805 protein-coding genes, 26 pseudogenes and 1 riboswitch (2 of these 832 running past the window's edge) are annotated in these 912066 nt (G+C 71.4%); of the genes and pseudogenes, 421 read left to right on the top strand and 410 right to left on the bottom strand.

Annotated features, from left to right (window positions below):
- Together SNOUR_RS39815 and SNOUR_RS39810 are read left to right on the top strand one after the other, a co-directional pair.
- Positions 1 to 4340 carry the 3' portion of a type I polyketide synthase gene (locus tag SNOUR_RS39815; protein ID WP_067357086.1) on the top strand. 910 nt of this gene lie to the left of the window's left edge, so only the last 4340 of its 5250 coding nucleotides appear in the window; its start codon lies off the left edge, out of view; the stop codon is at positions 4338 to 4340.
- Between the two features lie 178 nt (positions 4341 to 4518).
- A complete protein-coding gene (locus tag SNOUR_RS39810) occupies positions 4519 to 5643 on the top strand; it encodes a tyrosine-protein phosphatase (RefSeq protein ID WP_067357083.1) in 1125 nt (374 codons plus the stop codon).
- A gap of 108 nt (positions 5644 to 5751) precedes the next feature.
- Here SNOUR_RS39810 and SNOUR_RS39805 read toward each other — a convergent pair whose 3' ends face one another.
- From SNOUR_RS39805 to SNOUR_RS39765, 9 genes are all read right to left on the bottom strand, one after another.
- On the bottom strand, positions 5752 to 26157 hold the full coding sequence (locus SNOUR_RS39805; protein WP_067357081.1) for a type I polyketide synthase: 20406 nt from the start codon (positions 26155 to 26157) through the stop codon (positions 5752 to 5754).
- 208 nt (positions 26158 to 26365) lie between these two features.
- Positions 26366 to 38584: a type I polyketide synthase gene (locus SNOUR_RS47630; protein ID WP_067357078.1), complete on the bottom strand. Its 12219-nt coding sequence runs from the start codon at positions 38582 to 38584 to the stop codon at positions 26366 to 26368.
- A gap of 37 nt (positions 38585 to 38621) precedes the next feature.
- On the bottom strand, positions 38622 to 45038 hold the full coding sequence (locus SNOUR_RS39795; RefSeq protein ID WP_446677944.1) for an SDR family NAD(P)-dependent oxidoreductase: 6417 nt from the start codon (positions 45036 to 45038) through the stop codon (positions 38622 to 38624).
- Complete coding sequence (locus SNOUR_RS39790; RefSeq protein ID WP_067359169.1) at positions 45035 to 73495, bottom strand: type I polyketide synthase; 28461 nt, start codon at positions 73493 to 73495, stop codon at positions 45035 to 45037. The genes SNOUR_RS39795 and SNOUR_RS39790 overlap by 4 nt, the downstream gene beginning before the upstream one ends.
- Before the next feature lie 354 nt (positions 73496 to 73849).
- Positions 73850 to 74566 carry a LuxR C-terminal-related transcriptional regulator gene (locus SNOUR_RS39785; RefSeq protein WP_376738567.1) on the bottom strand — a complete coding sequence of 239 codons (717 nt, stop codon included), beginning with the start codon at positions 74564 to 74566 and terminating at the stop codon, positions 73850 to 73852.
- Positions 74567 to 74892: 326 nt separating this feature from the next.
- Positions 74893 to 77685 carry an ATP-binding protein gene (locus SNOUR_RS39780; protein WP_067357069.1) on the bottom strand — a complete coding sequence of 931 codons (2793 nt, stop codon included), beginning with the start codon at positions 77683 to 77685 and terminating at the stop codon, positions 74893 to 74895.
- 3 nt (positions 77686 to 77688) lie between these two features.
- Positions 77689 to 80580: an AAA family ATPase gene (locus SNOUR_RS39775; protein WP_312635526.1), complete on the bottom strand. Its 2892-nt coding sequence runs from the start codon at positions 80578 to 80580 to the stop codon at positions 77689 to 77691.
- A gap of 25 nt (positions 80581 to 80605) precedes the next feature.
- Positions 80606 to 83503: a helix-turn-helix transcriptional regulator gene (locus SNOUR_RS39770; RefSeq protein WP_067357066.1), complete on the bottom strand. Its 2898-nt coding sequence runs from the start codon at positions 83501 to 83503 to the stop codon at positions 80606 to 80608.
- 397 nt (positions 83504 to 83900) lie between these two features.
- A complete protein-coding gene (locus SNOUR_RS39765) occupies positions 83901 to 84932 on the bottom strand; it encodes a GDP-mannose 4,6-dehydratase (protein ID WP_067357063.1) in 1032 nt (343 codons plus the stop codon).
- A 387-nt stretch (positions 84933 to 85319) separates the two neighbouring features.
- Here SNOUR_RS39765 and SNOUR_RS39760 point away from each other — a divergent pair, with 387 nt between their 5' ends.
- From SNOUR_RS39760 to ccrA, 3 genes are all read left to right on the top strand, one after another.
- Entirely contained in the window at positions 85320 to 87128 is a 1809-nt protein-coding gene (locus SNOUR_RS39760; RefSeq protein ID WP_067357060.1) for an ABC transporter ATP-binding protein, read from the top strand.
- Positions 87106 to 88914, top strand: coding sequence for an ABC transporter ATP-binding protein (locus SNOUR_RS39755; protein WP_067357059.1), 1809 nt, complete (start codon positions 87106 to 87108; stop codon positions 88912 to 88914). Before SNOUR_RS39760 ends, SNOUR_RS39755 begins: the two co-directional genes overlap by 23 nt.
- Positions 88915 to 89047: 133 nt before the next feature.
- Complete coding sequence (ccrA, locus tag SNOUR_RS39750; RefSeq protein WP_067357056.1) at positions 89048 to 90397, top strand: crotonyl-CoA carboxylase/reductase; 1350 nt, start codon at positions 89048 to 89050, stop codon at positions 90395 to 90397.
- Positions 90398 to 90487: 90 nt separating this feature from the next.
- Here the strand turns inward: ccrA and SNOUR_RS46715 are convergent, their stop codons facing one another.
- The 8 genes from SNOUR_RS46715 to SNOUR_RS39710 form a co-directional block, all read right to left on the bottom strand.
- Positions 90488 to 91633, bottom strand: a complete 1146-nt coding sequence (locus SNOUR_RS46715) for an MFS transporter (protein ID WP_067357053.1) — start codon at positions 91631 to 91633, stop codon at positions 90488 to 90490.
- Positions 91634 to 91758: 125 nt separating this feature from the next.
- The gene (locus SNOUR_RS46710) at positions 91759 to 92193 is read right to left on the bottom strand and encodes a hypothetical protein (RefSeq protein WP_067357050.1); all 435 of its coding nucleotides are present in this window, start codon (positions 92191 to 92193) and stop codon (positions 91759 to 91761) included.
- A gap of 123 nt (positions 92194 to 92316) precedes the next feature.
- The gene (locus SNOUR_RS46705) at positions 92317 to 92499 is read right to left on the bottom strand and encodes a hypothetical protein (protein WP_067357048.1); all 183 of its coding nucleotides are present in this window, start codon (positions 92497 to 92499) and stop codon (positions 92317 to 92319) included.
- A gap of 482 nt (positions 92500 to 92981) precedes the next feature.
- Positions 92982 to 94202 carry an ATP-binding protein gene (locus SNOUR_RS39730; protein ID WP_067357046.1) on the bottom strand — a complete coding sequence of 407 codons (1221 nt, stop codon included), beginning with the start codon at positions 94200 to 94202 and terminating at the stop codon, positions 92982 to 92984.
- 5 nt (positions 94203 to 94207) lie between these two features.
- A complete protein-coding gene (gene cseB / locus SNOUR_RS39725) occupies positions 94208 to 94909 on the bottom strand; it encodes a two-component system response regulator CseB (protein ID WP_067357043.1) in 702 nt (233 codons plus the stop codon).
- A gap of 17 nt (positions 94910 to 94926) precedes the next feature.
- Complete coding sequence (locus SNOUR_RS39720) at positions 94927 to 95382, bottom strand: hypothetical protein (RefSeq protein ID WP_067357040.1); 456 nt, start codon at positions 95380 to 95382, stop codon at positions 94927 to 94929.
- Between the two features lie 37 nt (positions 95383 to 95419).
- On the bottom strand, positions 95420 to 95911 hold the full coding sequence (locus tag SNOUR_RS39715; protein WP_067357037.1) for a hypothetical protein: 492 nt from the start codon (positions 95909 to 95911) through the stop codon (positions 95420 to 95422).
- Positions 95912 to 96507: 596 nt separating this feature from the next.
- Entirely contained in the window at positions 96508 to 98145 is a 1638-nt protein-coding gene (locus tag SNOUR_RS39710; protein ID WP_067357035.1) for an APC family permease, read from the bottom strand.
- 423 nt (positions 98146 to 98568) lie between these two features.
- On the opposite strand from SNOUR_RS39710, the gene SNOUR_RS39705 reads away from it, so the two are divergent.
- The 5 genes from SNOUR_RS39705 to SNOUR_RS39685 all read left to right on the top strand — a co-directional run bounded on the left by SNOUR_RS39705 (position 98569) and on the right by SNOUR_RS39685 (position 106487).
- The gene (locus SNOUR_RS39705) at positions 98569 to 99537 is read left to right on the top strand and encodes a cyclase family protein (RefSeq protein WP_067357032.1); all 969 of its coding nucleotides are present in this window, start codon (positions 98569 to 98571) and stop codon (positions 99535 to 99537) included.
- 137 nt (positions 99538 to 99674) lie between these two features.
- Positions 99675 to 102515: a SpoIIE family protein phosphatase gene (locus SNOUR_RS39700; protein ID WP_067357029.1), complete on the top strand. Its 2841-nt coding sequence runs from the start codon at positions 99675 to 99677 to the stop codon at positions 102513 to 102515.
- Between the two features lie 185 nt (positions 102516 to 102700).
- On the top strand, positions 102701 to 104236 hold the full coding sequence (locus SNOUR_RS39695; RefSeq protein WP_067357026.1) for a sugar ABC transporter ATP-binding protein: 1536 nt from the start codon (positions 102701 to 102703) through the stop codon (positions 104234 to 104236).
- The gene (locus SNOUR_RS39690; protein ID WP_067357023.1) at positions 104233 to 105273 is read left to right on the top strand and encodes an ABC transporter permease; all 1041 of its coding nucleotides are present in this window, start codon (positions 104233 to 104235) and stop codon (positions 105271 to 105273) included. The genes SNOUR_RS39695 and SNOUR_RS39690 overlap by 4 nt, the downstream gene beginning before the upstream one ends.
- A 92-nt stretch (positions 105274 to 105365) precedes the next feature.
- Positions 105366 to 106487: a substrate-binding domain-containing protein gene (locus SNOUR_RS39685; RefSeq protein ID WP_067359167.1), complete on the top strand. Its 1122-nt coding sequence runs from the start codon at positions 105366 to 105368 to the stop codon at positions 106485 to 106487.
- A 60-nt stretch (positions 106488 to 106547) separates the two neighbouring features.
- Here SNOUR_RS39685 and SNOUR_RS39680 read toward each other — a convergent pair whose 3' ends face one another.
- From SNOUR_RS39680 to SNOUR_RS39650, 8 genes and pseudogenes are all read right to left on the bottom strand, one after another.
- Positions 106548 to 106781 (bottom strand): hypothetical protein, encoded by a 234-nt coding sequence (locus SNOUR_RS39680; protein ID WP_067357020.1) that lies wholly within the window; start codon positions 106779 to 106781, stop codon positions 106548 to 106550.
- Positions 106778 to 107212 carry a hypothetical protein gene (locus SNOUR_RS39675; protein ID WP_079143201.1) on the bottom strand — a complete coding sequence of 145 codons (435 nt, stop codon included), beginning with the start codon at positions 107210 to 107212 and terminating at the stop codon, positions 106778 to 106780. Before SNOUR_RS39675 ends, SNOUR_RS39680 begins: the two co-directional genes overlap by 4 nt.
- A 109-nt stretch (positions 107213 to 107321) precedes the next feature.
- Positions 107322 to 107534: a hypothetical protein gene (locus SNOUR_RS39670; protein WP_067357016.1), complete on the bottom strand. Its 213-nt coding sequence runs from the start codon at positions 107532 to 107534 to the stop codon at positions 107322 to 107324.
- A gap of 47 nt (positions 107535 to 107581) precedes the next feature.
- Positions 107582 to 109069 carry a sensor histidine kinase gene (locus tag SNOUR_RS39665; RefSeq protein ID WP_067357013.1) on the bottom strand — a complete coding sequence of 496 codons (1488 nt, stop codon included), beginning with the start codon at positions 109067 to 109069 and terminating at the stop codon, positions 107582 to 107584.
- Positions 109066 to 109785, bottom strand: coding sequence for a response regulator transcription factor (locus SNOUR_RS39660; RefSeq protein WP_067357011.1), 720 nt, complete (start codon positions 109783 to 109785; stop codon positions 109066 to 109068). The genes SNOUR_RS39665 and SNOUR_RS39660 overlap by 4 nt, the downstream gene beginning before the upstream one ends.
- A gap of 143 nt (positions 109786 to 109928) precedes the next feature.
- Positions 109929 to 110570 carry a hypothetical protein gene (locus SNOUR_RS39655; RefSeq protein ID WP_159426028.1) on the bottom strand — a complete coding sequence of 214 codons (642 nt, stop codon included), beginning with the start codon at positions 110568 to 110570 and terminating at the stop codon, positions 109929 to 109931.
- Positions 110571 to 110818: 248 nt separating this feature from the next.
- A pseudogene (locus SNOUR_RS44945) lies at positions 110819 to 110935 on the bottom strand (DNA-binding response regulator); the annotation flags it as partial.
- 63 nt (positions 110936 to 110998) lie between these two features.
- A complete protein-coding gene (locus SNOUR_RS39650) occupies positions 110999 to 112333 on the bottom strand; it encodes an alpha/beta fold hydrolase (RefSeq protein WP_067357007.1) in 1335 nt (444 codons plus the stop codon).
- Positions 112334 to 112405: 72 nt separating this feature from the next.
- Here SNOUR_RS39650 and SNOUR_RS39645 point away from each other — a divergent pair, with 72 nt between their 5' ends.
- Positions 112406 to 113023 (top strand): TetR/AcrR family transcriptional regulator, encoded by a 618-nt coding sequence (locus SNOUR_RS39645; RefSeq protein WP_067357004.1) that lies wholly within the window; start codon positions 112406 to 112408, stop codon positions 113021 to 113023.
- Between the two features lie 181 nt (positions 113024 to 113204).
- On the opposite strand, the gene SNOUR_RS39640 is transcribed toward SNOUR_RS39645, so the two are convergent.
- Positions 113205 to 115196, bottom strand: coding sequence for a heavy metal translocating P-type ATPase (locus tag SNOUR_RS39640; protein ID WP_079143200.1), 1992 nt, complete (start codon positions 115194 to 115196; stop codon positions 113205 to 113207).
- Between the two features lie 1519 nt (positions 115197 to 116715).
- On the opposite strand from SNOUR_RS39640, the gene SNOUR_RS39630 reads away from it, so the two are divergent.
- On the top strand, positions 116716 to 120543 hold the full coding sequence (locus tag SNOUR_RS39630; protein ID WP_067357000.1) for a non-ribosomal peptide synthetase family protein: 3828 nt from the start codon (positions 116716 to 116718) through the stop codon (positions 120541 to 120543).
- Positions 120544 to 120579: 36 nt separating this feature from the next.
- On the opposite strand, the gene SNOUR_RS39625 is transcribed toward SNOUR_RS39630, so the two are convergent.
- The gene (locus SNOUR_RS39625; RefSeq protein ID WP_099055761.1) at positions 120580 to 121830 is read right to left on the bottom strand and encodes an aspartate aminotransferase family protein; all 1251 of its coding nucleotides are present in this window, start codon (positions 121828 to 121830) and stop codon (positions 120580 to 120582) included.
- Positions 121827 to 122873, bottom strand: a complete 1047-nt coding sequence (locus SNOUR_RS39620) for an SDR family oxidoreductase (RefSeq protein WP_067356994.1) — start codon at positions 122871 to 122873, stop codon at positions 121827 to 121829. Before SNOUR_RS39620 ends, SNOUR_RS39625 begins: the two co-directional genes overlap by 4 nt.
- A 551-nt stretch (positions 122874 to 123424) precedes the next feature.
- Between SNOUR_RS39620 and SNOUR_RS39615 the strand changes: the two genes are divergently transcribed.
- Positions 123425 to 123919 (top strand): type II toxin-antitoxin system RatA family toxin, encoded by a 495-nt coding sequence (locus SNOUR_RS39615; RefSeq protein ID WP_079143199.1) that lies wholly within the window; start codon positions 123425 to 123427, stop codon positions 123917 to 123919.
- Positions 123906 to 125054 (top strand): GNAT family N-acetyltransferase, encoded by a 1149-nt coding sequence (locus SNOUR_RS39610; RefSeq protein WP_067356989.1) that lies wholly within the window; start codon positions 123906 to 123908, stop codon positions 125052 to 125054. Before SNOUR_RS39615 ends, SNOUR_RS39610 begins: the two co-directional genes overlap by 14 nt.
- Before the next feature lie 78 nt (positions 125055 to 125132).
- Here SNOUR_RS39610 and SNOUR_RS39605 read toward each other — a convergent pair whose 3' ends face one another.
- On the bottom strand, positions 125133 to 125957 hold the full coding sequence (locus SNOUR_RS39605; RefSeq protein ID WP_067356986.1) for a ZIP family metal transporter: 825 nt from the start codon (positions 125955 to 125957) through the stop codon (positions 125133 to 125135).
- A 182-nt stretch (positions 125958 to 126139) separates the two neighbouring features.
- Between SNOUR_RS39605 and SNOUR_RS46700 the strand changes: the two genes are divergently transcribed.
- On the top strand, positions 126140 to 126310 hold the full coding sequence (locus SNOUR_RS46700; protein ID WP_159426027.1) for a hypothetical protein: 171 nt from the start codon (positions 126140 to 126142) through the stop codon (positions 126308 to 126310).
- 93 nt (positions 126311 to 126403) lie between these two features.
- Here the strand turns inward: SNOUR_RS46700 and tatA (SNOUR_RS39600) are convergent, their stop codons facing one another.
- A complete protein-coding gene (gene tatA, locus SNOUR_RS39600; RefSeq protein WP_067356984.1) occupies positions 126404 to 126733 on the bottom strand; it encodes a Sec-independent protein translocase subunit TatA in 330 nt (109 codons plus the stop codon).
- 141 nt (positions 126734 to 126874) lie between these two features.
- Here tatA (SNOUR_RS39600) and SNOUR_RS39595 point away from each other — a divergent pair, with 141 nt between their 5' ends.
- Both SNOUR_RS39595 and SNOUR_RS39590 read left to right on the top strand, forming a co-directional pair.
- Entirely contained in the window at positions 126875 to 128440 is a 1566-nt protein-coding gene (locus SNOUR_RS39595; protein WP_079143198.1) for an LCP family protein, read from the top strand.
- Between the two features lie 157 nt (positions 128441 to 128597).
- Positions 128598 to 130541 carry a CASTOR/POLLUX-related putative ion channel gene (locus tag SNOUR_RS39590; RefSeq protein ID WP_312635494.1) on the top strand — a complete coding sequence of 648 codons (1944 nt, stop codon included), beginning with the start codon at positions 128598 to 128600 and terminating at the stop codon, positions 130539 to 130541.
- A gap of 139 nt (positions 130542 to 130680) precedes the next feature.
- On the opposite strand, the gene SNOUR_RS39585 is transcribed toward SNOUR_RS39590, so the two are convergent.
- From SNOUR_RS39585 to SNOUR_RS39575, 3 genes are all read right to left on the bottom strand, one after another.
- Positions 130681 to 131358, bottom strand: a complete 678-nt coding sequence (locus SNOUR_RS39585; RefSeq protein WP_067356979.1) for a winged helix-turn-helix domain-containing protein — start codon at positions 131356 to 131358, stop codon at positions 130681 to 130683.
- A gap of 41 nt (positions 131359 to 131399) precedes the next feature.
- Entirely contained in the window at positions 131400 to 131666 is a 267-nt protein-coding gene (locus SNOUR_RS39580) for a hypothetical protein (protein WP_067356976.1), read from the bottom strand.
- Positions 131667 to 131817: 151 nt separating this feature from the next.
- Positions 131818 to 133476 carry an NRAMP family divalent metal transporter gene (locus tag SNOUR_RS39575; RefSeq protein ID WP_067356974.1) on the bottom strand — a complete coding sequence of 553 codons (1659 nt, stop codon included), beginning with the start codon at positions 133474 to 133476 and terminating at the stop codon, positions 131818 to 131820.
- Positions 133477 to 133778: 302 nt separating this feature from the next.
- Positions 133779 to 133952, bottom strand: a riboswitch (M-box (ykoK) riboswitch).
- A gap of 620 nt (positions 133953 to 134572) precedes the next feature.
- Here SNOUR_RS39575 and SNOUR_RS39570 point away from each other — a divergent pair.
- Together SNOUR_RS39570 and SNOUR_RS39565 are read left to right on the top strand one after the other, a co-directional pair.
- A complete protein-coding gene (locus SNOUR_RS39570; RefSeq protein WP_067356972.1) occupies positions 134573 to 136330 on the top strand; it encodes an ABC transporter permease in 1758 nt (585 codons plus the stop codon).
- Positions 136331 to 136375: 45 nt separating this feature from the next.
- Positions 136376 to 137755: an ABC transporter ATP-binding protein gene (locus SNOUR_RS39565; protein WP_067356970.1), complete on the top strand. Its 1380-nt coding sequence runs from the start codon at positions 136376 to 136378 to the stop codon at positions 137753 to 137755.
- Positions 137756 to 137953: 198 nt separating this feature from the next.
- Here SNOUR_RS39565 and SNOUR_RS39560 read toward each other — a convergent pair whose 3' ends face one another.
- Complete coding sequence (locus SNOUR_RS39560; RefSeq protein WP_067356968.1) at positions 137954 to 138370, bottom strand: ArsR/SmtB family transcription factor; 417 nt, start codon at positions 138368 to 138370, stop codon at positions 137954 to 137956.
- A gap of 262 nt (positions 138371 to 138632) precedes the next feature.
- Here SNOUR_RS39560 and SNOUR_RS39555 point away from each other — a divergent pair, with 262 nt between their 5' ends.
- Positions 138633 to 138896: a hypothetical protein gene (locus tag SNOUR_RS39555; protein WP_312635483.1), complete on the top strand. Its 264-nt coding sequence runs from the start codon at positions 138633 to 138635 to the stop codon at positions 138894 to 138896.
- A gap of 193 nt (positions 138897 to 139089) precedes the next feature.
- Here the strand turns inward: SNOUR_RS39555 and SNOUR_RS39550 are convergent, their stop codons facing one another.
- The 5 genes from SNOUR_RS39550 to SNOUR_RS39535 all read right to left on the bottom strand — a co-directional run bounded on the left by SNOUR_RS39550 (position 139090) and on the right by SNOUR_RS39535 (position 142267).
- Entirely contained in the window at positions 139090 to 139881 is a 792-nt protein-coding gene (locus tag SNOUR_RS39550) for an ABC transporter permease (protein ID WP_067356963.1), read from the bottom strand.
- Positions 139878 to 140558 (bottom strand): ABC transporter ATP-binding protein, encoded by a 681-nt coding sequence (locus SNOUR_RS39545; protein ID WP_067356961.1) that lies wholly within the window; start codon positions 140556 to 140558, stop codon positions 139878 to 139880. The genes SNOUR_RS39550 and SNOUR_RS39545 overlap by 4 nt, the downstream gene beginning before the upstream one ends.
- 166 nt (positions 140559 to 140724) lie before the next feature.
- The gene (locus tag SNOUR_RS39540; protein WP_312636242.1) at positions 140725 to 141135 is read right to left on the bottom strand and encodes an SDR family oxidoreductase; all 411 of its coding nucleotides are present in this window, start codon (positions 141133 to 141135) and stop codon (positions 140725 to 140727) included.
- Entirely contained in the window at positions 141036 to 141509 is a 474-nt protein-coding gene (locus SNOUR_RS48785) for an FAD-dependent oxidoreductase (protein ID WP_312635481.1), read from the bottom strand. Before SNOUR_RS48785 ends, SNOUR_RS39540 begins: the two co-directional genes overlap by 100 nt.
- Positions 141510 to 141691: 182 nt before the next feature.
- Complete coding sequence (locus SNOUR_RS39535) at positions 141692 to 142267, bottom strand: TetR/AcrR family transcriptional regulator (protein WP_067356958.1); 576 nt, start codon at positions 142265 to 142267, stop codon at positions 141692 to 141694.
- A gap of 135 nt (positions 142268 to 142402) precedes the next feature.
- On the opposite strand from SNOUR_RS39535, the gene SNOUR_RS39530 reads away from it, so the two are divergent.
- Positions 142403 to 143248: an SDR family oxidoreductase gene (locus SNOUR_RS39530; protein ID WP_067356955.1), complete on the top strand. Its 846-nt coding sequence runs from the start codon at positions 142403 to 142405 to the stop codon at positions 143246 to 143248.
- A gap of 184 nt (positions 143249 to 143432) precedes the next feature.
- Here the strand turns inward: SNOUR_RS39530 and SNOUR_RS39525 are convergent, their stop codons facing one another.
- Entirely contained in the window at positions 143433 to 144077 is a 645-nt protein-coding gene (locus SNOUR_RS39525; RefSeq protein ID WP_067356952.1) for a TetR/AcrR family transcriptional regulator, read from the bottom strand.
- 156 nt (positions 144078 to 144233) lie between these two features.
- On the opposite strand from SNOUR_RS39525, the gene abc-f reads away from it, so the two are divergent.
- The 3 genes from abc-f (at position 144234) to SNOUR_RS39510 (ending at position 147957) form a co-directional block, all read left to right on the top strand.
- Complete coding sequence (gene abc-f / locus SNOUR_RS39520; RefSeq protein ID WP_067356950.1) at positions 144234 to 145853, top strand: ribosomal protection-like ABC-F family protein; 1620 nt, start codon at positions 144234 to 144236, stop codon at positions 145851 to 145853.
- A 48-nt stretch (positions 145854 to 145901) separates the two neighbouring features.
- Positions 145902 to 146573, top strand: a complete 672-nt coding sequence (locus tag SNOUR_RS39515) for a CatB-related O-acetyltransferase (RefSeq protein ID WP_067356947.1) — start codon at positions 145902 to 145904, stop codon at positions 146571 to 146573.
- A gap of 76 nt (positions 146574 to 146649) precedes the next feature.
- Positions 146650 to 147957, top strand: a complete 1308-nt coding sequence (locus SNOUR_RS39510; protein WP_067356944.1) for an erythromycin esterase family protein — start codon at positions 146650 to 146652, stop codon at positions 147955 to 147957.
- A 64-nt stretch (positions 147958 to 148021) separates the two neighbouring features.
- Here the strand turns inward: SNOUR_RS39510 and SNOUR_RS39505 are convergent, their stop codons facing one another.
- The gene (locus SNOUR_RS39505; RefSeq protein WP_079143196.1) at positions 148022 to 149344 is read right to left on the bottom strand and encodes an MFS transporter; all 1323 of its coding nucleotides are present in this window, start codon (positions 149342 to 149344) and stop codon (positions 148022 to 148024) included.
- Between the two features lie 144 nt (positions 149345 to 149488).
- On the opposite strand from SNOUR_RS39505, the gene SNOUR_RS39500 reads away from it, so the two are divergent.
- The 4 genes from SNOUR_RS39500 to SNOUR_RS39485 all read left to right on the top strand — a co-directional run bounded on the left by SNOUR_RS39500 (position 149489) and on the right by SNOUR_RS39485 (position 153857).
- Complete coding sequence (locus SNOUR_RS39500; protein ID WP_312635473.1) at positions 149489 to 150289, top strand: DeoR/GlpR family DNA-binding transcription regulator; 801 nt, start codon at positions 149489 to 149491, stop codon at positions 150287 to 150289.
- A gap of 74 nt (positions 150290 to 150363) precedes the next feature.
- Complete coding sequence (locus SNOUR_RS39495) at positions 150364 to 151362, top strand: zinc-dependent alcohol dehydrogenase family protein (protein WP_067356941.1); 999 nt, start codon at positions 150364 to 150366, stop codon at positions 151360 to 151362.
- Positions 151363 to 151402: 40 nt separating this feature from the next.
- The gene (gene xylB / locus SNOUR_RS39490; RefSeq protein ID WP_067356938.1) at positions 151403 to 152806 is read left to right on the top strand and encodes a xylulokinase; all 1404 of its coding nucleotides are present in this window, start codon (positions 151403 to 151405) and stop codon (positions 152804 to 152806) included.
- 184 nt (positions 152807 to 152990) lie between these two features.
- Entirely contained in the window at positions 152991 to 153857 is an 867-nt protein-coding gene (locus tag SNOUR_RS39485; RefSeq protein WP_067356935.1) for a dioxygenase family protein, read from the top strand.
- Between the two features lie 32 nt (positions 153858 to 153889).
- Here SNOUR_RS39485 and SNOUR_RS39480 read toward each other — a convergent pair whose 3' ends face one another.
- The 6 genes from SNOUR_RS39480 to SNOUR_RS39460 all read right to left on the bottom strand — a co-directional run bounded on the left by SNOUR_RS39480 (position 153890) and on the right by SNOUR_RS39460 (position 161538).
- Positions 153890 to 155959 carry a prolyl oligopeptidase family serine peptidase gene (locus SNOUR_RS39480; protein ID WP_067356932.1) on the bottom strand — a complete coding sequence of 690 codons (2070 nt, stop codon included), beginning with the start codon at positions 155957 to 155959 and terminating at the stop codon, positions 153890 to 153892.
- 253 nt (positions 155960 to 156212) lie between these two features.
- A complete protein-coding gene (norA, locus tag SNOUR_RS49610) occupies positions 156213 to 156317 on the bottom strand; it encodes a noursin family copper-binding tricyclic lanthipeptide (RefSeq protein WP_434060590.1) in 105 nt (34 codons plus the stop codon).
- Between the two features lie 6 nt (positions 156318 to 156323).
- Positions 156324 to 158957: a class III lanthionine synthetase LanKC gene (lanKC, locus tag SNOUR_RS39475; RefSeq protein WP_067356929.1), complete on the bottom strand. Its 2634-nt coding sequence runs from the start codon at positions 158955 to 158957 to the stop codon at positions 156324 to 156326.
- A 265-nt stretch (positions 158958 to 159222) separates the two neighbouring features.
- The gene (locus SNOUR_RS46695) at positions 159223 to 159741 is read right to left on the bottom strand and encodes a helix-turn-helix transcriptional regulator (protein ID WP_159426026.1); all 519 of its coding nucleotides are present in this window, start codon (positions 159739 to 159741) and stop codon (positions 159223 to 159225) included.
- 545 nt (positions 159742 to 160286) lie between these two features.
- Entirely contained in the window at positions 160287 to 160496 is a 210-nt protein-coding gene (locus tag SNOUR_RS39465) for a cold-shock protein (RefSeq protein WP_067356923.1), read from the bottom strand.
- 286 nt (positions 160497 to 160782) lie between these two features.
- Positions 160783 to 161538: an alpha/beta fold hydrolase gene (locus SNOUR_RS39460; protein ID WP_067356921.1), complete on the bottom strand. Its 756-nt coding sequence runs from the start codon at positions 161536 to 161538 to the stop codon at positions 160783 to 160785.
- A gap of 332 nt (positions 161539 to 161870) precedes the next feature.
- Between SNOUR_RS39460 and SNOUR_RS39455 the strand changes: the two genes are divergently transcribed.
- Positions 161871 to 163064: an FAD-dependent oxidoreductase gene (locus tag SNOUR_RS39455; RefSeq protein ID WP_159426025.1), complete on the top strand. Its 1194-nt coding sequence runs from the start codon at positions 161871 to 161873 to the stop codon at positions 163062 to 163064.
- A 201-nt stretch (positions 163065 to 163265) separates the two neighbouring features.
- On the opposite strand, the gene SNOUR_RS39450 is transcribed toward SNOUR_RS39455, so the two are convergent.
- Positions 163266 to 163787, bottom strand: a complete 522-nt coding sequence (locus SNOUR_RS39450; protein ID WP_099055760.1) for a hypothetical protein — start codon at positions 163785 to 163787, stop codon at positions 163266 to 163268.
- A 277-nt stretch (positions 163788 to 164064) separates the two neighbouring features.
- Here SNOUR_RS39450 and SNOUR_RS39445 point away from each other — a divergent pair, with 277 nt between their 5' ends.
- The 15 genes from SNOUR_RS39445 to SNOUR_RS39375 all read left to right on the top strand — a co-directional run bounded on the left by SNOUR_RS39445 (position 164065) and on the right by SNOUR_RS39375 (position 184874).
- The gene (locus SNOUR_RS39445; RefSeq protein WP_067356917.1) at positions 164065 to 164904 is read left to right on the top strand and encodes a patatin-like phospholipase family protein; all 840 of its coding nucleotides are present in this window, start codon (positions 164065 to 164067) and stop codon (positions 164902 to 164904) included.
- Between the two features lie 577 nt (positions 164905 to 165481).
- Complete coding sequence (locus tag SNOUR_RS39440; RefSeq protein ID WP_312635457.1) at positions 165482 to 166201, top strand: thioesterase II family protein; 720 nt, start codon at positions 165482 to 165484, stop codon at positions 166199 to 166201.
- A gap of 303 nt (positions 166202 to 166504) precedes the next feature.
- A complete protein-coding gene (locus tag SNOUR_RS39435; protein WP_067356914.1) occupies positions 166505 to 167392 on the top strand; it encodes a beta-ketoacyl-[acyl-carrier-protein] synthase family protein in 888 nt (295 codons plus the stop codon).
- Positions 167393 to 167427: 35 nt separating this feature from the next.
- Positions 167428 to 169599 carry an iron-containing redox enzyme family protein gene (locus SNOUR_RS39430; RefSeq protein ID WP_067356912.1) on the top strand — a complete coding sequence of 724 codons (2172 nt, stop codon included), beginning with the start codon at positions 167428 to 167430 and terminating at the stop codon, positions 169597 to 169599.
- Positions 169599 to 170783, top strand: a complete 1185-nt coding sequence (locus SNOUR_RS39425; RefSeq protein ID WP_067356909.1) for an acyl-CoA dehydrogenase family protein — start codon at positions 169599 to 169601, stop codon at positions 170781 to 170783. The genes SNOUR_RS39430 and SNOUR_RS39425 overlap by 1 nt, the downstream gene beginning before the upstream one ends.
- Positions 170780 to 171886, top strand: coding sequence for a cytochrome P450 (locus SNOUR_RS44940; RefSeq protein WP_067356907.1), 1107 nt, complete (start codon positions 170780 to 170782; stop codon positions 171884 to 171886). Before SNOUR_RS39425 ends, SNOUR_RS44940 begins: the two co-directional genes overlap by 4 nt.
- A 184-nt stretch (positions 171887 to 172070) precedes the next feature.
- Positions 172071 to 173375, top strand: a complete 1305-nt coding sequence (locus SNOUR_RS39415; protein WP_067356904.1) for a lysine N(6)-hydroxylase/L-ornithine N(5)-oxygenase family protein — start codon at positions 172071 to 172073, stop codon at positions 173373 to 173375.
- A gap of 1 nt (position 173376) precedes the next feature.
- Positions 173377 to 174444: an NAD(P)/FAD-dependent oxidoreductase gene (locus SNOUR_RS39410; RefSeq protein ID WP_067356901.1), complete on the top strand. Its 1068-nt coding sequence runs from the start codon at positions 173377 to 173379 to the stop codon at positions 174442 to 174444.
- Positions 174441 to 176675 carry a class I tRNA ligase family protein gene (locus SNOUR_RS39405; protein ID WP_067356899.1) on the top strand — a complete coding sequence of 745 codons (2235 nt, stop codon included), beginning with the start codon at positions 174441 to 174443 and terminating at the stop codon, positions 176673 to 176675. Before SNOUR_RS39410 ends, SNOUR_RS39405 begins: the two co-directional genes overlap by 4 nt.
- Positions 176672 to 179974 carry a non-ribosomal peptide synthetase gene (locus tag SNOUR_RS39400; protein ID WP_067356897.1) on the top strand — a complete coding sequence of 1101 codons (3303 nt, stop codon included), beginning with the start codon at positions 176672 to 176674 and terminating at the stop codon, positions 179972 to 179974. Before SNOUR_RS39405 ends, SNOUR_RS39400 begins: the two co-directional genes overlap by 4 nt.
- Positions 179971 to 181470 carry an AMP-binding protein gene (locus tag SNOUR_RS39395; RefSeq protein ID WP_067356894.1) on the top strand — a complete coding sequence of 500 codons (1500 nt, stop codon included), beginning with the start codon at positions 179971 to 179973 and terminating at the stop codon, positions 181468 to 181470. Before SNOUR_RS39400 ends, SNOUR_RS39395 begins: the two co-directional genes overlap by 4 nt.
- Entirely contained in the window at positions 181463 to 181720 is a 258-nt protein-coding gene (locus tag SNOUR_RS39390) for an acyl carrier protein (RefSeq protein WP_039639508.1), read from the top strand. The genes SNOUR_RS39395 and SNOUR_RS39390 overlap by 8 nt, the downstream gene beginning before the upstream one ends.
- 241 nt (positions 181721 to 181961) lie before the next feature.
- Positions 181962 to 182558, top strand: coding sequence for a GNAT family N-acetyltransferase (locus SNOUR_RS39385; protein WP_067356892.1), 597 nt, complete (start codon positions 181962 to 181964; stop codon positions 182556 to 182558).
- A complete protein-coding gene (locus SNOUR_RS39380) occupies positions 182555 to 183583 on the top strand; it encodes a C45 family autoproteolytic acyltransferase/hydrolase (protein WP_312635447.1) in 1029 nt (342 codons plus the stop codon). The genes SNOUR_RS39385 and SNOUR_RS39380 overlap by 4 nt, the downstream gene beginning before the upstream one ends.
- 34 nt (positions 183584 to 183617) lie before the next feature.
- Positions 183618 to 184874 carry a cytochrome P450 gene (locus SNOUR_RS39375; RefSeq protein ID WP_067356890.1) on the top strand — a complete coding sequence of 419 codons (1257 nt, stop codon included), beginning with the start codon at positions 183618 to 183620 and terminating at the stop codon, positions 184872 to 184874.
- 55 nt (positions 184875 to 184929) lie between these two features.
- On the opposite strand, the gene SNOUR_RS46690 is transcribed toward SNOUR_RS39375, so the two are convergent.
- Entirely contained in the window at positions 184930 to 185100 is a 171-nt protein-coding gene (locus SNOUR_RS46690; protein ID WP_159426024.1) for a hypothetical protein, read from the bottom strand.
- Between the two features lie 38 nt (positions 185101 to 185138).
- On the bottom strand, positions 185139 to 185900 hold the full coding sequence (locus tag SNOUR_RS39370) for a sulfite exporter TauE/SafE family protein (protein ID WP_099055894.1): 762 nt from the start codon (positions 185898 to 185900) through the stop codon (positions 185139 to 185141).
- A gap of 84 nt (positions 185901 to 185984) precedes the next feature.
- On the opposite strand from SNOUR_RS39370, the gene SNOUR_RS39365 reads away from it, so the two are divergent.
- Entirely contained in the window at positions 185985 to 186935 is a 951-nt protein-coding gene (locus SNOUR_RS39365; RefSeq protein ID WP_067356885.1) for a LysR family transcriptional regulator, read from the top strand.
- 377 nt (positions 186936 to 187312) lie between these two features.
- Here SNOUR_RS39365 and SNOUR_RS39360 read toward each other — a convergent pair whose 3' ends face one another.
- Positions 187313 to 187726, bottom strand: coding sequence for a DUF4345 domain-containing protein (locus SNOUR_RS39360; RefSeq protein ID WP_067356884.1), 414 nt, complete (start codon positions 187724 to 187726; stop codon positions 187313 to 187315).
- A 92-nt stretch (positions 187727 to 187818) separates the two neighbouring features.
- Between SNOUR_RS39360 and SNOUR_RS39355 the strand changes: the two genes are divergently transcribed.
- The 3 genes from SNOUR_RS39355 (at position 187819) to SNOUR_RS39345 (ending at position 190127) form a co-directional block, all read left to right on the top strand.
- The gene (locus SNOUR_RS39355; RefSeq protein WP_067356881.1) at positions 187819 to 188448 is read left to right on the top strand and encodes a TetR/AcrR family transcriptional regulator; all 630 of its coding nucleotides are present in this window, start codon (positions 187819 to 187821) and stop codon (positions 188446 to 188448) included.
- A gap of 159 nt (positions 188449 to 188607) precedes the next feature.
- Positions 188608 to 189564, top strand: coding sequence for a serine hydrolase domain-containing protein (locus SNOUR_RS39350; RefSeq protein WP_159426023.1), 957 nt, complete (start codon positions 188608 to 188610; stop codon positions 189562 to 189564).
- A 206-nt stretch (positions 189565 to 189770) separates the two neighbouring features.
- Positions 189771 to 190127 (top strand): hypothetical protein, encoded by a 357-nt coding sequence (locus SNOUR_RS39345; protein ID WP_067356877.1) that lies wholly within the window; start codon positions 189771 to 189773, stop codon positions 190125 to 190127.
- Positions 190128 to 190170: 43 nt separating this feature from the next.
- On the opposite strand, the gene SNOUR_RS39340 is transcribed toward SNOUR_RS39345, so the two are convergent.
- Genes SNOUR_RS39340 through SNOUR_RS39320 form a run of 5 tightly spaced genes read right to left on the bottom strand, consistent with a single transcriptional unit; the run spans position 190171 to position 195097 of the window.
- Positions 190171 to 191613, bottom strand: a complete 1443-nt coding sequence (locus SNOUR_RS39340) for an MFS transporter (protein WP_067356874.1) — start codon at positions 191611 to 191613, stop codon at positions 190171 to 190173.
- Positions 191610 to 192905, bottom strand: coding sequence for a hypothetical protein (locus SNOUR_RS39335; protein WP_067356871.1), 1296 nt, complete (start codon positions 192903 to 192905; stop codon positions 191610 to 191612). The genes SNOUR_RS39340 and SNOUR_RS39335 overlap by 4 nt, the downstream gene beginning before the upstream one ends.
- Complete coding sequence (locus SNOUR_RS39330; RefSeq protein WP_067356869.1) at positions 192902 to 193684, bottom strand: creatininase family protein; 783 nt, start codon at positions 193682 to 193684, stop codon at positions 192902 to 192904. The genes SNOUR_RS39335 and SNOUR_RS39330 overlap by 4 nt, the downstream gene beginning before the upstream one ends.
- On the bottom strand, positions 193681 to 194580 hold the full coding sequence (locus SNOUR_RS39325) for a beta/alpha barrel domain-containing protein (RefSeq protein WP_067356867.1): 900 nt from the start codon (positions 194578 to 194580) through the stop codon (positions 193681 to 193683). The genes SNOUR_RS39330 and SNOUR_RS39325 overlap by 4 nt, the downstream gene beginning before the upstream one ends.
- Before the next feature lies 1 nt (position 194581).
- Positions 194582 to 195097, bottom strand: coding sequence for a TIR domain-containing protein (locus SNOUR_RS39320; RefSeq protein WP_067356865.1), 516 nt, complete (start codon positions 195095 to 195097; stop codon positions 194582 to 194584).
- Positions 195098 to 195788: 691 nt separating this feature from the next.
- On the opposite strand from SNOUR_RS39320, the gene amcB reads away from it, so the two are divergent.
- The 11 genes from amcB (at position 195789) to SNOUR_RS39270 (ending at position 203765) form a co-directional block, all read left to right on the top strand.
- Positions 195789 to 196058, top strand: a complete 270-nt coding sequence (amcB, locus tag SNOUR_RS39315; RefSeq protein ID WP_039639489.1) for a cispentacin biosynthesis acyl carrier protein AmcB — start codon at positions 195789 to 195791, stop codon at positions 196056 to 196058.
- Complete coding sequence (amcC, locus tag SNOUR_RS39310; protein ID WP_067356862.1) at positions 196055 to 197440, top strand: amipurimycin biosynthesis protein AmcC; 1386 nt, start codon at positions 196055 to 196057, stop codon at positions 197438 to 197440. Before amcB ends, amcC begins: the two co-directional genes overlap by 4 nt.
- The gene (locus SNOUR_RS43865) at positions 197437 to 197985 is read left to right on the top strand and encodes an acyl-CoA thioesterase (RefSeq protein ID WP_079143190.1); all 549 of its coding nucleotides are present in this window, start codon (positions 197437 to 197439) and stop codon (positions 197983 to 197985) included. The genes amcC and SNOUR_RS43865 overlap by 4 nt, the downstream gene beginning before the upstream one ends.
- Positions 197888 to 198376 carry a cispentacin biosynthesis cyclizing decarboxylase AmcE gene (gene amcE, locus SNOUR_RS39305; RefSeq protein ID WP_512700986.1) on the top strand — a complete coding sequence of 163 codons (489 nt, stop codon included), beginning with the start codon at positions 197888 to 197890 and terminating at the stop codon, positions 198374 to 198376. Before SNOUR_RS43865 ends, amcE begins: the two co-directional genes overlap by 98 nt.
- Positions 198370 to 199479, top strand: a complete 1110-nt coding sequence (gene amcF / locus SNOUR_RS39300) for a cispentacin biosynthesis acyltransferase subunit AmcF (protein ID WP_067356857.1) — start codon at positions 198370 to 198372, stop codon at positions 199477 to 199479. Before amcE ends, amcF begins: the two co-directional genes overlap by 7 nt.
- Positions 199476 to 199994, top strand: coding sequence for a cispentacin moiety biosynthesis protein AmcG (amcG, locus tag SNOUR_RS39295; RefSeq protein ID WP_067356854.1), 519 nt, complete (start codon positions 199476 to 199478; stop codon positions 199992 to 199994). Before amcF ends, amcG begins: the two co-directional genes overlap by 4 nt.
- Positions 199991 to 201349 carry an adenylate-forming 2-oxoglutaryl-ACP ligase AmcH gene (gene amcH, locus SNOUR_RS39290; RefSeq protein ID WP_067356851.1) on the top strand — a complete coding sequence of 453 codons (1359 nt, stop codon included), beginning with the start codon at positions 199991 to 199993 and terminating at the stop codon, positions 201347 to 201349. The genes amcG and amcH overlap by 4 nt, the downstream gene beginning before the upstream one ends.
- Positions 201346 to 202158 (top strand): TIGR03619 family F420-dependent LLM class oxidoreductase, encoded by an 813-nt coding sequence (locus tag SNOUR_RS39285; protein WP_067356847.1) that lies wholly within the window; start codon positions 201346 to 201348, stop codon positions 202156 to 202158. Before amcH ends, SNOUR_RS39285 begins: the two co-directional genes overlap by 4 nt.
- Positions 202159 to 202269: 111 nt before the next feature.
- Positions 202270 to 203013, top strand: a complete 744-nt coding sequence (locus tag SNOUR_RS39280) for an SAM-dependent methyltransferase (protein WP_067356845.1) — start codon at positions 202270 to 202272, stop codon at positions 203011 to 203013.
- Between the two features lie 62 nt (positions 203014 to 203075).
- Positions 203076 to 203552: an alkyl sulfatase C-terminal domain-containing protein gene (locus SNOUR_RS39275; RefSeq protein WP_067356842.1), complete on the top strand. Its 477-nt coding sequence runs from the start codon at positions 203076 to 203078 to the stop codon at positions 203550 to 203552.
- A gap of 48 nt (positions 203553 to 203600) precedes the next feature.
- Positions 203601 to 203765 carry a hypothetical protein gene (locus SNOUR_RS39270; protein ID WP_159426022.1) on the top strand — a complete coding sequence of 55 codons (165 nt, stop codon included), beginning with the start codon at positions 203601 to 203603 and terminating at the stop codon, positions 203763 to 203765.
- 135 nt (positions 203766 to 203900) lie between these two features.
- On the opposite strand, the gene SNOUR_RS39265 is transcribed toward SNOUR_RS39270, so the two are convergent.
- Positions 203901 to 205406 (bottom strand): carboxylesterase/lipase family protein, encoded by a 1506-nt coding sequence (locus SNOUR_RS39265; protein WP_067356836.1) that lies wholly within the window; start codon positions 205404 to 205406, stop codon positions 203901 to 203903.
- A gap of 210 nt (positions 205407 to 205616) precedes the next feature.
- Here SNOUR_RS39265 and SNOUR_RS39260 point away from each other — a divergent pair, with 210 nt between their 5' ends.
- On the top strand, positions 205617 to 206177 hold the full coding sequence (locus SNOUR_RS39260) for a DinB family protein (RefSeq protein ID WP_079143188.1): 561 nt from the start codon (positions 205617 to 205619) through the stop codon (positions 206175 to 206177).
- 78 nt (positions 206178 to 206255) lie between these two features.
- On the opposite strand, the gene SNOUR_RS39255 is transcribed toward SNOUR_RS39260, so the two are convergent.
- Positions 206256 to 206630 carry an SCO4402 family protein gene (locus SNOUR_RS39255; protein ID WP_159426021.1) on the bottom strand — a complete coding sequence of 125 codons (375 nt, stop codon included), beginning with the start codon at positions 206628 to 206630 and terminating at the stop codon, positions 206256 to 206258.
- Between the two features lie 751 nt (positions 206631 to 207381).
- Between SNOUR_RS39255 and SNOUR_RS39250 the strand changes: the two genes are divergently transcribed.
- Positions 207382 to 207759 carry a contact-dependent growth inhibition system immunity protein gene (locus tag SNOUR_RS39250; protein ID WP_312635420.1) on the top strand — a complete coding sequence of 126 codons (378 nt, stop codon included), beginning with the start codon at positions 207382 to 207384 and terminating at the stop codon, positions 207757 to 207759.
- Positions 207760 to 207808: 49 nt separating this feature from the next.
- Here SNOUR_RS39250 and SNOUR_RS39245 read toward each other — a convergent pair whose 3' ends face one another.
- The gene (locus tag SNOUR_RS39245) at positions 207809 to 207991 is read right to left on the bottom strand and encodes a hypothetical protein (RefSeq protein WP_067356825.1); all 183 of its coding nucleotides are present in this window, start codon (positions 207989 to 207991) and stop codon (positions 207809 to 207811) included.
- 82 nt (positions 207992 to 208073) lie between these two features.
- Here SNOUR_RS39245 and SNOUR_RS39240 point away from each other — a divergent pair, with 82 nt between their 5' ends.
- Together SNOUR_RS39240 and SNOUR_RS39235 are read left to right on the top strand one after the other, a co-directional pair.
- Entirely contained in the window at positions 208074 to 208427 is a 354-nt protein-coding gene (locus SNOUR_RS39240) for a YciI family protein (protein WP_067356824.1), read from the top strand.
- On the top strand, positions 208424 to 209677 hold the full coding sequence (locus SNOUR_RS39235; RefSeq protein WP_067356822.1) for an RNA polymerase sigma factor: 1254 nt from the start codon (positions 208424 to 208426) through the stop codon (positions 209675 to 209677). Before SNOUR_RS39240 ends, SNOUR_RS39235 begins: the two co-directional genes overlap by 4 nt.
- 53 nt (positions 209678 to 209730) lie before the next feature.
- Here SNOUR_RS39235 and SNOUR_RS39230 read toward each other — a convergent pair whose 3' ends face one another.
- Both SNOUR_RS39230 and SNOUR_RS39225 read right to left on the bottom strand, forming a co-directional pair.
- The gene (locus SNOUR_RS39230) at positions 209731 to 210420 is read right to left on the bottom strand and encodes an SDR family NAD(P)-dependent oxidoreductase (RefSeq protein WP_067356821.1); all 690 of its coding nucleotides are present in this window, start codon (positions 210418 to 210420) and stop codon (positions 209731 to 209733) included.
- Positions 210417 to 211313, bottom strand: coding sequence for an NAD(P)H-binding protein (locus tag SNOUR_RS39225; RefSeq protein WP_067356820.1), 897 nt, complete (start codon positions 211311 to 211313; stop codon positions 210417 to 210419). The genes SNOUR_RS39230 and SNOUR_RS39225 overlap by 4 nt, the downstream gene beginning before the upstream one ends.
- A 67-nt stretch (positions 211314 to 211380) precedes the next feature.
- Here SNOUR_RS39225 and SNOUR_RS39220 point away from each other — a divergent pair, with 67 nt between their 5' ends.
- The 5 genes from SNOUR_RS39220 (at position 211381) to SNOUR_RS39200 (ending at position 216659) form a co-directional block, all read left to right on the top strand.
- The gene (locus tag SNOUR_RS39220) at positions 211381 to 212190 is read left to right on the top strand and encodes a LysR family transcriptional regulator (RefSeq protein WP_067356818.1); all 810 of its coding nucleotides are present in this window, start codon (positions 211381 to 211383) and stop codon (positions 212188 to 212190) included.
- A gap of 177 nt (positions 212191 to 212367) precedes the next feature.
- On the top strand, positions 212368 to 213144 hold the full coding sequence (locus SNOUR_RS39215) for a glycosyltransferase family 2 protein (RefSeq protein ID WP_067356815.1): 777 nt from the start codon (positions 212368 to 212370) through the stop codon (positions 213142 to 213144).
- Between the two features lie 331 nt (positions 213145 to 213475).
- A complete protein-coding gene (locus SNOUR_RS39210) occupies positions 213476 to 214513 on the top strand; it encodes an iron-siderophore ABC transporter substrate-binding protein (RefSeq protein ID WP_067356812.1) in 1038 nt (345 codons plus the stop codon).
- Between the two features lie 20 nt (positions 214514 to 214533).
- Entirely contained in the window at positions 214534 to 215568 is a 1035-nt protein-coding gene (locus tag SNOUR_RS39205) for a FecCD family ABC transporter permease (protein ID WP_067356809.1), read from the top strand.
- Between the two features lie 119 nt (positions 215569 to 215687).
- On the top strand, positions 215688 to 216659 hold the full coding sequence (locus SNOUR_RS39200; RefSeq protein WP_312636240.1) for a FecCD family ABC transporter permease: 972 nt from the start codon (positions 215688 to 215690) through the stop codon (positions 216657 to 216659).
- A 268-nt stretch (positions 216660 to 216927) separates the two neighbouring features.
- On the opposite strand, the gene SNOUR_RS39195 is transcribed toward SNOUR_RS39200, so the two are convergent.
- Positions 216928 to 217293: a hypothetical protein gene (locus SNOUR_RS39195; protein ID WP_312635412.1), complete on the bottom strand. Its 366-nt coding sequence runs from the start codon at positions 217291 to 217293 to the stop codon at positions 216928 to 216930.
- Between SNOUR_RS39195 and SNOUR_RS39190 the strand changes: the two genes are divergently transcribed.
- Positions 217292 to 217681 carry a VOC family protein gene (locus SNOUR_RS39190; protein WP_067356807.1) on the top strand — a complete coding sequence of 130 codons (390 nt, stop codon included), beginning with the start codon at positions 217292 to 217294 and terminating at the stop codon, positions 217679 to 217681. The genes SNOUR_RS39195 and SNOUR_RS39190 overlap by 2 nt on opposite strands.
- 158 nt (positions 217682 to 217839) lie before the next feature.
- On the opposite strand, the gene SNOUR_RS46685 is transcribed toward SNOUR_RS39190, so the two are convergent.
- Positions 217840 to 218016: a hypothetical protein gene (locus tag SNOUR_RS46685; RefSeq protein WP_159426020.1), complete on the bottom strand. Its 177-nt coding sequence runs from the start codon at positions 218014 to 218016 to the stop codon at positions 217840 to 217842.
- Positions 218017 to 218162: 146 nt separating this feature from the next.
- Positions 218163 to 218462, bottom strand: a complete 300-nt coding sequence (locus SNOUR_RS46680) for a hypothetical protein (protein ID WP_159426019.1) — start codon at positions 218460 to 218462, stop codon at positions 218163 to 218165.
- Between the two features lie 90 nt (positions 218463 to 218552).
- Between SNOUR_RS46680 and SNOUR_RS39185 the strand changes: the two genes are divergently transcribed.
- Positions 218553 to 219455 carry a GNAT family N-acetyltransferase gene (locus SNOUR_RS39185; RefSeq protein WP_079143185.1) on the top strand — a complete coding sequence of 301 codons (903 nt, stop codon included), beginning with the start codon at positions 218553 to 218555 and terminating at the stop codon, positions 219453 to 219455.
- On the top strand, positions 219452 to 219673 hold the full coding sequence (gene infA, locus SNOUR_RS39180; RefSeq protein WP_067356805.1) for a translation initiation factor IF-1: 222 nt from the start codon (positions 219452 to 219454) through the stop codon (positions 219671 to 219673). The genes SNOUR_RS39185 and infA overlap by 4 nt, the downstream gene beginning before the upstream one ends.
- Here infA and SNOUR_RS48780 read toward each other — a convergent pair.
- Positions 219658 to 220008 (bottom strand): hypothetical protein, encoded by a 351-nt coding sequence (locus SNOUR_RS48780; protein ID WP_312635404.1) that lies wholly within the window; start codon positions 220006 to 220008, stop codon positions 219658 to 219660. The genes infA and SNOUR_RS48780 overlap by 16 nt on opposite strands.
- A 220-nt stretch (positions 220009 to 220228) precedes the next feature.
- Between SNOUR_RS48780 and SNOUR_RS39170 the strand changes: the two genes are divergently transcribed.
- Positions 220229 to 220693, top strand: coding sequence for an SRPBCC family protein (locus SNOUR_RS39170; protein WP_067356802.1), 465 nt, complete (start codon positions 220229 to 220231; stop codon positions 220691 to 220693).
- 162 nt (positions 220694 to 220855) lie between these two features.
- Positions 220856 to 222760, top strand: a complete 1905-nt coding sequence (locus SNOUR_RS48775; RefSeq protein ID WP_312635400.1) for an NACHT domain-containing protein — start codon at positions 220856 to 220858, stop codon at positions 222758 to 222760.
- A 14-nt stretch (positions 222761 to 222774) separates the two neighbouring features.
- On the opposite strand, the gene SNOUR_RS39160 is transcribed toward SNOUR_RS48775, so the two are convergent.
- A complete protein-coding gene (locus SNOUR_RS39160) occupies positions 222775 to 223887 on the bottom strand; it encodes an ABC transporter substrate-binding protein (RefSeq protein ID WP_067356799.1) in 1113 nt (370 codons plus the stop codon).
- Positions 223888 to 224477: 590 nt separating this feature from the next.
- Between SNOUR_RS39160 and SNOUR_RS39155 the strand changes: the two genes are divergently transcribed.
- The 6 genes from SNOUR_RS39155 (at position 224478) to SNOUR_RS43860 (ending at position 231888) form a co-directional block, all read left to right on the top strand.
- Positions 224478 to 225797 (top strand): MFS transporter, encoded by a 1320-nt coding sequence (locus SNOUR_RS39155; protein WP_159426018.1) that lies wholly within the window; start codon positions 224478 to 224480, stop codon positions 225795 to 225797.
- Positions 225798 to 226052: 255 nt separating this feature from the next.
- Positions 226053 to 226376, top strand: coding sequence for a 2Fe-2S iron-sulfur cluster-binding protein (locus SNOUR_RS39150; protein WP_067356796.1), 324 nt, complete (start codon positions 226053 to 226055; stop codon positions 226374 to 226376).
- A gap of 26 nt (positions 226377 to 226402) precedes the next feature.
- A complete protein-coding gene (locus SNOUR_RS39145; RefSeq protein WP_067356793.1) occupies positions 226403 to 227191 on the top strand; it encodes a 2OG-Fe dioxygenase family protein in 789 nt (262 codons plus the stop codon).
- A complete protein-coding gene (locus SNOUR_RS39140; protein ID WP_067356792.1) occupies positions 227184 to 228077 on the top strand; it encodes a sugar phosphate isomerase/epimerase family protein in 894 nt (297 codons plus the stop codon). Before SNOUR_RS39145 ends, SNOUR_RS39140 begins: the two co-directional genes overlap by 8 nt.
- A complete protein-coding gene (locus SNOUR_RS39135; RefSeq protein WP_067356791.1) occupies positions 228077 to 229408 on the top strand; it encodes a PLP-dependent aminotransferase family protein in 1332 nt (443 codons plus the stop codon). Before SNOUR_RS39140 ends, SNOUR_RS39135 begins: the two co-directional genes overlap by 1 nt.
- Complete coding sequence (locus tag SNOUR_RS43860) at positions 229408 to 231888, top strand: ATP-grasp domain-containing protein (RefSeq protein ID WP_079143184.1); 2481 nt, start codon at positions 229408 to 229410, stop codon at positions 231886 to 231888. The genes SNOUR_RS39135 and SNOUR_RS43860 overlap by 1 nt, the downstream gene beginning before the upstream one ends.
- Before the next feature lie 148 nt (positions 231889 to 232036).
- On the opposite strand, the gene SNOUR_RS39125 is transcribed toward SNOUR_RS43860, so the two are convergent.
- Both SNOUR_RS39125 and SNOUR_RS39120 read right to left on the bottom strand, forming a co-directional pair.
- Positions 232037 to 232468, bottom strand: a complete 432-nt coding sequence (locus SNOUR_RS39125) for a GNAT family N-acetyltransferase (protein WP_067356790.1) — start codon at positions 232466 to 232468, stop codon at positions 232037 to 232039.
- Positions 232469 to 232556: 88 nt separating this feature from the next.
- Entirely contained in the window at positions 232557 to 233117 is a 561-nt protein-coding gene (locus SNOUR_RS39120) for a TetR/AcrR family transcriptional regulator (RefSeq protein ID WP_067356787.1), read from the bottom strand.
- A gap of 102 nt (positions 233118 to 233219) precedes the next feature.
- Here SNOUR_RS39120 and SNOUR_RS39115 point away from each other — a divergent pair, with 102 nt between their 5' ends.
- On the top strand, positions 233220 to 233822 hold the full coding sequence (locus SNOUR_RS39115) for a DUF2867 domain-containing protein (RefSeq protein ID WP_067356784.1): 603 nt from the start codon (positions 233220 to 233222) through the stop codon (positions 233820 to 233822).
- A gap of 163 nt (positions 233823 to 233985) precedes the next feature.
- Here the strand turns inward: SNOUR_RS39115 and SNOUR_RS46675 are convergent, their stop codons facing one another.
- The 3 genes from SNOUR_RS46675 to SNOUR_RS39105 all read right to left on the bottom strand — a co-directional run bounded on the left by SNOUR_RS46675 (position 233986) and on the right by SNOUR_RS39105 (position 237970).
- The gene (locus tag SNOUR_RS46675; RefSeq protein WP_159426017.1) at positions 233986 to 234159 is read right to left on the bottom strand and encodes a hypothetical protein; all 174 of its coding nucleotides are present in this window, start codon (positions 234157 to 234159) and stop codon (positions 233986 to 233988) included.
- 422 nt (positions 234160 to 234581) lie between these two features.
- The gene (locus SNOUR_RS39110) at positions 234582 to 235709 is read right to left on the bottom strand and encodes an NADH:flavin oxidoreductase (RefSeq protein WP_067356780.1); all 1128 of its coding nucleotides are present in this window, start codon (positions 235707 to 235709) and stop codon (positions 234582 to 234584) included.
- Between the two features lie 161 nt (positions 235710 to 235870).
- A complete protein-coding gene (locus tag SNOUR_RS39105; protein ID WP_079143183.1) occupies positions 235871 to 237970 on the bottom strand; it encodes an MFS transporter in 2100 nt (699 codons plus the stop codon).
- Between the two features lie 137 nt (positions 237971 to 238107).
- Here SNOUR_RS39105 and SNOUR_RS39100 point away from each other — a divergent pair, with 137 nt between their 5' ends.
- Positions 238108 to 238545 carry a MarR family winged helix-turn-helix transcriptional regulator gene (locus SNOUR_RS39100; protein ID WP_039639424.1) on the top strand — a complete coding sequence of 146 codons (438 nt, stop codon included), beginning with the start codon at positions 238108 to 238110 and terminating at the stop codon, positions 238543 to 238545.
- Between the two features lie 100 nt (positions 238546 to 238645).
- Here the strand turns inward: SNOUR_RS39100 and SNOUR_RS39095 are convergent, their stop codons facing one another.
- Both SNOUR_RS39095 and SNOUR_RS46670 read right to left on the bottom strand, forming a co-directional pair.
- Positions 238646 to 240397, bottom strand: a complete 1752-nt coding sequence (locus tag SNOUR_RS39095; protein WP_067356777.1) for a serine/threonine-protein kinase — start codon at positions 240395 to 240397, stop codon at positions 238646 to 238648.
- Positions 240398 to 240988: 591 nt separating this feature from the next.
- Entirely contained in the window at positions 240989 to 241150 is a 162-nt protein-coding gene (locus tag SNOUR_RS46670; protein ID WP_159426016.1) for a hypothetical protein, read from the bottom strand.
- Between the two features lie 327 nt (positions 241151 to 241477).
- Here SNOUR_RS46670 and SNOUR_RS49345 point away from each other — a divergent pair.
- From SNOUR_RS49345 to SNOUR_RS39075, 5 genes and pseudogenes are all read left to right on the top strand, one after another.
- Positions 241478 to 242245: pseudogene (locus SNOUR_RS49345) on the top strand (LamG domain-containing protein); the annotation flags it as partial.
- 67 nt (positions 242246 to 242312) lie between these two features.
- The gene (locus SNOUR_RS48765) at positions 242313 to 243140 is read left to right on the top strand and encodes an RICIN domain-containing protein (RefSeq protein ID WP_067356774.1); all 828 of its coding nucleotides are present in this window, start codon (positions 242313 to 242315) and stop codon (positions 243138 to 243140) included.
- Positions 243085 to 243624, top strand: a complete 540-nt coding sequence (locus SNOUR_RS39085; RefSeq protein WP_067356771.1) for a hypothetical protein — start codon at positions 243085 to 243087, stop codon at positions 243622 to 243624. The genes SNOUR_RS48765 and SNOUR_RS39085 overlap by 56 nt, the downstream gene beginning before the upstream one ends.
- A gap of 447 nt (positions 243625 to 244071) precedes the next feature.
- Positions 244072 to 245058, top strand: coding sequence for an MsnO8 family LLM class oxidoreductase (locus tag SNOUR_RS39080; RefSeq protein ID WP_067356768.1), 987 nt, complete (start codon positions 244072 to 244074; stop codon positions 245056 to 245058).
- Between the two features lie 99 nt (positions 245059 to 245157).
- A pseudogene (locus SNOUR_RS39075) lies at positions 245158 to 246288 on the top strand (alpha-hydroxy acid oxidase).
- Positions 246289 to 246453: 165 nt separating this feature from the next.
- On the opposite strand, the gene SNOUR_RS39070 reads toward SNOUR_RS39075, so the two are convergent.
- Positions 246454 to 248673, bottom strand: coding sequence for an HAD-IIB family hydrolase (locus SNOUR_RS39070; protein WP_067356765.1), 2220 nt, complete (start codon positions 248671 to 248673; stop codon positions 246454 to 246456).
- Positions 248674 to 249331: 658 nt separating this feature from the next.
- Between SNOUR_RS39070 and SNOUR_RS39065 the strand changes: the two genes are divergently transcribed.
- The 5 genes from SNOUR_RS39065 (at position 249332) to SNOUR_RS39050 (ending at position 255169) form a co-directional block, all read left to right on the top strand.
- Complete coding sequence (locus SNOUR_RS39065; RefSeq protein ID WP_067356763.1) at positions 249332 to 250321, top strand: terpene synthase family protein; 990 nt, start codon at positions 249332 to 249334, stop codon at positions 250319 to 250321.
- A gap of 2 nt (positions 250322 to 250323) precedes the next feature.
- Positions 250324 to 251055, top strand: coding sequence for an FAD-dependent oxidoreductase (locus SNOUR_RS46665; RefSeq protein ID WP_159426015.1), 732 nt, complete (start codon positions 250324 to 250326; stop codon positions 251053 to 251055).
- A gap of 441 nt (positions 251056 to 251496) precedes the next feature.
- Complete coding sequence (locus SNOUR_RS39060; protein WP_079143180.1) at positions 251497 to 252420, top strand: hypothetical protein; 924 nt, start codon at positions 251497 to 251499, stop codon at positions 252418 to 252420.
- Positions 252421 to 252848: 428 nt separating this feature from the next.
- The gene (locus SNOUR_RS39055) at positions 252849 to 253400 is read left to right on the top strand and encodes a CHAP domain-containing protein (protein WP_159426014.1); all 552 of its coding nucleotides are present in this window, start codon (positions 252849 to 252851) and stop codon (positions 253398 to 253400) included.
- Between the two features lie 542 nt (positions 253401 to 253942).
- Positions 253943 to 255169, top strand: a complete 1227-nt coding sequence (locus tag SNOUR_RS39050) for a L,D-transpeptidase (protein WP_067356758.1) — start codon at positions 253943 to 253945, stop codon at positions 255167 to 255169.
- A gap of 34 nt (positions 255170 to 255203) precedes the next feature.
- Here SNOUR_RS39050 and SNOUR_RS39045 read toward each other — a convergent pair whose 3' ends face one another.
- From SNOUR_RS39045 to SNOUR_RS39020, 5 genes are all read right to left on the bottom strand, one after another.
- A complete protein-coding gene (locus tag SNOUR_RS39045; protein WP_067356755.1) occupies positions 255204 to 255530 on the bottom strand; it encodes a DUF1048 domain-containing protein in 327 nt (108 codons plus the stop codon).
- A gap of 1 nt (position 255531) precedes the next feature.
- Positions 255532 to 255888, bottom strand: coding sequence for a DUF1048 domain-containing protein (locus SNOUR_RS39040; protein WP_067356753.1), 357 nt, complete (start codon positions 255886 to 255888; stop codon positions 255532 to 255534).
- Positions 255885 to 256211: a PadR family transcriptional regulator gene (locus SNOUR_RS39035; RefSeq protein ID WP_067356751.1), complete on the bottom strand. Its 327-nt coding sequence runs from the start codon at positions 256209 to 256211 to the stop codon at positions 255885 to 255887. The genes SNOUR_RS39040 and SNOUR_RS39035 overlap by 4 nt, the downstream gene beginning before the upstream one ends.
- A gap of 847 nt (positions 256212 to 257058) precedes the next feature.
- Entirely contained in the window at positions 257059 to 257844 is a 786-nt protein-coding gene (locus SNOUR_RS39025) for a hypothetical protein (RefSeq protein WP_067356745.1), read from the bottom strand.
- Between the two features lie 198 nt (positions 257845 to 258042).
- Positions 258043 to 258714 carry a TetR/AcrR family transcriptional regulator gene (locus SNOUR_RS39020; RefSeq protein ID WP_067356742.1) on the bottom strand — a complete coding sequence of 224 codons (672 nt, stop codon included), beginning with the start codon at positions 258712 to 258714 and terminating at the stop codon, positions 258043 to 258045.
- Between the two features lie 94 nt (positions 258715 to 258808).
- On the opposite strand from SNOUR_RS39020, the gene SNOUR_RS39015 reads away from it, so the two are divergent.
- The gene (locus SNOUR_RS39015; protein ID WP_067356739.1) at positions 258809 to 260233 is read left to right on the top strand and encodes an amidase; all 1425 of its coding nucleotides are present in this window, start codon (positions 258809 to 258811) and stop codon (positions 260231 to 260233) included.
- A 273-nt stretch (positions 260234 to 260506) separates the two neighbouring features.
- Positions 260507 to 261253: an SOS response-associated peptidase gene (locus tag SNOUR_RS39010; RefSeq protein WP_067359156.1), complete on the top strand. Its 747-nt coding sequence runs from the start codon at positions 260507 to 260509 to the stop codon at positions 261251 to 261253.
- A gap of 386 nt (positions 261254 to 261639) precedes the next feature.
- On the opposite strand, the gene SNOUR_RS46660 is transcribed toward SNOUR_RS39010, so the two are convergent.
- Together SNOUR_RS46660 and SNOUR_RS39005 are read right to left on the bottom strand one after the other, a co-directional pair.
- The gene (locus SNOUR_RS46660) at positions 261640 to 261984 is read right to left on the bottom strand and encodes a hypothetical protein (RefSeq protein WP_159426013.1); all 345 of its coding nucleotides are present in this window, start codon (positions 261982 to 261984) and stop codon (positions 261640 to 261642) included.
- A 67-nt stretch (positions 261985 to 262051) separates the two neighbouring features.
- A complete protein-coding gene (locus SNOUR_RS39005) occupies positions 262052 to 262690 on the bottom strand; it encodes a TetR/AcrR family transcriptional regulator (RefSeq protein ID WP_067356736.1) in 639 nt (212 codons plus the stop codon).
- A 36-nt stretch (positions 262691 to 262726) separates the two neighbouring features.
- Here SNOUR_RS39005 and SNOUR_RS39000 point away from each other — a divergent pair, with 36 nt between their 5' ends.
- Together SNOUR_RS39000 and SNOUR_RS38995 are read left to right on the top strand one after the other, a co-directional pair.
- A complete protein-coding gene (locus SNOUR_RS39000; protein ID WP_067356733.1) occupies positions 262727 to 263527 on the top strand; it encodes an alpha/beta fold hydrolase in 801 nt (266 codons plus the stop codon).
- A gap of 210 nt (positions 263528 to 263737) precedes the next feature.
- A complete protein-coding gene (locus SNOUR_RS38995; RefSeq protein ID WP_067356731.1) occupies positions 263738 to 264145 on the top strand; it encodes a nuclear transport factor 2 family protein in 408 nt (135 codons plus the stop codon).
- A 135-nt stretch (positions 264146 to 264280) separates the two neighbouring features.
- Here SNOUR_RS38995 and SNOUR_RS38990 read toward each other — a convergent pair whose 3' ends face one another.
- Complete coding sequence (locus SNOUR_RS38990; RefSeq protein WP_067356728.1) at positions 264281 to 265195, bottom strand: RNA polymerase sigma-70 factor; 915 nt, start codon at positions 265193 to 265195, stop codon at positions 264281 to 264283.
- Between the two features lie 320 nt (positions 265196 to 265515).
- On the opposite strand from SNOUR_RS38990, the gene SNOUR_RS44935 reads away from it, so the two are divergent.
- The 5 genes from SNOUR_RS44935 to SNOUR_RS38975 all read left to right on the top strand — a co-directional run bounded on the left by SNOUR_RS44935 (position 265516) and on the right by SNOUR_RS38975 (position 270248).
- Complete coding sequence (locus SNOUR_RS44935; RefSeq protein ID WP_312635357.1) at positions 265516 to 265680, top strand: hypothetical protein; 165 nt, start codon at positions 265516 to 265518, stop codon at positions 265678 to 265680.
- 440 nt (positions 265681 to 266120) lie between these two features.
- A complete protein-coding gene (locus tag SNOUR_RS48760) occupies positions 266121 to 266654 on the top strand; it encodes a 1-deoxy-D-xylulose-5-phosphate synthase N-terminal domain-containing protein (protein WP_312635356.1) in 534 nt (177 codons plus the stop codon).
- Positions 266651 to 267970, top strand: coding sequence for a transketolase C-terminal domain-containing protein (locus SNOUR_RS38985; RefSeq protein ID WP_312635355.1), 1320 nt, complete (start codon positions 266651 to 266653; stop codon positions 267968 to 267970). Before SNOUR_RS48760 ends, SNOUR_RS38985 begins: the two co-directional genes overlap by 4 nt.
- On the top strand, positions 267967 to 269154 hold the full coding sequence (gene ispG, locus SNOUR_RS38980) for a flavodoxin-dependent (E)-4-hydroxy-3-methylbut-2-enyl-diphosphate synthase (protein ID WP_067356727.1): 1188 nt from the start codon (positions 267967 to 267969) through the stop codon (positions 269152 to 269154). The genes SNOUR_RS38985 and ispG overlap by 4 nt, the downstream gene beginning before the upstream one ends.
- On the top strand, positions 269151 to 270248 hold the full coding sequence (locus tag SNOUR_RS38975) for a polyprenyl synthetase family protein (protein ID WP_067356725.1): 1098 nt from the start codon (positions 269151 to 269153) through the stop codon (positions 270246 to 270248). Before ispG ends, SNOUR_RS38975 begins: the two co-directional genes overlap by 4 nt.
- Positions 270249 to 270484: 236 nt before the next feature.
- Here the strand turns inward: SNOUR_RS38975 and SNOUR_RS38970 are convergent, their stop codons facing one another.
- The gene (locus tag SNOUR_RS38970) at positions 270485 to 271201 is read right to left on the bottom strand and encodes an SDR family oxidoreductase (protein WP_067356722.1); all 717 of its coding nucleotides are present in this window, start codon (positions 271199 to 271201) and stop codon (positions 270485 to 270487) included.
- Positions 271202 to 271272: 71 nt separating this feature from the next.
- On the opposite strand from SNOUR_RS38970, the gene SNOUR_RS38965 reads away from it, so the two are divergent.
- Positions 271273 to 272085 carry a helix-turn-helix transcriptional regulator gene (locus SNOUR_RS38965; RefSeq protein WP_067356719.1) on the top strand — a complete coding sequence of 271 codons (813 nt, stop codon included), beginning with the start codon at positions 271273 to 271275 and terminating at the stop codon, positions 272083 to 272085.
- A 41-nt stretch (positions 272086 to 272126) separates the two neighbouring features.
- On the opposite strand, the gene SNOUR_RS38960 is transcribed toward SNOUR_RS38965, so the two are convergent.
- Both SNOUR_RS38960 and SNOUR_RS38955 read right to left on the bottom strand, forming a co-directional pair.
- Entirely contained in the window at positions 272127 to 272966 is an 840-nt protein-coding gene (locus SNOUR_RS38960) for an NAD(P)H-binding protein (RefSeq protein ID WP_067356716.1), read from the bottom strand.
- Positions 272967 to 273008: 42 nt separating this feature from the next.
- Positions 273009 to 273776 (bottom strand): MFS transporter, encoded by a 768-nt coding sequence (locus SNOUR_RS38955; RefSeq protein WP_067356709.1) that lies wholly within the window; start codon positions 273774 to 273776, stop codon positions 273009 to 273011.
- 103 nt (positions 273777 to 273879) lie between these two features.
- Between SNOUR_RS38955 and SNOUR_RS38950 the strand changes: the two genes are divergently transcribed.
- The 3 genes from SNOUR_RS38950 to SNOUR_RS38940 all read left to right on the top strand — a co-directional run bounded on the left by SNOUR_RS38950 (position 273880) and on the right by SNOUR_RS38940 (position 278505).
- Complete coding sequence (locus SNOUR_RS38950; RefSeq protein WP_067356706.1) at positions 273880 to 274545, top strand: TetR/AcrR family transcriptional regulator; 666 nt, start codon at positions 273880 to 273882, stop codon at positions 274543 to 274545.
- 582 nt (positions 274546 to 275127) lie between these two features.
- Positions 275128 to 276150, top strand: a complete 1023-nt coding sequence (locus tag SNOUR_RS38945; RefSeq protein ID WP_312635350.1) for a type III polyketide synthase — start codon at positions 275128 to 275130, stop codon at positions 276148 to 276150.
- A 45-nt stretch (positions 276151 to 276195) separates the two neighbouring features.
- Positions 276196 to 278505 carry an MMPL family transporter gene (locus SNOUR_RS38940; RefSeq protein WP_067356703.1) on the top strand — a complete coding sequence of 770 codons (2310 nt, stop codon included), beginning with the start codon at positions 276196 to 276198 and terminating at the stop codon, positions 278503 to 278505.
- Positions 278506 to 278588: 83 nt separating this feature from the next.
- On the opposite strand, the gene SNOUR_RS38935 is transcribed toward SNOUR_RS38940, so the two are convergent.
- The 25 genes from SNOUR_RS38935 to SNOUR_RS38815 form a co-directional block, all read right to left on the bottom strand.
- A complete protein-coding gene (locus tag SNOUR_RS38935; RefSeq protein ID WP_159426012.1) occupies positions 278589 to 278816 on the bottom strand; it encodes a cupin domain-containing protein in 228 nt (75 codons plus the stop codon).
- Entirely contained in the window at positions 278813 to 280294 is a 1482-nt protein-coding gene (locus tag SNOUR_RS38930; protein ID WP_312635347.1) for an NADH-ubiquinone oxidoreductase-F iron-sulfur binding region domain-containing protein, read from the bottom strand. The genes SNOUR_RS38935 and SNOUR_RS38930 overlap by 4 nt, the downstream gene beginning before the upstream one ends.
- Positions 280291 to 281136, bottom strand: coding sequence for a dermokine domain-containing protein (locus tag SNOUR_RS48755; RefSeq protein ID WP_067356698.1), 846 nt, complete (start codon positions 281134 to 281136; stop codon positions 280291 to 280293). The genes SNOUR_RS38930 and SNOUR_RS48755 overlap by 4 nt, the downstream gene beginning before the upstream one ends.
- A 342-nt stretch (positions 281137 to 281478) precedes the next feature.
- On the bottom strand, positions 281479 to 282006 hold the full coding sequence (locus SNOUR_RS38920; protein ID WP_159426011.1) for a group III truncated hemoglobin: 528 nt from the start codon (positions 282004 to 282006) through the stop codon (positions 281479 to 281481).
- Between the two features lie 227 nt (positions 282007 to 282233).
- Positions 282234 to 283319, bottom strand: a complete 1086-nt coding sequence (locus SNOUR_RS38915; protein WP_312635344.1) for a PP2C family protein-serine/threonine phosphatase — start codon at positions 283317 to 283319, stop codon at positions 282234 to 282236.
- Between the two features lie 260 nt (positions 283320 to 283579).
- Positions 283580 to 284542, bottom strand: a complete 963-nt coding sequence (locus tag SNOUR_RS38910) for a GNAT family N-acetyltransferase (RefSeq protein ID WP_067356692.1) — start codon at positions 284540 to 284542, stop codon at positions 283580 to 283582.
- A 65-nt stretch (positions 284543 to 284607) separates the two neighbouring features.
- A complete protein-coding gene (locus SNOUR_RS38905) occupies positions 284608 to 286584 on the bottom strand; it encodes a CocE/NonD family hydrolase (RefSeq protein WP_067356689.1) in 1977 nt (658 codons plus the stop codon).
- Positions 286581 to 287780, bottom strand: coding sequence for a lactate 2-monooxygenase (locus SNOUR_RS38900; protein ID WP_067356686.1), 1200 nt, complete (start codon positions 287778 to 287780; stop codon positions 286581 to 286583). The genes SNOUR_RS38905 and SNOUR_RS38900 overlap by 4 nt, the downstream gene beginning before the upstream one ends.
- 20 nt (positions 287781 to 287800) lie before the next feature.
- On the bottom strand, positions 287801 to 288121 hold the full coding sequence (locus SNOUR_RS38895; RefSeq protein ID WP_067356683.1) for a chorismate mutase family protein: 321 nt from the start codon (positions 288119 to 288121) through the stop codon (positions 287801 to 287803).
- Positions 288118 to 291222 (bottom strand): non-ribosomal peptide synthetase, encoded by a 3105-nt coding sequence (locus tag SNOUR_RS38890; RefSeq protein WP_067356681.1) that lies wholly within the window; start codon positions 291220 to 291222, stop codon positions 288118 to 288120. The genes SNOUR_RS38895 and SNOUR_RS38890 overlap by 4 nt, the downstream gene beginning before the upstream one ends.
- Positions 291219 to 292541: an MFS transporter gene (locus SNOUR_RS38885; protein WP_079143175.1), complete on the bottom strand. Its 1323-nt coding sequence runs from the start codon at positions 292539 to 292541 to the stop codon at positions 291219 to 291221. The genes SNOUR_RS38890 and SNOUR_RS38885 overlap by 4 nt, the downstream gene beginning before the upstream one ends.
- Positions 292538 to 292792: a phosphopantetheine-binding protein gene (locus SNOUR_RS38880; RefSeq protein WP_067356678.1), complete on the bottom strand. Its 255-nt coding sequence runs from the start codon at positions 292790 to 292792 to the stop codon at positions 292538 to 292540. The genes SNOUR_RS38885 and SNOUR_RS38880 overlap by 4 nt, the downstream gene beginning before the upstream one ends.
- A 7-nt stretch (positions 292793 to 292799) precedes the next feature.
- On the bottom strand, positions 292800 to 293660 hold the full coding sequence (locus tag SNOUR_RS38875) for an acyl carrier protein (protein WP_099055758.1): 861 nt from the start codon (positions 293658 to 293660) through the stop codon (positions 292800 to 292802).
- 53 nt (positions 293661 to 293713) lie between these two features.
- Positions 293714 to 294688 (bottom strand): beta-ketoacyl-[acyl-carrier-protein] synthase family protein, encoded by a 975-nt coding sequence (locus SNOUR_RS38870; protein ID WP_067356673.1) that lies wholly within the window; start codon positions 294686 to 294688, stop codon positions 293714 to 293716.
- Positions 294685 to 296046, bottom strand: coding sequence for a condensation domain-containing protein (locus tag SNOUR_RS38865; protein ID WP_067356670.1), 1362 nt, complete (start codon positions 296044 to 296046; stop codon positions 294685 to 294687). Before SNOUR_RS38865 ends, SNOUR_RS38870 begins: the two co-directional genes overlap by 4 nt.
- Entirely contained in the window at positions 296043 to 297074 is a 1032-nt protein-coding gene (locus SNOUR_RS38860; RefSeq protein WP_067356668.1) for a MupA/Atu3671 family FMN-dependent luciferase-like monooxygenase, read from the bottom strand. Before SNOUR_RS38860 ends, SNOUR_RS38865 begins: the two co-directional genes overlap by 4 nt.
- A gap of 2 nt (positions 297075 to 297076) precedes the next feature.
- Positions 297077 to 301921: a type I polyketide synthase gene (locus SNOUR_RS38855; RefSeq protein WP_067356665.1), complete on the bottom strand. Its 4845-nt coding sequence runs from the start codon at positions 301919 to 301921 to the stop codon at positions 297077 to 297079.
- The gene (locus SNOUR_RS38850) at positions 301914 to 303881 is read right to left on the bottom strand and encodes a non-ribosomal peptide synthetase (RefSeq protein ID WP_067356664.1); all 1968 of its coding nucleotides are present in this window, start codon (positions 303879 to 303881) and stop codon (positions 301914 to 301916) included. Before SNOUR_RS38850 ends, SNOUR_RS38855 begins: the two co-directional genes overlap by 8 nt.
- Positions 303878 to 304993, bottom strand: a complete 1116-nt coding sequence (locus SNOUR_RS45610; protein WP_067356661.1) for a 3-hydroxyacyl-CoA dehydrogenase NAD-binding domain-containing protein — start codon at positions 304991 to 304993, stop codon at positions 303878 to 303880. Before SNOUR_RS45610 ends, SNOUR_RS38850 begins: the two co-directional genes overlap by 4 nt.
- A complete protein-coding gene (locus tag SNOUR_RS38840; RefSeq protein WP_079143173.1) occupies positions 304990 to 306207 on the bottom strand; it encodes a Coenzyme F420 hydrogenase/dehydrogenase, beta subunit C-terminal domain in 1218 nt (405 codons plus the stop codon). Before SNOUR_RS38840 ends, SNOUR_RS45610 begins: the two co-directional genes overlap by 4 nt.
- Positions 306204 to 307520 carry an aspartate aminotransferase family protein gene (locus tag SNOUR_RS38835; RefSeq protein ID WP_067356659.1) on the bottom strand — a complete coding sequence of 439 codons (1317 nt, stop codon included), beginning with the start codon at positions 307518 to 307520 and terminating at the stop codon, positions 306204 to 306206. The genes SNOUR_RS38840 and SNOUR_RS38835 overlap by 4 nt, the downstream gene beginning before the upstream one ends.
- Positions 307517 to 308986: a 3-phosphoshikimate 1-carboxyvinyltransferase gene (locus SNOUR_RS38830; RefSeq protein WP_079143172.1), complete on the bottom strand. Its 1470-nt coding sequence runs from the start codon at positions 308984 to 308986 to the stop codon at positions 307517 to 307519. Before SNOUR_RS38830 ends, SNOUR_RS38835 begins: the two co-directional genes overlap by 4 nt.
- 488 nt (positions 308987 to 309474) lie before the next feature.
- Positions 309475 to 310110 carry a response regulator transcription factor gene (locus tag SNOUR_RS38825; protein WP_312636235.1) on the bottom strand — a complete coding sequence of 212 codons (636 nt, stop codon included), beginning with the start codon at positions 310108 to 310110 and terminating at the stop codon, positions 309475 to 309477.
- Positions 310110 to 311195: a sensor histidine kinase gene (locus SNOUR_RS38820; protein ID WP_067356654.1), complete on the bottom strand. Its 1086-nt coding sequence runs from the start codon at positions 311193 to 311195 to the stop codon at positions 310110 to 310112. Before SNOUR_RS38820 ends, SNOUR_RS38825 begins: the two co-directional genes overlap by 1 nt.
- Positions 311192 to 311863, bottom strand: coding sequence for a DedA family protein (locus SNOUR_RS38815; RefSeq protein WP_067356650.1), 672 nt, complete (start codon positions 311861 to 311863; stop codon positions 311192 to 311194). Before SNOUR_RS38815 ends, SNOUR_RS38820 begins: the two co-directional genes overlap by 4 nt.
- 195 nt (positions 311864 to 312058) lie before the next feature.
- On the opposite strand from SNOUR_RS38815, the gene SNOUR_RS38810 reads away from it, so the two are divergent.
- Entirely contained in the window at positions 312059 to 312958 is a 900-nt protein-coding gene (locus SNOUR_RS38810) for a GNAT family N-acetyltransferase (protein ID WP_067356647.1), read from the top strand.
- A gap of 789 nt (positions 312959 to 313747) precedes the next feature.
- On the opposite strand, the gene SNOUR_RS38805 is transcribed toward SNOUR_RS38810, so the two are convergent.
- From SNOUR_RS38805 to SNOUR_RS38795, 3 genes are all read right to left on the bottom strand, one after another.
- Entirely contained in the window at positions 313748 to 314443 is a 696-nt protein-coding gene (locus SNOUR_RS38805; protein ID WP_067356644.1) for an HAD family hydrolase, read from the bottom strand.
- An 83-nt stretch (positions 314444 to 314526) separates the two neighbouring features.
- Positions 314527 to 315210 carry a LysE family translocator gene (locus tag SNOUR_RS38800; RefSeq protein ID WP_067356642.1) on the bottom strand — a complete coding sequence of 228 codons (684 nt, stop codon included), beginning with the start codon at positions 315208 to 315210 and terminating at the stop codon, positions 314527 to 314529.
- Between the two features lie 202 nt (positions 315211 to 315412).
- Positions 315413 to 316813, bottom strand: a complete 1401-nt coding sequence (locus tag SNOUR_RS38795; RefSeq protein WP_312635328.1) for an MFS transporter — start codon at positions 316811 to 316813, stop codon at positions 315413 to 315415.
- A 342-nt stretch (positions 316814 to 317155) separates the two neighbouring features.
- On the opposite strand from SNOUR_RS38795, the gene SNOUR_RS38790 reads away from it, so the two are divergent.
- Complete coding sequence (locus SNOUR_RS38790) at positions 317156 to 317626, top strand: DIP1984 family protein (protein ID WP_067356637.1); 471 nt, start codon at positions 317156 to 317158, stop codon at positions 317624 to 317626.
- Between the two features lie 292 nt (positions 317627 to 317918).
- Here SNOUR_RS38790 and SNOUR_RS38785 read toward each other — a convergent pair whose 3' ends face one another.
- The 3 genes from SNOUR_RS38785 to SNOUR_RS38775 all read right to left on the bottom strand — a co-directional run bounded on the left by SNOUR_RS38785 (position 317919) and on the right by SNOUR_RS38775 (position 320478).
- Positions 317919 to 318665, bottom strand: coding sequence for a type 1 glutamine amidotransferase (locus SNOUR_RS38785; protein ID WP_067356635.1), 747 nt, complete (start codon positions 318663 to 318665; stop codon positions 317919 to 317921).
- 170 nt (positions 318666 to 318835) lie between these two features.
- Positions 318836 to 319378: a YcxB family protein gene (locus SNOUR_RS38780; protein WP_079143171.1), complete on the bottom strand. Its 543-nt coding sequence runs from the start codon at positions 319376 to 319378 to the stop codon at positions 318836 to 318838.
- Between the two features lie 239 nt (positions 319379 to 319617).
- The gene (locus tag SNOUR_RS38775; RefSeq protein WP_079143170.1) at positions 319618 to 320478 is read right to left on the bottom strand and encodes a helix-turn-helix transcriptional regulator; all 861 of its coding nucleotides are present in this window, start codon (positions 320476 to 320478) and stop codon (positions 319618 to 319620) included.
- Positions 320479 to 320532: 54 nt separating this feature from the next.
- On the opposite strand from SNOUR_RS38775, the gene SNOUR_RS38770 reads away from it, so the two are divergent.
- From SNOUR_RS38770 to cpt, 3 genes are all read left to right on the top strand, one after another.
- Positions 320533 to 321591 carry a zinc-binding dehydrogenase gene (locus tag SNOUR_RS38770; protein WP_312635319.1) on the top strand — a complete coding sequence of 353 codons (1059 nt, stop codon included), beginning with the start codon at positions 320533 to 320535 and terminating at the stop codon, positions 321589 to 321591.
- A 112-nt stretch (positions 321592 to 321703) separates the two neighbouring features.
- Positions 321704 to 322096: a nuclear transport factor 2 family protein gene (locus SNOUR_RS38765; protein ID WP_067356627.1), complete on the top strand. Its 393-nt coding sequence runs from the start codon at positions 321704 to 321706 to the stop codon at positions 322094 to 322096.
- A 142-nt stretch (positions 322097 to 322238) separates the two neighbouring features.
- Positions 322239 to 322769 carry a chloramphenicol phosphotransferase CPT gene (gene cpt / locus SNOUR_RS38760; protein WP_067359149.1) on the top strand — a complete coding sequence of 177 codons (531 nt, stop codon included), beginning with the start codon at positions 322239 to 322241 and terminating at the stop codon, positions 322767 to 322769.
- A gap of 102 nt (positions 322770 to 322871) precedes the next feature.
- Here the strand turns inward: cpt and SNOUR_RS38755 are convergent, their stop codons facing one another.
- From SNOUR_RS38755 to SNOUR_RS38740, 4 genes are all read right to left on the bottom strand, one after another.
- Positions 322872 to 323792 (bottom strand): RNA polymerase sigma-70 factor, encoded by a 921-nt coding sequence (locus SNOUR_RS38755; protein ID WP_067356624.1) that lies wholly within the window; start codon positions 323790 to 323792, stop codon positions 322872 to 322874.
- Positions 323789 to 324994: an NAD(P)/FAD-dependent oxidoreductase gene (locus tag SNOUR_RS38750; protein ID WP_067356622.1), complete on the bottom strand. Its 1206-nt coding sequence runs from the start codon at positions 324992 to 324994 to the stop codon at positions 323789 to 323791. The genes SNOUR_RS38755 and SNOUR_RS38750 overlap by 4 nt, the downstream gene beginning before the upstream one ends.
- Positions 324995 to 325145: 151 nt before the next feature.
- A complete protein-coding gene (locus SNOUR_RS38745; protein ID WP_067356619.1) occupies positions 325146 to 325619 on the bottom strand; it encodes a flavodoxin family protein in 474 nt (157 codons plus the stop codon).
- Positions 325620 to 325705: 86 nt separating this feature from the next.
- On the bottom strand, positions 325706 to 326857 hold the full coding sequence (locus SNOUR_RS38740; RefSeq protein WP_312635315.1) for an NAD(P)/FAD-dependent oxidoreductase: 1152 nt from the start codon (positions 326855 to 326857) through the stop codon (positions 325706 to 325708).
- Positions 326858 to 327516: 659 nt separating this feature from the next.
- Here SNOUR_RS38740 and helR point away from each other — a divergent pair.
- Complete coding sequence (helR, locus tag SNOUR_RS38735; RefSeq protein ID WP_067356617.1) at positions 327517 to 329667, top strand: RNA polymerase recycling motor ATPase HelR; 2151 nt, start codon at positions 327517 to 327519, stop codon at positions 329665 to 329667.
- Between the two features lie 689 nt (positions 329668 to 330356).
- Positions 330357 to 331058 (top strand): helix-turn-helix domain-containing protein, encoded by a 702-nt coding sequence (locus tag SNOUR_RS38730; RefSeq protein ID WP_067356614.1) that lies wholly within the window; start codon positions 330357 to 330359, stop codon positions 331056 to 331058.
- A gap of 48 nt (positions 331059 to 331106) precedes the next feature.
- On the opposite strand, the gene SNOUR_RS38725 is transcribed toward SNOUR_RS38730, so the two are convergent.
- From SNOUR_RS38725 to SNOUR_RS38695, 7 genes are read right to left on the bottom strand one after another with little or no spacing between them, the layout of a single operon-like run.
- On the bottom strand, positions 331107 to 331373 hold the full coding sequence (locus SNOUR_RS38725) for a MoaD/ThiS family protein (RefSeq protein WP_067356612.1): 267 nt from the start codon (positions 331371 to 331373) through the stop codon (positions 331107 to 331109).
- Entirely contained in the window at positions 331370 to 332536 is a 1167-nt protein-coding gene (locus SNOUR_RS38720; protein ID WP_067356610.1) for an acyl-CoA dehydrogenase family protein, read from the bottom strand. Before SNOUR_RS38720 ends, SNOUR_RS38725 begins: the two co-directional genes overlap by 4 nt.
- On the bottom strand, positions 332517 to 332840 hold the full coding sequence (locus SNOUR_RS38715; RefSeq protein ID WP_079143673.1) for an acyl carrier protein: 324 nt from the start codon (positions 332838 to 332840) through the stop codon (positions 332517 to 332519). Before SNOUR_RS38715 ends, SNOUR_RS38720 begins: the two co-directional genes overlap by 20 nt.
- Positions 332800 to 334524, bottom strand: a complete 1725-nt coding sequence (locus SNOUR_RS38710) for an acyl-CoA dehydrogenase family protein (RefSeq protein WP_067356604.1) — start codon at positions 334522 to 334524, stop codon at positions 332800 to 332802. The genes SNOUR_RS38715 and SNOUR_RS38710 overlap by 41 nt, the downstream gene beginning before the upstream one ends.
- A complete protein-coding gene (locus tag SNOUR_RS38705) occupies positions 334518 to 335351 on the bottom strand; it encodes an acyl-CoA thioesterase family protein (protein ID WP_067356602.1) in 834 nt (277 codons plus the stop codon). The genes SNOUR_RS38710 and SNOUR_RS38705 overlap by 7 nt, the downstream gene beginning before the upstream one ends.
- A 5-nt stretch (positions 335352 to 335356) precedes the next feature.
- Complete coding sequence (locus tag SNOUR_RS38700) at positions 335357 to 337015, bottom strand: AMP-binding protein (protein ID WP_067356599.1); 1659 nt, start codon at positions 337013 to 337015, stop codon at positions 335357 to 335359.
- On the bottom strand, positions 337006 to 338727 hold the full coding sequence (locus tag SNOUR_RS38695) for a class I adenylate-forming enzyme family protein (protein WP_079143167.1): 1722 nt from the start codon (positions 338725 to 338727) through the stop codon (positions 337006 to 337008). Before SNOUR_RS38695 ends, SNOUR_RS38700 begins: the two co-directional genes overlap by 10 nt.
- A gap of 140 nt (positions 338728 to 338867) precedes the next feature.
- Here SNOUR_RS38695 and SNOUR_RS38690 point away from each other — a divergent pair, with 140 nt between their 5' ends.
- The 5 genes from SNOUR_RS38690 (at position 338868) to SNOUR_RS38670 (ending at position 342526) form a co-directional block, all read left to right on the top strand.
- Complete coding sequence (locus SNOUR_RS38690) at positions 338868 to 339878, top strand: SDR family NAD(P)-dependent oxidoreductase (protein WP_312635303.1); 1011 nt, start codon at positions 338868 to 338870, stop codon at positions 339876 to 339878.
- 75 nt (positions 339879 to 339953) lie between these two features.
- Positions 339954 to 340244, top strand: coding sequence for a hypothetical protein (locus SNOUR_RS38685; protein ID WP_067356594.1), 291 nt, complete (start codon positions 339954 to 339956; stop codon positions 340242 to 340244).
- Positions 340245 to 340284: 40 nt separating this feature from the next.
- Positions 340285 to 340950: a molybdopterin-dependent oxidoreductase gene (locus tag SNOUR_RS38680; protein WP_099055756.1), complete on the top strand. Its 666-nt coding sequence runs from the start codon at positions 340285 to 340287 to the stop codon at positions 340948 to 340950.
- Positions 340934 to 341560 (top strand): cytochrome b/b6 domain-containing protein, encoded by a 627-nt coding sequence (locus tag SNOUR_RS38675; RefSeq protein WP_067356590.1) that lies wholly within the window; start codon positions 340934 to 340936, stop codon positions 341558 to 341560. Before SNOUR_RS38680 ends, SNOUR_RS38675 begins: the two co-directional genes overlap by 17 nt.
- A gap of 177 nt (positions 341561 to 341737) precedes the next feature.
- Entirely contained in the window at positions 341738 to 342526 is a 789-nt protein-coding gene (locus SNOUR_RS38670; protein WP_067356587.1) for a hypothetical protein, read from the top strand.
- Between the two features lie 242 nt (positions 342527 to 342768).
- Here SNOUR_RS38670 and SNOUR_RS38665 read toward each other — a convergent pair whose 3' ends face one another.
- Entirely contained in the window at positions 342769 to 343566 is a 798-nt protein-coding gene (locus SNOUR_RS38665) for a methyltransferase domain-containing protein (RefSeq protein ID WP_067359146.1), read from the bottom strand.
- Between the two features lie 230 nt (positions 343567 to 343796).
- Between SNOUR_RS38665 and SNOUR_RS38660 the strand changes: the two genes are divergently transcribed.
- Entirely contained in the window at positions 343797 to 344534 is a 738-nt protein-coding gene (locus SNOUR_RS38660) for a response regulator transcription factor (protein WP_067356585.1), read from the top strand.
- On the top strand, positions 344524 to 345636 hold the full coding sequence (locus SNOUR_RS38655; RefSeq protein WP_067356582.1) for a sensor histidine kinase: 1113 nt from the start codon (positions 344524 to 344526) through the stop codon (positions 345634 to 345636). Before SNOUR_RS38660 ends, SNOUR_RS38655 begins: the two co-directional genes overlap by 11 nt.
- A gap of 70 nt (positions 345637 to 345706) precedes the next feature.
- Here the strand turns inward: SNOUR_RS38655 and SNOUR_RS38650 are convergent, their stop codons facing one another.
- Positions 345707 to 346633: a phosphotransferase gene (locus SNOUR_RS38650; RefSeq protein WP_067356580.1), complete on the bottom strand. Its 927-nt coding sequence runs from the start codon at positions 346631 to 346633 to the stop codon at positions 345707 to 345709.
- Positions 346634 to 346717: 84 nt separating this feature from the next.
- Complete coding sequence (locus SNOUR_RS38645; protein WP_174717937.1) at positions 346718 to 347383, bottom strand: P-loop NTPase family protein; 666 nt, start codon at positions 347381 to 347383, stop codon at positions 346718 to 346720.
- A gap of 275 nt (positions 347384 to 347658) precedes the next feature.
- Here SNOUR_RS38645 and SNOUR_RS38640 point away from each other — a divergent pair, with 275 nt between their 5' ends.
- The 4 genes from SNOUR_RS38640 to SNOUR_RS38625 all read left to right on the top strand — a co-directional run bounded on the left by SNOUR_RS38640 (position 347659) and on the right by SNOUR_RS38625 (position 351370).
- The gene (locus tag SNOUR_RS38640; protein WP_174717936.1) at positions 347659 to 348393 is read left to right on the top strand and encodes a carbonic anhydrase; all 735 of its coding nucleotides are present in this window, start codon (positions 347659 to 347661) and stop codon (positions 348391 to 348393) included.
- Positions 348394 to 348807: 414 nt separating this feature from the next.
- Positions 348808 to 349524 (top strand): DUF4190 domain-containing protein, encoded by a 717-nt coding sequence (locus SNOUR_RS38635; protein ID WP_312635292.1) that lies wholly within the window; start codon positions 348808 to 348810, stop codon positions 349522 to 349524.
- A 226-nt stretch (positions 349525 to 349750) separates the two neighbouring features.
- On the top strand, positions 349751 to 350323 hold the full coding sequence (locus SNOUR_RS38630; protein WP_067356575.1) for a MarR family winged helix-turn-helix transcriptional regulator: 573 nt from the start codon (positions 349751 to 349753) through the stop codon (positions 350321 to 350323).
- 243 nt (positions 350324 to 350566) lie between these two features.
- A complete protein-coding gene (locus tag SNOUR_RS38625; RefSeq protein ID WP_079143165.1) occupies positions 350567 to 351370 on the top strand; it encodes an MBL fold metallo-hydrolase in 804 nt (267 codons plus the stop codon).
- A 47-nt stretch (positions 351371 to 351417) separates the two neighbouring features.
- Here the strand turns inward: SNOUR_RS38625 and SNOUR_RS38620 are convergent, their stop codons facing one another.
- The gene (locus SNOUR_RS38620) at positions 351418 to 352392 is read right to left on the bottom strand and encodes an amidohydrolase family protein (RefSeq protein WP_067356572.1); all 975 of its coding nucleotides are present in this window, start codon (positions 352390 to 352392) and stop codon (positions 351418 to 351420) included.
- A 58-nt stretch (positions 352393 to 352450) separates the two neighbouring features.
- Between SNOUR_RS38620 and SNOUR_RS38615 the strand changes: the two genes are divergently transcribed.
- Complete coding sequence (locus tag SNOUR_RS38615; protein WP_067356570.1) at positions 352451 to 352963, top strand: MarR family winged helix-turn-helix transcriptional regulator; 513 nt, start codon at positions 352451 to 352453, stop codon at positions 352961 to 352963.
- A gap of 323 nt (positions 352964 to 353286) precedes the next feature.
- Here the strand turns inward: SNOUR_RS38615 and SNOUR_RS38610 are convergent, their stop codons facing one another.
- The gene (locus tag SNOUR_RS38610; protein ID WP_067356568.1) at positions 353287 to 353853 is read right to left on the bottom strand and encodes a TetR family transcriptional regulator; all 567 of its coding nucleotides are present in this window, start codon (positions 353851 to 353853) and stop codon (positions 353287 to 353289) included.
- 122 nt (positions 353854 to 353975) lie between these two features.
- Here SNOUR_RS38610 and SNOUR_RS38605 point away from each other — a divergent pair, with 122 nt between their 5' ends.
- Positions 353976 to 354872: an SDR family oxidoreductase gene (locus SNOUR_RS38605; protein WP_067356565.1), complete on the top strand. Its 897-nt coding sequence runs from the start codon at positions 353976 to 353978 to the stop codon at positions 354870 to 354872.
- A 297-nt stretch (positions 354873 to 355169) separates the two neighbouring features.
- Here the strand turns inward: SNOUR_RS38605 and SNOUR_RS38600 are convergent, their stop codons facing one another.
- From SNOUR_RS38600 to SNOUR_RS38590, 3 genes are all read right to left on the bottom strand, one after another.
- On the bottom strand, positions 355170 to 355802 hold the full coding sequence (locus tag SNOUR_RS38600; RefSeq protein ID WP_067356563.1) for a GmrSD restriction endonuclease domain-containing protein: 633 nt from the start codon (positions 355800 to 355802) through the stop codon (positions 355170 to 355172).
- Between the two features lie 360 nt (positions 355803 to 356162).
- The gene (locus tag SNOUR_RS38595; protein ID WP_067356561.1) at positions 356163 to 356555 is read right to left on the bottom strand and encodes a RidA family protein; all 393 of its coding nucleotides are present in this window, start codon (positions 356553 to 356555) and stop codon (positions 356163 to 356165) included.
- Positions 356556 to 356622: 67 nt separating this feature from the next.
- Positions 356623 to 357432, bottom strand: a complete 810-nt coding sequence (locus SNOUR_RS38590; protein WP_067356558.1) for an SDR family oxidoreductase — start codon at positions 357430 to 357432, stop codon at positions 356623 to 356625.
- 128 nt (positions 357433 to 357560) lie between these two features.
- Between SNOUR_RS38590 and SNOUR_RS38585 the strand changes: the two genes are divergently transcribed.
- A complete protein-coding gene (locus tag SNOUR_RS38585; RefSeq protein WP_067356555.1) occupies positions 357561 to 358388 on the top strand; it encodes a helix-turn-helix transcriptional regulator in 828 nt (275 codons plus the stop codon).
- A gap of 65 nt (positions 358389 to 358453) precedes the next feature.
- Here SNOUR_RS38585 and SNOUR_RS38580 read toward each other — a convergent pair whose 3' ends face one another.
- The 4 genes from SNOUR_RS38580 to SNOUR_RS38565 form a co-directional block, all read right to left on the bottom strand.
- Positions 358454 to 359332, bottom strand: a complete 879-nt coding sequence (locus SNOUR_RS38580) for an MOSC domain-containing protein (RefSeq protein ID WP_067356553.1) — start codon at positions 359330 to 359332, stop codon at positions 358454 to 358456.
- A 146-nt stretch (positions 359333 to 359478) separates the two neighbouring features.
- Entirely contained in the window at positions 359479 to 360336 is an 858-nt protein-coding gene (locus SNOUR_RS38575) for a class I SAM-dependent methyltransferase (RefSeq protein WP_067356551.1), read from the bottom strand.
- Positions 360337 to 360362: 26 nt separating this feature from the next.
- Entirely contained in the window at positions 360363 to 360707 is a 345-nt protein-coding gene (locus SNOUR_RS38570) for a VOC family protein (RefSeq protein ID WP_067356548.1), read from the bottom strand.
- A 1-nt stretch (position 360708) separates the two neighbouring features.
- On the bottom strand, positions 360709 to 360891 hold the full coding sequence (locus SNOUR_RS38565) for a ribbon-helix-helix protein, CopG family (RefSeq protein ID WP_067356545.1): 183 nt from the start codon (positions 360889 to 360891) through the stop codon (positions 360709 to 360711).
- A 223-nt stretch (positions 360892 to 361114) separates the two neighbouring features.
- Between SNOUR_RS38565 and SNOUR_RS38560 the strand changes: the two genes are divergently transcribed.
- The gene (locus SNOUR_RS38560) at positions 361115 to 362695 is read left to right on the top strand and encodes an alpha/beta hydrolase (protein WP_067356543.1); all 1581 of its coding nucleotides are present in this window, start codon (positions 361115 to 361117) and stop codon (positions 362693 to 362695) included.
- A 380-nt stretch (positions 362696 to 363075) separates the two neighbouring features.
- On the opposite strand, the pseudogene SNOUR_RS38555 reads toward SNOUR_RS38560, so the two are convergent.
- Together SNOUR_RS38555 and SNOUR_RS38550 are read right to left on the bottom strand one after the other, a co-directional pair.
- Positions 363076 to 364672: pseudogene (locus SNOUR_RS38555) on the bottom strand (hypothetical protein); the annotation flags it as partial.
- Positions 364669 to 365115: pseudogene (locus SNOUR_RS38550) on the bottom strand (AAA family ATPase); the annotation flags it as partial. The pseudogenes SNOUR_RS38555 and SNOUR_RS38550, both read right to left, overlap by 4 nt.
- A gap of 68 nt (positions 365116 to 365183) precedes the next feature.
- Between SNOUR_RS38550 and SNOUR_RS38545 the strand changes: the two are divergent.
- Together SNOUR_RS38545 and SNOUR_RS38540 are read left to right on the top strand one after the other, a co-directional pair.
- Positions 365184 to 366269 carry a GMC family oxidoreductase N-terminal domain-containing protein gene (locus SNOUR_RS38545; protein WP_067356538.1) on the top strand — a complete coding sequence of 362 codons (1086 nt, stop codon included), beginning with the start codon at positions 365184 to 365186 and terminating at the stop codon, positions 366267 to 366269.
- A gap of 110 nt (positions 366270 to 366379) precedes the next feature.
- Entirely contained in the window at positions 366380 to 367546 is a 1167-nt protein-coding gene (locus tag SNOUR_RS38540) for an MFS transporter (RefSeq protein ID WP_067359142.1), read from the top strand.
- 54 nt (positions 367547 to 367600) lie between these two features.
- On the opposite strand, the gene SNOUR_RS38535 is transcribed toward SNOUR_RS38540, so the two are convergent.
- The 3 genes from SNOUR_RS38535 to SNOUR_RS38525 form a co-directional block, all read right to left on the bottom strand.
- Positions 367601 to 368032, bottom strand: a complete 432-nt coding sequence (locus SNOUR_RS38535) for a TIGR03668 family PPOX class F420-dependent oxidoreductase (RefSeq protein ID WP_067356536.1) — start codon at positions 368030 to 368032, stop codon at positions 367601 to 367603.
- Positions 368033 to 368048: 16 nt separating this feature from the next.
- Complete coding sequence (locus SNOUR_RS38530) at positions 368049 to 368873, bottom strand: LLM class F420-dependent oxidoreductase (protein WP_067356534.1); 825 nt, start codon at positions 368871 to 368873, stop codon at positions 368049 to 368051.
- A 179-nt stretch (positions 368874 to 369052) separates the two neighbouring features.
- Positions 369053 to 370051, bottom strand: coding sequence for a zinc-dependent alcohol dehydrogenase family protein (locus SNOUR_RS38525; protein WP_067356531.1), 999 nt, complete (start codon positions 370049 to 370051; stop codon positions 369053 to 369055).
- 162 nt (positions 370052 to 370213) lie between these two features.
- Here SNOUR_RS38525 and SNOUR_RS38520 point away from each other — a divergent pair, with 162 nt between their 5' ends.
- The 6 genes from SNOUR_RS38520 to SNOUR_RS38495 all read left to right on the top strand — a co-directional run bounded on the left by SNOUR_RS38520 (position 370214) and on the right by SNOUR_RS38495 (position 375110).
- Positions 370214 to 370600, top strand: coding sequence for an ArsR/SmtB family transcription factor (locus SNOUR_RS38520; RefSeq protein ID WP_067356529.1), 387 nt, complete (start codon positions 370214 to 370216; stop codon positions 370598 to 370600).
- Positions 370601 to 371137: 537 nt separating this feature from the next.
- On the top strand, positions 371138 to 371746 hold the full coding sequence (locus SNOUR_RS38515) for a 3-hydroxyacyl-CoA dehydrogenase family protein (RefSeq protein WP_312635273.1): 609 nt from the start codon (positions 371138 to 371140) through the stop codon (positions 371744 to 371746).
- A gap of 46 nt (positions 371747 to 371792) precedes the next feature.
- Positions 371793 to 372482 (top strand): TetR/AcrR family transcriptional regulator, encoded by a 690-nt coding sequence (locus SNOUR_RS38510; protein WP_067356527.1) that lies wholly within the window; start codon positions 371793 to 371795, stop codon positions 372480 to 372482.
- Between the two features lie 941 nt (positions 372483 to 373423).
- Complete coding sequence (locus SNOUR_RS38505; RefSeq protein ID WP_067356525.1) at positions 373424 to 373792, top strand: VOC family protein; 369 nt, start codon at positions 373424 to 373426, stop codon at positions 373790 to 373792.
- Positions 373793 to 373832: 40 nt separating this feature from the next.
- Complete coding sequence (locus tag SNOUR_RS38500) at positions 373833 to 374333, top strand: NUDIX domain-containing protein (protein ID WP_067356523.1); 501 nt, start codon at positions 373833 to 373835, stop codon at positions 374331 to 374333.
- A 93-nt stretch (positions 374334 to 374426) separates the two neighbouring features.
- Positions 374427 to 375110 (top strand): TetR/AcrR family transcriptional regulator, encoded by a 684-nt coding sequence (locus tag SNOUR_RS38495; RefSeq protein ID WP_079143163.1) that lies wholly within the window; start codon positions 374427 to 374429, stop codon positions 375108 to 375110.
- A 58-nt stretch (positions 375111 to 375168) separates the two neighbouring features.
- Here SNOUR_RS38495 and SNOUR_RS38490 read toward each other — a convergent pair whose 3' ends face one another.
- A complete protein-coding gene (locus SNOUR_RS38490) occupies positions 375169 to 376398 on the bottom strand; it encodes an FAD-dependent oxidoreductase (RefSeq protein WP_067356519.1) in 1230 nt (409 codons plus the stop codon).
- A 354-nt stretch (positions 376399 to 376752) separates the two neighbouring features.
- Here SNOUR_RS38490 and SNOUR_RS38485 point away from each other — a divergent pair, with 354 nt between their 5' ends.
- Together SNOUR_RS38485 and SNOUR_RS38480 are read left to right on the top strand one after the other, a co-directional pair.
- Positions 376753 to 378147, top strand: a complete 1395-nt coding sequence (locus tag SNOUR_RS38485; RefSeq protein WP_312635271.1) for an MFS transporter — start codon at positions 376753 to 376755, stop codon at positions 378145 to 378147.
- A gap of 101 nt (positions 378148 to 378248) precedes the next feature.
- Positions 378249 to 378833, top strand: a complete 585-nt coding sequence (locus SNOUR_RS38480) for a hydrolase (RefSeq protein WP_067356517.1) — start codon at positions 378249 to 378251, stop codon at positions 378831 to 378833.
- A 68-nt stretch (positions 378834 to 378901) separates the two neighbouring features.
- On the opposite strand, the gene SNOUR_RS38475 is transcribed toward SNOUR_RS38480, so the two are convergent.
- From SNOUR_RS38475 to SNOUR_RS38465, 3 genes are read right to left on the bottom strand one after another with little or no spacing between them, the layout of a single operon-like run.
- Positions 378902 to 379465, bottom strand: coding sequence for a TetR/AcrR family transcriptional regulator (locus SNOUR_RS38475; RefSeq protein WP_067356515.1), 564 nt, complete (start codon positions 379463 to 379465; stop codon positions 378902 to 378904).
- Between the two features lie 60 nt (positions 379466 to 379525).
- On the bottom strand, positions 379526 to 380917 hold the full coding sequence (locus SNOUR_RS38470; RefSeq protein ID WP_067356512.1) for an Asp-tRNA(Asn)/Glu-tRNA(Gln) amidotransferase GatCAB subunit A: 1392 nt from the start codon (positions 380915 to 380917) through the stop codon (positions 379526 to 379528).
- Complete coding sequence (locus SNOUR_RS38465) at positions 380904 to 381119, bottom strand: hypothetical protein (RefSeq protein ID WP_067356509.1); 216 nt, start codon at positions 381117 to 381119, stop codon at positions 380904 to 380906. The genes SNOUR_RS38470 and SNOUR_RS38465 overlap by 14 nt, the downstream gene beginning before the upstream one ends.
- 286 nt (positions 381120 to 381405) lie before the next feature.
- Between SNOUR_RS38465 and SNOUR_RS38460 the strand changes: the two genes are divergently transcribed.
- Positions 381406 to 382338, top strand: coding sequence for an MBL fold metallo-hydrolase (locus SNOUR_RS38460; protein WP_067356506.1), 933 nt, complete (start codon positions 381406 to 381408; stop codon positions 382336 to 382338).
- A 123-nt stretch (positions 382339 to 382461) separates the two neighbouring features.
- Here SNOUR_RS38460 and SNOUR_RS43840 read toward each other — a convergent pair.
- A pseudogene (locus tag SNOUR_RS43840) lies at positions 382462 to 382641 on the bottom strand (helix-turn-helix domain-containing protein); the annotation flags it as partial.
- A gap of 35 nt (positions 382642 to 382676) precedes the next feature.
- Here SNOUR_RS43840 and SNOUR_RS38455 point away from each other — a divergent pair.
- The 12 genes and pseudogenes from SNOUR_RS38455 to SNOUR_RS38400 all read left to right on the top strand — a co-directional run bounded on the left by SNOUR_RS38455 (position 382677) and on the right by SNOUR_RS38400 (position 398616).
- Positions 382677 to 383738 carry a PLP-dependent cysteine synthase family protein gene (locus tag SNOUR_RS38455; protein WP_067356505.1) on the top strand — a complete coding sequence of 354 codons (1062 nt, stop codon included), beginning with the start codon at positions 382677 to 382679 and terminating at the stop codon, positions 383736 to 383738.
- Positions 383735 to 384951: pseudogene (locus SNOUR_RS38450) on the top strand (MFS transporter). Before SNOUR_RS38455 ends, SNOUR_RS38450 begins: the two are co-directional and overlap by 4 nt.
- Positions 384952 to 385094: 143 nt before the next feature.
- Entirely contained in the window at positions 385095 to 387608 is a 2514-nt protein-coding gene (locus tag SNOUR_RS38445; RefSeq protein ID WP_067356502.1) for a DUF4118 domain-containing protein, read from the top strand.
- 162 nt (positions 387609 to 387770) lie between these two features.
- Positions 387771 to 387860 (top strand): K(+)-transporting ATPase subunit F, encoded by a 90-nt coding sequence (gene kdpF / locus SNOUR_RS38440; protein WP_067356501.1) that lies wholly within the window; start codon positions 387771 to 387773, stop codon positions 387858 to 387860.
- 11 nt (positions 387861 to 387871) lie between these two features.
- Positions 387872 to 389536, top strand: a complete 1665-nt coding sequence (gene kdpA / locus SNOUR_RS38435) for a potassium-transporting ATPase subunit KdpA (protein WP_067356498.1) — start codon at positions 387872 to 387874, stop codon at positions 389534 to 389536.
- The gene (gene kdpB, locus SNOUR_RS38430) at positions 389536 to 391665 is read left to right on the top strand and encodes a potassium-transporting ATPase subunit KdpB (protein WP_067356497.1); all 2130 of its coding nucleotides are present in this window, start codon (positions 389536 to 389538) and stop codon (positions 391663 to 391665) included. Before kdpA ends, kdpB (SNOUR_RS38430) begins: the two co-directional genes overlap by 1 nt.
- A gap of 29 nt (positions 391666 to 391694) precedes the next feature.
- Positions 391695 to 392363 (top strand): potassium-transporting ATPase subunit KdpC, encoded by a 669-nt coding sequence (kdpC, locus tag SNOUR_RS38425; RefSeq protein WP_067356494.1) that lies wholly within the window; start codon positions 391695 to 391697, stop codon positions 392361 to 392363.
- A 233-nt stretch (positions 392364 to 392596) separates the two neighbouring features.
- On the top strand, positions 392597 to 393400 hold the full coding sequence (locus SNOUR_RS38420) for a COG4280 domain-containing protein (protein WP_067356492.1): 804 nt from the start codon (positions 392597 to 392599) through the stop codon (positions 393398 to 393400).
- A complete protein-coding gene (locus SNOUR_RS38415) occupies positions 393397 to 393627 on the top strand; it encodes a hypothetical protein (RefSeq protein ID WP_067356490.1) in 231 nt (76 codons plus the stop codon). Before SNOUR_RS38420 ends, SNOUR_RS38415 begins: the two co-directional genes overlap by 4 nt.
- Positions 393628 to 393826: 199 nt before the next feature.
- Positions 393827 to 396403 carry a sensor histidine kinase gene (locus SNOUR_RS38410; protein ID WP_312635261.1) on the top strand — a complete coding sequence of 859 codons (2577 nt, stop codon included), beginning with the start codon at positions 393827 to 393829 and terminating at the stop codon, positions 396401 to 396403.
- Between the two features lie 34 nt (positions 396404 to 396437).
- Positions 396438 to 396863, top strand: coding sequence for a DUF3592 domain-containing protein (locus tag SNOUR_RS38405; RefSeq protein ID WP_067356485.1), 426 nt, complete (start codon positions 396438 to 396440; stop codon positions 396861 to 396863).
- A gap of 184 nt (positions 396864 to 397047) precedes the next feature.
- Positions 397048 to 398616 carry a Na+/H+ antiporter gene (locus tag SNOUR_RS38400; RefSeq protein WP_067356482.1) on the top strand — a complete coding sequence of 523 codons (1569 nt, stop codon included), beginning with the start codon at positions 397048 to 397050 and terminating at the stop codon, positions 398614 to 398616.
- 5 nt (positions 398617 to 398621) lie between these two features.
- Here the strand turns inward: SNOUR_RS38400 and SNOUR_RS38395 are convergent, their stop codons facing one another.
- Entirely contained in the window at positions 398622 to 398711 is a 90-nt protein-coding gene (locus SNOUR_RS38395; protein WP_067356479.1) for a K+-transporting ATPase subunit F, read from the bottom strand.
- A 353-nt stretch (positions 398712 to 399064) separates the two neighbouring features.
- A complete protein-coding gene (locus tag SNOUR_RS38390) occupies positions 399065 to 399445 on the bottom strand; it encodes a VOC family protein (RefSeq protein ID WP_067356476.1) in 381 nt (126 codons plus the stop codon).
- Positions 399446 to 399686: 241 nt separating this feature from the next.
- Here SNOUR_RS38390 and SNOUR_RS38385 point away from each other — a divergent pair, with 241 nt between their 5' ends.
- Positions 399687 to 401690 carry a S8 family serine peptidase gene (locus SNOUR_RS38385; protein WP_312635256.1) on the top strand — a complete coding sequence of 668 codons (2004 nt, stop codon included), beginning with the start codon at positions 399687 to 399689 and terminating at the stop codon, positions 401688 to 401690.
- Positions 401691 to 401827: 137 nt separating this feature from the next.
- On the opposite strand, the gene SNOUR_RS38380 is transcribed toward SNOUR_RS38385, so the two are convergent.
- The 3 genes from SNOUR_RS38380 to SNOUR_RS38370 all read right to left on the bottom strand — a co-directional run bounded on the left by SNOUR_RS38380 (position 401828) and on the right by SNOUR_RS38370 (position 403120).
- Positions 401828 to 402148 carry a hypothetical protein gene (locus SNOUR_RS38380; protein ID WP_067356470.1) on the bottom strand — a complete coding sequence of 107 codons (321 nt, stop codon included), beginning with the start codon at positions 402146 to 402148 and terminating at the stop codon, positions 401828 to 401830.
- Entirely contained in the window at positions 402115 to 402339 is a 225-nt protein-coding gene (locus SNOUR_RS38375; protein WP_067356467.1) for a hypothetical protein, read from the bottom strand. Before SNOUR_RS38375 ends, SNOUR_RS38380 begins: the two co-directional genes overlap by 34 nt.
- A 172-nt stretch (positions 402340 to 402511) precedes the next feature.
- Complete coding sequence (locus SNOUR_RS38370) at positions 402512 to 403120, bottom strand: TetR/AcrR family transcriptional regulator (protein ID WP_067356466.1); 609 nt, start codon at positions 403118 to 403120, stop codon at positions 402512 to 402514.
- Between the two features lie 109 nt (positions 403121 to 403229).
- Here SNOUR_RS38370 and SNOUR_RS38365 point away from each other — a divergent pair, with 109 nt between their 5' ends.
- Entirely contained in the window at positions 403230 to 403808 is a 579-nt protein-coding gene (locus SNOUR_RS38365) for a dihydrofolate reductase family protein (RefSeq protein WP_067356462.1), read from the top strand.
- Between the two features lie 302 nt (positions 403809 to 404110).
- Here SNOUR_RS38365 and SNOUR_RS38360 read toward each other — a convergent pair whose 3' ends face one another.
- From SNOUR_RS38360 to SNOUR_RS38340, 5 genes are all read right to left on the bottom strand, one after another.
- Positions 404111 to 404599, bottom strand: coding sequence for a GNAT family N-acetyltransferase (locus SNOUR_RS38360; protein WP_067356460.1), 489 nt, complete (start codon positions 404597 to 404599; stop codon positions 404111 to 404113).
- A gap of 148 nt (positions 404600 to 404747) precedes the next feature.
- Positions 404748 to 405107: a hypothetical protein gene (locus SNOUR_RS38355; RefSeq protein WP_067356457.1), complete on the bottom strand. Its 360-nt coding sequence runs from the start codon at positions 405105 to 405107 to the stop codon at positions 404748 to 404750.
- 111 nt (positions 405108 to 405218) lie between these two features.
- On the bottom strand, positions 405219 to 405683 hold the full coding sequence (locus tag SNOUR_RS38350; RefSeq protein WP_067356456.1) for a hypothetical protein: 465 nt from the start codon (positions 405681 to 405683) through the stop codon (positions 405219 to 405221).
- Between the two features lie 226 nt (positions 405684 to 405909).
- Complete coding sequence (locus SNOUR_RS38345; RefSeq protein WP_312635252.1) at positions 405910 to 406821, bottom strand: hypothetical protein; 912 nt, start codon at positions 406819 to 406821, stop codon at positions 405910 to 405912.
- A 277-nt stretch (positions 406822 to 407098) separates the two neighbouring features.
- On the bottom strand, positions 407099 to 409285 hold the full coding sequence (locus tag SNOUR_RS38340; RefSeq protein WP_067356451.1) for a DUF2264 domain-containing protein: 2187 nt from the start codon (positions 409283 to 409285) through the stop codon (positions 407099 to 407101).
- 250 nt (positions 409286 to 409535) lie between these two features.
- On the opposite strand from SNOUR_RS38340, the gene SNOUR_RS38335 reads away from it, so the two are divergent.
- The 3 genes from SNOUR_RS38335 to SNOUR_RS38325 all read left to right on the top strand — a co-directional run bounded on the left by SNOUR_RS38335 (position 409536) and on the right by SNOUR_RS38325 (position 412893).
- On the top strand, positions 409536 to 410729 hold the full coding sequence (locus SNOUR_RS38335) for a Gfo/Idh/MocA family protein (RefSeq protein WP_312635249.1): 1194 nt from the start codon (positions 409536 to 409538) through the stop codon (positions 410727 to 410729).
- A gap of 253 nt (positions 410730 to 410982) precedes the next feature.
- Positions 410983 to 411564: an HAD family acid phosphatase gene (locus tag SNOUR_RS38330; protein ID WP_067356448.1), complete on the top strand. Its 582-nt coding sequence runs from the start codon at positions 410983 to 410985 to the stop codon at positions 411562 to 411564.
- A 345-nt stretch (positions 411565 to 411909) separates the two neighbouring features.
- Positions 411910 to 412893 carry a helix-turn-helix domain-containing protein gene (locus SNOUR_RS38325; protein WP_067356445.1) on the top strand — a complete coding sequence of 328 codons (984 nt, stop codon included), beginning with the start codon at positions 411910 to 411912 and terminating at the stop codon, positions 412891 to 412893.
- Between the two features lie 107 nt (positions 412894 to 413000).
- Here the strand turns inward: SNOUR_RS38325 and SNOUR_RS38320 are convergent, their stop codons facing one another.
- Complete coding sequence (locus SNOUR_RS38320; RefSeq protein ID WP_067359140.1) at positions 413001 to 413201, bottom strand: ferredoxin; 201 nt, start codon at positions 413199 to 413201, stop codon at positions 413001 to 413003.
- Between the two features lie 28 nt (positions 413202 to 413229).
- A complete protein-coding gene (locus tag SNOUR_RS38315) occupies positions 413230 to 414450 on the bottom strand; it encodes a cytochrome P450 (protein ID WP_067356444.1) in 1221 nt (406 codons plus the stop codon).
- 211 nt (positions 414451 to 414661) lie between these two features.
- On the opposite strand from SNOUR_RS38315, the gene SNOUR_RS38310 reads away from it, so the two are divergent.
- The gene (locus SNOUR_RS38310; RefSeq protein WP_079143160.1) at positions 414662 to 415213 is read left to right on the top strand and encodes a TetR/AcrR family transcriptional regulator; all 552 of its coding nucleotides are present in this window, start codon (positions 414662 to 414664) and stop codon (positions 415211 to 415213) included.
- A gap of 185 nt (positions 415214 to 415398) precedes the next feature.
- Here SNOUR_RS38310 and SNOUR_RS38305 read toward each other — a convergent pair.
- Positions 415399 to 415893: pseudogene (locus SNOUR_RS38305) on the bottom strand (IS701 family transposase); the annotation flags it as partial.
- A gap of 57 nt (positions 415894 to 415950) precedes the next feature.
- Complete coding sequence (locus SNOUR_RS38300) at positions 415951 to 416421, bottom strand: hypothetical protein (RefSeq protein WP_079143159.1); 471 nt, start codon at positions 416419 to 416421, stop codon at positions 415951 to 415953.
- Between the two features lie 234 nt (positions 416422 to 416655).
- Between SNOUR_RS38300 and SNOUR_RS48750 the strand changes: the two are divergent.
- A pseudogene (locus SNOUR_RS48750) lies at positions 416656 to 416979 on the top strand (3-hydroxyacyl-CoA dehydrogenase NAD-binding domain-containing protein); the annotation flags it as partial.
- A gap of 70 nt (positions 416980 to 417049) precedes the next feature.
- Here the strand turns inward: SNOUR_RS48750 and SNOUR_RS38290 are convergent.
- The 3 genes from SNOUR_RS38290 to uppS (SNOUR_RS38280) are packed head-to-tail and all read right to left on the bottom strand — an operon-like array spanning position 417050 to position 421037.
- Positions 417050 to 419239, bottom strand: coding sequence for an MMPL family transporter (locus tag SNOUR_RS38290; protein WP_159426010.1), 2190 nt, complete (start codon positions 419237 to 419239; stop codon positions 417050 to 417052).
- Positions 419230 to 420198: a phytoene/squalene synthase family protein gene (locus tag SNOUR_RS38285; RefSeq protein WP_067356434.1), complete on the bottom strand. Its 969-nt coding sequence runs from the start codon at positions 420196 to 420198 to the stop codon at positions 419230 to 419232. The genes SNOUR_RS38290 and SNOUR_RS38285 overlap by 10 nt, the downstream gene beginning before the upstream one ends.
- Complete coding sequence (gene uppS / locus SNOUR_RS38280) at positions 420174 to 421037, bottom strand: polyprenyl diphosphate synthase (protein ID WP_079143156.1); 864 nt, start codon at positions 421035 to 421037, stop codon at positions 420174 to 420176. Before uppS (SNOUR_RS38280) ends, SNOUR_RS38285 begins: the two co-directional genes overlap by 25 nt.
- Before the next feature lie 272 nt (positions 421038 to 421309).
- On the opposite strand from uppS (SNOUR_RS38280), the gene SNOUR_RS46655 reads away from it, so the two are divergent.
- Entirely contained in the window at positions 421310 to 421693 is a 384-nt protein-coding gene (locus SNOUR_RS46655) for a hypothetical protein (protein ID WP_159426009.1), read from the top strand.
- A gap of 699 nt (positions 421694 to 422392) precedes the next feature.
- On the opposite strand, the gene SNOUR_RS38270 is transcribed toward SNOUR_RS46655, so the two are convergent.
- Genes SNOUR_RS38270 through SNOUR_RS38260 form a run of 4 tightly spaced genes read right to left on the bottom strand, consistent with a single transcriptional unit; the run spans position 422393 to position 425642 of the window.
- Positions 422393 to 422893 carry a nitroreductase family deazaflavin-dependent oxidoreductase gene (locus tag SNOUR_RS38270; protein ID WP_067356425.1) on the bottom strand — a complete coding sequence of 167 codons (501 nt, stop codon included), beginning with the start codon at positions 422891 to 422893 and terminating at the stop codon, positions 422393 to 422395.
- On the bottom strand, positions 422842 to 423552 hold the full coding sequence (locus SNOUR_RS43835; RefSeq protein WP_099055755.1) for a GMC oxidoreductase: 711 nt from the start codon (positions 423550 to 423552) through the stop codon (positions 422842 to 422844). The genes SNOUR_RS38270 and SNOUR_RS43835 overlap by 52 nt, the downstream gene beginning before the upstream one ends.
- The gene (locus tag SNOUR_RS44930) at positions 423521 to 424456 is read right to left on the bottom strand and encodes a GMC family oxidoreductase N-terminal domain-containing protein (RefSeq protein WP_159426008.1); all 936 of its coding nucleotides are present in this window, start codon (positions 424454 to 424456) and stop codon (positions 423521 to 423523) included. Before SNOUR_RS44930 ends, SNOUR_RS43835 begins: the two co-directional genes overlap by 32 nt.
- Before the next feature lie 52 nt (positions 424457 to 424508).
- Positions 424509 to 425642 carry an oxygenase MpaB family protein gene (locus SNOUR_RS38260; protein ID WP_067359138.1) on the bottom strand — a complete coding sequence of 378 codons (1134 nt, stop codon included), beginning with the start codon at positions 425640 to 425642 and terminating at the stop codon, positions 424509 to 424511.
- Positions 425643 to 425869: 227 nt separating this feature from the next.
- On the opposite strand from SNOUR_RS38260, the gene SNOUR_RS38255 reads away from it, so the two are divergent.
- Complete coding sequence (locus SNOUR_RS38255) at positions 425870 to 426694, top strand: lipase family protein (protein WP_174717935.1); 825 nt, start codon at positions 425870 to 425872, stop codon at positions 426692 to 426694.
- 82 nt (positions 426695 to 426776) lie between these two features.
- On the opposite strand, the gene SNOUR_RS38250 is transcribed toward SNOUR_RS38255, so the two are convergent.
- From SNOUR_RS38250 to SNOUR_RS38230, 5 genes are all read right to left on the bottom strand, one after another.
- A complete protein-coding gene (locus tag SNOUR_RS38250) occupies positions 426777 to 427502 on the bottom strand; it encodes a hypothetical protein (RefSeq protein ID WP_067356424.1) in 726 nt (241 codons plus the stop codon).
- Positions 427499 to 428644: an NAD(P)/FAD-dependent oxidoreductase gene (locus tag SNOUR_RS38245; protein WP_067356421.1), complete on the bottom strand. Its 1146-nt coding sequence runs from the start codon at positions 428642 to 428644 to the stop codon at positions 427499 to 427501. The genes SNOUR_RS38250 and SNOUR_RS38245 overlap by 4 nt, the downstream gene beginning before the upstream one ends.
- Positions 428645 to 428670: 26 nt before the next feature.
- Positions 428671 to 430530, bottom strand: a complete 1860-nt coding sequence (locus SNOUR_RS38240) for a LodA/GoxA family CTQ-dependent oxidase (RefSeq protein WP_067356418.1) — start codon at positions 430528 to 430530, stop codon at positions 428671 to 428673.
- 236 nt (positions 430531 to 430766) lie between these two features.
- Entirely contained in the window at positions 430767 to 431414 is a 648-nt protein-coding gene (locus SNOUR_RS38235; RefSeq protein WP_067356416.1) for a TetR/AcrR family transcriptional regulator, read from the bottom strand.
- Positions 431408 to 431839, bottom strand: a complete 432-nt coding sequence (locus tag SNOUR_RS38230) for a hypothetical protein (protein WP_067356413.1) — start codon at positions 431837 to 431839, stop codon at positions 431408 to 431410. Before SNOUR_RS38230 ends, SNOUR_RS38235 begins: the two co-directional genes overlap by 7 nt.
- A 163-nt stretch (positions 431840 to 432002) precedes the next feature.
- On the opposite strand from SNOUR_RS38230, the gene SNOUR_RS38225 reads away from it, so the two are divergent.
- Positions 432003 to 432266 (top strand): hypothetical protein, encoded by a 264-nt coding sequence (locus SNOUR_RS38225; RefSeq protein ID WP_067356410.1) that lies wholly within the window; start codon positions 432003 to 432005, stop codon positions 432264 to 432266.
- Positions 432253 to 432603 carry a hypothetical protein gene (locus tag SNOUR_RS38220; RefSeq protein WP_143179587.1) on the top strand — a complete coding sequence of 117 codons (351 nt, stop codon included), beginning with the start codon at positions 432253 to 432255 and terminating at the stop codon, positions 432601 to 432603. The genes SNOUR_RS38225 and SNOUR_RS38220 overlap by 14 nt, the downstream gene beginning before the upstream one ends.
- 7 nt (positions 432604 to 432610) lie before the next feature.
- Here the strand turns inward: SNOUR_RS38220 and SNOUR_RS38215 are convergent, their stop codons facing one another.
- Together SNOUR_RS38215 and SNOUR_RS38210 are read right to left on the bottom strand one after the other, a co-directional pair.
- Positions 432611 to 434023: an alpha/beta hydrolase gene (locus SNOUR_RS38215; RefSeq protein WP_067356407.1), complete on the bottom strand. Its 1413-nt coding sequence runs from the start codon at positions 434021 to 434023 to the stop codon at positions 432611 to 432613.
- Between the two features lie 80 nt (positions 434024 to 434103).
- Positions 434104 to 434544: a MarR family winged helix-turn-helix transcriptional regulator gene (locus tag SNOUR_RS38210; protein ID WP_067356404.1), complete on the bottom strand. Its 441-nt coding sequence runs from the start codon at positions 434542 to 434544 to the stop codon at positions 434104 to 434106.
- A gap of 261 nt (positions 434545 to 434805) precedes the next feature.
- On the opposite strand from SNOUR_RS38210, the gene SNOUR_RS38205 reads away from it, so the two are divergent.
- From SNOUR_RS38205 to SNOUR_RS38190, 4 genes are read left to right on the top strand one after another with little or no spacing between them, the layout of a single operon-like run.
- On the top strand, positions 434806 to 435735 hold the full coding sequence (locus tag SNOUR_RS38205; protein ID WP_067356402.1) for an SDR family NAD(P)-dependent oxidoreductase: 930 nt from the start codon (positions 434806 to 434808) through the stop codon (positions 435733 to 435735).
- Positions 435732 to 436619 carry an amidohydrolase family protein gene (locus SNOUR_RS38200; RefSeq protein WP_067356399.1) on the top strand — a complete coding sequence of 296 codons (888 nt, stop codon included), beginning with the start codon at positions 435732 to 435734 and terminating at the stop codon, positions 436617 to 436619. The genes SNOUR_RS38205 and SNOUR_RS38200 overlap by 4 nt, the downstream gene beginning before the upstream one ends.
- Before the next feature lie 11 nt (positions 436620 to 436630).
- Positions 436631 to 438136, top strand: coding sequence for an acyl-CoA synthetase (locus SNOUR_RS38195; RefSeq protein WP_067356396.1), 1506 nt, complete (start codon positions 436631 to 436633; stop codon positions 438134 to 438136).
- 31 nt (positions 438137 to 438167) lie between these two features.
- Positions 438168 to 438623 carry a MaoC family dehydratase gene (locus tag SNOUR_RS38190; protein WP_067356393.1) on the top strand — a complete coding sequence of 152 codons (456 nt, stop codon included), beginning with the start codon at positions 438168 to 438170 and terminating at the stop codon, positions 438621 to 438623.
- 30 nt (positions 438624 to 438653) lie between these two features.
- Here the strand turns inward: SNOUR_RS38190 and SNOUR_RS38185 are convergent, their stop codons facing one another.
- From SNOUR_RS38185 to SNOUR_RS38165, 5 genes are all read right to left on the bottom strand, one after another.
- Positions 438654 to 439121 (bottom strand): LysE family translocator, encoded by a 468-nt coding sequence (locus SNOUR_RS38185; protein WP_067356389.1) that lies wholly within the window; start codon positions 439119 to 439121, stop codon positions 438654 to 438656.
- A 61-nt stretch (positions 439122 to 439182) separates the two neighbouring features.
- Positions 439183 to 440607: a 3-carboxy-cis,cis-muconate cycloisomerase gene (gene pcaB / locus SNOUR_RS38180; protein WP_079143153.1), complete on the bottom strand. Its 1425-nt coding sequence runs from the start codon at positions 440605 to 440607 to the stop codon at positions 439183 to 439185.
- A 48-nt stretch (positions 440608 to 440655) separates the two neighbouring features.
- Positions 440656 to 441441, bottom strand: a complete 786-nt coding sequence (pcaH, locus tag SNOUR_RS38175) for a protocatechuate 3,4-dioxygenase subunit beta (protein WP_067356386.1) — start codon at positions 441439 to 441441, stop codon at positions 440656 to 440658.
- A gap of 106 nt (positions 441442 to 441547) precedes the next feature.
- Entirely contained in the window at positions 441548 to 442228 is a 681-nt protein-coding gene (locus SNOUR_RS38170; protein WP_067356384.1) for a CoA transferase subunit B, read from the bottom strand.
- The gene (locus SNOUR_RS38165; protein ID WP_067356382.1) at positions 442228 to 443010 is read right to left on the bottom strand and encodes a CoA transferase subunit A; all 783 of its coding nucleotides are present in this window, start codon (positions 443008 to 443010) and stop codon (positions 442228 to 442230) included. Before SNOUR_RS38165 ends, SNOUR_RS38170 begins: the two co-directional genes overlap by 1 nt.
- A 130-nt stretch (positions 443011 to 443140) precedes the next feature.
- Here SNOUR_RS38165 and SNOUR_RS38160 point away from each other — a divergent pair, with 130 nt between their 5' ends.
- A complete protein-coding gene (locus tag SNOUR_RS38160) occupies positions 443141 to 443611 on the top strand; it encodes a MarR family winged helix-turn-helix transcriptional regulator (protein ID WP_067356379.1) in 471 nt (156 codons plus the stop codon).
- Between the two features lie 123 nt (positions 443612 to 443734).
- On the opposite strand, the gene SNOUR_RS38155 is transcribed toward SNOUR_RS38160, so the two are convergent.
- From SNOUR_RS38155 to SNOUR_RS38135, 5 genes are all read right to left on the bottom strand, one after another.
- A complete protein-coding gene (locus SNOUR_RS38155; protein WP_067356377.1) occupies positions 443735 to 444013 on the bottom strand; it encodes a chaplin in 279 nt (92 codons plus the stop codon).
- Between the two features lie 165 nt (positions 444014 to 444178).
- A complete protein-coding gene (locus SNOUR_RS38150; RefSeq protein WP_079143152.1) occupies positions 444179 to 444718 on the bottom strand; it encodes a DUF488 domain-containing protein in 540 nt (179 codons plus the stop codon).
- 84 nt (positions 444719 to 444802) lie between these two features.
- On the bottom strand, positions 444803 to 445033 hold the full coding sequence (locus tag SNOUR_RS38145; RefSeq protein ID WP_067356375.1) for a hypothetical protein: 231 nt from the start codon (positions 445031 to 445033) through the stop codon (positions 444803 to 444805).
- 220 nt (positions 445034 to 445253) lie between these two features.
- Positions 445254 to 446048, bottom strand: coding sequence for a HipA family kinase (locus tag SNOUR_RS38140; RefSeq protein ID WP_067356372.1), 795 nt, complete (start codon positions 446046 to 446048; stop codon positions 445254 to 445256).
- Between the two features lie 192 nt (positions 446049 to 446240).
- Entirely contained in the window at positions 446241 to 447209 is a 969-nt protein-coding gene (locus tag SNOUR_RS38135) for an MBL fold metallo-hydrolase (RefSeq protein WP_099055753.1), read from the bottom strand.
- Positions 447210 to 447234: 25 nt separating this feature from the next.
- On the opposite strand from SNOUR_RS38135, the gene SNOUR_RS38130 reads away from it, so the two are divergent.
- On the top strand, positions 447235 to 447636 hold the full coding sequence (locus tag SNOUR_RS38130; protein WP_079143151.1) for a MerR family transcriptional regulator: 402 nt from the start codon (positions 447235 to 447237) through the stop codon (positions 447634 to 447636).
- A gap of 219 nt (positions 447637 to 447855) precedes the next feature.
- Here SNOUR_RS38130 and SNOUR_RS38125 read toward each other — a convergent pair whose 3' ends face one another.
- The 4 genes from SNOUR_RS38125 to SNOUR_RS38110 form a co-directional block, all read right to left on the bottom strand.
- Complete coding sequence (locus SNOUR_RS38125) at positions 447856 to 448503, bottom strand: DUF4328 domain-containing protein (protein ID WP_067356367.1); 648 nt, start codon at positions 448501 to 448503, stop codon at positions 447856 to 447858.
- A 139-nt stretch (positions 448504 to 448642) separates the two neighbouring features.
- Positions 448643 to 449251 carry a hypothetical protein gene (locus tag SNOUR_RS38120; protein ID WP_067356364.1) on the bottom strand — a complete coding sequence of 203 codons (609 nt, stop codon included), beginning with the start codon at positions 449249 to 449251 and terminating at the stop codon, positions 448643 to 448645.
- Between the two features lie 49 nt (positions 449252 to 449300).
- A complete protein-coding gene (locus SNOUR_RS38115; RefSeq protein ID WP_067356361.1) occupies positions 449301 to 449993 on the bottom strand; it encodes a haloacid dehalogenase type II in 693 nt (230 codons plus the stop codon).
- A 157-nt stretch (positions 449994 to 450150) separates the two neighbouring features.
- Positions 450151 to 450573: a WD40 repeat domain-containing protein gene (locus SNOUR_RS38110; RefSeq protein WP_067356358.1), complete on the bottom strand. Its 423-nt coding sequence runs from the start codon at positions 450571 to 450573 to the stop codon at positions 450151 to 450153.
- Positions 450574 to 451009: 436 nt separating this feature from the next.
- Here SNOUR_RS38110 and SNOUR_RS38105 point away from each other — a divergent pair, with 436 nt between their 5' ends.
- On the top strand, positions 451010 to 451477 hold the full coding sequence (locus SNOUR_RS38105) for an RICIN domain-containing protein (protein WP_067356355.1): 468 nt from the start codon (positions 451010 to 451012) through the stop codon (positions 451475 to 451477).
- 319 nt (positions 451478 to 451796) lie between these two features.
- On the top strand, positions 451797 to 452468 hold the full coding sequence (locus SNOUR_RS38100) for a TetR/AcrR family transcriptional regulator (RefSeq protein WP_067356353.1): 672 nt from the start codon (positions 451797 to 451799) through the stop codon (positions 452466 to 452468).
- Here the strand turns inward: SNOUR_RS38100 and SNOUR_RS38095 are convergent.
- Complete coding sequence (locus tag SNOUR_RS38095) at positions 452454 to 453197, bottom strand: SDR family NAD(P)-dependent oxidoreductase (protein ID WP_067356350.1); 744 nt, start codon at positions 453195 to 453197, stop codon at positions 452454 to 452456. The genes SNOUR_RS38100 and SNOUR_RS38095 overlap by 15 nt on opposite strands.
- A gap of 216 nt (positions 453198 to 453413) precedes the next feature.
- Positions 453414 to 453974, bottom strand: coding sequence for a GlcG/HbpS family heme-binding protein (locus SNOUR_RS38090; protein WP_067356348.1), 561 nt, complete (start codon positions 453972 to 453974; stop codon positions 453414 to 453416).
- 193 nt (positions 453975 to 454167) lie between these two features.
- Between SNOUR_RS38090 and SNOUR_RS38085 the strand changes: the two genes are divergently transcribed.
- Positions 454168 to 455481 (top strand): sensor histidine kinase, encoded by a 1314-nt coding sequence (locus SNOUR_RS38085; RefSeq protein ID WP_079143149.1) that lies wholly within the window; start codon positions 454168 to 454170, stop codon positions 455479 to 455481.
- Positions 455478 to 456149 (top strand): response regulator, encoded by a 672-nt coding sequence (locus SNOUR_RS38080; RefSeq protein ID WP_067356343.1) that lies wholly within the window; start codon positions 455478 to 455480, stop codon positions 456147 to 456149. Before SNOUR_RS38085 ends, SNOUR_RS38080 begins: the two co-directional genes overlap by 4 nt.
- Positions 456150 to 456189: 40 nt before the next feature.
- Here SNOUR_RS38080 and SNOUR_RS38075 read toward each other — a convergent pair whose 3' ends face one another.
- Positions 456190 to 457317: a DUF6183 family protein gene (locus SNOUR_RS38075; RefSeq protein ID WP_079143148.1), complete on the bottom strand. Its 1128-nt coding sequence runs from the start codon at positions 457315 to 457317 to the stop codon at positions 456190 to 456192.
- Between the two features lie 158 nt (positions 457318 to 457475).
- Here SNOUR_RS38075 and SNOUR_RS38070 point away from each other — a divergent pair, with 158 nt between their 5' ends.
- Together SNOUR_RS38070 and SNOUR_RS38065 are read left to right on the top strand one after the other, a co-directional pair.
- The gene (locus SNOUR_RS38070; RefSeq protein ID WP_312635209.1) at positions 457476 to 458972 is read left to right on the top strand and encodes a carboxylesterase/lipase family protein; all 1497 of its coding nucleotides are present in this window, start codon (positions 457476 to 457478) and stop codon (positions 458970 to 458972) included.
- A 74-nt stretch (positions 458973 to 459046) separates the two neighbouring features.
- Positions 459047 to 459454, top strand: a complete 408-nt coding sequence (locus tag SNOUR_RS38065; protein WP_067356339.1) for a tautomerase family protein — start codon at positions 459047 to 459049, stop codon at positions 459452 to 459454.
- Between the two features lie 17 nt (positions 459455 to 459471).
- On the opposite strand, the gene argF is transcribed toward SNOUR_RS38065, so the two are convergent.
- The gene (argF, locus tag SNOUR_RS38060; protein WP_312635204.1) at positions 459472 to 460488 is read right to left on the bottom strand and encodes an ornithine carbamoyltransferase; all 1017 of its coding nucleotides are present in this window, start codon (positions 460486 to 460488) and stop codon (positions 459472 to 459474) included.
- 274 nt (positions 460489 to 460762) lie between these two features.
- On the opposite strand from argF, the gene SNOUR_RS47560 reads away from it, so the two are divergent.
- Positions 460763 to 460972 carry a hypothetical protein gene (locus SNOUR_RS47560; protein WP_067356337.1) on the top strand — a complete coding sequence of 70 codons (210 nt, stop codon included), beginning with the start codon at positions 460763 to 460765 and terminating at the stop codon, positions 460970 to 460972.
- A 71-nt stretch (positions 460973 to 461043) separates the two neighbouring features.
- Here the strand turns inward: SNOUR_RS47560 and SNOUR_RS38050 are convergent, their stop codons facing one another.
- Positions 461044 to 462360 (bottom strand): alpha/beta hydrolase family protein, encoded by a 1317-nt coding sequence (locus SNOUR_RS38050; protein ID WP_067356334.1) that lies wholly within the window; start codon positions 462358 to 462360, stop codon positions 461044 to 461046.
- A gap of 62 nt (positions 462361 to 462422) precedes the next feature.
- On the opposite strand from SNOUR_RS38050, the gene SNOUR_RS38045 reads away from it, so the two are divergent.
- Both SNOUR_RS38045 and SNOUR_RS38040 read left to right on the top strand, forming a co-directional pair.
- Entirely contained in the window at positions 462423 to 462968 is a 546-nt protein-coding gene (locus SNOUR_RS38045; RefSeq protein ID WP_067356331.1) for a helix-turn-helix domain-containing protein, read from the top strand.
- Between the two features lie 112 nt (positions 462969 to 463080).
- Positions 463081 to 463536 (top strand): GNAT family N-acetyltransferase, encoded by a 456-nt coding sequence (locus SNOUR_RS38040; RefSeq protein WP_067356329.1) that lies wholly within the window; start codon positions 463081 to 463083, stop codon positions 463534 to 463536.
- Positions 463537 to 463585: 49 nt separating this feature from the next.
- Here the strand turns inward: SNOUR_RS38040 and SNOUR_RS38035 are convergent, their stop codons facing one another.
- Positions 463586 to 464671 carry an enoyl-CoA hydratase/isomerase family protein gene (locus SNOUR_RS38035; protein ID WP_067356327.1) on the bottom strand — a complete coding sequence of 362 codons (1086 nt, stop codon included), beginning with the start codon at positions 464669 to 464671 and terminating at the stop codon, positions 463586 to 463588.
- Positions 464672 to 464831: 160 nt separating this feature from the next.
- Here SNOUR_RS38035 and SNOUR_RS38030 point away from each other — a divergent pair, with 160 nt between their 5' ends.
- Positions 464832 to 465278 carry an SRPBCC family protein gene (locus SNOUR_RS38030; RefSeq protein WP_067356325.1) on the top strand — a complete coding sequence of 149 codons (447 nt, stop codon included), beginning with the start codon at positions 464832 to 464834 and terminating at the stop codon, positions 465276 to 465278.
- A gap of 63 nt (positions 465279 to 465341) precedes the next feature.
- Here the strand turns inward: SNOUR_RS38030 and SNOUR_RS38025 are convergent, their stop codons facing one another.
- Positions 465342 to 466154, bottom strand: a complete 813-nt coding sequence (locus SNOUR_RS38025; RefSeq protein ID WP_067356322.1) for an alpha/beta fold hydrolase — start codon at positions 466152 to 466154, stop codon at positions 465342 to 465344.
- A 123-nt stretch (positions 466155 to 466277) separates the two neighbouring features.
- Between SNOUR_RS38025 and SNOUR_RS38020 the strand changes: the two genes are divergently transcribed.
- The gene (locus SNOUR_RS38020) at positions 466278 to 467069 is read left to right on the top strand and encodes a GNAT family N-acetyltransferase (RefSeq protein WP_067356319.1); all 792 of its coding nucleotides are present in this window, start codon (positions 466278 to 466280) and stop codon (positions 467067 to 467069) included.
- Here the strand turns inward: SNOUR_RS38020 and SNOUR_RS38015 are convergent.
- Entirely contained in the window at positions 467042 to 468022 is a 981-nt protein-coding gene (locus SNOUR_RS38015) for a GlxA family transcriptional regulator (protein WP_067359131.1), read from the bottom strand. The genes SNOUR_RS38020 and SNOUR_RS38015 overlap by 28 nt on opposite strands.
- 190 nt (positions 468023 to 468212) lie before the next feature.
- Between SNOUR_RS38015 and SNOUR_RS38010 the strand changes: the two genes are divergently transcribed.
- The 3 genes and pseudogenes from SNOUR_RS38010 (at position 468213) to SNOUR_RS38000 (ending at position 470690) form a co-directional block, all read left to right on the top strand.
- The gene (locus SNOUR_RS38010; RefSeq protein WP_067356317.1) at positions 468213 to 468884 is read left to right on the top strand and encodes a DJ-1/PfpI family protein; all 672 of its coding nucleotides are present in this window, start codon (positions 468213 to 468215) and stop codon (positions 468882 to 468884) included.
- Positions 468885 to 468896: 12 nt separating this feature from the next.
- Positions 468897 to 469376, top strand: a pseudogene (locus SNOUR_RS38005) (hypothetical protein); the annotation flags it as partial.
- A gap of 516 nt (positions 469377 to 469892) precedes the next feature.
- Positions 469893 to 470690: a DsbA family protein gene (locus SNOUR_RS38000; RefSeq protein WP_067356315.1), complete on the top strand. Its 798-nt coding sequence runs from the start codon at positions 469893 to 469895 to the stop codon at positions 470688 to 470690.
- Between the two features lie 102 nt (positions 470691 to 470792).
- Here SNOUR_RS38000 and SNOUR_RS37995 read toward each other — a convergent pair whose 3' ends face one another.
- Both SNOUR_RS37995 and SNOUR_RS37990 read right to left on the bottom strand, forming a co-directional pair.
- The gene (locus SNOUR_RS37995; RefSeq protein WP_167739080.1) at positions 470793 to 472397 is read right to left on the bottom strand and encodes an ABC-F family ATP-binding cassette domain-containing protein; all 1605 of its coding nucleotides are present in this window, start codon (positions 472395 to 472397) and stop codon (positions 470793 to 470795) included.
- Between the two features lie 144 nt (positions 472398 to 472541).
- Positions 472542 to 473465, bottom strand: a complete 924-nt coding sequence (locus SNOUR_RS37990; RefSeq protein WP_067356313.1) for an LLM class F420-dependent oxidoreductase — start codon at positions 473463 to 473465, stop codon at positions 472542 to 472544.
- 280 nt (positions 473466 to 473745) lie between these two features.
- Between SNOUR_RS37990 and SNOUR_RS37985 the strand changes: the two genes are divergently transcribed.
- Positions 473746 to 474303, top strand: coding sequence for a DinB family protein (locus tag SNOUR_RS37985; RefSeq protein WP_067356311.1), 558 nt, complete (start codon positions 473746 to 473748; stop codon positions 474301 to 474303).
- Between the two features lie 77 nt (positions 474304 to 474380).
- On the opposite strand, the gene htpG is transcribed toward SNOUR_RS37985, so the two are convergent.
- Entirely contained in the window at positions 474381 to 476282 is a 1902-nt protein-coding gene (htpG, locus tag SNOUR_RS37980) for a molecular chaperone HtpG (protein WP_067356308.1), read from the bottom strand.
- Positions 476283 to 476493: 211 nt separating this feature from the next.
- On the opposite strand from htpG, the gene SNOUR_RS37975 reads away from it, so the two are divergent.
- Positions 476494 to 477498, top strand: a complete 1005-nt coding sequence (locus SNOUR_RS37975) for a YdcF family protein (protein WP_067356306.1) — start codon at positions 476494 to 476496, stop codon at positions 477496 to 477498.
- 362 nt (positions 477499 to 477860) lie between these two features.
- Complete coding sequence (locus SNOUR_RS37970) at positions 477861 to 478982, top strand: glycosyltransferase (protein ID WP_067359129.1); 1122 nt, start codon at positions 477861 to 477863, stop codon at positions 478980 to 478982.
- 41 nt (positions 478983 to 479023) lie between these two features.
- Here SNOUR_RS37970 and SNOUR_RS37965 read toward each other — a convergent pair whose 3' ends face one another.
- The 3 genes from SNOUR_RS37965 to SNOUR_RS37955 form a co-directional block, all read right to left on the bottom strand.
- On the bottom strand, positions 479024 to 479935 hold the full coding sequence (locus SNOUR_RS37965) for a Sco1979 family transcriptional regulator (RefSeq protein WP_067356303.1): 912 nt from the start codon (positions 479933 to 479935) through the stop codon (positions 479024 to 479026).
- 143 nt (positions 479936 to 480078) lie between these two features.
- Positions 480079 to 480315 carry a DUF397 domain-containing protein gene (locus tag SNOUR_RS37960; protein ID WP_039639206.1) on the bottom strand — a complete coding sequence of 79 codons (237 nt, stop codon included), beginning with the start codon at positions 480313 to 480315 and terminating at the stop codon, positions 480079 to 480081.
- A 364-nt stretch (positions 480316 to 480679) separates the two neighbouring features.
- Entirely contained in the window at positions 480680 to 481522 is an 843-nt protein-coding gene (locus SNOUR_RS37955) for an SAM-dependent methyltransferase (protein WP_067356301.1), read from the bottom strand.
- Between the two features lie 621 nt (positions 481523 to 482143).
- Here SNOUR_RS37955 and secD point away from each other — a divergent pair.
- Positions 482144 to 484450 (top strand): protein translocase subunit SecD, encoded by a 2307-nt coding sequence (secD, locus tag SNOUR_RS37950; protein ID WP_167739079.1) that lies wholly within the window; start codon positions 482144 to 482146, stop codon positions 484448 to 484450.
- Positions 484451 to 484496: 46 nt separating this feature from the next.
- Here secD and SNOUR_RS46650 read toward each other — a convergent pair whose 3' ends face one another.
- The 9 genes and pseudogenes from SNOUR_RS46650 to dhaM form a co-directional block, all read right to left on the bottom strand.
- Positions 484497 to 485381 carry an SAM-dependent methyltransferase gene (locus SNOUR_RS46650; protein ID WP_067356296.1) on the bottom strand — a complete coding sequence of 295 codons (885 nt, stop codon included), beginning with the start codon at positions 485379 to 485381 and terminating at the stop codon, positions 484497 to 484499.
- A 197-nt stretch (positions 485382 to 485578) separates the two neighbouring features.
- Positions 485579 to 485917 (bottom strand): hypothetical protein, encoded by a 339-nt coding sequence (locus SNOUR_RS46645; RefSeq protein ID WP_067356294.1) that lies wholly within the window; start codon positions 485915 to 485917, stop codon positions 485579 to 485581.
- Positions 485918 to 486012: 95 nt separating this feature from the next.
- Positions 486013 to 486942: an LLM class flavin-dependent oxidoreductase gene (locus SNOUR_RS37935; RefSeq protein WP_067356292.1), complete on the bottom strand. Its 930-nt coding sequence runs from the start codon at positions 486940 to 486942 to the stop codon at positions 486013 to 486015.
- A gap of 202 nt (positions 486943 to 487144) precedes the next feature.
- Positions 487145 to 488368, bottom strand: coding sequence for a cytochrome P450 (locus SNOUR_RS37930; protein WP_067356289.1), 1224 nt, complete (start codon positions 488366 to 488368; stop codon positions 487145 to 487147).
- A gap of 154 nt (positions 488369 to 488522) precedes the next feature.
- Complete coding sequence (locus SNOUR_RS37925) at positions 488523 to 489005, bottom strand: hypothetical protein (RefSeq protein WP_067356287.1); 483 nt, start codon at positions 489003 to 489005, stop codon at positions 488523 to 488525.
- Between the two features lie 65 nt (positions 489006 to 489070).
- Positions 489071 to 489967 carry an alpha/beta fold hydrolase gene (locus SNOUR_RS37920; protein WP_067356284.1) on the bottom strand — a complete coding sequence of 299 codons (897 nt, stop codon included), beginning with the start codon at positions 489965 to 489967 and terminating at the stop codon, positions 489071 to 489073.
- 80 nt (positions 489968 to 490047) lie between these two features.
- The gene (locus SNOUR_RS37915) at positions 490048 to 490479 is read right to left on the bottom strand and encodes a helix-turn-helix domain-containing protein (RefSeq protein WP_067356282.1); all 432 of its coding nucleotides are present in this window, start codon (positions 490477 to 490479) and stop codon (positions 490048 to 490050) included.
- A 92-nt stretch (positions 490480 to 490571) separates the two neighbouring features.
- Positions 490572 to 491267 (bottom strand): annotated as a pseudogene (locus SNOUR_RS37910) (amidohydrolase family protein); the annotation flags it as partial.
- 84 nt (positions 491268 to 491351) lie between these two features.
- Positions 491352 to 491744 carry a dihydroxyacetone kinase phosphoryl donor subunit DhaM gene (dhaM, locus tag SNOUR_RS37905; RefSeq protein ID WP_067356278.1) on the bottom strand — a complete coding sequence of 131 codons (393 nt, stop codon included), beginning with the start codon at positions 491742 to 491744 and terminating at the stop codon, positions 491352 to 491354.
- A 57-nt stretch (positions 491745 to 491801) separates the two neighbouring features.
- Here dhaM and SNOUR_RS37900 point away from each other — a divergent pair, with 57 nt between their 5' ends.
- The 11 genes from SNOUR_RS37900 (at position 491802) to SNOUR_RS37850 (ending at position 501843) form a co-directional block, all read left to right on the top strand.
- Positions 491802 to 492578 (top strand): IclR family transcriptional regulator, encoded by a 777-nt coding sequence (locus SNOUR_RS37900; protein ID WP_067356276.1) that lies wholly within the window; start codon positions 491802 to 491804, stop codon positions 492576 to 492578.
- Positions 492579 to 492914: 336 nt separating this feature from the next.
- Complete coding sequence (gene dhaL / locus SNOUR_RS37895) at positions 492915 to 493631, top strand: dihydroxyacetone kinase subunit DhaL (protein ID WP_079143145.1); 717 nt, start codon at positions 492915 to 492917, stop codon at positions 493629 to 493631.
- Between the two features lie 83 nt (positions 493632 to 493714).
- Entirely contained in the window at positions 493715 to 494812 is a 1098-nt protein-coding gene (hppD, locus tag SNOUR_RS37890) for a 4-hydroxyphenylpyruvate dioxygenase (protein WP_067356273.1), read from the top strand.
- Positions 494809 to 495969, top strand: coding sequence for an alpha-hydroxy acid oxidase (locus SNOUR_RS37885; protein WP_067356270.1), 1161 nt, complete (start codon positions 494809 to 494811; stop codon positions 495967 to 495969). The genes hppD and SNOUR_RS37885 overlap by 4 nt, the downstream gene beginning before the upstream one ends.
- On the top strand, positions 495966 to 496892 hold the full coding sequence (locus tag SNOUR_RS37880) for a phytanoyl-CoA dioxygenase family protein (RefSeq protein ID WP_067356268.1): 927 nt from the start codon (positions 495966 to 495968) through the stop codon (positions 496890 to 496892). The genes SNOUR_RS37885 and SNOUR_RS37880 overlap by 4 nt, the downstream gene beginning before the upstream one ends.
- A complete protein-coding gene (locus SNOUR_RS37875) occupies positions 496889 to 498208 on the top strand; it encodes an aminotransferase-like domain-containing protein (protein ID WP_067356266.1) in 1320 nt (439 codons plus the stop codon). Before SNOUR_RS37880 ends, SNOUR_RS37875 begins: the two co-directional genes overlap by 4 nt.
- On the top strand, positions 498205 to 499143 hold the full coding sequence (locus tag SNOUR_RS37870) for a DMT family transporter (RefSeq protein ID WP_067356263.1): 939 nt from the start codon (positions 498205 to 498207) through the stop codon (positions 499141 to 499143). Before SNOUR_RS37875 ends, SNOUR_RS37870 begins: the two co-directional genes overlap by 4 nt.
- Before the next feature lie 112 nt (positions 499144 to 499255).
- The gene (locus SNOUR_RS37865) at positions 499256 to 500368 is read left to right on the top strand and encodes a prephenate dehydrogenase (protein ID WP_067356261.1); all 1113 of its coding nucleotides are present in this window, start codon (positions 499256 to 499258) and stop codon (positions 500366 to 500368) included.
- A gap of 61 nt (positions 500369 to 500429) precedes the next feature.
- Positions 500430 to 500807 (top strand): 5-carboxymethyl-2-hydroxymuconate Delta-isomerase, encoded by a 378-nt coding sequence (locus SNOUR_RS37860; RefSeq protein ID WP_067356258.1) that lies wholly within the window; start codon positions 500430 to 500432, stop codon positions 500805 to 500807.
- 150 nt (positions 500808 to 500957) lie between these two features.
- Positions 500958 to 501239 carry an acylphosphatase gene (locus SNOUR_RS37855; RefSeq protein WP_174717934.1) on the top strand — a complete coding sequence of 94 codons (282 nt, stop codon included), beginning with the start codon at positions 500958 to 500960 and terminating at the stop codon, positions 501237 to 501239.
- Positions 501240 to 501516: 277 nt separating this feature from the next.
- Positions 501517 to 501843, top strand: coding sequence for a hypothetical protein (locus tag SNOUR_RS37850; protein WP_039639178.1), 327 nt, complete (start codon positions 501517 to 501519; stop codon positions 501841 to 501843).
- A gap of 59 nt (positions 501844 to 501902) precedes the next feature.
- On the opposite strand, the gene SNOUR_RS37845 is transcribed toward SNOUR_RS37850, so the two are convergent.
- Positions 501903 to 502241 (bottom strand): DUF3040 domain-containing protein, encoded by a 339-nt coding sequence (locus tag SNOUR_RS37845; RefSeq protein WP_067356256.1) that lies wholly within the window; start codon positions 502239 to 502241, stop codon positions 501903 to 501905.
- Positions 502242 to 502605: 364 nt separating this feature from the next.
- Positions 502606 to 503103, bottom strand: coding sequence for a ribonuclease FAU-1 family protein (locus tag SNOUR_RS37840; RefSeq protein ID WP_079143144.1), 498 nt, complete (start codon positions 503101 to 503103; stop codon positions 502606 to 502608).
- Between the two features lie 252 nt (positions 503104 to 503355).
- Between SNOUR_RS37840 and SNOUR_RS37835 the strand changes: the two genes are divergently transcribed.
- The 4 genes from SNOUR_RS37835 (at position 503356) to SNOUR_RS37820 (ending at position 505796) form a co-directional block, all read left to right on the top strand.
- Entirely contained in the window at positions 503356 to 504093 is a 738-nt protein-coding gene (locus tag SNOUR_RS37835; protein ID WP_067356253.1) for a Type 1 glutamine amidotransferase-like domain-containing protein, read from the top strand.
- A 137-nt stretch (positions 504094 to 504230) separates the two neighbouring features.
- Entirely contained in the window at positions 504231 to 504428 is a 198-nt protein-coding gene (locus SNOUR_RS37830) for a DUF6126 family protein (protein ID WP_039639173.1), read from the top strand.
- A gap of 137 nt (positions 504429 to 504565) precedes the next feature.
- Complete coding sequence (locus tag SNOUR_RS37825) at positions 504566 to 505162, top strand: SixA phosphatase family protein (protein ID WP_067356250.1); 597 nt, start codon at positions 504566 to 504568, stop codon at positions 505160 to 505162.
- Between the two features lie 97 nt (positions 505163 to 505259).
- The gene (locus tag SNOUR_RS37820; protein ID WP_067359125.1) at positions 505260 to 505796 is read left to right on the top strand and encodes a hypothetical protein; all 537 of its coding nucleotides are present in this window, start codon (positions 505260 to 505262) and stop codon (positions 505794 to 505796) included.
- Positions 505797 to 505885: 89 nt separating this feature from the next.
- Here the strand turns inward: SNOUR_RS37820 and SNOUR_RS37815 are convergent, their stop codons facing one another.
- Together SNOUR_RS37815 and SNOUR_RS49340 are read right to left on the bottom strand one after the other, a co-directional pair.
- Positions 505886 to 506221, bottom strand: coding sequence for an SHOCT domain-containing protein (locus SNOUR_RS37815; protein WP_174717933.1), 336 nt, complete (start codon positions 506219 to 506221; stop codon positions 505886 to 505888).
- Positions 506134 to 506796, bottom strand: a complete 663-nt coding sequence (locus SNOUR_RS49340) for a transposase (protein ID WP_376738566.1) — start codon at positions 506794 to 506796, stop codon at positions 506134 to 506136. The genes SNOUR_RS37815 and SNOUR_RS49340 overlap by 88 nt, the downstream gene beginning before the upstream one ends.
- Between SNOUR_RS49340 and SNOUR_RS37810 the strand changes: the two genes are divergently transcribed.
- Both SNOUR_RS37810 and SNOUR_RS37805 read left to right on the top strand, forming a co-directional pair.
- Positions 506705 to 507502, top strand: coding sequence for a thymidylate synthase (locus SNOUR_RS37810; protein WP_067356248.1), 798 nt, complete (start codon positions 506705 to 506707; stop codon positions 507500 to 507502). The two genes, SNOUR_RS49340 and SNOUR_RS37810, sit on opposite strands and share 92 nt — an antisense overlap.
- Complete coding sequence (locus tag SNOUR_RS37805) at positions 507499 to 508002, top strand: dihydrofolate reductase (protein WP_067356246.1); 504 nt, start codon at positions 507499 to 507501, stop codon at positions 508000 to 508002. Before SNOUR_RS37810 ends, SNOUR_RS37805 begins: the two co-directional genes overlap by 4 nt.
- Before the next feature lie 108 nt (positions 508003 to 508110).
- Here SNOUR_RS37805 and SNOUR_RS37800 read toward each other — a convergent pair whose 3' ends face one another.
- Both SNOUR_RS37800 and SNOUR_RS37795 read right to left on the bottom strand, forming a co-directional pair.
- Entirely contained in the window at positions 508111 to 508551 is a 441-nt protein-coding gene (locus SNOUR_RS37800) for a phage tail protein (RefSeq protein ID WP_067356243.1), read from the bottom strand.
- A 233-nt stretch (positions 508552 to 508784) separates the two neighbouring features.
- Positions 508785 to 509159, bottom strand: a complete 375-nt coding sequence (locus SNOUR_RS37795) for a winged helix-turn-helix transcriptional regulator (RefSeq protein WP_067359123.1) — start codon at positions 509157 to 509159, stop codon at positions 508785 to 508787.
- Between the two features lie 74 nt (positions 509160 to 509233).
- Between SNOUR_RS37795 and SNOUR_RS37790 the strand changes: the two genes are divergently transcribed.
- From SNOUR_RS37790 to SNOUR_RS37770, 5 genes are all read left to right on the top strand, one after another.
- A complete protein-coding gene (locus tag SNOUR_RS37790; protein WP_067356240.1) occupies positions 509234 to 509917 on the top strand; it encodes an NADPH-dependent F420 reductase in 684 nt (227 codons plus the stop codon).
- Positions 509918 to 510209: 292 nt separating this feature from the next.
- Positions 510210 to 510947, top strand: coding sequence for a helix-turn-helix domain-containing protein (locus SNOUR_RS37785; RefSeq protein WP_067359122.1), 738 nt, complete (start codon positions 510210 to 510212; stop codon positions 510945 to 510947).
- A 69-nt stretch (positions 510948 to 511016) separates the two neighbouring features.
- Positions 511017 to 512456 carry a CoA transferase gene (locus tag SNOUR_RS37780; protein ID WP_067356237.1) on the top strand — a complete coding sequence of 480 codons (1440 nt, stop codon included), beginning with the start codon at positions 511017 to 511019 and terminating at the stop codon, positions 512454 to 512456.
- Between the two features lie 240 nt (positions 512457 to 512696).
- Positions 512697 to 513086, top strand: coding sequence for an MFS transporter (locus tag SNOUR_RS37775; RefSeq protein WP_067356235.1), 390 nt, complete (start codon positions 512697 to 512699; stop codon positions 513084 to 513086).
- 109 nt (positions 513087 to 513195) lie between these two features.
- Positions 513196 to 514074, top strand: a complete 879-nt coding sequence (locus tag SNOUR_RS37770) for an NADP-dependent oxidoreductase (protein WP_067356232.1) — start codon at positions 513196 to 513198, stop codon at positions 514072 to 514074.
- Between the two features lie 124 nt (positions 514075 to 514198).
- Here SNOUR_RS37770 and SNOUR_RS37765 read toward each other — a convergent pair whose 3' ends face one another.
- The gene (locus tag SNOUR_RS37765) at positions 514199 to 515221 is read right to left on the bottom strand and encodes a glycoside hydrolase family 113 protein (RefSeq protein ID WP_067356229.1); all 1023 of its coding nucleotides are present in this window, start codon (positions 515219 to 515221) and stop codon (positions 514199 to 514201) included.
- A gap of 272 nt (positions 515222 to 515493) precedes the next feature.
- Between SNOUR_RS37765 and SNOUR_RS43820 the strand changes: the two are divergent.
- A pseudogene (locus SNOUR_RS43820) lies at positions 515494 to 515652 on the top strand (helix-turn-helix domain-containing protein); the annotation flags it as partial.
- Between the two features lie 277 nt (positions 515653 to 515929).
- On the opposite strand, the gene ftsH reads toward SNOUR_RS43820, so the two are convergent.
- On the bottom strand, positions 515930 to 517882 hold the full coding sequence (gene ftsH / locus SNOUR_RS37760) for an ATP-dependent zinc metalloprotease FtsH (RefSeq protein ID WP_067356227.1): 1953 nt from the start codon (positions 517880 to 517882) through the stop codon (positions 515930 to 515932).
- A gap of 153 nt (positions 517883 to 518035) precedes the next feature.
- Between ftsH and SNOUR_RS37755 the strand changes: the two genes are divergently transcribed.
- Entirely contained in the window at positions 518036 to 518611 is a 576-nt protein-coding gene (locus SNOUR_RS37755; protein ID WP_067356225.1) for an Rv1733c family protein, read from the top strand.
- Positions 518612 to 518915: 304 nt separating this feature from the next.
- Positions 518916 to 519389 (top strand): DUF7144 family membrane protein, encoded by a 474-nt coding sequence (locus SNOUR_RS37750; RefSeq protein WP_159426007.1) that lies wholly within the window; start codon positions 518916 to 518918, stop codon positions 519387 to 519389.
- A 108-nt stretch (positions 519390 to 519497) separates the two neighbouring features.
- Here SNOUR_RS37750 and SNOUR_RS37745 read toward each other — a convergent pair whose 3' ends face one another.
- On the bottom strand, positions 519498 to 520136 hold the full coding sequence (locus SNOUR_RS37745) for a TetR/AcrR family transcriptional regulator (protein ID WP_067356220.1): 639 nt from the start codon (positions 520134 to 520136) through the stop codon (positions 519498 to 519500).
- 130 nt (positions 520137 to 520266) lie between these two features.
- Here SNOUR_RS37745 and SNOUR_RS37740 point away from each other — a divergent pair, with 130 nt between their 5' ends.
- Entirely contained in the window at positions 520267 to 521196 is a 930-nt protein-coding gene (locus SNOUR_RS37740; RefSeq protein ID WP_067356218.1) for an alpha/beta fold hydrolase, read from the top strand.
- Between the two features lie 90 nt (positions 521197 to 521286).
- The gene (locus SNOUR_RS37735) at positions 521287 to 522234 is read left to right on the top strand and encodes an alpha/beta fold hydrolase (RefSeq protein ID WP_067359121.1); all 948 of its coding nucleotides are present in this window, start codon (positions 521287 to 521289) and stop codon (positions 522232 to 522234) included.
- Positions 522235 to 522433: 199 nt separating this feature from the next.
- Here the strand turns inward: SNOUR_RS37735 and SNOUR_RS48740 are convergent.
- From SNOUR_RS48740 to SNOUR_RS37720, 4 genes and pseudogenes are all read right to left on the bottom strand, one after another.
- Positions 522434 to 522583, bottom strand: a pseudogene (locus SNOUR_RS48740) (dehydrogenase); the annotation flags it as partial.
- A pseudogene (locus SNOUR_RS37730) lies at positions 522537 to 523654 on the bottom strand (molybdopterin-dependent oxidoreductase); the annotation flags it as partial. The pseudogenes SNOUR_RS37730 and SNOUR_RS48740, both read right to left, overlap by 47 nt.
- 432 nt (positions 523655 to 524086) lie before the next feature.
- Complete coding sequence (locus SNOUR_RS37725; RefSeq protein ID WP_039639162.1) at positions 524087 to 524842, bottom strand: SDR family oxidoreductase; 756 nt, start codon at positions 524840 to 524842, stop codon at positions 524087 to 524089.
- Between the two features lie 225 nt (positions 524843 to 525067).
- Positions 525068 to 525433, bottom strand: a complete 366-nt coding sequence (locus SNOUR_RS37720; protein ID WP_067356215.1) for a MerR family transcriptional regulator — start codon at positions 525431 to 525433, stop codon at positions 525068 to 525070.
- 104 nt (positions 525434 to 525537) lie between these two features.
- Between SNOUR_RS37720 and SNOUR_RS37715 the strand changes: the two genes are divergently transcribed.
- Positions 525538 to 526353: an aminotransferase class IV family protein gene (locus SNOUR_RS37715; RefSeq protein ID WP_067356212.1), complete on the top strand. Its 816-nt coding sequence runs from the start codon at positions 525538 to 525540 to the stop codon at positions 526351 to 526353.
- Positions 526354 to 526500: 147 nt separating this feature from the next.
- Here the strand turns inward: SNOUR_RS37715 and SNOUR_RS37710 are convergent.
- Both SNOUR_RS37710 and SNOUR_RS37705 read right to left on the bottom strand, forming a co-directional pair.
- Positions 526501 to 526979 (bottom strand): annotated as a pseudogene (locus tag SNOUR_RS37710) (NUDIX hydrolase).
- On the bottom strand, positions 526976 to 528433 hold the full coding sequence (locus tag SNOUR_RS37705; RefSeq protein ID WP_312635150.1) for an MFS transporter: 1458 nt from the start codon (positions 528431 to 528433) through the stop codon (positions 526976 to 526978). The pseudogene SNOUR_RS37710 and the gene SNOUR_RS37705 overlap by 4 nt, the downstream one beginning before the upstream one ends.
- A gap of 316 nt (positions 528434 to 528749) precedes the next feature.
- Here SNOUR_RS37705 and SNOUR_RS37700 point away from each other — a divergent pair, with 316 nt between their 5' ends.
- Positions 528750 to 529196, top strand: coding sequence for a nuclear transport factor 2 family protein (locus SNOUR_RS37700; RefSeq protein WP_067356210.1), 447 nt, complete (start codon positions 528750 to 528752; stop codon positions 529194 to 529196).
- A gap of 111 nt (positions 529197 to 529307) precedes the next feature.
- Here the strand turns inward: SNOUR_RS37700 and SNOUR_RS37695 are convergent, their stop codons facing one another.
- The gene (locus tag SNOUR_RS37695; RefSeq protein WP_067356207.1) at positions 529308 to 529736 is read right to left on the bottom strand and encodes an ECF-type sigma factor; all 429 of its coding nucleotides are present in this window, start codon (positions 529734 to 529736) and stop codon (positions 529308 to 529310) included.
- A 129-nt stretch (positions 529737 to 529865) separates the two neighbouring features.
- Here SNOUR_RS37695 and SNOUR_RS47025 point away from each other — a divergent pair, with 129 nt between their 5' ends.
- Positions 529866 to 530003, top strand: a complete 138-nt coding sequence (locus tag SNOUR_RS47025; protein WP_162494991.1) for a hypothetical protein — start codon at positions 529866 to 529868, stop codon at positions 530001 to 530003.
- Positions 530004 to 530072: 69 nt separating this feature from the next.
- Here the strand turns inward: SNOUR_RS47025 and SNOUR_RS37690 are convergent, their stop codons facing one another.
- Complete coding sequence (locus SNOUR_RS37690; protein WP_067356204.1) at positions 530073 to 530423, bottom strand: DoxX family protein; 351 nt, start codon at positions 530421 to 530423, stop codon at positions 530073 to 530075.
- Between the two features lie 150 nt (positions 530424 to 530573).
- Between SNOUR_RS37690 and SNOUR_RS37685 the strand changes: the two genes are divergently transcribed.
- The 3 genes from SNOUR_RS37685 to SNOUR_RS37675 all read left to right on the top strand — a co-directional run bounded on the left by SNOUR_RS37685 (position 530574) and on the right by SNOUR_RS37675 (position 533139).
- Positions 530574 to 531500: a LysR family transcriptional regulator gene (locus SNOUR_RS37685; RefSeq protein WP_067356202.1), complete on the top strand. Its 927-nt coding sequence runs from the start codon at positions 530574 to 530576 to the stop codon at positions 531498 to 531500.
- Between the two features lie 8 nt (positions 531501 to 531508).
- Complete coding sequence (locus SNOUR_RS37680) at positions 531509 to 532246, top strand: maltokinase N-terminal cap-like domain-containing protein (RefSeq protein WP_067356199.1); 738 nt, start codon at positions 531509 to 531511, stop codon at positions 532244 to 532246.
- Positions 532247 to 532449: 203 nt separating this feature from the next.
- Positions 532450 to 533139 (top strand): ATP-grasp domain-containing protein, encoded by a 690-nt coding sequence (locus SNOUR_RS37675; protein ID WP_067356197.1) that lies wholly within the window; start codon positions 532450 to 532452, stop codon positions 533137 to 533139.
- Between the two features lie 341 nt (positions 533140 to 533480).
- On the opposite strand, the gene SNOUR_RS37670 is transcribed toward SNOUR_RS37675, so the two are convergent.
- Complete coding sequence (locus tag SNOUR_RS37670; protein ID WP_067356195.1) at positions 533481 to 534830, bottom strand: NsdA family TPR-like regulatory protein; 1350 nt, start codon at positions 534828 to 534830, stop codon at positions 533481 to 533483.
- 426 nt (positions 534831 to 535256) lie between these two features.
- Between SNOUR_RS37670 and SNOUR_RS37665 the strand changes: the two genes are divergently transcribed.
- The 8 genes from SNOUR_RS37665 (at position 535257) to SNOUR_RS37630 (ending at position 544344) form a co-directional block, all read left to right on the top strand.
- On the top strand, positions 535257 to 536621 hold the full coding sequence (locus tag SNOUR_RS37665) for an NsdA family TPR-like regulatory protein (RefSeq protein ID WP_159426006.1): 1365 nt from the start codon (positions 535257 to 535259) through the stop codon (positions 536619 to 536621).
- A 267-nt stretch (positions 536622 to 536888) separates the two neighbouring features.
- Positions 536889 to 537824, top strand: a complete 936-nt coding sequence (locus tag SNOUR_RS37660) for an acyltransferase domain-containing protein (protein WP_067356190.1) — start codon at positions 536889 to 536891, stop codon at positions 537822 to 537824.
- Positions 537796 to 539634 (top strand): acyl-CoA dehydrogenase family protein, encoded by a 1839-nt coding sequence (locus SNOUR_RS37655; protein WP_067356188.1) that lies wholly within the window; start codon positions 537796 to 537798, stop codon positions 539632 to 539634. The genes SNOUR_RS37660 and SNOUR_RS37655 overlap by 29 nt, the downstream gene beginning before the upstream one ends.
- 147 nt (positions 539635 to 539781) lie before the next feature.
- Positions 539782 to 540888 (top strand): 3-oxoacyl-ACP synthase III family protein, encoded by a 1107-nt coding sequence (locus SNOUR_RS37650; RefSeq protein WP_067356185.1) that lies wholly within the window; start codon positions 539782 to 539784, stop codon positions 540886 to 540888.
- Positions 540885 to 541730, top strand: coding sequence for an SDR family NAD(P)-dependent oxidoreductase (locus SNOUR_RS37645; protein ID WP_067356183.1), 846 nt, complete (start codon positions 540885 to 540887; stop codon positions 541728 to 541730). Before SNOUR_RS37650 ends, SNOUR_RS37645 begins: the two co-directional genes overlap by 4 nt.
- A gap of 24 nt (positions 541731 to 541754) precedes the next feature.
- Entirely contained in the window at positions 541755 to 542858 is a 1104-nt protein-coding gene (locus SNOUR_RS37640) for a beta-ketoacyl-ACP synthase III (protein ID WP_067356180.1), read from the top strand.
- Complete coding sequence (locus SNOUR_RS37635) at positions 542831 to 543103, top strand: acyl carrier protein (RefSeq protein ID WP_067356177.1); 273 nt, start codon at positions 542831 to 542833, stop codon at positions 543101 to 543103. Before SNOUR_RS37640 ends, SNOUR_RS37635 begins: the two co-directional genes overlap by 28 nt.
- The gene (locus SNOUR_RS37630; RefSeq protein ID WP_067356175.1) at positions 543100 to 544344 is read left to right on the top strand and encodes a beta-ketoacyl-[acyl-carrier-protein] synthase family protein; all 1245 of its coding nucleotides are present in this window, start codon (positions 543100 to 543102) and stop codon (positions 544342 to 544344) included. Before SNOUR_RS37635 ends, SNOUR_RS37630 begins: the two co-directional genes overlap by 4 nt.
- A gap of 47 nt (positions 544345 to 544391) precedes the next feature.
- Here the strand turns inward: SNOUR_RS37630 and SNOUR_RS37625 are convergent, their stop codons facing one another.
- The 5 genes from SNOUR_RS37625 to SNOUR_RS37605 all read right to left on the bottom strand — a co-directional run bounded on the left by SNOUR_RS37625 (position 544392) and on the right by SNOUR_RS37605 (position 548999).
- Positions 544392 to 545525, bottom strand: coding sequence for a caspase, EACC1-associated type (locus tag SNOUR_RS37625; protein WP_067356172.1), 1134 nt, complete (start codon positions 545523 to 545525; stop codon positions 544392 to 544394).
- The gene (locus SNOUR_RS37620; RefSeq protein WP_052287199.1) at positions 545515 to 545895 is read right to left on the bottom strand and encodes an effector-associated constant component EACC1; all 381 of its coding nucleotides are present in this window, start codon (positions 545893 to 545895) and stop codon (positions 545515 to 545517) included. Before SNOUR_RS37620 ends, SNOUR_RS37625 begins: the two co-directional genes overlap by 11 nt.
- Before the next feature lie 34 nt (positions 545896 to 545929).
- Positions 545930 to 547006 (bottom strand): hypothetical protein, encoded by a 1077-nt coding sequence (locus tag SNOUR_RS37615; RefSeq protein WP_159426005.1) that lies wholly within the window; start codon positions 547004 to 547006, stop codon positions 545930 to 545932.
- A gap of 71 nt (positions 547007 to 547077) precedes the next feature.
- Positions 547078 to 547989, bottom strand: coding sequence for a hypothetical protein (locus tag SNOUR_RS37610; protein WP_067356167.1), 912 nt, complete (start codon positions 547987 to 547989; stop codon positions 547078 to 547080).
- A gap of 194 nt (positions 547990 to 548183) precedes the next feature.
- Positions 548184 to 548999 carry an isocitrate lyase/PEP mutase family protein gene (locus SNOUR_RS37605; protein WP_067356164.1) on the bottom strand — a complete coding sequence of 272 codons (816 nt, stop codon included), beginning with the start codon at positions 548997 to 548999 and terminating at the stop codon, positions 548184 to 548186.
- A 154-nt stretch (positions 549000 to 549153) separates the two neighbouring features.
- On the opposite strand from SNOUR_RS37605, the gene SNOUR_RS37600 reads away from it, so the two are divergent.
- Both SNOUR_RS37600 and SNOUR_RS37595 read left to right on the top strand, forming a co-directional pair.
- On the top strand, positions 549154 to 549621 hold the full coding sequence (locus SNOUR_RS37600; RefSeq protein ID WP_067356162.1) for a DUF4334 domain-containing protein: 468 nt from the start codon (positions 549154 to 549156) through the stop codon (positions 549619 to 549621).
- A gap of 76 nt (positions 549622 to 549697) precedes the next feature.
- On the top strand, positions 549698 to 550801 hold the full coding sequence (locus tag SNOUR_RS37595; RefSeq protein ID WP_174717932.1) for an NAD(P)-dependent alcohol dehydrogenase: 1104 nt from the start codon (positions 549698 to 549700) through the stop codon (positions 550799 to 550801).
- Between the two features lie 59 nt (positions 550802 to 550860).
- On the opposite strand, the gene SNOUR_RS37590 is transcribed toward SNOUR_RS37595, so the two are convergent.
- Together SNOUR_RS37590 and SNOUR_RS37585 are read right to left on the bottom strand one after the other, a co-directional pair.
- Positions 550861 to 551532, bottom strand: a complete 672-nt coding sequence (locus SNOUR_RS37590; protein WP_067356156.1) for a hypothetical protein — start codon at positions 551530 to 551532, stop codon at positions 550861 to 550863.
- Between the two features lie 115 nt (positions 551533 to 551647).
- A complete protein-coding gene (locus tag SNOUR_RS37585) occupies positions 551648 to 552310 on the bottom strand; it encodes a TetR/AcrR family transcriptional regulator (protein ID WP_067356155.1) in 663 nt (220 codons plus the stop codon).
- Between the two features lie 172 nt (positions 552311 to 552482).
- Here SNOUR_RS37585 and SNOUR_RS37580 point away from each other — a divergent pair, with 172 nt between their 5' ends.
- Genes SNOUR_RS37580 through SNOUR_RS37570 form a run of 3 tightly spaced genes read left to right on the top strand, consistent with a single transcriptional unit; the run spans position 552483 to position 555332 of the window.
- Positions 552483 to 552737: a ferredoxin gene (locus tag SNOUR_RS37580; RefSeq protein WP_067356152.1), complete on the top strand. Its 255-nt coding sequence runs from the start codon at positions 552483 to 552485 to the stop codon at positions 552735 to 552737.
- The gene (locus tag SNOUR_RS37575; RefSeq protein ID WP_067356151.1) at positions 552734 to 554092 is read left to right on the top strand and encodes an NAD(P)/FAD-dependent oxidoreductase; all 1359 of its coding nucleotides are present in this window, start codon (positions 552734 to 552736) and stop codon (positions 554090 to 554092) included. Before SNOUR_RS37580 ends, SNOUR_RS37575 begins: the two co-directional genes overlap by 4 nt.
- A gap of 13 nt (positions 554093 to 554105) precedes the next feature.
- Positions 554106 to 555332: a cytochrome P450 gene (locus SNOUR_RS37570; protein ID WP_067356148.1), complete on the top strand. Its 1227-nt coding sequence runs from the start codon at positions 554106 to 554108 to the stop codon at positions 555330 to 555332.
- A gap of 50 nt (positions 555333 to 555382) precedes the next feature.
- Here the strand turns inward: SNOUR_RS37570 and SNOUR_RS37565 are convergent, their stop codons facing one another.
- Both SNOUR_RS37565 and SNOUR_RS37560 read right to left on the bottom strand, forming a co-directional pair.
- Entirely contained in the window at positions 555383 to 557656 is a 2274-nt protein-coding gene (locus SNOUR_RS37565) for a M56 family metallopeptidase (protein ID WP_067356146.1), read from the bottom strand.
- On the bottom strand, positions 557653 to 558216 hold the full coding sequence (locus tag SNOUR_RS37560; protein WP_159426004.1) for a hypothetical protein: 564 nt from the start codon (positions 558214 to 558216) through the stop codon (positions 557653 to 557655). The genes SNOUR_RS37565 and SNOUR_RS37560 overlap by 4 nt, the downstream gene beginning before the upstream one ends.
- A gap of 171 nt (positions 558217 to 558387) precedes the next feature.
- Between SNOUR_RS37560 and SNOUR_RS37555 the strand changes: the two genes are divergently transcribed.
- Positions 558388 to 558660, top strand: coding sequence for a hypothetical protein (locus SNOUR_RS37555; RefSeq protein WP_067356139.1), 273 nt, complete (start codon positions 558388 to 558390; stop codon positions 558658 to 558660).
- Positions 558661 to 558765: 105 nt separating this feature from the next.
- Here the strand turns inward: SNOUR_RS37555 and SNOUR_RS37550 are convergent, their stop codons facing one another.
- Together SNOUR_RS37550 and SNOUR_RS37545 are read right to left on the bottom strand one after the other, a co-directional pair.
- Complete coding sequence (locus tag SNOUR_RS37550; protein WP_067356136.1) at positions 558766 to 559527, bottom strand: SDR family oxidoreductase; 762 nt, start codon at positions 559525 to 559527, stop codon at positions 558766 to 558768.
- Positions 559528 to 559619: 92 nt separating this feature from the next.
- Positions 559620 to 561356 (bottom strand): right-handed parallel beta-helix repeat-containing protein, encoded by a 1737-nt coding sequence (locus SNOUR_RS37545; RefSeq protein WP_167739033.1) that lies wholly within the window; start codon positions 561354 to 561356, stop codon positions 559620 to 559622.
- Positions 561357 to 561389: 33 nt separating this feature from the next.
- Here SNOUR_RS37545 and SNOUR_RS37540 point away from each other — a divergent pair, with 33 nt between their 5' ends.
- Positions 561390 to 561809: a TetR/AcrR family transcriptional regulator C-terminal domain-containing protein gene (locus SNOUR_RS37540; protein ID WP_376738565.1), complete on the top strand. Its 420-nt coding sequence runs from the start codon at positions 561390 to 561392 to the stop codon at positions 561807 to 561809.
- A gap of 295 nt (positions 561810 to 562104) precedes the next feature.
- Here the strand turns inward: SNOUR_RS37540 and SNOUR_RS37535 are convergent, their stop codons facing one another.
- A complete protein-coding gene (locus tag SNOUR_RS37535) occupies positions 562105 to 562431 on the bottom strand; it encodes a hypothetical protein (protein ID WP_159426003.1) in 327 nt (108 codons plus the stop codon).
- Between the two features lie 307 nt (positions 562432 to 562738).
- On the opposite strand from SNOUR_RS37535, the gene SNOUR_RS37530 reads away from it, so the two are divergent.
- The 4 genes from SNOUR_RS37530 (at position 562739) to SNOUR_RS37515 (ending at position 565765) form a co-directional block, all read left to right on the top strand.
- Entirely contained in the window at positions 562739 to 563212 is a 474-nt protein-coding gene (locus SNOUR_RS37530) for a carboxymuconolactone decarboxylase family protein (RefSeq protein WP_067356128.1), read from the top strand.
- Positions 563213 to 563249: 37 nt separating this feature from the next.
- Complete coding sequence (locus SNOUR_RS37525; RefSeq protein WP_067356125.1) at positions 563250 to 563633, top strand: DoxX family protein; 384 nt, start codon at positions 563250 to 563252, stop codon at positions 563631 to 563633.
- A 238-nt stretch (positions 563634 to 563871) separates the two neighbouring features.
- Positions 563872 to 564795 (top strand): RNA polymerase sigma-70 factor, encoded by a 924-nt coding sequence (locus SNOUR_RS37520; RefSeq protein ID WP_067356121.1) that lies wholly within the window; start codon positions 563872 to 563874, stop codon positions 564793 to 564795.
- A 79-nt stretch (positions 564796 to 564874) separates the two neighbouring features.
- A complete protein-coding gene (locus SNOUR_RS37515) occupies positions 564875 to 565765 on the top strand; it encodes a hypothetical protein (protein WP_159426002.1) in 891 nt (296 codons plus the stop codon).
- Positions 565766 to 565820: 55 nt separating this feature from the next.
- On the opposite strand, the gene SNOUR_RS37510 is transcribed toward SNOUR_RS37515, so the two are convergent.
- On the bottom strand, positions 565821 to 566813 hold the full coding sequence (locus tag SNOUR_RS37510) for an EamA family transporter (RefSeq protein ID WP_312635117.1): 993 nt from the start codon (positions 566811 to 566813) through the stop codon (positions 565821 to 565823).
- 84 nt (positions 566814 to 566897) lie between these two features.
- Here SNOUR_RS37510 and SNOUR_RS37505 point away from each other — a divergent pair, with 84 nt between their 5' ends.
- Positions 566898 to 567839 (top strand): LysR family transcriptional regulator, encoded by a 942-nt coding sequence (locus SNOUR_RS37505; RefSeq protein ID WP_067356116.1) that lies wholly within the window; start codon positions 566898 to 566900, stop codon positions 567837 to 567839.
- A gap of 97 nt (positions 567840 to 567936) precedes the next feature.
- Here the strand turns inward: SNOUR_RS37505 and SNOUR_RS37500 are convergent, their stop codons facing one another.
- Both SNOUR_RS37500 and SNOUR_RS37495 read right to left on the bottom strand, forming a co-directional pair.
- The gene (locus SNOUR_RS37500) at positions 567937 to 568554 is read right to left on the bottom strand and encodes an HAD family hydrolase (RefSeq protein WP_067356114.1); all 618 of its coding nucleotides are present in this window, start codon (positions 568552 to 568554) and stop codon (positions 567937 to 567939) included.
- A 3-nt stretch (positions 568555 to 568557) separates the two neighbouring features.
- On the bottom strand, positions 568558 to 569313 hold the full coding sequence (locus tag SNOUR_RS37495; protein ID WP_067356111.1) for a DeoR/GlpR family DNA-binding transcription regulator: 756 nt from the start codon (positions 569311 to 569313) through the stop codon (positions 568558 to 568560).
- A 237-nt stretch (positions 569314 to 569550) separates the two neighbouring features.
- On the opposite strand from SNOUR_RS37495, the gene SNOUR_RS37490 reads away from it, so the two are divergent.
- A complete protein-coding gene (locus SNOUR_RS37490; RefSeq protein ID WP_067356108.1) occupies positions 569551 to 570738 on the top strand; it encodes an MFS transporter in 1188 nt (395 codons plus the stop codon).
- Positions 570739 to 570980: 242 nt separating this feature from the next.
- Positions 570981 to 571772: an alpha/beta fold hydrolase gene (locus SNOUR_RS37485; protein ID WP_067356105.1), complete on the top strand. Its 792-nt coding sequence runs from the start codon at positions 570981 to 570983 to the stop codon at positions 571770 to 571772.
- A gap of 22 nt (positions 571773 to 571794) precedes the next feature.
- Here the strand turns inward: SNOUR_RS37485 and SNOUR_RS47355 are convergent, their stop codons facing one another.
- Both SNOUR_RS47355 and SNOUR_RS37480 read right to left on the bottom strand, forming a co-directional pair.
- Complete coding sequence (locus tag SNOUR_RS47355) at positions 571795 to 571953, bottom strand: hypothetical protein (protein ID WP_167739078.1); 159 nt, start codon at positions 571951 to 571953, stop codon at positions 571795 to 571797.
- A complete protein-coding gene (locus SNOUR_RS37480; protein WP_067356103.1) occupies positions 571950 to 572189 on the bottom strand; it encodes a hypothetical protein in 240 nt (79 codons plus the stop codon). Before SNOUR_RS37480 ends, SNOUR_RS47355 begins: the two co-directional genes overlap by 4 nt.
- A gap of 81 nt (positions 572190 to 572270) precedes the next feature.
- Between SNOUR_RS37480 and SNOUR_RS37475 the strand changes: the two genes are divergently transcribed.
- Positions 572271 to 572915: a TetR/AcrR family transcriptional regulator gene (locus SNOUR_RS37475; RefSeq protein WP_067356100.1), complete on the top strand. Its 645-nt coding sequence runs from the start codon at positions 572271 to 572273 to the stop codon at positions 572913 to 572915.
- A gap of 274 nt (positions 572916 to 573189) precedes the next feature.
- Positions 573190 to 573585, top strand: a complete 396-nt coding sequence (locus tag SNOUR_RS37470) for a RidA family protein (RefSeq protein WP_376738564.1) — start codon at positions 573190 to 573192, stop codon at positions 573583 to 573585.
- Positions 573586 to 573810: 225 nt separating this feature from the next.
- Here the strand turns inward: SNOUR_RS37470 and SNOUR_RS37465 are convergent, their stop codons facing one another.
- Positions 573811 to 574599: a phosphotransferase gene (locus tag SNOUR_RS37465; protein ID WP_067359117.1), complete on the bottom strand. Its 789-nt coding sequence runs from the start codon at positions 574597 to 574599 to the stop codon at positions 573811 to 573813.
- A 299-nt stretch (positions 574600 to 574898) separates the two neighbouring features.
- Here SNOUR_RS37465 and SNOUR_RS37460 point away from each other — a divergent pair, with 299 nt between their 5' ends.
- Positions 574899 to 575855, top strand: coding sequence for a CPBP family glutamic-type intramembrane protease (locus SNOUR_RS37460; RefSeq protein ID WP_079143137.1), 957 nt, complete (start codon positions 574899 to 574901; stop codon positions 575853 to 575855).
- Between the two features lie 103 nt (positions 575856 to 575958).
- Here the strand turns inward: SNOUR_RS37460 and SNOUR_RS37455 are convergent, their stop codons facing one another.
- The 4 genes from SNOUR_RS37455 to SNOUR_RS37440 all read right to left on the bottom strand — a co-directional run bounded on the left by SNOUR_RS37455 (position 575959) and on the right by SNOUR_RS37440 (position 579330).
- Complete coding sequence (locus tag SNOUR_RS37455) at positions 575959 to 576867, bottom strand: NmrA family NAD(P)-binding protein (protein WP_312635107.1); 909 nt, start codon at positions 576865 to 576867, stop codon at positions 575959 to 575961.
- Positions 576868 to 577033: 166 nt separating this feature from the next.
- Positions 577034 to 577378 carry an ArsR/SmtB family transcription factor gene (locus SNOUR_RS37450; RefSeq protein ID WP_067356093.1) on the bottom strand — a complete coding sequence of 115 codons (345 nt, stop codon included), beginning with the start codon at positions 577376 to 577378 and terminating at the stop codon, positions 577034 to 577036.
- Between the two features lie 59 nt (positions 577379 to 577437).
- Positions 577438 to 578331, bottom strand: a complete 894-nt coding sequence (locus SNOUR_RS37445) for a TIGR03620 family F420-dependent LLM class oxidoreductase (protein ID WP_067356091.1) — start codon at positions 578329 to 578331, stop codon at positions 577438 to 577440.
- Positions 578332 to 578523: 192 nt separating this feature from the next.
- Positions 578524 to 579330, bottom strand: a complete 807-nt coding sequence (locus tag SNOUR_RS37440) for an AraC family transcriptional regulator (protein WP_067356089.1) — start codon at positions 579328 to 579330, stop codon at positions 578524 to 578526.
- Positions 579331 to 579498: 168 nt separating this feature from the next.
- Between SNOUR_RS37440 and SNOUR_RS37435 the strand changes: the two genes are divergently transcribed.
- Positions 579499 to 580827, top strand: coding sequence for an MFS transporter (locus tag SNOUR_RS37435; RefSeq protein WP_312635103.1), 1329 nt, complete (start codon positions 579499 to 579501; stop codon positions 580825 to 580827).
- Positions 580828 to 581184: 357 nt separating this feature from the next.
- Here the strand turns inward: SNOUR_RS37435 and SNOUR_RS37430 are convergent, their stop codons facing one another.
- Entirely contained in the window at positions 581185 to 582108 is a 924-nt protein-coding gene (locus tag SNOUR_RS37430) for an alpha/beta hydrolase (protein WP_179954863.1), read from the bottom strand.
- Between the two features lie 131 nt (positions 582109 to 582239).
- Between SNOUR_RS37430 and SNOUR_RS37425 the strand changes: the two genes are divergently transcribed.
- Positions 582240 to 582605 (top strand): MerR family transcriptional regulator, encoded by a 366-nt coding sequence (locus SNOUR_RS37425; RefSeq protein WP_067356086.1) that lies wholly within the window; start codon positions 582240 to 582242, stop codon positions 582603 to 582605.
- Between the two features lie 260 nt (positions 582606 to 582865).
- On the opposite strand, the gene SNOUR_RS37420 is transcribed toward SNOUR_RS37425, so the two are convergent.
- Positions 582866 to 583450, bottom strand: a complete 585-nt coding sequence (locus SNOUR_RS37420; RefSeq protein ID WP_067359114.1) for a short chain dehydrogenase — start codon at positions 583448 to 583450, stop codon at positions 582866 to 582868.
- 420 nt (positions 583451 to 583870) lie between these two features.
- Between SNOUR_RS37420 and SNOUR_RS37415 the strand changes: the two genes are divergently transcribed.
- Both SNOUR_RS37415 and SNOUR_RS44920 read left to right on the top strand, forming a co-directional pair.
- Positions 583871 to 584341 carry a hypothetical protein gene (locus SNOUR_RS37415; protein WP_159426001.1) on the top strand — a complete coding sequence of 157 codons (471 nt, stop codon included), beginning with the start codon at positions 583871 to 583873 and terminating at the stop codon, positions 584339 to 584341.
- Positions 584305 to 584622 (top strand): annotated as a pseudogene (locus SNOUR_RS44920) (DUF3224 domain-containing protein); the annotation flags it as partial. The gene SNOUR_RS37415 and the pseudogene SNOUR_RS44920, both read left to right, overlap by 37 nt.
- A gap of 9 nt (positions 584623 to 584631) precedes the next feature.
- On the opposite strand, the gene SNOUR_RS44915 reads toward SNOUR_RS44920, so the two are convergent.
- On the bottom strand, positions 584632 to 585978 hold the full coding sequence (locus SNOUR_RS44915) for a (2,3-dihydroxybenzoyl)adenylate synthase (protein ID WP_067356082.1): 1347 nt from the start codon (positions 585976 to 585978) through the stop codon (positions 584632 to 584634).
- Positions 585979 to 586245: 267 nt separating this feature from the next.
- Positions 586246 to 587139 carry a cupin domain-containing protein gene (locus SNOUR_RS43800; protein ID WP_079143133.1) on the bottom strand — a complete coding sequence of 298 codons (894 nt, stop codon included), beginning with the start codon at positions 587137 to 587139 and terminating at the stop codon, positions 586246 to 586248.
- A 408-nt stretch (positions 587140 to 587547) separates the two neighbouring features.
- On the opposite strand from SNOUR_RS43800, the gene SNOUR_RS37400 reads away from it, so the two are divergent.
- Positions 587548 to 588168 (top strand): cytochrome P450, encoded by a 621-nt coding sequence (locus tag SNOUR_RS37400; RefSeq protein WP_067356079.1) that lies wholly within the window; start codon positions 587548 to 587550, stop codon positions 588166 to 588168.
- A 100-nt stretch (positions 588169 to 588268) separates the two neighbouring features.
- On the opposite strand, the gene SNOUR_RS37395 is transcribed toward SNOUR_RS37400, so the two are convergent.
- Positions 588269 to 588925 carry a response regulator transcription factor gene (locus SNOUR_RS37395; protein WP_067356076.1) on the bottom strand — a complete coding sequence of 219 codons (657 nt, stop codon included), beginning with the start codon at positions 588923 to 588925 and terminating at the stop codon, positions 588269 to 588271.
- Complete coding sequence (locus tag SNOUR_RS37390) at positions 588918 to 590075, bottom strand: sensor histidine kinase (protein ID WP_067356074.1); 1158 nt, start codon at positions 590073 to 590075, stop codon at positions 588918 to 588920. The genes SNOUR_RS37395 and SNOUR_RS37390 overlap by 8 nt, the downstream gene beginning before the upstream one ends.
- 170 nt (positions 590076 to 590245) lie before the next feature.
- Between SNOUR_RS37390 and SNOUR_RS37385 the strand changes: the two genes are divergently transcribed.
- The 3 genes from SNOUR_RS37385 (at position 590246) to SNOUR_RS37375 (ending at position 592339) form a co-directional block, all read left to right on the top strand.
- Positions 590246 to 590707, top strand: coding sequence for a DUF1453 family protein (locus tag SNOUR_RS37385; protein ID WP_067356072.1), 462 nt, complete (start codon positions 590246 to 590248; stop codon positions 590705 to 590707).
- Between the two features lie 252 nt (positions 590708 to 590959).
- A complete protein-coding gene (locus SNOUR_RS37380; RefSeq protein WP_067356070.1) occupies positions 590960 to 591331 on the top strand; it encodes an ATP-binding protein in 372 nt (123 codons plus the stop codon).
- A 117-nt stretch (positions 591332 to 591448) separates the two neighbouring features.
- Complete coding sequence (locus SNOUR_RS37375; protein WP_067356067.1) at positions 591449 to 592339, top strand: RNA polymerase sigma factor SigF; 891 nt, start codon at positions 591449 to 591451, stop codon at positions 592337 to 592339.
- Positions 592340 to 592388: 49 nt separating this feature from the next.
- Here the strand turns inward: SNOUR_RS37375 and SNOUR_RS37370 are convergent, their stop codons facing one another.
- Both SNOUR_RS37370 and SNOUR_RS37365 read right to left on the bottom strand, forming a co-directional pair.
- Positions 592389 to 593558: a macrolide family glycosyltransferase gene (locus SNOUR_RS37370; RefSeq protein WP_067356065.1), complete on the bottom strand. Its 1170-nt coding sequence runs from the start codon at positions 593556 to 593558 to the stop codon at positions 592389 to 592391.
- 136 nt (positions 593559 to 593694) lie between these two features.
- Positions 593695 to 593889 carry a hypothetical protein gene (locus tag SNOUR_RS37365; RefSeq protein ID WP_067356062.1) on the bottom strand — a complete coding sequence of 65 codons (195 nt, stop codon included), beginning with the start codon at positions 593887 to 593889 and terminating at the stop codon, positions 593695 to 593697.
- A 248-nt stretch (positions 593890 to 594137) separates the two neighbouring features.
- Here SNOUR_RS37365 and SNOUR_RS37360 point away from each other — a divergent pair, with 248 nt between their 5' ends.
- The 5 genes from SNOUR_RS37360 (at position 594138) to SNOUR_RS37340 (ending at position 599600) form a co-directional block, all read left to right on the top strand.
- The gene (locus SNOUR_RS37360; protein ID WP_067356059.1) at positions 594138 to 595577 is read left to right on the top strand and encodes an oxygenase MpaB family protein; all 1440 of its coding nucleotides are present in this window, start codon (positions 594138 to 594140) and stop codon (positions 595575 to 595577) included.
- Positions 595578 to 595975: 398 nt separating this feature from the next.
- Complete coding sequence (locus tag SNOUR_RS37355) at positions 595976 to 597709, top strand: AbeC-like domain-containing protein (protein WP_312635084.1); 1734 nt, start codon at positions 595976 to 595978, stop codon at positions 597707 to 597709.
- The gene (locus tag SNOUR_RS37350; RefSeq protein ID WP_159426000.1) at positions 597706 to 598377 is read left to right on the top strand and encodes a hypothetical protein; all 672 of its coding nucleotides are present in this window, start codon (positions 597706 to 597708) and stop codon (positions 598375 to 598377) included. Before SNOUR_RS37355 ends, SNOUR_RS37350 begins: the two co-directional genes overlap by 4 nt.
- A gap of 95 nt (positions 598378 to 598472) precedes the next feature.
- Positions 598473 to 599042, top strand: coding sequence for a DUF3558 family protein (locus SNOUR_RS37345; protein ID WP_312635080.1), 570 nt, complete (start codon positions 598473 to 598475; stop codon positions 599040 to 599042).
- A 180-nt stretch (positions 599043 to 599222) separates the two neighbouring features.
- Positions 599223 to 599600, top strand: coding sequence for an SH3 domain-containing protein (locus tag SNOUR_RS37340; protein WP_067356051.1), 378 nt, complete (start codon positions 599223 to 599225; stop codon positions 599598 to 599600).
- Between the two features lie 69 nt (positions 599601 to 599669).
- Here SNOUR_RS37340 and SNOUR_RS37335 read toward each other — a convergent pair whose 3' ends face one another.
- Positions 599670 to 600488, bottom strand: a complete 819-nt coding sequence (locus SNOUR_RS37335) for a class I SAM-dependent methyltransferase (protein ID WP_067356048.1) — start codon at positions 600486 to 600488, stop codon at positions 599670 to 599672.
- An 87-nt stretch (positions 600489 to 600575) separates the two neighbouring features.
- Here SNOUR_RS37335 and SNOUR_RS37330 point away from each other — a divergent pair, with 87 nt between their 5' ends.
- Positions 600576 to 601169: a TetR/AcrR family transcriptional regulator gene (locus tag SNOUR_RS37330; RefSeq protein WP_067356046.1), complete on the top strand. Its 594-nt coding sequence runs from the start codon at positions 600576 to 600578 to the stop codon at positions 601167 to 601169.
- 90 nt (positions 601170 to 601259) lie between these two features.
- Here the strand turns inward: SNOUR_RS37330 and SNOUR_RS37325 are convergent, their stop codons facing one another.
- Complete coding sequence (locus SNOUR_RS37325) at positions 601260 to 602114, bottom strand: DUF4344 domain-containing metallopeptidase (protein ID WP_067356044.1); 855 nt, start codon at positions 602112 to 602114, stop codon at positions 601260 to 601262.
- A gap of 102 nt (positions 602115 to 602216) precedes the next feature.
- Positions 602217 to 602798, bottom strand: a complete 582-nt coding sequence (locus tag SNOUR_RS37320) for a GNAT family N-acetyltransferase (protein ID WP_067356041.1) — start codon at positions 602796 to 602798, stop codon at positions 602217 to 602219.
- A gap of 192 nt (positions 602799 to 602990) precedes the next feature.
- On the opposite strand from SNOUR_RS37320, the gene SNOUR_RS37315 reads away from it, so the two are divergent.
- The 3 genes from SNOUR_RS37315 to SNOUR_RS37305 all read left to right on the top strand — a co-directional run bounded on the left by SNOUR_RS37315 (position 602991) and on the right by SNOUR_RS37305 (position 606452).
- On the top strand, positions 602991 to 604169 hold the full coding sequence (locus SNOUR_RS37315) for a permease (RefSeq protein ID WP_067356039.1): 1179 nt from the start codon (positions 602991 to 602993) through the stop codon (positions 604167 to 604169).
- A gap of 116 nt (positions 604170 to 604285) precedes the next feature.
- Positions 604286 to 604963, top strand: a complete 678-nt coding sequence (locus tag SNOUR_RS37310) for a response regulator (RefSeq protein ID WP_067356037.1) — start codon at positions 604286 to 604288, stop codon at positions 604961 to 604963.
- Positions 604956 to 606452: a sensor histidine kinase gene (locus SNOUR_RS37305; protein ID WP_067359112.1), complete on the top strand. Its 1497-nt coding sequence runs from the start codon at positions 604956 to 604958 to the stop codon at positions 606450 to 606452. The genes SNOUR_RS37310 and SNOUR_RS37305 overlap by 8 nt, the downstream gene beginning before the upstream one ends.
- A gap of 5 nt (positions 606453 to 606457) precedes the next feature.
- Here the strand turns inward: SNOUR_RS37305 and SNOUR_RS37300 are convergent, their stop codons facing one another.
- Positions 606458 to 606922: a cupin domain-containing protein gene (locus tag SNOUR_RS37300; protein WP_312635072.1), complete on the bottom strand. Its 465-nt coding sequence runs from the start codon at positions 606920 to 606922 to the stop codon at positions 606458 to 606460.
- A gap of 190 nt (positions 606923 to 607112) precedes the next feature.
- On the opposite strand from SNOUR_RS37300, the gene SNOUR_RS37295 reads away from it, so the two are divergent.
- From SNOUR_RS37295 to SNOUR_RS37280, 4 genes are all read left to right on the top strand, one after another.
- Complete coding sequence (locus tag SNOUR_RS37295; RefSeq protein ID WP_067356035.1) at positions 607113 to 607556, top strand: RrF2 family transcriptional regulator; 444 nt, start codon at positions 607113 to 607115, stop codon at positions 607554 to 607556.
- A 120-nt stretch (positions 607557 to 607676) separates the two neighbouring features.
- Positions 607677 to 608900, top strand: a complete 1224-nt coding sequence (locus SNOUR_RS37290; RefSeq protein WP_067356032.1) for a globin domain-containing protein — start codon at positions 607677 to 607679, stop codon at positions 608898 to 608900.
- An 82-nt stretch (positions 608901 to 608982) separates the two neighbouring features.
- The gene (locus SNOUR_RS37285) at positions 608983 to 609417 is read left to right on the top strand and encodes a hypothetical protein (protein ID WP_067359110.1); all 435 of its coding nucleotides are present in this window, start codon (positions 608983 to 608985) and stop codon (positions 609415 to 609417) included.
- Positions 609418 to 609563: 146 nt separating this feature from the next.
- Positions 609564 to 610022, top strand: a complete 459-nt coding sequence (locus SNOUR_RS37280; RefSeq protein ID WP_067356029.1) for a winged helix DNA-binding protein — start codon at positions 609564 to 609566, stop codon at positions 610020 to 610022.
- A 49-nt stretch (positions 610023 to 610071) separates the two neighbouring features.
- Here the strand turns inward: SNOUR_RS37280 and SNOUR_RS37275 are convergent, their stop codons facing one another.
- Positions 610072 to 610290 (bottom strand): hypothetical protein, encoded by a 219-nt coding sequence (locus SNOUR_RS37275; protein ID WP_067356027.1) that lies wholly within the window; start codon positions 610288 to 610290, stop codon positions 610072 to 610074.
- Between the two features lie 13 nt (positions 610291 to 610303).
- Complete coding sequence (ctaD, locus tag SNOUR_RS37270) at positions 610304 to 611959, bottom strand: aa3-type cytochrome oxidase subunit I (protein WP_067356024.1); 1656 nt, start codon at positions 611957 to 611959, stop codon at positions 610304 to 610306.
- Between the two features lie 416 nt (positions 611960 to 612375).
- Here ctaD and SNOUR_RS37265 point away from each other — a divergent pair, with 416 nt between their 5' ends.
- A complete protein-coding gene (locus SNOUR_RS37265; protein WP_312636223.1) occupies positions 612376 to 614211 on the top strand; it encodes a sensor histidine kinase in 1836 nt (611 codons plus the stop codon).
- Here the strand turns inward: SNOUR_RS37265 and SNOUR_RS37260 are convergent.
- Positions 614114 to 614848, bottom strand: coding sequence for a response regulator transcription factor (locus SNOUR_RS37260; RefSeq protein WP_067356021.1), 735 nt, complete (start codon positions 614846 to 614848; stop codon positions 614114 to 614116). The two genes, SNOUR_RS37265 and SNOUR_RS37260, sit on opposite strands and share 98 nt — an antisense overlap.
- A 170-nt stretch (positions 614849 to 615018) precedes the next feature.
- Here SNOUR_RS37260 and SNOUR_RS37255 point away from each other — a divergent pair, with 170 nt between their 5' ends.
- From SNOUR_RS37255 to SNOUR_RS37220, 9 genes are all read left to right on the top strand, one after another.
- Complete coding sequence (locus tag SNOUR_RS37255) at positions 615019 to 616419, top strand: globin domain-containing protein (RefSeq protein ID WP_067356019.1); 1401 nt, start codon at positions 615019 to 615021, stop codon at positions 616417 to 616419.
- 149 nt (positions 616420 to 616568) lie between these two features.
- Complete coding sequence (locus SNOUR_RS37250) at positions 616569 to 617054, top strand: pyridoxamine 5'-phosphate oxidase family protein (protein WP_067356016.1); 486 nt, start codon at positions 616569 to 616571, stop codon at positions 617052 to 617054.
- Positions 617055 to 617167: 113 nt separating this feature from the next.
- Complete coding sequence (locus tag SNOUR_RS37245) at positions 617168 to 617500, top strand: hypothetical protein (RefSeq protein ID WP_067356015.1); 333 nt, start codon at positions 617168 to 617170, stop codon at positions 617498 to 617500.
- 106 nt (positions 617501 to 617606) lie between these two features.
- Positions 617607 to 617969, top strand: a complete 363-nt coding sequence (locus tag SNOUR_RS48735) for a hypothetical protein (protein WP_312635060.1) — start codon at positions 617607 to 617609, stop codon at positions 617967 to 617969.
- Positions 617888 to 618775: an amidase gene (locus tag SNOUR_RS37235; RefSeq protein ID WP_312635058.1), complete on the top strand. Its 888-nt coding sequence runs from the start codon at positions 617888 to 617890 to the stop codon at positions 618773 to 618775. Before SNOUR_RS48735 ends, SNOUR_RS37235 begins: the two co-directional genes overlap by 82 nt.
- 292 nt (positions 618776 to 619067) lie before the next feature.
- Entirely contained in the window at positions 619068 to 620024 is a 957-nt protein-coding gene (locus SNOUR_RS37230) for an SDR family NAD(P)-dependent oxidoreductase (protein ID WP_067356008.1), read from the top strand.
- A gap of 122 nt (positions 620025 to 620146) precedes the next feature.
- A complete protein-coding gene (locus SNOUR_RS37225; protein ID WP_067356002.1) occupies positions 620147 to 620632 on the top strand; it encodes a hypothetical protein in 486 nt (161 codons plus the stop codon).
- A 338-nt stretch (positions 620633 to 620970) separates the two neighbouring features.
- Positions 620971 to 621261 carry a hypothetical protein gene (locus SNOUR_RS46635; RefSeq protein WP_159425999.1) on the top strand — a complete coding sequence of 97 codons (291 nt, stop codon included), beginning with the start codon at positions 620971 to 620973 and terminating at the stop codon, positions 621259 to 621261.
- A 330-nt stretch (positions 621262 to 621591) separates the two neighbouring features.
- Positions 621592 to 622158 carry a TIGR03086 family metal-binding protein gene (locus SNOUR_RS37220; RefSeq protein WP_067355999.1) on the top strand — a complete coding sequence of 189 codons (567 nt, stop codon included), beginning with the start codon at positions 621592 to 621594 and terminating at the stop codon, positions 622156 to 622158.
- A gap of 54 nt (positions 622159 to 622212) precedes the next feature.
- Here the strand turns inward: SNOUR_RS37220 and SNOUR_RS37215 are convergent, their stop codons facing one another.
- Positions 622213 to 622674 (bottom strand): MarR family winged helix-turn-helix transcriptional regulator, encoded by a 462-nt coding sequence (locus tag SNOUR_RS37215; RefSeq protein WP_067355997.1) that lies wholly within the window; start codon positions 622672 to 622674, stop codon positions 622213 to 622215.
- A gap of 81 nt (positions 622675 to 622755) precedes the next feature.
- On the opposite strand from SNOUR_RS37215, the gene SNOUR_RS37210 reads away from it, so the two are divergent.
- Both SNOUR_RS37210 and SNOUR_RS37205 read left to right on the top strand, forming a co-directional pair.
- The gene (locus SNOUR_RS37210) at positions 622756 to 623127 is read left to right on the top strand and encodes a VOC family protein (RefSeq protein ID WP_067355994.1); all 372 of its coding nucleotides are present in this window, start codon (positions 622756 to 622758) and stop codon (positions 623125 to 623127) included.
- 342 nt (positions 623128 to 623469) lie between these two features.
- Positions 623470 to 623778 (top strand): methyltransferase domain-containing protein, encoded by a 309-nt coding sequence (locus SNOUR_RS37205; protein ID WP_067355991.1) that lies wholly within the window; start codon positions 623470 to 623472, stop codon positions 623776 to 623778.
- 435 nt (positions 623779 to 624213) lie between these two features.
- Here the strand turns inward: SNOUR_RS37205 and SNOUR_RS37200 are convergent, their stop codons facing one another.
- Positions 624214 to 624513 (bottom strand): hypothetical protein, encoded by a 300-nt coding sequence (locus SNOUR_RS37200; RefSeq protein WP_067355988.1) that lies wholly within the window; start codon positions 624511 to 624513, stop codon positions 624214 to 624216.
- A gap of 400 nt (positions 624514 to 624913) precedes the next feature.
- Between SNOUR_RS37200 and SNOUR_RS37195 the strand changes: the two genes are divergently transcribed.
- The 5 genes from SNOUR_RS37195 to SNOUR_RS37175 all read left to right on the top strand — a co-directional run bounded on the left by SNOUR_RS37195 (position 624914) and on the right by SNOUR_RS37175 (position 628110).
- On the top strand, positions 624914 to 625183 hold the full coding sequence (locus SNOUR_RS37195; RefSeq protein WP_067355986.1) for a hypothetical protein: 270 nt from the start codon (positions 624914 to 624916) through the stop codon (positions 625181 to 625183).
- 6 nt (positions 625184 to 625189) lie between these two features.
- Positions 625190 to 626236 (top strand): CobW family GTP-binding protein, encoded by a 1047-nt coding sequence (locus tag SNOUR_RS37190; protein WP_067355984.1) that lies wholly within the window; start codon positions 625190 to 625192, stop codon positions 626234 to 626236.
- Positions 626233 to 627264, top strand: coding sequence for a WD40 repeat domain-containing protein (locus tag SNOUR_RS37185; RefSeq protein ID WP_067355982.1), 1032 nt, complete (start codon positions 626233 to 626235; stop codon positions 627262 to 627264). The genes SNOUR_RS37190 and SNOUR_RS37185 overlap by 4 nt, the downstream gene beginning before the upstream one ends.
- Entirely contained in the window at positions 627261 to 627689 is a 429-nt protein-coding gene (locus SNOUR_RS37180) for a (2Fe-2S) ferredoxin domain-containing protein (RefSeq protein ID WP_067355979.1), read from the top strand. The genes SNOUR_RS37185 and SNOUR_RS37180 overlap by 4 nt, the downstream gene beginning before the upstream one ends.
- 109 nt (positions 627690 to 627798) lie before the next feature.
- Positions 627799 to 628110 (top strand): ArsR/SmtB family transcription factor, encoded by a 312-nt coding sequence (locus SNOUR_RS37175; protein ID WP_067355977.1) that lies wholly within the window; start codon positions 627799 to 627801, stop codon positions 628108 to 628110.
- 222 nt (positions 628111 to 628332) lie between these two features.
- Here the strand turns inward: SNOUR_RS37175 and SNOUR_RS37170 are convergent, their stop codons facing one another.
- The 5 genes from SNOUR_RS37170 to SNOUR_RS37150 are packed head-to-tail and all read right to left on the bottom strand — an operon-like array spanning position 628333 to position 632486.
- Positions 628333 to 628785, bottom strand: a complete 453-nt coding sequence (locus SNOUR_RS37170) for a Fur family transcriptional regulator (protein ID WP_067355975.1) — start codon at positions 628783 to 628785, stop codon at positions 628333 to 628335.
- 14 nt (positions 628786 to 628799) lie between these two features.
- Complete coding sequence (locus tag SNOUR_RS37165; RefSeq protein ID WP_067355973.1) at positions 628800 to 629663, bottom strand: metal ABC transporter permease; 864 nt, start codon at positions 629661 to 629663, stop codon at positions 628800 to 628802.
- Positions 629660 to 630571 carry a metal ABC transporter permease gene (locus tag SNOUR_RS37160; protein ID WP_067355971.1) on the bottom strand — a complete coding sequence of 304 codons (912 nt, stop codon included), beginning with the start codon at positions 630569 to 630571 and terminating at the stop codon, positions 629660 to 629662. The genes SNOUR_RS37165 and SNOUR_RS37160 overlap by 4 nt, the downstream gene beginning before the upstream one ends.
- Positions 630558 to 631499, bottom strand: coding sequence for a metal ABC transporter ATP-binding protein (locus SNOUR_RS37155; RefSeq protein ID WP_067355969.1), 942 nt, complete (start codon positions 631497 to 631499; stop codon positions 630558 to 630560). Before SNOUR_RS37155 ends, SNOUR_RS37160 begins: the two co-directional genes overlap by 14 nt.
- A 9-nt stretch (positions 631500 to 631508) precedes the next feature.
- On the bottom strand, positions 631509 to 632486 hold the full coding sequence (locus SNOUR_RS37150) for a metal ABC transporter solute-binding protein, Zn/Mn family (protein ID WP_067355966.1): 978 nt from the start codon (positions 632484 to 632486) through the stop codon (positions 631509 to 631511).
- A 272-nt stretch (positions 632487 to 632758) separates the two neighbouring features.
- Here SNOUR_RS37150 and SNOUR_RS37145 point away from each other — a divergent pair, with 272 nt between their 5' ends.
- Together SNOUR_RS37145 and SNOUR_RS37140 are read left to right on the top strand one after the other, a co-directional pair.
- On the top strand, positions 632759 to 633094 hold the full coding sequence (locus tag SNOUR_RS37145; protein WP_067359109.1) for an ArsR/SmtB family transcription factor: 336 nt from the start codon (positions 632759 to 632761) through the stop codon (positions 633092 to 633094).
- Positions 633094 to 633810 carry a cation efflux transmembrane domain-containing protein gene (locus SNOUR_RS37140; protein WP_067355964.1) on the top strand — a complete coding sequence of 239 codons (717 nt, stop codon included), beginning with the start codon at positions 633094 to 633096 and terminating at the stop codon, positions 633808 to 633810. Before SNOUR_RS37145 ends, SNOUR_RS37140 begins: the two co-directional genes overlap by 1 nt.
- 464 nt (positions 633811 to 634274) lie before the next feature.
- On the opposite strand, the gene SNOUR_RS37135 is transcribed toward SNOUR_RS37140, so the two are convergent.
- The 9 genes from SNOUR_RS37135 to SNOUR_RS37095 all read right to left on the bottom strand — a co-directional run bounded on the left by SNOUR_RS37135 (position 634275) and on the right by SNOUR_RS37095 (position 646003).
- Positions 634275 to 634892: a sigma-70 family RNA polymerase sigma factor gene (locus SNOUR_RS37135; RefSeq protein WP_067355961.1), complete on the bottom strand. Its 618-nt coding sequence runs from the start codon at positions 634890 to 634892 to the stop codon at positions 634275 to 634277.
- Between the two features lie 375 nt (positions 634893 to 635267).
- On the bottom strand, positions 635268 to 636011 hold the full coding sequence (locus SNOUR_RS37130) for a PE-PGRS family protein (protein ID WP_312635037.1): 744 nt from the start codon (positions 636009 to 636011) through the stop codon (positions 635268 to 635270).
- A gap of 289 nt (positions 636012 to 636300) precedes the next feature.
- On the bottom strand, positions 636301 to 637020 hold the full coding sequence (locus SNOUR_RS37125; protein WP_067359108.1) for a YcnI family copper-binding membrane protein: 720 nt from the start codon (positions 637018 to 637020) through the stop codon (positions 636301 to 636303).
- An 806-nt stretch (positions 637021 to 637826) separates the two neighbouring features.
- Entirely contained in the window at positions 637827 to 639308 is a 1482-nt protein-coding gene (locus SNOUR_RS37120) for a PepSY-associated TM helix domain-containing protein (protein ID WP_159425998.1), read from the bottom strand.
- A gap of 224 nt (positions 639309 to 639532) precedes the next feature.
- Positions 639533 to 640309, bottom strand: a complete 777-nt coding sequence (locus tag SNOUR_RS37115) for a hypothetical protein (protein WP_067355956.1) — start codon at positions 640307 to 640309, stop codon at positions 639533 to 639535.
- Between the two features lie 76 nt (positions 640310 to 640385).
- Entirely contained in the window at positions 640386 to 641318 is a 933-nt protein-coding gene (locus tag SNOUR_RS37110; RefSeq protein ID WP_067355953.1) for an L-tyrosine/L-tryptophan isonitrile synthase family protein, read from the bottom strand.
- Between the two features lie 143 nt (positions 641319 to 641461).
- Entirely contained in the window at positions 641462 to 642739 is a 1278-nt protein-coding gene (locus SNOUR_RS37105) for a cytochrome P450 family protein (RefSeq protein ID WP_067355951.1), read from the bottom strand.
- 11 nt (positions 642740 to 642750) lie between these two features.
- Positions 642751 to 644577 carry an asparagine synthase (glutamine-hydrolyzing) gene (gene asnB, locus SNOUR_RS37100; protein WP_067355948.1) on the bottom strand — a complete coding sequence of 609 codons (1827 nt, stop codon included), beginning with the start codon at positions 644575 to 644577 and terminating at the stop codon, positions 642751 to 642753.
- 16 nt (positions 644578 to 644593) lie between these two features.
- Positions 644594 to 646003, bottom strand: coding sequence for an MFS transporter (locus SNOUR_RS37095; RefSeq protein ID WP_067355946.1), 1410 nt, complete (start codon positions 646001 to 646003; stop codon positions 644594 to 644596).
- A gap of 318 nt (positions 646004 to 646321) precedes the next feature.
- Between SNOUR_RS37095 and SNOUR_RS37090 the strand changes: the two genes are divergently transcribed.
- Positions 646322 to 646540, top strand: a complete 219-nt coding sequence (locus tag SNOUR_RS37090; RefSeq protein WP_067355944.1) for a heavy-metal-associated domain-containing protein — start codon at positions 646322 to 646324, stop codon at positions 646538 to 646540.
- 71 nt (positions 646541 to 646611) lie between these two features.
- On the opposite strand, the gene SNOUR_RS37085 is transcribed toward SNOUR_RS37090, so the two are convergent.
- From SNOUR_RS37085 to SNOUR_RS37075, 3 genes are all read right to left on the bottom strand, one after another.
- Complete coding sequence (locus tag SNOUR_RS37085; protein WP_067355942.1) at positions 646612 to 647427, bottom strand: ABC transporter ATP-binding protein; 816 nt, start codon at positions 647425 to 647427, stop codon at positions 646612 to 646614.
- Positions 647424 to 648443: a FecCD family ABC transporter permease gene (locus tag SNOUR_RS37080; protein WP_067359106.1), complete on the bottom strand. Its 1020-nt coding sequence runs from the start codon at positions 648441 to 648443 to the stop codon at positions 647424 to 647426. Before SNOUR_RS37080 ends, SNOUR_RS37085 begins: the two co-directional genes overlap by 4 nt.
- 110 nt (positions 648444 to 648553) lie before the next feature.
- Positions 648554 to 649633, bottom strand: a complete 1080-nt coding sequence (locus SNOUR_RS37075) for an ABC transporter substrate-binding protein (RefSeq protein WP_067355939.1) — start codon at positions 649631 to 649633, stop codon at positions 648554 to 648556.
- 172 nt (positions 649634 to 649805) lie between these two features.
- Between SNOUR_RS37075 and SNOUR_RS37070 the strand changes: the two genes are divergently transcribed.
- A complete protein-coding gene (locus tag SNOUR_RS37070; protein WP_312635028.1) occupies positions 649806 to 650135 on the top strand; it encodes a transposase in 330 nt (109 codons plus the stop codon).
- 64 nt (positions 650136 to 650199) lie between these two features.
- On the opposite strand, the gene SNOUR_RS37065 is transcribed toward SNOUR_RS37070, so the two are convergent.
- Positions 650200 to 651483, bottom strand: coding sequence for a Dyp-type peroxidase (locus SNOUR_RS37065; RefSeq protein ID WP_067355937.1), 1284 nt, complete (start codon positions 651481 to 651483; stop codon positions 650200 to 650202).
- Positions 651484 to 652000: 517 nt separating this feature from the next.
- Here SNOUR_RS37065 and SNOUR_RS37060 point away from each other — a divergent pair.
- Together SNOUR_RS37060 and SNOUR_RS37055 are read left to right on the top strand one after the other, a co-directional pair.
- A complete protein-coding gene (locus SNOUR_RS37060; protein WP_079143123.1) occupies positions 652001 to 652654 on the top strand; it encodes a hypothetical protein in 654 nt (217 codons plus the stop codon).
- A 417-nt stretch (positions 652655 to 653071) separates the two neighbouring features.
- Complete coding sequence (locus tag SNOUR_RS37055) at positions 653072 to 653419, top strand: hypothetical protein (RefSeq protein WP_312635023.1); 348 nt, start codon at positions 653072 to 653074, stop codon at positions 653417 to 653419.
- Positions 653420 to 654715: 1296 nt separating this feature from the next.
- Here the strand turns inward: SNOUR_RS37055 and SNOUR_RS48730 are convergent.
- Positions 654716 to 655147: a hypothetical protein gene (locus SNOUR_RS48730; RefSeq protein WP_312635021.1), complete on the bottom strand. Its 432-nt coding sequence runs from the start codon at positions 655145 to 655147 to the stop codon at positions 654716 to 654718.
- Positions 655148 to 655260: 113 nt separating this feature from the next.
- Here SNOUR_RS48730 and SNOUR_RS37045 point away from each other — a divergent pair, with 113 nt between their 5' ends.
- The 5 genes from SNOUR_RS37045 to SNOUR_RS37025 all read left to right on the top strand — a co-directional run bounded on the left by SNOUR_RS37045 (position 655261) and on the right by SNOUR_RS37025 (position 659050).
- On the top strand, positions 655261 to 655614 hold the full coding sequence (locus SNOUR_RS37045; protein ID WP_067355933.1) for a PadR family transcriptional regulator: 354 nt from the start codon (positions 655261 to 655263) through the stop codon (positions 655612 to 655614).
- Between the two features lie 20 nt (positions 655615 to 655634).
- Positions 655635 to 655823: a hypothetical protein gene (locus tag SNOUR_RS37040; protein WP_067355930.1), complete on the top strand. Its 189-nt coding sequence runs from the start codon at positions 655635 to 655637 to the stop codon at positions 655821 to 655823.
- Positions 655824 to 656011: 188 nt separating this feature from the next.
- Positions 656012 to 656266: a PLD nuclease N-terminal domain-containing protein gene (locus SNOUR_RS37035; protein ID WP_067355929.1), complete on the top strand. Its 255-nt coding sequence runs from the start codon at positions 656012 to 656014 to the stop codon at positions 656264 to 656266.
- A 467-nt stretch (positions 656267 to 656733) separates the two neighbouring features.
- Positions 656734 to 657000: a hypothetical protein gene (locus SNOUR_RS37030; RefSeq protein ID WP_067359103.1), complete on the top strand. Its 267-nt coding sequence runs from the start codon at positions 656734 to 656736 to the stop codon at positions 656998 to 657000.
- 610 nt (positions 657001 to 657610) lie between these two features.
- Positions 657611 to 659050, top strand: a complete 1440-nt coding sequence (locus SNOUR_RS37025) for an FAD-dependent monooxygenase (protein ID WP_067355926.1) — start codon at positions 657611 to 657613, stop codon at positions 659048 to 659050.
- 261 nt (positions 659051 to 659311) lie between these two features.
- Here the strand turns inward: SNOUR_RS37025 and SNOUR_RS37020 are convergent, their stop codons facing one another.
- On the bottom strand, positions 659312 to 660547 hold the full coding sequence (locus SNOUR_RS37020; protein WP_079143122.1) for an acyl-CoA dehydrogenase family protein: 1236 nt from the start codon (positions 660545 to 660547) through the stop codon (positions 659312 to 659314).
- A 770-nt stretch (positions 660548 to 661317) separates the two neighbouring features.
- Between SNOUR_RS37020 and SNOUR_RS37015 the strand changes: the two genes are divergently transcribed.
- The 3 genes from SNOUR_RS37015 to SNOUR_RS37005 all read left to right on the top strand — a co-directional run bounded on the left by SNOUR_RS37015 (position 661318) and on the right by SNOUR_RS37005 (position 664647).
- Positions 661318 to 661875 (top strand): PadR family transcriptional regulator, encoded by a 558-nt coding sequence (locus tag SNOUR_RS37015; protein WP_067355923.1) that lies wholly within the window; start codon positions 661318 to 661320, stop codon positions 661873 to 661875.
- A gap of 64 nt (positions 661876 to 661939) precedes the next feature.
- The gene (locus SNOUR_RS37010) at positions 661940 to 663661 is read left to right on the top strand and encodes an acyl-CoA dehydrogenase family protein (RefSeq protein ID WP_067355920.1); all 1722 of its coding nucleotides are present in this window, start codon (positions 661940 to 661942) and stop codon (positions 663659 to 663661) included.
- Between the two features lie 464 nt (positions 663662 to 664125).
- Positions 664126 to 664647, top strand: a complete 522-nt coding sequence (locus SNOUR_RS37005; protein WP_067355917.1) for a DM13 domain-containing protein — start codon at positions 664126 to 664128, stop codon at positions 664645 to 664647.
- Positions 664648 to 665277: 630 nt separating this feature from the next.
- Here the strand turns inward: SNOUR_RS37005 and SNOUR_RS37000 are convergent.
- Positions 665278 to 665541 (bottom strand): hypothetical protein, encoded by a 264-nt coding sequence (locus SNOUR_RS37000; protein WP_067355915.1) that lies wholly within the window; start codon positions 665539 to 665541, stop codon positions 665278 to 665280.
- 110 nt (positions 665542 to 665651) lie between these two features.
- Between SNOUR_RS37000 and SNOUR_RS36995 the strand changes: the two are divergent.
- Positions 665652 to 665921 (top strand): annotated as a pseudogene (locus SNOUR_RS36995) (helix-turn-helix domain-containing protein); the annotation flags it as partial.
- Positions 665922 to 665953: 32 nt separating this feature from the next.
- On the top strand, positions 665954 to 666082 hold the full coding sequence (locus SNOUR_RS48725) for a hypothetical protein (protein ID WP_312635001.1): 129 nt from the start codon (positions 665954 to 665956) through the stop codon (positions 666080 to 666082).
- Here the strand turns inward: SNOUR_RS48725 and SNOUR_RS36990 are convergent.
- Positions 666072 to 666317: a GNAT family N-acetyltransferase gene (locus SNOUR_RS36990; RefSeq protein ID WP_067355909.1), complete on the bottom strand. Its 246-nt coding sequence runs from the start codon at positions 666315 to 666317 to the stop codon at positions 666072 to 666074. The two genes, SNOUR_RS48725 and SNOUR_RS36990, sit on opposite strands and share 11 nt — an antisense overlap.
- 223 nt (positions 666318 to 666540) lie before the next feature.
- On the opposite strand from SNOUR_RS36990, the gene SNOUR_RS36985 reads away from it, so the two are divergent.
- Complete coding sequence (locus tag SNOUR_RS36985; protein ID WP_067355906.1) at positions 666541 to 667107, top strand: GNAT family N-acetyltransferase; 567 nt, start codon at positions 666541 to 666543, stop codon at positions 667105 to 667107.
- Between the two features lie 91 nt (positions 667108 to 667198).
- On the opposite strand, the gene SNOUR_RS36980 is transcribed toward SNOUR_RS36985, so the two are convergent.
- The 4 genes from SNOUR_RS36980 to SNOUR_RS36965 form a co-directional block, all read right to left on the bottom strand.
- Positions 667199 to 667933, bottom strand: a complete 735-nt coding sequence (locus SNOUR_RS36980; RefSeq protein WP_159425997.1) for a hypothetical protein — start codon at positions 667931 to 667933, stop codon at positions 667199 to 667201.
- A 175-nt stretch (positions 667934 to 668108) separates the two neighbouring features.
- On the bottom strand, positions 668109 to 668822 hold the full coding sequence (locus SNOUR_RS36975; RefSeq protein WP_067355901.1) for an eCIS core domain-containing protein: 714 nt from the start codon (positions 668820 to 668822) through the stop codon (positions 668109 to 668111).
- 1013 nt (positions 668823 to 669835) lie between these two features.
- Positions 669836 to 670699 carry an ROK family protein gene (locus SNOUR_RS36970; protein ID WP_067355899.1) on the bottom strand — a complete coding sequence of 288 codons (864 nt, stop codon included), beginning with the start codon at positions 670697 to 670699 and terminating at the stop codon, positions 669836 to 669838.
- A 265-nt stretch (positions 670700 to 670964) separates the two neighbouring features.
- Entirely contained in the window at positions 670965 to 671543 is a 579-nt protein-coding gene (locus tag SNOUR_RS36965) for a TetR/AcrR family transcriptional regulator (protein ID WP_067355897.1), read from the bottom strand.
- A 415-nt stretch (positions 671544 to 671958) separates the two neighbouring features.
- Here SNOUR_RS36965 and SNOUR_RS36960 point away from each other — a divergent pair, with 415 nt between their 5' ends.
- Genes SNOUR_RS36960 through SNOUR_RS36950 form a run of 3 tightly spaced genes read left to right on the top strand, consistent with a single transcriptional unit; the run spans position 671959 to position 675700 of the window.
- Positions 671959 to 672537 carry a (2Fe-2S)-binding protein gene (locus SNOUR_RS36960; protein ID WP_067355894.1) on the top strand — a complete coding sequence of 193 codons (579 nt, stop codon included), beginning with the start codon at positions 671959 to 671961 and terminating at the stop codon, positions 672535 to 672537.
- Complete coding sequence (locus tag SNOUR_RS36955) at positions 672534 to 673544, top strand: FAD binding domain-containing protein (RefSeq protein WP_067355891.1); 1011 nt, start codon at positions 672534 to 672536, stop codon at positions 673542 to 673544. Before SNOUR_RS36960 ends, SNOUR_RS36955 begins: the two co-directional genes overlap by 4 nt.
- Complete coding sequence (locus SNOUR_RS36950; RefSeq protein ID WP_067355889.1) at positions 673541 to 675700, top strand: xanthine dehydrogenase family protein molybdopterin-binding subunit; 2160 nt, start codon at positions 673541 to 673543, stop codon at positions 675698 to 675700. Before SNOUR_RS36955 ends, SNOUR_RS36950 begins: the two co-directional genes overlap by 4 nt.
- Positions 675701 to 675771: 71 nt before the next feature.
- On the opposite strand, the gene SNOUR_RS47625 is transcribed toward SNOUR_RS36950, so the two are convergent.
- Together SNOUR_RS47625 and SNOUR_RS36940 are read right to left on the bottom strand one after the other, a co-directional pair.
- Positions 675772 to 677751 (bottom strand): serine/threonine-protein kinase, encoded by a 1980-nt coding sequence (locus tag SNOUR_RS47625; RefSeq protein WP_067355885.1) that lies wholly within the window; start codon positions 677749 to 677751, stop codon positions 675772 to 675774.
- Positions 677752 to 678163: 412 nt separating this feature from the next.
- A complete protein-coding gene (locus SNOUR_RS36940; protein WP_067355882.1) occupies positions 678164 to 678625 on the bottom strand; it encodes a hypothetical protein in 462 nt (153 codons plus the stop codon).
- 231 nt (positions 678626 to 678856) lie between these two features.
- On the opposite strand from SNOUR_RS36940, the gene SNOUR_RS36935 reads away from it, so the two are divergent.
- A complete protein-coding gene (locus tag SNOUR_RS36935) occupies positions 678857 to 680089 on the top strand; it encodes an FAD-dependent oxidoreductase (RefSeq protein ID WP_067359101.1) in 1233 nt (410 codons plus the stop codon).
- A gap of 57 nt (positions 680090 to 680146) precedes the next feature.
- Here SNOUR_RS36935 and SNOUR_RS36930 read toward each other — a convergent pair whose 3' ends face one another.
- Together SNOUR_RS36930 and SNOUR_RS36925 are read right to left on the bottom strand one after the other, a co-directional pair.
- Positions 680147 to 680362 (bottom strand): hypothetical protein, encoded by a 216-nt coding sequence (locus SNOUR_RS36930; protein WP_312634989.1) that lies wholly within the window; start codon positions 680360 to 680362, stop codon positions 680147 to 680149.
- Positions 680363 to 680487: 125 nt separating this feature from the next.
- Positions 680488 to 681693, bottom strand: coding sequence for an acyltransferase family protein (locus tag SNOUR_RS36925; protein ID WP_312634987.1), 1206 nt, complete (start codon positions 681691 to 681693; stop codon positions 680488 to 680490).
- A gap of 551 nt (positions 681694 to 682244) precedes the next feature.
- Between SNOUR_RS36925 and SNOUR_RS36920 the strand changes: the two genes are divergently transcribed.
- From SNOUR_RS36920 to SNOUR_RS36910, 3 genes are read left to right on the top strand one after another with little or no spacing between them, the layout of a single operon-like run.
- Positions 682245 to 682478 (top strand): ferredoxin, encoded by a 234-nt coding sequence (locus SNOUR_RS36920; protein ID WP_067355878.1) that lies wholly within the window; start codon positions 682245 to 682247, stop codon positions 682476 to 682478.
- Positions 682468 to 683835: an NAD(P)/FAD-dependent oxidoreductase gene (locus SNOUR_RS36915; RefSeq protein WP_067359099.1), complete on the top strand. Its 1368-nt coding sequence runs from the start codon at positions 682468 to 682470 to the stop codon at positions 683833 to 683835. Before SNOUR_RS36920 ends, SNOUR_RS36915 begins: the two co-directional genes overlap by 11 nt.
- A 52-nt stretch (positions 683836 to 683887) precedes the next feature.
- Positions 683888 to 685114, top strand: a complete 1227-nt coding sequence (locus SNOUR_RS36910; RefSeq protein ID WP_067355875.1) for a cytochrome P450 — start codon at positions 683888 to 683890, stop codon at positions 685112 to 685114.
- Positions 685115 to 685121: 7 nt separating this feature from the next.
- On the opposite strand, the gene SNOUR_RS36905 is transcribed toward SNOUR_RS36910, so the two are convergent.
- Entirely contained in the window at positions 685122 to 687611 is a 2490-nt protein-coding gene (locus SNOUR_RS36905; protein WP_067355873.1) for an ATP-dependent Clp protease ATP-binding subunit, read from the bottom strand.
- A gap of 199 nt (positions 687612 to 687810) precedes the next feature.
- Between SNOUR_RS36905 and SNOUR_RS36900 the strand changes: the two genes are divergently transcribed.
- The 4 genes from SNOUR_RS36900 (at position 687811) to SNOUR_RS36885 (ending at position 690891) form a co-directional block, all read left to right on the top strand.
- On the top strand, positions 687811 to 688443 hold the full coding sequence (locus tag SNOUR_RS36900) for a GNAT family N-acetyltransferase (RefSeq protein ID WP_067355871.1): 633 nt from the start codon (positions 687811 to 687813) through the stop codon (positions 688441 to 688443).
- A 148-nt stretch (positions 688444 to 688591) separates the two neighbouring features.
- Positions 688592 to 689632, top strand: a complete 1041-nt coding sequence (locus SNOUR_RS36895) for a beta-ketoacyl-ACP synthase III (RefSeq protein WP_067355868.1) — start codon at positions 688592 to 688594, stop codon at positions 689630 to 689632.
- 65 nt (positions 689633 to 689697) lie between these two features.
- Positions 689698 to 689946, top strand: coding sequence for an acyl carrier protein (locus SNOUR_RS36890; RefSeq protein WP_067355866.1), 249 nt, complete (start codon positions 689698 to 689700; stop codon positions 689944 to 689946).
- A gap of 27 nt (positions 689947 to 689973) precedes the next feature.
- Positions 689974 to 690891: an alpha/beta fold hydrolase gene (locus SNOUR_RS36885; RefSeq protein WP_312636216.1), complete on the top strand. Its 918-nt coding sequence runs from the start codon at positions 689974 to 689976 to the stop codon at positions 690889 to 690891.
- A 113-nt stretch (positions 690892 to 691004) separates the two neighbouring features.
- Here the strand turns inward: SNOUR_RS36885 and SNOUR_RS36880 are convergent, their stop codons facing one another.
- On the bottom strand, positions 691005 to 691766 hold the full coding sequence (locus tag SNOUR_RS36880; protein ID WP_067355862.1) for a TetR/AcrR family transcriptional regulator: 762 nt from the start codon (positions 691764 to 691766) through the stop codon (positions 691005 to 691007).
- Between the two features lie 112 nt (positions 691767 to 691878).
- Between SNOUR_RS36880 and SNOUR_RS36875 the strand changes: the two genes are divergently transcribed.
- Together SNOUR_RS36875 and SNOUR_RS36870 are read left to right on the top strand one after the other, a co-directional pair.
- Entirely contained in the window at positions 691879 to 692790 is a 912-nt protein-coding gene (locus SNOUR_RS36875) for an alpha/beta fold hydrolase (protein WP_067355859.1), read from the top strand.
- Between the two features lie 268 nt (positions 692791 to 693058).
- A complete protein-coding gene (locus SNOUR_RS36870; RefSeq protein WP_079143118.1) occupies positions 693059 to 693796 on the top strand; it encodes a hypothetical protein in 738 nt (245 codons plus the stop codon).
- A gap of 28 nt (positions 693797 to 693824) precedes the next feature.
- On the opposite strand, the gene SNOUR_RS36865 is transcribed toward SNOUR_RS36870, so the two are convergent.
- Entirely contained in the window at positions 693825 to 695687 is a 1863-nt protein-coding gene (locus SNOUR_RS36865) for a glycoside hydrolase family 15 protein (RefSeq protein ID WP_067355857.1), read from the bottom strand.
- A gap of 387 nt (positions 695688 to 696074) precedes the next feature.
- On the opposite strand from SNOUR_RS36865, the gene kdpB (SNOUR_RS36860) reads away from it, so the two are divergent.
- Positions 696075 to 698264 (top strand): potassium-transporting ATPase subunit KdpB, encoded by a 2190-nt coding sequence (gene kdpB / locus SNOUR_RS36860; RefSeq protein WP_312634978.1) that lies wholly within the window; start codon positions 696075 to 696077, stop codon positions 698262 to 698264.
- A gap of 18 nt (positions 698265 to 698282) precedes the next feature.
- Here the strand turns inward: kdpB (SNOUR_RS36860) and SNOUR_RS36855 are convergent, their stop codons facing one another.
- Positions 698283 to 700244 (bottom strand): APC family permease, encoded by a 1962-nt coding sequence (locus SNOUR_RS36855; RefSeq protein ID WP_067355855.1) that lies wholly within the window; start codon positions 700242 to 700244, stop codon positions 698283 to 698285.
- 310 nt (positions 700245 to 700554) lie between these two features.
- Here SNOUR_RS36855 and SNOUR_RS36850 point away from each other — a divergent pair, with 310 nt between their 5' ends.
- The 4 genes from SNOUR_RS36850 (at position 700555) to SNOUR_RS36835 (ending at position 703517) form a co-directional block, all read left to right on the top strand.
- Complete coding sequence (locus SNOUR_RS36850; protein WP_067355853.1) at positions 700555 to 701346, top strand: serine protease; 792 nt, start codon at positions 700555 to 700557, stop codon at positions 701344 to 701346.
- A gap of 28 nt (positions 701347 to 701374) precedes the next feature.
- A complete protein-coding gene (locus SNOUR_RS36845) occupies positions 701375 to 702121 on the top strand; it encodes a class I SAM-dependent methyltransferase (RefSeq protein ID WP_067355850.1) in 747 nt (248 codons plus the stop codon).
- 227 nt (positions 702122 to 702348) lie between these two features.
- Positions 702349 to 702840: a hypothetical protein gene (locus tag SNOUR_RS36840; protein ID WP_312634975.1), complete on the top strand. Its 492-nt coding sequence runs from the start codon at positions 702349 to 702351 to the stop codon at positions 702838 to 702840.
- Between the two features lie 167 nt (positions 702841 to 703007).
- Positions 703008 to 703517, top strand: coding sequence for a mycothiol transferase (locus SNOUR_RS36835; protein ID WP_067355847.1), 510 nt, complete (start codon positions 703008 to 703010; stop codon positions 703515 to 703517).
- A 32-nt stretch (positions 703518 to 703549) separates the two neighbouring features.
- On the opposite strand, the gene SNOUR_RS36830 is transcribed toward SNOUR_RS36835, so the two are convergent.
- Positions 703550 to 704053 (bottom strand): metallophosphoesterase family protein, encoded by a 504-nt coding sequence (locus tag SNOUR_RS36830; RefSeq protein ID WP_067359095.1) that lies wholly within the window; start codon positions 704051 to 704053, stop codon positions 703550 to 703552.
- A 9-nt stretch (positions 704054 to 704062) separates the two neighbouring features.
- Entirely contained in the window at positions 704063 to 704887 is an 825-nt protein-coding gene (locus tag SNOUR_RS36825; protein WP_079143116.1) for an SDR family oxidoreductase, read from the bottom strand.
- Positions 704888 to 705105: 218 nt separating this feature from the next.
- Between SNOUR_RS36825 and SNOUR_RS36820 the strand changes: the two genes are divergently transcribed.
- Positions 705106 to 705609, top strand: coding sequence for a C40 family peptidase (locus tag SNOUR_RS36820; protein ID WP_067355844.1), 504 nt, complete (start codon positions 705106 to 705108; stop codon positions 705607 to 705609).
- Positions 705610 to 705680: 71 nt separating this feature from the next.
- On the opposite strand, the gene SNOUR_RS36815 is transcribed toward SNOUR_RS36820, so the two are convergent.
- On the bottom strand, positions 705681 to 706418 hold the full coding sequence (locus SNOUR_RS36815) for a L,D-transpeptidase family protein (protein ID WP_067355841.1): 738 nt from the start codon (positions 706416 to 706418) through the stop codon (positions 705681 to 705683).
- A 154-nt stretch (positions 706419 to 706572) separates the two neighbouring features.
- Here SNOUR_RS36815 and SNOUR_RS36810 point away from each other — a divergent pair, with 154 nt between their 5' ends.
- The 4 genes from SNOUR_RS36810 to SNOUR_RS36795 all read left to right on the top strand — a co-directional run bounded on the left by SNOUR_RS36810 (position 706573) and on the right by SNOUR_RS36795 (position 708637).
- Positions 706573 to 707109 (top strand): LbetaH domain-containing protein, encoded by a 537-nt coding sequence (locus SNOUR_RS36810; protein ID WP_067355839.1) that lies wholly within the window; start codon positions 706573 to 706575, stop codon positions 707107 to 707109.
- Between the two features lie 83 nt (positions 707110 to 707192).
- Positions 707193 to 707939, top strand: a complete 747-nt coding sequence (locus SNOUR_RS36805; RefSeq protein WP_312634969.1) for a maleylpyruvate isomerase family mycothiol-dependent enzyme — start codon at positions 707193 to 707195, stop codon at positions 707937 to 707939.
- Positions 707940 to 708092: 153 nt separating this feature from the next.
- Positions 708093 to 708401, top strand: coding sequence for a hypothetical protein (locus tag SNOUR_RS36800; RefSeq protein WP_067355834.1), 309 nt, complete (start codon positions 708093 to 708095; stop codon positions 708399 to 708401).
- Positions 708398 to 708637 carry a hypothetical protein gene (locus tag SNOUR_RS36795; RefSeq protein ID WP_067355831.1) on the top strand — a complete coding sequence of 80 codons (240 nt, stop codon included), beginning with the start codon at positions 708398 to 708400 and terminating at the stop codon, positions 708635 to 708637. Before SNOUR_RS36800 ends, SNOUR_RS36795 begins: the two co-directional genes overlap by 4 nt.
- 329 nt (positions 708638 to 708966) lie before the next feature.
- Here SNOUR_RS36795 and SNOUR_RS36790 read toward each other — a convergent pair whose 3' ends face one another.
- Both SNOUR_RS36790 and SNOUR_RS36785 read right to left on the bottom strand, forming a co-directional pair.
- Complete coding sequence (locus tag SNOUR_RS36790; protein WP_067355830.1) at positions 708967 to 709170, bottom strand: hypothetical protein; 204 nt, start codon at positions 709168 to 709170, stop codon at positions 708967 to 708969.
- Positions 709171 to 709317: 147 nt separating this feature from the next.
- Positions 709318 to 710457 (bottom strand): GDSL-type esterase/lipase family protein, encoded by a 1140-nt coding sequence (locus SNOUR_RS36785; RefSeq protein ID WP_067359093.1) that lies wholly within the window; start codon positions 710455 to 710457, stop codon positions 709318 to 709320.
- A gap of 296 nt (positions 710458 to 710753) precedes the next feature.
- Between SNOUR_RS36785 and SNOUR_RS36780 the strand changes: the two genes are divergently transcribed.
- Both SNOUR_RS36780 and tatA (SNOUR_RS36775) read left to right on the top strand, forming a co-directional pair.
- Positions 710754 to 711074 (top strand): hypothetical protein, encoded by a 321-nt coding sequence (locus SNOUR_RS36780; protein WP_067355827.1) that lies wholly within the window; start codon positions 710754 to 710756, stop codon positions 711072 to 711074.
- Positions 711075 to 711410: 336 nt separating this feature from the next.
- Positions 711411 to 711656, top strand: a complete 246-nt coding sequence (tatA, locus tag SNOUR_RS36775) for a Sec-independent protein translocase subunit TatA (protein WP_376738563.1) — start codon at positions 711411 to 711413, stop codon at positions 711654 to 711656.
- 192 nt (positions 711657 to 711848) lie between these two features.
- Here the strand turns inward: tatA (SNOUR_RS36775) and SNOUR_RS36770 are convergent, their stop codons facing one another.
- From SNOUR_RS36770 to SNOUR_RS36760, 3 genes are read right to left on the bottom strand one after another with little or no spacing between them, the layout of a single operon-like run.
- Positions 711849 to 713048: a cytochrome P450 gene (locus tag SNOUR_RS36770; RefSeq protein ID WP_067355823.1), complete on the bottom strand. Its 1200-nt coding sequence runs from the start codon at positions 713046 to 713048 to the stop codon at positions 711849 to 711851.
- 31 nt (positions 713049 to 713079) lie between these two features.
- Positions 713080 to 714453: an NAD(P)/FAD-dependent oxidoreductase gene (locus SNOUR_RS36765; RefSeq protein WP_067355821.1), complete on the bottom strand. Its 1374-nt coding sequence runs from the start codon at positions 714451 to 714453 to the stop codon at positions 713080 to 713082.
- A complete protein-coding gene (locus SNOUR_RS36760; RefSeq protein WP_067359091.1) occupies positions 714443 to 714652 on the bottom strand; it encodes a ferredoxin in 210 nt (69 codons plus the stop codon). Before SNOUR_RS36760 ends, SNOUR_RS36765 begins: the two co-directional genes overlap by 11 nt.
- Positions 714653 to 715536: 884 nt before the next feature.
- On the opposite strand from SNOUR_RS36760, the gene SNOUR_RS47020 reads away from it, so the two are divergent.
- Together SNOUR_RS47020 and SNOUR_RS36750 are read left to right on the top strand one after the other, a co-directional pair.
- A complete protein-coding gene (locus SNOUR_RS47020) occupies positions 715537 to 715965 on the top strand; it encodes a hypothetical protein (RefSeq protein ID WP_067355818.1) in 429 nt (142 codons plus the stop codon).
- A gap of 615 nt (positions 715966 to 716580) precedes the next feature.
- On the top strand, positions 716581 to 718197 hold the full coding sequence (locus tag SNOUR_RS36750) for a multicopper oxidase family protein (protein WP_067355817.1): 1617 nt from the start codon (positions 716581 to 716583) through the stop codon (positions 718195 to 718197).
- A 351-nt stretch (positions 718198 to 718548) separates the two neighbouring features.
- Here SNOUR_RS36750 and SNOUR_RS36745 read toward each other — a convergent pair whose 3' ends face one another.
- The 4 genes from SNOUR_RS36745 to SNOUR_RS36735 all read right to left on the bottom strand — a co-directional run bounded on the left by SNOUR_RS36745 (position 718549) and on the right by SNOUR_RS36735 (position 720579).
- Positions 718549 to 719478 (bottom strand): hypothetical protein, encoded by a 930-nt coding sequence (locus SNOUR_RS36745; RefSeq protein ID WP_067355814.1) that lies wholly within the window; start codon positions 719476 to 719478, stop codon positions 718549 to 718551.
- Positions 719479 to 719585: 107 nt separating this feature from the next.
- Positions 719586 to 719762, bottom strand: coding sequence for a DUF6126 family protein (locus tag SNOUR_RS46630; RefSeq protein ID WP_159425995.1), 177 nt, complete (start codon positions 719760 to 719762; stop codon positions 719586 to 719588).
- Between the two features lie 48 nt (positions 719763 to 719810).
- Complete coding sequence (locus SNOUR_RS36740) at positions 719811 to 720317, bottom strand: ATP-binding protein (RefSeq protein WP_312634959.1); 507 nt, start codon at positions 720315 to 720317, stop codon at positions 719811 to 719813.
- A 64-nt stretch (positions 720318 to 720381) separates the two neighbouring features.
- Positions 720382 to 720579 carry a hypothetical protein gene (locus SNOUR_RS36735; protein ID WP_067355811.1) on the bottom strand — a complete coding sequence of 66 codons (198 nt, stop codon included), beginning with the start codon at positions 720577 to 720579 and terminating at the stop codon, positions 720382 to 720384.
- Between the two features lie 230 nt (positions 720580 to 720809).
- Between SNOUR_RS36735 and SNOUR_RS36730 the strand changes: the two genes are divergently transcribed.
- The 8 genes from SNOUR_RS36730 to SNOUR_RS36695 all read left to right on the top strand — a co-directional run bounded on the left by SNOUR_RS36730 (position 720810) and on the right by SNOUR_RS36695 (position 725000).
- A complete protein-coding gene (locus SNOUR_RS36730; RefSeq protein WP_067355809.1) occupies positions 720810 to 721169 on the top strand; it encodes a zinc ribbon domain-containing protein YjdM in 360 nt (119 codons plus the stop codon).
- A gap of 158 nt (positions 721170 to 721327) precedes the next feature.
- Positions 721328 to 721669 (top strand): ArsR/SmtB family transcription factor, encoded by a 342-nt coding sequence (locus SNOUR_RS36725; protein WP_067355807.1) that lies wholly within the window; start codon positions 721328 to 721330, stop codon positions 721667 to 721669.
- A 152-nt stretch (positions 721670 to 721821) separates the two neighbouring features.
- Positions 721822 to 722229 (top strand): pyridoxamine 5'-phosphate oxidase family protein, encoded by a 408-nt coding sequence (locus SNOUR_RS36720; protein WP_067355805.1) that lies wholly within the window; start codon positions 721822 to 721824, stop codon positions 722227 to 722229.
- Entirely contained in the window at positions 722229 to 722651 is a 423-nt protein-coding gene (locus SNOUR_RS36715; protein ID WP_067355803.1) for an ATP-binding protein, read from the top strand. The genes SNOUR_RS36720 and SNOUR_RS36715 overlap by 1 nt, the downstream gene beginning before the upstream one ends.
- 31 nt (positions 722652 to 722682) lie before the next feature.
- On the top strand, positions 722683 to 723099 hold the full coding sequence (locus tag SNOUR_RS36710; protein WP_067355801.1) for an STAS domain-containing protein: 417 nt from the start codon (positions 722683 to 722685) through the stop codon (positions 723097 to 723099).
- A 229-nt stretch (positions 723100 to 723328) separates the two neighbouring features.
- The gene (locus tag SNOUR_RS36705) at positions 723329 to 723673 is read left to right on the top strand and encodes an ArsR/SmtB family transcription factor (RefSeq protein WP_067355800.1); all 345 of its coding nucleotides are present in this window, start codon (positions 723329 to 723331) and stop codon (positions 723671 to 723673) included.
- A gap of 167 nt (positions 723674 to 723840) precedes the next feature.
- Positions 723841 to 724143, top strand: coding sequence for a hypothetical protein (locus tag SNOUR_RS36700; RefSeq protein WP_312634952.1), 303 nt, complete (start codon positions 723841 to 723843; stop codon positions 724141 to 724143).
- 416 nt (positions 724144 to 724559) lie between these two features.
- Positions 724560 to 725000 carry a GNAT family N-acetyltransferase gene (locus SNOUR_RS36695; protein ID WP_067355797.1) on the top strand — a complete coding sequence of 147 codons (441 nt, stop codon included), beginning with the start codon at positions 724560 to 724562 and terminating at the stop codon, positions 724998 to 725000.
- Between the two features lie 159 nt (positions 725001 to 725159).
- On the opposite strand, the gene SNOUR_RS36690 is transcribed toward SNOUR_RS36695, so the two are convergent.
- From SNOUR_RS36690 to SNOUR_RS36680, 3 genes are all read right to left on the bottom strand, one after another.
- Positions 725160 to 725588 carry an RNHCP domain-containing protein gene (locus SNOUR_RS36690; RefSeq protein ID WP_067355794.1) on the bottom strand — a complete coding sequence of 143 codons (429 nt, stop codon included), beginning with the start codon at positions 725586 to 725588 and terminating at the stop codon, positions 725160 to 725162.
- Positions 725589 to 725613: 25 nt separating this feature from the next.
- Positions 725614 to 726000 carry an RNHCP domain-containing protein gene (locus SNOUR_RS36685; RefSeq protein WP_067355793.1) on the bottom strand — a complete coding sequence of 129 codons (387 nt, stop codon included), beginning with the start codon at positions 725998 to 726000 and terminating at the stop codon, positions 725614 to 725616.
- A gap of 345 nt (positions 726001 to 726345) precedes the next feature.
- Positions 726346 to 726723, bottom strand: coding sequence for a hypothetical protein (locus SNOUR_RS36680; protein WP_067355790.1), 378 nt, complete (start codon positions 726721 to 726723; stop codon positions 726346 to 726348).
- 953 nt (positions 726724 to 727676) lie between these two features.
- Between SNOUR_RS36680 and SNOUR_RS36675 the strand changes: the two genes are divergently transcribed.
- Positions 727677 to 728330 (top strand): hypothetical protein, encoded by a 654-nt coding sequence (locus tag SNOUR_RS36675; RefSeq protein WP_079143113.1) that lies wholly within the window; start codon positions 727677 to 727679, stop codon positions 728328 to 728330.
- Between the two features lie 248 nt (positions 728331 to 728578).
- Here the strand turns inward: SNOUR_RS36675 and SNOUR_RS36670 are convergent, their stop codons facing one another.
- The 5 genes from SNOUR_RS36670 to SNOUR_RS36650 form a co-directional block, all read right to left on the bottom strand.
- Positions 728579 to 729148: a hypothetical protein gene (locus SNOUR_RS36670; RefSeq protein WP_067355788.1), complete on the bottom strand. Its 570-nt coding sequence runs from the start codon at positions 729146 to 729148 to the stop codon at positions 728579 to 728581.
- 480 nt (positions 729149 to 729628) lie between these two features.
- On the bottom strand, positions 729629 to 730558 hold the full coding sequence (locus SNOUR_RS36665; protein WP_159425994.1) for a hypothetical protein: 930 nt from the start codon (positions 730556 to 730558) through the stop codon (positions 729629 to 729631).
- Positions 730559 to 731215: 657 nt separating this feature from the next.
- Positions 731216 to 731968 (bottom strand): phosphotransferase family protein, encoded by a 753-nt coding sequence (locus SNOUR_RS36660; protein ID WP_067359088.1) that lies wholly within the window; start codon positions 731966 to 731968, stop codon positions 731216 to 731218.
- Between the two features lie 228 nt (positions 731969 to 732196).
- On the bottom strand, positions 732197 to 732943 hold the full coding sequence (locus SNOUR_RS36655) for an SDR family NAD(P)-dependent oxidoreductase (protein WP_067355784.1): 747 nt from the start codon (positions 732941 to 732943) through the stop codon (positions 732197 to 732199).
- Between the two features lie 33 nt (positions 732944 to 732976).
- Positions 732977 to 733384: a hypothetical protein gene (locus tag SNOUR_RS36650; RefSeq protein WP_079143112.1), complete on the bottom strand. Its 408-nt coding sequence runs from the start codon at positions 733382 to 733384 to the stop codon at positions 732977 to 732979.
- A 132-nt stretch (positions 733385 to 733516) separates the two neighbouring features.
- On the opposite strand from SNOUR_RS36650, the gene SNOUR_RS36645 reads away from it, so the two are divergent.
- The 3 genes from SNOUR_RS36645 to SNOUR_RS36635 all read left to right on the top strand — a co-directional run bounded on the left by SNOUR_RS36645 (position 733517) and on the right by SNOUR_RS36635 (position 734697).
- Positions 733517 to 733942, top strand: a complete 426-nt coding sequence (locus SNOUR_RS36645) for an ArsR/SmtB family transcription factor (protein ID WP_079143111.1) — start codon at positions 733517 to 733519, stop codon at positions 733940 to 733942.
- A 169-nt stretch (positions 733943 to 734111) separates the two neighbouring features.
- The gene (locus SNOUR_RS36640; RefSeq protein WP_067355781.1) at positions 734112 to 734321 is read left to right on the top strand and encodes a helix-turn-helix transcriptional regulator; all 210 of its coding nucleotides are present in this window, start codon (positions 734112 to 734114) and stop codon (positions 734319 to 734321) included.
- On the top strand, positions 734311 to 734697 hold the full coding sequence (locus tag SNOUR_RS36635) for a hypothetical protein (protein ID WP_067355778.1): 387 nt from the start codon (positions 734311 to 734313) through the stop codon (positions 734695 to 734697). Before SNOUR_RS36640 ends, SNOUR_RS36635 begins: the two co-directional genes overlap by 11 nt.
- Before the next feature lie 96 nt (positions 734698 to 734793).
- Here the strand turns inward: SNOUR_RS36635 and SNOUR_RS36630 are convergent, their stop codons facing one another.
- From SNOUR_RS36630 to SNOUR_RS36620, 3 genes are all read right to left on the bottom strand, one after another.
- Positions 734794 to 735567 carry an NAD(P)-binding domain-containing protein gene (locus SNOUR_RS36630; protein WP_312634939.1) on the bottom strand — a complete coding sequence of 258 codons (774 nt, stop codon included), beginning with the start codon at positions 735565 to 735567 and terminating at the stop codon, positions 734794 to 734796.
- 252 nt (positions 735568 to 735819) lie between these two features.
- Positions 735820 to 736800: an aldo/keto reductase gene (locus SNOUR_RS36625; protein ID WP_067355773.1), complete on the bottom strand. Its 981-nt coding sequence runs from the start codon at positions 736798 to 736800 to the stop codon at positions 735820 to 735822.
- An 11-nt stretch (positions 736801 to 736811) separates the two neighbouring features.
- Entirely contained in the window at positions 736812 to 737771 is a 960-nt protein-coding gene (locus SNOUR_RS36620; RefSeq protein ID WP_067355770.1) for an alpha/beta hydrolase, read from the bottom strand.
- A 120-nt stretch (positions 737772 to 737891) separates the two neighbouring features.
- On the opposite strand from SNOUR_RS36620, the gene SNOUR_RS36615 reads away from it, so the two are divergent.
- From SNOUR_RS36615 to SNOUR_RS48720, 3 genes and pseudogenes are all read left to right on the top strand, one after another.
- The gene (locus SNOUR_RS36615; RefSeq protein WP_067355768.1) at positions 737892 to 738551 is read left to right on the top strand and encodes a TetR/AcrR family transcriptional regulator; all 660 of its coding nucleotides are present in this window, start codon (positions 737892 to 737894) and stop codon (positions 738549 to 738551) included.
- A gap of 786 nt (positions 738552 to 739337) precedes the next feature.
- On the top strand, positions 739338 to 740432 hold the full coding sequence (locus tag SNOUR_RS36610) for a PP2C family protein-serine/threonine phosphatase (protein WP_079143655.1): 1095 nt from the start codon (positions 739338 to 739340) through the stop codon (positions 740430 to 740432).
- A pseudogene (locus SNOUR_RS48720) lies at positions 740422 to 740628 on the top strand (aldo/keto reductase); the annotation flags it as partial. The gene SNOUR_RS36610 and the pseudogene SNOUR_RS48720, both read left to right, overlap by 11 nt.
- An 8-nt stretch (positions 740629 to 740636) precedes the next feature.
- Here SNOUR_RS48720 and SNOUR_RS46625 read toward each other — a convergent pair.
- Both SNOUR_RS46625 and SNOUR_RS36605 read right to left on the bottom strand, forming a co-directional pair.
- On the bottom strand, positions 740637 to 740894 hold the full coding sequence (locus SNOUR_RS46625) for a hypothetical protein (protein WP_159425993.1): 258 nt from the start codon (positions 740892 to 740894) through the stop codon (positions 740637 to 740639).
- A gap of 379 nt (positions 740895 to 741273) precedes the next feature.
- Positions 741274 to 741852 (bottom strand): TetR/AcrR family transcriptional regulator, encoded by a 579-nt coding sequence (locus SNOUR_RS36605; protein ID WP_067355766.1) that lies wholly within the window; start codon positions 741850 to 741852, stop codon positions 741274 to 741276.
- 91 nt (positions 741853 to 741943) lie between these two features.
- On the opposite strand from SNOUR_RS36605, the gene SNOUR_RS36600 reads away from it, so the two are divergent.
- From SNOUR_RS36600 to SNOUR_RS36590, 4 genes are all read left to right on the top strand, one after another.
- Positions 741944 to 742390 carry an anthrone oxygenase family protein gene (locus SNOUR_RS36600; RefSeq protein WP_067355764.1) on the top strand — a complete coding sequence of 149 codons (447 nt, stop codon included), beginning with the start codon at positions 741944 to 741946 and terminating at the stop codon, positions 742388 to 742390.
- Positions 742391 to 742571: 181 nt separating this feature from the next.
- On the top strand, positions 742572 to 742922 hold the full coding sequence (locus tag SNOUR_RS36595; RefSeq protein ID WP_067355762.1) for an antibiotic biosynthesis monooxygenase family protein: 351 nt from the start codon (positions 742572 to 742574) through the stop codon (positions 742920 to 742922).
- 74 nt (positions 742923 to 742996) lie between these two features.
- Complete coding sequence (locus tag SNOUR_RS48715) at positions 742997 to 743329, top strand: hypothetical protein (protein WP_312636295.1); 333 nt, start codon at positions 742997 to 742999, stop codon at positions 743327 to 743329.
- Positions 743233 to 743547, top strand: coding sequence for a DUF4267 domain-containing protein (locus SNOUR_RS36590; RefSeq protein ID WP_312636210.1), 315 nt, complete (start codon positions 743233 to 743235; stop codon positions 743545 to 743547). The genes SNOUR_RS48715 and SNOUR_RS36590 overlap by 97 nt, the downstream gene beginning before the upstream one ends.
- A gap of 403 nt (positions 743548 to 743950) precedes the next feature.
- Here SNOUR_RS36590 and SNOUR_RS36585 read toward each other — a convergent pair whose 3' ends face one another.
- The 5 genes from SNOUR_RS36585 to SNOUR_RS36565 form a co-directional block, all read right to left on the bottom strand.
- The gene (locus tag SNOUR_RS36585; RefSeq protein WP_067355760.1) at positions 743951 to 745060 is read right to left on the bottom strand and encodes an alpha/beta hydrolase; all 1110 of its coding nucleotides are present in this window, start codon (positions 745058 to 745060) and stop codon (positions 743951 to 743953) included.
- A gap of 77 nt (positions 745061 to 745137) precedes the next feature.
- Positions 745138 to 746652: a flavin-containing monooxygenase gene (locus SNOUR_RS36580; protein WP_067355757.1), complete on the bottom strand. Its 1515-nt coding sequence runs from the start codon at positions 746650 to 746652 to the stop codon at positions 745138 to 745140.
- Between the two features lie 143 nt (positions 746653 to 746795).
- Positions 746796 to 748034, bottom strand: coding sequence for a PucR family transcriptional regulator (locus SNOUR_RS36575; RefSeq protein WP_067355755.1), 1239 nt, complete (start codon positions 748032 to 748034; stop codon positions 746796 to 746798).
- A gap of 104 nt (positions 748035 to 748138) precedes the next feature.
- On the bottom strand, positions 748139 to 749008 hold the full coding sequence (locus tag SNOUR_RS36570) for a phytanoyl-CoA dioxygenase family protein (RefSeq protein ID WP_067355753.1): 870 nt from the start codon (positions 749006 to 749008) through the stop codon (positions 748139 to 748141).
- 515 nt (positions 749009 to 749523) lie between these two features.
- A complete protein-coding gene (locus tag SNOUR_RS36565) occupies positions 749524 to 750363 on the bottom strand; it encodes a helix-turn-helix domain-containing protein (protein WP_067355750.1) in 840 nt (279 codons plus the stop codon).
- Between the two features lie 112 nt (positions 750364 to 750475).
- On the opposite strand from SNOUR_RS36565, the gene SNOUR_RS36560 reads away from it, so the two are divergent.
- The 3 genes from SNOUR_RS36560 to SNOUR_RS36550 all read left to right on the top strand — a co-directional run bounded on the left by SNOUR_RS36560 (position 750476) and on the right by SNOUR_RS36550 (position 753048).
- Entirely contained in the window at positions 750476 to 751078 is a 603-nt protein-coding gene (locus SNOUR_RS36560) for an NADPH-dependent FMN reductase (protein ID WP_067355748.1), read from the top strand.
- Between the two features lie 12 nt (positions 751079 to 751090).
- On the top strand, positions 751091 to 752059 hold the full coding sequence (locus SNOUR_RS36555) for an aldo/keto reductase (RefSeq protein ID WP_067355746.1): 969 nt from the start codon (positions 751091 to 751093) through the stop codon (positions 752057 to 752059).
- Between the two features lie 284 nt (positions 752060 to 752343).
- Positions 752344 to 753048, top strand: a complete 705-nt coding sequence (locus SNOUR_RS36550) for a metal-dependent hydrolase (RefSeq protein WP_067355743.1) — start codon at positions 752344 to 752346, stop codon at positions 753046 to 753048.
- Between the two features lie 287 nt (positions 753049 to 753335).
- On the opposite strand, the gene lpdA is transcribed toward SNOUR_RS36550, so the two are convergent.
- The 3 genes from lpdA to SNOUR_RS36535 all read right to left on the bottom strand — a co-directional run bounded on the left by lpdA (position 753336) and on the right by SNOUR_RS36535 (position 758221).
- Positions 753336 to 754736 (bottom strand): dihydrolipoyl dehydrogenase, encoded by a 1401-nt coding sequence (lpdA, locus tag SNOUR_RS36545; RefSeq protein ID WP_067355741.1) that lies wholly within the window; start codon positions 754734 to 754736, stop codon positions 753336 to 753338.
- Between the two features lie 354 nt (positions 754737 to 755090).
- Positions 755091 to 757670, bottom strand: a complete 2580-nt coding sequence (locus SNOUR_RS36540; RefSeq protein WP_067355738.1) for an MFS transporter — start codon at positions 757668 to 757670, stop codon at positions 755091 to 755093.
- A complete protein-coding gene (locus tag SNOUR_RS36535) occupies positions 757667 to 758221 on the bottom strand; it encodes a MarR family winged helix-turn-helix transcriptional regulator (RefSeq protein WP_067355735.1) in 555 nt (184 codons plus the stop codon). Before SNOUR_RS36535 ends, SNOUR_RS36540 begins: the two co-directional genes overlap by 4 nt.
- Here SNOUR_RS36535 and SNOUR_RS49685 point away from each other — a divergent pair.
- Entirely contained in the window at positions 758201 to 758566 is a 366-nt protein-coding gene (locus SNOUR_RS49685; protein WP_470710447.1) for a hypothetical protein, read from the top strand. The two genes, SNOUR_RS36535 and SNOUR_RS49685, sit on opposite strands and share 21 nt — an antisense overlap.
- Positions 758567 to 758626: 60 nt before the next feature.
- Here the strand turns inward: SNOUR_RS49685 and SNOUR_RS36530 are convergent, their stop codons facing one another.
- Complete coding sequence (locus tag SNOUR_RS36530; RefSeq protein WP_067355734.1) at positions 758627 to 759100, bottom strand: carboxymuconolactone decarboxylase family protein; 474 nt, start codon at positions 759098 to 759100, stop codon at positions 758627 to 758629.
- Positions 759101 to 759556: 456 nt separating this feature from the next.
- Positions 759557 to 760492 (bottom strand): hydroxymethylbilane synthase, encoded by a 936-nt coding sequence (gene hemC, locus SNOUR_RS36525; RefSeq protein WP_067355731.1) that lies wholly within the window; start codon positions 760490 to 760492, stop codon positions 759557 to 759559.
- Positions 760493 to 760648: 156 nt separating this feature from the next.
- Between hemC and SNOUR_RS36520 the strand changes: the two genes are divergently transcribed.
- Positions 760649 to 761371, top strand: coding sequence for a hypothetical protein (locus SNOUR_RS36520; protein WP_312634922.1), 723 nt, complete (start codon positions 760649 to 760651; stop codon positions 761369 to 761371).
- A 153-nt stretch (positions 761372 to 761524) separates the two neighbouring features.
- On the opposite strand, the gene SNOUR_RS36515 is transcribed toward SNOUR_RS36520, so the two are convergent.
- Both SNOUR_RS36515 and SNOUR_RS47555 read right to left on the bottom strand, forming a co-directional pair.
- The gene (locus SNOUR_RS36515) at positions 761525 to 762223 is read right to left on the bottom strand and encodes a class F sortase (RefSeq protein ID WP_079143107.1); all 699 of its coding nucleotides are present in this window, start codon (positions 762221 to 762223) and stop codon (positions 761525 to 761527) included.
- A gap of 178 nt (positions 762224 to 762401) precedes the next feature.
- Positions 762402 to 763190: a hypothetical protein gene (locus SNOUR_RS47555; RefSeq protein WP_067355729.1), complete on the bottom strand. Its 789-nt coding sequence runs from the start codon at positions 763188 to 763190 to the stop codon at positions 762402 to 762404.
- Between the two features lie 583 nt (positions 763191 to 763773).
- Here SNOUR_RS47555 and SNOUR_RS46615 point away from each other — a divergent pair.
- Positions 763774 to 763938: a hypothetical protein gene (locus SNOUR_RS46615; RefSeq protein ID WP_159425992.1), complete on the top strand. Its 165-nt coding sequence runs from the start codon at positions 763774 to 763776 to the stop codon at positions 763936 to 763938.
- Between the two features lie 189 nt (positions 763939 to 764127).
- On the opposite strand, the gene SNOUR_RS36500 is transcribed toward SNOUR_RS46615, so the two are convergent.
- The gene (locus SNOUR_RS36500; RefSeq protein WP_067359082.1) at positions 764128 to 764853 is read right to left on the bottom strand and encodes a Mut7-C RNAse domain-containing protein; all 726 of its coding nucleotides are present in this window, start codon (positions 764851 to 764853) and stop codon (positions 764128 to 764130) included.
- Between the two features lie 304 nt (positions 764854 to 765157).
- On the opposite strand from SNOUR_RS36500, the pseudogene SNOUR_RS36495 reads away from it, so the two are divergent.
- The 4 genes and pseudogenes from SNOUR_RS36495 to SNOUR_RS36480 form a co-directional block, all read left to right on the top strand.
- A pseudogene (locus tag SNOUR_RS36495) lies at positions 765158 to 765925 on the top strand (ATP-binding protein); the annotation flags it as partial.
- A 260-nt stretch (positions 765926 to 766185) separates the two neighbouring features.
- A complete protein-coding gene (locus tag SNOUR_RS36490) occupies positions 766186 to 767529 on the top strand; it encodes a cytochrome P450 family protein (protein ID WP_079143104.1) in 1344 nt (447 codons plus the stop codon).
- A 52-nt stretch (positions 767530 to 767581) separates the two neighbouring features.
- Positions 767582 to 768277, top strand: a complete 696-nt coding sequence (locus SNOUR_RS36485; protein WP_067355724.1) for an aspartate/glutamate racemase family protein — start codon at positions 767582 to 767584, stop codon at positions 768275 to 768277.
- A gap of 146 nt (positions 768278 to 768423) precedes the next feature.
- The gene (locus SNOUR_RS36480) at positions 768424 to 768684 is read left to right on the top strand and encodes a hypothetical protein (protein ID WP_159425991.1); all 261 of its coding nucleotides are present in this window, start codon (positions 768424 to 768426) and stop codon (positions 768682 to 768684) included.
- Positions 768685 to 768744: 60 nt separating this feature from the next.
- Here the strand turns inward: SNOUR_RS36480 and SNOUR_RS36475 are convergent, their stop codons facing one another.
- Positions 768745 to 768975 (bottom strand): DUF6296 family protein, encoded by a 231-nt coding sequence (locus tag SNOUR_RS36475; protein ID WP_067359080.1) that lies wholly within the window; start codon positions 768973 to 768975, stop codon positions 768745 to 768747.
- A 389-nt stretch (positions 768976 to 769364) separates the two neighbouring features.
- On the opposite strand from SNOUR_RS36475, the gene SNOUR_RS36470 reads away from it, so the two are divergent.
- The 7 genes from SNOUR_RS36470 to SNOUR_RS36445 all read left to right on the top strand — a co-directional run bounded on the left by SNOUR_RS36470 (position 769365) and on the right by SNOUR_RS36445 (position 775338).
- The gene (locus SNOUR_RS36470) at positions 769365 to 770747 is read left to right on the top strand and encodes a serine hydrolase domain-containing protein (RefSeq protein WP_079143103.1); all 1383 of its coding nucleotides are present in this window, start codon (positions 769365 to 769367) and stop codon (positions 770745 to 770747) included.
- An 84-nt stretch (positions 770748 to 770831) separates the two neighbouring features.
- On the top strand, positions 770832 to 771308 hold the full coding sequence (locus tag SNOUR_RS36465; RefSeq protein WP_067355720.1) for a nuclear transport factor 2 family protein: 477 nt from the start codon (positions 770832 to 770834) through the stop codon (positions 771306 to 771308).
- Positions 771309 to 772221: 913 nt separating this feature from the next.
- Positions 772222 to 772416: a hypothetical protein gene (locus SNOUR_RS46610; protein WP_143179712.1), complete on the top strand. Its 195-nt coding sequence runs from the start codon at positions 772222 to 772224 to the stop codon at positions 772414 to 772416.
- A 261-nt stretch (positions 772417 to 772677) separates the two neighbouring features.
- Positions 772678 to 773259, top strand: a complete 582-nt coding sequence (locus SNOUR_RS36460) for a methylated-DNA--[protein]-cysteine S-methyltransferase (RefSeq protein WP_079143102.1) — start codon at positions 772678 to 772680, stop codon at positions 773257 to 773259.
- A gap of 5 nt (positions 773260 to 773264) precedes the next feature.
- Positions 773265 to 773972 (top strand): hypothetical protein, encoded by a 708-nt coding sequence (locus tag SNOUR_RS36455; protein WP_312634894.1) that lies wholly within the window; start codon positions 773265 to 773267, stop codon positions 773970 to 773972.
- 346 nt (positions 773973 to 774318) lie between these two features.
- Positions 774319 to 775071 (top strand): alpha-ketoglutarate-dependent dioxygenase AlkB family protein, encoded by a 753-nt coding sequence (locus tag SNOUR_RS36450; protein ID WP_312634892.1) that lies wholly within the window; start codon positions 774319 to 774321, stop codon positions 775069 to 775071.
- Between the two features lie 39 nt (positions 775072 to 775110).
- Positions 775111 to 775338, top strand: a complete 228-nt coding sequence (locus SNOUR_RS36445; protein ID WP_067355717.1) for a DUF2277 domain-containing protein — start codon at positions 775111 to 775113, stop codon at positions 775336 to 775338.
- A 72-nt stretch (positions 775339 to 775410) separates the two neighbouring features.
- Here the strand turns inward: SNOUR_RS36445 and SNOUR_RS36440 are convergent, their stop codons facing one another.
- Both SNOUR_RS36440 and SNOUR_RS36435 read right to left on the bottom strand, forming a co-directional pair.
- Positions 775411 to 776352 (bottom strand): endonuclease/exonuclease/phosphatase family protein, encoded by a 942-nt coding sequence (locus tag SNOUR_RS36440; protein ID WP_067355715.1) that lies wholly within the window; start codon positions 776350 to 776352, stop codon positions 775411 to 775413.
- 427 nt (positions 776353 to 776779) lie between these two features.
- Positions 776780 to 777397, bottom strand: a complete 618-nt coding sequence (locus SNOUR_RS36435; protein ID WP_067355713.1) for a flavin reductase family protein — start codon at positions 777395 to 777397, stop codon at positions 776780 to 776782.
- Positions 777398 to 777517: 120 nt separating this feature from the next.
- On the opposite strand from SNOUR_RS36435, the gene SNOUR_RS48710 reads away from it, so the two are divergent.
- Positions 777518 to 778174, top strand: coding sequence for a helix-turn-helix domain-containing protein (locus tag SNOUR_RS48710; RefSeq protein WP_312634890.1), 657 nt, complete (start codon positions 777518 to 777520; stop codon positions 778172 to 778174).
- 111 nt (positions 778175 to 778285) lie between these two features.
- Here SNOUR_RS48710 and SNOUR_RS43755 read toward each other — a convergent pair whose 3' ends face one another.
- Positions 778286 to 778915, bottom strand: coding sequence for a transposase (locus tag SNOUR_RS43755; protein ID WP_159425990.1), 630 nt, complete (start codon positions 778913 to 778915; stop codon positions 778286 to 778288).
- A gap of 555 nt (positions 778916 to 779470) precedes the next feature.
- Here SNOUR_RS43755 and SNOUR_RS36420 point away from each other — a divergent pair.
- The 10 genes from SNOUR_RS36420 (at position 779471) to SNOUR_RS46605 (ending at position 790562) form a co-directional block, all read left to right on the top strand.
- Positions 779471 to 779737 carry an acyl carrier protein gene (locus tag SNOUR_RS36420; protein ID WP_067355710.1) on the top strand — a complete coding sequence of 89 codons (267 nt, stop codon included), beginning with the start codon at positions 779471 to 779473 and terminating at the stop codon, positions 779735 to 779737.
- Complete coding sequence (locus tag SNOUR_RS36415) at positions 779734 to 780720, top strand: ketoacyl-ACP synthase III (RefSeq protein WP_067355708.1); 987 nt, start codon at positions 779734 to 779736, stop codon at positions 780718 to 780720. Before SNOUR_RS36420 ends, SNOUR_RS36415 begins: the two co-directional genes overlap by 4 nt.
- Positions 780721 to 780780: 60 nt before the next feature.
- Positions 780781 to 782124 (top strand): cytochrome P450, encoded by a 1344-nt coding sequence (locus tag SNOUR_RS36410; RefSeq protein ID WP_067355706.1) that lies wholly within the window; start codon positions 780781 to 780783, stop codon positions 782122 to 782124.
- 242 nt (positions 782125 to 782366) lie between these two features.
- Entirely contained in the window at positions 782367 to 783410 is a 1044-nt protein-coding gene (locus SNOUR_RS36405; RefSeq protein ID WP_067355704.1) for a 3-oxoacyl-[acyl-carrier-protein] synthase III C-terminal domain-containing protein, read from the top strand.
- 17 nt (positions 783411 to 783427) lie between these two features.
- A complete protein-coding gene (locus SNOUR_RS36400) occupies positions 783428 to 786052 on the top strand; it encodes an aminotransferase class III-fold pyridoxal phosphate-dependent enzyme (RefSeq protein WP_067355701.1) in 2625 nt (874 codons plus the stop codon).
- Positions 786053 to 786077: 25 nt separating this feature from the next.
- Entirely contained in the window at positions 786078 to 787004 is a 927-nt protein-coding gene (locus tag SNOUR_RS36395) for an NAD(P)-dependent oxidoreductase (RefSeq protein WP_067355698.1), read from the top strand.
- Positions 787005 to 787495: 491 nt separating this feature from the next.
- Positions 787496 to 787630, top strand: a complete 135-nt coding sequence (locus SNOUR_RS48705; RefSeq protein WP_376738562.1) for a hypothetical protein — start codon at positions 787496 to 787498, stop codon at positions 787628 to 787630.
- Positions 787631 to 787738: 108 nt separating this feature from the next.
- On the top strand, positions 787739 to 788032 hold the full coding sequence (locus tag SNOUR_RS36390; protein ID WP_312634884.1) for a DUF1648 domain-containing protein: 294 nt from the start codon (positions 787739 to 787741) through the stop codon (positions 788030 to 788032).
- A gap of 67 nt (positions 788033 to 788099) precedes the next feature.
- The gene (locus tag SNOUR_RS36385; RefSeq protein WP_107407312.1) at positions 788100 to 789755 is read left to right on the top strand and encodes an IS4 family transposase; all 1656 of its coding nucleotides are present in this window, start codon (positions 788100 to 788102) and stop codon (positions 789753 to 789755) included.
- A 585-nt stretch (positions 789756 to 790340) separates the two neighbouring features.
- Complete coding sequence (locus tag SNOUR_RS46605) at positions 790341 to 790562, top strand: hypothetical protein (protein ID WP_159425989.1); 222 nt, start codon at positions 790341 to 790343, stop codon at positions 790560 to 790562.
- 61 nt (positions 790563 to 790623) lie between these two features.
- Here the strand turns inward: SNOUR_RS46605 and SNOUR_RS36375 are convergent, their stop codons facing one another.
- The 4 genes from SNOUR_RS36375 to SNOUR_RS36360 form a co-directional block, all read right to left on the bottom strand.
- Positions 790624 to 791049, bottom strand: coding sequence for an MmcQ/YjbR family DNA-binding protein (locus SNOUR_RS36375; RefSeq protein ID WP_067355694.1), 426 nt, complete (start codon positions 791047 to 791049; stop codon positions 790624 to 790626).
- Positions 791050 to 791304: 255 nt separating this feature from the next.
- Positions 791305 to 791679: a nuclear transport factor 2 family protein gene (locus SNOUR_RS36370; protein WP_067355691.1), complete on the bottom strand. Its 375-nt coding sequence runs from the start codon at positions 791677 to 791679 to the stop codon at positions 791305 to 791307.
- Between the two features lie 39 nt (positions 791680 to 791718).
- Complete coding sequence (locus SNOUR_RS36365; RefSeq protein ID WP_067355690.1) at positions 791719 to 792126, bottom strand: VOC family protein; 408 nt, start codon at positions 792124 to 792126, stop codon at positions 791719 to 791721.
- A 154-nt stretch (positions 792127 to 792280) separates the two neighbouring features.
- Positions 792281 to 792682, bottom strand: coding sequence for a VOC family protein (locus tag SNOUR_RS36360; RefSeq protein ID WP_067355687.1), 402 nt, complete (start codon positions 792680 to 792682; stop codon positions 792281 to 792283).
- A gap of 148 nt (positions 792683 to 792830) precedes the next feature.
- Here SNOUR_RS36360 and SNOUR_RS36355 point away from each other — a divergent pair, with 148 nt between their 5' ends.
- The 6 genes from SNOUR_RS36355 to SNOUR_RS43745 all read left to right on the top strand — a co-directional run bounded on the left by SNOUR_RS36355 (position 792831) and on the right by SNOUR_RS43745 (position 797005).
- Positions 792831 to 793157 carry a TfoX/Sxy family protein gene (locus SNOUR_RS36355; protein WP_067355685.1) on the top strand — a complete coding sequence of 109 codons (327 nt, stop codon included), beginning with the start codon at positions 792831 to 792833 and terminating at the stop codon, positions 793155 to 793157.
- 295 nt (positions 793158 to 793452) lie between these two features.
- Entirely contained in the window at positions 793453 to 793656 is a 204-nt protein-coding gene (locus SNOUR_RS45595) for a hypothetical protein (RefSeq protein ID WP_107407311.1), read from the top strand.
- Between the two features lie 482 nt (positions 793657 to 794138).
- Positions 794139 to 794636, top strand: a complete 498-nt coding sequence (locus SNOUR_RS36350) for a SigE family RNA polymerase sigma factor (RefSeq protein ID WP_067359072.1) — start codon at positions 794139 to 794141, stop codon at positions 794634 to 794636.
- On the top strand, positions 794629 to 795039 hold the full coding sequence (locus SNOUR_RS43750; RefSeq protein WP_174717930.1) for a hypothetical protein: 411 nt from the start codon (positions 794629 to 794631) through the stop codon (positions 795037 to 795039). The genes SNOUR_RS36350 and SNOUR_RS43750 overlap by 8 nt, the downstream gene beginning before the upstream one ends.
- A 74-nt stretch (positions 795040 to 795113) precedes the next feature.
- On the top strand, positions 795114 to 796403 hold the full coding sequence (locus SNOUR_RS36340; RefSeq protein WP_067355680.1) for a mannosyltransferase family protein: 1290 nt from the start codon (positions 795114 to 795116) through the stop codon (positions 796401 to 796403).
- Positions 796298 to 797005: a dihydrofolate reductase family protein gene (locus tag SNOUR_RS43745; protein WP_079143100.1), complete on the top strand. Its 708-nt coding sequence runs from the start codon at positions 796298 to 796300 to the stop codon at positions 797003 to 797005. The genes SNOUR_RS36340 and SNOUR_RS43745 overlap by 106 nt, the downstream gene beginning before the upstream one ends.
- Positions 797006 to 797141: 136 nt before the next feature.
- On the opposite strand, the gene SNOUR_RS36330 is transcribed toward SNOUR_RS43745, so the two are convergent.
- Both SNOUR_RS36330 and SNOUR_RS43740 read right to left on the bottom strand, forming a co-directional pair.
- Positions 797142 to 798734: a Na+/H+ antiporter gene (locus SNOUR_RS36330; protein WP_067355676.1), complete on the bottom strand. Its 1593-nt coding sequence runs from the start codon at positions 798732 to 798734 to the stop codon at positions 797142 to 797144.
- A 195-nt stretch (positions 798735 to 798929) separates the two neighbouring features.
- Complete coding sequence (locus SNOUR_RS43740; protein WP_079143099.1) at positions 798930 to 799199, bottom strand: hypothetical protein; 270 nt, start codon at positions 799197 to 799199, stop codon at positions 798930 to 798932.
- 656 nt (positions 799200 to 799855) lie between these two features.
- On the opposite strand from SNOUR_RS43740, the gene SNOUR_RS36325 reads away from it, so the two are divergent.
- Entirely contained in the window at positions 799856 to 801502 is a 1647-nt protein-coding gene (locus tag SNOUR_RS36325; RefSeq protein ID WP_312634873.1) for a SulP family inorganic anion transporter, read from the top strand.
- Positions 801503 to 801568: 66 nt separating this feature from the next.
- On the opposite strand, the gene SNOUR_RS36320 is transcribed toward SNOUR_RS36325, so the two are convergent.
- The 3 genes from SNOUR_RS36320 to SNOUR_RS36310 are packed head-to-tail and all read right to left on the bottom strand — an operon-like array spanning position 801569 to position 805299.
- Positions 801569 to 802330: a class I SAM-dependent methyltransferase gene (locus tag SNOUR_RS36320; protein ID WP_067355671.1), complete on the bottom strand. Its 762-nt coding sequence runs from the start codon at positions 802328 to 802330 to the stop codon at positions 801569 to 801571.
- Positions 802331 to 802375: 45 nt separating this feature from the next.
- The gene (locus tag SNOUR_RS36315) at positions 802376 to 803539 is read right to left on the bottom strand and encodes an FAD-dependent monooxygenase (protein WP_067355669.1); all 1164 of its coding nucleotides are present in this window, start codon (positions 803537 to 803539) and stop codon (positions 802376 to 802378) included.
- Positions 803540 to 803595: 56 nt separating this feature from the next.
- Positions 803596 to 805299 carry a chloride channel protein gene (locus SNOUR_RS36310; RefSeq protein WP_067359071.1) on the bottom strand — a complete coding sequence of 568 codons (1704 nt, stop codon included), beginning with the start codon at positions 805297 to 805299 and terminating at the stop codon, positions 803596 to 803598.
- Positions 805300 to 805514: 215 nt separating this feature from the next.
- Here SNOUR_RS36310 and SNOUR_RS36305 point away from each other — a divergent pair, with 215 nt between their 5' ends.
- The gene (locus SNOUR_RS36305; protein ID WP_099055750.1) at positions 805515 to 806006 is read left to right on the top strand and encodes a MarR family winged helix-turn-helix transcriptional regulator; all 492 of its coding nucleotides are present in this window, start codon (positions 805515 to 805517) and stop codon (positions 806004 to 806006) included.
- 213 nt (positions 806007 to 806219) lie between these two features.
- On the opposite strand, the gene SNOUR_RS46600 is transcribed toward SNOUR_RS36305, so the two are convergent.
- On the bottom strand, positions 806220 to 806633 hold the full coding sequence (locus SNOUR_RS46600; RefSeq protein WP_159425988.1) for a hypothetical protein: 414 nt from the start codon (positions 806631 to 806633) through the stop codon (positions 806220 to 806222).
- Positions 806634 to 806640: 7 nt separating this feature from the next.
- On the opposite strand from SNOUR_RS46600, the gene SNOUR_RS36300 reads away from it, so the two are divergent.
- The gene (locus SNOUR_RS36300; protein WP_067355664.1) at positions 806641 to 807807 is read left to right on the top strand and encodes an FAD-dependent monooxygenase; all 1167 of its coding nucleotides are present in this window, start codon (positions 806641 to 806643) and stop codon (positions 807805 to 807807) included.
- Positions 807808 to 807963: 156 nt separating this feature from the next.
- Here SNOUR_RS36300 and SNOUR_RS36295 read toward each other — a convergent pair whose 3' ends face one another.
- The 7 genes from SNOUR_RS36295 to SNOUR_RS36260 form a co-directional block, all read right to left on the bottom strand.
- Positions 807964 to 808521, bottom strand: a complete 558-nt coding sequence (locus SNOUR_RS36295; protein ID WP_067355662.1) for a cysteine hydrolase family protein — start codon at positions 808519 to 808521, stop codon at positions 807964 to 807966.
- Positions 808497 to 808901 (bottom strand): MFS transporter, encoded by a 405-nt coding sequence (locus SNOUR_RS36290; RefSeq protein WP_067355659.1) that lies wholly within the window; start codon positions 808899 to 808901, stop codon positions 808497 to 808499. The genes SNOUR_RS36295 and SNOUR_RS36290 overlap by 25 nt, the downstream gene beginning before the upstream one ends.
- Positions 808902 to 808998: 97 nt before the next feature.
- On the bottom strand, positions 808999 to 810483 hold the full coding sequence (locus SNOUR_RS36285; protein ID WP_079143096.1) for an FAD-dependent monooxygenase: 1485 nt from the start codon (positions 810481 to 810483) through the stop codon (positions 808999 to 809001).
- 706 nt (positions 810484 to 811189) lie between these two features.
- Positions 811190 to 812395 carry an NAD(P)/FAD-dependent oxidoreductase gene (locus SNOUR_RS36275; protein ID WP_312634853.1) on the bottom strand — a complete coding sequence of 402 codons (1206 nt, stop codon included), beginning with the start codon at positions 812393 to 812395 and terminating at the stop codon, positions 811190 to 811192.
- On the bottom strand, positions 812392 to 812601 hold the full coding sequence (locus SNOUR_RS36270) for a ferredoxin (RefSeq protein ID WP_067355652.1): 210 nt from the start codon (positions 812599 to 812601) through the stop codon (positions 812392 to 812394). The genes SNOUR_RS36275 and SNOUR_RS36270 overlap by 4 nt, the downstream gene beginning before the upstream one ends.
- A 35-nt stretch (positions 812602 to 812636) precedes the next feature.
- Positions 812637 to 813875 (bottom strand): cytochrome P450, encoded by a 1239-nt coding sequence (locus SNOUR_RS36265; protein WP_312634851.1) that lies wholly within the window; start codon positions 813873 to 813875, stop codon positions 812637 to 812639.
- 132 nt (positions 813876 to 814007) lie between these two features.
- A complete protein-coding gene (locus SNOUR_RS36260) occupies positions 814008 to 814490 on the bottom strand; it encodes a MarR family winged helix-turn-helix transcriptional regulator (RefSeq protein ID WP_079143647.1) in 483 nt (160 codons plus the stop codon).
- A gap of 146 nt (positions 814491 to 814636) precedes the next feature.
- Between SNOUR_RS36260 and SNOUR_RS36255 the strand changes: the two genes are divergently transcribed.
- Positions 814637 to 815092 (top strand): ATP-binding protein, encoded by a 456-nt coding sequence (locus SNOUR_RS36255; protein ID WP_079143095.1) that lies wholly within the window; start codon positions 814637 to 814639, stop codon positions 815090 to 815092.
- Between the two features lie 605 nt (positions 815093 to 815697).
- Here SNOUR_RS36255 and SNOUR_RS36250 read toward each other — a convergent pair.
- Positions 815698 to 816147 carry a nitroreductase family deazaflavin-dependent oxidoreductase gene (locus SNOUR_RS36250; protein WP_067355647.1) on the bottom strand — a complete coding sequence of 150 codons (450 nt, stop codon included), beginning with the start codon at positions 816145 to 816147 and terminating at the stop codon, positions 815698 to 815700.
- Between the two features lie 411 nt (positions 816148 to 816558).
- Positions 816559 to 817770 carry a Gfo/Idh/MocA family oxidoreductase gene (locus SNOUR_RS36245; protein ID WP_099055749.1) on the bottom strand — a complete coding sequence of 404 codons (1212 nt, stop codon included), beginning with the start codon at positions 817768 to 817770 and terminating at the stop codon, positions 816559 to 816561.
- Between the two features lie 95 nt (positions 817771 to 817865).
- Here SNOUR_RS36245 and SNOUR_RS36240 point away from each other — a divergent pair, with 95 nt between their 5' ends.
- Positions 817866 to 818063: a transposase gene (locus SNOUR_RS36240; protein WP_067355645.1), complete on the top strand. Its 198-nt coding sequence runs from the start codon at positions 817866 to 817868 to the stop codon at positions 818061 to 818063.
- On the opposite strand, the gene SNOUR_RS48700 is transcribed toward SNOUR_RS36240, so the two are convergent.
- Genes SNOUR_RS48700 through SNOUR_RS48690 form a run of 3 tightly spaced genes read right to left on the bottom strand, consistent with a single transcriptional unit; the run spans position 818064 to position 819048 of the window.
- Positions 818064 to 818186, bottom strand: coding sequence for a hypothetical protein (locus tag SNOUR_RS48700; RefSeq protein WP_312634842.1), 123 nt, complete (start codon positions 818184 to 818186; stop codon positions 818064 to 818066).
- Between the two features lie 35 nt (positions 818187 to 818221).
- On the bottom strand, positions 818222 to 818713 hold the full coding sequence (locus SNOUR_RS48695; protein WP_312636205.1) for a methyltransferase domain-containing protein: 492 nt from the start codon (positions 818711 to 818713) through the stop codon (positions 818222 to 818224).
- Positions 818644 to 819048, bottom strand: coding sequence for a MarR family winged helix-turn-helix transcriptional regulator (locus SNOUR_RS48690; RefSeq protein WP_312634841.1), 405 nt, complete (start codon positions 819046 to 819048; stop codon positions 818644 to 818646). Before SNOUR_RS48690 ends, SNOUR_RS48695 begins: the two co-directional genes overlap by 70 nt.
- Between SNOUR_RS48690 and uppS (SNOUR_RS36230) the strand changes: the two genes are divergently transcribed.
- Positions 819038 to 819814, top strand: coding sequence for a polyprenyl diphosphate synthase (uppS, locus tag SNOUR_RS36230; protein ID WP_312636203.1), 777 nt, complete (start codon positions 819038 to 819040; stop codon positions 819812 to 819814). The two genes, SNOUR_RS48690 and uppS (SNOUR_RS36230), sit on opposite strands and share 11 nt — an antisense overlap.
- A 111-nt stretch (positions 819815 to 819925) precedes the next feature.
- On the opposite strand, the gene SNOUR_RS36225 is transcribed toward uppS (SNOUR_RS36230), so the two are convergent.
- The 5 genes and pseudogenes from SNOUR_RS36225 to SNOUR_RS36210 form a co-directional block, all read right to left on the bottom strand.
- Positions 819926 to 820333, bottom strand: a complete 408-nt coding sequence (locus tag SNOUR_RS36225; RefSeq protein ID WP_067355642.1) for a VOC family protein — start codon at positions 820331 to 820333, stop codon at positions 819926 to 819928.
- 13 nt (positions 820334 to 820346) lie between these two features.
- A pseudogene (locus SNOUR_RS36220) lies at positions 820347 to 820712 on the bottom strand (VOC family protein); the annotation flags it as partial.
- 67 nt (positions 820713 to 820779) lie between these two features.
- A pseudogene (locus tag SNOUR_RS49330) lies at positions 820780 to 821142 on the bottom strand (MmcQ/YjbR family DNA-binding protein); the annotation flags it as partial.
- Between the two features lie 138 nt (positions 821143 to 821280).
- Complete coding sequence (locus SNOUR_RS36215; RefSeq protein WP_067355637.1) at positions 821281 to 822228, bottom strand: SDR family oxidoreductase; 948 nt, start codon at positions 822226 to 822228, stop codon at positions 821281 to 821283.
- 243 nt (positions 822229 to 822471) lie between these two features.
- Positions 822472 to 823254 (bottom strand): VOC family protein, encoded by a 783-nt coding sequence (locus tag SNOUR_RS36210; RefSeq protein WP_067355635.1) that lies wholly within the window; start codon positions 823252 to 823254, stop codon positions 822472 to 822474.
- Between the two features lie 123 nt (positions 823255 to 823377).
- On the opposite strand from SNOUR_RS36210, the gene SNOUR_RS36205 reads away from it, so the two are divergent.
- On the top strand, positions 823378 to 824412 hold the full coding sequence (locus SNOUR_RS36205; RefSeq protein WP_067355632.1) for a helix-turn-helix transcriptional regulator: 1035 nt from the start codon (positions 823378 to 823380) through the stop codon (positions 824410 to 824412).
- Between the two features lie 86 nt (positions 824413 to 824498).
- Here the strand turns inward: SNOUR_RS36205 and SNOUR_RS36200 are convergent, their stop codons facing one another.
- A complete protein-coding gene (locus SNOUR_RS36200; protein WP_067355629.1) occupies positions 824499 to 824810 on the bottom strand; it encodes a TfoX/Sxy family protein in 312 nt (103 codons plus the stop codon).
- Between the two features lie 363 nt (positions 824811 to 825173).
- Positions 825174 to 825650: a hypothetical protein gene (locus SNOUR_RS36195; protein ID WP_067355627.1), complete on the bottom strand. Its 477-nt coding sequence runs from the start codon at positions 825648 to 825650 to the stop codon at positions 825174 to 825176.
- A gap of 80 nt (positions 825651 to 825730) precedes the next feature.
- Between SNOUR_RS36195 and SNOUR_RS49605 the strand changes: the two are divergent.
- Positions 825731 to 825931 (top strand): annotated as a pseudogene (locus SNOUR_RS49605) (IS630 family transposase); the annotation flags it as partial.
- Between the two features lie 224 nt (positions 825932 to 826155).
- Here SNOUR_RS49605 and SNOUR_RS36190 read toward each other — a convergent pair.
- The 5 genes from SNOUR_RS36190 to SNOUR_RS36170 all read right to left on the bottom strand — a co-directional run bounded on the left by SNOUR_RS36190 (position 826156) and on the right by SNOUR_RS36170 (position 832711).
- A complete protein-coding gene (locus SNOUR_RS36190; RefSeq protein ID WP_312634838.1) occupies positions 826156 to 827139 on the bottom strand; it encodes a hypothetical protein in 984 nt (327 codons plus the stop codon).
- Positions 827140 to 827321: 182 nt separating this feature from the next.
- Positions 827322 to 828398 carry a hypothetical protein gene (locus SNOUR_RS36185; protein ID WP_079143092.1) on the bottom strand — a complete coding sequence of 359 codons (1077 nt, stop codon included), beginning with the start codon at positions 828396 to 828398 and terminating at the stop codon, positions 827322 to 827324.
- A 226-nt stretch (positions 828399 to 828624) separates the two neighbouring features.
- Positions 828625 to 830580 carry an acetate--CoA ligase gene (gene acs, locus SNOUR_RS36180; RefSeq protein ID WP_067355625.1) on the bottom strand — a complete coding sequence of 652 codons (1956 nt, stop codon included), beginning with the start codon at positions 830578 to 830580 and terminating at the stop codon, positions 828625 to 828627.
- A gap of 80 nt (positions 830581 to 830660) precedes the next feature.
- Positions 830661 to 832289, bottom strand: a complete 1629-nt coding sequence (locus SNOUR_RS36175; RefSeq protein WP_067355622.1) for a monocarboxylic acid transporter — start codon at positions 832287 to 832289, stop codon at positions 830661 to 830663.
- On the bottom strand, positions 832286 to 832711 hold the full coding sequence (locus SNOUR_RS36170) for a DUF485 domain-containing protein (protein ID WP_067355620.1): 426 nt from the start codon (positions 832709 to 832711) through the stop codon (positions 832286 to 832288). The genes SNOUR_RS36175 and SNOUR_RS36170 overlap by 4 nt, the downstream gene beginning before the upstream one ends.
- Before the next feature lie 573 nt (positions 832712 to 833284).
- Here SNOUR_RS36170 and SNOUR_RS36165 point away from each other — a divergent pair.
- Together SNOUR_RS36165 and SNOUR_RS36160 are read left to right on the top strand one after the other, a co-directional pair.
- A complete protein-coding gene (locus SNOUR_RS36165) occupies positions 833285 to 836122 on the top strand; it encodes an AAA family ATPase (protein WP_067355617.1) in 2838 nt (945 codons plus the stop codon).
- 133 nt (positions 836123 to 836255) lie between these two features.
- Positions 836256 to 836699 (top strand): hypothetical protein, encoded by a 444-nt coding sequence (locus SNOUR_RS36160; RefSeq protein WP_159425987.1) that lies wholly within the window; start codon positions 836256 to 836258, stop codon positions 836697 to 836699.
- A 269-nt stretch (positions 836700 to 836968) separates the two neighbouring features.
- Here SNOUR_RS36160 and SNOUR_RS36155 read toward each other — a convergent pair whose 3' ends face one another.
- Entirely contained in the window at positions 836969 to 839905 is a 2937-nt protein-coding gene (locus SNOUR_RS36155; protein WP_067355613.1) for an AfsR/SARP family transcriptional regulator, read from the bottom strand.
- Positions 839906 to 840164: 259 nt separating this feature from the next.
- Positions 840165 to 841214: a polyprenyl synthetase family protein gene (locus SNOUR_RS36150; RefSeq protein WP_067355610.1), complete on the bottom strand. Its 1050-nt coding sequence runs from the start codon at positions 841212 to 841214 to the stop codon at positions 840165 to 840167.
- 749 nt (positions 841215 to 841963) lie between these two features.
- On the opposite strand from SNOUR_RS36150, the gene SNOUR_RS36145 reads away from it, so the two are divergent.
- Entirely contained in the window at positions 841964 to 842818 is an 855-nt protein-coding gene (locus tag SNOUR_RS36145; RefSeq protein ID WP_079143091.1) for an alpha/beta fold hydrolase, read from the top strand.
- Between the two features lie 82 nt (positions 842819 to 842900).
- Here SNOUR_RS36145 and SNOUR_RS46595 read toward each other — a convergent pair whose 3' ends face one another.
- Entirely contained in the window at positions 842901 to 843071 is a 171-nt protein-coding gene (locus tag SNOUR_RS46595) for a hypothetical protein (protein ID WP_159425986.1), read from the bottom strand.
- A 335-nt stretch (positions 843072 to 843406) separates the two neighbouring features.
- The gene (locus SNOUR_RS36140; protein ID WP_067355606.1) at positions 843407 to 844444 is read right to left on the bottom strand and encodes a polysaccharide deacetylase family protein; all 1038 of its coding nucleotides are present in this window, start codon (positions 844442 to 844444) and stop codon (positions 843407 to 843409) included.
- Positions 844445 to 844623: 179 nt separating this feature from the next.
- Between SNOUR_RS36140 and SNOUR_RS36135 the strand changes: the two genes are divergently transcribed.
- Positions 844624 to 846216: a putative glycoside hydrolase gene (locus tag SNOUR_RS36135; RefSeq protein ID WP_067359064.1), complete on the top strand. Its 1593-nt coding sequence runs from the start codon at positions 844624 to 844626 to the stop codon at positions 846214 to 846216.
- Positions 846217 to 846265: 49 nt separating this feature from the next.
- Here SNOUR_RS36135 and SNOUR_RS36130 read toward each other — a convergent pair whose 3' ends face one another.
- On the bottom strand, positions 846266 to 846511 hold the full coding sequence (locus SNOUR_RS36130) for a LysR substrate-binding domain-containing protein (protein WP_067355603.1): 246 nt from the start codon (positions 846509 to 846511) through the stop codon (positions 846266 to 846268).
- On the opposite strand from SNOUR_RS36130, the gene SNOUR_RS36125 reads away from it, so the two are divergent.
- Entirely contained in the window at positions 846510 to 847277 is a 768-nt protein-coding gene (locus SNOUR_RS36125; protein ID WP_312634822.1) for a CoA transferase, read from the top strand. The two genes, SNOUR_RS36130 and SNOUR_RS36125, sit on opposite strands and share 2 nt — an antisense overlap.
- A 175-nt stretch (positions 847278 to 847452) precedes the next feature.
- On the opposite strand, the gene SNOUR_RS36120 is transcribed toward SNOUR_RS36125, so the two are convergent.
- Complete coding sequence (locus tag SNOUR_RS36120; protein WP_067355600.1) at positions 847453 to 848355, bottom strand: RNA repair domain-containing protein; 903 nt, start codon at positions 848353 to 848355, stop codon at positions 847453 to 847455.
- A 19-nt stretch (positions 848356 to 848374) separates the two neighbouring features.
- Positions 848375 to 848599, bottom strand: a pseudogene (locus SNOUR_RS49325) (phosphopantetheine-binding protein); the annotation flags it as partial.
- A gap of 59 nt (positions 848600 to 848658) precedes the next feature.
- On the opposite strand from SNOUR_RS49325, the gene SNOUR_RS36110 reads away from it, so the two are divergent.
- From SNOUR_RS36110 to SNOUR_RS36095, 4 genes are all read left to right on the top strand, one after another.
- Complete coding sequence (locus SNOUR_RS36110) at positions 848659 to 849318, top strand: MSMEG_1061 family FMN-dependent PPOX-type flavoprotein (RefSeq protein ID WP_067355595.1); 660 nt, start codon at positions 848659 to 848661, stop codon at positions 849316 to 849318.
- A gap of 417 nt (positions 849319 to 849735) precedes the next feature.
- The gene (locus SNOUR_RS36105; RefSeq protein WP_079143088.1) at positions 849736 to 850797 is read left to right on the top strand and encodes a threonine aldolase family protein; all 1062 of its coding nucleotides are present in this window, start codon (positions 849736 to 849738) and stop codon (positions 850795 to 850797) included.
- The gene (locus SNOUR_RS36100; RefSeq protein WP_067355592.1) at positions 850794 to 851612 is read left to right on the top strand and encodes a TSUP family transporter; all 819 of its coding nucleotides are present in this window, start codon (positions 850794 to 850796) and stop codon (positions 851610 to 851612) included. Before SNOUR_RS36105 ends, SNOUR_RS36100 begins: the two co-directional genes overlap by 4 nt.
- A gap of 144 nt (positions 851613 to 851756) precedes the next feature.
- The gene (locus tag SNOUR_RS36095; protein ID WP_067355590.1) at positions 851757 to 852530 is read left to right on the top strand and encodes a class I SAM-dependent methyltransferase; all 774 of its coding nucleotides are present in this window, start codon (positions 851757 to 851759) and stop codon (positions 852528 to 852530) included.
- Between the two features lie 334 nt (positions 852531 to 852864).
- Here the strand turns inward: SNOUR_RS36095 and SNOUR_RS36090 are convergent, their stop codons facing one another.
- Positions 852865 to 853800, bottom strand: coding sequence for a nitroreductase/quinone reductase family protein (locus SNOUR_RS36090; RefSeq protein ID WP_079143087.1), 936 nt, complete (start codon positions 853798 to 853800; stop codon positions 852865 to 852867).
- Between the two features lie 517 nt (positions 853801 to 854317).
- On the opposite strand from SNOUR_RS36090, the gene SNOUR_RS36085 reads away from it, so the two are divergent.
- The gene (locus tag SNOUR_RS36085) at positions 854318 to 855415 is read left to right on the top strand and encodes an LPXTG cell wall anchor domain-containing protein (protein ID WP_067355587.1); all 1098 of its coding nucleotides are present in this window, start codon (positions 854318 to 854320) and stop codon (positions 855413 to 855415) included.
- A 110-nt stretch (positions 855416 to 855525) separates the two neighbouring features.
- The gene (locus SNOUR_RS36080; protein ID WP_312634816.1) at positions 855526 to 856248 is read left to right on the top strand and encodes a hypothetical protein; all 723 of its coding nucleotides are present in this window, start codon (positions 855526 to 855528) and stop codon (positions 856246 to 856248) included.
- Here the strand turns inward: SNOUR_RS36080 and SNOUR_RS36075 are convergent.
- On the bottom strand, positions 856197 to 857198 hold the full coding sequence (locus SNOUR_RS36075) for a metallophosphoesterase family protein (RefSeq protein ID WP_067355585.1): 1002 nt from the start codon (positions 857196 to 857198) through the stop codon (positions 856197 to 856199). The genes SNOUR_RS36080 and SNOUR_RS36075 overlap by 52 nt on opposite strands.
- Positions 857198 to 857749 (bottom strand): cupredoxin domain-containing protein, encoded by a 552-nt coding sequence (locus SNOUR_RS48685; RefSeq protein WP_312634812.1) that lies wholly within the window; start codon positions 857747 to 857749, stop codon positions 857198 to 857200. Before SNOUR_RS48685 ends, SNOUR_RS36075 begins: the two co-directional genes overlap by 1 nt.
- 408 nt (positions 857750 to 858157) lie before the next feature.
- Between SNOUR_RS48685 and SNOUR_RS36065 the strand changes: the two genes are divergently transcribed.
- The 8 genes from SNOUR_RS36065 (at position 858158) to SNOUR_RS36035 (ending at position 864694) form a co-directional block, all read left to right on the top strand.
- Positions 858158 to 858760 (top strand): sigma-70 family RNA polymerase sigma factor, encoded by a 603-nt coding sequence (locus SNOUR_RS36065; protein WP_079143086.1) that lies wholly within the window; start codon positions 858158 to 858160, stop codon positions 858758 to 858760.
- Between the two features lie 25 nt (positions 858761 to 858785).
- Positions 858786 to 859574, top strand: coding sequence for a zf-HC2 domain-containing protein (locus SNOUR_RS36060; RefSeq protein ID WP_067355580.1), 789 nt, complete (start codon positions 858786 to 858788; stop codon positions 859572 to 859574).
- Positions 859575 to 860100: 526 nt separating this feature from the next.
- Positions 860101 to 860529: an ATP-binding protein gene (locus SNOUR_RS36055; protein WP_312634805.1), complete on the top strand. Its 429-nt coding sequence runs from the start codon at positions 860101 to 860103 to the stop codon at positions 860527 to 860529.
- A gap of 289 nt (positions 860530 to 860818) precedes the next feature.
- Positions 860819 to 861235, top strand: coding sequence for a hypothetical protein (locus tag SNOUR_RS36050; protein ID WP_067359060.1), 417 nt, complete (start codon positions 860819 to 860821; stop codon positions 861233 to 861235).
- Positions 861236 to 861826: 591 nt separating this feature from the next.
- The gene (gene tatA, locus SNOUR_RS36045; RefSeq protein ID WP_067355577.1) at positions 861827 to 862156 is read left to right on the top strand and encodes a Sec-independent protein translocase subunit TatA; all 330 of its coding nucleotides are present in this window, start codon (positions 861827 to 861829) and stop codon (positions 862154 to 862156) included.
- Positions 862157 to 862308: 152 nt separating this feature from the next.
- The gene (gene tatC, locus SNOUR_RS36040) at positions 862309 to 863304 is read left to right on the top strand and encodes a twin-arginine translocase subunit TatC (RefSeq protein ID WP_079143084.1); all 996 of its coding nucleotides are present in this window, start codon (positions 862309 to 862311) and stop codon (positions 863302 to 863304) included.
- A gap of 488 nt (positions 863305 to 863792) precedes the next feature.
- Entirely contained in the window at positions 863793 to 863996 is a 204-nt protein-coding gene (locus SNOUR_RS46590) for a hypothetical protein (protein WP_159425985.1), read from the top strand.
- Positions 863997 to 864115: 119 nt separating this feature from the next.
- Positions 864116 to 864694, top strand: coding sequence for a GNAT family N-acetyltransferase (locus tag SNOUR_RS36035; protein WP_312634799.1), 579 nt, complete (start codon positions 864116 to 864118; stop codon positions 864692 to 864694).
- Between the two features lie 147 nt (positions 864695 to 864841).
- Here the strand turns inward: SNOUR_RS36035 and SNOUR_RS36030 are convergent, their stop codons facing one another.
- On the bottom strand, positions 864842 to 866257 hold the full coding sequence (locus tag SNOUR_RS36030; RefSeq protein WP_067355574.1) for a DEAD/DEAH box helicase: 1416 nt from the start codon (positions 866255 to 866257) through the stop codon (positions 864842 to 864844).
- A gap of 139 nt (positions 866258 to 866396) precedes the next feature.
- Here SNOUR_RS36030 and SNOUR_RS48680 point away from each other — a divergent pair.
- A pseudogene (locus SNOUR_RS48680) lies at positions 866397 to 866608 on the top strand (hypothetical protein); the annotation flags it as partial.
- A gap of 31 nt (positions 866609 to 866639) precedes the next feature.
- Here SNOUR_RS48680 and SNOUR_RS36025 read toward each other — a convergent pair.
- Positions 866640 to 867422: a class I SAM-dependent methyltransferase gene (locus tag SNOUR_RS36025; protein WP_067355572.1), complete on the bottom strand. Its 783-nt coding sequence runs from the start codon at positions 867420 to 867422 to the stop codon at positions 866640 to 866642.
- A gap of 276 nt (positions 867423 to 867698) precedes the next feature.
- The gene (locus SNOUR_RS36020; protein ID WP_067355570.1) at positions 867699 to 868457 is read right to left on the bottom strand and encodes a DUF4232 domain-containing protein; all 759 of its coding nucleotides are present in this window, start codon (positions 868455 to 868457) and stop codon (positions 867699 to 867701) included.
- 646 nt (positions 868458 to 869103) lie between these two features.
- On the opposite strand from SNOUR_RS36020, the gene SNOUR_RS36015 reads away from it, so the two are divergent.
- Complete coding sequence (locus SNOUR_RS36015) at positions 869104 to 871062, top strand: glycoside hydrolase family 5 protein (protein WP_067355568.1); 1959 nt, start codon at positions 869104 to 869106, stop codon at positions 871060 to 871062.
- Between the two features lie 97 nt (positions 871063 to 871159).
- On the opposite strand, the gene SNOUR_RS36010 is transcribed toward SNOUR_RS36015, so the two are convergent.
- Positions 871160 to 871870 (bottom strand): lytic transglycosylase domain-containing protein, encoded by a 711-nt coding sequence (locus SNOUR_RS36010; protein ID WP_312634793.1) that lies wholly within the window; start codon positions 871868 to 871870, stop codon positions 871160 to 871162.
- Positions 871871 to 872545: 675 nt separating this feature from the next.
- On the opposite strand from SNOUR_RS36010, the gene SNOUR_RS48675 reads away from it, so the two are divergent.
- Positions 872546 to 873121 (top strand): hypothetical protein, encoded by a 576-nt coding sequence (locus tag SNOUR_RS48675; RefSeq protein WP_312634791.1) that lies wholly within the window; start codon positions 872546 to 872548, stop codon positions 873119 to 873121.
- 482 nt (positions 873122 to 873603) lie between these two features.
- On the opposite strand, the gene SNOUR_RS36000 is transcribed toward SNOUR_RS48675, so the two are convergent.
- Positions 873604 to 874359: a hypothetical protein gene (locus SNOUR_RS36000; protein WP_067355563.1), complete on the bottom strand. Its 756-nt coding sequence runs from the start codon at positions 874357 to 874359 to the stop codon at positions 873604 to 873606.
- 219 nt (positions 874360 to 874578) lie between these two features.
- On the opposite strand from SNOUR_RS36000, the gene SNOUR_RS35995 reads away from it, so the two are divergent.
- The 6 genes from SNOUR_RS35995 to SNOUR_RS35970 all read left to right on the top strand — a co-directional run bounded on the left by SNOUR_RS35995 (position 874579) and on the right by SNOUR_RS35970 (position 890265).
- Positions 874579 to 879255: a DUF6603 domain-containing protein gene (locus SNOUR_RS35995; RefSeq protein WP_067355560.1), complete on the top strand. Its 4677-nt coding sequence runs from the start codon at positions 874579 to 874581 to the stop codon at positions 879253 to 879255.
- Entirely contained in the window at positions 879252 to 881597 is a 2346-nt protein-coding gene (locus tag SNOUR_RS35990; protein ID WP_067355559.1) for a hypothetical protein, read from the top strand. The genes SNOUR_RS35995 and SNOUR_RS35990 overlap by 4 nt, the downstream gene beginning before the upstream one ends.
- A 35-nt stretch (positions 881598 to 881632) precedes the next feature.
- Positions 881633 to 885475, top strand: a complete 3843-nt coding sequence (locus SNOUR_RS46585) for a hypothetical protein (protein WP_067355556.1) — start codon at positions 881633 to 881635, stop codon at positions 885473 to 885475.
- A 65-nt stretch (positions 885476 to 885540) separates the two neighbouring features.
- Positions 885541 to 886821 carry a hypothetical protein gene (locus SNOUR_RS35980; protein ID WP_159425984.1) on the top strand — a complete coding sequence of 427 codons (1281 nt, stop codon included), beginning with the start codon at positions 885541 to 885543 and terminating at the stop codon, positions 886819 to 886821.
- Between the two features lie 213 nt (positions 886822 to 887034).
- Positions 887035 to 887775 carry an SDR family NAD(P)-dependent oxidoreductase gene (locus SNOUR_RS35975; RefSeq protein WP_067355553.1) on the top strand — a complete coding sequence of 247 codons (741 nt, stop codon included), beginning with the start codon at positions 887035 to 887037 and terminating at the stop codon, positions 887773 to 887775.
- Positions 887776 to 888033: 258 nt separating this feature from the next.
- Entirely contained in the window at positions 888034 to 890265 is a 2232-nt protein-coding gene (locus SNOUR_RS35970; RefSeq protein ID WP_067355550.1) for a glycosyltransferase family 39 protein, read from the top strand.
- A 205-nt stretch (positions 890266 to 890470) separates the two neighbouring features.
- Here SNOUR_RS35970 and SNOUR_RS35965 read toward each other — a convergent pair whose 3' ends face one another.
- A complete protein-coding gene (locus SNOUR_RS35965) occupies positions 890471 to 891124 on the bottom strand; it encodes a sigma-70 family RNA polymerase sigma factor (protein WP_067355546.1) in 654 nt (217 codons plus the stop codon).
- Positions 891125 to 891386: 262 nt separating this feature from the next.
- A complete protein-coding gene (locus SNOUR_RS35960) occupies positions 891387 to 892217 on the bottom strand; it encodes a hypothetical protein (protein WP_159425983.1) in 831 nt (276 codons plus the stop codon).
- Positions 892218 to 892446: 229 nt separating this feature from the next.
- Between SNOUR_RS35960 and SNOUR_RS35955 the strand changes: the two genes are divergently transcribed.
- Both SNOUR_RS35955 and SNOUR_RS35950 read left to right on the top strand, forming a co-directional pair.
- Complete coding sequence (locus tag SNOUR_RS35955; protein ID WP_079143082.1) at positions 892447 to 893691, top strand: MFS transporter; 1245 nt, start codon at positions 892447 to 892449, stop codon at positions 893689 to 893691.
- Entirely contained in the window at positions 893688 to 894782 is a 1095-nt protein-coding gene (locus SNOUR_RS35950; RefSeq protein ID WP_079143081.1) for a sugar ABC transporter permease, read from the top strand. Before SNOUR_RS35955 ends, SNOUR_RS35950 begins: the two co-directional genes overlap by 4 nt.
- On the opposite strand, the gene SNOUR_RS35945 is transcribed toward SNOUR_RS35950, so the two are convergent.
- A complete protein-coding gene (locus SNOUR_RS35945) occupies positions 894751 to 896004 on the bottom strand; it encodes an acyl-CoA dehydrogenase family protein (protein ID WP_312634782.1) in 1254 nt (417 codons plus the stop codon). The genes SNOUR_RS35950 and SNOUR_RS35945 overlap by 32 nt on opposite strands.
- 125 nt (positions 896005 to 896129) lie before the next feature.
- On the opposite strand from SNOUR_RS35945, the gene SNOUR_RS35940 reads away from it, so the two are divergent.
- Positions 896130 to 897920 (top strand): CoA transferase, encoded by a 1791-nt coding sequence (locus tag SNOUR_RS35940; protein WP_067355536.1) that lies wholly within the window; start codon positions 896130 to 896132, stop codon positions 897918 to 897920.
- The gene (locus SNOUR_RS35935) at positions 897917 to 899638 is read left to right on the top strand and encodes a class I adenylate-forming enzyme family protein (protein WP_067355533.1); all 1722 of its coding nucleotides are present in this window, start codon (positions 897917 to 897919) and stop codon (positions 899636 to 899638) included. Before SNOUR_RS35940 ends, SNOUR_RS35935 begins: the two co-directional genes overlap by 4 nt.
- A 176-nt stretch (positions 899639 to 899814) precedes the next feature.
- Here SNOUR_RS35935 and SNOUR_RS35930 read toward each other — a convergent pair whose 3' ends face one another.
- From SNOUR_RS35930 to SNOUR_RS35920, 3 genes are read right to left on the bottom strand one after another with little or no spacing between them, the layout of a single operon-like run.
- Positions 899815 to 900594 carry a metal ABC transporter substrate-binding protein gene (locus SNOUR_RS35930; RefSeq protein ID WP_067359057.1) on the bottom strand — a complete coding sequence of 260 codons (780 nt, stop codon included), beginning with the start codon at positions 900592 to 900594 and terminating at the stop codon, positions 899815 to 899817.
- Positions 900582 to 901505 carry a metal ABC transporter permease gene (locus tag SNOUR_RS35925; protein ID WP_067355530.1) on the bottom strand — a complete coding sequence of 308 codons (924 nt, stop codon included), beginning with the start codon at positions 901503 to 901505 and terminating at the stop codon, positions 900582 to 900584. Before SNOUR_RS35925 ends, SNOUR_RS35930 begins: the two co-directional genes overlap by 13 nt.
- A complete protein-coding gene (locus SNOUR_RS35920; RefSeq protein ID WP_067355529.1) occupies positions 901502 to 902158 on the bottom strand; it encodes an ABC transporter ATP-binding protein in 657 nt (218 codons plus the stop codon). The genes SNOUR_RS35925 and SNOUR_RS35920 overlap by 4 nt, the downstream gene beginning before the upstream one ends.
- A 322-nt stretch (positions 902159 to 902480) precedes the next feature.
- On the opposite strand from SNOUR_RS35920, the gene SNOUR_RS35915 reads away from it, so the two are divergent.
- Positions 902481 to 902804, top strand: a complete 324-nt coding sequence (locus SNOUR_RS35915; RefSeq protein ID WP_067355526.1) for a hypothetical protein — start codon at positions 902481 to 902483, stop codon at positions 902802 to 902804.
- A 460-nt stretch (positions 902805 to 903264) separates the two neighbouring features.
- Here SNOUR_RS35915 and SNOUR_RS35910 read toward each other — a convergent pair whose 3' ends face one another.
- The 4 genes and pseudogenes from SNOUR_RS35910 to SNOUR_RS35900 all read right to left on the bottom strand — a co-directional run bounded on the left by SNOUR_RS35910 (position 903265) and on the right by SNOUR_RS35900 (position 906175).
- A complete protein-coding gene (locus SNOUR_RS35910) occupies positions 903265 to 904029 on the bottom strand; it encodes an alpha/beta hydrolase family protein (protein WP_067359056.1) in 765 nt (254 codons plus the stop codon).
- A 381-nt stretch (positions 904030 to 904410) separates the two neighbouring features.
- Positions 904411 to 904752 carry a GOLPH3/VPS74 family protein gene (locus SNOUR_RS48670; RefSeq protein WP_312634770.1) on the bottom strand — a complete coding sequence of 114 codons (342 nt, stop codon included), beginning with the start codon at positions 904750 to 904752 and terminating at the stop codon, positions 904411 to 904413.
- 82 nt (positions 904753 to 904834) lie between these two features.
- A pseudogene (locus SNOUR_RS48665) lies at positions 904835 to 905611 on the bottom strand (GPP34 family phosphoprotein); the annotation flags it as partial.
- Between the two features lie 240 nt (positions 905612 to 905851).
- On the bottom strand, positions 905852 to 906175 hold the full coding sequence (locus SNOUR_RS35900; protein ID WP_067355525.1) for a hypothetical protein: 324 nt from the start codon (positions 906173 to 906175) through the stop codon (positions 905852 to 905854).
- A gap of 250 nt (positions 906176 to 906425) precedes the next feature.
- Here SNOUR_RS35900 and SNOUR_RS35895 point away from each other — a divergent pair, with 250 nt between their 5' ends.
- Positions 906426 to 907286, top strand: a complete 861-nt coding sequence (locus tag SNOUR_RS35895; protein WP_067355522.1) for a haloalkane dehalogenase — start codon at positions 906426 to 906428, stop codon at positions 907284 to 907286.
- Positions 907287 to 907600: 314 nt separating this feature from the next.
- Here SNOUR_RS35895 and SNOUR_RS43710 read toward each other — a convergent pair whose 3' ends face one another.
- On the bottom strand, positions 907601 to 908110 hold the full coding sequence (locus SNOUR_RS43710; protein ID WP_067355520.1) for an FAD-dependent monooxygenase: 510 nt from the start codon (positions 908108 to 908110) through the stop codon (positions 907601 to 907603).
- An 11-nt stretch (positions 908111 to 908121) separates the two neighbouring features.
- Positions 908122 to 908388: pseudogene (locus SNOUR_RS48660) on the bottom strand (AraC family ligand binding domain-containing protein); the annotation flags it as partial.
- Positions 908389 to 908483: 95 nt separating this feature from the next.
- On the opposite strand from SNOUR_RS48660, the gene SNOUR_RS35885 reads away from it, so the two are divergent.
- Entirely contained in the window at positions 908484 to 909350 is an 867-nt protein-coding gene (locus SNOUR_RS35885) for a TIGR03620 family F420-dependent LLM class oxidoreductase (RefSeq protein WP_067355517.1), read from the top strand.
- A 97-nt stretch (positions 909351 to 909447) separates the two neighbouring features.
- Here SNOUR_RS35885 and SNOUR_RS35880 read toward each other — a convergent pair whose 3' ends face one another.
- Both SNOUR_RS35880 and mobA read right to left on the bottom strand, forming a co-directional pair.
- Complete coding sequence (locus SNOUR_RS35880; protein WP_312634767.1) at positions 909448 to 910761, bottom strand: bifunctional folylpolyglutamate synthase/dihydrofolate synthase; 1314 nt, start codon at positions 910759 to 910761, stop codon at positions 909448 to 909450.
- A gap of 56 nt (positions 910762 to 910817) precedes the next feature.
- Complete coding sequence (mobA, locus tag SNOUR_RS35875; protein ID WP_067355515.1) at positions 910818 to 911429, bottom strand: molybdenum cofactor guanylyltransferase; 612 nt, start codon at positions 911427 to 911429, stop codon at positions 910818 to 910820.
- Between the two features lie 423 nt (positions 911430 to 911852).
- Between mobA and SNOUR_RS35870 the strand changes: the two genes are divergently transcribed.
- Positions 911853 to 912066, top strand: partial view of a hypothetical protein gene (locus SNOUR_RS35870; RefSeq protein ID WP_067355513.1) — the beginning only. Its footprint extends 287 nt past the window's final position; only the first 214 of its 501 coding nucleotides appear in the window; it begins with the start codon at positions 911853 to 911855; its stop codon lies beyond the right edge, outside the window.

Here is a 912066-nt window from a genome sequence, read left to right as displayed (position 1 = left end):
TCGCGCCGCACCAGGTGCGTACCGCGGGGGCCGCTCTCGCGCCGGCGCTCGCCGCAAGGGTGCGCGCGGTCCTCGACTGCGAACTGGTCGTGGTGTGGGGCATGTCCGAGATCGGCACCGGCTCCCGCACCCGGCCCCAGGACCCCGACGGCAGCGTGGGCCGGCCGGTCCCCGGAGTGGACGTCCGGGTCGTCGACGAGCACGGCGAGGTGTGCGCGGCGGGCGAGACGGGTGAACTCCACTACCGGGGGCCCGGATTGTTCCGCGGCTATCTCCGTGAACCGGAGCTGACCCGCTCGGCCCTCACCGAGGACGGCTGGCTGCGCACCGGCGACCTCGCGGCCGTCGACGCGGACGGCGTGGTGGTCCTGCACGGCCGGGCGACCGAACTGATCAACACGGGCGGTCGGAAGTTCAGCGCCGCCGAAGTCGAGGGGCTGCTCGCGGGCCTGGCGGGCCTGGGCCCGCTGGCGGTGGCCGGCGCACCGGACGACCGGCTCGGGGAGTACCCGTGCCTGGTCGTGACCGACCACGCGGACCGCACGATCGGCCTGAGCGAAGTGACCGCGTTCCTGCACCGGCTGGGCCTCGCCGACCACAAGATCCCCCTCGAACTGGTCTCCGTGCCCGACCTTCCCCGCTCCCCCGCCGGGAAGCTCGACCGTCGGGCGCTCACGCGGCTGCTCACCGGCCTCGGGACGGTGTCCGTCCCGGCCCGGCTCGGCGCGCTCCCGCCGTACACGGTCGAGGAGGCGCTGGAGGTCGTGCGCGACTGCGTCGGCCGGTTGGTCGGGAGGGACGGCGACGCCGTCCCCTTCTCCCCCCACGCCGACTTCCGCCAGCTCGGCCTCGACTCGATCCTCGCGGTGCGGCTGCGGAATCTGCTGCGGGAGGAGACCGGGCTGCTGCTCCCGACCACGCTGGCCTTCGACTGCCCCACCCCGTGGGCCGTCGCGCACCGGCTGGCCGAGCACGAGGACACGTCCCAGCCGGCACCGTCCCGGGACGAGCCGCGGCGGGCCTCCGCGGACGGCGCCGACCCGGTGGCCGTCATCGGCATGGCCTGCCGGCTGCCGGGCGGGGTCGGCTCCCCCGAGGCCCTGTGGGAGCTGCTCACCGACGGGACCGACGCCATGTCCCCGTTCCCCGAGGACCGCGGCTGGGACCTGGACCGGCTCTTCGACGACGACCCCGACCGCCCGGGCACCTCCTACGCACGCGAGGGCGGCTTCCTGCCCGACGCGGGCGACTTCGACGCGGGCTTCTTCGGCCTCTCCGACCAGGAGGCGACGGCGATCGACCCGCAGCAGCGGCTGCTCCTGGAGGCGGCCTGGGAGACCGTCGAGCGGGCGGGCATCGCCCCGGAGTCCCTGCGGGGAACCCGTACCGGCGTCTTCGCGGGCGCGATGGACCGCGGCTACGGTGCCAACGCGTCCGCCGTGCCCAGCACGTGGGAGAGCATGCTCACCACCGGGGCCGCCGGTAGCGCGGTCTCGGGGCGCATCGCCTACACCTACGGGCTCGAAGGCCCCGCGATGACGGTCGACACCGCCTCCTCGTCCTCCCTCGTCGCCCTGCACCTGGCTTGCCGGTCCCTGCGATCGGGCGAGACCGACCTGGCGCTGGCCGGCGGCGTCACCGTCATGGCGACCCCCACGCCCTTCACGCACTTCTCCCGGCTGCGCGCGCTCTCCCCCGACGCCCGTGCGAGGGCCTACGCCGACTCCGCCAACGGCTCCGCGTGGTCGGAGGGGGCGGGACTGCTCCTCCTGGAGCGGCTGAGCGACGCCCGACGCAACGGACACCGTGTCCTGGCGCTCGTACGGGGCTCCGCCGTGAACCAGGACGGCGCCTCCAACGGGCTCACCGCGCCGAGCGGGCCGGCACAGCAGCGCGTGATCCGCGAGGCCCTGGCCGACGCCGGGGTGGCGCCGCAGGACGTGGACGCCCTGGAGGGGCACGGCACCGGCACTCCGCTCGGCGACCCCATCGAGGCCCAGGCCCTGCTGGCCACGTACGGCCAACAGCGGCCCGAGGGACGGCCGTTGTGGCTGGGGTCGGTGAAGTCGAACATCGGGCACACGCAGGCCGCCGCCGGGGTCGTCGGGGTCATCAAGACGGTGCTCGCGCTGCAGCACGGTGTCCTGCCGCGGACGCTGCACGCGGACACCCCGTCGGCCAAGGTGGACTGGTCCGCCGGTTCGGTGCGGCTGCTGACCGAGGCCCGGACGTGGCCGCGGGAGAGCGGACGCACGCGCCGGGCGGGGGTGTCCTCGTTCGGGCTCACCGGGACCAACGCCCACGTGATCCTGGAGGAGGCGCCGGGCGAGGTCCCGCAAGGGACACCGGTGACGTCCGGGCCGGTTCGGGACCCGGAGCCGGCCGACGAACCGGCCGCGCCCTGGGTGCTGTCCGCCCGGAGCCGGGCGGCGCTGCGCACCCAGGCTCGGCGCCTGGCCGAGCACCTGGCGGCCCACCCCGACCTGCGTGCTCGGGACGTCGCCCACGCCCTGACCACCACCCGCAGTCTGCACCGCCACCGCGCCGTCGTCACCGGCTCCGACCGGGCACAACTACTCGCCGCGGCCGCGGAGTTCGGGCGTGCCGAACGCGCCGCCGGTGTCGTCCCGCACGATGCCGCGCCGGGCGGGCTGGCCTTCGTCTTCCCCGGGCAGGGAAGCCAGCGCAACGGCATGGGACGGGCGGCGGCCGAGGCGTTCCCGGTCTTCGAGCAGGCGCTGCGCGAGGTGTGCGCGGCGCTGGATCCCCTGCTGGCACGGCCGCTGACCTCGGTGATGTGGGCGGCTCCCGACTCCGACGACGCGGCCCTCCTCGACGACACCACCTACACGCAACCCGCGCTGTTCGCCGTCCAGGTGGCCCTGTACCGGCTGTTCGAGTCCTGGGGCGTGCGCCCCGGTTTTCTGGCGGGGCACTCGGTCGGCGAGATCTCCGCCGCCCACGTCGCCGGTGTGCTCTCCCTCCGGGACGCGTGCGCCCTGGTGGCGGCCCGCAGCCGGCTCATGGGCGCGCTGCCGCCCGGTGGTGCGACGGTGGCGGTCCGCATCACCGAGGACGAAGTGCTCCCATGGTTGGCGGAGTTGCGGGACCGCGTGTCGATCGCCGCCGTGAACGGGCCTCACTCCGTCGTGCTCTCGGGCGCCGAGGCCCCGCTCATGGCGCTCGCCGACCGGCTCCGCGCGGCCGGTCACAAGACCCGGCGGCTCGCGGTGAGCATCGCGGTCCATTCCCCGTTGATGGATCCCGTGCTGGAGGAGTTCCGCGCGGTCGCCCACGGGCTGTCCTACGCCGCGCCCGCCGGCCCGCTCGTCTCCACCGTCACCGGTCGCCTCCTGACCGACGAGGAGGCGCGCGACCCGGACCACTGGGTGCGGAACGTGCGGCAGTCCGTGCGCTTCAAGGATGCGATCGACCGGCTCCGGGACGAGCGCGTCACCGGGTTCCTGGAGCTGGGTGCCGAGCCGGTGCTCACACCGATGATCGACGAGTGCGTGGAGTCGGCGGACCCGGAGCCCGGGGTCGCCGTGATGCCGACGTTGCGCACCGGCGCGCCGGAACGGGACGCCCTGCTCACCGCGGTCGCCCGGGTGCACGCCCATGGCGTTCCCGTCGCCTGGGACGCGGTGCTGCCCGGGGCCCGACCCGTGCCGCTGCCGACGTACGCGTTCCAGCGGCGGCGGTTCTGGCTGGCGTCGGCTCCCGCGGGGGCGACGGGCGCGGCTGCCGACTGGCGCGTCGCGGATGCCACGGGCGTCGGAGGTGCCTCGACCGGCGCGGCCGGGGCGCCGACCGGTGATGAACCGTCAGGACTGGACGCCCGTCTGTCCGGTCTCGACGACGCCGCGCGGGACGCACTCGTACTGGCCCTGGTCCTCGACGAGACGTCGGCGGTGCTCGGCGGCCAGGAGATGGGCGGCGAGGAGGGCCACCGCACGTTCAAGGAGCTGGGCATCAACTCGTTGAACGCGGTCGAACTGCGCAACCGCCTCATCGCGGCCACGGACACCCGGCTTCCCGCCACGCTCGTGTACGACTTCCCCACCCCGAACGCGGTGGTCCGACTCGTATGTGAGCGCAGCGCGGCGCGGTCCGCCGCCCCCGTGCGCGATGTGGCGTCGGTGGTGGCCGAGTTGGAGGCCCTGCTCGCCATCGGCGCGGAAGTCTCGGAGGAGACCGCGGCGCGGTTGAAGGCCGTGACGGCCACGACGGCCACGACCGCGGGGGCCGGCGGTGGTGCGGGGACCGGCCCCGATGGGGCACTGGACCTGACAGCGGCCAGCGACGATGACCTCTTCCGGCTGATGGACGCGGGGAGTTGAGGGTCGTCGGGGGGTGACGGCTGCTGGGTCGGGTGGGTGCGGGACCTCTCCGGAGCTCCCGCACCCACTCGTCGGTCGACGTCGGAATCCGCGGCGCGCGGCCCGCTCTCCAACGGCACCAGGCATACCGCGCCAAAACTAGAAAATTCCACACCATTCCGGACCGTAGGGTCCGGTCATGAACTCCCATTCCACGGCGGCTGTGCTGGCCGCCCGCCAGATCGCCGTATCGTTCGTGGCCGCCGTCTCGGCCGTGGGGCTCGCCACCCCCCTCGCCTCGGCCGAGCCCCTCGCCACGCCCCCCGAAGCAGCCGCCCCGCACGCGCCGCGGGCATCCCTCGCCGCGCACGACATTCCCTTCACCGACGCCGAGGTCACCCAGCGGGCCGACGGCTCGTTCGCCGTGTCCTGGAAGGCGCCCACGGTCGGTTCGGTCACCGTCTACGTCGGCGACCGACTCGTGGCCCACGGCGGGGCCGAGGCCGACGTCATCGTCCGCGGGCTCCCCGCCGCCGACCGGCAGTGGTTCCGCCTCGTACCCGACCAGGGCGACCCGCTCACCCTCGCCGACCGCTCGCTGCACCTTGCGGGCGCGCCCAACTTCCGCGACGTGGGCGGCTACCGCACCGGCGACGGCCGGTGGGTCAAGATGGGCGTGCTGTACCGCACCGGCGATCTGCACGCCCTCTCCGACGCCGACCTGGCCAAGCTTGAGCGCCTGGGCATCCGCACGGACCTGGACCTGCGCATGCCGTACGAGCGCGCTGAGGCCCCGGACCGCATACCCGCGGGCGCACGCTACATCTCCGCCAACGTGCTGGGCCAGGACGTCAAAGGCGACCTGCCCGCCACGGCCGCGGCGTCCAGGCGGATGATGGCCGACTCCTACCAGTGGCTCGTCTCCAAACCCTCCGCGCTCAACGGCTATCGCTCGCTGTTCCAGCTCGCCGACGCCCCCGGCTCCTCCCCGCTGGCCTTCCACTGCCAGGGCGGCAAGGACCGTACGGGCTGGGGCAGTGCCGCCCTCCTCGCGGCCCTGGGTGTGGACCGCGCCACCGTCATGCGGGACTACCTGGCCACCAACGACTACCTCGCGGCGCAGAACGCCGCCACGCTCGCCCGGCAGACCCCCGAGATGGCCGCCCGTCTGAAGCCGATCCTGGAAGCCAAGGCCATGTACCTGAACACAGCCTTCGACGAGGTCAAGGCCCGCTTCGGCACCTTCGACCGCTATCTGCGAGACGGGCTGGGCCTGACCGAGCAGGACCTGGCACGACTGCGCGAGGCACTGCTCGTCGGCTGATCGGCGACCGGTCGACCGGCCCCCGGTCCGACAGCCGCTCACGGACCGCACGCGCGAACGCCCCTTCCGGCCGCGGCCGGAAGGGGCGTTCGCGCGTGGTTCCTACGGTCAGCTCAGGCCGAACTCGTTGTCGAGGAGGTCGAAGACCTCCTCGTCGGAGGCGGACTCGAAGTCGAAGTCCTGGTCGGACCGGGAGTCGCCCGGCCCGGCTGCCGCGGGGGTGTCGCGGAGGGCGTCCCACTTCGCCCTGAGAACCTCCAGCCGGCCGGCTATCTGCTCGTGGACCTCCTCCGTGACGTCGAGCCCGCCGAAGGTCTTCTCCAGCCGTTCGAGCTCGCCCAGGAGTGCCTCCGGGCCGGCGGCCGGCTCGGGTGCGAGCCGGGCGTGGAGGTGGTCGACCAACTCCGCCGGCGTCGGGTAGTCGAACAGCAGGGTCGCCGGCAGGCGGATTCCGGTGAGGGCGCTCAGGCCGTTGCGGAGTTCGACCGCGGTCAGGGAGTCGAAGCCGATGTCCAGGAAGGCGCGGTCCGGGTCGAGCTCCGTGCCCTTGGAGTGTCCGAGAACGGTCGCGACCTGGCCGCCCACGGCGTCGAGGACGAGCTCACGCCCCTCGGCCGCCGACAGGCCGGTCAGCCGCCGTGCGAAGGCGGCCGCCGCGGCCGGGGCCGCGGCGGTGCGACGGCCCGGGGTGCGGATCAGGCCGCGGAACAGTGGTTGGGGTTCGCCCTGTGCGCGGAGCGCCGCGAGGTCCAGGCGGACCGGCAACGGCGCGGCCTCGGCCGACGCGAGCGCGGCGTCGAAGAGGGCCAACCCCTCCTCGACCGACAACGGCGGCATGCCCTGACGGACCATGCGCTCCACGTCGGCGTCGGTGAGGGCACCGGTCATGCCGCTGTCCTGCGACCACGGACCCCACGCCAACGACGCTCCGGGCAGCCCCAGACCTCGGCGGTGGTGGGCCAACGCGTCCAAGAAGGCGTTGCCCGCCGCGTAGTTGCCTTGACCGGGGCTGCCGACCGTGCCGGCCACGGACGAGAACACCACGAACGCGTCCAGGTCCAGGTGCCTGGTCGCCGCGTGCAGGTGCCACGCCGCATCCACCTTCGGACGCAACACCGCGGCCAACCGCTGCGCGGTCAACGACTCCACCACACCGTCGTCCAACACACCGGCCGTGTGCACCACGGCCGACGGCACATGACGCTCCACCAGATCCGCCACGGACACGGCGTCCGCCGCGTCACACGCCTCGACCACGGCCTCCGCACCGAGCCGGGCGAGTTCGTCGACGAACTCGCCGGCGCCGTCGGCGGCCGGACCGCGCCGGCTCACCAGCAACACGTTCCGCACCCCGTGCTCGGTGACCAGGTGTCGGGCGACGGCCCGCCCCAAACCACCGGTACCACCCGTGATCAGCACCGGGCCGGACCCGTTCCACTCGACGCCGGCCGCGGGGGAATCCGGCCGTGCCATGCGGGCCAGCCGCGCGGCGCCGACCTGCTCGCCGCGCACCAGCAGTTGTGGCTCGTCCGACGCCAACGCCTGTGGTACGAGCGCCACTTCGGCAGCGTCACCGAGGTCCACCAGGCCGAAGCGGCCCGGGTGCTCCGACTGCGCCGACCGCACCAGACCCCACACCGCGGCGCCCGCGAGATCCGCACCGGACACCGCCCCCCGCGTCACGAACACCAGACGCGAGGACGCGAACCGCTCCTCCGCCAGCCACGCCTGCACCAACTCCAGCGCCTCCGCCGCCGCGGCGTGGACCGACTCCACCGTGCCGGCGGGGCCGGTCGTCGTCGGGACCAGCACCGTGTCGGGCGCGCCGACGGCCGCGATCTCACCGAGGTCCGCGTGGGACCGGAGCGAGAGGGCGTCGAGCAGGCCGTCGGCGTCCTTGCCGAGCAGGGCGAGGGTGCCCGCCGGCTCGCCGGCGAGGGGTACGCCGGTCCAGTCGACCGCGTAGAGGGAATCGCCGCCGTGCAGCTGACCGACGGTGAGCGGACGGGCGATCAGGGTGCGCACCGAGGCCACCGGGGCACCGGTCGGGTCCGCGAGCGCAATCGACGTGCCGCTGTCGGTGGCACGGATGCGGACCCGCACCCGGGAGGCACCGGACGCGTGCAGGGACACCCCGCTCCACGAGAAGGGGACCCCCTTCTCGTCGGCGCCTTCGCCATCCAGGAGCGCCGCGTGCAGCGCCGCGTCGAAGAGCGCCGGGTGCAGACCGTAGGCGGCACCGTCGGTGCCCTCCGGGAGTCCGACCTCCGCATAGACGTCATCGCCCGCCCGCCAGGCCGCCCGCAGGCCCTGGAACACCGGTCCGTACCCGAACCCGGCGTCCGCGAACCGCTCGTAGCAGTCCGTCACGTCGAGCGGCTCGGCGCCCTCCGGGGGCCAGGCCGCGGCGTCGAACGACGGCGGCTCGGCTGCCGGCGCCAGGGCGCCGCTGGCGTGCAGCGTCCACGGCTCCGCTCCGGAACGAGCGTGCACCGACACCGGTCGGTGTCCCCCGTTCTCGGGCTCGCCCACCCGCACCTGCACCTGGACCGCGCCGTCCGCCGAGGGCAGCACCAGCGGGGCGGCGAGCGTCAGCTCCTCCACCGCACCGCAGTCCACCTCGTCGGCCGCCCGCAGCACCAGTTCCACCAGCGCGGTGCCGGGCACCAGCACCGCCCCCTGCACCACGTGGTCGGCCAGCCACGGATGCGTGGCCACCGAGAGCCGACCGGTGAACAACAGGCCGTCCGAGCCGGCCAGTTCGACCGCCGCACCGAGCAGCGGATGCTCCGCGGACTCCAGGCCGGCGAACCGCACGTCACCCGAGCGCACCACTCTGGTCGACGGCCAGAACCGCTCGCGCTGGAACGCGTACGTCGGCAGGTCCACCCACCGCGCACCCGTACCGGCGAAGACGGCGGACCAGTCGACGGGGACGCCGCGGGCGTGCAGCCGCGCCACCGCCGTGAGGAGCGCCGGTGCCTCCGGCCGGTCCTTGCGCAGAACCGGAGTCAGCACCGCGTCGTCCCCGGTGGACTCCGTGGCGAGCGCGGCGAGGGCGCCGTCCGGGCCGAGCTCCACGCACACCGAGACGCCCTGCGCTTCCAGCGCGCCGACCCCGTCCGCGAAGCGCACCGCCTCGCGGACGTGCCGGACCCAGTACTCCGCGGAGCACAGTTGCTCGGCGGTGGCGGGCTCGCCGGTGACGTTCGAGACCACGGGCAGCTGCGGCGCGTGGTACGTCATGCGGTCGGCGACGGCGCGGAAGTCGTCCAGCATCGGTTCCATGAGCGGTGAGTGGAAGGCGTGCGAGACCCGCAGCCTGCTGGTCTTGCGCCCCTCGGCCTCGAAGTGCGCCGCGATGGCGAGCACGGCGTCCTCGGCTCCGGAGACCACCACCGACGCGGGGCCGTTGACCGCCGCGATCGACGCCTTCTCCGACAGGTGCGGCAGGACCTCCTGCTCGGTCGCCCTGATGGCCACCATCGCCCCGCCGGCCGGCAGCGCCTGCATCAGCCGGCCCCGGGCCGCCACCAACGCGCCCGCGTCCGGCAGGGAGAGGACACCCGCGACGTGCGCCACGGCGAGCTCCCCTACGGAGTGCCCCAGCAGCTGGTCGGGGCGCACGCCCCACGACTCCAGCAGGCGGTACAGCGCCACCTCGATCGCGAACAGCCCGGCCTGGGCGTACGCGGTCTGGTTCAGCGCCTCCGCGTCCTCGCCCCACACCACGTCCCGCACAGGGCGCTCCAGGTGCTCGTCCAAGGCGGCGCAGACCGCGTCGAACGCCGCCGCGAAGACCGGATAGCGACCGTACAACTCCCGCCCCATACCCAGGCGTTGAGAGCCCTGACCCGAGAAAAAGAAGGCGAGCTTGCCCGTGCGGGCCCGGTCCTGCACCACGACGGCTGCCTCACTGCGGCCCTCTGCCAGGGCGGACAAGGCCCGCAGCAGGCCCTTCCGGTCCGCGGCCAGTATCACCGCGCGGTGTGGGAACGCCGAGCGGCCCGTCGCCAGTGAGTAGGCGACGTCGGTGACCCGCTGCCCCGGACCGCTGTCCAGTCGGGACAGCAGGCGCGCCGCCTGGGCCCGCAGCGCCGGCTCGGTCCGGCCCGACAGCGGCACCGGCACCGGCACCGGTGTCCCGGCCTCGGCCGTCTCGTCCTCGGCGCCCTCCGGTCCGGCTTCGGTGCCGGCGGGGGTGTCGGTGGGGACGGGTTCGGGCTGTTCCAGGATCACGTGCGCGTTCGTGCCGCTGATGCCGAAGGACGACACGCCCGCCCGTCGCGGCCCGTCCCCCTGCTCCCACGCGACCGGGGACGTCAGCAGCTCGACCGCACCGGCGTTCCAGTCCACGTGCGTCGACGGATCGTCCACGTGCAACGTCCGCGGGAGCACGCCGTGGCGCATGGCCAGCACCATCTTGATGACACCGGCGACACCCGCAGCCGCCTGCGCATGACCGATGTTGGACTTCACCGATCCCAACCGCAACGGACGGTCCTCCGGCCGGCCCTGGCCGTACGTGGCCAGCAACGCCTGGGCCTCGATCGGATCGCCCAGCGTCGTGCCCGTACCGTGCGCCTCGACGGCGTCCACGTCCGACGCGGACAGTCCCGCACTCGCCAGTGCCTGCCGGATCACCCGCTGCTGCGACGGGCCGTTCGGCGCCGTCAGACCGTTGGACGCGCCGTCCTGGTTCACGGCGCTGCCCCGCACCGTCGCCAGGATCCGGTGCCCGTTGCGACGCGCGTCCGACAGGCGCTCCAGCACCAGGATTCCGGCGCCTTCGGCCCAGCCGACACCGTCGGCCGCGTCCGCGAACGCCTTGCACCGCCCGTCGGCGGAGAGCCCGCCCTGACGCGAGAACTCCACGAACGTCGCCGGCGTCGACATCACCGTCACGCCACCCGCCAACGCCAACGAGCACTCGCCCAGTCGCAACGACTGCGCCGCGAGGTGCAGGGCCACCAGCGACGACGAGCAGGCCGTGTCGACGGTGACCGCCGGGCCCTCGAAGCCGAAGGTGTAGGAGACGCGGCCCGAGGCGACGCTGCCCGCGCTGCCGCTGCCCTGGTAGCCCTCGAACTCGCGCCCGGACAGCAGCGTCGAGTAGTCGTGGTACATCACGCCGGCGAAGACGCCGGTACGGCTGCCGCGGAGGGTCGCCGGGTCCATACCGGCGCGTTCCAGCGCCTCCCAGGTCGTCTCCAGCAGCAGCCGCTGCTGGGCGTCGGTGGTCAGGGCCTCCCGGGGGCTCATCCCGAAGAACTCGGGGTCGAACTCGGCCGCGTCGTGGAGGAATCCACCGGAGCGGGTGGCGATGGCGCCTTCTCGGTCGGGGTCGTAGGTGTCGTCGATCTCCCAGCCGCGGTCGGTGGGGAAGTCCGAGACGGCGTCCACGCCTTCCGACACCAGCCGCCACAGGTCCTCGGGCGAGGTGACGCCGCCGGGGAAGCGGCAGCTCATCCCGACGATCACCACCGGGTCGTCGGTCAGGGGCGGGAGAGCGGACACCGGGATCGGGGTCTCGGTCTCGGTCTCGGTGCCGAACAGTTCGCCCAGGAGGTGGTTCGCCAGGGCGCCGGCCGTCGGGTAGTCGAACACGGCGGTCGCCGGGAGCCGCAGTCCGGTGGCCTTGCCCAGCAGGTTGCGGAGTTCGATGGCGGTCAGGGAGTCGAGGCCGAGGTCCTGGAAGGCCCGCTCCGGGTCGACCGTCGCCGGGCTCGCGTGCCCCAGGACCGCCGCGATCTGGGCCCGTACGACATCGAGCAGCGCCTCGTGCCGCTCCGCCGTGGACAGCCCGGCCAGGCGCCGCACGATGCCGGATGCCGCGGCGGAGCCGGATCGGCGATTCCGCGTGCGGATCAGGCCGCGGAACAGTGGTTGGGGTTCGCCCTGCGCGCGGAGCGCCGCGAGGTCCAGGCGGACCGGCAACGGCGCGGCCTCGGCCGACGCGAGCGCGGCGTCGAAGAGGGCCAACCCCTCCTCGACCGACAACGGCGGCATGCCCTGACGGGCCATCCGCTGGAAGTCGGCCTCGGTGAGGGCACCGGTCATGCCGCTGTCCTGCGACCACGGACCCCACGCCAGCGAGACGGCAGGCAGACCCGCCGCACGCCGGTGACGCACCAACGCGTCCAAGAAGGCATTGCCCGCCGCGTAGTTCCCCTGACCAGGGCTACCGATGGTGCCCGCCACCGAGGAGAACACCACGAACGCGTCCAGGTCCAAGCCCTTGGTCGCCTCGTGCAGGTGCCACGCCGCATCCACCTTCGGACGCAACACCGCGGCCAACCGCTGCGCGGTCAACGACTCCACCACACCGTCGTCCAACACACCGGCCGTGTGCACCACGGCCGACGGCACATGACGCTCCACCAGATCCGCCACGGACACGGCGTCCGCCACGTCACACGCCTCGACCACGGCCTCCGCACCGAGCCGGGCGAGTTCGTCGACGAACTCGCCGGCGCCGTCGGCGGCCGGACCGCGCCGGCTGACCAGCAGCACGTTCCGCACCCCGTGCTCGGTGACCAGGTGTCGGGCGACGGCCCGCCCCAGGCCACCGGTACCACCCGTGATCAGCACCGGGCCGGACGGATTCCACCTGCGGTCCTGTTGCGCCTCGGCACGGGCCAGCCGTGGGGCCAGCACCTCGTCGCCGCGCAGCAGGAGTTCGGGCTCGTCGGTCGCGAGTGCGCGCGTCAGGGCGGTGACGTCGGCGCCGTCGTCCAGGTCCACCAGGCCGAAGCGGCCCGGGTGCTCCGACTGCGCCGACCGCACCAGACCCCACACCGCGGCGCCCGCGAGATCCGCACCGGACACCGCCCCCCGCGTCACGAACACCAGACGCGAGGACGCGAACCGCTCCTCCGCCAGCCAGGACTGCACCGTTTCCAACGCCCAGGCGGCCGTGCGGTGGACGGACTCCACGAGTCCGGTGGTGTCGGTGGAGGGGGCGACCAGGACCGTTCCCGGCGCGGTCGGGCCCGACAGGGCCGGCAGGTCGGCAGGGATCTGCGACGGCTCCACCACCGGGTCGGTGCCGAGTTCGACGCGCTCCTCCGTGAGCGGGACGGGGACCCAGTCGACCGTGAAGAGGGCGTCACGGTCGGCCGCCTGCAACCGCCCGGTCGGGAGCGGACGCACCACCAGCGACTCGACGGAGGCGACCGGCGCGCCGGAGGTGTCGGCCATCACGACCGACATGCCGTTGGCCGTGCCCCGGATGCGGACGCGGAGGTGGCCGGCTCCGGAGGCGTGCAGGGCGACTCCGGTCCAGGAGAAGGGGACTGCGCCCGCTTCCACACCGCCCGATGCCGCCGCCGCGTGCAGGGCGGCGTCGAAGAGCGCGGGGTGGAGTCCGTAGGCGCGGCCGTCCGTGCCCTCCGGAAGGCTCACCTCGGCGTAGACGTCGTGGTCGAGCTTCCAGGCCGCGCGCAGGCCCCGGAACACCGGGCCGTAGGTGAGTCCCGCGTCGGCCAGTGCGTCGTAGCAGTCCGCCACGTCCAGCTGCTCCGCGCCCCGCGGGGGCCATTCCACGACGTCGAAGGGGACCGCTTCGGCGCCCGAGGTCACCGCTCCGCCGGCGTGCAGTGTCCAGGGCCCGTCGGCCTCGCGTGCATGCACCGAGGCCGAGCGACGGCCCGTGCCGTCGGGCTGTCCCAGCCACACCTGCACCTGCACTCCGCTGCCCGAAGCGGGCAGCACCAGCGGGGCGGCGAGCGTCAGCTCCTCCACCGCACCGCAGCCCACCTCGTCGGCCGCCCGCAGCACCAGTTCCACCAGCGCCGTACCAGGCACCACCACGGACCCCGACACCACATGATCCGCCAACCACGGATGCGACGGCACCGACAGCCGACCGGTGAACAACAGCCCGCCGGACCCGGCCAGTTCGACCGCCGCACCGAGCAACGGATGCTCCGCGGAGTCCAGACCCGCGAACCGCACGTCACCCGAGCGCACCACTCTGGTCGACGGCCAGAACCGCTCGCGCTGGAACGCGTACGTCGGCAGGTCCACCCACCGCGCACCCTTACCGGCGTACAGCGACGCCCAGTCCACATCTCCGCCCCGGACGTACAGCTGTGCCAGGGCACCGAGCAGCGTCGTCTCCTCGGGCCGGTTCTTGCGCAGTACGGGAGCGAGCACGGCCTCGTCCGGCAGCGACTCCCGGGCCATGGCCGACAGGACGCCGTCCGGGCCGAGTTCGAGGAACCGCGTCACCCCTGCGGCGTGCAGCGTCTCGACGCCGTCCGCGAAGCGCACTGCTTCGCGGACGTGCCGGACCCAGTAGTCGGCCCGGCAGAGGTGTTCGGGCTCGGCGAGCCGGCCCGTCAGGTTCGAGACGACGGGGATCGTCGGCGTGCCGAGGGACAGTCGTGCCACCACCGCGCGGAAGTCGTCCAGCATCGGTTCCATCAGCGGCGAGTGGAAGGCGTGCGAGACCCGGAGTCGCGTGGTCTTGCGGCCCTCCGCTTCGAAGTGCGCCGCAACGGCCAGCACCGCGTCCTGCGCACCGGAGACCACCACCGACGACGGGCCGTTGACCGCCGCGATCGACACCTCGCCGGTCAGGTGCGGCAGGACCTCCTCCTCCGTCGCCCTGAGCGCCACCATCGTCCCGCCGGCCGGCAGCGCCTGCATCAGCCGGCCCCGGGCCGCCACCAACGCACCCGCGTCCGGGAGCGACAAGACACCCGCCACATGCGCCGCGGCGACCTCACCGATCGAATGGCCCGTCACGAAGTCGGCGCGTACGCCCCACGATTCCGCCAGCCGGTACAGCGCCACCTCGATCGCGAACAGCCCGGCCTGGGCGTACGCGGTCTGGTTCAGCGCCTCCGCGTCCTCGCCCCACACCACGTCCCGCACAGGGCGCTCCAGGTGCTCGTCCAAGGCGGCGCAGACCGCGTCGAACGCCGCCGCGAAGACCGGATAGCGACCGTACAACTCCCGCCCCATGCCCAGGCGTTGAGAGCCCTGACCCGAGAACAGGAAGGCGGTCTTCCCGGCGTCGGAGGTGCCCTCCGCCAGACCGGTGTAGGTCTCGCCCACCGCGAGTGCGGACAGGGCGAGCACCAGGGCGTCGCGGTCCTGGCCCCACACCACCGCGCGGTGGGGGAAGCGCGTCCGTCCGGTCACCAGTGAGTGGCCGATGTCCCGCGCGGACCGCGCGTCGCGGCCGGCGACGAGGGGCAGGAGGCGGGCCGCCTGGCCGCGCAGGGCGGACTCGCTCCGGCCGGAGAGCACCCACGCCAGCGCGCCGGGCTCGTCCTCGACCGCGTCCGGTACGGCGTCGTCCGCGATCGGTTCGGGCTGCTCCAGGATGACGTGCGCGTTCGTCCCGCTGACTCCGAAGGAGGAGACGCCCGCGCGGCGCGGACCCGTGCCCTGCGGCCACTCCGTCTCGGACGTCAGCAGTTCCACGGCGCCGGCGCTCCAGTCCACGTGCGTCGACGGCTCGTCGACGTGCAGCGTCCGGGGCAGGACGCCGTGGCGCATCGCCAGCACCATCTTGATGACACCGGCGACACCCGAGGCCGCCTGCGCGTGCCCGATGTTGGACTTGACGGTGCCCAGCAGCAGCGGCCGGTCGTCCGGCCGTTCCCGGCCGTAGGTGGCCAGCAGTGCCTGGGCCTCGATCGGGTCGCCCAGCGTCGTGCCGGTACCGTGCGCCTCGACCGCGTCCACGTCCGCCGCGGACACTCCCGCACTGGCCAACGCCTGGCGGATCACCCGCTGCTGCGACGGGCCGTTCGGCGCCGTCAGACCGTTCGACGCGCCGTCCTGGTTCACCGCCGAGCCACGCACCACGGCCAGCACCCGGTGCCCGAGGCGGCGCGCATCCGACAGGCGCTCCAGCACGAGCATGCCCACGCCCTCGCCCCACCCGACACCGTCGGCCGCGTCGGAGAACGCCTTGCAGCGCCCGTCCGCCGCCAGTCCGCGCTGGCGTGAGAACTCCACGAACGTCGTCGGGGTGGACATCACCGTCACGCCACCGGCGAGCGCCAGCGAGCACTCCCCCGCCCGCAGTGCCTGCGCCGCCAGGTGCAGTGCCACCAGCGACGACGAGCACGCCGTGTCGACCGTGACCGCCGGACCCTCGAAACCGAAGGTGTAGGAGACGCGGCCGGAGGCGATGCTGGCCGCGCTGCCGTTGCTGCGGAAGCCCTCGAACTGGTCACCGCCGAGGAGGTCTTCGTAGTCGGTGTACATCACGCCGGCGAAGACACCGGTCCGGCTGCCCCGCAGCGACGTCGGGTCGATGCCCGTCCGCTCGATGGCCTCCCAGGTCGTTTCCAGCAGCAGCCGCTGCTGCGAGTCCGTCGCCAGTGCTTCCCGGGGGCTCATGCCGAAGAACTCGGGGTCGAACTCCGGGGCCTCGTGGAGGAAGCCCCCGGAGCGGGTGTACGAGGTGCCGAACGCCTCGGGGTCCGGGTTGTGGAGGGCCTCCAGGTCCCAGCCACGGTCGGTGGGGAAGTCGGACACCGCGTCCGCGCCGTCGGACACCAGTCGCCACAGGTCCTCGGGGGAGGCCACGCCGCCCGGGTAGCGGCAGCTCATGCCGACGATCACCACCGGGTCGTCCGCCGCCCCCGTCGGTGACGGCACCGTCGGCGCGTGGGCCTCCTCCGGGGAGTCGAACAACTCGTCCAGCAGGAAGCCGACGAGCGTGCCGGCGGTGGGGTAGTCGAAGACGGCGGTGGACGAGAGGAGCATGCCGGTGGCGTCGTTGAGCCGGTTGCGCAGCTCGACGCCGGTCAGCGAGTCGAAGCCGAGGTCGTTGAAGGCCCGGTCCGGGTCGATGGTCTCGGGGTTCGCGTGGCCCAGGACCACGGCGATCTGGGCGCGTACCAGGTCCAGCAGCGCCTCGCGCCGCTCCGCCGCGCCCAGTGCGGACAGGCGCCCCACCAGGCCGGCGACCGCGGCGGAGCCGGCCACCACCGAGCGCCGGGTGCGGGTCCTGATCAGGCCGCGCAGGAGTGGCGGCACCGCGCCCTGCTCACGCAGGCCCGCGAGGTCGAAGCGGACGGGCAGCATGTGGGCGTCCCCGGCCGCCAGTGCGGCGTCGAAGAGGGCCACGCCCTGCTCGACGGAGAGCGGCGGCATGCCCTGGCGGGCGATGCGCTGCAGGTCGGCGTCGGTGAGGGTGCCGGTCATACCGCTGTCCTGGGACCAGGGCCCCCACGCCATCGACACCGCGGGCAGACCCGCCGCACGACGGTGGTGCGCCAGGCCGTCCAGGAAGGAGTTGCCCGCGGCGTAGTTGGCCTGGCCGGGGCTGCCGATCGCACCCGCCACGGACGAGAACACCACGAAGGCGTCCAGGTCCAGGTCCTTGGTCGCCTCGTGCAGGTGCCACGCCGCGTCCACCTTCGGACGCAGCACCGCGGCCAACCGCTCCGGCGTCAACGTCCCCACCACGCCGTCGTCCAGCACACCGGCCGTATGCACCACGACCGAAGGAACATGACGGCTGATCAGGTCCTGCACGGCGGCCGCGTCGGTGACGTCACATGCCTCCACGACGACCTGTGCACCGTGCTCCGCCAGTTCGGCGACCAGTTCCCCGGCCCCTTCCGCGGCCCGGCCACGACGGCTCACCAACAACAGGCTCCGCACCCCGTGCTCGACCACCAGGTGCCGCGCCACCGTACGTCCCAGACCACCCGTACCACCGGTGATCAGCACCGTGCCGGCGGTGTCCCAGACATGCTTCCGCTGCGCCTGGGCACGGGCCAGTCGCGGGACCAGCACCTCGCCGCCCCGCAGCGACAACTGCGGCTCGTCCGAGGCCAACGCCATGGGGAGCAGGTCCGTTTCGGCGTCGGTGTCCAGATCCACCAGACCGAAGCGGCCCGGGTTCTCCGACTGCGCCGACCGCACCAGACCCCACACCGCGGCGCCCGCGAGATCCGCACCGGACACCGCGCCCCGCGTGACGAACACCAGACGCGAGGACGCGAACCGGTCGTCCGCCAACCACGACTGCATCGCCGCCAGCGTCCGCGCGGTCGCGGCGTGGACCGCCTCGACCGTGCCGGGTCCGTCGAGGTCGGTCGTCACCGGCGTGAGCACCGCACCGGGAGCTCGGCCGGCTGCGGCAAGGGCGTCCAGGTCGGCGTAGTGCTCGATCAGCTCGGTCGACCATCCGGCGGCCGGGTCGGTGGCGAGACCGACCGCCGCGACGGTCTCCACGGCGTCGACCGGGGGCAGGCGCACGGGGTCCCACCGGAGGCGGAACAGCGCGTCGCGGCCGATCGGAGCCGTGCCGCTGTGCCACTGGTCGGCGGAGACCGTCCGCAGGACGAGGGCACCGATGGTGGCGACGGGCTCGCCCGTGGTGTCGGCGACGTCCACGGACACCGTGTCGTTGCCGTGCCGGGTGACCCGGACCCGTACCGCCGCGGCGCCGGAGGCGTGCAGCGAGACGTTTTCCCAGGCGAACGGGACGACGTCCTGCTCGATGCCGTTGAAGGTCACGATGTGCAGGGCCGCGTCCAGCAGTGCCGGGTGCAGGCCGTAGGCCGGTGCTTCGCCCTCGGCCGCGACGGGCAGGGCGACATCGGCGAAGACCTCGTCGCCACGGCGCCATGCGGCGCGCAGGCCCTGGAAGTGCGGGCCGTAGTCGAATCCGCGGTCGGCCAGGCGGGGATAGAAGTCGGTCAGCTCGACGGGCTCGGCGTCGGCGGGCGGCCAGGGCATCGCGGCGAGGTCGACGTCGGTGGCGGCCGGCTGCGGGTCGACGGCGAGTACACCGGTGGCGTGCTGCACCCACGGGTGGTCGCCGTCGCCCTCGGCCCTGGAACGCGCGCTGAACGTGCGGCGGCCCGCTTCGTCGGCGGGACCCACATGCAGTTGGAGGTGTACGCCGCCGTGCTCGGGAAGGATCAGCGGGGCGGCCAGCGTCAGTTCCTCGACGCGTTCGCAGCCGGCCTCGTCGGCGGCGCGGACCGCGAGTTCGACGAATGCCGTGCCCGGCAGCAGGACCGAGCCCATGATGGCGTGCCCGGCCAGCCACGGGTGGGTGGCGAGCGACAGGCGCGTGGTGAACAGCACACCGTCGCCGTCGGGCAGTTCCACGGCGGCGCTCAGCAGGGGGTGCCCGGCCGCTTCGAGGCCGACGGCGCCGATGTCCCCGGTGCGGGTGTGGTCGGGGGTCGGCCAGAACCGCTGGTGCTGGAAGGCGTACGTCGGCAGGTCGACGGGGCGCGCGTCCCGGGCGGCGGGGAACGATGTCCAGTCGATCTCGGCCCCGCTCACGTGCAGCTGCGTCAGGGCAGCGAGCAGGGTCGCCTCTTCGGGGCGGTCCCGGCGCAGGGCGGGGGCGAGAACGCCCTCGTCGGGGGCGCTGCGGTCGGTGGCGCCGTCGTCCGGCAGCGACTCGCGGGCCATGGCCGTGAGGGTGCCGTCGGGGCCCAGCTCCAGGAAGCGCGTCACGCCCTGCGCGTGCAGGGTGCGGATGCCGTCGGCGAAGCGCACCGCGGCGCGCACGTGGGTCACCCAGTACTCGGGGGTGCGCAGTCGGTCCTCGGTGGCGAGTTCGCCGGTCACGTTCGAGACGACGGACCGTTCCGGCTCGCCGTAGGACAGGCCCTCGGCGACCGCGCGGAAGTCGTCCAGCATCGGTTCCATCAGCGGCGAGTGGAAGGCGTGCGAGACCCGCAGCCGGGTGGTCTTGCGGCCCTCGGCCTCGAAGTGCGCGGCGAGCGCGAGCACCGCGGCCTCGGTGCCGGAGACCACGGTGGCCCGGGGGCCGTTCACGGCGGCGAGCGCGACGTCGTCGGTCAGGTGCGGCAGCACCTCCTCCTCGGTGGCCTGCAGCGCCACCATCGCGCCGCCGGCGGGCAGCGCCTGCATCAGCCTTCCGCGCGCCGCCACCAGCGCGCAGGCATCGGCCAGGGAGAACACCCCGGCGACGTGCGCGGCGGCGATCTCGCCGACGGAGTGTCCGGCCACGTACTGCGGGCTGACGCCCCAGGACTCCACGAGCCGGAACAGGGCCACCTCGAGGGCGAACAGCCCGGCCTGGGCGTAGACCGTCCGGTTCAACTCATCCGCGTCCTCGCCCCACACCACGTCCCGCAGGGGGCGGTCCAGGTGCTCGTCCAGGGCGGCGCAGACCGCGTCGAACGCCGCCGCGAAGACCGGATGTCCGGCGTACAACTCGCGTCCCATGCCCAGGCGTTGGGACCCCTGACCCGAGAAGAGGACGGCGTCCCGGCCGGTGTGGGCCGTGCCGGTGTCCAGGGCGGGGTCGGCCTCGCCGGCGGCGAGTGCGGTCAGGGCCCGCAGCGCGGTGGCGTGGTCGTCGGCGCGGACGGTCGCGCGGTGGGCGAAGGCCGTGCGGCGAGTGATCAGCGCGTGCGCGACGTCGGCGAGCCGCAGCGCGGGCTCGCGGTCGAGGTGGGAGTGGAGTCGGGCCGCCTGGGCGCGCAAGGCGCTCCCGCTCTTGGCGGAGAGCAGCAGCGGTACCGTCCCGACCGGGGTGGCGGGCGCTTCGGGTTCGGTGGCCGCGGGCAGTTCCAGGACCACGTGGGCGTTGGTACCGCTGATGCCGAACGCGGAGACGGCGGCGCGGCGCGGGTGGCCGGTGTCGGGCCAGTCGGTGTTCTCGGTGAGCAGTTCGACCGCGCCGGCGGTCCAGTCGACGTGCCCGGTGGGTTCGTCGACGTGCAGGGTGCGCGGCAACATTCCGTGCCGCATCGCCAGCACCATCTTCATCACGCCCGCCACACCGGCGGCGGCCTGGGTGTGTCCGAGGTTGGACTTCACCGCGCCCAGCAGCAACGGCTGCTCCGGCGGGTGCTCCTGGCCGTAGGTGGCCAGCAGTGCCTGGGCCTCGATCGGGTCGCCGAGCGTCGTGCCGGTGCCGTGCGCCTCCACTGCGTCGACTTCGGAGGCGGCCAGCTGGGCGTTGGCCAGGGCCTGTCGGATCACCCGCTGCTGGGAGGGGCCGCTGGGTGCGCTCAGGCCGTTGGAGGCGCCGTCCTGGTTGACGGCCGAGCCGCGGACGACGGCGAGGACCTGGTGGCCGTTGCGGCGGGCGTCGGACAGCCGCTCCACCAGCAGCAGACCGACGCCCTCGCTCCAGCCGGTGCCGTCGGCGGCCGACGCGAACGGCTTGCAGCGACCGTCGGGGGCCAGGCCGCGCTGCCGGGCGAACTCCACGAAGGAGGACGGTGTGGACATCACCGTCACGCCGCCGGCGACCGCCAGGGAGCACTCGCCCTGGCGCAGCGCCTGCGCCGCCATGTGCAGGGCCACCAGCGAGGAGGAGCACGCGGTGTCCACCGTCACGGCCGGCCCTTCGAAACCGAAGGTGTAGGAGACGCGGCCGGAGACGACGCTCAGGGCGTTGCCGGTGAGCCGGTGCCCGCCCGCTTCGTCCTGTGCGGTGTCCAACACGGCGCCGTAGTCCTGGGTGTTGGTGCCCGCGAAGACCCCGGTGCTGCTGCCACGGAGGGACTCCGGGTCGATGCCCGCCTGTTCGAGCACCTCCCAGGTGGTTTCCAGCAGCAGCCGCTGCTGCGGGTCCATCGCGAGGGCCTCGCGCGGCGAGATGCCGAAGAAGTCGGCGTCGAAGCCGGCCACACCGTCCAGGAAGCCGCCGCCGCGGGCGTAGGTGGTGCCCTGGTGGTCGGGGTCGGAGTGGTAGAGGCGGTCCAGGTCCCAGCCCCGGTCGGTGGGCATGGGGGTGATCGCGTCGCCGCCCTCGGCCAGGAGCCGCCACAGGGCCGCGGGTGAGTCCACGCCGCCGGGGAAGCGGCAGGCCATGCCGACGATCGCCACCGGCTCGTCGAGGGCGGCGGCCGACGCCTGCACGACCGTGGCGGGACCTGCGGCACCGAGGACCTCGGCGCGCAGGTATGCGGCGACCGCGACGGAAGAGGGATGGTCGAACAGCAGGGTGGTGGGCAGCCGCAGGCCCGTCGCGGCGGAGAGCCGGTTGCGCAGGTCGACTGCCATCAGGGAGTCGAATCCCTGCTCGCGGAAGGCGCGTTGGACGTCGACGGTGTCCGGTGAGGGGTGGCCGAGGACCTTGGCGGCCTCCTCCCTGACCATCGCCAGGAACGCCTGTTCCTGTTCGGCGGGCGGCAGTGCGCCGATCCGCTCGCGCAGCGGGGAGGCTCCCCGGCGCGGGCCGTCCGCGGGGCGGATGGCGCGGCGCGCCTCGGGCAGGTCTGCGATGAGGGGGCTGGGGCGGACGGCGGTCAGGGCGGGGGCGTAGGCGCTCCAGTCGATGTCCGCCACGGTCACGTGTGTCATGCCCTGGGCGAGGGCCTGGCGCAGGGCGGCGAGCGCGGGGGCCGCGGGCAGGGGCAGCAGTCCGTCGCGGCTCATCCGGTCGGCGGCGTCGCTGTCGGTGGCCATGCCGTCGCCCGCCCAGGGGCCCCAGGAGACGGAGGTGGCCGGGAGGCCCTGCCGGTGGCGTTGTTCGGCGAGGGCGTCCAAGTAGGCGTTGGCGGCGGCGTAGTTGGCCTGGCCGGGGTTGCCCAGGACACCGACGATCGAGGAGAACAGCACGAAGTGGTCCAAGTCCAGGTCCTGGGTGAGTTCGTGCAGGTTCCGCGCCGCCTGCGCCTTGGGGCGCAGCACGGTCTCGAAGCGCTCGGGGGTGAGCGCGTCGAGCACGCCGTCGTCCAGCACGCCCGCGGCGTGGACGACGCCGGTGAGCGGCAGGTGGGCCGGGATGTCGGCGAGGACGGCCGCCAGGGCGTCGCGGTCGGCGGCGTCGCAGGCGGCGAGGGTGACCTCGACGCCGCGGTCGGTGAGTGCGGCCGCGAGTTCCGGTGCGCCGGGAGCCTGTGGGCCGCGGCGGCTGGTGAGCACCAGGTGTTGGGCGCCGGCGCCGGCCAGCCAGTGGGCGAGGTGGGTGCCGAGGGCACCGGTGCCGCCGGTGACCAGAACGGTGCCGTGGGCGTGCCACGGGGCGTCGGTGTCCCCGGGGGCGACCCGTTCCAGGCGGCGGGTGAAGACCCCGGTCGGGCGGATCGCGACCTGGTCCTCCTCCCCCGCGAGGGTGCGCAGCAGCGCGGCGACGGCCCGCCCGTCCGGGTTTTCGGGGAGGTCGACGAGCCCGCCCCAGGTCTGCGGGGACTCCAGCGCGGCCACCCGGCCCAGGCCCCAGGTCTGGGCCTGTACGGGGCTGGTGAGGGCCTCGTGCCGGTCGACTGCGACGGCGCCGCGGGTCAGGCACCACAACGGTGCCTGGATGCCCGCGGTCTCCAGGGCGCGCAGCAGGCCGGCCGTGGCGGCCACGCCCCGGGGTAGGGCGGGCAGGTGCGGGTGGGCCCGTTCGTCGAGGGCCAGCAGGGAGAGCACGCCGTCGAAGGGGGTGTCGGTCCGGGCGAGGGCGTCACCGGGTTCGTCGGTGTCGGGGAGTTCCCTGACGTCGGTGTGCAGGCCCTGGTCGCGCAGGGCGTCCAGCAGGCGGACGGTCCACGGGTCGTCGGCGCGGCCGTGGGGCAGGACGACGAGCCAGTGTCCCGCGGCGGCAGGGTTGTCGGTGACGGTGCGCGGGGCCCAGTGGGTGTGGTAGCCGAGGCGGTCCGCGGTGGCCTGGATGCGGCGCCGTCGGTGCCAGGAGGACAGGGTGGGCAGGAGGTTGCCGAGGGAGTCCGCGTCGCTGCCGTCGATGGCGAGGACGGCCGACAGCTCCTGGAGGTCCTCGCGTTCGACGGCGGCCCAGAATCCGGCCTCGCCCGCCACGGCGGTGGCTGCTTCCGCCGGCTCGGGGTCGGCCGGGTCCAGCCAGTACCACTGCCGCTGGAAGGCGTAGGTGGGCAGTGCGACGTGGGGTGCGTTGCGGGTGCCCAGGCAGCCGGCCCAGTCGACGTGCGCGCCGTGTGCGAAGGCGGTGGCGATGCCCGTGGTGAGGGTGAAGTCCTCCGGGCGGCCGGCGCGCAGGAGGGGGACGAGGACAGGGGGGACCGGCCCGTCGAGGGTGGTCAGGCAGTCCTGGACCATGGGGGTGAGGACGCCGTCCGGGCCGATCTCCACGAAGGTGGTGACGCCCTCGGCTTCGAGGGTGCGCACGGCGGCGCAGAAGCGGACCGCTTCGCGGACCTGCCGGACCCAGTAGTCGGGCGAGCGCAGTTCGTCCTCGGTGGCGAGCTCGCCGGTGACCGTGGACACCACGGGGATGCGGGGGGCGTGGAAGGTCAGGTCGCGGGCGACGGACCGGAAGTCCTCCAGCATGGCGTCCATGTGCGGGGAGTGGAAGGCGTGGCTGACCCGCAGGCGTTTGGTGCGGCGGCCGTGGTCCGCCCAGTGGGCCGCGATCTCGGTCACGGCCTGTTCGTCGCCCGAGATGACGGTGGAGTCGGGCCCGTTGGCGGCGGCGAGGGAGACGTGCGCCTCGTGGCCCGCGAGGCTGTCCCGGATCTCCTCCTCGGTGGCCTGGATCGCCACCATGGCACCACCTTCGGGCAGTGCCTGCATCAGGGTGCCCCGCGCGGCGACCAGCCGCGCGGCGTCTTCGAGGGTCAGCACGCCGCTGACGTGGGCGGCGGCGAGCTCGCCGATGGAGTGGCCGGCGACGAACCGGGGCGCCACGCCCCAGGATTCGACGAGCCGGAACAGGGCGGTTTCCAGTGCGAAGAGGGCGGCCTGGGTGTAGGCGGTCCGGTCGAGGAGGGCCGCGTCGGCGCTGCCTTCGTCGGCGAAGACCACGTCGCGCAGCGGCCGATCCAGGTGCGGGTCGAGCTCGGCGCACACCGCGTCGAAGGCCGACGCGAACTCGGGGTGCGCGGCGTGCAGTTCGCGGCCCATGCCCAGGCGCTGGGAGCCCTGTCCGGCGAAGAGGAACGCAGTGGTGGTCTTGGCGGCGACGCCGCTGACCAGGCCGGTCGCACCGCGGCCGGCCGCCAGCGCGTCCAGACCCTCGACGAGCGCGTCGCGGTCGTCGGCGACGACGACCGCCCTGTGCTCCATGAGGGCCCGGGTGTCCACGAGGGCGTGGGCCACGGCGGTTGGTTCGAGGCCGGCGCGGTCGCGCACGTGGCGGCTGAGGCGTTCGGCCTGGGCGCGCAGGGCCGCTTCGGTGCGGGCGGACAGGATCCAGGGCAGCGCGCCGGATCGGGCGGCCTGCTCGGCAGCGGGTTCGGCCGCGTGGGCGGGTGCCTGTTCCAGGATCACATGGGCGTTGGTGCCGCTGATGCCGAACGAGGAGACGGCGGCGCGGCGGGGCCGATCGGTGCTCGGCCACGGCTCGGGCTCGGCGAGGAGCCTGGCGGTGCCCTCGCTCCAGTCGACGTGTCCGGTGGGCGCGTCCAGGTGGAGGGTCCTGGGCAGTTGCCCGTGCCGCATCGCCAGGACCATCTTCATCACGCCGGCGATACCGGCGGCGGCCTGGGTGTGCCCGATGTTGGACTTCATGGAGCCGATCAACACGGGCCGGTCCGCGGGGCGCTGCTGCCCGTAGGTGGCCAGCAGGGCGTGCGCCTCGACGGGGTCGCCGAGGGTGGTGCCGGTGCCGTGCGCCTCCACCGCGTCGATGTCCGAGGCGGCCAGGCCCGCGCCGGCCAGTGCCTGGCGTATGACGCGTTGTTGGGAGGGGCCGTTGGGGGCGGTCAGGCCGTTGGAGGCGCCGTCCTGGTTGACGGCCGAGCCCTTCAGCACGGCGAGCACGGGATGACCGTTGCGCACGGCGTCGCTGAGCCGCTCCACCACCAGCAGCCCGACACCCTCGCTCCAGCCCGTGCCGTCGGCGGCGGCCGCGAACGGCTTGCAGCGGCCGTCGGGGGCCAGGCCGCGCTGGCGGGAGAACTCCACGAACATCTGCGGTGTGGACATCACGGTCGCGCCGCCCACCAGGGCCATGGCGCACTCGCCGCGTCGCAGCGCGTGCATGGCCAGGTGCAGGGCGACCAGCGACGATGAGCAGGCCGTGTCCACGGTCAGTGCAGGGCCTTCGAGGCCCAGGACGTAGGAGATCCGGCCGGAGGCGATACTGATGTGGTTGCCGGTCAGCAGGTGTCCGCCGACCTCGTCGGCGCGTCGGCCCCCTTCGGCGTCGTACCCGCCGTGGCCGGTGCCGACGAAGACGCCGGTCTGGCTGCCCGCGAGGGACTGCGGGTCGATGCCGGCGTGTTCGACGGCCTCCCAGGCGGTTTCCAGCAGCAGTCGCTGCTGGGGGTCCATGGCGAGCGCCTCGCGCGGGGAGATCCCGAAGAAGGCGGGGTCGAACTCGCCCGCCTCGTGGAGGAATCCGCCCTCGCGCGCGTAGGCGGTGCCCTGGTGGGCCGGGTCGGGGTGGAAGAGCGCTTCCAGGTCCCAGCCGCGGTTGCGGGGGAAGGAGGAGATCGCGTCGACCCCGTCGCGCAGCAGCGCCCAGAGCTCTTCCGGCGCGCGGACGCCTCCGGGGAAGCGGCAGGCCATCGAGACGATCGCGATCGGCTCGCGCTGCTTCGCCTCGGTCTCGTCCAATTGCTGACGAGTCTCGTGAAGGTCTGCGATCGCGCGCTTGAGGTACTCGCGCAGCTTCTCCTCGTTCGACATCAGGACGCCAATCGTTCGGTGGAATGCCGGACTTGGAAAACAGAGCGTCGACACGCACGTCCGACCGGATCCCCACCATCTTCCAGAAGGTGGACTGCGGGTTTCCGTAGTTGAGTGCGCGGATGTGCGGCGGGGCGATGGGTGCGGGAACGCGCCGCGGCGGGCGGCCTGGTGGCCGCCCGCCGGGGCACCGCGTACTACGGCCGGGTCACTCCGCGTCGAGCGAGGCCAGCCATTCCTTGACGATCCGGGCGGTCTCCGGGGCGTCGTCGCGCATCATGGAGAAGTGGTCGGCCGGCACGCGGCGCAGTTCGGCCGTCGGGAACGCCTTGCTCTGCGTCTCCTCGGCCGCGGCCGCCGCGACGGCCTCCAGGCCGACGGACTCCTCGGTGGCGCGGACGACCAGGACGGGCGCGGTGGTGTGCGACACCTCGAGTTGGCCGAGCAGGTTCATCCACCGTCCCATGCCGGACAGCCTGGAGTTCGTCATCCGCACCGGTGACTCCTCGTCGACCACGAAGTTGCGGTGCATCAACCGGTCGTAGTCGATCTCCTCCTTGTCGTCGTGCCGGATGCTGACCGAGTCCAGCAGCACCACCGCTTCCGGCCTGATGCCCCAGGTGGCCTCCAGCAGCCCGGCGGCGGCGTAGGCGTACGTACCGCCGGAGGAGTGCCCGACCAGGACGAAGGGGTTGCCGTCGCTCGCGCGCAGGGCGCTCTCCGCGATGGTCCGGACCGCGGTCGTCACTGTGGACGGCAGTCGTTCCCCGGCGGCGAAGCCGACCAGCGGCACCGCGCTGACGTGCCGTTCGCCCCGGAAGGGTGCGGCGAACCTGGCGTACTCGTGGACACCGCCGTTGGCGGTCGGCGTGCTGACGCAGATCATCCGCGGTTCGGCGGGGCCTTCGGCGAGCGTGGTCGGCAGCGGCAGGTCCTCCAGTTCGGCCGTGTTCTCGAAGGTCTGGCGCAGGCCGGTCAGGGCCCGCAGCATGAGCCTGGCCTCCGGGAACTTGCCGTTGTCCATGGCGTCGAGGAACATCCGCTCCAGCGAGTCGGGCTCCGGTCCGGCCAGCAGCAGGCTCCCCGCGGACTCGGAGCCGGCGAGTCCGGGCTGTGCGGCGAATTCGCTGCGCAGCCGTGCTCCGAGGTCTGCGGAGGTCTTGGTGTCGAAGGCCAGGGTCGCCGGCAGTTGCAGGCCGGTGGCCGTGGCGAGCCGGTTGCGCAGCTCGATCGAGGTCAGCGAGTCGAGACCGAGTTCGTAGAAGTCCCGGCCGGGCTCGATCTCCGCCGGGGACGCGTAGCCGAGGATGAGGGCGGCCTCGCCGCGGACGAGGTCGACGAGGTGGCCGACGCGCTCCCCTTCCGGCAGCGCCAGCAGTTGCTGGGCGAAGGTGGCCGGAGTGCCGGACGTGCTCGTGGCACTGGAGGCGGTCCGCCTGCTGTGGCGGACCAGGCCGCGGAACATCGGGGGGATCTCCCCCTGCGGCACACGGGCGCCGGGGATCAGGCCCACCGCCATCACCACGGGCTCGGTGAAGTCCCGGGCGCGGTCGAACAGTGCCATGCCCTCCTCGATGGAGACCGGCGCCATGCCGTTGAGCCGCATGCGCGCCACGGTGGCCTGGTTCAGCGATTCGGCCATGCCGCCGCCGTCCCAGTGGCCCCATACCAGTGACTGGCCCGGCAGGCCCAGGGCGGCGCGGTGCCGGACCAGGCCGTCGAGGAAGGCGTTCGCGGAAGCGTAGTTGGCCACGCCCGGGGCGCCCAGTACGCCGGAGACGGAGGAGAACATGATGAACCCGGCCAAGCCGAGGTCCTTGGTGGCCTCGTGCAGATGCCAGGCGGCGTCCACCTTCGGGCGCAGGACCGGTGTCAGGCGCTCCGGGGTCAGCGCGGTCACCACGCCGTCGTCGAGGACACCGGCGAGGTGGACGACCGCGGTCAGCGGGTGCTCCGCCGGGACGGCGGCCAGGAGTGCGGCGAGCGCGTCCGGGTCCGCCGTGTCACAGGCCGCGATGGTCGGCAGCGCGCCCAACCCCCGCAGTTCCGCGATGAGTTCGTCCGCTCCCGCGGCCTTCGGTCCGCTGCGGCTGACCAGCAGCAGGTGCCGGGTGCCGTTCGCGGCGAGCCACCGGGCCAGTTCGATGCCCAGGCCGCCGGTGCCGCCGGTGATCAGTACGGTCCCCTCGGGGTCCCACTGCGACGGCCGTGTCACGGCATCGTCGGGCAGCCACGCCAGCCGCCCCATGAGCACCGCCCTGTCGCGCACGACGAACTGGGTCTCGCCGGTGGGCAGCAGGCCGGGCAGTGCCTCGGTGAGCACCGTCAGGTCGCCGCCGGCACCGTTCTCGTCCAGTTCCTCGACGTCGGCCAGGACGAAGCGGCCGGGGTGTTCCGCGATCGTCGAGCGCACCAAGCCCCACAGGGCGGCCCCGGCCGGGTCGCCGCCGTCCACCGCACCACGCGTCAGGAACACCAGCTGTGAGGTGCTGAAGCGCTTGTCGGCGATCCACTCCTGCACCAGCAGCAGCGCCTGGACCGTCAGCTCGTGCACCGCCGCCGGGAAGCCGTCCTGCGCGCGGGGAACGGGAACCATGACCAGGTCCGGGGTGCCCGTGATGTCGGCGAGCGACGCGGTCCCCAGCGGCGCCAGGACGGTGCTCCGGAGAGCGGGCGCGTCCTCCGTGCACGGTGCGGGAATCCACTCCAGGCGCAGCAGCCGGTCCCGCTGGCTGCGGACGGCCCGCTTGGGGGCTTCCGCCATGGGGCGCAGCGTGACGTGACGCGCCGACAGCACGGGGTCCCCGGAGGCGTCGACCGCCGTGACGCTGACGGAGTCCGTACCGGTCTTCGTGATCCGGGCCCGTACCGCCGCGGCGCCGGCGGCGTGCAGCGACACGTCCTCCCAGGAGGCTGCGGAGGAAAGGTGCTCCTCGTCGCCCGCGCCGCTGAAGGCGGTGGCGTGCAGGGCCGCTTCGAACAGTGCGGGGTGCAGGCCGAAGGACGCGGCGTCCGAGGCGAGGCCCTCCGGGAGTTCGGCTTCGACGAACGTGTCGTCGCCACGGACCCAGGCCGCCTGAAGTCCGCGGAAGGCGGCGCCGTACTCCGTCCCGTCGTAGTGGCCGTCCACGTCGACTTCGGAGGCGTCGCGGGGCGGCCAGACGGACGTGTCGAAGTCCGCGGTGTGCTCGCCGCTGGTGAGGGTGCCGGTGGCGTGCCGGGTCCACGGTGCGTCCGGTGTGGCCTGGGGCCGTGAGAAGAACCGGATCTGCCGGTCGCCCGCCTCGTCGGGAGCGCCCAGCCATACCTGGAGCACCAAGGCCGCGCCGTCGGCGAGCACCAGCGGTACGTCGAGGGCGAGTTCGGCGACGCGGTCGCAGTCGCACTCGTCGCCGGCCCGGACGGCGAGTTCGACGAAGCCGGCGGCCGGGAAGACGGCCGTGCCGCCCACCACGTGGTCCTTGAGCCAGGGGTGGGTCTCCATCGACAGACGGCTGGTGAACAGGATGCCGCTGCCGTCCGCCAGTGGCACCGCGGCGCCGAGCAGCGGGTGCTCGGTGGACACCAGGCCCGCGGAGGTCACGTCGCCCCCCAGTGCCCTCGGCTTCGGCCAGTAGCGGTGGCTGCGGAACGGGTAGGTGGGCAGGTCGACCCGTCGCGCACCGGTGCCGTCGAAGATCCTGGCCCAGTCCGCGTCGACTCCGGCGACGTGCAGCTGCGCCAGGGTGGTGAGCAGGGCCGTCTCCTCGGGGCGGTCCTTGCGCAGGGCGCTGACGGCGACGACGGTGCCGTCCACGTTGTGCGGGACCATCCCGGTCAGTGTCCCGTCGAGGCCCAGCTCCAGGAAGGCCGTGACGTCCTCGGCGGCCAGGGTGCGTACCGCGTCGGCGAAGCGGACGGGTTCACGGACGTTGCGGACCCAGTAGTCGGCGCAGCGCATCAGGTCGTCCGAGGCGCGCTCGCCGGTCACGGTCGACACCAGGGGAATGCGCGGCTCCTGGTAGGTGAGGCCCTCGGCCACCTGGCGGAAGTCGTCCAGGATCGGGTCCATCAGCGGGCAGTGGCCGGCGACCTGCACCGCCACCTGCCGTGTCTTGCGGCCCTCGGCGGCGAATGCCTCGGTGATGCGCTGCGTGGCGGGTCCGTTGCCGGCGATGACGACGGACTCCGGTCCGTTGACCGCCGCGATCGAGACACCGTCGACGAGCCGCGCGGTCGCCTCCGTCTCGCTCGCCTGGATCGCCACCATGATGGCGCCCTGGCCCTCGAGGGTGTTCATCAGCCGCCCGCGGGTGGCCACCAGGGTGCAGGCGTCCGCCAGCGAGAGGACCCCGGAAACGTGCGCCGCGGCGATCTCACCGAACGAGTGCCCGCCGACGAAGTCGGGTCGGACGCCCCAGGATTCGACGAGCCGGAACAGCGCGACCTGGATGGCGAACATGGCCGGCTGGGTGAACTCGGTCTGGTCCAGTCGTTCGGCGTCGGTGAGCATCACCTCCCGCACCCGGTCGTCGAAGTGGGCCAGTACGGCGTCCAGGGCCTCGGCGAACACCGGGAAGCGGGCGGCGAGCTCGCGCCCCATCCCGACCCGCTGGCCACCCTGGCCCGGGAACATCATCGCCAGCGTGCGGTCCTCGGCCGTGCCGCGCGCCACCTCGTCCCCGGCGAGCAGCACCGCGCGGTGCGCGAAGACCGGCCGCCCGGTGGCCAGTGAGAAGCCCACGTCGAGCGGTGCGAGTTCCGGCCGCTCGCCGACCCAGTCCCGGAGCTGCGCGATCCCGTCGGCCAGCGCCTCGGGGACCTTGCCCGAAACGAGCCACGGTACCGCCTGCGGCTCGACGGCCGGGGTGTCCCGCTCGGTCCGGTCGGCACCGGCCGGTGCCTGTTCGAGGATGGCGTGGGCGTTGGTGCCGCTCATGCCGAACGAGGAGACGGCGCCGCGGCGCGGGCGGCCGGTGTCGGGCCAGTCCTTCTGCTCCGTGAGGAGTTCGACGTCCCCCGCCGTCCAGTCGACGTGCGAGGAGGGCGTGCCGATGTGGAGGGAGCGCGGCAACACGCCGTTCCGCAGCGCCATGACCATCTTGATGACGCCGGAGACACCGGCTGCCGCCATGGTGTGGCCGATGTTCGACTTGAGCGAGCCCAGCAGCAGCGGCCGCCCCTCGGGCCGGTCCTGGCCGTAGGTGGCGAGCAGCGCCTGGGCCTCGATCGGGTCACCGAGCGAGGTACCGGTGCCGTGCGCCTCGACGGCGTCCACGTCCGAGGGCGCGAGCCCGGCGTGCGTCAGGGCCTGGCGGATGACCTGCTGCTGGGACGGTCCGTTGGGAGCCGTCAGGCCGTTGGAGGCGCCGTCCTGGTTCATGGCCGAGCCACGCACGACGGCGAGGACCTCGTGGCCGTTGCGGCGGGCGTCGGACAACCGCTCCAGGACGACCACGCCCACGCCCTCGGCCCAGCTGGTGCCGTCGGCGTCGTCGGAGAATGCCTTGCAGTGGCCGTCCGACGCCAGCGCGCCCTGCCGGCTGAATCCGGCGATGCTCATCGGTGTGGACAGCAGCGTCACACCACCGGCGAGGGCGAGCGAGCACTCGCCGTTGCGCAGGGCGTGGGCCGCGAGGTGCAGCGAGACGAGCGAGGAGGAGCACGCGGTGTCGACGGTGAGGGCCGGGCCCTCCAGGCCGAACGTGTAGGAGATCCGGCCGGACAGGACGCTGCTGGCGAGCCCGGTGCTGGCGTGCGCCTCGACGTCCTCGCTGGAGTTCATCAGGATGCTGCCGTAGTCGGCGCCGCTGGTGCCGACGAAGACGCCGGTCTCGGTGCCCCGCAGCGACACCGGGTCGATGCCGGCCCGCTCGACGGCCTCCCAGGAGGACTCCAGCATGAGCCGCTGCTGCGGGTCCATCGCCATGGCCTCGCGGGGGGAGATGCCGAAGAAGGGGGCGTCGAAGTCGGCGAGGCCGTCCAGGAAGCCGCCCCTGGACGCGGAACTGCGACCCTGGTCGCCCTCCGCGCCGCCCAGCAGGGTCTCCAGGTCCCAGCCGCGGTCCGTCGGATAGGCGGAGATGCCGTCGCGCCCGTCGACGACGAGGCGCCACAGGTCCTCCGGGGACCGCACGCCGCCGGGCAGCCGGCAGGCCATGCCGACGATGACGACCGGATCGTCGGCGGACACCGTGCGGATCGCGGCCGGGGCGTGGGCCGCACCGTGCTCGTCGAGGAGTTCGGCGATGAGGTGGCCGGCGAGTGCGGTGGGGTTGGGGTAGTCGAAGACGAGGGTGGCGGGCAGACGCAGGCCGGTGGCCGTGGACAGCCGGTTGCGGAGTTCGACGGCGGTCAGCGAGTCGAAGCCCAGGTCGTGGAAGTCCCGCCGGACGTCGATCGCCTTGGCCGAGGTGTGCCCGAGCACGGCGGCGGCCTCGGTCCGTACGAGATCGAGGGTGAAGGCGCTCCGCTCGTCCGCGGTCAGCTCCGTCAGCCGCCGGGTCAGTCGCGCGGCCGCCTCGGTGCCGCCGGCGGAGATCGCCGCCGTACGGCGGCCGCCCTTGATCAGACCCCGCAGCACCGGAGGCACGGCGCCTCGGCCACGGGCGCCGGTGGCCAGGGTGCCGAGCGGGACGAGGTGCGCCTCGTCGGTCGCGGTGGCGGCGTCGAACAGCGCCAGTCCCCGCTCGACCGACAGCGGCGGCACGCCCAGGGACGCGATCCGCTCCGGTGCCGTGGCGGAGGACGCCCGGGTGATCCCGTCCTGCCGTGCCCAGGCGCCCCAGGCGAGGGACTGGGCGGGCAGGCCCTGCGCCGTGCGGTGCCGGGCCAGCGCGTCGAGGAAGGCATTGCCCGCGGCGTAGCCGCCGTGGCCGGTGCTCCCTACGACGCCCGAGACGGACGAGTACAGCACGAACGCGGCGAGGTCGAGGTGCTCGGTGGCCTCGTGCAGGTGCCAGGCCGCGTCCACCTTCGGCCGCAGGACGACCGACAGCCGCTCGGGCGTCGACGACGCCAGCTCGTCACCGTCGAGGATGCCGGCGGTGTGGATCACGGCGGTCAGCGGGTGCGCGGCGGGCACCGCGCCCACCGCCGCTGCCACGGCCTCCCGGTCGGCCACGTCACATGCCAGGAAGGTCACCTCGGCACCGTGCCCGGCAAGTTCCGTCCGCAGCACGTCCGCACCAGGTGCCTCCGGGCCACCGCGGCTGGCCAGCAGCAGATGCCGTACACCGCGCTCGGCCACCAGGTGCCGGGCCAGCTCACCGCCCAACGCACCCGTGCCACCGGTGATCAGCACGGTCCCGTCCGGGTCCCAGGACCGCGGCATCGTCAGCACGATCTTCCCGATGTGCTGCGCCCGGCTCATGAACCGGAACGCCTCCGGCGCCCGCCGCACGTCCCACGTCGTCACCGGCAGCGTCCGCAACGCCCCCTGCCCGAACAACTCCGTCAAGGCGTCGAGCATTTCCCGGGTGCGCTCCGGGCCCGCTTCCGCGAGGTCGAAGGCGCGGTAGTGCGCTCCGGTGGCGGACCGGGGGTCACGGATGTCGGTCTGGCCCATCTCCAGGAAGTGGCCGCCCGGGGCGGTCAACCGCAGGGAGGCGTCGACGAACTCGCCCGCCAGCGCGTTGAGGACGACGTCCACACCGCGGCCACCGGTGACCGCCCGGAACCGCTCCTCGAAGTCCGTCGTACGGGACGAGGCGATGTGGTCGTCCGCGACGCCCAGCTCGCGCAGGGTGTCCCACTTGCCCTCGCTGGCCGTGGCGAACACCTCGGCCCCCAGATGCCGGGCAAGCTGGATCGCCGCCATGCCCACACCACCGGCACCGGCGTGCACGAGGATCGACTGCCCCGGCCGCAGATCCGCCAGATCCTTCAAGGCGTAGTACGCGGTCAGGAAGACCAGCGGTACGGAGGCGGCCCGGGCGGCCGACCAGTCCTCGGGGACGCGGGTCAGCAGCCGCTCGTCGGCGACGGCCTCCGGGCCGAAGCCGCCGAAGACCATGCCCATCACGCGGTCGCCCGGGTGCAGCCCGCGCACGCCGGGCCCGGTCTCGGTCACCACACCGGCGGCCTCGGCACCCAACGGCCCGGCCTCGCCCGGATACATGCCCAGGGCGTCCAGGACATCACGGAAGTTGACGCCGGCGGCCTGGACCCGGATGCGGACCTGGCCCGCGCCGAGAGGCTCCAGGACCTCCGGGCAGGGCGCGAGGACCAGCTTGTCGAGGCTGCCCTTGGCCGTGCTGTCCAGCCGCCAGGCAACCTCCGCGGGCGGCAACAGCCCGGCACCACCGCCGAGCTGAGCCAGCCGCGCCACCCGGACGACACCGTCACGCACCACGAACTGGGCGTCCTCGGTGGCCAACAGCCCCGGCAGGGCCGCAAGCACCCCGGCGACGTCCCCACCCTGGCCGTCCTCGCCGTCCCGGCCGTCTTCGAGATCCAACAGCACGATCCGGCCCGGGTTCTCCGACTGCGCCGAGCGCACCAGACCCCACACCGCACCCGCGGCCACATCCCGTACGGACTCGCCCTCGACGGCGGAGACCGCGCCCCGCGTGACGAACACCAGCCGCGCGGCAGCCGACTCCTCGCGCTCCGCCCACTCCTGGAGCAGGCCCAGGACCCGGGACGTGAGCGCGTGTGCCACGGCGGGCACGTCATCGGCACCGTCAACGTCCGTACCACCGAGCACGGGGACCAGCACGAGGTCCTCGTCACCGGTCAGATCGGCCAGGGACGCGACCGAGGCGCCCACACCCAACGCGTCGGCGCCCAGGGACACACACCGGACGTCGGCGGGCCGCACCTCGGGCGCCGCCACCCAGTCCAGCGACAGCAACGCGTCGAATTCCGCACGGCGTTGTGCCGTCAACGGGGCCGCCGCGTCGGCCAGTTGGCCGCGGAGGACGAGTGCCTCGGCGGACAGTACGGGCGCGCCCTCGACATCGACGGCCGCGATGGACACCGAATCGTCCCCGGTCCTCACCACCCGGGCCCGCAGCACCGCCGCTCCCCCGGCGTGCAGCGACACACCCCGCCAGGCGAACGGCAGGAGGAGGTCCCGCTCGCTGCCGACCCCGGCCATCTGGCGGGACTGGAGCACCGCGTCCAGCAGCGCCGGGTGGATGCCGAAGGAACCGGCCTCCTCGGCCACCTGGGCCGGCAGCGCGGCCTCGACGAAGAGCTCGTCGCCGCGGCGCCAGGCCGCGCGCAGTCCCTGGAAGGCCGGGCCGTACCCGGTCCCGTCATAGAAACCCGCCAGATCCACGACAACGGCGTCCTGCGGCGGCCAGACCGCGGAACCGAACTCCGCGATCCGCTCACCGCCGGTCAGGGTGCCGTGGGCATGCTGGACCCACGGCTGCTCGGCGGGCCCTTCGGCGGGTGCGTCAACGCGCGAGTGCACCGAGATCGTCCGGGCACCCGCCTCGTCGGGGGCGCCCACCAGCACCTGGACCTGCGCGGCGCCGTCCTCCGTGAGCGTCAGGGGTGCGAGCAGGACGAACTCCTCGACCCGGTCGCAGCCGACCTGGTCACCGGCGCGCATGGCCAGCTCCAGGAAGCCGGTGGCCGGGAAGAGGACCCGGCCGCCCATCTCGTGGTCGGCCAGCCACGGGTACGTCTGCAGCGACAGCCGGCCGGTGAAGACCACCTCGCCGGAGTCGGCGAGAGTGAGGGTCACGCCCAGCAGCGGGTGTTCGGCCGGGAGGAGCCCGGCGCCGCTGACGTCCCCGGAGAGCGCGGCGGGCCGGGGCCAGTACCGCTCGTGCTGGAAGGGGTAGGTCGGCAGCTCCACACGGCGGGCGCCCGTGCCCGCGAACCACGCCGCCCAGTCCACCCCCACACCCGCGACGTGCAACCGCGCCAACGCCGTCACCAGCGCCGACTCCTCCGGACGGTCCTTGCGCAACGCGCTGACGAACACCGCGGCCTCGTCCGCACCATGCTGCGCCATCGCCGTCAGCACACCGTCGGGACCCAACTCCAGGAAAACCGAGGCACCTTCGGCCTCGAGCGCACGGACCCCGTCCGCGAAGCGCACCGTCTCCCGCACATGCCGCACCCAGTAACCAGGCGAACACACCAGCTCCTGGGAGGCGAGCTCCCCGGTCACGTTGGACACCAGGGGAATCTCCGGTGCCTTGAACGACAGCCCCTCGACGACCTGCCGGAAGTCCTCCAGCATCGGTTCCATCAACGCCGAGTGGAAGGCATGGCTCACCGACAGGCGCTGCGTCTTGCGTCCCTGGGCCGCCAGCTCCCCGGCCACCCGGAGCACCGGGGCCTCTTCGCCGGCGAGCACCACCGACTCGGGGCCGTTGACCGCCGCGATCGACACCCCGTCGGCCAGCCGCGGACGCACCTCGTCCGCGGCGGCCTGGACAGCCACCATCGCACCGCCCGCAGGCAGCGCCTGCATCAACCGCGCCCGCGCCGCCACCAGCACGCACGCGTCGTCCAGCGACAACACCCCGGACACGTGCGCCGCCGCGATCTCACCGATCGAATGCCCCGCCACGAAGTCCGGACGGATCCCCCAGGACTCCACCAACCGGAACAACGCCACCTCGACGGCGAACAACGCCGGCTGCGTGAACCCCGTCTCGTCCAGACCCTCCGCGTCACCGAACATCACCGCACGCAGTTCCCGCAGTTCACCGTCGAACTGCGCCAGCACCGCGTCCAGTGCCTCGGCGAAGGCCGGGAACCGGCCGTACAGCTCCCGGCCCATCCCCACCCGCTGCGCACCCTGCCCCGAGAACAGCACCGCCGTCTTCCCGGCCGTGTCCTGGGCGAAGCCGCGTGCCACCTCCACGGTCTCGTCGCCCTCGGACAGCAGTACCGCCCGGTGCTCCAAGTGCGCCCGGGTGGTCGCCAGCGAGAATCCCAGGTCGATCGGGGACGGGCCGGTCAGCGCGGCGATCTGCGCGCGCTGCGCGGCCAGTGCTTCCTCGGACCTGCCCGACACCAGCCACGGCACGACCGTCGGCGCAAGCTCCGCAGCGGTGTGCAAAGCGCCCTGGGCGTCGTTCTCGGCCGGCTCCCCGGGTTCCTCGGCGCGCGGTGCCTGCTCCAGGATGACGTGGGCGTTGGTGCCGCTGATGCCGAACGACGACACGCCCGCCCGCCACGGCCGGTCGGCCGCGGGCCACGCACGGGACTCCGTCAGCAGCTCCACCGCCCCGGACTCCCAGTCCACGTGCGACGACGGCACGTCGGCGTACAGCGTCTTCGGCAGGACGCCGTGCCGCAGCGCGAGGACCATCTTGATGAGTCCCGCCGCGCCGGCCGCGGCCTGGGTGTGGCCGAGGTTGGACTTCACCGAGCCGAGGTACAGCGGGCGTTCGGGGTCGCGGTCCTGGCCGTAGGCGGCGAGCAGTGCCTGGGCCTCGATCGGGTCGCCCAAGGTGGTGCCGGTGCCGTGCGCCTCGACGGCGTCCACGTCCGAGGGCGCGAGCCCGGCGTTCGTCAGGGCCTGCTGGATCACCCGCTGCTGGGACGGGCCGTTGGGTGCCATCAGGCCGTTGGAGGCGCCGTCCTGGTTGACGGCAGAGCCGCGGACGACGGCGAGGATCTGGTGTCCGTTGCGGCGGGCGTCGGAGAGGCGCTCCACGACGACGATGCCGACGCCCTCGGACCAGCCGGTGCCGTCGGCGTCGTCGGAGAACGCCTTGCACCGGCCGTTCGACGCCAGCCCGCCCTGCCGGGTGAATCCGGCGAAGCTCATCGGGGTCGACATCACCGTCACGCCACCGGCCAGGGCGAGCGTGCACTCACCGCTGCGCAGGGCGTGGGCCGCCAGATGGAGCGAGACGAGCGAGGAGGAGCACGCGGTGTCGACGGTGAGGGCCGGGCCCTCCAGGCCGAAGCTGTACGAGAGCCGTCCCGACAGGATGCTGCCCGCGAGCCCGGTGCTGCCGTGGCCCTCGATGTCCTCGCGGGAGTTCAGCACGGCGTTGATGTAGTCGACGCCGCTGGTGCCCACGAAGACGCCGGTCCGGCTGCCCCGCAGGGACACCGGATCGATGCCGGCACGTTCCAGCGCTTCCCAGGAGGTCTCCAGCAGCAGCCGCTGCTGCGGGTCCATCGCCACGGCTTCACGGGGTGAGATGCCGAAGAAGCCCGCGTCGAACGAGGCGGCGTCGACGAAGCCACCTTCGGCGGTGGCGCTGCTGCCGCCGCCCTCACCGCTGAGGATGTCGAGGTTCCAACCACGGTCCGTGGGGAATGCCGAGATGCCGTCGCGACCGTCGTCCAGCAACTGCCAGAGCTCTTCCGGCGACCGCACTCCGCCCGGCAGCCGGCAGGACATGCCGACGATGGCTATCGGCTCCTGCTTGGCGGACTCGGCCTCCCGCAGTCGTTGGCGCGTCTGGTGCAAGTCGTTCGTGACCCACTTGAGGTAGTCGACGAGCTTCTTGTCGTTCGGCATGACGTGGAACCTTCCGTGTAAATGCAGTGGGTCTGACTCAGAGTTCGTTCTGCCGGCCGAGCTCGTTGTCGATGAAGGCGAAGATCTCGTCGGTGCTGGCGGATTCGATCCGTTCGGATACCTGCGCGTCGTCCTCCTCCGCCGTGGTCCCGCGCCAGTCGTCCAGGATCTGCGCCAGGCGGCCTGCGACGGCGGCCCTGGTACGGGCGTCGGGCTCGCTGGAGGTGAGCGTGGCGTCGAGGCGTTCCAGCGCGGCGAGGAGGTCCGGGCCCGCGGCGGAGTCGTCCACGAGCTGCGCGACGAGGTGTTCGGCGAGTGCGGCGGGGTTGGGGTAGTCGAAGACGAGGGTGGCGGAGAGCCGCAGGCCGGTGGCGGTCGAGAGCCGGTTGCGCAGTTCGACGGAGGTCAGCGAGTCGAAGCCCAGGTCGTTGAACTCCCGCCGGGTGTCGATCGCCTTGGCCGAGGCGTGCCCCAGCACGGCGGCGGCCTCGGTCCGCACGAGGTCGGTCATGATGCGCGGACGTTCTTCCGCCCGTGCCTCGCGCAGTCGTTGGCCGAGCGTCGCGGCCGCCTCGGCTCCGCCCGCGGAACTCGCCGCCGTCCGGCGGGCGCCCTTGACCAGGCCCCGCAGCACCGGCGGCACGGTGCCGCGGTCCCGGGCGCCGGTGCCGACCGGCCCGAGGGGGACGAGGTGGGCCCCGTCGGTCGTGCCGGCGGCGTCGAGCAGCGCCAGTCCCTGTTCGACGGTCAGGGGCGTGGCTCCGGCGGAGGCGATCCGCTGCACGTCGATGTCCGACAGGGTGGCGGTCATGCCGCCGCTCGGGGCCCAGGCCCCCCAGGAGAGGGACTGGCCGGGCAGGCCCTGCGCCGTGCGGTGCCGGGCCAGCGCGTCGAGGAAGACGTTGCCCGCGGCGTAGTTGCCCTGTCCCGCGGTGCCGAGCACGCCCGAAACGGACGAGTACAGCACGAACGCGGCGAGGTCGAGGTGCTCGGTGGCCTCGTGCAGGTGCCAGGCCGCGTCCACCTTCGGGCGCAGCACGGCCGACAGCCGCTCGGGCGTCAACGACGCCACCACGCCGTCGTCCAGGACACCCGCGGTGTGGATCACCGCGGTCAGGGGGTGGGCGGCGGGCACCGCTTCCACCGCCGCGGTCACCGCCGCGCGGTCGGCCACGTCGCACGCGCGCAGGGTCACCTCGGCGCCGAGGGCGGCGAGTTCCGCCCGCAGTTCGCCCGCGCCGGGCGCGTCCGGACCGCTGCGGCTGACCAGCAGCAGGTGCCGGACGCCCCGCTCGGTCACCAGGTGTCGGGCCAGTTCGCCGCCGAGCGCACCGGTGCCGCCGGTGATCAGCACGGTGCCGTCCGGGTCCCAGGCGCGCGGCAGGGTCAGCACGATCTTCCCGATGTGCTGCGCCCGGCTCATGAACCGGAACGCCTCCGGCGCCCGCCGCACGTCCCAGGTCGCCACCGGCAGTGTCCGCAGGGCGTCCTGGGCGAACAGCTCCAGCAGCGCGGTGAGCATCTCCCGGACCCGGTCGGGGCCCGCGTCGGCGAGGTCGAACGCCTTGTAGTGCACCGGGGCGGTGGCCTCGGGCTCGCGGATGTCGGTCTTGCCCATCTCCAGGAAGTGGCCGCCCGGGGCGGTCAACCGCAGGGAGGCGTCGACGAACTCGCCCGCCAGCGCGTTGAGGACGACGTCCACACCGCGGCCACCGGTGACCGCCCGGAACCGCTCCTCGAAGTCCGTCGTACGGGACGAGGCGATGTGGTCGTCGGCGACGCCCAGCTCGCGCAGGGTGTCCCACTTGCCCTCGCTGGCCGTGGCGAACACCTCGGCCCCCAGATGCCGGGCAAGCTGGATCGCCGCCATGCCCACACCACCGGCACCGGCGTGCACGAGGATCGACTGCCCCGGCCGCAGATCCGCCAGATCCTTCAAGGCGTAGTACGCGGTCAGGAAGACCAGCGGCATCGAAGCCGCCTGCTCCGCCGTCCAGTTCTCGGGGACGGGCGCCAACAGTCGCTGGTCGGTCACCGCGACCGGGCCGTAGCCGCCGAAGACCATGCCCGTGACGCGGTCGCCCGGGCGCAGTCCGTGCACGCCGGGCCCGGTCTCGGTGACCACGCCGGCGGCCTCGGCGCCCAACAGGCCCGCCTCGCCCGGGTACATGCCCAGGGCGTTCAGGACGTCGCGGAAGTTGACGCCGGCGGCCTGCACCTGGAGGCGGACCTGGCCCTCGGTGAGGGGCTCCAGGATCTCCGGGCAGGGGGCGAGGACCAGGTTGTCCAGGCTGCCCTTGGCCGCGCTGTCCAGCCGCCACGGCACGTCGGCCGGCGGCAACAGCCCCGCGTTGCCGCCGAGCGGGGCCAGGCGCGCCACCCGGACCACGCCGTCGCGGACCACGAACTGGGCGTCGTCGGTGGCCAGCAGACCCGGCAGGTCCGCAAGCACCTCGGCGACCGCCCCGTCCCGCCCGGCTTCGAGGTCCAGCAGCACGATCCGCCCGGGGTTCTCCGACTGCGCCGAGCGCACCAGACCCCACACCGCAGCCGCGGCCACGTCCGCTACGGCCTCCCCCTCCTCGGCGGAGACCGCACCGCGGGTGACGAACACCAGGCGGGACGAGGTGGATTCGTCCCGGTCGAGCCAGTCCTGAAGCACTCCCAGGGCCCGGGCCGCCAGCGCGTGCGCCGCGGCGGGCACGTCGCCGGCCGCCGTACCGGACACGGGGACCAGCACGAAGTCCTCGTCGCCGGTCAGGTCCGCCAGGGACGTGGCCGAGGCACCGGCGCCCAACTCGTCGGCGCCCAAGGACACGCACCGGACCTCGGTGGGTTCCCTCTCGGGCGCCGCCGTCCAGTCCAGCGACAGCAGCAGGCCGTCCTCCGCGCCGCGCTGTCCGGCACGACCGCCGCCGGGGGCCTGGTAGGCGCGGATCACCATCGCCTCGGCGGACAGCACGGGGGCGCCTTCGACGTCGACGGCCGCGATGGACACCGAGTCGTCGCCGGTCTTCACCACCCGGGCCCGCAGCGCCGCGGCTCCCCCGGCGTGCAGCGACACGCCCCGCCAGGCGAACGGCAGGGAATCCTCCTGCTCGCTGCCGACGCCGGCCAACCGGTGGGACTGGAGCACCGCGTCCAGCAGCGCCGGATGGATCCCGAAGGAACCGGCCTGCTCGGCGGCCTCGGCCGGCAGCGCCACCTCGACGTAGGCCCCGTCCGCGCACTGCCGCACCGAGCGCAGGCCCTGGAAGGCCGGGCCGTAGCCGGTCCCGTCGTAGAAGCCGGCCAGGTCCACGGCCGCGGCGTCCTGCGGCGGCCAGACCGTAGAGCCGAAGTCCACGATCCGTTCACCGCTGGTCAGGGTGCCCTGAGCGTGCTGGACCCACGGCTGGTCGACCGGACCGTCGGCGCGCGAGTGCACCGAGATCGTCCGGGCCCCCGCTTCGTCCGGGGCGCCGACCACCACCTGGACCTGCGCGGCGCTCTCGTCGGTGAGCACCAGGGGCGTCAGCAGGAGGAACTCCTCGACCCGGTCGCAGCCGACCTGGTCACCGGCGCGCATGGCCAGCTCCAGGAAACCGGTGGCCGGGAAGAGGACGCTGCCGCCCATCCGGTGGTCGGCCAACCACGGGTACGCCTGCAACGACAGCCGGCCGGTGCACACCACCTCGCCGGAGTCCGCGAGGGTCAGCGTGGCGCCCAGCAGCGGATGTTCGGCGGGCTGGAGGCCCACCGCGGTCACATCGCCGGCGAGCGCGGCGGGCCGGGGCCAGTACTTTGCGTGCTCGAAGGGGTAGGTCGGCAGGTCCACGCGACGGGCGCCGGTGCCCGCGAACCACGCGGCCCAGTCCACCGCCACCCCCGTGACGTGCAGCCGCGCCAACGCCGTCGCCAGCGCCGGTTCCTCGGACCGGTCCTTGCGCAGCGCACTGACGAACACCGCGGCCGGGTCCGCCCCGTCCTGCGCCATCGCCGACAGCACACCGTCGGGCCCCAACTCCAGGAAGACCGAGACGCCTTCGGCCTCGAGCGCCCGCACGCCGTCGGCGAAGCGCACCGTCTCCCGCACGTGCCGCACCCAGTAGCCGGGCGCACGCACCACCTCCTCGGAGGCGAGCTCACCCGTCACGTTGGAGACGATCGGGATCTGCGGTGCGTGGTACGTCAGGCCCTCGGCGACCCGTTGGAAGTCCGCCAGCATCGGCTCCATCAACGCCGAGTGGAAGGCGTGGCTGACCGGCAGCCGCCGGGTCTTGTGCCCCGCGGCCGCCAACTCCTCCGCGATCCGCAGGACCTGGGACTCCGTCCCGGAGAGGACCACTGCCTCGGGACCGTTGACCGCCGCGATCGACACCCCGTCGACCAACCGGGCCGCCACCACCTCCTCCGCCGCCTGCACGGCCACCATCGCCCCGCCCACCGGCAGCGCCTGCATCAACCGCGCCCGCGCCGCCACCAGCACGCACGCGTCGTCCAGCGACAACACCCCGGACACGTGCGCCGCCGCGATCTCACCGATCGAATGCCCCGCCACGAAGTCCGGACGGATCCCCCAGGACTCCACCAACCGGAACAACGCCACCTCGACGGCGAACAACGCCGGCTGCGTGAACCCCGTGTCGTCCAAACCGTCCGCGTCACCGAACATCACGTCCCGCAGCCCGGCGTCGAAACGTTCCAACACCGCGTCCAGCGCCTCGGCGAACACCGGGAACCGGCCGTACAGCTCCCGGCCCATCCCCGCCCGCTGCGCACCCTGCCCCGAGAACAGCACCGCGAGGGAGCGGTCCGCCTCGGCACGGCCCCGGGCCGCCTCGGACAGTTCGCCGTCGGGGCCCTGTGCCAGGAGCACCGCGCGGTGCTCGAAGAGCGACCGATCCGCGGCGAGCGAACGGCCGACGTCCACCGGTGACAGCGCGCCGCCGTGCGTCGAGATCCGCTCGATCTGGGCCGCCAGAGCCGGTGCGGACTTGGCGGACAGCAGCCACGGCACGACCGTCGGCGCCCACTGCGGTTCCGCCGCGGGCTCTTCGGCCGGCTCCGCCTGTTCGATGACGACGTGGGCGTTGGTGCCGCTGATGCCGAACGACGACACGCCCGCCCGCCACGGCCGGTCGGCCGCGGGCCACGCACGGGACTCCGTCAGCAGTTCCACCGCCCCGGACGCCCAGTCCACGTGCGGCGACGGCGCGTTCACGTGCAGCGTCTGCGGCAGCACACCGTGCCGCAGGGCGAGCACCATCTTGATGATCCCCGCGACCCCCGCTGCGGCCTGGGTGTGGCCGAGGTTGGACTTCACCGAACCGAGGTACAGCGGGCGCTCGGGGTCGCGGTCCTGGCCGTAGGCGGCGAGCAGTGCCTGGGCCTCGATCGGGTCGCCCAGCGGCGTGCCCGTACCGTGCGCCTCGACCACGTCCACGTCCGAGGGCGCGAGCCCGGCGGCGGCCAGCGCCTGCCGGATCACCCGCTGCTGGGACGGTCCGCTGGGGGCGGTGAAGCCGTTCGAGGCGCCGTCCTGGTTGACCGCCGAGCCCCGGACCACGGCGAGCACGGGGTGCCCGTTGCGGCGCGCGTCGGACAGTCGCTCCACTACGAGGACGCCGACGCCCTCGGACCAGCCGGTGCCGTCGGCCGCTTCGGCGAACGCCTTGCACCGGCCGTTGGCCGCCAGGCCGCCCTGCCGGCTGAACTCCATCAGGGATCCGGGGGACGCCATCACGTTCACACCGCCGACCAGGGCCAGCGAGCACTCGCCGGCCCGCAGGGCGTGGGTCGCCGTGTGCAGGGCGACGAGCGAGGAGGAGCAGGCCGTGTCGACGGTCACCGCCGGGCCCTCCAGGCCCAGCGTGTAGGACAGCCGGCCGGACGTGGCGCTGGCGGCGATGCCGGTGCCGATGTCGCCGGTGGCGTCGGCCAGCGAGCGCACCAGCAGGTAGGCGTAGTCCTGGCCGTTGGTGCCGACGAAGACGCCGGTGCGGCTGCCGCGCAGGGTGGTCGGGTCGATTCCGGCGCGCTCGACGGCCTCCCAGGAGGTCTCCAGCAGCAGCCGCTGCTGCGGGTCCATGGTGATGGCCTCGCGCGGGGAGATGCCGAAGAAGCCGGCGTCGAAGTCCGCCACGCCGTCGAGGAAGCCCCCCTCCTGGCTGACGGCGTTGCCGCGCGCGTCGACCCCGGCGTCCCGCAGGGCGTCCAGGTCCCAGCCGCGGTCCGTGGGGAACGCGCCGATGGCGTCCTTGCCCGCGGCCAGGAGCTCCCACAGGTCCTCGGGCGACTGCACGCCGCCCGGGTACCGGCAGGCCATCCCGACGATCGCGATCGGTTCCGTGGCCGCGGCGACGAGCTTGTGGTTCTGTCGGCGCAGGTGCTCGGCTTCCTTCAACGAGGCGCGGAGGGCTGCGACGACGGTTTCACTGGAAGTGGTCATGGTCCGCTCTTTCCGCTCTGTCAACGCTCTTGGGAGGAGTTGCGCTCGAGTGCCGCCTGCACCAGGTCGGCGACGTCCATCGCGTCGATCGACTCGTCGTAGGCGTCCGCCGTCGTCGCGGGAGCGGCCTCGCCGCCCGCCGCCGCGGTCCGCTCCGCGGCCAGCTTCATCAGGGGTTCGAGCACGCCGATCTCCCGCAGTTGGTTCAGGGAGACGGAGGCGAGCAGGGCTCGGATGCCCGCGGCGTCCGGGTCGTCGTCGCCGGAGTCCGGCCCCGGTTCCGTGCCGGGCACGAGCCGGCTCAGGACGTGCTCCGCCAGTTCGGTGGGGTTGGGGTGGTCGAAGACGAGCGTGGCGGCCAGGGTCAGTCCGGTCGCGGCGCCGAGTTGGTTGCGCAGTTCGACGGCGCTGAGCGAGTCGAATCCGAGGTCGCGGAACGCCCGGTCGGCGCCCACGGCGTCGACCGTGGGGTGTCCGAGGACCGCCGCGGCGCGGCGGCGGACCAGGTCGAGGACGACCCGGGCGCGCTTGGCGGGCGACAGGTCGGCCAGTTGCGCGCGCAGCGCGTCGCCGGTGGCGCCGTCGTCGCCGTCCTCCGCCGTCCGGTGCTCGGTGACGGTCGGCTCGCCGAGCAGCGGGCTGGGCCGTACCGCGGTGAAGGAGCGCAGGAACCGGTCGCGGTCGAGGTCGGCGACGACCTCGGTGGGACGTCCGTCCATGACGGCCCGGCGCAGCGCCATGACGGCGAGGTCCGGGTCCAGGGGACGGATGCCGGTGCGCTGGGCCACGTCGGCGGCCCGGTGATCGGTCGCCATGCCCCCGCCGCCCCACACGCCCCAGGCGAGCGAGGTCGCGGCCAGGCCCTGGGCCCGGCGGTGTTCGGCGAGCGCGTCCAGGTAGGCGTTGGCGGCCGCGTAGTTGGCCTGGCCGGCGTTGCCGACCGCGCCCGAGGACGAGGAGAACAGGGCGAACACGGCCAGGTCCAGGTCCCGGGTGAGGTCGTGCAGGGCCAGGGCCGAGGCGGCCTTGGCGCGGAACACGGCCTCGTAGCGGTCCGGGGTGAGGCTGTCGAGGACGCCGTCGTCCAGGACGCCCGCGGTGTGGATCACACCGGTCAGCGGGGCCTCGTCGGGGATCGCGGCGAGAACCTCGGCGAGCGCGTCGCGGTCGGCGACGTCGCAGGCGGTGAGGGTCACCTCCGCGCCCAGTGCGTTCAGTTCGGCGCACAGTCCGTCCGCGCCGGGCGCGGCGGCGCCCCGGCGGCTGAGCAGCAGCAGGTGCCGGGCGCCGGCCGCGGCGAGCCGGTGGGCCACCTGGGCGCCCAGGGCTCCGGTTCCGCCGGTGATCAGGACGGTTCCGGTGGGGTCCCACTCCCGCGCGTCGCGTCCGGCCGGTACGGGCACCAGCCGGCGGCCGAGGGAGGCGGAGGGCCGGATCGCGATCTGGTCCTCCGTGCCCGGTGCCGCGAGGAACTCCGCGAAGCGGGCCGCGGACCGGCCGTCGAGGGCGTCGGGCAGGTCGATCAGACCGCCCCAGCGCTGCGGGTACTCCAGGGCGGCGACCCGCCCCAGGCCCCAGACCGCGGCCTGGGCGAGCCCGGGCACCGGTTCGGCGGGGGTGGCGGCGACCGCGCCGCGGGTGACGCACCACAGGGGTGCGGTGAGGTCCGCGTCGCCGAGCGCCTGGATCAGGGCGGTGGTCAGGGCCAGTCCCTCGGGGGCGTCCGCACCGTGTCCGGGTGCGTCGGCGAGCGCGAGCAGGGACACCACTCCGGTGAACTCGTGTCCCTCGTCGGCCAGTCGGCGCAGGTGCGCGGCGAGTGCCACGCGGTCGGGGCCGGGCGCCTCCAGGCGCACGGTGTCCGGGCCCAGGGCGGCGACGGCATCGGCGACCCAGGGGTCGTCGGCGTGGCCGGCCGGGAGGACGGCGAGCCAGGTGCCGGCCGCGGTGGGGGCGGGCTGCGGGGTCAGCGGCTGCCAGGTGATCTGCTGCCGCCAGCCGTCGACGGTGTGTTCCTCGTCCCGCCGGCGGCGCCAGTCCGCAAGCGCGGGCAGCACCTTGGCCAGGGCGTCCCCGTCGACGTTCAGCGTCGTCTCCAGCGCGGCGAAGTCGGCCTCGCGCACCGCCGACCAGAAGCCGTCGTCCGCGGCGGACGGTGCGGCCAGGTCGGTGGCCGGCTGGGTGGCCGGCCAGTACCGCTGGTGCTGGAAGGGGTAGGTGGGCAGGTCGGTGCGGCGGGGCGCGGCCGGGCCGAGCAGGGCGGCCCAGTCGGGGGCGGTTCCCCCGACGTACAGCCGAGCCACGGCGCCGACCACGGACTCCTGCTCACCGCGGTCCCGGCGCAGCGCCGGGACGGTGACCGGCTGCCCGGGCAGGGCTTCCAGGGTTTCCTGGGCCATGGCGCAGAGCGTGCCGTCGGGGCCGAGTTCCAGGAAGGCGGTCACGCCGCGTTCGGCCAGGGTGCGCACCCCGTCGCCGAAGCGGACCGCCTCGCGGACGTGGCGGACCCAGTAGTCGGGGTCGCACACCTGCTGCTCGGTGGCCGCCTGACCGGTGACGTTGGACACGAGCGGGATCGCCGGGGCGTGGTACGTGAGGCTTCCGGCGACCCGTCGGAAGTCCTGGAGCATGGCATCCATGTGCACGGAGTGAAACGCATGGCTGACCCGCAAACGCGTAGTCTTCCGGCCGTCGACGGTGAACTTCTCCGCGATGCCCAGCACCGCGGCCTCGTCGCCGGAGAGCACCACCGACCACGGTCCGTTGACCGCGGCGACGGACACGCCGTCGGCCAGGTGCGACCGGACCTCCTCCTCGGTGGCCTGCACGGCGACCATGGCGCCGCCGGCGGGCAGGGCGTTCATCAGCCGTGCCCGGGCGGCCACCAGTCGGCAGGCGTCGTCCAGGGAGAGCACCCCGGCGACGTGGGCTGCGGTGATCTCGCCGATGGAGTGGCCGGCGGCGAAGTCCGGGCGGATGCCCCACGACTCGACCAGTCGGAACAGCGCCACCTCGACGGCGAACAGGGCGGGCTGGGTGAAGCGCGTCTCGTTCAGCCGCTCCGCGTCCCCGAACATCACGTCCCGCAGCGGCAGGTCCAGCTCTCCGTCCAGGCGGGCCGTCACGGCGTCCAGGGCCTCGGCGAACACCGGGTAGCGGGCGTGGAGTTCGCGCCCCATGCCCACGCGCTGCGCGCCCTGGCCGGAGAACAGCACCGCGAGCTTGCCCCGGCGCTCCGCCACCTGGCCGCGCAGGACCTGGGGCGTGTCGAGGCCGTCGGCGAGCGCGGCCAGGCCGGTGAGCAGCCCCTCGCGGTCCTCGGCGAGGACGGCGGCCCGGTGGGTGAAGGCCGACCGGGTGGTGGCCGTGGACAGCGCGAGCTCGGCGACGGTGAGGTCGGGCCGGGCGGTCGCGTAGGCGTGCAGCCGTCGGGCCTGGGCGCGCAGTGCGTCCGGCACGGCACCGGTCACCGGGACCGGCAGCGGGCCGCCGGTCTCCTCGGGGCGCGCGGGTGCGTCCGCCGCGGCCTCAGCGGGCTGCTCGATGATCACGTGGGAGTTGGTGCCGCTGGCGCCGAACGCCGAGATGCCGGCCCGGCGCGGACGCCCGGTGTGCGGCCATTCGGCGGCCTGGTCCAGCAGTTCGACGGCTCCGGCGGTCCAGTCGACGTGCGCCGAGGGCTCGTCGATGTGCAGGGACCGGGGCAGCACGCCGTGCTGCATCGCCAGCACCATCTTGATCACACCGGCGACGCCGGCGGCCGCCTGGGTGTGGCCGATGTTGGACTTCAACGAGCCCAGTCGGAGTGGCAGTTCGGCGTCCCGGCCCTGCCCGTAGGTAGCGAGGAGGGCCTGTGCCTCGATGGGGTCGCCCAGGGTGGTGCCGGTGCCGTGCGCCTCCACGGCGTCCACGTCGGCCGGCGCCAGACCCGCGTTGGCCAGCGCGCGCTGGATGACCCGGCGCTGCGAGGGGCCGTTGGGCGCGGTGATGCCGTTGCTGGCGCCGTCCTGGTTGACGGCCGAGCCGCGCAGCACCGCGAGGACCTGGTGGCCGTTGCGGCGGGCGTCGGAGAGCCGTTCCAGGACGAGGACGCCCACGCCCTCGGACCAGCCGGTGCCGCCCGCCGTGGAGGCGAAGGGCCGGCAGCGGCCGTCGGGCGCGAGAGCCCCCATCTCCCCGAACTCGACGAAGTTCACCGGGCTGGACATCACCGTCACGCCGCCGGTCAGCGCGAGGGAGCACTCCCCCGCCCGCAGGGCCTGGGCGGCCAGGTGGAGCGCCACCAGGGACGACGAACAGGCCGTGTCGACGCTGACGGAGGGGCCTTCGAGGCCGAAGTGGTAGGCCACTCGGCCGGAGAGCAGGCTGGCCGACTGCGCGGTCTGCGCGTGGCCCAACTGGCCGGCCTCGGGCCGGTAGTCGCCGGAGCCGCCGCCGACGAACACCCCGGTGTCGCCGCCGCGCAGTCCGGCGGGGTCGACGCCGGCGCGCTCCAGGGCCTCCCAGGTGGCTTCCAGGAGGATGCGCTGCTGCGGGTCCATCACCATGGCCTCGCGCGGTGAGATCCCGAAGAACCCGGGGTCGAAGTCCGCCACGTCGTAGAGGAAGCCGCCCTCGCCGGTGACGGTCCGGCCGCGGCCGTCCCGGTCGCCGTGCAGCAGCCGTTCCAGGTCCCAGCCGCGGTCCGTCGGGAAGCCCCCGATGGCGTCGACCTCGTCCGTGACCAGCTTCCACAGGTCCTCGGGCGAGCTGACCCCGCCCGGGTAGCGGCAGCTCATGCCGACGATGACGATCGGGTCGTCGGTCGTGGCGGCGGACCCCACCCGCAGCGCCGCGCCGTGCTGCGCCGTTTCCTCGCCGAGGAGTTCGGCCCGCAGGTGGTCGGCGAGCGCCTCGGTCGTGGGGTAGTCGAAGACGAGGGTCGCGGGCAGTGCCAGACCGGTGGCGGTGGCGAGCTGGTTGCGCAGGTCCACGCCGGTCAGCGAGTCGAAGCCGAGGTCCCGGAACGGCTGTCCGGTGGGTACGGCGTCGGCGTCCGCGAACCCGAGCACCGCGGCGACCCGGGCCCGGACGAGGGCCAGCAGGACCTCGGTCCGTTCCGCGTCCGGGCGGGCGGCGAGTTCGGCCCGCAGGCCGGTCGCGGTGCCCGCCGGGCCCGCCTCGGCGGCGTCCGGCTGCGCCAGCGCGGCCCGGGCCTCCGGCAGCTGCGCGAAGAGGGCGCTGCGCCGGTTGCGGGTGAAGGCGGGCACGAACCGGTCCCACTGGACGTCGGCGATCGTCACCGCGGAGGTGTCGGTGCCGAGCGAGCGGGCGAGCGCGGTCAGGGCCCGTGCGGAGTCCATCGGGGGCAGCCCGTTGACCCGCAGGTGGGCGGCCAGGCTGTCGGACGCGACGTCGGCCCAGCCGCTCCACGCCACCGTCACGGCGGGCAGCCCCTGCCGCCGCAACTCCCGTGCGATTTCGTTGAGTTGGGTTCCGGCCGCGGCCTCGGTGGCCCGGCCGCCGGCGCCCCAGGTCGCGGCGATCGAGGAGAAGAGGACGAACGCGTCCAGGGGACGGTCACCCCCCGCCGCCTCGGCCACCTGCGCCAGGCTCGCCACGTCGGCGCGCAGCGCGGCCAGGGCCGCGTCGGGCTCTTCGGCGTCGGACGGCCCGTCGGTGTGCACGACGGCGGTCAGCGGCGCCTCGGCCGGCAGCGCGGCGAGTGCGGTCAGCACGGCCTCGCCGCCGGACGGGCCGCAGTCGAGCACCGTCACCGGTACGCCCAGGGCGTCGAGTGCGGCACGCGCCGGGGCGCCGTCCGGGGCGTCGGGGTCGAGCAGCAGCAGGTGCCGGGCGCCCTGTTCGGCGAGCCAGCGGGCGCAGTGGCCGCCGGCGCCGGCCGCCGGGCCGACGATCAGGACCGTGCCGGTCGGCTGCCACGGGGCCGTCGGGGCGTCGGGGGCGACGCGCACCAGCCGGCGCCCGAAGAGGCCGGCGGGCCGCAGCGCCACCTGGTCCTCGTCGCCGATGCCGGCGAGGGCGGTGCGGAGCCGTTCGATCGCGCGCCGGTCGAGCACCCGCGGCACGTCGACCAGGCCGCCCCAGCGGTCCGGGTGGTCCACGGCGGCGATCCGGCCGATTCCCCACACCGTCGCCTGGGCGGCACTGACCTCGGTCTCCGCACGGCCCACCGTGACCGCGTCGCGGGTGACGCACCACAGCGGGGCGTCGATCCCGGCGTCCGCCAGGGCCGCCACCGCCTCGGTCGGCCAGGCGGGTCCGGTGGGCAGGGCGTCGACGTACGGGGTCGCCAGCAGCGAGACCACGCCCGCGAACTCAAGGTCCTGGGCGGCGAGTTCGGCCAGCGGTCCGGCGAGTGCCGTTCGGTCGTTCGGGTCGGCCTCGACGACGACGGCCGTCTCGCCGAGGGCGGCGACGACGGCGGCGGTCCACACGTCGTCGGTGCCGCCGGTCGGCACGAGCGCCAGCCACCGCCCGGTGAGGGTGCCGGGCGCGGTGCCTGCCAGCGGGGTGAAGGTGACCCGGTAGCGCCAGCCGTCGACGGTCGAGCGTTCGACGCGCTTGCGGCGCCACGCGGACAGCGCGGGCACCAGCGTCGACAGGGCGTCGTCGTCCAGTTCGAGGTCGTCGGCGAGCGTCGGGAGGTCCGCACGCTCGACCGCGTCCCAGAACTCGGCGTCCGCGGAGTCCTGCGGGCCGTTCTGCCGGTCCTCGGTGGTCGCGACCTCCGGCCAGAACCACTCCTGCTGGAAGGGGTAGGTCGGCAGGTCCGCCCGGCGGGCGCCGGTACCGGCGAAGATCCCGGACCAGTCGACGCCGACGCCCACGACGTACAGCTGGGCGAGCGCGGTGAGCAGCGCGGTCTCCTCCGGCCGGTCCTTGCGCAGCGCCGGCACGACGGTCGCGTCCCCGTCCAGGGTGTGCTGGGCCATCGCGGCCAGCACGCCGTCGGGGCCCAACTCCAGGAAGACCGAGGCGCCTTCGGCTTCGAGTGCGCGCACGCCGTCGGCGAAGCGCACCGTCTCACGCACGTGCCGCACCCAGTAGTCGGGCGAGCACAGCAGCTCCGTGGTGGCCACCTCGCCCGTCACGTTGGAGACGACGGGGATCTGCGGGGCCTCGTACGACAGCCCCTCGGCCACCCGGCGGAAGTCCGCCAGCATCGGCTCCATCAGCGCCGAGTGGAAGGCGTGGCTCACCGCGAGGCGCTGCGTCTTGCGTCCTTCGTCCGCCAACTCGGCGGCGATGCGCAGGACGTCGGCCTCGTCGCCTGCGAGAACGACCGCCTCGGGGCCGTTGACCGCCGCGATCGACACGCCGTCGACCAGCCGCGGACCGACCTCGCTCTCGGTCGCCCGGACGGCCACCATCGCGCCGCCCGCGGGCAGCGCCTGCATCAGCCGTGCCCGGGCCGCGACCAGCGCGGACGCGTCGTCCAGGGACAGCACCCCGGCGACGTGCGCCGCCGCGAGCTCACCGATCGAATGCCCGGCGACGAAGTCCGGCCGCACGCCGAGCGACTCCGCCAGGCGGAACAGCGCCACCTCGACGGCGAACAGCGCCGGCTGGGTGAAGCCCGTCTCGTCCAGGCCGTCCGCCGCGCCGAACATCACCTCCCGCAGCGCGTCGTCGAAGTGCGCCAGCACCTCGTCCAACGCCGCCGCGAACACCGGGAACCGGTCGTACAGTTCCCGTCCCATGCCGACGCGTTGTGCGCCCTGGCCGGAGAACAGCACCGCCAACTTCCCGTCGCTCCCGTGGGAGACACCTCGGGCGAGTTCCCGCACCTCCGCCCCGTCGGTCGCGAGGACCGCGCGGTGCGCGAAGGCCGAACGGCCGGTGGCCAGGGAGTGGCCGACGTCGAGCGGTGCGGCGTCGGTCAGTGCCGAGACCCGCTCGATCTGGGCGGCCAGGGCGGCCGCGGACTTGCCCGACACCGGCCAGGGCACCAGGCCCGGCGCCGTGGTGGGCTCCGTCGGCACCGGCACGTCGGTGACCGGTGCCTGTTCGAGGATGACGTGGGCGTTGGTGCCGCTGACGCCGAAGGCGGAGACGCCGGCCCGTCGGACGTGCCCGGTCTCGGGCCAGTCCTGCTGCTCGGTGACGAGCGCGACCGTGCCGTCGGTCCAGTCGACGTGCGAGGACGGGGCGTCGACGTGCAGGGTCTTGGGCAGCACGCCGTGGCGCATCGCCAGGAGCATCTTGATGGTGCCGGCGACGCCGGCGGCCGCCTGGGTGTGGCCCAGGTTCGACTTCACGGCACCGACCAGCAGCGGCTGCGGCCGGTCGGGACCGTAGGTGGCGATCAGGGCGCCCGCCTCGATGGGGTCGCCGAGGGTGGTGCCGGTGCCGTGGGCCTCGACGACGTCGATGTCGGCGGGGGCGAGGCGGGCGTCGGCGAGGGCCTGGCGGATGGCGCGCTGCTGGGCCCGTCCGTTGGGCGCGGTCAGCCCGTTGGAGGCGCCGTCCTGGTTGACGGCGGTGCCGCGCACGATGCCCCAGACGTCGTGGCCGTTGCGGCGGGCGTCGGAGAGCCGTTCCAGGACGAGGACGCCCACGCCCTCGGACCAGCTGGTGCCGTCGGCCGCGTCGGCGAAGGGCTTGCACCGTCCGTCGGGGGCCAGTCCGCCCTGCATCGTGAACTCGGTGAAGGCGCCGGGGCTGGACATCACCGAGACGCCGCCGGCCAGGGCCAGCGTGCACTCGCCGTTGCGCAGCGCGTTGGCGGCCAGGTGCAGGGCGACCAGTGCGGAGGAGCAGGCGGTGTCGACGGTGACGGCCGGGCCCTCCAGTCCGAAGGTGTAGGAGAGGCGGCCGGACATGACGCTGGCGGTGTTGCCGGTGGCGACGTGGCCGCGCAGGCCGGCGGTGCCGTCGGCCTGGCGCAGGAGGGTGGTGTAGTCCTGGCCGTTGGTGCCGACGAACACGCCGGTGCGGCTGCCGCGCAGCGCGGTCGCGTCGATGCCGGCCCGCTCGAACGCCTCCCACGAGGTTTCCAGCAGCAGCCGCTGCTGCGGGTCCATGGCCAGCGCCTCGCGGGGCGAGATGCCGAAGAAGCCGGCGTCGAAGAGGCCGACGCCGTCCAGGAACCCGCCTTCGAGGGTGGCGGAGGCGCCCTGGGCGAGCGCGTCGAGGTCCCAGCCGCGGTCCGCGGGAAACCCGCCGATCGCGTCCTCGCCGCGGCTCAGCAGCCGCCAGAGGTCTTCCGGCGACCGGACGCCGCCGGGGAAGCGGCAGTTCATGCCGACGACGACGATGGGGTCGTCGTCCGCGGCGCGGCCGGCCGGCGCGGGGGCGTCGGCGTCCGAAGCGGGCAGCGTGCCGAGGAGTTCGGCGAGCAGGAACTCGGCGAGTGCGGTCGGGGTCGGGTGGTCGTAGACGAGGGTGGCGGGCAGTTTCAGGCCGGTGCTGGCCGTGAGGGTGTTGCGCAGTTCGACGGTGGTCAGCGAGTCGAAGCCGAGGTCGCTGAAGGCGCGGTCGGCGCCGATGTCCGAGGTGCCGGTGTGTCCGAGGACCGCCGCGACCCGGGAGCGCACCAGGTCCAGGACGAAGCTCGGGCGCGCGGCCGGGGAGAGTCCGGCGAGCCGCTGCCGCAGGGCCGGTTGCTGCAGGGTGGCCTGCGGTGTCCCGGCGGTCGGCGTGGCCCGCCGCAGTGCGGGCAGGTCGCCGACGAGGGGGCTGGGCCGCAGTGCGGTGAACACCTCCGCGTAGCGCGACCAGTCGATGTCCGCGACGGTCAGCGTGGTGGTGCCGTGCTCGATCGCCCGCCGCAGGGCGGTGAGGGCGAGGTGCGGCGGCAGGGGGGTGAAGCCGCCGCGGCGGATCCGCTCCTGGACGTCGGTGCCGTCGGCCGCCATGCCGGTCTCGGCCCAGGGGCCCCAGGCCACCGAGGTGGCGGGCAGGCCGTGGGCGCGGCGCCGTTCGGCGAAGGCGTCGAGGTAGGCGTTGGCGGCGGCGTAGTTGCCCTGGCCGGGTGCGCCGAGGGTGCCGGCGACGGAGGAGAAGAGCACGAACGCGCTCAACTCCCGGTCGCGGGTGGCCTCGTGGAGGTGGTGGGTGGCGGTGACCTTGGCGCGCAGGACGGCGGCGAACTGCTCGGGGGTGAGCGTGTCCAGGGTGCCGTCTTCGACGGTGCCGGCGGTGTGGAACACCGCGGTCAGCGGCTGGTCCTCGGGGACCGCGGCCAGTACGGCGGCGAGCGCGTCGCGGTCGGCGGTGTCGCACGCCGCGAGGGTGACCCGGGCGCCGAGTTCCTCGACCTCCGCGGCCAGTTCCGCGGCGCCGGGGGCGTCCGCGCCGCGACGGCTGACCAGCAGCAGGTGCGGGGCGCCCGCCGAGGCCAGCCAGCGGGCGACGTGGCCGCCCAGGGCGCCGGTGCCACCGGTGACCAGCACGGTGCCGGTGGGGCTGAAGGTGCCCGCCTCGGGCGCCGGTTCGGCCCGGTGGTGGGCCAGGCGACGGCCGAAGGCCGCGGTGGTGCGCAGCGCGAGCTGGTCCTCGCCGCCGCTGTCGGCGAGGACGCCGGCCAGGCGGCGCAGGGTGCCGGCGTCGAGCGCGTCGGGCAGGTCGATCAGACCGCCCCAGCGCTGCGGGTGCTCCAGTGCGGCGACCCGGCCCAGGCCCCAGACGGCGGCCTGGGCGGGGCGGGCCGGGTGCTCGGCCCGGTCCACGGCCACGGCGGTGCGGGTCACGCACCACAGCGGGGCCTCGATGCCGGCGTCGCCCAGGGCCTGGACGGCGGTCGTCGTCAGCAGCAGGCCGGCGGTCGTGGCGTCGGCGGCGTCCCCGTCGTCGTCGCCGGCCGCGGCCAGCAGCGACAGCACACCGGTGAACCGGCCGTGCTCCGCGCCGAGTTCGGCGAGCCGCTCGGCCAGGTCCCGGCGGTCCGGGGCGGTGACGACGAGGCGTACGGCGCCGGTGCCGAGGACGTCGGCGACCGGGTCGAGCCAGGCCGACTCGCCGTCGGCCGGTGCGAGCACCAGCCAGGTCCCGGTGGGCCGTGCGGGCGCCGCCGGGCCGGTCAGCCGCTTCCAGGTGGTGCGGTAGCGCCAGCCGTCGACGGTGGAACGCTCCCGGCTGCGGCGCCGCCAGGAGGAGAGGGCGGGCACGACGGTGGTGAGGGTGTCGTCGTCCAGGTCCAGTGCGGACCCCAGGGACGCGAGGTCCGCGCGCTCCACCGCCGACCAGAACTCGGTGTCCGCCGCGTCGGCGGGGTGCGCCGGTGCGGTGGCCCCGGTGCGCGGCTCGGGCCAGTACCGCTCGCGCTGGAACGGGTAGGTGGGCAGGTCGACCCGGCGGGCCCCGCGGCCCGCGAAGAAGGCGTCCCAGTCGACCCGTACCCCGTGCAGGTGCAGTTGGGCCACTGCCGCGGCCAGGGTCGGGGCCTCGGGCCGGTCCCGGCGCAGGGCCGGCACGGCGGTGGCGCGGGTCTCCTCGTCGGTGCCCTCGCGGACCGCGCCGCTGAGCACGGCGTCCGGGCCGAGCTCGAAGAAGGTCGTCACGCCGTGGTCGGTGAGGTGCCGCACGGCGTCGGCGAAGCGGACGGTGCCGCGGACCTGCCCGGTCCAGTACTCCGGCACGGCGAGCTCGTCGAGTGTGAGGACGGTGCCGGTGACGGTGGACACCAGCGGCACGGTCGGTGCGTGGCAGGTGACGCCGCGGACCGCGCGGGCGAAGTCCGCCAGCATCGGGTCCATGTGCGGCGAGTGGAAGGCGTGGCTGACGCGCAGCCGCTTGGTGCGCCGGCCCTGCTCCTCGAAGTGCGCCGCGACGGCGTGCACCGCGTCCTCGTCGCCCGAGACGACCAGGGAGGTCGGGGTGTTGACGGCGGCGATCGCGGCCCGGCCCTCGTAGGGGGCGAGCGCGGCGGTCACCTCGTCCTCGGTGGCTTCGACGGAGGCCATGGCGCCGCCGGCGGGCAGTTCGGCCATCAGCCGGCCGCGGGCCGCGACGAGGGTGCAGGCGTCCTCCAGGGAGAGGACTCCGGCGGCGTGCGCGGCGGCGAACTCGCCGATGGAGTGGCCGGCGACGTAGTCGGGGCGCAGGCCCCAGGACTCGGCGAGGCGGAACAGCGCCACTTCGAGGGCGAAGAGCGCGGGCTGGGTGTAGCGGGTGTCGTCCAGCAGCGCGGCCTCGGGGGTGTCCGGGGCGGCGAAGAGGATCTCCCGGAGCGGACGGTCGAGTTCGAGGTCGAAGCGGGCCAGGACGGCGTCCAGCGCCTCGGCGTAGACCGGGTGCCGGTCGTAGAGCTCGCGGCCCGTTCCCGGGCGTTGGCTGCCCTGGCCGGTGAAGAGGAAGGCCAGCCGGCCGTGGTCGGGGCGGCCGGTGAGCAGCCCGCCGTCGATGGTCGCGTCGCGCAGCGCGGTCAGCGCCCGGACGAGGGCGTCGGGGTCGTCGGTGACGACGGCCGCGCGGTGCTCCAGCGCCGACCGGGAGGTGGCGAGGGAGAGGGCGAGGTCGGTGAGCGGCAGCTCCGGGTGGGCGGCGAGGTGCGACAGCAGTCGGCCGGCCTGGGCGCGCACGGCCGCCTCGGTGTGTCCGGACAGGACCAGCGGAACGGCGGTGGCGTCGAGGGGACGGGCCGGCGCGGTGTCGGTGGTCTCCTCGGGCCGCTCCTCGGGGGCCTGTTCGAGGATGGTGTGGACGTTGGTGCCGCTCAGGCCGAAGGAGGAGACGCCCGCGCGGCGCGGGTGCCCGGTGGTCGGCCAGGGCAGCTGCTCGGTGAGCAGGTGCAGGGCGCCGGAGCTCCAGTCGACGTGCGAGGAGGGCCGGTCGATGTGCAGGCTGCGCGGCACGGTGCCGTGGCGCATGGCCATGACCATCTTGATGACGCTGGCGACGCCGGACGCCATCTGGGTGTGGCCGATGTTGGACTTCACCGAGCCCAGCAGCAGCGGGTGTTCGGGGTCGCGGCCCTGGCCGTAGGTGGCGAGCAGGGCCTGCGCCTCGATGGGGTCGCCGAGGGCGGTGCCGGTGCCGTGGCCGTCGACGACGTCGATGCCGTCGGGGTCCACCTTGGCGTTGGCCAGGGCCTGGCCGATGACGCGCTGCTGGGACGGGCCGTTGGGCGCGGTCAGGCCGTTGGAGGCACCGTCCTGGTTGACGGCGGAGCCGCGGATGACGGCCAGGACCCGGTGCCCGTTGCGGCGGGCGTCGGAGAGCCGTTCGACGAGGACCAGCCCGACGCCTTCGGCCAGGCTCATGCCGTCGGCCTGGTCGGAGTACGCCTTGCAGCGGCCGTCGGGCGCCATCGCGCGCTGGCGGCTGAAGCCGACGAACGCGGCGGGCGTGGACATGATGCTGACGCCGCCGGCCAGCGCCAGGGAGCTCTCGCCGTTGCGCAGCGACTGGCAGGCCAGGTGCAGGGCGACGAGGGAGGACGAGCAGGCGGTGTCGAGGGAGACGGCCGGGCCCTCGAAGCCGTAGGTGTAGGAGAGCCGGCCGGACAGGACGCTGGAGATGGTGCCGGTGATCAGGTGCCCCTCGGCGCCCTCCGGGCTCGCGCCGGAGGCCCCGTAGTCCTGGTAGCTGGCGCCGATGAAGGTGCCGGTGTTGCTGCCGCGCAGGGTGGCGGGGTCGATGCCGGCGGCCTCCATGGCCTCCCAGGACGTCTCCAGCAGCAGGCGCTGCTGGGGGTCCATGGCGAGGGCCTCGCGGGGCGAGATGCCGAAGAAGGACGCGTCGAACTCGGTGGCGTCGTGCAGGAAGCCGCCCCGGGTCGAGTAGGTGTGGCCGGCCCGGTCGGGGTCGGGATCGTAGAGTCCGTCGGCGTCCCAGCCGCGGTCCGTGGGGAACTCGCCGGTGGCGTCGCCGCCCTCGACGACCAGCCGCCACAGGTCCTCCGGCGATCCGACGCCGCCGGGGTAGCGGCAGCTCATGCCGATGATGGCCAGGGGCTCGTCGTCGACGGTGGCGGTGTACGCGGTCGGGGCGCCGGTGCCGGTCGCGGACCCGGCGAGGGACTCGCGCAGGAAGGCGACGAGGGCGCGCGGGTTGGGGTGGTCGAAGACCATGGTGCTCGGCAGGGCGAGACCGGTGACGGTGGCGATCCGGTTGCGCAGGTCGACGGCGGTCAGCGAGTCGAAGCCGACGTCGCGGAAGGCGCGTTGCTCGGAGAGCACGTCGGGCGAGGCGTGGCCGAGCGCGGTGGCGGCCTCGCCGCGGACCAGGTCCAGCAGGAGCCGCTCCTGCTCGACGGCGGCCAGCCCGCGCAGCCGGTCGACGAACTCGCTGCCGGATGCGGCGGCCTGGTCGGTGTTCTCCACGAGCCGCCGGACCTCCGGCAGATCGTCGAAGAGCCGGGTGGGGCGCGCGGAGGTGTAGACGGGGTAGTAGCGCTCCCAGTCCACGTCGGCGACGGCCAGGTGCGTCTCGTCGTCGTCGAGGGCCTGCCGCAGGCCGGTCAGGGCCATCTCGGGGTCCATGAAGACCAGTCCGCTGCGGCGGATCTGGCCGGGGTCGACGCGGCCCAGCTTCAGGTCGTCGGCCCAGATGCCCCAGGAGACGGCGGTGGCCCGGGCGCCGCGGGCGCGGCGGTGCTCGGCCAGGGCGTTGAGGTGGGCGTTGCCGGCCACGTAGGCGGCGTGGGCGCCACTGCCCCACAGGCCGGCGGTGGACGAGTACAGGACGAAGGCGTCGAGGTCGTCGCCGAGGAGTTCGTCCAGGTGCCGGGCGCCGTTGACCTTGGCGTCCATGACCTTCGCGAAGTCGTCGAGGGTGGTCTCCTCCAGGGTGGCCAGTTCGATGGTGACGGCGGTGTGCACGACGGTGCGCACGGTGCGGCCCTCGGCGGCGAGCGCCTCCAGCATCCCGGCGACCGCGTCGCGGTCGGTCAGGTCGCAGGCGACGACGCTGGCCTGGCAGCCCAACTCGGCCAGTTCGCGGACGAGTTCGTCGGATCCGGGGGCCGCCGGGCCGCGGCGGCTGGTGAGCACGACGTGCTCGGCGCCCTGCCGGGCGAGCCAGCGGGCCAGGTGCGGGGCGAGGGTGCCGGTGCCGCCGGTGACGAGGGTGGTGCCCCGCGCCGTCCAGGGACGGGCCGGAGTGGAATCCGCGGGGGTGGCGCGCACGACGCGGCGGGCGAGGACGCCCGAGGCGCGGACGGCGAGTTGGTCCTCGCCGGTGCGGCCGGTCAGGACGGCGGCCAGCCGCTCGGCGGCCCGCCGGTCCAGTGTGTCGGGCAGGTCGACCACGCCGCCCCAGCGCTGCGGGTGTTCCAGGGCGACGGTCCAGCCGAGGCCGTGGATCTGGGCCTGGTCGGGGCGGGTGAGGCGGTCGGCGCGGCCGGTGGAGACGGCGCCCCGGGTCAGGCACCACAGGGGCGCGTCGAGGCCGGCGTCACCGAGCGCCTGGACCAGCGTGACGGACAGGGCCGTCGCGCGGCTGAGCGCCGGTTGGTGCGGGCTGGCGCCGTCGGCGGCGGCCAGCAGGGACACCACGCCGGCGAGGTCGGCGGCGCCGTCGAGGGCGGCCAGGCGCGCGGTCAGCGTGGCGCGGTCCAGGCAGGCGTCGTCCAGGACGAGGGTGCGGGTCTCGGCACCGTGCGCGGTGAGGACGTCGGTGACGTCGTCGCCGGCGGTGTCCTCGGTGGTGACGACGAGCCAGGTGCCGGTCAGGGCCGCCGTGGGGAGGGCGGTCAGCGGCTGCCACGTGGCGCGGTAGCGCCAGGAGTCGACGGCCGCCAGGTCGCGGCGGCGCCGGCGCCAGTCGGACAGGGCCGGCAGGACGGGCTCCAGGGCGGCGCGGTCCAGGCGCAGGCGGGACGCGAGGGAGTCGACGTCCGCCTCCTCCACCGCGGTCCAGAACTCCGCGTCCGCGGGGTCCGCCTCGACCCGGTTCGAGGACCGGTCGGGAACGGCCCACATCTGCTCGCGCTGGAAGGCGTAGGTGGGCAGCGGCACCCGGCGGGCGCCGGTGCCGGCGAAGACCGTGGACCAGTCGGCGTCCGCGCCCCGGACGAAGGCTTCGGCCAGGGACGTCAGGAAGCGGTCGGTGCCGCCGGCGTCGCGCCGGAGGGTGCCGAGCACCGCGGCCGTGCCGCCGGCCTCCTCGACGGTGGCCTGGACGCCCATGGTGAGGACGGGGTGCGAGCTGACCTCGATGAAGAAGCCGTGGCCCTGGCCGAGGAGTTCGCCGATCGCGGGCTGGAAGCGGACGGTCTGGCGCAGGTTGGTGTACCAGTAGTCACCGTCCATGGTGGTGGTGTCCAGCCAGTCACCGGTGACGGTGGAGAAGAACGGCACCTCGGCCGGGCGCGGGCGGACCGGGGCCAGGACGGTGTGCAGTTCCTCCCGTATCTGCTCGACCTGCGCGGAGTGCGAGGCGTAGTCCACGGCGATGCGCTTGGCGCGGACGTCCTCGGCGACCAGTTGGGCCTGCAGGGCGTCCAGCGGTGCGGTGGCACCCGAGACGACGGTGGAGCGGGGGCCGTTGACCGCGGCGATCGACAGGTCCCCGTAGGCGGTCAGGCGCGCTTCGACGTCGTCGGCGGGCAGCGGCACGGACAGCATGCCGCCAGTGCCGGCCAGTCCGCGGGCGATGGCCTGGCTGCGCAGCGCGACGACGCGGGCCGCGTCCGCCAGGGACAGCGCCCCGGAGACGGCCGCCGCGGCGATCTCGCCCTGCGAGTGGCCGACCACGGCGTCCGGTTCGATGCCGTGGGAGCGCCACAGTGCGGCAAGCGAGACCATCACGGCGAACGAGGCCGGCTGGACGACGTCGACGCGGTCCAGCGTCGGTGCGCCCGGTGCCTGTCGCAGGACGTCCAGCAGCGACCAGTCGGTGAACTCCGAGAGGGCCGCGGCGCATTCGGTCAGGCGCTCGGCGAAGACCGGGGACTCGTCGAGCAGCCGCGCGCCCATGCCGACCCACTGGGAGCCCTGGCCGGGGAAGACGAAGACGGTCCTGCCGTCGATGTCCGCCGTGCCCTGGACGACGCCGGGCGCGGAGCCGCCGGTGGCGAGGGCGTCGAGGGCCGCGCGCCGGGTCAGGTCGTCGGTGCCGACGACCACGGCGCGGTGGTCGAAGAGGGTGCGCGCGCTGACCAGGGAGTGGCCGACGTCGAGGGCGTCGGGGGTCGGCTCGTCGTCGAGGTGGGCGGCGAGGTTGGTCGCCTGGGCGCGCAGCGCGCCCGGGGTGCGGGCGGAGAGCATCCAGGGGACGGCGTCGCCGGCCGGGGGCACCGCCGGCGCGGGGGTCGCTCCCTGCGGGCGGGGGGCCTCTTCGAGGATGGTGTGGGCGTTGGTCCCGCTGATGCCGAAGGAGGAGACCGCGCAGCGGCGCGGGCGTTCGCCCTCGGGCCAGTCGGCGGCCTGGTGCAGCAGCGCGACGGTGCCCGGGGTCCAGTCGATGTGGCTGGAGGGGGTGTCCGCGTGCAGGGTCCGCGGCAGCGCGCCCCGGCGCATGGCCAGGACCATCTTGATGACACCGGCGACACCGGCCGCCGACTGGGTGTGGCCGATGTTGGACTTCACGGAGCCCAGCAGCAGCGGGTGCTGCGGGTCGCGGTCCCGGCCGTAGGTGGCGAACAGGGCCTGGGCCTCGATGGGGTCGCCGAGCGCGGTGCCGGTACCGTGCGCCTCGACCGCGTCGATGTCCTTCGGGGCCAGTCCCGAGTTGGCCAGGGCCTGGCGGATGACGCGCTGCTGGGAGGGGCCGTTGGGGGCGGACAGGCCGTTGGAGGCGCCGTCCTGGTTGATGGCCGAGCCGCGGACGACGGCGAGGATCTCGTGTCCGTTGCGCTGGGCGTCGGAGAGGCGTTCCAGGACGAGCACGCCGACGCCTTCGGCGAGGGTCATGCCGTCGGCGCCGTCGGAGAACGCCTTGCAGCGGCCGTCGCCGGCCAGGGCCCGCTGCCGGCTGAAGGCGACGAACGGGTTGGGGTTGGTCATGACGGTCGCGCCGCCGGCCAGGGCCAGGGAGCTCTCGCCGTTGCGCAGCGACTGGCAGGCCAGGTGCAGGGCGACCAGGGAGGACGAGCAGGCGGTGTCGACGGTGACGGCCGGGCCTTCGAGGCCGAAGAGGTAGGCCAGGCGGCCGGAGAGCACGCTGGGGCTGGTGCCGGTCACCAGGTGGCCGGCGGAGCCGTCCTCGACGCCGAGTCCGTACTCCTGGTAGGTGGAGCCGATGAAGGTCCCGGTCGGGGTTCCGTGGACGGTGGTGGGGTCGATGCCGGCGTGCTCGAACGCCTCCCAGGTGGTTTCCAGCAGCAGCCGCTGCTGGGGGTCCATCGACAGCGCCTCGCGCGGCGAGATGCCGAAGAAGGTGGCGTCGAACTCCCCCGCGTCGTGGAGGAAGCCGCCCTGGGTGGAGTAGGTCGTGCCGGGGTTGTCCGGGTCGGGGTGGAAGAGGTCGGTGTTCCAGCCGCGGTTGACGGGGAAGTCGGAGATGGCGTCCACGCCTTCGCTGACCAGGTCCCACAGGTGCCGCGGGGAACGGACGCCGCCGGGGAAGCGGCAGCTCATGCCGACGATGGCGATGGGCTCGTCGAAGGCCCCCGATGCGGCGACCGCGGTCGCGGCCGCGTGGCCGCCGGTGCCGAGGAGTTCCTCGCGCAGGTGACGGGCGAGGACGGCGGGGGTCGGGTAGTCGAAGACGAGGGTGGCGGGCAGGGCCAGGCCCGTGAGGGCGGCCAGCCGCTTGCGCAGTTCCACGGCGGTCAGTGAGTCGAAGCCGGCGTCGCGGAAGGCCCGCCGCTCCGGGATGGCTTCCGCGGAGTCGTGGCCGAGGGCGATGGCCGCCTCGGCGCGCACCAGGTCGGCCAGCAGCCGGGTCTGCTCGTCCTCGTCGAGGCCCCGCAGGCGCGCGGCGAATTCGGGCGCGGCGCTCGTGTCCTCGGCGCGTGCGAGGGCCTGGACGTCGGCCAGTTCGTCGAAGAGGGCGCTCGGGCGGGTGGCGGTGAAGACGGGCTGGTAGCGCTCCCAGTCGATGTCGGCGACCGTGACCGTGACGTCCTTGTGGACGACGGCGCGCCGCAGTTCGGTGAGGGCGTTCGCGGGGGCCAGGAAGCGCAGTCCGCGCTTGTGCAGTTCGTCGGTGATGGCCTCGTGGGTGGCCATTCCGGCCTCGGCCCAGGGGCCCCAGGCCACGGAGGTGGCGGGCAGGCCGCGGGCCGCGCGGTGCTCGGCCAGGGCGTCGAGGTAGGCATTGGCGGCGGCGTAGGCGCTCTGTCCGGCGCTGCCCCACACTCCGGCGATCGAGGAGACCAGGATGAAGAAGTCCAGGTCGTGGCCGTCCAGGAGGCTGTCGAGGTGCGCGGCGCCGAGCATCTTGGCGGCCATCGCCTCCGCGGCGGCCTCCAGGGGGGTTTCGGTGAGGGCGGCGTTCTGGCCGACGCCGGCCGCGTGCACGACGCCGGTCAGCGGGTGCTCCGCGGGGACGGCGGCCAGGAGTGCGGCCAGCGCGCCGCGGTCGGCGGTGTCGCAGGCCGCGATGGTGACCTTTGCCCCCAACTCCTCGATCTCCGCGGCGAGTTCGGCGGCTCCGGGGGCGTCGGGGCCGCGGCGGCTGGTGAGCAGGAGGTGGTCGGCGCCGCTGCGGGCCAGCCAGCGGGCCACCTCGGCGCCGAGCGCTCCGGTGCCGCCGGTGACGAGCACGGTGCCGTGCGGCGCGGTGAAGGCGTCGGCGGGCGGCAGTTCGGCCTGCGGGTGGCGCACCAGGCGCCGGCCGAGCGCTCCGGTGGACCGGATGGCGATCTGGTCCTCGCCGCCCCGCGCGGCCAGCGCGCTGACCAGGTGCTGGGTCGTGGGTGCGTCAAGAGCGGCCGGCAGGTCGATCAGGCCGCTCCACAGTTGTGGGTGCTCCAGGGCGGCGACCCGGCCCAGTCCCCAGACCGCCGCCTGGAGGGGGTTGGTGAGCGGGTCGTCGGAGCCGGTGGCGACGGCGCCGCGGGTCAGGGTCCACAGGGGGGCGTCGAGGTCGGCGTCGGCCAGTGCCTGGGTGAGGACGAGGCTCAGTGCGAGCCCGGTGGGCAGTGCGGCGCCGACCTCGGTGCCAGGACGGTCGGCGAGCGGCAGCAGGGACAGGGTGCCGGCGAAGGCGCGGTCCTCGGTCCGCAGGGCGTCGAGCCGGGCGGCGAGTTCGGCGCGGTCGCGGCAGGCGTCGTCCAGGACGAGGGTCTCGAACTGGGCGCCGTGGCCGCGCAGCGCGTGCAGGATCTCGTCGCCGTCGATGCCGTCGGCGGTGACGAGCAGCCAGCTGCCGTCGAGTACGGGCGCGGCGGCGGCCGTCACGGGGCGCCAGCCGACCTGGTAGCGGGTGGAGTCCAGCAGCGCCTTCTCGTGCCGGTGCTGGCGCCAGGAGGACAGCGCGGGCAGCAGCGCGTACAGGGAGGCGTGCTGTTCGTCGCGCAGCCCGAGGAGGGCGGCCAGTTCGGCCGCGTCGCCGCGTTCGACGGCGCCCCACAGCTCGGCGTCCGCGGGGTCGGCGGCGGCCTGCGCGAGGCGGGCCGGGGCCGGCTCGGGCCAGTAGCGCTCGTGCTGGAAAGCGTAGGTGGGCAGATCGACGGTGCGTGCTCCGGTGCCGGCGAGGTACGCGGACCAGTCGACGGTGGTGCCGCGCACGTGCAGGCGGGCCAGTGCGGTGGCCGCGCAGCGCTCCTCGTCGCGCCCGGCGCGCAGCAGCGGGAAGAAGTCCGCCGTGGTGTCGTCGCCCAGGGTGTCGTGGGCGGGGGCCGACAGCGCGCTGTCGGGGCCGAGTTCGAGGAAGGTGCCGGATCCGCAGGCGTGTGCGGCGCGCACCGTGTCGGCGAAGCGGACGGTGCCGCGGGCGTGCGCGACCCAGTAGTCGGCGGAGCGTAGTTCCTCTTCGGTGGCGACCCGGCCGGTGAGGCCGGAGATGACGGTCACCTCCGGCGCGCCGTAGGCGAGCTGCTCGGCGACCTCGCGCAGACCGTCGAGCGCGGGCTCCATCAGCGGCGAGTGGAAGGCGTGGCTGACCTTCAGGCGCTTGGTCTTGCGGCCCTGTGCGGCGAAGTGGGCGGCGATCTCCTCGGTCGCGGTCAGCTCGCCGGCGACGACGACGGCGCGGGGGCCGTTGACGGCGGCGAGGGACACCTCGTGCTCGCGCTCGGCGAGCAGCCGGGCGGCCTCGTCCTCGGTGGCTTCCAGGGAGAACATCGCGCCGCCGGCGGGCAGTTCCTGCATCAGCCGCGCCCGTGCGGCGACCAGGCGGGCCGCGTCGGGGAGCGAGAGGACGCCCGCGACGTGCGCGGCGGCGATCTCGCCGACCGAGTGGCCCAGCAGGACGTCGGGGTGGATCCCCCAGGTCCTCAGCAGCCGGTGGAGCGCGACCTCGATGGCGAACAGAGCCGGCTGGGTCCACTCGGTGCGGTCCAGCAGCGCCGCCTCGGGGCTGCCCTCCGGGGCGAACAGGACGTCCTTGAGGGGACGGTCCAGGTGCGGGTCGAGGGCGGCGGTCACCTCGTCGAGGGCCTGGGCGAACGCGGGGAAGCGGGCGGCGAGTTCACGGCCGGCGCCGGGGCGCTGGCTGCCCTGGCCGGCGAACAGCACGGTCAGCTTGCCCGCGCCGCCGATCTCGCCCTCGGTGACCGCGGAGGTGGGCCGGTCGGCGGCCAGGTCGGCCAGCGCACGCAGCAGTTCGTCGCGGTCGCCGGTGACGACGGCGCGCTGGTCGAAGGCCGCGCGGGTGGTGGCGAGGGAGAGCGCGACGTCGGCCGGGTCGAGGGCGGGGCGGTCGTCGAGGAAGGACCGCAGGCGGGCGGCCTGGTCCCGAAGCGCCGCCCGGCTCTTGCCGGACAGTGTCCAGGGCACGACGGCGGGGGTGTGCGCCGGCTGTTCGCGCTGGTCGGGGGCGGCCGACGGCTCCTCGACGATGAGGTGGGCGTTGGTGCCGCTGAAGCCGAAGGAGGAGATGGCGGCGCGGCGCGGCCGGTCGGCCTGCGGCCAGGGGGTCTCCTCGGTGAGCAGGCGCACCGCTCCGGAGTCCCACTCCACGTGCGAGGACGGCTCGTCGGCGTGGAGGGTGCGGGGCAGCACGCCGTGGCGCATCGCCAGGACCATCTTGATGACGCCGGCGACGCCGGCCGCGGCCTGGGTGTGGCCGATGTTGGACTTCACCGAGCCGAGCAGCAGCGGGTGTTCGGCGTCGCGGTCCTGGCCGTAGGTGGCGAGCAGGGCCTGGGCCTCGATGGGGTCGCCGAGGGTGGTGCCGGTGCCGTGGCCCTCGACCGCGTCGATGTCCGCGACGGACAGGCCGGCGGCGGACAGCGCCTGCCGGATCACCCGCTGTTGGGAGGGGCCGTTGGGGGCGGTCAGGCCGTTGGAGGCGCCGTCCTGGTTGACGGCGGAGCCGCGGACCACCGCGAGGACCTGGTGCCCGTTGCGGCGGGCGTCGGAGAGGCGTTCCAGGACGAGGACGCCGACGCCCTCGGACCAGCCGACACCGTCGGCTCCGTCGCCGAACGCCTTGCAGCGGCCGTCCGGGGACAGGCCCCGCTGCCGGGAGAACTCGATGAGGGCACCGGGCGTCGACATCACGGTGACGCCGCCGGCCAGGGCGAGCGAGCACTCCCCCGCGCGCAGCGCCTGCATCGCCCAGTGCATGGCGACCAGCGAGGACGAGCAGGCGGTGTCGACGGTGACGGCGGGGCCTTCCAGCCCGAGGGTGTAGGAGACGCGCCCGGAGGCGACGCTCGGGGCGGTGCCGCTGCCCTGGTGGCCCTCGAACTGCCCGCCGCCGAGGACGGTGGCGTAGTCGTTGTACATCACGCCCGCGAACACGCCGGTCCGGCTGCCGCGCAGGGACGTCGGGTCGATGCCCGCACGCTCGACGGCCTCCCAGGACGCTTCGAGCAGCAGCCGCTGCTGGGAGTCGGTGGCCAGGGCCTCGCGGGGGCTCATGCCGAAGAAGGCGGGGTCGAAGTCGGCGGCGGTGTGCAGGAATCCGCCGAAGCGGGAGTAGGACGTGCCGGTGCGGTCCGGGTCCGGGTCGTAGAGCGCGTCCAGGTCCCAGCCCCGGTCGGTGGGCAGGCCCGAGATGGCGTCGGTGCCCTCGCTGACCAGTCGCCACAGGTCCTCGGGCGAGGCGACGCCGCCCGGGTAGCGGCAGCTCATGCCGACGATGACGATGGGGTCCTGGTCTGCGGCGGCGCGCGGGGCACTGGTCGCGGTGGCGACCTCGGAGCCCATGAGTTCGGCCAGTACGTGCGTGGCGAGGGCGTCGACGGTCGGGTAGTCGAAGATGACGGTGGCGGCGGTGCGCAGGCCGGTGGCCGCGCTGAGCCGGTTGCGCAGTTCGACGGCGGTCAACGAGTCGAAGCCCAGCTCCCGCAGCGGACGCCGGGCGTCGATGTCGGCGGTGCTGGCGTGGCCGAGTACGGCGGCCACCTGACCGGCCACGAGGTCCAGGACCACCTCACGGCGGTCGGTTTCCGCGAGCCGGGACAACTGCTGTACGAGGGTGACGGCGGTCTCCGAGCCGGAGACCACCGAGCGGCGGGCCGGGGTGCGGATCAGGCCGCGCCACAGCGGCGGCACCTCGCCCTGGAGGCGCAGGACGGACAGGTCGAGCCGGGTCGGCAGCAGGACGGCGGCGTCCGTGGCGGTGGCGGCGTCGAAGAGGACGGTGCCCTGTTCCGAGGTGAGCGCGGGGGTGCCCATCCGGGCCAGGCGGGCGAGGTCCTCGTCCGTCAGACCGCCGGTCATGCCGCCGGTGGGCTCCCACGGGCCCCAGGCCAGGGAGAGCCCCGGCAGGCCCTGGGTGCGGCGTAATTGGACGAGCGCGTCGAGGAAGGCGTTCGCGGCGGCGTAGTTGCCCTGGCCTGCCGTGCCCACGGCGCCGGAGAGGGAGGAGAAGACGACGAAGGCCGCCAGGTCCAGGTCCCGGGTGGCCTCGTGGAGGTGCCAGACGGCGTCGGCCTTGGGCCGCAGCACCGCGCTGATCCGCTCGGGGGTGAGCGACTCGATCACGCCGTCGTCGAGGGTGCCGGCGCTGTGCACGACGGCGGTGACGGGGTGCGCGACGGGCACATCGGCCAGCAGCCGGTCCACGGCGGCGCGGTCGGCCAGGTCGCAGGAGGCGAGGGTCACCTGCGCGCCGTGGCCGGCGAGTTCGGCCACCAGCTCCCGGGCGCCCTCGGCGTCGGCACCGCGGCGGCTGGCGAGCAGCAGGTGCCGTACGCCGCGCTCGGTGACCAGGTGCCGGGCCAGTACGCGACCGAGGCCGCCAGTGGCTCCGGTGAGGAGCACGGTGCCCTCGGGGTCCCACTCGGCAGCGTGCTGCGCCGCCCGGGCGCGGGCGAGCCGCGCGATGAGCACGGCGGTGCCGCGGACGGCGGTCTGCGGCTCGTCCGAGGACAGTGCCAGCGCCTGCAGCAGCGGCCGCGCGGCGGGCTCGGCGGAGGCGGGGTCGAGGTCCAACAGCGCGAAGCGGCCGGGGTGTTCGCTCTGCGCGGCCCGCACCAGGCCCCAGACGGCGGCGGCAACGGGGTCCGGCGCCTGCCGGGCGTCGGTGGCGACGGCGCCGCGCGTGACGAGGACCAGCCGGGAGGCGGCGTACCGCTCGTTCTCCAGCCAGGTCCGCAGGAGCTCCAGGACGTGGGCGGTGCGGTCGTGCACGGAGGCGACGACCTCGTCGCCGACGGCATCGGCCGCGCCCAGGACGGGGGCGAGGACGACGTCCGGGGCAGGGGTGTCGGCGTCCGGGCCGGTCAGCGCGGTGACGGCGCGGTCCGGCGACGCGAGGGCCTGCTCCAGGCCGAAGGGGTCCGGGCCGAGGACGGCGACGGAGGCGGGCGCGGTCTGGGCGTCCTGGGGCGATGCGGTCCAGCGCAGCTCGAACAGGGCCTCGCGGGCGAGGGAGTTGGCGGCGTCGAGCTGCTCGTCGGGCACGGTGCGCAGGACGAGCGAGCCGATGGAGGCGACGGGGTCGCCGGCGGTGTCGGCGACGGCGATCGCCACCGCGTCGTCGCCGGCCGGGGTCAGCTTCACCCGGACCGTCGTCGCCCCGCCGGCGTGCAGGGTCACGTCCTGCCACGAGAAGGGCAGGCCGCCGCGGGCGTGCTCGCCCAGGTCGGCGAAGGCCGCGGCGTGCAGCGCGGCGTCCAGGAGGGCCGGGTGGATCGCGAACGAGGCGGCGGACTCGGCGTCGGAGCCGTCCGTCTCGGGCAGGGTCACCTCGGCGTAGACGTCGTCGCCGCGGCGCCAGGCGGCGTGCAGGCCCTGGAAGAGGGGGCCGTATGCGAAGCCGGTGTCGGCCAGGCGTTCGTAGAAGCCGTCGAGGTCCAGCGGCTGTGCGCCGGCGGGCGGCCAGGCGGTGGCGTCGAAGTCGGCGTGGTGCTCGCCGGTCACGAGGGTGCCGGCGGCGTGCTGGGTCCAGGGGAGCTCCTCCGGACCGTCGGGGCGGGAGTGGACGCTGACGGCGCGGCGGCCGGACTCGTCGGGGCTGCCCACCCACACCTGCACCTGGACGCCGCCCTCCTCGGGCAGCAGCAGGGGCGCGGCCAGCGTGAGTTCCTCCACACGACCGCAGCCGGCCTCGTCCCCGGCGCGCACGGCCAGCTCCAGGAAGGCGGTGCCCGGCAGCAGCACCGTGCCGCGCACGGCGTGGTCGGCGAGCCAGGGGTGGGTGCGCTGCGACAGCCGGCCGGTCAGCAGCAGGCCGTCGGAGTTGGCGACCGAAACGGCCGCGGTCAGCAGCGGGTGGTGCGCCGCGCCCAGGCCGGCGGCGCGCACGTCACCGCCGGTCGCGGGCAGGCTCTTGGGCCAGTAGCGCCGGCGTTGGAAGGCGTAGGTGGGCAGGTCGGTGCGCCGGGCGCCGGTGCCCTGGAAGTAGGGCTCCCATTGGACGGCCGCGCCGCGGGTGTGCAGGCCCGCCAGCGCGGCGGTGAGGGTCTCGGCCTCGGGGCGGCCCGGGCGCAGTACGGCGAGCGTGGCGGGGACGCCGTCCGCGGCGTCGGGGGCACCGTCGGTGGCGCCGGTCGCGGCCAGGCAGGTCTGGGCCATGGCGGACAGGACGCCGTCGGGCCCCAGCTCCAGGAAGGTGGCGGCACCGTGGCCGTGGAGCCAGTCGAGGGCGTCGGCGAACCGTACGGCGTGCCGGGCGTGGTTCACCCAGTACTCGGCGGAGGACAGCTGCTCCACCGTGGCGAGGGTCCCGGTCAGGCCGGAGACGACCGGGATGACGGGTGCCTGCGGGGTGAGCCGGGAGACGGCGGCGCGGAAGTCCGCCAGCATGGGCTCCATGAGCGGCGAGTGGAAGGCGTGCGAGACGCGCAGTCGCTTGGTCCTGCGGCCCAGTGCGCCGAAGTGCTCGGCGACGGCGTCGACTTCGTCGGCCCGGCCGGCGATCACCACGGCGGCGGGACCGTTGACCGCGGCGATCGAGACGCGGTCCTGCCGGTCCACCAGCTGGGGCAGGACCTCCTCCTCGGTGGCTTCGAGGGAGACCATGGCACCGCCTTCGGGCAGCGCCTGCATGAGGCGGCCTCGGGCGAGCACCAGGGCGGCGGCGTCGGCCACGGTGAAGACCCCGGCCACGTGCGCCGCGGCGATCTCGCCGATGGAGTGCCCGGTGAGGAAGTCCGGCTTGATGCCCAAGGACTCGGCGAGCCGGTAGAGGGCGACCTCGATCGCGAACAGCGCGGGCTGGGCGTAGCCGGTCTCGTCGAGGAGAGCGGCCTCGGGCGTGCCCTCGGCGGCGAACAGCACGTCCTTCAGCGGACGTTCGAGGCCCTGGTCGAGGTGGCCGAGGACCTCGTCGAGGGCGGTGGCGAAGACAGGGAAACGGGCGGCCAGTTCGCGTCCCATGCCGGGCCGCTGGGAGCCCTGGCCCGCGAAGAGGAAGGCGAGCTTGGACCGGGTCCGGGCGGTGTCCTGCACCAGGCCAGGGGCCGGTATGCCGTCGGCGAGCGCGATGAGGGCTGCGCGGGCCCGGTCCAGGTCGGCCGCGGTGAACGCGGCGCGGTGTTCGAGGCCGGAGCGGGCCGTGGCCAGGGAGTAGGCCACGTCGGCGGCTGCGAGGTCGGGGTGGGACGTGAGGTGGGCGAGCAGCCGGGCCGCCTGGGCGCGCAGCGCCTCGCGGGTGCGGCCGGAGACGAGCCACGGGACGGCGCCCGGCGCCACGGATGCGGCCGGGAGTGCCGTGTCCTCCTGGCCGGCCTCGGGCGACGGGTCGGCCGGGGCCTCCTCCAGGATCGTGTGTGCGTTGGTGCCACTGAGCCCGAACGAGGAGATGCCGGCGCGGCGCGGCTGTGCGCCCTGCGGCCAGGCGACCGGCTCGGTGAGCAGGCGCACGGCCCCCTGGGTCCAGTCGACGTGCGAGGACGGCGCGTCCACGTGGAGCGTGCGCGGGAGCAGGCCGTGCCGCATGGCCAGCACCATTTTGATGACGCCGGCCATGCCGGCCGCCGCCTGGGTGTGGCCGATGTTGGACTTGACGGAGCCCAGCAGCAGGGGATGTTCGGCGTCCCGGCTCTGGCCGTAGGTCGCCAGCAGTGCCTGGGCCTCGACCGGGTCGCCCAGCGCGGTGCCGGTCCCGTGCGCCTCGACGACGTCGATCTCGTCGGCCGAGAGCCGCGCGCTGACCAGCGCCTGCTCGATGACGCGTTGCTGGGAGGGGCCGTTGGGCGCGGTCAGGCCGTTGGAGGCGCCGTCCTGGTTGACGGCGGAGCCCCGGATGACGGCCAGGACCTTGTGCCCGTTGCGGCGGGCCACCGAGAGGCGCTCCAGGACCAGGACGCCCACGCCCTCGGCCCAGCCGGTGCCGCCCGCGGAGTCGGCGAAGGAGCGGCAGCGCCCGTCGGCTGCGAGCCCGCCCTGGCGGCTGAACTCCACGAAGGTGGTGGGGCTGGACATCACGGTGACGCCCGCGGCGAGCGCCAGGGAGCACTCGCCCTGGCGCAGCGAGTGGGCGGCCAGGTGCAGGGCCACGAGGGAGGACGAGCAGGCGGTGTCGACGGTGACCGCCGGGCCCACGGTGCCGAAGAAGTACGCGAGTCGGCCCGAGATGACGCTGGTGGTGGTGCCCGTCAGGGCGAAGCCCTGGACATCGTCGTCCGGACCCACCCGGTACTCCTGGGGCATCGCCCCGACGAACATGCCTGTCCGGCCGCCCCGGACCGATGCCGGGTCGATGCCGGCCCGCTCGAAGGCTTCCCAGGAGGACTCCAGCAGCAGTCGCTGCTGCGGGTCCATGGCGAGGGCCTCGCGGGGGGAGATCCCGAAGAAGGAGGCGTCGAACTCGGCCGCGTCGTGCAGGAATCCGCCGGAGAACTGCCCGGGGTCCTCGGTCAGCAGCTCCCAGCCGCGGTCATCGGGGGAAGCCGTGATGCCGTCCCCGTCGTCGGCGAGCAGGGACCAGAGCTCTTCGGGGCTGCTCACGCCCCCCGGGAAACGACAACTCATGCCCACGATCGCGATCGGCTCGCGGGCCGCCGCCTCCAACTCGCCCACCCGCTGTCGGGAGCGCCGCAGATCGGCGCTGGCCCGCTTCAGGTAGTCGCGGAGCTTCTGTTCCTGATCCATGTTCGCCACGTTCCAACCCATCTCAAGACCGTCGGGCAGCAGAGGATTTCGATGTGGGCATCCGGCACTGGGGGACGGCTGTTCCACTGCGACTGAGTTTTCTGCGTGCCCTGCACAAGGCAGCTCGACTTCCCGCACGCCACGCACCCAGTCTCTACGGGGGTGGCCATGGAATTCCGTAGAGTCGGCGGGGCCCGGGCCCGGCCGCACACGGACGGGCCGGGGTGCCGCGGATCCTCGGCGGCACTCCCGGCGCCTGGTACCTACTCGGCTCGCCTTCCGCACGGGCCAGGTCCCGAAGCCGGACCTCGGCCCGCGTCCGCACGGCGAACCCTCAGAATGCGGAGCGGGGTACTACTTGATGAAGTCGTCCACGACACGGGGCGGCCAGGTCCCCACCGTCAACACGCCCATCGCATAGGCGCGGGAGACCAGGGCGGCGCGGTTCGGGGCCTTCAGTTTCCGCAGCAGTCCGGTGACGTGATACTCCACACCGTGCTGGCTGAGATACAGCCGGGACGCCAGCGGAATCGTGGACAGGCCCGCCGCGATTCCCTCCAGAATTCGCGCGTCGATTTCGCTGAGAAGTTTCCTTCGCGGTGCCACCACCGCATCGTCCTCAGCACTCTGGCCCGACCGCATCACCACGAGAACCGCGGTCGGGTCGGGGCCGTAGCCGCGCACGGCGGCGGCCGTGAGGCTGCCGTTGAACACGTCGCCGGTCGGCCGCAGCGCCACCACCTGCGTGGCGAACCGGTCCCGGCGCCCCTCCAGCAGCCGCTCGAACTGCCGCATGAGCGGCTGCCGCACGCTGGGGTGAACCAGCTCGCGGAAATTGCGCCCGAAGACGTCGGGGGCCGTCGACGAGGAATCGGAGGGCAGTGGGGCCAGTACGTCCGCGGAATCCTCGGCGGGGGTCGCGAATTGGTGGAAGAAGTCTTGATTGGCCTGACGGATCGTCAGCGCTGGGTCCAGTACGGATATGCACACGCTCGGCCGCTCCTCCCCCCGGACCGCGGTACCGGCCGCACCGGCCGCACTGCGGTCTGTCGACAGCTGCAGAGAGTCCACCAGAGCAGAAATCCTCAAGGGACCGACATCCTTTCCAACCCCCGCTTGCACACCAGGAATAAGGAGAGATCGAACGAGAAGGGGAAATCCAGAGAATCGAGTAGGCCAGGGGATCCGATGGCCCGGCATCCGCCGGGCAGGAATTCCGAACTCCCCTGCACAATCGACACTAAGGATCGATCCGGACGAGCGTCAACGCTCACCCGCCCCCCACCCCTAATCCTGCGGTCGGACACTCCACACGGTACGGTCCTGCCGCGATCTTTCGGCCCCCCGAACACCCGAACCGATTACCGGCGGTATCCCCCGGCCGTGAGCGGCTTTCGTCACGGCGCGCCCAGCGCGACGCAATCGCCCTGCGCCCGCTCCGCCCGCTCCAGCAGCTCACGTCGCCCCGCGACGCCCAACTTGCGGTAGCACGACGTCAGACGCTTCTCCACCGCACGGGTGCTCACGCCCAGTTCCTCGGCGATCTCCTGATTGGTCAGGCCGCGCCGCACCAACGAGACGACCTGGCGCTCACCACGGGTGAGCGGAGCCTCCTGACTGGGAGCGGCGGCTCCCAGGGCCGCACGGGCGCGTTCGGTCAACCAGGGTGCGCCGCAGGCGGTGGTGAGGTCAACGGTTTCGCGCAGAACCGTCTGCGCTTCCTTGCCGCCTTCCAACGTGCGACCCAACTGGAGCAAGGTACGGGACAGTTCGAGCGTGTTGGAGGACGTGCGCAGGACCTCGGCGGACTCGCGCAGGGCGGGGACGCCCCCTCCCCCGGGCAGGAGGGCGTTCAGGCGCAGTGCGCGGCCGAGAGCGGCGGGCGCCGCCCACCGTCGCGCCCAGGCCAGTTCCTCGTCGGCCAGCGCCATGGCCGGCCGGGCCTCGCCCAGGCGGTGGTGGAGGACGATGGCGCGGGGCCGCCAGGGGAAGAGGACGGAGTTGCGCCATCCGGCCGCTTCCAGCTGCCGGCCGCAGGCCAGGAGGGATTTGAGGGCATCGGCATCGTGGCCACGACGGGAGTCGAGCGAGGCCCCGAGCAGTTGCCGCATGACCGTCGTGGCGAGGTTTGCCGGCCAGCGCTTCCCGGAGTCCTTGAGGAGGCGTTCGATCAGCTGGACGTTGCCGGATTCCATGGCCACCGCGGCCCGGATGACCGCGGTCGGCTCGCGCCAGTCCGCGTCGGCCAGTGCGGCGGCCCGGTCGGCCTGTTCGTGGGCCTGGGTCAGGTGTCCGCGGGCGAGCTGGAGCAGGGCGTTCTCGGCGTGCACCCCCGCGTGCGGCGGGTCGGTGTGCGACTCGCAGGACACGTTGACGCCTTCCACCGCGTCGGCGGCGTACAGGGCCAACACGACCAGCGGCAGTGCGGTCCGGGCACGCGCCGAGGTCACCGGCTCGCGCTCCAGGATCTGTTCGGCCAGGGCTGCGATGTCCGGTGCCGGCAGGGCGCTTGAGAGGACCCCCGCGTTGATCAGTACGGCCGCCAGTTCGCGGGCGCCGCTGCTCTCCAAGGGGGGTGTGGTGCCGAGTGAGCGCAGGCGCCCCACCGCACCGGTCAGTTCCGCCGGGTTCTCGTGCCCGGCGTGCCACAGACGCGCCTCCAGGCGCAGGGCGATCTCGCGGGGACTTCCATGGTGCGGCGCCGTGGGCTCGAAGTCCTCGGAGACTTCGCGCAGCAGGTCCACCATGGAGGAGGTCACCTCGCCGAGGAAGCTGGGCGGGATCAGCAAGGTGGCGACGGCCCGGTCGGTGGCCGACGACAGGAGGCGGACGGCCTGGGTGATGTGGCGTTCGCAGGCGACGGGGTCGATGCCGCGTTCGGCTTTGGCCAGGTCGATCAGCAGGCGTGCGCGTTCGCTGTCGCCCACGCTGCTCTCCAGCAGCGCGCGCCGCAGATAGCGGGCGGCGGCATCCGGCGCGCCGCAGCGCAGTGCGGCTTCCGCGGCCGTCCGCAGGACCCCGCTGGCCCATGGGCGGTGGGTGGCGGTGACGGTCATCAGCAGCTCTGCGACATGTTCGGCCGGGCGGCCGGCCTGGTGGAGGATTTCGGCCGCCGCGTCCCGGGAGCGTTCGCATTCGGCGATGGTGAGGGTGGATTCGACGGCGTCGCCCACGACGCGGTGGAGGAAGCGCGGGGTGTCGTGGGGGGCGAGCAGGCCGAGGAGGCCCAGGGCCCGCAGGGCGCGCTGGTAGCTGATGGTGTCCAGTCGCGCGTGGCGTTGGATGAGGTCGGGCTCGCCGTGATCGCCGAACGCGGCGATGGCCGCGGCCACGTCGCGTACGGGGCCGGGCTGGGTGTGGAGGCAACCGGCCAGCCGATCGCGGAGCGGGGCGGGACGCGAGGTGCGGACCCGGTCGGCCCGGTCGGCGGTGGGCCGGTGGCCGTCGAGGGCCTCCTCGCGCAGGACGGACCGGAGGAAGAGCGGGTTGCCGGCGCAGCTGTCGTGGCATGCCCGGGCGTAGCCGTCCTCGGCGGGTTCGCCCAGGTGGTGCCGGATCAGGGCTCGGGTGCCGTCGAGCGAGAGCGGGGCGGGGCGCAGGACCTCCCCCGCGTCGGCGAGGTCGCCGACGAGCGGGTGCCGGGCGCGCGGGTCGCCGTCCCGCAGGGTGCACACGAGGGCGAGGCTCATCCCGTGTACGCGGCGGACCAGGTAGGCGAGCCAGCGCAGGGAGGGCAGGTCCACCCACTGCAGGTCGTCGATGAGGATGAGTACGGGGGTGGTTGCGCAGACGTCGGCCAGCAGCGACCGCAGGCCGTGCAGAACGGCCTCGGAGACGGGGGCGTCGTGGTCGCCGAGGGTGGGGAGGCCGCCGGCCGGGACCGCCCGGGCGGCGCCGCCCGTTTCGTGGTCTCCGGGGGCGGAGGGGGCGCCGGGGGCGGAGGGGGCGTCGGCCAGGAGGGGGCCGAGGAGCTGATGGACGATGCCGAAGGCGAAGTCCTGCTCCATGGGGGCGGCGTTGGCCCGTAACACCCGTAAATTGCCCGGCGGCGAGGCACCGGCCTCCTGGAGGAGTGTGGACCGGCCGATGCCCAGGGGCCCGGTCAGGAGGAGTACGGAGGGTCTGCCCGCCTGCGCCTGACGTACCGCGGCGTCGATGCGCGCCAGTTCGGATTCCCGCTCGTACAGCATCGGTCATGTCCTTTCCGTGGGCCTGCTCCGTGCGCGAAGTTCCTCGCGTGAGGCGATGCCCAGTTTTTTGTACGTACTGCTCAGCCGTAGTTCGACGGTGCGTCGGCTCACCGAGAGCTGCTCGGCGATCTCGCGGTTGCCCAGGCCGCGGGCGGCCAGTTCGGCGGTCTGCCGCTCGGCGGGTGTGAGGGCGGCCCACTCCTTGGAGGAGGTGAACTCGTTGGGGGTGGCGGTTTGTTCCAGCCGGGTGGCCAGCCACCGTGCGCGTTCGGCCAGGCGGCTGGAGGTGCGGGTGACGCGGTGGCCGGACAGTTCGGTCAGCAACCGGGCCGCGATGGTGTGGTCGCCCTTGGTGGCCTCCTCGGTGGCGAGGTCGGCCAGGCCCCAGGCGTAGGCCAGTTGGTTGGGCCAGCGCGCGATGCCGGTGGATCCGCCGGCACCGGCGGCCGGTCCGGGGGCGTCGAGGGATCCGGCGCAGAGATGGGCCAGGCCCACCGCGCTGGGGGCGCCCCAGCGGCGGGCGAGGGTGAGTTCCTCGTCGATCAGGCGCCGGGCCTGTTCCCGGTCGCCGAGCGTGATCAGGACTCTGGCGGCCAGTGAACGCCAGGGCAGCACGGCGGGGTTGACCCACTGTCTGCGCAGCAGCCAGCGTCCGCCCTCCTTGAACAGTTCGACGGCCTCGGCCCAGCGCCCTTCGTCGGCGGCCACTCGGGCCCGGGCGTGCAGGAGCAGGGGCCAGTGGACGCTGGATTCGGCGCCGGGCGGTATGGGGGCGCCGGTCAGGGCACGGGCCACGTCGTGTTGGTGGGTCTCCACGGCGATGATGCTGCGGATGGCCAGGAGGTACGGGGCGGCGAGGGGGTGCCAGGCAGCGGCGGGCAGTACCCGTTCGGCGGCGTCCGCGGCATGTTCGGCGGCGTCCAGGCGGCCGCCGCGCAGGTGCAGTCCGGCGCTCAGGGCCAGCGCGCGGGCGAGCGCGGGACGGCGGTGGCGGCGGCCCAGTTCGGCGACGATGGCGTCGAGGTGCTCCTCGGCTTCGGCGGCGGCGTCGGTGAGCCACAGTGCTCTGGCGGCTTCCAGGCGGGGCATGACGGGTACGGCGGGGCCCGCTTCCAGTGCGCGGCGCGCCAGTTGCCCGGCCTGTTCGCGGTGTTGGCCGCGTGCGGTGAGCTGGGCGGCGCGGATGCCCGCCTGGGCGGGGGCGAGAGGCTGTTCGGGCAGGGCGGGGACGCCGCTGGTGGAGATGTCGGTGGCCTCGGGCCGGGACTGGGCGGCGTACCAGTACAGCGCGATCAGGTCGTCGCGTTCGCTGCCGTGGGCGGTGGCCAGGGCCTGGGTGGCGACGCGGCGGCCCCAGGAGTCGTCCCCGCGGGCCAGGCCCATGTCCAGTGCCTGTAACCGCACGTGGGACCAGAGCTCTCCCTCGCCCGGGCTGTTGACGACGGCGGCGAGCCGACGGTCGCTCGCCACGGGGGCGGACGCGGCCTCGGCGCTGGCCAGGTCGAGGCTGATCCGTGCGCGCCGCACGGGGTGCTGGGGCTCGTCGAGGGCGCGGTTCAGGAAGGCGGCGGCCCGGGCGAACTCGCTGCGGCGCACGGCGGTGCCGAAGCTGCCCCGCAGTGCGTGCACGCCCCAGGGCTCGCCCCCGGAGGGTGCATGGGGAAGGGAGCGGGTGATGTCGTCGCTGCGGCGCACGGCGGCGTCGAAGCCGCCCTGCAGCGCGTGGACCGCCCAGGACTCGCCGATGGGGGGTGCGTGGAGGAGGAGGCCGGCGATGTCCTCGTCGGCGGCGCCGGCCCGGTAGGCGAGGCGGGCGGCGCCGGCATACAGGCGGCCGCGTTCGGCGGCGGGCGTGTCCTCCAGGATGCGGGCCCTGACGACGGGCAGCCGGATACGTTCGTAGGCGCCGTCGGGGACGGTGAAGCCGGCCGTTTCCAGCGCCGAGCGCAGCCGGGTCTCGCCTACGCTGCGCAGCCCGGCCAGGTTGCAGATCAGGGTGAAGTCCAACAGGTCGCCGCCGACGGCCAACGCGCGCAGGACGGCGGTGGACTCGTCGGTCAGCCCCCGCAGGGCGCGCCCTGCGCGGTCGCCGATGATGCCGGTGATCACGGTGCGCAGCTGGGGGACGAGGTCGGCGGTGGGGCGGTGGCCGGCGTCGGCGAGGCAGTGCAGTGCCGCGTGCAGTACGGCGGGGTTGCCGTAGGCCGCCTGGACGGCCGCGGCGGCGAACGTCTCGTCGCAGGCGACGCCGAAGATCATTTCGGCGAGGGTGGCGACCGCGCGGGGGCTCAGTCCGTGGACGGTGAGGTGGCGGGTCAGCCGTGCGGAGGGGGCGGTGTCGGCCAGCCAGTCGGGGCCGTGCGGGTCCACACCGGTGCGGCCGATGAGCAGTGCGAGCGGGAGTCCCGTGGACAGACGACGCACCAGGGCCTGCAGCCAGTGCAGGGAGGCCGGGTCCAGCCACTGCGCGTCCTCGACGGTGACGAGCGTGGGTGTCCGGCGAACGGTGTGCAGGAGTTCGAGGAGGCCCGGCAGGCCGTCCGGCTCGTGGTGCTCGCGCAGCACCCTCAGCGGGCGTTCGGCCTCCTCCCCCAATTGGGAGAGGAGTTGGATCACGGCTCCGTGTCGCAGGTCGCGTTCGGTCAGGGATCCACTGGCGCACAGGACGCGTACCGAGCGCTCCTCGGCGAGCCGGGCGGTCCAGCGCAGCAGGGCGTTGTGACCGAAGCCGGGGCGGCCGGTCACCGAGACGACGGCCGGGCGACCTTCGCCGAGGGAAGCCACCACGTCCTTCAACTGCCCTTGTTCCGCCTCGCGTTCGAGCAGGGGAAGGTCGGTGCGCCGACTCCCCGCCCAGACGAACCCCCCGTACTGTTCGCCGTTCAGCCCCGCCACAGACACCCTCCCGGTCCGCTCGCCCTCAATCCTGCCCACCCGGCCGCGGTGCCGATCGTGGGGCCCGTGCTTCACGGACGCCCGAGGAGCGGAGGACCGCGTCGAGCTGGGCCCGCTCGGCAACGTCCAACTTGCGGTACACGCTGGTCAGATGCATCTCGACGGTGCGTACGCTGACGTACAGCGACTGGGCGATCGAGCGGTTCCCGGCACCACCGGCGGCGAGACTGGCGACCTTGCGTTCCATGCTGGTGAGCAGGTCGAGGGGCGAGGTGGTCATCTTCCGCATGCGGCCGCCCGCGGCCACCAGGGCCGCGCGGGCGTCCTGGCCCAGCGCGAGCGCGCCGCAGCGCTGGGCGAGGCCGGCCGCGGCGCGCAGGTGCTCGCGGGCGGCGCGTCGATCGCCCTCGGTCAACAGCGCCCTGCCCAGAACGAGTTCGGCGCGGGCGTGTTCGACGCGGGCCGGTGAAGCGGAGAGTTCGCGCACCGCCTCGCCCAACAGTTCCACACCGTCCTCGCCGGGGGTGGCCACGCCGCGGGCCAGGGCGGCCATGCCCAGGACCCGGGGGGTGCCCCACTGCTGTGCGAGCCGCGTGCCGTGCGCGGCGGGCTCCCGGGCCTCCTCGGGGCGGCCCAGTTCCGCGAGTACGCAGGCGGCCTCCGCCCACCAGGGCACGTATGCCGCATGGCGCACCTCGGCTTCCTCCAGTGCCCTGCCGCACTCGCGGAACAGCGCCAGTGCGCCCTCCGCGTCCCCCAAGGCGTGGCGGGCACGGCCGTGGGCCATCAGATAGCGGTAGTAGGTCCACACGTACTGCTCGCGCCAGGCGGGCTCGGTGCCGGCCAGCAACCGCTCGGCGGAGGCGGCCTCGCCCCGGTCCACCAGTACGCTCGCCAGGGCCAGGCGCGGCAGGACCATGGTGTCGCCCCAGCGTTCCGCGCCGCTGATCTGGACCGCTGTCCTGGCGTCCGCGAGCGCGTCCGGGAGGGCGCCCAGGCCGTGTTGGAGCATGGCGCGGGTGGACAGGGCCAGGGCGTAGGTCCACACGGCGGAGTTCTCCCGGCCGTGCCGCAGGACGCGGTCCAGTGCGTCCAGCGCCTCCTCGGCGCGGTCGGCGAGGCCGAGGACGAACGCCGAGTTGATCAGGGTCCAGCTCTCCAGGAGCAGCCGGGGGCTGGAGATGGCGCGCACCGCGCGCTGCACGGCCGGTTCGGGGGGCTGGCCGTCGAGTGCGGTCAGTACGGCCATGGCCGCCAGCTTCTGGCACTGGGCGGGGGTGTCGCCCTCGGGCAGGGTCATCGCCGCGGCTCCCTGCTGGGTCGCGGCGAAGGTGTTGCGGCCGTGCGTGCCGACGATCAGGAACACCGACTCGACGAGCGTGCGCAGTTCCTGGTCGGCCGGCAGGGGGTCGGGGCCGAGTTCGGCGTCGAGCGTGTCCAGGACGTCTTCCAGGAGGCCCAGGGCGACGCAGCCCTCGCGCGCGGCCAGGCCGGTGGTGCCGAACTGCGCGGCGATCCGCGCCCGGGTGCGTACGTCGATGCTCGGCGCCAGCGCTTCGCGGAGCAGGCCGGCGGCCTCGGGCGGGTCGGTCTCGGTCAGCGCCCTGGCCAATCGGACGCGGACCTCCACGCTGTCGGGGTCCACTTCCAGTACCCGGTACAGATAGCGGGCCGCGGTCTCCGGGGCGCCGCGCTCCTCGGCGCGGGCGGCGGCTTCCAGCAGGACACCGGGCATCCATGGTGCGCAGATCGACGGCAGCCGCAGGAGGTGCTCGGCGACCTCTTCGGCGGGCCGGCCGGCGTCGCTCAGGAGCAGCGCCGCCCGCGCACGCAGGCCCGACAGCGCCTGGGTGTCCAGGGTCGCCAGCACCGCCGCTCGCACCGCACCGTCCGCCAGATGCCTGCCGCCGGGCACCAGCCCGGCCTCGCGCAGCACCGCCAGGGCGTCCTCTACTTCGGCGGGGGGGACGGCGGCCAGGGGGCCGACGTGGTCGGCGCCCCGCTCTCCGAGGACCGCCACCGCCCGCGCGACCTCGCCGACCCAGGGTGGCTGGCGGTCCAGGAGTTCGCGTGCCCAGCGCGCCAGGACGCGTCCGCCGGTCTCGGCGATCCGGTCGGCACCGCCCACGCCCGGCCCGGCGCCCTCGGCCCGCAGTTCGTGCAGCAGCCGGCCCAGGAGGCGGGGGTTGCCGCCGGTCGCGACCCGGGCGCGGGTGACGAAGACGGGTGCGGCGGGTACCGGGAAGAACGCCCTGACGACTGCGGCGACATCCGCCTCGGTCAGCGGCCGCAGGCGCAGCGTCGTGGTGCGGCAGTGGGCGGACAGGTCCGCCAGGGCGTGGCGGGCCGGGGCGCGGCGGCAGAGGGCGGCCTCGGACTGCTGGGTGAGGACGATGAGCAGCGGCAGGCCGTCGGACCTGCGCAGCACGAAGTCCAGCCAGCGCAGCGAGAGTTCGTCGCAGTGCTGCACGTCGTCCAGGGCCAGGACGAGCGGGCGGCGGCTCAGCGCGTGCGCCGCGAGGCGGTGCAGGTCGTGGAACGCGCGCTGCACGACGGGAGCGTGCGGTGGCTCGCCCGCCAGCGCACCGGGGGCGAGTGCGGGGACGGCGCGGCACATGGCCGCTTCGAGGGGGACACCTTGTGCGGCGGCGGGGCCGAGCAAGGTGCGGATCCCGCTGAAGGAATCTCTCTCGGCGCCCTCTTCGCAGTTGCCCTGGAGAACCGTCGCGTGCCGACAGGCGTCTCCGGTGAGGAAGGCACGCAGCAGAGCGGACTTGCCGATTCCGGCCGGACCGGTCACGACCGCCGAGCATGCACGGCCGGAAAGGGCGTTGCGGGCGGAGCGGTTGAGCTCTCTCACGACATCGGCTCGGCCGACCAAGGCGCTGCCTAAATCAGGATCTAAGCTCCGGCTCCGCACCATAGAACTCCTCGCACCTCAGGAGACACAGCGGATGTGATTGGGCGTCACCACATCGATCTGTAAATCACCCTAAAGAGTGATGTCTCGTGTGCGTCAGAGTACATGATCCACTGAAAGGCGCGGGAGCAACACGCCCCGGTGCGCCAACTCCTTGCCCGTTGACGGGTGTTCAGTCGACCTCCTTGAACCCGGCTACTTCGCCCCCCGTCGTGCGCCGCCGGCCGCGACCCGAGTGGCTCCCGCGCCGGGCGGCAGTACCGGGCCGGAGCCCTTCCGCCACGGTCCGCGTCATCGCACCGGCCCCTCCTCCTCTCAACGACCGCGACGCGCCGAAGCGGTACGGGATACACCCGGGGCACACCCCGCCCACCGAGGCATCCCGTACGCTTCGGCCGGACTACCAGCTGCCGGCCAGCAGCAGATCCCCGAACTCCCGCTCGCGGGACGTCTGGCGCAGGTCGGAGTCGACCATCATGCGCATCAGCTCGGGGAAGTCGACGCTGGGCTCCCAGCCCAGCTGGGTGCGGGCGCGCTCGGCGTCCGCGCAGAGGATCTCCACCTCGGCCGGGCGCACCAGCGAGGGGTCGATGCTGACGTAGTCCTCCCAGTTCAGGTTCACGTGCTCGAAGGCGATGCGGACGGCGTCGCGGACCGAGTGCATCTGGCCGGTCCCGATCACGTAGTCGCCGGGCTCGTCCTGCTGCAGCATCAGGTGCATGGCGCGAACGTAGTCTCCGGCGAAACCCCAGTCGCGTACGGCGTCGAGGTTGCCCAGGGACATCTTGTCCTGGTAGCCGAGCTTGATGCGGGCCACCGCGAGGGAGATCTTCCGGGTCACGAACTCCGCTCCACGGCGCGGTGATTCGTGGTTGAACAGCATGCCGGAGACCGCGTACATACCGAAGGACTCACGGTAGTTGCGGGTGATGAAGTGCCCGTAGGTCTTCGCGACGCCGTACGGGCTGCGCGGCCGGAAGATGGTGGTCTCGCACTGCGGGGTCTCGGCGACCTTGCCGAACATCTCCGACGAGGACGCCTGGTAGAAGCGGATCTGGCCGCCGTCGCTGCTCCGCGAGCCGTTCAGGCCGCTGACCATGCGGATCGCCTCCAGCATGCGCAGCACACCCATGCCGTTGACCTCGGTGACGAGCTCGGCCTGCTGCCAGGACATCGGCACGAAGGAGATGGCGCCGAGGTTGTAGATCTCGTCGGGCTGCACCTTGTCGACGGCGGAGACCAGGCTGGCCTGGTCCATCAGGTCGCCGTCGACGAAGTTCAGGTCGGAGACCAGCCGGCTGACCCGCGACTTCCGGGGATTGGCCTGACCGCGGATCAGGCCCCACACCTGGTAGCCCTGTGCGAGCAGGTGCTCCGCCAGGTAGGAGCCGTCCTGGCCGGTAATTCCGGTGATCAGCGCACGCTTGGACATCTCATTCCTTTCCTCCGCATAGAACAGACCGCCCAAACGCAGAGCCGTGTCTGCTGCGTGAACTCTTGACCTCGAATGGCGTCGAATGGCGTCAGAAAACGCCGCGGTCGGGACGCCGGGTAAGCGCACGCTTCCAAGCGGCCGGTCACGGTGTCAAGAAAATCCAGTAACACTACGGAATTCCGGAGTGCCGATCCTCGGGTGCCCGCGGCATGGGGGAGAGGGCGGCCGCCGGATCCGGTACGGCCCCGCGGCACCTGCCGTCAGGACACTACGGATTTTCCGGTGCGCGGTGCGCTGCACTGTCCGGACATGCCCCGTCCAGGCCCGGTGGGCGCCTCATCCGTGCCGTCGACCGGACCTGCCCGTCTCCTGGAGCGTCGCCCGGTGCTGCTCAGATTCCTGCGAACCCGACTGCGTCCCCACCGGCGCGCCGTTGCCCTGCTGGGACTGCTGCAACTGGTGCAGATCCTGGCCACGCTGGCCCTGCCGACGCTCGGTGCCGCCGTCATCGACCGCGGCGTGATCGAGGCCGACAGCGGCTACATCGTCCGGACCGGGCTGGGCATGCTGGCCGTTGCGCTGGTGCAGATCGCGGCGTCGGTGGGCGCGGTGTCACTGAGCGCGCGCACGGCCATGGCGATGGGCCGCGACCTGCGCTCGGCGGTCTTCCGCCGGGTGTTGGACTTCTCCGCCCGTGAGGTCGGACAGTTCGGCACCCCGTCGCTGATGACACGCACCGTCAACGATGTCCAACAGGTGCAGATGCTGGCGCTGTCCGCGTTCGGCGTCGCGGTGTCGGCGCCCCTGATGTGTCTGGGCAGCATCGTGCTCGCACTCCAGCAGGACATTCCGCTCTCACTGCTCCTGGTGGCACTGATGGTGGCCCTGGGAATGTCCTTCGGTCTCATTCTCGGCCGCACCGACCCGTTCTACGACCGGATGCAGAAATACCTGGACCGCGTCAACGGCCTGCTGCGCGAACGCATCACGGGAGTCCGCGTCGTGCGGGCTTTTGTGCGCGACGGACACGAAGGCGAGAGATTCGGCCGAACCAATTCCGAATTGTGTGACATCTCGTTGCGCGTCGGCCGGCTGCTGGCCACCATCGTCCCCGTCGTGCTGCTGGTCCTGAACGCCTTCATGGCGGCGGTGGTGTGGTTCGGCGCCCATCGCATCGACGCCGGGGCGATGCGGTTCGGTGCGCTGAGCGCGTTCCTGAGCTATCTGACGCTGATCATGATGTCGGTGGTGATGGTGACCTTCGTGTGCCTGGCGATGCCGCGGGCGAGGGTCTCGGCCGAGCGCATCCAGCAGGTGCTGACGACCGAGCCGAGCGTGACGACACCGCCCCGACCCGTGCGCACCGTGCCCGCGACCGGCCAACTTGCCCTGCGTGGTGCCGGGTTCCGGTACCCGGGAGCCAAGGAGCCGGTGCTGAGCGGGATCGACCTGAGCGCCGGCCCCGGCGAGACGGTGGCGATCCTCGGCAGCACCGGCAGCGGCAAGACCACCCTGCTCAACCTCGTGCTGCGGCACTTCGACGCCACCGAGGGCTCCGTCCACATCGGCGGCGTGGACGTCCGCAGCCTGGACGCGGAGGCGTTGCGCCGCACCGTCGGTTTCGTCCCGCAGCGGGCGTACCTCTTCTCCGGCACCGTCGCCAGCAATCTGCGGTTCGGCGACCCCGATGCCACCGACGCCGAGCTCTGGCACGCGCTGGAGATCGCGCAGGCCCGGGACTTCGTGCGGCTCCTGCCCGAGGGACTCAACGCGCCGATCACGCAGGGCGGCACCAACGTGTCCGGCGGACAGCGCCAGCGGCTGGCGATCGCCCGCACCCTGCTGCGCAGACCGGCCGTCTATCTCTTCGACGACTGCTTCTCCGCGCTGGACTACGCCACGGACGCCGCGCTGCGCGCCGCCCTGGAACCGGAGATCTCCCGGGCGACGGTGCTCACCGTCGCCCAGCGCGTCAGCACCGTCCAGCACGCGCAGCGCATCGTCGTCCTGGACGCCGGCCGGGTCGCCGCCACCGGTACGCACCAGGGACTGCTGCGTACCAGTACGGCGTATCGGGAGATCGCCAGGTCCCAGCTCACCGCGATCACCGACCACTACGGCGACCCTGCCCCGGACGCCGAAGCCACCACGACCCCTCAGGAGGCCGTCCATGGTCTCGGCGGACAGTTCTAGCCGCGGGCGGCGCAGCCCCGCCCGCCACATGCTGGGCCTCCTGCGACCGCACCGCGCCCTGATTTCCGCGGCGGTCGCCCTCGGGATCGGCGGCGTCGCGCTCAACGCGGCGGGCCCGTTACTCCTCGGCAGGGCCACCGACCTCGTCTTCGACGGCATCCGGCATACCCATGGATCCGGCGGAGTCGACTTCGACGCGATCGCCCGGGTGCTGCTGTTCGCGCTCGTGCTCTTCGTCACCGCCTCCTTGCTCACCCTCTTCCAGGGCCGGCTGGTCTCGGCCGTCGTGCAGCGTGTGGTCTTCGCGCTGCGCCGGTCCGTGGAGGCCAAGCTCGCCCGCCTGCCGCTGCGGTACTTCGACCGCCACCCGGCGGGTGAGGTGCTCAGCCGGGTGACCAATGACGTCGACAACCTCCAGCAGACCCTCCAGCAGACCCTCAGCCAGCTGATCACGGCGGTGTTCTCCGTACTGAGCATGCTGGTGCTGATGCTCGTCATCTCGCCGCTGCTGGCACTGATCATGCTGGCCTGTCTGCCGGCGTCGGTCGTGCTCACGGCCCGGATCGGCAAGCGCGCGCAGCCGCGGTTCGCCCGCCAGTGGTCCGCCACCGGAACGCTGAACGCCCACGTCGAGGAGGTCTACACCGGTCACGCGCTGGTCAAGGGCTTCGGGCGGCGTGAGCAGGCCGAGCGCGCCTTCGACGAGCACAACGAAGCCCTCTACCGCGCCGGCGCACGGGCCCAGTTCGTCTCCGGCGCCATCGAGCCGTCGATGATGTTCGTCTCCAACCTCGGCTATGTCGTGGTGGCGGTCGTCGGCGCGCTGCGCGTGGTCGCCGGGACCCTGTCCATCGGTGACGTCCAGGCGTTCATCCTCTACTCCCGGCAGTTCAGCCAGCCGATCGTCGAGGTCGCCGGCATCGCCGCCCGCCTGCAGTCCGCCCTGGCCTCCGCGGAGCGGATCCAGGAGCTCCTGGACGCGGACGAGCAGCGACCCGACTCCGACCACCCCGCGCGTCTCGACAAGGTCGGTGGACGCGTCGAATTCGAGAAGGTCCACTTCCGCTACTCCCCCGGCACCCCGCTCATCGAGGACCTCTCCCTCACCGTCGAACCGGGCCGGACCGTGGCGGTCGTCGGCCCGACCGGCGCCGGCAAGACCACCCTTGGCAACCTCCTCATGCGCTTCTACGAAATCGACAGCGGGCGCATCCTCCTCGACGGCACGGACATCACCACCCTGACCCGTGAGGACCTGCGCTCCCACATCGGCCTGGTGCTCCAGGACGCCTGGCTCTTCTCCGGCACCATCGCCGAGAACATCGCCTACGGACGGCCCGACGCCACCCGCGAGGAGATCGTGGCCGCCGCCCGCGCCACCTGCGCCGACCGCTTCGTCCGCACCCTGCCGGACGGTTACGACACCGTCCTGGACGAGGAGTCGACCAATCTCAGCGCGGGCGAGAAACAGCTCATCACCATCGCGCGGGCCTTCCTGGCGCGGCCCTCGATCCTGCTCCTGGACGAGGCGACCAGCTCCGTCGACACCCGCACGGAGGCGCTCATCCAGCGCGCGATGCACTCGCTGCGCGCGGGCCGCACCAGTTTCGTCATCGCGCACCGCCTCTCCACCATCCGCGACGCGGACCTGATCCTCGTCATGGAAAGCGGCCGCATCGTCGAGCAGGGCACCCACGACCAGCTGCTGGCCGCCGCAGGGCCCTACGCCCGACTGCACACGGCCGTGGAGCACGGTGTCGGGCTGGAGGACGCGGCGCCGCGTTGAACTCGCCCGCTCCCGTGGCGACTTCGGCCCGGTCGAAGGAGGCGAGCCGCACCCCGCCCGCCCCCGCCGTCGTCCCCGCCGGAGCGCCCTTCCCGCACGACCTGACGCAACGCTCGAAAGGATCCGATCCGCCATGCCCGACAGCCCTGCCCGCAGCGAGTTGCTCGCCGCGATCAGCACACCCGACCGCGCGCCCGAGGACATCGCCGCGCTGCCCCTGCCCGAGTCCTTCCGGGCCGTGACCGTCCACAAAGAGGACACCGAGATGTTTCACGGCATGTCCAGCGCGGACAAGGACCCGCGCAAGTCGCTGCGCGTCGACGAGGTGCCGGTGCCCGAACTGGGGCCCGGCGAGGCCCTGGTCGCGGTGATGGCCAGTTCGGTCAACTACAACACCGTGTGGTCGTCCATCTTCGAACCGCTGCCGACCTTCGGCTTCCTGGAGCGCTACGGGCGCACCTCGCCACTGGCCGCCCGCCACGACCTGCCGTACCACATTCTCGGCTCCGACCTGGCCGGCGTGGTGCTGCGCACCGGCCCGGGAGTGAACGTCTGGAAGCCCGGTGACGAGGTCGTGGCGCACTGCCTGTCGGTGGAGCTGGAGAGCGCGGACGGGCACGACGACACCATGCTCGACCCTGCCCAGCGGATCTGGGGCTTCGAGACCAACTTCGGCGGCCTGGCCGAGATAGCCCTGGTCAAGGCCAACCAGCTGATGCCCAAGGCCGCCCACCTCACCTGGGAGGAGGCCGCCGCGCCGGGCCTGGTGAACTCCACCGCCTACCGGCAGCTGGTCTCCCGCAACGGCGCCGGGATGAAGCAGGGCGACAACGTGCTGATCTGGGGCGCCAGCGGCGGTCTGGGGTCGTACGCCACCCAGCTCGCCCTCGCCGGCGGCGCCAACCCGGTCTGTGTGGTGTCCAACCGGCGCAAGGCCGAGGTGTGCCGGTCCATGGGTGCGGAGGCGATCATCGACCGCTCCGCCGAGGACTACCGCTTCTGGAGCGACGAGCACACCCAGAATCCGCGGGAGTGGAAGCGGTTCGGCGGCCGCATCCGGGAGTTGACCGGCGGCGAGGACGTGGACATCGTCTTCGAGCACCCCGGCCGGGAGACCTTCGGTGCCTCCGTCTACGTCACCCGCCGGGGCGGCACGATCGTCACCTGCGCCTCCACCTCCGGCTACCGTCACGAGTTCGACAACCGCTATCTGTGGATGCACCTCAAGCGCATCGTCGGCACCCACTTCGCCAACTACCGCGAGGCATGGGAGGCCAACCGCCTCGTCGCCAAGGGGAAGATCCACCCCACCCTCTCCTGCACCTACCCGCTGGCCGACACCGCGCTCGCCGTCCACGACGTGCACCGCAACGTCCACCAGGGCAAGGTCGGCGTGTTGTGCCTGGCCCCGACCGAGGGCCTGGGCGTGCGCGACGAGGAGCTGCGTGCGCGGCACATCGACGCGATCAACCGGTTCCGCTGACCGCTCCCCGGCCCCGTAGCGCCCCGCTACTGCGCGGTGAGGGCCCGGTGGATGCCACCGGGCCCTCACCGCGTTGCCGTCACCACCACGTCAGTCGCTTCGGTGGGCCACGGTGTACAGCACGGCGCTGACGGCCGGGACGGCGGCGAGGACCCACCACACGCGGTGGTAGCCGCCCAGGAGATCACCGGCCGCCGGCGATCCCAGGACCGCGGTGAAGATACTGACTCCCAGTACGGCGCCCAGTTGCCGGAAGGTGTTGTCGATCGCGGTGCCCACGCCGAAGCGTTCGGCGGGCAGGGCATGGGCCGCCGCGTTGTTGAGGGTCGACAGGGCCAGCCCGACACCGATGCCGTTGAGGACCAAGGGGGCAGCCAGTGCGTCGCCCAGTGGGCCGTGGTGCCCGTGCGCAGGACGAGGGCGGCGGTGCCCAGGCTTGTAGCACAGGGCTCCGGGGGCGAAGACGGCACGGTAGCCGAGACGGTCGTTCAGCCGTCCGGCCTGTGACGCGACGACCGCGGTGATCAGAGCGCTGGGGCTGACCGCGAGCGCGGAGCGCAGTACGGAGTAGTGCCAGACGGTCTGGAGGAACAGCAGACTGGAGAGCAGAAAGGCGAAGAAGGCGACCGAGAAGACCAACGTGGCCAGGTTGGACGCCTGGAAGTTCCGGATGCGGAACAGGCTCAGATCCAGCGCGGGACGAGCGGCGCGACGGCACCGGTACACCAGTGCCGGAATCAGTGCGACGCCCAGCGCGAACGCGCCCCACACTCGTGCGTCCAACCACCCCGGGCGCGGCCCGTGGACAATGGCGAAGCTGAACAGGGCGGGCGCGACCGCGACGATCGCGACACCCACCGGGTCGGGGACGCCGCGCGCGGCCATGGCCGTGGCACGGCGCTCGGGCGGGAAGGCGGGCAGCAGCAGCGCCAGGGAGGCCGGGACGATGACGGCACCGAAGATGCCCTGCGCGGCGCGGGCGGCGACGAGGGCGCCGAGCGTCGGGGCGGTCCCGCACAGGGCGCTGGCGAGCGCGAAGCCGAGCAGACCGGTCTGGAAGAGGCGCTTGCGGCCGAACTGGTCGGCCAGTTGTCCGGCCGGGATCAGGAAGGCGGCGAAGAGCAGCGTATAGGCGTTGAGCACCCACACCAGGCGGCTGACGGGGGCGTCGAAGCTGCGACTGACGGTGTCGAAGGCGACGTTCACGACCGTGGTGTCGAGGAAGACGATGAACACGCCGAGACTGGTGATGGCCAGGACGCGACGTGCCCGCGCCGCGGGCGGCGGTGACGGTGGCCGGGCGGCGGGCGAGGCGGTCCCCGCCGCGGGTGGGTCCGGACGTCGGCACGGACCCACCGCGCTCAGCTCCACATGCTGATCACCCAGGCGAACAGCGCCGTGAAGGTCACCGCCAGCAACACCAGACAGTGCGGATAGAAACGCCGCCAGGGCTGGACGACCGAACCGATCAGGGTCAGTACCAGCCCCAGCACGACGATGCGCTGACCGCGTGCCGCGGCGGACTCCAGGGCCCACTCCCCCACCGGAATCCCGGCGTGGCCGGCCTCGGAGGTGTAGACCTTGTACGGGATGCCGCTGGCCGGCTGGTGACGTACCGCGCGGGCGCCCTCGGCGCGTAGCTCGTGCTGGACGGCGGTGTGCATACGATCCGTCGTCAGCGGTTGCGGCAGCTGCACGCTCGTACCAGCGTAGAGCGCGAGCCCCACCACGCCGCCCACGACGCTGGCCAGCGCGGCGCTCACCGTCAGCCGCAGCCCCGCGCGCGGAGCGGCCACGCACAGTACGGCCAGCGCCAGTTCGGGCAGCAGCGGCCAGCTCAGCGCCTCCGCGAACGACCAGGCGGCGGCCAGCGCCAGCCCCCAGCGGCCGACCGCGATGCGGGCGACACGGCGCCGCAGTCAGCTGTCCCGCTCCTGGTACGCGTCGGTCAGGGCGAGCACCTCGGCACGCGCCCGGTCGGCCGAAGCGCCCCGCATCGGCGTGCCGATCCGCACCCGGATCGGGCGCGGGTTCAACTTGCCGCCCTTGGGCAGCAGTTCGGACAGCGCGACGGGGAACGCGGAGAGATGCGCTGGCAGCATGGCCAGGGAAACAGCCGCTGCGGCAGCTCAGACAACGCCGGCAACGGTGAATACGTTCGGAGAGATTTCATGCCGTACGCCGTATCGGCGCACCACGGCCAATCGCCCTGCGAACCACGGTTTCAGCGCGTATAAACCCATCATGAATCGGACGCTACAGGACGGAAGATACGTCAACGCCCCGCAGAATCCGAAGACTACGGACTGTGATAGTGCCCCGATCCGGGACGCTCTTGCCGTAAATGAACCGACCCGCAAGGACCTTGTTCCGCGTACCCTGCTGCGTTCTCTGCGGGCCGGGAGAATATCCGGCCGAGCGGAAGTCCCCGCGTGCGGAACCAACTCCCGGCAAAGGAAAGCGCTGACGTCCGGTGAGAGGCCGTCTCCTGTGCCACCGCGGCGAGTTCGGTGCGGGTGGTCGTGTCCTGGCCGGGTACGCGGGTGGGCGAACACCGGGCGGGCGACGGGGTGGTGGCCGGTCCTCAGCCGACGGGGCGGTCCCTCTCGGGTTCCAGGTCCAAGGTGGCCTGTGCACCGCCCTCCGGCGGGTTCTCGTAGGTCACCTGGGCGCCCAGGACGCGGGCCTGGCCCATGACGATCGTCAGGCCCAGGCCGATGCCCGTGCCGCGCTCCCGGGCTCCCGTGCGGAATCGTTGCGGGCCCAGTGCCAGGAGGTCGGCGGGGAATCCGGGACCGTGGTCGGATACGCGTACGGCGGTGCCGTCGACCTCGATCGCCACCGGCGGGTCGCCGTGCCGATAGGCGTTGGTGACCAGGTTGGCCAGGATCCGCTCGACCCGGCGCGGGTCGGTCTCCACCACCTCGTCCGTGTGCACCCGTACCTCGACCTCCTTGCCGGAGACCGCCGCGGCCCGGCGCGCCAACTCGCCCATCCGCACCGCCTCGCGCCGGGCCTGCTCGACGCCCGGCACGTCCAGCCGCGCCACCTCCAGTACATCCTCGACCAGCCGGCGCAGTTGGTCCACGCCTCCGCAGACCAGTTCGGTCGGTCGACCGGGCGGAAGCAGGCCGACGGCCGTCACCAGGCCGGCCACCGGGGTGCGCAGTTCGTGGGCGATGTCGGCCGTGACCCGGCGTTCGGCCTCCAGCCGGCCGTTCAGGGCGTCGGCCATCGTGTTGACCGCCTCCCCGAGCCGGGCGATCTCGTCCTTGCCCTTGGGCTCGACGCGCGCCGTCAGATCGCCGCCCGCGATCTGCTGCGCGGTCCGCGCCGATGCGCCGATGCGCCGTCCCGTGGCCGCCGCCACGGCGATGCCCAGCCCGCAGCCCAGTGCGACGGCGGCGGCGCCGGCGCCGAGCAGCTGTTGGTCCAGCTTCTTCAGGGCCTGTGCCTGCGGTGCGTAGGAGCGCCGTACGGCGAGGATGTCCTGGCCGCTGCGGGAAGCCGCCCACATCACCGGGCCGTCGTGGTTCCCGGCGGCCTGGAGATAGGTGGCCCGCACCGGTCGGTGGGTGACGGTCGCGCGCAGTGCCGCCGGCAGGTCCGGGGGGTCGACCAGCGCGTCGCTGTCGACGCCGGCGGCATGGTCCTCCAGTGCCTGGACGAGCTGGGCGTCGGCCGCGTGTGCCGCGTCCCCGTACTGCTGGTCGGCGGTGCGCTGGTGCACCAGGAGCCCGATGAGCGCGGCGGTGACGGCGGCGGTTGCGGCGATGATCAGGGCGGTCTTGGTACGCAGTCCCATGGCGGTCAGGGGTTGCCGGGCGGCGGTGTGGCCACCAGCTTGTAGCCGAAGCCGCGGACGGTCTCGATCCGGTCGCGCCCGATCTTCCTGCGCAGTCGCTGCAGGTGGACGTCGACCACCCGGCTGTCGCCGTCCCACGCGTAGTCCCACACCCGCTCCAGCAGGGCGGCCCGGGACAGCACCACCCCGGGCTCGGACGCGAACTCCAGCATCAACCTGCGCTCGGTGGGCGTCAGGTCCAGCAGTTGCCCCGCGCGGCGGATCTCCATGGAGGCCGTGTCCACCGTGAGGTCGCCGATCTGCAACAGCGATTCCTCCGCGGCGTTCGGCCCGGTCCCGGCGAAGTCGGTGGCCCGGCGCAGCGCCGAGCGGATGCGGGCGACGAGCACCGGCACGTCGTACGGCTTGGTGAGGTAGTCGTCGGCCCCGGCCTCCAGTCCGAGGACGACGTCCACCGGGTCGGTCCGAGCGGAGATCATCAGCACCGGCACCCGGCTCACCTCCCTGATACGGCGCACCAGGCTGACCCCGTCGAGATGGGGCAGCATGACGTCCAGCACGGCGACGTCCGGTGCCCTGTCCCGGAACTGCGCCAGCCCGGCGAGCCCGTCGGAGGCGGTCCGCACCTGGTATCCGTAACGCTCCAGCGACAGCTGCGTGGCCTCTCGCAGCAGCGGGTCGTCCTCCACGAGCAGCACGTCGGTCATCGGTCGGTCTCCTGCTCTTACGGTTCGGGGGCGTACAGGTGCACGGAGCGCAGGTCTTCGCCCGTCTCGGCCGGGTTCGGGAGGTGCGCGGACCGCACGCTGGCGCGGGTGTAGTAGGAGACGTTCTCCTGGCGCTGCAGACCGGACAGTTCGACGGTGGCCGGGTAGCCGGTCTTCTCGCAGCCGGGGATGCACCACATGCCGCTCACCTCACCGGTGGCCACGGCCTTCGGCTGCCCCCAGTCCCGCCACTTCAGGTGGGACAGCGAGGTGAACTCGGTCAGGCCCAGGCGCGTGGGGCGGATCAGCGGGTGTCCCATGGTGTCGGAGACGTAGACCGGGCCGGCGGCCGGGCTCCGTGTGGGGGCGGGGCCCTGGACCTGTGGCTGGTCCGGGCCGCCGCACCCGGTGATGCCCACGGCCATCACCAGCGCCAGTGCGCAGGCCGTGACGATGGCCGTGGGTCTGTGCATCGGGATCCTTCGTACGCCTCGACGGTCGGGCCGGCGCTCAGCGGGTGGCGAGCGGGCGCTTGCCCTGCAGATCCTCGGAATCGTACGTCCCCTGCTGCCCGGCCAGCTTCAGGGTGAAGGCGGAGTACACCCGCTTGCCGTTGACGACCTTGGGGTCGGAGAGGCTTATGGTCGCCTTCAGCGGCTTGGTCAGGCAGGTGTCGAGGCACCAGGTGCCGGTGACCTGCCCGGTGCCGACGGCCTCCTTCGCGCCCCACTGCTTCCAGTCGACCTTGTGGATGGTGGTGAACTCGGAGAGCACCAGATCCCGCGGACGGCGCTCGGCACGCCCGGTGTCGGCGTTCTCCTCACCGAAGTGGTTGATCACATACGGGGTGACGGCCGTGCGCACGGCCTTCGCGGGGGCAGCGGGGGTCGCGCCGTTCGCCGCCTGGGCGGTGGCGGACAGGCCGAGCGCGGCGGCACCGGCGAGGCCGGCCGCGAGCACCGCCCTCCGGCGGAAGGTGCTGGTCGTCGAGGTACGGTTCATGGCTTCCTGGCTCCGTTGATGTCGCTGGTCATCGGTTGGCGCTCCAGAAGCTATGCCGAGCACTTCTCGACGATTCGTCACTTGTGTTGCAGCCGTGCATCGACGACTGTTACACGACCTACACACAGGACGGACCGCCCGGCCCGCTCGGGCCCTGCGGCGATCCGGGTACGCATCGACGTGATCGACCGTCAGGCCCCGTGCGCCGCAGGCATTGCCGCGGCCCGTCCGCCATCGAACGGTTCGGGCGGTTCCTGAGCCGCTTGCCGCACCCGATCCGGTCGCGCACTCACCCGGCTCGCCGCCATGCGAAGCGCTCCGCGCGGTTTCCGCAATGCGGGAACGGGGCGTTCGAAGCACTTCATCGACGCACGGGAATTCGATGCGGATGGGGTTCCGTAGCGGCGCATGGCGGGGCGAAAGGCATTGCGGGTATGGCGAGTTGGGGCATTGACGCCGAGAGGTGGGGAATCGTGCGTGGTGGTGGACACGTGATGGCCGGAGGTCCTGGTGCGCGCGGCGGCGAATGCCGATGAGCCCGGCCGGGGTGACCGGCCGGGCTCATCTGCTTTCCTCTGCCTCAGGGCGAGTTGCGGTCAGTGGCCGCCCTCGTCCACGACCGCGACCTCCTCGATGTTCTGCTCGATCGCCTCGGCCGGGACCGCGGAGGCGAGGGCCCAGTAGTAGATGCCCACCGAGAACACCGTGACGATCGCCATGTCCCACCACAGCGGGATGTGGCCCTGGCCGCCGAAGCCGCCCTGCCAGGAGATGACGCCCATGCCGATGAGGTACACCGGAAGCCACCGTGCGGCCTTCCAGTCCAGGCGCGGAGCGTTCGGCAGCCCCTTCTTCGTGGCGTACCAGGCGTAGCTGCCGAGCAGGACGTAGCCGATCACGATGGCCCAGCCGAGCCGTTCCAGGGTGGTCCAGCCGGCCCAGTAGATGATCAGGCTCGCCACGGCGAAGGACAGCGGCGCGATCACCTTGCCACCGGGCAGGCGGTACGGACGCTGGTGGTGCGGCAGACGGTCGCGGAACACACCGAACGCCAGCGGCGCACCGGCGTACATCAGGACGCTCGCCGAGGTGATGAAGGAGACCAGCTCCTGCCAGCTGGGGAAGGGCAGGAAGCAGATCACGCCGGTGACGAAGGAGATGATCAGCCCGAACCACGGCACCCCGCGGCCGTCGGCCTTCTCGAACAGTCGGGGGGCGTAGCCGTTCTTGCTCAGGCCGTAGGAGATCCGCGAGGTGGAGGTGGTGTAGATCAGGCCGGTGCCACCGGGGGAGATGATGGCGTCCGCGTACAGGACCCAGCCCAGCCAGCCCAGCCCCACCACGGTGGCCAGACCGGCCCAGGGGCCGCTGATGCCGGCGTAGTCCAGCTTGGCCCACCCGTGTGCGAAGGACGCCAGCGGCAGCGCGCCGATGTAGACGACCTGGAGCAGGGTGTAGATGACGGCGCCGATCACGACCGAGCCGATGGTGGCGCGCGGCAGGTCACGCTTGGGGTTGCGGCTCTCGCCCGCGAGTTGGATGGCCTGCTCGAAGCCGAGCAGCGCGAAGATGATGCCGCTGGTGCTGATGGCGCTGAGCACGCCCTTGGCGCCGAACGGGGCGAAGCCGTGCGAGGTGAAGTTGTGCGGGTGGAAGTTGGTCGCCGCGATGACGAAGATCGCCCCGAGGGGTACGGCGATCTTCCACCAGGTGGCGGCGCTGTTGGTGTGGGCCAGCACCTTCACGCCCAGGAAGTTCACCGCGACGAAGATCGCCATCAGGATGACCGCGACGATGAAGCCGCTGGCCGTGAGGGTTCCGTTGGCGTGTTGGAGGCTCTTGGCCCACGACCAGTGCCCGGCGTAGCCGATCATGGCTTCGACCTCGATCGGGGCCACTGTCGCCGCCTGGAGCCAGGAGAACCAGCCGAAGGACATGCCGGCCAGGCCGCCGAAGGCGTAGTGCGGGTAACGCGCGGTGCCGCCGGCCACGGGGAAGAGGCCGCCGAGTTCGGCGTGCACCAGGGCCAGGAGCACGATGGCGACGGCGCCGATGCTCCAGGAGATGATCGCGGACGGGCCTGCTACGACTACGGCCTTCTGGGCACCGTAGAGCCATCCGGATCCGATGATGGAGCCGACCGAGGCCCACATCAGGCCGATCAGTCCTACATCCCTACGCAGGGTGCCTGGTGGGCGTGCCTGCAGTGGCGTGATCTCGTCAACGCTTGCCATGAGGGGGGCCTTTCAAGACAGCTGGCCGGAAAGTTGCCTCAGAGTAGGGAGCTTTCCGGCCCCTGCAAATAGCCAGTGACGAAAAAGTTACTTTTCGCGGAAAATTCATGGCGGATACAAAGGATTCGACGCCACCACAAGACGCCGAAATATCCGGCCAGTTGCGGCCGGCGAGCTGGTCCGGGCGCCTGGTCAGCGACATCCGGACGGCCATTCATCCCACCAATGAGGTGAATTCAATTTGGCGAAAACTTTGAGATGCCCCGCCAATGGCATTACTTTTCGTCGCCTATGGTCTTGCGCTTCCGGTCGGCGAATTCCCCGGCGATCACATGCGGGGCGCCGCGCGGAGGGGACATGCTGGGGAAGGTGGCACGGTGCCGCCGGACGACGGTCCCGCCACCCTGGAGCGGTGAACAGCGGATGACCAGCAACCCCGGCGACGCCCCGTCTCCCCCGCCGACCGGTGCCGGCAACGGGCCCGCCGTGTCGCGCCGGGAGTTCGACGCGCTCTTCGCTGCGGTCCGCACATGGGGCCGCTGGGCACCGGCCGACCGCGGCGCCTGGAACCGGGTGACCCCGGACCACGTACGGCGGGCCACCGCCCTGGTCCGGGACGGCGCGGTGATCCCGCTGGCGCGTCCGTGGGACACGACCGCCGGCCCGGACAACACCAAGCCCGCGTTGCACTTCATGTCCGACCTCGGCGATGTCGAGGCCCCGGAGCCCACCACGCACAAGGACTTCCTCGCCGTCGACTACCACGGCAAGGCCGTCAGCCACCTGGACGCGCTCTCCCACATCGCCTACCGCGGGCGGCTCTACGACGGCCGCCCCGCGGGCGAACTCGTCGACGCCAAGGGCGCCCGGTTCGGGGCCGTGGCGGCGCTCGGCCCCCTGGTGACCCGGGGGGTGCTGCTCGACCTGCCGACCGTCGTGGGCAACGCGTGGCTGGAGCCCGCCCGAGCGGTGCACGCCGAGGACGTCGCCGCTGCGGAGCGGGCCCTGGGTGTGACGATCGGCGACGGCGACGCGGTGCTGCTGCGGACCGGCAGCATGCGCCGCCGCCGGGAACGCGGCGCCTGGAACCCCGACGCGGCGAGCGCCGGCTTCCACGTGGACGCCCTGCCGCTGCTCGCCTCGCGCGGGATCGCCCTGCTCGGCGGCGACGGCGACAGCGATGTCCGGCCCTCGCCGGTCGAGGGCGTGCACTCTCCGGTGCACGCCCTGGCGATCGCGGCCATGGGGGTGCCACTGCTGGACAACCTCGATCTGGAGGCGCTGTCGACTGCCTGTGCGGAGGCGGGCCGCCATGTCTTTCTGCTGCTGGTGGCTCCGCTGAACGTCCCTGGCGGCACCGGCTCGCCCGTCACCCCGGTCGCCGTTCTGTGACGCCCCCGCCTCCCCTCTGACCAGCACCGTCCCCCGGAAAAGCCCTACAATCGGAGCGAACGGTACAGCTGCTCCGGGCAGACGACGGGAGGGTGACGGGCGGTCCTGCGGCACGTACCGCAAGGGAAGTGATTCGGATGGGGCTCGTGGGAATCGACCTCGGCCCCGCGCGCGCCCGTGACCGGTTCCTTCGGGGCGAGTCGGTCGACGAGGCCGTACGAAGTCCGATCTTGAATTCCTGGGAGCGCTCCCTCGCCCTGGGACTCTCCCCGGCCGGATGCGCACTCCCCTACCGCTCCGACCTCGATCTGGAGGGCCGGCTCGTCCGCGCGGCCGAGCCGGTACTGGACCGGCTGCAGGAGCTGTTCACGGACCGGGACATGAACGTGTCCCTCGCCGACGGCCGCGGGGCCGTGCTGCAACGCCGCTTCGGCAAGCCGTCCCAGGTCCGACGGCTGGCCGCGATCCAGAGCGTCCCGGGCTATGTGTTCGCCGAGGAGTTCGGCGGGACCAACGGCATCGGTCTGGCGCTCGCGGAACGGCAGCTGATCAACGTCTACGGTGCAGAGCACTTCGCCGAACGCTCCCAGGCCAACGCCTGCTCCGCGATCCCGGTCCGGGACCCGCTCAGCGGTCGCATCGAAGGCGTGCTGTGCCTGGGCTATCCGCTCACCGACGTGGACGCGGCGCTGGCCACCGTGATCCGCAAGGCGGCCGGCGCGATCGAACGACGCCTGCTGGAGCAGAGCTCGACGCGGGAGCGCACCCTGCTCCGGGCATACCTCGACGCCCGGCACCGCACACCGACCGGCGACGGCCAGCCGGGCGAGTTCACCGAGGGCGTGCTGGACCGGCGGGACCAGATGATCCTCCAGGAGAAGGCCGCTGATCTGATCGCCCTGGCCCAGCGGGCGGCCATGGAAGTGCCCCTCCCCGGCGGGCGACGGGTGACCTTGCTCAGCCGACCGGTCACCAGCGCTTCCGGGGTCGAGGGCATCGCCATCGAAGCCGTCCTCGCCGCGCCGCACCAGCCCGTCGCCGTCCCCGCCGTGACCGGGCCCCCGCCCGAGACCTCACCCGGCCCCCCGGCGCAACAAAGCCCCGAGCCCGCGCTCCCGCGGCTGTGGCCCGTTCCCGGCACCGCGGCCCGGAAGGCGGCCACGACGACCCACCCGCCCGGGACCGCCGAAGCCGCCTCCGCGCACACGGCGAGCGGGCTGGTGCTGGTCGGCGAGCCGGGAGTCGGGAAGTACGCGGTGGCGGCCCGACGCCGCCTGGAACTGCTCTCCGAGGCCAGCACCCGCATCGGCACCACCCTGGACGTGACCCGCACCGCCCACGAACTCGCCGAGATGGCCGTCCCCCACCTGGCCGACTTCGTCACCATCGAACTTCCCGAAGCGGTGCTGCGCGGCGACGAGCCGACCGACCCGCGCACCGGCCTCCACCGCGTCGTGCTCCACGGCTACCGCGAGGACTGCCCCTTCTACCCGGCCGGTGAGCCGATCAGCCTTCGGAGCACGACTCCCCAACTCCGCTGCCTGGCCAGCGGGCGGTCGGTACTGGAACCCGAGCTGAGGACCGCCACGGGCTGGATCGCCCAGGATCCCGGGCATGCCCAACGCCTCCTCGACCACAACGTCCACTCCCTGATCGCCGTTCCGCTCATCGCCCGCGGCATCGCCCTGGGCGTGGCGAGCTTCTACCGCTCGCGGGACCCCGCGCCCTTCGGCGACGACGACCGTTCGCTGGCCCAGGAACTCGCCACCCGCGCCGCCATCTGCATCGACAACGCCCGCCGCTACACCCGCGAACACAACATGGTGCTGGCGCTCCAGCACAGTCTGCTGCCGCACAGCTTCCCCGAGCAGAACGCCGTCGAGGTCGCCCATCGCTATCTGCCCGCCGAGTCCGGGGTCGGCGGAGACTGGTACGACGTCATCCCCCTCTCCAGCAGCCGCGTCGCCCTCGTCGTCGGGGACGTCGTCGGCCACGGGCTGCACGCCGCCGCCACCATGGGCCGACTGCGCACGGCGGCGCGGAACTTCGCCGAACTGGAGCTGGCCCCGGACGAGGTCCTCACCTGTCTCGACAACCTCGTGGCGCGCCTCGACCGGGACGAGGGCGGCGAGGATGCCGACGGGATGACCCGCATCATCGGCGCGACCTGCCTGTACGCCGTCTACGACCCCACCTCCCAGCAGTGCTGCATGGCCCGGGCCGGCCATCCGCCCCCCGCGCTGGTCCACCCCGACGGCGCCGTCGCCTTCCCCGACCTGCCCGCCGGACCGCCGCTGGGCCTGGGCGGCCTCCCCTTCGAGACCGTCGAATTCCACCTCCCCGAAGGCAGTCAGCTCGTCCTGTACACCGACGGGCTGGTCGAGGACCGCCGCCGCGACCTCGACACCGCCTTCGACCAACTGCGCCGGGCGCTGTCCCACCCGAACCGCCCGCCCGAGGAAACCTGCGCGGAAGTCCTGCGGACGGTGGTGCCCCGCCGGCCCACCGACGACATAGCCCTCCTGGTGGCCCGTACCCACGCGTTGGACGCGCACCGGATCGCCACCTGGACACCGACCCCCGACCCGGCGCTGGTCTCCGGTCTCCGCGCCGCCGTGACGCGTCAACTGGCCGCATGGGGACTGGACGAGGTGTCCTTCGCCGCCGAACTGGTGCTCAGCGAGCTGGTCACCAACGCCATCCGCTACGGCACCGCCCCGATCCAGGTACGCCTGCTCTACGACCGCGCCCTGACCTGCGAGGTGTCCGACGCCAGCAGCACCGCCCCGCATCTGCGCCATGCGGCGACCACCGACGAGGGCGGGCGCGGTCTGTTCCTCGTCGCACAGCTCGCCCAGGCATGGGGCACCCGCTACACCGCCACCGGCAAGGTCATCTGGGCCGAGTGCGCCCTGCAGTTGGCCGGCGGCAGGCCCGACACCGTCGCGGCGTACTTCGACGACGTTCCCGCCCTCTGAGCGACCGCCGGGTGGACGGGCCGCGCGGGTGGACGGGGCGCACGGGTGGGCCTGGGCCAATCGGGACACCGCGCAACGGCCCCTCCGGCATGGAAGCCGAAGGGAGGACAACGGGAGCCGTAGCATGCGCCAATGCGGTGCCGGATGCCGGCAGTGCACCGAGCGGCCGATCCCCGGAGAAGTCCGTGCCCGACACTCCCGACCACAGCCCTCCCGCGCCCCGCGGCCCAGAGCCGCTGATCCGGATCCGCGGCCTGAGCAAGCGGTTCGGCGGCACCCTCGCGCTGGACGCCGTCGACCTCGACATCCACTCCGGCAGCGTCCTCGCCCTGCTCGGTCCCAACGGCGCGGGAAAGTCCACCCTCATCAAGATCCTCGCCGGCGTCCACCGCGCGGACCGCGGCGAGGTGACCGTGGCCGGCCATCCGCTCGGCACCGAAGCGGCCACCCGCGCCATGTCCTTCATCCACCAGGACCTCGGACTGGTCGAGTGGATGACGGTCGCCGAGAACATCGCCCTGGGCGCCGGGTACGCCCGCCGCGCCGGCCTGCTGTCCTGGCGGCGGACCCGTGAGCGCTGCACCGAGGCGCTGGGCATCATCGCCGCCCACCTCGACCCGCGCACCCCCCTCGCCGACCTCCCGCGGGCCGAGCGTTCCCTGGTGGCCATCGCCCGGGCACTGTCCACCCGGGCCGGCGTCATCGTCCTCGACGAGCCGACGGCCAGCCTCCCGGCAGCGGACTGCGCCCGGCTCTTCGACGTACTGCACATGCTGCGCGACCAGGGCCACGCCCTCGTCTACGTCACCCACCGGCTCGACGAGGTGTACAAGGTCGCCGATGCCTTCGCCGTCCTGCGCGACGGCCGCCTGGTCCGCCACGGCCCGCTCGCCGGCCACAGTCCGGCACGGCTGGTGCACGACATCGTGGGCCACGAACCCGGCGGCCACCGCCTCGCCCCCGCCACCGGCCGCACCGTCCTGAGCCTGGACCGCGTACGGACCGTCGACACCGCACCGGTCAGCCTGGAGCTGCACGCCGGGGAGATCCTCGGCATGGTGGGACTCACCGGCGCCGGGCACCTGGAGTTGGGCCGCGCCCTAGCCGGCGCCGGACGCCTCCTCGGCGGACGGGCCCTGCTCGACGGACGTCCCTACCGACCGGGGTCGGTCGCGGCCGCGGTCGGCTCCGGCGTCGGATTCGTCAGCAGCAACCGTCAGGAAGAGGGCTGCGCCGCCGAGTTGACCGTGCGGGAGAACCTCTTCGCCAACCCACGGGCGAGGGGCCTGCCGGCCCTCCACTGGACCGGACCCCGGCGCGAGCGGGCCGAGGCCGGCGTCCTGATGGCCCGGTTCGCGGTGTACCCCCGGGACAGCGAAGCGCCGATCTCCACCCTGTCCGGGGGGAACCAGCAGAAGGTCATGGTCGGCCGATGGCTCGGGACGCACCGCGGACTGCTGATCCTCGAAGAGCCGACCGCCGGGGTGGACGTCGGCGCCAAAACGGCGGTCTACCGCCTGCTCCGGGACGCGTTGGCCGGCGGCCTCGCCGTCCTGCTGCTTTCCACCGACTTCGAGGAGGTCACCGACGTGTGCCATCGGGCCCTGGTGTTCGTCCGTGGGGCGGTGACGGCGGAGCTGACCGGTGATGCCCTCACCGTCAGCGCCCTGACCCGGGCTTCCTCCGCCATGCCCGCGCTCACCGGGACCACGGGCCCGTGACCCGCTCCCCCCGTCGCCCGCCGGGCCGCCGGGCCGGGCATCTCCTCGGCGTCTACGGCCTCCTGGCCCTGGCCGCCCTGTTGTTCCTGGCCTTCTCCCTCGCCCTGCCCGAGACCTATCCCACCTTGGACAACATCTCCGCGGTCCTGTCCAACCAGTCGATCCCGGCCGTCCTCGCGCTCGGCGCGACGATCCCCATCGCCACCGCCAAGTTCGACCTGTCCATCGGCTACGGTCTGGGCCTCGCGCACGTGATGGCCATGCAGCTCATCGCCGTCGACGCCTGGCCCTGGCCGCTCGCCTGCCTCGTGGTGGTGCTCGGTGGTGCGGTCGTCGGCGCCTTCAACGGCATGGTCGTCGAATTCGCGCGGATCGACTCCTTCATCGCCACCCTCGGCACCGGCAGCATCCTCTACGCCGTCACCGGCTGGGTCACCGACGGGGCCCGGATCGTCCCCCGCCCGCACGGCCTGCCGACCGCCTTCACCGACCTGTACGACTCCAGATTCCTCGGCCTGCCGGTGTCCGCCTGCTACGTCCTGCTCCTCACCGCCCTGGTGTGGCTGCTGCTGGAACGGCTGCCGCTCGGCCGGTACCTCTACGTCATCGGCTCCAACCCCCGCGCCGCCGAACTGGTCGGCATCCCCATCCGGCGCTACGTCGTCCTCGCCTTCGTCGGATCGGGCCTGGTCGTCGGCATCGCCGGTGTCCTGCTCGCCGCACAGCAGCGGGTCGGCAATCCCAGCGTCGGACTGGACTATCTGCTGCCCGCCTTCGTCGGTGCGCTGCTCGGCTCCACCACGATCAGGCCCGGCCGGGCCAACGCGGTGGGCACTCTGGTCGCCGTCGTGGTCCTCGCCATCGGGCTCGCCGGCATCGGTCAGTTGGGCGCCCGCTTCTGGGCCGTCCCGCTGTTCAACGGCGCCACCCTGCTCGTCGCCGTCGGCATGGCCGGCTACACCGCGCGCCGGCAGGTGCGGCAACGCCCGAAGGAACCTCCACGGGCACTCCCCGACCCGCCGAAGGTCACCTCGTGACCCCCGCCGGTCACCAGCTGCTCACGCCCGCGCGAGGAGTCCGCGGGCCCGCGCCGCGCCGGCCCGCCCTGGGCAGTGCCGTCGCCGTGTCGATGGCGGCCGCCGTGCTCACCGGCAGTCTCGTCCTCGTCGGCTGCGAGCGCGGCGCGTCGGTCGGCGGTGGAGCCGTCGCGCCGAGCCCGGCGCGACCCGGCTGTCCCGCCACCCAGGCCCGCGCCGCGGCGGCCGTCGCGCAGGCCGAGAGGACCGCTCCCGCGACGCCCGGTCCCGCCGGCGGCCCCCGGGCGGCCGCCGGCAAGGACGTCGTCTACGTCGCGCAGACCATGACCAACCCCGGCGTCGCGGGCGCCGCCAAGGGGGTGCAGGAGGCCGCTCGGGCCATCGGCTGGAACCTCCGGGTGATCGACGGCCAGGGCACCCCCACGGGGATCCAGGCCGCCTTCGACCAGGCCGTCGGCCTCCGGCCCGACGGCATCGTCATCGGCGGCTTCGACCCGGACCTGACGTCGGCTCAGGTCGCCAAGGCCGCCGCGAACCACATCCCGCTCGTCGGCTGGCATGCGGTCGGCTCCCCCGGTCCGAGCCGGCGTCCCGCGCTCTTCACCAACGTCACCACCAGGGTCGAGGATGTCGCGAAGGCCAGTGCGGACTGGGTCATCGCGCACTCCCACGGTCACGCCGGGGTGGTCGTGTTCACCGATGCCTCGATCCCGTTCGCCGAGACCAAGTCCACCCTGATCGCGAAGGAACTCGCCACCTGCGCCGGCGTGCGGGTGCTGACGGAGGAGAACATCCCGATCCCGGACAGCAGCAGCCGGACCCCGCTGGAGGTCGCCTCGCTCCTCTCGCGTTTCCCGGATGCCTGGACCCACTCGGTGGCCATCAACGACGTGTACTTCTCCGACTCCGCCCCGGCCCTGCGCGCCGCGCGGAGAAAGGGCGGCGGGGCCCCCTTCAACATCGGTGCGGGCGACGGCGATCCGTCCGCGTTCCAGCGCATCAACAGCCGGCAGTTCCAGGCGGCCACCGTGCCCGAGCCGTTCGCCCAGCAGGGCTGGCAGATCCTCGACGAGCTCAACCGTGCCTTCGCCGGCGCGCCGGCCAGCGGATACGTCGCCCCCGTGCACATCGCCACGGCCGCCAACAGCCAGGGGGCGACGACCTGGGACCCGCCCGGGTATCGCGCGGCGTACCGGAGGATCTGGGGCAGGTGAGGGGCGTTGCCCGTGCCGCTCGCGGGGTTCGCGGAGCGGCACGGGCGACGGTGTCCCGATTCAGTTGCCGGAGTCGTCGGCGTCGCCGTTGGCGTCCGCCGAGGCGACGGCGTGCTGGGCGTCGTCGACCTTCTTCCGCATCTGCGGGAGCTGGTCCTGCGGGGTGGCCGTGCCGCCGGCGGCCGGGGCCGCGCCGCCCGACGCCGACGACGGGGAACAGGCCGCCGTGGCGAACAGGGGCACCGCGAGAGCCACGGTCAGCAGGGCGGCGGGCAGGCCGCGGCGGCGGTTCACGAGGCCGCGGCCGACGTGCCGTTGTGGTGGGTGCCGCACCAGGTGGCGACCGCCTTGAGGTCGGTCTGCTTCTGCTTCAGCAGCGGCAGCAGCGTCTTGCGGGTGGTGAGGCGGTCACCGAGGAACGTGGCGATGGCCTGGTGGTCGGCCTTCTTCGCGTTGGCGATGCGCTGCTCCAGGTACGTGATCGAGCCACGGGTGCCGGCGCCGGCCTCCATGCGCGTGATCCGCTTCTCGATCCGCTTCTCCAGCTTCGGCACCCGACGGCACAGTGCCTTGGCGCCATCGCCCTTCGGGCCCTTGGCGTGGGCGGTGGCGGTGGCTGCCGGCGCCGTGCTCCCCGCGGCGTACGAGGGGGCACCGGCCGCCACCGATCCCGCCAGGGCCAGGGCGGCCAAGGCCGCGGTCATCGTCGTCCTGCGTCCGCGCATGTCTCTCTCCGATCGCTGTGTTCTGCGAAGGCCCGCTGCGCCGAGGGCGCGTGGTGGGCCGGGTGCGAGCGAAGGTAGGAGCCGACCTTGTGGTTTCTTTGTGACCGGGTCAGCTGCCGTACGAGGTGTCGGTGGCGGGCCCTTCGTCGCGCACACCGCTGCCGTCCTCGGCGATCAGGGCTCCGCACAGGGCGAGGGCCAGGGAGAGCAGGGTCACGGCGAGTATGGCGACCACCGTGTCGGCCGTGCGGGCGACCGGTGGCCGGCCTCGGACCTCCTCGCGGCAGCGCGCGGTCGCGGTCTCCGTGGTCAGCACGGTCATACGTCCTCCTCGTCGCGTGAACGCCGCCGTTCCGCACAAGGAGCACCTTAGGGACGGTTTTTGTGGATTTCCTGTCGACGGTGGTGAGTGTCCGCCAGCCAGTCCCGGTGCGGTACCGCGGCACCGTCCAGGCCCGGGCGGGTGAGAGGGAAGGCGACCTTGAGGCGGGCTCCTGGACCACCGGGAGGCGTCCGCACCTCCAGGTGCGCGTGGTGCAGCTCGGCCTGCTGGGCGACCAGCGTGAGCCCGAGGCCGGATCCGGGGCTCTCGGCGCGTCGATGGAACCGTTCGAAGATCGTCTGCCGCTGCTCCGGCGGCACCCCGGGCCCCTGGTCGTCCACGGTGAGCACGGCCGCCGGGGCGCCCCCGTCGTCGGATGCCCGCAGGGCCACCGCGATGCGGGCCCGGCCGTCGGCGGACCGGCCGTGTGCCAGGGCGTTGGCCAGGAGGTTGTCCACCAGCGACCGCAGCCCCGGCTGCCAGCCGTGCACCACCAGCCCCGTGGTGCACTCCGCCTGCACGTCCGCGTCGGGATGCGCGCGACGGAAGTCGGCCACGGCGGCGTCCGTGAGCTCGGCAAGATCGACGGGTGCGAACGCGTCCGCCTCGACCAGGTCCCCCTGGGCCAGCGCCCGCAACATCACCAGCAGCCCCAGCAGGCGGGCGTGGCCGCGCCGCAGGTCCTCCACCGTTTCCGCCCGGTCCTGGGCGTCGAGGTCCTGGAAGGCGTCGAGGATGTCCAGGCTGGTCTGCATGCTCGTCAGCGGCGTGCGCAGTTCGTGGGAGGCCGCGGCGGAGAAGGAGCGGGCCGTCGCCAGCGCCTCGGCGGTCCGGGCGGCCTGTTCGTCGTAGCGGGCCAGAACGGTCTGCACGGTGTGCGCGAGGTCGTCGACCTCGGTGATCCGGGTCGGGCGGTGTTCCAATCGGACGTCGCTGGTACGGGGATCGAGACCGCTGGTGCGCCGCTGGAGCCGCCGCAGCGGCCGGGCGGCGCCGGCGGCCAGCGCCCAGGCCAGGCCCGCGGACGCCGGGGCGGCGAGCAGCGCGACGGTGACCACCCGGCCGCGCACGAGCTGGATCTGGGCCTGGTTGACCGAGTCGGGGGAGAACAGCCACAGCGTTCCCCGCACGCCCGGCTCCTTGCCGTTGATCCGCTGGGCCAGCACGCGCCAGGTTTTGCCCCGCGCATGGACGCTGACCGGCTTGCCGGGCGTCGTCGGCAGCCGTACGGACGGATCCGGCTGCGGGCCGTCCTGTACGGTGCGGTCCGGCCCCTGCAACCGGATGCCGACGTCCAGGGCCGCGCTGTACAGCTTCCGTTGGCGGGCCTGTTCGGCCCGCGGGCGGTCCTGGGAGGCGGCGCGCAGCAGCCCCCGGGCAACCGCCGCCACGTCGTGGGCGCGCTCGCTGAGCCGCTGGTCGGCCTGCGCGTGCAGGTCCCTGCTCACCAGGCCCACGAGCAGCCACCCCGAGGCCACCACCAGCAGCGGTACGACGGCGCCCACCACGAGCGCGATGCGGGTGGACAGCCTCACGGAGTGTCCACCGCCGCGTCCGGCTGCTGGTCGCGCAGGACGAAGCCCACACCGCGCACCGTGTGGATGATCCTGGGCCGCCCTTCCGCCTCCAGCTTGCGCCGCAGATAGCTCACGAACGTGTCCACGGCGTCACTGCGCACGTCGAAGTCGTACCCCCACACCCGCTCCAGCAGCTGGTCGCGGCTGAGGACCAGCCCCGCGTTGCGGGCCAGCACCTCCAGCAGTGCGAACTCCCGCCGGGTCAGCTCCCGCTGTCGACCGTCGAGACGGACGGTCCGCGCCGCCGTGTCCAGCACCAGTCCGCCGACCCGCACCGTGTCGGTGGCGGCGGGCGGTCGCCGGCGCAGCAGCGCGTGCAGGCGCAGTACCAGCTCGTCGAGGGCGAACGGCTTGACGAGGTAGTCGTCCCCTCCCGCCTGCAGGCCGGCCACCCGGTCGGCGACCTCGTCCAACGCGGACAGCATCAGCACCGGTATGTCATTGCCCTCCGTCCTCAGGCGCCGGCACACCGCGATGCCGTCGAGGTCGGGCATCGAGATGTCCAGCACCATGGCGTCGGGTGCCTGGGCCGCCGCCCGCTCCAGCGCGGCGCGGCCGCCGTCCGCCAGATCGACGGTGAAGCCGTTCAGCCGCAGGCCGCGCCCCAGCGAACGCCGGATCGCGGCATCGTCGTCCACCACCAACACCCGTCCGGCACCGGCCCCGATACCCATTCCGCCTCCGCTCACCGCCCATATCGACGCCCGCCATCATGCGCCACCGCCTGACGCGGGCCCTCACGGGGTCGGGAGCGCCCACGGGCTACCCGAGCGACCGCTGAGACGTCCTGGTGCGGCCGGCTGAGCGCGGCGGCGGCCTACGGTCCCGTCTGTTCGGGCGCGCGGTGGAGTCGCAAGGAGCGGGCGTCGCCTGGCGTGGTGCGGCCGATGCCAGGTTCCGGGCGTTGCCGATCGCCGGAGCAAGGACCGTGGTCCGGGGCATGCGGTGCGCCGCTGCCCTCGGTGAGGAGCGCGGGGGAAGCCTTCCAGCGCGCGGCCAGAACGCTGATCAGGACGAGCCCGACGGCCAGGGGAAGTTCGCAGCAGACGGCCATGGCCACCGCGGTGAGATGGTCGCTGCCCTTGGCGGCGGTGGTGACGTCGAACCAGGCGTCCAGCGCGAAGAGCATCGCGGTCGCCGAGGCGACGGGACCCGCCGCGGTGCGCCGGTACCAGGTCAGTGCGCCGGTGAGGAGCAGGCCGACCACTTCCATGGCGTCCAGCCCGACCCAGGCGGTGTCCCAGTGACGAACCCTGGCGTGGCTCTTCAGGGTCAGTCCGAGGATGACCATCCAGCCGATCAGGGCCAGTGCCACACTGAGCAGGCCCCACACCACCAGTCGTCGGGTGCCCGCACGCGAGACTCGCCCACCGCCTGCCTGCCCCGATATGTCCCGCGGGCTCGACGGCCGGGTCCGTGCCGGTGCCGCCGTCCTCATGAGACGGAAGAGAACGCGCACGATGCCTCCTTTGGTGTGCAACGGACGGCCTGCCCATCCCTGCGACGCGATGCCCGGTGAGAGTAGCCAGCCACTTTGTGGATGCTCTGTGGAGCTGCCGACCTTACTGGCAGCCGGCCCATGCCGACCGCCGGATGACGCGGTACCGGACATTCCGCAGTCGTCCCTGCTCGGGACGGCACGCCGGCCAGGCGCCGGCGGTGCGCAGGACACCATGCGCCGCGCGGCCACGGCCGTGCCCCAGCCGCTCAGCCGGGGGGGGTGGCGAATCCCGACTCATAGGTGGCGATCACCGCCTGGGTGCGGTCGCGGGCCCCCAACTCGGCCGGTCCCAGGCTCACATGGGTCTTGTTGGTTTCCGTGCCAGTGTGTCCGGCCCACGGGACCGCTGTCCGCCGAGTTCCTCCCCTGCGGACGGCGCAGGGGCATCACTTGTGGTCGCGGAGGAAGGCTGGGATCTCGTCGCGGGACGGATAGTTCGGCAACGGTGCCCGCTGGTCTTGAAGGAACGCGGTGATGACGGCGGCGGCCCGGTCGTTGTTGTCGTCCAGACCGTTCCAGATGTGGTGCCCGACTCCGGGCATGAACTGCGTGCGTCGGACGGCGGGGTCGTTGGCGAGGACCGCGGTCTCCCACTGACGGACCTGGGAGGAGCACTCGGCGATCATCAGCATCGCGGGGGTCCGGGAACGCCGCAGCTGCGGGGCGAGGGAAGGAGCGTCCTTCACCGTCTGCTGGATGCGGAGGCTGGCGGCGGGGCTGAAGGAGAAGTTCCGTGCGGTGTCCTCGGTCGGGATGCGGTGCGCATCGCGCGCGCAGTAGGCGGATGCGGTGTCGCTGCCGAGATCGGCGGCGGTGAACGCGTTGTCGCCCTCGGCCTGTCCGACCAGTCCGGTGTCCGGGGTGAGGAGCCCGAGTCGCATCAGGCCGAATGCGACGGCGTACCGGGGGATGCGTGTCGACCGCGGGCCGGTCACGGTGGGCGCGAGCCCGCGGGCGGATGGTTGGCCCCGGTGCCCGGTGATCTGCGCGGTGGGGCCGTCCATCGGGCCGGGTTCGGCTATGACCGCCCGGTGCAGGCGTGCGGCGACGTGCGGATCGGCCAGGGCTCGTGTGAGTACGACCCCGCCCGCGGAGAAACCGAGGATGTCGACCCTCCCCTTGCCCAGGCGGTCGACGAAGGCGCCGAGGTCGCGGACCGACCTGGAGATCGAGTACTGCCCCATGGGAAGCAGGTCGCTCCGTCCAGCGCCGGCCGGTTCGTAGGCGTAGACGTCGTAGCCCTGACGCGCCAGGAGTTGCAGGAACCGGTGGTCGAGCAGGGAGATGCCGCGGACCGGTCCGCCGTTGAGGTAGACGAGCGGGACGGGATGCCGGACGCCTGGTTGCGCCGGCGGGTAGTGGTACACGGCGACCTGGCTGCCTGTGGGCAGACGCCAGTGCCCGGTGGCCACGAAAGGCAGGGCGGGCGGGTACCGCCGGGCAGTGGGCACGGTCGGGATGCAGACCGACGCCGTCAACGCTGCCGCGACAACCACCGGCAGGAACGGCAGGAGGCGCGACGCCCGGCGGCGGCGCCGCCCCCGCCACAGTGCGGCGAGGCTCCCGACCCCAACGGCCGTCAACCATGCGGCGCTCCCCGAGCCCGCCCCGTCCGTGACGACGATCGAAGCGAGGAAGACGACGACCAGCGCGGCGACGGCGGCCAGTGCCAGCAGCAAGCGCCCGGCGAGACGGGCGGGACGTATGACGGACGTGGGCATGACGGACGGACCCCCCAGGGTTTCGTAACGCCGTTTCAAAACGACGTTACCAAAGAGGGTAGGCTTCTCGACATGGGTAGGCCGAGAACGAACGACGAGACCGTCAAAGAGCGACTCGTGGAGCGCGCAACCGAGATGCTCGCCACCCACCCGCAGGAGTCGGTCACCGTCCGCGCCGTCGCCACGGCCGCCGATGCCTCGACGACGGCGGTGTACTCCCTGTTCGGCGGGAAGAAAGGACTGATCGCGGCGGTACGCGACAGGGCCGTCGCCGGCCTGTTCCAGGCCCTGACGGCCGCACCCACCTCCGAGGATCCCCTCGCCGACCTCTACGCACTGGCCGCCGCGTACCGCCGATGGGGACGCGAACACCGTCACCTGTACTCGGTGCTGTTCGGCGGCGTGCAATCCTTCGAGCCGTCAGGAGCGGTCGGAACCCGTGACCCCGTCCGACCACTCATCGCCGCGATCGACCGCGCCGTGGCCGCGTCCGTCCTCGACGGCGAAGCGACAGCGATCGCGGTCTCCCTCTGGGTGACACTGCACGGGCTCGTGACACTCGAACTCACCGGGGCCCTCGACGCCTCCACGGCACAGGCCGCGTTCCCTTCGACGATCCACGCCACACTGCGCGGCTGGACGACCCCCGCGGCGTTCCGCAGCCTTCGTCACGACGAAGCCGCGCCCTGACAGGGAGCGCGACCAAGTCCGTTCAGGCACACGGCGGCCACCGTCTCGTCCGCCACCTCGAAGAGACGATGCGGATAGCTGACGGAGAGGTGATGGGCGGCAGCGGAGCACAGTTCGGGGTCGGTGGCCACCGACCTGCAGCAGCCGCCCCGCCCGCCACAAGGCTCACCCTCGCCGCCACCTACCGGCCGTTCCCGCCCCGGGCGCGGCGCCAGGCGGATTCCGCGAGCAGGCGCAGGCCGTTGAGGCCGACGATGACGGTGGAGCCTTCGTGACCCGCGACGCCGAGGGGCAGCGGCAGGGTGCCGGCCAGGTCCCAGACGACCAGGCCGGTGATGAAGGTCGCGGCGATGGCCAGGTTCTGCACCACCAGACGGCGGGCGCGGCGGGAGAGTTGGACGACGGTGGGGATGGTGGCCAGTTCGTCGCGGACCACGACGGCGTCGGCGGTCTCCAGGGCGAGGTCGGAGCCGGCGCGACCCATGGCGATGCCGGTGTGGGCAGCGGCCAGTGCGGGAGCGTCGTTGACCCCGTCGCCGACCACGAGCACCTTGTGTCCGGCCTGTTCCAACTCCCTGACGGCTGCGACCTTGTCCTGCGGCAGGAGCCCCGCGCGGACGTCGGTGATGCCGACCTCCCGTGCCAGGCGGGTGGCGGCCCGCGGGTTGTCGCCGGTGACCAGCGCCGGCGCACGGCCGGTGAGGGTGGTGAGGGAGGCGACGGTGGCGGCGGCCTCCTCGCGCAGCCGGTCGGCGATGCCGAGCACCCCGACCGGGGTGTCCTCGACCTCGACCAGGACGGCCGTGTGCCCCTCGTCCTCCAGCTGGGCAACCACCGTTGCGGCCGCCTGGTCGGTTCGGGTCTTCAGCAGGCGGGCCGGACTGCCGACCGCGACGGCCTTGCCCTCGACGGTGGCGGTGACTCCGCTGCCGGGGGCGGAGGTGAAGTCCTCAGCCGGGGGGATGTCCAGGTCGCGGGTGCGGGCGGCGTCCACGACGGCGCGGGCCAGCGGGTGTTCGCTGGGGTGCTCGGCCGCTGCCGCCAGCCGTAGCAGCCCCATCTCGTCCAGGCCGGCGCCGGCCAGCGGGCGGATGTCGGTCACCCGCGGGGTGCCCTCGGTCAGGGTGCCGGTCTTGTCCAGTGCGACCGCGTCGATCTGGCCGAGCTGTTCCATCACGACCGCCGACTTGACCAGCACGCCGTGGCGTCCGGCATTGGCGATGGCCGAGAGCAACGGCGGCATGGTCGCGAGCACCACCGCGCACGGCGAGGCGACGATCATGAAGGTCATCGCCCGCAGCAGGGTGGGCTGCAGGGCGGCGCCGAACAGGAGCGGCAGGACGAACAGCGCGATCGTGGCGGCGACCATGCCGATCGAGTACCGCTGCTCGACCTTCTCGATGAACAGCTGGGTCGGTGCCTTGGTCTCGGAGGCTTCCTCGACCATGGCCACGATGCGGGCGATCACCGAGTCGGAGGGGTCGCGCTCGACCTTCACCTGCAGCGCGCCGGTGCCGTTCAGGGTGCCGGCGAACACCTCGTCCCCGGTCTCCTTCACCACCGGCAAAGGCTCACCGGTGATGGTCGCCTGATCGACCTCGCTCGCGCCGTCCAGCACCTGCCCGTCGGCGCCGACCCGCTCTCCGGGCCGCACCAGGACGATGTCGCCCACGCGCAGCTGCTCGGTACGCACCGCCTCCTCGGCCCCGTCGTCGCCCAGGCGGGTCGCGGTCGCGGGCGCGAGGTCGAGCAGGCCGCGGACGGAGTCCGCGGTGCGGGCGGTGGCGATCGCCTCCAGGGCGCCGGAGGTGGCAAAGATGACGATCAGCAGCGCACCGTCCAGTACTTGCCCGATCGCCGCCGCGCCCAGTGCCGCGACGACCATGAGCAGGTCCACGTCCAGGGTCTTCTCCTTGAGCGCCCGAAGGCCCGCCCAGCCGGGCTCCCAGCCGCCGGTGGCGTAGGTCAGGGCGAACAGCGGCCCCCAGGTCCACGCCGGTGCCGCCAGCAGATACAGCGGCAGACCGACCAGGAAGAGCACCAGCGCCGCGGCCGCCCAGCGGGCCTCGGGCAGCGCGAAGATCCGGGTGCGGCGCCTGGGCGCCGCCGTGCCGCGCACGCTCGTCTCCCCGGCGGAGGCTGAGCGAGTGAGGGTGGCAGACAGGGAAGGCATCGAAGCGAGGTCCTTACGGAGGTGGGCGGGCGGCATCCAGCCCCACCACCGTACAGGAATGCATGAACATGGTTTCATGTATTCATGTGGGTCGGTCGGAGGCGACCGCCCCATGCCGCACCACGACGGTCACGCCCGCGAGCCCACGCGCGACGAGGCCCTCCTCGCGGTCGCCGGGCGACAGATCACAGACACCCGCAGCGAGCTACCGACGCGTACCGGAAAGTCCGTGCCCCCTCTCCCCCTTGATGGGCGTTCGAGGCTCGCCGCAACCCGCCGCATATCGATGTTCTGCGATCGGCGACATACCCAACTGGACTCCATGTCCGGAAAGTTGCTCGCCCTCGACTCGCACGACGTCCCAGCCGCCCTGAGCAGCGACCGCCCGACCGCCGGCGGCATCCACTCCAACTCTCCGCGCAGGTCGACGCCGCCGCGGCCGGCCGCCGATTCGGGAGAGGCCCACCGCATGAGGCTTGGGCCCGTCGAGCGTATGGTTGACATAAGTGAAGTTCCCCTGAGGGAACGGACACCCGGCTGAGTGCCTGGATATCTGGTGAAGGCTCATCGCACCTCAACCGCACATGCGGCTCGAGGGTCCCGGAGAGCGGCGTCCGGGCGAGATCGCCACGTCGACGCCGAGGGCAGAGGTGCGACCTCCTACCGAGGCAAGGTCGCGTGCCAATGTCTTTCCGACTCGTCGTCCCCGTGGGTTCCCACCACGTGGGACGACTGGCAGCCAGGGCCGTTCGGCGTTCCGGCGTACTCCCGGCTCATCGGAGATGGTGTCGTGCGTAGATGTGGACTGTCGGTCACGTCCCTGTGCGGCCTGCCCGGTCCGGGCACAGGGCCCTTGGCAGATGGTCGATGGCGGGCTCGTTGGCGGGCCGACGGCGCTGGTGTCCCGGATGAGGGTCAGCGCCTTCCTGGTCACGACGGAGCCGCCGGCGTCCGGTCGACTGCTTCGGATCCCCACGGCGCCGGCGCTTCCCGACAGCTTCGCGCTGCTTGCGACGGCGAGGGTGCCATGGCGCGGGGCGTGATGGCGGTATGCCTGGGTGTTGGCGGCGTCGACCATCGGCGCCGTCCACTGCCTGTTGTCCGGGGCCGCCCACCACCCGTACGTCGGGCGTGACAGCCCTGGTGCACATGGGACGACCGGCGATGCGCCGCGCAGCGGCGTCAACGACGCGCGGCACATGCCCACCAGGCGGTGGCGCCGCGCGGCAGGGTGACCGGGCTCGTGTACACCGCGGTCACGGGGACACCCTTCGCCTTCGCGCTCTGGTGCCAGGGCACCGGCCGAGTCACCTCGTTGCCGGTGTCTGTCCTGGGGGTTCACCAGGCCATGCGCCGCGACCGTCCTCCGCGGGGTGTCGACGCCCCCGCGACCGATCGGCGCCGTGCCTGTCGTGGTGGCCCTCGTGTTCGCCGGGCCCAAGCAGCAATCGCCCCGGGCGGTGGCCGGAGAGCCGGCATCGGTCCCGTCCCCACAGTTCTCGGCCGGCAGAGGAAGACCGTGAAGACCGCACCGCATCGCGTACCGATCGACCACACCGCCACGGGTTGCCTGCCCGGTCTGTTGAAGCAGCAGGTCGAGGCGCAGCCCGATGCCATCGCGGTGGTCTGCGGCGATCGGTGCCTGACGTACCGCGAGCTGGCGGACTCGGCCCGTCGGTTGGCGGTGTTTCTCGGTCAACTCGGCGCGGGTGCGGAGGCGAGTGTCGGGGTGTTCGTCGAGCCGTCCCTGGAGCTGATGGTCGGTGTGTGGGGCATTCTGTTCGCCGGCGCCGCATATCTGCCGCTGTCGCCGGAGTACCCGGAAGAGCGGCTGCGCTACATGATCGACGACAGTCGGACGCGCATCATCGTGACGCAGGGCCACCTGGCGGCCCAGCTGGCCGAACTGGCCCCGGCAGGCACCCGGATCGTCACCCCGGCCGACGTTCGGAGCTGCTGCACCACGCTCGCCCCGCTGCCGGTGCGGTCGGACGCGCTGGCGTACGTCATCTACACCTCAGGCAGCACCGGCAGGCCGAAGGGCGTGATGATCGAGCACCGCAGCATCGCTTCCCAGATGCGGTCGATGCACGTCTACGGGTATCTGGGCCAGGACAACACCGTGTTGCAGAAGACGCCGATGAGTTTCGACGCGGCGCAGTGGGAGATCCTCGCCCCGGCTGTCGGCGGCCGAGTGGTGATGGGTGCACAAGGCATCTATCGGGACCCGCGGGCTCTGGTCGCCGCGGTCGTCAGGCACCAGGTGACCACCTTGCAGTGCGTGCCCACACTGCTGCAAGCACTGTTGGACACCGAGGAGTTCGGCCGCTGCACCTCGCTGCGGCGGGTGTTCTCCGGGGGCGAGGCGCTGTCGTGGCGACTCGCCCATGCCCTGGCCGACGAGCTTCCGTGGGTTTCGCTGGTCAATCTGTACGGACCGACGGAGGCCACCATCAACGCCACCGCCTATCCGATAGACCGGGACACGGACGGTGACGGCACGGGCAGCGTGCCGATCGGGGCGCCGGTCGGCGACACCCAGTGCTTCATCCTCGACGCCAACCTGGCGCCGGTGGGCATCGAGGAGACCGGCGAGCTGTACATCGGCGGCACCCAACTGGCGCGCGGATACCTCAACCAACCCCAACAGACCCAAGAGCGCTTCATCATCTCGCCGTTCGCCTCCACCGAGCGTCTGTACCGCACGGGTGATCTCGCGTACTGGTGCCCGGACGGCACGATCCAGTTCGCCGGCCGGGTCGACAACCAGGTCAAAGTGCGTGGCTGCCGCGTCGAGCTCGACGAGGTCGCGCTCGCCATCGAGGAACACACCTGGGTCCGGCGCGCGGCGGTGGTCGTCACCGACAACCACCGCACCGGCTCGGCGAGCCTGGTTGCCTGTGTGGAGCTGAATCCCAAGGAAGCGGCGCTGATGGACCAGGGGAACCACGGTGCCCACCACCAGTCCAAGGCCAGTCGGCTTCAGGTCAGGGCGCAGCTTTCCAACCCTGGCCTGCGCCGCCGTGAGCAGCTCGCCGGCAGGACCGTGCTGGAGTTGCCCGGCAGACAGGAGACGTCACGGCAGCGCAGAGAGGTCTTCGCCCGCAAGACCTACCGCTTCTACGACGGCGCCCCGGTCACCCGGTCCGCGCTGCTGGCCCTGCTCGCCGAGCGCGTGGTCCGCGGCCGGTCCCGAGGAGTGGACGAGCTGACCTTCGCGGAACTGGGCGCGCTGCTGCGCTGGTTCGGTGCCTTCCACAGCGACCAGCGGCTGCTGCCGAAGTACGCCTACGCCTCGCCGGGAGCCTTGTACGCCACACAGCTGTATCTGGAAACCGGCGGCGGAGCAGCGGGACTTGAGGCAGGCACGTACTACTACCACCCCGTCGAGCACGCCCTGGTGCGGATCGGTCCCCCTTCCCATGGGTCGGAGGGCCTTCTGCTGGTCCACTTCCTCGGCTGCAGGCGGGCCATCGAGCCGGTGTACAGGAACAACATCCAGGAGGTGCTGGAGATAGAGGCCGGACACATGGTCGGGCTCTTCGAGCAGGTGCTGCCGGAGTACGGCCTGGCCATCGAGCCGATGGCCCTCGACGCGTCCGTCAAGGCCCTCCTGGACGTCTCCGACGAGGACTACTGCCTGGGCACGTTCGCCATCCGACCCGCCGGCGGGGAACCGTGGTCCGACTCCACCGATCTCTATGTCCAACCCCATCCGGGACGTGTCGAGGACCTGCCTGCGGGCCAATACCACTACATCGACGGCGAGTTGGAGCGGATATCGGATGAACTGGTGCTGCCGAAGCATGTCATCGCCATCAACCAGCAGGTCTATCGGCGAGCGAGCTTCGGCATCACGGCCGTCAGCCGCGCCGACCAGCCGTGGCTGGAGTACGTCGTGTTGGGCAGGAAGCTCCACCACCTGCAACGCAACGGTCTGCGTCTGGGCCTGATGTCCTCGGGGTACAGCTCGAAGACGGGCCATCCGCTGCCCACCGCCCAGCGCATCGACGACATCCTGTCCTCCTGCGGCATACCTGTCGGCGCCTCGTACTTCTTCCTCGGCGGCGCGGTCAGCGACGAGCAGCTCCGCAGCGAGGACATGCGCGAGGACACCGTCCACATGAAGGGACCGGCCGAGATCGTCAAGGACGATCTGATCCGCACCCTGCCCGACTACATGGTCCCCGACCGGGTCCTGGTGCTCGACCGGTTGCCGCTGACGGCCAACGGCAAGGTCGACGTCAAGGCGCTCACCGCCTGCGGCCAGGTGCGGTCGGCGGATCGCACCTCCCCGTACGTCGCCCCCGTCACCCGGCATGAGAAGTGGCTCGCCGAGGCGTGGGGCAGGGCCCTGAAGTACGACAACGTCTCGATCGAGGACGACTTCTTCGCCTGCGGCGGCGACTCGCTCACCGCCGTCGAGCTGGTCCTGACGATCAACCGTCGGTTCGGCACCCGACTCCCGCTGCAGGTCGTCTTCGAGCACCCGAGGCTGGCCGACCTCGCCGCCCGTATCGCCAACTGCACCGCTCGTCCGTCCTCCCGGCTGGTGACACTGCACGGCGAGGGCGTCGGCCGGCCCGTCTTCTGCTGGCCCGGACTGGGCGGCTACCCGATGAACCTACGCCTGCTCGCGCGGCAGGTGGGCATGGACCGCGCCGTTCACGGAATCCAGGCACACGGCGTCAACGCCGGTGAGGAGCCCTACCCGACCATCCGGGAGATGGCCGCTGCCGACCTCGCCGAGATCCGACGCGTGCAGGACGTCGGCCCGTACACCCTGTGGGGCTACTCGTTCGGCGCCCGGGTCGCCTTCGAGGCCGCATGGCAGCTGGAGCAGTCCGGCCAACTGGTGGACAACCTGCTGCTGCTCTGCCCCGGCAACCCGAAGGTGCACTACACCAACACCCACCGCTACGGGCGTCAGGCGTCGTACGCCAACCCGGCGTACCTGACGATCCTGTTCTCGGTCTTCGCCGGGTCCGTCGCCGGGCCCCAGCTCGACCGGTGTCTGGCGTCGGCCTCCGACGAGGACAGCTTCGTCGCCTTCATCCACCAGCTGCTCCCCGCCCTGGACGAGCAGTTGATCCGCCGGATCACCCGCATCGTCGCGCGCACCTACGAGTTCCAGTACGACGGCCACGAACTGGCCGAACGACAGCTCCACGCACCGGTCACCGTCTTCAACGCCACCGGTGACGACGGCTCGTTCATCGAATTCTGGTCCGGCTATCGCGCCGCGCCTCCGACGGTGGTCAATCTCGACGCTGATCACTACAGCGCGCTGAGAGACGTCGGCGTCGCCGAACTCGCCGCCGCCATCCACGTCAGTCTGCGCGCGTGAACCGCCCGGCGCCGGGGACGTGCGCCCCGGCGCGGTTCACCCGCCGGCCAGCGCCACCGCGGATCGCTCCAGGGACCGCAACAGCCAGCAGACGTGGTCGGGTTCCAGGATCGCCGGCGGGGTCAGCCGGATCACCCTGCTGGCGTTGAGCGTGTAAGACGTCAGTACGCGCTCCCGGAGCATATGGGTCAGGAACAGTCCTGCCGACGCTTCGGAGGTGAACTCGATTCCGATGAGCAGTCCGCGCCCGCGGACCTCCCGGACGAGGGTCGGACCGGCGGCGGCGAGCGCGTCGGTGATCTGCGGCAGAAGCCGGCCCCCGAGTGTCCTTGCCTGCTCGACCAGGCGGTCCCGCCGCAGCACGTCGATCGTCGTGGCCGCGGCCACGGCCGCGAGGGGGTTGCCGCCGTAGGTCGAGGAGTGGAGCAACGGGTCCTGGTTGAGCACTTCGTAGACCTCGGGCGTGGCCAACGTCGCGGCGACCGGCACGACCCCGCCGCTGAGCACCTTCCCGGTGGTCAACAGGTCCGGGCGCACGTCTTCCTCGTCGCACCCCCACCAGGATCCGAGGCGGCCGAGTCCGGACTGGATCTCGTCCATGGCGAGCAGGGCATGGAACTCGTCGCACAGCTCCCGCACCTGTCTGAGGTAGCCCGCGGGAGGAAGGCGCACCCCGCCCTCGGCCTGTACCGGTTCCAACAGCACGCACGCTCGCGTCGCGTCGCGCGCCAGTGCGGCCTTCAGGGCCTCCGCGTCACCGAACGGGACGAACTCCACGCCCGGTAGCAGGGGTTCGAGACCGGCGCGGTAGCGGTTGTTGCCCGTGGCGCTGAGCGCCCCCAACGTCTTTCCGTGGAAGCCGCCCTCGGCGGCGATCACACGGCGGCAGCCGTTGGCGCGGGCGAGTTTGATGGCCAACTCGACCGATTCGGTACCCGAGTTGACGAAGAAGGCGTACTGCAGGCCGGCGGGTGCCACCGAGGTCAGTGCCTGTGCCGCGGCGGCCACGTTCGGTTCGATCAGTGCACGCGTCGGCAGCGGATGTCTGCCCAACTGTCCCGCGACGGCGTCGACGACGTCCGGGTGGCGGTGTCCCAGGAGGAACACCCCGTACCCGCCGCAGTCGAGGTAGGCGGTGTCCTCCTCGTCGTACACCAGGGCACCGGCCGAACGCACCTCCAACGGCAGGCCGAGCAGCGAGGCGATGCGGGAGTGGCCGCGATTGACGTGATCACGGAGGCGGTCGAGCGCGACCGCCCGCGCTCGGCCGTTCTCCGCCGGGCTCACCGTGCTGCTCCCGCCGCGTCGCGCGAATGAAATCCGCTGACGTTCGCCCATCTGTAGATGGAGGCACGCAACGTCTTTACCTGGTCGGGCAGTTCCTCCACATCGCTGGGGAACGGGCCGCGGTCGGCGACGTACGGGGTCAGCTGCTCGGCGAAGGTTTTGATCATCCTCCGGGTCGACGCCGGCACGGCTTCGAGGAACACCGGCACGATGAGCCGCTCGTAGAGGTCCTCGTCGACGAAGCGGGTGGCGGGAACGGGTCGGCCCAGTGCCGCCGCGGCGGCCTGCACCTCGTCGGCGATGTGGCCCACTTGCAGGGCCCGCGACCCGGCCGTCAACCACACCTCCGTCCGCTCGAACTCGTTCTCCAGGAGTTCGGCGATGCACTTGGCCACGACGTCCTGAGGAACGAAGTCGAGCAGCCGGGTGGGCTCCAGCGGGACGAGGGGAAGTTGGCCGCGCATCATCGCCCCCAACAGGTTGTGAAACCCCTGGTGCTTGGCGATGTGACCGGTCCGGGAGTCGCCGACGATGACCGAGGGCCGGACGACGACCGCCGACAGGCCACTGGCCCGCACGACCTCCTCGGCCTGCGCTTTGCTCCTGGCGTACGCCGGTGCCGTCGATTGGCCGCCCGCGCCCAGGGCGGAGAACGCGCTGCTGATGTACACCAGTCGCGCCTCGGCCTGCCGGGCGAGTTCGACGATCCGCTCGGTGCCCGCGACATTGGTCTCGACCAGATCGGACTTGCCGCCGAAGCTGGTGTCGGCCGCGGCATGCACCACCACATCGATCACCGCGGAGAGTTCCTTGAATTCTCCACGGGACAGCCCCAGGCAGGACTTCCTGATGTCTCCGCACACCGTCTTCACTCTGGGCGCGTTCAACGCGGTCGCGTGGATGAGACATGTGACGTTGTGCGTATCGAGGTACGGCAACAGCGCACTCCCCATCACTCCGGTCGCGCCGGTGAGGAGAACGTTCAGCGACGGCTTTTCCGTCCGCGGGTACGGATGTCGGTGCCCCTCCTCGATCTGCCACATGGGTGTTGTGTCCTTCCATCGGGAATTCTCCACGCGAGAACGGGCGTGCGGCGCGGGCCCGAGGCACTGAGAAGGGAGAGATACCCACGGTTCACCTCCGGCCGCGGAGACGGCCGGAACACTATCGGACGTAGCGCACCGTTACTTCAGGAACCGAGGAACATGCTATGGAGGTGTCGGACAGGCCACCACCGGAGACGCCACCGGACCCGACCACCACAAGGAATGCACGCACCTCGCACACCCATATCCCGGAGCAATGCTTTCCCTTCGCCCCACCTGCCGCGGATCGTCCGCCGGATGGCGCAAGACCGCAGCTCCCGGCAGGCGTATGCCCCTCATCGGGTCCTAGCATGACGGCATGGCAACGTGTGGCGTTGTTCCCCGCGATGATGGGGAGCGCTGCCACATCCGACAGGTAAAGAAACCGTCCCATCGACCGCAATTCCCATGGGAACGCCGCGCCCGGTTCGCGTTGATCTCCCGACTCGCGCCAGGCCGCCGAAGATCATGCCTTCTCTTATCCGTGGCTCGGAAAATTTGGGGGTGCAGTGCGCGAGGTCCGCGTTGCTCTTCACATTCCCGGTGGACAGCCGAGGAAGGTATTCGACTCGCTCTCGGATTTCGCCAGCTTCCCCCGGCATTCCGATGTCGTGCACTCCGTCTCCCTTGCGGACGGCCCCGACCACGACCGGATCTCCACATGGGAAGTCGACTTCGCCGGCGGGATTCTCAAGTGGCGGGAACGGGACCGCCTGGACAAGCCGCGCCTGCGGATCGACTTCGAACTCGTCGACGGTGACCTGCACGCCCTTTACGGTGGCTGGTCGATCGCGCAGCTCCCGGAGGGGAGCACGGTCCGGTTCGGCGCCCGCTTCGATCTCGGGGTACCCGGCATGGCGGATCTCCTGGAACCCGTCGCCGGCCGGGCCATGACGGACACCGTGACCAAGATGCTGCACGGGGTCTTCGGCCCGGACGCCGAGATCACCGAGTGCCAGGACCGGTCCGTGGCACCTGTGGAGGGCTGCGGTGACCAGCCCTGAACGCACGGCCGTGGGCACGGACATCCAATGGCGGGTCGAGGTGGCCGACAGTGTGTCCGAGATCCCTGAGGATGTCTGGCGGAATCTCGCGCCTCCCGACGACCCGCTGTACGAGTACGCGTTGTTCCAGGCCATGGAACGGACCGGAATCGGCCCGGATGCCTATCGATACCTCGTACTCCGACAAGGACAGCACGTAGGGGCCGTGTTGCCCACCTGTGTCTTCCGCGCACTGGATCTCGAAGACGCATTGGGGAACCAGGGTCGTAAAGCGTTGCGGCCGCTGCGCCGCATCACGGGAAGACCGCTGCGCGTCGGGATGTTGGTGTGCGGAAACCTCCTGGGAGAAGGGCGGGTCCTGCGTGAGCCCGGACTCCATGAGGCAGCCCCGCATCTGCTCGTGAAAGCGGTGCAACGACTGGCCGCTTCGGCAGGCACCCGCTGGACCGTGGTCAAGGACTTCCCGCAGACGGACATGGAGTGGCTGGGACCAGCCTTGGAAAGCGCAGGATTCTTTCGCGCGCCGGGAATGCCCGATGCCCGGATCGCTCTGCACGCCAAGACCTTCGAAGAATTCGTCTCGTCCCTGTCGAGGAACGGGCGGAGCACCGCCCGGCGCAATCTGGCGAGGTTTTCCGAGCACCACGACGCGACCTTCGAGGTGCGTGAGCGCTTCGATGACCTCGTACCGGCCATGATGCCGCTCTACGAGGCAGTACTCGACCGTGCGGAGAGCCGGCTGGACGTCTGGACACCGGAATTCATGACCCTCCTCTCCACCGACCCGAGGATCTCGGCCAAGGCGATCACCTGCTGGCAGGGGGACCGCCTGGTGGGGTTCCTCATCTGCCTCTTCGGTGAGAAGAACTCGGTCGCGTTCCGTATCGGCATGGATTACGCCTGCTCGCGTGAACTGCGGCTCTACCAGGTCACCTACTACCGCGGCATCGAGGAGGCCATTCGCTCGGGGATGACCGAGATCAACCTGACGCAGACCGCCTACGAGTCGAAACGCAGGATGGGGTGCCACCTCGTGCCCCTCGAACATGCCGTGACGCACAGCAACCGGGTGTGCAGAGCGATTCTCAAGCGGGTGTTCCCGATGGCGCTCAACCGGTCCGGCCAGCAGCCATGAGCCGGCGGGCCTGAGCCGAAGGGCGTGCTCCACCGGCAGACTGCAACGGCCGGTGAAGTGCGGCCGGCCACTGCCAGCCTAGGCGCCCGCTGCCGTGACGACGGCGTCCGTGGCGAAGCCGAGCAGCAGGCCGAGAAGGATGCACCAGGTCGTGAGGATCTTCTGTCCGCTCCTGCGGGCCACCGCCAGCAGTTCGATGACGACGTAGAGGATCGAACCGGCGGCCAGGCCGAGGAAGGCGATCGAGAGGGTGTCGTTGACCAGGTGCTGGCCGACGACGGTTCCCAGGAAGGTGGGACCGCCGCCGATCAGACCGAGCCCGAGCAGCGTGAGCCAGGAAGGCCGTTCGCCTTCGGCGGCCAGCGGCGCGACGATGCCGAAGCCCTCGGTGGCGTTGTGCAGTCCGAACCCGATGATCAGCAGGACGGCGAGGGAGAGTTCGCCCTGGGCGGCGGAGTTCCCGATGGCCAGCCCCTCGGCGAAGTTGTGCAGGCCGATACCGGTGGCGATCATCAGCGCGAGCGAGCCTGCCTGGCTGCGGTTCTTCCGGGGCAGCTCGGTGGTCACCGCGCCCGGGTCAGCGGACTGTGCGGTGGCGGCCCGGCGGCGGCCGAGCCAGCTGTCGTAGTGCACGAGGCCGGCCAGTCCGATCGTCAGGCCCACGGCCAGCGTGCCGCCTCCGGTCGCGACCGTCTCCCAGTCGTGTTTGCCCAGCGCGGTGTCGACGGGTTCCCAGGCATGGGTCAGAACGTCCCAGACAAGGAAGGTCAGGATGCCTATGGCCACCGCGTTCAGCCCTGCCTTGAGGCGGGGTGTGGGGGTACGCAGACGACCGAGGGGAAGTCCGAGATAGATGGTGAAACCTGCGATAGCTCCCAGAAGGGCGATATGCGCGCTGGACATGGGGTCTCCGCTCTGACGTGCACGGGGGAAGCGCACAGAAAGTAAGGCAGGCAAGCCTTGCCTAACAAGCCAGGGAGTCGGATTTCAGGAAAGCTTGGGAAACCCATTACGGAGGGATCGCGTGTCCGTTTGAACTGTGTCTGTTTGAACCTGGTGGGCCGCACCTTGACTCCGGCCCCGGCATGGCGGCCAGACCCGTCCTCGACCTCCGGGTCGGCGTCCGCGACCTGGAGGAGGTGGAGGGCGCGTTCGACGAAGCGCCCGCCGGCCACGGCTTCGTGCGCGCCCCTACCGACAGGACCACGTTCCCGCGGGCAGTGACGACGATCCGGCCCGCCGCACGCCGCTCCTGACCGCATGGCACCGTGCGGTCCTGCGCGCCGACGCGCCGGCGGTGCCGCCTCCTGACGCACTCGTTCGGGTTGACCTACTCGTCCGGGTGGATTTCAGGCGGAGGGTCCGGTACCGGCCTGCGTGGGGGAAGCGGCCGGCGCGGGCTCGCCGGCCGGGTGGACGGGCTCGGCGCGCCCGGTGGCCGGGCTGCCGGGGGCGGCGTGGATGGTGCGCGGCTCCGGTTCCGGCGAGGTCGGGTGGCCGGGCTGCTGCGGGGCGGTCGGGGCGCCGTCCTCCTTCATCGCCTTGGCCTCGCTCTTGAGGATCCGCAGTGATTTGCCCAGTGCGCGGGCGCTGTCCGGCAGTTTTTTGGAGCCGAAGAGGACGATCACCACGATTGCCACGATCAGCAGGTGCCATGGCTCCAGTCCGTTGCGCAGCATCGCCGCCGCCTCTCTCGCTCGTCGGAGTCATCGGCAGACGGGCCGGACTCCACATTTCACTTGCTATATTGCGCAACTGTACAACCCTGGTCGAGGGTGAGCCCTCTTCCCTGCAAGAACCGCACGGACAAGGGCGCACACGTGACACGCAGCCTCGAAGAACGAACCAGGCCCCGCGCTGACGGGCCCGGACGGAGGCGGCGGCGCAGTGACGAGCCCGGGCGGGGGCGGCGCCGCCGCAAGCGCAGCAAACTGCGGTTAGCCGCCGCGTTCACGCTCTCCGTCCTCGCCCTGCTCGTCGTCGGGGCCGGGTGCGTCTACCTCCAGCTGAACGGGAACATCACCACCTTCGGCGCGGACGGGGTGAGCGACAACCGGCCCGCCGCGGGCGCCGGCGGCAGCAATGTGCTGGTCATCGGCTCCGACTCACGGGCGGGCGGCAACAGCAGGCTCGGCGGCGGGGAAGGCGACGTGGGGCGCTCCGACACCGCGTTCCTACTGCATGTCTACGGCGACAGTCAGCACGCGGTCACGGTGTCCCTCCCCCGCGACACCCTGGTCGACATCCCGCCCTGCAAGCTGCCGGGCGGGACGTGGACCCAGCCCCAGCGCAACGTCATGTTCAATGCCGCGTTCACCATCGGGCAGACGGCGAAGGGCAATCCCGCCTGTACGCAGAACACGGTGGAGAGGCTGACCGGGCTGCGCGTGGACCACACCGTGGTCGTCGACTTCGAGGGCTTTTCGAGGATGACCTCCGCCGTCGGCGGTGTGCCCGTGTGCCTGCCCAAGGACATTCGTCAGGGCGATCTCAACCCCAACCGCGCCGCACCGGGGAAGGTCATCTTCCCCAAGGGGCCGCAGACGGTCTCGGGGCAGCGGGCCCTGGACTACGTGCGCATCCGACACGGCATCGGCGACGGCTCGGACATGGGGCGGATCAAGCGCCAGCAGGCGTTCGTCTCCAGCCTCATCAAGAAGATCAAGTCGCAGGGCGTGAACCCCTCGACGCTGCTGCCGCTGGCGAACGCCGCCGCCGAGTCGATGACCGTCGACCCGGGACTGGGCACCGCGAACAAACTGATCTCGTTTGCGATGTCGCTGAAGGACATCGACCTGCACAACACCAAGTTCGTCACCATGCCCTGGCGCTACCAGGGCGCACGGGTCGCCATCGTCCACCCGGACGCGGACGCCCTGTGGGCGGCGCTCAGGGCGGACCGCACCATCGACGGCGAAGACGCCAGCGGCAGGTCCCGCCACGGCAAGAACGGTGCGGACGGGAAGAGTTCGGCCCGGTCCGCGAGCACCGGCGCCCCGGTGTCCGGAGCGGGCATCAGCGTCGTGGTCTACAACGGCACCCGGGTCGCGGGGCTGGCCGCGAGCGCCGCCGACGAGCTGAAGACCGCGGGCTTCACCGTCACCGGCACCGCCACCGCCCCGTCCCAGGATCACGCCACCACGGTGATCGCCTACCGACCGGGGCGGGGCGGCCAGGCACGCACGCTCGCACGTCTCTTCCCGGGCGCCGACGTCCAGCGGGCCGCCGCCTCCGGCGCCCCCGGCATCAGCGTCACCCTCGGCCAGTCATACGCGAACGACCCCCACGCCGGCGCGTCCGACGCCTCCGGCCAGGTGCCCTCGGCGATGTCGGACAAGGTCCGCTCCGCCGACGACAACCCCTGTTCCAACCTCTCCTACGGGTGAGCTCCGGGCGCCGCCGTGCAGAGGTGTCACCGCGAGGAACGCGATCCGAACGACGAGGGTGAGACATGACACGGAGTCAACTTGACTTTGCATCAGTAGATTTGACGAGGTCGCAGGAGTACGGCGGCCACATCGACGGAGGGGAAGGTCTTCTGCAGTGCGTGCGAGACTACGGGACCGGTTGCGGTACTGGTTCGACGGCACGATGGACCGGGGGACGCCGGCCCTGATCGGCTGGCTGGGCCTGGCCTCGGTCGCGCTGATCGCCGTGGTGACCGTGTTGGTGGTGGTCTTCACCGACTCGGACACCGAGAAGAACGGCGGCTGGCCGGGCGTGGCCTGGATGAGCCTGCTGCGTACCCTCGATCCCGGCACGATGGGCGGCGACACCGGTGGGCCGGTGTTCCTGGGCCTGATGCTGACGGTGACGATCGGCGGGATCTTCATCGTCAGCGCCCTCATCGGTGTGCTGACCACCGGCCTCGAAGCCAGGATCCAGGAGTTACGCAAAGGCAAGTCACGGCTGATCGAGCACGGGCACACCATCGTGCTCGGCTGGTCGGAACAGGTCTTCACGGTCATCGCGGAACTGGTGGAGGCCAATCAGAGCCAACGGCGCTCCTGTGTGGTGATCCTCGCCGACCGTGACAAGTTCGCGATGGAGGACGAGATCCGCCGACGGATCCCGGAGACCGGACGCACGCGGGTGATCTGCCGCTCCGGAAGTCCGCTCCAGCGCGCGGACCTGGAACTGGTGAGCCTGGACGCGGCCAAGTCCATCATGGTGCTGCCTCCGGTCGGGGACGACAGCGACACCGACGTCATCAAGGTGCTGCTGCTCCTCAACAGCCGCCGCTGGAAGGGTGCCCGCCCGAACATCGTGGCGGCCGTGCAGAACTCCCCGAACCTCGCGGCGGCCCGACTGGCCGCGGGCGACGACGCGCTGGTGATCGACGCCGACGACATCGCCGTCCGCCTCATCGTGCAGTCGCACCGGCAGTCCGGCCTGTCCACCGTCTTCGACGAACTGCTCAGCTTCGTCGGCAACGAGTTCTATCCGTACGCCGCGACCGCGTTGGCCGGCGCCACCTACGGGCAAGCCCTCAACCGCTTCGACCTCGGCATTCCGGTCGGCCTGCGCAGGGCCGACGGCGAGACCCTGATCAACCCTCCGATGGGCACCGTCATCGGCCGCGACGACCAGGTGCTCGTGGTCGCCGAGGACGACATCCTCATCGGGCTGGCGGACACCCGCCCGAACATCGTCGAGCCGGCGATCGCCCCGCCCGCCGACCGGCCGCCGGTCTCCGACCGCACCCTTGTCATCGGTTGGAACTCCCGGGGCGCCAAGATCATCAGGCTGCTGGACCGCCTGGTGGAGCCCGGTTCACTGATCGACATCGCGGCCTCGCGGCGCCCCGCCGACGACTTCCGGGACCAGTTGGAGAACCTCACGGTGGGCTACAAGCTCTGCGAGCCGACCCTCCGGCCGTCCCTGGAGTCCCTGGGTCTGGACCACTACCGCCACATCATCGTCCTCACCGACGACGACATCGCCCCCGAACGCTCCGACGACCGCACCCTGGTGACCCTGCTCCACCTGCGCGACATCGCCATCCGGACCACCCATCCGTACTCGATCGTCACCGAGATGAACAGCGACGCCAACCGCGAGATCGCCCAGGTCACCAAGGCGGACGACTTCATCGTCAGCACCAAGATCATCAGCCTTCTGCTGACCCAGCTCACCGAGGACCGCGACCTGCACGCCGTGTTCACCGACCTCTTCGACCCGGAAGGATCGGAGATCTACCTCAAGCCGGCCACCAGCTATCTCACCCCGGGCACCACGGCGAACTTCGCGACCGTCATCGAGGCCGCCCGGCAGCGCGGAGAGACCGCCATCGGCTACCGGCTCGCCCGGCACAGCGACGAACCGCCGACCTACGGGGTCGTCCTCAACCCCTCCAAGACCGCGCCGCTGTCACTGGGCGAGGGCGACACCATCGTGGTGCTCGCCGAGGACGGCCGGGTGACGGCGAATGTCCCCGGCCCGAGGGGCTCGTACAGCAAGACGACACCGAGGCGGCCACGGCCGTAGACCGGGCCTGGAAGCCGTCGAGGCCCGCGCCACGATTTCATTGGTTGCGCAACTGACGAAATATTGGTGCGGGCGGACGTGCGACGACGGTCGGGCGCCCGGACGGCGACGGATGCGGGGAGTTCTGCATGTTCGGCGGTCAGAGCGCCGGCGCGGCGGGGTCGCACAGGTAGCCGTCCGGCGTCGTGGTGATGATGGCTCCGTAGCGGGTCCCGAGCTTCTGCCGCAGGGCGGTGACGTGCCTGGCGAGGGTCTGCCGGGCATGTGGGGCGGACTGTTGCCAGACGAGTTCCATCAGCCGGTCGTGGCTGAAGAACTGCCGCGGGTGGGCGACGAAGTGGGCGAGGAGTTCGAACTCCATCCCGGTCAGCCGGATCCGCCGTCCGTCGATGGAGACACAGCGGCAGCCCAGGTCGACCACGAGGTCGTGCACGGTGTGGACGGGTGCCTGGGGCGTGTCGGTGCGGTCGCAGTGGGCTGCCTCGTGTTGGTCCAGGTGCCAGTGCAGGCTGCTGACGGCGGGCTCCAGCCACACCAGCGAGAGGAGCTGGGTCAGGGCGGCGGTGACCGGCCCGTGGGTGGCGAAGACGGCCTCCAGGTGAGTCGTCTCGGCCGTGCCGCTCCGGCCGGCCAGGTCGGTCAGCTGGATGTCCGGACCGGTGAACGCCTGGGCGAGCCGGGCCCGAACACGTGGCGCGGCCGGGGTGTCGCACTGCACGTGCGCGACACCGCGCCGCGTGCCGTCTCCGGTGGTGTTCGGGGAGACCGCGGCGAGCCTCTCGACGGAGTTGAGCAGCAGGTTGGTGGGGAAGGACATCGTGGCTTCTCCTTTGTGCCAAGGGCGCTGGGTCGACGGGGTCAGGACGTCCGGCGCCAGACTGCTTCGACGCGGCGCCGGCCGTCGGGGCCGGTGACCGTGCGCCAGTGGGCGCGCAGGTGGTGTCGACGCCGGGCGCCGGTATCCGTCGAGGGGGCCGTCCCCTCAGCGGAGAGGGCCTGCAGGACGGTGTTGCCGACGGCGCCGTCGGCGATCCGCCGGGAGGCTCGGGCCAGCAGGGCGAACGCGGCTGTGAGGGCCGCGCGGCGCTCGGGGCGGCGGACGGCGAGGGTGGTGAGGACGGACATGGGTACACCTCCGTGAGGCCACGCGTGCTGAAGCCGTGAGCACGGCCGGGCAGCGGTGAAGGGGTGTGGTCGGGGATGCCGCGGGCCGGTGCGGCGGCCGGCCCGCAGGGTGCCCCGGGCGGCGGCGGTGAGGTGACCGCCGCCCGGGACGTCAGTGGGCGACGGCGAGCTGCACGATGCGGACGATCACGAGGATCATGGCGGCCAGCAGGTAGGTGCGCAGGGCGGTCAGGCCGATCTTGCGACCGGTGGAGAGGACGGGCGCGGGCAGCTCGCGCAACGGCGGCATCCGCCAGGAGCCCTTGCCGGTGCGGTCGATGGGTCCGGACAGGGCCCAGCCCTTGTGGCGGCGTCGGGTCTCGGCGTAGCCGAGGGCGAGGATGCCGGCGACACCGCAGACGGCCATGATGTCGAGGATCGTCGTCGAGCTGATGTCCGGGAAGAGGACCGCGGCGGTCAGGATGATGGACAGCGTCACCAGGACGGCCACGACGATCGAGGTGAAGACGTTCATGGCCCGCCCGTTGACCCAGGGCCCGAGGACGGCTTTGTCGTTGCAGAGCAGCAGCAGGAAGACGGAGGCGGACGGGAGCAGTACGCCGGCGAGGGTCTGGACGCCTTCGGTGAGCAGGCCCAGCGGCGAACCGGGGATGATCACGATGACCGCCGCGGCGAGGACGAGGCCGGCGAAGACCGCGTAGAACCCCTTGGCGCCCTTGATGCCGCGGTGCAGCGAGTGCTTCAGCCCCAGAACGTCCCCGATCGCGTAGGCCGTCGACAGCGAGACGGCGGAGGCGCCGATGATCGAGGCGTCGAGCAGGGCGATGGCGAACAGCACCCCGGCGAGCTTGCCCGCGTGCTTCTCCAGCCCGGCTGCCACGGCTCCGGCGTCGGTGAAGTTGCCGGCCTCGCCGTGGCCGGCGAACGCCGCGGCGCAGAACCCCATCATGGCGGCGGCGCCGATGACGACGATGACGATGCCGATCCACAGGTCGGCCTTCTCGTAGCGCATGAAGCGCGGGGTGATGCGCTTGTCGATGACGTAGGACTGCTGGAAGAACAGCTGCCAGGGCGCGACGGTGGTACCGACGATGGCGATGATCAGCAGCATGACGTCGGACAGTTGAGAGTGCGCCGGCATGCCGGGGACGACGAAGTCGTGCGCCATCCGCCCGGCCGAGGGGTGCACGAGGAAGAAGATCGGGACGAGCAGCAGCGACCCGGCGCACAGCAGGATCGCGGTGCGCTCGAAGCGGCGGAAGGAGCCCGTCGAAGCCGCGACCACCACGATCGCGGCGGCCAGCAGCACGCTGGGCACTTTCGGCAGGCCCAGGTAGCCGACGGCCAGGGTGATGCCGATGAACTCCGTGACGATGGTCAGGGCGTTGAGCAGGAACAGGTCGATGACGGAGAAGGCTCCCCAGAACTTGCCGAACCGCTCCAGGATGAGCCGGGCGTGGCCGACGCCGGTGACGGAACCGAGCCGCAGCACCATCTCCTGGTTCACGTACAGCACGGGGACGAGCAGCAGCAGCGTCCACAGCAGGCTCGTGCCGTAGTTCTGCCCGGCCTGGGTGTAAGTGCCGAAGGCGCCCGCGTCGTTGTCGCCGACCATGACGATCAGGCCGGGTCCGACGATCGCGAGCAGCGTCTTGAGTTTGGCGGACAGTCCCGTTCGCGGGGCGTTGTCGTCCAGCTTGATGGTGCCGAGCGCGCCGCGGATGTCGCCGACGTGGGCGTCGTCGAGCACGGCGGGGCGGGGTGCCGGAACGGGTGGGGTGGTGGTGCTGGTGGTGGTCAGGTCGGTCATGGCAGCCTCCCGGTCCCCCGTCCGGGGGAGGATTGGGGCACGCAGCAGTGATCCCCCCTGCGAGCGGGCAGCACGAGAACCCGAGGCGGCGTGGTGCCGCACGGGTGACGTACGAGTCTGTGATGCGCGGACGCGCAGGGGAGGTGGTTACCGCGTACCGGAGGTCAACGAGGACAGGTGGGTACGGGGCCGACTGTGGCCCGGACTACTGCAATGATCATCCATGTCTCTCGCCTCCTCCCGGCTGGGGCGCCCGAGCGCCGTGACGGACCGGCAAGGAGCGGACCGGGCCGCATGCGGCCGGCTCACCCCAACTCGTCAGAGCTTTGGCACTCCACGGCGTAACCCCCTTGGCGGGGTAGCCACTTGGGGTCACCCCTTAGGCCGGGGAGACCTGTCCTGACCCTGGGCGTCTCTCGACGTCGTGGGGTCAGTGGCCTGTGTCCGTGAAGACGCCTCACCGAACGAGGTGCCTTTCGTAAACCTCTACGAGTGTGCCCTCTACTTGCATATCGACGCAACTACTTGGCGCAGCCTTGACCGGGTCCCGGAGGCCGCACCCACGTCCACGCCCGCGTCCGACCCGACCCTCCGGCTCATCGCACGGAACCCTCCAGGGCGTCGCGCCGGACGACTTGGCGGAGGCGGGGCGGGGGCGCGGACGAGCGACGGCGGGCAGCTGCGCCACAACGGAAACCCCGCAACCGCCCCTTCCATATTTGCACATTGATGCAATAACGGGCACACTTCTCGCGTCCAGGCCCCTCCCTCACGGACGGGCCCCAGGGCCCCAGGGCCCGAGCAGCCGGCGCCGAAGGGAGGCAGCCATGGGCGACGACCCACCCAGTCCGCGCTGCCTCGCCGGCAACCGCTGACGCCCCATCACGCCCAGGACCGCCCCGCCTTCCGACCCTCGCCCGGTGCCGCCCGGCGGCAGCGCCGCGCCGGCCTCGCGCGACGTGGCGCGGGCGTTGCGCGCCCGCCTGGCCCGTCCCCCTACCGGGGCTCATTTCCCTCACTCGCGCCGCCGGCGTGCCCGCCCGGGGCACGCCGTGCGAGAGCATCGATGTCCACCGTGCGGTCGGAGGTTGCTGTCATGTCGTCGTTTCGGACCAGTCCGGCCGTCTCGCGGAAGTCGCTGCCGTCGCGGCTGGCAGGCCGGATGTCCCGTATGACCTGGGTCGACATCGCGGTGGCGGCCGCGGTGCTGGTCCTGCTGTACATGACCGTACGGGTGGGCCAGGGCACCACCGTCCGCTTCTCCACCAGCCAGTCCGCCAAGATCGACACCGACCCCTGGCAGCTGCCCTACTACGCCGCGCGCAGTCTGCTGCGGATGTTCATCGCGCTCACCCTCTCCACCGTCTTCACCTTCGTCTACGCCCTGGCAGCCGCCCGTAGCAGGCGCCTGGAACGGATCCTGATCCCGGCTCTGGACATCCTCCAGTCCGTGCCGGTGCTCGGCTTCCTCACCGTGGCGGTGGCCGGATTCGTCGCCCTGTTCCCCGGCTCGATGCTGGGTCTGGAGTGTGCGTCGATCTTCGCGATCTTCACCTCGCAGGCATGGAACATGACCTTCGGGTTCTACCACTCGCTGACCTCGCTCCCCCGCGAACTGGACGAGCTCTCCCGCTCGTTCCGCTTCACGCGGTGGATGCGCTTCTGGAAGGTCGAGCTGCCGGCCGGGGCCATCGGGCTGGTGTGGAACGGGATGATGAGCTTCGGCGGCGGCTGGTTCTTCCTCGTCGCCTCCGAGGCCATCAGCGTCGGCAACAAGAACTTCGCGCTCCCCGGCATCGGCTCCTACGCGGGCGCGGCCATCATCGACGGCGACCTCGGCAAGGTCGGCTGGGCCATCTTGGCCATGACCGTGATGGTCGTCGGGGTCAACTTCTTCTTCTGGCGACCGCTGACCGCCTGGATCGAGAAGTTCAAGTACGAGCAGTCCGAGGCCAGCGAGATCCAGCGCAGCGTCGTCCTGGACTTCCTGCGCCGCTCGCACTGGCCCCACCTGCTCGGACGCCTGCTGCGCCCGCTCGGGCGCGGCCTGGCCCGGGCGGGGCGGATCTTCGGCGTCGACGACCGGCCCCTGACCGTCTCCCCGCGTCACCGGCGTGCCGGCGACATCGCGTTCGCCGTCGTCGCGGGCGGCCTGATCCTGTGGGGGCTGGCCGACCTCCTGGGCTATCTCCGCGATCGGAGCGGGCTGGGGGTCTTCGGGGAACCGTTGCTGCTGGGCCTGGCGACGCTGACCAGAGTGATCGTGGTCGTGGTGGCGGCCACCCTCGTCTGGGTGCCCATCGGGGTGCGCATCGGCTTCTCACCGAGACTGACCCGCATCGCCCAGCCCCTGGTGCTGGTCCTGGCGAGCTTCCCGGCCAACTTCCTCTTCCCGCTCGCCGTGTGGTTCTTCCTCAGGACCGGGCTCTCGCTCGATGTGGGCGGTGTGCTGCTGATGGCGCTGGGCGCCCAGTGGTACATCCTCTTCAACACCATCGCGGGTGCCATGTCCATCCCCACCGACCTCCGCGAGGCCATGGACGACCTGGGAGTCCGCGGTTGGCAGCGGTGGCGGCGGCTGATCCTGCCCGGGATCTTCCCCTCGTACGTCACCGGCGGGATCACGGCCTCCGGCGGTGCCTGGAACGCCTCGATCGTCTCCGAGATCGTCCCGTTCGGGACCACCACCCTGACCGCCACCGGCCTGGGTGCCTACATCTCCCACGCCACCGCCGACGGCAACTATCCGCACCTGCTCGCGGGCGTGGCCGTGATGAGCCTCTACGTCGTGGGGCTCAACCGCCTCTTCTGGCGCCGACTCCACCGGCTCGCCGAGACCCGCTACACCACCTGACCGCCCCGGCGAAGCCACCACCGCCCGAACCAGCGAGGACGTCCCATGCTCCTGAGCACGCTGCGCAACCTCCGCGCCCGCCGCACCACCGCCTCGTACCGGCCGGCGAGAGCAGCCGACGGCGATGTCCTGCTCACCGCCGAGGCCGTCACCAAGTCCTACGCGGGCGCCGACGGCGAACTGCCCGTCCTCTCCGGTATCGATCTGACCGTCCGCGCCGGCGAGATCGTCGCCCTGCTCGGCAAGTCCGGCTCGGGCAAATCCACCCTGCTGCGCTGCCTGGCCGGCCTCATCCCGCCCAGCACCGGCACCGTCGCGTACCGGGGCACGCCCCTGACGGGCGCCAACCCGGGCACCGCCATGGTCTTCCAGACCTTCGCGCTGCTGCCCTGGCTCACCGTCCAGCAGAACGTCGAACTCGGCCTCGAAGCGCGCGGCATCCCGGCAGACCGGCGCTCCGAGGCCGCCCTCCAGGCCATCGACCTCATCGGCCTCGACGGTTTCGAGACCGCCTACCCCAAGGAACTCTCCGGCGGCATGCGCCAGCGCGTCGGCTTCGCCCGCGCCCTCGTCGTCGAACCCGACGTCCTGATGATGGACGAGCCCTTCTCTGCGCTCGACGTCCTCACCGCCGAGAACCTCCGCGGCGAGCTGATGGAGCTGTGGGAATCGGGCCAGTTCCCCACCCGCGCCATCGTCGTGGTCACCCACAACATCGAAGAGGCCGTCCTCATGGCCGACCGCATCATCGTCCTCGGCTCCCGTCCCGGCACCATCCGGGAAACCTTCGACGTCGCCCTCGATCGCCCCCGCGACCGCGACTCCGCCGGCTTCGAGGACCTCATCGACCGCGTCTACCGCACCATGACCGGCCGCCCCAAGGAAACCCGCCTCCCGGGCCGCACCGAAGCCCTCGAATCCGAAAAGCGGACCGTCGGCAACACCCCGCTGCCGCAAGCCGGCGTCGACGGTCTCGCGGGCCTCGCCGAGATGGTCGCCCACCGCGGCGGCGCCTGCGACCTGGCCGACCTGGCCGAGGAGCTGGGTCTGGAGATCGACGACGTTCTCCCCCTCGTCGACTCCCTCGAACTCCTCGGTCTCGGCAAGATCAGCGAGGACGACCTCGTCCTCACCGAACGGGGTACCGCGTTCGCCGGCGCCGACGTTCAGCACTCCAAGCAGATCTTCGCCGAGGCCGCGGCCGACCTCCCCCTCGTCCGGCTCATCGCCACCAGCCTGCAACAGAATCCCGACGGAACCCTTCGCGCCGGCTTCTTCCGGGACCTGCTCGCCCACCACTACACCAGCGAACAGGTCGACCAGCAGTTGGAGACCGCCACCGACTGGGGCCGCTACGCCGAGCTCTACGCCTACGACGCAGGCCCCCGCGAATACCGCCGAGTCGAACCGGACAAGGCCGGCTAGGGCGCTTCTGATGGATCTCCGTGGAAGAAGGAGCGGCGCCTGGTGCGTGCGATCGCAAGGCGCCGGGATGTCTTCATAGCGGAGCTATGGGGGCATTTCGGCAACGCCGCGAGCGTGCGTGGCAGGCGCCGCGACGCCGCGGAGATCCATCAGAAGCGCCCTAGCGGCCGCGAACCAACCGCCGAGCGGCGGCCGCTGCTACTGCTCGGTCACGGGCCGCCGGGCCCGCACCGGACGAACCGCCCGTATCGGCTGCTCCGCGGCGGCGGCCTCCACCACCTCGTCCGGGGCACCCGTCACCCCGCCTCCGGGCTGCGCCGACGCCACCAGGGCCGCCTCCTCCAGCAGCCCCCGCACATGCGGTCCCGCCGCCCGGTAGTAGATCCGTGTCCCCTCGCGACGGGACACCACCAGCCCCGCCGCTCTCAGCTTGGCAAGGTGCTGGGAGATGGCGGCCACATGGGCGCCCGCCATCTCCGCCAGGCTCCCCACCGGAAACTCCTGTCGGCTCAACGCCCACAACAGCCGGTAACGCGTCGGATCCGCCACCGCCTTGAGAACCGCGATCGCCCGCTCCGCACCGGCTGAATCCCACGCCCCGACTTGCGCATCCATGCAAACACCCTAACCCGGTCCGCGGCCGCCGGGCAGGCCAACGGCGCCCTTGATCCCTCGCCCTCGCTTCGACAGACCACACCACCCCCGTCAACGTGGCGTAAACGGCCTCCTCGTCTTCGTGTCACACATCAGGGTTGCAGGGTTGCGCAGTTGGGCAAGTGTCTCCCGCGTCGACTCATAGCTCGTATCAAGGAGGTCATAGGTGACGGGGGGCGGGATGTCGTCGACAGGCAGCACCAATCTGCACGTCGGAGCGGCCGTGGCAGAGATCGAGGGCTTGTACACCGCGCTGCGCAGCGCGCGCAGCGAGCGTCATCGGGAGCGCATCCTGGCCGACCTTGCCCAGGCCGGTCGGCGCCTCACCGCTCTCGCGCAACCACCGCAGGGCGCCCGGGCAAGCGTCCGGCCGCGTTCGCGCTGGGAGCGCAGGCGCCTGCTGGCGGCGCGCGGTGCCGACCTGGTGGCGGCGTTCGCCACGGGCGACGGCTGGAGGCACCTGGCCCGCTCCAAGGGCCGGGCGTAGCGGCGGCGTTCCGCTCCGACGAGGAGGCGGCGTAGGCGACGTCTGTGCCCGAAACGGCGCGTACGGGCGTGCGGTCAGCGGTGGTTGTCGAGCAGACGCCCCTCCCCCGCCGGGAGCCTGAGGCGGTGTCGACCGCGGCCCGGACAGCCCGGACGGCCCGCGGTGGGCGCAGGTGAACGGAGCTGGGTGTCCGTCATGCGCGTTCCCGCCGGGGTTCGGTGGTGAGCGGGCGCAGCCGCTGGGCGTCGTCGAACAGGGCGTGTTCGGCCAGGCGGCCGGCGGTGAGCGAGGCGAGGGCGGCTGCGGCGAGCAGCATGTACATCACGACGATCTGGTAGCGGATGGCGGTGAAGGGGTCGACGCCGGCGAGGATGAGGCCGGTCATCGCGCCGGGCAGGCTGATCAGGCCGACGGTCTTGGTGGAGTCGACGGCCGGGATCAGCGCGGTGCGCAGGGTGGTGCGCAGGTAGGGCGCGAAGGCGTCGGTCGCCGGCAGTCCGAGGGAGAGGCGGGCCTCGATGGCCGGCCGCGCGGTGCGGGCTTCGTCCCGCAGGCGGATCAGGACCAGTGCGGTGGCCTGCATGGCGCCGGAGACGACCATGCCCCCGACGGGGATCACCACCCGGGCCTGGGCGGCGATCACGCCGAGGGCGAGCAGGGCGCCGAGCGTCGCGGCGGCCCCGGCGGCGATAGCGGCGGTGGCGATGGGCAGTGCGCGGGGCAGGCCCCGGGCGCGGCGGGCGGCGACCTGGCCGGCGACGAGCACCATCAGGGCGAGCCAGCCGCCCGCCCCGACCAGACCGGTATGCTGGAAGACCAGCAGCAACACGGCTCCCACGGCGGCCAGTTGGGCGCCGGCACGGATCGCGGCGATGGCGATGTCACGGGCCAGGCGCAGCCGACCGTGCCAGGCCACCGCCACGGCCAGCAGGACCAGTGCGGCCGAAGCGGCGACTCCGGCCCAGGTGGGGACGGCGGGGTTCATGACTCCTCCTTGAGGTAGTCGATGTCCGCGGCGGCTCCGTGGGCCACCGGTTTCCCGGCCCGCAGCACCAGGACCTCGTCGGCGATCCGGCGGGCCTGCGCGATGTTGTGGCTGGCCAGGATGACGGTCAGCCCTGCGGCCACCAGGCGGCGCACCGTTCGCTCGACGGCTTTGGCGCTGGCCGCGTCCAGCGCGGAGGTGGGTTCGTCCAGCAGCAGCACCTCGGGGCCGACCGCGAGCGCCCTGGCCAGGCAGAGGCGTTGGGCCTCGCCGCCGGACAGCCCGGCCGTCTGGCGGGTGAGCATGGCGGCGGGCAGGCCGACCTGCTCCAGCAGCGTCCGCGCCTGGCCTTCGGTCAGGTCGGGGCGGCCCACGCGCAGTTCGTCCGGGACGTGGTCGGTGAGCAGGACCGGCTGCTGTCCGACCAGCCCGACCCGGCGCCGCAGGGCGAGGACGTCACCGTCGGGGAGGGGGCGGCCGTGCAGGCGCACCTGGCCGGCGGTGGGTTCCTCCAGCCGGTTGAGCAGCCGCAGCAGGGTGGACTTGCCCGCCCCGGACGGCCCCATCAGCGCGGTGCACACCCCCGCGGAGAGCCGGCAGGTCACCTCGTCCAGCAGCACCGCACGACCACGCCGCACGGTCACCTGATCCAGCGCGAACAGCTCGTCTGGGGCCATCGTCTGCCTTCCTCCTCCACCTGGTGGATCCGACGGCGGATCGAGGCATCCTTCCTGCCCGGCCTTCGATGAAAACCCAGACCGGCGGTCCGGGTGATGTTGCCGAGCCCGACGCCGGCCGGGAGCGGGGCGGCCGGGCCACAGGGTGGGAAGCCGGGGGCCCGGCTCAGGGCAAGATGGAGTCGACATAGCCGCCGTCGACGCGCACCGCGCCGCCGGTGGTGGCGGAGGCGCGGGGCGAGGCGAGGTAGACGACCAGGTTGGCGATCCCCTCGGGCTCGATGAGGCGCTGCAGCAGGGACTGCGGGCGGTACTTGACCATGAACGCATGCTGCGCCTCGTCCCAGGGCAGCTCGTCGCCGACGAGTTCGCGGAGGATGTCGACCGTGGGCACGGCCTCCAGCACGGCAGCGGTGCCCCGCTCCGTCGCCAGGTCGCCCACGGCGCCGATGACGTCGTCACTGCCGGAGTCGGCGCTCACGGTGCGGACGGCGTCCGCGACGCGCTCCTCGCCGCGGCCGTTGACGCCGACATGGGCGCCCGCGCGGGCCAGGCCGGTGGCGATGGCGTGGCCGATGCCCTGGGGACGCGGTTCCAGGCGTGCGGGACCGGGAGGACGAACACGGGCCGGTTGACGAACGCGCCGTCGTTGTGGCGCATCAGATCGCACAGGCCCTCGTCGAAGCCCTCGGACATGCCCAGCAGAGGGGCGCGCACCTGCGACCAGGCACCGTCCGCACCGACGACCAGGGCGAACTCCTCGACGGTGCCGTGGGTGAATGCCAGGCGGACGGTGCCGTCGGCCAGCGGGACGGCCCGGTCGACCGAGTGGCCCCAACGCACGGTGCCCGGGGTGAGCGAGTTGAGCAGGAGGGCGCGCAGCCGTCCTCGGTCGGCCTCCGGGGCACCGGTGTCGCCGGGCTCGGGCCGGTGGTGGTGCCGCTGGTTCATAAGTGGCGAGGTTGGCCACGGCGTTGGCGCCGGGGCCACTCATACTCCCCTCGTCGATCACCGCGACCGGCACCGTCGTCGTAGCGGGAAAGACGAGTCGGCATGGCGTTCCGGTGCCTCGACGATCGCACCGGCGGCCCCGCCCTGAGGGATCGCCGCGCCCTGCTCGCGGCCCTTGGGCTCTACCGGTGTGTCCCGTAGCGAAGGCCGTCGAGGAGCAGGTCGAGGAGGCGGCCGGCCCGTTCACGTTGGTCGGGAGCGCCGGTGACCAGTGCGACGCCGGAGAGGCTGAGGCCGACGTCGAGGGGGTCGATGTCGGCGCGCAGGAGACCGGCCTCGGCGCCGGCGTGCAGCAGGTCGCTGAGCGCGGTGGTGAGCCTGTCGAGCGACTCGGCGAAGGGGTCCGCGCCGGAGGCGACCGCGGCCCGCAGGGCTTCCGCCATGCCCTGTTTGGCGGCCAGGTAGTCGATGAACTTGTCCATCCACAGGCGCATCGCCCGATCGGGCGGGAAGTCGGCCAGTAGTTGCGTGACGCTGTCGCAGACCCGAGCCAGCTCGTTGCGGTAGGCCGCCTCGACCAGCGCCTCTCGCGTGGGGAAGTGACGGTAGAGGGTGCCGGAGCCGACGCCCGCGGCCTTGGCGATCGCGTCGAGCGGGACGTCCGCTCCCTTCTCGGAGAAGGCGCGGACGGCGGCTTCCAGGATGCGCTCCCGGTTACGGCGGGCATCGGCGCGCAGCGGGCTCGGGTGGGCGGTCACGACGTCTCCCTTCGTCAGGAGGGACCAGTCTACCTGGACAACCGGAGAGTCCCCCGGTTACCGTCTGGAAGTAACCGGAGAACTCCCCGGTTACTTCCCCGGCACCCGCTTGCCCCAGATTGAGGAGAACCCTCGATGACCACCCCCAAGACCGTCCTGATCACCGGCACGTCCTCCGGCATCGGCCTGGCCGCCGCCGTCGCGACCGCCCGGGCCGGCTGGACCACCATCGCCACCATGCGCGACACCGCCAAGGGGGAGGCCCTGCTGCGGGCCGCCGCCGAGCACGGGGTCGCCGGCCGCATCCAGGTCAAGCGCCTGGACGTGGTCGATCACGCAACCATCGCCGCCTGCCTGGACGAGGTGATCGCCGAGCACGGCCACCTCGACGCACTGGTCAACAACGCCGGCGCCGCCCAGCTCGGCACCATCGAACAGGGCAGCGTCGACGACGTGCGCACCGCCATGGAGGTCAACTTCTTCGGCGTGGTGGCCACCACCCGCGCCGCACTCCCCCACCTGCGGGCCTCCCGGGGCCGCGTGATCACCGTCACCAGCGTGGGCGGCGTCGTGGGCCAGCCCTTCAACGAGGCGTACTGCGCGGCCAAGTTCGCCGTCGAGGGCTTCATGGAGTCCCTCGCCCCCGTCGCCGCCACCGTCGGCGTCGATGTCGCCGTGGTCGAACCGGGCGCGGTGGCCAGTGAGTTCGTCGCCAACCTCGGCCTGGACGTCGACGCCCTGCTCACCGCGGCCGGGCCCTACGCTCCCGCCCTCCAGGCGTACATCGCCCGTACCCAGCAGTCCTTCGGCAACGCCCAGACACCGGCCGAGGCCGCCGCCCCGATCGTCGAGGCCCTGACCGGCGACCGCCCGGCCTTCCGGATCCAGACCTCCGCATGGGCCCGCGAGTTCGTCGGCACCAAGCTCGCCGACTGCGACGGCTCGGCCGTTCAGGACGTCACCGGCACCTGGGTCCGCTGACCCGCTCCGCACGGTCCGGTTCGACGGACGGAGCTGCCTGAGCAGATCACACGGCGCCCGTCGGGCCGGGGCGTCCGCCGAGGCACGGTCTCGACCACCCGGCGTCCGGCGGGGGGCGAGACCGTGCGGTTCCCGGGCACGGCGTTCCAGCCTCCAAGGAGGTACGGGGCCGGTGAAGTCTCGCTCAGGTGTCGCCCGCCGACGGGGGCTCGGCGAAGGCACCGGCACCTGCGGCGAGGGCGGCGGTTCTGGCCGCCTGGCCGGGCAGTTGCGGGTCGAGGGGGGTGCGCAGCAGCACCAGGTGGTGGTACAGCGGTGCGGTGGCGGCGATGAGCAGCCGCCGAGCGTCGGTGTGCGGCGGGAGTTCGCCGCGCCGGACGGCCCTGCCGACGACGATCTCGCAGCGCGCGTACCGGTCCTCCCAGAGCCGCTGTTGGGCGTGGGCGGCCTTCTCGGAGCGGAACGAGGCGGCGATCAGTGCGGTCACGATCGGCGGTCGGGCGGTCAGGGCTGTCTGGATCTCCTGGTTCAGTGCGGTCAGGTCGGCTTCCAACGAGCCGGTGTCCGGTGGTTGCCAGTCATCGTCGCTCGCCGCGTCGAGGACGTCGGCGAGCAGGCCGCCGACGTCGCCCCAGCGCCGGTACACCGTGGTGCGGTGCACGCCGGCGCGGGCGGCGACGGTGTCGGTGGTGAGCCCGTCGTAGCCGTGTTCGCCGAGCTCGGCGAGGACCGCGTCGAGCACCTGTCGACGAATGCGGGCGGTGCGGCCGCCCGGGCGGCGCCGGGTCGGCGGGCTGGCGCCTTCTGGTTCTGGGTCGGTGGGGGGCATCGCTGAATAGTCCGTTGCTCGGAGGGACGACGTTGTGGCAGCATCTTAAAGCAGCAGTTGTCGCACTAGTGGAGTGATCGATGTTCTTCCACAGCATTCACCCGGCCATACGGCCCAGGACGGCCGCCTCGTTCTCGAATGCTCTGGAGTCCCCGTATGCCTACACAGATCAGCGCGCTCGCCGTCAGCAAGTCCTTCGACGGCAGGCCCGTCCTTGACTCGGTGACCTGCTCGCTCGCCGCGGGCGAGCGCACCGGGATCATCGGCGAGAACGGATCCGGCAAGACCACCTTGCTGCGCCTGCTCGCCGGGCGTGAACGCCCCGATCAGGGCGAGGTCGTCGTCCAGGCCGCCGGCGGCGTGGGCTATCTCTCCCAGGGCGAACGGACAGCGCCGCGGGCGACCGTCCAGCAGGTCATCGACCGGGCCCTGAGCGATCTACGCACCGTCGAGCGGCGCATGCGCCGCCTGGAGGCCGCGATGGCCGACGGCGACGCGTCGGGCCTGGCCGAGTACGGCGAGCTGATGACGGTCTTCGAGTTGCGCGGCGGCTACGACGCCGACGCCCGCGTGGAACGTGCGCTGCACGGTCTCGGTCTGGGCCTGGTGGGCCGTGACCGTGCCGTGGGCAGCCTGTCCGGCGGAGAGCGGGTCAGACTGCGGCTGGCGGCCGTCCTGGCGGCCGCGCCGGAGGTGCTGCTGCTGGACGAGCCGACCAACCATCTCGACGACGGCGCCCTGCACTGGCTGGAGGAACACCTGCGCACCCGACGGGGTACCACGGTGGCCGTCTCCCACGACCGGGTCTTCCTCGAACGGGTCGCCACCAGCCTGCTGGAGGTGGACGCCGATCGGCGCCGCGTCGTGCGGTACGGCAACGGCTACCCCGGCTACCTCGCCGAGAAGGCCGCTGCCCGGCAGCGCTGGGCTCAGGCACACGACCGGTGGCGGGCCGACATCGACCGGCTCCGCGAAGCCGCCGCGACCACCGCCCGCCAGGTGGCCCCGGGCCGTCCGATGAAGGACGGCAACAAGTTGGCCTACGACCGGGCGGGCGGCCGGGTGCAGCAGTCGCTGGCCAGCCGGGTCCACAACGCCGAGGAACGGCTGCGCCGCCTCCTCGCCGACCCGGTCCCGACCCCGCCGGAGCCGCTGCGCTTCACCCCCGTACTGCGGGCCCGCGGCCTGCAGGGCGTCGTACTCGACGCCGCCGGCATCGCCGTCACGGGCCGGCTCGCCCGCACGAGCCTGACCGTCACGGCCGGCCAACGCCTGCTGATCACGGGGCCGAACGGCGCGGGCAAGAGCACCCTGCTGCGCGTCCTGGCCGGGGACGTCACCCCCGACAGCGGGAGCGTCACCCGCCGCGGCAGGGTCGGCCATCTCCCCCAGGAGCCGCGCCCCGGGAAAGCGGACGAGACCGTGCTGGCCGCCTTCGCCCGTGGACGGGCGGGGGAGGCCGACGGACACGCCGAACGGCTGCTGTCCCTCGGCCTGTTCGACCGCGACCGGCTCACGGTGCCGGTCGGCCGGCTGTCCACCGGGCAGCTGCAGCGTCTCGCGCTGGCGCGACTGCTCAGCGAGCCGTGTGACGTCCTGTTGCTCGACGAACCCACCAACCATCTCTCACCGGCCCTCGTCGAGGAGTTGGAAACCGCTCTGGCCGAGTACGACGGCGCCCTCGTCATCGTCAGCCACGATCGCCGGCTGCGTCGGCGCTGGCAGGGCGCCCATCTGGCCTTGCAGGCGACTGCCACAGCTGCCACCACGTGCTGAGGGCCCGCCGGCCCCGCAGACATCCCTTCGGAGAGGAAACACTTCGTGATGCCGCCTGTTCCCGCCGACCCGACCGTGCTGCACCCGATGCCCGAACAGCCGCGGGTGGTGCTGCTCAAGCCGCTGATCACCTCGCCGCTGATCGAGGTGGGAGAGTTCTCGTACTACGACGACCCCGACGACCCGACCGCGTTCGAAACCCGCAACGTGCTGTACCACTACGGCCCGGAAAAGCTGGTCATCGGGAAGTTCTGCGCGCTGGGCGAGGGCGTGCGGTTCATCATGAACGGCGCCAACCACCGCATGGACGGCCCCTCGACGTTCCCCTTCCCCATCATGGGTGGGTCCTGGTCCGAGCACTTCGACCTCATCAGCGACCTGACCGGGCGGGGCGACACCGTGGTGGGCCATGACGTCTGGTTCGGATACCGGTCCATGGTCATGCCCGGCGTCCGCATCGGCCACGGAGCGATCATCGCCGCCGGCTCCGTCGTCGTCGACGACGTCCCCGACTACGGCATCGTCGGCGGCAACCCCGCCCGCCTCATCCGCCGCCGCTACGGCGACGCCGACATCAACCGCCTCCTCGCACTGGCCTGGTGGGACTGGCCGCTCCAGCAGATCACCGAACACATCCGCACGATCATGTCCGGCAGCATCGACGACCTGGAGAACGCCGCGGCCGGGCACACCCCGCCCCGCACCACGACGGACCGTTGAACGGACGCGGCACACGGCGCCCCGCTCCCCCGCCGGCCTTCCCACCCCTTCCCCCACCGAGAGCCGAGCCACCAGCATGCCTGCTGCACCCCACCACAACCCCTTCGCCGACTGGCTGCGCACCCACGCCCATCCGCTCACCCACCTCGACCCCGAGGCGCCGCTCGACGACCTGGAGCCGCTGCGCGCCGTCATCGGCGACGCCCGGGTCGTCGCGATCGGCGAAAGCTCCCACTTCATCGACGAGTTCGCCCTCATGCGCGAACGCGTCCTGCGCTTCCTGGTCGAACGCTGCGGCTTCACCGTCCTCGCCTTCGAATACGGCTTCAGCGAAGGCATCCCCCTCGATGCCTGGGCGCAGGGCGAGGGAACGGACGATGACCTGTCGGCCCACCTCGCCGCGGCGATCCCCGTGGGAGCCGAGGAGCCGCTGCGCTGGATGCGCCGGCACAACCGCACGGCCTCACGGCCGGTGCGCTTCGCGGGCGTCGACATCCCCGCGGCCGGCGGGTCCTTGCTTCCCGCCCTGGCCCCGGTCGCCGACTACCTGCGCCGGATCGACCCCGAGACCCTGCCGGCGATCCAGGGGGCGATGCGGATCGCCGAATCGTTCGCCGGTGGCTCCGGGGCCGTCGCCGCGCCCGCCTGGGCACGCCTGGCCACCGCCGAGCAGGACGCGCTCAGCGCGATCCTGACGCGCCTGCTCATCCGCCTCCGCTCCGTCGAACCGCTGTATGTCTCCCGCGGCGACCAGCGGAGCTACGACATCGCCGTGCGACGTCTCGAAGGCGCCTGCCATGGCGACTACACCTTCCGCGCCATGGCCGACCTCTTCGCCGGAAAGGGGCTGACCGCCGACGCCTCGGCCCGCGACGCCTACATGGCGGAGTCGGTCCTGTGGCACCTGGAGCGCTCCGCACCCGGGACCCGCGTCGTGCTGGCCGCGCACAACGCCCACATCCAGAAGACACCGGTCTCCTTCGACGGCCACCTGACCGGACTCCCCATGGGGCAGCACCTGCACCGTGCGCTCGGCGACGACTACGTCGCCCTCGGCCTGACGAGCACCACCGGACACACCGCGGACATGCCCCACGACGAGAACGCCCCCTTCGGCTTCACCGTCGACGCCACCCCCCTGGAGCCGGCCGAGCCGGGAAGCATCGAAGCCGCCTTCGCCGACGCCGAACTCGGGCTCAGCATCGCCGATCTCCACCAGGCACGCCCGGAGGCCCGTGGAAACCCCGACGTCGCCCCGGGCCCCGACCGCATCCGGATCCAAAGCGCCTACCTCCACACCCCCGTCCTCGACGCGTTCGACGCCATCCTCCACACCCCGACCTCCACCGTCGCCGACAACCTCGACATCCTCGGCTACCTGTGAGACAGGACGCGGGCCGAGGCGGTGCGTCCGCGCACACCCGGCTCCGGCCGGTTCGGCACCCCCGTCAACGCTCGACCGGCCGCCGTTCCATCGGCGGCGCGGCGACGGGCGCAGCGGGCTCCGCGCTCGTCCCCGGCGTCTTCATGGTCAGTACGAGGACGGTGCTGATCAGATGCAGGGCGGCGTAGATCCACATGACTCCCCCGATACCGATCGAGCCGATGAAGAGCGTGCCGATGAGCGGGCCCAAGGCCATGCTGGCGCCGGCGCCCAGCGTGTAGGCCGACATGATCTGGCCCTTGCGCTCCGGATCCTGCGAGGTCATGAGCGGGGGCAGGGGGACGTAGCCGGCCATGCCGACGCCCAGTGCACCCGCGGCGACGGCGACGAGCGGGTAGTCGTGGCCCGCGGTCTGGGGTACGTAGTACAGCGCCAGGCAGGCGAGGGCCGAAACCGCGCCGCCGAGCCAGGCGACGGTCTTGCGCCGACTCCACCTGTCACCGAGCGCACCGAAGAGCACCACGCAGGCCAGGTTGCTGACCATCATCACGATCAGCAGTGACGCCCACTCCTGTGCGCTGAAGCCGATCCGGTCGACCAGGAAGAGCGGGATGAAGACCCAGACGCCGAACTGCGAGGTGGTGTTGATGAGCCGGACCAGGGCCCCCATGCCGACGCTCGGCTTGGTGAACATCACGGTGAAGCAGCCCAGGAAGGTGCGCGACAGTCCGTGTCGCTCCGGCTCCGTGGACAGGCCCTGGAATCCGGTGCGTTCGCGCAGCAGGAGCAGCACGACCAGGGCACCCGCGACGATCATGGCGAGGGACACCCACAGGGTGTGGTAGAAGCCGATCGTGGGCTTGAGGAGCGAGACCAACGCGGAGCCGAGGACCGGGTAGCCCATGGTGAAGCAGAACCAGAACCAGCCGAGCGCCTTGCCGAGTTGTCGCTCCGGCGCACCCGCCATGATCCAGACCATGAACCCGTAGGCGAACAGCGGATAGCCGAAGCCGCGCAGGCCGTAGGTGAAGAGGATCAGCCAGTAGGAGTGGGCGGGCACGGCGACCGCGAGCATCAGGGTGTGGCAGACGACCCAGCAGGCGGCGCCGGCCATCATCACCCGGCGGGGCCCCCACAGGTCGCAGAGCCCGCCCGCCAGGAACGCGCCCACCGCCGCGGTGACTCCGTACACCGTGAAGACGATGCCGACGCTCGCCTCCGCGAAACCGAGGTCGGTCTTGAAGAAGGTCGGCAGATAACTGGTCTCCACGCCGTCGCCGATCATGAAGAGCAGCACGCCGGCATAGCCCCAGATCAGGGCCCGGGGGATGCCGAGGACGGCGGGGCGGGGCGGCGACGGTTCGCGCTTTTGGGGTGGGTGGAGCACGGGGGACCTCCTGATGGGCCGGGCATGCGCCCGTGGACGGCCATCAGACTGAACAACCTCTCAGAAAATTTCAAGAACTTCACATAAAGTGTGTGATGTCTTAGAGTGCGAGCGCGGCGGACACGACCGCCGGGAAGGAACGGGATGCCCACCATGCGACCGAGTCGCGGCTCCGAGGCCGAGGTAGAGGAGCGCCGACAGACGGTGCTGCGCCATGTCGCCGAGGAAGGCGAGATCCGCATCGCCGATCTCGCCGAGCGGATGCGTGTCAGCGTGATGACCATGCACCGCGATCTCGACAACCTCCACGAGCGGCAGCTGCTCCGCAAGGGCCGCGGCGTGGCGACGGCCTTCTCCAACGTCGCCATGGAAAGCGCGCTGCGCTTTCGCGAGCACGCCAACGTCGAGATCAAGTCCGCCATCGCCGACGCCCTCGCGGAGGAGGTCTCCCCCGGCGACACGGTGTTGATCGACTGCGGTTCCACCCTCTTCCCGCTCGCCCGCCGGCTCGCCACCGTCCAGGGCATCCGTGTGATCACCAACTCGTTGCGGATCACCTACCTGCTGTCGGCCGCACCGGCCGAGGTGACGCTCCTCGGCGACCGCTACTACGAGGACTTCGAGTCCTGCGCCGGCCCGCAGGCCCGCCGCCAACTCCACGACATCCGCGCCTCCATCGCGTTCGTGACCGCGACCTCGATCCGCGACGGCCGGCTCTTCCACCCGGTCCGCGAGTACGCGGAGACCAAACAGGCGTATCTGCAGGCCGCCGACCGCTCCGTACTGGCCGTGGACCACAGCAAGTTCGGCCGCACCGCGACCTATCCGTACGGCGACGTCGGCGGTTACGACCTGATGGTCACCGACGCCGACACCCCGGAGAGCGAACTCCGGCCCGTCCGGGACCTCGGCGTGCAGGTCCGCACCGTCGATCCCCGCGGCTGAGCCGAGCCGTCCGGGCCGGAGCCGGGCTCCGGCATTCCCCGAGCGCATCCCCTCCCCGAGAAAGGCCCCGCCCCATGCGTGCTGTCGTCGTCCACACTCCCGGGCACTACGAGGTCACCACCGTCGCCGATCCCGCCCCGGGTCCGGGCGAGGTCGTCATAGCCCCCGCCGCCGTCGGCATCTGCGGCACCGACGCACACATCGTCGACGGGGAATTCGCCCCCACCCCCTACCCGATCGTCCCCGGCCACGAATTCACCGGCGAAGTCGTCGCACTGGGCGCCGGCGTCACCGGCCTGCGCACCGGCGAACAGGTCGCCGTCGACCCGTCCCTGTTCTGCGGCGCATGCCACTTCTGCGCCATCGGTCGCGGCAATCTCTGCGAGAACTGGGGCGCGATCGGGGACACCGTGGACGGCGCCATGGCCGAGTACGTCAAGGTGCCGGCCGCCAACTGCTACCGCCTTCCCGAAGGCATCGAAGTCTCCCAGGGCACGCTCATCGAACCGCTGTCCTGCGCGGTGCGCGGCTTCGACGTACTTCCCCGCCGCCTGGGCGACCACTACCTCATCTACGGCGCCGGCACCATGGGCCTGATGATGCTTCAGCTCGCCCGAACCGCCGGCGCGGCATCCCTCTCCGTCGTGGACCTCAACACCGACCGCCTGCGGGTCGCCGAACAACTCGGCGCGGACGCCACGGCGGTCAGCGCCGCACAGCTGGACCGCCCGCAGGGATGGGAGACCGTCATCGACTGCACCGGCGCCATCCCGGTCATCGAGGACGGCCTCACCCGGGTCCGCCGCGGTGGCACCTTCCAGCAGTTCGGCGTCGCGCCGTCCGCGGCCGCGGCGTCCTTCTCCCCGTTCCGGGTCTACAACGACGAGATCACCATCGTCGGCTCGATGGCCGTCCTGCACAGCTTCGGCCGCGCCGTCGACCTCATGGCGAAGGGCGTCATCGACGCCGACACCATGATCACCCACCGCTACGCCCTGGACGACTTCGGCACCGCCCTCCAAACCTTCCGCCAGGGCACCGGCCGCAAGATCCAAATCTGCCCGCAGGCCTGACCCCCACCGTCCCGACTCATTGCACGGAAGCGCCTTCGCCATGCCCACAGTTGCCGGGGTGGACTCCTCTACCCAGTCCTGCAAGGTCGTCGTCTGCGACGCCGACACCGGGAAGATCCTCCATCGAGGCCGCGCCGCCCACCCCGACGCAACCGAAGTCGATCCCGGCGCCTGGTGGCGGGCGCTCCTCGAAGCCGGCGACGGCCTCCTGGAACACGTCGACGCGGTGGCGGTCGCCGGCCAGCAGCACGGCCTGGTGGCCCTGGACGCGGCCGGACAGCCGGTGCGCGACGCCCTGCTGTGGAACGACACCCGCTCGGCACGGGCCGCCGCGGATCTCGTCGACGAACTGGGCGGACCGGAGAAGTGGGCCGAGGCGGTCGGCACCGTACCGGTCGCGGCCCTCACCGTCGCCAAGCTGCGCTGGCTGGCCGAGCACGAACCGGAGCGCGCCGACCGCACCGCGCGGGTGCTGCTGCCGCACGACTGGCTGACCTGGCAGCTGTGCGGCGGGCCGGGCTCCGGCGCCGAGCCGGTCACCGACCGCGGCGACGCCTCCGGCACCGGCTACTGGTCGCCCGCCCACGGCACCTACCGCCACGATCTGCTGTCCCGCGCCTTCGACGGCCGCACCCCCCAACTCCCCCGGGTACTGGGTCCGGTGGAGGTTGCCGGGCGCACCCCGCACGGCGCCCTGGTGGCGGCGGGGACCGGCGACAACATGGGGGCAGCCCTGGGACTGGGCATCGAACCAGGCGACGTGGTGATCTCCCTGGGCACCAGCGGCACCGCCTTCGCCCTCTCCGACCACCCCACCGGCGACCCCACCGGCGCGGTCGCCGGCTTCGCCGACGCCACCGGCCGCTACCTCCCCCTGGTCTGCACCCTCAACGCCGCCCGGGTCCTCAGCTCCACCGCCCGCATGCTCGACATCACCCTCGACGGCCTCGGGCCGCTCGCCCGCGAGGCCGAACCCGGCGCCGGCGGCCTGGTGTTCCTCCCCTACCTCGGCGGCGAACGCACCCCCAACCTCCCCGACGCCGCCGGCAGCCTGATGGGCCTGCGCAAGGCGAACATGCACCCGCCGAACCTGGCCCGGGCAGCCGTCGAAGGCATGCTCTGCAACATGGCCGATGCCCTCGACAGACTGCGGGCCCAGGACGTCAGCGCCCGAAGGGTGCTCATCATCGGCGGTGCGGCCAAGGCACCCGTGATCGGCGAGATCGCCGCTGAGATCTTCGGCACCCCGGTCACCGTGCCCGAACCCGAGGAATACGTGGCCCTCGGCGCCGCCCGCCAGGCCGCCTGGGCCCTTGCCGGCACTCCCGAGCCGCCGCACTGGCCACTCGCCGCGGCCCGGCAGGTCACCGCCCCGTCCGATGACGCCGCCGGCCGCCGCATCCGCACGGCCTATGCCGAGGCACGGTCGATGGTGTACGGGTGAGCGGTGTGCGGCGCCGATCGTCACTCCTGGAGGCCGGCAACCGTTCCTTGAAGCAGGACTCGGCGGATCGCCCCTGCGCGTCCGGGACGACGGCGAGCCCACGATCCACCATCACGTCGACGACCGGACCGCCCCCGTGGCCGACCGGTTCATCGACCACCTACGTGGCAAAGGGGAGTAAACCGTGGACTACGAGGAGCACACCGCGATCGATGCCGTGCTGGCGAGTTTCGCCGACACCCCCGATCCGCGCCTGCGCCAGGTCGTGGGCGCGGTCGCCCGGCACCTCCATGCGCTGGTGCAGGAGCTGCGGCCGACGATGGCCGAGTGGGAGAGCGCCATCGCCTTCCTCACCGCCGTCGGCCGGATGTGCGACGACAGCAGGCAGGAGTTCGTGCTGCTCTCCGACGTGTTCGGGGTGTCGATGCTGGTCGAGACCATCAACGGCGACGCGCGCGGCACCGAGGGCACGGTCCTGGGCCCCTTCCACATGACCGAGTCGCCCCGTCGAGAACTCGGCGACTCCATCGACGAGGTCGGCACCGGCACCCCCTGTGTCGTCACCGGCACCGTGACCGACCCCGACGGGGTGCCGGTCCCGGGCGCCGTCGTCGATGTGTGGCAGTGCGACGAGAACGGCTTCTACGACGTGCAGCAGCCGGGTGTCCAGCCGGCCGGCAACGGCCGGGGTCTGTTCCGCACCGACGACGAGGGCGGCTTCTGGTTCCGCACCGTGGTGCCCTCGCACTATCCGATCCCGATCGACGGCCCGGTCGGCCGGCTGCTCCAGGCCAGCCGACGCCATCCCTACCGCCCGGCGCACGTCCACGTCATCGCGGACGCCCCCGGCTTCACCCCGCTTACCACACACATGTTCGTGGCCGACAGTCCCTATCTCGACAGCGACGCCGTGTTCGCGGTCAAGCGGAGCCTGGTGCGCGACTTCGCCGAGTCCGTCGATCCCGACGAGGCCGCGCGGTTCGGCGTGGCGGTGCCGTTCCGGCGCGCCCACTTCCCCATCCGCCTCGTCCGGGCAGGAAGTTCCTCATGAGCGACGCCGAGGGCCAGGGCGTCGTCGCCACGCTATGTGACGTCGAGGCCGAGCTCGCCGATCAGGAAGGCCAGGTGTTCGGCCTCGCGCAGTAGCGCGTCTTCCGGCGAGATCTCCACGGTGTGTCCGGCCTGCCGGATCCGCAGCAGTACCGGATGCCGTGCGGACGTGGCCCGTTGGAGGCGGGCTGTCATCTTGCGGCCGTGCCAGGCGGGACAACTGCGGTCGGCGGAGCCGCAGTCGAGGAGGACGGCCGGGTAGTCGACGGCGTCGCGCACCTGGTGGTACGGGGAGTAGCGGTGCAGGACGGCCGCGTCGGCGGGGTCGTCCGGGTCGCCGAAGTCCACGGAGACGATATCGGCCATGGTGGCCGGATCCCGCCTGCAGCGCAGGAGGTCCAGTACGGGGAGCGCGGCCACGCACGCCCGGTACAGGTCGGGGCGCTGGGTCACCGCGACGACTGCGGTCAGGGCGCTGATCGAGTAGCCGAAGACGCCGAGCCGACCCGGTGTGGTGTGGCCGTGGCGGATCAGGTCGGTGGCCACCGCGTGCAGATCGTCGAACGTGCGCTGCTTGGTGCCGCGGCGGGCCGCGCGCCACCAGTCGGTGCCGAACTCCCCGCCGCCGCGCAGATGCGCGTGGACGTAGACGCCGCCCAGTTCGACCCAGGCCGCGGGCAGCGCGAACAGGTAGGCCGGCAGCCAGGCGATGTTGAGGGCGCCGTAGCCACTGATGACGAGCGGTTGCGGCGTGCCGAGATCGACGTCGGCGCGGGCGACGATCTTGTACGGGATCACGGTTCCGTCGGCGCTGTGCGCGGTTCCGCTGCGGGTCACGGCATCCGCGACGACGGCTCGCGGCTCGCTGAGCGGCACCAGCCTCTCGGTGGCCAGATCGTACCGATAGGCCGCCGGAGACCGGGTGAGGGAGGAGAAGGCGAAGGTGCAACCGTTGCCGGCCGGTGTGACCAGTCCACCGTCCCGGCCGCCGCCCGGCCATGCCATCCCCGGTTCGGGGAGCGGGATTTCGCCCAGGGGTGCGCCCTGACAGGAGATCCGGCGCAGCCGGGTCGCGCCGTTCGCGAGCTCGGCCAGGACCAGTTCCCGGCCCACCGGGGTGATCGAGAACAGCACCGTGTCGCCCGGTGGGAGGAGTTCGCGCCAGCCGCTGCGGTCCGGGCCCGGATCGGACAGCGGCAGGGCGACGACCCTTCCGCGCGGTGCGCCGTCGTCGGTGACCGCGATGAACTCGTCGCCGACGATCCCGCCGCGGAACACCGAGCGGGAGTCCCGGAGGAACGGCCGCCACTCCGCGTCGGACGCCGTGAGGTCGCGCACGTAGTACGGCCTGCCGGGGCCATGGGCCAGTGCCCACCGGCCGTCGGCGGAGACACTCACCCCGCGGGCCGGGAACTCCGACGGCAGGTCCTCTCGGCGGACGGTCGGCCGCGAGCCGGACGCGGCGAGGGTGACCTGGAAGAGGCCCGGGCACCGTTGCGGCCGCTCCCCGTCGATGACCACGACGAAGAACCGCCGACCGTCCGGCAGCCAGCCGACGCGGTAGACGCCCGCCTCGGGCAGCCCGTCGATGAGGACCTCACCGGAATCCACGTCGCGGACACGGAACAGCGCTTCCCGCCCAGGGCCGGAGCACTGGTAGGCGAGCAACCGGCCGTCGGGCGACGGCTGCCACTGCATGGTGGCCGGCTCGTGCAGGGGCAGCCCCGCGGTCTCCACCGCGAGATCCAGCACACGGCGGGCCGATGCCGAAGTCGTGGCCGCCTCAGGGGAATCGGCGACGTCGAGCACCGGCAGCGCGTGGCCTTCGGGCACGTGCTCCACGAACCAGCGGCGCCCGTGGAGTTCCGGCGGGCGATGGTGCAGCGCACTTGCGTGGAACCGTCGGGCGGTGGCGAGCGCCAGGCTCCAGGGCGGGTCGGTGTGCAGCAGATCGCGGGCGAGCCGGTCCTGCGCCGCCTCCCAGGCGAGCGTCGCGCCGCTGTCCTCCTCCAGCCACTGGTACGGGTCGGTGAAGCCGATCCCGCCGATCTCGTCGAACTCCGGGCGGGTCGGTGTGGACGGGAACCGGAACCGGTCAGGCACTGCGGCCTCCGTACGGATCGGGGAGAGCGGAGCCATCGGGAGGTCGGAGCCAACGGGAGATCAGGGCCGTCGGGAAAGGGGGAATCGACCGGATCGGGCGGGGCGGCCCGTACGGGCCACCGGCTGCGTCCGGTGACGGCGGCAGCCACTGGGTGGGGCGATGTGATGCCCTGCCCCACCCAGCGGTCCTGTGAGCAGCGACGCGTCACGCGGTGTGTGACGTAGGGCGTTGCGTTATGCGTCGCGGGATGTGTCACACACAGGCGCGGCCGTGGAGAAGCGTGCTCAGCACGTTGCTCGGGGCGAGCGAGGGACCGTGCGGGGTCTCGAGCTCCTGAAGCTCCAGGATCATGGCCATGGCAGTTCACCTCCTCTCTTTTCTTTTGGACGTTCCTGCGGGATCGCAGGTCGGGGTCTGCCGGGACGCGGCGGTGTCCGCCGGCAGAAAGGGCAGGAAGTCGTGGCGGCCGTCGAAGACCGCGGTGAGCGCGAGCAGTACGCCTGCCGCCCCCGTCGCCAGATCCGTGGAGAGCCGGTAGAGCTGTTCGCCCGGGAAGAGCAGCCGGCCGTGGCGGACCTCGGCGTACCAGGACAGCCGGTGCAGGTGCGTGCGCACGGCAGGGTCGTCCAGAGCGGGACCGGAGCCGGTGGCCGCCAGCGACGCCAGTACCCCGGCGTGGCCGGTGAACAGCCCTGGGAAGATCCCGGACTCGGCCCGGCAGGTGTGGCGGATCCGCTTGTACGCGTGGGCGAGTTGGGCGTCGTCGCGGTGTCGGAGCAGTTCGCCCAGCACCGGGGCCATGCCGGCGGTACCGATGCCCAGATGGGGCATCAACCGGTGCTGCTCGCGGACCTGCAAGGTGCCGCCCGGGCCGGTCTCGCAGTCTGCCAGGTCCCGGTGCAGCGCGGCCCGCGCCAGGTCGAGGAACTCCGGGTCCGACGTGGCACGGAAGCAGTGCAGGAAGAACAGGGCGACGCCGGTCGACCCGAACATCAGCCCGGCGGCGGTGGGCCGGTCCGGCCGCAGTGTGCCGGTGCACACCGCGTCGGCCAGACGCTCGGCGATCGTCAGTGCCCGGCGTCGGCAGTCGGCGTCCGCGGCGCCGAAGTACAGCAGGTTCAGTCCCATTCCGGCGAGCCCGGAGTGCAGGCCGGCGAGCGGCGGTTCGGCATCCATCAGATCCACCGCGCGGTCCAGGACGGCCAGTGCGGGGACACGGTGCCCCAACCGGTCGAGGACGTAGGCGATTCCGTGCAGCCCGTCGTAGAGGCCGGGCTGGGGCGCCTCCCAGCGGTTCACCGCGCGGATCAGCCAGTCGACATGCTCGGGGTCGGGCGTCAGTCCGGCCTCCGCCAGGGCGAGCAGCACACCGGCCGCACCGTGCGCGATGTTGAGCCCACCGGTGCGGAACTGCTCGACGTCACCCGGGAACAGCCGGTCGGATCGCTGCGGGGTGGCCGCCGCCAGGATGCCCTCGGCGAGGGACCGCCGCAGCTGCGGCCAGTCCTCCGGCTTCGGGTCGCCGAGTGCCTGAAGAACGGGGTGGTGTCCGTGGTCGGCCGTCGTTGTGGAGGTCTCGTGCACAGGCCGAAGGTCGCTGCGCAGGCCGGCGACGAAGGGCTCGGGGACTCCGAAGCGGTCGGCCAGCACCCGGAGGAAGAGCTCGGACCTTCCGGGGTTCCCGGTCTGCAGCACGGGCGCGACGGACACGAACACCCACAACGCCGTGGCAGCGAGCCCGTAGTGGTCGATGGCCGGACCGGTGCAGCCCTCCGGGGGAACGAACCCGGGCGCGCCCAGCGTCGGACGGTCCGCGGCGCCGATGGGCAGCGCCAGCTCGAAGTCGACCAGCACGACGCTGCCGTCCGGACGCAACAGGATGTTGGAGGGGTGGACGTCGCCCACCACGACGCCCCGGGAGTGGATCGCGCTCAGCGCGGCGCGCACCTTCCCGACGACCTCCACCGCCCAGGCGGCGAAGTCCGCGATCTCCCGGGCCGACGGCTCGGGCGTGACGTACGGATGCCGGCCGGCCGCCGCCTGGGCCAGGGTCTCCCCCTCGATGTGCTCCTGGACCAGGAAGTGGTGTTCCCAACAGGTGAAGTCCCCGAGCACCCGGGGCACCACGGCCAGTCCGGCGAGCTGGTCGAGGATGGCGCGCTCGTGCCGGAGCCGCGCCACCGCGTCCACCCCGTCGGTGTCCAACCCGGCCAGCGGGCGGGCTTCCTTGAGCACCACGCTCCGCCCGGTGTCCGGATCGGTCGCGAGATAGACGCCGCCCGCGTTGGAGAAGTGCAACGCCTTCCGCACCTGGTACGGGAACGCGCCGGCGTCGTTGTCGCGCGCGGCCATCGCCTCGGCCAGGAAGGGGGGCGGCTCGACCCACGGCGGCACGCGGAAGGCCGGCCCACGGGTGTCCGGTACCAGTTGCCCGGTCCGTGGATCGGTCAGCGCCGGGACCGGCTCGCCGTTCCGGCCGCGACAGGTGCGGTGCTGGAAGGCGCCGTACCGCACGAACAGGGGGCCGTCGCGCCACCGGAGGTCGCTGAGGACGTACGGACCGGGCCGGCCGTCGAGCGCCTCGCCCAGCTCGGTGAGCACCCCCGACAACTCTTCGGCGGAGTCCGGGTAGATCGTGCAGAACTTGCCGCTGGAGCCGCGGTCGGCGTACTTGGCGTTGGTCAGTTGCAGAACCTGCCGGCTGCGCAGGAACTTGAAGGCGATCCGGCGCTCGACGCAGTGGTCCCACACCACTCCCAACACCTCCTCGGCATGGTCCAGGCCCGCCGAGACATGGACCTTCCAGCCTTGCTCGGGAAGGCGGTGGTCGGGCGGGAGTTGGAGCACCCAGAGCCCCTGCTCGATCCGCTGCCAGCCGCCGGGCGGCTCGGCACCGGCCCTCGTGAATCGGCTCGCCGAGTCGTCCCAGCGCTGCGCGGTGTCGTAGAAGTCCGGATCGGCCAGACAGTGGGCGAGGTAGAACGCCGCCAGCTCCATCGGAATCAGCCCCCAAAGGTCGCGAAGTCACGGCCGGGAGTAATCATGATTATCGGTACGTCGGACTAAAGGTGAGTCCACACAACTGAGGACTTGTCAGTGCCCACACGGCGGACCGGAGCGGCCGAATCCGATCGGTCAGACGACCGTCGAGTGTCCGTTGCCCCTACAATGCGGCCGCCGCCCGGGGCGCGTGAGAACGGTGGGACGAAAGTCCCGAGATGATGTCGCGCCCGACGTCCCGGAATCGGGGACTTGACCGCTGTCAGCTCGACTGGCAGCCGAGCATCAGTTGCAGTCGCGCCTCTCTGGCGACGCGGGCCAGGCGCATGGGTCCGGAGATGGCGCACTTCGCTCGGATCCGGCGGACGTATGTCTCCACCGTGCCGACGGCCACGCCCATCCGACGGGCCGCCTGCGCGTGGGTGAGCCCGATGGCCAGATAGCCGAGCAACTCCGCCTCCCGCGGCGCCAGTTTCGGGGTGACCGGCCTGCTGTTGCCGCGGATCAGGTCCGCCACCGGTCGGTGCAGATAGGTGTGGCCGCGGGCCACGCGCAGCACTGCCTCCCGGAACGCCTTCGCGTCGGCGTCCGTGGTCAGATAGCCGTCGGCTCCGGCATCGAGCAGGGCCAGGGCTGCCGCCGTGGTGACCGATGTGCACAACAGCACCAAACGGCAGACGACGGCCAGGTCATGGGCCAGTCGCAGCAGGCCCAGGTCCCGCCGCGAGTGGAGACCGAGGACGAGCACGTCGTAACCGGACAGCTCGTCGACCGCCGGCATCTCCGAGAAACAGCGTATCGACCGGATCTCGGGTGTGGATGCGAACATCGGCGGGATTCCGCGGCGGATGACCGGGGCCTCGTCCACCACCGCGACGGAGATTCCCGCGTACCGGCAGGCTTGCCGATCCCTCGGACGAGGTAAGCCAACAGACTCGTGCTCCACTACCATCTCATGCTCCCTTGCGATGAATTCACGACTGCCCCGGGGCATGCGGGGCAGAACGGATTCCCATCGGCCGGCCACTCCTCGGTGGCGATGCCTTGCTTCGTCAGGGGTCGGTGAAAGCGAATATCTTTCAGGGAATTCCCGGCTCATTGCGCCAACAGGCAGAGAAGCCCTGCGGTGGACACTTCACCAAGGCTCGGGCCACGTGGCCCGGCGTTCCCGGGGATCTCACTCGCATGGGTGATCAAGGTCTCGTGGCAGCCGGTGATCACGCGCTTCCACGACCGAGGTCACACCTGAGCAGAACAGCGGGCCCGCACCGGGGCCAGCCGATCAGCTGACCCCGGTACGGGCCCCTCACCGCCCCAGAGGGGCGCCTACTCCGAGCGGATCCTGCCGGCCTGCCTCCCCTTGTGCCCCTGAACGGCTCCGAAGGAGACCTTCCGCCCGTCCTTCAGGGACTTGAAGCCGTGTCCCTCGATCGCCCGGAAATGAACGTACAGATCGGGCCCGGATTCCGGCGTGATGAAGCCATATCCCTTTTCATCGTTGAACCACTTCACGGTTCCGTTCTGGCGTTCGGCCACAGATTTCCCCAATCACCAGTAAGCAGTCATCGGCGTCGGCATCCGCATCCGCAAAGCCAAAAAGCAGCATGGCACGCGACTACCTATGAGACGGCAGAACAGCCCATAAACCACCCGAGAAGGGATGGCAGGTGCAGTCCTCGACGGAAACGTCGGACACCGGGCTCATCGCACCGGCCGCAGCGGGAAACAGATGGTGACTGGCTGCCGGCTCGACGGACCGGGGAGCGGTCGGCACGCGGTCCTCGTGACGCGCCGACCGGTCATCAGTCGCACCGCCTGGTGATCAGGCGCGCAGGAAGGCTTCCAGGGCGGTTGCGAAGGCCACGGGGAGTTCGTACATCGGGTAGTGGCCGGAGTTGGGCAGGGTCTCCAGTTCCGCCTGTGGGTAGTGGGTCAGCCAGGTGCGGCGCATCGCCTCGGCGTTGAGGGCGAGGTCGTGTTCGCCGACGAAGACCTTCACCGGGAGGGTGTTGCCGGCGACTTTGGCTGCGAAGTCCTGGGTGGTCCAGTCGGTCAGGTAGGCGGCGACGGCCTCCGGCCGGGAGACGTCGACCGAGCGTGCCGTCATGGCGTCCAGCCAGCGGTCGCACGCCCGGTGGCCGGTGACCAGGTCGAGGATGGCCCGCCGGTTGGGCGGGTTCTGCGCCGCACTGTGGAAGAGGTCGTAGGCGTCGCCCTCCAGTACGTAGGCACTCGCCGGGACCGGGGCGACCCCGACCAGTTTGCGGACGCGACGCGGCGCCTCGACCAGGACGCGTTGTGCCGCCTTGCCGCCCATCGAGTGCCCGATCACGGAGAACGTGTCCCAGCCCAGTTGGTCGGCCAGGTCGAGCGCGTCCGTGGCGATCTCGGCGAGGGTGAACCGACCGTCCACGTCCCGCCGGTCTCCGTAGCCGCGGTAGTCGAGGAAGGCGTAGGTGAACTCCTTCGGGTCCAGGTAGTCGAGGAACGGGCCCCAGGCCGCGCTGGTGCCGAACCAGTCGTGCAGCACCAGGACCTTGTGCGCGCCGGAACCGATGGCGCGGTGACTGACCGTCATGTCGAGAGCTCCCGTCGCGTGGAGTGGCGGCCGATACCTTCCCGCTCAGCGCGCCGCTACGCGGCCGCTCCCCCGGATGCCCGATCGACTGCCCGAGTCGGCGCGGGCCGGTCCGCGGCCCCCTGCGACAGCAGCCGGACAGAAGGCCAGACAGAAGCCGCACTGCCGGGCGCGACGGCGCTCGCGGTGCCGGGACTGCGCCCCCTTGCTTCCGTGCTGACGCAACGTGTCCGGATGCTCACGGCATTCGGAATATCCGTCGGCTCATCGGGGCAGGGAAGGCCCCTGGAACAGTGAGGTTCGGCCCGTGGTGGGAAGGGAGCAGTATGCGCATGGGTAGGGGCGTCCGACATGCGGTGGTGATCGGAGCGGGCATGGCGGGTCTCGCCGCCGCCCGTGTCCTGGCCGACAGTTGCGAGGCCGTCACCGTCATCGAACGCGACACGCTTCCCCGCGGGTCCGCACCCAGAGCAGGGGCGCCGCAGGGACACCACGTCCATGGCCTGCTGGCCCTTGGGGCCGAGGTGTTCGAGGGGTATTTCCCCGGACTCCGGGCCGAGCTGGAACAGGCCGGTGCGCCGGTGTGGGACTGGGGCGAAGGTCTGTGCGCCGTGCTGCCCAACGGAACCCCGCCCCCCACACCGATGGGCATGCCGATCCAGACGTTCTCCCGCCCCTTCCTGGAACACGCCCTGCGTCGCCGGGTGAGGGCGTTGGAGCCCGTCACGTTACGAGACGGACTGACCGTCACCGGGCTGCGCACCGCCGGCCCCGGCAAGGTCGTCGGCGTGCGCGTCAAGGACGGCGACGGCGGACAGGCCCCGCCGTCATGGATGGGTGTGCTGCAACCCCTGCGCGCCCCCGACTTCCACAAGGGCTGCTACGCGATCCAGATCGAGAACAAGGCACTCCACGTCACCCTGCACGGCGCCAACGGGACTCAACTGCCCCACGATGACGAGGACTTCCTCGCCTACGCCAAGACGTTGCGCGGCCCCATCGCCGACGTCATCGCCTCCCTCACCCCCACTTCCGCCGTGCGCCGCTACGCCCGTACGGTCAACCGAAGGGTCGCCTACCACCGCCTTTCCCGCTGGCCTGACGGGCTGATCGCCCTGGGCGACTCGGTGTGCGCCTTCAACCCCGCCTACGGGCAAGGCATGACAGTCGCCGCCCTGGAAGCTCGCCTCCTGGACCAGATGCTCCGCGGTCGGCGCACCCGCATGCCGCTCGACGGGCGGGTCTTCCAGCAGCGGCTGGCTCGCATCACCGCCTCCTCATGGCTGATGGCGACCATCCCCGACCGTGCCTGGGAAAGGTCACGGACCGCCTGGCCCGTCAAGGCCGGCAACTGGTTCATGAACCGTCTGATCGACACCGTCCCGCACGATCCGCGGCTCTACACCGCCTTCTCCGGCCTCTTCCACATGACTGCGGGGCCCCTGACGCTGGCCGACCCACGCCTACTGTCCCGGGTGCTCATCGGCCCGCGCCCGGGCACAAGCCTGCGCGCGGCCGCGGCCTGAATCCGTTGCCGCGGGTGGAGCGGTGGGCACCCTGGATCCGGACGGGCGGTGGTCCGCGCGCGGATCAGCGCGGCGATCCGAGGCGAAACGGCGATGTCAGGGCGGCGATTTCGGTGCGTCGTCGCGTTGTTGCGTCCGGCGCTGACGGCCGCCTTCCGCGGCCGTCAGCGCCGGACGGAAGTCCTGCCCGTCGATTCCGGGTCAGCCGATGCCGACCTTGGACAGGGCGGTGGTCCAGTCGGTGGCGATGGCGCTGCGTGCGGCGTCGAGTTGGACGGTGCCGTTGCACACCGCCGTCTTCAGCTTGTTCTCCACGGAGTCCTTGCTGGCCGCCGGCTCATCGCCGTAGCGGGGCTCGGGCCACAGGTTCTTCGGGTCGCGCGGTGCGCCGCCCAGTTCGAGGGGGACGAGGTGGTCTTCCTCGTAGTCGGCGGTGTCGGTGTCGGAGTAGCCGTACTCGCCGATCTGCTTGATCTTGAGGGGGGTGGTGTAGGAGACCGGCGGGCGAACGGTCTTGGTCCAACCAGGCACACAGATCGTCGACTGGATCGTGGACTGGGTGACGTCGGGGTTGTAGGCGCCGGGCTGGCAAGCGGCGTCGGGCAGCGGCAGGTACGACTGGGAACAGGTGGCTGCGTGGGCGCTGCCGGTGGTGAGGGTGAATCCGGCGACGGTGAGGGCGACGGCCGTTATCGCAGAGGAGAGTCGTTTCTTCGATCGCATGGGTGCTCCATGTGGGGGATGGCCCGGCAGGGTCCCGGGCACGTGGCGCCATGGCAGCAGCCGCACGGTCTATGCGGGTAGATGCCGGTGATGAACAAAAGATGTCCATGCCGTTTTCTGACCGTCCGGTGGCCGACTATTGGCCAACTCATGCCCTACGTAAGGTGTTTTCGCGTCGCATCGGATCGAACTCGACCGGCGGCAAGCTGACGGGACGTGATCCATGCCGGTCGTGCGCGCCATTCCCACTCCCGCATTCCAGGCATACGATCGCCGGATGACTCGACGTGGGCTGGTACTCGGCAGCGGCGGTGTGGCGGGAGTGGCGTGGCAAACGGGGCTGTTGGCCGGGCTTCTCGAAGGAGGCGTCGACGTCCTGGATGCGGATGTGGTCGTCGGCACCTCCGCCGGGTCGACGGTGGCCGCACAGATCACCAGCGGACTCCCGCTCGGAGATCTGCTCGCCCGCCAGGTCGATCCGGCCCTGCAGGCTCCCGAACTCTCGCCCGTCCTCGACGCCGACGACCGCTTGATGCTGTTGCTCGATGCGCACGACGGAGCCACGGACGCCCTCGACGTGCGGCGTCGGATCGGAGCCATGGCACTGGCGGCGCCGACCATCACGGAAGCCGAGCGGCGCGCCGTGATCGAGGCCCGGCTGCCGTCCCGCAGTTGGCCCGAGTCCGGGCTGAGGATCGTGGCCGTGGACGGGGAGTCCGGTGCGGAGCGGGTGTTCGACGCGGCTTCGGGCGTCGATCTCGTGGATGCCGTGGCGGCGAGCTCCGCGGTTCCCGGAGCCTGGCCGCCAGTCACGATCGAGGGGCGTCGCTACATCGACGGCAGTACCCGCACGGCGGAGAACGCCGATGTCGCCGCGGGATGCGAGCGGATCCTCGTACTCCAGGTCATGCAGATTCCCGGCAACTCCGACCTCGACGAGCAGGTCGCCGCGTTGCGTGAGCGGGGGGCGAGGGTCACGGTGATCCGCCCGGACGACACCGCGGCGTCGGCGATCGGCCCGGACGTGCTCGACCCGGCAGTGCGGGAGGCGTCGGCGCGCGCCGGCCACGAGCAGGGGCTGCGTGCGGCGGCGTCGGCAGGCACATTCTGGCGTTAGGCCGCGCCCGGGGACGAGCGGACGGCGCCTGGGGACGGCTGGCGCGACGCGTGCAAGCAGTGGGCGAGGCGACTCGGACGCCTCGGTGGATGCCACCGTCGCAGCCGGGACGTACTGCCTGCGCTCCGTCGTCGCCAGGCCGTCAAGCGAACGACCAAGCCATCTTGTGGACTTGTGTGGGCGCCACATTGCCGGCCCGCGTCGCGAGGGAACCGCAGGGCGACGTGGGGTGACTGGCCGGGTGGCGGCCGTCCGCCGGCCGTCGACCTGCGGGGTTCACGTCGATCGTCGACGGATGTTTCGTCTTTCGGTGTACCTGTGAGCGTTTTGATCATGGCTTGATCTCTACTCCCGGATTCCGGCTGCGCATTCCTCTCCGTGGCCGGGATTTGCCGACTTGGAGCCTTCTCCGAAGCTTTACAAACAAGGTTGCTACGTCTTGACAACAACATGCTGCGGCCATCAATAATCGGTGCCCGGATGATCCGCCAGTCGACCCGCGGTCGACCGATGAGCGTGCGCCAGAGTTCGCTGCACTGACCACGACCTTGTTGTGCGACAGAAGCGAGGAACACCGGTGGAATCGTGGTTCGACATGGCCCGTGCCGTGCCATCGGGGTGGCCCCGTACCTACTGCTTTGCGCATGCCGGTGGCCGGGCGCAGGCGTTTGTGGAATGGCAGGAGGCGTTGGCCGGAGTGACCGCCCTGGTAGCGGTCACTCCGCCCGAGCGCACCGACATCGCCACCGTATGCGACAGGGTCGCCGAGCTGATCGCCGCCCAACGCACCGGCCCGTTTCTGCTGTTCGGGCACAGCCTCGGGGGACTGATCGCCTTCGAGGTGGCCCGCAGGCTCGGCAACCGGCCCGCGCATCTGATCGCTTCCGGCTGTGTGGCGCCGAGCCTGCATCCGACGGCGCGGATGGTCGAGGTGGCGGGGCTCAGCGGGCAGAGCCTCACCGAAGCGCTCGCCGTCTACGGCGGGTTGCGGCCGGAGATTCTGGCCGACCCGGAACTGCAGGACTTCATACTCCCCGACATCCGCGCCGACTTCGAAATGGTCGCAAGGTATCGGTATCGCCCCGCCGCCGCGCTGCCGTTCGGTGTCTCGCTCGTCAATGGCGACGACGATCCGTTGGTCCACCGCGATGACCTGGTGGACTGGTCGCGGGAGTGCACGGGGAAGCCCGACACGCGCTGGGCGACGGGTGGGCACTTCTTTTTCGAGGACCACCCCGAAGCGGTCACCGAAGTAATCCGCCGGGCGGCGGAGGCGTTGCCGGTCGAACTGATTTAGGTCCCGGCAGCGAATGAGAAAGGGAAGCATGACCGACCAACACCGTAATGCCGTCGCGTTTGCCGAACCACATCGATTAGCGGACCACTTCTTCCACGGGCGCGCCGACCTCGACGAGACCACCCACCGCCCGCGGGCAGGCTCCCAGGCCGGTGCGGATGGGCCGCTCCACGCACCGGCGTTGGCGAGGGTGGCGTCGACCGCGGTGCCGGACGCGGCAACCGAACCGGCGGGGCCCGGCACGTTCGGTTTCGCCATGTCGGCACCGGGCCGTGCCGGATCCCACGTTCTGCCGAGCGGGTCATGACCCCCGTCCACCTCGTCTCCCCCGGCTATGTGCTCGGCGAGATCGCGCAGGCACATGACGAGATTCCCGGCTTCGCCGCGCGTGCCCGGGAGTACGGCATGCAGCCGGACGCCGGGCTGTGGGGTTGGGGCACGGTCCATCGCACCGAGAGAGCGTTGGAGGAGTTGGTCGTCGAGGCCGGCAAGGCGGTCGTCGGCTCGGCGGACGTGGACTTCCTGGTGGTGTGCTCGACGCGGTTCCCCGGCGACGCGCACACCCATGGCGGGTTCATGGAGACGGTCCTGAACGGCCTCGGCCTCGACTGCCCGTTCCTCGGCCTGACCCTCAACCGCTGCACCAATCTGGTGAGCGGGCTCGGTGTGGCCGAGGCCCTGGTCCGAAGCGGCGCGTACCGCAACGTCCTGGTGATCACCGCGGACCGCTGCGCCTCGGAGTCCGCCCGGATGGAGAACTTCGCCCTCTTCAGCGACGGCGCCGCCGGGTGCCTGGTCACCGCGCACCCGGGCGAGTACGAGGTCCTGGGCTCGGCGAGTGCGCAGGACCCCGGGGCGCTGGAGTGGCACAACGAAATCAGCGCGGACCTGTCGCGACAGGTCAACGACCTTCTGCTGGCTCCGCACGGACTGGTCCCGGGCGACCTGGCCGGCGTGTTGCACAACAACCTCTACGTGCCGATCGTCGTGATGAAGGAACGTTTGGCCGGATTCACGCCCGCACAACTCGACACCACCAACACCGCCAGAACCGGCCACTGCTTCGCCGCAGACCCGCTGATCAATCTCGTCGACCGCCGCACCGAGCCGGGCGGGTACTACCTGCTCGCCGCGAGCGTGCCGGGTTCCCGCGCCGCCGTGTTGCTGCGCAAGGCCCCATCACGGCCCTGATCCGCACCGTCCGAGGCCAGTGTCCGGAGGTATCCATGTCTGCTTTCGCCCTGCCCGACACGTTCGTCGTAGCGCCCCTGTCCACTTCCGAGTTCGACCCGGCTGCCGTCGCGGCGGCCGGCGAGGTGATCGCCGCGGGCCCTGAGGCCGTCTACCACCGTCTGGTCGGCGACCAGGAGTCGGAGGTGGTGTTCCTCCTCGCCCGGCATGTGCTGAATGGTTTCTCCACCTGTGCGCGGGGGCCCTCCGACCACACAGCGGAGGTGCCCGGGTCCGACCTGATCGCTGAGCGGACGGCCCAGGTGCGTCGGCAGATCGCCGCGATGCTGCAACCGCTGCGCGACGCCGAACCTCGGGTGCGCGAGGCCGTGGTGGCCCAGCGGGCGCCCCTGGCGCTGATCGGCGGCTGCTGGCTGGACTCGGTGTCCCAGCCCGCCACCCAGCCTTCGACCGCGGTCAACCACCTGATACGCCATCAGTTCGCCTGGCGCGGCGAGGGCAATCCGCGGCGCGCCCTGCACCAGGTGCGCGGGCACGCCCTGGAGGAACTGGGCGTCTACCTGCCGGACGTCACGGCCCCCGACTTCCTGCAACGGGCCGAGTCGCGCCCGCTCACCGCATGGCACGGCGCCTACTACCTGAGCCTGGCCAGGCTACCCGCCACGTTCCTGCCCGAGGTGGTCGGCACCCACTACGTCGTGGCGGCTCTCGGCATCGACGAACTGCTGCTCGGCACCCGGCCCATGCTCGACGCGGCGGATCTGCGGGCCGCCCTCGCCGACTACCTCGCACTGGCCCCGGCGCCGGTCAGCAGCAGAGTGGCGGCCGCGGTCGCACAGGCACTGGCCAGGGAGTTGGAGCACGCACGGCTGCTCGTCGACGTCGCCGCCTGGCATGCCGACCTCTCGCTGGACGCGCAGGTCGCGCGGATCGTGGCCAGGCACGCCCCGTTCGCGGGCAAGCAGCACCGCAACGTCCGCGTCGGCGGCCTGCCGCTGACCGAGCGGTTCGCCGATCCCGACTTCGACCTGGCCGCGTTCGTCGACGACTTCCGGAGCTCACGCCAGTTGCAGCCGCGTGCGGGCGGCTGCCGCTTCCTGCGGGCCATCAAGTTCGGCGGCCCCATGTTCGGCATCTTCGACGCGCGGGAGGCGGCGACCTTCGAGCAGTGGGCCGCGGCGATCGCGGCCGGGGAACTGCCCGACGTCGCACTCACCCCGAACACGGCCGGTGACGAGGCCGCACGCGCACTCGCGGAAGCGATCGGCGCGCCCCCGCCGGACATACGCCTGAAGGCCGCGGTCCGCAACGACGACCGCGACTTCCTGCACCGGCTGGTCAACATCGAGAACTTCCCCAACGCCCTGGCCCTCGCGCGCGCCCATGTCGAGGAGGGACTGGCCCGCGCCGAGCTGCTGTTCACCCACGGCGGCGACGGCGTCCTCACCGACGCGAGCTGGTTCGACTACTCGCCCTCAGCCCTCAACGCACGCGTCGACCGGATCTACTGGGACAAGCTGGTCGACCCGTACCGGCCGCTGACCGAGATCCCGGACCGCGACGAGGTCGTCTTCGGTCAGAAGACCTTCGCGCTCGGCAGCATGATCGACGGCGCGTGGGCGCACCGCATCGGCGCAACGGGCCGCTTCACCCGCCGCAGCGACGGCATGCTCTACTCGATCTACGCCGACGAGATGGGTCGCGGCGACGTCACCAAGAACCACATCACGCTGATCTACCAGGTGCTCGCGAGCATGGGGATCGAGGTGCCGCATCTGCGCGAGGCCGCCTTCCTCGACCAGGACGAACTGCCCGACCACCTCTACGGGTTCTCGCTGTTCCAGCTCAGTCTCGCGCTGTTCCCGGACTCCCGCTACGACGAGATCCTCGGCTACAACCTGGGCATCGAGATGTTCGGACTGGGCACCATGCGCATGCATGAGATGCAGAAGCTGCGCCACCACGGCTTCGACGTCGCCTACGAGGAGGCGCATCTGTCCATCGACAACGTCTCCGCCGGTCACGCGCGCCAGTCGGCCGAGCTCATCATCGCCTATCTGCACGACGTGGCGCAGTTGTCCGGGGCCGACGCGGTGCCGGCGCACTGGCGGCGCATCTGGCGCGGTTACGCCTCCTTCGCCTACTTCATCGAGCACGAACTGGTGGCCGGCCTCGCCCGGCACGAGTCCGCGGACGTGATCATCTGATGCCCTCCCCCACCACCGTCCCCAGCACCTTCGACACCCATCTCCTCGCCCTGCCGCTGTACGAGGACCACCACCGCGAGCTGGCCCAACGCCTGGTGACCTGGTGCGCCGAGCAGCGGGAGGTGCTGGCCGGCGCCGGGCGGCCGGAAGCGGTCGGCCGGCGCGTCCTGCGCGCGCTCGGGGACGGAGGTTGGCTGGCGTTCCTCGACGGTGGCCCCGACGACTATCGCGCACTGTGCCTGGCCCGGGAGGCGCTGGCCTACGCCGACGACCTCGCCGACTACGCGTTCTCCATCCAGGCACTGTCGGCCACCCCGCTCCGCCGGTTCGGCACCGACGAGCAGCGCCGCCGGTATCTGCCGGGACTGGCCGCCGGCACCCTGTGCGGCGCCTTCGCGGTGTCGGAGGAGGCCGCGGGTTCGGACGTCGCCGCGATCGGGCTGACGGCGCGCGAGACCGCATCCGGCTGGCTGCTCAACGGTGCCAAGGCGTGGATCGCCAACGCGGGCATCGCCGATGTGTACACGGTGATCGCACGGACCGGCCCGGGGCCGGGCGCGTTCGGACTCAGCGCGTTCCTCGTCCCCTCGGACACCCCCGGTCTGCGCGTCGAGCCGGTGCCGATGATCGCCCCGCGAGCCCTCGGTCATCTGGTCCTCGACGACTGTGCGTTGCCTCCGGAGGCGTTGCTCGGCGCCCGTGGCGGCGGGTACCCGATCGCGATGGAGGTGCTGGGCCGGTTCCGGATGACGGTCGGCGCCGCCGCACTCGGCTTCGCGCGCCGGGCCGCCGATGCGGCGCTGGCCAGGTCTCGGGAGCGGCCCATGCAGGGCGGGAAGCTGTTCGATCTGCCGACCGTGCGCGCCGCCTTCGCCGAGATGGAGGTCAAGCTCGACGCGGCCGCGCTGCTGGTGGCCCGGTCTGCCTGGGAGATCGACCGGGGCAGTCCCCGCTACGCCCGGCACTCCTCGGTGGCCAAGCTCTACGCCACCGAGGCCGCCCAGCAGATCGTGGACAGCGCGGTGCAGCTCTTCGGCGCGGCCGGACTGGTCCACGACAGCCTGTTGGAACGGCTGTACCGACAGATCAGGTCGCTGCGGATCTACGAGGGCTCGTCGGAGGTCCAGCGGGCGATCATCGCGGCGGCGATCGATCCGGACCGGGCGCCCCGGAGCGCATCATGACGCGGTCGGGTCCGGCGACGCTCGGCGCGGCGGCCACCCATCCCGATCCCTATCCGTTCTACGCCGGTCTGGTGGCCGAGCGGCCCTTCGGCCGTGACGCCGACAGCGGACTGTGGGTGGCGGCCGGCGCGGCGGCGGTGTCCGAGGTGCTCGCCGATCCGGTCCTTCGGGTCCGGCCGAGCGCCGAGCCGGTGCCGCGCGGCATCGTGGGCACCCCGGCCGGCGACGTGTTCGGCGAGCTGGTCCGGATGACCGACGGCGCCGCGCAGGCGCAGCGCAGGCGGAGCCTGATCGCGGCGCTGGACGCGGTCACCGAGGAGCGGGTCGTCGCACTGGCCGGGGAGCAGGCCGCCCGTGCGACCGACTGGTGGGACCTGCAGTTCGGCGTGCCCGTACGGGTGGTGGCCGCGCTGCTGGGCGCGGGCGGGGACGTCCCGGTCGAGGCGGCCCGGCTGATCGGTGACTTCGTCCGCTGCATCCCGGCCTCGGCCACCGCCGAGGACCAGGCCGCCGCGGCCGTGGCGGCCGGGCGTCTGCTGGACCTGCTCGGCCCGCAGCTGCGTGCCGGGGGTGGTGGTCTGCTCGACGCACTGGTCCGCTTGTCCGCGCGTGATGGTTGGCCGCAGCCCGCCCCGCTCCTGGCCAATGTGATCGGCCTGCTCTCGCAGACCTACGACGCCACGGCGGGCCTGATCGGCAACACCCTGCTCGCGCTGGCCCGGCACGGCCGGCCGGACGATCCGGCGGCCTTCGTCGCGGAGGTGGTCCGGCACGACGCGCCCATCCAGAACACGCGTCGGTTCGCGGCCGGTGACACCACCGTCGCCGGTCACCACGTCCCGGCGGGCGCGACGATCGTGCTGCTGCTCGCCGCGGCCAACCGCGACCCGCTGGCCAATCCCGATCCGCACGCCTTCCGCCCCGGCCGGGCGGATCCGCAGGTGTTCACCTTCGGCCGGGGAGCCCACCGGTGCCCCGGCCGTGCCCTGGCCACCGCGATCACCGTCGGCGTGGCCTCCACGGTGACCGCGGCGCCCGTCCACGAGGGTCACCACCCCTCGTTCAACGCCCGCATCCCCGTCCTGAAAGGCCAGTTCCCATGACCCGATTACGGCTCAGGCACGCGGTGCGCGGCAGTGCGCGAAGGGCGCCGCGGACACCGGCCGACGTGCCCGCGACGCCGTGGCCCGGCGCCTGCCCGGCGCTCCGTCGGCCGTCCTCCCCACACCCCAGCGGGAGCGCCACCGGACTCACGAAGTCCTCGACCGGAAACGGGGGCGACGCACAATGATCGACAAGAATCACCACAGTGTGCTCGGCATCGGTGTCGGACCGGCCAACCTCAGCCTGGCCGCGCTGCTCTATCCGCACCGCGACCTGCCGAGTCTGTTCCTCGACCGCAAGGAAGCCTTCAGCTGGCACGACGGCCAGCAGATCCCCGGCACCACACTCCAGGTCACGATGCTCAAGGACCTGGTCAGCCTGGCCGATCCGACCAGCAAGTTCTCCTTCCTCAACTACCTGCACGACCAGGGGCGGATCTACCACTTCGTCAACGCCCAGTTCGACGCCGTGCCGCGACAGGAGTTCCGCAACTACCTGGAGTGGGCGAGCTGGCGGATGAAGAACATCGTCTTCGGGGAGGATGTGCAGTCGATCGACTTCGACGGTGTCTTCCGGGTGCACACCGACGAGCGGGTGCTGACCGCGGACAACATCGCCGTGGGCGTCGGCAACCGGCCCTGGATCCCGCCGGCCGCGCAAGCCGGGCACTCCCGCAGCCAGTTCCATGTGTGCGACTTCGTCGAGCGGGCCGTCGACCTCGGCGGCAAGCGCGTCGTGGTGGTGGGCGGCGGGCAGTCGGGCGCCGAGGCGTACCTCGACCTGATCTCCCGCGAGGGCGACCAACTGCCCAGCCGGGTCTCGTGGTTCTCCCGACGCCGCAACTTCCTGCCGATCGACGATTCGCCGTTCACCAACGACTACTACATGCCGTGCTATTCGGAGTACTTCTACGGCCTGGAACGCGCGACCCGTGAGCGGATCAACCAGGAGAACGTCCTGTCCAGCGACGGCATCTCCGAGCCGACGCTGCGCGCGATCTACCAGCGCATCTACCACCACCGGTTCATCGCGCGCTCGCCCGGCCTGGTCCGGCTGTACCCGAACCGTGAGATCACCCGGGTGGCCAGGGCCGGTGCGGGGTGGGAGCTGACGGTGGTCAACAGCGACCGCCCCGACCAGCCGCAGCGCGTGACCGCCGACGTGATCGTCTGGTCCACCGGCTTCCGTTCCGGACTGCTGGACCTGCTGGCCCCGCTGACCGACCGGCTGGAGTGCGACGACGGCGAGTACCAGGTGGACCGGGACTTCGCGGTGCGCTGGGACGGCCCGCCGGACCGCAACATCTTCGTCCAGAACGCGACCCCCGCCCAACGCGGGCTCGCCGACAAGAACCTGAGCCTGCTGGCGTGGCGCAGTCAGCGCATCGTCGACCGTCTGCGCGGTGTGCAGCGGGAAGAACAGCTCTCCTCCTTCGTCGCGTGGGCGGACGAAGGCAGCGAGGAGGGCGAGTTGCGAGGGAGGGTGTGAGATGAGTCTGGGCACAGTCGCGGTGATCGGTGGCGGCATCATCGGCTGCCTGGTGGCCCGACGGATCGTCCACGAGCACCCGGCGAGCACGGTGCTGCTCCTGGACCGGGATCAGGTGGGCTGCGGCGCCAGCCGACGCTCGGCCGGACTGCACTTCCCGCGCGGCACGACCGAGCGCGTGCGCCGCATGTCGGAATTCAGCCAGGAGTTCTACGAGCAGCTCAGGGCCGACCGGCCCGCCGTGCCGATCCATCCGGTCGGCATGTCGCTGGTGTCGCGGGCCGACCGCGACGAGTTGGAGAGGATCTACGCCCGACCGGTCCGCCGGGACGACGCCCCGGCCGCGCTCGACGCCTGCGGCGCCGAGGTCCGCGTACCACCGAGTGCGTCGGTGTGGGACGTCCCGGGCGCGCAGTACGCCGATGTGCACCGCCTGGTCCAGGCACTGGTATCCGAGTTGCGCCCGCGCGTCGACGTGCGCGAGGGGGTCCGGGTCACCGCGTTGGAGCCCGACGAGGGCGGTGTGCGGCTCGGGCTCGGTACGGGTGAGCGGTTGACGGTCGACCGGGTGGTGTTGGCGCCGGGACCCTGGCTGGGCGAACCCGCGTGGGCCGAGCGGGTGGCGCCGCTGGGAGCCCGGGTCAAGCGGATCGTCGCCCTGCACATCGAGCACCCCGCGGACGCGAAGGACCGGGCGGTCGTCTTTCACGACGAGGACGCCTTCCTGCTCCCGCTGGCCTACCGCGGGCACTGGCTGTTCAGCTACACCTGTCAGGACTGGGACGTCGATCCCGACCGGGTCGGCGTCGGTCTGGCCGCGCACGACGTGGAGCAGGCCCGCGCATGCCTGGGCCGGTTCGCGCCCGCGCTCGCCTCGCGCTGCACGACCGGCCGGGTCTTCTGCGATGCCTACAGCACGTCCCGACAGCCCTTGCTGCGCCGACTCGACCCGGACGGCCGGGTGGTGTTCGCAGGCGCGGCCAACGGATCCGGATATCGCCTCGCCCCGGCCATCGCCGCCGAGGCGGTCCAGTTGATCGACCAGAGTGTGAAGGGGAGTCTGCGTTGAGAATCGACACCTTCGACCCCGCGACGCTCAGCGATGCCTTCGGGATCGACATGAGCACGATCGACCTGCCCGGTGTCGCCGGGTTGGGTGCGGGGTGGGGCCGGGTGCCGCCGGGCGGGCGCTCCGAGCCGCACCAGCACGACGAGATCGAGATGTTCGTCATCGTGTCCGGCACCGGCGAGATCGTGGTGGACGGGGCGCGCCACCCGGTGGGCCCGGGCACCGTCGTCAAGTTCGACCCGTTCGAGACCCACGTGATCGACAACACCGGTGACGGCGACGTGGTGTTCGTGACCTGCTACTGGCGCGAGTCCCGGCACGCCGGCGAGGTGGCCGCGCGTCCCGGCCGCCGGCGTTTCGGGCAGCGTCCGGTGTTCGTCTTCTCCACCCCGCCGACCCCCAACGGCGACCTGCACCTGGGGCACCTGTCCGGGCCGTACCTCGGCGCGGACGCGTTCGTCCGGTTCCAGCGCATGAACGGGGTGCGGGCCTGGCATCTGACCGGCAGCGACGACCACCAGAGCTATGTGGTGGCCAAGGCGGCGCAGGAGGGGAGCACTCCCGAGCAGGTCGCCGCGCACTACGGCGCCGAGATCGCCAGGACGCTGGAGTCGATGGACATCCGGCCCGACCAGTTCACGGTGACCCGTACGGACGCCGGATACCGCCAGGGCCTGCGCGACTTCTTCGCCGCGTTGGAGACGTCCGGCCAGGTGGCCCGGCGCGAACTGCCGGCGCTGTTCGACGGGAAGACCGGCCGCTACCTCTACGAGGTCGACGTGTCCGGGACCTGCCCGTCCTGCGAGGCCGGCACCAACGGCAACATCTGCGAGGAGTGCGGCGAGCCCAACACCGTCGCCGACCTCGTCGAGGCACGGAGCCGGCACTCGGACACGGTGCGGGCCGAGGGCCTGGCCCGGCACGCGCTGCCGCTGCACGAGTTCCGCGAGGACGTCGCCCGGCACCACCAACTCGGCCGGGTCCCCGCCCGGCTGCGCGAACTGGCCCAACGGGTCTTCGCCCGGGAGACCTTCGATCTGCCGCTGACCCACCCCGCGCAGTGGGGCGTCGCCCCGCGGGACGCCGATGACCAGGTGATCTGGGTGTGGCCGGAGATGTCGTACGGCTTCCTGCACGGCATCGGGCAGCTCGGCGCCCGGATCGGCGAGCAGTGGCAGGCGCACAAGCCGGAGCAGGACTGGAAGATCGTCCACTTCTTCGGCTACGACAACAGCTTCTACCACGCGATCCTCTACCCGGTGCTGTACCAACTGGCGTTCCCGCACTGGCAGCCGGACATCGACTACCACGTCAACGAGTTCTATCTGCTGGACAACCAGAAGTTCTCCACCAGCCGGCGGCACGCGGTGTGGGGCAAGGACCTGCTGTGCCCGGAGACGGTGGACGCGGTGCGGTTCTACCTCTCCCGTACGCGCCCGGAGGGCGAGCGCACCAACTTCGAACGGGACGCCTACACCGCGACCGTGCGCGAGGTGCTGATCGAGGGCTGGCAGGGCTGGCTCGACGACCTCGACCGGCGGCTGAAGGCACGCTACGGCGGTGTGGTGCCGGACGCCGGGACCTGGACGCCCGAGCACACCGCGTTCTACGCCCGGCTCGGCAGGCGCCTGGCGGCCGTGACCGCGCACCTGGGGCAGGACGGGTTCTCGCTGCGGGCGGCCACCGCCGAGCTGGAGGGCATCGTCACCGACGCGCGGGAGTTCGCCGGGCGTGAGGCGGGGCTCGCCGACGCGGCCGGCTGGCAGTCGGAGAACCGCACGGCGATGGCGTTGGAAGTCGCAGCGGCCCGGCTGCTGTCCAGGGTCGCCACACCGGTCATGCCACGCTTCGCCGGGCGCCTCGCCGCGCTGCTCGGCGAGCGCGAGCAGACCTGGCCCACCACCGTGGACCTGGTTCCGGCCGGGACCGAAGTGGACCTGGGCGGGCAGGTGTTCTTCGCCGCCGAGCCGACATCGGCGCAGCCGGCGGAGGCGGCGCCGGACCCGCTGCCCTGGCTCGCCGACCTGGTCCGTACGACGCTGGGCCTGCCCGCGGAGGCCGTGGTGGCCGACAAGACCCTGCTCGAACTCGGCGCGTCCTCGTTGCAGGCGGTCGCGGTGCAGTACCAGATCCTGGAACGACTGGACCTCGACATACCGATGGCGGAGCTGCTCTCCGAGCGGAACATCGGCACGCTCGGCCGCGACCTGGCCCAGGAGGTGGCCCGATGAGCGACTACCTGGCGGTGTTGGAGGAGATCGGCGCCCGCGGTCTGAATCTCGTGGCGGCCGGCCAGGACCTGCGGCTGCAGGGGCCCCGCGAGCGCGTGGACGCCGATCTCGTCGGCCGGATCAAGGCCGTCAAGGCCGAGCTGTTGGCCCATCTCACCCCGGATCCCGGGTTCGCGCTGACGCCGTTGCAGCGGGGCTATCTCGCCGGCCGCGACGAGGTGTTCGAGCTGGGCAACGTGGCCAGTTACGTCTACCACGAGATCGAGGGGCGCTGGGACGTCGATCGGCTCCAGGACGCGCTCGACGCCGTGGTCGCGCGGCACGACTGCCTGCGCTCCCGGTTCACCCCGGCACAGACCCAGGTCCGGCAGCCGCCGGTGCGGGTCCGCATCGACCAGGTCGACCTGCGGGACGACGACGGCACCGGGCTGGCCGCGCAACGCGCGCGCTGGACCCACCGGATGCTGCCGACCGTCCAGGCCCCGCTGCTGGCGGCCGAGGTGTCGCTGCTGGCCGGTGACCGCATGCTGCTGCATGTCGGGCACGACGGCCTGGTCATGGACGGGATCAGCATGTTCCTGTTCTTCCGCGAGTGGTGGGCGCACTACCGGCGGGAGCGGCCACCGGTCGACGAGGAAGCCTCCTTCGAGTCCTATGTGGCCGCGCTGGAGGCCGCCCGCACCCGCAAGCCCTACGCCCGGGCCAAGGCGTACTGGCTGGAACGCCTGGAGAGCGGCACCTTGTACGGGCACCCGCAACTCCCGCTGGCCAAGAGCCCCTCCGCGATCACCGCACCGCGCTTCACCCAGCGGGTCGTGCGGGTGCCGGCGCCCCGCTGGACGGTCCTCAAGGAACACGCCGCCGCGGCCGGTGTCACCCCGTCCGGGCTGTTGTTCGCCGCCTATGCCGAGACCCTGGCCTGTTGGGGTGCCGGCCCGCGGTTCACGCTGACCACCACGGTGGCCAACCGGCCGCCGATCCACCCGCGCATCCTGGAGTCGATCGGGCAGTACAGCGACCCGGTCCTCGTCTCGGTCGAGCTGGACCGCGGCGTGCCGTTCGCCGAGCGGGCCAAGGCGCTGCAGGAGCGGCTGCGCACCGACGTGGACAACCGACACTTCTCCGGCGTCGAGGTGCTGCGGGAGCTGGGCCTGCGCAGCGGCGGGCAGCCCCGCATGCCGTTCACCTTCAACAGCGCCATCGGCTATCCGCTCGCGGACGTGGACGGTTCCGCGCTGGAGCTGTTCGGGCCCGAGGTGCACACCGTCAGCCAGACACCGCAGACCTGGCTGAACGTGTTCGCCATGGAGCAGCACGGCGGCGTGGTCGTCCAACTCGACGGCGTCGACGAGCTGTTCCCGTCGGGCCTGCTGGACGATCTGGCGCAGGGGTACCAGCACCTGCTCGACCGGCTCGCCGACGGCGGCGAGTGGCACAACCACTGGTTCGACCTGCTCCCCGCCGAGCAGCGGGCGCGCCGGCACGCCGCCAACGACACCGACCGGCCACGGCCGCTGGAGCTGCTGCACGCGCCATTCGCCGCCCAGGCGCGCCGCACTCCCGGGGCGCCGGCGGTGATCACCTCGACCGGGGAGCTCAGTTACGCCGAGCTGTATCGGCGGGCCTGTGCCGTGGCGGCCTGGCTGCGCGACCGCGGCGTGGGTCGTGAGGAACTCGTCGGCCTGGTCATGACGCGGGGCCCCGAGCAGATCGTCGGCATCATGGGCACCCTCATGGCGGGCGCGGCCTATCTGCCCGTCGACGCCGATCTGCCCGCGCGCCGGCAGCGGGAGCTGCTCGACGGCGGCGAGGTGCGGTGCGTGCTCACCAACGCCGGCTGGAGCGACCCGGCCGACCGCCGACCGGTGCTGGCGCTGGACCGCGACACCGCACCCGGCGACGGGCCGGCCCCCTCCCCCGTCCCCGGGGCGAACCCCGACGACCTCGCCTACGTGCTGCCCACCTCGGGCACGGTCGGCACGCCCAAGGGCGTCATGGTCAGCCACCGCAGCGTGGCCAACGTCGTCGCGGACTGCAGCCGCCGTTTCGGCGTCGGTCCGCACGACCGGCTGTTCGCGGTCAGCGCGTTCAGCTTCGACCTCTCCGTCTACGACGTGTTCGGGGCGCTCTCCGTCGGTGCCGCACTGGTCATGCCCGACCACGACAGGGCCGCCGACCCCGGGCACTGGCTGGCGATGTGCGAGCGCGGAAGGGTCACGGTGTGGAACTCGGTGCCACAGGTCGTGGCGCTGCTGCACGACCAGGCGCGCGCGGACGGCCTCGCGCCCCTGGCCGACCTGCGGTTGGTGATGATGAGCGGCGACCGGATCCCGTCGGAACTGCCGGCGGCCCTGCGTGCGAGCCTGCCGGATCTCGACGTGGTCGCGCTCGGCGGTCCGACCGAGACGACGATCTGGAACGTCGTCCACCCGATCGGTCCGGACGACGACGGCTCGCAGCCGATTCCCTACGGGCGGCCCAACGACAACAACACGGCGTACGTGCTCGACGAGGACGGCCTGGACCTGCCGGACTGGGTACCCGGTGAGATCTTCGCCGCGGGCACCGGCCTGGCCCGCGGGTACTGGAAGGACGAGCGGGCGACCGGCGAGAAGTTCCACCACGACCGGCGGCGGGGGGTGCGGATGTACCGCACCGGCGACCGCGGTCGCTATCTGCCGTCCGGGGAGATCGACATCCTCGGCCGCGCGGACTTCCAGATCAAGCTCAACGGCTACCGCATCGAACCGGGCGAGATCGAGACGCGCCTGGTCGCGCTGCCCGGCGTCCGGCAGGCGGTGGTGGTCCGCCGGCCCGGCAGCCGCGGCGATCAGTTGGTCGCGCACCTGGTGCCGGGCGAGGGCGATCATCCGGTGCCCGACGGCGAGCGGCGGCGCCTGGAGGACGAGCTGCGCGCGGCGCTGCACGAGCAACTGCCCGCGTACATGGTTCCGTCCGTCGTGGTGTGGCACGAGCGGTTGCCGCTGACCGCGAACGGCAAGGTCGACCGATCGCAGCTGGCCACGGACGAGGCGCTCCCCGCCGAGCCCGCCCCGTCCGGCGACACCGCACTGGCGGAGGGCGTCGAACAGGAACTGGCCGAGCTGTGGGCGGGCGTGCTCAAGCTGCCCGAGGTGGACGCGCTGACCCCGCTGACCGAACTCGGCGCCGACTCGCTCGCCGCGGCACGCATCCTGGCCGGGGTGCGCAAGCGGTACAAGGTCACCATTCCCCTCTCGGAGCTGGTCCGGCTCAACACGGTGCGGGCCATGGCCGCGCGGATCGGACGGGCCGCATGAGCGTCGTCAACCAGGTGATCAGCGGCCCCCCGCAGCCGGGCAATCGCCTGTCCGTGGCCCGGCTCGGTGCCCTGGAGTCATGGGATCTGACCGAGGTCTGGGAGATGTCGGGCCGGGTCGCCGGGCACCTGCTCGACCTGGGCGTCCGGCCGGGTGACCGGATCGGCGTCCTCGCGGCGAACTCGCTGGAGTGGGTGCTGCTCGATCTGGCCGCACTGCGGATCAAGGCGGTGACCGCCGGATTCGACCCGGGCAAGTTCGACTCGACCGGGGCCGAACTCGCCGCCCGCTACGGCCTCGCGGTGCTCTTCACCGACCAGCACGAGACGGCCGAGCGGGTGCGCCCGATCACCGAGCTGCGCGGGCTCGCCCCCGCGAAGGCGGAGCTGCCGACGGTGCCGTGGGAACCCGGCGAGGCACCCGCGCTGAAGTTCACCTCCGGCAGCAGCGGCCCCGCCAAGTCGCTGCTGGCCAGTGCGGGAAGCATCGACAGCTCGCTCGCCGCGGTGCAGGAGATCTTCGCCCACGGCCCCGGCGACGACCTCTTCGTCTTCCTCCCGCTCTCCCTGCTCCAGCAGCGCTACTGGGTGTACTCGGCGTTCGTGTTCGGACACGACATCACGATCAGCACCTACGAAGCGGCGTTCGCCACCCTGCGCACGACGCGGCCGACGGTGGTGATGGGCGTGCCCGGCTTCTACGAGACGGTGCGCGCCCACATGCAGGCCGGCACCGCCCGCACCGGCGCCGCGCCCGCCGACCTGGCCACCGAGGTCTTCGGCGACCGGATCCGCTATCTCTGGACCGGCTCGGCACCCGCGAACCCGGCCACCCTGCGGTACTTCACCGACGCCGGGTTGCCGATCTTCGAGGGCTACGGGCTCAACGAGACCTGCATCGTGACCAAGAACCATCCCGGCGGGCACCGGCCGGGCAGCGTCGGCCGGGTGCTGCCGGGAAAGGAGGTGCTCATCGACGCGGACGGCGTGATCCACGTCCGCAGCGAACAGCCGGTGGCCACCCGCTACGAGCACGCGGAAGCGGGCGACTCGGAGAAGATGTTCCGGCCCGGCGGGGTCGTGCGCACAGGTGACGTCGGCCATCTCGACGAGGACGGCTATCTGTTCGTGCACGGCCGGGCCGACGACGTGATCGTGCTGGAGAACGGCAAGAAGATCGTCGTGCGGCGGATCGAGGAACGCCTCAAGAGCCATCCGGCGATCGAGGACTGCGTGGTGACCAACCCGTCCCAGCGGCAGCTCGTCGCCATCGTCTCCCCCAGCACCTACCCGATGGACACCGCGCTGGTCGCGGCGGCGCTGAAGGAGGCCAACGCCGCCCTGGACCACGACGAACAGCTCGCCAAGGCCGTTCTGGCGGAGCGGTTCACCATCGACAACGGGCTGCTGGGCTCCCAGTTCAAGCCCCGTCGCAAGGAGATCGAGGCGCGGTACCGCGGCCTCGTCGTCGACCCCGAGGAGGGAATTCGTGCCTGACGCGATCGAAACGGCGGCCCGCTCCGCGTTGGCCCAGGTCCTGCCGCAGGACCTGCCGCCCGAGGCCATCGACCCCGACGCGGATCTGGAACACCTCGGCCTGACCTCGCTGAACAAGGTGCTGTTCCTGACCTCGGTGTGCGACCGGGTCCAGGTCGGGCTGCACCACTTCACCGAACACGACCTCGCCGCGATGCGCACCCTGGGGCAGGTCGTCACCGCACTGTCCCGGCACGCCGAGGTGCACTGAACCGCGCCGCGGCGACGATGTCCGCACCCCGGTGAACCGGGAACCCGACATCACCTGCCCCCTCACCACCATCCACCCACACGTCAACTTGTATTTTTCTGTGGGCAGTTGGCAGTGGACACCGTTCCGCCCCGACGGCGGCACGGCTGTCCCTGCCCTGCTCCGCGCAAGTCCCTCTCCCCCGCGAGCGGGAGGCACCCCACTCCGCCCCGAGCGGCGGAGCGACCACGGAGGCATCCAGATGAACTGGCACGAACGCGCCGCGACCGTCCTGGACGACGGCGTCGTCCGCCTGCGGCCGATCACCACCACCGACCGGGAGGGCATCCGGTCGGTGGCCATGGACCCGGCCATTTGGCGCTACTTCGTCGCGCTGGTCACCGATGAGGCGTCCTTCGAGACCTTCTTCGACACCATGATCGCCGACCATGCCGCCGGCCGACGCGTCGTCTTCCACATCACCGACCTGGCCACCGGCCGCACCGCCGGGTCGATGAGTTACGGGAACCTGTCGGAGGCCGACCGCCGGCTGGAGATCGGCTGGTCCTGGCTCGGCCGGGACTTCCGCGGCGCGGGAATCAACCGCCATGCCAAACTCCTGCTGCTGCACAACGCCTTCGAACGGCTGGGCGCCGAGCGGGTGGAGTTCAAGACCGACCAGCGCAACGAGCAGGCCCGCCGCGCCCTGCGGAACATCGGCGCCACCGAGGAAGGCATCCTGCGCAGCTTCAACCCGATGCCGGACGGCACCCGTCGCGACGCCGTCTACTACAGCGTCCTGCGCGGCGAATGGCCCTCGGTGCGCGAACGGCTGACCGCCCGGGCGGCCGCGCGGTGACAACGCCCCTGCCGGTGGCGCACGTCATCGCCCACGGCGAGCCGTACGCCGCCGGCTTCGCGCACGGCGCCGCCCTCAAGGAGCAGCTGCGCGACTTCCTCGACGACGGCGTCGCCCGGCTCAACCACCTGCTGCCCACCGCCGTGTCGGTCGCCGGCCTGTCCGGCACCCTCGCCGCCCACCGGGCGGAGATCACCCGTGCGACGCCCCACCTGGCCGACGAGATCACCGGACTCGCGGCCGGCGCCGGGCTGACCCTGGACGAGGCCACCCTGCTGCAACTGCGGCGCGAGATCATGGGATACCAGCGGATCCCCGCCCGCGGCGACTGCACCACCTACGCCCGGCCGGGGGTGCTGGCGCAGACCGTGGACCTCAACGGGAATCTCGACGACCGGATCGCGGTGCTGGAAGTCGGCCACGGCGACCGCAAGGCCCTGGTGCTCAGCTTCGCCGGACTGCTCGGCTACCTCGGCGTCAACTCCCATGGCCTGGCCGTGGGTTTGAACCTGGTCCTGGGCGGGCGCTGGGGTCCGGGCGTCCCGCCGTACCTGGCCATTCGCCACCTCCTCGACACCGCGACGTCGGTGGAGTCGGCCATCGCCGTCCTGCGTGCGCTTCCCCTGGCCAGCTCCCGCACCCTCGTCCTCGCCGACGCCACCACCACCGCCTGGGTGGAGGTCATCGGCGACGAGTACCGGGTGCAGACGGGGCGGGAGTCGGTGCACACCAACCACTTCCTCGCCCCGGACTTCACCCCCCGGGACGAGCTGAACGTCTTCGCCCGAAACTCCTCGCTCCGTCGGCTCCAGGCAGCCGAGACCGGCCTGCGGGCCCTGCCCGCGGACGCGCATCCCGAGGAGCACTTCGCGGTGCTCTCCCGACCACCGATCTGCGTCGGCGACGACGGCGACATCCGCCGGGAGCGCACCGTCTGCGCCGTCGTCCTCGACACGAAGAACCGCGCGCTGTGCCTGCGGCCGGGCGACCCCCGGCTGTCACGAACCCTGTCCTTCGCCCTCTGATCCGCCCCACCGGTTCGAACTGGAGGTCAAGCCCGTGGAAGACCTGCCCCGCCGCGCCACACCGGACGACCTGTCCCGGGTGAATCTGGGGGACCCCCAGACGTTCGCGGACCACGACCTGAGCGACTACTGGCGCACCCTGCGGGCGAGCCGGCCCCTCTACCGGCATCCCGCGGTCGGGAACAGCCCCGGCTTCTGGGTGCTCAGCCGCTACGACGACATCGTCGCCCTCTACCGGGACAACACCACCTTCACCTCGGAGCGTGGCAACGTCCTGATCACCCTGCTCGGCGAAGGCGACTCGGCGGCCGGACTGATGGTGCCGGTGACCGACGGGCACCGGCACAAGGAGCTGCGCAACGTGCTGCTCCAGGCGTTCTCGCCACGTGTGCTGAGCCGGATCGGCGAGCATGTCCGCCGGACCACCCGGACGCTGCTGGCCGCCGCGGTGGACCGCGGCGCATGCGACTTCGCGCTGGAGGTCGCGAGCAAGGTCCCGATGGCCACCATCTGCGATCTGCTCGGCATTCCCCCTCAGGACCGGGACTACCTCCTCACCCTGACCAAGTCCGCCATCAGTTCGGACGACCAGGGCGAGTACTCCGAGGCGGCCGATGCCGCCCGCAACAACATCCTGCAGTACTTCCTCGGCCTGGTGGAGGAGCGCCGCATCGCACCGCAGGACGACGTGGTCAGCGTGCTGGCCAACAGCACCATCGACGGCGAACCGCTCAGCGAGGACGAGATCGTCCTGAACTGCTACAGCCTGATCCTCGGCGGGGACGCGACCAGTCGCCTGGCGATGATCGACGCCGTGCACAGCTTCAGCGCCAATCCGGACCAGTGGGCCGCGTTCAAGAGCGGCGAGGTGTCCGCCAAGCAGGCCACCGAAGAGGTGCTGCGCTGGGCCTCGCCGACCATGCACTTCGGCCGGACCGTCGTACAGGACACGGAGATCCACGGCACCCCGATTCCGGCGGGCGACGTGGTGACGGTGTGGAACGTCTCGGGCAACCGTGACGAGCGGGTCTTCGCCGACCCGGACCGGTTCCTCATCGACCGGTCGCCGAACAAACACATCGCCTTCGGACACGGCCCGCACTACTGCATCGGCGCGTACCTGGCGAGGGTGGAGATCTCCGAAATGCTGCTCGCGCTCCGCGACTTCACCACCGGATTCGAGATCTCCGGGCCGGTCCAGCGGATCTACTCCAACCTCCTCACCGGGATCAGCAGCCTGCCGGTGCGCTTCGAACCGGTCTCGGCCGAAGTGGAGGAACTGGTGCTCTGAGACACCCGGGTACACCGCGGGCGACCGCCTTCCCCTCGGGCCGGCGGTCCCCTGCTCACTCCGTCGTGAGCACCAGGAGCCCGATCCCGACGAGTACGACGAGAACGGTCAGCAGCACCTCGCCCGTGAGGCCGAGCAGGAGCGCGAGGACCAGAGCACGCACGGCGAGGTGCCGCTGTACCCGGACGCCGACGGACGGTGTGCCGGACGACGGTGGGACGACCATCTTTCTCCTCCGAGCGGGTCAGGAGCGCTCCCGCGTGGTCAGCCGCGCAGGAAGTACATGACCGTCATGATCACGGCGATGGCCAGGATGATGCCCCGCAGCAGTGCGGCGGACAGCCGGCGGGCGAGGTGGGCGCCGGCCCAGCCGCCGACCACCGCGCCGATCAGCATGGCCGCGAGGATGAGCGGAGCGCTCAGTATGTCCGAGGCGAAGAGGAACAGTATGCCCGCGCTGAGGAAGACGGCCGCGAGCTGCACGACCCGCATCGGGTTGCTGGCCGCGGCGTCGAGTCCGAGTCCGATGCTCCACAGCGCAAGCATCGTGATACCTACGGCACCGCCGAAGTATCCGCCGTACATGGCGAGGAAGAACTGACCGATCAGGACGGCTCGGGAGCTCATGCTGACCGGGCGGCCCAACAGGGCGCTGAGCGCCTGCGGGAGGCGGCGTCCGAAGGCGAGGATCAGGGTGGCGGTGGCGAGCAGCCAGGGCGCCGCGGCGTCGAACGACGACGCCGGCAGTGCCATCAACAGGCCGGCGCCGACGCCGCCGCCGACCATGCTGACCACCGTCAGCGCCTTCGTGGACGCCCCTCCGACCGGGGTGAGTTCGCGTCGGTAGACCCATGCGCTGGCCACCGCGCCCGGCACGAGGGCGACCCGGGACAACGCGTTGGCGGTCACCGGTGGCAGGCCGAACGCGACCAGGGCGGGCAGCGCGACGAACGTGCCCCCACCGCCGATGGCGTTCAGGGCCCCGGCAGCGACGCCGGTCAGAAGAACGAGCAGAGTATTGATCACAGCCCCGAGCATCGCCCCGTGGCCAGTGCGTCCACAATGCGTAATCGGCGTACCCAGCCTAAGGCTGCGCCGTAGGCTGAGGCGATGCGCTACGACCTGGACGACTTACGGCTCTTCCTGCACATCGTGACCGAGGGGTCGATCACGGCGGGCGCCCACCGGATGCACCTGAGTCTGCCCTCGGCCAGCGCCAGGGTCCGTTCCCTGGAACACCACGCCGGTGTGCCGCTGCTGATCCGCGGCCGGCGGGGCGTGCGGCCCACACCGGCCGGGACGACCCTGGCGCGGCACGCACGGGACGTGCTCGCCCAGACCGCGCGACTCGAAAGCGCCGTCGCGAGCTACACCCGCTCCCCCACCGCTCCCCTGGTCCTGCTGGGCGGCGGCTCCGCGATGCACCGGCTCGTCCCCCGAGCCCTCGTCTCGTTCCTCCGCGCGCACCCGGACGTCGATGTCACGGTGTCCGAGAGCCGCACCCCCCAGACCGTGCGGATGCTCGCCGACGGGGCGGCGGACCTGGGGGTGGTCCTGGACGACGAGACCCGCGACTGCGGCCTGCACATGGAGCCGCTCGGCGACGACTCCCTCGTGGTGATCGGCCAGGCCGGTGGCATCCTCGCCGGGCGGACCGCGCTGACCTACAGCGAGGTCGCCGAGCACCCGCTGATCGGGCTCAACGCCGATTCCTCGCTGCGCCGTTGGATCGAGCGACACCTCGTGCCGCACGCCCCGGTGGTGCGCTACCGCACCACCGTCGCCAATCTCAACGTCCTCGTGGCCCTCGCCGCCGCCGGCGTCGGACTCGCCGTCGTACCGCGGCCCGTCATCGACCCCGACCAGCCACTTGAGGTGTGCGCACTGCAGGACCCCTGGGCCCGCCGCCACCACCTGCTGGCCTGGGGCGTACGGGACCACGCCGCCTCGACGGCCGTCGCCTCACTCGCCGAACACCTGCGCCACGCCGCCCTCTTCGACTCCGCCTCCGGCAGCACACCCGCGGACCCCCGCACCCGACGCCTCCTCCACGACGGCTGACCGACCGCGGCACCGCGCCAGGGCCAGGGCTAGGGCCAGGGGGTGGGCGCTCCCGGCCGCGCCGCCCCTCACTCCCTCTGTGGTGGGTGCAGGTCCACTCCCCCCGTGCATTTGGGGCAGTGGGACCGGACTTCCACGATCGACTGCCGTTCCCGACCGGTGAACTGAAGGGGCGTGCAGCAGCGATCACATGCCACGGTCTCCTGGTCGTCATGCCACGACTTGGTGGCGGACTTGAGGATCCGGTTGATGTAATCGCCCACTTCGCGACTGCTCATGCGCTCACCGTAACGATGACCAAGTGGCAGCAGAACCTGAAGAGTTGTTCCACCGGAGTGGGCCGCTGCAGAACCTGAGCACCGTGCGGCACGCACCGTTCACCGTCCGGCGGGCACGGTCTCCGCGCCGCCGTGCAGCGCCCGCTCCTCCGCGGCCGCCAGCCAGAAGAAGACGGGCGGCAGGCCGAGTTCGATCACCGCCAGCGGGATCTGGAACCAGTGCGGCCAGCCGTACAGGGCGAGCGAGAGCAGCCGCCCCGCGCCACCCAGCAGGAGGACGCCGGCCAGCCACCGCACTGCCTGCGCCGGAATGGGCCGCTGCCGCGCGGCCCAGAGCCAGGCCAGCCCGTAGCCGACGAAGCTGGCCCCCATGAACCGGCCCCAGCTGTCGACCGTCGTGCCGGCGGAACCCGCGCCGGGGATCGCCGCGTTGCCGAGCAGTACGTGGTACAGGCCGATCAGCACGCAGGCCCAGCCCGACAGTTGCGTGAGCACCCGCAGAGTTCTTGCCATGACCCCTCCCAACCCGTGTCGGTGAAGCCTTAGTTGACATGTGTCTACTAGATTGGGTGCGCTAGTAGACACATGTCAAGTAGTCTGCGTTCGTGTCTCCCCGCCAACGACTGAGCCCCGCCGACCGCCGCGCCCAGCTCCTCGCCGTCGGAGCGCGGCTCTTCGCCGCGCGCCCGTACGACGACGTGCTGATGGAGGACGTCGCCAAAGAGGCCGGCGTCTCCCGGGCCCTGCTCTACCGCCACTTCCCCAGCAAGCACGCCCTCTTCGCGGTCGTCTACCAACAGGCGGCGGACCAACTGCTCGCCGACACCCGGCTCGACCCGGCCGACTCCCTGGTGGAGCAGCTCGTCCAGGGGATGGACGTCCACCTCGACTACTTCATCGCCAACCGTCAGGCCGTCCTCGCCGTCAACCGGGTCCTGGCAGGCGACCCGGTGATCCAGTCGATCATGACGAACGAGTTGGACGCACTCCGTACCCGGCTGCTGGCCGTGGTCCCGCTCGCCCAGGAGAACGCCCGCGAGGCGGTCTCCGCCGTTCTGAAGAGCTGGCTGGTCTTCGTCCAGGTCCTCTGCGTCGACTGGCTCACCCGCGAGACCTGCACCCGCACCGAGCTCCGCGACAGCTGCATCGGCGCGCTGCTCGGCGCGCTCCGGCCGTTGCTCGCCGACGACCCCGCCCGAGGGTGGCCGCCACAACGGCCCGACGCGGACGCCTAGTTCGGAGGGTCCCACCGCGCCGTCGAGCGCGCCTTCCCGGCTCCTCCGGTTCGCCCGTCTCCGGATCCGCCACCCGGGGCGTCCCCCTGGCCGGTGACACCCCGCCCGTCGGTCCGGAACGCCGCCAATACCATGCGCACTGTGAATCTTGATGAGCTGATGGCAGCACAGACAGGTCTTCGCGATGTCCCGGCGATGGCGGCAGGCGTCTCCACCGCGGGCGCACGCATCACGGCCACCCGCGGACCGGTCGCGGTGACGGCGGATTCGTGTTTCCGGATCGCGTCGTTGACGAAGGTCTTCACCTCCGCGACGCTGGTCCGCACGCTGCGGGACCAGGGCATCGCGTTGGACACCCCGGTCATCGAACTGCTCCCCGACCTGGCACCGGACTGGCGGGCCGACCCGAGCCTCACCGTCGAGCAGATCCTGGGTCAGGTGTCGGGGCTGCGCGAATCGGTGGACGGAGCGACCGTGGCGGCGCTCGGCGACGGGGACGGCGCGCTGCTCGAAGCCGCACGGCTCGTGGTCCGCGCCGGGAACGAGCGGGAACCCGGCGCACGGTGGTCCTACTACAACGGCAACTACTTCCTGGCCGGTGCGCTCCTTGCGGCCCTGAGCGGCACGACGTACGAGAGCGCGTTGCAGGATCGGCTCCTCACCCCCTGGAGCCTGGCACGAACCGGCTTCGAGACCTCGCCGGCGTCCGTCACCGGGTGGGACGGCACGACCGAACTCCCGCTGGTGCGCTACCCGCGCACCCGTCGGCCCAGCGGGGGCCTGTGGTCGTCGGTGTCGGAGCTGCTGGCCGTCGGCGAGGGCCTGCTCGCCGACCGGGACCTCCTGGAGGAGATCCGTCGGCCGCGCACCCGATCCAACGACCCCATGACCTACGGGCTCGGTTGGGCACTGGGGCCGTCGGGTCAGATGTATCTCAACGGGCGGCTTCCCGGCTACCGGGCCGCCATGGTCCTCATACCGGACCGGGACCATGTGAGCGTGGCCCTCGCCAACCAGCAGAGCGCCCTTCCTGCAGCGGCGCGAGTGCTCAGCGCGGCGCAGCAGCCCCTGACCGGGGACGACCTCGCCGAGGCGATCGACGACTTCGCGGCCTGAGCCCTCGGGTGATCAGGCCCGGGCATCGTCCGGGCTGCGCGGCAGGCCCGCGACGGAGCCCGGGACTCCTTCGTCGCCGGCGCGGCCGACCGGTTCCTCCGGTTCGGCCGCCCGGCGTCCTCGGGTACGGGTCGTCGTTCGCGCCCGGAAGCGTGCCCGGTCAGGGCGGTCGAGGTGGGCGGGCCCCGACCTGGCACACTCGTCAGATGGGCGAGAGCACACCACCGGGTTGGGACGGTCCCTGGTACCGCGTCCGCACGGAGCAGTTCGAGGCCGCGTTCCTGCCGGATGCCGGTGAGAACCCGGAGACCGTGGACAACGTCGACGTCGAAGTGCGGCTGCGGGACGGCTCGCGGTGGAGTGCGACCCTGTTCACCGTCGCCCAGGTCGAGGTTCTGATGAAGCGCTGGGCCGCGAGCGGCGAGGCGCTGGGAGGCTGCTCCTTCTGGTGCCCGGACGGACTGATCGTCCGCGACGCCGGCATCGGCAACATGACCCGGGTCCTCACCGGCCTGATCGAGAACGGCGAGTTCAGGCAGGTCCTCCGCCGCCTCGACGACTGACCGCCGCCGGCCGGAGCGCCGGGCCCCGGACGGGAACGACCAGCTACTCGGCGGCCTCGGGCGAAGTGTGGGCTGCTGGTGATTTCGGGGTGGCCAGGAAGACCGTGGCCAGGGTGAGGGCGGCGGCCAACCACGTGGTGGTGTGGAACGCCTCGGCGAAGGCCCGAGCCGTTTCCGGGGAGTCACCGGCTTCCAGCGGGGACGTCGACACGCCTGGGGGGAGCGACGAACGGTAGGCCACCGCGGTGACCGTGCCGAAGATGGCGATGCCGAGGCCGGCGCCGGCCTCGTAGGAGACGGACTCGATGCCCGCCGCGGCGCCCGCCTGGGAGGAGGGCGCGGTGGCCATGATCAGGTTCGAGGCGACCATCTGGACCAGCCCATGACCGAACCCGATCAGGGCCAGGCCGACCGGGACCACCGTGCCGGAGGCGACCAGGACGTACCCGGACGCCGCGAGCAGCAGGCCGGCGGGCACGTCCACCCGCGGTCGCCCCAGACGAGAGAGGACCACTCCGCCCACCGGGCCCGCCACCGTCGCGGCCACCGGCATCGGGATCAGATACAGTGCGGCGCCCTCCGCCGACAGTCCCTTGACGAACTGCAGGTACTGCACCAATTGAAGTTCGAAGCCGACCATCACCAGCACCGGCAGCACCGAGGCCACCACGCCGGCACGCAGTCCGGGCAGCCGGAACAGCGACAGGTCCAGCATCGGGTGCGGCAGGCGCTGCTGCCGTCGCACGAACAGGACCAGTGCGGTCAGGCCCAAGGCGCCCGGCAGGGCCAACTCCAGTGCGCCGACGCCGTCGTGGGTGAAGGCGATGATGGTATAGGCGCAGCCCAGGAACCCCACGATCGAGAGCAGGGGCGAGGTGGCTTCCCAGGGTTGCCGTTCGGACTCGACCTGGTTGCGCAGCAGCAGCGCCACTGCGGGCATGGCCAGCGCCACGATCGGCAGGTTGACCAGGAAGATCGAACCCCACCAGAAGTGCTGGAGCAGGAAGCCGCCCACCACCGGCCCCAGCGCCGAGGCTCCGGCGGCGACCGCGCTCCACGCCCCGATGGCCACCGCGTGGTCGCGTCCGTCGCCGAAAGTCTGCCGGATGAGCGCCAGTGTGGCCGGGATGATCATCGAAGCGCCGACCGCCAGCAGCGCCCGGGCACCGATCAGGGCCAGCGGCCCCGGTGCCATCGCGCACAGTACCGAGGCCGCGCTGAAGACCACCAACCCGGCCAACAGCAGCCGCTGGTGTCCGATCCGGTCGCCCAACGGACCGCTGACCAGCACCAGTCCGACCATCAGGAGCGAGTACACGTCCACTGTCCACAGCATTTCGGGCGGGGACGCGTGCAGTTCGTGGGCGAGAGTCGGGACGGTGATGGTGAGGATGGTGACGTCCATGGCCGCGGGCAGGAAGCACAACAGCACCACGGCCAGCACCAGCCAGCGCCGGGCCCCGACCACAGGCGTCGTGCTGGTCACCGGTCGAGGCCCAGGGCCGTCCTCGCTCCGACGATCAGATCGTGCAACTCGGCCAGGCTTGAGGCGTAGAACATGCAGCTCAGTCTGCCAGTCGGCAGATCCGTCAGCTCGGTGGGAACCACTCCCCGGGCGGCGTGTCGGGGCGAGGCCACCAGCCGTCCGAGCAGGCGCAGCACTTCCGGCAGATCCAGCCCGGCCGGAAGTCCGTAGAAGTCGTAGTTGCCGACCGCGTGGGTGTCGAGGTAGTCCGGGCCGATGAGGTGCTCACCGAATTCGTGCACATGACTCGACCCGGTGCGACGGGCGTTGAGGTCGTGCATGTAGACGACGCCGTCGCGGGCGATCGCGTCGATGCCGAAGCGCCCGCGGTAGCCTCGCCGTTGCATCTCCTGGGCCAGCCGGAGTCCGCCCTCGGTCAGCGGGCGGTACCACCATCGGTCGCGCAGTTCCCGCGCGGTGACGTTGCCGCGCAGATGGGTGGCGCCCTCGAACAGCATGTCGGTGGTGTAGCACAGGTGGGGCGGGGCGTCGGCGGGCACCATGTACTCCACGGACGGGAAGCCGATGTCGCCGTCGAGGAACTCCTCGACCACCACCGGATCTTCGTCGTAGAACCTGCTCGCCGCCAGGCGCTCGGTGATGTCGTCGTCGCCCGGCCGGAAGATCAGCAGGCCGAGGCTCGCCTCCCCGCGGTCCGCCTTGACGATGCACGGCGTGCCTGTCGTGAGCATGCCCCGCACCGCCTCGGGCACCTCGTGTTTCCCGGAGCAGTGCGTACCGGGCGGGATGCGGCAGGGCCCGTCGGTCATGCCGAGGTCGGTGGCCAGGTCGCGCAGACCGGTCTTGGTGTCCAACAGATCGCGCAGGCCCTGCTGCGGCGAACTCTCCGGCAGCTCGACCACCACGCCGTGCCGGGTGCGCAGGACCTCGACGAACCGCCACAGGTCGGTGGTGGTGGTGTGCGGGATCAGCCGGAGTCTGCGGCCCGGCCCCGCGTACGCGACGACTGCGGCCATCAGCCCGGGGTCGGCGAGCGTGTCGGCGAACAGCGAGCCGGTGCGGACCGCCGGACTGAGGTTCACCACGCCGTCGAGCCCCAGGAACTTCCGCTGCCAGTCCAGGTCTCCGATCGGTTCGTAGGTGATCAGCATCTTGTCCAACGGCCCCCAGAACAGGGCCTGGTCCTGTTGGGCGTAGCACTCCGAGAGCAACGCGTCGACGTCGTCGGCACGGACGGCGAAGTCGTGCAGCGTGTCGACGGCGTTGCACACGCAGAGGGTGGGTGTGGTCATGTCTTCTCCTCGCGCAGCAGTCCCTTGCCCTCGGACATCAGGGCGACCGCGGCCGAGACCACGTGCCGGAAGAGTTCCTCGCCCAGGGCGGCGGTGGCGTCCGAAGTGCTGGACAGGACGCCTTGGTTGGTCGTGCGGTCCACATCGACGGGGTGGAGGTAGATGCCCGGGCGGGGCGGGTCGGCGTGGTCGGGCCGTGCCGTCCGGACCAGGTCCGGACGGAGGTGGAGCATCAGGCTGGTCTCGGTGATCCCCGCGTGCTCGGCGTGCCATCCGGGGAAGAGCGGTACCCGCCCCGCCAGCCAGTCCGCGTCGACCAGGCTCCACCAGCTCAGCGCGATGAACTCCTTGCCCGCGGCGACCGGCCGTCGGCCCACCTCGTCGAGGGCCTCGAACAGGAACGGCTCGTTCTCGAAGTGGCCGTTGACGATCAGCAACCGGCGCCACGGCAGGGCGCACAAGGACTCCAGTGCGTCCTCCAGGAAGCCCAGCAGGGACCGACCGCGCACATGGACGGTGCCGGGAAACGCCAGTCCTCCCCCGCTCTGCGGCAACGACCGCGCCGCGATGGACTGCGCCGGTAAGGTCAGGGCGTTCAGCTCGTCGGCGATCTGCCGGGCGAAGGCGTCGGCCAGCAGCGTGTCCACGGACAGCGGCAGGTGCGGACCGTGCTGTTCGATGGACCCCACCGGCCACACCACGGTCCGCCCGGCGGTGGCCGCCAGGACCTCGGCGCTGCTCAGGTCGCACAGTGGCGACCCGGTCGATCGGGGGGTCATGACCGCACCTGCCCGGATCGGTCCGCTCCGACGACGGGTCCGCAGCCGTGGTCGGTGTTTCCCGATCCGGTGGCCTCGGCCACGATCCGGGTGAGCGTGAGGTTCATGTCGGTGTGCAGCGCGGTGTAGACCTGGACCGCCACCGCGCCGACGCCCAGATAGTCGTGGACGTCCCGGCCCGACTGCACGCCGCCGGAACCCATCAAGGGCAGGGGGAACCCGGCGCTGCGCAGCTTCCACAGTGAGGCCAGTACGAGTGGCTTGATGCCCGGCCCCGAGTAGCCGAACACACCGCCGAGGCGGAGGTCGCCGGTCTCCGGGTGCACGGCGGCGGCGGGCAGGGTGTCGCTGATGGTCACCGCGTCCGCGCCGGCTCGGGCGGCGGCCAGCGCCCGGGCATGCAGGCCCTCGCCGCTGGCCAGCTTGACCGAGAACGGCACCCGGGTCGCGGCGCGGGTCGCCGCGGTGTAGGCGTGCACCCGCTCGGGAGCGTCGTCGAGACCGTCCTTCTCGTTGAGGCAGGAGATGCCGAGCTCCAGTGCCCGGCAGCCGGCCGCCTCCACCTGGGTCGCCAACTCGGCCAGTTCCGCGGGGCTGTCGGCGTGCAGCGACGCGATGACCGGGAGCCGGTCCCGTGCCAGGTCGTGCAGGATGCCCACCCAGTGGTCGACGGACCGTTTGGAGTAGGTGGTGCTGTTGATCATTCCGGTGGGCAGGCGGATGATGCGCTCGTCCAGGCCCGCTGGCGGGTTGGGGTGGATGGTCTTGGTGACCACGGCGCCCGCGCCGGAGTGCAGCAGTCTGCGGATGTTGCGTTCCTGGTCGGTGAGCAGGCCGGAGCCGACCACGACCGGATTGGCCAGGTCCATCCCCAGCAGACGTGTCGCGGTCGCCATGTCAGACCGCCGTCCTGGTGCGGCCCAGCGCCGCGAGCACGCCGTCGACGAGCAGTGTCGGGTCCGCGGCGATCTCTTCGGCGGAGAAGAACGTGGCGACGGCGACCTGGGCGAGCCCCTTGAGCAGGTGACTGGCGGACTCGGCGAAGGGTTGGTCGGTGATCCCCACGATGGGGCGGCCCAGTGCGCTGGCCCACCCCAGCTCGATGTGCGTGCCGTCCGTGCGCAGCAGGGTGCCGTCGAGCACCGGCAGTACCGGCACGAACACATCGCACTCGCACATCCACGCGTAATCGCGCACGGACACCTCTTCGGGGGTGAACGAGGCGGTGTCGGCGCCGAACCGCTCCGCCACATGCGCGGACAGCACGGTGGCGCCGGCCTGCCGAGACTGCTCGATGGTCCGGCTCAGGCATTCCCGAATCGGCGTCGCCATGCCGCCGGGCACCAAGGCGTGCTGGATCGGACCGCCGACAAAAAGGGTGACGCCGCACAGGGCGCCCGGGGAGACACTCATGAGTTTTCATGGCTCCTTCGAAGAGACCACCGACGGCCACGCGATCAGGCGCAATTCGACCATCGGAAAGAGAGGGGAATGGGCAGCGCAATCACATGATGCGCTTGCCGTGCATCACAGGGGATTCCGGGCGTGCAACCCGGCGGTGTCACCGGGCGCCCGGATACCCGTTGCCCACCCGTCTCGCACTGCGCGTCCATCAGGTAGGCAAATAGGCGACTTCAGGCTAGTCAGGGGCGATTCATCACCACAAGCGCCATCTGAGCCAGGTGGAAATATGTGACAAATGGCGCAAAACGTGCATACCAATCGACCCGAAACCCCGCTCAACCACCTCCGGCGAGGGCCCTTCGCGCTGGATCCACGGGCGCCAGGGGCAGGTCGAGGGATTCTGTTCCACAGATATATCCACCGCCGAACACGAGCGGCCGAAACATCACCGAACTCATGTGCAAAGCCCTTACCGGCACCGGAACTCGAACGCAAATGGCGAGTAAAACCGGAGACCGCATTGACAGGTGAAGGGAGCCTCATCTAGCTTCGATAAGCGTGAATGGCAGGTACCGCCTTGTCTCCGATCGGGGCCGGCCCGCCTCCGGCCCGAATGCCGCCGCGATCTCATCTTCCTTTCCCACATTCCGGATTCCGGCCGTGGCCTTTTGGCTGAACCCACCCAGAGGGGAAAATCCCGATGAACCCTTTGCAGACCATCAAACGCATTCTGCACTCCGATGTGCTGGTGGAGGTTCCGATCGACCAGATGCGGCTCAACGACAGCCTTCGCGAAAGCTACGGCATGGACTCACTCGGATTCGTGGAACTGCGCGTGCAGTGTGAGGAGGCGTTCGACATCGACATCCCCGACGAGGCCGTTGCCACCGGCCAGTTGTCCACCCTCGGCGATGTACTCGCGCTGGTCGAGCGGCTGTCGGGGGCCGTCCACCCCCCGGCCACCACGTGAGCACGGCCCCGGTCGCCCGGACCGACCGCGCCGGGGACCCCACCGGTGTGCTGTCGCGCGGCAGGGACCTGCATCTGAACCACTACGGGGCGGCACGGCTGCCGTTCGCCTGCGTGGGCGGACGCGGCCTGGAGCTCGACATGGTCGACCTGAGCCCGGCGGGCCGGGGCAGACGGCTGCGGCTGCTGGACGCCAGCGGCGGCTACGCCAGCGCGACCCTGGGCGGCGACCACCCCGTGGTCCGCGCGGCGCTGACCCGCAGCACCGCGGTCGGCAACGTCACCGACGAACTGGGGTCGTGGGAACGCGCGGAACTCCTCGACCGGCTCTTCGGCCCCGGCGGACTGTGGACCGACCACTTCCCCACGGGGCGGTACCACGTCAGCGGACGCAACTCCGGCTCGGAGGGCAACGAGTTGGCATTACGGCTCGTGCTGGAGTCCCGGTTCGACGGCCGGCGACTGCGCCACCGACCGGGCAAGGTGCGGCGCGACACCATCCTGGCCTTCCAGGGTGCCTGGCACGGCTGGACCGGTGGGCTGGTGCAACTGCTCAACCGCAGGTACTACCGCGCCGGACTGCCCGCGCCGGACACCGCCGGCCCGTACGGCGTCCGGGTCGCGCACATCCCGTTCGGCGACCCCGAGGCCCTGGCGGAGCACTTCGCCGCGTCTGCCGACCGGCTGCTCGCCGTGGTGGTCGAGCCGATCCAGGGCGACGCGGGCATTCTTCTTCCTCCGCCCGGCTACCTGCGCGAACTCGCACGGCGGTGCGCGGAAGAGGACGTGCTGCTCGTGGCCGACGAGGTCCTGACGTTCGCCAAGACCGGTGACTGGTTCGCCATGCGCGACGCGGACGGGCCGGTGCCCACCGACATCACCGTCATCGGCAAGTTCCTCGGCATGGGCGCGGTGTCCACGTCGATGGTGATCGCCCGCAAGGATCTGGCCGTCCGCTCCTCCGGCGCCGTGACCACCTCCGATCTACGGCCACTGAACTGTGCGGTGATCCGTGACGGCATCGAACACATCGGGACCGAAGGGCTGTTGCGACGGTCGGCCGAGGTCGGCGTGCACCTGGCCGAACATCTCGACGCCACCCTGGTGGGCCGCCACTCCGACCTGTTCACGGAGGTCCGCGGCACCGGGGCGATGCTCGGCGTGGAGCTGACCGCCGCGGCGGCGGACCGGATCGGCGAGCTGCGCAGGACGCTCATCGAAGCGGGTGTGTACGCGGAGTTCATGGCGGGCGCGGGGAAACGCCCGGGCGGCCGGCGCTACGTCCATCCCACGCTGCGGATCGTGCTGCCGCTGATCGCCACCACGACACAGGCCGACGAGATCGCCGACCGGGTGGCGGCAGGCGCCCGGGCACTGCGATGAGCGCGGAGTTCCGCACCCGGGTCGAGCACGTCGACACCGACGCGACCGGGATCGTGCACTTCTCCCGCTACACCTCGCTGATGGAAACCGCAGGCACCGAACACCTCGAAGCGCACGACGCGGGTCTGACCGCGTTCAGCGCGGCGGGCGTCGACCTGGTGGCCGCCGACCTGCGGGTGACCTACCTCAACAGCGCCGTGTACCGCGATGTGATCGTCGCGGACACCCGGGTCGACCACGTCGGCGCGGCCTGGTTCGCGCTGGCGGTGCGGCTGCTGCGCGAGGAGGAGGACGGCGTCCGCACCCCGCTGGTGACCGGCGACCTCGTCTTCGCCGCCGTCGACCCCGATACCCGGCGCGCGGTACCCCTGCCGGCGCCGCTGCGACAGACTCTGAGAGGAATCGTCCCGGATGCCGCACACCGACCCATCGGCACCCCCTCCCACGGTGGTCCGCGCGGCTCGGCCGCTGGGTACCTCGGCCATCGCCGCCCTGGTGCGCGGACGCCATCCGCGACTGTTCATCGACCGGGTTCTGGACCATGAGCCCGGCGTGTTCCTGCGCAGCATGTTCGCCGTCTCGGCCGAGATGAGCGCACTGTCCGGACACCTGCCCGAGCGCGGCCTGGCCCCGGGGGTGATCCTGCCCGGCAGCCACACCATGCAGGCTTTCGCCCAATCCGGCGTGCTGCTGTACCAGTTGAGCAGCGCCCCGCTCGCCGACGACGAGGTGACCCTGGTCGGCACGGTCAAGTCCCGTTTCCTCGCCCCGGTCGTGCCCGGCGACCAGGTCGTGCTCGACGTACGCGCGGACCGGTTGTCCGGCCACACCTTTACCTTCTCCGCCGCGGTGACCGTCGAGGGCCGATCCGTCGCCGGGTTCCGCGGCGCGATGAGCCGGGTGACGGTCGATCCCGCGAGGGCCCGGCCGTGGTGACCCCGGTGATCACCGGGCTGGCCTGGGACACTCCCCTGGGCCGGGACCTGGAGGCGGTGTGGGAGCGGCTGTGCGCGGGCGACTCCGGTCTGGCGCCCGTGGACTCGCCGCACCCGTTGCGCAACACCGCCGCGGCCGTCGTCGAGTCGCCGCCCTACGGGGCGCCGGCGGGCAAGCGGCAACGGCTGCTCGCCGGGCGGGCGCTGCGCGCCGCGTTCGCGGACGCCGAACTGGCCACGACCGACGCCGAGGTCGGCCTGGTGCTGGGCACCAGCTTCGGTGCCTCGCTGGACGAGGCGGAGCCGACGCTGCACGCCTGGGCCGACGACGCGGCGGCGGGCATCGGGCACCCGGGCACGCCGGTGTGCGTCATGACCGCGTGTTCCGCGGGATCGGACGCGATCGCCCTCGCGCACGCCCTGGTGCGCTCGGGCGAGCGGCGGGTGTGCGTGGCGGGCGGGGTGGACGTGGTCACCGAGGCCAAGCGGCTCGGGCACTCCGCGCTGGGCACGATGAGCCCCACCGGCATGCGGGCGTTCGACCGGGCACGCGACGGCATGCTGCTCGGCGAGGGCGCGGCGTTCGTGGTGGTCGAGCACCCCGACTCCGCCCGGGAGCGCGGCGCCCGGGTGTACGCCCGGCTGCACGGGGCCGGCGCGGCCAACGACGCCGCCGGGCTCACCGCACCGGACCCGTCCGGACGCTCCGTGGTACGCGCGGTGGAACGCTGCCTGGCGGCCGCGGGCCTGGCACCCGCGGACGTCGCGGTGGTCAACGCACACGGGACCGGCACCCCGCTCAACGACGAGGTCGAGGCGCGCAGCCTGCTGCGACTGTTCGGTGCGGACGGCCCGTTGACGTTCGCCACCAAGGGGGCGTTCGGGCACAGCCTGGGCGCCACCGGGGCCATCGAGGCCGTGGCGACGGTACTGGCACTGCGGCACCGACGGGTTCCGCCGGTGGTCGGGCTCCGCGACCCGGTGGCACCGGTGCGGCTGGCCACGGAATCGGCGCAACCTGTGGGACCCGGCGCCGGATTGAGCCTGACGTTGGGGTTCGGCGGCTTCAACACATGTCTGCTGTTCGAAGGGGTGGGGGTGTGACACACGTGCCGCCGGGCACACGGGTCCTGGGTTCGGCGACGGTGGTCGCCGAGGATCCGGCCGCGTACACGAGGAACAAACCGTCCTTCTACGCCGACCCCGCTGCCTGGTTGGTCGCCGAGACCGTGGACCGGGCGTTGGCGGGCTGCTCCGAGCCGCTGGGCGACGCCGCCGACGACACCGCGATCCTGGTCATGAGCGCGACCGGGAGCGAGCGGACGATACGCCGCATCGCCGACTCGGTGCCGCGGTCCCGGGTCTCGCCGCTGCGCTTCGCCGGAGCGAATCCTGGGGTACTGGCCGGGCTGCCCGCCCTGCGCCACGGGCTGCGCGGTCCGTCGCTGCTGCTGGCGGCGCACCCGGACACAGCCGCCCCCGTGGCGTTCACCGTGATCGCCGGATGGCTCGCCGACGGCCACGCCCGACACGCGATCCTGGTCGGCCTGCAATCCACCGCGGGAGACCGGGAGTTGTGCCACTGTCTGGTCCTGACCAGTGCCGGGGAGGGCCGGTGAACGGCTTCACCCGGTCCGCGGTGGCCGACTTCCTGACCCGGGTCCGCGCCACCTCGGCCGGCATGGGCGCCGGCGCCCATGCCGGGGTGGACGACGTGTCGGCGGACCTGGCCGGACTGGGTCTCGCACCGGGCGACGCGGTCGTGCTCTGCCTGGCCAACGGAGTCGAACTGCTGCGTGTGCAGCTCGCGTCGTTGCTGCTGGGCCTGGTGCCGCTGGCCGTGCCTCCGAGCACGCCGTGGCAGCGGGTCCGGGCACTGGCAGGGCACGTCGGGGCCGGCATGGCGGTGACCACCCGGCTGACCGGCGCGGAACCGCAGGCGCCGGTGGGCGGCGCGTTCGCCGTACCGACCGGGCACTGCGCCACTCCGTACCGGCCGGGCGAGATCCTGCTGTCCACCTCCGGCACCTCGGGGATGTTCAGCGCATGTGTGCACCACGTGCCTTCGCTGCTGCACAACGCCCGCCTGCACGCCGAGGCCACGGGCATCACCGCGGCCGACACACTGCTGGTGAACCTGCCGCTGTACTACTCCTACGCCCTGGTGGCGCAGGCGTTCGCCGCGTATGTGACCACGGCGCGGCTGGTGCTCGACGGACCGCCGTTCGCGCCGGGCGCCTACCGCGACGCGATCACCGCGCACGGGGTCACCCACTCGTCGGTGACACCGACGATCGCCCGCCAACTGTTGGCCGACCCCGGGCCCATGCCATCCGGCCTGCGGGCGCTGACGGTCGGCGGCGACCGGCTCGCGCCCGGGGAGGTGGCGGACCTGCTGGCCGCACGACCGTCCTCGGAGCTGTATCTGACCTACGGGCTCACCGAGGCCGGGCCGCGCGTGTCGACGCTGGCCGCGCACGCCGAGCCCGCGCACCGGTTCGGCTCGGTCGGCCGGCCACTGCCCGGGGTGCGCGCGTCGCTGCGCGAGGTGCGGGGCGACGTGGGCGAACTCGTGGTGGAATCCGACACCGTACTGCTGCGACGGGTCGGGGACCACAGCGGCAGAGTTCTGCTGGGGCCGCGGACCATCGCCACCGGGGACGCCTTCTCGATCGACGAGGGCTATCTGACCTTCCACGGGCGCCTGTCGGACTTCGTGGTGCTGCGTGGCGAGAAGGTCTCGCTGAACACCGTCCGGCAAGCCGCCCACGCCATCCCGGGGGTGGTGCACTGCCTGCCCAAGGTGGTGAACGAGGGCGGCACACAGGTGCTCGACGTCCATCTGTCGGTCACCGACTCCCTGCCCGGCGGGGAGAAGGCCGTCCGCCGCCTCCTCAACTCCCAGTTGCTGCCCGCCGAACGCCCTCGTGCCGTCTTCATCTCCGCCGCCGACCCGGAGACCTTCCGCAAATGACGCTACGCCTCGGCTGTACCGTTCCCACCGCCCTCTCGCCCGTCGAGCTGCGCGAGTTCGCCGTGACCGCGGAACACCTCGGATACGACCACCTCTCCGTCCCTGAGCACCTGGTGTCCAGCACTCCCGCCTACGAGAGCCTGACGCTGGTGGCGTTCCTGGCGGCGGTCACCACCCGGATCGAACTGGCCACCGCGATGACGATCCTGCCGCACCGCCCGGTGGTGCTCGCCGCCAAGCAGGCCGCGCAGCTGGCCCACCTCAGCGGCGACCGACTGCGGCTGGGCGTCGCCATGGGGTCCGATCCCGCCGAGTCCGCCGCCCTCGGCACCGTTCCGGGAACCCGCGCGGCGCTGTTCGAGGAACAGGTCCATGCGCTGCGCCTGCTGTGGACCCGGCCGGCAGCGGATTTCGCCGGCGAGCACGTCGCGTTCACCGGCGTCACCGTCACCCCCCGGCCGCGCCGGATACCGCTCTGGATGGGCGGCGGCACCCTGCGCACCGGAGGCAGACCGGGCGCGCTGCGCCGGATCGCCGCCCTCGCCGACGGCTTCACGATGTCCGGGCTGCTCGCCAACCGCGTCAACCGCGGTGCCGCGCTCATCGACGAGCTGCGCACCGCGGTGACCGAAGCCGGCCGCGACTGGGCCGCCTTCGGCACGGAGGCCCGTCTGCGGCCCGTCCCCGGCCGGCCGGACACCTGGCGGTCGCTTGCCGGGGCATGGCGGTCCGCCGGCGCCACCCACCTCACCGTCACCACCGACGACCTCTCCCTGCTGGCACCACTGCATGCGGCGTTGACCGGGTAGCACGGCCCGGGTGCGACCGCCCGGCGCCGGTCCTCGGCCGGGCGGCGCAGGCAGCGGCGCATCGACGAAAACCGAGGTGCGCGCCGCCTCTGTCGCTGTCAGGCTGCGCTGATGAACCGTGAACAGATCTCCCGGATCGCGCACACCGAGCACCCGATCAAGTCTCCGCTCGACGACGACTCGGTACACCGGCTGCTGCAACGCGGGCTCCCCAGGGGCGACGAGCGGGTGCTCGACCTCGGGTGCGGCGGAGCGGAATGGCTCCTGCGCGCCCTGGCCACACGACCGCACCTCCATGCCGAGGGCGTGGACGTGTCCGAGGACGCCCTGGCCCAGGCAGCCGCCGCCGCGCTCGACCGCGGCGTCCAGGACCGCCTGGTCCTGCACCACCGGAAGGCCGAGGACTTCGTTTCGGCCGAGCCGTTCGACGTGGTCCTCAGCTTCGGGGCCACGCATGCCTTCGGGGGCCTGCTCCCCACCCTCGCGGCGGCCCGCAAGCACCTGGCTCCCGGCGGCCGTGTCCTTGTCGGTGAGGGGTTCTGGGACCGCCCGCCGTCGCCGGAGGCCGTCGAGATGCTGGGGAACTTCACCGACCTGGCGACCACTGTGGACCGTGTCGTCGCCGACGGCTGGACGCCTGTCGACGGCCACGTCAGCACCCGTCGTGAGTTGGACGACTACGAGTGGGCCTGCTGGGGTTCGCTGGCCGCTTGGGCCCTGGACCACCCTGCCGATGTGGACAGCGCGCACGCGCTCGAAACGGCCACGACCCGTCGCTCCGAATGGCTGCGCGGCTACCGGGACACCTGGGGCTTCGTCTCCCTGGTCCTGCGCCCGACACCCGGCCGGGCCTGAGCCGGCCCTCCGCCTGTCCGGAACCCGCCCCACGTGCTCGCGGGCCGCAGCTCGTCCGAGGTTTGAGCGGTCACAACTTCTTCCTCACCGGCGCCGACGAACTCGCCAACGGCATCGAACGGCCTGCCAACCAGGAGGCCGGCGACCTCGTCCTCAGCATGAGCCTGGAGCAGTACTTCTCGACCCTGGCCCGGACCGTCGACGGGCCCACGGCCGCCCGCGAACAACGCGACCCGATCGTGCTCCAGTGGCTGGTCAGCGGCGCCGAGGAGGAGACCTGCACCACGACACTCCGCAACGGCGTCCTGGTCTACGTACCCGGCAAGGACCGGTTCGCCGGGACGCCACAGACCGTGATCAAACTGTCCCGCGAGGCCCTCAACGGCCTGATGTACGGCCCCACGGGCTTCACGAACGCCTTCGACGCCGCCGTGCGCGACGGCGTCGTCCAGATCCCGGGTCCGCGCCCGCAGCGGTGCGAGTCCGCTCAAGGCCGATGCGGATCGTGCGCGTTCGAACCGACGGGCCCGATCACATGAGTACTTCTACCGATGCCCCGCGTGCGTCGCGATGTGCAGGATGGCTCCGTGACCGAACACTCAGACAACCACCCTGCCCCCGTGCAGCCCGCCCGCGACCACCGGGCCGCAGAGACCGCGATGAAGGCCGTCCTCCTCGTGGCGGCCATAGTGGGAGGGCTCTTCCTGCTCTTCGCGGCGGTCATGATCGGCCCCTACGTCCTGTCCAGTTGACCGCGACGCCTCAAACCTCCACTCCCGCCCCGACGTTGCCGCCCTTTCCGCTCACCCTTGCGACCCCGTTTCCGCCGTGCCACACCCGCTCGCGCCCCCGCGCCATAGGGGGACGACAGCCGCGTCAGCCGACACTCACATTCGCAGCAGGTCGAACCGGACGTCGCGCCACAAGGCACGGCGCGCGGACGCGTCGTCGGCGGTCAAGTGGTCACCGGGGACGGCCCATGACTTGACCGGCGTCGCGCCCGCGGTGACCGCCGGCCAGCCTGGGTCACCGGTGGCCGCGAAGTCGGCCCAGGAGCGAAGCATGCGGCGGGACAGGGCACGGTCGTGGTCGTCGGGGACACCACCGATGAGGAAGTCTGCGCCGACGGCGTCCAGGTTGCCGAAGGCAAAGGGGATGTCCGCGGTGTGCCAGGGCCTGGCCGCTCCGCGCCTGCGGGCGAAGCGGGCCAAGTACGCCCGGCCGCCGGCTCTCGCGTGCCGCTCGGCGAGGCGGGTGGTGTACTCGCCGAACCGCGCGTCACCGAAGATCGCGAGGTAGCGGTCGAGTACCGGGGCGTCCGGCAGCAAGGCACGGTAACCGTCGACCAGGTCGGCCGAGAGACGCAGCGACGCGGCGAAGTCCGCCAGTTCCGCCTCGGTGGTGACCTCCCGCACGGCTCCCACCGTGTGAAGGAACCAGTATTCCTCCAACGTGTGGCACACCAGCAGGTCCACCTCCCGCGCCGCCCCTGAGGCGAACGCGCGCAGCGGGTCCACGGGCAACACCTCGCCGTCGACGACGGGTTGGAAGATCACCGGGTCAAAGGCGTGGATCGCCGCGACGGGGTCGCTCCCGCAGTTCGCAGTGGTCTTGTCGGACGCGGCCACCAGCGCCTCGGGCGGTAGCGACAGCAGTCCGTCCGCCGTCGGGGCGACCCCGGCCTCCGCCGCGATCCGCTCGGTGACCGCCGCCGCGAGCTCGACCGTGAAGAAGGCACTGGGCACGCTGTGGGCGATGGCCCGCCGGAACAGGCCCCGTGTCTGGTCCATGGCCATCAGGCAGGCCACCGAGCCTCCCCCGGAGGAGTGCCCGGCGACGGTGACGTTCCCGGGGTCACCACCGAAGGCCGCGATGTTCTCCCGGACCCAGCGCAGCGCGGCGGCCTGGTCCAGCAGCCCGCGGTTGTCGGGAAGCCCGGGTACATGACCGAAACCCTCGAAGCCCACCCGGTAGTTGCAGCTGACGACGGCCAATCCCGCGCGGGCCAGGGCCGCCCCGTCGAAGTCCGGCTGGGCTGAGGAGCCGAAGGTGTAGGCGCCGCCGTGGATCCAGAAGAACACCGGCAGCGCGCCACCGTCCACACGCTCAGGCACCCACACGTTGACGGTGAGGATGTCCTCGTCGCCCGGGCGCCATACCGGCGCTCCGGGCAGCTCCGCCGACTGCGGGGCGATGGGGCCGAAGGCCGTGCAGTCCCGGACCCCGTCCCAGGCAGGCGCCGGTTGCGGCGCGCGGAACCGGCGGTCGCCGAACGGCGGGGCTGCGTACGGGATACCGAGCACGGCGGTGATGCCGTCGCCGTCCCTCCTTCCCCGCACACGACCGCTCGTCGTCCGAAAGGTTGCTTCAACAGCACATGGTCGTTCAGTCATCGCGCGTCAGTCTCGTCCATCGGCAGGCCCTCGCGCGAGCCTGTTTCGGCGCCGCCGTCGGACGAACCGGCCCGGCCGGCAACGGTCGTGCGCCTTGCCACGCGTCGCGCTCAGCCCCGGCGGGATCGACGACATCGCCCCCCGCCCCCTCGCGCTCACCGGAAGAAACCCACTGGCGAGCTCGGACCCTCACGGACGAACATGGAACCCATGAGTGACCGACCTGCACGATGGAGCCGGGCAACCGTTTACCCCGACATGTGGGTTGACCCGGACGACGACCCCCGCAACAGCGAAGGAGTCAGTCCGGACGGCGAGCTCGCCACGCTGGAGGACTTCCTGACGAACTACCGCATGACCTTGCGGATGAAGTGCGACGGTCTGGATGCGGAGCAGTTGTCCCGCCGATCGGTTCCGCCGTCGTCGATGTCGCTGCTCGGCCTGCTGCGGCACCTCGCCGAGACGGAACGGGACTGGCGTAACTGGATCAGCGATGCTGAACCACTGCCGAAGCTGTATGACGAGCAGGACGGGGACTTCGACGGGGCTGTCGCCGAGCAGACGGAGGTCGACGCCGCGTATGCCGCGCTGGCCCGCGAGCAAGCCGCGACCGATGCCGCACTGGCCGAGCATCCGGATCTGAGCGAGCGCCTGGGGAAGGACGGCATCGCCGTTCGGGAGCTGTTGGTCCACAGGATCGAGGAGTACGCCCGTCACTGCGGGCACGCCGACCTGTTGCGCGAGCGCATCGACGGACGGGTCGGCCAGTGACGCTGTAGGGCGTTTCCGGGTTTCCCTCCGAGGATGACCCGTGTGGACGACGGTGTGGATATCGACGCCGATAGACGACTAGCGCGTCATGAGTGCGAGCGCCGACCGGGCCGCCTCGATGACCCCGTTCCACGAAGGAGATGCGAGGAAGGCACCGTCGGGGCTCTCGGCACCGACCTCCTGAATGATGCGAACGAGCCGATCGGACAACGCACTCAACGCCGTGGCCTCACCCTCCGAGGCCAGGGTTCTACCGATGGCGGCATACGGGTCGTCAAGGATTGCGGCGTCTTCCAAGATGTTGAACGTGAGAGTGAAGTCGTCGAAGTAACCCGGGGTCGGATAGATCCTGTCGATCCACACCCGTCTCTGGTATTCACCGTCCGCCAGGGCCTGCACGGCCGCGATGACCCCCGCTCTCATCTCCGGAAGCCGAATTTCTTCCTCACTCACGGACGAACCCACTCCTTCAACTGCACCCATGCGGTCGACGGTACGATACGGAAGGCGATTTGCCTCTCCCCCTTGCGGCTGCCTGCAGCGATCACCCGCACGCTCCTCGGCCACGCACCCCTTGACCAGCAGCCAGGAGGCGGCACAGCCGTGGCTCGTCGTGACCACGCCGCCACCACGGCCCTTGCCGCGGGGTGGCTCATGAAACGGATCTGCCGCGGATAATCAATTGCGCGGGAAGCAACCGCTACACTCGGCCCACCGAAGAGCCAGGGAACACCAAATCGTCTCTGCAGGCATGGGAATTCCCCCTGCCCCGTATTCCCTTGCCGTGCATTCGCATACTCCCGGAGGTTCCGTGCGTAGTCGTCGCATCCTTCAACTCGTCGCAGTTCCGCTGTTGGGCTTCCTGTTCTCGTTGGGGGCAGCTTCTGCCGCATCTGCCGACGCCGGCACCAACCAGGACACGGGATACGAAACAAACCTTGGGGCCCTCGTCGGTCTACGCATCTGACCAGCCGTTTCACCATGAGGTGCGAAGGTGGCGACACCCATCGAAGCCGAAGCCGAAGCCACCGCCGACGAACGGCCAGCCCGGAGCATCTGTACCGGTGAATGCACCACACCCTGCCGCGCCACTCAACCACCTTGAAAGCAGACCGACTTGACGGTGAATGGGAATTCGGTTCCGTTTGCCATCTTGGTGGGGGAAAATCGGCAGATGACTGGATCGAAACATGGGCCTCTTTCGTTGGAGGCGATCGAGGGCGACCGCTGGCCGGACCCGCCTGCCGGCGCCACCCGGCTCACTGCCACGGTGCATGCCGTGCGGCGCAGACCGGTCAGCGCGCTCGGCCCCGAGGACCTCCGGTTGCTGATCCGGCAGAACATCGGCCTGCCCCACCTGCTGCCTCGCGCCGTCGACGTGCTCCGCGCCGATCCGCTGGTCGGGGGCGACCTGTTCGAAGGCGACCTGCTCTCGGCCGTCCTGACCAGAGACCACACAGCGTGGGCCGGGGCACCGCAAGCCGCTCGTGCGCTTCGTCGGATCGTCGCTGCCATGGACGACATCCCTCCTGACCTGCAGGGCGAAGTCGATGACTTCCTCGCGCTGTCCGCCGGCTCGTGAGCCTGGCTGCCGCTCCGCAGTCCCGACCGAGAAAGGTCCGGGCCGGAGGTCACGGTGACGGGCGTGGCGGCGTCGGCCGGCCGGTCGCCCCGTGACGCACCACGAGCTCGTCGTGCCCGGCGGCCGTGCCCCAGGCCGGGTGCGGGGTGCGGAGCGGCCAGCAGTACTCGACGGTATGCGGCGGCATGCGGTGGTACTCCCGGTGGTCGAAGATCCACGACAGGATTCCCACGAGATTTTCCGGTCGACCTGTCGATTCTCCGTCCGGCCGTTCGTCATCCCTGCGCAACCATCCGATGCACGAGGAGCACACCGTGAAGTACCTGTTGCTGATCAACACCCTGTCGCCCGACTCCACCGAGGAGCGGCCGGCCGAGGGGCCGACCGTGGAGGATTTCATGGCGTTCGACAAGGCGGTCTCCGACGCCGGCGTCAAGCTGGACGGCAACGCCCTGGACATCACGACCGCGACCACCGTGCACGTCCGCGTGAACGGTGAGCGCGTGGTGACGGACGGGCCGTTCGCCGAGACCCGGGAGATCGTCGGCGGCTACTACCTGATCGATGTTCCCGATCTCGACGCGGCGCTCGACTGGGCGGCCCGGTGCCCGGGGGCCCGGTTCGGCACCGTCGAGGTCCGCACGGTCTGGGAGCCGGTCCAGCCGTGAACGAGCAGCGAGCGGCCCGCTCCGTGGAGGCGGTGTTCCGCGAAGACCGGGGCCGGCTGCTCGCCCTCCTCGCCGCCCGGTTCGGAGATCTCGACCTGGCCGAGGAGACCGCCTCCGAGGCGATCGAGGCCGCGCTGCAGCGGTGGCCGGTCGACGGGGTGCCGGACAAGCCGCTGGCCTGGCTGCTCACCACGGCACGCCGCAAGGCCATCGACCGGATCCGGCGCGACCGCGCGTACGCGGAGCGGCTGGCGATACTGCAGGTGGAGAGCGACCGGGCGGCCCCCGTGGTCCCTGCCGAGGCCGGCTTCGACGACATCCCCGACGAGCGACTGCAGCTCTTCTTCACCTGCTGTCACCCGGCGCTCTCCGCGGAGGCACAGACCGCGCTGACGTTGCGGTTCCTGGCGGGCCTGACCACGCCCGAGGTCGCCCGGGCGTTTCTGGTGCCCACCGCAACGATGGCCCAGCGCATCGTGCGCGCGAAACGCAAGATCCGCGGTGCGCGCATCCCGTTCCGCGTCCCGGGGCCGGACGAGCTGCCCGCGCGGCTGCCCGGCGTGCTCCGGGTCGTCTACCTCGTCTTCACCGAGGGGTACGCGGCCAGCTCCGGCACCGACCTGCTGCGCCCCGACCTGGCCGACGAGGCCATCCGGCTCGCCCGGATCCTGCACCGGCTGCTCCCCCGGGAACGCGAGGTGACCGGGCTGCTCGCGCTGCTCCTGCTCACCGACGCCCGGCGCGCGGCCAGGATCGACGCGGCCGGGGGCCAGGTGCTGCTCGAAGACCAGGACCGCGCCCTGTGGGACGTCGACCGGATCGCCGAGGGGCGGCGGCTCGTGGTGCCGGCCCTGACCGGCCCCGGCGTCGGACCGTACGCGGTGCAGGCGGCGATCGCGGCGCTGCACGACGAGGCGACGGCCTTCGAGACGACCGACTGGCCGCAGATCGTCGCGCTCTACGACGTGCTGCTGCAGATCGAGCCGTCGCCGCTGGTCGCACTGAACCGGGCCGTGGCCCTGGCCATGCGCGACGGCCCCGAGGCGGGCCTCGTCGTCCTGGACGAGCTCACCGGGGCCGAAGAGCTGCGCGGCTACCACCTGCTTCCCGCGGCACGGGCCGACCTGTTGCGGAGACTGGGCCGCAGCACGGAGGCGGCCGCCGCCTACCGGGCCGCCCTCGATCTCGTCGGCAACGAACCGGAGCGCGCCACGCTCGCCCGCAGACTCCGGGAGCTCACCGATCCGTGACCGGCCCGTGCGGTGGCGGTCGCCGGCTGACCGGCGGGCGACTGTGTCGGCTGCTACCAGGGCACGGGCTGGCCCTGGTGGTCGAGGAACTTCAGGCCCGGTTCGCCGCTGTGGCGGTCGATCGTGTCCGCGACGCCCGGGATGGACTGGTCGATGGTCAACGGCGCCTGGGGACCGCCGAGTTCGGTGCGGACATGGCCGGGGCACATGAGCAGCAGCGTGTGTGCGGCGTCGGCGTACCGGACGGCGTAGCTGCGCATCAGCTGGTTCAGGGCGGACTTGCTGGCGCGGTAGACGTCCTGACCGCCCTTGGTGTTCAGGTTGAGGCTGCCTTGGCGCGAGGACATCACGCCGATGGTCCCGGTCGGCGCGACCAGCGAGCGGAAGGACTCGACCACGCGCATCGGGCTGAGCGCATTGGTGACCATGACCTCGACGAACATCTCCGTCGGGACCTCGCCGACGGGGATGTCGCCCCGTGCGATGCCGGCGTTGACGAACAGCAGGTCCAGGGTGCGTTCCGCGAGGCGTTCGCGCAGCGCGGCGATCTGCTCCGGCTCCGTCATATCCAGCGTTTCGACGGTGACGCGACCGTCGGACGCGTCGGCCAGGTCGTGGAGGCCGGTGCGCTGATCGCCCCGGACGGTCCCGATGACGTCCCAACCGCGGCGTGCGTACTCGGTGGCCAGGCCGAGCCCGAGGGTCCGGGAGGCCCCGACGATGAGGGCGGTCCCGGCGCTCATGCCTGCACCGCCGGCTTGAGGACCTGCTCGCACCACTCGCGGAAGGTCGTCGGGCTCGCGGTCTGCGGGGTGCGCCGCACCCCGTCGTCGAGGCCGTCGTCCTTGGCCCGCATCATGTCGAGGTAGCCCCGCACCAATGCGTCCTCCATGCCGCGTCCGGCGAGTGCGGTGCGGAATGCGTCGAGCGTCTGCCGTTCGTAGCGGACGGGGCGGCCGAGCACGTCGGACATGGTGCGCGCCAGGTCGTCGGGCGAGAGGTCCTCGGGGCCCAGCACAGGGACCTCGCCCGTCCCGGTCCACGAGCGGTCGAGCAGCAGGTCTGCGGCGGCCGCGGCGATGTCGCGGGTGGCGGCCCTCGGTGCCTTGCGGTCGGCGGCGACGGTCTCGGTGAACACGCCGTGGTCGCGGATCGAGGCGACCTGCCACAGCAGGTTGTCGAAGAACGTCGGGTTGGCGAGCGCCCGGTAGGCCACGCCGGTGCCGGCGATGAGGTCGTCCATGGCCAGCGACGCGGTCACGTGCCCGGCGCGGCCGGCGACGGGGGTGCCGCGGCCGAGCGCCGAGACGCCGACGACGTGGCCGACTCCGTGGGTGGTGAACGCCTTCGCGGCGGCGCGGGTGAACCCGGAGTACATGGCTTCCAGGCTCGGTGCCTGGGTGTCCGAAGGAACCAGCCAGAAGACGGCGTCCGCGCCGGCGAAGGCCCGGTCGACGACCTCGGGGTCGTCGTGCGAGCCGGTGACGACGTCGACGTGGGCGCGGACCGGGTCGGGGAGTTTCCCGGGGTCGCGCACGATGACACGCAGTTCTTCGCCGCGCGTGCGGGTCTCGGTGAGGAGGATCTCCAGGAGCCGGCCGCCGATCTGGCCGGTGGGAGTGGTGATGACGATCATGCATCGAGTCTCGGGGCGGTCATCCGTCGCGTCCAATACCCTTCCCGACAATTGATACCTTCAGGGTATGGATCTCGATCTGCGCAAACTCCGCTACTTCGCCTCGGTGGCCGAGCACCGGCACTTCGGCCGGGCGGCGGAACAGCTCTACATCGCCCAGCCGGTGCTCAGCCGTCAAATCAGGTCCCTGGAGCAGGAGTTGGGGTGTCCGCTGTTCGTGCGGACCACCCGCAGCGTGGAGCTGACCGCCGCCGGCAGACAGCTCTACGAGGAGGCGCAGCTGATCCTCCCGTCCATCGCCGCGGCGGTCCGGCGCGTCCATGACGTCGATGAGGGCGTCCAACGGCTCGCGGTCGCCTTCTCCCCCGGGCTGCATGTGTCGGATGCGATCCGGGCGTTCACGTCGCGCCACCCGGACGTCGAGATCGACGTCGTCCCGGCACGCTGGTGGGAGCAGGACCGGCCGCTGCGGGACGGTCGCGCCCAAGTCGGTTATCTGCGACGACCGTTCGACGAGACGGGCTTGCGCATCGTTCCCATCGGCCACGAGCCCAGGGTCGCCTGCATACCCGCGGCACATCCGCTGGCATGCCGTCAGGAGCTGACCTCCGCGGACCTCGACGGCGAGCGGATGCTCGACACCCCGCAGCGGCGGACGTTGACGCTGGAGGAGAAGTTCGAGCTCATCGCCTCCGGACGCAACATCGCGCTCATCCCGCTGGGCGTCGCACGGTCCTACTCCCGCCCGGACCTCGTGCACCTCCCCGTCACCGACGCACCGGGGATCGAGACGTGTCTGGCCGTTGTCGCGGACCGGCCCGAGAAGCTGCCGCGGGACTTCCTGGAGATCGCCACCACGACGCTGCGGCGCGCCTAAGCGTGCGGGGCCACGACCAGCGGCGGCCGCGTTCATTCGTTCCCAGGCCATCCCTGCGGCCGCGCCCCGGGCAGCGCGCACAGGGACAGCCGCACCGGGCACCCGGAGAAAATCCTTGGCCAGCGGTCCATGTCATGATCGCGGACGGGCCAACCCCTCTCCGACAGGACCCATGCCATGCGAACCATCAGCATCATCACCGCCGTACACGAAGGCGGCCACCACTTCATCGGCGACACCTACGAATCCCTGCGCGAACAAAAGCTCCCGGACGACTGGCGATGGGAGTGGTGCGTCCAGGAGGACGGCACCTCGGGAATCCCCGCGCAGAGCCTGCCCGATGACCCTCGGATCACCTGCGGGACGGGACTGCGGGCGCGCATAGCGGTGACACGCACGCACGCCCTCGCGCGCGCGAGGGGAGAGCTGGTCCGGACGTTGGACGCGGATGACGTGCTGCTGCCGGGCGCACTGGAGCGGGACATCGAGACCCTGGAGCGCGTTCCGTGGTGCGTGTCCGCCTGCATCGACCTCCACGAGGACGGCAGCACGGCACCGGGTCCGTGCGACCCCCCGGGCGGCGCCTTGGAACCCACCCGCTTCTACCGCGAGGTGCTGGAGCGGCGCCTGTCCGTTCAGGCGACCACCTTCGCCGCACACCGTCGCCTGGTGCTGGCACTCGGCGGCTGGCAGGCGCTGTCCGGAGCCGAGACGGTCGCCCTGCTCCTTGCCGCGGAGGCCGTGGCGCCCGGTGAGTTCATAGCGGAGCCGAGCGTCTTCTATCGCAAGCACCCCGACCAGACGACGGCGTCCCAGCACTACTGGGAAGCGCCCGAGGCGGCATCGCGGATCGACGCGCTCGTGCAACGCGCCGGCGCCCTGCGGGAGTCGGGTTGGCGGTGGCGGCAGGCGCCCGGGTACCGGCCCGCGCCCCCGGTGGAGAGCGGCGAGTGAGGGCTCGCATCCGGCGGTGGGCGTTCGGACGCCGGTGACACGCCCGTGCACGCGCTTGCACGGGACGCCAGGCAGCAGGCACGGCGGCATCGGACGCCCACACTCCACCGCGCTTCCAGGGGAGACGGCAGCCCCCTTTCACCCGCCTCACGTCGTGCCGGGCGGGCCCGAGGTCGCATGTGGGGAGGGTAGGGGTGGAGGCGAGATCGACATTAAGTTAGGCTCACCTAAGTATTCGGGGAGCTCGGGACACGTCTCGCACCGTCCGGACGAGTTCCCAACCACAGGCAAATTGGGCCGCAAGCAGTACCGCCCAGGAAAAGGACCTCGCATGACCATCGCTTCGCGTCGGATGACCCGCCGTCTCTTCACTGCCGCGGCGGCGACCTCGTTGCTGTTGGTCACCAGCGCGTGCGGCGGCGGCAAGGGTGACGCCGAGGCCGCGGGCGGCAGCCACGGTGCCTTCCCGGTGTCGATCAAGAGTGCGCTGGGCACGGCCACCATCAAGAAGGAGCCCAAGCGGATCGTCACGCTCGGCCAGGGCTCGGCCGAGACGGCCATCGCCCTCGGCCACACGCCGGTCGGCGTGGAGGAGTACGCCTGGGGCAGCGACAAGTCCGGCTACCTGCCCTGGGTCAAGGACGCGGTGAAGAAGGCCGGAGACCCCCTGCCCAAGCAGTTCAAGGGCGGCGACCAGCTCGACATCGAGGCGATCACCGAACTGGCCCCCGACCTGATCCTGGCGCCGTGGTCGGGCATCACTGCCAAGCAGTACGACGTCCTGAAGGACATCGCGCCGACGGTGGCGTATCCGGACAAGGCGTGGAGCACTCGCTGGGACGAGCAGATCAACACCGTCGCCAAGGCCGTCGGGCAGCCCGAGAAGGGCACCGAGCTGATCAAGGGCATCAAGAAGCAGCTCGCCGAGGCCGCCGCGTCCCGCCCGAACTACAAGAACGTGACCTTCTCCTACATCTACACTTCGGGTCCGGGCACCCTGGGCGTGTTCAAGCCCACTGAGCAGCGGGTGGAAATGGTCAAGTCCCTCGGGCTCCAGGTCGATCCGGTGGTCAACACCTTCAAGGAGACCGACGGCACCGCCTCCTCCCTCATCGGCCTGGAGAACGCCGACAAGCTGAACAGGAGCGACGTCCTCTTCACCTTCTACTCCGACGACAAGACCCGTCGGGAGATCGAGGGCCAGTCGCTGTACGCCGCCATGCCGGCCATCAAGAAGGGCGCCGTGGTGGCCAGTTCGGACAACTCCTTCGTCACCGCTTCCTCCATGATCAACCCGCTGACCGTGCCCTACAGCATCAAGCGCTACCTGCCGCTGATCGACAGCGCGGTGAAGAAGGCCGGCAAGTAACGCCGCGGGACGGTTGACACATGGTCGCCACCATCGACACCGCGGAGCAACGGACCGCCGTGCGCCGGCCGGCCCGGCGCACGACCGTCGTACTGCTCCTGGCCCTGGCCGTCCTGGCCCTCGTCTGCATGGCCAGCATCATGTTCGGCAGCAAGACCCTGCCCCCGGGGCAGGTCTGGGAGGCCGTCACCGGCCACGCCGATGCCTACACCACCACCGTCGTCGAGAGCCGCTATCCGCGCACCGCGCTGGGCATCGTGGTGGGCCTCGGCCTGTCCGTGGCGGGTGTCCTGATGCAGACGGTGACCCGCAACCCACTGGCCGAGCCGGGCTTGCTGGGCGTCAACACCGGAGCCGCCGCGAGCGTGGTGGCCGCCACCGCGTTCGCCGGCGTCTCCGGACAGACACAGACGCTGCTGTGGTCACTGCCCGGCGCACTGCTGACCGGAGTCTTCGTCTACGTCATCGGGACCCTCGGCAGGGGGCTGAACCCGGTCCGGCTGGTGCTGGGCGGCGCGGTGCTCACCGCCGTGCTGAGCGCCTTCATCCAGGCCGTCACCCTCAGCCGCCCGCAGGTCTTCGACAGCTACCGCTACTGGGTCGTCGGCGCGCTCGGCGGCCACGACTGGGACGCCGTGCGCAGCGTGCTGCCGTTGGCCGTCGCCGGATTCGCCGTCGCCCTGTTCCTGGGCCGCGGACTGAACATCGTCGCGCTGGGCGAGGATTCCGCGACGTCCCTCGGCGCCCGCCCGGAGCGAGTCAAGGCCGTCGCGCTGCTGACGGCCACCGTGCTGAGCGCCGCCGCGACCGCGGCCGCTGGACCGATCGCCTTCGTCGGACTCGCCGTGCCGCACCTGGCCCGCACCCTTCTGGGGGCCGACGTGCGGCGGCAGCTCGCCCTGAGTGCCGTGCTCGGCCCGACCCTCCTGCTGGCGGCCGACGTCATCGGAAGGCTCCTGGTACGCCCGCAGGAATTGATGGTCGGTGTTGTCACCGCGTTCGCCGGCGCCCCCGCCCTTCTGATCGCCGTTCGCAGAATGCGAGCCAGCTCATGACCCCCACCACCGCCCCGTCGTCCACGACCGTCTCCGGTACGGTTCAGCGGCCCCGTCCCGGCAGTCGCAAGCTCCTCATCAGACTCGGGTCGGGAATCGCCCTGCGGCTCCCGGTCCGGATGCTCTGGGTCGGCCTCGCCCTGTGCGTGGCGCTGCTCGCCGCGTGCCTCGCCACCCTCACCGTCGGCCGCCTGGGCATCGCCCTGCCGGACCTGCCGTCGGCACTGTCCGGCAACGCCACCGGCGTGGACTCCTTCGTCCTGGACCGACTGCGCGGACCGCGGTTGACCGTGGCGGTGGCCGCCGGTGCCGCCTTCGGCCTGTCCGGTGCCCTCTTCCAGTCGGTGACCCGCAATCCGCTGGGCAGCCCGGACGTCATCGGCCTCGGCCCGGGGGCCGGCGCGGGCGCCGCGCTGGTCGCCCTGCTCTTCCCGGACGTGCCGGTCGCGTTGGGCGCACTGGGCGGAGCGCTGGCGGCGATGGCGGTGGTGTACGTGTCGACCGGCAGCGGATTCCGCAACCCCAGCCGTCTGGTCATCGCGGGCATCGGGGTCTCGGCCATGGCGACGGCGTTCATCCAGTACATCGTCTACGCCATCGAGCGCGACCAGGCCACCGTGCTCAGCTCGTACCTCAACGGCAGCCTCACCGCACGCTCCTGGGACGACGCGGCGACCATCGGCGTGGTGCTGCTGTTCTGCGTGCCGTGCGCCGCGCTGCTCTCCCGCCCCCTGGGCCTCAGCGAGATGGGCGACACCACGGCGGCGGCCCTGGGAGCACGCCCGGAACGCGCCTTCACCGGCGCCGTGCTGCTCACCATCGTGCTGTCGGCCGGGGCCGTCACGGTCGCCGGCCCGATCTCGTTCATCGCGCTGACCGCACCGCAGATCGTCAAGCGGATCACCCGCGGCAGCGGCCCGCACCTGGCGCTCTCCGCACTCTCCGGCGCGCTGCTGCTCGTGCTCGCCGACCTGGCGGCCCAGAACGCTCCGTTCTTCGGCAAGTTGCCGGTCGGCATCTGGACGATGGCGCTGGGCGGCGCGTACCTCGGATACCTGCTCCTGCGGGAGTGGCGTCGCGGCGCCCTGTGATACGGCCCGGCCGGCCGTATCACCCGGCCCGGCGAGAGCGCGTGCCGAACGCGGGACGACAGGTGGGACTTCGCTGACCCGCCCCGGCCCCCACACCGCACGCCACCCAACCCCCCGAGTCCGAGCCTCGGGGGGTTTCGTCTGCCCGGTGCCCGATCCCTCGCCCCAGCGGCAATGCCCCCGGCCGGAGACCACTGCGTCGCCCGCTCGGCGGCAACCGCCAAGACCACGCCCACCTGGTGCGGCGGAGTTCGGCGAGATGCCCGCGTCAGGCGGTGGCGTAGTCGGACAGGGCGGGCTCCAGCAGGCCGAAGGCTTCGGCGGCTTCGGCGGCGACGAGGCGAGCGATCTCGTCCTCGGGGCGGCCGGCGAGGGTGAGGGTCTGGATGCGGTGGAAGAGCACACGGTGGACGGTGCTCAGCAGGCCGGCGGCGATCTGGACGGTGATGTCGTCGGGTTCGGCGTCGGTGGCCTCGGCGAATGCCCGGGCGAGGTGGTGTTCGCGCCGCTCGTGCAGACCGTGCGGAGCGCCTGCCTCGAAGACCGACTCCCACCCGAGGCATCCCCACCCCACTCCACCCCACCACCGCAGCCACCGCCCCACCCCTCCCGCCGCACCCATGGAGATCCCCATGCAGTTCACTGCCTCCACCGTCTCGCTCACCGTTGACGACGTCGCCGCCTCCCAGGCGTTCTTCACCACCCACCTCGGCTACACCGTCCAGCAGGCTGCCGACGGTTTCGCCTCCCTGTCGCGGGCCGACGCGGTCGATGTCGTTCTGCTCGCCCGCGGCATCCAGGTGCTGCCGCCCGAGCAGCGCGACCGGCACGCCGACGGCCTGATCCTGGCCTTCACCCTCGACGGCGGCCTGGCAGAACAGCAGAAGCGACTGCGCGACGCGGGAATCGAGATCACCATGCCGCTGCGCAAGGAGCCCTGGGGCGAAACCCTGTTCCAGGTCACCGACCCCAACGGCGTGATCATCCAGTTCGTCGAGTGGTCCACTCCCGAGCACGCCTGACCCCAACCCTCACGGCACAGGAGCCTGCGGGGTCCGACACCTGGTGGCGCGGTGGCCATCGGTGCAGAGGGGGGCACATCACCGAGACCGTCGGGTGCCGTCACACGCACCCGACGCGTACGTCGGGGCGCAACGTGTCGCGTCCGGAGGCGTCTTGCTCAATACCCCTCTTCGTCAAGCCCGTCGACGACGTGACCGACGACAGGGACGTTGGTGAGGACGGTCTTGAGCCGGGGCTTTTCACCCGAACCCTCGGCCTGGGCCAGGGCGGCACATCCGAAGGTGAGCGCGGTGAGCATGGCGGAGACGGTCAGAATGCGGAAATGGTGCCGCATGGCAGGCTCTTCCTCTCTTTCCGTTCGCGGGCGACGTCGGTGTGCGCACGGGGCACGCGTGAGGTGGTGGCGAGGACGCCCCCGAGGTGAGGACGCCCGCGAGGTGGAGTGGATTCGATGAGAGGAATTCCTCCGCGTCGGGCCTCTTAACGCCACATCACCCGGCCGGGCCAGCAGAACTTGCGAAGCTCTCCAACAGCGAACGCGCTCGTGTGATCACCGACTTCACCAACTGCACCGAATGCGACGACCGCACCGACTTCGACGACTTCGACACGCAGGGCCCGGACTTCCGCTTCGCCGTCCGCGGCACGGCGCAGTACCAGGCAGCCGCGCGGGCCCAAGCCGGTGGCTTTAATTGGGTTGGGCCGGCCGACCCCCGCTGGTACCGTCTGGGCAGCCGTGAGAGAACGCGAGGAGGTGAGACCCATGAAGGCTGTATCCATGTGGGTGCTCCCCCTTTTCGTCACGGTGGGCGATTGACGCAGGTGTCGCCGGGAGCGCCTCGTACAAGGCACTCCCGAGAGGCAACACCTATGAATCTTGTGCATTCCACTTCGAGCGCGGACGACCGCGCGATCATGGTCACGCGGGTTTCGGACATGCAGTGGCATGCCGTGGAGGACGACCTGACGGTCGGCCGCGGCGACGCTGCGCGACGACCCGACGGCCGGCTCTTCATCAGCATCGACGCGTGGCACGGCGCGGTCTTCGACCGCATCGTCGCCGCGATGCTGGCGGACCTGCCCACCGCCTTGTACGCCGTCGTCGACGAGGCCGACGACGACTCCAGGTCCGCCTGGGAGCGGGCCGGCTTCGCCGTCGCACGCCGCGAGCGGGGCTATCTCGTGCCCACCGACCCGCACGTCAGCGGGCTCGGCTCGGTGCGACCCCCGTCGGGCGTGACGATCGTGCCCGCCGGTCACGCGGAGGAAGGCCCGCTGCGTGCCCTGGACCGCGTCATCCGCGACGAGGTCGAGGCCACCGTCGGATGGCGGACGATGCCGGCCGAGGTGCTGCCCCGCCCGGTGGGGACCACCCTGGTCGATCCGTCGAAGTACGCGGTGGCACGGTACGCCGACCAGTACGTGGGACTGGTCCGGGTGGCGCCGCTGATCCGACAGCCACGGATCGGGCTGATCGCCGTCCGGGCCGACCGGCACCGCCGTGGTATCGCCCGGGCGCTGCTGGCCCACGCGCTGGGTTCGTTGCACCGCTCCGGGGTCTGCGCGGCATGGGCCGAGGTGGACGAGGCCAACGCGGCGGCCACCGCCCTGTTCGAGGGCATCGGTGCCCGGCGCACGGCCGGCACCCTGGAGCTCGTGCGCCGACGACACTCCGCCACACCGCGGCCGGCGACCCCGTCGCGCCCGACCGCACACCACATGCGTTTCCTACCGAACACCCCGTCGCAGAACGGGAGAAGTGAGCGATCATGACAAAAGCAGCAGGGGGCATAGAAGCCGAAGGCACCGTCGTCGAGTGCCTGCGCAACGCCACCTTCAAGGTGGAGCTCCAGAACGGGCACATGGTGCTCGCCCATATCAGCGGGAAGATCCGCAAGAACTACATCAAGATCCTCCCCTACGACCGGGTGCTCGTGGAACTCAGCCCCTACGACCTCACCCGCGGCCGGATCCGCTACCGGTACAGGTAGCGGATCCGGCCGGCCGGGCCGGCTTGTAGGGAAGCGGACCGCGCTGGAGACCTGGCCCCGCACCGCCGGGTCTCCAGCCTGCTGTCGAGACCGACCGTGTGCCGATCGGAAGCCGCGGTGAATTGCCGTCCCGGCCCGGTGGATCGGTCCCAGCGGCAGCCGTGTCGCTCCGTGCCGTAGTACCGGCGGAGGAACTCCTCCATCGCCGCGTTCACGCCGGCGCGGTCGTCGGTGGCGAGCAGGTCGAGCAGCAGGCCGCGGACGGTGGCGAGCCCCGGCCTGGCGCGGTTCCGGGCCGTGGCGGGGTCCATCCCCGCGACCGTTTCGGCGGCCATCAGCGGCTCCGGCCAGTCCCCCACCAGCCCTTCAAGGATCGGGACCGCCTCAGGGCGGCCTTGAGGGCGTGGACGCAGATCTCGAAGAAGAGTCGCTCCTGACCGGCCAGTTGAGGGTCCGTCAGCCATTGCCAGAGCAGCCGCGCGACATCGGCGGCGGGTGGGAGACCGGGTTCCGGGCGGAGCTGTGACGGTACAGGGCGGATGTACCGTGTGGTACATGAAGTCTGTCACCGTGTCGATCGACGTACCGCAGACGCCCGCGCAGGTCTACGACTTCCTCGATGTCATGGCGCACCACGAGCGATTCACCGACCACTATCTGACCGACTGGCGCTACGACGGCCCCGGCCGCGGTATCGGTTCACGCGCCACTGTCACCGCCGCGCTGGGCGGCGTGACGTCCGACGTCGTCATCGAAGTCGTCGAGGCGGAGGCGCCGCGGCGCCTCGTCGAACGCAACATCAGCGCCGCCGGCCGGCGCCTGGCCCACGGCACCTACACCATCGAACCGCTGCCGTCGGGCGGGAGCCGCATCTCGTTCACCTACGCCTGGACGCGCGCCCCGCTCGCCGAACGGCTGTTGGCCCCGGCCGTCCGCGCCACGATGCGGCGCGCCAACCACACGGTCATGCAGCGCCTGGCCGCGGAGTTGGCACGCTATGTGTCCGCCGCGAACCGCTGACGGCATCGCCACTGTCTCCTTCGGTTCCGGGCGGGAACCGCGGCCGACGACCGGGAGGAACTCGGCGAAGAGGACGGGAGGGTTTCGACGAGGAGCCGCTCTCGCATCTGGTGCGGCGTCATTTCCTATACCACTGCGGCCGATTGGTGCGACCATCACGGCATGAGCGGTGAGGTGCGCAACGAGTTCTCCGGCCACGCCGAGAGCGTCGTGCAGGCGGGAGAGATCCACGTCCACCAGAGCGATGCCCCACCGGACGAAGTGGAGCGACTGGCCCAGCGGCTGGCCCGGGCGGTGGCCGGGCAGTGGGAAGCGGAGGCGGCGGTGCGCGGGCTGTTCGGGGCCGCGCCGTTGCCGATCGCATGGGAAATGGCCGGAGGACAGGGCGTCTGGTCCGCCGCCCGGTTCGCGGACCGGTACCGCCAACTGCCCACACCGCGACGGTTGGTGATCCTCGGTTCCGCGGGGGCGGGTAAGACGACCATGGCCGTGCTGCTGGTCCATGAGCTGCTCGCGCATCGAGCGGTCGGTGATCCGATCCCGGTGCTGCTGTCCATCGGATCGTGGGATCCGGCGGCCGAGCACCTGACCAACTGGTTGCCCCGCCGACTGGGCGAGGAGTACCCGGTTCTGGGCACCGGAGCGACGGCCGCGGCGAACGCCGGCCGACTGGTCGACGCCGGGCTGATCCTGCCCGTGCTCGACGGACTGGACGAACTGCCGCAACGCCGCCGGGCCGATGCCCTCGCCAAGATCAACCAGGCGCTTTCGGACCGCGACCCGCTCGTGCTGACCTGCCGAACCGGCGAGTACCAGGCGCTGCTCAACGGCAGTGACGGCCTGTACGCAGCGACTGTGCTGCGGGCCAGACCGGTGGCCCCGGAGGACGTCAGGCGCTATCTGCTCGCGCCGCACAGCGCCCGGCGCGAGGCCCGGTGGCGGCCCGTGCTCGATCGCCTGGCGGCCGAGCCGCGCGGGCCGCTGGCCGATGCGCTCGCCAGCCCGCTGCTGCTCGGCCTCGCGCGCACCGCCTACGCCCCGGAGAGCGGCCGTGACCCGGCGGAACTCGCCGACACCGCACGCCTGTCGAGCGCGGCGGCGATCGAGGCGCATCTGCTGGATGCGCTTCTGTCGACGGCGTTCCGGCGCGAACCCGCCGCGCGCAACGCCTTCGCCTGGCGAGCCCGGCGCTGGGACGAGGCCAGGTCCCGTCGCTGGCTGGTGTTCCTGGCCCAGCACATGAAGCGGCTCAAGACCCGCGACCTGGCCTGGTGGCAGTTGGAACAGGACGGGCCCGCCAGTGAGAACGCGTGGACGTTCGGGGCAGCCGCCTGGTGCTGTTTCAGCCTGACGATCATCGTGGCCGCCGTCCTCGGCGGGCGGGCCGTGCCGTGGGGCTTCGTCTGGTCCGGCGGGGGCCCGATCGGCGCGATGTGCTGTATCGCGCTCTGGCGTGGCGGGGCAGTCAGGAAGCGCCCGCACTACCGGTCCAAGTACTCCAGTGTGGCGGTCGGGGGGTCGCTCGCCACGGCGACCATGTTCGTCGTGGCCTGGGTCGCCACGGGAGGCCGCGTGCCCGTCGTGCCGACGGCCCTGGCCTGCGCCGTCGCGCTGGGTCTCCTCGTACCGAACGCGATGATGAGCATCTACTGGGACCGCAAACAGGTCGACGTCGAATCCGTCAGCCCGGCCGTCCTGATGGCCCGGGAGCGTCGTGCACCGCTCACCGTGGCCGCCGCGTCGGCGATCCTGGTCCTGGCCGGCACCGACGTCGTGCACGAGGTGATGGGGCTGTCGCGGGTGAGCGGCGACGTCCCGTTGAGCTTCAGAATCGCCCAGTGCGTCATGGCATTCGCCCTGTGGGCGATCATCGCGTCACGGTGGGGCGCCTACCAGGTGACCCACGCCAGGCTCGCCCTGCGCGGCAGACTCCCCTGGCGTCTGATGCGGTTCCTCGACGACGTCCACCAACGTGGTGTCCTGCGCCAGGAGGGCTCCGTCTACCAGTTCCGCCACGCACGCCTGCAGGAGCGGCTGGTCGCCAGCGGGCGGAATCCAGCGGGGTAGGGAGGGGCTCGCTGTCAGCTGGTGTGGAGGACTCGGAAGCGATCGGGGTGCGCCGGGTCTCGATCGACGACCTGGATGGGCGGCCAGGCCCACTGCCACACGTCGATGCCTGGCGTGCGGGAGAACTGGATCTTCCCGCGGGTGCCTTCGACGGCGACGCTCGGCCAGGATTCGGCGGTGCGCGCCCGGTCCGTGCCGTGCGAACGCAGTACCTCCGCGAGGACGGCGATCGTGTCGTAGCCCTCGAAGGCGACGAAGGAGGGCGCTGCGCCCAGCCGCTCGCGCAGGGCCTTCTCGACTCGTGCACCGAGTGGGCCGAGGCGCTCGGGCAGGTAGCGCAAGAACGGGATCGCGGCGCCGTCGTCGCCCAGCGATGTCGCCCACTCGGCGAACTCCGGTTGCCCGGCCGGAGCTCCGATCAGGATGTCGGCCAGGCGCTGGTCGCGGCGGACAGCCCTGACGATCGGCACGACCGGCTCCGGGTGGCCGACCAGAAGGAGCAGGGCTGTCGCACCGCTGTCGACGAGTTCGTCGCACAGGGTCGTGGGAGCGAGCGTGCCCGCGTCGAGTGCGGTGACGGTGCCGCCGCGTGCCGCGATACGGTCCCGCAGAATGCCTGTCCCAGATGCCCAGTAGACGCTCGGCTGGGCTGCGACGGCGAGGCGACGGTGGCCCGCGCCGAGGAGGAAGTCCGCGTAGGTCCGCCAGCCTCGGGACTGGGCCGGGGCGAGGCGGGCGACCCAGTCCGTCGGTTGTTCGGTCAGCGCGTCGAGAACCGCTGACGAGCAGAGGAACGGCAGGCCGAGGGCGTCCGCCCTGGCGGCAGCGGCGCGCGCGACGACGCTGTGGTACTCCCCCGCCAAGGCAGCCACACCCAGGCGAGCCAATTCGTCCACGGCCGCCACGGCCCGCTGTGGATCGGCCGCGGTGTCTCGGACCACCAGCTCCAGTGGTCTGCCCACGATGCCGCCGGCGTCATTGACCTCGTCAACGGCCAGTTCGAGTCCGGCGAGCAGGTGTTGGCCTGCCTCCACCCAGCCGGGCCGGGTGAGCGGAACGAGAGCGCCGATCTGGACGGATGATCCGTCGGACCGCACTGCTCCACGTGGCGATGGCGGCATGTTCATGCGTTGGTGTCTCCCGTGTGGCGGTTAGGTCGCAGCGTGGCCTCTCCTTGATCCCGAGGGGGATGTCGGCCCGAGCGTCCCGACGCGAGGCAGATGCCGGCCAGGGGCGCCGAGTCGATGTCCGCCGGGACGCCGACGCAACAGCAACGGCAACGGCAACGGCAACGGCAGCGACCATCGCGCACTTCTCAGGAGGGCCCCATCCGCTGCGACGGCATTGCTCAACGGATTCTCCCCGCATTCGACTTCGGCACCGCGAGTTTGTCACGAGGAGGCTCGGCACCGTCAACGCCTCAATTCTGTCGCGAAGACCACAGTTTCGACGCCACATCGGATGACGGAGTCACTTCCCAGTCGCTTTCCAGTCACTTCCCAACAGCCCTGATACGTCTGGGCGAGAGAGGGGAACCCAACGACAAACCAGGCGGTCGACTTCACTGTGCAACCAGATTGCCGGAGCCGCCGGGCCGCGCTACAGTCGCCCGGCGATCATCGTGTGCAGTACGGGAGTTGAGGCACCGGTGCGGGGGCAGCGGGAGGGGACCTGAGAGTTCCAGGCCGGCTCGAATGGCCACGGGGAGGCAAAATTCTTGAAGACCTTCGCATATATGAGACAGACCCTTGTGCCGGCCAACCGGAGCAGCCGCATCCTGGTCGCCGGCGCGCTGATCGACTCCACCGGCAATGGTCTCTTCATGGCCTCCGCCACGCTCTACTTCGTGAGCGTGGTGGGACTCCCGGCGTCCCGTGTCGCGACCACCCTGTCCATTGCCGCGGTGTTCGGCCTGCTCAGCCCGGTCCCCTTGGGCCGGGTCGCCGATCGCCATGGCGCGGTACGCACTTACGTACTGCTCATGTGCCTCCGCGGCGCGGGTTATGCCTTATACCCCCTGATCACCGATCTCTCTGGTTATGCCGTCCTGACCTGTGTGCTCTACGCGGCGGACCGGGCCTGCTCCCCCCTGCTCCAGGTGATCGCGGCCGCCGTGGCCGGCCAGCAGGAGCGGACCCGTACGCTGGCGTCGATTCGGGCGGTCCGCAACGTCGGGCTCAGTGTTGGCCTGCTCGGCGCCAGCGCCGTGCTCGGCTTTCCGTCACGGGCCGCCTTCACCACGATCTTCCTGGTCAACGCCCTCTCCTTCTTCGCCATCGCGGCACTGGTGCTGTGGTCGGCCAAGGTTGCCGGCGACTCCGCACTGGCGCCGCTCAAGGGCGCCGGGACCGGGGGCGGACCACAGGGACACCCGGGGAGCGGGAGCCCGCCCTCCAGGGCGCCGACGCCCTTTCGCGATGTGCGCTTCCTGGTGTTCACCGCCTCGAACGGCATTCTGTCCCTCTACGACACGGCACTGATCGTCCTGCTGCCGGTCTGGGTGATACAGCGTACGGATCTGGCCCATGCCTGGTCGCCTGTGCTTCTCACCGTCAACACGGCACTCACCGTCCTGCTCCAGGCCGCGGTTCCCCGCTTTGCGAAAGACGCTCAGGGCGCCCGTCGACTGGTGAAATGCACGGCATTGACACTGGCCGCCGGTTGCGCCCTTTTCGCACTGGCCGAGGAGCTTCCCATGTGGGCCTCGCTGGTTGCCGCGCTCGGCGCCGTGGCGGCCATGACCCTGGGAGAAAACCTTCATTCGGTGGCGAGTTGGGAGTTGTCCTACCTCCTCTCCCCCGCCGAGGCGCGTGGGCAATACCTCGCCATGTTCAGCATGGGAATGACGTCCCAGAAAGTCTTCGGTCCCGTCCTCTTGGTGAGTCTCCTGCTGCCGCTGGGGCCTTGGGCGTGGGCCGTACTCATGGCCCTGTTCGCCGTGGCGACGCTCGGCGCGCTGTGGTCGGGAAAACCCACACCAGTGCCGGAGGCGCACGAGGCCACGACGCCGGATCCACTTCCCTCCGAAGCGCACTGAAAAGGCGCGGGGACACCCGCCGGGAAGCACTCCCGAAGCGCGCCCGCGACACCGCGCACCGTTCACCTCACCCCAACTTCCCTTTCTTTACGGGGAGTTTGACATTCCGCACCGATCGAATTCATTGACAGGCGCCTCACCCGCCCCATACGATCTTGGCACTGAGTGCCAACAGCCTTCATTCGCGCCACGCCCGGCTCTCTCTGCCGTGGCCATAGGTCTGGTTGTGAAACCGGGCAGGAAAAAGGTGGTCCCATGGCCCAGGTAACGTTCTCCGATGCCAACGGACACCAGTCAGTACTGGATGTTCCCAGCGGCACAAGCATCATGGAAGCCGCGGTCGACAACGGAATCGACGGAATCGACGGCCAATGCGGCGGTCGCCTGATCTGCGCGACCTGCCATGTATTCGTGGAGGCCGTCGAGGGACCGGCTCCGCCCGGCCTCGATGCCGACGAGGACGACATGTTGGACTACACCGCCGTTCAGCGCCGCCCGAACAGTCGGCTGAGCTGTCGCCTCGTGATGGGCGACGGGCCGGGTGCGCTGGTCGTCGGCCTACCGGACACCCAGACCTGAAAGGCAGTCAAAAAGACGAGGAAGCCATGCCCCCCTACGCACCCGACGCCCTCACCCGGACCCAACCACGGGAATCCCAGGGTGAATTAACCCCCCAAGCCTTCGTGCACCACCGTCCGGATCTGATCCGGGCCGCACTCGACGGCATTCCATCGGACGCCGTCAGCCATTTTGCCAGCTCTTGGAACGCGCTGCCCGCCGATGCGTATGTGGAAGCCGAACGACCTTATCGTTTTCGCCGCTACGGGAAATTCCACCTCTCCGAGGACGGGCTGCGACAGGTCTCGCACGGTCCTTTCCTGCAGGCCAAGGCCGTGAACAAGCTCAGCGGCGGAGTGCCCCGGCACTTCGCCCCCCTGGACGAAGCGGTGGCCACCGGACTGGCACTGCGTGCCATCGTGGGTGCGCTCCACGACCAGCTGCCCGGCCCCCACCAGGACATCAACGCCTGCGGCATCCACCAGATCCGGGTGACGGCCGTCCCCGGTGCGGAAGGCGACCCGGCGCCGGAGGGCATGCACCAGGACGGGCACCGCTATGTCGGCCAGGTGCTCATCCGCCGCGACGGCGTCCACGGTGCCCAGTCCCGCATCTACGACCTCGACCGGCGCCTCGTCTACCAGTCCCAACTCACCGCGCCCTGGGAGTCGATCGTCCTCGATGACCGGCGTGTCCTCCACGACGCCTCCCCGGTCGGCGTCGCCCTCGGGGCCGACCTCGCCGTCCGGGACATGCTCCTGGTCGACTTCTTCGCCGATCCCGCCCTGCCGGACCCGAGCCCCCGACCCCTGTCGAAAGGACAGTCCCATGACTGACGTTCCGGACCCGACGTCCCCCTCCCCCACCCGCCCCCGCATCGGTTTCTCCACCAACATCTGGGACAACCCCGCGGACATCGTGGGACACCTGGACTTCCTGGCCGACCATTTCACCGACATCGAGTTCGAGATCGCCGAGGAAGCGCAAGAGGTGCTCTTCGGGGCCACGGCCCAGGAGTACGAGAAGATCGTGGACGGGATGCGTTCCGTCATCACCGAGCGCGGGCTGGACGTGTCCGTCCACGCTGCCTGGTACGGGCCGCACACCGACTTATGCGCGGCCGACGAGGCGGAGCGGACCGAGTCCGTGCACTTCCTGCGCCGCGCGGTGCACCTCGCCGCCGACCTCGGCGTGGACCGCGTGACCTACCACCCGGGATACACCGGCCGCCGCCCCAACAGCGTCCTGCTCGACGTCCTGCGCTCCTCGCTCGACCGGGTGCGGCCCCTGCTGGATCGCACCGGAGTGCTGCTGTGCATGGAGAACATGGGCGCCGACCGGCCCCGCTATGTGGTGTTCTCCCCGGAGGAACACGTCACGCTGTGCGAGAGCACCGGTACGTGGATGACCCTGGACATCCCCCATCTCGCCACCGTGCACCGGCCCCGGGGCGACTTCGACGAGGCGCTGGCCACGGTCGCCCCCTACGTCCGTACCGCGCACATCGCCGACATCAAGGGCTCCGACCACACCCACATCCCCATCGGAGCGGGTGATCTCCCCCTCTGGGAGTCGCTGGAGAAGCTCGGTTCTTACGGGTTCGACGGTGCGGCGATCGTGGAGGAGTTCGCCCGGGGGTACACACCGGAGGACTACCTCAAGGCTGCCCTGTCCTTCCGTGAGCGGTGGGACGCGGCGGGTGCCATGCGGGGCGAGGGCTGATGACGGAGCTTGCCGCCGCCGGTCCGGTGCGTTCCCCGCACCGGGCCGGCGGCCGTACCGGCCCGGCGGGCGACCTCCTCACGGCCGTGCACGACGACGTCGGACGCCTCACCACGACGGTCAATCTGGCCGCGTTCGAGAACGTGCTCTCGCGTACGGCCCGTGCCATGCTGCACGGCCCGCTCGCGGACCGCTATCTGATCGGACACGAGCAGGAGCGCCGGGGGCTCGACCCGCTGCTGCGCTCGGGCCTGCTCTCGGCGGCCTATCCGGGCGTCGACGCGCTGGAGCGCGCCGCCTCCGATACCGCCCGGCAGCTGCTCGGCGCGGCCTGGGTGGACTTCCGGCCGCTGTCCGGCCTGCACGCGACGATCTCGGTGTTCGCGCTGCTGACCGCCCCCGGCTCGACGGTCTACTCCATCGCGCCGGCCAACGGCGGGCACTTCGCGACCAGGCCGCTGCTGGAGTCGATGGGCCGCGACGGCCGGTACCTGCCCTGGTGCGCCTCCGCCGGAACGGTCGACCTCGCCGCGTTCGCCGAGGTCTGGCGCGCGCATCCGGGCGCCATGGTCCTCCTCGACCACGGGGTGCCGCTGGCGCCGCTGCCGGTCCGTGAACTGCGTGCCGTCATCGGGGACGGTGCGCTGCTGGCGTACGACGGCTCACACACCCTCGGCCTGATCGCCGGCGGCCGGTTCCAGGATCCCCTGGCCGAGGGCTGTGACCTCCTGCAGGGCAACACGCACAAGAGCTTCCCCGGAGCGCACAAGGGACTGGTCGCCTTCGCCGACGCCGAGCTGGGCCAGGGATTCTCCGAGCGCCTGGGACTGGCATTGGTCTCGTCCCAGCAGACCGGCCCCACGCTGGCGAACTATGTGACGACGTTGGAGATGGGCGTCCACGCCTCCGCGTACACCCGGCAGATGCTCGCCAACCAGGCCGCCCTCGCCTGCGCACTGGGCGAGTCGGGCTTCGCGGTCCACCATCCGCCGGGCGCGACGGGCCCGAGCGCCAGTCATGTGCTCCTGGTCGAAGGCGGTCGGCAGCACGACGACGCGGATCCGTACGCCCTCGCCGCCCGGCTGATGCGCTGTGGCGTGATGCTCAACGCCCGCCCGGTGGACGGGCGGGTGGTGCTCCGACTGGGCGTGCAGGAGGTCACCCGGCGGGGCATGCGCCAGCCGGAGATGTGGCGGCTGGCCGAGCTCATGGCCCGGGCCGCGCACACCGAAGGAGCCACCGCAACCGCCGACGTCGCCGGTCAAGTGGCGGCCCTGGCAGGGGTGTTCACGTCCGTGCGATACGGATTCGACGACTCGGAGGCCGCGTGATGACCACTCCGCCGCTGGTGCTGTTCCTGGGCAATGCCCGCTACGGCGAGTTCGAGCCGCTCCGTGAGGCGGGATACCGGGTCGGGTTGATCCGCGACACCACATCGCACGGCTGGTGTGCGGCCGACGACGCCTTCGACGTGGTGTGGCGCTGGGACCCGGGAGAGGGCATCGACACCCTCGCCGCCGAGCTCAAGCAGGACCCGTCGGTGTGCGTCCTCAATCTCCGTGAGGCGTATGTCGAGCACTACGCCCGGCTCTGTACGGCCCTCGGGCTGCCGGCGGTTCCGGCGGAGGACGTGGCCGCGCTGCGTTCGAAGCACCTGATGCGTCGGCTGTTCGTCGAACGCATCGGTCAGGACAGCACCGGGTCCTTCGCGAGCGTCCGCTCTCCCGCAGACATCGTGGAGTTCGGGCGACACCACGGCTGGCCCGTGGTGGTCAAACCGGCGGCGCTCTACTCCAGCCTCTTCGTCGTACCCGTGCCCGGCCCCGAGGCCGCCGCCGAAGCCTTCCGGCACATCCGGGACGGCGTCGACGGGCACGTCCGCGACAAGGGGCTGCCGGACTCCTTCCGCGCCCTGCAGGTCGAGGAGTTCCTCACCGGCAGCAACCACTCGGTGGACCTCGTCGTCGACCGCGAGGGCAACGCCTGGCCCGGTCCGGTGGTCGACGTGCTGACCGGGGCCGATCTGGGCGGCGCGGACTTCCATCACTTCGCCCGGTTCGCCCCGAGCCTGGCCCCGGCCCAGGATCGGATCCGGATGGCCGAACTCGCCGTCCATGCCGTACGGGCCATGGGCCTTCGCCTGTGCGCCGCGCATGTCGAGTTCATCCTCACACCGGCCGGGCCCCGGCTGCTGGAGGTGGGCATCCGCCCGGGCGGCCACCGCGCCCGGGTGCTCCACCAGGCGCACGGCGTCTCCTTCATGGCCGCCTACGTTGCCGTGATGCGCGGCGAACAGCCCGACCTGGGCGAGAAGTTCGACCGCCCGTTCGGCATCGTGACACCTTTCCCCCGGACGACCGGGGTGTTCACCGGCCTGCACGCCCTCGACCGCGTGACGGCGCTGCCCGCCTACTCCACGCACGCCGTGTACCACTCCCCCGGCAAGCAGGTGGGCACCGCGGCCCAGGGCCACTGGCAGACGCTCTCCATCGAGCTGACGGCAGCCCGGATGTCCGAGCTGGACCAGGACATCAGGAGAATCTGGGACATGGACGACCTGATTCACACCCGACCACAGACACCCGAGCGGACGGAACCCGAACAGTCCGGACGCCCCCACCGCCCCCATCTCCTGCTCATCGGCGGCAAGGACTCGGGCTTCCGCTCGATCGCCGACCTCGACGTGCGGATCACCCTCGTCCAGGAGCGGGCGAACCTCAGCGAACTCCAGACACGGCGCGCCGACACCCTGTTGGTCCAGGAACATCTGGAGGAGGGCCCCGTCCGGGCCGCGGCCGAGTCCCTGCACAGCACCGGCGCCCCCTTCGACGCCGTCCTGTCCTTCGCGGAATCGCAGCTGCTGACCGCCGCCCGGATCGGCGAGTTCCTGGGCCTCGCCCACAACCCCGCGCCCGCGGTCGTGCGCAGCCGGGACAAGGCCCGTATGCGTGCGCTGCTCGACGAGCACGGCCTGCCGTCCGTGCCCTACCGCGTCTGCGGCAGCCTCGCCGAAGCCGAAGACTTTCAGCGGGAGTTGGCGGCTCCCGTCGTCCTCAAGCCCTCGGACGGCTCGGGCAGCCGAGGGGTGACGCTGGTCCGCGAACCGGGGGAACTGTCCGCCGGCTGGCGGCGCGCCGCGGCGGCGGGCGTTCCGCTGGTCGCCGAAGCGTATGTCACCGGGCGGGAGGTGAGCGTCGAGACGCTCACGCTGGACGGTGTGCACGAAGTGGTGGCAGTCACCGAAAAGCTCACCTCGGGACCGCCTTCCTTCATCGAGGTGGGGCACCAGATGCCGGCGGATCTCGGTTCCGGACCCGCGGAGCGTGTGGCGGCCACGGTCACCGCGCTGCTGGACGCGCTCGGTCACCGATGGGGCCCCGCGCATACCGAGGTCATGCTGCAGGCGGACGGCTCGCCCGTCATCATCGAGACCCAGACGCGCTTCGGCGGCGACCAGATCTGGGAGATGGTGGAGTTGGTCACCGGTGTCCAACTGGCCGCCGCCACGGCCGCCGGAATCCTGGGGGCGGCAGCGCCGCCCCGCCGGCCGGCCGTCGGCGGCGGTGCTGCCATCAGGTTCTTCGCCGAGCAGAACACCGTCGTACGGTCCGTCGGCGATCTGGACGCGGTACGAGCCATGCCTGGCGTCATGACCGCGCGGACCACCGTTCGGCCTGGTCAGCGCCTTGGCCCGCTGGACGGTTCCGGGAGCCGCCAGGGGTATGTGCTGGCCGTCGGGACCGACCGGCGCGAAGCGGTGGCACGTGCCGAGGCCGCCCACCGGGCCGCCGGATTCGAGGTGAGCGGCTGAAGCACCGCGTTCCACGTCCGCTTCCTCATCACGGCCGCGGCGTGGAACGTCCTTGATGCGGTGGGCGGCGTCCGCCTCCCGGCAGCAGGGCGACCGACCTCCGGGACCGGCCGCCCTGCCTGGTGCGGCGCATCCGGGCACGGAGCCGTCAACTCGCGCCCATCAGGCGGTACATGCCGATCGAGTCGTGCCTGGCGGTGTCCGCGAAGCCGAACTTCTCGTAGAGGAAGCGCGCGGGCCCGTCCGCGATCAGCGAGACATAGGCGGTGGCGGGCGCCCGGCACTCCAGTTCCTCGGTGAGTGCGGCCATGATGCGTCTGCCGAGGCCACGCCCCTGATGCGCGGGATGCACACAGATGTCGACGATCTGGAAGGCGGTGCCACCGTCACCGACGATCCGCCCCATGCCGATGGGCTTGCCCTCGTGGTGGAGGACCACCCCGTACCACGTGTTGGGCAGGGCGAGCGCCACCGCCTCGGGGGCTTTGTCGGAGAGCCCGGCATCGTTCCGCAGCTGACGGAAGACCTCGACGGAGGGCACTCCCACCCGCAACTCGTAAGGGTCGTTTACGCTATCCATGCATTACACGCTACAAGGTGCACGGCGACCTGCCCACGGCCCGATGCCCACCCGCTTCGGCGCGGCCCGGACATCCCGATGGCCGGCCCTAAGCCAACAGCCGCTGCCTGATCAGCTCCATCACTTCCGCGCGACTGCGCCGGCCGTTGTCGGCGGCGTAGAAGTGGTTGCCGATGCGCACCGAGACGGAGATCAGACAGCGGATCTCGACCTCGTCCTCGTCGGGGCAGAAGGAAGAGAACAGCGAACGCAGGTAGTCCATACGGCGATTGTCGACGCGGCGCAGGCGCTCGGCGACGGCCGGGTCGCGGCGGGCCCAGTCACGGATCGCTATGTCGGCGGTGGTGCCCCGCACCGGCCCGTCAGCGGCGGCGGCGACGATGCCGAACAGTCGCGCCAGCCTGGCCCTGGCGCCTCCCCCGCCGCTCTCGACCTGCTCGATCACGCTCTCGGTGACCTCGTACTCCCAGGTGTCGAGCATTTCGGTGAGCAGCGCGTCCCGATTGCGGAAGTATCCGTAGAAGCCGCCCTTGCTGACGCCGAGTGCCTGCGCCAGCGCCTCGATCCGGACCGCTTCGGGGCCGCCTGCGACGAGTGCGCGCAGCCCTTCCTCGATCCACTTGCCCCGTGGCGTGCGGGTCGCGCCCATGATGTGTGCCTCCTCACGTCCCCACCGAATATACGGGGGCGTATAGATGGATCTACGCTCGATCTATACGCCACCGTATAGATCACGGACAGGGGTCTGCTCATGCGACTTCCCCGCACTGCCCACACCGACCGCCCCTGGCGGGTCCACGAGATCGCCGACGACTTCACGGTGGAGGACGTATGGGCGCTGCCCACCCCCGGCGGCCCCGACGACCTCGCCTGGCTGGTCCGCCAGATCGCCGAAGGACTCATCGGCGGGGTGAAGGGAGAAGGTCTCGTCTCCCGCACGCTCTTCGCCGTCCGCTGGAAGCTCGGAGCACTGCTCGGCTGGGACACGGCCGGCAACGGCATCGGCACCCGACTGCCCTCTCTGCGTGACCGGATGCCGGCGGACCTTCGCCAGGGTCCCCAGGGCCCCGACCTCGGCTCCTCCCCGTTCACCTCCCTCTATCAGCGGGACGACGAGTGGGCGGCCGAGATGGCCAACAAGACCGTGCACGCGGTGATGCACATCGGCTGGGTCCCGGACGGATCCGGCGGCTACCGCGGCCAGATGGCCGTCCTGGTGAAGCCGAACGGGCCGTTCGGAACCCTCTACATGGCCGCCATCAAACCCTTCCGCCACCTCGGGGTGTACCCGGCGCTGATGCGCTCCATCGGCCGCGAGTGGCAGACGAACGCCTCCCGCCGGCGCACGCACTGACGCCGACGGGGTCCCGCCAGGCGCAGAACGAGTGCCGCATCAGGAAGCCTTTGCCCCGTAGCGACGTGACACGCCGTTCGGATGCCGATCCGGACGGCGTGCGGCCGCCAGGGTGTCCGGGGCTGGAGTTCCGCACCGGACGCCTTGACCCATCGGACAGTCTCTAGCGTCGAGAAAGCCGCCGGCGTACCGCTTGGACCGCTGCCATGACCGGCAGCAGCAGGAAGGTCAGGGCCCCGACACCCGCCGTCATCGCCAACAGCACCGCCCCACCGCCACCGACATCGTCCTCACGGGCGACCACCCGCGGATCGTCCGCCTGGTACCGGACGGTCATGTGGTCGCCGGCACTTCTCTTGCCGCCGCTCTCACGTGGCGTTTCGTTCGCGTACGGGCGTGTGACCGGCTCTGACGCTCGCGCCAGAAGGCATGACGTGCCAATGCCGCTTGCCTCGGACGCCCCAGAGGCAGCACGGGGCACATCAGGCTTCCGACGGCATTTCGCGATCCGCCCTGAACCCGGCCGGCGCTTCGGTGCTGAACTCGGTTCCGCGATACGTGACTTGGACCCTGGTTCGGGTCGCCCGACGGCACACACCGTGGCCGGGCGTGGTCGCGGCATGCGTCGGAACGACAGCAGGGCACCGGTGAGATCACCGGTGCCCTGCGTCATGCGCGGCCGTCATGTCTGCCGCCGTGGCGTCGTCCACGGAAGGCGTTCGCGCGGATCACCTCCCGTGGAGGGCCCGGCCGGCGCGCTTAGCTCAGCGTCTTCAGCGCCGCCGCGTCATACGGGTGCAGTTCGTCGAAGCGGCCCGCCAGGATCTTCGCCGCCCACTCCGGGTCCTGGAGCAGGGCGCGGCCGACGGCGACCAGGTCGAACTCGTCGCGCTCCATGCGGTCGAGGAGGTTGTCGATGCTGCCGACCGCGGCGCCCTCACCTGCGAACGCACGGAGGAAGTCGCCGTCGAGGCCGACCGAGCCGACGGTGATGGTGGGCCTGCCGGTGAGCTTCTTGGTCCAGCCCGCCAGGTTCAGGTCCGAGTCGTCGAACTCCGGCAGCCAGTAGCGCCGGGTGGAGGCGTGGAAGGCGTCGACGCCGGCCGCGGCGAGCGGGGCCAGGATCGCCTCCAGCTCCTCCGGGGTCTCGGCGAGCCTCGCGTCGTATGCCTCCTGCTTCCACTGCGAGTAACGGAAGATCACCGGGAACTCGGCCGAGACGCTCTCGCGGACCGCGGCCACGATCTCGGCCGCGAACTTCGTACGGGCCACCGGATCGCCGCCGTAGGCGTCGGTACGGCGGTTCGTGCCGGCCCACAGGAACTGGTCGAGGAGGTAGCCGTGGGCGCCGTGCAGTTCGACGCCGTCGAAGCCGATCCGCTCGGCGGCCACGGCGGCCTCGACGAAGGCGCCGACGACATCGTCCAGGTCGCCCCGGGTCATCGCCTTGCCGGCGCCCTCGGTGCCGTCGACGCGGATGCCGGAGGGGCCGACGGCAGGGGCGTCGGCGTAGGGCGGCTCGCCCTGCTTGCGCACCATGCCGATGTGCCACAGCTGCGGCACGATCGTGCCGCCCGCCTCGTGCACGGCCTCGGCGACCTTCGCCCACCCCGCCAGCTGCTCCTCACCGTGGAAGCGGGGCACCCGGTCGCTCTGTCCCGCGGACTCGTGGCCGACGTAGGTCCCCTCGGTGACGATCAGGCCCACGCCCGCGGCGGCACGACGGGCGTAGTACGAGCGCACGTCATCGCCGGGCACGCCGCCCGGGGAGAACGTCCGCGTCATCGGCGCCATCACGATGCGGTTCGGGACGGTCAGGCCGTTCAGCGCGACCGGCCGGGAGAGTATCTCGGCCGCGCGGGAGGCGGAGGATGTGGAGACGGTCATCGGGATGCTCCTTGTGCGTATCAGTGGCTGTCAGCAGGTATTGGTGGGTATTGGTAGGTATGCGCCAGGTGGGGCGACGGGACGCGGGGGCGAGCGTGCGGGCGGTGGCATCGCACCGGTACGGCGAGTACGGCGAGTTGCCCTGTGATCCCGGAGACGGCCTAGGGATGCACCAGGTGCACGTCGAAGCCGTCCGTGCCGTGGCCCTCGACGGCCAGCGGCGACGCCACGGGCGGGTAGCCGCTGGCGATGAGCGAGTAGTCGCCCGCGGTCACGTCGGTGAAGGCGTACGAGCCCCCGGCGTCGGTGAGGGTGGTGCGCACGACGTTCCCCGCGGCGTCGACCAACGTCAGTCGGGCATCGGGCAGCGGACGGCCGCTCTCTCCGGCACTCACGGTGCCCCGCACCTGCGCACCGGCCGCTCCTGCGGCGCGGGGAAGCCTGATGCCGTACGCGACCGGGGTGGCCCCCGCCGTGACGGGGACGGCCTGCGGCTGGTGGCCGTCGGCGGCAGCGATCAGGACATACGGGCCACCGGCTGGGGCGTGCAGGGCGTACCGGCCGTCGGGGCGGGAGAGCGTGCGGCCCACCTGCTGGCCGTCCGGCGCGATGAGGGTGAGGGCGGCACCGCCCAGCACCTCGCCGGCGGCGTCCCGAACCAGGCCGTGGAACCCGGCCCCGGCCGGAACGGCATCGGCCAGGACGGCGTCGGCCGGGACGGCATCGTCCTGGACCGCGGACCCCGCGGCCCGATCGGCAACGGCCGTTTCCGCATGCGGAGTTGACGAGCTGCTCGCACGTGCCGGATCCGCCTCGGCCGCCCGGGGGTCGCGCGGTGCGCGCAGGCCGAGCCAGCTGATCACCGCGACCAGCACGAATGCGACGGCCCCGATTCCGAAGGTGAGGGTGAAGCCGGATTCGGCGGGCAGTGGCGGAACGCCCGCCGGCAGGTGCTCGATCGTCCTGGACGCCAGGATGGTGGTGACGATGGCGCTGCCGATCGCGCTGCCGGTGGAGCGGGATATCGAGTTGATGCCGTTGGCGATGCCGCTTTGGTGGTGCGGGACGCTCGCCATGATGACGGCGGGCATGGCGGCGTAGCCGAAGCTGACGGCCGCACCGGTCAGGAGGCCGGCGCCGATCACCGAGGCGGTGTGGGCGTGGTCCAGGGCCAGCCAGCCGAAGCCGATGCTTCCGCATACGGCGGCCATGCCGAGCGCGAGCCGGGGGCCGCGATGGCGGACGAGCCGGCCACCGACGGGCGAGGCGAGCAGCGAGATGATCGCTCCGGGCAGCAGGAACTGGACGGACGCGCGCAGGATGGACGCGTCGAAGCCGAAGCCGGTGAGCGCCTTGGGCATCTGTACGAGGTAGGAGACACCGAGGAAGTTCGCGAACATGCCGAAGCCGACGAGGATGCCCGCGAGGTTGGCCATCAGGACCGGACGGTGGATGAACATCCGCATGTCGACGAGCGGTTCGCGGACCTTGAGCTCGGTCAGGACCCAGACCGCGATCATGACGGCCGCGCCGGCGAAGGCGCCCAGCGTACGACCGGAGGCCCAGCCCCACTCGTGCCCCTGGGAGATCGGCAGCAGGAGCAGCAGCAGGGCTGCGCCGAGGGTGAGGGCACCGAGGAAGTCCGTGCGTCCGCCGCTCTTGTGCCGGGTCGCCGGGACCAGGAAGACGACGGCGAGCAGGGCGAGGACCGCGAAGCCGGTGGCCATCCAGAAGGCGTTGCGGTAGTCCGCGTCCGCCCCGGAGGTGAGCAGGCCGGTGGCGACGAGCGCGAGCCCGCTGCCGAACGCGAGGGTGCCGCTGACCAGGGCCATGGCGCCGGGCAGCTTCTGCGGCCGGACCTCTTCCCGTAGCACGGAGAGGGCCAGTGGGAAGATCGCGGTGGCGGCTCCCTGGAGCACCCGACCCAGGATCAGCAGCGGCAGCGAGCCCGCGACCGCGGCGATGACGGAGCCGACGACCATGACGACGAGCACGGCCACCAGGGTGGGCTTCTTGCCGTGCTGATCGCCGAAGCGGCCGAGCAGCGGGGTGCAGACGGCGGCGGACAACAGGGTGGCGGTCGTCACCCAGCTGACATCGGCGGCCGAGGCTCCGAGGTCGTTTCGGATCAGGCCCAGGATCGGGACGGGCAGGGTCTGCATCATCGACACGACCATGGCGGCAAGGCTCAGGGCGAAGACGATGATCGTCTCGTTCCGCTGCCCGGCGGCGGGGGCGGGGGCGGATACGACGTGGCTCATAGCTGGCGGGACCTTCTCAGTGCTTCAGCTCATAGATATTTCAGGTCATCAAGCGTTTCCGTAGACGGTAGACCTCAATAGTTCAGGCAGTCAAGTAAACAATTGATGATGTGAAGCATCTTGAGTACGCTCCCACCATGAGTGCCACCGCCCCACAGGCCCCGACCAAGCTCCAGCTGCTGGAGCTGCTCGCCGCCATCGGCACCGCTCAGTGGCGTGACTTCGCGACCACCGCGGCCCACCACGGCCTCACCGCCACCCAGGCCAAGGTCCTCGCCCAGCTCGACGACCCGCTGCCGATGCGCGGCCTCGCTGCCGTCCTGGCGTGCGACGCGTCGAACGTCACGGGGATCGTGGACCGTCTGGAGGCCCGCGCGCTGGTCCGCCGTGCGGCCGACCCCGCGGACCGACGGGTGAAGAACGTCGTCGCGACCGACGCGGGCCGCGAGATCATCCGCCGTGTGCGCGAGGAGATGCAGGAGACGCACGGCGCCCTCGACGCCCTGAGCGACGTCGAGAGCACGACGCTCTACGCCCTGCTGGACCGCTTGCGCCCAGCGGCGGAGAGCACCTGACGACCCGCCGACGATCTCCCGTTCCCGTCCCCACTCGGGCGCGGAATTTCATGCCCGACAGCCTCGATGAGCGCAGGGTGCCCCCGCCCGCGTCAGAGACTCAGCGCCCGATCGGCGCGAATGCGTCAGTGACCTTGTCGAAGACGGGGCGGTAGGTGTCCCACTCGGTTTCCGGCGCCGAGAGGTAGATGTCGTACTCCCGGCCGCCCTCGCGGCCGAAGCCGAGCTTGATGCCGCGGTACGAGCGTGCCCGCCCCTGGAACGTGAACTCCCACACGACGGCCGGCTGCCCCCGGAACGCGGTCTGCTGCATGCGCAGCCTCCGGTACACGTGGTAGTTGACCTTGGTGTTGGTCTCCATGTCCGTGAAGTGCGGCATGGGGTTCGAACCGGCGGGCTCCACCATCCCCACCGTGAGGCCGGCCCGGCCCGACTTGTCGCCGTAGGTGACGGACTCGCCCGACTGCTTGATGATCTTCCAGTCGTCCGGCACACGGAAGGCGGCGCCGATCCCACTGACCTGGTGGAAACCTTCGGGCATGGGCGGTGGCGCGGACGAGGACGCGACCGCTGAGGGGTCCTTCGGGACGCCGGCGGCGGGTGTGTCAGTACCCCGGTCGGAGGTCGCGTAGAGCGCACCCGTGATGGCCGTGGCCGCTGCCGTCACGGTGACGGTGGTCGTGACGAGAACGCGGCGTCTGCCGCCCCGCCGCCGGTCCCCGCCGCCATCGATCCGGGCGGGGTCGCTCGGCACCGTCTCGTCCTCCGTGCCCGAGGGCCGAGCCGGGACCTTGCCGTCCTGGCCGACGGACGGGCCCGCAGCGGAATCCGGGGACGAGGCCACGGCCGGTCCGGTCACCCCGGTCACCGTGGTCGGCCCAGGCACGGCCGTCGGCCCAGTCACGGTGGTCGTCCCAGGCGCCACGGTCGGCCCAGTCACCGCGGTCGGTACGGACGGTGCGGTCGGGGCGGCCGATTCCCCGAATCGTGCGGACCGCAGGGCCCGTCCGGTCTGCTCCGCCGACGGCCGTTCGTCCGGATCCTTGGACAGCAAGGCCGAGATGAGCGGTTCCAGTGGACCGGCCCGCCTCATGGGCTCCAGCGGGTCGACGGCGATGGCGTACGCGGCCTCCATCGCGGTGGGCCGGTGGAACGGCGGCCGACCCTCCACCGCCTGATACAGCGTCGCGCCCAGTGCCCACAGGTCCGAAGCCGGTCCGGGCTTCCGCCCGCGTATGCGTTCCGGCGCCATGTAGAGGATGGACCCCACCATCTCGCCGGTCTTGGTCAGGGTCGAGGCGTCGGCGGTCATCGCGATGCCGAAGTCGGTGAGCACCACCCGGCCCTCGGCACCGAGCATGACGTTGCCCGGCTTGACGTCGCGATGCAGTACGCCCGCGGCGTGCGCGGCCCTCAGGGCGGCGACCATGGCCAACCCGATGCGGGCCGCCTCCGCCGGCGGAATGGTTCCGTGCCGCCCGAGGAGATCGCTGAGCGTGACGGCCGGCACATACTCCATGACGATGCAGGGTTGGCCCGCGTCGTCCACGACGTCGTGGACCACGACCACGTTGGGATGCACGATCCGGGCGGCACTGCGCGCCTCACGGCGCATCCGCTCGTAGAGCGTGGCGAGCTCGTCGTCGGACATCTGCGGTTGCGCGTGCAGCCGCTTCAGCGCCACCTGGCGGCCCAGGACCTCGTCCTGCACCCGCCACACCGTGCCCATGCCGCCACGGCCGATCCGCTCGATGAGCCGATAGCGTCCGGCGATGAGCCGCCCCTCGTCCGACACTGCCTGCCCTCCGCCGGATCTGCCACTTTCACGTCGTCGCAGTCGTCGTCTCACCATATCTGCCGTACGCCGTGCTTCCTCAAGAGCCAGGCAGGCTGACTGCGGCACCCGCTGACGCACGTCGCGGACGAATGCTGCGCTGCCGATGCAGACGTCAAATGGGGCGTGGCCGTTGCCTCGGTCCGCGGAAAATGCGTCCGAGCGGCGTCCGGACAACCGACCTGACAACCGAACGGCCGGCGGCGGCCCACGGCCCGCCGGGCCGCCGGGACCGGACGGGCTCGGCCAGCGGCACACCGTCCGCCTCGCCCGCCGCAGGGGATCTGATTCCCGGCGGTGGCGCAATACCTTCCTTGACGGTCCGGTCGCTTCGGCAAATCGTGCGATCGCTGCGCCTGCGGGGAAGCGGCGCAGGTCAGCGGGGGTTTCCTCGCTGCTTCACATGATCCTTCTCTTAGGAGAGTTCTGCCCTTGTCCGGCGAACGGCACCTGCTCAAGGTCTACAGCGACCGCACTTACGTACACGCCACCACCGTGCGCCACCAGGGCACCACGGTGGCCCTCGCGATGGACGACCAACGGCGCCTGGTCTACACGGTTCTCGATCTTGCGCACCATGATGAGGCCAAGGGGCGAACTGGATGCCGCCTACTGGTCGGAGAACCCGCTGCCGCTGCGCTTCCCTTCCGAGATCACGGACACCGGGTTCGCCGTCGCCGGGGCCACCTCGTTACCCGTGGTGAAGAACGGCCGGCGTTCGGAGGCGGCCGCGGGCGAGCGGCTGAACGAGGAGGAAGTGGACCCGGTCATCCACCACGGCGAGGCTCACGGCCGCCGCACCCTTCCACGCCCTCTCGGACGGTACGCACCTCGTCGTGCTGCGCCAGTCCATCGGCGCGGACCACCTCGACGCGGTCCACAAGCTGGCCGGCGGCGGATCCTCCGGCGATCCGGAGCGCGACGACTACGTCACCGACCGCGCGGGCGCCAAGGTGCCGCTGGTCGCGGACACCCTCCCTGTGCGACCGGTTCCTGCTCGTCGGCGGGGAGCCCAAGCCCGTCCTGGAGGCCCGCTACCGTCGCAGCCGGCACAGGACCCGGCCGGACTCGGCCAAGGACAGCCTGGGCACGACCGACATGGAAGGCCGCCCCTTCCACGAGCCCACACAGGAACTGTCCTTCGTCCGCCACCTGACCGGTGGGCACTTCACCGCCCTGCTGGTGCCCACCGCCGTCCACGGGCGCCAACGCTGGCAGGTCTTCGCGCACAACGACGCCACGGGCCGCATCGACTCCTTCAACATCGAACAGGGCCACGACGGCTTGTTCAACCTCCAGGGCACCCAGGCATGGACCAGTCCGGACCCGGCCCACCAGGACGCGGTCTATGAACCGGCCCCCGGCACCTGCCCGTTCACCGGGATGCCCCTGATACCCGTCGTGAGCACCGAAGGCCATGCGGAGACCGCGCTGGCGTTCGGCGAGGGCGACGCCCATGTGCGCGTCGCCGAGGGGCCCGGGCTCGCCGGCCGTGACTTCACGGTCGAGTTCTGGGCGCGGCGCACCGAGACCGACCGCGAGGAGTATCTCGTGGGGCACGGCGACGCCACGGGCACTCCACGCAACTCCCTGCACATGGGCTTCCGGGCCGACAGCCGGTTCACCTTCTCCTTCTCCAACGACGACTTCGACACCGACGTACGGGGCGACGACACCGCCTGGCACCACTGGGCCTGCGTCTTCGAGCACGCCACGCGCCGCCAGACCGTCTACCGCGACGGTACCGAGGTCGGCACCCGTACCGCGGACGGCGCCTACGCCGGCGCCGGCCCGCTGCTGCCGGGCAAGGCCCTGTGGTTCGGCAGCGCCCGGGCGGAGTTGGACGAGGTCCGGATCTGGGGCCGCGTCCGCACCCGACCCCCGGACCGGCACGGCGACCGACGAGGCGTATCTCGCCACGGTCGACTTCGGCGTGGGGCGCGACGGACGGCGCGCGCAGATCCCCGACGAGCTCGAACTGCCGGTGCTCGCCGCGCCGGACGGCAGCGCCGACGTCGAGACCATCAGCGAACTGGACGGCCGGATAATGCAGTTGGTCCAGGACATCGCGGCCAAGGAGGGCGAGGTCGCCGGCCTCGCCCGGCAGACCGCCGACGTGCCGGAGCCGGAGCGGCTGCGCGAGGCGTACCACGAGCGGTCGCAGGACCTCGGCGGCTGGGCGTTCCGGCTGCGTTTCAAGAACGCTCGGGACGGCAAGCCGCAGTACCTCGCGGTGCGGGGCGACGGACAAGGACAGGGCAGCTACCCACCGCCGATCCGGACCGCCGACCAGGACGCGAAGTCGGCGCTGTGGACCCTCCAGATGCCGCCCGGCTCCAGCTGGAACGGCTCCATGCTCTACAACGTGCTCAACCTCCACACCGGCAAGGACATGAACGTCTCCGGCGCGAGCCGGGACAACGACGGTGAACTCATCATCTACCAACGGGAGTCCGGCGCCCGGAACAGCCTCTTCGGCATCTACGACCGCGGCGACGGCTACAGCACCCTGGTCAACCGGAACAGCGAGAAGACCGTCTGCGCGCCCGATCGGCTGGACGATCGCGTCGTCCAGTACGACTCGGCCACGGTCACCGAGTCCGGCGAGGGCCTGGTCGCCTTCGAGCGGGTCCGTCTGCACGACCTCGGGCACCCCGACATCCGCGACGCGGGCAAGCGGGTGGAGGCGCTCGACGCCCAGCTCCTTGAGCACCTCCGGCGCCCTGCTGGCCTTCGCCCGGCTCGCCGTCGTCCGCAATAGCGGGCGGTCGATGCAGGAACGCAAGGGCAGCAAGGAGATCACCGCGGCCGGCCCCGACGGCAAGCCCGTCAGGCAGAACATCGAGCTGGTGGAGTCGGTCGACGTCCAGGAGTGGCAGGACATCCGGTTCGTCATCGACGGCGACGAAGCCGGCACCGCCCGGTACGAGGGCCAGGCCCGTCAGTCGGACCGCAAGCCGCCGTGCTGGCGGGTGATGCACCGCGTCACCTTCGTCAGCCGGCTCCTGCCGCCCGTACCGCCCGCCGGCGCCCCGCCGCTGGAGCGCACCATGCGGGAGCTCGACGTGGAGAGCAACTACGAACTCATCCGCCGTCTCGACCCGTACGTCAAGGCCGCGGCCACCGGTCGCGACGAACTCGCCGAGGCCGTGTGCACCGCCCTGTCCGCGCACCTGCCCGAGCTGCTGCCGCACGCGGAGGAGGTGACCGGGTTCCTCGCGCAGTACTACGGCGTGGAGGGCTGACACCCACGTGACTGCGCGGTGCCGGGGCGGGACTGTCACGCCCGCCCCGGCACCGGCCGAGCCGGCGCACTCGTCCGGCAACAGGGGAACCGCACGGCATCGCCTTCCGGCACGGCAGTGGCGGGACGGCGTGCGCTACCGCGTGCTCCGCGACGCGTTCCCCACCGGCCGGGAAGCGTCGGTCGCGGCGTCGAACGGCGCGCCGGGCCGACCACGCCCATCCGTCCGCGGGCATCGAAGGGGCGGCGATGTCGACGGTCGCCAGGTGTCCGTTGAGCGCAAGAGACCGCCCCGGAGCCCCAACGGTCCGCCATAGCACCGACATTGGGACCGTCACCATCGAGAACCTCGCCCTCGTCGCAGTGCCACGCCCCACAAACCGACCTCCGCGGTGCGCGGCATGCGCCTCCAACCCCGCACCGAACAGCCGTTCCCTATGCTGGCGACATGATCGATGTACCGCTTTCAGCGCTGGAAGTCGCAATGGTCCAGTCCGGCACCCGAGCCATGGACACCCTGCGCGACACCACCGCCTTCGCACAGGGACTGGACCGACTGGACTACCACCGGATCTGGTACGCCGAGCACCACCACTCCCCCGCCATCGGCGCGTTCCCGCCCGTCGTCTTGATCGCGCACGCCGCCGCATCGACCTCGACCATCCGGCTCGGATCGGGCGGAGTACTGGCGCCCAACCACGCACCCCTCACCCTCGCGGAACAGTTCGGCACACTGGCCGCCCTGCACCCGGACCGCATCGACCTGGGAGTGGGCCGCGGCCCCGGCACGTTCGACGATGCCACGGCACGGGCGCTGCGCCGCGGAGCCGGCCCGACGACGGATGCGGAGTACCACGACGACGTGGCCGCGATCCTGTCCTTCCTGGTCGACGAAGTCGCCCTCGGCCCGATGCCGGAACCCTGGCTGCTGGCCTCCAGCACCGCGGGCGCGGCCCTCGCCGCGGAACTCGGCCTGCCGATCGCCGTCGCACACCACATCAGGCCGCAGAACACCCAGGCAGTGCTGGAGCGGTACCGTGCCGGTTTCACCCCGTCCCGCTGGTGCGAACAGCCCCGAGTGCTGCTGTGCGTGGAGACGGCGTGCGCCGAGACGGAGGAGGAGGCGGCGTGGCACATCGGGCCGATGAGCGTCGTCAAGGCAGGGCTCCTCAAGGGCATGAGCGAGATCCCCTTCCCCACGCCCGAGGAGGCGGCCGCCCACCCCTTCACGGAAGACGAGCGACAGGCCCTGGCCGGCTTCCGCGCCCAGCAGGCCATCGGGACGCCCGAGAGCGTCGTGGGCCGACTGGCCCAGCTGGCCGGTGAGACCGGAGCAGACGAACTGATGCTGACCACACCCGTCTACGACCTCCGCCACCGTCTCCGTTCCTACGAGCTCATCAGGCAGCACTGCGAGGCCACGGCCACGCGGTAGCACGGCCACGCGGTGCACAGCACAGCTCGACGCCACGGCGTGCCGGCCCGAGCCAACGTCAACGTGGACGTGAGTGTGGGCGTGTAGGTGGACGTGGACATGAGCATCGATATGGACTGGACGTCCAGGATGACGGCTGCTCGGACCGACTGGCCGCTGCGGCCACATCGACCCTCGCGGAGAGGCATCGGAATGCGGTGGATGGACACGTTGGCGCACGAGGCCGAGCAGCGTCCGCCTGCTCCGGTCCTGACCTACTTCCGTCAGGGCGCCGGAGCCGGTCTGTCGGCCGCGGAAGCCGAGGCGCACTGGGACGCACTGCGTCTGCTGCCCCATGTGCTGCGGGACGTCAGCATGGTCTCCACCCGGACCTCGGTGCTGGGATCCGAGGTCGACACACCGGTGCTGGTCGCCCCTACCACGTTGCAGCTTTCGGCACACGAGGAGGGCGAGGTCGCCATGCTGCGCGGTGCCGCCGCCGCGGGATCGCTGGTGTGCGTCTCCAGCAACGCGGGGGTGCCGTTCACGTCCCTGGCGGACTCCGGCCCATGGTGAGTGCAGGCGTATGTGCTGCGCGACAGGCAGCTGACCGTGGAACTGCTGGACCGTGCGCGGCAGGCCGGGGCCACAGCCGTCGTTCTGACCGCGGACACCCCCGTCGTCGGGCAGAAACACAACACCGGCCCGAGCGTGTGGGAGACCGTTCCCCCGGAACATCTCCTGGCCAACGTCGACCGACAAGGCGTAGAGGCCGCGCGGTTGGAGAAGGCGGCCGACCTGACTCCGGCAACCATCGACTGGCTGCGCAGCACCCTCGGTCTTCCGGTGGTGGTCAAGGGGGTGCTGCGCGCGGACGACGCCCGTGAGTGCGTGGCCGCCGGCGCGTCGGCGGTGTGGGTGTCCAACCACGGCGGCCGGCAGTTGGACGGCGCGATCGCGACGGCCCGGGCGCTGCGACCGGTGGCCGACGCCCTGGCGGGCACGGACGCCGAGATCCATGTCGACGGCGGTGTCCGCACGGGGCGGCACGCACTCACCGCCCGCGCTCTGGGCGCCACGGCGGTTTTCGTCGGACGGCCGACGCTCTGGGCGCTGACCGTCGGTGGAGCCGCCGGGGTGCAACGGCTGCTCACCGAGCTCACCGAGCTCACCGCGGAGCTGGCCCGTGCCATGGCCCTGGCAGGCACACCGGATATCCCCTTCCTCACCCGCGGCCTCGTCTCCGGTTGAGCGCCGACGTCCCGCGGCACGGACCTCGTGAAACATCGCCGGCCGCCCCGGCACCCGTCGACTGTGAACCACCGGAAAGCGGTGGGATGTCGGCGCTTCCGAACACCCCACCCTTCCCCATCTCCAGCCGCCCATGCCGTGCCTGGCGCGCCGGAAGCCGGACCGCTATCCGGATGCTTCCTGGTGGGGCCCGCGTGCTCGTTGGATGCCTGCGATGATGCTGCGGGCCCAGGCAGCGGGCGACGGCGTGGTGAGCAGGGCAGCGAGGCCCGCGGTGTGTGCCTCACGCTGGGCGGGAGTCATGTCCAGCGCCTGGCTCAGGGCGTCGACCAGGTCCTGTGGGCTGTGCGGGTCGGTGAGCAGGGCGGCGGCGCCGAAGTGTTCGGCGGCGCCGGCCTCTCGGGACAGGATGAGTGCACCCGAACGTCCGGTGGCGGCCTTGGCGACGATGTACTCCTGCGCGGTGAGGTTCATACCGTCGGCGAGCGAGGTCACCCAGAACACGTCGGCCGCCAGGTAGTGGTCGACGACCTCCGGAAACGGCAGGGAACAGGGGTGGTAGTCGATCGGGGACCAACCGCGCGCCGCGAAGCGGGCGTTGAGCGTGCCGATGGCGTCTTCGAGCTCGGCGCGGGTGGTGTCGTAGGCGTGGATGCCCGGCTCGGGCGGCGGGCAGATCAGGCGGAAACGGAGTCGGCCGCGCAGTTCGGGGCGCGCTTCGAGGAGCGTGGCGATGGCGCGGACCTTCTGCACCGGGGCCTTGGCGTAGTCGAGGCGTTCGACGGACAGGACCAGCAGGGTGCCGTCGTCGCAGGCGGGGCGGAACGGGCGGGAGCGGGCCAGGGTGGCGACGGCCTGGCGGTCGATTCCCAGGGGATGGACGCCGGTGCGCGGCGGGTGGCTGGCGTCGGCGAGGAGGTCCTCGAAGTGACGGGCGGAAGAGGCGGTGTGGAAGCCGGCCCAGTCCAGTTGGGCGAGGGAGGAGCGCAGCTGTTCGGCGACGGGGAGCCGCCGGAAGATGTCCGGGTGGGGGAAGGGCGTGTGGTGGAACAGGCCGATGTGCAGGTCGGGCCGTTGGGACCGGAGGATGCCCGGGACCAGCCAGAGGTTGTAGTCGTGCAGCCAGACCGTCCCTCCGCGTTCCGCGTGCGTACTGAGGTGGCGGGCGAAGTCCTCGTTGAACGCCTCGTAGTCGGCCCACTGGGACGCCGTGTGGCGGATGAGGTGCGGTTGGGACATCAGCGCGGGCCACAGCGTTTCCTTGCACGCGCCGTGGAAGTAGCCCGCCCACCGTCGGGCCGGCACCGGCAGGAACGCCATGGGAAGGTGCGTGGGCGGTTCGGGTGCACCGGTAGGCATACCAGACGGGTCGCCTGTGGGGACACGGGCGGATTCGCCGGCCGATTCGCCGGCTGGGACGCCGCCTGGGACACCTGCCCGATCGTCCTGGACGAGGGCGGCCGCCCAGATCGCGGCGGAGGCGTGTGGGCTGCCGTCGGCGAGGGCGGAGGTCAGGGTCGGGAGGATTCCATTGGGACTCATGGGCCGGTGCCACTCGCCGCGGGTCCAGTGCAGCGGCGGGCGGTGATACCCGATGACCACCGGTGCGGAGTCCCGTACCCACCCGAGGCGTTCCAGGGCGGAGAGAATCGCGGCGGCACCATGGAGTTCCGGCCGGTACACGCGGTCGGTCGTGGGTACTCGGGCGGACAGCCCCGGCTCGGCGTTGCCGACGATTACTCCGTGGGTGCCGAGGCCGAACATCGAGAGGTCGTTGAGGGAGTCGCCGGCCACGAGGATCCGGGTGGTGGGCCACTGGAGTTTGCGGGCCAGCTGGCGGACTGCCGGCCCCTTGCCTGCCTGGGGCGGAAGGACGTCGAAGTAGCGACCGTCGGAGTATGTCCACGAGCAGCCCAAGTCCTCGACGGCTGCCGTGAGATGTTCGGTGAGGTGTCGCGGGGGCAGGTAGTACGAGCAGCGGCCTTCCTGAGCCACGCCGTCTTGGTAGGCGAGCTGCGGGAACCGGCGGGCGAGGGCCGCTCGCACCCGATCGTGGCCCGGCCAGGCCGCACGGAGCTGGGCTTCCAGGACGTCGACGTGGCTCATGTCGGTGGCGTCGACGACGCTCGCCCCGACGTCCGCGATGATCCACCGGGGCGGCGGAACGAGCTGATCGCGGTGGAGCAGGGCCTGGACGGACGACAGGCCGCGGCCGGTCGCGAAGACGACCGTGATCTCCGGGTGACGCTCCAACGCCCGGCGTAATCGCCGCCGGCCGTCCTCGTCGCCTCCCAGCAGGGTGCCGTCCAGGTCGGTCACCAACACCTTGACGTTGGTGTGCGCCGGCTGCACACCGGCGTCGGCATGGCTCGCTCTTTCGGCCATGGGCCCCTCTCGTCATCGGTGTGTTCAAGGTCGGTCGGCCGTGGGGCCTAGCCGCTAAGCATGCCAGGCAGGAGGGCCGGTTCGTCACCCCATCGCGGGCGACGGACGCCACCCCGCCGCCGCCCTCGCAGCCGCGCCGTCGCGTCGTTCGTCGACGGGCAAGTCGACACAGACATGGCGGCGTCGCCGGCCCGGGTGGCCGCCGTCGCTCGGGAAAGGCAGGGGTAGGACCTCGACTGCGCCCGGCTCGCGTGACCGACCCCGGACGGCACACCACCGCCCAGTCCGTTGCGCCGGCGCCGACGTTGCCCGGTGTGCGCGCCGACGCCTGCGCCGTTTGCCTCACCGGGCGGTCGTACGCCCCCCGAACGGGCTTGTCGCACCGGGACACGGCAAGTTGAGTGGTCCATACACCATCACTGGCCTCGTCGGGCTTTCCCAAGGGCGCGCCTTCCATGCAGTCACGCTGTCGCGACGCAATCGCCTTCCGCCGCTACCAGGCACCGGACCCCGTGGAAGCGCACCGCCCGCCCCTCTCAGTCGGCGGGCCAGCCCCATCTGCTCACCCCAAGCCCGCGGGGCCCCTGCACTGCCGTCGGCCGACAGCGCACTCCCGACCGCCTCGCTCGGGTGCTCCCCGTCCGGAAGAAGCAACACCATGCCGCAGGACACCGTGTTCGTCCTCCCGTTTTCGCCGCGCGTCAGCCCCGACGTCGAAGCGGCACGGCACCGCAGCCTTGCCTGGTGCCGCCGCCAGAACCTGGTGACCCACCCCGTTGACGAGCAGCGCTTCCTCCGCTGGGACATCGCCGGGCTGATGGCCACCTGGTGCCCCGGGGCGAGCCGGGACCAGCTGGACCTGACGGTGGACGCGGTCGTGGTGGCCACCTTCCTGGACGATCACATCGACAGTCCCCTGGCCGATCAACCCGACCAAGTCGACGTCGTCTGCCGCGACTTCACCGCTGTCATTGCCTCCCATGGCTCCTCCCCGCCGCACGCCGGTCCGCTGGTCACGGCGTTCGCGGAGGTGTGGCGCCGCCTGGCGCACGGCGCCACACCAGATTGGCTGGAACGCACCGGGCAGCACTGGCGGTGGTACATCGGCGCCTACACGCAGGAGGCCGACAACCGTGCGCACCGCCGCGTCCCGACACGGGCCGAGCACTTCGCCCTGCGCCGCAGGTCGGGCTTCGTCTACGCCATGTTGGACCTCAGTCAGAAGGCATACGGCTTCGAACTCCCCCACCATCTCTACGCCCATCCCGTGCTGCGCCGGATGCTGGACATCACCGCGGACGTCGTGGACACCCTCAACGACGTGCACTCCCTGGAGAAGGAGGAGTCGCGCGGCGATCTCCACAACCTGGTGCTCGTCATCGAGCACGAACAGGGCTGCGACCGGCGCACCAGCATCCGGGAGATCCAACGGATGATCACGTCCTGGTGTGAGGAATTCCGCACCCTGGAGCGCCGACTGACCGCCCCCGGGGCGGGGCAGGACGCCGAGGTCGCGAGCCGGATGGCCGATGCGATGCGCACCGCCATGAGCGGCTACCTGCACTGGAGTCGGACCTGCGCACGGTACTCGCGGCTGGTTCCCCCGGGCGAGTCGGCCCTCGTCACCGATCTCCTCAAGGAGCACTGACCATGGTCCGGCTCATGACGCTCCGACCGTACCGGCCACGACGACGGGCCCTGGTGGTCGGAGCAGGCATCGCCGGCCTGCTCACCGCACGCGTGCTGGCCGATTCGTTCGCCGAGGTGGAGGTTCTCGAACAGGACCTGCTCCCGACGACGCCCGTCCAGCGTCCCGGCGTAGCGCAAGGTCACCACGTACACGGACTGACCGCGCGCGGGGCGGAAGTGATGGAGCGTCTGTTTCCTGGCCTGGACGGCCAGTTGGCCGCGGCGGGCGCCCCTGGAGGGGACTTCGGGCAGATCGTCGCCTTTCGCTTCCCCGACTGCTGGTCGCCGCGCGTCCCCACCGGAATCCCGCTGCGGACCTTCAGCCGCCCCCTGCTGGAAACGCACCTCAGGCACCGGCTGACGGCGCTCGACCGTATCCGCATCCGCGACGGTATACGCGTGACCGGCGTGACCGGGAGCCCCACTCACGTGACGGGCGTGCGCGTACGCATCCGCACAGCGGCCACCACCGTCACCCCCGACGGCCCCACCGTCCCCCCTGACGGCAGCTTCAGAAGCTGCTCTCCGGCACGGCGTAGCGAAAGGGAGACGTCCCATTGCCGGCCCCCGCCGGTTCGCCACCGATGCGCATCTCCGAGAAGCACGTCGGTCGACGGATCGGCCAAGGCCCGTCGAAGCCGCCCGCATCCGGCCCGAACCCGATCGATCGATCGATCGATCGATCAAGGGTGACCAGCCTCGAAACGCAACGTGACCGACGGCAGAGAGCGGCGACGATGGATGGCCGCCGCGACAGCAGGTGGTTGCGTCTGGTCCCATCGTCGATAATGCCTCGACGCTGCATGAACGTCGAGGATCGCAAGTCAGCTCGAAGACGCAACTTCCCTATCAGAATCCGCCATTTCATTAACTTGCGGGAACCCTGTGCTGCAGCATCGACATCCTCACCCGTAGAGATGCACACCGGTGCGTCCGGCACGAAGTGGGGGCAATATGACACGTAAGGCGCAACGGTCCGTGAGAGTGCGGAAGGCGACCGCCGGCCCCACGGCGGCGGTGGTCGGCGGACTGGCCCTGCTGATCGGGGCGGCGGCTCCTGGACAGGCGACCACCGCGGCGGCGGCTGCGGGGGCACGGTCCGCACCGAGCTGCGGTGCCGCTGCAACGGCGCCCATGACTGCGGCAACGCGGCTGAACGCCGCATCGAGGGCGGAAACAGCCCCAGGCACGGGCCTCACCGACACCCCGGCCCCGGCCGTCACGGGAACTGCGGCCCAGCAGCTCGCCTACAGCCTCGCTCCGGAGGCGCCGATCGGCCTCTGGGCGTCCTCGAACCTCACCCTGCGCACCCCGGTCTCCAAGGGCACGGTCCGTCTGGACGTCACCACGCAAGGCTTCATCGCGGCTTCGCTCCTGATGCAGCGTTATGACGAGAAGAGCCACCGCTGGGTCGATCTGGACGTCCAACCCACCGGCAGCGAACAGCCGGACAAGGGGGCGTTCTCGTTCCCCCTCTCGGTGACCGCGAGCCCCGACCGCCCCGCCACGGTGGCTCTCCGGGTCCAGGCCATCGACCGTCCCGGCCGTCTGGCCGTGACCGCCTCGGTCAACGACGGCCACGGCCATACCTACCGCGCCCCGACGCGTAACACCGTCGTCGACCGGCCCACCACCGCGGTCACGGGCTGGCCGCACGGCGCCAGCCTGGTGCGCGGCGGCGCGGCGAAGGAGTTCGAGCTCACGGTCAAGAACACCACCAAGCGGGCCTACCCGGCGCTCAACGCCGAGTACTTCGCCTACGGTCAGAGCGACGGCCGCGCCCTGGCCCCCAAGGACCTGGTGCTGCAGCAGTACGTGCCCGGCCAGGGGTGGCAGCGTGTGTCGTTGGTGCCCGGCGGCTGCGACCCGGGCATGGGCGCCGAGCTGATCCCGACCGCAAAGAAGCAGCTGGCACCCGGCGCCACCGCCGTGTACCGGATGCGTCTGGCCGTCGTGGGAGGCGCTCCCCTGGTCAACGTGGAGGCAGGTGTGTCGGTGGGTGCCGGCAACACGTCGTTCTCCTACCAGAACCTGCCGTTCACGATTCGCGCCAAGTAGCACCTGACGAGCGCCTCGCTCCCCACGGGGAGTCGAAGGGAAGAGAGGCCCGGCGCCTTCTCGCCTTCGACTCCCCGTCGGCGTGTGTGGCCGACGTCCGGTGCGCACCCACCAGCGTCCGGGGAAGCGCCGCAGCCGACGGAGCCCACTGGAACGCCAGCAAGCTGACCAACAACCCGCAGAATTCCGCTAGTTCGACCATCAGCAGCCCCCACTCTCTCATCTACCGCCCTCCCCTCCCCCGGTCTTTCACGACGATTCCATCGAGCCTTTCTACCGTCCTTCCTGACGTCTTCGCGGTGCGCAATGCCTGAGACGCGCGCTCTGCCATCGGGCTGCCTGGGCGGCAGCCGAGCAGTGGCGCCGGTTCACCGCGGATACGTGCCAATCCGGCTGAGACAGAGAGGCAAGTCATGACTTTCCGGAAGGTGCGGAACCCCATCGTCAGGGGCATGGTGGTTGCAGCCCTGGCAGTACCGTCCCTGATGCTGGCCGCAGGCCCGGCATCGGCCACGACCGACGACATCGTCACGGTCGCGAACGCGAATCTCGACCATCATGCCTGCGACGCGAACAGCACCGGCGCGCAGGGGTACAACTCCAGCTGCACCGGCGCGGGCGGCTCGCCGGAGAACTGGTGCGCCGACTTCGCGTCCTGGGTCTGGGCGCAGGCGGGCTTCAACGTCAACGGACTGACGCCGGCAGCCGGCAGCTTCGGGCAGTACGGTGCCGGACTGCACCCGGATCCCCATGTCGGTGACGCGGTCGTCTTCAACTACAACGGCAACGGATACGCCGATCACGTTGCCATCGTCACGGCGGTCAATCCCGACGGGTCCATCGAGAGCATAGGCGGCAACGAGGTCACCAACGACCCTGCGTCCTCCTCCGTCCACCACGACGGCCCATACAGCGGTGCGGTGGGCGACAGCTCGTACTGGAACATGTCGATCAGCGGCTACGTGTCTCCGACCAACTAGCCCCCCAACAACTCGTGACGGTTCGCCGGTTCGACCGGCGAACCGTTGCGGTTTGTGGCGCCGACTGACCGTCTCAGAACGACCGCGGTATGCGGCGTGGCCTGCACGACATCCGCAGCTCCGTGAGGTAGCGCTTGGTGACCCGCTCTCCGTACCGCGTGTCGATCAGTGCGGCGATGCATCCCAGCAGCCCTTCCCTCGCCTTATGAGGCAGCGCTCGGTGGCCCGACTAGGTCCGCAGCACCTCCAGAACAGCTCCGACGGGTACCCGGCCCACCGCACCCTCCTGATCTTCCGGTCAGCGTTCCACCGCGGTCGCAAGAGTGGGTGGCACGGTTTCAGAGCGAAGGAGCCGGTGGCCGGGGTGCTGGCCCCGAGTCGTAAGAGATCGGTTTAGAAGCACTCCCTACCGTTGGCCACAGACATCGCATAGCCAGCCCTGGCCGCCTCCCTTCCCGCCCTGTATGGAGCTGCTCGTGACACCCTCCGACAACCCCGCGCGTGCTCGGTTGCGTACGCTGCGCCCTCGGCTGCCTCTGCCGATGGGGCAGCCGCAGCCTGGTGCACCGCTCCGCGCCCGGCAGAAGCGCGGCCTCCTCACCACCTCGGCGCTGATCGCAATGGGCGCGATGGCCTTGTCCGGGTGCGGCGGGAGCGGCGGGGCGGGCGGCGACGAAGGAGCCAAGGACGCGTCCGGCATCAAGATCGAGGTCTCGGCGCGGGACGGTGCCGTCGACACCGGTCTCAACACCGGTGTCAGGGTCAGCGGCGGCAAGCTGACCGACGTGCGGCTGGTCCAGGTGGACAACGGCGCCATGGTCAAGGGAGCGATAGCCGCCGACGGCACCTCCTGGAAGCCGTCGGCCCAGCTGGCGCGCGGCACCAAGTACAAGCTGGTCGCCGACGCCAAGGACGACGAAGGTCGGACGGCCACCGAGAACGCCACGTTCACCACGGTCTCCCCCCAGCACAGCTTCACCGCCTCCTACACCCCCGACGACGGCAGGACCGTCGGCGTCGGCATGCCGGTGTCCTTCACCTTCGACAAGTCGATCGCCGACAGGAAGAACGTCCAGTCCCACATCACGGTGACCTCCAGCAGCGGCCAGCAGGTCGTCGGGCACTGGTTCGGCGCTCAGCGCCTGGACTTCCGTCCCCAGGAGTACTGGAAGACCGGCTCCAAGGTCACGATGAAGATCGACCTGGATGGTGTGAAGGGCGGAGGCAACCTCACCGGCGTGCAGTCCAAGACGGTGACCTTCACCATCGGCCGGTCCCAAGTCTCCACCGTCGACATGCACACCCAGACCATGACGGTGGTTCGGGACGGCAAGACGATCAAGTCCGTGCCGATCTCCGGTGGCAGCCCGAAGAACCCGACCTACAACGGTCAGATGGTGATCTCGGAGAAGCTCGTGCGGACCCGGATGGACGGCTCGACCGTCGGCTTCAGTAACCCCGGGGACTCCTACGACATTCCGGATGTGCCGCACGCGATGCGGCTGTCGGCCTCGGGCACCTTCCTCCACGGCAACTACTGGGGAAACCCTTCGGTCTTCGGTCGTACCGGCACCAGCCACGGTTGCGTCGGCTTGCGGGACGACAAGGGCGGCGGGGGTGAGACCCCGGGCAAGTGGTTCTTCGACCAGTCACTCGTCGGCGACGTTGTCGTCGTCAAGAACTCGCCCGAGCAGACCGTCAAACCGGACAACGGCCTCAACGGATGGAACCTGTCCTGGTCCGACTGGCAGGCCGGCAGCGCACTGTGACCGGCGTCCACCCCCTGTGTTCCGCAGATCGGTCCTACCGCTCGACCGTGCCGGGTTTCCGGCTGATGGACTCCTGATAGATGTCCGCGTAGGTGCGCGAGTCCTTGACCAGGCCGTCGCAGAAGGCAGCGACATCATTGCCGATGAGTTCCAGGACCCCCTTTCCGGCCGCGACGCCCTCCTCGAAGAAATCGACAATCCCTGACAGCAGGGTCCCGTCCGGCAAGTCGATCGGTCCGACCTTGAAGAAGTACTTCTGCATCTCCTTGTAGGCGATTTGATAGTCCGGCGGGAGCGCCTTGACCCGCGCCATGTGCGCTCGCCACTGCTTCTTTCCCTCAAGGATGTCCTGGATGCCCATGTCAGCCTCCTAGCTGGCCCAATTTCCTTGCGACGTTCCGGTTCAACTGCTCGCGCCACCGGTCGCGATAGCTCCGAGCGCCTTCTCCGCCGGCCAGCGCCGCGCAGAAGCCCTGGACGTCGTCGCCCAGCACCTCTTGAATGCTCTGCCCATCCGCCGCTGTTTCTTCGAGCAGCCCCAGGGCACCGTCGAGAATCGGCATCAGGTTGCGACCGGTGAAGTCCGAGTAGGGCGAGAGGTGGACCTTGATCTGTTCCCACGCCGCCCGGTGGTCGGCCGGCAACGCCTCGGCCCGGGCCTCGAACGCCTTCCATTCCCTGGTGAGGTCGCTGCCGGTAATGGTCTCCCAGAAATTCATCTCCCGCCCTCCTTGAGCTTGTCGATTCGTGATGAGAGGTACTCCCACTTCGCCCAGAACTTCACGAGTTCTTCGCGCCCCGCATCGTTGAGTGCATAGAACTTGCGCGGCGGCCCCACCCCGGATGGTCGTTTCGTCACCTGTACGAGCCCGTTCTTCTCCAGCCGCAGCAAGATGGTGTAGACCGTCCCCTCGACGACGTCGGCGAAGCCGAGTTCGTTCAGTCGACGTGTGATGGCGTACCCATAGGTCTCCTCGCTGTCGATGATGTGAAGCACGCAGCCCTCAAGCGTGCCCTTCAACATCTCCGTCAGGTCGTCCATGGCGGGCCTCCTCTTCGAACCTCCCAGTACTGCGCAGCACCGAGTACCACTATACGGTATCACGGAGTAGCCGGCCGAGCGGCGCAGGTGAGTTGAGATGCGGCATACTGCGAGTCGCCATGTGGAATCGGTCAGTGCGCCAACACGCCGGTACCAGTCGCCGCGCAGGGCATCACAGCGCGTCTCCGGCTCCGTCGGCGCGGGCGCCCAGGGGCGCGATCCGAGTCCGGCACCTGGGGCCTGACGGGCAGGGGGAGCAGCGATGCAGCCGGTGATCATCCTTTTGGCCATTGTGGTGGCACTGACCTTCATCAAAACGTCGTCGGCACTCGGGGCTTCCTCGCCCCGGAGCAGCTCACCGGCGCGCCGGTCACCTTCGCCACGGACCTGTACGCCTTCGGCATGGTGCTCTGCCACGCCGCCGGCGCCGTACCCGCGGTCGGTGAACCCCTCGAGGCCGCCCTCGGCCTGTTGCCGTCCCGCCTGTCCGACATCGTCACCCGCTGCCTCGATCACGATCCCGCGGGCCGTCCGAAGCCCGCTGAGGTCATCGCCCGGCTCGCCGACCACCACCACCCGTCCGGCGAGGACTGGCTGCCACCTCTCGTGCGCACGCTGATAGATCTGCACAAACAACCTACGGACGGAGGGAGTTGACAATCCATCAGGATAAGCCAGGGTCAGCCCGACCCGGGCTTCAACGTCATTGCTCGCCGGAGACGCAGGAGGGAAGACGAGGAGGTTTCTCCTCGCAGGGGAAGTCGAGCGCTCTCATCGATGTCCGTTCGGCGTCAGGTGCGGCCTACGCCATCGGCGACGCTGAAGGGCAATGCTCCGCTGCGGCGGGTCACTTCCGGCGGGGCGCGGTGACGTACCTGTACGCGGAGGAGCCGTAGCCGCCGAGGCTGAAGGTCATGACGGTGCCGTACCGGGCCCGCGCGGTCGCCACTGTCATGGGGGCCATCGAGTCCTCCGGGATGATCGAGCAACGCCGGTAGATCCCGCCGGAGCCGGCCGGCGGGCATGGGGCGGGCTCCTCGACGCGGTTCGGCAGCGGCGAATCCGGCCGGTCCCAGTCGATCCGGAGGCCCGGGGCTTCGAGGGTCGGCGCGGGCATCGGTCCGCCGTCCGGGGACCGGCTGCGATGACGGTGGTAGTCCAGCGCATAGGTCACGGTGCCGGCCGCATGCGGTGCGTCCCGCCCCTCGCCGTCCTGCGGCCCCCAGTTCGCGATCCCGGCGGCGCGGATCCGAGGCAGCACGTCGGTGATCTCCCCCCGGACACCGAAGTAGGCGACCGCTTCCATGTCACATGTGAGGGCATACGGAGACGGGTTGTTCTCGAAGATCGAGCCGTCGTAGGGCCTGGCGCAGCAGTCGGTGAAGCGTGTGAGTATGTGCTCCAGACCCTCGACGGCGGTAAGGTGCTCGATCAGGGCGCGCATCTTCCGCTCCTCCTCCGCCCTGCGGGACTGCGCTCCGGGCGACGTGGCCTGCGCCCGCAGCTTCCGCTTCGACGGCCGACGGGAACACACTGCCGTCAGCCCCACCAGCACGAACGCCAGCAGCAGTCCGCTCGCCTGAGCCGACCGACGGCGGACTCGGCGCCACCAGGCCACCACGGTCTCCTTCATCACAGGACCTCCGCCCCCACCTTTCGGGTCGGCAGGGCCAGACGCATGAGTACGCATACTCAGCTTTTCACCGCTGATGACGCTGACATCGCGGACATCCCTGTCACTGCCTGCTGCTGGTGGCTCCTCGCCGCGCCCCGGGCGGAACGCACCCGCCGCTACGAACGCCGAGGTCATCGCCCAGAGGGGACCCCGGTGCTAGACGGGATCTGACGGCGGGTTCTGGCCCTTGGCCTCCGGGGCCGGCTGCTGTGCGAGTGCGGTCCAGGAGCGCAGGAGCAGGTCGAAGGCGTCCACGACGACGTCACCCGGGATGCCGTCGGGGGTCAGCAGGCGCTGGATGAGCAGGCCGTCCTCCAGGGCGTGGACGATCAGGGCGAGGAACGCGGGGTCCGCGGGCGCTTGGATGCCGCGGGCGGCGAACGCCTGCTCCAGACCGGTGGCGTGGGCATCGCGGGCGAGCAGTTCGCGTTCCGCCAGCAGCGGACGCAGCTCGTCGTTCCGCAGGGCGTGCAGGACGAGTTCCATACGCAGGGCGAGCCATTGGGGCAGGTGCTCGGCGCGGTCGCGGTTCCAGGCCCGGAGCCTGTCGAGGGCGTCGGTGAGGGAGGGGGCGTCCTCGGTGAGAGCGCGTACTTCCTCGACTTCGTGGTGAGTGCGGTTGTGGAGCAGTTCGGCGACGAGGGCGTTCTTGTCCTCGAAGTTCCCGTAGAAGGCACCGCGGGTGTAGCCGGCGCGCTCGGCGATCTGCTCGACGGAGGTGCCGTTGACACCGCGTTCGGTGAACAGCTCGGCGGCGGCGGCCAGCAGGCGGCCGCGGGTCTGCTGCCGGCTCTCTTCACGGGTCAGGCGCTTGCGTTGGGGTGTCACGCAGGCATCCTACGACGCCCCCGAGGCCACGATATTCAGTTTCGTATCCAAATACAGATCTGTATCTTTGCTGCTCGAAACGAAGGGAGGCCCAATGGGGGCGAACGAACTGTGGTCGCTGGGGGCGTCGGAGCTGGCGCAGCTGGTGGCATCCGGAGAGGTGTCCGCGACGGAGGTCGTGACGGCACATCTGGAGCGGATCGCCACGGTGAACCCGCAGGTGAACGCGGTGAGCCGACTGCTGGCGGAAAGTGCCCGGCAGGCGGCGCAGGAGACCGACCGGCGACGGGCCGCCGGTGAGAAGCTGGGCCCGTTGGCCGGTGTGCCGTTCACGGTGAAGGAGAACATCCACGTCGCCGGATCGGCGACCACACACGGCGTGCCGTACTTCCGCGACTGGGTCGCGCAGGCTGACGCGCCCCCGGTGCGACGGCTGCGCGCGGCCGGGGCGATTCCGATCGGACGCACCAACATGCCCGACCTGGCGCTCGCGGGACTGCACACGGTCAGCCAACTGTTCGGGGACACCGTCAACCCGTGGGACCCGCAGCGCACTCCCGGCGGCACCAGCGGCGGCGACGCGGTCGCGGTGGCGACCGGCATGGCGACGCTGGGCCTGGGCAACGACTCCGGCGGGTCGGTGCGCAACCCGGCGACGTTCAACGGTGTCGCGGGGCTGAAGCCGAGCTACGGGCGGTTCCCGGCCGACCACCGGATGAGCGACCAGGAGCCGGTCCTGGGCCACCAACTCTTCCCCGTGGACGGGCCGTTGGCCCGGACGGTGGCGGACCTGCGGGCGGCCTACGAGGTGCTCGCGGGGACGGACCCGCAGGACCCGCGGGCCGTTCCTGCCCCGCTGTACGGGCCGCGGCCCGACGCACCGGTGCGGGTCGGCGTGGTGACCGACCCCGGCGGTCGGGGCGACGTCCACCCGGACGTGCGCGCGGCGATCGAGGCGGCGGCAGCAGCCCTGGAAGACGCCGGCCACCCCGTCGAGGAGGTGGAGGTGCCTCGGCTGCAGGACGCGCTCGACGGCTACGACACGCTGCTGCGGGCCGAGTTCTCCGTGGCCTGGCCCGTGCTCAGGCGGCTGCTCACCGACGACAGCGCCCGCCACATCGAGCTGGACGCCCAACGCCACCCGGCCGTCGGGCTGGAGGAATACCTCCGGCAAACCGGCGTGCGCCTCGGCGTCCAGCGCGCGTGGGCCCACCTCTTCGAGCGCTGCCCGGTGCTGATCGGGCCGGTGTCCACCCAGCCGGTTCCGGAGCCGGTGGTGCCTCGGACGCCGGAGGAGCGCGATGCGACCTTCGCGCCGATGCGGTTGGTGACCGCGTCGACGTATGTAGGGGTGCCGGCCGTGGCCGTACCCACCGGAGTCGCGTCCGGGCTGCCGCAGGGCGTCCAGATCATGGCAGGGATGTATCGCGAGGACCTCTGCCTGGACGCGGCTCAGCGGATCGAGGAGCGCCTCGGCGTCCTCACCCCGCTCGATCCGCGCGGACACCGAGTCCACTGAGGCGCCTCCTCGCCGGGCCACCCGGGTGGCCCGGCGGTGGCATGCCGTGCCGGGATGGCCCCCACGGCCGCGCAGCCCTTGCCGCGGCCAGAACGGGCTCTGCCTCAGGACAGGCGTCGCCCTGAACCCCACCACCACTCGTCCTCAGACCTTCCCACCGCACACGCCACGGCGAGCCCCCTCGCGAAACAGCGGCGCGGGGGGGAAGGGCGATATGGGTGTTGGTGGATGTCTGACCGCTGCCGGTCGCCAGGCCATGGCATCGTGGACGCCATGTGCGGTCGATTCGTAGCCACCCGCAGTCCTCAGGACCTGGTCGGTCTGTTCCAGGTCACCCAGTGGGATCCTTCGGACCTCGTCGCGCCGAGTTGGAACGTGGCACCGACCGACGACGTATGGACCGTGCTGGAACGCCTGGACCGCAGCACGGGAGCGGTGGAACGGCAGTTGCGTGCGCTGCGCTGGGGTCTGGTGCCGTCGTGGGCGAAGAGCCTGGGCGTGGGCGCGAAGATGATCAATGCGCGGGTGGAGACGGTGCACGAGAAGCCCGCCTACCGCCGGGCGTTCACCAAGCGACGTTGTCTGCTGCCCGCCGACGGCTTCTACGAGTGGCAGGCGCTCCCGGCCGGCGAGGGGGCAACGGCGAAGCCCCGGAAGCAGCCGTACTTCATCACCCCCGAGGACGGGCAGGTGATGGCACTGGCGGGCCTGTACGAGTTCTGGCGCGATCCCGCTGTGGCATCGGACGACGATCCGGCGGCGTGGCGGACCACCTGCACCATCATCACCACCGAGGCCACCGACGCAGCAGGCCGCATCCATCCCCGCATGCCGTTGGCGATCGCACCGGACCACTACGACGAGTGGCTGGACCCCGCACACCACGACAACGACGAACTCCTGGCGCTGCTGACCACACCCGCGCACGGAGACCTCGACGCGCGGGCCGTCAACACCGCGGTCAACAACGTCCGCAACAACGGCCCCCACCTGCTCGACCCTCCGCTCCCCCAGGGCTGACCAGGTCACGTCGTGCCGCCGCCGCACAGTCCGTGAAGGGCTCGTAGCGGAGCCGCGGCGATGTGACCGCGGCCCCGGTTCAGCTACTCGGAGTCGTCGTCGCCCCGCTCGGCACGGTGTGTGCCCGTGCCTTCCTTCTGCAGGTTGTCGTCCGGCTCGTCTTCCTGCATTCCGCTGTGGCGTCCAAAACTCATCGCACGATCCCCATGCGGCGCAGCGGATGGTCGACCGGCATCTCGTACTCGCCCTCACACCGCCTCATGACATTGCCGCAGCAGAGCCACCACACGCCGGCGGGCACATTCCCCGACGCCTGGTTGAGTTGCATCGGCTGCTCGCAGGTGGGACAGGCAGGAGTCATCATTACCCCCTCGGGTCTTGGTCGTTCAGGACGGCATGCGCGTTCTCGGATCGGGTATCGCATGGCGACGACCGCCCCTCGTCGCGGCCCGTTTCACCTTGCGCGGTTTTCGCTGGCCGCACACCGAACAGCGCCCCTCGACCACTCCGATGAGCTGCGCCTGCGCACCGTACTGAAACCGGTCACTCACCACACCGGTGCAGCCGTCGATGCCGCACGGCGCACAGCCCACCAGCTCGGCGAGCGGGGCGTGCCCGACCGCGACGCTCCGTTTGCAGTCCAGGCACGGCAACGGATAGAGGCCGTCGGGTGGGCTCTTGATGTAGGGCACAGCGTCCGCACTGCTGCACAAAGGGCAGATCCAGGCCATCCTCAACCTCCCCTCCAAGGCGCCCTCCAGTGCACAACGAGTAGGCCGACCCCGAGGTCACGGTGGTTCAGGAGGCCGGTGACGTGAGTTGTCGGCAGATCAGTTTGTGGGCGAGCCGTGCCGTTGCGAGCAGGCCCTCGCGAGCCGTGCCGAGGTTGGCCTGCACGGACAATCCGTGCACGACGGATTGGACGACCCCGGTCAGGGCCGCCGCGTCGACCCCGGCGGCCACCTCCTCGTCCAGCTCCGGCTCGCCGTCCCGGATCGCTCGCTCGACGCGTGCGAGGAGGGTCTGCTCGTTCCAGCCTTGCAGTTCGGCGTAGTAGGCGCTGGTGTCGAGGGTGCTCGTACGGTCGGTCATCGCGGCGCTGCTGAGAAGACAGCCTGGATGTACGTCACTTGACCGGGTGAACTCATGGACCGAGTCGATGAGGATGCGTTCGACGACGGTCCGGAGATCCCTCTCGGCGACCGCCTGCTGGTAGATCTCCCGGTAGCGCTCGGCGTAGGTCCGCACCGCCTCCTCGAACAGCCCGGCCTTGCTGCCGAAGGCGGCGTAGAGGCTGGAGGTGGAGAGTCCGAGGGCCTCGGTCAGGGCCCGGGTCGACGTCCCGGAGTAGCCGCGTCGCCAGAAGAGGCGGGCGGCTTCGAGGATCGCGCGGTCGCGGTCGAAGGCTCGTGGTCGTCCACGGGTTCGCTGGTGCACGATTGCATTGTAGAGCGTTTGCTCCATAATGCCTTTATGGAGCAAACGATTCAGAAGAAGCTGCCGGTCGGCGGCGGCAGTTGGGTCACGGTCGATGTGTACGGAGATCCGGATGTTCCGGGTCTCGTCGTCGTCCCGGGCGCGCTGAGCGACGCGCACGAGTGGCGTCGCGTCGCGACCGCCCTCGATGCCTGGCCGTCGGTGACGGTCGTCAACCGCCGGGGCCGGGCCCCCTCGGGGCCGTTGACCAGTGCCTATTCGCTACAGACGGAGGTCGACGACCTCGGCGTGATCCTCGACGAGCGCAAAGGCACGCAGACACTCTTCGGCTGGAGTTATGGCGGCTTGATCGCGTTACTGGCCGCCAACGGCCGTTCACTGCACCACGTGATCGCCTACGAGCCGGTGATGCGACCGTTCGGCAGTCATGCACTGCCGGATCTGAAGACCGCCGAGGAGACGGCGGACTGGGACGCCACCGTCGAGATCGTGAGCCGGCAGGTCGCCGGCCTCGATACGGCACATGTCGAGGCTCTGCGGGCCGACCGTCAAGGGTGGGCGGCCTTGCGGCACCTCAGCCGGCCGGTGCACGCCGAGACCGCCGCACTGAACGCGACGCCGCCACCGGATGAGCTGGCGCGACGGGCGGACCGTGTCGATCTGATCATCGGCCAGTGCAATCACGGCACGGCCCCCTACGGAACGTCGTTCGACGACGTGCGGCAGCGTGTCCCCCATGCCCGGGTCCACGTACTTGCCGGCCAGGGCCACATGGCCCACCTCCAGGCACCAACGGAGCTTGGCCATCTGCTCGACGGCCTCGCCCCCGCCCGATGAGCAATCGCGCCGACCACGTGCCGTCCTGCGTTTGAGGTCCACGGCGACTGGTCGACCGCCGCACATCGCATCCGGTCGAGCACGATGCCGAGCACGATGCCGCGGCGGTGGACAACTGCCTCCTCTCCCGCGGCCGAACGACCTTGACGTGTGGCCGTCCGGGGACGTTGCATGCGGTGTACCCCGCTTCTCGTCGAGATGAGGACCACCATGACCGCTGCCACGCATGAGGTGTTCGAGCGCTACCACGCCTGTTGGGAAGCCCGCGATCCCGACCGCATCGCTGAACTCCACACCGCTGACTCGGTGTTCCATCTGCACTCGGGGCAGGCTCCGGTGCGAGGGCGGGCCGCCATCCGCGAGGCGGCGGCCGGAATGTTCGCACTCGTCCCGGACTTGGCCTTCACCTTCGTCTCGCTGCGCACCGGTGAGGACTTCTGGGTCGTCCAGTGGAAGCTGACCGGGACGTCGGTGTCCGGTGCCGCGATCGATGTCGATCTCGCGGACTTCGTCGTGGTCGAGAACGGCGCGGTGAAGGAGAAGCACTCCTACGTGGACGGGGTGGCGATGCAGGCCGCGCTGGCGTCCCCCGAAGCGGCGGGCGCGGAGACGCACTGAGGGCGAGCCACGGTCAACGGGGCGGCTCCGGGTAGGCGAGCATGCCCACGACGGCGGTCACTGTCGCGACCACACGTCGTGGGCATGCGGCACGGGCGAGTCCCGCACGCGCGCATACGCCGCCGCTTTCGGCAATCAGCGCACCACGAGCGGGGTTTGGGACGCGATGCGGGTCAGCTTCTCGGGGTTGCGGACGTAGTAGATACCGGCGATCCGACCGTCCTCGACCCGGACCGCCATCACGCCGTCGATCTCGCCGTTCACACGCAGGACGAGTGCCGGGTGGCCGTTGACCTCGGTGGCGTCCCCGGTCAGCGTGGCCTCGGCCTTGGCCGAGCCACCGGCGATGAAGCGGATCACCTTCTCGGCGCCGGTGATCGGCCGCAGCGCGGCCTTCTTGACGCCGCCGCCGTCGCTCACCAGGACGACCTCCGGGGCGAGCACATCGAGCAGGCCCTGCAACTCGCCTGTTTCGAGGGCACGCTGGAACGCCTGCACGGCCGCCTGGCTCTTGTCCGCGGAGACGGCTTGGCGGGGGCGTCGGGCATCGACGTGCCGGCGGGCGCGGTGGGCGATCTGGCGAACGGCCGCGGGACTCTTGTCGACGGCGGCGGCGATCTCGTCGTAACCGACGTCGAAGACCTCGCGGAGCACGAAGACCGCGCGTTCGGTCGGCGACAGCGTCTCCAGGACGAGCATCATCGCCATCGACACGCTCTCGGCGAGCTCGACGTTCTCGGCCACGTCCGGTGCCGTGAGCAGTGGTTCGGGCAACCAGGGGCCGACGTACGCCTCCTTGCGGCGCTTCATGGTGCGCAGCCGGTTGAGTGCCTGCCGGGTCGTGATCCGCACCAGGTAGGCGCGCTGGTCCTGCACCTGCCCCAGGTCGACCGTGCCCCACCGCAGCCAGGTCTCCTGGAGGACGTCCTCCGCATCGGCCGCCGAACCGAGCATCTCGTACGCGACGGTGAAGAGCAGGTTGCGATGGGCCATGAACACCCCGGTCGCCGGGTCGGTGGCGTCGTTGCCGACCGTGCTGGCTTCGTTCATCTGTGGGACCCCCGAGGGAAGCGGACAACCCATGTCTGTGACGGCACGGGCCGAAGAACTCCATATACGATGCATCATCGCGAAGGCCAGGGTTGCCGGTGCCCACGCGCCGGGACAGGGACGGCGACATGGCAAGCTACGTGTCACAACCGCCCGTTTGCGGCCCTGTTGTCGCTGCGGCTCACACGCCGCAGATCAGATCGCCTGCCGTCGTGGATCGTCCGTCTTCGCAGATCGCCCGTCTTCGCCTTGGGGAGACCATGTCCGCATCCATCCGCATGCCCGCCGATCCCACGTAGAGCTGCCGGGCCATCGAGAACTTGCAGGCGCTGCCCGACCTGCCGCTGCAACCCATCGCCGGCGGTCGGTACCACGGCCGCTTCGAGCGCGGTGCTGGACGGTGGCGCTTCGTGGAGCGTCAGGTCCGCATCAACCTGGTCGGCGACGTGAGCCGCCATCTGCGCCAGGCTGCCGCGCAGCAGTAGTCCCCCAAGGACGCGCCCGTTCGTCGGGATCCTGCGGGGCCCGGCCAGGCCGGCTTCGCTGCCGCGTGCGAGCGGCGGGCAGCAGGGGCGGCGCACTCACTCGCGGTGCAGGCATCCACAACCGCGGGCGAATGTTCGATGACGAGAACGGGTGACCGAGTGGGCTGCTGGTGGGCGGGGTGCGCCATCCCCGTGCACGTGTATGCCGCCGACTTCGTCAGGTTCTCGTATCGCGCCTGGTCAGGCATGTTGCGTCGGGGCGGGATCAGCTCCGCGCGCTGCACTGCCGGGCCTTTCGGCCTTTCGCCGGATGCCACCTTTCAACAGGTTCACGCACTTGGCGGCGGGATCGGCTTCCGCCGACCGCGGTGTTCCGGGTCTCCTGGAAGGTGCACGCGACCGGTGGCTGAGATGCAGCGCTGTCGCGGAAGGAGCACGGGATGGCGACGACCCTATCGGACAGCCCTTTGTCGCTGTTGGAGCGAGTGGCCGAACCGGGCGTGCTGCGTACGCTTCCCGCCGACCAACTACCGCTGCTGGCAGACGAGATCCGGCAGTTCCTGGTGGAGCGGGTGTGTGCGACGGGCGGGCACCTGGGCCCGAATCTGGGAATGGTGGAGTTCACCCTGGCCCTGCACCGGGTCTTCGACTCCCCACGCGATGCGCTCGTCTTCGACACCGGCCATCAGGCTTACGTACACAAGGTGTTGACGGAACGTCAGAAGAATTTCGACAGGTTGCGTCAGCCGGGCGGGCTGTCCGGATACCCGTCGCGGTCGGAGTCGGTGCACGACCTGGTGGCGAACTCCCACGCCTCCACCGCCCTGTCATACGCCGACGGTCTGGCCAAGGCCCGCCAACTCGCCGGCGGGCAGGACCGGGCCGTTGTCGCGATCGCGGGAGACGGCGCGTTGACGGGCGGGATGGCGTTCGAGGCGCTCAACAACCTGGCACGGCACAGGACCGTCCGGTGATCGCGGTGCTCAACGACAACGGCCGCTCCTACGCGCCCACAGTCGGCGCCCTGGCCGAGCACCTGGGCGCCCTCCGGCACGGGGGCGGAGCGGGGGCGTGCCGGAATTTCTTCACCGACCTGGGCTTCGTCTACTTCGGCCCCGTCGACGGGCACGACACAGGTGAGGTGGAGGTCGTGCTGCGCCGGGCGCGGGCGATGAACCGGCCGGTCGTGGTGCATGTGGTGACCGTCAAGGGCAAGGGACACCGGCCCAGCGAGACGGACACGGTGGACTGCCTGCGCACCGTCGACGCGGCCGACCCGCCCACCGCACGCGGCGGCACCAGGAGTGCGTCACGCTCCTGGACAAGCGTGTTCGGGCAGGCCCTGGCCGAGCTGGCCGCCGCGCATCCGGAGGTGGTGGCGGTGAGTGCGGCGATGCCGCACCCAACCGGTCTCGGGCCGATGCGGGAACGCTTCCCCCAACGGGTCTTCGACGTCGGTATCGCCGAACAGCACGCGGTGACGTCCGCGGCCGGTCTGGCGATGGGCGGCCTGCACCCGGTCGTCGCGATCTACGCGACGTTTGCGAACCGGGCGTTCGACCAGGTGCTCCTCGATGTCGCCCTGCACCGGCTGCCGGTCACGTTCGTGCTGGACAGGGCCGGGGTCACCGGCCCGGACGGTCCCTCGCATCACGGCATGTGGGACCTGAGCCTGCTGTCCACGGTCCCCGGCCTGCGCCTCGCCGCGCCTCGGGAGGCCGCCCAACTGCCCGCGCTCCTCGCCGAGGCGGTTGCCTGGGACGAGGGGCCGACTGTCGTACGCGTCCCCAAGGCCACCGCGGGCCCGCCCATCGAGGCCGTGGCGTCGATGGACGGCGTCGACATCCTGCACCGCGGCAAGGGCCGGCCGCTCGATGTGCTGCTGATGCCGGTCGGGCCTCTTGCGCAGGCGGCGATGGAGGCCGCGGGCATTCTGGAACGTGAGCACGGCATCGGGTGCACAGTCGCAGACCCCCGCTGGGTCCTGCCCGTCAACCCCGTCCTGCCGTCGCTGGCGGCCCGCCACCAGGTGGTGGTGAGCATCGAGGACGGCGTACGGACCGGCGGAGTCGGTGCGGCCCTGTCGCAACAGTGCCAGGACCACGGCATCACCACGCCCGTGCACACACTCGGTCTGCCGCGGGCCTTCATCCCGCACGGCCCCCGCTCCCAACTCCTCGCCCAGGCCGGTCTGGACGCCCCTGGCGTCGTACAGGCAGTCCGCACGGCAACCGCCAACCGGCCCGCGCACAGGCTTTCCTCCCTTCAGAGGCACGGAGGTGCTGGATGACCACCTTCGATCACGGCCCGGCCGCCCCGCCCTCGTCGCAGGTTCCGGTGCGCCGCCGCTCCCGGCAGATCCACGTCGGGACCGTACCCGTCGGCGGCGGCGCACCGGTCAGCGTGCAGACCATGACCACCACCAACACGGCCGACGTGGACGCCACGTTGCGGCAGATCGCCGCGGTCACCGCGGCCGGCTGCGACATCGTGCGGGTCGCCGTCCCCACGCAGGACGCCGCCGCGGCACTGCCCGCGATCGTGGCGAAGTCGCCGATCCCGGTGATCGCCGACATCCACTTCCAGCCCCGCTACGTCTTCGCCGCCCTCGATGCCGGCTGCGCGGCGGTGCGCGTCAACCCGGGCAACATCAAACGCTTCGACGGACGGATTGCCGAGATCGCGCTGGCGGCCTCGGCGGCCGGGGTGCCGATCCGCATCGGTGTCAACGCCGGTTCCCTGGATGCCCGTCTGCTCGCCAAGCACGGCGCCGCGACGCCGGAGGCACTGGTGGAGTCCGCGCTGTGGGAGTGCTCGCTGTTCGAGGACCACGGATTCCAGGATCTGAAGATCGCGGTCAAGCACCACGACCCGCTCACGGTGATCGCCGCGAACCGGCTCCTCGCGAGCCGCTGCGACTACCCGCTGCACTTGGGGGTGACCGAGGCCGGTCCCACCTTGCAGGGCGCCGTCAAGTCAGCCGTCGCGTTCGGAATCCTGCTGTCCGAGGGCATCGGGGACACCCTGCGCGTCTCGCTGTCGGCCGACCCGGTCGAGCAGGTCACGGCGGGCTGCCACATCCTGGCCTCCCTGGGCCTGCGCCCCCGCAGACTGGAGATCGTCTCCTGCCCCGGCTGCGGCAGGTTGCAGGTCGACATCCACAAGCTCGCCGCCCGGGTGGCAGCCGCATTCGACGGCTTTCCGCAACCTCTGCGCATCGCCGTGATGGGCTGCGTCGTCAACGGCCCGGGCGAATCACGCGAAGCCGACCTCGGCGTCTCCTGCGGCAACGGCAAAGGCCAGATCTACCGCCATGGCCAAGTCATCAGGACCGTACCGGAGAGCCGCATCGTCGACGCCCTCCTCGACGAAGCACTCACCCTGATCAGCGGCGAAGCCCCGACCCCGAAAAGCACAGCCGAGCCGACGAGGAAGCCCCACCCCGACACCGCCGAGGCGGGTGACCACCCGTGACCGCCGTCCTCCCCGTCCGCTCCTCCCCCACACCGCCGGACCTCGACGGCCTGCGCCACGACGTCGACACCGTGCTCCGCCAGTTCCTGCAGGAGAAGACCGCCGCTGCCGCAGCTCGCAATCTCCCCGATCAGGCGGCCCGCACACTGGAGGAATTCCTGTCCGCCGGGGGGAAACGCCTACGCCCCGTGCTGTGCGCGCTCGGCTGGCAGGCGGCCACCGCGACGCCGCTACCGAAGCCGGTGGTGAGGGTGGCGGCCGGTCTGGAAATGTTCCACGCCTTCTGCCTCATCCACGACGACATCATCGACGACAGCGCCACCCGCCGCGGCGCGCCGACCGTTCACCGCGCCCTGGCTGCCCACCATGCGGCACACCGCCCTGGCCCGCTCGCCGAGCGCCTGGGGGCCTCCTGCGCACTCCTCATCGGCGATCTCGCCCTGACCTGGGCCGATGAACTGGTGCACACAGCTGGACTGACGCACAGTCAACTCATCATGCTACAGCCAGTATTGAACGCCATGCGCACCGAGGTGATCTACGGCCAGTACCTGGACGTCACCGCCACCGGATGCCCCACTCCCGACCTGGAACGCGCCCTGGCCATCATCCGCTACAAGACCGCCAAGTACACCTGCGAACGCCCCCTCCACATCGGTGCCGTCCTCGGCGGCGCCCCGGCACGGCTCCTGCGTGAACTGACCGACTACGCCGTGCCCTTGGGTGAAGCCTTCCAACTGCGCGACGACCTGCTGGGGGTCTTCGGCAACCCGAGGGTGACGGGCAAGTCCCACGTCGAGGACCTGCGCGAGGGCAAGCACACCATGCTCGTCGCCCTCGCCCTGCGCGACGCGTCACCGGCCCATGCCACCGTCCTCCGCCGTCTGATCGGCAACCCCCACGTCACCGAGGCGGACGCCACCCAGATCCGCAACATCCTCACCGTCACCGGCGCCCGCACCCACGTCGAGAACATGATCGACCAACGGCGTGAACGCGCCCTCCGTGTCCTCGGCTCCGCGCGCACGATTCGCCCAGCGGTCCGAAACTCCCTGCGGCGACTGGCGGAGACCACGACGAAGCGGACCGCATGATTGGGGATACGGCATGGAGGTCTGGGCCGCGCAGGGGGACGGAGACCGGATTCCGCGTTGGCCGACAGTGTCGTGGCGCGGATCGCGACGGCGGCCGCGGCGGACGCGGAACGCCCCGAAACCCCCGGCACCACCTCGTGAAGGGCACCAGGCGGTGAAGGCCCTCGCCGGGCTCCGGAGTGTGACCGGGGCCGGTGGCGCCCTGGGCCAGCGGGTCGAGGAGGGACGATCCGCGTTCACCACGGCACGGGCGTTCCGTCCCAGGAGAAGAACGCGCCGGTCGGCCCGTCGTCCGGCAGGAGTGCCAGCCGGACGGCTCCCGCCGCGGCCTCCGCCGGGTCCCCGCCCGCCGCGGCCGCCCGCGGGTTGAGGTCGGTGGCCCGCAAACCGGGGGCGAGCGCGTTGACCTTGACACCCTCCTCGGCCAGCGTCTGGGCGTACAGGACGGTGAGGGCGTTGAGGGCGGCCTTCGACGACCGGTACGCGGCCGCGCCGCCGCGGCCGCCGGAGAACTGGGGGTTCGGGTTCGTGCTCCAGGTCAGTGATCCGGTTCCGCTGGAGACGTTGACGATCCGGGGATGCGGGGAGCGTCGCAGGTGGGGCAGAAAGGCGTTGGTGACCGCGACGACCCCGAACACGTTGGTCTCGTACGTGCGCCGGAGTTCGTCCGTACCGGTCTCGGTCGGCGGGGCGAGCGAGGGCGAGATGCCCGCGTTGTTGACCAGCACGTCGAGCCGGTCCACCTGGTCCGCGGCTGCGGCGATGCTGTCCGGGTCCGTCACATCGAGGACCAGCGGACGTGCGGCGCCGCCGATCTCCTCGGCGGCCCGCCGCCCGCGCCCGGCGTCGCGGGAGCCCACGTACACGCGGAAACCCTCCGCGGCGAGCAGGCGGGCGATATGTTGGCCGATGCCCTTGTTGGCACCGGTGACCAGTGCTGTGCGCTCGTTCATGACAGCCACGGTCCCCTGACGGCGACCGGCCTGCCAGGGACAACCTGTACCAGGCAGCGGGAGGAGAGACCATGGCACGGCAGGAACTGGCCCGCTTCCTGCGGGACCGCCGCTCGGCCCTGCGTCCGCACGAGTGCGGCCTGCCCACGAACGCCCCGCGCCGCACCGCGGGACTGCGCCGCGAAGAGGTGGCGGAGCTGGCCCACATGTCCGTCGACTACTACGCCCGCCTCGAACAGGCCCGCGGCCCCCGCCCGTCACCCCGCATCCTGGACGCGCTGGCCCAGGCCCTCCGTCTGACGCCGGCCGAACGCAGCCATCTGTTCCGTCTGGCCGGAACGAGCGCGCCGCCGCCCGCCACCGGCGCCGTACGACGCGTACGCCCGCACGTGGCCCGGATGTTGGAGCGTCTGCCGGAGACCGGCGCGATCGTCACCGACGCGACGTGCGGCGTCGTCGCCTGGAACCCGCTGGCTCATGCCTTGCTGGGCGGCGACCTCGGACGGGGAACGACGAACCTGGCCCGGCGCCGGTTCCTCGCGGAAGGGCGGATGCCCGAGAGCTCCAGCGCCGAGGAGTTCGGGCACATCGTGGTGGCACGGCTGCGCCGGGCCGCCGACCGCTATCCGCACGACCCGCAGCTCGCCGCCCTGCTGGCCGAACTGCGCGCCGGCAGCGAGGAGTTCGGCCAACTCTGGGAGACCCGCCCGGTGCACGCCCCCGGTCACCGCACCAAGATCCTCGACCACCCGACGGCGGGCAGCCTTCGGTTGAACTGCGACGTACTCCTCGTCCCCGAGGACGATCAGGAGGTCGTCCTGATCACGGCCGACCCCGGATCCCCCTCGGCCAGAACCCTGCGCAGGCTGGCCGCGGCGGTCTGAGGGGACCGCGGTGGGCCGCGCAGGGTTCTTCGCCGATGGGCTCAGGAGGTGGTGAAGTCGGCGGTGTGGTCGGTGGCCCAGGTGGTGAAGGAACGGGCGGGGTGGCCGGTGAGTTCCTCGACGGTCCCGGTGACGGCGAGGGGCTTGCCGTCGTTCGACTCCCACCAGTTCAGCAGGGCGTCGGCGTAGACGGCGGGGATGTGGTCGGCCGTCTCCCGCTTCCATTCCTCACGGGTGACGCGGTTGATCGCAATGGGCCGGCCGGTGACGGTGCTGAGCTGGTCGATCTGCTGGGCGAAGGTCATCGACTCGGGGCCGGTGAGGACGAACCGACCGCCGCGGTGGCGGGGTTCGGTGAGGGCGGCGTGGGCGGCTTCCGCGACGTCCTTCTCGTGGATGGGGTCGTTGTGGGCGCCGGGGAAGGGCAGGCTGACGGGGCGTCCGGCCTTGACCGGCCAGGCCCAGGCACCGGCGTTGGCGGCGAAAGAGCCGGGCCGCAGGATGGTGGTGGTGATCGGCGAGGCGAGCAGGGCCTGTTCCACGTCGAGGTGGGACTTGGCGAGCGGGTCGCTGTCCGGGTCGGGGATCAGCACGCTGGAGGAGGACAGCAGCACGACATGGGTGACTCCGGCCTGGTGGGCGTGGTCGATGAAGTCGGTGATGTGGTCGGGGTTGGCGTAGAGGAAGACGCTGGTGATGCCGGTCAGGGCGGTGGGGAAGGTCGACGGGTCGGTCAGGTCGAGGCGGACGGTGGGGATGCCCGCGGGCGGGTTGAGGGAGTCGGGGTGGGCGGAGCCGAGCCGGACGGGCCGGCCGTCGCGGTGGAGCAGGCTGATCAGGTGGGTGGCGACCGCGCCGCGGCCTCCGGTGATCAGAATCATGGTGCTTGCTTCTTTCTGCTGGTCAGGTGATGCGGGGACAGTTCAGTGGTGCTGTGGCTGGGCGGCACGGGGAAGCAGGCGGACCAGGCAGCAGCACAGGAGGGTGACGCCGACCACGATCAGCAGGCTGGTGGTCATGGCCTGGGCGGGGCGCGCCGAGTTGTGGAAGTAGACGGTGGTGACGGCGGCGGCCCCGAGCGCGTTGGCAAGTTGCTGCACCGCGGTCAGGGATCCCGATCCGGAGCCTGCCTCAGCGGGGGTGACGTCGCCGAGAGTGATGTCGTAGACGGTGCCGAAGCAGGTGCCCATGCCGAGCCCGATCACCAGGACGGCAGGGACGATCGTGGCCGGGCTGGTGGCGGTGGCCTGGGTGTGGACGGCGGCCCACAGCCCGAGTGTGCCGGTGAGGGTGGTGAGCAGACCGATCAGCACGAGGGTGCGGCCGAGCTTGCCGATGAGCCGGTAGCAGGCGATCGAGGCGATGACGATGCCGGCGGCCATGGGGGCGCTGCCGGCCAGGGCGGTGCGCAGGGGCGGATAGCCCAGGCCGCCCTGGAGGAACAGGGAGACCACGTACAGCAGGCCGGCGACCGCGGCGAAGAAGGCGATGCCCAGGACCAGTCCGGAGACGAAGCCGCGGTTGCGGAAGAGGGAGGGCTGGATCAGCGGGTTCGCGGCGGTGGTCTGGCGTCGATCAGGTCGAGGACCTCGGCCGCCAGGATCACGGCGAGGATCGCCCAGCGCCGTGCGGGGGAAAGGGCCCCGGCCGGGCTCGGCGGGGCGATGGTGCTGGTCATGGGGTACATCCAAAAATGGGACGAACCTTGTTCGTCGCGAACATCGTTCGCCGCGACGGTAAGCAACGAACGGCGTTCGTGTCAAACGGCGTTCGCCCCGGGGCTAGGATTTCCTCATGAGCACGCAGCCGATCAGCCGCCGCGCGCGGCCCGCCAAGGCCCCCCTCAGCCGCGACGTCATCGTGCGCACCGGTCTGGAGATCCTCGACCGCGACGGCCTGGACGCCCTGACCATGCGCCGGGTCGCCAAGGAACTCGATACCGGCCCCGCCTCGCTCTACGTCTACGTCGCCAACCGCGACGACCTCATGGCCGCCATGCTCGACGAAGCCCTCGGCCATGTGCCGCTGACCGCGGAAGGCACCTGGCAGCAACAGCTCCAGGCACTGGCCACCGCCGCCATCGAGGCCATGAGCCGCCACGAGGGCCTGGCCACCGTCGCCCTCGGCGCCATCCCCACCGGCGACAACGCCCTGCTCATCCTGGACCGCATGCTCGCCCTGCTCAAAAAGGGCGGCCTCGACGACACCACCGCCGCCTGGGCCGTCGACCTCCTCTGGCTCCACACCGCCGCAGCCGCCACCGAACAGAGCACCTACAACACCAAGGACGCGGACGAAGAGGCCACCGTCACCGCAGCCGACCAGCGCTACGCCACCCTGCCCGCCGACCGCTACCCGATGATCACCTCGCTGCGCCACGCCCTGCTCTCCCCCGGCGACCGCGACACCTGGAGCCTGAACGTGCTCATCAACGGCATCCTCCACACCCCCGCCGGCTGAACCTCCCAGCACCCCGGAAGCCGCCCTTCGGCATGCCGGGCGGCGAAGGTGATCCACCGGGTGGAGCCAGGGCGCCACTTCGTCCCGCCTTCGGCCAACGACCCGAAGTGCACTGCGCGCCCAGGCAGTTGCCGCCGCTACCCTGTTGGTGCGGTGGCGACCAGGAAAAGGCCATGCGCTTCTGCATCGACGTGCTGGTCAGGTGGATCCTCATGGGGCGCCCTCCGGTGTATCGGGCCTGAGCCATCGGGTCACGATGCGCTCAAGGGGTTCGGTGTCGTCACCAGCCGCGTGCATGTCCCGAACAGCGTCCGGCCATCCCGTTCCACCCACCTTCGAGTGGATCGGACGGCGGACGCCAGTCATGGCAGGCCAGGGCGGTCGACCTGAGGTAGGGACCGCCCCGCAGGCCACCCCGTTCCCCGCACCGCAGACGGCGTCGGGGTCGCGGCGCGGGTGCCTGGTCACGCGTGGCGCCCCCACCCCCCGCCGGTATGATTACCGTACGTATCAGTGCGACTGCGGAAGGTGGGCTGGCGTATGGGCGGCGGATGCGGTTCGGCAGTGGTGACCGGAGTTGCAGTGGCCCTACCGGCGATCTCCTACAGTCAAGAGGAGTACGCCCACCTGGAGGGCAACGACGCCAAGCAACGGCTCATCGACCGGATCGCCGCCTGTTCGGGCATTTCACGACGGCATGTGGCGGTGAGCCCGCTGCTCGACGACGTCAAGCACTGGTCCACGGCCGCACGGATGTGCCGCTACCAGGAAGAGGCGCTTCCGCTGTGCAAGGACGCCGTGGCGTCGGCCCTGACCGAGACCTGCACCGACCCGGCCGACGTCGGCCTGATATGCGTGACCTCCTCCACCGGATACGCCGCACCGGGCCTGGACACCCGACTGGCACGGGACGTGGGAATGCCGTCGACGGTGCAGCGTCTCCTGGTGGGACACATGGGCTGCCTGGCGGCCCTGCCGGCCCTGGCCGCCTGCGCCAACTTCGTCCGCACCCAGAAGCGGTCGGCCGTGCTCGTGAACGCGGAACTGTCGTCGTTGCACCTGCAGCCGCCGCCCTGGGACGCCTCCCAGCAGTTGGTGAACGCGCTCTTCGGCGATGCCGTCACGGCCACCGTCATCCAGCCCGAGCTGCCCACCGGGGTCGGCCACGGCCTGAAGATCGTCGACGTCGTCGCGCAGACCGATACCGAGCACGAGGACTACATGTCGCTCACGGTCGGCGACCACGGCTTCCGGATGGGACTGTCACCCCGCGTGCCCGAGGTGCTCGAACGCCATCTGCCGACCATGGTCGGCGACCTGCTGTCCCGTCACTCGATCAGCCGCACCGACGTGGACTGGTGGGCGGTCCACCCCGGCGGGCCGCGCATCCTCGACGCCACCGAGAGCAGTCTCGGCCTGCCGTCCGGGGCCCTCGCCGCCTCCCGGCACGTGCTGCAGGAGCACGGCAACTGCGCCTCCGCGGGCCTGCCACTCGTGATGGAGGAGTTGCAGCACCGGTCTCCGCTGGCACCCGAGCAGTACGGCCTGGCCTTGGCCTTCGGCCCCGGGCTGACCCTGTACGCGGTTCTGCTCCTCGGCGTCTGACCCCGCGCAGGGGACAGGGCTCCGAGCCGATCCACAGGAATCACCGTGCCCAGACCCACCAGCACCACCACCGCGACCGAAGACCTGCCCCCCGGATTCCGGCCCGGGTCACCTGCCGGCCGCTCCCGGCTCGCCGCCCTCGGACGCCTTGTGGTCCGCCTGCGGGTACCGGTGCTGCTGGTCGTGCTGCTGGCCATGGCCGCCGCGGTCCCGATCGGCGGGGATGTCACCGACCGCCTGTCCAGCGGCGGCTTCACCGACCGGGCGGCGGAGTCGACGAAGGCCGAGACGTTCCTCACCGACCGCTTCGGAACAGGTGTCCCCAATCTGGCACTTCTGGCCCGCGCCCCGGGACCGGTCGACGAGCCGCGGACCGCGACCGCCGGGCGGGACCTCACCCGGCGGCTCGCCCAGGAGCCCGGCGTACTGTCCGTCACCTCGTACTGGACCGTCCCGCACGACTCGGCGGCACCGCTGAAGGCCCGCGACGGGCGTTCGGCGCTGGTGCTCCTGCGACTGGGCGGCGACGAGGACCAGGTGCGGACGACCGCGAAGAAGCTCTCTCCCCATGTCACTGGCCGTCAGGGAGTACTGCGGGTCTCCGCAACCGGGTTCGCGCAGGTCGCGGTGGAGGTCCAAAAGCGCAGCCAGCAGGACCTCTTCCGGGCCGAGGCGTATGCGGCACCGGTCATCCTGCTCATTCTGCTCTTCGTGTTCGGCAGTGCGGCGGCAGCCGTCCTGCCGCTGCTCATCGGGGTGTTCTCCATCCTGGGCACGTTCGTCGTCCTGCGGGTGCTTTCCGAGCTGACCTCGGTGTCCATCTTCGCGACCAACATCACCACGGCGCTGGGACTGGGACTGGCCATCGACTACAGCCTGTTCATCGTCACCCGGTACCGGGAGGAGCTGGCCCGCGGCCTGGGCACCACCGAAGCGGTCGCGCAGAGCGTCCGCACGGCCGGGCGCACGGTGCTGTTCTCCGCGCTGACGGTGGCCCTCTCGCTCTCCGCCCTGCTGGTCTTCCCGCTGTACTTCCTGCGCTCCTTCGCCTACGCGGGCGTGGCGGTGGTGACGCTCGCGGCCTTCGCTGCGCTGGTGGTGCTGCCCGCGGCGTTGGGACTGCTCGGCCCGCGGATCGACGCGCTGGACGTACGCCGGCTGTTCCGGCGCGGACCGCGACCGGGCGGCGACCAGGGCATGGGGGTGGTGCCGACCGCCAAGAGCGGCGCCTTCTGGCACCGGCTCGCCTCCGCGGTCATGCGGCGGCCGGTGCTGTGCGCGGTCGCCGTGATCGCCGTGCTGGTGGTGCTGGGGCTGCCGTTCACCCGGGTCTCCTTCGGCATGGTCGACGACCGGGTGCTGCCCGCCGACGCACCCGCGCACCGTACGGCGCAGTTCGTGCGGGAGGAGTTCGCCAGTCGCGAGTCCTCCGCGCTGTCCGTGGTGCTGCCCACCGTCAGCGACAGCTCCGGGGACCGTGAGCGGATCGCCGCCTATGCCACCCGGTTGTCGGGGCTGCCGGGCGTGGCCCGGGTGGACACCGTCACCGGCTCCTACGTCGCGGGGCGGCAGGTGGCGCCCCCCTCCGCCGCCTCGGCCTCCTTCGCCGCCGGTGGCGCCAGCTGGCTGTCGGTGGTGCCCTCGGTCGAGCCGTACTCCTCCGCCGGGACCGAGCTGGTGCACCGGTTGCGGACGGACCGCGCACCGGGCCCGGTGCTGGTGGGCGGTGACGCCGCGGTGCTCCAGGACACCCGTGGCACGCTCGTCAGTCGACTCCCCGTGGCCATGCTGATCATCGGCGCCACGACCATGGTGCTGCTGTTCCTGTTCACCGGCAGCGTACTGATCCCGGTCAAGGCCGTACTGCTCAATGTGCTCAGTCTGTCGGCGACGTTCGGCGCCATGGTCTACGTCTTCCAGGAAGGTCACCTGCGCGCCCTGGTGGGTGGCTTCACGGTGACCGGATCGGTGGAGATCACCATGCCGGTACTGATGTTCTGCGTCGCCTTCGGGCTGTCCATGGACTACGAGGTGTTCCTGCTGTCGCGGATCAAGGAGGTGTACGCGGAGACCGGGGACAACACCCCGGCCGTCGCCCTCGGACTGGAACGCACCGGACGCCTGGTCAGCGCCGCGGCCGCGCTCGTCGCCGTCGTCATGATCGCGCTGGCGACGTCCGGGATCACCTTCCTGAAGCTGCTGGGCGTGGGCCTGGCGCTGGCCGTGCTGCTGGACGCCACGCTGGTGCGCGGCGTCCTTGTGCCGGCCGTGATGCGGCTCGCGGGGCGCGCCAACTGGTGGGCGCCGCCTCCGCTGCGTCGCCTGCACGACAGGCTGGGGCTCTCCGAGGAGTGAACGGGCGACACGTCATCCCGTGACCACCACGCTCGGCCCTGCGCAGGGGAACTCGCCCTGGTGATCCGCCACTTGGGCCGTGCTCAGCCCGCACCCCTGGGCAACGGGCCGAGCCGGGACGCCAGCCGGACCGGTAGGGCCAGCAGCCGGACGCCCTCCTGCTCGTCGGGGCCGGTGCGCGCAACCAGGCACACCATGTCCTCGGTGTCGCTGTTCACCAGCAGGTGCGGGGTGTCTGCGGGGATGTAGGGGTAGTCGCCGGCGTGCGGCACCGCGCGCTCGGCCACGAGGCTCGACCGGGCGGCGGTCACCTGTGGTGTTGGAGACGTATTGCCAGGGCCGGGCACTGGTTGACGGCGCGGCGGGCGCCGTGCTCCTGCCAGGGGGCGACCGGGACGGTGGTGGAGGTGGGGTAGCCGTGCGGGCCGAGGTGGATGAGGTCGGGCGCGAGCACGGCGCACAGACCGTGGCCCGCGCAGCGGGACCAATCCACCTCGAGGTGGGGGCCCTTCGCGGGCGGGAGGGGCAGCACACCGCGCACGGGACGGCCGCAGCCGGAACCGGACAGGTGGGCGTCGAGGTCCTCGGCGAAGACCTCGAGCGCGGTGAGGACGAAGCGGGCCACGCCGTCCGGGTGCGAACAGGCGCCCCCGCCCTGGGCCGCGCCGAGGGCGCGCCGGGCGTCCGTCAGCGCCGTGGGACGGGCCGCGTCCGCGGCCAACCCGGCCAGGGCCTCGGCGGCCTCGGGAAGGCCGCGCTTGCACGGCCCGCACTGGCCGGCGGACTCGGCCGCCAACCAGGCCGCGACCCGGGCGGTCTCGCCGAGCGGGCAGGTGTTGTCGGGGAGCGCGACGATCGCGCCCGCGCCGAGGGTTCCGCCGAGGCGGGCGAGTCCGGCGCGGGAGAGCGTTGCGTCGACGGCATCGCCGGCGTGCAGCCAGGCACCGTGGTAGCCGCCCACCAGCACCCCGGTGCCCGGCCGGAGGCCACAGGCGTCCAGCACCGGGCCCAGCCGGGTGCCGGTCGGGACTTCGACCACCAGTGGATCGGTGCCCGGACGGTTGACGGTGAGCAGGACCGTGCCGGGTTCGTCGGCGGTGCCGACGGCGGCGTGGGCGTCGGGTCCGAGCCGGGCCGCGATGGCGAGCTGGGCCCAGGTCTCGGCGTTGGAGAGCAGCGTCGGACGGCGCCGCACGCCGCCCGTTCCGCCGTCGGCCGCGCGGGCCTTCAGCGGTGCCGGAACTGCCGGCAGTCCGTTGATGGCGCGGATCAGGGCTCCGGACTCGCCGGAGGCGAAGCTTTCGGGCAGACACAACGTCCGGGCCGGGCAGGGGAGTTCGCGTTCGGCGAGGGCGGCCGGGACCGAGATCTCGCCGGGGCTGCCCGCGGCGACGCCGATGACGATCTCCGCGGCGCCGAACGCGGATGCGGCCAGGCACGCGCCGTCCAGCACCAGATGCGGCGCGCGGGCGAGCAGCATCGTGTCCTTGGCGCTGGACGGTTCGCCCTCGGCGCCGTTCACGACGACGACCGGCGGCGCGCCGGTGCGGTCGGCGGTGGCGAGCGTGGCCCGGGCCTTGCGGGCGAAGGGGAAACCGGCGCCGCCGCGGCCGGGCAGGGCGACGGCTTCGGCCAGGTCGAGCAGCGCGTCCCGGTCCGGTCGGCGGAGCGGCGGGTGGACGCGGGTGTGCGCGGCGAGGTCCAGGCGCTGGTGGCGGTCCAGCCCTGCGGTCAGCCGGGCCGGGTCCAGCCAGCGCACGTCGGGCAGCTTCAGCGGGGCGTCCTTCACTCGCCGCTCCCCGGCCGGGCCAGTCGCAGCGGCCGGGCTCCTGGCCTCGCCGCATGCCTGGCCTGTCTGGGCAGGCCGGCGGTCTGTCCGGAGCCGGGGACCGCCGTCGTCGGTGCCGCGGGGCGGGTGCCCCGGGCGAGCGGACGGGCGTCGGTGGCGGGCCGGGCGGACTGGCTGGACAGGGCGGCCAGCTCGGTGGGGCGGGCGGTGGCGGGCCGGTACGCCTTGGCGCCGCGCCGACGGCGGCTCCGGGTGCGGTGACGGCCCAGGTGGGACAGGGTACGGACCAGCAGTGCGAGCGCGACCAGGGTCGCGAACAGGCCGTATCCCCAGAGCACCCATGCGTGCGCCGTGCGGCCCGCCGTCAGCCCGTGTATCAGTGCGACGGGCCAGCAGACATACGCCGTCGCGTGCCACACCCGCCACAGCCAGGGGCGGCGGCTGCCGGCGAACCGGCCGCGGAGGACGCCGGTGGCCGCGATCAGGACGAGCAGGTCGGCGGCGACGGCGCCCAGGCTCACCGCGAGGGCGGTACCGCTGGTGAACGGCGCCACTGCGGTCCGCGGGGCGGCGTGCCGCTCGACGACCTTGACGGCGATGTGGGTGGCCAGGAAGCCGAGCGCCGCGACGGTGCTCGCCCGGTGCAGCGACTGTACGGCCACCCGCAGTCGTGGCGTGAGCACCAGGCGGTCGGTGGCGGCGAGCCCGCAAGCCACGACGGCAGTCAGCGAGAGCAGGGTCAGGACGCCGGCGAAGGAGTCCAGGAAGGCCGTCGTGCGGCCGGCCGCTCCGGTCGGAGCGGCGGCGAGCGAAGGCGGGATGAGCAGGGCGAGGCTGGGCATGGGCACCTTCTTCCTTGCGCCCGGATGACCCAGCCCGGGCCGTGGCCGAGCCGGATCGGGGTCCCGGATGGCCACGTCGGGGAGGGGGCACCACCGGAGGTGTGGCACAGGCGGCACTACGCGACAGCGCACATTGTTAGCTCGTTCCCCAGCCAGTGACAACGGCGCGGGATACGGCCCGCGACCGTACCGAGCCCCGGCGTCGGCGCCGGTTTCTCCGACGCCCGCCGGGAGTTGCGGTCCACGGTCGCGCGTAGTAGATGCCGAGCACGGCGTGACCAAGCTCACCCGGGCGGGGAGCACGGGGGCGGCGCGCCGACGGCCCGCGTGGCGCTGCCCGGCTCAGTCCCGCGGGGCCGTGCCTGGCACGCATCCGGGAAGGCGGGAGCCCATCGAGTGGGCGATGTTCACGGCCAGGGCCTTGGCCCGGTCGGCCGCCGGGCCTGCGAAGGCGGCATCGACGCTGTCCTGCCACAGGGCCAGCCAGTGCGCGAAGTGGCACGGGTTGATCGGGTGTGCGGCGTGGACCTTCTGGTGGACCTCCAACAGGTCGCGGCTGGGCAGGAGTTCGCCCAGCAGCTTGCGGCACCAGAAGTCGGTGACGGCCTCGACATGGCCCAGGAGCGGCGTGCCCATGGAAGCGAAGGTCGGAGCGAGCAGGCCGTCTTCGGCTACGCAGGTGCAGAACTCGGCCACCAGTCGCTGCACATCGGCCCGGGTCGCCAGGTCACGCCACGGCGTCCCGAGTGCGGGCGGGGCCGCATCGCGCTGGTGCGCCGCACATGATTGCGGCTCCCGGCACGGGGCCGCGGCGGGTGGCGAAGGGGGCGGTGGCTCCTCGGTGTTGCCGGTGCGCCTGGAGGTCGTCATCGTCTTCGACTCGGGAGCGGCCTGTGACGTCGGAAAGAAGAAACACATACGTAGTGAGTGTCTTCCTGTGCCCCGGACTGCTGCAGAGGCATGACACGGCTTTCACTCGTTCGCGCGTCGTGCGGCGACGCGTTGACGGGGGGGGCGGCGGCCGCTCCGGACCGTCGGGAGCGGCCGCCGGATCCCGGACCTGAGGGAGCTGCGGGCCGGGCCGTCGCCGTCCCGTGTCAGGTGGATGTGGGCGCGTGGTGACTGGATACGGGCACGCGGTGATCGGTGTCGAGCCGTTCGATCAGGAGCATGGCCGCGTCGTCCGCCAGGTGGCCGTGCGTGTGGTGGATCAGCGCACGGTGCAGTTGTGTCAGGAACTCCGGCGGGGTGGGGGCCCGCACCGTGCCCATGGCCTCGGGCAGGTCGAAGAACTCGTTGCGGTGGTTGCGGGCTTCGATCACGCCGTCGGTGTGCAACAACAGCCGGTCACCCGGTGCGAACGGATAGCTCTCCGCGTTGTCGTGCGGGCCGGTGACGAGGTCCTCCAGGCCCAAGGGCGGCTGGGGCGTGGACGGCATCAGGGCGTGGACCGTGCCCTGGCGCAGCAGCAAGGGGGGCGGATGGCCACGGTTGACCAGTTCGATCACGCAGGTGTCGGGCACCTGCGCCAGGAGCGCGGTGACGAAGCCTTCGGCGTGCGGAACGTGACCGCCGGGGCCCGGCCCGGCGGACTCCCGTCGCAGCGCGGCGGCGCAGTGGTCCATGACCTCCGCCAGTTCGTCCTCGTAGTGGACCGCCTCCCGGAACGCGCCCAGCACGGCGGCGGCCGAGCGGACCGCGGGCAGTCCCTTGCCCCGGACGTCTCCCACGATCAGGCGGACGCCGTACCGGGTTTGCACGGCTTCGTAGAGATCGCCGCCGATCTGCGCCCCGGTCTCGGCGGCGAGGTACATGCTCGCCGCCCGGATCGGGCCCAGTCGGGCGGGCACGGGCCGCAGCAGGACGGTCTGTGCCGCCTCGGCGATGCGGCGGACCTGGTCGAGTTCGCTCTGCCTGCGGGTATGGGCGGCGCTACTCATGGTGATGCCGGCCAGGGACACCAGCGACAGGGCCAACAGGTTCGTGTAGACCTGCTGGCTCCCCCATGCCTGGTTGTAGGTGGCCGTGGTGATGCTGACGAGCAGGGCCAGGGCCGCCGCCGCGAGGGTGCCTTTCGGGCCCATCGTCACCGCGGCCAGCGCCGGCGTCGCCGTGAGTAGGGGGCCGGTGTACAGGAAGTGCGCGGGCGAGAGCTCGATGGCGACGACGAGCAGTGCGATCACGAAAGGAAGGCACTGCAGCAGCGTGAAGAGTCCCCGACGGCCGCTCGGGCAGGCCGCAGCAGCTGAGCGGAAAGGCGACCGCATGGCTACCCGCTCCTCACGTGAAGCGCAGGATTCCTCCACCGACATCGTCTCTCGGTATCGACTGCCCGCGCAGCTTCCCCGCTGCGCCGGCGGAGCCGACGGCGCTCCGGCCCCCTTGGCTCCGTGGCCGACCCGGACGGCACGGTGACTGTCCGGGTCGGCGTCGGTGCGCCGGTTCAGAGGGGGCGGGTGAAGGCGACCCGGTCCAGCGACGGGCCGTCGTAGTCGGTGATCGGGGCGGAGTTGGTGAAGCCCATGGCGTTGTGGAAGGCGATGGAGCGGGCGTTCTGGGGCGAGGTGATCGCCTTGACGAGGGTGCGGCCGTCGGCGCGGGCCATGTCGAAGAACCGCTCGTAGAGGTAGCGGCCCAGGCCGGAGCGGCGCCAGGCGGGGGCGACGCCCGTGAAGTGGATGTACGCCTCCTTGGGCTTGGACGGCGAGAGGAAGCCGATGACGAAGCCGGCCAGTTCGCCGTCGCGTTCGGCGATCAGGCTGGTCGCGAAGAAGTGGTCGACGAAGACCCGGGTCAGGTCGCGGGAGGCGGGGCGGCCCCACCAGTCGTCGACCACCCCGACGATGGTGTCGAAGTCCTCCGGCCCCGCCGGGCGAGTCGTGAAGGACTCCAGCCTGTCGGCGCTCGGCGAGCCGAGCTTCCTGCGGAAGACCACACGGTGCTGCCCGGGCCCGTCGTAGTCGCTGTGGACGGGCAGGCCGGCCGACTCCAGGTCGCCGGGGTCCAGTTCGAAGCCCATGGCCTTGTGGAAGGCGATGGAGCCGGTGTTCTGCGGTGAGGTGATGGCACGCACCTCGGTGCGGCCGGCCGCCGCGGCGCGCTCGAAGAAGCGGGTGTAGAGCCTGCGGGCGATGCCCTGCTGGCGCAGCTGCGGGTCCACGCCGACGAAGTGGATGTATGCCTGCTGTTCGTCGTCGGCGGAGTGGAAGCCGACCAGGAAGGCCCGGATGCCGGTCGCGTCCTCCAGGACCAGACTGGTCGCGGCGAAGTGCTGGAGGAAGAGCCGCGGCAGCAACAGGGAGAGCTCCCGCGCCTGTTCGGGGGTGCGGGAGTCGCCCCACCACTGCTGGACGCACTCCACGAGAGTGGGGTAGTCGGCCGTGCGGGCCCGGCGTACGTGGTGCATGCCTTGCCTTTCCGTCGTTTCGGTTGCCGTGGGTTGCCTCTGCGTCGGCGCGGGCACCGCCGACTCTACTTTTGCGGTGGTGTGTCGCTGCCCTGGTCCGGGCCGCCGTCCGGGATCACCGGGAGGGTGACCTTGGACGGGTGCGCGGCGTCGTGCAACACGGTCTGGTGCGCCGTGCGGCGGGCCGTGGACTGCCCCAGCCAGCTGCCGGTGTTGGGGTTCGGGTCGTACTGGGGGTAGTCGCTGGAGGAGATGTCCAGCCGGATCCGGTGGCCCTTCCGGAAGAGGTTGCTGGTCGGCCACACCTTGATGGTGTAGGCGTACACCTTGCCCGGGACGATGGGGGTGGGCTCGGTCGAGGATGTCCGGTAACTGGCGCGCACGATACCGCTGTTGAGATTGACGGCCGTGCCGTCGGGGTGCACGTCGACCAGTTTGGCGGTCCAGTCGGTGTCCGGGGCCGACGAGGCGGCGTACAGCTTCACCGTGATCGGTCCGGTGACCTCGGTGTCCCGTGCCAGCGGCGCGCTCGTGTAGACGGCGATGTCCGGGCGCTGTTCGATCTGCTGTTGGTCGTACGGGCCCTGGGTGCTGATCGCGGCCGTGCAGCAGGAGTGGCCGCCGACGCTGGGGACGGGGTTGCGCGGGTCGTAGGTGTAGTGGTCGGCCGGTGCGCCGTGGTGCCGGCCCGGTGGTGTGGTGGAGAGCGTGCCGTCCTGGGTGTTGCCCGCGGCGTGGCCGGTGCTGCCCAGGTAGTAGTCCTGCCAACGGGTCTGCGGCAGCGGCCAGGTGGGGGCGGTGCGCCACTTGTCGGCGCCCATGACGAAGTAGTCGACGCCGTCGCGCCCGACGCCGTTGTCCCTGCCTTTGAGGTGGTGGTCCCACCAGGCCAGCATCATCTCGTTGATCGGGCTGTTGCCGGCTGGGCCGATGGCCTTGAGGAGGGGTGCGGGGGCGCTGGTCGGGCGGCCCCAGCCTGTGTGGTCCCAGGGGCCGATGACCAGTCGCTGGTTGGCGCGGGCCGCCGGCGATCCGGCCCGCGCCACCATGCCCTGGTAGTTCTTGACCGAGCCGTCCAGGAAGGCGTCGTACCAGCCCGCGTAGTTGAGCACCGGGATGTCGATCTTCGGGTAGTGCTCCTTGGGGGCCCATCGGCGCCAGTAGTCGTCGTAGGTGCGGTGCTCGATCCAGTCGAAGAAGTACGGGGCGACCTTCGGGTCACCGGGGTGGAAGGGCCGGAAGGCGTTGTACGGTGCCGTGCCCAACCAGCCGTTGACGTCCTGGTAGTCGCGGTTGACCTGGTGGTAGGTGGCCCAGTCGTGCCGGTTGGCGGCGGCCGAGGGGACGATCTTGCGCATGGCCCACGGGATGACGAAGCTCAGCCGGAACGCGCCGCCCTCGTAGGTCCAGCCGTCGTCGTAGTCGTCGGAGGTCAGGGCCGGCACGATCGTCTTCAGATGGGGCGGGCGCTCCGCGGCGGCGAGCCACTGGGTGGCCCCGACGTAGGAGGAGCCGTACATGCCCACCTTGCCGTTGGAGCCGGGCAGTCGGGCGGCCCACTCCACGCTGTCGTAGCCGTCCTTGCCCTCGTTGGCGAACTCGTAGAAGTCACCGTCCGAGGCGTACTGGCCGCGCACGTCCTGTATGACGACGAGGTAGCAGTGCGAGGCGAACCACTGCGGGGACTGGTAGCTCGACGGCTGCACCTCGGCGTCCGCCTTGCCGTACTGGGTCCGCATCAGGATGACCGGGACCTTGTCGCCGGTCAGCGGCCGGTAGACGTCGGCGCGCAGGACGGTGCCGTCCCGCATCGTGGCGCCGACGTCGGTGGTCCTGCGGACCTCGCAGGGGCCCCGACCGGTGCCCGGGGGCCACTCCCCGGACGCCGTCGACGCGGCGGGGAGGGCGTCGGCGGCCCGGGGGGCGGTGGTGTGGGCCGGGGATGCGGTCGCGCGGGTGAGGAGCGTCGGGGGCACGGTCAGGGCGAGGGCGGTGGTGACGGCCGCGGTCAGCCGGCGGGCCCGGGGTAACGGTCGTTTCACCGCCGTGCCTCCCCTCCCGTCGGTGCGGGGCGATGCAGTGTGTCCGGGCCGATCTGCGCCACCCGTGTGCATCCGACGAGTCCCATCGTCAGGTCGAGGTCGGCGAGGAGGCTGCGGACGACGTGCCGCACTCCGTCGGCGCCCCCGAGGGCCAGGCCGTAGACGTAGGGGCGGCCGAGCAGTACGGCACGGGCGCCCAGGGCCAGGGCCTTGAAGGCGTCCGCGCCGCTGCGGATCCCGGAGTCGAAGAGCACCTCCGTCTCGCCGCCGACCTCGGCCACGACGTCGACGAGGGCGTCGAGGGCGGCGACCGCTCCGTCCACCTGGCGCCCGCCGTGGTTGGAGACCACGACGCCGTCCATGCCGGCGGCCACGGCGCGGCGGGCGTCCTGGGGGTGCAGGATGCCCTTGAGCACGATCGGGCCGTCCCAGTGCTCGCGCAGGAAGCCCAGTTCGTCCCAGGTGTGGGCCTTGCCGCTGAAGATCGGAAGCCACTGCATGGCCGCCGCGCGCGGGTCCTCCTCGACGGGGCGGTCGAGGCGGGAGCGGAAGACCGGGTCGGACAGCGGGATGGCCACGCCGTTGCCGCGGAGGAACGGCAGGTATGCCTGGTCCAGGTCGTGCGGGCGCCAGGCCAGCTGCCAGGTGTCCAGGGTGACGACGAGCGTGGTGTAGCCCGTCGCGCGGGCCCGGGCGAGGATGCTCGCGGTCACCTCCTCGTCGTGCGGCCAGTACAGCTGGAACCAGCGCTGTCCGGTGCCGTTGGCCTCGGCGACCTCCTCGATGGTGTGCGAGGAGGCGGTGCTGAGCACCATGGGGATCCCGGTGGCCTCGGCCGCCCGGGCGGTGGCCAGTTCGCCTTCGGGGTGGAGGGCGGACTGCACGCCGATGGGGGCGAGCAGCACCGGGGCGGCCAGTTCGCTGCCGAGGACGGTGGTGCGCAGGTCGCGGGGGGTGGCATCGCGCAGCATGCGCGGAACGATGCGGTGGGCGTCGAACGCGGCGCGGTTGGCCCGGGCGGTGGCCCCGGTACCGGCCGCGCCCGCGACGTACCCGTACGGCCGTGGGTCGATCCGGTCGCGGGCCGCGTCCTCCAAGGCCGACAGGTCCGTGGTGAAGGGGGGTACCTGGTCCTCCAGGCCCTTGAGGTAGATCTCGAACTGGTAGTCCGCGAAACCGCGTCGGGGCGCTGCCATACCTTCTCCTTCGTCAGGGGTCAGGGCTCGTGTGACGGCTGTTCCTGCCGGCCGCCGGGCGCCTGGTCCCGGTGGCGGGTCAGGCCGATCAGGAGCAGGGCCAGTTGGGCGCCGGCCGGTCCCAGTGCTTCCTGGTAGCGGCGCAGTACGGCGTTCTCCCCTGCCAGGTCCGTCCGCGCGGCGCCGGCGGCGCGGCGCGCGTCCTGCAGCAGGCGGTCCTCGCGGACGCGCCGTTGGATCAGCCGGATGATGTCGCCGTCCAGCTCGTGCAGGCGCGCGCCGTGCCGGGCCGGGTCGGCGCCGGCGGCTGCCCGGCGCGCGGAGGCGGGGCGCTCGCTCATGTGCGGTCCGCCCCGGCGGCCAGCTCCCGGAGCAACCGGCGGTAGGCCGCCGCCACGTCCGCCACGAACCGGGCGGCGGTGCCGGGTCGGTGTCCGAACACCACCTCCGCACCGCCGTCGTGCTCGGGCCACACCTCGACTTCCAGCTCGTGCAGGGCGCGGTCGGCCCGGGGCCCCAGAACAGCGGATTCGCAGCCGTCGAGCGCGAGGTTGCGGGGCGGGGCGCTCTGCAGGGCGAACAGGGTCTGGAACAGCGGGTGGCGGGAGCGGTCGCGGGCGGGGTCGGCGGCCATCCGTACGACCTCCTCGAACGGCACGTCCTGGGCGGCCAGTGCCGCGTGCACGCCTGCCAGGAGTGCCGGCACGCGGTCCGCCGTACCGTCGCCGGCCGGGCGCATGCGGAAGCAGAGGACGTCGATGAGGCAGCCGACGGCGTCTGCAGTGTCCGGGTGGTAGCGCTTGGCGATCGGTGCGCCGATCGCCAGGTCCCGGTCGCCGGAGACCAGGGCGAGCGCTTCGGCGTAGGCCGCGAGCGCCACCGCGAAGCGGGTGCTGCCCCAGCCGTGGGCGCGCGCCTCAAGTGCGGCCCATTCGGCGGCCGTTATCCGGAAGGTGGGCCGGGATCCGGTATCGCCGCCGTCGGGGCCGGGCACGGTGAGCGGGGGTACGCCGGTCACCTCGGCGCGCCAGAAGGTGCGCTGTTCCGCCAGCCCGGTCTCGTCGACCTGGGCGCGGGCGCCGGCGAGGACGGCTGCCAGGGAGGGCGGGGGCGCGGTGTCCGGTGCCCGGTGCCGCAGGCGGGCGGCGTAGGCGGCCGAGAGGTCGTCGGCCAGCGGGCGGATCGAGGCGCCGTCGAAGGCGATGTGGTGGACGACGATGCCCAGCAGCCATGCGCGACCGGATGCCTCGGGTGCGATGACACACCGCCAGTTCTCGCCCGTGCCGATGTCCAGGGGTCGGCCGAGCGTGGCGCGGACGGCTGCCAGGGCCGCGTCCTGGTGCGCCGCCGGGGCCAGTTCCGTCGCCTGGACCGGTGCGATCCGCTCGTCGAGCAGTGCCACGGGGCGCCGGTCGAAGACGTACCGGGCGTGCAGCGACTGGTGTCGCCGGTGCACGTCGGCCACCGCGGCGCGGAATGCCTCCGGGGCGAAGTCCCCGGTCAACCGCCAGATCAGCTCGCAGTGGGCGGAGGTGTCGGTCGGGTCGAGCTGTTGCTCGAAGAGGAATCCGCTCTGCGTGGGCAGCAGCGGCAGCGGCTCGCCGGGCGCCGGACGGTCCTCGGGGACGGGTGTGCGCGCCGTTTCGGTCCGGGCCTCGATCCACTGCGCCAGCTCCCGCACGGTCGGGCCGGCGACGAAGACGGAGGGCGGCACGGGGACGCCGGTGCGCGCGCCGATCCGGACGCACAGGCGGGCGCCGTCCAGGGAGTCGCCGCCCATCGCGAAGAACGAGGTGTCGTACGGAACGGTGCCGTCGGTGTGCAGGGCCTCGGCGAAGGCGTGCGCCACCAGGCCCGCGGTCGAACGGTCGTCGGGGCGAGGGTGGGGGGCGGCCGGGGCCTGGGGGCCCGTGTCCCGCGTCACCCGTGCCAGCAGGGCCTCGGTGTCCAGCTTGCCGTTGCCGGTCAGCGGGAAGCCGTCCACGGCGGTGAGGGTCCGGGGCATCAGGTACTCGGGCAGGTGCGCGGCCAGCGCGGTGCGGACCGTGTCCTCGCCCACGGTCCGCCCGTCCGCGCAGGTGTAGGCGGCGGCCAGCCCCACGCAGGCGCCCTCCGCCATGAGCGGGATGACGACGCAGCGGCGCACTCCGGGGAGTTCGGCGACCCGGGCCTCCACCTCGCCCGGCTCGATGCGGTGCCCGCGGACCTTGACCTGGCGGTCGGCACGACCCGCGTAGTGCAGCACTCCGTCGGCCGAGAAGCGGCCGAGGTCGCCGGTCCGGTACATCCGGCGCGGGCCGGCGCCGAGGTCGATGTCAGCGAAGCTCTTGGCGGTCTGCTCGGGGGCGGCCAGGTATCCGTTCGCCAGGCCGGCGCCGGCCACGCAGATCTCGCCGGTCGTGCCCGGCGGACACGGACGCGACCGCTCGTCCAGGACGAACACCTCGGTACGGGGCACCGGGCGACCCACCGGGATGTCCGCTCCCGTGGCGCAGTCCTCGGGCGTGATGCGGTGGGTCGTGGCGAAGACGGTGGACTCGACGGGCCCGTATCCGTTCACCAGGGCGGTGCCGGGGTGTGCCGCGACGAATCGACGGACGTGGGCGGGGGAAAGCCGTTCGCCTCCGGCCAGCAACTGCCGTATCCCGTCGAAGCAGCCGAGGTCCTCCTCGACGAGCATGTGGAAGACCGAGGCGGTGAGCCAGAGGGTGTTCAGCCCGGTGTCGCGGACCAGGGTGCGCAGACCGTCCGCGGTCAGATAGGGCTCGTCGATCAGGACGCTGGTGCCGCCGCTGAGCAGCATCGACCACAGTTCCAACGAAGCGGCGTCCCAGGGCAGCGGGGCGGCCTGCGACATGACCGTGCCGGGGCCGACGGTCATGAAGCGGTCCGGGCCGAACAGCCGTACCGTCCCGGCGTGCGGCGAGCGCACCCCCTTCGGGCGGCCGGTGCTGCCGGAGGTGAAGAAGACGCACGCGGTGTCGGTCTCCTCGACGGGTGGGGCGTCCAGGCGCGGGGCCGGCACGGCGGCCACCCGTGCGAGGTCCGCCTCGGGGACCCATACCGGGCGCGACCAGCCCTCGGCCTGCTCCGGGGCCGCGGCGATCAGCGGGGCGTCGGTCTGCGCCACCAGCTCCGCCACCCGCGAACGGGGCCAGCGCGGGTCCATGGCCGCGTAGGCGGCGCCCCGTTTGAGCACCGCGAGCACGACCGCCACGAACCTCGGTGACCTGGGCATCAGCACCGGCACCACGTCGCCGGCGCGCACTCCGGCGTCGGCCAGTTCGGCCGCGAAGGCGTCCGAGGCCCGGTCCAGCGTCCGGTAGCTCACGGTGGTGTCGCGGTGGATCAGTGCGAGGGCGTCCGGGTGCTCCGCGGCCCGCTGCCGGAAGACCCCGTGCATCGTGCCGCGGCCGTCGCCGTGGCGCTGTCCGTCGGTCATCGCGCCTCTCCACCCTCCAACTGCTCCACCCGGTACGGCACTTCGTGCCCGCCGGTGTCGTACGCCTCGGGTGCCGGGCGTGCCCGGGGCGACCGGCGGCCCAGCAACACCGCGCAACCGGCACACCCCACGCACCCCAGGCCCAGTACCACCGGCAGCAGCCAGGTCCGTTCCGCGCCGAGGAGCGCTCCGCCCAGCAGCGGGCCGATCACCAGGCCGGTGGACATGGCCGCGGAGTAGGCGCCGTTGTAGCGGCCCCGGAACACCTCGGGAGCCAGGCTGTTGACCAGCGTGGGCAGGGCGACGGCGAGCAGCGCCTCGCCGACGGCGAAGACCGCCAACGCGCCGACGACCAGGGCCGCTTCGACGGCCGTGCCGGCGCCGGCCGCCGCCAGGAGCAGCAGCAGCCAGCACCCCGCCCAGCTGGTGGCGGTGACGGCGAGCAGCGGGGCGGGCGGTGTCCGGGAGATCCGGGTGACGGCGACGGCCTGGATCAGCACGATGCAGCAGGTGTTGGCCACGAACGCCCACGCCATGATGCGGGCGTCCATGCCCCGCACCGCGACCAGTCCCGGGATGCTGGACTCCAACTGCCCGTACCCGACGACCATCAGCGCGACGGTGAGCGCCAGGACCTTGAGCAGGGCCCGGTCGCGCAGCACCACACCGTAGCCGCGCGTGCCGGTGCCGGCCTCGGGGACGGTGTCGTGGTCGGACGGCAACGGGGCCCGCCGCCCGCCGAGCGCGAGGACCAGCAACGCCCCGGCCACCAGGAACGACAGGCCGTCGCACACGTAGAGCAGTTGGAAGCGGCCGGGATCCGCGGTCGAGGCGAAGATTCCGCCCAGCACTCCGCCGAGCCCGACCCCGACGTTGAGCGCGACGAACTGCAGCCCGAAGGCGGCGGAGCGGCTCTCGCCCTGTGTGCTCCGGGCGATGACGACGTTCCACACGGAGAGCATGGCGCCGTAGGCCAGGCCGTAGGTCAGGCCGGCGAGTACGGCGCCCGACGCCTCCGTCACCAGCGCGAATCCGGCGGTGCCCACGGCGGCGGTGGTCATGGCCGCGGCCGCCGTGGGCCGGATGCCGAAGCCGTCGGCGAGACGTCCCGCCACCGGGCCACCGACCAGGGACGCCACCGCGACCACCGAGATGACGGCGGTGGCGGTGCCCACGGGCAGCCCGCGTACCCGGGTCAGGTACAGGACGAGAAAGGGCTGCACGAGGCCGGTGCCCACCGAGCTGACCAGGTTGGCGGCCATCACCACCCGCGTGCGCGGCGGCAGGGTGCGCAGGGCGGCCACGGACTCCAACCTCATGACCGGAGGGCTCCCCCGGCTGCCGTGACCGCGGCGCCGATCCCCCCCGGCGTGGCGTCCGCCAGCAGCGCGCTCAGTCCCACGGCGACCCCGAACTCCTCGCGCAGCCGCTGTACCAGGGCCATCGCCTGCATGGACGTACCGCCCAGGGTGAAGAAGTCGTCCTCGACGCCGATGACGGTACCGGGCGCCAGGTCCGGGCCCAGCACCTCCCGCCAGAGGGCGGCGATCCTCTCCTCGACAGGTGACATGGTGTTTTCAGTCCTCCACGGCGCGTAGCAGAACGGCGGCCAGATGTGCCGCACTTGATCCCAGCAGGGCGACCACGGGGTACGCGTCCCTCGTGGTTCCCGCTTCCGTACGATCGACGAGATTGATCAGCGGGTCGCTGCCCAGGCAGTGCGCGATCCGCCCCACATTGTCCTGGTAGAGCTGACGGGGTGCGAAGCCGGCCTCGCCCAGGAACAGCCGCAGGGTGTCCGCGGCGAGGTTGCTGGGCAGGACCGCGGCGACCTCCGGCGGGGTCAGCCCGGTGGCCGACCACAGGTCCTCGAACAGGCCCTGATACGCCGCGAGTTGGACCCCGAGGCGGTGCGCGGCGGGGCCCGGTCCGAAGAGGTCGTAGGAGACCTGACGGGCACCGCCGAGGATCTCCCACCCGTGACGTCGGGCGGAGACGACGGCCGCGGCGGCCCCGTCGCTGGCGACCGCCGAGCCGCCGAGCAGGACCCGGCCGCCCGGCAGCACCCTGCGCACCAGATCGCCCGAGACCACCGCCACGGTCCGGGCCGCGCCCGAACCGACCAGCGCCGCCGCGACGGTGAGGGCCGCCATGGCCGTGGAACAGTCGGCGAGGCCGAGCGTCAACGGGTAGGCGTGGGACATCCCCAGGTCGCCGAGGAGCTGGGCGACGGCGGCCTGGGACGCCTCGCCCCCGGGCAGCGACTCGGTGGCGAACAGGACGGTGTCCACCGCCGCCGGGGGCGTCCCCGCAGCGGCCAGCGCGTCCTTCAGGGCCGGGCGCAGCAGGTCCGGCAGGTCGCCTCGCGCGAGCCGGTACGTGTCGAACCCGGCCCCCGGACGGGGCGGTTCCGACGCGTATTCCGGCAGTTCGGCCACCTTCCCGCACAGATCGCCTAGCGCGGCGGCGCAACCGTTGAGATAGGCGGCGCTCAGAAGGCTCCCTCCGAGGCGTCGGGCAGCGGTCGCGCGTCCAGCAGTACGGCCGCCAGGTGCGAGATTCCCGCGCCGAGCAGCACCAGGTGTTCCGCACCGGTGCCGTCCTTCGTCCCCGGCTCGGCGGGTTCGGCGTCGGCGAGCCGGTCGGCGAGGTTGATCAGCGGGTCGCTGCCCAGGCAGTGCGCGATCCGCCCCACGTTGCGCAGGGCCAGCTTGTCCCCGCCGTAGCCGACGTCGGAGAGATAGATCTCCAGCGCCATGCGGGCGAAGTTGCTGGGCAGGACGGCGCGGACGCTCTCGGGGCGGTGCGGGTGGTGTGCCGCCAGGCGGGCGAACAGCTCGCGGTGTGCGGTGACCTTCGCGGTCAGCTCCGCTCGCGCCCCGGCGCCGGGGGCGGCCGAGGTGTGGTGGGCCATCCCCAGGATCGGAAGGCCCGCGGCGGTGGCGGACACCAGCGCGGATGCCGCCGCGTCGCTCGCGATGGCCGCTCCCCCCGCCACGACTCGCTCGCCGCCGGTGGCGTGGTCGGCCAGGTCTCCGGAGACCACCAGGACGTGGCGCGCGCTGCCGTCCCGGACGAGGGAGGCGGCGGTGCCGAGGGCGGCCATGGCGGTGGCGCAGTCCATCAGGCCGAGGGTGCCGGCCGTGGCGCGGGTCAGTCCGGTCTCGGCGAGGAGTTCGGCGACGTCGCGGTGTGCCGCGCGGCCGCCCGGCAGCGAGTCGGTGGCCAGCAGGACGAGGTCGACCTCGTCGCCCGGGATCCCGGCCTCGCCCAGGGTGCGCTGGACGGCGGCGGCCATCAGCTCGACGACGGGTGCGTCCGACCAGCGGTAGGTGTCGAACCCGGCCTTGGGGGCGGTCAGTTCGGCCGCGATACGGGGGTCGGCCTGGAGCTCCGGCAGCTCGGTCACGGGGGCGGCGTACTCGCCCAGCTCATAGGCCGGGGCGCAGAGCCGTGCGGTGATCATGCCGGTGCCCCTTCGCCGGGTCGGGTCTCCGCCGCGCCGCGGGCGGCCTGCTCGGCGAGTGCCGTGAACCGCTCGACGATCCGCCGCGCGGTGCTCTCCTCGTACAGCTCGGTGTCGTACTCCAGCCAGCCGTCGGCGCCGTCCGGGCCGGGGTAGACGGCCAGCGTCAGGTCGTAGCGTGCGGTGCCCTTGTCCAGGTCGGCGGTGGCCACCTGGGCGCCCTGGATCTCCCGGGTGGCCTCCCCCAGGTTGTCGAAGACGAAGACGGCGTCCAACAGGGGGTGGGTGCCCGGCACCCTGCGCGCTTCGGCGATCAGTTCGCCGGGGTAGGCGGCGTGCGCGAGTCCGGCCCTGGTCGCGGCGCGGGCGGCCCGGGTGCGGGCGGCGTGCGAGCCGTCGCCGGCGTCCCGCAGCCGTACCGGCAGCACGTTGAGCAGATAGCCGACGACGTCGGTGCCGCCGGGCCGGTCCCGGCCCGCGGTGAACGTGCCGAGCAGCAGGTCGTCGCGGCCGCCGTGTTCGGCGAGCGCGGCCCAGGCGACGGCGAGCCATCCGGTGTAGGCGGTGGCCGCTTCGCGCTGCGCGGCCGCCAGGATCCCCTCGGCGACCGTGCGGGACACCGCGAAGGTCACCCGGGCGCCCGCCCGACCGGTGCCTGCCGGGCGCGGCCGGTCGGTGGGCAGCGGCGGCGGGGCGTCGGCGACCTCGGACGCCCAGTACTCGGCCGCCGCCCGGCCCGCCGGGCTCTCCAGCCAGCCGCGCTGCTCGTGCGCGAAGGCGCTGAAGGCCGGTGCGGCGGGCGGGTCGGTGTCCGCGGGCCGGGCCAGTTCGTCCAGCAGCAGCTCGAACGACCAGGCGTCGAAGACGAGGTTGGGGACCACCACCAGCAGCCATGCCTGGTCGGCCGTCGGCCCCTGGGCGAGTGCCACCCGCAGCAGGGGGCCGTTGCCCAGGTCGAACGGCTCGGCGGCCAGTTCGCGGGCGAGCGCGTGGGCCTCCTCGGCTCCCGAGCAGCGGGTGCGGATCAGCCGCGGGGGCAGCTGCGCGTGCACGACCGGGCGCACCGCGGCCCCGTCCCCGTCGCTTTCGAAGGTGGTGCGCAGCGCCTCGTGGGCCGCGACGAAGCCGTGCACGCGCGCGGCGAGCAGGTCGAGGTCGACCGGGGCGCCGGTGAGGTGGACCGCCTGGCAGACCACGTCCACCGGGCGATCGGCCACCCACTGCCTGGTCTCCCACAGCCGTAGCTGACCGGGGGTCAGCTGGTGCCGGGCGGCTCGTGCCCGGGGCAGGCGGGCGCGGAGGCGGGCGCGCTGCTCGGGGGTGAGTGCGGCGAGTCGGGCCGCAAGGTCGGCGGTCATGCGTAGCGCCTCCGGAGTTCGTTGAGGTGGCTCAGGCTCTCCACGACGAGGGCTTCGTCGACGCCGAAGTCGATCAGGCAGGCGATCTCGTCCACGCCCATGCCCTGGAAGCGGTCGACGACCTTGGTGCAGGAGTCCGGGGTGCCGAGCAGCGCGCCCTTCTCGAAGTACTTGTCGAAGGCGAACTTGATCAGCTCGTCCTGGTCGCCGGCCGAGATGTCCCGCACGCCCGCCCCCGGGGCGAGGTTCTTCTTCTGGGAGTCGATGACGGTGAAGAACGACCGCAGGTAGTCGCTGAACGGCGGCCAGACGGTCTCGCGCACCTCTTCCAGATCGGTGCCGATGAAGGTGTGCAGCATCAGCGTGACCGTGGTGCTCTCGGGGTCGTGCCCGTACTGTTCGAGGGTTTCGTAGTAAAGGGCGAGCTTCTCCTCCAGCTCCTCGTTGGTCATGTCGATGAGCGCGGTCAGCACGTTGCAGCCGAGCCGTCCGGCCGTCTCGAAGGTCTCGCGGCTCTTGGTGCAGGTGAGCCAGATGGGGAGTTCGGGCTGTACGGGCTGCGGATGCAGTTCCACCTCGACGTGGTTGCCCAGGCCGTCCTGGACGTAGACCGGTGCGCCCTCCCACAGTTCGCGGATGGTGGTGACCGCGTCGAAGGTGCGCTGCCGGCGGTCCTGCCAGCCGTCCGGTTTGATGGCGAAGTCCAGCGGGCTGAAGCCGGTGGCCAGCGCGATGCCGGCGCGACCGCGGGAGAGGTTGTCGACCACCGCCCACTCCTCGGCCACCCGGATAGGGCTGTGCAGCGGGAGGATGACGCTGCCGGCCCGGATCTGCAGGCGCTGGGTGGCCATCGCCAGGCCGGCGCCGAGCACCGAGGGGTTGGGGTAGAGGCCGCCGAAGCGGTGGAAGTGCCGCTCGGGGGTCCAGATCGCGGTGAAGCCGTTCTCGTCGGCGTAGCGGGCCGCGTCGAGCACGAAGCGGTACTTGTTCTTCTCGTCGCCGGAGAAGAAGATCAGACTGAAGTCCACGGTCAGCGCTCCTGTTCCTGGCCGGTCCCGCCCGGCCGGGCGGCTTCTTGCTGGGTGACTGGCTGCTGGGCGGCTGGCTGCTGGGCGGTTTCCTGTTGGGCTTCGGCCAGCAGTCGTTCGACCTCGTCGGGGTCGAGGGCGGCCAACTCCGCGGCCAGCGCCTCGATGTCGTCGCCGTCGGCCACCGCCGGTGCCTGCGCCCGGGCGTCGATCCGCTCCTGTACGAATCGGGCCAGTGCCCTCGGCGTCGGTTCCCCCAGCACATCGGCGAGCGGCACCTCGGCCGAGAACTGCTCCCGGATGTCGGACAGCAGACGCACGATCAGCAGCGAGTCACCGCCGAACTCGAAGATGTCCCCGTCCAGCGGCATGTCCTCGCGGCCCAGCGCCCCGCGGACCAGGCGTGCCACCTGCTCGGTCAGGTCGTCGGCGGCCTCGCCCCGCGCGGCCTCGCCGGTGACGGTGCCGGTGGCCCCGCCGGCCGTGGGCCGGGCGATCCGCTCGTCGCGCACCCACTGGTCCAGCCGGTGTGCGATGTCCCAGGTGGAGACGGCGACATGGGAGACGTCGCGGAGCGTCAGCAGCCGGCGGATGGCCTCCAGGCCCTCCTCGGGCTGGATCGCCTTGTCGTCCATGCTGCGGCCGATCGCGGAGATCGCCCGCTTCTCGTCCTGGTGGTGCTGCCAGACGTCCCAGGCGGCGCTGATCCACACGGTGCGGTCCAGGCCGCGGTTGGCCCGTTCGGCGGCGGCGTCCATGAAGTGGTTGGCGGCGCCGTAGCCGAGCAGCCGCAGCCCGCCGAGGACCCCGGCCAAGGAGGACAGCAACAGGCAGAAGTCCACCGGCTGGTCGGCGAGGACCTTCTCCAGCGCGATCTGGCCGTGTGCCTTGGGCGCGAAGTGCCATCGGCACTGCTCGACGCTGGCCGCGGTGATCGCCCGGTCCCACTGTTCGCTGGGCAGTCCGGCCGCGTGCACCACACCGTCGAGCGTGCCGAAGTGTGCGGTGACCTGGTGCACGGCGTCCCGCAGCGCGTCTTCGTCGGCGACGTCGGCGTGGACCAGGAACGGCTCGTCGCCCTCGGCGGCCAGGGCCCGCAGCCGGGTGATCCGCAGTGCGGTCGGGTCGTCCGCATCGTGTTCGGCGAGCCGGCTGTCCCACCTCTCGCGCGGTGGCAGCGGATCGCGGGTGAGCAGTGCCAGCCGGGCGCCGGGGCATTCGCGGCGCAGCCAGTGCGCGATGGTGGAGCCGATCTCGCCGAGACCGCCGGTGATCAGGTAGACGCCGCCGTCGCGCAGCCGGGAGGCGGCCTTGGCGGTCCAGTCGGCGCGGATCGGTTCCAGGTCGGCGATCCAGCGGGTGGCGCCGCGCAGTGTGGTGGCGACCTCGGGGCGGCGCTGTCCGGCGAGTTCGGCGGCCAGGGTGCGCAGCGAGCGGTCGTCGGGGGTGGCGGGGAGGTCGAAGTGGCGGGAGCCGATGTTGCCGTGTTCCTGGCCGATGACGCGGGCGGCGACGGCGAGGGGGGCCAGTTCGGCGACCGGTTCGGGCTCGGCGGGGCTGACGGCGTAGCCACCGGCGCTGATCAGGTCCAGCTGCAGGGGCTGGGTGACGCCGTGCGCACTGACCGCCTTGACCAGGGCCATCAGGCTGTAGAGGCCGTTGCGCTGGGCCTGTTCGAAGCGTTCCTTCCCGCGTTCGGGGGGCAGGGGAGCGGTGGACCAGGCGTGCACGATGCGGTCCGGGAGGCGGTCCTCGGCGAGCAGGTCGCCGATGAGCCGGGCGTGGTCGTCCTCGGAGTCCGGCCGCAGGGTCCAGCTGTCGCCCTCGCGTCGGTAATCGGTGCCGGCGGTGACGGTGAGGACCTCGCCCGCGAAGGCGTGCCGGGCCAGCCGTGTCGCGGTGCCCTGGGCGTCGGCGAAGAGCAGTACGGGGTCGGCGATCGGTTCGGCGGTGGCGTCGAGGGTGCCGACGGCCTGCCGCCACACGGGGGTGGAGAACCACTGGTCCAGCGGCAGTTTGCGCACGGTACGCGCGCCGGTGCCGGTGCCGGTGAGGGTCCCGTTGCCGGGTTCGACCCAGTAGCGGGTCCCTTCGAAGGGATAGGTGGGCAGGGGTACCCGGGCCCGCTCGCGGTCGGCGTAGTAGCCCTGCCAGTCCACGGTGAGGCCGGCCGCCCACAGCCGGCCGAGTGCGGCGGTCACCGCGGTCAGATCGGCACCGGCGTCCCGGCCGCGGGCCGCGGAGGTGATGACCGGCACACCGGTCTCGCGGTCCGGGTGCCGGCGGGTGAAGGTGGCCAGCGTCTGACCGGGCCCGACCTCCAGGAAGACGTGGTCGCCGTCGGCGAGCACCGTGGTGAGGCAGTCGGCGAACCGTACGGTCTCGCGCAGCTGCCCGGCCCAGTACTCCGGGTCCCGCGCCTCCTCGTCGCGTATCCAGGTGCCGGTGCGGTTGGAGAGGAACGGGGTCTGGGGGCGGCCCAGTTCGACGCCGCGCAGCAGCTCTGTGAACGGGCCGACCACGGGGTCCATCATCGCCGAGTGGAAGGCGTGCGAGGTGACGACCTTGCGGTGGGCGACGCCGTCGGCGGTCAGCCGGGTGGTCAGCTCGCGCACGGCTTCCTTGGGACCGGCGACGGTGCACACGGCCGGCTCGTTGACGGCGGCGAGCGCGACCTCGCCGCCGTCGAGGTATGCGGCCAGCTCCTGCGGCGGGAGCATCACCGCGGCCATCACCCCGCCGGGCAGCTCGTCCATCAGCCGGCCGCGCTCGGCGATCACCCGTAGCGCGTCGGGCAGCCGGAACACCCCGGCGAGGGTGGCGGCCACGTACTCGCCGACGCTGTGCCCGATCAGGGCGGCCGGGTGCACGCCCCATGCCGACCACTGCCGGGCGAGCGCGTACTCGACGGCGAACAGGGCGGGTTGGGTGAGCCGGGTGCGGCCCACGTCGTGGGGCTCGCCCCGGTATCCGCGGAGCCGGGGGTAGAGGGCGTCCCGCAGGTCCAGGCCGAGGTGCGGGGCGAGGAGTTCGGCGCATTCGTCGAGTGCCGCGCGGAAGACCGGCAGGTGTTCGTACCAGCCCTGGCCCATGCCGGGGTGCTGGGCGCCCTGGCCGGGGAGGAGCAGGACCACCGGGCGGTCGGCGGGCTGCCCGGAGTCCTGGTGGGTGAAGCGCGGGTCGGCGGTGCGCAGGGCACGCACGGCCGTTGCCCGGTCGGGGGCGGTGATCACGGCGCGGTAGTTGAAGGTGCGGCGGCCGGTGGCGAGGGTGTACGCGGTGTCGTCGAGGGCGGTGTCACCGAGGGCGCCGGTGTGGTCCGCCGCGGTGTCGCCGGCCGCGGGCCCGGTCTCCTGGGCGGGTGCTTCGAGGTGGTCGGCCAGCTCCCGGCGCGCGGTCTCCAGTGCGGCCGGGGACTTGGCGGAGACCGGCAGCAGCACCACCGGCGGTGCGGGCGCGGCGCCCCGGGCGGCCGGGTCCGCCGCCGGGGCCTCCTCCAGGACGACGTGCGCGGTGGTGCCGCCCATGCCGGTGGAGGTGATGGCGCAGCGCAGCGGTCCGCCGTCCGCGGACCGCCAGGGTTCGGTGCGCGTGCCGATCCGGAAGCGGGTGCCCGCCACGGCGCACTGGGGGTTCCATGCGGTGAAGTGCGGGGTGGGGACCAGTGTGCGGTGGTGCAGCATCAGGGCGCACTTGATCAGTCCGGTGACACCGGCCGCCGTGCTGAGGTGGCCGAGGTTGGCCTTGACCGATCCGATGGTCAGCGGTGGTGCGCCGGTGACCTGGTAGGACTGTGCCACGGCGGCCAGTTCGATGGGGTCGCCCATCTTGGTGCCGGTGCCGTGCGCCTCCAGATAGCTGACGGTCGCGGGGTCCACGTCGGCGACCGCGAGCGCCTCGGCCAGTACGGCGGCCTGGCCCGCGACGCCCGGCGCGGTGTAACCGACGCGGTCGGCGCCGTCGTTGCCGACCGCGGAGCCGCGCAGCACCGCCCAGACGGTGTCGCCCTCGGCGAGCGCGTCCTCCAGCCGCTTGAGGACGACGACCCCGATGCCGTTGCCGAAGAGGGTGCCGTCGGCCGCCGTGTCGAAGGGGCGCACGGTCCCGGTCGCCGAGGTGATCCCGTCGGTCTCGTGGAGGTATCCGGCCTCCTGCGGGAAGCGCAGCGCCGCCCCGCCGGCCAGTGCCACGTCGCACTCCTGCGACAGCAGGCTCTGCATCGCCAGGTGTACGGCCACCAGCGAGGTGGAGCAGGCGGTCTGTACCGAGATGCTCGGGCCGGTGAGGTTGAGGTGGTAGGACGCCCTGGTGGCGAGGTAGTTGGGGTCGTTGCCCATCAGCGTGGCCAGGTCCTCGCGCATCCGGGGCAGCGAGCCGTCGAAGCCGCGTTCCCCGGTCAGCACGTTGTGGAGGAGGTAGGTGCTGCTGAGGGCGCCGGCGAAGACGCCGATGCGGCCGGGGTACTGCTCGGAGTCGTGGCCGCTCAGCTCCAGTGCGGACCAGGAGGACTGGAGGAAGAGCCGCAGTTGCGGGTCCATCCGCTCGGCCTCGCGGGCACTGAGGTAGAAGAACGAGGCGTCGAAGAGGTCGGCGTCCTCCAGGACCGAGGCGCGCGGCACGTAACGGGAGTTGGCGAACGTCTCCGGGGCCACTCCGGCGGCCTGCAGCTGTTCCTCGTCCACGTCGGTGATGTGGGTGGTGCCCGCCACCAGGTTGTGCCAGAACTCCGTGTGGTTGCGCGCGCCGGGCAGTCGGCAGTCCAGGCCGACGAGGGCGATCCGGCCGTCTGGGGCGGTGTCGGCGGGGGTCGCCGTGGCGGCCGTCTCACCGCGGGGACGGTCAGTCACAAGTGCCTCCTGGTTGCCGGTCGTTCGAGAGGGACGAAGCGTTGCGGGTGCGGGCCGCGGCGCGGCGGCCGCCGTGGGCGGTGCGGCGGCGGGCTCCCCGGGCGGCGCCCGCCGCGGAGTCCTGCCGGTCGTCACCGCCGATGAGCCCCACCAGGCTGCGGAGGGTGGGGGCCCGGTACAGGTCGGTCATCCGCAGGTCGGGCGCGACGGTGCGGGTGAGCCGTTCGTGCACGGCGGCCATCCGCAGCGAGGTGCCGCCCAGGTCGAAGAAGTTGTCGTCCGGGCCGACGGTGTCGGTGCCCAGTGCCTCGCACCATGCCTGGGCCACCGCCCGCGCCAAGGGCCCGGCTCCCGCAGGGCCGGAGCTGCCGGGCTCTGCGGTGGTCCGGCCGGGGTCCGCCGCGCTGAGCGCGGGCGGCAGCGCGGCACGGTCGATCTTGTGGTTGGGCGTCAGCGGCAGTGCCGCCAGGAAGACGAATGCGGCCGGTACGGCGTGGGCGGGCAGGGTGCCGCGCAGTGCGGCCCGCAGCGCTGACGGCTCGGGGCGTGCGCCGTCGGCCGTCACGAGATAGGCGGCGAGCTGCCGCTCCCCCGACCGGTCGTCGAACGGCATCACGACCGCCTCGGTCACCTGGGGGAGGTCCTTCAGCGCGCTCTCCACCTCGCCGGTCTCCACCCGGATCCCGGAGATCTTCACCTGGAAGTCGCGGCGCCCGATCAGCAGCAGTGTGCCGTCGTCGAGGCGCCGGGCGAGGTCGCCGGTGCGGTAGGTGCGGCCGTCCGCGACCGCGCCCGGTGCGAGATAGGGGCTCTCGACGACGATCTCGCCCTCGCCCGGTCCCGGCACCACGCGCCCCTCGGCGTCCTCCAGCCGTACTTCCGTCTCCGCCACCGCGAACCCGAGCGGGAACACTCCGGTGGGGGGCCGGTAGTTCCGGTCGGCGACCCGGAGCAGGGCGCAGGAGCACTCGGTGGAGCCGTAGGCGCCGGCGACCTGGCAGCGCGCCCCGAAGGACCGCCGGGCGGCGTCGAGGTCGGCCAGGTGCAGGGTGTCGCCGCCGAGCGCGAGCATCCGCATCCCGGGCAGCTCGGTGGCGCGCGATGCCATGGCCCGGACCAGTGCCCGGAAGACGGGGAGCGTGGAGTGGTAGACCGTGACGCGTTCGGCGGCCATCCACTCCAACAGGCCCGTGATGCCGAGGGACTTGAGGTCGACCGGGTACAGCGCGGCGCCGTTGAGCAGCGCGGCGAAGGTGTCCTGGACCGCGGAGTCCCAGCTGTAGGCGGACTGGAGGGTGACCCGGTCCAACGGGCCGATGCCCAGGCCGTCGGTCCAGACCCGGGTGTGGTGCAGCACGTTGCGGTGGATCTGCGCGACGGGCTTGGGACGCCCGGTGGAGCCGGAGGTGTAGAGCACGTACGCCTCGCTGTCCGGGCGCACCGGTGGCGCCGGCGGGTCGGCGGCGTCCGCCGCGTCGGCACCGGACGGGTCCGTGCCTGCCGTCGGCACCAGATCCTCGTATGCCAGCACCGGTCGGGTGCCGGCCAACCGGTCGGCGAGCGGCGCGTTGGCCGCGAGGGCGACCAGCGCGCGGATGCCGGCGTCGTCGGCCATGTGGCCGAGCCGGGATTCCGGGTAGGAGGCGTCCAGCGGCACGTAGGACATGCCGGCGCGCAACACACCGAGCAGGGCGGCGATCATCTCCGCACCGTGCGAGAAGAGCAGGCCGACCCGGTCACCGGGCCGCAGGCCGGCCGCGGACAGCGCGGTGGCGATCCGGGCCGAGCGCCGCGCGGTCTCGCGGTAGGTCCAGCGGGCGTCGGGGGTGACCACGGCCTCGCGGTCGGGGTGTGCCGCGGCCTGCTCCAGGAAGCGGTGGACGAGCGTCCCCGCCTGCTGCGCGGTGGGGAACGGCCGGTGCCCGAGGGCCGCTTCGGACACCGGGGTGTCCCCGGTCACGGCGTCCCCCCGCCCTCGTGCGGGCCGTAGCCGAGGAGGACGGCGGGGTGCGCGGGCCGCTCGCGCAGTTCTGCGTACGCCTGTGCCGCGCGGTCCAGGGGCAGGCGCGGCAGCCCCATCTCCCGGGGCCGGATGGCGCCGATGTCGATCAGGTCCAGGGCCCGCTGGAGGTTCTCGGTGACCGTGCCCTCGCCGGCCGGGGCCGTCACGTCGCGCAGTCCGCGTGCGTAGGCCGCGTCCCGGTAGCCGGCGCCGCAGCGGGCGGCGTAGCGGATGTCGAGGTTGCCCAGTTCCACGCTGAAGTCGATGTGCGCGGCGAAGCGGCCCACGCCGACCAGCCTCGGCCGGCCCGGCGCCCGGTCCGCCCAGCGGGCCGCCGCCGCGATCACCTCGCCCGCGTCGCCGGTGCCGCACAGGAAGACGCACCGGCCGCCCGTCGGGCGCGCCCGCGGGGAGTCCGTCGCGAAGAAGCTTGCGCCGTCGGCCGCGTTCAGGCCGAGCGCCGCCGCCGTGCGCAGCCGCTCGGGGCGGAGATCGACCAGGGTGACCGGTATCCCGCGGGCCGCCGCGGTCTGGGCGACCAACTGCCCGACCATACCCGCGCCGACCACGACCACCTCGTCGTCGGCTTCCAGCACCGCACGGTCCACCGCGTGCACGGCCGTCGCCGCCAGGCCGGCCACCACCGCGTCCGCCAGGTCCAGGTCGTGCGGGACATGGCGGCACAGCCGGTAGGGGACGGTGACCGCTTCGCTGTGCACGGCCTCGCCCCAGCCCATCGCGATGACCCGGTCTCCGGGGGCGTATCCGGGGGCCTGGGGGCCGACCGCCTCCACCACCCCGGCCGAGCAGTAGCCGAGGGGGAAGCGCTCTCCGGTCCGTGCGCTGCGGTCCAGGTAGTGCAGTTCGGTGCCGGGGCTGACCAGGCTCCACTCGGCGCGCAGCCGCAGCTCGCCGCGGCCGGGCGGTTCCCTGTGCACCTGCTCCGTCAGCGGTTCGGCCGCCCCGTCCGCGACCAACTGTCGTACCAGCAAGGTGGTGGGGGTGGACTGCCGGACGGCGTCCGGTTCCGTCGTCCGGCCCCCGGCGGGGATTCCGCGCACCGCGGTCATCTGTCTTCCTCCTGCTCCGGGGCCGCGATCCACTTCTCGTCGGGCACGATTTCCAGCTCCTCCTGATACCCGGGTATCGGTCCCAGCGGCACCGGTTTGCCGGACCGCTCGTAGGACGCCCGGCGGTTGCGCTTGCGCTCCAGTCCGAGGTTGAGCCCGGCCAGATCGACCGGCTCGTCGGCGAGCAGTCCGTGCTCCCGCGCCGCGGCGACCGCTTCGGCGCCGGCCCGGGTGCGGATGAACACCCGGCCGTGCTTGGGCTGTTCGGCGCCGGTCACGCTCGCGGCGAAGATGTTCGGATCGCCGTCGCTGACACTGACGTCGGCCAGTCCGGACATCCAGTCACCGCAGGACAGGCAGCGGTGCGTCTTGTTCCCCGCGAAGTCCCGCACCGCGCGCCAGAATTCCACCCGGTGGTCCGCTCCGTCGTCCGTGCGGATGGCGATGTCGCCGGGGTAGGCGCCGTCGCGGTAGCGCAGCCGGACCACGGAGTCCAGGGGGACGCCCGCCCGCTCGCGGATCACGGCGGCGGTTCCTTCGGGGCGGGTACTGGAGGAACAGGCCGGTTCGACCAGCAGCACCACGTGCTCGCGCGCCCAGCGGCCCGCCTCGGTGTCCATCGCCTGGAGCTTGCGCATCGCCTGGATGTGGCAGGCCACCCCGGACATGGCGACCCGGACGTCGGGCTCCTCGATCATCAGGGGGCGTAACGCACCCAAGTACGGGGCGAGTTGGTAGGTCGACTGGGCGGTCTCCACCAGGACGTCCGGGTCCCGCACCAGGGCCGGTGCGGCCCGCCAGGGCTCCTTCTCGTCCCGCCCCATCGAGAGCACCGCCGTCACCTCCAGCCTGTGCATGGCGGTCTGGAGGAGGGCGGTCAGGCTGCCGCCGCTGGCGGACGTCTCGTAGACCACCGGGTCCAGGGCGTGCCCGGCGACCACCTCGGAGAAGACGCCGATCCAGCGTTCCCCGGGGGTGCGGGTGCGGCCGAACAGGCGCTCCTCGGCCGCCGGGGTGCCGGGGTCGGCTCCCGGGCAGACGTCGAGGCAGTCGGAACAGTCCGCGCAGTCGGCGGCGGTCCAGGACTCCGTGGTGAGCACGGGGTCCAGTCCGTCGAAGCCGATCACCCCGGCCGGACAGGCCAGTTCGCAGGCCCCGCACACGGTGCACAGGCCCGGATCCAGCACGTCCTTCTGGAGCTGCTGGAACGTCATGTCCGACCGCTCCCGTCCGCCCGTTCCGCCTGCGTCACCGCCGTCGCGATCCGCTCCACCAGCCAGCGGTAGTCCGCCTCCTCTAGGAGAGCCGGCGGCACGATCTTGACCGAGGCGCCCTCCGGGCCGCCGCCGAACAGCAACAGCCGCTCCCGCAGCGCGGCACCGGTGACGGCCTTGGCCAGGGCGGGATCGAACCGCCCGTCGGGTACGCAGTCGAAGGCGGCCAGCGCCCCGACGGTGCGGACGGCGTGCATCCACGGGTGGCGGGCGGCCAGTTCCGTCAGGTCGGCCCGCAGCCGCTCACCGAGCGTCCGCGCCCGGCCCGCCACGTCCTGCCGCTCGACGATGTCGACGACCGCGGCGGCCGCGGCGCAGGAGACGGGATGGCCGGAGAAGGTGGAGGTCTGCACGCTCGGCGGCAGCGCGTCCAGCACCGCCCGCTCCCCCACCACGGCGGCGATCGGGAAGCCGTTGCCCAGCGTCTTGCCGAGCAGCGTCAGATCCGGGGTCCGGGTCATCAGCTCGGCGGTGAACAGCCGCCCGGCCCGCCCCAGCCCCGTGTAGATCTCGTCCAACACCAGCAGCGCGCCCCGGGAGTGCGTCTGCCGCGCGATCTCGTCGAGGATCGCGCTGGATACGGGGAGCACCCCTTCGGTCACCTGGACGGGTTCGAGGACCACCGCCGCGGTGCCGCCCCGGCGATCGGCGGCGTCCAGCGCGGCGGCGAGACCGGCCGCGAAGCGGACCATGCCGTCCGCCTGGTCGCCGGCGCGGGGGTCGGGAAGCTCCGCGGTGACGACATGGTCGGGTTGCGGTGCGCTGTAGGTCTTGAACTCCGGTCGCCAGGTCAGGGCCAGCGCTCCGGCGGTCTTGCCGTGGTAGCCGTGCCGGAAGGCCACCACCGCCTGGTGTCCGGTGGCCGCCCGGGCGATCTTCAGTGCGGACTCCACCGCCTCGGCCCCGGTCGCGGTGGGCAGCACCGCGGGCTCCCGGTACGGCGACAGCGCACCGATCCGTTCGACCATGCGCGTCCGGGCGTCCGAGCCGAGCTTGCAGCCGGTGTGGGTCAGGCGGTCGAGCTGGGCGACCGCGGCGGCGGTCACCTCGGGGTGCTGATGGCCGAGGGTCGCCGCGCCGCTTCCGGACGTACCGTCGAACCAGGCGGTGCCGTCCTCGGTGTGGAGCCACGGGCCGCTGCCGGTGCTGAACTCGGGGCCGAGCGTGCTGCCGGTGGACCGCGCCTCCACGGCGCCGGCGCCGTCCCTCCTTCCCCGCACACCGGCCGCCGCGTCGGTCACTAAGTCGGTCATCGCTGACTGTCCTCCACGATCCGGGCGCCGACGGCACGTTGCACATCGGCGAAGTCGGGAAATGACGTGTGGTGGCAGGCGCCGCCGCGCACCGTCGTGCGTCCGGGGAGGCACATCGCCAGGGTCGCGGCGGCCATGGCGATGCGGTGGTCCTCGAAGCCGGGCACGGTGCCGGCGCGCAGGGCGGCTCCGCCGCGGACCGTCAGGCCGTCCGCCGCCACCTCGACCCGGGCCCCGAACGCACCGACCATGCGCGCCGTCGTCGTCAACCGGTCGGTCTCCTTGAACCGCAGTTCCTCGGCGCATCCGATCCTCGACGTGCCGGGCAGGAGTGCGGCGACCACGGCGAGCAGCGGCACCTCGTCGATCAGTGCGTGCAGCAGAGCGGGATCGTCGACCCGTACCGACTCCAGCCCCTCCAGTCCGCCCCTGGCCACCACAGTGCCGATCGGCTCACCACCACTGGTACGCCGTTCGTCCTCGTACGAGATGTCGGCACCGGCCCGCCGCAGGACCTCGAAGAACCCCAGCCGGGTCGGGTTGAGGCAGACGCCCGGGACGCGCAGTTCGGCGCCGTCGCCCCACATCAGATGGGCTGCCACGGGATACGCCGCGAGGGAGGGGTCGGCGGGGACGTCGATGACGGACGGGACGGTGTAGGGCCCGCCGTCCCAGGTGATCGTGCGGTCGCGCGCGTCCAGTCCCGCGCCGAACGCGGCGAGCATCCGCTCGGTGTGGTCGCGCGAACGGACCGGGTGCCGCACGGTGGCCGGGAGCCCGGCCGCGGCCACGGCGAGCAGCACCGCGGACCGTGCCTGGGCGCTTCCCACGGACAACTCCACCGCCCCGGACCGGCACACCGGTGCCCGCACCAGCACGGGTAAGCACCCAGCGTCACCCAAGTAGTCTATTTCCGCCCCGAGTTCGACCAGCGGATCGACGATCCACTCCATCGGCCGGTGGCGCAAGACCTCGTCGCCGTCCACGACCGCACGGGTTCCGGTCCCGGCCAGCAGCCCGATCAGCAATCGCGCCGCGGCACTGGATCCGCCGGTCTCCAAATAGGGCACGTCCGCGGGCCAGGCAGTGATGCCGGAGTGCGCGCGAACCGCCTGCGGTACGGGCGCCGCGCCACGGCGCACGACGAGCGTGCCACCCCCCTCGTCGTCCACCCGCAACCCCAACGCACCCAGCGCAGGCAGCAACGCCCGTACCGCGCCTCCCGAGTTGGCGTTGCGGACGGTGAGGACGGCGGGGGCACCGGGTAACAGGGCGGCCAGCAGGGCCCGGTGACTGACCGACTTGTCGCCTGCCACGGTGACGGTCAACGGGCCGCGGCGCTCCAACTCCCGGCCACCGTCCACCACGAGGTGCGCCGCGTCGGTCGCCGGTCTGTCGAATCGCCGGGCACCGTCGTCGACGGCACCCCGGACCGTTTCCCGGACGGTCTTCCGCACCTCAGGCACGCCCTGCTCCCTTCCCTGAGGCCGCAAGACCCGGAACAGCCGACCGCACCGTCCCCTGCGGCGAATCACACCTGCGCTGACGCACACAACACTCCGAAGCCGTCACTGAATCGAGGAGAGGGGAAACCCCTGCCGGAGGCGGCCGGGCTGCTCATGGACACATGGGAATCACGTGTCGGCGCAATCGTTCATGCTGGTTCGGCAACCCCCAGGGGGACTCGCTGGCGCATTCGACTCAACCACCCCGGCCGAGCGGATGTCAACGAAAGTTGGATCATTCCCTGATAGGCGGTCATCCCCTATAAGCACCGAAGAAAGTACCGCTTCCCCTGCGCAAGCTCCCCTAATCACCCAAAATTTGAAAGGATTCCAAGGCGGCTTCTCATGATCGCGCAGCACGTCACCACACGGGGCACCCCTGGGTTGCAGTGCCCCGACAACACCACCGCGACCAGCGCGACGACGTGCCCGACCCCGACAGACACCACCTAGCTCCCGAGGAAGCGCAGGACCGCCAACACCCGGCGGTTGGTGCCGCTGTCCCGCGGCAACCGCAGCTTGTCGAACACCGCATTGGTGTACTTCTCCACCGCGCTGGTGGACACGAACAGGCGCTGGGCGATGGCGGTGTTGGTGTGTCCTTGGGCCATGAGGGCCAGCACGGCCTGTTCACGGTCGGTCAGCAGGCCGAGTTCGTCGGCGTGGCATGAACGGGTCAGCATGCGGCGCACCACCTCCGGGTCGAACACCGTCTCCCCCTCGTTCACCCGCTCCAGTGCGGACAGGAATTCCTCCACCCGTGCGACCCGGTCCTTCAGCAGGTACCCCAGGCCGCGGGTGTCTGCCGTCAGCAACTCCGCGGCGTACCTGGGCTCGACGTACTGCGACAGCACCAGCACCCCCACCCGGGGGTGTTCGGCCCGCAGCCGCAACGCGGCCCGCAATCCCTCGTCGGTGTGACTGGGCGGCATGCGCACGTCCACGACGGCGACGTCCGGCGGCCCGGCGGCAACCGCGGCAAAGAGCGCGTCCGCATCGCCGACCGCGGCCGCCACCTCGTGCCCCTCGTCGGCCAACAGATGGACCAGGCCCTCGCGCAGCAGCGCCGAGTCCTCGGCAATCATCAAGCGCACGGCAGCTCCGCAACCACCCGCGTGGGACCGCCGGTCGGGCTGTCCACGCTCAGACGTCCGTCCAAGGCACGGATCCGGCGTGCCAACCCGGCCAGTCCCGGCCCCGCGGGATCGGCGCCGCCGCATCCGTCGTCGCGTACCGATACGCGCACCAGGTCGGCCTCCTGGTCGATCTCCACATCGATCCGGCTGGCACCGGCGTGCTTGGCGGCGTTGGTGAGGGCCTCGCGCACCGCGAAGTAGGCGGCGGTCTCCACGGCCGGGGCCGGGCGCCGCGCCAGGTCGCCGCTGATGCGGACCGGGACGGGTGACCGTTCGGCGTCCTGGGACAGGGCCTCGCGCAGCCCCGACGCGTCCAGCGTGGCGGGATAGACCCGCCAGGCCACCTGACGCAGCTCCTCGACTGCCTGCTCGGCTTCGGCCTGTGCCTGCCGGTACAGTTCCGCGCTGTCCTTGCGACGCGCCCGTCCGAGCAGCATCGCCACCACGACCAGGCGCTGTTGCAGTCCGTCGTGCAAGTCACGCTCGATGCGGCGCCGTTCGGCGTCCACGGCTTCCACGATCCCCGAACGGGTGGCGGCCAGTTCGTCGATCCGGCGGCGCATCCGGGCCAGTTCGTCCGGGCCGAGGAAGCGGCGCACCAACCGCCGTTCCCACTCGACGACGGCGGCCAGTCCCGCCAGGTCCAGGAAGAGCAGGAGCAGGCCGACGGCCAGGAGGTACCCGACGATCGGCCAGGTCGGGCGCATGCCGTCGACGTCATGGCCGGCCAGCCAGCGCAACAGCCCGGAACCGGCCGTCCAACCGCCCACCACCAGCAGGAACAACGCCCCGCCACCGAGCAGCCCGACGGGAATGCGGCACCACAGATACGCGGCGGCCCGTCGCGGCTCGACGCCTTCCGCACCGGCAGGATCCCCACCGAACAGCACGGCCACTCTCCGCTGCTCCAGTGCGGCCGCCCCGACCACCGGCCCGCCGCACCGCGCCACGCCCCAGGTGGCCAAGGCGGCCAGAGCGGCGCACACCGAGACGGCGCCGAGCACGAGACCGGCGACCGCCCGCACCGGCCTCATGCGCGGTGCCGGGCACTCGGGCGGCGACGCAACCGCACCAGGAACCAACGGCCGACGGCCAGGGCGGCCACCGCCACCACCACCTTGGACACCATTCCCCCGTACTCCTCCACCAGCCGCCAGTTGTCGCCCAGCCAGTATCCCAACAGGACGAACGCGGTGTTCCACACCAGGCTGCCGGCGGCCGTCAGGGCGGTGAAGGCCGGTAGCGGCATGCGTTGGATACCGGCCGGAACGGAGATCAGGCTGCGCACCACAGGCACCATGCGCGCCAGCAACACCGCGGCGCGACCGCGCCGTTCGAACCACGCCTCGGCCCGGTCGATCTCGTGCGGCCGGACGAGGGGAATACGGGCGGCGAGCGCACGAGTGCGGTCGCGCCCCAGGAGAGCACCCACCCCATAGACGATCCAGGAGCCGACGAGGGAGCCAACGGTGGTCCAGACGATCACGGCCCACAGACTCAGCCGCCCCTGCCCGGCCGCGAATCCGGCGACGGGGAGGACGACCTCACTGGGGATGAACGGCAACACGGTGTCAACGAGGTTGGTCAGCCCGGCGCCGGCGGCACCGAGGGCGCCCATGACGTCGACGGCCCACCCGGCGATGCCGCCGGCCGGTTCGGCAGAGGATGCGGGAAGCGGCGCGGAGGCCAACATGGTGATCATGCGGTCCACGCTAGGCAGCGCACCAGGCCCGCACCATGCGGTTCACCGCCCGACCGCACTGCGGTTTTCCGCAATTCCCGCCCCCACCGCTCCCGTTCCTCGACGGCACCGGCCGGCCACCGACACGAACACCACCCACCGTGATCGCACAATAACCAGATGCAACCTTGCCCGACTTGTCCCTACGCTTCAGCGATGGACTCGGTACAGATCAGGCAGATGCACGAGAACGACCTCGTCTCGGCGGAGCGGGCATCGGCGGTGACGTTCTTCGAGGCGGACCAGATCGCCAGGCGGGTCGGCGACCCGGAAGTCGAACCGCGTTCGGCGACTGCCGCCGGGCAGTGGATCGACCGCATGCGCTTCTACTTGACCATCGACCCCACAGGATGCCAGGTCGCGGTGCAGGAGGCCGGCAGAGCTGACGGGGCCGGCGAGGTGGTCGGATTCGCCGCTTCGCAGAACCGTGGCCGCCTGTGGTACCTCGCGACCTACGGCGTGCTACCGAGCCATCAGGGCCGCGGCATCGGGAAGCGGTTGATGGCTGCCGTGCTCGACCATGCCGGCGACCGCGCCGGCATCTTTTCCTCCAGCACCCACCCGGGCGCCACCCGTCGATACCGGCTGGCGGGCTTCACCCTGCATCCACAGATGCGGATGGTCGGAACCGTCGACCGGTCCACACTCCCCGCGGTCGATGGCCTGCGGGAGGGCGGAGCCGACGACTTCGCCTGGATGGACCGGTTGGACCAGGACCTGCGCATCGCGGGCCACGGCCCCGACCACGGCCAACTGCTCGGCTCCACACGGCTGGTGGTGTCCCGGAACGCGGCGAAGCCGGGGTACGCCTATATCGACGGCCATGGCCGGGCCTCGCTACTGGCCGCCGCGCACCCGGAGGTCGCACAGCGGCTGCTGTGGGAAGCCCTGGCCGCATCGCGGGGAAAAACCCTGGTCAACTGCATCACCGCCCCCAACGAGTGGGCGATCGACGTCGACCTCGCGGCCCGCCTGGACATCGCGCAAGAGGGCTATCTCGCCGTCCGCGGGATGCCCCTCCCGGCGCCCTACCTCGCCAACGGGCACTTCCTCTGACACGCCCCTGGGGCGCGATCTGGCCCGAACTGTTCCTGGACGCCGACGAACCGCCGGTTCACGTCGGCTTCGGCAACAGGGCCGCGCACGCCCCGAAGGACATCGCCCCGGTGGCCGTGCCCGCGTGAACGCACGCGGCCGCCCGGCCCGGTTCGGCTTCACCGGCCGGCGCCGGCCGCCGGATGGAGCGACCTGCTCAGCGCCCACACGTCATCGCCACCCCGGCGAACAGCGCGTCTCCCATCACCGATCCGCTGTCGTAGGCGCTCCGCTGGCGCCCGTTGTCAGGCATCGCCGCCATGGCCGCCGCCTTCCTGTCCGGCGCACTCGCCGAGGCACACCGCATGTGCGAGGCGAGCCACGCTCTTCTGCCAGCCTCGCGTCAATCCTCCGGCGCCGCGACCGCAACCGCCCTGCGCCCGCAGACACCGCACTGTTCGGAAGGCGACCACAGCGCGGCACCACCGGCCACCCCGATGCGGTGGCGGCCGGGCAGGGAGGGGCAGGGCAGAACAGAGCAGCCGATCCATAAGTTACCGGCGAGTTGGAGTGCCGGAAAACCGCAGGTGGCATCCTCTCCCCCACCCTGAAACCCTGACCGGAGACTGGGAACGGCGCCGACCGCCGGCCGGCACATGCTCTCGGCCTTCGTGGTGATGACCAGAGGAACGCCACGCCAGGGCACTGGGCAAGCGGCAGTACGCCGCCTTCAAAACGGCTCCCCAACGCGTGGCCGATCTCCGACGGCGCGGCCCCACGCGACAGCCGAGATACCGGGGCGGAGCCGGATCAGCCAACCGGTCGAGAGGGGCGACAGGCACCGCCGCACCCCAACTCGCGGGCCCAGTCCTGGAGTTCGGGGTCGGCCAGGCTGGTGCCGAGCCAGTCGTGGTCGAGGTCGCCGCCCGGCAGGGACGGTACGACGGCGACGTGGAGCCCGGCAGCGCGTGCCGCCGCGATGCCCGTGGCCGAATCCTCGAAGGCGACGGAGCGCGTCGGGGCCGCGCCGAGCGTCTCGCACGCCGTGAGGTAGAGCTCCGGTGCGGGCTTGGGGGAACGCACCTCGTCGGCGGCGAACGAGTGCGGGAAACAGTCGGCGAGGCCGGCCGACCACAGCGCCACGTCCAGCAGTTCCCGGGGGCTGTTGCTGGCCACGGCGACGGGTACGGCCGCCCGGCAGGCACGCACGAGTTCCAACGCCCCCGGAAGGGCTGCGGCCCCTCGGGAGAGCTCCTTGCGGACTCTTGCGAGGAGTTCGGCAGCGAGTGCGCCGCCGTCGCCGGGGCAACCGAGGTACTGGGCCATGGACTCCGCCGCGTCCTCGACGGTGCGGCCGATGACCAGGGCTTTCTGCTCATGACCGAAGGGATGGCCGTGCTCCGCGAAGATCGCCGTTTCCGCGACGGTCCAGCAGACTTCGGTGTTGACCAGCAGACCGTCGCAGTCGAAGACCACGGCCTCGGTGTTGGTGGGGAGCACGCGCATGCGGCTGTCCTTTCGCTTCGGGTGGTGCACGGGTTGTCGGTCCGGTGGCTGTCGGTGGACGTGCGGTCGCGTCGCCCGGCGCCTCACTGCCCGAGTGCGAGCCGGATGCCGAAGGCGGCGATGACCGTGCCGCTGACGCGGTCGAGGCAGCGGCGGACCGAGGGGCGTTGCAGGCGGTCTCGGACCATGTGCGCGAAGGCGATCAGCGCACAGGCCCAGACAACGGCCAAGAGGATGTGCACACCGGCCAGGAGCACGCCCAGCGCAGGATGCGGGGCACCGGCGGGCATGAACTGCGGGAGCACCGCGACATAGAAGGCGCCCATCTTCGGGTTGAGCAGATTGGTCAGGATGCCCTGTCGCCAACCGCCGAGCAGGGTGTCGCCGGCACCTCGCCCGGCCCTGACCGTCCTCGCATTTCCAGTCACGGTCGCGTCACCAGCCCCCGATGTCTGTGGGCTCTCGGTCGACGCCTTGTGCCAGGTGGCCCACAGCATCCTGCCGCCCATCCACACCAGGTAGGCGGCGCCGACCCAACGAAGAGTCTCGTAGGCGAGGTGAGAGGCGGTCAGCAGCGCGGTCACACCGAGCGAGGTGAGCGCGCCCCAGACCAGCGTGCCGCACTGGATGCCAAGGACCACGCCCCAGGCTCGACGACGTCGCCCGAGCGCCGCGGTGCGCAGGATGAGCGCGGTGTCCAGTCCGGGCGTGAGGGTGAGAAGACCCGCTATCAGGGCGAAGGTCCCTATTGCATGCAGGGTGATCATGAGCGATCACCCTAGGTCGACAAACGACGGAACGTCCAGAATCCTGCCCGGAATCGGGCAGGAATCGCGGCATTCATCGTCGATTTCGCATCTCACACCTCGAAGAGCGAACGATATGCGAAGTATGACCGACAGCTCGGTGCCTGGCAGCGGTCGCCCGGCACCACCAGCGGCCGACCGCCGAGGGGACGCCGAGGCCCCGTCATGTGCGCGGTGTGAGGCGGATCAGGGCCGCCGACGCCAACGCGAGGACGCCGCACACGCTCCACAGCAACAGGTAGGCCGTCAGCGACGGTTGATGCGTGGACTGGATCAACAGGCCGCTGAACACCGCGGCCGCCGCGGCTCCGGCGATGCTGCCACCGGCAGTCTTGAGGTTGTAGTAGACGGCGGTCGACGCCGCCGCCCTGTCCTGTGGGCTGCCCTCGGTGATCACCGTGGGCAGGCCACTGACCGCAAGACCGACGCCCACGCCCGAGAGCAGGTGGCCGCCGTACCACGTCGCCATGACGGCGTGCCCCACGATCTGCACCCCGAATCCGGCGCCGACGAGGAGGAAGGCGAGGGCGAGCATGGTGCGGTAGCCCAGTCGGTGGCCGATGGTAGCCGACGCGCCGGCGGTCAAGAAGCTGATCAGGGCCGGGACCGCGATCCACAGGCCGATCTGCCAGTGCGGCAGGCCGAAGCCGTAACCGGCCTTCTCGGGGGCGGCGTCGAGGAAGGCGACGGTGATGCCTTGCCCGCCGAGGATGACGACGCCCGCGGTGAAACCACAGGCGAAGGCCGGTGCGATGGCGCGGCTCGCCATCGCCCGCACGTCGACCAGGGGTTCGCTGCTCCGCAGCGAGGAACGCACCCACAGCCCCAGGGCCATCGGCGCGAGAAGCAGGCCCCCTACGACCGGCGGGGAGCCCCAACCTCTCGTGGTGCCTTGGGCGATGGAGCCGAGCAGCAGCGTGAGGCCGAGGCCCAGCAGAACGGCCCCCTTCCAGTCCATCCTGCCGCTCGCCAGCCGTCCGGTCTCCGCGATGCGAGGGGTCAGGGCGAGCACGAAACCCGCGCCGGCCAGCACCACCAGGTTCCACAGCACCGTGCGACCACCACCGGCAACGGATGCCAGGGGCCCTGCCGTTGCCGTACCGGCCGTCGCCCCGAGGATGAGCGCCGCGGCGAGCAGACTGATCGCACGGCGGCTGCCCGCGGTGTCCAGTCGGTCCCGCACCAGTCCCACGGACAAGGGAAGCAGGGCACTGAGCGGACCGAGCAGGACTCGGCCGGTGAGGAAGAGCGCAAGCGTCGGCGCCAAGGCGCACAGCAGGGAGCCGAGGGTGATCGACCCCAGCGCGACCCGCAGCATGCGGCGGTGGCCGTACAGATCGCCCAGGCGCCCGAAGGCCGGTACGCACACCGCGGCGGACAGGAACTGTGCCGCGGTGATCCACATGGCCGGGCCGGTGGTGGTGTGCAACGCGTCGCGGATGACGGGCAGCAGGGAGACGACGCTGCCCTGGATGAACCCGTCGAGCAGGACGAAGACGAGGAGGGGGCCGATAAGAGCTGAGGGAACGGACACGGACATGCTGCGGGCAACAACCGTGCTCATGGCACTCCAGGGGCAGTTCGCAACGGACGGTCGCTGCGGACCGGTCCGCGGCCCCGAAGGCATTGCCCACGCCACTGCCGCAAAACTCGACGCGCCCACAACAGCGCTCTCCCGGGCGACACGATTGCGCCGTGTGAGTGCTCCGCCGCAGCTCCGAGCATCGCCGGAGCCCCGCCGCTCGGACGACACTTCCCTCCGCACAGCCAGACACCGGCACGGCTCCGCGTGCCACGAGGCTCCGGTGCCTGGTTCGGACCGCCCCGGAGCAAAAATCCAGGTGCGTACCAGCCTGTGGCCGCCCCTATACTCATGCGAACTGACGAAGGACAGGATGTACCGACAGTGAAGCTGGCTGAGGCACTGGCAGAACGCGCCGAAGCGACGCGCCGTGTGGAGCAGTTGCGGGCCCGCGTCGTCAGCACCGCGCGGTACCAGGAAGGGGAGACGCCCGCCGAGGATGCGGCCCAGTTGTTGGCCGAGGCCGGTGAGGTGTTGGACACCCTGGAGACGCTGATCCGAAGGATCAACCGGACCAACGCCGCGGTGGAGATGGGCCCGGACGGCACGCTCACCGACGCGCTCGCACGCCGGGATGTGCTGCGGCTGCGCCATGCGGTGGTCACCGCGGCGGCGGATGCGGCAGCGGGCACCGGCGAGCGGGGCTACGGGCGGCAACTCCGGTCGGAGCTGATGATGCTCGCCGCGCTGCCGGTCGCGGAACTGCGCCGTCAGGCGGATGAACTCGCACGCGAGATCCGTGAAATCGACGTGCGGATCCAGCGCACGAACTGGGAAGCCGATCTGCTGGACTGACCGTCCCGGCGGACGAGACGATGGGGAGCAGGTAGCCGTTTCGGAGGCGTGCACACACCGAGGGTTGGCGGTGTTTCCAACCCACTCCTGGCGCGTGAAGAGCAACGCGGGGGTTCGATTCCCCTATGACCGTGCAGCTCAGCACCGCGTACAGGTAATGGTGCACACCGCACAGCACATCACCACGTGCAGATCCGAACGGCGAGGGCGGGCTCGGGGTTTCCCTCATCGCAGCATGTGCAGCCTTCGCACAGCCGCCTTCATCGGCCGGCGGCTGGCGGGCAGTCGGCCGCTAACGATCGGCGTGTGCCTCGAAGAGGCTCCGCAGATGGGCCAGGCTCCGCTCGGCCAGCGGGCGCAGAGCCGGTGCGACGGCGCGGGCGTCGGCTCGTAGCCTGTCGATGGCATCGGCACCGAGAGCATCCTCGGCTTCGGTGGCGAAGGCGGCTTCGGCGAGCCAGTCGTCGAGGAGGCGCGGCGTGACCTCCGGGTGGAACTGCAGGCCCCAGGCGACCGGACCGGCTCGGAACGCCTGGCACTCGGTGGAGTCGGTACGGGCGAGGACGCGGGTTCCGGGATCGGGGACGATGCGGTCTCCGTGCCAGTGGAGTACCCCGGGGGCGTCGGCCAGCGGGCCGACAACAGGGTCGTCGCGGTCCACGTCGAGCAGCGGCGCCCAGCCGATCTCGCTGCTCCGACCGAGTTCGCTGCCGGGACGCACCGCCAGGCCCCGGGCACGAGCGAGAAGTTGGGCCCCCAGACATATCCCCAGCGTCGGAACCCCGTGCCGGAGCGCGTCGGCCAACAGCTCGCGCTCCACCTTCAGGGCCGGGTGACCGGCCAGGTCGTCGGCGTTCATGGGGCCACCCATCACGACGAGCCCCGCCAACTCGGCCACCGCAGGCAGGTCCTTGGCCGAGGCGCCCGGAATGTCGATCAGGTTGCGGATGTCGAGGCCGCTGCCGTCCAAGGCGTCGAGGATCATGCCGGGCTTCTCGACTTCGACGTGTTGCAGGATCAGGACGGTTCGTGCGGGCATGAGAGGGTCTCCGGAGGCGACGAGCAGGTGGGAAATGCTCCGCCTACACCGTAACGTGGCAGGTCAGGGGGCGGACTGGCGGATACGGTCCAGGCCGGCCCCCGAGCCGGGGCGTCAAGGGCCGGGCCTCAAGCGCCGGGCCTCAAGCGCTGGGTCTCAAGGGCTGGGTCTCAAGGGCGAGGACGGTTCGGCTCCGCACCGGCCCGGGCCGAGTACTGGTCCAAGACGGCGCGCAGCCGATCGACATCAGTCGCAGCGCCGAGTCCACGCTTGGGCAGCAGCGTCATGGTCGAAGCGTTCTCGTCCCCGCTCAACAGGAGGAAAATCCCCGGGGTTTCGACGTAGCGGGGCGTCGCCGGCCAGGAGAGGGAATGGGTTGCCTGGGCAGTCGAGACGGTGACACCGGACGCGTCCACGACGATACGCTGCTCGCCCTTGGCGGCCGCGAGCCGGTGGAAGCTGCGGGCCTGCAGACCAGTCTGCCCCAGCATGATCACGACGAACACCGCCAGCCCGATGATCAGCGGCACATCCAGTCTGCCCTTCTGCGCCAACCCCAGCACCGTCGCGACGGTCAGGCAGACACCTGTCACGACCAGCAGCCAGCGCGTCCGGCGGGCGGATTTCGACGTTCTGGCCCGCGCCCCCAAAGCCTCCTTGAAGTCCTCGACCGTCGGCGTGTACGACAGCTCGATCTTTCCCGTCTCCGTCACGATGGTGTCCCCCGTGTTCTGCCCGGCCCCGGCCCTGCCCGGCTTCGTCTTGCCTGTTGTCTCGGCTCTGTCCGGCGCTGTCTGGTGGAAGCGGCCGGCAAGTGATCCTAACGTCGCGGTCGCCGGGACCGACTGGCGGTCGATGCCGGACTGCGGTCCTGCCCGAGTCCGGCATCAGGCGTCGGGGCGACGTCGCCACCGGCGGGCCGGAGGATCGAGGAGCCGGGGCTCGGCTGTCGTTACGGGGAGGAGTAGACGACGAGAACCTGATTCGGGGCGTCGGCGACGGTGAACGCCGCGTGGCCGAGGGTCAGTTCCCCGCGGGAGGGGTGCCGGACGCGCTTGCTGCCGGTGCGATGCCCGGCGATGTCGTACCGGGGCCACCACGCGTCCGCCTCGGCGCTGCCGGCGCGCAGCTCCGCGGCGAGCCGGCGGAACCGCTCGTCGCCCGGGTGCCGCCCGGCGTTCGTCCGGAGCCTGGCCAGTACCGACTGCGCCACCGACTCCCAGTCGACCAGTACGTGCCTGGCCTCGGGTTCGAGGAACACCCAGCGTGCGAGGTTGGGAGGGTCGGCGTCCCGTCGTCGGACCAGTCCCGGGAAGTACTCCGCGGCGGCGTCGTTCCAGACCAGCACGTCGGCGGTGGCCCCGGTGACATAGGCCGGGGCGGGAGCGACGAGCGCGGGGACCGCGGCGACCTCGGGAGCGACGGTCTCGACCACGGGCGGGCGGGGGCCCTCGCGGCTGACGGAGCGCCGCTGGCCGGCGGCCCCGTCGGCCAGCGCGCGGAGATGAGACCGCTCCTCCGGGCCGAGCCGCAGGGTGTCCGCGATCGCCGCCAGGACCTGATCGGACGGGCGCACGTCCCGGCCCTGCTCCACATACGCGTACCAGGTCGTGCTCACCCCCGCCAGCACCGCCAGCTCCTCCCGCCGCAGGCCGGGCGTGCGGCGGCGGGCCGATTCCGGAAGCCCCACGTCGGCCGGGCCGATCCGCTCGCGCCGCGCCCGCAGGAACGCTCCGAGCTCGCGCCGCGCGACCGCCGCCGCGTCCTGGCGTCCGGCGCTCTTCCTGGTACTGCTGGTTCCACCATCAGGCACGTCTGGATACCGCCCCTCGCCTCGTGTGGACTACCGGTCATGAAGGCATGGCAGATGACCACACCCCAAAGCGGCCTGCACCTCGTGGAGTTGCCCGACCCCCCGCTCCGCGGCGGCGGCGCGACGCTCGACGTCCTCGCCGCACAGATCCCTGCCTACACCGACGTCCTCGTGGCCGGAGGACGCGGTGGCTTCCCGACCCCGATCGTACTGGGGGCCTGTGGGATCGGTCGGGTGACGGCCACCGCTGACGACGTGTTCGGAGTACGGCCGGGCGATGTCGTCGTCGCCAGCGGGCTGTTCCGGTCCGGGCGCCTCGCCCAACCGGAAGAGGCGTTGCTGGCCTGGACCGGGATCGGCGGTGCCGGCCGCGCCACACCGACCATCGAGCGGATACGCGAGGTGTGGCGTGACGGGCTGTACGCCGAACGGGCGGTACAGCCGGAGCGGACCCTGATCGCCCTGCCCGGCGCGGACGCCTACCCGGCGCCCGAGCGGCTCGCGTACCTGCCCTGGCTCGGCATCGCGGCCGAGGCGATCGACCGGGCGTCCGTGCGCGCGGGGCAGGTCGTCGCCGTGGTCGGCGCGACCGGTCAACTCGGCGCGGCGGCCGTGCTCGTCGCGCTCGCCCGCGGCGCCGCGGCGGTCGTCGCGGTCGGACGCGACCGCGACTCGCTCGCCGCACTCGCGGGCCTCGACGCGCGCGTGCTGACCGTGCCGCTCAGCGGCGACCGCGCGACCGACGGGAGCGCGATCGCGGCGGCGGCCGGGCCGGTCGACGCGGTCGTCGACACGCTCGGCGCGGTGCCGAGCCCGGGCCCGACGATGGCCGGGTACGACGCGTTGCGCCCGGACGGCTCCTGGGTCCTCGTCGGCGGAGTACGCCAGGACCTGCCGATCCCGTACGGCGACTTCATGCACCGTCGGTTGACGCTGCGCGGATCGTGGATATGCCGCGACGCGACCATCCTCGACGTGTGGTCGATGGTCCGCGGCGGCGTACTCGACCTCTCGGCACTCGACATCACGGTCGTCGGGCTCGACGACCCCACCGCGGCACTCACCGCGGCATCCCGGTCACACGGCCTGGGCGTCGTCGTCCTGGTCCCGTGAACGAGCGCGACCTCGTCGCGGGGACGGCGATCCCGTGGATCGCGCCGGACCCGACGTGATGGCCGATGAAGGGGGTTGCGCCGGAGCCGGTGGGCCCGGGGAGGATATGTCCATGGACAGTGCGACAGACGACGTGAACCAGGCGATCGCGGGCGAGTTGCAGCTCATGGATCCAGCGGTCCGCGCCTCGCGGGAGCGCGTCCGACGGCTCCTGGACCCGGAGTTCGTGGAGGTCGGCGGATCGGGGCGGCGGTGGACGTACGAGGCCATGGTCGCCGAGCTGTCCAGTCGTCCGGGCCGTTCACCGGGTGCTCCCCGCTACGAGCCCTCGGACATCTCGGGCGTGCGGCTCGCCCCGGGACTGGTGCATCTGACCTTCGAGACCGTACTCGGCGATGTCAGGACCAGGCGTAGCTCGATCTGGCGCAAGAGGGACGACGGGTCGGGCTGGCGGATGTACTACCACCAGGCCACACGCGTCCCGCCCGGTGTGGACACGGCGTAGGGTCCGTCCGACCCTGCCCCGTCGGGCAGGCCCTGGCCCGAGCCGCCCAAGTCGCCGGCGCGCTCGCCGCGTTCCGGCCGTCGCCCGAGGTGCGCGAAATCCGTTTCACGTGTTGTCCCGGCGGCTCTACTGTGGCGCGGTGATGACTCAGGTGATCGTTCTCAATGGTGGTTCCAGCTCCGGGAAGTCCGGGATCGTCCGGTGTCTGCAGGCGGTCCTGCCGGATCCGTGGCTGGCGCTCGGGACGGACACACTGGTCGAGGCCATGCCTGCGTCCATGCAGACGTCGGATGGCGGTATCGGGTTCGCGTCGGACGGAGAGGTGGTCGTCGGACCGGAGTTCCGCACGCTGGAAACCGCCTGGCTCGAAGGGGTGGCCGCGATGGCCCGAGCGGGCGCCCGGGTCATCGTCGACGAGGTCTTCCTGGGCGGAGCGGACTCACAGCAGCGTTGGCGGAAAGCCCTGGGCGAACTGCCGGTGTTGTGGGTCGGCGTGCGGTGTGACGGTGCGGTCGCCGCGGGCCGCGAGGTGGCACGAGGCGACCGCATCATCGGGATGGCCGCGTCCCAGGCGGAAGCGGTCCACCGGGGCGTGGAGTACGACCTGGAAGTGGACACCGCGCACGCCGAGTCGATGGAGTGCGCACGGAGCATCGCCGCACACGTCAAGTGATCGGCGGGTCGCCGTCGCCTGCGTTCCGCGCCCTCGGTCGTCCCGCCGGGCCACCGCCGGGCCCGGCGGTGGCCCGGCGGGACGATCACGGAGTTCGGCCGCTCATCGCGTCCCCATGTCGTGGGGGGTGCCGTCGGCGACGGCCTGGAGTTTGTCGGGGTTGGCCACGTTGTGGAGGGCGATGATGCGGCCGTCGGTGTCGAAGTCGAAGGTGACGGTGGCGATCACGCGGTCCGGGGCACTGAACACCATGCCCCACCCTCCGTTGATCTCGGCGAGTTCGGCCTTCATGTCGGCGGGATCGATGCCCTGGTAGGTGACGGTGCCGATGGCCGCGAACCAGGCGGCCACCGTGGCCGCGCCCACCACCGGGCGAAGTGCCTGGCGGACCTTGCCGCCGCCGTCGGTCCACAGGGTGACGTCCGGGGACAGCAGTTCCAACAGGGCGTTGACGTCGCCGCCGGTCGCGGCGGCGAAGAACCGCTCGGTGGCCTCGCGCTGCCGCGACCGGTCCGCGGCGAAGCGCGGTCGCCGGGCCCGCACGTGCTCGCGGGCACGGTGTGCGGCCTGTCGCACCGCGGCCTCGGAACGCTCCACCGCTTCCGCGATCTCGGCGTGACTGAAGTCGAAGACCTCCTTCAACACGAACACCGCGCGTTCGAGCGGGCTGAGCGTCTCCAACACCACCAGCATGGCCATCGACACCGACTCGGCATCCATGACGACCTCGGAGGCGTCCCCTCCGGTGAGGATGGGTTCCGGCAGCCACGGCCCCACATAGGTCTCCCGCTTGTGCCGGGTGGAGCGCAGTCGTTCCAGCGCCAGGTTCGACACGATCCGCGTCAGGTATGCCTTGGGCTCGGCCACCTGCGAGCGGTCCGCGGCAGACCACTTGATCCAGGCGTCCTGGACCGCGTCCTCGGCATCGACCGCGGTGCCGAGGAGACGGTAGGCCACGGAGAACAGCAGGTTGCGGTGCTCGTGGAAGACCTGCTGGTCGGGGTGGGTTGCGGGGTTGGTCACCGGGCCTCCTGAGTGCGGGTGAAGCGACCCCCACGGGGCCAGAACGCGCCCGAGGCGGGCATCTTCTTCATACGGCCGTAGGTCGGCCAGGGCGAGGCGGTCACCGTCTCCTTGTACCGGACCGCCATGCGGCCGGTCAGGCAGATCCGGCGCGGACTGTCATCGGGGTGGGTGAACTGCACCACGGCATCGCCCCGCCCCAGGCTCACCGGCGTGTGGTAGTAGCCGAAGCGGAACGGCCTGGGCTGCTTGCCCTTGAGGACACGGTCGATCGAGGTCGCGGCGTGCACGCCGGTCGGCATGCCGCCCTGGCAGGTGCCGTGCATGACGCCGTACCCCTGGCGGATCGCGGCCGCGTCACCGATCGCGTACACATCGGGGTGGGACACCGAGCGCAGCGTGGCGTCGGTGACGACGCGTCCGCGCTCGTCGACGGCCAGTCCGGCGGCTGCCGCCAGCGGCGACACCCGCGTACCGCTCGTCCACAGCACCGCCTCGGCGGCGATGCTCTCCCCGCCCGCCAACTCGACCGAGTCGGGCAGCACCTTGGCCACCTCGACGCCGGCGCGCACCTGGACTCCGAGCCGGCCGAGCGCGGCCCGCAGATACGCCGCGGCCTTCGCGTTCATCGTCGCACCGGGCTCCTGACGGCCCAGCAGTACGACGTTCGACTCCGGGTACCGTTCGGCGATCTCGGCGGCCGATTCGACGCCGGTCAGCCCGCTGCCGACCACCGCCACCGTGCCGCCGCCGAGCCTCCGGAGCCGGTCGGCCAGCAACTCGGCCTCCTGGACGGTGCTCAGGGAGTACGCGTGGTCCTCGACACCCGGCACCGCCGAGGTGTCGGCCACCGTGCCCAACCCATAGACCAGCGTGTCATAGTGCAGGACTCGGTGATCGTCGATCCGCACGGTCTTCACGTCCGCGTCCACCGCCGTCACCCAGCCGCGCACGAACCGTGCGCCCGTGCCCTCCAGCACCTCCGGGATGCTCAGCTCGGCGAGTTCCTGCCCGGTCGCCGTCATGTGCAGCCGCAGGCGCTCGGTGAACCGCTCCTGTGCGTTGACCACGGTCACCTGCACGCCCTGGTGCCGCTTGGTGCGGACCGCGAGTTGCACGGCCGCGGCCATGCCCGCGTACCCCGCTCCCAGTATCACTACCCGGTGCGCGGTCTCCGTGCCGGTGCCCTGCTGTGCGTTCATCGTTCCGTCCTCCTTGATCCGCTGCTGACGACCACCAGATGGAAGCTGGCCGCCCCTACGTGACATGAGGTCGATGTGATGCGCAGCACAGGGCCTGGAAGGGGGTAGTTGGGGGACTCACGGAACCGTCGTCGTGGTCGGGTCGTGCCGGTCAGGAAGCGGCGCCGATCCGGTCCCGCAGCCCTTCGGCGAAGGTGCGCGCCGCCACCAGATCGGCACCGTTGGGACGTCCGCTCTTGATGCCGCCGACGAGCTTGAACGGAAACGAGGTGTCGAAGCCGCGGCACGAGAAGGTGTCGCGCACCTCGAAGCCCTTCTGCTGGAGGAGCCGCACGAGGGGGCGGGTGAAGGGCCGGACCCGCAGTGCGGGGAGCCCGCTGGTGGTGAACACGAACGCGTTGCGTCGTTCACCCGTCGGGAGTGCCTGGACGAACTGGCGCAGCTGCGGATGGACGTTCTGCATGAAGATCCCGGAGCCGAATCCCACGAGGTCACAGGTGGCGAGTTCCGCCATGTCGACTTCTTCGGGGGCGACGACCCGGGCCTGGAGCACCTGGCCCATGACGTCGGCGATCCTCTTGGTGTTGCCGTGGGACACGGAGGTGCACACGATGACGGCCTTCATGATGCTGTTCCTTTCGCTTCGACGTATTCCGTATGGTGCTGGGCAGATCGGGCCATGCGCTCGGTCTGCCCGGGAGTTCTTCCCGCTCATCGGGCTGCGACCGGGGTCGGCACGGGCACTGAGGGTGTCGCGCCGGGAAGCCACCGGTAGGCGCGTGGAAACCGCATCGAGGTGACGGTGAAGCGGCAGACCCGTTCCTTGACCACGGCCGCCGCCCGGCCGGACAGCGCGAACGCCGCGGGGGTGTCGTCCCGGTGCGCGGCCTGGATGAAGCCGTCCCGCCGACCGAGGCTGATCGCCTTTCCGGTCATGCCGATCGACACGGACGTCGGTTGTTGCCCTCGGATCATCGCGAGCACCGTGTCGGCGCCGTGGGCGCCCATGGGCAACGCCGCCTGACAGCTCATCCGCAGGTGCGCCCCTACGTGCGCGGGTGGCGCGACGGCGTCGCCGACTCCGACGATCCGTCGATGGTGCGGGCACACCAAGGCGTCGTCGGTGCGCAGACGGCCGTCGGCGGCCACCGGAAGGCCACTGCGCAGCGCCAGGTCCGGTACGGCCGACGAGGCCGCCCAGACCGTGCAGTCGCTGGGCAGCCGGCCGCCGTCGGTGTCGACGCCGTCCGCGCGGATCGCGGTGACCCGCAGTCCGGTGTGCAGCGCGACCCCGGCGTTCGCGAGCTTGCCTTCGATGCGGGCGCGGCTGGATGCGGGCAGCCCGGCGGCGACCGACCGGGAGACCAGCGCGATGTCCAAGGACGGGTACCGGTGAGCGATTTCGGCGGCGCTCTCGATCCCGGTCAGGCCGCCGCCGACGATGACGACGGGTGCCTGTGCGGGCAGTTGCCGCAGTCGGGTGCGCAACGACTCGGCACCGTCGAGGTCGGCGATGTGCCAGGCGTGCTCGGACCCGGTCATGCCGCGGGCGGCCGTGCTGCCCACCGCGTACAGCAGATAGTCGAAGTCGAGCGCGCCACCGTCGTCGAGCCGCACGGATCGCTCGGCGATCGTGTCCGCCGTCGCCACCCGCAGTCGCACGTCGGGGCGCAACAGACCGCGCAGCGGCCGTATCGCGCGGGGCGCGCCCGCCGCGTGCTCGTGCAGCCGGATGCGTTCCACGAATTCCGGTCGCGGGTTGACCACCGTGACGTCCACGTCGGACCGTCCCACGGCCGCCAGTCGGTTCGCGGCCATCACTCCCGCGTAGCCCGCTCCGACGACCACCACTCGCGCCACCACGACCCACCTCCGTTCGGTTCGGCCTGACGCTGTGAGGACATCGCAGGCCCGGCGATCGTGACAGCCGCCGGGCGTGATGACGGTCACAATGATGTGGGGGTGGGGTGGGCTTCGGCAGTGGACCGTTGCCGGCGGCCGTGCGGGACGAGGTCCGGACGGACCGCGCGCCTGCCCGTCCGGGCGCATGGCGGAGTCGGCGGGGAGTTCGGGGTGCCGGCGCGGCATCGAGGCCGCGGCGCACCGCGGAGACCCCGTCGATGGTCCGTCTCCGTGACGCCGGGGTGGTGGGGCAAGTGCGGGCGGCCCATCAGTGGGTCTTCGCTCACCGGGACACGTTGGATCGCGCCTTGCGCTGAGTGGTGTCCGGCCCGCATCGGGGCCGTCGGCGGCACGGGCCGGGCGCCTTGTCTGCCCGTCAGCCGACGGTTTCCGGGCGTCGGGCAGTGCCGCATGCGGCGCGGCGCGCCTCGTGAAGGGCTTGTCCGTCCGGAGCGGACGATCACGGCAGAAGGGCGTACCCACTCCTTGCCACTCTCAACGTATAGCGCACTGGGGGCCTTGCGGCAAGGCCCCAGTCATGCCGCACAATCGCTGACCTCGGCCAGGACCTTCGGCAATGGGAGCTTTACGAAGTGCGTGTGTCTATCGGAGCCGGTGCCATGAATTCCCTGACCACCAGCGCGTTCGACCTTCCCGACCGCCTCTCCCCCAAGGCGGACCCGACCCTGATCGCCGGCGACGAACGGCACTTCGCGGCCATCGCGGAGAGCCTTGAGCAGTCGATGGCCGAACTGTCCGACCGCCTCGACGCCGAACTGAAGTCGCCCGGCGGCGTCGGCCGGCAGGCCATGGACCGGGACGCGGAGGTCCAGCGGCTCACCGGGCGCCTGCGCGCCCTGCGGCGCTTCGGCCTGGATCTGTGCCTGGGGCGCGTCGTCGGCGCGGACGACCCCGAGCCCGTGTACATCGGACGGCTCGGCCTCACCGACAGCGCGGGGCGTCGGCTGCTGGTCGACTGGCGCTCCCCGGCCGCCGCACCGTTCTTCGCGGCGACCCACGCCAACCCGATGGGTCTGGCCAGCCGCCGCAGGTATCGCTGGACCGGCGGCCGGATCGGCGACTACTGGGACGAGGTGTTCACCGCCGACGGACTGGACGGGCACGCCGCGCTCGACGACCAGTCCGCCTTCATCGCCAGCCTGGGCAGCACCCGGTCGTCGCGGATGCGCGACGTGCTCGCCACCATCCAGGCCGACCAGGACGCCATCATCCGGGCGGGTTCCCGGGGCGCTCTCGTCGTCGACGGCGGACCGGGCACCGGCAAGACGGTCGTCGCCCTGCATCGCACCGCCCACCTTCTCTACTCCGACCCTCGCCTCGGCCACCGTCGGGGCGGCGTGCTGTTCGTCGGTCCGCACCAGCCCTACCTGGCCTACGTCGAGGACGTCCTGCCCAGTCTCGGGGAGGAGGGGGTGCAGACCTGCACGGTGCGGGACCTCGTCGCCGAGGGGGCCGGAGCGGCGGTCGAGGCCGACCCGGAGGTCGCCCGACTGAAGTCGTCCGCAGGCATGGTCGAGGCGATCGAGGCGGCCGTCAGGTTCTACGAGGAGCCGCCGGCCGAGGGGATGACGGTCACGACCGCCTGGGCCGACATCCGACTGAGCGCCGACGACTGGGCCGAGGCGTTCGACGCGCCGGATCCGGGCACCCCGCACAACGAGGCGCGCGAGCAGATCTGGGACGAGCTGGTCACGATCCTGCTGGACAAGCTCGACGGCGATGTCCCGCCCGACCTGTTCCAACGCTCGCTCAGGCACGACGAGGATCTGGTCACCACCCTCAACCGCGCCTGGCCGCTGCTCGAAGCGACCGACCTCGTCGGAGACCTGTGGTCGGTGCCGGCGTATCTGCGGATGTGCGCCCCCTGGCTCAGCCGCGACGAGGTGCGCACGCTGCGGCGCAAGGAGGCGCCCCAGGCATGGACGGTGTCCGACCTGCCGCTCCTGGACGCGGCGCGGCAGCGGCTGGGCGACCCGGAGGCGGCGCGACGCACCCGCCGGCAGCAGGCCGCAGTCGACGCAGAGCGCGCCCGCATGGCCGACGTCATCGCCGATGTGCTGGCGGCGGATGACGACGGTGAGGGCGCGGTGACCATGCTGCGCGGGCAGGACCTGCAGGACAGGCTGATCGACCGGACCGCCCTGCCCGGCATCGATCCGGACCGCCTCGCCGGCCCGTTCGCGCACATCGTCGTGGACGAGGCTCAGGAACTGACCGACGCGGAGTGGCGGATGCTGCTGTTGCGGTGTCCGTCCCGGAGCTTCACCATCGTCGGGGATCGCGCCCAGGCCAGGCACGGGTTCACCGAGTCGTGGCAGGAACGACTGGAGCGGATCGGGCTCGACCGGGTCGAGGCGACCTCCCTGAGCATCAACTACCGGACGCCGGAAGAGGTCATGTCGGAGGCCGAGCTGGTCATCCGGGCCGAGTTGCCGGATGCCAACGTGCCGACCTCCATCCGCAGCAGCGGCGTGCCCGTCGCTCACGGATCCGTTGCGGACCGGGACTCGATCCTCGACGCCTGGCTCGCCGCGCATGCGGACGGGATCGCCTGCGTCATCGGCGATCCCACGTTCCGGGCGACGTCCCGGGTGCGGTCGCTCGCCCCGGAACTGACGAAGGGGCTGGAGTTCGACCTGGTCGTCCTCGTCGACCCGGAGGAGTTCGGCACGGGCATCGAAGGTGCGGTCGATCGCTATGTCGCGATGACCCGGGCGACCGGGCAACTCGTCATCCTGACGAGCTCCTGACGTCGTCGCGGCAAGCCGTCCGCCGCCGCGCGCCCCTGGAGGCGCCGTCCCGCCCCCTCTGACGGAGTCACCTCCGGAACGGGGGCACGCGGTGAAGGCGCGGACGACGGCGGTGGATCACGCCTCGGGGCGGGATCGTGAGGCGCTGCGCCTCCTCCCGCTTCGGCGTGACCTCCTGCTCGGGAGGAGGCGAGCGGGAGGCATCGGCGCGCATCGCGCGTCCGGGAGCGCGCGTCGCGCGGGCTGGCCATTGGCACATGCAGCCACGCGGCGGGCTCGCGAAGTGCCTCCGTGCGCGGGCGGCAAGGGGTTGCCTCCGCCCACGGGCCGGGGTCGACTGGACAGAGGCGGCCGATTCACCCGCCGGGCACGCGCGGGATGCCCGGCCGCTTTCCTGTCCTCCTGCGCGCAGGTACGCATCGAGCTGGCGACACAGCCGAGATCGCCGGGCAGTCCCGAGCCAACCACCCACGGTCTTCCGCTGGGTGTGGCACCGCGGTGCTCCTGGGTGAGGTCCGTGGGACATCGGATCCCGGCCGTGACCGGCGGTGGGTCGCCTCCTGACGCGGCGGGCCGTCCGGACCTAGTGCAGAGGTAGGCGTGTGGTGTTCAGCGTGGCGTCCGGAGCGCCGGACCATGCTCCTGACCGGCCGAGGCTGCCTGGTGGCTCTCCCCAGACGACCGGTGTCGTGCGCAGGGTCGGCGTCATACTCGCCGAACTGGCGGAGGCGGCCGCTCCCCTGTCGCTGACCAAACTCACCCACCGCACCGGCCTGCCCAAGACCACGGTCCACCGCCTGCTGGCATCCATGTGCGACGCGGGACTGGTGCGACGCACGGATGCCGGCTATCTGCTCGGCCTGGCCGTTCCCCCGGCCACCGCCGCGCCCGCCCGGCCGTCCTTCGCCGTGCCACGGCGGTGGTATCTGCCCCACCTGGTCGAGCTCTACGAGAGGACACACCAGATGGTCGGCCTGGGCGTGCTCACAGGAGACGAAGTGACGTACCTGGAACGGCTCTACGGGCCCGACCGCCTCGACGACGGAGGTGAGGACATCGACCGGCTACCAGCCGTGCAGACACCCGCAGGCCGCGTGCTGCTGGCCTTTGCGCAGGCCGAGCGACCGTGCGGAACGGGCAGGGCAGCCACGGGTGCCGGGCTGGCACGCGCCCTGGCCGACATCCGGCGCCGCCGGATCGCCGTCCACACCGACGCCTCCGACCTTGGGGCGTTCCGTGCCGCCGCTCCGGTGACCGACCGGGCTGGTCGGGTGGTGGCCGCGGTGGAGATCGGTGGCGGGGGTTGCCCGGGCGTGTGCGTGACCACGCTGGTCGAGCAGGCCCGCCGGACTGCACACGCGCTGACGGCCGCTGCCCGCTGCCTGGGCTGAGGGGTGTGGGGCCGGCCCGGGACCGGACCATGCACCGCTGTTGGACGGTCAGCCTCCGGCGATCGCGGTAAGGATCTCCACCGTATCCCCGTCCTGCAGGAAGAGGTGGTCTTCCGGTGCGGACACCAACTCGCCGTTGATCAGCACCCGGTGTGTGCCGCGCAGCCTTCCCCCGCTGTCGCGCAGGACCTGGCGCAGTTGCGGATACCGCTCCTCGGCGTGGCGCAGGGCCTCGGCGAGTGTCCTGGCGGGGAGCGTGATTTCGCGCTCGAAGCCGGCGAAGCGCTGGAGGGTTCCGCTGAGGAGCAGCGTCATGAGGTCGGTTCCCTTCGTGCCGGGGTGGCGCAGGCCGAGAGGGCGGTGGCTCCCAGGAGGACCTCCAGGGTGTCCTGGGAGCCGGCGGCCACCACGAGGTCGGTGAAGTCGCGCAACGCCTGGCCGTAGCGGGGGTCCCCGTAGCAGGCGTGTCCGCCGAGCACGCGGAATGCCTGGTCCGCGATCGAGCGGATCTGCTCGACCACGAAGTGCTTGGCAGCGGTGATCACGGGGTCGAAGAGCGGGTCGCAGTGGCCGGCTTCGGCCCGGTCCAGGGCGTGGTGGAGAGTGGCTTGTGCGGCCTGGAGGGAGATGTACATTCGCCCGAGTGCACCTTGGACGTTGGGCAACTGGCTCAGGGGGCGTCCGTAGCGGGTGGTGGTCGCCAGGCGGTGTGCGCAGCGTTCGAGCAGGGCCCGGGCGCGGCCCAGGGGCCCGCATACGGCCACCAGCCGCCGGGCGTTGAGGAAGCGTTGGGCGTGCCCCAGTCCGTCCTGGGCGGCGACGATGCGGTCGGCGGGAAGGGCGGTGTGCTCGAAGGTGAGGGTGCGCGGTCCGTTGGTGCGGTGCCCGATGGAGGCGGTGGGTCCGCACCGCACCCCGGGGTCGTCGCGTTCGACGATCACTGCGACCATGTCGCCGCCGTCGTCGAGGGCGTAGGTGAGGAAGAGGTCCGCCAGGGCGGCGCCGCTGACGTGGGTCTTGTGTCCGGTGAGCAGGAATCCGCCGGCGGTGTGGCGGAGCCGTGTGGCCAGGGCGAAGGGGTCGGCGTCCTCGGAGTAGGCGAGCGCCGCCAACGCCGTCCCGTCGGCCAGCCGGTGCACATGGCGCCGGGCCGGCTCGGGGCGTTCCGCCTCCAACAGCGCGGTGGCGATGCCCACTTGCATGCTCACGGTGTACGGGACCGCGTCGTCCTCGCACAGGTAGCCGATCTCCTCCAGGACCCGCCCCCAGGTCCGGGGGCCGGCGCCCTGCCCACCGGCGTGCCGGGGCAGTGCGTACGAGGTCAGGCCGGCGTCGGCGGCGGCCCTCGCGAACCACGAGGGCAACGGTTCCCCGGCCGCGTACCGCTGGGTGACGTCAGCGTTCACCATGCTCAGCAGGGTGCCCCAGCGGTCCCGCACCAAGGCGGCGAGGTAGCGGTCATCGGTCGGCAGGGCCATGCTCACCCGCCCCCCTCTCTCCGGTGGGGGCGTCGGTCGCCAGGAGGCGGGCGAGGTCGGCGAGCGGGGTCGTGGTGAGGTCGGCGAGCGGCAGGCGCAGGCCGAGGTCTTCCTCGATGGTCACCGAGATGCCGGCGATGGTCACCGAATCGAACCCCCGGGCGTCCAGGGATTGTTCAAGAGTGATGCGGTCGGGTGTGGTGCCCAGGCAGCCGGCGAGCAGGGCCCGCAGATAGGCGGCGGCATGGGGGTAGCGATCCACGTCATGGGAGCGCAGCAGGGCCGCGGCGGTCAGTGTGTCCATCGGGTGGTCCTTGGTCGTTCGGCGGGGGAAGAGGGAACGGGGAGGGCCAACGCCCCTGGCGGCAGGTGCGGGAGAGCCAGTCGATGAGGGCGTCCTCGGTAGTGGCTGCGGGTGGCTGCGGGGGCTTGCGGCCCAGCATCGTCAACAGGCGGTCCCAACAGGCGGCCAGCCAGCCGGAGCCGGCGAGTTCGGGTTCCAACAGTCGGTGATTGTGCGTCCAGGTGTGTGCGCAGGCGGCGGCCGCGTGCAGCAGGCAGTGGCGGTGGGCCAGCGCGTACGCCGCGCGGGGCGTGCCGTGGGACCACGTCAGTCGGGAGAACTTCCGTCGTAGAGTTGCTCGTTCGTCGTCCAGGAGCCGGAATCGGCCCTGGAGGCAGGGGCCACTCCAGTCCTGGACGATCTCGTCCCGTGCGACGGGCTGGAGCCGTGGTCCGGTCGCCCGGGGGTGCCAGGCAGCGGTGGGTGTCGTCAGTGTGAAGACGTCGGCCAGGTCCGGGCCGGCGGCCCGGCCCCGGGGCTGCGGGGCGCCGACGCCGCGCAGGGCGGAGGCGATGAGGTTCAGCTGCACCGGGGAGGTGCCGTCGACGATGCTCGTCGCGGCGAGGTCGCGGACGAGTTTCTGCAGCATGCCGGAGGCGGTCGGCTCGCGCAGGTAGAAGCGTGTGCTGAGCACGTGCGCGGCGTTGCGGACCACCTTTTCGCACAACAGCGGTACCACGTATTTGGCTACCGAGGTCCACAGTCGGGCGCGGTTCGCGCTGAGCGTGGTGGCGCGGGCGGCCGCGCGGGCGACGCAGTCGGCGGTCAGCAGGTCCAGGCATGCCTCCGACAGAAGTGCCCGTACCGGCGGCAGGGCCAGCAGCCGCCTGCCGTAGAGCTGCCGCTCGTGCGCTCGCGCGGTGGCGATGCGGAGCGCGGCGTCGGCGGCGCCCAGGGCGACACCGCAGGCCAGTACGCGGGCGTAGGACGAGGCGGTCAGCAGCATCTCCACCCCGCGCCCAGGGGGGCCGAGTTGCGCGGTGGCCGGGACCTCGCAGTGGTCGAAGTCCAGCCCGCTCAGGTCGTTGCCGCGCAGGCCGTGCGTGGGCACCTGGGGCAGGTGTCGGAACCGGTCGGCCGGGAGGAAGCGGGTGTCCAGGAGGAACAGTCCCGGTTGGGTTCCGCTGCGCGCCAGTACGGTGCAGAAGGTGCCCCGGGTGGCGTTGCTGACCGGCCATTTCCGGCCGGCCAGCCGAAACCCCGCCGGGGTGCGGGTCGCCGTCGTCGCGGTCGCGAGCACATCGCTGCCGGCCAGCTCCTCGCTGATGGCGATGGCTCCGAAGTCGCCGGCGGTCAGGCGCTCGGCCACCAGGGTGCGCTGGGGCACGGTCCCCCACATCCACACCGGCAGGGCGGCGAAGAGGGAGGCCCCGTACCCCACCGAGAGGACGGGGTCGCGGCGAGCCAGGACGCGCAGCAGGTCGAGGGTCTCCTCGAAGGAGGTCAGCCGTCCCCCGTCCGGCCGTGGAATCAGGTAGGAGGCCAGGCCCCCCTGTCTGGCCACCGCGAAGCCGTGGAGCGGAGGCTGCTCCCGCTCGTCCAGTGTGACGAGGCTGTGGTACGAGACGGGGGCACCGGGGTCGAACGGGTCGCCGAGTGCGGCTTCCAGGGCCGTGGACGGGTGGTGGGCGGCGGGCTTCACCATTGCTCCACCACCCTGGCCAGGTCACGTCCCCGGCAGCGCACCGTGTGGGTGAAGGCCGGGTGGGGGGTCCCGGGCCAGGCACGGCTGTCCACCTCGACCGCATCGAACAGGGCGGCTGGGGAGGTGAGTCGGGCATCCAGGCGGCGCAGAGGTTGTTGGAGCGCCGCGCGCAGTCGCGGGGTGCCGGCCGCGTGGTCGAGGACGAGGCGTTCCCGGCCGGCCGCGGCCAGGGCGACCAGTTCGGTCCAGGCCCATTGGTCGGCCATCTCACAGGCTGCCCGATGGATCAGGAACGGTGTGCGGGAGCGGGCCAGCGGAGGTTCGGTGCGCTCCAGGTCGTGGCGGAGGGCGGGGACCGGGGACAGGCAGGGGGTGTCGGGGTCCTCCTCCGCGGGGAAGCGACGGAGCAGCTCCGGCGGAAGGGGTGCGGGCCGCGCGGAGAGTGCGGCGTCCCCGTCCAGGCGGACGGGGAGAGCCACCAAGTGCACCCGCACCGCCGCGTCCGGGATGTGCCGGGCGTCGCTGTGGGTGCCGATGCGGGTCGTCCACTCCATCTGCCGTCCACCGTGCCTGGTGCGTCCTTCGACCGTGATCAGCAGTGTGTCGGCGTCGTCGAAGCGCAACGGGTGCTCGTAGCGGATGCCGACCGACCACACCACCAGGCCGGTGTGGTACTCGGTCAGCAGTCTGCGGTAGCTGACCAGGTGGTCGTGGAGCCAGCGGGCCATGGCCGTGTTGGCGATGCGGCCCGCCATGACGGGCTGGAGCTGCTGCGGGGTGAACAGACTGGTGTCGCACGGCAGCGTGTACCGGCAGTGGCGTGCCATCGGTGTCACCCGCCGCGGTGCGGGACGCCGAAGCGCACCGCGGTCTCTTCGCTCAACTGGTCATGGCGGTAGAGGGATCGGAGACGGGTGCGCTGCAACTTGCCGCTTGAGGTGCGGGGCATGGTTCCGGGTGGGATGACGATGCCCGCCGAGGGTCCGATGCCGTGCCGTTCGACCAGTTTGCGCCTGGCCCGACGGCATGCCTCCTGCCAGCTCCGCAGCGACTGGCTGTCGTTGCGCCGCCGCTCGGCGACGACCACGTACCCGCCCTCGCCGTCCGCGACGACCGCGCAGTGGTCCGTCCCGATGGCCAGGATCCCGCTCGCGGTCGCCTCCAGGTCGGCCGGGTAGAGGGTGCGGCCCGCAGTGAGGATGACGTCGTCGGCCCGCCCCACGATGTACAGCTCGCCGTCCTGGATGGTGGCCAGGTCGTCGGTGACCAGCCAGCCGTCGGACCAGTGCGGCACGGTGTCGCCGGTGTAGCCGGTCATCAGGCAGTCGCCGGACACCTCGATCCGCCCCACCCGGCCGGGGACCCGGACCTGGACGCCGGCCACCGGCGGGCCGCAGGAGACCAGTTCGAGGCCGGTCGGTGCCGGTTCCCAGCGCAGCTCTCCGAGGGCGGACGTGTCCACCTGCACCGAGGTCCAGTGCCGGGCGGGTGCCACCAGGCTGACCGCGACCGACACCTCGGCCATGCCGTAGCCCGGGCACAGGGCGGTCTCGTCGAAGCCGTACGGCGCCGTCGCGGCGGCGAACCGGCGCAGGCTCTCCCCACGCACGGGTTCCGCGCCGACGACGACGGCCCGCAGGGTGCTCAGGTCGCAGCCGGGACTGCCGCCGGCGCGAAGCTGCCGCGCCGCCAGGTCGAGGGCGAAGTTCGGTGTGTAGGTCACAGTGGCCGACCGTGCCGAGCAGACCGGCAGCCAGCTGCGGAGGAACCAGTGCGGCGGCATGAGGGTCACCTCCCGGGCGCCGCAGGGTCGGCCCATGCCGACCAGTGGGGCCAGGGTGGCGGCGACCAGCCCCATGTCGTGCGAGAGCGGGCACCAGGAGCAGCACACCAGCCCCTCCGCCGCACTTCCCAACCGGTCCAGCAGCGCCAGGACGTTGGCGGCCAGCGCCCGGGACGTCAGGTGGACGCCCTTGACCGTGCCGGTGCTTCCGGAGGAGAACTGCACCAGGTCGCCCGCGCCGGCGGCCTCCCAACGGCGGCCGAACCCCGCGCACGCGGCGACATCGACGACGTGCCGCGCCACGCCCTCGGCCAGGCCGAGGGCCGACCCGGGGACGGCGACCAGTGCGATCTCCATCCGCCGGCAGATCTCCACCAGGGCGGCCCGGTGCTCCACGGCCGTGACGCCGCGGCCCGGCTGTGGGAGCGAGACCGCGGTCAGCCCCGCTCGCCAGGCACCCAGCAGTGCGGCGAGGCAGTCCGGTGCCGCTGTCATCAGCAGGCCGACCGGTTCCCCCGGGGACCCGGCCGACTCCCGGAAGTACGCGGCGGCGGCCTCGGAACGGCGCCACAGCTGTGCGAACGGCACCTGTTGAACGGACGGGCCCCCGGGCATCCCGAGGAACCGCGCGACACCGGTGCCGGAGGCGGCGCACTCCAGCAGTTCGGTGAGCGTGGCCCCGGCCGTGCCCGGCCCGCTCACGTCCATCGGCCCGTGCCGACGGGCCGGGCACCGGGCATCAGCCGCTCCCGGAGCCGTCCCCTGGCGATCTTCCAGGTGCCGGTCCGCGGGAACTCCTCCCAGGCGATCCGGACCGGCTCCGCCAGATCGGGCAGGTCCCGGACCGCACGCTGCCACTCCCCCGGATCGAGGGGGCGGTCGCCCACAGTGCTGTAGACCGGTAGGGGCCGTCGCCGTACGGCCGGCAGGATGACGATCTCGGTCAGCTGGGGCAGGCGGTCCAACAGGACGTCCTCCAGCTCGATGGCGCTGCCGCCGGCGATACGGTCGACCTCGCGGTCGACCAGCCTGACCATCCCGAACCGGTTGATCACACCCAGGTCGCCGGTGTTCCACCAGTCGCCGTTGCGCTTGAGCTCGTGCCGGTCCTGCTCCCCGACGTAGGCCAGGCAGCGACCCGGTTGGGAGAACTCGATGAGGCCGACACGGCCGCGGCGCACCGGACGTCCGGTCTCCGGGTCCACCGCCCGGATCTTCCCGTACCCCGGGACCGGCCGGCCCAGGCTCTGGTTGACCGGTGGCCGCTTGCCGCGGTGCCGGACCGACCGGCGCGCGTACGGCCGCAGGGCGATCGGGCCGCACTCGCTCTGGCTCCATGCCTGGATCCACAGCGGGAGGCGGCGGTCGCTGGCATCGAGGAGGGTACGCATGGTGCGGGTGTGGATCGCGTCGAACGAGTTGAGGAACAGCCGCACATTGCCGAACGGACGGTCCGGATCCCGCGCGAGGTCCTCCCAGGAGAGGAACATGTTGGGCATGGCCTCCACGACGGTGGGCCGGTACTCGATCAACAGTCGGCGCACCGCCGGCGACCTGGCGTCGGAGAGCATGATCATGCGCAGCCCGATGGTCGCCAGGGAGAGCTGAAAGGCCATCGTCCGCTCGTGCCAGAACGGGTCGCAGAACGCCCAGGTGTCCCGCTGCCCCATCCACAGCGGCCAGCGCTCAGCCTCGACCAGGTCCATGGCGTGCGCCGATGTGGCCGAGTGCATCACGAGTTTGGGCACACCGGTGGTACCCGAGGTGTGCGTCACCCACATCGGCTCGTCGGGCGCCCGGAGCCGTGCGGTAGGCACGGCACCGCCCCGCAGGCTCGCCAGGTCCACCACGTCGAGCCGGCCGCCGGTGTCGTCGACGCACACCGTGCGGCGGGTCAGTGCGGCGAGCGCGGCAGGCTCCAGGCCGCAGCCGTCGAGGTGGGCCCGGTCGGTGACCAGGAACGGCCGCTCAAGGCGCCGGAGCAGGGTATGGCTGACCGGAGCGCCGTCCACCGGCGGGCCGTACGTGCCGGACAGCGGCGCGGGGATGGCCCCGATCCGGGCCACGGCCGAGGAAATCACCAGCAGGTCGAAGTGGTTGGCCTTGAGGACGGCCACCCGGTCCCAGGCACGTACCCCCAGCGCGTGGAGCCAGGCCGTGGTCTCGTCGACCAGCGACGCCCATTGCGTGAGGGTCCGCACCGCCGGGCCCTGGGGGTCGATGTCGGGCGGCCGGTCGGCGATCAGCAGTTGGGACGGATTGCGCTGCGCCGCCACGTGCCAGGCTTCGCCGATGCGCCCGGTGGCCAGAGGCCGGCCACCGAGGAATCGGGGAAGGATCCGCTGCGCGCCACGGGTCGGCGCGTATGCGGTGAGGAACGGGGGCAGTTCACCGCGCTGCCCGGACATTCGCGAGGACATGGCATGACCTCCTTCTCGGCACACCGTCGTCCGATGCCGAGAGCGTAGGGCGCCCCGACCGGTGGCAAAACCGGGAGTTCCGGAGAGCGGAACAGACCCGCCTGCCGGCTCCCACCAGGGCGCGGCGGCCGTTCCGCGCAGTGGAACCGGGCTTGCCCCGGCCACCGCCGGCCGCCGACGCTTCGCACACCGGCGGCTGCGGCTGCGGCTGCGGCTGCGGCTGCGGCTGCGGCTGCGAGCACCACAGCAGTCATCCGGTCCAGGGCATCCCACACAGCGACGCGAGACAGCAACACAAACACAAGACCAAGGAAGACCGAGAGAAAGCGAGATGCGCCGTGCCCTCTCGATTTGACCTCGACGGCAGGAAGGCCCTGGTGACCGGGGCGTCACGCGGCATCGGACGCTCCATCGCCCGGGCCTTCGCGCAAGCGGGCGCCGATGTCGCCGTCCTCGCGCGCAGCACCGACGACCTGTCGGAACTCGCCGCGGAGATTGGGCGGTTCGGCCGCAAGGCCGTGGCACTGACCTGCGACGTCGTCGAGGAGGAACAGATTCACGCCGCCGTGTCCGAAGCGATCGGCGCGCTCGGCTGCCTGGACATCGTCGCCAACGTCGCGGGTGGCACGCCCACCGCAGGCCCGTTCCTGGAGATCCCGGTCGATGCCTGGCAGCGCGACATGCGCCTCAACTTCGCATCGGTACTGCACTTCTGCCGTGCCGCGGGCCCGCACCTTCTGGAACGGGGCACCGGATCGGTGATCAACGTGTCCTCGGTGGCGGGTGTGGCCGGCGTCCCCTCCCGTTCCACCATCGCGGTCTCGAAGGCGGCAGTCATCGCCCTGACCCGGACCCTGGGCGCGGAATGGGCGCCGGCCGGTGTCCGGGTCAACGCGATCCTCCCGGGTTGGACCGCCACCGCGGAAACCGCGGCGGTCCGCGAGAACCCACAGGTGTCGGCCGGACTGATGCACGCCGTGCCGATGCGCCGGTGGGGCACCCCCGACGAGATCGCCGACTCCGCCGTCTACCTGGCCGCTGACGCCTCGTCCATGGTGACCGGCAGTTGCCTGACCATCGATGCGGGCGTGTCCGCGTACGTCGGTGGCCCCACGCTTCTCGACCTGCTCGCCTTCGGACGCCTCGGCTGATCACCCGCCCCGACACCCCAAGAGGCGCCGCCCCAAGGCCACTTCCCCTCGGCCAACGGCGGCCGGAACCTCGACGTGCGGAACGGCAACAGCGGTGACGGCGTCTTCACCGACGAGGACGGCTCCACCTGCTTCTGGACCAAGGGCTCCCAGGCCCCGGCCGAACCGCTTCCCAAGCAGTGCGTCTCCCCTGTCTGGTACAACGGCACCGAAGCTCCGGTGCCGTGGACGTTCTCCACCTGCCGCTCCCGGGGCTGCGCCTGCCGTGGCAGGCAGCGGCTCCGGGTCTTACGAATCGCTGACGGCCGGGCGCGCGGGGTGGTCGGCGGCCCCGAACCGGTGCTGTGCTGGTCGCATGGTCAGTGAAAGGCAAGGCAGGCCCGTCGGTCGGCGATTGGTCCTGGGAATGCTCGGGCTCGGCGCCGTGGGCGTGGCGGTCGGGGCGCCGCTGCAGGACAGCCTCAACGGGGTGTTCGCCGGCGTGCGCGAGACGGATCCCACCGGCATCACGGGCCTGTTGCCCGGCTCCGGTGACTTCCGGTTCTACTCGGTGGCCCCCTCGGTCCCGCAACGCACCGCCGCCGACTACCGCCTCACCGTGGACGGGCTCGTCGCGCGTCCGACGGCGTACACGCTGGCGGACCTCCAGGGTCTGCCGCGCACCCGGATGGTCAAGGACGTGCAGTGCGTCACCGGCTGGCGGGTGCCGCGGACGCCGTTCACGGGTGTACGGCTGTCCCATCTGCTCGACGCGGCGGGGGCGAAGCCGGGCGCCAAGGCCGTGCGGTTCACCTGCTTCGACGGCGTGTACACCGAGAGCCTGACCCTGGACCAGGCCCGGCGGCCCGACATGCTGGTCGCCTACGCGATGGACGACCGGCCCGTGACGCACGCGCACGGCGGGCCGGTCCGGCTGTACGCCGCGCCGATGTACTTCTACAAGTCGGCGAAGTGGCTGTCCGGCATCACGGTCACCGACCGTGTGCAGCCCGGATATTGGGAAGAGCGCGGGTACGACGTGGACGCCTGGGTCGGCCGATCGAACGGGCGGGACGATGCCAGCATCGACTGAACGGCCGGCCCCGGTGCGCGATGCGGAGAGGCTGCGGCGGTTCACCGCCGCGGAGCGGTGGGTGCACCGGGCCACGGCGGCGCTGATGGGCGTCATGCTGCTCACCGCGGCCTGCCTGTACGTGCCGTACCTGGCCCAACTCGTCGGCCGCCGCAACCTGCTGGTCACCCTGCACGAGTGGGCGGGGATCGCCCTGCCGGTACCGTTGCTGGCGGGGCTGGTCTCACGGGCCTTCCGGGCGGATCTGGGCCGGCTGAACCGGTTCGGCCCGCAGGACCGCGGCTGGGTGAGAGCGGCCCTGCGCGGGCACCACCGCCCGTCGGGAAAGTTCAACGCCGGGCAGAAACTGTATGCGGCATTGGTCGCCGGAGCCGGGCTCGTCATGATCGGTACCGGCCTGATCCTGTGGTTCCCGAGCCTGGTGCCGCTGCTCTGGCGGACCGGGGCGACCTTCGTCCACGACTGGATCGCCCTGTTCGTCGGCGTCCTCGTCATCGGCCATGTGCGGATGGCGGCCCGCGATCCGGAGGCCCGCCGCGGGCTGCGCACCGGCCATGTCTCGCGCGCCTGGGCCAGACGGGAGCATCCGTTGTGGGAGGAGGAGTCCTGAGCCGGTCCGGCGGATGAGGGTCGGGGCCGTGGCGACCGGGCGCGCGCAGGTCGCCCACGGCACGGTCGTCGTTGCCGCGATCCGGCGGTGGCTCCGCTCACCAGGTACGAGGGGAGCCACTGTCACAGCCGGCCGTTACGCTTCGAGCGATTTCCCGCCAGCTGACCGGAAGACATCATGACGCACAGCTCCAGACCGTCGACCGAAGCGATACTCACCGCGCTGCCCGCGCTCGCCCCCTACGCGCGCGACGCCGTGGTGTTCAGTCCCGAGCGTGGTGAGCCGGACCCCCGGAGCAGCTCGATCGGCGGCCCGCTCCTGTGGCCGAGTGACGATCCGTGGCCGGAGTGCTCCGTGCCCGACGAGGACAGCCCTGATGGCGCACCTGCCACGGCGATGGTGCCGGTCGCCCAGATCTTCCGACGAGACGCGCCGGGGCCCTGGTGGCCCGCCGACTTCGACCTCTTGCAGATCCTCTGGTGTCCCAATGAACACTGGGATCCGCCGGCCCAACAGGCCGACATCAGCCCTGTGGTCGAGGTGCGATGGCGTCGGGCCGCTGAGGTGACGAGCCGGTTGACGACCCCGCCGTCCCCCTCGCGCTACGACGAGGACGGCTGTCTGCCCCAGGCATGCACCCTCACCGCTCGGCATCTGACCGACTTCCCCTACCGGGAAGAGCTGCCCCCGGACCTCCGCCCGCAACTGGAGGAACTGGTCCGTGCGACCGGTGACGGCAGTGACGTCATCACCCGCGTCGCCGGTTGGAAGCTCGGCGGCTGGCCAACCTGGCACCTGACGTACCCGGCGGTGTTCGCCTGCGATGACTGCGGCACGGACCTGACGCTGCTGTTCACCATGGCCAGCGATGCGGAGTCAGGAGTCGTCGTCGGCCGCTCCGGAGACCTGCGGATCTTCACCTGCCCTGCCGACCACCGTCACCCCTTCCAGGTGGACCTGCACTGACCCGGCCCGGCACGCGCCGCGGTCCATCAGGGAGAACAGCCAGCCGTCGGGCTGCCGTTCGACGTCCGCTCCGTGCCCGACCGGCGCGCGATGCGCTGTTCGTCGATCCGTGCGGGCGACGAGCCCCAGGCGCGATACAGAACCGCGGCGGCGCACAGCGCCCAGACGACGGCGTAACCGGCGAGGAGCGGGCCGGGGGCGGGTAGTGACGGGGACAGGTGGTCGTCCGGGTGACGCGCCGGTCATCGGCGGCCGGGCCTCGCGGCGAGGGCGGCCGGGGTGGTGTGTGGGTCATGGCGTCCCGGGCCCGGGCGGCGCAGGGCCACGAAGGGGCGGCCGTCGACCGCCCATCGGCCGGTCGGGAGCCAACCCGTCGCGTCGGCGGCACGCAGCACGGCTTTGGTGCCCAGACGGGCCCAGGGGAACGGGCGGCCGTGGCGGCCCCGGGCGTCCTCGACGCGCGCGGTGAGGCGCTCGTCCACGTCGTGAGGGGCCGCCTCGGCCAGCAGGCGTCCACCCGGGGCGACCAGGGTGCGCAGGCGGTCGAGCAGGCCGATCGGATCGCCGCCGATGCCGATGTTTCCGTCCATGAGCAGGACGGTGCCCCACCGGCCCTCCTGCGGCAGGCGGTCGAAGACGGACCGTCGCACGGCCCGGCCCCCGAGGCGGCGGGTGCGGGCCACGGCGGTCGGGCTGACGTCGATGCCCAGCGCCGGGACGCCTTGGGCGGCCAGCGCGGCCACCAGGCGTCCGGGGCCGCAGCCGGCGTCGAGGACGGGGCCGGTACAGCGCCGCAGCACGCTCGCGTCGGCCGCGTCGGGCACGGCGCACCAGCGCTCGACGTCCAGGGGCAGCAGATCACCCCGCCAACCAGGGCCCTGCGCGGCGTCCGACGCTGACAGGCGGCGCAGGAAGAGCGGGCCGCTGCCGGTGCGCAGAGCGTGCGCGTACGGCTGGTCCGTCCAGGGGTCACGCGGTTCTGCGGGCGCGGGGCGGCCGGTGGCGGGCGTCGGCGCGTGCGGATGGGCAGCCGCCGCGATGTCGGGCGCGCGCCGGCCCGGCGCAATGCGGTCCGGCACCCACGGCAGTGCCTGGGCCCCGTCGAGGCGGGGCAGCACGACGTCGACCCGTGAAGGGGAAGGGGATGTCTCACTCACCCCCCTCACCCTACGAGAGCAAAAGGTACATAAAGGACTTGGTGACCTTACGGAACGCTGACGTCCCGGGCCTTCGCGGCCGGCCGCCGAAAGAGGATGCAAGACTCGGTGAGGTGAAACGCGTACTCGTCGTGGACGACGACCCCACCGTCTCCGAAGTCGTGGCCGGCTATCTGGACCGGGCGGGCTTCGCGGTCGAGACGGTCGCCGACGGCCCGACCGCCGTGGCCCGGGCCACCGCCCAGCCACCCGACCTGGTGGTGCTGGACCTGATGCTGCCGGGCATGGACGGGCTGGAGGTCTGCCGGCGCATCCGCGCGCAGGGCCCACTCCCGGTGATCATGCTGACCGCGCGCGGCGACGAGGAGGACCGCATCCTGGGCCTGGAGTTCGGAGCGGACGACTACGTCACCAAACCCTTCAGCCCCCGCGAACTCGTCCTGCGGGTGCAGTCGGTCCTGCGCCGCGCCGGCGTACCGACCACCGCCCGGACGGCACGGTCGGAGCCATGGCTGCGGGCCGGACCACTCAGCCTGGACCCGGCCGGCCGACGCGCCACCCGCGACGGAACCGAACTCGCCCTGACGATAAGGGAGTTCGACCTGCTGGAGTTCTTCCTGCGGAACCCCGGGCGGGCGACGAGCCGGGAGGAGCTGATGCGCCGGGTCTGGGGCTGGGAGTTCGGTGATCTGTCCACCGTGACCGTCCACGTACGGCGACTGCGCGAGAAGATCGAGGACGACCCGGCCCGCCCGCACCTGATCAGCACGGTGTGGGGCGTGGGCTACCGCTTCGACGCCGCCCCACCACCGGAAGGGACCGACGAGCGAGGAGCCCACGATGATCGGTGACGCGCTGCTCATCGCGCTGTATGCGGCGGTCGGCGCGGGCGCCGCCGGACTGGTCGGCACGGCCGCCCTGCGGCTGCTCCGGAACCGATCGGTCACCCTGTCCCTGGCCGTGGTCGCCGCCGTCACGGTGGCCGCGATGCTCGCCGGAACGCTCCTGGTCTCCTGGGCCATGCTGCTGTCCGATCACGACCTGTGGGTCGTGACCACGGTCTGTGCCATGGCGGCGGTCGTCTCCATGACGGTGGCCCTCGTCCTCGGCCGCCGCGTCGTCAAGGGAAGCCGCGCACTGGCCGAGGCCGCCCGAGCCCTCGGGGACGACGGCCGCTTCACCCCGCCCGCCGCCGCGCCCACGGCCGAACTCGCCCAGCTGAGCCGCGAACTGGCCGCCACCAGCGCCAGGCTCACCGAGTCCCGGGAGCGCGAGCGGACCCTGGAAGCCTCGCGCCGGGAACTGGTCGCCTGGATCTCCCACGATCTGCGCACCCCACTGGCCGGCCTGCAGGCGATGGCCGAGGCGCTGGAGGACGGCGTGGTCGACGATCCCGGCGTCTACCACACCCGGATCCGCACGGAGGTCGAGCGGATGGGCACCATGGTCGGCGACCTCTTCGAGCTCTCCCGCATCCAGGCCGGCGTCCTCACCCTGGCCCCCACCCGGATGTCGGCCTACGACCTCGTCGGGGAAGCGATCGCCGGCGTGGACGCACTCGCCAGGGAACACGGCGTGCGACTGGTCGGGGACGGCGTCGATCCCGTGCCGATCGAGGTCGACGGCCGCGAGATGTCCCGCGTACTGGGCAACCTGCTGATCAACGCCATCCGCCGGACCCCCGCCGACGGCACCGTCGCGGTCTCCGCCCGGCGCCAGGCCACCGGCGTCGTCCTGTCCGTGACCGACGGCTGTGGCGGCATCCCCCCGGAAGACCTGCCCCGGGTCTTCGACACCGGCTGGCGCGGCACCCACGCCCGGACCCCGCCCGCCGGGGCGGGGCTGGGCCTGGCCATCGTGCGCGGCATCGTGGAGGCCCACCAGGGCCGCGCTGCGGTGTCCAACGTGCCCGGCGGATGCCGCTTCGAGGTCCACCTTCCCGCAGCCGGCTGACCACCACCCACCAGCCGGCCACCCGCACCCACGCCACATACACGCGCACGCCGCGGCAGGGCAGCCGCACTCACTCCGACGCAGACAGTTCCTCGAACAGCCCCTCCAACGCCGTGCGGTCGTCGTCGCTGCCGGTGTGCGGCGAGGCGAACCACCGCGCGTACTCCGCGATCTCCGACAATCGCCAATCGAGCGCGAACAACTCGACCATCGCCGGATCGTGACGCAGGCGGGCACCGGCGGCGAGCAGATCGCCGTAGTCCCGCTCGCGCGGTGCGAGCACCAGCGATTCCCAGTCGACCAGTCGTAGGCCGAAGGCGCCGACGACCTGGTTGGCGTAGTGCGGCTCACCGTGCGTCGGCACCCACCCCTCCCGGCCGGCGAGCGCCCTGTCCGCCAGTTCGTGATAGCGGGCCGTCCAGCGTCCGATCTCCTCGCCGCGCGCGGCCAGCGCGGCCCTGGCCTCCTCCCCCAGCGGACCGGACGTCCACGGCCGCGCGGTCCTGGCCCGCAAGGCGTCGGCGAACGACGGCGCGACCCGCGGAGCCCAGTCCCGCAATCCCCCCGGAGGCTCGGCCTCGTGCAACGCGGCCAACGCGGCGACAACCCCACGGACATGGCCCGGCTCGCGCGCCTCCGCCTCCGTCGGAGTCCGCCCCTCCAACCACGGCGTCACACTGAGCGCCCCGCCCGCGGCCTCGACGGTGAACCGCCCGGCCCGATGCGGCAGCGGTGCGCACACCACCTCCAGCCCGCCCGCCGCGAGCGCGGCCGCCCCCGCATACGCGGCTTCCAGCGACTCCGCGGTATGCCTGGGCCCCAACTCGTCCAACGTCACGAACAAGGCGGTGCCGCCACCGGCCACCCTCCAGTGATGCGCGCCGAAACCCCAGGGCAAATAGACGACCTCCGCGATCTCGGATGTCTCGGCCGGCCAATGCCCGGCGATCGCACGGGCGATGGCATCGTCGCTGATGAAAGGGTGAGGGGAATGCATGAGGCCCGACCCTAATCACGGCCCGGCCGCCACTCACCCGTTTTTCCCGCGCGGCCGGCCGGCATCGGGGACGTACCGGACGAACTACCGGCCCAGCACCTCCACCAGGCGGCGTCGGGCATGGGCATACGCTTCCCGGGCGTCGAGGTCTCCTACTTCCACACCCACCACGTGCCACGGGGTCTGTGCGAGCAGACGACGGGTCAGGTCGGCCTCGTAGCGGAGATGAGCGGCGGCCGACGCGAGGTCGCGAACGGCCCGAGTACCAGGGGACCCGGCGAGCTTCCGCACGTACCACTCCTCCCAGGCATCGCCCTCGCGCTCGACCGCGCGTCGCAGCGCCCTGGCCGGATCGTCGTGCACGTACACCACGGTGACCTGGGCCGGCTCCACAGCCCGGGCCAGCTCACCCATGACGTGGACGAGGGTCCCCTCGTCGTGCCCCCATGCCACCAGGGACGGGATGAACGGCAGCAGGGCATCGGTCACCAGGTAGTCCTTGCCCGCCGCGAGCGACTCTGCGACGTAGGCGCGCGTGCACCCGACCAGGGTCGCAGGCCGGACGCTTCCGTCCCCACCGGCGAACTCTTCGGTCACGGGCCGGAAGGCAGCCCGTGTGAGGATGTCGGCCTCCTCGAAGTGGTCCACCGATGCGCCGGTGTCGCCGAGCCACTCGGCTATCGCACGACACAGGGTGGACTTGCCGACACCAGGGCTGCTGCCGATGACGGAGATGAGGTGCATGGTCATGGCGGCAGTCTCACACCGTGCGCAGTCCTCCACCCGGTATTTCGTCGGAAGACGAAGGCTACGAGGGCGCGACGAGAGTGAGGGCCGCGCCGGTGCCGACGAACTCGGGGCCGGCTGCCCACGTCCACGCGCCGTCGGTACCCGCCCTCGGCCGTCGGTGGCGACCTCGCCCGTGCCCGCTTGCGCCTGCCGCCGCGTCACCCCGCCCCGCTGAACAATTGCCCTGGCCGAGAAGCAGGGAAGGGCCCGGGCGACACCGAGGGGATCGACGAGCGATGACTGGTGCGGGACATCTGGATCGTAGAGCGCTGTTGGCCGGCGGGCTCGCGGGTGCCACGTTCGCGCTCGCCGGGTGCGCGTCGACGAGCGCCGCACCGTCGGCGACCGGCGCCTCGCCGTCGCCCCGGCCGACCACTCCGACCGCGGCATTCACGCGACTGATGGAGGGCAACAAGCGCTGGGTGAGCGGAGACCTCCAACACCCCGACCGGGATCCGAATCGGCGTCAGCTGGTGTCCCAGACGCAGGAGCCCTTTGGTTCGATCCTCTCCTGCATCGACTCCCGGGTGCCGCCCGAGCTCCTCTTCGACACGGGACTGGGCGACCTGTATGTGATGCGCACGGGCGGGGAGGTGCTCGGCCCGGTGGTCACCGGTTCCGTCGAGTACGGGCCGATGACGAGCGGCACCCCGCTCATCGTGGTCCTCGGACATCAGCGCTGCGGCGCCGTCAAGGCCGCATACGCGGCCCTCCACAACGACAAACCGCTGGCCGGCAATCTGCAGGCGATCGTCAAGGCACTGCAGCCGGCGTACGAACAGACGGTCCGGGAAGGAGGCGCAGACCCCGTCGACACCATGGCCCGCGCCCAGGTCGAGTTGACCGCGACCGAGCTGCGCTCCAACCAGGACCTCGCTCCCCTCGTGGCCAAGGGCGCCCTTGCCGTCGTCGGCGCCTACTACTCGCTCGACACGGGCCGAGTGGAAGTTCTGGCCGGCGCACCTTCCTGAACCGGCCCGGACGAAGCCCGGTCCCCTCGCGGCATCCGCAACCCCACCTGACGACCTGCGCTCGACCGCAGCTGCCAACCGTCTCGGCTCGCGCCAGGCCAGGCGCCGTGCGGTGCCGTGCCGCGCCACCCCCAGACATGGCCACGCCGCGACCGCCCATGCCGGCTTCCGAACGAGTAAAGAGTTCGACCGATATCGACCATCAGGGGTAAATAATAGGGAAAATGTTCTGGTAATCTCCCAGTTCAGAGACTCGCGTGAAGGAACCGCATGACTACGCCCACTCCTCCCGATGGCTCCACGACCACGGGTCGCCAGCCACAGGACCACGACCCGTGGGCCCCACCGGCACACCAATCCGTCGACGTGCCCCCCGCGACCTACCCGACACCCATCGGCCAACCCCGTAACGGCATGGGCATCACCGCCCTGGTGCTCGGCCTGGTCGGCGTGGTCCTCGGCCTGTTCGTCTTCCTGTTCTGGATGTCCTGGCTCCCCGCCCTGCTGGCCGTGATCTTCGGCGGCGTGGGGGTGAGCCACGCACGCAAGGGTCGTGCGACCAACAAGGGCATGGCCGTCGCCGGTCTCGCCCTGGGCATCGTCGGGCTGCTGATCGCGGCCGGCAGCGCGGTGTTCACCGCGGTGGTGGTCAAGCACGCCGTCGACGACGCACGCTCGGAGATCAAGGAAGCCAAGGAGGCCGAGGAGTCGAAGGCGGCCGAGGAGAAGAAGCGGCACCTGTCCTTCGGCGAGGCGTACACCTTCGGCAATGGCCTGAAGGTCACGGTGTCCAAGCCGACGCCGTTCACCCCGGACGAGTTCGCCAACGGCCACGCCAAGGGCAACAAGGCCGTGGAGATCACCGTCACGGTGGTCAACACCGGCTCCCGGCGCGTGGGCGTCGAGACCGGAATGCCGGACGTCAAGGACGCGGACGGGATCTCGGCACAACTGGTCATCGACGGAAGCGGCCGGCAGAAGGTCATCACCGGCGCCGTCCCGCCCGGCGGGAAGGCCATCGGCAAGTACGCCTTCTCGCTGCCGCCGGAGGCCGCCAATCCGGTCGAGGTGAAGTTCAGCCCGGACGTGTCGCAGTGGGACGACGCCTACTGGAGCGGGCCCTCCTCCTGACCTGCGCGGCAGGCCCCAACCGTAGCGGCAGACGTTCGCGAGCAGCCGCGACCGGTCTGCCGGTGCGGCCCCGGCAGGTCGCCGACTGCGGCGAACGCCTGATTTCCTCTTCCGCGGGCGCGAGCCAAGACCGGTCAAAAGCCCGGCACTTCTACAATTCGGCTCCGTACGGTCCGGCGCGCGTCTCGCGGCCGGGCCGTACGCCGGCGACGAAGAGGAGGGTCCCGTGCCAGGCCAACGCTCCATCATCGAGGCCGAGAAGCTCGTCGAAGCCAAGCTCGGCGGCGTCCCGATCGGGCACGACCAGATGGCCGTGGTGGCCAACATCCATCGGGTGGCCGCGGCCGTCCGGCAACATCTGGAGAATTCCGTACTGCGTGGTTCGGATCTGACCTGGACCGCGTTCGTCGTGCTGTGGGTGATCTGGATCTGGGGCGAGTCGGAGACCCGATACGTCGCGGAGGAGGTCGGGATCTCCAAGGGCACCCTGACCGGCGTCGCCCGCACCCTGGAGTCCCGCGGCCTGGTCAGGCGGGCCGGCCACCCCGAGGACGGCCGGTTGGTGCTGCTCGGTCTCACCACGGAGGGCGAGGCGCTGATGCACCGCCTGTTCCCCCAGTTCAACGCGGAGGAGGTCTTCGTCACCCAACGGCTCGACGCCGAGGAGTGCCGACGGACCGCGGAGATGTTGCGCCGGATCGTGGTGCAGGTCGAGACGCACGGCGAGGAGCGACGGGCGGCACTGCTGGACGGCGCGGAGCCGGCCCCACGCCGCAGCGGACGCCGCCCGAAGTCCTGACGGGGCGTCGGCGTCCCTGGGCCGGTGCGCGGCCGCTCGTCCTGGAGCGCCGCACCGAACCGTCCACCGAGCACCCCGCGAACGGCCTGGTCGGACGGGTCGAGCGGATGCTCGCGGACCGCACGGCCGAACTGGTCGTCGAAGTCCGCCACCACCACGAGGTCATCGGCCTGGCGCAGGACGCGATTCGGCCGAACCCACATCTCTTGCTCGGCCGACCAGGGGCCTGATGGGATCCTCGGCATGACTGTTTCTGCTCCCGGGGCGGACCCGGCGACCGCGAAGCACGACCTGCCGGTTCCGGCTCACTGGTTCGAGCTGCACGAACTGGACGACGGCATCGTCAGGATCACCGAACCGCACGTCGACAAGCTGCTGCGGGCCAACCTGTGGTGGTTGCGCGGAACCGATCGCGACCTCGTCATCGACGCCGGTCTGGGTGTCGCCGCCCTACGCCAGGAGATCCCGCAGATGTTCACGCGGGATCCGCTGGTCGTGCTCACCCACGCCCACCTCGACCACGTCGGCGGCGCCCATGAGTTCCGCGAACAGGCCGCCCACACCGCCGCCGCCGAAGCACTGGCGGAAGGGGTTGCGGCGAGCCTGTTCGGCATCGAGCTCTACGACCAACTCGGCCTCGACGCCGCGGCAGACCCCCCACCGGACCTGCTGATCGACGCACTTCCGCACCCGACCTACGACCCTCGCACCTACCAGGTGGGTCCCCTGGAGGTGACCCACCAGCTGCACGACGGGGACGTCATCGACCTCGGCGGCCGACAGCTGACCGTCATCCACCTGCCCGGCCACACACCGGGGTGCATCGCCCTGCACGAAACGCACACCGGGGTGCTGTACTCCGGCGATGTGATCTACAACGGCGACCTCATCGACGACCTCCCGGAATCGGACCGGTCCGCCTACCGCCGAAGCCTGCAACACCTCTTGGACCTGGACGTGTCCGCCGTCCACCCGGGTCACGGCCGCGAATTCACCCGAAGCCGCCTGCACGAACTCCTCCACGCGCACCTGCGAGACCAGGCTTGAGAATCGAGCCTGCCGACAGCTGCTGAACGCGGTGCACCTGCCGAGGATCAGCGCACGTCAACCGCCGCGGAGGGGGACGGGCCGGCGAGGCGCGGAAAGAGCGCTTCGGCGTTGCCCCGGTCGATGGCCTCGACCTGACCGGGCGAGTAGTGGGGGTAGGTCTCCAGGTGGTGGTTGTAGTAGGTGCCGGCGTCCTGGGGCGCGAAGGGCCAGTCGCTGCCGTAGAGGACGTGACCGGGCTCGGCGAAGGCGAGCAGGGCGGGCAGGGCGCTGGGGCTGGCGGTCAGGGCGGTGTCGAAGAAGAAGCGCTTCAGATCGCGGAGGACGTCCTCGTCGTCGCGCTCCGGGTCGACGGCGATGGGGGCCAGGCCGGCGAACCGGTAGGCGGCGTAAGGCAGGAAGCCGCCGCCGTGGGAGAGGATGACGCGCACGTTCGGGTAGCGGCGCATGACGTCGTTGAGCACCAGGTTGAGGGAGGTGCGGGTGGTGTCGAAGACATAGTCGGCGAGCGGGGCGGGGGTGCCGGGCAGCCGCGGCATCGGCGGCTGGGCGGGGTGGACGAAGACGGTGGCCCGGCGTCGGTCGAGTTCGGCCCACAGGGGCTCGAAGTCCGGGTCGCCCAGGTAGCGGCCGTGGACGTTGGACATCAGCACGACTCCGTCGGCATGCAGGGTGTCCAGTGCGTAGGCGGCCTCAGCGAGGGCTGCGTCGACATCGGGCAGCGGGACGCTGGCGAAGTGACCGAAGCGGTCGGGGCGGTCCTTGACGACCTCGGCACCGTACTCGTTGACGGCCCGGGCCAGGGTGCGGGCTTCGGCGTCGCCGTCGAGGTGGACACCGGGTGCGGTGACCGAGAGCAGGCCGGTGGCGATGCCCTGTTGGTCCATCATCGCGATCGCGCCGCTCGGGCTCCAGTCCGGGATGGGCCAGCCTCCGGAGTCCAGGCCGCGCGCGGCGAGGGCGCCGGCCCACATGGGCGGGACGACGTGCTGGTGGACGTCGATGCGGCCGGGGTGATCCATGATCCTTAGCTCCCTATTACTTAGCTTGCTAATGAATTCATTGAGTAAGCTAACAATCATGCGAGAGACGAGCAAGGGCGTCGCCGACGGCAGCCCGGCCCCCGCCCCCGACCAAGGGGGCATCGAGGAGCTGGCGCGCGCCGCTGACCAGCTGTTCTACGCCATGCGCCGGTCACGGGCCGCCACCGTCGGACGGTCCGCGACCGGGCTCTCCATGGCCCAGCTGGCCCTGCTCGACCCCCTGACGGAGGACTCGCGGGGCGCGGGCCTGCCTGTCAGCAGGCTCGCCACCAACGCGGACATCAGCGTCCCCACCGCGACGCGGATGCTCAAACAACTCGAAGCCCATGGCGTGATCACCCGCCGCCGCTCCGACCAGGACGAACGGCAGGTCCTCATCCGCCTCACCGACGACGGCACCCGACGACTCACCGCCATGCGCACCGAACTGCGCGCCCGTCAGTCCCAGGCGCTGTCCCGCTTCACACCGCAGGAGCGGCACGCGCTCACCGCACAACTGCACCAGCTCGCCGGCCTCATCACCGACACGATGACCGGAACGGACCACTGACGAAGTCTCAGGCCGGCGAATCCTCAGGTCGACAAGGGCGGACGGGACGGTGGTTCGGGTACGAACTCCCCAACATGGGCGGTCAGTTCGCCGCCGCTCCGTACGCCCCGTCGTAGCGCACGGACACGGCGCCATATCCGCGCCGCACAATGCCCTGGGATCCTCGACGGCCACGTTTCAGGACGCCGGCGAGTCACCGCGGATCACGACGAGCGGATTCTTGCGCAGGTGACGCGGGGGCTCGGGCCATGAGGTGCCTGCCGTGAGTGGCCCCGGCGTCGAACGCGCGGCGCTTGCGCGGGCGGCGGCGCCCGGCGACGGGGTCAGGCGCCCGTGGCCACGGCTTTGAGTTCGGCGAGCGACTCTCGGATGAGGTGCGCGAAGTCCTGGTCGTCGGATTGCTCGACCCAGCGCTCGAACGCGATCTTGAACACGGCGATGCCCGCCTCGGCCGTCAGGCTCGCGGCCGGTTCTCCCACACCGCGGCGGCGCAGAGTGTCGGAGAGTGCCGCGGACAGCGAGGCGAACTTGATCAGTTCGCGTTCCTGGAGCTCGGCGTTGGCGGCGATGACGGCTTGCCGGCGGCGAACCCCGTCGAAGCGCCCCTGGAACTGTGCCGCGGCGGCCTCGAGGGCCGCGGCCACCGCGTCGATCGGCGCCGCGGCGTCAGGCGCCTCGGTGACGGTATCGACGAAGAGCTCCTGGAGTGTGCCGGCACCGGCGAACAGCACCTCGCGCTTGTCGGGGAAGTACCGGAAGAACGTCCGCTCCGTCAGTCCCGCACGCTTGGCGATCTCCGCCACGGTGGTCTGTTCGTACCCGCGCTCGCTGTAGAGCTCCAATGCCGCCTGCTCAAGTCGGCCACGCGCGTTGGGCTCCCATCGACTCATGTCCCGAATCCTACTCGATGACAGTCACTGACATCGGTGCTACTGTCGATGTCAGTGACTGACATCGGTCCGTTCTCGGCGCACCCTGCGCAGAGGACGATGGAGTGCTGGGAGTTCCCCTCATGCGTGTATTCGTCACCGGCGCATCCGGATTCATCGGGTCCGCCGTCGTTCCCGAACTCATCGACGCGGGCCATCAGGTCCTCGGGCTCGCGCGCTCGGACGCCTCGGCCGAGCGGCTGACTGCCGCCGGGGCGCAGGTGCACCGCGGCACATTGGAAGACCTGGACAGCCTGCGCGCCGGCGCCGCCGCGTCCGACGGGGTCATCCACCTCGCGTTCATCCACGACTTCTCGCGATACGAGCACGCGGCGCGCACCGATCTGCGCGCCATCGAGACGCTCGGTGCCGCACTGGAGGGATCCGACCGCCCCCTGGTCGTGGCTTCCGGCACGCTGGGGATCGCTGAAGGACGGGTGGCGACCGAACGGGACGTCCCCGTCGCCGACTCGATCGGGGCCCTGAGAGCCCCCTCGGCGCAGGCCGCGCTCGCCCTCACCGCGCGCGGGGTCCGCTCGTCAGTGCTGCGACTGGCCCCGTCGGTGCACGGCGAAGGCGACCACGGCTTCGTCAAGACCCTCATCGACATCGCCCGCGACAGGGGCGTGTCGGGATACGTCGGCGACGGGTCGAACCGCTGGTGTGCCGTGCACCGCAGCGATGCCGCGCGCCTGTTCCGGCTGGCGCTGGAAGGGGCTCCGGCGGGGTCGGTGCTGCATGGAGTCGCCGAGCAGGCGGTACCGGTTCGTACCATCGCCGAGGCGATCGGCCGGCAACTCGGCCTCCCGGTGGCGCCCGTCTCGCCCGAGGACGCGGAGCAGCACTTCGGCTGGCTGGGCACCTTCTTCGGGGCCGACGCCCCGACGTCCAGTGCGCTGACCCGCGAACTACTGGGATGGCAGCCGACCCATCACGGACTCATAGACGACCTGGAACAGGGTCACTACTTCCGGGCCTAGGTGGGCCGTTCCACCCTGCCGCAGCCGAATCCCCCTGCGGTGACCACGGCATAGAGGCCCGATGCCGTGGCGGGCCGGGCGAGCGTTCCCGTATCCCCCTGGACGCGCGTGGATGCTCTTTACGTACGTGACGTGTCCGACTCCCCCTGAACCAGGGGGAGTCGGAGCACGAGGACTGCGGGTGTCGCCGACGATCGGTCGTGGGAACCCCGCCGGGCAGCCCTGAAGGTTTCCTGCGCAGCGCCTCCCGCGCCGGCCGAGCCCCATGGCAAGTGCGGGAGGCGAGTCACCGTCGGGTCAGTTGGTGCAGGTGTCGAGCATCGAGGCCAGCGCCTTCTTCTCGCCGTCGGTCGTGGTCAACTTCCAGACGGACTTGATGTGGGTGTAGTCCTTGGCGTACGTGCACCAGAAGGCGTGGTTGGTCGGCTTCCAGTCGGCCGGGCCGCTGTCGCTCTTGGAGCTGTTGGAGGACTCCGAGGCGATCAGCAGCTGAGGGTCCTTCAGATCGTTGCCGAATGCCTTGCGCTGGTCGGCGGTCCACGTGTCGGCGCCGGAGCGCCAGGCTTCGGCGAGGGGCACCATGTGATCGATGGTGGCCTGCGCGACATCGGTGACGGTGGCGTCGTCATACGCGGAGTACCACGAGCCGCTGGCCGGCTGACAACCGCCCGGCTTGTCCTGGACGTCCTTGCCGTCGCGGGCGAGGACCTCCTGGCGGGTGGTGCAACCGTCGGGCTGCTTGGCCCATATGGAGAATTTGTCGCGGGCGTAGCCGTCCATGGAGTGCGGGGTGGCGACGGTCAGGGCCGTCAGCTCGGCGCGGGCGGTCGATGTCGACGGCGGGGCCGGCGGTTCGGCGAGTGCCGGGGCGGCGGACAGGCCGACGACGACAACGGCGGCGGCCGACAGGCCGAGGGCAGCGCGAGGCATCAAGGTCTCCTGAAATGTGGGGGGTTGGAGAGACTCCTTTCGAGGAAACCGCACATGCCGGGGCCTGCGCTACGCGCGTTGAATGGACATGACAATTCCTTTCCCTTCCCATTACTTGCATTTGAAGGGGCGGGCTCGCCTGCGGTCGATGCCGCGTGCCTCAGGGATGGGCGGCCGGTGAGGTGGTGGGTTGCGCGCCGCCCCTGCCCGACGTCACCTCACGCAAGCAGACAGGTCCCGATCAGGTCGGGCAGCGCCGAGGGACACCGCACGCACCCTCACGAGGCGCGGAGGGAGCGACCAGATGTCATGGAACGCCCCGTTGAGCGGATTCGCAATCAGGTATCCGCGAACTGCCGCTCAGGCGGTGGTGGCCCGTCGTGCGTACACCTCGATCTCGATCTTCATACGGGGATCGGCGAGCCCGCACACCAGCATCGTGGCGGCCGGCCGGACCTCGCCGAAGCAACGGCGGAGGACCGGCCAGCAGGGCTCGAAGTCCGCCCGGTCGGGCAGCAGATAGCGCACCCGGACCACGTCGGCGAAGGTGCACTTCGCCTCGGCCAGCGCGGCCTCGATGTTCCGCAGGCACTGCTCGGCCTGCGCCACCACGTCGTCCGAGATCGTCATGGTGGAGTAGTCGAACCCGGTCGTCCCGGACACGTGCACCCAGTCACCGTCGATCACGGCACGGGCGTAGCCGATCTGCTCCTCGAAGGTCGAGCCACTGAGGATCGCACGTCGCTCTGTCATGCGCCGAACGCTAAGTGGTCCGGGCCGATACGTCCATTGCCGGTGTCCGGGACGGCGGGCGAGCCGGTCAGCCCTGTTGGACGGGGACGACGACCAGTTCGGCGACGTTGACGTGTGCGGGGGCGGAGACGGCGAAGGCGATGGTGTCGGCGATGTCCTCGGCGGTGAGCGGCCGGAGGTCGGTCCGCATGCGGGCCAGGGAGGTCTGCATGGTGGTGTCCCGCATGTCGTGGCCAAGTTCCGTGACGGTGACGCCGGGTTCGACGTTCTTCACGCGGACGCCGCGGGGGCCCAGTTCGGCACGCAGGTTGCGGGTCAGGTGGGCCACTGCGGACTTGGTGGCGCAGTAGACCGACCAACCGGGGTAGAGACTGTGGCCGGCCACGGAGCCGACGTGGACCAGATCGGCGGGGCGGCCTCGGGCCGCGGCAGCGAGGAGATCGGCGGTGAAGGCGCGCGCGGTGTGCAGCAGCCCGCGCAGATTGACGTCGATCATGCGGTCCCACTCCTCGGCGTGGGCGGTCTCGTAGGGCGCGCCGAGCATCACTCCCGCGTTGGCGACGACGAGATCGACGGGGCCGAGGGTCGCGGTGATGGTGCGGGCGGCGGTGTCGATGGTCTTGGGGTCGGCCAGGTCGGCGGTCACCGGGAGGACGGGCGCGGTGGTCGTGGGGCCGAGTTCGTCGGCCAGGGCTCGCAGACGCTCTGCACGACGGCCGAGGAGGGCGACCGCGGCCCCATCGGCGGCCAGGCGGCGGGCGGTGGCTGCGCCGATGCCGCTGGAGGCGCCGGTTACGACGGCGACCCGGCCGGTCAGCCGCTGAGCGGTGCGCCCGATGTCGGTGTCGCGGGTGAGGGAGGGAGACGAAGAACTCATGGCTTGAGCCTGCGGCGGTGGGCGCATCCCTGACCAGGCAGGGCTTCTCCCGGGAGGCACGATCGTAGGAGTGCTACGGCCACCCTCCGCGGTGCCGCACCCACTCCCCCGTGTCTAAGGTTGCGGGCATGGACAGCGCGAACCCGCTCGGGCAGTTCCTGCGTGCCCGCCGTGCCCTGGTCACCCCCGAGGACTCGGGACTGCCCGTCTCCCCTCGGCGCCGGGTCGCCGGGCTGCGCCGCGAAGAGGTCGCCATGCTGGCCGGGGTCAGCTCCGACTACTACGTGCGGCTGGAGCAGGGGCGGGAGCGGCATCCCTCCGTGCAGGTCGTCGATGCCCTGTCCCGGGCCCTGCACCTGGACGGGGACGCGACGGATCATCTGCAGCGGCTGGCGCGACCGGTTGCGGGGCGGCGTCGTGCGCGGGACGGTGGGCAGGGGCGCCCAGAGACGGTCAGTCCGGTCCTGTTGCGGATGATGGCAGGCTGGCACCGCACACCGGCCGTGGTCCTCGGACGCTGTCTGACGGTGCTGGCCCATAACGCCCTGGGTCGGGCCCTGTTCGCCGGCCATGCCTACAGCGGCGATCTGGTGCGGTTGGTGTTCCTCGACCCGGACGCGCGCGAGTTCTATCCGGACTGGGAGCAGGTGGCGGCCAACACCGTGGGCGGGCTGCGCTCGGCGGCCGGGACCGACACCGACGACCCCCAACTGGTCCGGACGGTCGGTGAACTGTCGCTGAAGAGCCCGGAGTTCCGTCGTCTGTGGGCCCGCCACGACATCCGCCAGAAGACCCGCGAGACCAAACGCTTCCGGCATCCGCTGGTGGGCGCGTTGACCTTGGACTACGAGTCGCTGACCGTCAACGGCGCCCCCGGACAACAACTGGTCGTCTACCAGGCCGCCCCGGGCAGCCCCTCGGAACAGGCACTCGTCCTGGAACTCCTAAAGAAATGATCTCCGAGGTGGTTTGATCACTCCGGGAACGTTGATCGGGGGGGGGCGGGGCGGCTCGGGGGTTCTCACAGTTCGGCGTCGCCCCACTCATGGACGACCACCTCATCGCCAACGGACAGCTTCCCCGGCCGCACCACGGAGAACTTCGCGCCGAACACCACGCCACCGCTCGCCGCCCGCCGGTAGCTTGCGAGCGTACTCAGCGGTTCCCGCTTCTGCCGCACCCCGGCCTCCTGATCGACCAGGGTGACGGCGCAGCGCACCGCGAGCTTGGCATAGCCCAGTTCGGCTCCGCCGATGCTGATGCGGCGTGCGCGGTCCTCGGCGTGCGGTACGGCCGCCCAGTCTCCGCCGTCACTGCCACGGCCTTGCCCGGAGCCGCCGTCGACGACGATGTTGGGTCGGCAGCGATTCATGGGCAGGGGCGGGGTGCCTTGCTCGGCGATCCGCTGGTTGAGGAGGGTGCGGGACGAGCGGGACAACAGGTGCACGGCGCTGCTGTCGGCATAGCCGGAGGGGCCGGGGGGCACCCCGCCGGCGATCCTGTCGTGCTCCGGCGGCAGGCGGACCAGGCGGCTGGGGGTGCCGAGGAACTCCGAGAGCCAGGCGGCGACTTCGTCACCCTGGTCGATTCCCTGGAAGGTGGCGCCGGACAGGTCGACGTCGCGTCGTGGCGCGGACGTGGTGACGTCGAGGCGCACCGTGCCGCAACCGCTCGTTGTGTCGGCCGAGTCGAGCGTGGGCCGGCTGCCGTCGGGGCTGACCGTGGGCCGGACCAGGGCGAGGCGGGGGTGGCGGCGCTGGGTGCGATAGACTCCGTCCTCGCTGATGACCATGAAGCTGCGGTCGTGCTTGAGGCCCGCCGGCGTGAGAAGCGCATCACCCATGGACGTGCCCGCACACCCCTTGATGGGGTAGCGGATCAGGTCTACGACGTCGGCCATCTGCCGCCTCCTTCAGCCGACGACCACATGAGAACATCGTTCGTGGTGGGGTGATGGCATCGCCCTCGAAGCCGCCCAACTCCCTTGAAGACCATTTCTTCAGGGCGCGCCTCTGGCTTCTTTCGGCAGGCGGAGTTGACGAATGGTCAGGTTTCGGCCAGCAGGAAGTCCTCGCCGCTCGACGGGCGGAGGCCGTCGGTGCGATCGGCGAAGTAGCGCTCGGCGAGCGAACCCCCCGACACGTGGCGGGTCTTGTCGAAGCCGGCTTCACGGGCCAGTTCCAACATCTCGGGCGGGGTGTAGAAGCTGATGAACGGGGTGCCGGATGCCTGTGCGCCTTCCTTGCTGGCCCGGAGGCCGCGGCGGTCCGCGTCGTCGACGAGTTCAGGTGGCAGCAGGAAGGTCATGGCGAGCGTCGAGCCGGGTGCCAGCCCGGCGATCTGGCGGAGAGTGGCCGCGGTGGCGTCCTTGGTGAGGTACATGGTGACGCCGGTGGAGACGATGACCGCCGGTCGGCCGGCATCGAAGCCGGCAGCGGTCAGCTGTTCCAGCCAGTCTTCGCTCGCCTCGAAGTCGACCGGCACCAGGTGCAGCCAGTCGGGGATGTCGTAGCCGAGTTCGGCCAGGCGACGACGCTTCCATGCCTGAGTGGCGGGCTGGTCGACCTCGAAGACCCGTAGTCGGGAGGCGACCTCCGGCCGGCGCTGGGCAAAGGTGTCCAGGCCGGCTCCCAGGATGACGTACTGGGTGACGTCGTGGTCGATCTGCTCGGCGACCAGGTCCTCGATGAAGCGGGCGCGGGCCACCATGGCCGCGCGGAATCCCCTGGTGGTGTCCGGGTCCATGTCGGGGCGGCTGCGCCAGTCGTCGTCGGGGGCCGCCAGTTGGAGGCCGATCTCGTCGTCGAGCACATGCGGTGGTGGGTCGACCTGGACGTGCATGGCTCGCCAGAGGGCGGTCCGCAGCGCGGTGTTGTCCGGTGTCCCGGTCGGCTCGCCTGTCATGGTGTTCCCTTCCGTTGCGGTTGCGGTCAGTTCTCGGCGGGTGCTTGGAGGCTCCACAGTCGCCCGTCGGGGTCGCGGACGGTCATCTCCTTGGTTCCGTAGTGGGTGTTCTCGAACGGTGTGACCACCTCGACGGCAGGATCGGGGCGGAACGCTTCCGCGTCCGCCACCTTCAGCACGATCTGCGTCTGGGGCTCCTGGTCTTCGGGGACCTCGGCGATGAAGACGTACGGCCCGTCGCCGTTGCGGAGCTGACCGGAGTTGTGGTCGGTCGAGAACTCCAACTCGTAGCCCAGCGACTGGAAGAACTTCGCCGCCCTGCCCCAGTTGTGGGTCGTCAGGTGCACGGCCTGGATTCCTTCGGTCGTCATATCAGCTCTCCTTCTCCGTCGCTCGCTCGTCGTCTGTGCCCTCGGCGTCGTCGAGGTAGGCGCGCAGCGCTTCGGCGACCAGTGCCGACAGCGACATCCCCGACTCGATGGCGTGGTACTTGACCTGCTTGATCAGTCCGATCGGCAGGTACACGTTGAACTGCTTGACTTCCTCATCACCCACAAGCGCGATGCTAGCATCCTAGCAAGCTAGCCGCCAGATCTGGTCGACCCGGCCGTGGGGACCGGTATCCGGTGGACGGCAACGGCCGCTCACCGTGCCCGGCCGCCGAGGGCCGGAGTCCACCCGGAGGCGGACCAAGATGGCCCTGGAGGAGGATTCGTCGGCACTTGCTCGTACGAAATGGTCGTGCTTTCCGGCAAGTTGACGGGAAGGAAGTCATTTCGTGCGAATACGACGCTTAGCGGCCGTGCTGGCGATGGGGGTCACGGCGACGCTGGTCCCCACCCTGGCCCCGGCGCAGGCATCCGCCGCGGACCCACTGCACGGGTTCCACAACCAGCGTCCCGCCTGGCACCGTTGCGACACCTCGATGCCCGCCGCGTACCAGTGCGCGACGATCGACGTGCCGCTCGACTACGGCCGGCCCACCGGCAGGACCATCAAGCTGGCCATCTCCCGGATGAAGGCCGGCGGCTCGGCCGAGCGGCACGGTGCGATCCTGTTCAATCCCGGTGGGCCCGGCGCCAACGGCCTGGCCATGCCGGTCGCGATGAACGACACGATGCCCAAGGACGTCCGCGAGCGCTACGACCTGATCGGGTTCGACCCCCGCGGAGTGGGCCGGAGCACCCCCGTCACCTGCGGCCTGACGGCTGCGGAGCGGAAGGTCGAACACCCCTACCGGCCCGAGACGTTCAACCATGATGTGACGTGGGCGCGGTCCGTCGCCGAGAAGTGCCGCGCCGAGAACGGCGACATGCTCCGGCACCTCACCACCCGCAACACCGCCCGTGACATGGACGTCATCCGCGCCGTGCTGGGCGAGAAGAAGATCTCCTACCTGGGCTTCTCGTACGGCACCTACCTCGGCGCCGTCTACACGCAGATGTTCCCGCAGCGGACCGACCGCTTCGTACTCGACAGCGCGGTCGACCCCGCCCGGGTCTGGCGCGGCATGATCCAGGTGTGGGCGGAGGGCGCCGAGCCGGCGTTCACCCGATGGACGAAGTGGACCGCTCAGCGCGACCGGACCTATCACCTCGGGAGCACGCCGGCCGCGGTGAAGGCGTCGTTCTGGGACCTGATCGCCCGAGCCGACCGCGACCCCATCCCGTATGAGAACCAGAAGCTCAGCGGGGACGACCTCCGTGCCGGTCTGCGTCCCCAGTTCTTCAGTCCGATCGTGGCCGCCGAGACCGTCGCCGCGCTGCAGGCCGCCGCCGATGGGAAGCCCACCTCGCACCGCATCGTGGGGCTGGCCGGCGCGCCGGCCCCGCGGAGCCCCGAAGAAACCGACGCGCAGCCACCGGCCGACAACGGCTCCGCGGTGTTCTGGTCCGTCGTCTGCGGCGACACCGCGGCCTGGCCGCGTCGCATCGACCAGTACCGCCGTGATGCGATCCAAGACAAGGCCAGGTATCCGCTGTACGGCGACTTCGGCTCCAACATCACGCCGTGCCCCTTCTGGACCGGGCCGGCCGAGCCCGCCACGACCGTGCACAACAATGTCCGTCTCCTCACCGTCCAGAACCAGTGGGATCCCCAGACACCTCTGGTCAGCGGTCTGGGCATGCACCGCGCCCTGAAGGCTTCGCGCATGGTGTACGTCGAGGGCGGCGAGGGCCACGGCGTCTACTCCGGGGACCCGCGCGCCTGCGCCAACCGCGCCGTCAACGCCTATCTGAGCACCGGACAGCTCCCGACACGGGACCTCACCTGCGAGGCGTCCGCCAGCCAGAACGCCGGCCTGGGGAAGAGCACGGTCCCGATTCCGCACCCCGTACCGGGAGCGCCCGGCTTCTGACCACCTTGCGCACCGGACAGCGCACGCCTGGGGTCCTGGCCGTGACGATGGCCAGGAACTCATGCCTGGGGTGGCACCTCCCGTTCTGGATCGTCGACCTCACCGCCATTGACTCTCCGTAGAGTTGACGGACCGTTAGGGGCCGTGGGTCTCGTGCCTGTCGGGGCGCCCGTGGGTTCGGGCGCCCCGACAGGGGCCGCGGGCCGGGGGGCTTGCTCCGGGCGGAGTCATCGGCCGGCCAGCAGTGCCTCCAGTGCGATGGCCGTGTCCGGGTGGGACCTGGTCAGTGCCGCGCCGTGCGGGGCGGGTGGCTCGGTCTGCCAGCTGCCGTCGCAGCCGAGCAGGCCCGCCAGAGCGTCGCACGTCGCGGGGTGGGCGGCGAGGAGGGGGACGCCGTGGCCGGCGTCCGCGCCCGGTGTCGGTTGGGCGGTGTGCGCTTCGGGTTGGCTTCGCCACGGTGGTGTCCAGGCGTCGAGCGCCGCGAGTCGGCCGGGGAAGATCCGACCGGCCTCGCGGATCAGCAACGGGGCCAGCTCGGCGCCGTCCGAGCGCAGGGTGCCGATCAGGGTCGGCAGCCACGGCAGGAGCACCGGGTCGAGCAGTCGCCCGAAGGCGATCGACACCGCTTCCACGACGAAGTCGGTGAGGCCGGGGACGGGCTCCAGGGCGTGCAGGAAGCCGCTGAGGTAGCGCGGGTAGGCGGGCACCACCAGGGGGTTGCCGAGCAGCGCGTCGCACTTGGCCCGCAGGTCGGCGCGGGAGAGGTGGCCGAGCTGGGTCCGGGCCGCCCACAGCAGTGCCGTCTTGGACGGGTCCTCGGGGTGTGACTGGCCGACTGCCAGCTCCAGTTGGGGCCGGTCGCAGCCGGTCTGCCCGTTCAGGCGGTAGGGCTGTACGCGGGTGCGTTTGACGTTCTTCGCCCAGACCGTGGCGGCGATCGACACCGAACCGGCGGCGAGGCCGAACTGCGCCTCGATCGCCGCGTGACTGGACGGGATCAGGCCGTGCTGCCATGTGGTGGCGGTGCGCGGGCTGATCTCGAAGGTGTCGGTGCCGTGGACGCCGAACTCCGCGACGCGACTGGCCGCGTGGAAGGCGCCGCAGACGTAGAGGCAGTCCGCGGGATCGGCGCCGGTCGCGGCCAGGTGCGCGCGCATCCTCGTCCACATGTAGCGCTCACGGTCCTCGTCCACGCGCACCCGGTTCGGGTCCCCCGGTGCCAGGCGCCGGAAGAGGCTGCCGATCAGCAGCATGACCTGCCGGTAGGTGTCGTGGTCGCTGTCGCCGAGCGGCACTTCGACGTACTGGTGCCACCACTCCGACCAGTGCCGCACCTTGCCGTGGCGCAGCAGGTGCTCCTCCAACTCGGCGAAGCGGGGCCGCAGGTCACCGATCTCCACGCCGACCGCGTCGCCGTGCAGCGCGGCCTCCTCCTCGGCGGGTGGGGCGTCCGCTCCCCCCGTCCTGGGCGGGGAGCCCGGCGGAGTGTGTGCCGCGGGCGTCCCACTGGAAGACGTGGTCCGAGGAGCGGTCGACGAGGACCAGCTCGACGCCCGGGGTGTCCAGTGCATAGGCGATCGCCTGGTACTCGGCCGACGCCTCGGTGATCGGTGCGACCACCGACAGCGGGGACCACTCGGCGGGGAAGCCTTCGATCTCGGTCGCGAACGCCTGGACCGCCACCGGGAGCCGGCAGTTGCGGAGTTCGGTGAGCAGCGGGGCCATGTCCTCGCACAGCTCCAGGTAGACGACCTTCGGCTGTTTCTCCCGCAGGCGGCGGGCCATCGCGAGTGCGGAGGCGGGCGAGTGGTGGCAGACGGGGAAGATCTCCAGCAGATCGCGGACCGCGCGGTCGACGTCGTCGACGATGCCGAGCAGGATGCCCTCCAGGGCGTCGGGCCCGTCGGCGAACGTGGCGGCGGCCTCCTGCAGCTGTCCGCGCAGCCCGGCGAAGGTGCTCTCGTGCGCGCCGCTCATGACAGGGGGGCGATCGTGTCGCGGCCGCCCGCCAGGAATTCCGGCCATGATCCGCCCTCTTCCTTGCTGCGCGGCTCGACGACGCCGTGCAGGTATTTGTTGAGGATGGCCAGGTCTTCGGGCTCGCGTCGGGCCAGTGAGCCGACGAGCGAGGAGGCCAGCGTGTCGGACAGGATCGAGATCAGCGCGTCCTGGACGTCGCTGGTGGAGCGGGTGAGTTCCTCGAACCGGCCGATCGCGCCGTTCTCCATGGCGGTCATGATCGGCGAGGGGATCATCGACTCCCGCGACTGGCCCTTGGCGATGACCATGGACACGTTCCAGGAGTGCTTGATGTGGTCCTCGGTGGTACCGGCGGTGCCCTGCACGACCAGCGTGGAGTTGCGGCTGATCGCGGCGGACAGCAGCTCGGCAAGCCAGCTCTTGCCGGTGCCGGGGTCGCCGAACCACTTCTGCGCAGTCGGGCATCGACGGCTACCGGGCACAGGACCTGGAGGTCCGTCTGAAGACGGTGACCACCCGCCTGGGCGTCGTCACCCAGCGGCACGGGGCGGGCAACCGCGACTCGCGGCTCCTGGCGGCCGGCGCGGAACGGCTGTCGTGGGGCTCGCAGCACGCCGACCGCGCGGTGCGCGACTGTCTGCACCGCAACCGCTGCACGACCGGCTGCACCAGTGGCGCCAAGCAGAGCATGACCGTGAGCTATCTGCCGCAGGCCGAGGCGTTGGGCGCGGAGATCCGCCCGGGCACCCGGGTGGTGCGCGTGCTGCACGACGGGCGCACCGCCCGCGGGGTGCTGGCCGTCGGCCCGGACGGCGCCCGGACCGTCTACCGGGCCCGTGCGGTGTTCCTGGCGGCCGGTCCGCTGGGCACCCCGGCGCTGCTCCAGCGCAGCCGGATCCAGCACCGCGCCGCGGGCCGCCGGCTCTCCCTGCACGTCAACCTGCGGACCATCGCCCGCTTCCCGGAGCCGGTGCACGCCGACCGCGGCACCATCTTCACCGCGCAGCTGAAGGAGTTCGGCGACCAGGGCGTGCTGATCATGCCGGCCAATGTCTCCCGCGGCAGCCTGGCCGCGGCGCTCGCCGGCCGTCCGGCCCCGGACACCCAACGCCTTCTGGCCGACTTCGACCACCTGGGCGTCTTCACCACACAGGTGCGGCTGCACGGGACCGCGGCGGTACGCGCCGTCCCCGGCGGTGGTCTGCCGCTGCGCCACGCGATGACCGCGGTGGACCACGGCGCGCTGTGCGACGCCTTCCGCAAGGGCGCCGCGTTGCTGTTCGCGGCGGGCGCGACCGAGCTGACGCCGCCGGTGGCCGCGGCCCCCGCGCTGCGCTCGCCCGCCGACGCCGAGGAGTTCTGCCGCCGGGTGCTTCCGCGGGACTGGGAACTGGTCTCGGTGCACGGCATGGCCTCGGCCGCGATGGGGGCGGCCGACCGCGCTGGAGTGTGCGACGCCGACGGCCGCCCGCACGGTTTCCGGGGCCTGCGGGTGTGCGACGCCAGTGTGCTCCCCGGCGTGACGGGAATCAGTCCACAGGGCACGATCATGGCGTTCGCCCATGAGATCGTTTCCCGGTTCAACAATCCTTGAGGAAAGGCCAGATGAGCGAGCTCCCGGCAACCGGAACCGCCGACAAGAGGAGCCGCGACGGACGGCGCACCGACACCACCCCGCTGCCCCCACACGCCCCCGAGTTCCGGATGTTCAGCACCGTGGCGCTGGTGGCGTCCTGTGCGGGCTTCGCGCTGATCGGTGCGCTGCAGTCCTTCTACGGGCCCGCCATCCCCGCGTTGCGCGCCTCCTTCGGCCTCACCCCGGCGGCGGCCGGACTCGGCCTGAGCGCCCACTTCATCGGCGGCGTGTGCGGGGTGCTCGCCTTCAACCGCGTGCACGGCAGAGTTGGCAACCGCGCCCTGTTGGGAGCCTCGTACCTGCTGATGGCGGTCGGTACCGCCGGCTTCGCGCTGGCCCCGTCCTGGCCGGTGGCGCTGGCCGCCGCGCTGGGCGCCGGACTCGGCTTCGGCGGCATCGACTACGGCCTCAACCAGCTCTTCGCGGTGGGCTTCGGCCGGCGCAGCACGGCGATGCTCAACGTCCTCAATGCCTTCTTCGGCATCGGGGCGGTCGGCGGGCCGATCGTCATCGGCGCCGTCGGCCCGGATCGGTACCCGTTCGTCTTCGGCGCGTTCGGTGTGCTGTCGGCACTGCTGCTGCTCTTCCTCAAGGGCGTCAGCAACACCGACCCGCCCCGGCCCACCGACTCCGCCGGCGACGGCCGGGCGGTGTCCGCTCCCCTGGGCCGTTCGCCGGCCTGGCTGATGGCGGCGTTCGTCACGCTCTACGTCCTGCACGTCGGCGTCGAGGCCGGGGTGGGCGGCTGGGAGCCGACCCACCTGGAGACGGTCGGCTTCGGCGCGGGCTTCGCCGCCTCCGCCACCTCGGTGTACTGGCTGATGATGACGGTGGGCCGCTTCCTGGTCGTCCCTCTCACGCTCCGCTACTCCGAGGCCGCGATCATCATGGTCAGCTGCGCCGGCATGGCGGTCTGCCTGGCCGCGGCCGCGGTGCCGGCACTGGCCCCCTCTATGTACGCGGGCGTCGGCCTGTTCATCGCCCCGATCTTCCCCACCGGGCTGCCCTGGTTGACCCGGACGGTGCCCACCGCGCGCCGCGCCGGTGCCTATGTCATCGCCGCGTCGATGGTCGGGGGCGTCGCGGCGGGGCCCGCGCTGGGCGGGGTGATCCAGGCGGCCGGCGTCCGGGCCGTCCCGCTGGTGCTCTGCGCGATCGCCGTGCTCTGTCTCGCCGCGGCGGTCGGCATCCACCGCAGGACCCGCCGCCCGACGGAGTCCCGCGCGGCGCGCTGACGTTCCGACAACTGCCGGCCGGGCCGGGGCGGTTCATCCCCCGGCCCGGCCTCCTCATGTGGCCTGCCAGCCGGACCAGCGGGCCACCACCACCGCCACCACGGGTCCGGTCGGTCGGCGGCCGGCGTACTGCGAGCGGTACTTCTCCATCAGCAGCCGCACATACCCCGCGGACGTCTCCGAGGCGTCGGCCGGCGGCAGCACGGTGGCCGTACCGTCCGCCCGGGCCCACCACAGGCGGTCCCAGTCCTCGTCGTAGGCGTCGGCGAGCAGGCAGACCTCCGGGCGGCGGCGGATGTTGGCCAGCCGCTTGAGCTCGGTGGTCCGCTTGGGCTTGTGATCCACGGCGAAGGCGAGGGTGTCGCCGGTCACCGCGAACACCACCGGCACGAGATGGGGACTGCCCAGGTCGTCGACGGTGGCCAGGCGGGCGACCCGGGCCGCCGCGAAGCGCTCCCGGGCCCGCCCGCCGCTCATCGCCGGCATCGCTGCCCCGTCCGGCTCACCGGAAGCGCCCGGCGACCTCGGCGAACCGGTCGAGGTGCGCCAGTGTCTCGGCCTCCGGCACCGTCGGCAGGTAGAACAGGGCCCGTTCCACGCCCAGCCGTGCGTACCGCTCGACGGCCTCGGGATCCGGCGGCACCGCGTAGACGGTCACCGGCACGTCCCGGTCGGCGAGGCTCCGCAGCCGCTCGATCTGCGGCCCCAGCTCCTCGGGCGAGGCGCTGTTGGCCAACCAGGCGTCGCCGAGCGCGGCCACCCGGTGGAAGGCGCCCTCGCCACCGCCCACGTAGATCGGCGGGTGCGGTCGCCGGACCGGCTTGGGCCAGGAGTAGACGGGATCGAAGTCCACGAACTCCCCGTGGAACTCGGCCTTTTCCCGTGTCCACAGCTCCCGGATGGCCCGCAGCCGCTCGTCCACCAGACGGCCCCTGGTCCGGGGGTCCGTGCCGTGGTTGGCCATCTCCTCCTTGTTCCAGCCGATGCCGACCCCGAAGACCGCCCGCCCGCCGGAGACCAGGTCCAGCGACGCCACTTCCTTGGCCGTGACGAGCGGGTCCCGCTGGGCCACCAGCGCGATGCCGGTGCCCAGCAGGAGCCGTTCGGTGACCGAGGCGACCGAGGCGAGCGCGACGAACGGATCGAGGGTGCGGTAATACATCTCGGGCAGTTCCCCGCCGCGCGGGTACGGCGTGCGGCGGTCCACCGGGATGTGGGTGTGCTCGGCGATGAACAGGGAGTCGAAGCCCCGCTCTTCCGCGGCACGCCCCAGTGCGGCCGGCGCGATGCCCTGGTCGGTGAGGAAGGTCGATACACCGAACTTCACAGCGGCTCCTTCTCTTCCGGTGTCTCGGGTGCGCGGTCGGCAACCCCAGGCGAGGTACCCCGGCCGACCGCGGCCCAACAATCCGTCCCGCCAACCGGGCGATCGCCACACGGGTCCCGCCGGGACACCGCCCGCTCCCCCGTCGGGCACCGGCGACGCGCTCCCCCAGGTCCGGTCCCCTACTGGCCGACCCTGACGACGATCTTGCCGACCTGGGCCCCCGCCTCCATGTAGCGGTGCGCCTCGACGATCTCTTCCAGATCGAAGACCCGGTCCACGACGGGCTTGAACGCCCCCGAGCGCAGGCCGGAGGCGACGAACGCCTCGCCCCGGCGGAGCCGTTGCGGGTCGCCGGTGGTCTCGAAGAGGGTGTAGGTGCGCATGTTCAGAGCGGGCATCCCGAGGGCGATGCCCGGGTAGGGGGTCGGCTCGCCACTCAGCACGCCGTATTCCATCAGCGTGCCACCGGCTGCGACCGCCTTGGCCAGTTCCATCACGCCGGGGCCGGCGATCGCGTCGAAGACGAGTTCGGCGCCCCGGCCGCCGGTCAGGTCGAGCACGCGCGCCACCACGTCCTCCTCCTCGGTGACGACCACATGCGCCGCGCCCGCCGCGAGCAGGGCGTCCTTCTTGGCCGCGGTACGGGTGGTGGCGATCGGCACCGCCCCGACGCGCAGGGCGGTCTGGATCGCGGCCAGGCCCACGCTGCTGGAGGCCGCGGTGATCACGACCGTGTCCCCGGCCCGCAGCGCGCCGACCTCCACCAGGGCGCCGTACGACGTCAGGTAGGGCATCCACACCGCCGCGCCCGCGATGGCGTCGAGCCCCTCGGGGCGGTGCACCACCGCGGCGGCGGGGACGATCACGCGCTCCCCGTAGACGCCGTAGTCGTTCATCGAGAACGCCGGCACCACGCTGACCGGCGCGCCGATCTCGAATCCGGTCACGTGCGCGCCGACGGCGTCGATCACGCCCGCGGCCTCCGAGCCGAGTCCGGTGGGGAACTGCTTGACGGGTTCGATGTACTGGCCGCTGCGGAACATCACCTCGGCGCGGTTGAGGCCGATCGCCTCGACCCGGATGGCCACCTCGTCGGGGCCGGGTTCGCCGACTTCCACGTCCTCCAGCCGCAGCACCTCGGGCTCGCCGACTTCGTGGAACCGCACCGTTCTGGCCATGGCAGATCTTCCTTCCGCTCCGTGAGGGCGGCGCCTGGTCGCGCCGCCGAGCCCCACTCAAGCCCAAAGTACGATGACTGTCAAACTTCGACAGTCATCGAACCTTAATGAAGATCAAAGTTTGATCGATGTCGTACCATGTGCGCGGGAGGTCACCAGGCGATGACGGCAACAGGGCGAGCCGGCAGGGATCGCACCCCGCCGCACCCGGACATCACCACCATCACCCTCCAGCGGGTACTGGAGGCGCTGGTCGATCCCGTACGCCGCAGCATCGTCCGCCAGCTCCACGCCAACCACCGCGACTTCGCCTGCGGCTCCTTCGAGCTCCCGGTCAGCAAGTCCACCGCCACCCACCACTTCCACGTGCTCCGCGAGGCCGGCCTCATCCGCCAGTACTACGCCGGCACCTCACGCATGAACACCTTGCGCCTGGAGGAATTCGACCGCGCCTTCCCCGGACTCCTCCCCGCCCTGCTGGCACAGCGTGACAGCGAGGACGACGGCGACGAGATCCGGGGCGGCAGCCGCGCCCCCGACCGCGAGTAGAACGCTCGGCACAACACGCCACACCCGCACCCCCACACCGGCCCCGAACCCCCTTCCCCATCAAGGGAGTTCGGGGCCGACGCCTGCGCATCCCCACCCGCTCAGCAGGCGAGACGGCCGTGAACGGGGCGCGCGGACGCCAGCGCGGGATCGGTGCCGATGCGACCGGCCGAGACGCCCCCCGTTTCCAGACGACGTCGAAGTACTCACGGTCCGGGCGGACCGGGCGGGGCGGGCGGACCGGGCGGAGCAGATAGACCGGCGCGGTCAACGGGGTGCCGGCATGGCGGAGGACGCCTTCGGGACACATGGATTTCCCCCGGACCAAGGGGCGGGGCACTACTAGGCGGCGCGGCCGTGCGATTTACATACATCATGCATCGGATACATTGTGTATCTGATGGGTGGTGGCCGTGAACCCGGAGCGAACCGGGCCCGGACCGACCTGGCCACCCCGCCCAGGAAGAAGACAGCCATGACGTTCACCCTCCCCACGGACATCCACCAACGGCCGGTCGCCGTCATCGGCGCCGGCTGGTGGTCGAGGCGGTACCCGAGCGCCTGGAGCTGAAGCGGCACATCTTCGCCGAGCTGGACACCGCCGCGGACGCCGACGCGATCCTGGCGAGCAACTCCTCGTCCTACCCGACCAGCCAGTTCATCAACGACGTGGCCCGCCCCGAGCGCGTACTCAACATGCACTTCTACATGCCGCCCCGGCAGCCGGCCGTCGACCTGATGTCCAGTGGACGCACCGACCGCGCCGTCCTGGACCTGCTCCTGCGGGAGCTGCCGCACTACGGGGCCTTCCCCTTCGAGGCCCGCCGCGAGAGCACCGGCTTCATCTTCAACCGCATCTGGGCCGCCATCAAGCGGGAGTCCCTGGCCGTCGTCGCCGAGGGCGTGTCCACGCCTCAGGACATCGACGCGATGTGGCGCATCAACACCGGCCTGACCGCCGGCCCGTTCCGCGCGATGGACCGCGTCGGCCTCGACGTCGTCCTGGACATCGAGAACCACTACGCGGCGGAGACCCCCGCCCTGCCCGCCGGCCCACGCGAGCTGCTCCAGCGCTACGTCGATGCCGGACACCTGGGAGTGAAGACCGGACGCGGCTTCTACGACGACTACGCCCAGCAGGACTGACCTCGATCGACCGCCGCCCCCGCGGGCAGCACCGAAGGACCCTGCCGTGCCCAAGTCACCGACCAAGCGTCGCCCGCTCACCCGCGCCGCCCTCACCGAGAGTGCCTGGGCCCTGTTCACCGAGAAGGGCTTCCACGCCACCTCGATCAGCGACATCGTCGAGCGCGCAGGTCTGACCCGCGGCGCCTTCTACTCCAACTACCGCGACAAGGAAGAGCTCTTCCTCACTCTCTACGACAGCCACACCGACCGGCTGCTGGCGGAGCTCGCGGACGCGGCGGCCCACCCCGAACAGGGCAAGCACCCGCTCGCCCAGCTCCAGGAACGCATGGCGGGTCGCACTCACCAGGAACGGCAATGGTTCCTGGTCTCCATGGAGTTCACCCTGCATGCGGCGCGCAACCCCGTCGTCGCCCGGGAACTCGCAACCCATGAGGAACGCCTCAACCAGGGCCTGACGGACGTACTCACGACAACGCTCGTCCGGAGCGGCGAGGCGCCGGCCGTCCCCACCGCGGACCTGACCCGCCTGCTCGTCGCCCTCTTCGAGGGCCTGACCGCGCAGCGGCTCATCCACGGCACCGCACACCACACCCACGACCTGGTCCCGCAGTTCATCCACGCCCTCACCCGCCCCACCGCGGCACCCGACGAGCCCGCGGAACCTCAAGGCAAGGGCGCACAAAAGGGACAGAAGTCACAAAAGGTTAAGAAGGGGGAGACGGGGAAGGACTAGGCGCACAGGCACTACTACCTGCTGCCTGGTGTCCGCAGTCCGCAGTCCGCAGTCCGCAGTCCGCAGTCCGCAGTCCGCAGTCCGCGAAGGCATCGCCGACGGCTGCGCCCGGCGACAGTGCGCGCGTTACGGACGACTGGCCGGCGCCCCGACTGGCGCGCACCTCCAGGCCGGTTGAAAAGGGGCGACCCGCGGCGCCGCGCCACGGTGCCCCGCGCGGACTTTCAAGTCCCCCTGGAACCAGTGAGGTTGGCCGTGCCACTCACGCCCACGGCCGCACCCGGCACGACTGCCGCGCACCCCCAAGCACCTCCCGACGCGCCCTCCGGAACCACCCCCAGCACCCCTCACCACGGTTTTTCGCCACCATTCCACGAATTCCCCGGGGACGCGCCGGGCAACACGGCGATTCACAAGCGCACAACCTCGTAAGCTCTTACTCAACGCAAGGGAGCCCGGGCGCGGAGGTCCGGCGACCGACGCCGCCCGATCGGGGCTCCCCGTGTGGAACCGTCGCTGTTCTCCGCGTTCACGAGAGGGGCTCCCGATGCAGACAATGGAGGGCCGTCCGCAGACATCCACCCGCTTCCGGAACCCATGGCGCCGCTACGGTCGGCTCGTTGCCACGAACTTCTTGCGCGGCGCTTCGTACGCGTGCGGCACCGCGGTCATCGGCCTCGCGGTGTGGTGGGCACAGAACCGCTAGGGCGCGCGCCATGGTTCGGGGCATCGCTCGACCCACCATGGACGTGGACGACAGTTCGGTCGACTGACGCCGTCGGGGGCGGATCCGGCCGTTACCAGCGCCGGATCCGCCCTGTGGGGCCCGGGGGCCCTGGGGCTCCTGAGGTTTCCGGGGTTCCCCACGGCGTGGTCGTGGGATGGAGACGCCAGGCGCGCGCCCGGTACCCAGGAGTGTCGCCGTACGGCATCATCAACCCATGCTGAGAGTCGGGTCCGTGGTGTTGGGGGTCGCAGACGTCCCCCGTGCGGCCGCGTTCTGGACGGCCGCCCTGGGATATGTCCCGCGCGAGGAGATGGAAGACGACTGGGTGGTCCTGGTGCCGAAGGAAGGAGCCGGCGTACAACTGTCACTCAGCGTCAGTGAGTCGCCGGTCCAGGAATACCCGCGGATCCACCTCGACCTGTACGCCGGGGATGCCGCCGATCAGGCCGGCGAGGTGGAGCGGCTGGTGTCGCTCGGCGCACGACGCGTCGACTGGGACAGCTATCCGGACGACGCCGACTTCATCGTGCTCGCCGACCCCGACGGCAACATCTTCTGCGTCATCGACACCTCGCACGACTGACCGGGTTTCCGACCGAGGAGCAAGGGATTGGTGTTGTCCGATGCCGCCGCTGAAACTGCGTCACTCGGTCCGCGCTCTCGTCCTCGACGACGCCGACCGTCTCCTGCTGTGCGGACACCTGCTACCGGAGACGGGGACGACGGTCTGGGCCGCCCCCGGCGGCCGGATCGAACGGCACGAAGGGCCACTGTCCGCGCTGCGTCGCGAACTGCGCGAGGAGGTGGGCCTGGAGTGGGAAAGGGACCGCGCCGAGCCACCACATGTCTGGCACCAGGAAGTCCTGGGCCCCGATTACGCGCCCGGCTATGACGGCGTGGTCAACGACTACTTCCTGGTCCGCAGCGCCTGGTTCACGCCGCGCGGCACCCTGAGCGAGGAAGAACGCGCGGCGGAGCACATCAGCGGTGCGAAGTGGTGGACTCCGGAGGAGATCGCCGCCTGTCGCGGTCCGGACCTGTTCTCCCCACGCGATCTCGCCACACCGTTGCGGGCCCTGCTCGAATCGGGCGTTCCCCGCGAGCCTCGCGTCCTCGGGTTGTGAGGACGACGGTCCGAGGCGAGGCGGAGAACAGCCCGGCAGCGGGTTGAACCGTGCAACTCTTTGCCCCGGTCACCCCGCTCGTATGATGGCGCCATGACCGAGACCACGGGCGAGCGCCCACCACTGGGACGGCGCGAGCGCAAGAAGGCCGCCACCCGCCAGGCACTGGCCGATGCCGCCCTGCGGCTCTTCGCGGAGCACGGTTACGACCAGGTGGGCATCCGGGACATCGCCGACGCCGCCGACGTCTCCACCACCACGCTGTTCAAGCACTTTCCGAGCAAGGAGGCGCTGGTCTTCGACGAGGGCGACGAGCTCAAGGCCGCCCTGCTGGCCGCCGTGCGGGACCGCCCGGCCGGGCAGTCCGTGCCCCGCGCCCTGCGCGACCACGTCCTGCGCTCCCGGATCCCCAAGGGCGAGCACGCCGACCCGCGCTTCACCGAGCTGCTGGAACTCGTCGACGCCACCCCGGCACTGCGCGCCTACTCCCGCCGCATGTGGATGCAGCACGAGATCGAGCTGGCCGCGGCGATCGCCGACGAGATCGGCGCGCCCGCCGACGACCCGATCTGCCGGGCGCTCGCCCACTTCGCCCTGGCGGCCCGCGACCTCGGCCACGACAGCCCGGACCCCGAGGCCGCCGTCAACCGGGCCTTCGATCTGCTGGAACACGGCTGGTCGGCGGCCGGTGCCGACACGTCCGCGGAGAACACCGCGAACTCGGAGAACTCAGAGAAGGCAGAGAACACCGGGAACGCTCACCACGGCGCGAGCTGAGCCGGGTCGTTCGGCTTTCCGACCTCGCACCGGGGGGGCCACGCTCCGTCGCCAGTCGCTACGCGACGCCGCCGGTGCCCACCGCGCGCTCGTCCTCGGCCCGTCGGCGTCGGTATTCCGCCGCCCCGGCCTCGTAGTTGCGGTGTTCCTGGGCGTGGTCCGGCGGCAGGTGCGGCGCGTCCGGCGAGGTGGTGGCGAAGAACCGCCTGAGTCCTTCGTTGGCGCCCACGGCCAGCTCTCCGGAGCGCCGGAACATCGTCGCCTCGTAGCGTGCCAGCGCATCGTCGATCGAGGATTCTTCGGCGAGGGCGTGGGCGAGTTCCGCGCCGTCGAGCAGGGCGAGGTTCGTCCCGTGGCCGCCGAAGGGGGCCATGAGGTGCGCGGCGTCGCCGATCAGGGTGACGCCGGGGACGCGGTCCCAGGTCAGCGGAGCGGGCAGCGCCCAGAAGGAGCGGGGGACGTAGTCGCCGTCGTTGTCGACGAGCAGCGGGCGCATCTGGGCGGACCAGTGGGCGAACTCCCGTAGGAGGTGGGACCGGACGGCCGCACGGTCGGTGAGGTCCAGGCCGGCCTTGTCGTGCCAGTCGGGCTCGGCGCGGAACGCCACGTAACCGCGGACCACGCCGTTGCTGTTGCGCTGGACGATCACCGCGCGGCCGTCGTTGTCGTTGGCGAACAGGTGCCCGTCGCCGACGATCGCCGCGATCTCGGGGTGTCGGGCATCGACGTCGTCGAACCTGGCGTCCAGGAAGGCGACGCCCAGGTACTGCGGCGCCGCGTCGGTGAGCAGGGGGCGCACCCGGGACCAGGCACCGTCGGCTCCGACGACGAGGTCCGCCTCCGCACTGACGCCGTTGGCGAACGTCAGGCGGTGCACCCCGCCGCCGAGCGGCGTGGCCGTGAGGAGCCGGTGCCCCCACCGGACGGTGCCCGGCCGCAGGTGGTCGTGGAGCATCGCCCGCAGTTGGCCGCGGTCGATCTCGGGCGCGGCCGTGTCGCCCTCGGCGGGGACGAACTCGGCGAGGACGGTGCCGCGGTGGTCGCGGCGGCTCTTGGCCTGCCCTTCGGCGCGTGCCAGCGCGGTGAAGGCATCCATCAGGCCGGCGTCTTCGAGGGCTATCTGGCCGGCGTCGGCGTGCAGGTCGAGCGTGCCTCCCGGGTCCCGGGAGTCCACCGCGGTGTCCGCGTCGTAGACGGTCGGCTCGATGCCGTGCCCCTGGAGGACGCGTGCGCAGAGCAGTCCGGCCGGTCCGCCACCGATGATCGCGATGCGGGGGCTGATCGTCATGGTTGGGCCCTTTCCCTTGCTTCGGGGTGCGGGTCATCCGCACTTCCACACTAGGTGCAACGAGTGAGAAAGTGCAACTGATTCACTTTTTGCTTCGGTCAACCCAAGACCACCCTTGCCCCACCCCCGCCGACATCCGTCACCGCGGACACATCATCAACCGCAATTGATCAAGTAAATATTGACAGTCCAGGTTGAATATATTTAGCGTGCAGAACATGAGCGAGAGCATCGATCGCCTCCGCACCGAACCGGCCGCACGGCCCCAGGGGGCCCAGACATGACGCGGCTCTCCTCGCGCATCCGCGCGGCACGGCACGGCACGCCACGGACCGCGGTGGTTTCCGGCGGCAGTTGATCGCACCGATGATCCTGGGCTCGATCCTGAACCCGATCAACTCGTCCATGCTCGCCGTGGCCCTGATCCCGATCGGGCAGGCATTCGGCGCCCCGCCCTCACAAACCGCCTGGCTGGTCTCGGCGTTGTACCTGGCCACCGCCGTCGGACAACCGGTGATCGGGCGCCTGGTGGACTCCTACGGACCGCGCCTGCTGTATCTGACGGGCACCGCACTGGTGGGCCTGGCCGGCCTGTTGGGCGTGTTCGCCCCGAACCTGTGGGTGCTGGTCCTCTCCCGGGTGTTGCTGGGATTCGGGACGTCTGCGGCCTATCCGGCGTCGATGTTCCTGCTGCGCGCCGAGTCCGACCGGACGGGCCTGCGCAGCCCCAGCGGCATCCTTGCCGCCCTGTCGGTCTGCGGACAGGTCATCGCCGTGGTCGGCCCGACCCTGGGCGGGCTGCTGATCGCCGCGGGCGGCTGGCACCTGATCTTCGGCATCAACGTGCCGCTGTCCGTGGCCTGTCTGGCTCTGGGCGCGCGGTACCTACCGCGGTCGGCCGAGCTGAAGGAGACCTCCGGCGTGCGGGCGGCGCAGGGCACGGACGTCGCCGGGATGGCCCTGTTCACGCTCGCCCTGACCGCCTTCATGCTGTTCCTGATGAATCCGCGGGCCGCCACCTGGTACCTGCCGCTGATCGGCCTGGCGGCGGGCCTCGCCTTCACCCTGCGGGAAGTGCGCACGTCCGATCCCTTCATCGACCTGCGGGTGCTGCGCGGCAATGCTCCGCTGCTGGCCACCTACGGGCGTCAACTGCTGGCCTACACCACGTCCTACGCCTTCCTGTACGGCTACAGCCAGTGGCTGGAGGAGGGACGGTCGCTCAGCGCCCAGTCGGCCGGACTGGTGCTGTTGCCGATGTCGGCGGCGGCCGTGGCCATCACCGCGATCACCGGGCGGCGCGCCGCGGTGCGCGGCAAGCTCGTCGTCGGATCGGTGGTCCAACTCGTCGGCTGCGCTGCCCTGTTGCTCGCGGACGGGTCGAGCCCGCTGTGGTTGCTGGCGCTCATCGGCGCCGTCATCGGCATCCCGCAGGGCCTCAACGGCCTGGCCAATCAGAACGCCCTGTACGCCCAGGCGGATCCGGCCCGGATGGGCTCGTCGGCCGGGCTGCTGCGCACCTTCATGTACCTCGGCGCGCTGGCCGCCTCCGCCGCCAACGCCGCGTTCTTCCGACGCGGCGCCACCACCGACGGGCTGCACCACCTCAGTTGGCTGTTGCTGGCCGTCGCCGCCGCGTTCCTCGTCGTCAGCGTCGCCGACCGCTCGTTGCACCGCATCGGCCGCCCTCCTGGCGCCGACGGCGACGCCGGCGACACGCCCCGGCCGCGCCGCCGGGCCGGACGCTGATCCACAGTCCGCAGGCGGGCCCTTGGTGGCCCGCCCCCACCGACCACCAGACCGACCCCACGCCCCAGACGGCGACCCGACACACCGAGAGAGCACCAACCATGACTGTCACCACCCTTGACCCCAAAACCGCCTTGGTCGTCATCGACCTGCAGAACGGACTCCGGGCCCTGCCCGGCACCCCACACGCCATCGGCGACGTCATCGAGCGGACCGCCCGGCTCGCCGAATCCTTCCGCGCCCGTGCGCTGCCGGTCGTCCTGGTCCGGGTCAGCTCCTCCCCCGACGGCGCCGACGCCACCCCGGGACGGGCCGAGACGCCCCGCCACAACCACACCATGCCCGCCGGCTGGGACGAGATCGTCCCCGAACTCGCCGGCCACCCGGGGGACATCACCGTCACCAAGCGCAACTGGTCGGCCTTCTACGGCACCGATCTCGACCTGCACCTGCGCCGCCGCGGCGTCACACAGATCGTGCTCACGGGGGTCGCCACCAGCATCGGCGTGGAGTCCACCGCACGCGCCGCGCACGAGCACGGTTACCACCTCACCCTGGCCACCGACGCCATGACGGACCTGGACGCGGACGCCCACCGGCACAGCACCGAGAAGATCTTCCCCCGCGTCGGCGAGCGCGGCACCACCGACGAGATCCTCGAACTGCTCGCCAAGACCCACGCCTGACCGGGCCGCACACGGCCGCTCCTCGCTCGCCGCCCAGGCGTGGACGAGGAGCGGCCGCGGTGCTGTCGCTACCCCGTCGTGTCGAGGACCCCGGACACCAGGTGGCGGGCGTATGCCGCGTCCAATCCGCCGGGGCGGAAGAGGATGCGGTACATCATGGGGGCCACCACGTGGTCGATGACCGTCTCGGCTTCGGGTGCGCGTTCGCCGCGCGCGGCGGCCCGGGCGAGGATGACCTCGACCTGGTCGGCCGCGTAGGCCGAGCACTGGCCGGCGTTGCTGCCGTCCGGGTCGCCGAGCAGTGCGTCGCGGATGTACGCACGGCCGGACGGCGACGCCATCTCGTCGAGGAAGTGCTCGGCCCAGACCGTCAGATCGCAGGCCAGGCCGCCGTGGTTCTCCGGCGGCGCCTCCGGGCGCAGGCGCTCGACTGCCACGTCGGAAAGCAACTCCCGCAGATCGCCCCAGCGGCGGTAGATCGTCGACGGGGTCACTCCGGCCCGCGCGGCGACCAGCGGCACCGTCAACGCGTCGCGGCCCACCTCGGACTCCAGCTCGCGCACGGCGGTGTGGACCGCTTCCTGCACGCGGGCACTGCGCCCGCCGGGGCGCGCCATCGGTCGGGGACTCATGTCACCACCCTAATCCTTAACGCAAAGCGGTTGCTTCTAGCCCGATGGCCCGTACCCGCCTCAGACCACCAGTGCGAGGGCACGGGCGGGCTCGGACTGCTCGTAGGCGTGCCCCACCCGCAGCAGCTCGAACTCCCCGAGGGGCGGCCCGAGCACCTGCATGCCGATCGGCAGGCCCGCCCGGTCGTGGCCCACCGGTACGGACAGCGACGGCACTCCGGTGAGGTTGGCGGGCGCGGAGAGGCGCACATAGGCGTCGGAGACGCTCTCCACGGTGCCGTCGGGCCAGGTGATCGTTTCCTGGCCGGCCGGAACGGCGACGGTCGGCACGGTGGGCGCGGCGATCACATCGACCTCGTCGAACAGGCCCGTCCACGCCTGCCGCATCAGCGTCCGCGCGCGTTGGGCGCGCAGGTAGTCCCCGGCGGGCAGCAGTTCGCCGGCTTCGAGAAGCAGACGGACGTCCTCCGTGTAGCGCTCGGGGACCGTGCGCAAGGTCCGCTCGTGGTATGCGGTGGCCTCGGGAACCATCAGTCCCCATTGGGTTGCCCGGATGTAGCGCGTCATCGGGATCTCGACCTCGACGAGCCGTGCGCCGAGGTCTTCCAGTCGGTCGATGGCGCGCCGGACCGCGGTCTCGACGTCCGCCGTGACCTGGTCGAAGTAGTAGTTGCGGGGGACTCCGACGCGCACCCCGGTGAGATCGGTGCCGTGGGGCAGCGGTTGGTCGGCGGGATAGGTCACCAGCGAGGCGGGGTCGCGCGGATCGTGACCGGCCAGGGCGGGCAGGACCAGCGCCGCGTCCTCGACGGTGCGGGTGAGGGGGCCGACGTGGTCCAGCGACCAGGACAGTGCGGTGACGCCGTGCCGGGGGACGAGGCCGTACGTCGGCTTCAGGCCGACGACCCCGTTGAGTGCGGCGGGTACCCGGATCGATCCCCCGGTGTCGGTGCCCAGGGCGAAGCCGGCGGCGCCGGCGGCCACGGCGACGGCCGATCCGCCGCTGGACCCGCCGGCGACCCGGTCCCGGTCCCTGGCGTTGTGTGTCTGCGGAGTGATCAGGCCGTAGGCGAACTCATGGGTGTGGGTCTTGCCGACCAGCACCGCGCCGGCCGCCGCCAGGCGCGCGGCTACCGTGCTGTCGGCCTCCGCGCGGTGGCCGGACCGGACCCGTGAGCTGGCCGTGGTCGCGGTGCCGGCGGCGTCGATCAGGTCCTTCAGCCCCATCGGTATTCCGTGCAGCGGCCCGCGGAAGCTGCCGTCGGCGGCTTCCCGCTCGGCCGCGCGCGCGGATCTGCGGGCCTGCTCGGCGGTCACCGACACATAGGCGTGCAGGTGCGGTTCGACCTGTTCGATGCGGTCGAGCACCGAGTCCACCAGCTCGACGGGCGACAGTCGTCGGGCGCGGATCGCCTCGGCCGCGTCGGTGACGGACAGCTCATACGGCTGCATCGGACTTCGCCTCCCCCGTGCGGTAGGAGGCGGCGGGCGGGGTGTCGGCGAAATCCAGTTCCCGTAGTACCGAGACGACGGCGTGGATGTGCTGGGCGGTGGCGGCCACCGCGGCGTGGCGGTCGGCGGGCAGCGACAGTCCGGCATGCGCGGCCCAACGGGCGGCTTCCGGGGGCGCGAGGTCGGGGAGGGGATGGGACATGGGCGTCGTCTCCTGGTCTGGTCGGGGCGCGTCAGAGCTGGCCGTAACGGGCCGGAGGTGATCGGATCAGCGCAGTGCGGTCAGTGCGGTCCGGTGCGTGCAGTGCATCGGACCGCGACACCGGTGACCCACAGCCGCCGGAGCTCCGACACGCCGATTCCTTAAACGCGAACTGTTTGCGTTAGCGGCAAGATAGACCCTATGGTCTCGTTAACGCAAACAGATTGCTTTTACGGCTCCACCTCTCCCCACCAGTCCACCCCGCCGCGCGCAGGAGGAAACGACGATGCTCACCACCCCGCCCACCGAGGCGACCAACCCTCCCGCCGTCCCCGCCTGGACCGTGGGCGACCTGACCATCCACCGCATCGACGAGGTCGGCCTGCCGCCGGAGACCGGGCCCTGGCTGCTGCCCGAAGCAACCCCGCAGGTGGTCGCGCAACATGACTGGCTGCAGCCCGACTTCGCGGATCAGAACGGCGTGCTGCGGCTCGCCAGCCACAGTTTCGCGTTCACCCTCGGCGGCCTGCGGGTTCTGGTCGACACCGGGATCGGCAACGGAAAGCCCCGGGCGAACCCCGCCTGGCACGACCTGCACACCGACTACCTCCAGCGCCTCACGGCCGCGGGATTCGCCCCGGACCTCGTCGACCTGGTCGTCCTCACCCATCTCCACGCCGACCACGTCGGCTGGAACACCCGGTCGCAGGACGGCGCTTGGGTCCCCACCTTCCCCAACGCCCGCTATGTCGTCTCCCGCGCCGAGCGGGAGTTCTGGGCCGGGTACGCCATGGACGAGCCGCGTCGGCAGATGTTCCGCGACTCGGTGCACCCCGTCGAGGACGCCGGACTGCTCGACCTCGTGGACGTTCCGCCCCAGGGCACCGACATCGCCGCCGGTCTGCGCCTGGTCCCCACGCCGGGGCACACCCCCGGCCATGTCGCGGTCGGGATCAGCAGCCACGGCGCCTCGGCGCTGATCACCGGCGACTGCCTGCACCACCCCGTCCAGTTCGCCCACCCCGCTCTCGGCAGCTGCGTCGACATCAACCCCGAACAGGCCCGGGTCACCCGCCGCGCGCTGCTCTCCTCACTGGCCGGCAGCGAAACGACGCTCCTGGGGACCCACTTTCCCCCGCCCACCGCGGGCCGCGTGATCGCCGACAAGGACGCCTACCGGCTCGCCCCGATCCCGGCAGTCACACCGCCCACGGCGTGAGGGAGGCACCGTTCAACAAGCCGAAGGCGAGGTCGAGTTGCCGGCCCACCGGGTGCCCGCGGCCCTGCCGGTCGCGGCGGGGGCGGTGGGCGGTGCCGTGCGGGGGCCGTACGCGGCCCCCGGTCAGCGCCGGCGGGTGGGGACGGCTCGGGCGTAGCGCCCCGGGGTGACGCCCAGGATCCGCTTGAAGTGCCGGGTCAGATGGGACTGGTCGTAGAAGCCGATCTCGGCCGCCACCGCGGTCGGCGTCCGACCGTCCAGCAGGAGCCTGCGGGCCAGCTCGACCCGGCGGGCCATCAGGTACCCACGTTCCCCTCGCCCGCCCGTCCCTCCCCGGACTGGTCGGCAACACCCCCCTGCTGCACGTCTCCGAACCGCTCTGCCCGCCCGACACCGGCTTCTGGGCCAAGCTGGAGGGATTCAACCCCGGCGGCATCAAGGACCGGCCGGCCCTGCACATGGTGGAACGGGCCAGGGCACGCGGCGATCTGCGCCCCGGCGGCCGGATCATCGAGTCCACCAGCGGCACGCTCGGCCTGGGGCTCGCCCTAGCCGGCATGGTGCACGGCCATCCCGTCACCCTGGTCACCGACCCCGGTCTGGAGCCGTCGATGGCACGGCTGTTGACGGCGCACGGGGCCCGGGTGGACATCGCCACCGAGCCCCATCCGACCGGCGGCTGGCAGCAGGCCCGCCGCGACCGGGTCCGTGCCCTGCTCGCCGAACACACCGGTGCCTGGTGCCCCGACCAGTACCACAACCCCGACAACGTCGCCGCCTACACCCCGCTCGCCCTGGAACTCGCCTCCGGACTCGGCCACATCGACGTCCTGGTGTGCAGCGTCGGCACCGGCGGCCACTCCGCCGGCCTCTCCGGGGTGCTGTGCAGTCTCTATCCGGCGCTGCGGGTGGTCGGTGTCGACACCGTCGGTTCGACGATCTTCGGCCAGCCGGCCCGCCCGCGGCTGATGCGCGGTCTGGGGTCGAGCATCTTCCCCCGCAACGTCGCCTACGACCGCTTCGACGAGGTCCACTGGGTGGCGCCGGCCGAGGCCGTGTGGACCTGCCGGCGCCTGGCCGCCTCGCACTACGCCACCGGCGGGTGGAGCGTGGGCGCGGTCGCGCTCACGGCGGGTTGGCTGGCCCGCACCAGCGGCCCGGGCACCCGCATCGTCGCGGTCTTCCCGGACGGCCCCCAGCGCTATCTCGAAACGATCTACGACGACCGATACTGCGCGGAGCACGGCCTGTTGGACGCTCCGCCGGCCGCCGCACCGGAGGTGATCGGCCGGCCGGACGAGAAGGAGGTCACCCGCTGGACCCGCTGCACGACCGTGGTGGATCCGCTGTCGCTCCGGGCCGGCACGGAGTCCGCGCCCAAGGGCGGTACGGACCGGTGAAGGAGGTGCTCCGCCAGGCTCGCTCCTACGACCGGAGCGTGCGGTTGCTGCTGCTCAACCAGTTCACCATCAACCTCGGCTTCTACATGCTGATGCCGTATCTGGCACAGCATCTGTCGGGGACGCTCGGACTGGCCGGGTGGACGGTCGGACTGGTGTTGGGCGTCCGCAACTTCAGTCAGCAGGGGATGTTCCTGCTGGGTGGGACGCTCGCCGACCGGCTGGGCTACAAGCCGCTGATCGTCGCCGGCTGCCTGCTGCGCACCGTCGGGTTCGCGGCGCTCGGGCTGGTGGACTCCCTGCCGACGCGGGTGACCGCAGGGTGGAGGCGTTCGCCCTGTTCAACGTCTTCTACCAGGCCGGCATCCTGCTCGGTCCGCTCGTCGGCATGGTCCTCACCGGCCTGGACTTCAAGGTGACCTGCCTGGTGTCGGCCGCGGTCTTCGCGCTGCTGAGCGCGGTGCAGATCCGTGCCCTGCCCGCCCGCCGTGGCGACGCGGGCAGGTGGGCGTCCGAGGGCCGCGAGGGCGTGCTGCGCCAGTGGCGCGGGGTGCTGGCCAACCGTCCGTTCGTGCTGTTCTCCGGCGCCATGATCGGCTCCTATGTGCTGTCGTTCCAGGTGTATCTGGCACTGCCGCTGGAGGTCCGACGGCTGGGCGGGAACGGGGAGTTCGGCACGATGGCGGTCGCGCTGCTCTTCGCCGCGTCCGGGCTGGGCACGATCTTCGGCCAGACCGAGGTCACCGCCTGGTGCCGGGCCCGCCTGGCCCAGGGGCAGGCACTGGCCTGCGGTCTGACGGTGATGGGCGTCGCCTTCGTACCGCTGTTGGCGGCGAGTGCGGTGCCCGTGCCGGGCGCGGGGATCGGGCGCTGGGCGCTGGCCGCCGGGCCGCCGGTGTTGGCCGCGCTGCTGCTCGCGCTGGGCACGATGATCACCTATCCGTTCGAGATGGACACCATCGTCCGGCTGTCCGGCAACCGTCTCGTCGCCACGCACTACGGGCTCTACAACACCCTGTGCGGCGTGGGCATCACCGTGGGCAATCTGCTGACCGGGGCGGCGCTCGACGCCGCTCGGGCGGCGGGCCTGTCGGCGCTGCCGTGGCTCGCCCTGACGGTGCTGGGCCTGGCGTGCGGTGCGGCGCTCTACGGCCTGCACCACACCGGCCGGACCGCCGCGGGCGGCCCGGCGGCGCGCCCGGTGACGGCCTGACACCACGGGGGTGGGCGGCTCGTTCCGCCCACCCCCAGCCGCCGGCCGAGGGCGCGCCCGGGGCCGCGGTCCCGCCCTTGACCGGACCGCGGGCGCACCATGGAAGGACACATGAGGCAGGGGGGTGAGCTGGGAGTCCGCCGGTGGCACGTGGACGGTTGCGGATCTTCCTCGGGGCCGCCCCCGGGGTCGGCAAGACGTACGCGATGCTCGCGGAGGGGCAACGGCTGCGGGCGCTGGGCACGGAGGTCGTGGTGGGCTTCGTCGAGCCGCACGGCAGGCGGCCGACGGCGGCCATGGCCGAGGGGCTGGAGACGATCCCCCGGCGCACGCTGTGGCATCGCGGGGCGCGGTTCACCGAGATGGATCTGGACGCGGTGCTGGCCCGCCGCCCGCAGGTGGCGCTGGTCGACGAACTCGCCCACTCCAACGTCCCGGGGACCCGCAACGCCAAGCGGTGGCAGGACGTGGAGGAGCTCCTGGACGCCGGCATCGACGTCGTCACCACGCTCAACGTGCAGCACCTGGAGTCGTTGAACGACGTGGTCCGGCAGATCACCGGAGTGCGGCAGCGGGAGACCCTGCCCGACGAGGTGGCGCGCCGGGCGGACCAGATCGAGCTGGTCGACCTGCCGCCGGAGGTGCTGCGCCGGCGGATGGTGCACGGCGACATCTATCCGGCGGACCGCATCGAGTCCGCCCTCACCCACTACTTCCGGGTCGGCAACCTCACCGCGCTGCGGGAGATCGCGCTGCTGTGGCTCGCCGACCGGGTGGAGGAGGGGCTCCAGCGGTACCGCGCCGAGCACGGGATCGTCGCCCCGTGGGAGACCCGGGAGCGCATCCTGGTCGCCCTCAACGGCGGCCCGGAGGGCGGGACGCTGATCCGGCGGGCCGCGCGGATCAGCGCCCGCACGCCGGGCACGGAGTTGCTGGCGCTCCATGTGGTCCCGGAGGACGGGCTGACCCACGTCGACCCGTCGGTGCTGGACGCCCAGCGCACCCTGCTGGAATCGCTCGGCGGCAGCTTCCACCAGACCACCGGCGAGGACGTGGTCGAGGCGCTGTTGCAGTTCGCGGAGGCGGAGAACGTCACCCAGATCGTGCTGGGCGCGAGTCGGCACGGCCGGGTGGCGTCGCTGCTGCGGGCGGGCGTGGGCGAGCGGACGATCAAGGGGTCCGGCCCCATCGACGTGCACATCGTCACGCACGAGGAGGCAGCGCCGTCCGCCGCGCTGCGGCTGCCGCGTCCGGGCAACGGCATGGGTCCGCGGCGTCTCGGCGCCGCCGCGGCCGGCGCGGTGGTCCTGCTGCCCCTGTTGACGCTGCTGCTCACCGTGGTGCGGGGCCCGATGGGCCTGGCCGGCGCCCTGGTGCTCTATCTGCTGGTGATCGTGGTGGTGGCGTTGGTGGGCGGGGTCGTGCCGGCGCTGCTGGCCGCGGTCGCCGCGGCGCTGCTCGCCGACTACTCCTTCATCGCCCCGGTGCACTCCTTCGACATCGAACGTCCCGAGGAGATCGTCGCGCTGGTCGTGTTCGTCGTCACGGCCGTGCTGGTGGGGACCGCGGCGGGGTCGGCGGCCCGGCACACCCGGCAGGCCGCGCGGGCGATCGCGGAGGCCCGGACGCTGAGCCGCCTGGCCGCGGGCGCGTTGCGCGGCCAGGACCTGCCGGCGCTGGTGGAGATGATCCGGGAGAACTTCGGGCTGAGTGCGGTGAGCCTGCTCGAACGGGACCCCCGGGCGTCGCCGGTGCCGCGCTGGTACGTGGTCGCCAGCGCCGGCGACCACCCGCCGGAGCGGCCGTACGAGGCGGAGGTGGAGAGCCCGGTGGACGACCTCCTGACGCTGGCCGCCCGTGGGCCGGGGCTGAGTTCGCAGGACCGGCGGCTGCTCGACGCGTGCGCCGCCGAGCTGGGGCTCGCGCATGCCCGGGGCCGGATCGCCGGGCCCGCCGGCGTCGGCGATCCGCTCGCCGACGCCGAACGCACCCGAGCCTCCCTTCTGCTGGCCGCCGGCCGCGATCTGCGCGCGCCGCTGCACACCGCCGAGGACGCGCTGGGGCGGCTGCGGCGGCGCGGCGGGGAGCGGGCCCCGGACGAGCGGCGGCTGCTGGAGACCGCACGCGTGGCCGTGCACCGGGCGGCGCAGCTGGTCACCGACCTGGACGACCTGAGCCGGCTGCACGCCGGGGCGCTGGACCTCTACCTCCGACCGGTCGATCTGAACGAGGCGTGGGGCGCGGCGCTGGACGACCTGGGGCCCGGTGGCCACTCGATCGTGCTGCGGCTGCCGGAGTACCTGCCCGATGTGATCGCCGATGCCGCGCTGCTCACCCGTGCGTTGACCGCTCTGGCGGCCGACGCACTGCGCCACAGCCCGCCGGGCCGGCCGCCCGTGGTCACCGCGGAGACCCACGACGGCCGGGTGGCGATCCGGGTGGCGGACGGGTCCGGTGGCGAGGGTGCGGCGGCCGCGGGGCGGTCCGGTTCCCGTGCCGACAGTCTGGCGCTGCGGCTGTCGCGCGACCTGGCCGAGGCGATGGACGGGTCGCTGCGGACCTCCAGCAGGGGGTCGGCCTTCACGGTGACGCTCAGCCTGCCGAGCTCCGCGCCCGGACGTCCCCGGCGCGGCAAGCGGCCGGCGCACCCGACCTGATATACCGTCAGAAATTGGCATATACCTACATACCGGACGGGACGAGTCTCCCGCCCCTGACGACTTGCGGGGTGCCGCACCCATGTCGGACGTTGCCTATGTCGGCCTGACGGCCGCGGTCTTCGCCCTGATCGGCCTGGCTGCCAAGGGGGTCGGACGCCGGTGAGCGTGGAGAACATCATCGGTCTGATCGTCGCCGCCGGACTGGTGATCTACCTCATCCTCTGCCTGATCTTTCCCGAGAAGTTCTAGGGAGTTCGCGGATGGGCGACACCGCGGCCGGCTGGCTCCAAGCAGCCGTCCTGGTCGCGGCGCTGGCGCTCTCGCACCGGCCGCTGGGCGGCGCCCTGGCGCACGTCCTGACCACCGACCGCCACTGGCGGATCGAGCGCCTGGTCCACCGGGCGGGCGGGGTGAACGGGGACGTCGACCAGCGGTGGCCGGTCTATCTGCGCGGCCTCCTGGCCTTCTCCTTCGTGTCGACGCTGTTCCTGTACGCGTTCCTGCGACTCCAGGACCACCTCCTGCTCTCCCTGGGCCGCAAGCCGGTGCCGGCGGACCTGGCGTTCAACACCGCGGCGTCGTTCGTCACCAACACCAACTGGCAGGCGTACGCCGGCGAGACGACGATGGGCCACCTCGTGCAGATGGCCGGGCTGGCGGTGCAGAACTTCGTCTCCGCGGCCGTGGGCATCGCCGTGGTGGCCACGCTGATCCGCGGCTTCACCCGGAAACGCACCGATCGCGTCGGGAACTTCTGGGTGGACCTGACCCGGCTCGTGCTGCGGGTGCTGCTGCCGATCTCCTTCGTCTTCGCGGTCGTGCTGGTGGCCGCCGGCGTCATCCAGAACTTCCACGGGGCCCACGCCGTCGCCACCCTCGCCGGCGGCCGGCAGAGCCTGCCCGGCGGGCCGGTCGCCTCGCAGGAGGCGATCAAGCTGCTGGGCACCAACGGCGGCGGCTTCTTCAACGCCAACTCCGCGCATCCCTTCGAGAATCCCAGCGGGCTGACCAATCTGATCGAGATCTATCTGCTGCTGGTGATCCCGTTCTCGTTGCCGCGGACCTTCGGGGTGATGGTCGGCGACGTCCGCCAGGGCTACGCCGTCGTCACCGTGATGGTGCTGCTCTGGGCCGCCTCGGTGGTCCTGGTGACCGCCAACGAGCTGTACCGCGTCAGCAGTCCGGCCGGGCACGCGGCCGGGGCGATGACGGAGGGCAAGGAGACCCGGTTCGGCATCTGGTCCTCGGCGCTGTTCGCGGTCTCCACCACCCTCACGTCGTGCGGAGCGGTCGACTCCGCCCACGACTCGTACACTCCGGGCGGCGGCGGGATGACGATCTTCAACATGATGTTGGGGGAGATCGCGCCCGGCGGCACCGGCTCCGGGCTCTACGGGATCCTGATCCTGGCGGTGGTCGCGGTCTTCGTCGCCGGGCTGATGGTCGGCCGCACCCCGGAGTACCTGGGCAAGAAGCTGCGCGGCCAGGAGATGCGGTACGCCTCCCTCTACATCCTGACCACGCCCGCGCTGGTCCTCGTCGGCGCGGGACTGGCCATGGCGTTCCCCGGCGAGCGGTCGGCCATGCTCAACCCGGGGGCGCACGGCTTCTCCGAGGTGCTGTACGCACTCACGTCGGCGGCCAACAACAACGGCTCGGCGTTCGCCGGGCTGAGCGCCGACACGGTCTGGTACAACACGGTCCTCGGCGTGGTGATGCTGCTGGGCCGGTTCCTGCCGATGGTGTTCGTGCTGGCGCTGGCCGGCTCGCTCGCCGGGCAGCAGCCGGTGCCGGTCACCGCGGGCACCCTGCCCACCCACCGGCCCCAGTTCATCGGGCTGTTGACCGGGGTGATCCTGATCGTGGTCGGTCTGACGTACTTCCCGGCGCTGGCGCTGGGGCCCCTCGCGGAGGGTCTGCACTGATGTCCTCGCCCGCCGTTCCCCCCGCCACCCCGCCGAGCACCGGCCGCCCACCCCGGCGGGTCGCGGGCGGGCTGCTGGACCCCCGGCAGCTGGTCCGCTCCCTCCCGGATGCGCTGCGGAAGCTGGATCCCCGGGCGATGCTCCACAACCCGGTGATGTTCGTGGTGGAGGTCGGGGCGACGCTGACCACGCTGTCGGCGATCCGGACACCCGGCGTCTTCGCCTGGGTGATCACGGTCTGGCTGTGGCTGACGGCCGTCTTCGCCAATCTCGCCGAGGCGGTGGCGGAGGGCCGCGGCAAGGCACAGGCCGCGGCGCTGCGACGCACCAAGACCACCACGACGGCGCGCCGGCTCACCGACTGGCGGCCCGGCGCGACCGACCTGGTCGAGGAGGAAGTGCCGGGCACCGCACTGCGGTTGGGTGACCACGTGGTCGTCGAGGCCGGTCAGCTCGTCCCGGGCGACGGTGATGTCGTCGAGGGCATCGCGAGCGTCGACGAATCGGCCATCACCGGGGAGTCGGCGCCGGTGATCCGGGAGTCGGGCGGCGACCGGTCGGCGGTCACGGGCGGCACGAAGGTGCTCTCGGACCGGATCGTGGTCGAGATCACCGCCAAGCCCGGGGAGACCTTCATCGACCGGATGATCGCCCTGGTCGAGGGGGCGGCCCGGCAGCGGACGCCGAACGAGATCGCGCTCAACATCCTGCTCGCGTCCCTCACCGTCATCTTCCTGATCGCCGTGGTCACCCTCCAGCCGTTCGCCGTCTTCGCCGGCGCCGAGCAGACCCTCGTCATCCTCGTCGCCCTGGTCGTGGCGCTCATCCCCACCACGATCGGCGCGCTGCTCCCGGCCATCGGCATCGCCGGCATGGACCGGCTCGTCCAGCGCAACGTGCTGGCGATGTCGGGGCGCGCGGTGGAGGCCGCGGGCGACGTCAACACCCTGCTGCTGGACAAGACCGGCACCATCACCCTGGGCAACCGGCAGGCCGCGGCCTTCCTGCCCGTGCCCGGGGTGAGCGTCGAAGAACTCGCCGACGCCGCCCAGCTGTCCTCCATCGCCGACGAGACGCCCGAAGGCCGGTCCATCGTCGTCCTCGCCAAGGAGCAGTACGCGCTGCGCGGCCGGAGCGAGGGCGAACTGGACGGGGCGGTCTTCGTCCCGTTCACCGCGCAGAGCCGGATGAGCGGCGTCGACCTCGACGACCCACGGGAGCGCCGCTCGCTGCGCAAGGGCGCGGCGACCGCGGTGATGCGCTGGGTCCGCGACAACGGCGGGCACCCCACCGCGGACGTCGGGCAGGTCGTCGACGGCATCGCCGCGAGCGGCGGGACGCCGCTGGTCGTCGGCCAGGTGACCCGGCACGGCGGGGCGTCGGACGCCCGCGTGCTGGGCGTCGTCCACCTCAAGGACGTCGTCAAGGAGGGCATGCGCGACCGGTTCGACCGGCTGCGCCGGATGGGCATCACGACCGTCATGATCACCGGCGACAACCCGCTCACCGCCCACGCCATCGCCCAGGAGGCGGGGGTGGACGACTTCCTCGCCGAGGCCGCGCCCGAGGACAAGATGGCGCTGATCAGGCGGGAGCAGGAGGGCGGCAAACTCGTCGCGATGACCGGTGACGGGACGAACGACGCCCCGGCACTGGCCCAGGCGGACGTGGGCGTGGCGATGAACACCGGCACCTCGGCCGCCAAGGAGGCCGGGAACATGGTCGACCTCGACTCCAACCCGACCAAGCTCATCGAGATCGTCGAGATCGGCAAGCAACTCCTCATCACCCGGGGCGCGTTGACCACCTTCTCGATCGCCAACGACGTCGCCAAGTACTTCGCGATCATCCCGGCGATGTTCGCCGTGGCCTACCCCGGCCTGGACACCCTCAACATCATGCGGCTGCACAGCCCGTCCTCGGCGATCACCTCCGCGATCGTCTTCAACGCGCTGATCATCGTCGCGCTGATCCCGCTCGCGCTGCGCGGGGTGCGCTACCGCCCGTCCTCCGCCTCCGAACTCCTCGGCCGCAACATCCGGGTCTACGGGCTCGGCGGGCTCGTCCTGCCGTTCCTCGGCATCAAACTGCTCGATCTGCTCATCCAGTTCATCCCCGGACTGCGCTGACCGGCCGACGACGAGACACGAGGGGATCCATGGCGCGCACCACCCTTCCCACCGCACTCCGCCACCATCTGGCGGCGCTGCGGATCCTGCTCGCGCTCACCGTGATCACCGGCATCGGCTACCCCCTCCTCGTCACCGGCATCGCCCAGGCCGGCCTCGCCGAACAGGCCAACGGCTCCCTGCTGACGACGCACGGCACCACCGTGGCCTCGCGCCTGATCGGCCAGAACTTCGCCCTCCCCGCGCGCCACCCCGGCGACCCGCACGAGGTTCCGCGCCCCGACCCCGGCTGGTTCCAACCCCGGCCGTCCGCCGGCGGCTACGACCCCGGCAACTCCGGCGCCAGCAACCTCGGCCCCACCAATCCGCTGCTCACCGCGACCGTCCGGGCCCGCCGCGCCGCGCTCGCCGCGTTCGACGGCGTACCCCCGGCGGCCGTCCCGGCGGACGCCGTCACCGGCAGCGGCTCCGGCCTCGACCCGGCGATCTCCCCGGCCTACGCGTACCAGCAGGTCCGGCGCGTGGCGCGGGCCCGCCGGCTGACCCCCGCCCGGGTCCGGCGCCTGGTCACCCGACAGCTGCACGGGCGGGACCTGGGCTTCCTCGGCCAGCCGTACGTCAACGTCGTGGAGCTGAACCAGGCGTTGGCGGAGGAGGCACGTCCGGACCGCGCCGGTCTCAGGCGCGCACCGGGCTGACGGACTCGTAGGCCGCCCCCGCCTGGTTGGCCGGCGGCGGCGCGACCAGCCGGGGCGGGTGTCCGATCAGCGTGCCGTAACAGGTGTAGTCGCCGCGCCGCAAAAAGGGCGAACTGCGCGACGGTGTGCCGGGGGCCGGTGGGCGCGCCACACTGGGCACAGCGGCCCGCGCCCCCGCACGGCCCCTGTGCGGCATCCCGGGCCGGCACCGTCCCGTGGGAGGAGGCGCCTGGATGGGCGCGACATACGGACTCGTGGCGGCGGTCTTTCTCGCCTCGGTGGTCGAGGCGGTGGAGGCGCTGACCATCGTCATGGCGATGGGCATGACCCGCGGCTGGAAGTCCGCCTGGGCCGGCACCGCGGCCGCCGCCGCGGCCCTCGCGGTCTTCACCGTCGCGGCGGGCTACGCCCTGGCCACCTGGCTGCCCAAGGCGGCGCTCCAACTGACCGTGGGCGCCCTGCTGCTGGTCTTCGGCCTGCAGTGGCTGCGCAAGGCGGTCCTCCGCGGCGCGGGGCTCAAGCCGCACCACGACGAGGAGTCGGCCTTCGCCGAGCAGACCTCCGCGGCCCTGGGTGCCGGCCGGACCACCCGTTTCGGCCTGGACTGGTTCGCGTTCACGGTCTCGCTCAAGGGCGTCTTCCTGGAGGGGGTGGAGATCGTCTTCATCGTGATCACCTTCGGCACCAGCGCCCACGACGTGCCGGTGGCCGCCGGCACCGCGGCCGTCGCCGCGGTCTGTGTGGCGATCGCCGGGTTCTTCGCCCACCGACCGCTCTCCCGCGTCCCCGAGAACACCCTCAAGTACGGTGTCGGACTGCTGCTGGCCGGCTTCGGCACCTACTGGGCCGTGGCCGGGCTCGGCGTCTTCGCACCCGGCGGGCAGAGCCTCGCGTGGCTCGGCCACGACCGGGCGATCCCGGTGCTGATCGCGGCCTGGTTCGGCGTCAGCCGACTGCTGATCCGGATCGCGCCGGCCGTCGCCGGGCCCCGTCCGCACCCGACCGCATCCGACCGCATCGACCGAGGAGCCCCGTGAACGTCCCGACCCTCGCCAAGGGCTTCGCCCGTTTCTGGTACGCCTTCGTCATCGGCGACGACTGGAAGATCGCCGCGTCCGTGGTGGCGGTTCTGGTGGTCGGCACGGTCGCGCTGCTCGCCGGGGCCGCGCCCGGCGGGGTGCTGGCCGCGCTGCTGACGCTGCTGCTGATGGCCGGTTTCGCCGGCGTGCTGCTGCTCGACGTGCGCCACCGCGGGCGTTCCTGACAGGACGTCAGAAAATGGCGATCGGCAGGCGCCCTGAGCTGCCGGGATCAGGAAAACGTCAACATCGCCGCGTTCCGCCACACACCGTCCCGGCCGGTGTGAACATGGCCGCAACCCATGTCCGCTCGGCCGCCCGAGGTTCCCCTCGCCGAACCAGGCGCCGTGGGGTCGTGCAGGCATGGTGAGGGAGGGGCTGTCGGTGGCGCCGAACAGGGTCGCGGCCGAGGCGTCGGACGCACGGCCGGGGAAGCTCAAGGTGTTCCTCGGCGCGGCGCCCGGTGTCGGCAAGACGTACCGGATGCTGGACGAGGGGCGCCGGCGCCTCAGACGGGGCACCGATGTGGTGGTGGCGTATGCCGAGTGCCACGGCCGGCAGTACACCGAGGAGATGCTCGACGGGCTGGAGGTGGTGCCCCGGCTGCACCGCTCCTATCGCGGCTCGACCTTCACCGAGCTGGACCTCGACGCGGTCCTCGCCCGCCGCCCCGCGGTCGCCCTCGTCGACGAACTGCCGCACACCAACGTGCCAGGCGGCCGCAACGCCAAGCGGTGGCAGGACATCGACGAGCTGCTCGCCGCCGGGATCGACGTGGTCACCACCGTCAACGTCCAGCACCTGGAGTCGCTCAACGACGTGGTGGAGAAGATCACCGGAGTCCCGCAGCGGGAGACCGTGCCCGACGACGTGGTCCGCCGCGCCGACCAGATCGAGCTGGTGGACATGCCCGCCGAGGCACTGCGCCGGCGCATGGCACACGGCAACATCTACCAGCCGGAGAAGGTCGATGCCGCGCTCGCGCACTACTTCCGGATCGGCAACCTGACGGCCCTTCGGGAGCTGGCGCTGCTGTGGGTCGCCGGACGCGTGGACGAGACCCTGCAGAAGTACCGGTCCGACCACGGCATCGGCACCGTCTGGGAGACCCGCGAACGCGTGGTGGTGGCGCTCACCGGCGGCCCCGAGGGCGAGACCCTGATCCGCCGCGCGGAGCGGATCGCGGACCGCCCCCGAGCGCTCAACTCCGTTCGCGCAGGGGGGACCCCCATCTCCGGCGGCGATCTGCTGGCCGTGCACGTCGCCCGCAGCGACGGCCTGGCCTACGCCTCCCCCGCCGCACTCGCCAAACAACGCGCCCTGGTGGAGAGTCTGGGCGGCAGCTATCACTCGGTCGTCGGCGACCACGTCCCCACCGCGCTGCTGGACTTCGCCCGCGCCGAGAACGCCACCCAGCTCGTCCTGGGCACCAGCCGCCGCAGCTGGTTCTCCCGCCTGGTGGCACCTCGCGGTATCGGGGAGGACACCGTCGAGTTGTCCGGAGACATCGACGTCCACTTGGTCACCCACGAAGGGGCCGGCCGTGGTCGCCGGCTGCCCGTTCCGGGCCGGCAGCTGCCGCACGCCCGCCGCGTCGTCGGACCGGTGGCCGGCCTCGTCCTCCCCCTCCTCCTGACCACCGTGCTCACCCACACCCGGGGCGCCCTGAACCTCACCAGCGAGGCCCTGCTCTTCATGGTCACCGTCGTCGGTGTGGCCTGCCTGGGCGGCGTGGTCTCGGCACTGCTCGCCTCGCTCGCCGCCTCCCTGCTGCTCAACTACTACTTCATTCCGCCCAGCGGCGAGTTCACCATCACCGAACCCAACAACGCCCTGGCGCTGGCGGTGTTCGCGCTGGTCGCGGCCACGGTCGCCGCTCTGGTGGACCGTTCCCTGCGGCTGTCCCGGCGCGCCGCCAGCGCCACCGCGGAGGCCGAGACCCTCTCCTCCATGGCCGGCACCATCCTGCGCGGCGAACAGGGGGTGTCGGTGCTGCTGGAACGCACCCGCGAGACGTTCGGCATGGAGTCCGCCGAACTCGTCCCGCGCGCCGAGCAGGAGACCGACGCCGACGAGGAGTGCGACGATCTGGTGAAGGTGCCGGCCGGACCGGACCGCCTCCTCGTCCTCCGCGGACGCCGCCTGCCCGCCTCCGAACACCGCGTGCTGACCGCCTTCGCCGCCCACCTCGCCGCCGCGCTCGACCACGCCCGCCTGATGGAGGCCGCCGCCCAGGTGGAACCCGTCAAGGCGGCGGACCGGCTGCGCACCGCGCTGCTGGCCGCGGTCAGCCACGACCTGCGGACCCCACTGGCGAGCGGCCGGGCCGCGATCAGCTCCCTGCGCAGCCCGGACGTGGTCTTCTCCCCGGCCGAACGCAGCGAACTGCTGGCCACCGCCGAAGAGTCGCTCATCGAGCTCAACCGGCTGGTCGACAACCTCCTCGACATGAGCCGGCTCCGCGCCGGCGCGCTCTCCCTGGACCTCCAGCCCACCGCCTTCGCCGACGTCCTGCCGCTGGCCCTGGCCACGCTGCCCGCGACACCGGTGCGGATCGCGTTCCAGGGGCTCGCGGAGGTCCGCGACGTGCTCGCCGACCCGCCCCTGTTGGAACGGGTGATCGCCAACCTCGTGACCAACGCGGTGCGCCACTGCGCCGCGTCCCAGCAAGTGCTGATCACCGCCAGCTCCCTCGGCTCACGCGTCGAGTTGCGGGTCGTCGACCAGGGACCGGGACTGCCGCCGGAGGACCGGGACCGGATCTTCGTCCCCTTCCAGCGGCTCGGCGACCGGGACAACACCAGCGGCCTGGGACTGGGCCTGGCGCTCTCCCGGGGCCTGGCCGAGGCGATGGGCGGCACCCTCGACCCCGAGGACACCCCGGGCGGCGGGCTGACCATGGTCCTCTCCCTGCGCGCCGCGCCGGTGGCGGAGCCGGTCGAGGCGGTGGAGCTCGGCTAGTCCGCGCGCGGCGCATCCGGAGGAAGGCGGGTCGATGGGCACAGGGGCCGTGGCCGTACTGGCCGGGATCGCCGCGTTCGGCGGCCTGCTCGGGATGCTCGCCGGAGTGCACGGGCTCCGGCAGGTGCGCCGGGTGCAACGGACGGGCGTGTGCGTGCCGGCCCTGGTCAAGCAGCCCCTTGGGCGGCTCTCCGACGCGTCGGCCCGGCCGCGCCCGCTGCTCCAGTTCGCGACCGTGGACGACCGGGTGATGGAGATCGTCTGCCCCGTGACGCCGACGCGCCGCCGTCCGCTCGGCGACGGTGACCGGGTGCTCCTCCACTACGACCCCGCCGATCCCCGTACCGTCGTCGTCGAGGGTCAGGAACACCTGGCGCTGGAGCGGGCGTTCATCGCCGGCGGTGCGGTCGTCCTCCTGCTGTCCCTGGTGCTGCTCGTGGCCTCCCGCACGATCCCTTGACCGACGCCCGCGCCCCGGCGTCGCGGCGGATGATGCGCCTCGATGCGGCGCCCGCCGCCGAGGACCGTCCTGCGTAAAGACGGTGGCAGTGACCCGATAAAACCCGGTAGGTTTCCTCGCGGAGTGCCGGGAAGTCTGGTCGGCGACGGTTCAACCACAGCCGGAGCCAGCGAAAGACGAGCGTGTGACCGACCTTACTGCCATCCTCCTCCTCGTCGTCTTCGCCACCCTGGTGGCCACCGGCGCGCGCCACTGGCGCATTCCGGCTCCCTCGCTGCTGGTCGTCGGCGGCGTCCTGATAGGGCTACTGCCCTGGCTCCGGAACGTCCAGGTGGCACCCGAAGTGATCAGCGTGGTGGTGCTGCCTCCGCTGCTGTACGCCTCCGCCGAGGAGATCCCCTGGCGCGAACTGCGGATGGTGTGGCGGCCGGTGACGGTGCTCGCCTTCGGTCTGGTGCTGGCCACCGCGGCGGCCGTGGGAGCGGTGGCCGCCGCGGTCAGCCCGCTCTCCCCCACCATGGCCCTCGTGCTGGGCGCGGTGCTGGCCAGCACCGACCCGGTCGCCGTGACGGCGCTCGGCCGCAAGATAGCCCTGCCGCCGCGGATACAGGTGCTGGTCCAGTCCGAGAGCCTCTTCAACGACGCCACCAGCCTGGTGCTGTTCAAGGTGGCGGTGGGCAGCGCCATAGCGGTCCACGCCGTCGCCCTGCCCGCGGCCGGCGGCCAGTTCCTGATCCTGGGCGGCGGCGGGGCACTGGTCGGCGGCGCCGTCGCGGCCGTGGTGGCGCTGATCCGGCGGCGGACCGAGGACCCGATACTGGAGACCGTGATCGCCCTGGTCACCCCGTACGCCTCGTACGTCGTGGCCGAGGACGTGCACGCCTCCGGCGTCACCGCGGTGGTGGTCGCGGGGGTGGTGCTCGGCAGCACCGGGCACAAGCTCACCAACGCCACCATCCGCCTCCAGGTGCACGCCGTCTACGGCACGGTGGTCTTCCTCCTGGAGAGCGTGGTCTTCGCCCTCATCGGCCTGGAACTGCCGGCTCTGGTACGGCAGTTGAACGTCGACGATCACACCTGGCCGCTCGGCGTGCTCGCGGTCGCCGGCACTGTGATCGCCGTGCGGATGCTGGGTGTGCTGCCGCTCTCCGCCGTCATGCAGCGCCGTCGCGGCAACGGCACGGTCACCTGGCGCATCCCCGCGGTGGTCTCCTGGGCCGGCACCCGCGGTGTGATGCCGCTGGCCGCCGCGCTGTCCATCCCGCTGGCCGCCGACGACGGCAGCCCGCTGCCGCACCGTGCGCTGGTCCTCGTCCTGACCACCGGCGTGGTCGTCTTCACCCTCGTCCTGCAGGGCTTCACCCTCGCGCCCGTCGTGCGCTGGTCCCGGATCGCGCTGGAGCCGGAGCACACCGCCCGCGAGGAGGCCCGCGCCCGTGCGGGTCTCGCCCAGGCCGGCTTGTCCTGCCTGGACGAATTGGAGGCGGCCGAGGCCGCGCCCACCGCACTCATCGACCAGCTGCGCCGCGGTCTGCTGGCCCGTCTGGACCAGGCCGACGCCGACCAGGACGACGACACCACGCCCGCCGCCTGGGCCTCGGCCAGCACCTACCGGGCACTGCGCCGCACGGTGATAGCCGCCGAATCCACGCAGCTCCAACGGCTTTACGCGGACCACCACATCAGCGACACCACCCGGCGCCGACTGCAACGGAGCCTGGACCTGGAAGAGGCCGGACTGGGCGAGGACTGATCCGCTCAGAACCGGTCCGGGAACTTCACGCCGGCCACCAGCAGCCCGACCAGCGCCACCGCCACCAGCACCCCCACGATGCGCTCCACGCTCACCGCGCCACCCCCGGCACCGCCCCGCCACGGCCTTCCATCACGGACCTTCCTCCTCGTGTGCTCCGCCCCATCGGGATCCGCTCCACCGTGGCGGCCGGCACCGCCCCTCGTGGGCAACACAGTCGGTTCCCTAACGGAATCCGAACGGTGCGCCCTCACGAGGCCGGCACCGTCGGGCCCCGTCGGGCCCGGATCGCGCGACGCGTCAGCGGTCCGGCCCGAGCTCACCGAGCGTGTCGTTCGCGGTGTGCGACAGGGGCAGGTCCATGGTGAAGATGTCCAGCAGCGGCAGGTACACGGGAACAACCACTGCCCCCGGGACGGCGGTTGACGTCCCGTCCGTGCGGCTCGGCTCAGGGGTGCTCCGCCCGCTCGCCGGCGCTGCGTTCGATGCAGAATTCGTTGCCCTCGGGGTCGGCCAGGGTCACCCAGCCGGTTCCGTCGGGCTTGCGGTGGTCCTCCACCACCGTGGCACCCAGGGCGAGCACGCGGGCGACCTCCTCGTCCCGCGACCGGTCCTGGGGTTGCAGGTCCATGTGCACCCGGTTCTTCACCGTCTTGCCCTCGGGCACCGCGATGAACAGCAGTGCCGAGCCCGGCGCGGTGACCACCGCCTCGGGGTCCCCCGGGGCGTCGTCGTCGGCCAGCGAGCCGTCCAGGACAGCGGCCCAGAACTGCCCCAGGCGGTAGGCGTCGGAGCAGTCGAAGGTGAGGTGTCGCACGAGAGAGGCCATGGGGCGCACTATCCGGCAGCCCCTGGTGGCTGTCCAGCGAATTCCCCGGCCGGAAGACACCGCCGCGGAATGCCGGGCACACCTCCCAAAAGCTTGAAACCGACACCGAATCCAGTGGAAAAAGAACCCTTCGCACCAGTCAGTCATATGGCGCATATAGTGAAAAAGGTAGCCACCAGAAGGTAGCCGCCATACGTGCGCAACCTGGGAGCTAGGCGTGGCTCGCATCACCATCAACGGCGTGACCATTGACCCTTTGGTCCAGTCCGAAGAGCTGGCCGGCGAATCGCTGGTCTCCGAGGATGCTTCGGCATCAAACTACCTGCTTGTACAGACCACACATGTGCCGTCGGCGGCGGAGAAGGAGCAACTCGCCGCCCTGGGTGTGGTCATCCACGAATACGTACCCGACAGTACCTATCTGTGCGGATACCGGCCGTCCGACCTGGAGGCCGTTCGCGCCCTGCCGTTCGTGGCCTGGGCGGACATCTATCTCCAGGGCTTCAAGCTCGCCCCGTCGCTCCGTTCGGGCAGGCTGCGGCCGGGCATCGCCGAACTCGCCGCGCCGATCGAGGCGGCGGAAGCCCGCACACACACCATCGATGTCGTCCTCCACCAGGACGTCGATCCGAGCACCGCCGGAGTGCAGGAGCGGATCGCGCAGGCCGCCGGGGTCGGCGCCGGTGGCGTCCAACCCGGCCGGCGGAAGGTGCGGATGACCGTTCCGGAGGAGAACCTGACCGCACTGATCTCCCTGGACGAGATACGGCAGGTCGAGGAAGTCCCCGACATGGTGCTGTACAACTCCGTTGCGGGGAAGCTGCTGAACGCCAGGGTCTCGCACAACGGCACGCCCTTCCGGGGCGAGGGGCAGGTCGTGGCCATCGCCGACACCGGCCTCGACACGGGTTCCGCCCAAGACGTGCACCCCGCGTTCCAGGGCCGGGTCAAGCGCTTGATCGCCCTCGGCCGCACGGCGCCGGATCAGACCGACGATCCCAACGGGCACGGCACGCACGTCGCCGGTTCGGTCCTCGGCGACGGCACCTCCGCGTCGATGGGCGGCAGCATCGCCGGCACCGCGCCTGCGGCGACCCTGGTCCTGCAGTCCCTCCTGGACGACAACGGTGGTCTGGGCGGCATCCCGACCGATCTGCAGGACCTCTTCGAGCCGCCGTACACCGAGGACGAGGCTCGGGTCCACACCAACTCATGGGGGCCGACCCTGCCGGGGCTGCCGTACAACCAGCAGTCGGCCGAGATCGACCAGATGGTCTGGGACAACAAGAACCTCGTGATCTGCTTCGCCGCGGGCAACGCCGGCCGCGATCAGGGCCGGACCGGGCGGATCAGCCCGGCCTCCGTCAGCGGACCGGCCGCGGCCAAGAACTGCCTCACCGTCGGCGCCAGCGAGAGCCTGCGTCCTGATATCCCGCTGACCTACGGCCAGTTGAGCTCGCTCTCCTTCCCGGTCAATCCGATCCACGACGACCGGCAGGCGAACCATCCCGAGGGCATGGCGGCGTTCAGCAGCCGGGGGCCCACACAGGAAGGCCGCTTCGCGCCCGACTTCGTCGCTCCCGGCACCTCGATCCTGTCGACCCACTCACGTGCGGCGAAGTTCAGCACGGTGTTCGGGGTCTCCGACGACCCGGCGTTCTTCTTCGACAGCGGGACGAGCATGGCCACGCCGCTGATCGCGGGGTGCGCGGCGGTGCTGCGCGAAGCGCTGATGAAGAACGGCACCCCCGATCCGAGCGCCGCGCTGGTCAAGGCCCTGCTGATCAACGGCGCGGACGACCTCCCCGGCCAGTACACGCCCACCGAGGCCGGCCCGTCCCCGAACAACAACTCCGGCTTCGGGCTGGTCAATCTGGAACAGGCCGTCGTGCTGCCGGATTCCGATGGCCGGGCGGGCTTCACCGACGAGGACGCATTGGCCCAGGACGAGGAGCGGCCGTTCACCGTCCCGGTCCCGCAGGGCGACGGTCACCAGCTGAAGGTCACCCTGGTCTGGACGGACCCGCCCGGTCCGGCACTGCAGAACGACCTCGACCTGATCGTCCGCGCGGGCGGGCAGGAGCGCCACGGGAACATGGACACCGACCCCGGCTTCGACCGCGTCAACAACGTCGAGCAGGTCCGTTGGGCCGACATCCCGGCTGGGGACGCGCAGGTCGTCGTCCGCGCGCACCGGATCACGCAGTTCGCCCAGCCGTACGCCGTGGCCTGGCGCCTGGCCTGAGCCGGACACCCGTCCCGAAGGAGACCGGCCGAGAAGCAAGGGGACCTGCCAAGCGGACGGAGGAGAACCAAGAGGACCGAGGAGAACCAGAACCAGCCCCCGGCGTGGCGTCGCATGAGGTCATATCGGCCGTTGTGTCAGGGTGTTGGCCGTCGCCAGGAGTTCGCGCGGATGCCGCGGCCAAGGCCGCGCAGGAGCACCCCGTCGCGCTCCTCGCGGTCGGTCCGCAACACGGTGAACGCCTCGAAGGGCAGCTCGGCGGCGTACTCCGCGGTCCCCTGCGGATCTTCCCGGAAGCTCTCCCACAGCAGGACGTCGGGGCAGCCCTCCCACTGGGTCAGCAGGAGCATCGGGGTGACGGCCCGGGCATCCGTCGTGGGGAGGTTCTCCCGGCGGAAGGGCAGGCGTTCGTGCTCCTTCCGGATCAGCGCCCAGTCCAGGCCGTCGGGCCTGGCCACGGGGTATCCGCAGCGCACCCGCGCCAGTGCGTGGAGGTGCTCCGGGTCGGCCCACTCCCCGGCAGGCCGGTGCCTCCGGAGGTCAGGACGGCGAGCATCTGCGGCTTCATCCGGTCGGCGAGTGCGTCGGCGGTGGCCGGGTCGGCGAGGCTCAGCGCGAGGCGAAGCGCGGAGCGGGAGCTGTCGCTCACGGGTCGGGTCCCTTCGCGGCGTTGCGGGTGGCGGAGCGGTGCCGGCGCGCGGGCCTGTGGCGCAGCGGTCCGCACGCACCGGCTCGGACGTCTTCGATCGTGACACGCCCCACTGACAACGCCGCCCCCGCCCAACACCGTGTCCCGCAGCCGGAGTTCCGGCCCGCGCCGGTCAACCGTCCGTGGCTGCCTCCCCGGCGTCCGGCTGGCCGGCCAGCAGACGCTCGACCAGGGCGGTGACCAGGTCCTGCCGCTGGTCCGCCGAGAAGAGGTCGGGCAGGGTCAGGCTCTCGAAGATCAGCCAGTTGAGGGCCAGGTACAACAGGACCACCATCGTCGCGTCGCCCGGCAGGCCGGAATTCAGGTGGTAGCCGATGTTCTGGTCCACGTCCGAGCGGATCCGACGGGTCAGGACCTCGCGCAGCTCGGGACGGCGGGTGGCCTCCAGGCGCAGCTCCAGCAGGGCCAGGAACCCAGTGGGGAACGCGGCCACCCGTTCCACGAGGTCGTGCATCAGCTCGGTGACCCGGGCCCGGTCGCGCGGCCCCGCCAGCCCGGCGGCGATGACCGCCTCGTCGGGCTCCAGTCGCTCGTAGACACGCTCACCGGCCTGGGTGAGCATCGCGTCGCGGTTGGCGAAGTAGTTGGAGGCCGTGCCCACCGGCACGCCCGCCTGGACGTCGAGCGCGCGGAACGTGAGGCCCCGCGCGCCCTCGCGGGCCAGCACCTCGATGGCGGCGTCGAGCAGCGCCGCCCTTCTCTCCGGATTGCGTCGCACCATGATTGACACCACTCCACTTGTAGTACTACGGTCCAGCCACTGCAACCAAAGTACTACACTCGAAGTTGCTGAAGCGGCCGAAGCGGCTCCCAAGGAATTGAGGTTCCCGATGCGCAAGCTCGTGTACTACGTCGCGGTCTCCATCGACGGCTTCATCGCGGGCCCCGGCGGGGAGTTCGACTTCTACCCGGAGGCGCCGGACATGGTGGAGCACCTGCGCGCCGAGTTCCCCGAGACCATGCCGACCCACATCCGCCCGCACATCGGGCTGGACGGCGTGCCCAACGAGCGCTTCGACACGGTGCTCATGGGACGGGGCACCTACCAGCCGGCCCTGGACGCCGAGGTGTCCAGCCCCTACGCACACCTGCGGCAGTACGTCGTCTCCCGCTCCCTCCCTGACATCGCCGATCCGGCCGTGGAACTGGTTTCCGAGGACCCGATCGGCCTGGTGCGCCGGCTCAAGGCCGAGGACGGCGACGGCGACATCTGGCTGTGCGGCGGTGGCGTGCTGGCCGGGCAGCTCCTGCCGGAGATCGACGAGCTGCTGTTCAAGCGGTACCCGGTGATCGCCGGCGACGGCGTCCCGGCCTTCGCCGGACAGTTCCGGCCCCGCCCGTTCGCCCCGGTGGAGACGCTCACCTTCAGCCACGGCGGCACCCTCACCACCTACCGTCCCACCGCCTGAGCACGTATGCGGCGCCGTCGAGGAGTCGACCGGTCAGGGAAAGCCCCGTGCGCTCCACGGAGGCGTCGGAACCGCCGCGGCACCTCGACGCGTTCGACGCTGTCGTGATCGGACCGGGCTCGATGCTCGGGGCCGGGATCCTCGGCGCGGCCTGCCGGTTGAGGGTTCGTGGTCGGCAGGACCGCATCCCGCGCCGCCACAGCCCTACCCCTCGGCTCCTATGCCGTACGGGCACGGCGCGAGGGACGGGCGGCGACGGGCGGGGCGACGGCAACTCTTCCCCGTCCCAAGGAGGTTGACCGTCAGGCAAGCTGCTTCCGCAGCACCGTGCACACCGTCTCGTAGCGGCGCACCGAACCGTCCGGCGCCAGTTCGTCCCAACCATCGGGTCGGCGGTCGTACGCGACATAGCCCAGTCGCTCGTACAGCGCCCGCGCCCGGGGATTGCTCTCCTCGACGGCGAGTTCGGCCCTCCCGAGCCCGCGCGACCTGATGCGCTGTTCGGCCGCCCCGATCAGGAAACTGCCGATCCCGCAGGACTGCAGTGCGGGGTGCACCGCCAGCTGCCACAGCGTGCCGGCGCCCTCCCGGACCGAGTAGTCCACTCCGCCGATGGCCACCGGCAGACCCGACGGCGGGCAGATCGCCAGGTAGTCCACCGCACCGAGCCGGGCGCGCGCCAACTGCGCCGCCACGGAGTCAAGATGCAGTGCGGACCCCGACCACGTGCAGGCCGCCAGATCGTCCGGCTCCAGGTCGCGCGCCGAGAGCGCCAGCACCACGCCGTCCATAGTCGTCACCTCCGGCCTGTCACTATCGAGGCGGTCCGGACCGGGCGGCAAACGGATTTCGCCCGCGGATCGGGGACGGAACGACGGAGACGACAGATGCCTGCCCCGTCGCGCCGTCCCGCCACCGGCGATGCCTGGGCGCCGGCCGTCAGGAGTCGGGCGCCGGACTGTTCTCGGTGGTACCGGTACGACGTCGGCGCACGGCCGCGGCGAGCAGCGCCCAGAGCGCGCGCAGGGGCCGGAGCGTCCGCAGCAGCCGGACGCGCAGAGGGCGGCCGGCCGGGGAGGAGGCGACGGGCGGCGCGGTCGCCCGCTCCGGTCTGGCCGGCGGGGGTGTGTGCTGGGCGGGCACGGGGGTGCCCGGATGCGGCGACGTGGGCGGGTTCGGTGGTGTGGGCGGTTCGTCCTGTGGGGCGGGGGACGTCGGGCTCGGCTCGGACCGGGGTGCGTTGCGGCTGGCCTCGGCGCGTACGAGCGCGGCGAGAGCGGCGAAGATGTCGGCGGGCATGCCGGAACTCCTGCGGTGCGGGTGATCGTGGACGCTGATGCGGCAGGCCGCGACGACCCCGGGTGCCCTCACAGGGAGGAGGGCGGGGCGTGGAGACGCGACCGGGCCCGCTCAGCAGCGCAGAACGGTCACCCGCGAGGGCAGGCCGGTGCCGGCGGCCGGGAGGACGGCCCAGGAGGCGGCGCGTCCGGGCGCGGTCAGGGGATCCTCGGCAGGGGATTCCCGCAGGGCCTTGCCGTTCGGCCCGGTCGGGACATGCGGGCGCAGATGGCAGGCGGTCGCGTGGCACAGCCGCCGGAAGCCATTGCCCGGATGGTGGTGCACGCCGTCCCCCGACGTCGTCAGCACATGTTCCGTGGTGTCACAGAGCCGGTCCACGGAACTGCTGCGGGCGGGGGCGCCACTGGTGTCGGCGAGTGCGTCGGCGCGGGCGGCGCACCGGCCGGCCCGGGGTGCCTGCGCATCGGAGTAGCCCGTGGTCAACGCCGTGAACAACAAGGCCAACAACGCCAGGCAGAACAGCATGCGTCGGCCGCCGGTCGCCGCGGAGCGGCCGGTGCCGACGGTCTTACGCATGCGGGTCTCCCAACGCTCTTCCAGGAGAAAATTCCCTGGGAGAGACCGGGACATTCGGGAGACACGGGAAAGAGTCGGTTATTCCACTCGTTCCGGCTATGGGTCGTATGTGTGACCCACTTCAGGCGCGTGACCCACCTCAGGCGCGTGACCCACCTCAGGTGAGGGCACGTCACCGGCCGCACCGGCTGGACGACCCGAGCCGGCCGGTGCGGAACGGTCTTCGTCAGTCGGTCTCGCGGGCGCGCGCGTAGTAGTGGGAGAACCGCTCCAGCGGTTCGCCCTCCGCGTTCCACGGCCAGGGCGCCGCCATACCGCCGGTGGCGCGCAGTACGTTCGCGGCCTCACCGGGGCGGGTGGCCTTGATCAGTGCGTAGGCCAGCAGGTTCAGGTCGGCGAGCGCCTGCGCATGGCGGAGGAAGCCCTGGCCCGGCCAGTAGTGCGCGGCATGGTCGAGCACCGTGACGGCGTCGTGCCGGCGCCAGAACTCGCCCGCACCGAGGGCCACCATCCCGCCGGGGCCGATGTCCCGCTGGTGGCTGCGGACGAGGGCGGCGAGTTCCAGGCCCACCGCGGGGGCGTTCGGGGGCATCGCGGAGCGGACGCTGTCGAGCAGTTCCAACACCTGGCCGCTGGAGCCGCACTCGTCCGGCGAGAGGTAGCCCAGTGCCTGGAGGTGGGCCTCACGGTTCCACGGGTCGCGGGCCTTGATCTCGCGCCAGATCCCCGACAGTTCGGAGGACGGGCGCCGCTGCAGGCGGAGCGTGGCCAGGTGCAGGGTCCAGGGCGTCGGGTCGGCGGGCACCAGCTCGGCCGCCAGGCGGCAGGTCGCCAGGGTGGCGTCGAGGTCTATGGACGAACCCTGCTGCCCGGCCTGCAACACGTCCGACCAGGCGTGCAGCAACAAGGCATCCGGATTGCGGGGGTTGTGCTCCCGCCAGATGCTGGGCAGCGCCCGCCCCGCGGATCCGGCGAGCACACGCAGGCGGTGTGCCTTGCGGTCCCAGTCGTCACCTACCTCGCCGAGCACATCCTTCAACAGGGCCATGACAGCCGTATCGAGCGAACCGCGGTCCCAGCAGGTCTCGACGCGGCGCCGGACCTGGCCCAGGGCGGCATCGTCGAGTTCGGGGAGCATGCGGGGACGGCTGCCTTTGCGGCGTCTGAAGACGGGCATTCCGCGATGGCCTTCCGGATGAGGTGCGGACGGGACGGAGTTCCGGCATCGTACGGGCGACGGCCGGGCGCGCAATCCGCCGCCCGAACTCCGAGACGCACCCGATACCCAGACGCATCCAATCCGATTCCAGAACATCCTCGTCCAGAACCTTCACCCACTGAGCACATACTTTCAACCGGTTCGCAAAAGGCCGGTCATGGATTGCCCTCTTCTGTGCATGTTGCGGCAGCTGCGCTCAGCCGGGAACGACCACCGGTTCCTCCTCCGGGGACAGTCGGGCGTACCGCACCGATCCGGTCAGCGGCACCCCGCCCACCACGGGCGACCACGCCGGATCCGCGCCGAGCGCCACCAGCACCCGGGTGCCGTCGGGAAAGTCGGCGGTGACCGTCGTCCCGTCGACGGCGCATCCTACGGCCGGCGGTGCGGGGTCCGCGCCCCGCCCGGTGAGGCCGACCAGGGCGACGTGCACGGTCCGGCTCGTGGTGCGCCGGCCGGTGGCGTGGGGAACGGCCGTGTGGCGGCCGAAGGCACTGGTGCCCTCCGCGGTCGCCACGGCGACCTCGGTGTGACCGGCGAGGGAGACGAATGTGCTGGTCAGGCCGCCGTCGGTGGCTGCCTCGGCGCGCCGGCCGACGGTCCTGACGTGCGGCGGCCGCTCCCCCGCGATCTGCCAGCCGCTGTCGTGCAGCGGCAGGTACGCGGGCGCGTCGACCAGATGGGCCCGCAGTTCGTACGCTCCCCAGATGACGCTCGCGGTCTCGATCCGGGCCTCCTCGGCCGCCGCGCCGTCGGGCCAGGCAGGTTGGGGCCGGGCCGACGGATGCCAGGCAGGCCGGTGCCAGGCGGGTTGGTGCCAGGACGCGGCGTAGCGGTCGTGGAGGCGCAGGCGGTGGATGCGGGTGCGACGCGACAGCCCGAACGCGGGGTGGCACAGCGCGACGTGGTTGTCGGCCAGCAGGCGACCGGGAGGGTCGTCCGGGACCAGGCACGGTCCGGTCGCCGTGGAGTAGGCGAACCGCGAGTAGTGCGGATCCCCGGCCGTACGCACCGCCGAGTAGTGCCCGCCCGCGCGGCCGCCAGGTCCCGGTTCGCCGCTGCCGTGGTCGCCCGTCGCGTAGTTGTCGCTGCCGTGGTTGACGAGCCGGACGATGCCGTCCGCGCGGGTCGCGGAGAGCACGAAACCGGGGACAGGCAGGGCCGCGACCCGGTCGCCCCGTTCGACGGGGAGCGGCTCCTCCGGCCGCGTCCAGCAGGGGTGGTCGGCCGGCAACAGCAGGCCGAGGAAGGCTTTGGAAAGCCAGTACGGGGACGCCGGGCCGGAATAGCTCTGCGCCAGCGGCGGATACGGCCCGTACCAGCCGAGGGTGGCGATCCCGTGCCGGTCGCGGAATCCGCGGTCGGTGAAGTGCCGCAGCGCCCCGCTGGCCAGCCGCCGGGTCTGGCCCGGGCCGAGCGGAGTCGCGTCGACCAGCGCGCCCAGCCACGGGGCGGTGACCGCCGCGAACCGGTAGATCAGCGAACGGCCCTGGTGCACGGGCGCGCCGTCCGCCCCGAAGAACAGCGCATAGTCCGTCAGGAACCGCCGCAGCCGCGCCCTGAACACCACCAGGCGGTCCCGACCCGCCCGGCCCGCGCCGTCCGTCCGGCCCACGCCGCCCGCTGGATCGATCCCGTCCGCTTCGCCGGCCACGCGCCCGCCGGCCATCAGGGCCCACAGGACAGGGTAGGTGTGCAGGGCCCAGCCGTTGTAGTGGTCGAAGTTGTCCGCGGTGCGGGCGTCGCCGCCGTCGCGGTACCAGCCGTCGCCCACGTAGAAGTCCTCGGTGCGTGCCAGGTCGGCGTCCATCTCGACGCGGTCGTGGGCACCGCCGACGCCGGCCAGGAACTCGCCGACGATCACCCGGAACATGTGCCAGTTGTTGTCGGGGATCCGCAGTCCCCAGGCACCCTGCAACCACTCCACGACCCGTTCCTGCACCGCGCCCGGCAAGTGGTCCCACAACCACGGCCGCGTCAGGTGCAGACCGAGCGCCAGGGAGCACGCCTCGACGAGCGTCTGCCGGCATTCCTGGCCGAGGACCGGCCATGCCTCGGGGTGCCCCGGGTCGGTGCCGGCGCCGATACCCTCGGCGTAGGACTGGAGCAGCCCGGCGGGCGCGTGCCCGTCGCAGCCCGCGGTTCGGAAGGCCAGCAGCAGGAACGTGCGGGCGAAGCCTTCGAGTTGGTCGGAGTCGGCGCCCGAGGACGAGGGCCTGCCGGGCAGCACGATGCGCGCACCGGAAGGGGAGGCGAACCGATGCACGTCCGCCAGCAGATGGTCGGCGAGGGCCAGCCAGTGGTCGCGGCCGTACCCCGTGAAGGGCGACAGCGTGCGGTCCTCGGGCGGCAGCGGCGGTCCCGTCCGGCTCGTGCGCGACATGCGGCTCCTTGGGATGGTGAGCTCGGGTGTGCCCCGCGCCAGCATGACCGGCGCCCGGCGACGGTCACAAGCATGCGAAACGGACGGGGCGCAGGGCGCCTTCAGCCGCCTCCCTCTCGCCCCCCCCGATGCCCACCGCCTACTGCCCGATGCCCACTGCCCACTGCCATCGACGGAAAGGCTGATGACGTTGTCCCGCACCCGGCAAGAGCAGAGCGACCAGCAGGAACCACGGCCACAGGAAACGTCGGTGACACCGAAGCAGCGGGAGCTGCGGCTCGCCGTCGTGGGCCTCGGCATGCGGGGAACGCTCGGCCGGCACATCGCCGAAGGGCGCCTGCCGGCGAAGGTGGTGGCGGTCTGCGACCCGGTCGCGGCCCGTCGGGAACGCGGCCGGGAGCTGTATCCGGAAGCCGTCGGGTACGCCGACCACCACCGGTTGCTCGCCGCCGGACCGGACGGGGTGATCCTGACGACGCCGGACGACACCCATGAGGAGTTGGCCGTCGCCTTCCTGGAGGCCGGCGTCGCGGTCTTCGTCGACAAGCCGCTGGCCATCACCACCGCGGGGTGCGACCGCGTACTGGACGCGGCGCGGCGCACCGGCACCAGGCTCTACGTCGGTCACAACATGCGGCACATGCCGGTCATCCGGACCATGCGCGACCTGGTCGTCGAGGGCGTCATCGGCGAGGTCAAGGCCGTCTGGTGCCGTCACTTCGTCGGCCACGGCGGCGACTTCTACTTCAAGGACTGGCACGCGGACCGGCGCCGCACCACTGGTCTGCTGCTGCAGAAGGGCGCGCACGACATCGACGTGATCCACTGGCTGGCCGGCGGTTACACCGTGCGGACCCAGGCGATGGGCGGGCTGACCGTCTACGGCGACATCACGGCACGGGGCGGGCAGGGCGAGCGGACGTTGACCGAGTGGTTCGCCCCCGAGACGAACTGGCCGCCGTCCTCCCTGACCGGCCTGAACGACGTGGTCGACGTCGAGGACCTCTCGATGATGACCATGCGGCTGGACAACGGCGTGTTCGCCACGTATCAGCAGTGCCATTACACGCCGGACTACTGGCGCAACTACACCGTCATCGGCACCCACGGCCGGCTGGAGAACTTCGGTGACACCGAGGGTGCCGTGGTGAAGGTGTGGAACATCCGGCGCAGCGGCTACCGCACGGACGCCGATCTGGTGGTCGAGGTGCCCTCGGACGACGGCGGGCACGGTGGGGCCGATCCGCGGCTGGTGGCCGAGTTCGTGGATTTCGTGCGCGCGGGCGGTCCCACGCTCACCTCGCCGGTGGCGGCGCGGCAGGCGGTGGCCGCCGGCTGCGCCGCCACCGCCTCACTGCGCGCCGACGGCGTTCCCGTCGATGTCCCGGCGCTGCCGAGGGAGTTGGCCGACCACTTCGCCGGTGCGGACGACGCGGAGACCTAGGAATTCTGAAGTCGGCGGCCGGCGCGGCCGCTTTCGCGTTGCCCGCCCATCGTGGCCATTGGCACGAGGTGGACACCACGCGTTCGCTGATTCAGGTAGCAATGATCCGGGTGACTACGGGGATTCCGGTGCCGGAATTCTCCTCCCCGGACGACGACGGCTGCCGCGATGTCCCGTGATCCGGTCCGGAATTCCCCTGTCGACCACCGAGCGGAACGCACACGAAAAGCACACGACAAGGAGTGGTGGAAAGATGGTCACGGGGAAGAGGGCCGCCCTTGCGCTGGGGGCGGCGCTGGGCATGTTGCTGGCCGTGCCCCTCTCGGCGCAGGGGGCCGGCCGCCCGAGCGCGCTGCCGAGCGAGCGCGAGTGGCTGGGCGACGTCGCGCCGGTCGCCGCGTCCCTCCAGGACTACCTCAAGGGCCGCCTGGCCCAGGGCACGCCCGGCCAGAAGCCCGCGGTCGTCCTGGACATCGACAACACGTCCCTGGCGACGCACTACGACAGGGGCAAGCCGATCGAGGCGATCCTCAAGGCCACCGTCTACGCGCACGAGCACGGCGCTGCGGTGCTGTTCGCGTCCTATCGCGGCGCCGACGAGCAGGGCTCCACGACCGAGGAGCTCAGGTCGGCCGGGTACACCGTCGACGGCCTCTGCCTCAAGCCGCACGGCGACAGTCCCGGCAAGGCCGAGGTGAAGCTCGGCTGCCGGAAGAAGTACGAGGCGCAGGGCTACACGCTCGTCGCCGATGTCGGTAATCGCAGCACCGACTTCGAGGGCGGACACTACGAGAAGGGGTTCAAGCTTCCTGACTATGACGGACAGTTGAGTTGATTCCGGAATTCCGGAGATGCCCGTTCTTTGGCGCGGCATGAGTGATGAGTGTGGGCCCATCGGTATCGGTGGGCCCACACTCATCACTCCTGCCGGGAATCCGATGCCCCGCATGGGCGGGATCAGCGGAATGCACCGGTCGAACGGCATCCACCGGGTGTTCACCGTACGGCGGGACCGCGTTTCACCGGCCCGCGCGGTCGGTGTCGAAGGGCTGTCGCAAGCGGGGTCGCCGGGGCAGCCTGTGGTAGACAACGACGCCCCACATGACCCTCGCGCCTCGCAACCCCACGTCCGCGAGCGCGCGGGCTTCCCCCTCAGCCCCCCACCCGCCCGGAGCCCCCCATGAGCGACGACGACCGGCCGGCCCACCTCATCCGTCTCGGCCTGTCGGCAACCGAGGCCACCACCTATCTGGCCATGTTGGACACCGGCCCCACCACCGTCGCCGCACTGGCCCGGCGGCTTGGCCGGCCGCCAGCCGACGCGGAACACACCCTCGCCCGGCTCATCCACCTGGGCCTGGCCACCAGCCACGGTCCCGATCGCTCCGGCATCGCACCGATCGAACCCTCCATCGGCCTCGGGCGCCTGGCCAGCGCCCGTACCGAGGAGCTGCAACAGGCCCATCTGGTGGCCATGGACGCCTACCGCACCTACCGGCGCCAGGTGCACCCGCAGGCCACCGACGACCTCGTCGAAGTGGTCACCGGGCCACAGATCGTGGAGCGCATCCTCCAGGTCGAGGACGCCGCGACCTCCGAGGTGCTGCGCTTCGACGCCCCGCCGTGGCACACCGGTGGCACGCCCAATCCGACCGAGATCCGCAACCTGGAGCGCGGTGTCTCCTATCGCATCGTGTACTCCAAGTCCGCGGTGGAGAACAGCGATTACTACGCCTGCAACATCCGACCGTGCATCGCGGCGGGCGAGCAGGCCCGGGTGCTCCAGTCCCTGCCGGTGAAGCTGGGCGTCTTCGATCAGCGGCTGGCCATCGTCTCGCTGGCGTTCGGCGACACCGACGTGAACGACTCGATGCTGCTGGTCCGCCCGTCCAGCCTGCTGCGGGCACTCACCGGACTGTTCGAGACCTCCTGGCGGTCCGCCTATCCGCTGCACTTCGGCGAGCGGGTGCCGCCCGCGCTGCGCCCGATCCAGCGCCGGATCCTGGAACTGCTCGGCAGCGGCGTCACCGACGAGACCATCGCCGAACTCCTCGGCATCAGCCGCCGCACCCTCTCCCGCCAGCTGGAACAGCTCAACCGGGCCGCCGACGCCACCAGCCGCTTCCAACTCGCCCTGTACGCCGCGCGAAAGGGGTGGGTCTGATGCGCGTCGAGGGGGCGATGCGGAGTGCCGGCCGTGTGCATGGCCGGCACCGCACGCCCCGAAGGAGCCGCCCGCCGAACGGCGTCGACTTCCTCCGGGCCCCTCCGCTACGTGTCGGCCTCGACGACCTGGACGGCGCGGGACGGGCAGAGCATGCCGGCCTCGCGGACCGCCGGCCGGTCGTCGCCTGCGGGGTCGGACCGCAGCACCGTGACGACCCCGTCGTCGTCCTGGTCGAACACCCCCGGTGCGGTCAGGGCGCACAGCCCGGCGCCGACGCAGAGCGTGCGATCGGCGCTCACTCGCATGGTCATCCCTCTCCCCCTTTCCGCTCCGTCACCAGGTGACCGGGAGCTCGTTGACGCCCTGGATCGTGGTGCCCGGTCGCAGCTTCAACTGCTCGACCGGAACGGCCAGTTTGAGCGTCGGGACGCGGTCCATCAGCGCGTTGAGGATGACCTCCAGCTCCAGGCGGGCGAGGTTCTGCCCCAGGCACTGGTGCACACCGAAGCCGAAGGACAGATGGTGGCGCGCGGAGCGGCGGACGTCGAAGGAGTCGGGGTCCTCGTACACCGAACCGTCGCGGTTGGCTATGGAGTTGACGACGATGACGCCCTCGCCGGCCCGGATGAGCTGGCCCTCGATCTCGATGTCGGCCAGGGCGATGCGCCCGCCGGCGATGTCCGCGATGGCCAGGTAGCGGAGCAGTTCCTCCACCGCACCGGGTATGAGGCTGCGGTCCTCGCGCAGCGCCGCGTACTGCTCGGGGTGTTCCAGCAGGGTGATCGCGCTGAGGGAGGTCATCGACGCGGTCGTCTCGTGACCGGCGATGAGCAGCAGCATCGCCGTCGAGGCCAGTTCCTCACGGTCGATCTCGCCCTTGGCGAGCTGCTCGGTGACCAGGGTGCTCACGAGCCCCGGCCGGGGCTCGGCCTGACAGGCGGTGATGAGTGCGTCCATGTAGCGCACGAGGTCCTGGCGCGCGGCGGAGGCGCTCGCCACGTCCGTGGCCTGCACCAGACGCTTGCTCGCGTCCTGGAAGAAGTCGTGGTCGGCGTAGGGCACGCCGAGCAGTCGGCAGATCACCATGGACGGCACCGGCAGCGAGAACTGACTGACCAGGTCGGCGGGCGGGCCCGAGGCGAGCATCTCGTCGAGGAAGCCGTGCACGATCTCCTCGACCTCCGGGCGCATGCCCTTGATCCGCTTGACGGTGAACTCGCTGATCGTCATCCGCCGCTTGGGGCCGTGCTCGGGCGGGTCCATGCCGATGAACGCCGGCCGGCCTTCCCGGACCACCTCGAAGCGCGGTGACGTGGCGGGGAAGTTGGCATCCGTGCGCCTGGAGGACAGGCGCGGATCGGCGAGCAGTTTGCGGGCCGCCTCGTGCTTGGTCACCACCCATACCTGGCGGCCGTCGTAGAGGGTCACCCGGTGCAGGGGCCCGGGGGTGTCCCGCAACTTGGCGTAGCCCTCCGGTAACCGGTAGGGGCAGGTCCGGTCGCTGGGGAAGGCGGGCGCATCCGTGGCCTGGGGCGTCGTGGCGATATCGGTCATCGGTCCACTCCGAATCGATTTCTCACGCTTTAAAGAACGCTGTGTTCTCTAATTGGGGAGAATAGACTGACCCCATAGAGAACGCAACGGCCTCTACGAGACAACTCCAGGAGTCACGCTGTCCCCCAACGCCGACCCCGCCACCGCACCCGCCGCCGACCACCGCAAAGGCCCCCGGCGCCGCGGCGCGGAGCTGGAGAACGCCATCCTGATGGCGGCCCTGGAGGAGCTCAGCGAGTCCGGCTACGCCGCGCTGACGATGGAACGGGTGGCCAACCGGGCCCGCACCGGCAAGGCCGCCCTCTACCGACGCTGGCCCGGCCGCGCCGAACTGGTCATGGATGCCTGCAGGTTGGCCGGCCTCGCCTCGATCGAACCGCCCGACACCGGCGCCCTGCGCTCGGACGTGATCGACCTGATGCGGCAGATCGCCGCCAAGGTGGCCAGCCCGCTCGGCGGCATCCTGCGCGGCCTGTTGGCCGAGATGACCCGCGATCCCGACTTCGCCAAGCTGGTCCGGGAGAGCGTCCACACCGTCGGCCCGGCGGCCCTTCGCGGCATCCTGGAGCGGGCCGCCGAACGCGGCGAGATCGAACCCCGGATCCTCACGTCCCGGCGCGCCACGGTCGCCACCGACCTGCTGCGCAACGAGTTCCTGCTCTTCGGCGCGCCCGTGGCGGACGACGTCATCACCGAGATCGTCGACGACGTCTACCTACCGCTGATCCTGCACCCGGCCCCGAAGCGCACGGACGGAACTTAGTACTGCAACGGTGTTTGTGCTGATGGTTGGGCAGTTCTATGGGCTGTGCCCTCGTCGTTTGTAGTGGCTGGTGCGGGCTTGGTGTTGGCGTTTGCGGCGCCAGTGGGACCAGTGCAGGACGTGGCTGATGGGTGGGGGTTGGCGGTGGGTGAGGCGGGTGATCAGGCGTCGGATTTCGACGAGGCTCAGGTGGATGAGTGGGGAGGATCCGTTTCTGCTTTCCCGGTGTCGAGTTCATGGGCCCGCAGGACGGTCAGGCAAGCATGGACCGCCATGGCTAGGGTCATGTGGCGGTGCCAGCCGGGATAGCGGCGGACCTGGTACTCGTCCAGACCGCACTCGCCCTTGGCGGTCTGGAAGCACTCCTCGACCGCCCACCGGCTGCCGGCGACCTGGATCAGTGCGTCCAGGGTCGTTTCGGCGGGGCAGTAGGCGATGTAGTAGGAGATCTCCTGCGGGCGGCTCACGCTGCGGCGGGCAAGGACCCAGTGTCGCCGGTCTGGACGGTGCCAGGGCCGCACCTCGATGCGTGCCCAGTCGAACACCCGCGGGCCGTGGGCGCCTTTCCCACAAGACCGGCGCTTCCACTTCTGCCGCGGCAGGCCGTTGAACAGGTCGTGGACGGGGTGATCGAGAGCCCAGCGGGTGACGACGGTGTCGTGGCGAGTGGTGGCCATCACGCCCGGGGGAGCGAACGTTACGGCCCGAACGGCATGTTGTCGGTGGTCGGGGCACGTTCACAGTGTGGTGGTGAACTTCCCGTCGGCCAGCTTGCGCAGCCAGCCCCGCTCGGCCAGCAGGTTCAGCTTCGAACGCATCGCCTCCGAGCGGGCCGGCTCCGTGGACATCCCCAGCTCGTCGCAGACCTGCTTGACCATGACAGGCGCATCCGTCCGCCGCACCACGTCCGTGATCCGCTGGTAGTGCTCAGGCAGGGCCGCCCCGTCCGCGCCGCGCTCACGTTGCGGCACCAGCAGCACCGCACGGCCCGCGACCTGCCCTGCAGCCTGCGCCGGCGTCGCTTCCCGTTCCGTCTCGGCGTGCAGCTGTTCGACCAGCCGACGCGCGACCCGCTCGGCGACGGCAAGCTCCTCCAGCTCGTCGCGCACCTCTTGAAGCTGCTGGCTCAACTTCTCTGCCTGCGACTCCAGTTCGACCCGGCGAGCAGTGATCAGCTCACGAAGGTCTGCTTCCGTGTCTATGGCCACCTGTTCCACCTCCCGCCCCGATCGTAGGGAGCGACGCCACTCGTACGCCGGGGCCCCGGAAATCCGTGATCGCTAATGTGTCAGACGATCTCGAGCACAGACAGCCGCCCACGACCAGCACGAGCACCAGACCGACTGAACCGCCAGCAGCCCTCGCCTGCTCGCCCCACGGCGTCCAGGAGGTGTTTTCCCACTGACAGCCACGTGGTTGAACGTCCGCACATGCGCCGCGCACGGAGGCCGATGGCCACCACCCGTGCCGACCGTGTCCTGGAGCTTCGTTTCTTCACCCCCGTGCCAGTCATGCCCCTCGTCGAGATCGTCAATGCCCTCCACACCGGCAGCGCCGCCGTGACCGGCGTCGAGGGGTTCGTCACCAGTTCCCTCGGCAAATCAGCGATGCACTCCCGCGACCGCGCCGGTTTCGTCGTGAATGCCCTGCTCGTGCTGTACCTTCTCGCCGGTATCCGTATGGGCGAATCCGGCTTCGCGAGGGGCACCGACATCGACACCGTCGCCGCGATTGCCCATTCGCTATGCGAGAAGTTCAAGGGACCCGCTTTACGGGTGGACGCCTCGCGGTACTGCTGGTCAGTGAGCAGCGCGGTCCGGCGCTCCACTCAGTGAGCTATTCGTCGGTCCACACCATGACGGTTCGTCGCTCTGTCGCGTACTCATCGTGCGCACCAGGCGGGGCAAGGGCCTCCTCTCCCCCCTGCTGTCGGTGCTTTGCGCCAGGAAGCCACCAGTTGGCTCGGCCCAGTAGTCGCATGGCGGCAGGGACGAGCAGTGCCCGGACAAGGGTTGCGTCCAGCGCGATCGCGATGAACATACCGACGCACAGTTCCTTGACCATGATCACGCCGCTGGTGGCGAAGGCCGCGCTGACGACCAGAACCACTGCGGCGGCAGCGGTGATGACCGGAGCGGACCGCTGCAGCCCGATGGCGACCGCGGTGGTGTTGTCCCCGGTGGCGTCGTACTGCTCGCGGATGCGCGACAGCAGGAAGAACTCGTAGTCCATCGAGAGGCCGATCAGCAGAATCAGCATGATCACAGGCTGGGCCACATCGATGTAGCCGGTGCGACTCGCGCCGACCAGCCAGGCCAGATGCCCGTCCTGGAAGATCCACACCAGTGCGCCGAAGGAGGCGCTGAGGGACAGTGCGTTGACGAGCAGTGCCTTCGCCGGCAGGACGACCGACCGCAGTGCCGTCAGCAGCAGCACATACGTGAAGACCGCGATGAAGAGCAGGGCCCACGGCAGCCGTCGGCCCAGTAGTTGGAGGGTGTCCTGGGCCATGGCCGACAGCCCGCCCACCAGGACTTGGCCTCCGTCCGGCGGGGGCAGCGCGCGAATGCGCCGCACCAGGGCGCGAGTGGCCGGGTCCTCGGCGCTGCCACTGTGGGCCAGATAGATCACCGCGCTGTGCTGGGACGTCGCGGCGATGAGACCGGCACCGGTGCCGGGCAGGTGGACGAGTTCGCCGGCCCAGGCGGTCAGTGTGCGCTGCCCGTCGTGGGTGTCCAGCCGTTGCGGCACGGTGACCACGACCTGCACGGCGTCCAGCCCGCCGAGCGCGAAGTCGCGCCCCAGGGCCTCGGAGGCCCGGCGGGAGGCTGCGTCGGCGGGCAGGGTCCGCTGGTCGGGGAAGCCGAGGGTCAGGTGCGCGAAGGGTGCCGTCAGGGTCAGCAGGGCCAGCAGGGTACCGATCACGTAGTGCCCTGGCTGGGCCATCACCGTCCCGGCCAGCCGGGCCCACACCCCCCGTTCAGGGGTCGTGTCCTTTCGTCGTGGCCGGTGGAGCCGTCCGGCGTTCACGCGCGGGCCGAGGAGGGCCAGCGCGGCGGGCAGCGCGGTGACGCTGAGGACGGCGCTGACGGCGATGACGACGGCCGAGCCGACACCCAACGCCCGCATGACGCCGATGGGGAAGAACAGGAATCCCAGAGCGATGCCGGTCATGGTGGCCCCGGACAGGAACACCGTGCGGCCGGCGGTGGCGCACGTGGCCGCGACCGCGTCCGGCACGCTGTCACATCCGGCGAGCTCTTCGCGGAACCGCCCGACGACGAAGAGGGCGGCGTCCACTCCCAGGGCCAGTCCCAGGGAGGTCACCAGGCTCACCGTGATGAACGAGAGCTCCACCGTGCCGCTCAGCAGCACCAGAACACCCAGCGTGATGCCGATGCTGAGCCCGCCGATGACCACCGGCAGCAGGGCCGCCACCAGGCTGCGGAAGATCAGCAGGAGCACGGCCAGCACCAGGGGAAACGCGATCAGTTCGGCGCGGCGCACATCGGCCAGGGTTCGCTCGGCGACCTCGTCGACCACCGCGACCGGCCCGGCGTACTCGATGCCGAAGCCCTCGGCCCGCAACGCCGGGCGGAGCCGGCGGAAACTGGCCATGCGGCTGGTGTCGTCCGCTCCGGCGACCATGATCGCGACGGCCGTCGCGTGGCGGTCCTTCGAGACCAGCGGGGGCAGATCGCGCGACCAGTACGTCATCGTGGAAACGACGGTCCCGCTCGGCGCGGATGCCAGTGAACCCTCCACCGCCCGGCGGAACATCGGCTCCTCGACGGTGTGGTGGGGGTTGCGGTAGAGAGCGATCACGTCCGCGCCGCCGCGCCCGATACGGTCCCGGACCGCCACTGCGGCCCGGTTGGACTCGGCGTCACGCGCGATGATTCCCCCGTAGCTCAGCTTGTCGTGGATGCCCGACGCCGCGACCGCCGCCAGCGCGGCCAGCACCAGGGGCACCGCGAGGAAGACCCAGCTGCGGCGGGCGGCGGCCCGGCCGAGCCTCACAAACACGCGGCCCCCTCCCAGCGCCGCGCAGGGCCCGTTCCCATACCGGAACGACGCGCACGGGACATCAGCAGGGGAACACCCAGCCGCAGCCCCATCCGCGCCTGGTGCGCGTGACCGATGCGGGGCTTGCTGCTCAGCACGTCGTAGCCCCGCCGCTCGATCTCGATGAGGTAGGAGCGGTAGAACGTCAATGAGGCCCTGAAAAGTTCCCGGCACTGGGGATGCACGAGGTCGGGCAGCCCTGCGCCTTCCTCATAGAAGGCCTGGGCCCGGTCCACCTCGAACTTCACCAGTTCTCTGATCGCCGGGGTCATCCGTCCACGGGCCAGGTCCTGACGTGTGACCCCGAAGCGGTCGAAGTCTTCCAGCGGCAGGTAGGTCCGGCCGCGGCGCTGGTCCGCGGCGAGATCGCGGATGAGGTTGGTCAGTTGCAGGGCCAGAGCCATCGCCTCCGTCTGCGGCCCCGCTGGACGGCTTGAGGGCCCCATGAGCGTGACGATCATGGGGAACGGCTCAACGGCGAGGAGACGCAGGTAGCGCAGCAGGTCATCGAAGGTGGCGTACTCCGTGACGCTCTGGTCCATCAGATAGGCGTCGAGAAGTGACCGAACCCGTGCGGGATCGAGGTCCCAGGTGCGGAGTGTGTGCGTCATCGCGCGCACGCTCGGCTCACACGAGTGCCCGGACTCCAGGTCGGTCATCGCGGCGTTGCACCAGTCGGCAAAGCGCCGTTGTCCCTCCCCCGTGTCGGCGGGGACCTCGGACAACTCGTCATAGTGCCGAGCGAATCCGTACACCGCCCACAGGTGCGGTCGTCGTTCCGGTGGCAGCAGGAAGCTGCCGCGCCAGATGTCCTTCCCGTCCCCGACGGCGATCAGGAGCCGGCGGCAGTACTCGTAGGACTCGCGCAGGATGGGATCGTGAATGCCGGCGCGGGTCAGGGCTCGATGGTCGAGGTACACGGCTGCCTCCTGGGTGCGGGACGCTCGGTGCTGCGGCCCGGATCCGTGAGGGTTCCGAAGGTGCGGTTGCGGGTCGCGTAGACCTCCACCGCCTGCCGCAGGTGATGGCGGTCGAAGTCGGGCCACGGTGTGTCGACGAAGGCGAGTTCGGCGTAGGCGCACTGCCAGAGCAGGAAGTTGCTGATGCGCTGCTCACCAGCGGTGCGGATGAACAGGTCGACGTCCGGCAGGTCGGGCGCGTAGAGGTAGCGGGCGAACGTCTGAGCGTCCAGGGCCGCCGGGTCGAGGGTGCCGACGGCGGCGGCTTCGGCGACGCCGCGCGCCGCGTCGAGCAGTTCCGCCCGGCCTCCGTAGTTGAGGCAAATGGTCAAGGTGAGCCGGTCGTTGCCGGCGGTCAACCGCTCGGCCGCCTCGATCTCGCTGATGAGTGCGGGTGGTAGCCCGGTGCGTCGCCCCAGGTGGCGGATGCGCACGGCGTTGGCGTGGAGCCGCAGGCGATGCTTGCGCAGGGCACTCCGCATCAGCGTCATCAGGAAGTCGACCTCGGCTGCGGGACGGCACCAGTTCTCGGTGGAGAACCCGAATACTGTCAAGTGGCGAATGCCGATCTCGACGGCACCCTCGACCACATCTATGAGCGTCTTCCCGCCGGCTGTGTGGCCCCGGGTGCGGGTCAGTCCCTGTCGGGTGGCCCATCGGCCGTTTCCGTCCATGACGATGGCGATATGGCCGGGAACGAGCGGCGCCGATCGAGCGTGAGCGGACTCATCCGCGGATTCTCCGCCACGGGGAACGGGTTGACCAACGAGGTGCCCGGTGACGTCGTCTCGGCTCGACATGAATGCTCCAGTCGCACACTGCACCCCGCGTCGTGAAGGGGAAATACCGCTACGGTCCCCGGTGGATGTCGAGGGCCTGATGTCAGAGCCCGTGCCGGCCGGTCATGTCACGCCCGGCACAAGCCCGTTGAAACCGTCAGGTTTATCCGATCACGGACCCGCTGCCGGAACCCGTGGCCCCGTCGAAGGTCCCCGTGGTGAGGCAGTTGAGCCGGACTGATTCAGGCGCGACGGCCGTACCGGCCACCACAGCGCCCGTGTAGAGGCCGCTCGTGATCGAGCCGTTGACGATGTTGGCCGAGATGCCATGGCCTGCAGTGGCGACCCACCGCACGGTGATCGAGAAGGTACTGGTCCGCCCCGAGGGCCACGTGATGCTTCCCGTCGCGGTCGTCGTCGCGCTCGCGCACGTATTCGGGGGGATGGAGAACGAGGCCGTGCCGTTCGCTGTGCCGGTCTGCGTGCCCGTGACTGCGCACGTGCCCTTTGCCTGGTACTCGACCGGCTTGCCCGGATCCTCGTCGGTCTTCACCACCGACCCGGTGCCGTTCGCGCAGGTGATGTCGACGGCCGGGGCGCCGGCCACCGGTGACGACGCGGCGGGCGCGGCCGTGGCGGTCACCACGGTTCCGGCCAGGGCCGCGAACAGTCCGTAGACCCCGAGACAGGTGAGACGGCGGCGCCACTTCGACGTCACACCCGAAACCTCGACGCCGTCTTCCTTTAGACTTCCCTGAACATTTCCTTGAGTTGACACGCCTCCTCCTTCCGAGAGGAAATTGACCTGCGCCGGGACGGGAATCATCCCATGTCGCAGTACGAGGAAAATGTGAGAGAGCTGCCATCAGCCCGAGCGAATACGCCCCGCCGCCCTGTGAATCCGAAAAGGGAAACACGGTTGCGCGGCAAGGGCGGAGAATTTCAGAGAAAGGGTTTCGCGAGGAGATATATGCTGCGAGCCCTACATGCGGAACGCAACCACATAACCCGTCAAGACCGCTTTCTCCGCACAGGGTTACTGGATGGCGGTCAGCCTACAGTGGAACTCACCCAAGTGGAAGATGCCGATTAGATTTCTTTACCATTCCCACCGCCGCGCCACACGGACGCGCATTCGTTGCACGCCAGTTAAATGAAACACCTCAACGGGATTCATGCATTCGATATCCGGTCGGAGTGTGCACCCGGTAGCAGCTAATGCCCTCAAGTTCGTGATGCGTCGTTGATTGGCACATGAGGCGTCCGGGGCTGAAGTTGACCGAGTTGGTGCTGCCAGAGCACGAGCGGGATGTCCTGGGCGGTGGAAGCGGGCCTCCTCGACCTGCGCGGACTGGAGGGCAGTCCATCGGCGTGCGTCAGGCGGGTGGGGCTGCCTCCGGGGGCACAACGGTGGTCGCCGGGGTGAGGCAGAAGACGCGGATGTCCCGGCTGGCGCGGGCCGCGTAGGTGTCGTAAACGGGCAGGGCCAGCAGGATGCGCGGGCGTTGCTGTTCCTTCTCGTCTGGCGTGAGCAGCCGGGCGGTGACCGGCCACGAGTGGCCCTGCGTGGTGACCATTGCTCTGGGGGCGTGGAGCAGGTTGGTGCTCCACGAAGGATGGTTGGGGCGGCCGAAGTTACTGGCCACGATCATCCACGTACCGTCTGCGGCCCGATGGGCGCACAACGGCGTGGCCCTGGGGGCTTTGCTGCGGCGCCCGGTGGTGCCCAACACGATGGCCTCCACGAACAGTCGACTCGGCAGCAGTCGGCCCCCGCTCAGTCGGTGGACGAACAGGTCGCATCGTGGCAGCACATGGGGGGCGATCAGGGTGAAGGCGCGGGTGGTGCCGAATCGGGCGACAAGCGGGTGCGGCATAGGGTGATCGATGTCCTGGAGAGGGAGAGGAGATGGTACGGCTCGTGCTGAGAGAGGCGCGGATCATGCTGATCAGCGGCAGGCCAGGCGGCGAATGCGCGCTCGGCCATCGCCGTCACGGTCAGCGCCGGGTTGACCCCCACGTTCCCGGGAACGGCTGAGCCATCGGCGATGTGCAGAGTCGGATGACCGTGCACCCGGTGGTAGAGGTCGGCAACGCTGGTGGCCGGATCGGTGCCGATCGCGCATCCGCCCAGCAGGTGAGCAGTGACCGGAACACGCAGGGCCGTGTTCCACAGCAGGCGAGCCCGGCCGCCAATGTCCTGGGCGTAGCGGCGGGCAACGGCCTCGGCGGGCTGGAGTCTCACGGGTTCGCGCTGCGGGCTCCCCGGACGGAAGGTCGGCCGTCCGCCCAGCAGTCCCTTCCGGTAGTCGCTGGTCAGGTAGGAATCGCCCAGCTCCATCGCAAAGAGCACGGCGGTGCGGCGGCCGAAGTCCCGCCAGGGGCCGGGAGTTGGGCGGGAAAGCAGCGCCGCCGGGTGCGAACCGAGCCCGAGCCGGCACAGCTGGACCAGGACGTCCGGCTGCGGCCGCGGCCCGGAACTGATCCCGACGCCCGGGCCCACATCAAATCCCGGCGCCGACACGGTGACGAACACCTCCCGGTTCGTTCGCACGGTGGTGCCGAGCGCGGGCGACAGCCGGGACAAGTACGGCCGCGAACGGTGGAGCAGCAGCTCGACGGTGCCCCAAGCACCTGCGGCGAGGACAACATGATGCGCCGTCAGCATCGCACGGGCGCTGCCCCGCACCCCTGCCGTGCACCGTATGTACCTGCCAGCTGCCGTCGGGCAGCGGCACCAGGGCGCGGGCCGTGGTCAGGGGCCGGACGTCCACGCCGAGCTGCTCGGCCAGGTACAGGTAGTTGTGGTCCAGGGAGTTCTTCGCGCCGAGCTGGCAGCCGATGGTGCACCGCCCGCATTCCGTGCAGCCGGCACGTGACGGGCCCCGGCCGGCGAAGTAGGGGTCTGCAACCTTCTGCCCGGGCGGGCCGAAGTGGATCCCCACCCGGGTGGCGTGGACGCTGTCGGCCATCCCGAGTGCTTCGGCCGCCTTCCGCAGTGCCGCGTCACCTGCCGCCGCCCGCGCCACCTGCGCTGTGCCCAACATCCGTTCCGCCAGCGCGTAGTAGGGAGCAAGTTCCCTGCCCCAGTTGACCGTCGGATCCCAGCAGGCTGCCCGGAACACGTCCGCGTCGGGCCGGTAGTGCACACCCGCGTAGGCGAGCGATCCGCCACCGACCCCGATACCGGTCAACGCGACCAGCCGACGCCGCACCCGCAGGCGCAAGATGCCCTGCCACCCCAACCATGGCGCCCACAGCACCCGGTGCACTTGCCATGCGGAGCCGGCGAAATCCTGTTGCTGCCATCGCCGCCCGGTTTCCACGACCGTTACGCGGTAGCCCTTCTCCGCAAGACGCAGGGCCGCGACGCTCTCGCCGAACCCGGAGCCCACGGCCAGCACTTCGCGCTCGCTGACCCTCTCCACACTGCCGGTCACAGTGAGTGGGATATCCATTCGGCAGGGGGATCCATCGCGACGGACGGCGCCGTCATGCCTCCGTGAGGCCGGTGGGGACCTGCCATTCGTAGCGGCGGCCCTTGTTGGTCAGCCGCAGGCCCTCCTTGAACACGGCCAGTCCCAGTTCACTGGCGGCCTTCGCCGCGACGGGCACTCCGTCGCCGGCCCTGCCGTATCCGAAGTTCACGACGGAACCGGCCTGCAGGGCCAGTTTGCTGAGGTCCGCCGCGGGGACCTTGACCAGGTCGGCTGCCCGGTCGCCGATCAGGTGCCTGATCAGCGTCGGTCCCACTCCGGCGAAGGCCGGTCCGGGCAGCACTTCGCGGATGAAGTCCAGGACGGCCTTGGTCAGCACGATGCCGGCCTCGGAGGACTTCTGCTGGCGCCGGAGGATGGTCTCGAAGAGCGCGGCGCCGTCGTCGAAGCCGACGGGGTTGAGCTGGTCGTCGACGCCCAGGACGTGTCCGATCACCCGCCAGATGTGGAAGAAGGCGTCACGATCCGCACGCGGGAGGTCGACTCCCAGGCTGACGAGCCCGTTGGGGATGGCGACCGAGAAACTCATCAACGTCCCGGCGAGGTCCTCCTGGTTGACCGGCAGTCCCCAGGCACTGTTCCAGTCGTCCTGGCGGCCGACGTGGTAGCGCATGGTGGCGTGCAGCAGGCGGATCTTCTGCGCGGAGCGCAGCCCGTGCCCGTGCGGTCCCAGGCCGCCGTCGTCGAGGACGTCGACCACGAACTGCGAGGTCTCCATCAGCCTGCGGTACACCCCCGAGGTCAGGCGCTGCGAGCGCGCGAGGACCTGGGCCCCGTCCCCGCACCCGTAACAGAACGGGAGGGAGCCGCACAGCAGCGTCGGGACGACCAGTGCCTCGTAGCGGCCGAGCAGGCTGCGGCCGCGGTCCATCAGCGCCGGATCGGCCCAGTCCGGCAGGACGGCAGACTGCTCGAAGTACCGCTGGAGCTGCGGCGGGAGGCCGTCCGGCACGGCGTCGCCGTTCCGGCCGAATCCGTGGAGTGCCTGGCGCACCCGCTCCTGCTCGCCCGAGGCGTAGGTCTCCTCGATCGCGGCGTCGGCCGCCGGGTCCCCGGCCTTCCGCATCCGGTCGAGCAACTCGTCCGTCCACCCACCAGCGGGCATCTCCGCCTCCTCGCGATTCGTCATGGTGACGCACACCTCTACCAGTCCGGACGGGGCTCCGGCAGGAGCATCACCCGTACGTGGACGGCGCCGTTGGCGTGCTCGATTTGGGACGTCGCCGTCAGCTCCTTTCCGTGGTCCCGCCGTTCGAGGGATCACGGGCGCGGCGACGGCCGCCGTCCGATCCGCTGCCGCTACGAAGGGACCGACCCCGCACGGCGCGAGCGCAACGCACCACGAATGGAGCCCGCATGTCCGCACCGTCCGCGATCGATCACCACGCGACGACCGGGTACAGCCTCCCGTTGGCCTACTGGCTGGCCCAGGCATCCGATCTCGCCTACAAGGACGAGGCCACCATCGATTCCCAGGCCCGCTCCTGGGGCTTCGACGAGGTGCGCCACCATCAGACGCGGTTCACCCCGCCGTTCCCGCTCGAAGACACCCAGGCATACACCGCCGCCAGCGACCACATGATCATCACTGCCTTCCGCGGCACGGAGCCGGCACAGATCCGTGACTGGCTGTCCGACGCCAGCACTCCCCCGTGGCCGGGCCCGGCCACCACGGGCTATGTGCACTACGGCTTCGCCGAGGCACTCCGGTCGATCTTCCCCGAGGTCAAGGACACCCTTGCGGAGTTGCGCACCGACAACCAGACGGTGTGGTTCACCGGCCACAGTCTCGGCGGTGCGCTCGCCATGCTCGCCGGTGCGCGGATGTACCTGGAGGAGCCGCGGCTCCAGGCGGACGGTGTCTACACCTACGGGCAGCCCCGTACCTGCGACCGCATCCTGGCGGCCGCGTACAACAAGTGCTTCACGAACCGCATGTACCGGTTCGTCAACAACAACGACATCGTTCCACAGCTGCCGCCCGAGCCCGTCTTCACGCATGTCGAGGCGCTCAGGTACATCGACGCGGGCGGCAAGCTGCAGGACTCCATGGGGTTGTTCGGCGGTCTGGCGGACCGCGCCAAGGGGCTGACCGCGGACGCCTTCGCGCCCGCTACGGACGGCATCCGGGACCACTCGATCAAGCGCTATATCGCCGCCATCGAGCAGAACCTCTCCTGACGGTTCACCAGAAGGGCCCGGCCCGGGGCCGTACCGAGGTCCTGCCCGGGCCGGGGGACGGCGGCTCGGCCGCCGGTGGCCGTCAGGTGTTGTTGAGGCTGGTGTGGTTCCACCAGCCCTGGCGGCCGACGACGACCTCCACCGTCCGACCGTTCCCGCCGATCCTGCCCTGGTACGTCTGGTTCTTCTTCAGCGGGCTTTCCTGGACCACGCCCCTGGGGTCCTCGATCGAGGAGAAGACCAGGGCCGGGACCTTCTTCAGCGTGGTCGAGTCGACGGCCGGGCTGACGGCGACGGTGACGACCTCGTCCCAGTTGGGGCGCTGGGCGAGCTGGTGGGCGATGTGGACCTCGTTGCCTTCGCCGAACACCAGGTAGGTGAGGTGGTCGGGGTAGTCCAGCCCCCCGAGCTTGCGGAAGGAGAGGACGTCCGCCGGCCGGCACTTCACCTGGGTCTCCGTCGCGGTCATCTGCTGGAAGTCGCGGTCGCCGTTCTCCTTGACCACCACGCGCTCCAGGTGGACCCGGAACTCCTTGCCGTCCTGCAGCTCCGGGAGCTCGAAGTGGTGCGGGCAGCGCAGGGAGTAGAAGACCCGCCTGTCCTTGTTCTTCTGCAGGTCCGCCAGGTACGTCTTGTGCAGCCCGCCGTCGTCCTGGATGTCGAAGGTGAAGACCGCCTGGTAGTTGTGGCCGGAGGTCTCCTTGTACAGGGCGAGGTGGTAGAAGAAGAGCTTCTCCTTGCCCAGGATCAGGAAGCGGTGGATGTGCTCGTGCCCGCTGTGCGGGGTCGGGGCGGTTCCGTTGCTCATGACGCGGGGTTGCCTTTCGTTGCGTGGGGGTGGGAGGTGCGGTGCCGCCGGGCCCAGAAGGGCCGGTCGGCCCATCGGGTTTCCTGGGCGTGGACAGCGCGGTGGCCGTCCTGGTAGGCGGCACGGGTATCGGCGACCTTCGCCGCGTAGCCGGCCAGTGCCGTGCGGTCGCCGCGCAGTCGGGCGTCCACCGCCTCGCCCGCGCTCAGCCCGGTGTAGAGGGCGGTCACGATGCCCTGGGAGCTGAGCGGGTCGAAGGCGGCGGCCGCGTCTCCGGCGGCGGTCCAGCCGTCCCCGTGCACCCGGTCCAGGTGGGCGGTGTGCGCGGGGGCGCGGCGCGGGCGCCGGAGGGCGGTCAGCCCGTGCGGACGGGCCCGGCGGGATACGTGCCGGGTGGCCAGCAGCCGGTCGCGGAACCCCTCGACGCCGCGGACGGCGGCGAGGGGCAGGTCGGGGTCGGTGAAGTAGGCGACCAGGCGCTGCCGGGAGGGCAGCTGGGCGGTGTACCACCAGCCGTCCCGGTCGGATTCGACCAGTGAACGGTCGTCGGTGGTGCCGTCCCGCGCCGGGTCGAGGAGGACGTGGAAGGCGGTCAGCCGGTCGCCGGTCCGGCGGCGGGCGCCGGCATGGACCGCGAGCGCGGCGCCCCGTCCGGTGGCGTCGATCAGCCAGCGGCAGTGGACCGTGCGTGCGCCGCTCCGGTCGGTGCGGTCGCGCAGCGGGACCTGCCAGGTGCCGTCCGGCTGCCTCTCGGGCCGCCGGACGGCGGTGAGTTCGGCGACCTCCGCGCCCGCGGCCCGGGTGGCCGCCCGCAGCCGCCGGTCGAACAGCACGCGGTCGAGGTGCCAGCCGTGGCCGTAGGGGTCGCGGAGCGAGTCCACCTCCTGCAGCGCGGACGAGCCCCAGGCGGACTGGTTGCCGTGGCAGGGCAGATGGCCGGTGTCCAGGACCGGGTGCACGACGCCGAGGTCGGCCAGCAGCAGTCGGCCGACGGAGACCAGCGCCTCGCCGACCTTCGGCGGCCCGATGCCGGCGTCGGCCAGCAGCACCCGGCGCCCGGCCCGGACGAGGGTGAGCGCGGCGGCGCAGCCCGCCGGGCCGCCGCCCGCGACCACCACGTCGTAGGCGGGGGCGCGGCTCACCGGTGCTCGACTCACTGGTTCTCGACTCACTGGTTCTCGTGGAACGGGTCGAGCTTCTCCAGGTAGCCGGTGGCGATCGCCGACTCGTCGTAGCCGGTCAGCTGCTTGACCTCCTCGATCGCCTGTCGGACCAGGGCGGACTCGACGGCCTCGGCGGAGAGGGCGCCGCGCCAGGTTCCGGCCGCCGCGGCCCGCTGGGGGACGCCGACCTCGGGCACGTGGATGTTGATGAGGTTGGCGTGGTCGGGGGCCGGCGGGTAGCCGGGCTCGGACTCGACCTGGATGTACCGGGGGAACTTGCCGTCGCCGACGGTGTATTCGTGCGGCTCGACGATGCCGAACTTCTGGGCGGGCCAGAAGGTGGGCAGGTAGGGGCTGTAGCGGGGGCCGAGGTTGGACCGCACCTGATAGCCGAAGCGGCAGCTGGCGGTGTCGCACTGCCACGGTGCGGCCATCCAGCGGGTGAGGTCGCCGGGGCCCTGCGCGTGCAGCGGGTCGTTCTTGCCCGGCATCTCGGCGGCCGTGAACTCGTCGCCGTAGTCGGGCTCCGGGGTGCCCTCGTCGCGGTGCAGGATGCGGAACGGCTCCGAGAACATGGTCCTGTGGCGGATCAGCCGGGTGACCTCGCTGCCGGGGTGGAAGGCTTCGGCGGCGCAGTTGTCGAGTGCGGCGCGGTCCAGCAGGCCGGGCTGCTGGGCGACGGGGGCCTGGTCCACGTCGGGGTGACCGGTGCGCGGCGGGCCGGGGACGAAGGTGCCGTCGGCCCACTGGGCCAGGATCCGGTCCTGAGTGGGCGAGAGGGTGAGGTGCTGGCGGACGGAGGTGGCCTTGCCGCTGCTCATGCCGTCGCCGTGGATCCACGGCCAGGGTACGGGCGAGACCCCGTCCCGGTCGTAGTCGCGCATCCGGTGGTAGATCTGCCGGCGCAGGAACCGGCTGGTCTCGCCGGGGTCGTTGAGGCGCTTGCGCATCGCCGGGTCGAGGAAGTGGTGCGGGCCGTTCCAGCCGAACTGGGTGGCGAAGCCGTGGTTGACCCACTGCAGTTCGCAGAAGCGGGCCAGCAGCGGTTCGATGTCCTCCGGGTAGGAGGGTGGGTCCTTCGCCTCCAGGGTCCGCTCGGTGACGAACACGTCGTAGAGCAGGTCGTAGAGGGTGCGGATGGTCTTCACACCGGGGGCGTAGTGGGGCGGGCCGACGACGCCCCAGGCCGGACCGGCGGTCCTGGTGACGCCGCCGATGGTCACCTCGGCGGTGATCGGACCGTCGGAGACGTTGTCGTACCAGGTGTCGTTGTTGGCCACCCCGGAGATCGGGTTGTGTGCCTCGTCCCAGGAGGCCGACGTGCCGTCGCCGCCGGCCACGAGCAGTCGGCCGTCGGACGCGGCGTACGCCTGGCCGAGCGTGACCTGTTTGCCCGTGATCTCGCCTGCGAGGGTGCAGGGCTGCTTCTGGGGGACCTCGATGGTCTGCCGGCCGGAGTCGATGACGAGCTTCTTGCGGTCCGCACCCGTGACCTTGGCGTTCCGCCGCCGTCGCATGTCCGGCTTCAGCTTGTCCGGGTCGGTGGCCTCCGGGATGTCGAGCGGGAAGTGGAACTGGTACCAGGCGGCCTTCTTGTTGGCGAGGCGCACCGACCACCGGATCCCGGTGACGTCGTCCTGGCCGAGCTTCGGTTCGCGGACGACCTCGCCCGCCTTGTTGTAGCCGTAGATCCGGAAACGGGCGGCCTGCTTGATGATCTTGCCTGAGCTGTCCTTGTACGAGCCGAGCGCCAGCGGCGGCTGATCCGGCGACTCCGGTCCCATGAAGGCCGGCTGATCGCTGTTGCCGACCCGGGCTCTGCCGATGGCCGGGTGGATCTCGGCTTGGATGATCTGCTGATCCATTACGGGACCTCATGATGGAGAGATGTCTAGGATGCCCCCAGTTACGTAATAGTCGTTATCTCCGACTTGCCCGGCGATCCCACTGCGTCCTAATGGGGGGCGCGTTCACCCCGATGCACCGCCCCGGCGAGCCGGGCCGGCCGCCTGGTACGGCCGGACGGGTGGCATCGCTCCGCCAGTCGGATGGCGGGTGCGAGGCGCACGGTTGCGGCGCGCCGGGCCGGATGCGGGCGCGGTCAGGCCGCGGTCGTCGCGGGGGCGCGCCAGAGGCCGGTGATCGCGTCGATGAGCCCGTCCACGTAGGCGTCCCAGTCGGCGTGGACGGTGGGAGTGCCGTCGGCGAGCGCACGTTCCCGCTCGGCGAGCGTGTGCACCATCAACTGTCGTGCCATGTCGCCGCGTTCGAGTCGGACGGCAGGCGGCAGATCGGGCAGGCACCGGTTGAGGCCGTCGAGGCTGTGCACGATGGACGGGCCGAACGCCTCGTCGATCATCAGCTCGCGCAGGACGGGGTCGGTCATCAGCTGGGCGGCGAACCGCGCGTACCAGGTCGGGGCGCCCAGGCAGCTCAGGTGCTGGGCGCCCGGCCGGACCAGGCAGGCCACCCAGTCCCGCACCTCGCGCGAGGCACCGGCCCTGGCCAGCATGCGCACCCGCAGTGCGTCGATCGGCTCGGCGTGCCGGCGGACGATGGCCCGGATCAGGTCGGTCTTGGTGCCGAAGTGATAGCCGACCGCGGCGTTGTTGCCCTGCCCGGCGGCCTCACTGATCTGCCGGTTGGAGACGACGAACACGCCGTGCTCGGCGAACAGGCGCTCCGCCGCGGTGAGGATGACCTCCCGGGTCTCCGCGGAACGGGCGGCCTTGGCGGACCCCTTCACCATCGGACCGGCACCTCGCACAGACCACCGACGACCAGCCCCTCGACACGGCGCAACGCGTCCGGGGCCACGGCCAGTTCGAGGCCGGGCAGGCGGCGCAGCAGCACGTCGAGCACGACCATCCGCCACCGTTGCCGGCCGGCGCCGTTGAGCGACTCGGCCATCGAGCCGTTGAAGACCCCGCCGGACTCATCGGCGGAGATGCGGGCCGCGCCCTCCGCGTCCCACCGGCGGGTGCAGCGGGGGTCGGACAGCACCTGCTTGACGTCGGCATAGCGGGTGAGCGGCGCGGCCCGGTCACCGCTGGGCAGGGTGACCGGAGCCACCGGGCAGGCGGCGCGCAGCTCCGCCCACTCCGCGGGCGCCTCCAACGCACCCGGTACGGAAAGCGGATAGGCCCGTACAGGGCCGCCGTTGCCGTGGCTCACCGCCGTCTCCCTTCGCCCTGGGGCCGGGGAGCAGTCAACGCCGGGCCCGGTCATAAGTCAAGCAACTGACTTACATCTGGGGCGGCTTGGTCATCTCAACTGTTCGAGTGCACTCCGGGGGAGGTCGTCGTTTCGGGGGCGCGCGCCCGATACCCTCCGCGCCATGGGGATCTTCGCCGACGAAGCGCGGTCGCGGCTGGCGAACCTGCTACGTATGGCAGGGAACAGCGAGCGGGACCGGGCGCTGATCATCGCCTATGTGGAGTCCACGCCCGAGCCGCCGCCGCTCGGACCACGCGGCATCCACACCAGCGGCTGCCCGCAGTGCCGGAACACCATGTGGGGCCAGCGCGATCGGGACGGGCGCCCGATCTCCGTCTGCGCGCGGTGCGGATTCGTCAAGGAGGCCGACAGTGGACTGTCCTGACTGCGGCTTGCCGATGCTGGAGCCGGGGCCGCAGAGTAACCGGCACTGCTGTTATCGATGTGGTCGCGTCGCGGCGACGGGTGAGACCGCGGACGACATCACCATTCGTGAGCGGGGCCGGCAAGAGGCGTTCGTCCTGCTCGACTACGCGATGGCGCTGCGCGGCGGGTGCCGCACACGCTCCCCGATGGAGGATCTGACCATGGGCCAGCTCATTCAGACCCGAGGCTGCGGCAAGTGCGGCGGCACCATGTACCGGACGGTGGAGACGGACGAGGACGGGAATCCGACGCAGGAGAGCCAGTTCGTCTGCTCCGCCTGCGGGCACGTGGAGTGAGGAGACGTCAGTTGTGCCCCGGGCGCGGGGCGTTCGTGGAGTGGGCGAGGTCATAGGGACGGGGGTAGGGACCCGGGGCGAAGGGGCGGTAGCGAGCCTGGGCGCCGGGGTCGATCCGGCGGGCCTCGGCGTTGAGGGCGGCGGCGCCGGTGTCGCCCCAGTGGCCGGTGGTGATCCGCCGGTCGACGGTGTGCAGCGCGGCGACCCGCTCGGCGGGGGTGAAGGTGCAGTGGCCGGCGTTGTCCACGTAGGCGTGGCGCAGGAGGCCGGTGGTGCCGGCGGTGGCCGCCGCGCGCCGGTAGGCGCTCTCGGACTGGACGGGGATCAGGGCGTCACCGGTGGTGTGGATGTCGAGTTGGGGTGTGCGGAGCCTGCCGGTGAAGGCGATGTTCTCGGCCATGTAGGCGACGGCCTCGGGGTCGGCGCCGAGCCTGGGGGCCTGCTCCAGTGTGGCGAGATCGTGGGCGAGGGACAGTCCGGCGGCCTGGTAGAGGGCCTTGACCTCCTGACGGTCGGCGGAGTGGCGGAGCATGGCGGTGTAGTTCACGCCGGTGTTCCACGACATGTTGCCGCCGGCTCGGCGTTCGGCCTCCTGCCGCCAGACGAACGCGGGCATGGCCAGCAGGCCGGTCAGCGCCTGGTACTGGTTGGCCTGTTGGGCCGGGTAGTCGGTAGGACGGGGACGCGGCTGGGCCGGGTCGTTCCAGCCGGGGATGTTGTGCAGGGCGGCGGCCAGGGCGGTCCGGGCGCGACCGGCGGCGCTGCCCTGGGCCCGGGTGACGACGCGGGTCAGGGCCCGTGCCGCGGAGCGGGCACGGGCCGGGTCGCGCAGGCCGGTCAGCGGGATGTCCGCACCGGGGGCGAGCAGCGTCTTCAGGGCGAAGGCCGGGTCGAGGGTGGAGTTCCAGTTGGCGACGCCGCCTTGGACGAGGCCGCAGGTGGACAGTGACCCGTCGATGCGGTCGGGGTGGCGTTCGGCGAGGGCGGTGGTCACCAGGCCGCCGTAGGACTGGCCCCAGGCGAGGGTGCGGCGGGCCCTGCCGACCTTCGTGGCGAAGGTGTCGAGGGTGACGAGCTGGTCGGGCACGGCCTGTTCGACGGCCCAGCCGGTGGTGGCGTAGGAGGAACCGGCGAGCGCGTAGCCCTCGGCGAGGAGCAGCTTCCTGGTGGTGTCGTCGGGTGCGTCCTGGGCCGGATTGGCGGTGCCCGACGGACGGTATCCGTGGCTGAAGAGCAGCAGGGTGCCGCGCCAGCGGGCCGGTACGTCGAGCACGTAGCCGGCGCCGGAGGGCAGCGTGCCTTCGAGGTGGACGGGCTGCCCGGCGGCGTGCGCCGGCGCGGTGGCACCGAGGGTGCCGACGGCGAGCAGGGCGGCGGCCAGGACGGTGGCCCCGCGCGGGGTGGGGGTGCGGTGCTTCACGGGCGGACTTCCTCCTCGGTCGGAACTGCGGGAGGGACGGTGGCCGCGGCGGTGCGGCCCGCGTGCGTCAGATCGCCGGATCAGGCCGGATCAGGCCCATTCGGGTCGGGGTCCGAGGTGCGCTGCAGGAGCGCGTGCAGGGTGCGCCGTTGGTCCTCGGACAGCGGTTGGAGCAGTTCGTCGGTGACTCGACGGCTCATCAGGTCGGTGTCGCGCAGGAATGTCCGGCCGTCGTCGGTGAGGACCACGATGCGACTGCGCCGGTCGCCGGGGGCGGGGCCACGCTCGACGAATCCGAGGGCCGCCAGGTCGTCGACGAGGCCGACGATGGCGCTGGGGTCGTAGCCGAGGCGGGTGCTCAACTCGCGTTGCGGGGCGCCCTCGACGGTGGCGAGGTAGCGCAGCAGTGCGTAATGGCGCAGCCGTACCCCGGACTCCTGGAGCGCGGCGTTGAACAGCTGCCCGGAGCGCAGGCCGAGCCGGTAGAGGAGATAGCCGGTGTCGGAGTGCAGGCCCCGCATCCAGGGTTGGTCGGCGTCGACGGGTTCCGGCTTGCGGGCGTGCGGTCGCTGGCTGGTGATGGCGTGCTCCCTGTTCGAGGCCCCCGGGGACCGGTGCGCGGTGTGTGTGCTCCAGCATGGCGAAAACTGATGTCGCCGACAACCATTGACGTCAACAATTATTGGTCTTAGCTTCCACATGGCGGTTCGGCGCGGATCGAGCCCGGCTCTCCGATGCCGCCGCCGGATTGCGCAACTCCCCGCTCAGAGAAGGGACTTACCGTGTCGCACCCCTCATCCGTCGATCTCACCGGCAAGGTCGCCGTGGTCACCGGCTCCGGCCGCGGGCTCGGCCTCGCCTACGCCACCGCGCTCGCCGCTGCGGGCGCCGCCGTCGTCGTCAACGACCTCGACGCCGCCGTCGCCCGACGGGCGGTTGCCACCCTCGCCGAGGCGGGCGGGAAGGCGGTCGCCGAGACCGTGGCGGTCGGGACCGCCGAGGCCGCCGACCGACTGGTCGCCCGCGCCGTGGACACCTTCGGCCGGCTGGACGTACTGGTCACCAACGCCGGCATCCTGCGCGACCGGATGCTGTGGAAGATGACCGACGACGACTTCGACGCCGTCGTCACCACGCATCTGCGGGGCACTTTCACCTGTGCCCGGGCCGCCGCCGTCCGGATGCGCGCACAGGGCGAGGGCGGCAGCCTGGTGCTGGTCGGCTCGCCCGCGGGCCAGCGCGGCAACATCGGGCAGACCAACTACGCGGCGGCCAAGGCCGGAATCGCGGCCATGGCCCGCACCTGGTCGATGGAACTGGCCGGATCGGGCATCACCGTCAACGCCGTCGTGCCGGTCGCCGCCACCGCCATGACCGAGACCATCCCCGCGTTCGCCCCGTACGTCGAGGCGATGCGGCGGGGCGAGCCACTGCCGGACGCGCTGCGCAAGGGCGAGGGGTTCGGCACCCCCGAGGACTGCGCCGCCCTCGTGCCCTTCCTCGCCTCCGACGCGGCCCGCGGGATCACCGGACAGTGCCTCGGCATCGGCGGGGACAAGCTCGCCCTGTGGTCGCACCCGCAGGAGATCGCGACCGCGTACGCCGACGGCGGTTGGACCCCGGAGACGATCGCCACCGCCTGGCCCACCTCGGTCGGCCGCACCCCGCAGACCGTCGGCATCCCCGCCCCCGAACTCCCGGAGGCCCGATGACCGGCATCGACCCGGCCTCGCTCACCGCGATCGACGTGCACACCCACTGCGAGGTCTCCGCCCGCGGGCAGGCATCGCTGCCGGCCGAGCTGCACGACGCCTCCAGCGCGTACTTCAAGGTCCGGGGCGCCCGGAAACCGACGCTCCGGGAGACGGCGGCCTACTACCGGGAGCGCAGAATGGCCGCGGTGATCTTCACGGTGGACGCCGAACACGCCACCGGCACCGCCCCGGTGCCCAACGAGGAGATCGCCGAGGCCGCCGCCGCCCATCCCGACGTGCTGATCCCGTTCGCGTCCGTCGACCCCTTCCGGGGCCGCGCCGGAGTGCGGCAGGCCCGCCGCCTGGTCGAGGAGTACGGCGTGCGGGGCTTCAAGTTCCACCCCAGCATCCAGGGGTTCTTCCCCAACGACCGGCTCGCCTACGGCCTGTACGAGGTGATCGAGGAGACCGGCACCATCGCGCTGTTCCACACCGGCCAGACCGGCATCGGGGCCGGCGTCCCGGGCGGCGGCGGCATCCGGCTGAAGTACTCCAACCCGCTGCACGTCGACGACGTCGCCGTCGACTTCCCGCATCTGAAGGTCATCCTGGCCCATCCGTCGTTCCCGTGGCAGGACGAGGCGCTGGCCGTGGCCACCCACAAACCGGGCGTCCACATCGACCTGTCCGGCTGGTCGCCGAAGTACTTCCCGCCCCAACTGGTCCGGTATGCCAACTCGTTGCTCAAGGACAAGGTGCTCTTCGGCTCCGACTTCCCGGTCCTGACGCCGGACCGTTGGCTCACCGACTTCGCCGACCTCCCGATCAAGGACGCGGTCCGCCCGAAGATCCTCAAGACCAATGCCGCCCGGCTGCTGGGGCTCACCGGCTCCGGCTCCTGAAGGGGAACGTGATGCGCAACGACGGACTGGGGTCCTGGCCCGCCCGCCGGGCCCGCAAGACCCCGCACCGCACCGCCCTGCTCCACGGCTCCTCCACCGTCACCCACGGCGAGCTCCACCAGCGCACCACCCGTCTCGCCCACGCCCTGCGGGCCGCCGGTCTCCGCCGCGGCGACCGCGTCGCCTACCTCGGCCCCAACCACCCCTCCTTCCTGGAAGCCCTCTTCGCCGCCGGCCTGCTCGGCACGGCCTTCGTCCCGCTCAACACCCGCCTGACCGCCCCCGAACTCGCCCACCAGATACGGGATTCCGGCGCCGCCGCCCTGCTCCACTCCCCCGGCTGCGCCGCGCTCGCGGACGCGGTCCGCGCCGCGACCGGCCTGCGGACGGTCCTGCCGGCCGCCGGCCCCGCGTACGAGGACCTGCTCGCCGCCGCGCCCACCACCCTGATCGACGAACCCGTCACCCACGACGACCTCGCCCTCATCATGTACACCTCCGGGACGACCGGCCGTCCCAAGGGCGCGATGCTCACCCACGGCAACCTCACCTGGAACGCCGTCAACGTCCTGGTCGACCTCGATCTGCTGGCCGACGAGACCGCCCTGGTGGCCGCACCGCTGTTCCACACCGCGGCGCTGAACATGCTCGCCCTGCCGGTCCTCCTCAAGGGCGGCCGCTGCGTACTGGTCGAGTCCTTCGACCCGGGCGGCACCCTCGACCTGGTCGAACGGCACCAGGTCACCGCCATGTTCGGGGTGCCGACCATGTTCGACCGGATCGCCCGGCACCCGCGCTGGGCGACGGCCGACCTGTCCAGCCTCCGCCTCCTCAACTGCGGCGGCTCGCCCGTCCCCACCCCCCTCATCGCCGCCTACCAGGCGCGCGGCCTGACCTTCCTGCAGGGCTACGGCATGACAGAGGCGGCCCCCGGCACCCTCTTCCTAGACGCCGAACACGCGGTGACCAAGGCCGGATCCGCCGGAGTGCCGCACTTCTTCACCGACGTACGCGTCGTCCGGCCCGACCTCAGCCCGGTGGACGTCGGGGAGACCGGCGAGGTGGTGGTCCGCGGCCCGCACGTCATGCCGGGCTACTGGGGACGGCCGGAGGAGACCGCCGCCGCCTTCACCGACGGCTGGTTCCGCAGCGGCGACGCCGCCCGGATCGATGCCGACGGCTACCTCACCATCGTCGACCGCATCAAGGACGTGATCATCTCGGGCGGTGAGAACGTGTACCCCGCCGAGGTGGAGGACGCCCTGCTCGCCCACCCCGACGTCGCCGAGTGCGCCGTCATCGGCGTGCCCGACGCGACATGGGGCGAAGCGCCCCGGGCCCTCGTCGTCCCGCGCCCCGGCACCACGCCCCGCCCGGACGATCTGCTCGCCTCGCTCCGCGGACACCTCGCCACGTACAAGATCCCGAAGTCCCTCGTGCTGGTGGCCGAGCTGCCCCGCACCAGCGCCGGAAAGCTCCTCAAACACCGGCTCCGCGCCGAGCACGGCAACGCCTGACCACCCCACCGCCCGCCTTCAGGAGACCTCCATGACCGTCACCGTCAACGGACTCGACGCCCTCAAGCGGCTCGCCGGCAGCGCTCTGGGCAGCAGCGACTGGATCACCGTCACCCAGGACCGGATCAACGGCTTCGCCGACGCCACCGACGACCACCAGTGGATCCACGTGGACCCCGAGCGGGCCGCGGACGGCCCGTTCGGGACGCCGATCGCGCACGGCCATCTGACGCTCGCCCTCTTCATCCAGCTGTTCACCGGGCTCCTCGACGTCCACGGCGTCACCACCAAGGTCAACTACGGGCTGAACAAGGTACGGTTCCCCGCGCCCGTCCCGGTGGGCTCCCGGCTGCGGCTCGCCGCGCGACTGACCGCCGTCGACGACGTGCCCGACGGCGTCCAGGTCACCGTCGACGGCACCGTCGAGATCGAGGGTGGGTCGAAGCCGGCCTGCGTCCTGCAGAGCCTGTCCCGCTTCTACGCCTGACGCCCACCGCGGTGGGGCGGGCGGGGCCGCTCAGTCCTTGCGGCCCGTGACGGCCACCGTCACGCCCAGGCCGATCATCGTGAGCCCGCCGGCCCCGCCGACCGGCGAGAGCCGCCGGGGCGACCGGGCGAACCACGTCCGCGCGGTGGCCGCGACCAGCCCCCACACGCTGTCGGAGGCCATCGCGATGACGTTGAAGACCAGTCCGAGCAGCAGCATCTGCCCGGCGACGTGCCCCTGGCCGCGGTCGACGAACTGCGGCAGCTTGAAGACCACGACGGAGCGCTCCACGACGGCCCCGGTCCCCAGGGCCACGGCCACGGCCACGGCCACGATGAGCACATGGGCGCCCAGGGTGTTGCCCACCACCGTGGTCAACGCGGCGCGCCGCCCCTGCGCCAGCGCCCGCCCGATCACGAACAGCACGCTGGGCCCCGGGACCACGATCAGCAGGAACGACACGGCCGCGAAGGCCGGTAGCCGGTCGGCAGACACCATGGCACCACCCATGTAAGTACGGGCACGTTGCGCCCGTCAGTGCCCTGGTGCACGGGGCAGTTCACGCCCGGGTGAGCGCGCGGTCGGTGAGGGCCGCCGCCGCGCCGGTGTAGTGGCCGGGGTCGGTGAGGGACGCCAGGTCCAGTCCCGCCAGGGCCGGTTCGGCCGAGAGGGCCCCGGCCAGGGTTCCGCCGCCACGACGGACGGTGTCCGCGGCTTCCGTCAGCAGGCGGCGGGCGCGGGCCCGGCCCAACCGGGCGGCGAGGACGGCGGTCAGCCGCTCCGACACCACCAGCCCGCCGGTCAGGTCCAGGTTCACGCGCATCCGGTCGGGGTGCACGCGCAGGCCCGCGACGAGTTCCGCGGCGTCCCGGGCCGCTCCCCCGGCCAGGCGCAGCAGATCCCGCAGGGTCTCCCACTCGGCGTGCCAGGCGCCGGCGGGCCGCTCGTCCTCCGCGGCGACACCGCCGTGGAGCACCGCCGCCAGCGCGGGCGCCCGGCGCGCCGCGGCGGCCAGGAGCGTGGCCCGGACCGGGTTCGCCTTGTGCGGCATCGCCGACGAGCCGCCGCCGGCGCCCTCGCTGACCTCGCCGATCTCGGTGCGGGAGAGGACCAGCACATCGGCGGCGAGCTTGCCGAGTGCCCCGACGGCGAAGGCGAGGGCGCCGGCCAGATCGGCGACCGGGGTGCGCAGGGCGTGCCAGGGCAACACGGGCTCGGCCAGGGCGACTTCGCGGGCGTAGGCACCGAGCAGGCGCACCGTCACGTCCGGCGGTGCCGCGTCCTCCACCTCGGCGTAGGCGTGGAAGGCCGCCAAGGTGCCTGCGGCGCCGCCCAGTTGGGCCGGCAGGGAGCTCCGTACCGCGGTGAGGCGGTCCCGGGCGTCCAGCACCAGGCCGCGCCAGCCCGCGGCCTTGAGCCCGAAGGTGGTCGGGACGGCGTGCTGGGTGAGGGTGCGGCCGGGCATGGGGGTGGCGCGGTGCCGGGCGGCGAGGCGGGCCAGCGTCCCGGCGGTGCGTTCCAGATCGGCCGTGATCGGCCGCATCGTGCGGTCGGCGACCAGCATCGACGCGGTGTCGAGGATGTCCTGGCTGGTGGCACCGCGGTGCACGTACGGCGCATGGGCGGCGGGCACCGCCGCGGTCAGTGCGGCGACCAGGGGGATGACCGGGTTGCCGCCGGCGCGCCCGCGCAGCGCGAGCTCGCGGGCGTCGAACCGGTCGGCGCGGGCGGCCTCGGTGACCGCGCGGGCCACCGCGTCGGGCGCCAGGCCGAGGGTCGCCTGGGCCCGGGTGAGAGCCGCCTCGGCGTCCAGCATCGCCTGGAGGAACGCCGTGTCGCCGGTGGCCGCCTCTGCCGTCGAGCCCACCCGCACCGGGTCGAGCAGGCCGACGTCTTCGGCGCCGCGACGCTCGGCGCGACCGCCCCCGCCGTCCGCGTCCTGCCGGCCGGCCCGGTCATCACGCTCGCCACGGTCGTCGCTCATGCGCGCTCCAGGAGGACCGGCACGAGCGGCGCACAGGGGGTCGTCACGTCAGCGGCCCTCCTCGATCCAGGTGGCGGTGGGGCCGTCGAGGACGATGTCCCAGTGGTAGCCGAGGGACCACTCCGGCGCCGACAGGTCGTGTGCGTAGCGGGCGACGAGCCGTTGCCGTGCGGCGTCGTCGGTGACGGACTGCAGGATCGGGTCGTGGCGGAAGAGGGGGTCGCCGGGGAAGTACATCTGCGTGATGAGCCGCTGGGCGAACGCGGTCCCGAAGAGCGAGAAGTGGATGTGGGCGGGCCGCCAGGCTCCGGTGTGGTTCCGCCAGGGGTACGCGCCCGGCTTGATGGTGGTGAAGGCGTAGCCGCCGTCGTCGCCGGTGAGCGCCCGGCCGACGCCGGTGAAGTTCGGGTCGAGCGGCGCCGGGTGCTGGTCGCGCTGGTGGGCATAGCGCCCGGCGGCGTTGGCCTGCCAGATCTCGATCAGCTGGCCGCGTACGGGGCGACCGGACCGGTCCAGCAGCCGGCCGCTGACGGTGATCCGTTCGCCGAGCGGTGCGCCCTGGTGCTGGCGGGTCAGGTCGCAGTCGAACTCGGTGACGTCGGTCCGTCCGAAGGCGGGCGAGGCCAGTTCGACGGCCTCGGGATCCTGTCGCACCGCCACCTCGACCAGCGGCTGACGGGGGTGGCGCAGCGCGCTGGACCGGTACGGCGGGTAGTTCCGGGCCGGATGCGGCGTGCGCGGGGCGCCCTCGGCGACGGCCTTCTCGTACGCCGCCCGCTCCCGCACGATCTCGCGGTCGATCTCGCCTTGCGTGGCTGCCGCGGGTGCTGCCATGGGTACTGAACTCCCTTGCTTCCGTGGCTCGTTGGCATGGTGCTGTGCTGTCCGGCGGCCGGATTCCGCCGGCTCGACGCTCCGGTCGGGCGTCGTCGGGCGACGGTCACGCCCCGGGCGGCGGCGGGGCCGGTGCGCTCCCGTCCGCCGCCGGACGCGGAATCCGGAGCGGCGCGGCCGTCTTCGCTACGATCTCCTCGACCGTGACACCGGGCGCCCGTTCGACGAGGACGAAGCCGTCCCGGCCGATGTCGAAGACACCGAGATCGGTGATGATCCGGTCGACGCAGGCCCGTCCGGTCAGCGGGAGCGAGCACTCCGCGACGAGTTTCGCCGCACCGTCCTTGGCCGTGTGGGTCATCGCGACGAGGACGGTGCGGGCGCCGTGCACGAGATCCATGGCACCGCCGATACCGGTGATCATCTTGCCGGGGACGGCCCAGTTGGCGAGGTCTCCGTGCCGGGACACCTGCATGGCGCCGAGCACCGCGACGTCGATGTGGCCGCCGCGGATCATGCCGAAGGAGAGCGCGGAGTCGAAGTAGGCGGCGCCGGGCAGGACCGTGACCGTCTCCTTGCCGGCATTGATGAGGTCGGGGTCGAGTTGCTCCTCGGTGGGGTACGGTCCGGTCCCCAGGACCCCGTTCTCCGACTCCAGGACCACCTCCACCCTGTCGGGAAGGTAGTTGGGGATGAGGGTGGGCAGTCCGATGCCGAGGTTGACGTACTGACCGTCCGTCAGCTCCCGAGCCGCCCGCGCGGCCATCTCCTCACGGGTCCACGGCATCAGCGCCTCCCCCTCCCCGGGGTTTCCGGTGCGGCGACGGTGCGCCGTTCGATCTGCTTGTCGGCGGCCTGTTCCGGGGTGAGCGACACCACCCGCTGGACGAAGATGCCCGGCAGATGGACCTGGTCCGGATCGATCTCGCCGGGATCGACCAACTGCTCCACCTCGGCGAGGGTGATCCGTCCGGCCATCGCCGCGAGGGGGTTGAAGTTCCGGGCGGACTTGGCGAAGACCAGGTTGCCGTGCCGGTCCCCCTTGGCGGCGCGGACGAGCGCGAAGTCGGTGCGGATCCCCCGTTCCAGCACGTAGCGGCGCCCGTCGAACTCCCGCACCTCCTTGGGCGGCGAGGCCACCGCGACCCCGCCCGCACCGTCGTACCGCCAGGGCAGCCCACCGTCGGCGACCTGGGTGCCGACGCCGGCCGGGGTGTAGAAGGCGGGGATGCCGGCGCCGCCGGCGCGCAGCCGCTCGGCGAGCGTGCCCTGCGGGATCAGTTCGACCTCCAACTCGCCGGCCAGGTAGCGGCGGGCGAATTCCTGGTTGGCGCCGATGTACGAGCCGGTGACGCGGGCGATCCGGCCCGCGGCGAGCAGCACCGCCAACCCCCGCTCCATCGCACCGCAGTTGTTCGAGACGACGCCCAGGCCACCGACCCCCGTCTCGTGCACGGCGCCGAGGAGCACCTCGGGCACACCGCTGAGCCCGAAGCCGCCGACGGCCAACGATGCCCCGTCGCGCACATCAGCCACCGCCTCGGCGGCCGAGGCCACCACTTTGTCCATCCGCCACCCCTCCCGCTCCATATAATCAGTACACTGACTATCTCTGGCAGTTCAGCAGCGTGACATGATGAGTTGCCGCGAGCAAGACCCTCAGTGCTCTGAGCATTGGCGAGAGGAACAGGAACCCATCGTGCCCGCGCTCGACCTGAGCACCCACCCCGGCCATCTGGCCCGGCGGCTGCAGCAGGCGCACACGCTGCTGTGGACCACGGTCGTGTCGGAGGACGTCACGTCCCCGCAGTTCGCCGTGCTGAACACACTGGTCGGCGAGGACGGCCTCAACCAGCGGACGGTGGGCGAGCGGGTCGGCCTGGACCGCTCCACCATCGCCGAGGTGGTCCGCCGCCTGGCCGCCCGAGGGCTGCTCGACAAGGTGCGCGACGCCAGGGACGGCCGGCGCGCCGTGCTCCGCCTCACCGGCGAGGGCGCCGCGCTGCACCGCAGGCTCTCCGGTCGCACCGCCCGGATGAACCAGATCTTCCTGGCGCCCTTGAGCCCCCAAGAGCGGTCCACGTTCCTGGAATTGCTGCAACGGGTCTCCGAAGCGGCCGAGCAACTGCGCGACCCCGCCGCCCGACCACCGGACGAGCCGGCACCGTGAGCCAGCGGAACGGCCCGGACCACGAACGACGGGGCCCGCCCCGTCCCTGACCGGAGTGACCGGAGGGAACGAGGCGGGCCCATCGTCTGGACACCGCGACTCACATGGCCAAACGAGATCGCCTCAGCGCTTCTTGCCGCCCTTGTGGTGATGGTGGTGCTTCTCGGCGTTGACGCAGATGTTGCCGAAGGCCGGGTTCAACACCGCCGCGAAGTTCGCGGTGTTGCCGCACAAGTTGATGGGAACGTGCACCGGGATCTGGATGAGGTTGCCCGAAATGACGCCGGGCGAACGGACGGCGGCGCCGCCTGCGTGGGCGTCGGCGAACGCAGCCGAACTCCCGCCCAGTGCGGTTCCGGCCGCGAGCGCAGCCATGGCGGTAATCCGAGTGATCCGTGACATTCCGAACCTTTCGATCAAACCAAGCGACCCACTGCCGCTCACTGACCTTCCCTTCGGCATGCAGAACGCCATCATTAGGGCAAGAGCCAACAATTCCCTCTTTCGCGTCGTTTCGGCCACACCCGCCGTGTCATGCGCGACGGCCGGATCGTCCGTCGCTACCCGTCAACCCACCATCGAGGCGTGGCAGTAGGCGCAGGTGGTGGCGCCGGAGATCTCGGCGTGACGACCGCAGTCGGGGCACACCTCGCCCAGCCGGCACGCGGCCTCGCCGCCCTCCTCCCGCAGAGAACCCGACGCGCCGACCCGTAAGTGCCGCGCCAGCACCCTGGCGTGGCTGAGGTGTATCGGCGTGACGGCGGTCTGCAGGATCAGCGGCCCACCGCACGCCAACCCGTGCAGGCGCCGAAGCCCCGCGGCACGCACCGACTCCCGCAGCTCGTGCTCGTAGCGGCGGGCGAACGCCGGGTACCTGGCCTCCTGTACGCCGTACCACCGCCACAGCGCGGCCGACGGCGCGACGGCCGCCAGCCAGACATCCGGGCGGGTGATCCCGGACAGGCGCGCCAGGGGCAGGCTTCGGTCGACCAGCACCCGGATACCGGGCCACGGCCGCGCGGCGGCGTACATCGATTCCGTCCAGACCCTGCGGGCGACCTCACCAACGGCCTGGCCATGACGTTCCGGTCGTTCCTCACCGCTCACCGGGCGAACTCCTTGTCATCAGGCGGCACGCCGAGGTTCTCATGCGCCGTTCGCGCCGCGGCGGACCCGCGCCCGGCCCGGCGGTCAGGCGTCGCCGGTGGCTTCGCCGCCCGCCGCGGCGTGCTGGGCGCGGGCCCGTCGCAGGGCGGCGTCGAAGTCACGCTGGGTGTCGTCGCACCAGTGCAGCAGATCGACAAGGACACAGCTCAAAGTCTCGCCAGGACTGCGCCGCCAGCCCTCACCAGACAGCGTGTACGTCTGCAGAGCCTCGTTCACGCGCCGCACCGCCGCCTCGCGCCCGTCCACACCGCTCATATCGCCTCTCCCTGTCTTCCGGTCCGCCTCTTCGCGCCGCCCGTCGGACCCTTCGTCACGCCGTGACCACGCCGCAGAAAAGTGTAATGGAGTGCATTTTTGCAGTGCGATTCATTTTTCTCCGTCGCCCGAAGACACGCTGCCGTGCCGGCCGCATCTGCCGCGCCGACCGTTTCCCCCGCCCCACCCCCTCCGCTTCCACCCTCGCCCTCGCCTTCACCTACGACATGCCCCTGGGCAGCCACCGGGCGGACACCCGGGCACGGGCGGCGAGGTGGGTCACGTAGGCGTCGCGGACGTCGTCCGGGGTGCCGAACCCGGGCTCGTCGGTCAGCCATGCGTCCGGTACGGCGGCGACGACCCGGCGCAGCAGCCGCGGTGTCACCCGGTGCGCCAGCTCGGCGTCCGCCGCCGCCATGTCGAGGCCGGGCGAGCCGAGTGCGTGCGACCGGAAGTCATACGCCTTGCCTACCGCATCCGCCGCACTCTCCCACCGGTGATGGAACACCAGCGACGCGCCGTGGTCGATGAGCCACAGACGGGGCTCCTGATGGCCGGAAGTCGGCCATGTCATGAGATTCGAGCTGTGCACGGTACGGTCCACATTCGCGGTGAACGCGTCCAGCCAGAGGATCCTGGCGGCCTCCACCGGGTCGACACCGGGCCCGTCCGGCGTGAAGTCGGCGGCTCCCGGCAGATAGTCCATGCCCAGGTTGAGTCCAGCACTGGCGTGCAGCAGGTCCTGCACCTCCTGGTGCGGTTCCTCGGCGGCAACCGATGGATCGAAGTTCACCAGCACCAACTCCGGTACCCGCAGCCCGAGGTGACGCGCCAGTTCGCCCACGATGATCTCGGCGACGAGCGCCTTGCGCCCCTGCGCCGAGCCGGTGAACTTGACCACGTACATCCCCAAGTCGTCGGCCTCGACGACGCCGGGGACGGAGCCGCCGCTCCGCAGCGGGGTCACATACCGCACGGCCGTCACCGTGCGCAGCCCGCCCAAGGGTTTCTCCATACGTTCCTGCCTCTGCCCCGCTCGCCGGCACCTGCCACACAAAAGTGAAATGCATTGCAAATATACAACGCGGTGTATTTTTGCGAGCTTCCACGGGAGGGTCGGTCGCGACCGTGGGGATGGGTGAGCCGGGAATCGGATCGATGACGGACCACGACGGGTGGTCTCCGTCCCGCACGGCTACCGCTCCCCCTACGGCTCGACCGGCTCCGCATGCGACGCGAGCTGGAGCGCCGCGTCGTGGTCGTGGGTGGGGACGACGGTGGCGAAGTGGCGCGCCAGGTGCAGGCGGTGCAGGGTCTTGAAGGTGAGATCGCGGTCGAAGTCAGCGAAATTGCCGGGGTAGCTGGCCTTTTGGCGAATCTCGCCGATCTGCAGCGAATGCCAGGCGGCATCGCCCGCCAACAGGATCCAGCCGTGCGGGGTGTGGGCGAGCACGCCGATACTGCCCGGGGTGTGGCCGGCGAGGTCGACCAGGACAACGCTGCCGTCGTCGAACAGGTCGTGGCTGTGGGTGAAGGTGAGGATCGGCGGGCCGTCGAGGTCGTACTCGACGACGGGGCGACCCTTCAGGGAATCGCGCACGCCGCCGACAGGAGCGACCGTGCCTTGTGAGATCCAACTGTGCTCGACGCCGTGCAGGTACACCGGCAGACCCGGCAGGTCGAGCAACCCGCATACGTGATCCCAGTGCGCGTGTGTCGGCAGCGCGAATTGCGGGGCGGGCAGATGAGACTCGCTCCGCAGCGCGGTGATCGTCGGGATGGTGTCGGCCGGCGGGCGCACGGCCATCCGCAGGGCTCTCGGCAGTTGCGCGATGGCGCGCCGATCGGCATCGGTGCAGAAGCCCGGATCGACGATGAAGGTCGCCTCGGGGTGCTGGATCACGAACGAGGTCAGCGAGTTGGCGATACGGAGCGGCGAGAAGCGTCCCTCCGCGACAGCCGCTGTCGGTACCTGCCGTGGTACCTGCGCCAACGAGGTCACCGTGACGGTGCGCTGAGCGGTGGGCAGTCCCGCGTTGTCGAGGGAACGCAGGAACCGCTCGTCGGAGCGCCGTGGGCGCAACATGCCGCGCACCGACCCGACTGCCGTGGCGCAGCATGCGAACAGGCTGGGGGTGCGTACTGGATCAGACATGATGGAACGGTAAAACCTCATGTCGACGTGAAGTCAAGGACGCATCATGGCCACAGCCCAGGCGATGAAGATCGGTGACGCCGCAGCCGCCCTCGGTATCGAGGCGCATGTGCTCCGGTATTGGGAGTCGGTCGGACTGCTCGCGCCGCCACGCAGCCGGTCGGGCCATCGCAGCTATGACGAGCACGCCCTGAACCACGCCCGGCTGATCCAGATCCTGCAACGCGCCGGACTGTCCCTCGATCAGATACGGCAACTCGGCTCCAGCGCCCATGAGGAACGCCTGGCCCTCATCGCCGCTCGCCGCGCGGAGACGCGCGAGCGAATCGCCCTGCTACAGGCCACCGATCAGTTCCTCGAGCACCTTGCCGCCTGCAGCCACCCCATCATCGCCGAATGCCCGGAATGCTCAGACTTCACCAAGAAGGGTGAGCCGATGCCCGGCTGACCGAACAGCGCGCGGTCGTCGCCGTTCGCACCGCCTACGGCATCCCGCCTGGGTGCCCCCCACATACGGAGCGTTCGACGCAGGGGCCAGGCCGAGCCTCCGTCCCCACACCACAGACTCCCCCGGCATGGCCGAGACATTGTTCAGACGCGACGGAAGCCGCCGACCGGACTTCCCTCAGGAGCCTGGGGCTTCTCTCAAGGACCTTGCGGGGGGAACTCAGCCCATCCGCCTCTGCTGCACCGCGGTGAGTGCACGGACGACGAGGATGCCGGCCACGGCCGCGCCCACGATGACCACATCGGCCGCCAGCAGGAACCGCACGTCCGTATAGGCACGCGCGATGACATCATCCGTGGGGACGGTGTACATCAGCCCGGCCCCGCTCAGCAGCCCGGCCAGCCACAGACCCCACCACCAATTCACGGCGCGCGGCACCCGCTCTCCCGGGGCGCTCCCGTGGTGGACGTCCACGACGATCCCGCGGGGCACCCACAGGTTCATGACGGGCACGATCCAGCCCGCGTAGACCCACGGCCAGGCGTAGCGCGGCGCCTTCCCGGAAAGGGCGTGCGCGTTGTCCCGCACGCGCAACAGCCATATGAGAAAGGCGATCGCGCACAGCAGCGTGGTCGCGTCTCCCACGGCACTGACCATGTGGTAGCCGTTCTCCAGCCCGGTCAGCGGGCGGTGCCGGCCGTCGCCCTGGTCCGGCAGCCCGGACGGCGGCAACCCCGCCGCGGCGAGCCGGACCTGCCACACGGCCCGGGCCGCCCAGGCACCGCCGGCGAGGACGAAGGCGGCGACGGCGCTGTGGGCGGCGCCCCGTACCGGACGCAGGGCCGACTGAGTCATCTCATCGTTCACCTGGCAATCCTGACCTACGACGAGCCCGACTGGCACAGTCCCCTCGGGCCGCCCCAGGCGGTGACGGCGTTCTCTCCGCAGAAGCCCATGTTGCGGACGGGTTCAGGGGTTTCGCCGGGCTTGCCTTGGTGCGACCGGGCTACCGCGCCCAGCGGCCCATGGCCGGTGCGGTCCCGATCAGGCACTCGATCTCGGTCGGGAAGCCGGCGAGGGCGTGGGCGGTCAGGCGCAGGTTGCCCTCCAGGCAGACCAGGGCGTCCTGCCTCTCGCCGACGAAGATGAGCGGGGGAAACCGCTCGCCTCGGACGAGCGCGTGGGCTGCGTCGACGTACGGTTCGTTGGGGACGTCGAACGCCCGTCGCCCTGCCTTGATGCGTGCGGCCGCGTCGGTCGGTCGGCGGCTGCCACCGGACAGTTCGACCCAGTAGGAATAGTCGAGGTAGCGGACGCCGGACGCCGCGTCGGCGGACAGGAGCGCCCTGATCCATGTGACGCGGCCGGGGAAGTTCTCGAACAGGTCGCGGTTCTCGCCGTACCCGCGCGTCGCGGCGAGCAGGGCGCGACGTGCGAGGTTCGCCCCGGCGTCGGACAGATCCGGATGCGTCAGCAACTGTTCGGCCTGCCCGCCTGCGGCCAGGTGGGACTGGAGGTTCGGGCCGAACCGACGGCTGGTCAGCTCGCCGCTCAAGAAGGAGGCGATCATCTCGTCCTCGCTGCTCATCCCCAGCACCTGCACGACCACCAGCATAGGATCCGACCTCGTCGTCATGCGGGCGCGGTGATGCGGACCTGCCTGGCTACCCCGCCGTCAGTGCGGTGACCAGTTCGTCCAGTCCGTCGAACTGCCCGTCGAAGGCGTCGGAGTGCGTCGGCGGATCGCCGACCGGTCGCCGGACGTAGGCGGTTCGCATGCCCAGTGCCTGAGCTCCGCGGAGGTCCCAGGCGTGGGCGGCCACCATGAGCACGTTTTCCGGTGGGCATCCCGCGGTGTCGACGGCGAGCCGGTAGACCTCCGGCGCCGGCTTGTAGGCCAGGACGGCTTCGCTGGACAACGCCTGGTGCCAGCGCAGCCCGGCATGCGCGTTGAGGCGCAGCAGGGCGGTGCGGCCGGCGTTGGAGAGGCCGAGCACGGGGAACCGCCGCGCAATCCGCTCGACTCCGGCAACGGAGTCGCTCCAGGGGCGCAGGCGCTGACCTGCTGTCGCCAACCGGGCGACGGCCGCCGCGTCGGTGAGGCCGACGTGGTCGGCCACCCGTTGCGCTGCCTCTCCGTCGATGGTCTCGGTGTTGGCGTATGCGCGGTGTCCTTGCGCGATGCGTTGCTGTTCGAGCTCCACATGCTGCTGCCACAGGGTGAGCAGTTCGTCGACGGACCCGTCGTCGGATGCGGGGACCGCCTCGCGAATGGCCGCTCGCAGCCCGCTGGGTTCGTCGACCAGTGTTCCGAGGACGTCGAAGACGACCACCTCGACGTCGTGGATCTCGGTCATGCGCTCTCCCGTCCGCACTGGTGTCACCGGCTCAGCGGGTGACGATCTTGCCACCGGCACCGTCACCCGTCAAGGCGGTGACGCGCTGCTCGCTTGGTAGGCGGCGGCCCGGCCTCCGTCGGACCGACGGCGCCGTGTCGTCCCGTGATCACGGAGGTCAAGTGGTGGGGCAGGGTGGGGTGAAGTCGACCGCCGCGAAGTACCGCGCCCATGCGGTGCCCGTGATCCGTGGGTACGCGCTGTCGCGGATGCGGGCGGCGACCCTGTCCGGGCCGGTGTCCCGCAGCCGGATCGTGAAGTCGTTGCCGCCGCTGGCCAGGGTGTTGCCGTGCGGGCCGAATGCCACGGCCGGTACCGGATCCGAGTGACCGATGAGGGCGACGGGAGCCGAGGCGCCGTGCGCCTCCCACAGCAGGACCTTGCCGTCCGCGGCGTCGGCTGCCAGTCGCCGGCCGTCCGCGGAGAAGGCCAGTGCGTAGAGCCAGGAGCCGGAAGCCCGTAGCCGTGTCGGCGTCCTCCGGTTGGAACGTCGACAGTCCGGCGTACGGCGCCTCCCGCGGACCGGTTTCGCCGGTCTCACCGTCAGGCGTCGCGATCGAGATCTCGGCCGCGACCGCATGCCATCGGGCCTCCCATGCGCGGCGGTCCCCCTGACACGCCGCGACGTACGCCAGCGTGACGCTCAGGCTCGGAAACGTGCGCCCGCCCGCGGCGTCCGACAGCGTCGTGGACGAATAGTGCGCCCTCTCGGCCAGTTCCCGGTAGGGCGGCCGTCCCGCCGCCCCGCGCAGCTTCCGCAGGTCGGCCGCGAACCCTGTCAGGGGACCGGAGTCCGGGTCCAGCGGGCGTTCGGCACGTGGCATGGCCTTCCTTTCAAGGAGCCTCTCCGCAGCCGCGACGCGGGGCGGTTGGTTGTCCGGCTGTTGTTGTCCGGCGTCCGCGTCCCGGCCCCGGACAACCCTCAGCGGCTGGACAGAGGCCAGCGCGACCGCGCACCGGCCATAGGGAGGGAAAGCATGAAAACCGCGAAACGGCTGTTGCCGCTGCTGGCGGCCATCGGGCTCGCGGTCGGCGGTACCTTGACGGGTCCGCCGGCATTCGCCGCGACACCGCTGCTCAGGTCCAACCTGAACGGAAGGTGCGCCGACGCCTTCGCGTTCCATCAGGAGAACGGCGCCTCCACCGTGACGTGGGACTGCACCGGCAACACCAATCAGCAGTGGCGCTGGGACGGCGAGCAGATCCGTTCCGGCCTGAACGGCAAGTGCCTGGAGATCTACGCCTTCGCCCCGGGCGACATGGGTTCGGTGAGCATGTGGGACTGCGACGGCGGCAGCAACCAGAGATGGTTCCGGAACGGCAACGAGATCCGTAGCCGGCTGAACGGAAAGTGCCTCGACATCCTGGGCGGCCGGCCCGAGAACGGCCAACTCCTGGTGAGCTGGAGCTGCAACGGAGCGGCGAGCCAGAGCTGGGACTTCTGAGCGGTGGCCCGGCCCGGCGTCTGACGCTCCGGGCCGGGCCACACCGTCGTCGAATCCGCCCATGGACGCCAGCACGCGCGGATCGGCTGCCACGGCCCAAGGCACCCACGCCTCCACGACTGCACCCGGAGTCCCGCAGACAGAAGAAATCCCGACAGGGACAAGACTTGCGCACGTCGCACGAGGCCGGGTCCGAACGGCTCACAGTCACCCGGACGGGCTAACGGGCCGTGGGGGCGGGCAGAGGACGGAGCGCGGAGGAAACCGTAAGGGACTGCAAAGATGCAGTGCGGTTCGGCCACCGGGTTAGGGTTGCCGCATGGGTGAAGGGCTGCGGGAACGCAAGAAACGGCAGACACGGCAACGCATCTCCGAAGTGGCCCTCGGCCTCTTCGTGCAGCGCGGCTTCGACCACGTCACCATCGCCGAGGTCGCCGCGGCCGCGGACGTCTCCGTCAACACCCTCTACAACTACTACGAGTCCAAGGAGGACCTGGTCCTGCCGCCGGACCAGGCGTCGCCGCAGCGGCTCGCGGACATCGTCCGCGCCCGCGAGCCCGGTGAGTCCGCCGCCCGGGCCGTCCTCGCACAGCTCCGCGCCGAACTGCGGCGCCGCGACCGCAGGGTGGGCCTGTCCACGGGGTTCGGCCGGGTCTTCGAGATGATGCGGGCCGCGCCCACCCTCACCGCCCGCCTGGAGGACCTCGGCCGGCAGATGACCGATGCGCTCGGCACCGTCCTGGCCGAGGAGACCGGTGCCGCACCCGACGATCAGACGCCCCGCGTGGTCGCCGGTCAGATCGGCTGGTTCCACTCCCTGGTCTACGGCGAGATCGGGCGGCGCATCGTGGCCGGCGAGACGCCGGACACGATCGCGGAGGCGCTGCTGGAACTCCTCGATGTGGTCGAGGAGATGCTGAGCCCCACCGCACTCGGCTACGCCACCCGCCCGTCCGGTGCGGCAGGCACGACGGAGTCAGCGCAGGTATGACGCCCCGTTGACGTCCAGTACGGCGCCGGAGGACCAGACCGCCTCGGGCGAGGCGAGGTATTTCACGGCGGCGGCGATCTCCTCGGGCGTGGCGACCCGACCGAACGGGCTCTGCTGCTCGACGGCGTCGGTGATCCGGTCGGCGACCCGTTCGGTGGCGACGAAGCCGGGGGCGACGGAGGCGACCGCGATGCCGTGCGGAGCGAGGGAGACGGCGAGCGACTGTCCCATGGCGTGCAGGGCGGCCTTCGTCGCACCGTAGGCGGGGTGGTCCGGCTCGCCCTTGAAGGCGCCGCGGGAACCGATGTTGACGATGCGGCCCTCGACCTTGTGGTCGATCATGTTCCGGGCCGCGCAGTAGGTGACGTGCGCCGCGCCCAGCAGGTTGACGTCCACGATGCGCCGCCAGGCGTCCTGCCAGTCCTCGAAGGAGGTGCGGTCCAGCGGGTGCGGGACGTTGGCCGCGGCGTTGTTGACCAGGACGTCGATCGGGCCGAGCGCCTCGACGGCCGAGGCCACCACGGCGGCCGCGCCGTCGGGGGTGCCGACGTCCCCCTGGATCAGGACGTGGCCGCTGCCCTCCAGGGCTCGCAGGGCGTCTTCGGCGGCCTCCCGACGGGACGCGTAGTGCAGGGCGACCCGGTCGCCGTCGGCGGCGAAGGCCGCGGCGACCGCCCGGCCGATGCCGCGCGAGGCTCCCGTCACCAGTACGGTCCGGTTCCGGCTCATCGGGCATCCTCCAGCGGTGGGGGCGGCCCGGCGGCCGCGCGGCGCAATGATCTTGCCGAACAGCCTCGCACGCGGCACTGCGGAAGAGAAGACCGGGGCGCTCCGCCCCGCGCCGTAGCGGGCGGGTGCGCCCCGGGTGTGCCTCTCAACTCCGCCCGGATGTCGGCCGGTTGCTCGACCATGGGCGACGTCGACCCGCCGACCGGCGGGTTCGGATCACTTGCCGAGCGCGGCGACGCCGGCCTGGGCGAACTGCTCGTCCAGGTCGCCGCTGGGCGCGCCCGCGACGCCGATGCCCGCGATCGGGGCGCCCTTGGCCTGGACGGGAGCCCCACCGGCGAGGAACAGCGTGCCGGGGATGTCCTTCAGGGTGGGCGCCTGCTCCAGCCGCTTGACCAGGGCCGAGGTGGGCGCGTTCCACGACACCGAGGTGAACGCCTTCTCCTCGGCCGCCTGGTACGACTGCGGGCCGGCGCCGTCGCCGCGCAGCGTGACGACGGTGTTGCCGTTGCGGTCCACCACGGACACCGACACGTGCTGGCCGGCCTTCTCCGCGGCGTCCAGCGCGGCCTGCGCCGCCATGGCGGCGGCGTGGACGGTCAGATGGTCGGTGGCGACCACGTTCCGGGCCTCCGCCTGGGCGGCCGGGGCCGCGCCCGGCTTCTGGGCGTTGGCGTCCGGGGCCGCTACGGCGACGGCACCGACGGCGGCCACGCCGATCGCGGCCAGCACTGCCGCGCCGCCGATGATCCGGGCCCGCTTGGACGGCATCTGCATGGGAACTGCTCCTCTTCCTCGACCCGGGGCCGGCCGGCCCCGCGGTCCGCAGCGATTGCGGTGCTTCCATCCTTGGCGGCGCGGGGCCGGCAGCGGTCCGCGGAGCGGATGGCGTCGCGGAGCATCATGGATGACGTCGGTGTCAACCGATCGGATGACGGGTGGGGGCCGGAAACCGGGCTACGAATCAAGGATGGACGTGAAGCACGTGAGCGGTGGCCGTACCGGAGCGGCGGACGGCGAACCGCGGACGGACCCCGCGGTCGGTCCGGCCGGCCGCGGGATGGAGGCGGTGATCTCGGCCTCCTTCGTCCTGCTGCTGATCGCCGCGATGGCCCGCTTCCTGACCCATCATCCCGGCGCCCCCGGCACCTGGTGGGTGATCGCGCTCACCACGCTGCTGGCGGTGGCGTACGTGGGGCGGCCGGCCGTGGACGGGGCGATCGCGCCCCGGTGGCGGCGGGCCTGGCTCGGCGTCTTCGTCCTGGGCTGGGTGGCCCTGGTGCTCCAGGCACCGAGCTTCGCCTGGAGCGCGGTGGCGATCGTCTACACGGCGTTGCAACTGCTCCCGGCGCGGGCCGCGCTCGCGTTGATCACCGTGCTGACGGTCCTGGTGGTGGTCGCCCAGGTGCGGATCAACGGTCCGGATCCGCTGCTGATCGTCGTGCCGCCCGTGGTCGCCGGCCTGGCCGCGACGGTCTTCACGCACATGCGGCGGCAGGCGGCCCGGCAACGCTCGCTCATCGAGGACCTGGTCCGGACCCGCCGCGTACTGGCCTCCAGTCAGCGGCGGGCCGGCATGCTGGCCGAGCGCGAGCGGCTGTCGATGGAGATCCACGACACGCTCGCCCAGGCACTGTCGAGCCAGCGGATGTTGCTCCAGGCCGCCGAGCGGCTCTGGGCGGCGGACCCGGAGGCGGCCCACCGGCACATGACCACCGCCTCGGACATCGCGGAACGCAACCTCGTCGAGGCGCGCCGGTTCGTCCACGACCTGGCGCCCGCCGACCTCTCCGGCGGGGGCGGGCTGCCCGAGGCCCTGCGGGCGTTGGCCCGCCGTGAGACCGCCGCCGGGGCGTCCGCCGAGGGCACCGCGGCGGACGCCCGGACGGGCGGCCCGACCGTGCGTTTCCGGATCGACGGCGACCCCGTTCCGCTGCCGCCGGCCGTCGAGGCGGGGCTGTTGCGGGTGGCGCAGGGCGCCGTCGCCAACGTGCGCGAGCACGCGCACGCCAGCGATGTCGTCCTGACCCTCAGCTACCTCGACGAGGACGTGGTCCTCGACATCGCCGACAACGGCTGCGGCTTCACCCCGGGCCAGCAGGGCACGCAGGGGCCGGCGCCCCGTCGGGGCCACGGCCTGCTTGCCATGGAGGTCCGGTTGCGGCAGCTCGACGGCACGCTCACCGTCGAGTCGCACCCCGGGGACGGTACCGTCGTGTCCGCGGCCGTTCCGCTGCGGGCGAGCGGTCCGGCGACCGGCCCGGACGAGGAGCGATCCACATGACCCGCACCCCGCACTCCCCCGACGCGCCCGCCGCCGCGCCCGGCCGGCGGGTGCGCCTGGTGCTCTGCGACGACCATGCGGTGGTCCGGGCCGGGCTGCGCGCCCTGTTGTCCGCTGACCCGGGCATCGAGGTCGTCGGGGAGGCGGCCACCGGCGAGGAGGCGCTGGCCGTCGCCGCCAAGGAACGTCCGGACGTGGTGCTGATGGACCTCAGCCTCGGCACCGGCATCGACGGGATCGAGGCCACCCGCCGTATCGTCGCCGAGGTGCCGGGCACCCGTGTCCTGGTGCTCACCACGTACGACACCGACGCCGATGTCACCCGTGCCGTCCAGGTCGGTGCGACCGGCTATCTCCTCAAGGCCGAGCGGCCCGAGGAGTTGTTCGCGGCGATCGCCGCGGCGGCGGAGGGGCGGGCGGTGCTGTCCGCGCCCGCGGCCAACCGTGTGATGGAGCGCGTGCGCAAACCCCATGCCGCGCTCACCGAGCGCCAGTTGGACATCCTCGGCCAGCTCGCCCGGGGGCTCGGCAACCGCGAGATCGCCCGTGCCCTGTTCATCAGCGAGGCGACCGTCAAGACGCACCTGGTGCGGATCTACGCCAAGCTCGGCGTCGACACCCGGGCGGGCGCGGTCGCCGCGGCGAAGGAACAGCGGCTGATCCCCTGACCTGCCCCGGCGCGCGGACGGGAACCGGCGTCGGACGGCGTCAGTCGGTGTCCGTCGCGGCGAGGACCGCCAGGCGCCGCCGGTCCGGTGAGAGGCAGGCGAGGCCGTAGTCGTAGATCTCGTTGTGGAACCACTCCGCGTCGGCCTCGAAGTGGAACCACGTGCTGTGCAGGGCGCGTTGTGCCACCTCGTCCGCGTCGGCGCCCCTGGGCGCTCCCGTCAGGCCGGCCAGCGACTGCCAGGCCGCGAGCCGCCCGTAGGCGCCGTGCGCGCCGTCGCTGTACATGCCTCCCATCGACGCGGTGGCGAAGAGCAGGCGCCAGACGGCGTCGAGGGGGCGAAGGGCGATCTCGAAGCGGTCGGTGGGGCCGAGCCCGTCCAGACATCCCACGGGCAGGGTGGGGAGCAGTGCGGGGACGTCCTCGGGGGCGGCGGATGCCTCCAGGTGGAATACCCAGGCACCGCCGGCGCCCCAACCGCCCGCCGTCACCGCGGCGGTGACCTGTTCGTACCGCTCGCCGGTGGCGGTGTCACGCAGCGCGGAGCGCACGGTCGTCCGGGGTACCGGCGGGTCCATACGGCCCTCGCCGGGGATCCCGGTGTCCATGCCGCCGGTGCCGCCGCGCGTCGAACGGCTCGGGAAGTCGGCGTCGGCCTCGAACGCCCGGCGGTCCACCGGCAGCCAGCTCAGCGGGTGATAGCCCGCCCGGCCGAGGGGCCAGAACCGCAGCGGCAGGAAGTCGTCGATGTCCACGCCGCGGAGCACCAGTTCGTGGAAGAGGCAGGCACGCAGTTCCGCGGGCCGGTCGAGGGCACGCCCGTCGAAGACCAGCTCGGCGAGGTCCGCGACCCGCTGCCCCTCGGCCAGGAACGAGGCGATGGCGGGCAGCCGCAGGCCGGGGGACGTGGTGGACGTGCGCTGTTCGTTGAGGAGTTCCAGCAGCTGCGCGACGTTGTCCCGGCCGGGGCTGAGCGCGAGCGCCCGCATGACGTGGGCCAGGCTGCACTCGTAGGACCGAGCCCGCTCCACCGCTGTCGCGTGCCGGTCCGTCAGCACCGAACCCAGTTCCCGCAGGTGGCCGGCCGCTCCCCGGGCCACGGGCCGTTCCGTCTTCGCCCAGACGACCTTCGCGAGGTCGTCATCCGCAAGATCCGATGCGTGTTCCACGGTGGGCCACCTTATGCGGCACGGTCCGCACGGCGTGCAACACCGTGAGATCCGCGCATCCTTCTTTTTCCATACGGTTGACATAATACAGCTGGCTTATAACCCTGGGAGGCACGAGCGGAACGGCGGAAGGAAGCGATATGCCCGAAGGACCGAGGGTGCGCACCACGGAAGGCGTGGTGCAGGGGTTCCGGCAGCACGGAAACGCGGTGTTCCGCGGAATCCCCTACGCCCCACCGCCGGTTGGCGCGCTCCGCTTCGCGGCGCCCGGACCTGCGCCGCGCTGGGCGGGGACGCGTCGCACCACGGAGTTCGGCCCGGCGGCGCCGCAGTCCGGGCCGGCTCCGACGGGTGCGACGGACGGCACGGACTGGCTGACGCTCAACGTCTGCACACCCGATCCGGGCGCGGCGGGCCTGCCGGTGCTGGTGTGGATCCACGGCGGCGCCTTCATCTCGGGGACCTCCGGCGACCCGATGTACGACCCGGCGACGCTGGCCGGGGCGGGGCTCGTCGTGGTGAGCATCAACTACCGGGTGGGCGCCGAGGGGTTCGCGCTGTTCGAAGGCGCCCCGGCCAACCGCGGACTCCTCGACCAGATCGCGGCGCTGCACTGGGTGCGGCGGAACGTCGCGGCCTTCGGCGGGGACCCCGACCGCGTGACCGTGGCCGGGCAGTCCGCCGGCGCGGGGTCGGTCGCCGCCCTGCTGACGATGACGTCGGCGCGCGGCCTGTTCCGACGCGCCATCACCCACTCGGTGCCGGGCAACCACTGCACCCCCGCCCTGGCCGCACAGGTCGCCGCCGCGCTCGCGGACCGGCTGGGCACCGTGCCCACCGCCACCGCCCTCGCCGACGTCACCCCCGGCGCACTGGCCGAGGCGGTCACGTCCCTCGGCACCGACCTCGCCGACCACCACCCGCACTGGGGCCGGCTCGCCCGGACCAGCGTCGCCGTCTACCCCGTCGTCGACGGGCAGGTCCTCACCGAAACACCCTGGCCCGCGCTGTCGAGCGGTCGCGCGGACGGGGTCGAACTCCTCGTCGGCCACACCCGCGACGAGTTCCGGCTGTTCAGCGTCATGAGCGGGCGGCTGGGCCGGTTCACCGACCGGGACGCCGACACCGCCCTGGAGCTCTTCGCCCCGGGGCCGGACGGCGCGGACGCCTACCGCGCCGCCCTCCCGCGGGCCACCCCGGACGCCTTGGTGGAGACGGTGTACTCGGACGCCCTCTTCCGGATGCCGTCCTTGCACCTGGCCGAGGCGAACGTCGCGGCCGGCGGCACCTCGTTCCTCTTCGAGCTGGGACTCGCCGCCCCCGGCCTCGGAGGCGGCCTGGGCGCCTGCCACAGCCTCGACGTCCCCCTGGCCTTCGGCACGCTGGACAGTCCCGTCGGCCGCCAACTCCTCGGCGAGCCGCCCTCCCCGGAGGCGGTCGCGGTGTCGCGGGAACTCCAGCAGGCATGGCTCCGCTTCGCCACCACCGGCGACCCCGGGTGGGCCGCCTACCATCCCGATCGGCAACTCACCCGCGTCCTGGACGCCCCCTCGGCGACCGTGCCCTATCCCGAGCAGTCCTCCCGTCGCATCTGGGACGGCCGCTCCCCCGCCCCCTTCGACCTCGGCGAGGCGGGCCCCTCACCGGAACTGTAACTACTAGTATGTACACTCGCCGCTGACGACACCGCCGGCCGCGTTCCGGCATCGACCCCGCGAGGAGAATCGGCATGCCCTTCGTACGCATCGACGCACTGCGGGCCGACGGCGAGCGGCTCGGCGCGCTCGGCCGGGCCGTGCACGACGCCCTGATCGAGACGATCGGCATCCCGCCGGACGACCACTTCCAGGTCCTGGTCAGCCACGACGGGGTCAACAGCACGCTGCGCCACGGCACTTACCTCGGCGTGCAGCGCGACGACGGCATCGTCTACGTCGCGATCACCCTGCGTGCGGGACGCACGGACGAGCAGAAGCAGGCGCTCTACCGGCGGATCGCCGAACTTGCGCGGGAGTACGCGGGCACCGAGCCGCGCAACGTGTTCGTCACCCTGACGGAGAACCAGTCGATCGACTGGTCGCTCGGCCACGGGGTGGCTCAGTACGTCGCTCCCCCCGACGAGTCCCGAACGGCCTAGGGTCGCCGCGCCGGCGGTCAGACCGTCCGTCGGCGGTTGCTGGTGATGAGGGTGTGGAGGACCGCCTGGGCCGTGGGCAGGCGGTTGGCCGCCTGGTTCCAGACCAGGGACCGGGGGCCGTCGAGGACCTCGGAGGTGATCTCCTCCCCACGGACGGCGGGGAGGCAGTGCAGGGCCACCGCCTCCCGCGGGGCCCGGGCCAGCAGGGCGTCGTCCACCCGGTAGGCGGCCAGGCGCGCGGCGCGCTCCTCGCGCTCGTGGGGCTTGTCCATCGGCACCCACACCTCGGCGTAGACGGCCTGCGCGGTGCGGACGGCGTCGATCGGCTCAGTGGTCAGCGTGACCGAACCGCCGGTCTGCGCCATCACTTCGCGGGCCTCGGCGAGGACGTGCGCGTCGGTCGCGTACTCGGGTGGGCTGGCGATGGTGAGGTGCATCCCGCTCGCCGCGGCAGCCGCGAGGAAGGAGTTGCAGGTGTTGCTCGTGCCGTCGCCGAGGAACGTCGCGGTCAGTCCGGCCAGGGCCCCGAAGCGCTCGCGCAGCGCGAGCAGGTCGGCCAGGGACTGGCACGGGTGGTGGGTGTTGGAGAGGGCGTTGACGACCGGGATCGTCGCGGCGTCGGCCATCTGCTCGACCGTGGCGTGGTCGAAGGTGCGCACCGTGACGGCGTCGAGGAACGACGACAGGACGCACGCGGTGTCGGCGACGGTCTCGCCGTGACCGAGCTGCATCTCGTCGCGGTTCAGGACGATGGCCGACATGCCGAGCCGTTGGGCGGCCGTGGCGAGGGACACCCGGGTCCGGGTGGACGGCTTCTCGAAGAGGCAGCCGATGGCGCCGCCGCGCAGATCGCGCTCCCACCCCAGCGGCTCCTGCTTCATCGCCGCCGCCAGGTCCAGCAGTTCCGTCAGGGTCTCCGGGTCCAGGTCACCGACCCGGAGCAGATCGTCGGGGACCTTTCCGGTCACTTCCGGACGGCTGTCCCCGGACACGGGTATCGGGTGGGACATCGGGGTCTCCGGCTTCGCTCGCACGGGCGGGACGTTGCGCCACCAGCGTGAACGGCGGCGCACCAGCAGGCACGCCGGCGCGCCCCGGCCGGGTGAACCGCGGTGGCGCGGCCGCGCCGCCGCCCGCCCCGGCGGCCACACCGGCCCGCTCCCCCATGGCCCCCACGGCCCCTACTTCACCGCATACACCTGGCCGGTCTGGGCGCCCTCCACGGAGCGGACGTATGCCCGGGCGACGTCGGCCACCCGGACGGATCCCATGCCGGGGAAGAAGTCGCCGTAGGCGTCGAGGGATTCGGTGAAGGCGGTGGCCCCGGCCGAGCCTCGGCCACTGCGACTGGCCTTCGCCTGGGCCACGCTCGGTCGGCACACGGTCCCGCTGCTGCGGGCCTGGCGGGCGGAGCACCCCGGCATTCCCGTGCAGGTGCGCCGGGCGGACGACCCCGAGGGGCCGCTGCGCCTGGCCCAGCGGCACCTGGCGCCGGGCCGGGCCGACGCCGGTTCGTAGCCGTCGGCCCGACGCGAAGACGGCCCTGGGGTCTGTCCGCCCCTGGCCCGCGACCTGGTCCGCGGTCGGGGTCACGTGCCGGCCCGAGCCGCGGGGTCGGCGGGCTCGGCGCGTAGAGCCGCGTCGGGCGCCAACCACGTGGCGATGTCGGTGACGACGGCCGGGTCGACGTGCTGGGCGCGTTGGTATGCGGCGGGGGTGGAGGGTCCGGTGCCGGGGAAGAAGAAGTGGTCGGCGGGCTGGTGGACGCGGAGGGTGACGTCCGGCCGGTGCGCCAGGCCGGCCCGCCAGCGGGCGAAGTCGTCCTCGACGGTGACCTGGTAGTCGCGGCCGCCTTGCAGGATGAGCAGGGGTATGTCCAGCGCGGCGGCGGTCGCGACGGGGTCGTAGGCGCGCAGGTCCAACCAGTAGGAGCCGGAGAGCCCGAGGGGCAGTTCGGCGGCCGGTGTGGTGGGTGACAGGTCGGCACTGTCGACGAGGGCGGCCTGTCGGGTGAGGGTGTCGACCAGGGACCGGGCGCCGGAGTCGGGGGCGAGGTCGGCGAGATGGCGGGCCACGCGGACGGCGGCCCGGTGCATCGGCTGGGTGTCGCCGGCGAGGATCACCAGACCGGCGAGGGACGGCTCGGCGGCGGCGACGCGCGGGGCGACCTTGCCGCCCATGCTGTGGCCGAGGACGAAGACGCGTGCGGGGTCCACGGCGGGATGGTTCCGGAGCAGCTGGACGGCGGCGACGGCGTGCGGGACGTACTCGTCGGTCATGGTGGCGTCGTGCCTGGCGGCCATCGCGGCGGCGTGGGTGTGGGTCACCTTGTCGAACCGGACGACCGCCACGCCACGGTCGGCCAGCCCCCACGCCAGGTCCTTCAGCGGCTTGTTGGGTCCTACGGTCCCGTCGCGGTCGAAGGGGCCGCCGCCGCTGAGCAGCACCACGCCAGGGCGGGGGCCGCGGGCGTGCGGCAGGCTGAGGGTGCCGGGGACGGCCAGCGGGCCGGAGCCGACGGTGACCTCGTGCTCGGCGAACTCCCGCGGGTCGGCGTAGGGCGGGGGCGTCCAGGATGCCGCTTCCGGCGGGGCCAGGCGCAGGCCGTTGAGCAGGCCCGTGTCGTCGATCGACATGACCAGGGTGAGGCCGCCGTGGGCGCAGGTGACGGGGACGCCGACCCGGACCAGTCCGGCCGCGAGCGGTTCGGTGACGGGTCGTCCGAGGGCGGTGACGGGGCCGGTGCCTCCGAGGTGGGCGTCCCAGGCAGCCCGCAGGGCCGCCGCGGAGACCTGCGCCCTCAGCGGCGGTGCGAACTGCGCCTCGATCCCGGCGAAGTCCCCCCGACACGCCTTTTCCGCAACGGACTTGGCGATGGCTACCGGTGTGGATGCGGTGTTCCTCATCGCTGCTCCCCCTACCTTTCTCAAGTTTTGAGAAAGGTAGCACGGCATGCGAACGTAGGGACATGGATCCATTGGAACTGCTGGGACACCCGGTACGTCTGCGCATCGTTCACCTCATGCGCGGTGGGCAGTTGCTGACCGCCGCCCAGTTGTGCGCACGGATCCGCGACGTCTCCAAGGCGACCGTCTACCGGCACCTCGAACTGCTCGCCACGGGCGGCGCCCTGGAGGTGGCCGACGAACGCCGGGTGCGCGGCGCGGTGGAACGTCGGTACCGACTGTGCCAGGAGCGCGCGGCGATCACCCCGGAGACCGCCGCACGGCTGACGACCGACGACCATCGCCGTGCCTTCGCGATGGCCATGACCGTTCTGCTGACCGAGTTCAACGCCTACCTCGACCAGGATCACGCCGCGCCCGTGGAGGATCTGGTGGGGTACCGGCAGCACTCGGTGTGGCTCAGCGACGACGAACTCCGTTCCCTGATCGGCGAGTTGCGCCGCGTCATCGCGCCGCGACTGGCGAACGGCCCGGCGCCCGACCGGTCCCAGCACCTGCTGAGCCCCATCCTGTTCCCGATCGCGGAGCCGCCCGCCGGAAGCGAGTGAGCCGGCGGGCGGCGCCCGGCCGTCGCCCGTCGCCGGGCCTGTTCGGCGCCGTGACGCGGCCGGGAGAGGATGGGCCCCGCAACCACCCCCGACGTCAGGGAGCAAGTCCACCGTGAACATCGCGCGAGACGACCTCTCGGGGCCCGACATCGCCACGTTCCTCGACGAGCACGTCCAGGAGATGCGGTCGATCTCCCCTCCCGAGAGCAAGCACGCCCTCGACCTCGACGCGCTGCGCCGGCCCGAGGTCGCCTTCTGGACGGTGCGGGACGGCGACCGCCTGGTGGGCTGCGGCGCGCTCAAGCGGCTGGACGCGCACCACGCCGAACTGAAATCGATGCGGACCGCGCCCGCGCGCCAGCGGAGCGGGGTCGCCTCGCTGCTGCTGACGCACCTCGTCGCCGAGGCCCGGTCCATGGGATTCGGGCGACTGAGCCTGGAGACCGGTGCGGCCGACTTCTTCCGGCCCGCCAGGAGGCTGTACGAGAAGTTCGGGTTCGTGCCCTGCGAGCCGTTCGCGGACTACCGTCCCGACCCGAACAGCACTTTCATGACACGGGAGTTGTGACCCAGCGCCCGCCGGCCGGGCGCCCCGGGGCGCCCGGCCGGCGGCGCGCTCAGCGGCCCTCGTCCGGGCGTCCCCGGGGCGGGACGGGCTCGGCGGCGAGCCCCAGTTCACGGTCGCCGAGCGGGGCGAAGAAGCGGGCGACGTCGGCGTCGGTCACCTCGGACAGTGCGGCCGGGGACCACCGGGGGTTGCGGTCCTTGTCGATCACCTGGGCCCGGATGCCCTCGACCAGGTCGGGAGCGGTCAGGGCCGCGCAGGAGATCCGGTACTCCTGGTCCAGGACGCGTTCCAGGGAGCCCAGGCCGCGGGCCCGGCGCAGTGCGGCGAGAGTGACCTTGAGCGAGGTCGGCGACCTGCTGTGCAGGGTCTCCGCGGCTTCCTTGGCGGCCTGGTCCTCGTCGGTCGGCAGCCGCCGGAGGATCTCCTCGACGGTGTCGGCGGCGTAGCAGGCGTCGATCCACGGCCGGCGCGCGGCGAGTTCGCCCGGCGGCGCCTCCTGGACGTACCGGCCGACGGCCTCGTGCGCGGGGACATGGGCGAGGTCCGCGATCAGCCGGGGCAGCGACGCAATGGGCACGAAGTGGTCGGCGAGGCCGCACAGCAGGGCGTCGCCGGCGCCGATCTGCGCGCCGGTCAGTGCCAGATGGGTGCCGAGTTCGCCCGGTGCCAGGCCGAGGAGGTGGGTGCCGCCGACGTCGGGGACGAACCCGATGCCGGTCTCGGGCATGGCGATCCGGGACCGCTCGGTGACGATGCGGACGCGGCCGTGCCCGGACAGGCCCACGCCGCCGCCCATCACGATGCCGTCCATCAGGGCGACGTAGGGCTTGGGGTAGTGCGCGATACGGGCGTTGAGGCGGTACTCGTCGCGCCAGAAGGCGGCCGAGGCCGCGCCGCCCCCGGCGCGGACGTCGTCGTGAATGGCACGGATGTCGCCGCCGGCGCACAGGCCCCGCTCGCCGGCCCCGGTGAGCACGACGGTCTCCACGGCCGGGTCGGACTCCCACGCCGTGAGCGCCTGATCTATCCGGCGCACCATGGCGTGGGTGAGGGCGTTGAGCGCCCGGGGACGGTTGAGGGTGAGGTAGCCGGCCCGGCCCTCGGTGCGCAGCAGTACGGCGTCGTCGGCGGTCATCGGGAGCCCTCCGTCGTGCCGTGGGCGGTGAGGTTGCGCATGGTGGTGGCGGTTCCTTTCCGGCGGCCGGGCGCGGTGACGCGGTCTCCCGGACGTTCTTCTCGGACCCATCGGCGCTGGCGGAGCCGGGTGTTGGGCCGCCGGCTCGTAGCATGGGGCGGTGGCAGTGTTCCGGATCGAACGTACCGCGCTCCTCTCCCCCGACGCCGCCTGGCGACGCCTGACGCACTGGGCGGCCCACTCCGCGCACGTGCCACTGACCACGATCACCGTGACGACGCCGCCGCCCACCCGGGTGGGAACGACGTTCGTCGCCCGCACCGGCCTCGGTCCGCTCGGGTTCGACGACGTGATGCGCGTCGTGCGGTGGGAGCCGCCCGGTGCGGGCGCCGCGGGAGCGGCGGCGGGCCGGTGCCGGATCGAGAAGCGGGGGCGGGTCGTCGCCGGGTGGGTGGAGTTCGAGGTGGGGCCCCGGGCCGGGGGCTGCCACGTCGTCTGGCGCGGAGAGGTGCGCCCGCGTGGGCTCCCCCGGCCCTTGGGTCCCGTGGTGGCCTGGTCGGCGCGCCGGCTGTACGGCCGCATCCTGGACGGGCTGCTCGGCCGGTAGGAGCCGGTCGCGGCCGGAGCACGCCCGGGGCGACGCGCCCGGCCTCGCGGGCCGCCCCGCGCCTCACAGCGCGGTCAGGAACTCCCGTACCGCCGCAGCGAATCCGGCCGGGTCGTCGTCGTGCAGCCAGTGACCGCACCCGGGGAACTCCCGCAGGGTGGTGGCCGGTCGCCGCTCCGCCATCTCCCGGGCCATCGCGGTCGGCAGGACGGAGCTGTCCAGTCCGTGCAGCAGCAGCGCCGGGCAGGTGGTGGCGAGCCAGTCGGGCCACCAGTCGCCGACCAGGGCCTCCTGGGACCGCACCATGTCCGCGTGGTCGAAGAGGAATCCCCAGCCGTCGGGGCGTTCGACGGCACTCTCCAGGAAGTAGCTCGCGTCCGGGATGCCGCGCGCCTCGACCTGGCGGCGCAGCGCGCCCAGGGTCGGCGCGCGGCGCGGCCAGTCCCGGACGTCCAGGACCGGATGGGCCACCGCGGGCCGACGGTTGAGGGCGCCGCCCTCCTCGACGACCAGCGCGCGGACCAGCTCCGGGTGGCGCGCCGCCAGCCGGAAGGCCACCACGCCGCCCATCGAGTGGCCGAGCACCGGCAGCGGCCCCAGCCCCAGTGCCCGCACGAACGCTGCGGCATCGGCGACGTAGGCGTCGGGCGAGACGTCGTCGGCACGTTCGCTGTGGCCGTGGCCGCGCTGTTCCAGGGCGATCACCCGGAACTCCGGTGCCAGCGCGGCGGTCAGGTCGGCGAACGCCCGGGCCCGCCCGAAGTGCCCGTGCAGGGCCAGCACCGGCGTTCCCGGCCCGCCGGGGTCCGCGTAGGCCAGTCGCAGGCCCCGCACGGTCGTGGTGTCCAGGGTCGTGGTCCCGGTGGTCAAGGTCATGGGTGCGCCTCCTGTGGGGTGCTGAGTCAGTGACGATCATCGCGGTGACTGCCGCACCCGACGCCCGGCCCGGCGCGGACGGCCCCGGGAAATCCAGTTGCCACCGTCCGTACTGTCTCTTGTGTGACGGACATCGACGGCTTGCTCGCGGCCTACGACGAGCAGATGCGGGGAGTGCCGCCCACCCCTCCCATCGGAGTCACCTATGAGCAGGACGGCCCGCTGCTACGGGTCGTCGGCCAGTTCCGCGGCTTCGTCAGCACACCGCGGGACGTGGGTGTGGGCGGTGCCGAACTGGACCGGCTGATCGCCCGCCAGCGCGACCGTTTCGCGGCCCGCGGCGAGGCGGTGGAGTGGAAGACCCGCGGGCACGACCTGCCCGCCGATCTCACCGACCGGCTGCGCGCGGCGGGCTTCGTCCCGGAGGAGCGGGAGACCGTCCTCATCGGCCGGGCCGAGGAGATGGCCGCGGCCCCGGTCCTCCCGGCCGGCGTGACCCTGCGCCGGGTGACCGCGGACGCCGACATGCACCGCATCGCCGCCATGGAGACGACCGTCTGGGACCAGGACTGGAGTTGGCTGGCCGACGACCTGAGCAGCCGGGTCGCGGCGGCCCCGGACGAGATCACCGTCCTGGTGGCGGAGGCCGGCGGCGAGGTGGTCTGCGCGGCGTGGTTGGTGTTCCGCGAGGGCACCGACTTCGCCGGTCTGTGGGGCGGTTCGACGCTGCCGGAGTGGCGCGGCCGGGGCATCTACCGTGCGCTGGTCGCCGCCCGCGCCCGACTCGCCGTCGCCCGCGGCGTGCGGTACCTCCAGGTCGACGCCTCCGACGACAGCGCGCCGATCCTGCGCCGACTGGGCTTCCACGCGGTGACCACCACCACGCCCTACGTCTGGACGCCGCCCCGGTCCTGAGGTCCGGTGGAGCGGCCCTGGAAGGCGGTGCGGTAGGACTGCGGGGTGGTGCCGACCACCCTGCGGAACCGTTCGCGGAAGGCGGTGGGCGAGCCGAACCCGGCCTGGTGGGCGATGCGTTCGACGGGGTGGTCGGTGTTCTCCAGGAGGTACTGGGCCCGGCGCGCCCGGGCCCGGAGCACCCACTGCAACGGGGTGCTGCCGGTCTGCTCGCGGAAGCGGCGGCTGAAGGTCCGCTCGCTCATACCGGCGCGGTTCGCCATCGCCTTGAGGGTGATCTCGTGGGCGAGGTGGTCCTCGATCCAGTCGAGGACCGGCTGGAGCGTGGAGCCCTGCGGCACCGGCGGATGCTCGTGGACGATGAACTGGGCCTGGCCGCCCTCTCGTTCCAGCGGCATGACGGACATCCGCGCGGCGTCCGCGGCGACCGCCGAGCCGAGGTCGCGCCGGATCATGTGCAGGCACAGGTCCATGCTCGCGGCGGCGCCGGCCGAGGTGAGCAGCTGGCCGTTGTCGACGTAGAGCACATCGGGTTGGACGTCCACGAGCGGGTAGCGGCGGGCGAGTTCGGCCGCCGCGGCCCAGTGCGTGGTGGCGCGCAGACCGTCCAGCAGGCCCGCTTCGGCCAGCACGAAGGCCCCCACGCACACCGAGGCGATCCGCGTCCCGGCCGCCGCGGCGGCGCGCAGTGCCCGTAGTGCCTCCGGATGCGGCGCGGGGGCCTGCTCCGAGCAGCCGGGCACGATGACGGTGTCGGCCTCCGCCAGTGCTTCCAGTCCCCATTCGACGTGCAGGGCGAAGCCCTCGGTCCGCACCTGCGGCGAGGGCGCGCAGACCCGCGTCCGGTAGGGGCGGCGTCCGTCGGGCAGCCGGGTGCGACCGAAGACCTCCAGGGGTGCCGCCATGTCGAACGGCACCACATGGTCGAGGACGAGGATGGCCACCGTATGCATGGCCACACCATAGAGGGATTCCCGCCATCGAGCAGAGTCCCAGGTCACAGGCGATTCCGGCCGAGCAGGCGCGGTTCATCGCGTTGGCGAGAATCCGTGGAAAGTTGTCATTCCAGCCGCTGTGCGGGCCTCGCCGGCCTTCCTACCGTGGGTCGGGCACTGGTGATCACGACACGAGAAGAGGCACCGCATGCTCGCCCAGTTCGTCCTGTTCGACGGGTTCGACCCGTTGGACGTCGTCGCGCCCTACGAGGTACTGCACTGCGCCGGTGACGTCACCGCGGGCGCCGTCCGCACCGAGCTGGTCAGCGCCGAGGGGCCGCGGGAGGTCCCCAGCGGGTTGGCGGGCGTGTCCCTGCGGGCCACCGCCGCGCTCGACCCGGAGCGCGCCGACCTCGTCGTCCTGCCCGGCGCGGTGGGCGACCTGCGCGACCCGGCGGGGCTGAGCGAGGAGGAGCGGGCGCGGACCATTCCGGCGCGCCTGCGCCGCACCCTCGACACCGATCTGCCGCGCCTGGTCGGCGCTGCGCTGGCCCGGCCGGACACGCTGGTGGCGACGGTCTGCGGCGGTTCGCTGATCCTGGCCATGGCGGGGCTCACCACGGGGCGTCCGGTCAACACCCACCACATGGCCCGGGAGGTGTTGGCCGCCACCGGCACCGAGCACATCGATGCCCGGGTCGTGGACGACGGCGACCTCGTCACCAGCGGCGGCGTCACCTCGGGTCTCGACCTGGCCCTCCATCTCGTCGAGCGGGAGATCGGCCCCCGGGTGGCACACGCCGTCGAGCGGATCTTCGCCCACGAGCGGCGCGGCACCGTCTGGTCGGCCACCGGTGCCGTCCCGACGCTCGCCCTGTGACGGCGGCGCCCGATGACCAAGATCCTGCTCTCGCTGCACGTCCTGGCCGCCCTCGTCGCGATCGGCCCGGTCACCGTCGCGGCCAGCATGTTCCCACCCGCCGTCCGCCGCGCCGGGGCGAGCGGCCACGGGGCAGCCGGCCGGCCGGAGGCGGTGGGCACCGCGCGGCTGCTGCACCGCATCTGCCGGGTGTACGCCGGGGTCGGCACGGCCGTGCCGGTGTTCGGCTTCGCCACCGCCTCCGCCATGGGAGTCCTCGGTGACGGCTGGCTGCTCACGTCCGTCGCCCTGACCGCGGTCGCCACCGGCGTCCTGGTCGTGCTGGTGCTGCCGCGGCAGGACGCGCTGCTGACCGCCCTCGACGGTGCCGAACCGGTTGCCACGGACCGGGCCGCCACATCGCGGCTGGCCGTGTTCACCGGCCTGTTCAACCTTCTCTGGGCGACGGTGACCGTCCTCATGATCGTCCGCCCCGGTTCGTCCACAGGAGCATGCGTGCCCGTTCCACCGCGTCCCCGCCGCCCGCTGCGCACCGCCGCGACGGTCGAACTGATCTCGCTGTGCGTCCTTCTGGCCAACCTCGCGACGGCCCACCTGCCGGCCGTCTCCTCGCTCGCCGGCCCGCTCCACGGCTGCGCCTACCTCTTCACCGTCGGAGCCGTCGCCCGCGACCCGCGGCGCACCGCGCGGTCGCTGGTCCTCGCCTGCCTCCCCGGCATCGGCGGGCTGCTCGCCCTGCGCAGGCTCACGCAATCCGCACCGGTCGCCGCCGCGTCCTGACCCTCGGCACACCGCGCCCGGTCCCGGCCGGGGCGGCCGCCCCCGTCCCGTCATCGGTGCCGGGACGGGGGTGCTCAGGGCCCCGGCCCCGGAGCAGGCAGCGGAAGCTGCCACACTGTGCGGTGCCACAGCTGCCATCCGCTCCGCGCGGGGACGGCTGAGGGCGGCGCGGCACGGCGAACGACGCCGTCGGCGAGCAACAGAGATCTGCCTGGTGAAAGGGTGCGCATGGTGGCCTCCGCAGAGAAGAACGACAACGGCAGCGACACGACGAGAAAGGGCTCCCGCGGCAACTGGCGCAACTACGCGGTGACGATCGTCGGCCTGGCCGTGATCTGCGGAGCGGCGACCGTGGTCGGCCAGTACTCCCGCGCCAGCGAGGCGACGACGATCGAGGCGCCCTCCGGCGCCGTGGGCACCTCCGACGCCACCAAGCTGGACCTGCCGGTCAAGCCGACCGTCCCGGTCACGCTGACGGTGTACGAGGACCCGCGGAGCCCGGAGTCGCGCGCCTTCGCCCAGCAGTACGCCAGCACGTTCTCGCAGCTCCTCGCGTCCGGCCAGGTCGAGATCAACTACCGGCTGGTCACCGGGAGCGACCGGCAGTACGGCGGGACCGGCGCGCAGGAGGCCGCCGAGGCCGCCGCCTGCGCCCAGGACCAGGGCCGCTTCCCCCAGTTCATGGACCAGCTGTGGCAGCACCAGCCGGATCCCAAGACCGACGGCCTGAAGGACCGCAAGCTCCTCAAGCAGATCGCGAAGAAGGCCGGGAAGATCGAGCACGACACCTTCGACCTGTGCCTCGACCGCAACCAGCGCCAGGGGTGGGTGAAGAAGTCCCAGGAGACCTACGCCGCCTCGGGGCTGGGGCCGGTCCCGATCGTGCAGCTCAACGGGCGCACCCTCGCCGACCCCGCTACCCAGCTGACGCCGAAGAAGCTCACCGCCATGGTGACCAAGGAGGCACGTCAGGTGGCGGCCGCGGCGCCGGCCTCGCCCGCGCCCTCCGCCACGCCCACGCCGTGAGGTGAGGGACAGGGAATCCCGGGCCCCGGCCGCCGATGCGGTCCGGGGCCCGGCCCGTTCATACAGGGACATCAAGGGCTGATCGCGACACTTCGGGATCGGTCAGGAAAGAGCCACCAAGTCCCGGTATTCCTCGCTCCACAGGTCCTCGTCCGCGTCCGGCAAGAGCAGCACGCGGTCGGGGCGCAGGGCGTCGATGGCGCCCGCGTCGTGGGTGACCATCACGATCGCGCCGGGGTAGCAGCCGACCGCGGCAAGCACCTCGTCGCGCGAGGCGGGGTCGAGGTTGTTGGTCGGCTCGTCCAGGAGCAGCACATTGGCCCCGGAGTGGACCAGGCCGGCCAGCGCCAGCCGGGTCTTCTCGCCGCCGGAGAGGACCCCGGCCGGCTTGTCGGCGTCGTCCCCGGTGAACAGGAACGCCCCCAGCACTCGCCGGACGTCCTCGTCCGTGAGGTGCGGGGCGGCGGCGGAGAGGTTCTCCCGGACCGTGCGGGCGCCGTCGAGGGTGTCGTGCTCCTGGGCGAAGTAGCCGATCCGTAGTCCCCGACCGTGGACCACCCGGCCGGCATCCGGGGCCACCGCGCCGGCCAGGATCCGCAGCAGGGTGGTCTTGCCGGCGCCGTTCAGGCCCAGGATCACCAGGCGGGCGCCCCGGTCCACGGCGAGGTCCACTCCGGTGAGGACCTGGTGGTCGGCGTAGGACTTGGCGAGGCCGATCGCGCCGAGCGGCAACCGGCCGCAGGGCTGCGGTTCGGGCAGCCGGATCCTGGCGACCTTCTCGGTCCGGTGGGCCGGTTCCAGCTCGGCGAGCATGCGGTCGGCCCGGCGGGCCATGCTCCTGGCCATCACGGCGGTCGCCGAACGGCCCTTCATCTTCTCGGCCTGGGTGTGCAGGGCCGCGGCCTTGCGCTCCGCGTTGGCCCGTTCGCGCGTCCGGCGTCGGGCGTCCGCCGCGCGCTGGGCGAGGTACGCGGCCCAGCCGGTGTTGTGGAGGTCGATCGTGGCGCGGGTGGCATCGAGGTGGACGACGCGGTTGACGACGTCCGCGAGCAGGCCGGTGTCGTGGCTGACCACCACCAGGCCGCCCTGGTGAGCGGCGAGGAAGGCGCGGAGCCAGGTGAGGGAGTCGGCGTCGAGGTGGTTGGTGGGCTCGTCCAGCAGCAGCGTGCCGTCGTGTCCGGCGAACAGGATGCGGGCCAGCTCGACGCGGCGCCGCTGACCGCCGGACAGTGCGCCGACGAGGCCGGTCAGCACCCGCTCGGGCAGGCCCAGCCCCGCGGCCACCCGGGCCGCCTCGGCCTCCGCGCCGTATCCGCCGCCGGCCTGGAAGGCCGCCTCCGCGCGGGCGTAGGCGGCCATCGCCCGCTCCAGCCGGCGGGGGTCGTCGGTGTCGGCCATGACGGACTCGGCCGCGCGCAGGCGGCGCAGGGCGGTGTCCAGCCCGCGGGCGGAGAGGATCCGGTCCAGGACCGTCCCGGCCGGGTCGGCGGCACGGGAGTCCTGGGCGAGGTGGCCGACCGGGCCGGTGTGAGTGATGGTCCCGGCGGTGGGCTCGGCCCGTCCCGCGAGGGCGGTCAGCAGGGTGGTCTTGCCCGCGCCGTTGCGGCCGACCAGGCCGATCCGGTCGCCGGGCGAGACGGTGAAGGAAACGTCGGACAGCAGCAGGCGGGCGCCGGCACGCAGCTCGACATCGCGAACGGTGATCATGGGGTAACGCTCCGAATAAGCACGAGGACACACTTCTGGCGTGGAAGCGGGTCCTCGGCTAGGAAATTCGGGGCGTAGACATGCCGTCACCGTAGCGGTCGGCTCGCGGCCGGCGCATCCGCTTTTCTCCGGCGGGGTCTCCGGTCAGCCCGCCAGAGTGCCCAGGAGCTCCCAGGTGCGGCGCCGGTCGGCATCACCGGCGACCTCGGTCCCCGCGAACACCACCTCCGTCGCCCCGGCGTCCCGATAGCGCTGCACCTCGGCGGCGACCGTCTTCTCGTCGCCGACCACCGCGACGTCGACGGCATGCCGGCCGCCGGACTGCTCGATGGCCCTGGCGTAGGAGGGGACCTGCTCGTAGAACCTCAGGTTCTCGGCGACCTTGGCGCGGACCGCGTCGACGTCGTCGGTGACCACGCCGTTGACGAGGGCGACGATCCGGGGCGCGGGGCGCCCGGCGGCCTCGGCGGCGACGGTGACGGCCGGGACGATGTGTTCGGCGAGGGCGCGGGGGCCGGCGATGTACGGCAGGATGCCGTCCGCCAGCTCGCCGCTGACCCGCAGCGCCTGCGGGCCCATCGCGGCGACGAGCAGCGGGACGCCGGACTCCGCGCCCGGCACCCGGGCGGGGACCGGCGTGGTCGCGGTGAGGAGTTCGCCGTGGAAGTCCGCGCTGCCGGTCTCGGTCAACTGCCGCAGTGCGGTGAGGAATTCCCGCAGGCGGGCGATGGGTCGTTCGAAGGGGATGCCGAAGCCGCCCTCGGTCAGGAACTTGGTGCCGAGGGCGAGTCCGAGGTGGTAGCGGCCGTGCGTGGCCGCCTGCGCGGTCTGCGCCTGGCTGGAGACGACCAGCGGGTGCCGGCCGAAGATGGGGATTGCGGAGGTCCCGACCTGCAGTCCGGGCACCTCGCGGCCGGCGATCGCGGCGAGTTGGGGCGAGTCCGCACCAAAGGTCTGGCCGAACCAGACGGACCGCAGCCCCGCGGCGGCGGCCTCCTTGGCGAGCTCCACGCTCGCGTCGATCTGGTTGGTGGGGTCGATCGGATTGAGTGCAACTCCAACGGTCATATCGCTGGGAAACAGCGCGGGTTGGCGTCTGATTCCCGGATGTCTGTCACGGGATCATGGCGGGCGTGTGTCGCGCGGGGCGGGAGAAGCGCGCGGGGGCGCCGCCGCACTGCCACCGCCCCGCGCCTGCGCCTGCGCCTGCGCCAGCGACAGCGACAGCGACAGCGACAGCGACAGCGACAGCGACAGCGAGAACAATCACGACTAGGACAGAAACTGACCTACTCCGCCCCTAGCGTGGTCCTCATCGGCGGAACGAGCACACCGAAAGGCGAAGACCATGACCGACATCGAGGCGTCCACCCGCGACCAGTCCGAGGCCCCGGCCGTCACCGGCGAGCGCGCCGAATGGCTTGAGACGCTGGCCAGGCACCGGCACTTCCTGCGCTTCCCGACCCGTGACCTCAGCGACGAGGAGGTCGGACGGCGGAGCACCGCCAGCGCGTTGTGCCTGGGCGGCCTGATCAAGCACGTCACCGCCGTCGAGCGGCTCTGGGTGGACTTCATCCTGCACGGTCCGTCGGCGCTGCCGGACTTCACGGCGATGACCGAGGACGACTGGGCCCGCCGGGCGGACCAGTTCCGGATGCTGCCGGGCGAGACGCTGGCCGGTGTGCTGGCCGACTACGAGGAAGTGGCCCGCCGGACCGACGACGTGGTCGTCGCCCTGCCCGACCTGAGCACTGCCTGGCCGCTGCCGAAGGCCCCCTGGTTCGAGCCCGGCGTGCAGTGGTCGGCCCGGCGGGTGCTGATGCACATCGTCGCCGAGACCGCGCAGCACGCCGGCCACGCCGACATCATCCGGGAGTCCCTGGACGGCGCCAAGAGCATGGGATAGGCGTCGGTGCACGCGGGAGGGCGTCCGCCGGCAGGCCATCGAGCCCACCGGCGGACGCCCTCATGCGCGGAGCGTGCTCACAGGCTGCGACCCAGGCGGTCCGCCACCGCCTTCACGAAGCGCGCGGGGTCGGTCGGCCGGCCGCCCTCGGCCAAGACGGCCAAGGAGTAGAGCAGTTCGGCGGTCTCGGTGAGGTCGGAGCGGTCCTCGCGCTCCCCGTGCGCCTGGTTCAGGCCCTTCACCAGTTGGTGGGCGGGGTTGAGTTCGAGGATCCGCTTGGTGCGCGGCACCTCCTGCCCCATGGCCCGGTACATGTTCTCCAGCGCCGGCGTCAGGTCGTCCGCGTCCGCGACGATGCAGGCCGGCGACACCGTCAGGCGCGACGACAGCCGCACCTCCTTGACGTCCTCGGCCAGCTGCTCGGTCATCCAGCCGAGCAGGCCCGCGAACTCCTCGGCCTGCTTCTCCCGCTCGTCCTCGGACTTCTCGTCCCCCTGCGCACCGAGGTCGATCTCCCCCTTGGCGATCGACTGCAGCCGCTTGCCCTGGAACTCGCCCACCACGTCGACCCACACCTCGTCGACGGGGTCCGTGAGCAGCAGCACCTCGATGCCCCGCTCCCGGAACGCCTCCACATGCGGGGAGTTGTCGATGCTCTGCCGGGACTCGCCGGTGATGTAGTAGATGGCCTCCTGCTCGTCCGGCATCCGCTGTGCGTACTGCTCCAGCGTGACCTGCTCGTCCTCGCCGTGCGTGGTCGCGAACGACGCCACCGCGAGCAGGGCGTCACGGTTGTCGGAGTCGGTGACCAGCCCTTCCTTGAGCACCGCGCCGAACTCCCGCCAGAACGTGCCGTAGCGCTCGGCGTCGTCGGCCTTCATGCTCTTGACCGACGCCAGCACCTTCTTCGTCAGCCGCCGCTGCATCATCAGGATGTGCCGGTCCTGCTGCAGGATCTCGCGGGAGACGTTGAGCGAGAGGTCCTGGGCGTCGACCACGCCCTTGACGAAGCGGAGGTACGGCGGCAGCAGCGCCTCGCAGTCGTCCATGATGAACACGCGCTTGACGTACAGCTGGAGCCCGCGCTGGAAGTTCTGCGTGAACAGGTCGTGCGGGGCGTGCGACGGGACGAACAGCAGGGCCTGGTACTCGAACGTCCCCTCGGCCTGCAGCTGGACGGTCTCCAGCGGGTCGCGCCAGTCGTGGCTGATGTGCTTGTACAGCTCGTGGTACTCGTCCTCGGACACCTCGTCGCGCGACCGCGCCCACAGCGCCTTCATCGAGTTCAGCGTCTCGGGCTCGGCCGGCGCGTCCCCCTCGCCCGCGGCCTCCCCGACCAGCTTCACCGGCCAGGTGATGAAGTCCGAGTACCGCTTGACGATCTCCTTGATCTTCCACACCGAGGTGTAGTCGTGCAGCTGGTTGTCGGAGTCGGCCGGCTTGAGGTGCAGCGTCACCGAGGTGCCCTGCGGCGCGTCGTCGACCTCCTGCAGGGTGTACGTGCCCTCGCCCCGGGACGACCAGCGGGTGCCCTTCGTCTCGCCCGCACGCCGCGTCAGCAGGGTGACCTCGTCCGCCACCATGAAGCCGGAGTAGAAGCCGACGCCGAACTGGCCGATCAGCCCCTCGGCGCCGGCCGCGTCCTTCGCCTCGCGCAGCTCGCGGAGGAATTCGGCCGTGCCCGAGTTGGCGATGGTGCCGATGAGCTGGCCCACCTCGTCGTACGACATCCCGATGCCGTTGTCGCGCACCGTGAGGGTGCGGGCTTCCTTGTCGATCTCGAGCTCGATGTGCAGGTCGGAGACGTCGGCGTCGAGTGCGTCGTCGCGCAGCGCGGCCAGCCGCAGCTTGTCCAGCGCGTCGGAGGCGTTGGAGACGAGCTCGCGGAGAAAGACGTCCTTGTTCGAGTAGATCGAGTGGATCATCAGCTGGAGCAGCTGACGGGCCTCTACCTGGAACTCAAACGTTTCGGTCGGCATGTTCGCGATTACCTCTCTTGGTCATGGATCGCCGGTCTGATGCGATCACTGTAATAAGTGCGTCCGCCTGCTGGTCACCGGATGCCTGGGATGGGCGCCGACGGTCGTTGCCGGGCCGGGCCCGTGCGCGGGTGTCACGAGTGGGCGGCAACTGGTCCGCGTCCGGTAACGAAAGGATCATGTACCCGCGTACGCTGTCTACGATGCGGGCATGTTGGCCTACGCCCCCGCGGGGTTGTTCTTCCTCTTCTTCTGTCTCGGCGTGCGCCGCGACCGCCGGCGGTTCGGCAACGCCGTCCATCTGGGACTGGCCGTGGTCTTCGGGCTGTTGGCGGCGGTCGGGACCCTCGGCCGGTCGCACCCCCTGTGGGGACTGGTCGCCGGCGTGGCCCTGTTCGTGCTGCCGGCGCTCGGGACGGTCGTCCTCGCCGGCTTTCTGATCGCCAACGGCGTGACGATGGTGCGCAAGGAGGGCCGCCGCCCGGCCAATCTGCTGTCGCTGCTCGCCGGGCTCGGGATCCTCGGCGTGATCGCGCTGCTCATCACCGCGGTGGTCCGGCAGACGGCCGGCCTGTTGGTGATCGCGGCGACCACCGTCGGGCTGGTCGGCTATGTGGCGTTCCTCTTCCTCTGCTTCGTGGGATACGCCTTCCTCTACGGGCGGTTGCCGGTGCGGCGGCAGGCCGACTACGTGGTGGTGCTCGGCTCCGGGCTGATCGGCGGGTCGAAGGTGCCGCCGCTGCTGGCCAGCCGGCTGGAGCGGGGGCGCACGGTGTACGAGCGGCTGGTGGCCCGCGGGTCCGCACCGCTGCTGCTGACCTCCGGCGGCCAGGGGCCGGACGAGAAGCTCCCGGAGTCGCACGCGATGGCCGACTACCTCGTCGAGCGCGGGTTCCCCGCGGACCGGATCGTGCGCGAGGACCGTTCGCGGACCACGGAGGAGAACCTGCGGTTCAGCCGGGCGCTCATGGAGGAGGCGAACCCGGACTACCGGTGCGTGGTGGTCACCAACAACTACCACGCGTTCCGGGCCGCGTTGATGGCCCGGAAGGCCGGCGTCAACGGCCAGGTCGTGGGCTCCCCCACCGCCGCGTACTTCTGGCCGAGCGCGACGATCCGCGAGTTCGCCGCGGTGTTCCTGGCTCACAAGGTGGTCAACCTCGGGGTCTGCCTGCTGCTCGTCCTCGGCGGTGCGCTGATCTGGTGGGTGCGCTGATGGGGTGGGTGCGCTGAGCGGTCGCGGTCCGCCGCGCACCGGTGCGATGCGCCACCGCCACACGTACGCGCCGACATCCGGACACCGCACACCCGCCGACAACAAGCCACAGGAGTCCCCAAATTAGGTAAACAGCAGCCGTGCGGCGCACCGTGCTCTAGCGTTCAGCTCCATCACGGAGGCGGTCGCGTACCGGGGGGCCGACCGCGCCGGACATGCGGGACGACCGAGTGGGGGGCCATGGGGTTGTTCGGAGCTGCCGCGTCACGGGGGACCGTGCCTCCCGCCGGGCCGGAGGATCCGCCATGCGGGCCGGAGGCACACGGGCCGCCGGGAGCCATGCGCACCACCGGGGGCGGCCGATGAGGATCACCCATGTCGTCACCCTGGTCAGCCGGGACGGCGCCCACGGCGGTCCGGTGAGCGTGGCCACCGGTCAGCTCGGCGAGCTGGCCGCGCGGGGTCACGAGGTCGAACTGCTCGCGCTGTGGCGGGGCGCGGGGCCGCCGCCGGGCACCGTGGACGGAGTGCCGCTGCGCGCCCGGCCCGCCCGCACCCTCGTACCGGGGCAGGGCTTCCTCGGCCTGTTCCACCCCGGTCTGCTGCCGCTGCTGTGGCGGCGGGTCGGCCGCGCCGAGGTGCTCCAGCTGCACGCCGGGCGCGGTCTGGTGTCGCTGGCGGCGCTGTCGGTGGCCGTGGCCCGCCACCGGCCGTTCCTGGCGCAGACGCACGGCATGGTGCGGCCCCGCCGAACGGCCCTGGCCAGGCTCTTCGACCGGCTCTACGTCCCCCTGCTGCGGCGGGCGGCCGCGGTACTGGTGCTGACCGACGAGGAGGAGGCCGGGCTGCGGGAGGTGCTCGGACCGGGCGGCCCGCGCCTGGTGCGGCTGCCGAACGGCGTGCGGATCCCGGAGCCCGGCGGCGCCGAGCGGAGCCCGACCGAGGTGCTGTTCCTGGCCCGTCTCCAGGCCCGCAAGCGGCCGGAGGCGTTCGTGCGGATGGCGGCCCTGGTGCACGCCAAGCATCCGGAGGTGTCGTTCGCCGTCTACGGCGCGGACGAGGGGCGGTTGGCCGCGGTCGGACAGGTGGTGGCCGAGCAGGGGCTGGGCGGGGTGGTGGCGTACGGCGGCGCGCTGGATCACGACGCGGCGGTGCGGCGCCTGGCGCGGGCCACCGTGTACGTGCTGCCCGGCGTCGACGAGCCGTTCCCGATGAGCGTGTTGGAGTCGCTGGCCGTGGGCACCCCGGTGGTCTGCACGGAGGGCTGCGGGATCGCCGCCGCGCTGCGCCGCCACGGGGCGGCCGAGGTGACCGACGGGTCGCCGGAACAGCTGGCCGAGGCGGTGCTGCGGCTCCTGGACGACCGGGCGCTGCGGGAGCGCCGGGCGGCGGCCGGACGGACCGCGATCGCCGCGGAGTTCTCCCTGGCGGCGGTGGCCGACCGACTGGAGGAGTGGTACGGCTTCCTGGGCGGGGGCGCATGATGGGGTGGGCCGGCCGCGCGGGGCCGTGACCGGCAGCCTGCTCAGCCGAGCTGGTCGATCAGCCGGTGCAGGAAGTCGGCGGTCTCCTGTGGTGTGTTGGCCTCGGTGCACAGCCGGTCCATCACGGCCGTGTACTGGTCGACCGACTCCTGCTTGTCGAGGTACAGGGCGCTGGTCAGCTGCTCCAGATAGACCTTGTCGGGCAGTTCTGGTTCGGCGAACCGCAGGATGCTGAACGGCGCGCCGGCCGCCGCGTTGGCCCCCACGCTGAAGGGCGCGATCTGCAGCGTCACGTTCGGCATCTGCACGGCCTTGAGCAGGTGCTGGAGCTGGGCGACCATCACCTCGGTGCCGCCGAACGGCCGACGCAGCACGGCCTCGTCCACCACCGCCCACAGCCGCGGGGCATCGGTCCTGGTCAGCAGCTTCTGGCGCTCCATCCGCAGCGCGACCAGCCGGTCCACCTTCTCCTGTGGGGCGTTGGGGTAGCCGATGCGGGTGACGGCCTGGGCGTACTCCTCGGTCTGGAGCAGGCCGGGCAGGAACTGCACCTGGTAGGTGCGGATCAGCGCGGCGGCTTCCTCCAGGCCGAGGTGGAGTTCGAACCAGTCCTCCAGGACATCGCTGTACTCGTGCCACCAGCCGGCGGAGTTGGCCTGGTCCGCGAGCTCGAAGTAGTCGTCCCGGCGCTCCGGGGTGAGCACTCGGTACAGCGTCAGCAGATCGACCAAGTCCTGTCTCTTGAAGCCGACTTGTCCTCTTTCGAGCCGGGTGATCTTGGCGTGAGAACCACGGATCGCCCTGCCCGCGTCCTCGCGCGAGATGCCGGCACCGGTGCGCAGCCTCCGGAGCTGGGCCCCCAGCACGATCCGCGCGGCGGTGGGCCCCACCTGCGGCTCCTTGAGGTAACGCGCTATCGACAGCTCGCCGTCCGGCCGCATCATGGCGGTCATCCCAACTCCCGTGAGCGACAGTGTTGATACCTCAAGTGTCGCATTTACCGGCCGTCAGGTACAGAAATGCGCCATCGGCTCGTTGCCGGGGCGGGCCCGCCGCGCGGTGGGCCCGCCCCGGCATCCGTCCGGTTCGGCTCGGGTCAGCTCAGCAGGCCGTCGAAGTCGCCGTCCTTGGCGCCCCCGACGAACGCGGCGAGCTCCGCGTGGGTGTAGATCAGCGCCGGCCCGTGCGGATCACGGGAGTTGCGGACGGCGAAGCCGCCGTCGGCGAGCCGGGCGACCTCGACGCAGTCGCCCCCGGGCGCGCTGCGCCGGCTCTTCCTCCAGACCGCACCCTCGATCAGGTCCGCGGCCACGCCGTTGTCGAACTGCTGCATCACGCCACTCCCTTGCTCCGTGCTCAGGTGTCTGACCAGGCATCATGTGCAGCCGCACGTGCGGCTGCACTTACTGATGCAATTACGTTCGACTCGAATGTAATTGCAGATGCACTTGCAGCGCCAGTGACGGCCGGGGATAGTGGTTCTGGATCACCCTTCCGCGACGAAGGCCCGAGAGGCGCCCCGGAGTTCGTGATGGCAACTCACCCGGCAGGCACGGCGGCCGACTTCTTCCCCGCCCGGCCCTCGGCCACCTGCTCGCCCAGGCGCCACGCGGGATCCCGCTCGACGCGCACGCCGTCCGCCCCTCCGGCCGCTGAGTGACGCCGCGACGGCGTCGCTGCGGTGCCGGGGCGGCGGGTCAGCCCTTGCGACCGACCCCTGCGTAGAGCGGGATGTCCGCGTCGGACCAGGCGTCGGCGCCCAGTTCCACGGCGTCGGGGCGCCAGCGGTGGACCACGGTCAGGCCCGGGTCCACGACGTCCAGGCCGTCGAAGAAGCGCAGTACCTCGGCCCTGGTCCGGGCGTTCACGTGGGACCCCTTCGCCTCGAAGTTCTCCGAGACCTCCTGCAGCGCCTCCGGCTCGAAGTCACCGGTGACATACGTCAGGGCCAGGAAGCTGCCCGGGGCGAGCTCGTCCAGCAGCTCCCGGACGACGGCGTAGGGATCGCAGTCCGCCGGGAGCCAGTGCAGGACGGCGATCAGCGTCAGGGCCACGGGCCGGGTGAGGTCGAGCGTCTCCCGCAGCGTCCGGTTGCGCAGGATCTCCTGGGGGCGGCCGAGGTCCACCTGGATGTAGGCGGTCCGGCCCTGCGGGTGACTGGTGTGCAGGGCCCGTGAATGCGCCAGCACGATCGGGTCGTTGTCGGCGTAGACGACGCGGGCCCGCGGAACGGTCGCCTGGACGATCTCGTGGAGGTTGGGGGAGGTCGGGATGCCGGTGCCGATGTCCAGGAACTGCCCGATGCCGGCCTCGACCGCCAGATAGCGGGCGGCGCGGTGCATGAAGGCGCGGTTCTGGCGGGCGATGGTGCCGGCGTTGGGCAGTGCCGCCAGTGTCTTCTCCGCCGCCTCCCGGTCCGCCGGATAGTTGGTCTTGCCGCCGAGCAGCACGTCGTAGACACGGGCGGCGTGCGGCCGGTCCGTGTGCAGATCGATCGGCTGCTGGGGCGGGGCCCCCATCCAGTCCTCCGGCACCGCCATGTCCTGGTCACCTTCCGTCGTGCTGGCGCGCGGTCGCGCAACTTCCCTTTCTACCCTAGTGCGTTGACCGCAGGGCGCCCGGAGCGTCGGCCGTCCACCGCTGCGCCGCTCCGCGCCGCGGTGCGCCGGGGCCGGCCCCGGCGGACACCGGGAGCGGCATCCATGGCAGAGTGTCGCTAAGGGAGGGTTTGCGTACTGTGTCTGCTCATATGGCGCGGCGGCGCCGATCCGCCCTGCTCGCCTTCCTGGCCGCGGTCGTTCTGCTCCTCCCCGGACTTGCCGGCACACCGCCGGCGGCGGCCGACGCGGCCACCTCCGGCGTGGCCTGCGTGCACCACACCGCACCCCGGGACACCGCCGACCACGGCCTCCCCCACCTCGCCTGCCCGACGATCCGTCACCTCCCGGGCCCCGCGCCGGCACCCGGCACCCTGCCCCTGCTCCCCCGCGTGGGCCCGTCGCGCCCCGCGCCGCACACCGCGCCGCCCGGCACCGTCACCGCCGATGCGACCACCTACGCCGGCCGGTGCCGGGACCGTGCCCCGCCCCCGTCTCCAGCTCAGCCGCACATCCACCCCTCGGGGCCGCACCCGCGGCCCGTGCATGCCTGCTGGAGGCACCTTGACCCGCGCCACAAGGGTGCGGGCGCTGCTCGCGCTCGCGATCCTCGCCCTGTCCACGTTCCTCGCGCTGACCCAGCCCGTACGGCTCGGTCTCGATCTGCGCGGCGGCACCCAACTCGTTCTGGAGACCCGCGACTCCCCCACCGCCAAGGCCGACCGGGACGCCACCGACCGCACGCTGGAGGTGCTCCGCCGACGCGTGGACGCCCTCGGGGTGAGCGAACCGCACCTCGCCCGCGCCGGCGACCACCGCATCGTCGTCGAGCTGCCCGGCCTCGACGACCCCGACGAGGCCGCCGCGGTCCTCGGACGCACCGCCCAGCTCACCGTGCACCCGGTCCTGGGCACCGGCCTCGGTCCCCGGTCCGCCCCCGCCGACCCCGGCGCCGGCACCGTCCTCACCGACGACACGGGCACTCCGCTGCGACTGGGGCCGCCGGCCCTGACGGGTGCCGAAGTGCAGCGCGCCGAGGCCGAGTTCGACGCCGAGAGCGGCAGCGGCTGGTCCGTCGGGCTCAGCCTGCGCGGCACCGGCGAGCGCGCCTGGGCCCGGCTGACCGGCACGGCGGCCTGCGCCGCGCCGCACGATCCGGCCCGCCGCGCGGCCATCGTCCTGGACCGCAAGATCATCTCGTCGCCACAGGTCGAGTCGTCCGTGGCCTGCGGTGTCGGCATCACCGGCGGGACGACGCGGATCACCGGCGGCTTCGACCAGCGCGCGGCGCAGGAGCTGGCGCTGCTGATCAACGGCGGGGCGCTGCCGGTGCCGGTGGACATCGTCGAACAGCGCGCCGTCGGCCCGACCCTGGGCGCCCTGGCGATCACCTCCAGCGCCCAGGCCGCGGTCCTCGGGGTCGCCCTCACGGCCGTGTTCATCACCGTCGTCTACCGTCTGCTCGGCGCGCTCGCCACGCTGGCCCTCGCCTGCTACGCGCTGATCTCCTACGCGGCGCTGCTCGCCCTGGGCGCCACCCTCACCCTCCCCGGCCTCGCCGGTTTCGTGCTGGCGGTGGGCATGGCCGTGGACGCCAACGTGCTGGTCTTCGAACGCGCCCGTGAGGAGTACGCCGCCGGTCCCCCCGCGCGTCCGCGCACCCTGCGCAGCGCCCTCGCGGCCGGCTTCCGCAACGCCTTCAGCGCCATCGCCGATTCCAACGTCACCACCCTGCTCGCCGCGGTGCTGCTGTTCTTCTTCGCCTCCGGGCCGGTGCGCGGCTTCGGCGTCACCCTGTGCATCGGTGTGGCCGCGTCGATGGTCAGCGCGCTGCTGATCACCCGGGTGCTGGCGGAGTGCGCGGTCGCGCTGCCGCCGGTCCGGCGCCGCCCGCGCCTGACCGGCCTGGCCGGGCTCGGCCGGGTCCGGTCCTGGCTCGCCCGACGCCGACCGGACCTGCTGCGCCACCGGCGCCGCTGGCTGGCGCTGAGCGGCGCCGCCCTGCTCCTCGCCGTCTCCGGCATCGCCGTCCGCGGTCTCGACTACGGCGTGGAGTTCACCGGCGGGCGGATGATCGAGTACACCACCACCCGGCCGGTGGACGCCGAGCGGGCCCGCGCCGCACTCGGCACCGCGGGCCTGGACCGGGCCCAGGTCACCACCTCCGGCGACGACGCCCTGACGGTGCGCACCGAGCGGCTCTCCGCGGCGCAACTGCGCACCGCGGACCGGGTGGTCGACGAGCTCGGCGGCGGAGCGGAGAAGGTGCGGGACGAGCTGATCGGCCCGAGCCTGGGCGACGAACTGCGCCGCGGTGCGCTGGTGGCCCTCGGTCTCGCCCTCGCCGCGCAGCTGGTCTATCTCGCGGTGCGCTTCCGGTGGACCTTCGCGCTGTCGGCCGTCGTCGCCATGGCGCACGACGTCCTCGTCCTCGTCGGGGTGTTCGCCTGGCTGGGCAAGTCCCTCGACGGCGTCTTCCTGGCGTCCCTGCTGACCGTCATCGGCTACTCCGTCAACGACTCGGTGGTGGTCTTCGACCGCATCCGCGAACTCCGGGCCGGCGCGCGCGGCGCCCCGTTCCCGGACCTCGCCAACGCCGCGGTGCTGCAGACCGTGCCGCGCACCGTCAACACCGGGATGGGAGCGGTGTTCATCCTGGCCGCGCTCGCCGCGCTGGGCGGCGACTCGCTGACCGACTTCGCGCTCGCCCTGCTGATCGGCATCACGGTCGGCACGTATTCGTCGGTGTTCACCGCGACCCCGTTGGCGGTCGTCCTGGAGCGGCACGACGGGGCGTCGCCGCGGCGGACGGCCCGCCGCACGGCGCGGCGCGGCGGACGCGACCGGCGGGACAGCGGTGCCCGGGTCTGACCGCTGAGGCCGGGCCTCGGCCGGGGCGCTTCCTCGCCGGCGCGCGCTACCGCTCGGCGGTGAGGAAGCGGCTGTGCTCCACGGTGCGCCCCATCATGCCGTGGAGCTCCCGCCGGTACGCGGCGGCGACCTGGTGTGCCGGGACGGACCGCACGTCCCAGCCGTCGGCGGTCAGCGCCCCGCCGGGATCCGCCTTGCCGTCGAAGTGCCACAGATCGGCGAGGTCGACGCCCAGTGCACGGGTGGCCGCGCGGAACGCCGGGTCCTCGACGAGCGGTCGGACGCTCGGCGCGAGGTGCTCGGCGGCCAGCCGGCTGCCGGGCGCGGAGAGCCGGCCGATGCGGTCGAAGAACAGCCGCTCGGCGGCGGAGGGCAGGAAGGGCAGCAGCCCTTCGGCCAGCCATGCGGTCGCCCGGCCGGGGTCGAATCCGGCGTCCCGGAGGGCGGCCGGCCAGTCGTCCCGCAGATCGACCGGGACCACGTGCCGGCCGCAGCGGGGCCGGGCGCCGAGGCGGTCGAGGACGCCGTCCTTGAACTCCAGCACCCGTGCCTGGTCGATCTCGAACAACTCGACGCCCGGCGGCCACTCCAACCGGAAGGCCCGAACGTCCAGGCCGGCGGCCGGCACCACCACCTGCGTGATGCCACCGGCCGCCGCCGTCATCAGGAAGCGGTCGAAGAACCGGGAGCGGACGCCGAGGTAGTCCGCCATCGAGGTCCACATGTCGCGCGCGACGGCGGACAGCCGCGCGGCGTCCGCCCTGCGCCGCGGCACCGGCACCGGCGCGTCCGCCGCCGCCAGGAAGGCGTCGGCGTAGGGGTCGCTGACCAGGCGGTCGGCACGTTCGGTCTCCAGCGCCCGCCCGGCCGCGACGCCGAGTGCGGTCAGCCCCACCCCGGTGACGATGTCCCACTGCTCGAACTCCGGCATGGGCACTCCTCCACCGACACGGACAGACCAGGAAAATCGGACGCTGATACGATCCCGCCACTCTGATCCCGATGGCGGGGCCGTGCAAGCACCCAGGTCGTGTCCGCCGTCGGGCCGCCGGCTCCGCGTACAACGCCGCGCCGATCGTCGCAGCGCCGCGTGGTGCGGCTGCCGGTGAGTGCTCGGGCGGTGCCGTCTCAGCGGTGGATCGTGAGCAGCAGCGGCACCACGGCCGCGCCGGACGTGACTCCGGTCGCTGCCAGTGCGATGCGGGCCGGCCGCATCACGGGCCACCAGGGCAGCAGCGCCGACAGCAGGACGAGCACGATTCCGGCTCCGTAGAGCACCGGTGCCGCGGTGAGCGGCATGGTCACGCTCGTGGGGCATTGGTCGGGGCCGCACGAGTCGGTGTACATGACGCTGAAGCTGTAGAAGAAGAAGTCGACGAAGAACAGGGGGAAGAGCGCGGAAGCGCCCAGCAGTGGTGGCAACCACCACCGCGGGTCGCGCTGCGGTCCGCCCGGGTTTGCGTTCATGGACCAGAGCCAAATGTGCCGAGGCGGGTCCGCGCATCGGTGCGACTACTCAAACCCGCAGGCGGGCGTGCTCATACGGATCACGGCGGAGTGGCTCACCGGCCTCGGGAGAGATGAGCGAAGACGCGGTCGGCACCGTCCAGATGGCGTTCCCGTACGACGTAGCGGGTGATGCCCCATCGGCGTTCGTGGGTGGCTATGGCGGCTGCGATTTCCGCCGCCGTGCCGACCCAGGCATAGGGCGACTCCAGTACGTTGGCTGCGGTGGTGTCGTAGAGCTGGGCGAGCCGGTGTGCGGCGCCCTCGGCGTCGTCGGTGACCTCGACGATCTGGACGAGTGCTTCACGGACGGGGGGCGTCGCCCGGCCGCTGGCTCCTTGTTCGATGATGGCCACTTGTTTGTCGATGTCCTCGCCGTTCCACCGCGCTTCATGGCTGTGGCCGTCGGACAGCGTGCGGCCCAGTCCACTCAGTGCCACCACGTCCGCATGCTTTCCGGCCCATCGAAGAAGGGTGGAGTTGCCGCCGCCGAAGGTGAAGGGCACCGGTTGCTGGATCGGCAGGGGGGCGGTGAGCCGGGCTCGGTGCGCGCGGATTTCGGGGCCGTCGAGGGTGACCGTCTCGCCCGCGAGAAGTGCCCGGCAGGTTTCGGCAACGGCCACGAAGCGGCGTACGCGTCCGGCGACGTCGGGCCGCTCCTTCCCCAACATGGCCCATTCGGCGGGGGTGTGGCCTGCTCCCGTTCCCAGCCGTGCGCGTCCGCCGGAGAGGACGTCCAAGGTCGCGACGTCCGACGCGAGCAACAGCGGTTCGCGGATTCCTGCCTGGGAGACATAGGAGCCGAGACCGATGCGCTCGGTGACGGCCGCGGCGGCGGCCAGGGCGACGAAGGGGGAAGCGACCGCGCCAGGATGGTCTGCTGCGAGCAGTGCGTCGTATCCGGCCGCTTCCACGCGGGCGGCCAATGCCGCCCAGGAAGGGCCGTCTTGGGGCACCGCCTGTACTGATACCACTGGTGTCGACATGGTCGAACACTAGGATCACCGCCGGGCGGCTGAAAGCCGTTCCGCGGGAGGCGAACATCCCCGACGGGGACCGACGCGTCGACGGACGGGCCGACTGCCGGCCGCCCACGGCCGGGCAGCCGGGGTGAGCCCGGTGGACCCGTGGGCGGCCAGGCGGTCGGTGCGATGCCTGTGCGTCCCCGGTGGCCGGCTGCGGGGTCTGTCAGGGCGCGCCGGCCCGGAGGCGTAGCCGCAACTGCTGCGGCCCGCGGGTGAAGACGCCCGCGTCGCCGGGTGCGGCACCGTCGGCGAACCGCAGGTCGGGGAAGGCGTCGAGGAGTTGGTTGATCCCGGTCTCGACCTCGGCCCTGGCGAGCAGGGCGCCCACACAGAAGTGCCGGCCGAGGCCGAAGGCGACGTGCTGTGCGGCGGCGCTGAAGGCACTGTCCGGGTTGAGGTCGGTGCGGAAGACGTCGAAGGCTTCGGGCTCGGAGTACTGGCGGGGGTCGCGGTTGGCGGCACCGATCAGGCAGACGACGGTGGCGCCCGCGGGTACGGTGCCGCCGCTGAGGGTGACGTCCGCGGCGGGCTGACGCATGATCATCTGGACCGGTGGGGTGTGGCGCAGCGTCTCGGCGAAGGCGACGGGTATCAACGAACGGTCGGCGCGTACCGCGGCCCATTGATCGGGGTGCGCCAGCAGGTTGCGGACGAGCAGGGCGATGGCCTTGTCCGAGGTTTCGCCGCCCGCGGACAACAGCAGGCTGACGAACGAGGTGATGTCCTGGTCGGTCATCCGGACGCCCTCGACCTCGGCGGTGCACAGCCTGGACAGCAGGTCGTCACCTGGCGCGGCACGCCGTTCCCGGATGATCGGGTGCAGATACGCGGCGAGTTCGTCGCCCGCGTGCCGGCCGGCCGCCGCGATCCCGGGGTCCTGGGCGAGGTTGGAGATGAAAGCGACGACCGCGGTGTACCAGCCGTGGAAACGGTCGTGGTCGGCCCGGTCCAGTCCGAGCATGTCGAGGATCACGTTGATCGGGAGGCGGGTGGCGAACTGCGCCACCAGATCCACCTCTTCCGCCCCGCGGAAGGCATCGATCAGTTCCCGGGCGTTCCGCTCGATGAGGGGCAGGAACGTCTCGCGCAGTTCCCGGCCGCGGAAGGCCGGCGCCACCAGGGCGCGGCGAACGGCGTGTTCGCGACCGCTCATCTGCGGCAGTGTGCGTCCGCCGTGGACGGGTTCGAGCTGCCAGGAGTAGTTGTCACTGGTGAACACCGGCTCGCGAAAGGCCCGTTCCACGTCCTCGTAGCGGGAGAGCAGATAGCTGTCGGTGCCCTTGTGGTGCAGCAGCGGATAGTGCTCGCGCAGCACGCGGTACGCCGAGTAGGGGTCGATCGCGAACTCTGGTGACAGGATGTCAGGAGGCTGCGGGATGCTAGTCACGATGCGTGACGCTAAGGGCGGAGCGCGGGCGCGTCCAGAGAGCCTCCGGGGTGCGCGGGTGCGCAGGGGGCGCATGACTGCCGGCACGCGACCCACTGTCGTCCGCGCCAGTCCGGTCCGTGGCCGATGGCCCCGCGAGGTACGACGCCACCAGTCAGCCGTCCCAGGCATACACCCGTATCGGATCGAGATGGAGTTCGTGCGGCCCCATACAGTCCGCGACGAGGGTGGCGACGAGGGTCCCGCAGGTGCAGGCCATGTTGCGGCCGCCGGTGCCCAGGGGGCCGCAACAGCCTTGATGGGGTCGGTCGCAGTCGGCCAGGGTCAGGGTCGGGACGTCTTCCGGGTGGACGATCGCGGAGTGCCTGGGACCGGCGGAGACCACGTCGCCCCAGCCCGACGGGGTCATCAGAGATCGATCACCTGCCGAACGTCCGGGCTCGTGCCCGGCAGGTTCGAAAGGCGCGCCCCAGGGCTCCGGGTCGATCGCGTACTGGCCCCGCGGCACCGTCGACGGCGCCAGGAAGGTCTGCTTGTCACGGTCCCTCTCGTCAATCGAGACCTCCGGAACCGCGGGCAGCCGCTGGAGTTCCGTGGTGAGTTGCGCGGCGCACTTCGCGCAGTAAAAGACCGTCATGACCACATTTCTACCTGTTGCGCCCCTGCGTCGACAGCCGGTTTTCCGTGGCCGCCCCAGGCCGCCTACCGCCCGGCCGCCGACCCCCGCAAGAACTCCAGGACGGTGTCGGTCTGCCCGAGGAGGGCGTGTCCGGCCTCCGGCAGGAGGCGCACCGTCGCGTGCGGTGCGCACCTGCGCACCCGTCGGGCGGTCTCCGCGGAGTCGAACAGGGCGTCGCGCGCCCCGGCGATGACCAACATCGGCATGGCGAAGCGGCGCAGCGCCTCGTCCGGGACGACTGGCAGCCGCTCGGTCCGCGGCTTGAAGTGCGTGAAGGTGAGGATCACGGTGTCGAGGACGGGCTGGAGTTTCGGGTCTCGAAGGCCGGTCACCATGCGCACCGAACGGCCGACGCCCTTGCGTCCGAGGGCGCGCAGCAGCAGTGCCTTGAACAGCCAGCCCGTCTTCTGGCGTCCCAGGCCGCCCGGGCACAGCAGCGCCAGCTGCGTCACCCGCTCCGGTCGGCGGCGGGCGTAGTCCAGTGCCCACCACCCGCCGAGGGAGGTCGCCACGATGGCTGCCCGCGCGATGCCGAGCCCGTCCAACACGTCGTCCACCCACTGTGCGGGGGCTTCCGAGGCCAGCTGCGGCCGGGCGGGCGCGCTGAAGCCCGGCTCGCCGATGACGTCCACGGCGTAGATGCGGAAGTGCCTGGACCAGGTGGCCACGTCGTCCCACCACATCGACGTGTTCGCGCCCGAACCATGCAACAGCACCAGGGGCGGTGCGTCCGGCGGCCCGGAGACCACGACGAACGTCTCCCCCTGACGGGTCGGCACCCGCAGGTGCTCGGCCGGGACGGGCCAGGCATCCAGCGCCGCCCGATAGCGCCCCAGGATCTCCTTCGCCCCGGCCTCGGACCTGTAGAGCACGCTCGCGCCCGCGCTCAGGTCCACGCTCGCGTCCGCCCCCTTCCCCATCCCCACGCCTGTTCCCGTGCCAGTCCCCATGTCTGCCCCCATCTCTGTCCCCATGCCCTTGTCTGCGGTCTCGCTCGTGCTCACGATGCGAGCACCGCCTCCATGCAGTCCAACAGCCGGGCCGTGTCGGCCACTCCGCCCAGGACGATGACCTTCAGCCGGGCCCGGTCCCGGTCGTGCACCGTCTCGATCCGCAGCGGACGCTCCCCCGGGCCGCGACCCGCGGCCGCGGTCATCAGCAGCGAGGTCAGGCGGTCGACTGTCCTGGAGTCGACGTCCTCGATCTCCACGATGCTCGACACCTCGGTGTGCCGCTGCCGCACGACCGTTCCGTCATCGGGCGCGGGCATCGGGCGACCGGTGAAGGTCTCCAGGTCCTCGTGCGCGATGCGGTACTGCTTGCCGATCCGGACGGCGGGGAGCCGCCCGTCGCGCACGTAGTTGCGGACGGTGCGCACGTGCAGCCCGAGGTGCTCGGCCACCTGCTCGACGGAGTAGAAGCGATCACTCATGAAAATACCCTAACATTCCCCACTCCGCAGAAACATAGAGCATTTTGCGGAAAGTAAGGAAGGTTAGAGAGTCGGGAAGGTTGGAGAGTCGGGAAGCGCGCGTCGAGTTCCTCGTCGAGACGGGCACCGGTGCAGTAGCCGAGGAGATGGGCGCGGTGCAGCATGTCCGCGGTGCCGAACGGGCTCCAGGCATCGCGTACGCCGTCGGAGCCGATGCCGACCCGCACGCCGTGGGCGCGCAGCCGCCGGTGGGGCAGGACCGAGGTGGAGTCGAGGGCGACCGTGGTCAGGGAGACGCCGGTCATGGCCAGTTCCCCGGCCAGCGCGTCGAGCTCCCTGGGCGCCAGTTCGGGCACGCAGAAGGTGTGGCTGACGGTGGCGTGGCCGCCCATGTCGAGGGCCCGGGTGCGGGCGATGATCTCGCGCAGCGGTACCAGGCCCCGGTCGCCGCGGTCGTGCAGAGGGATGTCCACTCCGAGGCGGTGGCGTTCGGCGGGGCCGAAGACGGTTTCCAGCTGGTCGGGGGCGGCGTCGAATCCCGCGGGGTCGATGCCGCCGACGGGGTCGATCAGGCCCTCGCGGGCGGCTCGCTCCAGGAGCGCGTCGGTGCCGGGTGCCTGGCGCAGACCGTGCTGGGGGAAGCCGACGATCTGGACGTCGAGGACGCCGGCGAGTGCGGTCCGCGCCTCGTTGACGCCTTCGAGGGCGGCCGGCCCGCAGGCGGGGACCACATCGACCTGTGCCCGCATGGCCCGGGTGCCGGACGCCGTGGCGTGCGCCATGACGCGGTTCCGATGGCGATCATTGATGCCGTCTATGACGGGCGCGCACGGCGGGGCGGCGTCGGTGGTCCGTGCGGTCCGGCGCTCCCGTCAGAACTTGCTGATGCGGCGGGCCTGCTCCGCGGCCTCGGCGACGGTGGGCAGGGCGGCGCCCGTCGCGGCGGTGACGGCGGCGGCGACGGCGCCTTCGACGAACGGGGCGTCGGCGAGGACGGCACGGATGCCGGGGTGGTCGTCCAACACGAGGCGCGTGGTGAGCACCGAGCTGCCGAGGTCCGGCAGGACCAGTACGCCGGCGTCGGTGGCGGTGCTGTGCAGGGCGTCCAGGATGCGGGCGTAGCTCGTACCGGTACCGCCGTCGTCGGTGCCGCCCGCCGCGGCCACCATGACCCCGGCGCCGGCCAGTTCGGCGACCAGGGACCGTACCCCCAGGGCGATCTCCGCACGGTGCGACACAAGTACGATGCCAACCAGCGGTGTCATGAACAAGGACCCTACGGTTCGGAACGCCGTTCAGCAATACTGACCGAGGAGCGGTTCATGGTCCAGGCGGTGCACAGGGCGATCCATGTGCTGCGGGAACTCGCCACGGCGACCCCGCGGTTGGGCGTGACGGAACTGGCCGACCGGATCGGAGTCGCCAAGCCGACCGCCCACGCGCTGCTGCGCACCCTGGAGGCGGAGGGGCTGGTCGTCCAGGACCGCGAGTCCGGCAAGTACCAACTGGGGCCTGGCCTGGTGACGCTGGGCAACGCCTACCTGGACTCGCACGAGCTGCGCACTCGCGCGGCGACCTGGGCCGACCGGCTCGCCGCCCAGGCGGACGCGGCCGTCTGGACCGGCATTCTGACGGACAGTCATGTGCTGGTGGTGCACCATGCGTTCCGGCCCGGTGGGGCGATGCAGGTGCTGGAGACGGGGGCCAGTCTGCCGTGGAACGCCTGCGCGCTGGGCAAGGCGATCGCCGCCTTCCTGCCCGCCGAACGCCGCACCGCACTGCTGACGGGCGAGTTGCCGCGGGTCACCGGCTCCAGTCTCGACGACCCGGCGGAACTCCAGGCGCAGTTGGACCGGGTGCGGGAGACCGGGTACGCGGTGGATGAGAACGAGTTGACGCTCGGTGACGCGGGGATCGCGGCGCCGGTCTTCGACCGCACCGGTGAGGTGGTCGGCGGACTGGGGCTGGTGGGCCCGATCGAGAGACTGTTGGCCGAAAACGCACGCCAGGAACACGCCATTTCGGTGCGCGAGGTCGCGCGCAGCCTGTCGAGGGATCTCGGCGCTCCGCGCAACGCCGGCCTGCGGGCCTGCAATTGAGCTCGTACGCCGGGTGAACGGGCCACCGGACACGGGCCGCGGGGCCGACAGCCGGCGGGGCGCACCCGATCGACGCCCACCCGGCCGCTCCACCCCACCCGGGCCCGCCGCTCCCCCACGTCACCCCTGATTCACCAACTCGCCTTCCACCGGCCGTCGTTCACCTTCCGATCCGTTAAGCCTCCGCTCGCTTGTACGGGAAAACCTTGACGCAACCGGGGGCACTGCGTTTTGCTTCCTATCGGCATTCGGTAATGCCGAACGCCTTTCGGTAATGCGTTGGTAATCCAGTAGCCGTCGATTGCTGCGGCACGGGGGATCGAAGGAGCACCTGCCATGCGGGAGCCTGAGAGGGACCGCGGCACGTTACACGGCCGTGCGGATGCGCCCGGCCGGGACGCGCTGGACCACCCCCTCGTTCTCGCCTGGCTGCGGTGTGTCAGCACGGCCATGCATCAGCATCAGGACCACCTCATCCGCCTCGACTCCGCCATCGGGGACGGGGATCACGGGGCCAACATGGCTCGTGGCTTCAGGGCGGTGCGCGTCGCCCTCGACGCCCCGTCACAACCGCCTACCTCGCCCGGCGCGGCACTGTTCACCGCGGGCGAGACGCTGATCTCCACCGTCGGAGGCGCCTCCGGGCCGTTGTACGGGGGCGCCTTCCGCACACTGGGAGCGGCCCTCGGCACCGAACCCGAGGTCGGCACCCGCCGGTTCGCCGCCGGCCTCACCGCCGCGCTGGCCACCATGCAGCGCCTGGGCGCGGCGGTGCCCGGCGACAAGACCATGATCGATGCCTGCTCCCCCGCGATCGGCGCCTTCAGGGCCGCCGCGGAGGCCGGCGCCGGCCTGCCCGCCGCCGCGTGCGCCGCGGCCCAGGCCGCCGAGGCCGGCATGCAGGCCACCATCCCGCTCCAGGCCCGGAAGGGCCGGGCCTCCTACCTGGGGCTGCGCAGCATCGGCCACCAGGATCCCGGCGCCACCTCGGCCTGCTACGTCTTCCGGGCCCTCGCCGAAGCGGCGGGGACACCGGCGAACCCCTCGCCCTGACCTCGTGGCCGGCTCCCCGCGGCATTCCGCCGCGGGGCGGCCCGGTGCGCCACCACCCCTCCCGCACGAGAGATTGGATCAGTGTGACCGCCCATTCCGTCGACCACGTCGAGTTCTTCGTCGGAGACGTCAACCAGGCATCCCACTACTACTGCGGCACCTACGGATTCCGTGTGGTGGCCGAGGCCGGCCCGCTCACCGGGCTCGCCGGCGCCCGCTCGCTGGTCCTGGCCCACGGCGGGGTCCGCCTGGTGCTGACCTCGGCCCTGCACGCCGACCACGCCGCCTCGCACTTCGTCCGCAAGCACGGCGACGGCGTGCGGGACGTGGCCCTGCGGTCCACCGACGCGGCCGGCGACTTCGCGGCCGCGGTGGCCGCGGGCGCCGACGCGGTGTCCGAGCCCGAGACGTTCGAGGACGCCGGCGGCCGGGTCGTCCGGGCCACCATCGCCGCGACCAACGACCTGGTGCACACCTTCGTCCAACGCGACGACCCCGAAGGGGCGTTCCTGCCGCAGCGGTACCTGCCCGTCGACGACGGAGCGCCCGACCCCGGGCTGCTGCGCTCCGTCGACCACCTCGCCATGTGCCTGCGCCCCGGCTCGCTGGACACCATGGTCGACTTCTACGGGCGCGCGCTCGGCCTGAAGCACACCTACGACGAGTACATCGTCGTCGGCGGCCAGGCCATGGCCTCCAAGGTCGTCCAGGACGCGACCCGGGGCATCACCTTCACCATGGTGGAGCCCGACCCGACCAGCAACCGCGGACAGCTCAACGACTTCCTCGACGGCTTCGACGGCCCGGGCGTCCAGCACGTCGCCTACGGCACCGACGACATCGTCACCGCCGCCCGCGAACTCCGCGGTTCCGGCGTGGAGTTGCTCTCCACCCCGGCCGGCTACTACGCCTCGCTGGCCGCGCGCGGCATCGAGGTGGGCATCGACCCGGCGGTCCTCCAGGACCTCGGCCTGCTGGCCGACCGGGACGAGTGGGGCCAGCTGGTGCAGGTCTTCACCCGCTCCCCCTACGCCCGCCGCACGGTGTTCTTCGAGCTGATCCAGCGGCTCGACGCCCGCACCTTCGGCAGCGGCAACATCAAGGCCCTCTACGAGGCCGTCGAGCGGGAGCGCGCCGACACCGCCGTACCGGCGGGCGCCGCGGCGAGGGTCGGCGGGTGACCGCGCCGACCGCCTCCCGCGCCACCCGACCCGAACTGCTGCTGAACCCGCGGGACTACGCCTCGGCGGCCCGCGCCCGGCTCGACCGGCCGGTGTGGGACTACATCGCCGGCGGCAGCGGCGACGAGGTCACCCTGCGCGAGGACCGTGCGGCCTACGACCGCTACCGACTGCGCCCCCGCGCCCTGGTCGACGTCTCCCGCTGCGACACGGCGACCACCCTGCTCGGCCGTCCGGTGGCGTTTCCGGTGGGCATCGCGCCCATGGCCTACCACCAGCTGGTCCACCCGGACGGTGAGACCGCCACCGTGCGCGCGGCCGGCACGGTGGGCGCGCTCACCATCGCCAGCACCTTCTCCAGCATCTCGCTGGAGGAGATCGCGGGGGCCGCCGCCGGACCGCTGTGGCTCCAGCTGTACGTGATGCGCCACCGGGAGGTCACCGCGTCCCTGGTGCGCCGGGCCGAGGCCGCCGGCTACCAGGCCCTGGTGGTCACCGTCGACACCCCGCGGATGGCCCGTCGGGAGCGGGATCTGCGCAACGGCTTCCGTCTGCCCCCGCACATCCGCCCCGCCAACTTCGACGAGGACCACGATCCCGGGCTGTACCAGGGCAGTTCCGGCAGCTCCACGCTCGCCGCACACGCCGCCCGGCACCACGACGCCGCGTTCACCTGGGACGACCTGGCGTGGCTGCGGTCGCTGACCGATCTGCCACTGGTGCTCAAGGGCGTCCTGACCGCGGAGGACGCCCGACGGGCGGCCGGACTCGGGGTGGCGGGCCTGATCGTCTCCACCCACGGCGGACGCCAACTCGACGGTGCCGTACCGGCGTTGGAGGCACTCCCGGAGGTCGTCGCGGCGGCCGGCGACCGGTGCGACGTGCTCGTCGACGGCGGCGTCCGCCGCGGGAGCGACGTGCTCAAGGCACTGGCGCTCGGGGCCCGCGCGGTCCTGGTCGGTCGTCCCGTCCTGTGGGGCCTGGCCGTCGACGGCGAGGCCGGCGCCACGCAGGTCCTGTCCGCCCTCCGGGAAGAACTGGAAGAGGCGATGGCACTGACCGGCCGGCCCCGCCTCGACGCGATCGCCCCGGACCTGCTCCACCGCTCCGCACACCTTTCCCCCCACCTCACCGACGACGACAGGGAACTGGCATGACCGACACCGCGCCGAACGACACCCGCTTCACGCTGACCCCCGCCGAGCAGGAACTGCTGCCGACCGAAGAGGAGGTGCGGTTCTACCAGGAGCACGGCTGGTACCTGTCCAAGAAGCTGCTCACCGACGAGGAGGTCGATCTGCTGGACTCCGCGGCCGACCGCTTCTATGCCGGCCACCGGGACCGCACCCTGCCGACCCGCCCGCCGCGGCTGGCCTACTGGGAACCGGAGAAGGGCGATGTGCACCGGCACAACGACTACATCTTCTACGAGGACGACACCATCCGCTCCATCCTCTCCAAGCCGCTCATCGCGGCGGTCGCGGCGCGGATCGCGCAGACCGGCCAGATACGGCTGTGGAACAGCACCCTGATCCACAAGCCGCAGCGGATGGACGACGAGCGCAACATCGTGCCCTGGCACTTCGACCGCCACTACTGGCAGACCTGCTCCTCCGACGAGATGCTCACCGCCTTCATCCCCTTCCACGACTGCGGTGAGGAGATGGGGACCATCACGATGGTGGACGGCAGCCACCGTTGGAAGGAGACCGGCGGCGACGATTCCACCAGTCGCCACTTCGCCGATCGCGACCGTTCCGAACTTGAGGACATGCTTGCGGAGAACGCCGCCTTCAACAACGCGGAGGTCCGCAAGGTGCCCGTGACCATCCCCAAGGGACACATCAGCTTCCACCACTGCCGCACCTACCACGGCAGCGGCTACAACGTCAGCGACCGGCCCCGCCGCGCCATCTCCCTCCACCTCCAGGACCGCACCAACCAGTGGCGCCCCTACCAGCTGTCCGGCGGCGACCTGGTGGTCTACAACAACGACGTGCTCGTCCGGAAGGACGCGGGCGGCAACCCCGACTACACCGACCCGGACTTCTGCCCGGTCCTGTGGGAGGACGCCAGGTGAGCCAGGAACCTCCCACCACCGTGCTGCCGGCCCAGGGCCTGCACGGTTCGCTCGCCGATCCGCTGATGGAGGTGATGAACTTCCTCAACGAGGTCACCTCCCGCTACCCGGAGGCGATCTCCTTCGGCCCCGGCCGCCCGTACGAGGGGCTCTTCGAGGTCGAGCAGATCGGCGACTACCTCACCGCCTACCAGCGGTACCTCACCGAGGAGCGCGGCTGCTCCCCGGACCAGGTCCGCACCCTGCTCTTCCAGTACGGGCGCACCAACGGCCAGATCCACGAACTGGTCGCCCGCGCCCTGCGCAACGACGAGGGCATCACCGCCGATCCGGAGTCCCTGGTGGTCACGGTGGGCGCCCAGGAGGGGATGTTCCTCGTCCTGCGCGCCCTGTTCGCCGACCCCGCGGACGTCCTGCTGGTCTCCTCGCCGTGCTACGTCGGCATCACCGGCGCCGCCCGGCTGCTGGACATCGAGACCGTGCACGTCCCGGAGGGCCCGGAGGGGTGTGATCCGGACGTCCTGCGGCGGACGGTCGCCGAGCTGCGCGCCGCCGGGAAGCGTCCGCGGGCCTTCTACGTGGTGCCCGACTTCTCCAACCCGACCGGCACCTGTCTGCCGGTCGCCGGGCGCCGCCGGCTGCTGGCAGCGGCGGACGCCGAGGACCTGCTCGTCCTGGAGGACAACCCGTACGGGTTCTTCACGCCGACGGGCAGCGGCCTGCCCACGCTCAAGGCGCTGGACGACCGGCAACGGGTGATCTATCTCGGTTCGTTCGCCAAGACCTGCTTCCCCGGTGCCCGGGTCGGCTATGTGATCGCCGACCAGCAGGTTCAGGCCCCGGACGGCAGCCGCACCCTGCTGGCCGACGAACTGTCGAAGATCAAGGGCATGGTGACGGTGAACACCCCGGCGCTCAGCCAGGCGGTCATCGGCGGCATGCTGGTCAGCCACGACTACCGGCTGCGGGAGGCCAACAAGCCCGCCGCCGACTTCTACCAGTCCAACCTGCGGATCCTGCTCGACAACCTCGACCGGCTGCTGCCCCGGGACCGGCGCGAGGCGGCCGGAATCAGCTGGAACTCTCCGGCGGGTGGCTTCTTCCTCACCCTGAACCTCCCGGTTCCGGCGGACAATGCACTGCTGGAAGAGTCCGCCCGCGAGCACGGAGTGATCTGGACACCGATGAGCTACTTCTATCCCGAGGGTGACGGCGGCCGTCACCAAATGCGCCTCTCCCTCAGCTATTTGACGCCGGATCAAGTGGCCGAGGGCGCCCGCCGACTGGCCGGGCTGCTGGAACGGAGCTGCGGATGAACGCCGTCCTGTATGTCGTGACGGTGTTGATCTGGGGCTCCACCTGGCTGGCCATCAAGGGGCAGTTGGGGGACGTGCACCCCACGGCATCGATCGCCTACCGCTTCGCGCTGGCCGCCGTGATCCTGCTGGCCTGGGCCCGGTTGCGGGGGTTGCCGCTGCGCTATCCGCTGCGGGTGCACGGCCAGTTCGTCCTCATGGGCGCGCTGATGTTCTCCACCAACTTCGTCTGCTTCTACTTCGCCGAACAGCATCTGACCACCGGACTGGTGTCGATCATCTTCGCCATGTCCCTGTTGGTGAACATGGTCTTCGCCCGGGTCTTCTTCCGGCGCACCATCACCGCGAAGATGCTGGTCGGCGGGGCCGTCGGGCTGTTGGGGATCGTCACGGTGTTCTGGCCGGAGTTCCAGAACTTCGGCCTGTCCTCCGGTTCGGGCCAGGGCGTCGTCCTCTCGGTGATCGGCACCCTGGTCTTCTGCCTGGGCAACGTGGTCTCCGGCAAGACCCAGGCGGCGGGCATCCCGGTGGTACAGGGCACCGGCTACGCCATGGCGTACGGGGCGCTGCTGATGGCCCCGTTCGCCGCGATCTTCGGGGGCGGCGCGCTGTTCCAGCCCACCCTGAAGTACACCGGCTCACTGCTCTATCTCGCCGTCTTCGGGTCGGTGGTGGGCTTCGGCGCCTATCTCACCCTGCTCGGCAGGATCGGCGGTGAGCGCGCCGCCTACGCGATGGTGCTCTTCCCGATCGTGGCGCTGCTGCTGTCCACGGTCTTCGAGAAGTTCACCTGGACGGCCCGGGACCTGGCGGGCGTCGCGCTGATCCTCCTCGGCAACCTCGTGATGGTCGTCAACCCGTCGCTGGTCCGGCGGGTGACCGGCAGACCGGCTCCGGCCCAGGAGCCCGCGGCACCGGCCCCGGCCGACCGCTGAACCGCGCACCGACCGTCCCGGGCCCGCCCGTCCGCCGTCCCGGCCGGGCCCGGGACACCCGCAACACCGCCCTGCTCCGCCACCCTCCCCCTCACGGCCGAGGAGCGCCACCTTGGACACCGCCGCAGTCGTCGGCACCGGTCTCATCGGTACCTCCATCGCCCTGGCACTGACCGCGCGCGGAGTGACCACCCATCTGATCGACCACGATCCCGACCGCGTCCGGATCGCCGCCGCGCGCGGCGCCGGCATCCCCGGGCCCCCGTCCGAACCGGTGGACGTCGCCGTCATCGCCGTCCCGCCGTCGCACACCGCCCGGGCCCTCGCCGACCACCAGAAGGCCGGACTGGCCCGCGTCTACACCGACGTGGCGAGCGTCAAGGCCCTGCCGCACGCCGAGTGCCTGGCCCTCGGCTGCGACACCACCACCCTGATCGGCGGGCACCCGCTGGCCGGCCGGGAACGCTCCGGCCCGCTCGCGGCCCGCGCCGACCTCTTCCAGGACCACCACTGGGTGCTCACCCCCACCCCGGAGACCCGTGAGTCCGCCCTCAACCGCGCGCTGGAACTCGTCTCGCTCTGCGGCGCCGTACCGGTGCTGCTGGATCCGCCCGACCACGACCGCGCCGTGGCCCTGGTCTCCCACCTCCCCCACCTCATGGCGGCGCTCACCGCCGCCCGGCTGCGGGACGGCGAGGAGTACGCGGTCCGGCTCGCCGGGCGCGGCATGGGCCACGCCACCCGGGTCGCGTCCGGCGACGCCGGGCTCTGGGCCGACATCCTCGCCGCCAACGCCGCCGCCCTCACCCCGCTCCTGACCGAGCTCAGCGCGGACCTGGCGACCGCCGCGCACGCCCTGTCCCGCCTGTCCGCCGCCGACCGGGAGCCGGACGCCACGGCCGACGCACTGGCGGACCTGACGGCGCTGCTGCGCCGCGGCGTCGAGGGGCGTGCCCGCATCGCGCCGTCGTACGGCGGCACCGCGGCACACCCCCACACCGTGCTCTCGGTCGCCCTCGGCGACCACGGCCGGCCGCTCGCCCGGCTTCTCGACGACGTGGACGAGGCGCAACTGCACCTGGAAGGGCTCGACCTGGAGGGCGCGACCATTCCGGGCCCCCGGTCCCCGTCGGCCCCGTCCGGCTCCGTGCGGCTCAAGGTCGCCCCGGACGTGGCACGCCCGCTCACCGAAGCCCTCCGCAACCGCGGCTGGGCGGTCCGCTGACGCCCCAGCCACGGCATCCGTCCGCGCCACTCCCCACCCGCCCCCTCGGAAGGAGATCCCCATGCCGCACATCCTCGTCGACCACGACGCGACCCTGCGCGAGTTCCTGGACACCCGCCGCTTCGCGCACGAGCTGCACGCGCTCGCCGCGAAGACCGTCGACGGCATCACCATCGACAGCTGCAAGACCCGCTTCCGCTGCGTCGAGGAGGTGGTCATCGCCCATGACGCTCCCCAACAGGCCCTGATCCACGTGGACTTCGCGATCCTGCCGGGCCGCACCACGGAGACCAAGACCGCACTCGGCCAGGCGGTGCTGGACCTGGTACGCGCCCACACGGCAGCGGCGACGCAGCTGACCGTGCACGCCTCCGTCGAGGTCCGCGATCTCGACGCGGCCTACACCAAACACGTGACGCCGGCCGGCACCGAACGGTGACGCTTCCCCCACCTCCTCGCCGAGGGCCTGGACGACCCCGTCCAGGCCCTCGGCCGCATCCCCGGCAGACCGTCCCCACAGGCAGCCGGAGGCACGCCGGTCGCCGCGGTGTCGTACTCCCGCCCGGCCCGTTGCCCTAAAGTCCTGCCCATGGTGCGGAAGCACGTCATCGTGTCGGGGCGGGTGCAGGGAGTCTTCTTCCGGGACACCTGCCGCCAGAACGCTGTTGCACAGGGCGTCACCGGGTGGGTGCGCAACCTTCCCGACGGGGACGTCGAAGCGGTCTTCGAAGGCCCTGAGGACCATGTCACGAGGATGGTCGACTGGGCGCACCAGGGACCCCCGGCCGCGGCCGTGACGAAGGTCGCGGTGCGGGACGAGGAGCCGGAGCGCCTGAGCGGTTTCGAGGTCCTCCCCACGCCTCGCGCGTGAAGCCCCACGTACTCCGACACAGCGCATCGCCCGGCCAGCCCCCTCGGACGCCGCCTGGAGTAGCGCCACCCCACCATCGGCGGTGAACTGATGCGGGGCACTGCCCGCCGGTCGGGCGCGGCGCCCGGGCATCGCGGTCGCGCGACAACGGCGCCAGGCACGGACCGGACACCGGGCAGCAGCCGGACCGCAGAGCCCGGCCGCAGACCCCGGACATCCTCCGGCGCCGGCCGACGTCGCCGGTCCCGGACATCACAGACAGCGCGAGGAGATTCCCATGCCCGCCGGTTCGAGCAGGAAGCGTGAGCGTCAGTACGAACACATCAAGGAGAGCGCGGAGCGGAGGGGCGAGTCCCCCGAGCGTGCCAAGGAGATCGCGGCGCGGACGGTGAACAAGGAACGGGCACGTGCCGGCGAATCCCGGACCGCGAGCCGAGTCTCGACCCAGGACCCCAAGTCCGCCTCGCAGCGCGGCGGCGAGCGCTCGCACCAGGGCGCCCAGGGGCCCACGAAGGATCAGCTGTACGAGGAGGCCAGACGGCGGCACATCGACGGCCGGTCGTCGATGAACAAGGAGGAACTGCGCAGGGCCCTCGGCCGTTGACGCGGTTGGCCCTTCGGTCCTCGGCGCTCGGCGCTCGGCGCTCGCCTATGGCCCCGCGGTCAGTCCGCCGGCTCCGGATCGTCGGTGCTCAGCGGCCTCGCCCACCGGCCCACGAGCCGGGCCAGGCAGGCCAGCGTGAGGCTCCAGAGCGACGCGCACACCGAGGTCATCGCCGTCATGGAGGCCGTGGCGGCGGAGGCCAACAGGCCCCGCAACAGCACGCCCAGCGCACGCACGGCAGGAGCGCCGCCCTGCCCTTCCGACTGCGGTTCCTGCGGCGGCGGGACGTCCCATCGCATGGTCGTCAGGCGCCGGTCCAGCTCCGTGTCCTCCGCACGCAGGTCCTGTTCGATCTGTGCCAGGAGGAATTGCTCCCGGCGGGAGAGTGCCTCAGTCATAGCGGTACTCCTCCGTGAGACCGCCCCCGCTCCTTCCACGCTGCCTCCCACTGTGAGCCCGGCCCGCCGACCAGGCAATCGGTGCGCCCCGGCCACCGCCCCGCGCCCGGTGCCGGACGGCGCCCGGCCAGGCATCGCCGCAACGGCTGTGACCTGCGCCGATACCGCCGTCACAGGCTCATGACGACACCATTCCGACCGCGGCAACGGAGTGGGCCGACGGCGCCCCTCGCACGGGCCTCCGCACCGGCATCGAGACCACAACAGCAGGCATCAGACACCAGGCACCAGGCACCAGGCACCAGGCACCAGGCACAGCTTCGGCCGTTGCGCAAGTCGACGGACCGGCGGCGGGCCGGCCCGGTCAGGGCGTGTCCAACCTTCCGGCGCGGGCGAGGTCTTCGAGGGTGTCCAGGGCCTGCCGCGCCCGGGCCGCCGCTGCCGGATCGCGGTGCTCGATACCGCTCTGCGCGAATTCGTCCTCGTCCAGGCGGAGCACGGTCGCGCCGTCTGCCGACTGCCACAGGTCCAGGTCCAGGTCCTCGACCGCGATGCTGCCCGGGCCGATCTCCGCGGGGCGCGTCACATCGCAGTACCAGCCCTTGACCGTGCCGTCGCCGGCCCGGACCTCCTTGACCGCGTACCAGCGGTCGCGCCAGTAGTGCTCGGTGAAGACATCGCCCGGCTCGAACCGGACGAAGCCGAAGTCCCGGACGGTGGGCCGCGCCCAGAGGGCCCGCACGACGGCGTGCACGCCGTCGTCGTGCACGACGGTTGCGGGGTACCGCACCTTGGTCCGCCCCCCTTTCACCAGCGTGACGTGCACTTCGCCGCCCACCGACAGCACCGCCCCGGTCACCACAGCTCTCCCGCCTCCCAGACTCACGAACTCCGCACGGATCGCAGGCACTTTCTCCCGGACCGGGGCGACCGGGCCAACGCTTTTTCGCGGCGCGGCGCGGTGCGGCACGGTGCGGTGCCGCGGCGTTCGTCCCACCGCACTGCGCGCCCGGCGCGTCCCGCCGTGCGGCGAGCGGGGCAAGCGGCCTTCCCCGCAACCGATTTGAGGTGGGGCCGTGGCGTCGCCCCGGCACCCACCACTAAGGTCGTGATCATGGCCGCACCGACACCGACCGTTCTCGCCACCTCCGGAGGGCACCGCACGGGTGGTCGCACCATGGTGACGTTCAACTCCCTGGTGCACCACGCCGTCGAGCTCTCCGGCGCCCACGGCCGCCGCCCCCGCGTCATGTACGTCGGCACGGCCATCGGGGACGCCGAGCACTTCACCTCCCGGATGACCGAGGCCGCCCGGGTGGCCGGGTTCGACCTGACGCCGCTGCACCTGTTCCCCATGCCCAATCTCGACGACGTCGAGGGCGCCGTCCTCGATCAGGACGTCGTCTGGGTCATGGGCGGCTCGGTGGCCAATCTGCTGGCCGTGTGGCGCGTGCACGGACTGGACCGCGTCATGCGGCGGGCGTGGGAGGCCGGGGTCGTGCTGAGCGGGGTGAGCGCGGGTTCCCTGTGCTGGTTCCAAGGGGGCGCGACCGACTCGTTCGGACCGGAGCTGCGGCCCGTCACCAACGCCCTCGGTTTCCTGCCCTACGGCAACGGCGTGCACTACGACGTCGACCGGGGCCGCCGGCCGCTCACCCACCGGCTGGTGGCGGACGGCACCCTGCCGGTGGCGCACTGCACGGATGACGGTGTGGGGCTGGTCTACCGCGGCACCGAGCTGGTCGAGGCCGTGACCGAGGTCCCGGGCAAGGGTGCCTACATCGTCACGCGCGACGGCGACGCGGCGGTGGAGGAGCGCATCGAGCCCCGCCGGCTCCCCGCCGTGTCCTAGACTTGCGGGGTTTCGCCATTCTTCTCTCATGCCTGGGGGACGGTCGCGGGCGGAGGACGGGGAGGGGCAGGTCCGGCCGGTCCCACCGACCACGACCGCGCTGCCCGGCTCCCGGATACGGACAGCACGAGCACGCCATGACCGACGACCACAGCACCGGACGGCCCACCGACGCGGCGTCGTCCGCGCCCGATCCCTCCTTCGGCGGCGGGATGTCGGAGGCCCGGAAGGAACGCGGGGCATCCGTGCGGGTCTTCCTCTACATCGCCGGGAGCCATCTCCTCCTGGGGTTCATGGCCCTGCTGTTCTATCTGGGGTCGCACGCGCAGAAGTAGCGGGTCGGGCCGAAGCAGTGCGGCACCCCGACGGCGGCGGACGGGCAGCGGGCCGAGCGGTGCCGCGGATGCCCGGGACAGTGCCGCGCCGGGCCGGGTAGCCTGCGGGTGTCGGCCCTACTCCAGCGAGTTGTTGCATGAATGCCTCCGATGACACGTCCACCCGCCTGATCGTGCTGCGGCACGCGAAATCCGCCTGGCCGGAGGGTGTTTCCGATCACGAGCGTCCGCTCGCGGGCCGGGGACGGCGGGACGCGCCGGCGGCCGGCCGGTGGTTGCGGCAGCAGCGCTGCGTGCCCGACCTGGTGATCTGCTCGACGTCCCGGCGGACCCGAGAGACCTGGGAGCTGGTCGCCGGGGAGCTCCAGCCGGAGTATGCGCCACCGGCGACCCGAGGGGACCATGCGGCCCCGGTGGCCCCCGTGGCCCCGGACGTGGTCTTCGAGCCCCGGATCTACGCGGCGAGCGCGTCCGCCGTGCTGGAGGTGCTGAGCGGGATCCCGGAGCGGTGCCGGACCGCTCTGGTGATCGGCCACCAGCCGGCCGTGCAGGACCTGGTCCTGGCGCTGGCCGGCGAGGGGGACGGCGAGGCGCTGGACCGGGCCGGTGGGAAGTTCCCCACCTCAGCGGTGGCGGTGCTGACGCTGCCCGGCGGATGGGCCCGCCTGGAGCCGGGCGCCGCGGCGCTCACCGCCTTCGCCGTGCCCCGTGGTCCGGCGCCGGGCGACCACTGAGCGACCCGGCCGCCGTCGGGCGACCTTTCACCCCCATGGTCCGACGCCGCACGAGCCCGCCGTGCGGGCCGGGGAGTCCGCGGCGATTCTGTGGGGCATGGCGGATGGTGCGGGCGCGGACGACCAGAGCCGGGAAGCCCTCCGGCGGCCGGACGAGCCGCCGGCGGTACCCACCGACTACGACGGTGCGGTCTACGGCTCCCTGCAGGCCGCGTCCGTCGTGGCCGGCGCCGCCACGTTCGGGCCGTTCCCCCGGGTGGGACTGGTGCTCCTGCTGCTCGTCACGGGGCTGGTCTTCTGGATCGCGCACGTCTACGCGCGGCTCGTCGGCGAGCTGGCGACCTACCGGCACCTGACGTGGAACAGGGTCCGTCATGTGGCGGTCCACGAGTGGCCGATCGCGCAGGCGGCGCTGGCACCGGCCGTCGCGGTGGCGATCAGCCCGCTGCTGCGGTTGAGCCTCCAGGACACCGCGTGGTTCGCGCTCGCCGTCGCCGTGGCCGAGCAGATCGGCTGGGCCACCAGGGCCGCGACCCGTGCCGGGGCCTCGCGTGCCCTGGTGGTGGCCTCGGCCGTCGTGAACCTGATCCTCGGCCTGGTGATCGTGCTCCTCAAGGCGCAGCTACAGCACTAGGGGCGAGCCCCGGGGCCGGGGAGGCCGCGGAACTGCACGTCACCGGTGCCGTACGGGACGGGTAGGACTCGTCCCGGTCACCGTCCCGGTCAGGGTCCCGGGGCGTCCGGTTGCTTCGGTCCGCCCGGTGCGGAGCGGAGCACGGCCAGCCGCCGCTGGTACTCCTCGTCCTCGATCTCCCCGCGGGCGTAGCGCTCGGCGAGGATCTGCTCCGCCGTGGACGACCCGCCGGGCGGGGGACCTTCGTGGTGCCAACCGGGATAGCGGCGGCCGGGCCCGCCCCCGCCGGACGGGCCGGGACGGACCAGGGCGCGGAAGAGCAGGACGCCGACCGTGATCACCAGTGCCCAGAACAGGACCATGCCGACCGTGGCCGCGAGCCAGCCCCACCCGGCGCCACCGTGGTGGTGGTACCAGAACAACATGGGACCTCTCCTTCCCGGCACCGGGCGGATACGGGCCCTGAAGCGGGCGGCATCCGCACGGGTGCCCTCACGTCGATTCTCGCGCGCCGTCGCCGGGCGGGCGCATGCTGGCGGTGAGCGGCGGCGGCCCCGCCCGGCCGGGCCCGTCCGTGCCCGTCCGTGTCTGTCTGTGTCCGTCTGTGTGGACACCTCGCGGGAGGGCACCGGCGACGATCCGGACGTCGCCCTCGCACCGCGCCGGCGTACGGTCCGTACCGCTCCGGCAAGTCCCGCCATGGCGATCCGGTTCGCGGCCGCCACCCGATCCCGTCGAAGACCTGACGGCGGTCCCACGGCCCGCGTCCCCGTCTCGACAGCGGCGGCAACACCGCTTCAGACGCAGCCACTGGTCGACTGCCAGGTCTCCACGCGTCATCTCGCGTTCGTTCCACGACCTTGATCGACGTCTCGAGCGCGCCCCGGGGACCAGTAGACTCGACGGCTGTGGTGGACACCCAGTACGAAGACCTGTTGCAACTGACACTCACCTCCGGGACGGCCAAGGCCGACCGGACGGGCACCGGCACCCGGAGCATCTTCGGGCACCAACTGCGCTATGACCTCTCGCAGGGGTTCCCGTTGGTCACCACCAAGAAGGTGCATCTCAAGTCCATCGTGTACGAGCTGCTGTGGTTCCTGCGCGGCGACTCAAACGTCGGCTGGTTGCGCGAGCACGGTGTCACCATCTGGGACGAGTGGGCCGACGCGAACGGCGAGCTCGGTCCGGTGTACGGCGCGCAGTGGCGCTCCTGGCCCGCCCCGGACGGCAGGCACATCGATCAGATCAGCGAGGTCCTCGCCACTTTGCGCAGTGACCCGGACTCCCGCCGAATGATCGTCTCCGCCTGGAACGTCGGCGAGCTGGCCAACATGGCGCTCGCGCCGTGTCACGCCTTGTTCCAGTTCTACGTCGCCGACGGCAAGCTGTCCTGCCAGCTGTATCAGCGCAGCGCGGACCTGTTCCTCGGCGTCCCGTTCAACATCGCCAGTTACGCCCTGCTCACGCACATGGTGGCGCAGCAGGCCGGCCTCAAGCCGGGCAGCTTCATCTGGACCGGCGGGGACTGCCACATCTACGACAACCACATCGAGCAGGTCACCGAGCAGCTCTCACGCACTCCGTTCGAGTTCCCCACATTGCGTCTGCGCCAGGCCGATTCGCTCTTCGACTACGCCTACTCCGATGTGGAAGTGCTCGGCTATCAGCATCACCCCGCCATCAAGGCCCCGGTGGCGGTGTGAACGTCGGGCTGATCTGGGCGCAGACTCTTGACGGTGTGATCGGCGCGGACAACGCGATTCCGTGGCGACTGCCTGAGGACATGGCGCATTTCAAGGCGACCACCCTCGGCCATCCTGTGGTGATGGGGCGCAGGACATGGGATTCGCTGCCCCCGCGATTCCGTCCGCTGTCCGGCAGGCGCAACATCGTGGTGACGCGCGACCCACGGTGGGTGGCCGAAGGCGCGGAGCGCGCTGGTTCCGTCGCCGAGGCGCTGGAACTCGCGGCCGAGCCGCTGAAGTCGACCGCGCCTACTGCGGCATGGGTGATCGGCGGCGGTGAAATCTACCGTGCAGCCTTGGAATACGCCACGACGCTCTCGGTGACGGAAATCGACTCGACGGTGAGCGGCGACGTCTACGCCCCGGTACTGGGCCCGACGTGGAAAGTTGCCGAGGACAAGGGCTGGCAGTCCTCGACGTCCGGGCTGCGCTACCGCATCCGCCGATACACCCGCTGAAGGCACCCCACACTCCGACTCACGTGAGCCATGGTGGGCGGCCCACCGGCTTCGTCGCCGCGATCCGGCTACGGCTTCGGGTGTGATCCCCCGTACGGAACTCCACGGTTACTCGACGATGAGGTCTTCGTATGTGATCGTCACCTGTTCCGTGGCGGGCCCGGCTTCGGATGCTTCCAAGGACGGTCCCTCCCAGCGGGACGCCCAGGCGTTGGTGAGGTGGATGCGGCGGACGGTTTGCTTCTTCGCGTCCGTCAGGGCGATGGTGATGTTCTGACGGACCGCGTCCAGGTCGGCGTTGATGAGAGTGGCCCTGATCCAGTCGGTGAAGGCAGCGCTCTTGTCCATGCCGCGAGTGATCGTGATCTCGCCGGTCCTGCGGGATCCCGCCTGCTTGCGGATCAGGAGTTCCCCCGCCGGAGAGACATCCCTGACCTCCACCACGTCCTGGTCCAGCTGGAGTCCTGAGACGGACTGGACGGTCTCCACCTGGAACTTGCCGAGCTCGATGGCAAAGGTGCTGCTGCTGAAGCTGTCACCGGTCAACACGATGAACTCCTCCTGCTGCTCGTGAGTTTGACGGCCGGCTGTCGTCTCCCCCGGCCGGCCTATGCGGCCTAACGCCTCAAACGCGGAGCGGTTACACGGTGCCCCGCACCAGCCGGACCGCGACGACCGGCCGTTATGAGACAACGACGCCGCGCCCCGGTACGAGCCCCGATGGGGCCCTCGTCATCTTCCTCGCCCTTGGATGCGCGCTCATCCGCTGGCGGCGCCTGCGCTCACTCCGAGCGGGACTGGAGGGTGGCGGTGCATGCGGCTTCCTGGGCGGCCATGAGCTCATCGCCGTGCTCGAAGGCCCATGCTCCGACAGCGTCGATGGGTGCCAGCAAAGTCCGCCCCAGGGCGGTGAGTTGGTACTCGACGCGCGGTGGCGCTCCGGGGTGTGCCTGTCGGTCCACCAGCCCGTTGGACTGCAAGCGCCGCAGCGTCTCGGTGAGGACCTTGGAACTGATTCCCCCGATCTGGCGGCGTAGTTCGACCGGGCGCCTGGGGCCGTCGCGCAGTGCCCAGAGCACAACGGCGTTCCAGGTGTTGGAGAGGAGGTCGAAGGCGAGGCGGGCACGGCAGTCGGCGAGGAAGGCGTCGGTCGTCACGTACCACATGGTGCCCGACAGGCCCTCTAACGTCCTTGCGAACGGTCCAAGCAGGTCCTGGGAGGGAATGCGCAATGAGAATCGGCGTACTGGGCACGGGCAACATGGCGGATGCGCTCGCCACCCACTGGGTGCGGGCCGGGCACGACGTGGCCATCGGAGGACGGGACGTGCACAAGGCGGAGCGGCTCGCGACGCGCCTCGGGGGCAGCGCGCAGCCGGCCAGTCTGCGTGCGGCGGCCGAGTTCGGTCAGGTGGTGCTGGCCGCGCTGCCCTTCGGCGCGGGCGCGAGCGTGGCGCGGGAACTGAGGGCGGTCCTGGACGGCAGGGTGCTGATCGACTGTTCCAATCCGGTCGGTCCGGGCTTCCTGCTGCTGACACAGCGCGGCCTCTCGGCCGCACAGCACCTGGCCGCGGCGGCACCGGGAACTCATGTGGTCAAGGCGTTCAATCTCTGCCATGAAGACGTGTGGCGCATGTCGCCGCCAGTCTTTGACGGGCGGCCGCTGGCCGTTCCGGTCTGCGGAGACGACGAAACGGCCCTCGCGCTCGTACACCAGCTGGTGCGGCATGTCGGCTGCGAGCCCGTGGCCGGCGGCGGTCTCGAACGAGCGGGACTGCTGGAAGCGACCGCCGCGCTCTTCATCGGGCTATGGGTCGGCGAGGGAGCCGACGCCCAGGCCATCGCACCCCCGCTGGCCTACGCCGCCGGACCGAGAAACGAGCAACCAGAAGACACCGAGAAGGCTCTTCGGTAGGAGTTCTTGGACCGTGCCCTACGTGGTCAGTTGGCCGTTGCACTGGTCATGGGGAGTGGACGGTGGGGCGGCCCGGCCATATTCCAGGCGTGGACGACGATCACGGGCAACTCCTTTTGGTGATCGATACGTCTGTCCTCCCCCTTGGCATGAACCACCCTCTGCTGCACGGCTGGTGACGGACGCGCAGGCCGGGGCCGACTTGCTCGTCGGGGCGGAGGGGGAAAGGATCGGCGGGCCGTGCCGGCGAGAGCGACCGGCGGCGCACGAGAAGGCCAAGGGGGGCGGCGGGATGAGCGAGCACGGCAGGCGGCGGCGACACCGTACGGTGGACCGGGTCGTGTGGATCCTGGAGGCCGCCGCGCGGACGCCGGACGGGGTGACCGTGGCCGAGTTGGCCAGGACGGTCGGGGCGCCGGCGAGTTCGGTGCAGGATCTGGTCAACGGCCTTGTCGCGACGGGTTTTCTGCTGGAACAGCATCGGCGCTTCAGACTCGGGCCCGCCCCGCACGTCCTCAACCTCATCGCCGGCCGGGTCGTCCCGCGGATCAGTCAGGCCGAGCTCGACGAACTGAGCCGTGTCGCGGGTACCCCGGTGCTGCTCACGGTGCGGGTCGGACTCGACGCCGTGTACCTCGCGCGCGGCGGCGAGAACCAGATTCCCCGCCTCGTGCCGCTCGCCGACCAGCACGTGGCCCGGCCGCTGCTGCGCACCGCCGCGGGCCGTCTGCTGCTGGCCTTCACCGACGAGGCGGAGCGCCGGGGGCTGCTCGACGAGCTCGCCCGTCACGACCCCGAGGCGGTCGCCGAGTTCCGCTCGGCTCTTCCGGCGATTCGTGCGTCGCGGATCAGCCGCAGCGAGGGGATGGCCGACCCCGAGGTCAGCGCACTTGCGATCCCCGTCACCGACGGCCCCGTCGTCACGGGAGCCCTCGCCCTGATCCACCAGCGTCGCGGCCGCTCGGAGCGGCTGCGCCTGGACCGGGCGGCGGCCCGGCTCCTCGCGCACCTCCAGGAGACGCGGAGGTGACGTCCGCATCGATTCACGGATATCCGTGAATCCGGGCGCTCGTGCAGTGCTGGGGACGAGCATCACGGCATGACTTCGAACACGCTGACCACGACCGGGGCGACACTGACGGCGTCCGAGATCGTCTCCCGGCTGCTGCACACCCTCGGCGACCCCGATCCGGCCCGAGGAGCCGAGGACATCACCGTCGTCGGGGCCGATCCCCTGGTGCCCTCGGTGCACCGGCTCGCCGATGCCATGTCCGCCGCGATCGGTGTCTTCGGACGGCAGACGGCGGCGCTCGGCGAACAGCGCGGTCACCGGCACCAGAAGGTGGAGGTACAGGCCGGGGCCGCGATCGACCAGCTCATGGCGACGTATCACACGACGCTGTCGGGGCGCCCGATCGGTGTCCTGCTCGAAGATCCGGCGCTGCTCGGCAACAACGACTTCTACCGGGCGCGCGACGGCCGGTGGATCTTCATCATCACCACCTATCCGCATCTGCGGGACGCCGTCGCCTCCGTACTGCGGTGCCCGCTCGACAAGGTGGGGATCGCACAGGCCGCGGCCGACTGGGACGCCTTCACGCTGGAGGAGGCCATCTGCGCGCGGGGCGGCGTCGCGTGCGCGGGGCGCACCCGCGACGAGTGGCTCGCGCACCCCGCGGGGCGGTATGTGGCCCAGCGCCCGGTCGTCGAGATCGAACGCGTCGGCGACGGGCCGGTCCGGCCCTTCGAGCCGATCGGTGAGGCGGACGAGGCGCTCGCGGGCGTACGGGTGCTCGATCTCACCCATGTCATCGCAGGTCCCGTCGCGGCGCGACTCCTCGCCCAGTTCGGCGCCGACGTGCTGCACCTGTCGCGTCCCGACCGCCCCGACCCGATCCCGATGATCGCGATGACCGGCGGCGGCAAGCGCAACGCCTACTGCGACCTGCGCGACGATCACGACCGGGCGGCCTTCCACGACGCGCTCCAGGACGCGGACGTCTTCGCACATGCCTACCGGGGACTTGCCCGGCACGGGGCCTCGACCGAGGAACTCGTCCGGCGCCGCCCCGGACTCATCACCCTCGAATACCACGCCTGGGGCGCCGACGGCCCTTGGGGCGAACGAGGCGGGTTCGACCAACTCGCCTGCTCGGCAACCGGGTTCGCTGTCGAAGAATGGACCGACCGGCCATCGCTGCCGCCGACCTACCTGCTCAACGACTACCTCGCCGCCTACCTCGGGGCCGCCGGCGTCGCGACGGCCCTGCGCCGACGTGCGGCGGAGGGCGGCTCCTGGCGAATCCGCGTGACCCTGGCCGGGGTGTGTCACTGGGTGCGGGAACTCGGGCTGCTGGCACGGGAGGACGTACTCGACGTGCCCCGGCCCGGACGCGCCCCGTTCGCCGCGCTGTCGACCACCGGGACCGACTTCGGCCCGCTCACCGAACCGGCGACGCCGTTCGCGTACAGCGGGCGCTCGGTCCCCCAGCCCGGTTGGCGTTCTCCGCTGGGGTCCGCTCCGCTCCAGTGGCACTAGGTGTCGCCGGCCAGCACGTTGTTGACAGTGGCAGCGTTACTCGGGGTGCGTGGCGGCCGGCAACGGGTGGTGTCGGCCGTTGCGCCGCTTGACTCTCACACCGATGTAAGACTCTAGCTTCCCCGGCATGAGGAGGAACTCTGCCTCGCTCGTGGCCTTGTGCGCGAGCGTCTTCGTTGTCGGTACGTCGGAATACCTGGTTTCGCGGGCACGCTGCCCGAGGTCGGCGCGGATCTGCGGGTGCCGCAGAGCACTGCGGGGCAGGCGGTGACCGCCGACGCGCTCGGCGTGGTGATCGGCGGGCCCGCGCTGACCGCGCGGCTGCGCCGCAAGCCCCTGGCGCTCGGCCTGATGCTGCTGTTCGCCTCGGGCAGCGCGCTCAGTGCCTGGGCCCCCTCGTTCACGATGTCGCCGGCCGGGCGGGTGATCTCCTCACTCAGCCACGCGGCGTTCGTGGCGTTGGCGTTGGTGATGGCCACCAGCGTGGTGCGGCCATCGCGGCCAACGTCGGTGCCTGCAACCTCGGCGCCGCCGCCGGCTCCGCCCCAGGTGGGGCCATCGTCGCCGCCGGCGCGCTGCGCTGGGCCGGACCGGCCGGCGCCGTACTCAGTCTCGGCGGCCCGGCCCTGACCTACCTGGTCCTGCCCCGAACCAGGACCGCGCGGCCCACCGGCAATGTCCCGATGGGCACCGCTGTCTGATCCCCGAACCCACTCTGCCCGGAAGGCTCCTTCTGACCATGCGCGCTGTCCAGATCGACCGCCACGGCGGTCCCGACGTCCTGACCCTCCGCGAGGTCGCCCCACCCGAACCCGCCACCGGTGAAGTCCTCATCCGCACCGCGGCCAGCAGCCTCAACCCGGTGGACTGGAAGACCCGCGCCTGGGAGATCGGCCCGCCGCTGCCGGCCACGCTCGGCTGGGACATCTCCGGCCGGGTCGTCGCGAGCAACGACCCCGCCCACGAGGTGGGTGCCCAAGTGATCGCCATGTCCGCGCAGATCGCCACCGGCCGCGGCACCTGGGCGGAGCTGGTCGCCCTGCCCGGCCACCTGCTGGCACCCGCACCGGCCGCGGTGCCGTTGGCGGACGCGGCGGCCCTTCCGCTGGCCGGGACGACCGCCTTGCAGGCCCTGCGCGCCACGGAGTTGAGCGCCGGCGAGCGCCTTCTGGTCGTCGGCGCCGCCGGTGCGGTCGGCGGCCTGGCCGTCCAACTCGCCCGCTCGACCGGCGCCCACGTCGATGCCCTGGTCTCCCGGTCCGACCATGAGCAGGCAGCGACGGAGCTCGGCGCGGAGCGGGTCTGGCGCCGCCCGCAGGACCTGCCCCGCGGCCGGTACCAGGCCGTCCTCGACACCGCCGGCACGGACGTGGCCGCGGCCCTCGTCCCCGGAGGGCGCTTCGTCTCCATCGCCGACCACCCCCTGCCCGACGTGCCAGGCGCCCGCAAGAGCTACGTCCAGGAGAACGCCACCGACCTCGCCCACCTCACCAAGCTCGTCGACACCGATGAGTTGCGGCTGCGGATCGCCGGCCGCTTCCCGCTCGACGACATCCGCACCGCCCACGAGCGCTTCGAAGCCGGCGGCCTCCTCGGCAAGGTCCTCATCACCTTCTGAGGTACATCGCGCGCTTCGCCGACGGATCTGGAACCGGCCGCGTTCATCGGAACGCGGCCGGGGCCCGCACCTCTCCTTCCCACGCCGGCCAAGTCGCTCCGGCCGCAGCCGGAAGCGCATGTCATCAATGGCCAAGGTTGTCCTCACCTGGGAGTGGCAACGCTGACGTTGCTGTTCGGTATGCCTCGGCCATGGCGTGGAAGGAACGCTTCGGTGCCAGGCTGCCGTCGGGCATGACCTTGCACACTCCGTAGGAGGCCATGTCGAGGTCGAAGCGTGGATCCTCGTGGTGCGGATATGTGTAGCCGGCGAAGGTGAACCAGAAGGCGGTGTCCACGCCTTCCTCGTTGAAGACGTCCAATTGCTGGCGCAGGTAGCAGGCCTGTTCGTCTTCGTCGCGGATGTGGTCGCCGTCGAGGCGGGGCGGGTCCGCGTCGTGGTCGACGACGCCCCACCAGCCGATGCCTCCGCGGGCGGCGGCGCCCCGGTAGGTGCAGCTGCCGAATTCGGTCGCCGCGAGCGGCTTGCCGTACCGGAGATACTCGCGCAGGCCCTGGCGGAAGGCGTCACTGGCATCGCCGTAGGCGTCGGCACTGACGATGTCGAAGGGCGCCCAGTCGATCTGTTCCCACGTTCCGGAGGCGTAGGTGATCTTGCCGCGGAACCGTGAGCGGACCGTCGCCGCGATGTCGGACAGCAGGGAGTTCAGCCGGGCGGGAACCTCGGCGAGCGCGGCCAGTGTCGTCTCGTCGGGAGCGCCGCTGATCAGGGCTTCGATTCTGGCGAGGCTGTCCTCTCCGGGGAGAATTCCGGCGGCGAACAGGCTCAACTCGCAGCCGGCGACGAAGACATCCGCTCCCACCTCTTCGGCGCGATCGGCACAGTAGGCGAAGTAGGGCAGCAGTTCCTCGGCGGACAGTTCGCAGGGGAACGGGGAGAACCAGACCTCCAGCCCGGCGTCGGCGGCGTGCCGGGCCGCGAGGGCCAGTCGCCCAGGGTCGCCACCGGTGATCCGTACGGCGTCGCAGTGCAGTTCGTCCGCGATGATGCGGATCTCGCGGCGTACCGCGTCGGCGTCGAAGACGGGTCGAGAACTCTTGCCACCCGGAGTGAAGCCGGTGTCGTAGGTGATGCCTCTGGCTCGCATGGATGCCCCTGACAATCGATCGACATCTGTTGCTGCGTCTCACCGTGCGCTGATGTGGGTCGGTTCGGCGATCGGAGCCGAACGTTAGGTACGAGTCGAAAGGCCGGTCAACGTCGATCTCCTGTGAACCATGCTGTTTGTGCTGGTCAGCCATGCAACTGGCGATTGCAATGACAGTGCGGGTCAATGCACGCCGAGCGAGGGGATGTTGCAACGATCGGCGACCAGTGCACACTGGGGCCGAGACGCCCCGACCGGAGGAACCGAACCCGATGCCAGGACGCAGGCTGACGAGAGCCGAGCGGCAGCAGATCGCCGCCGGGTTGGCGCAGCGCCTGAACTACGCCGACATCGCCAGGCGCCTGGACCGCCCCACCTCGACGGTGAGCCGCGAGGTCGCGCGCAACGGCGGACCCGCCCGCTACCGCGCGTAACTGGCACAGTTCGCGACCAGCCACCGAGCCCGACGTAGGCCGCAGCCGCCCGCGTCGGCGCAGCGGACCATCGAGCACCTCGGTCCCGACCCCGACACGACGGCCGCGTTCGTCACCGACCTCACCGCGGCACTCGTCCAAACCGGCCTCCCGCGCACCGCCGCCCGCGGAAGCGTGCGGACGCCGTGGGCTCGGCGGGAGGGCGGGAAGGCCGGGCGGGCGCCCAGATGCGGGAGGGCGGCCCGGTGGCGGGAGGGAGACCTGGAGGACCGGGTCAGGACCGGTCGGTTCCGGGCCCCGGATCGTGGTGGTCCGGGGAGGCCGCCGGCTGTCGGCGGAGGACGTCGTGGACGACCGCGCCGTCGACCGTCTCGCGGGTGGTGAGCAGGTCGGCGAGGCGTTCCAGGGCCGCCCGGTGGTCGCGGAGCAGGGTGGTGGCGCGCTGTTCCGCGTCGCGGACCAGGCGGGCGATCTCCTCGTCGATCAGGCGCTGGGTCTGCTCGGAGTAGGGGCGGTGCAGGGCCTCGCCGGGGGCTTCGTCGCCGAGGCGGTGCGGGGTGCCGGTGGTGGCGTAGCCGATCGGGCCGAGGGCCGCGGAGAGGCCGAAGTCGCGGACCATGCGACCGGCGATCTGGGTGGCGCCGGCCAGGTCGTCGGCGGCGCCGGTCGAGCCCTCGCCGAAGATCACGAGTTCGGCGGCCCGGCCGCCGAGGCGGACGGCCAGCAGGTCGTTGAGGTAGCCCTCGGTGTAGAGGTGCCGCTCGGCTTCCGGGAGTTGTTCGGTGGCGCCCAGTACGGGGCCGGAGGGCAGGATGGTCACCTTGGCGACCGGGTCGGCGTGTTCGCACAGCGCGGCCACGAGGGCGTGGCCCGACTCGTGGACGGCGACGGCGTGCCGCTCCTCGGGGAGCAGGGCGTTGGAGGACTCCCGGCGCCCGAGCAGGACCCGGTCCCGGGCGTCGTCGAGGTCCTGGGCGGAGATGACGGTGTTGCCCGCGCGGACGGCGTGGATCGCGGCCTCGTTGAGGAGGTTGGCGAGGTCGGCGCCGGAGAAGCCGGGGGTGGCCCGGGCGACGACGTCCCAGTCGACGTCGGGTCCCGGTTTCTTGCCGCGGGCGTGGACGGCGAGGATCGCGGCCCGCTCGGCCTGGTTGGGCAGCGGGACGGTGACGTGCCGGTCGAAGCGGCCGGGCCGGAGCAGGGCCGGGTCGAGGGCCTCGGGGCGGTTGGTGGCGGCGAGCACCACGATGCCGCTGCTCTGGTCGAAGCCGTCCATCTCGGCCAGGAGTTGGTTGAGGGTCTGCTCGCGTTCGTCGTTGCCGCCCAGCCGGATGCCGCCGCGGCGGCTGCCGACGGCGTCGATCTCGTCGATGAAGATGATCGACGGCGCGCGTTTGCGGGCCTCGTCGAAGAGGTCGCGGACCCGGGAGGCGCCGACGCCGACGAACATCTCCACGAACGCCGATCCGGTCACCGACAGGAACGGCACCGCCGCCTCGCCGGCGACGGCACGGGCGATCAGCGTCTTGCCGGTGCCGGGCGGCCCGACCATCAGCACCCCGCGCGGCCCCTGGGCGCCGACCACCGCGTACCGCTCGGGGTGGCGCAGGAAGTCCACGATCTCGCTGATCTCCTGCTTGACGCCCTCGTATCCGGCGACGTCGTCGAAGCGGGTGGTGGGGCGCTCGGCCTCGATGATCTTGGCCCGGGAGCGGCCGATGCCGCTGAGCCCGCCGGTGAGGGTGCGCGCGGCCTGGCGGCCGGTCCACAGGAACAGCCCGCCGAGGAGGAGCAGCGGCAGGAGCACCGCGGCCAGCAGCCCCACCCAGCTGCCGCCTTCGCTGCTGCTGGAGGCGGTGACGTCGACGTTCTTCGCGCGGAGCTGCTGGGCCAGCCCGGTGTTGCCGAGCGCGGTGGGGATCCGGGTGGTGAATTCGCGGCCGTCCTTGAGCTTGCCGTCGACACTGCCCTTGTCGTCGATGTCGACGGTCCTGACCTGCCCGGCTTCCACCTTGCCGAGGAACGCGCTGTAGGTGAGGGCGGTGCCCGCGGGGTTGTGCGCCCGGCTGAGCAGGAGGACGAACACCACCAGCAGGACGATCGGCAGCAACCACGGCCGCCACAGCGGAGGCTTCGGCTGGGCCGACGGCTTGGGCGGCTCCCGCGGCGGCCCCGGCTTCGCCGAGCGTGTGGCGTGGCGCCTGGGCAGGCTCACTGCGGTGATCACGGCGGCTCCCTACGGTTCCGCACTCCTCGGACAGGTTCCGCTCCCCTTCCACGATCGGCTTTTCCGGCCGGTTCCGCAGGGTGGGTACCGCTGCGATGTGGGGTCGGGCGGCCAGGTGTGGGACGCTCGAAGTGCAGGCGAAGGGGGTGTGTGATGCCTCTTGGGAAGCTCCGTCCGCCCTGGCGGCACGGCCCGCTCCGGCGGGGTACGGACGTAGCGCAGTCCTGGCTGGTCCTGGCCACGGGCGTGCTGATCGCCGTGGCTGCCCCGACCGCGGGGGTGGTGGCCGGCAGTGTGGTGGACGCGGCGGCCCATCGGCAGAGCGCCGACTGGCAGCCGGTCTCCGCGGTGGTGACGAAGGAACCCGCAGCCCGGGTCAACGTCGACAGCGGTACCGGCACGGGCAGCCGGGTGCAGACGACCGTGCGCTGGACGGCAGCGGACCACAGTGTGCGGACGGGCGAGACGGTCGTGGCTACCGGCGTCCACGTCGGGGACCACACGACGGTCTGGCTGGACCGGAGCGGGAAGCTGGTGCGGGACCCGGGCACCCCGACCGACTCCCTGGCCGAGAGCGTGGTGGCGGGCACCGTCGTCGCGTCCGGCACCGGTCTGCTGCTCTACGGCGCGGAGAAGGCCGGTGTCCGTCTGCTGAACCGCAGGCGCTACGCCCAGTGGGAGAAGGAGTGGGCGGAGCTGGACACCCGCTGGCCGCACCCGCAGCAGTGAGGGTCCGTGGCGCGCGGTCCGCTCGGGCCGCGCGGGCGGCTCGCCTGGCGGCTCCGGACCGTCCCTGCCACGCTGAAATGGACGGCTGCCCGCCCGCGGTCGCGTCCGGCCGCCGAGCCGCATCCGCCGAGGGTCACCGACATCGGGCGCCGGGTCACCGTCGCCGGTGGTGCGGCGGTGCTTCCGGCCGAAGTCCCCGAGGGGGCGCGGAAGTCCGACGACGCGGCCCGGCCGATTGCCGTGGTCACCCGCCGGCCGGCCCCGGGATCACGCGGCGCGCCGCCCTTCACTCACGGAGGTTCCCATGGCATCAGCAGCAGGTCACCCCACCGGAACACCGCACCCGGGCTACGGCGGGAGAACGACCGCACCACAGACAGCGGAGCGCCACGGCCTGGTGATGTTCGCCGGGGTCATGTTGGGGTTGCTGGCCCTGTTCAACGGCCTCGACGGCATCGCGGCGATCGTCAACTCCCATATCTTCCTGGGCAATGTCTCGCTGATCCTGGGAGACATGCAGGCATTCGGCTGGCTGATGCTCGCGCTGGCGATCCTGCAGGCGGCCGCGGCCGTCGGCGTGCTCACCAAGCGTTCGGAAGCCGCCCGTTGGTTCGGTGTGGCGGTGCTGGGGCTGAACGCCTTCGCCCAGATGTTCTTCATCCCCGCCTACCCGGTGTGGTCGGTGATGATCATCGCGCTGGACGTGCTGGCCATCTACGGGCTGTGCGTCTACGGAGGCAGCGCTTCCGCCACGGCCGAGCAAGAGCAGGGAGGTTGAGCGGGGACGTCGGACCGGGCGGGCCGGGCCGGCGCGAGCGGATCGGGCCAGGTCACGGAGAGCGCGTACGCCGGCCCGGCCGGAGCCGGCGTCGCCCTGGCAGCGGCGTCACTGCGCGATCCGCTCCGCCAGCGAACTGCCCCCGCGGTCCTGGAAGATCCGGTCCAGATGGCGGTCCAGGACCTCGGCGGCGGTCCGCGGGCTGCGCTGGCCGACCAGGATGCTGGTGCCCAGCCCCGCGGAGAGCGCGAGCAGGCCGACGGCCTCGATGCGGGCGTCCACCCCGGGGCGGGTGAGTCCCGCTTCCGCGGCCTGCCCCAGGAGTGCGGTCAGCCGCTCCTCGGCGGCCTCGGGGTCCCGGATGAAGGGCTGTTCGGCGAGTGCCCGGTCGGTCACGGACAGCACCGCGTACGAGGTGTAGACGAGGTGGAAGACCCGGCTCTCCTCGTCGAGGGGCAGGGACGCCATCAGGAGCGCCTCGATCACCGTGCGCGGCCCCGGGTGGTCGCCCGCGGCCCTGACCTGGGCTGCGACGCGTTCCCCGAACCGCTCGGTCAGCTGTCGCAGTCCGTGCAGCAGCAGCTTCTCCTTGGTCTCGAAGTAGTACTGCACCAGCCGCAGTGACACACCCGCCTCGGCCGCCACGTCCCGCATTCCCACGGCGTGCAGTCCGCGTCGCCCCGCGACCCGGAGGAGCGCCTGGGCGATCTCGGTACGTCGTTCGTCATGGTCCACGCGCTTGGGCATCAGCCGCGTCTTCCCTCGTCGGTCGCTTCGGTGTGGGCCTCGCTCAACGCCAGGCAATTTTGATGATACAGCCGTACCAACTTCATGGTACGTTCGTATCACGAAGACCGAGAACAACGGATCCCCGGAGGTGGCCGTGTCCCAGACCACTGCCCGTCCCCAGGCCGACATCGGCCGCTATGTCAGCGACGCGCTGCGCGAGGAGTACTTCGCGGCGTGCGACGCGCTCTACGCCTTGGGGGTGCCCGCGGCCGCGGAGCAGGAGGTCGAGACCTCCTTCGGCACCACCCACGTCTACCGGTACGAACCGGCCGACCCCGCCGCCCGCTCCCGCACCCCCGTCGTCCTCGTGCACGGCTCGGGATCCTGCTCCGCCATGTGGTACCCGAACACCCCCGCCCTCAGCGCCGAGCGCCCGGTGTACGCGCTCGACACCCCGGGCGACCCGGGACGCAGCGTGCACCGCGTGCCCATGCACCAACCCGAGCGCGCCGCACAGTGGTTGGACGAGTCGCTCGCCGCGCTCGGCCTCGACAGCGTCCACCTGGTCGGCTCCTCCTACGGCGGCTGGCTCACGCTGAACCAGGCACACCGCGGGGCCGGCCGGCTGGCCTCGGTCACCCTGCTCGACCCCGGTGGCCTGGAGAAGGTGGGGCTGCGCTTCTTCGTCTGGATCTTCGTCAGCCTCTTCGCGACCTCCGCCCCGAAGGCGCTGCGTCCGCGCCTGGCGGCCTGGTTGGAGCAGCCGGTGCTCGTCGTGCCGGAGCTGCGCACGATGATCAGGAAGGGCGTCCGGGCCTTCCGCATCCGTCGCCCGGCCCCGCTCCCCCTCTCCGACGCCGAGCTGGCCACCATCCGCACCCCGCTCTACCTGGTGCTCGGCAGGCGCAGCCTCCTGGTGCACCCGAAGCGGCAGGTGGAGCGCGTCCCGCGCCTGATACCGGGAGCGCGCGCGGAGATCGTCTCCGGCACCGGCCACGGACCGCAGATCGACCATCCGCAGGTGGTCAACCGCAGGATGCTGGACTTCATGGACTCCGTCGACCGCCGCACCGGCTGACGGCCCGACGGACCGCCATCCCGACAGGGGGGCGGGGGCCGGCCGGAATTCGCGTGCGGCGACGACCGGCCGGCCGCCATGATGGCGATCATGAACAGATATGTGACCGCCCCCGCCCGACTCGGAGAAACCCCGCTGCCCGATGGGCGGTTGATGGGCTGGGCCGAGTGGGGACCCGAGGACGGTGTTCCGGTGCTGCTGTGTCCGGGAGCGGCGACGAGCCGTTGGCTCGGCTTCGGACCGGACGTGGTGGCCGCGCGGGGGCTGCGACTGGTGTCCCTGGACCGCCCCGGACTCGGTGCCTCGACCCCGCACCCGGGGCGGACCTTCGCCGATTTCGCCGCGGACGTCCGGCACTTGGCGGCGCGGCGCGGCCTGGGGCGTCCACCGGTCGTCGGCAACTCGCAGGGCGCGCCGTTCGCGTTGGCCTGCGCGGAGGCGGACGTGGTCGCCGCGGTGGCCGTCGTCTCGGGGGCGGACGATGTCGCATCGGCCGTCGTCCCGGCGGCCGCATCGGGTGCGCGGGCCGACGAGGACCGGCGACCCGACGAGCGGGCGGCGACCGGGTTCGCCGCGGCCGTGCCGGCGCATGTGCGGGAACTCGTCGAGCGCACCGCCGCCGACCCGAGGGGCGCCGAGGAGTTCTTCGCCGGCTTCACGGCGGACGCGATGGCACACCTGGTGCGGACCAACAGCCCGGCGTGCGACCTGGCCGTGTACCAGGATCCCGGGTTCGAGGCAGCGTACCGCCGGGCCCTCGACGAGGGCTTCGCGCAGGGGGCCGCCGCCGGATACGCCCGCGACGCCGTACTCGCCATGAGCCGCTGGCCGTTCGCCCTCGATCGGATCACCGTCCCGGTGGACCTCTGGTACGGCGCACACGACGCCAGTCACTCCCCCGACCACGGGGCCCGTCTCGCCGCCCGGATTCCCGGCGCGCGCCGCCATGTCGTACCGGGGGCGGGCGGCTCCCTGCTGTGGACCGACCCGGGACCGATCCTCGCCACCCTCCTCGACAGGGCCGCGGGCAAGGGCTGATCGGCCCCTTTCCGCCGGCGGCGGCACGGGGTACGGGTGCCCCGCCGCGGCGAGGTGGCACCGGTGGGGGCCGAGGGGGGTGACTGTGGGAGTGCCGGCGGTATAGCGGTCCCCATGCCCTCACCCGAACCGGCGTTGCCGGAGCCTTCCCACGCGCCTTCCGTGTCCGCCGACGCGGCTCGACTCGATGCGGAGGAGGTGAGTTGAACCAGGCGTACTCGGTGCCCTGGCGGTTGGTCCAGGTCTGCTTGCAGGTCACCGAGCAGGTGTGGCAGCCGATGCACTTGTCGAGGTTCATCACCATCGCGGAGGGTGCCGTTGGGGACGACGGGCCGCCCGGAGGCCGCATCGAGCAGCACCGGCTTCCAGGACGCCGCCGCCTCGTCGTCCGCGTCGAGCCCCAGGTCCGCGGCGGTGAGGAACTTCCCGGGGACGAACTCGCCGTCCTGCTCCCGGAGTTCGACCAGGAACGGCAGATCGGTGAACTGCTTGACGTACTCGGTGAAATACGGGACCTGCCGTCGGACGAAGCACTCGGTGAGGACCACATGTCCCATGGCCATCGCCAGCGCGCCGTCGGTGCCTGGGTGCGGGTGCAGCCACTCGTCCGCGAACTTCGTCGCGGCCGCGTAGTCCGGGGAGACCACGACCACCTTCTGGCCCCGGTAGCGGGCCTCGGCCATCCAGTGCGCGTCCGGGGTGCGGGTCACCGGCACGTTGGAGCCCCACAGCATCAGATAGGCCGCGTCCCACCAGTCGCCGGACTCCGGTACGCCCGTCTGGTCGCCGAAGACCTGCGGCGAGGCGATGGGCAGGTCGGCGTACCAGTCGTAGAAGGAGACCATCGGCGCGCCGATCAGCGCCATGAACCGCGCGCCGACCGCGGGCGAGGCCATCGACATGGCGGGGATCGGCGAGAAGCCGGCGACCCGGTCCGGGCCGTGGGCGGCGATGGTGTGGACGTGGGCGGCGGCCGCGATCTCCAGGGCCTCGTCCCATCCGATGCGCACCAGGCCGCCACCGGGTACCCCAGGCGCCTGCGCGCCTCGCGGTAGAGCTCCAGCAGCACCCCGCGCACACGCGGGTAGCGCACCCGGGTCGGCGAGTAGGTGTACCAGGAGAACGAGGCGCCCCGCGGGCAGCCGCGCGGCTCGTACTCGGGCCGGTCCGGGCCCGCTGACGGGTAGTCCGTCTCCTGGGTCTCCCAGGTGATGACGCCGTCCTTGACGTACACCTTCCACGAACACGAACCGGTGCAGTTCACGCCGTGCGTGGAGCGGACGACCCGGTCATGGGCCCAGCGCTCACGGGACGGCGTGTCATTGACACTCTGATCGGTCCGGTACACCGCCCGCAGGTCCGAGGTCGTGGGAGACCGGCGCAGGGACGTGCCCACCTTCAGCAATTGCTCCGCGACCACCGCCGCGATCCGTTCGGCTTCCTCACGGGCACCGCGTCGTACCACCGCCGTCGCTCCTTTCACGGTACGCGGGCAGCGGCGCCGACCACACTGGCCCCCGTGCCGGGGCGGTCGCGTTCCACCGGCACCAGCTTCACCACGCATCGCCCTCGCTGACGCGCCATCACGGCATGCTTGATGAGAGCTGTACGTAGTTTTTCTTGCGCTTTGCAATACTTGTCAATGGCATGCACTTCGAACCGGTGACGGCCGGGCGAGATCGGCAAGGGGGCGACTGCCGCTCCGGCCTCGGTCGGGGCGGTGCCGTCGGACGGCGGGTCCCCGCAGGTCGCCGACGAGCAGCGGCCCGGCCAGGACCTCGGGGGCGCACGGCGTCGGGGCCGGGGTGTCGGGAGCGCCGAAGCGGCGCAGCAGGCGGAACGGGGGGCGAGGTCAGCGGGTGGTGTACCCGCCGTTGACGAAGAGGGTCTGCCCGTTGAGCCACCAGCCCTCGGTGAGCAGGAAGATCACATGCGGCGCGATGTCCTCGATCCTGGTCAACTCGCCGTTCATGGACGAGGACTTGTGGTACGCGACGGAGTCGTCGGTCTCGGCCGGGTAGAAGAACGAGGTGTCCATCGGCCCGGGGGCGATGTTGTTGACGCTGATGTTGCGGCCGAAGAGCTCCTTCGACAGGGCGCGGGTGAAGTGCTCGACCGGGGACTTGCTGCCGGCGTAGACCGAGTACAGGCCGGTGTAGGCGGCCAGCAGCGAGGTGACCACGGTGACGATCGAGCCGTCGCGGTCGATGCGCTTGGCGGCCTCGCGCATCATGAAGTACGCGGCCTTGGAGTTCACCGCGAACATCCGGTCGTACTCGGCCTCCGAGGTCTCGGTCACCGGCTTCTTGATCACCATGCCCGCGGTGTTCACGCTGGCGTCCACCCGCCCGAACGCGTCGATCGCGGCGTCGAAGAGTCCCTCGACGCCGGCCACCCGCGTCAGGTCCGCCTGGTGCGTCACCGCGTCCCCGCCCGCCTGCTTGACCGCGGCGGCCGTCTCCTCCGCGTCGGAGCGGGAGGAGTCGCTGTTGTAGTGCACCACGACCTTCGCGCCGTGCTCGCCGAGCTGCCGGCTGATCAGGCCCCCGAGGTTCCTGGAGGCCCCGCCGACCACGACGACCTTGTCCTTGAGCGTACGAGCGGGCATGACGCGTCTCCTCATCGGAATGGTGTTCGTCCCGCGCGTGCGTGCCGGCGCACCTCTGCGCCCGTACGCCCAGGCCATGTCCCCACACGTGAGACGCGCGGCCCTCCCGACGCTAAGCAGGCGCCCCGGTGATCGCATCCGCAGGCCGCCCGCGGGTCACCCGCCCGGCCCAGCGCCGGTGGCCGGGCAGGAAAGCGCCGACCCGCCCGTGCCGAGCGGGTTCCCCTATCCCTGGTGGCCCTCCGACGGCACGGTGGTGGCGAGGATCCCACTGAGCGCGGACCGGGCGTCCTGCAGGGTGGTGATCTTGTCCTCCAGACCGCGGAGTTGCTCCCGCAGCGTGCCGGCCGCGCAGTGTTCGAACTCCGGGCCCGGCCCCACGACGCACGGCAGCAGCTCGCGGATGACGCGGGTCGACAGTCCGGCGGCGAGCAGGGCCCGGATGTGCCCCACCACGGCCGGGGCGTCCTCGGCGTACCGGCGGTGGCCGCCACTGCCCGCGCGGTGTGCGGTGAGCAGCCCCTGTTCCTCGTAATAGCGCAGCAGGCGTGGGCTGACGCCGGTGGCCCGCGCCAGATCCCCGATCTTCATCGTCACATGATCCCCGTCACCGGCACTTGCATCTCACATCGATGTCAGATCCTACGGTGTCGGTGTGACCACGACGTCGGAACGGAACCTGGGAGCGGTCAGCGATGTCAACTGATGTGACGGGATTCGTCGTTCAGCGCAACGGCCGGACGGCGACCGCGGCGGAGCTGGCGCCGCTGGCGTTCGCCGGCTATGCCCACTTCACCGCCCTGCAGGTGCGCGGGGGCCGGGTGCGGGGCCTGGATCTCCATCTGGAGCGGCTGCGCACCGCCTCGGTGGAGTTGTTCGGCCGGGCGTTGCCGGACGACCGGGTGCGGTCCTGGCTGCGTTCCGCGCTGGAGTCCGGGCCGGCCGACCTCTCGCTGACGGCCACGGTCTTCTCACCGGCGGGCGAGTTCACCCGGAGCGGCGGCGAGGGGGCGCCCGAGCTGCTGGTCCGGACGCGACCGCCGGCGTCCGCACCGGAGGGCCCACTCGCGCTGGCGCCCGTCGTCCACGAACGGGTCCTCCCGGCCGTCAAGCACGTCGGCGAGGTCGCCAAGACCTACTACCTGCGCCGGGCCGTCGCGGAGGGCTTCGACGACGCCGTCTTCGTGGACCGGCGGGGACGACTCGGCGAGGGGACGATCTGGAACCTGGCCTTCTGGGACGGTGAGGCCGTGGTGTGGCCCGAGGCCGCGGTGCTGGGCGGAACGACGATGGGCATCGTCCGCCGCCAACTGGAGCGCCTCGGGGTCCCGCAGCGCGACCAGGAGATCACCCTCGACGAGCTGCCGGGGTTGGCCGGGGCCGTGGTGATGAACTCGTGGACGCCGGGAGTGGCGGTGCACCGGATCGGCTCGGTGCCCCTGCCCGCGGCGCCGTCCTTCGTCGAACTGCTGCACTGGGCCTACCGGGCCGAACCGCTGACCTCGCCGTGACGGACGGTACGCCGAGGCCGACGCGACCTCGGCGTACGTCACGGACGCCCGGGTCCGAACCCCCTCCCGCGGGGCCGGTCGATTCGCCGTGCGGACTCGACGTCCGGGTTCGGCAACCGGATTCGGCAACCGGGTTCGGCGACCGGACTACCGACCGTCCTCGGTGACGGTGACGGTGACGGTGCTCCAGCGCGGGTCGATGCGGCCCAGCCAGGCGTCCTGAGCGTCGGCCAGTGGTTGCTCCAGGGGAAGGGGGAGGAACCGGCAGTCGAAGGCGAGGCCGGCGTCGTCGCCGTGGACGCGGTGCTCCCACGCGTCGGGAGTGTCTGCGGACGCCCGGAGGTGGACGAAGCAGGTTCGCCGTGGCGCGCCCGTGTCGGGGTGGGGCTTGTCCTCCACGGCGATCTGCCGGACCACGGTGGCCGACCGCAGACCGGTCTCCTCGGCAACCTCTCGCAGCACCGTCGCCTCTCGCCCTTCGCCTGGTTCGACTCCGCCCGCCGGGACCTGGGTGCCGGCCTCCGGCATCCCGATGTGGACACCAGGAGTTCGGGAACGGCTCGGTACCGGATCACGTAGGCAGCGAAACGGATTCTGGGTCGGGTCCCCCCGGCATTGTCCGTCACCTGCGCCGTTCGTGGTCCCCGGCCTCGGTACCGGACCCGGCCTCGGCTCCCGACTCGCGCCGCCGCTCCGTCGGTCGAGCAAGGTGGTCGGCGCGCAGCGCGGTGACCACCCCGAGGGCGGAGAGGGCGGCGAAACCGAGCAGCAGGTAGCGCGCGGAGGTGAGCATCGTCGGGCCGCCCAGGTTGACCAGGAAGCCGGCGACCGCCGCGCCGAACGCCGTCGCCATCGTCAGAACGGTCGCGATCGCCGCGGCGGCCTTCTCCCCCTCCGCCTTGTCCGGTGTGCTGCTCATCGCGGCAACGGACAGGTGGGGCATGGCCAGGCCGATCCCCGTGCCGGCGAGGAGAAGCACGGGCAGCCACGCGATGACCAGGAGCAGTGGCGCGTCGCGCGTTTGCAGGAGAGCGAGCACGGCGAGGCCGGCCGCGAGGAGAGCCGGACCCGCCACCCGCAGCCGCCGGACCGTCCGTTGCCGGCGCGCCGAGGAGCTGACGACCTGGCTCGCCGACCAGCCCAGCGACAACGCCGCCCCGAAGAACCCGGCAGCGACCGGCGGCAGTCCACCCATGCGCTGGCCGAACAGCGGCAGGAAGATCTCCACCGCGACGCCGGCCGCGAGGAACACGATGGTCAGGTAGACCCACCGCAACGCGGATCCGGCCCGGTAGGTCTGACGCGGCAGGACTCGGACCCGACTCCGCCGCTCCGTCACCACGAACGCCATCACCAGCATCAGAGCCAACGCGATGAACGCCACCATCAGGGCCTTGTTCGCGAGGATTCCGGCGACGCTCACGGCGCCCGCGGCCCCCACCACCAACACCAAGGCGTTCAGCGGCACTTCGGCCGCGTCCGTCGCGTCCCGGCCGTTCCTCGGCAGCACACGAGGAACGAACACCGCCATCGCTCCGGAGGCGACGGCCAACACGACGAACGCCAGTCGCCAGGAGCCGAACTGGGCGAACAGCCCGCCCAGAGCCGGACCGACGAAGTTGCCCAGGCCGAACATGGCGGAGATCAACGCACTGCCCCGCACCCACAGACGACGCGGCAGCGCCGAGTAGATCAAGGCGAATCCCAGACCGGTCAACAGGCCCGCCCCCAGTCCTTGCACACCGCGGCCGACCAGCAGCACGGGCATCGCCGGGCTCGCCCCGCACACCGCCGACCCGACGGCGAAGACGCCGAATCCGATCAGGTAGGAGCCGATATTGCCGTAGCGGGAGAGGGTTCGGCTCACGAGCATGGTCGCGACGACCTGGGCGGTCAGGAAGACGGTCGCATTCCATGCGTAGAGGCGTTCACCACCGATGTCCGCGACCGCCGTCGGCAACACGCTCGCGGCGAGATAGATGTTGACGGCGCCGATGAGCACACCCCCGGCCAGCACCGCCGCGGTACCGAAATGGCTGCCGAGTTCCCGCCACGAACCGACTCTTCGACTGTCGTCCACTTGCGAACTCCGTTCCTGGGTTGCTTGGTTCCCAGGCATCATGGCGGGGCGGGGAGACCCGGTAATCCGGCATAACGGACGTGATCCGCGTCACATTTCAACGGCGGGGAGAATGCAACCACTTGATGGATTCCGTGACGGAGCACGCCGGCCCACCCCTCCCTCGCGGCGGACTCCCCCTCTACCCAGGGGCGCATCCGCATGGTACTCATGCTTCTGACTACTCAATTTTATGAGTAGTCAGGGATCCGGTGCGGGACGCGGGCCGACCGCGTACGCGACGCGCCGGAAGGACGAGCAGGAATGGGGACTCACCGTGACCACGGCCGCCGCACGCTTCCGCACCGCCGTAGAGAACCGCGATCTCGCCGCCCTGGAGGCGCTGTTCACCGACGACATCCGCCTCTACAGCCCGGTGAAGTTCCGGCCCTTCGAAGGCAAGCCGGCGGTGATGGGCCTGTTCACCGTGTTGCTGCGCACCTTCGAGGACTTCCGCTACGTCGGCGACTTCGCCGGCAGTTCCCGGACCAGCGTGGACGGCACGACGGCGCCCTCCTCCGTGCTGCTCTTCCGTGCCACCGTCAACGGCAAGCAGATCCACGGCATCGACCTGCTGCACCACGACGAGGACGCAACCCAGGACGGCCGGATCAAGGAGATCACGGTGATGGTCCGGCCGCAGTCGGCCGTCCAGGCACTGGGCGAGGCGGTGCTCGCCGGGCTGGTGTCCGATGGACTGGTTCCGGCACCGTCCGACCGGTAGCGGCGGCGGCACCCACTCACGGTGGGACCGGGTGGATGCCCGCCGGCGACGGGCGCGGGCGGCGCGGCCAATCCCCCCATGTCGGCCGCGCCACCCGTCGCACCGGCCGCTCTAGACGAGCAACCGCTGTGGCGGCACACGCATGCCGGGGCCGGCGACGCGGAGGGTGCCTCTCACCACTTCACCACCGATCGCCCCAGTACCGCGTCGAGCCCGTCCTCGTACCAAGCTTCGGGCGACGGGTCGGGGGCAAGGCCCGGCCTCGGCCGCGGCCAGTTCACGGCTGACCGTCGCCGACGAGATCTCCAACAGCTCGGCGATCTCGATGCCCTTCAGGCCCCAAACGTGGGTGAGTTCCCAGACCGCGGCCTGCCGTTCGTCGGCGATCGCCGTCTTCACCGACTCCAGCAGCTCCAGGTATTCCAGGCCGACGGCCGCACCGGCCCTCAACGCCTCCTCCATCAGCTCGGCCTCGCGTACCTTCGACAGCCGGCGGTGCGCCTCCCCGGAGTCGTCGCCGCCCCCTGAGAGCTGCCTCATGTGTCGTCCTCTCCAATGACCGGGAACCGCAGCCGTGGCCCCGGGCTCGCTAGGAGGACGAGTCGACGCCCGGAGTCTTTTCATGGCCGCCGGATGAAATTTCCGGCGGCCTCGACGGGACCTGAGGGCATGGACACTCGCACTGCCCTCGCGCTCGTACTCGGCGGCCTGGCCGTCTACCTCGCCCACCACAACCCGGCGCTCGGTGCCGCCCTCGGTATCGGCGTCGTCGTGGCCACCCTGCTGCTGACGCTCCTGGAGAAGTAGCAGCCCGCCCCCACCCAACTCGCCCTACCGGTACGGCCCGACACCGATCTCCTCCTGACGTGCCAGGCACTAACGCAGGACCGTCAGGACGAGGGAGGCGACGGCCAGTCCCAAGTACCCGGCGGGCCCGGCCAAGGTCGCGTAGGCGCGTACCCGGACGTGTGCGACGACCGCGCCGACGAAGAAGAGGACCAGCCCCCCGGCGGCGGCCGTGCCGAGCGGAGCCGCTCCCAGGAGTCCCAGCAGGAGCCCCACCGCTCCGGTGCCCTTGAGGGCGCCGAGCCAGGGGAGCCAGGACCGCGGCACCCCCACCGCGGCGGAGTTGGCGAGCACGAACTCGGCGCTCGCCAGATCCGCGACCGCGATCCCCGCGTTCGCCACGATCGTGATGACGGTGATGATCACGTAGGCCATGTCCATGAGCCGACGCCTCCCTTTCCGATACCGCTCCGAGCCCCCGAGGCGGCCGGTCCGCCGGCCGGTCACGGCCACGCGGTGCCGCCGGACCTGGTGACCAGGCTCGTCGCACCGTCGCCCGACGTCCAATACCTGCGGCTATAACCTGACGGCATGGATGTCGACACCCGGCTGTTGCGCTACTTCGTCGCCGTGGCGGAGGACGGCAGCCTGGCCCATGCCGCACAGCGGCTGTTCGTGTCCCAGCCGGCGCTGACCAAGCAGATCAAGCAGTTGGAGACACAGCTCGGGGTGCTCCTGTTCACCCGGTCCCGGACCGGTATGGCGTTGACGGAGGCCGGGCGTGCCTTGGCCGAGCGGGTGCCCGCACTGCTGGCCGACTGGGAGCGGACGCTGCGGGAGACCAAGGCCGCGGCGAGCCGGGCGCAGCGCGCGCTGCGGGTCGGTTTCGTGGCCAGTGGCGCCAACGAGGCGACGCCAGGCATCGTCGCGGAGTTCGCGCGACGCCGGCCGGGCTGGCGCGCGGAGATGCGGCAGGCCGCATGGTCCAACCCGTCCGCCGGACTGGCCGATGCGGAGGTCGATGTCGCCCTGGTGCGGCTGCCGTTCCCCGGCCAGGACGCGGTGCACCTCGTGCCGCTGCTCACCGAGCCGCGCTGGGTGGCGCTCGCCGATGCGCACCCCCTGGCCTCCCGCGAGGTCATCCCGTTCCGGGAACTCTGGGACGAGCCGTTCGTGGCCGCTCCGGCGGAGACGGGCGGGTGGCGGGACCACTGGCTGGCCACCGACGAACGCGAGGGCCGCCCGGTCCGCGTCGGCGCGGTCACCGACCAGCCGGACGACTGGCTCAGCGCGATCGCCAACGGCTATGGCATCGCGCTCGCTCCCGAGTCCGCGTCCCGTTTCTACGCCCGTCCCGGCGTCACCTACCGCCCGGTCACCGGTGTCAGTCCCAGTCGGGTGGCCGTCGCCTGGGCGCCGGCGGACGACACCAACGCGGTCGTGCAGGACTTCGTGCGGTGCTGTCGCGACGGCCTGGGACAGGCCCGCGGAAGTGGTGATGACTGCAGCGGATGGTAAAAGGAGGCATGGCCGTCATACACAACACCACCCTCAGACCCACCAAATTGGAGCTGCTCACCACCTGGTTCCCGAGCCGGCCCTGGTACCGCGGCACCGACCGGGAGCCGCAGCTGGCCCGGGTGGGCGGCTTCCGGCTGGACGATCCGCAGGGCGAGGTGGGAATCGAGTGCCTGGTGGTCACCGACCGGTCCGGTGACGCGCCGGTCTCCTACTTCGTCCCGCTCACCTACCGCGGGGCACCGCTCGACGGTGCCGAGCAGGGCCTCGTCGGCACCCTGGAGCACGGCATACTGGGCCGGCGCTGGATCTACGACGGGGCCCACGACCCCGTGCTCGCCGCCGAGTTGCTCGCCCTCTTCCAGGGGCGCGCCGAACCGCAGGCACAGAACGCCTCCGACGCCCGTGACGAGTCGGTCCACCACCACCTCGGTGAGGGCGCCGAGGCAGCCGCGATCGGTTCGTTGCGGATGGTGGGGGCGGCGACCGTCGTCAGCGGGCCGGGCGGCACCGACCTCAGCCTGAACACCACCACGGAGGCGGCGGCCGACGGGCGGCCGGGGCACGCTCCCGCCGCCCTCGCCCTGCACATCGCGCGCGTGCTGGAACCGCTGGCCCAGGAGGGTGCCACCGGCCGTGCGGGCGCCGCCCCGGAGTGCCTGGGTTCCCTCACCGGTGTCTGGCAGTCGGCCGACGGCACGGAAGCCCGCGGCCTGTTCGCCACCCTCGGCGCCGCGGACCGCTGACGCGCGTCCCGCGGTGCCGCTGCCGACCGCGCCGACGCTTCCCGGCACCGCCGCGACGGGGTGACCTTCCGTCGCCCGTCCACGGCGGTGCCGGGAAGCGGACGAACGGGGCGTTCCGGGAGCGTCCGCGCGTCGCACCGGACACCCTGATCGTCTACGAGATCCCGCCGGCCGACCGCACCCGGTTCGAGGGCTTCCAGAGCGTGCTGCGCACGACCGACACCGCCACCATCGGCGGGGCGGACATCGCTGCCTGGCGGGCCGCGACCGACAAGCGGCGCGCCGTCCGACGGTTCGCGGTGGCGGGCATCCCGCACGCCCCGACCCTCGCCCTGGACGCTCCGAGCCGTGCGGAGGTGCTCGATGCCTTCGCCGCGCTGGGGCGTGATGTCTGGGCCCGGCCCACGACCGGCGTCGGCGGCGAGTACGCCTTCCACATCACGGGCGTTCAACGGCTCGTCGAGGTCGCCGACTTATACGCCGACCTCGGTCAGAGCTGGCTGCTGTCCGAGGACGCCCGCAATGTCGATCGCCGTGGGCGCCGGCACCAGTTACGGAACGTCGTCCTCGGCGACCGCGTCCTGCGGGTCTGCGCACACGTGCAGCACGACCCCGACGCGCCCTGCAACGAAGCCCGCGGAGCCGACTCGACGCCCCTCCCCGCCGAGGTGCTGTCGGCCCGGCGCTCCGCGATCTCCGTCGACGCCACCCGCGCCCTGGGCCTGCCGTTCGGCGGGGTGGACCTCGCGGTCATGGGTGGGGACTGCGTCTTCGAGGTCGATGTCGATCCCGTCATCAACGTCGAGGGCGGGTTGGAGAGCGTCGCCCTGCCGCTCGTGCGGGCCCATCTGGACCGGGCGGCGTCGGGTCCCGTGGACGGGACCGTGTGCTGAGCGCCCTGTCATATGCCGGGCAACTGTGCGGCGGTGGCGGCGTGCTGCGAAGGGAGCACGGTAATTTGCCTGCACCGGGGCGGAGTTCCGGAGGGCCGGGGCGTGGTCCGGTGGGGCGGGTGGGTTGCGTGCTTCCGGGTGAACAGTTCGACCGGGTGGGCGCGCCGGGATTCGAAATGCGCGCTCGCCTGCCCCTTATAGCCTTGTGACCGATCCTGTGGACATGGCGATGGCGTTGCTGGGCCGCCTATCCGCGCTGCCCGCGGAGGGAGAGGGGGAGGAGCACCGCTCGGCGGACGTGCGACGGCGCGGGACGGGGAGCGAGGACGCCGGTGCGGCCCTCATCGGGCCGTCGTGCGCAGACGTTCCCGGAATGCCTTGACGTGGGGGTTGCGCTGGTAGGGCGCGAGACGGTGGGCCAGCCGCGGCAGGGTGCCGTGCACGGACCCCGCGGCGAGTTGCCGGTGGTGGCGCAGGGCCTGGAAGGAGTGGTCCACGGCCGCGTCGACGTCGTGCAGGGCGAGCAGGGTGTGCGCGAGCTGGGCGTGCAGCAGGGTGCGGGCCTTGTGATGGTCGGCCGGCCGACTGGCGAGCGAGTTCTCCAGTTCGGCCAGGGCGGCCTTGTGGTCGCCGAGGCATGAGAGGACCTCGGCGCGCTGGTAGCACAGTGCGGTCTCCGGGTAGCTGGTGAAGGGGCCCTCGGGGCCGGTGGCGCGCGCCAGGTGCTGTTCCGCGGCGAGCAGGTCGGCGGCCGCGGCGCGGCTCTCGCCGGCGCCGGCCCGGACGACGGCGCGCCCTGCGTAGAGGTAGGCGCGGACGGCGCTGGGTACCGCCGACCCGGCTATCTCGGTGGCGGCCTCGCCGAGCGCCAGGGCCTGGTGGTGGTCGCCGAACTGGTGCGCCTGCACGCTCAGGCAGCGCAGCACGATCGCGTAGGAGCCCAGGTCGCCGGCGGCGCGGGCGAGTTCGAGGGCGATGTCGTAGTAGTGCTGGGCGAGGGCGGGGTGGCCCGTCTCCGAGGTGCGGCCGGCCAGGAGGAGGGTCAGGTGGGCGGCGCCGGTGAGGAGGGCGTGCCGGACCGCCTGATGCGCCGGGGCGGTGAGCAGCGGCACCACTTCCGTGGCCAGATACCCCGCCAGCGCGGACCGGCCGTGGGCGCCGCCGTGCCGCTCCCCCAGCAGGACGCTGCGGGCCGCCACGACCTCCAGCCGCACGGGGGCCGCGGCGGATGCCTGAGGGGCGCGCGGGTCGGCCGGGGGCAGGGTCACGGGTCGGCGCCCCCAGTCGGCGACGACGGGTGGCGGGGCGGAGAGGACGGCGCGGGCGAGCTCGGCCCTGCGGGCGGAGTCCGCCTCGGCGCGGCAGAGAGCGGCCAGCCGGTGGACGGGGTCGCCGCCGTGCAGCGCGGAGCTGAGCGCGCCGCCGGTGAGGTCGGGGTCGGGGAACCCGGCGTCCTGGGGCGTCAGCCGGCGGCCGAGGCGGCGGCTCAGCGCCTGGCCGATCAGGTGCCCCACCGGGGGGCGGGGGCGTGCCCCGGCCAGCCAACGGGCCACCGACGTGCGGTCGTAGCGCAGCCGGAGACCTTGGGCGCTGCCGAGGGCGTTGACGGCGCGGGCGAGGTCCCTGGCGGTCCAGTCGGCCTCGGCCAACAGTGCCGCGAGCATGCGGTTGGGGCGGCGCGGGGGCGTCATGATCTGTGTGCCTCGCTCACTGGTCGGGCTTTCCGGCTCGGGAGTCGCCCGGGATCGCGGGCCTTTCAACACGTTCACGCTTCCCACCGCGATCAGGCGTTCCGCCCCGGCTCGATTCATGGTTCCGTTGGTGGACGGTTGTTGGCTACGGCTCGATGGTCCGCAAGGCGCCTTTCCGGCCACGGGAAGACTGCCCCGAAAGAATTACGCGGACACCCCGAGGGCCCCGCCCGCCGTGGGTAGGAATCCGATGAGGCACAACGGCACGACCAGGTACGGACATCACTCCCCATGAACTTCTTTCGTCTCTTCCGTTTCTCCGGTTGCCCTCGTCCACGCGGCCACGGCGCAACCGTGGAATTGACGTGGAATGATGCGGGTGGGACTGCCGGTCCGGATCCCGAACCGCCGCGCCGGGAGCCGTAGGTGTCGCCGTCACGCCGCCGCAATCAGAATTTGCGGGCCCTGCTGGCAGAGGCCCGCTGGACGCAGGCGGCGCTGGCGCGCACGGTCAATGCCCTCGCGGCGGAAATAGATCTCGACCTGAATTACGACCGCACGGCCGTCGCGCACTGGCTCAGCGGGACCCGCCCGGCGCCACCGGTGCCGGAGTTGATCGCCGAGGCACTGACCCGTCGGCTGGGCCGCTCGGTCTCCCCCGCCGCGGCGGGGCTCGTCGGGGAGCCGTCCGCACCGGCGGGCGGGCGGCTCCCCCTTTCCCGCATCCCGATCAGCACCGCCCTCACCGAACTGTGCAGCATGGAGAACGACCCCGCGCGCCGGGCCTCGGCCCGGATGCTGCCGTACCGGGAAGCGGAGTTGGCGAAGGTCGCGGCCCGGTCCGCGGACCGGGCGCCGGTGCCCCCGGCGCCGCGCGGGGAGCAGGACGCCGGGGACGACCTCGGGGTGGTCCGGCTCGCGGTGCGCTTCTACTCCGCCTCCTTCGACGCGCACGGCGGGCGCCGGGCGCGCTCGGCGCTGGCCGCGTACCTCGCGGACGACATCGCCCCGTTGCTGCGCGAGCGGGAAGGCCACGATCAGCGCCGCGGGCTGCTGGTGGAGGCGTCCCGGCTGTCGTTCCTGCTCGCCCGGATGTATCAGGACGCGTCCGTGCACGGGCTCGCCCAGCGCCACTTCTCCACCGCTCTGCGGCTCGCCGACGAGTCCGGGGACGCCACGGCGCGCGCCGTCGTCCTGCGCGGGCTGAGCGCCCAGGGGCTCGCGTTGGGCCACCGGCGGATCGCCCTGTCCGCGGCCGAGGCGGCGGCCGCCACCCGGGCTTCCGACGGTCCGGCCCGGGCGTTCCTGCTGTCCCAACTCGCCGTGGCGCAGGCGGCGTGCGGGCGGCACCGGGTCGCGCGGGAGTCGCTCGGCCGGGCCGAGAACGCGCTGGCGCGGGGCGAGGATGCCGGCACGGCGGAGCCCTTCACCGCGTATTCATCCGGCTCGTTGGAATTCCAGACCGCCGAGGTCCTCCGGTACACGGGCGACCTGCCGGCCGCGCGCGCCGCCCTGGCCAACTCGCTGGTCCGCCGGTCCGACCAGGACCACCGGGGCATGGCGCTGAGTTTTGCCCAGCACGCGGAAATACTCATGGGTCTCGGTCATGTGGAAGAGGCGTGTGCGTCCTGGAATTCCTTCCTGGACCACTATGTCCATCTGCGGTCCGGGGCCGCGGATCTCGCCGCGGGCCGGCTGCGTCAGCTGCTCACGCCGTTCCGGAATCTCCCGGTGGCGACCGCCGTGTTGCACCGTGCGTTCGCCGTCACGTCACCCTCTCAGCACTCCTGAGACGCCGCGCCGCCTGCGCGTTCACCCCTTTCAACAGACCCGGACCCGAAACGTGGACCACGGGTCCGGAGAGGGTTGTTGAATGGCATAACACCGACCGGAAACGACCGGAAATGGGATGTGGAAATGCGTGACATCACCGCGACCACCCATGGAAAAAAACACACGGCACCGACCCGGATCGTCCATGCCTTTCCCGGGCAGGGCGACTTCGCGGTAAGTCCGCTCGTCCGAGCACTACGCACTCACACAACCGTACGGAAAGCGGTGCGCGAGGTATTCGAAGAAGCCGAGGAAGTCGGCGAGGAATTCGATATCGGGCCACTGGCCAAGGCATTGCTGAGCGATGCGCCGCCCACCGGCCGTGAACTCGCCGCCGGAAGCGTCGGCACCCCCCAACTCGCGTTGTTCTGCTCCTCGGTGGCGGTGCATCGCGCGCTGTGCGCCACCGGCCTGGTGCCCGACCAGGTGCTCGGGGTGAGTTTCGGGGAGATCGCCGCCCTCACCGCGGCCGGTGTGTTCGAGGTCCCCGAGGGCGCCCGGATCGCCTGCCTGCTGGCCCGTCAACTGGCCTGTTGTGCGGGCGGGATGACGCTGGTCGGCGCCGGCGAGGCCGGCACGGAGGCCCTGCTGCGCCGGACCGGCTCCCCCGCCCTCGCCCTGGCCTGCGTCAACAGCCCCGAGGAGACCATCGTCAGCGGCCCGCTGCCGGATCTGCGGACACTGGAGGAGACGGCCGCCGGGCAGGGCGTCCCGGCCGCCCGCCTCCGACTGCCGTTCTCCTCCCACCACCCGTCCCTCACCGGTCCCGCGGACGCCTTCGCCGCCGCGATCGGCCACCTCGCCCCACGCCCGGCCCGGATTCCCGTGCACTCCGCCGTGCACGGCGGCCCCTACGGCCCCCAGGACGATCTCCACCGCGGCCTGGCCGACTGCCTGGTCCGTCCCTTCCGCCTGCCACCGGTGCTCCACCGGATCGCCACCGGCGGCCACGCCCTGTTCTTCGAGGCGGGCACCGGCCAGGCACTGACCCGCAGCATCCAACAGACCCTGCCGCCCGACGCCGCCGACGCCCACGCGCCGCTCGCCGATCCCGCCTTCCCCTGGCCGCGGCCCGGCACCCCGGCCGTCCGCCGGCCGGACACCGCCCTCGCCGCCCTCTGGAGCACCGACGATGACCACACGCACGCAACCGCTCGGTGAACTGGCCGAGATCGTCCACGGATCCCGCCCCTACGCCCTGCGCAGCCGTCTGCTGACCGCCCTGGCGGCCGACCGCGAGCAGACCGCCGACGCCCCCGAGGACCGCGCCCACCAGGTGCACCGGCGACTGCGACTGATCGCGGACAACCTGCCGCCGGTCGGCGAGTTGTTCCGGAACCCCGAACAACTCGCGGTGCTCAGCGAATGCGCGGCGCTCGTGGACCCGCCGCTGTACATGGCCGTCGTCAACCACTACGTGCTCTGCCTGGGTTCCGTGGTCACCCTCGCCGACGACCCGGCGGCGCTCGGCCGACCCTGGCAGAACCTGACCACCGGCCGCGCCAAGGGCGTCTTCCTGGTGACCGAGATCGGGGACGCCAGCAGCCACCTGGGCACCCAGACCACCGCCCGACTCGACCCCGACTCACGGGAGTTCGTGCTCGACACGCCGGTGGCCGGCGCGGCCAAGTTCTCCGGCGTCGGGGGCTTGGGGGTGCCGCAGACCGCCGTGGTGTGCGCCCGCACCGTGGTCGACGGCATCGATCGTGGAGTGTTCTCGTTCGTCGTGGACCTCACCGACGCCGACGGCCCGCGGCCGGGCGTGACCCTCTCCCGCAGCCTCGAAGCGCCGTCCCTGCCGCTGGACTACGCGCTGGTGCGCTTCGACGGCGTCCGGGTCCCGTACGCCCAGTGGCTGCGCGACCGGGCGCACATCGACGCGGACGGCGCCTTCCACGATCCGCTCGGCGGACCGGACGCGCGGCTCCAACGGACCCTGTCGGTGGGCCAGATCCTGTGGGCCACCCTGCCCTCCGCGGTCGCGACCATGGCCCGCCAGTGTTCCGTATCGGCGCTGCGGTTCTCCGCGCACCGCAGGGCCCACGGCCGACTGGCCCCCGGCGCGAGCGTGCTGGAACTCCGCAACCAGCAGCACGCACTGCTCGGGGCGCTCGCCGAGTCGTTCGCCCTGACGTGCGCCGGGCGGACCGCGCGGGAGATCTGGGCCCGGTCGCGCACCGCCCGCCGCGCGGCGGCGCACCGCGCGAACGGGATGACCTTCTCCCCGTGGACCGCCGTCGATCGGCCGCTGGCGGTGCTCAAGGCGGTCACGGTGCGCGGCGCGGCACGGGTGGCCGCCGAGTGCCAACACCGCTGCGGGCTCGCCGGCTTCCTGCGCCCCAACCTGCTCGACGGCTACCACGGCTTCGCGCACGCCTTCGACACCGCGGGCGGCGACAGCCATCTGATCCTGCTGGACGCCGGCCGGTCCCTCGCCCAGGAGCGCGGTGCCGGGGCGCGCGGCAGCATCCCGCCGGCCGACGTCCCCGCCGACCATCCCGGCTGGTGGCCGGCGGTCGCCCGGGCCCAGGAGAGCCTGCTGCGGGACGAACTCCACCGCGCCCTCCAACAGGGCGTCCGGGCCGGACGGACCGGACTGGAACTGTGGAACCCGCTGCTGGACGCCGCGCACCGGCTCGGCGAGGCATACGGCTCCCGGCTGATCGCGGACTCCCTGGCCGCCGCCGTCGAAGCCGTCCTCGACCCCGAACTCCGCGCGGTGCTGCGCCCGTTGGCGGCGCTCTACGGGGCCGTCGAGGCGCGCCGCCTAGCCGGCGGCCTGCTCGCCGCGGGCACCCTCGCCCCCGGCACCGTCCGGGCGCTCCCCACGGTGATCGACGGCCTGTGCGACCGCCTGCTGCCCCATCTCCCGCTGCTGTGGGAGGCGATGGGCGCACCGCCCGGCGCGGCCCCGGCCCCCTTGGGCGCCGACGACTACGCCGCCGCCCTGTACGACTTCCTCGACCGGTGACCGGTGACCGGTGACCGGTGACCGGTGACCGGAAATGCCTTTCCAGCCATCTCACGGCGACGCCATGACAGCCATACCCGGAGCCCCCAGGTCCCGCTGATCTTACGAGTGACCAGTTCGAACCCAAGACAAGAAAGTAGGGCCGTCATGAGTCCGCACTCCTCCCCCGCGCCGCCCATCGGCGTCCTCGGCATGGGCACCTACCTCCCGCGCGGCACCCGCAGCAACCACGACATCGCCGCCGCGGCCGGCGTCACCCCGGAGTGGATCGCCCAGCGCACCGGCGTGCACACGCGGCACGTCGCCGACGCCGACGAGGCCGCCTCCGACCTGGCCGCGGCCGCGGTGCGCGCCGCCGTGGCCGCCGCCGGCATCGACACCGACCAGCTGGACGTGCTGATCGCCGCCACCTCCACCCCCGACGAGCTGGGCCCCTCCACCGCCTGCCGCATCCAGGCCCTGACCGGCGCCCGGCACGCGGTGGCGCTGGACGTCAGCGCGGCCTGCGCCGGCTGGCTGTTCGCGGCCCGCGTGGCACACGACTGGCTGCGCGGCAACGGCGGCGCGCGCTACGCGGCGGTGGTCGGCGTCGAGGCGTACTCCAAGTTCCTGGACCCCACCGACCGGGGCACCGCGGTGCTCTTCGCCGACGGGGCGGCCGCCGCGGTGCTGGGGCCCGTACCGCACGGTGCCGGATTCAGCGACTTCCGCCTCGGCTCCGACGGCACCGGCGCGCACCACGTCCTGATCCCCGGCGGCGGCAGTCGCCTCCCCGCCAGCCCCGCCACGCTCGGCGAGCACCGGCACCACATCCACATGGACGGCCGGGCGGTACGGGACTTCATCGTCGAGATCTTCCCCCGGCTCGTCCGCGAGAGCCTGGCCGGCAACGACCTGCGGCTCCAGGACATCGACGCGTTCATCACCCACCAGCCCAACCCGCTGCTGCTGCGCAACCTCGGCGAGCGGATCGGCATCCCGCCCGAGCGCCTGGTCATCGTCGGCGACGAGGTCGGCAACATCGGCGCCGCCAGCGCCCCGTACGCCCTGGCCAGCGCAGCCGCCCGCGGGCTGCTGCCGCCCGGCGGCCGGATCCTGCTGGCCGTCTTCGGCGCCGGCGTGACCTGGGGCAGCGCCCTGCTGACCTGGACCGGCGCGCCCGCCATCCGCATCGCGCCGCTCCGCACCGCGCGCGCCTGCGCACCCTCCTCTTCCCCCTCCACCGTTTCCACGCTGCAAAGGAGTTCCTCATGACCGCCACGCCCCACGACCCGTTCCGACTCGACGGCGCACGCGCCCTGGTCACCGGCGCTTCCCGGGGCATCGGCAGGGCCACCGCCGTGACGCTCGCCCGGGCCGGCGCCGATCTGGCGCTGTCCGCACGGAACCAGGCCGCCCTCAAGGAGACCGCCGCGCTGGTGGAGGACGAGGGGCGCACCGCGGTGCTGGTCCCCGGCGACCTCGCCGAACCGGGCACCGCGGAGGCCGTGGTGGACGCCGCGGCGACCGCACTGGGCGGACTCGACGTCGTCATCCACAACGCGGGCGTGCTGCCCGCCCAGGAAGACGGCACGCCCACCCTGGTCCCCCTCCAGGACTCCGCGCAGGTCGACTGGGACCACGTCCTGGCGGTCAACCTCAACGCCACCGCCGCGCTATGCCGGCGGGCCCACCGGCACCTGACCGCCTCGTCCCGGGCCAGCCTGGTGCTGATGTCCTCGCTGGCCGGCGTCGCCGGCACCCCCCGGATGGAGGCGTACGGCGCGTCCAAGGCGGCGCAGATCGCGCTGGCCCGCAGCCTGGCGGTGGGCTGGGCGCGCGAGGGCATCCGGGTCAACGCGCTGTGCCCGGGCTGGACCCGCACCGACATGACGTCCTTCGCCTACTCCCTGGAGCCGCTGTCGGAGTGGCTGATGGCGCACGTCCCGTTGGGCCGCTGGGCGGAGCCGGACGAGATCGCCCGCGCCGCGCTGTTCCTCGCCTCCCCCGCCGCGTCCTACCTCACCGGGCAGGCGCTGGTGCTCGACGGCGGGGTCTCGGTGCCCGACGGCGGGCTGGCCGGCATCTCCAAACCGCCCTCCCCCTTCTCCGCCTGACTCCACGAATCGAGGACTACCGCCATGACTAGGGTGAGCCCGACAGCCGTGCTCGACGGCATCGGCAGCTGCCTGCCACCGCGGGTGCTGACCAACGAGGACGTCCGGCGCCGCGGCGTCCTGGACACCAGCGACGAGTGGATCCGTTCCCGCACCGGCATCGCCCGGCGCCGGGAGGCCGCGGACGACACCAGCACCGGCGACCTCGCGGTGGCCGCGGGCCGGGCCGCCCAGGAATCCGCGCAGGCCCGCGCGGACCTGGTGCTGGTCGCCACCACCACGCCGGACCGGCGCTGCCCGGCGACCGCACCGGAGGTCGCCCAGCGGCTGGGCCTGGGCACCGTGCCCGCCTTCGACCTGGCCGCGGTGTGCTCCGGCTTCCTCTACGGCCTCGTCGTCGCCACCGCGCTGATCCGTACCGGTGTCTGCAGCCGGCCCCTGGTGATCGGCGCGGAGACCTACTCCCGCATCATCGACCCACTGGACCGGGACACCGCGGTCATCTTCGGCGACGGCGCCGGCGCGGTGCTGCTGCGCGCCGGGGACCGCGCCGAGCCGGGCGCCGTCGCCGCCACCGACTGGGGCTCCGACGGCGCCGGCAGCGACCTCATCGCGATCGCCGCCGGCGGCGCGCGACTGCCCGACCCGGCACGACGGTTGTGCCGCGAGGACCACTACTTCCGGATGCGCGGCCGGGAGGTGTACGGGCAGGCGGTGCGCCGGATGACCGAGTCCTCGCTCGCCGTCCTGGCCACGACCGGCTGGCCGCCCGCCGCGGTCGGGGCGTTCATCGGCCACCAGGCCAACCAGCGGATCCTCGACTCGGTCGCCGACCGGCTCGGCATCCCGCCCCGCCACCGCTACGGCAACCTCCGCGACATCGGCAACACCGCCGCCGCGTCCATCCCGCTGGCCCTCGCCGACACCGCCGCCCAGCACCGGATCCGCCCCGGCACGCCCACCCTCCTGACCGCCTTCGGCGGCGGACTCACCTGGGCCTCCGCGGCCCTGACCTGGCCCGCCGCCCGCCCCCTCGCCCGCCTCCCGGAACCCCGCACGACCAGCGCCAAGACCCGACCCGCACACCGGAGGAACCCCTCATGGACCCTGTCTACGACCACCTCGTGACCATCCTCACCGACAAGTTCGAGGTGGACGCCAAGGAGATCCGCCCCGACATCACCCTCGCCGCCCTGGAACTCGACTCGCTCGCCGTCGTCGAGCTCTACGTCACCCTCCAGGAACACTGGGGCGTCCCGCTGGACGAGGACGACTCCGCCGCGGAACTCACCCTGGAACAGGTGGCGCAGGCCGTGACGACCCAGCTGTCCGCCGACGGTGCCCCCGCCGACCGGGGAGGAGCCCCGCGGTGAGCACCCCCGCCAACGACGCGGGTCTCGCGGTCACCGGAATCGGCCTGGTCACCCCGGCCGGTTCCGGCACCGCGGCGACCTGGGACGGGGTCTGCGCCGGCCACGGGACCGCGGCGCAGGACCCGCAACTGGCCGGTCTGCCGGTCGGGTTCTCCTGCCGCGTCCCCGGCTTCGACCCGCGCACCCAGGTGCCCGGCGCCCGGCCCTGGCAGTACGACCGCTGCACCCAGTTCGCGCTGGCCGCCGCCCACGAGGCGGTCACCGCGGCCGGGCTGGACCCGTCCGCCTGGAACGCCGCCCGCGTCGCGATCGTCCTGGGCTCCGCGGCCGGCGGCGTGGGCACCTACGAGGACCAACTCCGCAAACTCGACGACGCCGGCCCCCGGGCCGTCTCCCCGCTCACCCTCCCCGCCTTCCTGCCCAACATGGCCGCCGGTCAGCTGGCCATCGCGCTCGGCGCCCGGGGCCCGGTCCTGCACACCGCGACGGCCTGCGCGTCGGGCGCCTCCGCGGTGGCGCTGGCCGCGCTGCTGCTGTCCGCCGGTGCCTGCGACATCGCCGTGGCCGGCGGCGCCGACGCCATGGTCACGCCGCTGTGCGCCGCCGCCTTCGCCCGCATGGGTGCGCTCTCCCGCCGCCACGACGCCCCCGACCGGGCGTCCCGCCCCTTCGACGCCGATCGGGACGGGTTCGTGCTCGGCGAGGGCGCGGGCGTCCTGGTGCTGGAGCGCGCCGCGGACGCCGCGGCCCGCCGCGCCCCGGTGCAGGCGCGCCTCGTCGGCCACGGCATCTCCGCCGACGCTCACCACCCGGTGGCCCCTGACCCGGAGGGCCGGGGCCTGCGGCTGGCCGTCCAGGAGGCGCTGCGCGCCGCCGGCGCCACCCCACAGGACATCGACCACATCAACGCCCACGGCACCAGCACCCCCCTCAACGACCGTGCGGAAGCCGCGACGCTGGCGCAGCTCTTCGGGGCCGCGGGGCCCTCGGTGACCTCGACCAAGGGCGTGCTGGGCCACACCATGGGCGCCGCCGGTGCGATCGAGGCCGCACTGACCGCGCTGACCGTCAAACACCAACTCGTCCCGCCCACCGCCAACTTCCGACATCCCGACCCCGGTGCCCCCGCCCTCGACCTCGTCACCGGCCGCCCCCGCGGCCAGACCATCCGCCTCGCGCTCAGCAACTCCCTGGGCTTCGGCGGCCATGCCACGGTGCTCGCCTTCCGACCGGCCGCCTGAGACGTCGCCCCGGGTGACTAGTCCACCGGGGGACGACGAGGGACGGTCTACGCCCCCGCCTCGCCGACCGCGGGGGCGGGGGCCGCGGCGTCCGCCCGGGCCCGCCAGACCTCCAGGCTCGCGCGGGCCGCCGCCAGGCCCGGGTCGTCCGGCGGGACCGTCGGCTCCCAGTCGGCGACCACCTCGCGCAGCAGCGCGGACGCGCGCGGCGGATCGCCCGCAGCGCCGGTCGCGGAGGCATGGGCGTGGCGGTAGCGGAAGGTGTCGGGATCCGTGGGGCCGAGATGGGCGGCGGCGTCGGAGGCGATCGCCGCGAAGCGGGCCGCCGCATGCCGCAGCCGGCGGTTGCCGCCCCAGGAGGCGGTTGCCGTGAGCCGCTCGGCGAAGCGGGCGCGGGCGAGCAGGCCGAGGCGGGTGGCCGCCGTGCCGTGGGCACGGTTGCGGAACAGCGCCAGGTCGCCGCTGTCGCCGAAGGCCCGTTGCAGGGGCCTGGGGAGACGGGCCGCGGGGAGGCCGACCTCGAGGTGGCGGTAGAGGGTGGTCAGATCGAGGTGCTCGGGGCCGTCCGGGACGCCCTCGGCCAGCAGCTCCAGCAGGGTGGCGGTGAAGCCGGTCTGCGGGTACCCCTGCGGGGTGCGTGCCTTCTTCGAACGGCCCGCGGCGGCCAGCACATGGACGTCGGCCGCGTGGGGCGCGTCCAGGGCCCGGCCCGCGAAGCAGCAGTCGAGGACCACGACCTTGTGCCGGGCCGGGACGGACGCCAGTGCCTGGAAGAGGGCGGTGACCGGCAGCGAGGTGTGCTCCGCGCGGTCCTCGTCGTCCACCGAGCCGGGCAGCGCCAGGCACAGCCGGTCGCCCTGGGCACGTACGCCGTGGCCCGCGAAGTAGAAGAGCACCACGTCGAGCTGGTCCCCGCGGGGGGAGGGCAACAGCCGCAGCACATCGGCGGGGGTGGGCGGATCGACCCGTGGGTGGACGCGGCTGGGATCGAACTGGCCGTACGGGCCGGTCAGTTCGGTGGCCAGCGCGGTGACGCTGTCCGCCGCCTGCGGGAGTTGCGGCAGGGTGCTGGGCGCGACCTGGGTGGCGGTGCCGATCAGTACGGCGGCCGACCGCCCCGGGGCGGGGACGATCGGCGGCCAGGGCGGCGGATGCGCCCGGGAGTGCTGCTCAGTCGGCATCGCCGGAGCCCGGTTCGAGGAACCGGCGCAGCTGTTCCTCCACCGCGGCGGCGTCCCGCGGATCGGTAGCCGACAGTTCGATGTGGGTGCCGTCCGGCCGGGTCACCTTCAGGCTGACGCTCCGGTTCCGGAACCGCTGGCCGACCCATACGCCGACCGCGGCGACCAGCGCGTCCAACACCGGCCCCGCGGCGTTCAGCACCTCGGCGGCGTCCGCGAGGCCGCCCTGCTCCCCGGGCGCGGGCGGGACCATCCGCAGCCGTGCCGCGCCGCTGAGGTCCTCGTCGTCGTTCAGCCAGCGGGCGAGGGACCGGGCCAGGTCGTCGGCCTCGTCGGCCGGCGCGTCGAAGGTGAAGGTGAGGGGCTGCACAGGGGTCTCCAAGGGGCGCAGAAGCAGGGCGGGTTCAGAACTTCGGGGCGTAGGGGTCGGGCCCCGGGGCGGCCGGGGCGCTCCCGTCCGGTGTCGTCGGGCCGCCGCGCCGGGCGGTGGCGAACAGCGGCGGGCGGCCGGGGATCTCGTAGGGGAACCGGAAGGCTGCGGTGGCCTGCGGCAGATCGACGAGATCGGCGAGGATCTTCTCCCACTCGCCGAGCGGCTGGGGCGCCTCCTGCCGGTAGGTCTGCTCCAGCCAGGTGCGGTGCATGCCGGTGAGGTTGGTCCAGGCGTCCGCGGCCTCGGACGGCGCCACCGCCCGGGCCACCGCGCCGCCCGCGCCCGCGGTGTACGGCGCGAGGGTCGCGGCGAGCTGCTCGGCGAGCGGGAGGGCGGTGTCGCCGGTAGCGGCCAGCGAGACCCGCAGGCGGTAGCCGCGGCCCGAGAGGGCCCCCAGCGCATCGTGGTAGAGCGGCGCGGCGCGCTGCGCGAACGGGTCGGGCGGGATGTACTGGGTGAACACCGGGTTGGGTCGGCCGGGCTGGGCGAGCCGGCCGTACTCACGGGCCAAGTAGCCGAGGTAGGCGAGCAGTTCGGGCGCCGGAGCATGGGGCTCCAGGCAGATCGCGGCGACGGTGGGGGCGCCCGCACGGGCCAGCGCGTCCCATACCGGCTCCCAGCTCACCGCCTCCCCGCCCAGCGGGGCGAGGACCACGCCCAGGCGGAAGTCGGTGTCCCGCCGGTTCAGCCACGCCCAGGAGAGCCGCTTGCGGACCTCGGCGAGGCCGGACGGGACCCGGTCGAAGGGAACCAGCGCGGTGTGCAGTTCCCGGACGTCCTCGATCGGTTCGGCCCGTACGTGCCGGGGGCAGTCGGCCAGCGCCGCCCGCAGGGCAAGGACGGCGGCGGACGCCGTCGGGCCGTCGGGGCCGGGCATCCGGCACAACAGCGTGCAGGCCACGGTGGATCCGGGCGCGGTGGCGTAGCGCAGTTCGAAGGCCCGGCCGTCGGGCTGCCAGTGCCGCGACAGCCAGACGTGTTCGAGGTCGGTCGCCTCGCGGCGGCGCTGGGCCTCGGGCAACCCGACGTGGGCGCCGTTCTCGGACATCGCCGGTTCCGGTGCGAGCCGGAGCCCGGCCCAGGCCCACGCTCCCGCGGGCCCGGCGTGGACCAGGACGCTCATGCCGTGGGGCCGGCCTCGCCGCCGTGACGGGGCTGCTGCTCCGCGGGCTGCGGTGGCACGGCAGGAACGGGGGGAACCGTGGGCGGAACGGCGGGCGGCGGCGGGGTGGCGCCCGCCGCCGGCGCGGTCGGTCCGCCGACCGGCGGCGCGGAAGGTACGGCCGGCGCCTCCACCGCGACCATCAGCCCCTCGCGGCAGGCGAGATGGACGGCCTCGCGCATGGCGCGGGCGCCCTCGCTGCGCAGCATCTGTCGCTCGATGCCGTTGTCGCCCCGCAGGGCGCGGAAGAAGTCGCCGAGGAACTGGGCCATCAGTTCCGTACCACGGCGCGAACGCCACATCATCCAGCCGAGGTAGAGGCTGCTGCCGTAGTTGAACACCGAGACGTAGGCGGTGTACGGGGCGTTGTTGAGCGTGATGCGGGGGCCGAACGGCTGGGGGGCGAGGGGGTATCCGCGGCTGCCGAGCGTCTGCAGGATCGTCGCGTAAACCGTCTCGGCGCGGTCCGGGCGATCGGGCAGCAGGACCCGCCATTCGCCGACCGGTTCCGGCAGCCGGGTCATGAGCAGGACGACCAGGAAGGCCGCGAACGAGGCGAGGCCGGCGAAGACGAACCATCCGGCCCCGCCCGCGCCACCGCCGCTGGGCGCTTCGCCGTTCCACGAGGCGGAGGACTCGCTCGACCCCAGGCCCGACATCAGCGAGACGATCCCGATCCAGGTGGGGATCGCCGCCACCGCGCAGCCGGCGACGGCCGCCCGCAACCACAGGAAGAAGATCGTCCTGCCGGGGACGCTCTCGTTGAGGGCCAGCTCGACGGGCTGATACCGCAGGGTCTTGTCCAGATAGGCAGCATTGCCGTCGCCACCGCGCCACCCCGGGAGCGGCGTCGCATTACCAGTGATCATGTCACCCCTGATGACCAACGTGAATCGGAGCGGACCCGCGACATGCGCCCGGGTCGGCGCTCCACTGTGGCACAACCTCCGCCTGGGCACGGCCACTTCACCTATTGCCAGGGGGAGTTCGCCACCATCACGGGGCCGGTGCCGATCGCCTCTGCCCGATCGACGCCGGCCCCGATGTCCCTGGGAGGGGGTGGTCAGCGCGGGGCGAACAGCGCGTTGAGTTCGGGGAAGGCGATGCCGTCGGCGAGCGACTGGTAGCCGCCGGTGCCGTACAGCTCCTGTGCCGCGCGGCGGGCGGTGGCGTAGGCGGCCTGGGCCACCCCCGATCCGACGCTGACCCGGGCCACGCCGAGGGCGCCCAGCGCGGCGACGTCCGGGGCTCCGGGGCCGGCCATGACGTTCAGCGGCACGGCGAGTTCCGCGGCCAGGGCCTTGACGGTGTCGGGGTCGGCGACGCCCGGGACGAAGATGCCGTCGGCGCCGCACTCCACGTAGCCGCGTGCCCGTTCCAGGGTGTCCTGCAGCCGGGTGGCGGGGTCGCCGAGGCCGAACAGGTAGGTGTCGATGCGGGCGTTGAGGAAGAGCTGCCCGCCGGCCTTCTCCACCGCGTCCCGGGCCGCGGTCAGCCGCTCCCGGAACTCGGCCGGGGTCCGGGTGCCGTCCTCGATGTTGACGCCGACCGCGCCCGCCTCCAGCACCCCGGTGACCGTCTCGGCGACACCGGCCGCGTCCTGCCCGTACCCGCCCTCGATGTCCGCGGTGACCGGCACGGCGACGGCCGCGGCGATCCGGGCGATCAGGTCCAGGGCCCGGTCGCGGGCCAGGGCGTCCCCGTCCGGCGAGCCGAGCGCCCAGGCGACACCGGCGCTGGTGGTGGCGATCGCGGGGGCGCCCGCGTCCTCGATGACACGCGCGCTGGCCACGTCCCAGGCATTGGCGAGCGCGAGGGGACGGGCAGGAGTGTGGAGGGAGCGGAAGAGTCGGGCCCGCTCCGCCTGTGTCGTGGTCATGCGGTCAGCCAATCAGCGGGCGCCGTCGGCTGTCTGGCAGAAAACCGACATCATCGCCGACGCTCCGATCCCCCGGCCCCGCCCCCGAACATCAGGCCGACGTGTTCAGTAGGGTCGGGTCCGCATCCGAACGCTCCCACAGGAAGGCACCCCCATGGACGTCGAGCAGGCCCGCGACCGCATCACCGGGATCCGCTCAGCCGGCGGCACGGTGTCCGTCGACGAACTGGACGCCTTGTGGGCGGCGTTGCCGACGGTGCGGCCCGAGGAGATCCTCGGCGCCTGGCGCGGCAGCGCGTTCGTCACCGGCCACCGGGTGGAGAGCCTGCTGACAGGGGCGAACTGGCACGGGAAGCGCTTCCACTCCACCACCGACGTGCAGCCCCTGATCTGCCGCGGCGCCGACGGCGCGCTGTTCTCCAACGTCGAGGCGGGCAAGGGCGAGGCCAGTCTGTGGATGGTCGAGTTCCGCGGGGAGTCCACGGCTTCGATGGTGTACGACGGGCAGCCCGTCATCGACCACTTCAAGCGGATCGACGACCGCACGCTCCTGGGCGTGATGAACGGCAAGGAGGTGCTCGACGACGGGCGGCACTTCTACTTCCTCCTCGAACGCGAGTGAGCGCCCCGCCCCGGGCCACCCGCCTCCCCTCCCCCACCGTTGTGCCAGCCAACTCGCCAGAAGGACAACCGAACTGATGCGCATTCAGGCAGCCGTCGTGGAATCCCCCGGAGGGCCCTTCACCCTCCGCGACGACCTCGTCATCGACGCGCCCCGGGCCGACGAGGTCCTGGTCAGGATCGCGGCGGCCGGCATCTGCCACACCGACCTCAGTACCCGGCAGAAGTGGCCGCGGCAGCTCAGCCCGATGGTGTTCGGTCACGAGGGCGCCGGCACCGTCGAGGCCGTCGGCGACGAGGTCGCCTCCGTACGGCCGGGTGACACCGTGTGCCTGAGCTACCGCAGTTGCACCGCCTGCGGGCAGTGCGCGGCGGGCCACCCCGCCTACTGCGAGACCGGCATCTTCGCCCTCAACGCCAGCGGCACCCGGCCCGACGGCAGCACCCCGCTGTCCCGGGCCGGGGACGGGGGCGCCGTCTACGGAAGCTTCTTCGGCCAGTCGTCCTTCGCGACGTACGCCCTCGCGCACGTCAGCAACGTCGTCAAGGTGCCGGCGGACCTGCCGCCGGCGGTCGCCGCGCCGCTGGGTTGCGGGGTGCAGACCGGTGCCGGCACGGTCCTCAACGTGCTGCGCCCACCGCGGGGATCCTCGGTGGCGGTCTTCGGGGCGGGCAGTGTCGGGCTCACCTCCGTGATGACCGCGGTCGCCGAGGGCTGTCGCGTCATCGCCGTCGATCCGCTGCCGGCCCGGCGCGCCAAGGCGCTCCGGTTCGGTGCCGTGGCGGCCGTCGATCCCCGCGCCGTGGAGGATGTCGCGGCCGCGGTCCGCGAGCACGCCGAGGGCGGCACCGGCTTCGCCATCGACACCACCGGGCAGCCGGAGGCGATCTCCCAGGCGATCGCGGCGCTCGCTCAGCGCGGCACGCTGGCCCTGGTCGGCGTCGGCGGACGCGCCGAGTTCGACATCATGACCGTCCTGACCAAGGGCGTCCGGATCCGCGGTGTGATCGAGGGGGACGCGACGCCCGCCGACTTCATCCCGCGCCTCGTCGCCCGCTACCGCCAGGGCGTCCTCCCGCTCGACGAGATCATCACGGAATTCCCGTTCCACGAGATCGAGGACGCCGCCCGCGCCGCGACCGCGGGCGAGGTCATCAAGCCGGTGCTCCGCCTCCCCTGAGCCGGCGGGCCGGGCCGCCGCCGGGCCGGGCCCTCACACGACCGGCCCGGCGGCGGCAATCAGGCCGCGTCCCCGACCGGCTCCCGCTCCGGGGCGGAGGCGTGGGTGACCAGCAGCCACCGGTGCACGGCGGGGCCCAGGACGGTCGCCGTGATCGCGATGGCCACCGCGACCACATAGGTGGCGTTGTCCACGTAGGCGCCCAGCAGGAGTTGGGCCAGGAGCCCGGCGGTGATCAGGACGAGTTTCGCGGTGATCAGGCGTGGCGCGGAGGGGGCGGGTCGGGACGAGGGGTGGCGGCGGTCGGCCCGGGTGCGGTGGGCCCGGCGGACCTGTACCGGGATGCTGAGGAGGAGCAGCACGAGGCCGGCGGCCGGCAGGACCGGGGAGCGGCCGGTGTGCGGATCCAGCAGGTGACCGACCAGGGCGCTGGTGCCGAAGGCGGCCACGATGATCACGATTCTGGCCGTGACCAGTTGGGCTATGACCCGCGTGGGCCGGGTGGTCTCGTAGAGCTCGTGGGTGAGGCGGCGGTTGGTCCGCAGCAGCAGGGGCGGCAGGGTCAGCAGGATGACGAGGGTGCGCAGGGCGTGTTCCCACGCCGGTGCGTTGCCTTCGCCGATCCAGGTGAACGCCATGAAGACGCCGGTGGCGGCATAGCGCAGGCGCAGCATGCGGGGGCCGGCGGCCGACGTGTCGTGGGCATGGGGGTTCCTGCGGTGAGCGTGCATGAAGGCGGTTCCTTCGAAGGAAGCGGGTGAGCGTTCACCGGACGCCGCGGAGCACCGGCACGCGCACTGCTGCTCCGCTCGTTGAGGTACTGGCGGGGTACTGGCGGGGTCCTGCTCAGTCGCCGTCGGTGGCGGCGGGTGCCGTGCCGGCGTTGATCCCGGCGAACAGCCATTTCAGGGCCTGGCCGAAGAGTTCCTCGGGCACGCTGGCGGGGTCGATGCGCCGCTGGCGCACCAGGCCGCCGAACAGTGCCGCCACCACGGTGGCCACGACCTCCGCGGAGACCTCGGCGGGGGCGCCCTGCTGGGCCAGGGACGTGCTGATCACGCCCTCCAGCGCCCGGCGAGGTCCGCTCAGGTTGGCCGCCATGGAGTCCAGGACGTGCGGGTTGCGCACCGCGTAGAGCCAGAACTCGGCCTGTAGCGGGGCGAAGTCGATGTCCTTGTCGGCGACGTCGACCAGGAGGCGTCCGAGTTCGGCGGCGGCCTCCCCGGTGCCTGGCTCGTACCGGTCCAGCGTCTGGGCGGCCTCGGCGATGCGGTCGGTCTGGCGGTGCGAGAGCAGTTCGAGGAACAGCGCCTCCTTGCTCCCGAAGTTCGAGTACAGCGCGCCGATGGAGAATCCCGCCGCCTCGGCGATCTCCTCCACGGAGGCGCCGGTGAAGCCCTTGCGGGCGAAGACCCGCGCGGCCGCGTCCAGCAGCAGCGCCCGGGTGCGGGCCTTGGCCTCCGCGCGGCTCAACCGCCGACGGACCGGTTCCTCACTCTCAGCATTCACATCCACAAAGCTATTCGGATAGGGATCGCTATGTCAACACTCGGATAGCGTGTACAGTCCGAATAGTAGTGACTATCTGAATGTCGCTCGCTATCACCGGCCCGGGCCCGATCGGCGCATGCCGCGATCCCCGCCTTATTCGGCCCCTGACCAGCGAGGAAAGGGAAGAGAGATGATCACGCAGCCCCCGTCACCGCCGCTACGACTGGTGGTGGACCTGAACCGCTGCCAGAGCTACGGGCAGTGCGTCTACGCCGCCCCGACCGTCTTCCGGTTCCACGGCGAGGAATCTCTGGAGTACGACTACGCGCCCGATGCCGGCGTCCGCCGCGAGGTGGCACGGGCCGCCGCCGCCTGCCCGGTCCAGGCGATCACGCTCGGCGGCGCCACCGAGCCCGCGCCCACCGCGAGCGGAGACGACCGATGACCGCCCCGGCCGCAGCAGGGCTGCGTACGGGCCGGATCGTGGTGGTCGGCGCCTCACTGGCCGGGTTGCGCGCGGCCGAAGCCCTCCGCGACGAGGGGTTCACCGGGGAGCTCACCCTGATCGGCGAGGAGCCGCACGAGCCGTACGACCGGCCGCCGCTGTCGAAGGCGGTACTGTCCGGCCGGCTGAGCTGCGACCACATCGTGCTGCCCCAGGTCCGCAACATCGACGCCCGCTGGCTGCTGGGCACCCGCGCCACCGGGCTGGATGTGCCCGGCCGCCGGGTGGAACTGGCCGACGGGCGGAGCGTGGCGTACGACCGGCTGCTGATCGCCACCGGCACCCGGGCACGCCCCTGGCCCGTGCAGGCCGGCGGCCGTCTCGACGGCGTGCATGTGCTGCGCACCCGCGAGGACGCCGAGCGGTTGCGTGGCGCGCTGCTGGCCAGCCCCTCCCGGGTGCTGGTCATCGGCGCGGGCTTCACCGGTGGCGAAGTCGCCTCCAGTTGCCGCGAATTGGGGCTTGCGGTGACGGTGACACAGCGCAGCGCGACGCCGTTGGCCAGTGCGTTGGGCGGGGTGATCGGCCGGGCCACCGCCGACTGGTACCGCGAGGCCGGGGTGGACCTGCGGCCGCACACCACGGTCCGCACCCTGGAAGGCCATCCGTCCGGCCGGTTGCGCCGGGCCGTGCTGTCCGACGGCACGACGGTGGACGCCGAGGTGGCCGTCGTCGCAACCGGCGCCCTGGCCAACACCGAGTGGCTGGCCGGCTCGGGGCTCGCCGCCGACCACCGGGGCGCGGTGAGCGACGCCGGCTGCCGGGCCATGACCGCCGACGGCAGGCCGGTCGAGGACGTCTTCGTCGCCGGTGACGTCGCCCGCTGGCCGCACCCCCGCTACCCCGGGCAGCTGCTGCGCCTGGACCACTGGGACAACGCCGTCGCCCAGGCACGCACCGCAGCGCACAACATCACCCACGGCCCGGGCGAGCAACTCGTCCACCGACCGCTGCCCGCCTTCTGGTCCCAGCAGTTCGGCCGCTACCTCAAGTCCATCGGCGTGCCGGCCCTCGCCGACCAGGTCGTCGTGACCCAAGGCTCCCTCGACCGACGGCAGTTCGTCGCCGCCTACGGCCTGCAGGGCAGGCTCGTCGGCGCCGTGGCGGTCGACTCCCCCCGCGTGCTGGAAGGCTACGCGGCCCTCGTCGAATCCGGTGCGCCGTTCCCGCCGCTGCTGGGCGCCTCCGACGGCCCGGACCACCTCGACCCCGTCGACGCCGCATTCCCCGGCCGCGCTGCCGGCAGCCCCCCGGACCACGCCGTCAGCGCGCCGGCCCCGACCGCACACCGGTGAACGGAGAGCTCCCATGACGACAGCCACCACCCCCTCGGCCACCGACCTGTTCGCCCAGGCCCTGCGGTACGAGAACCGCGCCGACCCCTACCCCCACTACGCCCAGATGCTCCGCCACCCGGTCGCGCGCATGGACGACGGCTCCTGGCTGATCAGCGGCTACCAGGAGATCCGGCAACTGCTGCACGACCCGCGCAGCAGCGCCGACCGGCTCGCCCCGCAGAACAAGGCCCCCAAGGCCGCCCGGAGCCTGCTCCTCCAGGACCCTCCCCTCCACGACCAACTGCGCCGCGTGGTCACCCAGGAGTTCATCCCACGGATCATGGGCATGCGCGACCACCTCGGCGAACTGGTCGCCCGGCTCCTCGACGCCCACACCGGCACCGAGCCCGGCCAACTCGACGTCGTCGCCGATCTCGCCTACCCGCTGCCGGTCACGGTGATCTGCGAGCTGCTCGGCGTGCCCCGCGAGGACGAGCCCCTCTTCGGCAGCCTCGCCCGCCGGCTCACCCGGGGCCTGGACCCCGTCGACACCCAGACCGAACAGGAGCTGCGCGAACTCGACGAGGCCCGCGGTGAGTTGGTCGACTACCTCGAAGGGCTCATCACCCAGCGCCGCACCAGCCCCGGCGACGACCTGCTGTCCGGCCTGATGTTCCATCAGGACCCCGACCAGGTGATGAACCCGATACAGCTACGCGTCACGCTCGGCCTGCTGCTGATCGCCGGTCACGAAACCACCGTCAACCTGATCGCCAACGGCACCCTCGCCCTGCTGCGCAACCCCGGCGTCCTCGCCCGGCTGCGCACCGACCCCGACCTGGCCACCCCGCTGGTCGAGGAGGTGCTGCGCCACGACCCGCCCGTGCAGATGTCCGGCCGCAGCGCCCTGGCCGACATCGACATCGCCGGCACCACCATCCCCAAGGGCTCCCGTATCCGCCTGATGCTCGCCGCGGGCAACCGCGACGCCAACCGCTTCGCCGACCCCGACCTGTTCGTCCCCGACCGTCGCGACAACGCCCACCTCGGCTTCGGCGGCGGCATCCACTACTGCATCGGCGCCACCCTCGCCCGCGCCGAAGCACAGATAGCACTCGCCGCCATCGCCCGCAGGCTCCGGTCGCCGCGCCTGGTCACCGACCCGCCGCCGTATCGGGAGAACGCCGTCCTGCGCGGCCCGGAGCGCCTCGTGGTCGCCTTCGAACGCCTCACACCGGACAGCGCACCCGCCGCCTGAGCCACCGCTGTTGCCGAGGGGCGGCGGCACGGTGGGCGAGCCGCCGCCCCTCACATCGGCGCCACTCGGCGCCGCCCACGATCGCGCAACGCGGCCCACACCGGGATGAGCAGCACGGCCAGGCCCGCGGTCCAGGTCATGACGAGCGGTGTCGCCGACACCGCGAACGCCACGTCGGGCGCCACACGGCAGGCCGCGTGACCGGTGCCCCACCGTACGCAGGCGAAGTGGTCGCGTGCGGTGATGGCGGCCAGCGGCAGCACCAGCCCCGCGCCGAGGGTGCCGAGAATTCCGTGCAGCGCGCGCAGTTCGCCGCGGGCGTGGCGCCAGGCGACGACGAAGCCGACGGCGAGTTGCAGCAACGCCGCCAACGCCAGCTGGTACACGGGGAAGACCTTGCCGACCCACGCGATCGGCCAGGGGACGACCAGGGCACAGAACAGGTGCCACAGCCACAACCCGAGCCCGGCCGCGGCACCGAAGACCACCCCGTGCCCCAGCGCCGCCGAAGAACGCAGCCGCGGCGGAGCCAGGAGCGCCACCGTGTCCTCGGGCGACACGGCCTGGAGCAGGAACCGTTCGGGACCCGCGGCGGGCGCCCCGGCACGGCGCCGCGCGGAGAGTCGGGCGCCGAGCCGCGCGGCGAGCGGGAAGCCGACCGCGACCACGATCAGAGCGATCACCCACTGCGGCGGGGTGAGCACGAAGGCCGTGGAGTAGACGTACCCCAGGTAGTCCAGCGGCGTCGGAAGGAGGTTCAGCGGGCGCGGCAGCGACAGCAGCTGGAAACCCGGGATGCCGGCGGCGTAGGCGTGCCCCAGACCGACGCTCAACAGCGCGACGCCGACCGCGCATCCGCCGACGACCAGCAGCAACGGACGCCGGCCGGCGAGGACCACGGGTGCCCATACCCGGGCCGTCGCCGCGTTCCACCGGACGAATCCGTAGCCGACGGCCCCGAGGATCAGCCACCACGACAGCTGGACCGGCAACGGGTCGGCGTCGCCGAGGACCAGCGCCGTGCTCTGCAACCGATCCCCGAAGGTCCCCACGACGAGCCCGGCCGCCATGGCGAGCCCCGTGCGATGGGCCCCCTCCCACCGCCCGCGGTCCAGCCGTGCGGCCAGCACCGCGTGCCAGATGCCCATCGCCACGCCACCGCCGAGTACGACGGAGGGGAGGACGGCGGCCAGCGGACTGCCTCTGTGCGTGAGGCGGGCGGCCTCCTCCGTCCACTGCGCTATCCGCTCGTAGACGAGTGAGCAGGTCAGGGCCAGCCCGAACGCCTCCCAGGGGCCGAAGCCGAACAGCAGCCGGGTGTCGCCCAGGGCCGCCAGCCGCTTTGCCGCCGGGGGATGCGGGCGCAGGAAGGGCGGCAGACGGTGCCCGGCCGGCCGGCGACCGTGCTGAGCGGCCAGTACGCGACGCAGCGAGGGGGCGCCGCGGGTCCACACGGCGACCCGGGCGTCCGCGTACAACTCGCGGCTGCGCAACACCGCGGTGCTGGTGACGGCGACGGTGACCGCCAGCGCGCACTGGGCGAGGATCTGCAGTAGTTGGAAGAGCACGCTCGAAGGGAACAACAGCCAGCCGACCAGCAGCGCGAAGGGCGCGGTGACAGCGACCGGAATCGCGACGGCCACGATGAACAGCCGGTAGCAGATCAGCGTGACGAAGGCGATGTCCACGTCCCGGTTGCGTAGGTGCGCCAGTTCGTGCAGGACGATCGCGCGAAACGCCTCTGGATCCCGCCGGTGCAGCTGCAGCAGTCCGGCACTGAGCATCACCTGGCGCCGCCCGACCCGGCCGAAGGCGAGCCCACTGGGCTCCTGGGCTCGCCAGTCGACGACGAAGCACACCCGGCAGCGCGGCTCGGCCACCGCGACCAACTCGTCGAGTGTGCGCCGGATGTCGGCGAGTCCGTCGACCGGCAACGGCCGCAGGCGGCGCCGGCGGATCCGGTAGGCCGGCAGCAGCCAGTAGACAACGCCGATGGCCAGCCACAGCGTGGCCAGGGCCGCCAGTTCCAGGACGGTCTCGTTACCGAAGTCCGGCTGCGGGCAGGTGCGGGCGAACTTCCCGGGGTCGGTCGCCGTGTCGCGGAAGTGTCCGGCGGCACACCTGAGGCCCCCGGTGATGCTGCCGATATCGCCGCCGAGCCCGAAGTACGCCGCGACGCCGACGATCCCGGCCAACTGCGCCGCCATGGCCGTGGAGGTGCTCAGGATCAGCAACGCGAACCGCAGCGACGTCCCCGACGGCAACCGGAACGGATGCGGCATGCCCACGGCGGCGCCGACCTCGGGGGCCGACGCGGCGCTCATGAGGTGGTCTCCTCCTCGCCGGGAGCCGGCGGCGCCTGCATCCCGCCGACGATGGCGTCCGCCAGCAGCTCCGCCTGCGCGGGCGGCAGTCCCAGGGCGATGGCCCGGTCGTAGGCGATCCGCCGCAGCCGCACCGACTCCTCTGCCCGGGAGGGCGCCCCGCCGTTCTGCTCCACGGCGGGTACGGCGCCGGGCGCGGCGAACGGATTGGCCGCGCCGCCGCCACCGCCGTCACCATCACCGCCGTCGCCGCCACCGCCGCGCCGCCCCAGTCGCCACCAGCCCCGTCGGCGATCCCGGCGCAGGACATCGGTGGCGATGTTCCCGGCTACGGCCGACGCGACCGGCAGCGCGAACTGGGTCAGCGTCCCGATGACCACGGCGTCGATGCCGATCCCCAGCGGCTCCTGGCGAGCCTTCCGGTCCCCCCGTCTCGGATCGTCGAAGTACGCCTCGGCCGTCTCCTCGAAGAGCGCCAACTCCTCCGGTGCCAACCGCCGTACGGCCTCACGTGCCAAGTCCCGGGCCCGTTGTGTCCCGTCGTCCCCGTACGCACCCATCGACAGCCCCCCGTCTCCCGCTCCACTGTCCCGCCGTCCGAGTATCGATCCCCAACTCGCCCTGCGGTCAAGCTTTTTGCGCACCGCACGCAAAGGCATCGCGACCGGTCGTCTCCGGAGGCGTCACCGCTGGGCGGACTGTCCGCCCGAAGCCGGGGGAAGTGAATCCCGGTGACGAAGCAACCGACGAACGACGCAGCGATCCAGCAGTGGAACCGCACTCCCCGCGAGGCGCTGGAGGCGATGGAGCCCGACGGCGACTTCGCCAAACGCCACCTGATCAATCCGGTGCTGCTGCGCATGCTCGGCGACGTGCGCGGACGGCGCATCCTGGACGCCGGGTGCGCGAACTCGCCGAGCCCGGCCTCGATCCCCGGACGGCGCGCGAAGCACGGGACACCACCCCGGGCATCGAGAGCTACGTCCACCTGCCCAACTTCCTGATCGCCGCCGCCGAACGCCTGCGAGGCGCGACGTGCGGAGCCCTGGTCCTCGCGCGCGGGCGGTTCGCCGACGCGGCACGGGTCCGGTTGCGGGGCCGGCCGCCTGTCACAGGGAACGGGTGGCGCCCCCATCGATGTGGATCATGCTGCCGGTGGTGTAGGAGGCCACCGGTGACAGCACCACGGCGGCCAGGCGGCCGAATTCCTCGGGGGTGCCGTACCGGCGGAGCGGGATGTCGGCGGTTCGTCGGGCACGTGTCTGCTCGGGGTCGTCGGTGGCCAGTTCGAGCTGGGTGAGACGGTCGGTGGCGAGGGAGCCGACCACGAAGCCGTTGACCCTGATGCCTCGTGGGCCCAGTTCGTCGGCCAGGGTCTTCGCGGCCATGGCAAGCCCCGGACGGAGCCCGTTGGACACGCTCATGTTCGGCCAGGGGGACTTCACGGACAGGGAAAGGACGAAGCCGATGGAGCCCCCCTCGGGCAGGACCGGGGCAGCTGCGCGTGCGACGCGCAGGGCGCCGAGGAAGACGGACTCGAAGGACTCCCGCCACTGGGTGTCGGTGATGGTGGTGAGCGGGCCGGTCGGTGGCCCGCCCACGCTGATCAGAACGCCGTCCAGGCGTCCGTGGTGTTGCAGTGCGGCCGCTGTCATTCGGTCGGCCGCTTCGGGGTCGGCGTTGTCGGCGACTAGGCCCGTCGCGTGGTCGGGGCCGCCCAGCTCCGCGACAGCCCGGTCCACCGCTTCCTGGCTGCGCGAGGAGACGACCACCCGGGCCCCCTCCGCGGTGAGGACTCGCGCGGCTGCCAGTCCAAGCCCCTTGGTCCCTCCCGTGACCAGGAATACCTTGTCGTCGATCATCAGGTCCATTGGTCGCCGCCTCCGTGCTCAAGTCGGAACGCCTACCGTTCCGTTGGCTGCAACGCGGCGCGCGCCTTCCACATTCCAAGCTCGGCGTCTCGCTATGTGAGCGGCTGAGTGGCGGGCGGAGTGCCCCGGCCGGCGGACGCCAGGATGGCCGCGCCGGCGGGATCGGCGGCCAGGGCTTCCTCGAAGCCGTCCTTCGGCAGCACCGTGTTCCTCGCGAGGGTGACTCCGCTCGGCGGGCTGTCGGCCTCGGCCGGGTGGTCGTCCCAGAAGTTGTCGAGGAAGGCCACGTTCTCCAACGGGGGCGTCACCCGCAGCACGATCGGGGTGTCGCTGCGGTGCACGACGTTGCCCTGCACGGTCACCCAGGCGGCACCGTAGTCGGTGTAGAGGCCGAAGTTGTAGGGCGTGACGGTGTCGCGGACGACGTTGCCCCGCACCACGGTGCCGTCGGCGTAGCTGGACCCCTGTCTGCCGTTGAGGTAGATGCCGCCGCCATCGGCCAGCGCGGTCATGGTGCGGTGGATGAGGTTCCCGGTGACCTGGACCCGGGCGGCCCGACTGCCGCCGGTGACGACGATCCCGCTGTAGGGCACGTCGTGGATCTCGTTGTGAGCCACCGTCACCTCACGGGCGTCCATCACCCAGACGGCGGGTGAGCCGTGGTACTCGCGGCCGATGCGGTGGATCAGGTTCTGCCGGATCTCGGTACCGGTGCCGGCGGCGACGGTCACGGCGCTTCCGGAGACGTCCTCGATCCGGTTGCCGACGACCGCGTTGGCTCGCCCCGGGCCGGCGAAGCCGATCGCTCCGGCACCGAGACGGGTGAACCGGTTGTCGTACAGTGCGACCCGGACCGCGGCGGTGAACTCGACGTTGGCCGGCAGCAACCGGGGCGCCGCCGGGATCGTCAAGTGTGCGTTCCCTTCGGCGAGTTCGACCTTCTGCAGCTCTCCGCCGGCGTAGTAGGTGTTGGCGAAGAAGTGCAGGAACCCGTGCGGCCCGTCCGGTTCGGTCCAGCCGGCGTGGGAGAAGGTCAGGCCCCGCAGCGTCACGTCGTGCAGCGGATCCTCCTCGGTCCCCCGACCGACGACGATCCTCTCCAAAACCGGGGCGATGACCTCGGCCTCGGCCGGGTCCTCCCCGGGCAGCGGCAGATAGTGCAGGACGTGGCGGCCGGGGACGCGTCGATCGAGGACGAAGGTGCCCGGTTCGGTCAGGAAGCTCACGCTGTTCTCCGCCGAGAACGGCCGGGCCAGGCCGTCCCATCGGGTGTCCCGCGGGCCTTCGGGGTGAGCCTGCTGGTCGCCGAGCCAGGTGGCGGAGTAGAGCTCACGGGCCCAGGCGAAGGCGGGCTGGACGAGGGTGACGGTCGTGGACCGCGCATCGCCGGTGATCTCGGCGATGCGGCAGCGGGCCTCCGACCACGGGTACACCCACGGGAAGACGAACTCGATGCTCGTCGGGTCCTGCCAGCTCTGCGGAGCCGCACTGTCCGTGACGTAACCGGTCTCGGTTATCGTCACATTGCCGGGGAGTCCGGGACTGAACGAGGCCCTGGGTGCCCGCCGGCCGTTCACATACAGCTGCCGGGTCTCCAACGAACCCACTTCGGCCCGCCAACTGCCGTCCACCTCGCCGGGCCGCCATCCGGTGATCAGCCGGCCGCCACTGACAACGACCTTCTCCTGCCGGGGAGTTCCGTAGCCGTGGGCTTGGTAGACGACCCGGTGACCGCCCTCCCCCGAGTCGCCCGCGGCAGCGTCCAGAGTGAAGGGGGCGTCCAGGAAGTACGTTCCGGCGCGGAGGTCGACCACGAGGTCGGAGCGCAATGCCGCGGTGGGACGGGGCTGCCGGCTTCCCAGGTGATCGCGGTGGTCCAACTGGTCGGCGGTTTCGTGAAGACCGCCGCCCTACAGGTCCACGAGGTCCTTCAGGAAGAGCGCGAGTCCGGCGTCTCCCAGACCGAGTGGTGGCGCGGCCGGGAGGAGCTCATCAAGCACCTGCCCCCCTACCCCGCGCTCCGCCGCCTGTGGCAGGCCGGTGGGTTCGACGAGCCGGAGGACCCCTTCGACTTCGGACTGGCCCGCACTCTCGACGGGGTCGAACTGCTCGTCCGCCGCCTGAGTGACGAAAAGCGTGACGTAACTGCGGGACAGGCCCCCGCAGGACGGTGCTCGGTCTGCGGCACCGAGTTCGACGGGGCGCGCCGGGGGCGGCCACGGGACTACTGCTCCCGCGCCTGCCAACAACGAGCCTACCGGCAGCGCCGATCGGCGACCTGACGGCGTAGGCGCGATGGGCGACAACTCCCCATCGCGCACAGCCGGCACTTCATTTACGAGAATTTCGACGCCGCACACACCACGTCATACACCTCGGCCGAATACGCGGAATGATGCGGTGCGCAGTGTGATGCGGCGCCCGGTGCGGCATAGAGCAGGGCATCCCTTATGGTCCACCGGACCAAGGGACACCCTCAAGCCGCATTCCGGCACCGAGCGAGGCGCAAGAGGAACTGCCCGGGAATTACCCCTCCTCTCACGCCTCGCCGGTGCCTGCACGGAAGCGGAATATCCGTCACGCGCAGAGGAGGACGATCAGCCCCTTGCAGTCCCCCTCGTCGCCGCCCTCGTGGCCGCCGCGCTTGCGATGACCACCGGACTGCTTGAAGAGGCCCCAGGAGTCCTCGCTTTCAGTTCGGGAACCGCCCTTTCCGGACCGGCGGTCGTCGGTTGACATCGACGGGAAAACGGAGGCGCTCTTGGCGATCTGCGGGGTGGGCTTCGCCTCCACGGCGGACGCAGCCGTGGGCGCCGCCGCCATGAGAGCGACACCCAGGGCGGCACTGATCGCGAAAATTCGCGAAACGGATTTCTTCTGGCGATTCATGCGTGCTGTGTTCATGGAACCACCATGCACGCGCCAGCGGCCCGATACGCCCCGGAGGCAGCCAATCGAGTGATGAGTATGAAGCGCCCGAATAGCAACAGCATCGATGAATCAGTTGATTTTGACGCCCGATCAGTTTCCCTTTCATCGCTCTCGGACCGACGTCGACTCAATTCGACAAGCCCCGAATATGCGGCGGGGCGGCCGTGGGAAGCACACGTCACGGAATCCGGGAGACGCAGGTCACATTCGTCCGTGTCACAGGGGGACGGGCCACCCCGTCTGGGGGGTGTAGCCACTGACGACCACGGAGGAAGACATCATGGACGCCCGACTGAACTACTTCGCCGACCCGACCGCCGGCAAGGCCCTCAAGCACTTCATGGCGGCGGGCAAGACGCTGAAGGACTCGCCGCTGCCGGCCTCGACACAGGAGCTGGTGGCACTGCGCGTCAGCCAGATCAACGGCTGCGCCGCCTGCATCGACATGCACACCAAGGAGGCCGCGGCCGCCGGTGAGTCGTCTGTGCGGCTGAACCTGGTGGTGGCGTGGCGGGAGGCCACGGTCTTCAGCGACGCCGAGCGGGCCGCGCTGGCACTGGCGGAGGAAGGAACCCGGGTCGCGGATGCCGGTAAGGGGGTCAGCGACGAGGTGTGGGAGCTGGCCGCCAAGCACTACGACGAGGAGCAGCTCGCCACCCTGGTGACCCTGGTGTCCTTCATGAACGCGGCGAACCGGCTGAACATCATCAATCAGCAGCCGGCCGGCGACTACCAGGTCGGGCAGTTCCACTGAGGGGCGGGGAGACGACGGACGACAGGGGTGTGACCTCATGAACCTCGCACTGTGGATCGTTGCCTGGCTGCTGGCCGTGGTGGCCCTGACCGGCGGCATCACCAAGACGTTCGTCCCCAGGGAGAAACTGGCTGCGGTCCGGGGCGGGGGATGGACCGCGGGCATCGGCGCCGGCTCCATCAAGGCCCTCGGCATCCTTGAGCTGCTGGCCGCGATCGGCCTGATCCTGCCCGCCGTGGTCGGCATCGCGCCGGTTCTGGTACCGGTGACCGCCGTGTGCTGGGTCGTGTTGATGGTCGGCGCGATGATCACCCACGGACGACGCGGCGAATCCCTGTATGTGGTGGTGAACCTGGTCTATCTCGTGCTCGCGGCATTCGTGGCATGGGGCCGCCTCGGCCCCGGGTCCTTCGCCGGATGACCGGCGGCACGGCCCGGTTCCCGATCGTCCGGCCCCGTTCGGCCGAGGGCCCGGAGTTCGTCGGCGCACTCTCGGCAGCAGCAGCGGCAACGGCAACGGCTCGGAGCCCGGCGGTCGGGCTCCGGGCCCCCGGCCCCGGGGGCGCTACTCTGACCTGCCGGCGATCCCGATGATCACCGGACGGTGCCTGAGCCGACGGGCGCGGCCGGGCGCGGGGCGTACTGAAGGGGGTTTCGGCGTGAGCAAGGTCGAGGAGTTCGAGGAGCTGCGGCCGCTGCTGTTCTCGATCGCCTACCGGATTCTGGGCAGCGTGGCCGAGGCCGAGGACGCGGTGCAGGAGACCTGGCTGCGCTTCGACGGCTCGTCGACCCGCCCCACGTCGACCAGGGCTTTCCTGGCGACCGCGGTGACCCGGATCTCGATCGATGTGCTGCGTTCCGCGCGGGTGCGGCGGGAGGAGTACGTCGGGCCGTGGTTTCCCGAGCCGCTGCTGAGCGATCCGTATCAGGATCCGGCACGGGCGGTGGAGCTGGCCGACTCGGTGTCGATGGCGGCGCTGTTGCTGCTGGAGCGGCTCAGCCCGCTGGAGCGGGCGGTGTTCGTGCTGCGGGAGGTGTTCGCCTTCGGTTTCGACGAGGTCGCCGCGGCGGTGGGGCGTTCGGAGGCGGCGTGCCGGCAGCTGCTGGTGCGGGCACGGCGTCATATGGCGGCCGGGCGGCCGCGGTTCGCGGCGGACCGGCTGGAGCAGCAGGAACTGGCGACGCGGTTCTTCGACGCGCTGAAGAACGGCGATGTGGGCGAGCTGCAGAGCCTGCTGGCCGCCGACGTGCAACTGGCCGGGGACGGCGGCGGCAAGGCCCCGCAGCTGGCCAAGGCCATCATGGGCGCGGAGAACGTGGCCCGGGTGCTGGGCACGGTCTTCCCTTTGATGAGCCGGATCGACGTGACCTGCGAGCCGCACGAGGTCAACGGTCAGCCCGGCGCCGTCCTCCGCGACCGGGACGGAAGGGTGCTCCACGCCCTGGCCCTCGACGTGCTCGACGGGCGGATCCAGACCATCCGCGCGGTGCTCAATCCCGACAAGCTCGGCCACATCGGGCCGGTCGCGGATGCCTGGGCGATCGACCGCGAGGTGAAGCAGGCCCGCCGGCAGCGGAGCTGACCGGGGACTGTCCGCCGGGGTCCCGGCAACGGGCTCCGGTGCTGATCAGGCGGACGGTGACGCTGGGTAAGGTACGCGGGTGACTACACCTCAGCCCTCGCCCCAGGAATTCGGCGGCGCGCCTGGATACGGCGTGCCTGGTGGCGCCCCGTACGCCGGGCCGCCGGCCGGGCCGCCGCCCCACATACCGGGGCCCCCGGTGCCAGGCGCGGGCACCTACGTCCAGCCCGGTCCCTATGGGGCCCCGCAGGCGCCGTACGGAGCGCCGCCGCAGGCCCCGTACGGCTACCAGGGTCCCGGCATGCCCCCGCCGGTTCCGCCCAAGAGCAACGCCGGGAAGACGTGGGGCATCGTCGGGGCGATCGCGGGCGTGGTCGTGATCGGGGGCATCGCGTCGGCGGTGGCCCTCAGTGGGGGCGGCGGTGGCGGGGGCGGCACGGGTGGCACGGCCGGGCCCAAGTACCGGGTCACGGTGCCGCGGACACTGGCCGACGGCTCCTACACCCTCTCCAAGGACATCTCCCAACAGGCCGGCACTTCCGTGCCGCATGACGGGACGAACGAGCACGGCATCACCGCCGTGGGCGGGCAGTACGGCAGCGGCACCAAGTCACTGGTGATGGTGGGGCTCTACGGGACGATCGACAACCCGCGGACGACCGTCGAGCACGCGATCCGCGGAATGAAGGACGACGCGCAGACCGATGTCGCGGTGCCGGAGAAGGAGTTCACGCCCAGTGCCGGCGGCGGCCCGCTGACCTGCGGGGTGGACGTGCGTCAGGAGGCGGGGCAGAAGATCACGATGGCGTTCTGCGTCTGGGCGGATGCCAGTACCAGTGTGAACGTCGCCCAGACCGACACCGCCGACCTGTCGAAGGATCCCCGGTCGGTGGACCTCCAGGAGTTCGCCGACACCGCCGGCAAGATCCGCCGCGAGGTCACCAAGCCGTTGGACACCGCCTCCGCTTGAGCCCTGGGGGACGCCGCGCGCCCGATGCCTGGCGGACCGGGCGCGCCGGAACCCGTCAGGCCGATTCCGTGGCGCTGGGCCGCGGTTCGGGGGTGCGGGCCTCGGCGGTTGCGGGCTCTCGGGCGCCGTTGGTCGCGGAATCGCGGGCGCCGGTGCGGATGGCACCGGCCCCGGCGATCACGACGAAGAGCACGCCGGCCGCGGACGTCAGGCCCGGTGTCTGGCCGAGCACCAGCAGGCCGATCAGCAGCGCGATCGCGGGTTCCAGGCTCATCAGCGTGCCGAAGGCGGCCGTGGTCAGCCGGCGCAGGGCGAGGAATTCGAGGGCGAACGGCAGCACCGGGCTCACCCCGGCCAGCACCAGCATGATCCCGAGCGCCTGCCAGGTCACATGGCTCCACAGCGTGGGCGCGGCGATCAGGGTGCCCAGCAGACCGGCCACCGGCATCGAGACGGCCAGACCGCCGAGGCCGGTGACCCGGTCGCCGACGCGCTGGGTCAGCAGGATGTAGACGGCCCAGCAGCCCGCGGCGGCCAGCGCGCAGGCCAGGCCCACCGCGTCCAGCCCACCGTGCCAGGGCTCGGTCAGCAGCAGCACGCCGAGCGCGGCCAGGGCCGTCCACAGCTTCCGTCCGCCACCCGGGCCGTAGAGGGACACGGCCAGCGGGCCGAGGAACTCCAGTGCGCTCGCGGTACCCAGCGGCAGATGCGCGACGGCGAGCATGAAGAACAGCATCATGCCGGCGGTCGCCGCGCCCAGCACGGTGCAGGCGAGCAGGTCCTGCCGGGTGAAGGCGCGCAGACGGGGCCGTATGAGGACCAGCATGAGCAGCCCGCCCCAGGCCAGCCGCAGCCCCGCCGTGCCCAGCGCGCCGAGCTGCCCGAACAGCGGCACGGCCAGCGCCAGCCCCAACTGGACCGAGAACATCGACGCGACCGCCATGAGGAAGCCGGTCTCGGCGCCGCCGAGGCGCAGTCGGCCACCGGTGGCCGTGCGGAGGGTGGACAGGGAGCGGCCCCGTGGTTGCTTGGGCTCGAACGCACTCATGGGGGTCAGTAGATGCCTTGGGCATCGTTCGTGTCCACGTGCCGATCATGGACATTCCGTTCGGGAATTCCGAACAATGAGGGAATGGAAACCCGCCGTCTGCAACTCCTGGTCGAACTCTCCCGGCTGGGGTCGATGCGCGCGGTCGCCGAGGCGACGGGCACCACCACCTCCACCGTCTCCCAGCAGATCGCCGTCCTCGCCCGCGAGATGGGCGCCGCTCTGATCGAACCGCACGGCCGACGGGTGCGTCTCACCCCTGCCGGCCGCCGCCTGGCCGAGCACGCCGTGACCATCCTCGGCGCCGTCGAGGCCGCCCACCTCGATCTCGCCCCCGACGCGGAACCCAACGGCACCCTGCGCACCGCCGGGTTCGCCACCGCCATCCGCGCCCACCTGCTCCCCCTGGTCACCGAACTGGCCACCAGCCATCCGGGGGTGCACCTCCTGATCCGCGAGCACGAGCCCGCCGAGGCCCTGGAACTGCTGGCGGCCGACGAGACGGACCTGGCGCTCACCTACGACTACAACCTCGCGCCGGCCAGCTTCGAACCCGCGGTGCGCGCCACCGCGCTGTGGACCGCCCCCTGGGGCCTGGGCGTCCCCGCCCGGGACGCTGCCGACGGCGGGACGACAGTCGAGGTCTTCGCCCGTTTCGCCACCCATGACTGGATCGTCAACTCCCGCAACACGGCGGACGAAACCGTCATCCGCACGCTCGCCTCCACGGCGGGCTTCACCCCACGGATCACCCACCGCGCCGACAACCTCGATCTGGTGCAAGGCATGATCACCGCGGGCCTCGGCGTGGGTCTGCTGCCGACGGCCCTCGGCACCGTCCCCGACGTCCGGCTGATCCCGCTGACCGCGCCCGACGTCGTCCTGCGCGCCTATGCCGTGGCCCGCCACGGCCGCCTGAACTGGCCCCCGCTCGCTTTGATCACCGATCTCCTCACCGAACGCTCGACCCGACCGGATACCGGCGCCCCACCGGGCGGACGGGTCAAGCCGGCGGACCGGCCCTAGGGTCTGTCCGATGGGTCAGGGTCGGACAGACCCCGGGGTCGGGCTCGCGACCTCCCGTCCGTCCCCCACCGCTGGCGCCGCTCCCCGTCCGTAGCCCTCACCCCGCCGCGGTGTCCCACCGGTCGAGCTGGGCGCGCAGACGGTCCTGGGTGGTGAAGAGGTGCCCGCGCATGCCGGTTGCCTCGGCGGCCCGGACGTTCTCCCGGCGGTCGTCGACGAAGAGGATCCGGTGCGGCGGTTCGGACAGGGCCCGCTGGCACCAGTGGTAGGCGGCGGGTTCGGGCTTGGCGTGGCCGAGGCGGCAGGAGAAGGCGCGCACGGCGAAGTGGTCGAGCCAGGCATGGTGGTTCTCGTAGTGGCGCGCCAGTTCCTCGGGGATGTTGGAAAGCAGGCCGATCCGGCGGCCCCGCCGCGCCAGCTCCTCGATCAGGGTGATCATGGTGGCATCGACGGCGCTCCAACTCTCGACGTCGGCGGCGATCAGCGCGGCGATCCGCCGCTCGTCGAAGCGGACACCGAGGCGGTCGGCCAGTCGCCGCCAGTAGCCGGGCCCGTCGATCTCGCCGCGGTCGTAGGGCGGGCGCAACGCCCAGTAGGCGTCCCAGAAGTCCGCTGCCGGCACCCCGGCCGCCCGGATCAGGCACTGCCGGCCGTCGGCGGACTGCTGTCGTGCGAGAACGCCGAACAGGTCGAAGAGCACGGTCCCGGTCGCCATCGGTCACACCGTCCTGACGGTCACGCCGGCCGCGGTCAACCGCTCCGTGCGGTCGTCCGGGGCGGTGTCCGTGACGACCGCGTGCAGGGCGTCGACCGGTGCGACATGGGCGAGGGCGGTGCGGGAGAGCTTGCCGGCTTCGGCGACGGCGATGACGCGGCGGGCGCAGCCGAGGGCGGTGCGCTTGATCGCGGCGTCGTCCAGGTCGTAGGCGGTCAGGCCGTCCTCGGCGGTGAGTCCGCAGCAGCCGAGCACGGCGGTGTCGAAGCGCAGGGCGGTCAGTGACGCCTCGGTCAGGGGGCCGGTCAGCGCGAGTTCGCCCGGCCGGGGCCGGCCGCCCGGAACGAGCAGGGTCAAGTGCGGGCCGTCGGCCAGGGCGTTGACGGCGTGCAGGGACAGCGGCATGACGGTCACCCGGCGGTGGGCCAGCGCACGGGCCACTTCCAGGCAGGTGGTCCCGCTGTCGAGGACGACCGACTCGCCGTCGGCGATCAGCCCGGCGACCTCGGCGGCGATCCGCCGCTTGGCCTCCAGTCCCTCCTGGGCGCGCAGCGCGAACGGGGGTTCCACACCGCGCAGCAGCAAGCTCCTGGCTCCCCCGCGATAGCGCTCGATGACCCCCTGGGCGGCCAGTGCCTCCAGGTCGCGGCGGATGGTCATCTCCGAGGCGCCGGTCAGCTCAGCCAGTTCGGCGACGCCGATGCGCCCCGCCTCACGTACGGCCTCGGTGATCCGCCTCAGTCGTTCTGTCCCAGCCATAACCCCATTGAACATCTTCAATGTTCGTATGGCAAGCTTTCGCACATTGCATTTGTTCGCTACGTTCGAAGTATGGAGACATCGAAACAATCGGAGACGCGGCCGGAGATACAGCCGGAGACTCAGCCGGCATCCCGACCGGAGGCCCAGCCAGAGGCCCGGCCCGACACAACACTCCGGACGACGCCCCGGACACCTCCCGGGGCACCGTCTACGACCCGGCTGCGGGCCGCGCGGATGGCCACCTTCGCCTACTTCGCCCTCAACGGCTTCCTGATGGGCATGTGGATCGTCCACATCCCCGGCGTCGAGCACCGGGCGGGGATCAGCCATGCCGTCCTCGGCTGGCTTCTGCTGCTGCTCGGCGCGGGTGCCTTCGTCGGCATGCAGGTCGTCGGGCCGCTCACCGACCGCTTCGGCGCCCGCACGGTCGTCCCGCTCAGCGCGGCACTGTGCAGCCTGACGCTGTTCCTGCCCGGACTGGCCGCGCACACCTGGACATTGGGGGCGGCTCTGCTGTTGCTCGGGGTCGGCAACGGCTGCCTGGACGTCAGCATGAACGCCCACGCCGTCCAGGTGGAACGCGGCTACCGACGCCCCGTCATGTCCGCCTTCCATGCGACCTTCTCCATCGGTGGCGTGCTGGCCTCCCTGGTGGGCGCCCGCGCACTCGCCCTGAACTGGAGCCCCGCGGCGACCCTCGGCGCGGCGACCCTCCTGGGCCTGGCCGTCGCCGCCCTGGCCGCCCCGGCGCTCCTGCCGTCCACCGGATCGCCCGGCCCTGCCCCCGACCCCGACTCCGGCACCCCGGATGCCGCCACCACCCCACGGGCCCGGCGCACCACCCCCCGGCACATCTGGATCCTGGCCGGACTCGCCTTGATGATCATGCTGTGCGAGGGCGTGGCCAACGACTGGAGCGCGCTCCATCTGCGCACCGTCCTGGACGCGCCCGCCGCCACCGCCGCCCTCGCCTACGGGGCCTTCGCCACCACCATGACCCTCGGCCGCCTCCTGGCCGACCGGGCGGCCGACCGCCTCGGCCCGGTGCTCATCCTGCGCTACGGCGCCGCCACGGCCGCCGTCGGCCTGACCGCGGCGGCCCTCTCCCCATGGATCCCCCTGGCCCTGGCCGGTTGGGCGGTGTTCGGCGCCGGCCTGTCCGGCTGTGTCCCCCAACTCTTCAGCGCCGCCGGCCACCTCGACCCCGACAACGCCGGGGCCAACGTCTCCCGGGTCGCCGGCCTCGGCTACCTCGGCATGCTCGCCGGCCCCGCCGTCATAGGCCCCTTGACCCACCTCATACCGCTCAACCTCACGCTCTTCCTGCCCGTGGCGTTCTGCGTCGTGGCCACCATCAGCGCAGGAGTCCTACACCCCCAACCCCCCTCGCCCGCCCCGCGCGAGACCGAACCGGCGGCCTGACGGACCACAACCCCATGGGAGATCACCGCTGTCGACGAGAGGAGGTAACGCCCCCCGATTTCCCGAACCGCACCGCGGACAGGCGGTTACGATCAAGGTCCGTCGGTCACCGCCCGTCGATCATCATGCGTCGGTCGCCGTCCGTCGATCACCATTCACCGATCACCACTCACCGATCACCACTCATCGGTCACCGCTCGTCGGTCACCGTTCGTCGATCATCAGTCCAGGGGGCCGGAACCGTGCGCAACGCCGTAGTGACAACCGAGGGCGACCGAATCCGTTGGGTCGAACTTCCCGGTCAGGAACCCGCCCGCGTCTACTTGCACGGCCTGGGCGCCACCTCGCCCGCCTACTTCGCGGAGATCGCGAGCCACCCCCTGCTGACCGGTCACCGTTCACTGCTGATCGACCTGCTCGGTCACGGCATCAGCGACCGCCCCACGGACTTCGACTACACCCTTGAGGCACACGCGGACGCCCTCGCCAACGCGCTGACCGCGGCGGGGGTCACCGGTGCGCAGCTGATCGCCCACAGCATGGGCGGTTCGGTGGCCATCGTCCTCGCCGCCCGACACCCGCACCTGGTCTCCCGCCTGGTCCTGGTGGACGCCAACCTGGACCCCATCCCGCCCCGGCCCGCCGCCGGCGGCAGCAGCGGCATCGCCAACTACTCCGAGCAGGAATTCCTCGACGGCGGCTGGCAGGAGGTCCGCGACCGGGTCGGCCCGCACTGGTGGTCCACCATGCGCCTGACCGGCCGCGAGGCCCTGCACCGCAGCGCGGTCCACCTCACCCGCGGCACCGTTCCCACCATGCGTGAACTCCTGCTGCAACTGCGGATCCCGCGCGCCTACCTCCTGCCGGAGGCCGACGGCCCGCTGCCCGGCGCCGACGCGCTCGCCGAGGCGGGGGTGGCCGTGGTCCCCATCCCGGACTGCGGACACAACATCATGCTGGACAACCCGGACGCCTTCGCCCGTGCCACCACGGCCGCGCTGGCCGCACCGGAGCACGGACGGCAACTGGCCTGACGCCCTGACATCCTGACGCACCTCAGTCGCGTCCGTCCTTCGTGCGCCCGCCCCTCCGCCAGATCAGGGCCATGCCCGTCGCCAATACGCCGAGGGCCGCCAACACGATGGCGATCTTGATGACGCGATCCAGCAGCAGGTGCTGAAGGAGTTCGGACGATCCCGCCGCGAGGCCGGTCATCGCCAGCCACCCCGGCGCCGCGGCCGGGACGCTCCGCGCTGCCGGCCCTCTTCCAGCCGCCGGGCGGCGGCACGCAACCCGGCCCGCATCGCGGGGTCGGCGTACCGGCGCACATCGTCGAGCCTGCCCCGGCGCTTGAGGGCCAGGGCGACAGCGAAGACCAGCAGCGCCAGCACCACCAGACCGCCCACGATCACCCCGAACCTGACCAGCATGAAATTGAGGTACGTCTCCACGAGGAACCCTCCACCCGTTCTGTCACACCTGTGATAAATCCCTTCGCTTCCGTTGTATCACAGGCGTGATAGAAAGGCTCCATGCCCAAGCACGTGGATCCGGAGGCCCGCCGTCGCCTCGTCGTCGACGCACTGTTCCGCGTCGTCGTCCGCGACGGCCTCCAGCGCACCTCGCTGCGCGCCGTCGCGGCCGAAGCAGAACTCAACATCGGCTCCCTGCGGCACTACTTCGCCAGTCAGCACGACCTGATGCACTTCGCGATGCAGTCGATGCTCGACCGGGTCAGCGACAGACTGCTCGACCACATCGACCGGATCGGCGACCTGAGCCGCTACCCCCGCACCGAACAACTCCGGCTCACCGTGGAGCTCCTGGCGGAGTTCCTCCCTCTCGACGAGAGCCGCCACGCCGAGGTCACCGTCTTCCTCGACTTCAACACCGCTACCCGCACCGACCCGGCCTTCCGCGACCTGTCCCGTCAGACCGCGGAAGGCACCAGGCACCTGGTACACCGCGTGCTCAGTCGACTCGACGCATCGGGCACCCTGCGCCCCGACCTCGACCTCACCATCGAAACCGAACGACTGACGGCACTCCTGGACGGACTCGGCCTCAGCACCGTCCTCCACCCCGACCTCCTCACCCCACAGGCATGCCTGGACGTGCTGGTCACACACCTGGGCAACCTGTCACTGCCCACCGAGGCCCCGACAAGGGGACGATAAGCACCCCGCAGGGAGCGGGACTTCCGCGACTGCCGGCATCTACCGCACCTACGTGCGCCTACGACACCTGCTCAACGCACGGAATGCACGGAATGCACGGAATGTAGGGAGTGCAGGAAGTGCAGGTAACGGACGGAACGCGCGGACGGACGGGCGTGGGGGGGGAACGCATGGGACCCGCGGCACTTGCAGGCCCCTCGGTGCTGGCGGCACTTGCGGATCTTCCCTCCAGGGATTACTCCTGGGGGATCCGAAATGCGAGTGAGGAGAGTTGATGCAGCACCTCGTCCGGCCTGAGGGCGCGCCGCCGGTCAACAACTACAGCCATGCGGTGGCGTTCACCGGCCCGATGGTCGTGGTCTCCGGACAGGTCCCCGTGGACAGCGCCGGCCAAGTGGTCGGCGAAGGGGACCCCGAAGCCCAGATACACCAGATCTACGCGAACCTCACCACGGCCCTCAAGGCAGCCGGCTCGGACCTCGACCACATCGTCAAGCTGACGGTGTATCTGACCGATCTGGCGGATCTGGACACGTTCCGCCGGGTCCGGGACGAGTACCAGGATGCCGCGCGCCCGCCGGCATGTTCGTTGGTCAAGGTCGCCGGACTGGTCAATCCGGCATTCCGTGCCGAGGTCGAGGCATGGGCAGTGGTCCCGACCGCGTCCTGAGCACGCGCCCGTCCGGCGTGCGCGGATGCACGCCGGCGCGGGCCCGCGGACACCGCCCGGTCCCGGTCCCGGTCCCGGTCCCGGTACGGGTCCCTGTAGGGCCAAGGGAACGAGTACAGGCACGGGTACGAGTACAGGTACGGGACGATTACAGGTACAGGTACAGGTACGGAACGGGTACGGGTGTGGGTACGGGTAGGAGTGCAGCTACAGGCACCGGATGCGTCAGGGCGCGGCCCGCAGGCGGTCGAGGACCCCGTCCAGTCCGCTACTGACCGTGTGCGGGTCGCCGAGGTCCAACCCGTGGGTGACCTCGTACCAGGGCCCCAAGCGATGCCAGAGCAGGGCGCGTTGGCGGAGTTGAGGGGTGACGGGATAGGTGGCCGCGAGGGCTTCGGCGAACGCGGGTGGCGTGGCGTGCAGCGCCCAGGCAAGGTCGATGGCGGGGTCACCGATGTGGACGTCACCGAAGTCGATGACGCCGGTGAGGTCGCCGTCTCGGGCCAGGACGTGTTCGGGACCGAGGTCGCCGTGGACGAGGGTGTGGGCCGGCAGTGCAGTCACCTCAGCGAGCAGGGCGGCGGCCGGGGCGCACCGGTCGGCGGGGAGCAACGGCAGGACACGGGAGGTGAACTCCCCTACCCACGCGACGCGTTCGCCGCTTACCCGTGATGCGGACGGCACTCCGCGCCGTTCCGCTTCCGCCGTATCGGCGGCGTGCAGGACGCGGAGGAAGTCTCCCAGTCGGCGCCCCTGCGCGGCGGTCGGTGCCGCGAGCGGTTCGCCTGGGACAAGGGCATGCCGGACGACCAGCGGCTCGTCGGTCACGACGGCAGGCACCGGGACGGGCAGCGGCAGCTGCGGAGCGAGCCACGGCATCAGTCCCGTCTCCATGACCAGTTGCCCGGCGACCTCCGGACGGCGGGGACGACGCTCCACCCACCGGCCGGCGACCAGGCGCGCCTCGCTGTCCCATCCGTCGGAAAAAGTCGTGATCGCGGAGTCGCTGGACATGACGCCACGGTAGATCACCTACGGGCGGCCCACCCGGGATTTTTCGGCAGTCCGCTGCCTCCGCCGACGTATGGCCGCCGACACAGGGCCGGCCGGGCCAGCCGACCACGGTGGCCCGGCCATGCACCAGCCCCCTCCATGCAGGAGGCCAGCCGGCCAGCCACCAGGTCGCACAACTCCCCATGCCGGACCGCTGCTTGGTGGGGTGCACCACACCTCGTCAGGTGGGGACTCCTGGAGTGGAATGACTGGGGCTGGCTGGATTCTCCCCCGCGTGGCGGCTCCGTAGCGTCACCGCCATGACGAATCTCCCGGCGACAAATCTCCCAGCAGCGCGGGAACCCGTACGGCGGCGGCGCGGGCCGGTGGTCTACCTGGTGATCGCCAATCTGGGTATGTGGATCGCGATGTCGCCGCTGCTGCTCAGCGGGTTCCGGCGCGGGAGTGCGCGAGAGGAGACCAGTACCCTGGCGGAGGTCTGCATCGCGGCGGCGATGTTCGCGCCGGCGCTCGCCGCGATCTTCGTGACCCGCCTGGTCGAGCCGGGCGGTCGGGTGCGGGACGCACTGGCCCTGCAGTGGCCCAGACCCTGGGGACGTGGCGTACGAGCCTGCCTGATGGGTCTCGCCGTGCCTGCCGGTCTGACCGCCGCCGCACTCGTCATCGGCACCGCCGCGGGGGCCTACCCGCTGGGTGAACTGCACTGGGGCACGCTGGGCGGATGGGCAGGCGGAATGCTGGTGCAGATCGTGGTGTCACTACCACTGTTCTTCGGCGAGGAACTGGGTTGGCAGGGCTACCTGTTCCCCCGCCTGGCCCGGGTCGGCGGCGGTACGCACCTGCTGCGCGCGTACCTCCTCACCGGTTGCGCCTTCGCGCTCTGGCACCTGCCCACACTGCTCATGGGCGGGCAGTACCCCGGCCGGCCGTGGTATGTCTCGGTGCCCGCGATGCTGGTGAGCTGCACGCTCATCCTGCCGGTCTTCACCTGGCTGCGACTGCGCTCTGGCTCGGTACTTCCCGCCGTGCTCGCGCACGCCTTCGTCAGCTCGGCGAGTGTCGGCATGGTCAGGGAATTCGCCGACCCGACCGCCACATTGGACCCGCTGCACATGGGACTCACCGGTTGGCCCGGCTGGATCGCGTCGGGCGCGCTGGGCACTTTCCTCGCCCTCACCGGCCGACTCCGCACCCCACCCCACGCCCCAACCTCCGGCTCCGTCCCCACGGGCCAACCCGTCGCAAAAGGCGCATGACGGGGGCGACCGACGACGACGGGGTGCAGGGTGCGGGGTGCGGCAACCTCGAATGGGCGGGCCAGTCAACCCTGGCACTCTCCGCCTCACCGCCCCCGCACAGTCAGCATCCCGGCCCGGGAACACCCGACGATGCCGCCGGCCGCAGGACCTGCGTGGCGAAGTCGTCGGCCGAGCGCGGTGGCCGGCCGAGCACGCGCTGGAGGCCCTCGCCCAGGCCCGCCACACCCTCACGGCGATAGTTCGTGTACAGGTCGTGCAGTCCGTCGATGGTCCGTGGGGAGACTCCGCACTCCGCCAACCCGGCGCGCCAGGCATCGTCCAGTGGTACGTCGACGTGCCGCACCGGCACACCGAGCGCGTTCCCGAAGGAGGCGGCGAGCTCGGCCAGGGTCAGTGCCGCGGGGCCGCTGATCTCGATCGCGCCGCCCACCGGCCGGTCCGCGAGGAGTTCGGCGACCGCGACGTCGGCGATGTCACGTACGTCCACATAGCCCCGGGCACCGGGCCCGGCCGGATCGGCGAACGTGCCCCGCGCGATGGCGGGTGCCGCGGGCAGGAAGTTCTGGAGGAAGCGGTCGGGTTGAAGGACCGTCAGCTCCGCGATGCCGGCGTCGCGCAGACGGTCGGTGATGACGTCGTGGTTGCCGGTGACGGCGTCGGGGGCGATGCCGGAGCCGAAACTCCGGGCGCCGAGTTTGACGATCCGCCGTACGCCGGCTTCGACGGCGGCCACACCGAGGGCGGTCTCCGCTGCGATCTGGTCCTCAGCGAAGGGGTGCGCGAGGAAGAGCCGGTCCACACCCTCGACCGCGCGCCGCACGTCCTCGGGGTTGGCTGCGTCCCCGTGGAAGACCTCCCCGCGCACCGCTCCTTCCAGTGCCTGGGCGGTCGCCGCCGAACGCACCAGAAAGCGCACGTCGCTCCGGTCTCGCAACGCCTCGGTCACATGGCGGCCCACCACCCCCCGCGGCGTGGTCACCAACACGGTCACAGTCTCGGACTCGGGCACGGGCACAGTGTCGGTCCCGGGCTGAATCGTATGTGCAGTCATCGACGCTTTCTCCCTCTACAGCGACAGCAATCAGCAATGGAAAGGGGATTCGGAACCGTGGATGTCGGCGGCTGCGTGCGCCGGAGGCCGTGACCGTGGTGGCGCGGAGAAGTGGGGTCGCGCGCTACAACGTCTGTCCGAGCACGGTGACGAACTGGGCGATGCGCTGCTCGTCGCGCTTGTAGTGGGTCCACTTGCCCACCCGCGTCGCCCGCACCAACCCCGCTCGCTGGAGTTCGGCCATGTACGCCGACACCGTTGACTGGGCGAGTCCCGCCTTGGCCTGGATGTGGCTCACACAGACCCCGACTTCGAGCGGGTCGGCGATGGTCTCCATACCTGCGAAGTTGCGGAGGGGATCCCGCAACCACAGCAGCATCTGCAGGCGCATCGGATTCGCCAGCGCCCGCAACGCGTCGACCACATCGGGATCCGGTGTGGTCGCGTTTGCAGTCGCCGTGTCCGTCATGCCCCCAGGGTACAGCTCAATACCGACGTTTCGAAGAATCCCGATTTGGCATGCCTGGCTCAGGCGGCACCGCTCCGCGGCAGCAGGGCTTCGCCGAGCCTGCGCAAGTGCGGCATCGCGGACCGACCCGGCTCGACCCCGATCACCTGCACCCCGACGTGGTCCGCACCCGCCGCGACATGACCGTTCAGCTTCTCGACGATGGTGTCCAGGTCGCCCCAGAACACGAAATCGTCGACGAGCCGGTCACTGCCGCCGTTGGCGATCTCCTCCTCCGCGTAGCCGAGCCGGCGGAACTTCGCGACGTTGTACGGCGTGGAAAGGTACCCGTGCAGGTGCTCCCGGGCGACGGCGCGGGCCGTGGCAGGGTCGGACTCGAACAGGACCGCATGCTCCACCCCGAGGAACGCGTCCGGCCCGAGGATCTCCCGCGCCTGTGCGGTGTGGGCCACGTTGACGTGGTAGGTGTGGGCACCGGCCGAACGCTCGCGCGCCAACTCCAACATCCTGGGCCCGTACGCGGCCAGGACGCGGTGCATCGGGGCGTGCGGCGCGGGGTTGGACGGCGCGAGTGCGTCCAGTTCGTCGAGGTACTCGATCATCGCCGTCACGGGCTTGCCCCCTGGCCGCGGCTCGCCACCGAACCCCAGGCCGAGTACGTGCCTGTGGGGATAGGCGTCGGCGAGGAGGAGACTGGCGCCGTACGTGGAGCGGGCCCCGCGCGACCAGATTCGGGCAATGCCGTTGATGACGTGCATCCGCTCGGTGGCGGAGAGCAGGAAGCCGGCGTGTGTGAGTGCCTCGCGCCCGCCGACCTCAGGGATCCAGATGGCCCGCCATCCCTGTTCCTCCAGTTCCTGGATCGACTCGCGCAGCTGCACGGCCGGTTGGTGCTCGAAGTCGAAGGTGTAGATCCCGAACGCGCCGAGATCCAGGCCGTCAATACCACCCATCGCACAGCTCCTCACGCACATCACCGGTGCCCACCATCGATCAAACAGGCACAGATCGAACTATCGCAGAATGACGATACGTGCCGCAAGTCGTCTCGTCGTGACACCGGATGGCCTGGAGCCGACAGCTGATAGCCCCCATAGCTGATAACCGATAACTGACAGGGGATTTCAGGCTCGGCGCGTAGCGCTTCAGCCCAGCGTGCCGTCGTGGATGTTGCCTGGGGTGATGCGGGCGTTGACTGCGGACCGCCCGGCTTCCGCCTGATGGGCGCCCGGCGTGTGGCCGAAGGCACGACGGAAGACGTCGATGAAGGCACTGGCGGACGACCAACCGCACAGGTGGGCCACGGTGGTGACCGGGGTGTTCTCCGCCAACAGCACCAGGGCGTGGTACAGGCGCAGTTGGGTCCGCCACTGCGGGAAGGTCATGCCGAGCTCGGACTTGAAGAGGCGGGAGAGGGTGCGATCGCTGGCACCGATCTCCCTGCCCAGGGCAGCCAGGGTGCGGTTGTCGGCCCGATCGGCGCGCAGCAGCGCACAGAGCGCCTGGAGCCGGGGCGAGGTGGGGGCGGGCAGGTGCACGGGCTGCTGCGGCGAGGCGCGCAGTTGGTCGAGCAGGACGGCGCGGAGGCGTGCGCGTTCGGGGCCTTCGTCGTGCGGTGCGCGGGTGTAGGCGAGGATCAGCTCGCGCAGCAAGGGGCTGACGGTCAGCACGGTGGGCTCGTCCAGGCCGAGCGGGTTGTCGGTGGCGGGCAGGCCCACCAGGTGCAGTTCGAGGGTGCCGTGGGCCTGGTGGGCGTGCGCACGGCCGGCCGGCACCCAGATGGCGCGGTTGGCCGGCGCGACCCAGGTCCCGGCGTCCGTGGTGATGGCGAGCACTCCGCGGGCGGCATAGACGATCTGGTGGTCGTCATGGCGGTGGGCGTCGATGCCCGCACCGGGAGACAGCCACTGGGCGCGGGTCGGTGCGATCGGCTCGTGACGGATTTTCGTCATCGATTGGCACTTTATCGGAAGTGCGACACGAGGGCCCGCGGCGAGCATGGCGCTGTGTCAAGGAAACGGAACCAGTCATCGAGGAACGCATCACGCGGCACCGCAACAGGCGGGCACGCGTCGGCGCGGCACAAGTCGATCCTCCTCCTGTCGATCGGGCATGCCTGTGTGGACGTCTATCAGGGTGCGGTGGCGTCGCTCGTCCCGTTCTTCGTCGCCGAGCGTGCCTACACCTACGCCACCGCCTCCGGGATCGTCCTCGCCGCCGCACTCCTGTCCTCGGTCGCCCAACCGCTGTTCGGCGCCCTCACCGACCGCCGGGCACTGCCCTGGCTACTGCCCGTCAGCACAGTGTTGGGCGGACTGGGGATCGCGCTCAGCGGCCTCACCGGTTCCTATCCGCTGACGTTGGCGTTCGTGGCGGTTTCCGGGGTCGGGGTGGCCGCCTACCACCCCGAGTCGGCCCGCGTCGCCCGGCTCGCCAGCCGGGGCAGTCACTCCGCGATGGGCTGGTTCTCGCTGGGCGGCAACCTCGGCTTCGCCGCGGCACCCGTCCTGGTCACCGCGGTCATCGCGACCGGCGGCCTGCGCCAGTCACCCCTGCTACTGATACCGGCCCTGGCCGGCAGCGTGCTGTGCCTGCCCGCCCTGCGCCTGCTGAGCCGGACAACGACCAGGGCGCCGCAGAACGATCCCCGGACCGCCCCCCAGTCCGACCCACCTGCCCCTGCCCCTTCCCCGGGCCCTCGCTCCGGTCCGGCCCCCAGCTCCATCACTGACGAAGCAGACGGAGCGGACGAAGGCCCCTGGAGGGTCGGCGACGACAAGACCTCCTTCGTCAAACTGTCCCTGGCAGTGGCATGCCGGTCCATCGTCTTCATCGGCCTGAGCACGTTCCTCGCGTTCCACGTCCGGCAGCGCACCGGAGGCGGTCCGGCTACGGGCACGGTGGCGTTGTGCGTGCTCTACCTCGGTGGGGCGGTGGGCACCGTGCTGGGCGGCAGCCTCGCCAACCGCTGGGACCGGGTCACCGTCGTCCGCAGGTCCTACCTGCTCTCCGTCGCCGCAGTGGCAGGCGTCGTCTACGTTCCCGGCCCGGCGATCTATGCGTTCGTGGCACTGGCCTCCGCCGGCCTGTACGTTCCGTTCTCGCTCCAAGTCACGCTCGGTCAGGACTATCTCCCCTCGCGGATGGGCACGGCCAGCGGGATCACCCTCGGCCTGGCCGTCAGCATCGGCGGACTCGCCAGTCCGCTCCTCGGCAGCCTGGCGGACGCCACTTCCCTTCGTACGGCGCTGTCCCCGCTGATCCTGATGCCCGTGGTGAGCTGGCTGCTGTTCCGGACGCTGCCCGAGCCGGCCCCGCCGCAGACACTGTCCTCCGCACCACCGACAACGAAGACGAAGGAAACAAAGAGAGAAACAAAGAAGGAAACAACGAAGCAGGCAACGAAGGCGAAGGAGACGACGAACTCGGCCGGGTCGACGTCCACTTGACTCGCGGAAGCCCAAGGCCGGGAAGTTAGCGTTTTCGCAGGTCACGCAAGGGGGAGTGAGGGGTTTCTGGCGTAGAGCAACGGAGCTCGTCGGGTCAGGGAGCCGACCAAGACTTCCGGGGGCGCCGTCGCCCGCCTGCCCGGAGGCTGGCACCGAGTGAGGGGCTGAATCCCGGAGATGCATATCTTGATCGGCTAGACGTAGTCCTAGACAGCCGAATCTTCCCAGTCCGGATGGCATCTCCGTTTTCATGTCCGGGCGCTGGACGCCTGTTGGGCAGTGCATCCGCGCTGGGGATGACCGTCCCGTAGCGGCCGGTCCGGGCCCACAGCAGCCCGGACCGGCCGTCAGGCGTCCTCACTCCGCACGCAGGTGCTCCAACGCGAAGGCGACGGCGTCGGCGACGGCCTTGTCCGCAGCGGGGAGATGGCTGACGAGGAGATGCCAGACGTGCCCCATCTCCGGGGCGACGTCCAGGCGCGTGGGCACGGAGTCCTCCGCCAGCTTGGCGGCGAGCCGGAGGGCGTCGCTGAGCATCACCTCGTGCCCCCCGATCTGGATCAGTACCGGCGGCAGACCGCGGGTGTCGGCGAAAACCGGTGAGGCCAGCGGGCCGTTCGCCGGAGCCCGACCCAGGACGATTCCCGCGGCGCGGCGCAGCCCCTCCCGGCCGACGGACGGGTCGACACCGTCGAGGGAGAACATCGTGGCCCCGGTGTGTTCCAGGTTGGCCCAGGGCGAGATGGCGATCGAGGCCGCCGGCATCGGAAGGCCCTGATCGCGGGCCGCGACCAGGGTGCTGACCGCCAGCGCGCCACCGGCCGAGTCACCGGCGAGCACCACGTCCTCCGGCTCCACTCCCTGCTCCAGCAACCAGCGGTAGGCCGTCACCGCATCCTCGACCGCGGCCGGGAAGGGCGCCTCGGGCGCCAACCGGTAGTCCGGCACCAGTGCGTGCGCGCGCAGGCGCCGGGCGAGGTGGCCGACCAGCCCGCGGTATCCCTGCGGGTCGCCCGCGATGTACGCGCCCCCATGGAGGTAGACCAGATACCGGCCGTCAACCGCACCTGCCGTGATCACGCGCTCGGCGGCCACGCCGCCGGCGTCCACGGCATCGAACGCCACCCCGTCCGGCGCGGGAAGGGTGTCCTGGAAGAACTTCCGGTAGGCAAGCCTGGCGTCCTCAAGGGAGTCGGGCGCTTCCCCCGCAGCCGCGTCGATGACGGCGCCACTGCGGGTCGCCCACTCCTCGTAGAAATCGGAAACCTCTATCGAGACCACAACGGTCCTCCTCGTGAACAGGTGGACAGCGGCTTCGTGCCGACTGCCGACGAGCAGTGCCGAGTCTCAAACACTCACATCAATGTGAAGGTCAAACGGAGGCACGCACCTGACGCAGTAGGTTCGCTCCCATGCGAATCGGAGAGCTGGCGGACCGTACCGACACCACCCGGCGCCTGTTGCGCTACTACGAGGAGCAGCAGCTGCTCACCCCCGAACGCTCCGCCAACGGCTACCGCGAATACCACGAAGGACACGTGGACCGCGTACTGCAGATCCGCGGACTGCTCGACGCCGGACTGCCCACCCGGATCATCCGCCAGATCCTCCCCTGCCTCGACAAGCCGCGGACCATCTACTTCCCCGACGTGACCCCCGAGATGATCGACACCCTGGAACACGAACACGCGCAGCTGACCCGGCGGATCGCATGCCTGACCCGAAACAGAGACGCCATAGACGACTATCTGCGCCGCGTACGCGGGAGTGTCCAATAGACGGCTCTGTCTCACATTCGGTGGTGACGGAGAGTCGTGAGGGTCGTTGACTTTCGTGTGATGGATGGCAACGAGCTTGTGCGGATGGTGTTTTCGGGACTGTCTCCGCTGGTCATCGAGGATGTGACTGACGAGCATGAGCGGATCATTGTGTGGGTGCGCACGCCACTCCCCCTTGCGTGACCTGCGAAAACGCTAACTTCCCGGCCTTGACGGAAGCCCCCTGGTGGAGGGACACCCGCGCACCCCTCCACCGAGCCTCACGGACGGATGATCCGTCCCCACATCGTGCCCTCCACGGCGTCGACGTACGCTCGGGCGACCTCGGCCACCGGGGTGCCGTCGGCGCCGTCCGCCCCCATGCTTTCCAACGTCTCCCTGATCCAGCCGGGGCTGACGAGGTTGATGCGCAGCCGTCGGGGCAACTCACTGGCCGCGTTGCGAACGAAGCCCTCCAGACCGGAGTTGACCAGGGCACCCAGCGAACCGCCGGCCAGGGGCGCGGAGAACGTGCCTCCGGTCAGCGTGATGGATCCGCCGTCCCGCAGGTGGTGCACGGCCCGCCGCGCCAGCGCGACCTGACCCAGCAGCTTGCCCTGGATACCGGCCACGAACTCGTCGTCCGTCACCGCCGCCAGGTCCACCAACGGTCCGCTGGCGGCGCAGCACACCACCGCGTCCAGGTCCGGCACGCCCTCGAAGAGCGCGTCGATGGACGAGGGATCCTCCAAGTCGGTGCGCAACGGTCCGCTGCGGGATGCCTTGACCACCTGGTGCATTGCTTCCAGTGCGTGGGCGACCGCACTGCCGATGGTGCCGGTCGCCCCGATCACGAGTACCTTCATGCGGCTGATCATGTCAACGACGCCCGCACGCGACACCCGCATCTCCGGCCCGGGACGACGCTGCCGCGCCCGCCAGGCCCATCCCGTCCGTCAGACCTGCCCTCTCACATCCCCCGATTCCCACAACCTCCGCCACATTCAAGGGCGTTGGCGTCACGCGAGTGGCAACGGTAACGGCCACGACAACCCCATGACCGCGTGGTCATGGTCATGACTGTGGCGGCCGGCACAGCCGTACGAGCGATGCGCCCCCACACGCTCCCCCTCGTAGCCAGCCGCTGACCACGAGTAGAAGGGCGCGTCGAGTGGTAGATGGAGCCATGACACTTCCGGAGGGTGATCATGGGGGTTCAGGAGGGGGCGCGGGTGCGGGTCGATCGATTCCCTGACCCGCTTGCGGTCCGGCAGTGTCGTGGTCCGGTGCCGGACAGCCTCGTGCGGCTGGCGGACGGCCTCGCCGACCAGGCGTGCCGGCAGAGGCTGGCGCGGCTGACCATGGGGCCGCCCGGGCACCCCGGCCTGGATGGGGCACAGGTCGTGACCGCCACCGACTACCGGCCCTATGAGTCACCGGGGATCCCCAACTCACCGGACGGCGACCGTCTCTGCGCAGAGTTCATGGATGCGCTGTTCAGCGACGAAGTCACCAAGAGCGTTCAGGAGAGCGGTCCATTGGCGATCCTGGCCGCCACAGACGCCGCCCGGCGGATCCTGGCCGGTCCGGGCACCCCCCTGGGGGACCGACTGGCCGCGCTCGCCGCTGCCGTTCCCGCCAAAGGCGGTGAGGCCGGGCCGATCATCGACACGTACCTCGCGCGGCACGCCATGGACTCTCCAGGAGACCGCGCTGACGTGTGGGGTCATGCTTGCCAAGGACGCCCTGCGCGGTGACTCCGACTCGCGAAGGGGAGGTCGTCGGGCGCTCCGCCACCTTGTTCACCGCGGCGTTCGACCAGTCCGTCGGCATGGGCGCCCATGTCGCGATGGAGTCCTTTGAAGGGGCACTCCATGGCCGGTCGGGTGCCTTCAACTTCACACACTCCGCGACGACCTTGGGCGAGGACAGACAGGGCGAGTTCTTCGTCATCGTCCCGAGCAGCGGAACGAATGAGCTGGCCGAGATCACTGGGACCGGAGGCATCGCCGTCGACGCGGACGGCACGCACTGGATCGGAACGTGCTCAGTGAAGGCGGCCGGTCACCACCAGGTTGCCGTCCGGGGTGCGTCGCGCGAGGTTGCCGGTACGGAAGAAGCCCTCGGCGGTGAAGGAGCGTGCGTTGTGCTCGGGTGCCCGGTAGTAGCCTCGCGCGGTGTAGGGACCGCGGGCGAGGAGTTCGCCTGGTTCCCCGTCGGGCATGTCCTTGCCGTCGACGTCGACGATGCGGATCTCGTCGTCGGGCGAGAGCGGGCGGCCCTGCGTGCTGAGCACGGTCTCGTCCGGATCGGTGGGCCGGGTGAGAGTGAGCAGCCCCTCGGCCATGCCGAACACCCGCTGCAGGCGACAGCCCCATTCGGGGCCTATTCTTTCGGCGGTCGCGCGGGGCAAGGTGGTGCCGTCGATCTGTACGAGACGCATGCTGCTCAAGTCGGCCTGAATTGACGATAGTTCGTCGATCCAGCGTTGGGCGACGGCGGGCACCAGCGACGTGATGGTGACCCGCTCTCGCCCGATGACTGGAAGGCATGCTGCGGGTTCCGGGCTCTCGACCAGGACGACGGTGCCGCCGACGGAGAGGGTGCCGATGATGCCCGGGCATCCGAAGGTGAAGTTGGACTCGGCGGGCAGCGCGGCGAGATACACGTCGTGCTCGGTGAGCGATACCAGCTCGGCGGCGGCCCGCGCCTGGTAGGCGTAATCGTTGTGGGTGCGCGGGACGAGCCTGGGTGCCGCGGTGGTACCACCGGAGAACAGGAAGAACGCCACCTGGTCGGCGCGCTGCACAGGCGCCCGCTCGGGCGGGGCGTCGACGGAAGCCAGGGGGAAGTAGTGACAACCCGACGGGTCGGTCGAAAGGCCGCCGTACGGGGACGAGGCGCCTGGTGTCGCAAGGGTGAAAGCCCGCCGCAGGAAGGGACCTTGGGCTGCGATGTCCGCGACCATCGCCGTGTGGTCGAAGCCCTGGTACGTCGAGGGACCGACGTATCCGACGGACTCGGCGATCCGTACGAGGTGGGACACCTCGGGCGTGCGGCACGAGACCGGGCAGAGCACCGGGACCGCGCCGACGCGCATCAACGCGAACACGGTGACGACGAAAACGGGGACGTTCGGCAGTTGGACCACGACCCGTTGTCCGGGCCGGAGGCCGCGCAGCCGGAATCCGGCGGCCATGCGGTCCACGCGCCGGTTGAGGGCCGCGTATGTGATGCGGATGTCGCCCTGCACGAGTGCGGTCCGCGGTCCGTACTGCAAGGCCCAATCACGCAGCAGGTTGTCCAGCGTATTGCCACGCCAGTGCCCGACCGCCCAGTAGCGGTCGACGAACACCTCGGGCCAGGGCGTGCAGCCGTCGAGCATGGATGCCATTCGCTTCCTTCTGTACCTGATTCCGAACCGGAAGCCCACCGCGGGCCGGCGGAGCCACCTGGCCCGACGGGCGCCACACGCCCGATTCGATATCTGCGGCAACTCGGCTTTTGTAAAGGCCAGTTCGCTCGCTTGGCCAGTCACCACCTCGCCCATGCCCCCATCGGGATCGGGGTGCCGGGTACCGCCGATCCAATCCGTTGCCGATCCAATCCGTCGGCACTCCCACCCGCAATGCGCTTTCTCCACCATGAACGCGGAATGCCTTCAGCGGAAAGTCCAAGGAGCGCCGCTGACCTCGTAGGTGACGTGGTACTGGCGCGTGTACCGGTTGAGGGCTGCCGGATCGAAGCGTCCGCCCCTGCTCACCTCGGTTCGGTGCTCGATCAGGGTCTCCACCACGCACTCCCAGCCGCCGGGCGAGGAGATCTGGAGCACGCGGGGCGGTGGGGTGGAACCGGGGCGGATCGCGTGCGGGACTCCGTGCGGTAGCAGGACGAACTGTCCCTGGCCCGCAATGTGCTCGTCGCCGTCGAAGTCGATGTGCAGTGCACCGTCGAGCACATAGATGCCCTCGTCGGCCACGTGGTGGGCGTGCCGCGGGATGGGCTGGGCCACGGTGACTTCCAGGAACGAGAAGAGTCCGGCGGTATCGGCGGTGCGGGCCTTGATGCTGAAGGCGGGCGGTATCGGGATTCGGCCGGGTCGCGCCTCGCCGGGGCCGAGTACGAAGAAGCGCCGGGCGGCGTCACCGTCAGCGGCGTCGGCAACGCCCTCGGGCTGGCGCGGGACGCCCCGCGCCGACAACTGGAGTGTGTGCGGCGTGGAGTCGGCGCCGCCGAGGTTGCGCAGGGCGAGTGGGAGTCCGCGGGGCACCAGGGCACACATGCCGCTGGTGAGCCGATGGGTCTGGTCTCCGGTGTCGACGCCGAGGTCGCCTTCGCGGACGTAGAGGAAGGTGTCGAAGTCCAAGGGGCGGGTGGTGTCGGGGACTTGGGCGGGGGTGCCGGTTCCGCCGTCCCATTGCTTCTCCAGAAGGGAGAAACGACCCTCGGTGTCCCCGGGGCCGGCCTTGAGTGTCGTGCCTGGCGGCAGAGGGACGGGAGTGGGGGTGGGGCGGGAGGCACCCGCGTCCAGCAGGAAGAAGCGGTCCTTGGGCATCTGGAGTTCCTTTCTGGGGCCTTACGGGGCCTTATGGGGCCGCGTTGAGTCGTCGTCGATAGGATGCGACGATAAGGAATCGGAATCCGATTCCGCTTTGTTGGCGTTCCATGGATAGCAGGGAGCGTGAAGCAGTGTCAAAGGTTTCCGGATCGTCGCCAGGCACGTCGTGGACGAGAGGGGACGAGAGGGGATGAGACGGTACGGGACGAGACGGGGCAGCTCGGTGGAGGTCGGCAACCGTCGCGGCCAGTTGCGGAGTTCTTCGCGGATCCCTCCACTGGGTTCACACCGCGGCATGTCGAGCGGCTCCGCGGGCGCGTCGTCGCGGCGGCCGAACACTACGCGGACCGACTGGCCAACGCCTGGCGGCCCGCGGAGGCGATCGGGCACATCCACCGCTATCTGGTGGGACTCATCGACGCGCGGCGCGCGGCTCCCGGGGACGACCTGCTGTCCTCGCTGATCGCCGCACGGGACGACGACCGGCTGAGCGAAGACGAACTGGTCTCGCTGGCCTTTCTGCTCCTGATGGCCGGGACCGAGAACGTCCAGCACCTGATCGGCGGCGGACTGCTCACTCTATTGCGCCACCCCGAGCAGCTCGCGGCGCTCCGCCGCCGGCCGGAACTCATGCCGGAGGCCGTCGAGGAACTGCTGCGCTGTGCCCACCCCAACCAGATGGCGATCCGCCGGTTCCCCACCGAGGCCGTGGAGATCGCCGGTACCCGGATCCCGGCCGGCGACACCGTGCTGCTCTCGCTGGCCTCGGCGCACCGCGATCCGGCCCGCTATCCCAAACCGGACCGCTTCGACATCCACCGGCCGGACAAGGCCCAACTCGCCCTCGGCCACGGGCCGCACTACTGCCTGGGGGCGTGGCTGGCCCGGATGGAGATCGGGATCGCGTCGGGCACGCTGATCGAGCGGTTCCCCGAGCTGCAACTTGCCGTTCCTTATGGCCAGTTGGAGTGGCGGGAGTCGTTCCGGTCGCATGCGTTGCGGCGGTTGCCGGTGTCGGTCGGGTGAGGCATCGGAGCGGTTGGCGCCGGGCGCGAGGTGACGTTCAGTGAGATGACGGTCAGTCAGGTGATGGTGGATGAGGTGATGGTGGGTGAGGTGACGGTGGTCAGAGGCCGTGGTCGCGTACCCGCTCGACCAGGGCCGCCGCCTCCGCCCGGCTGCCGACCTGGAGCTTGCCGAAGAGGTTGTTGACGTGGGTCTTGACGGTGGCGACGGAGACGTAGAGAGATTCGGCGATGGCACGGTTGGTGCGGCGTTCGCTGAGCAGTTGTAGGACCCGGGTCTCCTGCACCGTCAGGGCGTGCGCCGCCGCGATCCGTTCCAGGGCGGTGCGGTGGGTCAGTCCGCGCACCATAGCCGAGGCGATCTCCGGGGCGAAGGTGCGGTGCCCGTCCGCGGTCGCGGTGATCGCGGAGACGATCTGGGCGCGGCCGGCGCTCTTGGTGAGGTAGCCGGCGGCGCCGGCCTGGAGCGCGCCGACGATGGAGGCGTCGTCGGCGTAGGTGGTGAGCACCAGCACCGCGGGCGCCGGGTCGAGCGCGGTGAGGGTGCGGGTGGCGGCGATGCCGTCGACGCCGGGCATCCGCAGGTCCATCAGCACCACGGCGGGGGTCAGGCGCCGGGCCAGTTCGACGGCGGTCGCGCCGTCGACCGCGGAGCCGACGACGTCGATGTCGGGTTCGTGGTCGAGGATGGTCACCAGGCCGTCGCGCACCGCGGCCTGGTCGTCGGCGACGATCACCCGGATCGGTCGGTCACTCATAGGGCACCTGGCATTCCACGATCCACTCTCCGTTCACCGCGCCGGCGGTCAGTCCGCCGCCGACGATCTCCGCGCGTTCCCGCATGCCGGGCACGCCGTGGCCGCCCGTGACGCCGGGTTCCGGCCGTTCGGCGGGTGGGGCCAGCCGGTTGGCCACGCGCAGGAGTGCCGCGTCCCGGCCCGCCGTCACGACGACGGCGACGGGCGCGCCGGGTGCGTGCTTGCGGGCGTTGGTCAGTGCCTCGACGGTGACGGAGGCGATGACCTCGCCGACCGGTTCGGGCACCCGCGCCGGCTCGCCCCGCACATCGACGTCCACCGTCATGCCCAGCGCGCGGACGCCGGTGACGATCTCGCCGAGCGCCGCGTCGATGCCGGCGGGGAGCCGGCGCAGGGCGTCCACCGCGTGCTTGGCCGCCACCAGCCCGTCCGCGGCCATGGCGCGTGCGCCGCGGACCCGGTCCACCACGTCCGCGTCCGCTCCGCGGGCCACCGAGACCGCCTCCAGGGCGTCCAGTTGGATCACCAGGCCGCCGAGCGAGTGGGCGAGGACGTCGTGGATGTCCCGGGCGATCCGGGCGCGTTCCTCCTGCACCGCGTGCTCGGCACGGCGCTCGGCCGTGCCGCGTTCGGAGCGGCGGTCGAGGGCGTTCAGTCGGGCCAGGAATCCGAAGCCGAAGCCGGTCACGGCGGAGATCAGCGCCGAGACCGTCAGCCGGGGATCGCCGCCGACGGCCTCGTGGGCGAGGGTGAATCCGGCGATGCCGGCGGCGAGGGCGCCGGCGATCCACAGTGCGGGCGTCTCGGCGGCGGAGATCAGCAGGAACAGGCCGGTCGCGCCGACGAACGCCGGTGCGGACGCGTCCGTGGAGCTCAGTCCTGCGCAGACCCCGCCGCCGACGAGCAGCACGCTCCAGGCCGTCTGCGTCCAGCGCGGCGTGAGGACGTGCCGGACGGTCGCGGTCACCGCCCACAGTCCGAGCAGCGCGCACAGGAGCGCGGTGTGCCACGGCGGGTGGGCGGTGAAGCCGTGGAAGGTGACGGCGAGGGCGATGGCCAGGCCGTGCAGGGCGAGCCTGCGCAGGCGGGAGGCGTCGAGGCCGTCCCGGAATCCACGGGCCGGTCGCCCGGGTATGTCGTCGTTCCGCACGGTCCCATTTTGGCCGCACCCGCACCGGGCCCGGACCGGGCCGACGCGATCTCCACCCGTTTCTCCAACCTGGTGGCCGATCCGTTGACCTGGGCTCCTGCCGCAGGGTGAGGAGTGGCGGTGCCTCGCCGCCGCCCACGCTCGTCGTCGTACAGAAGGTTCTGGGGGCCATGGACAATCCCACCGTCAACAATCTCGCCATCACCGCCGTCGTGCTGATCTGGCTGCTGTCCCGGCAGCTCACGGAGCGGCCCCTGCGGGAGAAGTCCCCAATCGGCCTGGTGCTGGTCGTCATCGGCGCGGTGGAGACCGGCGTGTACGTCGCGTCCCACCCGCTGTCCTGGCGGGACGGTGTCCTGGTCGTCGCGAGCCTGGTCGTCGGGGTGCTGCTGGCGGCGGTGCGCGCGTTCACGGTGCGGCTGTCGGTGCGCGGCGGGCGGGTCGTGCGGCAGGGCACGGCGCTCACCGCGGCGCTGTGGGTCCTCGGCCTGGGACAGCACTTCCTGATCGACACCGCGGTCGCGGCCGAACTCGGGGCGGTCACCGTGCTGTTCTACTTCGGTGTGGTGCTGTTGGCGCAGCAGCTGGTGCTGGTGCGGCGGGCCGCCGCGGTGGAGCTCTCCGGTCGCTGACCGGGGGGCGCCCGCCCCGGCGGTCAGCGGACCGTCGGGGCGGGCCTCGACGCGGTGATCGCCGAGGTCGCCGCCCACGTCCGACCCGGCCGGCGGCCGCGGCCCCGCCCTCCTCCTCCGCTCGGTCGTACCCCCGGGGCCGCCGGCCCTCGTGCGGTGGTGTGGCAGAGTGGCCCCCCGATGCACGTTTTGCAGGACGGCGGGTAGGCGCACACCCTAGGTCGGATCCCGCACCGTCAGGGGAGGTGAACGGTGGCTCGCACCGTGGAACTGCCCGCTACCTCGGCCGAAGCCCGCGACCGCGTGCTGGCCCTGCTGCGTGCCTGTCATCGGCAGGTCGACGAGGTAGTGGTGGCCGATGCCCTGCTGATCACCTCGGAACTGGTGACCAACGCCCTGCGGCACGCCGGCGGGGTCACCGGGTTCGCCGCCCGCATCGCCGGGGACCGCCTCGAAGTGATCGTCGAGGACGCCAGCCCCGTCCGCCCCTTCGTCCCGTCCGACATCCGGGACGGCCGGATCGGCGGCTACGGCTGGTCACTCGTCCGCCGACTCGCCACGTCCGTCGCCATCACGCCGGCGGCGGCCGGAAAGGGCATCCACATCGCTCTGCGCCTGACGTGACCCACCCCGCCGCGTAAGCGACGCATGCCGAATCGCCACCCTCCGTGCATGCCCCGGCCCGTGCCGGGTAGGCGGCGCCACAGGTGCCCGCGGGGGCCGGGCACGGAGGGAGGCGTGATGACCATCGTCGTGAACGGCACCGCGATGCCAGCGCACACCACGGAACACGACGACGGTCTCCCGGAGGTCAGGTGCCCGCGGGCCATCGCGCCCCGGGACGCACGCGAGCTCTCCAAGCAGTTCTTCGACCGGCTGCGCCATCTTGAGGAGGGCACCCGTGCGTACCAATACGCGCGGAACACCCTTATCGAGATGAATATGTCGATGGTGCGCTATGTCGCCCGCCGCTACCGTCATCGCGGCGACGACATGGAGGACATCGTCCAGGTCGGCGTCATCGGGCTGATCAAGGCCATCGACCGCTTCGACCTCTCCCGCGAGGTGGAGTTCTCGACCTTCGCCGTCCCGTACATCCTCGGCGAGATCAAGCGCTTCTTCCGGGACACCGGGTGGGCGGTGCACGTCCCCCGGCGGCTCCAGGAGTTGCGCACCGAACTCGCCAAGGCCAAGGAGGCGTTGCACGCGGGCCTGGACCGCGACCCCACGGTCGCCGAACTCGCGGCGCATCTGCGACTGCCGGAGGAAGAGGTGATCGAGGGGCTGGTCGCGGCCAACGGCTATTCCGCGGATTCCCTGGACACCCCGGTCGATGCCGACCCGCTCGACCGGCGCCGCGCGCTCACCGACGTCCTCGGCGAGGCCGACCCCGCCCTGGAGACGGTCGAGGACCTGCACGCCCTGGCACCGCTGCTGCGGCAACTCGCGCCGCGGGAACGCCGCATCATCGAGCTCCGCTTCGGCCAGGAGATGACCCAGTCCCAGATCGGGGCCGAGCTCGGCGTGTCCCAGATGCACGTCTCCCGTCTGCTCAGCCGCACCCTGACGACGCTGCGCACCGGCATGCTCAGCGACCCGGCGCCCGGCTCCGCCCCCGGGTCCGGCGGGTGACGCGGAGGCCGGTCCGCCCGCACCACCCTGCGGGGGACCGGCCCACCGCTCAGCCCAGATACTCCTCGATCACCTCGGCGCCGCGCGCGGCGCCGCCGCTCCCCCGGACGACCTTGCGCATCCGGTCGAGGTTGGCGCGGACCGTGGGGTCGGTGGCGACCCGGGCGACCGCGGCGCGCAGCGACTCGGCGGTCACCGTGCGCGCGTCGAGCTGCTCGCCGAGCCCGAGCTCCGTCGCCCGGCCGGCGTTGGCGGCCTGCTCGGGCATCTGCGGGACGGCTATCAGGCCGACGCCGTAATAGAGGGACTCCATCGTGGAGTTCATGCCGGTGTGCGAGACGAACGCGCTCGCCCGCTGGAGCACGGCCGGCTGCGGGAACCGCGACCGGACGTCGAACGATGCCGGCAGCGGACCCAGCTCCGCGGGGTCCAGCTCGCCCACGGACATGGCGACCTGGTACGGCTCGTCGGCGAAGGCTTCTATGCAGGTGCGGTAGAACACGGGCCGGTTGTTGAAGACCGTGCCGAGCGAGATGAACAGCACCGGCGCCTCGGGGTCCCGCGGCGACCAGGGCTCGTCCGCCCGGCTGCCCAGCGAGGGTCCGATGAAGTGGTAGCGCTCGTCGAAGGTGTCGCCGGCCGGCTGGAACTCCCTCGGTATGAATACCAAGTTGCGCTCCGCTGCCACGTCCAGCAGGTTCGCCGGGTCGAGCGCGACGCCGTGTTCGGCGGTGAACCGCTCGCAGCCGGCGGCGATCGCCCCGGCGACCGGGCTCTCCTCGCCGGTGGCGTCCATGAACCCGGTGAACAGCGAGTAGTGCTCGTTGGAAGCGAAGTGTGGCAGGAGGCGGACGGCCGGCAGCCCCAGTTGTTCGGCGGCGACCCGGGCGGACCAGTTCATGCCGTCGAAGCAGATCGCGTCCACCGGTTCGGTGGTGCAGTGTTCGCGCAACACCGGGTAGGCGTCGCACATTCCGGCGAACAGACGGGTCATGAAGAGGGCGAAGGCATCCGGTCCGAACTCGGTGGCCAGCTGCATCGGAGGGAGCGACGGCAGCTCCACCCAGCGCGCACCGGCCTTGATGACCTCATCGGCGTGTATCGCGCCGGTGGCGTAGTCCACGCGATGGCCGCGCCGCACGAGTTCCTCGACCAGCGGCAGCGTGGGGTTTACGTGCCCGTGACCACCAAGTGCCGTTAACAATAGGTGTTTTGCCATATCGAAAAACTTACCGATTCCGATTTTTCACCCCGGCCCCCACCCACCCCACCCGGGTCGGCGCGGCGCCCGCACTGACGCCGGCACCAGCACTGGCGCGACACCACCGCGGAGCCATTGCGGAGTCACTGCGGAGTCACTGCTCGGACGGCAGTCGCCGCACCAGGCTCCGCGCCAAGTGGCGTGCCGTGTGCGCCCCTTCGCCGTTCGCCGCCGCCAGCAGCCGCAACAGCTCGATCGCGGCCTGCGCCTCCCGCAGGGTCAGCAGCGGCAGGCGCGGTTCGTCCAGGTCCACCACACCGTCGACGAGGCTGAGTAGACGGTCGTTCATATCGCTCATGGACGGGTTAACGGCCACTCACTTGCCCGGTTACGGCCCGTAAACGGACGCGGTCACGATCGGCGCGGGCGGGCCGCATCCCGGGGTGCGACGCCCGAGACGGCAAACCTGCCGGGCCGTCGGATCGCCCGGAAGTGTGGATTCCACGGGAACGGCTTCCAAGTCACGTTTGCGGACGACTAGTTGTACCGCAGCGCGATTTCGATCACTTCCGACACCCCGTCCCCTGGGAGACGCCCGTGACCACTGTCCTGCCCGGCCCCGACTCCTTGCTACGCCGCACCCTCGGGGAGCGGCGGATCGCCCTGGTGGCATGGCGCCTGCTGGTGCTGCAGAACGCCGATCCCGGCGTCGCCGCCGGCCTCGCGGAGTTCTCGACCTACCGCGCCCACCCCTGGCGGCGGGTGGAGCACACCATGGACAGCGGCCTACGGCTGTTCTTCTCCGACCGCGACGGACTGCGCCGGGAAATCGCCCGCCTGGAACGGGCGCACCGCCGCATCCAGGGCACGGACGGACAGGGCCGGGCGTTCACGGCGCTGGACCCGGCGGTGCGGGTATGGGTACTGGTGACGCTGTACGAGTCGATGACGGCGATGGGCGAACTGGCCGGCGCTCCCCTCGATCCGGCCCAACGCGACCAGCTGTACGCCGAGTTCCGCGCCGTGTGCGACGAGTTCGCGCTGCCGGCGGAGCTCTTCCCCGCCACCGCCGCGGACGTACCCGCCTACATGGAACGCACCATCCGCGAACGCCTGGAGTACACCGCGGCCGCTCACGACCTGTTGTTCCAGATGCTGCACCAGGCTCCCGCCCCGCGCCGCCTCGGCCGCCTCCGACCCGCCTGGCCGCTGATCCGCCCGGTGGTCGCCCGCATGATGACGGCCCTGACCCTCGCGGACCTGCCGCCGGCCTTCCGTCAGCGCTTCGGCCTGCGCCGCGGTCATGGCGCCGCCGCCCTGTCCTGGTCACTGCACCACGGCATGCGCCACCTGATGGCGCACCTGCCCGACCGGATGCGCTACCGCACCCCGGAACCAGCCCGCACGGTCGCCGCCGGGCAGACGGCCGCCGCGCCGCACGGCAACGGTGACACCGCGCAGGCCGGGCGGGTGCCACGTCCCCGCCGATCCGGTCGCGGCACCACGCGCCGAGCACGGGTGGAGGCGTTCTTCCGGCAGGTGCTGGACCAGACCGGCGACGGCTACCTCACCGGCCCCGACCTCCAGGCCATGGCGCACAACGTCTGCTGGCAACTGGAACTGGACGACGAGCGACAGGCCCAGGTGTACGCGGGCTTCGACGCCTGGTGGCAGCACATCCGCACCTCGATGGACACCGACGGCGACGACCGGGTCTCCCGGGCCGAGTTCACCACCGCCATGCTCGCCGGCATCGACCGCGACCCCGACTACCTCGACAACGGCCTGCACGCCGCGCTGCGTGCCCTCTTCCGCGCCGCCGACGCCGACGGCAGCGGCCACCTGGGCGCCGACGAATACCGCGCCCTCTTCGGCGGCTCCCGCGTCCACCCGGCCGAACTCAACCACGGCTTCCGCCAACTCGACGTCGACGGCGACGGGCAGATCACCGAGGAGGAGTTCCTGCGGGCGTTCACCGACTACTTCACCGCGCGCACCGACTCCACGGCCGGCACCCGGCTCCTCGGCCGCCCCTGATCGCAGGGGCCCCACCGCCCGCGCGAGCGGCGGCGCGACGGCGTGACAGTCCGCCTGTTCGCCGACCCGGGGTCGGGTGGACAGGCCGGCGCCTCCAGCAGGCCGGCCTGGTCCAAGTCACCCGGGTCACCGCGGCCCGGGACCATCACGGCCAGGACGTGACAGCCAGAGCGTGACGGCCGGGACATGAGGTGGGGCACCGGTGGCCGAACCGCCCCTCACCCCGGTCCGACCGCCCTCGCCAACATCATCAACTGCGCATCACCGCACAGGAGTTACCAATCCCCGGCAATCCCTTCCGGGCCTGGCAGCCGGGCGTCATACTGCCCCCGTAGCAACTCCCTCAACTCCTCGCAACAGAGGACGAGTTCGATCACGGGGGTGCATGACAGTTGTCCGTGCCCGAACAACCCTCCTCCCCACCGACATCCACCGCATCGTCGTCGCACACCACCTCCCCCGCGCAGACCGCGCCGCCGGAGTACGGTCGCAGCGAAGCCACCCGGCTGCTCTGCGCGGGGGTCTACTTCGACGGGCAGTTCCGCCACCGCGTCATCCAGGAACTGGTCGAGCACGAGGAACGGCCGATCGCGCCCTCGCTGGGCTATGACGCACTGCCGGTCCTGGCGCACGCCCTGCGGGCCCGGCGCCGGGAGACCGCGACCGGATTGGTGCTGCTCGCCGTCTGGGCGGTGTTCGTCGGGCTCGACCTGGCCGACATCGGTTCGCAGTCGCTGCTGCCCATCCCGTGGTTCCTCGCCTACGGAGCGGTCTGCTTCGTGTCGTGGTTCGCCCGCGGAACCAGGAGTTCCCTCTTCACCCTCCAGCGCTCGGTGATCAAGGAGGCCACCCGCGGGCGCCTGAAGGCGGTTCTGCCGGTCCTGCCGTTCGCGATCGCGGTGGTGTACTGGGCGGTGGTGCTGCTGTCGCTGTTCCGCGGTGCCGATGCCTGGATCGCGGTGGTGTTCCCGATCCTGCTGGTGCCGCCCGTGTGGGCGTACCGGACGCATGTCGTCTCCGTCATGCGCCATCAGTTGAGCCGCGCTGCCTTCGCCAAGGAATGGCGCGCGGACCTGCCGGCCACCGAGCAGTTCCGGCGCATCGGTGCGGCCATCGCCCGCGAACAGCACGCCCGGCTGGCCATCTACGACCCGTTCCGGCCCTTCGTCGGCGCCGGTGAGCCGTACAAGCCGTGGTCGGTCGCCATGGAGCTCAAGCACCAGTCGTGGACGGCACCGCCGAAGGCCGGGGAGGCGGACGCTCCGCCCCCGCCGGTGTCGTTCGTCAAGCAGGAGTCCGCGAGCGCGGCCGCACCGCTCACCGGGCGCGAGGTCGTCGAGCTGATCAAGCCCCGCCTGGCGGCCCTGCGCAACTCGGCCGCGGCCACCAGCCGGGACCGCCTGCGCGCCCTCGAAGTCGACGAGTTGGTCTATCTGCCGGTCGGGCTGCCGCGGGACCAGGTGGACTACGACCCCGAGGTCATCCGGGAACACCTGGACCGGGCGGTCGGCGAGGGCGCCGAGGCCCGCCGGCACTTCCTGCGAGTGCGCGTCGGGGCCTGGGACGAACAGGTCGCGATCTGTCTGCTGGTGCGCATCCACACCCAGGGCGGGATGTTGGTCCTGGAGGTCGCGCCCCACGTCCTGACGCCCGTGCGCCCGGAGTTCAAGTCGGTGGACGTGCTGGCGGCGCACGGTGGGGACGGCCCGCTGCGCGACGCCGTCCGCGGCGTGCTGACCAGTCCCTCGGCGGGGTTCGCCGCGGGGATCGCGATGTGCCAGACGGCGCTGTCGCTGTTCCGCACCTGGCTGATGATGCCGCAGTACGCCCTGCCGGACGCACCGGCGGCGTCCGTAAGGGAGTTGGGGAGCGTCAAGGAGATCTCCCTGTTCCAGGAGATGGACCTCAGCCGGTATGTGAAGACGCTGCAGGACCGGATCGCCAACGGGGTGCAGGAGGCCCTGCGGAACAAGGGCTACGAAACAGGCGTGTTCGATCAGTACATCATCAACGTCGGCGAGGGCGGGGTCTTCATCGGCGGGATGAGCGGCGGCGCGGTCGCATCGGGCGAGCGGGCCTCGGCGAAACACACGGACGCATCGACGGAGAATTCGGGGGGCGGTCGAGGATGACGATCACGGACCGGGGACGGGAAGCGGACCGGGAGCCGGCGACGGACAGGGAAGGGGCACCGGGCCCAGGGCCCTCAGTCGGCGAAGCCGCCAGGCCGAGCGGGACGGCCGGGACGGCCGAAGGGGACGGCACTCCCCTCCCCCGCGCCCAGGCACCGGCCGGCGGTGGGATCAGCATCGGTGTGCTGACCGGCGGCGCGGTCGCCGCCGGGGACCGCGCCAGCGCCGAGGACCGCTCACTGCGGGACGGCCGCACGGCGCCGCCGCTGCCGCCCACGGCCGGCACGGAGGCGCTCGCCGTACCGGGGAGCACTCCCGGCGGCATCAGCGTGGGCGTGATGGCAGGCGGCGCCGCGGCCGCCGGCCCGGACGCCCGGGCACTCGACGCCTCCACCCGGTCGGCCGTCGAGGCGTCGCCGGAACTCCGCGCGGCGCTCTCCACACTGCGCGAGCAGTTACCGCTGCTCAACACCAGTGACGAGACAGCGGAGATCGATGCCCGACTGGCCGACGCCGAGGAGGAGATCGACGCCACCGGGCAGGTGCGACGGGACCGGCTGCAGTGGCTGCGCGACCGGCTGGACCTCGGCGCGACGGCCGTGGCGGGGCTCGCCTCGGCGGCGACCGTGGTGCAGCAGATCACCCAACTCCTCGGCGGCCAGAGCTAGGGGGAATCGGCATGGCCCAATGGGACGAGGACACACAGGACTGGGTGGAACCACCACGACCGGCCGGCCGGCAACCGGACGGCAGGTCCCGACGCATGTTGATCGTGACGGCCGCGGTGCTCGTACTGGTCGCGGGGGCCGTCGTCGGCCTCTACGAACTGGCCGGCGACGACGGCACGGACACCTCGCAGTGGGGCATCCCGCCCGTCGTGCCCAGCCCCGGCTGGTCGGGCACTCCCAGCACCCCCTGGTCCTCGCCGGGATCGGACGACCTGGGCACCACCGCCGACCCGTGCTCGGCGATCGACACCAGCACGGCGGCGTCCATGGGGTTGTCCTCGGGGAGCGCCTCGAATCCGGGCAACTCGCAGACCGGGATGAAGGCGTGCAGCTGGAGCGGCGCCGGATCCACCGCCGGCACGTCCATCACCTACACGCTCATCTACTCCAAGGACATCCCCATGTCGCCCGAGCCCACGCCGACCAGCATCTCCGGCCTGTCCTCCGCGTCGGTCGCCGGGAACGCCCAGGGGTGCGTGATCGTGTGGCCGGCCACGTTCGGCAAGGTGTTCGTGCACGCCAGGCCCAGTAGCGGAACAGAGGCGAGCCTGTGCACCGCCGCCGCCAACTTCGCCTCGCTGGTGGCCCCGAGAGTGCCTTCCTGACCCTTCCGGCGCCCCCTCCCCCTCATCCGCCGGCCGCCGACACATCCCGAACAGACATTCGCCGGGCTCCCGTGACGGTGAATTCGGCGGCCGGTGCGGGTTTCGGCCGCCATCCGGGGAAGCCTCGATCCGCACCGAAACATCCGGATAGCCGGATGGATCGCGATCGGGAGGTTTGTCATGACACACCTGTCCCCGTTCCGCCGAGGCGCCGCTGTACTGGTGAGCGCCGGGCTCCTCTGCGGTGTCCTCGGAAGCGGCGTGGCCGCCGCCGCACCCCCGGGCGCCGTTCACGGCCCGTACAAGGGCCGCGTCACCGCCGCTTCCCACCTCGCGCTCCGGGCCGGCCCCGGGACCAGCTACCGGGTGGTGGGTTCGCTGCACCACGGCGAGGTCGTCGGCATCCGCTGCAAGACCAACGGCCGGAACATCCACGGGAATCCGCGCTGGTACAAGATCCACGAAGGCAGGTTCGCCTGGGCATGGGCCTCGGCGCGCTACATCCGGATGGTCGGGGCGACGCCGCGCTGGTGCCGGGAAGGCCACCACCGCATCTGATCCGCTCCAGGACATCCGCCCCGGCCAGCTGTGACGGCCGGGGCGGCCCCTTTGTCCCCGGTCCGTGGTTCAGGCGGCGTCGGAGCGGGTCGCGACGACCGCCACCGTCGTGTAACCCATCGTGAAGCCGCCGCCCCGCGCGTCGAGGGCGGCGCCGACGCCCGCCAGCACCTGCGCCAACTTGTCCTGCGGGAGCCGGGTGAAGGCCCCCAGGGTGGGCATCTGGTCCAGCCACGCGTCCCGGGTGTAGGTGTGTTCCCAGTCGTGTCGCCACTCCTCGGGGACGCCGAAACCGCCCTGCTGCCGGATGCCGTCGGTGGTCCGGACGAGGACCGGCCGATAGGCGTCCAGGCCGCCCTTGGTCATCACCGTGAGGTCGAAGGGGGCGTCGGGCAGTACCCGCCGGCAGACCTCGGCGATGGCCTCCGCCACGTCGGACGGGAAGCGGAAGACGTTCCAGAAGGGGGCGAGCAGGCCGCCGGGGCGCAGTACCCGCGCGGCCTGGCCGGCGCCCGCGACCGGGTCGATCCAGTGCCAGGCCGTGCCGGCGACGACCGCGTCGAAGGTGCGACCGGCGGGGTCCCAGTCCTCGAACGTCGCGACGTCGACCTCGGCGCCGAATTTCCTTGCCACGTCGGCCATCCGGGCGTCCGGCTCGACCCCGCGCACCCGGCAGCCGGCCGCCCGGAACTGCCGGGTGGCGATACCGGTGCCACAGCCGACGTCGAGGACGTCGAGGTCGGGTCGGCCGGCGACGAGGTGCCGCACGAGGCCGTCGGGGTAGCGGGGTCGGGCCCGGTCGTAGCGCTCGGCGTCGATGCCGAACGACTCTGCCACCGGGCGGTGTTGACGAGGGTCGAGGTTGGCTGAAGGCTCTTTAGTGGGCATGCGCCCACTATGAGTGGGCGCATGCCCACTCGTCAACGGGTGCGGCACAATGAAGGGGGACCGACGAAGGAAGCGAAGGGGTGCACCGTGCCGACAGGGGTGGCCATCCGCGATGCGCGGCAGCAGTTGTTCGACGCCGCGGAGCGCGTCCTGCTGGAAGCGGGGCCGAACGCGCTGACCAGCCGCGCGGTCACCACGGAGGCGGGCGTCGCCAAGGGGGTGCTGCACCGGCACTTCGCCGATTTCGACGTCTTCCTCGCCGAGTTGGTGCGCGACCGCATCGGTCGGATCGACGCTCAGGCGGCCGCCCTGCGCGCGTCCGCCGGGACCGGCACCGTCGCCGAGCACCTCACCGGCGCGCTGACGGAGGTGTTCGAATCCGTCGCCGTGGCGATCGTCGGTCTCGTCATCTCCCGGGACGGTCTCCGTGCCCTGCTGCGGCAGGCCGGCTCGGTCGGCATTCCGGTGCTCGCCGAGGCCACCGCGATGATCGCCGGTTATCTGACCGTCGAGCGCGACCGGGGCCGCATCGCGGCCGACGCCGACGTGGACACCCTGGCACCCACCCTGATCGGCGCCGGGCATCTGCTGTTCGCCGACCGGGAGGGCACCCCGCCGGGAGCCGAAGCCGTCCACAAAGTCGTGACGACGGTCCTCGCCGGGGTGCTGCGGGAGCCGTGAGGGCCGGGGTCAGCCGGCCGGCGGCCGGCTGAAGCCGGCGGGGTGGTGGTCCGACGGGCCGGCCGGGGTGGCCTCGTCCGGTCCGGGGGGTCACAGGGACTGCCTGAGATGGCCGGCGAGTAGCTGCCGCCAGCCGTCGCGCGCCTGCTGCCACTCGTCGGGACAGCCCTCGGCGCGGTCCTCGGTGACCCGTCGGCCGTCACCGACCAGGCCCTGGTGCCGGTCCGGATGCGCGCCGTAGACGTAGCAGGCGTAGTTGGCCGCGCGTTGGCCGTCCAGGCTGTGCTCGTCGAGCAGATCCGTCTCGTCGAACGGGCTCTCCTCGGCGGCGAGTGCGTAATCCGTGGCCGCGGTCAGCGCCTTGGTGTCGCCCGCGCGGCCCTGACCGATCAGCATCACCGCGGCGAACTGGTCGGCCACGTCCTCCTCGCGGCCGGTGAAGCGCAGGCCGAGGCGGTCGATCAGCGCGTGTGCGCCCTCGTGATAGGCGGTCTCCTCCAGTACGGCGGCCACATGGGCGTCACGGCCGGCCGCGCCACCGGGCCGGTCGGCACCGCGGCCGGCGTTCTCGAAGCGGTCGCGTATCTCGTCGACGTGCTCCACGCAGAAGTCGATGGATCCGGTCTCCGGGTCGTAGGCCGGCTCGGCCGCGCCGCACGCGCGGACCACGAACGGGATGCGGTGCGGCATCTTGACGGTGTCGTTGAGCCGGTCGGCCGCCTGCTCCAGGATGCGCCGCGAGCGCAGATACGCGGTGGCGCGGGCCGTCTTGTCGCCGGTGCGGTACTGGACGGCGAAGCCGGCCGCGCCGGCCTTGCCGTGGCTCCGGCGGCCGGCGGGATCCGCTGTCCCGGTCGCGTCCGGGCCGGCCGCGCAGCCGGTCGCCACGGCGGCCAACGCCAGTGTCAGCAATGCCCGTGTGCCGTTCCCCGTACGGCGGCCCATGCCCACTCCTCTTTCCCGCCGCGCCGCGCGGCTGTCCGTCCGAGCAGGGAAGAGGAAGATCGGAAGCCCGAGGTTCCGTTCTGTTGGACGACGTGCCCGGGATCACCACAGTTTGTCGATGTCTCCCGGGTGGAGGGCGATGCGGGTGCCCCGGAACGACGCGCCGGCCTGCCGGGCGCGGGCCGAGAAGAAGGCCGCCATGGTGACCTTGTCGAACCCGGCCTGGTCGCTGGGGAACGGGGCCCGCGGTGTTCCTCCGACGAGGACGGTGTCCGGGAGGTGCTGCCAGCCCGCGCTCTCGTAGAACGTCCGCAGCGGGCGGTCGCAGGTGAACAACCCCAGGTCGTGCCCCTGGGCGGCCAGTGCCTCGCGGGCCGCGGTCACCAGGCGCCGGCCGTGCCCGCGACCGCGCGCCTCGCCGCGCGTCACGACCGTGCTCAGGCCGCCGGCGGCATAGCTCCGGCCGGCATGGTCGATGTCCTTGGAGAGGAGGTCCAGCGCGGCCAGGACCGTCCCGCCGTCCACCAGCAGCATCGAGCGCGGTCGCAGCGCGGGGTCGTGGACGGGCGCCTCGGACGGGGTGGCCGCGCCGTCCTCCGAGGGCCATGCCTGTTCCTGGATCTCCCGCACCTGGACGCGGAGTTCGACGGGCGTGGCGGCTTCGGGGAACGAGAGGATCTGCACCCGACGATTCTGTACCGGTGGGGTGCGGGCACCGCAACGGGTTTTCCCGGCGCCGTCGGGCCGCTCACCCGGGTCTCCGCAGCCATGGCGACACGGGACACGGGGACACGGGGACACGGGGACACGGCGACACGGGGACACTCAAGCGTGTTCGTCAGCGGCCGGGCGGAGCCGTCGGGGAAGGATGCGGACATGCACGCCGTCCTGCACGCGCTGTCCCTCACCGGCTCCATGACCTGGGAGATCACCTGGGCGCTGATCCTGGGCTTCGCGCTGTCCGCCGTCGTCCAGGCGGTGGTCCGGAAGTCCACCGTCGTCGCGCTCCTCGGCGACGACCGCCCGCGCACCCTCGCACTCGCCGCCGGGCTGGGGGCGGCCTCGTCCTCCTGCTCGTACGCCGCCGTGGCGCTGGCCCGGTCGCTGTTCCTCAAGGGGGCGGACTTCACCGCCGCGATGGCATTCGAGATCGCCTCCACCAACCTCGTCGTCGAACTCGGCATCATCCTGGCGCTGCTGATGGGGTGGCAGTTCACGCTCGCCGAGTTCGTGGGCGGCCCGATCATGATCATGGTGTTGGCGGTGCTGCTGCGGCTGTTCCTGCACCCGGGCCTGGTGCGCGCGGCGCGGGCGCAGGCCGCGCGCGGTCTGGCGGGGTCGATGGAGGGGCATGCGGCGATGGACATGTCCGTGCGACGCCCGGGCTCCTTCCTCCGGCGCCTGCTCTCTCCCGAGGGCGTCACGGCCACCGCGCACGTCTTCGTCATGGAGTGGGCGGCGATCCTGCGGGACCTGGTGATCGGCCTGTTGATCGCCGGTGCCGTCGCGGCGTGGGTGCCCGATGCCTTCTGGCGTTCCTTCTTCTTCGAGGGCCATCCGCTCGCCGCCCAGCTGTGGGGGCCGGTCATCGGGCCCCTGGTCGCGATGGCCTCGTTCGTCTGCTCCATCGGCAACGTGCCGCTCGCCGTGGTGCTGTGGAAGGGCGGCATCAGCTTCGGCGGGGTGGTGGCGTTCATCTTCGCCGACCTGCTGATCCTGCCGATCCTCACCATCTACCGGAAGTACTACGGCGGCAGGATGGCGCTGTTCCTGCTCGGCACCTTCTACGCCGCGATCGTCGTCGCCGGGTACGCCGTCGAGTTCGTCTTCGGCGCCCTCGGCCTCGTCCCGGACCAGGCCCACGCGAGGATCCCGCGGGAGGGCGTCGCCTGGAACTACACCACCTGGCTCAACCTCGCCTTCCTCGTCCTGGCCGCCGCCCTGCTGGTGCGGTTCTTCCGTACCGGCGGCCGGGAGATGCTCCGCATGATGGGCGGCGCCCCCGCCGTCGCCGGCCCCGGCGACAGCAGGGGTACCGGCCCGGGAAACCCCTGACCGGACGTCGGACCGGGCGGGCCGATCGGGGGCGGGGCCGGCGCGCCGTCCCGGAGCCGGAGCGGGGCTGAAGCTTCCTGAAGAGTGCTTCAGGTGCGGTCTGGCAGGCTGACGGCATGCGCTTGTTGATCGTGGAGGACGAGAAACGACTCGCCACCACCCTGGCCAAGGGGCTGGCGGCGGAGGGCTTCGCCGTGGACGTGGCACACGACGGCCGGGAGGGTCTGCACCTGGCCACGACCCAGGGCTACGACCTGCTCATCCTGGACATCATGCTGCCCGGGATGAACGGCTACCGCCTCTGCGGGACCCTGCGCGCGACCGGGGACGAGACCCCGATCCTGATGCTGACCGCCAAGGACGGCGAGTACGACGAGGCCGAGGGTCTGGACACCGGCGCCGACGACTACCTCACCAAGCCGTTCTCGTACGTGGTGCTGCTGGCCCGCGTCCGCGCGCTGCTGCGCCGCCGGACCCGCGGCGGCAGCCCCGTCCTCCGGCTCGGCGACCTGACCCTGGACCCGAACGGCCGCCGTTGCGCCCGCGGCGAAGCGGACATCACGCTCACCGCCAAGGAGTTCGCGGTCCTGGAATATCTGGCGTCGCGGCCCGGCCAGGTGGTCTCCAAGGCGGAAATCCTGGAGCACGTCTGGGACTTCGCCTACGACGGCGACCCGAACATCATCGAGGTCTACATCAGCGCCCTGCGCCGGAAGATCGACGCCCCGTTCGGCCGCCGCTCGATCACCACCGTGCGTGGGGCCGGGTACCGTCTGGCGGCCGACCGTGACTGACCGGCCCGCCGCACCGGAGCCGCCGGCGCGCCCGCCCCGCTGGTGGGGTTCCGTCCGGGCCCGCACCACGTTGGCGTCCACGCTGGTGGTCGCCCTGGCCCTGGTCGCGGCCGGTGTCGCGGTCCTCGCCGTCCTGCAGCGCAACCTCGTCGACAGCGCCGGCCTCCAGGCGGAGGTGGCCGCCCGTGAGGTCGCCACCCAGGTCGCCGTCGGCACGCCCTTCGACCGGCTCGACCTGCCCGACGAGGACGACCGGCCCGTCCAGGTGGTCGGCGCCGACCGCACGGTGCTGGCCGCCGGCGACGATCTCCATCACGCCCCGCCGCTGGCCGACTTCACCCACGCGCCGCATCGCACCGGGACGTCGGACGACGAGCACGGGGACCACGGCGACGACGATGACGCCCCGGCCCGCGGTTCGGCCGCCGCCCATGTCGCGTTCCGCACGCTCACCCTGAGGCTGCACGACGACCACCCCGACGGCCAGCAGTTCCGGGTCGCCGGGCTGCTCGCCACCGCCCCGAACGGACAGATCGTCACCGTCTACGCGGGCTCCTCCCTCAACACCGAGCGCCAAGCGGTGAGCGGGGTCCGCGACGCCATGCTCATCGGTCTGCCCGCCCTGCTGCTCGTCGTCGCGGCGGTGACCTGGCTGGTCACCCGGCGTGCCCTGCGTCCGGTGGAGGGCATCCGGGCCGAACTCGCCGAGATCACGGACGGCGACCTGTCCCGACGGGTCCCCCAGCCCGCCTCGCGCGACGAGGTCGCCCGGCTCGCTCGGACCACCAACGCCACGCTGGCCGCGCTGGAGCAATCGGTGGAGCGGCAGCGGCAGTTCGTCGCCGACGCGTCCCACGAACTGCGCAGCCCGATCGCCTCCCTCCGTACCCAGTTGGAGGTCGCCCGCGCCCATCCGGACCTGCTGGAGCTGGACGGTCTGATCGAGGACACCGTCCGACTGGAGCGCGTCGCGTCCGACCTGCTGCTCCTGGCCCGACTGGACGCCGGCGAACAGCCCCGCGCGCAGCGCCTGGACCTGGCCGAGCTCGTCCGCGACGAACTGGCCCACCGGTCCGGCGACCGCCTCCCGGTCGCCGCCGCCCTCCCCGACGGGTCCTTCCCGGTCGACGCCAGCCGCACCCAACTCGCCCGCGTCCTGGGCAATCTGCTGGACAACGCCCAGCGGCACGCCGGCTCGACCGTCCGCGTCGCGGTGGGCCATGGCGCGGACGGCGCCGTCGCGTTGGACGTCATCGACGACGGCCCCGGAGTCCCGCCGGCCGATCGGGAGCGGGTCTTCACCCGCTTCATCCGCCTTGACGACGCCCGCACCCGCGACGAGGGCGGGGCCGGCCTGGGTCTGGCCATCGTCCGGGACGTCGTCCACCGGCACGGCGGCCGTATCGAGGTCGGCGACGCGGACGGGGGCGGCGCGCACTTCACCGTCACCCTGCCGGGCCCGGCCCGATCCACCGGCCACCGCCCGTAGCAGGGTCAGGAGACGGTGCGGTTCTTGATCTGCAGACCGGGGCGGCGCCTGTGCACCGTGAGGTATGCCAGGCCGCCGGGGCCCGCGGTCATGCTGCGGCGGGATCCGTGGGGCAGCCACAGCAGGCCGCCTTCGGCGAGCGGCTGCGGGCCCTGCTCGGTCTCCACGGTGCCGTCGCCGGACACTACGTAGAGGAGCACATCGAGGTCCGGTTCGAGGTGCGTGTCGATGCGGCCCTCGGGCGGGATCCGTATGACGTTGGCGTCGAGCTGGCGGCCGGACTCCGCCAGGCGCCAGAGCACACCGGCCGGGCCAGGGGCCTCGGCGGCGACTTGCTGGGCGTCGCAGAGCAGCCGCGGCACCGGGCCACCGGGGGCGGCGCCGCTGGAGGGCTCGCCGCCGGGCGTCTCGCCGCCGGGGGTCTCGGCGCCGGGGGTCTCGGCGCCGCCGGTTCGGGGGGCGTCAGCCATCAATGGTCACCATCCGTTGCGTGTCCCTGTGGTGCGCACGATCCACGTGGTCCGTGCGCGTCCCTCGCTCCCCCAGCTCTTCTCCGGCGCGGCCCACGGCACGAGGGTTAGCACACCCCGACACCGCGTCGCCACCCCGGAACCCACCCCTGAATACGAACCTAGCATGCGTATTTGATACCGTCATGGCGTGCGGTTGACGAAGTTCACTGATCTGGCACTCCGCGCCGTGATGCGCCTGGCCGTCGCGGAGCCGGGCGCTCCCCTGACCACCCGCGAGGTGGCCGAGGCGATGGACGTGCCGTACACCCACATGGCGAAGGCGATCAGCCGACTCCAGCATCTCGGCGTGGTCGAGGCCCGCCGGGGCCGCGGCGGCGGGCTGGAGCTCACCGGCCTGGGACACCAGGCATCGGTGGGCTGGCTGGTGCGCGAGCTGGAGGGCGAGGACGAGGTCGTCGCCTGCGAGGGCGACCCGCCGTGCCCGCTGCGAGCGGCCTGCCGGCTCCGCCGGGCGCTGCGCGAGGCACAGGAGGCGTTCTACGCCACGCTCGACCCGCTGACGGTGTCGGAGGTCGTGGCATCGCCCACCGGTCCGGTGCTGATCAGCCTCACCGGTCCGCGCCCCGGCTGACCGTCCCGCCGCACCATCGCGCCCCGCTTCGGGGCACACCCACCGAGCCGCCCCGACGCCCGGGCGACTCACCGCACGCAAAAATTGGTAGATCATCTACGAGTTATATGGAGGTGGCTCGTGCTCTCCGAGCAGTCCGCACCCGTCGTCAAGGCAACGCTCCCCGCCGTCGGCGCCGCCATCGAGGAGATCACCGCGCTCTTCTACCGGAAGCTGTTCGACGCCCATCCGGGGCTGTCGCACGACCTGTTCAACCGCGGCAACCAGGCCAACGGCGAGCAGCGGCAGGCCCTGGCGGGCTCCATCGCGGCCTTCGCCCGCATGCTGCTGGAGCACCCCGACACCCGCCCGGACGCGATGCTCGCCCGGATCGCGCACAAGCACGCCTCGCTCGGCGTCACCTCCGACCAGTACAAGGTCGTCCACCGGCATCTGTTCGCGGCGATCGCCGACGTCCTCGGCGAGGCCGTCACCCCACAGGTCGCCGACGCCTGGGACGAGGTCTACTGGCTGATGGCCAACGCGCTGATAGCCGTCGAAGCCCGGCTCTACGAGCAGCACGGCACCCCCGAAGGCGGCACCTGGCAGCGCATGACGGTCGTCGCCCGGCACGAGGAGACCCCGGACACGCTCGCGCTCATCCTGCGCCCCGCCGACGGCACCCCGGCCCACCCCTTCCGCCCCGGCCAGTACGTCAGCGTGCGGGTCGAACTCCCCGACGGCGCACGGCAGATCCGCCAGTACAGCCTGTCCGGCGCGCCCGGACGGCCCGAGTGGCGGCTCACCGTCAAACGCGTCCGCGCGGGGGCCGGACCGGCCGGCGAGGTGTCCTCCTGGCTGCACGACCGGGCACGCGTCGGCGAGGTGCTCCCTGTCTCCGCCCCGTTCGGAGATCTGACGCTGCCGGACGGCGACGCCCCGCTGCTGCTGGCCTCCGCCGGCATCGGCGGCACCCCCGTGCTCGCCATGCTCCACCACCTGGTCGCCACGGGATCGCCCCGGCCGGTCACCGTCGTCCACGCCGACCGCTCCCCGGCCGACCACGCGCACCGCGACGAACTGCGCCGGCTGGTGTGCGCCCTGCCCCACGCCTCGCTGCACCTGTGGTACGAGGATCCGGGCCACCAGGCATCGGCGACCGCCTCCGCCTCGGCTCCGGTGACGGTCTCCTCGGGCCGGGCCGACATCAGCGGGCTGCCCCTGCCCGAGGACGTCACCGCCTACCTCTGCGGCCCCTTGGCGTTCATGCGTACCCTGCGGGGCGACCTGCTCCGCCATGGGGTCCCGCCACGGGCGGTCCACTACGAAGTGTTCGGCCCCGACCTCTGGTTGGCGCAGCAGTAGGCCACGTCCCGCAGGCCGACCAGATGTACCGAAGCGACGAGAGGACACCCCGCGCATGCACGCCCTCCATGACACCGGCGCCATGAACGGCACCGCGGCCGCCGTCGCCGTCGCGGCCACCTTCGTGTGGCTCGGGATGGTCCTGGCGATCTCCTTCCTGGAGGCACCGCTGAAGTTCCGTGCCCCCGGCGTCACCATCCCCCTCGGACTCGGCATCGGTCGACTGGTCTTCCGGGCCCTCAACGCGGTGGAGGCGGTCTTGGCGGTGGTGCTCGTCACCGCCGTCGCCCTCGCCTCCCCACCGGCCCCGGTCGTCGTCCTGACCGTCCTCGGCGCACTACTCCTGGCCGTCCAGCTCACCGCCGTCCGCCCCGTCCTCAACCGCCGCTCCGACCGCGTGCTCGCCGGCGAAACACTCCCCCGGTCCCGCGCCCACCTCGTCTACATCGCCTTCGAGACCGTCAAGGTCGGCACGCTGCTGGCGCTGGGCATCACGGCGCTGGCGTACGGCAGTTGAGAGAGCCGTCCTGCGGCGGCGACGGCGCTCCAGGCGCGTGCCGCGGAGCCGAACGGGATGCCGCCGCCGGAACCGGCTTGATCTCAACTGGACTTGAGGTCCTACGTTGAGCGCGTCCAGGTGATCCCTACAGGAGGCGCGTCGACGTGACACTCAAGGACTATCCGCAGGAGCAACTGGCCGCTCAGCCCATCGGTGCGTGGAGCGGCGAGGCGTACCGACGGGTCGTCGGGGCCCTGCGTGCCCAGTTGGCGGTGGAGGATCTCACCCAGCCGCATTGGTGGACGCTCAACCACGTCGCCGGGGCTCCGGGCCGGTGGACCCGGGAGACGTTGATCGAGCGGCTGGCGCGGTACGAGGACCTCGGGATCGACTTCCACGACGTCTTCGACGACCTCGTCGCCCGTGGCTGGTTGGCGGAGGACGCCGGGGCGATGACGCTGACCGAGGCGGGCGAGGCGGGGCGTCTTCGAGCCGGGGAGCGCAATCTGCGCGTGCACCGGCAGATGCACGAAGGCGTGGCTGCCGTGGACTTCGTGACCACGATCAACGTCCTGCGCCGCATGGTGGCCAACCTGGGCGGCAACGGCGATCTGCCGGACTGACGGCGCCGAGGACCGCCGCGCTCGGCGAACTCCCGGCCGGCCGTCGACCTCACCGGCCGACGGTCTCCCCGGTCCAGGACGCCGCGGCCAGCAGCAGGGCGGAGAGCGCGACGGTCGCCCGGCCGGTGAGACAGGCGGCGGCCGCCAGGCGCCGGGAGACGGGGCGGTCGGATCCGGCCCGCAGGTCGGCCGCCGCGGGCAGGTACCAGACGCAGCCGGAGGCGCTGAGGGCGGTGGCCCCCAGGGCGAGGACGGCGGGAGACAGCATGACCGCTCCTTGCTCAGTGGTCGACGGTGGGACGGTCCGCCGCGGCGAGGGCGTCGGCGACCACGGGGTGGTGCAGGTCGAAGGCCGGGGACTCGCTGCGGATCCGGGGCAGGGCGGTGAAGTTGTGGCGCGGCGGCGGGCAGGAGGTGACCCACTCCAGGGAGCGGCCGTAGCCCCAGGGGTCGTCGCAGCCGACCTCCGTGCCGTATTTGGCGGTCCTCCAGACGTTGTAGAAGAACGGGAGGAAGGACAGGCCCAGGAGGAAGGAGCCGATGGTGGAGAGGGTGTTGAGGGTGGTGAAGCCGTCGGCGGCGAGGTAGTCGGCGTAGCGGCGGGGCATGCCTGCGGCGCCGAGCCAGTGCTGGACGAGGAAGGTGAGGTTGAAGCCCACTGTGAGCGTCCAGAAGGTGATCTTGCCCAGGCGTTCGTCGAGGAGCTTGCCGGTGAACTTGGGCCACCAGAAGTGGAATCCGGCGAACATCGCGTACACCACGGTGCCGAAGAGCGTGTAGTGGAAGTGCGCGACGACGAAGTAGGTGTCGGAGACGTGGAAGTCCAGCGGCGGGGAAGCCAGGATGACGCCGGTCAGGCCGCCGAAGACGAAGGTGACCAGGAAGCCGGTGGCCCACAGCATCGGGGTTTCGAAGGACAGCGAGCCGCGCCACATGGTGCCGATCCAGTTGAAGAACTTCACCCCGGTGGGGACGGCGATCAGGAACGTCATGAAGGAGAAGAACGGCAACAGGACGCCGCCGGTGACGTACATGTGGTGTGCCCACACCGTCACCGAGAGGCCCGCGATCGAGATGGTCGCGGCGATCAGGCCGATGTAGCCGAACATCGGCTTGCGGGCGAAGACCGGGATGATCTCGGAGACTATGCCGAAGAACGGCAGGGCGAGGACGTAGACCTCGGGATGGCCGAAGAACCAGAAGAGGTGCTGCCACAACAGGGCGCCGCCGTTGGCCGCGTCGAAGATGTGGGAGCCGAACTTGCGGTCCATCTCCAGGGCGAACAGCGCGGCGGCGAGGACCGGGAACACCATCAGGATCAGCACCGCGGTCAGCAGCACGTTCCAGGTGAAGATCGGCATCCGGAACATCGTCAGGCCGGGTGCGCGCATACAGATGATGGTGGTGATGAAGTTGACCGCGCCCAGGATCGAACCGAATCCGGAGAGCGCCACACCCATGATCCACATGTCGGCGCCCACGCCGGGCGAGTGGACGGCGTCGGACAGCGGCGCATAGGCGAACCAGCCGAAGTCCGCGGCGCCCTGCGGGGTGAGGAAGCCGGCCGCGGCGATCAGCGAGCCGAACAGGAACAGCCAGAAGGCGAGCATGTTCAGCCGGGGGAAGGCCACGTCGGGGGCGCCGATCTGCAGCGGCATCAGCCAGTTGGCGAAGCCGGTGAACAGCGGCATGGCGAACAGCAGCAGCATCACCGAACCATGCATGGTGAACGCCTGGTTGAACTGTTCGTTGGAGAGGATCTGGGTGCCCGGCCGGGCCAGTTCGGCACGCATCAGCAGGGCCATCAGACCGCCGATGAGGAAGAAGGCGAACGCCGAGACGAGGTAGAGCGTGCCGATCTGTTTGTGGTCGGTGGTCGTGAGCCACTCCACCACCTTGTTCCGGCGTCGCGGCCGGGCCGTGACCCGGCCGCGCACCGGTTCCCTGACCGCCGTTGCCTGAACTTCCCAACCATCCACCGTGCTGTGCCCTCCGCCTCGGAAACGTGAACTGGGCCGGGAAGCGGCCAGGACCGGGAAGAGCCTTCGACACGGGGGGAGACCCGGCCCTTCCCGGCCCCCTCATCGTCGGCCGGTGGCATCCGCGGCCCCCAGGGCCGAACAGCCCTCCCCCGCAACGCGATCGGCCCTCTCCCAGGGGGCCGCCGGCCCCCGAGGACGGTCTCCCGAGTGGCCGGTCGGCGCCGGTGCCTGCGGACCGGGCCGGGATGATCACGTACGCTGCCGAGCAGACACACGGGATCTTTGGGAGCAGCACGGTCATGTCCGAATCGCAGCAGTACGCGCCGCCCGCGGGCGGTCCGCGCGGACCTCAGCTCCGCGCGCCGGACCGGATGCGCAGCCTGCTCGACGCGGTGATGGGCCTGGGGCGGGGACTGGAACTCCCGCAGGTGCTCCGAGGCATCGTGGAGGCGGCGGTCACCCTCACCGACGCCGAGTACGGCGCGCTGGGCGTGGTGGACGACGGGCAGTTGTCGCAGTTCCTCCCCGTCGGCATGTCCGACGAGCTCATCGGCCTGATCGGCCGGACGCCGTGCGGTCACGGCATCCTCGGGGAGCTGATCCGCAACCCCGAGCCGCTGCGCCTCACCGACCTGACCAGGCACCCGCGCAGCTACGGCTTTCCGGCCAACCATCCCCCGATGCGAACCTTCCTCGGGGTGCCGGTCCGGGTGCGCGACGAGGTGTTCGGCAACCTCTATCTGACCGAGAAGCGGGGCGGCGGCTCGTTCGACGCGGACGACGAGGCGGTGGTGACCACCCTGTCCATCGCGGCGGGCGTCGCCATCGACAACGCCCGCATGTACCACGAGAGCCGCCGCCGGGAGCGGTGGTTGGAGGCGTTGGGCGAGATCACCCGCAGTCTGCTGTCCGGTACGGACGCGGACGAGGTGTTGCGGTTGATCGCCGAGCGGGCCAGGGAGGTCGCCGGCGCGGACTGTGCGGCGGTGCTGCTGCCGGCGACCGGGGCAGCGGACCAGCTGGCGGTGACGGTGGCGTGCGGTACGGGCGCGAGCCGGATCGTCGGGCTGCGGGTGCCGGTCGACGCCTCGCTGCCCGGTATGGCCGTGCGCGACGGCCGGCCGGTGGTCAGCGCCGACCTGCGGGCCGACCCGCGGGCCTATCCGCTGGGCCGGGACACCGGGAGCGGGGCCGGGGAAGCGCCGACCGGGGAAGCGCTGGACGAGGAGGCCGACGAGGCCGCGGGGCACGGCACGGCATACGGGCCGGCCGTCGCGGTACCGCTCCAGGTGGACACCGGCTGTGGTGCGCTGCGGCTGAGCCGCCTGGCCGGCCGGCCCGCGTTCGACGACGCCGAGGTCACGCTGATATCGGGCTTCGCCGACCAGGCGGTGATCGCCCTGGAACTCGCCCGCCGGCGGGCCGAGTCGGAGGAGCTGACGGTCCTTCACGACCGCGATCGGATCGCCCGGGACCTGCACGACCTCGCCATCCAGCGGCTGTTCGCCACCGGCATCACGCTGCAGAGCGCGACCCGGTTGATAGAGCGGCCGGAGGCCGCCGAACGGGTCGGCCGCGCGGTCAACGACCTGGACACCACCATCAAGATCATCCGGTCCACCATCTTCGGGCTGCGCACCACCGGAGACGGCAAGGACGGCCGCGGACTGCGCCGGGACCTCACCGAGACCGTGCAGCGGGCGGCCGGCCCCCTGGGCTTCACCCCGGCGTTGCTGATCGAGGGCCCGGTGGACGCCACGGTCCCCGACGGGGTGGCCGAGCACCTCGTGGCGGTGACCGCCGAGGCGCTGAGCAACGCCGCCCGCCATGCCCGCGCCGCCCACCTGGACGTGGCCCTGTCGGTGACCGGGGGCGCAGTGACGCTGACGGTGACGGACGACGGGGTGGGAATCGGGGCGGCACCGCACACCGGGGGCCTGGCCAACATGCGGGCCAGGGCCGCGATGCACGGCGGCCGACTGACCGTCGAACCGCCGGAGGGCGGCGGCACCCGCATCGTGTGGTGCGTTCCGTGCCCGACTGACCGCCCCCCGGGGCGGCCCGCCCCGCGGAGGGCCGGTCAGTCGCCGGCCGCTCCCGGTGTCCGGCTCACGCCCGCGGCTCCTTCAGCCGTTCGGCGACCATCGCGGCCTGGACCCGGCGGCCCACCCCGAGCTTGGCGAGGATCGCGGACACCCGGTTCTTGATCGTCTTCTCGGCGAGGAACAGCCGGTCGGCGATCTGACGGTTCGTCAATCCCTCGCCGATCAGGTCGAGTACCTCCCGCTCGCGGGGCGAGAGCCGATCCAGCGCGGACGGCGGCGCATCGTCCGCCTGGTCCCGGACCGGGCCGCGCAGCCGCTCCATCACCCGCGTCGCGGTGCGCGGATCCAACATCGACTGCCCCGCCGCCACCGTGCGGACCGCACGCACCAACGCCGTGCCGTCGATCTGCTTGAGGACATAGCCCGCGGCCCCGGCCATGATGGCGTCGAACAGCGCCTCGTCGTCGTCGAAGGAGGTCAGCATCAGGCAGGCGAGATCCGGCACGCGGGCCCGCAACTCCCGGCAGATCTCGATCCCCTCGTGGTCCCCGTCCGGCCCTTCGGTACCGCCCAGCCGCACGTCGAGGATGGCCACCTGCGGCCGGATCGCCGGCACCCGGGCGAGGGCCTGCCGGCCGTCCCCCGCCTCCCCCACGACCTCGATGTCGCCCTCGGCCTCCAGAAGGTCCCGCACTCCCCGGCGCACCACCTCGTGGTCGTCGAGGATGAAGACGCGCAGTGGCGCGTCCGGTCCGGCGACGGGACGGGCGGTGGCGGGCTGGACGGACTGCTGGTTCATGGCTCTCGCTCTGTGGTTCTTCGCGGTTTCGGCCGGGCACAAGGGGCCCGACCACGAGGTTCGTCGGCGTCGGCGACCCGCGCAAGGGCCGAACGGCCCTGGGGGAACGGGGCCCTTCGGGCACGGCGGCGCGTTGCGATACTGACGCCCCCCGTCAGGAGGTCGTTCCCATGCAGCAGCCCTACCAGCCCGCGTGCCCCGCCCCGTCCGAGGCGTCCGGCCGGTCCGCCCCCGGCACCGTCGGCGGCGAGTACCACGCCCTGCTCGCCCGGCACGACGCGATGCGGCTGCGGCAGCGCATCCTCGGACAAGGGCGGGCACCCGTACCGGATTTAGCCGCCACCTCCTACGACGGCGCCGCGGACCAGCGGCTGATCACCCAGTATCTGGACCTGGTCACACCCTTCGGGGACCTGATCGCCCACCTCTACGACGAGATGTTCGCCCGGTGGCCGTATCTGCGGTCGCTCTTCCCGGCGTCCATGGACTTCCAGCGCGCCCATCTCGCCCGCGCCTTCTGGTACTTGATCGAGAACCTGCACCGCCCCGCCGAGGTGGCCGCCTACTTCCGGCAGCTCGGCCACGACCACCGCAAGCTCGGCGTGCGCCCGGTGCACTACGAGGCGTTCGAGGCCGCACTGGTCGCGGCGCTGCGGCGCACCGCCGGGCCCCGCTGGGCCGAGGCGGTGGAACAGGCGTGGGTGCGGATGCTGCGCTTCGCGGTGGGCTCGATGGTCGACGGCGCCGACGCCGCGATCGCCGAACCCCCGTGCTGGCCGGGCACGGTGACCGCCCATGAACGGCGCCGCCCGGACCTCGCCGTACTGCGGGTCCGGGTGCACGAGCCGTACGCGTACCGGGCCGGCCAGTACGCGGCGGTCGAGTCCCCGCTGATGCCCCAGGCGTGGCGGCACTACTCCTTCGCCTCCGCGCCGCGACCGGACGGCGAGGTGGAGTTCCACATCCGCCGGACCGGTCCCGACGGGGTCAGCGAGGCGCTGGTGAATCGGACCAGGGTCGGCGACGTCCTACGGCTGGGACCCGCGCACGGCACGATGACGCTCAAGGAGGAGGACCACCCGCGAGACCTGCTGATGGTGGCCGGCGGCACCGGGTGGGCGCCGGTCAGGGCGCTGCTGGAGGAGTGGGCGAGCCGCCGCTCGACGGGCGGTCTCCCGCTGCGCCCGCCCGGCCGAGTGCACCTCTTCGTGGGCGCCCGCAACCGGACCGAACTGTACGACGCGGAGACGCTGTCCCAGTTGGCGGCGCGGCACGGCCGGCTGCGGGTGGTCCGGGTGCTGGACGACGACCCCGTCACACCGGCCGACGGCCCCATGGGCGAGTACGGTCCGCTGGCCGAGGCGGTGGCCCGGGACGGGCAGTGGTCCGGCCATGTCGCCTTCGTCAGCGGTCCGGCCGGCATGGTCGGTGCCACGGTCGCCCGGCTGGTCGCGGGCGGCATGCTGGCCGACCGCATCCGCCACGACCCGGTGCCGGACCTGATGACCGCGTCGGCCGGCCACCCCGAGGCGCACCCGGCCGACGGGGTGGTAGCCGGCGCGGCACGCTGACCCGAACCGGGCCGTGACGCACGCGAATTCCGCGCGGCCCGGGCCGAACGGCCCCTGGCAGCCCTACGCCGGGGGCCGTCTACTGACAGACGGATCCAGCGCCTCGACGACCTCGACAGCCTCGCCAGACTCAGGACAGGGAGCACACCGTGAACGACACCCCGGCCCGGCACACCGCCGGCATCACCACCGACACCGCATGGGTGGCCTGGGCCGACCGCGAGGCGTCCCGCCGCAGCACCGAACTGGACCGCACCGAGGCCCTGCGGCTGCTGGGCAGCGTGTCGCTGGGCCGCATCGTCTTCACCCAGGACGCACTCCCGGCCATCCGCCCGGTGAACCACCTCCTCCACCACGGCGAGGTGATCATCCGCACCCACGAGGGCGCCGCACTGGCCACCCTCACCGAGCACGCGGACGCCGAAGGCGTGGTCGTCGCCTACGAGGCCGACGCCATCGACCCGGCAACCCACTGCGGCTGGAGCGTGGTGGTGACCGGCTACTGCCACCTGGTGACGGACCTCGCCGACCTGGACCACTACCAGGCATTGCTGCACCCCTGGACCGACCACCGTATGACCCACGCCCTGCGCATCCGCCCGGACCTGGTCACCGGGGTGCGGCTGTCCCGCTAGGACGCTGCTAGGCACCCTGCCCAGACCCTACGTGCCGCTCGCCAGCCGTACAGCCTCGTTGCCCGGGCGATCCGCGCCCCGTAACGCCGTGTGTCTCACCGCTCAGGAATCCGATGCTCCACGCGACGACGCCTGGCGGTGGCCGCGCCCCATGGCGCTTCGGGCTCACCGCCTGCCAGGGAGGCGGCACCAACGCCTCGCCCTCGTCCAGCGCCTCCGCCGCTGCCGGCAGCGGGGTCAGCGCCGACGCCAACACCGCACAGCCCTCCACCGCCACGCCCCAGACCAACCACAACGCCGCCCACCGCACGCCGTCGGGCACCGCCGAGAAGTCCGACGGACGGTGCACCAACCGGATCAACTACGCAGGCGACCCGCGGTCCAACGCCGAGATCAAGACGATCGGCGAGAAGACCGGCCACTGCCCTCCCGTCCGACACCACTAAGTCCCGGGAACACGTGCCCACTTCAGCGGAAAATCCCTACGGAGCAGGCCCCTTCGCCGCCACCGCACGCCGATACCGATCCGACGCCTATGCGAAGGAGATGGACGTGACCGACGACGAGCAGCAGCTGGCCGTGCTCTTCAACACCCAGCCCGGCTACTCCGAGCCCGGCTTCTGGCGCGGTGTGAAGGCCGCCGCGGGCCTTGCCCGGATACGTTCGACGATGTCCTTCGCGGTCCGCGAGGCCGCAAAGGACAACTTCGAGCCTCTTGCCGGGCTGGCCCTCGACGCCTTCGGCCAGGACGCTCGCCACGAGGCTCTCGTCGACGCCCTCGCAGAGCACCTCGGCGGCACCCTCCAGGCCCGTGCCTCGGCCCGCTGGCCGGAGTGCCCTTCACCGTCAAGGAGAACATCCACGTGGCGGGGTGGGCGACCACGCACGGCGTGCGGAAGTTCCGGGATCACGTGACCGAGGCCGACTCCCCGCCGGTGCGCCGGCTCCGTGCCGCGGGAGCCATCCCGATCGGCCACACCAACATGCCCGACCTGGCGATCTCCTTGGACCCCGCGAGCCAGTTGTACGGCAGGACGTACAACCCCTGGGACCGGTCGAAGACCCCGGGCGCGGGCAGCAGCGGCGACGGGGTGGCCGTGGCGGTCGGCATGGCGGCGCTCGGGCTCGGCAGCGACTCCGGCGGCTCGGTGCGCATGCCCGCGGCCTTCAACGGGGTGGCCGCGCTGAAGCCGAGCTACGGCCGCTTCGCCGCCGACCACCGCATCATGGGCCAGGAACCGATGCTGGCCTCCCAACTCATCCCCGTCGACGGCCCGATCGCCCGCTCCGTCGCCGACCTGCGCGCGGCATACGAGGCGCTGGCGGGCGCGGACCTGGAGGACCCGCGGGCGGTCCCGGTACCCGCATGCGGCCCCCGCCCCACCGGCCCGCTCAAGGTCGGCATCGTGGCCGACCCGGCCGGAGTCGGCGTCCACCCCCAGATCCGCGCCGCCATCGACGAAGCGGCCACCGTCCTGGAGCGGGCGGGCCACGCCGTGGAGGAGGTGCAGATCCCCCGGCTGCCCGAGACCCTGGAGTGTTACGGCAAGCTCATCATGACCGAGTTCCTCGAGCAGACCGGCGCCCGCCTCGGCATCCAACGTGACTGGGCCAAGTTCCTGGACAGCTACCCACCGCTCCTCGGGACCACCTGCCCCCAGCCCGTCCCGGGGCCGACCTGCTCCCCGACGACACCGACGCCGAGAGCCACGCCCGGATGATGCCGGCGGGAGCCCTGTGCACCGTGACCTCCCTCGTCGGCGTGCCCGCGGTGAGCGTGCCCACCGGGTTCGCGGACGACATGCCACAGGCGTCCAGCTCATCGGCCTGAGCAGGCCGGCGCGGCATGCCGACGACGGGTCGGCAGCAGGTCGACGGGATGTCGGGCCTCCGGCGCGGTTGTCGGTGGTCCATAGGCGAAGTGTCGGTGCCCGCTGGAACCATGGACGACCAGCCGCTCCTTCCGGGGCGACCGTGCCCCTTTCGACCTTCCGACCAACGGAGCGCACCGTCATGTCGTCCCCATCCTCATCCTCCATCCCCACTTGGGATGTTCACCGGCTACCGCGCGCCGAAGGCAGCGTCTTCCTCGTCACCGGCGGCAACGCGGGCATCGGGTACTTCATCGCGGAGCAGCTCTCCGCGACCGGGGCCACCCTCGTGCTGGGCAGCCGGGACACGGCGAAAGCCGAAGCGGCCATGGCCTCGATCCGCTCGCGTGTGCCTGGCGCGCGGGTACGTTCCGTTCGGCTGGACCTCGCCGACCTTCCGTCGCTCAGCACCGTGGTGGACGCGCTGGAGACGCCTCGCCTCGACGCGGTGGTCCATAATGCCGGCGTCGCACTCGATGACCCACCACGTCGCGAAACCCGGGACGGCCACGAGGTCATGTTCGGCACCAATCACCTCGGGCACTTCGCGCTGACCGCCCGGCTGATGCCGCTGCTGTCGGCCGCACCGGCGGCACGCATCGTGACCGTCGGCAGTTTCGCCGCGAAATCGGAACGGCTGGACCTGGACGACCTTCAGTCCCAGCGGGACTATCGGGCCAAGCGCAGCTACGGACGTTCCAAGCTGGCCCAGATGTACTTCGGACTCGAACTCGACCGCCGCCTGCGCACCGCCGGCAGCTCGACGGCGAGCGTGGTGGTCCATCCCGGCGGCGCCCTGGACTCCCTCACCCCGTCACGACCGCCTGTCCATGTGCGACGCGTCGGTGCGCGACTGAGCGCGGCCCCCGCCGCCCTTGTGGTTCAGGGCAAACACACCGCCGCCTGGCCCGCGGTCCGAGCGGTGCTCGACCCGGCCGTGCACGGCGGGCAGTTGTGGGGACCTCGCGTGTTCGGGCTGCGCGGCGCCCCCAGGCAAGAAACGGTATGGAGTCATCTCGCCGACACCGCCGTCGCCGCCCGACTCTGGGACGCCAGCCGCGACCTGACCGGCCTCGACCCCGACCCGCGGCGCAGATAGCCCCGGCGGGCCGCACCGCGACCAACCCGCCTGCTCGAATCGCACAACTGAAGCCTGCACTCGACGGGGCATCGCGCCCCGGGACGCGACAGGATAATGCGGCAGTCAGTACCGGGACGGTGATGTCGGTCGGCGACAAGGACGCGCTTCTCGTCGCGATCTTCGACAGCTGGATCGATGCCGTGCACCGCGCCAGAACCGACGACCAAGACAAACCCCCCGCCGTCCCACCGTCCGCAGGCACCAAGGCAATCACGGCAGCAAGCACCGCAGCAGACACGGCCATGGCCTTGTTCGAGCCCTTCATCCGGCACTTCGCCCTCGACGAGGACCTCTCACGCGAGTACGCCGCGATCATCGTCCGAGGAGCACACGAGTCGGCGATCTTCCAGAACCTCGCGCTGTCCCTGATCGCCGAGATCACCGAGGTGCTCGCGCGGGCGGGCCTGGACGACGCCGACGCCGGCCGCGGCGCACGGGTCGTCTATTTCTCGTATCTCGGCATTCTCATGACCGTCTTGCACGGGACCTTCCGGGAGTCCGACGCGCTCAACGAACTGCGCGAGGCGATCGGATTCGTGCTCGCCCACGAAGGAGAGAAGGAATGACCGGCATACCCCATGTCTGGTGGCCCACCGCGCTGTTGGCACTGGTCGTCCCCGTTGAGTTTCGGCGACAACGGGTCAAGGCACCGACCGGGCCGACGAGCGCCGAGAGGTATTCGACTCCCCGCCCGCAGCGGCGGTGCGGCGACCAGTCGACTCCCCCGGCCATGTGCGCGGACAGGCGCGCAGCGGCCTTGCCGGTATTGGTACCAGTACCGGCAAGGCCACGAGGCGCATTCTTCCGTTTTGCTCTGTCTGGGATACTTGGTTCCATGCCGCGAACCCCACGCCCCGAACCCAAGCGCTCATGGCCCACGCTTCTTGCCGCCTGCATTTTCCCTGTGGGGCTCGACGGTCGCCAGCAAGAGTCCTGGTCGCAGTGGAACAACTGGCGGGTCTTCGTTCTTCTGCTCTTCGGGCCCCTCATGTTGATAGGGGCGTTCACCGCACGAGGCCCTGGGGTGACCTGGTGGGAACGGGGTGCCCTCGCTGCGGTCGGCGCCCTCGTCTCGGTGGTCCTGGTACGTGTGGTGATCGCGTACCGGCGACTCAAAGCCTCGGCCCGAACCGCCGCCTCCGCACCCTCCGACGGCGACGTCGCGCAGCCCGAAGCCGCCGACGCCAGCAGGTGACCGGGCAGCGTCCGGGCCCGTGGTGCCGCTGAGGGCAGGCGCTTGGGCGGGGCAGCTGGGCCAGCAGCCGCGCGGCAGCAACGACGGTGCGGGCGGCGGCGCGGCGCGATCGCGGGGGGAGAGAGATGACCGACAAGCCAGGACTACCCATCAACCCATGCCCCCGAGTTGGGCCCCACACCAGGCGGGCGCCGGCATGTAGGGCGCCTTGCGTCCTAGATCTGGTGCACTCTGCAGCCACCGGCACATCCGCCGACGGCATCGAAGGACGGGGGCGCAAACCCACGCGCCGGCGGGCGGGCCCCCGCAGACGAAAGGGCACAGATCATCGTGACCGAGGTCATCGAACTGCTCGGTAAGACCCTGATCCACACCACCCGGCTCCTGAAGAACGTCACACCGGAGCAGTACGGGCAGCCCACCCCCTGCGCCGAGTTCGACGTATACGCCCTGGCCAACCACCTGGTGGCCGGCAACCTCTACTACGTCCGCCTGGCGCAGGGCGGCGCTCCCGACTTCTCCCTGTTCGCGCAGGACCAGATCGGTGGCCGGCAGCCCGGCGACGCCTACGCCCGGGGCGCCGAGGACGCCCTCGACGCCTGGCGGACCGACGGCGCAGTGGAGCGTCGGATGCCGATGCCGGGCGGCGGACAGGGACCGTTGGTCACGGACCTGCACCTACTGGAGGCGACACTCCACGGCTGGGATGTGGCCACCGCCACCGGCCAGGACCGCCGCGGGGTCCCGGATGCCGTCCAGGCCGTCCATCAGCGCTGGTACGACAGGTTCCCTGACGCGCTCCGGTCCCAGACCAGGCTGTTCGGCCCGTCCAGGCCCGCGCCCGAGGGAGCTCCCGCCCTCGACGAGATCGCCGCCTACTTCGGTCGCACCGTCTGAAACGGCACTCCTCGTTCAGCGCCACCGACGAACCGCCCCCAACTACATGACGGTTCACTCCTCCAGGGCTGTCGCCAGGCGGTCGAGGTCGGCGAGGAGCGCCGGCATGCGCTGGGGCGGGATGGCCTCGACCATGCGCTGTTCGACGGCGTAGACGGCGGCCTGGACCGTGGCCAGGCGCCTGTGACCCTCCTCCGTGAGATGGGTGGGCAGGGCACGGCCATGGTCGACGGTCGCCGGACGGGTGATCAGGCCGGCTTCCTGCAGACCCCGAAGGACGACGCTGCCGGACTGCCTGGTGACGAAGGTCGCGCGGGCGAGTTCGGCGTTGGACATGCCTGGACTCAGGGCCAGCAGCTCCAGGGTGGCGTACTGCGGCACGGTGAGCCCATGCGCACGCAGGACCTTGTCCATGGCGCTGCGCAACGCCGCCTGGGCCCGTTTGATCAGGTATCCCACGTGCTGGGTGACGTCCGCCGCGGGGTGGGACGGGCCGGTGGGCTCACTCTCCATCATGTCAGCATTTTGACATAGGGGCGCACCCCCTCCTACCCTCACCCATGTCAAAGTTCTGACATATGAATGGAGGAAGTACCTATGTCTGTCGCCATCGACGGCCCCGACTTCGTCGCCCTGCAGGTCCGCGATGTGGCAGCGGCCGCGGCCTTCTGCGAGCAGCATCTGGGCTTGCGTCGGGCCGCGGTCTCACCGCCGCACGCGGTCGTGTTCGACACCAAGCCGACCCCGTTCGCCGTCCGCGAGCTCCTCCCGGGCATCGACCTCGCCGACGCCGCACGCCCCGGCCTCGGCGTGGTGCTCTGGTTCCGGACTCCCGACGCCCACCAGCTCCACGACCGACTCGTCGCCGCCGGAATCACGATCCTCACCCCGATGGCGAACAGCCCCTTCGGGCCGATGTTCTCCTTCGAGGGCCCGGAGGGCTACACGCTCACCGCGCACGGAGGCTGACCGGAGCCAGTCCAACGGCAGAGCGTCAGGCGTCAGGCCGCACGAGAGCCTCCCCTTCCCCCTCCCCCGCTCTCCTGAAGCGGGTGTCCGTGATGGACTGGAAGCCGCACGCCGCATCCCTCGCCCGTGCCGTCTCATATCCGACGTCCGACTGGCATGGGCCGCTCAGGGATGTACGCCGGCACCTGTGCGTGCCCCGCTGGTACGCCTCGGGCCCCCACGGATGGACAGTAACCAACGGAGCGGACGACACCGAGGCGTGGATGCAAGCCGCGTACACGGGCCAGACGCTGGTGACCCGCGTCGGCCCGCTGCACGCCGACCACGCGCCCCGGACAGCCGGTGACCGGCCACCCCACCTCGTCCTCCACCCATCCCGGTCTCGTGGTGCAGATGCTCCAGCACGGACGCTTGCACTCCGGGGCCCGCATCCTGGATCTGGCGACCGGGTCCGGCTACAGCGCTGCCCTGGCCTGCCGGCGCTTCGGGGACCGGTACGTGACCACCCTGGACGTGGATGCCTACCTCGCCGAGGCAGCGGCCGACCGGCTCGGCAGCATCGGGTTTCACCCGCAGGTCGTCACCACAGACGCCGGCGGCGGGCACCTCCCGAGCGGGTCGGCCAATGGAGCGTGTTCGGTGGGGAGTTGACTGGCCGGCACAGCCGCTCTGTGCTTCCTGCGCAGGCGTCTCCCGCAGCGGGGACGGTAGTGGTGTCGGCCTTCTGAGGGGCGGGGAGATTGGGTGCGCAGCAGCGATCCCCTGCGAGGGCGCAGCACGGCGACCCCGCACGGCCGGTGGCCGCACAGGTGTGGCGGAGGGGCGCCTGCAGCGCGCAGGGGAGGTGGTTACCGCGTACCGGAGGTCGGAGACGACATACGGATGCGGGGCCGACTGTGGCCCGGACTTCCGGAATGGCCGTCCATGTCTCTCGCCTCCTTGCGGCCGGGACGCACGAGCGCCGGACGGACACGACAAAGCGCGGACCAGCCCACCATGGCTGGTTCACCCCAGCTCGTCAGAGCTTTGGACACTCCACGGCGCAATCCCCGTACCGGGGAAGCCACTTGGGGTCACGGCACGGGATCAGTGGTCGTCCCAGTGCCCGTCGTGCAGGGCGTGGCGGTGCCCGTCGTGGACGTAATCCACATGGTCGGCGTGCGGTATGGCGACGTGGCCGCATCCGGGCCGGTGCTGGTGGTCGTGGTCCTGGTGGACCGTGTGGCCTGTGGGCTCGCACTCGTCGGCGTGGCCGTCATGGATCCGGTGCACGTGCCCGCCGTGTACGTAGTCGACGTGGTCGTCGTGCGGGACGGCGACGTGCCCGCATCCCGCCCCGTGCTGGTGCGTGTGGTTCGCGTGAGAAGTGTGCGCACTGGCCAGCATGGCAAACCCTGCTCTCTCCCCCCGCGTCAACGGATCCCTTCCGACGGGAGAGATCCTGCACCTTCAGTGTTAACCAAGCTTGGCATTCACAAAAGTCGCCGGAGGTCGGCCGGAATCAGGGTGGTTCCGATCCCGGTGCACTCCGCGCGCACAAATGGACATGGAATTCATTTTCATCTAGCGTTGGCGGAACCGCTACTGAGCCGTGGACGCAGAGCACCGGCTCACCGGCATGTGACCGCACTGCCTGCCTGTGCCTTCGCCGGACGGACTCACAGAAGCGAGCTCACGGAAGCGAGGAACCACCACGATCAGCAGGAACGCGTCAACACACTGTGGCTCCGGGTGCGTTCGCCCATGCATGCGGCTCGGCGCTCAAGACGTCCGTCGAGGAGATCCCATGCCGTTGCCCGGCCAGCTGTCAGCGCGACCGCCGCAGTTCCCCGAACTGAAGGAGGCCGTGCGGCGTCTGCTCGGCCTCGACGAGGACAACGCCGTGGTGATCCGCCAACTCGCCTGCACCGAGCCCGGCTGCCCGCCGCTGGAGACGGTCATCGCCGTCCTGCCGATGGACGGCCCCGCCCGCCGCTGGACCCTGCACCGCCCGGCCGACCAGGTCACCGAGGGCGACCTGCGCCGCCTGCTCGCCACCGCACCCGAAGGAGCCTGACCCGTCATGACCGACACCGCCGACCGGACACCGCAGGCCGTAGAAACCGCCGACGCCGTGGACGACCGCGTACCCGTGACCGTACTGACCGGGTTCCTCGGCTCGGGCAAGACCACGCTGCTCAACCGCATCCTCACCGAGCAGCACGGCCTGCGAGTCGCCGTCATCGAGAACGAGTTCGGCGAGGTCGGCATCGACGACGCCCTCGTCCTGGACGCCGAAGAAGAGATCTTCGAGATGAACAACGGCTGCATCTGCTGCACCGTGCGCGGCGATCTCATCCGCATCCTGGGCGCGTTGATGCGCCGCCGGGAGAAGTTCGACCACATCCTGATCGAGACCACCGGCCTCGCCGACCCCGCACCCGTCGCCCAGACCTTCTTCATGGACGACGAGATCGCCGCCCAGCTGCGCCTGGACGCCATCGTCACCCTCGTCGACGCCGCCCACGTCCTGCAGCACCTGGACGAGGTGAAGCCCGAAGGCGTGGAGAACGAGGCCGTCGAACAGATCGCCTTCGCCGACCGCATCGTGCTCAACAAGACCGACCTGGCCGACGAGGCCACCGTCGCGAAGGTCTTCTCGCGCATCCGCGCGATCAACTCCGGCGTCCAGATCATCCCCGCCCAGCACGCCGAGATCGACCTGCAACAGGTCCTCGACGTGGGCGCGTTCGACCTCGACCGCGTGCTCAGGGGCGACCCGTCCTTCCTCACCGACACCGAGCACCAGCACGACACCACCGTCACCTCCGTCGGCATCGACCTGCCCGGCGAGCTCGACGAGGACCGGCTCAACCAGTGGCTCGGCACCCTGCTGCGCACCAAGGGCGTCGACATCTTCCGCTCCAAGGGCCTCCTGGCCATCGCGGGCGCCCCCAAGCAGTACGTGTTCCAGGGGGTGCACATGCTGCTGGTCGGCGAGTTCGGCCGCGACTGGAAGGACGGGGAACTCCGCGGCAACCGGCTGGTGTTCATCGGCCGCAACCTGGACCGCGCCGAACTGGAACGCGGCTTCGCCGGCTGCCTGGCCACCGCCGGAGCCGTCGTATGAGCATCGCCGCACCCGACGCCGACCTGGGCGTCGTCTGGGACCTCACCTTCGACGACGCCCCCGTGGCACTCAGCACCGAACATGATCTCGTCACGGTCGCCGGAGCCGAGGGCACCACCGGCGTCTTGGAGGCCGCCACCGGCGCCGCCGTCGGCACCGTCGAACTCCCCGGCGGCGCACTGCATGCCGCCCTGTCCCCCGACGCCCGGCACCTGGCGGCCACCGGCCCGACCGGATACGCGCTGTGGCGGCGGGAAGACGGCACCACCACCGTCAGGGAAAGCGGCGCCTGGTCCTCGGCCGTCCGGTGGGCGGATGCCGAGCGGTTCGCCGTCACCTCCGGCCGTCGCGCCCTCGTACTGGACTCCGGCGGCCAGGAGTTGTGGGCCACGGAGCCGGCCGCCAGTACCGTCACCGACCTGGCCTGGATGCGGGGCGGCCGACGTCTGGCGGTCGCCGCCTACGGTGCGGTGCGCTGCCACGAGCGCCACCAGGCCGCCCCGGTGCGGACCTACCCCTACATCGGCTCCCATCTGGCGCTGGCTGTCGCCCCCACCGACCGGTGGATCTGCAGCGGCAACCAGGACGCCTCCATCCACATCTGGCGCACCCGCGACGGCAGTGAACTGACCATGTCCGGCTACCCGGAGAAGGTCTCGCGCCTCGCCTTCGACGACTCGGGCTGCTGGCTCGCCGCCGACGGCGCCCCCGACGTCACCGTGTGGGACTTCCGCGGCAAGGGCCCGGCCGGCACCGCACCACGGTCGCTGCGCTGCCACGAAACCGTCACGGCCCTGGCCTGGCGTCCCGGTCCCGACGGCCACCTCGCCACCGGAGGCCACGACGGCACGATCGCACTGTGGCGGGCCACCGCAGGACGGCCGGAAACCCGGCTCCGCCCCGCGCGCATCCTCGACGGCGATGCCGCGGTGACGGCGCTCGCCTGGGCGGGGCCGCAACTGCTCGTCTCCGCGTACCGCGACGGCCGCGTCCGCGCCCACCACCTGCCCTCCCGGACAGCCCTGTGACCACGCACGGGGTGATCGGCGCAGCCCAGCCCCGCCCGGTCACCCTGGTGGTGTGCCGGGGGTGCTGCTGCGGCAACCCGCGCAAGCACCCCGGCAGCGACCACGCGTGGCAACTGGACCGGCTGTACGCGGCGGCTGCCGACTCCGGCGGCCAGTTCACGGTGCGTACGACGGACTGCCTGGGTCCCTGCGACCAGGCCAACGTCATCGTTGTCCAGCCTTCTGGCGAGGGGCGGCGCCGCGGCGGGCGCGCCACGTGGATCGGCTGGGCCATGGACGATGCCGCAACGGACGACATCCTGCGCTGGGCCTCCGACGGCGGTCCGGGGATCGCCGAGCCGCCGCCCACGTTGGAGCTGCAGTTCATCCGCCCGCCGGGCGAGATGCCCAAGCGCGCACGCGGGCGGGGCCTTGCACGCCGGTGAGGCCGCGGCCGGTCGGCTCGCCGCCAAGTGCCCATGGCCCGAGTGCCCGGCGCACAACGCCTCGGCCGTAGGGGAACCGAGCCCGCCGAGTGCGGGTCCGGCGGCCCCCATGGACGGAGCCACGGTCGCGACCGTCGCCGCCACCCTCCAAGCCCTCGCGGCCCCTTCCCGCCTTCGGATCCTCACGACACTCCGGCAGGAGCCACGCTCCGTCACCGAACTCGCCGCCGCCATCGGCCGGGAACAGTCCGCCGTCTCCCACCAGCTCCGCCTGTTGCGCATCCTCGGCCTGGTGACCGGCGAACGGGCGGGGCGTCGCATGGTCTACCGACTCCACGACAACCATGTCGCCCAACTCCTCGACGAGGCGGTCCACCACGTCAAGCACCGCACACTCGGGGCCAAGGACAGCCGAGGGTAAAGGCCGGCCACGAGCACATGTCACATGGCACACGGAGAGCCGTGGAAGCTCGGTGCCACGTCGGGTCACCGGTCTCGCGCCGATGGGCAGCGCCCGATACCACCGGCGGCCAGGGCACACGCTCAAGGGCATCTTCTTACGCTTCAGTGGCCCACTTCTCATGGCCCGCCGCTGAGCGTCTGCCTCCCATGGTGCACCTCTGGCTATCCCGCGCCCGCGCCGTCACCGCACGGGCGCCTGCTCCTGGTTGCAGTCCGGGCAGAGGCCGGCGAGCTCGACGGTGTGCCGGACGTTGGCGAAGCCGGAGGTCCGGGCGGTCTTCTCGGCCCAGGTCTCCACGGGTTCCGAGTCGACCGTGAGGCTGAGGCCGCAGGCGGTGCAGATCAGGTAGTGGCGGTGGTCGGGGCCGGGGCGGTAGCGGAAGAGGCGTTCGCCGTTGCTGTCGCGGACGACATCGGCGCGGCCGGCCTCGGCGAAGGCGGTCAGGGTGCGGTAGACCGTGGACAGGCCGACCGGGGTTCCGTCGTCGGCCAGTTGGTTGTGCAGTGCCTGGGCACCGACAAAGCCTTCCACCGCCATCAGGGCCGCCAGCACTATGGCGCGTTGCTGGGTGAGGCGGCCGATCAGCGCCACTTCCTGCGCCGGTGCGGCGGTGTGCGGTCGGTTGCGTGCCATCACCGTGCTTTCGTTCATGCCCCCGCGAGGGCCGGGGTGGGGGTACGGGCGGCGGGCCGCCGTATCAGGAAGGTGGCGGCGTAGACGGTGGTGGCGGCGGCCATGATGGCGAAGCTCGGCGGCATCTTCGGCAGTGCGGAGGAGGCGAGGAGCCCTGCCCACATCTCCAGGACCGCCAGTGCGGCGGAGAGGGCGAGGGCCCGATAGGGGCGGTCGGTGAGCCGGATCGCGGCGCCGGCGGGTGCGGCCAGCAGGCCGAGCAGCAACAGGGAGCCGACCGCCTGGGTGGCCTCGGCGGCGCTGACCCCGGCCAGGGCGAGGAAGCTGTATCCGAGCAGGCGGACGGGCACGCCGCGGGCGGCGGCCACGGCTTCGTCGAGGGTGGCGAACAGCAGCGGGCGGGCGATGAGCAGTACCAGCAGGCAGACGCCGAGGGCGACCAGTGCCGCCGCGGTCGCCTGCCCGGCGGAGATGCCGAAGATCGAGCCGAAGAGCACGCTGACCCCGGCGGTGCCGTTGGCGGTGCTGCGGGAGGTGGTGTAGAGGGTGACGAAGAAGGCTCCCAGGCCGAGGATCCAGGAGAAGATGCTCCCTATGACGACGTCATCGGGCCGGGCTCTGCGGCCGAGGGTGCCGAAGAGCAGCGCTATGGCGACGGTGGCGGCGAACAGCCCGAGGCGCAGGTCGTAGCCGAACGCGAGGGCGGCCATGGCACCGGTGAAGGCCACGTGGCTGAGGGCGTCGCCGGTGAACACCTGGGCGCGCAGGACGAGGAAGCAACCGACAAGCCCGCAGGCCGCGGCGATGGCACTCCCCGCGAGCAGGGCGTGCTGGAAGAAGGGCTGGGCGAGCGGCGATGCGGCCAGCAGAGCAGTCATGCCGTGATCTCCTTGACCGACAGGGACGGCCGGATCCGGCCGCGGATCGCGTACAGCGCGTGCGCGCCGCGGGCGATGACGTATCCGGCGAAGGCGAACGAGGTCACGAAGAAGCCCAGCGGGTACGGCGAGTAGTAGGCGGCGGTCAGCCCGAGCCAGGTGGCCGCGAGCGCCAGGAGCACGGCGAGCGCGAGGCTCAGGGCCGGACGGGCGGTGAGGGTCTGGGCGGTTGCTGCGGGGATGACCATCAGGGCGAAGACGAGCAGGGTCCCCGTGATCTGGCTGGCCTCGGCGGTCGCCGCACCGAGCAGAACAAGAAAGAGCACTGAAAGAGCGCGGACCGGGACTCCGCGTCCGGCGGCGACCTGGGGGTCGACGGACGCGAAGAGCAAGGGACGCCCCATGAGCGCCAGCACCGCGAGCACCCCGATGCCGACACCCGTCAACACGGTCACCTGCGTCGAGGTGATACCGAGGAACGTTCCGAACAGAATGGTCTGCGGCCCCTCCAACAGGCCCTTGTACAGGGCGGTGAAGAGGAAGCCGGAGGCGAGGAGGAAGGCTTGGACGGTTCCGGTGAGCGCGGCTTCCTCGTGGTCTCCGCTGCCGCTGCCGCGTAGGGCCGCGATGACCAGGGCGGCGGCCACGCACAGGGCGAAGTATCCGTAGACCGCGCTGACCCCGAGCAGGACCGCACCGGCCGCGCCGGGGAAGGCGACCGCGGAGACGGTGTGCGCGGCGAACGTCTGCCGCCGCAGGACCACGAACCAGCCCACCACTGCGGAGACCACCGCCACGATCGCCCCCGCGCGAAAGGCGTTGACCATGAACGGGAACGACCACATCTGCTGGAAGTCGCCGATGAGGTTCCAGGACCAGGCAGGTGCGGCGGTGTCAGCCAGCAGCATGGCCGCCTCCTGACGCATCGTGGCGGTCGGCGTGGACGGCGGGCGCCTCGGGCTGGCCGACCACGACCAGCCGCCCGTCGGAGGTCCGCAGCACCTCGACCGGGGTGCCGTAGAGCCGGGTCAGCGTCTTTGAGGTGACGACCTCCTGCGGGGTGCCGGCTGCCGCGCCGCCCTCCGCCAGGTACACGACCCGGTCGAGGTGGTGGAGTATCGGGTTCACGTCGTGGGCGACCATCACCACCGCCACCCCCTCCTGATGACAGATCCGGCCGATCAGCGCGGCCACCGCACTCTGGTTGGGCAGATCCAGACTGTCCAACGGCTCATCCAACAGCAGCAGTTCGGGGCGGCGGACCAGCGCCTGCGCGATCAGCAGCCGCTGCTGCTCACCACCGGAGCACTGCCCGATCGGCCGCTCCGCATACCCCGACGCCCCGACCAACTCGACGACCTCGGCGACGCGTTCACGCTCGGCCCGGCGGCGGGCGGTCGGGAACGGCAGGGGCACGCCCCAGCGGTCGCCGTCCAGGCCCATGCGGACAACGTCGATACCGCGGATGCGCATCGAGGCGTCGAAGCTGCGGCGCTGCGGCAGGTAGCCGATCCGGTCGTTGGCCTGCCCCGGACGAGCACCGAGGACCCGGACCTCGCCGCCCGCGGCGGGCAGCGCGCCGAGCAGGACCTTGATCATGGTGGATTTGCCGACGCCGTTGGGGCCGAGGACGGCGGTGAACTCGCCGGGCTCGATGCGAAGGTCCACGCCCGCCCACAGAGTGCGGCCGCCGACGCGCACGGCGGCGCCGCGCAGCGCGACCACCGGGCCGCCTCTGGCTCCTGCCGCCGTGCCGTCGGTTCGGGGCGCGGGGACGGTGTGGCCGCTACGGTCGCTGTCGGCGGCGGCTTCGCGGACCTTCGCTATCGGATTCATGGAGTGACGTCACTTCCCGGTCGCCTTGGCCAGGGCCTGCTCGATGCCCTGGAGCTGGGTGGTCTGCCACTGCTGGAAGGTGGCCCCGGCGGGGGCGAGGGTCTCGGTCACCGTGGCGACCGGGATGCCTGCCGCCTTGGCCGCCTTGACCTGCGCCTGCACGTCGGGCGTGGAGTTCTGGGAGTTGTAGACGTAGACCTTGATCTGCTTGTTCTTGATCTGGTCGTCGATGGTGGCCTTGTCCTTGGCCGTGGGGTCGGTCCCCTCGCTCATCGCGTCCAGGAACGTCTCGGGGGTGAGCATCTTCAGCCCCAGCCCGTCCGACAGCGGCGTCACGATCGACTCGGAAGCACCGATCGGGGTGCCCGCGTACTTCGCCTTGATGTCGGCTATGAGCTTGTTGTAGCCGGCGAGCGTCTTGGTCTCGAAGGTCGTCTTCTGCTGGTCGAAGGAGGCGACGTCGGCCGGGTCGAGCTTCTTGTAGTCCGCGGTGATCTTCTCGATGACCTTGTGGACGTCGGCCGGGGAGTACCAGCGGTGCGGGTTGCCGCCCGGCTTCACGCCGACCAGATCGCCGACCTTCAGCTCGGTGCGCCCGCTTCCGGGGTTGGAGGCGAGCAGCTTGTCGGCCCAGGCGTCGTAGCCGATGCCGTTGACGATGGCGTACTGGGCACCGGCCACGGTACGGGCGTCGGCGGCGGTCGGCTCGTAGTCGTGCGGGTCGGTGTCGGGGTTGGTGATGATGCTGGTCACCTTCACGTGGCTGCCACCGAGTTGGGAGGCGATGCTGCCCCAGAAGTTCTCCCCCGCCACCACCTGGATCATCTTGCCCGAGCCGCCACCGGTGGCGGCGGTGTTGCCGGTCTTCGCCGGGGAGGTCGAGCAGGCCGTGACCGTCGCTGCGGTCGCGACTGCCATCGCGGCACCGAGCGCGATGCGTACGGGTCGTCGGACGGAACGTGGGGAGGGGAAAGCAGCGGGGGACATACAGGACTCCTTCGGGCAATGCCGGATACGGAGGGGGCGCGATCCGGCCACATGGCGACATGCACACGCTAGATGGAAATGATTTCCATATCAATCAAAGATGAAAACCGTTGCCATCTTTTGACCTGGCGTGCGATACCGCCCCAATGCCGCCACCGCCAGCCACCTCTGTGAACCGCCGAGCCCCCTGAAGCCCGGCGTCCATCAATCGACGATGCCCCTCCCTAGAATTCACGCTTCCCTGAATTCAGGATCACATGTACATTCGCCGGGTGCTGACTCTCGCCTCCGAGGCCGACGTTCTCGCGCGGTTCGGCCGCGCCCTCGCCGACCCGATCCGCTGCCGCCTGCTGCTGGCACTTCGCGAAGCCCCGGCTCACCCGTCCGACCTCGCCGAGGCTCTGGGGATCTCGCGGACCCGACTGTCGAACCACCTGGCCTGCCTGCGCGACTGCGGCCTGGTCGTCGCGATCCCCGTCGGTCGCCGAACCCGCTACGAACTGGCCGACCCCCGCATCGGACACGCCCTCGACGACCTGCGCACCGCCGTCGTCGCGGTGGAAGCGGACCGCTCTTGCCCCGACGCCGAGCGAAAGAACTGCTGCTGATGGCCACCGCGCCCGCCCGCTCCGACGACCCCACCCGGCAGGAGACCCTGACCCGGCGCATACGACTGCTCGTCGCAGCGACCATCAGCTACAACGCCGTCGAGGCCGCCGTGGCCCTCACGGCCGGCACGGCAGCCTCCTCCGCCGCGCTGGTCGGCTTCGGCCTCGACTCGGTCATCGAGGTCTCCTCCGCCGCCGCGATCGCCTGGCAGTTCTCCGCCGCAGACCAAGCCGTACGGCAGGCACGCGAACGAACCGCCCTGCGGCTCATAGCCTTCTCGTTCTTCGCCCTGGCCGCCTACGTCGCCACCGACGCGATACGGGCACTGGCCGGCGCAGCCGAGACCCGCCACTCGCCGGCCGGGATCCTGCTGGCCGCCCTCTCGCTCATCGTCATGCCGGTCCTGTCCACCGCCCAACGCCGCGCCGGGCGTGAGCTCGGCTCGGCCTCGGCTGTCGCCGACTCCCGACAGACCCTGCTGTGCACATACCTGTCAGCGGTACTTCTCGTCGGCCTGCTCGCCGACACCCTCCTCGGCTGGACTTGGGCCGACCCCGTCGCCGCCCTCGCCATCGCCGCAGTGGCCGTGAAGGAAGGCCGCGCCGCCTGGCGCGGAGAGAACTGCTGCGCCGCTCTCGCCATCTCCCCCACCCCGCACACCGAAAAGGCAGCGGACGCTTGCGGCTGCACACCACCATGCGACTGCTGCGCCTGACCGTGCCAAACCGACGACCTACGCCGCTTCGTCACCGAAGGCCGCCCCCTGCGATGCACCCGCATCCACCGTGCCTCCGGCCAGGGGTGCATCGCACCCGCTGAGCTCATACCTCGCGACGGCTCGGCCGAAGGTCAGCCTCTGCCTTCGGAGGCCGCCTTGTGGCTCGGGCACTGGTCTCGCGTCACTTACGGCTGAATCGAGTACGCGCCCCAGCACCCGCACCGGACGCGCCGGGCCATGCTGTCCCCAAGCCCCAGCAGCGGCTCGAATCCTCTACACCCCGACCGGCCTCTGCCGGGGCTGCCATCTCGGTCAGTTCCAGGTGGCGACGAGGGCATGGCTGCGCCTGCCCGGCGGCAGCATTGCTTCCGGGGAGTGCCGGTACGCCAGCTCGGAGGAACGCTGTCCGCCATGCTGGGCGGCGCACCGGCAACACCGTGGTCACCCGGAACCGGAGCCGCTCACGCCGCGACCGCCTGAGGGGCTCCCACGCAGGTCTCGGCAGCCCTCAACCAGCCGGTGAGGTCGGCGCGGGCCCGGGCCACCCGGGAGCGCACCGTGCCGATGGGACACCCCACGACCGCCGCGGCATCCGCATAGGGCATCCCGACCAACTGCGTGAGAACGAATGCGTCGCGCCGCTCGCGATCGAGTGCGTCGAGCAGTTCGCTCAACGCCAGGCCGTCGTCGAACCCCGGCAGTCCGCTGGGCTGCCGGGCTTCCGCGACCGCCTGCCAGTCCTCGACGTCGGCGATACGCGGACGGGCGGCGGCGGACCGGTAGCGGTCGATCACCACACGGCGGGCGATCGACAGCAGCCAGGTGCGGGCGCCGGAGCGTCCGGCGAATCGCGGCAGGCTGGTGAGGGCGCGCAGGAACGTCTCCTGGGCGAGGTCGTCGGCACTGTTCGTGTCGCCGCTCAGGCGCGCCACGAACCTCCACACATCGCGGTGGGAGGCGCGGATGAAGCGCTCGACGGCGACCGGGTCACCGTCCCGTGCGGCCAGCGCCAAGCTGGTCAGTTGCTCGTTGTCCACTGCCGGCTTACCGCGGGGCGTACCAACAAGGGCAGGAATCATCACCACATGTCCTTCGCAGGTGCGGGCCGTACCAAGGCATGGCACGGCCCGTCGCTGAGCGGCACTCCGAGCACCCATACGAAGGTCGATGACGACGTCACGGGACGACGTCGAACAGCCGACGGGCGTACGTCTACGGGCAGGCCGGAGTGCCGCAGGGCCAGGGCCGGCGTGTGGGGCAACAGTGCTCACGGATGAGAAGGCAGCCGCGCGGACACGCCGGTACTCCGCCCGCCACCGATGCAATGCACCATGCAGAAAAGGGGAGTGGGGGATCCCGGACGACATCGGCAGCATGGCGTCACTGACGGCTTCGGCGTCAATGACGGCATCGCAGAATCCCGGACGGGGCCGGGAAAGTCCCAGGACGAGCGGTCAGCAGCAGGCGGAGAGCCTCGGCGGGCCCCTGCGGGAGACGACGTAGTGGAGGAGCGCCCCGCGCAGGTGCACGACATGACCCGCGGCGGCCAGCGGGCGAGCGGACGGCTTCAGGCCAGTCCAGCCCAGCGCCGTCAGGATGAGCAGCAGGGGGGCGAACAGCACCGCGGCCACGCTGCGGGCGAGCCGGAACGCGGCGGTCTCACCGCGCCACAGCCACAGGCCGCACACCAGCGCGGCCAGTGCGTGGGCGAGGAACATGCCGAGCGCCCCGTGGCCGGAATGCATGAGCCGCATCTGGCTCATATCGCCGTGCATTGCGGCCATATGCCCCACGTGCGCGGCGGAGGTAGCAGGTGTGTCGGCCATACCCGCCATGCCACTCATCCCGGGCATGCCGTCCATCGGCGTCGGCGGGGGCGCGGGGGCGGTGCCCAGGCCGAGGCCGGCCTGATGCAGCATCCGGGCCGCCAACGCCTGCGACCCAAGCGAAGGACCGGCGCCCGTCACATCGCACAACAGCCTTACCGCCCAATGCCTTTCGGGCGCGACCGCGGCGGGCGTTCCGCACTGGCACGACTGCGCCAGGTCGAACAGGGAGTGCAGAGCGAGTTGAGCCACGACGGTGGAACCGGTCACGACGAACGCGCCGCGTTCCCGCCCTGCCAGCCACCAGGCCGCCGATCCCGTGACGCCGAGCGCGGTAGCAAGAGCCCACCAGGGCAAGGGCTGCGCGGACATCAACGCATGCCCCAAGGCCGCGGTCGTCACGCACACAACCGCGAAGATCGCGGCGCGCACAGCGCGTGAAACCGACCCGGCAGTCATGTTGGACATCGTGCCAGCCACCCCGCCCGCGTGGGAGGGTGAGGACAAGGTGACTCTCGGCACTGGTGGCGCGGCCTCACCGCTCGCCGGGACAAGACCGCCACGGCAGCGATCAAGGGTCTCTCGCGGAAGCCCTGGTGGGGCGGCAGTACTCCGTCCGCCCCACCAGAGCCTTGCCCGGTATGCCGGTTGGCTACGGGCGCTACGGGCGGGCGGAGCGGCTGCGATGGAGGGCGACGGCGGCCGTGCCTATGCCCAGGACGCCCGCGATCAGGCCCGCGATGCCCAGGCCCCGCGTGGTCGAGTCGCCGGCGGCGGAAGCGGAAGCCTTGGGAGCCGCGGAAGCGGAGGGGGCGGCTTCGTCTGCGGCCTTGGTGAGTTTCAACACCGGCGCCGGGTTCTCCGGCTCGGCCTGACCGGCCTTCGGCTCTTCGATCCAGCGCACGACCTTGCCGTCGGAGTAGGTCTGGAGCGCCTTGAAGGCCAACTGGTCGGTGTCATCGGGGAGTTGCCCGAAGGCGACGGTGAAGTCCTGGTACTGGCCGGGCTGGATACTGCCCTTGGTCCAGGTGATCTGCGAGACGGCTTCGTTGATGGTGCCGTCGTCCGTCTTGATCGGGTTCTTCAGCTTGGTGGTCGTCACGTGCGCCGTCCAGCCGGGCTCAGGGGTGACGAGCACCGAAGGGATGGGGTGATCCGTGGGCAGGAAGACCTGGACCTGCGTGGTGTCGGCGTTGTCCTCCTCGTTCGGGACGCGGAAGGTCAGGGTGCCGTCGGTGGCGCCCTTCGGGTAGCTGCCGGGGTGGACCGTCACGTGTGCGAAGGCCGAACCGGCGGCTGTGAGCAGCCCGGCCGTGGCGAGGGCGGTGACGAGGGTGGTACGGCGCAGAGCGCGCCGGAGGGTGGTGTGTGTCAAGGACACGGGGGACTCCGTACTGATCGGCCGGCGGCTGTGATCAGCCGTCGTAGGGCATGGGTGAGCAGGCCGTCGCGGGGAACGGCTCACGAACAGAACTCGGTACGGGTCCGGAAGCGGTGGGCCGCGGCGTGACACCGCGTGGCGCAGCAGTGCCTGGCGCAGGGGCCGTTGCCCGGTTGTCCGCCCGCTGGGTACGACCGTGTGCACAAGAGCGGGCAGCCGGCCCTCACGGGCACCCCACCACGCCACCAGCCCCGGCACCAGCATGGCGGCTCTGCGCAGCAGGGACCACAGCGCCGCTTCGCCCCGCCGCAGCCACCAGGACGCGAGCAGGGCCGCCGCCGTGTGTGCCGCCGCGACGTGGGCCATCGGGTGGGGGTGCGCCATCATCCGCGTCGCGTGCATGCCCATCGGCATGCTGGTTGCGGTGAGGCGCCGGGCCGGGGCCTGGGCAGCGTTGAAGGCCAGGTGCAGCCCACCCTGAGTGGCGAGCATGGCGCCGCCGATCCCCGGCAGAGACCGCTCTCGGGCGCTCAGCAGGTAACCGAGAACGAGGACGGCGAGGAAGCCGATCCCGTCCGCCCGCACCGGTGGCGCCGAGCCCGCCGCGAGCTGGTGACCCGCGGCGGACAGCGTGAGGCACACCGCGGCGAACACCGCGGCGCGCAGGATCCGCAGCGCCGGGGACGCATACATGACGGCCGGATTCTCCCCTTCAGGCCGGAGTGCATACCTGACCGTTGTCCTCATTCGCACAACCTTCGTTTCACCTCCTCGCCCGGCTTGTCGCTCGGCTCCCGGCTTGTTGCTCAGCCGAGGAAGCGGCGCAGCGGGGCGATCCGGCGGATCACCAGCCAGTCCAGGGTGAGGACGAGCAGCATGGAGATGCCGGCGAGGGGCATGGCCACGCCGAGGATCAGCATGATCAGCGCGACGCCGCGGGTCACGCGGGCGTCCTGGGCGCGGCGGGGCGCGCCCAGGCCCTTGCCGGTCGGGCGGCGGCGCCACCACATGACGACGCCGCTGACGGCCATGCCGATGACGGCGAGGCAGGTGCCCAGGGCCACCAGCAGATTGGGCAGCCCGAACCGCTCGCCCTGGTGGAGGGCGATGCCTTCCTCGACGAGCTTGGACAGCAGGCCGTACTGAGGCCAGCCGTAGGAGGCGAGCACCTTGCCGGAGTACTGGTCGAGGAAGAGGGTGCGCTGCTTGGCGGGGTCCGCCTCGGACTTGCCGGAGATCGTGTAGACGCCCCTCGGGCCCTGCGGCAGGGTCACGGTGAAGATGCCGGGCACGCGCTCACGGTGCGCGATGGAGACCGCCTGCTCGATGGACAGGCTGCCCGGCGCGGCGCCGCTGCCACCCTGGCCCATGTGACCGGCGTAACCCTCATGCCCTTCGTGCCCCTGATGCCCGTCAGCCGACTGCGACGTCGGGACCTGGACCTTCTCCGCCGCCCAGGGCACGGAGGTGTCGGGGTTGGAGGTGAGGTGGTCGGCGGTGGTCGGGACCTTCGAGGAGACCTTGTACTCCTCCGGACTCGGGGTGCCCTGCTTCGTGGCGGTGATGACCTTCTGCAACTGCTGGCCCCAGACCCCGGTCCACGGCAGGCCGGTGGCGATGAGCAGCAGCAGGAAGACGGAGACGGCCGCGCCGACGGTGGCGTGCCAGCGGCGCAGCCCGCGCCGTCCGGTACGGCCGCGGCGCGGGCGGGTCCGCCACCACAGGTACAGGCCGGTGAAGGTCAGGATCGCGGCCCAGGACGCGGCAAGCTCCGTGAGGCGGTCGCCGACGGTCCCGCTGAGCAGTTTGCCGTGGAGGTTGCGGACGGTCTGCATGAAGGTCTTGCTGTTGTCGACCGACCCCAGCACCTTGCCGTCATACGGGTTCACGTACACCGACATGGTCGGCGCCCAGGGGCCACCACCGTCGGCGGCGAGGGTGACCATCGTGCTGTGCGCGCGATCGCTCGGCGGGGTCACCGACTGGATGGTCGCGTCCGGGTTCGCCCTTCGTACGGCGTCCACCTGCTCGGCGAGCGCCACCGGCTTGGCGCTCTGCGCGGCGTGGACGGTGCGCAGGTCCTTGTAGACCCAGTCTTCATAGGCGGGCTTGAACAGGTAGATGGCGCCGGTCACGGCGAGCAGTACCAGCAACGGGGTGACCAGCAGACCGGCGTAGAAGTGCCAGCGCCACAGGGTCTTGTAGAGCTGGTTACGGGAGGGCCGTGCGCGGTCGGTGCCACGGTCCGGTTCGGTCTCCGAAGTGGTGTCCGGCCTGTCTTCGGACACGCTCGGGGCGTGCGTCATCGCAAGTTGTCTTTCGTCGTACCCCGCGGCTGGGCAGCGCCGACCGCAGGTGATCGCAGCAGGAATCCGGGCGGCCGCGAGTACAGACACGGCCGCCGGGCGACGGGCGTGCGTACCGAGACGCCGTCCGGGATGCCGCGTGTGCGCCGCGCAGGGCACGGCGAAGCACAGGCTCCGGCCTGCGGAGCCCGCGCACCACGCGGTGATCAGTACGAGAAGGACAGCGGAGGACCGCGGCGGATGACGGCGTGCCGGACCACTGCCAGGTGCGGCTGCGCAGCCGTGGCCGTGCGCCGGACCCGCTGGGGCCCGACGTGTGCGACGGGAACCGTGACGCCCACGAGGAGCACACGCAGCAGCCGGTGCAGCGAACGGTCGGCAGCGGCAGCCAGGGCCGCGAGCAGCGCGAACAGAGCACGCTCACCGCGGTGCAGCCACCAGCCGCACACCAGCCCCGCCAGGAGGTGCGCCGCAAGCATGCCGATGCCGGCGTGGTGCATGGAGTGCATGGCGGGCATGGAGTGCATGGCGTCAGCGGGAGAACTACCGCGAGTCAGGTCCCCTGCGTGCCGGCGCACAGGCGGGCTGTTCCAGTCCAGGCCCGCGGCCCGCACGACCTGCCGCAGCGGCAGGCCGGGAAGGGGCGCCGAACCGGCCGTTCCCGAATGACCGCACAGCAGCAGATCAGCCCAGGCCGCAGCCTTCCCTGGGGCTTGGGCAGGTGCCGCGATCCCCTGCGCCCAGGAGAAGAACACGTGCAGACCGCCCTGACAGGCGAGCACCCCGCCGGCGATGACCGGCAGGGACCGCTCACGGCCGGCGGCCAACCCGGCGCACACGAACACCGTCACCGCGGCTGCCGCCATCGCCCACCCCGGTATCGCCGGACCGGACATCACGGCATGCCCCGCCGCGGACAGCACGACACAGACCGCGGCGAACACCGCGGCCCGGACATATCGCACAGCGGCGGTGACAGGCATGGCGGCGACATCATGCCAAGGCGCCCAGCCGGTTCCGGACAGGGGGTAGCCGAATACCGACCATGGCGCAGTCTGATCAGCCCTGCTCGAAGTGGCTGGGCCTGCCGTCGCACTCGATCAGGCGCCCCAGCTGAGCGGCCCTGGACCGGGGCATGAGGGTCCAGGTGCCGTCGGTGCGGCGAAGGGCCGTCGAGTGCCAGGGCGTGGTCCAGGCGTCGGGCGCGTCGAGCAGGCGGATGCCGAACTTGAGGGCGCCGATGGGCTGGGGGTGGATGGACAGGCGTACGGAGCGGGGGTGGTGGTCGGCGATCAGGTCACCCCAGGCGCGGCTGCGCTGGATGACGCCATAGGCGCGTTGTCGGCACTCGCGCTGGAGGGCGGAGCGGGTGCCGGTCCAGTCGGCGGTGTCCTCGACGAGGAAGCGGGTGATGCCCCGGTAGAGGGCGAGGGTGTTGCCGTCGGCGCGGACCTCAGCGCGCAGGGCGTCCAGTGTGGGGGCGTAGCTCTTGTGGAGGTGGGCGCGTTTCGTGTCGTGGGGGAGGTCGCCGAACACGTCGCGCAGGTCGAATACGGACAGTCGCGTCAGGCCCAATTGGTCGATGAGGGTGCGGAGTTCGTCGGCGTAGGCGTCGATGTGCTCGTCGGGGACGCGGATGAGGTCGCCGAAGGCGTGGCCGTCGGAGCAGATGATCACGCGAGCGCCGGGCGGGTGGATCCGCCCGATCTCGGTGCACAGGGTGTTGAGGAAACTGAGGGAGAGGCGTTCTCCCTGGTCGGGGAGGTGGCCGAGGACTTTGGCGGGGTTGGGGGACTTGCAGGGGAAGCCGGGCAGCGTGAAGGTGACGGGGGCGTCGTCGCGTACGAAGTCGGCGATCTGGCGCAGTTGCTGCGGAAACCGCTCGGCGGAGGCGGGGGCTTGGTCGGTGGTGCGGTGGTGCGGCAGGAGCAGGTTCAGGATCGCGGTGCTGATGCGCGTGGGAAGAGCGTCCGGCGCGGTTGTCGGCGGCATGTTGTTCCTCCGGGAAGCGTGCGGGCATGACGGCATGGCGCCGTGGCGGAGGGGCGGCCAGGCGCCGTCAGGCGGATGAGGTGGTGGATCGGCCGCGTCCGGGACGAGCGGTGCGGCAGGTCCCGGTCAGCCGGCGGCTGGTGTCAGCGGCGTCGGTCGTAGCCGACGGGCAGGTGGTTGGTGCCGCGGCCGAGGACGGCCGGGATCCACTCGATGTCTTCGTCCCTGGTGGCCAGGTGGAGGCCGGGGAGCCGGGAGAGCAGGGCGCCGAGGGCGATCTGGAGTTCGACTCGGGCGAGGGCCGCACCGGGGCAGAAGTGGATGCCGTGACCGAAGGCGAGATGGGGGTTGGGGCTGCGGTCGAGGTCGAGGGTGTCGGGGTCGGGGAAGCGGCGCGGGTCGCGGTTGGCGGCGCACAGGGAGACGATCACGGAGTCGCCGGCCGGTACTTCGGTGCCGTGCAGGTCGCTGTCCTGGGCGAAGAAGCGCCAGGTGGTCATTTCGAAGGCGCTGTCGTAGCGGAGGAGTTCCTCGACCGCGCGGGGCAGGAGGTCCGGATCGTCCCGGAGGCGGGCGAGCTGGTCCGGGTTGCGGAAGAGGGCGATCAGGGCGGTGGTGATCTGGTTGGTGACCGGTTCCTGGCCGGCGACGAGGAGCTGGAAGATCATGGAGTCCAGCTCCTCCTGGGACAGTTCGCGGCGGTCGCGGGCCACGACCAGGCGGCTGAGCAGGTCGTCGTCCCAGTGCTCGCGCTTATGGGCGACGACGTCGGCGATGTAGCTCTGCAGGCCGTGCAGCCGAGCCTCGTACAGCGGTCGTCCGGGGTCGGTGGGGCCGACGGGCTGGACGACCTTGCCCCAGTCGCGGTCGAAGCGGGCCGCCAACTCCTGTGGGAGGCCGATGACTTCGGCGAGGACCTGGAAGGGGAAGTGGGCGGCGAAGCCGGTGACGAGGTCGGCGGGGCCGGTTGCGGGGAGTGCGTCGATGAGGACGTCGGCCAGTTCCTGGAAGCGGGGGCGCAGGCTCTCGATACGGCGGGGGGTGAAGGCGTCGGTGACGAAGCGCCGCATGCGGGTGTGCTTGGGCGGGTCCTGGTGGAGGAGGTGGACCTGGAGCTGGGAGTGCTGGGGTTCGGGCATGATCGAGGCGCGGGCGCGCCAGCGGTCGTTGCCGCGGTCGTGGTTCTTGCCCAGGCGGTCGTCGTTGAGGGCGGCGTGGGCGGCGTCGTAGCCGGTGACGAGCCAGGCTTGTACGCCGCTGGGGAAGAGCACGCGGTGGACCGGGCCGGCCTCGCGCATCCGCTCGTAGAGAGGGTAGGGGTTGCTCTTGTAGGGGCAGCCGGTCAGCGGGACCGGGTCGGGCAGAGGCTCGGGCCGGGGCTTCGGCTCCGCGGCCGGCAGGGGTGGCTCTTGGATGGTCATGCGAAGGCTCCTCAGAGGGCGAGTTCGGGCCGGTAGTGGTCCAGCCACAGGGCCAGGTCCACGACCCGTTCGAGGCGGAGGCGGTGGCCCCACACCAGCAGGTCGGGCGGGGTGTCGAGAGCGGGCTTGAGGCGGGCCTCGTCGGCCAGTGCGCGGACCTGGTCGGTGGCCAGGGCGTCGCGCGCCAGCTCCTGCAGGCCGCGGTTGTAGTCGGGGTGGTGGGTGGCCGGGTAGTGGTTCTTGGGCCGGTGCAGCACGGAGTCGGGCGCGAGTTGGGCGCCGGCGGCGCGCAGCAGGCTCTTCTCCCGTCCGTCGAAGCTCTTGTGCGCCCAGGGCGTGGCGAAGGCGTACTCGACGAGGCGGTGGTCGCAGTAGGGGACGCGGACCTCCAGGCCCTGGGCCATGCTCAACCGGTCCTTGCGGTGCAGGAGTTGGCGCAGCCAGCGGGTCAGGGACAGATGCTGCATCTCGCGCTGCCGGTGCTCGACGAGGGTTTCGCCGTCCGGATGCGGTACGGCGGCCAGCGCGCTGCGGTACGTGTCCTGGCGGAACTCCCCGATGCGCAGGTCGAGCTCCGGGTTGAGCGGCATCGCGGCGTCGTCACCGTTGACGAGCAGCCACGGGAAGGTGTCCGCGGCCAGCGCCTTCGGATTGTGGAACCAGGGGTAGCCGCCGAAGACCTCGTCCGCCGCCTCACCGGACAGGGCCACGGTGGAGTGCCTGCGGATCTCGCCGAACAGCAGGTACAGCGAGGTGTCCATGTCGCCGACGCCGATCGGCGAGTCCCGCGCCACGACGACCGCCTTGCGGTGCTCGGGGTCGAGCAGGGCGTGCGGGTCGAGGACGACCGTGCTGTGGTCGGTGCCGATGAAGGCACCGGCCTCGGTGGCGTACGGGGTGTCGTGGCCGGTGCGCAGCACGTCGCCGGTGAACTGCTCGGCCTGGTCGCTGTAGTCGACGGCGTAGGAGCGGATGCGGGCGTCCGGGCCTTCGCGCAGCCGGAGTTCGTCGGCGAGCAGTGCGGTCAGGACGGTGGAGTCGATGCCGCCGGACAGCAGGCTGCACAGCGGGACGTCGGCCTCCAGCTGGCTGCTGGCGGCCCTGCCGACCAGCGCACGGATCCGCTCGATCGCCGTGTCCCGGTCGTCGTCGTGGACTCCGGCCTCCAGCTGCCAGTAGCGGCGTTCGCGGATGCCGTCCCGGTCCAGGACGAGCAGGCCGCCCGGTTCGACCTCCCGTACGCCCGACCACACGGTCGGTCCGGTGTTGAAGAGCAGGCTGTACGCCTCCCGCAGCCCGTCGGCGTCCACCCGGGGCCGGATCTCCGGGTGGGCGAACAGGGACTTGGGCTCGGAGGCGAAGGCCAGGCCGCCGTCGACGACGGCCCAGAACAGCGGTTTGACGCCGAGGCGGTCGCGTACCAGCAGCAGTCGCTGCGCACGCTCGTCCCACACGGCGAAGGCGAACATGCCTTCCAGGTGCTCGGCGAGGTCCTCGCCCCACTCGGCGTACGCGCGTAGGACCACCTCGGTGTCGCTGCGGGTGCGGAAGTGGTGTCCCCGGCCGCGGAGTTCGGCCCGCAGCTCGTGATGGTTGTACACCTCGCCGCTGTAGCTGAGGACGACGGTCGGCCGGTCGGGCCGGTCGGTCATCGGCTGCACGCCGCCGGCCAGGTCGATGACGGCCAGGCGGCGATGGCCGATCGCGGCGCGCTCGCCGAGCCAGACACCGCCCGCGTCCGGACCGCGCGCGGTGAGGGTGGCGGTCATGGCCTCGATGGCCTGGACCCGGGTGCGGGCGTCGCCGTGGAAGGACGCCCAGCCGGTGATTCCGCACATATGGATGACTCCTGGGTCAGTGGTGGGCGGCGGGCGCCGCGTCGGTCGTCTTCTCGGGTGCGGGGGCGGGCTTTCTGCCGGGCGGGGCGAGCAGGAGTACGGCGAGACAGGCGGCGGTAGCGGCCAGCGCCAGTCCGGCCCGTACGCCCTCGTCGGGTCCGGTCAGCCCCCAGACGGCGGTGGCCAGGGCGGGGCCGAGGGTGAAGCCGAGATTGCGGGCGAGCTGCATCGTGGACCCGACGGTCGCGGTCCGGCCCGGCGGGGCGGTGCCCATGACCAGGGCCTGGGTGGGGCCGCCGTTCAGGCCCATGCCGACGCCCGCCAGCGCCAGCCGCCAGGCCACGTCCGGCGGTGACCAGCCGTCGCCCAGCTGGAGCAGCAGGAGCAGGCCGGAGGCGGTGACGGCGGCACCGGTGGCCGCGACCGGCCGGGGGCCGTACCGGTCAGCGAGGCGTCCGCCGATCTGGCCGGCCAGGCCCATGCCGAGCGGGAAGGCGAGGACGGTCAGCCCGGTCGTGGTGGCGCTGACACCGTTGTCGCGTTGCAAATGCAGGGCGACCACGTAGTGCATGGCGGCGAATCCGGCCGCGAGGGACAGCACCGCGCCGTGGGCCCGGAACAACCCCGTGGCCCGCAGTACACCGACCACCGGCCGGCCGCCCGGACCGCGCAGCCACCACCACAGCGTCGGAACCGCCGCGAGCGCAAGCACCAGCCACGACGGGCGGCCCGATGCCAGCGTCAACGTCAGCAGCAGGACCGCCACGCCCGAGGCCGCCAGCAGGGCGTCCACCACCGACCGCCGATCGGGCCGGCGCAACCCGTCGTCCCGCGGCATGACCCTCCAGGCCACGACCAGGGCGAGCACACAGAAGGGGATCTTGACGAGGAAGACCGCATGCCAGCCCAAGTGGTCCAACAGCAGCCCGCCCACGGCCGGTCCGGTCACCGCGCCCAGCGGGCCCAGGGTTGCGGGCACGCTCATCGCCCGTCCACGCCGCTCCGGCCGTACGGAGTGGATCGCGAGGACGGGCATCAGCACGAACAGCACCGCCCCGCATACGCCTTGCATCAGCCGGGCGGCGATCAGCCAGGCCGCCCAGGGAGCGGCGGCGGCCAGGGCGCTGCACAGGCCGAAGCCGCAGGTCGCGGTCAGTACGGCGGAGCGCAGCCCCACACCGTCGAGCCACCGGCCGACCGGCAACAGCAGGGCGACAACGGGAAGTTGATAGCCCAGCGCGGCCCACTGGGCGGTCGCGGTGGACACGTGCAGGCCGTCGGCGATGTCCGCCAGGGCCACGTTGACGATGTTCATGTCGAGCATCGCCACGAACGCCAGCACACCCGCCACGGCGACCAGCGCCCAGCGGTCCTCGCCGACGGGTATGTCACCGGACTGTTCCGAACCGGGACCGTGGTGGGTCACCCTTCCGCCCCTCATCGTCACGAGTGGGCTGCCGGACAGCGGCCCCGACTGAGGAGTCGCTGGGGATATGGGGTGAGTTCCCGGCTCCGCTCAAGAAAATGACCGGCGGGCTGGTTTTCCGTGCTGACCAGCACGGCGGGTCGGGTTCCGGTAACGGAGTCGGGGCCGGCGAGCGGAACGGCCGCGCTCCCCCCGTTGAACCGCGGAACTCAATGCTCCACCCAGCCGACTCCTGAGGTGAGGGCGTCGCCCTCACCACCCGCGACTCGCGGGTCCGTACGCAACCGGAAGCCCCACACGACACCCAGGAGTTCTCCCATGACCCAGAGGCAGTTCAACGTCACCGGCATGAGCTGTGAGCACTGCGCGGCAAGCATCAGGGAAGAGGTCTCCGAGGTGCCGGGCGTGAGCGAGGTCGCGGTGGACCTCGCCGCGAACGCCGTCACGGTGTACGGCAGCACCGATCTTGATGACGAGCGGCTGCGTGCGGCCATCGTCGAGGCCGGTTACGGCGTCACCGACCCGGTCGCCGCCTGAAGACCGGGTCGCCGCCTGAACCGAAACCGCTGGCCGGGCAGGGTGGAGGTCGCCACCCTGCCCGCTCGCGTTCACCCGCCGGCCCGCGCCTCCACCGCCGCGGCCGTCTCCGTGCCGGCCGGCGCCCGGTGATCGAAAGCGATCAGCGGATCACCGGTGAGCGGGTGGTCGACCACGGCCGCCCGGACGCCGAACACCTCGGCCAGCAGGCCGGGAGTGAGGACATCGCGCGGTGGTCCGGAGGCGATCACGGCTCCGGCGTGCAGGACGTGCAGTCGGTCGCACACGGCGGCGGCCGCGTTGAGGTCGTGCAGCGACACCAGCGTCGTACGGCGCTGGGCGCGCAGCAGGGCGAGCAGTTCGACCTGGTGACGGATGTCGAGGTGGTTGGTCGGCTCGTCCAGCACCAGGACGTCCGGGTTCTGGGCGAACGCGCGGGCCAGCAGGACGCGTTGGCGTTCGCCGCCGGACAGTGTCGTGAACCGGCGCCCGGCCGCCGCCGCCATCCCCACATCGGCGAGGGCCCGGGAGATGATGTCGCGGTCGGCGGCGTCATCGCCCGCGAAGGCCCGCTTGTACGGCGTGCGCCCCATCGCGACCACTTCGCGGACGGTCAGCTCGAAGTCACCGCCCCGTTCCTGCGGCAGCGCGGCGACATGCCGCGCCGACTGGACCGCGGACAGCTTACGGAGATCGGTACCGGCCAGCAGCACCCGTCCGCCGGTGGGCTTCAGGTGCCGGTAGACGGTGCGCAGAAGCGTGGACTTGCCGCTCCCGTTCGGCCCGACCAGGCCGGTGATCTCACCCTCGGCGGCCACCAGATGCGCCCCCGTCACGACCGTACGACCGGAGTAGGCGACGTGCAGGTCTTCGATCTCGATTCTCAACTACCGCTCCACAGACGCCGGTCCAGCAGATACAGCAGGGCCGGAGCTCCGATGAGTGAGGTGACCACGCCGACCGGCAGCTCCTGGGCGTCCATCGCCGTACGGCAGACGATGTCGACCACCACCAGGAGCAGCGCCCCGAACAGCGCCGAGAGCGGCAGCAGGCGGCGGTGGTCGCCGCCGACCACCAGGCGGCAGGCATGCGGCACCATCAGACCGACGAAGGCGATCGCACCGGACACCGCCACCAGGACGCCGGTCACCACACTGGTCACCGCGAACAGCTCCCGGCGCAGCCGGGTGACGTGGATGCCGAGCCCGGCCGCCGTCTCGTCGCCCATCAGCAGGGCGTTCAGCCCCCGGGCGCGCGCCTGAAGCCACAGCAGGGCGGCCGGAACCACGACCGCGGGCACGGCCAGCACCGGCCAACTCGCGCCGCTCAGGCTGCCCATGAGCCAGAACAGCACGCTGCGCGTCTGCTGCTCGTCCCCGGCCTGCAACACCAGATAACTGGTGAAGCCGGACAGGAACTGGCCGATCGCCACCCCGGCCAGCACCAGCCGCAGCGGCGCGAACCCCCCGCCCCGCCGGGCGATGGCCCACACCAGGCCGAAGGTGGCCAGGGCGCCGGCGAAGGCCGCGCCGGACAGTCCCAGGCCCAGCGCCCCGCCCGCGCCGAGCCCGAGGACGATGGCGGCGACCGCCCCGAGCGACGCCCCGTTGCAGATGCCCAGCATGTACGGGTCGGCCAGCGGGTTGCGCACCAGCGCCTGCACCGCCGTACCGACGACGCCGAGCCCGGCACCCACGAGCGCGGCCAGCAAGGCGCGCGGGACACGCAGTTGCCACACGATCAGGTCGTCCGTGCCCGGCCGCGGGGCTTCACCCGACAGTCGCCGCCCCACCACGCTCCACACCTCGCCGAGCGGGATGGACGTCGACCCCCAGGCCACCGCGGCCGTCAGTGCGACGAGGAGTGCCACGCCAAGGACCAACGCGAGCGGACCGGCGGGCAGACTGCGCGCGCCCCGGCTCGCGTCGTCCGGGCTGGCGTCGTCCGGGTTGACGTCGTCCCGGCTCGCGTCCGTGGCCTTGCGGCGGGACGCGGACAGCGTAGAGAACACGGCTAGCCGACCTTGCCCGGGTAGAGGGCCTTGGCGATCTGCTCCACCGTCTCGGCGTTCTCGACACCGGCGATGGTGGTCTGCTCGGAACCGATGCGCAGGAAGTGGCCTTCCTTGACCGCCTTCAGGCCCTCGGTGGCCGGATTGGTCTCCAGCCACTTCTGCGCCTCGTCGAACGCCTTCTTGTTCGCCGCTTCGCTGCCCCGGTTACGTACCCCGAGCTGGATCCAGTCCGGGTTCTTGGCGATCACGTCCTCCCAGCCGACCTGCTTGCGGTCACCGTCGCAGTCGGCGAAGACGTTGCGGGCCCCGGCCAGGGTGATCACCGCGTTGGCGAGCTGGCGGTTGCAGATGACGGTGGGCTGCTTGGTGCCGGCCTCGTAGTCGAAGAAGAAGTACGTCGGCCGCTTGCTCTCCGCCACGCCACCGACCGCCTTCCGGACCGCGTCCACCTTCTCCTTCATCCCGGCGACGAGTTCCTTCGCCTTGGCACTCGTACCGGTGACCGCGCCGAGCGAGGTGATGTCGGCCTCGACCGCCGACAGGTCCGTCACCGGGCTCTTGCTCCGCGCCGCGCACGCGGTGGACTTCAGGTAGATGTGCTTGATCCCGGCCGCCTTGAACTCCTCCTCGGTCGGCACATCGCCCATCCCGCCCCCGCCCATGCCCCCCATGGCCGCGAACGTGTCGATGTACAGGTCGGCACCGGAACCGAGGAGCTTCTCCTTCGGGATCACGCTCCGGCCGAGCACATTGACCTTCTGCGCCTGCGCGTCCAGCGCACCGGGCAGTGTGCCCTTGCCAGGCGGGAAGCCGGTGCCGATCACCTTGTCCCCGGCACCGAGCCGGAGCAGCAGCTCCAGGCTGGAAGCGTTGCTGGTGACGATCTTCTTCGGAGCCTCGGAGAAGGTGGTCCTGGCACCCATACAGTCGGTGACGGACACCGGGTAGTCACCGGAGGCGGCCTTCCCGGCCTTCCCGGTGCTCTGGTCCGCCGCGCCCTTCCCCCCGCCGCCGCAGCCCGCGGCCAGCAGGCCGCCGAGTACCACGGCCGCCGTACCGCCCCACACGCGAGAACGCATCGAAAGCCTCCAAGATCCACTCGGTACGCGGGCGAACACTCGGCCACCCGCTCCAGTAGTCGGAGCAACCACCCGTCGAGTTCCCGCCCAGTCGGCCGAACCGGCTCAGGAAGCCCGCGGAGGGCATCGCCCCGGCACCAGCGGCCCGCCACACGCACTCCGTCTGTTGGCCATGCGGATCCAGCACCTCACCGAGGAGATCACCGACCTCACCACCCGCATCACCACCGCCGTCGCTGCCCGCGCACCGAAGCTTCTGGACCGCTACGGCGTCGGCCCGGACACCGCCGCCGCACTGCTGATAGCAGCAGGCGACAACCCGGACCGGATGGGCAGCGAGACATCCTTCGCTGCACTCTGCGGCGCCAGCCCGGTGGAGGCATCATCCGGCAAGACCCAACGCCGCCGGCTCGACCGCGGCGGCGACCGGCAGGCCAACTCCTCGCTCTACACCATCGTCCTGGCCCGCCTGCGCTGGGATGCCCACACCCGCAGCAGCTAAGACCGCGTCCTGTGTGGATTGACCAAGCCGAGCGAACTGTTAACAAAGCTCGTGATCAATACGTCTAGCGGGTGCTCTGCAGCAGCCGGGATCCGAACCAGTCGTCCTTGTCGCGTACGCCGGGCAGAGCGAAGAAGTAGCCGCCGCCTCGCGGAGTGACGAACTGGGTCAGCGGTTCGTGCTCCAGCCGCCGCTGCACGGTGGCGAACTGCCGCTCCACGTCCTGCTGATAGCCGCAGAAGACCAGTCCCAGGTTCGACTGGCCGTGCCGGTCGAACCCCAGGTTGTAGTTGTAACTCCGGCGCAGAAAGCGGGACTTGTCGGTCCGAGGGGTGCGCGGGTTGGCGAGCCGGATGTGCGAGTCGAGGGGGATCGTCCGGCCGTCGGGGTCGTCGCGGTAGTCCGGTGCGTCGTTCTCCCGCTTGCCGCCCAGGGGCGCACCACTTGCCTTGTGCCGCCCGAAGACCTTCTCCTGCCGACCCACCGATACGTTGTCCCAGGACTCGACGTGGAACCGGATCAGCCGCAGCACCTGGTAGCTGCCGCCCTCGGCCCATTCCGGCTCATGGCTACGCGACGTCACCCAGATCAGCTGATCCATCTCTGCCTTCGAGTCGGTGTCGGGATTGACGATGCCGTCCTTGAAGCCGAGGAAGTTGCGTCGGGCCCCTGTGGGTCGCGACGGATTGAGGAACGCGTCCATCCGCCAGCGCGGCCGCATCATCCCCTGGGTTTGCCGGCTCACGTCGCGCAGCACATGCACCACCGCATCCGGATGCTCCGCGCAGATCTGCAGTGACAGGTCGCCGTGGCAACGCGCCGGGTCCAGTCGGTCGTGGGGGAAGGACGGCATACGCGTCAGATGCCGCGGCTTGTGTCCGGCCAGTCCGAACCGGTTGTCGAAGAGCGACGCCCCGACGCCGAGTGTGACGGTCAGCGAGTCTGGTGTGGGCGGCTCGGTGGCCACTCTCTCGTCGAGTGGCTTGACCCCGTGCGCCAGCACCCGGGAACGCTCGGTGAGCTTTTGCAACAGCCTTGTCAGGCCCGCGCGGTCGTCAACCAGGACGTCGAAGGCCGCGAATCCGGCGAACAGCTGCTGCGGTGTCACGATGCCGGCCTGATGGAGCCCGTGGAACGGTACCTCTTTCGGCGGCAGCTGCCGGCCGTCCTCCGATCGGCCCGGGGGTGGGCTCCCCGCGGCCCGGCTCACCGGGACGGCTGCTGACTCACTGCCCAGACCTCCGGTGGCCGCTGCCGCCCCCGCGATCCCTGCCGCGTACTTGAGGAATCCTCGACGCCCGTCGTCCCGCGTCAGGCCGCGCTCGTCACCGGTCCGCTCATGCCTCATAGCCGTCCCCACTGTGTCTTCCGCCGTCGCTGTCCGTCACATGGCTGCGCGCGATCCTCGCCGCCCGCCTCACGGCCCCGAGGATCAACACGGCCGGGTGCGCCGAAATCACGCCTGGGGCGGCCGCCCGGCTCCGAACGGCGCAGGCCGCAGCGCTGCGGGCCGGTGCTGCGGCGGGATTCGGCGCTGTGAGGGGGCGGGGCCCATGTCGGCTCGGCAGCGAGAGCGCGACGGGGGCGGTGAGTTCCGGGCGGTCTCCGCGCGGCGATGACCGCACGAGTGTTGTGACGGCGACGAAGCGTCAGGCCATCGCGATGCATGCACCCACGCTGCCAATCTTGGGCGCCCGCATCCGAGGTCACGCCGACGGGCGTCGTGACGTTGACCGCGTGCGGCGACAGACCTGACGTGACATCAAGAATCCAACGTCGTGCACTTGCCCGAATATGTAAAAAAATAAGCAAGTATGCGGCCTAGGTCCCCTTTGTGTGGGGCGGCTGGTACTACCCTGGCGGCCGTGACCCCTGGGCCTGGTTTCCGCCTCGCACGTGCCGCGGTTTTCGCGGTGGTGTGTGTGGTGGCGTCGGTTCTGGGGCACGCGTTGATGTCCGGCCAGACGGTGCCCATGTGGGGGGTGGCGTACGCGTTCGCCGCGACCACGGTGGGCGCGTGGTGGCTGACCGGGCGGGAGCGCGGCGCGCTCGTCGTCACCGGTTCCACCGTGGTCGCCCAGGCCGCGTTGCACACGGTGTTCAGCCTGACTCAGTCGCAGTCGCTGACGGCATCCGCAGTGTCCGCACCGATGGCCGCACACGACGGCATGGGCGGCATGGGCGGGATGACCGACATGGGTGGGATGGCCGGCTCTGTGGGCATGGCGGCCACCGGACACTCCTGGTCCCTCGGCATGGGGCTCGCGCACGGCCTGGCCGCGCTGATCTGCGGGTTGTGGCTGTGGCGCGGTGAGGCGGCGGCGTTCCGCCTGGGCCGGTCGCTGGCCGCCGCCGTCTTCGCGCCGCTGCGGCGTGCCCGGCGGTCATTCGCCTACGCCGGCCCGGCCTCCCCGGCACGTCCCGGGGCCGCATACGGTCCCGTTCGGCGGCTGCACGCGTGGCCGCTGCGATACGCCGTCCTCCGCAGAGGGCCGCCGGTGGGTCCGGTCTGCTGCTGACCGCTCGTCCCCACACACGGGTCGACGGGCGAATTGCCGACGTGCGCGGATGTCCGCGCGCCGGCTCGATGCCAGCTGATAGCTGGGGCAGCACCGGGACCACTGCCGGATCGAACCGTCATTGCGGTTTCGATGGTCAAGTCTGGGTTGTCGGCGGTAGCCGAAGGCCCGGAACCTTCATGCCGAGAACACTTGCCGGTTGCGCGCCATGGCGACTCCTTTGGGGACTCGCATGGCGAAACCGCCTGTGGAGATCTTGGAAAGGCGAATCGCTAGATGCCGAGATTGAGAAGAAGTATGCCGTCGCTCACCTTCGCTCTGCGCCAGCTCAACCGTCATGGACTTCTTGCTCTGCGCTTGTCCCTCGGGACTGTCTACGTATGGTTCGGAGCCCTCAAGACAGTTGACTGCACCCCCGTGGACCAGCTCGTTCGCGATGCCGTGCCGTTCACCACCCCGACCTGGTTCGTCTCGGCGGTGGGCATCCTGGAAATCGTCGTAGGTCTCTGGTTCCTGTCCGGACGTCTCCTCACCTGGTTGCTGCCCCTGTTCGCCGCCCACATGCTCGGCACCTTCAGCGTTCTGGTCTTCCTCCCGGGAGTCGCCTTCCAGCACGCCAACCCTTGGCAGCTGACCATGACTGGCGAATTCGTCGTCAAGAACCTCGTCCTGCTCAGCGCCGGGCTCTTCCTGTGCAGCCGCCCGGGCACATCGCAGGGACCCGAGCATGAGATGAGGGCAGCCGTGCGAGCTCTCAGGGCGTGAACTATGAGCTACTCCGCACAGCCAGCCTGGTCCCATCCTGCTTTCACCGGAACCTGCCGCCAACACTTCGGCGATTCTCTGCTCGAAGAACTCGCGTCACGCTGGGAAGCGGCACGCGAGTCCGCGCTCGCCAAGTGACGGGGCCCCGCAGGTGGACGAGTGGCGCGGCGCAAGCAAAAGCTGGTCTTCACCGACCGGCTCCTGGCGACCCTCGTGCACCTGCGGACCGACCGGGCCACCGCACGCCGTGCCGGCCGCGTTGTACGGCGTGGACCGCTCCACCGTCTCCGGCGCCGTGCGAGGAGCTCGCATCCTGCTCGCCGCACGGCGACTTCGCCGTCCCCGACCGCGCGGGCGTGCGCCTGCACAACCTGGAAGACCTGTTCGCCTACGCCCAGGCCGAGAGCGTCTCGGTATGCATCGACGGAACCGAAATCCAAGTCCGCCGCCGAGCCGGGCGCCCGGGCCGCAAGGTGTTCGTGTCAGGCTCAAAACCACCACCTTCAGCGACCACCAGGGCCGCACCCTCTTCTCCGCTGTCGTGCGTCCGGGCCACATGCACGACCAAACCGCGCAGTACGCACCGAGGGCATCGCCGAGTCCCGCGGGCTGGCCAACGAGTTTCCCGAGCAGATCTCTGCCCCGCCGACACCGCCTACCTGCCAGGCGGGTTCGGGGCGCTCCCCGGTGGGCAGCAAGAGCCCGGTCAGCCGGCCGTCGTGAACGGGCATATCCACCCGGCGTGCCATTCACGTGCCAGACACGACGGCCAACAAGGGGCAACAGAGGGTACGGAGAGCCCCCAAACCCATCTGCCCCACACGTCATTCTCCCAGCTCAGAGGCTTACGCGCCTACCGAAGGGCGCGTGATTCCCAAGCTCAGAGCGCGGGTTCGATTCCCGTCACCCGCTCCATAATTGAGGCCCAGGTCAGCGACCTGGGCCTTGTTCATCATCTAGATCATTCTCGGGCTACCCAGCCCTCCAGCAGCCCCATCTGCCGGCCGGGGCGTAATTTTCGCGCACCCCCTCACCGAGCCAGGCACCTCGGGAACCGGTCTTCTCAAAAACCGAGACACAATGTGCGCGACTGGGGCCACTTGCACCTGAGGCGTCGTGAGATTACGGATACAAAACGGGCTCCTGGCAAGGGAGTTAGTCTGGCCCCTGCCCGCGCTCCGGACCGCGAACGCGCTCCACCGAGAAGACGGCGCATCGCGGCCGGGGCGTCGACGTGCTCCCCGGACGTCCGTCGGCAGGGCCTGCGCCCGCCGACCACCTGCGAGAGGGCCTACGTCACCCCTTGTCCTTCTTCACTTTGTACAGTTCGAGATCTCTGTTCACGAAGAGGTGCACATAGCCGCAGTTCCAGCAGATCAGCCCGGTCGCCGACTCGTTCGCCCAGCCGAAGTTCATGAACTCCATGCCGGAGCTGTTGAGTTTCACCTCACGATCCCGAAACAGATCACCCTGACAGAAACGGCACTTGACCCACACGTTCCCGACAGCCGCACGTACAGGCTTGGCCACACCCTCACCTCTCCCAAGAACAACCGGAGTGGCGCAACCGTCTCGCACACACCGCGCGGCGGTCAGCATAGTCAGGGCATCGAACCGGACCGCGAGCCGGAGGCGCCACGGGACGTACTCGGGAATCCCACCATCGGCCACCTGATCAAGCTCGGTCAGCCAGAACACGTCCGCGAGGCGTTCCCGGTCCTGAGCCACACCACAGCCCGCCCGAAGCAAGTGCCGTCGCGCCCGCACGGCGGCCCGTGAGCGCCGGCAGGGCGCCGCGCGCCGGCCCTCACCGACATCACCTTGGGGCCTCTGTGCAATGCATGGAACCTGACATCGCAGGTAAGCCCGCCGTGAGCAAGGCGGAGAGCCAGCTCCGCAAGGGAGTGCTGGAGTACTGCGTGCTTGCGATCCTGCGCCAGGGCCCGCGCTACGGCGTGGAGCTGCTCGAAACCCTCGGCGCGGTGAACGTCATGGTCACGAGCCAAGGCACGATCTACCCGTTGCTGTCGCGGCTGCGCCGTGACGGGCTGGTGGAGACCCGCTGGCAGGAGTCCCCCAGCGGGCCGCCCCGGCGCTACTACGAGCTGACCCCGCCGGGGCATGCGGCGCTGAAGGAGTTCACCGCCATCTGGCCGCACTTCCGTGACGCGGTCGACCACTTCATCACCGGCTGAACCGGCTGACAGGAACCACCATGACGATCACCGACCACCCTCTGGTGGCCGCCCTCGTGCCGCTGCTGTTCCTGGTGTCGCAGTGGGTGGTCCCCGGGGGCACGCTCAACTTCGGTCTCGGAGCATTCCTCCCGGTCCTCGTGGCCGTCCCGCTGCTCCCGGCCGCCGCCGGCGGCTATCTGCTGTGGGCGGCGAGGCGCCCGGCCTGACGGGGACCCGCCTGCTGCCGACCGGTACGGCCGCGCTTCCCTTCCCCGCACTGGCCTTCGTGATGTTCGTGCCGACGACGATCGCCCTCAGCCGGCAGCCCCCAAGGGACTGGCCCCCACCACCTGTCACCACGCATCCAGCCCGACCGACAAACTCCGAGAATCCCCACCAGCAAGAGGAGACAACGATGCAGGCACCGCTCGCACACCAGATGGCCCTTGCCCCTACGGGCGACATCATGATCGCCTGCGCGGGAGCCGCAGCGGCCCTCGGCGTTCTCGCGTTGTACTTCGGCGGCCTGCTCAGCATCGTCAGGTCCGACCTCACCGGCGGGATGAAGCTGGTCTGGCTCGTCTTCGCCTTGATTGCCCCCTTCTTCGGGAGCCTGCTCTGGTTCCTCATCGGTCGCCGCGACGCCGAGCGCCGGGCAGGCATTGCCTGAAGCCCAAGGACGCATCCTCGACGGTGCCCGTCCCGCATCGTGAAGAGGTGGCGGTCGAGGCGGACGCGGCCGGGCACATCGAGTGGGAGGTGTCCGTCGGTGCTTGATGATCTGCCGGCTCACCGGCACACCGCCGGAAGCCCCCCCTCGCCCAAGCAATCCGCGTTCCGTCGACGGCAGAGCCCGTGGCGCGCAGCGAGACTCCCCCTGCGGGAACGCTTCCGCTCCGGGGCCAAGTGCACCACCGTGCCGGTGTCGTGCCAGACAGAGGGGTGAACAGCGGTCAGCAAGGGGCAGGGATTCAACCAGGCGTACCCGCCCCATCTTTAGCATTTTCCCTGGCCAGGAAGGCATCAGGCGCACGAGAGCCCCCTGATTCCCAAGCTCAGAGCGCGGGTTCGGCGCTGGGCCACCAAGACGGGGAAAGGCTCTGATGGCAAACGGCTGCCGGCGCTAGGGTGCAAGGCATGCCGAGATTTGCGGACTTCGACGCTTCGTCCCTCCGCCGCGCCAGTTCCGTGGAGGGCAGGTTCCCCTGGCGCGGCCAGACCGTAACCCTTATCCAGATCAATGCGAAGGGGATCGTCACGCAGGCGACCCGCATAACCGAGAAGCGTGCCCTGCTGGCACAGGCAGGGCCGAAGGATCTGGTCTTGGCCGCGTGGCCTGGGCAGTGGTCCCAAGACGTGTTCCTGGTTGACGACCTCAAGGCCGCACGCGAGGAAATAGGCTGAGCCGAGCCAGACTGTGCAGCAAATTTACTCGCGTAACGCCACGCTCCGACAGGCTGAGTCGCGACGAACGACAGTCATCCACCCCTCCTGGGAGAAATCTGGGAGATGATCTTCTCCCGGAGCCCCGGCGAGACCGCCCCAGGCCAAGCGAGACCAACGCCCTGACCTGCATAAACTCCGACACCGGCAGGTAGGGCGCCTGTCCGAACCTCATTCGGGACGAAGAGGTCGTGGGTTCAAATCCCGCCGCACCGAAAGCCTTGCCTGCGTGAGCGATGCGTGAGCGGACGGCGGAACACGAGGCGCCGAGAGCCGGACCTGGGATCAGGCCGGGTGGCACTGACCAGCAAGGACAGCACCACCCGGCAGACACCAGCACCACCGATCAGGCATGCGAACCCACTCCATACGCGGTGTTCCCCACCCGACGAACTGCACGTACGGAACGAGGTCGTTCGCGTACCGGCGACGCATCGCGTCGTAGTCGGATTCCACCAACGAAGCGGTGACCGATGTCGGATGCCACCGCACACAGGCCGGTGTCTGGCTCGGGCGGCCCGGCAGGCGGAGTGTTGCGCCTGCCCCAATCGACCCATCCAGGGGGAACTTCATGGACACCGATGTACTCGTCGTCGGCGCGGGCCCGACCGGCATGACACTGGCCAACGAACTGCGGGTGGCGGGGGTGGCGACCGTGCTGGTCGACAAGCTCCCGCGGCGCAGCGAGTTGTCCAGGGCCGGCGGCGTGCAGTCCCGCACGCAGGAGGCGTTCGATCAGCGCGGCCTGCTGGAACCGCTGTTGGCCACCGGAGACCACCCGGTCGGCTCCGCTCACTTCGCCGGGATCCCGCTGCCGCTCACCCGTGACCGGCACCGCCTGCCATGGCGGTCCATACCGCAGGTGGTGATCGAGGGATTCCTCGAACAGCATCTCGCCGCACACGACATCCACGTCCGGCGCGACCACGATCTGGTGGACCTCGCCCAGGACGACAACGGCGTCACCGCGACCTTCACCAACGGCGCACGCGTCCAGGGCCGTTACCTCGTGGCCGCCGATGGTGCCCACAGCACGGTGCGGTCGCTGCTGCGGGCCGATTTTCCCGGTCAAGCAGGCACGGTGACCGCGATCGCCGCCGACGTGCGGCTGAGGTGCGACGACCAGGCGATGACGCACAGCTGGAACGCGGACGGACACTGGGCGCACATGTTCCCACTGGGCACCGACCCGCAGGGCAGGCCGCTGCGTCGACTCGCCATGGGCGGGCCGGGCCGGTCACTGCCCAGGGACGTCCCGGTCACCGAGGACGAGATCCGCCACGGCCTGCGCAGCATCTTCGGATCCCGGGTGGAACTGCTCGAACTCCGCTACGCCCGCCGCATCACCAACGCCGCCAGGCAGGCCGCACAGTACCGGCACGGGAGGGTGTTCCTGACTGGCGACGCCGCGCACGTCCACCTTCCGCTCGGCGCACAGGGAATGAACACCGGGATCCAGGACGCACTCAACCTCGGGTGGAAACTCGGCGCCGCCGTGCACGGTTGGGCCCCGGCCGACCTGCTGGACACATATCACGGGGAGCGGCACCCGGTCGGGGCCGCCGTGCTGCGCAACGTCCAGACACAGAGCCTGCTGATGGACTGGGAGGGCACCCGCGACCCGAGCGTGGCCGCCACCAGGGAACTGTTTGCTGCCATGGCGCAACTGAGGGACGTCCAGTACCAACTCGACGACATGCTGTCCGGGATGGGCATCCGCTACCCCATGCCTGGCACCGAGGACCAACCGCTCGTCGGCCTTCCCTCGCCGGATCTGCACCTCGGGCCGGTCCGGTTGCACGAACTGTTGCGATCCGGGCGCGGCATCCTTCTCGACCCGGCCGACAGGTTCGCCAAGGTCGCCGACCTCTGGTCAGACCGGGTGGACCGCACGGGTCAGGGCACCGACAGCCGGCCGATGCTCATACGGCCGGACGGCTATGTGTGCTGGGCCGGCGGTCCGGACGGCCCGGAACGGGCGCTCGGACACTGGTTCGGCGAGCCCCGCTGAGCGGGCCTCCCCGGTGGAACTTCCGTCCGGACATACGAGAGCGACCCGTCTTCGGCGCGCCGCAACGGGATCGACACCGCGCCGGACGTGATCGACGGACAGGCATTGACCGCAGGTGGCAACACCAGCAGTCAATGCCTGCGGGGGGGCAACACCAGCAGTCAATGACTGCGGCGGGGGGCAACACCAGCACGCGCTGGACGTCCGGCGATCCACTCGCATCAACCGCTCGGCCGACCAGCCGACCAGCCGACCGACCGCTCAGATCAGCGGAGTGACCTGCTCCTCGATGCCGAGCAGGGACCGGCCGTAGATCTCGTTCGCGATGGCGGGATTGATCATCGCGTGCCGGCTGCCGGTCCCCAGATCCCGCCAGATGCGCTGCAAGGGGCTGCCGTCGGCGAAGCCCCTGGCTCCCTGCACGTTCAGCAGGATCTCCAGCGCCTCCCGTGAGCGGCGGGCGACGGTGGCGATGTCCATCCGGACCCGGGTCCGGTCGGGCACGGGCATGCACCGGCCGCTCGCCGCCCAGCTGTCGACGTCGTCCGCGGCACGCATCAGGTGCAGGGCGGCGGTGTCGACCAGTTGCGCGGCCTCGGCGAGCTGTGTCTGGGCCGCGGGTGCCTCACGGGCTTCGTCGTAGAAGGTGTGCGAAATGCCGCGGCCCTTGGCGAGCGAGGCCAACACCAGTTCCAGTCCGCCGCGGGCCAGACCCAGCAGCGGGCCGGCGAGGGAGAGGGAGAGTGCGGGGATGAACGCCGCGCGGTACAGGGCCTCGTCCGTGAACTCGGTGGGATACTCGCCCTGCTTCGCCTTGGTCACCGACAGGATGCGGTGCGCCGGGACGAAGACGCCGTCGGCGACCAGAGTGTTGCTTCCGGTTCCGCACATACCGGCCACGTGCCAGGTGTCCTCGATGGTCAGCTGTTCCATCGGGACCAGCGCCAGCCCTTGGTCCACCTGTTCCCCGGACGCGCCGCTGACCTGCATACCGAGCAGCGCCCACCCGGCGTGCTGGCACCCGGAGGCGAAGCCCCACCGTCCGGAGATGACCTGTCCCCCGTCAGCCGCCTGGCTCGTGCCTTGGGGAGGAAGGGCGGAACAGACACGGGCACGAGGGTTGGCCTCGTACACCTCACGCTGGGCGCGTTCGGGATAGAGGCCGACGGCCCAGCCGGAGATGTTGATCAAACTGGTGACCCAGGCGGTGGATCCGCAACCGCGGCCGAGCTCCGAGGCCACCTCAAGAAGGGTGCGGATGCTCGCCTGGCGGCCACCGAACCTCTCGGGTGCCGTGATGCCGAACAGCCCGGCCTCGTCGAGCGCCGCGATGTTCTCCTCCGCGACCTGCCGGTCCTGCTCGGTGCGGGCGGCATTGCGCCGGAGCAACTCGACCAGCTCGGCGGCCCGTTCGGGGAGATCGACACGCTCTTCGCCCGTTGCCGGACCCGTGCGGGCCGTCAGCCCGACGGCCCGGTTGATCGCGCTTGTCGCCATGGCTCCTCCTCCACGCTCGGGTACCCACCTCGCACAGGGAGCACCCTGACTCGCCTCATGAAAGCATCACCGACCGCCTGGCAGCGGCAGAAGCATGTCGTCCGCGCCCCTCCTTCACCCGCCACGCGGCGGGTTCCGGCCAGTCTGACAACGAGCCGGGGTAGATCTGCAAGGCCCGGTTGAAGAAGCAAGCGACCCCGGTCAACTGGCACTGGACCCAGACTGCGGTTCTCCATCGCCTGTGACCTCCCACGTGCGACCCGGCGGCCGGACCGGCAGCGGTTACCCGTCCACAATCCGATGGCCATCGCGAGCAGCGACATCGGCAACGGCCCCTATGCCATCCCCATGACGAGGACGCCTGGAGTTCGAGGACACCGGCGGACCCTCTTGCGAGGGGAGCCGGTCTGCCGCTGGATGAGCCACAAGTGTGCCCGGAGGAGGAGCGAGAGCCGGCCCGCATTCCAGGCGAGCCGCGACGCGGTTCACCTCAAGGCCATGCCGGACACCCATGACATCCGAAATGCCTGGAATGCGAGAGGCGCATCGGATGCTCCAGATCTCCGAGATATCCGAGGCGAAGGTCGCCACGACAGCGCCCACGCAAAGAGGCTCCGATCACACTGACCGCCCGATCGCCCGACCGTCTGGCCGACCACCCGCCCGGCTGACCGCCCGCCCTGCCGACCCAGGGAGCCGCCCGGGTGAGCCGTGTCTCACCCGGGCGGTGGCGCTTGCCTATGCAACGAGTTGCATAGCAAGATCGGGGCATGGCGCTCGAACACGCGATCCTTGTCTCCCTGCTGGAGAAGCCGGGCTCCGGCTATGAGCTGTCCCGGCGCTTCGAGCGGTCCATCGGCTACTTCTGGACCGCCACCCACCAGCAGATCTACCGCGTGCTCAAGCGGATGGAACACGACGGCTGGATCGACGTCCGCGACGTGCCGCAGCAGGGCCGGCCGGACAAGAAGGAGTACTCCGTCGCCGCACCGGGCCGCGCCGCCCTCTCCGAGTGGCTCCACGAACCGGTGGAACCCGAGAGCGTCCGGCACGACCTCGCCGTCAAGATCCGCGGCGCGGCCTTCGACGACCCGACCGCCCTGATCCGCGAGGTGGAGCGGCACCGCCAGGCACACGCCGACCGGCTCGCCCACTACCTCGCGGGGGAACAGCGCGACTTCACCGACCCCGGGGCCGACGCCCCGCTCGACGCCGGGCAGGAGCTCCAGCACGTCGTGCTGCGCGGCGGCATCGCCTACGAGCGGATGACGATCGCCTGGCTCGATGACGTCCTCGCCACCCTGCGCCGGCTCCACCCCGCGCCCTGACCAGCGCGCGGAGCCACGGCCCCGCACCTCTCCCGAAACCACCGAGCCCGGAAAGGCGACCCTCATGGCCGATTCCCTGCTGTTCAACCCCCGCACCTACGACCCCGCGCACTTCGACGCCGAGACCCGCCGGCTGCTGCGCGCCACCGTCGACTGGTTCGAGGAGCGCGGCAAGCGCAAGCTCATCGAGGACTACCGCTCCCGTGCCTGGCTGGCGGAGTTCCTCGCGTTCGCCGCGAAGGAAGGGCTCTTCGCGACCTTCCTCACCCCCGCCTCCGCCGCCGACGGGCAGCCGGACAAGCGCTGGGACACCGCCCGGATCGCCGCCCTCAACGAGATCTTCGGCTTCTACGGGCTCGACTACTGGTACGCCTGGCAGGTCACCATCCTCGGACTGGGCCCGGTCTGGCAGAGCGACAACGCCACCGCCCGCGCCCGCGCCGCCGGACTCCTCGACCAGGGCGAGGTGTTCGCCTTCGGCCTCTCCGAGAAGGCCCACGGCGCCGACATCTACTCCACCGACATGCTGCTGGAGCCCGACGGCGACGGCGGCTTCCGGGCCAGCGGCTCCAAGTACTACATCGGCAACGGCAACGCGGCCGGGCTCGTGTCCGTCTTCGGCCGCCGCACCGACGTCGAGGGCCCGGACGGGTACGTCTTCTTCGCCGCCGACAGCCGCCACCCGGCGTACCACCTCGTGAAGAACGTCGTCGACTCCTCGAAGTACGTCAGCGAGTTCCGACTCGACAACTACCCGGTCGGCCCGGATGACGTCCTGCACACCGGCCGCGCCGCCTTCGACGCCGCCCTCAACACCGTCAACGTCGGCAAGTTCAACCTCTGCACCGGCGCCATCGGCATCTGCGAACACGCCATGTACGAGGCGGTCACCCACGCGCAGAACCGCATACTCTACGGCCGCCCGGTCACCGCCTTCCCGCACGTGCGCCGCGAGCTGACCGACGCCTACGTCCGCCTCGTCGGCATGAAGCTGTTCAGCGACCGCGCGGTCGACTACTTCCGGTCCGCCGGGCCCGAGGACCGCCGCTACCTGCTCTTCAACCCCATGACGAAGATGAAGGTGACCACCGAGGGCGAGAAGGTCATCGACCTGATGTGGGACGTGATCGCCGCCAAGGGCTTCGAGAAGGACACCTACTTCGCCCAGGCAGCGACCGAGATCCGGGGCCTGCCGAAGCTGGAGGGCACGGTCCACGTCAACCTCGCCCTGATCCTGAAGTTCATGGGCAACCATCTGCTGAACCCCGCCGAGTACGAGCCGGTGCCGACTCGCCTCGACGCGGCCGACGACGACTTCCTCTTCCGGCAGGGCCCCGCCCGCGGCCTGGGCGCCATCCGCTTCCACGACTGGCGGACCGCCTACGACCGCTACGCCGAGCTGCCCAACGTCGCCCGCTTCCGTGAACAGGCCGACGCGCTCTGCGAGTTCGTCACCACCGCCGCGCCCGACGAGGAGCAGAGCCGCGACCTCGACCTCCTCCTCGCCGTCGGCCAGCTCTTCGCGCTGGTCGTGCACGGCCAGCTGATCCTGGAGCAGGCGCACCTGACCGGCCTGGAAGCCGACGTCCTGGACGAACTGTTCGCCGTCCTCGTCCGCGACTTCTCCGCGCACGCCGTCGAACTGCACGGCAAGGACTCCGCCACCGAGGCCCAGCAGCACTGGGCACTGGGCGCGGTCCGCCGCCCGGTCACCGACGAGGCCCGCTCCGCCCGTGTCTGGCAGCGCGTCGAGGCACTGGCCGGGGCCTACGAGATGGCGCCGTAACGTCCTTGCGAGCTGCTCGGCGGCCCGGGACCGCACACCGGTCCCGGGCCGCCGAGGCCGCTTGTTCCGGACGCATCGCTCATCGGATGTCCGGAAGGCGCAGGGCTGTCTGCAGGGAGGCCGCCGCCATCCACCTCGTCCCGCCCACGTGCGGCATCACTCATGCCGCGGACGTCCATGGCGGGACGTCCGCCGACCGGATCACCACCGCACGTCGCTACCTGGCCGCTCCGCTCGGCGGCCCGCGAGCCGCACCACCGCACCTCCCCGCCTCCCCACCCGTGAGTTGTACTGCTCGTCCGCCTGGTTCTGATCGTCCGACGGGTCGGGCCCGTCGTCGGACTGGTTACCGGTGTCTTACAGGGGGTCTGTACCGGTATCCCCGGCAGGGCGGGGGCGTGTTTGCTGGGGGATGACGGGTTGGCCGATCGCAGCCACTCGTCCGTTCCCTTCAGGAGGTCTTGATGTCTGGTGTGTCCCGCCGTGCTGTCGTGCCCGTTCTTCTGGTGCTGGTGGTCGCCGCCGGCATCGGGCTGTATCTCTTCCAACCCTGGAAGGCGTTCACCGACACCAGCGTGAACGAGGCCCTGCCGACCGCTTCCCAGCCCGCGGCCGGACCGGCGATGAAGGACGCGGGGCCCCGGGACCTCGCACAGGGCGGCTTCGTCAGCCATGAGCACCGCACCAGCGGCACGGCCCGCACCGTCCGGCTCGCGGGCGGTGGGCAGGTGTTGCGGTTGGAGGACCTCATGACGAGCGAAGGACCGGATGTACGGGTCTACCTCTCCCGCGAGGACGCCGGCGCGGTGAAGGCCGGGCTCGGGGACGGCGCGGTCCGACTCGGCAAGCTCAAAGGCAACTTGGGAAACCAGAACTACGCCGTCCCCGCCGGGACGGACCTGTCGAAGTTCCGCAGCGCGGTGATCTGGTGCGAGCGGTTCTCCGTCTCCTTCGGCGCCGCCGACCTCGCCCCGGTCGGGGGCTGACCTGCTCGGCCCCGCCCTGGTTGCGGTCCCGCCCGCCCGGTCCGCGCATCGGGCACGCCCCGATCGTCGCCGAGGTCGTCACCAGTCGCGATGCGCGGGGCGGCCGGGGAGCAGCGTGCCCAATACGGACTGCAGTCGAGGCGCCGTCATCTGAAGCCGTCGGCCGCCCACTTCGATGTCCAGCGGACCCAGTAACCGGCACTCCAGAAGGCTGGTCGTCGACGCGGCCACGGCAATTCCCCCTTATGAGCACTTCTTACCCGCGCGGTCCCACGTCCCACACACCTGCCGAACTGGCGTCCACCGCACCCGGAGCAGGGGAACCCGACCCTCCCTTGGCGGCAGTGACGTCAGGCACGGGTGTCATGGCAGCGAAGTGAGCCGTGACGCAGGACGTCATGCGCCGGCAGACGCCCCCGACTCGTGAACGGCAAGATCATTACGGGTATTAAGGCAGCCCACAGGAGGTGCTTCAAGAGTTCGTCCCAGAATGTGAGATGGACATCACTGGCAGAACAGCGGGATCGAGGGGCCTCAGACGGTGCGAATACCGCACATATTACCGAAGGTGACGCAGGCTTCGGTCCGGAGTAACTAGCAAATTTGGTAGGTCGCTTGACGGGCAATCAGTCAGTGCCGGCCGCCACCGAACGCCGACCAGAACACCGGTCCTCGAAACAGGCAGCCGCTCATCGGCAAACGCGTCTCGCGTCCCGCCTCGTCTCGCCTTCGCCTCTTCGCGTCCCTGCTCGCCTCGTCCGAGATCTCATCCGTTTTCTCATCCGTTCTCTCGTCCGACCTCGCCTCGCCGGATGAGGAGAGCGCCAGACCGGCCGCGGCGCTGATCAGCGCCGACGAATGGGAAGACACCCTGGCGAAGAATGCGGGCAGCACACGGGCTCCTCCGCAAGGGGCCCGGCGCTCCTTCACCCTGCGGCAGTCCGCCGCCTCCGGGCTCCGCAGCCATCGGCGGCACACGGCCGGAATCAGGGGGTCACCCTCGTATGACGACACACCCGAGCAGCTTGGCCGCGTTCCTGCGTTCACGCCGGGAGCGGCTCAAGCCCGAGCAGGTGGGCCTGGCCTCCCATGGCCGACGGCGCACTCCGGGGCTGCGCCGCGCGGAACTCGCCACGCTCGCCGGGTTGAGCGTCGAGTATCTGGAACGCCTTGAGCAGGGCCGGGACACCAACCCTTCCGGCGCCGTGCTCACCGCGCTCGCCGACGCGCTGCGCCTGTCCCGTGACGAGAAGCAGCACCTCGCGCTGCTGGCCACCACGGCCTGCCGGCCGAGTTCCAGGAGCAGGTGACCAAGAACCTCAAGCCTGGCGACCGCATCGACACCGAGGTCATCTTCGTCGACACGAAAGTGCCGACGATTCCCACACCGGAGGCCGACGCCACGAAGCAGACGAGCTCGGCCGTCACTGTCTGACGCGGGCAGCGGAGAAGTCCGCAAGGTTCCGAAGGAACGTCAGGCCCGGGCGGCCGGAGAGCCGCGTCGTGCCGGTGAGGGTGAACCCCGCGCGGGACAGTACGGCCCGGGACGCCGCGTTGTCGACGGTGGTGGCGGCTCGCAGGGTGGTCAACCCGTATCCGTTGACGGCAAGGCCGCACACCTCCCGCACGGCCGAGGTGGCCAGACCCCGACCCGCGGTGCTCAAGGACACCGGGCGGCTTCGCGTCAACACCACATGGCATGACACGCATGGCATGACACGCATGGCATGGCATGTGCCGAGATGGCGGCCGTAGTTCAGGCGAACGGAGGCATCTCATCGCCGCGATTGCTGGGCAGCATCCGGAAGTTCCGGTGCGCCGTCGCCGGAACCGGCACGGCGGTCGCCCGCGAATGTGGCGACCGCCACCGCGAGACCGCCCGAGGAGCACCACATGCGCCACACCGAAGCCCTCACCGTCACACGCCTGGACGGCCCGGCCGCCGAGCGGGCCGAGGCCGACTTCACCCTCGTGTACGCCGACGCGTTCGCCGAACCGCCCTATCGCGAGACCGAACACGACGTCGCAGCCACCTTCCAGCGCTTCCGCTCCCACACAAGGAAACGCACCTTCCGGGCCGCCCTTGCCCGCACGCCGGACGGCACGCCCATCGGCATGGCGTACGGCTCCCTCCTGGGAGCGCAGACCGGCTGGTGGGACTCGCCCGACCCACTCGCGTCGGACGACATCCGCCGCGAGGCCGGCCATCGCACCTTCGGGCTGATGGAGCTGGCCGTGCGCCTGCCGTGGCGCGGGCTCGGCCTCGCATGCCGCCTGCACGAAACGCTCCTTGACGGGGTCGAGGCCGGGCGCGTGCGGCTCCACGTCCATCCGGCGAGCGAGGCGGCACAGGCGGCCTACCGATCGTGGGGCTACCGCAAGGTCGGTGAGGCTCACCCGTGGACCGGTGCCGATCTCCATGACGTCATGGTTCTCAACTTGCCCCAGCCGCCGGCCTAGGCCGGTTCCCCACTGCACGGCACAGCACGGCACAGCACGGCATGGCATGGCATGGCATGGCAGCGGACGGCGGCGCGTCGCAGCAAGAGCCTCACAGCGAGCCTGCTGCGCCCTCGTCGGCTGGTTCCTCGTCGCCAGGTTCGAGGGTGTACGTGTGGGGTGCGGCCAGGCCGTGCGCGTCGGCGGCGTGGATGCGGTCGCCGTCGCGGCGGGTCGGGTGGAGCAGCAGTTGCAGGGGCGCCGGCCGCAGCCCGACGGTGATCCGCAGGTCGAGGGCGAGCTCTTCGTCCGTTCTGTCGTATCGCCAGCTGCCGGTGATGCGTCCGGTGTGGTCCCGGGCGGTGCCGAGGCCGGTCGTGCGCCCGTCGGGGGCGAGCACGAGGTCGAGTTCGAACGATGTGTCACCGTCGGTGATCCGCCACCGTCCGGGCGTGATCACGATCCCGGCGGGCGTCCGGGGAGCGGGCACGGGGGCCGTCCCGTAGACCGCGCGGAGCAGGTCCTCGAACTGTGCCTCGTCGTGCGGCGCGTACTGGATGGTGCGTTTGCCGAAGGACGCGGCGGTCTCCAGGTGGGCCACCACCAGCGGGTCCCCGGCCGCGGCCCAGCTCCACACCGCGACGACCGCGTCGCACGCACCGAGGTCCTGCAGCACCGGCTCCTGCAGGATGCCGTCGGTCAGTACACGCTCGGCATCCACACCGATGCGCACCCCGCGCCGGCGCAGCCTGGAGTCGAGCACCGTCAGCGTGGTGAGGTCCCCTTCGGCGGCGGTGAGGAAGACGGCCGGTGCGGCGGACCCGGATTCCCCGCTCCTGTGTGTCATGTCCTGCACGTCACTCCTCGTGCTTTCGCTGCTCTCCCCGGGCGCTCCCCTTGGAGCCGCCCCGGAGCTTGCCGTGCTGGGGCTTGCCGTGACGGGCCGTGCTGTCCTGCCCCTGTGAGGGAGTATCCCCGCGACGCCCACCACGGCACTGCTCCGTAGGGCTTCTGTCGGTGCGTCACGCCTGGGCGCCGAGGTCCTGGCTCTCACGGCTGATGATCCACGGTGCCTTCGGGTCGTACGACGCGAGCCAGTACTCGGCCGTGCAGGTGAACGCGGTCGGGAAGAGGTCCGGGCCGTTCTTCTTCAGCCAGGCGACCGCCTCCTCCTCGTTCTCGATGCGCTCCGTCAGGTCGTCGATCGCGGACTGGTCCTGCGGCACCTGCTGCTGCAGGGTGGCGAGCTCGGCCTTGGCGTCCGCGATCGTCCTGTCCGTCCGGGCGAGGTTGCGGTGGATGTACGGCGGCAGGTAGCCGGCCTGGTACGTCGGCACCACGGTGTAGTCGGTCAGCCTGGGGCGGTCGGCGGGGAGCTGGGTCGTGTCGACGTAGTGCGTGACCTTCTGGCCCTTGTCCACCAGGAACGGCAGCTTCTTGCCGGAGGTGTAGGCGCGGGCGCCCACCTGGGCGGCGGAGGCGCGGGCGGCGGCGCCGGTGTGCAGCCGGACGTCCGCGAAGTCCGCGCCGAGCCGGTCCTCCATCTCGCTGCGCAGCGCCGGGGGCAGCGGCTGCCCCGGACCGCGCAGCGCCTCCGCCACGGCCGAGCGCTGTACGGCGGCGGTGGCCTCCTCAGCGGAGGCGGCGGCGCGTTGGACCTGCGGGGCCGCCGGGCGCCCGGCGTCGCTCAGTATCCGGGTCACGGCACGGTTGCCCACGGTGCGCTGCAGGGCCATCAGCGCGCGTGGAGTGCAGAGGGCGGGGACTGCAGCGCCCCGGCCCGTGGACACCTGCGCGGCGGGCATCCCGCGTGGCCGTGCCGTGCCAGACGCCGGCGCTCGCCGTTGCTGGCGCGGGGCGTCACCTGGGCGGTGGATGCGCATGTGCGGCCTTCCAGGCTCGGACGGGTGCGGGGTGAGCCGACGCCTCTTCCTCGATTGAGCCGTCCGCTCTTCCTTGCTTCCTTCCTTCGTGCTTCCTTCTCGCTTCCTTCGTTCTTCCTGCTTGCGTGCTTGCGTGCTCGCTTGCTTGCTCGCTTCCTTGATACGGCATGGTGGACGTCGACAGGCAGAGGCACCGGGGGCAGCATCGCTGCCCGATCGGGCAGCACGGGCGGTGCGGGGTGTCGTTCCGGTACCGCGACTGGTAGCGCAGTCGCCGGCTTGTTCGCGGTCCTGATCGCGGGCCTGTTCGCGGGCTTGCTCACGGACTTGCTCCCGAGCTTGTTCACCGGCATCACAGGCACGGCTCGACCCTCGGCCGCAACGTCCCTGCGGCCTCGCCAATTTGATGCGTATTCCCTGGCCATGGCGGTAAGCTGGCGTTGCGGCAAAGGTAGTTGGTTAGGGGTGGGCCGCGGTGTCGCACTTCGATTCCTTCGAGTAATAAGGACACGTCGTGCCCACTCCTGGTGTGTTGAGGATCTTCCTCCCTGCGCTCTCGCACCTGCCCCTGCTGCTTTTCGTCTTGCTGTCGGCGCCAGCGTGGGTCTGCTGGCCCTTCATGCCGGAACGGAAGCAGAGGGTCATGCTCGAGGTGTTGCAGAAGTTGATCGACTGGACGCGCGTCTGCGCCAAGGGTCGGTAGCCGCCGGAGGAAGAGAAGAGGCGGGTGGCTCCTTGCAGCCACCCGCCTCCTTCGACTCAAGACGCAACGCGCAAGGCACAAAGCCCAAGGCGCAAGATGCAAGGCCCAACCGCGGACGCGCCGCCCTCGTGATCACGTACACGATCCCTGCGCGCACGCCACGTCAGACGTACTGTTCGGCCCAGCCCGCGCCATCCGCCGCTGCGGCGGCCAGCCGGAGGGCTCCCCGGGCGACGACCAGTTCGGGGTCCTTGATCCGGTCGACGGTGCAGGAGGCCCATAGTTCGGGGAGCGAGTGGGTGCGGGCGGTGGCCAGAGCGGCGTCCCAATAGCCCGGGTATCCGAGGGTGCCGCCTGCGGTCCGGACGGTGTCCGGGTTGAGGATGTTGACCAGTGTGGCGATGGCCAGGCCGAACGACTCACCGGCTGCCTCCACGGTCTGGCGGACGGCGGCGTCTCCGGCACTGAGCGCGGCATGGACCTGTGTTGGGCCGAGGCCCGTGGCGCGGACGATCGCCGCGCCGCCGGCCAGGTCGTCGAGTCGGAGGATCCCTCGGGGGGTGGGCACCGGTAGGTAGCCGATTTCGCCGGCCCATCCGCGGCAACCGCGGACCACCCTTCCCTGGTGAAGGCATGCCGACCCGACGGCGGTTCCGCAGGGCAGGACGACGACGGTCGCGGAATCCGGGAGTCCTCGTGCCTCCGCTGCCAGGGCGCCGCGGATGTCGTTGACGAGGAGGGGCGGGGTGTCGTTGGCGACTGGGCCCCGCCACCCGATGAGCTTGGGGAGGACGTCGCAGACCGCGACCCGTCCGTCCTCGACGAGCCCGGGGACTGCGACCCCCATGGAGCAGGGAGTCAGTTGGTGTTCGGTGAGGAACCGTTGGACGGCGGCTTCGATGGCGTCGGGAGTTGTCGCGGCTCCGGTGGCGAGTCGGCGGATCAAAGGTTCGTCGTGGCCGGTCCGTTGGGCGATCATGAGCAGCTTGGTGCCGCCGATGTCGATCCCCACGGTCGAGGGTGTCATCGCCTGCCGCCCTCCTGCTGAAGCGCAAATGTCGATATGCAGATGCCGATGCACAGATGCCGAAACCCTAGCGGTCGGCGGGCGGCGGGCGGCGAGCCGGCATGCAGCGGGCCGGCGTGCAGCGGGCCGGCGTGCAGCGGGCCGGCGTGCGGTGGACAACCCGGCACCGCTCGGCTCGTCGTTCCTACGGCGTGTGCCCCGGGCCTGGCCGCTCCCCCGGAGCATCCGCGTCACGCGGCTTGGATCGCCGGTCCGCGCCGTCGGCTCACCGTCCGCACGCGCCCGTGCGGAGGCCGTCCATGACCAGGTCGAGGAGGCGGGTGGCGCGGGTGTGCCAGTCGGCGTGGGGGTCGAGCTGCCAGAGGCCGGCGATGGCGAGGAGGAAGTCCTCGGCGGTGATGTCCGGGCGGATGGTGCCGGCCTCCTCGTTGGCGGTCAGGAGGAGGGTGACGGCGGCGGAGAGGGGGCCGCGGGCCACGGCGGCGAGGGTGCCGTGGGGGGTGGTGGCCTTGCGGAGGGCGGCGGCGAGGCCGGCCTTGGCCATGGCGTATTGGGCGAGGCGGTCCATCCAGGCGCGCAGGGCCTGGTCGGGCGGGCGGGTGGCCAGGAGGTGCGCGGCCGCGTCGGAGACCTGTTGGACCTCGTGGCGGTAGACCTCCAGGACGAGGCTCTCGCGGTCGGGGAAGTTGCGGTAGAAGGTGCCCTGTCCGACGCCGGCTTTCTTGGCGATGGCGCTCAGCGGGGCGTCGGCGGAGCGGGTCAGTTCGGCAAGGGCCACTTCGAGGAGGCGGTCGCGGTTCCGCTGGGCGTCCGAGCGCCGGGGTGTGTCCTTGGGACGGTGCACGCGTCCACCTCCCGGAATTCGCCGCTGTGTCAGGGTTGTTGGGCCGATGATGTCGGGTGGACGATCGTCCTTGCTAAGCGGACAAGTGTCCGTTAAATTTCAACAGTAACGGACAGCTGTCCGCTTGCGTGCCACCATAGCGGCAGACCAGCGGCGGATCGGACCAGTCGGGAGCCCACCGGCCACCTCGACCGGTGCCGCCATGCGCCCCCATCGACACCTCCGCACTGCCCGCACCGCCCTTCCGACGCCGCGACGCACCGCACCACCTCGTCCCCTCCGCCCGGAGGCATCCGGTTCCGCCTGGCCGTTCCCGCCCGGCGGGGCCACCCGATTCCGCTGACCGACCGGGCCGGCGGGCCCCGGCCGGGGCCCCCGCGCCCTTCGACGTGTGAGATGTGAAAGAAGGCAGACCATGGCCCCATCGACGGCCGGTGCCATCACCTTGACGATCAACGGCGAGAAGCACACGCTGCCCGTCGACAACCGCACCACCCTGCTCGACGCGCTGCGCGAGCGGCTCGGCCTGACCGGCACCAAGAAGGGCTGCGACCAGGGGCAGTGCGGCGCCTGCACGGTACTGCTCGACGGGCGCCGGGTGGTGTCCTGCCTCCAGCTCGCGGTGGCCGCCGAGGGGCGGGAGGTCACCACCATCGAGGGCGTGGCCGACGGCGAGCGGCTGCACCCGGTGCAGCAGGCGTTCCTCGACCTCGACGGCTTCCAGTGCGGCTACTGCACCCCCGGGCAGATCTGCTCGGCGATCGCGGCCATCGAGGAGCACGCCGCGGGCTGGCCCAGCGCGGCGACCACCGACGTCCGGCCGGAAGCGGGCATACCGCCGCTGACCGCCGACGAGATCCGGGAGCGGATGAGCGGCAACCTCTGCCGCTGCGGTGCGTATGTGTCGATCGTGCAGGCGGTCGCGCGGGCCGCGGAGGACTCGGCGCGCACCGCGGGCCGGACGGATGTGACGGACGTGGAGGGTGCGGCATGAGGGAGTTCGACTACCGGCGGGCGTCCGACGTGCCCGGGGCGCTGGCGCTGCTCGGCACCGAGCCCGAGGCACGCTACCTCGGCGGCGGCACCAACCTCGTCGACCTGATGAAGAGCGGGGTGGAGCGACCCGCGCTCCTCGTCGACGTGCGGGAGCTGCCGCTGGAGCGGATCGAGGTCGCCGACGACGGCGGGCTGCGGATCGGGGCCACGGTCACCAACAGCGACCTGGCCGCCCACCCCGAAGTGCGGCGGCGCTACCCTGCGTTGGCGCAGGCGGTGCTGGCCGGCGCCTCGGGACAGTTGCGCAACATGGCCACGGTGGGCGGCAATCTGCTCCAGCGCACGCGCTGCGCCTACTTCACCGATGTCTCCAAGGCGTGCAACAGGCGTGTCCCCGGCAGCGGTTGCCCGGCCGTGACCGGCGAGCACCGCAACCACGCGATCCTGGGGGCCTCCGCGCACTGCGTGGCCGTCCACCCCTCGGACATGGGGGTGGCACTGGCCGCCTTCGACGCCGTCGTGCACTACGCGACGGCGGACGGGCCGGGTGCGGTGCCGCTCGCGGAGTTCCACCTCCCGGTGGGCGACACCCCGCACCGGGAGACCGCGCTGCCGCCCGGCGCGCTGATCACCGGCGTCACCCTGCCGCCCGCGCCGGTCGCCGCCGCGTCCCGCTACCGCAAGGTGCGCGAGCGGGCGTCGTACGCCTTCGCCATCGGATCGGTCGCCGCCGCCCTCGACGTCCGGGACGGCGTGGTCCACGACGTCCGGTTGGCGTTCGGGGCGGTCGCGTCCCGGCCGTGGCGCGCGCAGGCGGCCGAGCGGGCACTGCTCGGCGGTCCGGCCACCGCCGAGGCGTTCGGCGCCGCCGCGGACGCCGAACTGGCCGCAGCCGAGCCGCTGCCCGACAACGGATACAAGGTGACGCTGATCCGGAATCTGGTCGTCGCCGTGCTGACCGAGCTGGCCGAGGAGAGCCGGCGGACCGAGGAGGCCACCCGATGACGACCACGACGACCGGAACCGTCCCGGTGATCGGTGCCGTCGGCACCGCGCACACCCGCATCGAGGGCCGCGACAAGGTCACCGGCGCGGCCCGCTACGCCGGCGAGATCCCCTTCGCCGAGCTCGCCCACGGCTGGCTGGTGGTCTCCACCATCGCCCGCGGCCGGATCCGCTCGGTCGACACCGCCCCGGTGCTGGCGATGCCCGGTGTGCTCACCGTCCTCCACCACGGCAACGCCCAGCCCCTGGAGTCGGACTACGTCGCCCCGATGGGGGCACCCGACCCGGCGCTCCAGCTCTTCCAGCACGACCGGGTGCCGTACGCGGGCTGGCCGGTGGCGCTGGTCGTCGCGGAGACCTCCGAACAGGCCAGGGAGGCCGCCGAGTCGCTGACGGTCGCCTACGACGAGGAGCCGCACGACGTGGTGTTCGCCGCCGGGCATCCGGAGGCGTACATCCCGGCGAGCAACCCGCGGGCCGAGGCGGAGCAGGAGAAGGGCGACCTGGCGGCCGAACTCGCCGCGTCCGCCGTCGTGGTGGACTCGGAGTACTCCACTCCGGAAGAGCACCACCACCCGATGGAGCCGCACGCCGCGGCCGCGTACTGGGACAGCGGCCGGCTCGAAGTCGTCGACTCCAACCAGGGCAGCATCTTCGTCGCCCAGGAACTCGCGCGGCTGTTCTCGCTCGACCAGAGCGCGGTCCGGGTGCGCTCCGAGCACATCGGCGGCGGCTTCGGGTCCAAGGGCACCCGCCCGCACCAGGTGGCGGCGGCGATGGCGGCGACGATCCTGCACCGCCCGGTCCGGGTCGTCATGACGCGCCGGCAGATGTTCTCGTTGGCCGGGTACCGCAGCCCCACCGCGCAGCGGGTCAGGCTCGGCGCCGATCCCGACGGGCGGCTGCGCGCCCTGGACCACCAGGGGCTGAACCAGTCCTCGACGGTGCACGAGTTCGTCGAGCGGAGCGCCGACGTGGCCCGGGCCATGTACGACGCGGACGCCCACCACACCGTCAATCGGGTGGTCCGCCTCGACGTGCCCACGCCGACCTGGATGCGCGCGCCGGGCGAGGCGCCGGGCTCGTTCGCGCTGGAGTGCGCGATGGACGAGCTCGCCGAGAAGTGCGAGATCGACCCGATCGCCCTGCGCGCCCGCAACGAGCCGACGGTGGGCCCGATCTCCGGCCTGCCGTACAGCAGCCACAGGCTCCTCGCCTGCTTCGAGGAGGGCGCCCGCAGGTTCGGCTGGGGCGACCGCGATCCACGTCCCGGGGTGCGCCGCGAGGGCCGCTGGCTGCTCGGGACCGGCACCGCGGCCGCCTCGTTCCCCACCCTGGTCGCTCCGTCCACGGCGGCGGTGACCGCGGAGGCGGACGGCAGCTACACGGTGCGGATCACCGCGGCGGACATCGGGACCGGGGCACGGACGGCGCTGGCCCTGGTCGCCGCGGACGCGCTGGAGGTCACGCCGGACCGCGTGACCGTCCTGATCGGCGACAGCGACTTCGGCCAGGCGATCCTCGCCGGCGGCTCGATGGGCACGCGCTCCTGGTCCTGGGCGGTCACCCTCGCGGCCCGCTCGCTGCGCGAGCAACTGGCCGTGGGCGGCTCCGTCCCGCCGGAGGGGATCACCGCGCGGTCGGACACCGCCGAGGCGCTGGGCACGCTGCCGCCCCGTGAACGGCACGCCTTCGGCGCGCAGTTCGCCGAGGTCGCCGTGGACATCGCCACCGGCGAGGTGCGGGTCCGGCGGATGCTGGGCGTCTTCGCCGCCGGCCGGATCGTCAATCCGCTGACCGCGCGCAGCCAGTTCCTCGGCGGCATGGTCTGGGGGCTCTCCATGGCCCTGCACGAGGAGGCGGTCCGGGACGAGGCCACCGGCACCGTCGTGGGCGCCGACCTCGCCGGCTACCACGTGGCCGCCAACGCCGACGTCCCGCTCATCGAGGCGGACTGGGTGGACGACCCGGACGAGGACGACCCGGTCAACATCAAGGGCATCGGCGAGGTCGGCATCGTGGGCGTCGCGGCGGCCGTCGCCAATGCGGTCTGGCATGCGACCGGCGTCCGCCACCGGCACCTGCCGATCCGCCCGGACCGGGTGCTGGCGGCCGGCACCGGCGCCCTCCCGCAGGCCCCCGACGCCCGCTGCTGAACGGGCCGACGGTCGCCGCCCCGGCCTCCGGGGCGGCGACCGGTCCGCGCGCCGATCGGGCCCGGCGCCCCTCAGGCGACCTTCGTGCAGAGGATGCTCCGGCCTTCGTAGACCTGCCACGAGTAGGTGTAGTGGCCGGGGTCGGGCGGGCAGGCACGGGTTCCCGCCGAGGCCGGCAGCACCGCCGTGATCTGCATGATGAAACCGAACTCCCGCGGCACGCGGTTGGCGCCGCAGCTCCACAGGGTGAGCAGGTTGCCGCCGCCCGGCCGACCGCCGTTGGACCGGGCCAGGAAGCACTGGCCGACCCGGAACTGCCGCTCCACGCACAGATTGACGGACGAGGAGTCGGTCGCGGTGTGCCACCAGCCGCCGAGTCCCGGCCCGGACGGGCAGGTTCCGGAGCCCAGCACGGAACCGACCCGCAGATAGGCGTTGGCCGCCTGGCAGTCCACCCGGTCCGGGGACGTCGGGCTCCACCCGCCGTACCCGTTCGCATAGCCGTCGACGCAGTCACCCGCCCGTACGGCAGAGAAGGCCACGTCTTCCGCGCTCGGGGTGCGGGACGCGACGGGCGTGGGGGACGGGGACGGCGAGGGCGGGGTGGGCGAGGGCGTGGGCGAAGGCGTGGGGCTGTAGGTGATACCACCGCTTCCGCTGCCACCGCCCCCGTTGGAGAGGGAACCGATTCCCCCGCCGGCATACGCGCTGCTGCTACTGCTGGCGCTGCTGCTCGACGTGTCCCCGGGCGAGCCGTCGGCCCCGGTGTGCTCCCACGGCTTCCAGAGCATCACCACCAGCGCGACGATCCCCAGCACCACCCAGAACCCGCCCCCGGACGAACCGGAGGAGGAACCGGAGGAGGAACCGGAGGTCGAGGAGGGCTTGGGCGAGGACTTGGGGGCGGACCTGGCGGCGGCCGGCCCGGGGGCCGACGCGGATGCCGACTTCCCGGCAGCCGCGGGGGCGGGGGTGGGTTTCCGGGCCGACGAGGGCCGCGGGGTCGGGGACTTGGGGCGTGCTGGGCGGCGCGCCGCGCCGTCGGCGCGTCTGCGGTCCTCGGTGTAGACGCGGGTGGGCTTCGGCGGGGGCACCTTCCGCGTCCGCATGTCGACCGTGGGTGCCTCGGCGCCGCCACTCTTGCCCAGCGCCCGTCCTTGCGCCTCGTACTCCCCGATCAGGGATGTCCAGCGCGGCGGCAGCCAGCCGGCGCCGCGCTGCTGCGTGGGGAACCCGTCGAGTTCCGCGAGCGCGCGGCGCAGCACCTCGGCGGGCTCGGGCCGGTCCGCCGGATCGGCGGCCAGGCAGGGCCGGATCAGCGCACCGAGCTCCTTCGGCAGGCCCTTGAGGTCGTGTTCGCCGCGCTGGACGAGGGTGAGCAGGCGGATGGTGTCGGAGGTGTCGGGGTAGGGCGGCCGGCCGACGGCGGTGTGGAAGAGCGTGGCACCCAGGGAGTACACGTCGGACGCCCTGGTGGAGGGCTCGGCTCGGGCCTGCTCCGGGGAGGTGAAGGCGATGGTGCCCAGCGTCAGTTGGGTGCGCGTCATGTCGTTGGCGTGCGAGATGCCGAAGTCGATGAGGCGGGGCCCGTCCTGGGGCAGCAGGACGTTCTGGGGCTTGACGTCCCGGTGGATGATCTGCGCCTCGTGCAGGGTCACCAGGGCCTGTGCGACGCCCGCGGCGACCCAGTGCACCGCGTGGGCGGGCAGTTTCCCGGCGCTGCGGACGAGTTCGGCCAGTGAGGGCGCCGGGATGTACTCGATGGCCATCCAGGGGCGTTCGGCGTGTGCGTCGGCGTCGAGGACGCGTGCGGTGTGGGCGCTGTCGATCCGCCGGGCCAGCTTCACCTCCCGGGCGAACCGGCGCCGGTCGGTGTCGCTGATGGCGCCCTCGGCCAGCAGCGTCTTGACCGCGACCAGTGCTCCGTCCTTGGTGGACCGCGCCACATAGACGCGTCCCATACCGCCCGGGGCGAGGCGCCCCAGCAGGTCGTAGGCGCCGATCCGGCGCGGATCGTCGCCGCCGAGCGCCCTGATACCCGTATCGGTCATGCGTGTCACCTTCCCCCGTGTTCCGACTGCCGTGGGTGCCGGCGCCGGCGCCGGCGTCACAGCCGTCGAGCTCGTCAAACACTGTCACGCCGGGGTGAGTTGAGGAAGACGGAAGGGAAGGCGACAGGGGCGGATCGGCGGTCTCATCGCGGTCGGCGCGCAGGTGTCTGCGCACCGGATCGGCCAGTTGCGGCGGCCAGGCATTCCGGCGGACCGCCGCCCGTACCGCGGACGCGGGATCGGCGGCGAGGAGGTTCGCCGCGTGCGGCGGCAGTCGGTGGAGTCCGGCGGCCTCCGCACGGGGCTGGGCCTCGGCGAGCAGGCCGCGGACGTGCCGGTCGGGGTGGTCGACGGCCGCGTCGACCACCCCGACCGGCAGCGTGGGCCGCACAGGTGGCCTGCGGTGGCCGGGTCAGCGCACGCGGACGGTCTTGACGTCGGTGGTGCGGTCCACGTACGGGTGGCCGCCGCGCGGGCCGTCGACGCCGTAGAGCACGCCGCGGAACTGCAGGACGCCCTTGTGCGTGGCCTTGACCGTCGCGTCGACCTTGGCCTCGGCGCCGCCCATCTCCACGATGTGGCCGCACTTGACGGTGTGCCAGGCACCCTTCGTGCCGACGCGCTGCTGGGCGCAGAACTGCCCGTACCGGAGGCCGTCGCTGTCCCCCTGGCCCTTGACGTGCACGGTCTGGCCGACCTTGACGGGGTTGGGCGACGCGGTGAGGTCCGCGCTGCCCTTGGCGAACGCCGGGGTGACGACCAGTACGGCCGCGGCCGTGGCCATCGCGCCCACCGCGGCGAGTCGGGCGCCCCGACGGCCGAGGTTCCCCCGCGTGGCGCGTGCGTTCCGTGCTTCCTTCGTCTGGTGTGTCATTTTCTTTCCTCCCCTTGGTGTGGCCCGATCGGACCACACCCCACTAGAGGCGGATTTGATGGGACGCGTTCCCAACAAGCGCGGCAAAAAGGCGATATGGCAGATACGGTGCGACGTGCCGCACTCGGCGAATGGGGGGAACCTCGGCTGATGTCCGCCGCGATCCCGGGTATCTGTGCTGGTGGCTGCGCAAGCGCCGGGCCCGGGACGTGGTGGAAGGGAGCGGTTGTGGTGGAGCGGACGACATGTTGTGTGGTGGGCGGTGGACCGGCCGGGATGGTGCTCGCGCTGCTGCTGGCGCGGGCCGGGGTGGCGGTGACGGTCCTGGAGAAGCACGGGGATTTCCTGCGTGACTTCCGGGGCGACACCGTGCACCCCTCGACGCTGGCACTGCTGGACGAGTTGGGACTCGGCGAGCGGTTCGCCAGGCTGCCGCAGCGGCGCGTGACGTCGGTCCAACTGCCGATCGGGCCGGACGGTTCGCTGACGACCGTGGGGAACCTCGCCGCGCTGGGCGGCCGCTTCAACTACGTGGCGATGGTGCCGCAGTGGGACCTGCTCGACCTGCTGGTCGACGAGGCCCGGCGCGAGCCGTCGTTCTCCGTGCGGATGGACACCGAGGTGACGTCGTTCCTGAAGGAACGCGGTCGGGTGACGGGCGTCCGCTACCGCACGGCCGCCGGTCGGACCGGTGTGCTGCGGGCGACGCTCACGGTGGCCTGCGACGGCCGGGGTTCGCTCGCCCGGTCCCTGCCCGAGCTCGGGCTGCGGACGTTCAGGTGCCCGATGGACGCCTGGTGGTTCCGACTGCCGCGGCACGACGGCGATCCACACGGGCTGGTGGGCGGTGCCGGGGACCGGCTGCTCGCCGCCAACATCGACCGCGGGGACTACTGGCAGTGTGCGGCGCTGATCCCCAAGGGCTCGGACGCCGAGCGGCGCGCCGCCGGCCTGGAGGCGTTCATGGTGAACTACGCCTCGGCCGCCCCCTGGCTCGGCGACCGGGTGCGGGCACTGGACTCCTGGGACGAGGTGAAGCTGCTGGACGTCCGGCTCGACCGGCTGCGGCGCTGGCACCGTCCGGGGCTGCTGTGCATCGGCGACGCGGCACACGCGATGTCGCCGATCTTCGGGATCGGCATCAACCTCGCCGTGCAGGACGCGGTGGCCACGGCCCGGCATCTGGTCGGCCCGCTGCGGGCCGGAGCGGTGGGCCTGCGGGACGTCCGCGCGGTGCAGCGCCGAAGGTGGCCGACCACGGTACTGACGCAGGCGCTGCAGCGGTTCGCGCACTCCCGGGTCGTCGAGCCGGTGCTGGCGGGCCAGCCGCCGTTCGGCGATCCTCGGCGGGCGCGGCGGGTCGCCGAGCGGCTCACCACCTCGCGGTGGCTGAACCACGCTCCGGCGTACTTCTTCGCCTACGGCGCGCTGCGCGAGCGCCCACCGGCCGAGTCGGTGCGGTGAGCCGTGCGCCGGGGACCCCGGCACACGGCCCTGAAGCGCCGTGCTTCCGTCTGTCGCTCAGTCCGTCACCTCCGCCAGCCGGAAAGGTCCCGCCCCGCCTGGGGCGTACATCACCGGCAAGGTGCGGCCCCGCGGGACCACGACGACCGGTTCGTCGCGGTACTCCCGCAGGAAGTGCTCCAGCGGCTCCCAGATCATGCTCCGGTATCCGGCCTCGGTCCGCTGCTGCTCGAAGGACAGGGTCAGCGCGGAGTCCTCTACGGTGACGCTCACCGCGCCCACCTCGAGCCACTCCCCGCCGATCCATGCCTCGAGTCGTACGTTTGACATGACGCAAGGGTGCCCGGTGTCATGGCGGGCTGGCAATCAGCGGGGTGCGGCCGGGCGCCGGCCCGGGATTACCGGGACGGCCGTTGCGTTCCCACCCGATACGTGTCGACGACGGCGTTCGACGGGCCTTCCGGGTCTCGTCGGCCGGTATCGGATTCCGATGCCGCCTGACTCTTGGAATTCCGGCGCATTTCCTGGAGTCCCTTTTGAATTCCGTCCCGCAGCCATTTACCCAGGGGCCGTTCCACCAGGCGGTGTACCGCGTAGGAAAGCAGCAGCATAAAGGCGACGATGGCGAGCAGCAGGACGGGCGCCGGCACGTGCTTGCGCAGCACGTCGATGAGGGTGAATCCGATGTACATGTGCAGGAGGTACAGCGGGTACGTCAGTGAACCGGCGGTCACCAGCCAGCGCCACTGCACCTTGTCGAATACCCCGAGGGCGATGGCCGCCATCACCGCGAAGGCCAGGATGACGCCCACCCGTGCCGGCCAGCCGTGCGCCATGCTCGCCTTGGCTCCGACGTTCATGATCAGGCGACCGCGGACGTAGTGCTGGGCCAGCAGGAATTCGACCGCGACGATGGCCCAGAGCAGGAGGGTGGGCTTGAAGCGGTGCATCAGGTAGAAGGCGATGCCGGCGATGAAGTAGGGCGAGTAGGGGGCGATGGCCCATACCGACAGGAAGTTGCTGTTGGCCTTGAGCGCGACGACTCCGGCCACCGTCCACAATCCGCAGAAGAGCACACACCTGCGGTAGGTGACACCGCGGTACACGACGAGGGCGAAGAGCAGGTAGAACTTCAGCTCGATGAAGAGCGACCAGTAGACGTCGTCGAGGTCGGAGACTCCCACGCCCTGTTGGAGCATGGTGAGGTTCGTCAGCACCGTCTCCAGGTTGTCCGCGCTGCGGACGTGCGGCCAGATGGTGAGCACGGCCGCGGTGAGCAGGACCCCGACCCAGTACGCGGGATAGAGGCGGGACACCCGGGATTTGACGAAGTCGCCGAGCGAACGCCCCCAGGTGCTCATGCAGATGACGAATCCGCTGATCAGGAAGAAGACTTCGACACCCAGCCAACCGAATTGGGAGACGTGGTAGAGGGTCGGCGAGATCGCGTGCGGATCATTGCCCCAGCCATCACGGAGGGTGATGTAGTGGTACGCCAGGACCATCAACGCCGCCACCAGGCGTAGACCGTCCAGGACATAGAGTCTGGATTTCCCGTGCCCCTTCCCTGGTGCGGCCAGAGTTCCAGGCACAGCGAAGGGCATCCGAGATTCCTCACAGTTCGTAGGGCAACGTTCCACCCCAATCCCATCTCATACTCGGGACGGGGAAGGCAAGTTCGGTTGAAATGATCGCAAAAATTTTTCCGGCACTCCGCGCGAGACGTTACGTGATTCACGTTTCGACCGATGATGGATACCGCTGAACAATACGGGTCAATACGGATATCGGCCACCCGGTGATCCGGCTGTCCGACCCCCGGTCGGAAGTTTCCGGAGAACACCTCCGGAACACCTGGATCCGCCGTGATCCCCGTGCCCCGGCACGGTGGTTCCCCGATGCTTCAGCCCTCCGCAACCTTCCCGATGTCCGGTATTTCTATGCTGCGCCATAAGGGTTCGGGGCATATTCACCGGCCGCCGGGAAATCCGGCCGCGGTGGTCGTCGCGGTTTTCCGGCCGACGCCCGGAGGCGGCGGTCCGCACCACCCGCCCCTCACTCCCCGTGCACACCCCTCCGGCCCACCACCACCCGCGCCGCCCGCCGAGGGCGAGTAGGACGGAAGCGACGGCTCGTGCGGAGGAATGGGTGCGGAATGCAGATCGTGGTCGACCTCAACCGGTGCGAGGGGTACGCGCAGTGCGTGTTCCTCGCCCCGAAGGTGTTCGAACTGCACGGCGAGGAAGCGCTGCTCTACGCCCCGGCGCCGCCTGCGGAACAGGCGGAGCGGGTGCGCCGGGCCGCGGCGGCCTGCCCGGTGCAGGCCATCCTCGTCGGCGAACAGGCCGGCGCGGGCGCCGGGACGGGGGCCGGTGCCGATGTCCGGTGAATTCAAGAGCGGGCGGATCGTCATCGTCGGCGCCTCCCTGGCCGGGCTGCGGGCGGCCGAGACGCTGCGGGAGGAGGGCTTCACCGGGGAACTGACCCTGGTCGGCGACGAGCCGCATCCGCCGTACGACCGCCCGCCGCTGTCCAAGCAGGTGCTGCTGGGCCGGGTGCCCGCGGCGGACGTCGGCCTGCCGGCCCGCCGTCCGGTGGACGCGCGGTGGAAGCTGGGGGTGCGCGCCAGCGGCCTCGACCCGGCCGCGAAGGAGGTGCTGCTGGCCGACGGCGAGCGACTGCCGTTCGACCGGCTGCTGATCACGACCGGGACCCGCGCCCGTCCCTGGCCGCACCCCGAAGAGGCCCGACTGGACGGCGTGTTGACCGTGCGGACGGTCGATGACGCGAGCCGGCTCGCCGAGCGCCTGGACGCCGGGCCGCGCCGGGTCCTGGTCATCGGGGCGGGGTTCACCGGGTCCGAGATCGCCTCCGCCTGCCGGGAGCGCGGCCTGGCGGTCACCGTCGCCGAACGCGGGCCGGCACCGCTGGTCGGGGCGCTCGGCGGCACGCTGGGGTCGTTCGCCGCGCGGTTGCAGCGCGCGCACGGCGTCGATCTGCGCTGCGGAGTGACGGTGACCTCGCTCCTGGGCAGCAACGGGCGGCTGACCGGCGCCGAGCTCTCCGACGGCAGCCGGATCGACGCCGAGGTCGCGGTGGTCGCGCTGGGCGCGGTCCGCAACACCGAGTGGCTGGACGGCTCGGGGCTCGCCGCGGGCCCGCGGGGCGTGGCCTGCGACGCCGGGTGCCGGGCGTTCAACATGTACGGGATCGTCACCGACGACGTGTTCGTGGCCGGGGACGTGGCCCGTTTCCCGCATCCGCTCTTCGATTACCAGATGTTGGCCCTGGAGCACTGGGGCAATGCCGTCGAGCAGGCGGAGGTGGCGGCCCACAACATGGTCAACCCCGGGCCGCTGCGGCGCCCGCACCTGGCGGTGCCGGCCTTCTGGTCCAGCCAGTTCGGCCTGAACATCAAGTCGGTCGGCGTCCCGACCTTCTCGGACCAGGTCACCATCGCCCAGGGCTCGGTCGAGGAGCGCCGGCTGGTCGTCGTCTACGGCTACCGCGGCCGGATCACCGCCGCGGTCAGCGTCAACCGCGCCAAGTGGCTGGAGCACTACCTGCGCCTGATCGAGACCGCTGCCCCGTTCCCGCCCGAGCCGGGCGCCGCCGACCGGCCCGCGGAGCCGAGGGTCGTGGCCTCCGACGTCCCGGACCCGAAGGTGCTCTCGCACGGCCCGACGGTCGCGCTCACCGGTCATCTGCCGGACCGGCGCCTCGCCGTGCTGCGGCCGATGACCTGACCACCGCCCCGCCGCCACCGGACACCCTGCCCTGACGAGGAGAGCCCCGCGCATGTCCACGGAGACCCTGCTGGAGCGGATCAACGCCTACGAGAACCGCGCCGACCCCTATCCGCTCTACGCCGAACTCCGCGAGCACGGCGTGGCGCAACAGAACGACGGCAGCTATCTGGTCGGCACCTACCACGAGATCGCCGCGCTGCTGCACGACCCGCGCATCAGCTCGGACGTACGGCACCGCAGCACGCCGGACGCGGCTCGGCCGGACGCCCTCCCGCCGTCCTTCATCGCCCTCGACGACCCCCAACACGACCGGCTCCGCCGGCTCGCGATGCGCCCCTTCGGCCCGCCGCACTCCCCCGGCCGGGTCGACGCGCTGCACGAGGACATCGTCGAGATCGCCCGGGAGTTGACCGACGGCCTGCGGGACCGGGACCGGATCGACCTGGTGGACGACTTCGCCTACCCGCTGCCGGTCACCGTGATCTGCCGGCTGCTGGGCGTCCCCCACGAGGACATGTCCGAGCTCCGCGGCTGGACGAACACCATCATCGCCTCCCTGGACCACTCCCCCGGCGACGATCCCCAGGAGAAGCAGCGCGCGGGGATGGCGGCGCGGATGGCGATGGGCGCGTACCTGGGCGACCTCGCCGACCGGCGGCGGGCGAACCCGGCGGACGACATGATCTCCGCCCTGGTCCACGACGACGGGCCCGAAGGGCGGCTCGACAAGCCGGAGTTGATGACGACGCTGACCCTGCTGACGATCGCGGGGCACGAGACGACGGTCAACCTCATCACCAACGGCATGCTCACCCTGCTGCGCCACCCGGAGGCGCTGGAGCGGCTGCGCCGGGAGCCGGAGTTGATGCCCTCGGCGGTGGAGGAGCTGTTGCGGTACGAGCCCCCGGTCCAGATGCTGCCGCAGCGCACGCCGCTGACCGACATCGAGGTGGGCGGGGTGACCATCCCCCAGGGCGCGCCGCTGTTCTTGATGCTCGCGTCCGGCAACCGGGATCCGTTGCGGTTCGAGGACCCCGACCACTTCGATCCGGCCCGCCGGGACAACCGGCACTTCGGCTTCGGCAGCGGCGTCCACAGCTGCTTCGGCGCCCCGCTGGCCCGTGTGGAGACGCAGGTCGCGCTGGCCGAACTGCTGCGCCGCCTGGACGGTCCGCGGCTGGTCGAGGATCCCCCGCCGTACCGGCACAGTCCCATCCTGCGCGGGCCCCGGCACCTGCCGATCGCCACGGGCGTGCGGGCGGGCGCCGGCGCCTGACTGTCAGTCAGGAGGCAGTGTCGGTGGGCTCCGTGGTCGCTGCGTCCCCGGTCCGCCCCGTTTCGAGGGTCACGGTCAACCGGCCGTCGGCGACGTCGGCGACCACCGTGTCCCCGGGGTTGAGGGTGCCGTCGAGGAGCATGTTGGAGAGCCGGTTGTCGAGCTCGCTCTGGAGGGTGCGGCGCAGCGGGCGGGCCCCGAACTCCGGCTGGTAGCCGCGGTTGGCCAGCCACTCCTTGGCGGGCTCGGTGACCTTGAGGTCGATGTGCTGGGCGTGCAGCCGGCGCCGGCTGCGCTCCAGCAGCAGGTCGACGATCTTGATGAGGTCCTTCCGGGTCAGCGCGTGGAAGACGATGACCTCGTCGATCCGGTTGAGGAACTCCGGCCGGAAGTGCGCCTGGAGGTCGGACATCAGCTCGTCGCGGATCTCGTCGACGGATCCCTTGTGGTCCAGGATCCGCTTGGAGGCGATGTTGCTGGTCATGATGACGACGGTGTTGCGGAAGTCGACGGTGCGTCCCTGGGCGTCGGTGAGCCGGCCGTCGTCGAGGACCTGGAGCAGCAGGTTGAAGATGTCGGGGTGGGCCTTCTCGACCTCGTCGAAGAGGATGACGCTGTACGGCCTGCGGCGGACGGCCTCGGTGAGCTGTCCGGCCTCCTCGTAGCCGACGTATCCCGGCGGGGAGCCGACGAGTCGGGACACGGTGTGCTTCTCCTGGAACTCGCTCATGTCGAAGCGGATCATCCGGTCGGGGTCGCCGAAGAGGATGCCCGCGAGCGCCTTGGCCAGTTCGGTCTTGCCGACGCCGGTGGGCCCGAGGAAGAGGAAGCTGCCGCTGGGGCGGTCGGGGTCGCTCATCCCGGCGCGACTGCGGCGCACGGCCTGGGAGACGGCGGTGACCGCCTCCTCCTGCCCGATCACCCGCTCGTGCAGGGCCTCTTCGAGCTTCATCAGCCGGTCGCGTTCGGTCTCGGTGAGTTGGGAGACGGGGATGCCGGTGCGCGCGGAGAGCACCTCGGCGATGTCCTCGGTGGTGACGCTGGCGGCCTGTTCGCGCTCCTCGTCGACGTCGGCGAGTTCCTGTTCGGCCTGCCGGACGCGTTCCTTGAGTTCGGCGGCGCGTGCGTAGTCCTCGGTGCTGACCGCCTCGTCCTTCTCCCGGCGGAGCTTGGTGAGCCGCTCCTCGATGTCGGCGGTCGCGCTGGGGCCGTCCAGGCTGCGCAGTCCCACCCGGGCACCGGCCTGGTCCATCAGGTCGATGGCCTTGTCGGGCAGGAAGCGGTCACTGATGTAGCGGTCGGAGAGGGAGGCCGCGGCGTCGAGCGCCTCGTCGGTGAAGCGCACCTGGTGGTGGGCCTCGTAGGAGTCCCGGAGGCCGCGCAGGATCTCGACGGTCTCCGCCACGCTGGGCTCGGGCACCATGACCGGTTGGAAGCGGCGTTCGAGGGCGGCGTCCTTCTCGATGTGCTTGCGGTACTCGTCGATGGTGGTCGCACCCACCACGCTGAGATCGCCGCGGGCCAGGGCGGGTTTGAGGATGTTGCCGGCGTCCATGGCGCCCTCGCCCCCGCCGCCCGCGCCGACGACGGTGTGGAGTTCGTCGAGGAAGAGGATGATGCCCTTCTCGGAGCGGGTGACCTCGTCGATCACCTTCTTGAGCCGCTCCTCGAACTCGCCCCGGTACTTGGAGCCGGCGACCATCCCGGCGAGGTCGAGGGAGACCACCCGACGGTCGCGGAGGGCCTTGGGCACCTCCTCGGCGACGATCCGCTGGGCGAGCCCTTCGACGATCGCGGTCTTGCCGACGCCGGGGTCGCCGATGAGGACCGGGTTGTTCTTCGTCCGCCGGGAGAGCACCTCGACGGTCTGCTGGATCTCGGCGGCCCGGCCGACGACCGGGTCGAGTTTCCCGCCGCGCGCCTCGTCGGTGAGGTCCCGCCCGTATGCGTCCAGGGTCGGGGTGTCGCCGTGGCCGCCCTGGGCGGGCTGCCGGGCGGTGCGGCCGGCGCCGCCGTCCAGGGCGCCCTCGGCGCCGAGGGCCTGGGTGAGGCCGGAGTGGGGGTCCTCCAGGAGCGCGGCGAGGATGTGCTCGGGGCCGATGTAGGAGGCTCCGGCGGCCTGGGAGCGGGCGTGGGCGGCGAGCAGGGCGCGTTTGGCCGCGGGGGTGAGCGCGGGCTCTCCGTTGCCGGTGCCGGAGGGCAGTCGTCGGCCGATGTCCTCGGCCAGTTGGTCGGGGTCGGCGTCGGCCTGTTCCAGGATCTGCCGGGCGGCGGGCACCTGGGTGGCGGCCCACAGCAGATGGACGGTGTCGAGGTCGGAGCCGTCCTCGGCGGCGCGGCTGCCCGCCGCGGCGAGCAGTTCGTGGGCGGAGTCGCTGAGCAGTCGACCGATGGGGACGCGTTGGACGGCCGGGGGCGAGGCCGCCGGGCTCATGCCGAAGAAGCGGTCGAAGAGGTCGGAGAACGGGTCGCTGGACCCGAAGGGCGAAGTCGTCACCGTAACCACCCGTCCGGCGCGCAGCGCCTTGGTGGTGCGCCGCCTGCCGTCGTCTATTGCCCGTACCCGGCCAATTCTTCGCCGGGTCGCGGAGGGCAGCGACCGGAGGGACGGTCCGCCGCGACAAACGGACTTTCGCACACCCGTCCGAACAAGTAATATTCACTGCCATTGAGTACCACTTACTTGGGAGGGTTCGATGGTGGCGGAACTCGTCAGGACCTGGGTGGCCGGCTGGGTCGTCTCGCGTCAGCGCCCCCGGGCGGTCGAGCACCCTTGGGGGCTCTACGTCGACGTGGGCCGCCCGGACCACGTGGGCCGCCACGTGCTGCCCGCGCCCGACGAGTCCTCCGTGCGCGCCGCCGCGGCATCGGTGACCGCCCCGTACACCTGGCTCAAGTTGCCCGTGGAGACGGAGACCGCGGAGCCGTGGCTCCCGGCGGGCTGGTCGGCGGACAAGGAGGAGTCGGGCCACCTGATGGCCGCGGACCTGCGGGCCACGCACCCGGTGGCACCCGCCGGCTACCGCGCGAGCGTGGCGACCGCCGACGACGTCATCCACGTCCGGGTCCACGACGCACGGGGCGACCTCGCGGCGAAGGGACAGATGGCCGTGGTCGGCCGGGCGACGGTCGTCGACCAGGTACAGACCGAGGAGGCCCATCGCCGGCGCGGCCTGGGCGGCTTCGTGATGCGGACGCTCGCCGACCGCGCGCTGGCCGAGGGCGCCACGCTCGGCGTCCTGGGCGCGACCGACGAGGGCCGCGCGCTGTACGAGTCGCTCGGCTGGCGGCGGCACTCAGGGCTCGCGGCCTGCGTCTACCGCCCGTAGACGGCGCCCGACACACCCCGTGTCGACAGGCTGAGAGTGGTGTCCGGTACGGCGGACCGCCACCGCGCCGTGCCGGACACCACCCCAACGCCACGCCACCGCCGCCTTCGCCACTCACCCCAAGCGTCCGATTGATTACATTTAATCCATGTATGAGTCGGAGGACAGTGCGCAGGCCCCAGCGGCCACGACCGCAGTACTGACCGGACTCGGGGCCTGGCTACCGCCCCGCGAGGTCACCAACGACGAACTCTGCGCCCACCTGGACACCTCGGACGCCTGGATCCGCGAACGGATCGGCATCTCCGTGCGACGCCGTGCGGACCCCAAGACCGCCACCGGGGACCTGGCCGCCGAGGCCGGCGCCCGCGCCCTGCGGTCCGCCGGGGTGACCCAGGCGGACGCCGTCGTCCTGGCCACCACCACGCCGGACCACCCGTGCCCGGCCACCGCCCCGGACGTCGCGGCCCGGCTCGGGCTGGGCAACGCCGCGGCGTTCGACATCGCCGCGGGCTGCTCGGGGTTCCTCTACGCCACGACGGTCGCGGCCGGCCTCATCCGTTCCGGTACGGCCGGACGGGTTCTGGTCATCGGCGCCGAGACGATGTCCGCCGTGATCGACCCCGAGGACCGCGCCACGGCGCCGATCTTCGGGGACGGCGCCGGCGCCGCCGTCCTGGAAGCCGGACGCCCCGGCCAGGCCGGTTCGCTGGGCGAGGTGGTGTGGGGCAGCGACGGCGAGCGCGCCGACGCCATCGTGGTCCCGGTCGGCGGCTCACGGAACCGCGACGGCCGGGACGCCGCGCCGAAGAGCGAACGGCACGTCCGGATGCGCGGCAACGAAGTGCTCCGGCACGCCGTGCGCCGCATGACGGCCGCCGCCACCCGGGCCGCCGCCGCGGCGGGCTGGGCCCTGGCGGACGTCGACCGGCTGATCGTCCATCAGGCCAACGCGCGGATCAGCGCCGCCGTCTCCGACGCGCTGGGCATCCCGCCGGAGCGGGTGCCGTCGAACATCGCGACGGTGGGGAACACCGCCGCCGCCTCCATCCCCCTGCTCCTGACGGACGCCGCCGCCGAAGGAGCCCTGCGCCCCGGCGACCGCGTCCTGCTGGTCGCCTTCGGCAGCGGGCTCGCCTGGGCGGCCACGACGCTGGTCTGGCCCGCCGGCCTGCAGGCCGAACGCTGACCACCACGACGCGCACCCCGCAACGGCCTCACTCCCCCGACGGCCCCGTCCCCAAGGAAGTGACCATGTACGCACAGTTGAAGGAACTCCTCATCACCCGGGCCGGATTGCCCGGCGAGCCGATCGTCCCGGAAGCGTCGCTGGCCCGGGCGGGTATCGACTCGATGGCCGTCACCGTGCTGTCCATGGCGCTGGAGGACGTACTGGGGCTGGTGATCGACGAGGACGAGCTGTCCGCGGCGCCGACCGTCGCCGACCTCGCCGACCTCATCGCCCGCCGCGGCGACACCGCCTCGCTCCCCTCCACCGCATAAGCCCAAGAGGAGGCCGCCGTGGAAACCATGGAAGCCGACGAACGCCTCGTCCCCCTGGCCTTAGGGGACATGACCTACGCGTGCCGACTCCTCATGCCCCGGCACCGGTCCGGCACCGAGCCGCTCGTCCTGATCGGCGGCGCTCTCCAGGACATGTACTCCTGGCCACGGTTGGAACGCCGACTCACCACGCACACCGACCTGGTGCTGATGGACCTGCCGGGCACCGGCAGCGCCGGCGACCTGGCCGCCAGCGCCGGCTTCGAGGTCCTGGCCGATTCGGTGCTGCACGCCCTCGACCGGCTGGCCATGGACCAGGTCAACGTCCTCGGCGCCTCCTACGGTGCCCCCATCGCCTACCGCCTGGCCCAGTCGCACCCGGACCGGGTGGCCCGGCTGCTGCTCGCCGGTGCCACGCCCCGGGTCGGCCCCCGGCTGGCCGCGGTGGTCCGCCAGGGCCTGGAACTGGTGGGCACCGCGAGCTCCCGCCCGGCCGACGAGCCGGCCCGCCGGGACTACGCCCGCAACGTCGTCGACATGCTGGTCAACGGCGCCACCCGGAACGAGGTCGCCCAGGGGCCCGCGGTCGCCCGGCTCCTGGAACGCCAGCTGATGCGGACGTCGCAGAGCGCCGCACTGCGCTACGCCGCCTGCCACGAACGCCTCCTGGACACCGACCTCTACCCGCCGGGCGGGATCGAGGGGGTCCCCGCGCTCGTGTTCACCGGCGAGCACGACTGCGCCAGTTCACCGGAGGAGAACCGGGCCGTCGCGGCCACCATCGCCGGCTGCGCATTCGCCCTCATCCGCGACGCCGACCACATGGCCCATCTGGAGCGCGAGGCCGAGTACGCGGACCTGGTCACGCGCTTCCTGCACGATCGGCCGGTGCACGACCTGCCGTACTGCACCGACCCGCGGACGTCGCCCCGGCGAGAGCGCTAGGCGTTCTGTCCGCAAAGTCCCGTCGTCCGCTCCGAGGGGCGACCAGGCGGGACTTCGCGGACAGGCCCGGAGATTCCTTCCCGCGCGCCTGCTCCGTTCGCGGCGCCGGACGGTCAGCGGACCGGCGGGGCCGGCGGATCGGGGGCGAGCAGGCCCGCCAGCACCCGCCGGACCACCCGCTCGAAGCCGGCGCCGGCCCTGGTGGCGTCCCCGGCACCGAGGTGCGCGCCGTCCGCCGCCCCGCCGGCCAGCGCCGCCGCCAGCAGCGGATGCCCGCCGCGCCCGGCCACCGCGCCCAGGTAGGCGGCCTGTGCCGCCTGACGGCCCGTCGGTGACCGGCGGGCCCGGATTTCGACACCGGACAACATGGCGACCAGGGCGTTCAGCACGGCCACCGCCTCCAGCTTGCCCGGCCCGGTCAGTCCCGCGACGGGCTCCAGCGCGCGCAGCGCGAACTCCAGGTAGTCCAGCCCCCGCGGCCCCACCCGCAGGGCCTCCGGCGGCACCTCCAGCAGCCACGGGTGCCGCAGGTGGACCCGCTGCGTCCGGGTGGCCAGCGCCACCAGGTCCGTCACCGGATCCCCCGTCAGCTCCGCATCGAGGTCGATCTCCCCGGTCGCGGTGTCCACCATCAGGTCCACCAGGTCGTCCCGGCCGGCCACGTACCGGTAGAGGGACGCGGGCCCGGTGCCCAGCTCGCGGGCCACCTGCCGGACCGACACCGCGGCCATCCCGCCCGCGTCGGCGAGCCCGATGGCGGCCTCGGTGAGCTGCTCCCGACTCCGCTCGGGTGCGGGCCCCCGCGTCCCCCGCTCGGGCCGCTCCCACACCAGCGCGGTCTCCGTCGCCGCCGCCCGGTCCGCCTTGCCGGCCATCCAGCCTCACCCGCCCCTTCCCTCATCCGACTCCTTGCTGATAACTATAACCACGTAACCGCGAACATCGTTCGCAGTATTTCGGTCACCGCGACTACCGGGAGGGAACTCGATGCAGCACCACACCTCGTCCCCCACGTGGAGCGCCACCCAGTGGGCGACGAACGGCGAAGTCCGGCTCGTCCACGACCAGTTGGCGCCCGGACACACCGACGCCGAGCCGCTCCTCCTGGTGACCGGCCTGGGCGTCTCCCGGCAGTGGTGGCCCACCGGCCTGGCCCGGGCACTGACCGCCGAGGGGTTCACGGTCGCCCGCTACGACCAGCGCGACGCGGGCGAATCGACGCACCTGCCGCCCACCGCCACCGCCAACCCCATCTCCGCCCTGCTCCGCAGGCGCGGCGCCGCCTACACGGCCGAGGACATGGCCGACGACGCCATGGCCGTACTGGACGCGCTGGGCTGGGACTCCGCGCACCTCTTCGGCCAGTCCCTCGGCGGCGCGGTCGCCCAGCGCATCGCCCTGCGCCACCCCCGGCGCGTGCGCACGCTCACCACCGTGTCGGCCGTTCCCGGCGACTGTGCCGGACTGGGCGCCATGCGCCACATCCGGCTGCGCACCCTCGCCCGGCTCGCCCGCATGAACCACCCGCCCACCCCCGAAGGGCACATCGAGGCCGGCGTGGCGCTCGCCCGTCTGCTCCACTCCCCCGCCCACCCCTTCGACGAGCCGGCCCTCCGGGCCAGGCTCGTCAGCGCGCCCGACGCGGGTGTCCTGGACGCCCGCAGCCAGAGCCGCCAGATCGGCGCGCAGTGGCACGGCCCCGCCATCGAGCGCATCACGGCGCCGACCCTGGTCCTGCACGGCCTGGACGATCCCCTCGTCAAGCCGTCGGCCGGCCGCACGGTCGCGGCCCGCATACCGGGCGCACGCTTCGTCCCGCTGCCCGGCGTCGGCCACGGGCTGCCGGAACCGGTGTGGCGGGACGTGGCCCACCACGTACGTCAACTCGCCGACCGCTGACCGGAACCGACCGGCACCGCCTGCAGCGGGGCACCGATCGCGCTCCCGCCGGAGTCGTCCTCTTCGGTGTGCGCCACCCCGGGGCGCCGGCCACGCCCTCTTGCGGGCGCCCCGCCGGGCCCTGTGGACTGCTCGGGACCCACGCCCCGCGACCCCGCCGGCCCGTCTGCACCTGAGCACCACCATTCGGCGGGCTTCCTCAGCGACGCGTGCTCTACTGCCGCAGCACCACCCCCCACCCTTCCCTGCCACGAAGGAGACTGCGCATATGCCGAATTCGAGGATCTCCGAGGACGACTCCCCCCACACCTCTGCCGCCGCCCCGCCCCCTGCCGCCGGTCGCCCCGCGGTCAGTCGCCGCTGGGTGCTGGCGGGGCTGGCCGCGGCGGCCCCGGCGGTGCTCGCGGCCTGCGGCGGGAAGAAGGGGACCGCCGCGTCGCTCAGCCCGCACGGCGCGGGGAAGCCCACGCCGGGGAACTCCACCGTCATCATGATCATCCGGCACGGCGAGAAGCCCGACAAGCACCACCCCGGCATCGACGAGCACGGCCACGAGGACCACAAGTCGCTCACCCGGCGCGGCTGGGACCGGGCCAACGCGCTGCCCAAGCTCTTCGACCCGCCGGCGGGCCAGAAGCTCCCGTCCGGCATCGAGCGCCCCCGGACGATCTACGCCGCGACCGACCAGGGCCCCAACGCCGGTGCGCACCGGATGCGACAGACCGTCACCCCGCTCGCCCACCACATGGGCCTGAAGGTCGACACCGAGTTCGCCGAGTCCGAGGAGGACGCCCTCGCGAAGACCGCCCTGTCCGCGACCGGGCCGGTGCTGATCTGCTGGGAGCACAGTCGCATCCCCGACATCGTCTCCGCGCTCGGCGCCTCCGGCAGCGGCGTCCCCGACGAGTGGCCCGACCGCTTCGACCTGGTGTGGGTGTTCACCCATGCCAAGGGCAGCTGGGCGTTCCGGCAGGTCGACCAGCACCTGCTGCCCGGCGACGCCTGAGCGGGCGACGCGCCGCCACGGGCGCGGGTCAGCCCAGGGCCCGGTCGAGGTTGAACGCCGCGCTGATCAGTGCCAGGTGGGTGAACGCCTGGGGGAAGTTGCCGATCTGTTCGCCGGTGCGGCCGATCTCCTCGGCGAAGAGGCCGACGTGGTTGGCGTAGGTGAGCATCTTCTCGAAGGCGAGCCGGGCCTCGTCCACCCGGCCCGCGCGGGAGAGTGCCTCCACGTACCAGAACGAGCAGATGGAGAAGGTGCCTTCCTCGCCCCGGAGTCCGTCGGGGCTGGCCTTGGGGTCGTAGCGGTAGACCAGGGAGTCGGAGACCAGTTCCTCGCCGAGGACGTCCAGGGTGGAGAGCCACTTGGGGTCGGTCGGTGAGATGAACTTGGCCAGCGGCATCATCAGGACCGCGGCGTCCAGCACGTCGTCGCCCTCGTGCTGGACGAACGCCCGGCGCTCGGTGGACCAGCCGCGCTGCATGATGCGTCGGTAGATCGCGTCGCGCTCCCGTCCCCAGCGGATCATGTCGGCGGGCAGTCCGCGGTGGCGGGCGATCCGCATGGCCCGTTCGAGGGCGACCCAGCACATCAACTGCGAGTAGAGGAAGTTCTGGATCTTGCCGCGGGTCTCCCAGATGCCCTCGTCCGGCTGGTCCCAGTTGTCGCAGACCCAGTTCACCAGGTTGCAGACGGCGTCCCAGTGGTCGCTGGAGAGCGGCTGTCCCCATTTGTCGTAGAGGTAGAGGGAGTCGATGAGCGCGCCGTAGATGTCGAGCTGGAGCTGGTTGACGGCGTTGTTGCCGATGCGTACCGGCGCGGATCCCAAGTGGCCTTCCAGGTGCCGGAGTTCCACTTCGGGGAGTTCGCTGCGGCCGTCGATGCCGTACATGATCTGCAGCGGGCCGTGGGCGCAGTCCTTCAGACAGATCTTCGAGGAGAGGAAGCGCACGAAGGATTCCGCTTCGTCGGTGAAGCCGAGGCGGAGCAGGGCGTAGATGCAGAAGGCGGCGTCCCGCACCCAGACGTAGCGGTAGTCCCAGTTTCGCTCGCCGCCGATCTGCTCGGGCAGGCTGGTGGTGGGGGCGGCGACGATGGCGCCGGTGGGCGCGTAGGTGAGCAGCTTGAGGGTGAGCGCGGAGCGGTGCACCATCTCCCGCCAGCGGCCTCGGTAGCGGGAGTGGGAGAGCCAGCCGCGCCAGTAGCGCACGGTGGCGCCGAAGAGCTGCTCGGCCTCCTGGACGGCGCAGAACCGGGGCTCCACGCCTTCACCGATGCGGTCGAGCGCGAAGACCGCGGACTCGCCCTCGGCGAGCGTGAAGGAGCAGCGGGCGTCGGACCCGTCGATCTCGACCGGCACGCTGGAGGTCAGGGCGAGGGAGAGTTCCGGGGAGTCGAAGACGGTCAGGCCGCGGTGGTGGGGGCGGACGGTGTGCCGCTGCCGGCCGTAGTCGAAGCGGGGCGCCACGCGCACCGAGAACGGCAGGGATCCTCGGACGCAGAGCACCCGCCGGATCAGCCGGTGTCGGTCCGCCTCACGGGAGTCGTCGACGATCGGCATGAAGTCCTGGACCTCGCCGACGCCGTGGTCGGCGAAGAAGCGGGTGATCAGGATGTTGGTGTCGGGGAAGTAGAACTGCTTGGTGCGGGTCGGCACGTCCGGGGCGAGTTGGAAGGCCCCGCCGCGGTCGGCGTCCAGGATCGCGGCGAAGACACTGGGCGCGTCGAAGCGGGTGCAGCAGTACCAGTCGATGGTGCCGTTGGTGCCGACGAGGGCCGCGGTGCGCATGTCGCCGATCAGGCCGTGTTCGGCGATCGGGACGTAGCGGGGGGCGTCGGCTCGGGTGGTGCGCAGGCTCGCGGTGGGTGTCGCCATGAGCCCCGTGGGCGTCGTCATCGGACCTCCCCTGCGCTGGGGGACGAGCAGGAGCAGTGGATTCAGGCTAACTCCGGGCGGCCCGCCACCGCCCCTCCGCCCGGCGACCGGGCCGGTCCGCGGGCCGTCGGCGACAAGGCGTGGCCAGAGCCGTAAGAGAGCCGCAAATTCCGTCCACGGGCGGGGCCTGGCCGGTGGACGAGGCCCTAGATTCGGTCCCGGCCGGGAGACGGCCGCGGACGGCGGACGCGCAGGTCGGAGGCCGTTCGGTGCCCCATGCCTCAGGTCCGCGACCGGGGGCCGGCGTCTCCCGGTCGCTCCCCCACGCCCGTCCCTCCAGAAAGCATGCGCATGCCTCCTGCCCCGTCCCGCGTTTCCCCTCTCGCGCCGCAGGCTCCGACGGACCGCATGGGCGGTGTGCCCGCCCGTGGCGGGTCGGGGGCCGGTGGCCACCGGGGACGGCGACGACGGGCGCCGGCCGGGCTGTTCGATCCACGGGTACTGCTGACGGCCCTGCCGGAGGCGTTGCGCAAGCTGCATCCGCGGGTACTGGCCAGGAATCCGGTGCTCTTCGTCGTGGCCTGCGGATCCCTGCTGACCACGCTGTCCGCGGTGCTGTACCCGTCGGTGTTCAGCTGGGTGATCAGTGGGTGGCTGTGGCTGACGGTGCTGTTCGCGCAGCTCGCCGAGGCGGTGGCGGAGGGCCGTGGCAGGGCGCAGGCGGCGTCGCTGCGCCGGGCCCGGACGGATCTCACGGCCCGGCGGCTGCGGGACAACTGGCGGGTGGGCGTCAATCTGGACCGTGCCGTGACCGAGATCGTTCCGGCGTCCGATCTCCGGCCGTTCGACTTCGTGGTGGTGGCCGCGGGTGAGCCGATTCCGGCGGACGGCGAGGTGGTCGAGGGGGTGGCGAGCGTCGACGAGTCCGCGGTGACCGGGGAGTCGGCGCCGGTGCTCCGCGAGGCGGGCGGTGATCGCTCCGGTGTGACGGGCGGGACCATGGTGCTGTCGGACCGGATCGTGGTGCGGGTGACGTCGCGGGCCGGGCATTCGTTCCTGGACCGGATGATCGCGCTGGTGGAGGGGGCCGCCCGGCAGCGGACGCCCAACGAGATCGCGCTGCACATCCTGCTGGCCGCGCTGACCATCGTCTTCCTCCTGGTGGTCGTCACGCTGCAGCCGATGGCGACGTACGCGGGCGCCGCCCAGCAGACGGCGGTGCTGGTGGCCCTGCTGGTGACCCTGATCCCGACGACCATCGGGGCGCTGCTGTCGGCGATCGGGATCGCCGGGATGGACCGCCTGGTGCAGCGCAATGTGGTGGCCATGTCGGGCCGTGCGGTGGAGGCCGCGGGGGACATCAACACCCTGCTGCTCGACAAGACCGGCACCATCACGCTCGGTCACCGGGAGGCGGTGGCGTTCGTTCCGCTGCCGGGGCTGGACGAGCTGGCGCTGGCGGATGCCGCCGCCCTCTCGTCGTTGGCGGACACCACGCCCGAGGGGCGGTCGGTGGTGGCGCTGGCCCGGGAGAAGTACGGGTTGCGGGCGCCGGCCGAGGGCGAGCTGGCCTTCATCCGGTATGTGCCGTTCAGCGCGCGGACGCGGATGAGCGGGGTGGATCTGCGCTGGGCTGACGGTGCGAGTGGGTCCGCGGCGACGCCCGAGGGCGCGCCGGGGCGGCCGTCGGAGTATCCGGGCGAGGTGGTGCTCCGCAAGGGCGCGGCCGCGCAGATCATCGACTGGGTGGCGCAGCGGGGCGGCGAAGTACCGGCCGAGGCGCGGATGTTCAGCGACACGATCGGCGCGTCCGGGGGGACACCGCTGTTGGTGGCGATGGACGACCGGCAGGGGCCCCGGGTGCTGGGCGTGGTGCACCTGAAGGACGTGGTGAAGGACGGCATCCGGGAGCGGTTCGCCGAGTTGCGCCGGATGGGCATCCGGACGGTGATGGTCACGGGCGACAATCCGCTGACGGCGCGGGCGATCGCCCAGGAGGCCGGGGTGGACGACTACTTGGCGGAGGCCGCGCCGGAGGACAAGCTCGCTCTGATCGTCCGGGAGCAGGCGGGTGGCCGGCTGGTGGCGATGACCGGCGACGGGACGAACGACGCGCCGGCGCTGGCGCAGGCGGACGTCGGCGTGGCGATGAACACCGGCACCTCCGCCGCCAAGGAGGCCGGGAACATGGTGGATCTGGACTCCAACCCGACCAAGTTGATCGAGATCGTGGAGGTGGGCAAGCAACTGCTCATCACCCGGGGCGCGTTGACCACGTTCTCGATCACCAATGACGTGGCCAAGTACTTCGCAATCATTCCGGCGATGTTCGCGGGGACGTATCCGGGGCTGGCGGCGCTGAACGTGATGGGACTGCACAGCCCGACGTCGGCGATCACCTCGGCGATCATCTTCAATGCGTTGGTGATCGTGGCGCTGATTCCGCTGGCGCTGCGCGGGGTGCGCTATCGGCCGGCGTCCGCCCACGACCTATTGCGCCGCAACCTGGCGTTCTTCGGACTGGGCGGGCTGGTGGCGCCGTTCGTCGGCATCAAGCTGATCGATCTGCTGATCTCGGGGATTCCGGGGCTGGGGTGACGGTGACGGGTCCGCGGTTCAGCCGACGTGGACCCGTGGTCGTCGGTCGCGGTCCGGTTCCGCCTCGCGCAGTACCTCACGGGTGACGGGGGCGACCTCGCCCTGCCCGAAGAGGAAGAAACGCAGGAACTGGGCGAAGGGGTTGCCCTCGGTCCATTCGAAGTAGATGTGCGGGCGTCGCCCGGTGGTGTCCCGGACGTAGAGCAGGAGGGCGGCCAGGGCGTTGGAGACGGTGGAGCCCTCCAGGCACAGCACGCGGTAGCGGTCGTGCATGACGTGGCCGTGGACGTGCAGCGCGCTCTCGAACTCGGAGGGGTCGCGGATGGTGACCTCGACGAACACCAGGTCGTCCTCGGGCGGGATGTCGTTGTCGGCGCGGATCTGCTGGGCCTTGTCTCGGTATTCGGCGAAGTCGCGCTGGTCGGGCTCGTTGGCGATGAAGCGGATGCGGCGCTGGGCGATGTCGCGGACGAAGCGTGCCGCGGTGTCGTCCAGGATGACCTCGGTGACGCGGAGTTCGAAGGCACGGGCGAGTCGCGAGGTGAAGGAGAGCAGGATGATGCCGGCGATGAAGCAGGCACCGATCTTCACGCCGTCGGGCCGTTCGATGACGTTGGTGACGGTGGTGTAGAGGAACACCACGGAGATCACGGCGAATCCGATGGTCCAGCCGCGTTGCCCGGCGCGGTGGGCGGCGATGGTCACGGCGATCGCCGCGGAGGCGATGAGGACGAGGACGCCTGTGGCGTAGGCGCCGCCCTGGGCGTCGACGTCGGCGTCGAAGATCCAGGTGACCAGGAAGGCGACGGCGATGAAGACGAGCACCATGGGACGGACCGCGCGGGCCCAGCTGGGCGCCATGCCGTAGCGCGGGAGGTACTGCGGCATCAGGTTGAGCAGGCCGGCCATGGCCGAGGCGCCGGCGAACCAGAGGATGGCGATGGTGGCGACGTCGTAGACGGTGCCGAAGGCGGAGCCGAGGTACTCGTGGGAGAGATAGGCCAGGGCACGGCCGTTGGCGGCTCCGCCGGGTTTGAAGGCGGGGGCGGGGATGAGGAGGGTGGTGACGAAGCTGGTGATGATGAGGAAGATGCTCATGATGACGGCGGCCGTGGTCAGCAGCTTCTTGGCGCCGCGGATCCGTCCGGTGGGGCGTTCCTCGGTGTCGTCGGGGTCGCCCTCGATGTGCGGCATGACCGCGACGCCGGTCTCGAAGCCGGAGAGGCCGAGGGCGAGTTTGGGGAAGACGACGAGGGCCACCGCGATCATGGCCGGAACACTGCCGTGCTGGGTGGTCAGTGCCCGGGACCAGTCGGTGACGACGTGTTCGGCGGTGACCACGTGCCAGACGCCGACGACCGCGACGACGGCGTTGAGCACGAGGTAGCCGCCCACCAGCACGACGGCCACACCGATCGCTTCGAGGAAGCCCTTGAGGAAGACCGCGCCGAGCAGGGCGATCAGGATCAGCGTGACGATCATCTGGCGGCCCTGGAGCACGCTGTGGACGTGCGGGTTCTCGACGAGGTGGGTGGCGGCGTCGGCGGCCGACAGGGTGATGGTGATGAGGAAGTCGGTGGCCGCGAAGCCGAGGAGGGTGAGGACGAACAGCTTGCCCTTCCAGAAGGACAGCAGCCGCTCCAACATGGCGATGGAGCCCTGGCCGTGCGGGCTCTCGGTGGCGACGCGGCGGTATACGGGGAGTGCGCCGGCGAGGGTGACGACGACCAGGACGAGGGTGGCGACGGGCGAGAGGAGACCGGCGGCCAGGGCCGCGATGCCGGGCTGGTAGCCGAGGGTGGAGAAGTAGTCGACACCGGTCAGGCACATCACGCGCCACCAGCGCTGTCCGTGGTGGGCGGAGGGCGGTTCGGCGTGCTGGTGCTTGCCCATGTCCGCCAGGCCCTGCAGCATCCAGGCGCGCAGGCGTTGCCGCGGCGTGGCTTTGGAGGCGCTACCGGCAGGGACGGAGGCGGCCATCGTGTGCTCCTGTCGTAAACCGAAAGGATCCGGCCATCGTGAGGCGGCTGGTTCAGCGTACGCACTTCCGGGGTCCTCGCCGTGGTGTTCGAGGGCGCGGGCGGATCGTGTCTCGGGGAGAGGGAACGCGCGGCGGGGCCGGCACCGCGTCGGCGGGCCCGTAGGGGGCATGGGCGCGCGCCCAAACACCACCCGGCCGGTTACCACCACATCGATGGAATGAGCCGGCACTTCGCCCCGGTGCGCCGCGCCGTCGTCGAGGATCGCTTGACGAGGAGGGGTCCGGGCCGACTCGGATGCGGGAGGCGGAATGGCACGGTCATGGCTGCGGCGAGGGGCGGCAGCGGTCGCGGTGTGCGGTGCGGTGCTGACGCCGGTTCCACCGGCGACGGCGGCGGGCGGTCCGGTGGTGCCGGACACCCGCATCGTGGGCGGGCGGAACGCGGACGTGCGGGACGTGCCGTGGCAGGTGTCGTTGCGCAGCCGCGGCGGACACATCTGCGGTGGTTCGATCATCCGCGCCGATGCGGTGGTGACCGCGGCGCACTGCACCGTGGGGGCGCCGCCGGACTCATTGAGCGTCCAGGCGGGCAGCAGCGTGCGCGGGTCGGGCGGGCAGATCGTGCCGGTGGCGCGGGTGTTGCGGCACCCGAAGTTCAACGCGGCCACGATCGACTACGACGTGGCGGTGCTGGAGCTGGCGTCCCCGCTGGATTTCGGGGCCGGGGTGCGCGCGGTTCCGCTGCTGCCGGAGGGCAGGGAGCCGATCACCGGCACACCGGCGACGGTCACCGGCTGGGGTGCGACGCGGGACGGCGGCGCACTGCCGGAGCGGCTGCGGCGGGTCGATGTGCCCAAGCTCAGCGACACGTACTGCAAGAGGGCGTACGGGACATCCTCGATCACCCCGCGGATGACGTGCTACGGCTACGAGCGCGGGCGCAAGGACGCGTGCCAGGGCGACAGCGGGGGCCCGCTGGTGGTGGACGGGTATCTGGCGGGGATCGCGTCATGGGGGACGGGGTGCGCCTCGCCCGGGCATCCCGGCGTCTACACCAAGGTCAGCGATCCGTCGATCCACGCGTACATCACCCGGCCGTAGGGCGGGCCCGGGCGCCTATGCTGACGCGGTGTTCGCACCCGAGGGTCCTACGTTCCGTGAGCTCGCCGTGCAGGCGTTGTCGTCCGTCGAGCGGGGCTATGACCTGCTGGCCCCGAAGTTCGACCGCACACCGTTCCGGACGCCGGCGGCGGTGCTGGATCCGGTCGTGCGGGAGCTGCGGGAGCTCGGCCCGTTCGCCGGCGGCCTGGATCTGTGCTGCGGCACGGGCGCGGGGGTGGGCGTGCTCCGGCAGGTGTGCCGGGAGCGGGTGACCGGGGTCGACATCAGCGCCGGGATGCTCGCGGTGGGGCGCGACCGCGAGCGGGCGCCCGGCGGGGGCGGCCCCCGGGTGGAGTGGGTGCGGGCGGACGCGCGGGCGCTGCCGTTCGGGCCGGTCTTCGACGTCGTGGTGAGTTTCGGGGCGTTCGGGCACTTCCTGCCGCGGGAGCGGCCGGTGTTGTTCGAGCAGGTGCGGTCGGTGTTGCGGCCCGGTGGGCGGTTCGTGTTCCCGGTGCTGGCGCCCGCGCGGCCGGGGTCGCCGCTGTACTGGGCGCTGTTGGGTTTCGATGCGGCGATGCGGGTCCGCAACGCGCTGTGGCGGCCGCGGTTCGTGATGTATTACCGGGGTTTCCGGCTGACCGAGGTGAGCGCGGAGCTGGCGCGGGCCGGGTTCGCGGTGGAGTTGCGGCCGGTACCGGAGTGGGGGCGGCGGGCGGACGGCAGTCCGCGCGGCCGACTGGTGGTGGCGACCCGGTCGGGTCCGGCGGCCGGCTGAGCGACCGGGCAGGGCGGCACGGCACCGCCGGGGTGGTCCGTGCGGGGAGCACCCCGGGATGAACAGAACGTGTACATGCCCAATTGTGACTGTCGTGCGGGCAGCCGTTGCCCAACTCCTGGGCCGGATAAAGTGGTTGACATGCCTCAGCACGACCCGGCACCGCCGCCGGAGTTCGCCACGCAGGAGCCACGCCACCCGGTCACGATTGCGTCGTTGAGTCCTTCGTGAGTTCATATCCGGACCCTTCGACCACGGGCGCGGCCGCCTGCGACCTGTGCCATCACCGACGCCCCACCCTCCACCCGCCCGCCCTGGCGGTGCGCCCCCCGATCGGCCCGCAGCGGCAGGTACGGCTCTGTGCACCGTGCAGCGAGGACCGCCCCGGTCGCCGACGCCGCGAGCTGATCGAGGAGGACTTCAGCTGGCAGATGATGTCCCGTCAGGCCCACGACCTCGCCGACGCCTACACCACCGGCCGGTGGCTGCCCTACGACGACGAGCACCGCTGGGCGCTGGGCCTGGCCCGGACGTACTGGACCCGGGCCGCCCTGGAGGCCGCGCTGCGCGACCCCAACCCCTACCTCCGGGCGGGTCGGCTGGTCCGCGTGGTGGAGCCGCTCCCCCGCATCCTCTCCGTGGTCGGCCCCGGCGACCGTGCGCTGCGGCCGGTGCAGGCCCTGCTCGACACCCTCGCGATCCGGTCCGCGCGGTCCTGACGTTCCGTCACCCACCCGCCGAGGCCCGGCGCCGAACATCGGCGCCGGGCCTCCGCCATGCGGCGGAGCGACGGTCCGTGGCGGTGCGCCGGGCGGCGGCCCCGGGCCCTACTTGCGACGATGGGCCCGCCTCAGTCACCGGCCGTCCCCCACCGTACGGAGCCGCCATGTCCGCCAGCACCGCCCTGCTCGTCGACGCCTTCGGCCGGATCCGCGAGGTCGTCGAGGAGGTGGTCGACGGCCTCGGCCCCGAGGAGCTCGCCACCCGCCCCGACGGGCGCGGCAACTCCATCGCCTGGCTGGTCTGGCATCTCACCCGGGTGCAGGACGACCATGTCGCGGGGGTGGCCGGCACCGAGCAGATCTGGAGCACGGACGAGTGGTACGAGGCGTACGGGCTGCCGTTCGCCGAGGAGGACACCGGCTACGGGCACTCCCGCAAGGACGTGGCGAAGGTGCGGGGGCTGCGCGCCGAGCTGCTGACGGGCTATCACACGGCGGTGCACGAGAACACGGTGCGCCACCTCGGCACGCTCGGCGTGAAGGACCTCGACCGGGTCGTCGACCGGAACTGGTCGCCGCCGGTCACCTTGGGCGTCCGCCTGGTCAGCGTGATCGCGGACGATCTCCAGCACGCCGGCCAGGCGGCCTATGTGCGGGGCCTGCTGGGCAGGTGAGCCGGCGGGCGCCCGGGGTGGCGCGGCCCGGCTCACCGCCGGAGCGGCAGGCGGTGCAGCACCACGCCGGTGAGCCGGCCGTCGGCGACCTCCGCGGTCATGTACGTACAGAAGGGCTGCCGCCGGCGATCCGTCGGGGAACCGGGGTTCAGCAGGCGCAGGCCCGTCTCCGCCGTGGTGTCCCAGGGGATGTGACTGTGGCCGAAGACCAGCACGTCGAGGTCGGGGAAGCGATCGGCGCAGCGGTGTTCCCGGCCCTGCGCGGGGCCGGTCTCGTGCACCACGCCCAGCCGCAGTCCGTCCAGGTCCGTGTCGACCACCTCCGGCAGCCGGGCGCGGAGTTCCGAACCGTCGTTGTTGCCGTATACCGCGATCAGGCGGCGGGCGCGGGCCTGCAGCAGGTCCAGGGTGGCGGCGTCGGTCCAGTCCCCCGCGTGCACGACGACGTCGGCGCGCGCCATCGCGTCCAGCAGCCGCGGCGGCAGGGCCCTGGCGCGCTGGGGGACGTGCGTGTCGGAGGTGAGCAGGAGTCGCAGCGACACGGGTCAGCGCTCCTGGGCGGTGGGCCGGACCGTGATCTCGTTGACGGCGACGCGGGCCGGCTGGGTGACCATGAAGGCGATGGCGCGGGCGATGTCCTCGGCATGCAGCCAGGTGTCCTCGGGCAGGCCGTGGGCCGATGCGGCCTGTCCGCCGACGGTCATCTCCGTGGTGGTCATGCCGGGTTCGACCAGTCCGACGCGCACGCCACGACCGGTCACCTCCTGGCGCAGGGCCTCGCTGAAGGAGCACACCGCGTGCTTGGTGGCGGAGTAGACGCTGTTGTCCTTGCGGGGCACCCGGCCGGCGACCGAGCTGACGTTCACCAGGTCGGCGACGCCGCGCGGCCCGGAGTCCGCCGCGCGCAGCAGGTGCGGCAGCGCGGCGTGCGACATCCGCAGGACGGCCTTGAGGTTGAGGTCGACCATCCGGTCCCAGTCCTCGGGGTCGCTGTCCTCGACCGCGGCGCGGGCGCCGTAACCGGCGCTGTTCACCAGCACGTCCAGGCGGCCGAAGTGCTGCACGGTCCGCCGGACCACCTGGTGCGGCTGCTCCCCGTCGCCGAGGTCGGCAGCCAGGACGAGGGCCGGGCCGCTGTCCTGCGCGCCGATCGTCTCCGTCAACGCGTGCAGACGGTCGGCGCGGCGGGCGACCAGCGCGAGGGAGCAGCCCTCCCGGGCCAATGCCAGTGCGGTGGCGGCGCCGATGCCGCTGGAGGCACCGGTCACCAGCGCGACGCCGCCCGCGAGCGGGGTGCGGTCGGGCGCGGTGGGCGCCGGGTGCGGGGGGCGGTCCGAGGTCGCCGGGGTGTGGCTGCTGCCGGTGGCCATGATGGTGTCGTGCTCCTCGTCGTCGCTGGCGTCCCCCCGTGGTCGTCCCGGGACGTTTACCCCTTCCGGTAACAGAAGCACCATCAATCCCCGGTGTCACTCCCCTCCACCGACCTGCGCGGCCGGCGGGCCAACGGGCCCCACCACAGCGGTGCGGACGCCCCAACACCGGGTATCACCCGGGGGAATCCGCTTCTCAACGCTCCCAGGAGCCGCTCATGAAGCACACCCAACCCCTGCCCGGTGACATCGGGCTCACCCAGATATCCGGGGTCACCGGCCGGTTGATCCGCTTCGGCCAGTGGATCAACGGTGACGGCTTCGCCGACTACGAACACACCTTCCTGGTCCTGCCCGGCGAGCGGCTGTTGGAGGCCGAGCCGGGCGGCGCGCGCATCCGGTCGCTCAGCGAGTACGACGGCTCCGATGTGCTCTACGTCTGCCCGAAGCAGCTCACCGAGCAGCAGCGCGAAAAGATCTGCGTGGCGGCCGACCGCTATGTGGGCGTGCCCTACAGCTTCCTCGACTACCTGGCGATCGCCACCCACCGGCTCCATGTGCCCGTTCCGGGGCTGCGCCGCTATGTGGCCAGCACCCGGCACATGATCTGCTCCCAGCTCGTCGATCAGAGCTACCAGGACGCGGACGTCCATCTGTTCTCGGACGGCCGCTGGCCCGGCTATGTGACACCGATGGCGCTGTACACCCTGCTGGCCCACTGACCGGGCGCGGCGGGGGCGATCCGGCGGGGCGCGGGCGTGCCGGCCGTGTGTGCGGCACGCCCGCGTGGTGCTCAGGTGCCCGGCTTGTGGCCGTAGACGTACACGTCGTCGCCGTTGTGCAGCAGCGACCAGTACTTCTTCGCGTCATTGGGGCGCATGTTGACGCAGCCGTGCGAGCCGGGGGCGGACCACACGCTGCCGCTGATGGCGTGGAACGCCTCGCCGCCGTCGAAGAACTGGCTGTAGGGCATGGGCGTGTGGTAGATCGTCGACACGTGGTGCAGGTGCCGCCAGTAGATCCGCTTGAGGCCGGTGCGGGTCTCGCCGCCCTTGCGGCCGGTGCGGACCGGCACCGGCCCGTACACCAGGCGCTTGCCGTCCTGGATCCAGCTGAGCTGCCGGGTCAGGTCGACGCAGGCGATCCGCCCTTTGTTGGTGGGGCACTTGTGGGCGCTGTTGGGGTTGTGGCCGGCCGTCCGCTGCCTGGCGACCAGTTGCATCACGTTCCACGTGACGGGGCCGGCGTACCCGTAGTTGGGGGTGATGCCGTGACTGGTCTGGAAGGCACGGATGGCGCGGCAGTCGGACGGCGACTGGCGGCCGTCGACCTTGAGCCCGAGGAACCGCTCGGCCTGCCGCTGGTAGGGGCCACGGAGCCCGTGGCAGCCCGCCGAGGCGGCCTGGGCGGGGGAACTCAGGGCGACCGTCAGCGGTAGGGCGAGGGAGGTGAGGGCGAGCGCTGCGCCCGCTCGCCGGCCGAGGGCGCCGGCGACGGGTCTGCGGAGTCGGAAGGGTATGCGTCGCTTCATGTCCGTTAGGACTCCTCGCCCCGCGGAGCGGTTGCGGACGGGGGCCGGCGGCAGCGCCTTATGCGCCAAAATCGGAGAAGTGCGGCGCCGACGGTTTGCGATCACGGTGCGCTTTTTCCTCCGCCGCCGCGCGAGGAGTTGACGTCCGGTGCCAATGCTTCCGCCCGTTCCCGCCGCCCCGGCCGTGCCGCACCCGATGACCGGGCAACCGCGGGCGGTACTGCTGAAACCGCTGGTCACCTCGCCGCTGACCGAGGATGAGGACTTCTCCCGCTACGGCGATCCGGACGGTCCCTCGTCCTTCGAGACCCGCAACGTGCTGTACCCCTACGGGCCGGAGAGGTTGGCGACCGGGAAGTTCCGCGCCCCGGGCGAAGGGGTGCGATCCATCATGAGCGGTACCGACCACCGGGTTGACGCCCCCTCGGCATTCCCGTTCCCGATCACGGGCGGACCCTGGAGCGACCACGGAGATCTCCGTGGTGACCTGCCCGGACGCGGTGACACGGTGGTCGGCCACGACGTCCGCTCCGGCTGCCGGCCGACGATGCTGTCGGGCGTCCGGCTCGGACATGGCGCGATCGTCGCGGCGGCGACCCGGCGCCGCCGCGACGAGGAGTCGGCGGCGGCGCCCATCACCAGCAATATCAGGGCGGTTGGGGACCTTCTCGCGCGCTGGACGGGTGGTTGACGCGGTCGAAGCGCGCCGCCTAGAGTCCGCATGCACTACCAACATACGGATTCAAGGTTCCGCAATGTGAATAACGTGCCCCGATGGGGGACGCGTCATCCCGCCGGCTTGCGAGGGCTGAGATGCACAAGGCCGAGGCGCTGGGCCCCATCACCGCGTCCACGGACCGCTTCCTGCAGACCGTCCAGGCACTCGCCGACGCGGACATCGCCGGCGCCACGCTGGTGCCGCCGTGGACCCGCGGCCATGTCATCACCCATGTCGCGCGCGCCACCGACAGCCTCTGCCGGCTGCTGGCCTGGGCCCGCACCGGTGTGGAAACCCCGCAGTACGCCGGCATGGACGCCCGGGCCGCCGAGATCGAGGCCGGCGCCCGCCGCCCCGTCCGGGAGTTGGCGGCCGATGTCGTGGCCGCCGCCGAGCGGTTCGACCATGCCGTGCGCACCCTGCCGGACGCCGCCTGGTACCACGAGGTGCGGATGCGCACCGGCGAACTGCGCACCCCCGGCACCCTGGTGCCCACCCGACTGCGCGAACTGGAGGTCCACCACGCCGACTTGGTCGCCGGCTACACCTTCGCCGACATACCGCTCCAGGCCGGCCGTTGGATCATCGAGGACCTCCTCGAAGCCCAGCGCCGACGTGCCGACGTCCCGCCGCTGCGCATCGAGGCGACGGACACCGGACTGGCCCAGGAACTGGGCACCGGCGGACCGACCATCACGGGCACCCAGGCCGACCTCCTCGGCTGGCTCACCGGCCGCACCAACGGCACGGGCCTGACCACCACCGGCCCCGGCCCGGTCCCGCGGGCGCCGTACTGGATCTGACGCCGCCGGACCCACGCCCACGCCGCACGCCTCCGTCCTCGGCCCGACCCTCGTACCGGCGGTCCAGCACCGCCCGGGTCGCTCTCCGCCCGCACCCGCGGATTGCTACCGTGGACGCGCGCATCCGCGCCAGCAGGTCGTGTGGAGGATCCGATGAGCAGCTCCGGTCGGTCGTGGACCGTCGACGGCATCGCCCACGCCCTGCCGCATTCCGAGCTGCGAGCGACGTTCATGCGGGAGATCACCTTCACCGATGTCCAAGACGTACCGGCCGTCCTGAACCGTTGGGTCACGTTCATCGAGACCTTCGAGGCCGACCGCGAACGGGTCGAGGATCTGCGGACCGCCGTCCGCGGGTCCGGGCACCTCCCCTCCTCCTACCGCGCCGGTCTGATCGATCTGAGCGCCGAGGAACTGCGCTCCGCCGCCGGCGACGACTCCCGCGGACGGGGCGCCGCGTGACCTATCGGCTCCACCTCGACCCGGCCCTCCACGCCACGTACAAGTCCCTGCCCGAGGAGGCACGTCAGGACCTGTCGGTGCTCCTGCTGGACGCGTTGATCGACCCGCCGTCCCACTCCGAGCCCTACGGGACCGACGACGGGGTCATGCGCACCATCGCCCGCAGCCACGTCGCCGGCGTCATCCTCATCGGTGACACCGAGATCACCCTCGTCCAACTCACCTACGCGGGCTGACCCGGCCGCCGTTCGAAGCCCGCGCCCCGCGTGGGGGCTCTCGGTGGCGTAGGGCATCTCGACGAATTCGCCCAGCACCGGCGGCTCCACCGCCCGAGCGGCGAGCGTGGCGCGGTCCAGTCGCTCCGGCTGCGGGATCGGAGCATCCGTCAGTTGCGCGAGCCGCTAGGGCGCTTCTGATGGATCTCCGCGGCGTCGCGGCGCCTGCCACGCACGCTCGCGGCGTTGCCGAAATGCCCCCATAGCTCCGCTATGAAGACATCCCGGCGCCTTGCGATCGCACGCACCAGGCGCCGCTCCTTCTTCCACGGAGATCCATCAGAAGCGCCCTAGGTCAGTTCGCGCACCGGCAGATTGACGGCGGGCGCGGGCGCGCGCCTCGCCCTTGGCCGACACCGGCGCCATCGGCAGGTGACCCACCGGTCGTACGCCGGGATCGCGCAGTCGATCAGGGCATCGGCGCCCTCCACCAGTTCGGTGCGGCGGCCGACGTCGGCGCCGAGCGCCGCGACCCGCTCCACCGACGGGTGCACGACTCCGCTCCCGCGCCGCGTCCGCCTCACCCCGACCTCCTACCGTCGCCGGTACCGTCACCCCCAGGGCGCCGGGACGGAACGCACCCCGGTCACCGTTCCGTTGAGCTCGTGACGCGCTCCTGCCCCGGCCGCCCACCCGGTCGATCAGCGGAACGGGCCGTCCTCGGCGAAGGCATGCGCGGCGAAGCGCTTGCCCATCCGGCGGTATGCGGCGGCGTTGGGGTGCAGGCCGTCGGCGAGGTCGTCCACGTCGTCCGGGCCGAGCAGTTCGCGTCCGTCGAGATAGTGCAGGTGGGGATCGTGTGCTCGCCGGGCCGCGACGATTCGGGCCAGTTCGTCGCGGACCACCTTCAGCGTCAACGCCCCGGAGGCCACATCGGCCGGGTCGCCCAGGGCCGTGATCTTCCCGTCCGGGCCCGTCGCGGTCGGACCGGGGGTGGCCTCAAGTGCCGGACAGCTCACCGGGGACACCAACAGCAGCGGGGTGTCCGGGTGCCCGTCCCGGATCGTGTCCAGGAACCCGTGCACCGCCGGGCCGAACGTCCGCAGCCGGAAGGTGGTCAGGCCCACGATGTTGATGCCCACCTTGAGGCTGATCAGCTCGGCGGGCAGATCGCGGATCGTCCGGGCGACATAGGGGTCGAGCATGTCGTTGCCCGCCTGGCTGAGGTTGATCGCCTCCACTCCGCCGAGCGAGGCCGCCACCACCGGCCAGGTGCCGGTCGGGCCGTCGGCTTCGAGGCAGTGGCTGATGGAACTGCCGTGGTGCACCCAGCGGCGCCGACCGTCCGGCGGCGGCGCCAGCACCTCGCCGTCGGCACGGAGTGCCACCAGCTCGGTGGGGGTCTGCTGCGGCAGCCACAGCTCGACGTTCTTCATGCCGGCCAGCAGCCCGGTGAACCGTACGGTCCCCGGCTCTCCCGGGACCAGTCGCTGCGCGGCCCCGGGGCCCGCCATGCGCACCACATTGCCTATGGGTGCTTGTCGGCGCCCGGCATGGACACCGTCCACCAGCAGTTCCAGCATCCCGGTCGGGCGGGGTTCGGGGTCGCTGTCGAGCTGCCCGGTGGAGGTGAGCACCTCGAACTCCAACTCACGCGCATCAGTGCGGAACACCAGCCGCACCCCTGAAGGCATCAGCGTCACCCCGTAGACCGACGGGTCCTGGTACTGCTCCTTGGTCCACGCGGGCAACCGGCGAGGCATCACCCCCGTCTGCGTCCTCTCCAGGTCCAGCGCACCCCGTAACTCCACCGGCCCGCCCACCAGCGGAAATTCCCGCATCGCCACCGTCACCGCTCCCCAACGCTCTCAGGTCCGGATGCGTGTACGCACCCACGAGTTCTCCCATCGCCACCCTGACACACGAGCACGCCTCGCCGGGCAAACTTCCCGCACCGTCCACGAACCCGCGGAAGGGGCACCGTTCGGGCCGAGACCCGCCCGACCGGTCGTAGGGATGCGACACGAGAACCGGGCGTACTGCCGCACAGGAATCGCGTTGTGGAGCAACGCGGCACGGCCATAGGGTCACCGACATGTCCCTACGTCTCCGTATGCGTCAAGCCCTGCCCGAAGCGATGCGCGCCCGCGACAAGGCCGCGGTGAGTGCGCTGCGCTCGACACTTGCCGCACTGGACAACGCCGAGGCGGTACCCGTGGACGAAGCCGCGCTCCGCGGCGCTGCCCTGGAGCATGCGCCGGTCGGTGTCGGCGCCACCGAAGCAGCGCGGCGCGAGCTGAGCGAGCACGGCGTGGTGGCCGTCGTACGGGCCGAGGCCGCCGAACGACTGGAGGTGGCGGCGCAGTTGACGGCGCCCGCGCATGCCGAGCGTGCCGCGCAGCTCCGCGCGGAGGCCGCCGTGCTGCTCGGCTTCCTCGACGGTCCGGCCACCGTCTAACTGACCGTCCGATACGAACGCACTTCCTCGCCTTTCTCAGCCTGGCCGTTGCCCTGACCTGCTACAAGAAGCTCGCGAAACCTGCCACGTGAGACGCCCCCTAAGGCGAGTCCCCGCAATTCCGCGGGTTATGACGCTGCCGAAACAAATCGACACTCCGCGGATACGGTGGGCGCGGGGCGGGAACTCTGCCTTCACTTTTGGGCGTTAAGATCTCTGCCAGTACAAAGCCCGGACAGTTGTCCGCTCGGCTGGCCATATCTTGCCGCCCACCTCGGTAAGAACTCGGTGAGAACTCGGCAAGAATTCTGCGAGAACTCGGTGAGAAAGCGAAGAATGATGTTCCGTAACGCGCTAGAACCGTGGCACCTGGTGCTCGTAATCATCGTCGGCGTCGTCGTATTCGGCTCCAAGAGACTTCCCGATGCAGCGCGCGCACTCGGCAAGTCCGCGCGCATCCTGAAGAGCGAAATGAAGGCGATGAAGGAAGAAGAGGAGCAGCCCACGGCAACCGCCCAGGCGGGCCAGGGCCAGCCCCCCGCTCAGCACACCCTCCAGAACCTCCCCGGCGACGCGAAGTAGACATGGTCGAGCCAGGCCACGGACTCCTCGCCGGGGAAGTCCAGCACCCGCTCGCCTTCCACGAGATTCGCGAATCCGGTCGTTCCGGGAGCCGGCGATTCACCGACGACTCCGAATCGATTTGTATTCGAGTTCCTGGTCGGGCGTCGTCACGCTACGGCTCCGGCCGCGCCCCGACCCGTTCTGACAACGTCACAGTTGGACGGGCAGGTGGCGAGGACCGCGCAGCATGGCGTTCTGCCGGTACGGAGGCGGATCCTGGACCAGGCGGGCCGCGCCCAGGCGGGGAAGCAGTGCACCGAGTGCGGTGTCGGCCTCGATCCGGGCGAGCGGTCCGCCGAAGCACAGGTGGATGCCGCTGCCGAAGCTCAGATGCTCGACGTCCCGGCGGGTGGGGTCGAAGCGATCGGGCTCGTGGAACTGCTTGGGGTCACGATTGCCCGAGGCCAGGGCCAGCACGACGGATGTGCCCGCCGGGATCGTGGTACCGGCCACCTCGATGTCGGCCAGGGGCGTCCGCTCCCGCATGTGTACCGGGGGTTCGTACCGCAGCAGCTCCTCCACGGCCTGCGGCAGCAGATGGGGTTCGCGGCGCAACAGGTCCAGTTGCTCGGGGTGGCGCAGCAGGGTGAGCACCCCGTTGGTGATCAGGTTGACCGTGGTCTCGTGTCCCGCGATGAGCAGTAGCGTAGCGGTTGCCGTGAGCTCCTCGGGGGTGAGCCGCAGGGATCGATCCGGCTCGTTGACGAAGGCGGAGAGCATGTCGTCGGTCGGCTCGCCGCGCCGCTGCTCGGCGAGGTCCAGCAGGTACTGGCTCATTTCGTTCCCGGCCCGCCTGCCCGCCTCGTCCTGTGCGATGGTGTCCTCGTCCGGCCGCACGTCGGCGGCGGCGACCAGGGCGTCGGCCCACACCCGGAACCGCGGTTCGTCCTCGCGCGGGACGCCGAGCAGTCGGCAGATCACAGTGACGGGCAGCGGGTAGGCGAAGTCGTCCACGATGTCGATCTGCCGATCGGTCGGGAGCGCCTCCAGCAGTTCCGTCGTGATCCGGGCGATCTCACCACGCATGGCGTTGACCCGGCCCGGAGTGTGCGGGGGGCCGAACGGCCGCATGGCCAGCGTGCGCAGCCGGTGGTGCTCGGGGTCGTCGAGCCGGAGGAACGACGGGTCCCTGATCTTTTCCGGCGGCGGCGGAGTGGTACGCACACGCTCGTCGGCGCTCATCCGGGGGTCGTGGAGCAGGGCGCCGATGTGGTGGTAGGTGCCGACCAGATAGCTGCCGTCCGCCTGGCGCACGACGGGGCCGGCTTCGCGGAGTTCTGCGTACAGCGGGTAGGGATTGGGGCGGTTCGCGTAGTCGGTGATGCGTGACAGCAAGGTCTCGGAGTCCATGGTGGCTCCTCGTGGTGGGACGGGAAGTGGCTCAGCCGGCCGGCTGCACCACCATCAGCCGGCGATCGGGCAGATATCCGGTGAGCGCCACGACGGGCTCGTGAGACAGCCCCTTGGGATCCGGCACGTCGGACGGAATCGGGATGTCGGCCGCGATGGCACGGTCCGCCGCGCCGGGCGGGGGCGGGAACTCGGCCGCCGTCTCGATCAAGTGGCGGTAGTAGTCGAGGGCCTTGCCCATGTCGACGGTGACAGCCGCGGTGACCCGTCCTCGGTAGCCGTACACCATCGCCAGTCGGCTCGCCTCCAGCGAACCCTGCGCGATGACCACGTGGTCGGAGTAGGTGGGCACGCCCACCGACTTGATGTTGAGCCCGAACTGGGTCGACCAGAACGTCGGGATGGTGAGGTGGGGGCGTTGCAGGGGCCCCGGATTGAGCATGTTGTGGGCCGCCACCTCGGCCTGCGCGACCGCGTTGCCCCAGTGTTCCAGGGACAGCATCTGGTATCCGAACAGTGGATGGGGGAAGCGGGAGACGTCGCCGGCCACGAAGACGTCGTTGATGACGATCCCGTACATGTTGAATGCCTGGCAGCCGGCGTCACAGGCGACCCCGCGCCGCCCCGCCGCCAACCCGGACTCGGCCAACCACTCGACGTTGCGCACCGCTCCCAGTGCGACCACGCACACGTCCGCCTCGACTCGGGTGCCGTCGGAGAGGTCGGCGCCGGTGAACCGGCCGTTCCCGTCTCCGTGCAGAGCGGTGACCGTCACCCCACAGCGCAGGTCCACGCCGTGCCCGCGGTGCATCAGGGTCGCGAGCCTGGACAACGTTCCGCCGAGCGCGCCCACCAGAGGGGCGGGGCCACGTTCGGCGACCGTGACGTCCAGTCCCCGCTCCCGACAGGCAGAGGCGATCTCGGAGCCGGTGAAGCCCGCGCCGATGACCAGCACCCGCCTCGGCCCGGCGGCCAGCGCCTCGGCCAGCCCGGTGGCGTCGTCGATGGTGCGCAGGGTGAACACCCCCTGCAACGCGCCCTCCTCCGGGTTGGGCCAGGGACGTGCCCGGGTCCCGGTGGCGATCAGCAAGCGGTCGTACGACAGCGACTCGCCGTCGGCGAGCATCACCCGCTTCTCCAGCAGGTCCAGGCCGGTGGCGGCCACTCCGAGCCGCCATTCGGCATCCGGATCGCGGCGCATCGGCAGCGCCGTTGCCTCCGCCGGCACATCGCCGATCAGCACCTGCTTGGACAGCGGAGGCCGGTCATAGGGCGGACGGGGCTCGTCCCCCACCACGGTGAGGGAACCGGCGAACCCCTCCTCCCGCAGCGTCTCCGCCGCCCTCAACCCGGCCAGCGAAGCGCCTACGATGACGATGCGGGCGTCCCGCAGGTCACTCGGCACCGGCGCTCACCTCCTTGCCCATGAGGATGGCTTGGACGGGGCACGCAGCCACGGCCTGGCGCACCCGCTCAAGCTGATCGTCGGGCACGGCCGGGACGTAGAGCAGCCCCTCCTCCCCATGCAGCTGGAACACATCGGGCGCGAGAAACACACACTGCGCATAGCCCTGACAGCGCGTGAGATCCACAACTATTTGCATCCCCACCGCTCCCTCCGCTGCTCATCCCCTCCGTTCCATGATGGTCCGCAAATCCAACGCCCGCTACGCAAGTACCGCAGGGCTCCTGACGTGCGGCGCACCGCCACCGATCGCCTGCCGATCCACTACCGGTCCACCCGGAGTGCGCTCGCGGTGACGGGTACCGACGACTGCGGCAGGCGACCGTCAGGTACGCGCAGAGTGACGGGGCGCACACGGAGCGACGCGCCCCACTGCCGGAACAGGGCGCGTAGCAGGAGCCGGACTTGCGAGCGGTGCCGGGGGGCGGGAGATCCGAGTGACGGCGGAGTCGGGGGCACGGGCGCGCCCGGAACGGCGGGACGGCGTCCGTCGACGTCGCCGACTCGGGGCCCTGTTGAACCAGTTCTGCTTCAACTCACCGGCAGCGCAGGCGATATGCGCAGGGGCAATGCACTGCTCGCGCACGGCAGGGACTATGCGTCGGTCGCCGATCCGTCACTTTCGCCCTGCCGCTCTGTCGCCCTGTTGCTCGTCGCCTCCGCGCCACTCGCGGACCTCGTCCTGGTGAGGCATACGCACGTGGACCAGATCGCCGGGGCCCACGTTCGGCCGGTGGAGTGGCGGACGGCGGTACAGCAACTGGACCGGCTCCTGCGCGGAGGGCTGGTCACCGCGGTGGCACAAGGGCGGTTTCACGCGCTGCGGGCCATGCCAGTCAACGCACACAGGTCTCCGCACCCCTGGACCGGAGGCCCGCCCACGCCGGGTGTTGGCCACGTTTACCAAGCCCGGACAAATCCGGCGCGTCGGAGATTTCATTCGGCATATTTCGTATTAGCCTTCCGCAACTGTACGAACTCTGTACATCGCGGAGCAATCCGCTCAAACTTCCGGAGAAAGAAATGTACAAGCTTCACAAGGCTGCCGTCCTGGCAGCCGCTCTCGGCAGCATCGTCGCCTTCGGCGCCGGCACCGCTCACGCGGGCGGCCGCGGCGGCAACGACTTCAAGTTCAGTCAGCACAGCGAATGCCGCACCCACGACCTGAACGTCGACGTGCTCGGCGAGGTCGGGATCCTGAACGGCGTGCTGGGCAACGCGCTCAACGGCGAGGGCTCGCCGGGCGCACAGGCAACCTCGATGGGCTCCCGCATCGGCTGCGACAACTCCATCGGCGGCAACTTCGGCGATGACGAGGGCGGCGGCCACGGCGGCGGCCACGGCGGCGGCGAGGGCGGCGGCCACGGCGGCGGCGAAGGCGGCGGCCACGGCGGCGGCGAAGGCGGCGGCCACGGCGGCGGCGAAGGCGGCGGCCACGGCGGCGACAAGTAAGCCCACCAGCTGAGTGGACGGGCCCTTGCGACCGACCCCATCGGGCCTGGCGCCGGGGCCCTGTCCGCTTCCGCACCCCGCCGGCCCCGCACAGCGTGGCCGGCGCACGGGTGCCCGTGCCCACAACGCGGCCCCGCACCGGCCGCGCGCAGGCTCCGCGTCTCGCGATGGTTCAGGCGGGGCAGGCGGGGCCCACGCTGCAACGGCCCAGATGGCGCATCACGGCATGACGACACGCCAAGCGCGACCCGATCATGACGACATGACGGTGCACCAGGATGCCGAGCGATCGACGGCGGACCCCGACGGCGGCGCCCCGGGCCCCGCCTCGGCCCCTCCGGCCGGGTCCGCTTCCTGGACGCCGACTTCGCTCCTCCTGGGTACCGGCCCGCACTCCGGCAGCGCGAAATGCGGCCCGGTGGCCACCCGCCCCACCTGTCGGCTCCGCGGACCGTGCTCGATATGTCCGCCGCCGCGCCTGAGTTTTCTCGTCTGACTGTCTGTCGGTGCTGCGCGCAGCGGAGCGCGCACCGCCGCCGACGTCCCCGGAGTCCGCGGCAGCGCCCCTCGCCGTCCGCGCATCACACCGACACGATCGCCACAAGGTGGTTCTCCATGCGTACGCACTCCAGACGTTCCCTGCTCGGCGCAGGTATGGCTGCCGCCGGCAGCGGGCTGCTGACCTCCACCGGGGCCGCCGCCCTGGACGCCATGAACGGCAAGCACCACTCCCACCGCAAGCCGCCCCCTCCTGGCTCGCACGACGGCCATGGCTCGGACGGGTCCCACTCCGCGCCGTCCAACTACGTCTCCCCCGACGGTCCGGAGGTCATGGCAGCGGAGCGCAAACGGGGGACGGGGCCGGTGCGCCGCTTCGCGATGACCGCGGACCAGGTCGAGTTCGACTTCGGCGGCGCGGTCGTCAACACGTGGGCGTACGGAAACCGGCTGCCGGGCAAGGAGATCCGGGTCACCGCGGGCGACAGGGTCGCCGTGACCCTCCACAACCGTCTTCCGGAGTCCACCACCGTCCACTGGCACGGGGTGCAGATCCGCAACGACATGGACGGCTCGCCGTCCATCACCCAACGCTCCGTGAAGGCAGGGGCCTCCTACGACTACACCTTCGCGGTCGACACACCCGGTACGTACTGGCTCCATCCGCACGTCGGCGTGCAGCTGGACCGCGGGCTGTACGCACCGTTGATCGTCGACGACCCGCGCGAGCCCCTCTCGTACGACCACGAGTGGGTCGTCATGATCGACGACTGGCTCGACGGGGTCGACGGGATGACTCCGGACGCGATGCTGGCCGAGCTGAACAAGAACAAGCCCGGTGGGGCCGGCGGTCACGACGACATGCAGAGCTCCGGCAACCGGGCGGCGGCCGCCGCCGTGGCCCGGATGCGCAGACGCGCCAGACACCGCATGACCGACGACCCCTCGGACAGCGTGGAGCACCCCTTCCACCTGATGAACGGCCAGGTGGCCAGGGACCGCGAGACGTTCCGCGCCAAACCCGGCGACCGCATCCGGATCCGCCTCATCAACGCGGCCGCGGGCACCGCCTACCGGGTCGCACTGGGCGGTCACAACATGACCGTGACCCACATCGACGGCTACCCGGTGAAGCACAAGTCGACCGACAGCCTGCTGATCGCCATGGGCGAGCGCTTCGACGTGCTGGTGACCGCGAAGGACGGTGTCTTCCCGCTCACCGCGCTCTCCGCAGGCAGCAACAACCAGACCGCGCAGGCCCTCCTGCGGACCGGTGACGGCGAGGCGCCCGACGAGAAGATCCGCCCGACGGAGCTGAGGAGCGGCGGGCTGAGCGCGGACAAGTTCAAGGCAGCGTCATCGGTACGGCTCTCGGACCGCGATCCCGACCGCACCATCAAGATGGACCTCACCGGGAACATGGAGGACTGGGACTGGGGGATCAACGGGAAGGCGTACTCGGCCTCGGCGCGGTATCCGGTGCGTCAAGGAGAGCGGGTGCGGATCAGCTTCCACAACACGACCACGATGTGGCACCCGATGCACCTGCACGGACACACCTTCGCGCTGCCCGACGGAGGCCCCCGCAAGGACACCACGATCGTCCTGCCGGACCAAGAGGTCTCCGTCGATTTCGACGCCGACAACCCCGGCCTGTGGATGGTGCACTGCCACAACGTCTACCACTCGGAGTCGGGGATGATGACGGTCATGGGCTACAAGCTGCACGACTGACGGCGGCGGGTCCACGGGTACGCAGCGGGCGCACGGCAACGTCGCCCCCACACTGACCGCGCGCATACGGAAGAGGGTTGTGACCGTCGAGTCACCATCCTCTTCCGGCCGGCCGGTCGGCGCGCTCGTCGGGGGATCACAGGAGTGGGACGACACGGATCAGGAACGGGACGGTCTGGCCGCGCCCCTGTTCACACCGGCGCCGGTGATTCCCCACCTGCTGCTGCCGGTGCGGGCGAAGCCACCTGCGGGCGGGTGGACGCTGCGACGGGTGACTGCGGGGGTTGACCGACCTCGGCGATCCGCACGACGGCCAGGTCGGGCGCCCCGTTTCCCGGGCGGCCGGTGTGGTCATTCGCCGGCCGCTTCGAGGCTCCGGTAGCTCTGGAACCAGTGGACGTCGAAGTAACGAGCCGTCGAGAAGGGGTGGTCCGGGACGGTGAGCATGCGGTGGATGAACTCGGCGGTCGAGCCGTCGAACCGCTGCCATGAGTCGGGGATCTCCTCCGACATGACGATCGGCCACTTGTCCGGGTCGGGGCCCTCGGTGAGCCAGTAGAAGCGATCGGCCTGCTCCGAGCCGGCCCATTCGAGCAGCCCGCCGGGAGCCGGGAAAAGGGCGTACGGCTCCCAGAGCCTGTTGCCGTGCGCTCGGGCCCACTCGGCCAGCCACTGGGACTGCCGGACGATGTCGGAGCTCTTGAACGGGGCGTCGGGTACGGAGAGTTGGAGGAAGCCGTCGAAGGCGCCGAGTCCGAAGAGCTCGGCCAGCCGCTTGTAATCGCCGGGCAGTGCGGTCCCCAGCCGGGCTTCGACCGCCGTCCAGTCGACCGTACGGGTCCGCTGCGGGTCCCACCCCGTGACCGCGACGATCCGGTCCACCCAGGAGGCGTCCTCCGGCAGCCCGTCGGCGGCCGGATCGGGCCGCTCGGCGACGACCACGACAGGCCGGATGCCCTCGCCCGTGCGCATCGCACCGCAGCCGATCCACCGGCCGGCGTACGCCCAGGCCCTCATCTCCACCAGCCGCTCCCCGAAGGGGACGAGCAGCGGCAGTCCGGTCCGCTCGGTGACCGCCGGATCCATGTACCCGCCCCTGGCCAGGCCGTACGGCTGCCCGTACCGGCCGCTGAGCTGCTCGGTCAGCGCGGAGAGATTCACCTCGTCCGCGGTCGCCAGGCAGATGTGCCCTGCCGGGTGCCCCGGCTCCCGGCACTCCAAGGCTCCGCTGCCGGGCCGGAGCAAGCCGTGCACGGCTGCGAGCAGTTCCTCTTCGTTCATGGCAGACAGTGAAACGTACGCCACTGACAACCAGCTCGGCCGGTGGCGCTCCCGAGGGGACGGGCCGCGCCTTCAACCGTGTTCCGGTGACGGGTGGGCACCGCCGGCTACTTGCCCGCGTGACTGCCGAGGTAGAACAGCAGCGCCATGAAGGCCAGCAGGAGGTGGCTGCCGGCGATGTAGATGAACACCCGCCAGGATGCGCCCCGTTCCTTGCGCTGTTCCGACATCCCGCCGCCGAACGACGGTGTCGGTGGTGACTGGCGATCCGGTGTCTCAGGCATGGCTGTTCTCCTGGGGGTTTGCTGGTGTCCGGTGTCCGTCATCGCGCCTTACGGGAGTTCCGTGGCCGGCCGGACGTCGGATGCGGGTATCCGGAAGGTGGCCAGGAGCCTCTTGCCCTGGCCGGTCCAGTGGGGTTCCACGCCGAGGGTGCCGTCGTACCAGGCGGTCAGCTCGCCGACCGTGCCCAGCCCTGTCCCCGGCGGCGCTGCCTCGATCGCCGGGAGCCGGGGGTCGTGGTCGGCCACCGCGACGACCAGTTGCCCGGTGCTCCGCTCAACCGTGACGTCCGCGGTGGGCGACCGGTCGGCGGTGTGCCGGAGGACGTTGGTCACCAGCTCGCTCACCACCAGCAGCGCCGCGTCCGACAGCGCCGAGCCGGTGGCGATGCCGCACCGGGCCAGACGGAGGGCCGTCTCCTCGCGGGCGCGGCGCACCGCCCCGGGGCCCGCGCTCACCGTGAACGCATGCCGCTGCGCCGGCAGCCGCGCGCCCTGGCCGGCGGTGGCCGGGGTGCGCTGCCTGCGCCACGGCGGAAACCAGTCTGCGTGGATCACGGCGCATCCGCCCCCGCGCCGTGCACTGGCCCGTAGCGACCGGGCCGGGTCGCCGCCTGCCCGGTCACGCCGGCTCTCCGCCTTCGGCCTCCGCGGCGGCATCGGGGAGTGCCAGGCCGAGGCCGCGGGCGGTCCGCAGCGCGTCGTCCAGTTCGTCCTCGGCCACGGCCACCGTGTACGCGTCCCCCTCCTGCTGCGCCTGCGCGACAGCGGCCCGCGCCCGGCGCACCCGCTCCCGCACTGCTTCGGCGAAGCCGCCCACCTGAGACCTCCACGCATGAGTGGTTGACCATAATGGCAACTAGCAAATTACAAAACTCTGCAAGTCTATGGGGGCCGGCCGCCGCTCGGGAGGGCGATGGCGCCCGATCGCGCGAACCGCTACCCTCCCGGGGCGCGACAGGATGCGCCCGCCACGCATGCCCGCACCAGGCGGCCAGGCGACGCACCCCTACGGCTCCGGCCGTGGCGGACGCCGGTTAGCCTGGCGGAATGATCGAGAATCTCCCACCTTGCCCCAAGTGCTCCTGTGAGTACACCTATGAACTGAATGCCCTGGTGGTGTGCCCCGAGTGCGGCCACGAATGGGTCCCGACGGAGAGCGATGCCGAGGGTGGAGGCGCCGCCGGCGAGCGGGTCGTCAAGGACTCCGTCGGCAATGTGCTGCAGGACGGCGACGCCGTGGTCGTCGTCAAGGCGCTCAAGGTCAAGGGAAGCCCCTCGGGGATCAAGGCCGGCACCAAGGTGCGCAACATCCGACTGGTCGACGGGGTGGACGGCCACGACATCGACTGCAAGATCGACGGCTTCGGAGCCATGCAGCTGAAGTCCAGCGTGGTCAAGAAGGCCTGACCACCGCCCCTCCCCCGGGGCGTCCGCGCATCCATCCGATGAGGAATTGCAAAATTTCGCAATTCGCTAGATGCTGTAGCCGCTGTGTCCGTACGTAACCGCGGACACGGTCTTGCGCGGACGCCCCGAGCGGGGCGTCACAGGAAGCCCGAGGGGTCATGTCTGTTCCGCTGTACCAGGCCAAGGCCGAGTTCTTCCGCATGCTCGGGCACCCGGTGCGGATACGGGTGCTGGAACTGCTGCAGGACGGCCCCCAGCCCGTACGGGACCTGCTCGCGGAGATCGAAGTGGAGCCCTCGGGCCTGTCCCAGCAGTTGGCGGTCCTGCGCCGCTCGGGGATCGTCACCGCAACGCGGGAAGGCTCCACGGTCGTCTATGAGTTGGCCGGCGGAGACGTCGCGGACCTGATGAAGGCGGCGCGGCGCATCCTGACCGAGATGCTGGCCGGGCGGAACGAACTGCTCGCCGAGTTGCGGGAAACCGGGGGCGCTGCGCGATGACGTCGGGGATCGGCCGCGCCTGGCCCCCGACCGCCTCGCCACCGCCGGCCCGCACCGACCCCGGCAGGCCGCCCGCGTCCACCTGGAGTGCCCCGGACCTCCGCCCGCCGCCCCGCCCCGAAGGCCGCAACCTGCCACGAGGAACACGTTCGATGAACACGCCGTCCGGCCCCTCGCCCATGACGGAACTCTCCGGTGGAGAGGCGCTGTGGCTGCTGGAAGGCAGCACGCTGGGGCAGCTGGCCTACGTCCAACGGGAACGGGCCGTCGTCCGGCCCGCCCGGCACGTGTGGGAGTACGGCCGCCTGATCGTGCGTGCACCCGTGCCGGCCACGGCGGTTCCCCCGACGGCGACCTACACCGCGAACGAGATCGATCCCAGGACCGGCACCGGCTGGACCGTCGCCCTCACCGGCCCCGTCGACGTGCTCCGCGATCCCCACGAGGCGGCGCACTACCGACGCAGCCTGGCCGGTTGGACGCACGGTCCGCACGACACGCTCCTGCGGTTCCGCCCCCAGACGATCACCGGCTTCCGCCTGGCCGGCGCGGAGGCATGATGTTCGCACCCCTGACCGCGTTGCCCTACCGGCACGTGCTCACCCTGCCCGCCGCACCCTGCGCCGTCCGGATAGCCCGCGAGACCGCCGAACTGACCCTGAACGGCTGGGGCATCGGCCTTCGCCATCCCACCGTGGACCCGGCCCTGCTGATCCTCAGCGAGCTGGTCACCAACACCATCCGGCACGCCGCCGCGCACTCCCCGCAGGTCACGGTGATCTACGGGGCCAGCCAGGAACGCCTGGTCTTCGCCGTCCATGACACGCATCCCTACCAGCCGCCGCTGGACGGGCCGGTCGACAGCACCGGCGGCGGTCTGGCCATGGTCAGGGAACTCGTCTGCGACCTGGGCGGCACAGCAGTCGTTCGCACGAGTACCGCGGTCGCGGGAAAGGGCATCTGGATCAGCCTCCCCCTGTGACCGACAGACCGCCCGCGCAAGGGAGTTCATCGTGACCATCGAATGGCACTACACCGTCGAGGAGAACCTCGGCGTCCTGTCCGTCGCCGGCTACCTGGGCCCGGAGGCCGCCCACCGGTTCACCGGAGCAGTCGGCTGGGTACTGGCCCGGGGCACCGGCCCGGTCATCGTCGACCTGAGCGAACTGCGCAACTGGTCGAGCGAGGGTCAGCTGGCCCTCGTCGACGCCGCACGTCGCCTCACCGCGGCGGGCCGCCCCCTGGAACTGGCCGCGATCCCCGCCGACGGCTCCCTCGTCCCGCCCGGAGACTGCCCGCCCATCCCGGTGCACGCCGACCTGACCGCCGCCCGCACCGCCCACGGTGCCCGCCCGGGCCAGGGGGACGAGGCGGAACGCCGCAACTGGCGCACCACCGGCTGGCCCGCCGCGCAGGATCACGATGCCTAGCAAGCAGGCGGGGCCCCGACTCGTTCTCCCGCGCACACGCGGAAGAGCTACTGACCTCCGCAATCGCCGAGGTCTTCACTACCGGACGCGGCGGCCCGGTCCTCTGGATGCGGATCGGGCCGGTTCCGCACGCGAAGATGGGCCGTATGTTCTTGATGAGTGGATGGATGCCATACACCGGGGCCCGACCCACGGGGAAGCGCTGCCGCCCCGGGGAGGCGGTGGCACGATGAGCACGCCGCTGTACCGCCTCAAGGCCGAGTTCTTCAAAACGCTCGGCCATCCCGTACGCATCCGCGTCCTGGAATTGCTCAGCGAGCGCGAACACGCGGTGGCCGAGATGCTCCCGGAGATCGGCGTCGAACCCTCGAACCTCTCCCAGCAACTGGCCGTCCTGCGCAAGATGAACCTGGTCACCACCCGCAAGGAGGGCTCGACCGTCTACTACTCGCTGACCAGCCCGCAGGTGGCCGAACTGCTGAGGGTGGCGCGAGCGATCCTGTCCGGAGTACTGACCGGACAAGCCGAACTCCTCGCCGACCTGCAATCCGGCCAAAGCAAACCCTCGCCATAGCGGCCCCTGACCGGCGGCCGTCTCCCGAGAGCCTGGACAGCACTCTACGAACGGGAGACGGCCGCCTCCCCGTTCGCGGGACCTGTTGCGCCCGTGCGGTTCGGCTCCATGCGGCTCGGCGCCGGCCGGCACGGTGCGGTGACCATCTGGTCCGCACCCGTACCGCCGTGCGGACGGACGACCCCACTTTCGTCCTCGTCGAATCCACTCCCGCGCTGCGGGATTACGCCCGGCGCATGTGGTCACGCCACGAGAAGACACTGGCCGCCACCCTCGCCGATACCACCGGACTCGCCGTGGATGCCCCCGCCGTCACCGCCCTGGCCCGCTTCACGCTGGAAGCCCCCAGCATCGCCCGTGCGAGCGAAGACCCGGCCCGAGCCATGCGCGACCTGTTCGCTCTACTGGAACACGGCTGGGGCACCACCCCGCTGGCACGACAGGAGGACCGCCCCGGTCAGGACGGGTGACCGCGACGGCCTGCTGGTTCAGCGTGACGCACACCAGCTCCTGGCCCCGACGGGGCGTCGCGCCCTCGACGTCATCGCCGCACCGGACCGATGTCCCGCACGTCGCACATGTCTCTGCCTGGACCTCCTGGACACGCACGGGCCGTTCCGCCGCAGACGGGCTCAGGTCACGGTGTTGACGGAGGTTCCGGACGCGAAGGCCGGGATGCGCGGGGACTGCTTCGTGCAGGCCCGCGACGGGGCGGCGCACGCCCTCCACTGCGGCAGGATTCACTCATCACGCACAGCTCATGCCAGGCGCCGGGCAACCAGCCCGGGGCATGGCCCCTGGCCGCGTGCGCTCGGGGTGCCCCTGACGCCCTGGTCACGCGACAAAGGGAGTTGACGTCGGCCGCGTTCTCGGGTCTCCTGCTGCGATGTCTGACCTTCGCTTCCAACAGCCGGACGACGACGTCGCGCTCAGGGACTGGCAGTACGTCCACAACGTCATCATCCCTACGCACATCCTGTCCATGGACGAGATACGGGAACGCGCCCAGCGCAACCATCTGGAGGTCGCGTACCTCGGTGATGTTCTCGTGGGCTGCAGCACGGTGCGCCCGCCCTCGGACGACACGTTGACGGCCACGGTGATCGCCCGCGTGCTCGCTCCTCACCGCGGGCAGGGGATCGGCGAGGAACTCTATGCGCGCGGGCTGAGCCGGGCACGGGAGTTGGGCGCCGAGGTGATCGAGACGGTGATCCTGTCTTCCAACGAGGACGGTCTGCGTTTCGCACGCAAGCACGGGTTCGCCGAGATCGAACGCTACCTGCTGCCAGGGGAAACCATTCCGTGGATCGATCTGCGCCTTGCCTGACCCGAGCCGCCCGGGACTGATCGCTCCGGAGTGATCACGGCGTGGGAACCGTCCCGGACGGCGCCGTTCGCGCAGCGGGCGCGGAAGGGGGCCGCAAGCCGCGCCGGGGGCGGATGTGGAGACCCAACCCCGGCACGGCTTACTGTGTTTGACGCTGCGTCAGAGTGTCCTGAGCAGCGTTCTGCTGGCGATGCTGCCGGCCCCGAGTGGTCTGAGGGCCAGGCGCATCAGGGGGAGCACGTTGTCGTCACCGGCGATGCGGTTGGCGCTGAGCTCGCCGCAGGACTGGCACTGATGGATGATCATCCATTCGCCGTCCGGTCGTACGGTCAGGCTCAATGCCTCCATGCGTCCATGGCACGGCGAGGCACGGTCGCCTGGAATGCGGTGGTCGACGTGCAGGCTGGTCAGGCAGTTCGGGCAGTGGTTGCGGTGTGCGGTGCCGGGCGCGACGAGGGACACGTCGAGCCGGCAGCCGACACACCGGAAGTCATTGGCCCGGTGTCCGCCGTTGCCGTGCAGCACGTCCTTGTAGCGCTGCGGCCGGTGCCGGTTCTTGCGGCCCCCCGACTGTGTGCGGCGTGGCATGGCTGTCTCCTTTCCGGGTGGGCGTTCAGAGGGTGCCGAACGCTTCGAGGGGGAACGGAGGTTGGGCCAACGGGCGCACGGCCATGCGCATCAGGATGAGCTGGTTGTCGTCCGTGGACACCGGGTTGGAGGTGAGCTCGTCGCAGCGTACGCAGCGGTGGATGATCATCCAGTCGCCGGTGCGGAGCACGGCGATGGCGATCGGGCTCATCTTCGAACCGCACGCGGACGGGCCGCCTTCGATCTGGTCCATGACGTGCTTGGAGTGCAGGCACGACGGACAGTGGTTGCGGCGAGTGCCGTCGGGGGCCTGGGCCGAGACGGTCAGTCCGCACCACACGCAGCTGAAGGTGTCGGTGTTGAGGACGTGGTTGATGGTGCTCTGGTGGTGAGCGAGGTTGTCGCTGGACACCCGGATGCTCCTTGCTGAGAAGTGTGTGATGACAGCAAGAGCAGGCCGAGCGGCCTCGGGAAACCCACGCGCGGCACGCTGGAGCGACGGCCGGGGATACGGCCGGCAGCTTCCACGACCACGAGGCCAGGGGCTGGGGTATAAAGCACCGGGATTCCGCCCCGGTAGAACGCCATGTGAATCACGGCGAAAGGGACGGCTATGCGATGCGGCGAGGCGCACTCGGCGCAGGCCGGAACATCAAACACCTCTTCTAGGGCAAGAAGCCCGAGAGCAATTGACTGGACTTCATCAAGCTAACACACGGGGGTGGCGGGAAGTCCATTCCTTTTCGGTCCGTCTCCGTCAACAGCGCGTCTCCCTGCGGGGCTGTCTGCGTTCTGTGACGTCGAGGGTCCGGGCCAGGTCCTGCAGCACCCCGGCCGGCCATGCCTCGGCGTCCGGTGCCAGATCCCCCGTGCGTGCCGTGGGGCGGTGCGGTGGATCCGGGCGTGTGAACGCTGCCGGCGCGGCGGCTTCCGACTGGCGACCGGCCGCGCTTCCCAGGTCGGCGGCGGCGTACCGCGCGTGTGCGGCGGCTCCTTGCCACCGCGCCGATCGCCCCGCCGAGCAGGACGTCGAGGGGAGGACCGACAGGAGCGTCCCGGCCCGCTGGCGCGCGTTCCCCGGCAGGCGGGCGAACAGTCCCAGAGGCAGCGCGCCGAACATGGCGTACAGCCCCATGGCGGGATCCCCCAAGCCCGTAGCGGCAGTTGCAGAACCCCATGCACCCCGCAACGGTCACCCGTACGGCACGGCGTACCTGGGGCGGGGCGCTTCCCGGGTTCACGGGCTTCGGGACGCCGTGTCCCAGGGTGCGATGACGGTCGGCGCCGTGGGCCGGGGCCGACGCGATGCGGGCAGATCCATGTCGATTCCCAGGCTAGATGTCCGCCGCGGCTTCCACGCGACGAGCACGGGGTCACGTGCGGTACCGAGAAGCCTCCGAGTTCCCGGACGCGGCCTGATCGGCGGAATGGTTTCCCATTCGCTTTCGCCAGATTTCTCTACTTCCGGTTTCTGCGACCGGCCAGCCGACCCGAAAATGAATTCCACCTCCCGCATTCGGCCAAGGAATGCGAATGTGAATTCCCTCTTCCATTCGCGCCCGAAAGGACGATTTGCATTCCTGGAGGAATCAGTGGCGTCACCCGCGTGATCGTCGGGGTGGACGGCTCGGAGGGCAGCCTCGCGGCCCTGCGGCAGAGTGCCGAGGGTCCGCCCCGTTCGCGATGCCGGTCACCAGCACGACCATCCGCTGCGCCGCGCGTCCGCAGTGGCGACGGGTGGAGCCCCGGCGGTCCCGGCAAGCGCCCGAAAGTTGAGGTGGCGATCAGGACGCGGGAGTCCGCGGCGCGAGACGCAGTCAAGATCACCATCGCAGGTGTGATACAAGGAGCATAGGTAACTATCCGCCATATGGTTCATAACGCCCTACAACCTCGCCCCCGCAGCCTCACCGAGAGCGCCTCTCGGCCGCCCGAACCACAACCGACCGCGCTCCGCGGCCCCGTCGCAGATGGCCGCCGGTCGCCCCAACACCCTTTATGCCGAATCCGCACAGCACGCCCCGTCACAGGCCGATCGCGGCCGTAGCCGAGCAACCACGCCCGGCGCGGCCGCTCCGCCGACGCACCTTGCTCGCCACCGCAACCGTCATCGCGGCCGTGGTGCTGCCGCTGGCCGCCTGTTCCGTGCACACCGGCCCGGTGAGCGCCGGGCCCGCGCCGGAGGTCAGCGCGCCACGGACCCTGTGGGCCGGCTCACCGGCACCCGACCGACGAGGCGGGGCCGCACCTCCCGGGGCCGGCGACATCCGCCGGGTGGACGCGCTGGCCACGGTCAAGGCGGACATCGCCGCCGGCCCGGCGGCCGCCGACGGGCCGGCGGCGATGGACAAGGCAACCCGCGCCAAGGTGGCCCACTGCACGGCGATCGGTGCGGGCTGCCCGGTGCGCACCCCCGAGTACCACGACCTGACCGGCGACGGCCGGAATGAGTTGATCGTCGGCATCGACATGGACGACGGCTTCTGCTCGCTGCGGGTCTACACCCTGCGCGGCGGCAATCCCGTCCGCGTGATGGCCTACCCCGCCGCGGTCCGCTCGGTGCAGGTGTCCGGCCGGGACCTGATCCTCTGGGAGGACACCGCCACCCCCGACTACCAGCAACGCACCGTGTACGCGTGGGACGCGGGAGCGCGGGCCATGGAGTTCCAGTCCCAGGAGTACCGCCGGGTGCGGGGCGCCGGCTCCTCGCCGCCCGCCAAGGGCGGCTCATCACCACGCTGAGGAGACCGCGTGCCTGGACCGGCAGGCGGTATGCCAAGTTGAAGGAAACCCCACCGCCCACGTCGCCGGGAATCCGCTGCCGCCCTGCGGACGACTGGATCCGACGGACGGTCCGGCACGGTTCAGTTCGGACTGGCCACCGCGCGCTCGTAGCCCCAAGTCGCGGCGACGGCCCTGGCGCCCGCGTTCTGGGAATGCCGGAGCCTCTCCCGTCACTCCCCTCCCACGATCGCGCTCGGGAGGACGGTTCAGATGCCTTCCGCCGCCACATGTGCGATGACGCGCCTGATGTACTCCTCGCGGTGCCGAAGCAGTTCAGCGCTGATGAGGATGCGATTTCCGCCGATCGGGAGGAACAGGGTGCCGGTGGTGGGCAGCGCGGTCACCTGGAGCCGGAATCCGCCGAGGCGGGCGCCGGTGGTCCTCTCGTACTCGCGCACGGCATCCCTCATGCGCGGAGCACCAGGCGCGGGACGGCTTGCGTTGGCGACGTCGCGTTTGCGTTCGGCGCTCCACAGGCGGATGGCATCGCGGTTGTCCTCGACGATGCGGCCGAGCAGGCCCCCCGGCGACAGCGGAACCGCCGATTCATCCTGCTTCGAGGCCGCCAGCGCGCGTTCCCACCACCGTAACCACTCGGCGTCAACTCCCTGAGCGCCGTGCCCAGTTGATTCGATGACCAGGCTCGGCTGCGTCACGACTGCCGGTATGCCCAGCGGGTCACGGATGCCGAGCGCGTCGCGGACTGCCAGCACAGCGGCCAAGTGGTAGGAGTACCCCAGGGCTACTCCCCACGGCGCGCTCGACGTCGATCCCATGATTCTTCCTTTGCCTCAGACTCTCTGCACTGTCCGCGGGGACCGGAAACGGAGCATCAGCCACCACGCCAGTCCCCGACCCTACTGACCGTCCGCTGCGCGCGGAGGCCATAGAGAAGACGACGCGAAGACGACGCCCCGACGGCCGCTGTCCACGTCGCCGTGCGCAGTGACCGGGGCGGTCTCGGCTTGGCCGCATGTCGGGCCGAGGCCGCCGGCGCGCACCCGGTGCCGGGCCGAAGGTCGACGGCTGTGAACGCGGACGAAGGCTTCACGGCTCGGACGGGGGCTCAGGCACTGCCGATCTCGCGACGTCGGCCGGAGGGCCTGAGATCTCCGGGTCGGTGGGCCGCTGCCGCACTGTTGATGGTCGGCGGCGCGCCTTGAGGTGCTGCACGCCCCGGGAGCACAGGGCGGTGACAAGTGTTGCAGCCAGAGCGCCGAGGAATTCGGGGAGGGCGGCGGACAAGATGTTCATGGCTACGCCGACCCCCTGCCGCGGAGGTCATCGCGGCGTTGCCGTTCCGCGACCAGTCGGCGGACCTTGCGTCGGACGCGTTCACCGACGACGGTCGGGTCATCGGCCCCGGCCTCCTGGGCGGCATCGGCCCAGGTGCGCACTCCTGGGTGGGCCCAGGCCAGCGCGACCGCGCGCTCCGCCGGCAGCAGCCTCCTGATCAGGGCTGCCAGGCGGGCGTTCTCCGGCGTGACGTCGAGCGGCGTGGGCGTGGTGTCGGGCTTCTCGGCGACCAGGTCCTGGACGGTGATGCCCTCGCTGACCGGGGTGTTGAGGAGCAGGACTCTCCCGTGCCGGGTGCGTCGGCGCCATACGGGGGTCAACTGGCGGTGCAGGGCCAGGATCTCGGCTCGCAGTCGCGCCAAGGCCGCTCCGTCGAGTTGCTTGCCGTGGTCGAGGGGCTCCAGCCAGTCGTTCCCGAGCAGCGCCGTGGATGCCGCTTCCTGCCAGCGGGTTCCGCGCCGCAGACCGATCACGTCGGTCGCGAACGCCTCCACCAGGTCCGATCGGCCCACCAGTGCCGCCCGCCTGGCTTCCAGTGCGCGAACCACCAGGGGGAGTTCGGCCGGGTGCGCGGCCTCGAGCTCGGCGACGGTCAGGAAGGTCGGCAGCCTTTTGTTGAGGCAGGACGGCACCGCACACACCGATCCGTCGGCGTGCACGTTCAACGGCACCATCTCGTCCGGCCCGAGGAACGTGAGTGTGCTCAGGACGTCGTGGTCCCCGCGGCGCGGTGCGGGTTCGACCCGGTGCAGCGCCCGCACCGTGACCAGCGAGCCCGGGGCCGCCTTGGCCCGTCGTCGAAGGGCTTGGCCCGGGAGCCGCACCGGCAGCGGCGGCCGCTCGCGGGCGTCCGGCGCATCCGGTGCCGGCGGTGCTGGCGGCTTGGTCACTAGCCGTAGGCCCAGCCCCCGCTGACGTAGGGGCTGGAGAAGCCGCGCCAGCCGGCGCGAGCTTTTCGACGAAGACGTCCCGGACACGAACTGGCTCCTTGAGAGGATTTCGCAAAAGGCTTCCTCTCTTAAGCCCCGGGACGAAGCCGATCCGACAAAGAAACTCACCACGCATCAGGTGATCTACGTCACAGCAAGTACGGGCTGGGTGGAGCATGTTGGGCGGCGCACACGGACGGGGCCCGGTCCGGGGAACTCCGCCAGCCACTACTGCTCCAGTTCCACCTTCGCCCGGTCGGCGACTACGGCCGCGGCGTCAATCCCGCTCTCATCGCGCATCAGTCGCCACGCGGTGGCCCGCAGGTCGACGAGGAACTGGACGGCGCGCCATCCAGGTTGATACGCCAGGGGTCCCGGAACCCGGGTCGGTCAGGCCGGCCGAGCACCCCGAGCAGGCAGGCTCGACAGGTGGTCCGCATCGCGGGGTGCACCTTGCTGGGCCGCGTCGCACCCGGGCCGCAGCCATCAAGGAGACGGACGAACGGGAACGCGCCTGACACCACCGGCCGGTGAGTGCGAACGAAGCTGACGTTGCATCAACTATCACCTTCGCTCGGTGCGTCGGAACGCACTCGCGGCAGTCCGGCCCGCGCAGCCTCACATCCGGGCTCTCAGCACGTCGACCTCACAGCCCGGCGCGAACGGGTCGAAGCCGTGCTCGACCAGCCAGCGAACCCCCAGCAGGCTTCGCAGCGACCACCACGCGCGGATCACGTCGAGGTCGAGGTCGACGTCGGTGCCATAGCCGGCGACGACGTCGCCGAGGCGCTCCTCATGTCCGAGCGTCAAGGTGGCGAGGTCGAACAGGGCGTCACCCTGGCCCGCCTCGGACCAGTCGATGATGCCCGTGACCTCGTCGCCGTCGACGAACACATGAGTGATCTGCAGGTCGCCGTGTGTGAACATCGGAGTCCACGGCCGGAGCGCGGCCTCGGCGACCTGGCGGTTGCGGGTGACCAGGTCGGCGGGCAGGACCCCGTTCGTCACGAGCCACTCGCACTCGCGGTCGAGATCCGCCGCCAACGCGTCGAGGCCCCGGCCGCCACGGCCGGGCCAGGGCGGCAACGGCGCGTCGTGCAACTTCCGGATGGCGGCGCCCGCCGTGGCCCACGCCGCCGGCGAGGCGGTCGACGGCTCGCCGAGGCGGCCGAGCGCCGTCCCCGGGAGCGCGGCGATCGCGAGCACGGGCGGCTTGCGCCACAGGACCTCCGGGGTCGGAACCGGCGCCAGGTCCATCGCCGCGACCTCGACGTCGATGCGCGCCTGATCGGCGTCCACCTTCAGGAACACGTCGCCGACGCGCAGGGTCGCGCGCTCGGAATGGGCGACCACGACCTTGACCTCATCCATGGCAACCAGTATCCCGGGATGGCCGTCGACGTCACCGGGGTTTTCGCGTGCCATGGTGCGGCTGACTGCGTTCCCGCTATCCGGCGGCAGGAGAACACTGATCATGTTGCCGTCCGATGACGAGTGGCGAGAACGGGGTCAGGAGTCGAGCAGGTGGCGCAGCCACCACGGGCGCTGGACGAGGGCCTGGATGAGTCCGATGGCCTGGCCGACGGGTTTCAGGCGTGGTCAGCGCATCAGGACGCCGCCGTTGACGTCATAGGTGGCGCCGGTGACGAAGGTTTCCCGGGAGGCGAGGAAGAGGGCGACTCGGGCGACCTCTTCGGGGGTGGCGATTCGGCCCATGGGTACCTGGGAGGTGAGCTCGGCGAGTGCCTCCGGGCCGATCGAGCGGACCATGGCGGTGTCGATCATGGCCGGGGCGACCGCGTTCACGGTGACGCCGTACGGGGCGAGTTCGGCGGCGAAGACCCGGGTGAGGGCGATCATCCCGGCCTTGCTGGTGCCGTAGGCGGCGCCGGTGGGACGGGGCGTCTGGCCGGCGATGGAGGCTACGTTGACGATCCGTCCGAAGCCGCGGTCGCGCATGTCGGCGGCGACCGCGCGGGTCAGCAGGAAGACGGCGCGCAGGTTGACCGCGAAGACATCGTCCCACTCCTCGGGGGTGATCTCCCACAACGATCGGGCGAGTGGCCGGGCCGCGTTGTTGATCAGCACGTCGACCGGGCGCCAGTCACGGACCTCGGCGTAGACGGCGGCGAGTGCGTCCGGGTCGCGCAGGTCGGCCTGGACCGGCCGGATCCGTTCCCCGGTGGGGTCGAGGCCGTTGGCGAGGGCGCGGTTGGTCTCGTCGTCGATGTCCAACGCGGCGACGTGGGCGCCTTCGGCGTGGCAGGCGCGGACCAGGGCGGCACCCAACCCCTGGGCGCTGCCGGTGATCAGGACGGTCCGGCCGTCGAGTCCGGTGTCGAGCATCCGCTCCCCCTTTTCCATGCCTGTCGAGATTTCTCAGTTCGTGCCGAAGAACAGTGGACGGCCGACTCGGGCTTCGATCCGCAGATAGCGCCACAGTCGACTGTCGCCGACCGGGGTGTCGCGGACGATGCCGCACACCGCGGAGGCGGTCTGCAGGTCGGGGACGTCGGCGAGGATGTAGGAGGTCCAGGGCCAGGCGGTGGCGGCGCCGACCATCAACTGGTCGTCGTCCAGGGTGCCGAGCACGTGGACGCCGAAGCGTTCGCCGAGCCGGTCGAAGGCGGGCGGGATGGCGGCGGCCACGGTGGCGCGCAGCGCGTCGTCGGCGGCGAAGAAGTCCTGGGTGACGCCGATGCAGAACAGGGTACGCAGCGGGCCGGTTGCGGACTGTCCCGCGATGGGTGCGGGGTTGGGCGGAATTGCGGGCTTGGTGGTGGTCATCCTGGGCCTCGCGGGAACGCGTCGGTGCGACGGTGCGGGCACCGTCGGCGAGTGGTGAGATGGATAATTAGAGGATCGTCAACGCATTGACGATCACCGACCGTATCACTCATTTAGAGAGCTATCGAAACGATGTCTCGCACCGACCCGGCCGGCACCCTGAGAGCAGAGTCTCCGCCGCGCTCCCCCGGAGCGGAGGAACCCGCCGCCACTTCCGCCCCGGCCGACCCCGACCAGCCGGAGACCGCCCGGATCCAACTCGGCGACCTGCTGCAGGCGTTCAGCGACCCCTTGCGGCGACGGATCGTGCACCGGCTCGCCACGCAGGGCGAGGCCGGCTGCGGAGACATCGACCTGCCGGTCACCCGGGCCACCGGCTCCTACCACTTCCGGATCCTGCGGACGGCAGGCTGGACGCACACCCGCCGATCCGGCCGCGAGCGGTACATCTCGCTACGCCGCGCCGATCTCGAAGCGCGCTTTCCCGGCCTGCTGGAGGCCCTGCTCCGGGCCGACGAGGCGGAGCGGGACGCGGTGGCGGAGCCGGACGCGGCGTGAGACCACCAGCGATCACCCCCCGGGGAGAGGTCCACTTCCCGAGCCAACCTCACCACCCGCAACACGCCAGGTCGCCGCCAACTCCCTTGACGCGAGGCGCCGTACGAGCCCCACCCTTCCTGTAAAGCAAGCTTGACACTCGCCGAGAGGTGACAAGTAAGCTTTACATGTGCGAAACAGCGTCAGGAAACTGCGGTCGTCACGAGGGCTCTCCCAGGGCCAACTGGGCACGGCCCTCGGGGTCTCACGGCAAACGATCAATGCCATCGAGACCGAGCGGTACACGCCCTCCCTGCCGCTCGCCCTGTCCATGGCCAGGTTCTTCGAGGTCAGCGTTGAGGAGATGTTTCATACCGATGAGAGCCCAGATGACCAGTAACGCAGCCAGGCGGTCCGTCCCCGGCTTCTTCCTCGTCGTCGGAGTCGCCTGCCTCGCGGCCGCGACTGCCGGCGGCCACCTCGCCCTCGGTTTGGTGACGTTCGGGATCCTGGCGGCCTGCAGTCTCGCCTTGGTGATGCTGGGACGCCGGAGCGAGACCTTTCAGGGCCTCACCCAGAAGCAACCCGACGAGCGCTTCGCCCGGATCGGAGGGCTGGCCTGGGCCGGCACGGGCATCGTGCTCACCGTGGGCAATCTCAGCGCCTTCATCGGTGAACTGGCATCCGGAAGAAGCGGCGATCCGTACTTCTGGTTCGTGGCCACCGCCGCCCTCACCTACATCGTGTTCGTCGCCTTGTTGTCTCGGCATACCTGAGAAGCCACCGCCTCGAACGGCCTGCCACGGTCCGCCCGACCGGCCGCCCGCGAACCACCATGTCCCGCCTCAAGGACCACGGCTCCGCCGACGTGGCTATGTGCGATGCGTGAGGTGGGTGAGGAGCGCGTCGAGTGCACTGGTCAGGGCCTGGGAGTTGGCCTGGTCGAACCACGTGGTGCGGATGCGCTCGTTGTTTCCGTTCGGGGTCTCGTGGTCCGCTGCGAGTTGGTGCAGGGAACGGGTCTCGTCGCTCAGGGAGCGGCCCACGCCCTGGAAGAGGCTGCGGATGTAGCGGTCCGCGTCCTCGGAGGCGATGCCCTGGTCGGCGGCCCACGACGTGAGCGTGGCGAGATACGTGTAGTGGGTGGTCAGTGTCCCGGTCAGCGCGGAGAATACGTCGAAGGCGGCCTCATCCGCGACGGGGAGCACCCCGCCCAGGCGCTCGAAGAAGGAGTCCACCTCCGGGCGCGAGGGGTACACGACGGTGACGGAGCGGCGTTCGCGGATGGCCGGCAGGGGGATGGCTCGGACCAGCGGGGCGCCGGTGGCGAGTGACCGGCGCAGCTCGTCGTTGCCGACGCCGGCCATCACGTTGACCACGATCTTGTCGTCGTCCACCCGCACCCCGGCCAGGGCATCGTGCCGGTCCTGGCGCCGTACGGCGATGATCACCAACTCGGAGCGGTCCACCACCTCCTGGTTGTCGGCGCACACCCGTACGCCCTCGTAGCGCTCGGACAGTTCCGCGGCCGTGCGAGCACCCCGGGGGGACAGAAACATCTCTGACGACTCGTCGCCCCCGTGGCGCAGGCTCATCACGATGGCCCGGCCGATCTCGCCCACTCCGATGATGCCGATGCGATTCACTGTGCCTTCCTCCATGGTGCGTGGTGGTCATGACCCGTGCGGGTTCGGGTCCGTGTCGTCGAACCCGCCTCGGCGGAGACGGTTCCGAAGGCACTCCGGGGCCCGCGGCCCCGCCCCCGGGCCCCTTCGCGTAGATCGGGGCGAGCCGGGGCTCGGGGCGCTGTCGTCGGGATGGTTGCCGTCCGCTCATCGCGTGCGAGCGCGAACGCAGCCGACGTCATGTCGAGCGCGGCCTCTTTCCTGTTCCGGGTCTCATTGGTCGATCATGCCGATGCCGTGGTCGCCGTATCGCGCCCCTTGGGCGCCGGTGATGGGGACGGCAGCGTCGATGCGGCCGAGGTCGGTCGCGGTCAGCTGCAGATCGAGGGCGGCCAGGTTGTCGCGCAGGTGGGGGCGGCGCGAGCTGCCGGGGATGGGGATGACGTCGCTGCCACGGGTGAGGAGCCAGGCCAGGGCGATCTGGGCGGGGGTGGCGTTCTTGGCCGCGGCGAGTCGAGTGAGGGTGTCGACGACGGCCAGGTTGGCCTTGAGGTTGTCGCCGGTGTAGCGGGGCGCGGTGGCGCGGAAATCGCCGCTGTCGTACGAGGTGTTGGCGAGCACGGCTCCGGTGAGCAGGCCGCGGCCGAGGGGGCTGTAGGCGACCAGGGTCGCGCCGATGCTGCGCAGAGCGGGCAGGATGTCGTTCTCGACATGGCGTTCCCACAGCGAGTACTCGGTCTGGACGGCGCTGATGGGGTGGACGGCGTGGGCGCGTCGAAGGGTGGCGGCGGAGACTTCGGACAGGCCGATGTGGCCCACCTTGCCCTGGGCGACGAGTTCGGACAGCGCTCCGACCGATTCCTCGACGGGCACGGCAGGGTCGATGCGCGCCAGGTAGTACACGTCGATGTGGTCGGTGCGCAGCCGGCGCAACGATGCCTCGCAGCCACGCCGCAGACAGTCGGGGGAACCGTTGGGGACCAGCCCTTCGGCGGTGCGCCGGACGCCCGTCTTGGTGGCCAGCACGACGCGGTCACGGTGCGGCGCGAGGGTCCGGCCGAGGAGTTCCTCGTTCGCGCCGTCGCCGTAGAAGTCGCCGGTGTCGAACATGGTGACGCCACTTTCGAGGGCCTCCAGCACGGTGGCCGCCGCCTCATGAGGGTCGGCCGGGCCGTAGCTGCCCGTCATGCTCATGCAGCCCAGGCCGAGCCGGGAGACCGCGAGGCCGTCGGTGCCCAGGGTGTTGATGTGCATCGTTTCCTCCGTCACGTCGTCAGGGCCGCGCGGAGGAACCCGAGGATCTCCGCCTGTGCGGCTGCGGCCTGCGGTTCCACTCCCGGCAGGGTGAGGAACGCGTGCCGCGCGCCCGGGTATTCGGTCAGCCGCACGGACGTCCCGGCGGCCCGCAGCCGCTCGGCGTAGCGGCGGCCGTGATCGGCGACCGCATCCTGGGTCGGCACCACGAGCAGCGCCGGGGCGAGCCCGCTCAGGCCGTCCGCGTAGAGCGGTGAGAAGGCCCGGGCGTCCGTTCCCGCCGGGACGGCGAGCCGCTGGAGGAGCCGCAGTTGCGGCAGGGCGCGGGTCGGGCTGTATGCGTACTCGGCGATCGAGGGGTGGTCGTACATCGTGTCGGTCACGTCGACCACCGGGTTGACCAGCACCTGCGCCGCCAGGTGCAGACCGTCCTCCCGGGCCCGAAGGGCCGTCAGGGCGCTGACGAGTGCGCCGAAGCTCTCCCCGAAGACGGCCGTGCGCGCCGGGTCGATGCCCCACTGGGCGGCGTTCCGCACCACGTGCCGCAGCACGTCCCAGCCGTCGTCGGCGGCGTTCGCGAGCGGACTGTCCGGGGCGACGAGGCGGTGCTCGACCGAGACGACGAGCGCCGGCAGTCGGACGGCGAGGTGGCTGTTGGTCCAGTCGCACTGCACCGCCGTGCCCACGAAGCTGCCTCCGTGGACATGGACCACGAGTGGCAGGTCGGTTCGGGCGGCGCCACCGTCACCCGTCGACGCCGGCCGGTACACCCGGACCGGGAGGTCGCGCCCGGGCAGCGCGACCTTGCGCCACTCGATCGCGGCGCCGGGGTCCGGCTCCCCGATGATCGCCCGTGCCGCGCCGGATGCCCGGAAGCGGTTCTCCGCTTCGCGGTAGGCGATCAGTTCCTCGGTCGTTAACGCCTCGAAGTCCGGCTCCGGCGGCCGCGTCGGAGCGGCGGTCTGGTTCATGCCTGCGTCTCTCCTTCTTGTCCCGGACCTGCCTCCCGGCAGGCGCGCTCCCCCAGTATGCACGCACCGCGTGCAACAGCAAGTGCATAGACTAGACTGAGCCCGGACGAGAGGGGCGAGATGGCAGGCCGAAGGCGTTGGTCGACCGAGGAGATCCTGGACACGGCAGCGGAACTGCTGCGCACGAGCGACGCGGAGTCGTTCAGCGTGCGCAAGCTCGCGGCAACGCTCGGGACCGACTCCTCCAGCCTCTACCGGCATTTCCGCAGCAAGACGGAACTGCTGCGCGCGGTCGCCGACCGGATCCTGGCCGCCGCCATGGACGGCTACCGCCCCGAGGGCGACTGGAAGCAGCGCATCACCGCCCTGGCCCTCCGCCTGCGCGAAGCCTTCGGCCAGCAGCCCCAACTCGCCGTGGTCTGGGGACGCTACGCGTCCAGCGGCGCCGGATCCCGGCTGGTCATGGAAGAGGTACTGCAGGCCCTGCGAGCCTCAGGGCTGCCCGACGAGGAGATCCCGGCGCGCTACCACCGGATCGTGATCCTCCTCGCCGCACTGATCGCCTCCGAGGCCGGCATCAGCTCGCTCACCACCGAAGAGCACGAACAGGGCATGGAGTTGTTCCGCGTCGCGGTCCTGGGCGCCGACCCCGAGCGCTTCCCCGCCCTGGCCCACCACGCTCGCGACATCCGCCCCCTCGGCGCGGACCGCCGCGACGCGTTCGAGGAGATCCTCGCCGCCCAACTCGCCCACATCGAGGCCGCAATCCGCCCGAGCTAGCCAGCTTCCTGCCGATCGTCTTGCCGCCAAGCCGGCGTCACCGGCCTGCGCTCTCGCAGGACGGATCAAGGCTCCGGTCCTCCGGCGCACTTCCCTGTCCGCCGAGGGCGAATGCGTTGGCGGCATTCGGCAAGGCGTCGGCTGGGCCCTCGTCGCGCATCCCCACGCCCCCGCCCCAGGACTTCACCGTTCACTTCCCCCAGTCCGCCGGGGTGTCGCGCCGACCACAACCGTGTCGGCGATCAGCAGCAGGGGGTGTGCAGGTACGCGCGGGCGAGGGGCCCGCGCGTACCTGCACGTGGGCGGACTTCGTGCGTTCCCGGGCCGACACCCTGCCGGCGAGCGATTTCTTCGAGACGGTCACGCCGTCCGGGGCACGGGTGTACGCGTTCGCCGCCGTCGGGCAAGCATCGGAAGGCATGGAACACGCAGCGCGCCCGGGGAATTGCTGAGCGAGTCCCCGGCCCGGGTCGGCTCGCCGTGGACGAGGTCGGCCTCGCAACTGGAGGACCCTTCATGCGCCCGTTGGTGAGCCGGTCGATCCCTTGGGTGCTCAGGGCCGACTCGGCCACCGCAGTGTTGTCCGTTGCCCTCGCGGATGTACGTGGTCGAGGGGGCGGTGGACCGCCTGGCGCAGGTACTCCGGACGCAGTCGCTGGTAAGCCGCGCGGTGACGGTGCACGATGGAGAGTGTTGGTTTCCCAGCCGCACCGGGCCGGTCCGCGGCAGCCTCGGCCACTGAGCCGTACGCTGCTGGGACTGTCGATTGTGCTCATCGCGGCGATCATGGTGGTGGACCTGCGCACTTCCCCGGACATCCACCTGGGACCGGCGCTGGTCATCGCTCCGGCGATCACGGCGGGGTTCGCCGGTCCCTATCTGACCGGGTTCATCGGAGCACTGGCACTGACCGCCCAGGTGATCATCGCGGTGTTCCACGACGGGCTGACCACCGCGAACCACCTGATGCAGATCGCCACCCTCGCGGTGCTCACGGGCCTGTTGGTGGCCCTGTCCGCCGTGCGCGAGCAGCGCACCGCCCAGCTGGCCCAGGTCCGGTCGGTGGCCGAGGCCGCGCAGCACGTCTTGTTGTGGCCACTGCCGGAGCAGATCGGGCCGCTGAAGATTGCCAGTCTGTATCTGGCCGCGGAGGACGAGGCCCAGATCGGCGGCGACCTGTATGCGGCCACCCGTACCGACGGCGGCGTGCGGGTGATGATCGGCGACGTACGCGGCAAGGGCCTCGGCGCCATCGGTGAGGCCGCTCTGCTGCTCGGCGCCTTCCGCGAGGCCGCCCACCAGCACGCCTCGCTGCCCTCGCTGGCCGCCGCCCTGGAGACGAGTGTGACCCGCTACCTGGCCGACTTCGAACCGGCCGAAGAGGTCGGGGAGCGCTTCGCCACCGCCCTGCTGCTGGAGATCCCGGACGGCGACCCGATCTCCCGGATGACCAGTTGCGGGCATCCCCCGCCGCTGCTGCTCAGCCCGGGCAACATCGTCACGGTCCCGAGCCTGCACCCCGCACCGCCGCTGGGGGTCGGCGGCCTGGGGATCGAGAACTACACACTCGACGTGTTCGCCCTCGAACCCGGCGACACCCTTCTGCTCTATACCGACGGCGTCATCGAAGCGCGCAACGCCGACGGGGGCTTCTACCCGGTCGAGCAACGGGTCTCCCAGTGGACCGAGGCCAGCCCCGCCTCCCTGCTGCAGCACATCCGCGGCGACCTGCTGGCCCACGCCGGCGGACGTCTCAACGACGACGCCGCGCTCATCGCACTCCGCCGCGCCCCGACCACCCATCGCGGCCGCCGCCACGAACGGGCCGTACATGCCGACGGGTTCCGTCACCGCCCGGCAACCCAGCCGCGAGGCTCATGACCACATGTCCGCGCGGGCTCCGGGGTTCCGCACCGAGCAGCCGCCATACTCCTTGCTCGCCCGAGGAGCCGAGAGGCATGTGCTGCCGGTGGCGCAGCGCCTGGGAACGGGCGTGGCCGTGGCCGAGGAAGTGGGATGGTCTCTACCGGAGTTGGCCGTCGCCTTCCCCCTCGCGCATCCGGCTGTCGCGTCGGTCGGCGTGGTCTACCCGCTGCCGGCAGGTCCTACGACCACGGCCAGCCGCCGGGGATGGACCTCCGCTGCCGTGTCGTGGAGGTCGTCCAGGCAGTGCCACTCGCTGGGCCGGGCGACGAAGCCCGGCAGCGGGTGGGGCAGCAGGTCGGCGACGAGGTGGACAGCTGCCGGTACCGGGGCGGCAGCGACCGGAGCCGGGGCGCCATCCCAGGTTGTCCACGTCGACCGGCGGCCTTCCTTGGAACTGGTCGGATTCCCCGAGTTCACCGAATTCCCCCTGTCCACCGCGGTCCAGCCCTGCCACGATCCGGTTCCCGTGCGCCCCCTCCGCACACCGACGAGAGGTGACCCGCCATGCCCCACCCGTTGCGTCATGCGTCCGGAACCCACTACCACCGCGAGACCTGCGGCACGTCCTGATGCGCAGGCATCCGATGCCCGGCGCGGTCCGCTCCCGCCCGGTCCACTCCGCACGACGCTCGATCAACAGCGCCCGCACTTCGGCCACCTGGGCGCCCTCACTGACGGACACAGCGCCGGGCCGCCTGATGGTCGCGGCGAACCGGCCGACCCGCTACCGGCGTTGCCGGGGCGGGCGAGCTGCGGGGCCCGAGGGCCCCGGCTGGATGCCTGCCGTGATGGTGTGTCAGGCCATGGCGAGCCGGTCCACCAGCAGTTCCACCCTCCGCTCGGTGTCCTCCGGCGGGAGTCGTCGCGCCCGGGTCAGGGTGGCCAGTCCGTGCAGGGCCGCCCAGAACGTCTCGGTGAACAGCCCCGGGTCGACGCCGTCCCCGGCGACCTCGCCGAGGCTCTCCAGCAGCGCGGCGAAGGCGTCCTTCAGAGGCTCCGGGGTGTCCTCCTGTGCGTACGCGAGACCGCCGTCGAGCTGGAACATGGCGTCGTAGACCGCCGGGTTGCGCTCGGCGAAGTCGAGGTAGGCGCGCGCGAGGGCGGCGACCCGGGCGCGCGGGTCGTCCGCGGCGGCGGTCGCGGCCCGCACCGCCCCGGCCATCTCGGTGGCGCCCTCCAGGGCGACGGCGCCGATGATCTCGCGCTTGCCGCGGAAGTGGCTGTAGAGGACGGGCTGGCTGTACTCGATGCGCTCGGCGAGCCGGCGGGTCGTGACCGCGTCCCAGCCCTGCTGCTCGGCGAGTTCACGGGCCGTCGCCACGATGAGGCGTTCACGGGCTGCCCGTTCACGCTCTTTGCGTTCCTGTACCGACATGACTCGATCCTAGCACCGCTAGACAATCGAGCGGCAGTAGTACTAGCGTTGCCTCATCGGCTAGCGGCGCTAGATCCCAGGAGGGGTCATCATGCTCAACGCACTTGAGGTCGTCACCACCGTGGTCGTCGGCGTGATGGTGGGGGTGGAGTTCTCCGTCGCCTTCGTCATCAACCGGATCCTCGACGCCCTCCCGGAGGACAGTGGCCAACTCGGCCGCGCCCACGGGGGCCGGATGCTCGGCGCCGTGATGCCGGTCTGGTACATGGGCTCGCTCGCCTTCGTCGGCATCTGGGCCATCGCCGGATGGCACCACCACGGCACCGGCCTCGTCGTCACCGCCGGCGCGCTGCTGATCCTCAGCGTGATCATGTCGATCCTGCTGCTCGTCCCGATCAACAACCGGGGCAAGACGTGGACCCCCGAAAACCGGCCCGCCGACTGGAAGCAGCAGATGAAGCGCTGGGACCGCTACCACTACGTCCGCGTCGCCGTCCTCATCGCCGCCTTCGCCCTGCTGGTCGCCTCCCTCACCTGAGCCCACGGGCTTACCCGCCCGGTCGTCGGCCACAACGGCTCGGCCATACGTCCGAAGTGCGGCACTACCACCTCCGTCGACATCGAGTAACTGGACACCGACACCCTCGAACTCCGCTGGTATCCGCAGGACTCGGGCGCCAGCGGCACCCACTGACTGATAGCGAGAGGAAGTACCGAAAATGGCCAAGCTGCAGAGTCTCGACCCGGTCACGCCGATGTTCGCGCAGTTCAAGGAGAAGACCGGGCCCATCGTCCTGGCCAACACCTTCGTCGTTCCGAAGGAGAGGACTGAATCGTTCCTGGCCCTCTTTCGCAGGCAGGCCGAGTTCATGAGGGCTCAGCCGGGATTCGTCTCCCTGCAGATGCACAAGGGAACGGCGGACAGTCAGCTTCTGATGAACGTCGCGGTCTGGGAGTCGACCGAGGCACTCGCCACGGCGTTCGGCAGCCCGGAGTTCCAGCGCATGGTGGCCGAGTCCCCCGACGACATCGTGTCGTACCCGCACATCTTCGAGCAGATCGACGTATGACACGGCAGCTGTAGCCGAGGGAGGGCAGCCGGAGAAGCCCTGCCCTCCCCCTGGCAGTCACGCATCCATGCACCATGCCTCGGGAACTGCTGTGGCCGCCGCTCCTGTCCCGGGTCGATCTGGAGGCGGACGGCGTCCTGCGCATGCAGGCCCAGCACGAGCGGGTTGAGGCCACGCTGACCAGGCTGGCAGCCGCGGTCCCGGCGTGGGCGGCCACCGCCGGAGCCGACGAGCGCGACACCCTCGTGGCGAACCTCGCCGATCATCGGGCAGGACGCGAACCCAGCCGAGCGCGCCAACGCGTTTCGGCCTGCCGAGCTGGCCGCCCGGCGACGGCGGCGGCTTCCTGGCCATCAAGGGAATCCGCGACGTCGTCCTGGCACTGGTCCTGGGCATCCTGCTGGTGACGGGCCACAGCCGGGCGCTGGGCTGGGTGCTGCTGGTGGAGGCCCTCGCCGCCTACGGCGACATGACCACGGTGCTGGCCCACCACGGTTCCGTGGCCACCGCGCTCGGCGTCCACTGCCTGACCGCGACGCTGATGGTGGTCAACGGCCTGCTGATGATGCGCGAGACCCGCAAGGTCGTGGCCGCTCCGGCGACGCCCGCCCCGCAAGCTGCCTGATCCCATCGGTCCAAGGTGGCCCGGACCCTGGTCGGGCCACCTTGGCGCGTACCGGTATTCGCGTGTGCCTGTCGGACGGGTTGCGGTCCTGGTGGACCGGCAGATGGTCCGGCACTCCGGGTGTCTGGGCGTCCGGTTCCGCAACCGGAATCGGGGGTGCTGCGTCCCCCGGGTGCGAGGACTCGGAGTGCCGAACGGAGCGGCAAGGGCAGTCGACGGTGAGCAATTCGTTGGGTGCGGTGGTGTGCGGTGGTGTGCGGTGCGGTTGCCCTGCTGCTGCTCGGCTTCGCGGTGCGGGAGGTGGTCGTGGTGCGGCGGTTGAAGCGGGCCGGTGTTCGCGCCCCGGGTGTCGTGGTCGACAACACGCGGGACGACCATTCCGACGGCCACAACTGGGTGCCGGTCATCGCCCTCGTCGACCAGCAGGGACACCGCGTGGAGTTCTCGTCCCAGATGCGCGGGACCGGGCTGAACCTGGCGAGGGGAGGGAGCGGGCGATGGCCGCCGCGATCCGCTCGGTTGCCGCCCTGCTCGTCCGGCTGAGTGCGGTGAACCCGATGAAGCCGTGCACGAGGCCGCCTTCTCGCAGCACCTGGGTCGGCACCCCGTTTCCGAGAAGCCTGGTGGTGTATTCGAGGCCCTCGTCGCGCAACGGATCGAAGCCGGCGACGGACACCACGGCGGGAGGCAGACCGGCGAGGTCACCGAGGAGCGGGGAGACCCTGGGGTCCGTGACGTCGGTGCCGGGTGGAAGGTAGTGGTCGGTGAACCAGCGGATCTGCTTGGCGGTCAGGGCAGGGGAGTCGGCGAACTCCTTGTACGACGGCCGCTTCACCGACAGGTCCACGGCCGGATAGATCAGGACCTGCAGTGATGGCCGCATCGCGCGGCCGCGCAGCTGCTGACAGAGGACCGCGGCGAGATTGCCCCCCGCGCTGTCACCGGCGACGACGATACGGCGGGAATCGACGCCCCATCGCGGTGCCTGGTCGACCGCGAATTCCCACGCTGCCATCGCGTCCTCGTGCGCGGCCGGGAACGGGTGCTCCGGTGCGAGGCGGTAGTCGACGGAGAGGACGTCGGCGCCGGTCCGACGGGCCAGCAGCCTCGCAACGGGTGCGTAGCCGGCCCGACTGCCGAGCACGAAGCCACCGCCGTGGAAGAACAGGATGAGACCGCTGGGCGAGCCTCCCGCGGAATGGCGGGTGGCGCGCAGCCCTCCCGGGACCTCCAGGTCCTCCTCTACGGGGAGAGGCGGGATCCGGTCGCCGAACAGAACGGCTTCCGCATCGGTCACCTCGCGGGCGTGACGCGGCGCGAGAGCGCTGTAGTCGTCGGCCTTGGCCGCGGCGCTCATCAGCAGGGCGATCTCGGGCGCCATCTGCTCGCCGTCAGCGTTGACCGGGACCCGTACGAGTCGCCGGAGGACGGCGGGCGGGATGCGGCCGGGAAGGATGCCCACGGCGCGCCGCAAGCGCTGCGCGAAGGAGAGCGCCGACGTGGCGGAGGTCATGGTCTCACTCCGTTCCGGTCGCCGCGGCCGGGCTTCGGTGCGAGCCGTCCTCGGGCTCCCTGCCTCGGAACCGGTCCTCAAAGGACGCCCCCCCGCGATATCGCCGTGCGGTTCCTGAACTGCAACTGCTCGTCGTACAGGGGGCCCTTGAGCAGCTTCGCGTCCTGGCTGTACGAGGTCAGCAACCGCCAGGGCAGCGTGGTGCCTTGACGCGGAAGCTGGTTCACGGCCCGCCGCACGTAACCGGCGGCGAGGTCGAGCAAGGGCTCGGTCGGCGTGCCGGGCTTGAAGACGGGCACGACCAGGTCGTGTCCTTGCGCGTCCATGTGCCGGATCAGGTCGCACAGGTAGCGGCTGAACAGGCCGATCTTCAGGGTCCAGGAGGACGACTTCGTATAGCCGGCCAGCATGGCCCAGTTGGGAACTCCCGAGAGCAACAGCCCCCGGTACGTCACCGTGTCCCCGACCTCGACCGGCTTCCCGTCGACCGTCTGGCGGATGCCGCCGAAGAACCGCAGGTTGAGACCTGTCGCCGTCACGATGAGGTCGGCTTCCAGCTCCCGCCCCGAAGCCAGCCGGATCCCCTTCTTCGTGAAGCGCGCGATGCGATCCGTGGCCACGGACGCCTTCCCGTCGCTGATCGCCTTGAAGAAGTCGCCGTCCGGGGCGACGCACAGACGCTGGTCCCACGGGTCGTAGGGCGGATTGAAGTGGGTGTCGACGTCGAAGCCCGTCGGGAGCAACTTCTTGGCGGACTTCCGCAGCACGGCGCGACCGGCTCGCGGGAACTTCTGCAGCGCTCCGACGATGGTCTGCTCCAGCCAGATGTTCTTCCACCTCGTGAGCGCGTATCCGCGGTCGACTCCGAAGAGCTTGGTCAAGACGGTGGCGATCCCGTCGACGCGGGGCAGCGACATGATGTACGTGGGTGTCCGCTGGAGCATCGTGACGTGGGCCGCCGCGTCCGGGCCCGAGACCAGGGACGGGATCAGGGTGACGGCGGTGGCGCCGCTGCCGATGACGACGACCTTCTTGCCGGAGTAGTCGTAGTCCTCGGGCCAGTGCTGCGGGTGGACGATGTCCCCGCCGAAGTCGTCACGCCCCTCGAAGTGGGGTGTGAAGCCTTCGTCGTACCGGTAGTAGCCGGTACCGGCCACCACCCATCGGGTCTCGATGGTCAAGAGCCTGGTGGTTCCGTCCTCACCGGTTGCCCGGACCTGGAGGCTCCACCGGGCCTCTTCGCTCGACCAGTCGGCGGAGAGCACCTCGTGGCCCAGCCGAAGCCGTTCGGCCAGGCCGAACTCGTCGACCGTCTCTCGCAGATACTCGCGAATGAGGTGTCCGTCGGCGATGGTCGTCTCGTGCAGCCAGGGCTTGAACTCGTAGCCGTAGGTGTTCACGTCCGAGTCCGAGCGGATCCCGGGGTACCGGAAGAGGTCCCAGGTCCCCCCGACGCCGGCACGTCCTTCGAGCAGCAGCTGCTTCTTGCCGGGGAACGCCCGGGCCAGGTAGCAAGCGGCCCCGACCCCCGAGACGCCGGCGCCGATCACGACGATGTCGACGATCTCCGTCCGGGTGGTGGCGTCTTCCATGACCGCGCTCCTTTGCTTCGTGGTCTGGTCTGATGCCGACCATCATGAGAGGAGGATTCTGGTGTGTTCTACGCATTCCTGGCGCACGTTTCCCGTGCGGAGGGTGCACTCTGCACACCTCGGCACGGGTCGGGAGCGAGGGGTCAGCTGCCCTGCGCGCGGTCCTGCCGGAGCTCCACGAGCATCAACGCCGCGGCCACGCTGACGGCGTCCTGCTCAAGGGGGCGCGGCAGCAGGGCCCGCGCGCGGGCAAGCCTGCGATCGATCGTGTTGCGGTGCGCGAAGAGCTTCTCCGCGGTGTGGGACACGTTGAAGCCCACGTTCAGGAAGGTGCTGACGGTATGCCGCAGGACGGGGTCGGCCGTCGACAGCTCGCCGAGGGTCGTGGACACGAACTGGTCAGCCTGTCCCAGGTCGGCGGTCAGCAGATCCACGAGGTGGACGTCCTCGTAGCGCACCGCGGTGCGGGGTGAGCGCATGCGCGCCAGCAGTCGTTGCGCGGCCGCCGCGTCGAGGTGACTGGAACGGAAGCCTTCGACGTCGCGTGCCGGCCGTCCGAGGGTCGTTCTGACTCCCGGGGTCTCCTTCAGGACCTCGTCGATCGTCGCGGCGGCAGGGATCGCGCTCACAGGCATCCACAACCACAGGGCCGCTGTACTCGTCACCAGCGTGAGGCGTCGCGTTGCCCCACAGGCCCGCATCACGTGCTCCGCCGCCCGTTCCAGAAGGTGGGCAGCCTCCTCCGCCTCGACCCAGACGATCGCCGCGGTGTGGTGGCCGCCCAGGGAGTAGCCGAGTTGCTCCTCGGCCCGAGCGCGGCTCATGCGGGAACCCTCAAGGAGCAGCTGCACGGTGGCGTGCCGCTCGGCGTGCGCACCGAGGCCGAGGTCGGAGCGGACCTCGTCCACGTACGTGCCCACGGCGGCGATCAGGTCGTCGACGTATGTCGTCATGGAGTTGCCCGAGACCTCGACCAACTCACGGAGTTCGTCGAGGTCTTCGGTGACGGTGAAGCACGCGCGGATCCACCGTTCCCACCAGGCTTGCTGCGCCGACCGCCACGACGCGAGCTCGTCGGTGTTCAGGCCGCGCAGAACCAGGTCCCGTGCGTAGATCAGCAGTTCGGGGTCCCGGGTCAGCTGAACCCGCCGTCCTGGCCGGTTCAGGTTCGCGAACAGCCAATGCGTCGTGTTCGTCTTGTTGAGACGCCGGTCGGCCTCGGCGAGCACGGGGTCCTCGACGTACTCCTGTTGCCGGACGCCGCCCTGCGACGCCTGCCAGAGCATGTCGACGGTGTCGTCCGACAAGGGCAGCATCCGCTCTGCCAGAGCTCTGATCAGCTCACATACCCGAGCGGAGGGGGTCGGCCACAGTTCTTCCATGCCGCCCGGATGGTATCGGCGTGCTCCCCGAATCGGAATGGGTCGTACCGGTCGCGCCGATTCGGCGACGGTCGATGGAGAACGGCCCCGGCACACGGTCCTGCTCAGAGCCCGAGGTGGTCGGCGAGCTCGCTGTAGTCGACCTGCCAGAGGCCGGCGCTCCCCTTCGGGTACTGGGACCGGAACCCGATGAGCCCCTGCACCCGCGGGGACAGCGTCTTGGCCAGGTCCCGGTCGACCAAGAAGGGGTAAGCCTCCTCGCCGGTCAGGTAACCGGGGTTGAGCGCGAAGGCCAGAGCGCGCCGGTACTCGTCGGTCGTCTGGTTGGCTCCGCCGCCGTGTGCGGTCTTCCCGCTGAAGAACAGTGCGTCCCCGATGTGCATCTCGGCCGGTACGGTCTGCTCCGGGGTACCGCGGTCCTCGAAGTCCGCCCAGTGGTTGCTGCCGGGGATGACTCGCGTGGCTCCGTTCTCCTCTGTGAACTCGGTCATGGCGATCAGGAAGTTGATGGCCACTTCCGGTCCGGCCGGTCCCATGCCGACGAACGGGAACCAGTTCTCAAGGTCCCGGTGCAGGTACTGCGCCGCGTTACCCGGGCCGATCTCGATGGCCTGCGTCGTGGTCATCCAGTAGGTCCCCGACTCCTCCAGGAACACGGCTTCGGCGAGCGCGTGGACCAGGTCGTCGTCGATGACCTCGTTCCGGAAGGTCGCGCTGAGGGAGACCAGGTTCGTCAGCCGCTTGGTGTTCTTGCCGTGGAACTCGGCGAGGAATTCGTCATCGTGCGTGCTCCCGGCCTGCTGCTCCCGCATCGCCGGCTCGATCTCGCGGTTGACCCGCTCGACCTGCTCCGAGGTGAGCAGACCCTCGACGATGACGCCGCCGTCCTCGTGGAACACCGCCAGGATGTCCTCGATCGGCGTGCCGCGCGGCACCCTGCGCAACTGGGCCGTTCCGGTCGTCGACTTGGTCATGGCTCTCCTCCGGGGCTGTGGCATACGGCCAGGGCGTGTGCTCGTGATGATCTCGGCCCCAATGTTCCGCCGTCGGCCCACGCAGATCTACGGCACGTTTGCGCATGATGCCGCCGGTTCCGGTGCAGTTCGCACCACTCGGTCGCGCTGGGGTCGCCGGTGTGCAGCGTGCACCACGATCGGACGCATCTCGCACACCTTCACCTAGAGGGGCCTGCCCGCAGGCGCACCGCGACGTGGAGGTCGCGCGGACAGGCGGCTGGTGGCACCCCGGATGCACAGCGGGCGCAGGCTTCGCCGGCCACGGAGTTGCCGTGCTCCGTGACGACCGAGGAACCGCTGTGGGGCCACTTCGAGGCCCTGCTGTCCCCCGGCCCCGCTACCACCCTGGCCCTTGGGCCGCCGCCGCCTCGCGTCAGCAACCGCATTGTCTGGCAAGCTGCTGCAGGGAGCTTTCCTCGGGAGGGGTCGCCAGTTCGCCCGTTCGGCTGCCGAGGGCTCCGTACTCGGCCGCGTCAGCCGATCGCGCGAAGATTTCCGCCGGGTTGGCGGCGAAGGCGCTCCATGGCCTGTGCCGTCGTCTCGTCGGCGGGCAGGAGGACGACCAGTTCCTGCGCGTCGGTGCGCGGCAGTTCCAGTCGTTCGCGCTGCCACCGCAATTCGTGCGCAGTGGGGTGGTTGAGCCGAAGCGGGACTTGTGGTGGGGGTAGGTGGCGGTTGAGCCGTCGGGTGAACTCCTGTCCGGCGAGAGGGGCGAGTTCGGCTGTGAACCACTCGGAGGTCTCCGCGGACGGTCCGAGCCACAGGTCGAAAACCTGCTCGTCGGCCACCTGGTCCCAGTCGGCGAAGAAGGTCCGGGCCTTCGGGTCGGTGAACACATAGCGCGTCAGGTTCGGTGTCTGGGAGTCCAGCAGCCCGCTCCCGCGCATGACCGACTCAAACCCGCTGGTGTGCGCGAGCACGTCGCCGAGGCGGTTGGTGACGAACGCGGCCGAGGGTTCGAGGAGTTGGAGGGTCGCCAGCACGGTGGGGCGGACGTGGCGATTGGGTGGTGCCGGCCGCCGGTGTCCGGCGCAGGCCCCGCCGGTGATTTTGGCGAGGTAGCGCAGGTGGTCGCGTTCCGCCGCATCCAGACTCAGGGCGTCGGCAAGAGCGTTGACCACGGCGGTGGACGGGTTGCGGTCGCGTCCCTGCTCGATGCGGGTGAGGTACTCGACGCTGATCCCGGCGCGCGTGGCCAGGTCCGAGCGGCGCAGCCCCGGGGAGCGGCGGCGGCCGTGGTCGGGGAGCCCGAACGACTCGGGCTGGATGCTGTCGCGCTTGGCGCGGACGAAGTCGCCCAGTGGGGTGCCCATGGGCCAAGTCTATTGGCGATGACCGTGCGTTCGTACGGCGCAGGGTGGCCCTGTGGGGGCCAGCCTGCGCCGGGTCTGGTTGCCGCTGTGGCGGGGGTGGACCGTGGAGCACATGAGCGAAGAGCAGAAGAAGCACAAGCTGGTCGTCATCGTCGGGAGCGTCCGCGAGGGTCGGTTCGGGCCCGTCGTCGCCGCGTGGGTCGCCGAACAGGCACGCGTACACGGCGGGTTCGACGTCGAGGTCGTCGACCTCGCCGACGTCGAGATCCCGCTGTCGTTGCCGGCAGCGCCGCCGAAGTTCGCCGGCGACTCCTACCCGCGCCCCGAAGGGATGGCGCCCCTGACGTCCCGCCTGGCGGAGGCGGAGGCGTTCATCCTGGTCACGCCCGAGTACAACCACAGCTACCCCGCCTCCTTGAAGGCCGCCATCGACTGGCACTTCACCCAGTGGACGGCCAAGCCGGTGGCCTTCGTCAGCTACGGCGGCGCAGCCGGCGGCCGTCATGCCGTCCTGCACCTGGAGAACGTCCTCACCGAACTGCACGCGGTGACCATCCGCGACGGTCTGGCGTTCCCGAACTACTTCACCGCATGGCAGGACGGGCGACCGCTGGACCTCGAGGCGCCCGGGTACGCCAAGACCCTGCTGGACCAGCTCGGTTGGTGGGCCGCCGCCCTGAGCGCGGCGCGCGAAGCGGCCCCGTACCCGGCCTGAGACGGAGCCCTCATGGAATACACCAAGCTCGGCCCCTCAGGGCTGAAGGTCAGCCGCGTCGCACTCGGCTGCATGGGTTTCGGCGACCCCGGCCGCGGAGTCAACCCCTGGACGCTGGACGACACGGCCGCCGCACCGATCTTCCGCCGAGCGGTCGACCTGGGCATCACGCTCTGGGACACCGCCAACGCGTACGGCGGCGGCACCTCCGAGGAGGTCGTCGGACGTGCCATCCAGCGTTACACCCGGCGGGAGGACATCGTGCTCGCAACGAAGGTCCATCTCCCGATGCACCCCGGTCCCGGCGGGTCCGGACTGTCCCGCAAGGCGATCCTGGAACAGGTCGACGCCTCGCTGACCCGCCTGCAAACGGAGTACATCGACCTCTACCAGATCCACCGCTTCGATCCGGACACCCCGGTCGAGGAGACGATGCAGGCCCTGGACGACGTCGTCAGGGCCGGGAAGGTGCGGTACATCGGCGCCTCGTCGATGTGGGCCTGGCAGTTCTCCAAGCTGCAATACGTCGCCGAGCGGCACGGGTGGGCCAGGTTCATCTCGATGCAGGACCAGTACAGCCTCGTACAACGCGAGGAAGAACGCGAGATGTTCGGCCTGCTCGCAGACCAAGGCGTCTCCAGCCTGCCCTGGTGCCCACTGGCCAAGGGGCGCCTGGCACGCCCTCACGGACACCGAACGGCACGCTCGGCCGCAGACCCCGTCGGTCAACGGTTCTTCGGCGACAACGACCGTCCCATCATTGATGCCGTCCACCACGTCGCGACCGAGCGGGGCATCCCCATGGCACAAGTCGCGCTCGCATGGGTGATCGGCAACCCCGTGGTCGCCGCCCCCATCATCGGGGCGACCGACCCACGACACCTCGACGACGCCGTCGCCGCCCTCGACGTGCGGCTCACCGATGAAGAGATCAAGACGCTCGAGGCCCCTTACACGCCGCGTCAACCGACCGGGTTCTGAGATCAGCGGAGAGACCTGTGCCTGCGCCGGTCATCACGCCGGCGGAGATGCAACGCGGTGACCCGGCGAAGGCGGTCCCACCGCGCGCCGGGTTGTCTGCCATCGAGCCCGTGCCCTTCGAAGGTCGACGGCCGGGTGCAGCCTGTCGACGGCTACTCGACTGCAGCTCCCGCCGGCGGCCGGCGACCGCGATGTCTGGACGTCACAGGACACGCTGATAGCGTCTCCGCCGTTGTTGAGCGCGTGTCACCGTACGCGCACCAGACGGGGAGGACGAACACACCATGATGGGCCATTCGCACGCGGTAAGCGGTGCCCTGCTCTTCGCAGGCACCACGCCTTTTCTGCCACCGCTGCTGATGCACACTCACCTGACGCCGCCGGAGATCCTGATGGGCACGGTGCTCTGCGCCGGCGCCGCGCTGCTGCCGGATCTGGACCATCACGACGGCACCATCGCCAACTTCCTCGGCCCGGTGTCCAAGACCCTGTGTCGTCTCGTGGCCTGGCTCTCCGGCGGCCACCGCCACGCCACCCACTCACTGTTCTTCGTGGCCCTGATGACCGCGGGCACCTGGGCCGGAGTGACATACCTGGGCCGCCCCTTCACACTCGGCCTGACCTTCTTCCTCTTGGCCCTCGCGGTTCGCGCGCTCAACCTCTGCCCACCCGGCCACGGCTTCTCCGCCTGGGGCACGATCGTCGCCATGGCCGGGATCGGCACCGCCGTGATCGCCAAGTTCATCCCCTCGGCACCCGGTTGGCTGCCGTACGCCGTCGGCCTGGGCTGCCTGGCTCATCTGCTCGGCGACTCCATCACCAAACAGGGCGCGCCGTGGCTCTGGCCTCTGAAGAACCGCTACGAGATCGTCATCATCAAGCACAGCGGCAACAAGCTGGAGACGGAGATCCTGACCCCGATCATGGGGGTCGCCACCGTCGCCCTGCTGTGGTTCACGGCACTGTCACCGCATCCCTTCAGCTACTGATCTCGGCTCGCCAGGGTGACCTTTCTCGAAGTTCCCGATGAATCTGGGGTGTTGGCCGTACTCCGTGACGCGTGAGGTATGCAGATGGGACGGCCTCACGCCAGCGGCACGACGGCGCCGGTAGGCGGTGCGGATGCAGACGACGGAGCCGTTCGCTCGGCAGGTCAAGCCGCCCGAGGTCACCCGGCGGCTGCCGTCCAAAGGACGGAGAATTCCCACAGCCCGTCTCCGCACCTCCCGCAAGCCGGCTTTTCGCTGGTCGGCGTGATGGCGGAGGTGCGCTGCGGTCACATGTTGATCATGTGGCCCGCGAGGCCGTGTACCGCTTCCTGGATCGCCTCGCCGAGGGTGGGGTGGCCGTGGACGTTCCGCGCCACCTCGTGGACGGTCAGGTCCCATTTCTGGGCTAGCGTCAGCTCCGGGAGCAGCTCGGTCACTTCGGGGCCGATGAGGTGGGCTCCGATGATCTCCCCGTGACGGTCATCGCTGATGATCTTGGCGAAGCCCGCGGTCTCGCCGATGCCGTGCGCCTTGGCGTTGGCGGTGAAGGGGAACTTGGCCACCCGGACGTCGAAGCCCCGGTCGCGGGCCTGCGCCTCGGTCCAGCCGAAGCTGGCGATCTGCGGCTGGCAGAACGTGACCCGCGGGATCATCACGTAGTCCAGTTCCATGGTCTCCGCGCCGGCGATGCTCTCCGCCGCCACGATGCCCATCGCCTCGGCGGCGTGCGCCAGCATCAGCTTGGCGGTGACATCGCCGATGGCGAAGATGTGCGGCACGTTCGTCCGGCACCGGCCGTCGATGTCGATGGCACCCCGTTCGGTCAGTCGGACGCCGGTGTTCTCCAGTCCGAAGCCCGTGGTCCGTGGTTGGAAGCCGATGGCCTGGAGGACCTGGTCGGTCTCCAGTGTCTGGCGCTGGCCGCCGGTGGTGACCGTGACCCGCACCCGCTCCCCGGAGTCGTCGATCCCCTCGACGCGGGTGGAGGGCAGCACGTTGATGCCCAACTTGCGGTAGCGGCGGGCCAGTTCGGCGGAGACCTCGACGTCCTCCAGTGGTACGACGCGGTCGAGGAACTCCACGAGGGTGACCTCGACGCCGTAGTTGTGGAGGACGTAGGCGAACTCGACGCCGATGGCGCCCGCCCCGGCGATGACGATGCTGCGCGGCAGTTCGTCGGAGAGGATCTGCTCCTCGTACGTCACCACCCGGCGGCTGAGGGAGGTGCCCGGCAGCAACCGGGTGACCGAGCCGGTGGCGATGATCGCGTGGCCGAAGGACAGCGTCTCGGTGCGACCGTCGCCCAGGGTGACGTGCAGGGTGTGCGGATCGATGAAGGCGCCGATGCCCTCGAACTGCTCGATCTTGTTCTTCTTCATCAGGAAGTGCACGCCCTTGGCGCGGCCGTCGGCCACCTTGCGGCTGCGCAGGAACGCCTCGCGGTAGTCGAACGTGACCTGCCCCTCGACCCGCATCCCGAACGTCTTCGCCTCACGGCCCACGATGTGGGCGATCTCGGCGTTGCGGAGCAGGGCCTTGGACGGCACGCATCCGATGTTGAGACAGACACCGCCCCAGTACTTGGCCTCGACGATCGCCGTGCGCAGGCCGAGCTGGGCGGCGCGGATGGCTGCGACATACCCTCCTGGGCCCGCGCCCAGGACCACCACGTCGAAGTGCGTGCTCATGCCGCGGGTCCGCTTCGCTCGCCCACGCACGCGCGGGGCGTGCGTCGTCCCGTTCGCTCGCTCTGCTGGCTTCGCTGGCTCATGCTCGGCAGCCTAGGCGGGGGCCGGCGGCGCCGCAGCGCGTCGCGGTCCAGGCGGGGGGCGCGGTGCGGTGCCTGTGGGGCGCGGTGCGGTGTCTGCGGGGCCGGGCCGGAGTCGATCGACGACGTGTACGCGTCGGTGCCCCGCCTCCCCTACGCCGAAGGCCCGGCGACCGAAGTCGCCGGGCCTGGGCCGGTGCCGTTGCGGCCGGTGCCATGACAGCTGGTGCCGTGACAGCTGGTGCCGTGACGGCCGGTGCCGCTGCGCCGGGTGTCAGTTCACCGAGTCGTGGCTGAGCTCGATGTCGCACTGGGCCTGCCCGGAGGCGGGCAGCCGCAGCGGGGCGGCGGCCGGCGGGTAGCCACTGGCGATCAGCGTGTACTCGCCGCTGTCGAGGTCGGCGAAGACGTACTCGCCGTCCTGGCCGCTGGTGGCGGTGCCCACGACATTGCCCGTGGGGTCCAGCAGGGTCACCCGGGCGTCGTTGACGGCGCCGCCCTGTGTGGTGCGGACGGTGCCGCGGACCTGGGCCCCCAGCGTCAGCCGGATCTCGTACCAGTTGCGGCTGCCGGCGGCCACCTCCACCTGGAGGGCGGACGGACGGTGGCGTTCCGCGCTGACCGCGAGGGTGTAGCTGCCCGGGGTCAGTTCGTTGAACGCGAAGCCGCCGTCCTGGCCGACGACCCCGGAGGCCACGACCTCACCGCGGACGTCGGTGGCGACGACCAGCGCACCGGGCACCGGGTCGTCGTTCTTCTCCTCGCGGACCTCGCCGGACAGCCCGGCCGCGCCGCTGAGGGTCAGGTCGAAGACGACCGGTTCGGCGCCCACCACGACGGTCAACGCCTGCGGCTTGCGGGCGCCGGCGGAGCCGATCAGGACGTAGGTGCCGGCGCCGGTGGTCGGCAGCGCGTAGCCGCCGTCCGCGTCGGTGGTGGTGCGGCCGAGCTGCCGCCCGCCGACGCTGATCAGGGTGACCGCGGCCTGCGGTACCGGCCGGCCGCCGCTGTCGCGCACGGTGCCGCTGATCAGGGGACCGGACGCGTTCGCTCCGGGGTCCGGGACACCCACTGCGGGCATGGCCGCGGTGGCCGCCGCCTCCGGCTCCGGCGCCGTGGCCGGTGCGGTGGCCGGTTCGGTCTCCGCCGCCGGCGGAACCTCGCCGTTGGCCTCGGCCTCCGCCTGGGCCCGTGCCTGGAGGCCGGAGATCTGCCGCAGCGGCACCTCCTTGATGAACCACATCAGCAGGAAGGCCAGCGCGACGACGACGGCGCCCATCAAGAAGACGGTGTGCATGGAGTCGGCGAAGCCGCGCTTGAACGGCTCGGCCAGCCGCGGGTCGAGGTGCTGGATGAACGAGGAGTCGCTCAGCACGCCCGAGGAGCCACCGCCGGTGGGGTGCTTGAGCATGTCCAGCACCGGCTTGTTGGCCGGGTCCTGCAGGACCGCGGGGTCCTTGAGCGCGCTCTGGAAGCGCGCGGTGGACGCGGCGGTCTTGAACGCGTCGCCGATCTTGTCACCGACCGTGCTGAACAGCACCGAGAGGAAGATCGCGGTACCGGCGGTGGCACCCATCTGACGGAAGAACGTGGAGGAGGCGGTGGCCACGCCCATGTCCTGCGGCGGGACCGCGTTCTGCACGGCCAGCACCAGGGTCTGCATGCAGCCACCCAGGCCGAGGCCGAAGACCAGCATGTAGACCATGGTTTCCCACAGCGCGGTGTCCCACTGGACCCGGTAGTGGAAGAGCAGCATGGCGGCGACCATCAGGGCGGTGCCGACGATGGGGAAGATCTTGTAGCGACCGGTCTTGGCGGTGATCTGGCCGGACACGATGGAGGCGATCATCATGCCCGCCATCAGCGGCAGCATCTCCAGGCCCGACTTGGTGGGGCTGGCGCCCTTCACGATCTGGAGGTACTGCGGGATCATCAGCATCCCGCCGAACATGCCCATGCCGATCAGCACGGACAGCAGGCTGGTCTTGCTGAAGGTGCCGTTGCGGAACAGCCGCATCGGGATCAGCGCGTCGTCGCCGATCCACCGCTCCACGAGGACCCAGGCGATGATCCCGACCACGCCGACGACGTAGCAGGTGATCGACCGCGTCGAGGTCCAGCCCCACTCCCGGCCCTGCTCGGCGACGAGCAGCAGCGGGACGACACCGAGGGTGATGGTGAACGCGCCCCACCAGTCGATGCGGCGGTTCCGGCGGGTGTGCGGGATGTTGAGGACCTTGGCGACGACGAACAGCGCGATGATGCCGATCGGCACGTTGACCAGGAAGACCCAGCGCCAGCCGGTGATGCCGAGCAGGGTGGCCTGGCCGGCCAGCGCGCCGCCGATGAGCGGGCCGGCGACGCTGGACGTGGCGAACGTACCGAGCATGTAGCCCTGGTACCGGGCGCGCTCGCGGGGCGGGACGATGTCACCGATGATCGCCAGCGCCAGCGACATCAGACCGCCGGCGCCCAGGCCCTGGATGGCGCGGAACGCGGCGAGTTCGGTCATCGAGGTGGAGAAGGTGCAGAGCACCGAGCCCACCACGAAGATGCTGATCGCGGCCAGGTAGTAGGGCTTGCGGCCGTGGAGGTCGGACAGCTTGCCGTACAGCGGGGTGGCGATCGTCGACGTGATCAGGTACGCCGTGGTCGCCCACGCCTGCTGGCTGAGTCCGTGCAGATCGTCCGCGATGGTGCGGATGGAGGTGCTGACGATCGTCTGGTCGAGCGCGGCAAGGAACATCCCCAGCATCAGACCGCTGAGGATGGTGAGGATCTGGCGGTGGCTGAGGACCCCCGCCCCCGGTATCGCCTTGGCTTGCGCCCCTGGCGGAGAGGTGGCTGTGCTCATCTACGTATCTCTCCTTGTTCCACGGTGGTGCCCTGGTCTCCCCCGGGGCCCGGCCGTGCGTGTTGACGTTCTGCCAGGTCCGCGTTGAGCCGGCTCATCAGCCGGATCAGGTCGGCCCGGTCCTGCGGCGACCAGGATTCGAGGATCCCGGCCAGCTCGGCGTCGCGCTGACGCCGGTAGTCCTCGAAGCGGGCCCGCCCCGCCTCGGTGGCGGTCAGCAGCGAACCGCGTCGGTCTTCCGGGTCCGGACGTCGGGCGACCAGACCCCGCTCCACCAGCGAGCGCACCTGCCGGCTGACCGTGGACAGGTCCAGGAACGCGTCGGCGGCCAGATCGGTCGCCCGCTGGTCCCCTCCGCACACCAACCTGGCCAGCAGCACCCGGTCGGCGGCGCCGGCGTCGTGCTTGACCCGCTGCTTCCAGGCCGCGATCAGCCGGGTGAAACGGACCATTTCCGTCCCCAGCCCTGCGGCCGCCTCATCCAGGCTCGACGCGACGGTGATCTCCGAGACCCCCGCCCCATCGCAGGCATGGACCGCGCCGTTGCTCATCGTCGTGATCCTTCGCACTACATACGTGCATGCGTGATTGTCGTCATCCGGTCGAAACCACCGGATACGTTGCTTGTATCCAGCAAGCATAGCGGCTGCGAGAGTGTACCGCTGGCCACGAGTCCACTTCATCGCGGGGTACGACAGCGGGGCGGCCCGTCGCGCGCCGTCCGACACCATCACCGCTCCCCCGATGGAAAATCTCGGCGAAGTGGTAGATATGCCGAAATGCTCGAATCGGCCCCCTCGAACGGAAGGGAGAATCCCATGTCGTCGAAGCGTCGCCGCAAGAAGAAGACCCGACGCAAGCACGCAGCCAACCACGGCAAGCGCCCACAGTCCTGAACCGGGTCCACGACCGACGAAGGCGGGGCGCCGGGCCACACCGCCGGCCGCGGCGCCCCGTCAGTGGACCTGACCGGCCTGGTAGTCACCGGCGGGCTGCCGGGTGATGACATTCCCGCGGTTGAAGGCGTTGATCACGGCGATCTGGGTCACCAGGGCGGCGAGCTGGTCCTCGTCGTAGTACTTGGCGGCGTTCGCCCAGACCTCGTCGCCGACGCCACCGGCCGCGTCCGCGATGCGGGTGCCCTCCTCCGCCAGCTCCAGCGCGGCGCGCTCGGCGTCGGTGAAGACCGTGGCCTCGCGCCAGGCCGCGACCAGATTGAGGCGCACCGAGGTCTCCCCGGCCGCGGCGGCGTCCTTGGTGTGCATGTCGATGCACCCGGCGCAGCCGTTGATCTGGCTGGCGCGGAGCATCACCAGTTCACGCGTCGAGGCCGGCAGGGTCGAATCGTCGAGCGCCTTGTGCGCCGCGATGATGTGCTTCATGGCCTTGGCCGCGACCGGGCTGGCCATGACGTTCAACCGGGCTTCCATGATGCACTCCTGGGTCGATGTTCGCGGTTACGCCCCTTGGACCCCTTGCTCCCGCATGTTGTGACACCCTCGGGAATGTGACCTGCGTCTCCCCGCCTGCGCCGCAGCCGGGACCATCGACGGCGCCGGCGTTCGGGCCCAGCCGTCCGGCCACCGGCCGGATCGGCCGGATCGGCCGCAGCGCACGCTAAGCCCAGAATCGCACGCGCGAACGATCGTCGCCGGATGTGAGCCGATCCTCAGCAGGGCCCGGCGGCGGGCGACGGGGCACGGCGGCACCAACACCCCGCGTGCGGAAGGGAATTACCGCTTTCCGGTGCGGCCGGGCATCACCTCGCGCCTGCGTGGACACCCGCGATGGACACTCCGCCGCGGACCGAGCAACGGCGACGGCATCGGGCGATCGCGGACACCCGCTCGACGCCGAGCGGGTACGACGGTCAGTGACAGCCAGCGTCAGTGGGCGATGCCGTCGATCAGTTCGCGGGCGCCCTGGCGCAGCAGCGCCACGGCGACGGAGGTCCCCAGCGTCTCGGGGGTCAGCGGGCCGGCCCACTCGTGTGCCTTCAGGACGGTCTTGCCTTCGGGCGTGAAGACGCTGGCCCGCAGGGAGAGCTCGCCGCTCCGGTCGGTGGTGGCGAACCCGGCGATCGGGCTGTTGCAGTGGCCTTGGAGGACGTGCAGCAGCATCCGTTCCGCCATGGTCTCCCGGTACGTCGCGGGGTCGCCGAGGCCGCTGACGGCGTCGATGGTGGCGGTGTCATCCTCGCGGCACTGGAGGGCCAGGACGCCCGCGCCGATGGGCGGGCACATCACGTCCACCGGCAGGATCTCGGTGATCGCGTCGGTGCGGCCGATCCGTTCCAGTCCGGAGACGGCCAGCAACAGGGCGTCGGCCTCTCCGGCTGCCAGTTTCTCCATGCGGCGGTTGGCGTTGCCGCGCATCGGCACGCACTCCAGATGCGGGTGCGAGGCGGCGAGCTGGGCGATCCGGCGTACCGCGGAGGTGCCGATCCGGGTGCCGGCGGGCAGCTCGTCGAGGGTGAGCCCGCCCGGGTGGATCAGCGCGTCACGGACGTCGTCGCGCTTGAGGAAGGCGGCGAACGCCGTCCCGGCCGGCAGCGGGCGGTCGCCCGGGATGTCCTTGACGCAGTGCACCGCGAGGTCCGCCTCGCCGGCCAGGAGGGCTGCGTCGACCTCCTTGGTGAACGCTCCCTTCCCCTCCACCTGGGAGAGCGCCCCCATCCACCGGTCCCCGGTCGTCTTGACGGGGACGACCTCCGTGGCGACGCCGGGGTGCAGCACGGCCAGTTCAGTGCGGACGCGCTCCACCTGGGCCAGGGCCATCGGCGAGTCACGGGAGACGATGCGAATCAGTTCTGGGGCGGACATGGCGCCGATGATAGACCGTCAAATACGGACAGTTACCGACAGCGCGTCGGAGTTCGAGTGCGTCGCGTCGCCCCCGCTCCGGTATGCGGACGGGTGGCCGGCGGGACCACCTGGCCCAGTCCGACCCCCGCCAGTCACCCGCGGTACCGTCCCGGCATGTCTCGTTCAAGCAGCGGCCGGACCGCAGGAGATCAACCGTCGTCTCCCGTCCGCCCGGACCCCATCGCCCCGGCTCCCGTCACCGCCGACGGCCCGGTGACCGCCGACGATCTCGCCGACGCCGTGCGGCTCGCGGTGGAACTCCTGCGCGGCGCGCCCACCACTGCCTGGGAGAGCGGCGCCAAGGCCGGCTCGCTGGACTGGGATTGCTGGGAAACCGTCGAGCACCTCAGTGACGACCTGCTCTCCTACGCCGCCCAACTGGGGCCCAGAACACCGCCGTTGGACCGCGAGGTGCCGTTCTCCTGGCACCGCAAGCGTCCCGGTGGCCCGGCGAACGCGGTGCACGCCGATCGTGCCGCCGGGCCCGCCGGGCTCCTGCAGACCCTGGAGGCGTGCGGCGCGCTGCTGGTGGCGATGGTGCGCACCACTCCCCCGCAGGTGCGCGCCCACCATGTCTTCGGCGTCTCGGACCCGGAGGGCTTCGCGGCGATGGGGATCGTCGAGACGGTCGTCCACACCCACGATCTGGCCGCGGGGCTGGGGCTCGACTGGGATCCGCCGGCCGGGGTGTGCGCGCGGGTCCTGGCCCGGCTATTCCCGGACGCCCCGGTCGGCTCCGATCCCTGGCCGACGCTGCTCTGGGCCACCGGGCGCACCGCGCTCCCCGGGCATCCGCGCCGCACGCAGTGGCGCTGGGACGGCCGCGTGCGGTCATGACGACGGGGCCGCCACGGCACTCCGGCCGCGTGTCCGTCGGGGCCGGGTGCGCCCTGGCCGCCCGCCCCGACGGCCGGGAGCCCGGACCGGCGGTGGACCGGTCCGGGCTCCCGGCCGTCGGGCCGCGGGCGGACCCACGACGCGGTGGATCGGCTAGGCGTGCTTCGACGAGACGAGGTGGGCGAAGGCCACCACGTTGGCCATGTAGTCCTTCACCTTGTGGTCGTACGAGCCGCCGCAGGTGATCAGGCGGAGCTGGGCGTCCGGGGTGTCCGCGTAGACCCGGTCGTTGGGGAAGTTCGCCTTGCTGAAGGTCTCCACGGAGTCGACCTGGAACGTGGCGACGATGCCGTCCTCGCGGGTGATCTCGACGGTGGCGCCGGGCTTGAGCGTCTCCAGCTGAAGGAAGACCGCCGGGCCGGTCTTGGTGTCCACGTGTCCGGCGACGATCGCCGCGCCGCGCTCCCCCGGGGTGGCGCCGTCCTGGTACCAGCCGACGAGGTTCTTGTCGGCGGCCGGGGGCGGGTTGAGCTGTCCGGTTTCGGCCAGGGTCAGCGGCGTGAAGGGCGCGTCCACGGCGATCTCCGGAATCGTCAGCCGCTTCGGTACGGAGCGGGGCAGCGTCAGGTCGGTGGCCGGCCTGGTGTGGTGCCCGGTGACGGCGGGCGCGTGGTGGGACTGTGGTTTGGCGTCCGCCGAGGTGTCCACGGAGTTGTAGATGAGGAAGGCACCCAGCAGAAATGCTCCGGCGGCCCAGATCGCGCCCCGTCCCACGGGGCGGGCTGCGGCGGTCTTCTCAGGTGGAGCGGGATCGGGGTTCGGATTCGGCTGGGGCGACTGCTGGGCGGTCATGAGGGGCCTTTCGTGAGCGGGTGGGGCACGGTGCGGCGGGGGCGCGACGTCGTCGGACGACACGCGGGTGATCGCGGGACGCGCGGCACCGCGGCGGCGAACCCGGAATCGCCGCGGCCACCGTCCGGCGAGGACGGTGGCCGCGACTGCACATCGACCTCCGGAGGGGGCAGCCTTATCAGGCCGCGGTGCCCGACGTGTTGCGGCGACGCAGCATGTAGGCACCAGCACCGAGACCACCGAGCATCAGGACGGAGCCGGCGGCCAGGCCGCTGCCGGACATTGCCATGCCGCCGCCACCGGTGTGGACACCGCCGTGCGGGCGACGGCCCCAGTGGTCGCCGCCACGGCCGTAGCCGCCGTCACCACGGCCGTAGCCACCGTCACCGCGACCGTAGCCACCGTCGCCACGGCCGTAGCCGCCGTCACCGCGGCCGTGACCGCCATCGCCGTAGCCGCCGTAGCCGCCGTGGTCGCGGTCGCCGCCACGGCCGTGGTCACGGTCCCCACCGCGGCCGTGGCCGCGGCCGTGGCCGTCGCCGGAGTCGTTGTCCCAGTCACCGATCACGGACGTGGCCAGCGCGCCACCACCGGTGTGCACGCCACCGTGCGGACGGCGGCCCCAGTGGTTGCCACCGCGGCCGTAGCCGTCATCGCCACGGCCGTAGCCGCCGTCACCGCGACCGTAGCCGCCGTCACCGCGACCGTAGCCGCCATCGCCGCGGCCGTGGCCGCCGTCACCGCGACCGTAGCCGCCATCGCCACGGCCGTAGCCGCCGCGGCCGTGGTCGCGGCCCCCACCTCGGCCGTGGTCGTTGTCACCCCGGCCGTGGTCGTCGCCGCTGACAGAGGTACCGCTGCCCGGCGCGAAGTCCTGGACCAGGCCCATGGCGCTCGCGGTGGGTGCGGTGATAGTGAGCACCGCCGTGATGGCGGCGGATGCGAACAGAGTGCGGGCAGTGCGCATGGAGTCATGTTCCTTTCGGCGCGACTGCGAAGGCTGACACTTCGTCGGCACATCGGATCGCAGTAGCGACGTGATCACCGTCAGTCGGAATCGGGCTCGGCACCACCGGAGAACGCCGCATTCGGGGGACAACATCGGCTCTTCGGGTGGCGGAAGACGAGGTATTCACCCGTTGGACGGCGCGTGGCTCCGGCGTGTCGTCATCAAGGTGGGCTAGAGGGGGTCTAAAGGGGCCCGGGGCGGGCGTCCGGCAAGCGCGACGGGCCCCGCGGCAGGGGCGGTGCGGGTGCCCGCCGCCCGTCGGTCGCACCACGCCCTGTCGTCGCGGGCGGACGGGGCCGGGTCGGTCGTCGGCACGGCGTGCCAGGCACCGGCCGGGCGGGATCACGGACGTCCACGCCGTGCGACGCCTGACCGGGCGCGTTCTGATGCGACGTCAACTGGGCAAGGGGGTCGGACAGTCCGGGAGAGACCGGGCCCGGCGTGCCAGGTGCCGACGCGACACCGACGCCGGAGGACGGAGCATGGCATCGGACATCAGGGAGATCCGGACCCACCCGCGATCCTGATCGACATCGGCGGCGTGCTCTCGCCGGATCACCTGCCGGCGGCCGCCGCCGAGTGGGGCGACCGACTGGGAATTCCCCAACACGCCTTCCTCGCGGCGCTGTTCGCGGGGAACGACGACCAGATGCTGATCGGCAGGAGGGGCGGGAAGCCTGGTGGCGCCTCGTCCGGCGGCGGCTGAGGCCGACAGTGGCCTGATGGCGGAGATCCGGCGGGATCCGGCCACCCGCCGGCATGGGGATGCCGACCTGGTGGCCGGACTGCGGGCGCTGGGTATGGCCGGTCATCCGCGCATCGAGACCGGGGCACGCTCGCCCGGATCGAGGAATGCGCGCGGGCGGTGGGCGCGGGGTGAGGCGGGGCGCGCGGTTCAGCCGGTGGCGGCCCGCAGCGCCTCCTCGACGATCGCCTCCAGGCGGGCGTGGTGAGCCCCGCGCCAGTAGACCCGGCCGCACGCGGTGCACTGCGCGAAGACGTCGTAGGTGCGCTGGGTGCCGTGCTGGAGCTGCTCCTGGACGGCGTCCTTGTCTGCGGCGGCCAGGCGGCCGTTGCATGCGGTGCAGCGGGTCCAGGGGTCGAGCGTGGGGGCGAACCGGCCGAGCACGTCCCGGAGTTGGTCGTCGGGGCGGTCGCTGTAGACGTAGGCACCGGCCCAGATCTCCCGGCGCTGGAGCAGCCCCCGGTCGCGGGAGAGCAGCACCCGCCGTTCCTCGGCGGAGCGCGCGGCAAGCGCGGCGTCGCCGGGGTCCTCGTTGGTGTACGCCGCATCGACGCCGAGCAGCCGCAGTCGGCGGGCCAGCGTGCCGAGGTGCACGTCGAGCAGGAACCGCAGCGGTGCGCCGGGGACGCGCTGCGGTCGCTCGACGGCGTGGACCTCGATGTGTTCGCCCTGACTCGGGATGTGCGCGACGGAGGTCTGCGCACCGTCCACCACCACGCGCCCGACCTCGGTGAGCGGGACGCCCAGCGACTCGATGACGTGGCCGAGCGTGGCGGCGCCGTCGGTCACCAGGGGAGCGCGGCGGGCGGTGCGTTCCGCTCCGACGAAGAGGTGCAGTTCAGGGGCGATGCTCAGGGCGATTTCGGGTCCGTTCACGTCGCACAGCATGGCACCGGCCGGGTCGCGGCAGCCAGCGGATTCCCCGGGGCGGGCGCGCGGACGGCGACGGGAGGCGGCGACCTCCGGTGTCGTATCCGGCCGCGCGGCGCCACATACGGACCGTAGCGGTACGGCCGGCGGATTGTGCACGGTGGAGCAGGCCCCATCCGACTGCCGCCCCCAGGGCCTGTCCGATGGGTCAGGGGCGGCAAGGCCGCGGCGTCTGGTGCGGTGCATCGCAAGGCGCCGGAGCGGCTCGATAGCGGAGCTATCTGGGCGTTTCGGCAACGCGGCGAGGTGGCGGCGGGTGGTGCTGCCGTTGGCGGAGCCGGAGCGGGCCGCCCGGCAGGGGGTCCGGCCACCGCGGGCGATCGCCCTGTTCGGTCCGCCGGGTACCGGGAAGACCACCTTCGCCCGTGGGATCGCCGCCCGGCTGAGCTGGCCGTTCGTCGAGCTGCTGCCGTCCCGGTTGGCGGACGAGGGCAACCTGGCGGCGGCGCTGCGCAGCGCGTTCGCCAGGATCGCCGAGCTGGAGCGGGTGCCGGTGTTCATCGACGAGGTCGAGGAGATCGCACCGGTCCGCACCGAGCCCGCGCAGCCGGGCGGTCTGCACGGGGTGACGAACGAGCTGCTCAAACTGATCGCCGGATTCCGGGAGCGGGACGAGCGCCTGCTGGTCTGCGCCACCAACTCCATCCGCTCGCTCGACCCGGCGTTCCTGCGCCCGGGGCGCTTCGACTACCTGATTCCGATCGGCACACCCGATCCGGCCGCGCGGGCGGCGATCTGGTCCCGGTACACCGAGGGGCGACCCGACGTGGACATCCCGGCGCTGGTCGCGGCCAGCGAGCTGTTCACCCCGGCGGACATCGAGCACACCGCGCGGGTGGCCGCCCAGGCGTCGTTCGAACGAGATCTGGAGGCGCTCGGCGGCGGGACGGGGCCCCAGGGCCGGCCTGGCGCGAGCGCCGAGGACTACCTCGCCGCGATCGCGCAGTGCCGGCCGACCGTCACCCCGGCGATGATCGACGAATTCGGCGCCGACATCACCGCCCATGCGCGCTGCTGAGACCTCACCGCCGGGGTGAGCCCGCTCCGCCACGGGCCCGCACGATCCCGCCGACAGACGATCCCCCCTCCCCCACCCCGATGACGCCACCGCACTGCGCAGGGTGGAGGTCACCCGCTGCGCCTCCTCCGCTGGGACGACGATGCCACCGGCCGGGCGTGCGTACGGTGAGCACAGCAGCCGGGCCGCAAGGTGCGGATCTGCACCGAGAGTTGTGGCACGTCGAGACATGTTGCGAGTCGAGAGAGGCGGGACGGCACATGCCGGAGCATCCGCAGACCCAGCAGGCCCCACCGGGCGGGCAGACCCCTCAGATCTCCGAGGCCCCACAGGGCTCAGGGGACGCATGGGGCTCCGACACCTCCGCGCCGCGGCGCTCCCCGTTCACCGATCCGTCGCCCGACTCCGGGGCGTCCACGGTGATCGACCTGCCCGCCTGGGGCCAGGACTTCGTCGCCGACCCGTATCCGTACTACGCCAAGCTGCGGGAGCAGGGCCCCGTCCACCGGATACGCACCCCGTACGACCAGGACTCATGGCTGGTCGTCGGCCATGAGGCGGTCCGCGCCGCGCTCGCCGATCCGCGCCTGGGCAAGGACTGGAGCAGCGCCGACCTGCAACGCGTGGTCGGCGAGGCGCCGTTGTTCACCAACATGCTGGACGTGGACCCGCCGCACCACACCCGGCTGCGGAAACTGGTGGCGAAGGAGTTCACCAGCCGCCGCGTGGAGGCCCTGCGCCCTCGCGTGCAGCACCTCACCGACGAACTCCTCGACGCGATGCTGGCCGAGCCGGACGGCCGAGCCGACCTCATCGAGGCGCTGGCCTTCCCCCTGCCGATGACCGTCATCTGCGAACTGCTCGGCGTCCCGTCGATCGACCGCGAGTCCTTCCGCGCCTGGTCCCACGAACTCGTCTCGCCGACCGGTCCGGAGGAGGTCGTACGGGCCACCCAGGAGATGTCCGACTACCTCTCCGCCCTCATCGAGACCCAGCGCCGCGAACCGGTCGACGGACTGCTGAGCGCCCTGATCCGGACCAGCGACGAGGACGGCGACCGGCTCTCCCGCGACGAACTGATCGGCACGGCCTTCCTGTTGCTGGTCGCCGGCCACGAGACCACGGTCAACCTGATCGCCAACGGCGTCCGGGCCCTGCTGGAGCACCCCGCCCAACTGGCCGCCCTGCGCGCCGACGGCGGCCTGCTCGACAACGCCGTCGAGGAGATGCTCCGCTACGACGGCCCGGTGGAGACCGCCACCTGGCGCTGCGCTTCCGAGCCGGTGGAGCTCGGCGGCACCGTGATCCCCGCCGGCTCCCCCGTGCTGATCTCCCTCGCCTCGGCCTCCCGCGACCCCCAACGGTTCGCCGCCGCCGACGACTTCGACATCACCCGCGATCCGCGCGGCCACGTCGCCTTCGGCCATGGCATCCACTTCTGCCTCGGTGCGCCGCTGGCCCGTCTGGAGGGCCGGATCGCCCTCCGCTCCCTTCTGGACCGCTGCCCGAGCCTCGCCCTGGACACCGCCGCCGACGCCCCGAACTGGCGCACCGGTCTCCTCATGCGCGGCATGGACCGGCTCCCGATCCGCTGGGACGGATAGCCGTCGACCGGCCGGTATCGGTCCGCCGGCCGCCCTGTGCGACAGTGTCCCGATGAAGACCATCGGTTTGATCGGCGGCATGAGCTGGGAGTCCACGGCGGAGTACTACCGCCTGCTGAACGAGCTGACGCGGCAGCGACTGGGCGGGCTGCACTCCGCCAAGTGCGTGCTCTACTCGGTGGATTTCGCGGAGATCGAACGCCTCCAGGCCGAGGCGCGCTGGGACGAGGCCGGCGACATCCTGGCCGAGGCCGCCAAGGCGCTGGAGGCGGCGGGCGCGGAGCTTCTGCTGCTCTGCACCAACACCATGCACAAGGTCGCCGACCGGGTGGGGTCCGCGGTCGGCGTCCCGCTGCTGCACCTCGCCGACACCACGGCGGAGGCCGTACGGGACCGGGGAGTCCGCCGCGTCGGGCTGCTGGGCACCGCATTCACCATGGAGCAGGACTTCTACCGCGGTCGCCTCGCGAGCCACGGCCTGGACGTACTGGTCCCGAAGGCCGCCGGCCGAGAGATCGTGCACCGCGTGATCTACGAGGAGCTGTGCCTGGGCGTGGTCAAGGAGGAGTCCCGCGACGCCTACCGCGCCGTCATCGACGAGCTGATCGCCGCCGGAGCCGAGGGCATCGTGCTCGGCTGCACCGAGATCGAGCTCCTCATCCGCCCGCAGGACAGCCCGGTCCCCGTCTTCCCGACCACCCGCTTGCACGCCGAGGCCGCGGTCTCCCGCGCACTGACCACACCGTGACGTCACCGGGACGACGCCCCGAGCACGCCGGGACCGCGCGCTGGCGTTGAGCACGCCGGGACCGCGCGCTGGCGTTGGGCCCGGCACCAAGGCCCCCATGACATCTCGCAGCCCTCATTTGTCACATCGGCGGGTACGCTGACGTGGTGTCGCACAGCGAGTTGGAACGCCTGGCCCGGATCCGGATACAAGTCACCGGAGAGACCCTGGAACGCGCCATGGCTGTTCTTCGCGGAGATGCCACCGAGGGAGACACCACCGGTCCCGATCCTGACCCCGACCTCACCTCCGTCTCCGAGTCCGAGTCCGAGTCCGATCCTGAAGCCGCCGCCGCTGCGGACGCGCAACAGGCGGACGCCTCGCCCCGGCTCCCGCGCCCGCGACGCTCGCACCTGCGGGGGCTCTGACAACTCCCGGCGACGATGCCGATGCCTGGCGGCCGTCCGATCCGCCCCGTTCACCGAGCGTTACGGGCTCAGGACTCTCGCCAGGAGAGGGGTACGGGGCGCCTGGTGCCCACCGCTCGCCACCATACGGACCTCGCCCCGGTCACTGATCTCCGCGCGGACGATCCCCGACTCGTCTTCGTAGATCGGATACCCGCCCGCTCCCGCCTGGTCGGTACGCCGGACGACGACCACGTCGTCCTCCACCGCGGGGGCCTGAAATACCAGCTCATAGCGTTCCGGGTAATCCATCGGGGCCTCCCGATACTGCTCTGCGGGTTCTGCCGCCAAGGACGCCGCCCCACTGCCACTGCGCACGTCGCAGCGCCCCGGCCCTTCCATCCTGACCCACGCCCGGGCACCACGCCTCACCACAGTTCATTGAAGCGTCAATAAATTGGTCGCAGGGGCCGCATGGGGCCGCTGGGCGGCATGAGCTGCATGAGCTGCCCGCACCGACGGCCGCCACCACTCCAGGTCACACCACGCTCCTACTCCCACCTCCGAAATCCGGGATCAAGGTCGACCCGTGGGTTGATGTCCCCCAGCCGAGCCGAGGCGAGAATCAAGGCAATGAAACACCGATGTACGAAATACCCCGATATCCGCGCGCCTCCAGGCGCCGAACTCCCGGAGCGACCATGCGCGTTCACCCCCGTCCACCGCACCGCCGCCCCCGACTGATCCTCACCGCCGCCATCGCCGCGTTATCCCTCCTCGCCCTCCCCACCGCGGTCTCCGCAGCCTCCGCGCCGGCCGCCGCCTCACCCTTACGGCCACAGGCGGCATACGCCGGCACACCGGCTACCGCCACCACCGCCTTGATCTCGGTCTCAGCCTCGGCCGCGACACACCTCACCCGCCCCGACCGCCCCTCCGCCCTGGACCACCAGGCTCTGGAGAGATCCCTCCGGGCATTCCACGACGCGGGGATGTACGGCGCCTACTCGGCCGTGCGGGACGGTTCCGACAGCTGGCAAGGCGCGGCCGGAGTCGCCGACATCGGCACCGGACGCCCTGTCACCCCGCAGATGCAGCACCGCATCGGCAGCATCACCAAGACCTTCACCGCGGTCGCCGTACTCCGGGAAGTCGGCAAGGGGCACATCGACCTCGACGCACCGATCGACCGCTATCTACCCGACCTCATAACGGGCGAGCGCGGCCGGGCCATCACCGTCCGGATGCTGCTCAACCACACCAGTGGCATCGCCGACTACAGCGCATCGATCTTCGCGACCTCGGACAGCGTGGAAGGCAATCGCTTCCACCAATTCGCCCCGGAGGAACTGGCCCGTCTGGGAATCGAGGCTCCCCCGTTCGGCAAGCCGGGCCAGGCGCACCACTACTCCAACACCAACTACATCATCGCCGGCCTCCTGCTGCGTCAGGTCACCGGCCAGTCCCCCGAGTCCTACATCACCGCACACGTGATCCGAAAGGCCGGTCTGCGGCACACCTGCTTCCCCCACTCGCCTTCCCTCTCCGGACCGCACGCGAAGATGTACGAGGCCGCCAACGGAGCCTTCGATCCGCCGCGTGACTTCAGCGTCTACAACATGTCCTGGGCCGGCACGGCCGGTGCCCTCGTATCGACGATGCCCGACCTCGATCGCTTCTACCGGGCCCTGCTGGGCGGTGAGTTGCTCCCTCCGGCGCAACTGCGCCAGATGAAGACGACCGTGCCCATCGCGGGCTCCACCGCGCGCTACGGCCTCGGTCTGCTCCAAACGACCTCGCCCTGCGGAGAGTTCTGGGGCCACAGCGGTCTGGTAGCCGGCGCCATGACCTGGTCCTGGTCCAGCCCTGACGGGCGCCGCCAAATCTCCCTCGGCTTCAACCTCACCCGCTACCAGCAGCTCGACTCCAACAACCGGCCCCTGCCGAACCCGATCGATGCGGCCATGGACGCCCACGTGGCACAGGCCATATGCAGCACCACGGCCAGCCACACCATCGACCGTCCCCTGGCGCCCACTCGAACCGCTCCCCTCGCCTCGGCCCCAGGACAACACTCCCGATAGGTCCGCAACGCACCTCTCGCACATGCCACGTTGCACGTTGCAGGCGACTCACCACCACCCAACCGAAGGTATCCAGGACTGCATATGAACAACGATGAAGCGCTCGCCCCCATCGACCGGCTGCTCGCCGAGCGCGCCTGCGAACGTCTGATCCTCGGCTTCATCCACCGCCTCGACCTCGGCGACCCGAGCTCCGTGGCCGAACTTTTCACGGACGACGGCGTCTGGCAGTGGCCCCACGGTCACCGCCGCATCGAGGGCCGCGAGGCGCTGCGCGAATATTTCGGCTCCCGCCCGGCCGACCGTCTCTCCCGCCGGCTGATGACGAACATCCTGGTCTCCGTCACCTCCGCCACGACAGCGACCGCCACCTCCTACCTCACCACCTACCGCGTCGACGGCTTCGTCGAGGGCATCGTGCCGTCACAACTCCCCACCAACGTGGGCCATTACGAGGACACCTTCCGCAAGGTCGACAACACCTGGCTACTGGCCACCCGCACCACTCATCTGGCCTTCGGGGCCGACACAGCACGCCTCGCACCTCCGAGCGACACCTGAGCCGGAGCGAGACAGGGCCGGAGACTCAGCCCTCCACCGCATGACGGAGAAAGCCAGAAGAGAGAAGAGAGAGAAGGGAGCAAGACGAGAGCCAGGAATGAAGGAAAGGCCCCGCTCCCGCGCGATATCACGGAAGCGGGGCGGGTCCGAGAGGCGCCAGCAGCTCGGATAGATACGGGGACCACCGTACGGGCGACCACTGACAACGCCGCCCCGTGCCGGTGCGCACAGGCCACGTACGAAGACGGCGTACCTGTCCACGTCCGCACGTCCAGGCCAGGCGGGCGGCGACCACCGGCACACCCGCGCCCCCGATCCTCACCCCGCCCCACACCGGGCCCCAGCACGATGCACCACCCGATCTGGGGAACGCCCAACAGCAGTACACCCGCCGTGGGTGCGACCTGAGATCGGCGCCGCCGTGCAGCGGACGAACACCAGCGGGGAGGAGGCGCGCACACGTGCAGAAGGCGCGCACGCGTGGAGGAGGCGCGCACGAGCAGGTGAGGTGTGCACGAGCAGACGAGGCGCGCACGAGTGGAGGAAGAGGAAAAGAAAGTGGAAACGGGAGGAGGAGGGGGTGGGGGGTGGGGGAAGGGGGCGGGAGGGGTAGAAGGAAGGAACAGGGGCAGGGCACAGCGGACTCGCCACCGCCGCGCCCCCCATCCCGGCCTCGGAGGCCGGATCGCACGACGCCCTGTTGACGGTTCGAGTGTGGGCGGACAGGGTGGGGCGAACGCGGAGCGTGTGGGAATGGACACATGCAGGCAGCGAGGGGAGGGCGAGGTGCTGACAGTCTTTGCTGGTCAGCGAGTTGAGGTGGAGTCAGGACGATCAGTGGGGCCCGCTCGGGGGCGCTATGGCTGAAGAACGCGGGGAAGCGTTGTCAGTGGCTGCCCCTAGCATGTCTCACATGTCCGCAACTCCTTCTGCCCATACGGGTACGCCCGTTGCCGCTTCCGAGGCCAACGATTCGATCCGGCGTTTTGTGCGCGCCCGGCACGGTCTGGCCTGGACTGCGCAGGACATGGCGGACTATGCGGCACTCCTGGAGATCTGGACGCTGGCGGTGCGCGCCGAAGTCACGGAGGTCGTCGAGGCCGCCTAGTACAGAGCACCCACGCACGGACGAGGACACCTGCACGACGGCCCTGGCGCCCTACCCCGCCCCACCCCGGCCCGGCGGGCCGCCAGGGCCTCCCCATAGAGGGCCGGAGCATCTGCAATCCCGGCACGTGTAGGCGCCTGAGGTCAGGGCGCTCCTCAACCCACCCGCCCCGTACCACCACGTCCGATTTCCGCCAGTAGCTGCGTCCGCATACCGGCAGACTCGAAGAAAGCCCCGGTATCAGCACGACGAGGACGCACCATGCGCACCAGCACCCGCCACACGGTCACTCCCGCTTCGACGCCCGCCCCCGCTTCGGCGCCCACCACCGTGACCTACTGCACCACCCTCGACAGTCCCCTCGGCGAGTTGCTGCTCGTCGGCGTGGACTCCCCCACCGCGCCCGGCGGCATTGCTCTGACCTCGCTCTCCCTCCCCGGACAGCGCGGCGCTGCCGTCGTACGGGCACACTGGCGCCGCGACGCCCGCCCGTTCACCGAGGCCATCCGGCAGTTGCGGGCCTACTTCGCCGGCCAACTGCCCCGCTTCGAACTGTCGTTTCACGTCACGGGGACGGACTTCCAGGAACGCGTCTGGCAGGCCCTGGACGAAATTCCGTACGGCGCCACGACCACATACGGCCGGCTCGCCGATGCCCTGGGCGTATCGCGTACCGACGTCCGCGCGCTGGGAGCCGCGATCGGAGCGAACCCGCTGCTGGTCGTACGGCCCTGCCACCGGGTGATCGGCGCGGACGGCGGAATGCGAGGGTACGCAGCCGGCGTGGAACGCAAGATCGCGCTGCTGACGCACGAGGGCGCCCTCCAACCCACCCTCGTCTGATCGCCGTGAGCGACTCCCCGCCGATCGCCATGGACGTCCCGCCTGCCGCCGCGTGCGGCACCTCCCCGACCACCGCCCTCCGCGGCGTGCCGTCGCCCCTCATCCCGCGGGACGAGACGGACACATACGAGCCGTTCTCCTCCCCCATCCCCCACACCGACGCCGATCTCTCCACGCTGCTCGGCCTCTTGCTCTCCCCTCCCGTCCCGACGGCGCCGGGGTCGGACGGCTTGCCGGGTGCGCACCACACCCGCCACTCGCGTCGCCGTCGCCCCAGCGCCCCGTTCACCGTCACCATCGGACACAGCCGGGACGATGCGTCCATCGCGGCCGCCGCGGCATGCGCGGAGGCATGGCGAGCGGCCGGCCGAACCGTCCTGGCGGTGGTCGACTGGCCGGAGCACGCCGCATCCTGGCTGCGCCCCGCGCGGCGCTTCACGGCCGATCGGCCGGACGCCTGGGTGGTCGCCGCCGCACCTCTGGGCTGGGCCCAGATGAGCCGCCGGCTCTGCCACAGCACCGATTGGGAGCCGGCCCGTACCTACGGCTTCGCATCGCTCGGCGACTCCCGTCTCGTCGCCCTGGCCGGTCCGGCGACACTCCAGGGCATGCGGGGCGTCTCCGCCGACGGCGGCACCTGGCTCATCGACCGGGGCTGGGTCACGCGGCGCCCTCCGGGTACCCCCCCCGCCCCCTCACCCGGCGGGCCCTGAGCGCATCGCGGAATCCCCCGATGGCTCGTACGGCTCGGGAAGCAGGGAGCGAGAGCCTCCAGCACCCTCCCGGCACCACCCCAGTACCCACCCCAGTACCCACCCCAGCACCACCGGACATCCCACCGCCGTCCCCACCCGCCCCATCCCATGGCAGGCTGAAAGCAAGGAGAAGTCAGGAGAAACACAGACGGCAAACACAGACGGCAAGCAGCCATCCCCCGTCCCGTCACCATCCTCCGCCCCCGCCCCCGCCCCCGTCCCCTTCCCCGTCTCCGCCTTCCCGCCTCCCTGCCTCTCCGCCGATTGCCCCATCCCCCACCACATCAAGGCAGGTCACAAGCCCATGAGCACCCCACTTCCCGGTTTCGAGGACATTGGGCGGCTGCATGGTGCCGACGGGGCGAGCGGGCGTCAGGGGGCCGCCCGCCGACCGGGAGCGACCGGTGGCCTCGAAGGCCGTACCCGCCGGGAGCTGGCCCCCGGGGCGGTCCACGTCCCCGGTTGGCTGTCCCTCGACGAGCAGCGTGAGCTGGTCACCGCCTGCCGGGAGTGGGCGCGCGGCCCGGCTCCGATCCGGCACACCAAACTGCCGCGCGGTGGCGTGATGTCCGTGCAGACGGTGTGCATCGGCTGGCACTGGCAGCCGTATGCGTACAGCCGCACCGCCGACGATGTGAACGGTGCACCGGTCGCCGAATTCCCCGACTGGATGGTCGCGTTGGGCCGCCGCGCGCTGGTCGACGCATATCAGGATGCCTCGGCGGGCGACGACTACACCCCGGACGCCGCGCTGATCAATTTCTACGACGGCGAGGCCAAACTCGGCATGCACCAGGACAAGGAAGAGCGTTCCAGCGCGCCGGTGGTTTCCCTCAGCATCGGTGACACCTGCGTCTTCCGCTTCGGCAATACGGAGACCCGCACCAAGCCGTACACCGACATCGAGCTGGTCTCGGGAGATCTCTTCGTCTTCGGTGGTCCTTCGCGGTTCGTGTACCACGGCGTCCCCAAGGTCCATCCGGGCACCGGCGACCCCGCCACCGGCATGTCCATCGGCCGCCTCAACATCACCATGCGGGTCACCGGACTCAGCTGATTCGCGCCCTCCCGGCCGCTGCCGGGGCACACTGGACACATGTGCCGCAGCATCAAGACGCTCCGTCCGCCCATCACCTCCGAGGTCAACGACGAGGACATCCGGGCGGCGGCCTTGCAGTACGTCCGCAAGGTCTCCGGATTCCGCGCCCCGGCCGCCCACAACCGCGAGGTGTTCGACCAAGCCGTCGATGCCGTCGCGGCGGCGACCCAGGAACTCCTCGACGGTCTTCAGGTCCGTGGCTCCGCCGCCGTCCACCGCCAGTAGGACGTCATCTCAACGACCAGAACGACCCGGCGCCCGTACACGGGACATCCCAGCATCCCCCTCAGGTATCCCTCACCAATCGACCAGCGCCTGCACCGGAAGGTGATCGCTCGGGAACTGCCCGTGCAGCGAATAGGTATTGATCGCCGCGCGCCGTGTCCGCACCGCCGGCGAGGTGAGGATCCAGTCGACGCGGTCGCCATCCGGGACCAGCGGGCGATATCCATGGAAGGTTCCGTACTGGGCGCTGCGTTCTTCGGCCGCATCCCAGCTGTCGACGAGCTTGCCGGCCCCGAGCATGGCCTCGTACACGGGGTTCTTGTGCGCGGCGACATTGAAATCGCCGGTGACGATCCGCGGCAATGTCGGATCCAGGGCACCCAACCGCTCGTTGATCAGCGCAGCGGAACGCTCCCGCGAATACTGCACAGCGTGATCAAGATGCGTGTTGAACGCATAGAATTCTCCGGAACCCTGCCTTTCTCCGCTCGCCCCACGCTGGCCGCGTTCCCCTGCTCCGCTCTCCCCACCACGGTGCTGAAGATCCCGGAACCGTACCCACGTGGCCATCCGGATCACGGTGTTTCCCCAGGTTCGGGAGCCGATCACATAGGGTGTGTCCGAAAGCCAGAAGTGGTCGTATTCCACCGGAGCGAGACGCCGCACGTCGTAGAAGATCGCCGCGAATTCGTCCCGGCTGCCGCCGGCGCGGCCCGTCCCCACCCAGTCGTAATGGGGGCCGAGATCCGTCGCGATATCACGCAACTGCCCGTACAGCCCCTCCTGCGTCCCGAGCAGATGAGGGGCCTCCCGGTGCAGCAGACTCCGCATGGCCGGTCTGCGCTCGGCCCAGGAATTCGGGCGGGAATCCGACGCATATCGCAAGTTGAACGTCATCACGCGCAGCGATCGCCCGCCGTCGGCGGCGTATGCGGTTCCGCCGCCGTACGCCGCCGCCGACACTGTTGCCGCGGCAGATCCGGTGACAGCTGTGGCGGCGACTCCGCGCAGCACGGCCCGCCGGCTGAACGCCGCACCGGAAGCCTTCTCCCGGAATTCTCCGGATTCCCCTGAAGCCGCAGCAACAACACGCGACAGCAGCGCATTCTGGCCGGAATCTGAACCAGTCCCAGGGGACACAACACGACCGATGTGTCCGACAGGGGAACCCTGACCGGATTCCGTCCACTCAGCGGCGCACTCGCCCACAAGTCACTCCCGACTCCAGGATCCTGACTCTCGAATACCGACCCAGGGTGACCGACTTCTCGATCTGCTGCAGTCACCCTCAGCCACCTTGGACAACGTCGTGGCTCAGACTCCCGCAACACACGAAGTTCCGAAAGTCCTCCGGAAATGAACTGGCCGTGAAACCCTGGCCCATGTCTCTCGGACCACGGTGTGCTGCTCACCCGCTATCTTGCCCGCCGGTCACCGGCGACTAACGGTCGGCTGCCGGACCCTGCCAGTCCTCGTGCCGGATCCGAGCGAGGTCGCGAACGCCGCTGACCGTCCCCCATTCGTTCTTCCCCAGCCGCGACAACGGGCGCAACTTGCTGATCTCCGGGTGCCCGTCGACCAGGACGTCGTCCGAGACCACGGCATGTACGACCCGCCCGAACACCACGGTGCCGTCCCCGATCCGCAGGGTGCTGTGCAGTTCGCACTCGAATGCCACCGGCGATGCGGCGACCCGCGGCGGCTTCACACGAAGGCTCGGCTCGGCCTCGATCGCAGCCGCCTCGAACTCGCTCACCCCATGCGGGAAGTCGGTGGCCGTGTCGTTGATCTGCTCAAAGAGCTCCTCCGGCGTGAAGTTGACCACGAATTCGCCGGTGGCCTCGATGTTCCGCAAGGTGTCCTTACGGCCGACGGAGCTGAACTGCACCACCGGCGGTGTCACGCTGGCGATGCTGAAGAAGGAATGCGGCGCCAGATTCGCCGTCCCATCGTGAGAGACGGTCGACACCCAGGCGATCGGCCGCGGCACCACCACCGCGGTCAGGAGCCTGTAGAACTCGTTGCGTGACATGGCAGCGGGATCAAAGTCAGTGCGCATGGTGATCAGTATCCACGCGGGCGGCCGCGGGTTCTACAGCGGATCCACGGCACCCCCAAACCCCTGAGTTCGTCGGAAAGTGCCCGGTATCGGAGCCGACGAGCACCAGGAGCCGACGCCGTGTCCACCGCCCCATCCGTAGCCCCAGCCGTTTGGGAAGACTTCGACGTCCCCGCACACGCCCGCGGGGGCCAGGTCACCCTCAACCTCTACGACCACCTCGCCGCGTACGCCCCGAAGCGGCCAGGTGCATACCTACGCATCTCCTCGGACTGCTTCGGCCTCGAAGCCGGCGTCGACCGCCAGCTCGAAGACGCCGAGGACTCCCGTGCCCGCCTTCGCTGGGGCCCCTTCGCGAAGATCTACCGGGAAAACGACACGTCGGCATTCAAAAAGCGCAAGGTCGTCAAACCCGACGGCTCCATCGACTGGATCGTCCTGCGCCCCGAATTCCGACAGCTCCTCGCCGACCTCGCCCACGGCGTCATATTGAAAGGAACCGAAAGGTCACACATGCACAGCCAGAACAACGTGATACCGGACATGGACGCCCAGTACAGCCCCTCGCACATCCGCGCCACCTGGGCCGGAACTGGCAGCGTCGAGGACGCTTCCCGGGCCTTCGGGTTCTCAAGGGCGAAGGGCTACGACCTGATCCGCCGCGGAGAATTCCCCTGCCGCGTGCTCCGCATCGGCCGCAGCACACGCGTCGTCACCGCGTCCCTGCTCCGCGTCCTCGACAGTGGCGAGCCGGAGTACAGCAATACCCACGTCTGACGCATCATCCAATGGCACGCAGAAGCCCACCGCAATGCGGTGGGCTTCTGCGTGCCATTGGAACCCCCGCCGGAGCAAACGACACCGTTGGCGAATCCGGCCCGCTGCGCTCTACTCGGCGGGCCGGAGGGCTGCGAGGTGAGATGTGCGGGTGCAGGCTCGTGGGATGTCGGTCCACCAGCCGTTGAGGCGGTGGAAGTTCATCGCGGTGGCGGTGAACTGGTGTTGCAGCCTGGCTTTGGCCAAGCCGTGATACCGGCATCGCCGCAGGCCGAAGGCTCGGACGCCCTGGGAGATGGTGCCTTCGACACCGGCCCGGTGTGCGTACCGCTCCTTCCGCTCCTGGGTGTCTTCTTGGGCTCGTGCCTGTTGGATCACCTCCTGCTCCGCCTGGGGACGGAGAGCGATCCGGCGACCCATGCTGGACTTCGCACCAGCGCGGGTGCACTGCTCACGGTCCGAGCATGGCCGGCAGACACTCATCAGGAACCGTGCCCGGACCACGGCCGCCCCCTGCTGGGAGCGGTCTTCCCGCCAGTTGCTGGTGGTCTTGCCGTTGGGGCGTATCGGTGCGGTTGCATTTCGGGCCGGACACTCAGAGCTCTTCGCCGGTCTCGCTGTCGTAGAAGCTTGCGTGGACGGTGGCGGTGCTCCAGGCCCTGAAGACCCGGCAGATCCAGGAGGCTCATGGTCGGTGCCGTAACCCGTCTTCAGCTGTACGAAGATGATCCGCCGAGGCATGTGCGCAGGATCGCAAGGACACGACGAGAGCACCTCTCGCGGGCGTCGACCGCCTGGAAGACGTTGCTTCGCAAAGAAGATCTCCCCGCGGCACGCAGGACGGTACATGAGTACGGCGTGAATACGTGCGGACCGTCGCGTTGCGGACGCAAGGGCCATCGGAACATTTTTATTAATATGAATGCTCCATAGAACTTTTAGATGAGGGTGTTCCGCCAGGTGTTACTGGGCGTACGCCGGGGAGTACACGATGCCTTTCTTGCCGAGAAGTGCGCCGAATGCACCGGGCGTTTTTTCTCGGGAAGATTATTTGGGGTCTGAACCGCGAAGAATGCGACTGCCGGTGCGCGTGTTCGCGCAGCATCTCGTGTACTGGTAGGGGGAATTGCTGCACGACTTGCCCGGTGGCCCCTGAGGGGCTGCGTGCGTGCGAATGGGGATTTCCCCATTTCGCTTCGATGGCTGGGTTCGATGTGCGGTCCAGTCTCCTTGCGCCCGGCCAAAGAACCGTCACATCCATTCGCATCCTTCCATCCATGCCTGAAGGGGGCCGCCATGACATCCGACGAGCTGGAACAGATGTTGACCGACGTCGTGCACGGAAACGACGCCTCGCCCGACAAAAGGATCACGCTGCCGCCTGGTGCGCAGGACCGTACGTTCGACGAGTTGGAAGTGGACTCCCTGGCCCGGGCGGAGCTGGTGACCGTCATCAGTGACACGTACCAGATCGAGATCGGCGACGACCAGGCGGCGGCTCTCACTACCCCCCGCCAGGTCCTGGAGTTCGTCGCCAGTCACACGGCAGGAAGCAGCGCGTGAACAGCCCCGCGCTGCGGTCCTGCCGCATCGCGGCCGTGGGCGCCTACCGGCCCGCGCAGACGGACTCCCGGGAGGTCGCCGCGGCGTTCGGCGAGGACCGGGAGTGGGTCCTGTCGCGGACCGGTGTGGAGACCCGGTGCGTCGCGACACCGGCCGAATCAGTGGCGCACATGGCGCTCGCCGCCGCGCAACAGGCCCTCGAGAACGCGCGCATGGTGCCGGACAGCATTGATGCCGTGGTGGTGGCAACGTCGACCAACCCCCAGCCGTGCCCGTCGATCGCCCCGCAGGTCGCCTCGGTGCTCGGCCTGAACGTCGCGGCGTTCGACGTGAACATCGCCTGCGCGGGATTCTGCTACGCCCTGCAGGTGGCGGGTTCACTGATCGCCGGCGGCAGCTGCACCAACATCCTTGTCATCGGTGCGGACCGGATGCTGGACATGGTCGATCCCGACGACAAGGCCACGGCCCCCGTCTTCGCCGACGGCGCGGGAGCCGTGGTGGTCACCGCTGCGCAGGGCCTGTCCGACGTCGGCCCGGTGGTGTGGGGATCGGCGGGTGAGAAGGCGTCGGCGCTGCAGGTGAGGCCCGATGTCCTGGGGGCTGCGCGCTTTCCGGCGACGTCCCGGCCCGCACTGCGGATGGACGGTCTCGCAGTCGCCCGGTGGGCCTGCTCCACGGTTCCCGACGTCGTGCGCGAGATCCTGTCGGTCACCGAGATCGGATGGGACGACGTGGCCGCGTTCGTTCCGCACCAGGCGAACTGGAAGCTGATCCAACGCGTCGTCAAGGCGCTGGAGGTGCCGGAGAAGGTCGTCGTGGCCGACGACGTCCGGTTCACCGGCAACACCAGCTCCGCGTCCGTGCCTCTGGCCCTTCACCGCCTGATCGAAACGGGGCGGGTGCGTTCGGGCGAGTGGGCCGTACTCGTCGGGTTCGGTGCCGGCCTGGCATACGCCGGACAAGCAGTACGCATCCCCTGAAGCTCTGCCACGCCCCGCCCGCCTCGCTTGCTTCAGCCGGGCAGAAGGAGACCGAGCATCATGCTGATCCAGCCCATCGGCAAGGACGGCACACACCTCAAAGATCCGCCAGGACCACGCCTTCCCCGCCCGCTCCAGACAGCGCTCTTCACCTGGCGCAGGCATCTATGGGCCGGACAACTGCGCGAGAAGTACGGCGACGTGGTCGCGCTGAAGGTCTACCCGTGGCGCACGGTGATCTTCATCAGCGATCCCGGCCACATCGCGGCGATGTTCAGCTCGCCCCCGCCGAGGTTCCGTATGGGAGAGGGCAGCGCGATCCTGCGGCCGGTGATGGGAGAGCACTCCCTGATCCTCTCCGATGACGACGAACACCGGCGGCTTCGCAGGCTGCTGGCGCCCGTGTTCGGCAAGTCCGCCGTGCGCGGCTACCGGAGCACGATACGCGAGCTGGCGGAGCAGGAGGTGCGGCGCTGGCCCACCCGACAGCCGTTCAACAGCCTCGACCGGATGCGCTCGCTGACCCTCGAAGTGATCTGGCACGTCCTGTTCGGCCCCACCTCAGGGGCGCACATGGACCGGCTGCGTACGCTGCTCAACCGGCTCCCGGTCACCGACCTGACGGTCCTTCTGGGCATGGACAGGCCCTTCCTGCGCCGCCACGGTCCGTGGCGGCGCGCGGCGGGAGTCCTCAGCGAGATCGACGCGCTCATCTACCGGACCATCGAAGAGCGACGGCACGCCCCGGACCTGCCGCGGCGCACCGATGTGCTCTCCCGGCTGATGAGCGGCGGGACCGACGGGGAACACCTGCCCCCTGCCGAAATCCGGGACCAGATCGTCACGCTGCTGTACGCGGGCCACGAGACCACCGCCACCAGCCTGGCCTGGGCGCTGCACGAGATCGCACGCAGCCCCGAAACCGCGCGGGTCGCGGCGCGGGCCGCGCTCCTCGAGGACACCGCCTACCTGGAAGCGGTGGTGAAGGAGTCCATGCGCAGGCATCCCTCCGTCTTCGAGCTGACCTGGACCCTGACCGAGGACGTCGAACTAGCAGGATTCCGGCTGCCGCGCGGGGCCACGCTGATGCCGCTGATCGGGGTCGTGCACATGGACCCGGCGCACTATCGGGATCCGCACCACTTCCGTCCCGAACGCTTCCTGGACGACAGCGTTCCCTCCCACGCCTTCCTCCCGTTCGGCGGAGGCGTACGACGCTGCATCGGTGCGAACCTGGCCATGCTGGAAGCCACTGAGGTACTGCAGGTGATCTTGTCCCAGCGGGCCATCAGCACCCATCGGCCCCGGCCGGAAAAGGCTGTCTGCAAAAGCCTCACCATCGCACCCGCAGACGGCGCGCAGATCCTCGCACGGGTCTTGTCGGCGATCGAGCAGACGCTGTGACGCCACGTTCTTCGCAGAGACAAGGACAGAGCCTTGCCCGGTAACGCGAACGTCCAGCACCTCTCTTCTCCCTCGGCACGGGACACCGCCCCCAGGGTCGGAAACACGCCCGTCAGGTGCTGCGCCTGGATCCCCTGCCCGCCCGGCCTCGTGCTGTCTCCCCCGCTCCGGCGCCTTTCCTCAACCCCCCGGCCCGCGGTCGAAGGATTCCCGGCTGCCGCACTGCACAGGAGGGAAGCCGCGTGAAACTCCGTTCCGTCTCCAGCGCTTTGCCCTCACGTCAGGTGTCCAACTCCGACATCACCGAGCTGATCCGTAAGCACAGCACCGGCCACTTCACCGACGACCTGGAGCGCCTGCTGCGGAAGGTCGGCAGCTTTCTGCGCTACACCGGCTCGAACATTCGCTACTGGCTCGGGCCAGGCGAACGCCCGATCGGTCTTCTGCGCTCCGCAGCCGACTCCGCCCTGGAGCGGGCTGAGCTCTGCGCTGATCAGATCGAAGTCCTGATCTACACAGGGATCGGCCGCGGATTTATCGAACCGGGTGGCGCCTACCACGCGGCTCACGCCATCGGCCTGCACCGTGCGCACTGCTTCGACATCATCGACGCCTGCATGAGCTGGACCAGGGCCGTCCAGGTCGCCGATGCCCTGTTCCGCAGCGGCACGTTCCGCACCGCGATGATCGTCAACGCGGAGTTCAACATGCAGCCCGGCGGCCCGGTGGCTCCCCAGCTGTTCCGACTGGAGGGAATGGGAGAACTGGAATCGACCCTCCCTGCCTACACCCTCGGTGAGGCCGCCACCGCCACCGTCCTCACCGCCGAGGACAGTCCTCCGTGGCAGTTCCGGTTCTCCTCGCGCCCGGACCTCGCCCCGCTGTGCAACGTCACCCTCAACGGCTACGAGGGATACTGCGAGCCCTCCGACAAGCTCGCCCGCAACGGCACCGGTGTCTTCACCTCCTTCGGCTCTGAGATGCACCAGGCCGGCCGCAAGGAGGTGCAAGCGGTCCTGCGAGAACTCGACCCACCGCTCGACGAGGTGGCCGTGCTGGTCACTCACGCATCGAGCAAACGGGAATGGCAGACACAGGCAGACCACGCCGGGCTGGGCCAGGTCATCCACCACGTCTCCGATCGGATCGGCAACGTGGTCTCGGCCTCGGTGCCCGCGGCCCTCGAATCAGCGATCTCCGCAGGCCGGCTACGGCCGGGCCAGCGCGCCGTCGGATGGGTGGGAAGCGCGGGGATGTCCTTCGGAGCGTTCACCTTCGTCCTCTGACCTTCAGGAGCCGCAGCATGCTCACCCACCTCGTCAAAGCAGCATCCTGCGCCGCCTGGGGCGCAGCCCGGCACGGGACCGCCGCCCTCACCGGCAGACGTGACGAGACGCCCCGGGACCGGCGCAGGGCCCTGTCCGTCCTGACGTTCCTGGCACGGATGGGCCCGGTCTACATCAAGCTGGGCCAGATCGCGGCCACCCGGTCGGACCTCCTGCCCCCGGAGTGGGTCACCACCCTGCGGGCCCTGCAGGACCAGGCCCCGCACATGAAGCCGGCCACCGTCCGCGCAGTCGTCGAACGCGAACTGAAAGGTCCGCTGGAGGGCACCTTCCGCACCTTCCAGATGCAGCCCGTGGCCAGCGCGTCGGTGGCACAGGTCCATGCCGCCGAGCTGCGCGACGGGCGCAAGGTGGCGGTGAAGCTGGTCAAGGACGGCGTCCCAGAGCAGATCGAGGAGAGCCTGCGCTCCCTAAGCACACTGTTGCGGCTGGTGCACCGCGGCCTGCCCCGGGCACGGGACCTGGAGCTCCCCCGGCGCTTCGACGAGATCGCCCGACTGCTGCGCCCGCAGGCCGACATGCGCAACGAAGCACGCCAGCAGCAGCGCCTGCGCGACAACTTCGCCGCACACCCCTACGTCCGTGTGCCCGAAGTGCTGCCCGACCTGGTCACCGACCGGATGCTCGTCATGGAGTTCATGGACGGCATCCCCGCCAAACGCGCCGAGGAGGTCGATCTCCCCCGCGAACGCCTGGCACAACGGCTCCAGGACACCGTCTACACCATGCTCTACATGCACGGGCTCAGCCATGGCGACCCGCACCCGGGCAACATCATGTTCACCCCCGGCGGCGACCTGATCCTCCTCGACTTCGGCATCACCGTGGAGCTGAGCGAAGACGAGAAGTGGGGCCTGTCGTCCTTCTACTACGCCTGCAGCCGCAAGCAGTGGGACACCGCGGTCGACCGCTTCACCCGCCACTTCGTGGAAGCCGGCACCGAACTCGCCGCCCGCCGCGCGGAATACGACACACAGATGGCCCAGGTACTGCGGCACCACTTCGACATCAACTCCACCCGCTGGTCCACGGTTTCCTACTTCAACGACGTGAACAAGGTGCTGCGCCAGTTCAACGCCCGGTACACCACCAACTTCACCAAGGTCGAGCTGGTGTTCCTGTCCGGCGAGGGCTTCGCCGCCCAACTGGACCCCCACATGGACATCTGGGGCAACGCGCGCAAGTTCACCGACCGGTACTCGCCGTACATGAGCGAGGAGGTGGAGGAGCGGTTCACCGAAACCTTCACCCAGCAGATGCCCACCTCCCTGCAGATGCGCGACGGCGCCCGCAGGACGCTGGTGGCCCCCACCCACATCGACCGCTACTTCTTCCCCAGCGCCTTCCCTCTCTTCGTACGAGAAGCCTCGGGGGGACGTCTGCGTGACTTCGACGGCAACGAGTACATCGACCTCCACGGCGGATATGGCCCCCACCTGCTGGGCTACGCGCATCCGGTCATCACCGCAGCGATCCGCGAAGCCGCAGGACGCGGACTGGTCAACGGCATCGGCAACCCCCACGAGGTCGAGCTCGCCGAACGGCTCGTCTCCGCGTTCCCCACCGCGGACAAAGCGGTGCTGTGCAACTCGGGCACCGAAGCCCTCCTGCTTGCCGTCAGGATGTGCCGCGGCTACCGGCGCCGCACCATGGTCGCCAAGTTCGAGGGCCACTACCACGGATTCTCCGACCAGGGCATGGTCAGCTCCTGGTACCGCTTCTCCGGAGACCGAAACCGCCCTACCCCCATCGCCGGATGCCTGGGCACCAACCCCTCCACCGTCGACGGAACGCTGGTACTGCAGTACGGCGACGTTCCCGGCCTGGCCCGGCTGCGCGAGCACGCCGAGGACTTGGCCTGCGTCGTCCTGGAGCCCATGCCCACCTCGGTCGTCACCCTCAACGTGCCCTTCCTGACCGAGCTGCGGGCTCTGTGCACCGAACTCGGCATCCCACTCGTCTTCGACGAAGTAGTCAGCGGCTTCCGTGTCGCCTACGGCGGCGCTCAGACCCTGGCCGGCGTCCACCCCGAACTCACATGTCTCGGCAAGGTCATCGGCGGAGGTCTGCCGTGCGGCGCAGTCGTCGGCCGCACCGACCTCATCGACATGGCCAAGAGCACCCAGGACCCGTTCCGCGACTACGAGACCAGAGTGTTCGCCGGCGGTACCTTCAGCGGCAACTCACTGACCTGCGCCGCAGGCACGGCAACTCTGCGCCACCTCGACGAGAACCCGCACCTCTACACCCAACTGGAAGACCGCACCCAGCGGTTGGCCGACATGATGGGCGAAGCTTTGAGCAAACGCGACATCACCTGCCGACTCAGCGCCCGCAACACGTTCTTCTCCCTCAACTTCAGCCACCGCGAAGCAGGGCTCTACCGAGAACGCATGGCGGGCAGCAACTTCAAGGCCACCATCGCGCTCGCCTACTACATGCGCAAACACAAGGTGTATCTGCCGGAAATGCACGGCTTCCTCCTGAGCGCCGCACACACCCCCAAAGACCTGGACCACATCGCGCACGCCTTCGGGAAAAGCCTCGACGACATGCTCACCGACGGTCTCTTCGTCACCTGACCCATCCGGCAGTACGGAGGCTGAAATGACCCACACCAATGGTTCCTTCCACACCTACGACGTCGCGGTCATCGGCTGTGGACTGATGGGCTCTGCCCTGGCCCGCACGCTCGCGGCAAACGGACATACGGTCACCGCGTGGAACCGTACGCCGCATCGCGCACACGCGCTTGCCGGTGAATCCATCACACCGGCGCTCTCCATCCGTGCAGCCGTGCGTTCCTCACGCCTGGTCATCGCCTGTATCAGCACCTACGAAGCGACCGTCCAGGCACTGGAACCCGTCACCGACTGGCACGGAACCACCCTCACCGTCCTCGGATCCGGCACCCCGGACCAAGCACAGCAGACGCAACATTGGGCCGAGGGCCGCGGTGCCACCTATCTCGACGGTGTGATCCTGGGCCACCCCGGCGACATCGGCACCCCCGGAGCAGTCATCCTCTACTCCGGCCCGCCCGACACCTGGACTGAACACGAACCGACACTCAAAACACTGGCCGGCGCCTCACGCCTCATCTCGCAACAGACACCCGACGCGAACCGGGTAGACGCGGGGCTGTCCGCTGGATTCTTCATCACCGCACTGGCAGCGTTCACCGAGGCAGCAACCTACGTCCTGAAAAGCGGGATCCCCGTCACCGTCGTGGACGAACTCACCGAACTCGCACTTGAAATCCTCCGTAGCGAAGCCAAGACCACAACTGCGGCAATCACCACCGGAAAACACGAGACAGACCAAGCAACACTCAGCACCCATGCAGAAGGAGCACGCGTCGCCCTGGCGGCACTGCGCGAAAGCGGCTACCCCGCACGCATCCTGGCAGCAGCGATCGACAACATGACGGCAGCCGAACAGGCCGGCCTGGGACACCTCGGCTTCTCCGCCCAAGCAGAGACCCTCGGCAGCGCCATGCCAGACAAAACACCGGACGGCACCAGGGACGACTGACGCAACCGCACCCCGACTACTGGCCGCAATCCACGACCGCCCAGCACAAGCGGCACCAGCGGTTCGCGCTCCCGGCGTCATTGACCGCACCGGAGCACCTCTCTGAGGTTTTCCCTGATGCTGGACACGTGATGTCTATGCCGCGAGGGTGTGCTGGTGCCGCTGCCTGGTCTCCGCTGGGGTGAGGTAGCCGAAGACGTCGTGCTTGCGTAGGCGTCGGCGGTTATAGAAGGTCTCGATGAAGGTGAAGGCTTCTGCGCGGGCGGTGGCCCGGTCGGGCCAGGCGCGGGTGCCGATCTCTTCCTTAGTACTCCAGTACCGTGACGACCCGGCTTCCTCCCAACACCGCCGGGGGGTCTACCTCCTGGCCGTCGGCGAACGTCAGGACCAGGCCGCCTACCGCACCGCGGCACTCCGACTGGAGCGCGAGCGGGAGGCATCCACCTCCGCGCCGAGGACCGTTCGACGTCGGGCTCCCCGACCGCGCGGGCGTGCGCCTGCACAACCTGGAAGACCTGTTCGCCTACGCCCAGGCCGAGAGCGTCTCGGTATGCATCGACGGAACCGAAGTCCAAGTCCGCCGCCGAGCCGGGCGCCCGGGCCGCAAGGTGTTCGTGTCGGGCTGAACTCCCACCGGCGCCTCAGCCCCTCACCACTGGCCAGACCCACATTGACGCGCCCCGTACACGCGGCACCACCTGCCAAGAATCCATCGACGAAGGACAATTGACCCCATGGTCTTCTCGCGTCCCGTCCGGCTGTGGCTACTCCCCAATGCCGCATTGCTCGCCGCGCTGTCCCTCTGGGGCATCCTCCGTTACCCGCACCTGCCGAGCCGAACACCTCAGCACCTCGGCATCGACGGGGTGGATGCCTGGACAGAGCGGTCGATCGGTAGCGCGTTTGCGCTGGTGTTCGTGTACATCGGGGTGACGGTGCTGCTGACCGCCTGCGCCGAGCGGGCTTTGACCCAAGGCCGGGTAGTTGGCGTATTTCCGCTGGTGGCAAGGGAGTTCGGTGTCGGGTAGGAACGCGGGCAACGGGGCCGCGTTGGTCAGGTAGTCCGCCAAGACTTCCGACCGTTGAGGAGCCCCGTTGCCCACGCGTCATTGTGCCCTGCCACCCGGTCTGGCGAGGGTCACCCGTGAGTTCACCGTGGCCGAGGGCCGGTTCGCGCCCGGTCATCTGGGCGAGTTGACGCAGGTCATACCGTTCGACCTCGTCGATGCCGTTCTGGATGAAACCCGCTGCGTGCAGCGCCGGTTACGGGATCTGCCCTCGCGGGTCGGGGTCTACTTCCTTCTCGCGATGTGCCTGTTCCCGGAGGTCGGCTACCGGCTGGTCTGGCACAAGCCGACCGCAGCCCTTACGGGCGTCGGGATCGAGGTCGCGGAGCCAACTTCGAAAGCCTTACGTGACCTGCGCAGACGGCTCGGTGCAGAACCGATGAAGCACGTGTTCGAGACCCTGGCCGGCCCGCTCGCCCAGCCGGTGACTCCCGGAGTGCGGTTCGGGCCATTCCGGATGGTCTCCTTCGACGGCTGCAACTCGATCAAGCTCCCCGATACCGAGCGCAACGTGGAGTGGTTCGGACCCGGCAGCCGTGGCGGGTATCCGATGCTGGAACTGATGACCCTGGTGGAGACCGGCACCCGTGCCCTGAACGGCGCCGTGTTCGGCACTCCCAGCGACGGGGAGACCTCCTACGCTCGCAGGCTCCTGCACCACCTGGGCCCCGGCATGCTGGTCATGTGGGACAAGGATTTCGACGCCAACGCCTTCCTCGCCGCCGTACACGACACCGGAGCCAGGTTCCTGGGCCGGCTGCGCGCCAACCGACGCACCCCGGTCCTGAGCCGACTCGCCGATGGCTCCTACCTCTCGGACATCGGTACCGCCCCGGTACGCGTCGTGGAAGCGCAGATCACCGTGACCTATGACGACTGCTCGTTCACCAACTCCTACCGGTTGGTCACGACGCTGACCGATGCTCGTCGTTACCCCGCCCCGACCCTCGTTGCCCTTTACCACCAGCGGTGGGAGCACGAGTCGGCGTATTTTGCTCTGCGTCACACGATCACAGATGGTCGGGTCCTGCGTTCAGGCGACCCGGTCGGAGTCAAGCAGGAGATGTGGGCCCTGCTCGCCCTCTACCAGGCACTTCGGACCGTGATGGTGGAGGCCGCCGAGTCCCGGCCGGGCACCGACCCGGACCGCTGCGGCTTCACCATAGCCATCCAGACCGCCCGCGACCTCGTGGTCCAGGCCGCCGACGTCATCAAGCCCGGCGCCCTGGGCACCCGCACCACCGGCGTCATCGGCAACCGGGTCCTGGCCGGGCTCCTCCCGCACCGGCGCCCCCGCATCAGCACCCGAAAAGTCAGGTCATCGGTCTCCCGGTACGCCGAACGCCAAGACGACGGCCGCCCCGACACAAGCCGCATGGTCACCGACCTCGACGTCACCATCCTCGAACCCGATCCCGACCTGCCCACCGTCTCGCACGACGATCGGCACACACCGGCCGCCGACCGGCGCAGACAGCGCGTCCTAGACCTCCTTCACGCAGAACCCGACCGCCAGTGGCACACCCGCGACCTCGCCCGCCACCTCGGCGACATCACGCTCAGCACGATGTACCGACAGCTCGACAGAGGGGCCGTAAACGGACTCATCACCAAGACCGACCCCGCCACCTACAGCAGCCCGAGAACTCGCTCAACCCCCTTGCCACCAGCGGAAATACGCTAACTACCCGGCCTTGGGGAAACGCCCCTCCACGAACGGCTGGCGATTGTCACAGCCACTGAGCGCTGCGACGCTCTGACCTCGGCAGACGGCCGACGGCCGACGAAACCGCAAACCGGCACTAAACGCTGGTCAAGTGCCCTGGAGGGGTTGGTAGATATCAACATGATCAATGTTAGGCAAGTGACAGTGATTCGACAACGTCACTGACTTCGCCGTCCAGGCAGCGGATACCACCGATGCGAGCGTCGCGCACGCCACAGTTGCGGTTGTTGCTCAAGGGGAGATCGGCGCCGCCGCAGTGGTTAAGCGCATTGGTGACCGGGACTTGCCCGACGAGACCGGTGGCAGTGCCAGAACCTTGGGTGGCGGCACCGGCAGGGTGGGCGGCAGAACGTGAATTGACACAAGTGTTGTCGAAGGACGGGGATGCGACGACAACGATCCCACCGGCTGACGCCGACGATACCGATGCGCACATAGCCCCAACTGTTGCGGTGGTGAGCACCATGGCGGCCACAGCCGTGTGAGATCTCATGCCTCTCCAACGAGCGACCTGCGTGTCGGAAAGGTAAACAGGCCAAGTGGGTGAACCTGCTGAGCAACTGCCGACTGGTTTCGAGGTTGAAAGCACCTCCTGAGGGCGGTCGCGGCGTCCATGAAGGCGCCGTCGTACTCGCCGGCCTCGTCGAATCGGTCGGCGATGTGGACGTGCAGGCCGCCGAACCTGGCGGTGAAGCTGTCGTTTTGGTAGTCCGGGGCGAGGCCGAGCAGGCCGCGATGGCGCTTATCGAGCAGGGCGGTCGGTGATGGTGAGCGCGGCCATTGCTGAGCGCCACCGGGCGGTAGGTGCATGCGTCTGTAGAACCGGTTACGGCGGTGCTGGTCCGTCCGCCCGGCCCTGTGCGGGAGGCGGGGTCTGATTGCGGTGGAGCCTGTGCAGTCGGTCGCGGGTGCTGCGGGGCAGGCCGTCGACCACGCGCTGCCAGGAGTGGGTGATCATCTCGGCGATTTCCTCGTCGGGGACCGTGCCGTCCAGGTGCACGGTGATCCAGTGCCAGCGGGGGCCTTGGTACCCGTACCCGGGGCGTACCGCCGGGTACTGCTCGTACAGGTGCAGGGCGAGGGCGGATTCGCACTTCACGCTCAGCCGGTCGGGCTGGGAGGAGTTGGCCGCTGCCAAGGTGGCGAAGATCTTGCCGCCGGTCTTGTAGACGGGCCGGTGCGGGCCCCATGGCTCTTCCTCACTGACCTCGGGCAGGCCCAGGGCGTATGCGGCGACATCGTCGGGATTCATTCGGTGCTGTCTTCCATGCGGGGTGACGACGGGGGCAGGCCGCCCGCCGGGACGCGGCCGGGCGCTCGCGCGGGCGAAGCCCCCGCCCGGGGGCGCCGGACCGCGCCGGTCCCTCGCCGGACCACGCTTCGAGGACAGGGCAGTCCTGAGGGTGCCTGGTCATGGCCGGTTTTCCGGCCAGCGGCCGCGGTGATGAAGGACCGGGGCCACGGGCCGGCGGGCACCCGAAACTGCGTCTGTGCTTTCAGGGGGAGGTCACTGTCCGCCGAGGTAGTCGGTCTGCGAGGCGATCCGGTCCCCGCGCAGTTGCAGGACCGAGCAGAAGCTGACGGTGACAGGCTCTCCCGCTGGAGGCAGGCCCGGGTGTACCCCGGAGCTGGTTCCAGCGAAGTCGAATTCGACGGCGATGGTGTCCCCGTCGGCGATGATCCGCTTGATGGTGAACTTCCGGTCGGGAACGGCACCGGCGTACTCCTGCAGGTGGCGCACGAAGGCGTCCCGGCCGGTGAAGGCGAGCCCGAAGGGCGGGCACTCGTAGGTGGTGTCGTCGGTGTACAGGTCCCCGAACCGGTCGAAGTCCTGGTCGTTGTAGGCGGTGGCCCACTCGTGGACGAGCTTGTCGCTGTTCATGGTGCTGGTCTTTCTGTGTCCGGAGCTCCGGAGCCCGGGTCAGGCGTATTTGCCGAGGTCGCTGGCCTGGAGGGCGGCTTTGTCGTTGATGCCGATGACGTAGCCGTCCGGGTCGCGGAAGTAGAACATGCGCTGGCCGGTGTGGTCGGTGTCGGTGTCCTTGACGATCTCCGCGTGCTGGGAGATGCGGTCATGGGCGGCGTCGAAGTCGTCCACGCCGAGGTAGAACATGCCGGCGAAGCCGATGGGGGTGTCGGCCAGGCTGGGCAGCCAGTTCTTCAGGTCAGCGTTGCTGTAGAGCATGGCGCAGAATTCGCCCTGGTAGAGCAGCATGTGGATGTCGTCGCCTGGGCTGGCGGTGCTGGAATCGACGTCGAAGCCGAGTTGCTTGTAGAACGCGATGCTGGCCGCGGTGTCCTTGACACTCAGGCAGGGAGCGAAGGGCATGGGTCCTCCATGATCGGGGTGCGGCCAGGGTGCGAGCGCAAGGGGCCGGTATGCGCCGGGCGCCCTGCGGTTCCTTTCTCCGCCGGTCGGGGCGGGGGTGCACTCCGGGGGCCGCCGTCTTGGTGAGAGCAGCCGCTGTGAGCGGCTGGGGTTGTCAGCGGGTGCTGCTGATGCAGAAGGGCTGGCCGGAGGGGTCGAGCAGGACGGTCCAGTGGTCCCCGCCCGGTTGGTGGGCGGGCTTGGTGGCGCCCAGTTCCAGGAGCCGCTGCTCCGCCGCCTCGACGTCGTCGAACCTGATGTCCATGTGGAAGGCGAGTTCGTCCTGGGGCCAGGTGGGGGCCTTGAACGACGTGGCGGACCAGAAGACGTACATCATGTCGCCGACCCACACGGGGAAGGCCGCAGGGTTGCCGTCCTCGTCCCGGTACGGCTCGGAGACCTGCGAGCCGAGGGCGGTGGCGTAGAACTCCGCGAGCTCGCGTCCGTCCTCGGCCCAGATCGCGTGCGACAGCACCTTGCCGCTCAGGGCACTGTTGTCGGCATGTGTGTCGGCCATGGGTCTTCTCCTACGGTGGGGGTCGGCTGGGGCGGTTTTCGCCCTCTGGAGCCGACCGTAACGAGCATGTAGGGCGAAGAATGTCCTATATGGCTTGTGGTGGGGGTTGCGCGGGCGGGTGCCGTGGTGCGTGGGTAGCGTGAGGGCCATGGCCTATGACGAGGTGCTGGCGGAACGGGTCCGGGAACTGCTGGAGGAGACCGACGAGGCCGTCGCGAAGAAGATGTTCGGCGGGCTCGTCTTCACAGTGCGGGGGAACACGGCGGTCGGCGTGGTCGGCGACGAACTGCTGGTGCGAGTCACCCCGGACGACACCCCACAGGCCCTCGCCCAGCCCGGCGCGCGGCCGTACGAGTTCCGCGGCCGGGTCTCGAAAGGCTGGGTAATCGTGGCAGGCGAAGTCCTCGACGACGACGTCCTGGACGACTGGCTGCAACTGGGCCGGGAAGCCGCTGCCGCACTTCCGCCGAAGTAACCCCCTCCCACCGCGAGCCCTTACGGGAGGTGACGGCCGCCCGGGGACTCAGGGGTGCGGGGCGAGGCGGACAGTCCAGGCGCGCACGACCAGCGGCACCGGCCAGGGCCTGCGCCAGCGTTAGTTCACCCTCCCGGCCGGACGCGGGGGCTGCGCACTGAAACGTCCCCTGAAGACGAGGGCTGTCCTCGGTGCAGGCCAGACGCCTGCTCCCGGTCAGAAGATGCGGCGTTGGCTTGGGCTCCGGCCGAGGTCGGCAGGGTGATCCCGCCGGTTTGCGCGTGTCGTAGACCTCGTGATGGAGGTACGTGAATTGGCTCCATCCGAGCTGGCCGGAGACTTCTTCAGAAACGGGCTGGTGCTGACCGGCCCGCATCCTGGAGGATCCGACCACCACCTCAGCGAGGCTCTTCAAGTATCCGTAAAGATCTCGGGCGTGGCCGAGCCCGTGCTGGCCGGAGCACGTGCCCTTCTCTCCGAGCGGCTCGGGCACATCTGAGTTGTCCGGTCCTGTGCCGGCAAGGCACAAGCCGTTCACCACCCCATGCCGTCGTGTTCCAGGCTGATCCCGCACCCGGTCCGTTCGCTTCCCGGGCGGTGGCCATTACGCGCTGCTCCATGGTCACCGCCACTGGCCGCCTGCCCCTGTCCGGCGTTCTCGACCGTGCGGCACTGGCCGCTCTCGGCTCTTCGTTCTCCCGGATGGCACGGCAGATGAGACGGATCTGGGGAACGTCGGGCGGCTCGCCCACGACCTGGCGGGCACTCCCTCAGCCCCGCCCTGCTTACTCCCGCGCCCGGGCGGTGTCCGCTGCTCCGGCAGGGCGGGGCTGGGCCGTCGGAATGAGCCGCTCGTCGCGGACGCGTTTTCGCCGTGCATGGTTGCGTGAGGACCCTCACGCTGCCTCTTCGCGGCCGGTGTCGACCGGACGCCGGATGCCAGGCGTATGCCGGGTGAAGCAAGAGATCCGGGAGTGGCTGTTGACCGTCGAGGAGTTCGAAGAGTTCTACGCCCAGGCGGCAGCACGTCTGACGGGGCAGTTGTTCGTGATGCTCGGGGACCTGCACGAGGCGCAGGATGTCGTGCAGGAGGCGTTCGTCAAGGGCTGGAGCCGGCGACGGCAGCTCGACCGCGACGGCCGTCCCGAGGCGTGGATCCGCACGGTGGCCTGGCGGCTGGCGGTGAGCCGTTGGCGGTTCCGGCGGCGTACGGCCAGCGCCTGGCAGCGCAGTGGCGCCCCGCCCCATGTCGAGGGCCCAGGTCCCGAACAGGTCGTGCTGGTGGAGGCGCTGCGTGAACTGCCGGTCCAGCAGCGCCGCACCCTGACCCTGCACTATCTGTGCGACCTCACCGTCGAGCAGATCGCCGGTGAGACCGGGTTGTCCGCCAGCACCGTCAAGACGCACCTGGCGAGGGGGCGGACCGCGCTCGCCCGTCGTCTGCAGGACCCGCGCATTGAGGAGGCCCCCGATGCCTGAGCCCCACGACTCGCTGCGGTCCCTGTTCCATCAAGCGGCCGACGCCGCGCAGGCCCGCGTCGTGACGCCATCGGTCGCGCACATCACCGAACGCGGTCAGCGGGCGCACCGGCGCCGCCTCGCCGCGTTCGCGGCCGGGGCATGCCTGGTGCTCGCCGGCGGTGGCGCCGCAGCGGCCACGCTCCTGCCGGGCAACCCGCCTCCGGCCGTCCCGGCCACCAGCCCCTCGCCCGGCAAACCGTCACCCGGCCCGACCACCCGACCGCCGACGACCGGTGCCCCCTCCCCCAGCACCACCACCACAGCACCGCCCTCCACCACCCCGACCTCCACGCGGACGACGAGCCCCGCGTCCACCCCGACGCAGCCCCCACCCCAGGGGACCCCCACCTCACTGCCATAACCCATTCCCCTCGTCACCCGGCAGGCCGCCACCGGGCGGTCCCGCATGCCTCCACACACCCCAGAAGGACCGATATGTTCGTTATGCCGCCTGAGCTGCGGGAGAACGCACCCGCATCCACGAACTCCGCGGGCCGCCGCTCCGCTGTGCGGGAAAGGCCCGTAACACACCGCCGGAAGGCGGCGGGGCCCGGTCCGCACCGTTTGTGGGCAAGGCTCCTACGCACAGTGCTCACCCGGCTGAGCCCCGCCGACCGCGAGGTGCTGCGGCTGTACCTACTGACCCGAATAGGCATCTGGATCACTGCCTACTGCGCCCGGTGGCTCTTTCCCGCCAACCGCAACGGTCATGACGCCGCTTCCGTCTTCGCGCCCTTCCAGCAGTGGGACTGGTACCACTACCTGCACATAGCGCGCGACGGCTACTTCCCCGGGGAGGCAGGCCCCTGGCAGAGCGGCTGGGACAACCGGGAAGCCTTCTTCCCCGGCTTCCCGCTCGCCCTGCGCGCCGCGCACACCGTCATCCCGCACTGGACGGCGGCCGGACTGCTGATCTCCTTCACCGCGGGAGCCGTCGCCGTCCTGGCCCTGGCCCGGATCACCCGGCTGCACCTGCCCCACGCACACGCAGGTCGGCGCGCCGCCCTCTTCCTCCTGCTCTCGCCATGCGCGATCTTCCTGTCCGTCGGCTACACCGAGGCCCTCTTCCTCGCGCTCGCCCTGCCCGCCTGGCTCGCCGCCCAACGCCGCAACTGGCCTCTCGCAGCCACCCTGACCGCCCTGGCCACGACGGTGCGCGTCAGCGGCCTGTTCCTCGCCGCCGCCATCGCCGTGCACTTCGCCCTGACCGCCCGCACCCACCGCGACTGGCGCTCACTGCCCTGGCAGTCCCTGCCGGCCCTGCCGGCCGCCCTCTACAGCTGGTACCTGCACGGGCACACCGGTGACTGGATGGCCTGGAAACACGCCCAAGAACGCGGTTGGTACCGCAACTTCCACACCCCATGGGAAGCCTGGGCCAACACCTGGCACAACGCCTTCACCGGCACCCAGACCACCGAATACGCCCTCATGTTCCAGGCCGAACTCCTCGCCATGCTTATCGGCCTCCTCCTGCTCGGCACGCTGATCCGGCGCCACCAGTGGCCCGAGGCCGTCTACATCGGCCTCAGCCTCTGCGCGCTGGGCACCTCCTACTGGTACATGTCCATCCCCCGCGCCACCCTCCTGTGGTGGCCGCTGTGGATCGCCCTGGCCGCATGGAGCCTGCGAACACCACGCATCACAACCGCCTACCTCTGCCTCGCCACACCCCTGACAACCCTCTTCGCCCTCGCCTTTCTCGCCGGACGCTGGGCCGGCTGACGCAACGCGGACGAGGGCAGTTGCGGTCCGGCATTCGGTCAGAGGGCACCAGGGAAAGACTCCTTGGCGATGACCAACCCACCAGGGGTCACCTCGGCCGTTGCCACCACCGGCACGTAGTTCTCGGTGGGTACCGGCTCGTCGGACAGGAAGGTACGGTTTCGGGTGACCACCACATGCTTGGACGTCCCCAGGTCCTCAAGTACGTCTTCTCCTCCACCCTGTCCCCGACCGACCCCGAGGTGAAGGTGGTGTCGGGGGACGCGGTGGAGTTCGTCCGCGGCCTCAAAGGGCAGCCGGGCGCGGGTATCTGGCTGTGCGGCGGGGCCGGCCTCGCCGGGCAGTTGCTCGGGGAGATCGACGAACTGGTGGTGAAGCGCTACCCAGTGGTGTTCGGCAGCGGCATCCCACTGTTCCGCGCCCCGTTCGCCCCCGCCGACTGGCAGCTCTGCGGCTCCCGGGTCTTCCTCACCGGCACCACCTTGACCAGTTACGCCCGACGCCAGGAGAAGCAAATCGCGGCAGGGTTGGCATGGGAGAACCTGGCGTACCTGCGCTGGCGCGATCAGTTCGGCGATGACGGCCCCGAGTCGTCCCGGTAGGCACGCGCAAGCCCGTCGGTTTCGCCGTCACGGGACAACTGCATCGTCTGCTCGGTGCCGGAGAATCCGACGCGCCCGGTCCCGCGCCCGAAAAGCGGGCACCAGCAGCCCTGGGTGCTTCCTTGGCGGTCTGCGGTCAGTCTCCGAGGCCGGCTTCTTCGAGGTCGAGGGCGCGTTGGAGACGGCGCCGGGTGCTGTTACTGATCTTGTTGGCTTCGTAGAGCTGTTGGAGTTCGGCTGTCTCCACGGCGATCAGCGATCGGCGGACCTCTCGGTAGGCGTCGTCGAGCCGGACAGCGGGTCCTTCTGTGCCGCTGTCGCTGTCGTCGTCGGCCTGCCGGAGGCGGGCTTCGAGATGACGGCGGGCTTCCTTGAGAACGGTCTCGGGTACGGCCTCCAGCTCTTCGAACTGCTCCAGTTCGGCAAGGGCGGCGCGGACGAGGTGGTGGCGGGCCCGGGTCTCCTCTCGTGCGGTGTGCTCGGGCTCCAGGGCGATGCCCGAGCGGCGGACGACGGGGGCGAGGGTGAAGCCCTGGACCACGAGCGTGAGGGCGACGGTGCCGGTGGTGAGGGTGAGGATCAGCGCCCGGTGCGGCAGCGGCGCCCCGGAGTGGGTGACGAGGGGAATGGACAGGGCGGCTGCCAGCGGCATGACCCCTCGGGTGCCGGCCCAGGACAACACCGCCGGCACCCGCCAGGACACCCGGTCACGGAACGCGGTGCCCTGCTCCTTGCCCGCGCCGCGCCGGTACTGCATCAGGGCGGAGAGGGGGAAGACCCACAGCAGGCGGATCGCCAGAACCGTGAACGCTACCGCGGGGACCCACAGGGGCCAGCCCCGTTCGTCGGTGGCGAGCTGGCGGACGAGCGTCGGGAGCTGAAGGCCGATGAGGGCGAAGACGATGCTCTCCAGCAGGAAGACCACGGTTTCGTAGACGGCGTGGACCTGCAGGCGGATGGGGGCGGTGGTCAGCCGGTGACCGGTACTGCCCAGGATCACCCCCGCGACGACCACGGCCGTCACACCGGACGTATGCACATCCTCGGCCAGAACGTAGGCCGCGTAGGGGGTGACCAGTGCGATCACCGTCTCCAGCACCGGGTCCTCGGTGCGCCGGCGGATCAGCATCACCACCCCGGCGACCGCCACTCCGACCAGGGCGCCACCGCCACCGAGGACGGCGAACTGTCCGGCGGCCGAGGGCAGGGATACGGCACCGGCCGCCACCGCCGTACCGACCGCCACCTTGAACAGCACCAGGGACGTGGCGTCGTTGAACAGGCTCTCCGCCTGCACCATCGCCTGCACCCGCGGCGGCAGTGACAGCCGCCGTCCCAGTGCCGTCACAGCGACGGGGTCAGTACTGGCCAGCACCGCGCCCAGGACGAACGCCGCCTGCGCGGTGAGCGGGGTCAGCACCGAGGCGACCATCCCGACCGCTGCCGCCGAGGCCAGGACCAGGCCGAACACCAGGACGGTCACCGGCCGCCACACGGCCCGCAACTCCCGCCCGGACATCTCCTCCGCCGAGGCGTACAGCAACGGCGGCAGCACCAGGACACTGATCACCTCGGGTGCGACATGGACGTCCGGCACCCATGGCAGAAGGCCGACCCCGAGTCCGGCGACGACCAGCAGCGACGGAGCCGGAAGGCGCCAGTGGCGGGCTCCGGTCGCGACCGCGGTGGCGAGTACGACGAGGAGCAGAATGATGGTGAGGCCGGTCACGGAACATCCCCCGTCGGTTGCGGCTTGCGAATCCCGCCGACCAGACTTCCCAGCACCCCAACAGGAACTTTATAGGACTTTAACGGCCTGGCGCTCTGCAATAGATCTTGGGAGGGGGTGGCCGGATGGCGGTGACCGTGCCCGCCGACGTTGCGGGCGACTGACGGCTCGCACCGCACAAGGGGGACGGGCTGCTCAGCGGTGGCCGTCGCGTCCGTGACTTGCCGCGAGAACGGCGGCGGCCACGCGCCCCGGCCGCAGAATACGGATGTGCCGGCCTTCGCATTCGGGGCACTTCCCACCGGTGATCGGTGACGGCTCACGGACGCCGTGTGCGTAATACTCCACACGCAGCTTTCCGGCGAGATCTCTGGTGTGCCGGATTTCGTAGCTGCGCTCCCAGCCATAACCACAGTCCAGGCATACGAAAGAATAGGATTCGCGGCCGGCAAGTATCCCGCCCATCACCTACCTCCTTCCCTGCTTACCCTTTCACGATGATCTCGTCAAGGCTCCGCCTTTGCATTGTACAATAGTTGTTTTCCTTGGGCAATGCCATATGCGCTCACACCGTCTCCGACCAGGTGAGAGTCGCCCATGACCGGCACGAAGTGCGCAACACCTGACACTTCATGCATCAAACGCCTCATGCCTCACAGGATGAGGTCGGTAATTACGAATATTGAACCAATGGGTCGGGTTCGATACTTCTGGGTTACGCACCGAACCCCGTTTCTGGATTGCCTCCGCACCCGCGTATGCGTCAGCGTGAATGACATTCATTCATGGGGAGCCGAAAACGGCCTGGAAGAAGCCTGCAAGCTTCAGACAACTGCCGGCGTGAATGCATTCACGCCGCTTTCTCTTCTGGAGTGTTGCACTGCCGGCATCCGCTCGCGACCGGCTCCTGCCCGGGCGATGGCGAGCCGCCTCTTCTCCCTGTGCTGAGAACCGGCGTGCGCTCGAGCAGAAGGGCGGAAAGAGGCGTGGAACGTCAGGAAAGAAAGAGACGGAGCAGACGGAACAGGCGGAACAGACGGACGGCCCTTGCGGGAAGACTCGTGCCGATGGTGGTGGGCTCGTTCTCGGGGTTGTTGCCACATCGGGGTGAGGTGGCAGCGATGCGCCGTGCGCCGCGTCAGGATCTCTTCGCCGGGTTGACCGTCGCGATCGCCGCCCTGCCGCTGTCCATCGGGTTCGGGGTGGCATCCGGGCTGGGCGCTCGCGCCGGGCTGGTCACCGCGGTGCTTGCCGGCGGGCTGGCTGCCCTCACAGGTGGGGCGCGGCTGCAGATCACCGGGCCCAGCGGCGTCGTCGCCGTGGTGCTCGCACCCATCGCGCACGTCCACGGGCAGTCGGGCGTACTGCTCACCGGACTTCTGGCGGGAATCGTGCTCCTTGTGCTGTCACTGGTGCGAGCCGACCGCTACCTGCGCTGTGTGCCGGCGCCGGTCGTCAAGGGGTTTGTGGTGGGTGCGGCGGCGGTGATCGTCGCCCAGCAGATTCCGGCCGCGCTGGGCCGGACCGTTCCGCACGGGGAGGCTGTTGCCGTCACCGCGGCCGGCGCGGTCGTCGACTTCTTCCGCAACCCCGACTGGCCGGCCTTCGCCATCACCTTGGCGACATTCGCCCTCAGCCTCATCGGCCCCCGATTCAAGCCGGCGATTCCCTTCCCCCTCCTGGCTGTTGCCGCGGCCACCGCCTTCGCGCGCATCACGCACCTCCGCCTCGCCCGGATCGGTCAACTGCCTACCGGCGTTCCGGCCCCGACCCTCGACTTCCTCGCCCCCTCCAAGGCACTCGGACTGCTGCCCGCCGCCCTCACCCTCGCCGCCGTGATCGCCCTGGAGTCGTTGATGACCGCCGCGGCGGCCGACTCGATGAAAGGCAGCGAACGACACGACGGCCAACGGGTGTTGTTCGGACAGAGCCTGGCCAATCTGACCGTTCCCTGCTTCGGCGGCGTGGCGGCCACCGGAACGGTATGCCGCACCGCCATCAACGTGCGCTCCGGGGCCGCCTCCCAGCTTGCCGCCCTGACCAACGCGGCCGTCTTGGCGGTGATCCTCCTGGCCGCCGCCCCGCTGGTCACCGCCGTTCCCCTGGCGGCCCTGGCAGGCGTACTCATCGCCACCGCGGTCCGCATGATCGATCTCGGCTCGCTGCGCGCCCTGGGGCGGATCGGACGAGGTCAGGCCGCGATCGCCGCCCTCACCGCGGCGCTCACACTGGCCGCCAACCTCGTCACGGCCGTGATCACAGGCATCGTCCTGGCGATGATCCTCGCACTGCGCACCCTGACGGCCACCGCGCACATCGAGCACGTGTCCGTACCGGCCCAGCGCACCCCGCTCCCCGAAGGCACACCGCCCTCGCCCCACGCTGCGCAGGAACAGATCGCCGTCCACTACGTCGCCGGCCCGCTGCTGTTCAGCACCGCCGACCGCGTGCTGCGCTCGGCCATGGTCCCGTCACAGGCCCGGACAGTCATCCTCGACCTCAGCCGGGTCACCGAACTGGACACCACCGCCATCCTGACGCTCGCCGACGTCATCGAACACCAGCAACAGCGTGGTGCCGTGATCCAGCTTTCCGGTGTCTGCGACACCCACCGCCTCCACCTCGACGCCCTCGGCGTCCTGGCCAAACTGCCGCCGCCCGGAAGCCCTTTCGCGACCGCGGCCGAAGCCATCGCCCAGGCACGGGCGCAGCTTGCCTCCCTCGCGCCGCAGCCCCAGGACGAGTCCTTCCCTCACCCGCACTCCTGAGGCGTATCCGGCGGTTCGGACGACCGAGCCGGGCCGGTGGCGTTCCGGTGGGCGAGGCAGCGCACCTCACGGGCGAGCGGCTACCAGCAGGTCAACCACGTAGGTCTCCTCCACCATCCCCTCCGGGAAAGTCTCGTGCAGTCGCTCGCGCTCCTCGGCGAGGAAGGCACGGTTCACGGCCTGGTCGAGGACGAGGAACGCCGAGCGGCTGCTGATGTTGGCGAGGTGCGTGTCGAGGGCGACCGTTCGTCGCCAGCGGATGTGCCGCCGTGCGACCCGTAGCCCGGTCAGGCCCGCGAGCCTGATGGCTTCGTCGTCGTCGGGACGCCCCGCGGGACGCGGGGGCACTTCGCAGTGGTGCGCGATGCGCTCGTGCTGAGCGCGGATCCAGGGCACGTCGAAAGCGGTGGTGTTCCACCAGATGGCGAGCGCACCGCCTGGGCGCAGGACACGCAGTGCCTCCGGGACGGACCGACTGGTGTCGGTCCACTGCCAGGACTGCGCGTAGGTGATGAGGTCGCGAGAGGAGCCGGCGAGGGGGAGGGCGTTGCCGTCACCCCGGATGATCGGTACGTCCGGGAGGGCCCGGCGGAACTGGGCGGCCATCGCCTCACCGGGTTCGACGGCGATCACGTCAGCGCCCCGCTCGTACAGGAGGGAGGTCGCGATGCCCGTGCCCGCACCCACATCGGCGACACGTACACCGGCCAAGGAACGGCACAGGAACTCCTCGACGAAGTCGAAGAGTTCGGGTGGATACGAAGGGCGGCTCGCCTCGTACTGGGCGGCAGCCGAGTTGAATGAATGAGCGCGTGGGTTGGCAGTCATGTCCCGCATCATCGCTGGCGACCCCGGTCGGCGGGGTGCGCTCGCCTATATCGGCAGTTTGGCGGTCTTCCCGGCGAGGACCTGTCCCACATACCGGTTGACGACGGGAAGGCGTGTTGCCTTGAGAAAGGCGCGGCGGATGTGGAGTTGCCAGGTGGAGTCGGGCACGAACCAGCGGGCGGCGTTGCGGGCGGTGCGCTGCCGGTCGGTGACCAAGGGCCGCCAGGACTGCTCGTAGCGGTCCAGTGCGGCCTCGATGGTGGTGGCCCGGTCGAGTTCGCCGGCCAGGAGGTAGGCGCCGGCGAGGGCAAGGGAAGCGCCCTGGCCGGCGAGGAGGGAGACCGCCTGGCAGGCGTCGCCGAGGAGTGCGACGCGGCCGCGGCTCCAGGCCGGCAGGTCGATCTGTGCGACCTGGTCGTAGTAGATGTGGTCGGAGGGTGGGCAGCGGTCCAGCGCCTCGGCGGTGACCCAGCCGAGGCCGGAGTAGCGGCGTGCGAGGACGTCGCGTGGGTCGGCGGGCACTGTGGGGTCGGGGGTGCGGTGCACCGTGAAGGTGGCCACCCGTCCGTCGCGCAGCCCGTAGAAGCCCATCTGGCGGCCGACGGATTCGGTCAGGCAGAAGCGGTCCCCGATCCGTTCGTGGAGGTCGGGTGCGTCGAAGACGAATGCGGCGGTGTGGAGGCCCAGATAGCGCAGGAACCGCTCCTCGGCTCCGAACTCCATGGTGCGGACGGTGGAGTGGATGCCGTCCGCGCCTACGAGGAGGTCGGCGGCCAGTGGGGTGCCGTCGGTGAGGGTGAGGTGGACCCCGGTAGGAGTGTTGTCGATGTGCCGGAGGGAGGTGGAAAACCGCAGGTCGATCCGGTCGGACAGGCTCTCGCGCAGGGCCCGTTCCAGGTCCGGACGCATCAGACTCAGCAAGCGTCCGCGAACGGCACGGCTGAACTGGTCGTAGGTCAACCGGGCGCGGGTGCGGCCGGTGTGGTCGATCGAGGCGACTTCCCTTACGGGGTAGGCGAGTTGCTGGAGGCGGGGGAGGATGCCCATGGCTTCGGCTGCGTCGTAGCCGGGGCCGAAGAAGTCGATCATGTAGCCCTGCATGCGTGGGCCGGGCGCCTTCTCCAGGACGACGACGTCCCAGCCCAGGGTGTCCAGACGTTGGGCGAGGGCGAGGCCGGCGATACCGGCCCCGCAGATCACGACCTTCATACGCGTGGTGCCCCTTTCCGGAGATTCAGGGGGGGGTGGCGCAGGGGAAACCGCCGTCAGGCGGCAGAAGCGGCCGGCGTGGGGACGGCGGCGTGCAGGGCGCGGAGCGCGCTTTGATGCGTGAGCCAGCCGACGAGGTGCTCCTTGACCGGGTCGAGCACGGGCAAGCCGGTGCCGGGAGCGGCCACCAGGGCGTGCAGGGCCACGGCCAGCGACATGTCGGCGGTGAGGGCCGAAGCGGGCTGGGCGAGTTCGCCTACCTGCGACAGTCGGGCATCAGGGGCGCCGGCGAGAACTTCGGCGACGGCACGGGCGCTGAGTGTGCCCGCGAAGCGGCCGTGATCGTCGACCACGGGGAGTACGCCGTGGTCGGAGCGCGTCAGCAGGTCCGCCGCCGTTCCAAGGTCGGCCTTTGCGGACAGTGGCGCCGGTACGGCTTCCATCACCGTCTGCACGGTCTGCGTGCCGAGGGCGGCGTGGGGTGCGGGGGCGTGGAGGTCGATGCCGCGGCGGCGGAGTTTGAGGGTGTAGATGGTGTCGCGGGAGAGCAGTCGGCTGGTGGCGGTGGCCAGGACGATCGCGAGCATCAGGGGCAGGATGATCGAGTACTGGCCGGTGAGCTCGAAGAGGATGACGACGGCGGTGATCGGTGCCCGTGAGGCGCCGGCGAAGACCGCGCCCATCCCGACCAGGGCGTAGGCACCGGCTCCACCGGCGACGCCGGGTATGAGGTGACCGGCTGTGGTTCCGTAGGCGGCGCCCAGCATGGCGCCGATGAACAGGCTGGGTGCGAAGACGCCGCCGGACCCGCCGATGCCGATGGTCAGGCTGGTGGCCACGATCTTGCCGACCAGGAGGAGCAGCAGGAACGCGACGACATAGCCGCCCTTGGTGGCCTTCTCCAGCACGGGGTAGCCGACGCCGTACATCTCGGGCAGGACCAGCAGCACCAGACCCAGCAGGAGGCCGCCCGCCGCGGGCCGCAGCCACTCCGGGCCACGCCAGGCCCAGTCGCAGGCGTCCTCGATCCAGTACAGGATGCGGGTGAAGCCCACGCCCACGACACCGGCCACCACGCCGAGCGCCGCGAACAGCCCGTACTGGGCGAGGTGTTCGACGTGGAAGGGGGGAAGGGTGAGGAACGCGGTGTTGCCGAACGCCGCGCGTCCGATGACGCTGGCGGTGACGCTTGCGAGCACCGTGGCGCCGAACGCCTCGGCGCTGAAGGTGCCCAGGATCAGCTCCATGGAGAAGAAGACACCGGCCAGGGGTGCGTTGAAGGTGGCGGCGATGCCGCCGGCCGCACCGCAGGCGACCAGCAGCCGCATCCTGCCCTCGGGGACCTTGGCCAGCCGGCCCAGAGTCGAACCGAGGGCGGAACCGATCTGCACGATGGGCCCCTCCCGCCCGACCGAGCCACCGGAACCGATGCACAGCGCGGAAGCGAGCGCCTTGACGACGGAGACCTGGGGATTGATCCGCCCGCCGCGCTGCGCGACGGCGAGCATGACCTCCGGGACACCGTGGCCCCGCGCCTCCTTGGCGAACCGGTCGACCAACGGTCCGTACAGGAGCCCTCCCACGATGGGGGTGATGATCACGAACGCCGCGCCCAGCCACGGCACATGCGGGTTCGCGCTGCCGCCGGCGCCCGCGTAGTCGGCGTGACCGGAGAAGAGATGGGTGAACGTGGTGATCAGCCAGCGGAAGGCGATCGAGCCCAGGCCGGCGCCGGCACCCACCGCGATCGCGAGCACCAGCACCCCCCACGGCGCTCCGCGCAGCCGCGCCACGGGGGACGGGGGGCGGGCCTCGACGACTGGTGCCTGCGCGACGGTAGCGGAGGGGGGCACCGCATCTATGCCGGTCATATTTTTCCTCTCCTCGCTCTTTTTGCATTATGCAAACGCTGTCAAGTGCGCGTGTGTGCGAGATAGAAAGGAGCGTGACCGAGGGCGAGGGAGAATTACCGGACATGGCGGATGTGGACGAGGTCACCCGGGCGGTGCTGACCGCCTCGCGCGTACTGGTGGGGGTCTCCGCGCGCTCCCTGGCGGCGGCCGAGGACAAGGTCACCCTTCCCCAGTTCCGGCTGCTGATCGCCCTGTCCGCACACGGCGACGCCAACCTCTCCGGAGTGGCGGAAATCCTCGGCGTCAACCCGTCCACCGCGATGCGCATGATCGACCGGCTCACCGCGGCCGGCCTCACCGAGCGTCACCCCAACCCCGAAAACCGCCGCGAATCCCTGATCCACCTCACCCGGGACGGGCGCCGGATCGTCGACGAGGTCACCGCCCGCCGCCGCGAGGAGATCGCCGCCATCGTCAGCCGCATGGACCCGGCCCAGGGCCAAGCCCTGGTCGACGCCCTCACCGCCTTCGCCCACGCCGCCGACGAACCCGCAGTACCCACCGCAGGCCCCGACGCCTACCCGCTGGGCTGGACCGACACCACCACGCACTGACCTGCCGCCAGCTTCATCGGGCGCGAACGCGCCGGCCTAGGGCCTCGCGGACGCGACCTGGCCTGGGTACGCTCAGCGGCCTCCAGCCAGTCCCGGGGCACACGGTGCATCCGTCGTCGAACACCACGCGCCAGGCTCCTCCCCGAACACAGAAACCCCCGCCGGAGCCAGCGACACCGTTGGCGAATCCGGGGCTGAACGTGACGTCGGCCTTCACGACCCGTTGTGGTCGTGAAGGCCGACGTTGTGTTTGGGGAGGGTGTCGGTGTCGTTGCACGCCAGGAAGATCGATGGGGTTCCCGAGGAGACGGCCCGGACCGGCTGATCGCGGGAGACGCAGGTATCCAGCTCCTGGACCGGGTCCTTGAGGCCGCCGCAGAACACGGCTTGCTCAAGGCCGGCGGCCGTGCGCGCACGGACTCCACGATCGTGCTGTCCGCCGCCCGACAGATCAACGGACTGGTGCGGCTCGGTGAGACCCTGCGGGCCGCGTTGAACAGCGTCGCCGCCCGCGAGCCTGAGTGGCTGGCCGGCTGGGTTCCGTCCGACTGGTTCGACCGGTACGCGATCCGGTTCGAAGACACTCGCCTGTTCGCCGAGCAGATCGGTCGCAGCACGCGTCGTCACTATCCCCTTGTTCCGTCCACAGGCGGACGACGAGGTCGTCGCCACCGTCCGACGCGCCGGCCGGAGCGGGCAGATCAGCGCCCGCTATCTGGTCGGCTGCGACGGCGGGCGCAGTACCGTTCGCAAGTCGGCCGGCATCCCGTTCCTCGGCGAGACCTGGGACGAGGAACGCTTTGTGATGGGTTCAGTGCGCATCGACGGCATGGACCCGCGCTGCATGCACGTCTGGAACGACCCGGACCTCGGCGCGGGCGCTCTGGTGCTGGTCCCGATGGCCTTCGACGGTACCTGGGCCTTCCACACGTCCGTCACCGCCGACGAGAACCGCGAACTCCCTGCGCCCTCACTGGAGGACTTCCGGCGGCTGTTCGCCGAACGAGCAGCCCTGCCCGGGGTCGCCCTCCACGATCTGGTCTGGTCGACCGTCTGGCGGCCGACCGTCCGCATGGTCGAGAGGTACCGCACCGGCCGCGTCTTCCTGGCCGGTGACGCCGCGCACTGCCACTCCGCGGCAGACGGCCAGGGCATGAACACCGGCATCCAGGACGCGCACAACCTGAGCTGGAAGCTGGCCGCTGCCCTGCGCGGAGCCCCCGACTCCCTGCTCGACAGCTACCAGGCCGAACGGCTTCCGGTCGGCGCCGCGCTGCTCGCCGCCACCTCCGCGCAGCACCGGGCGCTGTTCGACTCCCAGGGTGCAGAGGTCCTGGCCAAGCAGTTCAACGACGCCACCGGCTCCGCCTCCGGTGCCGACCTCACTGGCCTGTCCATCAATTACCAAGGCAGCCCGCTCAGTCGCGACCTCGACAGTTCCACCGGCATCCGCGCCGGCGACCGCGCCCCCGACGCGCCCTGCCGCACCGCGGACGGCGAGGACATCCGGCTGTTCGACCTGCTCCGCGGACCGCATTTCACCCTGCTGGCCTTCGGCAAGCCACCCGCCGCGCCTCTCCCCGACATCCCCGGCGTACGGACGGTCACCGTGGACGACGCAGCGGGCACGGAAGTCCTGGACGTCCACGGCCACGCCCGCCGCGCCTACGGTGTCACCGGCGAGGCGACGGTCCTGGTGCGTCCAGACGGCTACGTCGCCCTCACCGCCGGACCGGTCGGCTCGCAGCAGGTCGCGCCCTACCTCGGCGAGCTCGTCCCTGCCGAGCCGGCAACCCATTGATGTCGCCGAGCCCGGTGCTCGTCCCCGGTGAGTTGACACCTTGACAGCAGAAAGATGTCGCTGACCTGCGAGGATACGAGTGTCGAAGTCGTTTCCGGTGCGGGAGTCAGGCCACGTTCTGGTGAGCGAGCGTACAGGGTGGGACCGGGATACGGGTCACTTGATCGACGTGATCCAGCCGTCGACGGTGACGACGTCGGCCTGCAGGGGGAAGACCTTCTCGGTGAGCACCCGGTGCACCTCGGCGTCGGCGTCGAGGCAGGCGTCCGCCAGTACGGTGAGGCGGAAGTCCAGGTCGGAGGCTTGACGCAGGGTGGACAGAACGACGCCGCTGGTGGCGATGCCGGTGAGGACCAGCCCGTCGATCTCGCGGGCGCGCAAGAGCAGGTCGAGGTCGCTGCCCACGAAGGCGCTGACACGCGTCCTCGTCACGACGAGATCGGCGGGTCGCGGCGCGATGTCCGGGTGGATCTCGGCGCCCGGGTCTTCGTCGGTGAACCAGACACCGTCGCCGAGTGCGCGGAGCATCTTGTTGCGCGCGCTGGCCTCGGGGTGCCCGGCGCGGAATCGGACGACCACGTAGATCACCGGCGTCTCCGCGGCGCGAGCCGCCCCGATCGCACCGCGCAGGCGGGCCAGATATCCGGCACCCTCGCCGAAGCGGTCCACGATGCCCCGCTGGACATCCATCACAAGGAGGGCGTTCTGCGCCATTCCTTCCGTCCTCTCATCGCGTCGACCGGTCCGGTTTCCCGACCGGCCTTCCGGTAGCGGCCACGCAGGGCCGGGGCGCACGCGGCGACGAGGGCCATCACCGTTGCCGTACCGAAGGCGGTGCCGGCACGTGGTGGAACGGTCCGGAGACGAGTTCGGGGAAGACCGGGGGCGCCCGCAGGCACGCCCTGCGCCCGCGGGCCGCTCGCGAGCGCGTTCAGGAGCGCCCCGGCCGGACTGACGATCACGAGCGAGAACGGCAGCCCGATCGACAGGGCGGTGCCGGAGTTGTGGAAGGCAGGGCGCATGCCCGAGGCGACGCCGCGCCGCGCGGGCGGCACGCTGCCAATGATCGCCGAGGTGTTGGGCGCGGCGAACATGCCCTGACCAAGTCCGCTCAGCACCGGGGGACTGCGGAAGCAGGAGCGGGGACCGCGGCGGGCAGTGGTGATGGGTTCGCCGTTGTTGCCTGACTCATCACGTCGGCCCGCCGGGCAGGTAGGAGGCGAGGTTGGCAAGCACGGTGTGCGGATCGGTCGGAACCCCGTGGGCGGCCAAGTAGCCATCCGGACGGATGAGGAGGGGCGTCTCCAGCCCGTCGACGAACTGGAAGTTCACAGGACCGATTCGGCCGCTCCCGGTCGGTCCGGTGGAGGGGTTCGGCAGGGCCAGGTTCCAGTCGAGACCCGCGGCCGGGACGAGCGTAGGGGAGACGCGTTGCCCGACGTGGTAGGTACCGTCGGCCGGTTCGGTCGCACATTCGGTCGCATAGCTGATGTCGAGCTGTGACAACCGCCTCGCCAGCCAGTCGGTGATGCCAGGTGCCTTGGCGGCTGCGGCGATGGTGTCGTTGCGCCGTTGGCACAGTTCCGGATCGCGCATGGTGGCGAGTGAGGTGATCTGGCTGGTGAAGGCGACCAGACCGGAAGCCACGGGATGGCGCTCGCCGTGGTAGGTGTCCAGGAGACTCTCAGGGGCGAGCCCGGTGAGCACGGCATGGAGCTTCCAAGCCAAGTTGCCGGCGTCCTGGATGCCGGTGTTCATGCCCTGGCCGCCGGCCGGGCTGTGGGTGTGCGCGGCGTCCCCCAGGAGGAAGACCGGGCCGTCCGAGAGCCGCTCGGCCACGCGTTCTTGCACGTGGTACGTGGATGCTGTGATGACTTCGACGGCCTTCGGCCCACCTTGCCGCGGGCCGCGGGTGGCCAGCAGCGTCTCGGTCTCTTCGGCGGTGGGCGCCTTCGAACCGGGAGGAACGGACGCAACCACCCGGTGCTGGCCGTCGGCCAGCGGTGACGTCAGCAGCATTCCCTCGGAGGAGAAGAAGAAGGTGGTGTCCTCAAGGAGCGCGGAAGCCGAACCCGGTTCGAGGCGGACATCCGCCAATGCGAACAGCTGCTCTCGTGTTTTGCCGGGGAAGGCGATCCCTGCTGTGGAGCGCACCCTGCTGTGAACGCCGTCGGCTCCGATCAAGTAGCGGGCGTACACGGCACGCACCGAGCCGTCGGGCGCGGCGACGGCGGCGGTCACACCGGGAAAGTCGGGGCTGAAGGTGATGAGTTTGTGGCGGCGGTGGACCATGCCGCCCAGCTCGGTCAGGCGGCGATGGAGATGTTCCTCGGTGGTCTGTTGGGAGACCAGCAGCATCATCGGGAACGGGGTGTCCAGGTTGTCGTAGGACCCACGGAGCAGAGTGCGCGCGCCGTCGTGCACGCTGAAGTGGCGGCCTCGAATTCCTGCGGCCACCAGGCGGTCGGCAACACCCACGCGGTCGAGGTACTCCAAAGCGCCGGGCTGAACGAAGGCGGCCTTGGCGCCGGGCTGGACCGCATCGGCACGCTCGATGAGCACATGGTCCACACCGAGCTGGGTGAGGCCGGCGGCGAGTGTGAGCCCGGCGGGGCCTGCACCGACGATCAGGACATCGGTCTGCGTGGCCAGTGAGGCCGTGGGAGAAGAGGCCATGCCGTCGGCGTCCTTCGTTGATTTGGCAGTTCGCCGAGCCACTCGTCAGGCGCCCGGTCTCCCCCCTGACAGTCTCGCGTGAGACGCCCCGGGCCGATCGGTCACTCCGGCCGGGCACGACACGAGAACCACCCGTATGGCCACCAGCGATGCAACCCGCCCACGCACTGCGCACCCGCCCGGCCTTGTCTCCACCGCACGCCCGAGACCCGAGCCCCCTCGATGAATCGGCCCTGCGAACTTCACCCAAGCCGCTGGTCGGACCGGCTGTGCGTTGACTTCCAGGGCGGTGATCGACGGCTCCCACGACGCAGCGGTGCGGGAGGCCGTGCGCGGCACCGGCATCCGCACGGCGAGCGAACGTCTCTGGCTCGTGGGCCCGCCGCAGGTCGTGGAGGGGGGAACGAGGCGTTCCACTGCCTGCGCGCGATCCACGATGCCTATGCCCGTGGAGTGGCCGTCGGCGCCGCCGCCGACGCGTCCCTGATAGAGCGGCGATGCAAGGCCATGGCGCAGATGCGTCGCCTCATGCGTGAGGACCTGGGCATCAACCCCTCGGAATCGAGTGATGGTCACCAGCGCTGAACTCGTCCCGGCCTCGCGAGATCCCCACTCACGCCGGTGGGCGACCTCGGGCTCTGTGGAGGGCGTGCCTGTCGGTGGTCACCGGCAGTCCTCCCGACTTGCTACCTGTGGGACGTGCGGGTCAGTTCACGGTTGCCGGGCTGAGTGCCTGTGTGGCCGCGAAAGTCGTCCAGGGAGCGCGGTCGACGACCAGACGGCGCAGCGTGCGTGCCTGACAAGGTGCGTTCCAGCCGAGTACGCCGACCACCCTCCCGTGGTGCCCGTAGGCGGCGGCGAAGTGGCCGTCCGACGTGTCGCCGTAGACGATCCGCATCTCCGCGTCCGGCGGGAAGATCCCGTACGCCTGGATCCTGGTGTCGTACTGGTCGGTCCAGAAGTAGGGCACAGGAGCGAACGGAGTCGCGTCGCCGAGCAGGTTGCCGGCCACGGCCATGGCCTGTTCGGTGGCGTTCATCCGATGCTCCAGCCGCATGCGGGTGCCGAAGTGCGCATTGGGCCAGGAGGCGACATCGCCGGCGGCGTAGATCCCGGGTGCCGCCTGGCAATACGCATCGCACTCCACCCCGTCTCCCAGCCGCAGGCCCGAACCTTCCAGCCAGCCGGTCGCGGGCGCGGCACCGAGGGCCATGACGACGACGTCGGCCGGCAGCGTGGTGCCGTCGCCGAGTTCCACTCCGGTCACCCGGCCGCCGGCGCCGCGCAGCCGGCGTACCGGCACTCCGCAACGCAGGCGTGTTCCGTGGTCCCTGTGCAACTCGGCGACGAGCGCACCGATCCGGTTCCCGAACGGGCGCCGCACCGGGACCGGCTCCGGTTCGGCCACGGTCACGTCCAGGCCCATGGCCCGGGCGGCCGCGGCGACCTCGGTGCCGAGGAATCCGGCACCGACCACGACCACCCGGGGCCCGGCTCGCAGCGCGGCGCGCAGGCCGATCGCGTCGTCGAGCGTGCGCAGAACGTGGACTCCGGCCAGATCGCCGTCGGGCAGGCGCCGGGGAGCCACACCGGTGGCGATGACCAGGGCGTCGAAGCCGATGCTCTCGCCGCCTTCCAGGCTCACCCGGCGGCCCGGGACGTCCAGGGCGACGGCGCGTTGTCCGAGCCGCAGGCCGGCCCGCAGCCGCGCGAGATCCGGCTGGGAGCGCAGGGTGGCACGTGCGGGCCCCCAGGCGCCGGTCAGGATCTGCTTGGACAGCGGCGGCCGGTCGTACGGCGGACGGGATTCCTCACCGATCAGCGTGAGTGTGCCGTCCCAGCCGCGGCGGCGGAGGGTCTCGGCCGCGGTCAGGCCAGCGGCCGAGGCTCCCACAATGACGATCCGGTTCACTCCTTCGTCTCCTGTTCTTCCAGCCAGATGGCCTGGGCCGGGCAGAGGGCGACGGCCTGCCGGACGTCGTCGGCGAGGCCCTCAGGAGGGTTCTCGGCGAGCAGGACGACGATGCCGTCCTCCTCGCGCTGGTCGAACACCTCCGGCGCGGTCAGCACGCACTGACCGGAGGCCACACACTTGTTCTGGTCGACGATCACCTTCATCGGATGCTCCTTTCCTGCACGGCACTTGGCCGCGCTCACCAGGTGACGGGCAGTTCGTAGACGCCGTAGGCGGCCCCGTCGTGCTTGAACGGGACCTCGTCGAGATCCACGGCCAGCTTCAACGTGGGGATGCGGCGGTACAGGGTGCTGTAGACGACCTGCAACTCCACCCGGGCCAGCGGCTGGCCCAGGCACTGGTGGACGCCAAAGCCGAAAGCCACGTGGTGGCGGGGATTGCTGTCGATGTCCAGTTGGTCGGGGTCGGGGAAGGCCGCGGGATCGCGGTTGGCGACGTCGTTGGCGAGGACGACGCCCTCGCCGGTGCGGATGGTCACGCCGCCGACCTCGATGTCCTCCAGGGCCACCCGGCGCCGTCCGCTGTGCGGGATGGTGAGGTAGCGCAGGAGTTCCTCGACCGCCGAAGCGACCAGCTTCGGATCATCGCTCTCGCGCAGCCGGGCCAGCTGGTCCGGGTTCTGCAGCAGGGCCAGGGTGCCCAGCGCGATCATGTTCGCGGTGGTCTCGTGCCCGGCGGTCAGCAGCAGCATCCCCATGCCGGCCGCTTCATGCCGGGAGAGCTCGCCGGCCCTGACCCGCTCGGCCAGCGTGGAGAGCACGTCGTCGGCCGGGTGGGCGAGTTTGACGCCGATCTGCTGGTCCAGGTAGTCGAGCAGCTGCTGTGTGGCCACCCGCGCCTGCTCCACGGTGCTGGTGGTCTTGATCAGGATCTTGCTGTTGGCCTGGAAGAAGTCGTGGTCGGCATACGGAACGCCGAGCAGCTCGCAGATCACCAGTGACGGCACCGGCAACGCGAACGCCTGCACCAGGTCCACCGGCTTGGGCCCGGCGAGCATGGTGTCGATCAGGCCGTCGACGATCTTCTGAATGGCAGGCCGCAGCGCCTCCACCTGCCTGATGGAGAAGGCCGCGGTCACCATCCGGCGAAGCCGGGCGTGTTCCGGATCGTCCATGTTGATGAAGGTCCGCGACTGCCTCCGGCGCTCCTTCTGGGCCGGGCTCAGATGGGGGTAGTGCGGGAGGTCGCTGTCCGAACTGATCCGTGGATCGGCGAGTAGAGCCCGTACGTCCTCGTAGCGCGTGACCAGCCACGGGCTGCTGCCGTCCCACAGCCGCACCCGGCTGATCGGAGCCTGGTCCTGCAGGGTGCGCAGGGCCGGCGGCGGATCGAAGGGGCAGCGGGCAGCCCGGGTCATGGGGTAGTCCGGTACCTGCGCCGATGGCATATCGGTGCCGGGTGCCGCGTTGGTGCTCATGGTTCTCCGCCCTTTCCGGAAGTCGGATATGGGGGCAGTACCGGGACCGAGCCCGGCGCGCGTGGGGCGCGACGTGGCAGCGGAGCAGGTCCCGCCTGCTGGAGGAGACACCGAAGAGCGCAGCCAGGAGGATCAGGAGGGTGATTCGCCGCTGGAAATACGGGGTTGTGGGGCGGCTTGGATCATCCGCCGGACGATGGGCAGGGCCGTGCGCATGGCCTCGCCGAGCGCCCGCACGTCCTGCTCGGGCAACGCGGCCAGCATGCCGGCCACCCGGGCACTCTGCGTGCGCCGGCGCTCGGCCATCAGCTCTCGCCCGGCTTCCGTGATGGCAACCAGGCGGACCCGCCCGTCCTCGGGATGGCCCACTCGAGTGGCCAGGCCCTGGTCTTCCAGCCGTTGCACCAGGGCGGTCATCGACGGTTGGGCGATGCCCTCCGCCGCTGCCAGCGCGGTCAGCCGGATCGTACCTTCCTGCTCCAGTCTGCTGAGCGTCGAGGCGGTGGTCAGACTCATGCTCTGCCGGCCCGACAGGAGGTGCCTGACCAGTCCGGTGGCCAGCTCGTTCAGCGCCGTCGCCACCTCCTGGTGACCCTCTTCAGGTGTCTCATCCATACCCATACCTATATCACCCTTCTATATAGGATGTCTATATTCTCTATCTATATAGACATCCTATATAGAAGGGTGATATAAATGCCGTAGCCCCTCAGGGGTTCTGGTCACAACCAGGGCGCCACGGCGGCGCCCGAAGGAAGGTGATGACCGTGACCTGCACCTACGCCCCAGAGGCACCCCCTCGCACAGGCCCTGCTCGGAGTCCGTCGGCATCAGTCGACACATGGACCCTCGCGCACGACCCGGAAGCCGCTGGAGAGGCCCGCAAGATCACCAAAGAGCTGCTGGCTCAGTGGAGCGTCGCCGAGGACGCAGCCGACTCGGTCCTTCTGACCGTCTCCGAACTCGTCACCAACGCCGTGGAGCATGCCCAGCCTCCACTGAACTTCGGACTGAGCCACGACCCGGGCGCTCAGCGAGTGCACATCGAGGTGTCCGACGGAGGCCCCGCCGCCATGGACGGCGACTGGGCAGCCAACTGCACCCCTGACGAGCACGGCCGCGGACTGGAGATTGTCGATCAGCTCACCGCCGCGCACGGCCACCGTGAGGAAGCCGGACGCGCCGTCCACTGGGCCGACGTCACCAGCGCGCCCTGACTCGACCGCGCGGCAGCAGGCTGCGCCGGATGACGGCACCAGCCGTCGCATGGAGCGGCGGCTGCCGTCGAGCACAGCGAATCCCACAAATGGTCGTCTGTGAGAGTTCTACGATTGCCTCGAAGGTGATCACGTTTCCGCGGGTCGCCGCTCGCAGAAGACCTCTCGAAACCGGCATGCCATGCAAGGCACTTCTGAGGTGCAATACCACACCCCCACTTCGTCCTCGTGTCCGCTCTGCGAGAGGAACTCGAAGTGCCGGTGCCTGCAAGCCGAGGCCCTGGCCACGCGTGGAAGCAGGGTGGGCGCTCGCGGTCGTGTCACGCCCCCTATGGAGCAGCCGGCGAGAATCGGGCAGCCCGTACGTCGGCCGCCCGGCAGAAGCTGGCGAGCCGACTCGAAGCTCTTCTGCCCACGCGGTCGGTGGAGCCTCAACGGGCGGCGTCAAGCCGTGTTGAGGGGCACTCGGTAGCCAAGGCAATGAGGGGGCCGCCCAGACCGGCGGCCCCTATTTGATCAATGCGCTGACCTGCCTTGAGCTGATGACATCTGTCAAACGTTCGTCATCGTTGAGCGTCCTCCAACGGCCCCGAGACGGCCCGGGATCACTGCCCGACGAAAGGTTCCAGAACGAACACCGGGAACTCCTGCGAGGTCCTCTTCTGCACGTCGGCGTACCTCGGAAAGACGGCGACCGCGCGTTGCCACCACTCCGTCCTCTCCTTGCCGGCGGCCTCATGGGCCATCATGTCCTGCTTCACGGGGCCGTCCTGGAGTTCGACGTGCGGATCGGCCTTGACGTTGAAGTACCACAGCGGATGCTTGGGGGATCCGCCCAACGAGCCGACCACCGCATAGCGCCCGTGGTACTCGACGCGCATCACCGGCGCCTTGCGGATCTTGCCGCTCTTGGCGCCCCGGGTGGTCAGCACCACCACGGCCCGCCCTGTGTCCCACAGTGTCGTCCCCTTGGTGCCGCCGGAGCTTTCGTACACCTCCACTTGCTCGCGCACCCACTGCGTCGTGCTGGGTTCATACTCGCCCTCGAGAGGCATGGCATCCGTCCCCTCGTCGTAGGAATGTTCTCGCACCAAGCTCCAACGCCGGTGCGCGCATCAGACATTCCGGGCAGGGGTGACCTCGCAGGTGGATGCACTGCCCGCGGTCGGGTCCGGCTTCTCACCTGAGGCCATCGCTCCGAGGACCCACTCACGTCCGAGGAAGCCGACCTTCGCGAACGCCTCCAGGCCCAGGTACTCCAGAGCTCAAGGTCCGAGTAGCCGACAAGATCATCGCCTAGGTGCCAACGGCAGTTCCATCGGGCTCCGGGGCCGGTTTCGTAGATCGCCCAGAAGCTTGGCATCACCTCGGGCAAGAACCAGGGCAATCGCCCCTCAGTCGCCACGGCCTACCGCATCCTCGCCGAGGGCGAAACGGTCGACCTCAGGACCTTTCTCGCTTCGGGCCTACGCGCCTTGGCCTGCGAGTGCGACCTTCCGTCCGGTGCGTGCCGCTTCTCTGATCCGCTCCAGCATGCCGTGCCGCCGGACGGCGTGCCGGAAGTCGGGAACGCCGTCCTCATCTGGCCCAAGGCTCCCGGTGATCTGGTCGCGCAGAAGCGCGTACTCGTGGGCGACGTTGCAGGCGGGCTCGGCGGATCGCTCGGTCCATTGTGTCAGCGACCGCTGGTAGCGAGCGGGAACCGGAAGTTCGGTCAAGGCGCCCTCCCCTCCTCGGGCGCCGTACAGCCGCAGCCGCCCCTGGAACCACAGAGCCTGGTCGGCCTTGACGACGAGATCGCCCTCCGTGCCGTTGATCTCCCAATGAAACGCGGTGGCGCGGGACGTCCCACCGCGGAGGTGCACCGCGGCCACGGCCCCCGACTCCAGCACCCCCGTGACGGCGATCTGGTCCTCTGCGCTCTTGGCCGCGACCGCCCCGCTCGTGACGTGGGTGACCTCCGGGCGCAGGTTCTCGATGAGAGCCGACACCTCGCGGAACTCCCCGAGCACCATGGTCAGCGCGTCGACCGAGTGCCCGAAGGGAATCGACAGCAGCGTGGCGCCGCTCGTGACGTCCAGCACATACGCATGGCTGTCGTCGTAAGTTGCGCCCCCGATCCAGCCCGACCCGAGCATGCTGGTCGACAGCACCCGCCCTACGTAGCCCTCGGCGACCAAGTCCCGCAGATACCGAAGCGGCGGAGCCGACCGGGCCTGCAGGCCGACTCCTGTGAGCACACCCCTGCAATGCGCGAGGTCGGCCAGCTCCTCGGCCTGCGCGAGGTCGGCACCGAGCGGCCACTCGCTGAACACCATCTTCCCCGCTTCCAGCGCGGGTCGGATGAGCTCCAGGTGGTGCGGAACCTTCACCGTCACCACCACGAGGTCGACTTCCTCGCTGCGGGCCAGCTCCTCTGCGCTGTCGAAGGTCAGCGGCACCGCATACTTCTCGCCGGCGGCACGAGCCGATTCGACGGTGCTGGCGCTCAGCGCCCGCAACTCATATCCGTCGAGCCCGGCCAGCGCCGGCACATGGGCGGTGGCCGCCCAACCGCCACTCGCGCTCAGACCTACGACACCGACACGAATCAGCCCTCCAAGAGGGGAAATGGACGTCAAGTGCACCCCAGTGTTCGCGACCGCCTGCTTTCTCACCTCAGAACGGCCAATAGCCATGGAGGACACGGTCCAAGCTTCACGTTCAGCTACATGCCGAGGCCACCGCGCTCACCCGCCGGATCGCGGCGTTCATCCAGGCCAACAACCCGCAGTTGCTCGGACTCACCGGCGTCGGCCCGGACAGCGCGTCCATCTTGCTCATAGCCGCCGGCGACAACCACGACCGCCTCCGCGACGAGGCGTCCCTCGTGGCCCTGTGCGGCGCCAGCCCAGTCGAACACTCCTCCGGCAAGAACCAACGCCGACGGCTCGACCAAGGCGGGAACCGACAGGCCAACGTCGCCCTTTAGTTAGGTCTGCGCGGGGGCCTCCGCGGTGACGACATAGAGCGTCACCGCAGCGAAGAACGGACTCCGTACGAGGTGGTCCAGCCACCCTTCGGCCTGCCGACGGGTGAGATAGCCGGCGGCCACGGCGCGCTCTCGGTGTTGCGTTGGAGACCGAGAACCTAGTCGGCGGAACGGACTTCGCGAAAGACCGAGGTGACCGGGACGACTGACGTGACGGCGAATCCCGCTTGCTCGGCCAGCCGAGGCAGCTGCCGCCCGACGATGGCATTGCGCACGATCCGGTCGGTGATATGGCGGGTGTACGCCCGGGCGACATCCAGGTCCGGGTGGTCGACGGCGAGTGAGTCCCAGTCGGGCTCGGCCATGACGAATCGGCCGCCAGGACGCAGGACCCGCCGCGCCTCCGCCAGAACCCCAGGAACGTCGGCAGCGTGTTGGAGCACGCGGTCGGTGCGCACCCGATCCGCAGAGCAAGGGGGCAGCGGCAGCGTATGCACGTCGGCCATCAGCACATCGGCGTGCGGCAGGCCGGCAACGCGGGTCAGCGCCTGACGGGCCATCTGAGGGTCGGAGTCGACCCCTAGAACCATCCCTGCGGGTGCTGCTGCACGTGCCAGCGCACCGAGGTCGGTGCCCGGCCCGCAGCCCAGGTCCAGGACAAGGTGGCCTGGTTGGATGGCCAGCGTGTCGAGTACGGCCTGCTTGTAGGAGTGCGCGAGATCGGTGGTGGCGAGCCGATCCTGGTGGCGATCTTGTCGGGGACCACGGCCTCGAAGATGCGCCCCGCGACCTGGGCAAGGACCTCGATTTCGCCTTTGAGCATCTCGCGGCCGGCAAAGGTCAGACGCATCGGGCGTCGCCTGCCCTCTCCGTCCAGATACTCGATCAATCCCTTGCCGCGCAGCCGTGTCAACGCGCTGGACAGGCTGCCGCGGCCGAGTCTCTCGCCGGTCATCCGCTCAAAGGCTTCGATGGTGCGTGTCACCGACCCCCTCTACGCCCTGTACGCCCGCCGACTTCGCCGACAACTCCAGGGCGGGGAACTGCCCAGGCACATCGGACTGATCATGGATGGCAACCGCCGCTGGGCGCGCCAACGAGGTATCGGGAACCCGAGCCTCGGCCATAAGTACGGTGCAGAGCACGTCGAGAACGTGCTGTCCTGGTGCGAGGCCCTCCAGATCAGGCATGTCACTGTGTTCGTCTGCTCCGCCGAGAATCTCCAACGGCGCGGCGACGCCGAGGTCGCCTTCCTGATGCAGGTGATCGAGGAAGTCCTGACCCGGCACCTCGCCCGGCCGCTGCCGTGCTGGCAGGTGCATATCGCCGGAGCGCTCGACACGCTGCCCGACACCACTGCCCGCGCCCTCAAAGAGGCAGTCGAGGTCACACGGGAGTGCCCCACAGGGGCGCACGTGACCCTCGCCGTCGGTTACGGCGGCCGCCAGGAACTCGTGGACGCCATGCGGGATCTGCTGTACGAGCAGGCGGAGACCGACAGGCCGTTGCGGGACCTCGCCGCCCACCTGACCGCGGACGACATCGCCCGCCACCTGTACACCGCCGGCCAGCCGGACCCAGACCTCGTCATCCGCACCAGCGGAGAGCAGCGCATGTCGAACTTCCTACTATGGCAGGGCGCTTACTCAGAACTGTACTTCTGCGAGGCGTATTGGCCGGCATTCCGTGAGATCGACTTCCTGCGTGCCGTACGCGCGTACGCCGCCCGACAGCGCCGCTACGGCGCCTGAGAAGAGCCCGCCATGAATGATCTTGAAGTCGTTGATCGTGCCGGGCAGTGTCGGCAAGAGCCACCGGATCCGCCCAACGTGGTCGGCGAGCAGGCCGGGTTTTCCCCTGGTTCAGGCGTATTTGCCGAGGTCGCTGGCCTGAAGGGCGGCCTGGTCGTTGATGCCGATGACGTAGCCGTCGGGGTCGCGGAAGTAGAACATGCGCTGGCCGGTGTGGTCAGTGTCGGTGTCCTTGATGATCTCGGCGTGCTCGGCGATGTGGTCGTGGGCGGCGTCGAAGTTGTCCACGGCAAGGTAGAACATGCCGGCGAACCCGATGGGGGTGTCCGCCAGGACGGGCAGCCAGTTCTTCAGGTCGGCGTTGCTGTAGAGCATCCCGCAGAATCCGCCCTGGTAGGTCAGCATGTGAATGTCGTCCCCTGGGCTGGCGGTGCTGGAATCGACGTCGAAGCCGAGCTTCTTGTAGAACGCGATGCTGGCGGCGGTGTCCTTGACGCTCAGGCAGGGAGCGAACGGCATGAGTCCTCCATGGTCAGGTGCGGCCTTCGCCGGGGTGCGAGCGCGGGGGCCGGCATACGGCGGGCACTCCGGGGTTCCCTTCTCCGCCGGTCGGGGCGGGGGTGCACTCCGGGGGCCGCCGTCCCGGTGAGAGCAGCCGCTGTGAGCGGCTGTGCCAGCGGGCGCTGCTGATGCAGAAGGGCTGGCCGGAGAGGTCGAGCAGGACGGTCCAGTGGTCCCCGCCCGGCTGGTGGGCGGGTTTGGTGGCGCCCAGTTCCAGGAGCCGCTTCTGCGCCGCCTCGACGTCGTAGAACGTGACGTCCATGTGGCAGGCGAGTTCGTCCTGAGGCCAAGCCCTTCTTCCCACACGTTGGCGCCTCAGGGACGTCGCTGCTGTCCGTGGCGGAGGTTGTGCAGCCGTTCACGGGTGGCGGGGGCAGGTCGGCCACCACGCATTCCCAGGCGTGGTGGAGCATCTCGGTGAGTTCTTCGACGGGCACGGTGCCTTCGTCCAGGTGCACGGTGATCCAGTGCCACCGGCGCCCTTGGTACCACGGGCGAACTGCCGTGTGTTGTTGGCACAGGTGCAGGGCGAGGTGGGGTTCGCACCTGACGGTTACCTGCTCGGGGTGCGCTTTGGTCGCTGCCGCGAGCATGACGAAGATGCTGCCGCCGACTTTGTAGACGGGCCTGCTGGGGCCCCACGGTTCTTCCTCCGTCACCTCCGGCAACGCGAGGGCGAGCGCCGCGACTTCTTCGGGGGCATGGTTACGTCCTTCGTACGGGCCGGTGGCTGGGGCCGGCTCACGGCGGGTGGCGCGCGCTGCCACGCAGTGGGGCCGGCCCGCGCGGCGTCGTGGCGGCGATGACGCGTCGTGGCGGCACACTGTGGGATGCGCGACGCCCGGAACCCGGCCCGCGGCGCGTAGGAGCGCGTCGTGACTGCATCGGGTTCCCGGGCGCCGCGTTCAGCGGTAGTCGTCGGCCTTCGGCGCCTGTCCGGTCCGCATGAAGTCCTGGAAGTAGCGGACGGAGTCGGGGGCCGAGCCGTCGGCGTCGGTGAAGCCGTACTCCTTGGCCAGTGTGCCGACGGACAGGGATTGGCCGTTGTAGCGTGCCACGTCCGGGTCGGTGGCGAGTGCGGTGACGGCGCGGGCGGTGAAGACGGGGGTCTCGGAGATCGCGAAGGTGGAGTCCACCGTGCAGCCGTCGCGCCAGTTCTCCTCGGTGATGCCGAACGCGTCGAGCATCGCCTCGGTGCGCATCCAGCCCGGAGCAAGACCGAGTGCCGTGCAGCCGTATTCCTTCACCTCTTCGGCCAGTGCCCACGTCATCCGGAAGGGTGCGAATTTGGCGAGGTCGAAGGCGAAGGGGGCGCGGTAGTGGCTGCGGTTGAACTCCTCGGTCCCGTCGGTGAGTTCCACGACCAGTCCGCCGGGTCGCCGGATCAGCAGGGGCAGGGCGTAGTGGCTGGTGACGTAGTAGGTCTCGATGCCGAGCTGGAGCATGCGCCGGCCCTTGTCCAGGTCGCATTCCCACATCTTCTTGCCGCGCTCGACGAGGTGCTCCGCGCCCCAGATGGTGTTGACGAGGATGTCCAGCCGTCCTTGTTCCCGGTCGATGCGCTCGGCCAGCGCCTGAACCTGGTCCGCCTGGAGGTGATCGACCACCGCGGCGATGCCTTCGCCGCCGGCGGCGGTGACCAGCTCGGCGGTCTGCTCGATGGTCTCCGTCGGCCGGCCCGTCTCGCTGACCGTGCCGCGGGTGGTGCGGCCGGTCGCATAGACGGTGGCCCCGGCCCGGCCGAGTTCGACGGCGACAGCACGGGCCGCGCCGCGACTGGCCCCCGTGACCAGCGCCACCTTTCCGGCCAGCACCTTCTCCCCACCCGCACTCTGACTCTTCTGCGCCTTCACGGCATTAGCTCCTTTTTTGCGTCGATAGTCATGGAGGGGAGTATGAGGCGGATATAGGGCGCTTTCTGTCCTGCTTGCCGCGCCCGTCGACATTCACCCAAGTGCTCCGCCTGCCGGGGCTTGCTCAACGTCACCGACTTCGATGCCGGCCGGACATTGCCGCGATCGGAACAGGCAACCGCCGAATCCGGAGAACCCCATCCACACGGCCCGCCGGCCCCGGTATGGGTCCCGTTGGTCGGCTCAGCCCTGCGGCATGGTGAAGAGGCCGAAGCGGTTGCCGTGCGGGTCGGTCAGGCGGGCGAAGACCAGGCCGTAGGCGGTGGCTTCGGGGCCGTACTCCACCGCTCCGCCGAGCGAGAGGGCCCTGGCGACGTCGGTGGGCACGTCCGTGGCCAGGAACGTGGGCATGGCGAACTCCGCGCCGTCCGCAACCGCGCTGTAGTCGTGCATGCCGCCGGTGGGGGCCGGGCCGGTGAAGATGCTGAAGTACGGCGTGCTCACCGACCCCGGGTCCTGCTCGAAGCGCCAGCCGAACGCCTGGGCGTAGAAGGCCCGCGTCGCCTCGGCGTCGGTGGTACCGATCTCGAAGCTGGCGAACGCGCCCGGCTGGGGCCGGCCCGGCCCCTGCTCCGCCTCCTGGGCGCCGGTGCGAGAGACGAGCGTGAGGACGTTGCCGCGCGGGTCGGTCACGCGGGCGCGGACGGTTCGGTCGCTATCCGGGGCGGCCGAGGCGATCACGGTGGCGCCCAGCTTCTCCAGCCGTGCCGCGTCGGCGGCCACGTCATCGGAGAGGACGCGCAGGCTGGTGGCTTCCTTGCCGCCGGTGGCGTGCTGCCGGATGAGGCCCATCGGGGCGGCCGCGCCCGGGGCGGTGATCCGGATGCGTGTGGAGCCGTCGGCACCGTAGCCGGGTTCGGTGGCGAAGGTCCAGCCCAGCAGCGGGCCGTAGAAGTCCGTAACGGCCTTGGCGTCAGCGGTGTCGATCTCGAACCCGGAGATCATGTCGAGGCAGGACAGTTCCATGGCGCTTTCCTTTCAGAGCTTTCACAGGATCGGGAGAAGCAGAGGGGTTTCTCCCGGCTTGAACGCCACCGTAGGAGCCCTTTAGGACACCTCACGTCACCATTGCCTGGCAGGCTGAAAGGCATGACCCAGGACCTTCCCGCCCGGATGCTGCGCCTGCTGTCCCTGCTGCAGATGCGCCGCGATTGGATCGGCGCCGACCTCGCCGAACGCCTCGGTGTCACCCTGCGCACCATTCGCCGCGACATCGACCGCCTCCGCGACCTGGGCTACCCCGTCCACGGCACCACCGGAAAGGCCGGCGGCTACCGCCTGGCCGCCGGAACCGACCTCCCGCCGCTCCTGCTCGACGACGAGGAAGCCGTCGCCATCGCCGTCGCCCTGCGCACCGCCACCAGCGGCGTGCGCGGTATCGAGGAGAGCGCGGTGCGCGCCCTGGCCAAGCTGGAGCAGGTCCTGCCCGCCCGCCTGCGCCACCATGTCGCGGCCCTGCACACCGCCACCGTCCCCGTGCCCTGGGCCGGCGGCCCGCAGGCCGACCCCTCCGCGCTGGCGACCCTGGCCGCGGCCTGCCGCGACCATGAGGTCGTCACGTTCACCTACGCGTCCAAGAGTGACGCCGCGGTGGGACGGCGCCGCGCCGAACCGCACGGCCTGGTGGTCGCCGGCGACCGCTGGTACCTGGTCGCCTACGACACCGACCGCGCCGACTGGCGCACCTTCCGCGTCGACCGCCTCACCGACCCGGCCCCCACCGGCCGCCGCGTCACCCCACGGCCCCTGCCCGCCGCCAACGCGGCAGCCTTCCTCGCCGCACGCATCGCCGCCGCTCCCGCCCCCTACACCCTGACGGCCACCGTGCCCCTCGACGCCGAGACCCTGCGCGCTCGCCCCGGGACCCTCCCCGACCGCGTCCGCCCCGTCGACGAACACACCAGCACCCTCGACCTCACCGCCGACGACCCCCGCCACCTCGCCGCCCAGCTCTTCCACCTCGACCCCGGCAGCACCGTAAACGGCCCCGCCGAACTCGCCCCACACCTGGAGGAACTGGGACAACTGCTGCTCCGCACCGCCCGCGCCCTCGCCCAACCCCGCGACGGGACGGACAAGCACGGCGCGGACCAGCACGGCACCGACGGCACCGTGAACCGCTGACGGCACGCACACCCGCCGCCCGGCCCGCCGCCCGCATCACCACCGTGCACCGGGCCGGGTTCGTCACGGCGGACGAACCGCCCGGCCTACTTGGGCGGTAGTTCGGCGGCGGCCTCCCAGCCCAGATGCAGCCAGTCGTCAAGGACGTCGTCATCGAGGGCCTCTCCCGCCACCAGCAGCCAGCCCTTCGACACCCGGCCCTTGACCTCGAACGGCCGCGCACCGGGCCGGGCCAGGGCCTCCACGGCGTCCTCCGGCGCGACCCGCACGAACAACTCGTCGCCCACCACACCGGCCACCGTGTTGCCCTGCGCCATGAAGACCAGCCCGCCGAACATCTTCTTCACCGTGACCGGCTCGGTAGCCTCCAACTTCTCCCGAACTCTCTCCGCCAACACCTCGTCGTGAGCCGTGGAGCGACGCGCGCCAGGCCGCCACGACGGGAGAGCCGCGCGGCGATCGAGCGGCCATACCCTCCAGCACCCGCCCTCCGGCATCGCCCACGCCTTCCTCATCACGGGATGTCTCGGCGAAGGGTGCGTAGAGGGTTGTCAGAGTTCTCAAAAAGCGTGCCTTTTCCCGGGCCCTCGCCGCTGTCCCGCCTCCGGATGCCATCCTTTCAGCGCGGGGTGCGCGCGGGTTGCAGACAGCTCTGCGTCTTCCCGTCAATCCAGCCGACCTTGAGGGTTTCAGAGTGCTGCAGGAAATCCGCACAGAGACAGGGGGCGTCAACTCCCTCCTGCTGGCCCAGCCCTCCCCCATCACTCCGCGTCGGACATGAGCTGAGCTGCGAGCCAGAACTGGACGGCAGCCATCTCCGATGCCTCCTGGCTCGTACGCGGGGCCCATTGTGCACTGGGACGCGGGCCCCACTCCGTACCGGGAAGTTCACGCGCCTGCTCGCAGGCTGCAGTGAGCATGGCATCAAGGATCCCGGACGACCTTTGGATAGGGGACTTGGGTCGCCATACCACCTCCTCCGGTACACCGAGTGCTGCCGCGGCCATCCGCAAGGGCACCTTGTCCCACGTCCGGCCCGCACCATCCGTGCGCCATATCGCGCGGTAATCGATCCGGCGGGTGATGGCGAGCAGACCCGAATGCTGCATGGTGCGGCACCAACGGGCCGGTGCTCCGGCGTCCACGACCTCGCCGATGTCGACGGCCGGCCGGCGGTCGGTGCAGTATTTGGCCGCTTCCGCGAGGATGCCGTCGTCGAATTCCTCCTGGGAGCTCACTGGCGGATGGCCGCCCAGGGTCGCCGTATCAGCTCCTTCACCGGTGAGCACAATCCCACGCCCCCGCAGGAAAGGGCCGACCGCCATCATCGCCACTGCCACCCGTCGAGGCCGTCTGGTCCCTCGTGCGCAGAGCAATGGCCAACACCGCTTTCGCCACACCCGACCGCCTCGACCATGGACTCCGCCGCGAGTTACGCAGAATCCAGCGTCACCCCCGCCTGATCGACGGCTGCCTCAGCGCCACCGACCTGCCCCTCACAACCCCGACCCCACCCTGAAAACCTCAATAGCTGGGGGCCGCCGAGCGCGCCGCGCTCGGCCAAGGGGTGACCATACGGCGCGGCCAGGGCTACACACCCTGCGCGTAAGCGCCGTCCCCGCCGTGCACCGGGAGCTCCTCGACCGCTGCCCGCCGCTCGACGGCGGCGAAGGCACCCCCGCGGTCCCGGCCCCGCGCAAGGCCCGCCGCGAGTACGAGAACCGCGTCAGCACGCACCACGTGTCATGCTGCGGGCTTCTGCAGCCAGTCTGCTTCGATGGTCCAGAAAATGTGGCGCGCACCGAGGTAGTCGTGGGCGAAGTCCGTGAACCGTTCGCGGGTGTACGGCTTGCCGGTCTTGGGGTCCTTGGCGTTGATGTCGGGTTCCTGGACGGCCATCGCGACGAGGGGGAGGGAGTCCTTGTATGCGTGGAGGAACTTGTAGGAGTTCTCCATCTGGTACGGCCGGTCCGGCAGGGTGTCCGGGCCTCCGATGCCTATCTTCTTGTCCCTGGCAAGGTCGAACATTTCCTTCATGCGCTTGTGGTCGTCGTCGTCCGGCAGGAAGTTGATGTACTGGATGAACTGCGTCTTGGTGAAGACCTTCTTGCCGAAGCGCATGTTGTCGATCTCGGCGTCGATGTAGGACTTCGAGGTGTACTTGGTGTGATCGGTCTTGGTGTCCACCTCGACCGCGGTCTCCGGAAGGTTCACCCCGGCGAGCTTGCCGTCGAACTTGGCCGCCATCGCCTTCAGTAGGGCCTGGAAGTCCGTCCGCACGTCCTTGTTCCACTGCGCGACCATGGCCCCGTGTGTGGTGGGGTTGTCGGGGTTCTCGTCGATCGTCGGCGCGACCCCGCCCTCGTCCTTCACGTACTGGGGGACATTGGCGTCCTTCATGGCGACATCGAAGAACCGATCCTGAACCTGGACGAACAGCTTCTTGTGGCGTTCCTGGAGATACCTCAGGGCATTGTCCAGCCGCGACCACTTGTACTCCCCCTTCTTCCCCTCAAGGGCCTTCCAGGGCACCACCACCTGCACGCCGCCGATATCCGAACGATCAATCATGGCCTTGACCTTCGGGTCCTCGCCGGACGTGGCATCCTCGAAGGCGCCGAGCGACATGTACAGATTGTCCGTCACCTTGCCGGGGGACACCGAGGCGGCGGCCTTGCCGGGGGCGAGAGCCGCGACGGCTACCCCGACGGTGGCTGTCAAGGCCACGGCCGTGAGGACAACAGATCCGGCTGCACCACGTTGCGTCTTCATGAACAAGACGCTAGGGGAAGGTTCTAAGTGAAAGATAAGAGCGTTCGTCAGTGGGTGTGGGCACAGGGTGTGAGCACATGGATGCGCCGCCCGGACCAGCGAAGGCACGTTGTGCGGTGCGGGATGGACCGGCATGCTCAGTAGTTGATGGTGTGGTTTTGCAGAATCCGATGTGCCATGCCGCCGGTTTCGAGGTTTGTGGAAGACCTCAGCGTGAAGTACTCACGGAACGTGGATACGTGGTGGGTGCTCAGCAGCGCGATGGTGCGGTTCCACGTGCCGCCGTCCACGGTGCGCCACAGGTCGAGCAGTGAGCCGCCCACGTTGCCCTGGACGGAGTCACCGTCGTCATACGTGGAGTCGTGGGCGAAGCTGATGGATATTCCGTTGTCGCCGACGTAGTGGTAGTCACCCAGGACGTAGGCGGCGGCCGAGTCGGCGAAGGCTTCCGCCCATGCGCAGGATTCGGAACTCGCCTTGTTGACCCAGTGCGGGCTGCAGTGGGTGATCCGGGGGAACCAGCCGCCGAACAGCCTGTGTTGGAGGAAGTGCGCGCTCTCGTGCAGCACCGTGTGTTCGGAGTCGGGCACGGCGCCGGCCAGGTGGACGGTGTTGTGCTGGGTGTCGTAGAAGGCGTCGGATGGTGCCGATGAGTCCCACTGCATGGTCAGTTCGGTGCATGTGTTGCCGTCGGTCTCGCGCGCGCTCCAGCAGTTGCTCTTGGGGTTGTCACGCTTCCACCACAGCTCGTTCGCGGTGTCGAAGGCGTGCCAGGCGCGCATGTCACCGAACTGCGGCTTCATGGTTCCCAACCGTCTGCTGGCCGATACAGCGGTCTGTACGGGAGAGTTCCAGGTGAAGGTGGCTCCTGACCCGTTGGTCACCTTCCAGAGCCGGCTGCTCTCCGCCGAGACCCGGACCCACATCTGGTCCATCGACCGTGTGGCCTCGGGGGTGTAGCACGCCCGGAAGCCACCGTCGGTGACATCCGTGAGCAGGGCTTGGGTGTTGAGCTTCCGCGCGCTGCCCAACGCCTGCTCCCGTCCCCACAGTTCGACGTTGGCGTTGCGTACCGGTTTGGTCTTCCACGGTTTGTCGGGTCCGCTCTCGGCTGACTGGTGGTCGAAGTGGAGGGAGCCGGTCAGGCAGATCCTCTTGGCGACCGCACTGGCCCCGCCGGAGAAGAGCAGGGGAAGGGAGATGGCGGCTGCCATCAGGACGGCTCCGCAGCCTGCGATGACGAACTTTTTCAGGTGAAAGCGGTGTGCTTCTTGATCCATCGTGGGACTCTCCGGTCGTCATTGTCGGACGGCCCGATGCTCGGCAGGAGTGCGGCCGGTGCGCCGTCGGTCGTGACGCTGCGCGACGCGAGGCCCCGCGCGGGGCTCACATCCCCCGCGGGGCCTCGCTATCGCTTGTTGACGGCCGGGGCTTCGGTCGTCAGTCCTCGTCCGGGGTGGTGGGGAGCTTGGCCTGGATGAGATCCATGACCGAGGCATCAGTGAGGGTGCTGACGTCGCCCAGGGTGCGGTTTTCCGCCACATCGCGGAGGAGACGGCGCATGATCTTGCCCGAGCGCGTGGTGGGCAGGGCGGTCACGGTGAGGATGCGCCTGGGTTTGGCGATCGGGCCCAGTTCCCGGGCGACGTGTGTGCGGAGTTCTTCTGCGAGGGCGTCGGATTCCGAGGCGCTGTTGCGCAGAATGACGAAGGCGCAGATGGCCTGGCCGGTGGTCGGGTCGCTCGCGCCGACCACCGCGGCCTCGGCGACCGCGGGGTGGGAGACGAGGGCGGATTCGACCTCGGCGGTGGAGATGTTGTGGCCGGAGACCAGCATGACGTCGTCGACCCGGCCGAGCAGCCAGATGTCGCCGTCCTCGTCCTTCTTGGCACCGTCTCCGGCGAAGTACCTGCCCTTGAAGCGGGACCAGTAGGTGTCGACGTAGCGCTGGTCGTCGCCCCAGATCGTGCGGAGCATGGACGGCCAGGGCTCGGTCAGGACGAGGTAGCCGCCGGCGCCATCGGGGACCTCGTGCCCCTTGTCGTCCACGACGGTCGCGGCGATTCCGGGCAGCGGCATCTGCGCCGAGCCGGGCTTGGTCGCCGTGACGCCCGGCAGCGGGCTGAGCATCATCGCGCCCGTCTCGGTCTGCCACCAGGTGTCGACGATCGGGCATCGGCCGCCGCCGATGTGCTCCCGGTACCAGACCCATGCCTCGGGGTTGATCGGTTCGCCGACCGACCCCAGCAGGCGCAGTGACGACAGGTCGTACTCGGCCGGTATGTGGTCGCCCCACTTCATGAAGGTGCGGATGGCGGTGGGGGCGGTGTAGAGGATGGTGACACCGTACTTCTCGACGATTTCCCAGAAGCGGCCCTGGTGCGGGGTGTCCGGGGTGCCCTCGTACAGGACTTGGGTGGCGCCGTTGGAGAGCGGGCCGTAGGTGATGTACGAGTGACCGGTCACCCAGCCGATGTCCGCGGTGCACCAGAAGACGTCGGTCTCCGGCTTGAGGTCGAAGACCGCGTGGTGGGTGTACGACACCTGGGTGAGGTAACCGCCGGTGGTGTGCAGGATGCCCTTGGGCTTACCCGTCGTCCCGGAGGTGTACAGGATGAACAGCGGGTGCTCGGCCGGGAACGACTGCGGGTGGTGCTCGGTGGACTGGCGGCCCACCACGTCGTCCCACCACAGGTCCCGGTCCCCGTCCCAGGCGGTCGGCTCGCCCGTGCGGCGCACCACCAGGACGTGCTCGACGGTGGGGCACTTCGCCACCGCACGGTCGACGACCGGCTTGAGGGCGGAGGGCTTGCCCCGGCGGTAGCCGCCGTCGGCGGTGATGACCAGCTGGGCGTCCGCGTCCTGGATGCGGGCGGCGACCGCTTCGGCGGAGAAGCCGCCGAAGACGACCGAGTGCGGGGCGCCCAGGCGTGCGCAGGCCAGCATGGCGATGACCGCTTCGGGGATCATCGGCAGGTAGATCGCGACCCGGACGCCCGCGACCACGCCGAGTTCCTCCAGCGCGTTGGCGGCCTGGGCGACCTCGTGCTGCAGCTCGGCGTAGGTGATCGTACGGCTGTCTCCGGGCTCGCCCTCGAAGTGGATCGCGACCCGATCGCCCAGGCCGTTCTCCACATGCCGGTCGACGCAGTTGTACGCGACATTGAGCTGGCCGTCGGCGAACCATGAGGCGAAGGGCGGGTCGGACCAGTCCAGCGTCTCGGTCGGCGGCACCGTCCAGCTGAGACGGCGGGCCTGCTCCGCCCAGAAGCCGATCCGGTCGGTGGCGGCCTTCTCGTAGCTGTCGGCGGTGACGTTGGCAACCGCCGCCAGGGCGGCCGGCGGGGCGAACCGCCGTTCCTCATGGAGAGGTTTCGCCAGGCTTTCGTCATTCACGATGTGCTGTTCCTTGGAGTCGTTCGTAGGGTGGGGACCAAGTGGTGTGCTGCGTGGCGACGGCGTCGCCGATTCGGGGGTCAGTGCGCGCCGGCACCGGTGAGGGAACGCACCTCCAGCTCCGCGTACTTGTCCGGGTCGGTCTCACGGGAGGCGAGGGTGCCCAGCCAGCCGGCCAGGAAGCCGACGGGGATGGAGACCAGGCCGGGGTTCTCCAGTGGGAACCAGTGGAAGTCCGCACCCGGCACCAGTGACGTGGGCGTGCCGGAGACGACCGGGGAGAAGAGCACCAGCACCACCGAGGCCACCAGGCCGCCGTAGATACTGCACAGCGCGCCGGTGGTGTTGAACCTCTTCCAGAACAGGCTGTAGAGGATCGTCGGCAGATTGGCCGATGCCGCGATGGCGAAGGCCAGTGCCACCAGCGCCGCGGTGTTGAGCTTGTCGGCGAACATGCTCAGGACGACGGCCACCATGCCGATCCCGACCGCGGCGAACCGCGCCGTTCTGATCTCCTCGCGCTCGCTCGCCTTCCCCTTGCGCACGGCGTGGGCGAACAGGTCGTGGGCGAAGGAGGTGGACGACGTGAGGGTGAGGCCGGCCACCACCGCCAGGATCGTGGCGAAGGCGATTGCGGAGGTCACCGCGAGCAGTGTGGCGCCCAGGGTGGTTCCGGGGCCGCCGCCGAGCGCCTCGGCCAGCATCGGCGCGGCCGTGGTGCCCGCCGGGTTGGCGGCCTTGATCGTCGAGTGCCCCACCAGCGCCGCCGCGGCGAAGCCCAGCACGAGCGTCATCAGGTAGAAGACGCCGATGAGGCCGATCGCCCAGTTCACCGAGGTCCGGGCGGTCTTGGCGGTCGGCACCGTGTAGAAGCGGACGAGGATGTGCGGCAGGCCCGCGGTGCCCAGGACCAGCGCGACACCGAGACTGATGAAGTCCAGCTTGGTGGTGGGGCCGGCGCCGTACTTCAGGCCGGGCGAGAGGAAGGCGTGGCCCTTGCCGCTGGCTTCGGCCGCCGAGCCGAGGAGCGAGGAGAGGTTCCAGCCGAACTTGCTCATGACCAGAACGGTCAGCACCAGCGTTCCGACCATCAGCATCCCGGCCTTGACGATCTGCACCCAGGTGGTGCCCTTCATGCCGCCCACGACGACGTAGAGGATCATCAGTACGCCGACGCCCAGGATGATCCACTTCTTGGGCGCGTCACCGGAGATGCCGAGCAGCAGGGCCACCAGAGACCCTGCGCCGACCATCTGCGCGAGGAGGTAGACCACGGAGATCACGATGGTCGAGATGCCCGCGGCGGTACGTATCGGCCGCTGACGCAGCCGGAAGGCGAGCACGTCCGCCATGGTGAACCGGCCCGTGTTGCGCAGGGGTTCGGCCACCAGGACCAGCGCCAGGATCCAGGCGACGAGGAAGCCGACGGAGTACAGGAACCCGTCGTACCCGAAGAGTGCGATAAGGCCGGTGACGCCCAGGAACGAGGCGGCCGACATGTAGTCGCCGGAGATCGCCAGGCCGTTCTGGAATCCGGAGAACGAGCGGCCGCCGGTGTAGAAGTCCGTGGTGCCCTTGGTCTGCCGGCTCGCCCACAGGGTGACGCCCAAGGTGGCCGCCACCACGGCCAGGAACAGGCCGATCGTCAGCCAACGGCCGCCGCCCGCAGCCGGGGCGGCCAGGGCCGTCTGTCCGAGTTGAGTGATCATGCCGCGGTCCCCTCCGCCACGATGTGGCTGTGCGCGCGGATCCGGGCCTGCTCGATGTCGTCCTTGATCTGTTCCGCGAGCGGGTCCCGCCGGCGGTTCGCATGCCGCGAGTAGAGCCACGCGGCGAGGAAGGTCGCAGCGAACTGGGCGAGTCCGAGGAAGAGCGCGACGTTCAGATTGCCGACGACCTTGCCGGCCATGAGGCCCGGCGCGTAGCTGGACAGCAGGACGTACAGCAGATACAGGCTGAGCACCGCGGTGGTCGCCACTGCGGCGAACACCCGCTGTGAGCGCCGGAGCCGGCGGAACGGCTCGCCCTGCTGCGTCGTCCGGAACACCGCGGCGGTGAGGTCGTCAGTAGCGGGTGGGGTTCCCGTGCTGCCGGCCGTGGAACTGCCGGGAGGGGAGGCGTGCGTGGTCATGTGCCTTTCCAGTGGTGGGACTTCGGTGTGACCCGGCAGCCGGACTGGCCACGGGCGGTTGGCGCCGGCCGGTTCACGGCGACGGTGAACCGGCTCCCCCGCCGGTCGGTGAACGGCAGAGGGACTCGGGTCGGCGCGGAGTACGGGACGGCATGAGCCGGCTTCCGACTGACGCGCGGTGCCGCACGGCACCCGGTCGCATGACCCTTGTCCAGCCAAAGTGTGGGGCTGGATCGGCCACGATGCATGACGGGCCGTACCGAAGGATTAAGGGATCGCCGTACGGGGAAGCGCACCGAAAGATCCCTCGGCCGCCGTCCGTCGCGAGCCGTTCCGGGCCCCTTACCGGAAAATTATCGATCCCTTACACGTCGGCGCCACGCTTCTCGGCAGAGCTGCCGGCCCCGGCGCATATGGGCTGATCCCCCGCCATGTCGCCCGTGGGCCGGCAGCTCCGCAGCCAGGTAAGCCAGCGTTCCCCCGGGAAGGGGGGCCGCCCTCCAGACAGTCGTGGTGTGACATGCCGACCAATCCCGCAGAGACCGCTCCCCACGCGGAACGAGGCGCGGTCCGGTGCTGATCGGGCGGGAACGTGAGCTGGACACGCTCGCCCGGCTGCTCGGGGACTCCTGGACCGGCCCTGACTCCGTTGTCATCACCGGGGGTTGGGGGTGCGGGAAGAGCGCACTGCTGCGGGCCGCCCTGGCGGACATCCGCCAGGACCCCGGCACCTGCGTCGTCTCGGCGGTCGCGGACCCACTGGAGCGCGACCTGCCCTTCGGCGTGGTCCGCCGGCTCTTCGAGGAGCTGGCCGCCGACGACTCGTCGGGGCTGCCGTTCTGCGACGGGACTCTGGACGCCGCCCAGGTGCTCGCCCCGTGGGCACAGCGACGGGACGAGCCGGCGTCCGCGATGTCGGGGCAGGATGCGGAGGCCCTCGGCGACCTGTACCGGCTGTGCGTCAGACTGGCGGGTGGCAGAAGGCTGTTGATCGCCGTCGACGATCTGCAGGGGGCCGATCCGCACTCCCTCCTCTGGCTGCGGTACCTGCTGCGCAGGGCCGACAACCTGCCGCTGTTCGTCCTCACCACGCTCGGTCCGGGGGATGCACATCCGCACGCTGCCGCCGTGGCCGCCGTCGAGCCACTGTTCCAGCATCGGCTGACACTCGACGGTCTCGCCGACGACGCCGTCGAGGCCCTGGCGGCCCACGTTCTGGGCGAGGCCCCGGAGCAGCCGTTCACCCTCGCCTGCCGGGAGGCCACCGGCGGCAACCCTCTTCTGCTGCACGCCGTGTTGCGTGGGCTGCGGACTTCCGGGCAGCGCCCTCGGACGGCACCGGCAGACCTGATCACCGGCCATGTCCCGGCCGACCTGGGCTCGGCCGTGCTCACCCGGCTGCAGGAGGTCGATCCACACGCCGTGCGCACGGCGCAGGCCGTCGCGGTGCTCGGGGGTACGCCGGGCATCGACCTGATCACGGCGGTCACCGGCCTGCCGGAGCCGGCCGTCGCGGACGCCGCACACCGGCTGGTGGGCACGGGGTGGATGACCGGGACGGAGCACGGCCTGTCCTTCGTCTGCGACGTCCTGCCGACGGCAGTCGCCGCGGTGGTGCTGCCGAGCCGGCAGCGGGACCTCCATCTCCGGGCGGCCGAGCACCTGCTGGCCCACGAGGCTCCGCTGCCGCGGGTGGCCGCTCATCTGCTGCTCAGCCCCCTGGGCGAGCCGTGGGTGCCGGAGGCGCTCGGCCGGGCGGCGACGCTGGCCGTGGAGCAGGGCGACGACGCGCACGCAGCCGCCCTTTTGCGGCGCGCCCTGCGCGAGGAGCTCACGGCGGAACTACGGGCCACCCTGCTGGCGAGGCTGGGTGAACTCGAACTCACCTCCAGCCTCCCGGTCGCCGTCCGCAATCTGGAGCGCAGCCTGGAACTGTCCACGGACCCGACGAAACAGACCGCCATCGCCCGCAAGCTGGCCGGCGCGCTCCTGGCTCTCGACCGGCACCCCGATGCGCTGGAGACATTGCGACGCACCAGCGAGGCGGTCCGGCGGACGGACCCCGACCAGGCCATGCGGCTGGAGATCGACTTCATTCACACCAGTCTGAGCGAGGCGACCTCGGCCCCGGCCGTGGTGCCACGGCTGATGGAGCTGGACCTCTCCGACGCGGTCGAGCGCCCCGTGGAGCGGCCCCTGGCCGCCCTGTTGAGCCTGCGTGCGGCCATGGCGGGAACATCCACCCGGGAAGTGGTGACCCTGGCCCGGCTGGCGCTGAGCCATGGCATGACCCCCAAGGACGACGAGTCCATCGTCTACACCGGCGCGGTGACCTCCCTGGGCGCCGCCGGGGAGACGGAGTTGGCGCTGACCTACGCCAACGCGGCCGTGCGGTCGGCGCACCCCGGGACCTCGGCCTTCCACTACGCCCACGCGCTCACCACCCGGGCGAACATCCACTGCCGGCTCGGCCGGCTCGCGGACTGCCAGGCCGACGCGGAGGCCGCGCTGGGCGCGCTCGACAGCATCGGCGTCGGCCCGTGCAACGGCCTCAGCACGTTCGCGATCACGACGCTGGCGGAGACCCTGCTCCGGCAGGGCAGGCTCGCCGACGCCGAGGACCTGCTGGTGCGCGGCGACTTGAACGGGCGGCTGAACGGCAACTGGATCAACGACTACGTACTGATGGTGCGTGGCTGGCTGCGCTGCGCCCAGGGGCAGCTGGAGGAAGGGCTGGCCGACTTCCTGCTGTGCGGTGAGCGGACCTGCGCCCGCGGGATGCCCAACCCCGGCTTCTTTCCCTGGCGTTCGGAGGCCGCTTTGGTGCACGCGGCACTGCGGCAGGGCGAGGCCGCCAGGGCGCTCGCGGAGGAGGAGGTGCGGCTCGCCCGCACCTGGGGCGTGCCCGAGGTGACCGGTGTGGCCCTGCGCGCCCTGGGGGTGGTGATCGGCGGTCGGCAGGGACTCGATCTGCTCGGCGAAGCCGTACTGCTCCTCGACGGCACTCCCGCGCGGGTGCGGTACGCCCAGGCACTGGCCGACTGCGGTGTCCTCGCCCGCAAGGTCGGCCGGCTGGCCGAGGCCCGTGCGCACCTGCGCCGGGCCGTGAGCGTCGCCCACGAGTGCACGGCGACGTCGCTGGCCGATCAGGCCCTCGCGGAGTTGCGCGCCGCGGGTGACCGGCCGCGCACCCGGACGTTCCACGGCGTGGGAGCGCTCACCCCCACCGAGCGGCGGGTCGCGGACCTCGCCGGCCGGGGCATGACCAACCGCGAGATCGCCCAACGCCTCTTCGTCGGTCTGCGCACCGTGGAAGTCCACCTGACCAACGTCTACGGGAAGCTCGCCATAGACGGCCGCGCGGGGCTGACCCGCGCGCTGGCGGATGCCGGTGCGGTCAAGCAGCCATGACGGCACATCAGCGGCTCTTCACCGCCTCGAAGTGACTCCGGGGCCGACCGCGGCGTCGCCGTGCGCCCCGGTACGCACCCGTGGCGACTCCGCGCTCCCCACCTTCACGTTCACCCCTACCGAGGAGAGACCCATGGGGTTCAGAAAACCTACCACCGTGGCCCAAGTCACCGAGGCCGTGCGGAAGTCCGACCCGCTCGCCCGCCCGATGGTGACTCTGGGCGTGGGGTCGGGACGCCATCCGTTCCTGTACGCGCTGCTGTCCGGCGGCATCGCCGACGGCGACAGCTTCTTCGTCACCCTCACCGACCGCTCCGTGCTGTTCCACGAGGTGGCATCGGCAGGATACCGACCGGGGAAGCTGCGGTACGACATCGAGCACGAGCAGTTCCGCGCACGGATCGGCGAGGTCCGCCGGCGCGTCCTGTGGAGCATCTTCCGGTTCCGGTTCCCCGGCGAATCCGAGGCCGCCTGGCTCAACGTCCAGCGCGCCTGGCGACCGGAGATGGACCGGTTCCTCGACGTGCTGGACGGGTACCGGCTCGGCGCCGAAGCGACCGACGGGCGCTCGTCGTGAACCCAACTTTCCACTCCCGGCCGTCCCGTGGCCGATGGATACCCCTGGCCCTGACCGTGGCCCTGGTCAGCGGCTGCGGTCCGACCGGCGGCCCGGCCGACTCCCCGACCCCGAGCCCGCCGCCGAGCACCGCACCGCCGCCGCTCCTCCCGCCGCCCGAGAGAGTGCCGGGGTGGCACTGCACGGAGCGACCCCGGCTGCCGGACACCGTCGAGGTGGGCTGGCCCGTCGAGGCCCCCGGGCACCGGGCCGCCGGGCCGGACGGAACGTCAGTGCTCGCCACCGACTGCGGTGTGCTGCTCTTGCGGATCTGACGGACCGGCCACCGCGAGGCGGTCCATGACGGCGCGCGCCCGCTCCTCGCCCGTGGGGTCGCCGAGTTGAACCAGCGCGGCCCCGCCCTCCGCGGCACACGTACCGGCCTGCTCCGGCCGGCCGACCGCGGCCAGCGCGGAGGCGAGGGACAGCAGCGTATGGGCGCGCTGTGCGTGCAGGCCGTGCGCCCGGCAGACACCGAGCGCCGTCCGGTACTCCGTCACCGCCTCGTCGTACCGGTCGAGTCCCATCAGGGCGTCGCCCAACACGCGTCGGGCCAGGGCGGTGCCCACCGGATTGGTGCCGGGCGGGCAGTGGGCAAGGGCGTCCCGTGCGGCCTCCAGCGCCTGGTGCGGCCGGTCGAGGGCGAGTTGGGCGCGGGCGAGGCTGACGGAGCACTGGGCGGCCATGCCCGGCTCACCGTTCTCGCACGCCAGGGCGTGTGCGCTCCGGTAGTGGCCGATGGCCTCGTCCAGGCCGTCCGGCCGCGCGTCGGCGACCACCCCCATGGTGTACACCGCACGCGGGGCCAGTACCCGGTCCGCGGCGTCGAGCTGCTCGTGGGCGCGGGCGGCCAGCACCGCGGCCTCCTTGTGGTGCCCGAGCCGTGCGCAGGCGACGGCCGCCGTGATGCAGCTGAACAGGGTCGCGAGCCGCGCCCCGTGGTGGTCTGCGGCGCGCAGCAGCGCAGGGGACAGCTGATGGATGGCGTCCCACGGCAGACAGAAGTCGGTGAACGGCATGAGCAGCGCCAGCAGGCTCGACAGGGTGTGGGTGTCCTCCGCGCTCACCGGCCGGTAGGGGTGGTGGAGGATCTGGCCGGCGACGGCCAGCATCGCGGGGAGTTCGTGCAGCACCCATTCCTGCGCGTGGCGCGCGTCGGCGAAGGCAGCGGCGCCCGGCATGCCGTCCGGATCGGCGGCGTCGGGCAGCTGGCTGTAGGGCCGCTCGGCCCGCATGGCGCTGCTCGTCCCGGTGAGGTAGTAGCGGGCGACCCGGCTCAGGGCGGCCTGCCGCGCGGCGTCGGGGTCGGTGTCCAGCGTCCTGTGGCGGGCGAACAACCGCAGCAGGTCGTGGTAGCGGTACCGGCCTGGTTCCCCGGGTTCCAGCAGGCCGTGGTGGGCCAGGGCGTCCAGGAGTGCCTCGGCCTCCCGCCGGCCGCACTGCAGCACCGCCGCCGCGGCGGCCGGGGAGAGGTCGGGCACCTCGGGTATGGCCAGCAGCCGGAAGGCCCGCGCCTCCGTGTCGTCCAGCGTCGAGTAGCCGAGGTGGAAGACCGATTCGACGGCCAGGCTGCCGGCCTCCAACTCGCCCAGCCGCTGCGAGCGGTCGCTGAGCCGCTCGGCCAGCGTCGTGAGCGTCCAGCGCGGACGGGCCACCAGGCGGGCGCCGACGACACGGACGGCCAGTGGGAGCAGGCCGCACGCGCGCACCAGGTCGCGGGCGGTCTCCTGCTCCTGACGGCACCGCTCGCCGCCGGCCATCCGCTCCAGGAGTGCGAGGGCCTCCGGCTCGCTGAACGGTTCGAGCGCGGTGCGGGTGGTCGCCGGAAGGCACATCAGTGCCGTACGGCTGGTGATCAGCGCGGCGCTCCCGGCGGTGCCCGGCAGCAGGGGGCTCACCTGCTCGGTGTCGGCGGCGTTGTCCAGCAGGAGCAGCAGTCGACGGCCGGCCATCCGCGAACGGTAGAGCGCGGTGCGCGCCTCCCGCCCGCTGGGCACGTTGCCGGCCAGAACTCCCATGGAGCGCAGGAACAACTCCTGCACCTCGTAGGGGTTCGCCCGCTCCCGTCCGGTCCCGCGCAGGTCGGCGTAGAGCTGGCCGTCGGGGAACTGCTCCCGCACGGCGTGCGCGGCGTGCACGGCCAGCGCGGTCTTCCCCACCCCTCCCATGCCGTGGATCACGGAGATCACCGGCGCGGTCGCGTCCGTCCGTGCGGCACCGGACAGGGCGTCGCGCAGTCGCCGGCTCTCCTCCTGACGGCCGGTGAAGTCGGGGACGTCGGGAGGGGCTTGCGCCGGCGGCACCCAGGTCGGCCGGTCCGACCCGGCGGCCGGGCCGGGGGCCGGGGACCCGGCGGCCGCACCCGGCGGCGGTGCCAGCGTCGGATCCGCCTCCAGGATGCGCTGATGCAGACCCACCAGCTCCGGGCCGGGATCCACGCCCAGCTCCGCGGCGAGGTGCCGTCTGGCCGTGGTGTACACGGCCAGCGCGTCCGCCTGCCGGCCGCAGCGGTACAGCGCGAGCATCTCCAGCGCGCGCAACCCCTCGCGCAGCGGATGTTCGTCGGCCAGCGCGAGCAGTTCCCCGACGACCCGGGCGTGCCCGCCGAGCTGGAGTTCCACGGTCAGCCGCGCCTCGACGAGGAGCAGCCGGTACTCCATGAGGCGGTCCCGCTGCCGCTGGGCGTAGGGGCCGGGCACTCCGGTCAGCGGAGTGCCGGCCCACAGTGCCTCGGCCTCGGCCAGGATGTGGACGGCCGGCTCCAGTTCCCCCTGGCTCCGGGCGGCCTGCGCCCGGGAGTAGAGCCGTTCGGCACGGGAGACGTCCAGCGCCCCGTCCGGCAGGTGCAGCGCATAGCCGCCGGCGACGGAGACCAGGGTCCTGGGCGCGGCGGACTCGCTCTCCAGCGCCGTGCGCAGCCGCGAGACGTGGTTGCGCACCGCGACGTGCGCGCTGGCCGGCGCATCCGATCCCCAGACGTCCTGCACCAGTTCGTCCGCGGAGGCGACCTGGCCGCGCCGCAACGTCAGTGAGGTGAGCACCGCGCGCTGCTGCGCCGGTCCGGTGTCCAGTTGCCGCTCACCGCGCCATGCCCTCAGCGGACCCAACGCTGCGATGCGCAGCCCCTCCATGCCCAGCTCCAACTTTCGGCCCACGGCATCGGTCATCGATCAACCTGTCATCGGTCATTGGCTGAGAACAGATGGGCGGACACTTGCCGGGAAGTGACGCCCGGTAGTCATTATCGCCGGGAAGCGCGGGCGACGGTCGGAGTGTCCATGGGTCGATACGGGGCAGGCGGACACCCCCCGACCTCCCGCCGCGGCGGGTCACGCCTCCCGAACGGTGGACCGTCGGCGGTCGCCGACGGGGGCGCCCGCCGAGCGTTCGCCCTCCCGCACGTCCGCGCCGCGTTCCGCGCCCCCGTCACGCTCTGCGATGGATGAAGAAGGGCAGCAGTGTACGGATCTCGTCACATGCCGTCGGCTCCAAGTCGAGCGCCGTCAGGCAGTCGTGGGCCCTGTCGAGGTGCCGCTGGGCTTCGCTCCGGGTGGCGGAGCGCCCGCCCGCCTCCTCGATGAGATCCGCGGCCCTGCGGGCGCCGGCGTCGTCCAGCGTCCCGCCCGAAGCGAGAATCCCGGTGAGCCGCCGCGCGGCCGGCGTGTCCGAGGCCAGCGCCGCCAGGACGGGGTAGGTCTTCTTCAGCCGTCGCAGATCGCCGTGTGCCGGTTTGCCGGTGTCCTGCGGGTCGCCCCAGATGCCCAAGAGGTCGTCGACGGCCTGGAAGGCCACCCCGAGGTGCCGGCCGGCTCGCGTGAGGCCCGCGACGGTCGCGGCCGGGGCGCCGGCGAGCACGGCGCCCAGACCGGTGGCACACCCGAGCAGCGCACCGGTCTTGTGCTCGGCCATCGACCGGTACTCGCGTACCCGGACCGCGTCCGGCCCGGTCCACGGACGGAACTCGAAGCAGAGGTCGTCGGCCTGACCCCGCGCCATGTCGTGCAGGGCATCGGCCAGGTGTCGCACCGCCGCTCCGCCCTGTGCCGCGGGGGACTCGCAGAGGACTTGGGCGGCGAGGGCGCACATCGCGTCGCCGGCCAGGATCGCGGGTCCGGGACCGTAGGCCATCCACGTGCTCTCCCGCTGCCTACGGGTCTCGTCGCCGTCCATGATGTCGTCGTGCACGAGGGAGAAGGTGTGCACCAACTCCACGGTGACCGCACCGGCGAGCGCGCAGTCGGCAGGCGCTCCGGCGGCCTCCGCGCAGAGCACCGTGAGCGCCTGGCGCACCCCCTTGCCCTGGGGACCGGGGACGAAGCCGGCGTGCGCCTTCGTCCACCCGAGGGAGTGGGCTGCCATGTCGGCCAGCCACGGGTGCAGGCGCTCCACGGCCGCCACGAGCGCCGGTTGCACCAACTCGCGGCAGCGGGCCAGGGTTTGCGACGCGGTGGCCCGGGGCTCGGTAGCAGGCGTCATGATCGGGTGTCCTTTCGTGTGGAGCATTCATGTGCGCGACCGGGTCACCGTCCGCCGCCCACCGGTTGGCGGTCCGCGGGCAACGGGGACTCCGGTCGGCCGTCGTCGGGAACGGACCCCGCACACCGGACGCGGTCATGGCACGACGGGTGCGGGCCCTGCGGGTCTCGTCCCGTCCGCGCCGCGGTCCCGGCGGCGGGGCCACGGGGGACCCTTCGTCCCGTGCCACTGGAACGTCGGCGGCTCCGTACGGGAGCGGACGTCGTCCCGCACCTCGGCCGTCGGCAACGGCGGCGACGATGCCCGGCCGGCGGTACCTGCGCGGAGCCGGATCGGCGGTGGCCGCGCCGGGCAACGAGCAGGCGGCGAACCGGTCCCCCGCCCGATCCTGGGCGGCCTGGGGCACTCGGGTCGACTCGCGGTCCGGGGCGGTGCGGGCGGACTCCTGACGGCACGCTCCGCCGTACGGGACCCGGTCGCACGCCCCTTGTTCGGCCAGATTAGGTGGAGAACTGGCCGCGATGGATGACGGGCGGTACCGAAGGATTAAAAGGCCGCGCAGGTAGGCGGTGGGCGGGTACCGGCTGCCGGCAGCGGGCAGCCGGACGAGACGGGCACAGGTTCCGCGACCATGGAGTTGCGACGCTCTGTGGTCATGATGGACGACGACCACGACCGGCCGCCTGCCTGTCTGCGCGATCGTTTAGCCTCACGGGAGTTGATGCTCCGCAGCTTCGGGAGAACGACCTATGGCAGCCGTGCACGTGGCCGTGTGGGATGACCGCGATCGGGTCGGCGGAGGCCGGGCCCCGACGGCTTCGAGGGCCTCGGTGACCCCGGCGGCCGCTCCCCCCGCCCTCTTCATCCACAACATCTTCACCTGGGGCAGCGACTCCACGTACGGGTTTGCCGGGCAGCGGCCCCTCGCGGACAGCCGGCGGCTGCTCCTGATGGATCGCCGGGGTTACGGCGACAGCCCGGACACCGCGCGCAGCGACTTCGACGTCGACGCCGAGGACGTCGTGGAGGTTCTCGGCGCCGAAGCGTCCGCCGCGGGGCCAGGCGGCGCCCACCTCGTGGGGCACGGGAACGGCGCCGTCGCCGCGCTCATCGCCGCCGCGCGCCGGCCCGACCTCGTCCGATCCCTCGCCCTCGTCCAGCCCTCCGCCTTCACCGCCGCCGCGCACCATCCAGTCGTCGCCGACCTCCTCGACCGGGTGCGTGACGGTGCCCCGGGCATCCCGGACGGCGTCACGCCGGAGCAGTATCTGCGTGCGTCCACCGAGGGGTTGGGGATGGCCATGCCCGAGCCCACGTCGCGCCGGCTCCGTGCCGTTGCCACCTCCATGAGGGAGCGGCCCGTCTGGGAGGCGGAGATCCCGCTGGAGGCGATACGGGGCGCCGCCCTGCCGGTTCTGGTGATCTGCGGAACCTGGGAGCGCGCGCCGGCCGCGTACCGCGAGCACGTGGGGCTCCCTCTCATGGCCGTGGCCGAGTCCCTCACGGACTCCCTCGGGGGCCGCCTCCTGCGGGTGCCCGGGTACTACCCGCACACCCAGGAGCCCGCCGCCGTCAACGCCGCCCTGCGGGAGTTCTGGGGCTGACCCGGTTCCGCATCGGCTGCCCGGTCCCTTGGCCGGACTCAGGGGCCACTGACGTCAGGTCGGATCGCGGGTCGGGCGCGCGTCACCGTGGGTCGATGGGTGCACCGGCGCCCGAAGGGCCGCCGTCCGGCGCGGAGACCTCGGTGACCACCGCCGCGGGCGTCGCCTCGGGCCGGGCCGGTTCCGTAGCGACCTGCTCATATCCCGCGAGCACCAGCAGGACCGAGCACCAGCAGGACATCGGCCTCGGCACTGCGCTCCGCGGCGAGCAGACTGACGGTGGGGTATGGCCTCAAGAGGGCGGCGGCCCGGCGCCGCTGAGGGGGTCGGCAACCAGGATGGTCAAAGAAACGCTCTCCCACACTTCTCCTGTCGGCGCCTTGGTCTCCCACGGGCCGTACTCGCGTCACTGGGCGGGCATTTGACGGTTCCCACGCTCCACACTGGAGCGACGCCCGACCGCGAGTAGCACGCTAAGGACCGCTCCCCTCGGTACACATGACGGCGCCCACCGAAAGGTTTGCGCCACACTGACCGAAGGGGTTGTCGGGTGCGCCCTCGACCGAAGCGGCTCGACATCGACCTGGCTCAGTACGGCCGGGCGGCCTGCCGGTGGGCCGGGGCGAGGCTGGTCGCCTCGTCCTTGGGGAAGCTGATCCTCTTCGGGTCTCCGTCCGAGGTGTACCGCCTGACCGTCCCGTCGCGGAGCTTGTCCAGCCAGGCCGTCGAGGTGAACTGGGCCTCCGGTCCGGTCGCCGCCTGGGAGCGGATCCGCGGGATGGCTCCCGGGTCGAAGGCGGTCGAGAACGGGGAGGGGGCCGGGTTGGCTCCCACCAGGTAGACGCCCTGGTGCTGGTAGCGCACACCGTTGGCGGCGCCCTTCAGCACCAGCTGCCGGGAGCGGGACATCGAACCGTTGGGAAGTGCCATCGACACCACCGACAGGCCGGGCACGGCCTGGGTGATCGCCCTCTGGTTGTCGGCGATGGCCTCCTGGGCGGTGGCGTCGTCCACCGTCCCCAGCGCGGTGTGCCGCAGGGTGTGGTTGCCGATCTCGAATTCGTGTCTGACGAGCCAGTCCAACGGCTTTCGGCCGCCCGGCTCTCGAAACGGGTCGGCGTTGACGAAGAAGGTCGCCACGGGGCGGAATCCGGGGTGCTTCCGGGCGACGTCCAGCAGGATGCCCACCGCGGTGTCGGACGCGGGCCGGCCGTCCGCGCCCAGACGGAACTGGCTGACGGTCGAGTCGTCGAAGGTCAGCACCACAGGGTGGGTACCGGCGGGAATGTCGATCTCCCCGCTGCTGAACTCCCGTGCGGTGACCGGTACGTATCCCTCCCGTGCCAGCCGTTCCAGCTCGGCGCGGAAGTCCTGCGGTGTGCGGTCGTACACACTCCGGGGCTCGGCCACCAGCTGGTGGTACATCAGCACCGGGACCGCACCGAGCTCGTCGGCCTGCACTGCCGCCGGGTCGGCGACGGCCGCCTGCCCGCCGGCCTTGTGTGCCCTGCCCGACGGCTCGTTTCGGCCCCGCTCCAGCGCGGAGTGGCCTGCCGAGCAGGCGGTGAGCAACAGGACGGCCGATGCGACGATGGCCGCGCCACCGCTTCGGCGGGATGGCCGCATGATGCCTCCGGATGTGAACGAGATGCTGTCCGTCGCCTCCAAGCCTGGGGCAACAGCGTGACCCACACCCCGGCGTGCTAGGCCGAATGCATGACTACCCGCTCGAAACCTCTTGGGCGGACGGCGTGGCGGCTATCTCATGACGCAAGAAACCCTCTTTCGAGAACGGCAGAGTGGACATGCGTGGACACCGACCCCGAATACGAACCGCAGTCATCACCATCTCCCTGGTGGTCCCGGCCTGCACGGCGCTCGGCGCCTTCGCCATACAGTCCCTGTCTCACCAGCTGCGGGTCGAGGGGCTCCGCAGCGAGGGCGTGTTGGGCCGAGCCGACGTCAGCAACCCGCGCCTTGCGATCACGTCCGAGGAAGGAGCCGACGACCTGGCCGAGCTGGAGGTGCGACTCGACGGGAAGCCGGTGCACACGCACCGGGCCGACGGCCGCGTCATACTCGACGCCCCCGTGCTCGCCGAGGGCAGGCACGAACTGACGGCCACATCCCACAGTGGCCTGCTCTTCCTGCACCACATATCCCGGACGTTCACGGTGGACACCTCCGCACCGAAACTGCGGCTGTCCCCCGCCCGAGCCACCCGGCCCGGCGCACCGGTGACGGTACGCGGCCGGGTCGAGGACGCCGGGCAGGTGAAGGTCTCCATAGCCGGTGCGTCGGTGCCCGTCCGCGGCGACGGCACCTTCTCCCGGCGGCTCGAACGGCCCCCCGCCCGTATCGACGTGGCGGCCACGGACGCGGGCGGCAACGTCACCCGCGGGCACGTGGACGCGGTCGCGCCCTACCCCCTCACCCGGGCCGCGCACCTGACCGCCATCGGATGGGCCTCGCCGGAGGTCCGCGAGCCGGTTCTCCAGCTCATCAAGGACAGGAAGCTCAACACCATCGAGCTCGACATCAAGGACGAGGACGGCGAGGTCGGCTACGGCTCCACGGTGCCACTGGCCCGCGAGATCGGCGCCGTGAAGAACCGCTACGACGCACACGAGGTGCTCGCCACCCTGCACGGCATGGGAGCCCGCGTCGTCGGCCGCATCGTCGCCTTCCGCGATCCCATGCTGGCCCAGGCATCCCACCGCCAGGGCAAGGACAACCGCCTGGTCCAGGCCCCCGACGGCAGCCCGTACGACGGCGGCCACTACGGCAAGCTCTCCTTCACCAACTTCGCCGATCCCGAGGTCCGCCGGTACAACATCGCCCTGGCCACCGAAGCGGCCAAGCTGGGCTTCGACGACATCCTGTACGACTACGTGCGCCGCCCCGACGGGAAGCTCTCCACGCTGCGCTTCCCCGGCCTGGGCAACCAGACCCCCGAAAAGTCCATCGCCGAGTTCGTCGCCGACACCCGCCGCAGCGTCCGCCCGCAAGGCGCGTACCTCGGGGTCTCGGTCTTCGGCATCGCCGCCACCCGGCCCACCGAAATCGCCCAGGACATCCCCGCCATGGCCCAACACGCCGACTACATCGCCCCCATGGTCTACCCCTCGCACTGGGCCGCCGGCGAGTACGGGGTCACCAGCCCGAACGCCAGCCCCTACGAGATCGTCAACCGGTCGCTGGCCGACTTCGCCACACAGGTCAAGGGCACCGGAGCCACGATCGTCCCCTGGCTCCAGGACTTCTCCCTCGGCGTCCACTACGGCCCCGGTGAAGTCGCCGACCAGATCAGGGCGGCGGCGGGGGACGGCATGAACTCCTTCCTGCTCTGGAACGCCGGAGCCACCTATCAAGGGGCGGCGCTCGCCACCCTGCGGTGACAGGAGCCGGGTGGCAGAGTCGCATCTCCACACCTGTCCGGGACGAATGTCACGGCCTTGCGTGGCGCTGGATGAGGTCCAGGAGGCGGAGCACGGCGGCGTCCGCGTCGGGCCGGTGGACGGCGGCGACGGTCGTCTCCAGGTGCGGCGACGATCCGCGCAGCGGCACGAAGGCGATTCCGGGGACGGGGAAGTCCCGCAGGTCCTCCGGCAGAAGGCTGACGCACAGCCCGGCGGCGACGTAGCCGAGCAGGCCGGTGAGGTCGTCGGCCCCGGCGCGGCGCGCGCTGGGCATGGGCCACATCATCGCGGGCGCGGGCGCGGGCCGCGCCCTGGCCCTGCACGGGGCCGACGTGCTCAACCTCTGGCGCCCGCACGAGCTGGAGCACGACGTCACGTACCTCTCCGCGAACGTCGGCGTGCGCTCGGCCACCGTGAGCCCGTACACCCCCGAAGGTCTGGCGCGTGTCCACGCGCTCCAGTCGGGCGCCGACGTCTTCTTCGCCAACCGCCGCCCCGGCTATCTGGAGTCCGTCGGCCTGTCCGAGGAGGAGGCGATCGCCCGGCGGCCGGGGCTCGTCCACGCGACCGTCTCGCTCAACGGGCGCAGTGGCCCGTGGGCCGACTACCTCGGCTTCGACCAGACCGCGGGCGCGCTGACCGGCCTGCTGCACCTGGAGGGCGACGGCGACAAGCCCGCCCTGCCGCCGATCACCGTGGTCAACGACTACCTGGTCTCGTGGTTCCTGACCGCCGGCATCGTGGAGGCCCTGCGCCGCCGCGCCGTCGACGGTGGCAGCTACCGGGTCCACGTCTCCCTGTCCCGCGTCGCCCTGTGGATCCTCGGCATGGGCGTCTTCGACAAGGACTACGCCACCGAGATCGCCGGCACCGGCGGGGACCACGCCTACCCCGCCCCGGAGACCTTCACCGCCCAGACCCCGCTCGGCCACTACCAGGGCGTCACCGACCAGGTGCGGATGTCCGACACCCCGGGCGCGTACCGGCACGTGCTCCTGCCGCGCGGCGCCTGCCGCCCTGAATGGCTCCCCCGCAGCTGAGACACCGCCTCGCGGGGGCCGTCCGTCCGCCCGCTCGCCCTCGGGCGGACGGACGGTCACGGTGACGAGGAACGGGTCACCCACGGACCGGCGAAGCGTCGTTCGGTGAAGGGCACTGCCGAAGGGCACCACTGCTGGTGGAACGCGGGCGGCGCTGTGCCACCTGGCCATCGCCTCACCTGTCAGTGATCGCGGAGAGCCATGCGCCGTCCTCCGGGCCCGGCGCTTCGGGGCCGGGCGCGGGCAGCCAGCGGACCTCGCCCGAGCGCAGGGCGACCGTGGCCCGTGGTCTCATCGGCCCGTCGCCCCTGCGTGCGAGCAGGACGAGTTCCCAGACCGTCGCCGTCATGGCGTCGAGCCGGGTGGCGCAGTCGGCGGTGACTCGCCGCGGATCCCGGGTCCGCCCCAGGGACAGATGGGGGGTGAAGTCCCTGGCGGACGCACGACAGCGCGGGAACCGCTGCTGCAGTGCCCGGTGCAGATGTGCCCACGGCGCCTTGCCGGTGGCCGTAGGGTCGAGCCACACGGTGACGTACGCCCGCTGCGGGAAGGTGCGCACCCCGTCCAGGCGGGCGGTGAAGACCGGCGCTTCGGCCGTCGCTGCGGCGAGCAACGGGGCCGCCCGCTCGAAGTCGGACTCCGGCACGAAGCCGAAGAGCACATTGACATGCGGCGGCCAGCGGTGGATCTGGGGATCGTAGTCCCGGCGGATGTCCTGGATCGGCGGCCACAGCTCCGCAGGCGGGATCCAGGCCACCACCGTGCGGGCCGTCGGGGACACATCGAGGGCACCGGCAGGCCCGCTCGTGGCGAAACCCAGGTGCGCTTGCGGGGCCCGCACCCGGCCGGCCCCCGACGCGTCGATGCGGTCCACACCTGTGGTCCGGTCCCAGACCACCTCGCCGTCCGCCTCGATGAACATCACCCGGTGCCACGGGATGTCGCCCCCGGGAACAAAGAAGGGCAGCGGAATGCGTTTGACGGCATCCCTGCGCTGGCTGATCCCCAGCACGAACCGGGCCGGGTCGAACCGCGGATCCCAGCAGACCCGGTGATAGATCTCGTCGCTGGTTCGCATCACGCCCCCTCTCCCGCCTTCACCCCATTCTCTTCCCCAGGATGCCGCCAGCCCTGTCCCTGACGGTCGCTCCGCTCCGTACCGCGACGCGCCAGGTGCGGTGCGTGATGACGCCGGCGTGCGTCGAGAGCAGGGGGACGGGCGCGTCGAACAGGGTCCTGATGACCGGTTCGGCACCGAGGACCGCCCGGATCCGCCTGATCGACCGGGTGGCGAGCATCGAGTCGCCGCCCAGCGCGAAGAAGTCGTCGTCGACACCTCATGGAAGCCCAGTCCGCAGATCGGCCCACTAGGGTCGGAAGCATGACGACATCCCTTGCCGGCAGTGCCTTCGACTCGCTCCGTCTCGATGCCGTGCCCGACCAAGAGGCGCTGCGCCGGGCCTACGCAGCCCCGAGCGACGCGGCAGTGCGGAAACAGATGACCGAACTCACCGAGCAGACCCGGCGGTTGATCGGCTGCTCATCGCTGGTCCTGGTCGCCAGCGCGGACGCCGAGGGCAACTGTGACGTCTCCCCGCGCGGCGGCCCCGCCGGGTTCGTCTCCGTCCTGGACTCACGGACGGTGGCGATACCGGACGCGACCGGCAACAAGCGTCTGGACACCCTGCAGAACGTCGTCGCCACCGGACGGGCCGGGCTGCTGTTCGTCATCCCGGGACGCACCACGACGCTCAGGGTGAACGGCCGGGCCTGCGTCTCCACCCGCCCAGAGCTGCTGTCGCAACTGACCGCCGTGGGCAAGCCGCCGGCCAGTGCGCTGGTGCTGGGGATCGAGGAGGTCTACCCGCACTGCCCCAAGTCGCTGCTGCGCAGCGCGGCCTGGAAGCCGGGGCAGTGGCTGCCGGCGGACGCCCAGCCGGCCTCGGCCGAGGTGACGCTGGCCCAACTGCGGATGCCGGAGCTCACGATCGCCGACATCGAGCAGGCGGAGGCGGACTCGCTGAAGTACCGGTACGAGTAGCGGGCCGGCCTGCGACTGCTGACCCACCAGCCAGCCACGCCCCTGTCACCTTTGCCCACAGGACACCCCTCGGCTGGAAGGCCGTGGGGCACATGCCGGCCACAACCTTCCCGTCCTCGGTCGCCGGTCGGGCGGCGGTTGCCTCCGCCCGACCGCCGACCGACCGGCCAGCCCCCCCGCCCCGGCCCGGATCGACGCCCCACCGCCCGCCGTTGGCCGGAACCCGCAGGCCGGACGTCTGCAGGGCGACGAACATGCCGTCCGCGCGATAAGCAGTCCCGCCTCCCCGGACCCCTCACCCAATGAGTCCACCATGCGAAAGGGTCTTTCCATTCTTGGCGTTGATCGCTAGCGTCCTCCGCTGACGACGCGAGCGCCTCCGCACGCGTCCGGACCGAGCGACGAGGGGAACCACCCGTGCCGGCACCAATCGACCTGCGCAGCGACACCTTAAGCACCATCACTCCGCAGATGCGCCGCTACATGGCGGACGCCGAGGTGGGCGACGACCTCTACGGCGGAGACCCCACCACCCAGCGCCTGGAGCGCCGTTGCGCCGAACTCCTCGGAAAAGAGGCAGCGCTCTTCACCGCGAGCGGCACCCTGAGCAACCAGCTGGCGATCCGCGTGCACACGGACCGCGGCAGCGAAATCGTCACCGACGCGAAGTACCACATCAACTTCTTCGAGAGTGCGGCCACCGCCGATCTGTCCGGCGTCGTGCTCAACCCCGTGGACAGCCCGGACGGCATCCTCACGCCCCGCCTCCTGGACGCCGCCGTTGACCGCAAGCGGCGTGCCCGGCTCACCTCCGCCCCGTCCCTGGTATGGGTCGAGAACACCGTCAACTACTACGGCGGCAGGGCGATTTCGGTGTCCGACCTGGCCGACCTGCGCGCGGCCTCGCTCGCCAAGGGCCTGCCGACGCACATGGATGGCGCCCGGCTGCCCAACGCGAGCGTCGCCACCGGCGCCTCGCTCGCCGAGTACGCCGCCACCGTGGACACCGTCGCGGTCTCCTTCGCCAAGGCCCTCGGCGCGCCCTTCGGCAGTGTCCTCGCCGGCCCGGCCGAACTGATCGAGCGGGCCGGCGTCTACCGCCTGTGGTACGGCGGCGGCCTGCACCAGTCCGGCTTCATGGCGGCCGCCGCGCTGTACGCCCTGGAACACAACATCGACCGGCTCGCCGAGGATCACGCCCACGCCCGGTTGCTGCGCGAACTCCTCGTCGAGAGCCCGGCGTTCACCGCCCCTGAACCCGAGACCAACATGGTCATCGCGGATGTCTCCGGCACCGGCCTCAGCTCGGCGGAGTTCGTCTCGGCCGCCGCCGAAGCCGGTGTGAAGGTCGCCCGCTGGACCGACACACAGGTCCGGATCGTCGCGCGACTCGGCGTGGACGAGGCCGTCGTACGCGACGCCGTGCGGCGCCTGCACCGGGTGGCCGACCGGCAGCCCTCCCCGGCCATGAAGCCATGACGTACACGGACCTGTGGGCACCGCTCGACTGGCCGGGATTCGGTGGTGTCACCCTCGTCGCCCTGCTGTTCCTGTGTGTGACGGCCCTTCTCGCTGGCGCGGTCGACGCCATCGTGGGTGGCGGCGGTCTGCTGCAACTGCCGGCGATGCTCCTCGTCAACCCCGGTGGGGCGGTGGTCCATTCGCTGGCCACCAGCAAGATGGTCGGTCTGGTGGGCACCTCCGCCGCAGCCGTCACCTTCGCCCGCAGGACGCCCCTCGACTGGAAGGCCGTGGGGCGGATGGCAGCCACGACCTTCCCGGCCTCGGTCGCCGGGGCGGCGGTCGCCTCCGCCCTGCCCAAGTCGGTCCTGAACACCGTGGTGCTGTGCGCCCTGGTGATCGTGGGCCTGTACACCTGGCGCAAACCCGAGTTCGGCGTGGACGAGGTCCGCCGCTTCGGACGCCGCGGCGAACTGATCGCCATGGCGGTGGGCGGTGCGGCCATCGGCTTCTGGGACGGCCTCGGCCCGCCCGGCACCGGCTCCTTCCTGGTGTTCCTCCTCGTCGGAGTCATCGGCTACGCCTTCCTGCGCGCCTCCGCCGTGGCCAAGGTCGTCAACATCGCCGCCAACCTCGGGGCACTGGTCTTCTTCATCCCCGCCGGCAAGGTGCTGTGGGGCCTCGGCGGCGCCATGGCCGTGTGCAACCTCGTGGGCGGCATCCTCGGCGCCTCCCTGGCCATGAAGCGCGGCTCCACCTTCGTACGCAAGGTCTTCCTGGTGGTCGTCTCGGGCCTGGTGATCAGCGTGACCTGGAAGCTGTCGCTGGCGTAGACCGCGGTGCAGAGGAATCCCCTCTGCACCGCCATCGGCCCACACCCAGCATGAACCGGCCAGCTCCTTCAACCAACGAGGGGAACGCCGGCAACTATCTCGACATCAAGATAGATTGGTGAGCGAAGAGACGGAGGGGATGTCATGGGGATGGACTTTCACAGCGCGGCCAACCGGCTCACCTACACGCGACGCTCGGCCGGGGAGGACTGGGCACGGGTAATGCGGGGCTTGGTATCTCCGGACAACGCACGGGTGGCGGATGTCGGCTGCGGGGGCGGGGTGTACTGCACGGCCTGGCTGGAGCTGGGCGCGGCCGAGGTGACGGGGGTCGACTTCTCCACCGTCATGCTCTCGGCCGCGCGGGAACACTGCGGACGACGACCAGGGCTCTCCTTCCGGCAAGGCGAGGCATCCGCCACGGGGCTGCCGGACAGCAGTGCCGACATCGTCTTCCAACGGGCATTGATCCACCACCTCGACGACCTGCGTGCATGCTTCCGGGAGGCACGGCGGGTACTGGCACCCGGGGGCCGGCTCGTCGTACAGGATCGGACGGTCGACGACGTATTGCAGCCCGGCTCGGCGGAGCATGTGCGGGGGTACTTCTTCGAGAAGTTCCCCTTCCTCGTGGATGTCGAGCGAAGGCGGCGACCGTCGGGCGAAGAGGTCGAGGCGGCGATGCGGGCGGCCGGGTTCGGGGACGTGCACGGTGTGCCACTGGCAGAGCTTCGACGGGAGTACGCGGGGGCGGACGAGGTACGGGACGACGTGCTGGCGCGTACCGGCCGGTCGATTCTGCACGAGCTGAGTGACGATCAACTCATGGACTTGGCTGACCACTTGACCGATCGCCTGCGAAGCGTGGAAGGCATCAGGGAGGTGGACTACTGGACTGTATGGGTGGCTTCCGGGTGACCGGCTGAGAGAGGACCGACGGGAGGCGAAGGTGCAGCCGCCTATCTCGCCCTCCTCGGCCGCGCCCTGGCCCGGCGCGGAGTGGTCGGGGCGGTGGCGGTGGTGGTGGTGGCGTCAACGAGTCAGCCCTGATCACACATTCCATGCACCGCGCACCGTCGGTGCCCGTGGGGACCGGGAGCGGTTCGTCACACCCCACCAACGCGGGCACGACTCCACCAGGCACCCCCACAGGCTCCGGACCAGCCGATTCAGTCACACCCACGAAGTGCGGAGCTCTAGAGGACAACTCCGGAGGACAGCTCCGGAGGACAGCGCAAGAGCCCGTGCCGGCTCAGGCGAACGGCGGCGCCTCGGCCGTGGCGTTCAGCGCCGTCACCACGGTCTGCTCCTCGAAGTCGAAGTGGGACTCCAGGCGGGTGGCCAGCTCTTCGAGTTCGGCGCGCAGTCGGACGGGGTCGGAACCGCCGGGCACGAATCCCTCAACGAGCGCCTGGATGGAGTCCTGGAGCTGGGCCACCACCTTGTGTTGCTCGCTGAGCTGGGCGAGTGCCGGGGCGAGCGCGGGGAACTGTGCGGCCAGCGAGGGAAAGACGGCCATGTCCTCGCCGGTGTGGTGTCGGCGCAATGCTCCGCAGAAGCTGAGGCAGTGGGTGCGCATCTGCTGTGCGAGGTCCGGCGGGGTCGTCTCGATGGTCTCCGCGGTGCCGTCGATCACCCGGTCCGCCTGGCCTCGGAGTGTCCTGAGCTCGCCGCGCAGCCAGTCGTGCACCTCGACGATCCAGTCCCCCATGCCCTTCACCCGCTCGTCACCAGGCTTGGGCTCGATCCGGTGCAGCACGACGACCGGGATCTCACGGGTGGTCTTGGCCTGGTAGTCGCCGTACCCGGGCGCCTCGGCCACCACCCGCTCGAAGAGCCGGTCGCGTTCGGCTCCCTGCGGTATGGCGGCGATGGCGCGGTAGGTCTCCTCGCCGGTCTCGACCGTCACGATGGGGTTCTTGCGGACGTTGTGATACCAGCCGGGATGCCGGTCCGATCCGTTCGCTGACGCGATGACAACGCCCTTGCCGTCGATGACGAGGTAGCCGAGGGGGGTCTCACGGGGCAGTCCGCTCCTGGCCCCGGTCGTCGTCAGCACGGTCAGCGACCAGCCCTCGAACATTCCGATCATCTTGCCGTTGTTCTCGCGGAACTCGGCGATGATCCTCCGCTGGAAATCGTTGACGTCGAAGCCGGACCAGCTGGTCTCGGCCTGCTCCTCGCTCATGCACTTCCTTTCAGGTTTCATCCGGAAAGGAGGGCGGCTGCACAGGAAAACAACACAGAAAAACCCGCATGCCTACGCAATGGAATGGGCGCAGCGAACCCCCGCTTCAGGGGTTGACGAAACTGCGAGAGACGGACGTGCCGGTCCCTGTGTTGGCTGAGTAGCCACTACCTCCATACGTAGGCCCATACGGGGCTCGCTGAGACTGTAACGCCGATCGCCAGAGGGTGGCAAGACCAGCCGCCGGGCATCGGTCGCGGCCGGGCGGTCCTCAAGTCGCCTTCTGGCGCGTTCCTTTGCACAGACACCACCCCATGGGCCACTTCAGTGACTTGAGGATGCAACCTTTTCGCAGTGCGAGGGGTCATGCATACATAAGGCGCGGGTGCGCGCATACACGTATGCCTGTAGGCGTACTCATGCACACCATGCACACCATGCGCCATGCACGGCCTGAACGGGACGAACGTCAACCTGTGCCGTCCAGGCGGCACTTGGGATCCGAGAGGTCTGCTGGATGAGGATACGCCGCGCCCTGACGGCCGCCGCGGCGGCTGCCGTGATAGCGCCCGCCACCGTACTGGCCGCGCCCGCCGTCGCGTTAGCAACGGAACCGGTGTCCGAGGCCGGTCCCCGCACGCCCACCTCGCCCGACTCCCCCGGTGCCGCGACACCGTCGGACCGGCCAGCGGAATCCGCAACGGGCGGGGGCGGAACGGGTAACCGCGACGAGGCGGCCCGCCCCTCCCCAGGCAAGCCGCCGAAAGCCGCCGGGACCACCGATGGGACCACTGAGGAGAACACTGGGGGCACCACTGGGGGGACCACCGGCGCGGGTGGTGCCACCGGTGGCGGCAAGGACACCGGTGATTCCGATGGTGCGGGCCAGCCCTGCGCTTTCGAGTCCGACCAGTTGCTGACCGTCCACGGACTGCCGTCCCAGCTGGCTGCGGGCGGCGCCTGGACCCCGTTCTCCATGAGTCTCACCAACACCACCGGCAAGCCCCTGGCGGAGGTCCAGCCCTTCCTGCTCGTGTCCTCCGCCGAAGACGTCGACCGGCCGTACTGGGAGCTGGAAACCGAGTACCGCGACGTCAGGACGGGGCAGTGGAAGACCTTCCATGACGCGACGCCCGACGAGCTGTTCGGCTCCTTCGCCGTCGGTCCGGGCAGCGCCATCACGCTCCAACTGCGCACCCGCGTGGTCAAGGACGCCAAGCCCGGCGCCGGGTACGCGCTGGCCGCCGGCGACTACCGCAACCGCGACGGTTCGTGTGGTTCGGCCAAGGAAGCCTGGTACGACTTCACCATCCTCCCCGCGAGCGCGAAGCCGACGCACCCCCCGACCACCAAGCCGGATGGGCCGGGCACGTCGGGTGGCACGGCCGAGCCCGGCCAGAGCGCCGCGTCCGGCGGCGGTACGGGTGGTTCCGATTCCACCGGTGGCCTCAGCCCTCAGGGCGACGCCCAACTCGCCGCGACCGGCTCCTCGTCCACGCTCCCGGCGATCGCTCTCGCCGGCGGAGCCGCGATGGTGGTCGGCGGAGGTGCGGTCATCGGCGCGCGCCGCCGGAGGGGCCCGGCCGGTCCGGGCGCCACGGACGTCACCGCGTAGGCCCCGCCTTCTCTCCGAGAACCTGACAACCCAAGGATCCATGGCCTTGGAAGGCAATGCCACGAGGAACAAAGGCTCCAAGGGGCCGAGGAATCAGGAAAGAGATCTTCATGAAACTGCGCCGCGCCCTGTCGGTCTCGGCCGCGACGGCCGCCCTGCTCCCCACGGCGGTGGCCGCCGCGCCCGTCTCCCCGGCGGCCCCTGCCGCGGAGATCCCGACGTGCTACGACCTCGACACCGCCTACGGGCAGTACCACAACAACACCTTCGTGGGCCGCACGTTCGGCATACCCAAGTCGATCACCCTCGGCACTCACTGGACGAACTACACCGCCACGCTCACCAACGCGTCGGCGAAGGAGCTGAAGTCGCTCGAACTCAGCGCCAAGCTGGGCAGTTACGTCTACAACGAGGGCGAGCGCGACCTGAGCCCGTACGGCGATCTGCAGTACTGGGACACCTCGCAACGTGCCTGGAAGACGCTGCGCCAGGCTGGTGGAAACGCCGGCGGCACCGTCCCCGGCCCGAAGACGCTGAAGCCCCGCGAGTCCGTCCACGTGCAGCTGCGGTTCAGGGTGAGCGAAGACCTGCCGCCGGACCAGACGTACGACGCGTTCACCGGCCTCACCGGCACCTTCGTCGACCGCTACCGCAACACGGACTGCACGGCCCACGGCGACGCCGACGGCGGTTTCTCCCCCCCGCAAGGGCTGAAACCTGCGGGGAGGGCTGCCGCCCCCTCCTCCGTTCCGGACGGTGTCGGTGTCCGCGGGCGGGGTGTTCATGCCAGCCTCTGGTCCTTGATGGCCAGTTCGCGGTCGCCTTGGCGGTAGCCGACGCTGCGGATGCCGAGTGCGTCTTTGAGCTGCCTGGCAGGGACGACCTGCGGGGTGGGGGCGGGGGCGCGGCCCGGCTTGGGCAGGGGGTAGGCGGTGGTGGTGGCGGAGTGGAAGGTGATGTTGCCGTCTGTCTTGGTGAACAGCTGGTGGACGTGTCCGTTGAGACAGGTGACGGAGGAGAAGCGGCGCAGAAGGGCGATGACCTTGAGGGCGTCGTCGGTGCTCCAGCCCCACTGCGGGTACATGGCGAACAGCGGGATGTGGCTGAAGACCACGATGGGAGTGTCCGACGACAGTCCGGCGATGTCCTTGCGGACGAAGTCGATCTGTTCGTTGCCGAGGTGGCCGAGCTTCTCCAGGCTCAGGGTGTTGACCAGGGCGATGAAGTGCACGCCGTGGGTGTCGAAGCTGTACCAGCCGTCGCCCAGCGTGCCCCTGCCGAAGGTCCGCCGGTAGGCGCGGCCCGCGTCGCCGATGGAGTCGTGCTCGCCCGGCACGGTGAAGACGCGGTCTGTCTTCATCCCGGCCATCAGCTGCTTGACCTGGTCGAACTGCCCGGCCGTGGACAGGTGGGTCAGGTCACCGCTGTGCATGACGAAGTCCGGCCTGAATCCGAGCGAGTTGACCTTGTTGATCGCTTCGCCGAACGAGCCGGCCACGTCCATGTTCGCCGGGCCGTGGAATCCGATATGGCTGTCGGAGACCTGTACGAACCGCAGCTCGCCGCTTCCCACCGCCGCGGCCCCGGCGGCGGCTCCGACGTTGCTGTCCCGGGAGTCCGCAATGCGGCTGATCACCTCGCCGCTGGCCACGGTCAGCACCACCGCGCCGCCGAACCACCCTGCGTGCCGCAGGAGTTGACGTCGATTCATGCCGTGTTCGGTTTCGGGACGACCGGCGTCTCCGGCCGATGCCCCGTCGTGACTGTCGTGGTAGTCGGACATCAGGCCACCTCCACAGTGGCGGTCATGAACGGATGGATGGTGCAGAGGTAGGCGTAGGTGCCGGGCTCGGTGAACGTGTGGCTGTAGGTGGCGTGGGCGGACAGGGCGGCCGAATGCAACGGGCCGCCCGATCCGACGCTGGTGACGGTGTGGGCGTCGGTGTCCTGATTGGTCCAGGTCACCGTCGTGCCCACCTTGACCTTCAGCGTGGCCGGGGAGAATGCGAAGTTCTTGATCGCCACGGCGTTGCCGGTCGCCGGTACGGCCGGCGCACCCGCGCTCGAAGGGCTCGTGGGCATGCTCATGCCGGGCATCGGCGAGGTGCTGGAAGCGGAGCCCGCCGCGTTCCCCGACCCCGTGGCTCCGGGCATGCCTGCCGTCTGGCGCTGCCCCGGACCGGGGGTGATGGCGCCGGCGCCGGTGGACGAAGAATGCGGCGACTGGCCACATGAGCTGAGGAGCCCCAGCGCGCCGGCGGTGGCGATGGCGGCAACGGCCAGCCCGGCCGCGGTCCGTGATCGACGGCCCGCAGTGCGAAAGTTCAGGTACATGGTGTCCGTTCCTCACTGGTAAGGCGGAGACGGGGACCGTGCCGGGCGCACGCAACCGCAGGGACGAGCGTGGCCGGCGCCAGGAGCGAGTGCGTCGCGTGGTGCTTTTCGGTCGCCTCGGCTCCATCCCTTGTCGTATGGGGAGTCGATGAGGAATTGCGCGTAAGTCGGCTCTTGTCCGGCACCACGGACGGCGGGGTTCCCACGGTTCGATGGATATGCACTTTTTGTTCGGCCTCTTGATATCGCCGCGACTCAGCCGGCCTCCCCCGGGAAGCCGCGCACACCCGGTCCCGGTGGCGCCATACGGCCCGGTAAGGACGTATCGCCCGCGGCGCTCGCGGAGCGTCACCCGCACTACGCCGTGCGTTACACGACAAAGCGGTACATGTGCGCGATGATCGACTTATGCCCTGGAGTCCCCGAAAACGTGGCCCGAGGACCGATCCGGATCGCTCCGCGCACCGTGTCTCTGGTAAAGGGGCCCTTTCGACCGCAGATGAGGAACTGCTGCGCACTCTGTACGCGGAGCACGCGGGCGCCCTGTTCCACTACGTGCTGCGACTGACCTCAGGAGATCGGCAATGGGCGGAGGATGTGGTGCAGGAGACGATGCTGCGAGCCTGGCAGCATCCCGCCGCGTTCGACCCTGCACGCGGCCCGGCCCGGGCATGGCTGTGCACGGTCGCCCGGCACCTGGTCATCGACGCTCACCGGGCCCGGCAGGCCAGGCCGGCCGAGGCCGGCGGCGAGGTGCTGGAGCGAGCCGTCGAGCAGAAGTCCGGCGAGGACGAGATCGAGCAGGCACTGCAGAGCTGGGCGGTTGCCGACGCGGTCCGGTCGCTGTCCCCGGACCACCGCGCCGTCCTGCTGGAGACCTACTACCGTGGCCGGACCATGGTGGAGGCCGCGCAGGTGTTGGGCATCCCGCTGGGCACCGTGAAGTCGCGGACGTACTACGCCCTGCACGCCCTGCGGCTGGCGCTGCAGGAACGCGGGATCGAGCCATGACCGCGGCGGGCAGGAGGTGGCGACCATGAGTGCGGAGCACGACGCCCTCCGGTTGGCGCTGGGGGGATACGTCCTGAGCGCGTTGCCCCCGGCGGAAATGGAACAGGTGCGCGTCCACCTCGCGGAATGCGCCGAATGCCGGGCCGAGCACACCCGACTGGCGGGATTGTCCGCGCTGCTGGCGACGGTGACCGAAGCCGAAGCCTCCGGCCAGACGGCGCCGACGGCCGACGAGGACCTGGCCGACCGGCTGGTGGCACGGGCAGCCGAAGACGCACAGGGCTCCCTGCCCGAACGACCCGCCGCGCCCGCGGTGCCGCAGGTGCCGGAGAGGGGGGTGCTGGAGAGCCTGCTCCAGAAGGCCGCGTCCCGGCGCCGCAGGACCTGGCGTCTGCAACTGGCCGGCGCTGCCGCCTCGCTGACGCTCATCGCGGCAGCGGCCGGCGGCACATGGCTGGCGGCTGTCGGATCCGTGGGCAGTCAGGCGACGCCGCCTGGGCCGACCGCACCGACCACCTGGCGCACCTTCTCCGGAAGTGATCCCAGCACCGGCGTCTCCGCCTCGGTGAAGGTCTCGCCATCGGCCTGGGGCAGTGTCGTTCAGGTCTCCGCCAGGGGGGCACCCGCCGGAATCACCTGCCGGCTGCAGGCGATCGGGCCCGGCGGCACCAGGACGGACGTCGCCACCTGGCGGGCAGGCACCTACCCTCCCGGCACCACGATCCCAGGAGCGGTCGCCATGTCCCCGGAAGCCATCGAACACTTCGAGATCCACGCAGGCAACGGTCAGAAGCTGGTCACCATCCGGGCGTGACGCGACCGTCGGTGTCGAGTGTGAGCGCACGGCCACACGAAAGGCCAAGAAGACGTCCCCACCGAAAGGTCGCACCGCGGGCGGAGAGGGGACCGGCCGGCCCGGCAGGAAGCGACCCGCCCAGCCCTCAGCCGACTTCAGCCGACTTGATGCGTGAGTGCGCCGACGGCGTGTGCACTCCCCGTCCAGGTGGCCGATGGCGCCGCCCTGGTCGTCACGACGGCCCGTCCGAGGTGCTCCCCCACGGGCGAGGAGACCGAGCCGCCGGTTCCTGGCGCGCCGAGTACGGCATGAACCTCCCACAGAGGCGGGTGGGTCCAGTCGGGCCGCCGGCATTGACATGACTCGGATATGACGCGCAAGAAGTCGAACAAAAAGGGGCGAATACCTCGAACCGATCGGCATGCGTCGCCCGTGGAACTCAGTGAGCGCGGCCATCCAGGATTCCCGCCTACCGACCGCCTCCGAAGTTGTCAGCGGTCTCCCCGTTCCGGCCTCCGCACATCCACAGAAGAGCCAGAAGACCATGTTTGTGACCGATTCCCCCAGCCCGAGTTCGCTGCTCGGCCGGCCCTGCCACCACCAGGCGCTGCTCACCCTGCCTGCGCAGGAGGCGCACGTCTCCGCCGCTCGTCACTTCGCGGCAGATCTGCTGGAGACCTGGAGTGTGCCGGCAAGCGAGCGGGACTCCGCCGTTCTCATCGTCGACGAACTCGCCGCCAACGCCGCGCAGTACGGCCGCGAACGCATGACCCTGCTGCTCGTCCTCGATCACGGCACTCTGCACATCGTCGTCACTGACTCCGGCCCGACCGTGGAACACCATCGCCCCGACATCGCCCCCGACGAACACGGCCGCGGCACCGGCATCGTCCAGTATCTCGCCCAGTCGACCGAGGTCCACCAGACACACAGCGGCCGCGAGGTCCGCGCCTGCCTGAGGTGCTCGCCATGACCGGGCCGGACGTCGCACGAGCTGCGACCGGCTGCCGGGGCCGGCACTGCCGCACAGCGACGGGCCATCGGGCGCGGCTCCGGTGCCAAGTCACCCGACGCCCCGCCGAGTGGGCCTTCGCGACCCACAAGCCGTGCCCCATCATCGGCCGTCCGAGCCAGACCCAGGCGCCCACCCGGTCCATGACACACCCATCGCCCCTCGGCCACGGCAACCCCGACCACCACCACGACACGATGCCGTGTCAGCGCTGCGGCGCCAGCTCCTACGTACCGGCGGAGGTGCGAGCGTGAACGTCATCCCGAACGGCGGCGAGGTCATCAGCGCCCCGCCCCCGCACGAGGCGTACGCGAATGCGCCGGACCTGCGCCGCGAGATGCACCAAGTGCTCGCTCTCGGGGCCGAACGCGACGGCCGCCAAGCCAGGCCAGTCACCGACGCTCCGGTCGATGCGACCGCCGCCGAACGCGCCTGGCGGCTACGCCAGGCCGCCCTCATGGACCGGATGGCCCTGGAGGACCCCCGCCCCGGCCCGGTCGCAGCCGCCGCAGAAACCGCCGAACAACTCGTCCTGCACGACCGCCGCCATCCCGACCTGGTGGCCGGCCCGCACCACCCCGAAGCCATCACGCTCGCCCCCAGCCACCGCCTCTACGTCCGCCAGGAGTACGCCGCCTGGACGGCCGCAGGGCACCCCGGGATCTGAATCGACCCCGACCCCACAGGAAGAAGCAGACATGTCCCGCAACGACATCGACAGCCGGCACGCCCCCGCAGCAGCCGGCCGACCCCACTCGCCTCTCCCACCACACCCGACAGCCACGCGTGAACATCGCGCCAGTCGGCGAAGGGAACGGTCACACCAGGGAAAGCCGATGAACGGACCGTGGCCGAACACGAAGACCCATCGGCTGATCCAGGTGCCTGGACGTGATTGCTTCCAGGGGCAGCGGCTGGGCCTCCACCTGACCCCAACGCCCCCGCACACTCCGCGGGCCGGGCAGCCGGCACAGCTTGCCATACGGGCCACAGGCGGCGAACCACCCTTCTCTGTACGCCCGTTGCCGGTCGAGCTCCCCGCGGTTGTGGTGGCGAGGGGAGACGCGTTCACCGGCGAGGCGTGCCTGGACGACGCCATGGGAATCTCCCGATGGCGCGGGCGGCGGACATCGGTGAGACCGACATGCCAAGCGCACCGGGAAACCTCCTCCCAGGCACCCGCGCACGAGACCTCGGGCCCGGCCCGCCCGTGGGCGGGACACTTCTCCGGGCGGCCGTTCGAAGGGATGGTGTGACGATGTTCCACAACGCGCTGGAGCCCTGGCACCTGCTGATCCTGGTCGCGGTGGTGGTTTTGGTCTTCGGCTCGAAGAAACTGCCCGACACCGCACGGGCGTTGGGCAAGTCCATGCGGATCCTCAAGAGCGAGACCAAGGCCATGAAGGACGACGGCGCCTCGGACGAACCACGCCCCGAGCCCGAGCCCGCACCGAGACCGGCACCAGGACCAGGACCGGGACCGGGATCGCGGACGATCTCGGGCGCTCCCGGAGACACTGCCACTGCCCCCACGGCCCCCACCACCCGCACCGAGCCCGTGGAAGGCACGACCAGCCACCGGGACTGAGCCCGGTCCTGCGCGCCGCTGCCTCCCCCCGCACGAGACGCCTGCCAGTCAAGGCAAGGAAGATCAGCTCGCGCCCCACCGGCCGACGGAGACGATCAAGTACTGACGCAGGGCCGGTGGTTTCCGGCCTGCCGCAAGAGATGAGGACTGGCGTGTCCCAGTCGGCCCGCAGCAAGCAGAAGGATCCCGAGGGGCGGATGCCGCTCGCGGAGCACCTCCGTGAACTCCGCAACCGGCTCGCCAAGGCCGTCCTTGCCATCCTGGTCGTCACCATCGCCGCGGCCTTCTCCTACAAGGGCATCGTGAACTTCTTCACCAGGCCGGTGCTGGACTCGGTCGGCTGCCCGACGTCCTTCGCCGATCTGGCCAAGCAGACCGCGGACACCGCCTGCGCGCGGATCACGATCAACGGCCTGCTCGCGCCGTTCACCCTGGCGCTGAAGGTGTCCCTGATGGCCGGCGTCGTACTGGCCTCGCCGGTATGGCTGTACCAGCTGTGGGCGTTCGTTGCCCCCGGCCTGCACAAGCACGAGCGGAAGTACGCCTACGCGTTCGTCGGCGCGGGCGTCCCGCTGTTCTTCGGCGGTGCCTTCTTCGCCTACAAGGTGCTGCCCACGACCGCAAGGGTGTTGATCGACTTCACGCCGCACGGGGTGGACAACCTGCTGCCGCTGGACGATCTGCTCGACCTCGTCACCCGCATGGTGGTCGTCTTCGGCCTCTCCTTCGAGATGCCGCTGCTGCTGGTGATGCTGAACCTCACCGGAGTGCTGTCCGGCCGGCGGATGCTCGGCTGGTGGCGCGGCATGATCATGGGGATCACGGTCTTCTCGGCTGTGACGACGCCGAGCACGGACCCACTGACCATGCTGGCGCTGGCCGCACCGATCTGGGCGCTCTATTTCGCCGCCGTCGTCTTTTCGCTTCTCCATGACCGGCGCAAGGCCCGAAGAGAGGCAGCGGGACCCGGCGACGACGAGATCTCCGACCTCGACCTCACGCCGCAGAGCATCGGCGAAGTGGAACCGGTGTCCGCCAGCCAGGCCCCACCCGCGCAGCCGTACGCCGACGACGACCACGCCGTCGGCGAGACGACGCGACCTGAGGGGTCATGCAGCAGGGTCGAGGACCGGCGCGGTGGCCTGTGAGGGCTCCGTTTCCAACCCCGGCCCGACAACACCCCTTCTTTGGATCATGGGGCGGACCAGAGGCAGATACCGGCAATGCACACTCATCGCAATGTGCCGACAGATGCTCCGAGTCGAGGTTTTCCACGTACCTGGTGTGAGCGACTCTCCGAATACCCAAAGAGCCACTCATTTACCTAGCCTTTACTCAAACAATGCCATCTATTTAGATATTCTTTATCGGCGCGGAAGGGAGGGTGCGCTTGCAGTTCGTCGCGCTCTCCGGCCTTGATACATGCCACCCTGACCTGGAGCGGTGCGGGTGGCGTGTGTATGCAGCCACCCGCGCTCGTGTCACAAGTCGATACGCAGGCGGATTTACGTGCCCTGCCGTAGACCCCAGAAAAGGCAGGCAAGACCTGCGCCCAGCTGTGGGTCAACGGGCAACGCAAGGCCGTTCAGTGCCACTACATCACCAAATAGCAATCGGATGAGAGATGATCACGGGTATGAGCCGTAGCCAGCGGAACTGGTGGACGGAGATCGCAATCGGCGGTGGTGCAACCGTCGCTGTCTTCATCGCGCTGTCCGCAATTGTCTCGGCTGCCACTGGTTCGAAATACGCGACGATGAGCGACGACACCGGATGGCTTCTCGTTGTTCCCGCCGTCGCGGCGGGCGTGTGGGCCGCAGCTCGCTATCGACGTCGTTGAACAATTCGGGCGTTGGGACGCCCTCGGGCCGCCAGGAGCACGAGGGTTGCCCGCAGTCGGGCCTGACGCGCACAGCCCTGAGTCGCCGAGGAAAACCGTTGGGCTGCCGGATTTGCTTCATGCATGATCGACTCGTGGACACCTATCTGGAGACCGAGCGTCTGGCCCTGTGCCGCTTCACTGCCGACGACGCGGACCTGCTGATCGAGCTGGACAGCGACCCGGCGGTGATGCGCTACCTGACCGGCGGCAATCCGACCGCTCCGGAGCTCGTCCGCGAGCGCCACCTGCCGAAGATCCTTGCCGGCTACGAGAAGTGGGGCGGCGACCTCGGACTGTTCGCCGCGCACGAGAAGGGCGGCGGAGCGTTCATCGGCTGGTTCCTCCTGCGTCCCGAGCCGGAGGGCCCGCTGGACGAAGTCGAACTCGGCTATCGGCTGCGGCAGGCGGCTTGGGGCAAGGGGTATGCCACCGAGGGCTCGCGGGCCTTGCTGGGCAAGGCGTTCACGGAACTCGGTGTGCGCATGGTCTGGGCTGAGACGATGTCCGTGAACCGCGGTTCGCGCAACATCATGGAGAAGCTCGACATGACGCTCGCGGACGCCATCCCGGTTCCCTCCGACATGGGGATGATCGAGGGCTCCGAGCATGGCGGCGTACGGTACGAGATCACCAAGGAGCAGTGGGCGCAGCGGTAGCCACGATGCGGGCGGCCGTTCCCCGTCGACGCCCATCGGAGCCGGTGGGTGGACGGCACGAGTCGTAGCAGGTTGGCCCCGAGGCCCGCCACGGGCTGTTGGTCACCGTCAACGCCACGCCTTGTGAGTTGGTGCGTGTCCGCGCACTCAGTTGCCGCGCCGCACCCGGGCCGCCTTGCGGGCCTCGGCGAGTTTGCGGGCCTCGCTTGCCTTGCGGGACGACTTGCCGCCGGTGCCGCGGGAGGCGTCCTTGCTGCTGCCCAGGCCACGGAAGGGGGCGTTGGTGTTCTTGGGTCGGGGTGCGGCGGACCCGCCGTCGAGCGGGATGCCGGAGGGAGCCTTGGCCCCGGTGATCCGGCTCAGCTCCGCCTCGCCCGAGCGCACCTTGGTGATCGTCGGCTCGATGCCGGCCTCGGCCGTCAGCCGGCTCATCTCCCGGCGCTGGCCCGAGAGCACCAGCGTGACGACGCTGCCGGACTCTCCCGCCCGGGCAGTGCGGCCCGCGCGGTGCACATAGTCCTTGGGGTCGGTGGGCGGGTCGACGTTCACCACGAGATCGAGGTCGTCGACGTGCAGACCACGGGCCGCGACATTGGTCGCCACCAGGACGGTGACCTGGCCGTTCTTGAACTGGGCAAGGGTCCGCGTGCGCTGCGGCTGGGACTTGCCGCTGTGCAGGGCCGCGGCGTGCACTCCGCTGGCCCGCAGATGCCGGGTGAGCTGGTCGACGGCGTGCTTGGTGTCCAGGAACAGCAGTACGCGGCCGTCGCGGGCGGCGATCTCCGTGGTGACGGCGTACCGGTCGGGGCCGTGGACGACCAGCACATGGTGGTCCATCGTCGTGACCGCGCCCGCGGACGGGTCGACCGAGTGGACGACCGGGTCGTGGAGGTAGCGGCGAACCAACTGGTCGACGTCGCGGTCCAGGGTGGCCGAGAACAGCATCCGCTGGCCGTCGTGGTGCACCTGGTCGAGCACCTCAGTGACTTGCGGCAGGAAGCCCATGTCACACATCTGATCGGCCTCGTCGAGGACGGTGATCCGTACTCGTCCCAGGCGGCAGGCCCTGCGCTCGATGAGGTCGTGCAGACGGCCAGGCGTGGCGACGACGACCTCGGCCCCGTCGCGCAGCGCAGCGACCTGCCGGCCCATCGACATGCCGCCGACGACCGTGGCCATCCTCAACCGGAGCGCGTCGGCATACGGCGCGAGCGCCTCGGTTACTTGCTGGGCCAGCTCCCGGGTGGGCACCAGGACCAGGGCGAGGGGCTGCTTCGGCTCCGCGCGCCGACCGGCCGTCCGTGCGAGCAGCGGCAGGCCGAAGGCGAGCGTCTTGCCCGATCCCGTGCGCCCGCGCCCCAGGACGTCGCGGCCCGCGAGGGCGTTGGGCAGCGTGGCTGCCTGGATCGGGAAGGGCTCGCGCACGCCGCACTCGGTGAGGGTTCGCAGCACCTCGGCCGGAAGTCCCATGTCGGCGAAGGCGACCGGGGACGCCGTCGGGGCGAGGGTCACTGGCAGGGCGGGGTCGCCGTGCGAGGTACCGGGGCGGTCCGAGTGGTTCATGAAGAGCCTTCCGCATGGGGAACGTACCGAGGAAGGCCCGGCAGGAATGAGCAGCCGACGAACAAGGGGAACCGCACGGACGGAGTCGCCAGCCGTCACAACCATCCGAACGTTTGAGGCTAACACAAAGTGACATTTCAACGAGATCTCGTACTGGCTGCGCACCAGGCTGCCACGGCGGGATCTGCCTGCGCGTTTCGGTTCGCGGAAGACCGCGTACGGGCGACGAGACGCTGGCCAGCGGGCGGCGAGAAGTGGGACAAGCACGCCCCGGCAGCACCGACCCGACGAGGACTCGGACGCTCTCGGGGCGGCTTGACTTGCAAGATCCATCTCGTCGGTGAGGACGGCCGCGACGCCACGGAGATGCGTCAGAAGCGCCCTAGTCGTCCGAGCCGGTAGCCGACGGCGGAACCTCGACGACGAAGAAGAGGAAGCAGGTCTTGGTCGAAAGGTCCTGGAAGCCGTCGGGGAACAGTTCACGGGCGGCGGGGTCGGGCTGGGGCTCGCTGATGCTGGAAAGGCGGAAGCCGGCGGCGGTGAAGGCTTCGGTCATCGCATGCAGTGACTTGCGCCAGAACTTCATCGGGACGGTCTGCCCGTTGAACATCCAGTCGAAGGTATAGCTGGTGGTCGCGAAGTAGTCGGGCCGAGGATCCTGGATCGTGTAGGCCACGAAAGGGTGGTCCACCGAAGCGATCAACCGGCCGCCGGGCCTGAGCACCCGCCGCAACTCGGCCAGCGTCGGCCCCCAGTCCTCCAGGTAGTGCAGCACCAGCGACGCGACCACGTCGTCGAACGTACCGTCGCCGAACGGCAGAGGGTCGCTCAGGTCGGCCATGTGCAGGGCCACTTCGTCGCCCAGTCGCCGCCTCGCCAACGCCAGCATCCTGGCGCTGACATCGATGCCGGTGACGACCGCACCGCGGTCGCGCAGTGCAGCGGTCAGGGGGCCGGAGCCGCAACCGGCGTCCAGGATCCGACGGCCGGCAACGTCTCCGGCGAGGGCCAACATCGCAGGCCGCTCGTAGTACGCGTTCACGAGGCTGTTCTCGTTCTCCGCCGAGTACGCCTCGGCGAAACCGTCATAGTCGTTCACCTGATCCCGACCTGCGGACCGGCCGAAGCCGTCGGTTTCATCGGTTACGTCCGTTTCATGTTCCATCGTCGCACCCTAGTAGTCGCACGATCCGCCGGACAGGCTCTGGCTGGCGAAGACCCGCTTCAGCCTTTCGAGCGCCGACTCGCTCTCTGCCGTGTCTGCTGCTGAGAGCGAGGTACCCCGGAGGACATGTTCCCCGGCGGCACCTTCACGTTTGCCCAGCCCTGCCAGCACGTCCCAGCATGTGTCGATATGCGTGAATACGTGTCGGCATGTTCCAGTACGTGTCGGCCCAGAAGTTGCTGATCCATGCATCTGGGCCAGCCCCCTTCGCGGTGGTCAGTTGGCGATGCCGACCGGGTGGACCTTGATCTTCTCGTCGTAGGGGCCGGCCAGCTTCAGCGCCTCCGCGGGCCACTTCAGGGACACACTGTGGGTCTCGTTCGGCGGCGTCACGATGATGTTGGTCGGGGACGCAAGACTGTCACCACTGAAGTCGACCGCGTACGAGATGCTGAAAGTGGCGGTGTCACCAGGCTTCAGGTCCGTGATGCGCGGCTGCTCACCGCCACGGTGGACAGGGGCGGAGGTGCCATCGGCGTCCTTCAGGTCGACGCCCGCGAAGCCCGTCGCCGAGCAGGTCCTCCCGCCCTTGTTCGTCATCTGAACGGTCACCTCGCCCACCTTCTGGTCGGGCGAGCTGTCCACGGCCTCCATCACCAGGTCGCTCGTGCGGCAGAACCTGCCCTTCCCCCCGCCCTTCGCCGCACCGCCCCCGGAACCAGCACGGGACGAGGCGGTACCGCCGGAACCGGCGTGGGAGGAAGTGCCGCCGGAGCCGGCGTGCGCGGAGGTGCCCTCGCCGGAGCCCGACTTCGCGTTCCCCGCCGGAGCATCGGCCCCCTGCGCGCCGGTCGACGAACCCGCACCACCGGCCTCAGCGGCCGCACCCGCGCCCGACTGGCCCCCGGGCTTGGAGGCGGCACCGTCCGAACCGGAGCAGGCCGTCAAGGAGAACGCGGCGGCCGCGGTCAGGGACGCCGCGGCAACACGCAGGGTACGGCGACGAACAGTGCGGGCAGTGGTGTTGGAACTCATTCGGATTCCCCCCGGGGAAGTCAGTGTCGGTCTCACCTGCGTACGACACCCACTCTGGCCAGGGCCACTATCGCCAGGCTGACGCTCCACTAACACCCGACTAAGGCCGTTGCGCGTAGAAGCCCCTATAACGAGGGCCTGCGGGATGGGCCTTGACCTGGAGGTTGATGTAGAGGCGCTGAACTTGGAGGCGTCGCACTCCGGTTGAGGGCATCATTCGGCGTCCGGCAGCGCGCACGACTCCGAGCGCTGTTCGGAGTCGTGGCGCGTCCCTCGGGGGCTTGGCCGTTCTTTCGGATCGCCTGGCTGGCCAGAGGATGGTGCCGGAGCCGGAGCCGGAGCCGGAGTCGAGGCCGCCCGAGCCGGGGCAACGCCGTCAGTTTCGGAGGGGATCCGTGTGACCGCGTGTGGCCGAAGCCGCCGGCTCCGGTGGTACTGCCGACCGGGACGCGGTGTACGGTGATCCGCCAACTGCCGCTCCGGTAAAGGGCGGTGGCCGACACCGCGCCGTGCCAGTCGGCGGCAGCGCCATCGTCCACGGCCAGCCGTGGGCGCGCGTGGCGGCTGGTGAGGTCGCGGCCCCGAGCCGACGGCCCGTGGCATGCACCGCCCTGTTCCCTCACCCCCACCACACCCGGAGGGCTTCATGAGAACCGTCAGATCCGTCACGCGTGGCATACCCGCGCTGCTCGCCGCCGCCGCGCTGCTGGCCGTGGCCGTCCCCGGAGCCGTGGCTGTCCCCGGAGCGGAGTCCGTCCCGGACACCGTCGCCGCCTCGGCTCCCGCCGCGTTGACGGGCGAGGAGCTCGCGGCCTCGTGGACCGGCCCGCTGAGCACCCGGGGGCGGTACATCGTCGATGCCGACGGTGACCGCTTCAAACTCAAGTCCAGTAACTGGGCAGGCGCTCAGGGGACGTATGTGGGAAGCGGCGACGTCAACGACGTGGCGAACCATCAGGCGCACCAGAAGTCGAACAACATCCCCCTCGGCCTGGACCGTACCCCGATCGGCCGGCTCATGGCCGACTTCCACAGCCTCGGCATCAACAGCATCCGACTGCCGTTCGCCAACGCACTGGTGCACGACAAGACCGTGGTGCCGGACACCGCGGTCGCGGCCAACCCGCAGCTCAAGGGCAAGACGCCGCTGGAGGTGTTCGACGCCGTCATCGCGACACTGACCGCCGACGGCTTCGCGGTGATCCTCAACAACCACACCACCAGCTACCGCTTCTGCTGCGGTCTGGACGGCAACGAGCGCTGGAACAGCGGACAGTCGACCCAACAGTGGATCGACGACTGGGTGTTCATGGCCAAGCGCTACCAGAACAACAAGCGCGTGGTCGGTGCCGATCTGCGCAACGAGGTCCGCCGCGACACCTGGGACGACGCCAACTGGGGCTGGGGCGACGAGCACGACGAGTACACCGCCTTCGAGCAGGCCGGAAACAAGATCCTCCAGGCCGACCCCGACCTGCTGATCATCATGGAGGGCATCAACTGGCAGGGCATCCCCGCTGCCCCCTTCCCCCACCAGCGTCCGGACCTCAAGCCGGTCCGCACCCTCTCCCACACCCTGATCGACTCGAACAAGCTGGTCTACGCGGTGCACTTCTACGGTTACACCGGCCCGGCCAACACCGGCGCCGGCAGCGGTCCGGGAGCGACCGGCGATCCGCGCTACGAGGACTTCGCCCCCGACCAGCTCGCCCAGGTCGTGAACGACGAGGGACTGTTCGTCACCGAGGAGGGGAAGCACTTCACCGCCCCGGTGTGGGTCAGTGAGTTCGGCGCCGCCGGGCGCGGCTCCACCGACGCCAAGGAAAGGGCCTGGTTCAAGAACTTCACCGACATCCTGGTGGAGAACGACACCGACTTCGCCCAGTGGCCGCTGGTGGGCTGGAGCGACGACAAGGGCACACCGAACGACAACTGGGCGTTGATCTCCTACGACGCGTCCGGGAAGAAGCTCGGCGTCGAGGACGACGGCGACTGGCGGGCCAGCGACTGGAACAAGCTGGTCAACGCCTCTGCCAAGAGCGGCCGCATCGCCCCGGTCAACCACTGGAACATCGTCGACATCGACCACGGAGACTGGAATCTGTCCCGCACCATGCTCGCCAAGGCGGACTGGAGCCCGGGCAACTCCAAGGGCAACTGCCCCGACAGCGAGCGTCTGATCGGGCTCAGCCGCAGCCAGGGCCGCGGCCTGTGCACCGACGCGGCCGAGCCGCTCAAGGCGGCGGGCGCGTGGGAGACGGTCGACGACGAGCGCTACGTCAAGCAGGGTGACTGGGCCAGCGGCTACAACAAGCTCCAGTGCCCGGTCAACAGCTTCGCGGTCGGTTACAGCATGAACGGCCCCGCCATGGTCTCCCTGCTCTGCGCCCCTTCCGCAACCCCGCTGCCCACCAAGGGCCGCAGCGTGTGGTTCGACAAGGGCGACAACCGCCCCGCCACCGGCGGTGCCAAGGGCAGTGACTGGGCCGAGAACGACCACAAGGGTCAGTGCACCGACGACGAGTACGTCGCCGGCGTCGCCATGACCTGGAAGGCGCTGCAGCTCGGCCGACCCGACGCCCTGCTGTGCCGCCCCCTCACCTGATCCACGCCGTGCCGACTGGCCAGGAGCATCCCGGCATGCCTCGACCGGAGACCGCCGCCCCAGAGGGAGCCGGAAGGCACTCGGGACCGTGTGGTCATCAGTTGCCCGGCGGGCTGGGTGACGCGCTGATCTGCTTGGCGTAGGTCTGGGTGTACTTCGGGATCAGTGCCTCGATCCGTTTGACGTAGTTCTGCGTCTCGGGGATGCGCGGGATGCCCCGGGCCTTGAGCACCGCGCCGGGGCCCGCGTTGTACGCGGCGAGAGCGAGCTGGGTGGGGTCGCCGGGGATGCCCTTGATCTGTTTGAACAGGTGGCACATGTAGGCGCCCTGGGCCGGGATGGCGTCGGCCGGGTTCCACACGTCGGCCTTGCCGTCGCCGGTGTAGTCCTTGCCCCACTCCGCCCAGGTCGACGGATGGAACTGCGCGATGCCCTGGGCCTGGCCGGAATCCGCCCGCGGATCCCAGTGACTCTCCGCGTCGAGTTGCGCGGCGAGCATCGGAACGCTCAGTTCCGGGCAGGTCTTGGTGGCGGACTGGACGGTCGCCAGATACTGAGGGGGAATGGTGGGCAATGTGGGCGGCCGGGTCAGCCACCAGACGACCCCGAGGGCGACGAGTACGAGTACGGCTCCGAGGGCCAGCGCCGCCCGCCCCCTTCGGCGACCGGGGCGCCTGGCTCCCCTGCCCGCCGGAGAGGCGCGGTACACCGTGGCGGGCGACGACTCTTCCCAAGAGGGATGCGCGGGCTGCTGATCTTGCCTCCGTACCCGGCCGCTGTCCGTCGCTCCGGCTTGCTGTTCTTGCATGTGCCCAGTCCGTCCGGTCGGTTCATCCGGAATTGATGTGTCGATGACGGGTGGGACGCTGTGGACTCCACAATAGTTGCATGATCGCGCAATCGAGCAGGCGCCTGTGGGGATTGCCACACCGGGGAACCGACCGCGCCCACTCGTCGCGCCACCGCCACCAGCTCGTGGAGGCTTTCGCGGGGCCGGAGGAGGTGCGCCACAGGCCGGTGTGCGGAATCGTCCCCTCGGCCTGTGAACCCCTGGCGCACCACCCAGGCGGCGGGGTTCCGTGCTGAGTACGCCTACTCATGTACGTCAGTACGCCAGCTGACAGGCTCCGCACATGAAAAGTGGCAGAGGGGCGCTGACCGCCCTGCATCTCTTACTGGTCTGGGCGGCGATGGCGGCCGTGTTGCCGGCGCTCGGCTTCGGGCTGGTGCTGAGGGCCTGGGGTGGTGGGGCCGTTGCGACGGTGCCGCTCTTCGCGTTGGGTGTGCCGCTGGTGGTGGGTCTGTTGGCCACGGCGGGCATACCGATGAGGACCGTCGTGCCGCTGTGCAGCTCCGTGCCGCGGCGGCTGGGCTGGGCGGCGCTGGTCTTCGTCCTCGGTACGCTCGGCGTCCTGGCGGGTCTGGCCGCCTACGCCGGGGGCGTCGACCTGGGAAGCGCCCATACCCGGATCGCGCTGGCGGGGTGCCGTACGCCGTGGCCGCCGCGTTCTTCGTGCCCAGTCGGTGGGTGCGGCTGGGGGCACTGGCCGTGCTGGCGGCCGCAGTGGCCTACGGCGGCTTCGTCGGCCCGGCACAGGCACGGCAGCGGCAGCACCAGGCGGAGGTCGCGCGGTACCGGGAGCATCCGGAGCTGCTGTACCTGGGCGCTGCGCCACCGGGCATGCAGGTGTCCCGTGCCGAGGCCGGACCCGCCTCCTTCAACGTCGACTACCGCCCCGTCCGGGAGGGATACGAGTCCGGGTACGTGGGACTCACGATGCGCTCGGCGTTCACGCCGCCGCCCCGATGCCCCGAGCCCGCGGAGAAGGGTGCGACCTGCACCGTGGACACGCACGGCGAGATGCTCACGGTCCACGCGTTCCCCGACGGCACCCGCGCCGTCACCCTCATCCGCCGCCACGGGAACGTGGAGGCCGAGGTCACCAGCCAGACCCTCGACGAAACCGGGCTGCGCCGGGTCTTGAACACCCTGCATCCCCTGTCGCACACGGAGCTGGAGGCGTTGATGCGGGAAAAGAAGATCGACCGCAGGATCTGAGCCGTCTTCGCCCGGGGCCTGTGGCGCCGAATCCTGCGCGCTCAACCAATTGGTGGACGTCAACCTCGATCCGCCGTTTCCGAGCGTGCCCGGGTTCCGGGCAATCCCCTCACCGGCGCAGTGCTCGGCAGGAAGAGACGAGACTGGTTCCGGTCGTTCGGGGGGCAGGGGCGGTTCGCTCAAGTGGGTGGTGGGGCAGGGGCGAGGAGCTGTCCTGTCCGGGAGTCGGCTCTCCAGGATCCCCCGATGTCCGGAAGAGAGCGCCTGGACCTTCGGCATACTTGCCCGGCAAGTGAACCAGCGGCACGCTGTGGCAATCGCCGCCGGAAGGACAGCCGTTGACCGCGTCAGCGAACCTTTGTGCATCCGCTTCTGCCCGTTCGGATCGTGAAGTTGCCTGGCGGTCGGGCGCGACCGGCCTGACGATCAGCCGCCCTGTGTCGGGGCGAAGGCGGTTCCGATGCGGTGACGGGGCCTGGATCCTACTGCGGGGCTTCGGCTTCGATGTGGTCGAGTGGGACCGTGCAAAGGAGGTAGGGGATCCGCTTCTCGCACTTGTCGCAGGAGTGGGCCGTCCATGAGCAGGCGTTGCCGTTGCCGTGGTAGGCGCGGAGGTTCTGTGGGACTTTTGCGGTGCCGTGCACGTACACCATCTCGCTCATGTACAGCCTGTTGATCGGCCTGCCGTTCCTGTTCCGGTCGGCAAGTGTGCGCAGGAGTTTGATGGCCGCGCACGGCTGGCCGATGACTTTGTCACACTGCTGACCTTCTCGGAGCGCCTCGCAGATGGGCGTCAGGTCTGCCTTTTGACCCATGAGCGTTGTCCAACCCCTGTCGGGGGTCTCCGGCACCTGGGAATTCACGATCTCCCATTTTCCGGGGTGGTACGGAATGCCGTCGAGGTGCTTTGTTTCGATCCACGGCACAAGCCCCTGGCGCCCGCTGGAGGAGATGAGGAAGTATTGCTCTCCCGCGACCTGCGCCTCCAGCGCGCCCATCATGAAGTAGGCTTGTTCGGGATTCTTCTCGATCAGGTCTTTGTCCTGTTGCAGGTTGTGTGCCACCTGCGCGAGTACCTGCCGGAGTTTTTCGCTGTCGGTGAGTTCCTTGAGGCCGTGGACGAAGGGTCCGCTTTTCGTGTTCCGGCCGTGCCTGCATCGGGGGCAGAGATCCGAACTCCTGCCGCCGTGGTAGAGGTTGACGTCCTGCCCTGCCGTAAGGAGCCCCGTCGCCGTCATGCGGTCGCCCTCCCCGAATAGCGCACATGCTGAACGGGCGCCGAAACTAGCACCGATGGGCCCGGTGGTCCAGTGGGACTTTCCATTGAGTCGATGTCCGGAAATGCATGGCCAGGGTGGCAGGTCGAGTTTCGAAGGGGGTAGCGTCCGGCCGGTCGATGTCCTTTGCTCTCGGCAATTGCTCCCGCGGCTCGGTCGGCGGCTGAAAGGTGAGTATCCATGGCGATGACCGTGGAAGAGATGAAAGCCTGGCTCAGCGGCCTTTCTCCTGGCCAGGAGCTGAAACTTCCCGACGGCCTCCCGGATGATCTGGGTGACCTCAAGAATTCCGTGAACATCGATTACGCCTTGAGCGATTGGTTCGCCGTGGGATCGGAGTTCACCGAGCTCGATCCCGATCCGGAGCAGCTGACGCTGAGGGGGACGGTCGATCCGGACTCCCCTACCGCAGCAATCCGCTTCCTCGCCGCGGACGGCACCGACGCCATAGCCGGAGTGCGCGTCGGCCTGTCCCTGAACGGGCACCCGGTGCTGGGGTTCTTGAGCGGCCTCGGGCTCAGGGACCTCGGCCTGGCATACGAGATCCGCTCCCTGGACACCGCAGCGGTACGGTCGTTGGTCGCCGAGGCCCGGCTCGATGTCACGGACGGGCAGCAGCTCCTCATCACCTGCGAACTCGACTTCGACGCGACGAGCTCCCGTTACGCGTTCACCGTGGAACCCGCGCCTGGTACCCAGTGGCAGGTCATCGGTGCCCTGTTCCGGCTCTTCGGAGCCGATCCGCCGGCCCTTCTCAGGGACGTCGCCGTCGAACGGCTGTCACTGGGCTACGACATCCGCAACCAGCGGTTCGAGGTGGAGGCCGAGGTCCGGTTTCCCCTGGGGGATGTCACGGCCGACCTCGTCGTGCGGGTTGATCTGCGGCGGAGCTCCGGCTCCGGCTACGACGCGACCTACGGCGCCACCCTGTTTCTGGCGATTCCCCGGCAGCAGGGCGACCCGCGCGTCCTTGAGTTCACCATCGACTACGCCAGCGATCCCACCGGCCGTACCCTCACCGCCCGCTGGACCGGCACCCCCGGCATCACGTCCCGCGAACTCGCCGGGGCCGTCGGGCTGTCGATCCCGCCCGGCGTGCCCCCGGGTCTGCTCCCCACGCTCGCCTCCATCGGCCTGCGCTACGACACCACCGCCGGGCGGCTGCTGCTGTCCGCCACCACCGAAGCCGGGGGTGGCATCGTCGTCGCGTCCGTGCCCGGCATCCCGCGTGCCCTCGTGCTGCTCGTCGCCGCGAACATCTCCGACCTCAAGCCCACCAAGCTGTCCCAACTCCCCCTCGTCGGCGACCGGATCCCGCCGGGCGCGGACGTCGGCATCACCGGCGTCCAGTTCCTGGCCACCAGCGGCGCGTTGTCCACCGCCCAGGTCCAGCAGGTCAACGCCGACCTCGACGCCACCGGCTGGACCGGCGGCAAGCTGCCCGACTCCGGGACCGGACTGCCCAAAGGTGTGGTGCTCACCCTCCCGTACGAGATCGCGGGCGAGGCGCAGGACCCCCTCGCGGTCTCCTTCGGTGGAAGCGGGCAGCAGCAGCTCGCCGTACGGGACGGCAGCGGCGGCCCGGAGTCCGCCGCCTGGGTCGACATCGGCCGCTCCTTCGGGCCCCTGCACCTGCGGCGCATCGGCGCCGGCTGCGACTCCGGCAAGGTACTGGTGATGTTCGACGCGAGCATGGGCGCCGCCGGGTTCACTCTGGGGGTCCTCGGTCTCGGCATCGCCCTCGACCTCGACACCATGCGCGCCGAACCCCGCTTCCAGGGGCTCTCCGTCGACCTGCGCCGCAACCCGCTGCACATCGCCGGTGCCCTCGTCAACCGCCAGCCCCCGCCCGACGGTTACACGATCCTGGTCGAGGGCCTGCTCGTCGTCGAGATGCCCAGGTTCGGAGCGCTCGCGCTCGGCGCGTACCAGCGCCGCGGCGACGGCATGGCCTCGTTCTTCGCCTTCGGCAGGCTCTCGGGCACGTTCGGCGGGCCGCCGCCGTTCCGCGTGACCGGCTTCGCCCTCGGCTTCGGCTACCACAGCAGCGTCCGCGTACCGGAGCAGACGGAGATCGCCCAGTTCCCGCTGGTGTCCGGCCTGGACGGCGGGCTCCCCGACGACCCGCTCACCGCGCTCCCCCTGCTCACCGGCGGGGCCAACCCCTGGGTCGGCCCCACCGAAGGGCAGATCTGGCTGGCCGGCGGCATCGACTTCACCTCCTTCGAGTTCGTGCAGGCGCGTGTCCTGCTGCTCCTGGAGGCCGGCCGTGATCTCACCCTCGCGCTGATCGGAAGAGCCAGCGCGAGCTTCCCGAAGAAGGGCGCGAAGAAGTACGCGCGTGTCGGCGTCGACCTGCGGATCGTCTACCAGTCCGCCCGCGGCGAACTCGCGGCCACCGCCCAGCTCGTGGACTCCTACGTCATCGACCCGTCCTGCGCGCTCACCGGCGGTTTCGCCTTCTACTCCTGGTTCGGGCCGAGCCCGCACGCCGGGAACTTCGTCCTCACCGTCGGCGGCTACCACCCCGACTACGAGAAGACCAGGCCCGACTACTTCCCGGTCGTTCCCCGCCTCGGCTTCACCTGGTCCGTCGGCTCCACCGTCACCGTCAGCGGCGGCGCCTACTTCGCGCTCACCCCCAACGCCGTGATGGCCGGCGGTTCGCTGGACGTGCGCTTCAAGGCCGGCAACGTCGAGGCGTGGCTGACCGCGCGGGCCAACCTGCTCGTCCAGTGGGCGCCCCTGCACTTCTGTGCCGGGATCTCCGTCCGCGTCGGCGCCCGCGTCAAGCTGCTGTTCACCCTCAGCGGCGAGATCGGCGCCTCCCTCGACCTGTGGGGGCCGCCCACGGGCGGCACGGTCACGGCGAAGTTCGTCTTCATCAAGGTCACCGTCACGTTCGGCGCCCGGCTGTCCGGTCCGGTCGCACTCACCTGGGACGAGTTCCGTGCCCAACTGCTGCCGCCGCACGCCCCGCTCACCGCGCACCCGCTCACCGGGCTGCTCACCGACCCCGACGCCGACCCCGTACTCCGGGCCGCCCGTATCAAGGCCGGTGAGGAGCCGTGGCTGGCCGACCCGGCGGGCTTCTCCTTCTCGGTCTCGTCCGTCGTGCCCACGTCCCGGACCCGGTTCAACGACCGGGACCCGGCGGGCAACCGCACCGTCGACATCCGGCCCATGAAGGAGAAGGGCATCGACGGGCTGCTCCACGTCACCGTCGAGTACAGCGACACCCGCCGCCGGCAGGTCGCCTCCTGGCGCTCCCTGCCCAACGACGACAAGTGGCGGATCGAGACCGAGCGCGGGAACGTTCCCTTCGCACTGTGGGGTGACCCCGACGTCCCCCAGAACAAGGTCCTGGGCGAGGATCCGTTGCTCGACCACCTCACCGGGCTGCGCGTCACCGTTCCCCCGCCCCGGGTCAACGGCCAGGATCTCGGCCCGATCGCCGAACGCGACCTGGCCTGGGAGAAGCTCCACCCCGACGCCGCGCTGCCACTCGATCCGAACGCCGACCCGACCGGCTCACCCGTCGAACTCGCCGAACCGCTCGGCGCGGGCGTGGCCGTCCTCGCCGAGCAGATCGCCGGCCTCGCGGCGGGCTCGGCCCGCACCCGCATGCACGGCGTCCTCGACGGGCTCCGCCCCGACCTCCCGCTGCCCAACGGCACGGTCGGCGACTACGCCGAGCAGGCCCGTACCGCCGGACTCGACGCGGATCCGCTGCTGCTCACGGATGATCCCGTGCCGCCGGCTCCCGGCCGCGTCGTGCTGGTCCTGGACGACACCACCGGGGCCGTCCTGTCCGTCGACCCGGACACGGCGACCGTCGTCGGACGGGTGCCGGTCGGGCAGCAGGGGCCGTACCTGGCCGTGACCTCGGCGTCCGGAGCGACGCTGTACGCGGCCGGATCCGATCCCCGGCAGCTCGCGGTCATCGACCTCGTCGCCCAGCAGGTACGCGCGCCGCGCACCGGCATCGAGCTGGCCGGAAGGCCGACGGTGCTCGCGGTCAATCGGGACGACTCGCGGGCGGTGGTGGCCCGTCCGGCCCGTATCGCGGCCTCGTCCGTCGAGCTGGCCGGGGGCGCCGAGCCCGTGCGTACGGACGTGGCTCAGCAGGATGTCGGGGCGTTCGGCGGCATCGCGGTCGACGTCGAGGCGGGGCGCCTGTACGTCAACGCCAACGACGGCAGCAAGACCGTCACCTACGACACCTCGACGGGCGCGCGACTCGGCGTGGTCTTCGGGCCCGCGACGCCGACGTTCGTCACCCCTGGGGAGCCGGGGCGGGTGTACGTCTACGGCGCGGCGGCCGGCAGCAACGGCCAGGTGCAGGTGATGCCGGTGCCGACGCCCGGAACCTCCTACACGCCGCACAACTTCCCGGCGCGCGGCACCGCGCTTGCCATGCTGACCAACTCGCGCCGTCGGGCCGTCGTGCTGCGAAAGGCCGGTGACACCGGACAGGTGGTCACGCTCTACGAGCGCTGGGGCTCGCCGCCCGTCACAGTCGCCGAACACGATGTCGCCGTCGGCCCCGAGCCCCGTGCGCTCGCCGTCGACCCCGCCAACCGTGCCTGGGTCCTGCACGCGTCCGCCGTATCCGTCGTCAGCGGCGGCACCCTCCTCGGTGAACTCCCGCTCGACGCCGGCCCGTTGTCGATCACCTTCGCTCCGGACGCCGCCCGCGCGTTCGTCGTCCGCGACGACGCGACCGTCACCGTCGTCGAGATCCACGACAACGCGCCCGTCGTGGTCGAGCAATGGCAGCTGCCGCCCGGCACCGTCGCCTCCGCCGCCCTCTACACCGTGTTCGCCACCTCCGCCCCGGAAGGGGACGCCCGATGACGGACCAGCGCCGCGATTTCTCGACGGCCGCCGATCCCGGCTTCGTCCTGCGCTTCCAGGACAACCGCGAACCGGCGATCAACGCCGGGCTCTACCGGCTCCGGGCCGGTCAAACCCTGCCCGGTGTGAACACCGGTGACTACCTGACGCCCGTCGAGGAGACCTTCGAGGTCCGCGCCCCGCAGTTCGCGCTCGCCGACGAGCACGTGCATGCCGTCAATCCGACGCACGAGGCCCGATCCGACCACTCCTCGACCCTCGCGCACCTCACCTTCGCCGACCCGCTCCTGCCGTGGCTGCGCCGCCTGGACGAGTCCGGTGCCGCCCTCGCCGAAGCGCCCGAGGAACCGTGGCTCGCCCTCCTGCTGTTCGCGCAGGGCGAGCTGCCCGACGACCCCGAATCCATGGCCCTGACCCGGCCCATGACGGCGGAGGAACTCCTCACCGACGCGGACGGCGTACGCCACCCGCGCATCGCGCCCGCACAGATCGAGGGCGACCCGACCGCGCTCTGCCGCACCGTCGAGATCCCCGGTGACGTCTTCACCACGCTCGTGCCGCGCACCGCGGAGCTGCGGCACCTGATCCACGTCCGTGACGTGCGCACGGACACCGGGCTGCGCGGAGAACAGCTCGCCGAGGGCGCGTACGCGGTCGTGCTCGCCAACCGGCTGCCCGACCGCGAGCGCGAGGTGCGCTACGCCGCGCACCTCGTCGCTCTGGAGGGCTGCCGGTCCATCCTCGCCGACGCCGATGCCGGGCGCCTGAACTCCGGTGTGCGCATCCGCCTCGCCGCGCTGCACAGTTGGTCCTTCACCAGCCGGCCGGCGTCCGGCGGCGGGTTCCCGGGCCGGGTGCGACACTTCCTCTTCGACGAGCGCGGCGAGGAACGCGACCTGTTGTTGCGCGCCCCCGTGCCGTCGGCCGAGCCGCCCGCCGGCGCCGACCCTGCCGCATACGCCGCGGCCCGCGCACGGCTGGTCTCGGGCCGGGTGCCGCTGGCGTACGGCCTGGAGACCGGTGAGCGCGGCTACGCCTGGTATCGGGGCCCGCTCACGGCCGAGCCCGCGCAGCCGTTGCCGGCCCCGCCCGCGTCCGGCTGGACGAGCGCCGCGCAGCTGATGGCGTACGAGAAGGCGTGGGGCCTGTTCGACGCGGGCTGGGGCGCGGCCTGGACCCTGGGCCGCGCGCTGGCCCTCGCGGACGCCGACTTCGCCGCGATGCTGACCGCGTGGTACGCCAGAGCCCGTTCCCGCGCCGCGGTGCTGGCACAGCGTGTGGCCGCGGTGGGACTGGACGTGGCGGGATCGGCCGAGGTGGCGGCCCGCGCCCTGACGCCCCGCCCCTTCGGCACCCTCCTCGAAGAGCTCGCCGCCAACGGCACCGCCGCCCGTCTCCTGCGCGCGGGCACCCACCCCGCCGCGCCCCGCCACACACCACCGCCCGAGCCCTTCCCCCGCACCCCCGCCGCCGGGCGGCGCGGGGCCGGGCGGGCCGCGCGCACCGCCGAACTGCTCGCCGATCCCCCGGCCCCGCTCCGCGCCGCCCTCACCGCTCAACTCGCCGACGCCGCCGCCCCGATCAGCGAGTGGCTGCGTCGGCTGCGCCTGCTGCACAACGTCCCCTTCGCCGACCTCGTCCCCGACGAGCGTGCGCTACCCGGCGAGTCGTTGCGCGTGTTCTACGTGGACCAGGGCTGGCTCACCGCACTCGTCTCCGGTGCCGCCGGCATCGCCATCACCGGCGAGACCGACGCCGCCCTGGCCCGCCTCGCCGCGCCCTGGGCACGCGGCGACGACCAGGGGCCGACTCCCCGCGCGGGTGTGGTCATCCGGTCCGCGCTGGTGCAGGAGTGCCCGGGGCTGCTCGTCCGCCCGTACCGGGGCCATGGCGGCGACCGTCGGCCCATCGCCGTGCTACGGCAGGACGTCCTCGGGCCCGACGTCCTCCTCGTCCTGTTCGAGCAGGTACCCGACGAGGTCGAGCTGGCCGAGCCGCCCGAGGGACTCTCCTTCGGCATCGACCTCAGCCCGGACGCACGCCGGGTGATCGACCTGCGGCACGTCGACGCGCCGAATGTGGCCCGGCAGATCGACGGCGAGTCGTTCCCGAACCCCGTGGGCGCCGACGGACTCGACGCCCACCTGCGCCCCGACCCCGCCGGACGGCGCGCCGTCCTCGATCTGCGCCCCGACGCGGCAGACGGGCTGCTGCGCAGACTCGGCGACCGGCTCACCGAACTCGGCCAGCAGGCCGCAGCCGAGTTCGGCCCCGCCGGGCTCGCCGTGCAGCTCGTCAACGCGCCCCGCCGTCAGCTCATCACCCGCGGCTCGGCCCGATGACCGCGAGCCCCCCGAAGGAAGGACAGGACAGCGCCGTGACGCTCCCTCCTGCGGCACCGGACCCACAGCCCCTCGTCGTCCCCCTGCAGATCGAGGCGCTCACCGTCAACGAGCGCGTGCGCTCCGCCGAGGTCTTCCAGCGCTGGCAGGCCAACTACGCCCTCACCCGGCTCGATCTGTCCCCGGAACCGCCCGCGTTCTCCAACACCGACACGGCCTTCAACGCCGACCCCGATCGCGAGGGCGTCTACCTGCACTGGCAGTTGCCTCAGGCCCTCACCCACGGCGTGGACGAGCAGGGCGACGGCGTGCCGGTCTTCCCGCTCGTGCCCAACCGCTGGCTCGTCGTCCGCCAGGCCGTCGCCACCCTCTCCGGCGCGCGCACCGACACCGGCTGGATCGTCGAGAGCGACTACCTGGACCCCGCTCAGGGCTCCAGCACCTACCTGGACCGCGAGGGCCGCCTCACCCGCATCGGCCGCCGCATCGACCTCGCCGACGGCGCGTGGCGCGAACCCGGTACGCCGGACGGCCTGTTCCTGACCGCCGTCGGCCCGGGCCTGCCGACCTTCGCCGCCTACCAGCCGTACAACACCGATGTGTTCTCCGTCCACGACCGTACGGACGACCTCGATCCGGACACCGCCTACCAGCTCAGCTACCTGGTCGCCGGCTGGTACAGCGACCCGGCCGCGGATCCGCTCGCCGGGGACCTCGCCGCGCGCATGGCTGCCCTCGAATGGACCGCCACGGGCCCGGTGCCCGACGCGGCTCGGACCGTCTGCCACGGCACCGCCCTCGACGTGCAGTGGCAGCGCCGGGGTAGTGGCATGCCCGCCTCCGACCGGCCCGACTACGTCACCGTCGCCGTCGGCAACAACACCGAGCACGCCACCAAGGCCCTCAAGGAGTACGCCGCCCGCCGGGCCGGCTCCCCGCCCGAGCTGGCCGCGCTGCTGTCGGCCGTGCACTCGGGCGTGCTCGACCTGCTCGAAGAGCCCGACGGCCAGTTCCAGGCCGAACGCGCCGTGCACGCCTCGTGGTTCACGCCGGAGCCCGGCGGTTACAGCTGGGTTCTGGAGGACGCCGAGCAGCCCGCCGCCCCGGAGGGAAGGCGCCGTCGGCCCCGGGCCGTACGCGCCGCGTACGCCGAGGTCCTCGCCAAGCTCAACGAGGACCAGGCCGCGCACGACGCCGCCGTGCGGGACCTCGTCGCCGCCCAGCGTCGGCTGTACGACCTGTGGTGGGCGACCAACCTGCCGAAGGTGCCGGACGCGCCGGGGGAGCCGGCCGGGAAGTACCGCGAGGACCTCGCCGATCGCCTCCAGGACGCGACCGAGGCGGCCAAGGACCAGCGCGACGTGGTGGCGAGGCTGCGTGGCGCGGTTCCCTGGGGCGACACCCCCGACCAACTCACCACCGACATCGGCCGGTACCAGCGCGACCATGGACTCCCGGAGGACGAGGTCGTCCTCAAGCGTGCGGTCCTGCCCGGCTTCCACCGGCCCAACGATCCCGTCGTGGTCATCCGGGGAACGAAGGACCGGCCCGTCCCGCCGGAACCCGAGGGCTCGGCCCCCGATGACCCGTACGCCGTGCGCGAGGGCGCGTACGAGGATTCCGAGCAGGACGAGGACCCGCCGCTGGCCTGCCGCTGGCCGGACGCCCTCGTCTCCGGTGTGCGGGTGGCGGGGAACCAGGTCTCCGCGACCGACGCGCAGACCCCCAAGCCGCCGAACCTCCCGTCCCCCGACGGTCTGTCCGGTGTGCTGTCGGCCCTGCTGCGCGAGCTGCTGCACCTCGCCTCCGCCAACGCCCGCACGCTCGCGACGGCCACCGGCTTCACCGGCGACGTGACGGCACTCGCCGACGCCATGCGCACACCGCACGTGAACGCCGTCGGCACCCCGGGGGAATACACCGCGCAATGGCGGCAGCCCTGGCAGCCCCTGTTCTTCGAGTGGAAGGTCGACCACTTCCCCATCGAGTGGCGGGGCGAGCCGGACGGCAGTCACGGCGACCGCGACAACTGGAGCTTCGACGGCACCGATTACCACTGGCTCGGTACCGGCGCCCACGCGATCCCCCGCGTCCTCAGCGGCCGCCAGTTCCTCGCCCCGACCGCCGGCGAGACCACGGCGGCGGCGCTGCGCCAGTACGCCCGTACCCACCCGGGACCGGCAGCCGCCGCGCTGCGGGCCCTCGCCCGGCAGGTCGAGGACGACGCCGACTGGTTCTCCCAACCCCTCGCCGGCTTCACCGAACTGCTCGCCGCCCGCGCCTCCGCCCCGGCCGCTCTCGACCCCCACTCCGACCTGCCGCCCGACCTGCGCACCGCGCTCACCGAGGCGATGGGCCGCACCCTGCCACCCAACCCCGGTGCCCTCCCCCGCCCGTTCATCGGCTGGAACGAAAGCCTCTACCAGTCGCTGCGGGCCGGGCAGTTCGCCTTCGCGCGGCTGGCCGTCATCGACCGCTTCGGCCACGCCCTGCCCGCGATCTTCCCGGATCCGCTCGCCCTGCGGTTCCCACCGGGCAACGAGCCCGGTGACGTCATCGGCGTCGGCGTGCCCGCGCGGCGTTTCGCGCCGGAGCTTCCCCAGGAGCTGACTCCCTCCTGGAAGGACCCCCAGGATGCGAGAGGCGGCCACTGGACCATCAACCCGTCCACCTGGTACCGCTTCGCCCAGCTCACGCCGCGCCTGACCCAGCCGGCCCGGGCCGGCTTCACCCTCCTGGACGCCCTCGACGACCTCAACCCGCTCGCCACCGCGAGTGCCCCCGACACCACCCCGGTGTCCGCATGGCTGGTCCCGGGGCACCTCGACCAGGCCCTGTACGCCTACGGACCGGACGGCACCCCGCTCGGCGAGCTGCGCACCACCCTTCCGCCCAGCGGGAACCCGCAAGTGACCTGGCACGCACTGCCGTACTCCCGGCACCACGAGATCGACGACCTGAGCGAGGAATTCCCGCACCTGCACCGCTTCCTGAGCGCACTGGTCGCCCCCGACCGGGGGCCGGCGGCACTCCGCTCCCTCCTCACCGTCATCGACCGCACCCTGTCCACCACCACGCCGATTGGGGACGCCACGCCCCCGCACACCCCGAGCGTGCTCGTCGGCCGGCCGCTGGCACTGATGCGCGTACGTTTCGGAATCGACCTCGACGGGCCGCCGTACCCGGACCCGTCGTGGAAGAACCTGCGCGCCCCGGAAGGACCGGCGTACCCCGGCTACCGGTGGCCGGTGCGGCTCGGCGAACGCAACGAGCTGGCGGACGGACTCGTGGGCTACTTCCACGGCGAGCACCACGACACGGACTACCGCGTCCTGCACACGGTCCTGGGGGCGGCCGAACTCCCCGACGGGGCACGGGACTACTTCGACCCCATCGGCACAGGCGCCGCACTGACACTCCCGGCTCGGCCACCGGGCAGCGACCCGGACGACCGGGACGCCGCGTTCCTGACCCTGATCGCCGACCCGCGCGGCACGGTGCACGCCACGACGGAGATCCTGCCCACCGCCGAAGTCCGGCTGCCCGCACGGCTCGTCGAGCCGCCACTGGCCGAACTCCCGGTGTCCTTCCGACTGGGGCCGCTGCCGGTGAGCGAGTACGTACCGGACCCGGCGGGGGCGCGTTCCGGACGGCCCGGGGAGCCGCCCGCACTCGTCCTGCCGCGCCCCTCCGACCGGCACGGCACATGGACCTGGGTGCAGAACGAGACGACCGACACGAGCACGGCCACCACATACGCCTCCGACGGTGAACCCCACCACCCGCGCCCCACCCCGACCCTCCGTTCCGGCCGCCTCACCCTACGGCCCACGCACAGCGCCGACCACGGCGATCAGCCCGAAGGAGAGCCCCGATGACCGACTGCGTGCTCAGCTACGCCCTGACGACCGTCCCCGCCCCGCTGACCGTCAGCCCCCCTGCCGTGGAGGCGGGGCAGGAGGACGAGAACTCCTACGCGTCCATCGACCTGGTCATCTCCAACAGCGGTTCTATGCCTGTGAGGTGCAGCCGCATCGCCGTCGTGCTGCCCGTGGGTTCGCTCGCCCAGGACCTCGCGCTGACCGGCGAGGGCATCGCGCCGTACGTCGAGCCGGAATCCGGATGGACGATCGTCAGTCCGCAGCCGGACGTTCTGGTCGCCGTGCCGACGGCCGAGACAGCGGTGTTCCCGTCAGGGCGGGAGAACAGTGGTGACGCGTCCGGTTCGAAGGTGCGGTTCGAAGTAGTGCCGCGGGACGGGACCAGTGAAGTCACCGTCGACGGCCTGTACATCACGCTGAGCAACATCCTGGTCAGCGACAAGACCGGTATCGCCCGGATCGGGATCGAAGAATGGGCGACCACCGGGGACACGATTCCGGAAACACCGAACACCGCGACGCTCGACGTCGCGAAATACCCGTTCCGCAGCGGAGCCAACCCGTCGCCAGGTGTCGGACGGGCGCTCGTCGCCCTCAAAGAACAGGGCGGCCCGCCGGCGACCCTGATCAACGCGGGGGCCCCGGTGAGGCTGGAGTGGCACCACGCGCCCGGCGACAGCCACGAACTGTATATGAACGGTCTGCGGATCGACGATCCCTCGATCGCGGGCGGAAGCATGTATCAGGTGGGACGGGACACGGTGTTGCGGGACACCGCACTCGCACTGAAGACCGTGACACCGACGCCGGTCGGCGGGTTCGTGACACGGTGGGACCACCTCACGGTGTGCGTAGCGGACCAGACCCTGGCCTCTCTGACAACGACGGGCAATGCGACGGTGGAGGGCGCCTTCGGGGTCACCGGACAAACGACGGTGAGCGCACTCGCGACCACCGGGAACACGACGGTGGGAGGCACACTCGGAGTCACCGGACAAACCACCGTGAGCGCACTCGCGGCAACCGAGAACGCAACGGTGGCGGGCACGCTCGGCGTCACCGGACAAACGACGGTGAACACGCTCGCGGCCACCGGAAATGCCGCGGTGGGAGGCACACTCCGAGTCACAGGACAAACGACGGTAGCCGGACTCAACGTGACGGGTGCCCTGTCCGGCGTCACCGTGAAGGTGACGCCTGACGCGGAATGGGACAAGGAGTGGAAAGAGAGTCAGGCCGGCGACCGGGAGGCTCCTGCGGGCAAGGTCATGGTCGGCCGCCACCACCGCGGCGACGAGAACGGCTGGACCGGGCACAGGTACGCCAGGATCACCATCGACTGACCTCGGTCTGTCGCGCGCCCGACAGAACGGGTCCGCGTATCAGCTCTCCGCCGCCATCGGACGATGGCGGCGGCCTCCACGCACTCCTGCTGCTCGATCCATTGGTCGCCCCCGCCTCCCGCAAGCGGTCACGGCTCAACAGCCGTCTCCTGGGTAGTGGAACGCTGTCACCAGCAGACCTGTCTCCGGAGAGCCGTGGCAGGATCCGTGGGTATGAGTATCGAACAGGCAGATCGGCCCGTCGCCCTGGTCACCGGGTCCACGTCGGGGATCGGAGAGGCCGTCGCGCGGAGGCTGGCGGCGGACGGGATGCGAGTCGTCGTGCACTCGCGGCGCAGTGCGGAGGCCGGGGAGGCGCTGGCGGCGGAGCTCGGTGGGACGTACCTGCGGGCGGACCTGGCGGTGGAGGAGGAGGCCCGGGGGCTGGTCGAGGCGGCGCTCGACCGGTACGGGCGACTGGATGTGCTGGTGAACAACGCGGGCATCAGCTGGCCGATCCCGCACGACGACCTGGCCGCGGCGACACCCGCGGACTGGCGCCGGCTGCTGGAGGTCAACCTGATCGCGCCATGGGTGCTGTGCACAGCGGCACTTCCGGCGCTGCGCCGGTCCCCCGTGGGCGGCAGCATCGTGAACGTCACCAGCCACGCCGGGGTGCGCCCGAAGGGCTCGTCGGTCCCGTACGCGGCGAGCAAGGCCGCGCTCAATCACGTGACCCGGCTGCTCGCGGCCGCGCTCGGGCCCGAGGTGCGGGTCAACGCGGTGGCCCCGGGGCTGGTGGACACCCCGATGACGAAGGACTGGGCGCAGGCGCACGAGCTGTGGCGGGACCGCGCGCCCATGCGCCGTCCGGCCCGGCCCGCCGACGTGGCCGACCTGGTGGCGTCGCTGATCGCCAACACCTATCTCACCGGCGAGGTCGTCGTGCTCGACGGCGGACTGAACCTGACCTGAGAGGCCACCCGCTCACGCGGCGCCGCCCGTCCGGGCCCGGGACGTCCACCGGGAGCCGATGTCCCGCCTCGGCGGTGTCGCCCTGCTCGCCGGGGCGTGCGGCGTTCCCGCGTGGCGTCCGGCGCTGGTAATGAATCGTGCCGCACGGATTAAAGGCGAAATCAGGTCGGTAAAGAAATCCCCCGTATCCGGTGAGAAATTCCTTGAAACGGCGGACTGCGACGCAACGGGCCCCGAACATGCCGAAGACTTCTGCGCATGGCTACGACAGTCCTCGACAGAACCGCTCCCACCGGCGGCGCCGCCCGTCGCGCGCCCTGGCGATCTCCGGTGGGTCAGCCGGCCTACGCGCGTCCGGCGTTGCTCGTCATCGCCCTGCTCGCCGTCGTGCTCTACGCGTGGGGGATCAACCACAGCCATTACCACACCTTCTATGCGAACGCCGTGCGCAGTATGACGCAGAGTTGGCAGGCGTTCTTCTACGGTTCCTTCGACCCAGGCAATTCCATCACCCTCGACAAACTGCCGGGATTCCTCTGGCCGCAGGCGATTTCCGCCCGGATATTCGGTTTCCACCCCTGGGCGTTGACGCTCCCTCAGGTAATGGAGGGGGTGGCGAGCCTGCTGGTGCTGTACCGGGTGGTGCGCCGTTGGGCGGGTGACAATGCGGCACTGATCGCGAGCGTCGCGTTCCTCGTGACGCCGGTGGCGGTGGGGCTTTTCCGCACTGCCGTCGAGGACCCGTTGTTCACCTTGTGCGTGCTGCTCGCGGCAGAGGCCACCCAACGTGCGGCGGAGGCCGGCCGGTTGCGCCCACTGGTGATGGCCGGTGTCTGGGTCGGCATCGGGTTCCAGTCGAAGATGCTGGAGGCGTGGGTGGTCCTTCCCGCGCTCGCCGCGGTGTATCTGCTCTCGGCACCGGTCCCCCTGCGGAAGCGGCTGGTGCGGCTCGGGATCTCCACGGTGGTGATGGTCGCCGTCTCCGCCTCGTGGATGGTGGTCGTCGCCCTCACCCCGGCCAAGGACCGGCCGTATGTCGACGGCACCACGAACAACTCCGCGTTCAGCATGGTGGTTGGCTACAACTTCCTGAACCGCTTCTCGTCCCTGGGGATCAGCGCCGCCTCCACCGGCAGCATCAGCGCGACCCGCGGAGGCGGGGGCCACGGCGGCGGCCAGGATGCGGATCACGGTGGTGCGTCGTACGGCGCCCGGACGCATGCCGGCACGGGCGTCCCGGGCGGCGGCGCCCGGCAACCGCACCGGGCCGACGGCGGCGGCGCGTCCGGCGGGCACCTCGGCCGGTCGGCGGGTGCCGGCCACCCGTCCGTCCCGTCCCACGGCGGCGGGCCCGGCGGCTTCGGCGGGGGCGGCGATCGCGGCCAGGACGGCTGGTCGAAGATGTTCGGCCCGTCGCTGGCGTCGCAGACCGGCTGGCTCTACCCGCTCGCCGCCGTCGCCATCGTCTGCGGCCTGCTCTGGCGCCGGGGCCGGCCCCGCACGGACCGGATCCGCACGGGCTTCGTCCTCTGGGGCACCTGGCTGACCACGTACTTCCTGGTCTTCAGCGCGGGCAGCGTCGGCGGCCACACGTACTACATGGGCGTGATCGCGGTGCCGCTCGCCGCGCTGGCCGGCGGCGGCCTCTCCTTGCTGTGGGGCGCGTACCGGGCCGGCGGTCGCCGCGGATGGGTGCTCCCCGGCGCGGTCGCCGCGACGGTGGTCTGGGGCGCCTGCCTCGCCGGCGAGTTCCCCTCGTTCCTGCCGTGGTTGGTGCCGGCCATGGGTGCACTGGCGCTGATCGCCGTCGTCCTGTTGGTCCTCGCCCGCCCGAGCGGCACGCGATGCGGTGGCCGCATCGCCCTGGCCGGTCTCGGTGCGTCGCTCGCTGCGGTGCTGCTCGCGCCGGGTGCATGGGCGGTGCAGGTCTTCAACCCGACCTACGGCAGCTCCGGGATGGGCGCGGTCGGTCCGACCGGCACCCACCACGGCGGCCACGGGGCGGCGATGTCACCGGGCAGTGGCCACCTGAAGGGCGGCTTCGGCGATTCCAGCGGCCAACTGACCTCCGAACAGCGCAAGTTGCTCGCGTTCGCCACCGCCCACCAGGGGTCGGCCGAGTACGTCTTCGCCACCAACGGCTGGAGCGGCGCCTCCCCGTACATCCTGGCCACCGGTGCGCACGTCCTTCCCTTGGGCGGCTTCAGCGGCCAGGTCCCCTTCCCCACCGAGGTCCGGTTCCGGCAGCTGGTCGAGGCGGGCAAGGTCCGCTACGTCCTGTTGGGCCAGGCACGCGGCACGGCGGGGATGTTCGGCGGCGGTACCGGCCGGGGCGCGACGCCCGCCACCCGGATCACCGACTGGGTGCGGTCCGTCTGCGCCCGCGTGCCCGCCTCGGCCTACGACGGTGCGCAGCAGCCCCCGACGACCGCACCGGCCCGAGCAAGCGCCGCCGCCCAGACCCTCTACCGGTGCGGACCGGGCCGCTGAGGCGGTACCTACGACCCCGAGGCCGAAGAGCCCGGCCCAAGACCCGGGGGCCCGCGGCGTCGCCTGTCCGATCGAGGGCGCCCGTGGCCTCCGGGTGGTGCTGTTCCTCCCGTCAGCACCACCCGGCCTGATGGTGGGTCCGGCCCGGCCCTCAGCGTGTTGTGCGCGGCCGCCCGCTCATGCGTCTCTCACGCACGGAGAGGTTTCAGCGGGGCCGGTACCTCGGCTCGCCGGTTGGATCCCAGGAGGTCCGACTGGGACTGGTGGTGTCGCGTTCGGCCGCGTTCAACCAACCGGTCAGGTCCGCCCGGGCTCTTGCGACCCGCGAGCGCACAGTGCCGACGGGGCAGCCCGCCACCACCGCGGCGTCGCCGTAGGGCAGTCCGAGCACCTGAGTGAGGAGAAACGCCTCCCGGCGGGTGTCGTCCAGGGCGTCGAGCAGGTCGCGCAGCGCCACGCCCTCGTCGAACTCGGGGAGTCCGTCGGGTTGTGCGCGTTCCGCCGCCGCCTGCCAGTCCACGGAGTTGACGATGCGCGGGCGGGCGGCGGCGGACCGGTAGCGGTCGATCACCACCCGCCGGGCGATCGACAGCAGCCAGACGCGGGCGCACGAACGTCCGGCGTACCTCGGCAGGCTGGTCAGCGCTCGTAGGTAGGTGTCCTGGGTCAGGTCGTCCGCGATGTTCACGTCGGAGCTCAGATGGGCCACGAACCGCCATACGTCACGGTGGGTGGCCCGGACGAAGCGTTCCACCGCTTCGGGGTTTCCGCCGCGGGCGTCCAGCGCCCAGCGGGTCACGTTCTCGTCGTTCCTGGTTGATCGCGATGGGTGGCCGTGTGCCATGTGGGCAGGAGTCATCGCCTGGTGTCCTTCTCGGCTGCGGGGCTGCCCGAGTGCGGGCAGACGCCCGTCGATGAGTAGCCCCTGAGGCGTGGCAGGCCGGAAGACGGCACGGCGGCAGGCACGCCAGGGCTACAGAGTCAGGTGCTGGCGGGCATGCCACGTCCTGGTCCCGCCGCGTGACGGCGATGGGTGAACGGGCACGCCGGTGTTTCGCTCGCCGCCGGGTCGCTTCCGATGAGGGGACACCCACCAAGGGACGGTGCGCCGGGACGATCGGTCAGTGGCAGCGGGGCATCGCGGGGGGACCTCGGCGCGAGAGGGTGTACTGCAGCAATGCCCCACACAGGGGTGGAGCAAAGGCGGTTGCCGGCGTGGTGGACGGGGCGCGCGGTCCGGTGCGGCGCAGGACGGCCAGGACGAGCACCAGCGGTGCGAAGACCACGGCGACCAGGGCGCGGGCGAGCCGGAACGCGGCGGCCTCACCCTGCCAGAGCCACCACCCGCACACCGCCGCGGCGAGAAGATGGGCCAGGAGCATCCCCAGGTGACCGTGGCCAGGGTGCGCGATCGGCATCTGGTTCAACTGGTGGCCCACCGGCAGCGCGGCGCCGCCCATGTGTGCCATGCCGTCGTGGGGCATGGCATCCATACCAGACAGGGGTCCCGCGGTGCTCGTACCGTCGTGGGGCGGCGGAGGGGAAACGTGGGTGAGGGGCATGCCCGGCCCGGCTTGGCGCGGCAGCAGGTCCGCTGCCCACCGGCCGTGCCACGCACCCTGGTGCCCGGAAACGCCGCACACCATGTGCCGGGCCCGGGCGCTGCCGTGCCACCGGCCGCCGGGCGGGCCGGTCGCCAGCGTCTGCGCCAGGGACAGCAGGAAGTGCAGGCCCATCTGGGCGGTGACGGTGGCGCCGACGACGAACAGTGCGCCGCGCTCGCGTCGGGTCAGCCGCCACGCCGCCCCGAAGGTGCCGGCGAACGCCGCGGCCAAGCCCCACCAGGGGACGGCTCCCTCGGACATCAAAGAGTGCCCCAGGGCCGTCGTCGGCACGCAGACGGCCGCGAAGACCGCGGCGCGTGTGGTGCGTGAAGCCGGCCCGGGACTCATGGCCGGAATCGTGCCATCGCCTGCACGGGAGGCGACAGGGCGGACGCGGCACTTCTGCGCGCCCCCTCACGCCGCCGTCGTGCGCCCCGCATGCGCCGGGGCTCCCCGCCGGGGACCGCGGCCATCGAGGGGTTCGGCGTCCCGGGGGGATCTCCGGGAACTGACGGGCCGGACCGGACGACTGACTGGACTGATCCCGGCGACGGGACCGGACCGACGGGAGGGCCGCATGCGGACCGGAAAGCGTACGGATTCCGACATATCAAGTTCCGGAGGTGGCACGGCCCGGCCGTCCGCGTCGGGCACGGCCATCACCGCGTTGCTGACGGCGGCGATGGCCCTCTCGATGATGCAACTCTTTCTGATCGGCGCGTTCGGGCCACGCCTCGTCCACGAACTGGGCCTGTCACGCACCGAGTTGGGGCTCACCACGACGGTGGGATTCGGTATCGCGGCGCTGCTGTCGCCGGTCGCGGGCAGGCTGGTGGACAGGGCGGGGCCCCGGCGGTGTCTGGTGGCACTGTTCCTGCTGGTGGCCGTCTCGTTGGCGCTGATCGGGGCCGCGTCGGGGACCGCGGCGCTGTTGGCGGCCGTCGGGCTCGGCGGCCTCCCGCAGGCCCTGGCCAATCCGGCCACCAACAAACTGATCCTGGCCAGGGTTCCGCCCGAGCGGCGCGGTGGCGTCACGGGGTGGAAGCAGTCGGGTGTGCAGTTCGGCGCCTTCGCGGCCGGGCTTCCGTTGTCCGTTCTGGCGACGGCGATCGGCTGGCGCGAAGCGGTGTGGACGGCGGCTTGCCTGGCGGCGGTGGCGGCGGCGTGGGGCATGGGTGTACTGCCACCCGACCGGGCAGCCCTGATCACCGTGTCCGATGCCGGGCGTCCGGCGGTGTGGCGGCGGGCTGTCATGGTGAGGCTGGCGCTGCACTCCTTGCTGCTCGGCTGCGGGATCGCCTCGGTCAACACATACTTGGCGCTCTTCGGTTCGCAGCGGTTGGGTCTGTCGCCGACGGTGGCCGCGGTGCTGGTCGCGGTGCTCGGGGTCGCGGGCATCGGCGGGCGCGTGGTGTGGTCGCGTACGGCAGGACGGCCGGGCCGGGGCGAGGCGCTGCCCGCGCTGCTGGCGTCCGGGGCCGTGGGCGCCGCCTTGACGTTGTGCGCCGCGGTCCGGGTGCCCGTCCTGGTGTGGGTGGCCGCGGTGGCGGTGGGGTCGTTCGCGGTGGCGGCGAACGCCGTGTCGATGGTCCTGGTGATCCGGCAGGCCGCCCCCGGGCGGGCCGGACGGGACTCCGCACTGGTCTCGGCCGGCTTCTTCGCCGGGTTCGCCGTCGGCCCCCCGCTGTTCGGCGTACTGGTCTCGGCCGCGGGTTACGGGCCTGGCTGGCTGCTGGTGGCGGCGGAGTTCGCGGGAGCCGCGGCGGTGGCCCTGCCCATGGCGCTGCGGGGTGCCCGAGTCGCTGAGCGCTCCCGCACGTGAACGAGAGGGTGGGCGTGGCGAGTTGGGCGGTCCGGGCGTGGGAAGCGGTGCTGGAGCGGGTGCGGGTGACGGTGGCCGAGGTGGGCGAACGTTTCCCGTTGCACGCGGATCCGGGTACCGGCCGGTGGACGACGACCGCGCGGGGCTCGTGGACCGGGGGCTGCTGGGCGGGGCTGCTGTGGCTGCGCGCGCTGGCCACGTCCGACCCGTGCGACCAGGCCCTCGCGGCTGACTGCACCCGGCGCCTGGAGTACTGGATCGGGCAGGACACGGCGGCGCGCGGCCTGGTGCTGTGGTACGGCACGGCGCTTGCCGCCGCGCTCGGTGGCGACCGCGGAGCGGCGGAACTGCGGGCGCGGGCCGCGCGGGCGTGTCTCGCGGCCTACGAGCCGGAACGGGGTCTGGTGCCGTGGGGCGGAGCCTTCGGCGGCCCCAGGATGCTCGCTCGGGCGGACGGGGTGCCGGGGCTGGTGCCACTGCTGGCAACCGTGCCGGGTGGAGGCCGAGTTGCCGCATACCGACATCTGACGACCCATCTGGAACTGTGCCTTTCCCAGGAACCGCCGCGACCGGCCTGGCGGACGCGGCCCGGTGGTGGCTGGACGGGGTATCCGCATCCGGTGCCGGGGTGGAGCCGTACCGTGGCGTGGCTGCTGCTGGGGGCCGCGGACGGGCTCCGCATCGTGCCGCCGCGCGAGGGGGAGCCGGGCGTCCCACCGGCGGCGGTCCGGCGACTGGTCGCGCTGCGCCTCGGCCGGGAGGCCCCGTTGGTCCCTCCGGCGTGCCGGGTCCGTCCGTCCGGTCCGGTGGATACGTCAGCGGCCGCGATCGAGGCGGTCGCCGCGCTGAAGCTGGCCGCGCTCGCACGGGCGGCAGGCCGGCACCGCGCGTTCCGCGAACTGTCGTGGCGCGCCGGGGAGATCCTGCGCCGGTTGTCGACGTCGCACCTGTCGACGACCGGCGGCTTGTTGGACGGTTGCTACGACGCCGAGCGGGGACTCGCCACGCAGCACGAGCTGATCTGGGGTGACTTCTTCCTGGCGCTGGGACTGGCGATGTTCATGGGGGCGGTGGAGCCGTTCGCGGTGTAGGCATAGCCGCATGGTCACGGAGGGCACGTCGGGCCACCGCGGCGATGTGCAGTTCGTCGGGACCGTCGAGCAGCCGGGCCGCTCGGCCGGCGCGGAACAGCCCCGGCAGGACGGTGTCGGGGCCGAGCCCTGCCGCGCCGTGCACCTGGATGGCCGCGTCGGCGACCTGTTGCAGCATGCGTGCGGCGGCGACCTTGGCCAGTCCGGTTTCCGTCCGGGCGTCGTCGCCGGCCGCGAGGCGGGTGACGGCTTCGTACACCAGTGGTCGGGTGGTGCGGATGGCGAGCAGGGCGTCGAAGACGAGTTGCTGGACAAGCTGGCGGTCGGCGAGCCGGCCGGATGCCTGGGTGCGCGACCGGGCGCGCCGGCACATCAGGTCGAAGGCGCGCTGCGCCTGCCCGAGCCAGCGCAGACAGCGCAGCACCCGCCCCAGCCGAAGCCGCTCACCGGCGATCCCCAGCGCCCGACCGGGCGGACCGATCACGTGGTCGGAGGGCACGGTGACGTCGTCGAGGGCGATCTCCCACTGCCCTCCGGCGCCGAGCACGGACAGTTCCCGCACCACGCGGAAACCCGGCGCGGTGGTCGGCACGAGCAGCAGGGAGAGCCCGTCGGCCTCGGGGGCACCGCCGCGCGTACGGGCCAGTACGGTGACCAGGTCGGCCTCGCCCGCGCCGGTGATGAACCACTTGCGACCGTGCACCGTCCATGTCCCGCCGGTGTCCGCCGTGGCGCGGGTCGCGGTGAGTGTGGGATCGGTGCCAGGGGTGTCGGGTTCCGTCATGGCGAAGCAGATGCGCAGTTCGCCGGCGCTGATCCGACGCAGGTACCGTTCCCGCACGGCCTCGGTGGCGTGCCGGGAGAGCATCAGCACGTCCAGCAGTGGTGCCGACCCGAGAGCGGCCGGGCCGTGATCGCTTGCTCCCTCGACCTCCGCCAGGTGTGCGTACTGGGAGAGCGTGAGCCCCTGGCCACCGAGTTCGACGGGGAGCGGCAGGCCCCACAACCCCGCCTGTTTCGCGTCGTGTTGGAGTCGGCGCCGGGCGACTCGGGCAGCCGGTCCGCCCGCTTCCAGGGTCTGTTCGTACGGGATGACCCGCTGCTGGATGAACGAGGCCACGCGCTCGCCCAGCCCGTTCGACGGGTCGGCGGGCGGCCCGGGCGGAGCGGTTTCATCCGGTGGGTCCGGACTGGGTATGACGCTCGGTTCGACGTTGCTCACGTGCACGGCCTCCTTCGGGGCACCGGGAACCCATGAAGACGACAATCCGACTAACTGGCCGTGGAGTTGGTCGGTGCGCACCCCTCTCCGGTTCCCATACGTCCTTGACCACCTGAGAGAAGGCCATGGGGAATCTTCCCGCTGTCACCGCCATCCGCCCACTGGCGGAAGCGGCCGTCCGTGCCGTGGGCCCTCCCGCGCTCACGGACCCGGCGCTCAGGCACCTGCGCGCGCTCGGTGCGACGACCGTCGAGTCCGCCCCGGCCGGCGATGCGGCCCATCTCGCCGTCGACTGCCCCGAGTTGGGCAAGGTCACCGCCGACACGGTGTGGGCGGACCTGTGTCCGGAGGCGGACGTCGCCGACGAGGCCACCGCGCAGGCGACCACAGGGGTGATGCACGTCCATGGGCGACGCGACGGCCAGCCGCTCGGCCTCGCCGTCGACTACGCCGCCACCTGCGCCGCCGTGGCCACCGTGCAAGGGCTGCTCGCCGCCCTGCTGGGACAGGTCCGCGGCGGCCGTGCCACCCATGTCACCTGCGGCGCCGACCGGGCCGCTCTGCTGGCGGTCTCCCAGTACATCGCCGCGGCGGCGGCACCCGAGGCGGAGGCCGTCGTCCTCGAACCGGGCGGTCCCCCGTTCACCGCCGCGTGCGGTACCCGCTTCGAGCTGGAGGCGCTGGAGCCCACCGTCTGGGCCGGGTTCTGGCGGATTCTGGGCACGCCCGAGCAGGCGATCCGCAGCGGCTGGCGCCCCTTCCAGTTCCGTTACGCCACTGCCTGCGCGCCCCTGCCCGAGGAACTGCACGCCGCAACGCGCGCTGCCTCCTGGGCGCGGATCCGGCAGGCCGCCACCGGCTCGGGGGCCGAGGTGTGCCGACTGCACACACTGGCCGAACGCGTCACCGAGGCGAGCGCCGACGCACCATGGACGTTTGCTCCGTCGGCGTCCATCGACGTACCGCCACCGAGGGACCCGGGGTGCGAAGACGCCCGCCCGCTGTCGGGCTTCACCGTGCTGGAAGCGGGCCGCCGCATCCAGGCTCCCCTCGCCGCCCACCTCCTCGGCTTGCTCGGCGCCGACGTGATCCGTGTCGAACCACCCGGCGGCGATCCACTGCGCGGCATGCCCCCGTGCTGCTCGGACATCTCGGCCCGCTGGCTGGCCCTCAACCGGGGCAAGCGCGCCGTTCAGATCGACGTCAAGTCACCCATCGGACAGGCGGAGTTGCGCGAGCTGGCCGCCGGCGCCGACGTCTTCCTGCACAACTGGGCCCCGGGCAGGGCGGAACGGTTCGGACTGGGCGCCGACCGCCTCGCGGCCGTCAACCCCCACCTCGTCCACGCCCACACCAGCGGCTGGGGCGGACGTCTCCCCGGCGCCCCCATCGGCACCGACTTCATGGTGCAGGCCCGCACCGGGGTCGGGGAGGCGGCACGGCCCGCCGACGAGCCGACCGCCCCGTCGCTGATGACCCTGATCGACGTGCTCGGCGGGCTGCTCGGCGCCGAGGCCGTGCTCGCCGCCCTCCTGTTGCGGGAACGCACCGGACACGGCGTACGCGTGGAGTCCTCTCTGCTCGGCGCCGCCGAGACACTCACCGCACCCGCGCTCCGCCGCGCCGGCGTGGGCCGGGAGGCGCGCCGCCCGGCCGGCTTCCGCCGCCCCCTGCCCACCGCCGACAGGTGGATAGCCCCGGCGGACGACTCCGCCCGAGCCGCCGACACCCAGTCGGGCCACCTGGCCCGGCTCTCCTCCCACGAGGCCGTCGCCGTCCTGCGCGACCAGGGCCTGACCGCCACCGTGGTCACCACGGACCTCGCCGCACTGCCGACGGACCCGCGGCTGCGCGGCGCTCTCACCCGTGACCCCCACGGCTCCCTCGTCGTCCCCGCCCCCTGGAGGTTCGAGTGACCCCCCGGATCCACGACCTGGTCCCCACCGCACTGCGGCGCTCCTGGGCCACCAGCGGCCACTACCCGGATCTCGACCTGTACGCGCTCTTCCGGGCCCACCGCGTCACCGACCCGCACCGCACCGCCGTCATCGACGCACAGGGCGCGACCAGCTACGCGGAGCTGGACGACCGGGCGCGATGTCTGGCCGCCGGGCTGGCCGCGGCCGGCGTGTGCCCGGGCGACGTGGTGGGCATCCAACTTCCCAACGGCTGGCCGGCGGTGGCGGCCGACCTCGCCACCGCAGCCCTCGGAGCCGTCGCCCTTCCCTTCCCCGTCGGACGCGGCAGCCGGGAGGTCAGGTCGCTGCTGAGCCGTTCCGGAGCCCGGGCCGTCATCGCCGCGACGGAGCAGCGCGGCGTCGAGCACGCCGGGGATCTCGTCGCGCTCGCCGACGCACTACCCGCCCTGCGCACAGTGATCGCCGCAGGCACCGGATCCACCCCGGAGGGCTGCCTGTCGCTGGACGACCTCCTCCGCACCGGCACGACCGAGTTCGCCGCGGCCCGCACCGACCCCGACGCCGCGGCCCGGATCCTGGTCTCCTCGGGCACCGAAGCCGAACCCAAGATGATCGCCTACTCCCACAACGCGCTGGTGGGAGGCCGTGGCAACACCCTCGCGGCCCTGCTGCCGGACCGCCTACCGCCCCGTTGTCTGTTCCTGGTCCCGCTGGGCTCCGCCTTCGGGACCGCGGGAACCGCGGTCACCCTCGCCCGCCACGGCGGGACCCTCGTGCTGCTGGACCGGTTCACACCCGACGCCGCGCTGGAGGCGATCCACGCACACCGGCCCACTCACGTCCTGTGCGTGCCCACGATGGTCCGCATGATGCTCGACCCGCTGGCGAAGGAGCCGAGGCCGCCAACCGGCCTGACCGCCGTTGTCCTCGGCGGATCGCCGCTGGACGCGAACACCCGCGACGAGGCACGCAGGGCCTTCGACTGCCCGGTGGTCAACCTCTACGGATCGGCCGACGGCGTCAACTGCCACACCGGCCTGGCCGAGAACGCGGAGCCCGACCCTGGCCTTGGGGTCACGGCGGGCACACCGGACCCCGCCGTCTGTGAGATCCGCATCGCGCCCCTGCCCGGCACCGGCCCCGCAGAACCCGCAGAACCCGGAGAACCCGGAGAACCCGGAGAACCCGGAGAACCCGGAGAACCCGGAGAACCGGGAGAGATCATCGCGCGCGGCCCGATGACACCGATGTGCTACGTGGGCGCTCCCGAGCTGAACATGCGCTACCGCACCGCCGACGGCTGGGTACGCACCGGTGACCTGGGAGTCCTGGACGACGACGGCACTCTTCGCGTCGTCGGCCGCTTGAAGGACATCGTCATCCGCGGCGGCGCGAACATCAGCCCCGCCGAAGTCGAAGGCGAACTCTCCGCCCACCCGGACGTCCGGGATGTGATCTGCCTCGGCGTCCCCGACCCGCTCATGGGCGAACGCCTCGCCGCCTGCGTCGTGCCGAACTACGGGCGCCGCCCCACCCTGGAAAGCCTGGGCGCCCACCTCGCCGCACGCGGGCTGGAACGCCGCAAGCATCCCGAGCACCTGCTCCTGATCGACGACGAACTGCCGCTCACCTCGGCAGGCAAGCCGGACCGAGCAACCCTGCGGGCACGCCTCGCCGCCCCCGGTCCCCCCACGCATCACGCACAGGCCGGCTGACGGCGGCCAGCCGAGAAGACAACAGGAAGAAGGAAGCGGGAAGGAGCAAGACGAAAGGGCAAGGCGGAAGAGGACGGGGAAAGGGGAAGAGGACGAGGAGGGAAGAAGGAAGAAGGGAGAAGGGAGAAGGCCGCTCGACAGGCGTCCCTCCCCCTTCCTCTCATCTGCTGCCCCACTCACGAACCGGCGAACGCCTTTCGCATCTGGTCGGCGGCCTTGCGGTAGACCGAGAGCAGGTCGAGGTCCGCGCCGGGGTAGTTGACGATCTCCAGCTGCCTGGCCTCGGACCCCGGCAGGACCGTCCCGGTCGACATGTTCTCGTTGTCCAGCACGAACGCCGGCTTCTTGGCGGACAGCGCCGACAACTGGGCGGGCGTCACGGCATCCGGCCCGTAGGTCCCGGCTACCTGGACGCCCGCGAGCTTGGCCGCCCATGTCGTGAACGCCTGCGCGACCGCCACCGGTGCCTTGCCGCCGGTCCGAGCGGCCTTCAACTGCTGGGACAGCGAGTTCCATTCCGTGGTGAAGGCGCTGTTCCACTTCGCCGCGGCCTGCTCGGTCCCGAAGAGCTTGCCCAACCGGGTCACATTGGCCCGGGTCGTCTCCGGATCGTCGTCGAGGTCGAGCTCGACCATCTTCGCCTTCGAGCCTGCGGCGCTCTTGATCCGTCCGGCGAACGGTTCGAAGGACGCGTAGAGCACGTCATCCGCCCCCGCGACGGCGGTCAGGTCGGACGGCTTGAGATCGTAGTCGGGCGCATGGCGGATCGACGGCGGCACGATGGACCTGACGTTCTTCGCACCGGCCGCCTTGGCCAGTGCCGCCTCCCAGGAGGAGGTCGCCACCACGACGGGTCCGGACGATGCCGAGCCGGGGGAACTGCCGGCCTTGGCAATGCGTGTGCCGGAACTGTCGCACCCGGTCAACAGGAGCAGCCCCACGCTCAGTGCGGCCAACGAGCGGACGAGGACCGGGAGTCGGACGGGAAAGCGGAGGAGGACGGGGGCGTGGACGGGGACGTGGACGGGGACGTGGACGCGCGCCATGAGCGTGTTCTCCGTTCCGGTAGCAGGTGGACCGCGAGGGCGACCGCCCCCGCGGCGAGCACGAGAATCGGCCCGGGCGGGAGGTCCCAGGCCAGCGAGACCAACAAGCCGACGACGTTCACCACGACGCCGATGCCGATCGCCCAACAGGTGATCGCCCCCAACGACCGGCCCAGCCGCCGCGCCGCGAGCGCCGGCAGCAAGGTAAGCGCGTCCACCAGCAACGCCCCCGTCAAGCGGATCGCCCCGGCCACCGCGACCGCCACCAGGACCAGCAGCGCCATGGTCAGCCGCGGCACGGCCACCCCCGAGCACAGCGCCAACTCCCGGTCGTGCAGCAGCAGCGCCAACTCCCGACGCCGCCAGACGAACAGTGCCGGAACCACCACCGCCAGCACGCCCAGCACGGCGAGATCCGCCGGACGCACCGCGAGAATCGATCCCCACAACAACGCGAACGCGCCGTTCGCGTTCACCCCCGACAACGCCAGCATCAGCAGCGCGGCGGCGATCGCCAGACTCATCAGCAACCCCATCGCCCCCGACAGCGCATCGGCCGTACGAGCCAACGGAGCCACCCCCGCCCCCGCCAGCCCACACGCCACCAACGCACACAACACCGGGTCCAGTCCGACCAGTTGACCCACCGCGATGCCGAACAGCGCCACATGCATCATCGCGAACCGCACGGGCATGATGTCCAGCCCGACGATCACCACCCCGACCACCGGCAGCCCCAGCGCGGCCAGCAGCAGCCCGACCCCCGCCCGCTGCACCGGCACCAACTGCAACAACGCACCGACCTGCCCGAACGCACTCACCTGACCTCCCGCAGCCGGCCCGCCGCCATCTCCAGCACCCGGTCGCACCGCTCGGCCATCGCCCGGTCGTGGGTGACCACCAGCAGCGTCACCCCCAGTGACGTCAGCAGCTCCGCCGCCTCCTCCTGACCGGCGAAGTCCAGGGCCGCGGTCGGCTCGTCCGCGAGCACCACCCCGGCACCCGCCGCCACGCATCCCACCGCCCGCGCCAGATGCATCCGCTGCAACTGACCGCCCGACAGGCTGTCCAACGACCGGTCGGCGAGTGCACCGACACCCAGCCGCCCGGCGGCCGCGGCAGCCGCCTCGTGCGCACCACTGCTCACCAGCAACTCCCGCGCCAACAGCGGAAATCGGCCCGCCGCCGGACGCTGCGGAACCCACGCACACGCCCGCCGCCGCCAGGCCCACTCCGCCACCGTCCGGGTACCCCGCCCGCCGACCAGCAGCTCGCCTTCCACCTTCCGGTGCAGGCCGAGCACCGCCCGCAACAACGTGGTCTTCCCCGAACCGTTCGTCCCGGTCAGCGCGATCCGCTCACCCCGCGCCACCTCCAGGTCCACCCCGGACACCGCTTCCAGCCGACCGTGTCTGCACACGACGCCGCGTAGCCGTACGTCCAGACCGCGGGCCTCTACGTTGCTCTGCTCCACAGCCCACTAGTCGGCCGAACGGAGCCCGGAGTTCCCAGAAACCTCCACCCCCCGAGATCCCGACCGTCCATGGCTCGGAACGCACCCATGCGTCGAACCGCGAACTTGGCGCGCAATACATCGCGGACTTCCGATACCCCTGAAGGATTCCACGCTTTCTTCATATGATCGGGACCGCCTACTATTCCATTTATTTCCACTGATGACATTCCCTGGATTCCGGCGCGTCATTAAGTGACGGCGGCATATTTCGCTACTAATCTCGCAGTCGCATCAAGTCGATCAGCAGCTGATCGGACCCTTCCAGTCAATCGGAGAAGAAATGCGTAAGCTTCAGCAGGCTGCCGTCATGATGGCCATCCTTGGCAGCGTCTCCCTCCTTGGCGCCGGCACGGCCTACGCCGATGGCGGAAGGCACGGCGGCAAGGAGGACAGCGGGTTCGCCATCAAGCAGGGAAGCTCATGTCGATCGCACGACGAGAACGTTGACGTGCTCGGCGAGGTCGGGATCCTCAATGGGGCGCTGGGTAACGCGCTCGGCGGCGAAGGCTCCCCCGGCGCCCAGAGCACCAAGATGGGCTCGGACATGGGCTGCGACAACAGCTTTGCCGTCGGCGGCAAGGGTGGCAAGGGCGAAAGGGAGTAGCAGCCGGCCCCGGCGTCCGATTCATGGAGCCGGTGTCAGGGGTGCGGCCTTCATCGCAACTTCACGCCCCTGGGTACGGGAATTCCCTCGCACCACGGACGGGCTGAAAGCGGCCTGCCAAGTCTCTCGGGGAGACTTGGCAAACAGCCGAAAGATGAGACGCCTCATCCGCAGTTAGACCGCCGCCGGCCATTCTTCCGGTGAGCTTGGCCGGCGGCTAAAACCAAGGTGCAGCCCAGCACCCTCGCCATTTCCGCCAAGGGCGACCGGCCGCCCTCGAAGCGGGATAGGCGATCCGAGGCCCCTCGGCCCACTCAACCTCTGAGTGGGCCGAGGGGCCTGACTGCGCAGGCTGAACTGCCCAAGTGGACAACCCGACGTCATGCCGTATCGCGCGGAAGTGCTGGTACGAACTGGTGGCGGAGCCCGGCTGGCGGGCCGGACGCCGCAACCGAGCACATCAGACCGGCGAGGGGACAGCTCCGCCAAGGTGCCGGGCGAAGAACCGGACCGCGCTGTCGACCTCGAACCTGGGCAGTTCCTTGTGCTTGCCCGAGTTCACGTGCAACGACTTCTCCTTCGAGGCGAAGGCGTCGAACAGCGCCAGACCCTCGTCGCGCGAGATGTGCTCGTCGTCCCACTGCAGGTCGAACTCGATCGGGATGGTGATCTGCTGCGCCTTCCGGGCCAGAACGTCGGGCCAGTGCTGGCCGAAGACCGCGGCGGTGATCCTGGGTTCGGCTGCCACGAACGGTATTCCGATCGCGGTGCCCATGTTGATGCCCCAATAGCCGACCGGCCCGTCGGCGCCGATCTCCGCAAGCTCCTGGAGGGCGTCCAGGGTTGCCAGGTACTCGGGCACGGCGCGCTCCGCCAGGTGGGCGTTGTAGCGGACGACGATCGGGCCCTCCGGCTCGCCCGCCGCCCTCGCCCGGAACAGCTCGGCGATTTCCGCCTCGTCGTGCGCGGTGCGCGGCCGGTCCCCGTGACCGGGCGCGTCGATGACGGCGACATGGAAGCCGCAGCCGGTCACCAGGCGCCGGGCCCGGCCCGACATCGCCGGATGCTTCTTGTGGTTGCCGCCGCCGTGGCCCATCAGGACCAGGGGCGCGTGATCGCCGCCGGAAGCCGGCGACCAGAGGACTCCGGGAACATCGCCCACGGTGAAGTCTCGCTCGACGATGCCGTTCGACGACGACTCGGCGGTGAACTGCAAAGAGTGCATGGGGTGCATAGGTGTTGCCTTTCGGGAGTGCCTTGTCAGCGAGGCGCTCCCAGCGACGTCTATGTCAGTCGCCGGCCGTGACGGGAAGGGGGAGCACCCACGTCGGTACAGCGTTCATGGGTCTCACCTCCTCGGGCGGCATCACGGTGAGCTGGAAGGTAGCAGCTTGATCTTCTTCCCTTCAACCCTTTTCCTCGCCACGTGAGCCGGCTCCAGACAGGCCCAAGTACTGTCTGCCATCTGCCATCTGCCATCTGCCATCTGCCGGCATGAGGGTGCGCAACATCCGCCAACTCGAACCGCCATGCGGCCGGCGGACGCCACGGAGATTCGCCGGTCGCCGGGGCGCGGCTGGGCTGTCCGGTGAATGGGCCGACGGGCCTAGCTTCCGGCCGTGACGCTGGCGGCGACGGCGACCGCGGCCATGACCGCCTGCACATCGCGGATCGCAGCGCGAACGCTCTCGGCGGCCCACTGGCCGGATGCGACCTCCGCCATCCGGTCGGCCACCTGCTTACGCGGGACATCGGGGCCCGCCAGGCGGTGCAGCTTCGCGGCGTGGATCAGGGCGATGAGGCCCGCCGTACGCTCGTCCGGGGTGGCACCGTCCAGGACGACGGCTTGGAGCCGCTGACGCAACTCCCTCTCGGGCGCGCCGTCGGCCTCGGGGTGGCGGCGCGTGGGGAACAGGCCGAGGGCCCTGTGCTGCTGTTCGGCGAGCACGCCGCGCGCACAGGCTTTCCACGGCCGCGTCACCGGCCTTGCGCCGCTCCCTTTTCAGCCACTCCGTCACCCGGCACTTTTCGCGGCCGCGCAGCCAGGCGTCGAGCAGCGCCATGCGGTCATCGAGCAATCGCTCACCGGTCGGCGTCCGGTCCGCCAGTTTGAGGTACTTGCCCTCAACAGATACCCGCCCGGCGAGGACCAGTTCCAGCAGGATCCCGCCCGCGACGGCCCAGCCCGCCGCCCGCCGTTGTTCCCGGCTGCGCAGCACGTCCGACCGCGCGAGGTGCACCAGCACCACGAGGAAGGCCGTCTGGAGGAAGTTCCGCGACGGGCCCACGAACACCGGACTTCCCAGTCGCACTCCGTAGAGCAGGTACATGGCCAGACCGACCAGGAACGGTGGCGTGACCAGGGTGAGGAAGACCCGCCAGAGCGCCACCGTGGCGTAGGCGAGGGTGACGTCCCCGTTGCGGATGTGGGCGAATTCGTGCAGCAACACCGCCCGGAAGCCCTCGGGATCGCGGTGTCTGCGGGCGAGCAGGCCGCCGTGCAGGCTCATGATCGGCCTGCCGTTGCGGCCGAAGACCAGCGCGCCGACGGAGGCCGCGGTCGGATCGACCAGCACGCGCGGCATCCGGTCCAGCCCGGCCACCGCCGCCGCCTCCTCCAGCACGTGCCGGATCTCCCCGTCGTGATCGACCGCGGTCAGCGGGACCGCCCTGCCTCGCCGCGCCTTCCAGGCGGGCAGCCAGTAGAACAGCGCGACGGCCGCAGCGGACAACAGCACCAGGCACGACACAGGCACCCACCACGGTGGTGGCTGGGCATAGTGGCGCTGGCAGTCCAGGTACGCCATCGACTGGGTGCTGCGGCTGACGATGATCTGCAGATCGGTGGCGTGGTCCGGATCCACCCCTGCGGCCAGGGAGCAGCGGTACGAATCGGCCTTCGACACCCACCAGTAGGCCATGTACAGCAGCATCAGACCGCTGGTCACGAGGATCAGCACCACGAGCAGGGCGAACCGCATGGTCGTGCCGGCGCCGACCGGCCGGTCGCCCACGGGAGTCGGGGGCGCCGTCGTGGCCATCGCCCGCTACTCCTGCGGTGGTTCGCCGCTCTCGGGCGAAGGGTCGCTGGGGCCGTACCGGCTCGTCTGCTCCTCCGGTGCGGTCAGTGCCAGCCTGGCCACCACCGCGTCCGCGATCGCCCCCGCGTGCTCCTCATCAAAACCTCGCTGCGCGGCCATCTCCCGTACCCGACGGTGCACCTCGGCGAGTTGACCTGGGGTCAGTGCGGGGACGGTCACCTCCCGGCCCCGCCGCCGGAAGACCCTGCGCAGCAGCGACCTCGCACCGGTGACCGCGCCGTTCGCGGCAGCGTCTCCGATCTGCCGTGCCGTGCACCGGCGGTATCGCATCAGAACCCATGACGACTCCCCGTGTCCCCCGTGGTCGGTAGTTCCGCACCGTCACCCTACTGCGGAGGCTGTGATTCCGAACGTGCCTGGCAGCGTTGGGAGTTACGGGTGACCCTGGTGAGGTGATGTCCGTAATGCCCGGCGGGCTGCTCCCACTGCACCAGGGCCCCGTGCGGCTCCTGTTTCGACTTCGCTCGCCGGGAGCGCCGAGACCGGGACACTATGGAGCCCGGCATCCGAGGGAGGGCCCATGCTGATCGACTTCGTTCCCGACGGGAATCTGTACCCTTTTGAGTCGCATTGGTTTGACTCGTCCGTCGGCAGGGTTCACTACATCGACGAGGGGACCGGACCGGCGATCCTGTTCTGTCACGGCGCTCCGGCGTGGAGTTTCCTCTACCGCCACATCGTGAAGGACCTGCGCGATCGGTACCGGTGTGTCGCCGTCGACCACCTGGGGTTCGGGTTGTCCGAACGTCCTGCGGGATTCGGCTACACCATCGCCGAGCACACCGCGGTCCTCGGCGAGCTGATCGATCACCTGCGGCTCGACGACTTCATTCTGATGGGACACGACTGGGGCGGACCCATCGGTCTGGGCGCGGTCACCACGCGCGCGGACCGGGTGAGGGGCATCGTGCTGGGCAACACCGTGTTCTGGCCGATCGAAGCGACGGCCAATCGGGCTTTCAGCGTGATCATGGGCAGCCGTCCGATGCAGCGGCGGATACTCGAACGGAACTTCCTCGTCGAGCGCGTCCTGCTCGCAGAACTGGGGCGCAAGCTCACCGCGGCCGAGGCCGACCACTACCGCGCGGTGCAGCCCACCGCGGAGGCCCGTCGCGGACTCGCCGTGACGCCCGGGGAAATTCGTGCCGCGCGCCCGCTGCTGGATCGGCTCTCACGGGACGTGCCAGCCCAACTCGGCAACAAGCCAACCCTGTTGGTGTGGGGAATGCGGGACATGGTGTTCCGTCCGAACACCTCCATCCCGCGGATGCGTGCCGCCTTCAGCGATCTCGAGATCGTCGAGTTGCCACACGCGCGGCATTTCATTCAGGAACACACACCGGATGCGATCACGGCGGCGATCGCGAAGCGATTCCCGTGAGTTCGCTCGACGAGCGTCCGTCACCCGGGCCCGGACAACGGACCGCGAAGGGTGTCGGCCAGGGCCTGTCCGACCCTGCCCCATCGGACAGGACCTAGGGCGCTTCTGATGGATCTCCGCGGCGTCGCGGCGCCTGCCACGCACGCTCGCGGCGTTGCCGAAATGCCCCCATAGCTCCGCTATGAAGACATCCCGGCGCCTTGCGATCGCACGCACCAGGCGCCGCTCCTTCTTCCACGGAGATCCATCAGAAGCGCCCTAGAGCAGCCCGGCTCTCAGCTCGTCCTACAGGCAGCTGGCCGCGGGAGAGCCGTTCAGGCGCCGCAGTTCCGCTCGGGCGATCTCCTTGCGGAAGCTCCCTCGTAGGAGGCGTCGCCGGCGTTGTGCATCAGGTCGGTGATCCAGATCGCGTATGCCTGGTGGTTCCAGAGGTGGCTCAGGCAGGTGTCGGAGTAGTTGTCGAGCGGACTCGGGTCGCCTTTCTGGACCTTCGCGATGATCGCGCGGGCGAACACCTCGGTGTCGTAGAGGGCGAGGTGGATGCCCTTCGCGCTCATCGGGGGGACGATGTGGGCAGCGTCACCGAGCAGGTGGAGGCGACCGTGGCTCATCGGGCTGAACACCACGGACCGCAGCGGCACGATCCGCTTGTCGACGATGCGGCCGGTGGGCACGTCGGCGCCGAAGCGGGCTCCCAGTTCGCCCCAGATGCGCTCGTCCGGCCACTGCTCGGGAGTGTCGCCGGGCGGGCACTGGAGATAAAGGCGACTGGCGTCCGCACCGCGGGGGAATCGTGCGGCCAGGGTGCGACCAGTTCGCCACACAGGTCGACCGGGACCGTGACGAGGCGGGCGTCGGTGGTGCCGTAGAAGCGATGCGCATGCTCGAAGCCCGGCGGGGTCCACGTCACGCGGTGCGCGGGAGCGACCCAGGTCCCACGCTCGGTCGTGGTGGCCAGGGCCCCGGCGGCCGCGTACACCAGTTGCCCCTCGGCGTGGGAGTGCGGATCGAACTGGAAGCCATGCGGGATCCAGGCCGCGCTGCGAAGCGCGGTCGACGGCGGCAGGGAGGGCGACGGGGCGGATCGGCGAATCGTGGGCATAGGGCGTCAATTTATCGGTGAAGAGTGCCTCCGTCGGCCGCAGCGTCGCTCACATTGAGGGGCGAGGTATCTGTGAGTTCAGAGGAGGGCACGGTATGGATGTGTCGCCGGTCGGGGTGTGGAGTACGGCGTTCACTCACGGTGATCCCGATCGCGCGCGGGTGGCGGCCCGCGCGCTGGAGGAGCTCGGTTACAGCACACTGTGGCTGGGCGGCGTTCCCGGCGGCAACCCGAGCGGAGACCTGCACAGCAGTCTCAACCTCCTCACAGCGACCCGACACATGGTCGTCGCCCCCTCCTGTGTCTCCATCTGGAGCGTTCCGCCCGGTCGGCTCGCCGTTGCCTACCGGAGGCTTCCCGCACCGTATCGGCAACGGACTCTGGTGGGCCTGGCCGTCAGTCACGCGGAGATCGCCGCGGCCTACCGGCACCCCTGCGCGGCGATGTCCGCCTACCTCGACGCGCTGGACGCCTCCGCCGGATCGCTGCCGAAGGCCGCGCGGATCCTGGGCGCGCACCGGCCCCTGATGACCCGGCTGGCCGCCGACCGGGCCGCCGGTGTGCAGCCCTATCTGGTACCGCCGTCGCACACCGCCCGGGTACGCGCCGCGCTGGGGGCGGGGCCGCTCCTCGCGCCGGTGCTGACGTCCGTGCTGGACACCGACCCGGTCACGGCCCGTGCCACGGCGCGGCGGGCGATCAGCCCCTACCTCACGAAGACCAACTACGTACGCACCTGGCTGGAAGACGGGTTCACCCGGGGCGACCTCGCCGACGGCGGCAGCGACCGCTTCGTCGACTCCCTGGTGGTGTGGGGGTCCGCCGACGTCGTCGCGCGGCGTGTCCTGGCACATCTGGAGGCGGGCGCGGACCACGTCGCCCTCCAGATCGTCACCGACACCCCGTATGCCTTCCCCCTCACCGCGTGGCGTGCCGTGGCCGCATGCCTGCCCCGTGCCTAGAACTGCCTGGTGTTGGGTGAAGCCCCAGCACCGGCCCCGGCGGTACGTTCGCGACTGTTCGTCGCGGCCGGGAAGTCGCACGTTCGGGCGGCAGCGGTCAGCCGGGCGGGAGAGGGAACAGTGCACGGACCCGGCCGATCAGGAGGGGGGTTCCGAGCACCGCGACGAGGCCACCGGCCCCGACGAGTTCGGTGGCATGGCGGACGGCGTCAACGGTCTCCTGCCGTACGTACAGTTCTCGGCGCGCCGCCAGGGCGGTGCGCATCTCGTCCGGCGCCGCTTCGTTGGGGTGCCCGACCCGGGTCAGCACCACCGGCCAGTCAGCGGGCAGCGGCTCAAGCATGGTTGCCACGTTCTTGTAGCGGAGGGTGCCGAAGACGAGGGCCGTGCGCTCGGCCGCGCGGGATTCTCGCAGGATTTCCGGGGCCACGGTGACGGCACCCTGGTGGTTGGCGGCGATGTCGAGCAGCAGGCGGCCGGTCCAGGAGCCGAGGCGGGCAGGTGCCAGCAGTTCGAGGCGGCCGGGCCAGCGGGTCGCGGCAAGGCCGCCGCGCAGCGCCTCTTCCGAGATGGCTCGGACCAGTCCTCGTTCGGCCAGCGAGTCGATGCCGGCGACTGCGAGAGCCAGATTGTGATGCTGGTGTGCTCCGCGGAGCGGACAGGGCAGCTCACGGTGGACGGCATGTGGGGTGACCACGTCCAGCACGGTGCGTCCATCGCGGGCCAGGCGTGGCTGGTAACGGACTTCCTGGTGGATGCGCCAGACGGTCAGCTCCGTGTGGTTTCCGAGGACGTCGTCCACGGCCTTGGCCGCCTCCTCGGGCAACTCGCCGAGCACGACATGGTCGCCGTCCCGCACAATGCCTGCCTTGTTCCGCCCGATCTCGCCCAGGGTGTTCCCCAGCAGATGCTCGTGGTCCAGTCCCACTCCGGTGATGACCTTCACGCCGGGATCGAAGCAGTTGACCGCGGTGCGCCGGCCGCCGATGTTCGCCTCCATGACGGCCAAGTCCACGTCCGATTCGGCGAATTGAACCGCGGCCGCGGCTGCGTGCACTGCTCCTGCATTGACCGCAAGGCCCGTACGCCTGAGAGTGTCGTCGACCTTCGCGAAGGCGCGGTGACATGCGGTCGGAGAGACGGGTACTCCGTTGATGCGGATGCGTTCGGTGACCTGCTGCAGGTGCGGGCTGGGCATGCTTCCGACGCGCAGCCCGGCCGCGGCCAGCGCGGAGACGGCGAACGCGCAGGTCGATCCCTTCCCGTTGGTGCCGGTGACGGTCATGCCCCGCAGGTTGCGTCCCGGGTCGCCGAGGGCTTCGAGAAGCCGGGGCAGCGCACCGGTGCCCGCTCCGTTGAACTGATAGCGGCCGATGATCTCTTCACAGGCCAGTTCTTCTCTCGTTGCCAACCGTGCCACCTCGCAACCAGTGTGGGGAGGGGGATGAATTCGTCCTCGGAGTGTGGTCAACCGGCGTTCGTCTTCAGGATGGCCCGAGCCAGAGCTACCACTTCCCAGGTGTCGCAGTCGACAGACACTCCGCCGACATCGGGCACGTGCCGCAGGGCAAGTCCACGGGTCAGTACCCGGATAGGCAGACCCGTCAACGTTCCATGCCGAGCGAGGGTCAGCGCAAGACCACGTCGCACGGCTGCGGTCCGATATGCGGCGAACAGCGGATTGTCCCGCCCCTGTGTCTCCAGCATGACCGCGCCCTCGGCCCCGGAACCGGCCGCCTGACGCAGCAACTCCGCCACCGTCTCCTGCCGTACGAAGGGAAGATCCGCGGCAAGGACCACCACGAACGGTGCGCGCACCCGGCTCACTCCCGCAGCCAGCGCCGCGAGCGGCCCGCCGTGCACCGGACTCTCCCGCACATGATGTACGGGGCGGACGGTGGCCCGGTGCGGTCCCACCACAATCGTCCTCCCCGCCCCGTCACATGCCTGAAGTGCCCGATCGAGCAACGACATACCGCCAACGGACACCATCGGCTTGTCCGCTCCGCCCAAACGCCGGGCTCGCCCTCCGGCCAGCACCACCGCGTCGTAGCGCGCACCCGTGTCGTCCGCGGGCAACTCCTCTCCACCGTCGAGGAGAGAACTCCTTGCCGCCCGGTCTTCACCACGCACACCAGCCCCATTCCGCCTTGCCCGGATACGCGAACGCACAACCGTCGTTCGGAGACTCGAAAGCTCAATGGCTCGAAGGCTCGAAGGCTCGGCTCAGGGAAGGATCGGGCCTGCGGGGTGGAGATTCCACCTGTTCCAAGCCAAGCTCGACAGCCCCAGGGCACCAGTGCACCCTCACGGAACTCTTTCCGCACGCTTTTCCGCACTGCCGAACCATTCACCGCCGTTCAACGGCCGCCACCGCAGCAACCCTGATGATGTGGCTCCGCACGTGACCGGCCGGGCAAGCCCCAGGGCCTGGCCGATGGGTCCGCACCGTGTCCCCGCGACATTGGACCGGGCAGGTGTCACCGTGAAATCCTCCAGCCCATGCACGTTATGGACATCCTTGCACCCTTCGCCCGGACTGGCCGCATTGGCCCGGCGCGCATCGGGGCTGAACTCAGTGATGTCACCGAGGCGTTGGGGCCTCCGTGGGCGTGTGGCTCCTCGACCGGAGCCGATGGGCTGCCGTATCTGTACGCGTACGGCTGCCTGGAGGTCACCACCTGCCACGCCCACTGCCAGGTGATCCATTCGATCG

Source organism: Streptomyces noursei ATCC 11455, from assembly GCF_001704275.1.
Taxonomy (GTDB): domain Bacteria; phylum Actinomycetota; class Actinomycetes; order Streptomycetales; family Streptomycetaceae; genus Streptomyces; species Streptomyces noursei.
This window is presented reverse-complemented; position numbering and strand designations above follow the sequence as displayed.

What these genes read in the sequence shown, in the direction of transcription:
- SNOUR_RS37345 (WP_312635080.1), top strand. Translation starts at nt 598,473, where the DNA reads ATGTTGATCGTGACGGCCGCGGTGCTCGTACTGGTCGCGGGGGCCGTC.
- SNOUR_RS36315 (WP_067355669.1), bottom strand. Translation starts at nt 803,539, where the DNA reads ATGAAGGTCGTGATCTGCGGGGCCGGTATCGCCGGCCTCGCCCTCGCC.
- SNOUR_RS39435 (WP_067356914.1), top strand. Translation starts at nt 166,505, where the DNA reads ATGACCCCCGTCCACCTCGTCTCCCCCGGCTATGTGCTCGGCGAGATC.
- SNOUR_RS39135 (WP_067356791.1), top strand. Translation starts at nt 228,077, where the DNA reads ATGACGGAGCTTGCCGCCGCCGGTCCGGTGCGTTCCCCGCACCGGGCC.
- SNOUR_RS37105 (WP_067355951.1), bottom strand. Translation starts at nt 642,739, where the DNA reads ATGACCATCCAAGAGCCACCCCTGCCGGCCGCGGAGCCGAAGCCCCGG.
- SNOUR_RS36760 (WP_067359091.1), bottom strand. Translation starts at nt 714,652, where the DNA reads ATGCAAATAGTTGTGGATCTCACGCGCTGTCAGGGCTATGCGCAGTGT.
- SNOUR_RS39650 (WP_067357007.1), bottom strand. Translation starts at nt 112,333, where the DNA reads ATGCCCACGTCCGTCATACGTCCCGCCCGTCTCGCCGGGCGCTTGCTG.
- SNOUR_RS37955 (WP_067356301.1), bottom strand. Translation starts at nt 481,522, where the DNA reads ATGGCGGTGCCGGAGGACTGGATGGGGGCCCCGCCCCAGCAGCCGATC.
- SNOUR_RS36470 (WP_079143103.1), top strand. Translation starts at nt 769,365, where the DNA reads ATGCGCGTTCACCCCCGTCCACCGCACCGCCGCCCCCGACTGATCCTC.
- SNOUR_RS38710 (WP_067356604.1), bottom strand. Translation starts at nt 334,524, where the DNA reads ATGGTGAAGCCCGCCGCCCACCACCCGTCCACGGCCCTGGAAGCCGCA.
- SNOUR_RS37115 (WP_067355956.1), bottom strand. Translation starts at nt 640,309, where the DNA reads ATGCCTGTCACCGCCGCTGTGCGATATGTCCGGGCCGCGGTGTTCGCC.
- SNOUR_RS37785 (WP_067359122.1), top strand. Translation starts at nt 510,210, where the DNA reads ATGAGCGAGCACGGCAGGCGGCGGCGACACCGTACGGTGGACCGGGTC.
- SNOUR_RS36865 (WP_067355857.1), bottom strand. Translation starts at nt 695,687, where the DNA reads ATGACGACGCCCACGGGGCTCATGGCGACACCCACCGCGAGCCTGCGC.
- SNOUR_RS38625 (WP_079143165.1), top strand. Translation starts at nt 350,567, where the DNA reads ATGACTGTTTCTGCTCCCGGGGCGGACCCGGCGACCGCGAAGCACGAC.
- SNOUR_RS36055 (WP_312634805.1), top strand. Translation starts at nt 860,101, where the DNA reads ATGTTTGTGACCGATTCCCCCAGCCCGAGTTCGCTGCTCGGCCGGCCC.
- SNOUR_RS39585 (WP_067356979.1), bottom strand. Translation starts at nt 131,358, where the DNA reads ATGTCCTTCCCCACCAACCTGCTGCTCAACTCCGTCGAGAGGCTCGCC.
- SNOUR_RS37445 (WP_067356091.1), bottom strand. Translation starts at nt 578,331, where the DNA reads ATGGGTGGTATTGACGGCCTGGATCTCGGCGCGTTCGGGATCTACACC.
- SNOUR_RS37990 (WP_067356313.1), bottom strand. Translation starts at nt 473,465, where the DNA reads ATGACCGTTGGAGTTGCACTCAATCCGATCGACCCCACCAACCAGATC.
- SNOUR_RS39015 (WP_067356739.1), top strand. Translation starts at nt 258,809, where the DNA reads ATGGGGGCGAACGAACTGTGGTCGCTGGGGGCGTCGGAGCTGGCGCAG.
- SNOUR_RS37175 (WP_067355977.1), top strand. Translation starts at nt 627,799, where the DNA reads ATGGACGGAGCCACGGTCGCGACCGTCGCCGCCACCCTCCAAGCCCTC.
- SNOUR_RS36805 (WP_312634969.1), top strand. Translation starts at nt 707,193, where the DNA reads ATGGGGGACGCGTCATCCCGCCGGCTTGCGAGGGCTGAGATGCACAAG.
- SNOUR_RS38575 (WP_067356551.1), bottom strand. Translation starts at nt 360,336, where the DNA reads ATGACAGGCGAGCCGACCGGGACACCGGACAACACCGCGCTGCGGACC.
- SNOUR_RS37655 (WP_067356188.1), top strand. Translation starts at nt 537,796, where the DNA reads ATGACCACACGCACGCAACCGCTCGGTGAACTGGCCGAGATCGTCCAC.
- SNOUR_RS38065 (WP_067356339.1), top strand. Translation starts at nt 459,047, where the DNA reads ATGCCCTTCGTACGCATCGACGCACTGCGGGCCGACGGCGAGCGGCTC.
- SNOUR_RS36210 (WP_067355635.1), bottom strand. Translation starts at nt 823,254, where the DNA reads ATGGAACTGTCCTGCCTCGACATGATCTCCGGGTTCGAGATCGACACC.
- SNOUR_RS37880 (WP_067356268.1), top strand. Translation starts at nt 495,966, where the DNA reads ATGACCGACACCGCGCCGAACGACACCCGCTTCACGCTGACCCCCGCC.
- SNOUR_RS37565 (WP_067356146.1), bottom strand. Translation starts at nt 557,656, where the DNA reads ATGAGCGCCGCGTCGGCCCCCGAGGTCGGCGCCGCCGTGGGCATGCCG.
- SNOUR_RS39525 (WP_067356952.1), bottom strand. Translation starts at nt 144,077, where the DNA reads ATGCCCCCCACCGACCCAGAACCAGAAGGCGCCAGCCCGCCGACCCGG.
- SNOUR_RS36225 (WP_067355642.1), bottom strand. Translation starts at nt 820,333, where the DNA reads ATGCCGTTCGCTCCCTGCCTGAGCGTCAAGGACACCGCCGCCAGCATC.
- SNOUR_RS37625 (WP_067356172.1), bottom strand. Translation starts at nt 545,525, where the DNA reads ATGCCGACTGAGCAGCACTCCCGGGCGCATCCGCCGCCCTGGCCGCCG.
- SNOUR_RS36360 (WP_067355687.1), bottom strand. Translation starts at nt 792,682, where the DNA reads ATGGCCGACACACATGCCGACAACAGTGCCCTGAGCGGCAAGGTGCTG.
- SNOUR_RS36555 (WP_067355746.1), top strand. Translation starts at nt 751,091, where the DNA reads ATGGAATACACCAAGCTCGGCCCCTCAGGGCTGAAGGTCAGCCGCGTC.
- SNOUR_RS36140 (WP_067355606.1), bottom strand. Translation starts at nt 844,444, where the DNA reads ATGCGGCCATCCCGCCGAAGCGGTGGCGCGGCCATCGTCGCATCGGCC.
- SNOUR_RS37015 (WP_067355923.1), top strand. Translation starts at nt 661,318, where the DNA reads ATGGCGCTCGAACACGCGATCCTTGTCTCCCTGCTGGAGAAGCCGGGC.
- SNOUR_RS38640 (WP_174717936.1), top strand. Translation starts at nt 347,659, where the DNA reads ATGACTGGTGCGGGACATCTGGATCGTAGAGCGCTGTTGGCCGGCGGG.
- SNOUR_RS38365 (WP_067356462.1), top strand. Translation starts at nt 403,230, where the DNA reads ATGCGCAAGCTCGTGTACTACGTCGCGGTCTCCATCGACGGCTTCATC.
- kdpC (WP_067356494.1), top strand. Translation starts at nt 391,695, where the DNA reads ATGGCGCGCACCACCCTTCCCACCGCACTCCGCCACCATCTGGCGGCG.
- SNOUR_RS48780 (WP_312635404.1), bottom strand. Translation starts at nt 220,008, where the DNA reads ATGGCCGCCGAAACGGTCGCGGGGATGGACCCCGCCACGGCCCGGAAC.
- SNOUR_RS36705 (WP_067355800.1), top strand. Translation starts at nt 723,329, where the DNA reads ATGAGCACGCCGCTGTACCGCCTCAAGGCCGAGTTCTTCAAAACGCTC.
- abc-f (WP_067356950.1), top strand. Translation starts at nt 144,234, where the DNA reads ATGCCTACACAGATCAGCGCGCTCGCCGTCAGCAAGTCCTTCGACGGC.
- SNOUR_RS39780 (WP_067357069.1), bottom strand. Translation starts at nt 77,685, where the DNA reads ATGCTGTACGAGCGGGAATCCGAACTGGCGCGCATCGACGCCGCGGTA.
- SNOUR_RS37735 (WP_067359121.1), top strand. Translation starts at nt 521,287, where the DNA reads ATGAACAGATATGTGACCGCCCCCGCCCGACTCGGAGAAACCCCGCTG.
- SNOUR_RS36450 (WP_312634892.1), top strand. Translation starts at nt 774,319, where the DNA reads ATGAGCACCCCACTTCCCGGTTTCGAGGACATTGGGCGGCTGCATGGT.
- SNOUR_RS36850 (WP_067355853.1), top strand. Translation starts at nt 700,555, where the DNA reads ATGGCACGGTCATGGCTGCGGCGAGGGGCGGCAGCGGTCGCGGTGTGC.
- SNOUR_RS36305 (WP_099055750.1), top strand. Translation starts at nt 805,515, where the DNA reads ATGGCGGATGTGGACGAGGTCACCCGGGCGGTGCTGACCGCCTCGCGC.
- SNOUR_RS37260 (WP_067356021.1), bottom strand. Translation starts at nt 614,848, where the DNA reads ATGAACCAGCAGTCCGTCCAGCCCGCCACCGCCCGTCCCGTCGCCGGA.
- SNOUR_RS39605 (WP_067356986.1), bottom strand. Translation starts at nt 125,957, where the DNA reads ATGTCCAGCGCGCATATCGCCCTTCTGGGAGCTATCGCAGGTTTCACC.
- SNOUR_RS37025 (WP_067355926.1), top strand. Translation starts at nt 657,611, where the DNA reads ATGGACACCGATGTACTCGTCGTCGGCGCGGGCCCGACCGGCATGACA.
- SNOUR_RS36395 (WP_067355698.1), top strand. Translation starts at nt 786,078, where the DNA reads ATGACCCACACCAATGGTTCCTTCCACACCTACGACGTCGCGGTCATC.
- SNOUR_RS36295 (WP_067355662.1), bottom strand. Translation starts at nt 808,521, where the DNA reads ATGGCGCAGAACGCCCTCCTTGTGATGGATGTCCAGCGGGGCATCGTG.
- SNOUR_RS36410 (WP_067355706.1), top strand. Translation starts at nt 780,781, where the DNA reads ATGCTGATCCAGCCCATCGGCAAGGACGGCACACACCTCAAAGATCCG.
- SNOUR_RS36145 (WP_079143091.1), top strand. Translation starts at nt 841,964, where the DNA reads ATGGCAGCCGTGCACGTGGCCGTGTGGGATGACCGCGATCGGGTCGGC.
- asnB (WP_067355948.1), bottom strand. Translation starts at nt 644,577, where the DNA reads ATGTGCGGAATCACCGGCTGGGCGTCCTTCCACGGCGACGCCCGCACC.
- SNOUR_RS36885 (WP_312636216.1), top strand. Translation starts at nt 689,974, where the DNA reads ATGGAAGCCGACGAACGCCTCGTCCCCCTGGCCTTAGGGGACATGACC.
- SNOUR_RS38080 (WP_067356343.1), top strand. Translation starts at nt 455,478, where the DNA reads ATGACCCGCACCCCGCACTCCCCCGACGCGCCCGCCGCCGCGCCCGGC.
- SNOUR_RS36185 (WP_079143092.1), bottom strand. Translation starts at nt 828,398, where the DNA reads ATGGCAGCCGCCATCTCCCTTCCCCTGCTCTTCTCCGGCGGGGCCAGT.
- SNOUR_RS39400 (WP_067356897.1), top strand. Translation starts at nt 176,672, where the DNA reads ATGAGCGACTACCTGGCGGTGTTGGAGGAGATCGGCGCCCGCGGTCTG.
- SNOUR_RS36265 (WP_312634851.1), bottom strand. Translation starts at nt 813,875, where the DNA reads ATGAGCACCAACGCGGCACCCGGCACCGATATGCCATCGGCGCAGGTA.
- SNOUR_RS36690 (WP_067355794.1), bottom strand. Translation starts at nt 725,588, where the DNA reads ATGCCACGCCGCACACAGTCGGGGGGCCGCAAGAACCGGCACCGGCCG.
- SNOUR_RS39620 (WP_067356994.1), bottom strand. Translation starts at nt 122,873, where the DNA reads ATGTGGCAGATCGAGGAGGGGCACCGACATCCGTACCCGCGGACGGAA.
- SNOUR_RS36695 (WP_067355797.1), top strand. Translation starts at nt 724,560, where the DNA reads ATGTCTGACCTTCGCTTCCAACAGCCGGACGACGACGTCGCGCTCAGG.
- SNOUR_RS39215 (WP_067356815.1), top strand. Translation starts at nt 212,368, where the DNA reads ATGCGAACCATCAGCATCATCACCGCCGTACACGAAGGCGGCCACCAC.
- SNOUR_RS36730 (WP_067355809.1), top strand. Translation starts at nt 720,810, where the DNA reads ATGATCGAGAATCTCCCACCTTGCCCCAAGTGCTCCTGTGAGTACACC.
- SNOUR_RS39060 (WP_079143180.1), top strand. Translation starts at nt 251,497, where the DNA reads ATGACTGCGGCAACGCGGCTGAACGCCGCATCGAGGGCGGAAACAGCC.
- SNOUR_RS37510 (WP_312635117.1), bottom strand. Translation starts at nt 566,813, where the DNA reads ATGAGTGCGTTCGAGCCCAAGCAACCACGGGGCCGCTCCCTGTCCACC.
- SNOUR_RS39120 (WP_067356787.1), bottom strand. Translation starts at nt 233,117, where the DNA reads ATGGGCGCGACCCGCACGCCACGGGGCAAGTGGATCGAGGAAGGGCTG.
- SNOUR_RS38595 (WP_067356561.1), bottom strand. Translation starts at nt 356,555, where the DNA reads ATGACAGAGCGACGTGCGATCCTCAGTGGCTCGACCTTCGAGGAGCAG.
- SNOUR_RS36135 (WP_067359064.1), top strand. Translation starts at nt 844,624, where the DNA reads ATGCGTGGACACCGACCCCGAATACGAACCGCAGTCATCACCATCTCC.
- kdpA (WP_067356498.1), top strand. Translation starts at nt 387,872, where the DNA reads ATGGGCGACACCGCGGCCGGCTGGCTCCAAGCAGCCGTCCTGGTCGCG.
- SNOUR_RS39200 (WP_312636240.1), top strand. Translation starts at nt 215,688, where the DNA reads ATGCTCTGGGTCGGCCTCGCCCTGTGCGTGGCGCTGCTCGCCGCGTGC.
- SNOUR_RS39150 (WP_067356796.1), top strand. Translation starts at nt 226,053, where the DNA reads ATGGCCCAGGTAACGTTCTCCGATGCCAACGGACACCAGTCAGTACTG.
- SNOUR_RS39265 (WP_067356836.1), bottom strand. Translation starts at nt 205,406, where the DNA reads ATGACTGAACGACCATGTGCTGTTGAAGCAACCTTTCGGACGACGAGC.
- SNOUR_RS36645 (WP_079143111.1), top strand. Translation starts at nt 733,517, where the DNA reads ATGTCTCGCACCGACCCGGCCGGCACCCTGAGAGCAGAGTCTCCGCCG.
- SNOUR_RS37315 (WP_067356039.1), top strand. Translation starts at nt 602,991, where the DNA reads ATGCACGCCGTCCTGCACGCGCTGTCCCTCACCGGCTCCATGACCTGG.
- SNOUR_RS37500 (WP_067356114.1), bottom strand. Translation starts at nt 568,554, where the DNA reads ATGGCGACCGGGACCGTGCTCTTCGACCTGTTCGGCGTTCTCGCACGA.
- SNOUR_RS48760 (WP_312635356.1), top strand. Translation starts at nt 266,121, where the DNA reads ATGGCGACGACCCTATCGGACAGCCCTTTGTCGCTGTTGGAGCGAGTG.
- SNOUR_RS38085 (WP_079143149.1), top strand. Translation starts at nt 454,168, where the DNA reads ATGGACGTGAAGCACGTGAGCGGTGGCCGTACCGGAGCGGCGGACGGC.
- SNOUR_RS37275 (WP_067356027.1), bottom strand. Translation starts at nt 610,290, where the DNA reads ATGCTGTCTCCCGCCGTCCTCGCCCTGGGGGCCACCGCCCTCAGCGCC.
- SNOUR_RS37925 (WP_067356287.1), bottom strand. Translation starts at nt 489,005, where the DNA reads ATGACGGTCTTTTACTGCGCGAAGTGCGCCGCGCAACTCACCACGGAA.
- hemC (WP_067355731.1), bottom strand. Translation starts at nt 760,492, where the DNA reads ATGTCCGCCCCAGAACTGATTCGCATCGTCTCCCGTGACTCGCCGATG.
- SNOUR_RS38965 (WP_067356719.1), top strand. Translation starts at nt 271,273, where the DNA reads ATGGCACGGCAGGAACTGGCCCGCTTCCTGCGGGACCGCCGCTCGGCC.
- SNOUR_RS37135 (WP_067355961.1), bottom strand. Translation starts at nt 634,892, where the DNA reads ATGATTCCTGCCCTTGTTGGTACGCCCCGCGGTAAGCCGGCAGTGGAC.
- SNOUR_RS38015 (WP_067359131.1), bottom strand. Translation starts at nt 468,022, where the DNA reads ATGCATACGGTGGCCATCCTCGTCCTCGACCATGTGGTGCCGTTCGAC.
- SNOUR_RS36000 (WP_067355563.1), bottom strand. Translation starts at nt 874,359, where the DNA reads ATGACGGCGACGGGGCTCCTTACGGCAGGGCAGGACGTCAACCTCTAC.
- SNOUR_RS39720 (WP_067357040.1), bottom strand. Translation starts at nt 95,382, where the DNA reads ATGCACAGACCCACGGCCATCGTCACGGCCTGCGCACTGGCGCTGGTG.
- SNOUR_RS45610 (WP_067356661.1), bottom strand. Translation starts at nt 304,993, where the DNA reads ATGACCGCGGTGCGCGGAATCCCCGCCGGGGGCCGGACGACGGAACCG.
- SNOUR_RS37720 (WP_067356215.1), bottom strand. Translation starts at nt 525,433, where the DNA reads ATGAAGATCGGGGATCTGGCGCGGGCCACCGGCGTCAGCCCACGCCTG.
- SNOUR_RS35965 (WP_067355546.1), bottom strand. Translation starts at nt 891,124, where the DNA reads ATGACTCCTGCCCACATGGCACACGGCCACCCATCGCGATCAACCAGG.
- SNOUR_RS47630 (WP_067357078.1), bottom strand. Translation starts at nt 38,584, where the DNA reads ATGCCGAACGACAAGAAGCTCGTCGACTACCTCAAGTGGGTCACGAAC.
- SNOUR_RS36125 (WP_312634822.1), top strand. Translation starts at nt 846,510, where the DNA reads ATGGGCCACATCATCGCGGGCGCGGGCGCGGGCCGCGCCCTGGCCCTG.
- SNOUR_RS38805 (WP_067356644.1), bottom strand. Translation starts at nt 314,443, where the DNA reads ATGCGCGTGCTCCCCACCAACACCGAGGCCGTGGTCTTCGACTGCGAC.
- SNOUR_RS37185 (WP_067355982.1), top strand. Translation starts at nt 626,233, where the DNA reads ATGAGCATCGCCGCACCCGACGCCGACCTGGGCGTCGTCTGGGACCTC.
- SNOUR_RS36635 (WP_067355778.1), top strand. Translation starts at nt 734,311, where the DNA reads ATGACCAGTAACGCAGCCAGGCGGTCCGTCCCCGGCTTCTTCCTCGTC.
- SNOUR_RS36980 (WP_159425997.1), bottom strand. Translation starts at nt 667,933, where the DNA reads ATGACACACAGGAGCGGGGAATCCGGGTCCGCCGCACCGGCCGTCTTC.
- SNOUR_RS36835 (WP_067355847.1), top strand. Translation starts at nt 703,008, where the DNA reads ATGTCCGCCAGCACCGCCCTGCTCGTCGACGCCTTCGGCCGGATCCGC.
- SNOUR_RS36400 (WP_067355701.1), top strand. Translation starts at nt 783,428, where the DNA reads ATGCTCACCCACCTCGTCAAAGCAGCATCCTGCGCCGCCTGGGGCGCA.
- SNOUR_RS39460 (WP_067356921.1), bottom strand. Translation starts at nt 161,538, where the DNA reads ATGACGGTCAGTCACCGCGCCATCGGTTCCGGCGCGCACAAGGTCCTG.
- SNOUR_RS36655 (WP_067355784.1), bottom strand. Translation starts at nt 732,943, where the DNA reads ATGCTCGACACCGGACTCGACGGCCGGACCGTCCTGATCACCGGCAGC.
- SNOUR_RS38340 (WP_067356451.1), bottom strand. Translation starts at nt 409,285, where the DNA reads ATGTCGCGCACGAGCCGGACGGGACCGCCGCTGCCGCCCGAGGACCGC.
- SNOUR_RS38960 (WP_067356716.1), bottom strand. Translation starts at nt 272,966, where the DNA reads ATGATTCTGATCACCGGAGGCCGCGGCGCGGTCGCCACCCACCTGATC.
- SNOUR_RS36095 (WP_067355590.1), top strand. Translation starts at nt 851,757, where the DNA reads ATGGGGATGGACTTTCACAGCGCGGCCAACCGGCTCACCTACACGCGA.
- SNOUR_RS39220 (WP_067356818.1), top strand. Translation starts at nt 211,381, where the DNA reads ATGGATCTCGATCTGCGCAAACTCCGCTACTTCGCCTCGGTGGCCGAG.
- SNOUR_RS36420 (WP_067355710.1), top strand. Translation starts at nt 779,471, where the DNA reads ATGACATCCGACGAGCTGGAACAGATGTTGACCGACGTCGTGCACGGA.
- SNOUR_RS37005 (WP_067355917.1), top strand. Translation starts at nt 664,126, where the DNA reads ATGTCTGGTGTGTCCCGCCGTGCTGTCGTGCCCGTTCTTCTGGTGCTG.
- SNOUR_RS38910 (WP_067356692.1), bottom strand. Translation starts at nt 284,542, where the DNA reads ATGCACCACGTACGCCGGGCCCGCACGGCCGACTACCCCACTCTCGTG.
- SNOUR_RS43800 (WP_079143133.1), bottom strand. Translation starts at nt 587,139, where the DNA reads ATGCCCAAGGACCGCTTCTTCCTGCTGGACGCGGGTGCCTCCCGCCCC.
- SNOUR_RS36960 (WP_067355894.1), top strand. Translation starts at nt 671,959, where the DNA reads ATGGCCCCATCGACGGCCGGTGCCATCACCTTGACGATCAACGGCGAG.
- SNOUR_RS39350 (WP_159426023.1), top strand. Translation starts at nt 188,608, where the DNA reads ATGGCAGCACAGACAGGTCTTCGCGATGTCCCGGCGATGGCGGCAGGC.
- SNOUR_RS36660 (WP_067359088.1), bottom strand. Translation starts at nt 731,968, where the DNA reads ATGGATGAGGTCAAGGTCGTGGTCGCCCATTCCGAGCGCGCGACCCTG.
- SNOUR_RS38155 (WP_067356377.1), bottom strand. Translation starts at nt 444,013, where the DNA reads ATGTCACGGATCACTCGGATTACCGCCATGGCTGCGCTCGCGGCCGGA.
- SNOUR_RS43745 (WP_079143100.1), top strand. Translation starts at nt 796,298, where the DNA reads ATGGAGCCTGCGAACACCACGCATCACAACCGCCTACCTCTGCCTCGC.
- SNOUR_RS37965 (WP_067356303.1), bottom strand. Translation starts at nt 479,935, where the DNA reads ATGACCGCCATGATGCGGCCGGACGGCGAGCTGTCGATAGCGCGTTAC.
- SNOUR_RS38235 (WP_067356416.1), bottom strand. Translation starts at nt 431,414, where the DNA reads ATGGTGAAGGGGTCCGCCAAGGCCGCCCGTTCCGCGGAGACCCGGGAG.
- SNOUR_RS38705 (WP_067356602.1), bottom strand. Translation starts at nt 335,351, where the DNA reads ATGGCACGCCACTGCCGGTACACGCTGCCGTGCGACACCAGTCTGTTC.
- SNOUR_RS37210 (WP_067355994.1), top strand. Translation starts at nt 622,756, where the DNA reads ATGTCTGTCGCCATCGACGGCCCCGACTTCGTCGCCCTGCAGGTCCGC.
- SNOUR_RS38225 (WP_067356410.1), top strand. Translation starts at nt 432,003, where the DNA reads ATGGGGATCTTCGCCGACGAAGCGCGGTCGCGGCTGGCGAACCTGCTA.
- helR (WP_067356617.1), top strand. Translation starts at nt 327,517, where the DNA reads ATGAATTCCCTGACCACCAGCGCGTTCGACCTTCCCGACCGCCTCTCC.
- SNOUR_RS39765 (WP_067357063.1), bottom strand. Translation starts at nt 84,932, where the DNA reads ATGTCCAAGCGTGCGCTGATCACCGGAATTACCGGCCAGGACGGCTCC.
- SNOUR_RS38420 (WP_067356492.1), top strand. Translation starts at nt 392,597, where the DNA reads ATGGGCGCGACATACGGACTCGTGGCGGCGGTCTTTCTCGCCTCGGTG.
- SNOUR_RS39105 (WP_079143183.1), bottom strand. Translation starts at nt 237,970, where the DNA reads ATGAGCCACGTCGTATCCGCCCCCGCCCCCGCCGCCGGGCAGCGGAAC.
- SNOUR_RS36605 (WP_067355766.1), bottom strand. Translation starts at nt 741,852, where the DNA reads ATGTCGGTACAGGAACGCAAAGAGCGTGAACGGGCAGCCCGTGAACGC.
- SNOUR_RS39545 (WP_067356961.1), bottom strand. Translation starts at nt 140,558, where the DNA reads ATGGCCCCAGACGAGCTGTTCGCGCTGGATCAGGTGACCGTGCGGCGT.
- SNOUR_RS39100 (WP_039639424.1), top strand. Translation starts at nt 238,108, where the DNA reads ATGAGTGCCACCGCCCCACAGGCCCCGACCAAGCTCCAGCTGCTGGAG.
- SNOUR_RS36595 (WP_067355762.1), top strand. Translation starts at nt 742,572, where the DNA reads ATGGCCAAGCTGCAGAGTCTCGACCCGGTCACGCCGATGTTCGCGCAG.
- SNOUR_RS37090 (WP_067355944.1), top strand. Translation starts at nt 646,322, where the DNA reads ATGACCCAGAGGCAGTTCAACGTCACCGGCATGAGCTGTGAGCACTGC.
- SNOUR_RS39510 (WP_067356944.1), top strand. Translation starts at nt 146,650, where the DNA reads ATGCCTGCTGCACCCCACCACAACCCCTTCGCCGACTGGCTGCGCACC.
- SNOUR_RS39160 (WP_067356799.1), bottom strand. Translation starts at nt 223,887, where the DNA reads ATGAACATGCCGCCATCGCCACGTGGAGCAGTGCGGTCCGACGGATCA.
- SNOUR_RS39035 (WP_067356751.1), bottom strand. Translation starts at nt 256,211, where the DNA reads ATGGACGACCTGACGGAGATGTTGAAGGGCACGCTTGAGGGCTGCGTG.
- SNOUR_RS36090 (WP_079143087.1), bottom strand. Translation starts at nt 853,800, where the DNA reads ATGAGCGAGGAGCAGGCCGAGACCAGCTGGTCCGGCTTCGACGTCAAC.
- SNOUR_RS37425 (WP_067356086.1), top strand. Translation starts at nt 582,240, where the DNA reads ATGCGAATCGGAGAGCTGGCGGACCGTACCGACACCACCCGGCGCCTG.
- SNOUR_RS37010 (WP_067355920.1), top strand. Translation starts at nt 661,940, where the DNA reads ATGGCCGATTCCCTGCTGTTCAACCCCCGCACCTACGACCCCGCGCAC.
- SNOUR_RS39425 (WP_067356909.1), top strand. Translation starts at nt 169,599, where the DNA reads ATGCCCTCCCCCACCACCGTCCCCAGCACCTTCGACACCCATCTCCTC.
- SNOUR_RS37110 (WP_067355953.1), bottom strand. Translation starts at nt 641,318, where the DNA reads ATGCCGCCGACAACCGCGCCGGACGCTCTTCCCACGCGCATCAGCACC.
- SNOUR_RS38520 (WP_067356529.1), top strand. Translation starts at nt 370,214, where the DNA reads ATGACGGCAACAGGGCGAGCCGGCAGGGATCGCACCCCGCCGCACCCG.
- SNOUR_RS38350 (WP_067356456.1), bottom strand. Translation starts at nt 405,683, where the DNA reads ATGCGTAAGACCGTCGGCACCGGCCGCTCCGCGGCGACCGGCGGCCGA.
- SNOUR_RS36580 (WP_067355757.1), bottom strand. Translation starts at nt 746,652, where the DNA reads ATGGAAGACGCCACCACCCGGACGGAGATCGTCGACATCGTCGTGATC.
- SNOUR_RS38525 (WP_067356531.1), bottom strand. Translation starts at nt 370,051, where the DNA reads ATGGCCAGAACGGTGCGGTTCCACGAAGTCGGCGAGCCCGAGGTGCTG.
- SNOUR_RS37535 (WP_159426003.1), bottom strand. Translation starts at nt 562,431, where the DNA reads ATGAACACAGCACGCATGAATCGCCAGAAGAAATCCGTTTCGCGAATT.
- xylB (WP_067356938.1), top strand. Translation starts at nt 151,403, where the DNA reads ATGCCCACAGTTGCCGGGGTGGACTCCTCTACCCAGTCCTGCAAGGTC.
- tatA (WP_067355577.1), top strand. Translation starts at nt 861,827, where the DNA reads ATGTTCCACAACGCGCTGGAGCCCTGGCACCTGCTGATCCTGGTCGCG.
- SNOUR_RS36955 (WP_067355891.1), top strand. Translation starts at nt 672,534, where the DNA reads ATGAGGGAGTTCGACTACCGGCGGGCGTCCGACGTGCCCGGGGCGCTG.
- SNOUR_RS38620 (WP_067356572.1), bottom strand. Translation starts at nt 352,392, where the DNA reads ATGGATCACCCCGGCCGCATCGACGTCCACCAGCACGTCGTCCCGCCC.
- SNOUR_RS37600 (WP_067356162.1), top strand. Translation starts at nt 549,154, where the DNA reads ATGGACGTCGAGCAGGCCCGCGACCGCATCACCGGGATCCGCTCAGCC.
- SNOUR_RS38655 (WP_067356582.1), top strand. Translation starts at nt 344,524, where the DNA reads ATGATCGGTGACGCGCTGCTCATCGCGCTGTATGCGGCGGTCGGCGCG.
- SNOUR_RS36575 (WP_067355755.1), bottom strand. Translation starts at nt 748,034, where the DNA reads ATGGAAGAACTGTGGCCGACCCCCTCCGCTCGGGTATGTGAGCTGATC.
- SNOUR_RS38815 (WP_067356650.1), bottom strand. Translation starts at nt 311,863, where the DNA reads ATGATCACCATGTTGGCCTCCGCGCCGCTTCCCGCATCCTCTGCCGAA.
- SNOUR_RS35955 (WP_079143082.1), top strand. Translation starts at nt 892,447, where the DNA reads ATGCGGACCGGAAAGCGTACGGATTCCGACATATCAAGTTCCGGAGGT.
- SNOUR_RS38720 (WP_067356610.1), bottom strand. Translation starts at nt 332,536, where the DNA reads ATGGCCCTGCCGACCGATGACCGCTACCTCGCCGCCTTGGTGCGGGAC.
- SNOUR_RS37995 (WP_167739080.1), bottom strand. Translation starts at nt 472,397, where the DNA reads ATGATCACCGTTCGCGATGTCGAGCTGCGTGCCGGCGCCCGCCTGCTG.
- tatA (WP_376738563.1), top strand. Translation starts at nt 711,411, where the DNA reads ATGATGTTCCGTAACGCGCTAGAACCGTGGCACCTGGTGCTCGTAATC.
- SNOUR_RS36025 (WP_067355572.1), bottom strand. Translation starts at nt 867,422, where the DNA reads ATGGAACATGAAACGGACGTAACCGATGAAACCGACGGCTTCGGCCGG.
- SNOUR_RS38370 (WP_067356466.1), bottom strand. Translation starts at nt 403,120, where the DNA reads ATGGTGCGACGCAATCCGGAGAGAAGGGCGGCGCTGCTCGACGCCGCC.
- SNOUR_RS39170 (WP_067356802.1), top strand. Translation starts at nt 220,229, where the DNA reads ATGAAGTCTGTCACCGTGTCGATCGACGTACCGCAGACGCCCGCGCAG.
- SNOUR_RS36285 (WP_079143096.1), bottom strand. Translation starts at nt 810,483, where the DNA reads ATGGCCTCTTCTCCCACGGCCTCACTGGCCACGCAGACCGATGTCCTG.
- SNOUR_RS37375 (WP_067356067.1), top strand. Translation starts at nt 591,449, where the DNA reads ATGACCATCGTCGTGAACGGCACCGCGATGCCAGCGCACACCACGGAA.
- SNOUR_RS38745 (WP_067356619.1), bottom strand. Translation starts at nt 325,619, where the DNA reads ATGAAGGCCGTCATCGTGTGCACCTCCGTGTCCCACGGCAACACCAAG.
- SNOUR_RS38615 (WP_067356570.1), top strand. Translation starts at nt 352,451, where the DNA reads ATGCGAGAGACGAGCAAGGGCGTCGCCGACGGCAGCCCGGCCCCCGCC.
- SNOUR_RS37920 (WP_067356284.1), bottom strand. Translation starts at nt 489,967, where the DNA reads ATGGGGAAGGGGGCGGACGCGAGCGTGGACCTGAGCGCGGGCGCGAGC.
- SNOUR_RS38095 (WP_067356350.1), bottom strand. Translation starts at nt 453,197, where the DNA reads ATGAGCCGGAACCGGACCGTACTGGTGACGGGAGCCTCGCGCGGCATC.
- SNOUR_RS36810 (WP_067355839.1), top strand. Translation starts at nt 706,573, where the DNA reads ATGCTTCCGCCCGTTCCCGCCGCCCCGGCCGTGCCGCACCCGATGACC.
- SNOUR_RS48755 (WP_067356698.1), bottom strand. Translation starts at nt 281,136, where the DNA reads ATGCCCAGCCTCGCCCTGCTCATCCCGCCTTCGCTCGCCGCCGCTCCG.
- SNOUR_RS36650 (WP_079143112.1), bottom strand. Translation starts at nt 733,384, where the DNA reads ATGACCACCACCAAGCCCGCAATTCCGCCCAACCCCGCACCCATCGCG.
- SNOUR_RS35885 (WP_067355517.1), top strand. Translation starts at nt 908,484, where the DNA reads ATGGATGTGTCGCCGGTCGGGGTGTGGAGTACGGCGTTCACTCACGGT.
- SNOUR_RS37350 (WP_159426000.1), top strand. Translation starts at nt 597,706, where the DNA reads ATGACGATCACGGACCGGGGACGGGAAGCGGACCGGGAGCCGGCGACG.
- SNOUR_RS37970 (WP_067359129.1), top strand. Translation starts at nt 477,861, where the DNA reads ATGAGGATCACCCATGTCGTCACCCTGGTCAGCCGGGACGGCGCCCAC.
- SNOUR_RS36950 (WP_067355889.1), top strand. Translation starts at nt 673,541, where the DNA reads ATGACGACCACGACGACCGGAACCGTCCCGGTGATCGGTGCCGTCGGC.
- SNOUR_RS35960 (WP_159425983.1), bottom strand. Translation starts at nt 892,217, where the DNA reads ATGAGTCCCGGGCCGGCTTCACGCACCACACGCGCCGCGGTCTTCGCG.
- SNOUR_RS36855 (WP_067355855.1), bottom strand. Translation starts at nt 700,244, where the DNA reads ATGGCCGCCTCCGTCCCTGCCGGTAGCGCCTCCAAAGCCACGCCGCGG.
- SNOUR_RS38635 (WP_312635292.1), top strand. Translation starts at nt 348,808, where the DNA reads ATGGGCATCACCGCCCTGGTGCTCGGCCTGGTCGGCGTGGTCCTCGGC.
- SNOUR_RS48775 (WP_312635400.1), top strand. Translation starts at nt 220,856, where the DNA reads ATGAGCGGTGAGGTGCGCAACGAGTTCTCCGGCCACGCCGAGAGCGTC.
- SNOUR_RS36785 (WP_067359093.1), bottom strand. Translation starts at nt 710,457, where the DNA reads ATGCGGGAATTTCCGCTGGTGGGCGGGCCGGTGGAGTTACGGGGTGCG.
- SNOUR_RS38135 (WP_099055753.1), bottom strand. Translation starts at nt 447,209, where the DNA reads ATGAGGTTTTACCGTTCCATCATGTCTGATCCAGTACGCACCCCCAGC.
- SNOUR_RS36015 (WP_067355568.1), top strand. Translation starts at nt 869,104, where the DNA reads ATGAGAACCGTCAGATCCGTCACGCGTGGCATACCCGCGCTGCTCGCC.
- dhaL (WP_079143145.1), top strand. Translation starts at nt 492,915, where the DNA reads ATGCGGGAGCCTGAGAGGGACCGCGGCACGTTACACGGCCGTGCGGAT.
- SNOUR_RS36465 (WP_067355720.1), top strand. Translation starts at nt 770,832, where the DNA reads ATGAACAACGATGAAGCGCTCGCCCCCATCGACCGGCTGCTCGCCGAG.
- SNOUR_RS39195 (WP_312635412.1), bottom strand. Translation starts at nt 217,293, where the DNA reads ATGGGGATCTCCATGGGTGCGGCGGGAGGGGTGGGGCGGTGGCTGCGG.
- htpG (WP_067356308.1), bottom strand. Translation starts at nt 476,282, where the DNA reads ATGCCGACCGAAACGTTTGAGTTCCAGGTAGAGGCCCGTCAGCTGCTC.
- SNOUR_RS39560 (WP_067356968.1), bottom strand. Translation starts at nt 138,370, where the DNA reads ATGGATGCGCAAGTCGGGGCGTGGGATTCAGCCGGTGCGGAGCGGGCG.
- SNOUR_RS39185 (WP_079143185.1), top strand. Translation starts at nt 218,553, where the DNA reads ATGAATCTTGTGCATTCCACTTCGAGCGCGGACGACCGCGCGATCATG.
- SNOUR_RS38025 (WP_067356322.1), bottom strand. Translation starts at nt 466,154, where the DNA reads ATGACCTTGACCACCGGGACCACGACCCTGGACACCACGACCGTGCGG.
- SNOUR_RS38165 (WP_067356382.1), bottom strand. Translation starts at nt 443,010, where the DNA reads ATGGACAAAGTGGTGGCCTCGGCCGCCGAGGCGGTGGCTGATGTGCGC.
- SNOUR_RS37160 (WP_067355971.1), bottom strand. Translation starts at nt 630,571, where the DNA reads ATGCTGCTGGCTGACACCGCCGCACCTGCCTGGTCCTGGAACCTCATC.
- SNOUR_RS36900 (WP_067355871.1), top strand. Translation starts at nt 687,811, where the DNA reads ATGGTGGCGGAACTCGTCAGGACCTGGGTGGCCGGCTGGGTCGTCTCG.
- SNOUR_RS39320 (WP_067356865.1), bottom strand. Translation starts at nt 195,097, where the DNA reads ATGAGTGTCTCCCCGGGCGCCCTGTGCGGCGTCACCCTTTTTGTCGGC.
- SNOUR_RS36205 (WP_067355632.1), top strand. Translation starts at nt 823,378, where the DNA reads ATGACCCAGGACCTTCCCGCCCGGATGCTGCGCCTGCTGTCCCTGCTG.
- SNOUR_RS36560 (WP_067355748.1), top strand. Translation starts at nt 750,476, where the DNA reads ATGAGCGAAGAGCAGAAGAAGCACAAGCTGGTCGTCATCGTCGGGAGC.
- SNOUR_RS38870 (WP_067356673.1), bottom strand. Translation starts at nt 294,688, where the DNA reads ATGATCACCGCACGGCTCTGCGCCCCGGCCTATGAGCTGGGCGAGTAC.
- SNOUR_RS38200 (WP_067356399.1), top strand. Translation starts at nt 435,732, where the DNA reads ATGACCGGCATCGACCCGGCCTCGCTCACCGCGATCGACGTGCACACC.
- SNOUR_RS46685 (WP_159426020.1), bottom strand. Translation starts at nt 218,016, where the DNA reads ATGCGGCACCATTTCCGCATTCTGACCGTCTCCGCCATGCTCACCGCG.
- SNOUR_RS36925 (WP_312634987.1), bottom strand. Translation starts at nt 681,693, where the DNA reads ATGCCCTTCGCTGTGCCTGGAACTCTGGCCGCACCAGGGAAGGGGCAC.
- SNOUR_RS37680 (WP_067356199.1), top strand. Translation starts at nt 531,509, where the DNA reads ATGGCCGTCATACACAACACCACCCTCAGACCCACCAAATTGGAGCTG.
- SNOUR_RS36625 (WP_067355773.1), bottom strand. Translation starts at nt 736,800, where the DNA reads ATGCACATCAACACCCTGGGCACCGACGGCCTCGCGGTCTCCCGGCTC.
- SNOUR_RS35995 (WP_067355560.1), top strand. Translation starts at nt 874,579, where the DNA reads ATGGCGATGACCGTGGAAGAGATGAAAGCCTGGCTCAGCGGCCTTTCT.
- SNOUR_RS39385 (WP_067356892.1), top strand. Translation starts at nt 181,962, where the DNA reads ATGAACTGGCACGAACGCGCCGCGACCGTCCTGGACGACGGCGTCGTC.
- SNOUR_RS37335 (WP_067356048.1), bottom strand. Translation starts at nt 600,488, where the DNA reads ATGCCCACTAAAGAGCCTTCAGCCAACCTCGACCCTCGTCAACACCGC.
- SNOUR_RS37900 (WP_067356276.1), top strand. Translation starts at nt 491,802, where the DNA reads ATGGTCCAGGCGGTGCACAGGGCGATCCATGTGCTGCGGGAACTCGCC.
- SNOUR_RS37420 (WP_067359114.1), bottom strand. Translation starts at nt 583,450, where the DNA reads ATGAAGGTACTCGTGATCGGGGCGACCGGCACCATCGGCAGTGCGGTC.
- SNOUR_RS38675 (WP_067356590.1), top strand. Translation starts at nt 340,934, where the DNA reads ATGCCAGCATCGACTGAACGGCCGGCCCCGGTGCGCGATGCGGAGAGG.
- SNOUR_RS36720 (WP_067355805.1), top strand. Translation starts at nt 721,822, where the DNA reads ATGAACACGCCGTCCGGCCCCTCGCCCATGACGGAACTCTCCGGTGGA.
- SNOUR_RS38170 (WP_067356384.1), bottom strand. Translation starts at nt 442,228, where the DNA reads ATGCCGTGGACCCGTGAGGAGATGGCCGCGCGGGCGGCTCGGGAGCTG.
- SNOUR_RS36255 (WP_079143095.1), top strand. Translation starts at nt 814,637, where the DNA reads ATGACCGTGACCTGCACCTACGCCCCAGAGGCACCCCCTCGCACAGGC.
- norA (WP_434060590.1), bottom strand. Translation starts at nt 156,317, where the DNA reads ATGGCCATGATCCTGGAGCTTCAGGAGCTCGAGACCCCGCACGGTCCC.
- SNOUR_RS39570 (WP_067356972.1), top strand. Translation starts at nt 134,573, where the DNA reads ATGTCGTCGTTTCGGACCAGTCCGGCCGTCTCGCGGAAGTCGCTGCCG.
- SNOUR_RS38645 (WP_174717937.1), bottom strand. Translation starts at nt 347,383, where the DNA reads ATGACCATGCACCTCATCTCCGTCATCGGCAGCAGCCCTGGTGTCGGC.
- SNOUR_RS38835 (WP_067356659.1), bottom strand. Translation starts at nt 307,520, where the DNA reads ATGACCGACTTAGTGACCGACGCGGCGGCCGGTGTGCGGGGAAGGAGG.
- SNOUR_RS39110 (WP_067356780.1), bottom strand. Translation starts at nt 235,709, where the DNA reads ATGACCGTCTCCACATCCTCCGCCTCCCGCGCGGCCGAGATACTCTCC.
- SNOUR_RS39345 (WP_067356877.1), top strand. Translation starts at nt 189,771, where the DNA reads ATGGGCGAGAGCACACCACCGGGTTGGGACGGTCCCTGGTACCGCGTC.
- SNOUR_RS36030 (WP_067355574.1), bottom strand. Translation starts at nt 866,257, where the DNA reads ATGAACCACTCGGACCGCCCCGGTACCTCGCACGGCGACCCCGCCCTG.
- SNOUR_RS43865 (WP_079143190.1), top strand. Translation starts at nt 197,437, where the DNA reads ATGAGCGCGGAGTTCCGCACCCGGGTCGAGCACGTCGACACCGACGCG.
- SNOUR_RS38000 (WP_067356315.1), top strand. Translation starts at nt 469,893, where the DNA reads ATGGTGGCCTCCGCAGAGAAGAACGACAACGGCAGCGACACGACGAGA.
- infA (WP_067356805.1), top strand. Translation starts at nt 219,452, where the DNA reads ATGACAAAAGCAGCAGGGGGCATAGAAGCCGAAGGCACCGTCGTCGAG.
- SNOUR_RS39645 (WP_067357004.1), top strand. Translation starts at nt 112,406, where the DNA reads ATGGGTAGGCCGAGAACGAACGACGAGACCGTCAAAGAGCGACTCGTG.
- SNOUR_RS39280 (WP_067356845.1), top strand. Translation starts at nt 202,270, where the DNA reads ATGAACCGTGAACAGATCTCCCGGATCGCGCACACCGAGCACCCGATC.
- SNOUR_RS38670 (WP_067356587.1), top strand. Translation starts at nt 341,738, where the DNA reads ATGACGCACAGCTCCAGACCGTCGACCGAAGCGATACTCACCGCGCTG.
- SNOUR_RS39810 (WP_067357083.1), top strand. Translation starts at nt 4,519, where the DNA reads ATGAACTCCCATTCCACGGCGGCTGTGCTGGCCGCCCGCCAGATCGCC.
- SNOUR_RS46650 (WP_067356296.1), bottom strand. Translation starts at nt 485,381, where the DNA reads ATGCCGGAGTTCGAGCAGTGGGACATCGTCACCGGGGTGGGGCTGACC.
- SNOUR_RS39125 (WP_067356790.1), bottom strand. Translation starts at nt 232,468, where the DNA reads ATGGATAGCGTAAACGACCCTTACGAGTTGCGGGTGGGAGTGCCCTCC.
- SNOUR_RS38320 (WP_067359140.1), bottom strand. Translation starts at nt 413,201, where the DNA reads ATGCGAGTGAGCGCCGATCGCACGCTCTGCGTCGGCGCCGGGCTGTGC.
- SNOUR_RS37150 (WP_067355966.1), bottom strand. Translation starts at nt 632,486, where the DNA reads ATGTCCCCCGCTGCTTTCCCCTCCCCACGTTCCGTCCGACGACCCGTA.
- SNOUR_RS38035 (WP_067356327.1), bottom strand. Translation starts at nt 464,671, where the DNA reads ATGACCGCCGACGACGCCGTACTGCTGCGCACCGAGGGCCGGGCCGGC.
- SNOUR_RS36175 (WP_067355622.1), bottom strand. Translation starts at nt 832,289, where the DNA reads ATGATCACTCAACTCGGACAGACGGCCCTGGCCGCCCCGGCTGCGGGC.
- SNOUR_RS39805 (WP_067357081.1), bottom strand. Translation starts at nt 26,157, where the DNA reads ATGTCGAACGAGGAGAAGCTGCGCGAGTACCTCAAGCGCGCGATCGCA.
- SNOUR_RS37325 (WP_067356044.1), bottom strand. Translation starts at nt 602,114, where the DNA reads ATGGGCCGCCGTACGGGGAACGGCACACGGGCATTGCTGACACTGGCG.
- SNOUR_RS39205 (WP_067356809.1), top strand. Translation starts at nt 214,534, where the DNA reads ATGGTCGCCACCATCGACACCGCGGAGCAACGGACCGCCGTGCGCCGG.
- SNOUR_RS38570 (WP_067356548.1), bottom strand. Translation starts at nt 360,707, where the DNA reads ATGACGACCGAAGGAATCCAGGCCGTGCACCTGACGACCCACAACTGG.
- SNOUR_RS39445 (WP_067356917.1), top strand. Translation starts at nt 164,065, where the DNA reads ATGACTCGACGTGGGCTGGTACTCGGCAGCGGCGGTGTGGCGGGAGTG.
- SNOUR_RS38140 (WP_067356372.1), bottom strand. Translation starts at nt 446,048, where the DNA reads ATGGAGAAACCCTTGGGCGGGCTGCGCACGGTGACGGCCGTGCGGTAT.
- amcB (WP_039639489.1), top strand. Translation starts at nt 195,789, where the DNA reads ATGAACCCTTTGCAGACCATCAAACGCATTCTGCACTCCGATGTGCTG.
- SNOUR_RS36600 (WP_067355764.1), top strand. Translation starts at nt 741,944, where the DNA reads ATGCTCAACGCACTTGAGGTCGTCACCACCGTGGTCGTCGGCGTGATG.
- SNOUR_RS43750 (WP_174717930.1), top strand. Translation starts at nt 794,629, where the DNA reads ATGCCTGAGCCCCACGACTCGCTGCGGTCCCTGTTCCATCAAGCGGCC.
- SNOUR_RS37750 (WP_159426007.1), top strand. Translation starts at nt 518,916, where the DNA reads ATGGCATCAGCAGCAGGTCACCCCACCGGAACACCGCACCCGGGCTAC.
- SNOUR_RS36820 (WP_067355844.1), top strand. Translation starts at nt 705,106, where the DNA reads ATGAAGCACACCCAACCCCTGCCCGGTGACATCGGGCTCACCCAGATA.
- SNOUR_RS39575 (WP_067356974.1), bottom strand. Translation starts at nt 133,476, where the DNA reads ATGACCGACCTGACCACCACCAGCACCACCACCCCACCCGTTCCGGCA.
- SNOUR_RS39500 (WP_312635473.1), top strand. Translation starts at nt 149,489, where the DNA reads ATGCCCACCATGCGACCGAGTCGCGGCTCCGAGGCCGAGGTAGAGGAG.
- SNOUR_RS36060 (WP_067355580.1), top strand. Translation starts at nt 858,786, where the DNA reads ATGAGTGCGGAGCACGACGCCCTCCGGTTGGCGCTGGGGGGATACGTC.
- SNOUR_RS38185 (WP_067356389.1), bottom strand. Translation starts at nt 439,121, where the DNA reads ATGGTGTCTGCCGACCGGCTACCGGCCTTCGCGGCCGTGTCGTTCCTG.
- SNOUR_RS38900 (WP_067356686.1), bottom strand. Translation starts at nt 287,780, where the DNA reads ATGGCAGCGCCCCGACGCGGTTTCGCGGACTACCAGTTCGAGATCTAC.
- SNOUR_RS39115 (WP_067356784.1), top strand. Translation starts at nt 233,220, where the DNA reads ATGCGACTTCCCCGCACTGCCCACACCGACCGCCCCTGGCGGGTCCAC.
- SNOUR_RS36975 (WP_067355901.1), bottom strand. Translation starts at nt 668,822, where the DNA reads ATGGCCCTGCAGCGCACCGTGGGCAACCGTGCCGTGACCCGGATACTG.
- SNOUR_RS37140 (WP_067355964.1), top strand. Translation starts at nt 633,094, where the DNA reads ATGGCCACCGCGCCCGCCCGCTCCGACGACCCCACCCGGCAGGAGACC.
- SNOUR_RS39685 (WP_067359167.1), top strand. Translation starts at nt 105,366, where the DNA reads ATGGCGGCCGCCGTGCTCACCGGCAGTCTCGTCCTCGTCGGCTGCGAG.
- SNOUR_RS38810 (WP_067356647.1), top strand. Translation starts at nt 312,059, where the DNA reads ATGGACTCGGTACAGATCAGGCAGATGCACGAGAACGACCTCGTCTCG.
- SNOUR_RS36485 (WP_067355724.1), top strand. Translation starts at nt 767,582, where the DNA reads ATGAAGACCATCGGTTTGATCGGCGGCATGAGCTGGGAGTCCACGGCG.
- SNOUR_RS38600 (WP_067356563.1), bottom strand. Translation starts at nt 355,802, where the DNA reads ATGCCTCGCGCTGCCCTCGGCCTGTCGGCCGCCGCCGTTGTCGTCGTC.
- SNOUR_RS37490 (WP_067356108.1), top strand. Translation starts at nt 569,551, where the DNA reads ATGGCCACCTTCGCCTACTTCGCCCTCAACGGCTTCCTGATGGGCATG.
- SNOUR_RS37065 (WP_067355937.1), bottom strand. Translation starts at nt 651,483, where the DNA reads ATGAGGCATGAGCGGACCGGTGACGAGCGCGGCCTGACGCGGGACGAC.
- SNOUR_RS36290 (WP_067355659.1), bottom strand. Translation starts at nt 808,901, where the DNA reads ATGTTCGCCGCGCCCAACACCTCGGCGATCATTGGCAGCGTGCCGCCC.
- SNOUR_RS37845 (WP_067356256.1), bottom strand. Translation starts at nt 502,241, where the DNA reads ATGACTGAGGCACTCTCCCGCCGGGAGCAATTCCTCCTGGCACAGATC.
- SNOUR_RS37855 (WP_174717934.1), top strand. Translation starts at nt 500,958, where the DNA reads ATGGTGCGGAAGCACGTCATCGTGTCGGGGCGGGTGCAGGGAGTCTTC.
- SNOUR_RS38360 (WP_067356460.1), bottom strand. Translation starts at nt 404,599, where the DNA reads ATGGACGGCGTGGTGCTGGCGCTCTCGGCGCGCGACCTGGAGCCGGAC.
- SNOUR_RS39715 (WP_067357037.1), bottom strand. Translation starts at nt 95,911, where the DNA reads ATGAACCGTACCTCGACGACCAGCACCTTCCGCCGGAGGGCGGTGCTC.
- SNOUR_RS37370 (WP_067356065.1), bottom strand. Translation starts at nt 593,558, where the DNA reads ATGGCAAAACACCTATTGTTAACGGCACTTGGTGGTCACGGGCACGTA.
- SNOUR_RS37830 (WP_039639173.1), top strand. Translation starts at nt 504,231, where the DNA reads ATGACCGACGACCACAGCACCGGACGGCCCACCGACGCGGCGTCGTCC.
- SNOUR_RS37395 (WP_067356076.1), bottom strand. Translation starts at nt 588,925, where the DNA reads ATGAGTGACCGACCGATCCGGGTGATCGTCGCCGACGACCAGGCCGCG.
- SNOUR_RS37755 (WP_067356225.1), top strand. Translation starts at nt 518,036, where the DNA reads ATGCCTCTTGGGAAGCTCCGTCCGCCCTGGCGGCACGGCCCGCTCCGG.
- SNOUR_RS36875 (WP_067355859.1), top strand. Translation starts at nt 691,879, where the DNA reads ATGCAGCACCACACCTCGTCCCCCACGTGGAGCGCCACCCAGTGGGCG.
- SNOUR_RS46670 (WP_159426016.1), bottom strand. Translation starts at nt 241,150, where the DNA reads ATGACCGGGTCCACTTCCTCCTCGTTCAGCCGCTCGCCCGCGGCCGCC.
- SNOUR_RS38465 (WP_067356509.1), bottom strand. Translation starts at nt 381,119, where the DNA reads ATGTCCCATCCCCTCCCCGACCTCGCGCCCCCGGAAGCCGCCCGTTGG.
- SNOUR_RS38580 (WP_067356553.1), bottom strand. Translation starts at nt 359,332, where the DNA reads ATGGCCGACGTCGTAGACCTGATCCGCTACCCCATCAAGGGGTGTGCG.
- SNOUR_RS37200 (WP_067355988.1), bottom strand. Translation starts at nt 624,513, where the DNA reads ATGCTGGCCAGTGCGCACACTTCTCACGCGAACCACACGCACCAGCAC.
- SNOUR_RS47625 (WP_067355885.1), bottom strand. Translation starts at nt 677,751, where the DNA reads ATGACCGATACGGGTATCAGGGCGCTCGGCGGCGACGATCCGCGCCGG.
- SNOUR_RS38390 (WP_067356476.1), bottom strand. Translation starts at nt 399,445, where the DNA reads ATGGCCTCTCTCGTGCGACACCTCACCTTCGACTGCTCCGACGCCTAC.
- SNOUR_RS37670 (WP_067356195.1), bottom strand. Translation starts at nt 534,830, where the DNA reads ATGACGCCCCCGCGCCGCCCCAACCGCATGCTCGCGGCACTGTTGGCC.
- SNOUR_RS35895 (WP_067355522.1), top strand. Translation starts at nt 906,426, where the DNA reads ATGCTGATCGACTTCGTTCCCGACGGGAATCTGTACCCTTTTGAGTCG.
- SNOUR_RS38050 (WP_067356334.1), bottom strand. Translation starts at nt 462,360, where the DNA reads ATGAGGAACACCGCATCCACACCGGTAGCCATCGCCAAGTCCGTTGCG.
- SNOUR_RS38725 (WP_067356612.1), bottom strand. Translation starts at nt 331,373, where the DNA reads ATGACGCTGCTCCTCAGCGGAACCCTCCAGCGCTTCGCCGGCTTCGAG.
- SNOUR_RS37635 (WP_067356177.1), top strand. Translation starts at nt 542,831, where the DNA reads ATGGACCCTGTCTACGACCACCTCGTGACCATCCTCACCGACAAGTTC.
- SNOUR_RS37035 (WP_067355929.1), top strand. Translation starts at nt 656,012, where the DNA reads ATGCAGGCACCGCTCGCACACCAGATGGCCCTTGCCCCTACGGGCGAC.
- SNOUR_RS37870 (WP_067356263.1), top strand. Translation starts at nt 498,205, where the DNA reads ATGAACGCCGTCCTGTATGTCGTGACGGTGTTGATCTGGGGCTCCACC.
- SNOUR_RS38315 (WP_067356444.1), bottom strand. Translation starts at nt 414,450, where the DNA reads ATGACCGATATCGCCACGACGCCCCAGGCCACGGATGCGCCCGCCTTC.
- SNOUR_RS37215 (WP_067355997.1), bottom strand. Translation starts at nt 622,674, where the DNA reads ATGATGGAGAGTGAGCCCACCGGCCCGTCCCACCCCGCGGCGGACGTC.
- SNOUR_RS37820 (WP_067359125.1), top strand. Translation starts at nt 505,260, where the DNA reads ATGGCGGATGGTGCGGGCGCGGACGACCAGAGCCGGGAAGCCCTCCGG.
- SNOUR_RS37580 (WP_067356152.1), top strand. Translation starts at nt 552,483, where the DNA reads ATGATCACGCAGCCCCCGTCACCGCCGCTACGACTGGTGGTGGACCTG.
- SNOUR_RS37245 (WP_067356015.1), top strand. Translation starts at nt 617,168, where the DNA reads ATGCTCCACGCGACGACGCCTGGCGGTGGCCGCGCCCCATGGCGCTTC.
- SNOUR_RS48715 (WP_312636295.1), top strand. Translation starts at nt 742,997, where the DNA reads ATGCCTCGGGAACTGCTGTGGCCGCCGCTCCTGTCCCGGGTCGATCTG.
- SNOUR_RS36895 (WP_067355868.1), top strand. Translation starts at nt 688,592, where the DNA reads ATGTATGAGTCGGAGGACAGTGCGCAGGCCCCAGCGGCCACGACCGCA.
- SNOUR_RS36270 (WP_067355652.1), bottom strand. Translation starts at nt 812,601, where the DNA reads ATGAAGGTGATCGTCGACCAGAACAAGTGTGTGGCCTCCGGTCAGTGC.
- SNOUR_RS38825 (WP_312636235.1), bottom strand. Translation starts at nt 310,110, where the DNA reads ATGATTGCCGAGGACTCGGCGCTGCTGCGCGAGGGCCTGGTCCATCTG.
- SNOUR_RS37470 (WP_376738564.1), top strand. Translation starts at nt 573,190, where the DNA reads ATGCAGCACCTCGTCCGGCCTGAGGGCGCGCCGCCGGTCAACAACTAC.
- SNOUR_RS38490 (WP_067356519.1), bottom strand. Translation starts at nt 376,398, where the DNA reads ATGACGATCAGCCCCCGCATCGCGATCATCGGTGGCGGACCGGCCGGA.
- SNOUR_RS36970 (WP_067355899.1), bottom strand. Translation starts at nt 670,699, where the DNA reads ATGACACCCTCGACCGTGGGGATCGACATCGGCGGCACCAAGCTGCTC.
- SNOUR_RS39495 (WP_067356941.1), top strand. Translation starts at nt 150,364, where the DNA reads ATGCGTGCTGTCGTCGTCCACACTCCCGGGCACTACGAGGTCACCACC.
- SNOUR_RS37155 (WP_067355969.1), bottom strand. Translation starts at nt 631,499, where the DNA reads ATGAATCCGATAGCGAAGGTCCGCGAAGCCGCCGCCGACAGCGACCGT.
- SNOUR_RS37780 (WP_067356237.1), top strand. Translation starts at nt 511,017, where the DNA reads ATGACTTCGAACACGCTGACCACGACCGGGGCGACACTGACGGCGTCC.
- SNOUR_RS39080 (WP_067356768.1), top strand. Translation starts at nt 244,072, where the DNA reads ATGATCGATGTACCGCTTTCAGCGCTGGAAGTCGCAATGGTCCAGTCC.
- SNOUR_RS36340 (WP_067355680.1), top strand. Translation starts at nt 795,114, where the DNA reads ATGTTCGTTATGCCGCCTGAGCTGCGGGAGAACGCACCCGCATCCACG.
- SNOUR_RS36325 (WP_312634873.1), top strand. Translation starts at nt 799,856, where the DNA reads ATGCGCCGTGCGCCGCGTCAGGATCTCTTCGCCGGGTTGACCGTCGCG.
- SNOUR_RS37195 (WP_067355986.1), top strand. Translation starts at nt 624,914, where the DNA reads ATGCCGTTGCCCGGCCAGCTGTCAGCGCGACCGCCGCAGTTCCCCGAA.
- SNOUR_RS39190 (WP_067356807.1), top strand. Translation starts at nt 217,292, where the DNA reads ATGCAGTTCACTGCCTCCACCGTCTCGCTCACCGTTGACGACGTCGCC.
- SNOUR_RS39730 (WP_067357046.1), bottom strand. Translation starts at nt 94,202, where the DNA reads ATGGGACTGCGTACCAAGACCGCCCTGATCATCGCCGCAACCGCCGCC.
- SNOUR_RS36800 (WP_067355834.1), top strand. Translation starts at nt 708,093, where the DNA reads ATGAGCAGCTCCGGTCGGTCGTGGACCGTCGACGGCATCGCCCACGCC.
- SNOUR_RS36475 (WP_067359080.1), bottom strand. Translation starts at nt 768,975, where the DNA reads ATGGATTACCCGGAACGCTATGAGCTGGTATTTCAGGCCCCCGCGGTG.
- SNOUR_RS37790 (WP_067356240.1), top strand. Translation starts at nt 509,234, where the DNA reads ATGAGAATCGGCGTACTGGGCACGGGCAACATGGCGGATGCGCTCGCC.
- SNOUR_RS38255 (WP_174717935.1), top strand. Translation starts at nt 425,870, where the DNA reads ATGTCCGCACCGTCCGCGATCGATCACCACGCGACGACCGGGTACAGC.
- SNOUR_RS38195 (WP_067356396.1), top strand. Translation starts at nt 436,631, where the DNA reads ATGCGCAACGACGGACTGGGGTCCTGGCCCGCCCGCCGGGCCCGCAAG.
- SNOUR_RS46675 (WP_159426017.1), bottom strand. Translation starts at nt 234,159, where the DNA reads ATGACCGTCCGGTACCAGGCGGACGATCCGCGGGTGGTCGCCCGTGAG.
- SNOUR_RS37385 (WP_067356072.1), top strand. Translation starts at nt 590,246, where the DNA reads ATGGACAATCCCACCGTCAACAATCTCGCCATCACCGCCGTCGTGCTG.
- SNOUR_RS37505 (WP_067356116.1), top strand. Translation starts at nt 566,898, where the DNA reads ATGGAAACCCGCCGTCTGCAACTCCTGGTCGAACTCTCCCGGCTGGGG.
- SNOUR_RS37690 (WP_067356204.1), bottom strand. Translation starts at nt 530,423, where the DNA reads ATGGACATGGCCTACGTGATCATCACCGTCATCACGATCGTGGCGAAC.
- SNOUR_RS37285 (WP_067359110.1), top strand. Translation starts at nt 608,983, where the DNA reads ATGAACGGCACCGCGGCCGCCGTCGCCGTCGCGGCCACCTTCGTGTGG.
- SNOUR_RS36355 (WP_067355685.1), top strand. Translation starts at nt 792,831, where the DNA reads ATGGCCTATGACGAGGTGCTGGCGGAACGGGTCCGGGAACTGCTGGAG.
- SNOUR_RS37935 (WP_067356292.1), bottom strand. Translation starts at nt 486,942, where the DNA reads ATGTCGACACCAGTGGTATCAGTACAGGCGGTGCCCCAAGACGGCCCT.
- SNOUR_RS36515 (WP_079143107.1), bottom strand. Translation starts at nt 762,223, where the DNA reads ATGACCGCCCAGCAGTCGCCCCAGCCGAATCCGAACCCCGATCCCGCT.
- ccrA (WP_067357056.1), top strand. Translation starts at nt 89,048, where the DNA reads ATGCCCGACAGCCCTGCCCGCAGCGAGTTGCTCGCCGCGATCAGCACA.
- SNOUR_RS38990 (WP_067356728.1), bottom strand. Translation starts at nt 265,195, where the DNA reads ATGAACGAAGCCAGCACGGTCGGCAACGACGCCACCGACCCGGCGACC.
- kdpB (WP_067356497.1), top strand. Translation starts at nt 389,536, where the DNA reads ATGTCCTCGCCCGCCGTTCCCCCCGCCACCCCGCCGAGCACCGGCCGC.
- SNOUR_RS47355 (WP_167739078.1), bottom strand. Translation starts at nt 571,953, where the DNA reads ATGACCGGCCTCGCGGCGGGATCGTCCGAACTCCTTCAGCACCTGCTG.
- SNOUR_RS43755 (WP_159425990.1), bottom strand. Translation starts at nt 778,915, where the DNA reads ATGCCTCGGCGGATCATCTTCGTACAGCTGAAGACGGGTTACGGCACC.
- SNOUR_RS39225 (WP_067356820.1), bottom strand. Translation starts at nt 211,313, where the DNA reads ATGATCGTCATCACCACTCCCACCGGCCAGATCGGCGGCCGGCTCCTG.
- SNOUR_RS46690 (WP_159426024.1), bottom strand. Translation starts at nt 185,100, where the DNA reads ATGGTCGTCCCACCGTCGTCCGGCACACCGTCCGTCGGCGTCCGGGTA.
- SNOUR_RS37695 (WP_067356207.1), bottom strand. Translation starts at nt 529,736, where the DNA reads ATGAGGCAGCTCTCAGGGGGCGGCGACGACTCCGGGGAGGCGCACCGC.
- SNOUR_RS38100 (WP_067356353.1), top strand. Translation starts at nt 451,797, where the DNA reads ATGGGTGAAGGGCTGCGGGAACGCAAGAAACGGCAGACACGGCAACGC.
- SNOUR_RS39550 (WP_067356963.1), bottom strand. Translation starts at nt 139,881, where the DNA reads ATGAACCCCGCCGTCCCCACCTGGGCCGGAGTCGCCGCTTCGGCCGCA.
- SNOUR_RS38470 (WP_067356512.1), bottom strand. Translation starts at nt 380,917, where the DNA reads ATGCAGCCGTATGAGCTGTCCGTCACCGACGCGGCCGAGGCGATCCGC.
- SNOUR_RS37340 (WP_067356051.1), top strand. Translation starts at nt 599,223, where the DNA reads ATGACACACCTGTCCCCGTTCCGCCGAGGCGCCGCTGTACTGGTGAGC.
- SNOUR_RS36085 (WP_067355587.1), top strand. Translation starts at nt 854,318, where the DNA reads ATGAGGATACGCCGCGCCCTGACGGCCGCCGCGGCGGCTGCCGTGATA.
- SNOUR_RS36780 (WP_067355827.1), top strand. Translation starts at nt 710,754, where the DNA reads ATGCGCGCCCGCGACAAGGCCGCGGTGAGTGCGCTGCGCTCGACACTT.
- SNOUR_RS37230 (WP_067356008.1), top strand. Translation starts at nt 619,068, where the DNA reads ATGTCGTCCCCATCCTCATCCTCCATCCCCACTTGGGATGTTCACCGG.
- SNOUR_RS36715 (WP_067355803.1), top strand. Translation starts at nt 722,229, where the DNA reads ATGTTCGCACCCCTGACCGCGTTGCCCTACCGGCACGTGCTCACCCTG.
- SNOUR_RS36940 (WP_067355882.1), bottom strand. Translation starts at nt 678,625, where the DNA reads ATGACACACCAGACGAAGGAAGCACGGAACGCACGCGCCACGCGGGGG.
- SNOUR_RS37715 (WP_067356212.1), top strand. Translation starts at nt 525,538, where the DNA reads ATGTCAACTGATGTGACGGGATTCGTCGTTCAGCGCAACGGCCGGACG.
- SNOUR_RS38795 (WP_312635328.1), bottom strand. Translation starts at nt 316,813, where the DNA reads ATGAGCACGGTTGTTGCCCGCAGCATGTCCGTGTCCGTTCCCTCAGCT.
- SNOUR_RS36160 (WP_159425987.1), top strand. Translation starts at nt 836,256, where the DNA reads ATGGGGTTCAGAAAACCTACCACCGTGGCCCAAGTCACCGAGGCCGTG.
- SNOUR_RS38190 (WP_067356393.1), top strand. Translation starts at nt 438,168, where the DNA reads ATGACCGTCACCGTCAACGGACTCGACGCCCTCAAGCGGCTCGCCGGC.
- SNOUR_RS36870 (WP_079143118.1), top strand. Translation starts at nt 693,059, where the DNA reads ATGCCGAATTCGAGGATCTCCGAGGACGACTCCCCCCACACCTCTGCC.
- SNOUR_RS38885 (WP_079143175.1), bottom strand. Translation starts at nt 292,541, where the DNA reads ATGAGGTTGGAGTCCGTGGCCGCCCTGCGCACCCTGCCGCCGCGCACG.
- SNOUR_RS39530 (WP_067356955.1), top strand. Translation starts at nt 142,403, where the DNA reads ATGACCACCCCCAAGACCGTCCTGATCACCGGCACGTCCTCCGGCATC.
- SNOUR_RS38970 (WP_067356722.1), bottom strand. Translation starts at nt 271,201, where the DNA reads ATGAACGAGCGCACAGCACTGGTCACCGGTGCCAACAAGGGCATCGGC.
- SNOUR_RS35900 (WP_067355525.1), bottom strand. Translation starts at nt 906,175, where the DNA reads ATGCGATACCGCCGGTGCACGGCACGGCAGATCGGAGACGCTGCCGCG.
- SNOUR_RS39755 (WP_067357059.1), top strand. Translation starts at nt 87,106, where the DNA reads ATGGTCTCGGCGGACAGTTCTAGCCGCGGGCGGCGCAGCCCCGCCCGC.
- SNOUR_RS38840 (WP_079143173.1), bottom strand. Translation starts at nt 306,207, where the DNA reads ATGACGTTCCAGCAGCTCCAGAAGGACGTGCTGGATCCGGGCCTGTGC.
- SNOUR_RS38330 (WP_067356448.1), top strand. Translation starts at nt 410,983, where the DNA reads ATGGTCACGGGGAAGAGGGCCGCCCTTGCGCTGGGGGCGGCGCTGGGC.
- SNOUR_RS39065 (WP_067356763.1), top strand. Translation starts at nt 249,332, where the DNA reads ATGCCGCAGGACACCGTGTTCGTCCTCCCGTTTTCGCCGCGCGTCAGC.
- dhaM (WP_067356278.1), bottom strand. Translation starts at nt 491,744, where the DNA reads ATGACACCGCTGGTTGGCATCGTACTTGTGTCGCACCGTGCGGAGATC.
- SNOUR_RS39000 (WP_067356733.1), top strand. Translation starts at nt 262,727, where the DNA reads ATGGAGCAAACGATTCAGAAGAAGCTGCCGGTCGGCGGCGGCAGTTGG.
- SNOUR_RS36080 (WP_312634816.1), top strand. Translation starts at nt 855,526, where the DNA reads ATGAAACTGCGCCGCGCCCTGTCGGTCTCGGCCGCGACGGCCGCCCTG.
- SNOUR_RS36010 (WP_312634793.1), bottom strand. Translation starts at nt 871,870, where the DNA reads ATGCAAGAACAGCAAGCCGGAGCGACGGACAGCGGCCGGGTACGGAGG.
- SNOUR_RS38890 (WP_067356681.1), bottom strand. Translation starts at nt 291,222, where the DNA reads ATGACCGACGGACAGCGCCACGGCGACGGCCGCGGCACGATGCACGGG.
- SNOUR_RS37525 (WP_067356125.1), top strand. Translation starts at nt 563,250, where the DNA reads ATGAACCTCGCACTGTGGATCGTTGCCTGGCTGCTGGCCGTGGTGGCC.
- SNOUR_RS38325 (WP_067356445.1), top strand. Translation starts at nt 411,910, where the DNA reads ATGAGCGACGACGACCGGCCGGCCCACCTCATCCGTCTCGGCCTGTCG.
- SNOUR_RS37255 (WP_067356019.1), top strand. Translation starts at nt 615,019, where the DNA reads ATGCAGCAGCCCTACCAGCCCGCGTGCCCCGCCCCGTCCGAGGCGTCC.
- SNOUR_RS36615 (WP_067355768.1), top strand. Translation starts at nt 737,892, where the DNA reads ATGGCAGGCCGAAGGCGTTGGTCGACCGAGGAGATCCTGGACACGGCA.
- SNOUR_RS38950 (WP_067356706.1), top strand. Translation starts at nt 273,880, where the DNA reads ATGAGCACGCAGCCGATCAGCCGCCGCGCGCGGCCCGCCAAGGCCCCC.
- SNOUR_RS37265 (WP_312636223.1), top strand. Translation starts at nt 612,376, where the DNA reads ATGCGCAGCCTGCTCGACGCGGTGATGGGCCTGGGGCGGGGACTGGAA.
- SNOUR_RS38590 (WP_067356558.1), bottom strand. Translation starts at nt 357,432, where the DNA reads ATGAGTTCTTCGTCTCCCTCCCTCACCCGCGACACCGACATCGGGCGC.
- SNOUR_RS38765 (WP_067356627.1), top strand. Translation starts at nt 321,704, where the DNA reads ATGGACAGTGCGACAGACGACGTGAACCAGGCGATCGCGGGCGAGTTG.
- SNOUR_RS39670 (WP_067357016.1), bottom strand. Translation starts at nt 107,534, where the DNA reads ATGACCGTGCTGACCACGGAGACCGCGACCGCGCGCTGCCGCGAGGAG.
- SNOUR_RS36565 (WP_067355750.1), bottom strand. Translation starts at nt 750,363, where the DNA reads ATGGGCACCCCACTGGGCGACTTCGTCCGCGCCAAGCGCGACAGCATC.
- SNOUR_RS38585 (WP_067356555.1), top strand. Translation starts at nt 357,561, where the DNA reads ATGGACAGCGCGAACCCGCTCGGGCAGTTCCTGCGTGCCCGCCGTGCC.
- SNOUR_RS38495 (WP_079143163.1), top strand. Translation starts at nt 374,427, where the DNA reads ATGACCGAGACCACGGGCGAGCGCCCACCACTGGGACGGCGCGAGCGC.
- SNOUR_RS38800 (WP_067356642.1), bottom strand. Translation starts at nt 315,210, where the DNA reads ATGATCACCCTGCATGCAATAGGGACCTTCGCCCTGATAGCGGGTCTT.
- SNOUR_RS35915 (WP_067355526.1), top strand. Translation starts at nt 902,481, where the DNA reads ATGCGTAAGCTTCAGCAGGCTGCCGTCATGATGGCCATCCTTGGCAGC.
- SNOUR_RS36445 (WP_067355717.1), top strand. Translation starts at nt 775,111, where the DNA reads ATGTGCCGCAGCATCAAGACGCTCCGTCCGCCCATCACCTCCGAGGTC.
- SNOUR_RS36120 (WP_067355600.1), bottom strand. Translation starts at nt 848,355, where the DNA reads ATGCGAACCAGCGACGAGATCTATCACCGGGTCTGCTGGGATCCGCGG.
- SNOUR_RS38540 (WP_067359142.1), top strand. Translation starts at nt 366,380, where the DNA reads ATGTTCAGCACCGTGGCGCTGGTGGCGTCCTGTGCGGGCTTCGCGCTG.
- SNOUR_RS39140 (WP_067356792.1), top strand. Translation starts at nt 227,184, where the DNA reads ATGACTGACGTTCCGGACCCGACGTCCCCCTCCCCCACCCGCCCCCGC.
- SNOUR_RS37645 (WP_067356183.1), top strand. Translation starts at nt 540,885, where the DNA reads ATGACCGCCACGCCCCACGACCCGTTCCGACTCGACGGCGCACGCGCC.
- SNOUR_RS38920 (WP_159426011.1), bottom strand. Translation starts at nt 282,006, where the DNA reads ATGACGACCTCCAGGCGCACCGGCAACACCGAGGAGCCACCGCCCCCT.
- SNOUR_RS36530 (WP_067355734.1), bottom strand. Translation starts at nt 759,100, where the DNA reads ATGGAAGCCCGGTTGAACGTCATGGCCAGCCCGGTCGCGGCCAAGGCC.
- SNOUR_RS46665 (WP_159426015.1), top strand. Translation starts at nt 250,324, where the DNA reads ATGGTCCGGCTCATGACGCTCCGACCGTACCGGCCACGACGACGGGCC.
- SNOUR_RS38090 (WP_067356348.1), bottom strand. Translation starts at nt 453,974, where the DNA reads ATGCAGATGCCGTCCAAGCGGGCCCGGATCATCGGCGGCGCGGCAGTG.
- SNOUR_RS38535 (WP_067356536.1), bottom strand. Translation starts at nt 368,032, where the DNA reads ATGCCGGCGATGAGCGGCGGGCGGGCCCGGGAGCGCTTCGCGGCGGCC.
- SNOUR_RS36370 (WP_067355691.1), bottom strand. Translation starts at nt 791,679, where the DNA reads ATGAACAGCGACAAGCTCGTCCACGAGTGGGCCACCGCCTACAACGAC.
- SNOUR_RS46610 (WP_143179712.1), top strand. Translation starts at nt 772,222, where the DNA reads ATGTCCGCAACTCCTTCTGCCCATACGGGTACGCCCGTTGCCGCTTCC.
- SNOUR_RS46645 (WP_067356294.1), bottom strand. Translation starts at nt 485,917, where the DNA reads ATGAACGCAAACCCGGGCGGACCGCAGCGCGACCCGCGGTGGTGGTTG.
- SNOUR_RS36585 (WP_067355760.1), bottom strand. Translation starts at nt 745,060, where the DNA reads ATGACCTCCGCCACGTCGGCGCTCTCCTTCGCGCAGCGCTTGCGGCGC.
- SNOUR_RS37075 (WP_067355939.1), bottom strand. Translation starts at nt 649,633, where the DNA reads ATGCGTTCTCGCGTGTGGGGCGGTACGGCGGCCGTGGTACTCGGCGGC.
- SNOUR_RS37530 (WP_067356128.1), top strand. Translation starts at nt 562,739, where the DNA reads ATGGACGCCCGACTGAACTACTTCGCCGACCCGACCGCCGGCAAGGCC.
- SNOUR_RS38480 (WP_067356517.1), top strand. Translation starts at nt 378,249, where the DNA reads ATGACTGTCACCACCCTTGACCCCAAAACCGCCTTGGTCGTCATCGAC.
- SNOUR_RS36915 (WP_067359099.1), top strand. Translation starts at nt 682,468, where the DNA reads ATGTCCGGTGAATTCAAGAGCGGGCGGATCGTCATCGTCGGCGCCTCC.
- SNOUR_RS38310 (WP_079143160.1), top strand. Translation starts at nt 414,662, where the DNA reads ATGGCGGCCCTGGAGGAGCTCAGCGAGTCCGGCTACGCCGCGCTGACG.
- SNOUR_RS46705 (WP_067357048.1), bottom strand. Translation starts at nt 92,499, where the DNA reads ATGCTGCCAGCGCATCTCTCCGCGTTCCCCGTCGCGCTGTCCGAACTG.
- SNOUR_RS37570 (WP_067356148.1), top strand. Translation starts at nt 554,106, where the DNA reads ATGACGACAGCCACCACCCCCTCGGCCACCGACCTGTTCGCCCAGGCC.
- SNOUR_RS39565 (WP_067356970.1), top strand. Translation starts at nt 136,376, where the DNA reads ATGCTCCTGAGCACGCTGCGCAACCTCCGCGCCCGCCGCACCACCGCC.
- SNOUR_RS39705 (WP_067357032.1), top strand. Translation starts at nt 98,569, where the DNA reads ATGACCAGCAACCCCGGCGACGCCCCGTCTCCCCCGCCGACCGGTGCC.
- SNOUR_RS38120 (WP_067356364.1), bottom strand. Translation starts at nt 449,251, where the DNA reads ATGCTGGTGGTCGTGCAGGTGCTGGGGATGAGCAGCGAGGACGAGATG.
- SNOUR_RS39010 (WP_067359156.1), top strand. Translation starts at nt 260,507, where the DNA reads ATGTGCGGTCGATTCGTAGCCACCCGCAGTCCTCAGGACCTGGTCGGT.
- SNOUR_RS37030 (WP_067359103.1), top strand. Translation starts at nt 656,734, where the DNA reads ATGCCGAGATTTGCGGACTTCGACGCTTCGTCCCTCCGCCGCGCCAGT.
- SNOUR_RS35990 (WP_067355559.1), top strand. Translation starts at nt 879,252, where the DNA reads ATGACGGACCAGCGCCGCGATTTCTCGACGGCCGCCGATCCCGGCTTC.
- SNOUR_RS38270 (WP_067356425.1), bottom strand. Translation starts at nt 422,893, where the DNA reads ATGCCGCACCCGCTTGTCGCCCGATTCGGCACCACCCGCGCCTTCACC.
- SNOUR_RS39415 (WP_067356904.1), top strand. Translation starts at nt 172,071, where the DNA reads ATGATCGACAAGAATCACCACAGTGTGCTCGGCATCGGTGTCGGACCG.
- SNOUR_RS39145 (WP_067356793.1), top strand. Translation starts at nt 226,403, where the DNA reads ATGCCCCCCTACGCACCCGACGCCCTCACCCGGACCCAACCACGGGAA.
- SNOUR_RS44940 (WP_067356907.1), top strand. Translation starts at nt 170,780, where the DNA reads ATGACGCGGTCGGGTCCGGCGACGCTCGGCGCGGCGGCCACCCATCCC.
- SNOUR_RS48785 (WP_312635481.1), bottom strand. Translation starts at nt 141,509, where the DNA reads ATGAACCAGCGGCACCACCACCGGCCCGAGCCCGGCGACACCGGTGCC.
- lanKC (WP_067356929.1), bottom strand. Translation starts at nt 158,957, where the DNA reads ATGGAGCTGGCGGCGTTCTACCTCGCCCACTGTCTGGCCGATCCGGAC.
- SNOUR_RS38700 (WP_067356599.1), bottom strand. Translation starts at nt 337,015, where the DNA reads ATGGACGTGAGCGGGCCGGGCACGGCCGGGGCCACGCTCACCGAACTG.
- SNOUR_RS36110 (WP_067355595.1), top strand. Translation starts at nt 848,659, where the DNA reads ATGACGACATCCCTTGCCGGCAGTGCCTTCGACTCGCTCCGTCTCGAT.
- SNOUR_RS39710 (WP_067357035.1), bottom strand. Translation starts at nt 98,145, where the DNA reads ATGGCAAGCGTTGACGAGATCACGCCACTGCAGGCACGCCCACCAGGC.
- SNOUR_RS37365 (WP_067356062.1), bottom strand. Translation starts at nt 593,889, where the DNA reads ATGAACGACCGTCTACTCAGCCTCGTCGACGGTGTGGTGGACCTGGAC.
- SNOUR_RS37915 (WP_067356282.1), bottom strand. Translation starts at nt 490,479, where the DNA reads ATGAGTGATCGCTTCTACTCCGTCGAGCAGGTGGCCGAGCACCTCGGG.
- SNOUR_RS36770 (WP_067355823.1), bottom strand. Translation starts at nt 713,048, where the DNA reads ATGGACTCCGAGACCTTGCTGTCACGCATCACCGACTACGCGAACCGC.
- SNOUR_RS35975 (WP_067355553.1), top strand. Translation starts at nt 887,035, where the DNA reads ATGAGTATCGAACAGGCAGATCGGCCCGTCGCCCTGGTCACCGGGTCC.
- SNOUR_RS36490 (WP_079143104.1), top strand. Translation starts at nt 766,186, where the DNA reads ATGCCGGAGCATCCGCAGACCCAGCAGGCCCCACCGGGCGGGCAGACC.
- SNOUR_RS38500 (WP_067356523.1), top strand. Translation starts at nt 373,833, where the DNA reads ATGCCGCCGCTGAAACTGCGTCACTCGGTCCGCGCTCTCGTCCTCGAC.
- SNOUR_RS37495 (WP_067356111.1), bottom strand. Translation starts at nt 569,313, where the DNA reads ATGGCTGGGACAGAACGACTGAGGCGGATCACCGAGGCCGTACGTGAG.
- SNOUR_RS47020 (WP_067355818.1), top strand. Translation starts at nt 715,537, where the DNA reads ATGTACAAGCTTCACAAGGCTGCCGTCCTGGCAGCCGCTCTCGGCAGC.
- pcaH (WP_067356386.1), bottom strand. Translation starts at nt 441,441, where the DNA reads ATGGCAGCACCCGCGGCAGCCACGCAAGGCGAGATCGACCGCGAGATC.
- SNOUR_RS49685 (WP_470710447.1), top strand. Translation starts at nt 758,201, where the DNA reads ATGGACCGCGCCGTTGCTCATCGTCGTGATCCTTCGCACTACATACGT.
- SNOUR_RS36075 (WP_067355585.1), bottom strand. Translation starts at nt 857,198, where the DNA reads ATGTCCGACTACCACGACAGTCACGACGGGGCATCGGCCGGAGACGCC.
- SNOUR_RS39335 (WP_067356871.1), bottom strand. Translation starts at nt 192,905, where the DNA reads ATGACCACACCCACCCTCTGCGTGTGCAACGCCGTCGACACGCTGCAC.
- SNOUR_RS37045 (WP_067355933.1), top strand. Translation starts at nt 655,261, where the DNA reads ATGGAACCTGACATCGCAGGTAAGCCCGCCGTGAGCAAGGCGGAGAGC.
- SNOUR_RS37550 (WP_067356136.1), bottom strand. Translation starts at nt 559,527, where the DNA reads ATGGACCTGATGATCGACGACAAGGTATTCCTGGTCACGGGAGGGACC.
- SNOUR_RS36920 (WP_067355878.1), top strand. Translation starts at nt 682,245, where the DNA reads ATGCAGATCGTGGTCGACCTCAACCGGTGCGAGGGGTACGCGCAGTGC.
- SNOUR_RS39660 (WP_067357011.1), bottom strand. Translation starts at nt 109,785, where the DNA reads ATGGGTATCGGGGCCGGTGCCGGACGGGTGTTGGTGGTGGACGACGAT.
- SNOUR_RS36890 (WP_067355866.1), top strand. Translation starts at nt 689,698, where the DNA reads ATGTACGCACAGTTGAAGGAACTCCTCATCACCCGGGCCGGATTGCCC.
- SNOUR_RS39050 (WP_067356758.1), top strand. Translation starts at nt 253,943, where the DNA reads ATGGGGCAGCCGCAGCCTGGTGCACCGCTCCGCGCCCGGCAGAAGCGC.
- SNOUR_RS39045 (WP_067356755.1), bottom strand. Translation starts at nt 255,530, where the DNA reads ATGGGCATCCAGGACATCCTTGAGGGAAAGAAGCAGTGGCGAGCGCAC.
- SNOUR_RS36880 (WP_067355862.1), bottom strand. Translation starts at nt 691,766, where the DNA reads ATGGCCGGCAAGGCGGACCGGGCGGCGGCGACGGAGACCGCGCTGGTG.
- SNOUR_RS35940 (WP_067355536.1), top strand. Translation starts at nt 896,130, where the DNA reads ATGGGGAATCTTCCCGCTGTCACCGCCATCCGCCCACTGGCGGAAGCG.
- SNOUR_RS39770 (WP_067357066.1), bottom strand. Translation starts at nt 83,503, where the DNA reads ATGGTGCGGAGCCGGAGCTTAGATCCTGATTTAGGCAGCGCCTTGGTC.
- SNOUR_RS38715 (WP_079143673.1), bottom strand. Translation starts at nt 332,840, where the DNA reads ATGGACACACTGACCGCCGCGGCCCTGCTGCGCTCCCATGACGTGGAT.
- SNOUR_RS36365 (WP_067355690.1), bottom strand. Translation starts at nt 792,126, where the DNA reads ATGCCCTTCGCTCCCTGCCTGAGTGTCAAGGACACCGCGGCCAGCATC.
- SNOUR_RS36100 (WP_067355592.1), top strand. Translation starts at nt 850,794, where the DNA reads ATGACGTACACGGACCTGTGGGCACCGCTCGACTGGCCGGGATTCGGT.
- SNOUR_RS39515 (WP_067356947.1), top strand. Translation starts at nt 145,902, where the DNA reads ATGCCGCCTGTTCCCGCCGACCCGACCGTGCTGCACCCGATGCCCGAA.
- SNOUR_RS38355 (WP_067356457.1), bottom strand. Translation starts at nt 405,107, where the DNA reads ATGCCCGCCGACATCTTCGCCGCTCTCGCCGCGCTCGTACGCGCCGAG.
- SNOUR_RS38115 (WP_067356361.1), bottom strand. Translation starts at nt 449,993, where the DNA reads ATGACCGAGATCCACGACGTCGAGGTGGTCGTCTTCGACGTCCTCGGA.
- SNOUR_RS46660 (WP_159426013.1), bottom strand. Translation starts at nt 261,984, where the DNA reads ATGGCCTGGATCTGCCCTTTGTGCAGCAGTGCGGACGCTGTGCCCTAC.
- SNOUR_RS37615 (WP_159426005.1), bottom strand. Translation starts at nt 547,006, where the DNA reads ATGTCCGAGAACGGCGCCCACGTCGGGTTGCCCGAGGCCCAGCGCCGC.
- SNOUR_RS39700 (WP_067357029.1), top strand. Translation starts at nt 99,675, where the DNA reads ATGGGGCTCGTGGGAATCGACCTCGGCCCCGCGCGCGCCCGTGACCGG.
- SNOUR_RS46695 (WP_159426026.1), bottom strand. Translation starts at nt 159,741, where the DNA reads ATGCCGGCGGTCGACGAGCTGTCCGGTTACGACGTGCTCGTCCTCGGT.
- SNOUR_RS39410 (WP_067356901.1), top strand. Translation starts at nt 173,377, where the DNA reads ATGAGTCTGGGCACAGTCGCGGTGATCGGTGGCGGCATCATCGGCTGC.
- SNOUR_RS38130 (WP_079143151.1), top strand. Translation starts at nt 447,235, where the DNA reads ATGGCCACAGCCCAGGCGATGAAGATCGGTGACGCCGCAGCCGCCCTC.
- SNOUR_RS36535 (WP_067355735.1), bottom strand. Translation starts at nt 758,221, where the DNA reads ATGAGCAACGGCGCGGTCCATGCCTGCGATGGGGCGGGGGTCTCGGAG.
- SNOUR_RS38605 (WP_067356565.1), top strand. Translation starts at nt 353,976, where the DNA reads ATGCGTGTATTCGTCACCGGCGCATCCGGATTCATCGGGTCCGCCGTC.
- SNOUR_RS38045 (WP_067356331.1), top strand. Translation starts at nt 462,423, where the DNA reads ATGGATCCATTGGAACTGCTGGGACACCCGGTACGTCTGCGCATCGTT.
- SNOUR_RS38785 (WP_067356635.1), bottom strand. Translation starts at nt 318,665, where the DNA reads ATGCCCGCACGAACCGTCCTGATCCTGCAACACGTCGAAGTCGAGAAG.
- SNOUR_RS39790 (WP_067359169.1), bottom strand. Translation starts at nt 73,495, where the DNA reads ATGGATCAGGAACAGAAGCTCCGCGACTACCTGAAGCGGGCCAGCGCC.
- SNOUR_RS36750 (WP_067355817.1), top strand. Translation starts at nt 716,581, where the DNA reads ATGCGTACGCACTCCAGACGTTCCCTGCTCGGCGCAGGTATGGCTGCC.
- SNOUR_RS36390 (WP_312634884.1), top strand. Translation starts at nt 787,739, where the DNA reads ATGGTCTTCTCGCGTCCCGTCCGGCTGTGGCTACTCCCCAATGCCGCA.
- SNOUR_RS37595 (WP_174717932.1), top strand. Translation starts at nt 549,698, where the DNA reads ATGCGCATTCAGGCAGCCGTCGTGGAATCCCCCGGAGGGCCCTTCACC.
- SNOUR_RS36815 (WP_067355841.1), bottom strand. Translation starts at nt 706,418, where the DNA reads ATGAAGCGACGCATACCCTTCCGACTCCGCAGACCCGTCGCCGGCGCC.
- SNOUR_RS36435 (WP_067355713.1), bottom strand. Translation starts at nt 777,397, where the DNA reads ATGCGCACTGACTTTGATCCCGCTGCCATGTCACGCAACGAGTTCTAC.
- SNOUR_RS36130 (WP_067355603.1), bottom strand. Translation starts at nt 846,511, where the DNA reads ATGCCCAGCGCGCGCCGCGCCGGGGCCGACGACCTCACCGGCCTGCTC.
- SNOUR_RS38865 (WP_067356670.1), bottom strand. Translation starts at nt 296,046, where the DNA reads ATGACCGCCGACCTTGCGGCCCGACTCGCCGCACTCACCCCCGAGCAG.
- SNOUR_RS39025 (WP_067356745.1), bottom strand. Translation starts at nt 257,844, where the DNA reads ATGAAGGAGACCGTGGTGGCCTGGTGGCGCCGAGTCCGCCGTCGGTCG.
- SNOUR_RS39210 (WP_067356812.1), top strand. Translation starts at nt 213,476, where the DNA reads ATGACCATCGCTTCGCGTCGGATGACCCGCCGTCTCTTCACTGCCGCG.
- SNOUR_RS37835 (WP_067356253.1), top strand. Translation starts at nt 503,356, where the DNA reads ATGGCCGCACCGACACCGACCGTTCTCGCCACCTCCGGAGGGCACCGC.
- SNOUR_RS37225 (WP_067356002.1), top strand. Translation starts at nt 620,147, where the DNA reads ATGTCGGTCGGCGACAAGGACGCGCTTCTCGTCGCGATCTTCGACAGC.
- SNOUR_RS46630 (WP_159425995.1), bottom strand. Translation starts at nt 719,762, where the DNA reads ATGCCTGAGACACCGGATCGCCAGTCACCACCGACACCGTCGTTCGGC.
- SNOUR_RS36610 (WP_079143655.1), top strand. Translation starts at nt 739,338, where the DNA reads ATGGTGGTGGACCTGCGCACTTCCCCGGACATCCACCTGGGACCGGCG.
- SNOUR_RS37605 (WP_067356164.1), bottom strand. Translation starts at nt 548,999, where the DNA reads ATGACCACGACACAGGCGGAGCGGGCCCGACTCTTCCGCTCCCTCCAC.
- SNOUR_RS38345 (WP_312635252.1), bottom strand. Translation starts at nt 406,821, where the DNA reads ATGCTCCCCGAACTCGACGATGCCGCCCTGGGCCAGGTCCGGCGCCGC.
- SNOUR_RS39430 (WP_067356912.1), top strand. Translation starts at nt 167,428, where the DNA reads ATGTCTGCTTTCGCCCTGCCCGACACGTTCGTCGTAGCGCCCCTGTCC.
- SNOUR_RS37725 (WP_039639162.1), bottom strand. Translation starts at nt 524,842, where the DNA reads ATGCCCGCTCGTACGCTCAAGGACAAGGTCGTCGTGGTCGGCGGGGCC.
- SNOUR_RS38650 (WP_067356580.1), bottom strand. Translation starts at nt 346,633, where the DNA reads ATGCATTCCCCTCACCCTTTCATCAGCGACGATGCCATCGCCCGTGCG.
- SNOUR_RS46590 (WP_159425985.1), top strand. Translation starts at nt 863,793, where the DNA reads ATGAGCCGTAGCCAGCGGAACTGGTGGACGGAGATCGCAATCGGCGGT.
- SNOUR_RS37450 (WP_067356093.1), bottom strand. Translation starts at nt 577,378, where the DNA reads ATGACGGACACGGCGACTGCAAACGCGACCACACCGGATCCCGATGTG.
- SNOUR_RS37590 (WP_067356156.1), bottom strand. Translation starts at nt 551,532, where the DNA reads ATGCACGCTCACCGCAGGAACCCCCATGCCCACGACACGTCGGCCGCC.
- SNOUR_RS36375 (WP_067355694.1), bottom strand. Translation starts at nt 791,049, where the DNA reads ATGAATCCCGACGATGTCGCCGCATACGCCCTGGGCCTGCCCGAGGTC.
- SNOUR_RS37460 (WP_079143137.1), top strand. Translation starts at nt 574,899, where the DNA reads ATGACGAATCTCCCGGCGACAAATCTCCCAGCAGCGCGGGAACCCGTA.
- SNOUR_RS37310 (WP_067356037.1), top strand. Translation starts at nt 604,286, where the DNA reads ATGCGCTTGTTGATCGTGGAGGACGAGAAACGACTCGCCACCACCCTG.
- SNOUR_RS35970 (WP_067355550.1), top strand. Translation starts at nt 888,034, where the DNA reads ATGGCTACGACAGTCCTCGACAGAACCGCTCCCACCGGCGGCGCCGCC.
- SNOUR_RS38750 (WP_067356622.1), bottom strand. Translation starts at nt 324,994, where the DNA reads ATGAACGCACAGCAGGGCACCGGCACGGAGACCGCGCACCGGGTAGTG.
- SNOUR_RS38405 (WP_067356485.1), top strand. Translation starts at nt 396,438, where the DNA reads ATGGGCACAGGGGCCGTGGCCGTACTGGCCGGGATCGCCGCGTTCGGC.
- SNOUR_RS36910 (WP_067355875.1), top strand. Translation starts at nt 683,888, where the DNA reads ATGTCCACGGAGACCCTGCTGGAGCGGATCAACGCCTACGAGAACCGC.
- SNOUR_RS37040 (WP_067355930.1), top strand. Translation starts at nt 655,635, where the DNA reads ATGACGATCACCGACCACCCTCTGGTGGCCGCCCTCGTGCCGCTGCTG.
- SNOUR_RS37020 (WP_079143122.1), bottom strand. Translation starts at nt 660,547, where the DNA reads ATGGCGACAAGCGCGATCAACCGGGCCGTCGGGCTGACGGCCCGCACG.
- SNOUR_RS37850 (WP_039639178.1), top strand. Translation starts at nt 501,517, where the DNA reads ATGCCCGCCGGTTCGAGCAGGAAGCGTGAGCGTCAGTACGAACACATC.
- SNOUR_RS38010 (WP_067356317.1), top strand. Translation starts at nt 468,213, where the DNA reads ATGCTCGCCCAGTTCGTCCTGTTCGACGGGTTCGACCCGTTGGACGTC.
- SNOUR_RS37440 (WP_067356089.1), bottom strand. Translation starts at nt 579,330, where the DNA reads ATGACGAAAATCCGTCACGAGCCGATCGCACCGACCCGCGCCCAGTGG.
- SNOUR_RS39580 (WP_067356976.1), bottom strand. Translation starts at nt 131,666, where the DNA reads ATGTCCGTCCTCACCACCCTCGCCGTCCGCCGCCCCGAGCGCCGCGCG.
- SNOUR_RS36620 (WP_067355770.1), bottom strand. Translation starts at nt 737,771, where the DNA reads ATGAACCAGACCGCCGCTCCGACGCGGCCGCCGGAGCCGGACTTCGAG.
- SNOUR_RS39360 (WP_067356884.1), bottom strand. Translation starts at nt 187,726, where the DNA reads ATGGCAAGAACTCTGCGGGTGCTCACGCAACTGTCGGGCTGGGCCTGC.
- SNOUR_RS36540 (WP_067355738.1), bottom strand. Translation starts at nt 757,670, where the DNA reads ATGAGCACAGCCACCTCTCCGCCAGGGGCGCAAGCCAAGGCGATACCG.
- SNOUR_RS37985 (WP_067356311.1), top strand. Translation starts at nt 473,746, where the DNA reads ATGACCGACATCGAGGCGTCCACCCGCGACCAGTCCGAGGCCCCGGCC.
- SNOUR_RS39285 (WP_067356847.1), top strand. Translation starts at nt 201,346, where the DNA reads ATGACGCTACGCCTCGGCTGTACCGTTCCCACCGCCCTCTCGCCCGTC.
- SNOUR_RS39640 (WP_079143200.1), bottom strand. Translation starts at nt 115,196, where the DNA reads ATGCCTTCCCTGTCTGCCACCCTCACTCGCTCAGCCTCCGCCGGGGAG.
- SNOUR_RS39325 (WP_067356867.1), bottom strand. Translation starts at nt 194,580, where the DNA reads ATGGCGACCGCGACACGTCTGCTGGGGATGGACCTGGCCAATCCGGTC.
- SNOUR_RS37860 (WP_067356258.1), top strand. Translation starts at nt 500,430, where the DNA reads ATGCCGCACATCCTCGTCGACCACGACGCGACCCTGCGCGAGTTCCTG.
- SNOUR_RS37300 (WP_312635072.1), bottom strand. Translation starts at nt 606,922, where the DNA reads ATGGCTGACGCCCCCCGAACCGGCGGCGCCGAGACCCCCGGCGCCGAG.
- SNOUR_RS36155 (WP_067355613.1), bottom strand. Translation starts at nt 839,905, where the DNA reads ATGACCGATGCCGTGGGCCGAAAGTTGGAGCTGGGCATGGAGGGGCTG.
- SNOUR_RS37170 (WP_067355975.1), bottom strand. Translation starts at nt 628,785, where the DNA reads ATGGCACGCAACCGACCGCACACCGCCGCACCGGCGCAGGAAGTGGCG.
- lpdA (WP_067355741.1), bottom strand. Translation starts at nt 754,736, where the DNA reads ATGAGCACGCACTTCGACGTGGTGGTCCTGGGCGCGGGCCCAGGAGGG.
- SNOUR_RS37130 (WP_312635037.1), bottom strand. Translation starts at nt 636,011, where the DNA reads ATGTCCGCGCAGCCCTTGCCCTGGTGGGCTCTTGCTACCGCGCTCGGC.
- SNOUR_RS39455 (WP_159426025.1), top strand. Translation starts at nt 161,871, where the DNA reads ATGGGTAGGGGCGTCCGACATGCGGTGGTGATCGGAGCGGGCATGGCG.
- SNOUR_RS46700 (WP_159426027.1), top strand. Translation starts at nt 126,140, where the DNA reads ATGGCGGCCAGACCCGTCCTCGACCTCCGGGTCGGCGTCCGCGACCTG.
- SNOUR_RS36065 (WP_079143086.1), top strand. Translation starts at nt 858,158, where the DNA reads ATGCCCTGGAGTCCCCGAAAACGTGGCCCGAGGACCGATCCGGATCGC.
- SNOUR_RS38475 (WP_067356515.1), bottom strand. Translation starts at nt 379,465, where the DNA reads ATGAGTCCCCGACCGATGGCGCGCCCCGGCGGGCGCAGTGCCCGCGTG.
- tatA (WP_067356984.1), bottom strand. Translation starts at nt 126,733, where the DNA reads ATGCTGCGCAACGGACTGGAGCCATGGCACCTGCTGATCGTGGCAATC.
- SNOUR_RS39040 (WP_067356753.1), bottom strand. Translation starts at nt 255,888, where the DNA reads ATGAATTTCTGGGAGACCATTACCGGCAGCGACCTCACCAGGGAATGG.
- cseB (WP_067357043.1), bottom strand. Translation starts at nt 94,909, where the DNA reads ATGACCGACGTGCTGCTCGTGGAGGACGACCCGCTGCTGCGAGAGGCC.
- SNOUR_RS36985 (WP_067355906.1), top strand. Translation starts at nt 666,541, where the DNA reads ATGCGCCACACCGAAGCCCTCACCGTCACACGCCTGGACGGCCCGGCC.
- SNOUR_RS39675 (WP_079143201.1), bottom strand. Translation starts at nt 107,212, where the DNA reads ATGCGCGGACGCAGGACGACGATGACCGCGGCCTTGGCCGCCCTGGCC.
- SNOUR_RS39095 (WP_067356777.1), bottom strand. Translation starts at nt 240,397, where the DNA reads ATGGTGAGACGACGACTGCGACGACGTGAAAGTGGCAGATCCGGCGGA.
- SNOUR_RS39450 (WP_099055760.1), bottom strand. Translation starts at nt 163,787, where the DNA reads ATGCGATCGAAGAAACGACTCTCCTCTGCGATAACGGCCGTCGCCCTC.
- SNOUR_RS38770 (WP_312635319.1), top strand. Translation starts at nt 320,533, where the DNA reads ATGACCACACCCCAAAGCGGCCTGCACCTCGTGGAGTTGCCCGACCCC.
- SNOUR_RS36170 (WP_067355620.1), bottom strand. Translation starts at nt 832,711, where the DNA reads ATGACCACGCACGCCTCCCCTCCCGGCAGTTCCACGGCCGGCAGCACG.
- SNOUR_RS36745 (WP_067355814.1), bottom strand. Translation starts at nt 719,478, where the DNA reads ATGAACGAAGAGGAACTGCTCGCAGCCGTGCACGGCTTGCTCCGGCCC.
- SNOUR_RS37475 (WP_067356100.1), top strand. Translation starts at nt 572,271, where the DNA reads ATGCCCAAGCACGTGGATCCGGAGGCCCGCCGTCGCCTCGTCGTCGAC.
- SNOUR_RS36260 (WP_079143647.1), bottom strand. Translation starts at nt 814,490, where the DNA reads ATGGATGAGACACCTGAAGAGGGTCACCAGGAGGTGGCGACGGCGCTG.
- SNOUR_RS49340 (WP_376738566.1), bottom strand. Translation starts at nt 506,796, where the DNA reads ATGCTCCGGGTGCCGGTGCCCGTCCGGTCGGCCTTGGCCGTCCCGGAG.
- SNOUR_RS37165 (WP_067355973.1), bottom strand. Translation starts at nt 629,663, where the DNA reads ATGACTGCTCTGCTGGCCGCATCGCCGCTCGCCCAGCCCTTCTTCCAG.
- SNOUR_RS37745 (WP_067356220.1), bottom strand. Translation starts at nt 520,136, where the DNA reads ATGCCCAAGCGCGTGGACCATGACGAACGACGTACCGAGATCGCCCAG.
- SNOUR_RS36035 (WP_312634799.1), top strand. Translation starts at nt 864,116, where the DNA reads ATGCATGATCGACTCGTGGACACCTATCTGGAGACCGAGCGTCTGGCC.
- SNOUR_RS36020 (WP_067355570.1), bottom strand. Translation starts at nt 868,457, where the DNA reads ATGAGTTCCAACACCACTGCCCGCACTGTTCGTCGCCGTACCCTGCGT.
- SNOUR_RS39330 (WP_067356869.1), bottom strand. Translation starts at nt 193,684, where the DNA reads ATGACCCCCCGATCGACCGGGTCGCCACTGTGCGACCTGAGCAGCGCC.
- SNOUR_RS38995 (WP_067356731.1), top strand. Translation starts at nt 263,738, where the DNA reads ATGACCGCTGCCACGCATGAGGTGTTCGAGCGCTACCACGCCTGTTGG.
- SNOUR_RS38695 (WP_079143167.1), bottom strand. Translation starts at nt 338,727, where the DNA reads ATGTCCTCGCGAATGTCCGGGCAGCGCGGTGAACTGCCCCCGTTCCTC.
- SNOUR_RS47025 (WP_162494991.1), top strand. Translation starts at nt 529,866, where the DNA reads ATGGACACTCGCACTGCCCTCGCGCTCGTACTCGGCGGCCTGGCCGTC.
- SNOUR_RS36725 (WP_067355807.1), top strand. Translation starts at nt 721,328, where the DNA reads ATGTCTGTTCCGCTGTACCAGGCCAAGGCCGAGTTCTTCCGCATGCTC.
- SNOUR_RS44915 (WP_067356082.1), bottom strand. Translation starts at nt 585,978, where the DNA reads ATGGCATCCATGCTCGACGGCTGCACGCCCTGGCCCGAGGTGTTCGTC.
- SNOUR_RS37815 (WP_174717933.1), bottom strand. Translation starts at nt 506,221, where the DNA reads ATGTTGTTCTGGTACCACCACCACGGTGGCGCCGGGTGGGGCTGGCTC.
- SNOUR_RS38610 (WP_067356568.1), bottom strand. Translation starts at nt 353,853, where the DNA reads ATGAGTCGATGGGAGCCCAACGCGCGTGGCCGACTTGAGCAGGCGGCA.
- uppS (WP_079143156.1), bottom strand. Translation starts at nt 421,037, where the DNA reads ATGTCGAGCCGAGACGACGTCACCGGGCACCTCGTTGGTCAACCCGTT.
- SNOUR_RS37575 (WP_067356151.1), top strand. Translation starts at nt 552,734, where the DNA reads ATGACCGCCCCGGCCGCAGCAGGGCTGCGTACGGGCCGGATCGTGGTG.
- SNOUR_RS43740 (WP_079143099.1), bottom strand. Translation starts at nt 799,199, where the DNA reads ATGGGCGGGATACTTGCCGGCCGCGAATCCTATTCTTTCGTATGCCTG.
- SNOUR_RS48685 (WP_312634812.1), bottom strand. Translation starts at nt 857,749, where the DNA reads ATGTACCTGAACTTTCGCACTGCGGGCCGTCGATCACGGACCGCGGCC.
- SNOUR_RS36320 (WP_067355671.1), bottom strand. Translation starts at nt 802,330, where the DNA reads ATGACTGCCAACCCACGCGCTCATTCATTCAACTCGGCTGCCGCCCAG.
- SNOUR_RS36150 (WP_067355610.1), bottom strand. Translation starts at nt 841,214, where the DNA reads ATGACGCCTGCTACCGAGCCCCGGGCCACCGCGTCGCAAACCCTGGCC.
- SNOUR_RS38505 (WP_067356525.1), top strand. Translation starts at nt 373,424, where the DNA reads ATGCTGAGAGTCGGGTCCGTGGTGTTGGGGGTCGCAGACGTCCCCCGT.
- SNOUR_RS36550 (WP_067355743.1), top strand. Translation starts at nt 752,344, where the DNA reads ATGATGGGCCATTCGCACGCGGTAAGCGGTGCCCTGCTCTTCGCAGGC.
- SNOUR_RS39260 (WP_079143188.1), top strand. Translation starts at nt 205,617, where the DNA reads ATGAGTGACCGACCTGCACGATGGAGCCGGGCAACCGTTTACCCCGAC.
- SNOUR_RS39395 (WP_067356894.1), top strand. Translation starts at nt 179,971, where the DNA reads ATGAGCGTCGTCAACCAGGTGATCAGCGGCCCCCCGCAGCCGGGCAAT.
- SNOUR_RS36460 (WP_079143102.1), top strand. Translation starts at nt 772,678, where the DNA reads ATGCGCACCAGCACCCGCCACACGGTCACTCCCGCTTCGACGCCCGCC.
- SNOUR_RS46680 (WP_159426019.1), bottom strand. Translation starts at nt 218,462, where the DNA reads ATGGATACAGCCTTCATGGGTCTCACCTCCTCGCGTTCTCTCACGGCT.
- SNOUR_RS47555 (WP_067355729.1), bottom strand. Translation starts at nt 763,190, where the DNA reads ATGCGCACTGCCCGCACTCTGTTCGCATCCGCCGCCATCACGGCGGTG.
- SNOUR_RS36670 (WP_067355788.1), bottom strand. Translation starts at nt 729,148, where the DNA reads ATGGGATCGACGTCGAGCGCGCCGTGGGGAGTAGCCCTGGGGTACTCC.
- SNOUR_RS38145 (WP_067356375.1), bottom strand. Translation starts at nt 445,033, where the DNA reads ATGAGCGGTGTGGACGGGCGCGAGGCGGCGGTGCGGCGCGTGAACGAG.
- SNOUR_RS36570 (WP_067355753.1), bottom strand. Translation starts at nt 749,008, where the DNA reads ATGACCAAGTCGACGACCGGAACGGCCCAGTTGCGCAGGGTGCCGCGC.
- SNOUR_RS38880 (WP_067356678.1), bottom strand. Translation starts at nt 292,792, where the DNA reads ATGTCACCTGTCGAGGAGAGGATCGCCGCCCTCTGGCGGGAGGTGCTG.
- SNOUR_RS37975 (WP_067356306.1), top strand. Translation starts at nt 476,494, where the DNA reads ATGTTGGCCTACGCCCCCGCGGGGTTGTTCTTCCTCTTCTTCTGTCTC.
- SNOUR_RS37190 (WP_067355984.1), top strand. Translation starts at nt 625,190, where the DNA reads ATGACCGACACCGCCGACCGGACACCGCAGGCCGTAGAAACCGCCGAC.
- kdpB (WP_312634978.1), top strand. Translation starts at nt 696,075, where the DNA reads ATGGGCGGTGTGCCCGCCCGTGGCGGGTCGGGGGCCGGTGGCCACCGG.
- SNOUR_RS38260 (WP_067359138.1), bottom strand. Translation starts at nt 425,642, where the DNA reads ATGACGAATCGCGAGGAGGCGGAGATGCCCGCTGGTGGGTGGACGGAC.
- SNOUR_RS37465 (WP_067359117.1), bottom strand. Translation starts at nt 574,599, where the DNA reads ATGTCCAGCGACTCCGCGATCACGACTTTTTCCGACGGATGGGACAGC.
- SNOUR_RS36520 (WP_312634922.1), top strand. Translation starts at nt 760,649, where the DNA reads ATGTCTCGTTCAAGCAGCGGCCGGACCGCAGGAGATCAACCGTCGTCT.
- SNOUR_RS37650 (WP_067356185.1), top strand. Translation starts at nt 539,782, where the DNA reads ATGAGTCCGCACTCCTCCCCCGCGCCGCCCATCGGCGTCCTCGGCATG.
- cpt (WP_067359149.1), top strand. Translation starts at nt 322,239, where the DNA reads ATGACTCAGGTGATCGTTCTCAATGGTGGTTCCAGCTCCGGGAAGTCC.
- SNOUR_RS36825 (WP_079143116.1), bottom strand. Translation starts at nt 704,887, where the DNA reads ATGGCCACCGGCAGCAGCCACACCCCGGCGACCTCGGACCGCCCCCCG.
- SNOUR_RS39365 (WP_067356885.1), top strand. Translation starts at nt 185,985, where the DNA reads ATGCGCTACGACCTGGACGACTTACGGCTCTTCCTGCACATCGTGACC.
- SNOUR_RS39230 (WP_067356821.1), bottom strand. Translation starts at nt 210,420, where the DNA reads ATGAGCGCCGGGACCGCCCTCATCGTCGGGGCCTCCCGGACCCTCGGG.
- SNOUR_RS38680 (WP_099055756.1), top strand. Translation starts at nt 340,285, where the DNA reads ATGCTCGGGCTCGGCGCCGTGGGCGTGGCGGTCGGGGCGCCGCTGCAG.
- SNOUR_RS35910 (WP_067359056.1), bottom strand. Translation starts at nt 904,029, where the DNA reads ATGCACTCTTTGCAGTTCACCGCCGAGTCGTCGTCGAACGGCATCGTC.
- SNOUR_RS39070 (WP_067356765.1), bottom strand. Translation starts at nt 248,673, where the DNA reads ATGGCCGAAAGAGCGAGCCATGCCGACGCCGGTGTGCAGCCGGCGCAC.
- SNOUR_RS38895 (WP_067356683.1), bottom strand. Translation starts at nt 288,121, where the DNA reads ATGAGCGAGCGCCCCGCCTCCGCGCGCCGGGCAGCCGCCGGCGCCGAC.
- SNOUR_RS43860 (WP_079143184.1), top strand. Translation starts at nt 229,408, where the DNA reads ATGACCACTCCGCCGCTGGTGCTGTTCCTGGGCAATGCCCGCTACGGC.
- SNOUR_RS38240 (WP_067356418.1), bottom strand. Translation starts at nt 430,530, where the DNA reads ATGGATCAGCAGATCATCCAAGCCGAGATCCACCCGGCCATCGGCAGA.
- SNOUR_RS38105 (WP_067356355.1), top strand. Translation starts at nt 451,010, where the DNA reads ATGAAAACCGCGAAACGGCTGTTGCCGCTGCTGGCGGCCATCGGGCTC.
- SNOUR_RS37560 (WP_159426004.1), bottom strand. Translation starts at nt 558,216, where the DNA reads ATGGGTGCGTACGGGGACGACGGGACACAACGGGCCCGGGACTTGGCA.
- SNOUR_RS37640 (WP_067356180.1), top strand. Translation starts at nt 541,755, where the DNA reads ATGACTAGGGTGAGCCCGACAGCCGTGCTCGACGGCATCGGCAGCTGC.
- SNOUR_RS36680 (WP_067355790.1), bottom strand. Translation starts at nt 726,723, where the DNA reads ATGGGGCTGTACGCCATGTTCGGCGCGCTGCCTCTGGGACTGTTCGCC.
- SNOUR_RS36250 (WP_067355647.1), bottom strand. Translation starts at nt 816,147, where the DNA reads ATGCCTCTCGAGGGCGAGTATGAACCCAGCACGACGCAGTGGGTGCGC.
- SNOUR_RS37770 (WP_067356232.1), top strand. Translation starts at nt 513,196, where the DNA reads ATGCGCGCTGTCCAGATCGACCGCCACGGCGGTCCCGACGTCCTGACC.
- SNOUR_RS37610 (WP_067356167.1), bottom strand. Translation starts at nt 547,989, where the DNA reads ATGATCACTGGTAATGCGACGCCGCTCCCGGGGTGGCGCGGTGGCGAC.
- SNOUR_RS37960 (WP_039639206.1), bottom strand. Translation starts at nt 480,315, where the DNA reads ATGCAGCAGTTCGACAACGGCGTGGCCGCGGACCTGATCGAGGGTGCG.
- SNOUR_RS37685 (WP_067356202.1), top strand. Translation starts at nt 530,574, where the DNA reads ATGGATGTCGACACCCGGCTGTTGCGCTACTTCGTCGCCGTGGCGGAG.
- SNOUR_RS36245 (WP_099055749.1), bottom strand. Translation starts at nt 817,770, where the DNA reads ATGGCTATTGGCCGTTCTGAGGTGAGAAAGCAGGCGGTCGCGAACACT.
- ispG (WP_067356727.1), top strand. Translation starts at nt 267,967, where the DNA reads ATGACCACCTTCGATCACGGCCCGGCCGCCCCGCCCTCGTCGCAGGTT.
- SNOUR_RS38820 (WP_067356654.1), bottom strand. Translation starts at nt 311,195, where the DNA reads ATGAGGCCGGTGCGGGCGGTCGCCGGTCTCGTGCTCGGCGCCGTCTCG.
- SNOUR_RS38460 (WP_067356506.1), top strand. Translation starts at nt 381,406, where the DNA reads ATGCTCACCACCCCGCCCACCGAGGCGACCAACCCTCCCGCCGTCCCC.
- pcaB (WP_079143153.1), bottom strand. Translation starts at nt 440,607, where the DNA reads ATGAGCGACGACCGTGGCGAGCGTGATGACCGGGCCGGCCGGCAGGAC.
- SNOUR_RS38250 (WP_067356424.1), bottom strand. Translation starts at nt 427,502, where the DNA reads ATGAGCAACGGAACCGCCCCGACCCCGCACAGCGGGCACGAGCACATC.
- SNOUR_RS37070 (WP_312635028.1), top strand. Translation starts at nt 649,806, where the DNA reads ATGCGGATCCAGCACCTCACCGAGGAGATCACCGACCTCACCACCCGC.
- SNOUR_RS37825 (WP_067356250.1), top strand. Translation starts at nt 504,566, where the DNA reads ATGAATGCCTCCGATGACACGTCCACCCGCCTGATCGTGCTGCGGCAC.
- SNOUR_RS38210 (WP_067356404.1), bottom strand. Translation starts at nt 434,544, where the DNA reads ATGCGGGGCCTGCACTCCGACACCGGCTATCTCCTCTACCGGCTCGGC.
- SNOUR_RS37765 (WP_067356229.1), bottom strand. Translation starts at nt 515,221, where the DNA reads ATGCGAGCCAGAGGCATCACCTACGACACCGGCTTCACTCCGGGTGGC.